At 40.5% G+C, this 922,746-nt stretch carries 924 protein-coding genes, 1 tRNA gene, 1 other RNA gene, 6 pseudogenes, 11 riboswitches and 1 other annotated feature (2 of these 944 only partly in view); of the genes and pseudogenes, 672 read left to right on the plus strand and 260 right to left on the minus strand.

What is annotated here, in order from left to right; genetic code table 11:
* Positions 1–51, minus strand: the start of a protein-coding gene (locus ACYX4O_RS04970) for a DUF6944 family repetitive protein (protein ID WP_476355109.1). Its footprint begins 480 nt before the window's first position; 51 of the gene's 531 nt are visible here — the first part of the coding sequence; its start codon is at positions 49–51; its stop codon lies off the left edge, out of view.
* A gap of 205 nt (positions 52–256) precedes the next feature.
* On the opposite strand from ACYX4O_RS04970, the gene ACYX4O_RS04975 reads away from it, so the two are divergent.
* From ACYX4O_RS04975 to ACYX4O_RS05010, 8 genes are all read left to right on the plus strand, one after another.
* Positions 257–329: transfer RNA gene (locus ACYX4O_RS04975), tRNA-Val, on the plus strand.
* A gap of 464 nt (positions 330–793) precedes the next feature.
* Entirely contained in the window at positions 794–1,606 is an 813-nt protein-coding gene (locus ACYX4O_RS04980; protein WP_476355111.1) for an Ltp family lipoprotein, read from the plus strand.
* A 71-nt stretch (positions 1,607–1,677) separates the two neighbouring features.
* Positions 1,678–2,124 carry a hypothetical protein gene (locus tag ACYX4O_RS04985; protein ID WP_476355113.1) on the plus strand — a complete coding sequence of 149 codons (447 nt, stop codon included), beginning with the start codon at positions 1,678–1,680 and terminating at the stop codon, positions 2,122–2,124.
* 289 nt (positions 2,125–2,413) lie between these two features.
* Entirely contained in the window at positions 2,414–2,596 is a 183-nt protein-coding gene (locus ACYX4O_RS04990) for a hypothetical protein (RefSeq protein WP_476355115.1), read from the plus strand.
* Between the two features lie 957 nt (positions 2,597–3,553).
* Positions 3,554–4,936, plus strand: coding sequence for an ABC-three component system protein (locus ACYX4O_RS04995; protein ID WP_476355117.1), 1,383 nt, complete (start codon positions 3,554–3,556; stop codon positions 4,934–4,936).
* Positions 4,929–5,669 carry an ABC-three component system middle component 1 gene (locus ACYX4O_RS05000; RefSeq protein ID WP_476355119.1) on the plus strand — a complete coding sequence of 247 codons (741 nt, stop codon included), beginning with the start codon at positions 4,929–4,931 and terminating at the stop codon, positions 5,667–5,669. Before ACYX4O_RS04995 ends, ACYX4O_RS05000 begins: the two co-directional genes overlap by 8 nt.
* Positions 5,659–8,010, plus strand: a complete 2,352-nt coding sequence (locus ACYX4O_RS05005) for an AAA family ATPase (RefSeq protein ID WP_476355121.1) — start codon at positions 5,659–5,661, stop codon at positions 8,008–8,010. Before ACYX4O_RS05000 ends, ACYX4O_RS05005 begins: the two co-directional genes overlap by 11 nt.
* Positions 8,011–8,103: 93 nt before the next feature.
* Positions 8,104–8,376: a hypothetical protein gene (locus ACYX4O_RS05010; RefSeq protein ID WP_476355123.1), complete on the plus strand. Its 273-nt coding sequence runs from the start codon at positions 8,104–8,106 to the stop codon at positions 8,374–8,376.
* Positions 8,377–8,778: 402 nt separating this feature from the next.
* Here the strand turns inward: ACYX4O_RS05010 and ACYX4O_RS05015 are convergent.
* A pseudogene (locus tag ACYX4O_RS05015) lies at positions 8,779–9,234 on the minus strand (ATP-binding protein); the annotation flags it as partial.
* 620 nt (positions 9,235–9,854) lie between these two features.
* Between ACYX4O_RS05015 and ACYX4O_RS05020 the strand changes: the two are divergent.
* From ACYX4O_RS05020 to dgoD, 7 genes are all read left to right on the plus strand, one after another.
* Positions 9,855–11,519: a PDDEXK family nuclease gene (locus ACYX4O_RS05020; protein ID WP_476355125.1), complete on the plus strand. Its 1,665-nt coding sequence runs from the start codon at positions 9,855–9,857 to the stop codon at positions 11,517–11,519.
* 348 nt (positions 11,520–11,867) lie between these two features.
* Positions 11,868–12,170, plus strand: coding sequence for a hypothetical protein (locus tag ACYX4O_RS05025; protein WP_476355127.1), 303 nt, complete (start codon positions 11,868–11,870; stop codon positions 12,168–12,170).
* A gap of 766 nt (positions 12,171–12,936) precedes the next feature.
* Positions 12,937–14,085, plus strand: a complete 1,149-nt coding sequence (locus ACYX4O_RS05030; protein ID WP_476355129.1) for an AI-2E family transporter — start codon at positions 12,937–12,939, stop codon at positions 14,083–14,085.
* Positions 14,086–14,201: 116 nt separating this feature from the next.
* A complete protein-coding gene (locus tag ACYX4O_RS05035; RefSeq protein WP_476355131.1) occupies positions 14,202–14,981 on the plus strand; it encodes an IclR family transcriptional regulator in 780 nt (259 codons plus the stop codon).
* A 100-nt stretch (positions 14,982–15,081) separates the two neighbouring features.
* Positions 15,082–15,708 carry a bifunctional 4-hydroxy-2-oxoglutarate aldolase/2-dehydro-3-deoxy-phosphogluconate aldolase gene (locus tag ACYX4O_RS05040; RefSeq protein ID WP_476355133.1) on the plus strand — a complete coding sequence of 209 codons (627 nt, stop codon included), beginning with the start codon at positions 15,082–15,084 and terminating at the stop codon, positions 15,706–15,708.
* Positions 15,709–15,722: 14 nt separating this feature from the next.
* Complete coding sequence (locus tag ACYX4O_RS05045) at positions 15,723–16,697, plus strand: 2-dehydro-3-deoxygalactonokinase (RefSeq protein WP_476355135.1); 975 nt, start codon at positions 15,723–15,725, stop codon at positions 16,695–16,697.
* Positions 16,694–17,842 carry a galactonate dehydratase gene (dgoD, locus tag ACYX4O_RS05050; RefSeq protein WP_476355137.1) on the plus strand — a complete coding sequence of 383 codons (1,149 nt, stop codon included), beginning with the start codon at positions 16,694–16,696 and terminating at the stop codon, positions 17,840–17,842. Before ACYX4O_RS05045 ends, dgoD begins: the two co-directional genes overlap by 4 nt.
* Positions 17,843–17,911: 69 nt before the next feature.
* Here the strand turns inward: dgoD and ACYX4O_RS05055 are convergent, their stop codons facing one another.
* The gene (locus ACYX4O_RS05055; RefSeq protein ID WP_476355139.1) at positions 17,912–18,766 is read right to left on the minus strand and encodes a MurR/RpiR family transcriptional regulator; all 855 of its coding nucleotides are present in this window, start codon (positions 18,764–18,766) and stop codon (positions 17,912–17,914) included.
* Between the two features lie 227 nt (positions 18,767–18,993).
* Here ACYX4O_RS05055 and gntK point away from each other — a divergent pair, with 227 nt between their 5' ends.
* The 3 genes from gntK to gnd are packed head-to-tail and all read left to right on the plus strand — an operon-like array spanning position 18,994 to position 22,864.
* Entirely contained in the window at positions 18,994–20,532 is a 1,539-nt protein-coding gene (gene gntK / locus ACYX4O_RS05060; protein WP_476355141.1) for a gluconokinase, read from the plus strand.
* A 45-nt stretch (positions 20,533–20,577) separates the two neighbouring features.
* On the plus strand, positions 20,578–21,930 hold the full coding sequence (locus ACYX4O_RS05065; protein ID WP_476357014.1) for a GntP family permease: 1,353 nt from the start codon (positions 20,578–20,580) through the stop codon (positions 21,928–21,930).
* A 31-nt stretch (positions 21,931–21,961) separates the two neighbouring features.
* Positions 21,962–22,864, plus strand: a complete 903-nt coding sequence (gnd, locus tag ACYX4O_RS05070) for a phosphogluconate dehydrogenase (NAD(+)-dependent, decarboxylating) (RefSeq protein WP_476355143.1) — start codon at positions 21,962–21,964, stop codon at positions 22,862–22,864.
* A 353-nt stretch (positions 22,865–23,217) separates the two neighbouring features.
* Here the strand turns inward: gnd and ACYX4O_RS05075 are convergent, their stop codons facing one another.
* The gene (locus ACYX4O_RS05075; protein WP_476355145.1) at positions 23,218–23,601 is read right to left on the minus strand and encodes a DUF4181 domain-containing protein; all 384 of its coding nucleotides are present in this window, start codon (positions 23,599–23,601) and stop codon (positions 23,218–23,220) included.
* 170 nt (positions 23,602–23,771) lie between these two features.
* Between ACYX4O_RS05075 and ACYX4O_RS05080 the strand changes: the two genes are divergently transcribed.
* A complete protein-coding gene (locus tag ACYX4O_RS05080; RefSeq protein ID WP_476355147.1) occupies positions 23,772–24,161 on the plus strand; it encodes a thiol-disulfide oxidoreductase DCC family protein in 390 nt (129 codons plus the stop codon).
* Between the two features lie 150 nt (positions 24,162–24,311).
* Here the strand turns inward: ACYX4O_RS05080 and ACYX4O_RS05085 are convergent, their stop codons facing one another.
* From ACYX4O_RS05085 to ACYX4O_RS05095, 3 genes are all read right to left on the minus strand, one after another.
* Complete coding sequence (locus ACYX4O_RS05085) at positions 24,312–25,076, minus strand: SDR family NAD(P)-dependent oxidoreductase (protein WP_476355149.1); 765 nt, start codon at positions 25,074–25,076, stop codon at positions 24,312–24,314.
* A gap of 319 nt (positions 25,077–25,395) precedes the next feature.
* Complete coding sequence (locus ACYX4O_RS05090; RefSeq protein ID WP_476355151.1) at positions 25,396–25,623, minus strand: hypothetical protein; 228 nt, start codon at positions 25,621–25,623, stop codon at positions 25,396–25,398.
* Positions 25,624–25,870: 247 nt separating this feature from the next.
* Positions 25,871–26,164: a hypothetical protein gene (locus ACYX4O_RS05095; RefSeq protein WP_476355153.1), complete on the minus strand. Its 294-nt coding sequence runs from the start codon at positions 26,162–26,164 to the stop codon at positions 25,871–25,873.
* Positions 26,165–26,551: 387 nt separating this feature from the next.
* On the opposite strand from ACYX4O_RS05095, the gene ACYX4O_RS05100 reads away from it, so the two are divergent.
* Positions 26,552–27,526, plus strand: a complete 975-nt coding sequence (locus tag ACYX4O_RS05100; RefSeq protein WP_476355155.1) for a ring-cleaving dioxygenase — start codon at positions 26,552–26,554, stop codon at positions 27,524–27,526.
* A 106-nt stretch (positions 27,527–27,632) separates the two neighbouring features.
* A complete protein-coding gene (locus ACYX4O_RS05105) occupies positions 27,633–29,129 on the plus strand; it encodes a xylulokinase (RefSeq protein ID WP_476355157.1) in 1,497 nt (498 codons plus the stop codon).
* 93 nt (positions 29,130–29,222) lie between these two features.
* On the opposite strand, the gene ACYX4O_RS05110 is transcribed toward ACYX4O_RS05105, so the two are convergent.
* Positions 29,223–30,356, minus strand: coding sequence for a CAP domain-containing protein (locus ACYX4O_RS05110; RefSeq protein WP_476355159.1), 1,134 nt, complete (start codon positions 30,354–30,356; stop codon positions 29,223–29,225).
* Between the two features lie 261 nt (positions 30,357–30,617).
* On the opposite strand from ACYX4O_RS05110, the gene ACYX4O_RS05115 reads away from it, so the two are divergent.
* The gene (locus tag ACYX4O_RS05115; RefSeq protein ID WP_476355161.1) at positions 30,618–30,845 is read left to right on the plus strand and encodes a YdbC family protein; all 228 of its coding nucleotides are present in this window, start codon (positions 30,618–30,620) and stop codon (positions 30,843–30,845) included.
* A gap of 43 nt (positions 30,846–30,888) precedes the next feature.
* Here the strand turns inward: ACYX4O_RS05115 and ACYX4O_RS05120 are convergent, their stop codons facing one another.
* The gene (locus ACYX4O_RS05120; RefSeq protein ID WP_476355163.1) at positions 30,889–32,427 is read right to left on the minus strand and encodes a sigma-54-dependent Fis family transcriptional regulator; all 1,539 of its coding nucleotides are present in this window, start codon (positions 32,425–32,427) and stop codon (positions 30,889–30,891) included.
* A gap of 231 nt (positions 32,428–32,658) precedes the next feature.
* On the opposite strand from ACYX4O_RS05120, the gene ACYX4O_RS05125 reads away from it, so the two are divergent.
* The 5 genes from ACYX4O_RS05125 to ACYX4O_RS05145 all read left to right on the plus strand — a co-directional run bounded on the left by ACYX4O_RS05125 (position 32,659) and on the right by ACYX4O_RS05145 (position 38,212).
* A complete protein-coding gene (locus ACYX4O_RS05125; RefSeq protein WP_476355165.1) occupies positions 32,659–33,834 on the plus strand; it encodes an iron-containing alcohol dehydrogenase in 1,176 nt (391 codons plus the stop codon).
* Complete coding sequence (locus ACYX4O_RS05130) at positions 33,824–35,296, plus strand: aldehyde dehydrogenase family protein (protein WP_476355167.1); 1,473 nt, start codon at positions 33,824–33,826, stop codon at positions 35,294–35,296. The genes ACYX4O_RS05125 and ACYX4O_RS05130 overlap by 11 nt, the downstream gene beginning before the upstream one ends.
* A 206-nt stretch (positions 35,297–35,502) precedes the next feature.
* Complete coding sequence (locus ACYX4O_RS05135; RefSeq protein ID WP_476355169.1) at positions 35,503–36,273, plus strand: SDR family NAD(P)-dependent oxidoreductase; 771 nt, start codon at positions 35,503–35,505, stop codon at positions 36,271–36,273.
* Positions 36,274–36,549: 276 nt separating this feature from the next.
* Positions 36,550–37,440, plus strand: coding sequence for a YitT family protein (locus ACYX4O_RS05140; RefSeq protein WP_476355171.1), 891 nt, complete (start codon positions 36,550–36,552; stop codon positions 37,438–37,440).
* Positions 37,441–37,609: 169 nt separating this feature from the next.
* A complete protein-coding gene (locus tag ACYX4O_RS05145) occupies positions 37,610–38,212 on the plus strand; it encodes a hypothetical protein (RefSeq protein ID WP_476355173.1) in 603 nt (200 codons plus the stop codon).
* Between the two features lie 92 nt (positions 38,213–38,304).
* Here ACYX4O_RS05145 and ACYX4O_RS05150 read toward each other — a convergent pair whose 3' ends face one another.
* The 5 genes from ACYX4O_RS05150 to ACYX4O_RS05170 form a co-directional block, all read right to left on the minus strand.
* The gene (locus ACYX4O_RS05150; RefSeq protein WP_476355175.1) at positions 38,305–39,051 is read right to left on the minus strand and encodes an STAS domain-containing protein; all 747 of its coding nucleotides are present in this window, start codon (positions 39,049–39,051) and stop codon (positions 38,305–38,307) included.
* A gap of 212 nt (positions 39,052–39,263) precedes the next feature.
* Positions 39,264–39,440 (minus strand): hypothetical protein, encoded by a 177-nt coding sequence (locus ACYX4O_RS05155; RefSeq protein WP_476355177.1) that lies wholly within the window; start codon positions 39,438–39,440, stop codon positions 39,264–39,266.
* A gap of 105 nt (positions 39,441–39,545) precedes the next feature.
* The gene (locus ACYX4O_RS05160; RefSeq protein WP_476355179.1) at positions 39,546–40,637 is read right to left on the minus strand and encodes a LolA family protein; all 1,092 of its coding nucleotides are present in this window, start codon (positions 40,635–40,637) and stop codon (positions 39,546–39,548) included.
* The gene (locus ACYX4O_RS05165) at positions 40,630–42,117 is read right to left on the minus strand and encodes a HAMP domain-containing sensor histidine kinase (protein ID WP_476355181.1); all 1,488 of its coding nucleotides are present in this window, start codon (positions 42,115–42,117) and stop codon (positions 40,630–40,632) included. The genes ACYX4O_RS05160 and ACYX4O_RS05165 overlap by 8 nt, the downstream gene beginning before the upstream one ends.
* Positions 42,114–42,818, minus strand: a complete 705-nt coding sequence (locus ACYX4O_RS05170; RefSeq protein WP_476355183.1) for a response regulator transcription factor — start codon at positions 42,816–42,818, stop codon at positions 42,114–42,116. The genes ACYX4O_RS05165 and ACYX4O_RS05170 overlap by 4 nt, the downstream gene beginning before the upstream one ends.
* Positions 42,819–43,094: 276 nt before the next feature.
* On the opposite strand from ACYX4O_RS05170, the gene ACYX4O_RS05175 reads away from it, so the two are divergent.
* From ACYX4O_RS05175 to ACYX4O_RS05245, 15 genes are all read left to right on the plus strand, one after another.
* Positions 43,095–43,328, plus strand: coding sequence for a hypothetical protein (locus ACYX4O_RS05175; RefSeq protein WP_476355185.1), 234 nt, complete (start codon positions 43,095–43,097; stop codon positions 43,326–43,328).
* A 381-nt stretch (positions 43,329–43,709) separates the two neighbouring features.
* A complete protein-coding gene (locus ACYX4O_RS05180; RefSeq protein ID WP_476355187.1) occupies positions 43,710–44,675 on the plus strand; it encodes an ABC transporter permease in 966 nt (321 codons plus the stop codon).
* A gap of 12 nt (positions 44,676–44,687) precedes the next feature.
* Positions 44,688–45,605: a carbohydrate ABC transporter permease gene (locus tag ACYX4O_RS05185; protein WP_476355189.1), complete on the plus strand. Its 918-nt coding sequence runs from the start codon at positions 44,688–44,690 to the stop codon at positions 45,603–45,605.
* Between the two features lie 96 nt (positions 45,606–45,701).
* Positions 45,702–47,300 carry an ABC transporter substrate-binding protein gene (locus ACYX4O_RS05190; RefSeq protein WP_476355191.1) on the plus strand — a complete coding sequence of 533 codons (1,599 nt, stop codon included), beginning with the start codon at positions 45,702–45,704 and terminating at the stop codon, positions 47,298–47,300.
* Between the two features lie 80 nt (positions 47,301–47,380).
* Positions 47,381–49,570, plus strand: coding sequence for a LamG-like jellyroll fold domain-containing protein (locus ACYX4O_RS05195; RefSeq protein ID WP_476355193.1), 2,190 nt, complete (start codon positions 47,381–47,383; stop codon positions 49,568–49,570).
* Positions 49,571–49,608: 38 nt separating this feature from the next.
* The gene (locus ACYX4O_RS05200) at positions 49,609–53,649 is read left to right on the plus strand and encodes a GH32 C-terminal domain-containing protein (RefSeq protein WP_476355195.1); all 4,041 of its coding nucleotides are present in this window, start codon (positions 49,609–49,611) and stop codon (positions 53,647–53,649) included.
* A 250-nt stretch (positions 53,650–53,899) separates the two neighbouring features.
* Positions 53,900–54,928 carry a LacI family DNA-binding transcriptional regulator gene (locus tag ACYX4O_RS05205; protein WP_476355197.1) on the plus strand — a complete coding sequence of 343 codons (1,029 nt, stop codon included), beginning with the start codon at positions 53,900–53,902 and terminating at the stop codon, positions 54,926–54,928.
* A gap of 35 nt (positions 54,929–54,963) precedes the next feature.
* Complete coding sequence (locus ACYX4O_RS05210; protein WP_476355199.1) at positions 54,964–55,566, plus strand: YesL family protein; 603 nt, start codon at positions 54,964–54,966, stop codon at positions 55,564–55,566.
* Positions 55,556–57,097, plus strand: a complete 1,542-nt coding sequence (locus tag ACYX4O_RS05215) for a glycoside hydrolase family 32 protein (protein ID WP_476355201.1) — start codon at positions 55,556–55,558, stop codon at positions 57,095–57,097. The genes ACYX4O_RS05210 and ACYX4O_RS05215 overlap by 11 nt, the downstream gene beginning before the upstream one ends.
* A gap of 442 nt (positions 57,098–57,539) precedes the next feature.
* The gene (locus ACYX4O_RS05220; RefSeq protein ID WP_476355203.1) at positions 57,540–57,884 is read left to right on the plus strand and encodes an ArsR/SmtB family transcription factor; all 345 of its coding nucleotides are present in this window, start codon (positions 57,540–57,542) and stop codon (positions 57,882–57,884) included.
* Between the two features lie 14 nt (positions 57,885–57,898).
* A complete protein-coding gene (locus tag ACYX4O_RS05225; protein ID WP_476355205.1) occupies positions 57,899–59,191 on the plus strand; it encodes an arsenic transporter in 1,293 nt (430 codons plus the stop codon).
* A gap of 28 nt (positions 59,192–59,219) precedes the next feature.
* A complete protein-coding gene (locus ACYX4O_RS05230; protein WP_476355207.1) occupies positions 59,220–59,369 on the plus strand; it encodes a hypothetical protein in 150 nt (49 codons plus the stop codon).
* Positions 59,370–59,383: 14 nt separating this feature from the next.
* Positions 59,384–59,809 (plus strand): arsenate reductase (thioredoxin), encoded by a 426-nt coding sequence (gene arsC / locus ACYX4O_RS05235; protein WP_476355209.1) that lies wholly within the window; start codon positions 59,384–59,386, stop codon positions 59,807–59,809.
* Between the two features lie 536 nt (positions 59,810–60,345).
* Positions 60,346–60,477 (plus strand): hypothetical protein, encoded by a 132-nt coding sequence (locus ACYX4O_RS05240; RefSeq protein WP_476355211.1) that lies wholly within the window; start codon positions 60,346–60,348, stop codon positions 60,475–60,477.
* Positions 60,478–60,619: 142 nt separating this feature from the next.
* A complete protein-coding gene (locus ACYX4O_RS05245; RefSeq protein ID WP_476355213.1) occupies positions 60,620–60,760 on the plus strand; it encodes a DUF3953 domain-containing protein in 141 nt (46 codons plus the stop codon).
* 147 nt (positions 60,761–60,907) lie between these two features.
* On the opposite strand, the gene ACYX4O_RS05250 is transcribed toward ACYX4O_RS05245, so the two are convergent.
* The 4 genes from ACYX4O_RS05250 to ACYX4O_RS05265 form a co-directional block, all read right to left on the minus strand.
* Positions 60,908–61,069 carry a DUF6366 family protein gene (locus tag ACYX4O_RS05250; protein ID WP_394595004.1) on the minus strand — a complete coding sequence of 54 codons (162 nt, stop codon included), beginning with the start codon at positions 61,067–61,069 and terminating at the stop codon, positions 60,908–60,910.
* A gap of 199 nt (positions 61,070–61,268) precedes the next feature.
* Positions 61,269–61,709 carry a FixH family protein gene (locus ACYX4O_RS05255; protein ID WP_476355215.1) on the minus strand — a complete coding sequence of 147 codons (441 nt, stop codon included), beginning with the start codon at positions 61,707–61,709 and terminating at the stop codon, positions 61,269–61,271.
* A gap of 52 nt (positions 61,710–61,761) precedes the next feature.
* On the minus strand, positions 61,762–63,132 hold the full coding sequence (locus ACYX4O_RS05260; RefSeq protein ID WP_476355217.1) for a PepSY-associated TM helix domain-containing protein: 1,371 nt from the start codon (positions 63,130–63,132) through the stop codon (positions 61,762–61,764).
* A 265-nt stretch (positions 63,133–63,397) separates the two neighbouring features.
* Complete coding sequence (locus tag ACYX4O_RS05265; protein WP_476355219.1) at positions 63,398–63,583, minus strand: hypothetical protein; 186 nt, start codon at positions 63,581–63,583, stop codon at positions 63,398–63,400.
* 194 nt (positions 63,584–63,777) lie between these two features.
* On the opposite strand from ACYX4O_RS05265, the gene ACYX4O_RS05270 reads away from it, so the two are divergent.
* The 6 genes from ACYX4O_RS05270 to rbsB are packed head-to-tail and all read left to right on the plus strand — an operon-like array spanning position 63,778 to position 69,433.
* Positions 63,778–64,755 carry a LacI family DNA-binding transcriptional regulator gene (locus tag ACYX4O_RS05270; RefSeq protein ID WP_476355221.1) on the plus strand — a complete coding sequence of 326 codons (978 nt, stop codon included), beginning with the start codon at positions 63,778–63,780 and terminating at the stop codon, positions 64,753–64,755.
* Positions 64,756–64,760: 5 nt separating this feature from the next.
* Complete coding sequence (gene rbsK, locus ACYX4O_RS05275; RefSeq protein WP_476355223.1) at positions 64,761–65,651, plus strand: ribokinase; 891 nt, start codon at positions 64,761–64,763, stop codon at positions 65,649–65,651.
* Entirely contained in the window at positions 65,648–66,034 is a 387-nt protein-coding gene (gene rbsD / locus ACYX4O_RS05280) for a D-ribose pyranase (protein WP_476355225.1), read from the plus strand. Before rbsK ends, rbsD begins: the two co-directional genes overlap by 4 nt.
* 16 nt (positions 66,035–66,050) lie before the next feature.
* On the plus strand, positions 66,051–67,541 hold the full coding sequence (locus tag ACYX4O_RS05285; protein ID WP_476355227.1) for a sugar ABC transporter ATP-binding protein: 1,491 nt from the start codon (positions 66,051–66,053) through the stop codon (positions 67,539–67,541).
* Entirely contained in the window at positions 67,534–68,490 is a 957-nt protein-coding gene (gene rbsC, locus ACYX4O_RS05290; protein WP_052115123.1) for a ribose ABC transporter permease RbsC, read from the plus strand. The genes ACYX4O_RS05285 and rbsC overlap by 8 nt, the downstream gene beginning before the upstream one ends.
* 10 nt (positions 68,491–68,500) lie before the next feature.
* Positions 68,501–69,433 carry a ribose ABC transporter substrate-binding protein RbsB gene (gene rbsB, locus ACYX4O_RS05295; protein ID WP_476355229.1) on the plus strand — a complete coding sequence of 311 codons (933 nt, stop codon included), beginning with the start codon at positions 68,501–68,503 and terminating at the stop codon, positions 69,431–69,433.
* 40 nt (positions 69,434–69,473) lie between these two features.
* Here rbsB and ACYX4O_RS05300 read toward each other — a convergent pair whose 3' ends face one another.
* Entirely contained in the window at positions 69,474–70,040 is a 567-nt protein-coding gene (locus ACYX4O_RS05300; protein WP_476355231.1) for a DJ-1/PfpI family protein, read from the minus strand.
* Positions 70,041–70,678: 638 nt separating this feature from the next.
* Here ACYX4O_RS05300 and ACYX4O_RS05305 point away from each other — a divergent pair.
* The 6 genes from ACYX4O_RS05305 to ACYX4O_RS05330 all read left to right on the plus strand — a co-directional run bounded on the left by ACYX4O_RS05305 (position 70,679) and on the right by ACYX4O_RS05330 (position 76,281).
* The gene (locus ACYX4O_RS05305) at positions 70,679–71,632 is read left to right on the plus strand and encodes a DUF2268 domain-containing putative Zn-dependent protease (protein WP_476355233.1); all 954 of its coding nucleotides are present in this window, start codon (positions 70,679–70,681) and stop codon (positions 71,630–71,632) included.
* A 376-nt stretch (positions 71,633–72,008) separates the two neighbouring features.
* Positions 72,009–73,010: a DUF2268 domain-containing putative Zn-dependent protease gene (locus tag ACYX4O_RS05310; RefSeq protein ID WP_476355235.1), complete on the plus strand. Its 1,002-nt coding sequence runs from the start codon at positions 72,009–72,011 to the stop codon at positions 73,008–73,010.
* Between the two features lie 16 nt (positions 73,011–73,026).
* Entirely contained in the window at positions 73,027–73,182 is a 156-nt protein-coding gene (locus tag ACYX4O_RS05315; protein WP_476355237.1) for a hypothetical protein, read from the plus strand.
* Positions 73,183–73,566: 384 nt separating this feature from the next.
* The gene (locus ACYX4O_RS05320) at positions 73,567–74,016 is read left to right on the plus strand and encodes a YkvA family protein (RefSeq protein ID WP_476355238.1); all 450 of its coding nucleotides are present in this window, start codon (positions 73,567–73,569) and stop codon (positions 74,014–74,016) included.
* 268 nt (positions 74,017–74,284) lie between these two features.
* Positions 74,285–74,460, plus strand: a riboswitch (Lysine riboswitch).
* 99 nt (positions 74,461–74,559) lie between these two features.
* Positions 74,560–75,846, plus strand: a complete 1,287-nt coding sequence (gene lysA, locus ACYX4O_RS05325) for a diaminopimelate decarboxylase (RefSeq protein ID WP_476355240.1) — start codon at positions 74,560–74,562, stop codon at positions 75,844–75,846.
* Between the two features lie 201 nt (positions 75,847–76,047).
* Positions 76,048–76,281: a hypothetical protein gene (locus ACYX4O_RS05330; RefSeq protein ID WP_476355242.1), complete on the plus strand. Its 234-nt coding sequence runs from the start codon at positions 76,048–76,050 to the stop codon at positions 76,279–76,281.
* A 186-nt stretch (positions 76,282–76,467) separates the two neighbouring features.
* Here ACYX4O_RS05330 and ACYX4O_RS05335 read toward each other — a convergent pair whose 3' ends face one another.
* Positions 76,468–77,709, minus strand: a complete 1,242-nt coding sequence (locus tag ACYX4O_RS05335; RefSeq protein WP_476355244.1) for a dicarboxylate/amino acid:cation symporter — start codon at positions 77,707–77,709, stop codon at positions 76,468–76,470.
* Positions 77,710–78,021: 312 nt separating this feature from the next.
* Positions 78,022–78,759: a potassium channel family protein gene (locus ACYX4O_RS05340; protein WP_476355246.1), complete on the minus strand. Its 738-nt coding sequence runs from the start codon at positions 78,757–78,759 to the stop codon at positions 78,022–78,024.
* Positions 78,760–78,957: 198 nt separating this feature from the next.
* Here ACYX4O_RS05340 and ACYX4O_RS05345 point away from each other — a divergent pair, with 198 nt between their 5' ends.
* The 3 genes from ACYX4O_RS05345 to ACYX4O_RS05355 are packed head-to-tail and all read left to right on the plus strand — an operon-like array spanning position 78,958 to position 80,823.
* Positions 78,958–79,812, plus strand: coding sequence for an ABC transporter ATP-binding protein (locus tag ACYX4O_RS05345; protein WP_476355248.1), 855 nt, complete (start codon positions 78,958–78,960; stop codon positions 79,810–79,812).
* Positions 79,805–80,458, plus strand: coding sequence for an ABC-2 transporter permease (locus ACYX4O_RS05350; RefSeq protein ID WP_476355250.1), 654 nt, complete (start codon positions 79,805–79,807; stop codon positions 80,456–80,458). Before ACYX4O_RS05345 ends, ACYX4O_RS05350 begins: the two co-directional genes overlap by 8 nt.
* On the plus strand, positions 80,458–80,823 hold the full coding sequence (locus ACYX4O_RS05355) for a GntR family transcriptional regulator (protein ID WP_476355252.1): 366 nt from the start codon (positions 80,458–80,460) through the stop codon (positions 80,821–80,823). Before ACYX4O_RS05350 ends, ACYX4O_RS05355 begins: the two co-directional genes overlap by 1 nt.
* Before the next feature lie 654 nt (positions 80,824–81,477).
* On the opposite strand, the gene ACYX4O_RS05360 is transcribed toward ACYX4O_RS05355, so the two are convergent.
* Genes ACYX4O_RS05360 through ACYX4O_RS05375 form a run of 4 tightly spaced genes read right to left on the minus strand, consistent with a single transcriptional unit; the run spans position 81,478 to position 84,260 of the window.
* On the minus strand, positions 81,478–82,212 hold the full coding sequence (locus ACYX4O_RS05360; protein WP_476355254.1) for an ABC transporter ATP-binding protein: 735 nt from the start codon (positions 82,210–82,212) through the stop codon (positions 81,478–81,480).
* Positions 82,205–82,975 carry an ABC transporter permease gene (locus ACYX4O_RS05365; protein ID WP_476355256.1) on the minus strand — a complete coding sequence of 257 codons (771 nt, stop codon included), beginning with the start codon at positions 82,973–82,975 and terminating at the stop codon, positions 82,205–82,207. The genes ACYX4O_RS05360 and ACYX4O_RS05365 overlap by 8 nt, the downstream gene beginning before the upstream one ends.
* On the minus strand, positions 82,972–83,265 hold the full coding sequence (locus ACYX4O_RS05370; RefSeq protein WP_476355258.1) for a thiamine-binding protein: 294 nt from the start codon (positions 83,263–83,265) through the stop codon (positions 82,972–82,974). The genes ACYX4O_RS05365 and ACYX4O_RS05370 overlap by 4 nt, the downstream gene beginning before the upstream one ends.
* Before the next feature lie 5 nt (positions 83,266–83,270).
* A complete protein-coding gene (locus ACYX4O_RS05375) occupies positions 83,271–84,260 on the minus strand; it encodes an ABC transporter substrate-binding protein (protein ID WP_476355260.1) in 990 nt (329 codons plus the stop codon).
* A gap of 119 nt (positions 84,261–84,379) precedes the next feature.
* A riboswitch (TPP riboswitch) is annotated at positions 84,380–84,488 on the minus strand.
* Between the two features lie 292 nt (positions 84,489–84,780).
* Between ACYX4O_RS05375 and ACYX4O_RS05380 the strand changes: the two genes are divergently transcribed.
* The 12 genes from ACYX4O_RS05380 to ACYX4O_RS05435 all read left to right on the plus strand — a co-directional run bounded on the left by ACYX4O_RS05380 (position 84,781) and on the right by ACYX4O_RS05435 (position 95,687).
* On the plus strand, positions 84,781–85,761 hold the full coding sequence (locus tag ACYX4O_RS05380; RefSeq protein WP_476355262.1) for a Gfo/Idh/MocA family protein: 981 nt from the start codon (positions 84,781–84,783) through the stop codon (positions 85,759–85,761).
* Positions 85,762–85,774: 13 nt separating this feature from the next.
* Positions 85,775–86,818, plus strand: coding sequence for a Gfo/Idh/MocA family protein (locus ACYX4O_RS05385; RefSeq protein WP_476355264.1), 1,044 nt, complete (start codon positions 85,775–85,777; stop codon positions 86,816–86,818).
* Positions 86,819–87,085: 267 nt separating this feature from the next.
* On the plus strand, positions 87,086–87,664 hold the full coding sequence (locus ACYX4O_RS05390; RefSeq protein ID WP_476355266.1) for a DUF5412 family protein: 579 nt from the start codon (positions 87,086–87,088) through the stop codon (positions 87,662–87,664).
* A 100-nt stretch (positions 87,665–87,764) separates the two neighbouring features.
* Complete coding sequence (locus tag ACYX4O_RS05395; protein ID WP_476355268.1) at positions 87,765–88,142, plus strand: hypothetical protein; 378 nt, start codon at positions 87,765–87,767, stop codon at positions 88,140–88,142.
* A 137-nt stretch (positions 88,143–88,279) separates the two neighbouring features.
* Positions 88,280–88,822, plus strand: a complete 543-nt coding sequence (locus ACYX4O_RS05400; RefSeq protein WP_476355270.1) for an N-acetyltransferase family protein — start codon at positions 88,280–88,282, stop codon at positions 88,820–88,822.
* Positions 88,823–89,302: 480 nt separating this feature from the next.
* On the plus strand, positions 89,303–89,548 hold the full coding sequence (locus ACYX4O_RS05405; RefSeq protein WP_476355272.1) for a hypothetical protein: 246 nt from the start codon (positions 89,303–89,305) through the stop codon (positions 89,546–89,548).
* Positions 89,549–89,591: 43 nt separating this feature from the next.
* Positions 89,592–90,293 (plus strand): hypothetical protein, encoded by a 702-nt coding sequence (locus tag ACYX4O_RS05410; protein WP_476355274.1) that lies wholly within the window; start codon positions 89,592–89,594, stop codon positions 90,291–90,293.
* Between the two features lie 60 nt (positions 90,294–90,353).
* Entirely contained in the window at positions 90,354–90,662 is a 309-nt protein-coding gene (locus tag ACYX4O_RS05415) for a hypothetical protein (protein ID WP_476355276.1), read from the plus strand.
* 138 nt (positions 90,663–90,800) lie between these two features.
* A complete protein-coding gene (locus tag ACYX4O_RS05420; RefSeq protein ID WP_476355278.1) occupies positions 90,801–91,556 on the plus strand; it encodes a PAS domain S-box protein in 756 nt (251 codons plus the stop codon).
* Positions 91,557–91,762: 206 nt separating this feature from the next.
* Positions 91,763–92,089, plus strand: a complete 327-nt coding sequence (locus tag ACYX4O_RS05425) for a hypothetical protein (protein WP_476355280.1) — start codon at positions 91,763–91,765, stop codon at positions 92,087–92,089.
* A gap of 765 nt (positions 92,090–92,854) precedes the next feature.
* Positions 92,855–93,364, plus strand: a complete 510-nt coding sequence (locus ACYX4O_RS05430; protein ID WP_476355282.1) for a hypothetical protein — start codon at positions 92,855–92,857, stop codon at positions 93,362–93,364.
* A gap of 178 nt (positions 93,365–93,542) precedes the next feature.
* The gene (locus ACYX4O_RS05435) at positions 93,543–95,687 is read left to right on the plus strand and encodes a zinc-ribbon domain-containing protein (protein WP_476355284.1); all 2,145 of its coding nucleotides are present in this window, start codon (positions 93,543–93,545) and stop codon (positions 95,685–95,687) included.
* 156 nt (positions 95,688–95,843) lie between these two features.
* On the opposite strand, the gene ACYX4O_RS05440 is transcribed toward ACYX4O_RS05435, so the two are convergent.
* From ACYX4O_RS05440 to ACYX4O_RS05450, 3 genes and pseudogenes are all read right to left on the minus strand, one after another.
* On the minus strand, positions 95,844–96,821 hold the full coding sequence (locus ACYX4O_RS05440) for a bacteriophage abortive infection AbiH family protein (protein WP_476355286.1): 978 nt from the start codon (positions 96,819–96,821) through the stop codon (positions 95,844–95,846).
* Between the two features lie 87 nt (positions 96,822–96,908).
* Positions 96,909–97,112 (minus strand): annotated as a pseudogene (locus ACYX4O_RS05445) (CDP-diacylglycerol--glycerol-3-phosphate 3-phosphatidyltransferase); the annotation flags it as partial.
* 184 nt (positions 97,113–97,296) lie between these two features.
* Positions 97,297–97,857: a CGNR zinc finger domain-containing protein gene (locus ACYX4O_RS05450; protein ID WP_476355288.1), complete on the minus strand. Its 561-nt coding sequence runs from the start codon at positions 97,855–97,857 to the stop codon at positions 97,297–97,299.
* A 114-nt stretch (positions 97,858–97,971) separates the two neighbouring features.
* Between ACYX4O_RS05450 and trxA the strand changes: the two genes are divergently transcribed.
* From trxA to pelG, 22 genes are all read left to right on the plus strand, one after another.
* Positions 97,972–98,286: a thioredoxin gene (gene trxA, locus ACYX4O_RS05455; RefSeq protein ID WP_476355290.1), complete on the plus strand. Its 315-nt coding sequence runs from the start codon at positions 97,972–97,974 to the stop codon at positions 98,284–98,286.
* Between the two features lie 283 nt (positions 98,287–98,569).
* Positions 98,570–99,442, plus strand: coding sequence for a DMT family transporter (locus ACYX4O_RS05460; protein WP_476355292.1), 873 nt, complete (start codon positions 98,570–98,572; stop codon positions 99,440–99,442).
* A 139-nt stretch (positions 99,443–99,581) separates the two neighbouring features.
* On the plus strand, positions 99,582–100,022 hold the full coding sequence (gene hutP, locus ACYX4O_RS05465; protein ID WP_476355294.1) for a hut operon transcriptional regulator HutP: 441 nt from the start codon (positions 99,582–99,584) through the stop codon (positions 100,020–100,022).
* 244 nt (positions 100,023–100,266) lie between these two features.
* On the plus strand, positions 100,267–101,796 hold the full coding sequence (hutH, locus tag ACYX4O_RS05470; RefSeq protein ID WP_476355296.1) for a histidine ammonia-lyase: 1,530 nt from the start codon (positions 100,267–100,269) through the stop codon (positions 101,794–101,796).
* Between the two features lie 84 nt (positions 101,797–101,880).
* A complete protein-coding gene (locus ACYX4O_RS05475) occupies positions 101,881–102,339 on the plus strand; it encodes a nucleoside deaminase (protein WP_476355297.1) in 459 nt (152 codons plus the stop codon).
* A gap of 528 nt (positions 102,340–102,867) precedes the next feature.
* Positions 102,868–103,827, plus strand: a complete 960-nt coding sequence (locus ACYX4O_RS05480) for a sensor domain-containing diguanylate cyclase (RefSeq protein ID WP_476355299.1) — start codon at positions 102,868–102,870, stop codon at positions 103,825–103,827.
* Positions 103,828–103,844: 17 nt separating this feature from the next.
* Positions 103,845–104,030 (plus strand): hypothetical protein, encoded by a 186-nt coding sequence (locus ACYX4O_RS05485; RefSeq protein WP_476355301.1) that lies wholly within the window; start codon positions 103,845–103,847, stop codon positions 104,028–104,030.
* 138 nt (positions 104,031–104,168) lie between these two features.
* Complete coding sequence (locus ACYX4O_RS05490) at positions 104,169–104,552, plus strand: hypothetical protein (protein ID WP_476355303.1); 384 nt, start codon at positions 104,169–104,171, stop codon at positions 104,550–104,552.
* 216 nt (positions 104,553–104,768) lie between these two features.
* Positions 104,769–104,918 carry a hypothetical protein gene (locus ACYX4O_RS05495; RefSeq protein ID WP_476355305.1) on the plus strand — a complete coding sequence of 50 codons (150 nt, stop codon included), beginning with the start codon at positions 104,769–104,771 and terminating at the stop codon, positions 104,916–104,918.
* A 116-nt stretch (positions 104,919–105,034) separates the two neighbouring features.
* Positions 105,035–106,399 carry a sigma-54 interaction domain-containing protein gene (locus tag ACYX4O_RS05500; RefSeq protein WP_476355306.1) on the plus strand — a complete coding sequence of 455 codons (1,365 nt, stop codon included), beginning with the start codon at positions 105,035–105,037 and terminating at the stop codon, positions 106,397–106,399.
* 217 nt (positions 106,400–106,616) lie between these two features.
* Positions 106,617–107,312 carry a CoA transferase subunit A gene (locus ACYX4O_RS05505; protein ID WP_476357016.1) on the plus strand — a complete coding sequence of 232 codons (696 nt, stop codon included), beginning with the start codon at positions 106,617–106,619 and terminating at the stop codon, positions 107,310–107,312.
* A gap of 15 nt (positions 107,313–107,327) precedes the next feature.
* The gene (locus ACYX4O_RS05510; protein WP_476355308.1) at positions 107,328–108,002 is read left to right on the plus strand and encodes a 3-oxoacid CoA-transferase subunit B; all 675 of its coding nucleotides are present in this window, start codon (positions 107,328–107,330) and stop codon (positions 108,000–108,002) included.
* A gap of 18 nt (positions 108,003–108,020) precedes the next feature.
* Positions 108,021–108,797, plus strand: a complete 777-nt coding sequence (locus ACYX4O_RS05515) for a 3-hydroxybutyrate dehydrogenase (protein ID WP_476355310.1) — start codon at positions 108,021–108,023, stop codon at positions 108,795–108,797.
* A gap of 18 nt (positions 108,798–108,815) precedes the next feature.
* Positions 108,816–109,991, plus strand: a complete 1,176-nt coding sequence (locus ACYX4O_RS05520; protein WP_476355312.1) for a thiolase family protein — start codon at positions 108,816–108,818, stop codon at positions 109,989–109,991.
* Between the two features lie 36 nt (positions 109,992–110,027).
* Complete coding sequence (locus ACYX4O_RS05525; protein ID WP_476355314.1) at positions 110,028–111,308, plus strand: GntP family permease; 1,281 nt, start codon at positions 110,028–110,030, stop codon at positions 111,306–111,308.
* 402 nt (positions 111,309–111,710) lie between these two features.
* Entirely contained in the window at positions 111,711–112,541 is an 831-nt protein-coding gene (locus ACYX4O_RS05530; RefSeq protein ID WP_476355316.1) for a glycoside hydrolase family 191 protein, read from the plus strand.
* A 196-nt stretch (positions 112,542–112,737) separates the two neighbouring features.
* Entirely contained in the window at positions 112,738–113,760 is a 1,023-nt protein-coding gene (galE, locus tag ACYX4O_RS05535; protein WP_476357018.1) for a UDP-glucose 4-epimerase GalE, read from the plus strand.
* Positions 113,761–113,781: 21 nt separating this feature from the next.
* Positions 113,782–115,017 (plus strand): hypothetical protein, encoded by a 1,236-nt coding sequence (locus ACYX4O_RS05540; protein WP_476355318.1) that lies wholly within the window; start codon positions 113,782–113,784, stop codon positions 115,015–115,017.
* On the plus strand, positions 115,010–115,933 hold the full coding sequence (locus tag ACYX4O_RS05545) for a tetratricopeptide repeat protein (RefSeq protein ID WP_476355319.1): 924 nt from the start codon (positions 115,010–115,012) through the stop codon (positions 115,931–115,933). The genes ACYX4O_RS05540 and ACYX4O_RS05545 overlap by 8 nt, the downstream gene beginning before the upstream one ends.
* A gap of 1 nt (position 115,934) precedes the next feature.
* A complete protein-coding gene (locus ACYX4O_RS05550; protein WP_476355321.1) occupies positions 115,935–117,770 on the plus strand; it encodes a DUF2194 domain-containing protein in 1,836 nt (611 codons plus the stop codon).
* A complete protein-coding gene (gene pelF / locus ACYX4O_RS05555; RefSeq protein ID WP_476355322.1) occupies positions 117,767–119,188 on the plus strand; it encodes a GT4 family glycosyltransferase PelF in 1,422 nt (473 codons plus the stop codon). Before ACYX4O_RS05550 ends, pelF begins: the two co-directional genes overlap by 4 nt.
* Positions 119,169–120,623: an exopolysaccharide Pel transporter PelG gene (pelG, locus tag ACYX4O_RS05560; protein ID WP_476355324.1), complete on the plus strand. Its 1,455-nt coding sequence runs from the start codon at positions 119,169–119,171 to the stop codon at positions 120,621–120,623. Before pelF ends, pelG begins: the two co-directional genes overlap by 20 nt.
* A gap of 431 nt (positions 120,624–121,054) precedes the next feature.
* Here pelG and ACYX4O_RS05565 read toward each other — a convergent pair whose 3' ends face one another.
* The 3 genes from ACYX4O_RS05565 to ACYX4O_RS05575 all read right to left on the minus strand — a co-directional run bounded on the left by ACYX4O_RS05565 (position 121,055) and on the right by ACYX4O_RS05575 (position 124,374).
* Complete coding sequence (locus ACYX4O_RS05565; protein ID WP_476355326.1) at positions 121,055–122,065, minus strand: class F sortase; 1,011 nt, start codon at positions 122,063–122,065, stop codon at positions 121,055–121,057.
* A 102-nt stretch (positions 122,066–122,167) separates the two neighbouring features.
* On the minus strand, positions 122,168–123,493 hold the full coding sequence (locus tag ACYX4O_RS05570) for a copper amine oxidase (protein WP_476355328.1): 1,326 nt from the start codon (positions 123,491–123,493) through the stop codon (positions 122,168–122,170).
* Positions 123,494–123,666: 173 nt separating this feature from the next.
* The gene (locus ACYX4O_RS05575; RefSeq protein WP_476355329.1) at positions 123,667–124,374 is read right to left on the minus strand and encodes a winged helix-turn-helix domain-containing protein; all 708 of its coding nucleotides are present in this window, start codon (positions 124,372–124,374) and stop codon (positions 123,667–123,669) included.
* 194 nt (positions 124,375–124,568) lie between these two features.
* On the opposite strand from ACYX4O_RS05575, the gene ACYX4O_RS05580 reads away from it, so the two are divergent.
* Together ACYX4O_RS05580 and dacB are read left to right on the plus strand one after the other, a co-directional pair.
* Positions 124,569–125,237 (plus strand): type 1 glutamine amidotransferase domain-containing protein, encoded by a 669-nt coding sequence (locus ACYX4O_RS05580; protein ID WP_476355331.1) that lies wholly within the window; start codon positions 124,569–124,571, stop codon positions 125,235–125,237.
* 436 nt (positions 125,238–125,673) lie between these two features.
* On the plus strand, positions 125,674–127,176 hold the full coding sequence (gene dacB / locus ACYX4O_RS05585; protein WP_476355332.1) for a D-alanyl-D-alanine carboxypeptidase/D-alanyl-D-alanine endopeptidase: 1,503 nt from the start codon (positions 125,674–125,676) through the stop codon (positions 127,174–127,176).
* A gap of 43 nt (positions 127,177–127,219) precedes the next feature.
* Here dacB and ACYX4O_RS05590 read toward each other — a convergent pair whose 3' ends face one another.
* On the minus strand, positions 127,220–128,125 hold the full coding sequence (locus ACYX4O_RS05590; RefSeq protein WP_476355334.1) for an oxidoreductase: 906 nt from the start codon (positions 128,123–128,125) through the stop codon (positions 127,220–127,222).
* A 608-nt stretch (positions 128,126–128,733) separates the two neighbouring features.
* Between ACYX4O_RS05590 and ACYX4O_RS05595 the strand changes: the two genes are divergently transcribed.
* Positions 128,734–129,048: a hypothetical protein gene (locus tag ACYX4O_RS05595; protein ID WP_476355335.1), complete on the plus strand. Its 315-nt coding sequence runs from the start codon at positions 128,734–128,736 to the stop codon at positions 129,046–129,048.
* A 46-nt stretch (positions 129,049–129,094) separates the two neighbouring features.
* On the opposite strand, the gene ACYX4O_RS05600 is transcribed toward ACYX4O_RS05595, so the two are convergent.
* The gene (locus ACYX4O_RS05600) at positions 129,095–130,006 is read right to left on the minus strand and encodes a methyl-accepting chemotaxis protein (RefSeq protein WP_476355336.1); all 912 of its coding nucleotides are present in this window, start codon (positions 130,004–130,006) and stop codon (positions 129,095–129,097) included.
* Positions 130,007–130,235: 229 nt separating this feature from the next.
* Between ACYX4O_RS05600 and ACYX4O_RS05605 the strand changes: the two genes are divergently transcribed.
* Complete coding sequence (locus tag ACYX4O_RS05605; protein ID WP_476355337.1) at positions 130,236–130,415, plus strand: hypothetical protein; 180 nt, start codon at positions 130,236–130,238, stop codon at positions 130,413–130,415.
* A 154-nt stretch (positions 130,416–130,569) separates the two neighbouring features.
* Here the strand turns inward: ACYX4O_RS05605 and ACYX4O_RS05610 are convergent, their stop codons facing one another.
* Complete coding sequence (locus ACYX4O_RS05610; protein WP_476355339.1) at positions 130,570–132,123, minus strand: BCCT family transporter; 1,554 nt, start codon at positions 132,121–132,123, stop codon at positions 130,570–130,572.
* Positions 132,124–132,633: 510 nt separating this feature from the next.
* On the opposite strand from ACYX4O_RS05610, the gene ACYX4O_RS05615 reads away from it, so the two are divergent.
* Positions 132,634–132,876 carry a hypothetical protein gene (locus ACYX4O_RS05615; protein ID WP_476355340.1) on the plus strand — a complete coding sequence of 81 codons (243 nt, stop codon included), beginning with the start codon at positions 132,634–132,636 and terminating at the stop codon, positions 132,874–132,876.
* Positions 132,866–133,219: a hypothetical protein gene (locus ACYX4O_RS05620; protein WP_476355342.1), complete on the plus strand. Its 354-nt coding sequence runs from the start codon at positions 132,866–132,868 to the stop codon at positions 133,217–133,219. The genes ACYX4O_RS05615 and ACYX4O_RS05620 overlap by 11 nt, the downstream gene beginning before the upstream one ends.
* Before the next feature lie 82 nt (positions 133,220–133,301).
* On the opposite strand, the gene ACYX4O_RS05625 is transcribed toward ACYX4O_RS05620, so the two are convergent.
* From ACYX4O_RS05625 to ACYX4O_RS05635, 3 genes are read right to left on the minus strand one after another with little or no spacing between them, the layout of a single operon-like run.
* Positions 133,302–135,146 (minus strand): hypothetical protein, encoded by a 1,845-nt coding sequence (locus tag ACYX4O_RS05625; protein WP_476355343.1) that lies wholly within the window; start codon positions 135,144–135,146, stop codon positions 133,302–133,304.
* On the minus strand, positions 135,130–137,106 hold the full coding sequence (locus ACYX4O_RS05630) for an McrB family protein (RefSeq protein WP_476355345.1): 1,977 nt from the start codon (positions 137,104–137,106) through the stop codon (positions 135,130–135,132). The genes ACYX4O_RS05625 and ACYX4O_RS05630 overlap by 17 nt, the downstream gene beginning before the upstream one ends.
* A complete protein-coding gene (locus ACYX4O_RS05635) occupies positions 137,090–138,388 on the minus strand; it encodes a hypothetical protein (RefSeq protein WP_476355346.1) in 1,299 nt (432 codons plus the stop codon). The genes ACYX4O_RS05630 and ACYX4O_RS05635 overlap by 17 nt, the downstream gene beginning before the upstream one ends.
* A 185-nt stretch (positions 138,389–138,573) precedes the next feature.
* Here ACYX4O_RS05635 and ACYX4O_RS05640 point away from each other — a divergent pair, with 185 nt between their 5' ends.
* Positions 138,574–138,888 carry a hypothetical protein gene (locus tag ACYX4O_RS05640; RefSeq protein ID WP_476355348.1) on the plus strand — a complete coding sequence of 105 codons (315 nt, stop codon included), beginning with the start codon at positions 138,574–138,576 and terminating at the stop codon, positions 138,886–138,888.
* Between the two features lie 42 nt (positions 138,889–138,930).
* On the opposite strand, the gene ACYX4O_RS05645 is transcribed toward ACYX4O_RS05640, so the two are convergent.
* Positions 138,931–139,569, minus strand: coding sequence for a hypothetical protein (locus ACYX4O_RS05645; protein WP_476355349.1), 639 nt, complete (start codon positions 139,567–139,569; stop codon positions 138,931–138,933).
* 236 nt (positions 139,570–139,805) lie between these two features.
* The gene (locus ACYX4O_RS05650; RefSeq protein WP_476355351.1) at positions 139,806–140,315 is read right to left on the minus strand and encodes a hypothetical protein; all 510 of its coding nucleotides are present in this window, start codon (positions 140,313–140,315) and stop codon (positions 139,806–139,808) included.
* A gap of 264 nt (positions 140,316–140,579) precedes the next feature.
* Here ACYX4O_RS05650 and ACYX4O_RS05655 point away from each other — a divergent pair, with 264 nt between their 5' ends.
* From ACYX4O_RS05655 to ACYX4O_RS05665, 3 genes are read left to right on the plus strand one after another with little or no spacing between them, the layout of a single operon-like run.
* On the plus strand, positions 140,580–141,029 hold the full coding sequence (locus ACYX4O_RS05655; protein ID WP_476355352.1) for a MarR family winged helix-turn-helix transcriptional regulator: 450 nt from the start codon (positions 140,580–140,582) through the stop codon (positions 141,027–141,029).
* Between the two features lie 13 nt (positions 141,030–141,042).
* Positions 141,043–141,678: a nitroreductase family protein gene (locus ACYX4O_RS05660; RefSeq protein WP_476355354.1), complete on the plus strand. Its 636-nt coding sequence runs from the start codon at positions 141,043–141,045 to the stop codon at positions 141,676–141,678.
* Between the two features lie 28 nt (positions 141,679–141,706).
* Entirely contained in the window at positions 141,707–142,003 is a 297-nt protein-coding gene (locus ACYX4O_RS05665) for a putative quinol monooxygenase (protein WP_476355355.1), read from the plus strand.
* A gap of 71 nt (positions 142,004–142,074) precedes the next feature.
* Here the strand turns inward: ACYX4O_RS05665 and ACYX4O_RS05670 are convergent, their stop codons facing one another.
* Positions 142,075–142,572 carry a hypothetical protein gene (locus ACYX4O_RS05670; RefSeq protein ID WP_476355357.1) on the minus strand — a complete coding sequence of 166 codons (498 nt, stop codon included), beginning with the start codon at positions 142,570–142,572 and terminating at the stop codon, positions 142,075–142,077.
* 269 nt (positions 142,573–142,841) lie between these two features.
* Here ACYX4O_RS05670 and ACYX4O_RS05675 point away from each other — a divergent pair, with 269 nt between their 5' ends.
* On the plus strand, positions 142,842–143,012 hold the full coding sequence (locus ACYX4O_RS05675; protein WP_476355358.1) for a hypothetical protein: 171 nt from the start codon (positions 142,842–142,844) through the stop codon (positions 143,010–143,012).
* A 343-nt stretch (positions 143,013–143,355) separates the two neighbouring features.
* The gene (nadD, locus tag ACYX4O_RS05680) at positions 143,356–143,967 is read left to right on the plus strand and encodes a nicotinate-nucleotide adenylyltransferase (protein WP_476355360.1); all 612 of its coding nucleotides are present in this window, start codon (positions 143,356–143,358) and stop codon (positions 143,965–143,967) included.
* A gap of 97 nt (positions 143,968–144,064) precedes the next feature.
* On the opposite strand, the gene ACYX4O_RS05685 is transcribed toward nadD, so the two are convergent.
* From ACYX4O_RS05685 to ACYX4O_RS05695, 3 genes are all read right to left on the minus strand, one after another.
* Complete coding sequence (locus tag ACYX4O_RS05685; protein ID WP_476355361.1) at positions 144,065–144,373, minus strand: hypothetical protein; 309 nt, start codon at positions 144,371–144,373, stop codon at positions 144,065–144,067.
* Between the two features lie 65 nt (positions 144,374–144,438).
* Positions 144,439–144,933, minus strand: a complete 495-nt coding sequence (locus ACYX4O_RS05690) for a hypothetical protein (RefSeq protein WP_476355363.1) — start codon at positions 144,931–144,933, stop codon at positions 144,439–144,441.
* A 248-nt stretch (positions 144,934–145,181) separates the two neighbouring features.
* On the minus strand, positions 145,182–146,213 hold the full coding sequence (locus tag ACYX4O_RS05695; RefSeq protein ID WP_476355365.1) for a DMT family transporter: 1,032 nt from the start codon (positions 146,211–146,213) through the stop codon (positions 145,182–145,184).
* Positions 146,214–146,229: 16 nt separating this feature from the next.
* Between ACYX4O_RS05695 and ACYX4O_RS05700 the strand changes: the two genes are divergently transcribed.
* Both ACYX4O_RS05700 and ACYX4O_RS05705 read left to right on the plus strand, forming a co-directional pair.
* Positions 146,230–146,529, plus strand: coding sequence for a hypothetical protein (locus ACYX4O_RS05700; RefSeq protein ID WP_476355366.1), 300 nt, complete (start codon positions 146,230–146,232; stop codon positions 146,527–146,529).
* Positions 146,526–147,140: a DUF3267 domain-containing protein gene (locus ACYX4O_RS05705; protein ID WP_476355368.1), complete on the plus strand. Its 615-nt coding sequence runs from the start codon at positions 146,526–146,528 to the stop codon at positions 147,138–147,140. The genes ACYX4O_RS05700 and ACYX4O_RS05705 overlap by 4 nt, the downstream gene beginning before the upstream one ends.
* Before the next feature lie 59 nt (positions 147,141–147,199).
* Here the strand turns inward: ACYX4O_RS05705 and ACYX4O_RS05710 are convergent, their stop codons facing one another.
* Positions 147,200–147,640, minus strand: coding sequence for a hypothetical protein (locus ACYX4O_RS05710; RefSeq protein WP_476355370.1), 441 nt, complete (start codon positions 147,638–147,640; stop codon positions 147,200–147,202).
* 284 nt (positions 147,641–147,924) lie between these two features.
* Here ACYX4O_RS05710 and ACYX4O_RS05715 point away from each other — a divergent pair, with 284 nt between their 5' ends.
* Entirely contained in the window at positions 147,925–148,374 is a 450-nt protein-coding gene (locus ACYX4O_RS05715) for an OsmC family protein (protein WP_476355372.1), read from the plus strand.
* A 164-nt stretch (positions 148,375–148,538) separates the two neighbouring features.
* Complete coding sequence (locus ACYX4O_RS05720) at positions 148,539–148,736, plus strand: hypothetical protein (protein WP_476355373.1); 198 nt, start codon at positions 148,539–148,541, stop codon at positions 148,734–148,736.
* 90 nt (positions 148,737–148,826) lie between these two features.
* On the opposite strand, the gene ACYX4O_RS05725 is transcribed toward ACYX4O_RS05720, so the two are convergent.
* Positions 148,827–149,018 (minus strand): hypothetical protein, encoded by a 192-nt coding sequence (locus ACYX4O_RS05725; protein WP_476355375.1) that lies wholly within the window; start codon positions 149,016–149,018, stop codon positions 148,827–148,829.
* A gap of 205 nt (positions 149,019–149,223) precedes the next feature.
* Between ACYX4O_RS05725 and ACYX4O_RS05730 the strand changes: the two genes are divergently transcribed.
* The 6 genes from ACYX4O_RS05730 (at position 149,224) to ACYX4O_RS05755 (ending at position 153,883) form a co-directional block, all read left to right on the plus strand.
* Positions 149,224–149,409 carry a hypothetical protein gene (locus tag ACYX4O_RS05730; RefSeq protein WP_476355376.1) on the plus strand — a complete coding sequence of 62 codons (186 nt, stop codon included), beginning with the start codon at positions 149,224–149,226 and terminating at the stop codon, positions 149,407–149,409.
* Between the two features lie 90 nt (positions 149,410–149,499).
* Positions 149,500–150,009, plus strand: coding sequence for a hypothetical protein (locus tag ACYX4O_RS05735; RefSeq protein ID WP_476355378.1), 510 nt, complete (start codon positions 149,500–149,502; stop codon positions 150,007–150,009).
* Positions 150,010–150,464: 455 nt separating this feature from the next.
* Complete coding sequence (locus tag ACYX4O_RS05740) at positions 150,465–151,718, plus strand: aminopeptidase (protein WP_476355380.1); 1,254 nt, start codon at positions 150,465–150,467, stop codon at positions 151,716–151,718.
* A 513-nt stretch (positions 151,719–152,231) separates the two neighbouring features.
* Positions 152,232–152,549, plus strand: coding sequence for a PadR family transcriptional regulator (locus ACYX4O_RS05745; protein ID WP_476355381.1), 318 nt, complete (start codon positions 152,232–152,234; stop codon positions 152,547–152,549).
* Positions 152,536–153,102: a DUF2812 domain-containing protein gene (locus ACYX4O_RS05750; protein ID WP_476355383.1), complete on the plus strand. Its 567-nt coding sequence runs from the start codon at positions 152,536–152,538 to the stop codon at positions 153,100–153,102. The genes ACYX4O_RS05745 and ACYX4O_RS05750 overlap by 14 nt, the downstream gene beginning before the upstream one ends.
* A 265-nt stretch (positions 153,103–153,367) precedes the next feature.
* Complete coding sequence (locus ACYX4O_RS05755) at positions 153,368–153,883, plus strand: YobA family protein (RefSeq protein ID WP_476355385.1); 516 nt, start codon at positions 153,368–153,370, stop codon at positions 153,881–153,883.
* A gap of 404 nt (positions 153,884–154,287) precedes the next feature.
* On the opposite strand, the gene ACYX4O_RS05760 is transcribed toward ACYX4O_RS05755, so the two are convergent.
* The 3 genes from ACYX4O_RS05760 to ACYX4O_RS05770 form a co-directional block, all read right to left on the minus strand.
* The gene (locus ACYX4O_RS05760) at positions 154,288–154,989 is read right to left on the minus strand and encodes a permease prefix domain 1-containing protein (RefSeq protein WP_476355386.1); all 702 of its coding nucleotides are present in this window, start codon (positions 154,987–154,989) and stop codon (positions 154,288–154,290) included.
* Positions 154,986–155,324 (minus strand): PadR family transcriptional regulator, encoded by a 339-nt coding sequence (locus ACYX4O_RS05765; RefSeq protein ID WP_476355387.1) that lies wholly within the window; start codon positions 155,322–155,324, stop codon positions 154,986–154,988. Before ACYX4O_RS05765 ends, ACYX4O_RS05760 begins: the two co-directional genes overlap by 4 nt.
* 364 nt (positions 155,325–155,688) lie before the next feature.
* On the minus strand, positions 155,689–156,312 hold the full coding sequence (locus tag ACYX4O_RS05770) for a lysozyme inhibitor LprI family protein (protein WP_476355389.1): 624 nt from the start codon (positions 156,310–156,312) through the stop codon (positions 155,689–155,691).
* Between the two features lie 179 nt (positions 156,313–156,491).
* Between ACYX4O_RS05770 and ACYX4O_RS05775 the strand changes: the two genes are divergently transcribed.
* Positions 156,492–157,325: a hypothetical protein gene (locus ACYX4O_RS05775; protein ID WP_476355391.1), complete on the plus strand. Its 834-nt coding sequence runs from the start codon at positions 156,492–156,494 to the stop codon at positions 157,323–157,325.
* Between the two features lie 57 nt (positions 157,326–157,382).
* The gene (locus tag ACYX4O_RS05780) at positions 157,383–157,817 is read left to right on the plus strand and encodes a hypothetical protein (protein WP_476355393.1); all 435 of its coding nucleotides are present in this window, start codon (positions 157,383–157,385) and stop codon (positions 157,815–157,817) included.
* A gap of 51 nt (positions 157,818–157,868) precedes the next feature.
* Here the strand turns inward: ACYX4O_RS05780 and ACYX4O_RS05785 are convergent, their stop codons facing one another.
* Positions 157,869–158,375, minus strand: coding sequence for a YcxB family protein (locus ACYX4O_RS05785; protein ID WP_476355394.1), 507 nt, complete (start codon positions 158,373–158,375; stop codon positions 157,869–157,871).
* 272 nt (positions 158,376–158,647) lie between these two features.
* On the opposite strand from ACYX4O_RS05785, the gene ACYX4O_RS05790 reads away from it, so the two are divergent.
* From ACYX4O_RS05790 to ACYX4O_RS05800, 3 genes are all read left to right on the plus strand, one after another.
* Complete coding sequence (locus tag ACYX4O_RS05790) at positions 158,648–158,869, plus strand: hypothetical protein (RefSeq protein WP_476355396.1); 222 nt, start codon at positions 158,648–158,650, stop codon at positions 158,867–158,869.
* A gap of 54 nt (positions 158,870–158,923) precedes the next feature.
* Positions 158,924–159,454, plus strand: coding sequence for a GNAT family N-acetyltransferase (locus tag ACYX4O_RS05795; protein WP_476355398.1), 531 nt, complete (start codon positions 158,924–158,926; stop codon positions 159,452–159,454).
* Positions 159,455–159,569: 115 nt separating this feature from the next.
* The gene (locus ACYX4O_RS05800; RefSeq protein WP_476355400.1) at positions 159,570–160,151 is read left to right on the plus strand and encodes a DUF4352 domain-containing protein; all 582 of its coding nucleotides are present in this window, start codon (positions 159,570–159,572) and stop codon (positions 160,149–160,151) included.
* Positions 160,152–160,208: 57 nt separating this feature from the next.
* On the opposite strand, the gene ACYX4O_RS05805 is transcribed toward ACYX4O_RS05800, so the two are convergent.
* Positions 160,209–160,493, minus strand: coding sequence for a hypothetical protein (locus ACYX4O_RS05805; protein WP_476355402.1), 285 nt, complete (start codon positions 160,491–160,493; stop codon positions 160,209–160,211).
* Between the two features lie 299 nt (positions 160,494–160,792).
* On the opposite strand from ACYX4O_RS05805, the gene ACYX4O_RS05810 reads away from it, so the two are divergent.
* On the plus strand, positions 160,793–161,782 hold the full coding sequence (locus tag ACYX4O_RS05810; RefSeq protein ID WP_476355403.1) for a helix-turn-helix transcriptional regulator: 990 nt from the start codon (positions 160,793–160,795) through the stop codon (positions 161,780–161,782).
* A 91-nt stretch (positions 161,783–161,873) separates the two neighbouring features.
* Entirely contained in the window at positions 161,874–162,197 is a 324-nt protein-coding gene (locus ACYX4O_RS05815; RefSeq protein WP_476355405.1) for a pyrophosphohydrolase domain-containing protein, read from the plus strand.
* Between the two features lie 182 nt (positions 162,198–162,379).
* On the opposite strand, the gene ACYX4O_RS05820 is transcribed toward ACYX4O_RS05815, so the two are convergent.
* The 3 genes from ACYX4O_RS05820 to ACYX4O_RS05830 are packed head-to-tail and all read right to left on the minus strand — an operon-like array spanning position 162,380 to position 164,939.
* Positions 162,380–162,742: a hypothetical protein gene (locus ACYX4O_RS05820; RefSeq protein ID WP_476355407.1), complete on the minus strand. Its 363-nt coding sequence runs from the start codon at positions 162,740–162,742 to the stop codon at positions 162,380–162,382.
* On the minus strand, positions 162,742–164,748 hold the full coding sequence (gene dndD, locus ACYX4O_RS05825; protein WP_476355409.1) for a DNA sulfur modification protein DndD: 2,007 nt from the start codon (positions 164,746–164,748) through the stop codon (positions 162,742–162,744). Before dndD (ACYX4O_RS05825) ends, ACYX4O_RS05820 begins: the two co-directional genes overlap by 1 nt.
* Positions 164,745–164,939, minus strand: coding sequence for a hypothetical protein (locus tag ACYX4O_RS05830; protein ID WP_476355411.1), 195 nt, complete (start codon positions 164,937–164,939; stop codon positions 164,745–164,747). Before ACYX4O_RS05830 ends, dndD (ACYX4O_RS05825) begins: the two co-directional genes overlap by 4 nt.
* 139 nt (positions 164,940–165,078) lie before the next feature.
* On the opposite strand from ACYX4O_RS05830, the gene ACYX4O_RS05835 reads away from it, so the two are divergent.
* Genes ACYX4O_RS05835 through ACYX4O_RS05850 form a run of 4 tightly spaced genes read left to right on the plus strand, consistent with a single transcriptional unit; the run spans position 165,079 to position 169,069 of the window.
* Positions 165,079–166,440, plus strand: coding sequence for a DEAD/DEAH box helicase family protein (locus ACYX4O_RS05835; protein WP_476355412.1), 1,362 nt, complete (start codon positions 165,079–165,081; stop codon positions 166,438–166,440).
* Positions 166,441–166,455: 15 nt separating this feature from the next.
* The gene (locus tag ACYX4O_RS05840) at positions 166,456–166,623 is read left to right on the plus strand and encodes a hypothetical protein (RefSeq protein WP_188652370.1); all 168 of its coding nucleotides are present in this window, start codon (positions 166,456–166,458) and stop codon (positions 166,621–166,623) included.
* Positions 166,623–168,602, plus strand: a complete 1,980-nt coding sequence (locus ACYX4O_RS05845) for an AAA family ATPase (protein ID WP_476355414.1) — start codon at positions 166,623–166,625, stop codon at positions 168,600–168,602. Before ACYX4O_RS05840 ends, ACYX4O_RS05845 begins: the two co-directional genes overlap by 1 nt.
* A 5-nt stretch (positions 168,603–168,607) precedes the next feature.
* Positions 168,608–169,069 carry a DNA phosphorothioation-associated protein 4 gene (locus ACYX4O_RS05850; protein ID WP_476355416.1) on the plus strand — a complete coding sequence of 154 codons (462 nt, stop codon included), beginning with the start codon at positions 168,608–168,610 and terminating at the stop codon, positions 169,067–169,069.
* A 40-nt stretch (positions 169,070–169,109) separates the two neighbouring features.
* On the opposite strand, the gene ACYX4O_RS05855 is transcribed toward ACYX4O_RS05850, so the two are convergent.
* From ACYX4O_RS05855 to dndB, 5 genes are read right to left on the minus strand one after another with little or no spacing between them, the layout of a single operon-like run.
* Positions 169,110–170,228: a cysteine desulfurase family protein gene (locus ACYX4O_RS05855; protein WP_476355417.1), complete on the minus strand. Its 1,119-nt coding sequence runs from the start codon at positions 170,226–170,228 to the stop codon at positions 169,110–169,112.
* Between the two features lie 4 nt (positions 170,229–170,232).
* Positions 170,233–170,625: a DNA sulfur modification protein DndE gene (dndE, locus tag ACYX4O_RS05860; protein WP_476355419.1), complete on the minus strand. Its 393-nt coding sequence runs from the start codon at positions 170,623–170,625 to the stop codon at positions 170,233–170,235.
* A 1-nt stretch (position 170,626) separates the two neighbouring features.
* Positions 170,627–172,633, minus strand: coding sequence for a DNA sulfur modification protein DndD (gene dndD, locus ACYX4O_RS05865; protein WP_476355420.1), 2,007 nt, complete (start codon positions 172,631–172,633; stop codon positions 170,627–170,629).
* Between the two features lie 26 nt (positions 172,634–172,659).
* On the minus strand, positions 172,660–174,225 hold the full coding sequence (gene dndC, locus ACYX4O_RS05870) for a DNA phosphorothioation system sulfurtransferase DndC (RefSeq protein ID WP_476355422.1): 1,566 nt from the start codon (positions 174,223–174,225) through the stop codon (positions 172,660–172,662).
* Complete coding sequence (gene dndB / locus ACYX4O_RS05875) at positions 174,222–175,319, minus strand: DNA sulfur modification protein DndB (RefSeq protein ID WP_476355423.1); 1,098 nt, start codon at positions 175,317–175,319, stop codon at positions 174,222–174,224. Before dndB ends, dndC begins: the two co-directional genes overlap by 4 nt.
* A 168-nt stretch (positions 175,320–175,487) precedes the next feature.
* On the opposite strand from dndB, the gene dptF reads away from it, so the two are divergent.
* The 6 genes from dptF to trhO (ACYX4O_RS05905) all read left to right on the plus strand — a co-directional run bounded on the left by dptF (position 175,488) and on the right by trhO (ACYX4O_RS05905) (position 188,536).
* Positions 175,488–177,767, plus strand: coding sequence for a DNA phosphorothioation-dependent restriction protein DptF (dptF, locus tag ACYX4O_RS05880; protein WP_476355425.1), 2,280 nt, complete (start codon positions 175,488–175,490; stop codon positions 177,765–177,767).
* 1 nt (position 177,768) lies between these two features.
* Positions 177,769–179,190, plus strand: coding sequence for a DNA phosphorothioation-dependent restriction protein DptG (dptG, locus tag ACYX4O_RS05885; RefSeq protein ID WP_476355427.1), 1,422 nt, complete (start codon positions 177,769–177,771; stop codon positions 179,188–179,190).
* Positions 179,171–183,130: a DNA phosphorothioation-dependent restriction protein DptH gene (dptH, locus tag ACYX4O_RS05890; protein WP_476355428.1), complete on the plus strand. Its 3,960-nt coding sequence runs from the start codon at positions 179,171–179,173 to the stop codon at positions 183,128–183,130. The genes dptG and dptH overlap by 20 nt, the downstream gene beginning before the upstream one ends.
* Positions 183,131–183,242: 112 nt before the next feature.
* Complete coding sequence (locus ACYX4O_RS05895) at positions 183,243–184,976, plus strand: McrB family protein (protein ID WP_476355430.1); 1,734 nt, start codon at positions 183,243–183,245, stop codon at positions 184,974–184,976.
* Positions 184,948–187,410 (plus strand): DUF2357 domain-containing protein, encoded by a 2,463-nt coding sequence (locus tag ACYX4O_RS05900; protein WP_476355431.1) that lies wholly within the window; start codon positions 184,948–184,950, stop codon positions 187,408–187,410. The genes ACYX4O_RS05895 and ACYX4O_RS05900 overlap by 29 nt, the downstream gene beginning before the upstream one ends.
* 157 nt (positions 187,411–187,567) lie before the next feature.
* Positions 187,568–188,536 (plus strand): oxygen-dependent tRNA uridine(34) hydroxylase TrhO, encoded by a 969-nt coding sequence (trhO, locus tag ACYX4O_RS05905; RefSeq protein WP_476355433.1) that lies wholly within the window; start codon positions 187,568–187,570, stop codon positions 188,534–188,536.
* 117 nt (positions 188,537–188,653) lie between these two features.
* Here the strand turns inward: trhO (ACYX4O_RS05905) and ACYX4O_RS05910 are convergent, their stop codons facing one another.
* From ACYX4O_RS05910 to ACYX4O_RS05920, 3 genes are all read right to left on the minus strand, one after another.
* Positions 188,654–188,989: a hypothetical protein gene (locus ACYX4O_RS05910; RefSeq protein ID WP_476355434.1), complete on the minus strand. Its 336-nt coding sequence runs from the start codon at positions 188,987–188,989 to the stop codon at positions 188,654–188,656.
* Between the two features lie 92 nt (positions 188,990–189,081).
* Positions 189,082–189,498 (minus strand): hypothetical protein, encoded by a 417-nt coding sequence (locus ACYX4O_RS05915; RefSeq protein ID WP_476355436.1) that lies wholly within the window; start codon positions 189,496–189,498, stop codon positions 189,082–189,084.
* Between the two features lie 62 nt (positions 189,499–189,560).
* Positions 189,561–190,325, minus strand: coding sequence for a uracil-DNA glycosylase family protein (locus ACYX4O_RS05920; RefSeq protein WP_476355437.1), 765 nt, complete (start codon positions 190,323–190,325; stop codon positions 189,561–189,563).
* 195 nt (positions 190,326–190,520) lie between these two features.
* On the opposite strand from ACYX4O_RS05920, the gene ACYX4O_RS05925 reads away from it, so the two are divergent.
* The 3 genes from ACYX4O_RS05925 (at position 190,521) to ACYX4O_RS05935 (ending at position 192,767) form a co-directional block, all read left to right on the plus strand.
* The gene (locus ACYX4O_RS05925) at positions 190,521–191,744 is read left to right on the plus strand and encodes an MFS transporter (protein ID WP_476355439.1); all 1,224 of its coding nucleotides are present in this window, start codon (positions 190,521–190,523) and stop codon (positions 191,742–191,744) included.
* Between the two features lie 120 nt (positions 191,745–191,864).
* Complete coding sequence (locus ACYX4O_RS05930) at positions 191,865–192,551, plus strand: DNA alkylation repair protein (RefSeq protein WP_476355441.1); 687 nt, start codon at positions 191,865–191,867, stop codon at positions 192,549–192,551.
* 63 nt (positions 192,552–192,614) lie between these two features.
* The gene (locus ACYX4O_RS05935; RefSeq protein WP_476357020.1) at positions 192,615–192,767 is read left to right on the plus strand and encodes a hypothetical protein; all 153 of its coding nucleotides are present in this window, start codon (positions 192,615–192,617) and stop codon (positions 192,765–192,767) included.
* A 118-nt stretch (positions 192,768–192,885) separates the two neighbouring features.
* Here the strand turns inward: ACYX4O_RS05935 and ACYX4O_RS05940 are convergent, their stop codons facing one another.
* Together ACYX4O_RS05940 and ACYX4O_RS05945 are read right to left on the minus strand one after the other, a co-directional pair.
* Positions 192,886–193,413, minus strand: a complete 528-nt coding sequence (locus ACYX4O_RS05940; RefSeq protein ID WP_476355442.1) for a hypothetical protein — start codon at positions 193,411–193,413, stop codon at positions 192,886–192,888.
* A complete protein-coding gene (locus ACYX4O_RS05945; RefSeq protein ID WP_476355444.1) occupies positions 193,410–193,757 on the minus strand; it encodes a PadR family transcriptional regulator in 348 nt (115 codons plus the stop codon). Before ACYX4O_RS05945 ends, ACYX4O_RS05940 begins: the two co-directional genes overlap by 4 nt.
* A gap of 125 nt (positions 193,758–193,882) precedes the next feature.
* Here ACYX4O_RS05945 and ACYX4O_RS05950 point away from each other — a divergent pair, with 125 nt between their 5' ends.
* The 4 genes from ACYX4O_RS05950 to ACYX4O_RS05965 all read left to right on the plus strand — a co-directional run bounded on the left by ACYX4O_RS05950 (position 193,883) and on the right by ACYX4O_RS05965 (position 198,852).
* Positions 193,883–196,909: an efflux RND transporter permease subunit gene (locus ACYX4O_RS05950; protein WP_476355446.1), complete on the plus strand. Its 3,027-nt coding sequence runs from the start codon at positions 193,883–193,885 to the stop codon at positions 196,907–196,909.
* A 470-nt stretch (positions 196,910–197,379) separates the two neighbouring features.
* Complete coding sequence (locus ACYX4O_RS05955) at positions 197,380–197,679, plus strand: hypothetical protein (RefSeq protein ID WP_476355447.1); 300 nt, start codon at positions 197,380–197,382, stop codon at positions 197,677–197,679.
* A gap of 163 nt (positions 197,680–197,842) precedes the next feature.
* Positions 197,843–197,995, plus strand: a complete 153-nt coding sequence (locus ACYX4O_RS05960; protein ID WP_476357022.1) for a hypothetical protein — start codon at positions 197,843–197,845, stop codon at positions 197,993–197,995.
* A gap of 554 nt (positions 197,996–198,549) precedes the next feature.
* A complete protein-coding gene (locus ACYX4O_RS05965; protein WP_476355449.1) occupies positions 198,550–198,852 on the plus strand; it encodes a hypothetical protein in 303 nt (100 codons plus the stop codon).
* Positions 198,853–198,929: 77 nt separating this feature from the next.
* Here the strand turns inward: ACYX4O_RS05965 and ACYX4O_RS05970 are convergent, their stop codons facing one another.
* Positions 198,930–199,439, minus strand: a complete 510-nt coding sequence (locus tag ACYX4O_RS05970; RefSeq protein ID WP_476355450.1) for a hypothetical protein — start codon at positions 199,437–199,439, stop codon at positions 198,930–198,932.
* 21 nt (positions 199,440–199,460) lie between these two features.
* Entirely contained in the window at positions 199,461–199,775 is a 315-nt protein-coding gene (locus tag ACYX4O_RS05975) for a hypothetical protein (RefSeq protein WP_476355452.1), read from the minus strand.
* Positions 199,776–199,912: 137 nt separating this feature from the next.
* Here ACYX4O_RS05975 and ACYX4O_RS05980 point away from each other — a divergent pair, with 137 nt between their 5' ends.
* From ACYX4O_RS05980 to ACYX4O_RS05995, 4 genes are all read left to right on the plus strand, one after another.
* Positions 199,913–200,317 (plus strand): hypothetical protein, encoded by a 405-nt coding sequence (locus tag ACYX4O_RS05980; protein ID WP_476355453.1) that lies wholly within the window; start codon positions 199,913–199,915, stop codon positions 200,315–200,317.
* Between the two features lie 17 nt (positions 200,318–200,334).
* Positions 200,335–200,778 carry a GNAT family N-acetyltransferase gene (locus ACYX4O_RS05985; protein WP_476355455.1) on the plus strand — a complete coding sequence of 148 codons (444 nt, stop codon included), beginning with the start codon at positions 200,335–200,337 and terminating at the stop codon, positions 200,776–200,778.
* A 496-nt stretch (positions 200,779–201,274) separates the two neighbouring features.
* Positions 201,275–202,213 carry an ABC transporter ATP-binding protein gene (locus ACYX4O_RS05990; RefSeq protein WP_476355457.1) on the plus strand — a complete coding sequence of 313 codons (939 nt, stop codon included), beginning with the start codon at positions 201,275–201,277 and terminating at the stop codon, positions 202,211–202,213.
* Positions 202,206–203,450, plus strand: coding sequence for an ABC transporter permease (locus ACYX4O_RS05995; RefSeq protein ID WP_476355459.1), 1,245 nt, complete (start codon positions 202,206–202,208; stop codon positions 203,448–203,450). Before ACYX4O_RS05990 ends, ACYX4O_RS05995 begins: the two co-directional genes overlap by 8 nt.
* A gap of 800 nt (positions 203,451–204,250) precedes the next feature.
* On the opposite strand, the gene ACYX4O_RS06000 is transcribed toward ACYX4O_RS05995, so the two are convergent.
* The 5 genes from ACYX4O_RS06000 to ACYX4O_RS06020 form a co-directional block, all read right to left on the minus strand.
* On the minus strand, positions 204,251–204,988 hold the full coding sequence (locus ACYX4O_RS06000) for a hypothetical protein (protein WP_476355461.1): 738 nt from the start codon (positions 204,986–204,988) through the stop codon (positions 204,251–204,253).
* 1,037 nt (positions 204,989–206,025) lie between these two features.
* A complete protein-coding gene (locus ACYX4O_RS06005) occupies positions 206,026–206,217 on the minus strand; it encodes a hypothetical protein (protein ID WP_476355462.1) in 192 nt (63 codons plus the stop codon).
* Between the two features lie 586 nt (positions 206,218–206,803).
* Positions 206,804–207,025 (minus strand): hypothetical protein, encoded by a 222-nt coding sequence (locus ACYX4O_RS06010; protein ID WP_476355464.1) that lies wholly within the window; start codon positions 207,023–207,025, stop codon positions 206,804–206,806.
* A 245-nt stretch (positions 207,026–207,270) separates the two neighbouring features.
* Positions 207,271–208,596 (minus strand): sensor histidine kinase, encoded by a 1,326-nt coding sequence (locus ACYX4O_RS06015; protein ID WP_476355466.1) that lies wholly within the window; start codon positions 208,594–208,596, stop codon positions 207,271–207,273.
* On the minus strand, positions 208,593–209,273 hold the full coding sequence (locus tag ACYX4O_RS06020) for a response regulator transcription factor (protein WP_476355468.1): 681 nt from the start codon (positions 209,271–209,273) through the stop codon (positions 208,593–208,595). The genes ACYX4O_RS06015 and ACYX4O_RS06020 overlap by 4 nt, the downstream gene beginning before the upstream one ends.
* A 449-nt stretch (positions 209,274–209,722) precedes the next feature.
* Here ACYX4O_RS06020 and ACYX4O_RS06025 point away from each other — a divergent pair, with 449 nt between their 5' ends.
* Both ACYX4O_RS06025 and ACYX4O_RS06030 read left to right on the plus strand, forming a co-directional pair.
* Entirely contained in the window at positions 209,723–210,229 is a 507-nt protein-coding gene (locus ACYX4O_RS06025; RefSeq protein WP_476355469.1) for a hypothetical protein, read from the plus strand.
* 18 nt (positions 210,230–210,247) lie between these two features.
* Positions 210,248–210,571, plus strand: a complete 324-nt coding sequence (locus ACYX4O_RS06030) for a helix-turn-helix transcriptional regulator (RefSeq protein WP_476355471.1) — start codon at positions 210,248–210,250, stop codon at positions 210,569–210,571.
* A 434-nt stretch (positions 210,572–211,005) separates the two neighbouring features.
* Here the strand turns inward: ACYX4O_RS06030 and ACYX4O_RS06035 are convergent, their stop codons facing one another.
* The 4 genes from ACYX4O_RS06035 to ACYX4O_RS06050 form a co-directional block, all read right to left on the minus strand.
* A complete protein-coding gene (locus tag ACYX4O_RS06035; RefSeq protein ID WP_476355473.1) occupies positions 211,006–211,875 on the minus strand; it encodes a permease in 870 nt (289 codons plus the stop codon).
* A 141-nt stretch (positions 211,876–212,016) separates the two neighbouring features.
* Positions 212,017–212,337 carry an ArsR/SmtB family transcription factor gene (locus ACYX4O_RS06040; protein WP_476355475.1) on the minus strand — a complete coding sequence of 107 codons (321 nt, stop codon included), beginning with the start codon at positions 212,335–212,337 and terminating at the stop codon, positions 212,017–212,019.
* Positions 212,338–213,091: 754 nt separating this feature from the next.
* On the minus strand, positions 213,092–213,517 hold the full coding sequence (locus ACYX4O_RS06045; protein ID WP_476355477.1) for a hypothetical protein: 426 nt from the start codon (positions 213,515–213,517) through the stop codon (positions 213,092–213,094).
* Positions 213,518–213,617: 100 nt separating this feature from the next.
* Positions 213,618–214,883, minus strand: a complete 1,266-nt coding sequence (locus tag ACYX4O_RS06050) for a hypothetical protein (RefSeq protein ID WP_476355479.1) — start codon at positions 214,881–214,883, stop codon at positions 213,618–213,620.
* A gap of 219 nt (positions 214,884–215,102) precedes the next feature.
* Between ACYX4O_RS06050 and ACYX4O_RS06055 the strand changes: the two genes are divergently transcribed.
* Both ACYX4O_RS06055 and ACYX4O_RS06060 read left to right on the plus strand, forming a co-directional pair.
* Positions 215,103–215,750: a hypothetical protein gene (locus ACYX4O_RS06055; protein ID WP_476355481.1), complete on the plus strand. Its 648-nt coding sequence runs from the start codon at positions 215,103–215,105 to the stop codon at positions 215,748–215,750.
* A gap of 17 nt (positions 215,751–215,767) precedes the next feature.
* Complete coding sequence (locus ACYX4O_RS06060; protein ID WP_476355483.1) at positions 215,768–216,628, plus strand: phosphotransferase family protein; 861 nt, start codon at positions 215,768–215,770, stop codon at positions 216,626–216,628.
* Between the two features lie 437 nt (positions 216,629–217,065).
* On the opposite strand, the gene ACYX4O_RS06065 is transcribed toward ACYX4O_RS06060, so the two are convergent.
* The 3 genes from ACYX4O_RS06065 to ACYX4O_RS06075 form a co-directional block, all read right to left on the minus strand.
* Positions 217,066–217,356 carry a hypothetical protein gene (locus ACYX4O_RS06065; RefSeq protein ID WP_476355485.1) on the minus strand — a complete coding sequence of 97 codons (291 nt, stop codon included), beginning with the start codon at positions 217,354–217,356 and terminating at the stop codon, positions 217,066–217,068.
* 60 nt (positions 217,357–217,416) lie between these two features.
* Positions 217,417–217,809: a DUF2500 domain-containing protein gene (locus tag ACYX4O_RS06070; protein ID WP_476355486.1), complete on the minus strand. Its 393-nt coding sequence runs from the start codon at positions 217,807–217,809 to the stop codon at positions 217,417–217,419.
* A 391-nt stretch (positions 217,810–218,200) separates the two neighbouring features.
* Positions 218,201–218,524, minus strand: a complete 324-nt coding sequence (locus tag ACYX4O_RS06075) for a hypothetical protein (protein WP_476355488.1) — start codon at positions 218,522–218,524, stop codon at positions 218,201–218,203.
* A 418-nt stretch (positions 218,525–218,942) separates the two neighbouring features.
* On the opposite strand from ACYX4O_RS06075, the gene ACYX4O_RS06080 reads away from it, so the two are divergent.
* From ACYX4O_RS06080 to ACYX4O_RS06135, 12 genes are all read left to right on the plus strand, one after another.
* Positions 218,943–219,746, plus strand: coding sequence for an arylamine N-acetyltransferase family protein (locus ACYX4O_RS06080; protein WP_476357024.1), 804 nt, complete (start codon positions 218,943–218,945; stop codon positions 219,744–219,746).
* Positions 219,747–220,155: 409 nt separating this feature from the next.
* The gene (locus ACYX4O_RS06085; RefSeq protein WP_476355490.1) at positions 220,156–221,139 is read left to right on the plus strand and encodes an ABC transporter substrate-binding protein; all 984 of its coding nucleotides are present in this window, start codon (positions 220,156–220,158) and stop codon (positions 221,137–221,139) included.
* Between the two features lie 52 nt (positions 221,140–221,191).
* On the plus strand, positions 221,192–222,208 hold the full coding sequence (locus ACYX4O_RS06090; RefSeq protein WP_476355492.1) for a FecCD family ABC transporter permease: 1,017 nt from the start codon (positions 221,192–221,194) through the stop codon (positions 222,206–222,208).
* Positions 222,201–223,244: a FecCD family ABC transporter permease gene (locus ACYX4O_RS06095; protein ID WP_476355494.1), complete on the plus strand. Its 1,044-nt coding sequence runs from the start codon at positions 222,201–222,203 to the stop codon at positions 223,242–223,244. Before ACYX4O_RS06090 ends, ACYX4O_RS06095 begins: the two co-directional genes overlap by 8 nt.
* The gene (locus tag ACYX4O_RS06100; RefSeq protein ID WP_476355496.1) at positions 223,241–223,861 is read left to right on the plus strand and encodes an IucA/IucC family C-terminal-domain containing protein; all 621 of its coding nucleotides are present in this window, start codon (positions 223,241–223,243) and stop codon (positions 223,859–223,861) included. Before ACYX4O_RS06095 ends, ACYX4O_RS06100 begins: the two co-directional genes overlap by 4 nt.
* Before the next feature lie 145 nt (positions 223,862–224,006).
* Positions 224,007–224,228: a DUF1659 domain-containing protein gene (locus ACYX4O_RS06105; RefSeq protein ID WP_345240715.1), complete on the plus strand. Its 222-nt coding sequence runs from the start codon at positions 224,007–224,009 to the stop codon at positions 224,226–224,228.
* A 31-nt stretch (positions 224,229–224,259) separates the two neighbouring features.
* Positions 224,260–224,475, plus strand: a complete 216-nt coding sequence (locus ACYX4O_RS06110; protein WP_476355498.1) for a DUF2922 domain-containing protein — start codon at positions 224,260–224,262, stop codon at positions 224,473–224,475.
* Between the two features lie 58 nt (positions 224,476–224,533).
* On the plus strand, positions 224,534–224,674 hold the full coding sequence (locus tag ACYX4O_RS06115) for a YvrJ family protein (protein WP_084599526.1): 141 nt from the start codon (positions 224,534–224,536) through the stop codon (positions 224,672–224,674).
* A gap of 344 nt (positions 224,675–225,018) precedes the next feature.
* Complete coding sequence (locus ACYX4O_RS06120) at positions 225,019–225,396, plus strand: GntR family transcriptional regulator (protein WP_476355500.1); 378 nt, start codon at positions 225,019–225,021, stop codon at positions 225,394–225,396.
* A complete protein-coding gene (locus ACYX4O_RS06125) occupies positions 225,396–226,277 on the plus strand; it encodes an ABC transporter ATP-binding protein (protein WP_476355501.1) in 882 nt (293 codons plus the stop codon). Before ACYX4O_RS06120 ends, ACYX4O_RS06125 begins: the two co-directional genes overlap by 1 nt.
* Complete coding sequence (locus tag ACYX4O_RS06130) at positions 226,258–226,866, plus strand: ABC-2 transporter permease (RefSeq protein WP_476355503.1); 609 nt, start codon at positions 226,258–226,260, stop codon at positions 226,864–226,866. The genes ACYX4O_RS06125 and ACYX4O_RS06130 overlap by 20 nt, the downstream gene beginning before the upstream one ends.
* Before the next feature lie 247 nt (positions 226,867–227,113).
* Positions 227,114–227,881, plus strand: coding sequence for an SDR family NAD(P)-dependent oxidoreductase (locus tag ACYX4O_RS06135; protein ID WP_476355505.1), 768 nt, complete (start codon positions 227,114–227,116; stop codon positions 227,879–227,881).
* A gap of 67 nt (positions 227,882–227,948) precedes the next feature.
* Here ACYX4O_RS06135 and ACYX4O_RS06140 read toward each other — a convergent pair whose 3' ends face one another.
* Together ACYX4O_RS06140 and ACYX4O_RS06145 are read right to left on the minus strand one after the other, a co-directional pair.
* The gene (locus ACYX4O_RS06140; protein ID WP_476355507.1) at positions 227,949–228,095 is read right to left on the minus strand and encodes a hypothetical protein; all 147 of its coding nucleotides are present in this window, start codon (positions 228,093–228,095) and stop codon (positions 227,949–227,951) included.
* A gap of 57 nt (positions 228,096–228,152) precedes the next feature.
* Positions 228,153–228,395, minus strand: a complete 243-nt coding sequence (locus ACYX4O_RS06145) for a hypothetical protein (RefSeq protein WP_476355508.1) — start codon at positions 228,393–228,395, stop codon at positions 228,153–228,155.
* A 312-nt stretch (positions 228,396–228,707) separates the two neighbouring features.
* On the opposite strand from ACYX4O_RS06145, the gene ACYX4O_RS06150 reads away from it, so the two are divergent.
* From ACYX4O_RS06150 to ACYX4O_RS06165, 4 genes are all read left to right on the plus strand, one after another.
* Entirely contained in the window at positions 228,708–230,189 is a 1,482-nt protein-coding gene (locus ACYX4O_RS06150) for a PTS mannitol transporter subunit IIBC (RefSeq protein WP_476355510.1), read from the plus strand.
* Between the two features lie 187 nt (positions 230,190–230,376).
* Positions 230,377–232,491 (plus strand): BglG family transcription antiterminator, encoded by a 2,115-nt coding sequence (locus ACYX4O_RS06155; RefSeq protein WP_476355511.1) that lies wholly within the window; start codon positions 230,377–230,379, stop codon positions 232,489–232,491.
* 2 nt (positions 232,492–232,493) lie between these two features.
* On the plus strand, positions 232,494–232,931 hold the full coding sequence (locus ACYX4O_RS06160) for a PTS mannitol transporter subunit IIA (protein WP_476355513.1): 438 nt from the start codon (positions 232,494–232,496) through the stop codon (positions 232,929–232,931).
* Entirely contained in the window at positions 232,932–234,077 is a 1,146-nt protein-coding gene (locus ACYX4O_RS06165) for a mannitol-1-phosphate 5-dehydrogenase (RefSeq protein ID WP_476355515.1), read from the plus strand. It begins immediately after the preceding gene.
* Between the two features lie 595 nt (positions 234,078–234,672).
* Here the strand turns inward: ACYX4O_RS06165 and ACYX4O_RS06170 are convergent.
* From ACYX4O_RS06170 to ACYX4O_RS06180, 3 genes are all read right to left on the minus strand, one after another.
* Entirely contained in the window at positions 234,673–234,945 is a 273-nt protein-coding gene (locus tag ACYX4O_RS06170; RefSeq protein ID WP_476355517.1) for a hypothetical protein, read from the minus strand.
* Between the two features lie 155 nt (positions 234,946–235,100).
* A complete protein-coding gene (locus ACYX4O_RS06175) occupies positions 235,101–236,321 on the minus strand; it encodes a hemolysin family protein (RefSeq protein ID WP_476355519.1) in 1,221 nt (406 codons plus the stop codon).
* Positions 236,322–236,459: 138 nt separating this feature from the next.
* Complete coding sequence (locus tag ACYX4O_RS06180) at positions 236,460–236,768, minus strand: hypothetical protein (protein ID WP_476355520.1); 309 nt, start codon at positions 236,766–236,768, stop codon at positions 236,460–236,462.
* 436 nt (positions 236,769–237,204) lie between these two features.
* Between ACYX4O_RS06180 and ACYX4O_RS06185 the strand changes: the two genes are divergently transcribed.
* The 19 genes from ACYX4O_RS06185 (at position 237,205) to ACYX4O_RS06275 (ending at position 252,699) form a co-directional block, all read left to right on the plus strand.
* Positions 237,205–237,327, plus strand: coding sequence for a hypothetical protein (locus ACYX4O_RS06185; RefSeq protein ID WP_476355522.1), 123 nt, complete (start codon positions 237,205–237,207; stop codon positions 237,325–237,327).
* Positions 237,328–237,610: 283 nt separating this feature from the next.
* The gene (locus ACYX4O_RS06190) at positions 237,611–238,174 is read left to right on the plus strand and encodes a lysostaphin resistance A-like protein (RefSeq protein ID WP_476355524.1); all 564 of its coding nucleotides are present in this window, start codon (positions 237,611–237,613) and stop codon (positions 238,172–238,174) included.
* A 330-nt stretch (positions 238,175–238,504) separates the two neighbouring features.
* Positions 238,505–239,146, plus strand: coding sequence for a DUF3885 domain-containing protein (locus tag ACYX4O_RS06195; protein WP_476355525.1), 642 nt, complete (start codon positions 238,505–238,507; stop codon positions 239,144–239,146).
* A 446-nt stretch (positions 239,147–239,592) separates the two neighbouring features.
* Complete coding sequence (locus ACYX4O_RS06200) at positions 239,593–239,970, plus strand: DUF3992 domain-containing protein (RefSeq protein WP_476355527.1); 378 nt, start codon at positions 239,593–239,595, stop codon at positions 239,968–239,970.
* 108 nt (positions 239,971–240,078) lie between these two features.
* Positions 240,079–241,155: a choice-of-anchor L domain-containing protein gene (locus tag ACYX4O_RS06205; protein ID WP_476355529.1), complete on the plus strand. Its 1,077-nt coding sequence runs from the start codon at positions 240,079–240,081 to the stop codon at positions 241,153–241,155.
* 35 nt (positions 241,156–241,190) lie between these two features.
* Positions 241,191–242,081, plus strand: coding sequence for a BMQ_0737 family morphogenetic spore coat protein (locus ACYX4O_RS06210; protein ID WP_476355530.1), 891 nt, complete (start codon positions 241,191–241,193; stop codon positions 242,079–242,081).
* Positions 242,082–242,425: 344 nt separating this feature from the next.
* A complete protein-coding gene (locus ACYX4O_RS06215; protein WP_476355532.1) occupies positions 242,426–242,623 on the plus strand; it encodes a helix-turn-helix transcriptional regulator in 198 nt (65 codons plus the stop codon).
* Positions 242,623–243,078 carry a hypothetical protein gene (locus ACYX4O_RS06220; protein ID WP_476355534.1) on the plus strand — a complete coding sequence of 152 codons (456 nt, stop codon included), beginning with the start codon at positions 242,623–242,625 and terminating at the stop codon, positions 243,076–243,078. Before ACYX4O_RS06215 ends, ACYX4O_RS06220 begins: the two co-directional genes overlap by 1 nt.
* Positions 243,079–243,192: 114 nt before the next feature.
* Entirely contained in the window at positions 243,193–243,948 is a 756-nt protein-coding gene (locus ACYX4O_RS06225) for a hypothetical protein (protein WP_476355536.1), read from the plus strand.
* A 121-nt stretch (positions 243,949–244,069) separates the two neighbouring features.
* On the plus strand, positions 244,070–244,759 hold the full coding sequence (locus ACYX4O_RS06230) for a response regulator transcription factor (RefSeq protein ID WP_476355538.1): 690 nt from the start codon (positions 244,070–244,072) through the stop codon (positions 244,757–244,759).
* A gap of 43 nt (positions 244,760–244,802) precedes the next feature.
* Positions 244,803–246,179: a HAMP domain-containing sensor histidine kinase gene (locus ACYX4O_RS06235; RefSeq protein WP_476355540.1), complete on the plus strand. Its 1,377-nt coding sequence runs from the start codon at positions 244,803–244,805 to the stop codon at positions 246,177–246,179.
* 42 nt (positions 246,180–246,221) lie between these two features.
* Positions 246,222–246,455: a hypothetical protein gene (locus tag ACYX4O_RS06240; protein WP_476355542.1), complete on the plus strand. Its 234-nt coding sequence runs from the start codon at positions 246,222–246,224 to the stop codon at positions 246,453–246,455.
* A complete protein-coding gene (locus tag ACYX4O_RS06245) occupies positions 246,437–246,952 on the plus strand; it encodes a hypothetical protein (protein ID WP_476355544.1) in 516 nt (171 codons plus the stop codon). Before ACYX4O_RS06240 ends, ACYX4O_RS06245 begins: the two co-directional genes overlap by 19 nt.
* Before the next feature lie 458 nt (positions 246,953–247,410).
* Positions 247,411–247,605, plus strand: coding sequence for a hypothetical protein (locus tag ACYX4O_RS06250; RefSeq protein ID WP_476355546.1), 195 nt, complete (start codon positions 247,411–247,413; stop codon positions 247,603–247,605).
* 86 nt (positions 247,606–247,691) lie between these two features.
* Positions 247,692–248,171 carry a hypothetical protein gene (locus tag ACYX4O_RS06255; RefSeq protein ID WP_476355547.1) on the plus strand — a complete coding sequence of 160 codons (480 nt, stop codon included), beginning with the start codon at positions 247,692–247,694 and terminating at the stop codon, positions 248,169–248,171.
* Between the two features lie 11 nt (positions 248,172–248,182).
* Positions 248,183–248,719, plus strand: coding sequence for a hypothetical protein (locus tag ACYX4O_RS06260; RefSeq protein ID WP_476355549.1), 537 nt, complete (start codon positions 248,183–248,185; stop codon positions 248,717–248,719).
* A 127-nt stretch (positions 248,720–248,846) separates the two neighbouring features.
* Positions 248,847–249,905 carry a phosphotransferase enzyme family protein gene (locus ACYX4O_RS06265; protein WP_476355551.1) on the plus strand — a complete coding sequence of 353 codons (1,059 nt, stop codon included), beginning with the start codon at positions 248,847–248,849 and terminating at the stop codon, positions 249,903–249,905.
* Positions 249,906–250,233: 328 nt separating this feature from the next.
* Entirely contained in the window at positions 250,234–251,430 is a 1,197-nt protein-coding gene (locus tag ACYX4O_RS06270; RefSeq protein WP_476355553.1) for a hypothetical protein, read from the plus strand.
* A 15-nt stretch (positions 251,431–251,445) separates the two neighbouring features.
* Positions 251,446–252,699 carry a metal-dependent hydrolase family protein gene (locus ACYX4O_RS06275; protein ID WP_476355555.1) on the plus strand — a complete coding sequence of 418 codons (1,254 nt, stop codon included), beginning with the start codon at positions 251,446–251,448 and terminating at the stop codon, positions 252,697–252,699.
* Between the two features lie 118 nt (positions 252,700–252,817).
* On the opposite strand, the gene ACYX4O_RS06280 is transcribed toward ACYX4O_RS06275, so the two are convergent.
* Together ACYX4O_RS06280 and ACYX4O_RS06285 are read right to left on the minus strand one after the other, a co-directional pair.
* Positions 252,818–254,245, minus strand: coding sequence for a hypothetical protein (locus ACYX4O_RS06280; protein WP_476355556.1), 1,428 nt, complete (start codon positions 254,243–254,245; stop codon positions 252,818–252,820).
* 48 nt (positions 254,246–254,293) lie between these two features.
* The gene (locus ACYX4O_RS06285) at positions 254,294–254,533 is read right to left on the minus strand and encodes a hypothetical protein (RefSeq protein WP_476355557.1); all 240 of its coding nucleotides are present in this window, start codon (positions 254,531–254,533) and stop codon (positions 254,294–254,296) included.
* Between the two features lie 369 nt (positions 254,534–254,902).
* On the opposite strand from ACYX4O_RS06285, the gene ACYX4O_RS06290 reads away from it, so the two are divergent.
* The 3 genes from ACYX4O_RS06290 (at position 254,903) to ACYX4O_RS06300 (ending at position 258,847) form a co-directional block, all read left to right on the plus strand.
* A complete protein-coding gene (locus ACYX4O_RS06290) occupies positions 254,903–255,439 on the plus strand; it encodes a hypothetical protein (RefSeq protein WP_476355559.1) in 537 nt (178 codons plus the stop codon).
* Positions 255,440–255,629: 190 nt separating this feature from the next.
* Entirely contained in the window at positions 255,630–256,691 is a 1,062-nt protein-coding gene (locus ACYX4O_RS06295; protein ID WP_476355560.1) for a M42 family metallopeptidase, read from the plus strand.
* A gap of 179 nt (positions 256,692–256,870) precedes the next feature.
* The gene (locus ACYX4O_RS06300) at positions 256,871–258,847 is read left to right on the plus strand and encodes an ATP-dependent helicase (RefSeq protein ID WP_476355562.1); all 1,977 of its coding nucleotides are present in this window, start codon (positions 256,871–256,873) and stop codon (positions 258,845–258,847) included.
* 89 nt (positions 258,848–258,936) lie between these two features.
* On the opposite strand, the gene ACYX4O_RS06305 is transcribed toward ACYX4O_RS06300, so the two are convergent.
* Positions 258,937–259,065: a hypothetical protein gene (locus tag ACYX4O_RS06305; RefSeq protein ID WP_476355563.1), complete on the minus strand. Its 129-nt coding sequence runs from the start codon at positions 259,063–259,065 to the stop codon at positions 258,937–258,939.
* A 341-nt stretch (positions 259,066–259,406) separates the two neighbouring features.
* Here ACYX4O_RS06305 and ACYX4O_RS06310 point away from each other — a divergent pair, with 341 nt between their 5' ends.
* The 3 genes from ACYX4O_RS06310 to ACYX4O_RS06320 all read left to right on the plus strand — a co-directional run bounded on the left by ACYX4O_RS06310 (position 259,407) and on the right by ACYX4O_RS06320 (position 264,510).
* Complete coding sequence (locus ACYX4O_RS06310; RefSeq protein WP_476355565.1) at positions 259,407–261,542, plus strand: 5'-nucleotidase C-terminal domain-containing protein; 2,136 nt, start codon at positions 259,407–259,409, stop codon at positions 261,540–261,542.
* 228 nt (positions 261,543–261,770) lie between these two features.
* Positions 261,771–262,772, plus strand: coding sequence for a LacI family DNA-binding transcriptional regulator (locus tag ACYX4O_RS06315; protein WP_476355567.1), 1,002 nt, complete (start codon positions 261,771–261,773; stop codon positions 262,770–262,772).
* Between the two features lie 52 nt (positions 262,773–262,824).
* A complete protein-coding gene (locus ACYX4O_RS06320) occupies positions 262,825–264,510 on the plus strand; it encodes a glycoside hydrolase family 13 protein (protein WP_476355569.1) in 1,686 nt (561 codons plus the stop codon).
* 65 nt (positions 264,511–264,575) lie between these two features.
* On the opposite strand, the gene ACYX4O_RS06325 is transcribed toward ACYX4O_RS06320, so the two are convergent.
* Both ACYX4O_RS06325 and ACYX4O_RS06330 read right to left on the minus strand, forming a co-directional pair.
* The gene (locus ACYX4O_RS06325) at positions 264,576–265,001 is read right to left on the minus strand and encodes a hypothetical protein (RefSeq protein WP_476355571.1); all 426 of its coding nucleotides are present in this window, start codon (positions 264,999–265,001) and stop codon (positions 264,576–264,578) included.
* A 6-nt stretch (positions 265,002–265,007) separates the two neighbouring features.
* Positions 265,008–265,208 (minus strand): helix-turn-helix transcriptional regulator, encoded by a 201-nt coding sequence (locus ACYX4O_RS06330; RefSeq protein ID WP_476355573.1) that lies wholly within the window; start codon positions 265,206–265,208, stop codon positions 265,008–265,010.
* 627 nt (positions 265,209–265,835) lie between these two features.
* On the opposite strand from ACYX4O_RS06330, the gene ACYX4O_RS06335 reads away from it, so the two are divergent.
* The 4 genes from ACYX4O_RS06335 to ACYX4O_RS06350 all read left to right on the plus strand — a co-directional run bounded on the left by ACYX4O_RS06335 (position 265,836) and on the right by ACYX4O_RS06350 (position 270,960).
* Complete coding sequence (locus ACYX4O_RS06335) at positions 265,836–267,368, plus strand: flotillin family protein (RefSeq protein WP_476355575.1); 1,533 nt, start codon at positions 265,836–265,838, stop codon at positions 267,366–267,368.
* Between the two features lie 195 nt (positions 267,369–267,563).
* Positions 267,564–267,932, plus strand: coding sequence for an ArsR/SmtB family transcription factor (locus ACYX4O_RS06340; RefSeq protein ID WP_476355577.1), 369 nt, complete (start codon positions 267,564–267,566; stop codon positions 267,930–267,932).
* Positions 267,933–267,970: 38 nt separating this feature from the next.
* Positions 267,971–270,493, plus strand: a complete 2,523-nt coding sequence (locus ACYX4O_RS06345; protein ID WP_476355579.1) for a heavy metal translocating P-type ATPase — start codon at positions 267,971–267,973, stop codon at positions 270,491–270,493.
* Between the two features lie 227 nt (positions 270,494–270,720).
* Positions 270,721–270,960 carry a hypothetical protein gene (locus tag ACYX4O_RS06350; RefSeq protein ID WP_476355581.1) on the plus strand — a complete coding sequence of 80 codons (240 nt, stop codon included), beginning with the start codon at positions 270,721–270,723 and terminating at the stop codon, positions 270,958–270,960.
* Between the two features lie 495 nt (positions 270,961–271,455).
* Here the strand turns inward: ACYX4O_RS06350 and ACYX4O_RS06355 are convergent, their stop codons facing one another.
* From ACYX4O_RS06355 to ACYX4O_RS06365, 3 genes are all read right to left on the minus strand, one after another.
* On the minus strand, positions 271,456–272,466 hold the full coding sequence (locus ACYX4O_RS06355; RefSeq protein WP_476355583.1) for a toxic anion resistance protein: 1,011 nt from the start codon (positions 272,464–272,466) through the stop codon (positions 271,456–271,458).
* Positions 272,459–273,109 carry a 5-bromo-4-chloroindolyl phosphate hydrolysis family protein gene (locus ACYX4O_RS06360; protein WP_476355585.1) on the minus strand — a complete coding sequence of 217 codons (651 nt, stop codon included), beginning with the start codon at positions 273,107–273,109 and terminating at the stop codon, positions 272,459–272,461. The genes ACYX4O_RS06355 and ACYX4O_RS06360 overlap by 8 nt, the downstream gene beginning before the upstream one ends.
* 665 nt (positions 273,110–273,774) lie before the next feature.
* A complete protein-coding gene (locus ACYX4O_RS06365) occupies positions 273,775–275,295 on the minus strand; it encodes a glycine betaine uptake BCCT transporter (protein WP_476355587.1) in 1,521 nt (506 codons plus the stop codon).
* Positions 275,296–275,478: 183 nt separating this feature from the next.
* Between ACYX4O_RS06365 and ACYX4O_RS06370 the strand changes: the two genes are divergently transcribed.
* Together ACYX4O_RS06370 and ACYX4O_RS06375 are read left to right on the plus strand one after the other, a co-directional pair.
* Entirely contained in the window at positions 275,479–276,459 is a 981-nt protein-coding gene (locus ACYX4O_RS06370) for a 3'-5' exoribonuclease YhaM family protein (protein ID WP_476355589.1), read from the plus strand.
* A 68-nt stretch (positions 276,460–276,527) separates the two neighbouring features.
* A complete protein-coding gene (locus tag ACYX4O_RS06375) occupies positions 276,528–277,436 on the plus strand; it encodes an RluA family pseudouridine synthase (RefSeq protein WP_476355591.1) in 909 nt (302 codons plus the stop codon).
* Positions 277,437–277,497: 61 nt separating this feature from the next.
* Here ACYX4O_RS06375 and ACYX4O_RS06380 read toward each other — a convergent pair whose 3' ends face one another.
* Entirely contained in the window at positions 277,498–277,641 is a 144-nt protein-coding gene (locus tag ACYX4O_RS06380; RefSeq protein WP_476355593.1) for a hypothetical protein, read from the minus strand.
* Positions 277,642–277,945: 304 nt separating this feature from the next.
* Here ACYX4O_RS06380 and trhO (ACYX4O_RS06385) point away from each other — a divergent pair, with 304 nt between their 5' ends.
* Positions 277,946–278,923: an oxygen-dependent tRNA uridine(34) hydroxylase TrhO gene (gene trhO, locus ACYX4O_RS06385; RefSeq protein ID WP_476355595.1), complete on the plus strand. Its 978-nt coding sequence runs from the start codon at positions 277,946–277,948 to the stop codon at positions 278,921–278,923.
* 353 nt (positions 278,924–279,276) lie between these two features.
* Here the strand turns inward: trhO (ACYX4O_RS06385) and ssrS are convergent.
* Positions 279,277–279,454: non-coding RNA, 6S RNA (ssrS, locus tag ACYX4O_RS06390), on the minus strand.
* A 160-nt stretch (positions 279,455–279,614) separates the two neighbouring features.
* On the opposite strand from ssrS, the gene ACYX4O_RS06395 reads away from it, so the two are divergent.
* The 6 genes from ACYX4O_RS06395 to ACYX4O_RS06420 all read left to right on the plus strand — a co-directional run bounded on the left by ACYX4O_RS06395 (position 279,615) and on the right by ACYX4O_RS06420 (position 288,483).
* Entirely contained in the window at positions 279,615–281,318 is a 1,704-nt protein-coding gene (locus ACYX4O_RS06395; protein WP_476355597.1) for a catalase, read from the plus strand.
* Between the two features lie 191 nt (positions 281,319–281,509).
* Positions 281,510–283,048, plus strand: coding sequence for a BCCT family transporter (locus ACYX4O_RS06400; protein WP_476355599.1), 1,539 nt, complete (start codon positions 281,510–281,512; stop codon positions 283,046–283,048).
* Between the two features lie 603 nt (positions 283,049–283,651).
* The gene (locus ACYX4O_RS06405; RefSeq protein ID WP_476355601.1) at positions 283,652–284,569 is read left to right on the plus strand and encodes a polyprenyl synthetase family protein; all 918 of its coding nucleotides are present in this window, start codon (positions 283,652–283,654) and stop codon (positions 284,567–284,569) included.
* 67 nt (positions 284,570–284,636) lie between these two features.
* Positions 284,637–284,807: a competence pheromone ComX gene (gene comX / locus ACYX4O_RS06410; protein WP_476355603.1), complete on the plus strand. Its 171-nt coding sequence runs from the start codon at positions 284,637–284,639 to the stop codon at positions 284,805–284,807.
* Between the two features lie 74 nt (positions 284,808–284,881).
* Positions 284,882–287,197, plus strand: a complete 2,316-nt coding sequence (locus ACYX4O_RS06415; protein ID WP_476355605.1) for a sensor histidine kinase — start codon at positions 284,882–284,884, stop codon at positions 287,195–287,197.
* A gap of 596 nt (positions 287,198–287,793) precedes the next feature.
* Complete coding sequence (locus ACYX4O_RS06420; protein ID WP_476355607.1) at positions 287,794–288,483, plus strand: response regulator; 690 nt, start codon at positions 287,794–287,796, stop codon at positions 288,481–288,483.
* Between the two features lie 159 nt (positions 288,484–288,642).
* Here ACYX4O_RS06420 and ACYX4O_RS06425 read toward each other — a convergent pair whose 3' ends face one another.
* A complete protein-coding gene (locus ACYX4O_RS06425; RefSeq protein WP_476355609.1) occupies positions 288,643–290,349 on the minus strand; it encodes a hypothetical protein in 1,707 nt (568 codons plus the stop codon).
* Positions 290,350–290,874: 525 nt separating this feature from the next.
* On the opposite strand from ACYX4O_RS06425, the gene ACYX4O_RS06430 reads away from it, so the two are divergent.
* From ACYX4O_RS06430 to ACYX4O_RS06470, 9 genes are all read left to right on the plus strand, one after another.
* On the plus strand, positions 290,875–292,854 hold the full coding sequence (locus tag ACYX4O_RS06430; protein ID WP_476355611.1) for a hypothetical protein: 1,980 nt from the start codon (positions 290,875–290,877) through the stop codon (positions 292,852–292,854).
* Positions 292,855–292,867: 13 nt separating this feature from the next.
* A complete protein-coding gene (locus tag ACYX4O_RS06435) occupies positions 292,868–294,028 on the plus strand; it encodes a HEAT repeat domain-containing protein (RefSeq protein WP_476355613.1) in 1,161 nt (386 codons plus the stop codon).
* 20 nt (positions 294,029–294,048) lie between these two features.
* Positions 294,049–295,467 (plus strand): glycosyltransferase family 2 protein, encoded by a 1,419-nt coding sequence (locus ACYX4O_RS06440; protein WP_476355615.1) that lies wholly within the window; start codon positions 294,049–294,051, stop codon positions 295,465–295,467.
* Between the two features lie 22 nt (positions 295,468–295,489).
* Positions 295,490–296,296, plus strand: coding sequence for a response regulator transcription factor (locus ACYX4O_RS06445; RefSeq protein WP_476355617.1), 807 nt, complete (start codon positions 295,490–295,492; stop codon positions 296,294–296,296).
* Between the two features lie 21 nt (positions 296,297–296,317).
* Positions 296,318–297,673, plus strand: a complete 1,356-nt coding sequence (locus ACYX4O_RS06450) for a nucleotide sugar dehydrogenase (RefSeq protein ID WP_476355619.1) — start codon at positions 296,318–296,320, stop codon at positions 297,671–297,673.
* 52 nt (positions 297,674–297,725) lie between these two features.
* Entirely contained in the window at positions 297,726–299,561 is a 1,836-nt protein-coding gene (glmS, locus tag ACYX4O_RS06455) for a glutamine--fructose-6-phosphate transaminase (isomerizing) (RefSeq protein WP_476355621.1), read from the plus strand.
* Positions 299,562–299,581: 20 nt separating this feature from the next.
* Positions 299,582–299,749, plus strand: coding sequence for a hypothetical protein (locus tag ACYX4O_RS06460; protein WP_476355623.1), 168 nt, complete (start codon positions 299,582–299,584; stop codon positions 299,747–299,749).
* A 128-nt stretch (positions 299,750–299,877) separates the two neighbouring features.
* The gene (glmU, locus tag ACYX4O_RS06465; RefSeq protein WP_476355625.1) at positions 299,878–300,858 is read left to right on the plus strand and encodes a bifunctional UDP-N-acetylglucosamine diphosphorylase/glucosamine-1-phosphate N-acetyltransferase GlmU; all 981 of its coding nucleotides are present in this window, start codon (positions 299,878–299,880) and stop codon (positions 300,856–300,858) included.
* A 102-nt stretch (positions 300,859–300,960) separates the two neighbouring features.
* Entirely contained in the window at positions 300,961–301,785 is an 825-nt protein-coding gene (locus ACYX4O_RS06470; RefSeq protein WP_476355627.1) for a hypothetical protein, read from the plus strand.
* A 602-nt stretch (positions 301,786–302,387) separates the two neighbouring features.
* Here the strand turns inward: ACYX4O_RS06470 and ACYX4O_RS06475 are convergent.
* Complete coding sequence (locus tag ACYX4O_RS06475; protein ID WP_476355628.1) at positions 302,388–302,714, minus strand: hypothetical protein; 327 nt, start codon at positions 302,712–302,714, stop codon at positions 302,388–302,390.
* Between the two features lie 97 nt (positions 302,715–302,811).
* On the opposite strand from ACYX4O_RS06475, the gene ACYX4O_RS06480 reads away from it, so the two are divergent.
* Positions 302,812–302,991 carry an antitoxin VbhA family protein gene (locus tag ACYX4O_RS06480; protein WP_476355630.1) on the plus strand — a complete coding sequence of 60 codons (180 nt, stop codon included), beginning with the start codon at positions 302,812–302,814 and terminating at the stop codon, positions 302,989–302,991.
* Between the two features lie 48 nt (positions 302,992–303,039).
* Here the strand turns inward: ACYX4O_RS06480 and ACYX4O_RS06485 are convergent, their stop codons facing one another.
* Together ACYX4O_RS06485 and ACYX4O_RS06490 are read right to left on the minus strand one after the other, a co-directional pair.
* Positions 303,040–303,891 (minus strand): dimethylarginine dimethylaminohydrolase family protein, encoded by an 852-nt coding sequence (locus ACYX4O_RS06485; RefSeq protein ID WP_476355632.1) that lies wholly within the window; start codon positions 303,889–303,891, stop codon positions 303,040–303,042.
* Positions 303,892–304,187: 296 nt separating this feature from the next.
* On the minus strand, positions 304,188–306,098 hold the full coding sequence (locus ACYX4O_RS06490) for an LTA synthase family protein (protein ID WP_476355634.1): 1,911 nt from the start codon (positions 306,096–306,098) through the stop codon (positions 304,188–304,190).
* 532 nt (positions 306,099–306,630) lie between these two features.
* Between ACYX4O_RS06490 and ACYX4O_RS06495 the strand changes: the two genes are divergently transcribed.
* The 8 genes and pseudogenes from ACYX4O_RS06495 (at position 306,631) to ACYX4O_RS06530 (ending at position 312,789) form a co-directional block, all read left to right on the plus strand.
* Positions 306,631–306,813 (plus strand): hypothetical protein, encoded by a 183-nt coding sequence (locus tag ACYX4O_RS06495; protein WP_476355636.1) that lies wholly within the window; start codon positions 306,631–306,633, stop codon positions 306,811–306,813.
* Positions 306,814–306,826: 13 nt separating this feature from the next.
* Positions 306,827–307,805: pseudogene (locus ACYX4O_RS06500) on the plus strand (HD domain-containing protein).
* 184 nt (positions 307,806–307,989) lie between these two features.
* Positions 307,990–308,265, plus strand: a complete 276-nt coding sequence (locus ACYX4O_RS06505; RefSeq protein WP_476355638.1) for a hypothetical protein — start codon at positions 307,990–307,992, stop codon at positions 308,263–308,265.
* A 120-nt stretch (positions 308,266–308,385) separates the two neighbouring features.
* Positions 308,386–308,494, plus strand: a riboswitch (SAM riboswitch).
* 150 nt (positions 308,495–308,644) lie between these two features.
* Positions 308,645–309,664, plus strand: coding sequence for a methionine ABC transporter ATP-binding protein (locus ACYX4O_RS06510; protein ID WP_476355640.1), 1,020 nt, complete (start codon positions 308,645–308,647; stop codon positions 309,662–309,664).
* Positions 309,654–310,316, plus strand: a complete 663-nt coding sequence (locus ACYX4O_RS06515) for a methionine ABC transporter permease (protein ID WP_476355642.1) — start codon at positions 309,654–309,656, stop codon at positions 310,314–310,316. Before ACYX4O_RS06510 ends, ACYX4O_RS06515 begins: the two co-directional genes overlap by 11 nt.
* Before the next feature lie 15 nt (positions 310,317–310,331).
* Complete coding sequence (locus tag ACYX4O_RS06520) at positions 310,332–311,171, plus strand: MetQ/NlpA family ABC transporter substrate-binding protein (RefSeq protein WP_476355644.1); 840 nt, start codon at positions 310,332–310,334, stop codon at positions 311,169–311,171.
* 23 nt (positions 311,172–311,194) lie between these two features.
* Complete coding sequence (locus tag ACYX4O_RS06525) at positions 311,195–312,388, plus strand: M20 family metallopeptidase (RefSeq protein WP_476355646.1); 1,194 nt, start codon at positions 311,195–311,197, stop codon at positions 312,386–312,388.
* Positions 312,389–312,663: 275 nt separating this feature from the next.
* Positions 312,664–312,789, plus strand: a complete 126-nt coding sequence (locus tag ACYX4O_RS06530; RefSeq protein ID WP_476355647.1) for a hypothetical protein — start codon at positions 312,664–312,666, stop codon at positions 312,787–312,789.
* A gap of 62 nt (positions 312,790–312,851) precedes the next feature.
* Here ACYX4O_RS06530 and ACYX4O_RS06535 read toward each other — a convergent pair whose 3' ends face one another.
* The 4 genes from ACYX4O_RS06535 to ACYX4O_RS06550 all read right to left on the minus strand — a co-directional run bounded on the left by ACYX4O_RS06535 (position 312,852) and on the right by ACYX4O_RS06550 (position 318,127).
* On the minus strand, positions 312,852–313,958 hold the full coding sequence (locus ACYX4O_RS06535) for a GerAB/ArcD/ProY family transporter (RefSeq protein ID WP_476355649.1): 1,107 nt from the start codon (positions 313,956–313,958) through the stop codon (positions 312,852–312,854).
* A gap of 13 nt (positions 313,959–313,971) precedes the next feature.
* Entirely contained in the window at positions 313,972–315,072 is a 1,101-nt protein-coding gene (locus ACYX4O_RS06540; RefSeq protein WP_476355651.1) for a GerAB/ArcD/ProY family transporter, read from the minus strand.
* 263 nt (positions 315,073–315,335) lie between these two features.
* Positions 315,336–316,538 (minus strand): Ger(x)C family spore germination protein, encoded by a 1,203-nt coding sequence (locus tag ACYX4O_RS06545; protein ID WP_476355653.1) that lies wholly within the window; start codon positions 316,536–316,538, stop codon positions 315,336–315,338.
* A complete protein-coding gene (locus tag ACYX4O_RS06550) occupies positions 316,535–318,127 on the minus strand; it encodes a spore germination protein (protein WP_476355655.1) in 1,593 nt (530 codons plus the stop codon). The genes ACYX4O_RS06545 and ACYX4O_RS06550 overlap by 4 nt, the downstream gene beginning before the upstream one ends.
* A 474-nt stretch (positions 318,128–318,601) precedes the next feature.
* Here ACYX4O_RS06550 and ACYX4O_RS06555 point away from each other — a divergent pair, with 474 nt between their 5' ends.
* The 3 genes from ACYX4O_RS06555 to ACYX4O_RS06565 all read left to right on the plus strand — a co-directional run bounded on the left by ACYX4O_RS06555 (position 318,602) and on the right by ACYX4O_RS06565 (position 323,117).
* Positions 318,602–319,087, plus strand: coding sequence for a DinB family protein (locus ACYX4O_RS06555; RefSeq protein WP_476355657.1), 486 nt, complete (start codon positions 318,602–318,604; stop codon positions 319,085–319,087).
* A 172-nt stretch (positions 319,088–319,259) separates the two neighbouring features.
* Positions 319,260–319,835, plus strand: a complete 576-nt coding sequence (locus tag ACYX4O_RS06560) for a TetR/AcrR family transcriptional regulator (protein WP_476355659.1) — start codon at positions 319,260–319,262, stop codon at positions 319,833–319,835.
* Between the two features lie 111 nt (positions 319,836–319,946).
* Positions 319,947–323,117, plus strand: a complete 3,171-nt coding sequence (locus ACYX4O_RS06565) for a bifunctional cytochrome P450/NADPH--P450 reductase (RefSeq protein ID WP_476355660.1) — start codon at positions 319,947–319,949, stop codon at positions 323,115–323,117.
* A 342-nt stretch (positions 323,118–323,459) separates the two neighbouring features.
* Here the strand turns inward: ACYX4O_RS06565 and guaC are convergent, their stop codons facing one another.
* Both guaC and ACYX4O_RS06575 read right to left on the minus strand, forming a co-directional pair.
* On the minus strand, positions 323,460–324,443 hold the full coding sequence (gene guaC / locus ACYX4O_RS06570) for a GMP reductase (protein WP_476355662.1): 984 nt from the start codon (positions 324,441–324,443) through the stop codon (positions 323,460–323,462).
* A gap of 170 nt (positions 324,444–324,613) precedes the next feature.
* A complete protein-coding gene (locus ACYX4O_RS06575) occupies positions 324,614–324,877 on the minus strand; it encodes a DNA alkylation repair protein (protein ID WP_188652604.1) in 264 nt (87 codons plus the stop codon).
* A gap of 476 nt (positions 324,878–325,353) precedes the next feature.
* Here ACYX4O_RS06575 and ACYX4O_RS06580 point away from each other — a divergent pair, with 476 nt between their 5' ends.
* A complete protein-coding gene (locus tag ACYX4O_RS06580) occupies positions 325,354–327,915 on the plus strand; it encodes a glycoside hydrolase family 68 protein (protein WP_476355664.1) in 2,562 nt (853 codons plus the stop codon).
* Between the two features lie 92 nt (positions 327,916–328,007).
* Positions 328,008–329,579, plus strand: a complete 1,572-nt coding sequence (locus ACYX4O_RS06585) for a glycoside hydrolase family 32 protein (RefSeq protein ID WP_476355666.1) — start codon at positions 328,008–328,010, stop codon at positions 329,577–329,579.
* A 286-nt stretch (positions 329,580–329,865) separates the two neighbouring features.
* Here ACYX4O_RS06585 and ACYX4O_RS06590 read toward each other — a convergent pair whose 3' ends face one another.
* On the minus strand, positions 329,866–330,654 hold the full coding sequence (locus tag ACYX4O_RS06590) for a serine hydrolase (RefSeq protein ID WP_476355668.1): 789 nt from the start codon (positions 330,652–330,654) through the stop codon (positions 329,866–329,868).
* A 371-nt stretch (positions 330,655–331,025) separates the two neighbouring features.
* On the opposite strand from ACYX4O_RS06590, the gene ACYX4O_RS06595 reads away from it, so the two are divergent.
* Positions 331,026–332,729, plus strand: coding sequence for a glycoside hydrolase family 13 protein (locus ACYX4O_RS06595; RefSeq protein ID WP_476355669.1), 1,704 nt, complete (start codon positions 331,026–331,028; stop codon positions 332,727–332,729).
* Positions 332,730–332,905: 176 nt separating this feature from the next.
* Here the strand turns inward: ACYX4O_RS06595 and ACYX4O_RS06600 are convergent, their stop codons facing one another.
* The 4 genes from ACYX4O_RS06600 to ACYX4O_RS06615 are packed head-to-tail and all read right to left on the minus strand — an operon-like array spanning position 332,906 to position 336,897.
* Complete coding sequence (locus tag ACYX4O_RS06600; RefSeq protein ID WP_476355671.1) at positions 332,906–333,988, minus strand: GerAB/ArcD/ProY family transporter; 1,083 nt, start codon at positions 333,986–333,988, stop codon at positions 332,906–332,908.
* Entirely contained in the window at positions 333,985–334,158 is a 174-nt protein-coding gene (locus tag ACYX4O_RS06605; RefSeq protein ID WP_476355673.1) for a hypothetical protein, read from the minus strand. Before ACYX4O_RS06605 ends, ACYX4O_RS06600 begins: the two co-directional genes overlap by 4 nt.
* Positions 334,139–335,365 (minus strand): Ger(x)C family spore germination protein, encoded by a 1,227-nt coding sequence (locus ACYX4O_RS06610; protein WP_476355675.1) that lies wholly within the window; start codon positions 335,363–335,365, stop codon positions 334,139–334,141. The genes ACYX4O_RS06605 and ACYX4O_RS06610 overlap by 20 nt, the downstream gene beginning before the upstream one ends.
* Positions 335,362–336,897 (minus strand): spore germination protein, encoded by a 1,536-nt coding sequence (locus ACYX4O_RS06615; RefSeq protein WP_476355677.1) that lies wholly within the window; start codon positions 336,895–336,897, stop codon positions 335,362–335,364. Before ACYX4O_RS06615 ends, ACYX4O_RS06610 begins: the two co-directional genes overlap by 4 nt.
* A 175-nt stretch (positions 336,898–337,072) precedes the next feature.
* Positions 337,073–337,151: riboswitch (glycine riboswitch) on the plus strand.
* A 95-nt stretch (positions 337,152–337,246) separates the two neighbouring features.
* On the opposite strand from ACYX4O_RS06615, the gene ACYX4O_RS06620 reads away from it, so the two are divergent.
* Positions 337,247–337,522: an ACT domain-containing protein gene (locus ACYX4O_RS06620; RefSeq protein WP_476355679.1), complete on the plus strand. Its 276-nt coding sequence runs from the start codon at positions 337,247–337,249 to the stop codon at positions 337,520–337,522.
* Positions 337,523–337,534: 12 nt separating this feature from the next.
* A complete protein-coding gene (locus ACYX4O_RS06625) occupies positions 337,535–338,896 on the plus strand; it encodes a DUF711 family protein (protein ID WP_476355681.1) in 1,362 nt (453 codons plus the stop codon).
* 330 nt (positions 338,897–339,226) lie between these two features.
* Here the strand turns inward: ACYX4O_RS06625 and ACYX4O_RS06630 are convergent, their stop codons facing one another.
* From ACYX4O_RS06630 to ACYX4O_RS06645, 4 genes are all read right to left on the minus strand, one after another.
* The gene (locus ACYX4O_RS06630) at positions 339,227–339,604 is read right to left on the minus strand and encodes a 5-carboxymethyl-2-hydroxymuconate Delta-isomerase (RefSeq protein WP_476355683.1); all 378 of its coding nucleotides are present in this window, start codon (positions 339,602–339,604) and stop codon (positions 339,227–339,229) included.
* Between the two features lie 15 nt (positions 339,605–339,619).
* Positions 339,620–340,378: a fumarylacetoacetate hydrolase family protein gene (locus ACYX4O_RS06635; RefSeq protein WP_476355685.1), complete on the minus strand. Its 759-nt coding sequence runs from the start codon at positions 340,376–340,378 to the stop codon at positions 339,620–339,622.
* Positions 340,375–341,151 (minus strand): fumarylacetoacetate hydrolase family protein, encoded by a 777-nt coding sequence (locus ACYX4O_RS06640; protein WP_476355687.1) that lies wholly within the window; start codon positions 341,149–341,151, stop codon positions 340,375–340,377. The genes ACYX4O_RS06635 and ACYX4O_RS06640 overlap by 4 nt, the downstream gene beginning before the upstream one ends.
* A gap of 75 nt (positions 341,152–341,226) precedes the next feature.
* Complete coding sequence (locus ACYX4O_RS06645) at positions 341,227–342,123, minus strand: LysR family transcriptional regulator (RefSeq protein WP_476355689.1); 897 nt, start codon at positions 342,121–342,123, stop codon at positions 341,227–341,229.
* Between the two features lie 148 nt (positions 342,124–342,271).
* On the opposite strand from ACYX4O_RS06645, the gene hpaI reads away from it, so the two are divergent.
* The 7 genes from hpaI to ACYX4O_RS06680 all read left to right on the plus strand — a co-directional run bounded on the left by hpaI (position 342,272) and on the right by ACYX4O_RS06680 (position 350,066).
* Positions 342,272–343,195: a 2,4-dihydroxyhept-2-ene-1,7-dioic acid aldolase gene (hpaI, locus tag ACYX4O_RS06650; RefSeq protein ID WP_476355691.1), complete on the plus strand. Its 924-nt coding sequence runs from the start codon at positions 342,272–342,274 to the stop codon at positions 343,193–343,195.
* Between the two features lie 78 nt (positions 343,196–343,273).
* Positions 343,274–344,767 carry a 5-carboxymethyl-2-hydroxymuconate semialdehyde dehydrogenase gene (gene hpaE, locus ACYX4O_RS06655; RefSeq protein WP_476357026.1) on the plus strand — a complete coding sequence of 498 codons (1,494 nt, stop codon included), beginning with the start codon at positions 343,274–343,276 and terminating at the stop codon, positions 344,765–344,767.
* 12 nt (positions 344,768–344,779) lie between these two features.
* Positions 344,780–346,255, plus strand: a complete 1,476-nt coding sequence (gene hpaB, locus ACYX4O_RS06660; RefSeq protein WP_476355693.1) for a 4-hydroxyphenylacetate 3-monooxygenase, oxygenase component — start codon at positions 344,780–344,782, stop codon at positions 346,253–346,255.
* A gap of 12 nt (positions 346,256–346,267) precedes the next feature.
* The gene (gene hpaD / locus ACYX4O_RS06665) at positions 346,268–347,248 is read left to right on the plus strand and encodes a 3,4-dihydroxyphenylacetate 2,3-dioxygenase (protein ID WP_476355695.1); all 981 of its coding nucleotides are present in this window, start codon (positions 346,268–346,270) and stop codon (positions 347,246–347,248) included.
* A 536-nt stretch (positions 347,249–347,784) separates the two neighbouring features.
* On the plus strand, positions 347,785–349,221 hold the full coding sequence (locus ACYX4O_RS06670) for an aldehyde dehydrogenase family protein (RefSeq protein ID WP_476357028.1): 1,437 nt from the start codon (positions 347,785–347,787) through the stop codon (positions 349,219–349,221).
* Between the two features lie 9 nt (positions 349,222–349,230).
* Positions 349,231–349,692, plus strand: a complete 462-nt coding sequence (locus tag ACYX4O_RS06675; RefSeq protein WP_345240886.1) for a flavin reductase family protein — start codon at positions 349,231–349,233, stop codon at positions 349,690–349,692.
* A gap of 59 nt (positions 349,693–349,751) precedes the next feature.
* A complete protein-coding gene (locus tag ACYX4O_RS06680) occupies positions 349,752–350,066 on the plus strand; it encodes a hypothetical protein (protein ID WP_476355697.1) in 315 nt (104 codons plus the stop codon).
* Between the two features lie 80 nt (positions 350,067–350,146).
* Here ACYX4O_RS06680 and ACYX4O_RS06685 read toward each other — a convergent pair whose 3' ends face one another.
* Positions 350,147–350,653, minus strand: coding sequence for a hypothetical protein (locus ACYX4O_RS06685; RefSeq protein ID WP_476355698.1), 507 nt, complete (start codon positions 350,651–350,653; stop codon positions 350,147–350,149).
* Between the two features lie 286 nt (positions 350,654–350,939).
* On the opposite strand from ACYX4O_RS06685, the gene ACYX4O_RS06690 reads away from it, so the two are divergent.
* The 3 genes from ACYX4O_RS06690 (at position 350,940) to murB (ending at position 355,462) form a co-directional block, all read left to right on the plus strand.
* Positions 350,940–352,457: a class I adenylate-forming enzyme family protein gene (locus ACYX4O_RS06690; protein ID WP_476355700.1), complete on the plus strand. Its 1,518-nt coding sequence runs from the start codon at positions 350,940–350,942 to the stop codon at positions 352,455–352,457.
* 1 nt (position 352,458) lies between these two features.
* On the plus strand, positions 352,459–354,135 hold the full coding sequence (locus tag ACYX4O_RS06695) for an acyl-CoA dehydrogenase family protein (protein WP_476355702.1): 1,677 nt from the start codon (positions 352,459–352,461) through the stop codon (positions 354,133–354,135).
* Positions 354,136–354,550: 415 nt separating this feature from the next.
* Positions 354,551–355,462 (plus strand): UDP-N-acetylmuramate dehydrogenase, encoded by a 912-nt coding sequence (murB, locus tag ACYX4O_RS06700; RefSeq protein WP_476355704.1) that lies wholly within the window; start codon positions 354,551–354,553, stop codon positions 355,460–355,462.
* Positions 355,463–355,503: 41 nt separating this feature from the next.
* On the opposite strand, the gene ACYX4O_RS06705 is transcribed toward murB, so the two are convergent.
* The 3 genes from ACYX4O_RS06705 to ACYX4O_RS06715 form a co-directional block, all read right to left on the minus strand.
* Complete coding sequence (locus ACYX4O_RS06705) at positions 355,504–355,662, minus strand: hypothetical protein (RefSeq protein WP_476355706.1); 159 nt, start codon at positions 355,660–355,662, stop codon at positions 355,504–355,506.
* Between the two features lie 81 nt (positions 355,663–355,743).
* Positions 355,744–356,982: an MFS transporter gene (locus ACYX4O_RS06710; protein ID WP_476355708.1), complete on the minus strand. Its 1,239-nt coding sequence runs from the start codon at positions 356,980–356,982 to the stop codon at positions 355,744–355,746.
* A gap of 22 nt (positions 356,983–357,004) precedes the next feature.
* Positions 357,005–357,592 carry an ArsR/SmtB family transcription factor gene (locus tag ACYX4O_RS06715; protein ID WP_476355710.1) on the minus strand — a complete coding sequence of 196 codons (588 nt, stop codon included), beginning with the start codon at positions 357,590–357,592 and terminating at the stop codon, positions 357,005–357,007.
* 237 nt (positions 357,593–357,829) lie between these two features.
* On the opposite strand from ACYX4O_RS06715, the gene ACYX4O_RS06720 reads away from it, so the two are divergent.
* The 3 genes from ACYX4O_RS06720 to ACYX4O_RS06730 are packed head-to-tail and all read left to right on the plus strand — an operon-like array spanning position 357,830 to position 359,080.
* Positions 357,830–358,354: a GNAT family N-acetyltransferase gene (locus ACYX4O_RS06720; protein WP_476355712.1), complete on the plus strand. Its 525-nt coding sequence runs from the start codon at positions 357,830–357,832 to the stop codon at positions 358,352–358,354.
* Positions 358,355–358,379: 25 nt separating this feature from the next.
* On the plus strand, positions 358,380–358,763 hold the full coding sequence (locus ACYX4O_RS06725) for a VOC family protein (protein WP_476355714.1): 384 nt from the start codon (positions 358,380–358,382) through the stop codon (positions 358,761–358,763).
* A gap of 26 nt (positions 358,764–358,789) precedes the next feature.
* Complete coding sequence (locus ACYX4O_RS06730) at positions 358,790–359,080, plus strand: SunI/YnzG family protein (RefSeq protein WP_476355716.1); 291 nt, start codon at positions 358,790–358,792, stop codon at positions 359,078–359,080.
* 123 nt (positions 359,081–359,203) lie between these two features.
* On the opposite strand, the gene ACYX4O_RS06735 is transcribed toward ACYX4O_RS06730, so the two are convergent.
* Both ACYX4O_RS06735 and ACYX4O_RS06740 read right to left on the minus strand, forming a co-directional pair.
* Positions 359,204–359,380: a YjcZ family sporulation protein gene (locus tag ACYX4O_RS06735; RefSeq protein ID WP_305849403.1), complete on the minus strand. Its 177-nt coding sequence runs from the start codon at positions 359,378–359,380 to the stop codon at positions 359,204–359,206.
* 104 nt (positions 359,381–359,484) lie between these two features.
* Complete coding sequence (locus ACYX4O_RS06740; protein WP_476357030.1) at positions 359,485–360,330, minus strand: protein-glutamine gamma-glutamyltransferase; 846 nt, start codon at positions 360,328–360,330, stop codon at positions 359,485–359,487.
* Between the two features lie 196 nt (positions 360,331–360,526).
* On the opposite strand from ACYX4O_RS06740, the gene ACYX4O_RS06745 reads away from it, so the two are divergent.
* The 3 genes from ACYX4O_RS06745 to ACYX4O_RS06755 are packed head-to-tail and all read left to right on the plus strand — an operon-like array spanning position 360,527 to position 362,037.
* Positions 360,527–361,030 (plus strand): hypothetical protein, encoded by a 504-nt coding sequence (locus tag ACYX4O_RS06745; protein ID WP_476355719.1) that lies wholly within the window; start codon positions 360,527–360,529, stop codon positions 361,028–361,030.
* A gap of 51 nt (positions 361,031–361,081) precedes the next feature.
* Positions 361,082–361,546 carry a hypothetical protein gene (locus ACYX4O_RS06750; RefSeq protein ID WP_476355721.1) on the plus strand — a complete coding sequence of 155 codons (465 nt, stop codon included), beginning with the start codon at positions 361,082–361,084 and terminating at the stop codon, positions 361,544–361,546.
* 23 nt (positions 361,547–361,569) lie between these two features.
* Complete coding sequence (locus ACYX4O_RS06755; RefSeq protein WP_476355723.1) at positions 361,570–362,037, plus strand: hypothetical protein; 468 nt, start codon at positions 361,570–361,572, stop codon at positions 362,035–362,037.
* Between the two features lie 117 nt (positions 362,038–362,154).
* Here the strand turns inward: ACYX4O_RS06755 and ACYX4O_RS06760 are convergent, their stop codons facing one another.
* The gene (locus ACYX4O_RS06760) at positions 362,155–362,316 is read right to left on the minus strand and encodes a YfhE family protein (protein ID WP_188652667.1); all 162 of its coding nucleotides are present in this window, start codon (positions 362,314–362,316) and stop codon (positions 362,155–362,157) included.
* A 110-nt stretch (positions 362,317–362,426) separates the two neighbouring features.
* Positions 362,427–362,594: a hypothetical protein gene (locus ACYX4O_RS06765; RefSeq protein ID WP_476355725.1), complete on the minus strand. Its 168-nt coding sequence runs from the start codon at positions 362,592–362,594 to the stop codon at positions 362,427–362,429.
* A 111-nt stretch (positions 362,595–362,705) separates the two neighbouring features.
* On the opposite strand from ACYX4O_RS06765, the gene ACYX4O_RS06770 reads away from it, so the two are divergent.
* Positions 362,706–362,882 carry a hypothetical protein gene (locus ACYX4O_RS06770; RefSeq protein WP_476355727.1) on the plus strand — a complete coding sequence of 59 codons (177 nt, stop codon included), beginning with the start codon at positions 362,706–362,708 and terminating at the stop codon, positions 362,880–362,882.
* A 46-nt stretch (positions 362,883–362,928) separates the two neighbouring features.
* On the opposite strand, the gene ACYX4O_RS06775 is transcribed toward ACYX4O_RS06770, so the two are convergent.
* Positions 362,929–363,336, minus strand: a complete 408-nt coding sequence (locus tag ACYX4O_RS06775; protein WP_476355729.1) for a hypothetical protein — start codon at positions 363,334–363,336, stop codon at positions 362,929–362,931.
* On the minus strand, positions 363,329–363,538 hold the full coding sequence (locus tag ACYX4O_RS06780; protein WP_476355731.1) for a helix-turn-helix transcriptional regulator: 210 nt from the start codon (positions 363,536–363,538) through the stop codon (positions 363,329–363,331). The genes ACYX4O_RS06775 and ACYX4O_RS06780 overlap by 8 nt, the downstream gene beginning before the upstream one ends.
* 397 nt (positions 363,539–363,935) lie before the next feature.
* Between ACYX4O_RS06780 and ACYX4O_RS06785 the strand changes: the two genes are divergently transcribed.
* Positions 363,936–364,286 carry a DUF2200 domain-containing protein gene (locus ACYX4O_RS06785; RefSeq protein ID WP_476357031.1) on the plus strand — a complete coding sequence of 117 codons (351 nt, stop codon included), beginning with the start codon at positions 363,936–363,938 and terminating at the stop codon, positions 364,284–364,286.
* Between the two features lie 163 nt (positions 364,287–364,449).
* On the opposite strand, the gene ACYX4O_RS06790 is transcribed toward ACYX4O_RS06785, so the two are convergent.
* The gene (locus ACYX4O_RS06790; protein WP_476355733.1) at positions 364,450–364,596 is read right to left on the minus strand and encodes a hypothetical protein; all 147 of its coding nucleotides are present in this window, start codon (positions 364,594–364,596) and stop codon (positions 364,450–364,452) included.
* 785 nt (positions 364,597–365,381) lie between these two features.
* Here ACYX4O_RS06790 and ACYX4O_RS06795 point away from each other — a divergent pair.
* The 3 genes from ACYX4O_RS06795 to ACYX4O_RS06805 all read left to right on the plus strand — a co-directional run bounded on the left by ACYX4O_RS06795 (position 365,382) and on the right by ACYX4O_RS06805 (position 367,094).
* Positions 365,382–365,939 carry a hypothetical protein gene (locus ACYX4O_RS06795; protein WP_476355735.1) on the plus strand — a complete coding sequence of 186 codons (558 nt, stop codon included), beginning with the start codon at positions 365,382–365,384 and terminating at the stop codon, positions 365,937–365,939.
* 210 nt (positions 365,940–366,149) lie between these two features.
* Positions 366,150–366,602, plus strand: a complete 453-nt coding sequence (locus tag ACYX4O_RS06800) for a hypothetical protein (RefSeq protein WP_476355737.1) — start codon at positions 366,150–366,152, stop codon at positions 366,600–366,602.
* A 129-nt stretch (positions 366,603–366,731) separates the two neighbouring features.
* Positions 366,732–367,094 (plus strand): DUF948 domain-containing protein, encoded by a 363-nt coding sequence (locus ACYX4O_RS06805; protein ID WP_476355739.1) that lies wholly within the window; start codon positions 366,732–366,734, stop codon positions 367,092–367,094.
* Between the two features lie 185 nt (positions 367,095–367,279).
* Here the strand turns inward: ACYX4O_RS06805 and ACYX4O_RS06810 are convergent, their stop codons facing one another.
* The 3 genes from ACYX4O_RS06810 to ACYX4O_RS06820 all read right to left on the minus strand — a co-directional run bounded on the left by ACYX4O_RS06810 (position 367,280) and on the right by ACYX4O_RS06820 (position 368,285).
* The gene (locus ACYX4O_RS06810) at positions 367,280–367,567 is read right to left on the minus strand and encodes a hypothetical protein (protein ID WP_476355741.1); all 288 of its coding nucleotides are present in this window, start codon (positions 367,565–367,567) and stop codon (positions 367,280–367,282) included.
* 1 nt (position 367,568) lies between these two features.
* A complete protein-coding gene (locus ACYX4O_RS06815) occupies positions 367,569–367,784 on the minus strand; it encodes a helix-turn-helix transcriptional regulator (protein WP_476355742.1) in 216 nt (71 codons plus the stop codon).
* Positions 367,785–368,084: 300 nt separating this feature from the next.
* Positions 368,085–368,285 carry a hypothetical protein gene (locus ACYX4O_RS06820; protein ID WP_476355744.1) on the minus strand — a complete coding sequence of 67 codons (201 nt, stop codon included), beginning with the start codon at positions 368,283–368,285 and terminating at the stop codon, positions 368,085–368,087.
* A 242-nt stretch (positions 368,286–368,527) separates the two neighbouring features.
* Here ACYX4O_RS06820 and ACYX4O_RS06825 point away from each other — a divergent pair, with 242 nt between their 5' ends.
* A complete protein-coding gene (locus tag ACYX4O_RS06825) occupies positions 368,528–369,067 on the plus strand; it encodes a TetR/AcrR family transcriptional regulator (RefSeq protein ID WP_476355746.1) in 540 nt (179 codons plus the stop codon).
* A 351-nt stretch (positions 369,068–369,418) separates the two neighbouring features.
* Here the strand turns inward: ACYX4O_RS06825 and ACYX4O_RS06830 are convergent, their stop codons facing one another.
* The gene (locus ACYX4O_RS06830; RefSeq protein ID WP_476355748.1) at positions 369,419–369,823 is read right to left on the minus strand and encodes a carboxymuconolactone decarboxylase family protein; all 405 of its coding nucleotides are present in this window, start codon (positions 369,821–369,823) and stop codon (positions 369,419–369,421) included.
* Between the two features lie 15 nt (positions 369,824–369,838).
* On the minus strand, positions 369,839–371,386 hold the full coding sequence (locus tag ACYX4O_RS06835; RefSeq protein WP_476355750.1) for a BCCT family transporter: 1,548 nt from the start codon (positions 371,384–371,386) through the stop codon (positions 369,839–369,841).
* Positions 371,387–371,767: 381 nt separating this feature from the next.
* Here ACYX4O_RS06835 and ACYX4O_RS06840 point away from each other — a divergent pair, with 381 nt between their 5' ends.
* From ACYX4O_RS06840 to ACYX4O_RS06855, 4 genes are all read left to right on the plus strand, one after another.
* A complete protein-coding gene (locus ACYX4O_RS06840) occupies positions 371,768–372,658 on the plus strand; it encodes a beta-keto acid cleavage family enzyme (RefSeq protein WP_476355751.1) in 891 nt (296 codons plus the stop codon).
* 2 nt (positions 372,659–372,660) lie between these two features.
* Positions 372,661–373,608 (plus strand): 3-hydroxyacyl-CoA dehydrogenase NAD-binding domain-containing protein, encoded by a 948-nt coding sequence (locus ACYX4O_RS06845; RefSeq protein WP_476355753.1) that lies wholly within the window; start codon positions 372,661–372,663, stop codon positions 373,606–373,608.
* 13 nt (positions 373,609–373,621) lie between these two features.
* Entirely contained in the window at positions 373,622–374,092 is a 471-nt protein-coding gene (locus ACYX4O_RS06850) for a thioesterase family protein (RefSeq protein WP_476355755.1), read from the plus strand.
* Positions 374,093–374,376: 284 nt separating this feature from the next.
* Positions 374,377–374,565 carry a hypothetical protein gene (locus ACYX4O_RS06855; protein WP_476355757.1) on the plus strand — a complete coding sequence of 63 codons (189 nt, stop codon included), beginning with the start codon at positions 374,377–374,379 and terminating at the stop codon, positions 374,563–374,565.
* Between the two features lie 138 nt (positions 374,566–374,703).
* Here ACYX4O_RS06855 and ACYX4O_RS06860 read toward each other — a convergent pair whose 3' ends face one another.
* Positions 374,704–375,447 carry an SDR family NAD(P)-dependent oxidoreductase gene (locus ACYX4O_RS06860; RefSeq protein ID WP_476355759.1) on the minus strand — a complete coding sequence of 248 codons (744 nt, stop codon included), beginning with the start codon at positions 375,445–375,447 and terminating at the stop codon, positions 374,704–374,706.
* A 234-nt stretch (positions 375,448–375,681) separates the two neighbouring features.
* On the opposite strand from ACYX4O_RS06860, the gene ACYX4O_RS06865 reads away from it, so the two are divergent.
* The 3 genes from ACYX4O_RS06865 (at position 375,682) to ACYX4O_RS06875 (ending at position 378,046) form a co-directional block, all read left to right on the plus strand.
* A complete protein-coding gene (locus tag ACYX4O_RS06865) occupies positions 375,682–376,287 on the plus strand; it encodes a GNAT family N-acetyltransferase (RefSeq protein WP_476355761.1) in 606 nt (201 codons plus the stop codon).
* 144 nt (positions 376,288–376,431) lie between these two features.
* Positions 376,432–377,232 carry a nucleotidyltransferase domain-containing protein gene (locus tag ACYX4O_RS06870; protein ID WP_476355763.1) on the plus strand — a complete coding sequence of 267 codons (801 nt, stop codon included), beginning with the start codon at positions 376,432–376,434 and terminating at the stop codon, positions 377,230–377,232.
* A 295-nt stretch (positions 377,233–377,527) separates the two neighbouring features.
* Positions 377,528–378,046 (plus strand): tubby C-terminal domain-like protein, encoded by a 519-nt coding sequence (locus ACYX4O_RS06875; RefSeq protein ID WP_476355765.1) that lies wholly within the window; start codon positions 377,528–377,530, stop codon positions 378,044–378,046.
* Positions 378,047–378,399: 353 nt separating this feature from the next.
* Here ACYX4O_RS06875 and ACYX4O_RS06880 read toward each other — a convergent pair whose 3' ends face one another.
* Together ACYX4O_RS06880 and ACYX4O_RS06885 are read right to left on the minus strand one after the other, a co-directional pair.
* The gene (locus ACYX4O_RS06880; RefSeq protein ID WP_476355767.1) at positions 378,400–379,032 is read right to left on the minus strand and encodes a 2OG-Fe(II) oxygenase; all 633 of its coding nucleotides are present in this window, start codon (positions 379,030–379,032) and stop codon (positions 378,400–378,402) included.
* A 203-nt stretch (positions 379,033–379,235) separates the two neighbouring features.
* Positions 379,236–380,138 carry a M23 family metallopeptidase gene (locus ACYX4O_RS06885; protein ID WP_476355769.1) on the minus strand — a complete coding sequence of 301 codons (903 nt, stop codon included), beginning with the start codon at positions 380,136–380,138 and terminating at the stop codon, positions 379,236–379,238.
* Positions 380,139–380,335: 197 nt separating this feature from the next.
* Between ACYX4O_RS06885 and ACYX4O_RS06890 the strand changes: the two genes are divergently transcribed.
* Positions 380,336–381,871, plus strand: a complete 1,536-nt coding sequence (locus tag ACYX4O_RS06890) for a glycine betaine uptake BCCT transporter (RefSeq protein ID WP_476355770.1) — start codon at positions 380,336–380,338, stop codon at positions 381,869–381,871.
* Between the two features lie 35 nt (positions 381,872–381,906).
* Here the strand turns inward: ACYX4O_RS06890 and ACYX4O_RS06895 are convergent, their stop codons facing one another.
* Entirely contained in the window at positions 381,907–382,215 is a 309-nt protein-coding gene (locus ACYX4O_RS06895; RefSeq protein WP_476355772.1) for a hypothetical protein, read from the minus strand.
* A 168-nt stretch (positions 382,216–382,383) separates the two neighbouring features.
* Here ACYX4O_RS06895 and ACYX4O_RS06900 point away from each other — a divergent pair, with 168 nt between their 5' ends.
* The 4 genes from ACYX4O_RS06900 to ACYX4O_RS06915 all read left to right on the plus strand — a co-directional run bounded on the left by ACYX4O_RS06900 (position 382,384) and on the right by ACYX4O_RS06915 (position 386,822).
* Positions 382,384–382,839 carry an SRPBCC family protein gene (locus ACYX4O_RS06900; RefSeq protein WP_476355773.1) on the plus strand — a complete coding sequence of 152 codons (456 nt, stop codon included), beginning with the start codon at positions 382,384–382,386 and terminating at the stop codon, positions 382,837–382,839.
* Positions 382,840–382,951: 112 nt separating this feature from the next.
* The gene (locus tag ACYX4O_RS06905; protein ID WP_476355775.1) at positions 382,952–384,487 is read left to right on the plus strand and encodes an RQC-minor-2 family DNA-binding protein; all 1,536 of its coding nucleotides are present in this window, start codon (positions 382,952–382,954) and stop codon (positions 384,485–384,487) included.
* Positions 384,488–384,631: 144 nt separating this feature from the next.
* A complete protein-coding gene (gene lspA, locus ACYX4O_RS06910) occupies positions 384,632–385,087 on the plus strand; it encodes a signal peptidase II (RefSeq protein ID WP_476355777.1) in 456 nt (151 codons plus the stop codon).
* 232 nt (positions 385,088–385,319) lie between these two features.
* Entirely contained in the window at positions 385,320–386,822 is a 1,503-nt protein-coding gene (locus tag ACYX4O_RS06915; RefSeq protein ID WP_476355779.1) for a UDP-N-acetylmuramoyl-L-alanyl-D-glutamate--2,6-diaminopimelate ligase, read from the plus strand.
* An 83-nt stretch (positions 386,823–386,905) separates the two neighbouring features.
* Here the strand turns inward: ACYX4O_RS06915 and ACYX4O_RS06920 are convergent, their stop codons facing one another.
* Entirely contained in the window at positions 386,906–387,055 is a 150-nt protein-coding gene (locus tag ACYX4O_RS06920; RefSeq protein WP_476355781.1) for a glycine zipper domain-containing protein, read from the minus strand.
* Between the two features lie 245 nt (positions 387,056–387,300).
* Between ACYX4O_RS06920 and ACYX4O_RS06925 the strand changes: the two genes are divergently transcribed.
* The 6 genes from ACYX4O_RS06925 (at position 387,301) to ACYX4O_RS06950 (ending at position 393,736) form a co-directional block, all read left to right on the plus strand.
* Positions 387,301–388,518, plus strand: a complete 1,218-nt coding sequence (locus ACYX4O_RS06925) for a NupC/NupG family nucleoside CNT transporter (RefSeq protein ID WP_476355783.1) — start codon at positions 387,301–387,303, stop codon at positions 388,516–388,518.
* 187 nt (positions 388,519–388,705) lie between these two features.
* A complete protein-coding gene (locus ACYX4O_RS06930; protein WP_476355785.1) occupies positions 388,706–389,380 on the plus strand; it encodes a response regulator transcription factor in 675 nt (224 codons plus the stop codon).
* Entirely contained in the window at positions 389,377–390,387 is a 1,011-nt protein-coding gene (locus tag ACYX4O_RS06935) for an ATP-binding protein (RefSeq protein ID WP_476355787.1), read from the plus strand. Before ACYX4O_RS06930 ends, ACYX4O_RS06935 begins: the two co-directional genes overlap by 4 nt.
* 122 nt (positions 390,388–390,509) lie before the next feature.
* On the plus strand, positions 390,510–391,277 hold the full coding sequence (locus tag ACYX4O_RS06940; protein WP_476355789.1) for an ABC transporter ATP-binding protein: 768 nt from the start codon (positions 390,510–390,512) through the stop codon (positions 391,275–391,277).
* Positions 391,267–393,258 (plus strand): FtsX-like permease family protein, encoded by a 1,992-nt coding sequence (locus tag ACYX4O_RS06945; RefSeq protein WP_476355791.1) that lies wholly within the window; start codon positions 391,267–391,269, stop codon positions 393,256–393,258. The genes ACYX4O_RS06940 and ACYX4O_RS06945 overlap by 11 nt, the downstream gene beginning before the upstream one ends.
* A 238-nt stretch (positions 393,259–393,496) precedes the next feature.
* Positions 393,497–393,736, plus strand: a complete 240-nt coding sequence (locus tag ACYX4O_RS06950; protein ID WP_476355793.1) for a hypothetical protein — start codon at positions 393,497–393,499, stop codon at positions 393,734–393,736.
* 730 nt (positions 393,737–394,466) lie between these two features.
* Here ACYX4O_RS06950 and ACYX4O_RS06955 read toward each other — a convergent pair.
* From ACYX4O_RS06955 to rlmN, 3 genes are all read right to left on the minus strand, one after another.
* Positions 394,467–395,879, minus strand: a complete 1,413-nt coding sequence (locus tag ACYX4O_RS06955; protein ID WP_476355795.1) for an MDR family MFS transporter — start codon at positions 395,877–395,879, stop codon at positions 394,467–394,469.
* A 41-nt stretch (positions 395,880–395,920) separates the two neighbouring features.
* The gene (locus tag ACYX4O_RS06960; RefSeq protein WP_476355797.1) at positions 395,921–396,529 is read right to left on the minus strand and encodes a TetR/AcrR family transcriptional regulator; all 609 of its coding nucleotides are present in this window, start codon (positions 396,527–396,529) and stop codon (positions 395,921–395,923) included.
* 125 nt (positions 396,530–396,654) lie between these two features.
* The gene (rlmN, locus tag ACYX4O_RS06965) at positions 396,655–397,740 is read right to left on the minus strand and encodes a dual-specificity RNA methyltransferase RlmN (protein ID WP_476355798.1); all 1,086 of its coding nucleotides are present in this window, start codon (positions 397,738–397,740) and stop codon (positions 396,655–396,657) included.
* A gap of 330 nt (positions 397,741–398,070) precedes the next feature.
* Here rlmN and ACYX4O_RS06970 point away from each other — a divergent pair, with 330 nt between their 5' ends.
* Positions 398,071–398,487 (plus strand): universal stress protein, encoded by a 417-nt coding sequence (locus ACYX4O_RS06970; protein WP_476355800.1) that lies wholly within the window; start codon positions 398,071–398,073, stop codon positions 398,485–398,487.
* A 103-nt stretch (positions 398,488–398,590) separates the two neighbouring features.
* On the opposite strand, the gene ACYX4O_RS06975 is transcribed toward ACYX4O_RS06970, so the two are convergent.
* Positions 398,591–398,899 (minus strand): hypothetical protein, encoded by a 309-nt coding sequence (locus ACYX4O_RS06975; RefSeq protein WP_476355802.1) that lies wholly within the window; start codon positions 398,897–398,899, stop codon positions 398,591–398,593.
* Between the two features lie 327 nt (positions 398,900–399,226).
* On the opposite strand from ACYX4O_RS06975, the gene ACYX4O_RS06980 reads away from it, so the two are divergent.
* The 3 genes from ACYX4O_RS06980 to ACYX4O_RS06990 all read left to right on the plus strand — a co-directional run bounded on the left by ACYX4O_RS06980 (position 399,227) and on the right by ACYX4O_RS06990 (position 401,988).
* Positions 399,227–400,447, plus strand: coding sequence for a hypothetical protein (locus ACYX4O_RS06980; RefSeq protein WP_476355804.1), 1,221 nt, complete (start codon positions 399,227–399,229; stop codon positions 400,445–400,447).
* 214 nt (positions 400,448–400,661) lie between these two features.
* Positions 400,662–401,135, plus strand: coding sequence for an S-Ena type endospore appendage (locus ACYX4O_RS06985; protein WP_476355806.1), 474 nt, complete (start codon positions 400,662–400,664; stop codon positions 401,133–401,135).
* 346 nt (positions 401,136–401,481) lie between these two features.
* Entirely contained in the window at positions 401,482–401,988 is a 507-nt protein-coding gene (locus ACYX4O_RS06990) for an S-Ena type endospore appendage (protein ID WP_476357033.1), read from the plus strand.
* Between the two features lie 78 nt (positions 401,989–402,066).
* Here ACYX4O_RS06990 and ACYX4O_RS06995 read toward each other — a convergent pair whose 3' ends face one another.
* Positions 402,067–402,759, minus strand: coding sequence for a hypothetical protein (locus ACYX4O_RS06995; protein ID WP_476355808.1), 693 nt, complete (start codon positions 402,757–402,759; stop codon positions 402,067–402,069).
* A gap of 145 nt (positions 402,760–402,904) precedes the next feature.
* Between ACYX4O_RS06995 and ACYX4O_RS07000 the strand changes: the two genes are divergently transcribed.
* From ACYX4O_RS07000 to ACYX4O_RS07065, 14 genes are all read left to right on the plus strand, one after another.
* Entirely contained in the window at positions 402,905–403,498 is a 594-nt protein-coding gene (locus ACYX4O_RS07000) for a TetR/AcrR family transcriptional regulator (RefSeq protein ID WP_476355810.1), read from the plus strand.
* A gap of 2 nt (positions 403,499–403,500) precedes the next feature.
* On the plus strand, positions 403,501–403,848 hold the full coding sequence (locus ACYX4O_RS07005; protein WP_476355812.1) for a DMT family transporter: 348 nt from the start codon (positions 403,501–403,503) through the stop codon (positions 403,846–403,848).
* Positions 403,848–404,165 (plus strand): DMT family transporter, encoded by a 318-nt coding sequence (locus ACYX4O_RS07010; RefSeq protein ID WP_476355814.1) that lies wholly within the window; start codon positions 403,848–403,850, stop codon positions 404,163–404,165. The genes ACYX4O_RS07005 and ACYX4O_RS07010 overlap by 1 nt, the downstream gene beginning before the upstream one ends.
* Positions 404,166–404,271: 106 nt before the next feature.
* Positions 404,272–405,762: an MDR family MFS transporter gene (locus tag ACYX4O_RS07015; protein ID WP_476355816.1), complete on the plus strand. Its 1,491-nt coding sequence runs from the start codon at positions 404,272–404,274 to the stop codon at positions 405,760–405,762.
* A gap of 78 nt (positions 405,763–405,840) precedes the next feature.
* Positions 405,841–405,990, plus strand: a complete 150-nt coding sequence (locus ACYX4O_RS07020) for a hypothetical protein (protein WP_476355818.1) — start codon at positions 405,841–405,843, stop codon at positions 405,988–405,990.
* Between the two features lie 321 nt (positions 405,991–406,311).
* Positions 406,312–407,322, plus strand: coding sequence for a LacI family DNA-binding transcriptional regulator (locus ACYX4O_RS07025; RefSeq protein ID WP_476355820.1), 1,011 nt, complete (start codon positions 406,312–406,314; stop codon positions 407,320–407,322).
* 214 nt (positions 407,323–407,536) lie between these two features.
* On the plus strand, positions 407,537–408,874 hold the full coding sequence (locus tag ACYX4O_RS07030) for an ABC transporter substrate-binding protein (protein WP_476355822.1): 1,338 nt from the start codon (positions 407,537–407,539) through the stop codon (positions 408,872–408,874).
* 104 nt (positions 408,875–408,978) lie between these two features.
* Positions 408,979–409,872, plus strand: a complete 894-nt coding sequence (locus tag ACYX4O_RS07035; protein ID WP_476355824.1) for a carbohydrate ABC transporter permease — start codon at positions 408,979–408,981, stop codon at positions 409,870–409,872.
* Between the two features lie 4 nt (positions 409,873–409,876).
* Positions 409,877–410,755 (plus strand): carbohydrate ABC transporter permease, encoded by an 879-nt coding sequence (locus ACYX4O_RS07040; protein WP_476355826.1) that lies wholly within the window; start codon positions 409,877–409,879, stop codon positions 410,753–410,755.
* Positions 410,756–410,772: 17 nt separating this feature from the next.
* Positions 410,773–412,107 (plus strand): GH1 family beta-glucosidase, encoded by a 1,335-nt coding sequence (locus ACYX4O_RS07045; protein WP_476355828.1) that lies wholly within the window; start codon positions 410,773–410,775, stop codon positions 412,105–412,107.
* Between the two features lie 12 nt (positions 412,108–412,119).
* A complete protein-coding gene (locus ACYX4O_RS07050; protein WP_476355830.1) occupies positions 412,120–413,463 on the plus strand; it encodes a glycoside hydrolase family 30 protein in 1,344 nt (447 codons plus the stop codon).
* Positions 413,464–413,476: 13 nt separating this feature from the next.
* Positions 413,477–416,677 carry a cellobiose phosphorylase gene (locus ACYX4O_RS07055; RefSeq protein WP_476355832.1) on the plus strand — a complete coding sequence of 1,067 codons (3,201 nt, stop codon included), beginning with the start codon at positions 413,477–413,479 and terminating at the stop codon, positions 416,675–416,677.
* A gap of 263 nt (positions 416,678–416,940) precedes the next feature.
* Complete coding sequence (locus ACYX4O_RS07060; protein ID WP_476355833.1) at positions 416,941–417,471, plus strand: sporulation initiation factor Spo0A C-terminal domain-containing protein; 531 nt, start codon at positions 416,941–416,943, stop codon at positions 417,469–417,471.
* Between the two features lie 135 nt (positions 417,472–417,606).
* Positions 417,607–418,350, plus strand: coding sequence for a divergent polysaccharide deacetylase family protein (locus ACYX4O_RS07065; protein WP_476355835.1), 744 nt, complete (start codon positions 417,607–417,609; stop codon positions 418,348–418,350).
* 295 nt (positions 418,351–418,645) lie between these two features.
* On the opposite strand, the gene ACYX4O_RS07070 is transcribed toward ACYX4O_RS07065, so the two are convergent.
* On the minus strand, positions 418,646–420,091 hold the full coding sequence (locus tag ACYX4O_RS07070) for a carbon starvation CstA family protein (RefSeq protein WP_476355837.1): 1,446 nt from the start codon (positions 420,089–420,091) through the stop codon (positions 418,646–418,648).
* Positions 420,092–420,376: 285 nt separating this feature from the next.
* On the opposite strand from ACYX4O_RS07070, the gene nhaC reads away from it, so the two are divergent.
* Entirely contained in the window at positions 420,377–421,777 is a 1,401-nt protein-coding gene (gene nhaC, locus ACYX4O_RS07075) for a Na+/H+ antiporter NhaC (protein WP_476355839.1), read from the plus strand.
* 222 nt (positions 421,778–421,999) lie between these two features.
* Here nhaC and ACYX4O_RS07080 read toward each other — a convergent pair whose 3' ends face one another.
* Positions 422,000–422,554, minus strand: coding sequence for a CotY/CotZ family spore coat protein (locus tag ACYX4O_RS07080; RefSeq protein ID WP_476355841.1), 555 nt, complete (start codon positions 422,552–422,554; stop codon positions 422,000–422,002).
* A gap of 202 nt (positions 422,555–422,756) precedes the next feature.
* On the opposite strand from ACYX4O_RS07080, the gene ACYX4O_RS07085 reads away from it, so the two are divergent.
* Positions 422,757–423,167 (plus strand): hypothetical protein, encoded by a 411-nt coding sequence (locus ACYX4O_RS07085; protein ID WP_476355843.1) that lies wholly within the window; start codon positions 422,757–422,759, stop codon positions 423,165–423,167.
* Positions 423,168–423,220: 53 nt separating this feature from the next.
* Here the strand turns inward: ACYX4O_RS07085 and ACYX4O_RS07090 are convergent, their stop codons facing one another.
* The gene (locus ACYX4O_RS07090; protein WP_476355845.1) at positions 423,221–425,056 is read right to left on the minus strand and encodes a solute:sodium symporter family transporter; all 1,836 of its coding nucleotides are present in this window, start codon (positions 425,054–425,056) and stop codon (positions 423,221–423,223) included.
* Between the two features lie 210 nt (positions 425,057–425,266).
* Between ACYX4O_RS07090 and ACYX4O_RS07095 the strand changes: the two genes are divergently transcribed.
* Positions 425,267–426,214, plus strand: coding sequence for a nucleoside hydrolase (locus tag ACYX4O_RS07095; protein WP_476355847.1), 948 nt, complete (start codon positions 425,267–425,269; stop codon positions 426,212–426,214).
* 126 nt (positions 426,215–426,340) lie between these two features.
* Here ACYX4O_RS07095 and ACYX4O_RS07100 read toward each other — a convergent pair whose 3' ends face one another.
* Both ACYX4O_RS07100 and ACYX4O_RS07105 read right to left on the minus strand, forming a co-directional pair.
* A complete protein-coding gene (locus tag ACYX4O_RS07100; RefSeq protein WP_476355849.1) occupies positions 426,341–427,465 on the minus strand; it encodes a methionine biosynthesis PLP-dependent protein in 1,125 nt (374 codons plus the stop codon).
* Positions 427,466–427,632: 167 nt separating this feature from the next.
* Positions 427,633–427,740: riboswitch (SAM riboswitch) on the minus strand.
* Positions 427,741–427,807: 67 nt separating this feature from the next.
* The gene (locus tag ACYX4O_RS07105) at positions 427,808–428,545 is read right to left on the minus strand and encodes a gamma-glutamyl-gamma-aminobutyrate hydrolase family protein (RefSeq protein WP_476355851.1); all 738 of its coding nucleotides are present in this window, start codon (positions 428,543–428,545) and stop codon (positions 427,808–427,810) included.
* A 162-nt stretch (positions 428,546–428,707) separates the two neighbouring features.
* Between ACYX4O_RS07105 and ACYX4O_RS07110 the strand changes: the two genes are divergently transcribed.
* From ACYX4O_RS07110 to ACYX4O_RS07140, 7 genes are all read left to right on the plus strand, one after another.
* Positions 428,708–430,309: a glutathione ABC transporter substrate-binding protein gene (locus tag ACYX4O_RS07110; protein ID WP_476355853.1), complete on the plus strand. Its 1,602-nt coding sequence runs from the start codon at positions 428,708–428,710 to the stop codon at positions 430,307–430,309.
* A 69-nt stretch (positions 430,310–430,378) separates the two neighbouring features.
* Positions 430,379–431,308 carry a nickel ABC transporter permease gene (gene nikB, locus ACYX4O_RS07115; protein WP_476355855.1) on the plus strand — a complete coding sequence of 310 codons (930 nt, stop codon included), beginning with the start codon at positions 430,379–430,381 and terminating at the stop codon, positions 431,306–431,308.
* The gene (locus tag ACYX4O_RS07120) at positions 431,308–432,192 is read left to right on the plus strand and encodes an ABC transporter permease subunit (RefSeq protein WP_476355857.1); all 885 of its coding nucleotides are present in this window, start codon (positions 431,308–431,310) and stop codon (positions 432,190–432,192) included. Before nikB ends, ACYX4O_RS07120 begins: the two co-directional genes overlap by 1 nt.
* 24 nt (positions 432,193–432,216) lie before the next feature.
* Positions 432,217–433,191: an ABC transporter ATP-binding protein gene (locus ACYX4O_RS07125; RefSeq protein ID WP_476355859.1), complete on the plus strand. Its 975-nt coding sequence runs from the start codon at positions 432,217–432,219 to the stop codon at positions 433,189–433,191.
* A complete protein-coding gene (locus tag ACYX4O_RS07130) occupies positions 433,188–434,165 on the plus strand; it encodes an ABC transporter ATP-binding protein (protein ID WP_476355861.1) in 978 nt (325 codons plus the stop codon). The genes ACYX4O_RS07125 and ACYX4O_RS07130 overlap by 4 nt, the downstream gene beginning before the upstream one ends.
* A 223-nt stretch (positions 434,166–434,388) precedes the next feature.
* On the plus strand, positions 434,389–434,910 hold the full coding sequence (locus tag ACYX4O_RS07135) for an STM3941 family protein (RefSeq protein WP_476355863.1): 522 nt from the start codon (positions 434,389–434,391) through the stop codon (positions 434,908–434,910).
* Between the two features lie 331 nt (positions 434,911–435,241).
* Positions 435,242–436,450, plus strand: coding sequence for a DUF819 family protein (locus ACYX4O_RS07140; RefSeq protein WP_476355865.1), 1,209 nt, complete (start codon positions 435,242–435,244; stop codon positions 436,448–436,450).
* Between the two features lie 57 nt (positions 436,451–436,507).
* On the opposite strand, the gene ACYX4O_RS07145 is transcribed toward ACYX4O_RS07140, so the two are convergent.
* Positions 436,508–437,053 (minus strand): flavodoxin family protein, encoded by a 546-nt coding sequence (locus ACYX4O_RS07145; protein WP_476355867.1) that lies wholly within the window; start codon positions 437,051–437,053, stop codon positions 436,508–436,510.
* 99 nt (positions 437,054–437,152) lie between these two features.
* Here ACYX4O_RS07145 and ACYX4O_RS07150 point away from each other — a divergent pair, with 99 nt between their 5' ends.
* Together ACYX4O_RS07150 and ACYX4O_RS07155 are read left to right on the plus strand one after the other, a co-directional pair.
* Positions 437,153–438,037 (plus strand): LysR family transcriptional regulator, encoded by an 885-nt coding sequence (locus ACYX4O_RS07150; protein WP_476355869.1) that lies wholly within the window; start codon positions 437,153–437,155, stop codon positions 438,035–438,037.
* Positions 438,038–438,123: 86 nt separating this feature from the next.
* Positions 438,124–439,287, plus strand: coding sequence for an iron-containing alcohol dehydrogenase (locus ACYX4O_RS07155; protein WP_476355871.1), 1,164 nt, complete (start codon positions 438,124–438,126; stop codon positions 439,285–439,287).
* Between the two features lie 132 nt (positions 439,288–439,419).
* Positions 439,420–439,505: riboswitch (cyclic di-GMP riboswitch) on the plus strand.
* Positions 439,506–439,879: 374 nt separating this feature from the next.
* Here the strand turns inward: ACYX4O_RS07155 and ACYX4O_RS07160 are convergent.
* The 5 genes from ACYX4O_RS07160 to tenA form a co-directional block, all read right to left on the minus strand.
* Positions 439,880–441,571, minus strand: a complete 1,692-nt coding sequence (locus ACYX4O_RS07160) for a methyl-accepting chemotaxis protein (protein ID WP_476355873.1) — start codon at positions 441,569–441,571, stop codon at positions 439,880–439,882.
* A 198-nt stretch (positions 441,572–441,769) separates the two neighbouring features.
* On the minus strand, positions 441,770–442,408 hold the full coding sequence (thiE, locus tag ACYX4O_RS07165; protein ID WP_476355875.1) for a thiamine phosphate synthase: 639 nt from the start codon (positions 442,406–442,408) through the stop codon (positions 441,770–441,772).
* Positions 442,405–443,193 (minus strand): hydroxyethylthiazole kinase, encoded by a 789-nt coding sequence (gene thiM, locus ACYX4O_RS07170; RefSeq protein ID WP_476355877.1) that lies wholly within the window; start codon positions 443,191–443,193, stop codon positions 442,405–442,407. The genes thiE and thiM overlap by 4 nt, the downstream gene beginning before the upstream one ends.
* Positions 443,193–444,008 carry a bifunctional hydroxymethylpyrimidine kinase/phosphomethylpyrimidine kinase gene (gene thiD, locus ACYX4O_RS07175; RefSeq protein ID WP_476355879.1) on the minus strand — a complete coding sequence of 272 codons (816 nt, stop codon included), beginning with the start codon at positions 444,006–444,008 and terminating at the stop codon, positions 443,193–443,195. Before thiD ends, thiM begins: the two co-directional genes overlap by 1 nt.
* Entirely contained in the window at positions 444,001–444,699 is a 699-nt protein-coding gene (tenA, locus tag ACYX4O_RS07180; RefSeq protein WP_476355881.1) for a thiaminase II, read from the minus strand. The genes thiD and tenA overlap by 8 nt, the downstream gene beginning before the upstream one ends.
* A 173-nt stretch (positions 444,700–444,872) precedes the next feature.
* Positions 444,873–444,979, minus strand: a riboswitch (TPP riboswitch).
* Positions 444,980–445,374: 395 nt separating this feature from the next.
* Positions 445,375–445,484, plus strand: a riboswitch (TPP riboswitch).
* A gap of 85 nt (positions 445,485–445,569) precedes the next feature.
* Between tenA and thiW the strand changes: the two genes are divergently transcribed.
* The gene (gene thiW, locus ACYX4O_RS07185; RefSeq protein ID WP_476355883.1) at positions 445,570–446,058 is read left to right on the plus strand and encodes an energy coupling factor transporter S component ThiW; all 489 of its coding nucleotides are present in this window, start codon (positions 445,570–445,572) and stop codon (positions 446,056–446,058) included.
* Between the two features lie 513 nt (positions 446,059–446,571).
* Here thiW and ilvA read toward each other — a convergent pair.
* The 10 genes and pseudogenes from ilvA to ilvE form a co-directional block, all read right to left on the minus strand.
* A complete protein-coding gene (gene ilvA, locus ACYX4O_RS07190) occupies positions 446,572–447,558 on the minus strand; it encodes a threonine ammonia-lyase (protein WP_476355885.1) in 987 nt (328 codons plus the stop codon).
* 43 nt (positions 447,559–447,601) lie between these two features.
* The gene (gene leuD, locus ACYX4O_RS07195; RefSeq protein WP_476355887.1) at positions 447,602–448,192 is read right to left on the minus strand and encodes a 3-isopropylmalate dehydratase small subunit; all 591 of its coding nucleotides are present in this window, start codon (positions 448,190–448,192) and stop codon (positions 447,602–447,604) included.
* A 147-nt stretch (positions 448,193–448,339) separates the two neighbouring features.
* Positions 448,340–449,758, minus strand: a complete 1,419-nt coding sequence (gene leuC, locus ACYX4O_RS07200; RefSeq protein ID WP_476355889.1) for a 3-isopropylmalate dehydratase large subunit — start codon at positions 449,756–449,758, stop codon at positions 448,340–448,342.
* Between the two features lie 68 nt (positions 449,759–449,826).
* Complete coding sequence (gene leuB / locus ACYX4O_RS07205; RefSeq protein WP_476355891.1) at positions 449,827–450,933, minus strand: 3-isopropylmalate dehydrogenase; 1,107 nt, start codon at positions 450,931–450,933, stop codon at positions 449,827–449,829.
* 13 nt (positions 450,934–450,946) lie between these two features.
* On the minus strand, positions 450,947–452,491 hold the full coding sequence (locus ACYX4O_RS07210) for a 2-isopropylmalate synthase (RefSeq protein WP_476355893.1): 1,545 nt from the start codon (positions 452,489–452,491) through the stop codon (positions 450,947–450,949).
* On the minus strand, positions 452,478–453,515 hold the full coding sequence (gene ilvC, locus ACYX4O_RS07215; protein WP_476355895.1) for a ketol-acid reductoisomerase: 1,038 nt from the start codon (positions 453,513–453,515) through the stop codon (positions 452,478–452,480). The genes ACYX4O_RS07210 and ilvC overlap by 14 nt, the downstream gene beginning before the upstream one ends.
* 78 nt (positions 453,516–453,593) lie before the next feature.
* Positions 453,594–454,115, minus strand: a complete 522-nt coding sequence (gene ilvN, locus ACYX4O_RS07220) for an acetolactate synthase small subunit (protein ID WP_476355897.1) — start codon at positions 454,113–454,115, stop codon at positions 453,594–453,596.
* Complete coding sequence (gene ilvB, locus ACYX4O_RS07225; protein WP_476355899.1) at positions 454,112–455,863, minus strand: biosynthetic-type acetolactate synthase large subunit; 1,752 nt, start codon at positions 455,861–455,863, stop codon at positions 454,112–454,114. The genes ilvN and ilvB overlap by 4 nt, the downstream gene beginning before the upstream one ends.
* 389 nt (positions 455,864–456,252) lie before the next feature.
* Positions 456,253–456,342: pseudogene (locus ACYX4O_RS07230) on the minus strand (dihydroxy-acid dehydratase); the annotation flags it as partial.
* A gap of 21 nt (positions 456,343–456,363) precedes the next feature.
* Positions 456,364–457,272 (minus strand): branched-chain-amino-acid transaminase, encoded by a 909-nt coding sequence (ilvE, locus tag ACYX4O_RS07235; protein ID WP_476355903.1) that lies wholly within the window; start codon positions 457,270–457,272, stop codon positions 456,364–456,366.
* Positions 457,273–457,787: 515 nt separating this feature from the next.
* Here ilvE and ACYX4O_RS07240 point away from each other — a divergent pair.
* Positions 457,788–457,934 carry a hypothetical protein gene (locus tag ACYX4O_RS07240; RefSeq protein WP_476355905.1) on the plus strand — a complete coding sequence of 49 codons (147 nt, stop codon included), beginning with the start codon at positions 457,788–457,790 and terminating at the stop codon, positions 457,932–457,934.
* Between the two features lie 188 nt (positions 457,935–458,122).
* A complete protein-coding gene (locus ACYX4O_RS07245) occupies positions 458,123–459,250 on the plus strand; it encodes a DEAD/DEAH box helicase (protein WP_476355906.1) in 1,128 nt (375 codons plus the stop codon).
* A gap of 121 nt (positions 459,251–459,371) precedes the next feature.
* On the opposite strand, the gene ACYX4O_RS07250 is transcribed toward ACYX4O_RS07245, so the two are convergent.
* On the minus strand, positions 459,372–459,665 hold the full coding sequence (locus tag ACYX4O_RS07250) for a 4a-hydroxytetrahydrobiopterin dehydratase (RefSeq protein ID WP_476355908.1): 294 nt from the start codon (positions 459,663–459,665) through the stop codon (positions 459,372–459,374).
* Between the two features lie 240 nt (positions 459,666–459,905).
* On the opposite strand from ACYX4O_RS07250, the gene ACYX4O_RS07255 reads away from it, so the two are divergent.
* Positions 459,906–460,157 (plus strand): hypothetical protein, encoded by a 252-nt coding sequence (locus tag ACYX4O_RS07255; RefSeq protein ID WP_476355910.1) that lies wholly within the window; start codon positions 459,906–459,908, stop codon positions 460,155–460,157.
* A gap of 37 nt (positions 460,158–460,194) precedes the next feature.
* Here the strand turns inward: ACYX4O_RS07255 and ACYX4O_RS07260 are convergent, their stop codons facing one another.
* From ACYX4O_RS07260 to ACYX4O_RS07280, 5 genes are all read right to left on the minus strand, one after another.
* On the minus strand, positions 460,195–460,845 hold the full coding sequence (locus ACYX4O_RS07260; protein WP_476355912.1) for a LysE family translocator: 651 nt from the start codon (positions 460,843–460,845) through the stop codon (positions 460,195–460,197).
* 67 nt (positions 460,846–460,912) lie between these two features.
* Complete coding sequence (locus tag ACYX4O_RS07265; protein WP_476355914.1) at positions 460,913–461,611, minus strand: YqjF family protein; 699 nt, start codon at positions 461,609–461,611, stop codon at positions 460,913–460,915.
* Between the two features lie 128 nt (positions 461,612–461,739).
* Positions 461,740–462,543 carry an alpha/beta fold hydrolase gene (locus ACYX4O_RS07270; protein WP_476355916.1) on the minus strand — a complete coding sequence of 268 codons (804 nt, stop codon included), beginning with the start codon at positions 462,541–462,543 and terminating at the stop codon, positions 461,740–461,742.
* A 518-nt stretch (positions 462,544–463,061) separates the two neighbouring features.
* A complete protein-coding gene (locus ACYX4O_RS07275) occupies positions 463,062–463,439 on the minus strand; it encodes an SET domain-containing protein (protein ID WP_188653224.1) in 378 nt (125 codons plus the stop codon).
* Between the two features lie 199 nt (positions 463,440–463,638).
* A complete protein-coding gene (locus ACYX4O_RS07280) occupies positions 463,639–464,259 on the minus strand; it encodes an acetate uptake transporter (protein WP_476355918.1) in 621 nt (206 codons plus the stop codon).
* 502 nt (positions 464,260–464,761) lie between these two features.
* Here ACYX4O_RS07280 and ACYX4O_RS07285 point away from each other — a divergent pair.
* The 4 genes from ACYX4O_RS07285 (at position 464,762) to ACYX4O_RS07300 (ending at position 469,741) form a co-directional block, all read left to right on the plus strand.
* The gene (locus ACYX4O_RS07285) at positions 464,762–465,880 is read left to right on the plus strand and encodes an endonuclease (protein WP_476355920.1); all 1,119 of its coding nucleotides are present in this window, start codon (positions 464,762–464,764) and stop codon (positions 465,878–465,880) included.
* Positions 465,881–466,019: 139 nt separating this feature from the next.
* A riboswitch (purine riboswitch) is annotated at positions 466,020–466,123 on the plus strand.
* Positions 466,124–466,338: 215 nt separating this feature from the next.
* On the plus strand, positions 466,339–467,214 hold the full coding sequence (locus tag ACYX4O_RS07290) for a 5'-methylthioadenosine/S-adenosylhomocysteine nucleosidase (protein WP_476357035.1): 876 nt from the start codon (positions 466,339–466,341) through the stop codon (positions 467,212–467,214).
* A gap of 698 nt (positions 467,215–467,912) precedes the next feature.
* Positions 467,913–468,458 carry a TetR/AcrR family transcriptional regulator gene (locus ACYX4O_RS07295; protein WP_476355922.1) on the plus strand — a complete coding sequence of 182 codons (546 nt, stop codon included), beginning with the start codon at positions 467,913–467,915 and terminating at the stop codon, positions 468,456–468,458.
* 164 nt (positions 468,459–468,622) lie between these two features.
* Complete coding sequence (locus ACYX4O_RS07300) at positions 468,623–469,741, plus strand: MFS transporter (protein ID WP_476355924.1); 1,119 nt, start codon at positions 468,623–468,625, stop codon at positions 469,739–469,741.
* A 540-nt stretch (positions 469,742–470,281) separates the two neighbouring features.
* On the opposite strand, the gene ACYX4O_RS07305 is transcribed toward ACYX4O_RS07300, so the two are convergent.
* Positions 470,282–470,524 carry a YuzF family protein gene (locus tag ACYX4O_RS07305; RefSeq protein ID WP_476355926.1) on the minus strand — a complete coding sequence of 81 codons (243 nt, stop codon included), beginning with the start codon at positions 470,522–470,524 and terminating at the stop codon, positions 470,282–470,284.
* A gap of 175 nt (positions 470,525–470,699) precedes the next feature.
* On the opposite strand from ACYX4O_RS07305, the gene ACYX4O_RS07310 reads away from it, so the two are divergent.
* Positions 470,700–471,281, plus strand: a complete 582-nt coding sequence (locus ACYX4O_RS07310; RefSeq protein ID WP_476355928.1) for a cell wall hydrolase — start codon at positions 470,700–470,702, stop codon at positions 471,279–471,281.
* A 125-nt stretch (positions 471,282–471,406) separates the two neighbouring features.
* Here ACYX4O_RS07310 and ACYX4O_RS07315 read toward each other — a convergent pair whose 3' ends face one another.
* From ACYX4O_RS07315 to ACYX4O_RS07325, 3 genes are all read right to left on the minus strand, one after another.
* The gene (locus ACYX4O_RS07315; protein ID WP_476355930.1) at positions 471,407–472,459 is read right to left on the minus strand and encodes a M14 family metallopeptidase; all 1,053 of its coding nucleotides are present in this window, start codon (positions 472,457–472,459) and stop codon (positions 471,407–471,409) included.
* 351 nt (positions 472,460–472,810) lie between these two features.
* Complete coding sequence (locus ACYX4O_RS07320; protein ID WP_188653205.1) at positions 472,811–473,026, minus strand: helix-turn-helix domain-containing protein; 216 nt, start codon at positions 473,024–473,026, stop codon at positions 472,811–472,813.
* 11 nt (positions 473,027–473,037) lie between these two features.
* Entirely contained in the window at positions 473,038–473,514 is a 477-nt protein-coding gene (locus tag ACYX4O_RS07325) for a DUF2975 domain-containing protein (RefSeq protein ID WP_476355931.1), read from the minus strand.
* Positions 473,515–473,646: 132 nt separating this feature from the next.
* Here ACYX4O_RS07325 and ACYX4O_RS07330 point away from each other — a divergent pair, with 132 nt between their 5' ends.
* The 4 genes from ACYX4O_RS07330 (at position 473,647) to ACYX4O_RS07345 (ending at position 475,398) form a co-directional block, all read left to right on the plus strand.
* Positions 473,647–473,901, plus strand: a complete 255-nt coding sequence (locus tag ACYX4O_RS07330; protein ID WP_476355932.1) for a hypothetical protein — start codon at positions 473,647–473,649, stop codon at positions 473,899–473,901.
* A 36-nt stretch (positions 473,902–473,937) separates the two neighbouring features.
* On the plus strand, positions 473,938–474,297 hold the full coding sequence (locus tag ACYX4O_RS07335) for a hypothetical protein (protein WP_476355933.1): 360 nt from the start codon (positions 473,938–473,940) through the stop codon (positions 474,295–474,297).
* 132 nt (positions 474,298–474,429) lie between these two features.
* Positions 474,430–474,678, plus strand: a complete 249-nt coding sequence (locus ACYX4O_RS07340; protein ID WP_476355934.1) for a hypothetical protein — start codon at positions 474,430–474,432, stop codon at positions 474,676–474,678.
* A 102-nt stretch (positions 474,679–474,780) separates the two neighbouring features.
* Complete coding sequence (locus ACYX4O_RS07345) at positions 474,781–475,398, plus strand: NUDIX hydrolase (RefSeq protein ID WP_476355935.1); 618 nt, start codon at positions 474,781–474,783, stop codon at positions 475,396–475,398.
* A gap of 173 nt (positions 475,399–475,571) precedes the next feature.
* Here the strand turns inward: ACYX4O_RS07345 and ACYX4O_RS07350 are convergent, their stop codons facing one another.
* Positions 475,572–476,618, minus strand: a complete 1,047-nt coding sequence (locus ACYX4O_RS07350; protein ID WP_476355936.1) for an NAD(P)/FAD-dependent oxidoreductase — start codon at positions 476,616–476,618, stop codon at positions 475,572–475,574.
* 134 nt (positions 476,619–476,752) lie between these two features.
* On the opposite strand from ACYX4O_RS07350, the gene ACYX4O_RS07355 reads away from it, so the two are divergent.
* From ACYX4O_RS07355 to ACYX4O_RS07370, 4 genes are all read left to right on the plus strand, one after another.
* Positions 476,753–477,598, plus strand: coding sequence for an ABC transporter ATP-binding protein (locus ACYX4O_RS07355; protein WP_476355937.1), 846 nt, complete (start codon positions 476,753–476,755; stop codon positions 477,596–477,598).
* Positions 477,549–478,478 carry an iron-hydroxamate ABC transporter substrate-binding protein gene (locus tag ACYX4O_RS07360; protein ID WP_476355939.1) on the plus strand — a complete coding sequence of 310 codons (930 nt, stop codon included), beginning with the start codon at positions 477,549–477,551 and terminating at the stop codon, positions 478,476–478,478. Before ACYX4O_RS07355 ends, ACYX4O_RS07360 begins: the two co-directional genes overlap by 50 nt.
* 62 nt (positions 478,479–478,540) lie before the next feature.
* Positions 478,541–479,545 carry a FecCD family ABC transporter permease gene (locus ACYX4O_RS07365; RefSeq protein ID WP_476355941.1) on the plus strand — a complete coding sequence of 335 codons (1,005 nt, stop codon included), beginning with the start codon at positions 478,541–478,543 and terminating at the stop codon, positions 479,543–479,545.
* Positions 479,542–480,552 (plus strand): FecCD family ABC transporter permease, encoded by a 1,011-nt coding sequence (locus ACYX4O_RS07370; RefSeq protein ID WP_476355943.1) that lies wholly within the window; start codon positions 479,542–479,544, stop codon positions 480,550–480,552. The genes ACYX4O_RS07365 and ACYX4O_RS07370 overlap by 4 nt, the downstream gene beginning before the upstream one ends.
* 138 nt (positions 480,553–480,690) lie before the next feature.
* Here the strand turns inward: ACYX4O_RS07370 and ACYX4O_RS07375 are convergent, their stop codons facing one another.
* Together ACYX4O_RS07375 and ACYX4O_RS07380 are read right to left on the minus strand one after the other, a co-directional pair.
* On the minus strand, positions 480,691–481,914 hold the full coding sequence (locus tag ACYX4O_RS07375; RefSeq protein WP_476355945.1) for an MFS transporter: 1,224 nt from the start codon (positions 481,912–481,914) through the stop codon (positions 480,691–480,693).
* Positions 481,915–481,943: 29 nt separating this feature from the next.
* Positions 481,944–482,429 (minus strand): ArsR/SmtB family transcription factor, encoded by a 486-nt coding sequence (locus ACYX4O_RS07380; RefSeq protein WP_476355947.1) that lies wholly within the window; start codon positions 482,427–482,429, stop codon positions 481,944–481,946.
* A gap of 210 nt (positions 482,430–482,639) precedes the next feature.
* Here ACYX4O_RS07380 and ACYX4O_RS07385 point away from each other — a divergent pair, with 210 nt between their 5' ends.
* From ACYX4O_RS07385 to ACYX4O_RS07395, 3 genes are read left to right on the plus strand one after another with little or no spacing between them, the layout of a single operon-like run.
* Positions 482,640–483,668 (plus strand): serine hydrolase domain-containing protein, encoded by a 1,029-nt coding sequence (locus ACYX4O_RS07385; protein WP_476355949.1) that lies wholly within the window; start codon positions 482,640–482,642, stop codon positions 483,666–483,668.
* A 12-nt stretch (positions 483,669–483,680) separates the two neighbouring features.
* Positions 483,681–484,031 carry a cupin domain-containing protein gene (locus ACYX4O_RS07390; protein ID WP_476355951.1) on the plus strand — a complete coding sequence of 117 codons (351 nt, stop codon included), beginning with the start codon at positions 483,681–483,683 and terminating at the stop codon, positions 484,029–484,031.
* A gap of 18 nt (positions 484,032–484,049) precedes the next feature.
* Positions 484,050–484,853 (plus strand): helix-turn-helix domain-containing protein, encoded by an 804-nt coding sequence (locus ACYX4O_RS07395; RefSeq protein WP_476355953.1) that lies wholly within the window; start codon positions 484,050–484,052, stop codon positions 484,851–484,853.
* Here the strand turns inward: ACYX4O_RS07395 and ACYX4O_RS07400 are convergent.
* The gene (locus ACYX4O_RS07400) at positions 484,788–486,026 is read right to left on the minus strand and encodes an MFS transporter (RefSeq protein WP_476355955.1); all 1,239 of its coding nucleotides are present in this window, start codon (positions 486,024–486,026) and stop codon (positions 484,788–484,790) included. The genes ACYX4O_RS07395 and ACYX4O_RS07400 overlap by 66 nt on opposite strands.
* Before the next feature lie 129 nt (positions 486,027–486,155).
* Here ACYX4O_RS07400 and ACYX4O_RS07405 point away from each other — a divergent pair, with 129 nt between their 5' ends.
* Positions 486,156–486,515, plus strand: coding sequence for a hypothetical protein (locus ACYX4O_RS07405; protein ID WP_476355957.1), 360 nt, complete (start codon positions 486,156–486,158; stop codon positions 486,513–486,515).
* A gap of 162 nt (positions 486,516–486,677) precedes the next feature.
* Here ACYX4O_RS07405 and ACYX4O_RS07410 read toward each other — a convergent pair whose 3' ends face one another.
* Positions 486,678–487,598 (minus strand): DUF1002 domain-containing protein, encoded by a 921-nt coding sequence (locus ACYX4O_RS07410; RefSeq protein WP_476355959.1) that lies wholly within the window; start codon positions 487,596–487,598, stop codon positions 486,678–486,680.
* 362 nt (positions 487,599–487,960) lie between these two features.
* Between ACYX4O_RS07410 and ACYX4O_RS07415 the strand changes: the two genes are divergently transcribed.
* A complete protein-coding gene (locus tag ACYX4O_RS07415) occupies positions 487,961–488,854 on the plus strand; it encodes a vanadium-dependent haloperoxidase (protein ID WP_476355961.1) in 894 nt (297 codons plus the stop codon).
* Between the two features lie 113 nt (positions 488,855–488,967).
* Here ACYX4O_RS07415 and ACYX4O_RS07420 read toward each other — a convergent pair whose 3' ends face one another.
* Both ACYX4O_RS07420 and ACYX4O_RS07425 read right to left on the minus strand, forming a co-directional pair.
* Positions 488,968–489,471: a hypothetical protein gene (locus ACYX4O_RS07420; RefSeq protein WP_476355962.1), complete on the minus strand. Its 504-nt coding sequence runs from the start codon at positions 489,469–489,471 to the stop codon at positions 488,968–488,970.
* Positions 489,472–489,500: 29 nt separating this feature from the next.
* Positions 489,501–490,016, minus strand: coding sequence for a ribonuclease H-like YkuK family protein (locus ACYX4O_RS07425; protein ID WP_476355964.1), 516 nt, complete (start codon positions 490,014–490,016; stop codon positions 489,501–489,503).
* Positions 490,017–490,230: 214 nt separating this feature from the next.
* On the opposite strand from ACYX4O_RS07425, the gene ggt reads away from it, so the two are divergent.
* The 5 genes from ggt (at position 490,231) to ACYX4O_RS07450 (ending at position 494,900) form a co-directional block, all read left to right on the plus strand.
* A complete protein-coding gene (ggt, locus tag ACYX4O_RS07430; RefSeq protein ID WP_476355966.1) occupies positions 490,231–491,841 on the plus strand; it encodes a gamma-glutamyltransferase in 1,611 nt (536 codons plus the stop codon).
* A 589-nt stretch (positions 491,842–492,430) separates the two neighbouring features.
* The gene (locus ACYX4O_RS07435) at positions 492,431–492,982 is read left to right on the plus strand and encodes a chromate transporter (protein ID WP_476355968.1); all 552 of its coding nucleotides are present in this window, start codon (positions 492,431–492,433) and stop codon (positions 492,980–492,982) included.
* On the plus strand, positions 492,979–493,509 hold the full coding sequence (locus tag ACYX4O_RS07440) for a chromate transporter (protein ID WP_476355970.1): 531 nt from the start codon (positions 492,979–492,981) through the stop codon (positions 493,507–493,509). The genes ACYX4O_RS07435 and ACYX4O_RS07440 overlap by 4 nt, the downstream gene beginning before the upstream one ends.
* Positions 493,510–493,686: 177 nt before the next feature.
* Complete coding sequence (locus ACYX4O_RS07445; protein ID WP_476355972.1) at positions 493,687–494,349, plus strand: DsbA family protein; 663 nt, start codon at positions 493,687–493,689, stop codon at positions 494,347–494,349.
* Between the two features lie 128 nt (positions 494,350–494,477).
* Positions 494,478–494,900: an Hsp20/alpha crystallin family protein gene (locus ACYX4O_RS07450; RefSeq protein WP_476355974.1), complete on the plus strand. Its 423-nt coding sequence runs from the start codon at positions 494,478–494,480 to the stop codon at positions 494,898–494,900.
* 36 nt (positions 494,901–494,936) lie between these two features.
* On the opposite strand, the gene rpiA is transcribed toward ACYX4O_RS07450, so the two are convergent.
* Together rpiA and ytzI are read right to left on the minus strand one after the other, a co-directional pair.
* Positions 494,937–495,632 (minus strand): ribose 5-phosphate isomerase A, encoded by a 696-nt coding sequence (rpiA, locus tag ACYX4O_RS07455; protein WP_476355976.1) that lies wholly within the window; start codon positions 495,630–495,632, stop codon positions 494,937–494,939.
* A 78-nt stretch (positions 495,633–495,710) separates the two neighbouring features.
* Positions 495,711–495,878 (minus strand): YtzI protein, encoded by a 168-nt coding sequence (gene ytzI / locus ACYX4O_RS07460; protein WP_476355978.1) that lies wholly within the window; start codon positions 495,876–495,878, stop codon positions 495,711–495,713.
* A gap of 269 nt (positions 495,879–496,147) precedes the next feature.
* Between ytzI and dapF the strand changes: the two genes are divergently transcribed.
* From dapF to ACYX4O_RS07490, 6 genes are all read left to right on the plus strand, one after another.
* Entirely contained in the window at positions 496,148–497,119 is a 972-nt protein-coding gene (gene dapF, locus ACYX4O_RS07465; RefSeq protein WP_476355980.1) for a diaminopimelate epimerase, read from the plus strand.
* 78 nt (positions 497,120–497,197) lie between these two features.
* Positions 497,198–497,479 (plus strand): hypothetical protein, encoded by a 282-nt coding sequence (locus ACYX4O_RS07470; protein ID WP_476355982.1) that lies wholly within the window; start codon positions 497,198–497,200, stop codon positions 497,477–497,479.
* 43 nt (positions 497,480–497,522) lie between these two features.
* Positions 497,523–497,747: a DUF3892 domain-containing protein gene (locus tag ACYX4O_RS07475; protein ID WP_476355984.1), complete on the plus strand. Its 225-nt coding sequence runs from the start codon at positions 497,523–497,525 to the stop codon at positions 497,745–497,747.
* A 285-nt stretch (positions 497,748–498,032) separates the two neighbouring features.
* Positions 498,033–498,401, plus strand: a complete 369-nt coding sequence (locus ACYX4O_RS07480; RefSeq protein ID WP_036781306.1) for a hypothetical protein — start codon at positions 498,033–498,035, stop codon at positions 498,399–498,401.
* Between the two features lie 94 nt (positions 498,402–498,495).
* The gene (locus ACYX4O_RS07485; protein WP_476355986.1) at positions 498,496–498,918 is read left to right on the plus strand and encodes a hypothetical protein; all 423 of its coding nucleotides are present in this window, start codon (positions 498,496–498,498) and stop codon (positions 498,916–498,918) included.
* A 178-nt stretch (positions 498,919–499,096) separates the two neighbouring features.
* On the plus strand, positions 499,097–501,037 hold the full coding sequence (locus ACYX4O_RS07490) for an aconitate hydratase (RefSeq protein WP_476355988.1): 1,941 nt from the start codon (positions 499,097–499,099) through the stop codon (positions 501,035–501,037).
* 216 nt (positions 501,038–501,253) lie between these two features.
* On the opposite strand, the gene ACYX4O_RS07495 is transcribed toward ACYX4O_RS07490, so the two are convergent.
* On the minus strand, positions 501,254–502,168 hold the full coding sequence (locus ACYX4O_RS07495) for a S8 family peptidase (protein WP_476355990.1): 915 nt from the start codon (positions 502,166–502,168) through the stop codon (positions 501,254–501,256).
* A gap of 139 nt (positions 502,169–502,307) precedes the next feature.
* Between ACYX4O_RS07495 and ACYX4O_RS07500 the strand changes: the two genes are divergently transcribed.
* Positions 502,308–502,568, plus strand: a complete 261-nt coding sequence (locus ACYX4O_RS07500) for a small, acid-soluble spore protein, alpha/beta type (protein ID WP_476355992.1) — start codon at positions 502,308–502,310, stop codon at positions 502,566–502,568.
* Positions 502,569–502,654: 86 nt separating this feature from the next.
* Here ACYX4O_RS07500 and ACYX4O_RS07505 read toward each other — a convergent pair whose 3' ends face one another.
* Positions 502,655–504,178 carry an HD domain-containing phosphohydrolase gene (locus tag ACYX4O_RS07505; RefSeq protein WP_476355994.1) on the minus strand — a complete coding sequence of 508 codons (1,524 nt, stop codon included), beginning with the start codon at positions 504,176–504,178 and terminating at the stop codon, positions 502,655–502,657.
* Positions 504,179–504,347: 169 nt separating this feature from the next.
* Here ACYX4O_RS07505 and ACYX4O_RS07510 point away from each other — a divergent pair, with 169 nt between their 5' ends.
* Entirely contained in the window at positions 504,348–505,169 is an 822-nt protein-coding gene (locus ACYX4O_RS07510) for an SDR family oxidoreductase (protein WP_476355996.1), read from the plus strand.
* Between the two features lie 69 nt (positions 505,170–505,238).
* Here ACYX4O_RS07510 and ACYX4O_RS07515 read toward each other — a convergent pair whose 3' ends face one another.
* A complete protein-coding gene (locus ACYX4O_RS07515) occupies positions 505,239–505,964 on the minus strand; it encodes a lysostaphin resistance A-like protein (RefSeq protein ID WP_476355998.1) in 726 nt (241 codons plus the stop codon).
* Between the two features lie 290 nt (positions 505,965–506,254).
* Between ACYX4O_RS07515 and ACYX4O_RS07520 the strand changes: the two genes are divergently transcribed.
* Positions 506,255–506,569 carry an MGMT family protein gene (locus ACYX4O_RS07520; RefSeq protein ID WP_476356000.1) on the plus strand — a complete coding sequence of 105 codons (315 nt, stop codon included), beginning with the start codon at positions 506,255–506,257 and terminating at the stop codon, positions 506,567–506,569.
* Positions 506,570–506,660: 91 nt separating this feature from the next.
* Positions 506,661–507,347 (plus strand): TVP38/TMEM64 family protein, encoded by a 687-nt coding sequence (locus tag ACYX4O_RS07525; RefSeq protein ID WP_476356002.1) that lies wholly within the window; start codon positions 506,661–506,663, stop codon positions 507,345–507,347.
* A 36-nt stretch (positions 507,348–507,383) separates the two neighbouring features.
* Here the strand turns inward: ACYX4O_RS07525 and ACYX4O_RS07530 are convergent, their stop codons facing one another.
* On the minus strand, positions 507,384–508,079 hold the full coding sequence (locus ACYX4O_RS07530; RefSeq protein ID WP_476356003.1) for a phosphatase PAP2 family protein: 696 nt from the start codon (positions 508,077–508,079) through the stop codon (positions 507,384–507,386).
* Between the two features lie 186 nt (positions 508,080–508,265).
* Between ACYX4O_RS07530 and ACYX4O_RS07535 the strand changes: the two genes are divergently transcribed.
* The 8 genes from ACYX4O_RS07535 (at position 508,266) to ACYX4O_RS07570 (ending at position 516,583) form a co-directional block, all read left to right on the plus strand.
* Complete coding sequence (locus tag ACYX4O_RS07535) at positions 508,266–509,087, plus strand: AAC(3) family N-acetyltransferase (protein WP_476356005.1); 822 nt, start codon at positions 508,266–508,268, stop codon at positions 509,085–509,087.
* 8 nt (positions 509,088–509,095) lie between these two features.
* Positions 509,096–509,917, plus strand: coding sequence for an alpha/beta fold hydrolase (locus tag ACYX4O_RS07540; protein WP_476356007.1), 822 nt, complete (start codon positions 509,096–509,098; stop codon positions 509,915–509,917).
* Positions 509,918–509,945: 28 nt separating this feature from the next.
* A complete protein-coding gene (locus ACYX4O_RS07545) occupies positions 509,946–510,371 on the plus strand; it encodes a hypothetical protein (RefSeq protein WP_476356009.1) in 426 nt (141 codons plus the stop codon).
* A 95-nt stretch (positions 510,372–510,466) separates the two neighbouring features.
* Complete coding sequence (locus tag ACYX4O_RS07550; protein ID WP_476356011.1) at positions 510,467–510,991, plus strand: hypothetical protein; 525 nt, start codon at positions 510,467–510,469, stop codon at positions 510,989–510,991.
* 15 nt (positions 510,992–511,006) lie between these two features.
* Positions 511,007–512,491 carry a helix-turn-helix domain-containing protein gene (locus ACYX4O_RS07555; protein ID WP_476356013.1) on the plus strand — a complete coding sequence of 495 codons (1,485 nt, stop codon included), beginning with the start codon at positions 511,007–511,009 and terminating at the stop codon, positions 512,489–512,491.
* 155 nt (positions 512,492–512,646) lie between these two features.
* Positions 512,647–514,314: a urocanate hydratase gene (gene hutU, locus ACYX4O_RS07560; RefSeq protein WP_476356015.1), complete on the plus strand. Its 1,668-nt coding sequence runs from the start codon at positions 512,647–512,649 to the stop codon at positions 514,312–514,314.
* A gap of 14 nt (positions 514,315–514,328) precedes the next feature.
* On the plus strand, positions 514,329–515,600 hold the full coding sequence (gene hutI, locus ACYX4O_RS07565) for an imidazolonepropionase (protein WP_476356017.1): 1,272 nt from the start codon (positions 514,329–514,331) through the stop codon (positions 515,598–515,600).
* The gene (locus ACYX4O_RS07570) at positions 515,600–516,583 is read left to right on the plus strand and encodes an agmatinase family protein (protein ID WP_476357037.1); all 984 of its coding nucleotides are present in this window, start codon (positions 515,600–515,602) and stop codon (positions 516,581–516,583) included. Before hutI ends, ACYX4O_RS07570 begins: the two co-directional genes overlap by 1 nt.
* Positions 516,584–516,625: 42 nt before the next feature.
* Here ACYX4O_RS07570 and ACYX4O_RS07575 read toward each other — a convergent pair whose 3' ends face one another.
* Positions 516,626–516,919 (minus strand): hypothetical protein, encoded by a 294-nt coding sequence (locus ACYX4O_RS07575; protein ID WP_476356019.1) that lies wholly within the window; start codon positions 516,917–516,919, stop codon positions 516,626–516,628.
* A gap of 149 nt (positions 516,920–517,068) precedes the next feature.
* Here ACYX4O_RS07575 and ACYX4O_RS07580 point away from each other — a divergent pair, with 149 nt between their 5' ends.
* A complete protein-coding gene (locus tag ACYX4O_RS07580; protein WP_476356021.1) occupies positions 517,069–517,938 on the plus strand; it encodes a 5'-3' exonuclease in 870 nt (289 codons plus the stop codon).
* 324 nt (positions 517,939–518,262) lie between these two features.
* Here the strand turns inward: ACYX4O_RS07580 and ACYX4O_RS07585 are convergent, their stop codons facing one another.
* Positions 518,263–518,478 (minus strand): hypothetical protein, encoded by a 216-nt coding sequence (locus ACYX4O_RS07585; RefSeq protein ID WP_476356023.1) that lies wholly within the window; start codon positions 518,476–518,478, stop codon positions 518,263–518,265.
* A 138-nt stretch (positions 518,479–518,616) separates the two neighbouring features.
* Between ACYX4O_RS07585 and ACYX4O_RS07590 the strand changes: the two genes are divergently transcribed.
* Complete coding sequence (locus ACYX4O_RS07590) at positions 518,617–519,273, plus strand: peroxiredoxin (RefSeq protein WP_476356025.1); 657 nt, start codon at positions 518,617–518,619, stop codon at positions 519,271–519,273.
* Between the two features lie 135 nt (positions 519,274–519,408).
* Here ACYX4O_RS07590 and ACYX4O_RS07595 read toward each other — a convergent pair whose 3' ends face one another.
* Complete coding sequence (locus tag ACYX4O_RS07595; protein ID WP_476356027.1) at positions 519,409–519,909, minus strand: LysR family transcriptional regulator; 501 nt, start codon at positions 519,907–519,909, stop codon at positions 519,409–519,411.
* A 205-nt stretch (positions 519,910–520,114) separates the two neighbouring features.
* Here ACYX4O_RS07595 and ACYX4O_RS07600 point away from each other — a divergent pair, with 205 nt between their 5' ends.
* From ACYX4O_RS07600 to ACYX4O_RS07620, 5 genes are all read left to right on the plus strand, one after another.
* Entirely contained in the window at positions 520,115–520,726 is a 612-nt protein-coding gene (locus ACYX4O_RS07600; protein WP_476356029.1) for a trimeric intracellular cation channel family protein, read from the plus strand.
* Between the two features lie 81 nt (positions 520,727–520,807).
* Entirely contained in the window at positions 520,808–521,908 is a 1,101-nt protein-coding gene (ddlA, locus tag ACYX4O_RS07605) for a D-alanine--D-alanine ligase (RefSeq protein ID WP_476356031.1), read from the plus strand.
* Positions 521,909–522,032: 124 nt separating this feature from the next.
* A complete protein-coding gene (locus ACYX4O_RS07610; protein WP_036781246.1) occupies positions 522,033–522,236 on the plus strand; it encodes a zinc ribbon domain-containing protein in 204 nt (67 codons plus the stop codon).
* 64 nt (positions 522,237–522,300) lie between these two features.
* A complete protein-coding gene (locus tag ACYX4O_RS07615) occupies positions 522,301–523,302 on the plus strand; it encodes a hypothetical protein (protein WP_476356033.1) in 1,002 nt (333 codons plus the stop codon).
* Positions 523,303–523,479: 177 nt separating this feature from the next.
* Positions 523,480–524,328 carry an SDR family oxidoreductase gene (locus ACYX4O_RS07620; RefSeq protein WP_476356035.1) on the plus strand — a complete coding sequence of 283 codons (849 nt, stop codon included), beginning with the start codon at positions 523,480–523,482 and terminating at the stop codon, positions 524,326–524,328.
* Between the two features lie 40 nt (positions 524,329–524,368).
* Here the strand turns inward: ACYX4O_RS07620 and ACYX4O_RS07625 are convergent, their stop codons facing one another.
* Both ACYX4O_RS07625 and ACYX4O_RS07630 read right to left on the minus strand, forming a co-directional pair.
* Positions 524,369–525,346, minus strand: a complete 978-nt coding sequence (locus tag ACYX4O_RS07625) for a zinc-binding dehydrogenase (RefSeq protein WP_476356037.1) — start codon at positions 525,344–525,346, stop codon at positions 524,369–524,371.
* Positions 525,347–526,046: 700 nt separating this feature from the next.
* The gene (locus tag ACYX4O_RS07630) at positions 526,047–527,288 is read right to left on the minus strand and encodes a YeeE/YedE family protein (protein WP_476356039.1); all 1,242 of its coding nucleotides are present in this window, start codon (positions 527,286–527,288) and stop codon (positions 526,047–526,049) included.
* 211 nt (positions 527,289–527,499) lie between these two features.
* Here ACYX4O_RS07630 and ACYX4O_RS07635 point away from each other — a divergent pair, with 211 nt between their 5' ends.
* From ACYX4O_RS07635 to pgmB, 3 genes are all read left to right on the plus strand, one after another.
* A complete protein-coding gene (locus tag ACYX4O_RS07635) occupies positions 527,500–527,892 on the plus strand; it encodes a secondary thiamine-phosphate synthase enzyme YjbQ (RefSeq protein ID WP_476356041.1) in 393 nt (130 codons plus the stop codon).
* Positions 527,893–527,998: 106 nt separating this feature from the next.
* Entirely contained in the window at positions 527,999–528,175 is a 177-nt protein-coding gene (locus ACYX4O_RS07640; RefSeq protein WP_476356043.1) for a hypothetical protein, read from the plus strand.
* Positions 528,176–528,310: 135 nt separating this feature from the next.
* Complete coding sequence (gene pgmB, locus ACYX4O_RS07645) at positions 528,311–528,979, plus strand: beta-phosphoglucomutase (RefSeq protein ID WP_476356045.1); 669 nt, start codon at positions 528,311–528,313, stop codon at positions 528,977–528,979.
* Between the two features lie 147 nt (positions 528,980–529,126).
* On the opposite strand, the gene ACYX4O_RS07650 is transcribed toward pgmB, so the two are convergent.
* Entirely contained in the window at positions 529,127–529,660 is a 534-nt protein-coding gene (locus ACYX4O_RS07650) for a ferritin-like domain-containing protein (protein WP_476356047.1), read from the minus strand.
* A gap of 142 nt (positions 529,661–529,802) precedes the next feature.
* On the opposite strand from ACYX4O_RS07650, the gene ACYX4O_RS07655 reads away from it, so the two are divergent.
* Positions 529,803–530,225, plus strand: coding sequence for a pyridoxamine 5'-phosphate oxidase family protein (locus ACYX4O_RS07655; protein ID WP_476356049.1), 423 nt, complete (start codon positions 529,803–529,805; stop codon positions 530,223–530,225).
* 381 nt (positions 530,226–530,606) lie between these two features.
* A complete protein-coding gene (locus ACYX4O_RS07660) occupies positions 530,607–530,759 on the plus strand; it encodes a hypothetical protein (RefSeq protein ID WP_231416004.1) in 153 nt (50 codons plus the stop codon).
* A gap of 273 nt (positions 530,760–531,032) precedes the next feature.
* Here ACYX4O_RS07660 and ACYX4O_RS07665 read toward each other — a convergent pair whose 3' ends face one another.
* The gene (locus ACYX4O_RS07665; protein WP_476356051.1) at positions 531,033–531,587 is read right to left on the minus strand and encodes a 3D domain-containing protein; all 555 of its coding nucleotides are present in this window, start codon (positions 531,585–531,587) and stop codon (positions 531,033–531,035) included.
* 696 nt (positions 531,588–532,283) lie between these two features.
* On the opposite strand from ACYX4O_RS07665, the gene ACYX4O_RS07670 reads away from it, so the two are divergent.
* Both ACYX4O_RS07670 and ACYX4O_RS07675 read left to right on the plus strand, forming a co-directional pair.
* Complete coding sequence (locus ACYX4O_RS07670) at positions 532,284–533,690, plus strand: sodium:solute symporter family protein (RefSeq protein WP_476356053.1); 1,407 nt, start codon at positions 532,284–532,286, stop codon at positions 533,688–533,690.
* A 13-nt stretch (positions 533,691–533,703) separates the two neighbouring features.
* Complete coding sequence (locus ACYX4O_RS07675) at positions 533,704–534,804, plus strand: M24 family metallopeptidase (RefSeq protein WP_476356055.1); 1,101 nt, start codon at positions 533,704–533,706, stop codon at positions 534,802–534,804.
* 93 nt (positions 534,805–534,897) lie between these two features.
* Here the strand turns inward: ACYX4O_RS07675 and ACYX4O_RS07680 are convergent, their stop codons facing one another.
* Complete coding sequence (locus tag ACYX4O_RS07680; protein ID WP_476356057.1) at positions 534,898–535,101, minus strand: hypothetical protein; 204 nt, start codon at positions 535,099–535,101, stop codon at positions 534,898–534,900.
* An 83-nt stretch (positions 535,102–535,184) separates the two neighbouring features.
* A complete protein-coding gene (locus tag ACYX4O_RS07685; protein ID WP_476356059.1) occupies positions 535,185–535,721 on the minus strand; it encodes a 3D domain-containing protein in 537 nt (178 codons plus the stop codon).
* Positions 535,722–536,024: 303 nt separating this feature from the next.
* On the opposite strand from ACYX4O_RS07685, the gene ACYX4O_RS07690 reads away from it, so the two are divergent.
* From ACYX4O_RS07690 to ACYX4O_RS07715, 6 genes are all read left to right on the plus strand, one after another.
* Positions 536,025–537,701: a BCCT family transporter gene (locus ACYX4O_RS07690; RefSeq protein ID WP_476356061.1), complete on the plus strand. Its 1,677-nt coding sequence runs from the start codon at positions 536,025–536,027 to the stop codon at positions 537,699–537,701.
* Between the two features lie 194 nt (positions 537,702–537,895).
* Positions 537,896–538,771, plus strand: a complete 876-nt coding sequence (locus ACYX4O_RS07695; protein WP_476356063.1) for a DUF1028 domain-containing protein — start codon at positions 537,896–537,898, stop codon at positions 538,769–538,771.
* Positions 538,772–539,036: 265 nt separating this feature from the next.
* On the plus strand, positions 539,037–539,597 hold the full coding sequence (locus ACYX4O_RS07700; RefSeq protein WP_476357039.1) for an RNA polymerase sigma factor SigX: 561 nt from the start codon (positions 539,037–539,039) through the stop codon (positions 539,595–539,597).
* Between the two features lie 7 nt (positions 539,598–539,604).
* A complete protein-coding gene (locus ACYX4O_RS07705) occupies positions 539,605–540,780 on the plus strand; it encodes a zf-HC2 domain-containing protein (RefSeq protein ID WP_476356065.1) in 1,176 nt (391 codons plus the stop codon).
* Between the two features lie 61 nt (positions 540,781–540,841).
* On the plus strand, positions 540,842–541,783 hold the full coding sequence (locus ACYX4O_RS07710; protein WP_476356067.1) for an ABC transporter ATP-binding protein: 942 nt from the start codon (positions 540,842–540,844) through the stop codon (positions 541,781–541,783).
* Positions 541,767–542,630, plus strand: coding sequence for an ABC transporter permease (locus ACYX4O_RS07715; RefSeq protein ID WP_476356069.1), 864 nt, complete (start codon positions 541,767–541,769; stop codon positions 542,628–542,630). Before ACYX4O_RS07710 ends, ACYX4O_RS07715 begins: the two co-directional genes overlap by 17 nt.
* 182 nt (positions 542,631–542,812) lie before the next feature.
* Here ACYX4O_RS07715 and ACYX4O_RS07720 read toward each other — a convergent pair whose 3' ends face one another.
* Entirely contained in the window at positions 542,813–544,153 is a 1,341-nt protein-coding gene (locus ACYX4O_RS07720; protein WP_476356071.1) for a Na+/H+ antiporter NhaC family protein, read from the minus strand.
* A 60-nt stretch (positions 544,154–544,213) separates the two neighbouring features.
* Positions 544,214–544,321, minus strand: a riboswitch (SAM riboswitch).
* 405 nt (positions 544,322–544,726) lie between these two features.
* Here ACYX4O_RS07720 and ACYX4O_RS07725 point away from each other — a divergent pair.
* The 4 genes and pseudogenes from ACYX4O_RS07725 to ACYX4O_RS07740 all read left to right on the plus strand — a co-directional run bounded on the left by ACYX4O_RS07725 (position 544,727) and on the right by ACYX4O_RS07740 (position 548,009).
* Positions 544,727–545,623 (plus strand): C40 family peptidase, encoded by an 897-nt coding sequence (locus ACYX4O_RS07725; protein WP_476356073.1) that lies wholly within the window; start codon positions 544,727–544,729, stop codon positions 545,621–545,623.
* A 984-nt stretch (positions 545,624–546,607) separates the two neighbouring features.
* Positions 546,608–546,754, plus strand: a pseudogene (locus ACYX4O_RS07730) (helix-turn-helix domain-containing protein); the annotation flags it as partial.
* Positions 546,755–546,763: 9 nt separating this feature from the next.
* Entirely contained in the window at positions 546,764–547,861 is a 1,098-nt protein-coding gene (locus ACYX4O_RS07735; RefSeq protein WP_476356075.1) for a tetratricopeptide repeat protein, read from the plus strand.
* A 16-nt stretch (positions 547,862–547,877) separates the two neighbouring features.
* Positions 547,878–548,009, plus strand: coding sequence for a hypothetical protein (locus tag ACYX4O_RS07740; protein ID WP_476356077.1), 132 nt, complete (start codon positions 547,878–547,880; stop codon positions 548,007–548,009).
* A gap of 79 nt (positions 548,010–548,088) precedes the next feature.
* On the opposite strand, the gene ACYX4O_RS07745 is transcribed toward ACYX4O_RS07740, so the two are convergent.
* Together ACYX4O_RS07745 and ACYX4O_RS07750 are read right to left on the minus strand one after the other, a co-directional pair.
* Positions 548,089–549,285 carry an MFS transporter gene (locus ACYX4O_RS07745; protein WP_476356079.1) on the minus strand — a complete coding sequence of 399 codons (1,197 nt, stop codon included), beginning with the start codon at positions 549,283–549,285 and terminating at the stop codon, positions 548,089–548,091.
* 667 nt (positions 549,286–549,952) lie between these two features.
* Positions 549,953–550,138, minus strand: a complete 186-nt coding sequence (locus tag ACYX4O_RS07750; protein ID WP_476356081.1) for a hypothetical protein — start codon at positions 550,136–550,138, stop codon at positions 549,953–549,955.
* A gap of 340 nt (positions 550,139–550,478) precedes the next feature.
* Positions 550,479–550,579: riboswitch (TPP riboswitch) on the plus strand.
* An 88-nt stretch (positions 550,580–550,667) separates the two neighbouring features.
* Between ACYX4O_RS07750 and thiT the strand changes: the two genes are divergently transcribed.
* Positions 550,668–551,258, plus strand: coding sequence for an energy-coupled thiamine transporter ThiT (gene thiT, locus ACYX4O_RS07755; protein WP_476356083.1), 591 nt, complete (start codon positions 550,668–550,670; stop codon positions 551,256–551,258).
* Positions 551,259–551,543: 285 nt separating this feature from the next.
* Positions 551,544–552,200, plus strand: coding sequence for a methanogen output domain 1-containing protein (locus ACYX4O_RS07760; RefSeq protein WP_476356085.1), 657 nt, complete (start codon positions 551,544–551,546; stop codon positions 552,198–552,200).
* Between the two features lie 16 nt (positions 552,201–552,216).
* On the opposite strand, the gene ACYX4O_RS07765 is transcribed toward ACYX4O_RS07760, so the two are convergent.
* Positions 552,217–552,804, minus strand: coding sequence for a TetR/AcrR family transcriptional regulator (locus ACYX4O_RS07765; RefSeq protein ID WP_476356087.1), 588 nt, complete (start codon positions 552,802–552,804; stop codon positions 552,217–552,219).
* A 141-nt stretch (positions 552,805–552,945) separates the two neighbouring features.
* Here ACYX4O_RS07765 and ACYX4O_RS07770 point away from each other — a divergent pair, with 141 nt between their 5' ends.
* From ACYX4O_RS07770 to ACYX4O_RS07805, 8 genes are all read left to right on the plus strand, one after another.
* Positions 552,946–553,932, plus strand: coding sequence for an NADPH:quinone oxidoreductase family protein (locus ACYX4O_RS07770; RefSeq protein WP_476357041.1), 987 nt, complete (start codon positions 552,946–552,948; stop codon positions 553,930–553,932).
* A gap of 238 nt (positions 553,933–554,170) precedes the next feature.
* The gene (locus ACYX4O_RS07775) at positions 554,171–557,122 is read left to right on the plus strand and encodes an ATP-binding protein (protein ID WP_476356089.1); all 2,952 of its coding nucleotides are present in this window, start codon (positions 554,171–554,173) and stop codon (positions 557,120–557,122) included.
* A 159-nt stretch (positions 557,123–557,281) separates the two neighbouring features.
* A complete protein-coding gene (locus ACYX4O_RS07780; RefSeq protein WP_476356091.1) occupies positions 557,282–558,022 on the plus strand; it encodes a LytR/AlgR family response regulator transcription factor in 741 nt (246 codons plus the stop codon).
* 678 nt (positions 558,023–558,700) lie between these two features.
* Positions 558,701–560,134, plus strand: a complete 1,434-nt coding sequence (locus tag ACYX4O_RS07785; RefSeq protein WP_476357042.1) for a hypothetical protein — start codon at positions 558,701–558,703, stop codon at positions 560,132–560,134.
* Positions 560,135–560,296: 162 nt separating this feature from the next.
* Positions 560,297–561,058: a sporulation protein gene (locus ACYX4O_RS07790; protein WP_476356093.1), complete on the plus strand. Its 762-nt coding sequence runs from the start codon at positions 560,297–560,299 to the stop codon at positions 561,056–561,058.
* 155 nt (positions 561,059–561,213) lie between these two features.
* Entirely contained in the window at positions 561,214–561,795 is a 582-nt protein-coding gene (locus ACYX4O_RS07795; protein WP_476356095.1) for a DUF2087 domain-containing protein, read from the plus strand.
* Between the two features lie 385 nt (positions 561,796–562,180).
* The gene (locus tag ACYX4O_RS07800) at positions 562,181–562,417 is read left to right on the plus strand and encodes a hypothetical protein (protein WP_476356097.1); all 237 of its coding nucleotides are present in this window, start codon (positions 562,181–562,183) and stop codon (positions 562,415–562,417) included.
* 124 nt (positions 562,418–562,541) lie between these two features.
* A complete protein-coding gene (locus tag ACYX4O_RS07805) occupies positions 562,542–563,342 on the plus strand; it encodes an SDR family NAD(P)-dependent oxidoreductase (protein WP_476356099.1) in 801 nt (266 codons plus the stop codon).
* A gap of 34 nt (positions 563,343–563,376) precedes the next feature.
* Here the strand turns inward: ACYX4O_RS07805 and ACYX4O_RS07810 are convergent, their stop codons facing one another.
* On the minus strand, positions 563,377–564,285 hold the full coding sequence (locus ACYX4O_RS07810) for a TIGR03943 family putative permease subunit (RefSeq protein WP_476356101.1): 909 nt from the start codon (positions 564,283–564,285) through the stop codon (positions 563,377–563,379).
* 14 nt (positions 564,286–564,299) lie between these two features.
* Positions 564,300–565,283 carry a permease gene (locus ACYX4O_RS07815; RefSeq protein ID WP_476356103.1) on the minus strand — a complete coding sequence of 328 codons (984 nt, stop codon included), beginning with the start codon at positions 565,281–565,283 and terminating at the stop codon, positions 564,300–564,302.
* 242 nt (positions 565,284–565,525) lie between these two features.
* Between ACYX4O_RS07815 and ACYX4O_RS07820 the strand changes: the two genes are divergently transcribed.
* The 5 genes from ACYX4O_RS07820 (at position 565,526) to ACYX4O_RS07840 (ending at position 570,318) form a co-directional block, all read left to right on the plus strand.
* Complete coding sequence (locus tag ACYX4O_RS07820; protein ID WP_188655686.1) at positions 565,526–565,939, plus strand: Fur family transcriptional regulator; 414 nt, start codon at positions 565,526–565,528, stop codon at positions 565,937–565,939.
* 130 nt (positions 565,940–566,069) lie between these two features.
* Complete coding sequence (locus ACYX4O_RS07825) at positions 566,070–567,188, plus strand: metal ABC transporter solute-binding protein, Zn/Mn family (RefSeq protein ID WP_476356105.1); 1,119 nt, start codon at positions 566,070–566,072, stop codon at positions 567,186–567,188.
* A 178-nt stretch (positions 567,189–567,366) separates the two neighbouring features.
* On the plus strand, positions 567,367–567,936 hold the full coding sequence (locus ACYX4O_RS07830) for an RNA polymerase sigma factor (protein WP_476356107.1): 570 nt from the start codon (positions 567,367–567,369) through the stop codon (positions 567,934–567,936).
* Positions 567,929–568,693, plus strand: a complete 765-nt coding sequence (locus ACYX4O_RS07835; RefSeq protein ID WP_476356109.1) for an anti-sigma factor — start codon at positions 567,929–567,931, stop codon at positions 568,691–568,693. Before ACYX4O_RS07830 ends, ACYX4O_RS07835 begins: the two co-directional genes overlap by 8 nt.
* Positions 568,694–568,974: 281 nt before the next feature.
* The gene (locus tag ACYX4O_RS07840) at positions 568,975–570,318 is read left to right on the plus strand and encodes a copper amine oxidase (RefSeq protein ID WP_476357044.1); all 1,344 of its coding nucleotides are present in this window, start codon (positions 568,975–568,977) and stop codon (positions 570,316–570,318) included.
* Positions 570,319–570,415: 97 nt separating this feature from the next.
* On the opposite strand, the gene ACYX4O_RS07845 is transcribed toward ACYX4O_RS07840, so the two are convergent.
* Positions 570,416–570,751: a winged helix-turn-helix transcriptional regulator gene (locus ACYX4O_RS07845; protein WP_476356111.1), complete on the minus strand. Its 336-nt coding sequence runs from the start codon at positions 570,749–570,751 to the stop codon at positions 570,416–570,418.
* A gap of 164 nt (positions 570,752–570,915) precedes the next feature.
* Here ACYX4O_RS07845 and ACYX4O_RS07850 point away from each other — a divergent pair, with 164 nt between their 5' ends.
* Entirely contained in the window at positions 570,916–571,344 is a 429-nt protein-coding gene (locus ACYX4O_RS07850) for a DoxX family protein (RefSeq protein WP_476356113.1), read from the plus strand.
* Positions 571,345–571,424: 80 nt separating this feature from the next.
* On the opposite strand, the gene ACYX4O_RS07855 is transcribed toward ACYX4O_RS07850, so the two are convergent.
* Positions 571,425–572,270 (minus strand): YihY/virulence factor BrkB family protein, encoded by an 846-nt coding sequence (locus ACYX4O_RS07855; protein ID WP_476356115.1) that lies wholly within the window; start codon positions 572,268–572,270, stop codon positions 571,425–571,427.
* A gap of 132 nt (positions 572,271–572,402) precedes the next feature.
* On the opposite strand from ACYX4O_RS07855, the gene ACYX4O_RS07860 reads away from it, so the two are divergent.
* The 3 genes from ACYX4O_RS07860 to ACYX4O_RS07870 are packed head-to-tail and all read left to right on the plus strand — an operon-like array spanning position 572,403 to position 573,807.
* Positions 572,403–572,822 carry a DUF948 domain-containing protein gene (locus ACYX4O_RS07860; protein ID WP_476356117.1) on the plus strand — a complete coding sequence of 140 codons (420 nt, stop codon included), beginning with the start codon at positions 572,403–572,405 and terminating at the stop codon, positions 572,820–572,822.
* A 23-nt stretch (positions 572,823–572,845) separates the two neighbouring features.
* Complete coding sequence (locus ACYX4O_RS07865; protein ID WP_476356119.1) at positions 572,846–573,295, plus strand: DUF948 domain-containing protein; 450 nt, start codon at positions 572,846–572,848, stop codon at positions 573,293–573,295.
* A 23-nt stretch (positions 573,296–573,318) separates the two neighbouring features.
* On the plus strand, positions 573,319–573,807 hold the full coding sequence (locus ACYX4O_RS07870) for a hypothetical protein (protein WP_476356121.1): 489 nt from the start codon (positions 573,319–573,321) through the stop codon (positions 573,805–573,807).
* Between the two features lie 26 nt (positions 573,808–573,833).
* Here the strand turns inward: ACYX4O_RS07870 and ACYX4O_RS07875 are convergent, their stop codons facing one another.
* Positions 573,834–574,076, minus strand: a complete 243-nt coding sequence (locus ACYX4O_RS07875; RefSeq protein WP_476357046.1) for a hypothetical protein — start codon at positions 574,074–574,076, stop codon at positions 573,834–573,836.
* A 282-nt stretch (positions 574,077–574,358) separates the two neighbouring features.
* Between ACYX4O_RS07875 and ACYX4O_RS07880 the strand changes: the two genes are divergently transcribed.
* The gene (locus tag ACYX4O_RS07880) at positions 574,359–575,846 is read left to right on the plus strand and encodes a BCCT family transporter (protein ID WP_476356123.1); all 1,488 of its coding nucleotides are present in this window, start codon (positions 574,359–574,361) and stop codon (positions 575,844–575,846) included.
* 49 nt (positions 575,847–575,895) lie between these two features.
* On the opposite strand, the gene ACYX4O_RS07885 is transcribed toward ACYX4O_RS07880, so the two are convergent.
* From ACYX4O_RS07885 to ACYX4O_RS07895, 3 genes are read right to left on the minus strand one after another with little or no spacing between them, the layout of a single operon-like run.
* Positions 575,896–576,579 (minus strand): LrgB family protein, encoded by a 684-nt coding sequence (locus ACYX4O_RS07885; RefSeq protein WP_476356125.1) that lies wholly within the window; start codon positions 576,577–576,579, stop codon positions 575,896–575,898.
* Complete coding sequence (locus ACYX4O_RS07890) at positions 576,576–577,145, minus strand: CidA/LrgA family protein (RefSeq protein WP_476356127.1); 570 nt, start codon at positions 577,143–577,145, stop codon at positions 576,576–576,578. Before ACYX4O_RS07890 ends, ACYX4O_RS07885 begins: the two co-directional genes overlap by 4 nt.
* A gap of 27 nt (positions 577,146–577,172) precedes the next feature.
* Positions 577,173–578,054 (minus strand): LysR family transcriptional regulator, encoded by an 882-nt coding sequence (locus tag ACYX4O_RS07895; RefSeq protein WP_476356129.1) that lies wholly within the window; start codon positions 578,052–578,054, stop codon positions 577,173–577,175.
* 185 nt (positions 578,055–578,239) lie between these two features.
* On the opposite strand from ACYX4O_RS07895, the gene ACYX4O_RS07900 reads away from it, so the two are divergent.
* From ACYX4O_RS07900 to ACYX4O_RS07915, 4 genes are all read left to right on the plus strand, one after another.
* Positions 578,240–578,416, plus strand: a complete 177-nt coding sequence (locus ACYX4O_RS07900) for a hypothetical protein (protein ID WP_476356131.1) — start codon at positions 578,240–578,242, stop codon at positions 578,414–578,416.
* A gap of 9 nt (positions 578,417–578,425) precedes the next feature.
* Positions 578,426–578,770, plus strand: a complete 345-nt coding sequence (locus ACYX4O_RS07905) for a P-loop NTPase family protein (RefSeq protein WP_476356133.1) — start codon at positions 578,426–578,428, stop codon at positions 578,768–578,770.
* A gap of 238 nt (positions 578,771–579,008) precedes the next feature.
* Positions 579,009–580,028, plus strand: a complete 1,020-nt coding sequence (locus ACYX4O_RS07910; RefSeq protein ID WP_476356134.1) for an NADP-dependent oxidoreductase — start codon at positions 579,009–579,011, stop codon at positions 580,026–580,028.
* 177 nt (positions 580,029–580,205) lie between these two features.
* Positions 580,206–581,540, plus strand: a complete 1,335-nt coding sequence (locus ACYX4O_RS07915) for an FAD-dependent oxidoreductase (RefSeq protein WP_476357048.1) — start codon at positions 580,206–580,208, stop codon at positions 581,538–581,540.
* 266 nt (positions 581,541–581,806) lie between these two features.
* Here ACYX4O_RS07915 and ACYX4O_RS07920 read toward each other — a convergent pair whose 3' ends face one another.
* The 3 genes from ACYX4O_RS07920 to ACYX4O_RS07930 all read right to left on the minus strand — a co-directional run bounded on the left by ACYX4O_RS07920 (position 581,807) and on the right by ACYX4O_RS07930 (position 583,975).
* Positions 581,807–582,805, minus strand: coding sequence for an aldo/keto reductase (locus tag ACYX4O_RS07920; RefSeq protein WP_476356136.1), 999 nt, complete (start codon positions 582,803–582,805; stop codon positions 581,807–581,809).
* A 146-nt stretch (positions 582,806–582,951) separates the two neighbouring features.
* Positions 582,952–583,389 (minus strand): OsmC family protein, encoded by a 438-nt coding sequence (locus ACYX4O_RS07925; protein WP_476356138.1) that lies wholly within the window; start codon positions 583,387–583,389, stop codon positions 582,952–582,954.
* Positions 583,382–583,975: a TetR/AcrR family transcriptional regulator gene (locus tag ACYX4O_RS07930; RefSeq protein WP_476356140.1), complete on the minus strand. Its 594-nt coding sequence runs from the start codon at positions 583,973–583,975 to the stop codon at positions 583,382–583,384. The genes ACYX4O_RS07925 and ACYX4O_RS07930 overlap by 8 nt, the downstream gene beginning before the upstream one ends.
* Positions 583,976–584,129: 154 nt before the next feature.
* On the opposite strand from ACYX4O_RS07930, the gene ACYX4O_RS07935 reads away from it, so the two are divergent.
* From ACYX4O_RS07935 to ACYX4O_RS07945, 3 genes are all read left to right on the plus strand, one after another.
* On the plus strand, positions 584,130–584,666 hold the full coding sequence (locus tag ACYX4O_RS07935; protein ID WP_476356142.1) for a hypothetical protein: 537 nt from the start codon (positions 584,130–584,132) through the stop codon (positions 584,664–584,666).
* A 100-nt stretch (positions 584,667–584,766) separates the two neighbouring features.
* A complete protein-coding gene (locus tag ACYX4O_RS07940) occupies positions 584,767–587,142 on the plus strand; it encodes a penicillin acylase family protein (protein WP_476356144.1) in 2,376 nt (791 codons plus the stop codon).
* A gap of 208 nt (positions 587,143–587,350) precedes the next feature.
* Complete coding sequence (locus ACYX4O_RS07945; protein ID WP_476356146.1) at positions 587,351–588,574, plus strand: cation:proton antiporter; 1,224 nt, start codon at positions 587,351–587,353, stop codon at positions 588,572–588,574.
* 70 nt (positions 588,575–588,644) lie between these two features.
* Here the strand turns inward: ACYX4O_RS07945 and ACYX4O_RS07950 are convergent, their stop codons facing one another.
* Positions 588,645–589,376, minus strand: a complete 732-nt coding sequence (locus ACYX4O_RS07950) for an NAD-dependent protein deacylase (protein WP_476356148.1) — start codon at positions 589,374–589,376, stop codon at positions 588,645–588,647.
* A 66-nt stretch (positions 589,377–589,442) separates the two neighbouring features.
* Complete coding sequence (nfsA, locus tag ACYX4O_RS07955; RefSeq protein ID WP_476356150.1) at positions 589,443–590,183, minus strand: oxygen-insensitive NADPH nitroreductase; 741 nt, start codon at positions 590,181–590,183, stop codon at positions 589,443–589,445.
* Positions 590,184–590,687: 504 nt separating this feature from the next.
* Here nfsA and ACYX4O_RS07960 point away from each other — a divergent pair.
* Positions 590,688–591,044, plus strand: coding sequence for a hypothetical protein (locus ACYX4O_RS07960; RefSeq protein WP_476356152.1), 357 nt, complete (start codon positions 590,688–590,690; stop codon positions 591,042–591,044).
* Between the two features lie 35 nt (positions 591,045–591,079).
* On the opposite strand, the gene ACYX4O_RS07965 is transcribed toward ACYX4O_RS07960, so the two are convergent.
* Positions 591,080–591,310, minus strand: coding sequence for a hypothetical protein (locus ACYX4O_RS07965; RefSeq protein WP_476356153.1), 231 nt, complete (start codon positions 591,308–591,310; stop codon positions 591,080–591,082).
* A gap of 264 nt (positions 591,311–591,574) precedes the next feature.
* On the opposite strand from ACYX4O_RS07965, the gene ACYX4O_RS07970 reads away from it, so the two are divergent.
* From ACYX4O_RS07970 to ACYX4O_RS07990, 5 genes are all read left to right on the plus strand, one after another.
* Positions 591,575–591,757: a hypothetical protein gene (locus ACYX4O_RS07970; RefSeq protein WP_476356155.1), complete on the plus strand. Its 183-nt coding sequence runs from the start codon at positions 591,575–591,577 to the stop codon at positions 591,755–591,757.
* A gap of 193 nt (positions 591,758–591,950) precedes the next feature.
* Positions 591,951–592,517 carry a class I SAM-dependent methyltransferase gene (locus tag ACYX4O_RS07975; protein ID WP_476356157.1) on the plus strand — a complete coding sequence of 189 codons (567 nt, stop codon included), beginning with the start codon at positions 591,951–591,953 and terminating at the stop codon, positions 592,515–592,517.
* Positions 592,518–592,594: 77 nt separating this feature from the next.
* Complete coding sequence (locus ACYX4O_RS07980) at positions 592,595–592,963, plus strand: rhodanese-like domain-containing protein (protein ID WP_476356159.1); 369 nt, start codon at positions 592,595–592,597, stop codon at positions 592,961–592,963.
* Between the two features lie 19 nt (positions 592,964–592,982).
* On the plus strand, positions 592,983–593,282 hold the full coding sequence (locus ACYX4O_RS07985) for a rhodanese-like domain-containing protein (protein ID WP_036781081.1): 300 nt from the start codon (positions 592,983–592,985) through the stop codon (positions 593,280–593,282).
* Between the two features lie 238 nt (positions 593,283–593,520).
* A complete protein-coding gene (locus ACYX4O_RS07990) occupies positions 593,521–594,438 on the plus strand; it encodes a hypothetical protein (RefSeq protein ID WP_476356161.1) in 918 nt (305 codons plus the stop codon).
* 36 nt (positions 594,439–594,474) lie between these two features.
* Here the strand turns inward: ACYX4O_RS07990 and ACYX4O_RS07995 are convergent, their stop codons facing one another.
* Positions 594,475–594,969, minus strand: coding sequence for a DUF2512 family protein (locus ACYX4O_RS07995; RefSeq protein ID WP_476356163.1), 495 nt, complete (start codon positions 594,967–594,969; stop codon positions 594,475–594,477).
* Between the two features lie 173 nt (positions 594,970–595,142).
* Here ACYX4O_RS07995 and ACYX4O_RS08000 point away from each other — a divergent pair, with 173 nt between their 5' ends.
* The 4 genes from ACYX4O_RS08000 (at position 595,143) to ACYX4O_RS08015 (ending at position 598,720) form a co-directional block, all read left to right on the plus strand.
* On the plus strand, positions 595,143–595,856 hold the full coding sequence (locus ACYX4O_RS08000) for a VOC family protein (protein WP_476356165.1): 714 nt from the start codon (positions 595,143–595,145) through the stop codon (positions 595,854–595,856).
* 269 nt (positions 595,857–596,125) lie between these two features.
* Positions 596,126–596,617: an N-acetyltransferase family protein gene (locus ACYX4O_RS08005; RefSeq protein ID WP_476356167.1), complete on the plus strand. Its 492-nt coding sequence runs from the start codon at positions 596,126–596,128 to the stop codon at positions 596,615–596,617.
* A 16-nt stretch (positions 596,618–596,633) separates the two neighbouring features.
* Positions 596,634–597,584, plus strand: a complete 951-nt coding sequence (corA, locus tag ACYX4O_RS08010; protein WP_476356169.1) for a magnesium/cobalt transporter CorA — start codon at positions 596,634–596,636, stop codon at positions 597,582–597,584.
* Positions 597,585–598,195: 611 nt separating this feature from the next.
* On the plus strand, positions 598,196–598,720 hold the full coding sequence (locus tag ACYX4O_RS08015; RefSeq protein WP_476356171.1) for a hypothetical protein: 525 nt from the start codon (positions 598,196–598,198) through the stop codon (positions 598,718–598,720).
* Positions 598,721–598,848: 128 nt separating this feature from the next.
* On the opposite strand, the gene ACYX4O_RS08020 is transcribed toward ACYX4O_RS08015, so the two are convergent.
* Entirely contained in the window at positions 598,849–599,181 is a 333-nt protein-coding gene (locus ACYX4O_RS08020) for a hypothetical protein (RefSeq protein ID WP_476356172.1), read from the minus strand.
* 134 nt (positions 599,182–599,315) lie between these two features.
* Positions 599,316–600,041: an SDR family NAD(P)-dependent oxidoreductase gene (locus ACYX4O_RS08025; protein WP_476357050.1), complete on the minus strand. Its 726-nt coding sequence runs from the start codon at positions 600,039–600,041 to the stop codon at positions 599,316–599,318.
* A 201-nt stretch (positions 600,042–600,242) separates the two neighbouring features.
* On the opposite strand from ACYX4O_RS08025, the gene ACYX4O_RS08030 reads away from it, so the two are divergent.
* The 4 genes from ACYX4O_RS08030 to ACYX4O_RS08045 all read left to right on the plus strand — a co-directional run bounded on the left by ACYX4O_RS08030 (position 600,243) and on the right by ACYX4O_RS08045 (position 605,315).
* The gene (locus ACYX4O_RS08030) at positions 600,243–600,791 is read left to right on the plus strand and encodes an HD domain-containing protein (RefSeq protein ID WP_188655731.1); all 549 of its coding nucleotides are present in this window, start codon (positions 600,243–600,245) and stop codon (positions 600,789–600,791) included.
* Positions 600,792–601,076: 285 nt separating this feature from the next.
* Positions 601,077–601,514, plus strand: a complete 438-nt coding sequence (locus ACYX4O_RS08035; protein ID WP_476356175.1) for a YwpF-like family protein — start codon at positions 601,077–601,079, stop codon at positions 601,512–601,514.
* Positions 601,515–601,924: 410 nt separating this feature from the next.
* Complete coding sequence (locus tag ACYX4O_RS08040) at positions 601,925–603,289, plus strand: TrkH family potassium uptake protein (RefSeq protein WP_476356177.1); 1,365 nt, start codon at positions 601,925–601,927, stop codon at positions 603,287–603,289.
* A gap of 49 nt (positions 603,290–603,338) precedes the next feature.
* Positions 603,339–605,315 (plus strand): EAL domain-containing protein, encoded by a 1,977-nt coding sequence (locus ACYX4O_RS08045; protein ID WP_476356179.1) that lies wholly within the window; start codon positions 603,339–603,341, stop codon positions 605,313–605,315.
* Between the two features lie 55 nt (positions 605,316–605,370).
* Here ACYX4O_RS08045 and ACYX4O_RS08050 read toward each other — a convergent pair whose 3' ends face one another.
* Positions 605,371–605,481, minus strand: a complete 111-nt coding sequence (locus ACYX4O_RS08050) for a YjcZ family sporulation protein (protein ID WP_476356181.1) — start codon at positions 605,479–605,481, stop codon at positions 605,371–605,373.
* 220 nt (positions 605,482–605,701) lie between these two features.
* On the opposite strand from ACYX4O_RS08050, the gene ACYX4O_RS08055 reads away from it, so the two are divergent.
* Genes ACYX4O_RS08055 through ACYX4O_RS08065 form a run of 3 tightly spaced genes read left to right on the plus strand, consistent with a single transcriptional unit; the run spans position 605,702 to position 609,518 of the window.
* On the plus strand, positions 605,702–607,189 hold the full coding sequence (locus ACYX4O_RS08055) for a phytoene desaturase family protein (protein WP_476356183.1): 1,488 nt from the start codon (positions 605,702–605,704) through the stop codon (positions 607,187–607,189).
* Positions 607,186–608,673, plus strand: coding sequence for a phytoene desaturase family protein (locus ACYX4O_RS08060; RefSeq protein ID WP_476356185.1), 1,488 nt, complete (start codon positions 607,186–607,188; stop codon positions 608,671–608,673). The genes ACYX4O_RS08055 and ACYX4O_RS08060 overlap by 4 nt, the downstream gene beginning before the upstream one ends.
* Complete coding sequence (locus ACYX4O_RS08065; RefSeq protein WP_476356187.1) at positions 608,670–609,518, plus strand: phytoene/squalene synthase family protein; 849 nt, start codon at positions 608,670–608,672, stop codon at positions 609,516–609,518. The genes ACYX4O_RS08060 and ACYX4O_RS08065 overlap by 4 nt, the downstream gene beginning before the upstream one ends.
* 37 nt (positions 609,519–609,555) lie before the next feature.
* Here ACYX4O_RS08065 and ACYX4O_RS08070 read toward each other — a convergent pair whose 3' ends face one another.
* From ACYX4O_RS08070 to ACYX4O_RS08085, 4 genes are read right to left on the minus strand one after another with little or no spacing between them, the layout of a single operon-like run.
* Positions 609,556–611,022: a phytoene desaturase family protein gene (locus ACYX4O_RS08070; RefSeq protein ID WP_476356189.1), complete on the minus strand. Its 1,467-nt coding sequence runs from the start codon at positions 611,020–611,022 to the stop codon at positions 609,556–609,558.
* Entirely contained in the window at positions 611,019–612,131 is a 1,113-nt protein-coding gene (locus ACYX4O_RS08075) for a glycosyltransferase family 2 protein (protein ID WP_476356191.1), read from the minus strand. The genes ACYX4O_RS08070 and ACYX4O_RS08075 overlap by 4 nt, the downstream gene beginning before the upstream one ends.
* Before the next feature lie 14 nt (positions 612,132–612,145).
* Complete coding sequence (locus ACYX4O_RS08080) at positions 612,146–612,742, minus strand: lysophospholipid acyltransferase family protein (protein ID WP_476356193.1); 597 nt, start codon at positions 612,740–612,742, stop codon at positions 612,146–612,148.
* A gap of 56 nt (positions 612,743–612,798) precedes the next feature.
* The gene (locus tag ACYX4O_RS08085; protein ID WP_476356195.1) at positions 612,799–613,545 is read right to left on the minus strand and encodes a carotenoid biosynthesis protein; all 747 of its coding nucleotides are present in this window, start codon (positions 613,543–613,545) and stop codon (positions 612,799–612,801) included.
* 230 nt (positions 613,546–613,775) lie between these two features.
* On the opposite strand from ACYX4O_RS08085, the gene ACYX4O_RS08090 reads away from it, so the two are divergent.
* Positions 613,776–615,467 carry a sensor domain-containing protein gene (locus ACYX4O_RS08090; protein WP_476356197.1) on the plus strand — a complete coding sequence of 564 codons (1,692 nt, stop codon included), beginning with the start codon at positions 613,776–613,778 and terminating at the stop codon, positions 615,465–615,467.
* A gap of 25 nt (positions 615,468–615,492) precedes the next feature.
* On the plus strand, positions 615,493–616,032 hold the full coding sequence (locus tag ACYX4O_RS08095) for a hypothetical protein (RefSeq protein WP_476356199.1): 540 nt from the start codon (positions 615,493–615,495) through the stop codon (positions 616,030–616,032).
* A 17-nt stretch (positions 616,033–616,049) separates the two neighbouring features.
* Here ACYX4O_RS08095 and ACYX4O_RS08100 read toward each other — a convergent pair whose 3' ends face one another.
* The 5 genes from ACYX4O_RS08100 to ACYX4O_RS08120 all read right to left on the minus strand — a co-directional run bounded on the left by ACYX4O_RS08100 (position 616,050) and on the right by ACYX4O_RS08120 (position 621,279).
* On the minus strand, positions 616,050–616,562 hold the full coding sequence (locus ACYX4O_RS08100) for a DoxX family protein (protein ID WP_476356201.1): 513 nt from the start codon (positions 616,560–616,562) through the stop codon (positions 616,050–616,052).
* A 296-nt stretch (positions 616,563–616,858) separates the two neighbouring features.
* Positions 616,859–618,037, minus strand: coding sequence for a S1C family serine protease (locus tag ACYX4O_RS08105; protein WP_476356202.1), 1,179 nt, complete (start codon positions 618,035–618,037; stop codon positions 616,859–616,861).
* 23 nt (positions 618,038–618,060) lie between these two features.
* Positions 618,061–619,074 carry a zinc ribbon domain-containing protein gene (locus ACYX4O_RS08110; protein ID WP_476356204.1) on the minus strand — a complete coding sequence of 338 codons (1,014 nt, stop codon included), beginning with the start codon at positions 619,072–619,074 and terminating at the stop codon, positions 618,061–618,063.
* 1,271 nt (positions 619,075–620,345) lie between these two features.
* Entirely contained in the window at positions 620,346–620,870 is a 525-nt protein-coding gene (gene lepB / locus ACYX4O_RS08115; protein ID WP_476356206.1) for a signal peptidase I, read from the minus strand.
* A gap of 67 nt (positions 620,871–620,937) precedes the next feature.
* Entirely contained in the window at positions 620,938–621,279 is a 342-nt protein-coding gene (locus tag ACYX4O_RS08120; RefSeq protein WP_476356208.1) for a PilZ domain-containing protein, read from the minus strand.
* 509 nt (positions 621,280–621,788) lie between these two features.
* On the opposite strand from ACYX4O_RS08120, the gene ACYX4O_RS08125 reads away from it, so the two are divergent.
* Complete coding sequence (locus tag ACYX4O_RS08125) at positions 621,789–622,004, plus strand: aspartyl-phosphate phosphatase Spo0E family protein (RefSeq protein ID WP_476356210.1); 216 nt, start codon at positions 621,789–621,791, stop codon at positions 622,002–622,004.
* An 18-nt stretch (positions 622,005–622,022) separates the two neighbouring features.
* Here the strand turns inward: ACYX4O_RS08125 and ACYX4O_RS08130 are convergent, their stop codons facing one another.
* Together ACYX4O_RS08130 and ACYX4O_RS08135 are read right to left on the minus strand one after the other, a co-directional pair.
* Complete coding sequence (locus ACYX4O_RS08130; protein ID WP_476356212.1) at positions 622,023–622,145, minus strand: DUF6254 family protein; 123 nt, start codon at positions 622,143–622,145, stop codon at positions 622,023–622,025.
* Positions 622,146–622,185: 40 nt separating this feature from the next.
* Positions 622,186–623,349 carry an aminotransferase A gene (locus ACYX4O_RS08135; protein ID WP_476356214.1) on the minus strand — a complete coding sequence of 388 codons (1,164 nt, stop codon included), beginning with the start codon at positions 623,347–623,349 and terminating at the stop codon, positions 622,186–622,188.
* A gap of 287 nt (positions 623,350–623,636) precedes the next feature.
* Here ACYX4O_RS08135 and ACYX4O_RS08140 point away from each other — a divergent pair, with 287 nt between their 5' ends.
* The 4 genes from ACYX4O_RS08140 to ACYX4O_RS08155 all read left to right on the plus strand — a co-directional run bounded on the left by ACYX4O_RS08140 (position 623,637) and on the right by ACYX4O_RS08155 (position 626,486).
* Positions 623,637–624,515 carry a patatin-like phospholipase family protein gene (locus ACYX4O_RS08140; protein WP_476356216.1) on the plus strand — a complete coding sequence of 293 codons (879 nt, stop codon included), beginning with the start codon at positions 623,637–623,639 and terminating at the stop codon, positions 624,513–624,515.
* 129 nt (positions 624,516–624,644) lie between these two features.
* Positions 624,645–625,034: a hypothetical protein gene (locus tag ACYX4O_RS08145; RefSeq protein WP_476356218.1), complete on the plus strand. Its 390-nt coding sequence runs from the start codon at positions 624,645–624,647 to the stop codon at positions 625,032–625,034.
* Positions 625,035–625,200: 166 nt separating this feature from the next.
* Complete coding sequence (locus ACYX4O_RS08150) at positions 625,201–625,374, plus strand: PLDc N-terminal domain-containing protein (RefSeq protein ID WP_188656255.1); 174 nt, start codon at positions 625,201–625,203, stop codon at positions 625,372–625,374.
* Between the two features lie 203 nt (positions 625,375–625,577).
* Positions 625,578–626,486, plus strand: coding sequence for a chemotaxis protein (locus ACYX4O_RS08155; protein WP_476356219.1), 909 nt, complete (start codon positions 625,578–625,580; stop codon positions 626,484–626,486).
* Positions 626,487–626,531: 45 nt separating this feature from the next.
* Here the strand turns inward: ACYX4O_RS08155 and ACYX4O_RS08160 are convergent, their stop codons facing one another.
* The 5 genes from ACYX4O_RS08160 to ACYX4O_RS08180 form a co-directional block, all read right to left on the minus strand.
* Positions 626,532–626,732 carry a hypothetical protein gene (locus ACYX4O_RS08160; protein ID WP_188656221.1) on the minus strand — a complete coding sequence of 67 codons (201 nt, stop codon included), beginning with the start codon at positions 626,730–626,732 and terminating at the stop codon, positions 626,532–626,534.
* Positions 626,733–626,798: 66 nt separating this feature from the next.
* The gene (locus ACYX4O_RS08165; RefSeq protein WP_476356222.1) at positions 626,799–627,293 is read right to left on the minus strand and encodes a YkyB family protein; all 495 of its coding nucleotides are present in this window, start codon (positions 627,291–627,293) and stop codon (positions 626,799–626,801) included.
* 109 nt (positions 627,294–627,402) lie between these two features.
* Positions 627,403–628,014 carry an SCO family protein gene (locus ACYX4O_RS08170; RefSeq protein WP_476356224.1) on the minus strand — a complete coding sequence of 204 codons (612 nt, stop codon included), beginning with the start codon at positions 628,012–628,014 and terminating at the stop codon, positions 627,403–627,405.
* 99 nt (positions 628,015–628,113) lie between these two features.
* Complete coding sequence (locus tag ACYX4O_RS08175; protein WP_476356226.1) at positions 628,114–628,344, minus strand: hypothetical protein; 231 nt, start codon at positions 628,342–628,344, stop codon at positions 628,114–628,116.
* 341 nt (positions 628,345–628,685) lie between these two features.
* On the minus strand, positions 628,686–629,555 hold the full coding sequence (locus tag ACYX4O_RS08180; RefSeq protein WP_476356228.1) for a metallophosphoesterase: 870 nt from the start codon (positions 629,553–629,555) through the stop codon (positions 628,686–628,688).
* Between the two features lie 180 nt (positions 629,556–629,735).
* Between ACYX4O_RS08180 and fadH the strand changes: the two genes are divergently transcribed.
* Positions 629,736–630,503: a 2,4-dienoyl-CoA reductase gene (gene fadH, locus ACYX4O_RS08185; RefSeq protein ID WP_476356230.1), complete on the plus strand. Its 768-nt coding sequence runs from the start codon at positions 629,736–629,738 to the stop codon at positions 630,501–630,503.
* Between the two features lie 63 nt (positions 630,504–630,566).
* Here the strand turns inward: fadH and trhA are convergent, their stop codons facing one another.
* Positions 630,567–631,202: a PAQR family membrane homeostasis protein TrhA gene (gene trhA, locus ACYX4O_RS08190; protein ID WP_188656216.1), complete on the minus strand. Its 636-nt coding sequence runs from the start codon at positions 631,200–631,202 to the stop codon at positions 630,567–630,569.
* Positions 631,203–631,561: 359 nt separating this feature from the next.
* Here trhA and ACYX4O_RS08195 point away from each other — a divergent pair, with 359 nt between their 5' ends.
* Complete coding sequence (locus ACYX4O_RS08195; protein WP_476356233.1) at positions 631,562–632,776, plus strand: EAL domain-containing protein; 1,215 nt, start codon at positions 631,562–631,564, stop codon at positions 632,774–632,776.
* A gap of 86 nt (positions 632,777–632,862) precedes the next feature.
* Here ACYX4O_RS08195 and ACYX4O_RS08200 read toward each other — a convergent pair whose 3' ends face one another.
* Together ACYX4O_RS08200 and ACYX4O_RS08205 are read right to left on the minus strand one after the other, a co-directional pair.
* Entirely contained in the window at positions 632,863–633,771 is a 909-nt protein-coding gene (locus tag ACYX4O_RS08200) for a cation diffusion facilitator family transporter (RefSeq protein WP_476356235.1), read from the minus strand.
* Positions 633,772–633,786: 15 nt separating this feature from the next.
* Positions 633,787–634,098 carry an ArsR/SmtB family transcription factor gene (locus ACYX4O_RS08205; RefSeq protein ID WP_476356237.1) on the minus strand — a complete coding sequence of 104 codons (312 nt, stop codon included), beginning with the start codon at positions 634,096–634,098 and terminating at the stop codon, positions 633,787–633,789.
* 289 nt (positions 634,099–634,387) lie between these two features.
* On the opposite strand from ACYX4O_RS08205, the gene ACYX4O_RS08210 reads away from it, so the two are divergent.
* The 8 genes from ACYX4O_RS08210 (at position 634,388) to ACYX4O_RS08245 (ending at position 640,891) form a co-directional block, all read left to right on the plus strand.
* Positions 634,388–634,513, plus strand: coding sequence for a hypothetical protein (locus ACYX4O_RS08210; protein ID WP_476356239.1), 126 nt, complete (start codon positions 634,388–634,390; stop codon positions 634,511–634,513).
* A gap of 77 nt (positions 634,514–634,590) precedes the next feature.
* Positions 634,591–635,061, plus strand: a complete 471-nt coding sequence (locus tag ACYX4O_RS08215; protein ID WP_476356241.1) for a DUF3993 domain-containing protein — start codon at positions 634,591–634,593, stop codon at positions 635,059–635,061.
* A 110-nt stretch (positions 635,062–635,171) separates the two neighbouring features.
* Entirely contained in the window at positions 635,172–635,621 is a 450-nt protein-coding gene (cbpB, locus tag ACYX4O_RS08220; RefSeq protein ID WP_476356243.1) for a cyclic-di-AMP-binding protein CbpB, read from the plus strand.
* A gap of 128 nt (positions 635,622–635,749) precedes the next feature.
* Positions 635,750–637,180, plus strand: coding sequence for an MDR family MFS transporter (locus ACYX4O_RS08225; RefSeq protein WP_476357052.1), 1,431 nt, complete (start codon positions 635,750–635,752; stop codon positions 637,178–637,180).
* Between the two features lie 71 nt (positions 637,181–637,251).
* Complete coding sequence (dapD, locus tag ACYX4O_RS08230; protein ID WP_476356245.1) at positions 637,252–637,971, plus strand: 2,3,4,5-tetrahydropyridine-2,6-dicarboxylate N-acetyltransferase; 720 nt, start codon at positions 637,252–637,254, stop codon at positions 637,969–637,971.
* A 57-nt stretch (positions 637,972–638,028) separates the two neighbouring features.
* A complete protein-coding gene (locus ACYX4O_RS08235) occupies positions 638,029–639,144 on the plus strand; it encodes an N-acetyldiaminopimelate deacetylase (protein WP_476356247.1) in 1,116 nt (371 codons plus the stop codon).
* A gap of 83 nt (positions 639,145–639,227) precedes the next feature.
* A complete protein-coding gene (locus ACYX4O_RS08240; protein WP_188656206.1) occupies positions 639,228–639,476 on the plus strand; it encodes a YkuS family protein in 249 nt (82 codons plus the stop codon).
* 125 nt (positions 639,477–639,601) lie between these two features.
* Positions 639,602–640,891 (plus strand): hemolysin family protein, encoded by a 1,290-nt coding sequence (locus ACYX4O_RS08245; RefSeq protein WP_476356249.1) that lies wholly within the window; start codon positions 639,602–639,604, stop codon positions 640,889–640,891.
* A 25-nt stretch (positions 640,892–640,916) separates the two neighbouring features.
* Here ACYX4O_RS08245 and ACYX4O_RS08250 read toward each other — a convergent pair whose 3' ends face one another.
* A complete protein-coding gene (locus ACYX4O_RS08250) occupies positions 640,917–641,744 on the minus strand; it encodes a mechanosensitive ion channel family protein (protein ID WP_476356251.1) in 828 nt (275 codons plus the stop codon).
* Positions 641,745–642,618: 874 nt separating this feature from the next.
* Here ACYX4O_RS08250 and ACYX4O_RS08255 point away from each other — a divergent pair.
* The 6 genes from ACYX4O_RS08255 to ACYX4O_RS08280 all read left to right on the plus strand — a co-directional run bounded on the left by ACYX4O_RS08255 (position 642,619) and on the right by ACYX4O_RS08280 (position 651,569).
* Positions 642,619–644,376, plus strand: coding sequence for an ABC transporter ATP-binding protein (locus tag ACYX4O_RS08255; RefSeq protein WP_476356253.1), 1,758 nt, complete (start codon positions 642,619–642,621; stop codon positions 644,374–644,376).
* An 11-nt stretch (positions 644,377–644,387) separates the two neighbouring features.
* A complete protein-coding gene (locus ACYX4O_RS08260) occupies positions 644,388–646,217 on the plus strand; it encodes an ABC transporter ATP-binding protein (RefSeq protein WP_476356255.1) in 1,830 nt (609 codons plus the stop codon).
* A gap of 313 nt (positions 646,218–646,530) precedes the next feature.
* Positions 646,531–647,883, plus strand: coding sequence for a cytochrome ubiquinol oxidase subunit I (locus ACYX4O_RS08265; protein WP_476356257.1), 1,353 nt, complete (start codon positions 646,531–646,533; stop codon positions 647,881–647,883).
* Entirely contained in the window at positions 647,880–648,893 is a 1,014-nt protein-coding gene (locus tag ACYX4O_RS08270; protein WP_476356259.1) for a cytochrome d ubiquinol oxidase subunit II, read from the plus strand. Before ACYX4O_RS08265 ends, ACYX4O_RS08270 begins: the two co-directional genes overlap by 4 nt.
* Positions 648,894–649,048: 155 nt before the next feature.
* Positions 649,049–649,720 carry a potassium channel family protein gene (locus ACYX4O_RS08275; protein ID WP_476356261.1) on the plus strand — a complete coding sequence of 224 codons (672 nt, stop codon included), beginning with the start codon at positions 649,049–649,051 and terminating at the stop codon, positions 649,718–649,720.
* Between the two features lie 121 nt (positions 649,721–649,841).
* Positions 649,842–651,569, plus strand: a complete 1,728-nt coding sequence (locus ACYX4O_RS08280; RefSeq protein ID WP_476356263.1) for a pyruvate oxidase — start codon at positions 649,842–649,844, stop codon at positions 651,567–651,569.
* Between the two features lie 670 nt (positions 651,570–652,239).
* Here ACYX4O_RS08280 and rnjA read toward each other — a convergent pair.
* Genes rnjA through ACYX4O_RS08295 form a run of 3 tightly spaced genes read right to left on the minus strand, consistent with a single transcriptional unit; the run spans position 652,240 to position 654,269 of the window.
* Positions 652,240–653,907, minus strand: coding sequence for a ribonuclease J1 (rnjA, locus tag ACYX4O_RS08285; RefSeq protein ID WP_476356265.1), 1,668 nt, complete (start codon positions 653,905–653,907; stop codon positions 652,240–652,242).
* 3 nt (positions 653,908–653,910) lie between these two features.
* On the minus strand, positions 653,911–654,120 hold the full coding sequence (locus ACYX4O_RS08290) for a DNA-dependent RNA polymerase subunit epsilon (RefSeq protein WP_207529954.1): 210 nt from the start codon (positions 654,118–654,120) through the stop codon (positions 653,911–653,913).
* Positions 654,121–654,143: 23 nt separating this feature from the next.
* A complete protein-coding gene (locus ACYX4O_RS08295) occupies positions 654,144–654,269 on the minus strand; it encodes a hypothetical protein (RefSeq protein ID WP_476356267.1) in 126 nt (41 codons plus the stop codon).
* A 328-nt stretch (positions 654,270–654,597) separates the two neighbouring features.
* Between ACYX4O_RS08295 and ACYX4O_RS08300 the strand changes: the two genes are divergently transcribed.
* Positions 654,598–655,506: a DMT family transporter gene (locus tag ACYX4O_RS08300; RefSeq protein ID WP_476356269.1), complete on the plus strand. Its 909-nt coding sequence runs from the start codon at positions 654,598–654,600 to the stop codon at positions 655,504–655,506.
* On the plus strand, positions 655,481–656,260 hold the full coding sequence (locus ACYX4O_RS08305) for a Cof-type HAD-IIB family hydrolase (RefSeq protein WP_476356271.1): 780 nt from the start codon (positions 655,481–655,483) through the stop codon (positions 656,258–656,260). Before ACYX4O_RS08300 ends, ACYX4O_RS08305 begins: the two co-directional genes overlap by 26 nt.
* A gap of 261 nt (positions 656,261–656,521) precedes the next feature.
* Here ACYX4O_RS08305 and def read toward each other — a convergent pair whose 3' ends face one another.
* Complete coding sequence (def, locus tag ACYX4O_RS08310; protein ID WP_476356273.1) at positions 656,522–657,076, minus strand: peptide deformylase; 555 nt, start codon at positions 657,074–657,076, stop codon at positions 656,522–656,524.
* A 246-nt stretch (positions 657,077–657,322) separates the two neighbouring features.
* Between def and ACYX4O_RS08315 the strand changes: the two genes are divergently transcribed.
* The 5 genes from ACYX4O_RS08315 to lpdA all read left to right on the plus strand — a co-directional run bounded on the left by ACYX4O_RS08315 (position 657,323) and on the right by lpdA (position 663,320).
* Entirely contained in the window at positions 657,323–658,093 is a 771-nt protein-coding gene (locus ACYX4O_RS08315) for a YkyA family protein (protein WP_476356275.1), read from the plus strand.
* Positions 658,094–658,525: 432 nt separating this feature from the next.
* A complete protein-coding gene (pdhA, locus tag ACYX4O_RS08320) occupies positions 658,526–659,605 on the plus strand; it encodes a pyruvate dehydrogenase (acetyl-transferring) E1 component subunit alpha (RefSeq protein ID WP_036780944.1) in 1,080 nt (359 codons plus the stop codon).
* A gap of 3 nt (positions 659,606–659,608) precedes the next feature.
* Positions 659,609–660,586: an alpha-ketoacid dehydrogenase subunit beta gene (locus tag ACYX4O_RS08325; RefSeq protein ID WP_476356277.1), complete on the plus strand. Its 978-nt coding sequence runs from the start codon at positions 659,609–659,611 to the stop codon at positions 660,584–660,586.
* A 27-nt stretch (positions 660,587–660,613) separates the two neighbouring features.
* Positions 660,614–661,909: a dihydrolipoamide acetyltransferase family protein gene (locus ACYX4O_RS08330; protein ID WP_476356279.1), complete on the plus strand. Its 1,296-nt coding sequence runs from the start codon at positions 660,614–660,616 to the stop codon at positions 661,907–661,909.
* Positions 661,910–661,913: 4 nt separating this feature from the next.
* Entirely contained in the window at positions 661,914–663,320 is a 1,407-nt protein-coding gene (gene lpdA, locus ACYX4O_RS08335; protein ID WP_476356281.1) for a dihydrolipoyl dehydrogenase, read from the plus strand.
* 620 nt (positions 663,321–663,940) lie between these two features.
* Here the strand turns inward: lpdA and ACYX4O_RS08340 are convergent.
* Positions 663,941–664,336, minus strand: coding sequence for a hypothetical protein (locus tag ACYX4O_RS08340; RefSeq protein WP_476356283.1), 396 nt, complete (start codon positions 664,334–664,336; stop codon positions 663,941–663,943).
* Between the two features lie 163 nt (positions 664,337–664,499).
* Here ACYX4O_RS08340 and ACYX4O_RS08345 point away from each other — a divergent pair, with 163 nt between their 5' ends.
* Positions 664,500–664,751, plus strand: a complete 252-nt coding sequence (locus ACYX4O_RS08345) for a hypothetical protein (protein WP_476356285.1) — start codon at positions 664,500–664,502, stop codon at positions 664,749–664,751.
* 60 nt (positions 664,752–664,811) lie between these two features.
* Here ACYX4O_RS08345 and ACYX4O_RS08350 read toward each other — a convergent pair whose 3' ends face one another.
* Both ACYX4O_RS08350 and ACYX4O_RS08355 read right to left on the minus strand, forming a co-directional pair.
* Positions 664,812–666,356 carry a glycine betaine uptake BCCT transporter gene (locus ACYX4O_RS08350; RefSeq protein ID WP_476356287.1) on the minus strand — a complete coding sequence of 515 codons (1,545 nt, stop codon included), beginning with the start codon at positions 666,354–666,356 and terminating at the stop codon, positions 664,812–664,814.
* A gap of 68 nt (positions 666,357–666,424) precedes the next feature.
* A complete protein-coding gene (locus ACYX4O_RS08355; RefSeq protein ID WP_476356289.1) occupies positions 666,425–667,486 on the minus strand; it encodes an FUSC family protein in 1,062 nt (353 codons plus the stop codon).
* Positions 667,487–667,635: 149 nt separating this feature from the next.
* On the opposite strand from ACYX4O_RS08355, the gene ACYX4O_RS08360 reads away from it, so the two are divergent.
* Positions 667,636–668,535 carry a polysaccharide deacetylase family protein gene (locus ACYX4O_RS08360; protein ID WP_476356291.1) on the plus strand — a complete coding sequence of 300 codons (900 nt, stop codon included), beginning with the start codon at positions 667,636–667,638 and terminating at the stop codon, positions 668,533–668,535.
* A 324-nt stretch (positions 668,536–668,859) separates the two neighbouring features.
* The gene (locus tag ACYX4O_RS08365; protein ID WP_188654949.1) at positions 668,860–668,967 is read left to right on the plus strand and encodes a GapA-binding peptide SR1P; all 108 of its coding nucleotides are present in this window, start codon (positions 668,860–668,862) and stop codon (positions 668,965–668,967) included.
* Between the two features lie 105 nt (positions 668,968–669,072).
* Here ACYX4O_RS08365 and ACYX4O_RS08370 read toward each other — a convergent pair whose 3' ends face one another.
* Positions 669,073–670,545, minus strand: a complete 1,473-nt coding sequence (locus ACYX4O_RS08370; RefSeq protein WP_476356293.1) for an aminotransferase class I/II-fold pyridoxal phosphate-dependent enzyme — start codon at positions 670,543–670,545, stop codon at positions 669,073–669,075.
* A 138-nt stretch (positions 670,546–670,683) separates the two neighbouring features.
* Here ACYX4O_RS08370 and ACYX4O_RS08375 point away from each other — a divergent pair, with 138 nt between their 5' ends.
* Both ACYX4O_RS08375 and ACYX4O_RS08380 read left to right on the plus strand, forming a co-directional pair.
* Positions 670,684–671,640, plus strand: coding sequence for an NAD(P)H-dependent flavin oxidoreductase (locus tag ACYX4O_RS08375; RefSeq protein WP_476356295.1), 957 nt, complete (start codon positions 670,684–670,686; stop codon positions 671,638–671,640).
* Positions 671,641–671,651: 11 nt separating this feature from the next.
* Positions 671,652–671,930, plus strand: coding sequence for a UPF0223 family protein (locus ACYX4O_RS08380; RefSeq protein ID WP_476356297.1), 279 nt, complete (start codon positions 671,652–671,654; stop codon positions 671,928–671,930).
* A gap of 139 nt (positions 671,931–672,069) precedes the next feature.
* Here ACYX4O_RS08380 and typA read toward each other — a convergent pair whose 3' ends face one another.
* Together typA and ACYX4O_RS08390 are read right to left on the minus strand one after the other, a co-directional pair.
* A complete protein-coding gene (typA, locus tag ACYX4O_RS08385; protein WP_476356299.1) occupies positions 672,070–673,896 on the minus strand; it encodes a translational GTPase TypA in 1,827 nt (608 codons plus the stop codon).
* A gap of 197 nt (positions 673,897–674,093) precedes the next feature.
* Positions 674,094–674,729 carry a YktB family protein gene (locus ACYX4O_RS08390; RefSeq protein ID WP_476356301.1) on the minus strand — a complete coding sequence of 212 codons (636 nt, stop codon included), beginning with the start codon at positions 674,727–674,729 and terminating at the stop codon, positions 674,094–674,096.
* A 190-nt stretch (positions 674,730–674,919) separates the two neighbouring features.
* Here ACYX4O_RS08390 and ACYX4O_RS08395 point away from each other — a divergent pair, with 190 nt between their 5' ends.
* The 3 genes from ACYX4O_RS08395 to ACYX4O_RS08405 all read left to right on the plus strand — a co-directional run bounded on the left by ACYX4O_RS08395 (position 674,920) and on the right by ACYX4O_RS08405 (position 676,802).
* On the plus strand, positions 674,920–675,108 hold the full coding sequence (locus tag ACYX4O_RS08395) for a hypothetical protein (protein ID WP_476356303.1): 189 nt from the start codon (positions 674,920–674,922) through the stop codon (positions 675,106–675,108).
* A 253-nt stretch (positions 675,109–675,361) separates the two neighbouring features.
* Entirely contained in the window at positions 675,362–676,168 is an 807-nt protein-coding gene (locus ACYX4O_RS08400; protein ID WP_476356305.1) for an inositol monophosphatase family protein, read from the plus strand.
* 70 nt (positions 676,169–676,238) lie between these two features.
* Positions 676,239–676,802, plus strand: a complete 564-nt coding sequence (locus tag ACYX4O_RS08405; protein ID WP_476356307.1) for a YczE/YyaS/YitT family protein — start codon at positions 676,239–676,241, stop codon at positions 676,800–676,802.
* A gap of 48 nt (positions 676,803–676,850) precedes the next feature.
* On the opposite strand, the gene ACYX4O_RS08410 is transcribed toward ACYX4O_RS08405, so the two are convergent.
* Positions 676,851–677,033, minus strand: a complete 183-nt coding sequence (locus ACYX4O_RS08410; protein ID WP_476356308.1) for a DUF5325 family protein — start codon at positions 677,031–677,033, stop codon at positions 676,851–676,853.
* A 148-nt stretch (positions 677,034–677,181) separates the two neighbouring features.
* Between ACYX4O_RS08410 and ACYX4O_RS08415 the strand changes: the two genes are divergently transcribed.
* Positions 677,182–677,562 (plus strand): YlaH-like family protein, encoded by a 381-nt coding sequence (locus tag ACYX4O_RS08415; RefSeq protein ID WP_476356310.1) that lies wholly within the window; start codon positions 677,182–677,184, stop codon positions 677,560–677,562.
* A gap of 34 nt (positions 677,563–677,596) precedes the next feature.
* Here ACYX4O_RS08415 and ACYX4O_RS08420 read toward each other — a convergent pair whose 3' ends face one another.
* A complete protein-coding gene (locus ACYX4O_RS08420; RefSeq protein WP_476356312.1) occupies positions 677,597–677,800 on the minus strand; it encodes a YlaI family protein in 204 nt (67 codons plus the stop codon).
* Positions 677,801–678,087: 287 nt separating this feature from the next.
* On the opposite strand from ACYX4O_RS08420, the gene ACYX4O_RS08425 reads away from it, so the two are divergent.
* On the plus strand, positions 678,088–678,387 hold the full coding sequence (locus tag ACYX4O_RS08425; RefSeq protein ID WP_476356314.1) for a hypothetical protein: 300 nt from the start codon (positions 678,088–678,090) through the stop codon (positions 678,385–678,387).
* 3 nt (positions 678,388–678,390) lie between these two features.
* Here ACYX4O_RS08425 and ACYX4O_RS08430 read toward each other — a convergent pair whose 3' ends face one another.
* On the minus strand, positions 678,391–678,996 hold the full coding sequence (locus tag ACYX4O_RS08430) for a YhcN/YlaJ family sporulation lipoprotein (RefSeq protein ID WP_476356316.1): 606 nt from the start codon (positions 678,994–678,996) through the stop codon (positions 678,391–678,393).
* Positions 678,997–679,117: 121 nt separating this feature from the next.
* Here ACYX4O_RS08430 and ACYX4O_RS08435 point away from each other — a divergent pair, with 121 nt between their 5' ends.
* Positions 679,118–680,446: a PhoH family protein gene (locus ACYX4O_RS08435; RefSeq protein WP_476356318.1), complete on the plus strand. Its 1,329-nt coding sequence runs from the start codon at positions 679,118–679,120 to the stop codon at positions 680,444–680,446.
* Between the two features lie 46 nt (positions 680,447–680,492).
* Here the strand turns inward: ACYX4O_RS08435 and ACYX4O_RS08440 are convergent, their stop codons facing one another.
* Complete coding sequence (locus ACYX4O_RS08440) at positions 680,493–680,984, minus strand: hypothetical protein (RefSeq protein WP_476356320.1); 492 nt, start codon at positions 680,982–680,984, stop codon at positions 680,493–680,495.
* A gap of 83 nt (positions 680,985–681,067) precedes the next feature.
* On the opposite strand from ACYX4O_RS08440, the gene glsA reads away from it, so the two are divergent.
* From glsA to ACYX4O_RS08465, 5 genes are all read left to right on the plus strand, one after another.
* Positions 681,068–682,000: a glutaminase A gene (glsA, locus tag ACYX4O_RS08445; RefSeq protein WP_476356322.1), complete on the plus strand. Its 933-nt coding sequence runs from the start codon at positions 681,068–681,070 to the stop codon at positions 681,998–682,000.
* Between the two features lie 168 nt (positions 682,001–682,168).
* Positions 682,169–682,450, plus strand: a complete 282-nt coding sequence (locus ACYX4O_RS08450; RefSeq protein WP_036780890.1) for an Fpa/YlaN family protein — start codon at positions 682,169–682,171, stop codon at positions 682,448–682,450.
* Between the two features lie 212 nt (positions 682,451–682,662).
* Entirely contained in the window at positions 682,663–683,910 is a 1,248-nt protein-coding gene (gene ftsW, locus ACYX4O_RS08455) for a putative lipid II flippase FtsW (RefSeq protein WP_476356324.1), read from the plus strand.
* Entirely contained in the window at positions 683,877–687,320 is a 3,444-nt protein-coding gene (gene pyc / locus ACYX4O_RS08460) for a pyruvate carboxylase (RefSeq protein ID WP_476356326.1), read from the plus strand. Before ftsW ends, pyc begins: the two co-directional genes overlap by 34 nt.
* A 100-nt stretch (positions 687,321–687,420) precedes the next feature.
* Complete coding sequence (locus ACYX4O_RS08465) at positions 687,421–687,816, plus strand: VOC family protein (RefSeq protein WP_476356328.1); 396 nt, start codon at positions 687,421–687,423, stop codon at positions 687,814–687,816.
* Between the two features lie 44 nt (positions 687,817–687,860).
* On the opposite strand, the gene ACYX4O_RS08470 is transcribed toward ACYX4O_RS08465, so the two are convergent.
* Positions 687,861–688,787, minus strand: coding sequence for a COX15/CtaA family protein (locus ACYX4O_RS08470; protein WP_476356330.1), 927 nt, complete (start codon positions 688,785–688,787; stop codon positions 687,861–687,863).
* A gap of 666 nt (positions 688,788–689,453) precedes the next feature.
* Between ACYX4O_RS08470 and cyoE the strand changes: the two genes are divergently transcribed.
* The 8 genes from cyoE (at position 689,454) to ACYX4O_RS08510 (ending at position 697,295) form a co-directional block, all read left to right on the plus strand.
* The gene (gene cyoE, locus ACYX4O_RS08475) at positions 689,454–690,395 is read left to right on the plus strand and encodes a heme o synthase (RefSeq protein WP_476356332.1); all 942 of its coding nucleotides are present in this window, start codon (positions 689,454–689,456) and stop codon (positions 690,393–690,395) included.
* 86 nt (positions 690,396–690,481) lie between these two features.
* Positions 690,482–691,573: a cytochrome c oxidase subunit II gene (gene coxB / locus ACYX4O_RS08480; protein WP_476356334.1), complete on the plus strand. Its 1,092-nt coding sequence runs from the start codon at positions 690,482–690,484 to the stop codon at positions 691,571–691,573.
* A 24-nt stretch (positions 691,574–691,597) separates the two neighbouring features.
* The gene (gene ctaD, locus ACYX4O_RS08485) at positions 691,598–693,457 is read left to right on the plus strand and encodes a cytochrome c oxidase subunit I (RefSeq protein ID WP_476356336.1); all 1,860 of its coding nucleotides are present in this window, start codon (positions 691,598–691,600) and stop codon (positions 693,455–693,457) included.
* Entirely contained in the window at positions 693,454–694,092 is a 639-nt protein-coding gene (locus tag ACYX4O_RS08490) for a cytochrome (ubi)quinol oxidase subunit III (protein ID WP_188654905.1), read from the plus strand. The genes ctaD and ACYX4O_RS08490 overlap by 4 nt, the downstream gene beginning before the upstream one ends.
* A 3-nt stretch (positions 694,093–694,095) precedes the next feature.
* The gene (gene ctaF / locus ACYX4O_RS08495) at positions 694,096–694,413 is read left to right on the plus strand and encodes a cytochrome c oxidase subunit IVB (RefSeq protein WP_188654903.1); all 318 of its coding nucleotides are present in this window, start codon (positions 694,096–694,098) and stop codon (positions 694,411–694,413) included.
* A gap of 169 nt (positions 694,414–694,582) precedes the next feature.
* Positions 694,583–695,473: a cytochrome c oxidase assembly factor CtaG gene (gene ctaG, locus ACYX4O_RS08500; RefSeq protein ID WP_476356339.1), complete on the plus strand. Its 891-nt coding sequence runs from the start codon at positions 694,583–694,585 to the stop codon at positions 695,471–695,473.
* Between the two features lie 83 nt (positions 695,474–695,556).
* Positions 695,557–696,015: a DUF420 domain-containing protein gene (locus ACYX4O_RS08505; RefSeq protein WP_476356341.1), complete on the plus strand. Its 459-nt coding sequence runs from the start codon at positions 695,557–695,559 to the stop codon at positions 696,013–696,015.
* 764 nt (positions 696,016–696,779) lie between these two features.
* Positions 696,780–697,295, plus strand: a complete 516-nt coding sequence (locus ACYX4O_RS08510; RefSeq protein WP_476356343.1) for a GNAT family N-acetyltransferase — start codon at positions 696,780–696,782, stop codon at positions 697,293–697,295.
* 42 nt (positions 697,296–697,337) lie between these two features.
* Here the strand turns inward: ACYX4O_RS08510 and ytvI are convergent, their stop codons facing one another.
* Entirely contained in the window at positions 697,338–698,384 is a 1,047-nt protein-coding gene (ytvI, locus tag ACYX4O_RS08515) for a sporulation integral membrane protein YtvI (protein WP_476356345.1), read from the minus strand.
* 156 nt (positions 698,385–698,540) lie between these two features.
* Here ytvI and mscL point away from each other — a divergent pair.
* Positions 698,541–698,918: pseudogene (gene mscL, locus ACYX4O_RS08520) on the plus strand (large conductance mechanosensitive channel protein MscL); the annotation flags it as partial.
* Positions 698,919–699,017: 99 nt separating this feature from the next.
* On the opposite strand, the gene ACYX4O_RS08525 reads toward mscL, so the two are convergent.
* Positions 699,018–699,473 (minus strand): YugN family protein, encoded by a 456-nt coding sequence (locus ACYX4O_RS08525; protein ID WP_476356347.1) that lies wholly within the window; start codon positions 699,471–699,473, stop codon positions 699,018–699,020.
* Positions 699,474–699,782: 309 nt separating this feature from the next.
* On the opposite strand from ACYX4O_RS08525, the gene ACYX4O_RS08530 reads away from it, so the two are divergent.
* The 5 genes from ACYX4O_RS08530 to ACYX4O_RS08550 all read left to right on the plus strand — a co-directional run bounded on the left by ACYX4O_RS08530 (position 699,783) and on the right by ACYX4O_RS08550 (position 702,659).
* Positions 699,783–700,211, plus strand: a complete 429-nt coding sequence (locus ACYX4O_RS08530) for a CBS domain-containing protein (RefSeq protein WP_476356348.1) — start codon at positions 699,783–699,785, stop codon at positions 700,209–700,211.
* Between the two features lie 64 nt (positions 700,212–700,275).
* Positions 700,276–701,406: a CAP domain-containing protein gene (locus ACYX4O_RS08535; RefSeq protein WP_476356350.1), complete on the plus strand. Its 1,131-nt coding sequence runs from the start codon at positions 700,276–700,278 to the stop codon at positions 701,404–701,406.
* A 72-nt stretch (positions 701,407–701,478) separates the two neighbouring features.
* A complete protein-coding gene (gene ylbD, locus ACYX4O_RS08540) occupies positions 701,479–701,907 on the plus strand; it encodes a spore coat protein YlbD (RefSeq protein WP_476356352.1) in 429 nt (142 codons plus the stop codon).
* An 11-nt stretch (positions 701,908–701,918) separates the two neighbouring features.
* Positions 701,919–702,152, plus strand: coding sequence for a YlbE-like family protein (locus ACYX4O_RS08545; RefSeq protein WP_476356354.1), 234 nt, complete (start codon positions 701,919–701,921; stop codon positions 702,150–702,152).
* Between the two features lie 66 nt (positions 702,153–702,218).
* On the plus strand, positions 702,219–702,659 hold the full coding sequence (locus ACYX4O_RS08550) for a YlbF/YmcA family competence regulator (RefSeq protein WP_036780851.1): 441 nt from the start codon (positions 702,219–702,221) through the stop codon (positions 702,657–702,659).
* A gap of 6 nt (positions 702,660–702,665) precedes the next feature.
* Here ACYX4O_RS08550 and ACYX4O_RS08555 read toward each other — a convergent pair whose 3' ends face one another.
* On the minus strand, positions 702,666–702,986 hold the full coding sequence (locus ACYX4O_RS08555) for a hypothetical protein (RefSeq protein WP_476356356.1): 321 nt from the start codon (positions 702,984–702,986) through the stop codon (positions 702,666–702,668).
* Between the two features lie 100 nt (positions 702,987–703,086).
* Between ACYX4O_RS08555 and ACYX4O_RS08560 the strand changes: the two genes are divergently transcribed.
* Positions 703,087–703,365, plus strand: a complete 279-nt coding sequence (locus ACYX4O_RS08560) for a YlbG family protein (RefSeq protein ID WP_036780847.1) — start codon at positions 703,087–703,089, stop codon at positions 703,363–703,365.
* Between the two features lie 39 nt (positions 703,366–703,404).
* On the opposite strand, the gene ACYX4O_RS08565 is transcribed toward ACYX4O_RS08560, so the two are convergent.
* Positions 703,405–703,794, minus strand: coding sequence for a DUF7147 family protein (locus tag ACYX4O_RS08565; protein ID WP_476356359.1), 390 nt, complete (start codon positions 703,792–703,794; stop codon positions 703,405–703,407).
* A 106-nt stretch (positions 703,795–703,900) separates the two neighbouring features.
* Between ACYX4O_RS08565 and ACYX4O_RS08570 the strand changes: the two genes are divergently transcribed.
* The 3 genes from ACYX4O_RS08570 (at position 703,901) to coaD (ending at position 706,794) form a co-directional block, all read left to right on the plus strand.
* Positions 703,901–705,328 (plus strand): stalk domain-containing protein, encoded by a 1,428-nt coding sequence (locus ACYX4O_RS08570; RefSeq protein WP_476356361.1) that lies wholly within the window; start codon positions 703,901–703,903, stop codon positions 705,326–705,328.
* 371 nt (positions 705,329–705,699) lie between these two features.
* A complete protein-coding gene (gene rsmD / locus ACYX4O_RS08575) occupies positions 705,700–706,299 on the plus strand; it encodes a 16S rRNA (guanine(966)-N(2))-methyltransferase RsmD (RefSeq protein WP_476356363.1) in 600 nt (199 codons plus the stop codon).
* A 12-nt stretch (positions 706,300–706,311) separates the two neighbouring features.
* Complete coding sequence (gene coaD, locus ACYX4O_RS08580) at positions 706,312–706,794, plus strand: pantetheine-phosphate adenylyltransferase (RefSeq protein WP_476356365.1); 483 nt, start codon at positions 706,312–706,314, stop codon at positions 706,792–706,794.
* A gap of 24 nt (positions 706,795–706,818) precedes the next feature.
* Here coaD and ylbJ read toward each other — a convergent pair whose 3' ends face one another.
* Positions 706,819–708,030: a sporulation integral membrane protein YlbJ gene (gene ylbJ / locus ACYX4O_RS08585; RefSeq protein ID WP_476356367.1), complete on the minus strand. Its 1,212-nt coding sequence runs from the start codon at positions 708,028–708,030 to the stop codon at positions 706,819–706,821.
* A gap of 167 nt (positions 708,031–708,197) precedes the next feature.
* Between ylbJ and ACYX4O_RS08590 the strand changes: the two genes are divergently transcribed.
* Both ACYX4O_RS08590 and ACYX4O_RS08595 read left to right on the plus strand, forming a co-directional pair.
* Positions 708,198–708,995, plus strand: coding sequence for a patatin-like phospholipase family protein (locus tag ACYX4O_RS08590; protein ID WP_476356369.1), 798 nt, complete (start codon positions 708,198–708,200; stop codon positions 708,993–708,995).
* Positions 708,982–710,010: a SepM family pheromone-processing serine protease gene (locus ACYX4O_RS08595; protein ID WP_476356371.1), complete on the plus strand. Its 1,029-nt coding sequence runs from the start codon at positions 708,982–708,984 to the stop codon at positions 710,008–710,010. Before ACYX4O_RS08590 ends, ACYX4O_RS08595 begins: the two co-directional genes overlap by 14 nt.
* A gap of 105 nt (positions 710,011–710,115) precedes the next feature.
* On the opposite strand, the gene ACYX4O_RS08600 is transcribed toward ACYX4O_RS08595, so the two are convergent.
* Together ACYX4O_RS08600 and ACYX4O_RS08605 are read right to left on the minus strand one after the other, a co-directional pair.
* On the minus strand, positions 710,116–710,490 hold the full coding sequence (locus tag ACYX4O_RS08600; RefSeq protein WP_476356373.1) for a hypothetical protein: 375 nt from the start codon (positions 710,488–710,490) through the stop codon (positions 710,116–710,118).
* 46 nt (positions 710,491–710,536) lie between these two features.
* Positions 710,537–711,754: a nucleotidyltransferase gene (locus ACYX4O_RS08605; protein WP_476356375.1), complete on the minus strand. Its 1,218-nt coding sequence runs from the start codon at positions 711,752–711,754 to the stop codon at positions 710,537–710,539.
* A 256-nt stretch (positions 711,755–712,010) separates the two neighbouring features.
* On the opposite strand from ACYX4O_RS08605, the gene ACYX4O_RS08610 reads away from it, so the two are divergent.
* The 4 genes from ACYX4O_RS08610 to ACYX4O_RS08625 all read left to right on the plus strand — a co-directional run bounded on the left by ACYX4O_RS08610 (position 712,011) and on the right by ACYX4O_RS08625 (position 714,808).
* The gene (locus tag ACYX4O_RS08610) at positions 712,011–712,523 is read left to right on the plus strand and encodes a YceD family protein (RefSeq protein ID WP_036780823.1); all 513 of its coding nucleotides are present in this window, start codon (positions 712,011–712,013) and stop codon (positions 712,521–712,523) included.
* A gap of 48 nt (positions 712,524–712,571) precedes the next feature.
* On the plus strand, positions 712,572–712,745 hold the full coding sequence (gene rpmF / locus ACYX4O_RS08615; protein ID WP_188654864.1) for a 50S ribosomal protein L32: 174 nt from the start codon (positions 712,572–712,574) through the stop codon (positions 712,743–712,745).
* 176 nt (positions 712,746–712,921) lie between these two features.
* Positions 712,922–713,683, plus strand: coding sequence for an enoyl-CoA hydratase/isomerase family protein (locus tag ACYX4O_RS08620; protein WP_476356378.1), 762 nt, complete (start codon positions 712,922–712,924; stop codon positions 713,681–713,683).
* 645 nt (positions 713,684–714,328) lie between these two features.
* Complete coding sequence (locus ACYX4O_RS08625; RefSeq protein ID WP_476356380.1) at positions 714,329–714,808, plus strand: RsfA family transcriptional regulator; 480 nt, start codon at positions 714,329–714,331, stop codon at positions 714,806–714,808.
* A gap of 33 nt (positions 714,809–714,841) precedes the next feature.
* On the opposite strand, the gene ACYX4O_RS08630 is transcribed toward ACYX4O_RS08625, so the two are convergent.
* The gene (locus tag ACYX4O_RS08630) at positions 714,842–715,324 is read right to left on the minus strand and encodes an N-acetyltransferase (RefSeq protein ID WP_476357054.1); all 483 of its coding nucleotides are present in this window, start codon (positions 715,322–715,324) and stop codon (positions 714,842–714,844) included.
* 310 nt (positions 715,325–715,634) lie between these two features.
* Between ACYX4O_RS08630 and ACYX4O_RS08635 the strand changes: the two genes are divergently transcribed.
* The 45 genes from ACYX4O_RS08635 (at position 715,635) to ACYX4O_RS08855 (ending at position 762,416) form a co-directional block, all read left to right on the plus strand.
* Positions 715,635–716,525, plus strand: a complete 891-nt coding sequence (locus ACYX4O_RS08635; RefSeq protein WP_476356382.1) for a ketopantoate reductase family protein — start codon at positions 715,635–715,637, stop codon at positions 716,523–716,525.
* A 5-nt stretch (positions 716,526–716,530) separates the two neighbouring features.
* Positions 716,531–716,905 carry a DUF3397 domain-containing protein gene (locus ACYX4O_RS08640; RefSeq protein WP_476357056.1) on the plus strand — a complete coding sequence of 125 codons (375 nt, stop codon included), beginning with the start codon at positions 716,531–716,533 and terminating at the stop codon, positions 716,903–716,905.
* Between the two features lie 84 nt (positions 716,906–716,989).
* Complete coding sequence (gene bshC, locus ACYX4O_RS08645) at positions 716,990–718,615, plus strand: bacillithiol biosynthesis cysteine-adding enzyme BshC (protein ID WP_476356384.1); 1,626 nt, start codon at positions 716,990–716,992, stop codon at positions 718,613–718,615.
* 161 nt (positions 718,616–718,776) lie between these two features.
* The gene (mraZ, locus tag ACYX4O_RS08650) at positions 718,777–719,208 is read left to right on the plus strand and encodes a division/cell wall cluster transcriptional repressor MraZ (protein ID WP_476356386.1); all 432 of its coding nucleotides are present in this window, start codon (positions 718,777–718,779) and stop codon (positions 719,206–719,208) included.
* Between the two features lie 46 nt (positions 719,209–719,254).
* Positions 719,255–720,214, plus strand: coding sequence for a 16S rRNA (cytosine(1402)-N(4))-methyltransferase RsmH (gene rsmH / locus ACYX4O_RS08655; protein WP_476356388.1), 960 nt, complete (start codon positions 719,255–719,257; stop codon positions 720,212–720,214).
* Positions 720,211–720,591: a cell division protein FtsL gene (gene ftsL / locus ACYX4O_RS08660; protein WP_476356389.1), complete on the plus strand. Its 381-nt coding sequence runs from the start codon at positions 720,211–720,213 to the stop codon at positions 720,589–720,591. Before rsmH ends, ftsL begins: the two co-directional genes overlap by 4 nt.
* 15 nt (positions 720,592–720,606) lie before the next feature.
* The gene (locus tag ACYX4O_RS08665) at positions 720,607–722,886 is read left to right on the plus strand and encodes a penicillin-binding protein (protein ID WP_476356391.1); all 2,280 of its coding nucleotides are present in this window, start codon (positions 720,607–720,609) and stop codon (positions 722,884–722,886) included.
* An 84-nt stretch (positions 722,887–722,970) separates the two neighbouring features.
* Entirely contained in the window at positions 722,971–724,929 is a 1,959-nt protein-coding gene (locus ACYX4O_RS08670) for a stage V sporulation protein D (protein ID WP_476356393.1), read from the plus strand.
* Positions 724,930–724,999: 70 nt separating this feature from the next.
* Positions 725,000–726,466, plus strand: a complete 1,467-nt coding sequence (locus ACYX4O_RS08675; protein WP_476356395.1) for a UDP-N-acetylmuramoyl-L-alanyl-D-glutamate--2,6-diaminopimelate ligase — start codon at positions 725,000–725,002, stop codon at positions 726,464–726,466.
* Between the two features lie 17 nt (positions 726,467–726,483).
* Positions 726,484–727,845 (plus strand): UDP-N-acetylmuramoyl-tripeptide--D-alanyl-D-alanine ligase, encoded by a 1,362-nt coding sequence (locus tag ACYX4O_RS08680; protein WP_476356397.1) that lies wholly within the window; start codon positions 726,484–726,486, stop codon positions 727,843–727,845.
* A 42-nt stretch (positions 727,846–727,887) separates the two neighbouring features.
* Positions 727,888–728,874, plus strand: a complete 987-nt coding sequence (mraY, locus tag ACYX4O_RS08685) for a phospho-N-acetylmuramoyl-pentapeptide-transferase (RefSeq protein WP_476356399.1) — start codon at positions 727,888–727,890, stop codon at positions 728,872–728,874.
* Positions 728,862–730,220, plus strand: coding sequence for a UDP-N-acetylmuramoyl-L-alanine--D-glutamate ligase (gene murD / locus ACYX4O_RS08690; protein WP_476356401.1), 1,359 nt, complete (start codon positions 728,862–728,864; stop codon positions 730,218–730,220). The genes mraY and murD overlap by 13 nt, the downstream gene beginning before the upstream one ends.
* Before the next feature lie 65 nt (positions 730,221–730,285).
* Complete coding sequence (gene spoVE, locus ACYX4O_RS08695) at positions 730,286–731,401, plus strand: stage V sporulation protein E (protein WP_476356403.1); 1,116 nt, start codon at positions 730,286–730,288, stop codon at positions 731,399–731,401.
* A 227-nt stretch (positions 731,402–731,628) separates the two neighbouring features.
* On the plus strand, positions 731,629–731,874 hold the full coding sequence (locus tag ACYX4O_RS08700) for a hypothetical protein (protein ID WP_476356405.1): 246 nt from the start codon (positions 731,629–731,631) through the stop codon (positions 731,872–731,874).
* 31 nt (positions 731,875–731,905) lie between these two features.
* The gene (locus ACYX4O_RS08705) at positions 731,906–732,040 is read left to right on the plus strand and encodes a hypothetical protein (protein ID WP_476357058.1); all 135 of its coding nucleotides are present in this window, start codon (positions 731,906–731,908) and stop codon (positions 732,038–732,040) included.
* 200 nt (positions 732,041–732,240) lie between these two features.
* The gene (locus tag ACYX4O_RS08710) at positions 732,241–733,032 is read left to right on the plus strand and encodes a cell division protein FtsQ/DivIB (protein WP_476356407.1); all 792 of its coding nucleotides are present in this window, start codon (positions 732,241–732,243) and stop codon (positions 733,030–733,032) included.
* Entirely contained in the window at positions 733,016–733,717 is a 702-nt protein-coding gene (locus ACYX4O_RS08715; RefSeq protein ID WP_476356409.1) for a DUF881 domain-containing protein, read from the plus strand. The genes ACYX4O_RS08710 and ACYX4O_RS08715 overlap by 17 nt, the downstream gene beginning before the upstream one ends.
* Positions 733,718–733,722: 5 nt before the next feature.
* Complete coding sequence (locus ACYX4O_RS08720) at positions 733,723–734,442, plus strand: DUF881 domain-containing protein (RefSeq protein WP_476356411.1); 720 nt, start codon at positions 733,723–733,725, stop codon at positions 734,440–734,442.
* Entirely contained in the window at positions 734,442–734,810 is a 369-nt protein-coding gene (locus tag ACYX4O_RS08725; RefSeq protein ID WP_476356413.1) for a small basic family protein, read from the plus strand. The genes ACYX4O_RS08720 and ACYX4O_RS08725 overlap by 1 nt, the downstream gene beginning before the upstream one ends.
* Positions 734,811–735,010: 200 nt before the next feature.
* Positions 735,011–736,300 (plus strand): cell division protein FtsA, encoded by a 1,290-nt coding sequence (gene ftsA, locus ACYX4O_RS08730; RefSeq protein WP_476356415.1) that lies wholly within the window; start codon positions 735,011–735,013, stop codon positions 736,298–736,300.
* Positions 736,301–736,374: 74 nt separating this feature from the next.
* The gene (ftsZ, locus tag ACYX4O_RS08735; RefSeq protein WP_345238791.1) at positions 736,375–737,544 is read left to right on the plus strand and encodes a cell division protein FtsZ; all 1,170 of its coding nucleotides are present in this window, start codon (positions 736,375–736,377) and stop codon (positions 737,542–737,544) included.
* Between the two features lie 778 nt (positions 737,545–738,322).
* Complete coding sequence (gene spoIIGA / locus ACYX4O_RS08740; protein WP_476356417.1) at positions 738,323–739,231, plus strand: sigma-E processing peptidase SpoIIGA; 909 nt, start codon at positions 738,323–738,325, stop codon at positions 739,229–739,231.
* Positions 739,232–739,257: 26 nt separating this feature from the next.
* Positions 739,258–739,977: an RNA polymerase sporulation sigma factor SigE gene (gene sigE / locus ACYX4O_RS08745; RefSeq protein ID WP_476356419.1), complete on the plus strand. Its 720-nt coding sequence runs from the start codon at positions 739,258–739,260 to the stop codon at positions 739,975–739,977.
* Between the two features lie 258 nt (positions 739,978–740,235).
* A complete protein-coding gene (gene sigG, locus ACYX4O_RS08750; RefSeq protein ID WP_229721249.1) occupies positions 740,236–741,057 on the plus strand; it encodes an RNA polymerase sporulation sigma factor SigG in 822 nt (273 codons plus the stop codon).
* Between the two features lie 251 nt (positions 741,058–741,308).
* Positions 741,309–741,578: a YlmC/YmxH family sporulation protein gene (locus tag ACYX4O_RS08755; protein ID WP_476356421.1), complete on the plus strand. Its 270-nt coding sequence runs from the start codon at positions 741,309–741,311 to the stop codon at positions 741,576–741,578.
* Positions 741,579–741,651: 73 nt separating this feature from the next.
* On the plus strand, positions 741,652–742,461 hold the full coding sequence (pgeF, locus tag ACYX4O_RS08760; RefSeq protein WP_476356423.1) for a peptidoglycan editing factor PgeF: 810 nt from the start codon (positions 741,652–741,654) through the stop codon (positions 742,459–742,461).
* 19 nt (positions 742,462–742,480) lie between these two features.
* Positions 742,481–743,161, plus strand: coding sequence for a YggS family pyridoxal phosphate-dependent enzyme (locus ACYX4O_RS08765; RefSeq protein ID WP_476356425.1), 681 nt, complete (start codon positions 742,481–742,483; stop codon positions 743,159–743,161).
* Positions 743,162–743,176: 15 nt separating this feature from the next.
* Positions 743,177–743,638, plus strand: a complete 462-nt coding sequence (locus ACYX4O_RS08770) for a cell division protein SepF (protein WP_476356427.1) — start codon at positions 743,177–743,179, stop codon at positions 743,636–743,638.
* Between the two features lie 8 nt (positions 743,639–743,646).
* The gene (locus tag ACYX4O_RS08775) at positions 743,647–743,913 is read left to right on the plus strand and encodes a YggT family protein (RefSeq protein ID WP_188654988.1); all 267 of its coding nucleotides are present in this window, start codon (positions 743,647–743,649) and stop codon (positions 743,911–743,913) included.
* 112 nt (positions 743,914–744,025) lie between these two features.
* Positions 744,026–744,799, plus strand: coding sequence for a YlmH family RNA-binding protein (locus ACYX4O_RS08780; RefSeq protein ID WP_476356429.1), 774 nt, complete (start codon positions 744,026–744,028; stop codon positions 744,797–744,799).
* A gap of 150 nt (positions 744,800–744,949) precedes the next feature.
* The gene (locus tag ACYX4O_RS08785; RefSeq protein WP_476356431.1) at positions 744,950–745,465 is read left to right on the plus strand and encodes a DivIVA domain-containing protein; all 516 of its coding nucleotides are present in this window, start codon (positions 744,950–744,952) and stop codon (positions 745,463–745,465) included.
* Positions 745,466–745,514: 49 nt separating this feature from the next.
* Positions 745,515–745,747 (plus strand) — a binding site (T-box leader).
* Between the two features lie 86 nt (positions 745,748–745,833).
* Complete coding sequence (gene ileS / locus ACYX4O_RS08790) at positions 745,834–748,587, plus strand: isoleucine--tRNA ligase (RefSeq protein WP_476356433.1); 2,754 nt, start codon at positions 745,834–745,836, stop codon at positions 748,585–748,587.
* 208 nt (positions 748,588–748,795) lie between these two features.
* On the plus strand, positions 748,796–749,260 hold the full coding sequence (lspA, locus tag ACYX4O_RS08795) for a signal peptidase II (protein ID WP_476356435.1): 465 nt from the start codon (positions 748,796–748,798) through the stop codon (positions 749,258–749,260).
* Positions 749,257–750,168 (plus strand): RluA family pseudouridine synthase, encoded by a 912-nt coding sequence (locus ACYX4O_RS08800; protein ID WP_476356437.1) that lies wholly within the window; start codon positions 749,257–749,259, stop codon positions 750,166–750,168. The genes lspA (ACYX4O_RS08795) and ACYX4O_RS08800 overlap by 4 nt, the downstream gene beginning before the upstream one ends.
* A 191-nt stretch (positions 750,169–750,359) precedes the next feature.
* Entirely contained in the window at positions 750,360–750,902 is a 543-nt protein-coding gene (pyrR, locus tag ACYX4O_RS08805; RefSeq protein WP_476356439.1) for a bifunctional pyr operon transcriptional regulator/uracil phosphoribosyltransferase PyrR, read from the plus strand.
* 158 nt (positions 750,903–751,060) lie between these two features.
* Positions 751,061–752,437: a solute carrier family 23 protein gene (locus ACYX4O_RS08810; protein WP_476356441.1), complete on the plus strand. Its 1,377-nt coding sequence runs from the start codon at positions 751,061–751,063 to the stop codon at positions 752,435–752,437.
* A gap of 172 nt (positions 752,438–752,609) precedes the next feature.
* The gene (locus ACYX4O_RS08815; protein ID WP_476356443.1) at positions 752,610–753,536 is read left to right on the plus strand and encodes an aspartate carbamoyltransferase catalytic subunit; all 927 of its coding nucleotides are present in this window, start codon (positions 752,610–752,612) and stop codon (positions 753,534–753,536) included.
* On the plus strand, positions 753,496–754,785 hold the full coding sequence (locus ACYX4O_RS08820) for a dihydroorotase (protein ID WP_476356445.1): 1,290 nt from the start codon (positions 753,496–753,498) through the stop codon (positions 754,783–754,785). Before ACYX4O_RS08815 ends, ACYX4O_RS08820 begins: the two co-directional genes overlap by 41 nt.
* The gene (locus tag ACYX4O_RS08825; protein ID WP_476356447.1) at positions 754,763–755,869 is read left to right on the plus strand and encodes a carbamoyl phosphate synthase small subunit; all 1,107 of its coding nucleotides are present in this window, start codon (positions 754,763–754,765) and stop codon (positions 755,867–755,869) included. The genes ACYX4O_RS08820 and ACYX4O_RS08825 overlap by 23 nt, the downstream gene beginning before the upstream one ends.
* Positions 755,848–759,060, plus strand: coding sequence for a carbamoyl-phosphate synthase large subunit (gene carB, locus ACYX4O_RS08830; RefSeq protein ID WP_476356449.1), 3,213 nt, complete (start codon positions 755,848–755,850; stop codon positions 759,058–759,060). The genes ACYX4O_RS08825 and carB overlap by 22 nt, the downstream gene beginning before the upstream one ends.
* Positions 759,054–759,821 (plus strand): dihydroorotate dehydrogenase electron transfer subunit, encoded by a 768-nt coding sequence (locus ACYX4O_RS08835; protein WP_476356451.1) that lies wholly within the window; start codon positions 759,054–759,056, stop codon positions 759,819–759,821. The genes carB and ACYX4O_RS08835 overlap by 7 nt, the downstream gene beginning before the upstream one ends.
* Positions 759,821–760,756: a dihydroorotate dehydrogenase gene (locus tag ACYX4O_RS08840; protein WP_476356453.1), complete on the plus strand. Its 936-nt coding sequence runs from the start codon at positions 759,821–759,823 to the stop codon at positions 760,754–760,756. Before ACYX4O_RS08835 ends, ACYX4O_RS08840 begins: the two co-directional genes overlap by 1 nt.
* A complete protein-coding gene (pyrF, locus tag ACYX4O_RS08845) occupies positions 760,728–761,444 on the plus strand; it encodes an orotidine-5'-phosphate decarboxylase (RefSeq protein ID WP_476356455.1) in 717 nt (238 codons plus the stop codon). The genes ACYX4O_RS08840 and pyrF overlap by 29 nt, the downstream gene beginning before the upstream one ends.
* Positions 761,431–762,072 carry an orotate phosphoribosyltransferase gene (gene pyrE / locus ACYX4O_RS08850; protein WP_476356457.1) on the plus strand — a complete coding sequence of 214 codons (642 nt, stop codon included), beginning with the start codon at positions 761,431–761,433 and terminating at the stop codon, positions 762,070–762,072. Before pyrF ends, pyrE begins: the two co-directional genes overlap by 14 nt.
* 35 nt (positions 762,073–762,107) lie before the next feature.
* Positions 762,108–762,416, plus strand: coding sequence for a hypothetical protein (locus ACYX4O_RS08855; protein WP_476356459.1), 309 nt, complete (start codon positions 762,108–762,110; stop codon positions 762,414–762,416).
* Between the two features lie 597 nt (positions 762,417–763,013).
* On the opposite strand, the gene ACYX4O_RS08860 is transcribed toward ACYX4O_RS08855, so the two are convergent.
* Complete coding sequence (locus ACYX4O_RS08860; protein ID WP_476356461.1) at positions 763,014–764,732, minus strand: Rqc2 family fibronectin-binding protein; 1,719 nt, start codon at positions 764,730–764,732, stop codon at positions 763,014–763,016.
* Positions 764,733–764,824: 92 nt separating this feature from the next.
* Between ACYX4O_RS08860 and ACYX4O_RS08865 the strand changes: the two genes are divergently transcribed.
* The 16 genes from ACYX4O_RS08865 to spoVM all read left to right on the plus strand — a co-directional run bounded on the left by ACYX4O_RS08865 (position 764,825) and on the right by spoVM (position 782,708).
* Positions 764,825–767,485: a calcium-translocating P-type ATPase, SERCA-type gene (locus ACYX4O_RS08865; protein WP_476356463.1), complete on the plus strand. Its 2,661-nt coding sequence runs from the start codon at positions 764,825–764,827 to the stop codon at positions 767,483–767,485.
* Between the two features lie 251 nt (positions 767,486–767,736).
* A complete protein-coding gene (locus ACYX4O_RS08870; RefSeq protein ID WP_476356465.1) occupies positions 767,737–769,029 on the plus strand; it encodes an NCS2 family permease in 1,293 nt (430 codons plus the stop codon).
* 121 nt (positions 769,030–769,150) lie between these two features.
* Entirely contained in the window at positions 769,151–770,038 is an 888-nt protein-coding gene (locus ACYX4O_RS08875; RefSeq protein WP_476357061.1) for a YicC/YloC family endoribonuclease, read from the plus strand.
* A gap of 87 nt (positions 770,039–770,125) precedes the next feature.
* Positions 770,126–770,389 carry an extracellular matrix/biofilm regulator RemA gene (gene remA / locus ACYX4O_RS08880; RefSeq protein WP_036778562.1) on the plus strand — a complete coding sequence of 88 codons (264 nt, stop codon included), beginning with the start codon at positions 770,126–770,128 and terminating at the stop codon, positions 770,387–770,389.
* Positions 770,390–770,399: 10 nt separating this feature from the next.
* Positions 770,400–771,020, plus strand: a complete 621-nt coding sequence (gene gmk / locus ACYX4O_RS08885) for a guanylate kinase (RefSeq protein ID WP_036778564.1) — start codon at positions 770,400–770,402, stop codon at positions 771,018–771,020.
* A complete protein-coding gene (gene rpoZ / locus ACYX4O_RS08890) occupies positions 771,017–771,217 on the plus strand; it encodes a DNA-directed RNA polymerase subunit omega (protein WP_084599247.1) in 201 nt (66 codons plus the stop codon). The genes gmk and rpoZ overlap by 4 nt, the downstream gene beginning before the upstream one ends.
* A 51-nt stretch (positions 771,218–771,268) precedes the next feature.
* The gene (gene coaBC / locus ACYX4O_RS08895) at positions 771,269–772,474 is read left to right on the plus strand and encodes a bifunctional phosphopantothenoylcysteine decarboxylase/phosphopantothenate--cysteine ligase CoaBC (RefSeq protein ID WP_476356468.1); all 1,206 of its coding nucleotides are present in this window, start codon (positions 771,269–771,271) and stop codon (positions 772,472–772,474) included.
* Positions 772,471–774,882 (plus strand): primosomal protein N', encoded by a 2,412-nt coding sequence (gene priA / locus ACYX4O_RS08900; RefSeq protein ID WP_476356470.1) that lies wholly within the window; start codon positions 772,471–772,473, stop codon positions 774,880–774,882. Before coaBC ends, priA begins: the two co-directional genes overlap by 4 nt.
* Before the next feature lie 18 nt (positions 774,883–774,900).
* Entirely contained in the window at positions 774,901–775,848 is a 948-nt protein-coding gene (gene fmt, locus ACYX4O_RS08905) for a methionyl-tRNA formyltransferase (RefSeq protein ID WP_476356472.1), read from the plus strand.
* A complete protein-coding gene (gene rsmB, locus ACYX4O_RS08910; protein ID WP_476356474.1) occupies positions 775,841–777,190 on the plus strand; it encodes a 16S rRNA (cytosine(967)-C(5))-methyltransferase RsmB in 1,350 nt (449 codons plus the stop codon). The genes fmt and rsmB overlap by 8 nt, the downstream gene beginning before the upstream one ends.
* 226 nt (positions 777,191–777,416) lie before the next feature.
* Positions 777,417–778,172, plus strand: a complete 756-nt coding sequence (locus ACYX4O_RS08915) for a Stp1/IreP family PP2C-type Ser/Thr phosphatase (RefSeq protein WP_476356476.1) — start codon at positions 777,417–777,419, stop codon at positions 778,170–778,172.
* The gene (gene pknB, locus ACYX4O_RS08920; protein WP_476356477.1) at positions 778,172–780,205 is read left to right on the plus strand and encodes a Stk1 family PASTA domain-containing Ser/Thr kinase; all 2,034 of its coding nucleotides are present in this window, start codon (positions 778,172–778,174) and stop codon (positions 780,203–780,205) included. Before ACYX4O_RS08915 ends, pknB begins: the two co-directional genes overlap by 1 nt.
* The gene (rsgA, locus tag ACYX4O_RS08925; RefSeq protein ID WP_188656034.1) at positions 780,206–781,087 is read left to right on the plus strand and encodes a ribosome small subunit-dependent GTPase A; all 882 of its coding nucleotides are present in this window, start codon (positions 780,206–780,208) and stop codon (positions 781,085–781,087) included. It begins immediately after the preceding gene.
* A gap of 3 nt (positions 781,088–781,090) precedes the next feature.
* Positions 781,091–781,744 (plus strand): ribulose-phosphate 3-epimerase, encoded by a 654-nt coding sequence (rpe, locus tag ACYX4O_RS08930; protein WP_476356480.1) that lies wholly within the window; start codon positions 781,091–781,093, stop codon positions 781,742–781,744.
* Positions 781,745–781,915: 171 nt separating this feature from the next.
* Positions 781,916–782,587 carry a thiamine diphosphokinase gene (locus ACYX4O_RS08935; RefSeq protein ID WP_476356482.1) on the plus strand — a complete coding sequence of 224 codons (672 nt, stop codon included), beginning with the start codon at positions 781,916–781,918 and terminating at the stop codon, positions 782,585–782,587.
* Between the two features lie 40 nt (positions 782,588–782,627).
* Positions 782,628–782,708: a stage V sporulation protein SpoVM gene (spoVM, locus tag ACYX4O_RS08940; RefSeq protein ID WP_019376515.1), complete on the plus strand. Its 81-nt coding sequence runs from the start codon at positions 782,628–782,630 to the stop codon at positions 782,706–782,708.
* Positions 782,709–782,817: 109 nt separating this feature from the next.
* Here the strand turns inward: spoVM and rpmB are convergent, their stop codons facing one another.
* Positions 782,818–783,006 carry a 50S ribosomal protein L28 gene (rpmB, locus tag ACYX4O_RS08945; RefSeq protein WP_036778593.1) on the minus strand — a complete coding sequence of 63 codons (189 nt, stop codon included), beginning with the start codon at positions 783,004–783,006 and terminating at the stop codon, positions 782,818–782,820.
* Positions 783,007–783,307: 301 nt separating this feature from the next.
* Between rpmB and ACYX4O_RS08950 the strand changes: the two genes are divergently transcribed.
* Together ACYX4O_RS08950 and ACYX4O_RS08955 are read left to right on the plus strand one after the other, a co-directional pair.
* Positions 783,308–783,670, plus strand: coding sequence for an Asp23/Gls24 family envelope stress response protein (locus ACYX4O_RS08950; protein WP_036778594.1), 363 nt, complete (start codon positions 783,308–783,310; stop codon positions 783,668–783,670).
* Positions 783,671–783,707: 37 nt separating this feature from the next.
* On the plus strand, positions 783,708–785,378 hold the full coding sequence (locus ACYX4O_RS08955; protein WP_476356484.1) for a DAK2 domain-containing protein: 1,671 nt from the start codon (positions 783,708–783,710) through the stop codon (positions 785,376–785,378).
* Positions 785,379–785,723: 345 nt separating this feature from the next.
* Here the strand turns inward: ACYX4O_RS08955 and ACYX4O_RS08960 are convergent, their stop codons facing one another.
* Positions 785,724–787,001 carry an NCS2 family permease gene (locus tag ACYX4O_RS08960; RefSeq protein WP_476356486.1) on the minus strand — a complete coding sequence of 426 codons (1,278 nt, stop codon included), beginning with the start codon at positions 786,999–787,001 and terminating at the stop codon, positions 785,724–785,726.
* Positions 787,002–787,236: 235 nt separating this feature from the next.
* Between ACYX4O_RS08960 and sdaAB the strand changes: the two genes are divergently transcribed.
* The 9 genes from sdaAB (at position 787,237) to rnc (ending at position 795,295) form a co-directional block, all read left to right on the plus strand.
* Complete coding sequence (gene sdaAB / locus ACYX4O_RS08965; RefSeq protein WP_207530055.1) at positions 787,237–787,899, plus strand: L-serine ammonia-lyase, iron-sulfur-dependent subunit beta; 663 nt, start codon at positions 787,237–787,239, stop codon at positions 787,897–787,899.
* A 22-nt stretch (positions 787,900–787,921) separates the two neighbouring features.
* Positions 787,922–788,815 carry an L-serine ammonia-lyase, iron-sulfur-dependent, subunit alpha gene (gene sdaAA, locus ACYX4O_RS08970; protein WP_188656029.1) on the plus strand — a complete coding sequence of 298 codons (894 nt, stop codon included), beginning with the start codon at positions 787,922–787,924 and terminating at the stop codon, positions 788,813–788,815.
* A gap of 5 nt (positions 788,816–788,820) precedes the next feature.
* The gene (recG, locus tag ACYX4O_RS08975) at positions 788,821–790,857 is read left to right on the plus strand and encodes an ATP-dependent DNA helicase RecG (RefSeq protein ID WP_476357063.1); all 2,037 of its coding nucleotides are present in this window, start codon (positions 788,821–788,823) and stop codon (positions 790,855–790,857) included.
* Positions 790,858–790,935: 78 nt separating this feature from the next.
* Positions 790,936–791,511 (plus strand): transcription factor FapR, encoded by a 576-nt coding sequence (gene fapR / locus ACYX4O_RS08980; protein WP_476356489.1) that lies wholly within the window; start codon positions 790,936–790,938, stop codon positions 791,509–791,511.
* Positions 791,512–791,513: 2 nt separating this feature from the next.
* The gene (gene plsX, locus ACYX4O_RS08985) at positions 791,514–792,524 is read left to right on the plus strand and encodes a phosphate acyltransferase PlsX (protein WP_476356491.1); all 1,011 of its coding nucleotides are present in this window, start codon (positions 791,514–791,516) and stop codon (positions 792,522–792,524) included.
* Positions 792,521–793,462, plus strand: a complete 942-nt coding sequence (gene fabD / locus ACYX4O_RS08990) for an ACP S-malonyltransferase (protein WP_476356493.1) — start codon at positions 792,521–792,523, stop codon at positions 793,460–793,462. Before plsX ends, fabD begins: the two co-directional genes overlap by 4 nt.
* 3 nt (positions 793,463–793,465) lie before the next feature.
* On the plus strand, positions 793,466–794,206 hold the full coding sequence (fabG, locus tag ACYX4O_RS08995; RefSeq protein ID WP_476356495.1) for a 3-oxoacyl-[acyl-carrier-protein] reductase: 741 nt from the start codon (positions 793,466–793,468) through the stop codon (positions 794,204–794,206).
* A gap of 88 nt (positions 794,207–794,294) precedes the next feature.
* Positions 794,295–794,525 (plus strand): acyl carrier protein, encoded by a 231-nt coding sequence (acpP, locus tag ACYX4O_RS09000; protein WP_036778618.1) that lies wholly within the window; start codon positions 794,295–794,297, stop codon positions 794,523–794,525.
* 80 nt (positions 794,526–794,605) lie between these two features.
* A complete protein-coding gene (rnc, locus tag ACYX4O_RS09005) occupies positions 794,606–795,295 on the plus strand; it encodes a ribonuclease III (protein ID WP_345238824.1) in 690 nt (229 codons plus the stop codon).
* A gap of 226 nt (positions 795,296–795,521) precedes the next feature.
* Here rnc and ACYX4O_RS09010 read toward each other — a convergent pair whose 3' ends face one another.
* Entirely contained in the window at positions 795,522–795,752 is a 231-nt protein-coding gene (locus ACYX4O_RS09010) for a DUF1128 domain-containing protein (protein ID WP_476356498.1), read from the minus strand.
* A gap of 136 nt (positions 795,753–795,888) precedes the next feature.
* Between ACYX4O_RS09010 and smc the strand changes: the two genes are divergently transcribed.
* The 17 genes from smc (at position 795,889) to sucD (ending at position 812,749) form a co-directional block, all read left to right on the plus strand.
* Positions 795,889–799,458 (plus strand): chromosome segregation protein SMC, encoded by a 3,570-nt coding sequence (gene smc / locus ACYX4O_RS09015; RefSeq protein ID WP_476356500.1) that lies wholly within the window; start codon positions 795,889–795,891, stop codon positions 799,456–799,458.
* A gap of 16 nt (positions 799,459–799,474) precedes the next feature.
* Positions 799,475–800,731 (plus strand): signal recognition particle-docking protein FtsY, encoded by a 1,257-nt coding sequence (gene ftsY / locus ACYX4O_RS09020; protein WP_476356502.1) that lies wholly within the window; start codon positions 799,475–799,477, stop codon positions 800,729–800,731.
* Between the two features lie 87 nt (positions 800,732–800,818).
* Positions 800,819–801,142 carry a putative DNA-binding protein gene (locus ACYX4O_RS09025; protein ID WP_207530065.1) on the plus strand — a complete coding sequence of 108 codons (324 nt, stop codon included), beginning with the start codon at positions 800,819–800,821 and terminating at the stop codon, positions 801,140–801,142.
* Positions 801,143–801,155: 13 nt separating this feature from the next.
* The gene (ffh, locus tag ACYX4O_RS09030; protein WP_036778632.1) at positions 801,156–802,502 is read left to right on the plus strand and encodes a signal recognition particle protein; all 1,347 of its coding nucleotides are present in this window, start codon (positions 801,156–801,158) and stop codon (positions 802,500–802,502) included.
* Between the two features lie 470 nt (positions 802,503–802,972).
* Positions 802,973–803,245, plus strand: coding sequence for a 30S ribosomal protein S16 (gene rpsP / locus ACYX4O_RS09035; RefSeq protein ID WP_036778634.1), 273 nt, complete (start codon positions 802,973–802,975; stop codon positions 803,243–803,245).
* 14 nt (positions 803,246–803,259) lie between these two features.
* Positions 803,260–803,487 carry a KH domain-containing protein gene (locus ACYX4O_RS09040; protein WP_188656018.1) on the plus strand — a complete coding sequence of 76 codons (228 nt, stop codon included), beginning with the start codon at positions 803,260–803,262 and terminating at the stop codon, positions 803,485–803,487.
* Between the two features lie 123 nt (positions 803,488–803,610).
* Positions 803,611–804,000, plus strand: a complete 390-nt coding sequence (locus tag ACYX4O_RS09045; RefSeq protein ID WP_476356505.1) for a YlqD family protein — start codon at positions 803,611–803,613, stop codon at positions 803,998–804,000.
* Positions 804,001–804,009: 9 nt separating this feature from the next.
* On the plus strand, positions 804,010–804,531 hold the full coding sequence (rimM, locus tag ACYX4O_RS09050) for a ribosome maturation factor RimM (RefSeq protein ID WP_476356507.1): 522 nt from the start codon (positions 804,010–804,012) through the stop codon (positions 804,529–804,531).
* Positions 804,531–805,262 carry a tRNA (guanosine(37)-N1)-methyltransferase TrmD gene (gene trmD / locus ACYX4O_RS09055; protein ID WP_476356509.1) on the plus strand — a complete coding sequence of 244 codons (732 nt, stop codon included), beginning with the start codon at positions 804,531–804,533 and terminating at the stop codon, positions 805,260–805,262. The genes rimM and trmD overlap by 1 nt, the downstream gene beginning before the upstream one ends.
* 133 nt (positions 805,263–805,395) lie before the next feature.
* Entirely contained in the window at positions 805,396–805,740 is a 345-nt protein-coding gene (gene rplS / locus ACYX4O_RS09060) for a 50S ribosomal protein L19 (protein WP_036778645.1), read from the plus strand.
* Between the two features lie 95 nt (positions 805,741–805,835).
* On the plus strand, positions 805,836–806,393 hold the full coding sequence (gene lepB / locus ACYX4O_RS09065; protein WP_476356512.1) for a signal peptidase I: 558 nt from the start codon (positions 805,836–805,838) through the stop codon (positions 806,391–806,393).
* Positions 806,394–806,408: 15 nt separating this feature from the next.
* Positions 806,409–807,263 (plus strand): ribosome biogenesis GTPase YlqF, encoded by an 855-nt coding sequence (ylqF, locus tag ACYX4O_RS09070; RefSeq protein ID WP_476356514.1) that lies wholly within the window; start codon positions 806,409–806,411, stop codon positions 807,261–807,263.
* A gap of 113 nt (positions 807,264–807,376) precedes the next feature.
* Complete coding sequence (locus tag ACYX4O_RS09075) at positions 807,377–808,156, plus strand: ribonuclease HII (RefSeq protein WP_476356516.1); 780 nt, start codon at positions 807,377–807,379, stop codon at positions 808,154–808,156.
* Positions 808,157–808,172: 16 nt separating this feature from the next.
* The gene (locus ACYX4O_RS09080) at positions 808,173–810,074 is read left to right on the plus strand and encodes a hypothetical protein (RefSeq protein WP_476356518.1); all 1,902 of its coding nucleotides are present in this window, start codon (positions 808,173–808,175) and stop codon (positions 810,072–810,074) included.
* Positions 810,071–810,346: an EscU/YscU/HrcU family type III secretion system export apparatus switch protein gene (locus ACYX4O_RS09085; RefSeq protein ID WP_476356520.1), complete on the plus strand. Its 276-nt coding sequence runs from the start codon at positions 810,071–810,073 to the stop codon at positions 810,344–810,346. The genes ACYX4O_RS09080 and ACYX4O_RS09085 overlap by 4 nt, the downstream gene beginning before the upstream one ends.
* A 323-nt stretch (positions 810,347–810,669) precedes the next feature.
* On the plus strand, positions 810,670–811,830 hold the full coding sequence (gene sucC, locus ACYX4O_RS09090) for an ADP-forming succinate--CoA ligase subunit beta (RefSeq protein ID WP_476356522.1): 1,161 nt from the start codon (positions 810,670–810,672) through the stop codon (positions 811,828–811,830).
* 16 nt (positions 811,831–811,846) lie between these two features.
* Complete coding sequence (sucD, locus tag ACYX4O_RS09095; RefSeq protein WP_188656008.1) at positions 811,847–812,749, plus strand: succinate--CoA ligase subunit alpha; 903 nt, start codon at positions 811,847–811,849, stop codon at positions 812,747–812,749.
* A gap of 50 nt (positions 812,750–812,799) precedes the next feature.
* Here the strand turns inward: sucD and ACYX4O_RS09100 are convergent, their stop codons facing one another.
* Entirely contained in the window at positions 812,800–812,937 is a 138-nt protein-coding gene (locus tag ACYX4O_RS09100) for a hypothetical protein (protein WP_476357224.1), read from the minus strand.
* Between ACYX4O_RS09100 and dprA the strand changes: the two genes are divergently transcribed.
* The 105 genes from dprA to ACYX4O_RS09625 form a co-directional block, all read left to right on the plus strand.
* Complete coding sequence (gene dprA, locus ACYX4O_RS09105; RefSeq protein ID WP_476357065.1) at positions 812,886–813,698, plus strand: DNA-processing protein DprA; 813 nt, start codon at positions 812,886–812,888, stop codon at positions 813,696–813,698. The two genes, ACYX4O_RS09100 and dprA, sit on opposite strands and share 52 nt — an antisense overlap.
* A 188-nt stretch (positions 813,699–813,886) precedes the next feature.
* A complete protein-coding gene (topA, locus tag ACYX4O_RS09110; protein WP_476356524.1) occupies positions 813,887–815,968 on the plus strand; it encodes a type I DNA topoisomerase in 2,082 nt (693 codons plus the stop codon).
* Positions 815,969–816,807: 839 nt separating this feature from the next.
* Positions 816,808–817,722, plus strand: coding sequence for a tyrosine recombinase XerC (gene xerC, locus ACYX4O_RS09115; RefSeq protein ID WP_476356525.1), 915 nt, complete (start codon positions 816,808–816,810; stop codon positions 817,720–817,722).
* Positions 817,715–818,290 carry an ATP-dependent protease subunit HslV gene (gene hslV / locus ACYX4O_RS09120; protein WP_476356526.1) on the plus strand — a complete coding sequence of 192 codons (576 nt, stop codon included), beginning with the start codon at positions 817,715–817,717 and terminating at the stop codon, positions 818,288–818,290. The genes xerC and hslV overlap by 8 nt, the downstream gene beginning before the upstream one ends.
* A 15-nt stretch (positions 818,291–818,305) precedes the next feature.
* Positions 818,306–819,700, plus strand: coding sequence for an HslU--HslV peptidase ATPase subunit (hslU, locus tag ACYX4O_RS09125; RefSeq protein WP_476356528.1), 1,395 nt, complete (start codon positions 818,306–818,308; stop codon positions 819,698–819,700).
* A 23-nt stretch (positions 819,701–819,723) separates the two neighbouring features.
* Complete coding sequence (gene codY / locus ACYX4O_RS09130) at positions 819,724–820,503, plus strand: GTP-sensing pleiotropic transcriptional regulator CodY (protein ID WP_476356530.1); 780 nt, start codon at positions 819,724–819,726, stop codon at positions 820,501–820,503.
* 362 nt (positions 820,504–820,865) lie between these two features.
* A complete protein-coding gene (gene flgB, locus ACYX4O_RS09135; RefSeq protein ID WP_476356532.1) occupies positions 820,866–821,258 on the plus strand; it encodes a flagellar basal body rod protein FlgB in 393 nt (130 codons plus the stop codon).
* A 2-nt stretch (positions 821,259–821,260) separates the two neighbouring features.
* Positions 821,261–821,716 (plus strand): flagellar basal body rod protein FlgC, encoded by a 456-nt coding sequence (gene flgC, locus ACYX4O_RS09140; RefSeq protein ID WP_476356534.1) that lies wholly within the window; start codon positions 821,261–821,263, stop codon positions 821,714–821,716.
* A gap of 23 nt (positions 821,717–821,739) precedes the next feature.
* Positions 821,740–822,042: a flagellar hook-basal body complex protein FliE gene (gene fliE, locus ACYX4O_RS09145; RefSeq protein ID WP_476356536.1), complete on the plus strand. Its 303-nt coding sequence runs from the start codon at positions 821,740–821,742 to the stop codon at positions 822,040–822,042.
* A 70-nt stretch (positions 822,043–822,112) separates the two neighbouring features.
* Positions 822,113–823,717: a flagellar basal-body MS-ring/collar protein FliF gene (gene fliF, locus ACYX4O_RS09150; protein WP_476356538.1), complete on the plus strand. Its 1,605-nt coding sequence runs from the start codon at positions 822,113–822,115 to the stop codon at positions 823,715–823,717.
* A 12-nt stretch (positions 823,718–823,729) separates the two neighbouring features.
* Entirely contained in the window at positions 823,730–824,743 is a 1,014-nt protein-coding gene (gene fliG, locus ACYX4O_RS09155) for a flagellar motor switch protein FliG (RefSeq protein ID WP_476356540.1), read from the plus strand.
* Entirely contained in the window at positions 824,736–825,497 is a 762-nt protein-coding gene (fliH, locus tag ACYX4O_RS09160; RefSeq protein WP_476356542.1) for a flagellar assembly protein FliH, read from the plus strand. Before fliG ends, fliH begins: the two co-directional genes overlap by 8 nt.
* Positions 825,498–826,820: a flagellar protein export ATPase FliI gene (fliI, locus tag ACYX4O_RS09165; RefSeq protein ID WP_476356543.1), complete on the plus strand. Its 1,323-nt coding sequence runs from the start codon at positions 825,498–825,500 to the stop codon at positions 826,818–826,820.
* Entirely contained in the window at positions 826,817–827,260 is a 444-nt protein-coding gene (gene fliJ / locus ACYX4O_RS09170) for a flagellar export protein FliJ (protein ID WP_476356544.1), read from the plus strand. Before fliI ends, fliJ begins: the two co-directional genes overlap by 4 nt.
* Before the next feature lie 10 nt (positions 827,261–827,270).
* Positions 827,271–827,843 (plus strand): MotE family protein, encoded by a 573-nt coding sequence (locus ACYX4O_RS09175; RefSeq protein ID WP_476356545.1) that lies wholly within the window; start codon positions 827,271–827,273, stop codon positions 827,841–827,843.
* Between the two features lie 34 nt (positions 827,844–827,877).
* Positions 827,878–829,368, plus strand: coding sequence for a flagellar hook-length control protein FliK (locus ACYX4O_RS09180; RefSeq protein WP_476356546.1), 1,491 nt, complete (start codon positions 827,878–827,880; stop codon positions 829,366–829,368).
* Positions 829,369–829,377: 9 nt separating this feature from the next.
* On the plus strand, positions 829,378–829,827 hold the full coding sequence (gene flgD, locus ACYX4O_RS09185) for a flagellar hook assembly protein FlgD (RefSeq protein ID WP_476356547.1): 450 nt from the start codon (positions 829,378–829,380) through the stop codon (positions 829,825–829,827).
* Positions 829,828–829,866: 39 nt separating this feature from the next.
* Complete coding sequence (locus tag ACYX4O_RS09190) at positions 829,867–830,244, plus strand: TIGR02530 family flagellar biosynthesis protein (RefSeq protein ID WP_476356549.1); 378 nt, start codon at positions 829,867–829,869, stop codon at positions 830,242–830,244.
* An 89-nt stretch (positions 830,245–830,333) separates the two neighbouring features.
* Positions 830,334–831,131, plus strand: coding sequence for a flagellar basal body rod protein FlgG (gene flgG / locus ACYX4O_RS09195; protein ID WP_476356551.1), 798 nt, complete (start codon positions 830,334–830,336; stop codon positions 831,129–831,131).
* A gap of 63 nt (positions 831,132–831,194) precedes the next feature.
* On the plus strand, positions 831,195–831,410 hold the full coding sequence (locus ACYX4O_RS09200; RefSeq protein ID WP_476356553.1) for a flagellar FlbD family protein: 216 nt from the start codon (positions 831,195–831,197) through the stop codon (positions 831,408–831,410).
* Position 831,411: 1 nt separating this feature from the next.
* Entirely contained in the window at positions 831,412–831,828 is a 417-nt protein-coding gene (gene fliL, locus ACYX4O_RS09205) for a flagellar basal body-associated protein FliL (RefSeq protein WP_476356555.1), read from the plus strand.
* Positions 831,829–831,862: 34 nt separating this feature from the next.
* Positions 831,863–832,864, plus strand: a complete 1,002-nt coding sequence (gene fliM, locus ACYX4O_RS09210) for a flagellar motor switch protein FliM (protein ID WP_476356557.1) — start codon at positions 831,863–831,865, stop codon at positions 832,862–832,864.
* Entirely contained in the window at positions 832,854–834,074 is a 1,221-nt protein-coding gene (gene fliY, locus ACYX4O_RS09215; protein WP_476356559.1) for a flagellar motor switch phosphatase FliY, read from the plus strand. The genes fliM and fliY overlap by 11 nt, the downstream gene beginning before the upstream one ends.
* 21 nt (positions 834,075–834,095) lie before the next feature.
* Positions 834,096–834,458, plus strand: coding sequence for a response regulator (locus tag ACYX4O_RS09220; protein ID WP_036778714.1), 363 nt, complete (start codon positions 834,096–834,098; stop codon positions 834,456–834,458).
* A gap of 12 nt (positions 834,459–834,470) precedes the next feature.
* Positions 834,471–835,148 carry a flagellar biosynthetic protein FliO gene (locus tag ACYX4O_RS09225; RefSeq protein ID WP_476356562.1) on the plus strand — a complete coding sequence of 226 codons (678 nt, stop codon included), beginning with the start codon at positions 834,471–834,473 and terminating at the stop codon, positions 835,146–835,148.
* Positions 835,141–835,806: a flagellar type III secretion system pore protein FliP gene (gene fliP / locus ACYX4O_RS09230; protein ID WP_188649759.1), complete on the plus strand. Its 666-nt coding sequence runs from the start codon at positions 835,141–835,143 to the stop codon at positions 835,804–835,806. The genes ACYX4O_RS09225 and fliP overlap by 8 nt, the downstream gene beginning before the upstream one ends.
* Before the next feature lie 21 nt (positions 835,807–835,827).
* On the plus strand, positions 835,828–836,097 hold the full coding sequence (gene fliQ, locus ACYX4O_RS09235) for a flagellar biosynthesis protein FliQ (protein WP_036778720.1): 270 nt from the start codon (positions 835,828–835,830) through the stop codon (positions 836,095–836,097).
* A gap of 2 nt (positions 836,098–836,099) precedes the next feature.
* Positions 836,100–836,882, plus strand: a complete 783-nt coding sequence (gene fliR, locus ACYX4O_RS09240; protein ID WP_476356565.1) for a flagellar biosynthetic protein FliR — start codon at positions 836,100–836,102, stop codon at positions 836,880–836,882.
* Positions 836,883–837,965 (plus strand): flagellar biosynthesis protein FlhB, encoded by a 1,083-nt coding sequence (gene flhB / locus ACYX4O_RS09245; protein ID WP_476356566.1) that lies wholly within the window; start codon positions 836,883–836,885, stop codon positions 837,963–837,965. It abuts the gene before it with no gap.
* Positions 837,966–837,983: 18 nt separating this feature from the next.
* Complete coding sequence (gene flhA, locus ACYX4O_RS09250; protein ID WP_476356568.1) at positions 837,984–840,017, plus strand: flagellar biosynthesis protein FlhA; 2,034 nt, start codon at positions 837,984–837,986, stop codon at positions 840,015–840,017.
* Positions 840,014–841,144, plus strand: coding sequence for a flagellar biosynthesis protein FlhF (gene flhF, locus ACYX4O_RS09255; RefSeq protein ID WP_476356570.1), 1,131 nt, complete (start codon positions 840,014–840,016; stop codon positions 841,142–841,144). Before flhA ends, flhF begins: the two co-directional genes overlap by 4 nt.
* Positions 841,137–841,994, plus strand: a complete 858-nt coding sequence (locus ACYX4O_RS09260) for a MinD/ParA family protein (RefSeq protein WP_476356572.1) — start codon at positions 841,137–841,139, stop codon at positions 841,992–841,994. The genes flhF and ACYX4O_RS09260 overlap by 8 nt, the downstream gene beginning before the upstream one ends.
* Positions 841,995–842,001: 7 nt before the next feature.
* Positions 842,002–843,075, plus strand: coding sequence for a protein-glutamate methylesterase/protein-glutamine glutaminase (locus ACYX4O_RS09265; protein WP_476356574.1), 1,074 nt, complete (start codon positions 842,002–842,004; stop codon positions 843,073–843,075).
* Positions 843,076–843,082: 7 nt separating this feature from the next.
* The gene (locus ACYX4O_RS09270; protein ID WP_476356576.1) at positions 843,083–845,170 is read left to right on the plus strand and encodes a chemotaxis protein CheW; all 2,088 of its coding nucleotides are present in this window, start codon (positions 843,083–843,085) and stop codon (positions 845,168–845,170) included.
* 16 nt (positions 845,171–845,186) lie between these two features.
* The gene (locus ACYX4O_RS09275) at positions 845,187–845,654 is read left to right on the plus strand and encodes a chemotaxis protein CheW (RefSeq protein ID WP_476356578.1); all 468 of its coding nucleotides are present in this window, start codon (positions 845,187–845,189) and stop codon (positions 845,652–845,654) included.
* Positions 845,655–845,660: 6 nt separating this feature from the next.
* Complete coding sequence (locus ACYX4O_RS09280; protein WP_476356580.1) at positions 845,661–846,302, plus strand: chemotaxis protein CheC; 642 nt, start codon at positions 845,661–845,663, stop codon at positions 846,300–846,302.
* Complete coding sequence (locus ACYX4O_RS09285; protein ID WP_476356582.1) at positions 846,292–846,777, plus strand: chemotaxis protein CheD; 486 nt, start codon at positions 846,292–846,294, stop codon at positions 846,775–846,777. Before ACYX4O_RS09280 ends, ACYX4O_RS09285 begins: the two co-directional genes overlap by 11 nt.
* Entirely contained in the window at positions 846,777–847,112 is a 336-nt protein-coding gene (locus ACYX4O_RS09290; RefSeq protein WP_476356584.1) for a hypothetical protein, read from the plus strand. Before ACYX4O_RS09285 ends, ACYX4O_RS09290 begins: the two co-directional genes overlap by 1 nt.
* A 21-nt stretch (positions 847,113–847,133) precedes the next feature.
* Positions 847,134–847,910 carry a FliA/WhiG family RNA polymerase sigma factor gene (locus ACYX4O_RS09295; protein WP_476356586.1) on the plus strand — a complete coding sequence of 259 codons (777 nt, stop codon included), beginning with the start codon at positions 847,134–847,136 and terminating at the stop codon, positions 847,908–847,910.
* A gap of 15 nt (positions 847,911–847,925) precedes the next feature.
* Positions 847,926–849,335 carry a DUF342 domain-containing protein gene (locus ACYX4O_RS09300; protein WP_476356588.1) on the plus strand — a complete coding sequence of 470 codons (1,410 nt, stop codon included), beginning with the start codon at positions 847,926–847,928 and terminating at the stop codon, positions 849,333–849,335.
* A gap of 17 nt (positions 849,336–849,352) precedes the next feature.
* Positions 849,353–849,883 (plus strand): hypothetical protein, encoded by a 531-nt coding sequence (locus tag ACYX4O_RS09305; RefSeq protein WP_476356590.1) that lies wholly within the window; start codon positions 849,353–849,355, stop codon positions 849,881–849,883.
* Between the two features lie 151 nt (positions 849,884–850,034).
* Positions 850,035–850,766, plus strand: a complete 732-nt coding sequence (gene rpsB / locus ACYX4O_RS09310) for a 30S ribosomal protein S2 (protein ID WP_476356592.1) — start codon at positions 850,035–850,037, stop codon at positions 850,764–850,766.
* 154 nt (positions 850,767–850,920) lie between these two features.
* Positions 850,921–851,805 carry a translation elongation factor Ts gene (tsf, locus tag ACYX4O_RS09315; RefSeq protein WP_476356594.1) on the plus strand — a complete coding sequence of 295 codons (885 nt, stop codon included), beginning with the start codon at positions 850,921–850,923 and terminating at the stop codon, positions 851,803–851,805.
* Between the two features lie 82 nt (positions 851,806–851,887).
* Positions 851,888–852,610: a UMP kinase gene (gene pyrH / locus ACYX4O_RS09320; protein WP_036778758.1), complete on the plus strand. Its 723-nt coding sequence runs from the start codon at positions 851,888–851,890 to the stop codon at positions 852,608–852,610.
* Positions 852,611–852,612: 2 nt separating this feature from the next.
* Positions 852,613–853,170 carry a ribosome recycling factor gene (gene frr, locus ACYX4O_RS09325; RefSeq protein WP_476356596.1) on the plus strand — a complete coding sequence of 186 codons (558 nt, stop codon included), beginning with the start codon at positions 852,613–852,615 and terminating at the stop codon, positions 853,168–853,170.
* Between the two features lie 158 nt (positions 853,171–853,328).
* The gene (locus tag ACYX4O_RS09330) at positions 853,329–854,093 is read left to right on the plus strand and encodes an isoprenyl transferase (protein WP_476356598.1); all 765 of its coding nucleotides are present in this window, start codon (positions 853,329–853,331) and stop codon (positions 854,091–854,093) included.
* A 15-nt stretch (positions 854,094–854,108) separates the two neighbouring features.
* A complete protein-coding gene (locus tag ACYX4O_RS09335; RefSeq protein WP_476356600.1) occupies positions 854,109–854,903 on the plus strand; it encodes a phosphatidate cytidylyltransferase in 795 nt (264 codons plus the stop codon).
* 27 nt (positions 854,904–854,930) lie between these two features.
* A complete protein-coding gene (dxr, locus tag ACYX4O_RS09340) occupies positions 854,931–856,076 on the plus strand; it encodes a 1-deoxy-D-xylulose-5-phosphate reductoisomerase (RefSeq protein ID WP_476356602.1) in 1,146 nt (381 codons plus the stop codon).
* A gap of 16 nt (positions 856,077–856,092) precedes the next feature.
* On the plus strand, positions 856,093–857,349 hold the full coding sequence (gene rseP / locus ACYX4O_RS09345; protein WP_476356604.1) for an RIP metalloprotease RseP: 1,257 nt from the start codon (positions 856,093–856,095) through the stop codon (positions 857,347–857,349).
* Between the two features lie 27 nt (positions 857,350–857,376).
* Positions 857,377–859,086 carry a proline--tRNA ligase gene (locus tag ACYX4O_RS09350; RefSeq protein WP_476356606.1) on the plus strand — a complete coding sequence of 570 codons (1,710 nt, stop codon included), beginning with the start codon at positions 857,377–857,379 and terminating at the stop codon, positions 859,084–859,086.
* Positions 859,087–859,153: 67 nt separating this feature from the next.
* Positions 859,154–863,452 (plus strand): PolC-type DNA polymerase III, encoded by a 4,299-nt coding sequence (locus tag ACYX4O_RS09355; RefSeq protein ID WP_476356608.1) that lies wholly within the window; start codon positions 859,154–859,156, stop codon positions 863,450–863,452.
* A gap of 213 nt (positions 863,453–863,665) precedes the next feature.
* Positions 863,666–864,142 carry a ribosome maturation factor RimP gene (gene rimP / locus ACYX4O_RS09360; RefSeq protein WP_476356609.1) on the plus strand — a complete coding sequence of 159 codons (477 nt, stop codon included), beginning with the start codon at positions 863,666–863,668 and terminating at the stop codon, positions 864,140–864,142.
* Positions 864,143–864,156: 14 nt separating this feature from the next.
* On the plus strand, positions 864,157–865,263 hold the full coding sequence (nusA, locus tag ACYX4O_RS09365; RefSeq protein ID WP_476356611.1) for a transcription termination factor NusA: 1,107 nt from the start codon (positions 864,157–864,159) through the stop codon (positions 865,261–865,263).
* Positions 865,264–865,275: 12 nt separating this feature from the next.
* Positions 865,276–865,545 carry an RNase P modulator RnpM gene (gene rnpM, locus ACYX4O_RS09370; protein WP_476356613.1) on the plus strand — a complete coding sequence of 90 codons (270 nt, stop codon included), beginning with the start codon at positions 865,276–865,278 and terminating at the stop codon, positions 865,543–865,545.
* 1 nt (position 865,546) lies between these two features.
* Positions 865,547–865,861 (plus strand): L7Ae/L30e/S12e/Gadd45 family ribosomal protein, encoded by a 315-nt coding sequence (locus ACYX4O_RS09375; protein ID WP_476356615.1) that lies wholly within the window; start codon positions 865,547–865,549, stop codon positions 865,859–865,861.
* Between the two features lie 4 nt (positions 865,862–865,865).
* Positions 865,866–868,025 carry a translation initiation factor IF-2 gene (gene infB / locus ACYX4O_RS09380; RefSeq protein ID WP_476356617.1) on the plus strand — a complete coding sequence of 720 codons (2,160 nt, stop codon included), beginning with the start codon at positions 865,866–865,868 and terminating at the stop codon, positions 868,023–868,025.
* A complete protein-coding gene (locus ACYX4O_RS09385; RefSeq protein WP_188649814.1) occupies positions 868,022–868,300 on the plus strand; it encodes a DUF503 domain-containing protein in 279 nt (92 codons plus the stop codon). The genes infB and ACYX4O_RS09385 overlap by 4 nt, the downstream gene beginning before the upstream one ends.
* A 30-nt stretch (positions 868,301–868,330) precedes the next feature.
* Positions 868,331–868,681, plus strand: coding sequence for a 30S ribosome-binding factor RbfA (gene rbfA / locus ACYX4O_RS09390; RefSeq protein WP_188649816.1), 351 nt, complete (start codon positions 868,331–868,333; stop codon positions 868,679–868,681).
* Between the two features lie 156 nt (positions 868,682–868,837).
* Complete coding sequence (truB, locus tag ACYX4O_RS09395; RefSeq protein ID WP_476356620.1) at positions 868,838–869,746, plus strand: tRNA pseudouridine(55) synthase TruB; 909 nt, start codon at positions 868,838–868,840, stop codon at positions 869,744–869,746.
* A 29-nt stretch (positions 869,747–869,775) separates the two neighbouring features.
* On the plus strand, positions 869,776–870,708 hold the full coding sequence (ribF, locus tag ACYX4O_RS09400) for a bifunctional riboflavin kinase/FAD synthetase (protein WP_476356622.1): 933 nt from the start codon (positions 869,776–869,778) through the stop codon (positions 870,706–870,708).
* A gap of 145 nt (positions 870,709–870,853) precedes the next feature.
* A complete protein-coding gene (gene rpsO / locus ACYX4O_RS09405; RefSeq protein WP_036778804.1) occupies positions 870,854–871,123 on the plus strand; it encodes a 30S ribosomal protein S15 in 270 nt (89 codons plus the stop codon).
* A 119-nt stretch (positions 871,124–871,242) separates the two neighbouring features.
* Positions 871,243–873,360 carry a polyribonucleotide nucleotidyltransferase gene (gene pnp / locus ACYX4O_RS09410; protein ID WP_476357067.1) on the plus strand — a complete coding sequence of 706 codons (2,118 nt, stop codon included), beginning with the start codon at positions 871,243–871,245 and terminating at the stop codon, positions 873,358–873,360.
* A gap of 444 nt (positions 873,361–873,804) precedes the next feature.
* Positions 873,805–874,761, plus strand: coding sequence for a polysaccharide deacetylase family protein (locus ACYX4O_RS09415; RefSeq protein WP_476356625.1), 957 nt, complete (start codon positions 873,805–873,807; stop codon positions 874,759–874,761).
* A 39-nt stretch (positions 874,762–874,800) separates the two neighbouring features.
* A complete protein-coding gene (locus tag ACYX4O_RS09420) occupies positions 874,801–876,021 on the plus strand; it encodes a M16 family metallopeptidase (RefSeq protein WP_476356627.1) in 1,221 nt (406 codons plus the stop codon).
* Positions 876,022–876,077: 56 nt separating this feature from the next.
* Entirely contained in the window at positions 876,078–876,314 is a 237-nt protein-coding gene (locus tag ACYX4O_RS09425; RefSeq protein ID WP_476356629.1) for a YlmC/YmxH family sporulation protein, read from the plus strand.
* Positions 876,315–877,039: 725 nt separating this feature from the next.
* A complete protein-coding gene (gene dpaA / locus ACYX4O_RS09430) occupies positions 877,040–877,933 on the plus strand; it encodes a dipicolinic acid synthetase subunit A (RefSeq protein WP_476357069.1) in 894 nt (297 codons plus the stop codon).
* Between the two features lie 2 nt (positions 877,934–877,935).
* Complete coding sequence (dpaB, locus tag ACYX4O_RS09435) at positions 877,936–878,520, plus strand: dipicolinate synthase subunit B (protein WP_036778812.1); 585 nt, start codon at positions 877,936–877,938, stop codon at positions 878,518–878,520.
* Positions 878,521–878,624: 104 nt separating this feature from the next.
* Positions 878,625–879,677 (plus strand): aspartate-semialdehyde dehydrogenase, encoded by a 1,053-nt coding sequence (asd, locus tag ACYX4O_RS09440; RefSeq protein WP_476356631.1) that lies wholly within the window; start codon positions 878,625–878,627, stop codon positions 879,675–879,677.
* Between the two features lie 164 nt (positions 879,678–879,841).
* Complete coding sequence (gene dapG, locus ACYX4O_RS09445) at positions 879,842–881,062, plus strand: aspartate kinase (protein WP_476356633.1); 1,221 nt, start codon at positions 879,842–879,844, stop codon at positions 881,060–881,062.
* 22 nt (positions 881,063–881,084) lie between these two features.
* Positions 881,085–881,957 (plus strand): 4-hydroxy-tetrahydrodipicolinate synthase, encoded by an 873-nt coding sequence (gene dapA, locus ACYX4O_RS09450; RefSeq protein ID WP_476356635.1) that lies wholly within the window; start codon positions 881,085–881,087, stop codon positions 881,955–881,957.
* Positions 881,958–882,706: 749 nt separating this feature from the next.
* Complete coding sequence (locus ACYX4O_RS09455) at positions 882,707–883,450, plus strand: ClpP family protease (protein WP_476356637.1); 744 nt, start codon at positions 882,707–882,709, stop codon at positions 883,448–883,450.
* The gene (locus ACYX4O_RS09460) at positions 883,447–883,668 is read left to right on the plus strand and encodes a YlzJ-like family protein (protein ID WP_476356639.1); all 222 of its coding nucleotides are present in this window, start codon (positions 883,447–883,449) and stop codon (positions 883,666–883,668) included. The genes ACYX4O_RS09455 and ACYX4O_RS09460 overlap by 4 nt, the downstream gene beginning before the upstream one ends.
* A gap of 212 nt (positions 883,669–883,880) precedes the next feature.
* Complete coding sequence (locus ACYX4O_RS09465) at positions 883,881–886,214, plus strand: DNA translocase FtsK (protein WP_476356641.1); 2,334 nt, start codon at positions 883,881–883,883, stop codon at positions 886,212–886,214.
* 250 nt (positions 886,215–886,464) lie between these two features.
* Positions 886,465–887,190 carry a GntR family transcriptional regulator gene (locus ACYX4O_RS09470; RefSeq protein WP_476356643.1) on the plus strand — a complete coding sequence of 242 codons (726 nt, stop codon included), beginning with the start codon at positions 886,465–886,467 and terminating at the stop codon, positions 887,188–887,190.
* A 104-nt stretch (positions 887,191–887,294) separates the two neighbouring features.
* On the plus strand, positions 887,295–888,452 hold the full coding sequence (locus ACYX4O_RS09475) for a BMP family lipoprotein (protein ID WP_476356645.1): 1,158 nt from the start codon (positions 887,295–887,297) through the stop codon (positions 888,450–888,452).
* Positions 888,453–888,675: 223 nt separating this feature from the next.
* Entirely contained in the window at positions 888,676–890,205 is a 1,530-nt protein-coding gene (locus tag ACYX4O_RS09480; protein ID WP_476357071.1) for an ABC transporter ATP-binding protein, read from the plus strand.
* Entirely contained in the window at positions 890,205–891,251 is a 1,047-nt protein-coding gene (locus ACYX4O_RS09485) for an ABC transporter permease (RefSeq protein WP_476356647.1), read from the plus strand. The genes ACYX4O_RS09480 and ACYX4O_RS09485 overlap by 1 nt, the downstream gene beginning before the upstream one ends.
* Complete coding sequence (locus ACYX4O_RS09490) at positions 891,252–892,208, plus strand: ABC transporter permease (RefSeq protein ID WP_476356649.1); 957 nt, start codon at positions 891,252–891,254, stop codon at positions 892,206–892,208.
* Positions 892,209–892,525: 317 nt separating this feature from the next.
* Positions 892,526–892,630, plus strand: coding sequence for a symporter small accessory protein (locus tag ACYX4O_RS09495; protein ID WP_476356651.1), 105 nt, complete (start codon positions 892,526–892,528; stop codon positions 892,628–892,630).
* Positions 892,630–894,213 (plus strand): sodium:solute symporter family protein, encoded by a 1,584-nt coding sequence (locus tag ACYX4O_RS09500; protein ID WP_476356652.1) that lies wholly within the window; start codon positions 892,630–892,632, stop codon positions 894,211–894,213. The genes ACYX4O_RS09495 and ACYX4O_RS09500 overlap by 1 nt, the downstream gene beginning before the upstream one ends.
* 184 nt (positions 894,214–894,397) lie before the next feature.
* Entirely contained in the window at positions 894,398–895,684 is a 1,287-nt protein-coding gene (gene yfmF / locus ACYX4O_RS09505; protein WP_476356654.1) for an EF-P 5-aminopentanol modification-associated protein YfmF, read from the plus strand.
* Positions 895,684–896,973, plus strand: a complete 1,290-nt coding sequence (gene yfmH / locus ACYX4O_RS09510; protein WP_476356656.1) for an EF-P 5-aminopentanol modification-associated protein YfmH — start codon at positions 895,684–895,686, stop codon at positions 896,971–896,973. The genes yfmF and yfmH overlap by 1 nt, the downstream gene beginning before the upstream one ends.
* Before the next feature lie 11 nt (positions 896,974–896,984).
* Positions 896,985–897,704 (plus strand): elongation factor P 5-aminopentanone reductase, encoded by a 720-nt coding sequence (gene ymfI / locus ACYX4O_RS09515; RefSeq protein ID WP_476356658.1) that lies wholly within the window; start codon positions 896,985–896,987, stop codon positions 897,702–897,704.
* 84 nt (positions 897,705–897,788) lie between these two features.
* A complete protein-coding gene (locus ACYX4O_RS09520) occupies positions 897,789–898,046 on the plus strand; it encodes a DUF3243 domain-containing protein (protein ID WP_188649856.1) in 258 nt (85 codons plus the stop codon).
* A gap of 377 nt (positions 898,047–898,423) precedes the next feature.
* Positions 898,424–899,215, plus strand: a complete 792-nt coding sequence (locus ACYX4O_RS09525; RefSeq protein WP_036778849.1) for a DUF3388 domain-containing protein — start codon at positions 898,424–898,426, stop codon at positions 899,213–899,215.
* Positions 899,216–899,233: 18 nt separating this feature from the next.
* Positions 899,234–900,226, plus strand: coding sequence for a RodZ domain-containing protein (locus ACYX4O_RS09530; RefSeq protein ID WP_476356661.1), 993 nt, complete (start codon positions 899,234–899,236; stop codon positions 900,224–900,226).
* 85 nt (positions 900,227–900,311) lie between these two features.
* Positions 900,312–900,890, plus strand: coding sequence for a CDP-diacylglycerol--glycerol-3-phosphate 3-phosphatidyltransferase (pgsA, locus tag ACYX4O_RS09535; protein WP_476356663.1), 579 nt, complete (start codon positions 900,312–900,314; stop codon positions 900,888–900,890).
* Between the two features lies 1 nt (position 900,891).
* Complete coding sequence (locus ACYX4O_RS09540) at positions 900,892–902,142, plus strand: competence/damage-inducible protein A (protein ID WP_476356665.1); 1,251 nt, start codon at positions 900,892–900,894, stop codon at positions 902,140–902,142.
* Positions 902,143–902,307: 165 nt separating this feature from the next.
* Positions 902,308–903,345, plus strand: a complete 1,038-nt coding sequence (gene recA / locus ACYX4O_RS09545) for a recombinase RecA (protein WP_476356666.1) — start codon at positions 902,308–902,310, stop codon at positions 903,343–903,345.
* 324 nt (positions 903,346–903,669) lie between these two features.
* The gene (gene rny / locus ACYX4O_RS09550; RefSeq protein WP_188649865.1) at positions 903,670–905,232 is read left to right on the plus strand and encodes a ribonuclease Y; all 1,563 of its coding nucleotides are present in this window, start codon (positions 903,670–903,672) and stop codon (positions 905,230–905,232) included.
* Between the two features lie 132 nt (positions 905,233–905,364).
* Positions 905,365–906,162: a TIGR00282 family metallophosphoesterase gene (locus ACYX4O_RS09555; protein WP_476356669.1), complete on the plus strand. Its 798-nt coding sequence runs from the start codon at positions 905,365–905,367 to the stop codon at positions 906,160–906,162.
* A gap of 108 nt (positions 906,163–906,270) precedes the next feature.
* Positions 906,271–906,531 carry a stage V sporulation protein SpoVS gene (spoVS, locus tag ACYX4O_RS09560; protein WP_036778868.1) on the plus strand — a complete coding sequence of 87 codons (261 nt, stop codon included), beginning with the start codon at positions 906,271–906,273 and terminating at the stop codon, positions 906,529–906,531.
* A gap of 223 nt (positions 906,532–906,754) precedes the next feature.
* A complete protein-coding gene (locus ACYX4O_RS09565; RefSeq protein ID WP_476356671.1) occupies positions 906,755–907,681 on the plus strand; it encodes a dipeptidase in 927 nt (308 codons plus the stop codon).
* A 154-nt stretch (positions 907,682–907,835) separates the two neighbouring features.
* On the plus strand, positions 907,836–908,876 hold the full coding sequence (gene tdh / locus ACYX4O_RS09570; RefSeq protein ID WP_476356673.1) for an L-threonine 3-dehydrogenase: 1,041 nt from the start codon (positions 907,836–907,838) through the stop codon (positions 908,874–908,876).
* 21 nt (positions 908,877–908,897) lie between these two features.
* The gene (locus tag ACYX4O_RS09575) at positions 908,898–910,073 is read left to right on the plus strand and encodes a glycine C-acetyltransferase (protein WP_476356675.1); all 1,176 of its coding nucleotides are present in this window, start codon (positions 908,898–908,900) and stop codon (positions 910,071–910,073) included.
* Between the two features lie 155 nt (positions 910,074–910,228).
* Positions 910,229–911,788: a tRNA (N6-isopentenyl adenosine(37)-C2)-methylthiotransferase MiaB gene (miaB, locus tag ACYX4O_RS09580; protein WP_476356677.1), complete on the plus strand. Its 1,560-nt coding sequence runs from the start codon at positions 910,229–910,231 to the stop codon at positions 911,786–911,788.
* Positions 911,789–912,217 (plus strand): YlbF/YmcA family competence regulator, encoded by a 429-nt coding sequence (locus tag ACYX4O_RS09585; protein WP_188649877.1) that lies wholly within the window; start codon positions 911,789–911,791, stop codon positions 912,215–912,217.
* A 215-nt stretch (positions 912,218–912,432) separates the two neighbouring features.
* Complete coding sequence (gene cotE / locus ACYX4O_RS09590) at positions 912,433–912,993, plus strand: outer spore coat protein CotE (protein ID WP_036778884.1); 561 nt, start codon at positions 912,433–912,435, stop codon at positions 912,991–912,993.
* Between the two features lie 181 nt (positions 912,994–913,174).
* Complete coding sequence (gene mutS / locus ACYX4O_RS09595; protein WP_476356680.1) at positions 913,175–915,775, plus strand: DNA mismatch repair protein MutS; 2,601 nt, start codon at positions 913,175–913,177, stop codon at positions 915,773–915,775.
* A gap of 34 nt (positions 915,776–915,809) precedes the next feature.
* A complete protein-coding gene (gene mutL, locus ACYX4O_RS09600; protein ID WP_476357073.1) occupies positions 915,810–917,660 on the plus strand; it encodes a DNA mismatch repair endonuclease MutL in 1,851 nt (616 codons plus the stop codon).
* Positions 917,661–917,840: 180 nt separating this feature from the next.
* Positions 917,841–918,776, plus strand: a complete 936-nt coding sequence (gene miaA, locus ACYX4O_RS09605; protein ID WP_476356682.1) for a tRNA (adenosine(37)-N6)-dimethylallyltransferase MiaA — start codon at positions 917,841–917,843, stop codon at positions 918,774–918,776.
* 39 nt (positions 918,777–918,815) lie between these two features.
* Complete coding sequence (gene hfq, locus ACYX4O_RS09610) at positions 918,816–919,040, plus strand: RNA chaperone Hfq (protein WP_476356684.1); 225 nt, start codon at positions 918,816–918,818, stop codon at positions 919,038–919,040.
* Positions 919,041–919,211: 171 nt separating this feature from the next.
* Complete coding sequence (spoVK, locus tag ACYX4O_RS09615; RefSeq protein ID WP_476356686.1) at positions 919,212–920,141, plus strand: stage V sporulation protein K; 930 nt, start codon at positions 919,212–919,214, stop codon at positions 920,139–920,141.
* 118 nt (positions 920,142–920,259) lie between these two features.
* Positions 920,260–921,510, plus strand: a complete 1,251-nt coding sequence (hflX, locus tag ACYX4O_RS09620; protein ID WP_476356688.1) for a GTPase HflX — start codon at positions 920,260–920,262, stop codon at positions 921,508–921,510.
* 3 nt (positions 921,511–921,513) lie between these two features.
* Positions 921,514–922,746 carry the 5' portion of a methionine gamma-lyase family protein gene (locus tag ACYX4O_RS09625; RefSeq protein ID WP_476356690.1) on the plus strand. The gene runs 12 nt beyond the window's last position, so 1,233 of the gene's 1,245 nt are visible here — the first part of the coding sequence; the start codon lies at positions 921,514–921,516; the stop codon falls past the right edge of the window.

Here is a 922,746-nt window from a genome sequence, read left to right on the forward strand (position 1 = left end):
CAAGGTTGTTCCAATTGCCTCAACCCACGCTCCAAGCACTTCTCGCTCCATGACCACCCCTCCCTTTTGTAGTAGTGTAAACAAATGGGATATCTGGTGTGACAAAAATGTGCTTGTATTCTATGGAACTCAAAATCAAGGATGCGTCCTCAAACCTGTAATTGGATAAATGAAGAAAAAAAGAAGTTGACTTTCTTTACTAGATTTCGTATTATAATAATTGTCTGAAACAATTGTAAAATTACATATTTCCCAGGATTCCGTAGCTCAGCTGGGAGAGCGCCACCTTGACAGGGTGGAGGTCGCTGGTTCGAGCCCAGTCGGAATCATACTAGTGAAAAGCTTGAAGTCCTTGATACATAAGGGTTTCAAGCTTTTTTGTATTTTATTTTCAGTATGAATAACTTTGCTTAGGCGAGGGTGGTGCCATTGGTGGAAGCACAGGGACGGTTCCTGTGCTTCTTTATCGTAACTTAATTAAGATGTTCTTACTAAAATCGACATAGAAACAGTGGTTCATTGTCGCTTCTTTTAATATAAGAAGGCTACTAGAAAAATAACTTAAGAAATTGAAATTGGTAAGCGCTAGAACCGTCCCCGTGCGTCCGCAAAAAACTCAAAGGTCTATAACTATATATTGCAGAGTATACATAATGATTATAATAATTCAGTTCTTCAACTAGCGAAGCTAAAAAAGGGGGAAGTTGATAATGCTGAAGTTCGTAAAGTAAATCGCATATAGAAGTGCAAACTTAAATTCATAAACACAGACTAAAATCCTGGGGGTAAATACATGGTTAAGTTGAAAAGTCGCTTAAACAGTTGGGCTTTTTGGGGTAAGGTGGTTGGAGTGGTGGTTGCGCTATCTGTATTTTATGCTTTTGGTAACTTTAGAGCAGCTATTGAACTGGAAAATCAGAAAGTTAATTTTGACAAGATTCAATCAAAGATAGATGAAAAGCAAGTAGAGCTAGACAAGATCCGAGACAATATTCAAAAAGAGCAGGAAGCATATGATGGTCTTCAAGACGATATAAGTGATTTAGAAAAAGAGTACAATAACAAAAAACAAGATTTTGATCGGGCTAAGGAAGTTTTGAAAAATAAAAAGGCACTTGAAGATGATGTTTCATCAATCGAAGAAGATGTTAAGGAAAAAGAAGCAATCGTAAATGATTTGCAAAAACAAATTGATGAGAAGAAAAGTGAATTAGAAGCTGTTAAAGGTGATATAGTTAAAGCTACAGGCAATAAAGAAGAAGTAACTGAGGAAGGATCTGCTGAAGAAGAAAAGGAAGAACCTGCTGGACCTGAAATGACTATGGGACAGATAAACGCTGTTGGAAAAGCTGAAACATATTTAAACACTATGGCATTTTCTAAGAATGGACTTATTGAACAACTTGAATTTGAAGGTTACTCCACTGAGGACGCAACCTTTGCTGTTGAAAACATTGAGGTCGACTGGAATGAACAAGCTGGACTGAAAGCACAGACTTATATTGACACTATGGAGTTCTCAAGAAGTGGTCTTATCGAACAGCTTAAATTTGAAGGATTTACTGACGAACAAGCTAATTACGGTGCTGATAAAGTCGGGTATTAATAAATATACTTAAGTAACTAAGACTGGCTGAAATGGTCAGTCTTTTTTATACCAATAAGGGGGCTAATGATATGATAAAAATGCTTAGTACTGTTCTTATTGTAATTTTACTGGTTGCTTGTTCTGAAGGTGAAGCTAATGATTCTGCGACTGATAAACTTGAGGAAACTGTGACTGAATCTGATACTAGTACCGATAATTACACTGAGGTTGTAGAAGAAGAAGAACCTGAGGAAGTTGAGGAAGTGGTTGAGGAAGAAGAACCTGAGGAAGAATTAGAGGCACAGGAAATATTAGATTTAACTGCTGACGAGTGGTTAGCTTTTCCTGAGGACGAGAGACAGGTACTTATGTCTAATTTAATCTTTGAGTTAAAACAAATAAAAGGCTGGTCATTCAAATACACAGATAAAGAGTACAAGGCTATTGTTGATGGTTTATTAAGTGATGAAAAAGGTACAGGTAAAACGGTGTCTGAGACTATGGGATTGCTAATGCTAATGGAAGGTAACAAGTAACGTCCTCAGGGGCGTTATTTTTTGTTTAAGCGATACCTAAAGTTAATTAAATTTAAATAGCTTAAGACTATCAGCTAACCATTTCTATTTAAGTGTACTTTTATAAACGTTAAGGAAGCAGCATGAACCTGACCCCTAAAAGACTTCTACAGATGAAACAGACAGATCTGCAATGCACTAGTTCCAAGCAGCCCGGCCGCCATGTTATTGGAACCTTCCTTGGAGGAAGTATTCTTAGAAAAGGAAGTCGCTATATAAAATGGTTAACGTAATAAAAAAGGGGGAGTGCATGAAAGTACTTATCGTACTTCTAGAAGTAGTATTTGTAAGTATAGCTATAGCACTAATTGCATCGAGGTTTGTCTTTGAATCCTTAGCTGATTGGAGATTCCCACTCACTTTAGTAGGTGTCGCTGCATTCGTGCTTTCTTGGTTATTAAAGAAGAGTGGTCAGGTAAGAGAGGGAGCCTAGGTTCTTCGGCAGTGAAGAAGAGGCACAGGTTCGGTACTTGTGCTTCTTTTTTCTTATAATTGATCCAAGTTAGACTTTCAAAGAGTAGTACAAAATATAACTCATCTTCTAGCTTGCTGATCTAAGAAGGTTTACTACAGTTAGTGTATTTATTTAAATGCTTTAGAAACGAAATTCAGGAAGCGCTAGAACCGTTCCCATACCTCCCGAAGGATTAATGGGAGGAATATACAACTTATTAATTGAACTCTTTAAAGAGAACCTCATAAAATTAATTTACAAACTTTTAAGAAAGAGAAGGGGGACTTATGTTACCAGAAACAACTAGAGGAAGGATCTGTGGTATATTGGTTACCGCTAATATCTCCGTTCTTGCTATCGTTATTATATTTGTTAATAACGGGGGAAGTATGTATGGAAGCACAGGGACGGTTCCTGTGCTTCTTTGTCTTATAATTTTTCAAAGCAGACTTTCTAAGAGTAGTACAACATATAACTCATCTTCTATCTTGCTGTTTGAAGAAGGTTCACTACTCTGGGAGGCTTAAAATACTATATTTAGGAAGCGCTAGAACCGTCCCCGTGCTTCTCAGTTATGCCTGAGTATTTGGCATTTATGTCAAGATGACTTAGCTCCTTCTCCTAAATAAGTGGTGTGTGATGCGCTGGACCTTAGGAGACGCACCTGATCGCACCATATGCCCTCCTTGGTCAGTTTGCATGAGGAGATATAATAGTAAAAGGCTTACCCAATAAGGATAAGCCATAGTAAGGTAGGTGATAAAAAAAGTAACCTACCTCTGCCGCCCAAAAGCAGTTTAATTTTACAACATAATCCAAAATAACACAACTAAAGAAGGGTTAGTTGTGTTACTATTTGTTTATAAATGGTGAATTGAAAATTTTTGTAGTTATGAGGATTAAGATTAAATTTAACAGAGGGTTAGGAGGTAAAAAATGCCTGAAGATGAAAAAGATTGGTTTGAAGTGGCTTGTGGAAGTGCTGCCTCTTCTTGGGATGGATATACATATCAAGGAAAAATAGCTATCTACACAGCTCTTTGCTATATAAATAATATCAATGATGATCAAATACATCATTATTCTCTCGAAATTGAAAAATATGAGGATTTTTGCATTAAATATGATGAAAACTATATTTCAATTCATCAAGTTAAATCTTATATAGATAAAGATACACTGAGTTCCTATAAGGCAGCTATCCTTGAATTGTTGGGGAAAATGTTAATCAAGGATGTAAAGGAAGCACTTTTACATACTGCTGTTGAGATAAGAGACTTTGAAATAAAAAAACTAAAAACCGACCTAAAAGGATACAACTTCAGTAAGAAAGTAGATTTATTTACCCATTTTAAAAAACAATTATTTGATGAAGATAAATTTGATGAAGTAGTCAAAAAGTTAAGAGTTAATAGTGAGAAAGGAACAATTCCAATTAATAAAGTAATAGATATACATGATACGGAAATTAAAATAAAAGAAGAGCTAAAAACATTTTATGAAAACCATGGTGGAACATGTTTTCAATCTAAGTGTATTGAAAACATTGATTATGTTTATTCTAATTTACTTCATAAAGTTAATAAACTTATTTCCGAAATCCATGGAAGGAAAGTTGACGAGCCAATTTTATCTCTTAGTGAAATAGTCAATATACTAACTGATACTACTGTCTATGATTTGAGTTTAGAAACGGTATCTAGTTTTTTATATGATGACTTAGCCAATTATTTTGAGCAATTCTGTCAAAATGAGGGGCTAGATCTAACTGAGGATGAAGAGAAACTCCATATTTGGAATCATCATATTAACTCTTTTAAAACATTATCAGATGAAGACTTTATCTTATTATGTAGAAAAATAGCACCGAATGTAATGCTTAAAAAATCACAAGACATCAATGTTCAAGAATACAAGCTTCTCATGGATCAACATGGCGTGAAAAGGATTCTAATAAGTAGTTTGTTTACTTTTCACCATTTACTCAAAGACGCGGAATCAAAACAGGATATGTTAGTTATAAAAAATAAATTTGTAAACCATTTAATTACAACAATAACAGATGAGGGAAGAAATGCAGTTTCAGCTGTAGGTAGAAGAATTTTTGAAAACTTAAAGAATGATAAAGATTTATTGGAAATACTTTATGAAGTTAGTACCTATGTTAATGCTAATATCGCGGGGGATTACCCTGGAACTATTACAGATGTTCAAATGGATGCAGGAGGACATCAATCAAAAGAAAGATTTACATTACCGAAAAATATTAAATTTATGAATTTATTAACAGCTGAAAAGGAGTTTAGTCTTAATGAATAATCTTATTAGAAAAATATTTCTAGAATTAGAATTCAAACTAGATGAGAGATTATTTGCAAATGAAAAAAGGAAACTCGATGCTGATATATTTTTTGCAGAAAGAACCTATGAAAGTAAATTTGATTATTTCTTAGTAGTACTTGTTAAGGAAAATGTTATATATGATGACTTACTTCGATTAACTTTTGACGAATGTTTAGAAATAATATTAAAGGAATATCAAGTTAATGGGATTGATAAGAATCTATCACTATTACTTCTATTAGAAACTAAAGACTTGAACTTTTCTAAGGAACTCAACTCCGTTATTTACGACTTAGAAGAAGATCCGTATGATTTTAAAAAGTACGTATTAACATACTCATCTAGTCAGGTTGGATTATTGATAGATGAGCTTTGTTCATTAAACATTAATGTAATACACTCTTTGAAGTCTATTTTACAAAATAAAGAATATTTTAGTTCCTTTAAACAACAAGAAAACATTACTGAGGAAAGTGAAAAAAGAGATTCATTAATATATGATGTAGTATCTAAATTTTTTATAAAATTACCTTTCCTTACTGTTGAGATAAATCAACAAACACTCACTAACTTAAATAATGAAATAAAATCCTCTATATCAGATGACGATTTACCTTTGGTGGATTCTGTAATAGATTTATATACTCAAAATCCAGATCCTGATATTGATGAAATATTGAGTTTAGTGGGGGTTGAAAATGATGAATAGGTATAGAATTACTAGAATATACGTTGAGAATTTTAAATCCATAGAAAAAACGTTTATCGATTTTAATAATGAGGCAGTTACTGTATTGGATGGACCAAATGGTTTTGGTAAAACCACCGTCTTTGACATAATTGAATTAGCACTAACAGGTAGTATAAGAAGAATAAAGGACAACAGAATAAATGCTAATCATAGAGGTTATGATGATTATTTATTTGCAAAAGACCAAACCAAACAAGTCATCATAAAAGTAGAACTTACCCATTCTTCAAATGAGGATGATACCATAGTTATAGGGAGGAAAATAGAACCTTATAACCTTAGAAGAACAGAAAAGAGACCTTATGATTTTAATTATTCTCTTCACATTTTAGATGATATTGATGAAGTAATTACAGAAAAAAATAAAAAACCCGAAAAACTTATTGAACAGTTATTAGGTATACCAGACTTTCAAACAAAATTCGGATTATACCATTACGTTGAACAAGAAGAATCAAGCCATCTCTTTAAGAAAAATGAAAAAGATAGAATGGATTCAATAAGTAAACTTTTTAATATAGAAGTTGAAACAAAAGAGAAAAGATTTCTTGATAGTGCCAAAAATAAGTTAACAAATTTTAGACAAACTATAATATCGAAATATGAAAACATTAAAGTAGAAGAACAGATATTACAAAAAGATCCACAAAAAGTGGAATATAGAAAGTTAATTAATACTCCTGCAAATAATATTATATGGGATCAACAAAATATTTATCCTTTAGATGATAATTTAAAACAACAATATATCAATAAATTGGAAAATGTAGAAGAGTTAATTAATAACTTTAACGATTTTAAGATTGAGCATAATAATGAAGAAATAATAAGAGTTTCTGAAAATAAAAGTAAATTGTCATCCTTAATAATTTTAGGTCATCATAATAGCTTTTTTGATGAATTAAAACAAAGATACATTCTAAAAAAATCATTACAAAAAATATTAGACATCTTAGATAATAGGGAAATACATAAAAAAGAGATTAATTGGGATTTGATTTATAGCCACTTTCAAATATCAATTAGTAAAGAGTTATTAACTCAAAAAATACAGTTAATAAAAAGCATGGGAGATAATTCAAATAATATTTCAAATATTATTAATGAATTATTATTAACTAGAGAGAAGTTAGGGAACCATTATAAAGATTATTTAAATGAGAAAAATGAGAATAGTAGTCTATGTCCATATTGTGGAAAAGAATGGGAAGGTCATAATGAATTACTGATGCGGTTAAAGGTTAGAACTCGGATGTTTGAAGAAGAACTTGATGTTTCTTCAAAGAAAATTGTAGGGGGAATTGACAAATTATATGAAGAGCATATTAATGAATTAATTGGAGAAATGAAGAATAAAGTAAATAATTTAATTGATGACAGCTTCTTCCATCAAATTGAAGAGCATAAAAAATCAAATGTTAATATAGAAGCAGCAAGCGAATATTTTAAGAAACATAATATTGATATTAGTGAATACTTTAATAAACAAGAAGTGGTTGTAATTAATTTAGACGAGAGTGTTGAAATGATAAAAAGTCAACTTTTATCTAAAATTACTAATACACCTTTATCAAATGATGAGAAGCTAAATGAGTATAAAAATATTTATACTAATATTTTTAATAAAGATGATGGTTTGATTAAGTCTTTAGAGCTGGAGGAAATTAATAAGAAAAAGCAATATATTGAATATCTTTATTATTTGCAAGCTAGTGATAACTTTAAAACGCATTTAAAGTTGAAAAAACAATTAGAAAAATTAGATGCTACTATAGATAAGCTTAAAGAAGCATCTAAAGTTTATAAAGAAAAAATAAATAGTCATAGAGCAAAAATGATCGCTGATATTGAAATTCCGTTTTATATTTATAGTGGAAAGATAATTCAAAATCACCAAAGAGGAATTGGTATTTTTATTAAAGAAGAACAAAACGATACCCCCCCTGATGAGGCTCAATTAAAAGCTATAAATTTTGTACCCCCTGAAAAAACCGATCATGACATTGTGCATTCTTTTAGTTCGGGACAGTTAGCAGCAACAGTAATATCCTTCTCTTTAGCTTTAAACAAAGCATACAATAATAGTGGATTAGGAACTCTGCTTATAGACGATCCTATTCAAACTATGGATGAAATAAATATGGCTTCATTTGTAGAACTTCTAAGAAATGATTTTTCAAATACACAAATTATAATTTCAACTCATGACGATAAAATCTCATTATATATTCGGTATAAGTTTTCTAAATATGGTTATAATACAGGCAATATAAATGTGAAAGAAAAATTATATGTATAAAATTATGAAAACTACTAATACTAAATTAGTAGTTTTCATATTGTATATAACTAAATTGTATTCTCCAATAATTACAAGGGGGGTTAGCGTAAATTGGATGAACATTATATAAGTGAAACGATTGGTGCAATTAATACCTATATATATATGATAAATGATTCAAGTAAGTGGGAACTAGAAGGAAAACAAATAATAAATTTGAAATGGCACTATAAATTAACAGAAAGGAATTCAATGTTTATTGCAAGATTAAAAGTTAATGGAATAGATGAGTTTTTATATTTTTCACCCGAAGAATGGAAGTGTTCAACGGCCAATGTGCTTGGTAATAAAAAACTTAAAAATTTATATTATCGGTTAACATAAGCTACTTAATATTGAAGACTTATTTTTTCTTAATTTTTATGTTTTTATATCGTTTTATTTTCTTTTAAGAACAAATGAGGTGTGATACTCAGATACCCAATTTAAAAGTTGTTGACTCTTTAATACAGAGAGAGGAAAACCAGGACAGATCTCTTTTACAAATGTTTTGTTAATACCCCAATAAAATCCATTGTTAAGGAATTTAATGCAACTATCTATATTGGTTAATCCACAATATAATCTAACCTCACCATCTTTCCAAAATAAACATCACCTTCAATCCCCCCTCTCATTGTTATATCATAACTTTTATTATAAAACTCAGAAGCATAGGGTGTATTTGGCAAGCGAAAAATGTATGAAATGGCATTTAAAAATGCATGCCACTTGCCACCCCTATATTTACTTATGAATTAACGACTCTTTATACCTAAAGCTGTCTCCGGTTAACACCAATAAATGAGAGTGATGTATCAGACGATCGATGACAGCTTCAGTTAAAATTGGATCACCAAATACGTGGTTCCATTGGCAAAACTGTAAGTTTGTCGTAATTACAATGCTTTTCTCCTCATAACACATAGATATAACTTGGAAAAGAAGTTCTGCCCCCTCTTTATGAAGAGGGATATAACCTAACTCGTCCAGCACTAAAAGGTCTAACTTTTTTAGCTGCTTCATCATCTTCTGTAAGTTTCCGTTACGGTTGGCCTCTATCAATTGATTCACCAAAGATGCCACTGTGAAGTATTTCACCTTGCTGCCAAACCTATGTATGGCATTCAAGCTAAGTAAAGTTGCCAGATAGGTTTTCCTTGTTCCCACACCGTCATATAAAATGAGATTCTCTTTCTCCTGAGGAAGCATAGGGGCGGTTCCTGTGCTTCTTTGTCTTATAATTTTTCAAAGCAGACTCTCTAAGAGTAGTACAACATATAACTCATCTTCTATCTTGCTGTTTGAAGAAGGTTCACTACACTGGGAGGCTTAAAATACTATATTTAGGAAGCGCTAGAACCGTCCCCATGCTTCCCGAAAGTTAAAAAGGGGTTATGTAAGGGTTATATATAGGTTATATATAACCTATATATGTGTGTTATAAATTTTAGGTGAAGTTTATTTATAGTAAGAGAAACTGGGCCTATGATGCACAAGATCGAAAGTGAAAAAAATAATCTCCTTATTATTTGTAGTTTTCTAAAAATATGAAATAGTTAAGGGGGTCCTTGTAAACACTGTTTATACAGCCTTTTTTAACGTGGGGTAGGTGAATTTTTTAAATGTTATTAAATGCATCATACAAATATGGATGGAAGTAATGAAGTTTTTATCATACCTTAAGTATAAAATAAAATTTTTAGGTCATCTTTAGATAAAAAAGCTTATCCAACTAATTATGACTAGGGTGAATTGTACCCTTAGTAAAAAAGTTTAAATGTTAACACGTAATACTATGATTGGGATTGGAAGGAAAAAAGATGAAAAAAAAGATGTATAATCTTCAAGACCTAAAAAGAATCGCAGCTGATAGAGGGGGACGATGTCTCTCGAATTTATACACTAGGAAAAAAGATAAATACAAATGGGAGTGTAAATGCGGATACACTTGGGAAGCAACATTTGACAATATTAGCAATGGCACTTGGTGTCCAAAATGTGGAGGTACTTTGAAAAGCTCGATTAGTGAAATGAAAAAGCTTGCAAAGTTAAAAGGAGGCGTCTGCTTATCTGAGACATATAAAAATAAGAATACGCCACTTTTGTGGAGATGTGAAAAAGGGCATGAGTTTAGATTAACACCGGATAGTATTAAGAATAGTAATACGTGGTGCAATCATCATGAGTGTACTTCCTCCCCTCGATATAATATAGAAATTATAAATAAAATTGCTAAAGAGAAGGGTGGTAAATGTCTAACTAAAAACTATGTAAACTGTATTGAGAAAATGAAGTGGCAGTGTGAAAAGGGACATGTATGGGAGACTTCTGCAAAATATGTGCTTAGAGGTCATTGGTGTCATACATGTAATATACGTCCTGTAAGAGATTTAGAGTATTTAAAAGAAGCAGCTAAAAAGAAGAATGGGGTGTTGATCTCTAATAAATATAAAGGAATGAATGAGAAATATGAGTGGGAATGTGAAAAGAATCATCGTTGGTATGCTCCTGCAGGTGCTGTGGTGAACGGGAGATGGTGTCACGAATGTCGAAAAGGAACTATAGAGGCATTTCAGGAAATCGCTGCCCAAAAAGGTGGTAAATGTCTTTCCAAAGTGTATGTAGATAGTGTGTCCCCATTGAAATTTAAATGTAAAGAAGGGCATCAATTCTATTCTGTCCCCAGCAAAGTAAAAAACAACGATACTTGGTGTCCTTATTGCTTATCTTCTAAGTGGGAAGAAATCTCTAGATTAATTATTGAAAAATTATTGGGAGTTATTTTCGTTAAAACAAGAAGAGTATTGGGGGATAATTTAGAGCTGGATGGTTACAATTCAGAAAAAAATATTGCTTTTGAATTTAACGGAGCTCAACATTATTCATTTAATAAACACTTCCACCATAATCATGAAGGGTTTCTATATCAAATACTTACAGACTTGGAAAAAAAGAATCGTTGTTCAAAGTTTGGCATTAAACTAATAGTAATACCTCATTATGTAGTTGGGGGAGACTTAATGGAATTTATTAAGACAGAAATGCGAAAGTTAAATATCGACTTTGATGAAAATATTCAAACAATAAACTATAACGACATTTATTTTAAAAAGAGCAAATTCGGTGAATTTGAACACATAGCCAAACTCCGTAACGGAAAGTTGTTATCAACTAAATTTATTGATTCATATACTAAACTTCATTTCGAATGTGAAATGGGGCACAAATTCTCTCTTTTGCCATATAAGGTGAAGAACCTTAATAAATGGTGCAGTGAATGTAATAAAGAAAAGTTTCGTACATTGAAATTCAAAGAACTAATAGATTTGGTGAAGAAAAGAAACGGTAAAGTGATTTCAAGGAGTTATTTTAACAGTACAACTAAAATGATATTTGAGTGCAAAATGGGTCACAATTGGAATACATCACCTGCGGTTGTATTTAAGGGCCACTGGTGCCCTGTGTGTTCTAGAATAAAAGTCTAAATTCCTGAAGGGGTGAGAGTAATACAGAGTTTTTCAAGTACTAACTACACTAATTGAAGAGGCACAGGTACGGTACCTGTGCTTCTTTTTTCTTATAATTAATCCAAGTTAGACTTTCAAAGAGTAGTACAAAATATAACTCATCTTCTAGCTTGCTGATCTAAGAAGGTTTACTACAGTTAGTGTATTTATTTAAATGCTTTAGGAACGAAATTCAGGAAGCGCTAGAACCGTTCCCATACCTCCCAAAGGATTAATGGGAGGAATATACAACTTATTAATTGAACTCTTTAAAGAGAACCTCATAAAATTAATTTACAAACTTTTAAGAAAGAGAAGGGGGGACTTATGTTACCAGAAACAACTAGAGGAAGGATCTGTGGTATATTGGTTGCCGCTAATATCTCCGTTCTTGCTATCGTTATTGTATTTGTTAATAACGGGGGAAGTATGTATAGCCTTATATTTGTATGCGCAATAGGTTTACCTGGCATAGCTTTGAGTGGGAAACCTATTAGGGAAGAACAGGGTTATAGAAAATCAATGCCTATTTTGTGTGCCTTTTTAAGTATAATGTCTGTTGGTTGTACGGGATTGTTACCTTATGCTTTAGTGAGCACAGGAACGGCGCCGGTGCTACTTTTCTTATAATTGGTCAAAGACAGACTTTCTAAGAGCAGTACAACATACAACTTATGTTTAATCTTGCAGTGAGTTAATGTAGCTATCTCCATTTACAAACTATCAGAGTAAAAGCCATTAAAACGTATCTGCAAAATGACATAGAAAATACAAAATTGGCACTCGAAAAATCTGAGAAATCTTTAAATGGATTGAAAGCTTTAAGTATATATAGAGTAGAAAAGAAATTGACCCATTTACTAAGAGATGAGATGAAACTATCGTAGCTAAGAGAATGAGAAGCACAAGGGCGGTTCCCGGGGGCTTCCCTCTCATCACCTTCATAGGAATATGAATGATTTTTTTATCTATTACTAGAAAGGTGGGAAGTTATGAAGTCACTCAAAAAAATAAGTCTAATTTATATGGTGAGTTTAGTTTCTTGTTTTTTCCTACTAGTTCTGTTTGATTATTTTCAGACTAGAGAAGTTTTACTAATAAGTAACTTGCTATCTAGTTTAGTTATGATAACTGTTATTATGGTATTGTCTATTGTCTTTCGAAAAAGGAGATAGGTCTTTAATATGATGAGAAGCACAGGGGAGGTTTCTGTGCTTCTTTGTCTTATAATTGATCAACAACAGACTGTCTAAGAGTAGGGCAAATATAAGTTATTTTCTTCCCTGTTAATCGAAGAAGGTTTACTATAATGATAGTATTGATTTAAATACTTTACGAACGAAATTAGGAAGCACCAGAACCGTCCCCGCGCTTCCAAAAGGAGCTGTATTCAAGTATGGAGGAAAATAGATTTTTAAAATTAATTGGTGGAAAAACCTTTTTTTACATAGTAGCTTTCTTTCTTCTTGTTGGCATAACCATTTATATATACACGAAAATCTCATTTATCTTTTATCCACTAGTGGTCATTTTATCTACGATAATACCTCCAGTAATCCTGGCATTCATAGCCTACTATTTATTTAATCCGATTGTAGATTTGCTTGAGAGATTACGGATTAAAAGAATTTGGGGAGTCATCATTCTTATTCTAGGCTTTAGTGGTGCTTTAACTGGGATGATCTTGTTAACTGCTCCATCTATCGAAGCGCAGATTAAAGATTTAGTCCAAACCTTCCCTGAGTATCTAAAACAGCTAGGGGATACGATGACTCAATGGGTACAACGTTCATTCTTAGGTCCATATTATGATGATGGGTATAACTGGGTAATGGAAAGGTTAAGTGAATTGCCGCAATTAATTGGAACGTATATTTCTGATGGTTTTCAAGGGGTACAGAATGTCGCTAGTACGATTACAAGTACGATTGTGTCCATTGTAACCTTTCCGTTTATCTTATTTTTCTTATTAAAAGATGGTAAAAGGTTTCGACGTTTTATCATTAAATTATTTCCACCGAAATTTAGAGATGATACGAAACAGATCTTAACGAATATTGATATTCAAGTTGGGTCCTATATCCAAGGGCAGATTATTGTCGCTACTGTTATTGGAATCCTATTATTCATTGGTTACCTGATCATTGGTCTTGATTATGCATTCACATTAGCCATTATCGCTGCAGTAACAAGTGTTGTCCCTTATTTAGGGCCAACCATTGCGATTATACCAGCTGCTATCATTGCCATTGTTAGCTCGCCATTTATGTTTATAAAGCTAGTCATTGTATGGATCGCAGTCCAATTCTTAGAAGGGAATTTCGTTTCTCCGAATATCATGGGTAGAACTATGAAAATTCATCCATTAACGATCATCCTTGTTTTAATGGTTGCGGGTAATTTATTTGGTGTGGTCGGTGTGATTCTTGGTATTCCGGGCTATGCAATCGTAAAGGTAATTGGTTCTTATCTTTTCTATAAGTTTAAGCAGCGATATAACGAGTATTACGGGGAAGACCGTGGGTATTATGAAATGGAAGAGTAATAAGGAAGCACCAGAACCGTCCCCGTGCTTCTCCCCCGTGCTTCTCCCTTCGCCAATTTCATGATACATTTAAACGTGAAACCATAATGGATGAGCTTCAAGGAAGGAGAGTGGATATGCAACAAGAGGGCAAGACTATTCAGTCCGTTAACCGGGCATTACAGATATTATCCATACTGCAGCAAGAATCAGCGGGGCTTGGGGTGACAGAGATCTCACACCGCCTTGATGTGTCAAAGAGCACGGCTCATCGTTTGCTGTCTTCTTTAAAGATGCAAGGGTTTGTCCAACAGGATGAGGCTTCTGAGTATTATCGTTTAGGTTTGAAGCTCCTTGAGCTTGGAGAAAGCGTGGCTGAGGATCTGGATATTAGGCAGGTGGCTTCCTCTCCTATTCATGCTCTTGCGGAACAGACAGGAGAAACGGTACATATCGGCGTTCAGGACCATGAGGAAGTGGTTTATATTGATAAGGTGGAGAAATACGCTACTATTCGCATGTATTCAGCAATCGGGAAGCGTGCGCCTTTGTATTGTACAGGAATTGGGAAGTTGCTTCTGGCCTACGAAACAGAAGAAAAAATCAGAGAAATGTACGCGAAAACCGATCTAAAAGCCTATACATCTCATACAATTACAGATATGGATGAGCTTGTTGACCATGTGAAAACGATTCGTGAACAGAAATTTTCCGTCGACTGGGAAGAGCATGAGGAAGGGGTTCGCTGCGTTGCTGCACCGATCTATAACCATAAAGGGGAAGTGGTGGCGGCTGTCAGCGTTGCAGGAGCAAGTAATCGGATGACAGAAGAGAAATTGGGTCAATGTAAGCAGGAAGTTTGTCATTCAGCCCTTGAAATTTCCCGAATGTTAGGATATACCGGTCAGGATTTATAGTTGACAATTTCCAATCAGATAAGCTAGGCTCTTTTTGTAAGGGCTTTTTTTTATAAACAATAATGGAACAGTGTTCCTTAATACGGAACGGAGGGGTTCAATGTCGACATTACAACAAATTGCGAAAGAAAAAGTCGTTGCGATTCTACGGTTAGAAAATCCAGAATCGATTCTTGATGTGGCGACGTCTTTATATAACGGCGGGGTACGGATCATTGAAGTAACACTTAATACCCCTGGGGCGCTTAAACATATTCAGTCCATTAAACAGAGCCACCCAGAGATGGTTGTGGGGGCAGGGACGGTGCTTGATGAAAACCAGGCAAGCCAGTCCATTATGGCGGGTGCGGATTTTTTGTTAGCGCCTACTTATAGACAAGAAACCATAGAAGTAGGCAATCGGAACGGGATTCCTGTCATACCAGGTGTCTTCACGCCAACAGAGGCGTTAGAGGCGTATGAAGCTGGGGCTGAGATGGTGAAAGTATTTCCGGTACGACATGTTGGAACGAACTATATGAAAGATATCCAAGGGCCGTTGCCATTTATACAAGGGATGGCTGTTGGTGGTGTGTCTGAAGAGAATATACAGGACTATTTATTAAACGGATGGAGTTCTGTAGGTTTAGGAAGTTCACTCGTTCATCCAAATTGGATCGAACAGAAAGATTTCGACAGAATTGAAGAACAGGCTAGGAAGATCACCACGAAAGTCAAAGAAATGTAAGGGGGGTGGGAGAAGTGTATTTGGTTCTTGATGGGGGGACGACCCATACACGAATGCGACTAATCCATAGAAACCGGGAGTTGATCGGGGAGAAGAAGCTCTCCCTTGGGATACGCGATGTAGCTATAGAGGGAACAAAGAAGCGTTTCATTAACGAGCTAGAGAAAGAGATGAAGATGTTTCTTGAGAAGAACGATTTATCTGCATCCGATGTAAGCGCTGTAGTTTCCTCCGGCATGTTAACGTCGAATCTCGGAATCTATGAAGTTCCTCATCTAATCGCTCCTGTTACGAAAGAAGCATTGGTTAAAGGAGCGGTTATCACAAAGTGGGAAGAATTCGGGGATGTGCCGTTTATGTGGATCCCTGGTGTCCGAACAGAAGGGGAAGCGTTAGACGAGAAGGATGTTATGCGGGGCGAGGAAGTAGAGACGCTCGGGTTGACTGAGCAGAGACGGTTAGACGGGATAGGTCTTATGATTCTTCCAGGTTCACATACGAAATATGTAGGTGTAAAAGAGGGGACGATTAACTATAGCTACACAACTCTTGGCGGAGAGATGATGAGAGCTGTACAGCAAGAAACGATTCTTGCTAATTCAATCCAAGAAACGTTGATCGAAGAGGTGGATCAGTTTTATCTGGAAGCTGGTTTCCGTGCGGCTCGAGATGTGGGCTTACTTCGATCTCTCTTTCACATTCGTCTTCTTCACTTAGAGGGACAGGCCACAGCCAATCAGCGTGCGAATTATTTAGCCGGGGCGGTTGTGTCTGAGGATGTAAGAGTCATCGAAGGAATGAAAGAAGTGGATTGGATTATGGTAGGAGGATCCAATCCACTTCGAAGCGCGTTTACGTATCTTCTGCATCAAGTGGTACCTGGAGGGATTGAAATTCTTGAAGCGGATGAATCAGAAAGTGAACGGGCCACGCTAGAAGGAGCTTTAACGATTATAGAAGAATGGAATAAACAGGAGGCATCACAATGAAAATTACAAACTACGAACTATATCAAGTACCCCCAAGATGGCTATTCCTAAAGATCGAAACCGATGAAGGAATTAAAGGCTGGGGAGAACCGGTTATTGAAGGTAGAGCTCATACGGTAAAAGCAGCTGTAGAAGAGCTAATGGAGTACATGATGGGGAAAGATCCTCTTCGTATTGAAGATCACTGGAACATGCTGTATCGTTCTGGTTTCTACCGAGGAGGTCCGATTCTGATGAGCGCCCTTGCTGGTATTGATCAGGCATTATGGGATATTAAAGGGAAGTACTACAATGCGCCTGTCTATCAACTACTAGGCGGAGCGTGCCGTGATTCCATTAAAGTGTATTCATGGATTGGCGGAGATCGTCCCTCTGATGTTGGCGAAGCGGCGAAGGAAGCAGTTAGTACTGGTTTCCACGCTATTAAAATGAATGGAACAGAAGAAATGCACTATATCGATACCTACGACAAAGTTGATGAAGCCGTTGAGCGTGTTCAAGCGGTACGTGAAGCAGTCGGAAATGGAGTTGGCATAGGCATTGACTTTCATGGCCGTGTGCATAAACCAATGGCGAAGGTGCTCGCTAAAGAGCTTGAACCATTCCGTCCGATGTTTTTAGAAGAACCTGTGTTAGCTGAGAACAATGAGGCGTTAAGAGAAATTACTCGTCATACTCACATCCCGATTGCAACGGGTGAGCGTATGTATTCCCGTTGGGATTTTAAGCCGTTACTAGAATCAGGGTATGCAGATATTATCCAACCGGACCTTTCTCACGCAGGGGGAATCACAGAAGTGAAGAAGATAGCCTCAATGGCTGAAGCATACGATGTAGCCATGGCCCCGCACTGTCCACTAGGTCCAATTGCACTTGCCTCTTGTCTTCAGGTAGATGCCACAGCGCACAATGCCTTTATTCAGGAGCAAAGTCTTGGTATTCATTACAACAAAGAGAACGATTTACTAGATTATATTAAAGACCGCAGTGTATTTGATTATAAAGATGGCTTCGTACAGATCCCACAAGGACCAGGTCTTGGGATTGAAATTGACGAAGAGTATGTTAAAGAACGGGCCCAAGAAGGACACAACTGGCGCAATCCGGTATGGCGTCATCAAGACAATAGTATTGCAGAGTGGTAAAGGACAGTAAAAAAGAGGCTCAAATTTTATTTGAGCCTCTACTTACCATGAAGAACTTTTTGCTACATTTTATAATCTTCTTCTTGCTATCGCATCGCGCATTTTCGTTTGAGCGTGTTGTGCTTGTTCCTGATACTTCAGGCTGTAATTGACGTATAAGGCATCGATAATCGATAGCTCGGCGATTCTTGAAGCTAGAGCTTCGGATCGATAATCGGTTTCTTGGGAAGTAGTAAACAAACAAGCGTCCACTAGTTTGCTAAACGGCGATTTGGCAAAGTTGGTAATACCGATTGTAGGAACGTTGTTTTCTTTAGCTACTTCAATGACTTCGAGAATATCCTTATTGGAACCGGTATGAGAAATAAATAACGCGACATCCTGAGAGGTTAGCTGAGAAGCTGCCATTAATTGCATATGTGTATCTGTATGCGCGTGGCTCGAAAGGCCGCTTCGCATAAATTTGTGCTGTGCATCAAGGGCTGTAATTCCTGAACCTCCGTTACCATAGAAGTGAATTTCACGGGAATTCATAATATACTCAAGCGCTTTAGTAAACGTTGCCTCTTGTTGAATGTCTTTCGTGTATTGGATGGCATTAACATTTGCTTGGAATACCTTCTGTAAGATATCCATTTCGCTATCTTCTTCTGTGATCTTCTCGTGAATATCCTGGATCGGACTCACAATCTCAGAAGCCAGTGCGATCTTTAATGCTTGATAACCTTTATATCCTAATGTCTTACAAAACCGAAAGACCGTCGCATCAGCAACCCCAAGGTCCTCTGAAACCTGGTTAATGGTCGTGTGAATGATCTTATTCGGATCTTTTAAAATGTAGTCAGCGATCCGTTTCTCTTTATCACTCATGTTGCGATAGTACGATTTTATTCGGTTGATGACTTGTGTAGAAGCTTCAGCCATGTCATTCCCCTCCGTTTCTTTCTACTCTCTAGTGTAAACAAAATTTTTTTCATGTAAAAGGAATTTAGTGAAAATAAATTTCATGAAAGCGGTTGATATGAAGAAATTTTCATGTATAATCATAGTTGTAAGAAAAAATATTCCGCTCATTACGTTTGGCACTATATTTTTTTGATAGATTTGAAAGCGGTTACTACTGTTAGCACGATCTTTGGAGGGAAAAAGCGATGACAGACATCATAATAGGAATTGATATCGGAACAACAAGTACGAAAACATTGGCTTATGATCGTGATGGGCAAATCTGGTCCGAGGTGGAGAAGGAATATCCACTACATTCACCGGATCCGGTGAGGAAGGAACAAGACCCACAAGAGATTAACGAATCCGTTATGCACACATTGGCTTCTGTGGCGAAAGAAGTTCAGCAAAAAGGCGGAATCATTTCTGGAATCGGTTTCAGTGCAGCTATGCATAGCTTACTTGCCGTCGACCGAGACGGAAACCCTTTAACCAAAGCCTTAACATGGGCGGACCAACGCTGTGTTGAGGAAGTAGAGGAATTAAAAGCGGGAATTGGACATGACATTTACTTACGAACCGGAACACCGCTTCACCCAATGTCTCCGCTTCCTAAATTAATGTGGATGAAAAAGCATGATCCTGAAACATTTGAACGAGCCCATAAGTGGATTTCATTAAAAGACTACGTTTTCTATACATTATTTAATCGCTATATCGTCGATTATTCTATGGCATCAGCAACAGGGTTATTTAATCTAGAAAACCTTGCATGGGACCAAGAAGCCCTGGAAGTCGCGGGCATTACAGAAGACAAGCTTCCAGAGCCTGTGCCAACGACGCACGTTATAAGGGGATTACCGAAAGAAAAGGCTGCTGCTTTACACCTTGATCCGGATACACCGTTTGTACTCGGTGCAAGTGATGGGGTGCTTGCGAACATTGGAGTTGGCGCGCTGAAGCCAGGTTCTATTGCATGTACGATCGGAACAAGTGGGGCTATCCGAACCGTTGTCGACAAGCCAACCATCGATCCGAAGGGACGCATTTTCTGTTATGCGTTAACAGAAGACAAATGGGTCATTGGAGGACCGATTAATAATGGCGGCATATCATTCCGCTGGGTTCGGGATAATCTTTTCCCAGATCTTAACGAAAAAGCAAGGGAAAAAGGCATCAGTGCTTATGAAGAACTAACAGCCAGAGCATCTAATGTAAAACCAGGCTCAAACGGCTTGTTATTCTTACCTTATTTAACAGGAGAGAGAGCTCCATTTTGGGATGCGGATACAAAAGGGGTGTTCTTTGGTTTAACGTTAGACCATAACCGCGATCATATGATCAGAAGCGCACTAGAAGGCGTGATGTATCAAATGTATTCCGTTGCGATTGCTTTAATTGAAGCAGGGGTTGAGCCTACTGAGTACCGGGCAGGCGGTGGCTTCGCCAAATCTAGTTTATGGCGTCAGATTATGGCGGACATCTTCGAAACAGAAATCAAGATTCCAGAGAGTCATCAAGGCTCTTGTCTAGGGGCAGCTTGGTTAACAATGAAAGCGCTTGATATGATTGATGATTTGGACAGTGTTCAAGATGTGATTAGCACAAGGGTCAAACACGTTCCTAATCCAGAGAACGTCACCATTTACCGAAAGTTGAAACCAGTTTATTTGCGATTAGCAAGAACACTTCCGAGTGAATTTAAAGCAATATCAAAAGTGCAGCGAGACCTAGAACATCTATAGAAACTAAAAAATGGGACTGAAAGACAAAGGGGAGCATAACGTATGATGGAATCAACAGCCGGACTGATAATTATTGCAATCTTAGCGGTACTTGCCTTACTATTTTTAGTAATGAAAACAAAGCTTCAGGCATTTATAGCGCTACTAACTGTCAGTATTCTAGTTGGACTAGCCGTCCAGATGCCGCTAGCTGATATACTGAAGACTATTGAAGAAGGAATGGGAGGCACCTTAGGCTATGTAGCTGTTATTATCGGTCTTGGTGCCATGTTTGGGGAAATGCTCCGGGTATCAGGCGGGGCCGAACGACTAGCTTTAACACTTATGAACAAATTCGGAGAGAAAAACGTAGGCTGGGCACTAGGTTTGACTGGGTTTATCGTATCCATCCCAGTATTCCTTGATGTAGCACTTGTTATTTTGATTCCGATTATTTATAGCTTATCTCAGAGAACGAAGAAATCCTTATTATACTTTGGTATTCCGCTTCTTGCTGGTTTAGCTGTTACACACAGCTTCATCCCACCGACGCCAGGACCAATTTCCGTGGCATCGATCCTTGATGCAGACTTAGGTTGGGTTATTCTGTTTGGTGTGCTAGCGGGAATTCCGTCTATGATTCTCGCAGGACCGGTATTTGCGAAATACATCTCTAAGAAGATTGACGTCGGTGTACCCGATTACATGCTAGAACAAATGAAAGATAAAGAATTCGACGAAGAAAATCTACCAAGCTTCTTTAGTGTTGTAGCCATTATTACGTTGCCACTTGTACTCATCCTTGTGAATACCCTGGCTGGCCTTATTTTAGATGAAGGGAATGGATTGAGAGCTGTATTAACTTTCGTCGGACACCCGTTCGTAGCGTTAACAATTGCGGCTTTACTGACATTTTATATCTTCGGAATTAAGAAAGGGTATACGAAAGAACAAGTACAAGAGATCACAACGAAAGCTCTTGAACCAGCTGGTATTATTATTCTAGTAACTGGTGCTGGTGGTGTGTTTGGTGAGATGCTGATTCAATCTGGAATTGGTGATATCCTGGCAGAGGCGATGCAAACGATGCAAATGCCAATCATTGTCTTTGCCTTTGTAACGGCTACAGTTGTCCGTGTCGCCCAAGGTTCTGCAACCGTATCTATGATTACAGCAGCTGGCCTTGTTTCACCGCTACTTGAAACGTTTGATGTAAGCGAACCAATGCTAGGTTTACTTGTAATCGCCATTGCATCCGGTGCAACAGTCGTGTCTCACGTAAACGACTCTGGATTTTGGCTTGTAAACCGTTACTTCGGTTTAACAGAGAAGCAAACGCTACAATCCTGGACCGTCATGGAAACAATTATCGGCCTTACCGGATTTGCTGTAGCGCTGATCCTAAGCTTATTCGTATAAAGAAAACTATTAACAGAAAAGAGGATGCATTATGAATATAGGTTTAATTGGACTAGGGAAAATGGGGTACAATATCGGTGCTCATATGCTAGATAAAGACTATAAGGTTCACGCATACGATGTAAACGAGGAAGCTGTTGAGAAGTTCCGCGGTGAAGGCGGGGAAGGCTTCTCTTCCATTAAAGACATGGTTAACAGCCTGAATGAAGGACCACGTGTCATCTGGATGATGGTTCCGGCTGGTGAAATCACAGATCAGGTAATTGAGGAAGTAACACCTCTTCTAAATAAAGGCGATATTTTAATTGATGCCGGAAACTCAAACTACAAGAAGACGCTTCATCACTTCGAAACGTTACAAGAAAAAGGAATCGAGTTCTTTGACGTAGGAACAAGCGGTGGCGTATCAGGAGCTCGTAACGGAGCATGCTTCATGATCGGCGGAAACAGCGATGTATTCCCTATTATTCAGCCTCTATTTGATGACCTGGCTGTTACAGATGGCTATCATTTCGCTGGTAAAGGAGGAGCAGGTCACTTCCTTAAAATGATTCACAACGGAATCGAATACGGGATGATGGCCGCAATCGGAGAAGGCTTTGACTTACTAGAGAAGAGTCCATTTGACTATGACTATGAAGGAGTGGCCAAAGTATTTAACAACGGCTCTGTAATCCGCGGTTGGTTAATGGAACTTATGGAAAATGCATTTAGCAAAGATGCCAAGCTTGACGACATTCGCGGTGTCATGAACTCTTCTGGAGAAGGAAAATGGACGGTCGAATCAGCCCTGGACTTCGAAACAGCAGCGCCCGTCATCGCTCTATCCCTAATGATGCGTTACCGTTCTCAAGAAACGGACACCTTCACAGGAAAAGTCGTCGCAGCCCTGCGCCACGAATTCGGCGGCCACGCTGTAGAGAAAAGCGAATAACTACGCTCCATGAAGCACAGGGACGGTTCCTGTGCTTCTTTTTATTATCTTCTGAAGAGAAGGAGTGATTTGTTAACTCTTTTTCTAAAATTGTGGGAAGTCATGAAGTTACCTCTGAAAATAAGTTTAATCTGTATGGTGAGTTTAGTTATCTATTTTTCCCTTCTGGTTCTGTTTGATTGTTTTCAGACTAAAGAAGTTTTGCTAATAAATAACTTGCTAACTAGTGTGGTTATGGTAACTGTTATTACCGTATTGGCTGCTGTATATCGAAAAAGGTAATAGATCGTTACCATAATAAGAAGAGCCACTTGTCCTTCTTTTCAACCAGAGTGTAACGTAAAGCTTGTTCTTTAGCCCGATAACCCACTATCTATCCAAAAGAAGATTTCAGTTAAGTTATACATAATAATGAGGGTGGTGACTAGCAACACTACTGTACTGATATATTGCTTTGACCCCTTAATAAAGATAAATTCCATAATTGCCTGGAATCCAAATAAGAAAGTTATGTAGGTCATAAAGTAAAGTTTTGTAACCATGGTTGAATCTTTCTTAATTACAAACCACAGAGTAGTTACAAAAATTAAAAGAATTACACCTCGACCAAAGCGATCAATGTTCTTGCCAGATGTCTCTGACAGTTTAACCTTTTCAACTCCAAGAATCTTATTTGTTATTTTCTCCACCATGAAAACTAAGATGAATAACACAAGTAAGAGCGCTATAAAATTCATTGAATCTCTCCTTAGTAAGTGTAAACCCTTCTATTAACTATGCGAGGTATTAAATGCTTCCAAATTATCTCATTACTTCTGGTGAAAGTGAACCCTCTAATTAAAAAACGGCCCATTCCGAATCATTTCCTATATATGTTATCATGTAGAAAACAGCCGGAGGTGATCCGATGGATGGTATTGTATTATTTGACGGAGAGTGCAACTTCTGTGACCAGAGCGTTCAATTTATCATTAAGCGAGATCCACAAGGGTATTTCTCTTTTGCCTCGTTGCAGAGTGAGGTAGGGCAGGATCTTTTGGAGAAATACGAGATCCCGGCTGATACGGATAGTTTCGTTCTAATTGAAGACGGTCGTGCTTACACGAAATCTTCAGCGGCTTTACGTGTATGCAAGCATTTAAAAGGGGCGTGGAAAGCATTTCGCTTGTTGGTGATCGTTCCTAAATCTATCCGGGATGCCGCTTATGAATTATTCGCTAAGAACCGGTATAAGTGGTTTGGCAAGAAAGACAGCTGTATGCTGCCATCAAAGGATATACGGAAGCGGTTTTTATAAAGAAAGAGGGAGAGCCTCTTTCTTTTTTGTATCGAGAACGCCGATTAATTCAGGCGCTACGTGTAGCATCTTAATTTGGGTTGTTTATTATTCGTATAAGAAAGAGAGCATGAAGTTTGGTGGGACAATGAACCTGTCCCCCTGGCCCAATTAACTCCCAAATGTATTCCCGCCATTCACATTCATATTCTGTCCAGTGACAAATGAAGCATCGTCACTACATAAGAAATTGACCATTCCGGCGATATCCTCTGGTTTACCTAACCGTTTCAAGGGTACTTGGTTAATATAACCATTTGCACTTTCTTCGGTAACGTCACCGTGGCGTTCAACTGGGGTGAATCCAGGGTGTACTGCATTTACTGTAATCCCGTATTCACCAAGTTCATTGGCCCATGAGCGTGTCATGCCGATGACAGATGATTTGGCAGTAACATAGTTCGAGAAGTGACTATTGCCTAAACCAACAACTTCACTACCAATGTTAATAATGCGTCCCCATTGGTTCTCTTTCATTCCGTTCATCACTTGCTTCGTCAATAGTAGGGGTGATTTAACAGAGAAATGGAGCTGATCGAGATAGTCTTCCCAGGTTACATCTTCTAACGATTTTTCAGGTTGAGGTCCTGTTGCATTATTGACTAGAATATCGACTGGTTGTCCATATTCTTTCTCTACATTTTGAATAAGCTCCTCAACCTCTTGCTCATCTGTTATATCTGCCTGCAGCATAATAGCTTCTCCGCCGTTTGTCTTTATATCGTGTACGACACGCTCTGCATTAGTAGCATTACTATTGTAGTTAATCACAACTTTTGCACCATTTGTAGCAAGCTTCCAAGCAATGGATTTTCCTAATCCTTTTGAACTTCCTGTTACTAATGCAACTTTACCGTTAAGATTCACTATGATCATCGTCCTTTCTGCTCTGACTATATCGGTTTGATTTTAGCCAATGCGTTAATAGAAACCTAACTGAACTAAAAGAACCGTACTTACATTCTCCACACACAGCATACCCTTAGTGGCTTGTTTAAAAACGGATGCTTACGTGATCGATTCTTCTAATCGTGAGCGATTTAAAGAGAAAGTTTTTACCTTGTGATGGATAGATCGGATTTGAGGAGGATGGATATTGAAATCTCGACGCGGTTAGGGAGAACAGGGACTCTAAAGTATATTAGTAACTAAAGAGTCCCGATAGATAAATAAGTTAGCTCTATGTTTCGAGTAGCTAACGGAAAAGAAAGAACTTCTTAGAACGTAATCCATCGTAACAAATAATATGTGGCTTGATCTCAAAAGGATAATATTCCAATCTTACAGGAGTGATTTCCATGAATGATATAAGCTCTTCATTAGAAGTTAACTCTAGTAGGTTAGAGAACTGCACGACATTATATTCGTCATGAAAACTTATTCTAGTAAAGTTTTCTTCTTTTAAACGGTTTAGAAGTTCCATTAAATTCCCCCTGAAGGTAGGGTACCCTAAAAATGCACTATAAAACAAATGATGATGTTGTCGGTATGGTCGAAGGGGGAGGAAGTGAGCATGATATAGGGATAAAGACAACTATAGAAGTTATATTTTTATAGAGTTTCTTTAGCGTTAAGTATTGTTGTATTCGCTAGGCTGGTACATACTCTAACTTCATGTGAGGATATAGAAGGTCACAAAAAAACCCCTGGTACCAGGGGTTTTTTGTGTGTTAACTCTTCTCTACATTTAAGTACTTTCTTCTAGTATTATACATCACAACAGCCGCTCCTATATAAAGAGCAATGAATATCAACCCAAGTGTGATCGAAAGTTTAAATGAACTTATAGTCGAACTGATCGAGAAGTATAGAAAAATAGCCACCATTACGCTTAAGAGCCCTTTACTCTTTAAAGCGTACGTCTTAAATAAGACGAGAAATAACGCAACGGCAATCACATTTATTAGAAACACTCCGATGCCAATCAAGAACATATTATCAAAACCAGCGCTTACCGGATACATCCCATCCCCCCCCTAATATATCAATATTTTACCAGATGATAGAAGTGATTTAAAACAAGATCCTTAAGCGGTAAGGTCACATTCAATTAATCTTAAACTTCCCTATTAACGGACTTGAAGGTTTCAATATTTACTTAAATGGAAAAAGTCTTACAAACAGACGTAATGGAGGTGCAAGGAGGGGAGGGGCGAGCCTACTTTGACTGATGGACTGGTCATACTTGTGAGCTTTTTGGTTGTATTGCATTTGGCCTTTGTTTGACGGTTGTTCGTGCATTCTTTAGAGAGAAGTAGTTAGGCGTTGCTTGTTAGTTGACCTCTTCCTGATTCTGTTATATAATTATCTTGAATTCGAGATAAATAATGATGCAAAAAGGTGGTTAGAATATGAATTTATTAGGTATTCATCACGTTTCAATATTGACGGGTAAAGCTGAGAAGAACTTTGAATTTTATACAAAAGTGTTAGGGATGCGACTTGTGAAGAAAAGTGTAAATCAGGATGATACAAGTTCGTATCATTTATTCTACGGGGATGCGAAGGGGAATCCGGGTACGGAGCTTACTTTCTTCGATATCCCGATGCTCGCCCCTACGCATCCTGGGGTATCTAGTATATCGAGCACATCTTTACGAGTAAGGGATGAAGAGTCTCTCGAATATTGGAAGACACGTTTTGAAGAGTTCGGCGTGACTCATGAGGATATTCAGAAACGCGCTAACCGAAATACGTTAGCTTTTGAAGATTTTGAAGGAACGAAGCTTATTCTAGTAGCGGATGACGGGGAAGATGGTGTCGCTGCTGGTGAAGCTTGGAGTGAATCCGACGTGCCAGCCGAACATGGCATTGTAGGACTTGGAGCTGTTCTCCTTCGTGTCCGTAATCAGAAACCAACCGCTCGTGTCTTAACGGATGTATTAGGTTTCGAACATGTGGGCACGTATCCATCTGTTGATGGAGATGGGTTACCAGATGTTCATGTTTACTCAACAGGTGAAGGTGGTGTTGGGGCTGAAGTACACATTCAAGAACGCCCTGATCTCCCGAAAGAACGGATCGGTCGAGGCGGCGTGCACCACGTAGCCTTCCGTATTCCAAATGAAGAAGAGTATGAGAAGTGGGCGGATAAGATTCAAGAAGCCGGGCTTATGAACTCAGGCAAAGTCGACCGATTTTACTTTCAGGCCCTTTACTTTAGAGAACCAAACGGAATTCTATTTGAACTATCAACAGACACCCCTGGTTTTGACGTTGATGAATCAGTAGATTCCCTAGGCCAAAACTTATCCCTGCCTCCATTTTTAGAAGATCAGCGTGACCATATTGAGCAGAAATTACGTCCGTTAACGTTAAAGGGATAAAAGGTTTCTTAAGGATCAGGGACATACCCTGGTCCTTTTTTTGTGAATGATCCTCCTAATCTGTGCTACACTTTGATAAAGATTTTGAAGAGAAGGTGGGAGCGGAATGGAGTATGTGGCTTCTTTTGACATAGGAACGACAGGAATAAAAGGATGCCTTGTGAGTAGAGACGGCGAGATGTCTCATATGGCCTATGAGCCTATTCCTACATATGAAGGGGAAAATGGAGAAGTTGAACAAAGTCCGGATGACTGGTGGGAGGGTGTGAAAGGGATCTTTCAACAGTGGAAGGACAAAGAAGGTAGTTTGACTAAAGGAATACGGGCGATCACGTTTAGTGGGCAGATGGAAGATGTTATACCGATTACAGCGGAAGGTTCACCTGTTCGAAGAGCGATTTTGTATTCGGATGGGAGGGCTGTGAAACAAGCTGAAATTATACGAGAACAATGGGAGACTTGGGGCGATCGTATAGTTAATTCCGTAACAGGTACGACGCCTGTGGCTAAAATCGCTTGGATGAAGGAAAAAGAGGAGGATCTTTATAACCTGACTTCAACCTTCCTTTTCAGTTCTAAAGACTACATTATCTACAAATTAACAAGTGAGTCCGTAGCCGATCCAACCACTTCTGCGACTACGGGTATGATGAACATCCACACACGAGACTGGGAAGAAGAATGGGTGCGGTTCAATGGCATCGACCTATCCAAGATGCCTTCACTAGTGGCGTCAAAAGAGCGAGCGGGATTTGTCCTAGGTGAATTAGCAGCTTCCCTCGGACTTGAGGGAGATGTAGCTGTTTTCTGTGGGGTTGGAGATGCAGGCGCGACCACAATTGGTGCAGGGAATGTAAGAGAAGGAAGCATGTACGCTTACCTTGGTACGACCGGTTGGGTAGCTACAACAAGTACTGAATTGGCTTTAGAAGCTCCGTTTACATTGGCCCACTTACCTGAAGATCATCTAATCAATATCGCTCCGGTACTTAATGCAGGCAATGTACATCGGTGGGCGGTAGATACGTATGTGGGTGATAGTTCAGACGAGGGATATAAGGCTTTTGATGAAATGGTCAATGGAGCAGAAGCAGGAAGCAAAGGCGTATTGTTCTTACCCTACTTAAACGGGGAGAGGTCTCCTGTTCAAGATCCTGACGCAAAAGGAGCCTACATTGGCATAACAGGTGGCGTGGAGAAGCAGGATATGGGTCGTGCTGTAATAGAAGGAATCTCGTTTTCTATTAGACAACTGTTTGAAGATGTCAGCCGAGCGCTATCTTCGAAAGTGGACTGGATTACATTAATAGGCGGAGGAAGTAAAAGTAGAGCCTGGTGCCAGGTAATTGCCGACGTTCTCCAGATTCAGGTCCATGTTCCAAAGTTAGGTGAATACTTACCCTCGTTCGGAGCAGCTTCAACAGCATTTGTCGGCCTAGGATGGTGTGAGGATTATGAAGCGTTTGTTGATGATTACTTGGATCATTATGTTGAAATCTTTTACCCTAACAAGAATGTTCAAGGAGTATATGATAAACAATATGGACGGTTCAAGAAGATTTATGAGCAGAGTGGACCATGGGGACAGGTACCTTGTCCCTAAAGAAGTTTTGAATACATTTGATTGAAAGGGACAAGGTACCTGTCCCTCTATCCCCAAAAAAGAGGGCTGCCGATGATCGGCAGCCCTTGTTCATTATTTAGTTAGGAAATTCTCCGTATAATAAGGCTGAGACTCTTCATTGAAGGCGACACCTACAGCAAGGCGCTCAAAGTCCTTGTGTAAAATATTTTCCCTATGCCCAATAGAGTTCATCAACCCTTCATGGGCAAAGATACTGCTAGATTGCCCTGCTGCTAAGTTCTCACCAGCCGTACGATACGCAATCCCGTCTTCTGTCATTCGGTCAAACGGAGACTGACCTTCTGGGTTGGTATGACTGAAGTAGTTGTTGACCGCCATATCTTTACTGTGATCACGAGCAGTCGTTTTAACGGCTTCGTCCCAAGTAAGGACGTTTAGGCCATGTTCGACGCGGGCAGCGTTTGTTAAGTCAAATAGCTGGTATTCGAATCCTTCTTTCAGTGCAGTACTTGGTTCGCCGAAGAATCCTTCTTTTTGCTGTTCAAGCTCTTCGCTAATAATCTGCACAGCGGTGACCGTATTCTGTTCGTGCTTATCATAGAAGACAGTCACATAACTCTGGTCGATGTTGTATAGATCGTACTCGTCTTTATTCTGCACCTGATAGCGAGTCAATCCTTTACGAATGCTCGATTGAGACTCTGGCATAGCAGATTGGACAGATTGTTTGGAACTTCCAATTTGAACCGATTCCTTAGATGAGACAAGATCCTGGTTCGTATATAAGCCCGCAACTTGATTCTCGTCGTTATAAGCCACCTTAAAGAAATTTTGGTAGTTTTCGTGATAGGCTACCCAGTTTACACCATATTCATTTAATGAAGCGCGCTTTGGAGCTCCGGCTTGTTCCTCAACTGTTTCTCTCGTGTCCCCAAGTTCAATATTGTGAACAGAGAAGGACTGTTCAGATGGGACATCTAGTGTTGGTTTCTCTACATCTTGAGTTTCTGGATTTGAACTTGGGTCCGGTTCATCTCCAGTTAACCGATCAAATAGAGACTGTACTTCTAAGGAGATGGCATTTACAGTCCGGCGAACCTCAGGGTCTTGACTAATTTCGACCACATCCGTTCTCATCTCTTCATACACACCATCTACACCAGACTCGTTAAATGTATCTCCGTATATATACCATACCCCTCCTATAATAAGGAGTAGTAAAATCACTCTTCTTAATTTTGGCATTGTCTCACTCCTGCCTGAATCTTGAGTTGTTAATCTCATTGTAGCACTGTCTCTATCCAATATGCATCAAAGAAGCCCTTCCTAAACCCTCTCCAAATAATGGGGCAGAGGGACAGGTTCCTTGTCCCTTCGTGTTTCGAACTAATTTTAAAAGAAAGGTTAGAGATTACTGAACATTCGTAGACTTGAAGGGAAGATGTACCTGTAAGCCCTGGACCTGCTATACTTTTAGTAGAATACATAAGAGAAAGGAGTTTCATAATGGCAACTATTAAATACGAAATCATCTCTGAAATTGGAGCGATTTCTGAAAATCAAAAAGGATGGAAGAAAGAGCTAAATGAAGTTAGCTGGAACGGGCGAGAGCCAAAGTATGATCTAAGGGATTGGGCTCCGGACCATGAAAAGATGGGGAAAGGATTGACGCTTACTAAAGAAGAACTTGTGCAGTTAAAGCATATGCTAAATGCAATGGATTTGGAAGATTAGTATATGTGTGGTTGGGGGACAGTGTACCTGTCCCCCTGGTCCATTATTTCAGGCCGTGTGTATGCATTTTGCGATAGAGGGTGTTTCTGGTAATGCCGAGTTGTTTTGCAGTAGCGCTAATATTATGTTGGTGGAATTGCAATGCTTCTTCAATAGCTTCTTGCTCTGTCATCATTAATGTTTTGCTAGTATGGGGTTGTTGTGTTTGGAGGGGCGCGAAACGAATATGGTGTGCTTCAATTACAGAACCTTCAGCGTGAAAGCTTGCTTGTAGTACAACGTTTTTTAATTCACGTATATTTCCTGGCCATTTGTGTGTTGTTAACTTTTCTAAAGCTTCTTTTGAGAAATGCAGATTACCCACAGAGAATTGAGATAAGAAATAACGAGCAATCTCCTCGATGTCTGTCCTTTCTCGAAGTGGGGTTAAAGGTAGAGTGAGTTCTGAGATGCGATAGTACAGATCAGCTCGGAAAGTCCCTTTTTCAACCTCTTCTATAAGGTTCCGATGGGTGGCTGTGATAATTCTTACATCCACAGGGTAACTCTTGTAATCTCCAATCGGCGTAATTTCCTTCTCTTCAAGTGCTCGGAGCAAAGTACTTTGCGCTTCTATGGGCATGTCCCCAATTTCATCCAAAAAAAGAGTCCCCTTGTGAGCCGCGCGAAATTTCCCTTTATTCCCTTCAGGATTGGCGCCCGTGAATGCGCCTTTTGCATAACCGAATAGTTCGCTCTCCATTAGATCGTGTGATAATGCACTACAATTTACAGCAATAAATGGCCCGTTAGAGCGATTGCTGTGTTCATGGATAGCTTTAGCAAACAGTTCTTTCCCTGTGCCTGTTTCGCCGTGGATATGAATAGCGAAATTCAATGGTGCAGATTTCTTGGCTACATGTATAGCATGATACAAAGACGGACAACTTCCTGCTAATTTGTGGAATGAGTTTTTGTTGGTGGTTGTTTTTCTTTTAGCGTCAGAAAGGATTCTTACATCTCCACCTTGGAGTTGCTCTAGAGCTAATTTGTTTTGAAAAGAATCAGCTGCTACAGAGGAGAGGAACAATCCCTCACCCTCTTCATCTCTTACATTACAACTAAAATTTATGATTGCAATAACATTTCCTCTCGTATCAAGAACCGGGCACGCGAAGCATGTTAAAAAATGATTAACTGTATAAAAGTGTTCCTGGCCGTGGACTGAAAATGGGAGATGGTGCTGCATACTCAAGCTTACTGCATTTGTACCTCCGGCGTGTTCACTCCAACATGAACCAATAGAGAAACGTTTTTCTCGATGAGCATGAGGAGAAGGCTTCATAGAAAAGAGAAGGTATCCTTCTTGGTCTAATAAGTCTGCTTGAATATTATGGCGAGTGAGGTAATGTTCATATTGTTGAAAAATCATACGAGCAAAGTGGATCAACTTTTTATTACGATGAAGTCTTTGATCTAAAGAGGGGCCTGTTAAGTATGTAGTAATAGGGGTGTCCTGTTGTTGAAAACCTTTCTTGTGACAGCGCTTCCAAGATTGTTCAAGTAGTTTCTTCTTATAAGTATCTGAAACAGGTTGAAGCATTGGAGTACACCTCATTTTAATTTCGTTTTCGTGTACTCATCGTAACACAATTTTGGTTTTGTGGGAATTTTAACCACCCGTCAAAGTGCTTCAAAAAAGAGCATGGGACTGTCTTATTTTGAGACACCTTTCTATTTTTAAAGAGTGCTTGGGCCGATGAAATCACCATCCTCTCACTTGGCATGCTTTTTGCATATATGAGAGTGAAACGATAAAAGGAGGAGTGTCAAAATGGAATTTCAATTTAGTATACCGAGTCATGTGACATTTGGAAATGGAGCTTCGGACCAACTAGGGGAAAGATTGCAGGAGTTACAAGTAAAAAAGGTACTATGTGTCTTTGATCAAGGAGTGAAAGATGTTGGTCTTGTGGATCGTGTGTTACAGAGTGTGCTTGATTTAGGAATTGAAGTAGTAGCATTTGACCAAGTGTCCCCTAACCCTCCTGATTTGATTGTGGATGAAGGGGCAACTCTTGCTCGTAATGAGAAGGTTGAAGCTATTGTTGCCATTGGTGGAGGAAGCGCAATGGACTGCGCTAAAGCCATTAACATTTTGCTTACCAACCCAGGTTCGATTCACCAATACAGTGGATTAAATCTTGTGAAGAACCCTACTAAACCGCTAATTGCTATTCCAACTACGGCTGGCACTGGTAGTGAAGTGACTTCGTTTACCGTCATTACTGATACAACCGCATTGAAGAAAATGGTGATAGGCGGTCCTCATTGCGGGGCTTCTATTGCTCTTGTCGACCCAATACTTACGGAAGGGCTTCCTGCACCTGTTACTGCTGCAACAGGCATGGATGCACTAACACATGCGATAGAAGCTTATGTATCGAAGGCTGCTTCACCTGCTAGTGATGTGAATGCATTAAAAGCAATAGAGTTAATATCAGATAACCTTGTTAAGGCTTTCAAAGACGGAGGAGACCGTGAAGCTCGTGAGAATATGTTGCTTGGAAGTATGTTAGCTGCTTTTGCATTTAACTCGGCTGTGTTGGGCCTCGTTCATGCCATTGCTCATCCTCTCAGTGCACATTGCGGACTCGCTCACGGTGTTGCGAATGCGATTGAACTTCCATACGTGATGGAATTTAACGCCAAAGATCAAGGGGTTCAAAAGAAACACAAAGATATTGCTAGAGCGATGGGGCTCGATATTGATGGTGTGAGTTATAAAGATGCTTCAAACCTTGCGATTAAAAAGGTAGCCACCCTTTGCCGTACTCTTCAAATTCCTTCTCTTGTTGAAGAAGGGGTAGAGAAAGAACAATTTGATCAAATAGCAGAAGATGCTTTACAAGAAATCAGTATTCAATTTAACCCAGTCGATGTGACCAAGGAAGATGTGCTAAACCTTTTAGAACAGACGTATACGAAGGAGGGACATCATGCAAAGTGAGTATAAGCATTTCATAAACGGACAAATGCGAGATTCTCGATCTGGTAAGACGTTTCACTCTTATAACCCAGCAACAGGTGAAGTGAACGGAGTGGTGGCAGAAGGAGATGCAGGTGACATTGATGCGGCTGTTAGTGCAGCAAGGAATGCATTTGAGAATGGTCCCTGGGCCAATATGGCTCCAAGTGACAGAATGCGTCTTTTAAATCGAGCTGCGCTAAAACTCTGGGAGAATGCAGATTACCTAGCTGAGGTTGAATCACAGGATAACGGCTTACCTATTAATGAAACGAAAATGATTGCAATCCCAGCGGCCATAGATGTACTTGAATTTTACGCAGGACTAGCCAATAAGATTCAAGGGGAAACGTTAAGTTCTCCTGGCAATCGCTTCAATTACACACTTCGTGAACCAGTAGGGGTTGTTGGAGCTATTGTACCGTGGAATTTCCCTATTATGCTAACCATGTGGAAGCTGGCCCCCGCACTTGCTGCAGGAAACACGGTGGTCATTAAACCTGCTGAACAAACCCCGATCAGTGTGTTAGAACTCGTTCGCCTATTACACGAAGCAGGGTTACCTGATGGAGTTGTGAATGTGGTAAATGGATACGGTGAAACCGCTGGTGCTGCTTTATCTTCGCATGAAGGAGTAGACAAAGTGGCGTTTACAGGCTCTACGAATACAGGGCGTTTAGTCATGCAAGCTGCAAGTCAGAATCTGCGTCCAGTTTCATTAGAGCTCGGCGGGAAATCACCAAACATTGTCTTTGATGATGCGACTATTGAGGATGCGGTAAATGGTTCGTTGTTTGGTATTTATTTCGCTCAAGGGCAAGTATGTGCGGCTGGTTCAAGGCTCTTTGTCCAAGAGAGTATATATGACCAGTTTATGGACTCCTTTATTTCTAAAGCTCAACAAATTCAAATAGGAGACCCACTAAAGCCGACTACTCAAATGGGTCCCCAAGTTTCATTGGAGCAATTGAATACTATTGAAAATTATGTAGCAGCTGGTTTAGAGGAAGGTGCGACACTTGCTACAGGTGGGACAAGGACTCATACCGAAAGTGGAGGGTATTACTACTCACCTACCGTTTTCGAGGACGTGACTAATGAAATGACCATTGCAAAGGAAGAAATCTTTGGTCCAGTGTTGTCTGTAATTCGTTTTAAGGATGAGGAAGATGCTTTAAAGAAAGCCAATGACTCTATTTATGGTCTTGCATCTGGTGTATGGACAAATGATATTAAAAGAGGGCATAGAATGGCTAGAGGTATAAAGGCAGGGACGCTCTATATTAATACGTTTAATATGCTCGATGCATCAGCGCCCTTTGGAGGAACAAAGCAAAGTGGGTTTGGCCGAGAATTAGGCATGCAAGCGATGGATATGTACACAGAAACGAAAAATGTATGGGTGGATTTAAATTCAGAGCATATGAACTGGTATGGAAGATAAGGAAAAAGCCTGCTGCGAAGTCCCGCTGCAGGCTTTTCTGCGTGAGGAGGGCCAGGGGGACAGGTACATTGTCCCTTCGTTCATCGAAGTAAAGGTAAAATGCTTAAGAGGGACTATGTACCTGTCCCCTCGGCCCAAAGAAGTTTAATTAATTACAGAAAAAGGAACATAATGGATGAGAATGATCTAAAGGGAGTGTATCGAGTATGGGAAGATTAGATGGGAAAATAGCTGTGATTACAGGTGGTAGTGGTGAAATTGGGAAGGCTACAGCGCAATTATTCTTGCAAGAGGGAGCAAATGTAGCATTAGTAGACGTGAATGAAGATACATTAAAAAGTGCGAAGGAAGAACTAAACGCAGGAGATTCCGTGATGACACTTGTGGCTGACGTGACAGACGAACAAGACGTCAGTCAATATGTTGAAAGGATCGTTGATCAATATGGTCGAATTGATGTCTTTTTCAACAATGCTGGAATTGAAGGGAAAGTAGCTCCCATTGTGGAACAGTCCCTCGAGAATTTCCAAAATATATGGAATGTTAATGTGGGTGGTGTTTTTCTTGGCTTGAAATATGTAATGAAAGAAATGATGAATCAGGGAAGTGGGAGCATCATCAATGCCTCTTCCGTTGCAGGGTTAATGGGAAGCCCAGGTGTAGCGCCTTACGTAACATCTAAACATGGGGTAGTAGGACTGACGAAAACTGCTGCTCTTGAAGGAGCTTCAAGTAACGTAAGGGTAAATTCGATCCACCCTTCTCCTGTTGAAGGGCGCATGATGCGTTCGCTTGAAGAAGGGATGAACCCTGGCGGCGGTGAAGAAGTTAAGCAAAAGCAAATGAGTGCGATCCCGCTGCAACGTTATGCAGAAAGTGAAGACATCGCTAAACTCGTTCTGTTTCTTGCATCAGAAGACAGTAAGTTTATCACCGGTGCTCAATATCGAGTTGATGGCGGTATGGGAGCAACATAATACTTACTCTAAGCGCTTCTGCCTATTTAGGCAGAAGCGCTTTAGTGTGTTGTTTGGGACAAAGGGACAGGTTCATTGTCCCGGTCTCATTTACTTTTAACATTTCGAGCTTCGAAGGGACGATGTACCTGTCCCCTCATCCCATGCAAACTTCATTCTCTTCTGATAAAATTGTTAAAGACGGTTTATCTTTGCTTGTGTTCAAAAGTGAGCAAAGGGTAAAACGTAATTTCGAAAGAAAGAGGGGAGTGAGGACTCATTCCTCCTGTTGACCGAATGAGTGAAGAAGAATTATTAAAGGCAGCATCACCTCGTCGAGGGCTTTCAAAATTAGAAATCCTTAGAAGAGTAGTGATCATTGCAATCGGTATTGGGTTAGAAGCAGTGGCATTAGAAATGTTTCTCGTACCGAATGGCATTATTGACGGGGGCATTGTGGGTGTTTCCATTATGCTTCATCATATTACGGAATACCCGCTCGGGGCATTTCTTTTCTTCCTGAATATCCCTTTTTGTTATTTGGGGTATAAGCAAATAGGAAAAACGTTTGCGATTACATCGATATTCGCCATTATAGGTTTAGCTGTTCTGACAACTGTGCTAATACCGGTGCCTAAATTTACAGACGATTTACTGTTAGCCAGTGTATTTGGTGGCGTTTTACTAGGTCTTGGTGTTGGGTTAGTCGTCCGTAATGGCGGCTCTTCTGACGGAACTGAAATTTTGGCTATCTTTCTTAACAAGTTATCCCCATTTTCTGTTGGAGAAACGGTCATGTTTATCAATCTCTTTATACTAGGGAGTGCAGGTTTTGTATTTGGGTGGAACAATGCGATGTATTCACTCATTGCTTACTTTATTGCCTTCAAGATGATTGACGTTACAGCCGAAGGACTTGAATCTTCACGCTTTGCCTGGGTTATAAGCGACGAGTACCGAGAGATTGGTGAGGCTTTAACAGATCGTCTGGGGCGAGGTGTTACGTATCTGAACGGGGAAGGGGCTTTTACGGGTGATGATAAAAAAGTTATCCTCATTATTATTACACGATTAGAGGAAGCGAAAGTAAAGAACATTATTAACGACATAGATCCGAAAGCTTTCCTGGCCCTTGGAGATATTCATGATGTCAAAGGCGGCGGCTTTAAGAAGAAGAATATTCATTAAAAGAAAGTCTGACGTAGCTAAGTGCTGTGTCAGACTTTTTGTTTTGAGAAGGAGGAAGGGATAGATGAAAGGAACCATATACTTGTCCCTTATGAATTACAATTTATGGAACATTCGCTCGAGTGTTTTTGGTATAATTTAGTAGTGTGAATTTGAAAGGGGGCTTATGATGAAAAAAACGAGTGATCTTGATCCAACCATTGTGAAAGTGGCCATTATTGTGGTGGGCGTTATATGTGCGGGGCTTCTGCCGCTTATCCTTGTAACAATTCTGCAAGATGTTTTCTATTTTTCTCGCGATCATATTTATTTCGAAGCACCGTTATCGGCATACATTTGGGGTGGTGTTGCGATTCTTTCAATCCCGATCTTTCTTGTGGTCGATCTTATTGTAGGGAAGTGGAAGGACAATTGGGGGAAGAAGGCGTTAGGAATTCTGATGACGGCAGGTGTAGTGGTATTTAGCTTATCTATGGTGTTTTCAGTAAGGTCTTATTTTTACTTCGATCCTGATGGCTTACATGTGAATGGGACGTGGACATTGGATGAGCACAATATTGATTGGAGCCATGTAGAGAAAGTGGTGAAGAAGAACGAGAAGGAAAATGGCACACTTTCCTTAAAAGAAGTTGATTTTATAACCAAAAATGGTCAAACCTTCACCATAACGAATAACAAGAATTGGAGAGATTATCAGTATACCGTTTATGATTATCTTGAAGAAGCAGGTGTAACGATCACAGTGAAGAGAATAGAAAGCGCGGACTCGTAACTCTGTGTTCTGACTGATGACTAACATACATGAATATACATAATATGAAGAAGTAAAGCCTGTTCGAGCACCTAGCTAGAACAGGCTTTTTGTCATTCATTATGATTGGAAGTTGTATAAATCGCTTCTACTGCATTTTGTAGCGTTTGGTAAATGGCTACGTCGCTTAATTTATCGTATCTGGTACTCCATTCCTTTGCCACACCAGGTTGGATGCCGGTGAGCGTCACATGAATTCCAATCAGCTTAACGGTTTCAATTAGTTTCTCAATCTTACTTAAGAATTCTAAATCAACCGAGCGTATGGACGAGAAGTCCAGGATAAGATCATGCACATTCATGTTAGAAATATTCTCTACACCTTTGTCTAGTATGTAGTGAAACTCCAAATTGTTAATGACTGGTTGAAGAGGAAAGAGGGCAATTTGATTCGTAACAGGAATAATAGTAACCGACATATTTTCCATGTTTTTAACCAAATCTTCTTGTTTCTCATGGTAAGCGGTGATGTCTTTAAACTCTGCTAGTGCACCGATTTGTTCATTTCCTTCTTGTAAAACTTTTGTTCTGATAGAAAGATAGAGGCGGTACTTTCCCCATTGATAAGGCATGGCCTCGAGTTCAATTTCTTCACCTGTTTTGACTGTTCGTTCTACATGTCGAATATCTTCAGGTGCGTCTGGGAAAAGTTCATACACATTCTGTCCAATCGCTTCTTCCTGATTTACTTCAAGCAAACGAGCGCCAACTTCGTTCATAGCTGTAATGCGATAATCCATGTCGAGTGCAAGTATTCCGAACGAGAGGTGGTTCATCATTTGATTCGACATTTGGTTCATAAGAAACTCCCCTTAAAAGTAGATTGCGATTCTGGTGAATGATTTTTTTAGCCGTAGGAATTAATATACGAAAATAAAAATCGATCTACCCTTATCCTACCTTTAATCCACGTTTAATGAAAATCAGAATGTCTATTGTTTAGAAAAAATTCATATTCTAGTAAATTTTTGATGCTAATTATTTAAGATGGAAGGAAAGTGATCCAAATTGCTCATTCGTGACGAGGGGTTCTTAGGAAACCTATAGCTAACACAGCTAAGATGCCAATTAAGAGCATACCTATGATGAGGGCGTCTACCAATTTATTCTGATAGATTGAGAAAGCTATAGGGGGGAGTGAAAATAGGAAAAAGACGATAAAGGCTCTTATAAAAAGGGTTTTACTCATGGAATCCCTTCTCCTCTCTAGTGTTTACGAAATACGATAATTTCGTTAAATAAAGGGGCCTGTCACTGTTAGATACGAGCTCGTTTGTAGTGACAGGCGATTGTGTTACTCTTTCGGAGCTTGAAGCTCTAACTTCTCGGCTATTCCGAGTAAGTCTTCTTTTGTTAAGTCAGGGTTATGACTAAGAAGAGAATAACGGAGACCGTCTTCATCCCATGCTAAGTTCTCGATGACGTCTGATGTATATTCCCCTTCAACTCCACGAACGTTAACGGTATTTGCATTCTCAGAATTGATACTTAAGCTTTCGTCTGGTGTGGGGAAAACACTTAAAGTAAATTGAACAACATCATCTTGTTTATATTGAAGGCTCACTTCTGTGCGGTTTAAGCTTTCCGCATCGAACTTCTCGACTCGGTCAATCTCGTATTCTCCTTCAGGCAAGTATAAGAAAGGCTGCCCTAGCCCAGCTTGAGCATCTTCGAGTGTAACGTCTTCAGTTGGGTCTAATGTGTCAAAAGGCATGACTTCTACACCTTCAGGTAAATCTAACGTAAACGTATCTTCTTTAAATGAAGGGTCGACCTCAAGTTCTGTTACCGTATATTCGACTTTCATATTGTCGCTTTTGGAGGTAGTTTTGACAATGATCCAACTTTCCTTCTCAATCCAGTATTCCTCTTCACCTCGAATGGTTCCTTTTTCTTTTGGAGTCGCTTTAATGTGATACGTATTGATCCCATTTACTTCTTCCTCGCCAATCAATTCAATCGTGTGTGTTTTCCTTGTTTCGTTCAATGTATTCTGAATTTGCTCACGCTGATTAGAACCCATTAGGTTTGGGTTAGAAAGGTCAGGGGCCTCCATTTCATAGGCTTCTTTGTCACCCTCGGTATAAAGGGTAATGGTCTTCCCATCATTTAAAGATTTAGACTGTTTCCCGCTTTGATCCACGGCAATGACTTTTGTTTTCATGGTTTCATAGTCCATCCATTGTTCCATGGAGGAATCGTCGATTTGCTCTTCTCCTTGATAAACGTCAAACTGAGCTTTCATGTGAAACCCTTTCAAATCTTTCCCTTCTTCCACGGCATTCGCCACAATCGCTTCTGGTGATAATCCGTTTGCATCTTCCACTGAACATGCCCCCAATACGAGTAGTAGTAATAATCCAATTGAGTTTATCCATTTATTCATGGTTTCCATCTCTCCTTGTTAGTTCGGATAGTGTCATGGCAAACACTGTTCCTTTTCCATTTGCGGACCAAGCGCTCATACGCCCTTCGTGTCGCTCAATAATCATTTTGGCTATGCTTAATCCAAGTCCTGAATTCATGTCGTCTTGCTTTGATCTAGCTGGGTCTCCTTGATAAAAAGGAGTGAATATCTTATCAAGCTGGTCTTCCTGAATAGTAGCGCCTTCGTTTTGAACGAGTAAAATCGATTTCTCTTCACGCCATGAGCGGAGTTCATCTTGCACCTCATCGAAAATCCAATCTGGAAGAGGAGTGAATGTATCATAGGCTCCGATCCATATGTTTCCTTCTAAAGGCGTGTAGCGGACGGCGTTATGAATAAGATTATCCATCACTCGAATCATTTGTCTGTCATTCATGCAATAAGTTCCGCTGAATTGATTCTCCTTGTGTAACTGAATCGATTGTTGATCTAATTGTTCTTCATACCCTTCAAACAACATCTCGATAAATTCCATGCCATCAACAGGGTTTCTTTCAAAGTGATAAGCAGCTGATTGAAGTTGAGCGAATGTAGTTAAGTCTTCAATCATGTCTTGTAAGTAATGGGTTTTGGCTATAAGGGTGCGCCCATAGTTTTGGCGCTCTTCTTGATTTAAAGACGTTTCATCGGTCAGTGCCTCCGCGTAGGCACGAACAGACGTTAGTGGTGTCTTTATGTCGTGTGAGAGAGAAGCAATCATCGTTTGCTTTTCTAGCTGAGCTTTCTTTGTTTTCTCTTGTGCATCTTCGATATCGATCTGCATTCTCTCAAAGTGTTTCATAAGGTCGCCGATTTCATCTTGCTTTTTCTGAGGGAAGAAGGTAGTCTGATGCGTTGATGCAAACTCCTCCATTCCTGTCATTAATTGTTTTAAAGGGCGATTGAATCGTTTTTGCAAAAGCCAAATCACGAAACTATAAAGGGTGAGGAAGAAGATTCCTAGAGTAATAAGCACCCACAATCGCCGTTCTTCAACACCTTCGATCCATTCTGTTCGTTCTAATTGAATTTCGTAGATCCCCCTCATCGTCTCGTTTTGAAAGACAGGCTTTTTCACGGAAACGGTTTGATAGCTAAAGTCGTATTGGTAAAGGTTCTTCAATAGTTGTGATTTGTCTTGGAGCAACAGCATGTGGTCAGGGTCATCTGATCGATAGACATACAACCCATCGCTTCGGTAAAGGTTGATCTTCAAATCCTCTCTATTGCTGAGAGAGCCTAACTGATCTTCAATATCTTCTCTAGGCTGTACGTTATAAAGTGAGGGATCATCGAGCTGTTCTTCAATCGTTTGAATTTCAGACGTTAATTCAAAAGAATCCAGCAAACTTTGTTGACCGTCCCATTGTGTGAGCAATAGATAGAACCCGTATGCAGCAGCTAGCGGGAGAATCATGACGGCTAAATAGGTAGCCATCAGCCAAGTTCTAATCCTCATGTTTGCTCTCCAATAAACCGATATCCTGTACCCCAAACCGTTTCAATCCATTTCGGTTGCTTCACCTTTTCCCCAAGCTTCGTTCTAAGACTCTTCACGTGCACATTAATGGTATTGTTTCTTTCCGTGTCGGCTTGTTCCCAGATGTGTTCATATAATTCAGCTTTAGAGAATGTTCGGTGTGGGTGGGTGGCCATTAACACAAGAAGCTCGTATTCTTTTGCTGTAAGAGGGATGAGAGTTCCTTCTACTGTAACCAAACGCTTTGTTACATCTATTTGAAGATCACCTGTATAAAGATATCCTGAGGAGAGGGGGCTTCCCCCTTGGAACCGCTGATATCTTCTTAAATGGGATTCAATTCGAGCTGTTAGTTCACTAAGACTAAACGGCTTCGTCACGTAATCATCCGCCCCAAGGGATAATCCTTTTACTTTCTTGTCATCCTCTTGTCTTGCGCTAACGATTAAGAGTGGAACATCACTCTTCAATCGAATGTTCTTGCATAACGTCAACCCATCCATCTCAGGGAGCATGAGGTCAACTAATACCAATTGGTAGCTCTCCTCTTTAAAATCCTCCCAGCCTTCTTGCCCAGTTGATGCCCATGTCACCTCGTATCCTGTTCTTCTTAAGTGGTCCCCGATAATCTTTGCGATCTCTGAGTCATCTTCAACCAGCAGAATCCGTTCTTCTGTCATGTGTGGTGCCTCCTCTTACAACCTCTATTGTAGGTGCTGTAGTCTCTGTAATTTGAAATTTAATAAACTCTTTATAATTTGTTTGAACATGGGTATTATACTAGATTTTGGAGGATGGGGGAGGGGATATCTAACTTATTTTAGCCAAAATAGAATAGCCATTGCATTTAAGAGGACCTATATTTGTAGCAATAGTACATTTGTCTCCCTTATTTGTTTTTCTAATATAATAATGTTATAGTGGGAACACGTCACATAAAAGAGGAGTTTTCATCCATGGAACTACTTCAGTTCTTGAAAGATGAAGGGTACTCCGAGACGATCGTACACGATCAACAGAGTAGACCGATTTATTACAATTTGAATGATATAAGTGACGATATGCAGCTATTTTCTAAATTAAACATTCAGCCTGTTCGAATTGAATATTTCCCCTTCGACGCTAGACCGAATTTTGTCAGTGTAGAAGAGAGTCGTAAACAGATTATTTATGTTCAAAAAGGCAAATAAAATATAAAAGAAAAGTAAGAAGGGCCCCCTTCTGCTTCATTAAAACCATCAGCAATCTAAAAGTAGAGTCTGACAAACAATTCCCCAAAACATGGCTTTTGCAGGTTGTTGATGCTCATTTGTTTTTCTAATCAAATTCCCTCCTATATGCAATCTTTCATTCTCGTATTCTAAAAAAGAAAAAGTTTTTTATTTCCAAGATTCAATTGACACCCTTTTTGAAACCGTTTACAATTAAGTTATCAAAAGTTGGATACGTAAACGATTAAATACCCCAAAATCACAACTTGTACTCTTTTCATGAACGAAGGTCGTTCATCTTTTTTTACTCTTTAGGTAATCGATTACGTAAACGATTTTATAAAAGGTGAGGTGAGATCTATGGAGACGAAAGTAAAGACATTGCCCTGGCGAAAGGCCAAGCCAAAGTCAGAGCTGAAAGTTAAAAGCTCTTCAAAGAAAAAGATCTGGCAAAACTATGAATTGTATCTATTCCTGCTTCCTACCATTATCTACTTTATTATCTTTCACTACATCCCAATGTATGGCATCCTCATAGCCTTCCAAGATTATATGCCGACACAAGGTGTCTGGGGGAGTCCCTGGGTGGGCTTCGAACATTTCATTCGTTTCTTTAATTCGTATCAATTCTGGAATCTATTAGAAAACACGCTCGAACTTAGCTTCTTCCAGCTATTGTTTGGTTTCCCGTTGCCGATTATTGTCGCGCTTCTGTTAAACCAGCTTAGAAATCAGAAGTATAAGAAGTTCGTGCAAACCGTTATTTATGCACCACACTTCATCTCAGTTGTGGTACTGGTTGGTATGGTATACGTGTTCTTCTCTCCAAACGGACTTATAAATAACTTCATCATGATCTTTGGAGGAGATCCGGTTTACTTTATGTCGGAAGCTTCTTGGTTTAAGCCGCTCTACATTTCCTCAGGCCTATGGCAAGAGACGGGGTGGGCAGCGATTATCTACTTAGCGGCACTTGCTGGCGTGAGTCCTGAAGTTCATGAAGCAGCTATTATGGACGGTGCAAGTAAATTGCAGCGTATCAGACACGTGGATATTCCGGCTATTATGCCAACGGCTATGATTCTACTCGTATTATCAGTAGGAAACTTAATGAATATCGGCTTTGAGAAGGCTTACCTCATGCAAACCCCTTTAAATGTCTCAGCAGGAGAAATTATTCCTACATATGTGTATAAGGTCGGTTTGCAGTCTGCTCAATATAGCTTTGCTGCTGCTGTTGGGCTCTTTAATGCCGTCATTAACTTCATCTTATTATGGGCTGTGAACCGTGCGGCCAAAAAACTTTCAGGCTCTGGCCTGTGGTAAGGAGGGGAGAAGATGAGTAATTTTGTTATGAATCGTACGAAGTTTTGGGCTCGGAAATCACGAGAAGATAAGATCTTCGATGTATTGAATCTCTTCCTGTTATCGGGGCTCATGTTAGTTGTTCTCTATCCACTTTACTTTGTCGTCATCGCTTCAATCAGTAATCCTGACTATGTGTATAACGGGGAAGTTTGGCTTTGGCCTAAAGATATTACCTTTGAGGGGTATCAACGAATTTTCCAGGATGGACGGATTTGGACAGGATACAAGAATACAGTCATTTATACCCTTGTCGGCACATTTGTAAACGTAGCGCTTACGTTAATGGCAGCTTATGCGCTGTCTCGTAAAGATTTAGCCGGTCGGAACTTCTTCATGTTCATGTTCCTGTTTACGATGTTCTTCTCAGGTGGTCTGATTCCAACGTATCTGGTTGTAAAGAACCTTGGACTTGTAAACACAATGTGGGCGCTCATTTTACCTAAAGCTGTTGCTGTTTGGAACTTAATCGTAGCGAAGACATTCTTCCAATCTACCATTCCAGACGAATTGCTAGAATCAGCTCAAATGGATGGGTGCTCGAATACGAAATTCTTCTGGAAGATCGTGTTGCCTCTCTCAAAACCGATTGTCGCTGTCATGGTGTTGTTCTACGCGGTTACGCATTGGAACTCATTCTTTGACGCTCTAATTTACTTGAATGACGAAGAGTTATACCCGCTACAACTTGTGCTGCGCTCAATCTTAATTCAGAACGAAGCATCAGCTAGTATGCTTGGCGATGTAGAATCGTTTGCTGCTCAGCAGCGTATTGCTGACTTGATTAAATATGGTGTCATTATTGTTGCAGCTGTACCACTTCTCATTTTATATCCTTTCATTCAGAAGTACTTTGTTAAGGGTGCGATGATTGGAAGTATTAAAGGTTAATAGATCAAGCAAATAAGGCTTTATGGAGGTGAGGCTTGGGGGATTCAAACGTGTTTGATAGCTTACTTACCACAATAAGACTGAGGGGGAAATGGTATGATCGCGAAACGGAAAAGCTGGTCGCTGGTATTATTTAGTGTCTTAATTGGTTCGCTTCTATTGTTGAGTGCGTGTCAGTCAGAAGCCGGTTCTGAGGAGAAGAAAGATGCGGCTGAGTTTAACGAGGAAGGACTTCCGATTGTGGAAGATCAAGTAACGCTTGAATTTGTTTCACCTAAAGCACCGCTTGCACCAAATTATAATGAGATGGAAATTATTCAAACGTTAGAAGATATGACAAATGTTCATATTGAATGGAACAACATCCCTGAAGATGGATACGAAGAGAAGAAAAATCTGATGCTTGCAAGTGGGGACCTCCCTGATGCGTTTTACGGAGCAAACTTAACAGATCTTGATATTGTGAAGTACGGGAAGAATGGAACATTAATACCACTTGAGGACCTGATTGAAGAGCATGCTCCAAACATTCAGAAGTTGTTCGAACGTCGTCCTGAAATAAAGAGTATGGTAACGGCTCCAGATGGTCATATTTACACCCTTCCAAGAGCTGAAGAAGCTGGCCTTGGGGCTGTACCAAACTTTACATCGATTAATAAAGCTTGGCTAGATCAGCTTGGTTTAGACATGCCAACAACGCTTGAAGAGTACAAAGAGGTATTGGTTGCATTTAAAGAACAAGATCCTAACGGAAACGGAGAACAAGATGAACTTCCGGTAAGCTTTATGTATAACTTCTGGACTGGAAACTTTGGTGATATGTTTGCGGCATTTGGTATTCCAGATAACACAGAACACCGTATTGTTCGTGATGGAGAAGTTATCTTCACTGCGGTTCAACCTGAGTTTAAAGAAGCTGTTGACTACTATCATGGATGGGTCGAAGAAGGGCTAATTGATAAAGAGTCCTTCACACAAGATGTATCTCAATACTTTGCTAAAGGGAAAGGCGAACGCTACGGCTCTTACATCTGGTGGGAGACGGCTGAAGTTGTAGGACCAGAATTACGTGATGATTACGTGTTACTTCCACCGCTAGAAGGGCCGAACGGTGATGTGCTTGTTGGCCGTGCCAATAACTCCGATTACGCTCGTGGAGCTTTCGCGATTACATCTGAGAACAAGAATCCTGAGATTACAATGCGCTGGGTCGATCAGCTGTACGATACGAAGATGTCCGCTCAGGTGAACTGGGGTCCAATTGGCACAATCTTTGAAGAAGAAGGCGACAAACTTGTTCTAAAAGAGCAGCCAGACGACGTCATCATGGGTGAACTTCGTCAAAAGGTAGCACCAAACGGACCAATCGCCATTTTAAAAGAAGATTTCGAGAACACGGTTGAAATGGAACCACGTGCCAAGCAACGTCTTGAAGACTTAAATGAGATCTATGCTCCCCATTTAGCTGAAGAGAATTATCCAATGATCTTCTTCACACCTGAAGAGCTTGATGAGTTAAACCGCCTGGAAGTTGATATTAAAGAATTCGTGAACCAGAAGAAAGCAACTTGGTTAATGAAAGGTGGCGTCAATGAAGAGTGGGATCAATACGTTGATCAGCTAAAAGCAATGGGTCTTGATCGTATGATGGAAATTTATCAAGATGGATTAGATCGTTTCAACGAGAACCAGTAATGGACAGATAAGGCAGAATGAGAAAGCTGGAACAGACTTATATGTGTTCTGGCTTTCTCTATAATAGAGGAGGTGGAGAAGTGATTACTAATGAAACAAAGCATGCTGTTGCTCATTGGGCATTTAATGAAGGAAGAGGAAACAAAGTAAATGATGCGATCAATCAAAAGCAGGATTCCATTCATTATGTCTTTTCCAATCATGCCATTGAGGGGTTGAAGGAACCTCAGTGGCGAAAAGGGGTAACAGATAGAGCCTTGCTGTTTGATGGGTATTCGACCTGGGTGGAGCGAGAAGCAAACATGAGCGATGCTATGACAGATGCTTTCACGATTGAAGCGTGGATTGCGCCTCGTTCGTTTGGTGGGAATGAAGATGAACGTCTGACGGGAATCGTAAGCCAACATAATCGCAAGAAGAAGCAAGGGTTTATTTTAGGTCTGCACCAGCACGGGAAATGGGGTCTCCAACTTGGTACAGGTGATGATTGGATAGAAGTATGGTCTTCTAAGCCTCTACCGATTCGTGAGTGGTCGCATGTGGTGGCGACTTTTAGCGGAAAAGCCATTGCCCTTTATTTAAGTGGAGAACGTGTTGCCTATGAATCGTTCTCACAGTCTATTAAGATGCAGCCTTTTGATGGCCCTTTCTATATAGGAAGGAATAATGATCCGATCTCTATTGGCGATGTTTTCTATCTCAATACATTTGCTGGATTAGTAGATGAGGTTTTGTTACAAGATCAGGCTCTGTCTGATAGGTATATTAAAGAAAAGTTTAACAAGAAGGTACACAATACGGCTGGAGCGATTCCTGCTATTTCGTATGAGGACATCGCGATCAGGCGTGAGATTTATAATCAGGACCCTCATAAACCAAAGTATCACATAACAGCACCAGGTCACTGGATGAATGAGCCCCATGCGCCGCTCTATTTCAATGGTTATTATCACTTATTCTATCAGCATAACCCTCAAGGTCCATACTGGGGCAACATACAGTGGGGGCACTGGGTGAGTAAGGATCTTGTTCATTGGCGTGATCTTCCTGTAGCGATTGAGACAGAAGATGACGGTCTCGCTCCTGATGGGATCTGGTCTGGGAATGCTTCTTACGAAGAAGATGGTACGCCTGTCCTATTCTTCACAGCAGGTAACAAGGCAAAAGCCCCTAATCAAATGACAGGTCTCGCTCGGAGTACATACACCAAAGACAAAGACCTCATGTTAACAAGATGGGAGAAACACCCTGAACCTGTAACCTTACAACCACAAGGGGAAGGGCTTCATCATGACGGGTTCCGAGATCCATTCGTATGGAAAGAAGGCGACACGTGGTATCAAATTGTGGCATCAGGCCTTGAAGGCGTATCGGGTGCTGTCCTTCTCTTTACGTCAACGAATCTAGTGGACTGGGAGTATAAAGGAATCTTAAGAGCAGACCGGGAGCAGAAATACCCTTATTTAGGTGAAGTGTGGGAACTGCCGATCTTACTTCCGATCAGTGAAGAGAAGCACATCTTCATTATTAGCCCTGTTGGGAATGGTGCGGATGTGGAAGTTTTCTATTGGATTGGAATATGGGATGCGACTACGTTTACATTTGCTGCTGACTTCGATGAGCCTAAGCTTATGGATTTGGGTGCTTTCCATTTTACAGGTCCAAGTGCAATGAAAGACCCGAAGACGGGGAGGGTCATTTTGTTCACAATTGCTCAGGGTCGGAGAAGTTTGCAAGAGGAATTTGACGCCGGTTGGGCGCATAATGGCGGACTTCCTGTGGAACTGTGGCTCAGGGAAGATGGTCAGTTAGGAATGAAGCCGATTGAAGAACTTCAAGGGTTACGTGGAGAGAAGCTACTCTCGTTTGAAAATGGTTCTTTGGATGAGGCGAATGAGCAGGTAGCTCATGTAAAAGGAGATCAGCTTGAGATTCGCTTAAAGGTAAGAGGAGACATAGCTGGAGTGAAAGTACGGAAGTCTAACGACGGATCAGAGGAGACGCTTGTGTATTACAACCGGGAGAATGAGACGTTGAATGTACGAAAGGCAAATGGTGAAGAACAATGCGGAACGCTCTCAATTCGGGAGGATGTCATTGACCTTCACATTTACGTGGATTGTTCGATGGTAGAGTGTTACGCCAATGGTTTGAAAAGCATTACCACAAGGACATATCCGGATATAGTGGCAGAAGGACTGGAGTTGTGGGGGGAAGAGGAAATGAATATTGTTTCTTTAGACGTTTGGGAGATGCATTCGATTCACTAGCCTTAAAGATCAAGGAATCTTTTGAAGGGAGCTAGGAGATGAAACGTGTTGGGGGAAAGAAGACGAGGAAGCGGTTGGGGACACTTGCACTTTCTTGCTTGATCGTAATGGGTAGCGTGCCGATAAGCGGAGGTGCTCCGGTATCGAGTGCCCAAACGACGCTTAGTAATCCAGATTTTGAAACAGGTGACTTAAGTGGATGGACCGTTGTGAATGGAGGGGCTTTTGGCAATGGTGATGTAACCACTACAAGTAGCTACTGGGACAAACGAACATTTAATCAGCACAATTTCTGGCATATATGGGGAGGGCGTGGAGATAACAGTAAAGTAGGGGTTATGAGGTCAGAGCCCTTCACTCTTGGTGGAGATGGCAGAATTGATTTCCTAACCGGCGGCCAGGATGACCTTAATCAATTATACGTTGCTCTTGTTCGTGAATCGGACGGTGCTGAAGTAATGAAAGCAACAGGCAATGGGACGGACACGTACGAGAAAGTAAATTGGGATGCCTCGGAGTTTGTAGGGGAAACGGTGCGGATCAAAATTGTTGATCAGTCCACAACAGGCCATATTAACTTAGATGATGTCAATGTACCCCCTACGCCGTCATTAAATGAACATGTGGAGCCTGCTATTTATAATCATGATTTCGAATACACAGTGCTGCAACCGTATCAGGTACGAGGTTGGGAAGTCGTAAGCGGTGATGCGTTTGGTCCAAATAGCCTTGTCCATGAAATAGAATGGAGCAAAGGCGGCAACTTTCAGCATAATGGGTCTTATCATTTGTGGAACTTTAATGAAGGTGGCGATGGTGAAGTTGGAGAGCTTCACTCCGAGACCTTTAAGTTAGATCGAAACGGCATAGACTTCTTAATTAGTGGTGGTGAGAACTTAGATCATTTATATGTTGCGCTTGTCAGAGCATCAGACGGAGCTGAATTAATGAAAGCTACCGGACGAGATACAGAAACTTATCAGCGTGTGTATTGGGATACATCATCATATGTAGGAGAAGACGTTTATATAAAAATCGTTGATAACGCAACAGGCGGATGGGGTCACATAAATGTAGATGACTTCCGCGTGAGTGATTCCGATTTTACGGATGGATTATTAGGACACTGGTCATTTGATGAAGGATCGGGGACCGAAACGAACGAGCAGGTGACAAACACCTCTGATCCAATTGCTTATCACCTGAATGAAGGCGTGTATCAATCTGCTCAAGATCCTTTATGGAAGTCGGATGGAGTATCAGGTGGAGCCTTATTGTTCGATGGCTATTCAAGCTTTGTAACGAAGGAGTCAAATGAAATTGCAGCACCAAGTGACGCTATTACAGTAGAAGCCTGGGTCGCTCCTCGCAACTTTGAACATGGGGATGAAGGTCGATTGTCTGCTATTATAAACCAACATGATCGTGAGGAGAAAGAGGGCTTCTTATTTGGCCATGGTCGCCACGGGACGTGGGGGCTGCAGTTTGGAACAGGTAGCGAGTGGCGTGAGGTGATGTCTGATTCTTTACTTCCATTAAATGAATGGACGCACGTAACCGCTACGTATGAGAGCGCGACAGGGGAAGCGGTATTGTACCAAAACGGTGAAAAGGTTGCTTCAAGGAACTTTACACCCGGGGAAGAAATCGCTCCTAGCGTGAAGGATTTGTTAATTGGGAAAAACAATGACGGCATGTGGTTGTATGGCTTCCATTTAAATATGTACAGCGGTTTACTAGATGAGGTGAAACTGTATCACGAGGTGCTTAGTTCAGCAGAAGTCGCTCAATCTTATGACAGTTATATGAGTACCTTAAATGGAAATGTGCCAACGGCTGATACGGTAATCGATCGGAGCGTGCTAGCAGACGACAAGCATCGTCCGCAATTCCATATGTCACCTCCGAACCATTGGGGGAACGAACCAGGTGGACCGATTTACTTTAACGGTCAGTACCATGTGTTTTACCAAAGCAATCCAAGAGGGCCTTACTGGAACCACATTCGGTGGGGGCATCTTGTGAGTGATGATATGGTGCATTGGCGAGATGTAGATGATGCTATTGTGCCTGGTCGACATGACGTTGACCCAGACGGTGCCTGGGCAGGCGGGGCCGTTGTCGATGATAGCGGAGTGCCAGTCCTGTTCTACACAGCTGGTGATGATAGGGCTACACCGAATCAACGTATTAACATCGCCAGAAGCACGTACCCTGAAGACGGAGATCCTGATCTAAACAGGTGGGAGAAGAACGATGAAGTCGTATTAGATCAAGGAGAAGGGGAAGGGATTCTAGGAGAATTCCGTGATCCATTCGTCTTTAAAGACGGTGACACGTGGTATATGCTTGTCACTTCTGGGAAAGAGGATGAGAATGGTGAGCCGCTTGGTGGAACAGCACTTGTCTATTCCACGAAAGATACTCGTTTTGAAAACTGGACCTTCGAAGGGGATTTGATGGTAGGAGATTACGATGCGTTCCCGGAAACAGGTCGCATCTGGGAGCTTCCGATCTTGCTCCCACTTGGGGATAGCGGCAAGCATATCCTCTTAATTAATCCAGCTAAGATGGAGCGTGAGGAGTATCAGTCACGCTACACGTACTATTGGATTGGAGAATGGGATCGAGATACAGCTTCCTTTATCCCTGACCAGGAAGCGCCAACGTTGCTTGATGTTGGCGATCATTTCACAGGACCTGCAGGAATGGTGACGCCTGATGGTCGAACAGTGATTCATAGCATTACCCAAGGTAGACGCACGGCAACACAGGACTACGATGCAGGATACGCGCACAATTACGGTCTTCCTCTTGAAGTATTTTATAGGAGTGATGGGCGACTTGGAATGCAGCCGATAAGTGAGCTTCAAAGCTTACGAGGCAATCAGCTTGTGAATGTAACCTCTGATCTGACATTTAACCAGGCGAATGAAGCATTAGCATCCGTTCAAGGAGATATGCTTGAAATTGAGCTCGAGCTCGATCAGGGTGCTGCAAATGAAGCGGGAATCAGCTTACGACGCACTCCTGATGGGGAAGAAGAAACGATTGTATATTATAAAGAAAGTAACGATGAGTTGTGGGTCGACCGGACTGCTTCCACGTTAGACTCTGACCTTGAGAAATGGTACCAGGGTGGGATAGTTGATATTGGAGAAGAGAATACGAAGCTTCATATCTATGTCGATCGATCTGAGATTAATGCGTATTTAAATAAACTTAAAGGATTAACAACACGAGCCTATCCAACAAGAGAGGATGCTCTTGGAGTTAAGCTTTGGGCGAATGAAAACAGTGAAACAATTGTGGTGAAGTCATTAAAAGTGTGGGAAATGAACTCTGCGTATACACCAGTTGCAGCTGAAGGCGTTTCCTTAAGCCCTGCATCTCTAGAATTGATAGATGGGGATACTGAGCGGTTAACGCCAAATGTGAGTCCGCTACAAGCTACCAATAAAGAAGTCGTATGGTCTTCGGATAATACGAGTGTAGCGAGTGTTGTTAATGGGAAGGTAACCGCCCGCTCTCCTGGAACAGCAACGATCACAGCCCAAACAAGAGATGGAGGACATACTGCTCCAAGTACAATAACCGTGTCACCAGAACCAGCCCACGGAGAGCTTACTAATCATGACTTTGAAACTGGCGATCTATCAGGATGGACCGTTACGGGGGATGCTTTTACCACAGGAGACGTTACGAATCGTGACGACTGGGGTTGGGGTGGACCTTTTAATCAAAGCGGAAGCTATCATGTATTTGGAGCTCAAAGTGGTGGAGATGGGGAAACAGGAACGATCCGATCAGACATTTTCACACTAGGTGGTAACGGACAGATTGACTTCCTCGTGTCTGGTGGAAATGATCGTTATAACCTTTATGTAAGCCTGGTGCGTGCCTCGGACGATGAGATCGTCAGGAGGGTAAGTGGAGGCAACCAAGAAGGGTATACGCGCATTCACTGGGATGCTTCGGAGTATATTGGTGAAGCGATGTATATGAAGATTGTTGATCAGTCTACTGGTAGTTGGGGGCATTTGAATGTGGATGATGTCAATGTACCTGTAAGGCCTTAAGTTTTACATGTGAGGAGGAGTGAGCACCTTTCATGCTTACTCCTCCACTAATGAACCACGATAGATAATAAGACTATGAAACCCGTATCATTACTGGTATAATAATCATGTAAACGTTTTCTTTAAAACTACCAAAATTTTTTGTTTGAAACGTAATCGATTACGTTAGACCGCTAGATGATGTGCTAGATTTTTTAGATGTAGGTCTAATAAGATGATAGAAGAGTCTTTATGTAGAGGAGAATACGCTATGAGCACCATAAGAGATGATGGGAACGGAATGAGATCGAGAATGAAGGACGTGGCAAAGCAAGCGGGCGTTTCTACAGCAACCGTATCTCATGTCATTAATGGAACCAGATATGTAGCTGAAAATACGAAGAAAAAAGTATACACCGCAATGAAAGAACTGAATTATAGCCCGAACTTTATTGCCAGAAGTCTTAGGAGCAATGCTTCTAAAACGATCGGTTTGATTATTCCTGCGAAAGAAATGGATACATCTGGATTTTTCTTTATGGCTGTGGCTCATAGCATTGAGAAGAAGTTGAAGGAAGTTGGGTATCAGCTTATCTTAAGCAATTCTAATGAAGATATAGAGAGTGAAATGCAGCAAATTAATATGTTCAAGAATCAAATGATCGATGGTCTGATTATGGCACCGACATATGGAGACCATAGTTATTTGAAAGAATTTGAGCAGCAAATGCCAATCGTGTTTATCGACAGGGAGCCAATGGGCATCGACTGTGACTGTGTTCTCGTAGATAACTATAAAGGCACATACGACGCCATTCATTTGTTAATTGAAAAAGGGCATAAAGACATTGGTTATATTTCCGGGCCACTGGGGTTAACAACAAGTAATGAGAGAATGGCTGGATATAAAGAGGCTTTGCTAGAACATGATCTTCCCTTTAAAGAAGAGCACGTTGTGATTGAAGAGCCTTCCTTAGAAGCGGGTAAGATGGCGATGGCGCAATTGTTAGAGGAAACTAACTGTACAGCGGTGATGGTAGCGAACAATATCTTAACTTTAGGATCTGTCGTTACATTAAACGAAAGAAAGATCAAGGTACCAGACGACCTTGCGATGATTGGATACGACAATTACGAGTGGACAGAAGCTACGAATCCACCATTGACTGTCATTAAGCAGCCAATTAATGAGATCGGGGAACAAGCAGCTGAATTATTAATTGCCAGATTGGAAGATCCTGAGGCGGAGACAAAGCATATTAGTCTCCCTTCACGCCTTGAAGAAAGACAATCGTGCTAGACAATGGAAGCTATAAGTAGAAGGAGGAAAGAATGGTGGGGATTTATAAAAGTAAGCTATTTGTGTATATAGAGAAGCTCGTAGACTTTTTACTATTAAGCGTCATATGGGCAATTGCTTGTATACCGGTCATAACCATCTTCCCTTCTACTGCGGCCATGTTCGGGGTCGTGAGAGGATGGCAGCTAGAGAATAAGGAAGACGGCGTTTTCCGTCCTTTCTTTAAACTCTTTAAGGAAAACTTCCGGCAAGGGATCGGGCTTTCGATCGTCTGGACGATCATTGGGATTTCTCTTTACGGAAACCTTCAGCTGATCGAACCTTCAGCGTCCATCGTTCAAACGATCCTATTTTGGTTAACGGTCTTCGTTGCCTTCTTGTATGGTCTTCTGACGATGTATTTGTTTCCAATGATGGCTCATGTTCAAACGACCTGGTATTTCTTAATACGCAATGCGCTTCTCTTACTTATTGCGAACCCGCTTCATACCATCCTTTTAAGCATCGTAACACTTGGAACGGGATACTTCTTACTTATGAATCCCGCAGGCTTATTCTTTATAACGAGTTTCTTTGCCTATTTTGTTTGTTTCATCTTTTTAAAAGCGTTTAACACGCTAAACGTATATGAATCATAACGATGGAGTAGAAAGGATGTTTGCCATGACAGTCGAGCATAAAGCGTCAACAAACTATTACCGTGAGCAATACCGGCCGCAGTTTCATTTCACCCCAGAAGAGAATTGGATGAATGACCCAAATGGGATGGTGTATTACAACGGCGAGTATCACTTATTCTATCAGTATCATCCGAATAGTAACGTATGGGGACCCATGCACTGGGGCCACGCTGTCAGTGAAGACCTTGTCCACTGGGAGCACTTGCCAATTGCGCTTAAACCAGATGAAAACGGGATGATCTTCTCAGGAAGTGCAGTGGTTGATTGGCATGATACATCAGGATTCTTTGAGGGTGGAAGTGGGCTTGTAGCCATTTTCACTCATGCAGATGAATACCCTGGAACAGATAAACCGCGTCAACGTCAAAGTCTTGCCTATAGTAAAGACAATGGGCGAACGTGGACGCCTTATGAAGGGAACCCCGTTCTCTCTGAGCCGCGTATTATAGATTTCCGCGATCCGAAAGTTTTCTGGCACGAAGACACAGGGCGCTGGGTAATGGTGATCGCATCTGGTCAAACGGTTAGTATCTACACCTCTCTTAATTTAAAAGATTGGGAGTTTGCGAGTGAGTTTGGCGAAGGGGAAGGGTCGCATCAAGGGGTGTGGGAATGTCCGGATCTGTTTCAGCTTCCTGTTGACCACTCGATGGATATGAAGAAATGGGTTATGCTTGTAAGCCTTGGGGATGAACCGGAGTTGGAAGAAGGATCGAAAACCCAGTACTTTGTTGGGGAGTTTGACGGGAAAACATTTGTGAATGACAATGCTCCTGATAAGGTGTTGTGGTTAGACCGAGGCTATGATAACTATGCTGGGGTGACATGGTCTGACCTTCCGATGGCCTCTGGAAGACGTGTATTTATGGGATGGATGAGCAACTGGCGCTATGCGATCGACACACCGACTGCGGTTTGGCGAAGTGCGATGACACTACCTAGAGAACTCGCTTTGCAAACGACGGAAGAGGGCATTCGTTTAATTCAGACGCCGGTGCCTGATATTACATCCATCCAAGAAGACGGACAGCTGTTTGAAGAGATGGAGGTAAAGTCAGGTGGGAATTTGTTCAAAGGGCTTAAAGGGAATACGCTTGATATCGAGCTTGATCTTGACATATCGCGGGCTGGCAACGTTCGCTTGGGGCTTTTGAAATCGGAGCAAGAAGAGACTGTGTTAGAGTATGATGCTAAAAATAGCACGCTTTTATTTGATCGACGTCGCTCAGGCGATGCTTCTTTCCACGAATCTTTTGCTATGACGCAATCGATTACGTTAGAAGCCCCAAAAGGACGCTTGAAGCTCCGTATTTTTGTGGATTGGTCTTCCGTTGAGGTGTTTGGCGGGGACGGAGAGGTTGTGCTAACGAACCTTGTTTTCCCAAGTGAAGAGAGTCAGGGGCTTGAGCTGTCAACAGATGGAACGGTTTATGTGCATAAAGCGAAGGTTTCACCGCTGAGATCGGTGTGGAGCCGGTCAGCTGAATAAGAAGAAGCACCCTGGTCATTTAGTGGCCAGGGTGTTTTTTTATGAGTGGATAGCTTTTAGTAGGTCGGGCGATCTGTGACTTTTTCGACTGATGATATGGTCAAGAGGTAAGAGAGAGGCTTGATCAGTGACGTTTTCACAGGTTGAGAGGAGTGAAAGGTCAGAGAAGCGCTTTATCTGTGACCTTTTGAATGATAAGTGCTCGTAAAAGGGAAGAGAGCCCTTTGATCTGTAACCTTTTGCATAAGAGAACCTTCCAAAAGGTCACAGATCATTCTTTACTTTTATGCTTAAAAGGGTCGGCAAGGTTAAATAGGGATGATTAACCTAGAATAAAAAGATTTTACATTCATATATAAGCATTGACTTATATAAATGTATGCTTATATAATGGTTTTGGCTAAATGAATTACATATCAAACGGTGTCAGGAGGTGAGGTACATGAATCAAACGCTTTTGTCAGTAGAGGAAACGTCTAAAGTATTGAAATTGTTAGGAGACCAGACTCGTCTAACGATTGTTGGGCTCATTAAGGATACAGAGTGCTGTGTGTGTGAGCTTGTCGAGATCTTAGACATGTCTCAGCCTTCCATTAGCCAGCATTTGAGAAAACTGCGCGATGCTGGGATTGTGAGGGAGAAGCGGAAGGGGCACTGGATGTTTTATGCCTTGAATGAGGATCATGCTGCTTTTGATTTAATCTCACGTATTCTAGAACACATGCCGGATCAGAAGGAGAAGATCGTCGCTCTTGAGCAATCTGGTAAACGTATTGTGTGTGAATAGGGGGAGTGAATAGAATGGAAGTAGGAATTGCTGTCGCCATATTCCTCGTTACGCTGGTCTTTGTCATCTGGCAGCCGAAGAACCTTGGTATCGGCTGGACCGCATGTGCGGGCGCGATTCTGGCATTAGTAGCAGGCGTTGTGGATTTCGGTGACGTTGCGACCGTAACGGGCATTGTATGGAATGCGACCTTAGCGTTTATCGCCATTATTATCATTTCATTAATTTTAGATGAAATTGGATTTTTCGAATGGGCCGCTCTTCATATGGCTCGCCTGTCGAACGGGAATGGATTGAAAATGTTTGTTTTAATATCGGTGCTTGGAGCAGGAGTAGCCGCGCTTTTCGCCAATGATGGCGCTGCGCTGATCTTAACACCGATTGTGCTTGCGATGGTGCGGGCACTGAACTTTGAGGAAAGAAAGATCTTTCCTTTCATTATGGCAAGTGGATTTATCGCCGATACGACTTCACTTCCGCTTGTTGTAAGTAACCTTGTAAATATTGTGTCAGCGGACTTTTTTGATATCGGATTTATTGAATATGCCACGCGCATGATTATTCCGAATATCTTCTCGCTTGTCGCTAGTATTATTGTGCTGTTCTTGTATTTCAGAAAAGATATTCCGCGTAAATACGACGTCACTCAGTTGCGTGAACCAAAAGAGGCGATTCAAGACCACACCATGTTCCGCTTGTCCTGGTGGGTGCTCGGTATCTTACTCGTCGGCTACTTCGCCAGTGAGTTCTTGAGCGTTCCGGTATCGATCATTGCTGGAATTGTTGCGATCTTCTTCTTACTCATGGCACGTAGAAGTTCGGTTGTTGAGACAGCTACAGTTGTAAAAGGAGCACCGTGGGCGATTGTGTTCTTCTCAATCGGAATGTACGTGGTGGTATACGGTCTTCGTAACGTTGGATTGACTGATGTGTTGGCAAGTGTCATTGAAGCGGCTGCTGATCAAGGGCTATTCTTCGGGACAGTAGCGATGGGCTTCATTGCAGCCATATTGTCTTCTGTTATGAATAACATGCCAACTGTCATGATTGATGCGATTGCCATCGCTGATTCGAGCGCGACGGGGATTATGAAAGAAGGACTTATTTACGCGAACGTCATCGGAAGCGACCTAGGTCCGAAGATTACACCAATCGGATCCCTTGCGACATTGTTATGGTTACACGTTCTGTCGCAAAAAGGGGTGAAGATCTCGTGGGGATACTACTTCAAGATTGGAATTATCCTTACGGTGCCGACACTATTTATTACGCTAGTGGGTCTTTATCTTACACTGTTATTGATGTAAGACCATTAGCCTTATATAGGAGAAAAGAATGCCATTTTTCACACTTGTATTACTTGCATTGTTCCTCTATCTAACTTTTAAAGTACACCATATTGGGACGATGCTGAAAGAGCAACAAAAAGAACAAGAGGAGATCAAGTCTCTTCTTAAAATAATCATTAAAAACAATGAGAAATAAAAGGAGCAATCAACATGACGAACCAAAAACCCGTTTTATACTTCTTATGCACAGGAAACTCTTGCCGTAGCCAAATGGCTGAAGCTTGGGGGAAACACTACCTTGGCGACAAATGGGACGTAAAGAGTGCCGGTATTGAAGCACATGGCCTAAACCCGAATGCAGTAAAAGCAATGAAAGAAGTCGAGATCGATATTACAGATCAAACATCAGACATCATTGATCCTGAAATCCTAAATAATGCTGACTTTGTTGTAACCCTTTGTGGAGACGCAAAAGACAAATGCCCAATGACACCACCACACGTTCGTCGTGAACACTGGGGCTTTGACGACCCAGCTAAAGCTGAAGGAACAGAAGAAGAGAAATGGGCGGTCTTCCAGCGCGTTCGTGATGAAATTGGCGAGCGTATTAAGCGTTTTGCTGAGACAGGTGAATAAGAATGAAGGGCAATGCTCTTCCATTTAATAGAAAGTAGTTCAGTTAGGGTGAAGAAACATATAGAATAGCATGCCAGGAAATAGGCCAAATCTTAAAGGATTTGGTCTTTTTTTATAGGTTAAAGCTTGTTAGATAGTTGTTAACACTAGATGTATCTTACACGTTGAACGTTGGAGAGAAATATCAATTGCTGAAGTGAAAGTGTTAACAGGGAAAGTTATGGATTGTTATATTATGTTAAAATAGAAGTGGTTTTTGATGGGTTTACTTAAATTAACGGGGCAGTAATTTCAAGAAGGAAATTAATTTCTCACTGGAATTTATATTAAAATTATGACAATAAGGAACTATTATCATAGATAATTACCAATTTAGGCGTACAATAGTTGTTAATGCGTTAGCTCTTGTTGTGTTAAAGAGGCAGATTTGTGAAACGAAAAATATAACTACAAAGGAGTAAAAGGTAGAAAATATGATTATTACTTTTTGGTATGTGGGTTGGTTTTTAATGCCCATTTTGTGCATTGTTTTTTGTGTGAATTTAGTAGCTGTATTAAAAAAGATCAAGAACCAAGAAGAAACTAAGATAAACACGATCTGGCTTACTATTTCATTTACATTTATTATGTGGAGCATAGCAATATTAGCTTCATCTAGTATGTATTAAGCTAACGAGTGAATAAGCAGTCGCGTTTTTATTAAAGGAGGGCGTTAAATTGTTAAAGTTTTTGCAAATAATTTTTTCAATAATAGGTGGTTCACTTGCGGTCTATGGATTGGTTACTGAGGATTTTAGGTTTCAGCCATATATGCTGTTGTTTTTAGGTTTAATGATGTTCGTGATGGGATTAAGAGAACTACAAAATGGAAAAAAAGGTATCGGATGGTTTAGTATAGTAGTCTGTGCATTTATTTTATCTGTAACAATTGAAAGTTTCTTCTTTAACTAATGTGCAAGATAGCTGCATTTTGGTTATCACTCCTTGAGTACTAGTACATATCGAGTATTGGTATAAGGGACTGAAAGCGTAAGGAGTCAATATTCCTATTGAAAAACCCCCCAGTATTTCTGGGGGGTTCACATACTAAGTATGTTCCTAACGGAAGAACAACGTATATACTACGAAAGCTATTATTAGTAGTAGAAACAGAACTCCAACACTCTTCCAACCAAGATTAGTCAATATATTATAATGATTTTCTTTCTCTCTTGCTTTTCTCTTCATATATTCTTTCTCTGTATCATGACCACTACTCATATTTATCCTCCTCAAAACAAAGAAGTTAGTTTTACTTCTAACATGTGATTCCCGTTCAGGTCAGATTATAAAACTAAATAAACATAAGAAATGGGTTATGGGTCTGCTTGGGCATTTATATTTAACGGGTGCTCTCTTGTTTAAATAAAAAACATATTTCAATCCCCTAAGGGACAACGTACCTGTCCCCATGGACCTCCTAATGGTGACCTCCTGAGGGATTGGTTTTATTTGGTGTATTTTCTTGTAGAGATTGCACATCTTCTTTAGTAAGTTCACCAACGACAAATTGTTTTTGAGGAATGATCGTTGAACTGGCGCTCTTGGCGTGGAGCTTAATATAGAAGAGTCCTTCTGTTTCAAGTTCTAGATCAATTGAATAAACACCAGTTTCGATTCGTTTTGCTTCTGTCATAGGATAAGAAACCGAGCCGTCAGCTTTCCAAATTTTATAATGGACGAAGTCTGGATACGCTGCGGGCTCTTTGTTTTGCTTTAGGTAGATGGTTACGGTTTCCTTATTGTTTGCCTGAATGGATTCAGGCATATCTATATCGGCTTTCAATGGAGATTCTGTTTTATAGAGCGAAGCTGCATTTTCTTTAAGAGAACACCCTGAAAGGACCGATAGGATAATCATTAGTAGAATTATCATCCTTGTCTTCAACATGATCGCCACCTTTGCTTTGTTATTAGGCATTCAAGAATCCTTTCAAGCGCGGGACTCTTTGAATGAGCAGCCAATCGACCAGCCAGACAATTAAGAGCGTTAAACCGACGAGAGGGAAAAGAATTCCTAGTGCGATAAGTAAAATAACAAATCGTTTCATCGTCTTCGTTGGGGGTGCTTTGGGTGCACCGAGTCCTTCTTTGGGCTTGCGTTTCCACCATAAGTAAAAACCTGTGACGGCAACGAAAATGATACCAAGACAAATAATGAAGCTGATCAGCTGGTTGAGGATACCGAACTGAGTACCTTTATGCAATGTAATCCCCCAGGCGACAACTTTTCCAATGATGCCGTAATCTTCATATTGATAATTCGCGAGAATAGCGCCGGAATATTGGTCAATGTGAACAGTCGCTTCATCCTGCGCTTTCGGTGGGAAAGCCGAGAGGGTGAATACGCCCGATTGGTCATTAGGGATATAAACCGTATAACTTGGGTGGATATTCAATTCTTCTGCTTTGGAAATCGTGTGATCAATGGAAATTGGTGTGAGACCGTTCACTTTCGATTCTGGGACAGCCAGAGTTTCTGCCGCCCAAGGTACATCAGCGATATCCTTTGTTTGCACATCGGATGTCGGTGCGCTTCCTGTCCAGATCGAAGGTGGATACCCTTCTCCTGTGTTCGTTGCAGCATTCTGGAAGTTCGTTCCCCAGAAACCGGACCAGGGCAGGCCTGTCATGATCAAAAAGAACATACCGGCTGCCACCCAAAAAGCAGGTATCGCATGCAGGTCTCTGCGAACAATTTTTCTCTTATTCGTAAATCTGGGTATCAATGTCCCACGCAGACGACCTTTTTTCTTTGGAAACCATAAATAGAGGCCTGTCACGATTAGGACGATCGCCCAGCATGCCGCTAACTCAACAATGCGATCGCCCGTTGTACCAGCCATCAACTCTCCGTGGATTTCTTCGATCTTATTCATAATTCGTTCCTCGCTTTCAAGTGTCCCTAGTGATTCTCCTGTATAGGGATCAAGGAAAACCGTTGCCGCGCTGTCTTCTGTTGATATATTCACTTCGCTTGAACGGCTAGCATCTTCTCCGGGCCTGTAGGCGGTTACGGTTGCTTCCGGATGTCTTTCCTTTACCAACTCAATCTGCTCAGATGCAGCCATTCTTTCTCCTTGTGGTGTTACATCATAATAGTCTTGATACATCACACCTTCAATCTGTGGTTTAAATAAATAGATGGCCCCAGTGAAGGCCAGGATGATTAAAAATGGAGCAAAAACGAGGCCAGCATAGAAATGCCAGCGCCAAACAGTTTTGTATAATTGATTGGTTTTCTTATTTGATGATGCCATGTCTTCTTTATGTGAAGCTGTCATAGTCGTTCCCTCACTTACTTTTGTCGGAGCACCATTCGCCCCTTTATTTATGACTGGTTATCCCATTACATGATAGCCTTCTGTGAGAAAGAGAACAATAGAATAGGAGTTATAAAATGTGAGGAAAAGTTACTTTGTAACAAATATGTCACAAACAATGGATATTAATTCCTTATTATGGATGAACAAGGAAAAGAAGGAAGGTAAGAGCTAGTGTTATGTTCCTTTTCCAATAAAAAAAGCTTGGGTATTATTAACCCAAGCATCAGACATTCCTGCTTTTGAAATTCTTGTACATCCCCATCGCAGATATAGGGGCACCGATTACACAAAACCACAGAAACCATTCAGAGTAGCTACCCTCAGAAACAAATACAAGTTGAGTAAGTCCAAGGGCAAATAACAAGGTACATCCAATCATTCCAATAATATGACGTATGCCTTTTCTCATAGAGCACCTCCTGTACAACGACCTATCTAAATCCATGTTAACACAAATAATGAAAAAATTACCATTAATGGTATAGCGTTTGTATATTAAACTCTATCAAAGCGTCATAAAGAAATAGTAATTAGTTATTGAAAACGATTACAAGTATGTGTTAAGTTATGTGTAACCGGTTACACATAACAGGGAGTGAAAACATGATTACGATAAAAGACGTTGCCCGTGAAGCGGGTGTATCAGTCGCCACCGTTTCGCGAGTCTTAAACGAAAATGGCTATGTAGGGGAAGAAACGAAAAAGAAAGTCCTAAAGGCCATGAATACATTAAACTATAGTCCAAACGAAGTTGCTCGCTCCCTGTATAAACGGGAATCGAAACTGATTGGACTATTGCTACCAGACATAACAAACCCATTCTTTCCTCAACTGGCCAGAGGAATTGAAGATACTGTAAATGAATCAGGGTATCGGCTGTTACTTGGCAACAGTGATGAGGAGCTAGAGAAAGAACTTGATTATATTCAGACGTTCGTTCAAAATAACGTCGTTGGCATGATTTCAGCGACAAACCATGTCGATCAAACGATATATGACGCCTTACAGATTCCACTTGTCCTACTAGACCGTACGACCGAACAGTATCCTTCTGTATACAGCGACGGACGGGAAGGTGGTAGACTTGCGGCGCACACGTTGATTGAAAAGGGAGCCAAAAGAATTACGTTAATGAAAGGGCCAGCCCACGTGAAACCAGCACAGGATCGCTTTAAAGGAGCAGTTGAGGTGCTAAGTGAAGCCGACATCGACTTTTCGGTGCTTGCGACAACCTCTTACTCTTTCGAAGATGCTAAAGGGTGGGCTGAGGAACTGTTTCAGAAATACCCGAACACAGACGGGGTCATCGCAAGTAACGATATTGTAGGAATCGCCATTATTCATGAAGCGTTAAGGCTTGGTAAGCGAATCCCTGAAGACCTGCAAATTATCGGGTACGATGATATCCCGCAAAGCAGCCTATCCTATCCTCCCCTTTCAACGATCCGTCAGCCAGCATATGAAATGGGCAAGGCGGCAGCGGAGCTACTATTACAAACGATTAAGAAAGAACCAGGCGTAGAAATGACAATCGAGATGCCTGTAGAATTTATAGAACGAGATACGACTAGGAAGGAATGAAGGTCATGAATAAACCAAAGATTGCCGTTATAGGCAGTTCGTCGATGGATTTAGTCGTGACGTCGAACAGACGTCCATTAGCAGGGGAGACGGTTTTAGGAGAGTCTTTTGAAACCGTTCCTGGAGGAAAAGGAGCCAATCAGGCTGTTGCGGCAGCTAGACTTGGAGCTGACGTCTACATGATTGGACGTGTAGGAGATGATCCATATGGGACGGAAATTTTGGAGAACCTGAAACGCGAAGGGGTTCATACCGACCATGTGGAACCGGTTACACATACAAAGAGCGGAACAGCTCACATTATACTAGCAGAAGGAGATAACAGCATTGTCGTTGTAAAAGGGGCTAATGATCACGTCACGCCAGACTATGTGAATAAAGCTCGCGCTCGACTGGCTGAGTGTGAGCTGGTTCTTATCCAACAAGAGATCCCGGAAGAAACAGTGATCGAGACAGCGCGGTTGTGCAAGGAGTTAGGTGTTCCGCTTTTATTAAATCCAGCACCTGCTAGAGAGATCCCTGAGGAGGTCATTGAACAAGTAAGTTATCTTACACCAAATGAGCATGAAGCTGCGCAATTATTTGAAGGAGAAACGCTTTCGGCTATTCTGAAGCGATTCCCAAATAAGCTATTTATTACAGAAGGAAAAGCGGGCGTTCGATTCTTTAATAACCAGGAAGAAGTGCTTGTCCCGTCCTTCCCTGTAGAAGCTGTTGATACAACCGGAGCTGGAGATACCTTTAACGCAGCATTTGCCACAGCGATCGCCGAAGGAAAATTACTATTTGAATCCTTACGTTTCGCAAACCAAGCAGCCGCCTTATCTGTCACGGGATTTGGAGCTCAGGGCGGAATGCCAACACGAGCTGAGGTAGAAGGGGAGTTAAACAAATGAAGCGTCACGGCATAGTAAACAGTCATATCGCAAAAATATTCGCCGATCTTGGACACACCGACACCATTGTCGTAGCCGATGCCGGTCTCCCGATACCAGACGGGATCACGAAGATCGATCTATCCTTACAGCAAGGGGTTCCGCGTTTTCTCGATGTGGTCAGACTGTTGAGTGATGAGATGGTTGTTGAGAAAACGACGGTCGCGAACGAAATGGAACAGAACGAAGCAGTACATGATGGGTTTAAGGCAACATTCGATGATGTGGAGTACATCTCACACGAATCGTTGAAACAACAAGTGAAGAACGCAAAAGCTGTCATCCGAACAGGTGAAGTTACACCTTTCGCAAACTGTATCCTACACGCTGGCGTCACGTTCTAACAAAGGGGGATGGAACATGAAGATCTCTATGGAGAACATCCACAAAGCCTTCGGGACCAATCAGGTGCTCGAAGGTGTGGATATGGAAATTAAGTCAGGCGAGGTTCACGCTCTAATGGGAGAGAACGGAGCGGGAAAATCGACGTTAATGAAGATCCTAACAGGCCTTCATCAGAAAGACGAAGGGACCGTTACGATTGACGGGGAAGAAAAGATATTTGCCAATCCAAAAGAAGCCGAGCAATTTGGAATCGCGTTTATCCACCAGGAGCTCAATGTGTGGCCGGACTTAACGGTGTTAGAGAACTTATTTATCAACAAAGAGCCTGTAACGAAGTTCGGTCTTATTCAAACGAAAAAAATGAAAGCGATTGCGAACGAGCAATTTGAGAAACTAGCCGTTTCGATTCCTCTTCATAAAGAAGCCGGAGAGTGTTCTGTCGGGGAACAGCAGATGATCGAAATTGCCAAGGCACTCATGACCGATGCGAAAGTGATCATTATGGACGAGCCTTCAGCTGCTCTTACAGACCGGGAGATCGAGAAGCTGTTTGATGTGATTCGCTCGTTGAAAGCTTCAGGCGTATCGATTGTATACATTTCGCACCGTATGGAAGAGATCTTTACGATTTGCGATCGGATTACTGTGATGCGCGATGGTCAGACGGTTGATACAACACCGATTCCGGAGACAAGTTTTGACGATGTCGTCAGGAAGATGGTGGGTCGAGAGCTGACAGACCGGTTCCCGGAAAGAACGCCAGACCCTGGTGAAGCGGTGCTTGAAGTGAAAGGGCTTGGCCGAAAAGGGGTCTTTCAAGATGTGAATTTCAACGCTCGCGCTGGTGAAATCGTTGGGGTAGCCGGATTGATGGGGGCGGGACGCACAGAAATTATGCGAACCCTATTCGGCTTAGACGGAAAGTATGAAGGAGAGATCCTCGTAAACGGTCAGAAAGTAGACGTGAAGAATCCAAGTCAGGCGGTAAAGCTTGGACTAGGGTTTATAACAGAAGACCGTAAAGGAGAGGGCCTTGTCTTAGACTTTCCGATTAAAGACAACATTGCCTTACCAAGCTTACGAAGCTTTACAAAGAATAGTCTGATCCAGGAAAAAGAAGAACAAGAATTCGTTGATCTGCTTATTAAACGCTTAACGGTTAAAACGGAGTCTTCTAAAACAGAAGCGAAGAATCTATCAGGCGGAAATCAGCAAAAGGTCGTCATCGCCAAATGGATTGGGATTGGCCCGAAAGTGTTAATTCTAGATGAACCAACGCGCGGTGTAGACGTTGGGGCGAAAAGAGAGATTTATCAGTTAATGAATGAACTAACAGACCGCGGGGTCGCGATTATTATGGTGTCTTCTGAACTACCAGAAGTGCTAGGCATGAGCGACCGTGTTCTCGTTGTACATGAGGGGACGATTGCTGGAGAGCTTAACCGAGAGGAAGCTGACCAGGAGAAAATTATGACATTAGCAACAGGGGGTCAAGTGAATGGATAGTGCAATCAAAGGGGCAAAACAAGTAGGGAATATCACACAAAAATTAGGTCCGTTTGTCGGGCTACTCGCTCTTATTGTAGTTGTATCGATTTTTAATTCTAGTTTCTTAGAACCGTTGAACTTATTAAATCTATTAAGACAAGTCGCGATTAATGCGTTGATTGCTTATGGTATGACGTTCGTTATTTTAACAGGTGGAATTGATTTATCGGTCGGTTCTGTACTCGCCTTATCGAGTGCTTTAATGGCAGGCATGATGGTGTCTGGTCTTGATCCGATTCTAGCGATTATTATTGGTTGTTTACTAGGTGCAGTCATGGGAGCCGTGAACGGACTTCTTATTACAAAAGGGAAAATGGCACCGTTTATCGCAACACTTGCAACGATGACGATGTTCCGAGGATTGACGCTCGTGTATACAGACGGAAATCCGATAACAGGGCTTGGCGATAGTTACGCATTTCAACTATTTGGACGTGGGTACTTCTTAGGCATTCCGGTACCAGCGATTACGATGTTCCTTGCATTCGCGGTTCTTTGGGTGATTTTACACAAAACGCCATTTGGTCGTAAGACATATGCGATTGGTGGCAATGAGAAAGCAGCTCTTATTTCAGGTATTAATGTATCTCGCGTTAAGGTTATGGTTTATTCGCTTGCAGGCTTACTCTCTGCCCTTGCCGGTGCGATTCTTGTATCTCGTCTTGATTCAGCACAGCCAACAGCCGGTGAAGCGTACGAATTAGACGCCATTGCCGCTGTTGTACTAGGTGGAACGAGTCTATCAGGTGGTCGTGGGTTAATTATCGGAACACTGATTGGTGCACTTATTATCGGTACACTGAATAATGGCTTGAACCTACTTGGTGTATCTTCCTTCTTCCAGATGGTTGTGAAGGGTGTCGTTATTATCATCGCTGTATTAATTGACCGAAAGAAAGCAGCATAGGGGGATAAACATGAGAAAATTACGTCTTATAACTATGATGAGCCTCGTCCTTATTTTCCTAAGTGCCTGTTCCCTGCAACCTCCAGAGTGGGCGAAGCCAAACTCAGGCAGCGGAGAAGGGGACGTGAAGGTTGGGCTATCCGTTTCTACTTTAAATAATCCTTTCTTCGTATCAATGAAAGAAGGAGTCGAGCAAGAAGCTGAAGCACAAGGAATGGAAGTCGTTGTTGTAGATGCGCAGAATGACGCAGCCAAACAAGTGAATGACGTTGAGGATTTAATTCAGCAGGGTGTTGATATTCTTTTAATCAACCCAACAGACTCAGCAGCGATCTCAACAGCGGTTCAATCTGCTAACAGTCTTGGCATTCCAGTCATCACGCTAGACCGCTCCGCTGAAAAAGGAGAAGTGGCGACCTTAGTCAGTTCTGATAATGAAAAAGGTGGCGAAATCGCTGGAAAGTACATCGTGGAACAAGTTGGTGAAGGGGCAAAAGTCGCTGAACTAGAAGGCGTACCAGGCGCATCCGCCACCCGCGAACGCGGAGCAGGCTTCCACAACATCGCTGATGAACAGCTAGACGTCGTGGCCAAACAAACAGCAAACTTTGACCGTACAGAAGGATTAACGACGATGGAGAATATGCTTCAGGGAAACCCTGACATTGAAGCCGTGTTTGCCCACAATGACGAAATGGCCCTCGGCGCGTATCAAGCGATACAGAGCTCAGGCCGCGACATTCTCGTTGTAGGATTTGACGGCAACGACGACGCCATGAGCAGTATCAAAAGCGGAAACCTCTCCGCAACCGTTGCCCAGCAGCCGATTGAGATTGGGAAACTAGCTGTACAAGCGGGGGATGATGTTCTTCAAGGGAACGACGTAGAAGACACAATTCCAGTACCGCTTAAGCTTGTGACTGAGGAGAATGTAGAAGAATAAGGTTTTGAAGAACCCGGGTGTCAGCCACCCGGGTTTATTGTTAGCTTCTCAACTGATTTTTAAAGAACAAGACGGTTTCTAGTTCATCCTCACTATCTTCAAACAGGTCAAGCTCCTTACCAACCCCAACTGCAAATTCTATATACGCATTTCCTTCTGATGTAATCAGATTCTCACACACCGTCACATCAGCCTTACTTTTATAAGCTGGGTTAAAGCACGAAGGGAACTCTTCTATTTCAATCGAAGTAGAATATTCCCGCTCTCGTAATACAGAGCTTGCCCCTAAGAGTGTAGACGCCCCGCAAATCGCGGCGATCCACTTATTCTTTTCATCAAAGTCCCGAATAAGGGTAGTGATTTTAGATTCTTCTAAGAGTGGCTCAGGATCTCCCCCTGGAAGGATTAATAGATCGTACCCCTCGGCCGCGCATTCGTCGATCGTTTTCGTGGCCTTCACTGTAAATTGACCGCTGTGCGTCACTTCTGTCTGAAGAGCCGTCGTCTCAATCTCACAACCTGTCACGCTTAAGATGTAGGATAAGGGACCAACCTCCCAATCCACATAGCCTTCATATAATAAGAATAATGCTTTCAATGAATCCACCCTTTCTCCTGGATCGTTTGTGCAATATATTGAAAATTCTAACACAAATATTTGGTGGTTGTTGAAACTTTTAGAAATATAAGGAAAAGGGGATCTCTTCTGCTGGAAACGAAAGCGGAGATAAGGTTTCACAATAAATGCAGAAATTCTAAAACAATCATGACTACACTGAGCAAAAATCATCAAAGTAAAAAAGAAAAGGCACGCTCAGCAATCGATAGCTTCCTCGAAACATAAGTAATGGATGTCTAGCCCTTATCCTCTTTGCTTCCTCTATCACAGGAGTCGTATTATGGATTGATTGACAAGCGCATCTTAATTTAACAGGTTCGGTTTTGGAGTACAAAAAGCGAAGCCGCAGTCGTTTTCACACCTAAACTAACAGGACAATCACAACCAAATTCACACCCGAAAACACACAGATATTTGATATCTGTGTGTTTTTATTTAGGGGTGCATTATAATGATTTCAATAGAGGGAACTGGAATTTTATGTTAAAATGAATGTAGGCTTTGTGAAGAAGTGTACTTAAACTAACAGGGCAGTTTAGTGAAAGAAGAACTGTACTTTTAATTAAAGTGCATTATGATAATAGAATTTTTAAAACGAAGGGATTTAAATAAGGGAGGTTTTTTTAATGAATAAGAGAATTATGGGATTAGCTACTGCACTAACGCTACTATTTTTATGTGCTTGTTCACAAACGAATGAGGGAGAAGCAGTAGCGGGTGGAAAAGAAGAGGGGAAAGATAGTCTTGTTTTATCATTTGAAAACCCTCAAACAAATCAAGAGTTTAAAATTGTGAGAGCCGATAAGCTTTTTGAAGGTTTAAGAGAAAAAATAGAAAAGAACACCGAACGTTCAGAGTTGGATGTGTACAAAGAAGTGGTCATTGATCCCGTATACCAAGATTGTTTTGCGAACGCAGAATATCCGTATATGGCGGATTCTATCCTTCATTCGACACCAAGTGTTTACACGCCTCTGCCTACACTAAGTGAAGAAATTGAGGAAAAACAAGTTGAGGAAACCATAAAGCAAGCGTTAATCAAATCATCTAATCTTCTTCCATCTGATAAGGAAACAACAGTGTGTGTATTTCCGACTACCAAACCTGTACCTATGTTTACAGTTGGAGCTGGGAAAATCATTGTTTTATATAACAAGTATTATGATGATAGTTCTATTAAAGCGGGAATAGCTCATGAGTATCATCATAGTGTTTGGACTGAAAAATACCTAACCGACAATGCGAGTACCACAGTTTTAGATAATTTAATTTTTGAAGGGAAAGCTGTTATGTTCGAGAAAATAGCTTATCCTGATATCACATTTACACCAATTGATGAGAGATATCATCAAGAACATTGGGAGAGTATTGAAAATGATTTTCACAAAGCAGATTTCAATAGATCGATGGAAATAATTTCTGGAGGGAAAGGATTACCTGACCTTTACGGATATAGCGAAGGGTATAAGATGGTCCAATCATACCTCAAATTACACCCAGAGCTTACACCAGAAGAGTGGACACCTATTAAAGCCCTAGAGATTTTCAATGATGGCAACTATATAGATAATTACCAATAACAAGCTGAGAGTTACTTAAGTAATACGGAATAGGAGTCCAAAACATTATGTTGTGCTACAAAATGAACTACTTTTTGATGTGAATTTAGCTGGAAAAGGCGTAGTCATTTAAAGGTTTGGAAATTTAGTGGGGCAATACCGATGAAAGTAATTCCTTATTCAACAAACGGGTGCGATTGTTGAATAAGCGCAGTCGCTTCTTTCATTAACGCGGCAGGATTGCTGAATATGGATTTAGGGGGGATAAAGAAAAGTATTACTCCTCGTTACACTTTTCTTTTGTTGCTTACTATTTCTTTAATAGGATGCTTAAATAGGGACACAGTGACAGGTACCTTGTTACTGTGTTTGCATGTTGACAATGGAGGGAGATAGAATGATGCGTTTTGTTTTTATCCTGTTGTTCGTGATCGCTATTATAACAGGATGTAAGGATCAGGAAGAACGAGAAGTTCGTTCACCCACCACACCAAAACCCCAGGAAGAAATAGACCAATTGGAAAACTCAGAACATTATACTCTCCAACACGCTAAGCCCACCGAGATAATCGTTAAAGGTCAAGAGTTTCAGATCATTCCATTTTTTGACCCTATTCTTAACTATATTCAGTTCATTGAAGAGAATCCTTTAGAGAGTAAAACAGAAGCCTACGCATCAACGGTTGTCGAGCCATTCCGTAAAGAGGCATTCGGTGAAAGTGGCGGAGATGTTATGAAACCGCCCAAGAATATAGATAAACTTAAGGAATCTGTTCAAATGTTAGATTCTAAATATGAAGATCTAGTAGGTTTAATTGAAGAATCATTAGAGAAGTCTGTTGACCTCCTCGAGGTGGACAGCTCTACGAAGGTCTATTTGTTTCCATTCAATCCAGATCAACTTAGTTTAATCAAAGATGTGAACGGGGTAACAGGGAGTGCGATTAAGGAGTTAATCGTCCTTGAAATAGCTCCTGAACAATACACCCATGAGGCACTTACATACACCATGGCTCATGAATATCATCATGTTGGCTATTTTCATTTGAATAAAGATGAACAAAAGGATTTGATTAATGAAGCGCTGATTGAGGGTAAAGCAGATTCCTTTGCGAGCATGATCTATCCTGATTATGAAAATCCATGGACTGGAGAGATATCGGAGAATGAAGAGAAGAACATAATGAAGTGGATAAATGAGAAACGATACACCTATGAAAGAGAGGATGTATTACAATTTTCCAGCGGTAACGATGTTATTCCGAGGTGGTCTGATTACAAAATTGGCTTCGTAATTATGCAGGAATTCATACAAAAACATCCTGTCGTTTCTGTTGAAGAATGGACCAAAATGGCACCTGATGAAATATTAGAGAGAAGCGGTTATGGTTGGCGTTAGTAGTCTCTTATTATTAATGGGTTATGTGTTAAAAATCAAGCCCCTCATGCTTTACTACTATGAAGAAACATCAGCAAGTTTGACAGCAGGTGGCTCCATTCTGCCCATAGTGATTGGCGCGATTTGTTGCTATTTATTGGATCGAATCTATTATCGACAGAAAGTCATGTGAAGATCGAAAATACATATAATATCTGTGGACTCTACCATAGCGTATTCACTTAGATAGTGGATACGCTTTTTAATATGGCATGCTTCCGTTCCCTCTACATATGGCAAAGGTGGTTCGGGAAATTGCGATACTCCTGCGGCAGGAGGAGACTTGTAATAGAAAGCGGAAGTTCGACTAAGATCGTCACATCGTGTGACAACGTCGAACGACCCCACGTCGTGTGGGGTCGCGGAAAGCGAGTGATTTCCCCAACCACCTTCCTCTCATTCTAAGCTAACGGAAGCATATTACCGTTTTTGCCTCATCTTACTGATTGATCAGGAATAAATCCACCCTATTCAGGGAAAACAGAAACCAAGATCATTCGATTAAAGGAGAGGGACCATGGAGGAAAAGAAGACCTATCAACAACGCTTAAAAAACTTAAATCCAGCCCGTGCCATAGAACGAGGACGAGATTATTTCTCTGAAAAAGAATTCGGTGAAAAAGTACGCGCCTATAGCGGCCGTCTAGGAAAGAAAGGCGTATACTATAGCTTGCTCCTTTTCTACGCATTCAAAAATCCTGATACACCAAAGAAAGCAAAGCTAACGATTGCCGGTGCGCTTGGATACCTAATCCTGCCAGTAGATGCCATCCCCGATATGATCCCGGCCGTTGGGTTTGCTGATGACAGTGCCGTGATTATTTACGCCGTCTACCAGGTGTTGTCTCATATCAATGACGACGTGCGAAGTCAGGCAAAGGAGCGCGTGAAGAAGTTGTTCGGGGATTCGATTGATGTGGATGAGCTCGAGGATCCTAAGGATTCAGACCGCACGGCTGAAGGGTAATCAACAAGACTTTTCTGAGTACGGTTACTTAGGAAAGTCTTTTTCTGTATGATGGAAGTAGATTGAAATTCGGGAAGGGCGTGGGAATGATGTTTGAATGGGTATACGTTCCGGACTGGTATGTGTGGATGACGGCGGTTGTGGTTATTTTGTTTATAGCTGCGACCGAGTATTTCTTAAGGTAGGGGATCTTTTTTAAGTGGCGCGTTATTGACATTTGTTAAAACATAATGGTATAGTTTCTAACCATAATATAATAATAACTCTCTCTGACAATAGAGGCGCGAGTATGATGAGTAGCTTTCCGGAGGACAATGGGTCCAGAGAAGGGGAGGGAAAGGCAGATCGCCGAGATAAAGAGTAGCCATTCTATTCTTTGTTGGGTTGGTATTGAATAAATGCCAGACTGTCGCAATGCTAAGATTGTGGAGCACTATTGAAGAGATGTTGTACATATCTTCAAGGTCTATTTCTAGAAGAACCGTATGAACATCGCTTCATACGGTTTTTTGTGTTGCAGAGGAGACAAAAGGAGATTTATAGATGCAAACAGTAGAAGCAAACGTACAAACAGATTTGGAAATCGGCGGGGTAAGTACGGAGAAGCTTGTTGAAGAATATGGAACGCCGCTTATGGTGTATGACGAAGGGATGATCCGTCGGCATGCCCGCGCATTTCGCGGCGCGTTCAAGTCGAGTGGTCTTGATTTCCAAGTCGCTTATGCGAGTAAAGCATTCTTGTGTAAAGAGATGGCGCGCTTGGCTAAACAGGAGAAGTTATCCCTTGATGTCGTCTCAGGTGGAGAATTATACACAGCACTCCAAGCAGGATTCCCGGCAGATCGTATTCATTTCCATGGCAATAATAAATCAGAAGAGGAATTAGCGATGGCCCTTGATGCACAGATTGGCTGTTTTGTCGTTGATAATTTCCTTGAGATTGAAATGCTACATGACTTAGCCAATCAGCGTAATCAAGAAGTGAACATTTTGCTACGAGTGACACCAGGGGTGGAAGCTCATACACATGAATACATTATGACCGGCCAGGAAGATTCAAAGTTTGGATTTGGATTATCAAACGGGCAAGCGGAAACAGCGGTCCAAATTGCGACTCGTAAACCACAATATAAACTGTTAGGCATCCATTCTCATATCGGTTCGCAAATGTTTGAAACAGATGGATTTGACCAGGCTATTCAGATCTTAACTGGATTTGTGTATCAGATGAATAAGAAATACAGTCTTGAGTTACCGGTTCTGAACGTCGGTGGTGGATTTGGCGTTCGATACACAGAAGACGATCAGCCACTGGCTATCTCTGAATACGTTCAAGCCATTTCAGAAAGTGTAAAGAAGCACTATACCGATCATGAGCTGCCCTTCCCGGAAGTGTGGATCGAACCAGGTAGAAGCATGGTAGCAGAAGCGGGAACGACCTTATATAAAGTCGGCTCTAAAAAGATCATTCCAGATCTCCGTACGTATATCACGGTCGATGGAGGAATGACGGACAATATCCGTCCGGCCCTTTATCAGGCGAGGTACCAGGCGATGCTAGCCAACCGTCCGGATGAAGACGCAACGGAACTTGTGAGTGTAGCCGGGAAGTGCTGTGAATCAGGTGATATGCTGATCTGGGATCTGATGTTACCCCCTACGAATTACGGAGATATCTTGGCTGTCTTTAGTACAGGTGCTTATGGGTATTCGATGGCAAGTAACTATAACCGCATTCCACGTCCGGCTGTCGTGTTTGCGCAAGACGGGGAATCGCGTGTTGTGATTGAACGAGAGACGTATGAGGATTTGGTGAGGAAGGATCAGTAGATGTAAGGCCCTATGTATTCTCAAGTAAAGTTCGTTATGGTACGCTGTGTTTACCAACTTTTGGATGTTTTGTGATCCAAGCTGGGTATTGAATTAAACAGAGAATACATAACAGTTTACGAAAGAGCGCTCCTTTAAGGTTTCTTCATTGTTAAAGAATTCGGCTGTTGAAGAATCTAAGGAGAGTAGGGGGGACAACATATGTTACGAAAAGTGAATATCGTTTTGCCAGCTTTGGTGCTTGGTCTATGCTTGTATGATCTTTTTATTAATTCTGTAGAATGGCCGATTGAAATTATGTTTTTCTTAATCGCAATGATGAATCTATTTCTTGGTCTTGAAGAAGTAAAGGACAAGAAGAAACTACGCGGAAGTGTATATTTATTTACCTCCTTTGTTCTTGTTACGGGGATGATGATCGGATTAGTGGGATAAGGGGACAGGTTCCTTGTCCCACCCTCTATGACGTTTTTACATGATAATATTTGAAAAGGTCATAGATCCTCCGCATATCAATCTTGGGAAGCACCAGAACCGCCCCAGCGCTTGCTAATCTTTTCGATTAATACGATAAAAAAACGGACTTCCTATGTAATAAGGAGTCCGTTTTTTATTTAAGAATCAAGCTGTTTTCTTAGTAGGATCTTGTTTATCCTCCGACTTATCCACAACCGCAGCTCCAACGATATCGCCAAATACGTTCGAAGCTGTACCGGCCATACCAATCAGAACGTCAACACCTGCAATCAGTGCAACAATCTCAAGAGGTAAGTTGAACATCGTTAAGACAGCAGAGAGTGTCACAAGTCCGGCTGCTGGAACACCAGCTGTCCCGACAGATAGAAGCGTACCGATTACAACGATTGTAAAGAAGTCACCAACAGACAAGGATAAGTTTGTAATGTTCGCTGCGAACACGATCGATACACCCATGCGCAGAGCGCCACCATCAGAGTTAAAAACCGCACCGAGCGGAAGTGTAAAGTGAGCGACGCGCTCTGATATACCAGCTTTCTTCGCCGTATCAATCGCAACTGGTAAAGTAGCGACACTGCTTGAAGTGAAGAAGGCTGTCGTATAAGCGTCTTTCGTAGCTGAGAAGAACGGCTTTAACGGATGACCTGATAGCTTCAGGAATGTTGTGTAAACAAGCGCCCAAAGAACAGCAACTCCCGCATAAAAGACAGCCGTAAAGCTAAGTAAGGATTGAAGTGTTTCCCAACCTTGGCCACCAAACGAAGAAGCACTAATTCCGAAAATTCCAATTGGAGCGTATAAGAGAACGCCGTTTAATAGTTTATAGAACAGTTCATTGAGCGCCTGGAAGAACCGGTCTAACAGCTCACCGTAGCCTTTCATCTTCTCTTCACTAGAGAATTTCATCGTCGAGATCGCGATACCGATAATGACAGATAAGAAAAGAATCGACATGAGATCCCCATTCACAAACGGTGCGACGATATTATCAGGAATAATGTTCATCAACACATCACCAAATGAAGGCGTATCTGGTTTCTCAACCTCTGCGTTTGGAAGCTCAAGATTCTTACCAGGATCGACCAAGAAAGCAAGCCCAAGTCCAATAAACACAGCAGCTGCTGTTGTCGCGATGTAGTAAAGAATGAGTTTCCCACCCATGCGACCGAGTGTAGGTAAGTTCATCTGATCCACCGCCAAGACAACGGTTAAGAAGATGACCGGTATGGCAATGAGTTTTAATAGATTGATTAATAGATCTCCCAGGGGCTTAACAACCGTTGCCTGTTCCCCGATGGCTAAGGCGAGCAGTGTACCTGCAAGAAATCCGATAAACATCTTAAGTACGAAAGATGTTTCTATGTATTTGTTGAAGAGTGTTTTCAACCGATTCCCTCCTTTTTCTTTATAGTAATTAAAGAGTAAGATGTCCTTACGAATTTTATCATGGATCGCTTAGATGAGATAGTTATAAGGGATAAGGGGACAGGTACCTTGTCCCTCTTTGTCTTTTCCCTTTCCCTTTTTAGGAAAACGGAATAGAGGCGCTCAGTCTATGACACTTTCATTAGTATATAGATGTATAACGTAAGAGATCGCACACATCTCGTCCCTTTTAATAAAAAAACGTCAGAGAATGGCATGATCTCTGACGTTTTTGCGTGAAACAGCATTGTAAAGGTAAAAGATCCCTCAACCTCATGAAGCACCAGAACCGTCCCCGCGCTTCTCCTTGTATTGTTCGAGTTGCTGTATCATCTCGTTGAGGCTTTCATCACTAGGGTTCTTGTTCAGTCTAGATCTAACAAACTCCAGTTCTTTTGGTAGTTCTTCATGCTCGTCTGATTTTGAATGATCCGATGAGAACAGTGAAGCGATTGTTCCTGTAACGACACCTATAACTCCTATTCCAATAAACATTAGAACACTTGCGATCACCTTTCCTGCTGGTGTCTGAGGATAGATGTCTCCATACCCAACTGTCGTAGTTGTAACCACTGCCCACCATAAAGAATCTCCATAAGATTCAAATTCAGGCTCGATCCAGGTCATAGAAAGGGAGCTGAGAAATAAAAAGACAATGACAAATACGAATACCTTATCGATGTTATATTTCTCAAAAACGATATCCAAGAAAGAACGCCCTCGTTTTAATAAAGAAATGAGGCGGATAACTTTCAAAAGTCTAATCAGGCGAACGGCTCGAAAGATCTGATCTAATGGAATGATTGCAATAATGTCGAGGGGATTCCTTTTTATAAATTCCCATTTCTTCTCACTAGCCACGAGTCGTACGGTGTAATCTAGTAAAAATACAATCCAGATGAATAGATCCAGCGCAAATCCTTGCTCCTCTGGAAGTTCAGCAACCAAAGAAATAATGACAAGACTTGCTAGAAAAATTTCATATATAAAACTCTTTCTTAGTACATGCAAAGAATCACCACACAGTTATAGTCCTCCAAAGACATGAAAAAGGAAGGTACTATACAAATACCCGTATAGTGACCTGATGAAGCACCAGAACCGTCCCCGTGCTTCCACCCGTGCTTCCAAAATTTAATTGACATTCATCTTGTTTTGAGGGTATAGTGTGTATATACAATATACACGGTTTAGGAGAGGAGCTTACCTATGATGGCTTTGGATGTCAAAAATCTGAATAAGAAATATGAGCAATTCCAGTTAAAAGATGTTTCTTTTCAACTAAAGAAAGGATACATTATGGGGTTTATCGGCGCGAATGGAGCTGGGAAGACAACCACTATAAAATCAATTTTGAACCTGACTCATTTTGATAGTGGGGAAATAAGTACGTTGGGTAAGAATTTCATTGAGCACGAACTCGAAATGAAGCAAGTGATTGGGTATGCTTTCGGTGGGGTTAATTATTATACAAGAAGCAAGGTCAAAAACGTAACGAATGTGGTTAAGAAGTTTTATAAGCATTGGGATGAAGAAACCTACAACCATTATCTTAAGAGATTTGATTTAGATGAGAATAAAAAAATCGCTCAATTGTCAGAAGGGATGAAAGTGAAATATAATTTAGCCCTTGCCTTATCACATGGTTCAAAGCTACTGATCCTTGATGAACCAACCAGTGGACTTGACCCTGTAGCTAGAGACAATTTGTTAGATCTATTTCAAGAGTTGGTAGAAGAAGGTGAAGTCAGTATTCTTTTCTCAACTCACATTACTTCTGATTTAGAAAAATGTGCAGATTATATCACCTACATCCATAACGGAGAAATCATTAATAGTGGCGAGAAAGAAGAATTTATTAACACATATCGATTGTTGAACGGAGATGAAAGTCAACTTGAAAAGGTGAAAGATGATTTAATTTCTTATAAAGAAAATTCATTTGGCTTTACAGGATTGATCCATGAGGAAGATTTTGACCCGTCATTAGAAATTAAATCAACGCGCCCAAATCTTGAAGAGATCATGATCTATTTTTCAAAAAGGGAGGGTCTTTATGTATAACTTACTTTTGAAGGAATTAAAGCTAGGTGTAAGCCCTTTCTTTTATGTATTACCTTTTCTAACAGGAGCGCTAATGTTAATTCCAGGGTGGCTATACTTCATTGTACTCCTCTATTTCTGCTGGATAACGGTACCGAATATGTGTGGGGCTTATAAATCTCAGAATGATTTACAGTTCTCTTTGATGATGCCTGTCACTAAAAAGGATATTGTAAAAGCGAAAGTTGCTGTCATTGTAATACTAGAGTTGTTGCATATTGTAACTGCCGTGATTTTTGGCTTCATTAATACTCAATTATATCCCGATTTCACAAACTTCTTCTTTGGGCCGACTGTAGGGTTTTGGGGACTTGGCTTTATCATGCTAGCGATCTTTAACTTCATCTTTATCTCTATGTATTTCAAAACAGCCTACAAATTTGGCGCACCAACCATAGTGGCCATTACAGCTGCTATGTTATTTGCAGGAGGTGCTGAATGGTTAGGGATCAAAAATTCTACGATTTTTGACCTTTTTAAAGGTAGTGGTGCGGACAATTTAGCCATTCACATACCGATCCTGCTCGGAGGGATTGTTATATTTGCAGTATTTACGATTATTGCTTATCATATAGCCATTAAACGATTTATGAAAGTGGATATCTAATGAATGTTGCCGTATCACATACCTCTGAAAAACCGATCTACCAACAGCTTTTTGACCAAATCAGTGCTCAAATCCTTAAAGGTGAGATTGAAAAAGGCTATAGCTTACCATCAATCCGACAAGCCGCTAAGGAACTGCGTGTCAGCATTATAACGATAAAGAAAGCTTGGGAAGAGCTTGAACGATGCGGGTTGATCTACACTGTAACCGGTAAGGGTTGCTTCGTAGCCGAACTCTCATCTGAAGAGATCCTTCAAAAGCGCAACGAAATGATTGAAAAGCAAATGGCTGTTGATATTTCGTATTACAAGTCTTTTGGTCTGACTTTAGAAGAGGTTATCGAACTTTTGAAGAAGATTTATTAAAGAGGGATAGGGGGACAAGGGATAGGGGGACAGGTCCCTTGTCCCTTATCTTTTATAGAAAAACACAAAGAAACGTCAGAGATCACATGATCTCTGACGTTTTTGTATGACAAATTAATGAAAAGGTAACAGATCCCTCAAATATTAACCTCATGAAGCGCTAGACCCGTCCCCACGCTTCCAAGGATTTCACTAACCAGTATGATCTAGTAAAATAGAGCAAGAAAAATTTATGATAGAACTAACGATGGTTTAAGCGAGGTATAGGAGGTTTATTGTTGAAGCTACTAAAAAGATTTATTATAGGTGTTCTGGTGTTATTTGTGATATTTTCCATAATAGGAGTAGTTGCATTTAATTCTTTTTAAAAGGGGATAAGGGGACAGGGATAAGGGGACAGGGATAAGGGGACAGGTCCCTCGTCCCTCTGTGACGCTTTCATTGAATTACAGGAGCAAAAGGTAAGAGATCGCGCGCATCTCTTACATTATTAAAGAAAGAACACAAAGAAACGTCAGAGAATCACATGATCTCTGACGTTTTTGCATGAAACAGCATTGAAAAGGTAACAGTTCCTCCAGAAATTAACTTTAGGAAGCACCAGAACCGTCCCCGCGCTTCCCCGCGCTTCATTCGAAAACAACGCTCCGCCCTTCATTCGCCCTTCAAGACTTGATAAATCTCCCGCTTCCACCTAAGCATCCCCTCAGATAAAAGCAGCGACTCTTCGCGAGGCCGATCAAACGGTACCTCAAACTCTTTCTCAACAGTAGCCGGGCGTTCTGATAACACAATGACCCGATCAGACAGGAATAGCGCTTCTTCAATATTATGTGTAACGAATAAAACAGACCGCTTATGCTCCGTCCATAAATCCAGAAGCCACTTCTGCATCTCAAGTCGCGTGAACTCATCAAGTGCCGAGAAGGGTTCATCTAAGCAGATCAGCGGTTGTGGACTAAGTAAGCTCCTTACGAAAGCAGCCCGCTGCTTCATCCCGCCAGATAGTTGATGAGGATAGGCTTCTTCGTACCCTGATAAGCCAGCTTTAGTAAGCATAGTCAAAGCGGCTTCACGATCAGCCTTACCCACGATTTCACTCCCAAGCATCACGTTGTCGACAATCGTCCTCCACGGAAAAAGGGAGGGGCTTTGTGGCATGTAGCTAATCGATCCTCTTGTGCCTATAATGGTATCCCCGTCTAAAGTGATCTCCCCTTGATCGGGTTGATACAGGCCTCCGATTAAGTTAAAAAGCGTACTTTTCCCACTGCCGGAAGGACCGAGGACGGAGACGAACTCCTCGTTTCCGACGTTTAGGTGAATATCATTTAAGATGAGCTGATTGTCGAAAGACTTTGATACATGTTGTAACGTGAGTTCAGCCATCGGTCTCGACTCCTTTCGTTTTCCAGGCAACAACCCGTTTCTCAATGAGTGTAATAAGAGCAAAGAACAGTAAGCTCAATAGCATAATTAAGAAGATGGCCACGAAAACCCGATCTGTTCGGAAGGAAGAAGAAGCGAGCGTCATGTACACGCCAATTCCTTCCTTTGCACCTAACCACTCAGAAATAACAGCTCCCATCACACTGTATGTAGCGGAAATTTTTAACCCAGAGAATAAAGAAGGAAGCGCGTGCGGCCATTCTAGCTTCCAGAACGTCTGTTTCTTCGAAGCGCCTGCCATTTTCATATAGTGAAGCAATTCGGTACTTGTTTGCCTTAAACCATCCATCGTTGAAACAGCGATTGGGAAGAAGCAGACGAGAGTAATGATGATTAGCTTTGGCAACATTCCGAACCCGAACCAAATCACGAGTAATGGGGCAAGCACGATAATCGGGATATTTTGCGAGAAAATAATAAGCGGGTAGAACATGTTGCGAAAGATGGGAATGACGTGAAGCAAGATCGCAACAATAATTCCGACCGAGGACCCGATGAGGAATCCGGTAACAGTTAAGAGAATGGTAGAGTATAAATGGTGGTTATACACCGACCATCCCGCTATTCCTTCTTCCCACACTTGAGAAGGGGAGGGAATGAGCCACTCAGGGATTTCGAACAATCGACTAGCACTTTCCCATAAAATAAAGAGAAGGATGATGACCAACGTGGGCCGCCATCCTCTTAAGACTACTTGTTTCATTGTGAATACTTCTCCGTTAGAGACTCCATTGAAGCGCCGCTAGGTTGATAGAGCACTTTCACTTGGGAAATCACATTTAGACATCCCAGTTCCACCATGCGCTTATTCATCTTTTCAATCACATGAAAAAGCTCAGATAGTTCTCCTTCCATCGTCGTTTCAAGGGGATGGACCTCGTATTTCACTCCTGACTCTTCAATAATCGAAATCGCTTCGTCCACCATCGGAATCGTTGGTTCTCCGTTTGGGGTCTTCGGGATAATTTGAATACTGACTAATGAATTGGCCATTCTGATCACTCCTCTGGTAAGAATTCGTTTGTAAATGCTTCACTTGCTTTAAGCTCTTGATCGAGCAAACCGTTCTCATACATCCAATCGGCATAGTTTTGCCAAGTGGCTTTTTCCTGAATGCCCCACTGCTCCGCGTCGTCCTGGTATTTCGGGGACAGCCACTCCTGACTGGCTTTGACGAGTTTAGGGTCAAGGTCTGGTACGGCGTCTATTAAAATATCAGCTGATTTCTTTGGTTCATCGATCGCATATTGGTAGCCTTGTGACACAGCTTTCGTGAAATCTTTAACGAGCTCAGGGTCTTCATCAATATGCTTCTGGTTCGTTGTGAGAACAGGCGTATAGTAATCTAGTTTCTCCGAGTAGTCAGTTAAGTAGATCATATTTAAGTCTTTGCCACGAAGTTCAGCTTCAACGCCTGTCCAACCGTAGTAGATCCAAGCGAAATCAACGTCTCGCTCAACGGCTGTGAAGAAGTCGGTGTTACCCATATTCACAATCTCAACCTTCTCCGCATCAGCGTTTTCTTGTTTCATAAGAGACGAGATGACTTCTTTCTCAACAGGCGCCCCCCAGCCGCCGTATGTTTTTCCTTCGAAATCTTTTGGTGAGTCTATGTTTTTGTCTTGAGGGGATGCAAACCCTGATGTATTGTGCTGGATAATTGCTGCGATCGACACGACAGGGATTTCCTGCACGCGCGCCTTCGTAAGTGCTTCCTGAGCACTAATGCCAAAGTCAGCTTTTTCTGAGGCGACGAGTTGATCAGCCCCGGCTTCACCTGGCATAATGATTTCCACGTTTAGCCCTTGCTCTTTGAAATAGCCTTTTTCTTTCGCTACGTATAGCCCGGTGTGGTTCGTGTTTGGTGTCCAATCAAGGACAAGCGTCACGTCTTTTAGGGACTCGCCGTCATCGCCATTTTCCCCGCTCGTGCTCGAGCAAGCAGTTAAGAGAACGATAAGGCAAGTCCAAATCATAAGCTTCTTCAAGATGATTCCTCCCTTTTGTAAGTAGAGCGTTAAGAAACGGTAAGGGATTTTTTGAGAATCGTAGAAAATTTTTCAATAAAAAAAGCACCAGGTGCCATACCTAGGGTGCATATCATTAAAAAACGTTTAGATATGTTTCCTACGCTGGTCTCAACCAGATCAGGTTCTAAGGGTCCGTCTGTCTACAAGACGTCTCAACCAGTCGCACTGGTTCCCCTACATGTTACGTGTTTCTATTAAATTATGATTAACGCTCTTCCTAATTATGACTTTGCCACAGTTGTTTCAGAATTGCAAGTGGGACAAGGGGACAGGTACATTGTCCCGCTTATCCCTCCTGTAATCTTTTCACTTCATATAACAGTAAAAAGGTAAGAGAGATAATCGATCTAGATAGCTATCCTTATCCTAAAGTCGGTATGTTAAAATAACACTGTATTAAAGAAGCAGCAAACTAATAAGGGCTGCTTCTTTTTTGTATAAACGACATAACAAGAAACGTGATCGGAGGAGTATACATATGAAAATCATTCGCTGGGGCATTATTGGCTGCGGGGATGTCACTGAGGTAAAGAGTGGGCCGGGATTTCAATTAGCTGCCAATAGTTCACTCGTGGCTGTAATGAGACGAAATGGAGAGCTGGCGAAAGATTACGCGGAGCGTCACAATGTGCCAAAGTGGTATGACAAAGCGGAGGACCTTGTCAATGATTCAGAGGTAGATGCAGTGTACATCGCGACACCACCAGGCTCTCATAAGGAGTATACAGAAATGGTAGCGAAAGCGGGGAAACCTGTATACGTTGAGAAGCCAATGGCCCTAAATACGGAAGAGTGCCAGGCCATGATTGACGTTTGTGAGGAGCACGGTGTGCCTTTATATGTTGCGTATTACCGCCGTCGATTGCCTCGTTTTCTCAAAGTAAAAGAGCTGCTCGATGAGGGCGCGATTGGCGATGTTCGTTTTGTAACGATGGAGCAGACGCAAAGGCTTTTAGAAAAAGACGAAAACGGAGAATGGCCTTGGAGAGTGCGCCCTGAAGTGAGTGGTGGAGGTTTATTTTATGATGTGGCCTCTCATACGCTCGACCTCTTTGATTATTTGCTAGGACCCATTGAAGACGTGAAGGGGTATGCAGCCAATCAGTCAGACACCTATCCTGCTGAAGACAGTGTAAGTGGTAGCTTCCAATTTGAAAGTGGGGTTATGGGGACAGGCGTTTGGAATTTTGCCTCCTATAAGAACGAGGATCAGAACCGAATCGTTGGGACAAAAGGGGAAATCGTATTCTCAACATTTGATGAAGCACCTGTGAAATTGATGAACCAATTTGGTACAGAGGAATTCCATATCGATCGCCCAAGTCCGATTCAGCAGCAGCTGATTCAAACGATTGTAGATGAACTCATAGGAAAAGGACAGTCGCCTAGCACGGGGCGTTCGGCACTGCGCACGAACCGAGTGATGGATAAAATGGTTCAAGGTTACTACAAGAGATAAGGGGCGGATTCACATGAACGGGAAACTTAAAGTTGGGATTATTGGCGCAGGTGGCATTGCCAGAAGTGCCCATATCCCAAATTACCTAAACTACGGCGATGGGGTAGAAGTCGTAGCGGTGGCGAACCATAATAAAGATAAGGCTCTAGACTGCGCGCAAGAATTCTCGATTCCCCATGCATACGAAGACTACCGTGATATGCTTCGTGAAATGGAGCTAGACGCCGTTAGTATCTGCACACCGAATGCGTTCCATGCCGAGCAAGCAATCGACTCGATGCAATCGGGGTGCCACGTTTTATGTGAAAAGCCACCTGCCATTTCAGTGCATGATGCAGAACGAATGGAAAAAGTGGCGAATCAAACAGGCAAGCATCTTATGTACGGGTTCCACTTTCGTTTTCGTCCTGAAGTAGAGACGGTGAAGCGATTCATAGATGAAGGCGAAATGGGAGAGATTTACGCAGCTGAAGCCAAATGGAACAGAAGGCGTGGCATTCCAGGTTGGGGTGTTTTCACGAATAAAGAGCTTCAAGGAGGCGGCACTTTAATCGACAATGGCATCCATATGCTTGATGCGGCCCTTTATTTAATGGGCTACCCTGAGCCGAAGACGGTCCTAGGCGTTACATACGATAAAATTGGGAAGCGGCCAGGGGTTGGGCTCCTGGGCGAGTGGGATCACGAGAATTTTTCAGTTGAAGACATGGCTCGTGGCATGATCACGTTCCAAAACGGCGCCTCTCTTTTATTCGAATCCTCGTTTGCTGCAAACATTGCCGAGAAGGATGACAGAGTCCTTAAAGTAATGGGAGACCACGGGGGAGCTGATGTGTTTCCGCTGAATATGTATCAGGAGAAGCACGGAACGCTTCTTGATTTTACTGCTCCCTATGTGGATAAAGGCAATGCGCATAAAGAAATGGTGCATCACTTTGTGGAATCCATTCTCACTGGTAAAAAAATGAACCTACACGCCAATCAAGGAACCCTTGTTCAAAGAATTATTGAGGCTTTATACAAATCAGCTTCAACTGGACAAGCGGTGGAGATGTAAAAGGCCATATGGCTTTTTACATGGAATAGAGTAACCTACGAAAAAGACCAAATCGGTTAGATTTGGTCTTTTTCTTTAATAGAAATGAATGGGGCTTCAACAATCCTACACAATCACTATACCCGGAATAGCATAAGGAATTAACAGAGCTTGGGCCTTAAATTTCTTTAAGAAAATGTGATTTAGGAAGCAAATTGCCTAATTAGATCGTTGTTATTTTATGTTAAAATGATTGGAGTTTGTGAACTATGTTCGAGATAACTGTCATTGGCTGAGAACGGAGGAATGAAGATTTTGATTTTATTTGGTTTCTTAACATTTTTTGTTACCGCTATATTATTGTTAATTTTATGTATAAGGATCATAATTTCTTTCGTAAAAAAGACATCTTTTCCTAAAAAATTATTGATCACAACATTGTGTGGGGTTATTTTGGTTTCTTCAATTTATGTGTCTGAAACATACTTTTTTACCTTTAGTGAAATTGATAGAGAAAACTCCCAAAAGGGACCTGGACCTGTAACATCACCCACAGATGAATATACTGCTAATGCTTATTATGAACCATATGGCGGTGCAGCAGGTGGCGTTAACGTTTGGGTTGAGATCACAAACAATAAGGAAAATAACAAAGTTCATACTGTTTATTATAGCGACGCTAAAAGTAATTTTTCTATGAAATGGGTAGATAAGGATACATTGTTCATTTTAAATAATGAGCCTGAATATCCAAATTCAAATAGAAGTATGGAATTAGAAATTGGGAAAGAGATATATGATGAAACTGGTTTGGTTTGCAGAAGTTTGATAATGAAAGATGAATATGAGACTTGCTACCAAAACTAATGGCTATCGCACTATCGGGGGCGGTAGTTGGACAAGAACAGTCGCTTCTTTTTAGTAACAGAGCAGTAAAATTCAAATAAGAGTAAAGGAGGGGTTATGTTTGAAACGAAAGAAAAAATTTTTATTGTTGTTCTTGGCGATTATAGGTATTTTCTTACTTATTTCTAAATGGGATTCAATATATTTAAGAACCCAAACACCCATCCTTAATGATGCTGGTATTTATATAAATGATATCAATGAAGACAGGGAAGAAAGTGAACAAAGCACTGTCGGCAAAGAGGATGTTGAGGTTTTAGTTAGTTATACAGGGAATCATATGTTTTTAACTAAGACTTATGTAAATAATGAATTTGAAAAAGCCTTTCTGACTCAAGCAAGCAAAACTGGATTTTTAGATTGGTCGTATCACACTATTCCTTTTATGCCTGATGCTGAAATAATAGAAGAAGCATTTGAAAAGTGGAATTTTCAATAACAAAAATGCAAGGTTTTTAACTAATATGAGCTAAGCTCTTCTTGAAGTAGCGGGTGCGATTCTTTAACAAAAATAGTTGTCTTTTATAATCTAGAAAGTTACGAGGGGCGATGTGATGACTTAAGAGGGGGGATAATATGATAGTAAACTCAAAAGAATATGAAGTTCGTAATCTCCATTACATAGTGAGATCTGCACAATCCGAAGACGCGCAAGCTTTATCTGAATTAAGGTTACAGATAGATGGTGAAACGGAAAATTTGGATAGAGTTAAAGGGGAAGCGTACATAACCGGAGATGGGTTCAAGGATATTATTAAAACTGACTCAGAAAGTTTAAACAATCTTTTCTTGGTAGCTGAAGTAAATGGAACCCTTGTTGGTTTTTCTAGGTGCGAAGGAAATACATTAAAGAGAAGTTCTCATAAGGTAGAGTTTGGTGTAGGTGTACTCATGGCTTATTGGGGATATGGGATAGGAACGAACTTCTTAAAAGAATGTATTAGTTGGGCAGATGCAAATAACATAAAGAAAATTACTTTGAATGTCTTGGAAACAAACGATAAGGCAATAAATCTTTATAAAAATTATGGATTTAAGGTTGAAGGTTTGTTACAAAAAGATAAGTTATTATCCGATGGTAATTACTACAATACGTTATTGATGGGGAGATTAAATTAATTATAAGCATGATAAGGTCTAGCCTTATAGAAACGGGGGCTTTAGTTGAAGATCATACACACGATGCGAAATAAAAAGAGTAAGCAACAGTCGGTTGCATACTCTTATGGAGTAACTAATCATGAAGCCCTTATAATGTCGGTCATTATTTCTCAAGCATTAGTGTATTGTCATTTGTGCCGCATTTAGTGCATTGCACCCATAGTCTGGTGGCTGTTTTATCACTAAATTCATTCGGATCTACTTTTAGAACGGTTTGCTTATCATGCAGGCAATTTGAACATCTCTTAATGATGGTATCACCTATGGAGAACTTTGAAATCAAGTACTCACCTCATTAACTTATTTTATAAAGGTTTACTATACAGCAATATTAAAACTCATTCAATGGTGTTTTTTGGTAGGAAATATGAAGGTATTGGGTTCTTTTAAATATTAAAGAAGCATCGATTTAATGAAAGGTTTCCAGGAGGATTAAATTTGAACAAAAGTAAGATAAAAGTAATTATTAAAGTGATATCAAGTTTAGGCTTCCTAATGTCGGTCTTTTATAGCTTTATGACAATAATTTTATTAGATAGTGTGACACCTGAAAATGGAGGTATGACTACTGCGGAAAGGGTTCAAGCTTTGTTTCAAGGTTACTTTTCCCCATACGTTGCATTACTATTTTTATTCGTTTTTGTTAGCGTAACAGTTAATAAGGGTTCTCTTCTTAGGAAGTAAGTAGTTCAATTCAGAGAAAAAAGAAAATAGCTAGGAGGAACACATGAGTGCTTTAATACATACCGTCCTTCACTTTTTAGTGGGTGTAAGTCTTTCCTATATTTTGTTTAATGAGGATTTCGTATCGAAGAGAAAGCGTAGTATAGTATTTTTATTTGGAGGTGGATGTGCTGTATCACCAGATGTAACAAAGTTCTTTGGTGATTTATATGGGCATTCAGTTTTTCTCGTACCACTATTTGGATTGTTATTCACAATAGTTTTTCGTGTAATTATGAAAGATTTTCCATTTGCGAAGACGTGGGTTATTTTTTCAATAACTGTATTGTTCGGTCACATTTTCATCGATTTTCTTGGCAATGGCGTTGCTTTCCTTTTTCCTTTTATTGAAAGTGAATTTGATTTTCATATAATTGCGAGTGTTGATTTAGTAATAACAATCATCCTGTTTACTAGTGTTACGATGGGACTTCTTTATAAAAAGGGTAAATCTATTATTCTTGTTGGTGCTCTAGTTATCCTTTTATATTGTGGGTTTTTATCGATATCTAAACTTCAATTGGAACGTACATTAGAGGACAGATATAATGCTAATAACATAGAGTTCTTACTCACTTATCCCGAATTTAATGAATTTGGTTCTTGGGGGTTTCAGGTTAAAACGAACGAGGTGTGGGTGGAAGGCTTTTCTTCTATCTATAAGCCCCAGGTCCATATTAAACGTGAAAGAGAAGTAAGTTTATAGTTACACTTTCCGACAATCGGGCATTTTTTAACAAGGGGGGATACTTTGAAGGCCTTTAAAATGTATATCGGAGTGTTTCTATCTTCGATCATTTTCGTGCTCATCTCAAGTGTGGTGGTTGGGATCAGGGTTGAAGATCGGATTGAATTACAATCTACTTTTCCTTATGAAGTTGGCTTTCCGATCCCGTTTGTAACATTAAACCATCCAACAATAGACCCGCCTCTACCTTATACATATAGTGGGAATTGTTGTTTTAGAGATTATTCTTGGGATAAATATTGGTATTCAGTAATACTAACATTTATTTCTCTGATCATAGTAATCAAAATAATTAAAAAGATTTATATGAAATTCTTCTTAAAGTAACGAGTACAATTGTTCAATGAGGAACGATTGTTTTTTTACTACGGGATAGAAACCATAGAAAGCAATGCTTTGACAAGCTGTTTGTTTCTTGTCCAAAGGATAAATGAAGTGTATCTTATAAGTAGAGGGGGGAAGAAAATGAATGATAGCATTTCGAAAGTAGATTATCGTCAGGTAATTGAATACTCTCTTGACCCATTGATTATTCATACAGATCATAAAATTCGTTATATAAACAAAGCTGCTGAAGACTTCTTTAGAACCAATAAAGAAGAAGCCATTGGATTAAGCCCATTAGACATTTTCCAAGAGTCCTCAAAAGATGCCATTCAACGGAGGATTCAATCTGCTTACCACGCTCCGGCTGAGGTAATCGAAGAAACCGTTTATAGAATGGACGGAACGACAGTTATGGTTGAGTTGTATTGTCATCCCGTTATGCTCGGTGACAAACAAGCTGTCCAATCCTATCTTAAGGATATCACGAGCCGTAAAGAAAACGAAAAAAAGCAAAAAGAAATGAGTAATGAAATAAATGAACTGTCTGCGACTATTGTGCCAATTATGAACGAGATCGCTGTTCTCCCGCTAGTAGGTAATATTGATCAAGAGAAAGCACGAATTATTTTGGATCATGTACCAGAGAAAGTACAGGCTCAAAGCCTTACTCACTTAATTATTGATTTCTCGGGCGTATATGCTATCGATGATATGGTCATTGATTATCTATTTAAAATAAATAGTGTCTTATCCTTGCTTGGTGTGCAGTCGATTCTTACAGGCTTAAGACCAGAGTTAGCGATCGAAGCAACGAGGTTAAATGTTAATTTAGTTGAGATTCCTACCATGGCTACAGTAAAAGATGCAATATCTTACCTCGGAATCTATGGATAAATGGAGCTGAGAAAGCCCGGTGGGGGTTCTTTGTTTCAAATGTGGCCATTTTAATCATGGTTCATTAAAACGTCAGAGATCGTGTGCATCTCTGACGTTTTATTTTTTGCGGCAGAGTAAAGTCTTGATGCGCTAGCGGTTTTTTAAAAATCTTAAAACTAAGGAAAGAGGAGAAGGCGATGGTAAAAAGAAAACTATTAACAGCTTTGATTACCTTAGGTCTCTCAGTTCCCATATACAGTTTTATTTCTAACGGGGCCACACTTGACTATGTTAGTACGTATTTCGTGATTTTAACGACCGCTATTACATGCGGTACACTATTATCGCTTGCTATTGGTTATCTTGAAAACAAGGTAAATCTCAATAGCCTTTCTTTGCGACTAATTCTACATATAGGTATAGCTATCCTTTTACCTGCTATTTTTGTTAAAAATGGTTACTTTCAAATCACCCTTTATTTAGCTATACCAGTGGCTGTTGGATATTTCGTAATAGATGAAGTGCTAAGAACGATGTTTAATAAAGCCTGAATCCAGATAACAAAAAGGAGAACTGCCGATCATATAGAAGATCATACCTCAAGGGATGCACAACAGTACCTATAACCCCTTATTTTCCTGTAAGGGAAGATGATGGGCATTATCTTCACTACATGAGAGAAGGGTGATTTTAAACCATGGGTGTCATTCAACAAGAAACCTCACAACTTTTTTATGTGACGGTTGTGTTCTTGTCATTCATTACTAGGAGAAAAGTAAGAAGTATAGAAGTGAAGAAGAGCGTCTTAAAAGAAGAAATCAAGCTTTTGAAGAATAGGCATAAACTGTAGTGTGCCTACTGATCTAACCTTGATTGTGATTGCATCTATATAATTTAAATAGTGGTTAAGAGGACACCTTTAGCCTTCATGAAATGGGGCTTATTTTGGGAGTAGTGCGAAACTAAAATAAGGGAGCTGATTTCCTTGGTAGTAGTTGCTGAAGCATTACGTGCAATTTCTTATACCATACTCATTATTAGTCCATTTATTTATTATTCATATTTGGCAAAAACTAAAAAACAAAGGAAACTTTCAACTTTTGAATTTCTCATATACATAGTCATTGGAATTGGAATGGTTTTATCTGCAGTCAGTATGTTGCTTATTACATTTGCTCATTAAATTATCTGGTCTTTCTGGTATTGAAGAAACTAAATAAGTTATATGGTGCTAATGGGTAAAAAGATATTCAATCATAAACGATTAGTAAAAGGGAAATTCCATTTTCACTTTGAAGTGAAAGGAGTGTATGTGTTTGCGGAAACCTCTTTATTTTAACATTAGTATTTGTTTAATGTTGTTGATTGTCGGATGTAACCAACCATTAGTAAAAGAGTGGCACCCTTCTAAAGAAGTAGCCATTGAATCAGGGCTAGAAAAAGAAGGAGCAGAAAAAGAATCTATATTAACAATCGAAGAAGTTGGAAGCGAGACATTTGTGTTTTACGAATATATGGGTGGTTTAGGAGTAGCGAACGTAGTTAAAAGTGGTAAAGGATTTGGTTGGAAGAGAAGTAAACCGTATACTGATTTTGAGGCTGGAGGAGAGTTAGCTTATTCTACATCTGGTTTTGATATTGAAACGGAAAACGGATTAACGGTCTCAGTTATAATGGGGAGAACTTTTGATTCTTCTATAAAGGAAATGAAACTACTAGGAGATGGAACTAAAAGAAAACTAAAGGTATTCGATGATAGTGGATTTTTTTATGCTATTCATAGATCCCCCTTTGATTCAGTCGATGTTTCTCCTGTAGTAAATTAGAAAAATATATAGGATAGCTAACTAGCAAGTTAATATAGTGAAATTAAACACGAAAAGCCTATTGAATTCTATTTCGATACGGCTTTTTTCATATTTAAACATCATTAATGGAACCACCTTATATTCTGGTTTATAATGAAACTTGTTATTCAAAACTCTTCGAAAGGTGGAATGTTATATGAGCGAAAACAGTGAAAAGAACAACCTATCAATCTCCCACCCCTCTGTCGCCGCAGAATGGAATTATGAAAAAAACGGAGACTTGAAACCAGAAGACGTCACGCACGCTGTGAGACGGAAAGTTTGGTGGATTTGTAGCATCGGACACGAGTGGCAAGCTTATGTCTACTCTAGAACCGGCTCCTCCAAAGCAGGTTGTCCAACCTGTGCTATTGCAAGAAGGACAGGGAGGAGACCACCTTATGAGAAATCATTGGCTCATTTAAACCCAGAACTAGCAAAAGAGTGGAACTATGAACGTAATGACTCTGATAGAGGACCAGACGGTTACAGTCCTGGTTCCAATGCAAAAGTTTGGTGGAAATGCTCCAAGAACCCCGAACATGAATGGGAAACAGGCATTGCTCACAGAAAGAAAAGTGGCTGCCCTTATTGTGCAGGTCAAAAAGTCAGCAAGGAAAAATCATTTGGAGCCGTTAACCCTCATTTGGTCAAGCAGTGGCATCCTACTAAGAATGACAAATCGCCATTTGAAGTCGCGCCACATACACATAAAAAAGCATGGTTTATTTGTGAGGAGGGGCATGAGTGGGAAGCCCTAATACAAAATCGTACAAAAGGGAAAGGTTGTCCTTTTTGTTCCGGTCACAAAGCAACGGACGAAACCTCCTTACTAGGTACATATCCTGACGTCTGCAAAGAGTGGGATTATAAGAAGAATAAAAAGAAAGACCCCAACAAGCTCAAACCGCAGTCTAATGATAAAGTATGGTGGAAGTGTTCGAGAGGTCACGAGTATAAAATGCGCGTTTACAGCAGAACAAGCGGACGTGGCTGCCCTACATGCTCAGGAAGGTCGAAAACTTCTTTCCCAGAGCAAGCCATTCTCTATTATGTAAGTCAGGCATACCCGGAAGTTGAAAACCGAAAGAAACTCTCCTTCCTTGAGAACAATGCTGAAGCGGATATCTACATCCAATCCTTAAATCTTGCAATTGAATATGATGGCTACCATCACAGAAGCTCAAAAGAAAGAGATGAGCGGAAGAACAAGGCGATGAATGACAATGGCGTTAAACTCCTTAGAGTTCGAGAGTACGTTGATAGAGAATACTTGCCACACATTGAGGCTTACGGTGCTTCCTTCATTACTCACAGGTACGACGAGAAAAACGGCCTCGACCAAAGCATAAAAGAGGTATTGTCATTCTTACTAGCGCTAAGTCCCGAACCGCTAGCCGAAATAGATGTGGACACTCATAGAGATAGGGGCGATATTCTCAAGCAAATTGAGGATAGTGAGACGAATTTAGCCAACTTCTTTCCGCACTTAGCTGAAGAGTGGCACCCTACCAAGAACGGTTCATTACAACCTAACCAGGTTTCGCCATTCACCCACGCCAAAGTATGGTGGAGATGCTCTAAAAATCACGAACACGAATGGGAGTCGAAAATATCCAATCGTTCAAACGGAAGGAGTTGCCCTTACTGCCTTAACAGGAAGATTAATCACACAAACTCCTTAGCAGCATTAGCTCCTGAAACAGCATCACAGTGGCATCCAACTAAAAACGGAGACTTAACTCCCCACGATGTTGCCTTAAATTATGGGAAGCGGGTTTGGTGGCAATGCACCGAAAATCCAAGTCATGAGTGGAGGTCTAACCCCAATAGTCGCGTTAAGCAAAAAAGAGCCACATGCCCTTATTGCACCGGTCGCTATGTAACTCGTGAAACCTCTTTGGGCGCATTGAACGAAGAGGTCAGCAAAGAGTGGGATTATGCTAAGAATGGCGACTTAACCCCATTCGATGTTAGACCTAACAGCAATAAGAAGGTCTGGTGGAAGTGTAAGAAGGGACATGAGTGGAAAACAGGGATAACTAACAGAACTAGAGGGAGCGGTTGTCCTACTTGTGCAGGAAACATAGTGAAGTCAGAATCTAGTCTTGCAGCTCTAAATCCGAAGCTTGTCAAAGAAGAGTGGGATTACAAGAAGAACGAAGGTCTCGTACACCCCATTGATGTATCCCCAAACTCTAAGAGGAAGGCTTGGTGGATTTGCCCCAACTGCAAAGGGAGCTATCAACGAATGGTTCGAAGCCAAGTAAATAGAAGGAGAGAGAAGTGTAACGACTGTTAATTCCCCACCAAAATAAATCAGTACACAAAAAAGGAACGCTTAATGCGTTCCTTTTTTCTTGTATTTTCGCTATTATTCTAATTCACTTGCATCGGCTAACGAATGACGTCAGAACTGAACAAGCTTGCATTATCAAATTTAACTTCGCAACCATCATTAACCCTCTATAGAGAAAGTATCAAACTCCCCTTTAAATCCAATCTCTCGAAGGGTGTTTTTTATTCCCTCTCTTTTCTCTTCGCCATCAAAATCATTTAGAAACCAAGTGATTTCTTTTGTATCCAAATGTTCCATCATTTCTTTTATATAAGGCAAATCTACCGGAGAGAAAGAAAAACCAATGGAATAAATGCTATCAATGGAGCTCAGTCCTTCGAAAAAGCCTGTTTCAGAAATAATTTGCTGGGTATCTTTTCTTAAATCCTCATGTACCTTATACAAGCTCATCTCTGAACCGACAAAACTATTCTCATATTCTCTGGAGTCTTCTCCGTGACCTACTATGATGTCATCTGTATATTGTGAGCCATGAATGTGGCACACTTCATGAGCATCATAGATTTCTTCCAAGACATATGTGTAATTAAAACTCAAAAACACATCAAAATCTTCGTCTATAATTCTCTGAAACCCTTCTTTCGGAACTGTGTCACTAACATCAATCGATACAACCCATTCCTCGAACAATTCTTTGAACATCATCGCTACTTTGTAGAAATGTGCGGAGGCATCTTCATTTCTGTATGCCCTCTTCCACATATCATCATCGTCTTCGTCATCATCTAATAATAGGGCCATGTCATCCAAGTATCTTTCGAAGTCTAATTCACCCAGACTCTTTTCGAAATCTCTCCATAGAAATTCAACACCTTCCCGCATTGCACGTATTTCTTCAGCTTCTGATATCACGTCTAACAGAACGGAAGCTACATCCTCCTTGTTGTACATTTCACCACCATTTGGCAAAGGTGTACTTTCTACAGTGAATGATGGAGATGGCTTATCCGCCCCTGGATATGCCTCTTTCAAGAACTCGCGAAAGTGTTCATAACTCGTTGGTAACTCGTGAGCCCTGTCAAAACCATTTCCGATGATAAATAAATTTCTACCAGGTTGACTGTTCTTTGACTGCATTTGCTTAACCCCTTTTCTTTTTTCACATTGTAACTTTTATAATGGTTTTTCAGCGTAAAAAAGCGACCTTATATTAGGTCGCTTAAACTACTTATTATTTTCGAACACATGGATGTTTTTTGCAAAGTATTCATACCCAGAGTAGACCGTAACTGCAGTCAGAAGGCCTGCAAGTGACGTCATAACAATTCCATCAATATGTAATAGGCCAATCATAATAACAACCATTTGAAGAACTGTCTTTAGCTTACCTGAGTTAGCTGCAGCAATCACTTTTCCTTCTGAAGCGGCTACTAACCTAAATGTTCATTAAATTAACGAAACCGTTCGTTGAAAAAGACAATAATAAAAAAGGACGCTGGTGTGTTTAGTACTCTAGCGTCCTTTTTTATTATTTGTACTATAAAGGACGGTGCTAGACAATTAGGGGAATAAGAATATTCCTTTTCTCCTGCCTAAGCACTTTAGTCGTCCTTTATTGCTTCCTCTTCTCATAATGCTTCTGCGCTTTGGCGCGGTTTCCGCATACTTTCATAGAGCACCATTTCCGCTTGCCTTTAGGGTCCACAAATAAGGCGAGGCATGTCTCATTGCTGCAGCCTTTTACTTTCTCAAAAATCCCATCTTGATACGCGTTCAGCATTGTGAAAGCAAGTATTGATTGAAGGCCTGCTGTGCCGCCTTTATCTGGAATCGGCATGAGGGTGTCTGTATTCATTTCAAAGGAAAGGGGCGTTTTTTTAGTTAGGTCAATGAGTGATTGTAGTCGATCTTCATCATGATCGAATGTCGTGAAATAAGACCTCCAGGAATCACGGAACTGCTTCATTTCTGTACGATCTATAGGTTTTTCTTTTATCTTGTTCACTTGTTGTTCTGTGAGTAATCCCTTTTCCTTCATCAGGGAGAGCCACTCGTTCATTATTCCTTCTTCATCTAACAAGTCATCTTTTGTCTTATTCTTTGAGTTCACTGTATTTAAAAGGTTAATAAATAGGTAATCAGAAAAATGAGAGAACCTCGTTTCTAATGTCATGCTAACCCACCTTGTAGCTAATTGATTGACACCTAGTATAACATAATGTAATATTCTAACCACTAAATTAATTATTTAGTGGTTAGAAAAATCTTTTTGTAGAGGAGAGATAGAATGGCTATAAAAGACGTAACAGATCAAACATTCAAAAGTGAAACTTCACAAGGGCTTGTCATTGCAGACCTAGGCGCACCATGGTGTGGCCCGTGTAAAATGATCGCTCCTGTTTTAGAAGAAATCGATGCTGAAAAAGGTGACCAGATGAGCATCGTTAAATTAGATGTAGATAACAACCCTGAAACAGCGCAACAATATGGTGTAATGAGTGTACCGACGCTTCTTTATTTCAAAGACGGTGAACTTGTTGACCAGTCTGTTGGTTTCAAACCGAAAGAAGAAATCGTGTCGATTGCCGAGAAGCACGTTTAATCTTTCAGAGTAATCCAGGTACTGAATAAAACCGTTCTATTTGAAGAGCTGCCCTTGTATAGGTAGCTCTTTTTTTATAGGACTTTATATGGAAAAATGATGTATTAACATAACAAATTTCCCTTTTTTCTCAATGTTAACAAGAAAAAGGTTTTACTATCTTTTATACATGGAATTAGTAGGTGAGACCTCGAAATAAGCGTTCCGATAGTAGAAGTATAAAATTCTCTAGGTACGAACTATTGAAAAAGTTGTTAAAAGAAAGAGTAAAAGGAGGGAGCTCATGAATTATACTGGAATACTATTCATTCTGACTTCAGCAGTGTTGTGGGGGATTACAGGTGGACTTGGAGAAATATTAATGAATAAGGGTTGGAGCCCATCGATTATTGCCTTCTATCGAGGGTTTATAGGGTTTATTTTCTTTACATTTTGGTACTTATTCAGGCGAAGAGCCATTAAGATCAGAAACAAAAACCCATATTTTTACGCATGGGCGGCCCTTGCTGGGATCAGTGTAGCGGGGAACTTCACGTTCTATTTCTTAGCCATTGAATCAACTGGGATTGCGATTGCAGCAACGCTGATGTATACAGCGCCTATATTTGTGTTACTTGTTTCATTTTTACTTGGCATTGAGCGTTCTACACTATTTAAGTGGGCAAGTATCGCTTTCGTTCTCGTCGGGGTTGTTTTACTAACAGGTGCTTATAGCTCGGGAACATCAGTCTCGTTCAACGGAGTAATCGCCGGCCTTGGTTCTGGGATATCGTATGCACTATTTATATTTGGGTTTAAGAAATCCGCTAAATTAGGAAGCTCTCAAGCAACATTAACAGTCGCTTTCTTCTTCTTTATTTTAATACTTACGTTACGGATAAACTTTGGAGAAGCCATGTCAGTCGTTGGCTCGAGTGATATAGGGTTATTTATACTATTAGGTATTATTGGCGCTGGCCTTTCGTTTATCCTTTATGTACGCGGAGTTAAACGAACAGCTCCCTCCACAGCTTCCATTATAGCCATGGTGGAACCGGTAACGGCATCCTTATTCGGGATTATACTGCTTGGAAACGAATTAACGCTTATGCAGTATGCCGGGATGGGACTAATCTTAGCGACCATTACCATTTTAAGTGTGAAGCAATCGGATTAAAGGGTGCAGCAGGAATGTTCTAGTTGGGTAGAAAGGATCATAGACTGTAAGGATATTGACAGAATATTGATGAAACGCTTACAATTTAAGTTAGCTAGTAGTCAAACGTTATAGTTTATAGGGAATTTAGGTGAAGCAAATGAGTCCAAAGATTCCGATTGGAAAGTTAGCTTTATTGGTATCCTCCATGACCGTAGACGAACTCGAGCCATTTTCTGATCAGTTAAAAGATGTCGATTACTGTACAGGGAAAGCAGGCTCCATGAATATGCAAAAAATTATCGCCGCTGTGGAAACAGCGGCGAAGCGAAATCATATTATAGTAGAGGACGTTTACCGCGAAACACATGCTCTTTATCATGCCATCCTAGAAGCTCTAAATGGAGTCATGCGCGGACAAATTGGAGCAGGAGATATGATGCGAACGGTCGGATTAAAGTTCGCGATCGTAAGAGGCTCCCCTTATGAAGACTTAGAAGAAGGCGAATGGATTGCCGTGGCCTTTTACGGTACAATCGGCGCGCCGGTAAAAGGACTAGAGCACGAGGCATTTGGCCTTGGTATTAATCATATTGGATAAACGCGTTGCCTATAGTCATTAGTTATGAGGAGGCGACAATGGTATTTCTATGCCATTGTCGCCTCTTTTTGTTTGGAAATGGGTTAGTATGGAGAGGTTTTGCTGGGAGTAGAGCCAGCCGGTTTCCGTCCCGGCCAGAACCGCTCGCTCCTGCTTGAGCCAGTATTCGAAAAACCATCCTCACCTCGATACAACTTCCAATAGAAATTAGACATAACCAATCAAAAGAAAGGAGTCGATCAGCATGATTGAATTAACAGGATCAACGTTAACTTTAAAAGATATGCGAGAGATATGCTTCCGCGGAGAGCAGATTCAAATTGCTTCTGAAAGCTTAGGAAGCGTAAAAAAGAGTCGTGCGGTGGTGGAGAAGATTGTGGCGGATGGGAAGACGGTTTATGGGATCAATACTGGGTTTGGGAAGTTTAGTGATGTGCGTATTCATGAGAAAGATGTGAACTCATTGCAGCTTCATTTAATACGGTCGCATGCGTGCGGAGTGGGGGAGGCGTTTCCGAAGCTTGTTTGCAAAGCGATGGTCGTCTTGCGGTTAAATGCTTTGTTAAAAGGTGTATCAGGGGTTCGTCCTTGTCTGGTTGAACGGTTAAGGGACTTAGTTAATAGAGACATGATTCCCGTTATTCCGTCCCAAGGTTCACTAGGTGCTTCTGGAGACCTTGCCCCCTTATCTCATCTTGCCCTTGTGCTCGTGGGAGAGGGAGAAGTCTATGACGGGGACCATAGAAAACCGACGGCTGAAGTTTACAACGAAAAAGGAATGGAACCTCTTCAGTTGAAAGCGAAGGAGGGATTGGCGCTTATTAACGGAACCCAAGCCATGACGGCGATGGGAGTGTTGAATTATTTAAAAACCGAGCGGCTCATTGAACAGTGCGATTGGATTGCATCGATGACGTTAGAAGCACTTGAAGGCATTATCGACGCTTTTCATCCTGCGATTCATGAAGCTCGTGGATACCCTGAACAAATTGAGGTTGCTAAGCGGATTCGCACCATTACAAAAGGAAGTACACTTATTACAAGGCAAGGGGAGAAGCGTGTTCAGGATGCGTACTCTCTCCGCTGCATCCCCCAAGTTCATGGAGCATCACGGCAAAGTTTGTCTTATGTGAAAGAAAAGCTCGAGATTGAAATGAATGCAGCCACTGATAACCCGCTTATACTAGAAGGCGGAGCAACCGTTGTATCAGGTGGGAACTTTCACGGTCAGCCTATTGCCTTGGCGATGGACTTTATGAAGATAGCGGTAGCGGAACTTGCGAACATTTCAGAGCGCAGAATCGAGCGCCTCGTCAATCCGCAGCTTAATGATCTCCCTGGATTTTTAAGTCCTGACCCAGGTCTACAGTCTGGAGCTATGATTTTACAATATACTGCGGCATCACTCGTATCAGAAAACAAAACGCTCGCTCATCCGGCGAGTGTCGATTCCATCCCTTCATCTGCAAATCAAGAGGACCACGTCAGTATGGGCACAATTGGAGCGCGGCACGCGTATCAAATGATCCTTAATGCAGAAAAGGTGCTTGCAATTGAGCTCATATGCGCTCTCCAGGCTTTGGAGTACAGAGGGGTTAACAAAGCATCGAAAGCGATACAAGAAATATATCGAGAATCAAGGAAAGTGGTTGCTTCGATTAAAGAAGACCGGGTATTTGCCCGTGATATTGAGACGCTAACTGACTGGCTTGAGCGCACTTCCTTTGAGGAGGGTATGGTAAAAGCGAACAGATTACCACATTATAACGAATAATGAGTAAATGAGTCTTAACTGTATGATTCTGGTTCGTGAATCTCATCCTAATGTTGTATAGTAGCATTGATGGAGGGATTATGAATGAAACAAACAGATGAACAGTTTATGAAAAAAGCAATCGAAATGGCGAAGCAAGCACGTGAGGAAGGGAATGAACCATTCGGAGCGATTCTTGTGAAGGATGACGAGATTGCGATGATTGGAGAAAATCAGATCAATTCTCTTTGTGACCCAACCCATCACGCAGAGATCGGCCTAATCCGAAAATTTTGCTCAGAACAGAATATATTCGACTTAAGCGAATACACGCTTTACACAAGCTGTGAACCTTGCGTAATGTGCTCAGGTGGCATGGTCTGGGCGAATCTCGGTAAAGTCGTCTATAGCGTAAGCCATGACCAATTAGCCGAGATTGCAGGAGATAATATTATGATTGCCTGTGAAGAAGTCTTCTCAAAAAGCCCGAACAAACCTGACGTTGTTGGGAAAGTGTTAAATGAAGAAGGGCTAAAAGTATTTGAAGGATATTCTTTCTCGTAACACACAACTTAAATAATGATTTGAGCAGTTCCATGCTGAACTGCTCTTTTTTTACTTGCTCTGTTCACGTTTAGAGTTATTTACATAGGTGTTTTCAATAAATGGCGGTAGTAAGAATGGCTTAAAGCGCGTTTTTTAAGCCTTTCCTCCAATTTTTTCGCGTTTCCGTCTCTCTCAATTGGGCAAAGGTGGGTCTGGAAATTGCGAGACTCCTGCGGGAGAAAGAGGTAGACGAGACCCCGCAGGGTGCATTTCCCGAGGAGGCTGTTAAAGATAGAGGAAGTTCGACTAAGACCGTCACCTCCTGTGACAACGTCGAACGATCCCACGTCGTGTGGGGCCGCGGAAAGCGAGTGATTTCCAGGCCCGCCTTCCGCTTCACCATAGATGACGGAACCTCTCTTTATAAAATCAATGATGCATGTGGGAGCATAGTTAAAAATATAATGGAATTTTCTGTCGAATGAGCCAAAAGTCTCTATCTTTATAGTAAAATAAGAGGATATTCAAAATGCTAGGGGTTATACGATGGAAGAATTATATTTTGTAGCAGGTCTTGCCGTCGGACTTTTCTTATTTAGTGTATATACCTCTTATGTCAAACATCGTTGGAAAGAAAAGAATGAAAAGGAAAAGCAAATTTATCAGCTTGTTGAAAATTCACGAGACATTATTTATATTGTTCAACTTCAACCAGAACAAAAGCACATATACATCAGCCCGGCGCTTGATTCTTATTTAGGGAAAGGGATCGTAGAAGCGTCTTTAGAGGACCCTTATCTCCCATTACAACTCATTCACCCTGATGACTTAGGCACGTTAGAAAAGAAGATTACAAATCAGCTTGATTATTCAAAGCCGTTTGTTCAACGCTGGCGCAACCAGTTAGGGGAATACCGGTGGTTTGAGGAGTATGCTTCGCCTTTTTATGATGATGACGGAGATTTGATAGAGCTACATGGCATCTTGCGTAATATCGATGAAAAAGTCCAACTACAGCAAAATTTAGAATATCGAAGTACACATGATGCTTTGACTGACCTCTACAATCGCGATTATTTTGACGGATTGATGGAGAAATATGATCAAGAAGTCAATTGTGCCGTTGGGATGATTGTATGTGACCTGGATAAATTGAAGGATATGAATGACCAGTATGGCCATAAGCATGGGGATTTCTACATTCAGAAGGCTGCTGAAGTATTCCTTGAATCTAGCCCTCTTAATGCTGCTGTATCACGGATTGGTGGAGATGAATTTACCATTTTGCTTACTGACACCACACCAGAAGAGGTCGAGTCCGTTTTTGATGAGATAGAAAGGCACATTTATGATCACAATGAATGTCATCTGAACTCGCGCCTTTCCTTATCTATGGGGCATGCGTTTAAAGCCCGTTCCTTAGGCACAATGGAGAGTCTCTTTATCGAAGCTGATCAAAAAATGTACCAACATAAGCGTTCTAAAAAGGATGTTTATACGTATTAACGGAAGGAGGATTATTTTTGGTTAAAAACGTACCTTTACTCCTATCGATGCTTTTGATTGGCCTTGGGGCATTACTGGTCAGTCAAAATACACCGTTGCCAGAAGCGCTGGATTGGGTATTAATCATTATCGCTCTGATACTCAATATGACAAGTGTAATAGGTTTGATTCTTCATCTTGGAACTCAAAAACCTAATAATTGAAGTTACATAATATCTAAACAGATTCTAGATCGCTCCTCCGGCTCAGTCCAGTCTATACGTTGCTAAACGAGCTCTTACGGTTTTATAATTAAACATGATAAGATAAGTGTGGAAGTAAGCTGTAGGAGGAGTAGAGCTTTGAAGAAATATATAACGATTCTTGTACTAATCCCTTTACTACTACTTGGGCTCTATACATTTGCTGTCATGTTCCGTGGACCGTTCGGATTTGATGATATGCCGATTGATCATTTGGAGAAAGTGGCTGAGTACCAAGCAGATGAAGGGGACTTAACCATAAGAATGTTAGAGAAAGATGGGGCGCCAACGAGTGAGAAGTTGACCTATATTGGAGCTTTGTATGAAGGGGATACATTCGTTCGGAATGTGATGTGGATGAAAGAAGATCTTCCTATTGAGTGGACAGGTGAAGAAACGATCACCTTCACAAATGCTGAAGAGGAAGAAGTTGATTTGAATGTATTCGAGGATACTTATGACTTCAGAGGATTTCCATTCTAATAGAACACTACGAATCTAAGAAGTAGTTCAACTGTTGAGGTACAAAGCACAACAAGTACCCAATGGATTGAGCTACTTTTTTTGTTATGGTCGATGTTGGTGCTTCTAGTAATCTTTTGCATTTTTATGATAAAATATGGAAATATAATTAGGGTAATCTTGCTGTTTATTTAGGTATAGTGACTTCTGCTAGTAAGAAAAAGAGGAGGTGTGCCGGTGGATGATAACCGTTCTAATAAAGAAAACCCCTTCGCTTCCTGTTTAACTTCCATTGCCGATGGTTGTGCTGTTATTGGGTGTTTGAGTGGGGTTGTTTTATTCGTAGGCATTCCAGCAACAGTTTTTCTTGTGAGGACATTTGTATAAAAAACGTAGTCTTACTTCTTTTTCTTTATAGACTATACCACTTTTCGCACATCATGATAGACTAATAGAAAGGCATGAAATCGTTATCATAGTGTGGTGACAAGGAGTGGGGTCTAGTGGAATCGATTAGAGATAGTCACAAGCAGGATGTGTTCGACACATTCTTTGAGAATGGGAACTTCTGCATCGTTGTTGTTGATCATGAAGGGATTTTATCTTATATAAATGAAAGCTATTGCCAGTTTTTGAACGTCGATAAGAACGAAGCGATTGGAAAGCATGTGACGGAGGTCATCGAGAATACGCGCATGCATCTCGTTGTGGAGACAGGGAAGGAAGAGATGGCTGATCTTCAATACATAAGAGGAAATTATATGATTGCCAACCGCATTCCTTTGCGCTCAGATGGAAAAGTGGTTGGGGCCTTTGGAATGGTGTTGTTTCGTGATACAGAAGAGTGGCTGAAGATGAACAGTCACATACGTGATTTGCTTCTTGAGTTGAAAGCATACCGCTCGCAGCGCAGGGAACAAACAGGAGCGACTTATGCTCTGCACCACATCATTAGCCAATCGAAGGAAGTAGAAGTGTTAAAAGATAAGATCAAACAAGTCGCACCAAGTGATGTATCAGTATTACTAAGGGGCGAAAGTGGAACCGGGAAAGAGCTTTTCGCTCATAGCATTCATCATCTAAGCGAACGAAGCAATAAACCTTTTGTCAAAGTAAACTGTGCTGCGATTCCTGAAGACCTTCTCGAGTCAGAGTTGTTTGGCTATCAGGAAGGAGCCTTTACCGGAGCGAAAAAAGGCGGCAAGCCTGGCAAGTTTCAGCTTGCGGATGGGGGCACGCTTTTCTTAGATGAAATTGGTGATATGCCCCTTCATGCTCAGGTAAAAATCCTAAGGGTGTTGCAGGAAGGGGAGGTGGAAGCGATTGGAGCAACGCATCCTCAGAAAGTCAATGTCCGTATCATTGCTTCCACCCATCAGCCATTAGAACAATTGATTCAGGACCAGCGCTTTCGTGAAGATTTATTTTACCGCATTAATGTCGTTCAGTTTTATGTGCCAGCGCTAAGGGAGCGGAAAGAGGATATTGGGGTGCTAGCAAGGTCTCTCCTTCATAAGGTGACGGATAAGATCGGGAAACGGGTGAAGGATTTTGACCCGGCTGTGCATGAAGCCTTCAGGCGGTATGCCTGGCCAGGGAACGTTCGGGAATTAGAGAATGCCATTGAATCTGCAGTGCATTTAACACACTCTGAATCGATTGGTCTAGAGGATCTCCCCTCCTCGATTCGTTCAACATCTAGTGGTTCTACTGCAGGGCGTACGTTAAAGGAAAGTCTTGAAGAAGCAGAGAAGCAGGCGATTCAAGAAGCCATGGGTCATGCTGAGGGAGATAAAGTGAAAGCTGCAGAATTGCTAGGGATCGGAAAATCCTCTCTCTATGAAAAAGTGAAGAAATACGGCCTTTGAGTCATTCCGTCATTGTGGAAAGTCATTCCGATAATCTGGAATGGCTTTTTTGTTCGTTAATTGTAAGGGCTTACACGTTATTTTGAGTTGTTTTGTCTAAGTATTCTGAAATTCTGGAATCGCTTAAACAAGAAGTGCGCCTTAATTAGCATTGTAGCAGCATTTAGAAAGTTGGCATGTTTTTTGCATATAAATAGGGTGAAGGGAGTGGGAAATGATGAAAGAAATGTATACATCGTTCCAAGAAGCAGTAAAAGACATTAAAGATCATGACACGATTATGGTAGGTGGATTTGGTCTTGTTGGTATTCCGGAGAATTTAATATTGGCATTAGTCGAGTCGAATGTAAAACACTTAACGGTTATCTCAAATAACTGTGGTGTGGACGATTGGGGACTAGGCTTGTTGCTTCAGAATAAGCAGATTGATAAAATGATCGGCTCTTATGTTGGGGAGAACAAAGAATTTGAGCGTCAGGTGATTGAAGGCGAATTAGAGGTGGAGCTTGTGCCTCAAGGGACACTTGCTGAGCGAATTCGTGCAGGAGGCGCTGGAATCCCTGCGTTCTACACACCAGCAGGAGTAGGAACACCGATTGCAGAGGGCCAAGAAGTGCGTACATTTGATGGCAAAGAATACTTACTTCAGCATGCATTAAAAGCTGATTTCAGTTTAGTTCGTGCCGCAAAAGGTGACCGACTTGGCAACCTTGTGTATAACAAAACGGCGCGTAACTTTAACCCAATGATGGCAGCCGCGGGGAAAGTGACGATTGCTGAGGTGGAGAAGCTTGTTGAACCAGGTGCCATCGATCCAGATCACGTACATACGGCTGGCGTGTATGTTCAAGGGCTGATTGAAGGGCAGCAAGAGAAGCGCATTGAACGATTAACGACGAACAGTAATGCATAAAAAGGAGGAATTATCGTGGCTAAACAATTAGATAAAGCAGCGCAACGTGAGAAGATCGCGAGAAGAGCTGAGAAGGAAATTGAGAGCGGTTTCTATGTCAATTTGGGGATTGGCATGCCGACAATGGTGGCCAACTATATTTCAGAGAATAAAGAGATGGTGCTTCAATCGGAGAACGGTCTTCTTGGTATTGGGCGTTACCCATATGAAGATGAAGTGGATCCAGATTTAATTAATGCTGGAAAAGAAACGGTTACCGCTTCGGTTGGGAGCGCGTATTGCGATAGTGCAGAATCGTTCGGCATGATCCGAGGAGAGCATCTCGATCTTGCTATTCTAGGCGGGATGGAAGTTTCTGAATCTGGAGATCTCGCCAACTGGATGATTCCAGGCAAGATGATTAAAGGGATGGGTGGTGCGATGGATATCGTCCACGGTGCGAAGAAAATCGTCATCATAATGGACCATGTGAACAAGCACGGAGAGCCTAAAATTTTAAAACAGTGTAGCCTTCCTTTAACAGGTAAAGGAGTGGTTGACCGTATTATTACAGAGCGCGCGGTTATTGATGTGACAGATAAAGGGTTAGAGCTTGTGGAGCTTGCTGATGGCTGGACAGTCGAAGAGATTAAAGAATCTACAGAAGCTGAACTAAGTGTAAGCCCAAATCTATTAGAAACGGCGTACTAGGCTAGGAGGCACACAAGAATGGTAGAAAATAAAGTCGTACTCATCACAGGATCAGCAAGCGGCATTGGATATGAAATCGGTGTTGATTTTGCTGAAAAAGGGGCAAAGGTCGTCTTCAGCGATATAAATGAAGAGAAAGTTCAGAACGTTACACGGGATCTATCATCTAAAGGTTTTGAATGCATAGGCGTAAAATGTGACGTAACGAATGAGGATGAGGTAAAAGGGGCAATCGACAAGGCCGTAGAGCAATACGGCCGACTCGATGTATTAATTAATAACGCTGGTCTCCAACACGTGTCACCGATTGAAGAGTTCCCGACGGAGAAGTTTGAGTTTATGGTCAAAGTCATGCTCACTGCCCCATTCATGGCAACGAAGCATGCCTTTCCGATTATGAAAAAACAAGGCTTCGGTCGCATCATCAATATGGCGTCCATTAATGGTCTTATTGGTTTTGCAGGAAAAGCAGCTTATAACAGCTCAAAACACGGTGTGATTGGGCTGACGAAAGTGTCTGCTCTTGAAGGGGCAGAGCATGGCGTAACAGTCAATGCGATTTGTCCTGGGTATGTGGACACGCCGCTAGTTCGGGGACAGTTACAAGATTTAGCGAAAACCAGGGACGTTTCTCTTGAGAAGGTATTAGAAGAAGTCATTTATCCGCTTGTGCCACAGAAGCGTCTGCTTTCTGTAAAAGAAATTGCGGATTATACAGCCTTTCTGGCTAGTGATGCGGCAAAAGGAGTAACCGGCCAGGCCGTCGTCATGGATGGCGGATACACAGCACAATAATGGATAGGAGTGAAAAGAATGGAGAATGTATATATTTTAGAAGGAGCTCGTACGCCTTTTGGTAGTTTTGGCGGGGTGTTGAAAGATGTAGACCCAACCCAGCTCGGTGTTACAGCGAGTAAGGGTGCGATTGAGCGAAGTGGGATTCGAGCAGAAGATCTTGATTTTTCCGTTATGGGGAATGTTATCCATTCTGCGAAAAATGCACCTTACTTAGCCCGCCATATCGCTCTTCAAGCAGGGCTTCCTTATGAGAGTCCAGCCCTTGCGGTGAACCGTTTATGCGGTTCTGGCTTACAGTCTGTCGTTTCAGCTGCTCAGTCGATTAAACTAGGAGAAGGACAAGCGGCTTTAGCAGGTGGGGTAGACAGTATGAGTCTTGCGCCTTATGCTTTACATGGGAGTCGGTTCGGAACGAAGTTAGGCGCACCGAAGCTAGATGACATGCTTTGGGCTGCTTTGACTGACGAATATATTGGTGCAGGTATGGGCGTGACGGGTGAGAATCTAGCAGACAAGTATGAAGTTTCTCGAGAAGAACAAGATGCTTATGCGGCAAGGAGTCACCAAAGTGCAGCTGCCGCACGTGAATCTGGTAAATTTGCAGAAGAAATCGTACCTGTTGAGGTGAAAGCGAGAAAAGGGACTCAAGTTGTTGATACGGATGAGCATATTCGTGAAGATACAACGGCTGAGAAGCTATCTGGTTTGAAGCCAGCTTTCAAAAAAGATGGATCGGTAACAGGTGGAAACGCAAGTGGCATTAACGACGGAGCGGGTGCTGTTGTCCTCGCGGGTGAATCGTTTGTCGAGTCAAGAGGCCTGAAGCCACTCGGTCGCATTGTGTCATGGTCTGTAGCTGGCGTTGATCCTTCTATTATGGGAATCGGTCCTGCACCAGCCATCCGCAAGGCGCTTGAGAAAGCATCCTTAAGCTTAGGAGATATGAGTCTAATTGAAGTGAATGAGGCGTTTGCTTCTCAGTATATTGCGGTAGAAAAAGAACTAGGGCTAAATCGGGATAAGGTGAACGTAAATGGTGGCGCCATTGCACTTGGTCACCCGGTTGGCGCAAGTGGGACGCGTGTTTTATATACATTAATGAAAGAACTGAAACGACGAAATGAGCGGTACGGAGTCGCATCACTATGCATTGGTGGGGGCCAGGGCATTGCGATGGTCGTGGAAGTCTAAATAGAGAGATCTTTGAACGATATTGGAGGATGAAGTATGCTTGGGATTTTCTTAGGACTTGTCGTTTTAATGGTGCTTGCCTACATAGGGTGGTCCATCCTATGGGTAGCACCTATTGCGGCAGGTGTTGTTGCTATAACAGGAGGCCTTGATGTATTAGAAGCCTACAAAGATACATATATGGGTGGGTTCGTTAACTTCGCCAAGAGCTGGTTCCCAGTCTTTATGTTAGGTGCCATTTTTGGAAAGTTGATGGAAGAGACAGGAATGGCGCGATCCGTAGCCGTTGCCATGACAAAAGTCATCGGATCGCAGCGCGCGATCCTTGGTGTGTTAGCGTCTGCGGCTGTATTAACCTACGGTGGTGTGAGTTTGTTCGTTGTGGTGTTTGCGGTTTATCCGTTAGCTTTATCTTTATTCCGCGAAGCGAACATTAGCCGGAAGTTAATTCCCGCAACTGTCGCCTTAGGTGCGTTCACGTTTACGATGACGGCGTTACCAGGTTCACCTCAGATTCAAAACCTGATTCCGATGGATTATTATAAGACAGATGCCATGGCTGCGCCCGTGATGGGGATCATTGCAGCGATCATTATGGCAGGCGGAGGCTACTTCTACCTGCGTAGACAAGAGAAGAAGCTGACGGAAAAAGGAGAAACCTTTACAGAACCGAAAGAACAAAAGGAAGAGGATGACGTGGTGATTCCTCACTGGACTCTATCGTTTCTTCCTTTATTAACCGTATTGATAACACTAAATCTATTTGAGTTAGATGTTATTGTGGCATTAATTATTGGTATTTTACTTATTATGATTTTAAATGTATCGAAAGTTAAACGTTTCGTTGGTGCGATTAACGCAGGAGCGAGCGGATCGGTCCTTGCAATCATTAACACAAGTGCGGCAGTAGGTTTTGGGACGGTGGTAAAAGCTGTGCCAGGATTTGACCGTTTAACAGAATTGCTAATGGGCGTAAAAGGACACCCTCTGATTTCTGAAGCAATTTCGGTGAACATTCTAGCTGGTGCAACCGGTTCTGCCTCAGGTGGTATGGGAATCGCCTTAGAAGCTCTCGGAGATAAGTATTACGAGATTGCGATGAACACAGGCGTAAGTCCAGAAGCCTTCCACAGAATCGCCTCCCTCTCATCCGGAGGACTCGACGCCCTTCCGCACAACGGAGCGGTGCTGACACTATTCGCCATTACAGGCATGACGCACAAGGATAGTTATAAAGATATCTTTGTAGTTGCGATCGTCATTCCAATTCTATCCGTCGCAGCCGTTATCGCCCTTGCAGCAATAGGGATACTATAAAAGAAATAACAAAGACAGGCCACCAACTCTCACAAGTGGTGGCCTGTCTTTTTTTGTGTTTTATGTTTTGTGCTGTAAAGGGCTAAAGGGTGTCTGGCACCCTTTAGTGCTGTGCTGTGTGAGAGTGGCTCAAGTCGACGCGGCACGGCGCAAGTTCGTGGTAAAGCGGCTCAAGTTGGCGGAGAACGGCTCGAGAAGAATGGAAACTGGCTCAAGTCAGCCAAAAACCGGCTCAAACCCCCAAAAGAATGTTTACTGAAACTTGGAATTTTTGTAAATAGTTTGTATGATTAAAGAAATGAACGAAAACGGGGCGTCCAGGCATGGGCCGACGAGAGGGTGGGTCAATAATACTTGCTGGTCGGAGCTAATTCCTCGTTTCCTAATTGGAGGGGGACGCATGTGAGAAAGGTGTTTTTGTCCTTAATAGGTGTGGTATTTTCACTTCTTGTTCCGAGTTCTGTCCCTGCTTCTTCTCGTGCGTTTGATGGGGTAAGCACTTATCAAATCTACTATGATACGGTCTCTAAGAAGATGGAAGAAGATATGAAGAATTATGATCTTGTCATTTTAGAACCTCGTGAAGTGACGAAAGATCAAGTAACCCGCATTCGAGATAATGGGACGATGGTTTTGGGGTATGTCAATGTTATGGAAGCTGATGAATGGAATCGAGAAGTGATGGATCAGCTAGAGGCAGAAGACTTCTTTTATCGAGAGGGTGAAAAAGTCTTCTTTCCTGAATGGAATTCGTACTTAATGGATCTGACCTCGACCCACTATCAATCGATCTTAAAGCAGGATATGGAGGTGCAGGTCATTGATAAAGGGTTTGATGGGATCTTTTTAGATACGGTAGGGGATATTGATGACCAGCATGCTGGCAACGAAGATGTGTTAACAGCTCAGCGACAAGCTTATGTTAAATTTCTGCAGGCCATTAGGGGTGAGCATGGTTCCGTTCCCATCGTTCAGAATTGGGGATTCGGAACGTTAGCTGACGTTTCTGCTCCCTATGTGGACGGGATTATGTGGGAGAGATTCCAATACGATGTGATCCAGGACGAGTGGAGTCAGGATCGTATCGAGGAATTAATAGCGATCCGTCAACAGTACGGCGTGGATGTTTTTACAGTATCCTACCAGCAGGGAAAGAAGAGTACCGCCTACGCAAGGGAGCGCGACTTTATCCACACCCATGAGCCAAACTATTATAATCAATGGACCTACTAGCTTTCCTAATCATATAGGGAAGCTTGTTTTAATAGATATAAATAAACAGAGATATGCTGGATAAACTACCTATTCTTGTAAGATTGTAATACAATAGTCTTATATAAATAAAATTGAGGATTATGGACTAGTTGAACCTATGAAAACATACGCTTATGTATTGGACGAGCAAGCAATGAATGAGGGGAGAGAGAGAATGGAGACGATACTGGTCACAGGTGGTGCAGGCTTTATTGGTTCGCATGTATATGTGGAATTGGTAGAATCGGGTTTTGAAGTAGTTGTAATTGATAACTTCATCAATAGTACGCCAGAAGTACTGGAGAGGATCGAATCTATCACGGGGGAACGAGTTCATTTTATGGAAGTCGATATGACGGACCCCGATTCACTTGAAGAAGTCTTTCTGACCTATTCTATTGATGCGGTTATCCATCTCGCAGGATTAAAAGCAGTAGGCGACTCGGTAACGGACCCACTTCGATATTACTTTTCAAATCTAACCCCGCTTCTTCATTTGTGTGAATGCATGCAGAGACATCATATTCACCAACTTGTATTTAGTTCTTCTGCAACGGTATATGGTCCGCCAAAGACCGTTCCCATCCCAGAAACTCACCCAGTCCAAACTGAGAACCCATACGGCAGAACCAAGCATATGTCTGAACAAATTTTAAAAGATTTTCAACGTTCTTATTTTCCAATGAAAATTGTAATCTTACGTTATTTTAATCCAATTGGTGCTCATCCTAGTGGCTTAATTGGCGAGAATCCAAATGGCATACCGACTAACATTATGCCGTACATGACGGAGGTGGCGGTTGGGAAGATGCCTCTACTTCCTATCTTTGGTGATGATTATCCGACTAGAGACGGGACATGTATACGAGACTTTGTTCATATTACGGATCTCGCCAAAGGTCATGTGAAAGGGATTGAAGCGACAAAAAATATGGATCCGGGTGTCTCGATTTATAACCTCGGTACGGGAAAAGGCACAACGGTTAAGGAACTTCTTCATACGTTTGAGCACGTCACTCAAGTGAAAATCCCTTTTACCATGACCGACCGACGTCCGGGTGATGTGGCGATTTCTTACGCAGATGTAAAAGAAGCAGAGAAAGAGTTAGGATGGAAGGCGACTAAAAAAATAGAAGATATGTGCCAAGATGCGTGGAGATGGCAGCATCTTAATCCGACTGGTTACGTGAAGAATTGATCACGAAAATGGGGTGAGGGGATGTTCTACAGACAAGATCGGTTATGGTTGAAAATCGTGGAAGTCGTAGGTGTTTGGTTATTGATTGTGTTGATAGACGTATTCACAGGGGGAACTATCATTTCCTCTGTTCCTGGCATTTTGCTTCTTTTTGTCCTTTTGGCAGCTTTACGTTACGGCTTAAATACGGGGTTATTAGCCCTTTTATTACTTGGGGTGTATCGACTGTTATATAGTTGGCTCTCAGGTGAAGACGTTCTTCTTCTCTTTTATGAGACCGAATCTCTTATAGCCTTTATGTGGCTCCTCTACGTTGCCTTGATTGCAGGGTTATTCAGCACATCCTACCGCGAGAAGTACGAAAGCCTTCAATTTCATAGAGAAGAAATAGAAGATGAGAATGAATACTTAAAAGAGACGGTAGATTTGCTTGGGGAAACGCAGCGTATGTTGCAAACGAAAGTGTTGGAATCTGACCATTCCCTCTCAAGAATATACCAAGTGGGAGTGGCTCTTGACCAGGATCATCCTGAGTTGATTCGTAGTGAGGCCTTAAATGTTTTCCGTGAAGTCTTTAAAGCGAATCAAATGGCCATCTATCATGTGGACCAATCAAAGCGGGCGCTTCGCCTTTTGATAGGACACGATGAGGCGAATCAGCTCAGGCAAACCATTTTAATCGAGGACAACTCCTTCATGTACAAGCGTATGTTTGAAGGGAAAACAATCACGATCCGAAATGTAGACGACCCTGAAGATTCTCCTGTACTCCTTGCGCCGTTAACATTCGAGGGGGAAATTAGAGAGGTTGTCTTATTAGAAGACATTGAATTTCGTTCTATTACGGCTCATCAAATGCAAGTTCTTTCCCTTGTTTTGGATTGGATGTCGAGTCGCTTACAAAAAGCTTATAATCTTCAGAAGGAGAAAGAGAAACCCAAGATGTTCTCCGGTACGGGCGTCTATAAAAAGCAGTTCTTTAATGAGCTAATCGAGATGGAAGAAAAGAAAGCCAAAGAGTTTGGGCTTCCTTATTTAATCGGTAAAATCCGTCTAAAGTCGACGATTGATGTTCCGATTATTGAAGCGGAAATGGTGATTCGTTCTCATATTCGTGAAATAGACCGACTAGGATACGATGCAGGTAAGAATGAATTGTGGTTTTTGTTCCCGGGCACCGAACCATCGGCGCGTGAAGTCGTCTTCCCGCGAATAGAAACGGTGCTAAGGCAGAAAGGGGTCGTGTACGATGCTTGACCTCTTATTGTCTCCTGCGGTATGGGTGCTCTTTTTTATCCTTCATGCGATAGTCGTTCTAGTCCTAATCGTTCTTTTAAGAGATCGTTTTGATCAAGACAAACAGGCTGTGGTCGTTTGGATTGGATTGGTTAGCTGCTTCATACCCTTACTAGGGGAGCTGTTAGGCTTTCTTACTTGGCGCTTAGCTAAGCGGTTTACAAGTGGTGAGATTTTCGAGGATTACGATGAATACGTTTCCTATGACGTTTTAAACCTTGAGCCCATTCGACATGAAGCCAAGAGAAGTGTCGATCTCCTGCCTCTGTCAGAATCATTAACGCTTGGAACGTTTGCCAATCGGAAGAACTCGATTCTTCAGTATATATCAGAAGGAATTAGTCACCAGGGGAAATACTTATGGATGGGATTAGTGAATGAGGATCATGAAACGGTTCATTACTCGGCAACGCTTATGAATACACTTGTAGACCAGCATGAACGGGAGCTAACGTTAGCTAAAGAGCAAGCCCGGTCCAACGATCTTGAATCTTTAAAGCGTCTTAATCATGCTTATGCGAGTTTAATTGACAGTGAGGTGCTTACCCCTGCTGTACGAAAGCAAAAAGAAGAAATGTGGCTGAGCTTTTTACTTTCTATCATCTTTTTGTATCCGGATGAACCTTGGATTTATGAAGGACTCGGAGACTGTAGCAATCGCCTTTTGGAGCATGAGGATGCTGTCATGTACTACCGGCAGTTAATCGAAAGGTTTCCGGCGTATTCAAAAGGTTATACGAAGCTTCTAAAGGCATATTATCACAATAATAATTGGGCTGGAATGAAGCAGGTCATCCAGTTGAGTGAGGATTACCTTGACGTAGAGAACTTATCAGAAGATGAGCGCTACGTTCTTCATGTACTAGGGGGGAAATGATGTGAAGAATATTCACGCTACGTTTGCTGTCATTATTTTCGCTATACTTCTATGCGTTGCGCTATTGCAGTGGGGGAGAGTATCGGCTGTTTATACATGGTTCCCACTGGCAGATCAAGAAGAGAAGCGATTCCAGACGATGAGCTCGGATGTAAGGGAGCAAGATGGGACACCTATTCAGATTAGTCTGCTAGAGAACGACAGCACAGACTCGAAGGAAGCTATAGACAACGTTCGGTACGCCCTTCAATATGCCAAAATTCCGTTTCAAACCGTAACAGAAGAAGCTCTTTCATCCCTTGAGCCAAGTCCTAATCATATTGTAGTCGTTGCCGGAGAACATGCGAAAGAATGGCCTTTTAAGGAGATTGAATCGTTCGTAAACCGTGGGGGACGGCTGATGGTGGCGTTACGATATGGAGGAGTGAGGGGAGAATGGAACGACCTAGTAGGAATCGAAAGCTCCAATGGTTTCCTCAAAACCCCCCAAACAGGACTCACGTTTGAAAAGCCACTGTTCCCAGGCTATCCTAACCTTTCATCGGACCAAACGCTCTTCTCTCATAGTCAATTAGATATTACATTAAAAGAAGAAGCAGAGCTCTACCTATCAGTGAATGATTACCCTGTCATGTGGACATACGACTACGGGGAAGGGAAGGTGGGGTATTGGAACACGACCATCACAAAAGATAAAGGGACTAGAGGGCTCCTCTTGCAGTCGCTATCCCTATTACCTCCTGCCTTAGTCATGAATCAGGTGGGCATCAAGATTAGTTATTTAGATGATTTTCCTTCACCTATTAAAGATGGAACGGTAGAGACAATCGAGTACGGTGATTTTGTAAAAGACGTTTGGTGGGAGAGTATGCAGGAGTTGCAGGAGGCTTATGATCTCGTTTATACAGGAGCCGTCATTGGTACGTATGAAAAACGTCAGCGTTTAGGGGCGGATGAGTTAATCGAATTAAGAGAGTATCCGATGGTGTACTACGGTCGTCAAATAATAAAGGGAGGCGGGGAAATAGCCCTTCATGGTTACAATCATCAGCCGCTCGTGGTCACGGAAGATGAGATTCCTGTGGATGAAGACCATGGATACGTTCCATGGAAGCGGAAATCGATCATGAAGAAGAAGCTGAAGGAAGCCGAAGAGCTTTTCCATCATTATTTCCCTGAACAACAGTTCCAATCTTACGTTCCTCCTTCAAACATATTAGGCCCGACAGGATTAGAGGCGCTTATGGAGTCGATCCCCTCTTTAAACGTAGTGGCTTCCCTTTATTACGGAGAGGAAGGCGGGGAGTCGTTTATCCAGGAATTCGAGTTCGACAAAACGTATGCTGATCTTTACCACTTTCCACGGACGGCAAGTGGTCACGGGGATACAGAGGAAGATTTCTTCTTAATGACTGATGCGTTGGCGAACCTTGGAATTTTCTCACACTTTATTCATCCTGATGACCGGACAGACCCTGACCGTGCCAAGGAAAGGGATTGGGAAGAAATGCAGGCGGATTTGGATAAGATGTATTCTTTCTTGACCACTCATTTTCCTTATTTAGAAGGCATGACCCAACAAAAAGCTAGGGAGAAGCTAGTAACCTATCAGCAATCCACCATCGATGTTCACTACGGGGATCATACCATCACGCTATCTGGTGAACACTTGCTAGATCCTTCTGTGGCTCTCGTTCGACTGCAAGCAGGGAAGCGTCTCGAGGCAGGTGAGTTCTCATTTGGGACAATAACTTCTATGGGAGATTCATCAAACTTGTACATCGTCACGCTACGTCAACCATCTGTCACACTTGAAATAAAGGAGGATGAGGCATGAGAATTGGCTTAATTGTAGAGGGCAGTTACCCCTATGTAAGCGGCGGGGTGTCGAGTTGGATTCACACCATTATTCGGCAAATGCCTCATCATGAGTTTGAGATTATCTCGATTAACCCAACTCGCTACACCGAAGAAGACATGCAGTATCGATTACCTTCAAATGTCACAGGTCTTCATAACCTTGTTCTGAATCAAGATGAGGAGAAACGCTCCAAGGGGCGATTTAATTTAGAGGAGGACGATATTCAATCTTTAGAGAGATGGTTGATGTTTGAAGAAGTTGATACGAACGCCTTATTCGTAATGGGTGATGCAATCCCTTCAAGTGAACAGTTTTTTACCAGTCGCGTGTTTTATGAAACGGTGAAAAAGAGCTATCACCTTGAACCGCATCATGGGTCGTTTATTGATTTTTTGTGGATGTGGCGGGGGATGTTTGAGCCGGTAATTAGACTTCTGCACCAACAAGTCCCGAAGGTGGATTTAGTCCATAGCGCTTCAACCGGCTATGCAGGGCTACTTGGAGCTTATATGGCCAAAGGTCAACAGATCCCCTATTACGTAACAGAACATGGCATTTACTCCAGAGAGCGTGAGGAAGAAATCTTGCAGGCTACCTGGATTCCCTCTTTTTACAAAAAGCATTGGATTAATTTCTTCCATCACCTATCAAGACAAGCATACATTGAGGCCGATCAAATTCTCACGTTGTTTAAGAATAATCAGGATCATCAGCTTGGTATTGGAGCTGATTCAAAGAAGACAGCTATTATTCCGAATGGAGTGGATTATGAGCGGCTATCGCAACTTCCTAGTGACGAAACAAAGCGCCCGTTTCGGATTGGTGCAATAATACGGATCGTTCCGATTAAAGATGTGAAAACCATGATTACGGCTGCCAAAATTTTAGAGCAAAGAGGTCGAGCGTTTGAGTGGATCATAATGGGACCTCTCGATGAAGACGAAGAATATACAACGAAATGCCAGATCCTCATTAAGCAAAATGGACTTCAGAACATGGTGAAACTTGTGGGGAAGGTTGATATTGTTGACTACTTGCCAACGTTTGATGTTGGGGTGTTAACAAGTATCTCAGAAGGGCAGCCATTAGCTGTTCTAGAAGGGATGTCATCAGGGTTGCCGTTCGTTGTAACCGATGTGGGTGGATGTGCTGAGCTCATCTATGGGAGGGACGATGATCCCTTTGGTCCAGCTGGGTTCGTTGTGCCCCCAGTACATCCGGACCTTGTCGCAGACAAGATCGAATGGTTCATGGATTATCCGAATGAACGGAAGCATTTCGGAGAAAATGGACGAAAACGCGTGGCAGCTTTTTATCAATACCATCATATGATTGATCAATACCGCGAACTTTACAGGATAGGGGGGACTGTTTATGGCGGGCATCGGATTTAAACTACAAAAGCTCTTTCAAGAAGATTACTATTCCTCTAGATTTAAAGCCTATGCCTTTGCGGGCCTTGTTACCTCCGGCCCCTGGCTCATTGTCCTTCTAACCATTACAATCATTCAATGGCTTTCGTATTTTATGTCTGGTGTAGAGCTTGCTGAACGAGAAATCTTTACTCTATCTGTCGCGTATTGTTTCATCTTTTCTCAAGTCATTTTAGGCATTCAACACTTAATCGTAACCCGTTATGTTGCGGACTTATTCTATGAAAAATTGTATGATCGGTTATTCCCAACTTTCCTAGGGGTTAGCAAAGTAACGATTCTGATCTCACTGACGGTTTGGGTACTATTTGCGTTTTACTCGCCCCTTCACTTAGGATACAAGATTGTTCTGTTAACGTTGTTTATGACTATTAATCTCATTTGGGTCATGTTTATTTTCTTAAGTGCAGCTAAGTATTACCAAGCTGTTGCCTACAGCTTTTTAGTAGGAGGGGGTATTGGGATCTTATCTGTTCTTCTCATTCCGCTTGTGCCCAGCTCATTCCCCATTTCGATGTCCCTTCTCATGCTTCTCGGGTTTACGTTAGGGATGGTGGTGACTCTTTTTGGATTGATGTTTGCCATGCTCATGACATTTCCAAACTGTAATCGAGAGGGTCAGTTCTCTTACTTGGCCTACTATGACCGTTACCCTGCTCTATTTGGTGCAGGTTTTTTATACAACGCAGGGATTTGGGTGTGTAATTGGATTATATGGTTCGGAGAGGGCGGGACGGTTGTTGCTGGTACGTTCTTGACCAATCGTCTTTATGACACAGCTATATTCTGGTCGTATCTAACGATTATACCAACGCTTGTTATATTTGTCGTAGCGGTGGAAACCCGCTTCTATGAACGATACCGCACCTTTTACGGGTTTATTAACCAAGGTGGAACCTATGACCAAATAGAGCGGGCTAAAGATAAAATGAATCACGTATTGCGTCAAGAAATGGCCCGGCTTCTGCGCAGTCAAGGCGTTGTCTCCTTCTTAGCCATACTCTTCTCTGCCTGGTTCGTTGCCTGGGTAGGGATGGACCGTGAAATCGGAGAAATCTTCCGAGTGACAACAGTAGGCGCCTTTTCCAATGCTATGGTCCTTGTCATCACGCTGCTACTGTTGTATTTCGATGATCAAAAAGGAGCGGTATGGACAAGCGGCCTATTCTTCACTCTGAATGGCGCAATCACATGGATGCTTCTCTTTAAAGGAATTGACTGGTACGGGGTCGGCTTTGCCATAGGCTCCACCAGCGCTTTTTTGTTTGCAGGCGCACGTCTAATCTACTTCCTTCGTGAAGTCGATTATTACACTTTTTGCAGACCGGTCGAACGAGAAAGGGGAGATGGGTTTCAGCGGTTAGGAGAGAGGTTGAACCGGATTCGGGTTTTTTGAGGGAGAGAGTAGGAGGAGGTTCGGGATTGGGAGGGCAAGCCCCCGCTGGTGATCTGGCGGGGGTTTGGTGTGTGGTTTAAGGGGGGATAGTGGCTCAAGTTCGGGTGTGGCGGCTCAAGTGGGGAGATAGTGGCTCAAGTCCGGGCGTAACGGCTCAAGTTGGTAGTGAACTGGCTTAAGTTTGAAAGAGAACGGCTCAAGCGCTCAAAATAACGGCTCAAGTCATGCCCTGGGCGGCTCAAGCTAGCGGGAAACGGCTCAAGAAGAAGTGGAATGGCTCAAGTTAGCGAGAAAACGGCTCAAGCGTCGCCTCACTCTGCCCGGATCCGCTCTGCTCACCACGATTCGATGGCGAGTCCGGCTAAGACGTCGATAAACGAACAAAAAAACTCTCCACAAGGGGAGAGTTTAAAAAGAGATGGGCTTTCAGGTTATTCGGCTGTTGCTTTTTTCGATGGCTTCGACTCATTTCCGTTCTCATCGACAGCGGTGACGTAATACGTATACTCTGACGCATCAGGGTCGGTATAATTTTTTCGTTCAAAAGAAGATACGCTGGCTACTTTCTCAAATGTTTCTCCGTCAGCGCTACGGTAGACGCGGTAGCCAATGACATCTTCATCACGTACGGCATGCCACGTTACGAACGTGCCGCTTACTTCAACTTTCTCAGGAGATTTCAGTTCTTTCTCCACTTCTTTTTCCTTCGTTTGCTGCTCATCTTCTTTCAGTTCTGTATAGACGACTAAGCGTTCTAGATGGTTGTTGGTTTCATGATCGAATGTTCCGGTACAGGTAATCAAGTTCAAGCGCTTCTTATCGGTTGTACCGAAAATCTTTTCGATTGGGGAATTGTCATAAGGATAACTCTCCAAAGCTTTAACGACATACGTTAGCTTTTTGCCGTTTTTGTCTGTAACCGTCACCTCATCGCCTTTTTGAAGATCTTTTAAATAGAAGAAAACAGCTGGGCCTTTGTAACTGTCGACGTGCCCTGCGATGACGGAATTACCAGTGTTACCAGGCTTCGTACCAGGTTCAAACCAGCCAACGGTCTCTGTGCTGTCTGGTACTCCCATCTGGCCGTTGTCGAGAATGCCAACTTTCTCAATTTCTGTGTCCACGTCAATAGCTGGGATCGACAGGTGGGTTGGAACAATTCCTTGGTCTTCCTGTTCCATGGGATCATCGGTGTTAACATTTGAAGAATTCAGATTTTCAGCTTTATTTAGAACCGTAAACTCCTGCTGTAGGGGGTCTTTCTGTTTATCATCTCCCTGGTTTAAATACGATGATTCTTCCACATTTGTTACTTGTTCAACTTCCTCTCCTTGCTCCATCTGCTTCTCTTGATTAAGAAGGTTGGCGAAAACATTATTTTCATAGCCGAGAAGGAGAAGAAAAGCCATGCCTACAATTCCAAAGTAAACCTTCCATTTCATACCCATCACCTTTCTTTTTGATACCTATTTAGTAAAAGGATAGCATAACGGAAAAAAAGAGGGGCGAATGGCCCCTCAAAGAAATCCGATTGTGTGCAGGGACTATGCACGCTTTCTAGTCGCTAGCACGCCGCCTGATAAGAGAACAAGGATTCCAAATGCGGCCCACATCCAAGTTGAGCCAGTTTGCTCGCTTGTGCCAAGTCCTGTATCTGGCATTTCAGATGGCATCATTTTGTACGTATCTGGCATTTGCTTCACAATGGCTTCACTTAGCGTTTCGCCAACGTTGTACATGTACGAGAATCCTTTATCAAATGATTCGTAAGTGGACGTATAATCGCCATTTACATAGTGGTCAAATGTCATAAGAACATCTTCTTCATGCATCCAAACCGTTTCTTTCGCGCTGTCTTCTGGAAGTTTTCCGTCCGTTGCTTGAGATAAAAACATTCCGAATTCTTCAGAGAAATCTTTCAAACGGTCTTCAGCTTGTTTTCTTTCATCTCCATTGTCCTGAAGGGTAGCTGCTACCACTTGTGATTGAGCTGCAATATGGTCTTTCTGCCACACTTTCTCAAACTGATCCGCAGCTTCTGCTCCATAAATGGACTTAATAGCTGCTTTGAAATCGGCTGTTTGCTGATCCTCAGCCCATGTCACGAAGTCATAATCTTCCGCCTGGTCGTACCCTTTTTGCATTTCTAAAGTCGCCAATGCAAAGTGTTCAGAAGCAAGCTGGTTTAGAGTAGAGCGAAGGTCCGCCGCTTTTGTATCGACCATGGTGTGGTTAAATTGGTCTTTATTCTGGGTTACGATTGCACCAGATAGTGCTTTACTAATATCAAACATGCGGTCAAAGCCGGTGCGGAATGATTGATAGGCCTTTTTATAGTCCCCTTCAACATAAGCGTTGAAAACATCTTGTACATCTTGTTCGTGGGCACGTAATACTTTCACTGCCGTGTCTGCAGGCAGGTTACCCCCAGTTGCTTCGCTTAAGAAGTTCCCTAATTCTTTCGGGAATTCCTGATTGAGCTGTTGCCTTGCTTGCTCCGCAGCTTCCTTATTTCCATTCTTTACAGCTTCAGCAAACCCTGGTGTATTCTCGTACTGAGAGTCAAAGATTTTCTCGAATTGCTGAGCGCCTTCTTTTCCATAAATCGATTCAATGGCTTTCGTTAAATCATTCGCATTTCGTTCAAGCGCCTCATTAACTGCTTCAACATCTTCAGCGCCATCGTACGTTTTCGTCATAGAAATTGTTTGATAGACAAAGTGATTGGATAGAAGTTGGCTTAACGTTGCTCGTAAATCAGCAGCTGGTGTCTTAGCCGTTGGTCCTGAGTCCGTTTGGGCCATGGATACCGATGGCACAAGTAGTAGTAAGGTCATCGTTAGTGCAAATACTTTTTTCAATAGTTTCATAAATCGATTCTCTCCTTTAATAAAGTTTTGTATATGAGGTTTTGTTTTTTTCTTTCACATAGCTATCGGGAGAGAAATCGATTTGGATCACCCTTTTTTGAAAAAAATCTAGAAAAATAAAAAAGACTTCCTGATCAGGTAGGGCGATCGCCTGATGGGGAAGTCTGGATGCGTTATTTACGGAACAAGTTAAGCAATCGCTCTAAAGGACTCTTAGAGTTCTTTACCGTTACTTCAAGCTGCTGGTTAAAGGCGTTCTGCGCTTCCCATTCTTTCTGCTGGTCTTCACGGATTTGACGCAGCTCTTGTTGTAACGCTTCGCTTTTTTCCCGCTCTTGTTCGAGTAATGTTTCATATTGAGTTTTTTGTTCTTCAATCATTTTATCCATCTTGGTATGAGTCTTTTGAGAGAAGTTACCGACTCCAGAGCTAATGACGTGGTGGTCTTGCTGGAGGCGTGAGACAGTCGTCTTCAAATCATCCATATCTTGCTTAAGCTGCACATTCATTTCACGTGATGCTGCTAGTTCAGTAGCAAGGAGTTGCAGCAATTCATGAGTTTGTTTTGGATCCGATAAATTTTGGTTATATGTACCTGCCGTCGCGATCGCTCGTTCATTATAACCGCTTAACATTTCCTTTTGTTTCGCTACAACCTCCTGGGCTGCTTCATCTTGGGTGAGGGACGTTTCTTTAATCGCTCGAATCGATTCCACATCTGATTTAACGAAAATTCGCCGGTCGCCATCTTTAAAAAATTCATAACCGTTCCGTTCCAGGATTTGGCCATATCGACGTACGGTCGTGGTAGCGATTCCTACTTCTTCGGCCACTTCTTTCGTGGAAAACGCTCGTTCATTTTGTTGTATGTCGTGTCGCATTTTCGGCCTCCTTTTCCTCAAATATGAAGGTTTTCTGGGAATTTTGCAAGCGACAATAGATGGGTTTTAAGCGCTTGTCGTAAATCGAGTAGAAAATTTTTTTGATGAAAGATGAGTATCATTGAGGAGAAGAGGGTATAGAGGAGGATGTGAGACGATATAACAGTATTAAGATTTTTAGAGGAGGAACAATCATGTCTAAAGATATACTAATGGTCGTGACCAATCACACTAAATTAACAGATCAACATAAAACAGGCCTATGGCTTGAAGAATTCGCAGCCCCTTACAATATGTTTAGAGAACAGGGCTACAATGTACGCGTTACTTCTATTTCAGGAGGTAAAGTCGAGCTAGATCCAAACAGTGTACCTGATGAGGAGACACCGAAATGGACAGAAGCACGTTTACAACTTGAAGATACAGAAGAACTAACAAAAGACATTGTCGACGAAGGTTATGACGCCATCTTCTTACCAGGTGGCCACGGCGCGATGTTCGACTTCCCAGATAGTGACTCGTTGCAATATGCCCTTCAACAAATGGCTGAAAATGACAAAGTAATTGGCTCCGTATGCCACGGACCAGCCGGCCTTGTCAACGCTACCTACGAAGACGGCACTCCAATCGTGAAAGGCAAGAAAGTCAACGCCTTCACAGATTCAGAAGAACGTGGCATGGAATTAGAAGACCATATGCCATTCTTACTTGAAAGCAAACTACGCGAACAAGGCGCAGAATTCGAAAGTGGCGAAGACTGGACTGACTACTCCGTCCGCGACGGAAAACTCGTAACCGGTCAAAACCCAATGTCATCTGAAAGCACGGCTCAGAAAGTCATTGAGGTGCTAGTCGAATTCTAAAATAGATATAATGATTGAAGCTGCAAAGGTCTAGAGACCTTTGCAGCTTTTTTTGGTGTATTGTGGTGGGGCGGGGGGGAGCGACGGCTCAAGAAGAGGGTGTAACGGCTCAAAAATTTCGAAAAACGGCTCAAGAGAAGAAAATAACAGCTCAAGAGCAGGGTGCGACGGCTCGAGTTGGGAGAGGACGGCTTAAGTTCCGTCATACTGGCTCAAGATGAGAAGAAACCGGCTCAAGTCATCCCCCCGCTCCCCCTCCCAGCTCCCATCTACATCTTTCTAACTGAATGAACTCAAAGCCTAGGGGCATCATGTATAAGGCTAAAGTCATAAAGAATGTCATACAATGGTTCTGTTTTCCATCTATCCCCTTATAAAAAATTGAATTTTCTGTATTCTTTGGTAGTGTTAGGAATACTACATGATTCAAGGAGGAATGAAATTACATATGTTTTCAAAGAAAGGTAAACAAATCATTGTCCTGTTTCTAGCTTCGTTTTTGTTAATGGCTCCTTATCAGTCCGCTCCCGTTACTGAGATTAACGCGACGGATGAAGAGGAGTCGTTGTCCTCTAAGCTGACTGGTATTTTAAGTGATGAGAAATTGGACGGGGCACTTGCTGGGGTGAGTGTTCGTTCGGCTGGGACGGGTAAGGTGATGTATGAATACAATGAAGATCTTCGCTTGAAGCCGGCTTCGAATATGAAGCTGTTGACGGCTGCGGCCGCGCTTGACACGTTAGGGGCTGAGTATCGTTTTCCGACAGAGGTTTTGGCTGATGGGGATATGAAAGGGGGCAAGTTGCACGGTAACTTGTATCTGAAGGGTAAGGGTGATCCTACTTTAATGAAGGAAGACTTCGAGGAGATGGCAGAGGCTTTACATGAGGCGGGCGTTCGTGAAGTTAAAGGGGACGTAATTGCCGATGATACATGGTACGATGATGTACGATTGTCAGAGGATATTTCTTGGAATGATGAAACGAACTACTATGCAGCTCAAGTATCTGCGCTAACAGCAGCGCCGAATGAAGATTATGACGCCGGTACGGCGATTGTTGCTGCGTATCCGGGTGATGAAGAAGGTGAGCAAGCTGACGTTCAAGTAACACCAAAGACGGATTACGTTGAAATTGTGAATCGAACAGAAACAGTAGGGGCTGATGAGGAAAAAGACATTTCGATCGTACGCGAGCATGGGACGAATCAAATTGTTGTCGAAGGCACGATTCCGGTTGACGGAAGTCGTTCTCGTTCGTGGGTGGCTGTGTCTGAACCATCAGGTTTGGCATTAGACTTATTCCACCAGGCTCTAGAGGATCAAGGAATTAAAGTGAAAGGCGAGAAGCAGCTGAATGGAGAGACTCCGGATCAGGCAAAACAGCTCGTTTCTAAAGAATCCATGCCCCTTGAAGAGCTGCTAATCCCGTTTATGAAGCTGAGTAACAATGGACATGCTGAAGTGTTAGTGAAAGAGATGGGGAAAGTCACCCATGGTGAAGGCAGCTGGGAAAAAGGGTTGAATGTGGTAGAAGACTACTTATCAGGTATTGGCGTCGATGCAGATACGATGCGTCTACGCGATGGATCTGGCATGTCGCACGTCAACATGGTGCCGGCTAATGAAATTTCGGACCTCCTTTACAAAGTGAGAAAAGAGGAGTGGTTTGATCATTATTTGGAGTCTTTACCTGTAGCGGGTGACAGCGGCCGCTTTGAAGGAGGGACACTCCGTTACCGGATGGGCGATACGCTGGCAGAAGGGAATGTCCAGGCTAAAACAGGTTCCTTAACCGGTGTGACGTCCTTGTCTGGATATGTAACTGCCAAGAACGGGGAAGAGCTGATTTTCTCTATTATTCTTAATAACTATTTAGATTCTGCGCAAGAGATTGAAGATGAGATTGCGATTACGCTGGCCAATTATGAGGAGGAATAGAAAACGGGACTTGTTCTACATGAACAAGTCCCGTTTTATTTACCTATACAGTAAACGGAACACCCGTCAATCGTTCTGATTCTTTCCATAAAAGATCAGCATCGTTCACATCAAGAGCCCGCGTTTTCGGTTCTACAAGGACAGGGTCGCCTTTTACTTCCCATTTGCCAGATGGGCCGTAGTACTGGCCACCCTTCGCATCCTTGTCCGTTGCGGCGCGAATGCCTGGGAGGGCTCCGTCGTAAGCACTTTGAGTAACCCGTTCAAGCACGCCTCGTAGCATCTTGAATAAGAACTTATTTTCAATGTGTCTTGCTAAATTCGTATTTGCACCGCCTGGGTGGGCAGCGAGAACTTTAATATCTAAGTCCGCACGCTCAACGCGGCGCTGTAGTTCATAGGTGAACAGGAGGTTCGCTAACTTGGAGCGAGAGTAGGCCTTCATAGGAGAATAGCCTTTGCCGCCTTCATACATTAAGTTATCGAAATCAAGGTCGCCTTGTTTGTGAGCATTGCTGCTGATGTTCACAATTCGAGCGTGATCTCCCTTTTTCAAGTGATCGAATAGAAGGGAGGTGAGGGCGAAATGGCCGAGGTGGTTAGTGCCTAGCTGTTGCTCGAACCCGTCTTCTGTTGTTCCGTAAGGGGTGGTCATGACACCTGCGTTGTTCATCAAAATGTCTAGCTTGTTGTATTTGGTTTTAAATTGATCGGCGAATGTATGAATCGATTGAAGGCTAGCTAAATCAAGCTCCATCACATCAATGTTGGCTTGAGGGAACATGGAAAGAATGCGGTGGGCAGCTTGCTGACCTTTCTCGAGAGAGCGACAAGCTAGAATAACTGTGGCTCCTTTTGTAGCATAGACGCGGACAGCTTCTTGCCCCAATCCGCTATTGCCGCCTGTTACGATAATGGTTTGTCCCTGCATCGAAGGAATCTTGTCCACTGACCAGTGGTGTGGAAACATATTGAACACGACCTTTCTTGTTGGTGATGTAGCTATTCTCATGGTAAACGTTTGTGCTTCGTATGAAAATGATTAGGCATTGAGACATGAAAAAAACTCTAAGTGCGATCACTTAGAGCTTTCTTCTAATCAACCTTCTGACTTTTAGACTGGGCGGAAAATTCCTTTTCAGTAGGGACCATCGAAGTAAATAAAAAGGAAGAGCTGAGCACAACGGCGATCACGAAAAGAAGCATGTTGACCCCCTCGTTCTCAAAATCACCAAAAATACGCAAAAGTATAAGAATGAGAGAGATTGGGCCGAGTATGAAAGGTGCGAGAAAGCGCGAAACGCCGACGTGGCGGATGCCATTCGCGATATAATAGATTCCTAAGATTATAGGAATCAAATAAAGGATATAGATCATCTTTCCACCCCATTTTGTTCCAATTCATCTTGTTCCATTATAACACCTAAAGTGGTAAAATCATACAAAAATGGGCATAAAGGATGAGAATGTAGATTTCTCTCTCTTCTTGAGGTGCTCAAAAAAGAAGAAATATGGTAGAGTTTGGGTGAGATGAATTTGGTAAAGGAGGGTGTGAATGTGGAAATTCTTGAGTGGATTCTAGTAGGGGTCTTGGTAGTAGCTGTGTTTTACGCGGTGAATAAATGGGCTTTCTCCTATGCAGGTAGCGATTTTAAAAAGCGGCTTTGGGCGGGAATGTTGTTCATCTTCTCCACCCCGCTATTGATGTTTGCTATTAGTATGGGGATTACGTTAATAGGAAAAGGGGAAGGGCTGGCTGGAACGATCGGAGTGCTAGCTTCTGTTCCGTATTTCATAAATGGCCTTGTCGTGTTTTTGAGTGCTTTTCGCTTAGTGAAGCCTTCTGAAATTATAGGTAGTGAAGAAAGTTAGCCATACGTAAAAAAAAGCTACCGTCCGTATGCGGTAGCTTTGTCATCTATAGAATAGTAGAGAAATCCTTGGCCTGATTTTCTAGCGTATGTGCAGCTTTAAGGATGTTAGCGAAGTCCTCGAGGGCATCTTGTACTTGCTGTTGGCTATGTTGGATGTTTGATTGAGCCTGTTCGGTGCCGCTTGTAATGGTATTGATCTCATTTGAGATAGACTCAATGCTCGTCTTAACCTCTTTAATGGAACCGTCTACTTTCTCTGATAGTTTTTTTACTTCTTTTGCCACCACGTCAAACCCTCGTCCATGTTCACCAGCTCTTGCGGCCTCAATCCCTGCGTTTAAGGCAAGTAAATTAGTTTGAGCGGCAATATCTTTAATCGTCTTCACAATTCCTTGTATGCTTTTTGCATCTTGTTGAAGATTGTTTAGCGTCTGAATATTTGAATTCGAGACTTCTGATATGCTTTCAATCGTCTTCAAAAAGTTCTGGCTCCGTTCAATACCAAACTGCGATTTTTGAGTGAGATCTTCTGACATCGCTTCTAATTTACTCGATACCGAATGAATCGTATTCTGACGGGATGTGATATTTGTGGCCACCTTAAACACGCCTACGACTCGTCTTGAATCATCTTTCACGGGCATATACGTAGCTTCGAGCCAAATGGCATTGCCCTTCGCATCTTTCCGCTTAATCTTATCTTGAAAAGACTTTCCTCTCTCTAGGTCCCGCCAAAATGTTTCATAGGTTCGATCTTGTGTAAGCTCAGGAAAACAAAGCTCCCTATGTAACATTCCGTACATCTCGTCTCTTGTGTATCCAAGAGCTTTAGCGAAGTTCTCATTCACAAACTGTACTCGGCGGTTTAAATCAAACCGGATTGTGGCAAGGTTATCTTCAATCGCCTGCACCACATGGTAATCATGAATGTTTGTTTGTATATTGGTTGTCGTCATGGTCTTTCCCCCTTACTTTTTATGATAGATTTCCTTATGGGAACAATCAACTAAAAACCATCCTAGTAATGGAATTCGATTATTATTTTAGTGGGCAAGAAGGATGTGTGCTCTCTTCTTGAGGGTGTTCATATGCCTTTAGGAGAGGCCTCTATTTTTTAGTCGATAGTTGAGCAGGGATAGATGTGTTACCATAGTTGGAGGAATTCATAGGAGGAGTCCTACACTTATGAAAACATTTTTATTCTACCTGATGATCGTCTTAGCTCCGATTTTTGCAATCTCTTTTTTCTATTCGATTTTTACAGCAGGCACTATTCCTGTCATAGATGGGGCGGCAGCTGTTGTTTGTGCATGGAATGCCCGCTCGTTGCAAAAGAGTAGAAGAGCTCAAAAAACTTCATCCTAAAAAGGAGAAGCGTTTCTGTATACGAACAGAGGCGCTTTTTTAGTTTGATAGAGTTAAAAGGAGTGAAGCAATTTGATGAGAAAAAATGATGAGTCCTATAAAAAAACGAGTTAAAAGCTTGGACTTTTAACTCGTTTCATTTCGAGAAAACTGACTATGATTCAGTTGAATAGGTGGTTTGATAGGTTTCATCTTGAGATATGTTATCTCGTTTTGCTGTGTTCTCTGAAGTAGATGGACTAAATTCTGTTCTTAAAGACTTAAGCAAGCTAAAGATCATTAATAATAGAATGATCGTAAGCGGGAATCCGCTTATAATGGCAGCGGCTTGCAGACCATCGAGTCCTCCGGCTCCCATCAGAATAACCGCAATCGCAGTTAGGATCACACCCCAGCTGAACTTAACAAAGAACGGTGGGTTCAGGCTTCCGTTCGACGTTTGCATAGCAAGGACGAACGTGGCTGAGTCACCAGATGTGATAAAGAACGTCATCACAAGAATGATGGCTATGAAGGAAAGCAGTCCACTTAATGGCAATTGGTCAAACACATAGAATAAAGATGATTCTAAGCTCTGTCCAGCAACATCGAGTCCTTGTACGAAGTCAAAGTAAATGCCAGCTCCTCCAAACACTCCAAACCAAAGCGTACAAACAAGAGCAGGTGCAATGACGACAGCAACTAAGAATTCACGAATCGATCTTCCTTTAGAAACACGGGCGATAAACGTACTTACAAACGGTGTCCAAGAGATCCACCATGCCCAGTAGAAGATCGTCCAGTCTTTTACCCACTGGTTGTCCTCTGCGTTAAAGGGTGCAAAGCGCATTCCCATACGCGTGAAATCTTGCATATAAGATCCTAGTGTTGTCGTGAACGTTTCTAATACAAATTTAGTAGGTCCTAAGAATAAGAATGTGACAAATAAGACAACTGTAAGGATTAAATTGGTGTTACTTAAATATTTAATTCCTTTTGATAACCCTGTTGCAGCTGAGTAAATGAACAAGACAGCCGTAACTCCCATTATGATAAGTTGCACGCTAAAGTTAGTCGGCACTCCCCATAAATAATTCAGACCGCTGTTGATTTGCTTAGCTCCAACACCTAAAGAGATGGCAACTCCGAAAATCGTTGCAAAGACGGCGATAATATCGACGACATATCCCCATTTACCTTTCATGCGGTTTCCGAATAAAGGAATGAGTGTGGCGCTCATTAAGCCAGGCAACCCTTTTCTGAAGTTAAAGTAGGCGAGAACAAGGGCGACAATCGCGTATATAACCCAAGCGTGTAATCCGTAATGAAGATAACTAATCTTTAACCCTTGTTTGGCAGATTCAATCGTTTCTCCTTGTCCGACGGGCGGGTTGGCATAGTGGGTAACAGGTTCACTTAATCCGTAGAATAATAGAGTAATTCCCATACCAGCACTAAATAACATCGCAAACCATGTTAACGTACCATATTCAGGTTGTTCATTGTCCTTTCCAAGCTTGATCTTTCCAAATTTACTAAAGGCAATAATAAATGAAATAATCAACATAAACGTAACAGCAATTTGATAGAACCAGCCAAATTGGTCTAAGATGCCATTGCGTACCGTCATCATTGTGTTCAGAAGATGATCAGGGAAAATCGCTCCCCAACTAACAAATGCAACTCCTATTGTTAAGGCTATCCAGTACATCGGTGTAAAATTCTTCAACTTATTCCTCCTAGATTGTTCGAGCAGATCATATTATTCATGTAGTTTGTTCAGTTATTACTTTACGAACTTTTCATAAAAAATATTATATCTTACAACCGCAGCAAAATCTATAAACAAACGAGTAGAGCTAATATTTTTAATATTGCGTCTACTGGTGCGCGCGAATTCTTTAAGACAATAAAGAGGTGAAGGGTGCCAGACACCCTTTACTGCGGTGCTTTGTAAAAGGGTGAGTGAGTGTGTGGAATTCATTTACATTTTTTATGGTTTGAGTGAAACTTATTCTAGGTGAGAACGTACTAAGATGGCATAAGGGAATTATTGTTATAAACAAAAGGAAGAGGCGACATCTACATAGTCTTAAGACGGTTCTGAACGAGGTTAAATCAAGAGGGGATTGCTACATGCTTCAAGAACGGTTGGATTGTACAAGTTGTATATTCGATCTGTGTTTTTAGCGGATCCCTTGTGTGGATTAGCCAAACATATAAATGGTGAGGTGGTCTATTGTTTCGTAGAATTTTATTAACATGTGTATTGATGTTTGTTGGTGCCTTTCTCGTCACGCTCATTTCCGACTTCTTATGGTCGAATGATATTACATGGGTAGAGAACACTGTGTATGCGCTCTTCATGATGGTGTTCACGTGGATTAGCTTCGGGGTAGGGGCCCTTATTAAGAAGATGGATAAGAAGTATGAGAATCGTTACGAAGAAAGGAAGAGAAAGAGGGATAGTCATGGTTCTTAGGAAAATTTATGCCGCACTGAGTACAACCATTATTACTTCAGCTTTCTATGCGTATCAGTTTCAGTTATTTGAGAGTGATGGGTTTCTATCAAACGCCGTCCTCTATATGATCTATATTGGCTGTGGGACGCTTCTTGGAGGCGTGGCCTCTATGGGAATTGAGAGGATGACCAGAAACTTCGGTGACGCACGCGTGATGTTCTCCTTTATCTTTCACATGGGTCTTACCATTCCGGTCATTGTGTATCCTTTCTTATTTGTCTATTCTGTGCCAGTAGCAGCTCTTTTCTTTGTGATTGATGAAGTCTTAAGAAGACGTAGTTCTGAATCGGTTTTGGCATAAAGGAGAAGTAAAAGTAACAAAACGGCTCAGAGTTCTATTCGAAACCCTGAGCCGTTTTTTCATGAGATAGTGATCCAATCCATTACCACACCTCTGGATCCAACCATCCATCAAGCACCTCACCTAACGTCTCCATCCCAACAGCCCCATCTTCAGTAGGATAAAGCTGAACAAACTTTCCGGCTTCCGTATCAAGGAGGACAGGTTCTGCGCGACTTCCGGGGTAGACGCAGAGTACTTCGCGGATTCGGTTATAGAACGACTTACGAATAGGGCAGTAATATTTAATGCCGACATATTCGTTCATCTGCTCCGCGGCTTTTGTGTTGCCATCTGGCGAGTAAATATTTCGAAGGGGACTATACTTCACTTCCACGGCAATCGACGAATGATAAAGGGAGACGTCTTCTTGCTTCTTGTAATAATCGATTCGGATATCTGGCTTTTTCCTTCTGAACTTCGAGAAGAAGTACGTCCCGTTAACAATCGCATCCCTTGAGCGATGTTCAAGTTCTTGTTCGTACACAACATGGAGTTCCCCGTTCTCATTTTCAAGAACGATTGTTGTTCCTCCTTGGAGCTCTGAGTGCAGGTATCCTTTTTGCAACTGCCCCAAGAGTGTATCCTTCTTAAAGGAAAAGCCGCGCTCGGATATAAGTTGGACGATCGTTAAAAGCGTATAATACTCATACATTTTCCCGGTAGAGTGGAACAAGGGAGACCCTTTGGAAGGTGTCGTCGGTGACGGTTTTTGTCCTTCGGATTCATCTAGTTCATGCCATAGCTTATGGAACGAAATATACCCACGGCTTTGGACAGATCGAGGGAGCTTTGGATGTACATCATCCACATCATTCCAAAAGCCTTGGCGTATGACGTAGCGAAGCTGTTGCCTGTAGGACTTTGCCTTCTGAAGCATCTGATCCATACTTGAAACCTTGAATCCATGGGCTTCTTGTGTCTTTTCTTTACTGATCTGTTTGTTCTTTAATAGCGTCTGATCACGTGAAGTGACATTATGAAGCGGCGTTTTCCGGTCGGATTGAATTTGTCTAATTTCATTTTTAAGTTTCTCTTGTTCCTCTATGAAAACGAGTCGTTCTTGTTCGAGTGTCTGGATTAGGGTGTCCATTCGTTTTAGAACCGCTTTCGTGCGAAATTTAACGAGTTGATTCTCAGGCAGATTCGCATCATGTCGATGCTTGCGGTTGTAGAATTTCGTCCCACTCATAACGGCTCCTTTAAAGGAGTGCTCCCATTTCACACTCTGCCGATCCATCCTTCCAGGGTGCGATTCCACCTGGTAGTGGCGCCTCACGTTCATTTGGTTTTCCTTCTCAATCCAATCCAGTGCGACCGTGAGCTTGCGAAAGGAGCGATCGAGCCAACGAAGAAAACGTAGATCGCTTTCTCCCATTAACTGTTCAGGACTAAGGGACAGACTGACCTCCTGGTAGTAGTTTGTAGTCAGCCCATCTAATGCTTCTTCTAAATATGCTGCAATTCTATTGAACTGTTTCTTTGAGAAGTGGTGCGGTATGATGCGGACAGCGCCGTAATACGTCTGACCTCCAATCTCAACTTCGTACAGAAACGTTCCACATGGCCAGGGGAAGGTCATTTCTTTCGACGGATCAAATAACGGCTGCACTTGCTGGTGTTTCCCCAATGAAATCTCGTGTGAATGTCCTTCTCCGTCCTGTGAGGCGAGTCGGATCGTAACGGAACGACTGGCCTTCCAATCAATCAATAGGGCACTCCACTTCTGATATTCATACACCTCTACAATCGTTTCTATTAGGTTATGTCGCTTCTGATTCAGGCTCAACCGATCAATCTGCACTTCGTTTCGCCCAGTTTGAAAATAAAGCCCGATTCCTTGCGCCTTCAGTTCAATCGTCTCTTGCTCATTAATTGGTAAAGCCATACATCATCAACTCTTTTGCTTTGTTCTGAAGGGTCTTCAGAGACAAGGTGAAATCAGAAGACATCTGAGCACGGTCGGATTTAAAGAGTTGGGCAAGAGAACCATCGACATAATCAGTAGGCGTACTCATTTCACCAACCATAGGCCCGGCAAACGTATCCATTCCCTTAATCTTCGTTAAGATTCTCTGATTGATCTGGAAATCAAACAGCTCCCGTCTAGAAAGTAAAGGCTCTCCATGCTCGTCATGGGGGACGTTGCACAAGTAATCAGCAATCGCAAGTGCCACGCGGAATGAGACTCCTTTTTGGGGATCGTTCTCATTCATCAGTGTGTGAATCGCATCAAGTGTATGGACCTCGTACTCGTTTAAGAGGTGAAGTCCGACCTCTTCTTTAGCAAAGCGCCATTCCCCGCGCAAATGAGAAGCGCTCACCTTTCTTGGCTCAGGTGAAACAGGGACAGAACGGTGAACCTTTTCATAGAAGGCGATGGTATCTTTGAAAGGTGGCTTCTTCGGAGTAATGATATTAGTCCGGTCAAGAAGACGATCGGAGAATGATTTCGTCGTCTCGTCGAAGTTCACGGTTCCAACAAAAATCAAATTGTCCCCCAGTTTAATGCGAGACTGGTAGCGCCCGCTTTGTTCTGTCACGTGATCGTTAAAGATCTGTAAGTGCTTATCTCCCTTAATCTCAAGGAGGGAAAGAAACGGACTGAACCAGTGCTCTACTTGCGATAAATTCATCTCATCAAAGATAACCATATGGAGCTGATCCGGATAATCAGCTGCATGCTGAAGCAGACTCACAAGCCCTGTATCGCTCTCGTGGAACAGCTCTGTTGTCGGATTTAAGTACCCAAGGATATCATTTGGGTCCTGGTAAGAAGGGGAGATCGGTAAGAAAAGCATCGTCTCACCTTCTACGAGTCCTAGCGTTTCTCCGTATATACGAGCAAGCTGTGATTTTCCCGTACCAGACATGCCACCGAGAATGGTGAGTGGATTTGTCTTCACACTCATATGAAAGGCATACAGATCCTCTTCACGGTAAAACATTTTGTGCTCATACCCTGCTTTATGAAGCAAGCGGTGAAGAAACTCCATCTCAGAAATAGCTCGAGAGTGGGTCGGCGTGTCCCTCTCTACTAGAACCGCAGGCTGTTCTTCCGTTGGCTGTTGCTCTGTAGTGAGCTTTCTTTTCCTTGTTTCAAAAAGCTCACACAAACTAGCGAACTTTTGTTTAGATAAGAAATACAAGTGATGCTCGTAAACCGCATCAACATGTTCAATCAGTTCATCTGGATCAAGTGTAGCGTATTGAACAGATGCGTCATCCTTCTGGAAGTACGTTGTAGAGTTACTCTTAGACTCTAGATCAACTTTATAAAGGGTGTTCTCAAACAGAACCATGGATGGAGACGGGAAAAGGTTCGGGTATTTCTTTAATGTGATGGGCCGTTTCTCGTTCGTTAACTTGGACTCAAGATCCTGGTTCGTTTCCCCGATCCGTAAGTCAGGAGCAGGAATCACCACATACCCCTCTTCAGGTGGGATGGACTCAAGCTTAATCAACTCAACGTAAATATTGTCATTCGCATGGGTCAGCTTGAAGAGAACGAGCTTGTCCTGAAAGAGGGCCTCGACACGTGGCTTCATTTCTGGATAGGGAAGACGATCGTAGTTGATCCATTCATTGAACAAGCGCACGTTGTTCATGGAGTTAGTATTCCCTGTTAACAGGTCGCTCATCTTACCAAAATAGCGGGTAAGTCCGTTCGGGATAGGGGATAACGGCTTAATATAAAAGGTTAACCGGTCCGAATGTTCGCTTAACACGATCGGTGAATCCTGAAACGTTTGAGTATGAATTTCAGACGATGTCGCTAACCGGCCAACGAAGATGCTGTCATTCAGTTGCCTTCTTACGATATGCGGGAGTTTAGTTGATAGCTTCATAGGTTGCATCTCCTTCTAGGTAGAAAATAATTTTGCGGAACACGCTCTGAGGAGAACCGCTGACGAACTTATAACTGTACTGTTTCTGTTGCAAATACTTCCTGACTTCAAGCTGTGCCTTAGATGAAAGGGCGTTGGTGTCGATAAAGATCAGCTTGTTCTCGGGTATAAACTTAAACTGCTCAGAAAACGAACGATCTGTATTGTATGTAAGCAGCTTCTTCTCAGGGATGAAAGAATCGTAGCGCTCGGTTCGTTCGCTTGTAATAAACAAAAAGTCATCAAGCTCAGAGAACACATCTATCTCGGCATCCTCTTGCTTCTTCATCGCATCTTTATACTCCTGACGCACCTTCTCAAGTTCCTGTTCAAGCGTTTCATACTGTCTCTGAAGCTCTAGTCGTTCTTCTCTTTCGTCTTTCTCTCGATCTTGTCGATCTTGTTCTTTTTCTTTCAACTGACGTAGGAGGTCATCGCGTCGCTTATAATACCGACTTGCTTTTCGTTCAGCAGAAGCCTTCTCGTGGAGCGCTTCCTCTCGCTCTTCGTCCGCTTTCGTAATGGTTCTCTCGGTAAATGCAATAAGCTCATGGAGTGCAAGTTTGTATAAAGGTAGTAATTCTTCAGAAGAATAGTCATCATCGTTCAAGTCGTATTCGCTTACAATTTGCAAGGATTGCGTCCCATGTTCCTCTTCGTACTCTTTTTCGAAAAACGATACAAGATCTAGCTCCTCAGGTAGGTCCTCTATGACGGTATGTTTCTTAAGGAATGAATCGATCAGAGAGGAGAGAGTTGTTTCGTGCTTTTGCGCATGGCCTTTTAAGATTTCCTCTAATGAAAATTCTTGAAGACCAGTGAATACATCTTCTCCGTTCTCCAAATTCTCGATCATCGTCTTTCGATTACCTTCATAACGCTCTGGGAAAAGAACAGCCACAATCATCATTTTCTGCGTATCAGTCATTGCTTCTTCTAAAGAAGCCTGTAAGATCAGTTCAGAAAACTCGTAGTCTTCCATATCCTCGATAAAGGGTCCTGTGAATCCTCGGAAGAAGATTCTTAAATCGGCTAGTGTGTCCATAAATTTTGTGATCACTTGTTTGAGCATAGGAGGCGGGGCAGAAACCAACCGTTTCTTTGAAAATCCTTGTACTTTCAAGTCAAAGACCTGGGCAATTTTAGCCATTTCCTTCCTAGAAACATAATTCAAAAAGTCTTGTTTTACCGTCTTTTGTATCTCAAGCCACTCCTGGCTTATTTCCTTCGTATCCGCTGTCATCAAAGCCACTCCTTAAGATGTAGGTATATGTAAAATAATAGATAAAAAGTCTTGTTATTACTAGTCTTGACATGTATTGGATGATGAGGGATGTACGTGAATTTATGATAGGGATGATGGTAAGCGGAGGGCATATATATAAGTTTGTGGTAAAATATGGTCATATTTAGATCTAGGGGGATATTATGAAGAAGGTTGCGATTGTTATACTGATTACGCTTGTGATTGAAACAGCACTAACGTTTGCGTTAGCCACACAAATCGATATGAGTTTCATGGAAATTATGGTCTTTACGGGGATGGGATTTAGCGTATTAACGTTCATCTTCTCTTCAAGTGGGGGCGTCGTTTCTGAATTTCATTCTTCGCAATTAAGCGGACAAACAGGCTTAATCCAAAAACGAGAGCCCTTTGTATTCCGAAAAGGCGGCGCTTTTTTTGCTTCGCTTCTTTTCTTTTTAGTAGGATTGGTGATTGCGATCTTGATAGAGACGATGTAACACAAATAAGGACGGTCTCGACCGTCCTCTTATCTCATTCCTCTAGAGAAAAATCCCCAATATCCATGGCGTAACAAGGACTAGTCCTGCCCACACATAATCGGATAATGGCTTTTTTGCGTCAGTAAGAGGGTTAACTCGATCTATACTGTTCCCAGGCTCTTCCTGAGTAGGGGTTACATGACCTAACTCAATTTTTAATTCTTCCTTGTATTGTTTCTTCAACCTCTGTTTCTTATCGTTTGATATCTCTTCTACTCGTAAAATTTGCCTACTTTTTTTCATATTTGTATAAAGAGTATATCGCTCCACGTTCATATCTCGCAGATCAGTAGCAATACGCTTCTGTAAATTCAGTAGTTCATTGTACGATCGATCGACCTTTACCACTTCAATTACGTTTACCTCTGAATACTTCTTCTTAATTTGTTCAAGTGTCTCCTGATACCCTTTCTCCGATTGGTTCTTAATATATATGGTGATCGTTCCCTCACGAGAAATTTGAAGGTGTCCATTATCATGGATAGGAGTTCCGGTTTGTGAAAACATGCGCTCTATTTCTTCATACTTGTTACTACGAACCATATCCTTATCCGTAAAATTTGTTTCAACCGCAAGTAATCTACCGCTTTCGCAAAAGAGTAGAAGTACGAGCAGGGTGAAGGTCATCACTTTTTTCATATCTTAACCTCCTGTCACTTCCTGTATTTGAATAGTATGTTCGTTCATCTATTTGTCGTTTAGGATTCTTTTTCGTTACAATATTTCCTTGATATACCACGCTCAGTAGTTTAGGAGAAGTGAGTCAAATATAGGGGGCTCAAACTTGTAGGAAGGTGTTTTATCTTTAAAGAAGATATAAAATTACGAAATTAATCCATCAAAAAAAGGACGGTTCAGGCCGTCCTCTAGCTTTTCTATTCTACTTTATCAGCCTCGGCCATTCTGTGAGGGTGGTTGGGGCCGATGGTTTTACACGGCAAGCATTCGACTTTGCCTTTTTCTAAATAAAGGGCGCGGCAGCTTGGACAATGTTCAGCGTTTTGGCGTTTCAATGCTTCTCCGACCCATGGAATCATTTCGGTGTCGTTCATATTGTATTTATCTAAGCCTTGAACTGGCTCAATCCGATCCATGTGATAATTGAACTCGAACCACTTTCCTTCACGGTTCATAAAGTAGTAGACCAAATCCGCATTTTTTCCTCTATAGCGAGGCAAGGCTTTCGCAACCTCTTTTGGTACAAAAGACATAAGTGTATCAATAAATTCCCGGCTCATTGTTGGATATAAAGGAGCAACATCCAAAAACCCGAAGTCAATCATATGAATGATCCCTTCTTGGATTTTCGCTACAACACTGAATCCGGCTTTGTTGATTTCGAATCCCTCATGGTAATAAGTGAAATCCTCATCATACCACATCAAAAAATCCTTTCTATTACCTATCTAATAAACCATTGTAGCATACATTTGAATAAAGCGTGAACGTTGAGGTAGCAGAGAGGGAATAAAGAAGAGTGTACTTTCGTTGACTTATGTACCTCTTGTGTTTTATAGTAATTGATGCCTCAATGATTGATGGGTCAATGAATGGATTCGTCCTAGTTGACAAAACATAGGGATCTATATTAAATTAGTTGACGGGTCAATAATTGATGCATCAATTAATTAGGTGAGGAGGGGGATTTGTTGACGAATTCATATCAAGAACAAGAGAAACTCATTCTTCAATTGAATGAGATCTATAGACAGATGAGCCCGAAATTTGAACGCTGTACAGGGATAAGCCAGTCACGACTAGAGTTACTTCATAAATTAATGGAAGTTGATGAGATTAATCAAACTGAGCTCCGCCACCAGGTCAACATTGATGGTGCGGCCGTGACGAGACACCTGAAGCAGCTGGATGAAAAAGGGATCGTCACTCGTCGCAAAAACCCTGAAGATAACCGGGTCACATTCGTCAAGCTAACAGAAGCTGGTCGAACAAAGATCGAGCGTTATTGTAAAGAGAAAGAAACGTTTATTACACAAGTCTTCAAAGGAATCTCAGATCAAGAGCGTGCTGTCTTATCTGATTTATTAAAGAGAGTAGAGAGCAACGTGAGGGATATTGAAGACGAACAATCAATAGAGTAGAGGAGAATTCAACATGACGAAAGCAACCATCAACGATTTCAACCAAATTATTTCAGGTCGTCGTTCCATTCGTAACTACGATCCATCTGTAAAAATTAGCCAAGAAGAGATGGCTGAAATTCTAAGAGAAGCGACAATGGCTCCTTCTTCTGTTAACTTACAACCTTGGCGCTTTGTTGTCATAGACAGTGAAGAAGGGAAAGAAACCCTTAAGCCACTTGCGAAGTTCAACCAAACGCAAGTAGAAACATCTGCAGCTGTCGTAGCTGTATTTGTAGATATGAACAGTACTGAATACCTTGAGACCATTTTCGATAGTGCCGTTGAACAGGGCAAAATGCCACAAGATGTTCGCGATCGCCAAGTTCCTGCTATTCAAGGTCTTATTAGTCAGATTTCGGAAGAAGCTTACCGTGAGATGAACCTGATCGATGGTGGCCTTGTTTCTATGCAGTTCATGCTAGCAGCTCGTGCTCATGGATATGATACAAACCCAATTGGCGGATATGAAAAGGACCAGATTGCTGAAGCTTATGGTCTAGATAAAGACCGTTACTATCCAGTTATGCTGATTTCAATCGGTAAAGCAGCAGAAGATGGGTACGAATCTGTACGCCTTCCGATCGATACAATCGCAGACTGGAAATAAACGAATAAACGAGAAAGAGGGAATAATCATGATTATCACTCACGCACATTTTCAAGTAAACCCTGAGAAAGAACAAGCTTTCTTAGAAGAGATCCGTTCACTTATCGCTGACTCAAGAAAAGAAGACGGAAACATTTCGTATGATCTAATGAAAAGCACAGAGCAAGAGAACACGTATACAATGGTAGAAGTATGGCAGGATCAGGCTTCAGTTGAAGCGCATGGCAAAAGCAGCCACTTCACAGCTTTTGTTGAGAAAGCACCACAGTTCTTAACTGCTCCACTTGCGATTGAGTCGTACGTAGGAGAAAAAATCGACCGTTAATATAGATTGAAGGAAGCATCTGGTCTTGGGCCAGGTGCTTTTTTTTGTGGGGTAGTAGGAAAGGGTCTTCTTTATTCATCAAGTCGTTTAGACAGGTTATTCAACTTTACATCATGCACACCTGTCTTTTCACTTAAATAATCAATATCGACCCGGGTGCGACTTACTTTTTGATCAATGATATCCAACATGGCTTTAATATCATGCTGTTGAGCATATTCGATACGGTCAAATCGCCTGTCCATATAAGAGATTAGGTTATCAAAGCGAGTGTCCATTTCGTCAAATCGCTGATCCATGCGTTGTAAACGAGTGTCTATACTCACAAACTGCTCATCATTATTTTCAAAGCGTTTATCAATATTCTCAAATTGTCTATCTATACTTTCAAAGCGTTTATCAATATTCTCAAATTGTCTATCTATACTTTCAAAGCGTTTATCAATATTTTCAAATCGTCTATTCATACTTTTAAACCGCTCATCTACACCTTTAAAGCCACTATCCATTCGGTCTGAAAGGGAGTCGATTTGTTCGGATAATTTCAGAAGCAATTTTTCTTGATCCATTCTTTCACCTCCTCTTTTTATTGATAATATACCTTTTCTTATGAGTGTTCAACCTTCCTGAAGAGGGTTAAAATTTGGTTTTGAAGGGGTAAATAGACATTAAAACAAATGTTTTCTACGTCCTTCTTCAAAACATAAAGTCCGGGGACAAACGAACTTTTGAAAAGTAGGTGTTGCATTAGTGAAAAAGTAAAGAAGAGTCTCAGCATGGGCTCGTACATAATCAATTGCCTTACTACATAGGTTCCAATAAAGGAGTGGAATCTAAGATGACGACGTATGCAAAGATCTTCTTAACAAACAGTAAGGCGTATGTAATCGAATGCCAAGATCGAGATGAGTTTCTGGATTTGTTAGAGGATAGCGGTCTTGTTGAAATTGAGGATGATATTATCATTAATCCGCAGCAAGTGTGTGCGGTGGAGTTTGAGGAGAAATAATTGGCGAGCGAGGAATATGTATGCAGAAAATCATAGCAATGAATGGATAAGGGAAACCGATCGTATGATTTCGGTTTCCCTTGATTATTGATAAAATAAGACTGATTCCAATCGTCTCTATTGATGATAAACGTTAAGGTAAAAGCAGTGTGATGCAATGTTAGCTATAATCAAATCCAAGAATTTAAAGGGTAAGAGACGAGGAGGAGTTCGTATAAAAAAGTTCACCGTATTGTAAACATGATGCTTACTTGCTCTAAACTTGATTACATAAGTATAGAAGGAAAAGAACCTCAGGAAAGTGGAAAGGTTGATATCTTTTAAACAAGAGAGGAAGATAAACATGGAAAGAAAACGGTACGGAGTATTTGGTTCAGCATTTGATCCCATTACAATCGGTCATCTTGTCACAATGGAAATGGTAAGAGACAGGAGAGGATTAGATGGAATTATTCTGATCCCGTCTTCAGATATAAGGGCTGATAAGGTTCAGGACTTGTCGCCGAATGAGGATCGATTGAACATGATCCAATTAGCGATTGAAGACAATCCCCATTTTCATGTGAATGACATTGAACTTAGGGCTCATGCTTGGGAGACATATACGTATAACACGATGGAAAAGTTAAAAAGAGAATACCCGAATGACGAATTATTCTTTGTAATGGGCGCTGATAATTTAGCCAACATCGCCACATGGCACAAGGGGCAGGAACTCATCGAAAATAATAAATTTATTGTCATGGGTCGAGAAGGATATGATATGCCTGAAATGATCGCTAGAAATTCTTTTCTGACAAAGCATGAACACCGATTCGATTGTTTGAGTAAGGGTGTGAATGTGGAAACAAGTTCTACATTAATTCGTTCACGCATTGAAAACGGAATGAGTGTGAAATACTTAGTCCCTGAACTGGCATTAAATTATGCGTTAGAGAAAGGGTTGTATAAATAACGCTTATTAGAGCGGTTTATGACGGAGTCGTCCTTATGGTTGAGTTATGAAATTTCGTTACCATTCTAGTAGATGAAATGCCGTATAGTTTAACCAGTTATGGAGACATTTCACCCTTTTTTATAACAAATTTCGAATGATCATATGTAGTGCCACCGTTTTGACCAGGGTGCATATATACAGTAATTTCTACAATGTCTCCGATTTCATATTTTTCAATATCATCAACAGGAATTTTGTGTTGGATATGAGAATGCTCCTCTACGACTATCATATTGTGCTGTGGATATTTGTCTTCAATTGTACCTTTAATTTCACCCTTAACTGTATCTTCTTTAAAGAATCCTATTAAAGAAATTGTAAGGAATAAAAGCGGAACGAGGAGTAATGCTTTTTTCTTGATCATAAAATGTCCTCCTAAATCCATATTCAACAATCGCACAGTATACTTATAGACTTGAATTTATTATATTACGCATTATGTAACTGCTCACTAATAACTATTGTCATCACAATGATAATGAATTGCTGCATCTCTGTTATCTGTTTAGTACTGTTAATAGAATATTGCTCACCAGAGACTAAAGTTTCTTTTAAAGTTGGAGTGGGAACTGAGCGTTTCTTAATGCTTGAAAGCACTAATTCACTTGCTTCCTTCTCTTTTACAAAAAAGTCTAATGAACCATTTCTCCCTCTTGCAATCAGACATTCGTCTCCATTAGGGGAGACAGCAAGTATTTTTTGAGACCTCATTTTTAATTCTTGTTGTAATATAGAGACTTGGTTCCATTCTGAATCAAAAACCTCTATATTCTGATTGAAACCTCTCTTTTTGCTTATATAGGCCATAACCTTTGCTTTCTTGTTTGTTATGCATAGTAGCTTACTCCCTACGGAATGTAAACCAATTAAATTCAGCAATTGATTTTTCCAATCTCTTGACGTATCTATAGTTTCCTCAATCATCCCTATTAATTTTCCACTTGAACGTATGGAGTACTGACGACTCTGATTTTTAAGTATAGATTCTTGTTTTATTTCCAGATTCGAATATGTTGAGAACAATGGTAGATCACTTCCTTCATTTTTTTACGGTCAGTTATCTAAAACCGTTTCATTTCATTACTAGTACCAACTAAAAAGGAGCGATTGCTTATATCGTACAATCGCTTCATTTGGTGAAGAACGTAGATGAGGCTATGCCATAATTTCAATCATCCTTGAACATTCACTTCTTCTGAGGTTTGAAGGCCTTTTCCTTTTCTCGTTTCCTGAACCATAATAACTGAACCGATAACAAACGCGATGCCAATATACTGCCACAGCGTTAACGTCTCGTTAAAGAGAAGGAACCCGGTCAGAGAAGCTACTACAGGCTCGACTGTTGCAATAATGGAAGCGCGGCTTGATTCGACGTGTTCAAGACCTTTCGTGTACAAAATAAACGGAAGCATTGTACTTAGGAAGCCTAGGCCCGCTATGAACCCCCATACTCTCCAATCAGATAATACCGGTAACATGTTCCCTAAACCGCTAAAGGGGACAACAGCAAGTGTCGCGGAGATAAACGTATACACCGTAACGGTTAGGGAGTCATGTTTTTGAAGGGCGTATTTGCCGAAAATGCTATAAAGGGCGTAGAAAAATCCAGAGCCAAGACCGAGTAAAAGGCCGTATAAAGAAATGGAGCCACTCATGTTAGGTAATAAACCAATCACAAGTGTACAGCCAATAAACGTTGTGAGTAAGGCGCTGATCTTACGAGTTGTCAAATGTTCTTGGAATAAGAACTTCGACAAGATCGTGACGAAAGCGGGAGCCGTATATAATAAGACAAAAGCGATCGAAATAGACGTTTCTTCCATCGCACTAAAGAGGCACCAGTTGAAGAGAACGATGCTGATAATGCCCGTACCAATAAAATAACGGCTATCAGATAGCTTGATTCGGAACAAACGTTTATCTTTTAAAGCAACATAGACACTCATGAACACCGCTGCCATGCTTACACGTAAAGCCACAACCTGAACAGGACTAAAGCCCAAATCGTATAAGTAGGTTACAAAAATTCCGATGATTCCCCATAAAGAAGCCCCTACCCCAATCGAGAGCAGAGCTGATCGTTGTTTCATCCTAATCCCGCCAATCGATTCATTTGGTACAAGACTACCATATTCAACTAGAGAACCAAATTGATTTCTTACTAGAATGATGGAAAAAATATGATAAAATGTGTGATGGTTCAAAAAGGAGAGAGTATATATGCACGAACGTCACAAAAAACACAAAGAAAAGTGGAGCAAAATTCGTGAGAAAGGGCGTACGCATTACATCCTATATTACGGTTTGCTCGGCTGGGGATTATCGACGGGGATACTATTTTTTCTGTTTGGTGAAGGAATAGAGCACAAGCTAACGTTCGGTGACTACTTCACTGAAAGCTGGGGTCTTGAGCTCGTGATTGCAATTGGGTCCTTCATGTTAGCTGGTCTGTTATTCGGTTATCTCATGTGGGGATTAAATGAAGGGGTCTACAGAAGTGATGAGGAGGTGACGAAATGAAAATGTCTACCAAACTTCCTGTTTCAGAGCAGTTCCGTCCAGAAGAGGAAGGGTGGACGATGCTCAAGGAACCAAACGCGGCTCTTGCTCAATGGATTGCCTTACCGATTGGGCTATTTGCGATTCTTTTGGTTTATCTGCTGGCAGTTGTTTTAGGGATTGAAGAAGTTTATCAATTCCGATTTGGTTGGAATCTTCTCTTGGCTTATGCCGTCATGCTTCCCATTCATGAAGGGTTACATGCGGTAGTGTTTCCGGCTAAGCTGAGGTCTGATGATATTTATGCTGGGGTGCTGGTGAAGTACCTCGTGTTTTTTGCTTTTTATACGAAGAGGATGAGTCGGAACCGGGCTCTGGCTGTCTACCTGACGCCTTTCCTTGTGCTATCGATTCTGCCAATTGTGTTTATGGCGGTGACAGGGGTTTATTCTTTATTCCTGTTTGATATTGCTTTTCTAAATGCCATAAGTGCCTGTGTCGACCTTCTGGCGATCTGGATGATTTCCAATCAAGTTCCGAAAGAAGCGGTCGTACGAAACAAGGGGTATAAGACATACTGGAAACACCGAGAGGAAGCCGAAATAGGAACGTCAGCCCAAACTTATACATAAATCAGGGGAGAAGAAACGCAGGTTGGCGGTTCTTCTCTTTTTTTAAACGCATGGACTAGTTATCGATCTAGAATAAGGTAATCGTTTGTCTTGTAGACGGAAAGATTATGTTCAGCTGCAAAGTTCGTTAAATCTGTATATACGTCTTCAGGTGTAAAATGGGTGATTCTGATAGGAAGGCCTTTTTTAGTTTTTATAATAGCCCCCTTGGTATTCCAACCAACACGTTTGAACTTGATTTGGTTCATTTCATCTGGAGAGACGACTCTTTTATATAGTGGCCAGGAGAAGAATAAGACTTTATACGATACATGATTAGAATCGACTTTACATTCGTAGTGGATAAAGAGAGTGAAGAAGGTAAAGGTGCAAAATAGAATGGCGAACACTAGAAATTCAATAGAAAGGCTATTCCGAAATGATGAACTTAGTACGGAACTTACCATTAAAAATAAGAGTAAAAGTAAAGGAAACCTTTGCGTCTTAGCTCGATAAGGCATGAATTCTGCTCCTTTCATAATACAAGAATCCAAGAAGTCAAACGCTTATGCCATTATTTCCATGGTAATATGTATTCTACGTGCCAGCTTGATCCTCCTTCTTACCAAGGGAAAACCCAAACCATTGACAGCGCTAAATATACCTAGTATAGTATTCTTTGTACCCGCTGGGGTATATGAACCTGGTTAGAAACGCAATGAAAAATGAATTGTAATAAAGGAAAAGAAACGTGAAGTTTTCACTTACAACTAAAATCAATGCACACTATAGAGGAGAGATTACAATGGCGAATAAAATGACAATGAACGTAACAGCACAAACAGAAGGTATTACTGTAAAAGCAAATGCAGGAAAGCACGAATTTATGATTGATGAAGGCAAGCACATGGGCGGTCAAGATTCTGGACCAAACCCACTTCAAAGTGTACTCGGCTCCCTTGCCGCTTGTGAAAACGTGACAGCGCGCATGGTCGCTAGAGAGATTGGGTTTGATCTACAGGACATTTCCTTCCATATCTCAGGTGAGTTCGACCCTAGCGGTTTCATGGGCAAAACAGATGTTCAGCCATACTTCGAAACGGTAACAATCGAGGCTGACATTACAACAGGCGAATCAGTTGAGCGTTTGAAAGAACTACAGGAAAAAGTAGAAGCACGCTGCCCGGTTTATACAATGATGAAAGCAGCGGGCGTGAACATGGTTGATACGTGGAAAGTAGCACAGCAAGCATAATAGAAGGTGGATGAAGAAGCCAGGAAACGTGATTCCTGGCTTCTTTTTTATGGTTTCCAGAAACGAGAGGGTTTGGTATGCTTTATGTGGTTTCCTATTTTTGTTAAAAGAAGAAGGGTGACAAGTAAGATATACATAACAAAACTGTGAGGAGGTTGATATAGATGTTAGGAAGAGGGAAGACCACTACAGGAAAAGTGCTCGCTTATGTGGGATTATGGATTTTTGTCGCTGGCTTTGTATTTAGTGATTTAGTGGGGCTCGATGGTACGCCAAATTTGTTAGAAACCTTATCGATCCCGATATTGATTATAGGAATGGTGATGGTGGTATCCTCTAATTTCTTTAGGTTAAGAAAATGAATGGGATAGAGGGACAGGTCCCTTGTCCCATCTCCTCCAACTGTGACGGTTTTATTAGGCTGAAGAACCGCCCCCGCGCTTCTTATTGAACTATAACCTTAGGAGTAATTGACTAAGTATAAACAGGGAGAGCAAAATACCAATGCCTAATGCTCCGTATCCATATCGTTTACGTTCCGACAAAGGTTCCCCTTTCATTTCTTTAAGAGCAGGGTAGAAAAAGCCGATCACCGGTACAGCTATGATGCCAATCGTTATTAAAATAACAGCGAGTACGTCCATTAGAAGAACTCCTTTTTACAATATTTAGTAACCTTTATCTCCTTGAGTAAAACAAAATAAGGGGGCTTTTTTGTTTTAGGGAGTAGGATGATGAAACACGCCATTTTATAAATCATGACAATGGTGAAACGCAAAGTAATGTGAATCGTAAATATGATTAGGATTTTCAATATGCATCTACAATAACGGAGGTGCTACATCGTTTATGAACAATGAAGGCCAAAACAAGCCGTTCAATGATGCCATCGCCCATAAGCAAGATATTGAAGGATTTCCTAAAACGAGGGGAGGCAAATTGCCTTTGCCTATTAAGCTTATTGGGTATTTTCTAGTTGGGGGTATTATGATCATGTTTCTATTTGGATTCATTGGAAACTTTCTTATCAACTAGAGGGCAGGTCGGGAGTTGTCGAAATGGCAGCTCCTTTGTTTTTGTATGAAAATGGAAAATGGGAGTTTGGAAGTGTGAAGGAGTGTAATTTTGCGTAAAGGCACTGTTGTTGAGTTTTTATTTAATGAGAAAAAGCGTGGATTTGAGAAATTTCTTCTCTTTTTACTCCTTTGGTTTTTAATTACATATGTAGGGCTCCTCTTTCAAGTTTCTCTGAGTCTTCTATATGTCCCTGTATTAACGCTTGTGCTGATCATAGGTCTAATCAAAATCATGTGGTACAACAAGAAATATGAAAAGAATACCAAAGTGAGTGACTGGTTTGCGATGGGAATATTTTTTATTGTATTGTGCGTATCTGTATTTCAATACTGGGAAGAAACCAATGTAGAGGACGCGGTGTATGATGTCATTGAAGAAGAGGTAGGGAGTGAGGATTTCACCATAGATTATCTTGAAGAAATCAAGAGGAAAGAAAACACCTACCTTGTTCATTATATCGATCATGGAGAAAACACGGAGTATTTGGGATGGTATGAGTGGCGTGATGGAGAGCTAATTCATAACTATACAAAGACTCTTGGAGATACAAAAGAATAAATGGGATAGAGGGACAGGTCCCTTGTCCCATTATCACCACCTGTGACTTACCGACCAAATAATAACAAAGAGGTAAGATAGACCGTTGATCCGTGGAGGTTTCATTAGGCGGATTGGACATCAAGTGAAAGATAGTAGTATTTAAAGAAAAAACGCGAGACATCCCGGTATGCTAGCATGATGAAGCATCAGAACCGTCCCCGCGCTTCGGGCAAGGATATTGAATTGCTATCATACTCTGGGGTATTTTTAGGTTTAGTTGCTGTGGGATTGGTGTTTGGTGGATCATTTAATTATATTAAATTCAAAAGAAGAAAATCCTAATTAGTGCGATAACGGGTGCGCTCCTTAACAAGGAGAACGTACCTTTTTTATTGAAGTAAAAGAAAAGGGTAGTATACGCATAAAAGGATTTAAAGTGGAATGATATAGCAACTTCACGGGGGAGATCGTAAATGAGTAAAGGAATATATGAACATATAAGTGAATCACAGTTAAAAAAGTATGCAGAACTAGCTGTCGGAGCTGGTGTGAATCTGCAGGAAGATCAAATGTTGATTATCCATAGTGATCTGCAAAATGCTCCATTTGCACGTTTAATTGAGAAGGTAGCTTATGAGGCAGGAGCTTCAAGTGTTTTTATAGATTGGACAGATGAACAGTCTACTAGAGCATTTTACATACATGCAGCTGATCGTGTCATCGACCACTACCCTGATTGGCAGGCTGCACGTTTTGAGGAGTGGGAAAATGAAGGTGCTGCTTACATCCATATTATCTCAGAGAACCTAGATGTTTTTAAGGACGTTTCTGTAGACCGGATAAATCGGTTCCAAAAAGCTTCTCGAACCAAATTAAAGGATTATCATGCAAAAATTAGATCCCATGAGATCCGTTGGTGTCTTTTGGCTGTCCCAAACGTGGTATGGGCAAGGAACGTCTTCCCGAACAAAAGCAGGGAAGAAGCTTTACAATCATTATGGAACTTGATTTTAAAAGGTTCTCGGGCAGATGGGGAAGATCCTATAGAAGATTGGGAGCGTCACCATAGAGCCTTTGAAGCTCGAAAAGAAATCTTAAACGAGAGCCAATACGAAGCTTTGCATTTTACAAATAGCCTGGGAACAGATTTATTAGTGGGCCTACCTAACAATCACCTCTATATCGGCGGGGGTGTCAAAGATAAAAATGGGCTCCCTTTCTTTCCGAACATTCCTACGGAAGAAATATTTACGGCTCCTCATAAAAATAAGGTGAATGGCAAATTGGTAGGGACTAAACCCCTTATCTATGAAGGAAGTTTCATCGATGAATTTTATCTAATTTTTAAAGATGGACTAATTACCGACTATTATGCCGAAAAGGGCCAGGAAGTGTTACAGAATCTGATTGAAACAGACGAAGGTTCACATTATCTAGGAGAAATCGCTTTGGTCTCTAATCAAACTCCGCTTGCTCAGACAGATACTCTCTTCTTCAATACCTTGTTTGATGAAAATACATCCTGTCATATTGGAATCGGAAATGCATCCCCTTCCAATCTTCAAAATAGTATAGACCAATCAGAGGAGAAGTTGAAGGAAGCGGGTCTGAATACATCGCTTTTGGCAGTCAATGTGACCTTTGGTAGCAACGATATGAAAGTAGTAGGTATTCAAGAAGATGGGACGGAAGATGTGATCATGAGGGATGGGGGATTCTTGGGATAGGGGGACAGGTACGTTGTCCCGCCGCCTCTATCTGTGACGTTTACTCATCACTTAATGACTAAGAGGTAACAGAGGCGACCGATCTGTGACACTTTCACTGGGCCACATGGGCAAAATGTAAGAGATAGACCTTATCTGTGCCCTTTTATAGAGAACAAAACACAAAAAACGTCAGAGAAGCGCAAGATCACTGACGTTTTTGTGTGGAATAATAGTGAAAGGTGCTATCCCTGTATATCAATATGAGGAAGCACCAGAACCGTCCCCGCGCTTCTATGTTTTATAGGAATTAAGCGTAATCGTGTTCGAAGTGTAAGTGGGCAATTTATAAAGTAGTTTGTGCGTTAAAGGATTCCCATATAGCAAAATAAAAGCCGATTTCCGACATACAGGAGATCGGCTTTTTCTATTCTTTTTGGGAATTTTTATAAACTTCTGTTGATTATTCAGTTGAACTGTATTATAGTCTTATTAAGTTATACTGTATAGTTGAACTGAATAGAAGGTGAGAAAATGAAACACAAGTTACTGCCATTGTCTGAAACGATGCACTACATTTTATTAGCTCTACGAGAACCACTGCACGGCTATGCCGTCATGCAGAAGATTGAAAGCATGAGTGAAGGCTCCGTTAGCTTAGCCGCTGGTACATTATACGGAGCGATTGAGAACTTGAGTAAACACGGTTGGATTGAACCTGTTGGCCATTCAGGTCGGAGAAAGATTTATAGGATCACGGAAGAAGGAAGCAGCATTTTGAAGATGGAACAAGACAGGCTGTCGCATATTTTATCCTTATATGAAGAAGGTGATGTGAATGAAGAAATTTAAGATCTTTATGAATATCGAGAAAGAAGAGGAATGGCTGAACGAACAGTTACAAAAAGGGTACCGCTGCACACATATTAACGGCTTGGGAGTGTACACATTCGAAAAAACGGACCAGAACTATGTGATGCGACTGGATTATCAAGATTATTTACCTAAGGAAAAGCTAGAAGAATACATTGGAATCTATGAGGATTTCGGCTGGAGCTATATAAAGGGGAGCGGGCTTGGAATCCGATATTGGCAAAAAGAAGATGATGGACAAAATGAAATCTTCTCTGACCGCCAATCGCAAGGGAATTATTATAAACGAATAATGAATTATTCTCTGTGGTTCGGGGTGCTCTGTTTGGTGTTTTCTTTTATGATCTACCAGGACTCGAAATTATACCACGCAGGCCTTTGGGATATGAGCGGTGCATTATTTTGGAAAGCCCTACTATTTGAAACCCCATTTGTTCTAGTGAAGTTGCTCCCTATCCTTATGGTTGGCATCTTTGGTATGAGTTATTATAAAGCTTATGTGAAGTATTCCATGTTGAAAGAAGTGGGATAGGGGGACAGGTCCCTTGTCCCGCAGCAAGAACGTTTTGTAAGAGATAGCAGATTAATAGAGGAATACCTAAAAAACGTCAGAGAAACGCATGATCTCTGACGTTTTGCATGAAACGGTATGGAAAAGGTAACAGATCCTCTGTATGTTAACAGGAAGAAGCATTAGAAACGTTTCTACGCTCCACGAAGTAGGATTTTTCCAGAACAAAGATAATTGAAACCATAAACAACTTTTTACGTCAATTATAGTAAAGAGGGGGGCTATAATGCGTAATCTAATGGTTTATTTAGTAGTATTTATGTTTTTTATATTAGTTGGATGTAGTAATGAGAGTGGCAACCATTATGTCGGAGAGCCGGGGATCAGTGGATATGTAATGGATAAGAAAGGAAAAGAGGTTTTAGTTGTTAGTACAAAAGCAAAGGATTACAGCAAAAATGGTGGAAATGAAGAATTTTATGATGCTGTTTGGGCAAGTAAATTACCTAACGATGTTAAGGTAGGAAAGCAAGTTAAGATATGGTTTGATAATGGAGTTGCAGAATCATACCCAGGTCAAGCTTCTATTGGGAAATTAGAAGTTATGCCAAGTTCTACTCCTGAAGGGGCAACACTTTCTGATACTGAAGCCTTAAATAAAGTATTATCTAAGAACAAGTTTGCACGTGCAATTTTAACTGTACAATCTATTTTATATGATTCCGACAAAGATGAATGGTCAGTTGTATTGAAAAACACCGACAGTCATGAGGAACAAACAATAAAAGTTGAAGACAAGTGAAGGTAATACTTATTCAACGATCGGAAGCGACCGTTGAGCAAGAGCAATCGCTTCTATCAGTAACAAGCAAGATATATGAACAAGGGAGAAAATGTTTACTTATGGCATAGAGTTTGTAATTTAGGGGGGAGTTTCAGTGGAGAAAGATTCTAACAACTTCTTTAAGATGGTCTTTGGGGTTATTGTTGGTATAGCAATTTACGAAGGAATAAAGGAACTAATTCAATATTTAACTTGATTTTTATTATTGGGATAGGGGGGACAGGTCCCATGTCCCGCAGCATGAACATTATGTAAGAGATAGCAGATTAATAGACGAATACATAAAAAAACGTCAGAGAAACGCATGATCTCTGACGTTTTTGCATGAAGCAGGATGGAAAAGGTAACAGATCCTCCATATGTTAACGGCTTGGCTTTGCTCTTAATATTAATGCGAATAGACTAAGTACGACAAACACTATAAATGATCCAATTGAAATAGAATAAAACCCTGTCTTATCACCGTTTTCATAGACGGCAACCGTACGGTAGTTATCTTGGTCATTTCCTTTGACCACAGCACCGTAGCCTTCGGCGTGTTTAACAGAGGTGTCTCCATATTCTATAGCAATCTCCCGGCCATCCTCTTTGGTTTGCAATGGAGAATCGTTGGGGGTTTGGTAGACTACAAAATACTCAATGGCACCTGTTTCTTCAACCAGGGATGCAATCTCTTTAGTCTTCTGCTCAGACAAGGTACTGTCTTCAAGTGTCATCGCTACATTACTTGCAGTTTGGTTAACGGCCTTCACTTCATATTCCCTCCAAAGTATACTTACTAAAACCAATAAACCTAAGGCGAGCGCAATGCTAGACGTACGGAATAGGTTTTTGATCACTTTGCTTTGACTCTTGAACAATTGAAATAATCCTCTTTTGATTTGATTTTGATCACCGAAACGGCTAATCGCAATATTGATTGCCTCTTGTTCTGTCTTTCCGTTTGCTTTTAGCTCTGTAACGGTCTCGACTAAATGACCGCGCATCTCCTCTTTTAATTCTTTCGCTTCATCCCCATCGACATTGGCGTATATGGAATCGACAAACTCATCAATTTGTTTCATAATTCTCCTCCTTCAATGAATGAATCCATTATTTTCTTCACGTAGTTCCATTCTGCTCGTTTTTCTTTGAAGCCTTCTTTACCTAATTCCGTGAGTTTGTAGTATTTTCTTCTTCCGCCTGGTCCTTGATCTTCCCCCCAGTAAGGGGAAATCCATTTGTTTTTTTCTAATCGTTTTAACGATAAATAGAGTGTGCCTTCCTTCAATTCAAATTGCTCTTCACTTTTTTCACGAACAATCTTCGCTAACTCGTATCCATACATGTCTTTTCTATGTAAAAGAGATAGTATAAGCGTATCAATATGACCTTTTAATACTTCCTTACTAATTTCCAATTTTTTCACCTCTGGTAACAACTATAAAAAAGAGTACTTAATAATGCAAGGTATTCTTGTGAAAAAATATGGGATAGGGGGACAGGTCCCTTGTCCCGCTCCAACCATCTGTGACCTTTACCCATTACCTAACAGCGAAAAAGGTAAGAGAGAGGAGCGATCTCTGACGATTCCATTGGACTGCATGAACATTATGTAAGAGATAGAGAAAATCTACGACCCTTAATAGAGTAAACACGAAAAAACGTCAGAGAAATGCATGATCTCTGACGTTTTTGCATGAACCAGTATGGAAAAGGTGACAGATCCTCTAGATGCTTATAGGAGGAGGCATCAAAACCGTCTCCACCGCGTTTCCCTAAACTCAACTCATATACCCTTCCACAAGTTCAATGCACCGTTCCTCAGTCAAGTTAGCCAACACACTCACATATTCCAAGTGCTCCTGTGTGCCGCCTTTATACTTTTCCGATGCCTCAAGAGCACTATTGTCCCTGTACGTGATCCACTCACGCTGTTTGTCTCGCAAACGATCCATTTCTTCAGATGGCAATTGTTCCTCAAGAGCCTTGTAGGTCTCATTTAATAAATCATCCCAAATGTTCCATCGATCGTTTTCCACTTTTTTCAGAGCATAGGTCGAGGAATCTGTTGGTTCTAAATCAGCCGCTTCTGCTCTGGCTTGTTTAATCTTTTCTAAATATCGATCTTTTAGCATCGACTGTTGTTCCGATGTTTCAGAGGTGTTCTCCTCGACCGGGGTTTCCTGGTCCGACTCTTCTGCCCCCATTTCATCCTTGGCCGATGATTCTGTCTTCTCGCTGCTCACTTGTGTTTCCTGTTCTGTTTCTTCTAAGGTTTGGTTCTCTTCTTGATCAGCGGAAGTATCGTCTGTATTCTTTGTTCCATCGTCACAAGATGTAAGTAAAAGGACGAATGCGAAAAGAAGTACCTTAGAAAAAAGCCCACCTTTGCGGATCTTTCTCATATTCCTGCCTCCTTCAAATGATTCATATGTGTGCCGGTACCGAGATATAGTTTACCATAGTTTTCCACCAGGTTCTTCCTAGATCTATACAAAACTCAATAAAAAAGTTTCAAAGAATAGGCACCGAACTGAACCCTGAAGATGATTATAGATGTAAAAGGAAAAAGTAGGTGGAGTCTATGAATATCAATCATCTTAAAAGCTATCAAACGTTCTCATCTGTTCACGAATTAGACCAGCACGTAAGAGGGTTTCTTCGTCGGTATAAATGGGAGCTGTCTGAAGGGAATCTCGAAATCCTAACATACATATGGCGTCATTCTGTCAAATACCCTGGTGTCTCGTTCGCGAAAGTAAACACGATTGTCTCAACGACAGGACGAAGCCGCAGCACGGTCATCCGGACAATCAATCGTTTTGAGAACATGAATCTGATTAAGAGGGTCGCCACCATCCGCCCAAACGGTAAGCGCGGCGTGAATCTATTACTCTTCCAACCTCAAAAAGCATTTCTTACACCGCATGATGACACCCTACCTGACACGTCAGTTGATACTGTATCGATTGAAGCAGAAACCACGTCTCCCAACGGATCTACGCCCGAATCTCAGGAGGAAGCAGAGAATAAGCAGGGAGAGAAACACCTTTTAAAGAGTAAGAAGGTCGAAGGAGCGCGATTCGATATGGATTACACTTTTTTACCTTCCTACATTCCTCCATCCTTTGTTGAAGTCGCAAAGCCATTCTTCACACCAGTAGAAGTGGACCGGGTGTGGGAATGCATCCATAGAGCTTACAAAAGAGAACAAATGCACCACAGCATAGAGGCGTATATGGAAGCCATTACGCGTACATTCAAGCAAGCGATCTTTCTTTACAAACAGGGCAAGATTAAGAAGGAATTTCGTGGCTATTTGTATAGCTGTGTTCTTGAAGCGTTGCGTCAAGAGAAGCGGAAGGAAACGATTCAATGCAGTGATTCTGTGTACTATGATTGGTTAAATGAAGTTTAATTCGGGTGAAACGTGAAACGGGAGACTATCGTAGAGGAAGGGGAAAGGGGAGAGTTTATGTTTTTTATCATCGGTTCCTTCATAGCTTGGGTAGCGCTGCTGTTATACGGGATGTATGTATTCATCGATTATAAGAGCAGTACGAAGGAAGAAAAGGAAACGAAGCACAGACATATGATCCGAGTCGTTCTAATGGTGCCAATCGCCGCGATTCTTTTAATCGGAGAGAACTTGAGACGGTATGAATTTACACTTGAGGAAATAAGACCTTACCTCTTCGTGGCCGTACTCATCTCGTTTATTATTCCAGGGTTCGTATACATGATCCGCACAGCCTTTTATAAGGAATCAAGGGAGAAGTTTAATGACCCGAGTCACTACAAATTCTCCTTTATGTACAAGTATCGAAAGGTAATCTTTCCCCTTGCCGTCCTTGTACCTGTCGGGTTTATACTCATGATGCTTTATCAGATTTGGGAGGTGAGCTTTTAAAGGGAAAAGAAGCGGCATTAGTCTGTGCTCATGCCGCTGTTAGAAAAACTGTTAGCGGGGCCTATGTTCGCCCACCATGCTCCTAAATCGCTCCTGTTGCTCATTACTTCTAAAAAATCGCTTTGGCAACAGAATCGCTTTACGCTTCGATACATACAAGAGGAACAACTCAGGGGTCTCCTGAAAGGAAGAAAAGTCACTCCATTCATAATAATTGTCAGAGCGCCTTACTTTCTGATGGACACCCTCCTCACTGAACGTGTAGGTCATTTCATTTAGCGCAATAGGATCACTTTCAAATTCCTTCTTCGCGCGGTACCGGTTTAACGTCTTCACGAAAAGAAGAAAGAGACCAGAGGGCACAAGCGCGAATAAAGCTGCAAACCAAATACTTATGAACCAAATCGCATCAATGACACTGACGAACATAAGTGTAAATACAACCAGCACCACGAAGAAAAAAGACAAGTTGATCCTCCGTACATGATAGGCCTGGTACTTCTTAAATTCATCCACTGTAATGCTTCCACTCACGGTAAAGGGTTCAGGATTCTCCAAACAACCACTCCTTTAGCTAGTAATCTATACCCGGTCTATTCACCGGTTATACATCCTTCTAGGTAATAGGTCATGAAAAGGGGGCAGGTAAGGGACGAATGAAGGTTTTTACAAAAATGAGCTATAACCTTCTCCCTTAGTCTTATTTTACATATTATGGTTGTTTTTCGTGTGGGATTGCCGTAACGTATTGTGTAATAATCATCAGCGTTTCTTCTCAGAATTGTTCCACCTTACCCTATTCTATCCACATAAGAAAGGAGTATGGACAAATGAAAGACCATTCAACCTCACACAGGAAGGTCAGTCAGATTGCTTTGTATTCATGCTTTGGAACTGTGGTTAGTACGTCAATCATGATGGGCCCTCACGTATCCTTTATAATAGGAGCCATAGTTGTTACATTGTTGGTCATTTTAGTGAATGCAATCATTGTCTTTGAAATGAAAGAAAGGGACAAAGGGGCAGATAAGGATGGGAGTCAGGACGTATAGGTGTCTATACAAAGAAGCGAACGAAACGAGTCAGATTAGGTAGGTGCAGAGTAGATGAAGATCATCGTAAGAGAAGAACAACCAAACGATTACAAAAAGACAGAACAAGTAGTGGAAAACGCGTTTATAGGCGCAGAACACAGTGAGGGAACGGAACACAAATTAGTAGAACGGCTTCGGAAGGCATATGGCTACATTCCTGAACTGTCCCTTGTGGCGGTTCGGGATGAAGAGATCATCGGCCACGTTCTGTTAACGCCCATTACGGTAAAAAAGGAAGAGCACACATCACAATCGCTAGCCTTGGCCCCGGTAGCCGTTGTGCCAAAAGCGCAGAAACAAGGCGTCGGAAAACAGCTGATTCACCAATCCCTGCAAGCAGCAAAAGAAAAAGGCTTCACATCCGTCATCGTCCTCGGTGACCCTCTGTATTATGGGAAATTCGGATTTCTGAAAGCTTCTACATGGGGCATTAACGCTCCGTTTGAAGTGCCAGAGGATGCGTTTATGGCTTTAGAACTGGAGGAAGGTGCTCTTCAAAACGTGAAGGGAACGGTCGAGTATCCTCAAGCTTTTATGGAGTAATGAACTGGATAAGAACGTCTAAATTTGAAATAAAGAGAACACGTGTTGGGTGAGCATATTTTTGCTCACCCTTTTTTATATGATGAGGGTAACAAAGAAACAGGAGGAATGAATGATGAAGAAACTATTTTCAGGATGCTTAACGATTATTGGGGCGATTGTGGTGATTGGAATTATTATCGCGGTCGCAACAGGTGGGGATGACTCCGCAACCACGTCAACAGAAAGTACATCGAGTGACGAGCCGAAAGAAGAGACGAAAGAAGAACAAACAGAAACGATCGGGATTGGAGAAACGGCTACGATTGATAAGATTGGATTCACGGTAACGAACGCACAATCGAAAACAACAATTGAAGGTAGCGACGAATACACAGAACCTGTTACGACAGACAATCAGTTTATCGTATTAGACGTAACGATTAATAACGGCCAGAGCGAAGCCGTTACGACAAGCTCTGAATTTTTTACACTTGTGAGTAAAGATGGAACAGAGTATAGCCCGAAGAACGACGGAGACCTCATGATGGTCATTCCAACAGATAAGATGTTGTTCTTTGAAGAGATCAACCCAGGGCTTAAGAAAGAAGGAATCATCGTATTTGAAGTAGGCTCTGACGTGCAAATGAGTGACCTGACGTTGAAAGCTGATGCCGGTTTCTGGGGAACGAAGAGTGTGAACATTAACTTGAACTAACCATAAGCCCGCTCCTTCGTAATAGCGGGAGCGGGTCTATTCAATCAAAAGAGCTATTTACGTTTTATTGATTCTGGTCATGTAAAGCCAGCGAACATATAGAACAACACCGATCAAAGCGGCAGCGACCGCTAACCCACCACTCCAATTCGCAGGAGAACCTGTTAGGCGCCAGAAGCTGTAAGGGACCAGATAAAGAAAGACGAGGGTTAAGATTCCTAAGCTGATCATCATAAACGTCTTCACCGGACTCTTCTTCACCTCAGTCTTGACCATCGCCATTCCATTCAGAACAATGGAAAGTCCGATTAGTGACAAGACCAGCATCAAACCATTTACCATTATACCCCTCCCTGAATCGTTCAAGAGCTAAATGAAAGGTCGACATGTATGTACGTAGTGCTCTAAGGTGAAAAAGCTATGAAAAGGAAGTGGTCCTTCCGAGTGTTTTCGTGCAGTTGTTATAGAATAGTACCCTTGCATGGATAATTTAAACAATTTCATAGAAGCATCTATTATCCTAAATGTTAAGAAAAAGTACTGATATAAATTCCAAAACAAGGAGTATTTATAAAAAGGTAGCACTGGAAAAAATGGAGCATTACAATAGAAATTGGAAAAGGAAAGAGGAGGTCTCACATTTGGAACTAAACAACAATACGAGGTTATTGCAGCTGCAAGAGATCCTATCCCAAGAAACCGATGAATATCACGAATTAAGCATAAAAGAGATTAAGGAAAAATTGAAGTTCGTATTTGGCTCAGAGGCTCAGTTTGATAACCGAACGCTAAAGCGGGACATGGAAGTCCTTGCAGAAGCGGGGGTTGAAGTCATTCAGAACCAGGGGGAATTCGGTCGGATGATGTACAGCTATCAGGACCGTGTATTTGAAACGTATCACTTGCGCTTACTGATCGATGCAGTCCTATCAGCCAAGTTCATTACAGAGAAAGAAAAGAAAGACTTAATCCCGCGTATTAAGCAGCTAACAAGTAAACATATTGCCAAGCAATTACCCGATCCGGTGTTGTTCAACCAATCAGCAGATGATGGCTATCAGCTTGTGAAGCTAAACATCGATCATGTACATAGAGCCATCGCTGAACAAACGGTCCTTCACTACCAGTACGGAAAATACAATATGAAGAAAGAGTTCGAATACAACCGAGAAGGCAGCACGTATGAAGTCGAGCCTTATGCTCTTATCTGGCAAAACGATTTCTACTATTTAATAGGCCGTTTCCGCGGCACCGGAGAAATGCGTCACTACCGCCTCGACCGCATACGCAACATTCGCCTTTCAGAAGAACGCTTCAGAAAAGAAGACTTCAACGTCCAGGACTACGTCGACCAAAGCTTCCACATGTTCGCAGGCGAGGACACCTGGATCAAGGTCCAGTTCCACGCCTCCCTTCTAAACGTCGTCCTCGACCGATTCGGCCTAGAAGCCTCCATCCAGCAAGTCGATGAGGAGCACTTTATCCTTTCAACGAAGGCGAAGATGAGTGCGGGGCTTGTAGCTTGGATTATGCAGTGGGGGCAGAAGGCGAAGGTCGTTTCGCCTGAGGAGTTGAAGGAAGAGGTTCGGGAGGAAGTTCGGGCTATGGTTGAGGGGTATGGTTTGAAATAAGAATTTAATGGTAAGGCGTGGATTAAAGGAGAAAGTGTTTCGTGCTTACAACGAAGGATGGATATTTTGCCAAAGTTAAAGAGGTGATTGGATGCCAACATATAACAAACTAGTAAGGGCTCTAATCCCCCAGGTGCTAGAGGAAACGGGTAAATCATTTGAGATTGATACTCTATCAGACGAACAGTATCAATCTGAACTTAGAAAGAAATTACAAGAAGAATCAGAAGAATACTTAAATGCGGAAGATGAAGAAAGTGCTGTTGAAGAGCTTGCTGATCTATTGGAATTAGTGAATGTGTTAGCTGAACAACATGGTTATTCAATAGAGGAAGTGGAGAAGGCGCGTAAAGAAAAGTCTGATAAGCGGTGCTCATTTTACGATAAGCTGTATTTATTTAATGTAGAAGATTAAAATTCAAAAGTACTATTATTTTGATTCTTGATTTCTTTATTTTCAAACAACAATGTTTTAGGTGGAAAATTGATAGGGGTCGCGATACTTTTAGAGGAATGCTGAGGAGGTGTATGTGTCGAATTAATGAAATAAGGCTATTTAAAATGTCCAATGAGACATTTTAAATAGCCTTTCCTGTTTTATATAATAACGAATCTACTATCCTCTAAGCTATTCTTTTCCTGTATAGCCTTAGATAACACACGTATTCCTAACTCAATATAATGTAGCATATCATTATGGATTGTCTCTTCTGTAATCTCGGTACTTCTTTTGCTAATAATTAAATGTTTAAATAGCAAAAATTCCTTGTCCCTAATAATATTCTCTGGAATCGTCCATTTAGGCTTAGAAGAAGCGTCAAATGATAGTTCCTTTTCATAAGTTAGGCCTTTAGCTAAGGCAATATTAATAACCAAAGGTCGATCTAAATCTAGTGAATAAACTAATTCATCTAATAATTCTTTACCGTCTTTTGATAAACTTAATTTTTTATTGGACATTAGTTAACCTCCACGATATCAAAGTAGCCATCACGGATTAACGTGTACTTATGTTCTTCATAGTAGTCTAGCAAATACTGTTTCGAGCTATGATCTTTCATCATTTGAACATATTCTTGGGTGATTTCAGTATCCGTGGAAAGGATAATAACCTGATCAGATAATTCTTTATAGTAATTTTCTATTAAGCGATTTCTGTGAATACTGTCTAACCTTCCGAGAGGTGTATCAATCACCATTGGTAAATCTAAATCTGAAGACTTTATTAAAGCCCAAATTAAAGCAGAAGAAATCATTTGCATCTCACCAGCAGAGCGATCTAAAATACTAATCTCTTGACCACGTTCATTATAAAGTCTGATAGAATAATTGTTAATATCGAAGACAACTTCTCCAAACTCATCTGTTTTTCGGAATAACTTCTTAAGCATCTTTTCAAACTCATCTCGTATGAGTTCTGCTTTTAATTCTGTCGCTCTTGTTAGGAATTCCTCAGAAAATGCTTTAGTACGGCTAACATAGTCTACTTTTTGATTCAATTCATCAGCAGAAACATCAGTAGATGAAAGTCTAGTTAACTTATTACGTGAATTTGTTTTCTTATCTTTAAGAGGAGTTAGTTTCCTAAATGCTGCTCTTATTCTTGAGTTTAAGACACCTTTCTTTTCTTGGAGCTGCGCGATTTTTTGTGTTTCTTCTTCAATATCAACTGACTCAGGAGCAGCTTGGATTTCTACCTCTAATTCTTCGTATTGACTTCTCAATTCAGAAAGTTCTTTCTGAATTTGATGTAGGTAGGTAACATCTTTTTGGGGAAGAGTATGAATGATATTCTCTTCTCTAGAGGATAAGTCATGAATAGCTTCTATATCAGAGGAAGAGTCCTCTTCTTCATTAAGCCAAACCTTCTCTCCAATTTCTTTGATCTGATCAAGTTGTTGCTCCGTAAGAGGAGGATCAATGTCCTTTCCGAGCAAGGTGTTAATAAAACGATTATAGGGTTCCAGTGAATTTTCCCTCATAATCTTTTTGTTCTTAACTTCTTTTTCTGATTTAATTTCTTTTCTTAAAGCTTTGATATCGTCGCTAAGAATAATATAAAGAATATTTTCTTTATATTGTCTATCTAATTCCTCTTTCTTTAAATCAAGTTTTGTACTAATTTGTGACTGCTTTTTCACCAATGTTTCTCTAGATTTGGAATTATTAGCTATTTTCTCATTACGTTGCGTAGTATATGTGGCTATTTCTTCATCTACAGAATGAACCTCTTTCTTGGTTTTGTTGATGTATTTATCATACTTCTCTATCTCGGCTTCAGTCTCTTCTAGTTCTTTCTGGTGTTTATTCACAGTATCTTGGTTTGTTGCACTCGAAAGCTTTTTATAAAGATCTGATTCAAGTGTTTCAAGATTCTTAACAAGTAGTTTATAACTATCTAAGCCAGTAATTTTATGAATAGCTTGTTTCATATCCGAGCTATTTTGTTTCGTGATGAGATCTTTTATTTCTTCTCCATCAAAAATGAAGAAGGGAGCTGCTTTATACGGAATAATCCGGTCAATAAAACGGTTAAAAGATTCAATATCTGTAATGTTAAGCTCTTTTTCTTTTCGGATTCCTGGCTTCTTAATAAAGATATCCCGGTTTTCGCTCATATTGGTCTTGAACTTATCAAAGGTCCAGCGAACTTTTAAACGCCATTCCTCTCCTGAGTCCATTTGAAGGGTTAGGGAAACAGCGCAATCTCGTCCGCCTTCTTCAAAGTATGTATTATTAATCATGTTAGCTAACAATCTTTCATACTCAGTTTTGGTAATACCTCGGTGTCCAAAGAGTACATAGCGAATAGCTTTTAAAATCGTCGTCTTACCAGCGCCGTTTAGTCCTCCTAGTAAAATGATGTTGCGGTTTTCTTCTTTATCTTTTTCAGTAATGGATAAATCAATTTCTTGATGCCCGTAGTATGTTTTATAGTTTTCAAATACAATTTTTTTAAATCTCAATCTGACTCATCCTTCTGATCTTTTTTTACATAAAAAGAAATCAAATTTTCGATCTCTGCCACTTTTTTGGAATCTTTTTGATTCTCATAAGAACTTCTCTTAGATTCTTGAAGTAATTTATAAACCATTTCAGAGCTAATTTCATATTTTTTAACTAACTCATGTATCAAAATCTTCTCGGAATAGTGCATAATTGGTCTCCTTTACAACTCTTTCCTAAATCCATTTTACTAATTTTGCAAAGGATAAAACAAGGTTTAATAGTAAGAAGTATTTTACAATTGTTACTTTTGGTTTGATAAAATAGTAGTAGAAATAAGAGGTGATCACATGAACTTTAGAATCCCAGACTTTATAGAATTAAGAGACTATCAGCATCAAGCTATAAGTAATTGGCTAAAGAATGAAAAACAAGGGCTATTAGAAATGGCCACTGGTACTGGAAAAACAATTACAGCTTTGGCTCTTGCACAGGAGCTATTTAAAAAGAAGAATAGATTAAATATAGTAATAGTCACTCCTTTTAATCAGCTTTCTTCCCAATGGATGAAAGAATGCAGAAACTTTGGCTTAAAGCCTATTAAGGCCTATGAGCAATCGAAGGTATGGTCACCTCAATTGGATGAATCAATTCGTGCCTTTAAAAAGGGCTATACCGATTTAGTTGTTACAGTTACTACTAATGCAACCTTCTCAATGGATACTTTTCAAAGTAAAGTGAATAAAATGGGGGAAGATACTCTAATCATTGTTGATGAGGCTCACTATTTTGGGGCTGAGAATTTAAATAAAAGCTTACCAGGAATCTTTCGGTATCGATTAGGCTTAACAGCCACTCCAACTCGCTGGATGGATGAGGGTGGCACAAACCAACTGATTAAGTATTTTGGGAATAAAGTTGTTTATTCTTTCTCATTAAAGGAAGCCATTGATCGTGGATTCTTAACCAGGTATTACTACTATCCGCACTTAGTTCATCTTAACGAAGAAGAAAGCGAACAATATATCGAGTTGACGAATAAAATCAAGAAACTCTATTATAGGTCAAAGGAAGATTCTGAAGCTAAAGAGTCGATGGAGAAATTAGCTTTAAAGAGAGCTAGAATTATTTATTCTGCTGAAAATAAAATTTCAGTTTTAATAAATCTACTCAAAGAGTCAGGAGTTAACAAGCACTCACTGTTTTATTGTGGTGATGGATATTACAAAAAGGAAAGACAAGTGGATGCTGTTAGAGAATTATTAAGCAATAAGTTCAATGTAATTGCTAATAGATTCACCTCAAGGGAATCTAATCAGGAACGAAATGAATTACTGAACTCCTTTGAAAGTGGAGAAACGGAGGCTCTTGTTGCTATTAAATGTTTAGATGAAGGAATTGATGTGCCTGCTACAAAGTATGCATATTTAATAGCGAGCTCTGGTAATCCTAAGGAATTCGTGCAAAGAAGGGGTAGGGTATTACGGAAACATCCTGATAAAAAGTTTGCTACAATCCATGACTTTATTGTGATCCCTCCAGACATCCAAGATGTAACTTCTGGTGAAGATGATTACTATAATATGGTGAGATCCCAGTTGAAAAAAGAGTTTTTACGTTTTAAAGAATTTTCAGGGCTAGCTATAAATGGACCAGAAGCTGAAAATGTTGTTTGGGAGTTGAAAAGAGAATTTAATTTAATGGATATATAATAAAGGGGAATAAATATGAATGAAAATGACTTATACCGTATATTAGATGAACTGGATGAACATGAACAACAAATATTTATGAAGATTGTTAAGGCTGAAAAGGAATTATTACATCGTAAATCGCTTCAAGGAACTTCTATTAAAAAGGATATTTACAACTTTATTAAAGAGGGGGTGAAGTAATGCTGGTCCGTAAACTAACACTGAATAACTTCAGGCAGTATTTTGGAAAGCAAGAAATGGAGTTCTCTGTTAACGAAGATAATAATATAACGGTGATTCATGGAGAAAATGGAGCGGGTAAGACAGCTTTGTTAAATGCATTTAACTGGAGTTTATATGGAATAACAGACTTGCCAGACCCGGATAAATTAGTGAACAGCTATGCTGTGGAATCAGCCCCTGATGCTAGAAAAGTTGAAATGTATGTAGAGTTAGAATTTGAATCACGTGAAGTAGAATACATATTAAAGAGGAGTATAGTTGGAACTAAATATGGTTCTGATTTAAGAAACCCTGAAGAACAAATCTTACTTCAGTACTTTAGCGAAGGACAATGGAGAAAGCTAAGTAATCCCACCAATGAAATAAACCGAATATTACCCCAGAATCTCAGAAACTATTTCTTATTTGATGGGGAAAGAATTGATCATTTATCACGTCATGATGATAATGATGAAATTAGGGAAGCCGTAAAGGTAGTCATGGATCTTGAGATTATTGATCGAGGTATTAAGCACACTGAAGATGCAAAAAAAGATTTCCATAAAGAGTGGGCTAATTTTGCAGATGAAGAAACAAAACAACTGTTAGAACAAGAAGGAAGATACAAAGAGGAAAGAGAAGAGTTAATCTTAGAAGAGAGTCAGTTAAAGCAAAATATAGAACATCGCAATAAGCAAATAAAGGATATAGATGATCAACTTGTACTTGTAAAGGGGATAAGTGAAAAACAGCAAGAACGAAAGCAGTTAGAAGAATCATTGAAATCGTCAAAAGCTGAATTAGAAACTGTTCAGACGTCTTTACGAAAAGTAGTAAGTAAGAAAGGTTATTTAGCATCTACCCATATACTTGCTGAAAAGATTAAATCTAAATTCGCTTCTGAGGCAAGTCCTCAACAGGAAACCTTTCCTGGCCTTACATCTGATCTAGTGCAATCCGTACTAGAGAGAGGGACTTGTATTTGTGGGGAAGAAGTTTGTGAGCATCACAAAGAAAATCTTCACAAGTTATTAGATACAGTATCAAGATATAGTCAAGAAGCTACGAGGAGCAATTTAAACACTCAAATGGAAATGGTTTTAGATAATCGAGATCGTTTTATAAACGAAGTGGAAGATAAGCAAAAGTCAGAATACCGGTTAAAAGAGCATATAATTGACCTCCAAAACAAACTTGAGGAAATCAGCTCTGAATTAAGTAACCGTGAATATGAGAATGTTCCTGATTTAGAAAGTAATAGAAGAAAGTTCTTAGAAGATATCACAAATTACCAAAAGAGTATAGGGGTTATTGAACACAGAACAAATGAGTTGGATTTAAAGATCAAGGAAATCTCGGGGCAAATTAGTAAGCAACAGCAAAAACAAGATAAAGCTAATCTGGCCAAGCGACGATTAGATACTTGTGAAAAGCTTACTTCAGTTATGCAAAAAATATATAACCTAAAAGAAGAAGAAGTTAAAACAGACTTACAAGAAAAAATTCAAGAAGTATACGGTAACTTCTTACGTAAAGGATTTAAAATATCACTCACAGATGACTTCAAGTTAGTGGTACAAAATCACTATGGTGAAAAGGTTGCCCTTTCTCAAGGGGAAAGGCAAATAACAAGTTTATCGTTTATAGGCGCTATTGTAGATATAGCAAGAAAGCACTATCAGAAAAAGTCTTCAAATTTAATAAATGAAGGTGGGATCTATCCACTTGTAATGGATTCACCTTTTGGAGCTTTGGATTCTGATCATAGGCATAGGGTCGCCCAAGGAATTCACAAATTATCTGAGCAAATCATAGTAATTGTATCTACCTCCCAGTGGAAAGGCGAAGTAGAAGAGTCTCTAAAGAACCATGTTGGTCATCAATATATCCTGAATTATCATGACCCAAGACAGGATGTTGAAGAGACACATGAATATACGGAAATAAAAAGGTTGTGAGTTAAATGTATAATAGAAGGGTTAGACGTCCAAAGCAACAAGAACATATTTATACAGAATTAACAGATAAAAATGAGTTTGGAATATTTGAAACATATAAAGACTTGTTTATGCTTTCTCTTACAGTAGGGTATTTGGAGGGAGAGCGAATCCCTTTCAAGGAATCCTTGGAGTTAATTAATTGGCAAGTGTTTAGTGAACGAACAGATGAACCCGTGATCAACATGATTGCGTATTTGGAAACAGAAAACCTATCTTTATTATATGATTATACTGAAGAAAAATTTGAAGAAAAGATAACGATTGCTGAAGAATATGCGGCAAGTGGGGCAGAGAAAGTTTATAATATCATCATGGAAGACGAGAAAAATGGTTTAAGAAATGTTATTGATTATATAGAAGAATTTCAGGAGATAACAGATCATTCTGAGTTGGAGAGACGTCGTTTGACACAAGATTTAATTTAATAATTATTCAAAGAGCAAGGTGATCACACCTTGCTCTCTTTTATAATTCATTAAAGATTTCTACTTCACTTAATTCTGTGTAAGGAGAAAAAGAGAAGCGGATCGATTCTCTAACAGCTTTAAGATCTAAACCAGCAGCTTGGAGTACATGTGATGGTTTGGCACTACTACAAGCAGAGCCAGTAGAAGCTGCAATGATGGGAGCCAGCTTTTTTAGCAATACTTCATTGTTAAGTCCAATAAATTGAACATTCACCACACCAGGTAGCTTGTCTTTGGTGTCGGAATTGTAAGCAATATTATCGTGGAATTTGTCATTTAATATTTCTCTTAAGCGAAGTTCTAACTTGTTTAAATGTTTTCTGTTCGTATCTAAATTCTTTTTAGCGATTCGTGCAGCCTCTCCGAAGCCGACAATATTATGGACCGAATAGGTTCCACTTCGTATGCCGTCCTCTTGTCCGCCGCCGTGAAAAAGAGGAGTAAAAGGAATAAGTTTCCCATATTGATCGCTCCTGATTGCTAGAGCTCCGACGCCTTTAGGTCCGTGCATTTTGTGTGCAGAACAAGAAAGGAAGCTAATCCCTTCAAGTTCATCCCAATTAATTTCTACTTTCCCTAAAGCTTGGGTAGCATCTGTATGGAAAAAGACATTATGCTCTTTGCAAATTGATGAGATTGTCTCAATATCATTTAAAGACCCGAGTTCATTATTACCCCACATGATTGAAACCAGAATTGTATCTTCTCTTATTACTTCTTTAAGTTCTTCAGGGTTAACTCTCCCGTATTGGTCTACATCTAAATAAGTTATTTCTAACCCTATTGTTTCTAAATGCTCACATACATCCACAATCGCGCTGTGTTCTGCTTTAGAAGTAATAATGTGCTTACCTTTATGAATGTAATAATCAGCAACGCCTTTGAGAACCATATTGTTGCTCTCGGTTGCACCACTGGTGAAAATGATCTCTTGCTCTTTCGAATTCAATAATTTAGATAAGTGAGTTCTAGATTCTCTTATAGCCTGATCAGCATTTACGGCTAATTGATAATATTTCCCTGAAGGGTTTCCATACTCATTAGAAAGGTAAGTAAGCATTTTATCTTTTACCTCAGGTAGAATAGGGGTAGTTGCACTGTTATCTAAATACAGCATTCTCTTAAGCCTCCTTGAGGTTTTCTTCCGACATCTTAAGAAGATTTCTTAATAATTTATCATAATTCCCTGAGTGCTTATATTCTTCATTTAATAATTTTACACCTCTAGTTAGGTGAGCATTAAATAAATTAGGGAAGTATTCTTCTTCTGTCACCTCGCGATTAGCATGTTGTCGGATAATAGCCTTATAGAAATAATCATTGTCGCCAGTGAGTGTATTTCGATTAAATTCTAATCCATTGCGATCAGACACAACATCTTCCGGATCATCACTATTTAATACAGATAGTGATATTGCGATTCGAGAAAGTAAATTGGGAGTTAGACCGGTGGAATTATGAAGGTTTTTTAAGATTTCTGCTGTTTCGGCAGTTGTTTTTAAACGGAAATTCATATTACTGTTCCACCTTTTCTGTTCGCAAATTGAAGAAATGTTTTTCGATATTTGTTTTACGATTCATGGCATCATAATTTAAAGTATACTCGTTTGCAGTAGTTTCCTGTAAAGAGGTATACAGTTTAGGATCAATCTCTGAATCGGTGGATAAAACAATATTCTGTACACCGAATTTCGGAAGTAACTTAGTGACGATTGAGTGCTTGTGCTCATTATCGAGTCTTCCTAGTAAAGTATCAAGAATTAACGGCAGTTCTTTTTTGGAAGACATAATGGTTCCCCAAATAATAGATAAAGCTAATAATTCTTTTTCACCTGCAGAAAGTATATCTTTATTAATAAACTCATTGTTGTGGTCAAGAATACTTAAACTAAAGTTCTTAGGATCAATAGTAATATGGTTAATAAATTCTTCTTTACGAATTAGATCTTTGAACATCTTAGAAGAGAAATATTCTATATCTTTAATTTTATTTCTAAGTTGTTGTTGTTGAAATTTTTGACTGATTTGAATAATCTTTTGAGATTCTTCAAAAGAGGACTTAGTCTTATGAATTTTGTGAAGTTGTTGCTTCACTTTCTCGTATTTATTGTTTAAATCTTCTACCTCATCACTAACACTTTGGCTTTGATCTTTATAATTTTCTAGCTTGTCTTCCAAGTCGGTAATCATTCGGTTATATTCTTCCATACTTTGAATCATGTCTGAAAATTCAGGTGATTCTTCATTGTCTTTCAGTTTCTTTTTAAGGTCTTGAGTTTTCAGTAATAAGTTTTTATTTTCTTCAATAAGATTAAATATTTCTTGAAGGTTATTCAAACTTGTTTTGGACTTTAGGCCATAAACTTGTTGAGCTTCTGTTTTTGAAGCATTATGAATGATTTTCACATCATTTGTCTTGGCTAAATGTGTAACAAGAGAGTCTTTTAATTGTTCTTCTTGTTTTTGATTTCCAGGTAAACCAAGCTGTTCAATGATTTGGTTCACTGGAAGGTTTTCTATTTTATCTTTCAAGATATTAGAAACATGAAAATCTTCTTCGTTTTTTAACTGTTCTACCAGCTCATATAAACGAGGAAATGCAATGAAAAATGGTAATTCTAAAGCAATAAATTCTTTTAACTTTTCATTAAGGTGTTTCCTTTGACCTTCAATATCATTAATTTCATTCTGTATTCTCGTTCTCTCTTCGTAAGCAATTCCACCATGTAGAGAGAAGTCTTTTTTTACATCTTGGTAGCGTTGCTTATTAGCTTCTAAATCAGCTTCTGTATCTTCTACTAATTTTGATAGCTGCTGAAGCTGTTGAATTTTTTCGTTAAGCTTAGACTCATGTTCTTCCTTCTCATCTTCTAATTCTGTTTGCTCTTTTGATTTAGAACTCTGATTTAAATAGTTTCCTAAATCTTGTTCTAAGTTCTGGAATAGATCCAAGTTAAAGATTTTGGATGACAAGACTTCAAGGTAATGGGAGAGATTATCTTCATCAGTTAAATGAGATATTTCTTCACCATCAAAGAAACATAGTTCAAGTAGGGAAGGGGGAAAGCTAGTTCTTAAGTGCGTAAAGAACTGGTCTTTCTCCACTTCGCTTACTTCAACCCCGTCTTTAATGACAGAAACTTTTTCTTTAATTGAAGATTCTTCAACAATCCACTTACGGATAATTGATGCATGAATTCGAGTAAAGTTTTCAATCATAGAGAAATCGATTCTAATATTAAATTCGTCTTCAAACTCTTTAATTTCACTCCGTTGCCGTTTTAAAGCATTGGAGTTGAGTAAGGAGCTTATTTTTTTTAGATATTCGTTGGACGTGGTCTTAAACCCATAGGCTAATGGGCCATACAATGCTAATCGAACACTATTTAAGAAGGTGGTTTTACCAGACCCGTTTTTACCACCTATAAGAATTGTATTGTTTTCTTTATCTGTGTTGAAGTTGAAAATATTGATTCCTTCATAGGGACCTACGTTATTAAGAGAGATCTTCTTTAAAATCATAAACTACGTTTCCTTTCAATCAACCATTATAGGTGTAAATAGTCTTGTTGTAATGCTGATGATATTTGATCCATTAATCCTCGACGAACTTTAAAGCCTGTATAATCTTTTTCAATTAAAAGAAGCTTCTTAACAAGTTTAAAATCAATTCCCTCTTCCTGGCACATCATTTCTAATTGGTGTAGTTCATCTTGGTCAAAGATTAACCGTTCGTCTTTTTCCCAATTAAGATCTTGTCCAAAAATGTTGTTATATAGAGAAGGAAGGCTGTCTTCAAAGTCGCCATGGTTAAACCAAATCTTTCGAATCTCTTTTAATTCTTCATCTTTTATAAGATCATATTCTTCGTCGAATGGGTGGGTTAAATCCCGTTGAACCTGTAGGAGATACTCCAGTATTTCTTTACGTGCTTCCAGAGTAAACGGTCCTAAACCAAGTCTGCATAAATTGCCTTTTTCATCTCTAATTAAAACCATTGGATCATCAGAAGAAGAAAGGTCAATGTTGTGTTTGTCGAGGTAACCTTTTAGTTCATGCTTTTCTATTTGATCAAATTTATCTAATGGAATTAAGTCTTTCTTTCGACTTCCCTTTTTAGGGATAATGACATATTCTGTTCCATCAATTTCTTTAATTTGCATTGGTCTAAAGTATACCTGACCATCCATGCGATACTTCATTCTTCTTGTACGATCATCTCTTATAGAAGCTAACCAGTTTCTGAAGTCGAGAAGGGGTTTCATCCAGTCATGTCCGCTGTTAATAAATCCGCTTAAAGCTTTATCTTCATTAACTACTGTGCATACCCAACAACCAAACCTGGAGTTACCACAGGAACCTGCAGACTCTTTTACAGTCTTATCTACAACTAATGGGCACTCACCACTACCTGACTCTTTATATAAGCGGTGTAGTTCGTAGTTATCGTCTCCCCATGGAGATTCGAAGTTTAGAAGATAGTTCCATACTTCATCTAAGTCAAATTTGCGAATAGGAGCATAGACATAAGCATTAGATAGAGTGGAGTGTCTCATCAGTACTTTACCCTCAACAGAGTGCGATTTAATAACATTAGCTCGAGTTGCGCTTTCCGTTTCGCGAACACCTAATACCATTATGACCTCGCCGAAAGAATCAACTTTATCTTTAATAAATTGGTTTGCTGGATCGATTTTGAGACGATCCGTACACCATCTGAATTGCTGGTTTGGAGAAGGATAACCTTTCCCAATAATATTCACCCAGAAAGATTGTTCTACCATAGGCTTTACCTTGTGCGTTTCAATTGGTAAATTAAGTTCTACGGCCTTTTCTTCAATTCGGCGTAGTGTTGTATTAATCGATTGTATAATCAGCGGTGTTTCGACTAGAGTGTCAGACGATATTACATAGATTTTTTTAGTTAATTGGTCGGCTGGCATTTCGCTCAACGCTTCAAATACTAATTGCACAACTACAGTGGAATCTTTACCTCCACTATATCCGATAACCCAAGGTCGGTCGTCGGCTAAATAAGTTTTTTTCACTTCTTCTTTAGCTTGGTCAATAAGAGTTGTTTTTTCATTAAATGCTTGTGAAATAATCCCGGTCATTTTGATGTTCCTTTCTTAAACTGCTCTTCTATAACTCTTTCATTTTCTGAAAGTGGAAGATCTAATAAATTCTTAATTTGTATTGCTGTTAGTTTAATGGTGTGGCCCGTTTTTTGTACGCGACCATTGTTTATGGCTCTGCCTCCCCAATAATCAGAGTTAGTCCTAGACCAGTCAATTGTTTTCAATGCAGAGATATAATCCTTCCACTTATTATGATAATTAGCTCTGAGTTCTTTACCAACAAGGCCAATCGCTTCAAGAAAAACGCCATGACCTACGACATAATTAATTCGCAACTCCTTTGGGGTAAGGTGTCGTTCCATAACTTGTTCCCATTCTAAAATAGAAGAAGTAAGGGTTTCCCAAAATTCAATAAGGAAGCGCTCATCTTCATCGGAAATAGGGTCACCTTTTGAGATTCCTAGCAATTTTAGGTTAGTATTGAACACATGGTTGAGCGAAAGGATTTTGGGAGAATTCTTTGAAAGAGACACCTTTTCTCGATCTGTATATCTTTTTAAGAAAGGGTTCGTTTCAATAATCGTTCTCGTAGCAATTGCCAACTTATCGCGATGGTCATACAATATACCTATAGAAGAGGTAGTATTTACAGCATGCCTGTTAAGATCAGAGAAAATTTGTTGAGATCGTTTTAAACCTGAATCCACAAAAAATACGACGGAAATCGTTTCGCTACCCAATTCGGGGTTGAGCTTTAAGGCTTCTTCAATAGCAGCTCTTCGATGTTGTCCGTCGTTAATCAAAAACCTGGCATCTAACGAAATCGTTAGCATTCCCATATCGCTAAAAGCGGGTTGTTCTGAGACTGAGTTGAACTCTACGTCTCCATCAATTGATGCAGTTAGGGACGAGAAAACATAGTCTTCTTTATTATCAACTATGTAGTTTGTCATTTCAGGAATTCTATTTTTATTTATAATTCTTTGAGCTCTGTAGTCTGGCGGAACTTCTTCTTCATCAAACAAGAAGATTTTAGGGATTACACGCAATGGACACATTGCAATGTAATATTCCTGTCCTGCTTGGACACCTTTAATGGCAGGGAAATTATAACTGAAACCAAAGTCCATGTAAATCCTCCTGATTACGTACGTAATATTATAGTTTTATTATAAACCTAAACTATTAAACTCTCAATGATTAAAACTGGAATTTAGCAGAAATTGTCGGTAATTGTATTTGTTATTTTATGTTAAAATTGTATTAAATTTAAATGAAGTGTTCGGAGGTAGAAAGTAATGTCGGAGAAACATTTTTGTTCTTTCCTAGAAGAATATAGTGAATCACTTTACAATCTCGCTCAAAAAGTAGATGAGCTTGTTTATGTAGATGCTACATCTTCTATTATTCAAGGAAGAAAATTTGCAGAGAATCTTCTAAAAGAAATATATCGAGAAGAGAAAGATGTGAAGGATGAACGTTTCTTCCCAAAACTATATGATATGTTACATGAATTATATAGGGAAGGTATATTCGATAAGAAGCTACAAGAGGAAATTGATTTTCTGCGTCTTAATGGAAATAAAGCAGTACACGATGAGAAAGAGCACTCACAAATCGTTGCATTAAAAGTTCACAAGAAGGTGTTCAAGCTTGCAGGCTGGTATACAGAAGTATACGGTTCTCCTAATTTTGAAACACCGAATTATGTGGAACCCAAAGCTACTCCAAATGTAAATGAAGACTACATCCAAGAGCTTATTCGCCAACATATTAGCCAATACACAGCTCCAAGTGTCGATCAAGGGACTGAGGTAGAGGAGAAGAACGATGGATATCAAATAGCCGAAGATTTAGGCGAAGATCAAAGCTATTTGGTTCGAGAACTAAATAGATTAAAAGCTTCATCTCAAGAAGCTCTAGAAAATGTGGGGAACTTTTCTGAGTTTAAGAATTACCTTCACGTAGAACGTAAAATACAAAAGAACTTAGAAGCTGAGTTAGAAAAGGCTTTAGAACAAGACAAAAAATTAATCCTCCTATCAGGTAGTGTGGGAGACGGGAAATCGCATTTATTATCTTATATCTCAGAAAATATACCGGAGAAAATCCGCGACTTTACTATAATTAATGATGCTACTGAGAGTAATTCTCCAGATAAGAATAGTATGGATACATTACGTGAAAAGTTGGAGGGATTTAGTGACCAGCGTTTAACAGATGGAAAAGAGAAAGTCATTCTTGCTATTAATTTAGGTGTATTGAATAATTTTGTTTCTTATGATCACACGAACTTGACCTTTAACAAGTTAGAAAAATTCGTGGAAAATAGTGGTCTATTTAGCGAAGAAATTACAGAAGTGTTTGACCGAGATGAGTTTTCAATCATTAATTTCTCTGATTATCAGCCATTCCAGCTAAAGGCTAATAGGGTGTTCTCTAAATATTTCGACGATATCTTTCATAAAGTAACCGAAAGTAATTCTAATAATCCTTTTTACCAAGCTTATCAGAAGGATTTACAACGAAATTTTTATACGGCTGTTCATTTAAATTACGAACTGCTATCAGATGGTAATACTAAAAATATATTAAATAGAATAATATGTCATTTAATTCTAGAAGATAAAATCGTAATCTCAACCCGTACGTTCTTAAACTTTTTAGCCGACTTACTAATTCCATCTGAGGTTAATTTGAGTGATCTACGCATCGAAAACATGACAGAGTTTGAAAGAATTGAACACTCTTTGCCAGCGCTATTGTTTGACCGACAGGGTAGAAGTGACTTAATAGATAGTATCCAAAAATATGATCCTATTCATAATAGATCAAAAACATTAGATGAGATTATTAATAGTCTATATAGTACACAAGATTTTAACAAGGTAATGGGCGATTACATTAAAGATGACGCCTACAAAAAAATATTCGAGCCTTTTATTAGTCTCTTGCAGAGTAAGGAGAATAATTTAGAGGATGAATCATTCCAATCCCTTACTAAGATCTTTATACGTGCTGCTTACTTTACAGATAGTCACCTTCAAGAGGAACTAGAAGAGAACTCTATGAAACAATACATACGTTTCTTGTATGGATATAACAGAGGTGAAGAGAATACGATTATAGACATTTATGAGAGTGTCAGAAAAGCGATTTTCGCTTGGAAAGGTTCACCCAAGAAAGGGTACGTTTATATTAATAATATGGCGGAATCTTATCGAGTTGCTCAGAAAGTGGATTTCAATCCTTTCCCTAATCCGAAAGTTAATTTGAAAGAGGTTTTTGAGTCATTTACCACAACAATGGAGCTAACTTTCGTAGACCAATCTAATACAAAAAGGATTAGTTTAGAGATTGACTATCCTTTATATGAATTGCTTTATAAAGTGTCTAGTGGTTATAGGCCTAATAAAAAAGATTATGAAGATGGATTAGCCTTTACAACATTTATGGATCAGCTAATATCGATGTCTAATAACTCTGATCTTCTCATTCATTTTCATGAAGATGAAGAGTTATTTAGTCTAGAAAAAAATTTCATGAGAGCATTTGCGTTTGAGAAGGTGGAAAATTAAAATGAGCGGATATTTTAACTTCGAAGCTATAGATAATAGCCTAAGCAAAAAGAAAACTGAAAAGGGGATCAGTTCACACGATATAGGAGAGGTGAAATTCTCATTTCCGTTTACTTCACACACGACTAAGGTATTTAGCGAGGGGATCAATGAAGTTATTGGTGAATTAGTAAGATTGACGAACAATTTAGATGATCCAGAAATCACCTATGATGGGGACTATACTTATTCTGATTATCCATTAATCAATAATGTCATTGAAAATGTTAAATTTCCAGGTGATCAGCATCAAGAAAAACTTTCTAAATTTCTTGAGGAGTATCTATTTAAAGGAAGTCAAGAATTAAAGCCTCTTCACCTTTATTTATTTAACTATATAGAAGTAAATAAGGACAAGAATGAAAAGATGAAATATGCAAGGTTTATCTATGATTTTTTATTCTATCCTAATCCTGAAATTTCCTCCATCTTTTCGTCGAAAGATACTGATAATTTATTGACTGAACTAATTATTTCATCCTTAAAAGATTTAGAGACCAGAAAGAAAAGTAAGCAGACAGACGGAACAAAATACTCCAATACATTACCGTTATTATCTGAACTATTTGTAGAGGATTTTATGTATTTGAGTAAGCATAAGGATTACTTTATTAATCATTTCTTTAACATGATCCACTTTTATATTTTCCAATATTTATTACAGTTTCTTAAAAAGGCACAAAAATTTGGAGAAGAGCAAGATCTAAATTATATGGAGCCTTTCCACTTTACTTTCGATTGGGAGACCGGAGTAGGTGGTTATAGAGATGCCGTAGAAGATTATAAGTTTATTAAAAATAATGCTAATAATTTATTTGTGCACGTACATTGCATGTCTCATATTAGTCATAATGAGGCTTTCTATAACGCAGGTCATGAACTTAAAAATTATACTAGAGTCATAAATGAACTGTCGCACTTATCTACTGAAGAGCGGCTAATCGAAAAAGAAAAATTTTATAATTGGGTTAAAAAGTACTCTGAATTAATTCAAGAAGACTTACCTGAAAGCTTTAATGAAAACATGGAATTCACAGAGATGTTCAAAGTTTTATTCAATCAGCTTCAAAAAGGTATGAGTATGGGAGTGCGAAAAAAATACGGAAGCAATATTGATAGCATTGGAAAGGAACGTTTCCTCAAAGCTAGAGGTAAACATGGTTTTATATTGTCGTTAAGACAGGAAGACTTCTTAATGCTTAGTGCTGTTGCTGTTAAAGATAAGAAAATACCTCTAAAAGAATTTTTCAATCAACTTGAAGTTAGAGGCGTTGTCTTTGACCAATATTCAAAAAAAGAAGCAGTTAAACTGCTAGACCAACAGAATTATATAGAAAAGAAGAGTGATAGTGGTGATGCCCAATATGTCAAACCAATTCTTTAATTTTGTAACTACAATCATATATGAGTATTTCTCTAAAAATTTACCTACATCTGGCGACCGTTACTATTTAATACTCAATAACTATGAAGATGTTAAAGCATTTAAAGATGCTTTAGAGCAATCTATTGCAACTGAGGCCTTTCACTACCCCTTAGAAAATAGAGAGGTCTATACAACAAAGCAAATTGAGTATTCTGAAGGAGCCGACCTAGTAATTGCAAATACTAGCTCACAGATAACGAATGATTTCCTCGTTACTCTAAGAAATAGGGTAGGGGACCAGGTTAATGAATGGAAAGGAAAAGCTCTATTAAGCGTAATAACTGATGATTTAGATTCAATCAGCGGAGGGAGTATTTCTCTTCAAAGTGAAGGTATGCCTCTTCATCCGAAAGAGTTGTCTCAAAATATTAAGCATAAAATTCAGGAAGAGGTTCCAGACTCAACTGATCGTATTGTTTTGAATAACTACTTAAATCAGATTGATGAAGATCGAATGTTACAGTTCACTACTTTTTATGATTATAAAGAAGTTATTGAAATTGTGAACGCTGGGCGCCTTTCTACAACCGATTACAAGAACCTTGGTATGTTTAAGGATGAAGAACTAGGTAACTCCAAAGGGTCTAATCTAGAAGATCGCTTAAAGAAAAACAAAGAGCTTTATTCTAAGTTAGAGAAATTAAATGAATTAAATCAAGATGATGTAGAATATGAACGACTATTTATCGAGAAAGATATCCCTAAATTCAAGAAGGATGACTGGAGAGAACTAGACTTCTCCACAGTTTATCATTCAAATAAGAAGCGTATGGAAACGACTAAGGGAACCAAGGTGACTTTTGATAAAGTAAAAGTACCAACAAATGTGCGCTGTAATTATATTGTTCGGCCGCTATCTGAAAAAGGTGCCGGTAAACGTAAATTTCAGCTATTAATCTATACAGATGAACCTCAAGAAGTGAATTTCTCATTAAACATAGACGTTAAAAATAGTGAAAAAGAGGGTCTGCAACAGGAATTTCTAAAGCAGCATAGTAAAGAATCAACTGTTAAAGTGAGAAAACGTGCCCTAGACGTCACAATTCCTACTAATGAGAATCAACCTGTATTTGAAAGGTTAGTTTATAAGCATGAAGGAAAGGCATCATTAGGGGCGGAGTTTATGATTTGTGTTCTACCTTTTAATGAACAAATCTTTCAAGACTACCATTCTTCATTTGAGGTGAATTTTAAAGAGAAATTATTAAAAGTTCCTTTTGATAGCAATGAGGTGAAAATTGGTTATAATCCTGTGCAAGTTCACTCACTATCAGACAACCAGTCCACAATAGAATTGGTCGATCATGAAGGTGCTGTTTTTGAAGTACCCGACGACATGTTAGATCGAGAAGAACGGTTAACCTTTAATGTGAAATATCAGAGTTGGAATATGGAAATAGAACTGGCTGGCGAAAAGCCAGAAACACTGCCGATTAGTGCTGATAAATTAGCTAAGTTAAAAAGGGAAACTCAAGCTACGTTTGCACTAAAAGGAAATAAAGTCAGCAGCAATCAAACACCAGACTATTATGTCTACAATGAATACAAGGACTACCTTAACGTTGAAGAAGAATGGCTAGAAGACATAGCCTACGCGGGGACAGAAAGCGGAGGGCAGTTTATTCCAAATGATGAAATAAAGTTATCTCCGGAATTAAAAAATGCCTATAATCGCTTTGTTAACAGCTTTACAAAGCAGCCCCCTTCCCTTGTTTATTGGACTGATACGATTAAAGAGCGAGCTCAAGAGTATGTAACAGAATTTATTGAAGCAATTAAAGGGTTTGATCAAGAATCAATCGAAGGCAATAAACGTAAAAGCTTATTTAAATTGGGTACGATTTTTAATGAGAATGGCAACCAGATTAAGCTAACCCCTTTTCACCCTTTAAATGTGGCATTTGAATTAAGGCGACTTCAAGAATTGAGTACCGAAGAAATTGATATAGGAATTCTTGACCGATTAAAGCCAGATGGTTTGTTGCCTTATATATATGGGGATCATGACTCGGCAGTGTTTAATCCTTCATCTCAACAGAATATACCTGGATGGATTGTTTATGAGAAAGTAAATTCAGCAAACGTAATTGACGCTGACTTATATTTAGACAAAGTAGTAAAAGATAAGCTTCAACAATTTGAAGACCACTTTTCTTACTTGTTCTTAAATCAATCTGTCGCACCGATTAAAGTGAATTTAATTAATATATTAAATGACTATCAAGCAATTAGAGGTTTAGTTAAATGGTATCTTGATAAGAAAAATAAACAAAAAATAAGAAAGATGCCTCCAATTATTGTAAACGTATACCGTGAAGAAAGCGGAAAAAGCTTTTGTGAAACCTTTACGGAAGTGAGTAAAGTAGAGGAATTTGAGCGTGTTTTTGACGTTAAATTGAAAACTCAGGATCAGTCGTCTGAAGATCTTTTAGAAGAACTACACAATAATATGCGATTTTATGTTGTCAATGGTTCTAGTAAAACGTTTGAGTATGCCCATATTTCTTTCTATAAGATGGAAGCTCAGAAGCAGTTTGCGTCTCAGCCTATGGAACAGTTAGAGTCTGGTGTATCGATGAATGGGCTTTACACGACAGTACCTTCCAAAAAGTTTGAAGAAGACTATAGAAGTGGCTTTGGCGTGAAAGATTACAGCATTGAAGACAACGACTTATTGTTGAATTGTGCTTACTACACTAATGAACTAGCTGCTAATATGGTCAACCAGGCAAGTGATACGTATAACAAGGGCAGGGGGCTTGTTGCCCGTACTACTTTAGATGACTTAAATGTGATCTATAGCATACTACAATCCTCCAATTGGGTTACATTCGTAGATCCTGGTGTAGAACTAGATTTCTTTGAACGAACGATAGAAGGGTTATTAGTTATTCATTATAATGATCAATATTCTTCATCTAGCAGATATGATGCGATTACAGTTACGAGCAGTTCTAATCAGTATTTTGATGTAATCAAGGAATTCTTTGAGTCTCTTCACATCCCAACAGATGATAAGCCTGAAGCAGTTGAGAGAACAATCTCAGCGTTTAATACGATTAATGGAGAATGGCTACTCAAGATCATAGGAAATAGAGGGTATTACACCGAAGAAAAGTTAAGTATTATAGCGGCAATTAAAACAGCCCTAGCTTACTTTGACCATAAGAATATACTTTGGGTTCCAATATCTCTTGAAGAAGTCCTTCGAGTGGCTGGGGCAGTGAGCTTAAATAAAACCGGTGGGATCTTCACGGCTAAGAACCTCGGGGCTTCGGGAAAACACAGTGACGATGTTCTCTTAATTGGAATTGAGGAGCTAGATGGTGACTTGAAAGTGCACCTTTATCCTATAGAAGTGAAAATCGGTCATAATAATGAAAGTGTTATTAATAAAGCTAGAGAACAAATTACGAAAACAAGTCATCTATTAGAAGAAAAAACTGTAAGTAACGAAGGTTCATTTATGAAATCCTTTTACCAGAATTTCTTCATACAGTTATTTACTTCTAATGCCAAACGTATGACTCAAACCCAATTCTTCTCCAGTAAAGACTATCAACTATCTAATAATTTGAATGAGAAGCTTAAAAAGGGAGAATATGAGTTTGTTAGTAACTTAAGACCCTATGCTGGTAAGGGAGCGATTGTCTCCTATAAGAGGGGAATTTACGTTCGCACAAATGAGATTGGAGAAGAAACTCTCCTCATTGAATTGTCTAAAGAAGACGATTTAATGCGCTGTTTGACAGATGAAGTTGAAGAACTACAAAACTGGTTAACCAGTGAATCGGCTGACTTTATTAAAGAGAACATCTTTAAGTATGCTTATTCCCACAACAAAGAGTTGGAGAAACCAGATGTTAAAGGGCAGATTTATAAGATATTGAATGATTGATTTTTAAGCCACTAGTCTAGCTAGTGGCTTAAATTTTTTGGGGAAATACATTTATGGTATTCTGGCAATATATACAAGTGACTATAATAGTAGTTTAAAAGGAGTGGATCTGATGGACGTTAACATAAACGATATAAACGAGGGTCATATCGGAGCCTTGCTTGCTAAGATTACAAATGAGTATTTATTAGAAAAACAGTCTCCTTTTAAAGAAAATCAATTAGGTCAATTTGTAAGAGCTCAAGCCCCAAGAATTCTTAAATCTCTACACTTCATAGATGAATCATTCATAGTAAAAGGGTCAGTAGGCCAAGGAAACTGGGCTCAAGTCCCGTGGATCGCAATTCTACATACTCAAGTAACTACAAGCACACAGAGAGGCTATTACTTGGGATACTTGTTTAGTGAAGATATGAAAAGGGTATACCTTACGTTTGCTCAAGGTATTACAGAAACGTCGAAAGAAGAAATGGAAAGAATTAAGCACGGGATCCGAGATATTACTGTCGTGGAGGACTATAATACATCTTCACCTATTCAAAAGGCTAGCGATATTGATTTGGGACAAAGTTCTAAAGGAAAAGGATACCAGGAATCCACAGCCCTTTATATTAAATACGATCGTGATCATCTTCCAGATGAAGAGGCATTAGAGGAAGATCTCCGTGCGATGGTTGAGATTTACAAACGTTTCATATCTATAAATCAACTAGGTGTTCAAGAAGACCCATCAGAAGAATTGGATGAGTGGTCAAATGAGAAAATCGTAGAGCATATTCATTCTTATATTCAGGGGAAGGGCTTCTTTTACAAATTAGATGATATCAAGAACTTATTTCTTTCACTCAGAACAAAGCCGTTTGTAATCTTATCCGGAATTTCAGGTACCGGAAAGACCAAAATTATGGAGTTGTTTGCAGAGAGTGTGGAGGCAACAGATGAAAACGGTCGATTTCGATTAGTACCCGTTCGTCCTGATTGGAGTGATGGATCTGATTTACTTGGCTACACAGATATTAAGGGGGAATTTCAAAAAGGCCCACTATTAAACGTAATAGAAGAGGCAAGTCAAGATCCAAGCCAACCATATTTTGTCGTATTAGATGAAATGAACTTAGCCAGAGTGGAGTATTACTTTAGTGATTTCCTAAGTGTCATTGAAAGTCGCAAATGGCATGACAGGGAGGTGGTGTCTGCTTCCATTATGGATGAAACCCAAATTGGCAGAAAGGTGACAATTCCTTCAAACTTGTACATCGTAGGTACGGTCAATATGGATGAAACGACCCATCCATTTAGTAAGAAGGTTTTAGATCGAGCTAATACAATTGAGTGCAATGATGTTCATCTTGATTGGTTCTCCTTTTTAGAAGAAGAGGTAAGCCACCAACCTCTCGCGTTACCGAATCATCGACTTACTTCAAAGTATTTGCGACTAAAAGACGCTTATTCTACGCATAAAGACCTCATCCAAAACGTTACAACTGAACTAGTTAAACTAAACCAATTTCTTGAGCCGATTCAAGCACACGTGGGGTACCGTGTAAGGGATGAGATTTGCTTTTATGTCATTTATAGTCGTTCGCTGTTTTCGCTTGAGGAAGCGTTAGATTATCAATTCTATCAAAAAATCTTGCCAAGACTTACAGCAAGTCATGGACAATCGTTTCAAGTATTGAAGAATCTGTTTACTTACTTTACGAATCAGCAATATAATGAGGACCTTACAACTGAACGAGTTCATGAAATGATCAAAACAGCACGTTTTCCTCGTAGTGCGGAAAAAGTTCATGACATGCTTGTAAGAGGTGATCTAGATGGATTCACATCTTTCTGGAGCAGTTAATGAGGAAGTAGAGCTAGTTGAAATGGAGACGGAAGCATTTTCCCTCTATATTAAAGGGAAGCCGTATCATCACCGTTATGAAAGTTTAAAGCATTATCAAAAGGTACAATCCGGTGAGAATATGCATTTTTCTTATGAGGGAGAAGCTATAGATTCTGTCCGATTGTTTGATGTCCAAACTGAAGAATTGATTGATTCTACAAATGTTTCGCCTCTGTTTTTCGAAAATGGGACCTATCAGATCGTAGTTACTCCGAAGAACGGAAATGAACTCCAATTCCATCATGAGCACCCATCTTTAAGGAAAGCTATAAGTCGTGTAGGGAAGCCACCTTTTGAATTGTTAATGGGCAATTTAACGTTCACTAATGAAGTTGGATATACAACCTTTACTATTGGAACGAAAGAAAAGAAGTTATTAGAGGTAACCCTTGAAATCTTTCCTTCGAAATTATCCTATAAAGAAGACTATCAGAAATTACTCGAAGAAGTGAACGAGGAAGTTTACAATCTGGCGTATCATTTTGTGAAGAAAACGTATCTAGGTGCTACAACGTCCTTAACTGTAGAGTCATCTTGGAGTGAGTTTTATCGGCTGCTAATGCAGTATTATAAGCAGTTTACGAAAGCAATTGCTCAAATAGAAAAACAGCCTCATCATCAATTGGTAAAGGAACATGCCTTAGTTAGAGGAGACCAATTAAAGAAACAAGATTCTAAAGGTCGTAAATTTCTTCGTAAACGCCCAGAGCTTTTTGTTGAGACTCAAAATGGTATACCTTTTAGTGAGAAGAAGGTCATGCCAGCAAAGGGTCTAAACGTCCAGAAGCGACTATCCTTTGATACACTTGAGAATCAATTTGTGAAATGGATGATGACTCGCATCATTCATAAGGTTGAATCATTAAATGAGACGCTAAGGAAACAGGCATCGATCTACCAGACATCAGATCATGAAGATAAATTGGATGAAATAGAAGCGATGGAAGCCTATCTAAAGAAGAAAATCCGGTCCTCTTTTTGGAGGGAAATTAGTTCACTAGATCGTTCCGTTATGAGTCTAGTGCTTCAAATGGCTCCTGGGTATCGAGAAGCTTATCAAACCTACCTCATATTATCTCGTGGACTTATTTTACATGGTGAGTTAGCAAGAATGTCTGTTAAAGATGTGGCTACGTTGTATGAATACTGGACATTCCTCAAATTAGGGCAGATTCTCGGTTCTAAATATGAAATGATTAGCCAGGATATTATTAAAGTAAATCGCGAAGGTCTTTTTGTCACGTTAAATCAGTCAGCTTCAGCAAAGCGAGTCTTCCGTCATCCTCATACTAATGAGAGGATTACCCTCTATTTCCAGAAGCACTCAGGGAGAGTGCCAACAGTAAAGCAAAAGCCAGATTGCATGTTGAGCATTGAAAAGTCGGGTAAAGATCGAACGTATGAATATGTGTTTGATGCTAAATATCGGGTCGACTTTGCGGTAGAAGGAAGTTATTATCAACGTGCTTATCATACTCCTGGTCCTTTAGAAGAGGATATCAATACCATGCACCGTTACCGTGATTCTCTAGTGGAAGGAAAAGAGGGGATGTATGAGAGATATACGTTTGGGGCCTATGTTTTATTTCCTTGGGACGAAGAACATGAATATGAGAAGCACCAGTTTTATAAGAGTATCCAGAAGGTTAATATCGGTGGATTTCCTTTCTTGCCCAATTCGATTCTCCTGGTCGAGCGTTTCCTTGCTCGGTTGATAGAAGCTTCCCCGCAACAAATCCAGCAAGAAGGAATCTTACCTAAAGGTACACTAGAAGAGTGGGAATCTGACCTGGTAGAACGGGTGTGTATCATTAAAGTTGCTTCTCAGGAAGAGTTTGTCCGAGTGATACAGCAGGGAAGGTTGAAGGTTGCTGCGGATTGGTTAAATCAAGATTGGCATAAATCTAGTTATGTAGGTCTGTATAAGCCCCGTAATGTGTTTGGCGATCAAGGCGGAGTAAGTCACTACGCTAAAGTTGGAAGTGTTGATGTGGAGGGCTCGTATATTACGTTCACCCTACAAACGTGGCAGTCCACAAGGCAACTCATTAAGCCTGTTGGTTACGGCATTCGTACGTCTGCTATGACAGACCTTGAGAGCCTGAAGCAGGCTGACGAGTTGCCCCAACTCTTTATGAAATCAAATGATGAAAGACATTTATGGAACTTGATGCGACGATTTACAAAGCAAATCAGAGTATCGTTAGACCAAGAGGATGTTGGAGAGGCCGAGCGCATATCAACATTTCAGAGTCAAGATGGAAAGTTAACCTTTGAGATTGATGAGGACTCTGTCTATATCCGTTCAGCCTCTAACCAAGTAAATATTTCTAAAACAGATTGCGTCTACTATCCAAATAAGGTGTTCCGACAAATTGTAAATATTTTATAGAAGTTATTGGTCATATTCGAAATAAACTTGATTTCCTCCCCTAACCCCCATTACAATATTATGTTGTAATAAATGTGTTAGATGACGCAGGTACAGTCTGCATCACAGGCGCCTTATTACTATATCTGGGAAATATAGCGAAAAGGTGGAATTAAGAATGGAAAACCAAGATTACCGTGTACTACTGTATTACCAGTACGTCACAATCGAAGATCCAGAGCAGTTTGCAAAGGATCACTTAAAGTTCTGTAACGAGCTAGGATTAAAAGGTCGTATTCTCGTAGCAGAAGAAGGGATTAATGGTACCGTTTCTGGAACGGTTGAGGCGACTCAAGCGTATATGGATGCGATGCATGCGGATGAGCGTTTTGCGGAGATGCCATTTAAGGTAGACGCAGCAGACGATCATGCATTTCAGAAGATGCATGTGCGCCATCGTCCGGAGCTTGTGACGCTTCGTTTAGAAGATAACCATAACCCAAATGACATTACAGGCGAGCACTTAGAGCCGAAAGACTGGATGGAACAAATGCAGCGTGAGGACACAATCGTTCTTGACGCGCGCAATGATTATGAATATGACCTCGGACACTTCCGCGGAGCGGTTCGTCCAGATGTTGAGACGTTCAAGGACCTGCCGGATTGGGTTCGAGATAACCAAGAAATGTTTGAAGGCAAGAAAGTCATGATGTACTGCACAGGCGGAATCCGCTGTGAGAAGTTCTCTGGCTGGATGATGAAAGAAGGATTTGAAGTAGCACAGCTGAAAGGCGGTATTGCTACCTACGGAAAAGATCCTGAAGTAAAAGGTCAGCTATGGGATGGTCAAATGTTTGTCTTTGACGATCGTCTGACGGTACCGGTTAACCAGGTCGAGCATACCATCGTCGGTGAGGATTACTTCACAGGCGAACCAGCTGAACACTTTGCGAACTGTGGCAACCCTGATTGTGACCGTCGTATGATTATGACGGAAGAGAATGAGCACAAGTATATGCGCAGCTGTAGTCATGAGTGTCGTACTCATCCGCGTAACCGTTATGTGGAAGAGCATGGGCTTAGTGAGGAAGATGTGAAAGCTCGCTTAAAGCAAATAGAAGAAGAGGCTAGTGCCGAAAAGGCCTAAACGAATAAACCCTAGAGAAAGATTTCTCTAGGGTTTATTTATATAGTAGGCGAGTAACTTCTATATGTTCAATATAATAGTAGTGTAATATTCAATTATATTGCCTTTTTACAAGAATCATCCGTTCCATGTAACTTCGTCTGTTTCAGGTTGCTCCAAATAATAACCGACCGTATCATGCTCTTCGTTACCTTCAATATAAGAAGGGCAAGAAAACCAAACGAGCTTTTCATCGATTATGTCATCGAAATGTTTCAGTACAGGTTGGAGTGTCTGATTGCATTCTCCACATTGACCTGGGTCGAAGCCGTTCGGTAGCTCATTAATGGCTTGCTTTAAACAATCCTTACAAATTTCTTTTGCTTCGGATAGCACACCAAATTCATCGAATAAGATCAAGTCTTGTTCACTTATTTCTTTTTTACAATCTTGGCAATAGGATAGATTTTTCATCATGATGTCTCCTTTATGTATGGGGAATGAAATATTTAATATAGAGTACTTTTATATTTACACATCCAATTGATTACATCAACAGTTGAAGTCTATTTTAATTGTCCACGATAAATCAACTGCTCTAAAACCGAATAGACTAAACCACACAAAAAGAAAATAATATAAAACGTCCCAATATTAAGGTCATATTCATCTATAAAATCCCTATAACCATACAAATGGTTAAAAAACCAATGAGCCATACCCAAGGACAATACCAGAAACAACACTATCTTCATAACAAACAATTCCAAGTATCGATTAACCAAGAACCCAACTAAGCAGAATACAAAATATGCAATGAACCAATAGAGAGCAAAGAAAAGAATCAACCCAAAGTCGTCCGTTAATCCAACGTACTCTGACGTCGTAATTTTTGTCCCTTCTACTATTTCTACCACCATTGTGCCTAGTGAAAAGATGACTATAAAAGAAAGAAGCGTCAAACCAAGATATTTTTCGTTCAATTACAATCCACCTTTCTAAGAGGGGGAGGGGGATACGTGTGTCACCCGCCCCTTGGTATTGTCTATTTAGAACTAAAATGCTTCTCAATCGTCTTTCTCATATCCTCGTAGTTTTCTTCGAATGTTGGCATCATGAATTTTTGGTTCGCTCCTGATGTGTGCGGGAAGTGCCTTAGAATCGATTGGTTCTTGATGTATCCGTTATCGGCGAGGTATGTTACGGCTTTATTGGCTGGCTTTCCTAACGGGATGATTAAAGGATTGTCCATTTCATTAATTTCCTTTGGCAGATGGTTGATTACCTCTTCATAAAGAAACGGATTCTTGATCACGTCTGATTGACTGCTGAAGTTAGTCCAGTCTCCCTTGCGCCAATAGAAAACGGGATAAGGTAGGGCGGAGGTGGTGTGAACCAGGTCACTGTGTTCATCGAACAACTGATTGGTCGTGTCTAACCCTAGTTTAGTATGTAGGTGAAGTTGATCCAGAAGTCGTACTAGGTTTTTCCTCATCGGACCTTGGAAACTGGATTGGTTTTTGACTTCTTGTAGAATTTCTTCATCCGTGGCTTCTTTACCTTTAAAGCATTGAACGGTTTCAAATGTTTTTTGCATTTGGGAGAAACCAGGGGTTATGCCAACAATCACAACTTTAGCGTTCTTGTTGAGGTGTTCAAACGGAGCGTAATAGACTCTAATCTTTTGGTTCTCACTTTCTTTAAGGAAGAATGGATCAGAATGCAAGAGTTGTTCCTTTGTTAATGGCGTAGACTGTGATTGTAGGATGTCTTTATATAGGTTGAATTTTGAATACGAGACGATCGACATAGTTGTAGGCTCCAATCTTTTCTAAATATTAGTTCATTTTACCTTATTTCTATAAAACTTCAACAGTGGTCTTCTCGTGATTCTGAGGAACCTGTCCTTTACTTCCGAGACTTGACCCATTCGGGTTATAGCCCACTTTGATTGGGGAATCTTTACTCCAACGGGTTTAACACTTCCAAGGAGAGGAGGGATTGGATGATTGAAGCGAGTACGAAGGAATTCTGGCGTAATACACTTGCGTTAAGTATCGGCTCTTTGTTCGTTTTTGCGAATGTTTATTTCACACAGCCGATCTTACCCGTTCTGTCAGACGAGTTTGGCGTATCTCCTCTGACTGCGAGTATGTCTTTATCACTTGTCATTCTGGCCATCGGGGTGTCCCTGATTTTCTACGGGCCAGCTTCTGATAGCCTTGGGCGAAGGGGGGTTATGATTGTGGCAATGGGGCTTGGTACGGTTGCGACGATCCTTGCTTCGTTCTCAACTACGTTCAGCTTCTTCCTAACTATGCGTATTCTGCAGGGTGTGTTTCTGGCTGGTTTGCCTTCTTTGGCTCTTGCGTACATAGGTGAAGAATATACGCAGCACGCTCTTCCGCTCGCAGTTGGTGTGTTCATTGGCGGCAATACCATTGGAGGAATGTTTGGGCGCGTATTGAGTGGTGTTCTGACGGACTTTCACGGATGGCACTTCGCTTTTATGACGATGAGTGCTATTAGTGTTGTATGCTTTGTTCTCTTTATCTTGTTATTACGTCCGTCTCAGAACTTTGAGCCAAAGCCGTTCAGGTGGAAACAGGCAATGGAGGATTACAAGGGACACTTACACAATAAAGAATTGCGCTATGCATATATCATCGGTGGCTTACACTTTCTCGTATTCGTGGGACACTTTAATTACATGACGTATAGGCTGACGGATGCCCCGTTTTCTTTGCCGTCGAGTCTTGTCGGGGTTTTATTTTTAACGTATATTGCGGGCACGATTAGCTCCCAGATGTCAGGGCACGCGTCGAAAAAATATTCCCAGTCCGGCTGCATAAAGATCGGGATTGGCATTATGATGACGGGTTTCCTGATCACTCTCATTCCCTCAGTTTGGGCGATTATGATTGGGCTGTTGTGTAATTGCTTCGGATTCTTCTTCGTCCATTCCACGGCTAGTGCTTGGGTGAGTGGACGAGCGAGGTATAGTAAGGCTAGTGCTTCAGGACTTTATTTGATTTCTTATTATATTGGTGGTGGGATTGGGCCGGTGTATTTGGATCCGTTTTGGAATTGGATGAATTGGAGTGGGATTGTGCTTGGTGTGTTTGTTATTTTCCTCATTACAGGTTATGTCGTGATGAAGATGGGGCGGTTAGAAAAGGGAGCGTACGTGGGAAGTTCTCGTGTAGTCCACAATGATGGAGGGCTGTGATTTTTTAAATTCTTCTTCATACACGGGGCTCCCGCCTTTAGGAACGCAGGAACCGTCGGCGTAAGTCTAGAATACATAAGTAGGAGGCGATAGAGCCAATACATAAAAGGAGTGAATTAAATGTATTCGATCGACCCATTACAAGTAAGCATGGAAGATAATCAAAACGTAGAGAAAGCTCAGAAGATGGCCCAATACATGCGTAACCAATTTTCATTCTACGGAATTCAGGCTGAGCCATTGAAAAGGATTGTGAAGGAGCACATCAAACAAGAAGGAATCCCTTCACCAGATGAGATCCATGCTGTGGTGCATACACTATGGTCAAAAGAAGAACGGGAATACCAGATGGTAGCCTTGAGACTAGTGGATGAATACATAAAGAAATACGGCATCAGAGAACAGGACGCGGCGCTCATTGAGTACATGACTGTCCATAAATCCTGGTGGGACACGGTGGATCACATCGCCGGCAAGCATGCGTCTCGATTGTTTGCGGAATATCCTCACCTTTTGCAAACCGTTGGGAAAGAGTGGAGAGAGTCGACTGATATATGGTTGCGCCGGGTGATGATCTTATTTCAGCTGAAATATAAAGACAAGACGGATCTCCCATTACTTGAGGCTATTATTAGAGAAAATACAGGTTCTGATGAGTTTTTTATCAATAAGGCGATTGGATGGATATTGAGAGAGTATTCGAAGACAGATGCTGAATGGGTGCAGGATTTTATTGATAACAATGATGGGTTATCGAAATTAAGTAAGCGTGAAGGGTTGAAGCATATTAAGAAGCACGTTCATTGAGTGTTGTTTTAATCTGTAAGAGTTGTTGAGGCGATACGTGTGTCTACTTTATATAATAAGACGATGATATTCGCATTACTTGTGATTTTTACTTTGTGGGTGTTATTGCAAATCTCACTTAATATGAGTATTGTGAAGAATCCGCTAAACTATTTTGTTGGGTTTACGATTTTCTTTTTTATAATAAAATATGCAGTGAATAGAAGAAGGGAATAAACGCAGCTCAAAACTTGAGGGTTTCGCGTTTATGGACAAGGAACCTGTCCCCTTGTCCATAAGTAAAAGTATTAATGAATGGTTAGGGTTACTTTTATCACCCTAACCATTCATTATCCTAATTTATTTTGTAATACTTATTTAAAAAGAAGAGTGTAATGCCCGCTAATACTAATGAGCTGGCTATATTTATAACAATCAACAGTATATTCCACCATAAATAGTCTGAAATCCTAAAAAAGCTAAATTCATATCCGTGATTCATAGGGGAAAGAGCGGGAGTAAAAATTAAATAGAAAAGAAGTTGCATTCCTAAAAAGTATATACCACTAAAAAAAATAAACAAAAAGGATCCTTTTATTGGTAGTTTTCTTTTATTATATGAAAGTGCTTTTCCAGTATTGTTGGTTTGAGTCACAAGATTTTCTTCTCTTACTTGGTCAGAATCCATAAAATGAAGTGCAAAATCTTCTGGGGATCCAAGTTCTTCTTGAAAATTATGACCTTGAAAACGCGCTTCATAGATATGCTCTATAAGTTGTGTTTTGGCATCTTCTCGATAATTTGGTTTTACACGGCTCGATCTTAAGATGTCCATGATTCGGTTTACATATCCTTGCTCTTGAGGGGTTAAGTTCGAATTCATTCTTTTTCCTCCTTAAGATTATTACTATTCTGTTCGATAAGAGAGTGAATATCTTGCTGAATTAAGTACCATTCTTTTATTTCGTTTTTTAAATAAGCTACTCCTTTTTCATTTAACTCATAATAAACACGGGGTCTTTGATCATTAGCAAACTCTTTCTTTAGATTAACTAAGTTTTTTTCTTTAATCCTTGTGAGAATAGGGTAAATGCTTCCTACTCCTTTCAAGTTGATATTGAACTTTTCTAGTTCTTTCATTATTTCGTATCCATAACTTCTTCTCTTATTCAAAATACACAATACACATAGCTCTAGGCTTCCTTTAATTACAGTCATTCTATCCATAACCAAACTATACCAACTATATATATCTCAGTCAAATATATACTTCGTTGAAATATATAAAAATTTCCAATATAATTATAATGTGAAAAATTTACATTTAAAACTATTGAGAAGGTAGGTAGAAAATGACTTGGATTAAACTTTTATTAGAAAGAAAATTAATTGTTGGATTCGCGGTTTTGCTTCTAATTATTATGGGGTTTGTATTTATTGATAAGCTAGAAAATCAATTTTATCCCGAAGTTAACTATGATACTGTTACAATCTCTGCAGAATCAGAAAATATGCCTGCAATTGAAATGGAGAAGCAGATCACTACGCCAATAGAACAGGAGATATCTGATTTAGAAGGAATAAAATCCTTTCAATCTTCTTCCACAGATGGGTTAAGTTCAATAGAGGTCATTCTTCAAGAAAACGGTGGTACCGAGACATTTGAACAATTGAAGGATTCTATTAATATCGTTCAACAAAATATACCTAACGAAGAAATTAGTATATCTCGCAGTACTACCTCTCAGACTTACGAAATGTTTTTGGATATATATGGAGGAGACCTTAATGAAATGACCTTGTTCTCCGAAAATATATTAAAGCCAAGGCTAGAGTCTTTACAAGAGGTACGAAAAGTAAGACTCGTAGGACAAAATGAAAAGAAAATAAATGTTGAATTAAACCCCCGACTCATGAATAGTTACGATCTGACTTATGAAGAGGTTAGATCGGTTTTAAAACAACAAAACGTTCACTTATCTATAGGTGATACAAATAGTGATCAACCTCCTCTTAATTGGGAGACATCCATAGAAAATCTTAATGATATATCCTTTACCATGTTTTCAACTGAGAGCGGAAGTGTTTTCTTATCCGATATAGCTTCCATTTCTGTGAAGGAGACTAGGACTAATGAAGAATTATGGAGAAATGGTGATAGTAGGTATGTATGGGTTTCAATAGCTCGACCAAATGATGTAACTCAATCCCAAATGACAAATGCAGTTAGAAGTGAATTAAATAATATTAGGGATGAGGGGCATGTTAATGGTTTTAATATGGACCAAACTATCGTTCAATCTGATTTTGTTAAGGACTCCATTGGAAACCTACAAACCAATGTATTGATTGGAGGAATCCTTGTAATTATTGTTTTATTCATGATGTTTAGGAACATAACAAGTACAGCTATTATAGGGATATCGATACCAATAACAGTACTTATGACATTTATCTTAATGGCCCTCTTTGACCTTAGTATTAACTTGATTAGTATTCTTGGATTAGGTATAGGGCTTGGAATGGTCGTTGACTCCTCTATTGTTATATTGGAATCAATATATAAGAAGAAAGAGGAAGGTTATAATGATAGAGAAGCAACTATTCTAGGGACCAAAGAGGTATTTACACCGGTTTTATCATCCACTTTGACCACAATGGTTGTATTCCTTCCTATTGGATTAATTAGTGGACAGATAGGTGATTTTGCCAAAGTACTTTCAATAGTAATTATCTTTAGCCAAATTTCTTCACTCATTATTTCTTTCACCTTAATCCCAGTCCTCTCAGAAAAGCTACTTAAAGTAAGAAGTAATAAAAGGAACAAGAGACAACCTAAATATTTCAAAAAATATAATGAGTATATAGATTGGGTGTCTAAAAATACAAAAAGAAGAATGGGAGTCTTAGTAATATTCATCGTCATTTCATGTAGTTCATGGGTCTTGGCGCTATTTATACCGGTTTCTATGATTCCAGACTTTTATAACAGACAGGCGGAATTCTATGTAGCTCTAGAACCTAATACTAACTTTCAAGAGCGGGAAAGGGTTGCAGATGGGGTTTCGGAATTCCTTTCTTCCACGAAAGATGTAGTAGGGTATAACGTCAGGAAGCTTGATCAAAGCCGGATGTATGTATATGTGAAAATGACACCTGAGAATGAAGCTACTGTTCAACAAAATGAAATTAATGAATCAATACATGAGAATCTTAGAGAGATGTCCAGCAATTATCCAGTGACGACATCTGGTTCAGTGACTTATCCAATTGAAGTATTTGTTAAGGGAAGCGACTTAGATCAGCTTGAAAAAATCACTCAAGATTTAAGCAACAAGTTTGCAAATGTTGAAGGGGTTCAAGGAATAACAAGTTCCCTTGATAATAGCAAGCCTTCCAAAGATATAGAATTAAATATGAAGAACGTTATAGAAGATGGAGTATCTCCAACTTTAATACAAAATACATTACAACTGTATTCTAAGTCTGAAGAGATAACCAGCTACCAGGAAAATGGTTTAGAGATCCCTGTTATGTTGAAATTTGGGGTTGATTTACAAAATTCCACTTCATTTAACAATTTGAATATTAATACGCCATCGGGCGACAAGGCATTGGGTCAGTATATTTCATTAAATGATAGCAACACTCTTTCTAAAATTTCGCATAAAAATGGTGAGCGTACAATTAGTATCCTTGGTGATATTAAAGGGAATGATCTAGGTTCTGTGAGTAATAAAATAAAAGAGGTTGTTAATAATTATAACCTTGAACAAGGATACACAATCGAACTAGGGGGAGAGATAGAGCAGCAACAAAATACATCTAACGAAATGTATTTAGTTCTATCTATGGCATTACTTCTTGTTTTTGCAATAATGTCTGTACAGTTTAATAACCTTGTTCACCCTTTAGTAGTTATGTTTATCATTCCATTAACTTTGACAGGAGTATTAATTGGTCTATTTGTTACGCAAACTGTGTTAAACTTACTTTCCGCAATGGGTATGCTAATCTTAATAGGTATTGTAGTGAACAATGGTATCTTATTAATTGATAGAATTAAGCAATTAAGACTTGCTCAAGAACCTAGATTTGAAGCTATCAAAACGGCATGTAAAGAAAGAAGTCGACCTATTTTTATCACTTTTATTACAACAGTAAGTGCAGCCTTACCGTTGGCTTTAACAACTGGACATTCGGGGCAATATCAAAAGCCAATGGCGATAGCTTTAATATTTGGCTTATCCTTCGCTGTTTTTATTACATTGTTATTTGTTCCTGTAGTTTATATTTTGTTTGAGGACGCAGTGGATAAAGTTAAAAATGTCTTTAAAAGAGATAATAAACTAAATAAAAACACTAACTTGAACAACTAACTCTATTTAAATTAATTTAAGTTGATTTACATTCTGAATTAGTTACAAGAAATTATACATCAATGCTCTTATAACAAAAATGGAGTACCAGCGAGTAGTGGGGAGGGAGTAGCGCTGATCTTTCGATGGGTCTGTGCCCTTTTGTACCTACAATCTATTGAAAAGGTCATTGAAGGTGCGCCTCAGTGCCTCTTTTACCCCTTTTTCGCCTAAAAAGGGAGTAGATTCAACCTCCAGCACAAATCCCAAGAAGCACGAGAACCGTCCCCGTGCTTCATGGCGAGGGAGGACCGCTCATTTTATACTGGTGAGGTAGTGGGACCAGGGACTTGTTAAGGAACGAACTTCCATATTAAGTGGAGTTTCGTTTTTTATAAAAATCATTTTAACTCTATCCAATTCGGGTGTGTTAAAATAATGGTAAATTATACTATTTGAATTTTGAATTGTTGAAAGGGGGTGGATGAAAGATGTCGACATCTACTACATCTAAATTGAACAAGTCTAGGGATGGGGTCTTAGGGCCGAGGAGCAATGGGTTTAACATGGCGATTATTTATGGGCTTCTTTTTGTACCTTTAATGGTAGTTATGGATAAAGATATAACAGTTGATTCATTAGGGATCCCAGCGTTACTATTATTTTTACTTGTTAATGGGAGTGAATTTATAGCGAAATCGAGAAACAAAGCCGTACCGCAATGGATGATCGTCGGGTCTTTTGTTGTTACTGTTTTGACCGCTGTCGTTATGGCAATGGTTTTGCAGTAACTGGTTTGTAGTCATATCGGTGGGGTGGCTTGTGAGTCCTCTCTTAATGCAATTGTGCGGATCTTTTTAGGGATGAAGCTCGCACCCTCTTGAACGAATGCTTTTGTTTTAATCTGTAAGAATTGTTGAGGCGATACGTGTGTCTACTTTATATAATAAGTCGATGATTTTCGCATTACTTGTGATTTTTACTTTGTGGGTGTTATTGCAAATCTCACTTAATATGAGTATTGTGAAGAATCCGCTAAACTATTTTGTTGGGTTTACGATTTTCTTTTTTATAATAAAATATGCAGTGAATAGAAGAAGGAAATAAACGCGCCTCAAAACTTGAGGGTTTCGCTTTTTTTAGGGACAAGGAACCTGTCCCCCTGTCCATAAGGAGGGATCGTATGGTTTTTGACACATTAACAGGGCAACTTTCCGTTGTGATCACTCTTGCTTTTGGGTCATTGCTAATTGTCCTATACCCTTTAATAAATAAGGAAAATAGATACTTTGCTTGGTTTAGTTTGGTGATGGGCATTATAGTTCTGTTGCTTTTATTATGGTTCACATTTGGTAACGAGGTAATTAGACATCAACTATTAAAATATGGGCTACATTAAAAACTTGTGAAAGTATGATGGAATGGGCCTACAAAAGATTTCGTTATTACATAACAAAAAGAAGGGGCATGGGTACTAGGGCTTTCATTTATGTGTCAAAGTGACTTTGCCTATAATATTTCATTGGGTTACATAAGCGCAAGACCCCACTCGTGCTTCCCGTAGCGTTATTATTATGGGACAAGGAACCTGTCCCCCTGTCCAATACAATGTGCTAAACTAATAATCGGGTTATTATAAAGAAGAAAAGGAGGGGGATGGAATGGGAGTCGGTGTTTTCACTCTTGTGTATTTACTCTTACCTCACGTTATTGTCTTTTCATTGAGCATCATCCTAAGACTTTACTTTAAACGATTAAAAGTCTTACACATTTTAATCATATCCATCGTGGTGACAATCATAAGCCTTCTGTTAATGGAAATGGAAGGATTGTGGTCTGCAATGGGCTTTTACATAGGTAGCAATGTGTTAGTATCCATCTTTGGAATCCTTTTTGCTGAATTTTTCATTTACATTGTACATAAAGCAGAAAGGAAAGTTGAGGGAAACAATAACCATACATAACGGTAAATAAGAGCTATAAAAAATGAACTTCTATTGAGTTAGAAGTTCATTTTTTTTATAAGAATAGAAGTTTGAACTTAAAATAAGAAATCCGTACTATCCGACATAATGTCATTAAACGTTTCTATAGTAACCGTTTTATTGTCACGAGAAGGGTCATCCGAACGTAATTCATCGGCTATGTACTCCATGGACTTCTTCAAATTCTCTATGTTTTCTAATTGAGCATCGGTTGGGTTGTTGTCCTCGATTTTTTGTAACTCTGTTAATCTAGCGAAGTCTTTTGGCGTAATGTTGGAATTAACGTATTGATTACCTGTGTACAGCAAGGAATCCAACTTATTGATCCTCTTGGTTAATTCGTCCAGGCCCTTCTTGAGCTGCTCAGGGTTATCGGTATTTGATAATACATAAGAGGCAGAGCTAGAGGTAAGGACGGCCTGATTATAATACTCATTAATAAACGTTTCCACTTCTTCTTTGTCTTCATAATAGGAGTCCATATAGTTCCCTCCCAATACTGCGATCCCAATGACTAGAATAACGATTAATTCATACTTGAGCCACGTTTTCGTAAAAAACTTCATTTCCTTTCCTCCAACCTAATACTAGAATGTTCTCGCTTTACGATACACGATCATCGTAATGGCATTTAATAGAATCGTAACGATGAGAAGCAGAGATGAGACAATGGCTACGGCGTACATGGTGTCCATGAGAGCCGCCAAATCTCCAATCGATACCTTATGATAGGTGTAAAGAATTTGACAGACGAGTGAAATCCCGCAAGCACTAAGGCTCATAATGGATAACGCCATCCACTTGTTCGTCGCTTTTGACTGGTCCCGCATCAGGTTGATGACAGGAAGACTCCAAGCAAGGATTCCTAAGAAGAGGCTTGCGAGGTTAAGGTAACCGTACATAATGAGAATTCTCCTTTATATTTTTTCCTATTTTATTCCACGTATTTATGTATGTTCGTGAATAATCTATGTTATATTTTAACACAAATATCCAGTTAATGACTTACAAAAAAAGGCGGAGGGGAGTTGTATAGAATATGAATAAGCGGATTCTGCTTGTTCTTTTTGTCTTGCTCGTGACAACAGCTTGTTCGGAGGACTTCGGCGAGCTTACGAGAGTAGATTTTCAAATAGTAACTCCGGGCGAGGACCACACAGGTGAAGAGACGATTACAGATGACGACTCGATCCAAACCATTCATGACGTTATGAAAGAGGTTCAATGGGAGGATAAAAATGCTAGTATGGTGAGAAAGAAAGATGTGAGGGCGGTGTTTTACTATCAACAAGAAGAGGGGATGCCAGAGCGATTAGTGGAATATGACATCTGGTTTACCGAGGAAGCGGTGTTCGCTGTGATCATGAGTGAGGAGGAAGGACGACGATACGGGGTGTTGCGTCCGGAACATGGGGGCATTTTAAGAGATGTGTTTGTGAAATGATGGGGGAGGTGAGGGAAATGAATCAGGTCTGTTTTCGGGATATTGATGAAACGAATGAAAGGGATGTTCGAAGCGTAAGGGTGAAGCGGGGGCAGGAACCTTTTATCGAAACGGTCGATGAATGCCTAGAGGAAGCGGCTACTTACCCTGAGTGGCATCCGGTTGCTATTTATTCTGATGATAGGGTAGTCGGATTTGCGATGTATGGGTGTGTGGGTCGAAATGGTGAAACGTGGATTGATCGGGTGATCATTGACAAAAACGAGCAGGGAAAAGGATTAGGGAGAGTTGTGATGAGGAAGCTGATCGATGTTGCCTCGAAGGAATACGGGGTAAACGTGCTTTACTTAAGTATTATAGAGGAGAATAGAAGGGCGCGGTATTTGTATGAAAGCTTGGGGTTTGAATACATGCATGAGCGCGATCCGAATGGGGAGCTGATCTTTAGATATTGCGTGTGAGAAACAAAGATCTGGGTAATCGCTCTCCTTTATTGGTTAAGTGATCGAAAAAATACTGGAATAAAACCCTTCTCATGAATTTACTTCTATTGCGCTCACATGGTGGGACGAGGTACCTGTCCCCTTATCCCTGGGAAACCAATGGTCTTGAGGGATTGTGTAAAAAAGCTTTTAGGTTCCGTAGTGCAATTAAAGGTAGGTATTGTCGGGAAGTACACTATCAAACTTAAGCGAGTATGAGAAAGGCATCCCTTTATGGAATGATGCCCTTAATACTAGTACCTTTAGTCCTATCATTTGATATGTCGATTATAGTGTTATTTGCTATTTTCCTTTAAGCTGAACTTATCTATTTAGCTCTATTACCCTGTTCTTTTGAGTTGACTATTGAACAAGAACCGCTTTGGTAGCTGAGTATGGTTATGGATTAGAATAAAAAGTTTTAACACACATTTTACGTGCTAAGAGTTCGTGACAAAAAGAAAGGGAGAGCAAAATGAACCAGACATTACTTACCGTCGACAAACTCGGCAAGTCTTATAAAGATAAACAGATTGTGAAAGACATCTCTTTCCGTGTGAAGAAAGGGATGATCACGGCGATTCTCGGTCCGAACGGTGCGGGTAAATCGACGACGATCCGAAGTATGATGGGGATCATGCAGCCGGATGAAGGGAGCGTCCAGTATCAGGATCATAAGGAACAGGGGGTGCCGCATCAGAAGGTTGGCTATCTTCCAGAAGAGCGCGGCTTGTACAAGAACGTGAAGATCATGGACATCATTCTATACTTTGCGGATTTGAAAGATTACCCGAAGAAGAAGGCGAAAGCGCGTGCGCTGGAGTACTTGAAGAAGTTTGGCTTAGAAGGGAAAGACAAAGTGTCGGTTGAAGAGTTATCCAAAGGGATGGCGCAGAAGGCTCAGTTCATTGCGTCCATCATCCATGAACCGGAGCTCTTGATATTGGATGAACCATTCTCTGGGCTCGACCCAGTAAGTCAAGACGTGTTTAAACGGGAGATCAGGGAGCTTGCTGATAATGGAACAGCGATCTTGCTTTCCTCTCACCAGATGAATCTTATCGAGGAGATTGCAGATGACTTGCTACTCATACATAAGGGGCAAACCGTTATTCAAGGCAGTATGGAGGAGGTCAAGGGACAGTATTCGAATTACAAATGCACGCTCATCGGTGAAAATGAGGCCTCCCTTTTCGCAAATCTTCCATCGGTCCAAAACGTGGAACAGGACGGCAGTAAAACGGTACTTTATTTGGAAAAGAATGTCCACATTCCGACATGGGTCACATATATGCCCGAGGATTGTATCATTCAAGAGATGACGATCGACCGTATTTCATTGCATGAGATATTCGTAGGTATTGCTACAGATAAGGATTTGATGAAGGTCGGAGGGGGAGAGGATTATGCGTAATACGTGGAAAGTTGCTAAGTGGGAGTTTAAGCGGAATGCGACGAACAAGTCGTTCATCATCTCCACTTTGCTGACTCCTGTCATTTTTCTTTTGTTTGCGTTTCTGCCATCTCTGCTTTCAGGATCTGATAGTACGAATGATTCAGAAATGATGAATGTGTATGTGGAAGACGAAGTTGGCGTTGCGCCGCGGATTGAAGAATTTGTGGAGAATCAGGAGTCCCTCAACTGGGAGATCGAAGTTGTACAGGAGGGTGATGAGACTGTAGCGAATGCCATCAATGATAGGGAAAATCAAGCGCTCCTGTCATTAACGGAGGATGCGATCGATCGTGGGGTGATCGAAGTGACAACGAGTGAAGAAGTAACTGAGTCATTCTTTGATCAGTTACAGCTTCTGAGTCAACCGATTCAAGCCTATCAATTCGAACAGTTGGGGCTTACAGAGGCTGAGCTACAGCAAATCACCTCGGGTATTGCTTTTAAAGAATCGGAAACAGCAGCTCCTTCATCAGAAGGGGGAACAGGCAATCAATCAAGTATGACAGAAGGAGAACTGATTGTCCCGGGAATCTTTTCCTTGATTGTACTGTTTGCAATTGTCTTAACGGGGATGATGATTTTCCAAAGTGCTTCAAAGGAAAAGAAAGAGAAGGTGTCTGAGATCATCTTATCTTCAATGACACCAGGAGAATTGATGCAAGGGAAGATCATAGGTTACTTCGGGCTAGGATTGAGTCAGGTTGTCGTCTGGTTAGGATTTGGAGTGCCAATCGCAGCATGGCGACTAGATGATGTCCCTGTTCTTGATTCCTTGTTGGTGCCTGAACTGCTGATTATGGTGTTCATCGCCATTCTTGGATACCTACTGTTCGCTGCCTTGTTCGTAGGGTTCGGAGCTACGGTCGAGGACATCAGTTCCTCAAGCAACTTCCAAGGGTTCATTATGATGCTGCCGTTTCTTCCGTTCGTCTTCATCGGACCGATATTGAATGACCCGAGCGGTGTCGTTGCGACTGTCGGCTCGTTCATTCCTTTCACATCACCAGCCGTGTTGATCATGAGGATGACTATGCTTGGAGAACTGCCATGGGTGGAAATTGTCATTGCGATTGTTGTGCTTATGGTCAGTGTTTGGTTGATGATCAAATTGGCTGGGAAGATCTTCGAGGTCGGCATTCTGATGTACGGAAAGAATGCGACGCCTAAGGAAATTTGGAAGTGGATTCGGGCGTAAGGTACAGTGGCTCGCTCGTTAGGGTATTGTAGTGCGACTTGACTGTTCGCGGTTCCTTACATCTGAAGCAGAGGGACGGTTCTCGTGCTTTCTGTGGTAGAGGACTTTTTCACAGCCAGAAGGCATCAAAAGGTCACTGATCAGCGCTCTCTCTTACCTTTCAATCTATAAATCTAGCCAAAAGGGCAGAGATGCGCCTCATCTCTGCCCTTTTTCTCGATTTTTAATAGGAAAACGTCACTAATCGGCACTCTCTCTTACATTTTTAGCATTAGATGGTCTGAAAAGGTTACTAATCCAGGCTATCTCTGACCTTTTGCGCCTGCAAACTCTTTGAAAAGGTTACAGAGCAGCCCTGGAGCGGGGCGCTCAGTGTCTTTTCTCTCCTAAAAGGACGCCAACCGTCACCGATCACTCGCTTCGGTGACGATTTTGATTTCTTTTTATAAAAAAAGGGCACTGATCCGCGTGATCAGTGCCCTATTGTACCTACAATCTATTGAAAAGGTCATTGAAGGAGCGCCTCAGTGCCCCTTTTACCCCATTATCGACTAAAAAGGGAGCAGATCCAACCTCCAACACACATCCCGGGAAGCACGAGAACCGTCCCTGCGCTTCCCTCACAGCGTCTCTGCGTTTTCAAACTTCTTTTATAAATTAATATTAAAACTTATAATACCTATTAGAGCAAAAATCGCAAAAGCTACTAGTAAAATAACTAGAGCTTTTATGAACATTTTTTTCAAGAGTGTATCCTCCTTACATTCCCTAAATATTAACAATCATTGACTGTTATACTATTAATCTTTATAAGCACTTCCTGAAGTTTTGCCGTATTGATTACCTTCTACTTTAATATGCACAGTTCCGATTTGGCCCCCCCAACCAGTTCCGATTACACCAATTTTGTATGAAAAGACTGCGTGTCCGTAATAGATGCCACCACTGATATAGCTATCATCAGTAATTTTGCTATTCGTTACTGTAGGGTTTATATTATGGCTAACATAGCCAGTACCAGAAAGAACTTCTGTTGCGCCACTAGAATTATATTCATATGAACCTATTATTTTATACTTTGTCCAACTAATCCCCATGACTTTCAATGTATGTGTATGTTCTATATCCCTTTTGGTACTCCTGGAAGTCATTAATGAAAAGGAATTGTTTTTTATTACGTCTTTTTGGGTATTAATTTCTAGATTCTTGTCCGTACCTTTCATGGACAGCTCAATCGTTTCATTAGGGTTTCTTAGATAATTAAGAAACTGCTCTTGTTTTACATTACTTAAAGATTTAAACTCTTCTAGATTTTTCTCGGCTTGTTCTACTGCTTTTTGTGCATTATTTTTAGTTACTCCTAAGTTAAGGGCATCTTCTTCGTTATAATTTTCTAGATAATTTATGTAGTTTTCAACAGATTTTAGAGGGAAGTCTGATGCCTTAACTTCCTTAGCATTTACAAGTGTCGATCCAAAAAATAAAGAAACTGCTAGGATCGATAGAATGTTTAACGTTAAAAATTTAAGTTTACTCAATGATATTCCACCTTTTTAATATAATACCATTATATTGAAACACAATGGATTAATATTTTAAACATTCGTTTCTTAAAAATTAAAATATGAACCTTTTTGCTTAATGGTTTATTAGAATTTAATTATTCTGTTGCTGAGGGGGACTTTTCTACCTAGGTAATTTCCTGGTATCTCTTCTGAGAGTTGCCTATATTTTAAGGGAGCGGAGGGCGCTTCTCGCGCTCATTTGGAAAGAAAGAGCGCTCGACCTCTTTCCTTTTCACAGTTGTTAGGCATCCAAAGGTAACTGATCTGCTCTCTCTGACCTTTTGCGTTTATAATTACTTCAAAAGGTCACAGATCCGCCCTGGCCCTGGCGCTGGGCGCTCGGTGCCTTTTCTTTTGTACCTACAATCTATTGAAAAGGTCATTGAAGGAGCGCCTCAGTGCCCCTTTTACCCCTTTATCACCTAAAAAGGGAATAGATCTAACCTCCAGCACACATCTTAGGAAGCACGAGAACCGTCCCTGTGCTTTTTTGCTATTGAGCTCACATGGTGGGACGAGGTACCTGTCCACTTATCCCAGAAGAAAAACAAGTTTGAGGAAATTAACTTATGGAAATATGTACCATAATTGTTTGTGATGGGGAGGGCTAAACTTGGGTTTTAAGGTCGGACATATCCTGAATATTTTACTTTTAATCATACTAACCATTTTTAATCTTTTGGTGCTATTTGGGTTTGGGATGAGTGAGACTGGAGTTACTGCGGATGTATGGTTTGGAGTGTTAACCTCTTACTTCATTTGGGGGATATTCTATTTCATACAAATCAAAATGCAATCACGGATTTGGAGACTTTCAGGACTATTGTTAAGTGTAATTTTCCTTATAATTTGGTCTTCAGGTTTAGGAGATTTTATAGGAGAAACTATATTTATGTAAAAGAGAATCCATACGATACCATGGGCGATGATTCTTTTCTATACAATCCACTCATTGTTCATAATGGGAAGGCCAGGCAGCGCGGGGGGAGAGCCCCCGTGCTTTTTTTAACTTAATTTGCCATCACTAGATAAATAGAAAACGTAACCACATAGGTCAAAAAGGAAACGGCCATCACGTTGTATGCCTTGCGGTTGTTCTTGAACCGGATTCCTTTTAGCCCGGAGCGGAGGAGCTGTCCTCCGAATACCACAAAGCTAATGAATAAGGCGATCATTGAAGCTATTAACAAAATTATCTCCATATGTCATGTCATCCTTTCTTTACATTTTTGTTTGTAAACTGAGCTTATACAAGCTTCCAAGAGCAAGCATGGTATACAAGATAATGAAATTATACCCCTGCCTTTCTGTAAGTCTTACGTCAGATTATATAGACAGGAGGTTAAAAAGGGGGGAGCGTGAAGGTTAAATTCTGTTTAAAAAAGAAAGATCGCTCTAACGGGTTCGATTTTGGAGTACAAACAATCGAATAACACCTTAAATAGGGGTCCAATTCGCATGAGTCTGCATCCGAGAACGAAAAATAGGACCGATTACTGAATCGATCCTACTGATCTAGGTGTTTCCTCATTCAACAAAAGCCCTTATTAACGGAATGTGATACCTTCACCTAGTTCTATTCTTTTTTGGTTTTATAAAGAGTAGTACCACGAAAGCACTTACAAATGTTTGAATACCTATTTTTATGTAATCTATTGCGGAGGTAGGGTCATTTAAGTTACCAAATTTGTTTACTATCATTTCGAAAGTAAAATTCAATATAATAACAGACATAGCTATAACAAAACTGTATAATACTTTTTCTAAAACACTCAAATTATAGAACTCCTATTCTTTAAATTTATTTAAATCAATTATTGAGCCTATTACTATTCTAATAAGCATTCCTAATCCAGGTCCAAAAGCCCAAATGAGTGGAAAATCAAAAAACATTCCAACAATAGATGAAAATACAGCCCCTCCAAGCAATCCGAAGGCAACTCCAAAACCTACAAATGAGTTCCTATCATTATGATCTTGTTCTTTATTAGTATTATTTTTGTTAGTCATATTTGCCTCCCCTCGCCCCTTTTACTGCACCCTTTTCTACAACTGCGAAAAAGATTTGTTCAACCATTCTCTTCAATTAACCTGTCGCGTTCGTTTACGTACATCATTTTCATAATCTACAATTATTTTACCGTAAAATTCCAACATTCTCTATTAAGATCTTTCTAATAAACTCTTAAATTAAGAAACGTACAGGTCACTATACCTGTGCGTTTCTACTCGAAAACCGAACCTGTTATGATCGCTCAGTCTTTTTTCGGATAAAGGAGGATAACGGTTCCAGGTGAGAGGTCGTGTACCTCTTTTGCTAGATTCATTTGGTCGAGCATCATATCCACAATTGATAGGCCAATGCCTGTTCCTTTGTGACTCGACGTGCTGTTCATACCGGGTCCGTGATCTTCAACACGGATGGCGGGTTGACCCTCATTCGTTGTTGTTTGGACACCTATATATTTCCCTTCAGAGGCATGGCGAAGGACGTTTTGAAACAGGTTATCGAGTATGCGTTTGACCCAGGTCGCATCCGCTTGCCAATAGAGTGGTTCCACAAGGTGGGCGTCAACCTCAAAATCTTCTTGCTCAAATAGAGGGTAGTACTCAATCAAGGTGGATTGAACGAGTTGTGTCACGTTTATTCTTTCCATACGTTGCGGTAGCTTGCCTTCTGAGAGAACGGTGTAGGAGGTGAGGTTTTCAATTAGTTCTGACACAAAGTCTATTTTCTGTTGAATGACGGTGACGGCTTGTTGGCTTTCTGTCGTAAGGGGTTGTTGTTTCAAATTATAAGCGTGTCCGTTCATAACAGCGAGTGGTGTTCGTAAGTCATGAGAGAGGCTTGCGATTAACTTCTTCCGGATCCCTTCTTCGTTTTTCTCTTTCTGCCTGCTTTCAAGTAGTTGTTCGACCATATGGTTAAAGGATTGTCCCAATTCACCGATTTCATCGTGCTTCTCAATGGTTAGTTTTGTCGGGATGACCCTGTTTTGATTGGACTCCATGTTCTGTTGCATGTGTCTGAGCCGTGTGCTGATCTTCTTAAAGAACAACCAGGAAATGAACACGAAAACGAACCAAATGAGCCCAAGTGTGGCAAACCAGAAAACCGCGTACCGGTCGCGTAATACGGTCCAGCTGCTCCCAAGCTTAGAATGGGGCACCATAAACAAAACATATCCTTGATCTTCACTACCTTCTATGTAGGAGGACGTAACGAAATACCCTTCATTCTTCTTCTCTTCCATGAGGGCAAGCGTTGATGTGGTATCAGTGGGGGTGGCACTCTCAGAGTAAAGAGCCTGGCCTTGGTCGTTCACCCATAATAAGCGAGTATCCTGGGTCTCTTCTTGCTGAAGGGAAGAGAGGATGGACTCTGTTGACTGGTTTTGGAGCGATTCTGTAAAGGTGTTTGCACGATGGGTTAGTCCCTCTTCTGTTTGAAAGTTCTCAGATGACTGGTCTGCGACGTTGGTTAATATGGTGTAATAGGCAAAATTGACTCCAAAGTATGAAAGGGGAGCAAGTAAAATGGAAGCTACAATAATGAGCGTATATTTTTTGGATAATTTCATGATTTCACTCGATATCCGAGACCTCGAATTGTTTCAATAATTTGAGGATGCTGCGGATCTTTCTCTACCTTTTGACGTAAGTAGCGGATGTGAACGTTTAGCGTTTTGTCGCCTTCTATGTAATCTTGCTTCCAGATCTTTGTGTAGATTTGTTCTTTTGTCAGAATTTGATTTAAGTTTTGTAAGAAGTATTGAAAGATGTGGTACTGCTTTCCGGTTAGTTGAATCTCTTCATTCGTGTCGGTATCAACAATCGTGTGAGCGGCCTGGTTAATATGTAAGTGCTTGATTGTAAGCGCGTTGTCGTCTGTCTTTCTTGTGCGCCGTAGTAAAATGTCAATGCGCAATAGAAGTTCTTCCGGATGGAACGGCTTTGTCATGTAGTCATCGGCAAACTGAAGTCCTTTTAGTTTGTCTTCAATCGAAGTCCTTGCTGTTAAAAATAAGATGGGGAGTTCTTTGTACTGTGACTTTATGCGCTGACCGATCGTGAAACCATCCAGCCCAGGTAGCATAATATCTAGAATCGCAAGGTCCATCGTCTCTAAAGAATGTCGCTCGATTTCTCCGGTACAGATCCACGTAACGTGATACCCTTTCTCTACTAATTGATGCTGCACGAGCTGTCCTATTTCCTGGTCATCCTCTACATATAATAGATGTGCTCCTTGTGCCATGCTATTCCCCCTTCGAACTTTTCTATTTATTTCAAATTATAGGTAAAATATGTAGGCGGGACAAGGGGGGTGCTTCCTTTATGTCATAGCGTGTTGATCTAGGACATTTTCAAAAGTTTATCGAAGCAGAACGTCAAAGAGTATGTGGATCTCTGACGTTTCACAGAGTTATAGATCAAGCGCTTCATTTCCTTTATTCTTTTTGCCTGTAAGATGTAAGAGAAAAAAGTTCCGTTATGCAAAAACATGCAGGAAATGAGGGGATGGGGTAGGTCAACTCATGAGAGCGGGACGAGGTACCTGTCCCCTTGCCCCAGTGTAGTAAATAAAGGTGTAATTATCCATATTTTGTTATAATCTAGGTGTTAGTTGTTTACATATAATAAAGGGGGGAACTGTCATATATGACATTAATTTTTTCACGATTTATTGCATATATGATATTATAAATGGAAATAAATGAATTTAAATCAGAAGCCATTATTGTTACAGTTCCAGGGATGGATGGGGTCGATCGTATGTTGGGTTACCTCGAGCGATTAATTCAACAAAATAGCCATTTTTCTAGAGTGAAGTATAAATTTATCGATGCAGCTATGGATTTAATGGAGGGCCTTGCATTCGAGGATTTACCACAGACGCCTAATCATAGGGATACGAAATATGCTAATTTTATGATTGAGGTTGATGAACATGAGTACAATGTTAGGCTTGGGTTTGTTAAGGCGCTTAGGATGCCGAACATCTATGAAATGAGAATCAATCTAAGGCAATTTAATTGGCGGTTTAGGGCAACTTTTTTTTCAAAAATATATGATGGAACAGTCTACTATTGCATTGTTGATCCATTTGAGAAAATGATTGGTCAAAAAGACCCTACAGATAATTGTAGAGACCATACGTATGATGTGAGCCAAACGTTAACCGATGAGGAGTTTAACAAACATATCACCTAAGTCTATGGAGGGATATAGATGGCTAATTTAAGGAGAGTAAGAAAAGAACTGTCTGATGAGCTTCCTGAATTTCAGCGCGGGAATGTAATGTCTAGAAACTACAGCAAAATTGTGTTTTCAATTCGAATAAAGAAAGGACTGACGCAAAAGCAATTAGCTTCATTGGCTAACGTGTCAGTAAAGACCATACATCGTTTGGAAAGTGGTTCAGGGGGGATTACGGATGATACCTACTCAAAGGTATTTGAAGCTCTTGACCTTACTTTAAAGGATGTTGCTGATTTTTTTAGAGAGGGAGAAACTGAAGGACATACAAAGACAAGAGGTTTGATTAAATCATAGGAAACAAAAGAAGTCTTCATTCTAAATATTCAGAGTGAAGATTTCTTTTGTTTGAGGAATGATTCTTGGGTTTCTCTGGGACAAGGTACCTGTCCCCTCATCCCTGTGAGCGTGTCCGCGGAAGCACGGGGACGGTTCTGGCGCTTCTTCAAGTTAGGTGGTGAGAATCTGTTACCTTGTGCATAATTTTTAGTGTGAAACAGGTAAAAAGGTGAGCGATTTTAATTAGTACTAGACTTATGTAAATATTATATATCGAGTGGGAGGGCAAGGGGCTGACGCTTGCCCCCCATCCTTTACTTTTTCACTTCTTTAATTTCTACTTTGCAACAATCTGCTTTCTTTTCGTTGTTTTTTCCTATTAATGAAAGAAGCCACTTTTTCATACTTTCACCTCCTTTTGTTAATCAACTTTTTTTGATTTATGGCGCGTACTAGACGAGATAAAATATAAATCCTGACACGGTGGACATGATGATGACGGAGGCGATGAACGTAATCACTAATGGTTTCTTAAAGATTGATTTCAACAATATAATCTCTGGCAGGCTGGCTCCAGCGGAACTGATTAACATTGCCATAACAGGGCCGAGCGCCATGCCTTTCATGACCAAGACTTGTGAAATAGGGATCATGCTAGAGAGTCTTATATATAATGGGATTCCAACGACTGCAGCAATTGGGATCAGCCACCATGCATCACTGCTTAAGTATGTGGATATCACTTCTGTTGGTACGACGCCGTGAATCAACGAACCAATTAAGGCTCCAAGCAGAAGGTAAGGGAGAACGGTTTTCATTAACCCTACAGTTTCACTCCAGGCAGATTTAAGAGTGGTAGCTTCATGGGTTTCCATCGAAAACCCATTCATTACGACATCTTTAACGTGTTTATCAAACCCTATTCTTTCGATGACCAATCCAATAATGATTGAAAAAACGGTGGTGATGAGGGTATAAATCAAGGTGACCTTCCAACCAAGGATAACGCCCATTACGGTAAGGATCGTTGGATCTAGTAAAGGAGAAGCAAAGAGAAAGATCATCACAAGACCGAAGTTGAGCTTTTTCTGAAGCATATTCACAACGATTGGTATTGTCGAACAGGAACAAAAAGGGGTAATAAAAGCAAAGATTACCGCAAATAGGGAGCCGAACCCTTTATTTTTACCAGAGAAATAGGTGTCAATCTTCTCGTAAGGGATATACTTTTGGAGGTAATTCATTAAGAATGAAACGCTGATAAATAAAACCAATAATTCAAGTCCGATCATCATAAAACTTTTAACTGTATCGAGTAGCATATGTAATTCCTCCTCAATCATTTTTTGGTGTACGTAATGAAGCGAAACTAGAAGTTTCTGGCAATTTTTTCCTAACGCATTTCTTTATTAATCAAAAATTTTTGATTAATAGTTGAAAATAAAAACCTAGTGATAAGTGTCTTATTTACTAGGTTTGAATAAACAGCACAATTGTTCTGATAGTAACCCGTCGATTTCACTTTCGTTAATTGCATAATAACTCCAGGTTCCTTCGGTGTCTTTTGTTATTAAATTAGCTTTCCACAAAATCTTTAAGTGGTAAGAAAGCTTTGATTGAGATAACTGCATTTGGTCGACTAAATCGCATACACAAGATCTTCCGTTAATCGTTAACAGGTTCATAATCATCAAGCGCTGCTCATCTGCTAAAGCTTTGAACTTTTGGACGTAAGTAGAGTAGTCGATATGCTCCTGAGTATTCATGATGGGAAGTTCCTTCATCCTTTTCACCTCATTCATCAATTTTTTTTGATTAATGGTATTATTTCAGGAATCTGGATAGAAGTCAATCGTTTTAATCAAAAAAAGTTGATGAATTAAAGAGGAGGTTTTGACTGAGCATTGGGACTTTTTTATAAATGAGAGCGGGGGCTGTGTAGCGTTCGGGTGCTTCACAATCATTGATCGGTTGTGTATCATGGGAGTGCCATGGGGATGTCTTGGCACACGGTTGCTAGTGCCAGTGCCCCCTTCCTCGTGGTAGAAGAAGGGAGTGGGTAACAGTAGTATGAAACGGAGTGATATTTCTTTTAAGGACATGTTATTAGTGGTGGTGGCCATCGTGGTCCTATACTTTACGGCACCCTATTTAGGGGTGAACCCTCACGCTATCATTTTTTTTGTGTTAGGTATGGCGGAGTGGGTGACGAAATATATTCTTCCTTGGATTGTTTTATACTGGGCGATCCGACTCATTAAAAGCCTGGAGTCAAAGTAAGGGATGGCCGTTACATCGTTTGATTAGTACATAACGATGTATGAGCATGGAGAGGGTTCTTGTGATTCTTTCGGTCATAATGAGTGCTCGATCATTTGATTTTTTAGATTTAAAATTATTGAAACGTCACTGATAAGCGATTTTTAACACATCCATTTATTCCTATAGCAAAACGTCAGATAAAGCTAAGTTCGGTATCCTTGCCTAAAGTGGGACGAGGTACCTGTCCCCTTATCCCGTTCGTGTCCCCTTAACCCGCTACATCTCCTCATCAAACGCTTTCCACTGACCGTTCTTGTAGACTTCAAGAATCTCGCCTTCTCCGGATATGAACGTAATCGTTTTGTTGTCGTCTTTGTAAGTGGTAATCGGAATTTGAATTTTAACTTTCAAATCTTGATGTTCATGTAAATACTGGCTGATCGTTGAGGCTTCATCATTGCCATCTCGTACTTTTTCGGCTATAAGTGAATATTTGGTGGTCGCTTCTAGTTCCTGGGCTAATTCTGTTTGTGTGTAGTATAGATCCCAATATTCATCAAACGTAACGACTTTTGTTTCGTTTGAGACTTGCTTCTCATCTTCAAAAGCATTTAGTTTCATTTGAGCCCTCAATGTAGGGATACTGACAACTGTAACAATCAAAATGATCGCGCCTATAAGGATGACACCAACCTTTTTCACTTGAGCTCACCTTCCTAGTTTAATAGATTTTGTCTAACACTTAAGGGTGGAGCTGCTCTTTCTTTAGGAGGGAGAGGAGTGGGACAAGGGACCTGTCCCCTTATCCCGCGCCAACTTCAGATAACGGTTTTACTTCTCCGCTATGTGCGTCTACTCCATAGGTACAGTCGAGCTTCCCGTATAACGAATATTGTTTTTTCGTGTGGTCTAATACGTATACAGGGGTGAGCGTGATTTTATCGTTTAGGAGATTCAAGGCTTCTTGTTTTGTTAGAGTTGCTGGTTCTGCTCCTTCGAAATCAGAGGTCATTTCTTTGAAGAAATCATTCTCGATGTAGGTAAGGGCTCTAGTGCCGTTCTCGTTTAGGAATACGTTCAACTTTCTCTTATAAAAATCATTCGTTTTCTTCGCGAATTCAAGTCGTGCTAGTAGATAGCCATTCTCGCGTTCTACAGACTGTAAGATCCATTTATCAGAATCACCTGGATACACCACTTGTAAGAATCCGTGTACTGAATCCCGCGTGTTTTCAACCATTTCTTCTGATATAGGAATCAGATCAGGGTGGGGTTCACGCTTTTCTGCCTGTTCAACGGTCACCTCATCAGATAAGTCGATCTTTTCTTCTTGAAAATGCTCATCTACACGTGGTTCGTAGGTCATCCTTTCGCCAACAGGAACAAGATGAACCGAATCTCTAAGTAGAAAAGGGCGAGTCTTTTTGCCATCGTTCGTGATGTAGATCTCTTCTAATGCATAGACCGATTCAAAACGTTTGGCTTCCATGATTGGAAAGTTTACAAGCATCAATTGGTCCGTGATTCGATCAGGAATGTCTTCTAGAGATAAAGAAAAAGACTCATTCTGTACGTCATGCCCTTCTGGAAAATAGCCGTGAATGGTGAAGAACACGAGCTTGTCTTTGTCATTTAATTCAACCGAAATGATGCCGGATGGGCTGGTTGGAATTCCGTTTACTGCTGAAGAGAACATGTATGTTCGATCCTGTTTACTTTTTAAAAAGAAATGCTCTCCGTGTGAGAGTCCTGTCTCCTTTTCCACCCAATGGATGACGTTTTGTTCACTAGGCAATGTTGGGGTCTTTGCCTCACTTACACCACCTACAAAAATCAGACTTCTTACTTCTCCAGTATGTAAGTCCACATCGATGGATGCCGTTCCTTCTGGGTTCAAGTCGTCTTCAACGGGTCCTGAGCCTTCCGGGAACCATTCCATGTTATATACATATTGCGTTTGTTCAAACGGTTCGACTTCTCTATGGAGATGGGTGCGCTCAAGGGTGTAATCCTCAAGTCCGAACTTCCTTTTCAACCGTTCTGTAATCGCTTCTAGTTTTTGTTTCATTCAAGTTCCCTCCTACTTATTCTTCTAATGTACGTATTATTTTGGGGGAAGGTTTCAATTTAGTGAGCGTGGAAGCGAGTAGTAGGACTCGTACTTTCTTAGTTTCATAGAGCGGGACAAGGAACCTGTCCCCTTGTACCGTTGAAGGGATTTTGGTCAGGGATATGGAAGATAAACAGTAGGCAAATATGGACAGTTTGGAATAGGAGGTTTCACATCATGGAAGCATTAATCGACACTCTTGAAATTACGCTTGAACTTCCGGCAGAAGAAGAGAAGCATAGGGAATGGTATGAGGACGCGGTCCGTGACGCGCATAAGAGGATATCAGGATTCGCCAATTACTATCAATGGCAGGAGTGTGTATCGACGCCTTTAATTCAAAAGGTTCACGTATGCGGAACGAAGGAAGACTTTAATCGTGAGGTCATACGCACGTTTGATCTTGCAAGCGGATCGACTATTCCTAGCACTTACTCCGCTTTTGTCTCGGATGAGTTACTCGTTGCGGTTAGGCCTGAAGAGTATAGGGAGAATGTTCCGTATGGTCGTGAAAATGATGCGTATGAGAAGTTACTTACACATGAACTGGCTCACGCTCTTCATATTCGAATATTAGATGGGAAGGAAGAACAAATGGGGCCGCGGTGGTTTTATGAAGGGTTTGCTATTTTAGCCGCTGATCAGTTTAAACAAATGGATAAAGACATCGAGAAACAAGATATGCAAAACATCGTTGATACGGATCAGTCTGTACCTTATGTGTACTACCGATTCATTATGAACGAGTTGCTTGCTCAGATGGACCTAAGAGAAGCTGTAGACAGTGCTAAACAACCAGGGTTCAGGTTTTCTGTAAGTGTGTGAAAGAGGGGGATAGGGTCATGCTGAACCGAGTTATCCAACAGCTAGGGTTACAAGTGGAATCGGCGAATGAGGTAGAAGATTCTTTTAGCTCAACCGTTTATCAATGTGTGTTGTCGACGGGGGAACGTGTCTATCTGAAAATCCCTTTTTCTAAATTGAAGTTTCAGAGAGAGTTGGAAGCATATGAGATCTTAAAAGGAAAAGTTGCTATACCTGCACTATTGGATCATTGGGAGGGGGATGAGGAGTGTCCTGGAGCATTCGTTTTGTCTGAATTAAATGGGAAACCGCTCACAACGGCAGCTACACCAAACATCGCTTACCAGGTCGGAGTTCTTCAAGCAGAGATGCATTCTATTCGTCCGCCTGAAAAGTCATTGAAGGGAATTAAAAATGAATTTCCGAACTGGTCCACTTTTCTCGAAAAGCAGTTTTATAGTTTTGCAGAGGATGTTCATGACGTTCTTGATGAATCTTTATATAGGAAAGCGTTGAAGAAATTCGAACAGATGAAGCACGAGCTCCCAGCGCCAGATGGCCCAAGCTTTGTACATATGGATTTTCGGCCAGGCAATATTATAGTCGATGACGAAACGGTTTGTGGAGTTATCGGTTTTGAAAGCGTGAGATTTGGTTCCACCGAGATCGACTTCACGAAGCTTCATCGAGATTTTTTGGCTTATGATGATCGATTTTTCCAAGCTTATCAAGAAGGTTATAAGTCCGTGAGACCGCTGATTGATTTAGAAATGGTGTTGCCTTTTTATCAATTTACGGACGCTTTTAATAGTATTGGGTGGTGTAAGCGTAGAGGGGTGGAAGCCAATGCTTCGTTTTTGGAATTGAATGTAGGGATTTTAAAAGAGTGGTTGGTGTAACACGGGATTTAGTATGATGGACCTTTTTATAATATCTAAAGGCGCTCAGTGACCTTTTAGAATACTCAGCGTTTGAAAAGGTCAGAGATCCTCTTGATCTCTGACCTTTTAGTGATCCCTGTTATAAGAACGTCACATAGCAGATGTTTCTCTTACCTTTTAATTATTTCTCGCGTGGGAAACGTCATAGAGAAGCGCGAGGGGGAAGGGAGTTGTCCTCCTCATTTCATTAGCCATCATTATCAATTCAAGTTTAGAAAAGAAGGCTCAGTGTTTTCTGCGCTCCTATCATAGAAGGTATACCAAGCTTTTACATTCTTATAGGTGACTGATGTAATTTGCTGCCCTTCTACCTCCACAGTTAAATTTGCCTGGGTAAACCCAAATAATAGATGCTTATCCCCAAAGCTTTTGGCTCCGTAACTCCCATCGTTATTTTAGTGGTTTGATAAAGGTACGCAATTTATGGCAGAAACATTAGCATCAATAACGTTCCTATGTATATGCCCTTTACAGACCTTTTTCTCATTGTCTTCTCCTTTTACAGCAACAAATGCGATGCCTTCCTTCCCATGCCAATCTGTTTGTAGGACTCTTATCACGTTTTCAGTTATGTAATTCTTTTCGAATGCTTTTTGGACATTCGGATTTATGTAGTTGCTTATGGCGAAGCCAAGTAAACATACTATACTGATTCCTAATAATAGAATAGGTTTGTGTAACTTCATAACGTCCCCCAGGTGGCTATTGATTACGAACTTACCAAGAGAGAGGTGCTCGTTTTCACCTTAGCCCGCCATGCGTTCAAATCCTTTGTATCGTGTCCCCTGAAAGGTAAGGGTCCCCACATCGCCTTCTGCTAATAAGCCTTGGTCGCGACCGTTCATCGGTAACTCCATCCGGTCGCCGCTTTCAACTTCGAATGTTGTGTAATAGTATGTACGAGTGCTAGATCCGTGATCATCACCAGCGCCGCCACGTTTCTTAACCTCAGTCCTCTTGCTAATCACTTTTGCATTCACAGATAAAACCGGTTGCTTATTGTTGTCACTCCACTGCTTAATGGAAGTGAAAAGGGAAAAGAGAATACCACCGATGACGATGATAAATACAATGGCGATAAAATAAGGTCCGATCGAAAATATTAGATCTGAAGGTCCTTGATTTATACCTGATCCCATCCGACTCACCTCCTTTCTTTATCAAGTACGATTTTACATGATGGAAGTTTCAGGATAAATGAAAACATTTAAACGCAGGGGGGGATGTTTTACGCTTTTTTTAGGAAATAGAATGGAACTCTATGTCCTGTATCGCTAAAATTTTTTACGAAAGCACGGGGACGGTTCTCGTGCTTCTTCCGATTAATAGATGGGATAACTGTTACCTTTTCAATACTCTTTTTAAAAACGTGAGAGATACGTATCTCTCACGTTTTCGTGTGTCTTGATTAAGCTGTTAGGCCTTCTGGTGAATTAAAAGGTAAGAGGAGACATTTCTGTAGAAAGAACATTCAGAGGGGGATGGTTGGGACAAGGTACCTGTCCCCTTATCCCGCATCGTTACCGCTCATTAGTAGTTGTTGTGATAGGTTTGTATCCACTTTTTTCGCTTCAGCCATAAGGTTGTCACCAAAATAGCCTCGCCTGCTACTAATAAACCGATACCTAAAACCAAGCCACCAAATAATAAGAATTCATTTATAGGGCCAGCAAAGAAGAACCATCCTATGATGGCAACTAAACCTAACAAAAAGTTAACCGTTCCAGCAATGACGACTACTTGTAGAAACTGTCCTGTTTTTCGAATCATAATTGAACCATATTTAAAGCTTACAAAAGTCGCTACAATTATAAATAGAATATACAGGGTCATCGTAATATCAATATGGGTCATATGATTTGCTCCTTTTTTATAAATGAATACCTATTATTAAAGAAATTAAGTACAGATTTTCATAAATTCATAAGGACTTTTTATTTTACCACAAATAACCAGGTTACATAGGTTATACACCGCTATTCACAGAGTGAAGCACGGGGACGATTCTAGTGCTTCCAACGGTTAATAGAGGGAATATCTGTTATCTTTTCAATACTCTTTAAAAACGTGGGAGATCATACGTATCTCTCACGTTTTCGTGTGTCTTGATTAAGCTGATAGGCCTTCTGTTGACTTAAAAGGTAAGAGGAGACATCTCTGTAGAGAGAACATTCAGAGGCGGATGGTTGGGACAAGGTACCTGTCCCTCTGGCCCGTGTCTGTGCCATAATGAATAGTACGATATGAAATAAAAAGGGTGTGTAGCAGATTGATGTCCTACAACGAGACTTATAGAAAACGTATTGGATTGCCAGTCGGAACAGAACTAACCATTACAAACCTTCCTGAAGTGCTTGAGAAAACAGCTTGGGCCATTCCGTTTGAGAATTTCCGGATTTTGAACAATAACAGTCTGGAGATCTCTAAGGAGAATCTTCGTCACAAGATTCTTGAAGAAGAGGAGGGAGGGCTTTGCTATGAACTGAATCCTCTCCTATATTACTTTCTCAAAGACAATGGATTTCACGTTTCTCTTGTGCGCGGGGAGGTGTATAACGCGGCAGAGGATCAGTGGTCGGATACTGGCAGAACACATGCCGCGGTTATTATCCATGACGAGTCAGGCGATTACTTGATGGATGTTGGGTTTGGGGGCAATCTTCCTTTAACACTTGTTCCTATGTCAGGTGAGCTTGTTACATCGAGGAACGGGGAGTTTAAAGTAAGCCAGATCGATACGGATTATGGAGACCATGTTCTTGAAGTGAAGGTAAAGGATAAAGATGAGGAGAGGAGAATTGGCTACGCATTCAGTGCCACGCCTCTTATGCAGGTTGAAGATGAAATGATTGAGATTCAGCACTTGATTGAGACGCATGAGAAATCTAAGTTTAATAAAAGCCCTCTCGCTGTCCAGCTTTTTGAAAGCGGAAACCAGACGTTAACCTCTTCATCTATGACGACTTGGGAAGATGGGGAGAAGGTGAAGGAAGAGTTGGAATATGAGGATTTTGTGAGGCTGGCTAGGGAACGATTTAACCTTCAACATGTGCTTGAAGACAGAGGAGAGGGGTAAGAAACAAGTGGGCTACCTGCCTTTTAGAAAGAAGATCAGTTATCAGTGACCTTTCAAAGAGTATTTGCGATGAAAAAGTCACTGATCGTTCGTCTCTCTTACCTTTTGAAGTCTTAACTTTATAAAAAAGTCACAGATACTGGTTATCTGTGACTTTTTTGCATTTTAAGAGGTGAAAAGGTCACAGATCAAGCTGATCTCTGACGTTTTAGGCGTCATTATCTTATAAAAGGTCACAGATCAAACGGCAGAGGCTTGCTAGCGGTGGGACAAGGTACCTGTCCCCCTGTCCCGAAAGAAATGTTTTTTCAATAAACGAAATTCACAAAATGTATTGACATAAGACCGCAACTCCAATAGCCTTAGTTAGTGATAATGATTATCAGTATCGTTGGAGGAGGAAATACATATGAAAAACATATCCTATAAGTGGGGAGTCATAGCTATTGTACTCATGATGGCAACGTTCCTTGCTGCATGTGGAAGTAGTGAAGGCGATTCTGGAGAAGCGTCTGAATCGGAAGGAACGTCAAAAGAGGATGTGGAAGAGCGAGAAATTGAGCACGCAATGGGGACCTCAACCATTGAAGGAACACCGGAGAAGGTCGTTACGCTTTATCAGGGAGCTAATGACGCAGCAACGGCTCTTGGTTTTCAGCCTGATGGAATTGTGGAGTCGTGGGTGCAACAGCCGATCTATGATTACTTAAGTGAGGATTTAGAAGGGGCGACTATTGTTGGGCAAGAAACACAGCCCAACTTAGAAGAAATTTCTGCACTAAATCCGGACGTAATATTTGCTTCGAAGACACGTCATGAAGAAATTTATGAGAAATTGAAACAAATCGCACCTACCATTGCCATTGAGGAGCTTTATGACTTTAAAGGAACCGTATCGGTTATGGGAGAAGCTCTGAATAAACAAGATAAAGCGGATGAACTTCTTGCAGATTGGGACAATCGTATTAAGGACTTCCAAACGAAAGTTGAAGACAAGTTGGGTGACAAATGGCCTCAAAATGTATCAGTACTTAACTTCCGCAGTGACCATGCACGTATTTATTTCGATAGCTTCGCAGGTCAAATCTTAAAAGAGGCTGGTTTTACCAGACCTGAGAATCAGCAACAAGATGTATGGGGAGTTAAGTTAACCGATAAAGAGAGTATTACTGAAATGAACGCTGACGTATTCTATATCTTTATGAGTGATGACAAAGCGATCGAAGAGAACTATAAAGAGTGGACAAGTCACCCTCTATGGGAAAACTTAGATGCTGTTCAGAAGGACCAAGTTTATATGGTTGATGAAGTAACATGGAATATGGGCGGAGGAATTCGCGCTGCCAACCTTATGCTTGATGATTTATATGAGAGATTTGATTTAGAGAAATAACAGGCGAAGATAGGGGGCTTTCTCCTATCTTTGTTTATTTGGAGAGACGTGTATGATGACTTTTACTACAAAACCTTCTATAAAATGGGCTGTGCTTGTTCTATCATTCTTGATGCTTGTAGGAGCTTCCATTGCTAGCCTTGCATTCGGGAAAACGTCGATCCCGTTCTCCTCGATTGTGGAAGCATTTACTCAGTATGACCCTCAGAACACCGAGCATATTATTGTAAGAAGCTCAAGGATGACACGAACGTTAATTGCGATTACGATTGGTGCAAGTTTATCCATTGCGGGGACGCTGATGCAGGCTCTGACCCGAAATCCAATGGCCGCGCCAGACTTGTTTGGAGTGAACGCTGGCGCTTTATTCTTTATTGTATTTTCGGCAACGTTTCTTTCTGTAAATTCGTTGTCTCATTATATGTGGATTGGTTTTTTGGGGGCTTTTGTAGCGGCGGGCTTTGTGTATCTGTTAGGGGCACTGGGAGGAGATGGATTATCCCCAGTTCGCTTGGTGCTGGCTGGAGCTGCGATTAGCGCGCTATTTGTCTCTTTTACACAAGGCATGCTTGTATTGGATGAACAACGGATGCAAAGTGTCCTCTTTTGGCTGGCTGGTTCTGTTGCTGGTCGGGAGTTATCCGTTCTGTTGCCTGTTCTCCCATTCATAATCATTAGTACAATTGTAGCATTGTGCATGGGCAAGCCCTTAAATGTCTTTATGTCTGGAGAAGAAGTGGCTAAGAACTTAGGGCAGAACACGATGCTTGTGAAAGCGGTAGCAGGTGTGATCATTGTTCTGTTGGCCGGTGGATCTGTCGCTGTAGCTGGCTCTGTTGGTTTTATCGGTCTAGTTGTACCTCACTTAGCTAAAGGAGTAGCTGGGCCGAATTATAAATGGGTCTTGCCCTTAAGTGGGATATTTGGTGCTACTTTACTTCTCATCTCTGATGTAGCAGCGAGATTGATCATTTCCCCTCAAGAGATGCCAATAGGTGTAATGACTGCCTTGTTTGGAGTGCCTTTCTTCATATATATTGCAAGGAAAGGAGTGAAGCGCAGTGAGTAAACATATTACGCTACGAAATCGGTCCAATTCCTATTCTGTCCAAGTACATAAGCAATCGGCAATCAAACTCATTCTGCTCGCTATCGCAGTGTCGATCGTTTTCGTTGTCAGTTTATCGTCTGGTAGTAGCTATATCCCAATCACCTCTGTTCTTCAAGAGCTTTTCGCCACTAGTGATTATGCATTTGTGTTAAACGAGTTGCGTCTTCCTCGCGTCCTGCTAGCCGTTTTAGTTGGTGCGGGATTAGCAGTTTCAGGATTGATCCTTCAAGGTATTGTTCGGAACCCATTAGGTGCTCCGGATATTATCGGAGTGACAGGAGGGGCGTCGGTGGGAACCGCTTTGTTCATCGTTTTCCTGTTAGGAGAGGTGGGTATTAAGTGGTTGCCTTTATCTTCTATTTCAGGGGCTTTCGTTGTGTCTATACTCATTTACCTTCTATCCTGGAAGAAAGGGGTTACACCTATACGGTTAATCCTCGTTGGGATTGGCCTGTCGGCTCTGGCAAATTCTGTTGTAACGATGGTAATGGTATCAAGCAATACCACAATTGCCTCTAAAGTCTATCTATGGATGACTGGAAGCTTGTACGGAGCGAATTGGCAAGAAGTGACCCTAATCACTCCGATTATCCTAATTCTAATTATGTTATCCCTTTTCTTCACGAGTACAATGAATGCAAAGCAGTTAGGGGATGACATCGCTTATGGTGTTGGTGTACGGGTGCAGTATAATCGCGTTTTGCTCTTGCTTATCAGTGTGGGTTTAGCCGGTGCGGCTGTAGCGTTTGCTGGTGGCATAGCTTTTGTAGGGTTAATTGCTCCACATATTGCCCGGCGTCTCCTGCATCAATCATTTGGTACTTTGGTGATGGGGTCGGGTCTAATCGGGGCATTTATCGTTATGGTAGCAGATATCATTGCCCGGACAGCGTTCTTGCCATCAGATATTCCAGCAGGAGTATTTACAGCCGGAATTGGTGCACCGTTCTTTATTTATTTACTTTACCGTAACCGGGGAGGTATGAGTTCATGACGACAATTAACAAGATGTTAGACCCTGTTTCCTGTGAAGTTTTCTTAAAGCGTCAGCAGGAGAGAATTCAGGCACCAAACAAGAGAGTGGCCGCTTCAATGGTCTTAAAGCGTTATGCTCAGCAATATCCAAAGCAAGTGTTAGATGCCATGTTGGAAGGTAATGTGATCCCAATCATTTCTATGGAGGCTTGCTCATTATCTGATGAATTGAAACTTATGGTGGATGCTTCTCAAGTTCAGTACACTTCTTCAAGAGCGGATGGGTTTGCGCACTTATTTAGCCAGCATCTGCGGCCTTTGGTTTTAGCTTTACATCAGAACACTCGGTTACCACTGCCTATTTTATGGGAAAATGTTGCTGTTCGGTTCAATTCCTACTTCCGGAAAGCGGTGGAGAATGATCCTGAATCCTTACATTCAATTACCCGTTTAGCAGCCTGTTTGCATGAACTAGATGGAAGTTACTTTGATGAGCAGGAAAATCCGTTGGTTCATTACCTCGTTCCTGTGTCCGATTTAACACAGTCCATGACGAGGAGGACTTGCTGCTTCTATTATCAGCTAGAAAAAGAGAAAGAAATGTCCCATTGTTTAGTCTGCCCCTTGCGCAAGTAAGAACACGACAGCCGAACCTCTACATTAGGTTCGGCTTTTCTTGTTTAGGGAGCGAGGTAAACATGTTCAGCCTGAATTTCTTTAAAAAGTTAGACACCTCCCGCTCGCTTCTGAACGATTATAGAAGTGAAAGGAGGTGATCGACTTGGCAATCACAAACACATTCCGATCTCAGCTGCAGATTGTGTTAGAAGATGGTCTTGATGAAAAAGGCAACATGACATTCAAGAACAAGAACTTCAACAACGTGAAGACTGAAGCAACGGCTGACCAGCTATTCGCCGTAGCGAATGTTCTTCATCCGCTTCAGCAGCGTAAGTTATCTGGCATTGAACGAAATGACTCAAGTCTAATTCTTGGTGCTTAATCATTAAACAGGATGGAAAGGGGAAGTGAAAATGGCGAAGAAACTTGAAATGAAATTTGAAAACCAGGATGGACGTACCGTAACGTTGTCTCTTGATGATCCGATTGAACCGGTTGATGTGGTGGCGTTAAACGCAGCCATGGATGAGATTGTGACGCAGAACTGCTTCACATCAAGCGGCGGAGATCTAGTCAGTAAGAAAGAGGCTAGAATCGTCGAGCGAAACGTAGCGGATATCGAATTATAATCTAAAAAAGGGAGAGGGCGATCCTCTCCCTTTTGGGTAACTCAAGGGGTGAGGAGAGATGGAGGAATGGATGACGTGGGTACCTGAGGTTGGCTTTCCGGTTCTTGTGACATTTTATCTGTTGCATCGAATGGAAGGGAAACTCGACATGCTTGTGGCGAGCATCCATCATTTAGCTGAACAAATGAAGGTTGGATAAGAAGAAGGACTTAAAGGGAGTGCTCCCCTTAAGTCCTTTTTTCTTGATGAGAGGTTTATTTATTTTCACATTTGAAATGTCACCTCTCTTTCCTTTTGGGGCAATGAGACGTTAAGAAGTAAGAGATCAGCTTCACGAGTGGGACAAGGTACCTGTCCCCCTGACCCCTCGTTTAAACAAACCATCTTTATATAAAGGTGGTTTGTTTTTTTTTTGAGCCTGTAACGAGCTAGTTAAGCAGGTGATGGGGCTGTCATTTAGTGAAATGTTTTTTTATGGAAGCATTGTATATATTGTGTATATTGTATATAATACAGTATATATAATTAGAGGAAGGTTTTGGAATGAAAATTATACTTGCGAATCGGGGCAAACAACCCATTTATGAACAAATCTACACGCAATTGAGGGATCAGATTCTTTCTGGTTCGTTAAAGGCAGGGGAGGCCCTTCCGTCTATGCGCCTACTGGCGAAAGAATTAAACGTGAGTCTTATTACATCGAAACGCGCTTATGAGGAACTTGAGAAAGATGGCTATATCTATTCAGTGGTTGGAAGAGGATCCTTTGTATCGGATCAAAATGACGAGATCATAAAGGAAAGCAAGATGAAAGGCGTAGAAGAGCAGCTGTCACTAGCGATTCAAAATAGTAAAGAGCTAGGCATCACCCTTGCTGAATTACAAGACATACTTACCATTTTATACAGGGAGGAAGAATGATGGAGCATGTTGTAGAACTGAACCATGTTACGAAGTCATTTGAGGGGTTTCGGTTGAAAGATTTTTCTATGGGTGTGAAGAAAGGCTATGTACATGGATTCATTGGTGGGAACGGAGTGGGAAAGTCAACGACGATTAAGTTAATGATGAATTTACTACAGCCTGATACCGGAACCATATCGGTGTTTGGCATGTCTTACGATAACAATGAGAAAGAGATTAAGCAGCGCGTAGGATTCGTGTATGATGAGAATATTTTCTATGATCATCTCACTCTAGCTGAGATGAAAGATATTGTGAAAAGAGCCTATACGAAGTGGGATAATGAGGTGTTTCACGCGTATGTGGAGAGCTTTCAATTGCCTTTAAAGAAGCCAATGAAGACATTCTCAAAAGGCATGAAGATGAAAGCGTCTTTAACAATGGCTTTATCTCATCATGCAGAGCTTATTATTATGGATGAACCAACGTCTGGTTTGGACCCCATTTTCCGAAGAGAATTGCTTGAGGTTCTTCGGGGGCTGATGGAGGAAGGGGAGAAAACGATTTTCTTCTCGACACACATTACAACCGATCTTGATACGATCGCAGACTATATTACGTTTATTCATGCTGGAGAGAAGATCTTTACGAAGGACCTTTATCAAATTGAAGAAGAATATGCCATTGTGAAGGGTGGGCTTGATTTACTGGATCGGGACACTGAGCAAGAGTTTATAGGGATAAAGAAGTCTTCTTTAGGGTTCGAGGCTTTGACTGGGGATAAAAAGAGGGTGCAAGCTATCTTTGGGGAGATGGTTCTGTTGGAAGAGGCGACTCTGGAAGATATTATGTTCTTCACAAAGAAGGGGGTAAGTGGGGATGTTCAACTTAATTCGTAAAGACATTGTGATGCAGAAGAAAACATTGGCCCTGTTGATGCTTGGGTTATGTGCGTATGTACTAGTGGGGATTTCTTCAATTTGGATTGGTTTTGTTTTTAGTGTAGTCATCGTTGTAAATGCATTTTCTTTGGATGAGAAGTCGAACATCCATATGTTCCTGAACTCTTTGCCCTATACGAGAAAGGAGATCGTAAGTGCCAAATATGTGGTCGCTGTACTCATCACCATTATGGTGGCTCTGGCTTTATTTGTCGGAAATCTGATCTTCCACGGCGAAGTTACTGGGTGGAAGAGTCAATTGATCATGATATCTATGACACTTGCAGCTGCATCCTTTATCCTTCCTTTCAGTTATAAATTCAAGAGCCAGTATTTATTTATAGCCTCTGTTGTGGCAATGGGTGTGTACTTTCTTGTTATTTCTTTTTTCATCCCTAATTTAAATGATCAAATTCGAGGGGTGGTAAACACGATCCTATCGACACAACAGGCAGTTTTCTATGGGGGGATCACCTTGTCGGTTCTGGTGATCTATGCATTATCGTGGCTGTTGTCGATTCGAATTTATGAGAAGAAAGTGTTGTAAGGAAAGTCTGGGAACCATTTGTTCCTGGGCTTTTTTTCTAGGTTATCAGGTAAAAGCTTTATCTCTTTTTTTATCGTGTTGCCTTTCCTCTAAGTTTGCGATTGAGGTCCTATAGCGTATTTATGAGGACAGCAAGCAAATATATTGATAAAAGGAAACGTGGTTATGTACCCTTGCAACTGTTCAATGATATTGAATCAAAAGAGATATAAATCTAAGAATTTTAATAAAGAAGGAGTGAGGAATAATGGAACTATTCAACAACTCAGGTAAAGTAGCAATTGTAACAGGTGGCGGTAGCGGAATCGGAAAGACAGCTGCTGAAGCTCTATCTGAAAGCGGTGCGACGGTTGCTGTTATTGGTCGTACGTTAGAGAAGATCGAAGCGGCTGCAACTGAGATTCAGAACAAGACCGGCAATAAGGTCAAGGGTTATCAAGGGGATGTGACGAAGAAAGCTGATATTGAGCGCTTCGTAGCAACTGTTCACGAAGACCTTGGTCAAATAGATATTCTAGTTAACAATGCGGGCACATTGGCTCCAGGTACCATTGAAAGTCTTGATGAAGAAGGTTGGGACCATGTGATGAGTACAAATGCGAAATCCATTTTCTTCACGACTCAAGCAGTCGTTCCTTATATGAAAGAACAGAATTATGGACGTATTATTAATACAGCTTCTGTAGCGGGGGAAGTGAGCTTGTCCTTTAGTTCCGTTTACGGTACTAGTAAAGCTGCAGCGATTCACCAAACGAAGCAACTCTCTCTAGAGCTTGCTCCCTATAACATTACAGTAAACGCGATTAGCCCTTGGTTCTTCAAGACTGAAATGAACGAAAGTGACCTTGCGAATGAGGACTTCCGTACAGCGGTTGAGAACCGCTCGCCTATGAAGCGTTTAGGCCAACTAGAAGAATTGAAATCATCCTACCTCTTCTTTGCGTCTCCTGCCTCTAGCTATGTAAGTGGTCAGAACGTATTTGTTGACGGTGGCATGACTGTCTACGGACTATAAATCAAAATGAACCGCTCCTCTACCTTGAGGGGCGGTTTTTTTATGGGTGGAGAAAAAGCTTTTAACGCTACTGAAATAAACCAAGGATCCAAACAACTACATAAATCGGTACAGCCACAATAGCCATTCCGGCAAACAAATAACAAAGTGACCTAATTATAAATTTAACTAGATCATATATAGCCCCTGCTAAATCATCGACAAACCTTAACACTGTAGTTCCCTCCTTATTTTAGAAAGCCTTGTTCCGGGCTCGGCGCCAATGGATATGTTAGTTCTTTCTCAGTTTACTGACTATTTCTTTATCCCACGATAACACAGACCATGTGCGTCTGCAGAAACCTCCCTCTCCATTATCCTTATACGTCACGTGTCCCCCGACTTTTTTACCTAGATCCGTTAAGGACCAATTGCCTTGTTCGCCATCAAGGAAGCCTTTTTCTTTTAAAAGCACATATACGTCTTTAACTGGCATTCCTAATTCTTTTCCGATCATTCTTGCAGACATCCTCATAACAGACTAGCCTCCTTACTGTTTCTATGTATGCATACGTTTTTGTTCAAGAAAAAGTTTCCTTCTTTTTGGGAAATGACGATCTGAAAGAGTCTCGCCTCATGTGTTTCTGTTCTCTAATACAGAATCAAGACGGGGGAAAGGTGAGTTGGTGGAGTGGGACGAGGTACCTGTCCCCCTGGTCCAGACTTTTTTAATGGTGTCACTCTTGTTGTGACAAAGCTGTGTTTAGATTGTCTTGAGAATGGCTTGTAACCGCTTTACGATAGAGTTACAGATAACAAAGGGAAAGATAAAGAGGAGGATGACGATATGAGTGAACAACAAAGTGCGGGTGTGAGAGCTCGGGTTCAGAAGTTTGGTAGTTTCTTAAGTAGCATGATTATGCCAAATATCGGGGCTTTCATTGCTTGGGGTTTGATTACGGCATTTGTTATAGAAGATGGGTATACACCAAATGAAGATTTGGCAGAATTAGTTGGACCGATGATTAACTACTTGCTGCCATTGTTAATTGGTTTTACAGGGGCTCGTTTAGTCCATGGATTACGTGGGGGAGTTGTTGGTGCGACGGCTACAATGGGGGTAATCGTCGGAGCAGATATTCCGATGTTCCTTGGAGCAATGTTAATTGGTCCTTTAGCAGGTCTTGTGATTAAACAGATTGATAAATTAATTGAAGGTAAAATTAAATCTGGTTTTGAGATGCTTGTTAACAACTTTACAGCTGGTATTTTAGGTGCAATTTTAGCAATTATTGGGTATTACATTATTGGACCGCTAATGGCTGGTCTGACAAGTATTCTAGGTGGAGGCGTTGAGTTCTTAATTAATGCGGGTCTCTTGCCGCTTGTGAACCTATTTATTGAACCGGCGAAAATTCTGTTCCTAAATAATGCGATTAACCACGGAATTTTAAGTCCGATTGCGGTGGATCAATCACAAGAAGTAGGAAAGTCGATTCTGTTCTTGCTTGAATCAAACCCAGGACCAGGTCTTGGCGTATTACTAGCCTTCATGGTCTTTGGAAAAGGAATTTCAAGGCAGACTGCACCTGGTGCAGCGTTCATTCACTTCTTTGGTGGAATTCATGAGATTTACTTCCCATACATTCTATCAAAACCAATCCTTATCCTAGCCGCTATGGCTGGTGGTGTAACAGGTACAGCTACATTTGTGGCATTTGATGTTGGGTTGTCAGCTACTGCTTCACCGGGAAGTATTTTTGCACTTCTTCCTCTAGCAGCAAAAGGGGATGCTTTAGGTGTATTGATTGGTGTGGTCTTAGCGACAGTTGCATCGTTTGTTGTAGCATCTCTTCTATTAAAAGTATCTAAGCAAGAAGATGAAGATAACTTAGAACAAGCTACAGCGCAAATGGAAGAAATGAAAGGGAAGAAGAGCAGCGTATCTGGTCAGTTAGCAAATTCTTCTGAGGAAGCAACAGAAGAGCAAGCTGAACAAGAAGAAGCTCCGGCTCAACAAAATACGAATGAGGTTCCAACGATTAATCGTGATGAGATCGACCGAATCATCTTCGCTTGTGACGCTGGTATGGGCTCTAGTGCAATGGGAGCTTCCTTATTGAAGAATAAGTTCAAGAAAGCTGATATTCAAATTGACGTAACCAATATGGCGATTAATGACCTACCGTCTGATGTAGACATTGTCATTACGCATAAAGATTTAACAGAACGTGCGAAGAACAGAGTTCCAAACGCGTATCATATTTCTGTTGAGAACTTCTTAAACAGCCCTAAATATGATGAACTGATCAACGAATTAAAAGAGTAGATTTAAACAAGACCTGGTTTCCTGTAGACCAGGTCTTTTTTTAGAATTTTTTGTTCGCTTATTAAATTTTGTCACAAGTCAGATGACGAACATGCAATTAGTTTATATTGAAACCCTTACATTTACACACTATCATTAGGAGTGAGAAATGGTTTTCATTTAAAAAGTGTCACAAGGAGGTGGTGGGATGGAGATCTTTGTAACCGGCCGTGAGAGAAAGATGTTGGACCTGTTGTTCTCAAATCGAGATGATTTAACGATTAAAGAAATAGCGCAAGAATTAGATGTCAGCACCAGGACCGTTCATCGGGATTTAAAAGGGCTTGAAGATGTTCTATGTGATTTTCAATTACAATTGAGGAAAGGCACTCAAGGGGGATTGTCCATTGATGGGGCCCCTGAGGATCAGAAGCAGCTTCGGTTTAAGCTCAACCAGCAGAAGACGTTTGATTATACACCGGAGGAAAGACAGGTCATCATTTTATCGAGGCTACTAGAAGCAAGATCGCCTATAAAACTCATTGCCTTAGGAAGTGAACTAGGCGTAACGGTCGCTACCATTAGTCATGATCTAGATAAGATAGAAGATAATTTATCAGAACATGACATCTCCCTTGTTAGAAGATGGGGGTACGGGGTAGAGATTGAAGGGACAGAATCTAGCATTCGCCAAGCGATCAGCTTTTTAATCTTAAGGAATATGGATGAACAGCACTTCTTTTCCTTACTTCGTCAGAATATTCAGGACCGACCGCAAAACGCAGGGAATTCCATTTCAGAACAATTACTAGAACTTGTGAATAAAGAGAAGCTGACTCTAATTGAACAACAAGTAAATGAAACGATTCAGGCGCTTCCTTATCAACTGGCTGACAGCGCCTACATTGGACTCGTCGTCCATTTAGCACTAGCCATTGAACGCATCCAAAAAGATGAAACCATCTATATGGAAGAAGATCAATTAGCTCGGTTGAAAAAGACCAAAGAATATACCATCGCAGAACAATTAATCGGTGATTTATCCGACGCCTTTCACATTGAGATTCCAGAAGCAGAAATCGGGTATACATCGATGCATCTTATGGGGTCAAAAGCGCGCTATAGTCACGATACAATGCTAGAAGATTCAAGTATGAGCATTGCGTTTAAAACGAAGCAGCTCATATCAAGCGTTTCAAAACGACTTGAAACCAACTTGAACCGATCAGAGCGACTCTTAAATGACCTTGTGATTCATTTGAAACCAAGCATTTACAGGCTCCAACATGGGATGGTGATTGAGAATTCTCTTACCGATCAAATGGAAGAGGATTTCCCGGAACTGTTTCGTATAGTAGAACAAGCGCTTGTGGAAGTATTCCCTGACTATGACTTTCCAAGAGAAGAAACCGCATTTGTTGTGATGCATTTTGCCTCGAGCTTATTAAACATGGAAGATGTAAAAGGCTTGCGCGTTCTTGTTGTTTGTTCAAGCGGAGTAGGCACTGCTAAGATTTTAGCTGCTAAATTAACGAAACAATTTAATGAAATAGAACAAGTCGATCATCGCTCGCTTTTCGACTTGCCACATCTGAACCTGGACCATTACGACTTGATCATATCTACTTTGGCATTAGAGGGGTATAAGGATTATGTCCAAGTGAGTCCCGTTCTTCCGAAGAAGGATATTTACAAACTTCAGCACGCAATTAGACGCATTCGTGTGACAAGTATTGTTCGCCAGTCTCCTCATAAAGAAGAGAAAAAGGAGAGGGTGCCGGAAGATCTCGAAACGCTGCAACAGTCGATCCTTTCCAATCAACGGTACGGAGAAGCTGCCGGGCAGTTGTTAGATAATCTGTTCGTGAAAAGAATTGGTGCTGCAACTATTGAAGAAGCCCTTCGTCAGTCTACAGTAACGTTAGTAGAAAATGGGGTGTTAACCGATCCCGATACAGTATGTCATGCACTCTTAGAACGGGAGAAGTTAGGGGGCGTTGGTGTTCCGGATACGTCATTAGCCTTGTACCATACGAGGAATGAAACGGTCACAAGCCCAGTCTTCACTATGTTTATTCTAGAGTTTCCTATTTACGTTCAAGATATGGCCGGGGAAACCATGGAATTGCACACGCTTCTTCTCATGCTGGCTCCGCAATCGATGCACAAAGAAGGATTTGAGATTCTAAGTTTTATTAGCTCAAGCATCGTGGAGGAAGAGGATTTTACAGAAGCGATCGAGTCAAAGAATGAGCACCAGATGATTCAAACGGTATCTAACCGTATTTATCAGTACTATAAATTAAAAACTAAAGGAGAATAATTATGTCTAATACTATTTTAAAGCCAGAGAATATCGAGCTAAACCAAACCCTTTCTGAGAAAGAAGAAGCGATTCGTTACGTAGGTGGCATTTTGAAGGACCAAGGATATGTAGATGCAAATTACGTAGAGGAAATGCTGAAGCGTGAAGAGCTTACATCCACATTTATGGGTAACTTCGTTGCCATCCCTCACGGCACTGAAGATGCGAAGAAATCTGTTCATGAAACAGGGATCTCAGTTGTGACCGTGCCAGAAGGCGTAGACTTTGGTGGCGGAAACATCGTTAAGTTGCTAATTGGAATTGCAGGTAAAGGCGATGAGCATTTAGAAATTCTATCTCAAATTGCAATTGTTTGTTCAGAAGAAGAAAACATTGACAAAATTATTGGAGCGAGTACGAAACAAGAAGTAATCGACATGTTCAGTGAGGTGAACTAAATGATAGCCGTCCATTTTGGAGCAGGAAATATTGGCCGAGGTTTTATCGGATCTCTCTTGCATGATGCAGGGTATGAAACGATTTTCGTTGATGTGAATGATGAAATGATTCAAGAAATCAATGAAAAAGGTCGTTACACGATTGAACTTGCAGGTCAAGAAGATACGTTAGAGGTCACAAACATTAGTGGTTTAAACAGTATGTCTCAATCAGAGGCCGTAATAGATGCCATTGCAAAAGCTGAAGTCATCACAACAGCGGTTGGCCCGCATATTTTACCTGTTATTGCGCCCCTTCTGGCTCAAGGACTTGAGCGTCGTTTACAGACGAACCAACAACCTGTTAACGTTATTGCGTGTGAGAACATGATCGGTGGAAGTCAGTCCCTTCGCGAAGAAGTTGTGAAGCAGCTAACATCGATTTCTGAAGGAACATTAGAGGAGCTGGTTGGCTTTCCAAATGCAGCTGTTGATCGCATCGTTCCTGAACAGCACAATGAAGAGCTGTTAACTGTCAAAGTGGAACCTTATTATGAATGGGTAGTAGAGACGACAGCGATTAAAGGAGAGCGCCCTGACATTGATGGCGTTACGTATGTAGAAGACTTAACGCCTTATATTGAGCGCAAGCTATTTACCGTGAACACAGGCCATGCCACAGCGGCTTATCTTGGGCATTTGTATCAGCATGAAACGATCAAGCAGGCAATGGATGACCCGGGTATTCGTGAGAAAGTCTTCAAGACCCTTGAAGAAACGGGTGATGTGTTAATTAAGAAGTATAACTTTGATCAACAGACACACCGGGAATATATTAAGAAAATTATTGAACGCTTCTTGAATCCAGATCTATCGGATGATGTTCGCCGTGTTGCCCGTGCTCCAAAACGCAAGCTCGGAGGGCAAGATCGTCTCGTACGTCCGGCCCTTGAGTATTTCAAAGAACTCGGCACAAAGCCGAAGCACTTAGCCGAAGTGATTGCCTCCGCCTTACTTTATCAAAATGAAAACGACCCAGAAGCGGTTGCTCTTCAGAATCTAATTCAAGAAAAGGGCGTGCTGCCGGCCTTTCAAGAAGTTTCTGGTGTAGAGGAACAAGAACTTCTCCAGCTCGTTGAAACGTATTATCATGAGTTGAAAGCGTAATAAACTAGTCTCGTGGGAATAGCTAGAAAAGGTTTTTACTTTAATAGTGTGAAATCCCTCGTTATCTTTTATAGGAAAAGCGACTCTCCACGGAGTCGCTTTTTTATGTCGGTGTATTTTAACTAAAGTACGAAAGGATCCCAATCATAAAGTCGGAGACGAAAGCCTTGTAAAGAGGGAGAGGTTCCGTTGATGCTGGAATCAAGTTCTGTTTTGCTTCGCGGGGAATCAATGGTATTTTAGGTAAGCAAGGAAACGTTTGATTGAACTGAGGTGATTGTTTTGAATATGGAGCTTTTTTTGCCCAACACAACGTCCGGTGCACTCATAATAGGGGTTGTTCTTTCTCTTATTTATAGCTTATATCTTAAGAAGACCGAGTCAAAAGGGTGGCGATTCGCATTAGTAACCTTTTTGGTTGGAGTGTTCTCTTGTATATGTGGCGTCATGATCTTAAGAGCGGTAGGTACAATTGGGTAGTAAAGCTGCTGAAGGGAGTTCTCTTGCTTCGGCTAGGAGTGAACAGAAGGATCACTACGTGTAGCGAACCTCTATATAAGAAAGCGACTCTCTGGAGAGTCGCTTTCATCTTTTTCTACTGCAATTCATGTCCTACATATTGAACGTTTTTGTAATAACGACCTAGAGAGTTCGTCAGGCGTTGCGCAATGCTTTCTGCTTCTTCTGGAGAAGCTTCTTCTTTAACGATAATGGATTCAAAATCGTTTTTAGCGTTTGTGTTGTGTTTGACGTTTACATAAACATCAAATGCGGAGTCATCGTCTTCTCTTGTTTCTAAATAAGAAATCGTAATGGAATGGATCGCACCTAAGTTATCGAGTTTGCTTTTTATATGGTTAAAGTTCATAGTTATACACCTCTAATTTAAGAATTTCATGAATGCTCATAAGTCTGCTTGTTCAGCAGTTCCTTTAACTACTATACAGTAATTCATGCTATAGGCAACCTCTTGTTTTAAATTTTTCTTTTTTTTAGTGCTTAAATGGAAGTTAAAGATCTGTTTTATTTAATAATCTGAACTCGTGAGATCGAGCGGCCGTCCATTTCAAGAATCTTAAATGTTAAGTTATTCCGCTCAAGAACGGTTCCTTCTTCAGGGTGATCATCTAACTCATTTAAAATGTATGCAGCAAGTACGTCCTCATCTTCAGGAATATTAGTGTCAAAGATGGAGTTCACTTTATATAATGTAGCTTTCCCGTCGCAAATGAGTTCTGTATCAGATAGTTTCTCCACGATCGCGTCATCATCCGGATCTAATTCATCCTCGATTTCAAGTCCAATCATTGCTTCGATAATATCCTCGTGCGTAATGATTCCTTCTGTGCCGCCATATTCATCAAGGACAATCCCCATGTGCTGCTTCTCGAGGCTCATTTTCCTCAATACCCACTCAACTTTTTGGAACTCATACACAATTAAAGGATCATTGGAACAAAAGGACTTCAGCGACTGTTGGCGATCTGCATCCCAGTTCAAGAGATACTTTGAATGGAAGACAGCAATGATGTCGTCCATGTCATCCCGGTAAACAGGGTAACGCGTATAAGGATGCTGCATCACAATTTCTCGTACTTCTTCAAAGGTAGCAGTGTGAGGGATGGCTTCTACATCCACACGAGGGGTTTGAAGCACGTCTTTCACATTTAAGTTCTGAAAGTCGAACACGCCTTTAATCCGGTTGGATTCCTCTTCATTAAAGGTTCCCTCATTACCAGCAATGTCAATCATCGTTCGTAGTTCTTCTTTAGATATAGACGCTTCTTCTTGTTGCCCATTTGAGAGCACGTTGTTTAAGTAATCGGTCAGTTTATTCAATAAGATGGTAACCGGTTTGAATACAATGATGAAAAAGCGAATGATCGGAGCGACCGTTGTGGCAATACGATCAGGATAAGTAGCTGCGACAGACTTCGGGATCACTTCAGCGAAGATAATAATCGTGATCGTTAACACAGCTGAAGCAATTCCGACATTAATGCCGTATTCAACAGCCAATATGGTTACAAGAGTCGGCAATAGAATATTCGCTATGTTATTCCCGATTAGGATGGTGGTGATAAATTCACTAGGCCTTGAGACTAAGTACAACAATTTCTCAGCCTTTTTATCGTGGTTATTCGCCCGAGTCTGCAACTTCATTCGATTCGTTGCAGTTAAAGCAGTCTCACTCCCTGAGAAGAAAGCGGAGACAAAGATCAGTATAATAATCGCTATGAGCACGATTTCGTTCCTCCTTATGATGTCCGTTCAAATTCATACTTCTACAACTATATCAAAATTGGTTGTGAAAAGAAATGAAGACGAGTTATGCGAATGCTCTTCTGGATAAGAAAGGTAGGAGAGGTGGTTCTTGTTTGGCTAGAATAGGAGGAAGCTAAACACAAATAACGAAACGGAACCAAGTGTAATCGGATGTTTCATAAATGAAAGAAAGTAAGCAGGTAGGCTCTGTACTTCGCCTGTTTCCCTTTCTCTTAAGGTGCCTAAGGAAAAGGCCGAACATAGAAGGGAGATAAATAGCAAGATAATAGGAAATGGAATGTTGTCTGTTTTGACTACTGTACGGACTGCGTACATCAAACCTCGATCTACTATGGCTTGGTGGAGCACATAGGCTACGCTTATTTCGATTGCGATGGTTAGGAAAACATACACCCAGAATTTCAACTTCTTTGTACCTCCTTCTATTTCGCGGTGGGGGAAGCTTGTCTTGTTCTGTATACGAAGTAAGCTAGACAAAAGTTTCAATGGTTTAATGTCATTTGATGGACTGCAACTTAGAGTAAAGCCTTTGCAAGTGATGGGACGAGGTACCTGTCCCGGTGGCTCTCTCGGTGAGACGCTCAGTGACCTTTTGTAGCTTGATTGCTCGAGGATGTCACACACAAGTGCTTCTCTATGACATTTTAAACAGTTTTATAAGGGGAAAAGGGCACAGATTCTCGGGATCTGTGCCCTTTTTCTTATGTAGTGGAGCGCGAAAGACACAGAGGAAGCGGATCTGTTCCCTTTTCCCCTCTCTGCCTTGTGAAAGGTCAGAGAGCAACGAGGAGTGCAACCAGCGCCCTGATGTTCGTCTTGGGGGGCAAGGAACCTGTCCCCAATGAAACCAATTGAAATGTATATCGTACAGATAGTATCAGGTTATACGTTTAAAGAATGGGATGCGGATGAGCCAGGTCAATTGAAGTCATTACATAGAGGTGGATGGTGTAGGGATGTCTGAGGGGAACGAATCGAATCATAACAGGGTCTTCGAAGTAGCGAAAACGCGGCGGATTTTTATGTATGTACTCTTTTTATTATTGTTTTCATTAATCTTGGTAGGGGTACTCCAGGTCAATGAGACATACAGCGGATTTGTATTTACAGTAACGCTAGTGTTGTGTATCTATGTAATGCCTGTCTTATGGTTTTCTAGATGGTTACAAAAGACGGGATTATCCCTGGGGAATTTGTTCAGAGGGCGTGTTCATCTAAAGGGGACGGAAATTGTATTCTCGACGTTTATGCCGATGATTTTTCAACTAGGTGTGTTGCTTTTGTGCTTTAGTGTATTTTATTCCTTCATTCCTGAATCCTCAACTAGTGAGGGGGCAGGCAGTCCTGCTCCTCTTTGGATCTTTATAGTTGAAATTTTCGTGCTGGTTATGGTGGGGCCTATTTTTGAAGAGATCGTGTTCAGGGGCTATCTATTAGGGCGGTTAAGCTACAAATTTGGTATGAAGTACGGCATAATCCTTTCCTCTTTCCTGTTTGGGGTATTGCACGTACAGAATGTGTTTGGGGCTACGATGGCTGGTGTGATCCTGAGTATCTTTTATATTAGAAGTGGTAGTTTAATCTCGCCTATAATAATCCATATCTGCTTTAACTTAATGGTAGGGATAAGAGATGTTTATTACAGATATTCTCCAGCGGGTGAGGCGTCTGCTTCTCTTCCTTCGGTTTCCTTTCTTCTAATAGGAGGGGCAGTTTTAACAGCTTTGTCCTTGTGCTGGATTATCCCGTTCTTGAAGAAACATTGGGGGGGGGTCGTTGAACAAGGGTATCCTGATTTGCGTGGAAAGTAAGTCTGGTCGTGAGGGTGCATTTATAATAAAGCTAAACTCAAGACAGTATTTTTGAATTAACAAAGCATGAATAATTCATTTGTAAACACTTTGATTGCGAATGAATTAGAAAAGGACAAAGCGAATAGGGGTTATGGGAGGCGGCGGTATCTATTATCTTTGAAGCAGATAACCTTGCAGGTCAGTATAGTGTCAAGCATGTAGGATTTCTAAGGCTCTATTATTAATTTCGAAAAGCGAAGGGACGAGGGACCTGTCCCGGTGGCTCTCGCGGTGAGAGTTGGTGTTAATGGTAAAATGAGAGGGAGGTATGATTTTGGAGGTGTGGCAATGCTAGTAAGTGATTTTATACATAAGGACTTTCCTAGCTTGATCCTTAGACCACCCTTGTTTTATAACTGGGAAATAGGGATCCGATTCGAATTAGGGGTAGGGTGGAGCGCGGGTTCTGATGATAAAAACAGTTCTTATATACAAGGGGTTTATCAAAGGGCTATTACGTTATTTGAATCTATACATTCACAAGAAGACGAAATTTTCGTGGTAGTTGATGTGAATGATGTTGGGGGGAGGAGTAGCTATAAGCATAAAGCGAGGATTATTTCGCCCTATATCTATGAGAAATCAATCTTATACAGATTAAAGCATGTAGAAATGCCATGTATTTTCCCAGAAGATGATGAAGGGAGAAACGATACAACTCATAGGTTTACTCTTCAATGCAAGGCATCTGATATTAAATATAGTTCAATGTTAAAGGCGGTATGTAATCATGATTTAGGGATCCAACCAAGTTTTTTTCATAGAGTATACTTTTTAAATATCAAAAGGAAAACCATTTTTCATGTTTACGATGATAGAGGTTGTGATTTGCTTGCTACCTCAGCTGAATCAATACAGAACATTTATAACACATATGAAGATTGGATATTAGATTACGACAAGGATGAAATAGATCAAGTGTTTAAATGAAGAATATAAAGAGATGCATTCCCTAAAAAAGTCCGATCACAAGGAAGCGCGGGGACGGTTCGTGCGCTTCCGTGAGTAAGGGAGAAGGTTGATCTAGGACGTTTTTGTAGATAAGTAGCTTAAAAACGTCACATGTGCTGGCCTTCTGTTACTTTTTTTAGCTGTTTTAACAAGAGAAAGGTCGCAGATTAAGCTAATCTTTTCCCGTTCAGAGCTTTACAATAATAAAAAGTAAGAGATCAACATAAAAATGAGCCACAGCCTGCTCCCGTGGCTCATTTTTTCTTTCTATCCAAGAGAATAATATTTCGAAAAGCGAAGGGACGATGAACCTGTCCCCAAGTCCCGGGGAATGCCTATTTTCATAGAATATGTACTTGTACCTATACCAAAATTTATGTCGAACATACGATGTATTGTTAAATATTTTTTAGGGAGGAAATGATATGGCGAATTGCTGTTGTCCTGATTCATCCGCTAGTTTTGTAAGTGATGAGTTCTGTGGTAATTTTACGATTGATTGTGCTGCGGACCCTGGCACAAATGCTGTGGTTTGGGATTCTACGTTCACAATCGATGCGGGAACAATTAGTGTATTCTATGACAATGGGTGCGACGAGACGTTGAGCGTTACGGTTTATAGAGGTGGAGATGGAGGTACAATTGTCGACACATTAGAAATTCCACTGGCAACTAGTGGCCCTAATGGAAATACACGTTCCGTGACGGTGCAAAACTTTGATACTGTTGTTGTCAACTGTACTGGTGATGCAACAGGAACATGTAGAGGGAAGTATTGTATCTCAGCGAATTACTTCTTGTAAGGAATTAATAAAGGATGGGGTCTTGGATCCTGTTCTTTATTACATATGACAGAATCACTGTCATTTGGAGAAAGATTGTAAAAATTATCAAAAGAAAGGAAAGAGATCATGGCTACAATAGATGAAGTGGTAGATGCATTGGTAACCCCATTAACCAGGATGTGTTTAGTTGACGCTGAGATGACTGGCCCTTCCGTTCAAAGCGCTGTATTTTCTACACCGTTGCAAGATTTCCCTACAGCTGGAACGGAATATGTTGTATTAAGCAGTGGAGATGCATCTCTCACTCCAGGAGTAGCGCCTACGTTTGTATCTAATAATACAAGCGGCCCAGTCCTACCTGGTACAGATCCTCTAGCCTCTCCTGATGGAGTAACCTCATTTGATGTGGTTACAGTTCGTTTGGAATTTCTCCTCCCCAAAAATCCGGGGAAATTAACGTTTGACTGGAAGTTCGGCACAGAAGAAAATCCACAATTCGTAGGTCAGGTAGCCGATTACTTTCGCGCAGATATTATTACGTCGCAAACAACAGAAAACATAGCCTTATTACCTGATGGATCCCCAGTTACCGTGGACAATGCTGCACCTTTTTCAAATGCGCCTGGGGGAAACTCTATGGCGCCCTTACCTCCTTATCCTACTCCAAATGACGTGACGTATAACGCTATGACGACAGAAGTTTATACTTCAGAGTATGATTTGTCTTGCTTAGGGTGTGAGATCATTACGCTGCAAATTAGAGTGGCAGATGTGTTTGATCGTTTCTATAATAGTGCCGCTTTCATTGATAACCTCCGAATAACCGGATGTGAGGAGACGAATCAAGCAAGTTCGAATTTAACAAAACCGAAAAATTTTTGCTGCGGGAAAGATGAGACGATACTCGCAAATGATGACGCTTTAGAAAGCTTTACGTTAGAGTGCGGAAGTACGGTATCCCTTTATGAATCTTCTACCAGTGTGGATGGAACATTTGGGATCTACTATGAGAGTGGCTGTTCTGACTTTCTGACCATTCGATTAGAAGATGAAGATGGTAATGTGGAGACCATGAACATCAACCCGGGAAATACGTATAACGTAACGATTAAAGGCATTATAAATTTGTCTGTCGAATGTCCAGGTCCGGGCGCGGATGTTTGTTACGGAGTCTACTCTCTAGTTTTTCACTATGATGCATAAAGGCTAAATATAAAAGAAAGGAGTTGCCCCTGTCTATGTCTCAATTTACTTCCCATTGTGTACGTGCCAATAAGGTTTACGACTGGATAACTGTCCCTCAGAAGATTACCACAGCTGTTTCTGTCCCGTTTTGCCAACCTTCAGTTACAGATGAAGTATGCGGTTGTTTTTCAAATCCGCCTTTGGATTTTGAAGAGCTTTGGAAATCTAACTTTTCGGGGAATGTTAAAGGAACGGTTACCATCTGTCTGACGGAAGGGACATTAGATGAACTAGACATTGCAGTAAATGGTGTATTGGTTGAAACGGACGAAGATTTAGTACAGTGGAGCATGACTTTTACTAGCCTTATGTCCGTAGCGATAAAGAGAAAATCATCAATCTCTAGGGTGAGGGGGAAGTATTGTTTGAATTTGAGCTATAAGTCCCAGGCTGAAATCGTAGAACCCATTGTGGAAAGATGCTTCTTATCTGATTGTGAAGGAAATGAAGTTGGCCATGAGGCGCTATCATGTGAAGAGATTGGGGAACGCCAGGAAGTAATCGTACCTTTGCCATCCGGTGGAGAAGCAGTGTTCTATGAAATTACTCTTTATAAGAAAGGATATTTAGGTATCCAATTCAGAGATTCCGATTGTATATGTGTAATTTGTTTTAGCGATGTCGAAAAAATTCTCTTATGCGCTCCTCCGGGTACATTTATTCAATGCTCCGTTATAACGTTTTCCTGTAGACTCTACAAAAAACAAAGGCTAGATCAATGTTGGTGTTTGGAATTTGAATTAACGATCTGCCAAGAAATACTCTCCTTATATGAAACGGTCATTTCTATTCAAGCAAAAGATTGTTTGCCAAGAAAAGAAATTACAATACCAGAATGTCCTGTTGTACCTTCAAAAAATTTTAATGACCTCAAATACAAATAGTGTTGAGGTTTTTTCTTTGCATCTAGTGAGAGGTGAACTTTTTGAACCATACTTGTGAAAGCCTTTATCTAGCACCACATAATTGAAAGGAATAAAAAAGTTTGTCCTCTGACATATTTGATTTGAGGCCGGTTGATTCTCAGGACGACACAACCGTATCGATATAAGATGCGTAGAATGCCGTTGACTGGCAAATGGTCTTTAATACAAATTCCAAATGTAAGAGCTTCATGATTTCAAAGATTCCAAACCATAGTTTTGACAAAACATTGACTGCCTGATGTCTGTTGTGTAATATATAAATTACATATGGAATATATATGTAACATGAAGTGGGTGACCGAATGAACAATAATGTTAAGATCTCGAGAATGAAATTATCAATTACACAGCAGCAGCTCGCGAAGAGAGTAGGTGTTACCCGGCAAACGATCGGCCTGATTGAGAAAGGTGAATATAACCCTTCGTTAAAGCTTTGTATCGCCATTGCCATCGAGCTTCATAAGACGCTCGATGAATTATTTTGGGAGGTAGATTTGTAATGAAGACGTGGTTATCTTTTTTATTACCAGATGATGAATACAAAGAGCAGAGGATTCTTCAATTCCTGGGGGAAGCGGCGGTCATTCAGTGTGTTTATACATTCCTGATGATCTTTATTACAGTTTATGCTGCTTTACCAGCTGATATTGTATTACTGGGTGGCATTGCTCTGTTTATCCTGTATGTGTACGGGAGATATATCTTATCGGGCATTGAATATACGGAAGTCTCGAGCGAATCGGCGTATAAGAAAGGGTTGAAGACAATATTAGTCAGGACCGCTACATTTGTTACTTTGTACACGGTGGTTGGATTCGTCATGATCGGCGTGCCAGAAAGTCGGATGGCATGGATCGATGCAATCGGTTTAGGGGTGACGCTGAGTATCTGCATGATTGGCTTTAACTTTATTTCGCTGAAGCGTTCTTATAAGAAGAACAAGGAATTGTTATAAGAACGCCTTACGAAAAAGTTTGTCCTCTGACATCTTCCTGACACATTACCCGATTACAATCTAAAGTGTAAGGTAATCAAACCGTACAAAAAACGAGTCAGGAAGGTGAATGACATGTTAAAAAAAGCATCTGGAAAAGTTTTAGCTGGTGGCGTTGCGGCGGCGTTAATGGTGCCGACAATGGCTTTCGCATCAACGGGAGAGGCTGGGGTCCCATCGACAAATGAAGACTCAAGCGTACAAGAGAATGTTGACACAAAGCTTGGTAATTTGTTTGATAAGATTCAATCGGGAGAGCTTACAAAAGAAGAGGCTCAGGAACAGTTGAAAGAATTAGGTAAAGGAAAGATAAAAAGGGGCGGCCATCCTCATAAAGGCATGCACTTAGAAGGATTAGATGAAGAAACAAAAGAGCAATTAAAAGACATTCGTGAACAGGTGGAAGCAGGCGACCTGACGAAAGAAGAAGCGCAAGAACAAATCGAAGCACTTGGAATTGAGCTTCCAGAGAAGCCTTTTGCTAATTTAGACGAAGAGACGAAAGAAAAGCTTGAGAGCATTAAAGAACAAGTAGAATCAGGAGAATTAACGAGGGAAGAAGCCGAGGCTCAAATGGGAGAACTGGGAATTGATTTTCCAAAGCACAAGCCCTTCCCTGAATTGGATGAAGAAACAAAACAAAAGCTAGAAGACATTAAAAGCCAAGTAAAAGCTGGCGAGATGACAAAGGAAGAAGCGAAAGCTCAGATGGACGAGCTTGGACTTGATCGTAAGCCTCACCGTGGTGGACATGGTAAGGATGGATTCGGTCATCCTGGCTTTGAAGCTCCAGAAGACAGTGAAGAGAACGAAGGCTCTTCTGATTTATAAGGAAATGTGAGGAGAGCAAGGGTCAACGGATCCTTGCTCTTTTTCTATGAGGGGGCAGGATTTATTCTGTCATTTCTAGTAAAATAAAAAGCAGTTACATCACGCTTTGGAGGTGTGAAACGTGAAGGAGAAGATCCTGGTTGTAGAAGACGAGATACCGATTTCTCGTGTGTTACAGGCCTATTTAAAGAAAGAGAATTATGACACAATGGTGGCTTTTACAGGGGAAGAAGCGTTGAAGCGATTTCGTCAGGATCAGCCTCATGTGGTGATATTAGATGTGAAGCTGCCGGATCGAGATGGGTGGTCGGTGTTAGGAGAGGTTCGGGCAGAAAGTTCTTGCCCAGTTATTATGCTGACAGCTCTTGGAGATGTGGAGTATAGGCTTAAAGGGTTAAACGAGGGAGCGGATGATTATATCCCGAAGCCTTTTGATGCGAATGAAGTCGTCGCTAGAGTCCGGTCTATTTTAAGACGAAGCCCTAACCTCTGGACTGAAGAAGATGTGAGGCGATACGGCCATCTTTCGTTCCATTTTAAATCACATCGTATCGTGCTACACGGTGCCCCGTTAACGTTGACCCCACGTGATATGTCGGTGCTTTTCTTCTTAGCTCAACATCCGAATCAGACGTTTACCAGGGAGCAACTTCTTGATCAGGTGTGGGGGCTTGATTTTGATGGGAGCGATCGAGCGGTTGATCTATCGATTAAACGAATACGGCAGGCCTTAAAGAATTGGCCGGAAGAAGAAGGTTCAATTCAAACGATCCGCGGAATGGGGTATCAGTTCAGTGTTCAAGCGAAATAAGGAAAAGAAGCGGTCTCTCCTTTATACGTGGACACTCCGCTATGTGATTATCTTAGTGATCGGCCTGATCTTAGTCGGGGTCATCTCGACGATCTGGATTAGACAGTCCACATTGGATAAACGGCTCGATTTTATGAAAGCGATCGGGGATGAAGTGGCTGAACGTGTGGTGTCACAGGAAGGTGATCGCATTCATGTAGCACCTGCAATTAGACAATCTATTGAAAATCGGCAAAAGGTGTTTGAGTTTACCACACCATTACGTGTCATGGTTGTGGATACGAAGGGAGATGTCTTGTTTTTCGCTGATCCAAAACCCAACCGGGGGCGAGGGTATGTTCCGGAGGCACTACTTGAAAGTAATGAACGGTATGAACAAGTCTCGATGAATGGTGAGAACTTGTACCTGGTGAAGTCCGATATTACGATAAATGATCAGACGGCTGGGTATGTGTTTGTGGGCCAGGATAAGGACGACCTTGTTACCGTACAGCGTGAATATGGTCTTCTGATTGTGCTATTACTGAGCATAGGTGTGCTTGGATGGGGTGTCATCTATATGTTAACGAAGCAACTTTCTCGTCCTGTGCAACAGGTGGCTGAAGCAGCGCGCTCGATAGAAGCAGGTGTGTATACAGTTGATTTACCGAAGGATCAGAGGGAAAAGGAGTTAAGTGAACTCGTCTCTTCATTTAAGGAAATGACCTCAAGGCTTGAACAACTGGAGAATTTGAGAACGGAACTGCTCGCGAGTGTGACTCATGAGTTTAAGACGCCAGTGACGTCGATCAGCGGGTTGTTGCAGGCGGTTAAAGAAGACGTGGTTGAAGGCGACGATGCGAAAGAATTTGTGGATATCTCCTACCAGGAAGCGCAGCGGCTTAAAGGGATGGTGGAGGACTTACTCGATTTCAATGCCTTCGTGACAGGAGCCATGAATGTTACGTGTGAAGCACACAACCTCCCCCGTCTTGTCGGTGAGATTGTCCATCAGTGGGAAATGACTCATAAAGAAGATAAGACGAAGCTGGCTATGAACGTTCCTGAAGAAAACTTATTGGTTCTTGTGGATTCGCATCGACTGTACCAGATGATGACCAATCTTTTAAATAACGCCCAGCAAGCGATTGAAGGGGACGGGGTTATAACGGTTGAAGTGCGAGAAGATAAAGAGCTTGTGGCTGTGAGGATTCGGGATACCGGAAGCGGAATATCGTACGAAGAGCAAGCCTTTATTTTTGAACGGTTTTATAGAGGGGAGAAGAAGAAAAATCGTCATCGTGGTCTAGGAATTGGACTTTCGTTTAGTAAGATGCTCGCCCAGTCTCAAGGAGGGGATCTTGATCTTTTAGAAAGTTCCTCTGAAGGTACTACGTTTGAGATTACGTTAGAGAAGAGTGAAAAGGGCGGTAGAGGATGACAGAAGCTGTCCTTTTCTACTGATGAAAGAGGAGGCTGTCGTATGACCAATATAGCACTAGTAACGGTAACCCATGATCCAAGTGGAGACCATCATCAGCTATGGAAGAAGTGGAAATCAAGATTAGAGGCTCTATACTCAGAGTTGTTTATAACCGTCAGTGAGGAAACAGAGCCTGCATTCATTGAAGATCTAAAGGCTAGTACATTCCGGGTAAACGTGATTCCTAAAAAGGGGCAGCTCATGCGCGGCGAGAGGTGGTTCGTTTTGGATTAACAGGAGATAGTGAACTGTTTCATTATTGTGATCTCGACCGTTTGTTAACGTGGCTTGAGCATCACCCATACGAGCTTGCTTCTTTGTTAGAGGGAACGTATCAGACGGATTATCTCATTTTAGGAAGAACAGAACGAGCATTTGAGACCCATCCAGAAGAGTGGAAGGCAACAGAACGAATTGCGAACAAAATCTTTTCCCTAGAAATAGGAGAAGAAATCGATGTCACAGCAGGTTCATGTATGTTTTCTAAAAAAAGTGCTCTCTACATAAATGAACACTCCCGTGCTGACATGACCGATGGGGAGTGGCCTATGATTGTTCACCGATTTGCACATTTTCCTATCGAGCATCGCCTCGTAGAAGGACTTGAATACCATGAAGATACGAATGGGGTTCTTGGGGGTATGACGGAAAGTGAGAAGTGGTTAAGTCGGATGAGGATGACGCTTGAGGTTAGTGAAGCGGCTGTAAGGACGGGGAAAGAAAAGGATTAAGGGATTGGGTGATGAGAGGTGGTTGGTTACTGTTTGTCTTCTCATCACCCCAAGTTGTTTCAAGAGTGTAAAATGTGTCAACACTTACTGCTTGAAGATCGATGGGTTCTCAATACGTATGGACTCAACTTCTCCGCATTTCATACAAAATGTATATATTTTATTCGAGCTTTTGAACGACGATTTGCTCTTTCTGATGGGCATATAATCAGTCCCCTCTGAAAAATCAGTCCCCCCACATTTCATGCATTGTTTATCTTCCATACATGTCATCCCCCTTTTGTAATTTTTTAGTTTATCCTTTATGGGTTACGTTCTTACTTTCTTTTAGTTTCAATAATAGAGACTTTTCTCTGATATTTAACCTGGATGTTGCGTCTTCTACTTTGGATCGGTTGGAATAGGGATGGAACGTACACAACTGTTCGAACGTACTAATAGTGAAAGGAGGTGAGGGGTTGGAGCGTGTGTCTAAAACTACTATTTATGTTGGGCTTTTCATGACGATTCTTTCTTTTCTGAACGCGTATCGGTACTGGGGAGAAGAAAAGGCGTTATTTTATTTTTTCCTTACAGGGGGCATCGTCTTAGGTGGGCTTAATGTTGTGGTAGTTGTAAAAAGGAAGATGGTGTCTGATAGGAAAAATACATAAAGGTTTATATGAGGGATACTGACCTTTTGAAAAGCGTTTTGCTTTTTTATGAGGTGAAAGTATAGAAGTATAAAGGATTGATGAATATGACTAAAAAGAAAATCGTCATCTTGGCAACGATGTTAAGTGTCATTGTAGCATTTGCTGTCGGCTGGTTTGTGTTCAGGGGGAAGGTGTATGACGTACACATAGATTTGAACGCTGAACAGATGGACAAGTTCTCATTTGGGGTGAAGACTCCAACGAAGGTGCCTTTTAAAGAAATGAAGGTCATGGCTGTTGAAGCTAACGAGAAACAACAAGTTGTCATTTCGTTAATAAACGTTGATAAAGAGAGGTTGGACATCGAAATAAGTGAAATAAGACCTGATTCTTTAGAGGGAAAAGGAGAACGTATTGTTATAGGAGATGAGTTACAAGGAAAGTTTATTCCGAATCTTTCCGGGAGAAGAATGATAATGTGGCAGGATGGTGAGGTATTCTATAAGATCACTTTTTATCCTAAGTTGACGCCAAGAGAAGTTAGCAAAAGGCAGTTAGTGAAGATGGCAGAGTCTTTTAAGTGAGGAGGGATCGAGTGAAAATCTATCAGGTTCTTATAGTAGTTACGCTGTTGTTTCTAGTAGCTTGCCAAAGTAATGAGGTCTATGTGAAACCGTATGAGGGCGAGTCGTTACGCCTGGCTGTTGTGGGTGAGGTGCCAGAGGTAAGAGAAGAGCAGGTTACCTTTGCCACCTTATCATTAGATAAGATCGCTGAGCTCCATCCTAATGAATACAATGCGGTTTTAATAACAGAGGGTTATTTGGCAAAAGCTGCGGAACAGAAGTATGTCGACATGTATAAGGAGAAGGATGTACCTTTCTTTTTTGTAAAGTCAAAGGCGCGAGCAATTCCGTTTCAGGATATGGAAAATTCGGTTTCCTATGAAGAACAGGCAGCGAGAGTAGATGATACGGGACAATATATTTCTGGACTCTACTATGTTGGGAAAGAACAGGGTTATAAAAGTTGGGAGTTCTCTTACACGATAGCGGATGATGAGTATAAGCGAGACGATGTGGAAGGGGTTTATTCTCAGCTGTTTCATGTAATTGAGGAGCAGTCGGGTTAAGATCTATTTAAGAATGTTAAAGAAGATGTAAACAAAAAATCCTATGTGGCTAGTTTGCTTTCTTATGAAACCAGTCATTTATTAAACATTGAATAAAAGGAATCGAATTGTAAGAGTTAAGAAACTTGTGGAAAAGGTGATCGTATTGGAACAATGGATTGACGCATTATTTAGTGACTCTCTGTTAGAAGAGGCTGCGAATCGTTTTAAGACGTCGAGTGCTAAAGCCGAGAAGCGGGGAGATTTCGAGAATTATGTCTATGAGGTACATAAAGAGGGACAGCCTTATATCTTACGCTTAACGCACAGCTCTCATCGTAAATGGGGGGACATTCAGGCAGAGTTGGAGTGGGTGAACTTTTTACATAGTAACGAAGCTAATGTTTCAATAGCTCATAGATCAGTTAATGGAGACCTTGTGGAGGAGATTCCGGTGGAAGGTTCTTCTTTCTATGTCTGTCTCTTCGATAAGGCCCCGGGTTCATTAGTAAAAATGGACGATGAGCGATTTGGACCTGAATTGTTTGAGAGTTGGGGGAAAGCCGTGGGGCATATGCACCAGGTGACGAGGGGCTATCAAGCTGGAGAACATAAGCGAGACAGATGGGAAGAGGAAGACCTTCTGAACTTCTCGAAGTATTTAGATGAAGAAAAAGATGAGGCGATTATCCTTGAAGGAGAGAAAGTTGTCCGCGAACTAAAACGCCTGCCCGAAACGGAAGAGAGCTTCGGCCTGATTCATTCTGATATTCATCCAGGCAACTTCTTTTATGATGAAGATGATATCCATATCTTTGATTTTGATGATAGTACGTATCACTTTTATGTGAGTGATGTAGCTATTCCTGTTTACTATCCAGTGTGGTGGAAACATCGCGACGATTCTCTTTCGGTGCGCTCAGCATACGGGGAAAAGGTGCTGTATCATTTCTTAGTAGGATACCTTCAGGAAAACCATCTGGATCTGGAGTGGATCAAGAGAATTCCGTATTTCCTGAAGCTTCGTGATGTTGAACTTTATACCGTTTTTCAAAAGAAATGGGAACCTGAGAATAGAAGTGAGAAAGAGCAAGAACTAGTGAACGGTATTCGTAAGCGAATCGTTCACGATGAGCCGATTGTGGACTTGGATTATAAGACTATTTATAAGCGAGCAGAACAAGCGGTTGCTAAATTGAATAGATAAGAGCTTTAGAGGTGATGCCGTAGTGGGGTCATCTCTTTTTTAGGTGGTGAGGCGTGTGGGTCGGTGGGGCTGGTTTAGAGTTGGGTAGTAATTGAGCTATATTAAGTCGTGCGCCGGAGGAATCCGGCCGTGCTCGCGCGTAATCCAGCCATCCCCCAACCCTGCCGATCCCTACAAATCTATTTTTTCTCTTTCTTTTCTGAAAATTATGTATTGTCACAAAACTGTGAAGCCCTTATACTCATCATCATATTCATTTAACGGAACCCTGAGTGGGAAGGATTCCGAATACGTTGTTATACATACAAATTGAAAGTAGGTGGAACAAATGAACGCAGTAGTAGCAAGTTTAATCATGGTTGGCGTTTTAGCCGTTGGGGAGATGGTGTCGTTCAAGACTCGAGCGAAGCTTCCGAGTTTGTTGGTGGCATCGGTTCTCTTCTATATATTAGTTCAATCCGGAGTAGTTCCATCGAATATTATTGAGTCCTCAACATTAACCGCAATCGGTACGGTGATGATCCCGATCTTGCTTGTGCACCTTGGGACGACAGTGCCGCTTGAAGGGTTAAAGCAACAATATAAAGCGGTCATCATTTCGTTGACAGGCCTTGTATTCTCAGTTCTATTAATCTTGTTTGTGATCCCGATCTTCTTTGATTTTGAATCAGCCGTAGCAGGTGCAGGGCCTCTGACTGGTGGCTTAATTGCTTATCTTGTAACCTCAGATGCGCTTAAGGAGATGGGCTTTGAGAATCTAGTGACGATCGCGATCTGTGTGTATATTTTACAAAAGATTATGGGGATGCCTGTGACGTCTTACTTACTCAGAAAATACGCGTATTACTTTAAAGAGTCAGGCGCAGCGGAGCGTCATATGGCGGCATCTGTCGTAGTGGATGCGAGCTATGAAGATGAGGAAGCGGAAGCAACGGATCAGGAATCTTCTAAACGTTATTTGTTCCCGCAGCACTATTTAGACAGTCCGTTTATCTTGTTATTTATGATCTTAATCGCTGGTACGATCGCTTATGGACTTGGAGAAGTAACTGGGATTCACCAAAGTATTTATGGCTTAATCATTGGTATTGCCGGTTCATACTTTGGCATTTTCCCTCCTAAAGCGCTTGAGCGCGCGAACGCATTTGGCCTTGCGATGGTCAGTTTACTCTTGATTGTTCTTGCTTCACTGGCTGATGTGACGCCAGCTCAAATTTGGGAAGTGCTACCGGTGATTTTCTCTGTTATTGCAATCGGTACGGCGGGGCTTGTTGTTGGTGGCTTTATTGCATCGAAATTTTTAAAATGGCATCCGTATAAAGGGATTTCTGTTGCGCTGACTGCCCTTTACGGATTTCCGGCGGATTACCTTTTAGCTCAAGAGGTTAGCCGTAGTGTTGGTGAAACAAAAGAAGAACAAGATGCAATTTTTGATGATATCTTATCTCCGATGTTGATTGGCGGTTTCGTATCCGTATCATCTGCTTCGATCATCATCGCGAGTGTGTTAGTGAAATTATTATAAGAGGAGTGGCTAGAAATGAAATTAACACTAATCAAAAATGGAACAGTCATAGATGGAACAGGCGGAGAACCTGTGAAGAAAGACATTCTCATCCGTGATAATCGCATTGAAGCGCTAGGTCAGCCTAGTGAACTACCAGAACCAAGTGATGGTAATGTCGTGGATGCGGAGGGTGGTTATGTTCTTCCGGGACTCATTGATACCCACGTACATTTAATGTTCGAGCTAGAGGACGGTAATGATACGGTCGAGGAACCGTTTTCGCTTAAATTTTATAAAACGGTTCACAATATGAAGAAAACGCTCGATGCTGGTATTACAACCGTACGGGACTGCGGCTTCACAGATGCAGGTGTGAAAGATGCCGTGCAAAAAGGTCTCGCGCAGGGTCCTCGCATGCAGCTAAGCATTGTGCCGATGACGATTACTGGAGGTCACGGGGACAAATGGATGCTGTCAGGAATTGATAATTCACAGCGCAGCTATCCAGGTATGCCAGATGGTCGCTGTGATGGGGTAGAAGAAGTCCGGAAGAAATCTCGTGAGATCTTGCGTGCTGGGGCAGATGTGCTAAAAGTACACGCGACAGGCGGCGTCTTCAGCCCAACGGACCATCCTGAATTCACCCAGTACACGGAAGAAGAGCTCCGCGTTATGGTACAAGAAGGTGAATACCGCCGGGGTACAAAAGTGATGGCCCACGCTCAAGGGGCAGAAGGAATTAAGAACGCTGTTCGGGCAGGGATCCACTCGATTGAGCACGGGATCTTTTTAGATGATGAAGCGATTCATCTGATGCTAGAGAACGGAACGTATCTTGTGCCAACATTACTTGCTCCGTTATCTGTCATTGAAGCGAGTGAGCGCTCTGACAAGATTCCAGAATATGCAGCACAAAAGGCTAAAGATGTGTACGAGCAGCATAAAGAAAGTATCGCAAAAGCGTATCAGGCCGGCGTGAAGATCGCAATGGGGACGGACGCTGGCGTGATGCGTCACGGAACGAACCTTCGCGAACTTGGGCTCATGGTCGATGCAGGCATGTCCCCTGAAGACACAATTAAAGCAACAACGAAAGTCGCAGCTGAGTGCATGGGCTGGGGCGATGAGCTTGGTACATTAGAAGAAGGCAAGCTAGCTGATTTAATCGTGACAAAGACAAATCCTTTGAAGAATGTTCGAACCCTTGAGAACCAAGAGAACATTCGGTTTGTGATGAAAGACGGGAAAGTGGAGAAGGATCGATTGAAGGAGCCTGTGAGCGTGTAAAATGGAAAGTTGACCCCCAGATGAGGCTGATCCCCTTATCTGGGGTTTTTATGATGTTAGGCAACTCATTCTCGATCATATCCATTTAGGGTGTGATCTTTTTTGGTGAAGTGAAGGGTTAGTTCGTTGGGCGTCTAGACGCTCTGGGGCGGAGTCCGGCCACATTAGCGCAGTGTCTCGACACTCTAGTCAGTGGTCCAGCCGCATTAGCGCGGTGTCCCGACACTCTAGCCAGTGTTCCAGCCGCATTAGCGCGGTGTCCCGACACTTTAGCCAGTGGTCCAGCCGCATTAGTGTGGTGTCTCGACACTCTAGTCAGTGGTCCAGCCGCATTAGCGCGGTGTCCCGTCACTCTAGCCAGTGTTCCGGCCGCATTAGCGCGGTGTCTCGACACTCTAGCCAGTGTTCCGGCCGCATTAGCGCGGTGTCCCGTCACTTTAGCCAGTGTTCCAGCCGCATTAGCGCGGTGTCCCGTCACTTTAGCCAGTGTTCCAGCCGCATTAGCGCGGTGTCTCGTCACTCTGGGAAGTGGTCCGGCCGCATTAGCGCGGTGTCCCGACACTCTAGCCAGTGTTCCAGCCGCATTAGCGCGGTGTCCCGACACTCTAGCCAGTGTTCCAGCCGCATTAGCGTGGTGTCTCGACACTTTAGCCAGTGGTCCAGCCGCATTAGCGCGATGTCCCGACACTCTAGCCAGTGTTCCAGCCGCATTAGTGTGGTGTCTCGACACTCTAGCCAGTGTTCCAGCCGCATTAGCGCGGTGTCCCGACACTTTAGCCAGTGTTCCAGCCGCATTAGCGCGGTGTCCCGACACCCTAGCCAGTGTTCCGGCCGCATTAGCGTGGTGTCTCGACACTTTAGCCAGTGGTCCAGCCGCATTAGTGCGGTGTCCCGACACTTTAGCCAGTGGTCCAGCCGCATTAGTGTGGTGTCTCGACACTCTAGCCAGTGTTCCGGCCGCATTAGCGCGGTGTCCCGTCACTCTAGCCAGTGTTCCGGCCGCATTAGCGCGGTGTCTCGACACTCTAGCCAGTGTTCCGGCCGCATTAGCGCGGTGTCTCGTCACTTTAGCCAGTGGTCCAGCCGCATTAGTACGGTGTCTCGACACTCTAGTCAGTGTTCCGGCAGCATTAGCGCGGTGTCCCGACACTTTAGCCAGTGGTCCAGCCGCATTAGTGTGGTGTCTCGACACTCTAGTCAGTGGTCCAGCCGCATTAGTGTGGTGTCTCGACACTCTAGCCAGTGTTCCGGCCGCATTAGCGCGGTGTCCCGTCACTTTAGCCAGTGTTCCAGCCGCATTAGCGCGGTGTCTCGTCACTTTAGCCAGTGTTCCAGCCGCATTAGCGCGGTGTCCCGACACTCTAGCCAGTGTTCCAGCCGCATTAGCGCGGTGTCTCGACACTTTAGCCAGTGGTCTAGCCGCATTAGCGCGTTGTCTCGACACTCTAGCCAGTGGTCCAGTCACTTTCCCCAGGTTTCCAGCCACTATGGTTTTAAAGTTTAAGACAGTAATCGGCGTTCTGACACTAGATCCTAAATCTATCATTCATACAAGAACGCTTCGATCCAATCAAAGGGATCGAAGCGTTTTAGTTTAGTAGAATAAAACTACAAATAGAGCGGTGACAATAGGTAGAGGCAACCATCCGTAATCAAGCATCTTATTGTTGGTGTGACAATCCATGTTATGTTTTTGTGTCAGGTGTTGAATGAGGCTGTATGTTGCAGAGATGAAGAAAAAGTTAAGATAATCTAATGTATTAGTCATTAATAGAGATAAAATAACGATACAATAGACGATTGCGCGAAACATCGGTAGTTTAATAAGAGACATGGACTCACTCCTGGTCGTATTAGTGAAGCGTGGTTCATTAATTGCGGAAAATTATTTTATTATATCTAAAATATGGAATAACATAAGCCCAATGTTCTCAAATTATGAAGTAGATTTCAATGTTCTATTGTCTGACTATTTACCGGTGGAAAATGGATCTTGTCATACAAGATCTTCCTCTTTATAATTTGTATGTACCTTGTTTAAAAGAAACGTTCTGTTGAGATGGTTATACATATTTCAATCAGACAATAAAAGATAAGGTTGTATCGGTTGGCCAGCTCTCTAATGAAAGGATGAGACCCTCATACATGGGAGTCTGATGGATTTCAAAGGAAGGCTGGTTCTATATTGAGGAGGAACATGCTTATGGCATTACCAATTGAGGGAAATTGGTTCACCAAATTTGTAAACGTATTTATGGGCGTGATCGGAATATTGTTTGTGTCCGCAGCGCTTGACGGGACGATTAAACTTTCTATCTATGAATGTATTGGATATCCGCTTGCCGCCATCCTTTTTGCATGGGCAGGACGAAAAGGATCAGAAAGTGATGCTGGTAAATCTGTGGGTTACTATGGGATGAGATTGTTACCGATTGTGCTCATTATTGTTACTTATTATACAGATCAGGCACTTGGTGGAACGCTTATAAAGATTGAAGAACCTTGGAGTGCCTTTACGGCTCTCATCATCGGTGTACTGTTAGTTTTATATTTTGCAAGATGGATTGGTTTAGCATACAGTATAATCATCTTAGCTCTAGCATTTGCGTTTGAATTGTTTGTAGATGCATTTGAATTCGCGGATGACGACTGGAATGTATATATGTACGTCTTCGCACTCGTGCTCATCTTCTTCCTGTTTGGGAAGACAGATGATCATAACAATCGTGCTAATATGTAAAAAAACCCCCGTTATGACACTCGTCATAACGGGGGTTTTTACTTTGGAGCCAAATCTGCTTTAGTGCTGTGCAGAGAATCAGGGTGCCAGGCACCCTTTAGTACTGTGCAGGGAAATAGGGCGTTTGTGTTGCGGTGAGTAGTCAGAAAGTTTATACTTTTTTCGAATTCATTTGTGAAGGGGTGAGAGTATGGAGAAGTTGTTGAAGACGTTAACGGAACTGCATGGGCCTAGTGGTTATGAGCAGGAGGTTTCGTATTACATACAGGAGAAGATGAGGTCTGTGCTTGATGAGGTGACGGTGGACGGCATTGGCAATGTGACGGCTCGTATGAAAGGCAGGAAGCCAGGGCCTACTGTTTTAGTGACGGCTCATATGGACGAGGTAGGGTTTATTGTGAAGAAAGTAGAGCCGAATGGCCTTCTTAGGTTCGAGAAGCTTGGAGGGCATGATGACAGGATTTTACTGGCGCAGAAGGTACGGGTTAAAGGTCGTTATGGGTTAAAGCGGGGAGTTATTGGGACCATCCCTGCGCACTATCAAAAGTTTGATGATGCAGGACGCGTACGGAAGCATCATGAGCTGTATATTGACGTTGGTGCTCGCTCGAAAGAGGAAGTTGCAAAGCTTGGAATTGATGTGGGCAGCACGGTGACTTGGGCGTCTGAGCTTGAGTATTTAGGGGACGAAGAGACAGGTCGGTTTGTTGGGAAGTCGCTTGATGACCGCGCTGGCTGTGCTGTCTTAATGAAACTAGTTGAGGAGCTTGAGGATCGTGATTTTGCTGGGGAAGTTGTGGCTCTTTTCACTGTTCAGGAAGAGGTTGGACTTCGGGGAGCTCAAGTTGGTCTAGCGCCGATTGATTGTGATGTTGCGATTGCCCTTGATGCCACAGTAACGAGTGATACTCCAGAGGCTTTGCTTGATGACACTTTGCAACTGGGCAGTGGAGCAGGCGTTAAAATTCTCGACATGAGCTTAATCGCTCACCCAACTGTAAAAGATCATTTTATACAGCTTGCTGAGAAAGAGAGCATTCCTTATCAGCCTGAGCTGTTCACAGGTATTGGAACAGATGGAGGGGCAGTTGCGCTAGCCAATAAAGGTGTTCCGACTGGCGTTCTTTCTATCCCTTCTCGCTACTCTCATGCGCCGATAGAAGTAATAGACATGGAAGATATACAGGCTGTGCAGAAGCTGTTAGTGGCTTTTGTAAAAGGGAATGCTGAAGAGTCTGCCTTTACGTTTTAATGAAGAGCTCAGTTAAAGCTGGCGGGAACGTCACTAACGATCGTTTAGAATACGCAACTATTGCCCTAGAATTTTGGAGAAAATAAAAGATAAAAGGTCCATCGTGCCTCGGGCAAGTAGACACCTTCTCTTCCTACCTTTACAATAGAAGCAATACCCTACGTAAAAGGAGAACGGATATGAGATTAAACGACAAACAGGAAGAAGCAGCGGGGCATTTACAAGGACCAATGCTCATTATTGCAGGAGCAGGTAGTGGAAAGACGACCGTTTTATCTCATCGAACGAAGCGTCTGATCGACACAGGAGTAGATCCTTCTTCGATTATGATGTTAACGTTTACGAATAAAGCTGTGCGCGGACTGCAGCAACAAGTGGCAAAGCGTGTAGGAGAAGAAGCGGCTGGTGAGGCGTGGATATCCACATTCCACCGTCTTGGTCTCCATATTACAGGAGAAGCTGATCCAACGCTTGTGACCCTTCACCCTGCTGGATCACGACAAGTTTTAAAGAAGATCGTCGAAGGGATGCACGTTGATGAAGAGGATGAAGACTTTGCGCGTCCAGCTAAGCTCCTCTCTCTTATTTCGTTGTTTAAAAGCGAGCTTGTATTACCTTCTTATTTATATGATGGCGAAACGCTTGATGAGTATATTGATAGCAGTCGTGTGAAGCGTATGATACGGGACCAGATTGGTACTAGAGGACGCTTTGACTTGTTCCGGAAAGTGTATCATACGTATCAGTACATTTTAGATGAATACGGGCAGATGGATCTTGATGATATTTTGCTAAAAAGCGTTTTATTCCTTTCTGAAAGTAGAGACTTATTAAGTGATCTACAAGGGCGTTTTCAGTACTTTATGATCGATGAGTTTCAGGATACGAACAGGGCGCAGTATGTGTTGGCTCAATTGCTTTCTGACCACACGCGCAATTTAGCGATTGTTGGGGACGATTTTCAGTCGATCTATGCGTTCCGCGGAAGCGACATGCGGAACATTTTAGACTTTGACAAGCACTACCCGGACGCGTTTATGGTAAGGCTTGAAGAGAATTATCGCTCGACGCCTGTCATTTTAGAAGCGGCCAATCAGCTGATTGCCCATAATCAGGACCAAAAGGAAAAGACCCTGTTTACTGGCCAGGAAGAAGGAGAGCGGCTCACGGGGTACCGTGGTGAAACCGTGCAAGATGAAGCGAAATGGGTCTCAGGGGAGATTAAGCGTCTTGTAACTGAAGAAGGATACAGCTATCAGGACATTGCGATCTTCTATCGCAGCCATTCTGATGGTAGCCTATTTGAAGTAGTTCTGCCAGAAGAGGAAATTCCATTTACCGTTGTGAAAGAAGGGAGCTTCTTCGAGCGGGAAGAGGTAAAAGATCTTCTAGCATACGCCTCGTTTGTCACCGATCCTCACGATACGTATTCGCTAAGAAGGATTATCAATACTCCAAAACGTGGAATTGGAAAGGCGTCTGTTGACCGAATCGTTGAGGCAAAGACAGATGATGTTGATTTTATTTCGCTCCTAGTAGATGGCGATTTACCTGGTGTGAAAGGAAAGTCTTTAGAGCGGGCTCGTGATTTCGGTAAGCTCGCTACGAGACTTCAAGACGGGGTCTCTAAAGTGGGCGTTGCCAAGTGGCTCAAAGCTTGTCTTCAACTGAGTGGGTATGATGAGATGCTTGAAGGGCTTGAAGAAGGGCAACGCAGAGAGAAGCGCATTCATCTTGATAAGTTAGTTGAACTGGCTGGAGAGTTTGAAGCGAGCGAAGAGGCGCTTACATTAGATGACTTTATTGAGCGGGTGAAACGTACTGATGTTGATGCGACGTTAACAGAAGATGAGGACTTTGACCGCGTACAGCTATTAACGGTTCACGCATCAAAAGGACTTGAATTTCCGGTTGTCTTCGTTGTTGGCATGAAAGAAGAAGGATTTCCTTCCCCGTATGCAGCGAGTCCGTTCGCAATCGAGGAAGAGCGCCGCATTTGTTACGTGGCCTTTACCCGTGCGAAAGACCGTTTATACCTCAGTTATCCTCTTAAAAAGCAAGAAAAGAACGATGAGGGTGAGAAGGTGGAAGTCGAAACAACCCCATCTCGTTTCCTATCCGAATTCGACCCAAGCCTCATTAACTGGTTGGAATAAGGGCAACTTTATTACGGTAAAGAACAGAAGCGTGCCAGACACCCTTTGCTGCGTTAAAGCAAAGATGGATGTCTGGCACGCTTTGTTTGTTACCCGTTTGTTTCAGGCTGGTTTAAGTATTTGGAATCAAAAGCGATGAGGACGACGTCTAGCTCGTCTTCAAGTTTCTTTAGTTCCTGTAGCTTTTCCTTTGGCAAATCATCATAATCAAAATCCATTAGGATCAACTCCTTTACGAGTAGTATGAGTTGATCTAACCTACCTATACTTAAAGAATAAAGCAATCTGAAGTACTTCATTACACTAAAGCGTGCCAGACACCATTCAATGCTGTAAAGAGCTGCAGGGTGCCTGACACGCGTCAGTGCTGTAGAGAAATAAAGCGTGCTAGGTGCTTCTGCTAAAAAAATGTCTTGATTTCTAGAAACTTGTTAAAATTCTGTAAATTTCATAGATTCTAGTGAAAGCGATTTGATATACTAGTTTTGGATGGTCTTTTCAATTTAAGGAAATGATGATTTGAAAGGCCAAATACATAACATGAGAGAGGTAGAGTTACATGGGGAAAACTCACAAGACAATGGTCGCTTCTTTAGCTGCGACTACGGCTGTAGCAGCAGCGATGGCTGCTCCAGCTTCTGCGGATGCTAAAGATTTCAGTGATGTGTCGGATCGTTATACGGAAGCGGTGAACTTCTTGCTCGAGATGGAAGCAACGAACGGATATTCTGAGGATAAGTTCGGGACGCATATGGCTATCAAACGTGTCGATGCAGCGGTTTTACTGGCGAATGTTTTAAACCTTGACACTGAAGACGTTGAGCCATCCGGTTTTACAGATGTACCAGATCGTGCTAAGGATGCCGTTAGCGCATTAAAGGCAGCAGGCATCACAAGCGGTAAGTCTGAAACAATGTTCGGTTCTCATGACGAAATCACCCGTGGTGAACTTGCCATTTGGATTGAAGAAGGGTTTGGCTTAAAAGGGGTACACCAACTTCCTTTTAACGATGTAAATGATCGTTATAAAGATGCAGTTGAAGCTCTTTTGGCAAACGGCGTGACAGAGGGGGTTTCAGAAGTTGCTTTTGGTACGGACCAAATGGCTAAGCGCGGAGACTACGCTATTTTCCTAAAAAGAGCATTTGACGTGATGGGCGAGCAGGACGGCAAGTTTGAACTGCCTCTTATGCACACGAACGATACTCACGGTCACATCGAGAACATCGCTAAGAAGAAAACGGCTATTGATATGTACCGTGAAGACAACCCAGAAGCTCTACTTCTTGATGCAGGGGACGTATTCTCAGGAACGCTTTACTTCCAAGAGTTCCTTGGACAGGCTGACCTTGAATTCATGAACTTGCTCGACTATGATGCGATGACATTTGGTAACCACGAATTCGACCTCGGTAAGAGCGAGAACGGTCACAAGGCTCTTGCTGATTTTGTGAAAAATGCAGAATTCCCATTTGTGGCAGCTAACGTAGATTTCTCGAAAGATCCATTGTTTGACGACATGAATAATGGCGACGAAGTTTCGTCTACACCTGAAGATGGTGAAATCTACGGCGGGATCATAACTGAAGTTGAAGGAGAAAAGGTTGGGCTCTTCGGTTTAACAACAGTAGAGACGCCAGATATCTCTAGCCCAGTTGACGTAGCGTTCGAAGATTACATTGCTGAAGCTGAGAAAATGGTGCAATCCTTTGAAGAACAAGGCGTCAATAAAGTTGTAGCTCTTACTCACCTTGGCTATAACGATAACATCGATTACGACAACGATGTAGCTCTGGCTGAAGCGGTTGAGGGCATCGACATCATCGTGGGCGGTCACTCTCATACAGAGCTTGAGCCTATGATGCTTGACGGTGAGGAGCCGACTGTTCTTGTTCAAACAGGTGAATACAGCGACAACCTTGGAACGCTTGAAGTTGAATTTGACGAAAACGGCGTTGTAAAGAATTTTGCTGGTGAACTAATTGAGCTTGAAGGCTTAAAAGAAAATGCATGGTTTGCAAACAAACTAAAGCCTTATACTAAGAAAGTAAATGAAATTAAGACTGAAGAGATCGGCGTATCTACAGACGTTGTCTTAAACGGTGAGCGCGCGAGTGTTCGTACGGGAGAAACGAACCTAGGTAACTTAATCGCAGACGGTATGCTTGCAAAAGCACAAAGCGTGAATCCAGATACACAAATTGCTGTAACAAACGGCGGAGGTATTCGTGCTTCAATTGATGAAGGTCCCATTACCCTTGGTGAAGTGCTGACGGTTATGCCGTTCGGTAACGCACTTGGTATCATGACTCTTACAGGTGCTGAAGTAGAAGAAGCTCTTGAGCATAGTGTCTCTATGGCTCCTCAGAAATCAGGTGCGTTCCTTTCTGTCGCCGGCATGAAGTTTGAATACGACAGCAGCAAGCCCGCTGGTGAGCGTATTGTAGACGTTCAAGTTAAAACAGAAGACGGTTTCACTCCACTTGAAGGCGACACAGCGTATAAAGTAGCAAGTAACTTATTCACCATCCAAGGTGGAGATGGCTACACAACATTTGAAAAAGCATATGAAGAAAATCGCGTAAGTGAACCAGGATTCATGGACTACGAAATCTTCGTAGACTACCTGCAGTCCCTAGGCGACACCATTTCACCAGAAAAAGAAGGCCGTATTACAGACAAAGCTGGCCAGTAAAACAAAGCCTAATTATACCCAAAGGTCTCTCCATAAAGGAGAGGCCTTTTTTATGCGCTAAAGAAGTAAAGAGTGCCAGGCACCCTTTGATGCTGTGAAGAGCTGCAGGGTGCCAGGCACCCTTTAGTACTGTAGTGCTGCAAAGGGCGTGGTGGTTGACGGTGATTGGAGGTGAGGGTATAGTAGAGATAGATTGACGAAAACGCTTACGTAAAAGTGGGTGATGAAATGAATCCAACGATTCAAGATGTGGCGAGGTTGGCCAATGTATCGATTGCGACCGTCTCAAGAGTGCTCAATAATCAGCCTGGATACTCAGAGAAAACGAAGCAAAAGGTGCTCAAGACTATTGAAGAGCTCGGATATCAGCCGAATGCGATTGCACGAGGTCTTGTGAACCGGAAGACGAGTACAATCGGTGTTTTATTCCCTAGTGTATCCGGCTTGTTATCAGCTGATATATTGCATGGTATTGAAGCAAAAGCGCATCAACATGGGAAAAGTGTGATTGTGTGTAACACAGCTGAAAACCGGGAAAAGACGATCAAGTACTTGCAAGTTTTGCGTGAAAAGCGAGTGGATGGGCTCATCTTTGTTAGTGAGGAAGTGACGGAAGAATACTACGAGCTATTCCGTCGTATGGAGATCCCTGTCGTGCTTGTATCGACCGAGTCTTATCAATATCCGCTTCCCTATGTGAAGGTGGATGATCGTCATGCAGCTTATGCTGCTACGAAGTATTTGATTGAAGAGGGTCACACAACGATCGGTATGATTGCAGGAAGTCCGGATGATCCGATTGCCGGATTGCCTCGTATTGAAGGGTACCGGTTAGCCATGCGAGAAGCAGGACGACCTCTTGAGGATAGTCTTGTTGAGACGTGTCCAAGCTTTCAATATAACGACGGAAAAAATGGCTTCTCTTCATTAATGAACCGTCATCCTGAACTGACTGCTATCTTCGCAGCTAGTGATGAACTCGCACTTGGGGCCATATCGGCAGCTTACAAGGAATCGATCCGGATTCCGGGCGATGTATCGCTCGTTGGTTACGATAATTTACTTCTGGCCGAAATGTCCGTGCCGCCACTTACGACGATTGCGCAGCCTTTCCAGCGTATGGGAGAGCGGGCTGTTCAGATGATCATCGATTTAATGAATGGTGAGGAAGCGGAATCGACGATATTGCCTCATGAGCTTGTAATTCGTGATTCGGTAAAACGCAGGTAAAAAAATTTGCAGATCAACGTAAACGCTTACGTTAAAGGGGAGGAAAAAAAGTATGGCTAAACAATGGTGGAAAGAAAGTGTCGTCTATCAAATCTATCCGAGAAGTTTCAATGACAGTAACGGAGACGGAATTGGGGACATCCCAGGTATTATTGAAAAGCTTGATTACTTAAAAGAACTAGGGATTGATGTCATTTGGTTATCCCCTGTATATGATTCTCCGAATGATGATAATGGCTATGACATTCGTGATTATAAGGCGATTATGGACGAGTTCGGTACGATGGCCGATTTCGACACATTACTCCATGAAGCACATAACCGTGGCATCAAAATTGTGATGGACCTTGTTGTCAATCATACATCAGATGAACATGCTTGGTTTGTCGAATCAAAGTCTTCAAAAGACAACCCAAAGCGCGATTATTATATTTGGAAAGAAGGAAAAGGGGATCAGCCTCCAACGAACTGGGAATCCGCGTTTAGTGGTTCTGCTTGGAAGTATGACGAAACAACAGGCGAGTACTTCTTACACATTTTCTCTAAAAAACAGCCAGACTTAAACTGGGAGAACGAAGACGTTCGTAAAGACGTGTACGACATGATGAAGTGGTGGCTTGATAAGGGAATTGATGGTTTCCGAATGGACGTGATTAACTTTATCTCGAAAGATCCGCGTTTCCCAGACGGTGAAATTCATCCTGGTAAGCAGTACGGTGATGGTGGAAAGTACTTCATGAATGGTCCGCGTATTCATGAATATCTTCACGAAATGAACCAGGAAGTACTATCAAACTATGACGTGATGACGGTTGGTGAGATGCCAGGGGCGACTCCTGATGAGGGGAAACTGTACACAGCGGACGACCGCGAAGAATTGAACATGGTCTTTCATTTTGAGCATATGGATATTGGCGGTGGTGAGCTTGGGAAGTGGACCCTTAATCCTTGGAAACTAACAGAATTGAAATCGATTCTTTCAAAATGGCAATATGCCCTTGAGGAAGAAGGGTGGAACAGTCTGTACTGGAACAATCACGACCAGCCACGTGTTGTTTCTCGTTTCGGGAATGACGGCAAGTACCGCAAAAAATCTGCGAAAATGCTTGCAACGTGTCTTCATATGATGAAAGGAACGCCTTACATTTATCAAGGTGAAGAAATCGGCATGACCAACGTAGCCTTTGATCGTATTGAAGACTACGAGGATCTAGAGTCCTTAAACATGTACGAAGAGCGAGTGAACGATTTCGGTGAAGACCCAGGTTCAGTCCTTGAACGCATTCACCACAGAGGGCGAGATAACGCGCGTACACCGTTCCAGTGGAATTCTGATAAGAACGGTGGATTTACAGACGGAACTCCTTGGCTTGCTGTGAACCCGAACTATACGGAGATTAACGCAGAAGAAGCCGTGAACGATCCGGATTCTGTCTTCCATTTTTATAAAAAACTGATCGAATTACGCAAATCGAACGAAGTTATGGTATATGGACGTTACGATCTTCTTCTAGAAGAGAGCGAAGACATCTATGCCTTTACGCGTACGCTTGAATCTGATCAGCTGTTGGTATTGTGTAACTTCACGGGTCAAAAGCAAACCGCCCAGCTTGATGACTTTTCTGGTAAAAAAGGTTCTGTGTTCTTAACGAACCGTGAAGGGGAAGTTGTTGACGCTTGGGACCTTAAGGAAGTTGAACTTGAGCCGTATGAAGCGATTGTGTTTACAGTAAAATAAAGAGTAAAAGCGTCGGAAGTTGGTTTGAGCTTCCGACGCTTTTTTATAGACGGAACTTTGAGTGCTCACCCATTAAGCTCCTCATCTTGACGCTGTTTTCGTAAGTAAAATATATAAGCGCAAGGGGGAACGCTACACACGAATATGACGCCACCTATCAAAATTCCTGTTCCTATCCCTGTGCTTAGTGAGATGGCGATCCCTGCTGCTACTGATATCAAGGTGACGACAATTAAGGAAATTAGAAATCCTTTTTTGGGCGATTTTTGGCTTGGGTATTCGTCGACGCTAATGCTCATGGACAAATACGCTGAAATAACAGTAGTGATCATGAAAACACTCCACAATGGATTTGATCTCATTTGATCTAATCCACCCTGAATAACGTCATACCCCAATATTCCTATAATACCAAGCGTTTGGATCACGTAAGCCGTTCGGATATTCTTCAAATTCTTCAACACTAACCGTTCATCTTTAATCTTTTTCATGACCAATCACTCCTCCCTTTCAATCCAAAATAATTCATCCAATGTCTTATGAACCGCATAGCAAATCTCAAGGCACAACTTTAACGAAGGATTGTACTTTCCCTTTTCAATCAAACTAATCGTCTGCCGCGTCACCCCCACTTGCTCAGCTAACTGCGCTTGCGTCATATCAACCTGTACACGAGCGACCTTTACATGGTTTTTCAACTTAACATCTCACTCCTTGTGAATAATGTAATGTATATCTTACATTATTCAATTTATATATTACATTAATGTTCCGTAAATTTCCAGTGTATTACATAAAATTGACTTATTTTTTGAATAGATTCGTTCAAGATGGTACTGCATAGCGTTAGATAGAAGGACGTTTCCGTGAGCGAGCGCATTTTTCGGGTTCATCTTTTCCATATGGGAAAGCGACGGAACCGCCCATGTGAAATTGAGCACTTAAAACCACATTTAATGTTATAGGGCCCGTTAACAATTATAACGCCGGGGTTGCTGGGGGACTACGAGACTCCCGCGGGATAAGGAGCCTAGGGGAGACCCCGGAAAGCGCATAGCGATTGAGGAGGCTCCCCAGCTCCCCGCAGGAAAGCGAGTTGTCCCCCAGCAACCCCTAGCACTCTCATGGCAACGGGCCTATTCTAATAATGTGTATCAGCTTGCCAAAGCAAAATTTTAATAAATTTGAAAAAACCTGAAACCAAACCCCATCCCATTTCGGTAAATACTACTAAGAAACATACAATTTTTCCAAACGACCGGTCGACTGACTTGGAAAGGATTGCTACACTAATGTAGGGAAAGTAAAAAATAGGGAGGACTTTGATGTTACAAGGAGCAGTAATTTTTATTATTCTAGGTATTTTAGGAGCGCTGTTGTTAATCGGCGGAATTGTTACGTTTATTATTTTCCGCGTTCGTTACAAGACAGCTAGTTCCAATGAAGCACTTATTGTTACCGGCCCGAAGCTTGGAGATCCGGAGCAAGAGAAGAACGTGTTTGAGGATGACAATGGGCGTTCTGTTAAGATCATTCGCGGTGGCGGGTACCGTCTTCGTATGTTCCAAACAGCGACGCCGATTGACTTGACTTCATTCCAACTACAGGTTAATTCGGATAAAGCCTATACGAAGGAAGGTATTCCAGTTCGCGTGCAAAGTACAGCCGTGATCAGTATCGGAAGTGAGCTTGAGATTATGGCGAACTTTGCGGAGAAATTCCTTGGTAAGAAGCAAAATGAGCGTGAATCGGAATTAAAGGATGTCCTAAATGGTCACCTTCGCTCCATCATTGCGTCGCTCCCAATTGAAAAGATCTATAATGACTTTAAAGAAGTGAATACACAGGTGAAAAACATAGCAGAAGCCGACCTTAAGGGCATGGGTTTTGAAATCACTTCTTTTGCATTAAATGATGTAGAGGACGTGGATGAAGAGAATGGATATATTGATGCCCTAGGTCGACCACATATTGCAGAAGTTCAGAAGAATGCAGATATGGCAGAGTCAGATGCTCGTAAGGAAACGCGCATCTACCAGGCGAAGAACGACCAGGAAGCACAAGACGAAGAAAACCGTCGCCTAACGGCCGTTGCGGAGTCAACGAAAGAGAAAGATATTCGCGAGGCTGAGTTCCAGAAAGATACGAACCGTGCTCGTGCGAATGCGGACCAAGCAGGAGAGCTTGAGAAGCAAAAGCTTGCTCAACAGGTGAAGGAAGAAGAGCTGAAAGTACAGTATATCGAGAAACAGCGTGCCGTTGAACTCGAAGAAGAAGAGAACAAACGCCGTCGCTCGATTGCGGATGCTGAGGCCTATGAGTTAACAAAACGCGCCCAAGCAGAGGCGGACCAAGAGCGCATTAAAGGTGAATCGGAAGCAGAAGTTATTCGCCAGCGCGGTATTGCAGAAGCCGAGTCCAAAGAACGCATGGCAAAAGCAATGGAATACTACGGCGAAGCAGCGATTATGGAAATGCTTATCTCTGTTCTGCCTGAATACGCTGAGAAAGTGTCAGCCCCTCTATCTCAAATTAAAGACATGAAAGTGATCGACATGGGAGGATCGAACTCCCAAGGCGGATCTTCACGAGTCGCAAACAGCGTAACGTCCACGATGCTAGGAATTCAGGAATCTTTGAAAGAAACAACAGGAATGGATTTAAAAGCGATGCTTGAAAGCTATGTATCTCGCGGGAATGTGAATAACTTTGATCTAAACCCAGATCAGCATAAGCAAGAAGCATCTGCTACGAAGGAATCAGAAGAAGCACCTCAGTTTGATGAAAACCAACCTTCCGTAAGCGCGCAAGCAGAACCAGATTTAACAAGTGAAGAGGAAGATGAGGAAGTGAAATAATAAGAGTAAATGCCTTGCATCCGTGCAAGGCATTTTTTTATGGAGCAAAAGCTAGCGATTTCGAGACCTCTAGTAACCTTAATGAAACTTCAATCATTCAAACGCCCATTTGAGTGAAATGTGTTGACGTTTTCATATATGTTGCATAGACTGTAAGTATATATTCAAACGATCATTAGAATGAGGTGTCTTACATTGAGTGAAAAAGTAGCGAAACCAAGTAAAACCCATACATGTGACACATTTTGTTACGATGAGGAACTGGTGCAGCGTGTCCAGCCTCAGATCGAGAAAGCCTCTGGTGTTGAACAGCTCTTTAAAGCTTTATCTGACAAAACACGTATGAAAATAGCTTATGCATTAACGCTTGAGAAGGAACTTTGCGTGTGTGATGTGGCCAATATTATCGGTTCCACAACCGCAACCGCCTCTCATCATTTACGCCTGCTTCGCGATATGAACCTGGCTAAATCTCGTAAAGAAGGAAAACTAGTTTTTTACTCTTTAGCTGATGATCATGTACACCAGCTTGTATCGATTGCTTTAATCCACGCAAACGAATAATAAATAGATTTCCTTTTAAGAGAGGAGGACTTTCAAAAATGGAGGAAAAGAAAAAGAAACAAACAGACATATGCTGTTCAAGTCAAACAGAAGTAGACGAGGGGACTTCTTGTTGTTCAACGAATGGAGTAGAACCTGAACTAGAAGCTTCTTGCTGTTCTAGTGAGGAGAAGAAGGAACCTGTATCCACATGTTGTTCATCAGAACAGGCAGCTACTGTTGAAGTAGCGTCTTCAAATCCTCTTTCAACGACAAATGAACATATAGAAGAGTACAACATTAAAGGGATGGATTGCCCATCTTGTGCAGCTACAATTGAAAAAAGCTTGCAGAAAACAGAAGGCATCCATTTCGCGAAAGTTAGCTATAGTACAGGGAAGCTTGCGGTTGGCGCTGAGCGTAATGAAATATATGATCACATTCCAAAGAAAGTTCGAAAGCTTGGTTTTGAAGCTGAACCTGTAAGCCAACCTACAAATCTGGAAACCTATAAAATAGAAGGAATGGATTGCAGTTCTTGTGCCAAAACAATAGAAAAACATCTTAGTAAGAATATGAATGTGACAGAGGTTCACGTGAACTTCTCGACAGGCAAAATGAACGTCGGTCATTCTACAACGTCAAAAGAAATTGTGAAAGAAGTCCAGCGTGCAGGGTTTGATGCAGCGCTACAAACGAAAGACTCATCTGAACGAAAGGAGAAACCTTCATTCTCCTTCTCAGCTACCGCAATGTCAGGTACTCTTTTAGCCTTTGGGTTTGTTGGCTCCTTTATAGCCCTACCTTCTTTTTGGGTAACGGCCTTTTACGCTTTGGCTATTCTCATTGGTGGGTGGAAGCCAGCCAGAAGTGCTTTTTATGCCATTAAGAGCGGTTCTCTTGATATGAACGTTCTCATGGCGTCTGCGGCAATAGGGGCAGCCATTATTGGAGAGTGGTTTGAAGGAGCCATGGTTGTGTGGTTATTCGCTCTTGGAAATACCCTTCAAAATCGATCGATCGAACGGACCCGCGAATCAATTCGGAGTTTAATGAACCTCGCGCCGTCTGAAGCAACTGTTAAAGAGGGAGGTCAGCTCGTTCAAAAAGCGGTCGAAGATGTCCAAATAGGCGATGTGATTGTGGTGAAACCAGGTGAGAAGGTACCTCTTGATGGTGATATAGAAGTAGGGGAATCTAGTCTCAATCAAGCTCCGATTACAGGAGAATCACTGCCCGTTGATAAAGCAGTAGGAGATCCGGTTTTTGCTGGGACTGTTAATGAAAGCGGGTCACTTGAAGTGAAAGTGACGAAGTTAGTCAAAGATACAGCGATTGCGAGGATCATTCACCTTGTGGAAGAAGCTCAAGAAAAGAGAGCTCCAACGCAAGCCTTTTTCGATAAGTTTGCTAGTATTTATACACCGATTGTATTTGGTTTAGCGATCGCGGTTATGATTCTGCCTCCACTTGTCGGTTTTGGATCTTGGGGCGAATGGCTTTATAAAGGCCTTGCCCTCTTAGTGGTAGCTTGTCCTTGTGCGCTGGTGATTTCAACTCCTGTTGCGATTGTTTCGGCAATAGGGAATGCCGCGAAGAACGGGGTCCTTATTAAAGGAGGAACCTTCTTAGAGAAAGCTGGCGCCATTAAGGCGATGGCTTTTGATAAAACAGGCACCCTAACAGAAGGGAAGCCGAAAGTAGCCGAAGTAAAAGTGGCAAAGGGGAGTAGGGAAGATCTTGTTGCGATTGCAACGACGATTGAAGAATACTCCACACATCCAATTGCTCAAGCAATTACGTCATATGCAGAAGAACGTCAAATTGTTGCGAAAAAAGGGAAAGCCTTTAAATCCATTGCTGGAAAAGGGGCTCAAGCTACCATTGATGGTGTCGAATATTTTGCTGGAAAACCGAAATTATTCCAAGAATGGAGCGTTCCATTCGGTGACATGGAAGGTGAACTCGACGTCCTGCAGCAAGAAGGTAATACGCTTGTTGTAGTAGGGACGCGAAATGAAATTCTAGGCATCATAGCCGTGGCTGATACGATTCGAGACATTACCGTTCAGTCGATTCAATCGCTTAAGAGAGTTGGCATTCATGAAGTTGTGATGCTGACTGGGGATAACGAAGGGACAGCAAAGCGAATTGCTGGTGAGACAGGGATTGACCGCTATTTCGCTGAGTTATTACCAGAGGATAAAGTAACAGCGATTCAGAAGTTACAAGCAGAAGGAAAACAAGTAGCTATGATCGGAGACGGAATCAACGATGCTCCAGCCCTTGCAACGTCTGATCTTGGAATAGCCATGGGAGGTGCAGGTACAGATTCTGCTATGGAAACGGCAGACATTGTGCTGATGGCAGACAATCTTGAGAAATTGCCCCACACCATTCGTCTCAGCCGAAAAGCTTTATCCATTATTAAGCAGAACGTATGGTTCTCACTTATCACGAAGTTTGCAGCCCTTCTGTTGATCTTCCCAGGCTTCCTCACATTATGGATGGCTGTCCTTAGTGACACCGGAGCGGCGCTGATTGTTATTTTGAACAGTATGAGGTTAATGAGACAAAAATAATAGAATGAAAAAAATCCTGATCCGATTGTGGCTTTGATTTTGGAGTACAAAACAAAGCCACAATCGGATTCACCCCCCGAAACACACAAATAGTTACTATTTGTGTGTTTTTATATGGGAGTTCATTGGTAGGATGGGATCTAATAAAGTGGGGTCTGGGATATTATGTTAGTATGGATGTAGGATTTGTGAAAATAGGTAAAAGGAAATGAACAGGGGGCGTAGGAATGTTTTGGTGGATAATAGCTTTGTTAAACATCGTATTAGCGGTTGTTGAACTAACAGTAGCTTTTAAAAGTAAAGATAACTATTTATCCTGGATTCATGTTTTGTATAGTTTGATGTTCATTTCATATGGCGCTTCTGCAATTAATGGTAATCTTTTATTTGGAATTCCTGGTTTAGTTATAGGTTTGTTTGCAGTTTTTCTTAATTTCAGATATAGAAATCGGCTATTATCCCAATAACAAACGCGCCTATTTGAATAGGCGCGTTTGTTATTTTTACTGGGTGCGATCGTTGCATAAGGAGGGCCTGGTATTTCGTTAACGAGGGAGTACTATATGTAGAAGGTGGTAATAAATGAGTGACAATAATCTTATCGGCCCTTATGGTTTTCAGTATTGCATTCACGGCAGATGGAGGAAGAAATTTTCTCAAAAAAAAGACGTCCTATTAAGGACGTCTTTGCGTATTGCGGCGAGAGACAGCACTCCACATTAGTGCCTTGCCATAAAGGCGCGTCAATCTCGTCTTATGCAATTCAGCTCATCGCTAGATAAGTATAGCATAGTTTACCTATTATATCTAATAGAAAATACTTGAATTAATAGAACCGATTACTATCATACAGAATAAACATCCAATTTCATATGTGAATTGGATCTCTATTTTGGACGTTATTTTATACTTTATTTCTCCAAAAACTGAGCCAGTTAGTCCCATCGAGAAATCAGTTTTTTCTATTCAGACAATGAAGAAAGTGTCTGCTCAGCTACGTGACGTTGTTCGGTTTCTGTAAGCTGAAGCTGGATGGTTTTTCGGATTTGACGAACGAAGTCATGCTGTGTTTCGTGTAAGGTTTGGTTTAACACAGGGTTTGAATGTGTTCCGGATTGATACAAATGAGCAGTTCGTTTAAACAATTCGTCCGTTCTCCTATTTAACTTGTGCTGCGATTGACCGGCCTTTTTTTGTTTATATTGAGAGAGGGCAATGGCAATTTGGTGTTTCCAAATCGGCAGCGTTGTGAATATGGAGGATTCGATGCTCTCAGCTAGTGTATGATTCGCTTTTTGAATCATACGAATCTGTGGTGCTGTTTGCATAGCGATCTGCTGACTTATTTGCAAATCATATAAGCGCTGGTCCAGTTGTTCTGTGACGTCCTCAAGATCTTGGATTTTTTGAGGTGTGAGGTCATTTTCGGTCTGTTCAAGTTCGGCTTTCAGGCGAGGAAGGGTGTCCTCGATCCATTCTGTTTTCTTTATTTCGCCTGCAGCAATAAGGGTGCATAAATCCTCATAGTACGATTCGTTTTGTTGGTAAAGTTGTTCAAGAACCTCATTATCTTGGAGTAATCTTTCCCTGGAACGTCGCAAACGGACCGTTGTTTTTTCCATTTGTGCACCGATCTTTTGATACTTGGATAGAGTGGCATGGACAGAATCGTTTTTACGAAACCATTTGGCGAAAAAGCCTTTCCTCTCATGCGAGAGCTCGTTCGGGTCAATGTGTTCAAGATTGTGGAGCAGTTCATTCATGATCGTTCCAGCTGAGGACATATTGCTGTCTTTTACTTGCCCTAGGATGGTATTAGAAAATGTCCGAATTTGTTCTTGTACGTCTTGTCCAAATTCAACCATTCCCTTGTCCACCTTCATTTCTGCTGCTAGCTCATGGGCTTTCTGTTGCTGGTGTTCTGTTAAGCTTTTGAACGTTTCACTTACGTGTTGAAGTGAATGGTTAGTCATGTTGCTTAACCTTCTCCGGTGAACCAGATCCCTGCAAATGAATCGAGTGTTCGGCGATTTCTCGTTCAGCGCTTAAGTCTTCGAAGTCATTAGAAAGAATAGAGGCAAGTTCTTTCTCAACTGCAAATGTTAACTTTCGAATCAGGTCTTCTGTTTCATGCAAGGCTTTCTTCGATTCTTCATCCTTTAGCGAATGTGAAGCAAGAAAGGTGTACTTTTCTGTTAGTTGCACGACCGAATCGAGCTGGTAGAAGAAGAAGTGATCTGCTTCATAAAATCGAGCGGGTTCTTTCTTTACAACTTTAAGGACACGTGAGACAGAGCGGTTCAATTGTCCGATCTCTTTAAGCGCATGAACAGAACGTACGCTAAATAATGCTTTGTTTAGTCGTTTTTTCTTTTCGGTTGCTTCTTTGATATTCTTCATAATGTATTGGTAATCTTTCCGCGTCAATTGGTTGGTTGCTAACTTTCTGCGATTGCCCAAATGCTTGAGGGATAAGTATGTTCCTACTGCGACAAGGGTAGCCCAAAAGCTTGATGCAATGAATCCTTGGTCTCCTAGGAAAAAGATGAACCAGGAGATGACCATCACGTGGAAGGCTAAAACGCCATACAGGAATTTCATTAATACAGACTTCATGTTATCGACTCCTTCAAGAAGTTCGTTGTATCTTCTATTATATGACATCTTTACGTATTTTCAGAGGGGTAGGTTTCAAAAGTTGATGAATTTTCTCGATTTGATTGCTGTGGAACCAGGCCGTTACCTTGGAAGGTGCTAGGGGTGGCTGGGGAACGACTCGCTTTCCGTGGGCGAGCTGTCGAGCCTCCTCGGGCAAAAGGCATGCCCTGCGGGGTCTCGTCGACCTCTTTCTCCCACAGGAGTCTCCCCGTTCCCCAGCCACCCCCGGCGTTATATTGGTTAACGGCTTTGCTTGGACAATGTTTCGAGCATACACATTTTTAATGAAGTGGTGTGAAACCTGAGTGGGTTCTAAAAATATAATAAAAGATGAACTTTCCTTCTCTATTAATTAGAATCATCCTATCTTAGCTTTTTATCTCAACTATGACGCGTTTCCGCTTCTCTCAATATGGTCAAGATGGTCCGAGAAATTGCGAGACTCCTGTGGCAGTGTGAGCCTAGGGAAGACCCCGGAGGGAGCGAAGTGACTGAGGAGGCTTCCCAGCTCGCCGCGGAAAGCGAGTGATTTCTCGGACCACCTTCCTCTAGCCTATCGCTAAGGAAACAATTACCTTCTCATGGCAAAACTAAGGGCACCTCAATTAGGTGCCCTTAGTTTGTTAAGCCGAGTAAGTGCTCGATGTTGTTTTGTTTTTTTGTTGGTCGAGTTCTTTTTTGTCTTGTTGTAAGGCCTTGTAGAGAGAGAAGACCATTAGGATCATGATGAAGGAGAAGGGTAAGGCTGCTGTGATGAGGGCGTTTTGTAAGGCGGTTAGTCCTCCGGTGTATAAGAGGACAGCTGCGATGGTGGATTGGGATACGCCCCATGCGAATTTTACGGTTTTGGGTGGGTTTAGGGACCCGTTTGTTGTTTGCATGCCGAGTACGAATGTGGCTGAGTCGGCTGATGTGATAAAGAATGTTGCGATTAGCATCATGGCGAGTACTGAGAGCACGACGGCGAACGGGAATTGATCAAATACACCGAAAAGCGCTTGTTCGTCTGGTAGCTTGGCGATATCGGCGCCGTCTTTTTGTGCTTGAATGCCTGAGATTCCAAACGTTGTCATCCATAGAAAGCTGACTAGGGATGGAACGAGAAGAACGCCAGATAGGAATTCTCGAATGGTTCGTCCTTTTGACACGCGAGCGATGAAGATTCCGACAAATGGCGCCCAGGCGATCCACCATGCCCAGAAGAAGACGGTCCAGTCCATAATCCATTGTCGTTCTTCTTCGTTGTTTGGGGAGATCCGTAAGCTTTCATCAGGGAGTTTTTGAACATAGTTCCCGAGTGTATCTACAAACGAATTTAAGATATACATAGTAGGACCGATAATGAGCATGGCTACAAATAATACGCCAGCGATTCCCATGTTGGCGTTACTTAAATATTTAATTCCTTTGCTCAAGCCGGTATAGGCCGACAACATAAATAGGACAGTGACGACAGCAATGATGACAAGTTGAACCCAATATTGTTTTTCAATTCCGAGAAGGTATGTAAACCCTCCATTAATTTGCGCTGCTCCAAACCCAAGCGTTGTTGCGACTCCGACGATAGTCGCGAAAACAGCGATTACATCGATCGCTTTGCCAAGTGGCCCTTTCATTTTTTTCCCGAAAAGAGGCTCAAGTGTTGCACTAATGAGACCTGGCTTCCCGTGTCTGAATTTAAAATAGGCGAGAACGAGCGCGACGACAGCATAAATGGCCCATGCATGAACACCGTAATGGAAAAAGGTTGTCCTCATCGAATCGCGAATCGCTTCTGGTGTTCCTGCTTCAGCGGTTGGTGGTGTTGAGATATAGTGAGAAACGGGAGAAGCAGCCCCGTAGAAAACAAGTCCGATTCCCATACCTGCACTAAATAACATCGCAAACCATGTGGAATAGCTATAATCAGGTTTGTCTCCTGGTTTTCCAAGCTTTATTTTGCCGAATGGACTAATGATCATATATAGGCAAAAAAGGACGAAGATCGATACAAGTAATAAATAATACCAACCGAAGTGAATCGAAATATACGTTTTGATGTTTCCTGAGATGGTTTCAAAATTTTTAGGTGCTAACACACCCCATAGGGACGCTGCGAGTGTTATGGCTAATGTAATCCAAAAAACTGATGTGACTTTCTTCATGTGTTTCTCCTTTCGTATTTTACGTATTTTGAAAGGCCGGCCTGTGCCTAATACACTTATACCCATAACATTCCAGTCTAAACAAAAGTTGGTTGAGGAGAGATCGGTTCTATCCGTTCAGGGTGTATCCTGATATAATGGGTTCACATAACTTCCTGATAGGGATTAGAGGAGGAGAACGACATGACGATTACAGATTTTAAAGAATTAAATGAATCAGGACTCTATTTTGATGGCTATGCCCTTGTGAAATCAGCGCAAGAAGCTACGACAAAAGGTGGCGTACCTTTTTTTAATATTACATTAGGCAAGCAGGAGAAAAGTATTTCAACAAAGCTTTGGGAAAATAAATTTAATAACCATGACTTGGCTCAGCTTAAGAGAGTTTTTGAAAATGGGAATGTGCTTCACATTAAAGGGAAATTGAGTGAATATCGAGACCAACTTCAACTGACCATCGATGAGTTTGCTTTCCCTGAAGAAGGAACCGTTCAGGTTGAAGATTATTTAGAATCAGCTCCAGAACCAATTGAAAGCTTAAGAGAAGAGTATGAAAATTATATTGCGAACATGGACAGCCCGGTACTAAAGGAAATTTGTCAGCGTCTGTATGATGAGCATAAATACAAGTTCATTACCTATCCTGCCGCAAAGTCGAATCACCACTGCTTCACAGGCGGTTTGCTGTACCATACGGTATCTATGCTTCGCCTCGGTGATCATATTTCTGGTCAGTATAAAGAGGTGAAAAAGGACCTCGTTATGGCTGGTATTGCGCTACACGATATGGGGAAAGTGGTTGAGTATACAAATTACTTCGCGCCTGACTACTCAAAGGTCGGTAATTTCCTGGGACATATTACGATTATTAACATGTTCATCGATCGTAAAGTCCAGGTACTAAAAGAAGAGATGCCGTGGACGCGTAAGGAAGCGGATGAGGTGTACGAACTGATGCACGTCATTAATGCTCACCACGGGAAGCTTGAGTATGGAAGTCCTGTAGAGAGTAAGATTTTAGAAGCGGAAGTTGTGCATCAGATCGATATGATGGACAGCCGCATTAATATGATTACGTACGGTCTTCAGGATGAGAATTTGCAAGAAAATGAAGCGAAACGAATTTTCCCAATGGGGCTCTATTACCGTACGTCTCAGGATTAATATAGATTGGTGTAGCACCTCCTCTTTGGACGTGGTACGCTTACAAGGATACATTGAGGAGGAATACTGTGGCTAAAAAAGGACCAACACCAAGAAAGAAAAAGGGACCTCTCTATACATTTGACGTTCATGAGACAACTGAATTACTGCCGTTTTTAATGGATTCTATAAAAAGCAAGAGTCGAAATTCGATCAAATCATTCCTTACTAGAGGCCAAGTGGTCGTAAACGATGAACCTGTGACAAAGCATAGTACCGTGATTAAAAAAGGACAAACGGTTAAAGTATTAAAGACACCAGCCCCGTCAAAGGTTACCTTTAATGGATTAAAGATTCTCCATGAAGATGATGACATCATCGTTGTTGAGAAAGATTCTGGTTTGTTATCGATGGCTTCAGATAAGGAAAAGGAACAAACGGCTTATAAACAATTAACTGAACACGTGAAACGAGAGCAGCTGAAGAGCCGTGTGTTTATCGTTCATCGCTTAGACCGTGACACTTCAGGAATTATGGTGTATGCAAAAAACGAAGAAGCGAAATTGAAGCTTCAGGATAACTGGAAAGAGATGGTTAAAGAGCGTACGTACGTTGCATTAGTGGAAGGGTATGTAAAGAAACCCGAAGGTAAAATCGAGTCCTGGTTAAAGGAAACGAAAACATTCTTAATGTATTCAAGTCAACGTAAGAATGACGGGAAACATGCGGTGACTCACTATAAGAAGTTAAAGGGAAACAAGTACTTTTCATTAATGGAACTTGAGCTTGAAACAGGTCGTAAAAATCAGATTCGTGTTCATATGAAAGACCTTGGTCATCCGATCGTGGGGGATAAGAAGTACGGAGCGACTTCTAATGAAATAGGACGTCTAGGATTGCATGCGAAAGCTCTAGTGTTCGAGCATCCGACTTCAGGGAAAGTGTTGAAGTTTGAAACGAAAATTCCGCAAGCTTTTCAAAAGGCGTTGCAGAAATAGAAAGAGTAAAAAAGGAGGAAGGTCGTTCAACATTGAACGAGCTTCCTCCTTTTGTGTATGTTTACTTAAAGACGCGCTTTACGACTTTGCGAATCCCTTTCTCAGCTGCACGATGCTTCATCCGTTGACCGCCTCGTCCTTCTTTAACAGCACCCGCATCATTCTTTAAACGCGCAACCTTATATGCCTTAGATAATAGTCCCATTCGATCAACTCCTTTACATGATTAAGCTATTTATTACTAAACACTTCCCGCTCTATAGCCCCAATTAAACATAACGCTATAAAGGCGCTTTATCACAATAAAGTAAGAACGCGTGCCAGACACCCTTTAGGTCACTAAAGGGTGTCTGGCACGCTTCAGTTGACTAAAGGAAATTCCAAGGAAATGGAGATTGACTTTTAGGGGGGAGGGTGTATAAAATATAGTGTTGTAGTAGTGATTATATGATTGGTTTCATTGTAGCCTAATTTTATATCCTGCAAATATAAATAGAGGTGGAATTAAGATGGAAAAACAACAAAATTATCAAGTGTTATTGTATTATAAATATGTTCAGATTGATGATCCGGAACAAGTAGCAAGCGAACACTTAGAGTATTGTAAAGAGCTTGGCTTGAAAGGTCGTATCCTGATTGCTGGTGAAGGAATCAACGGTACGGTTTCTGGTACGATCGAACAAACAGAAAAGTATATGGAAGATATGAAAAATCATCCATTATTCGAAGGCACTACGTTCAAAGTGGATGCAGCAGATGGTCATGCATTCAAGAAAATGCACTGCCGCGCGCGTCCTGAGCTTGTAACGCTTCGTTTAGAAGATGATATTAATCCACATGATTTAACCGGTGAGTATTTGGAGCCGAAAGAATTCTATAAACGTATGCAAGAAGAAAATACAATCGTGATCGACGCACGTAACGATTATGAATATGACTTAGGGCACTTCCGCGGTGCAGTTCGTCCTGATATTGAGACGTTCCGTGAACTTCCGGACTGGGTACGCGAGAATAAAGAGATGCTTGAAGGCAAGCAAATCTTAACGTATTGCACAGGTGGTATTCGCTGTGAGAAATTCTCTGGTTGGTTAAAGCGCGAAGGCTTTGACAATGTAGGACAGCTCCACGGCGGAATTGCCACTTACGGGAAAGACCCAGAAGTGCAAGGTCAGCTATGGGACGGTCAAATGTATGTCTTTGACGAGCGTATTAGTGTTCCGATTAACCAGGTTGAACACAATATTGTAGGGGAAGACTACTTCGACGGGGAACCTTGTGAACGCTATGTTAATTGTGCGAACCCTGAATGTAATAAGCAAATTATTACTTCAGAAGAGAATGAGCACAAGTATGTGCGTGGCTGCACGCCAGAGTGCCGTTCTCATCACCGTAACCGTTATGTAGTTGAGCAAGGCTTAACGGAAGAACAGTGGGACGAACGTCTGCGTGCTTTAGGTGAAGAAAGAGCACAAGAGCAAACGAATTAATAGTTGGTATATAAAACCGCTTGGATCTATAAAGGTCCAAGCGGTTTTTTTTGCTTTATGGATCTTCTGGGCGGGATGGAATACATACCCCGAATTAGTACGTGTATATTGTGGGATATACATGGTTTAATCTAAATGGTCTTACTGCATTGGAAAAAATATAAAAAGTTATGTAGAAATACCTATTACGTTTTATTAAAAAGTCGCCGTTCACGGAGTATAGGCACGGCGACTTTTTTCAGTTTGTGTAAAGAGGAACAAAAGCCGCTGGAAAGCGACTGCTTATGTGGTATTTCCTTCATACAAAAAACCTCTCCACAAAAGTGAAGAGGTTGTAAAAGTCAACGTTATGTAGCCGTCCCGCTCTGCCGTCTTTCTGTTGCCTCAAAACCCGCGTAGGCAGGTGGGTTCTCGCATCATACCATTCAACTTCCCAAATCATTGGGCATGTTGGCAAGTATGAAATGTAGAGATCCCTGTGTTCAAGCATCGGTTTGAGACATACTGAAATGACGTACATGGCAGGGCTCGGCTCCCTCATTGAGCGAGGGGATCAATTTGTATTTTCTATATTACAAGGTAAGGGAGAAGATTTCAAGGGGGATGCTTTATTTATTTTTTCTAAGCTACCCAAATTACGTATAAGCGCCCAACATTTGGAGAAAGTACACTTGTAAACAACAAGGAGGCGATGCACGTGGATCAAGATCGAAATAAACAACCGGAAGAAAACGGCCCAGGTGGCGCAAATGACAAGCGCTTCTCTGAAGGAGAGAGCGATAAGACCTTAACGACAAGGCAAGGCCATTCCATACGAAACAATCAAAATTTGCGAACGGTAGGAAAGCGTGGTCCTTCAACGCTTGAGAACTATGAGTTCATTGAAAAGATTTCACACTTTGACCGAGAACGCGTACCTGAGCGAGTCGTTCATGCGCGTGGAACAGGAGCACATGGATATTTCGAAACGTATGGCAAGGTAGGAGATGAGCCTGTTGAGAAATATACACGAGCAAAAGTATTCTCAGGTAAAGGGAAGAAGACGCCTGTACTTGTGCGCTTTTCTACCGTAACGCATTCAGCAGGATCTCCTGAAACGCTGAGAGACCCGCGAGGCTTTGCGGTTAAATTTTATACAGAAGATGGGAACTGGGATTTAGTAGGAAACAATCTCAAAGTATTCTTCATCCGTGATGCGATGAAGTTTCCTGACTTAATTCACTCCTTTAAACCAGATCCTGTAACAAATGTGCAAGACAGCGAACGAATTTTTGACTTTTTAAGTAATACACCTGAATCCATGCACATGGCTACGTTCTTATTTTCTCCGTGGGGAATCCCTGCAAACTACCGTCAAATGCAAGGTTCTGGGGTGAACACGTATCGCTGGGTGAATGATCAAGATGAAGCGGTACTTGTGAAGTATCACTGGGAGCCTCTAAAGCAGGGCATTAAAAACTTAACCCAGGAAGAAGCGATGAAGATTCAAGGGGAGAACTTTAATCATGCCACGCAAGATTTATACGAAGCGATTGAGCGTGGAGACTATCCTGAGTGGGAATTGTGCGTGCAGATTATGGAGGATCACGAACATCCTGAGCTTGATTTCGATCCACTGGATGATACGAAGATCTGGCCTGAGGATCAGTTCCCATTTTTGAAAGTAGGGAAAATGGTGCTGGATCGTAATCCTGAGAACTATTTTGTTGAAATTGAGCAGGCTGCTTTTGGGACTGGTGTTCTTGTAGATGGGCTTGATTTCTCAGACGATAAGATGCTTCAAGGTCGCACATTCTCTTATTCGGATACGCAACGTTACCGTGTAGGGGCGAACTATTTGCAGTTACCTGTAAATGCTCCAAAGAAACATTTGGCGACTAATATGGAAGGCGGGCAGATGGCATATTATGTAGACCGTCCGGAAGGGTCCAATCCTCATGTGAACTACGAGCCATCTTCTCTTAATGGGTTAGAGGAGTCCAAGCGAAAGAAATCCTATTATGAGCCCTACGCAGAAGGGAAATTAACAAAGGAGTCGATTGATCGCAAAAATGATTTCAAGCAAGCTGGTGAGCGTTATCGTTTGTTTGAAGACTGGGAACGGGAAGATTTAATCACAAACCTTGTCAATTCATTGAAGCCCTGTGCCTCCCATATCCAGAATAAAATGATCCATCTGTTCTCAAAGTGTGATGAAGATTATGGGAAGCAGGTAGCCGAAGGATTAGGACTTGATCCAAACAACCTTGGATCGATGGAAGCGGAATTCAGTCGAGACATTGCGCCGACAAAAGGGAAATTACCAGATGAAGTAGGATCTCCATTAGGAAACAAAGACGCCGCTGACGCCGTAGAAGAAGCCGAACAACAAGGCCACGACGCAGAACCGTATTGATTACTTTAACACTATAAAGAACCACAGCGTGCCAGACACCCTTTAGTGCTTTACTGAAGTACAGAGGGGGGCTGGGGCGCTTTTTTATGTTGAAAAAAGGGAGGAGTTATTTAAAAATAGTAATTTTTCCTTTTAAATGGAATGGGTTTGGGGTAGAAGGGTTAGGAATACGTTTACATAGGAGGGTTCATATGAATCGAAGAAAGTTGATTGATTACAGCATTTTTATTCCTTCATTACTTATTATCGTAGCTATTAGTATCCCGTTTGCTCTTTATGAGAAGGAATCACTAAGTATACTAAATTCGATCTTCTCATTTATAGTAGATATGTTTAGCTGGGGGTATCTTTGGTATGGCATTCTTTTAGTTGGGGCAGGGTTGTATTTCTCGTTTTCGAAATACGGGCAAGTAGTCTTGGGGGATCCAAAAGAAAAGCCAAGATTCACATTGTTTGAGTATGCATCGATCTTGATCGCCATGGGAGTGGGGTCAACGATTATGCGGACAGGCATGTTGCAGTGGACCTCTGTTGCGAATGACCCACCAGCAGGCGTTGAGCCTGGCTCGGCTCAGGCAATCCTTTGGGGGAATGCATATAGCATGTTTTTATGGGGGTTTCAAGTCTTTGCCATTTTCGTTATGATTGCACCGGCAATGGGGTATATCTTGCATGTGAAAAAGCGTCCGCTTATGCGTATTTCTGAAGCATGTCGTGTATTATTTGGCGACCGATTTACGGATGGTTTGGGCGGGAAAATGCTGGACGCCCTTTTCCTCATTAGTATTCTAGCAGGTGCTTCTGTTACATTAGGGCTTGGTGCACCAATCATCACGCATAATTTATCTGCCTTGTTTGGTATGGATGTTACCTTTGGTTTAACAATTGTCGTGACAATTGTATGGGTGTTCCTATTCTCGCTCAGTGCTTATTTAGGAATTGAAAAAGGAATCAAGCGTCTAAGTACCTTTAATATGTACCTAGCAGGCCTTTTTGCTGTATTTATTATTGTGGCGGGGCCTGGCGTCTTTATACTTAACTATTTCTCAGATAGCGTCTCATTCTTACTGTCCCATTATCTTAATATATCATTGAACACAGATTCTGTTCACCAGGGAGAGGCTTCCCATATCCAGAGTAATACGGTATTTTGGTTTGCCTATAGCGCCACTTGGGCAATGCTTCATAGTGTTTTTGCCGCTAAGATCTCTAAAGGGCGTACGATAAAAGAAATGATTTTAACCTATTTATTAGCTCCCACACTCATATCCTGGGTGGCTACTGGAGTATTAGGAGGACTTGGCGTTCATCGCTACTTGAAAGAAAACATGGAAGTGCTGAATCTTGTAAAAGAAGAAGAACGAATGGCTGCCATACCAGAAATTCTATCAACCCTTCCATTTGGGGAAGTGGCGATTGCTATTTTTATGATAGTAGCACTTATCTTCTTAACAACAACGCTCGACTCGACGACGTATACAGTGGCAGCCTATACAAGTACAAGAGATATGAGTAAATACGAGCCTCCGAAGAACCTTCGTATTATCATCGCAGCTGTTATTACAACATTAGCGCTCGTTCTGATGAGGGTTGGTGGATTAGCACCTCTTGAAGTGGTATCAGGTCTAATGGGATTACCGGTCATCATCATACAGTTTGTCTTAATTTATGCAGCTAAGAAAATGATTGATGAGGATCAAGCGTATTCGTATAATGTGCGGTCTTCATAGGAAAAGCCCAGGCCATTTTAGTCTGGGCTTTTAGTTTATTAATAGAGATTGATTGATTAAGAAGGGTCTACCATTACTTTTCGGATACAAACTTTGATGATATCTTTTTCTGATACTTTCCATGCTACGTCAACATCTATTTCTCGTTGTTGTTCTCCTATTTCTACAGTAACTGTTTTCGTACCAAAGTTTTGTAGAACAGGCTCTCCTTCACAAAGAACAGCAGCTCAATGTGACCCATATTCCCAATATAGAAAGTAGACCTTTATAAAAAAAGAGTCTGCTTTTTTATATATGAGAAAAAGAGAATCAACTGAAAAAGTTCGACAATCTAAATCGAATGAACCCGGAAAATAGTACTTTTTTTCGAAATACAATTGTAATGTAAGCGGTGCCTTTTTGAGGGGGGATTGTAGGTCAGGGTGCTTGAAATAGCGGAGTGAATGGTTTCTTTACAATTAACTAGGAATTTATTCCCTCATACTGACCTCTGTTACTTTAATACCTATTCAATGATTTGATAAGTGTGGTAACCTATTTTTGAATTTTAAGAATATGATACAGGGATGAACAAGCTCCTTTTTGAGGAGGATGAGATACCACATGAACGTATTTACAGATGATGAGATTGGGGAACATCTTCTGAACGTCATAAATGAAGAGTTTAAGGATGCTGATCTAGTTGAATTACTCGGGACATTTGTGAGGCATAAGCAAGAAGAAGGGTTTTCCTTTGGGCGCATGGTTCATCTTCATTATGCTCTGTTCGGCGGTCAAGACCGTTCAGTGGCTCTGCAATCGGTTGCTGCAGTTGAAACGTTTATATTGGCCCTGGATATACTAGATGATCTTGAGGACCAGGACGGATCGCAGAAACTTTGGATGGAAAAGCCTGTTTCCGTTTCAATGAATGGGTCCACGGGACTTATAATGCTTGCTACTTCCATGCTTCAAAGGGTGGATTCGTCAGGACAATCGGTTGCGTGTCTATCTCAATCAGGAATGAGAGCGGTAACAGGCCAGCATCATGACCTATTAGAGTCAATTAACTCTGAAGAATCGTATTTCCGAATGATCGAGCATAAGTCAGGTTCTCTTATGGCCCTAGCCTGTATGGTTGGTACGCTTCTGGCTAAAGGGGAGGACGATAAACTCGTTAAAGCCTATTCGATTGAGTTTGGCTGTGCGGCTCAGCTTGCTAATGATCTTGAAGATGCTCTAAGACTTGATTCTACAAATGATATCTTGCATAGAAAGCGAACACTCCCTACCCTTAAATTGTTGGAACAAGAGGGAGAGAATGCGGACTGGCTTCGGCACTATTACTGCGAGGGTATGACAGAAGATGATTTCTTAGAGAGAAAGAAGGAGATCTTTGAATGGGCGTCCACATCTTCCGCTATAACCTATTCAATGGTAAAGAAGCGGGTTTATCAGTTAAGGGCTATTGAAAAGGTTGAGGACGTGGATGGAGAAGAAGAAATTAAAAACCAACTGATTGAGTTTATGCAGTCTATTTAGGAATACCTCAGGAAGAATGCTTCTTGAGTTTAATAAACTATAGGGGAATGAATAGGAGGAATGTGTCATGTTACAAACAGTGGTGGAGAAATTAGTCGGAAATCCAGATCTTCTTAAGCAATGGAAAGAAGGAGCGGTTCGCTTTGAGGGTCTATCTCAGACAGAAGAACTTGCATTAATAGACGTGTTTGATTCAGAGAACACAGCCGAAATAATGAAAATGTCATTCTGGAAGTAAAGGAAACAATCGATTTTGTAGAAGGGATAGCCAGAGATGCTCTGGCTATTTTTTCTCTTTAAAAAGGTGGTTCTATGCAAAAACATCGTCAAAGTACCCGCACTATTCTATTAGTGGGGATGGCTATCGTTGCAGTAGCATTCTATCTCTCGTATGTAACGATAACAGAGCCTTATGTTGGTTTAAATGTAAAGAAAGACGAGCAAGGTGAATGGGTTGTAACAAATGTTGATCCGATTGGTTGGGCAAGTGAGGAGGGGATAGAAAAGGGGGATGAAATTGTTGACCTGAATGGAATTCCTCCTGGAGCCCATCGTTCAATTCGAAAATTCGGAGTAATTGATAACTTTTCAAAAATTACTGTGACACAAGATGAAGGTAAGGTGACGTATGAAGACGATGAACAAGAGCTTCTATTATCTAGTACTCTTCTTTACCATACAGTCATACCAGTTCTTGTGTTTGTTGTTCTCTTTACATTTAGCGGATTTATTTATATGAAAAAAAGGGACGACCGGGCAGCGTTGATGTTTTCGGCGTTTTTGCTTGTTGTGGGATATGGGTATATTAGTGCGGGAGCTTCGGCCAGGACGGATGATTTGGCTCGCTTTATTAATGGCCTGTCCTTATTAATGGTGCCGGCTTTATTCTTGCATTTTTTAAGTCATTATTTTAAACGGTACTCGATTAAGCTTGTGAGTCGAAGGATGTTAGTGTCTCTTTATACAATTAATTTACTCATTGTTTTGATGGATACTTACTCTATATTTATTCCAATGGGGGATCAGTACTCGGTGGTCAGACAGCTACAGCTATTTGGTTTTTCATTCGGGATCTTTTTGTGCTTATATATACTCATTACGCGCTATATTAATTATCGGAAGACGATTCATAAAGCTGTCTTTCAAAATATGATTTTTGGAATTGTCATTTCTTTTCTCCCATTTATTTTGTTAACAGCGATGCCAAGTGCGATTGTAGGTATTGACATTATACCTGCTTCGATTACATCGGTGTTCTTGTTATTTTTACCGTTGTTTTTCTTATATCTCATATTATCGAACCGGTTATTTGATATAGATTTTATCAATAGTAGAATTCGGTATTATTCTTTTTTATCCCTTGTATTTACTGTCCTTATTCTTGGTATACTCGTTGTCGCAACTTCGTTTACAGTTGTACAGTGGATTCGTATTGCGATCTTGCTCTATGTTTCCTTTGGGCTGTTATTTTACTTGGAGGATAAATTACATATTCGCCCTAAGCTATTTGGGGAGAAGTTCAATTATCAGGTTAGCCTAGATCGATTTTCGAAAGATTTGCCGAAGTTGTTAAATCGGGCTGAGCTTGATGATCGGTTAATCGAGGAAGTAAAATCGGTGCTACCGGTCAACCGGGTGGCGCTTGTGAAATATGGGAAAGACACGTGGGATGTGAAGGAGATCAAAGGGGATGAGACGATCTCTGTTATTGCTTTACGTGAAAATGTAGATAAGCGGATCCGAATGAAAGCACCTGGTGACTACGTAAAGATTCATCAGGGGATGTGTTTCCTTGTAAGTGAGAGTAACGATGCCCTCTATTTATTGTGGGTAGATCAGAAAGTAAACCATACGCCATTTAACGAGGATGAACGGTACTGGCTTCAAATGCTTGCTCATTATACAAGTATTGTATATGAGAACTTCCAGCTCATTGAAGGGGTGACGGAGGAATTAAAGCGTTCTATGTACCAAAATACCGATGCCCCCCTTTGGCTATCACGTTTGTTATTCAATTTATCTGAGAAAGAACGAGCCCGTCTTGCCTCTGATCTACACGATGAAGCGCTCCAAGAACAGCTCGTTTGGTACCGAAAAATGGAAGCCATGATGGAGGACAAAGACATGCCCGACCAGTTTGAGGAAGAATTATCAGAAGTGAAAGAAGGATTGCTAGGGGTCGTTCAACAAATCCGCGAAACGTGTACCTTCTTAAGACCTCCGTTTTTACGAGAAACAGGAATAGTAGAGGCATTAAATCAACTGATGGACTACTATCGAATGAGGTCGGATTACCAAGTTGACTTCCATTCAGAAGGATTCGGAGCATCCCCGGACCATGAACACTCCCTTGCGATCTACCGCGTCGTTCAGGAACTACTGAATAACGCATCCAAACACTCTGGTGCTAGTTTTGTAGAATTTGAGTTGAAGAGTGATCGAGGTATGATTGTGTTGAATTATAAAGATAACGGTGTTGGTTTACCTGAGAAAAATAAACAAGATTTATCAAAAGGCATGGGACTCACCGGAATCCGCCAGCGTGTCCGGAGTTTAGAAGGACACGTCGAGTTCCTCTCATCCGATGAAGGTGGGTTAGAACTTTCCATGGCTTTATTTATGGAATAGATAGGTCCGTTTCCAAGTGGAGAGCTTGGACTTGCTGGGGGACAACTCGCTTTCCTGCGGGGAGCTGGGGAGCCTCCTCGTTCGCTATCGCTCTCTGTGGGGTCTCCCCTAGATTAAAAGTGTAGGAGTGGTGCCTAGGACCGTACGGATAAGTCAGCTTTTTGGAAAAGGCGTTAAGCCTTTGGAAAAAAGGTGACTTATCACGCTAGGTCCTCCACTCCAAAACTAGATAGGCTCCTTACCCCGCGGGAGTCTCGCAGTCCCCCAGCAAGTCCTGGCAATAGTGAGGGAAACGGACCCTCTAATTGTAGTGGAGGTGGGGAGCTCAGTTCTCCGAAATCGCATGTTTCCGTTCCCTCTAATATGGAAAAGGTGGGCCTGGAAACTGCGAGACTCCCGTGGGTAGAAGAGCCTAGGTGAGACCCCGGAAAGCGCGTAGCGCTTGAGGAGGCTCACCAGCTCCCCACAGGAAAGCGAGTGGTTTCCAGGCCCTCCTTACTCTAAATAAAAGCTAACGGAAACATCCTCTCAATTCCATTGACAGAGTCATATAAAAAAACAGACAATTTAAGCTTAACTTGTGGGGAGAGACGTACATGATTCGTATATTACTAGTAGACGACCATCCTTCTGTTGGGGAAGGTACAAAAGTCATGATCGAAAAAGAAGAAGATATGCAAGTGACAATCGTGGATGCTGCTGGGAAGGCATTACCACTTGTACAAGAGCAAGATTATGATGTGATGCTATTTGACCTTCGCATGCGGGGGATGAATGGGATCGAATTGGTGAAAGAAGTTCGCGCTCTTGGGAAAGACGCGCCTATATTAATCTATACTGGGTACGATATTGGCCCCTACTTTAACACCCTAATCGAAGCAGGGGCTTCTGGGTTCATTAATAAGACAGAACCAAGGGATCAGTTAATTCTTTCTATTCGATCCGTTTTAAAAGGAAAAGTTATATTGCCTGTCCAATTGTTCAAGCAGTTACGTCGTATGGAAGTTCAAGTGGACCATGGGAGTAAGGAAGAGCAAGTGGAAGAGGTACAGCAGGAAGAGATTCAGGAAGAGGTATCTATTAATTCGAAGGAACAGAAAATCTTAATGGAAGTGGCTAAAGGGAAAAGCAACCGAGAAATTGCGAGTGATCACTTTAAGAGTCAGCGCACTATTGAATATAATCTTACTGAAATCTTTAAGAAATTACAGGTGAAATCAAGAGCTGAAGCCGTATTAAAGTCTAAACAACTTGGCATTATTTCAGATGAAGACCTAGCGGATTAAAGAAGCTCATAACATAAGAGGGACAAGCACCCATTCGCACAGCAGAAGCCGTGCAGGTGCTTGTCCCTCTTTCTTACACTAAAGCAAAACAGCGTGCCAGACACCCATCAGTGCGTTAAAGCAGCGCAGGGTGTCTGGCACGCTTTAGTTTGGTAAAGTTTATGGTTTGGCATTGGTCCAGTATTTGTAGGAGTGGACGAGTGTGCCGTTGTAGGTTGGATGGTCTTTTAGCTTTGAGTTTAGTTGATCGATTTCTTGTTCCATATAGGCTGCGCCTTCTTCGTAAAATGATATATGGTCCACGTATGGGTTTTCTTTCATTTCGACTGAGAGTAGGATTTCTTTGTTCAATTCAGCGGCATGCTGAAGTTCTTCTTCTGCCATATACATAATTCCCCCGCTACCTTCGGTGAAATCTCGAAATGCCATGACAGACGTGTGATCCATTGTTTTAATGACCCACCTATTAAAAGGCATCCCTTTACCAGGAGCGGGGTCTTCGTCAAACCACATGGCTAGGTCCATGCTTGCTTCAAGGTTGGAGTTACGTTTCGTTTCCTCCACATAGAACTCTAAGTTACGGATCCATTGGGATAAGAGGTTTTCCTTATCCTCGTCCCATTCGTTTAAGACGTATGGCTCAATATCTAAATGGATGCCTTGGAATGTAGAGGATGCTGATACATGTTGATTGTAGTCTTTTACGTAGTCAATTAATTTCTTTATTCGAAAGCGTTCGCTCTCCTTGGCCCAGGTTGGGTGACCACCCATGGCGTGAACCTCAATACCTGCCTCATGAGCCTTCTGAACGAACTCGCTATAGGAAGAATAGGGTTCGCGTAAATCTAGACGCGCGTAGATGAAGTTAAGATCTTCTTCTTTCGCAAATGCTAAAATGTCGTCTCCTTCTTGAATCAAACGTTCTGCTTCCCATATATAAGTCCCTCGAACAGACTCCTGTGCTTCCTCAGATTCGCCTGGGTCTATTGGATCTGAAGGATCAAGATTTAATTGGTCTTTTACATACTGATAGCTTTGAAAAGCGGTACCACTGTAACTCGAATGTTCTCCTGCATGCTCTTCAAGGACCCCTAAATGCATGTTCATATCTGCAATTCCTTCTTCTGCAAACGATACATAATCAAGGTCGGTGTCTTCCATAGTAACCCCAATCATAAGAGGGCGCCCGAGTTCGTCCGCTGTTTCTAGTTCTGTTTCGATGAGCGACATAATGCCATTGTTACCTTCAAGCGTTTCCCTAAAAGCTAAGACCGTTGTTTGATCAAATTGTTCGATCATCCATTCGTGGAAAGGCTGCCCACCAGAGCCTGGTGCTTCAAGTGCATCAAGCCAGAAAGGAATCGTTCCTGTAACCTCTAACTCGGAATCTCTTACTTTCGTAGTGAAAGTCTTTATATTCTCTTTCCACTCTTTTAAAACGCGTTCTTGGTCCTCGTCCCATTCAGGTAAGTGATAGGCTTGAATATCAATGTTGACCCCTTTAAAACGAGAGGCTTGTTCTGATCGAGTGTTGTAGGACTTGATCCAATCTGCAAACTCGGTGACAACATCCTGATGAGTCGTAAGTCCCCAAGAAGGATTTCCGCCCCATGCGTATACATCTATTCCTTTATCACTAGCTTGTTTTATAAAGTTTTGATAGAAGGAATCTGACTCTGATTGATCAAGCTCTATGTAAAGAAGGGTGACTTGTTGATCCTTCGCTGCCTTAAGAACCTGATCACTTTCTGATGAGAGTTGCTCCTTATGAACATACATAGCGTGATCTGTGTCTGGTGAATGCTTAAACCCAAGTAATAGAAAGACGACCCCTGTGAACATAAACAAATAAAAAGACTTTCTCATTGTGTTCCTCCATCCAGTAAAATAATGTCGTAAAACGGTCGTTTTTGTTGAAAGCGCTTCAATTGTGGAATCGTTCTCTTCTATTCAAAACCCCGCATTTCGGAACCATAATTATCCCCCGCTTCATTTGACAAAAGTAGCAATGACAAGGGCTTAAGCGTTTTCGTCATCTTTTCATATTCGAGTTCCGAAACTAGAAATAGGGGGGCAACGCAATTGAAATTCGTGATTCCGAAATAGGGTTTTCGAAGATGAAGGTGTCGAACCGTGTTACGTTAATAACTGTGTTAAGGCAAGTAGCAATTTTAAGTTAAATGTTTGTCAGATAATTTTCAAGACCAAATCGGCAGTGAAAGAAAAACATGAAAATGTAACTACACTTCTTACACGGGAGGGGAAAGAGTTATCTCAGGCAAGAAGATCGGGGTAGGGGCTATTCTTTTTGCAGTTGTTTTAACGATCAGCTATACGTTGTTATCTACGGGTAAGCCAGTAGAGAGTAAAACGATGGAAGACGGCACTAAGATGAAATTTCGTACCCAACAACAAACCATTGAAATCTATCAAAACGAATCCTGGTCGCCTCTTTCTATTAAAGGGGTGAACCTGGGAGCAACTCAGCCGGGGTACTATCCCGGATCACTCCCTCTTGATCAAGAGACGTATAAACGTTGGTTTAGAAGTATGAAAGATATGGGAGTGAACACCGTTCGTATTTACACCATTCATGAGCCAGTGTTTTACGAAGCGCTAGTCGAGTTCAACCGGAACCATCCTGAAGATCCTCTTTATTTCATTCAAGGCATATGGTCACCGGTAGAACAACTACGTGAAACAGAAGATGCTTTAGCACCTGAAGTAACGTCCGCTTTTAAGAAAGAGATTGAAAGAGCGGTCGGTGCGGTTTATGGAGAAACGACGATTAAAGAAACTGCAGGGAAAGCAAGCGGAACATTCGACACAAATGCGGCACCGTATTTACTAGCCTGGCATTTAGGAACAGAGTGGGATCCAAAGATGGTTCAAAAAACAAACAACACACACGAAGGTGAGGTTGTATTTGAGGGGGAGTCCTTCAAAGCAACAGAAGAGGCGAACCCATTTGAGTCGTGGCTTTCTGAACTCTTAAATTACACAGCTCAACTTGAAAAAGAAAAAGGGTGGCAGCATCCAATGACCTTTACAAATTGGGTGACAACAGACCCGCTAGAACATCCTGAAGAACCACTCATTATGGAAGACAAAGTGAGTATTGATGCTACACATATTAAGGAGCAGGACTGGGACGGAGGCTATTTTGCTTCCTTCCATGCCTATCCTTACTACCCCGATTTTTTGAGGCTGGGAGAAGCTTATGAAGATGTGTTAAATGAAGAAGGCAATCCAGACGCTTACAAAGGCTATCTCAAAGAATTAAAAGAGTATCATGCCGAAATGCCGATCATGATTACCGAGTTCGGTTTACCATCTTCGCTCGGTGTTGCCCACTTAGGTCAGTTCAACCGGGACCAAGGAGGGCACACAGAAGAGGAGCAAGGGAAGATGAACGCTGAACTGTATGAGCTAATCAACGATGAAGGCTATGCAGGTGCTGTTCTTTTCACTTGGCAGGATGAATGGTTTAAGAAAACATGGAACACCATGCCATTTGTGGAAGAGGGGCGGCGAGCCTATTGGTTTAACTACCTATCTAGCGAAACGTCTTATGGACTCGTTGGCATGTACCCAGGCTTAGAAGATGACATCCGAATTGACGGCAGCAATGAGGAATGGGATGACCTTAAAGATGTACAAACACACAACGTAAAGGATGGTTCTCTCGAAACCATTTCCTTTACACATGATGAAGGGTATATCTATGTTAATGCTCGATTGTCGGAAAGTTACGAAATAGATCGTGAACCTTTTCGCTTAGGAGTAGATACACTGCCAGGTGGTTCGGAGGCCTCTTCTTCAAAAAGGGGAGTTGAGGCACTCATTACACTAAGTGGTAAAGAGGGTGAGGTTAAACTCTCATCAGATTATGACCCGCATCATCGATTGTATAAAGACGAGCTAGCGGCTCAGCCCTCACTAAATCAAGACTACGTTCCTTGGAAATTACCTGTAAGTCTTAAACTTGAACCACCAAACACAAGACATGCCCATCCGTTTGAAGATGTGGCTGTTGGAGGTTTAAAGAGAGGGGATGCAGGAGCATTCCAAAGTAAAGATTACGATCCGCAAGCCCTTTGGGAGATGAAAGGAAACGTAATCGAGATGAAGATTCCTTGGGTGTTACTCGGCTTTTCTGATCCTAGTCAGCGCAAGGTTGTGAGCTACCCGGATCAAAAGGAATCATTAAGTATGAAGACTGAATCAGTTGAATCGATCAACTTCCTCCCACTTATCGGAGAAGACGCCGAAACATCGTTCTCTTATACATGGGATAAATGGAACAAAGTAAAGTATTCAGAGCGAAAGAAAAAAAGTTTTTATTACATGAGAGAAGCTTATACAAACTAAAGGAGGACTGTGTATGTTTTTCAATTTAGAAGCGGCTATTTATGTCATTTATGTACTGGCAGGAATCATGACCATTATGTCATCCATTATTATCGGCATTAAAATTAAGAAAAAACGAACGCATAAGAAAACAGAAAAAGTCATGCATGAACATGAAAGTTACTTCAAATACGTAACGCAACAATTAGATTCAAAGGAATCGTTACATGCTCCAAAAGCTGAACTCACAACATTTGAGAAGAAAGTTTTCCAGCGTGAGTTAGTTGAACGTATCGAGCGTCTATCAGGAGCACAACGTGAAAAGCTCATCCAATTATGTAAAGATCTTGGCCTCATTGAATTCAACTTGAAACGATTGAAGAGTGGACGCCATTATGTCCGTCTTGAAGCCGCTTATAACTTAGGCGCTATGAGAAGCGCGGAAGCTGTTCCGAGTCTTTGTAAAATGCTTTATAAAAATAAGAAAGACTCAACACGCTTTATCATAGCAAGGTCCATTGCTCAAACCGCAACATCCACAGGGCAGATCAATGACATGATCCATTATCTAGCGAAGGATCAAGAGAATAACTATCAATTGATTGTAGATATTGCCAAAGAGTCTGACTTGGATTTACACGCACCATTCATTTCTTTATTAAAGGAACCAAATCCAGAACTGACCAAGGTAGGGCTGTTTGGGTTAAGAGACCAGCCTGATTCTGAAATGCATTCCATCCTTCGGCCTCACCTTCAATCAGACGACTACGATATTCGTATGAACGCAGCGAAGCTAATGGTTGCCTCTGGAGGTTCATCGTTACAAGAAATGGAACAGTTCATGAAGTTTAAAGATGAAGAAATTCGCTTGTTTGTAGCAGAATGGATTGGTGAGACAGGCGTGAAGAAGTATCTAGAAGTACTCGAACTAGGTGTCCAAGATGAGGATAAACAGGTTGCAAGAAAGAGTGCGAAGAGCCTTTCTTTATTAGGGGATTCTGGCTTCCGTATCCTATGTAAGCTTGCAGTAAGCGATTTACGAAACGGAACGATCGCTTTTGAAATAATCCATGAATACTTGAAAGAAAGCGCTGCTGGCTATTCTACGAATCGTAAAGTAGCTGATTATCATCGTAAACTATCGATTTATGAAACCTACTTCGGCAAGGACCAAGAGCTTATCGACGCCATGTAATTGGTAGAAAGGGGAGAGGCATGAGAGAAATATTATTCGGTTACGGCATATTCGCGATGTATTATGTCATAACCATCAACACGATCTACTTCGGGATTATCTTATTCTCATTTAAAGAAATCTCTAAAATTCTAAAAAGCACGACTTTCTCAAAATACAAATCATTATCAGGATCGAACAACGTACCTCCCATATCGATTCTTGTACCAGCCTTTAACGAGGAGTTAACGATTATAGAAAACGTTCGTTCCCTTCTCGCTCTACACTACCCGAAACACGAAGTGATTGTCGTGAATGACGGATCAAGTGACGACACGGTTGGTGTTCTAATTAAGGAATTTGAACTTCAATATTACAAACCAACATCAATCAAGGATGTCATTAAGACAGCGAAGGTGAGAGGGCTTTACTACAACCCTGATTATCCGAACCTTTACGTCGTGGATAAAGAGAATGGTGGTAAAGCAGACTCATTAAATGCAGGGATTAACTTATCCAGTTATCCACTCATATCTTCCATTGATGCGGACTCATTATTAGAAGAAGACGCACTTATTCGAATTGCGCGTATGTACATGGAAAAGCCTGAAGAATATGTTGCAATCGGCGGGAATGTTCGTATTGCTAACGGCTGTAAGATTGAAAATGGCGTTGTGAAAAATGTAAAACTACCAAAAAAGCTACTACCAATGTGGCAGCTAGTCGAATATATGAAAGCCTTCTTAGGTGGACGTATAGGCTGGAGTTCAGTGAATGGTTTAATTATCGTCTCTGGCGCGTTCGGTGTATTCCGTAAAGATTATGTAGTTGAAGTAGGGGGCTACCGAGGTGGTTACCCAGGTGAAGATATGAACATTATTATTAAACTTCACCGTCATATGCTTGAAAACAATTTACCGTATAAGGTTGCCTTTTGCCCTGACGCTGTTTGTTGGACGCAGGCACCTGATACATTCAAAATCCTTGGAAGCCAACGTAAACGCTGGGGTCGAGGAAACTTGAAGAACATGATCGAGGAAGGTCGTTTTATGTTTATGCGTCCGAAATACAAGATCATGGGTTGGATTACGATTCCCTATAACATCATTTTCGAAACGTTAAGTCCTTATTTCAGAATTACAGGATTACTTGCTCTAATTGGATATGCTCTTATGGATATGTCAGGTTGGAAGATTTTACTCGTCTTCAGCTTAATCAATATTCTTTATGGAACATTACTTGGAATAGGGTCCATGCTTCTTGAAGAGATTGCCTTCCAACGTTATCCGAGAATACGAGATTTCTTTAAAATGCTAATCTACACAATACTAATGTTCTTTGGTTATAGACAGCTTGGGATTCTGTGGAGATTCTTAGGTCACATCGACTTCTTCCGTAAGAAGACATCTTGGGGAACGATGGTGCGAACAAGCTTCAATGAAGATAACAAATCAGCTTAATACAAAAAGGGGGTAGAGAGCTGTGGAACAGCAAGTGGGATCACGGATTATTCAGACGTTTCATCATTTCCTGGAGTATTATCAGGAAAGCAACTTAGCTTGTGGAATGATTATCGCTCGCGCAGATCTTAATGCCAAAGAGCTTGAAAAGCTGAAAACACATATGGAACGCCTCGAGCCAGAGGTGGGTGTACAGTTTAGTCATGATCAGACAGAAGGGTTGATTGGTATATTACTAGACAACCGCACCATTGGGTATTCCCACTTTTATTCCTTATATGTGAAAGACTTCTTAGAGGAGAACGGCTTTCTTTCAGGTTCCATATTGGTTGGAAGCTTCCCTGAAAGCAGTCCATATGCAGAGCAGATGCTTTTTGATATGGTTTCTGAAATCATTTCAGAAAACGGGCCTCAAGGTGAGATCCGTGTATTTAAGAAGGAAAATAAGAAAAAGGAAGATACGATTTTACTCGTGGATAGCGACGAAAAAGTATTAGAACTAGTTACCTCGTATTTTAATCATAAAGGGTACACCGTTCATACCGCTACTGATGGTAAAGAAGGTGTAGCTCAATACGAGAAACACCATCCAAGTCTTGTTATTACAGAGATTAATTTATCAGCTCTTGGTGGTTATCAGTTCATTCATCATATTCAACATTTAGAAGATGTAAAGGCTGCGCCGATTATGGTGCTTACGAATAAGCAATTAGAAGAGGATGTAAAGCGAACATTTGAATACGGGGTATCCGACTATGTCACGAAGCCATTTTCGTTAATGGAACTCGAATCACGAATGGTTAAGTTATTACAAGCGGTTCATTCATAATTTATTTAGGGGGACTTATTCATGAAATATGCAAATCATTTAGCGCAGAAAATTGAAGCGAAAAAAGCAAATATTGGTGTAATCGGTATGGGTTATGTGGGACTTCCGCTAGCGGTTGAAATGGTGAAAGCCGGTTTTAATGTAACAGGAATTGACCTTGACCCGAAAAAAATTAACGCACTAAAAGCAGGAGATTCTTATATTCAGGACATTACAGATCAAGACCTTAACGAAGCACTTGAATCTGGGCGTTTCCGTCCTTCAACAGATTATGACCTTGTGAACGAATTAGACGCCATCAGCATCTGTGTTCCAACACCTTTAAGTGAGAACCAAGATCCTGACACGTCCTATATCACAAGTGTAATCGAGAAAGTGAAACCGAATATGAGAAAAGGAACATTGATCACGCTTGAGAGTACGACGTACCCAGGGACTACAGAAGAGCTTATTCTGAGCGAATTCAATAAGTTAGGCTATCAAGCTGGTGAGGACTTCTTCTTATGCTACTCGCCTGAGCGTGTAGACCCAGGTAACGACACGTTTAACACGAAGAACATGCCAAAAGTAATTGGCGGAGTAACGCCGCAATGTAGCGAGCTTGGTGCAAGCTTGTACCAAAACTACGTAGGCAATGTTGTTCCTGTTTCATCTCCACGAGTTGCTGAGATGTCTAAGCTTCTTGAGAACACGTTCCGTAGTGTGAATATTGCTTTCGTTAACGAAATTGCGATGATGTGTGAACGAATGGACATCGATGTGTGGGAAGTAATCGACGCAGCAGCGACGAAACCATTCGGATTCATGAAATTCCAACCAGGACCTGGTATTGGCGGTCACTGCATTCCGCTTGATCCAATGTACCTTTCTTGGAAAGCAAAAGGATTTCGTTTCTACAGCAAGTTCATCGACCTAGCTCAATCCATTAACAGCAACATGCCTGATGTAGTTGTATCTAAAACATCACAAGTTCTTAACGTATACGGACGTTCTGTTAATAGCTCAAACATCTTAATCCTTGGCATGGCGTACAAGCCAAATATTAGTGACCTTCGTGAATCTCCAGGTCTTTATCTTTATGAGCTCTTTAAAGAGAGCGGGGCTAACATAGAGTATTGCGATCCACACGCTCATAGCTTCATTGATGATGACGGTGAGATTGTAAGATCGGTTCCTTACAACAAAGAGCAGTTGAAGAAATATGATTGCATGGTACTTGTAACAAATCACTCTGATTTTGATTATCAAGAATTAGTTGATCTTGGTGTACCAATTGTTGATACTCGTAACGCGTTTGAAGAGTTTGATCGCGAGCATATCCACAAGCTTGGAACATCTTCTAAAGTTCACACAAAAGATCATTCTATTGCACTATAAGTAAATGTAATAACCATTCTACTATTAAACACAACAAAGGGAGATGAGATATATGTGCGGAATCATGGGGTATATCGGACAACAGCACACACAAGAAATTTTAACAAACGGACTAGAGAAGCTTGAGTATCGCGGCTATGACTCTGTTGGAGTGGCGATCCATGACGGAGAAGCGGTTCAAGTAACAAAAGCAGAAGGGCGCTTAGATAACCTGGCGTCCCGTCTACAAGACGCACCGCTTCAAGGTTCTATGGGGATTGGTCATACACGTTGGGCGACACATGGTCGTCCTTCTGATGAGAACTCTCACCCTCATACAGATAGTGAAGAAACAGATTTTGCTGTTGTTCACAACGGAATTATCGAGAACTATATCGAGCTAAAGCAAGAACTTGTTGCAGAGGGCGCAACATTCACTTCAGAAACAGACTCAGAAGTCATCGCGCATTTACTTACGAAGCTATATGATGGCGATGTTGCATCAACTATCCGACAAGTCGTTGCAAAGCTAGATGGTGCTTATGCGTTAGGTGTTGTATCTCGTCATACTCCAGGTAAACTATTCGCAGTTCGACAAGCAAGCCCGCTTATTATTGGCTCAGGAAACGGGGAGAACTTCATAAGTTCAGATATCCCAGCTATCTTAGAGCATACACGTGATGTGTATATCCTAGAAGATGGAGAAATGGCTGTACTAACAGAAGAAAGCATTTCTTTAATGGATGTTACAACAGGGAGCGCTATCTCTCGTGACTTATTCCGAGTTGATTGGGACATGGAACAAGCGGAGAAGAACGGCTTCGACCACTTTATGTTAAAAGAAATTTTCGAACAGCCGAAAGCTCTTGAGAAGACAATGGCGGGTCGAGTAGACAAAGAGACAAATGAAGTTGATTTCCCTGAGCTTGCTTGGACAGAAGAACAAGTAGCGAAGTGGGATAAAGTTCACATTGTAGCCTGTGGAACAGCTTACCACGCTGGACTATTAGGGAAAGCAGCGATCGAAGAGTTAACGCGTACACCAGTTGATGTAGAAGTTGCATCAGAATTCCGTTACCGCAACCCAATTGTAAATGAAAATACGCTTGTCATCGCGGTAAGTCAATCAGGTGAAACAGCCGACACCTTGGCCGCGCTTCGTCAAAGTAAGGAACTGGGCGCAAAAACGTTATCCATTACGAATGTTGTAGGGAGCTCGATCTCTCGTGAAGCCGATAACGTTATTTTAACCCTAGCAGGACCGGAGATTGCCGTGGCTTCAACGAAAGCATATACGACTCAAGTATTATCGTTCTATCTACTAGGCATTTACTTAGCTCAGAAGAAGAAGCAAATCACACCAGAACAAAATGCTCAATACATGACTGCTCTTCAGCAAGTACCGGAGCAAATGGAAGAGATCTTGTTCCATAACGATGAAATTAAAGAGTACGGTGAATCCATTAAAGACGCGAAGAGTGTGTTCTTCTTGGGACGTGGAATCGATACCGCAGTGGCACTTGAAGGGTCATTGAAATTAAAAGAAATTTCATATATCCATTCTGAAGCTTATGCTGCTGGAGAATTAAAGCATGGTACGCTTGCCTTGATCGAAGAAGGGACACCAATCATCTCCCTACTTACTCAAGAGAAGCTGTACGATAAGATGCTTGGAAACATTAAAGAAGTGAGCGCACGAGGAGCAAATGTTTTAGGTGTAACGATGAGAGGGAATGTGAAAGTAACACAATACGTCGATGAGACTTGTTTCATACCAGAAACATATTCTCTATTCACGCCATTACTATCCGTTCTTCCTCTACAGTTGATTTCCTATTACACATCTCTAGCGCTTGGAAACGATGTGGACAAGCCGCGTAACCTGGCTAAGAGTGTAACGGTAGAATAAATATAAAAGGAGGTTCCCTCTTGCAAAAGGAACGTCACGAAACAACGCTCGATGAATCAAACTTGAAAACGATCATGCTAGGCATCCAAGAGAAAATTAACGACCAAACCATCTCAGAAGATGGCCAAATCTTAACCAAACTAATTAACGACCTGCGCCCCCATTTCCAACAAGCAGGCAAAGAATAACATACACCAAAAGACACGCTTTATCCATGTAGCAAGCTAAAGCGTGTCTGACACCCTTTAGTGAAGTGAAGCGTGCCAGACACCCTTCACCTCACTAAAGTACATATGAGAGTGAGGGAGTGAAGGATATGGAACGTACATATGCTGTTGTGTTAGCGGCTGGTAAGGGAACGAGGATGAAATCGGATCTTCCGAAGGTGCTTCATCCTGTTTGTGGAAAGCCGATGGTTGAACATATTATAGATTTACTAAGAGACTTACAAATGAACGAAATTGTAACGGTTGTGGGTCATAAGAGTGAGATGGTACAGGAACAGTTGGGAGAGTCTGTTACGTATGCTCATCAGTCTGAACAATTAGGGACGGCGCATGCTGTTCAAATGAGCGCAGACCAGTTGGCTCATCAAGAAGGGACGACTGTCATCATCACAGGAGATACCCCTCTTATCACGAGCAACACCGTTCAGAACTTGATCGATCATCACCGTGAAACAAATGCCGCAGCGACGATTTTAACAATGCTTCCTGAGGATCCAACAGGGTACGGACGAATCGTAAGAAACAAAGACGGAAACGTTGAGCGTATTGTGGAACAAAAAGATGCTACCCCTGAAGAGCAATCCATCGGGGAAGTGAACACAGGGATCTTCTGCTTTGATAATAAGTTATTATTCCAATCTCTAAATCAAGTTGGAACGAACAACAATCAAAGCGAATACTACCTGCCTGATGTAATTGAAATCCTAAAAGAGCAAGGATATACAATCTCAGCTACCTCAACAGAGGATGTAGCTGAAGGACTTGGAGTAAACGACCGGGTTCAACTTGCTAAAGCAGAAGAAATCATGCAACAACGAATTATTGAGCGTCATATGAAGAATGGTGTTTCTTTCATAGATTCTTCTTCTAGCTACGTTGAGGCCGATGTAAAGATTGGCCAAGACACACTGATTGAGCCCCGCGCTCATATCAGAGGAAAGTCGGTTATCGGTTCTTACTGTGTAATTGGACCTGATGTTGACTTAAAAGACCTTGAAGTTCGGGACAAAACTAGAGTTCAGAACTTCTCAATGACGAATGATATTTGTAAAATCCCTATTCATTCATAAAGGGTGTGAAGATTTTTTGTGAACAAACTTAATAGGGTCCTCAAAACGTACAAGATTCCCGCTATAATCTTGAGTGTGTTCATTATTTTAGGAGTGGGTTACATGATCTTAAGTGAAGATCAAAATCAATCGAAAAAAGCAACTTGGATTTGGGACGTCTCTAAAATAGAGGAAGACCCTGAACAGGCGGTTTCCTTTTTAGAAGAAGAAAAGGTGAACCTGGTTTATCTTCATATTGATTTTGAAACCTTTAAACCAGGCCCGTTTCGTTCCTTTATTCAGCACGCCAGTAAAGCGGATATCGATGTTTATGCGCTAGGTGGAGACCCAAACTGGGCGCTTATTAAGAATAGGGATAGTCTCGATCGGTTTGTGTCGATTGTTCATGATTACAACAACATGGTCGATGAGGATCAGAAATTCGCTGGCGTTCATGTTGATATTGAACCATACCTCTTATCTCAATGGAAAGAGGATGCTGACAATGTAATCAATCAGTGGATGATGAATACCGTTCATTTAATTCGAGAAGCGAAAGAACAGGATCATCTGCAAGTCAGTGGGGATTTTCCTTTCTGGATTCATGAGAAAAAAGTTCCTTATAAGGACCAGACGTTAAGTGAGTGGATGATTGAGCACTATGATTCCATGACGTTAATGGCCTATCGAAACAAGGCAGAAGGACCAAACAGCATTCAATCTATTTCAAAGCCGATTGTCAATGAAGCTAGCAAAGAAGGGAAATCCATTATAGTCGGGGTCAATGTCATAGATAGTTCAGAAGGAGCTCACACCACATTCCACGGTGATAAACCAGGAACAATGAACCAGGAATTAAAGGTTTTAGAAGACGCCTACAAAGGGAATAAAGGCTTTGGAGGCACAGCGATACATGATTATTCGCATTGGATTGACCATGCGGATTAATTATAAATAGATAGACTTTGGAAAAAATGCATCTCCCCCTTATTATAGATGCAAAAAAAACGCAATCCACCATGAGTGTGGATTGCGTTTTTTATTTGGTCTCAGCTTGAAGACTTCAAGCTAAGAGGACATTTTAGTATGGAGAGGGCCGTTACGTTTATGAGGGTTAGGGCTGGATGGGGGACAACTCGCTTTCCTGCGGGGAGCTGGGAAGCCTCCTCGTTCGCTGTCGCTCTCTGTGGGGTCTTCCCTAGGCACCTTATCCCGCGGGAGTCTCGCAGTCCCCCATCCAGCCCTGACGATAATGTGGTGAACGGACCTACACTCAAGTGCCTACCTGACTTTACTAATCCATTTTTGGCGTGTTTCCGTTGCTCACAATTTGGCAAAGATGGGCCGGGAAACTGCGAGACTCCTGCGGGAAAAAGAGGTCGGCGAGACCCCGCAGGGCATGATTTTTGCCCGAGGAGGCTCGACATCTCGCCCGCGGAAAGCGAGTGGTTTCCCGGACCATCTTACTCTACATCAAAGTCACGGAAACATTCTCTTAGCTTCAAACTTCACATGACATGACTCTAGTGAAATATAAATTATATAAAGCCCTACACATCAGCGTTAATTTGGATGGGCGGTACTGGTGGGATGGGGGCGATTTGTTGGCCGAGGGGTGGGCCGCCTATGACGAAGGCCGGTCCTTTTCCTTCGTTTGGAGGATATCCATATGGATAGGGACCTGGGCATTTTGGGGAATAGGGAAATGTAGTAGAGTAGAAGGGTGGGTAGAAAAATAAGGCATCGTATACACCCCAGAAGATATCCCCTGTTGCGCCGAAGGGGAACCCTCGGAATGGGTAGCCGTTCCAAAATGCGTCACGCTCGAATGTTTTCTCTTTGTTTAGGGGGATCAGGGGGCGATTTGGTTGTTTCATAGATGATTACCTCCTACATAAATAGGGATCCTGCGTTAGTCTATGCAGCAAAAAGGAAGAAGGGAATGGGACTTAAATAATAAAAGCAGGTGATGAGATGAATGACAAATCCTCTATAGAGAAAGCAATGAAGAATGCGAAGGCGTCTGTTGAGTTAGAAGGATTCAATCTAACAGAAGAGCATGAACAACTTGTTAGAAAGAGTTTGTCAGGAGAAATAACGCACGAACAATTTGTAGAGATGACTTTGGAACTTGTGCAGCAACGGTGTAAATAATCTAACTATAAAACACCTCCCCCTTATTTTATTTGAGGGGGAGGTGTTTTATTTCCTGCTGAGCGGGAGTGTACAGCACCTGAAGGATCCGCCCGATTTAATAATCTCAGAGAATTCTACGGGAATCACGTTAAAACCTTTAGATTCTAATGCTTGATTGATTCGTTTATTTTGCGGAAGGCTGATAATGGTTTTGTTACCTAATGATAATACATTTGGCCCCATTTGAAATTGTTCTTCACGTGTCACTCTAATGAGATTAAACGTCGAAGCGATTCTGCCTAGCCCTTCTGGTGTAAAGGCGGAAGGGTAAACGATGGCTGTATTCTCATCTACTATATTAAACACACAGTCCAGATGAAGAATGGACTCATGCAGTGACAATGGAACGACGTTATAGGACGGGAGGTTCTCTTGTAATGCATGTATAGCTTTACGTGAGGTGCGACCGCTCTCTCCTACATAAATCGTAGAACCGTTCACAATTACATCGCCACCCTCGATTGACGATGGAAGTCCATCTTCATAAGGAATGTGATGATCTAAGAGCCATTTCTTTAAAGATTCAGTTTCTTGATTTCGTACATCTTCGCTCATCGAAGCGATATACAATCTTTCATCTAAGGTAAATGCAATATCTCTTGTGAAGACTTGTTCAGGTAAGGCAGGATCAGCTGGCAACTCTTCTACCTCTACATTTTGCTGTCTTAACACATCAACGAAGTTTTCATGTTGCTTTAAAGCAAGAGGAACGTTAATATTTTGATCTTTATAATATTCCTGAGTTTCGTTAATTACTTCAGTAATCTCCATAAAGGAAGGCTTCACGACAAGGACTTTGTGTAGCGATGTATATTCTGACTTGCAATGGATGTGGTTGTCTGTTTCTATTCCTTTCATGCTTGTAACCTCTTTCTTGTAAATTTAACGTTGGTTATGGTGAGAAGGGCACTTTCTTTAAACCCATCCGGATACTAGTCACTTAGGAGATTCGACACACAATGAATGAAAAAAGAATATTCTCCTTTATATGTAATAATTCATGATCGACATTCTAGGGATGTGGGCTATCTGTTTTCTATAACCTAATTTAAGAGGAGTGAAACATTCTATTGTGATATAGTTTTTTAAGGGAGGATGAGGAAATGGGACATATAGAAAAAGCCGCATAAACTTTTGTTTATGCGGCTTCCTGCTTATTTCTCTTTATTTGGTGAATTTGTAAGTGGTTCTTCTTCTTCGTCTTCTAAGAAACGAAGTAAATCTCCGTATACAAGTTTATCAGATAGGTTCAACTCGGTTTGTCCTTTTTGAGCAATAGATTCACATTCTGAACCTTCTACTTCTTGACCTGTCGCTTTGTCATAGCATTTTTCTGATTCGCCATCATAGACATATTTGTCTGTAATAACAGAACCATCACGTAAAATAGCTAAATCTTCACGATCTTTAGCAAGTAGATCGGTACCAAATTGAATGTCGTTTTCATTCTTAACTCCTAAAAGGTTTAGGATAGTTGGCTTTAAGTCAATTTGGCTTCCGACTGTATCCACTGTTTTACCCTCTAAACCAGGAGAGTGGATAATAAGAGGTACACGTTGCAACTGAGTATGCTCAAAGGGACGGATTTCAGTGCCCATAATTTCAGACATTGCTCGGTTATGGTTTTCAGAGATTCCATAGTGGTCTCCATACATAATGAATACCGTATCTTCATACTCACCGTTTGCTTTCATATCTTCAAAGAATTTCTTGAAAGATTCATCCATATAACGTGCTGTTTGGAAATAACGGTCTACTGTGCCGTCACCTGTTTGTGTCTTGTCAATCATTACATCTTCCTCATCGTTTAGTACGAATGGGTAGTGGTGCGTTAGTGTAATGAATTTCGTGTAATAAGGTTTCTCTAAGCTCTTAATCATTGGCATGGATTGTTCAAAGAACTCAATGTCTTTTAATCCATAGTTTACTGAGTTTTCAGGAGTCACTTTATAATCTTTTTTAGAGAAGAAGCGATCGTACCCTAGAGCTGGATACATGACATCACGGTTCCAGAAGCTATCGTTATTGCCGTGGAACACAGCGGATGTATATCCTTTTTCTTTTAGTATTTCTGGTGTTGCATTAAATTCGTTACCAGCATTGGTTGTGAAGACAGCGCCACGTGGTAGTGGATATAAGGAGTTCGCAAGTAGGAACTCAGAGTCTGATGTCTTCCCTTGACCAGTGTTGTGATAGAAATTATTAAAGTAAACAGAGTTTTTGTCGTCAATTAAGTCGTTTAAGAATGGCGTAACTTCCTTACCATTTACTTTGTAATCAATCGCAAAGTTCTGTAAGGATTCCATTGATATAAGCACGACGTTCTTACCTTCTAATGCCCCAAAGTTCTCGCTTTTAGGATCTTTTTGACTAGAAAGGTAGTTTCGTACTTCTGTTAGCTCATCGCTCTCTGCGAATACACGGTGTGATTGTGTATTTGCCGTCATAACCGTGTCGTATAGGTGGAAATTGTACACACCCATAAGTTTAACGAACATGGCACGGTCAAATGTACGAGTTAATAGTTCAGAGCGCTCTTCGTTGGCTAAGTTCAGGTTCAACGAGATCGCTAAAAGAGATGTAGCAACAATTGCGCCCATTGTGCGTTTTTTCACGCTAAGTGAAAGGTGGCCTTTTTTCATTCGGGCCCAAACGAATAGAGCAACAACATCAATCCAGAACAAGAGGTCTGTGAAACTCATAAGAGACTTTGCACTTCCGCCAAGCTGAGCGAAGTTCTTATACTGCATTAATACCGGAATCGTAATAAAGTCATTAAAGAAACGGTAATACACAACGTTTGCGAATAGAACAAATGACATGATGAAATATAGGGTAAGAAATGCTTTAATGCGCTTTGCCTTTGGAAAAATGAAGCTTAGTGATAAGAAGAACAAAATGGACCCTAATGGTGTAAGAGCCAGGATATATTCTTGAATTGTATTTTCTAAGTCTAAGGAAAACGAAAATCTAAATGCTAAATAAGATTTGGTCCATAGCAGTACGGTAGCTATGAGAAAGAAGAATAGTCCATTTTGTAGCAACCGGTCTACTCTTTTATTCATGTGTGATCCTCCTTTGATCGCCTAGTTCCATGATAGATTGTGAGTGAGGATATCGTGCTTTTATCTGTATAGTCAATGTGCTTGAGATCCTACATTTACAAATTCTTTAGAATTTAATTATAGATTTATTTTGGAAAAGGTCAATGGGAACAGTCCATAAATTAGCCAAAATGCCTATGAAATGTACCCTTTATTCATAGAATTGTCACGATTTTAAATCTATGACCTTACAAAAACTTAACATGTTTTTTACGTAATATCAAAGGTTATGTTTACATATTTAGTAAAAAACAAAATCCGCACCGACAATATCCCCCTTTATATTCACCAATATCCTCACATTTAAACTACAAATTCACTTCATCATACTAAAGCGTGCCAGACACGCGTTGACTCTCTGCAGAACTAAAGGGTGCCAGACACCCGTCAGTTCTTTGCAGCGCTAAAGGGTGTCTGGCACGCGGTGGGGTTTTACAGTGATAAAGTGGGATGGGGTTATGGTATTATATAATAAGGAAAGGGGAGGGATAGGGTGATATCTAATGTGGGATTACCTGGGCTTATGATGTTGGTTGTTGTCGTGTTGTTGATGGTTATGTTTGTGGTGTCTTTGATTCTGTTTATAAAAGGCATCATAAAGAGAAATTTTGGAGCGCGCTTAGATCGTTTGGAGAAGAAAGTAGATCAATTATTAGAAGAGTCTAATCGGGAATAAAGCGAGGGGTAGAATGCGTGTTACAGATCAGCTTTATGGGACAGTTGTGGTTGAAGATGTACTTGAAGAGTTAATCAATAGTTCTCTTGTCCAACGTTTAAAGGGAATTTATCAAGGAGGGGCAAGCGTTCTCGTCAATGATACTTGGAACGTGACAAGGTACGACCACTCCATTGGTGTCATGCTTCTGATCAGGCGCTTAGGTGGGAGCCTTGAAGAGCAGATTGCTGCGCTGCTTCATGACGTGTCTCATACCGCTTTTTCACACGTCATTGACTTTGTTATCGACAATAAAGATGAGGACTATCATGAGAAAATATATGAACGCATTATTCAACAATCAGAAGTTCCTGAGATAGTAGAGAAGTATGGTTTTAAGGTATCCGATCTTCTTGGGAATGACGAGCAGTGGACGTTACTAGAACAACCTGCTCCTGAACTTTGTGCAGATCGAGTGGACTATACATTAAGAGATATGTATCAGTATGGGCATATTGACAAGGAAGAAATCCATACTTTTTTGTCCAGCTTAAAGTGTTTTAACGGGAAAATGTATGTAGCAAATGCCGAAAGTGCGGAATGGTTTGTAGAGGTGTACTATAAGGAGGTCATTGATTTCTTTATGCATCCTTTGAACATTTTTGGCTACGATCGCCTTGCGCGTGCAGTACGTGCAGCTTTAGACGAAGGTGTCATTACATTCTATGATTTACAAAAGACAGATCGCGCGGTATTGGATCTACTACAATCTTGTAATAAAGAAAGTGTGCATAAATGGTTAGATCAACTCCATCAAACTGTTTCCGTGATCGAAAATCCTCAAGACTACGATCTACATAGAAAAGGCAAAGTCAGGCTTATTGATCCTTGCTTCATGAGCCGGGGGTAGTCTTATAAGGATTTCTGAACAATCTGAGAACGTGAAGCGGATGGGTCAAGAGGCATATGAAAAAGCCAAGAAAGGCGCTTATGTAAAAATAGTAAATGTGTAGGAGAGAGGTTACGCGCCTCTCTCTTTTATATCGATTAAGGTGTTAACGAACTAAAGTCATACACTAAAGAGTGCAAATTGTCAGAAATCATCTCGATTTTTATTTGTCCTTTCATTTTTTTAAGGAATAGATCCCAAAAGATAAGGGTATTTACCTACATAACCAATAGTAGGAGGGAACACCGGTGCCAAAAGCAGTATCAGGAAAGATCTCATTATGTATGTTAGCCATATTTGTAGGACAGTTACTTGCTCTCGCTATAGTAGCTTCTATGGAGGGACTGTTAACGATTGTAACGTTCTCTCATTTAACACGATATACAGCCATTATAGGACTGATTGCAGGGATCGTGGGAGTCATCCAAGAGAAAGGGAAGGGCAAAATTATTCCCATTTTGACGCTTCTACTAAGTGTAATCTTAGCTGCCTTTAATGGTTATCTGATGTTTATTTGGGGATAGTGAGGTATGCTACTAAAATAATAATAAAATTTTTAACTATTAAATTGTTAAAAATCCTTTGACAATTCTAATCGCCCCGTGTAATATATGGATTAACGAAAAACACATTTGAAAACAATCTTCTTATCCAGAGAGGTGGAGGGACTGGCCCTTTGAAACCTCGGCAACGGATTCTATTTAATTGGAACACCGTGCCAATTCCTTTAAGCTTAAGCTTAAAAGATGAGAAGAGACGGATCTACATATACGTAAATCCCCTCTTCTTATTATTTTAAGAAGAGGGGATTTTTTGTTTGCCAGAAAAGAAGAAAATAGGATACTTATAGCTTGTAAACCAAGTATTCCGATCTGTTTTTGAATATCAAAGGAGGCAGACAGCATGATTGAGTTACATAATATTGAGAAAGTGTACCAGAAGAACGATCAAACGATTCGAGCCGTTGACGGAGTCAATGTGTCTATTGATAAAGGAGCCATCTACGGTGTCATTGGCTTTAGTGGGGCAGGGAAAAGTACACTTCTCCGATGCGTCAATCTAATTGAACGCCCAACATCAGGAGAAGTGAGGCTAGACGGAGAGGACCTGACTCAGTTGCCAAAATCCAAGCTAAGAAAAGAAAGACGTCGTATCGGGATGATCTTTCAACATTTTAACTTACTAGAATCAAAGACGGTCTATCAAAACGTAGCTTTCCCCCTATTACTAGACGGACAAAAAGGCAAGAAAGTGGAAGGAAAAGTAAAAGAGCTCCTCGAGTTTGTCGGGTTAGCAGATCAGGCAGGAAAATACCCAGAAGAACTTTCAGGAGGACAGAAGCAGCGGGTGGGTATTGCAAGAGCACTCGTTCGATCTCCTGAAGTACTCCTTTGCGATGAGGCTACATCAGCTCTTGACCCTCAGACAACCGATTCGATTTTGGACCTTTTGAGACAAATTCGTGAAGAGTACCACATTACAATCCTAATGATCACACATGAGATGCAAGTTATTCGAGAGATTTGCGACAGGGTAGCTGTTATGGAAGATGGAAAAGTGATTGAGGAAGGAACAGTTTTTGATATCTTCTCTAGCCCTACGCATCAGACAACGAAGAACTTTGTAAGCTCGGTTATGAACGATAAGATTCCTGAATCGATTCTACAAGCCTTAGACAGTACGCGCCACGTTTACAGGGTGACGTTCCTAAGAGAACAAGCTTCAGAGCCTATTCTTTACCGGGCTGCCACTCAGCATCATGTTGAAGTGAACGTGTTATATGGGCAAATTACTGAACTACAGGGTGAACCATTTGGAAGCTTAATTGTCGAATTTATTGGTGGAGAAAAAGAGATCTTTAAAGCTCTTCACTCTATCCAGCAGTCTGTAACAGTGAAAGAGGTGACGCGAGATGCAAGTTGATTTAGCCACATTTTGGCCTAAGATTTTAGAAGCGACACAAGAGACGATTGTTATGGTAGCTATCGCTTTACTGTTTGCAATTGTGATTGGCTTACCCCTTGGGATATCTCTTGTTGTAACAAGAAAGAATGGACTACTTGAGAACGGTCCTTTATTTAAAGTGTTAAACGGTATTGTGAACTTCTTTCGATCAATTCCGTTCATTATCTTATTAGTAGCGATCTTACCGGTTACACGGTTTATCGTTGGTACCTCAATCGGAACTGCAGCAGCCGTTGTTCCTCTTGTGTTCTTTTCGGCGCCTTATATTGCTCGGTTAGTTGAAAGTAGCTTGCTAGAGGTTAACCCAGGTGTTGTGGAAGCGGCAGAATCGATGGGGGCAACGCCTTGGCAAATCATTTACCGTGTCTTTTTACCAGAGGCATTAAGTTCTCTTGTCTTAAACATTACGATTGCAACCATTGGCTTAGTCGGTGCATCAGCAATGGCTGGCTTTGTTGGAGGCGGTGGTCTTGGTGACTTAGCTATTTCTTATGGATACCAACGATTTGAAACGAATGTGATGATCGTAACTGTCATTTTGCTCGTCGTCATTGTACAGACGGTGCAAACGTTAGGAAATTACATTTCAAAAGCTGTACGCAGACGATAAAGGAGGAAATTACATATGAAGAAAAAAATGATTCTATTCATAGCACTATTAGTAACAGTAGGAGCCGCCCTAGCAGGGTGTGGTAGCACAGAGGCTCAAGGAGATGAGGAGACGACGACCGTTAAGATCGGTTTAAATGGCTCTGGCGTTCCGTTATGGGAGCCGATTCAAGAAAAAGCATCAGAAGAAGGAATCAATATAGAACTTGTTGAGTTCTCAGACTACGTTCGACCTAACTTAGCTCTAGCAGATGGTGACATTGATCTAAATGCTTTCCAGACGGTGTCTTATTTCGATTCATTTATTGAAGAACATGACCTTGACCTTGAACCAATTGGGACAACCATTATTGCACCAATGGGTGTTTATTCAGAGGAATACGATAATCTTGAGAACATTCCAGAAGGTAGTACCATCGCCATCCCGAAAGAGGCAACCAACATGGGAAGAGCGCTTCTATTACTTGAGAAATCAGGCATCATCACACTTCCTGATGACTTCGACGGAAACGGTTCTTTAGATAAAATTAAAGAAAATCCAAAAAATATAGAATTCACACCAGTTGTAGCGGCTCAAACACCTCGCGTATTACCGGATGTGGCTGCTAGTGTAATTAATAACGGAGTAGCAGTAGAAGCAGGGTTTGTCCCTGTAGACGATGCGGTTTTCATCGAAGGAGATACCGCAACACCTTATATCAATATTATTGCAGCAAGAGCAGATGAAACGGATAAGGAAGCGTACCAAAAGATTGTAGAGATCTACCAAACAGAGGAAATTGCAGAGCATATCCGTGAAACTTATAACGATTCTCTAATCCCGACGTTCGTATCTTTAGACAAAATCGGTTGGTAATGTAAAGAAAAGGAGTGAGTGGCATGAGCACAGTTGAAATGACGTTAGAACAAGAAGTTACGCAGTATGTGGATGACCAAAAGGCGGTATACCTGGACGCGAGTCACCGGATCCATGAGAATCCGGAGATTGGTAACGAGGAATATTACGCAAGTGTTACGTTGTGCGAACTGTTAGAGCGTGAAGGATTTGAAGTTACGAAGGGCATTCCGGAGCACGAGACAGCTTTTATTGCCCGTAAAAAAGGACTTGGAAATGGCCCGAAAATAGGATTCCTTGCTGAGTATGATGCTTTACCTGGACTCGGTCATGCGTGCGGTCATAACATAATCGGCACAACTAGTGTTGCGGCTGCCATATCCCTTAGCCGAGTTCTTGAAGAAACTGGTGGGGAAGTCGTTGTTCTTGGAACCCCTGCTGAAGAAGGGGGACCAAACGGAAGCGCTAAAGGGACGTTTGTCAAACATGGCCTTGTTCAGGACCTTGATGCTTGTATGATGGTTCACCCATCCAATCAAACAAACGGCACATCAGAATCTTTGGCTGTTGATCCACTAGACTTCGAGTTCTACGGCCAATCAGCTCATGCTGCTGCTAAACCAGAATACGGAGTGAATGCTTTAGACGGTGTCATCCAACTCTTTAATGGTGTGAATGCCATCCGTCAGCACGTAACAGACGATGTTCGTCTTCACGGGGTGATCTTAGACGGTGGCGTCGCCCCGAACATCGTCCCAGATTACGCAAGAGCTCGATTCTTCGTCCGAGCAGCTACCCGTGAAGCATGTAATGACGTAACAGCGAAAGTGAAGCGGATCGCAGATGGAGCAGCCCTCACAACCGGAGCGAGCGTTAAAGTCACACCTATTCAAAACGGAGTCGATAACCTTGTTTTAAATGAAACATTTGACGCCGTTTTCCGTAAGAGGATAAAAGACTTGGGAGAGGACTATATAGATGAGGGACGTGAAGGAATTGGCTCTACAGACGCGGGAAACATTAGTCAAGTCATTCCGACCATTCATCCTTATATAAAAATAGGATCCTCTGACCTCGTTCCGCACACTGATGCCTTTAGAGAAGCAGCAAAATCAGAACGAGGAGACCAAGCGCTCATTACTGGAGCGAAGGCACTAGCCTTAACGGGTTTGGATTTGTTAACAGACCATAAGTTGTTGCAGAAAGTTCAAGCAGATTTTCAATCTAAACAGGGTTAATCATCTTTAAAAACTTTAGTTGAAATTATGGTTTCGCTAGCGTTGTGGACGCGTGGCCGTTTATCTCAATTCAAAGCTTCCTCACATAAAGAACTTCCCTGTAAAAGGAGCCATTTGTATAGATAGGTGGCTCCTTTTTCGTCATAGTTTGGGCTTAAATAACGTTTAATAACACATATGGTGTCTAATGATGTAGAAATATTTCCGGGGCAATAGTCGAAACATGCAACCTATGTCTCATATTGGGCTAGAAGCGTTTAGGAAGGCCTATTAGGGTGAAAGGAATAACTAACAAACAAAAGGAGGGACTTCTCATGTTGCATAAACTAGTTGATAAGATTGTAGCAATTGTTACATTTATTCCAAGGATGCTTGGTCGCCTGATTAAGAAAATTGTCTAAGGACGTAGAATAGGGGGAAAGGAACGGTTTACTAGGTGAAAAAGTAAATCGTGCCTTTCCCCCTATTTTGATTGGCTGTTTCTCCTTTTTCTAATAAGGAGAAGGAGAAAGAGGGAGCCAGGTATAATCATTTGCATAGGAACGTGTACATAAAGAGGAACGATCTCCAATCCTTCTTGCATATGTTCAACGAAATTTGGGCTAATTAATATAGATAGGATAATGACAAGGATACCCATAAACCCAATTAATCCTTTACTATCCCTTCTCGGAAGTCTAAACAAGTATTGAAGTATAGCAACCGCCGCATAAAAGAAGATGGTAATCTTAAAAAAGCCCGTGATCACCATGATAATGATAACAATGGGGTCCAATCGCTGAATAATTCCTTGTAAGTTTACAAGTGAAATTGTATCTAGGAGCGGTACCGCGGAATTCATCGCAATGATGGGCCCTAATACCATCAAGATTGTCAGACTAACAATAAATAGTGAAGCCCCACTATAAAGGATTCCCATAACCCCGTATTGGAAGCTTTTCAACGGGTGTTCTAGGTGATGGAAGATCATTGCAAAAACGATTAGTTCTCCAAAAGGAAACGTTACCCCTTTTGGAAACACGAAAGAAACAATATTTCCTATATCTTGATGGAAGAACGGCTGAAGATGATGGATTTTAGGGAGGTCCATCATAAATACAAACATCAAGAACAATCCGCCCATAAGTAATGCGAATGGCAGAAATAATTCACTTGTTCTAGCAATAACTTCCACCCCCAGGTAGCAAGCAAAACAAACAACCACCATAAATAAAACAGAAACCGCTATTAATGGGGTTTCATGCAAGATCGTTTGAGCGGTTAACATAGTAAAATCTCGTAAAACCCGTGCTGCTAAATAGATGAAATAAGCAAAGTAACTCCATATCACAATAGATCCTAAGTAAGGGCCTGCGACAATTTGGAGAATTTGTGGAAAAGGTGTATCAGGGTAGGCGGTCACAAAACGAGTAAAAAGCCAATAAAGTACAATGCCCCCGAGCATACTCAATAAGATAACAAGCCAGGCATCTTGTTTCGCTTCAAAGCCAAGACCCACGATGATTGAGCTTCCAAATTCGAACAGAATAACGAGTGAAATAAATTGATAGCGTGTAACGGATTCTTTCATCATGAGACTCCTTTCAAGAACGTTTGAACAATTTTCTCATAAGCGTTGCGATAGCAATAAGGAAAGGATAAAGACAGCCAAATGTTGCTGAGTAATAGATCCAAGTCGTTTGGTTCCACTCAGACGCATAGATACTGCTAGGGTAAATAATAAGCGAAAGTGCAATGACGAAAATCCCTAGTGGGAAAGTAAGCGAACGGTAATTATTTACCTTAAGCACTTGGGATAGGGCGGTAACAGCTGCATAAAAGTATAAAGATAATTTGAAAAAGATGGTCAATATCCAGGAGACAGCGATGATTACTTCGACTCTTTGTAGTAATCCTTCTATGTTGAGTGTCTTTGCTAATACATAAGTTGGGTAGATATGATGGTGGGTGTACTCTACCCCCAAGACGGTTGTGGTGAGGAGGGTTGCTGCTAAAATGGTCAGCATAGCAAGAATATACGTGACCGTTACTTTCTTCCCAACACCTTTCTTTTCTTGCACGAGTTTCGGATAGACCATGAATAAAACCACCAGGGGAAATGTTGAGACACTCAGATCGAACCAAGCTCCTTTAATAATATCTCGTGTTCCTGTGTCGAAGAATGGCTCAATGTAATTAAGGTTTATACTCGGGATGCTGAATATAAACACAATGAGCAATAATAGGGCCACATATGGAAAGAGGAGTTCACCTGTTCTTCCGATTGTCTCAATCCCTAAATAAACTCCATAGATAACAACAAACATGAACAGCATATGAATAAAGGGCTGAGGCGTTTCGTGTAACATTTGAGTAACCATGAAGTGACCTATTGTCCACAATACTGTGGAAGCGCTCACGAGTGCGAAGATAATGAAGAATAGAGTGAAAATCGTTCCCAACCACTTGCCAAACAGGAGTCTGTTCAGATCTACAATGTTGTGATTCGGATACCATTTACTGATTAGCAGATAGAAAAGAATAATAGCTACACCGATCATCATTCCAACAACAATGCTTAACCAAGCGCTCTCTTTCGCTATCGTTGCCAAGGAAGAGGGAGAGAGTAAAATCGATGTGCCAATCACGAATAAAAATAGAAACAAAAGGAATTGTCTTAAGTTAATCTCTTCTTTACGATGCATTCATTCTCTCTCCTTTCCTTGGATGTTTTCTAAAACCTTTGGTTCTATCGAAAAAGACTGTGAACGGGATCATATACGATAGAAATGCCCTCGAGTGGATTTAGTATAGGAACCCCAAGTTGAGAAAGGATCAATATCATAAACGACACCCCCATCGTGAGGATATAAATAAAGGAGTCTCGTTTGCGGGATTGCGTCCATAATGCCCGGACCTGAATATAGCTAATAGATATAATAAACCCGTAAAGAATAACCCACATCATCTATTTCTCCTTTTCAAATTCATAAGGATTGGAAATGGTCCCTGTCCGGTTGATTTTTACAGTGGCTTCTACTGTTACTTCCACTTCAGGGAACTTGTTTTCCCAATCCCCTTTAACGGTTCTCCAGTACTTCGGTTTTGTCCGATGTAGAAGATCCCCAAAACCAAAGATATCGCTTTTAAATTCTTCCTGAACCTCTGCTATTGTGTCGTTTAAGAGGGTGGAAAGTTGTTCACTAAAGTGCTTTTCTAACTGTTTAATGGTTTCCACCTTCATCAAGTCTATTTGGCATTTTACATCAGCAATATTCCCTTCAACGGATACCTCCACATTAAACTGAGGTTCTTCGTCTTTAATCGTTACGGTTTTAGCACTAGCTGCTTCCATGACTTCAAGAGTGATCCCGCCTTCTTTATCTTTACAGGTAAAATACTCAGCGGTATTTTTTACATTTTCCATAATGTAGTTATAGCTCTTACTCTGCTTTTGATCCATCCAGCCAATTAACTGATCCCTCTTGAAAACTGCAAGAGAATCGACCCTGACATCGGTGGGGGCGCCAACATCTTCTACGTTACTGAGAGTACTCCCTTTTTTTATATCACCGACGTTGTACACCCCGCTTATGACAGGTTCTTTCCCTTCTTCTAGGATCGTGGAGATTAATTGTTGTATTTTCATGATAAGAGAGGGAGCCCAGTATTCGCTTGAGGTTTGCATAGAGAAATACATCTTGTTAGCAGGGATCTTCTCCATCGGTGTTAGGATATTTAATAAATCATGTGCTTCCATTCCTTTTGCAACAGCAATGTGAAAATCCGTCCTTAGTTCGTGATCCCTGGTTAGAAAATCAAGGGTTTCGCTAATCCCTGACCGGGCTAGTTCTTCTCCAAAAACAACTTTCCTGATGTGAGATAAATACACTTTCCTTGGCGCTTTGTCGGTCAGCCCTCTAAGTGCTTCAAACATAGAACGCCCTTCACTCGTATAAGTGGTTACCGCCGTACGTGTTGAGATCGTTTTAGCAGCTACTTCTGCTGGATTTATTATTTGCACGGTAAATTTAAAACCATTTTCCGTCTTATCAAGCCCAAGGCCTGTGGCGATAGCTATTTCGTCTAATTCTCGCTTGCTCCAGCAACCTGCCAAACTAGTCAGTAAGAGGAGGAGGGTAAAGCTTAAAAGAAGGAATCGTCTCTTCATGATGAATCACCCTTTTTCGGTGGTCGAGATGTAGGTTTAGGCTTGTGCATATTCTCTCGATTCATGTTTTTTTGGTTAATAAGTCTTTGGCGTGTAAAAAGTCCCCAACGCGGAAAACGAAGAATGGTATCTTTCTGATCGGTTGTATTATATGGAGCGAGAGGACTTAAGTATGGAACACCAAAAGAACGTAAACTCGCAAGGTGTAAAGCGAGTACAATTAAACCTAGTAAGATTCCAAATAAACCAAACGTCGCAGCCAGGATCATAAATAGGAAGCGGAGCATGCGAATCGAGATCGCGAAATTAAAGCTTGGTGATACAAAGCTTGAGATCGCGGTCAAACTCACGACTATAATCATGGCGCTTGATACGAGCCCTGCTTCTACTGCTGCTTGCCCTAAAACGAGTGCTCCCACAATGGAAATCGCCGATCCTACCGCTTTTGGAAGCCTTACACCTGCCTCTCGTAGAATTTCAAACGTGACTTCCATAATGAGCGCTTCAACTAGCGCTGGGAATGGAACGCCCTCTCGTTGTGAAGAAAGGTTAATAAGGAGGGACGTTGGAATCATTTCCTGATGATAGGTTGTAAGTGCGATATAAGCAGAAGGAGTTAGAAGAGCTAGAAAGAATGAGATAAAACGAATAATTCGTATAAGAGTTGCAAAGTCCGAGCGCTGATAGTAGTCTTCTGGTGATTGAAAGAATTGCATAAACAACGCAGGAACGAGCAACACAAAAGGTGAGCCGTCTACAATGATAGCGACACGTCCTTCTAAGAGCCCCGCTGCAATACTATCAGGCCGTTCAGAGTTATATACAGTGGGAAAGGGGGTATATGTCTCATCCTGAATTAGTTCTTCTACATACCCGCTGTCTAATAAGGAATCAATATTGATTTGGTTTAATCGTTTATGCACCTCTTTAACGATTTTTTCGTTGGCAATGCCATTCATGTAAACAACAGCAACATCGGTTTTTGTCTTGGTTCCGATGGCTTGAGTCGTAATCCATAGGTTCGGATCTTTAATTTTGCGACGCAGTAGAGCGGTATTTGTTCTTAGTGTTTCAGTGAACCCGTCTTTCGGCCCTCGAACCACGGCCTGGGTGCTTGGTTCTTCCACACCACGGTCCTGCCAGCCCCGCGTACTGACACACAGAGCTTTTGTTTCTCCTTCTAAAAATATAACTGTATCTCCAGATAGTACATGGAGGAGGACGTCATCTAAGGTTTCAAGTTCATCTAATTCTCCGGCAGTTAAAACATGATCTCGTACTGTATAGTACATGCCGTTGTTTAAAGCTTGTTTACTTAACTGCGTTTGACGAACGTCAGACATAAGTGTTTCTAGAAGAGATTCATGGACTGTACTTTCATTAACGAGGCCATCTGTATATACGACCGCCATTTTTACAGTTCGCTTTTCTCCGATTTTAAACTTTCGTATGACAAGGTCTGTACTCTCCCCTAAAGAATTCTTAATAAAGGTAAGGTTTAGAGGGAGATCCGTATCAATCGGTGTCGGTTGATCTTCTGCTTGTTCACTATTCTCTTTTTTCGTAAATAAACGAAATAACTTTTTCATAACCATCCCTCTTAAAAAGGCTGACTTAGTATAACTTTGCTGCTCTAAAGAGTGAAAGCGTGCCAGACACCCTTTAGTGGATTAATGAGACATAGGGTGCCAGACACTCTTTAGTGATGTAAAGTATAACAGGGTGTCTGGCACGCTTTAGTTGGCTGAAGCGCCACGACGTGTTCTGTCTTATGCGTGTCGAATCTACCTAGGGCGCTTGCGCTTTTCTTGATCTAGCTCCAGCGCCCATCCCCTTGAGCTTAAGTCAACCCTCTCTGTGGCAAATATCGCCACTCCGAGGTTTGTCTTAAGCTTGTCGGGGATAAACGGGCGCTTTCGCTTTTCTTGTTAGCTTCTACATTGTTTGGTAATTCATACATATTGTCCGGGATTATCTTTAAGTCGAGGTAGGGAGGGGTTTGGGCGTGATTGGGGGAGGGGAATGTGGTAAAGTGGGAGAGGAAAAGATGAAAGGATGATTCGATGTACGGTTTGGAAGAGAAACGTCAACAAGTGTTAGACTATTTAAATAGCCTTTCAAATGAACAAGCGTCACAAAAGCCAGATGAGAATACTTGGTCGGTGCTTGAGATAGCGGAACACCTTTACTTAATGGAAGGATTTATCATCCAGAAGATTGATAAAACGATTCGTGGTGGTGAGCGTGTTGAGACGACGAAGAAACCGATCCAGCATACACCTGATCGTTCCCACAAAGTAGATGCACCTGAAGGGCTGAAGCCAAAGGGTGATTTCAAAACCATTCAGGATGCCCTTGAAGGATTGAAGCGTTCTCGAGAGGCTACGTTATTCCTTCTTCATAATAAAGAAGAGGAAACCCTTCAAAGTTACTCCTTCCCTCATCCTGTATTTGGGGAGATGTCACTTGAGCAATGGGCCGAGTTTATTGGGTGGCATGAGCTACGTCACCTTGAACAAATGAAAGAATCAGTTGAGAAGAATAAATAGAATATTCGGGAGTGAAACCCGGGGCTATTAGTCCCGGGTTTCCTAGTGCTATTGATGGATTTTGACGAGTTCTTTTCACCATAAATTGACGAGGAAAGATGATCATTTTTATACTTAACATAGAGGGGAATGAATGTTCATTCCGCTCGGGATGTAATGGAGGGGTACCACCATGGAAACAGCGACTAACAAACGTGAGGATATTTTAGAAGCCGCTCTTGTGCTATTTGCGGAGAGAGGCTTTGATGCGACAACAATTCCGATGATCGCAACAAAAGCTAATGTCGGGGCGGGCACGATTTACCGCTATTTTGTAAACAAAGAAACACTAATGAACCAGCTTTTCAGAGAGTACGTGACACGATTCCTCGTAACCTTACGAACTGGTTATCCGGATAACGGAACATGTAGACAACAGTTCAGTCATATATTTAACAGTATGGTTAGGTTCACATTGGATAATGAACATGCTCTATATTTCATTAAAACGCATAATCGGCCACGTGTGCTCGATGAGGAAAGTCTTGCTTTATATCAAGAATTGTTAGACTTTACGCGTGATTTTTTTGAAGCAGGTATAGAGATGGGGAAGATTCGCAGGATGCCAGCGAATGCGCTTATTGCCATTGTATTTGGCGCATTTATCCAACTACACCAACTCGTTCGTGAAGGAGCGGTGGAGGAAACGATTGAATTGTTACGAGAATATGAAGAAAGTTGCTGGGATGCAGTTAGAGCTCATGAATAGCTCTAGTCTGCTTATAACGTTATCGGAATGAACGTTCATTCCGCGATGAACCCTCATTACATCTCTTCTATCGCGTTTCCTATTAATTTTTATAAGAAGGAATGATCGAGTATGACAAATGCTAGACAGATTCCATCCCCGAAGACGTATGGACCGCTCGGGAGTCTACCTCTAATTGATAAAGAAAAAATGATGCAATCTCTTATGAAACTTGCGGATGAATATGGGCCAATCTTTCAATTTCAATTCCCAGGACGAGTAAGTACAATCATTTCGAACCATGCTTTGGTTTCGGAAGTCAGTGATGAATCAAGATTTGATAAAACCGTTGGGCCTGCCTTGCAAAATGTAAAAGCTTTTGGCGGAGACGGATTATTCACAAGTGAAACGTCAGAGCCAAATTGGAAGAAAGCACACAACATTCTACTTCCAAGCTTCAGTCAGCAAGCCATGAAAGGCTATCACGATAAGATGGCAGACATAGCTGTGCAGCTCGTGCAAAAATGGTCACGCTTAAACGATCATGAGAGTATTCAAGTGACAGACGATATGACTCGTCTTACGCTTGATACAATCGGATTATGTGGCTTTAACTACAGGTTTAATAGTTTTTACAGAGAAGAACTACATCCTTTCGTTCAAAATATGGTTCGTGGTTTAGATGAGGCTATGAATCAACTCCAGCGTGTAGGATTGCAGGATAAATTGATGCTACGTAAAAAGCGTCAATTCCAGCAAGATATACAAGGGATGTTCTCACTTGTTGATCAGCTGATTCAAGATCGTAAAGAACAGGGTGACCAAGGGGAAGATGACCTGCTTTCTCATATGTTAAAAGGGCATGACCCTGAGACAGGTGAAAAGCTAAGTGATGAGAACATTCGATTTCAGATTATTACATTCTTGATCGCAGGACACGAAACGACAAGTGGTCTGTTATCGTTTGCCCTTCATTACTTAATGAAGAATCCGGAAGTACTAGAAAAAGCGTATGCTGAAGTGGACGAAGTACTAGGGGATAGTGGTGTTCCGTCCTATAAACAAACGAAGCAGCTTAAGTATGTCCGCATGATCTTAAATGAAGCGCTTCGCTTATGGCCGACAGCTCCCGCATTTGGCCTTCATGCAAAAGAAGACACCGTCATCGGAGGGGATATTCCGATTGAACAAGGTCAAACAGTTATGGTACTCCTCCCTCAGCTACACCGAGACCCTGCCGTTTGGGGGGGCGATGTGGAAGCCTTTAAGCCAGAGCGCTTCGAAGACATGAAATCCATTCCACAGCATGCGTTTAAACCATTTGGGAACGGTCAGCGAGCTTGTATCGGTCAGCAATTCGCGATGCACGAAGCGACGCTTGTGTTAGGGATGCTTTTACAAAACTTCAAGTTCATCGATCATGATAACTACCAGCTGGATGTAAAAGAAACCTTAACATTAAAACCTGAAGGATTAACTATGAGAGTGAAGCCACGTCGTTCTCAAATGGCCTTCCAAATGACAGCACCAAAGCAAGAAAGTGATCAAAAAGAAAGTAAGATAGAAGCGACTGTTCCAAAGCACGGGACTCCACTTCTTCTTTTATATGGTTCAAATTTAGGAACGGCAAAAGGTGTAGCCCGTGAATTAGCTGAGATTGGGGAAGCGAAAGGTTTCTCCTCTCATATCGCCTCCCTTGATGAATATGCGGGGCTGATGCCTCTAGAAGGAGCGGTGATCATTGTTTCAGCTTCTTATAACGGGAACCCGCCAGATAATGCGCACGAATTCGTTGCTTGGCTCGATGCAGCGGGTAATAATGAGCTTGATGGCGTTCATTATGCTGTGTTCGGCTGTGGCGATCGCAACTGGGCGAATACGTATCAAAGCGTTCCAAAGCTCATTGATGAACAAATGGCTGAAAAAGGAGCTACCTCCATTGCGTTACGTGGTGAAGGGGATGCGAGTGATGACTTCGAAGGCCAGTACGAAGCTTGGGAAGAAGAATTATGGAGCAAGCTTGCTGAAACATTCGATCTCGATCTTGAAGGGGATACAGGTCAAACGGCTAATGCCTTAACGGTTGAATTTGTGGATGGTGTTACGAGTACCCCCCTTGCGAAAGACCATAAGGCATTCACAGCACGTGTCTCTCAACATAAAGAGTTGCAAGGAGAAATAAGTGAACGAAGCACCCGTCACTTAGATATCCAGTTACCAGCGGGCGTTTCTTATAAAGAAGGAGATCATCTTGGTCTGATCCCGCAAAACAATCAAGAACTAGTTGACCGCGTACTTCGTCGTTTCTCTCTCGACGGGAAAACGTTTATGGTCCTAAGCGGAAGTAGTGGGAAGACAGCTCACCTTCCATTAGATCATCCCGTAAGCATCTCTGACTTAATGACGCACTACGTGGAATTACAAGAACCTGCTACCCGCGCTCAAATTCGTGAACTAGCAGCAAACACAACGTGCCCTCCTCACAAAGTGGAGCTTGAAGATCTCTTGCAGGATGAAGTGTATAAAACAGAAGTGCTTGGAAAACGCACAACCATGCTTCAATTATTAGAAAAATATATGGCATGTGAACTGCCGTTTGATCGCTTCGTTGCCTTGTTACCACCACTAAAAGCTCGCTATTATTCCATCTCGAGCTCACCTAGTGTGCAAGAGTCTACACCAAGCATTACAGTAAGTATTGTACGTGGACCTTCCTGGAGTGGCGGTGGGGAATACAAAGGTGTAGCAAGTAATTACCTTGCTTCCTTACAACCAGGTGATGAGGTAGCCTGCTTTATTAGCACGCCTCAGTCGAACTTCCAGCTTCCTGAATCGAGCGAAACACCAATGATCCTCATCGGACCAGGTACAGGGGTGGCGCCGTATCGTGGGTTCTTGCAAGCTCGTAAGGCACTCAAGGATTCAGGTCATAAGCTCGGTGATGCGCACCTTTACTTCGGTTGCCGTCATCCTGAACAAGATTATTTATATCAAAATGAACTAGAATCTTATCAAGAGCAAGGTCTCGTTCAACTTCACACTGCATTCTCTCGTCTAGACGGTGAAGAGAAAACGTATGTGCAGGACTTACTGCGTGAAGATCGTGAGCGCGTGATTGAACTCTTAGGTCGAGGCGCTCGTCTCTATGTGTGTGGTGACGGAAGCCAGATGGCACCAGCTGTTGAAGAAGAATTAATAGAAAGTTACCGAGAAATTCACAATGCCACTCGTGAAGAAGCGGCAGAGTGGTTAGATGGCTTACAGCAAAAAGGAATATATGCAAAAGACGTTTGGGCTGGGTAAGCAGAGAGAGCGGAACCGATTGAGGTTCCGCTTTTTTTGTGATGGAGAGGTTTTAGAAATGACAAAAGGTGAGGCGGAGTGGCGAAAGGTCGCGTAGGAATGACGAAAGAGGATTGCGAAATGTTCAAAGGGCATTCGGTATGCCGAAAGAACATCCCCAATGACGTAACAGCAACCTGAATGACCAAAGCCAGCACACCTTAACAAGTACATAAAAAAACGAGCCGCCCCGGCTCGTTTTTTATGTATTCAAGTCCAGTCTATTCGTAGCTAACCGGGCGCTTCCGCTTTTGCTTACATCCAGCTCCAGCGCCCAGCAACTAGTAGACTTCCTTTAGCAGTTTAATAGACTTTGTCTCCATTAAAGATCGAATTCTTTACAACTACGTAGTCTACATGTTTGATCGCATCAAGGTCTGTTCCACCAGCGTAAGAGATAGCAGACTGGAGGTCTTGTTGCATTTCTACTAGCGTGTCTTCAAGAGAGCCTTTGTGTTCGACGAACATTTTCTTGCCCTCTACGTTTTTCTTCTCACCCTTTTGGAACTCAGACGCAGAGCCGAAGTATTCTTTGTACAGTTTTCCGTCCTTCTCAACTGTTTCACCAGGAGATTCTTCGTGTCCAGCAAATAGGGAACCGATCATTACCATTGTTGCGCCGAAGCGTACGGATTTTGCAATATCGCCATGTGTGCGAATTCCGCCGTCTGCGATGATTGGTTTTGAAGCGGCTTTCGCGCACCAGCGAAGCGCAGCTAGTTGCCACCCCCCTGTACCGAAGCCTGTTTTAATCTTCGTAATACATACTTTTCCTGGGCCAATGCCGACTTTTGTAGCATCAGCGCCAGCATTTTCTAATTCCCGAACGGCTTCTGGTGTGCCGACGTTGCCTGCAATAACAAATGTAGCAGGTAGATGGTTCTTGATATGTTGAATCATTTGAATGACAGCATTGGAATGTCCGTGCGCAATATCGATTGTAATATAGTCTGGAACAAGCCCTTCTGCTGCAAGTTCTTCAATGAATCCGTACTCTTCTTCTTTTACACCGACACTAATAGAAGAAATAAGACCACGTGTTTTCATATCTTGGATGAAAGTGCGGCGAGTCTCAGGCTCGAAGCGGTGCATCACATAGAAGTACCCTTTTTCAGCTAAGAAGGTTGCGATCGTTTCATCTATAATCGTTTGCATATTAGCAGGTACGACAGGTAGTTGAAAGGTATGGTTGCCTAACGTCACTTTTGTATCACATTCTGAACGGCTATTAACGACACATTTTGCAGGAATTAATTGAACATCTTCGTAATCAAACACATTTTCCATTATATACACTCCTAAAGACGAATGTTTAAATTCGATTCAATCATTATTGTTCGTACAATATGTAATGTAACGTATTTCCTCATGAATGTCAAAGAAAACCAACAATAAAGTTCGGAAATGAAAAAATAAAGGAGGATCAAAATCTCTATTGAGACTTGATCCTCCTTTATTTACGAACTTTTATTGTATTCTGCCCGTTTAATAAACGATATTTCTTCTTCAATTACACCACATGCTGCGCACTGCACTCGAATGTCAGGTCCTCGATATTGCATATGCATAGGCTGAGAGGATAGATCCTCATATTCTTCAACAATTTCACCTGTTTGAGGGTTTTTCTTCACGGGTGTGACCACTTGTTCAATAAGGTTGAAGCGTGTTTTATTCGTTTTGCAGCTCGGACAAAGATAAGGAGAAGAGTGTTCAGTGTTCATGGATGAAAACCTCCTTTGTTAATTTTTTTTAGTATGTGCACATTTACATTCTTTACTCGGGGATTACTTGTTTAGGTATAAAGGTCAACAGTATGGGGCTTTTTTATAGGAAGATTGTATGATGGAATCATCTCCGTGCACTAATTTTTTCCGCTATAGTGTATTTATTTCCTTTTGAAAGCGCATAGAAAAATTTACAAGTGAAAACCTTCTTCTGAACCATTTTTAGGTGGGTAATTAAACTTAAGATAGGGGGTTATCTATCTAGTTCATTTGTATGTATTTTAGTCAAACAAGGCAATCGTTTGCGCTTATTTTTAGTACCGTTTACATTGTCGGTCTTATCAGTCGATTAAGTCATAAGAACCAAATCATGTAAGCCTTCCAGCTCTTACTAAAAAGCTTTGACGGGGAGGCTTTTTGTAGCATACCGTTAAGACGCACCACCAAAACAAACCCAAATGGAGGGATATCACTTGAGTAAAAAGAAATCGACTTTTACAAGACTGGCATTAACAACTGCACTTATTAGTACGTTATTTGCAACTTCACCGATGCAGTCTGTAAAAGCAGATACGACGGACACAAATTCAGTAACAACTGCAGAATGGACGCGCCAAATGGCGCAGAACTTTGAACGCACAAGTGAGAACACAGCACCAGAAATCAGCGCTGACTTTAAAGTGGTCGCACAAGATCTGTGGATCTGGGACACATGGCCGCTACGTAACCGCGATGGTTCTTTAGCTGAGATTAATGGTTATAAAGTTCAATTCGCATTAACAGCTTCTAAAGACTACACGTGGAGCGGACGTCACGACCACGCTGTTATCCGCTACTTCATCTCTGAAGACGGAGAAAACTGGGAAGTAGGCGGCGTAGCGTATGACCCTGAGAAAGCGTTGGGATCTCGTCAGTGGGCAGGTTCTGCCATGAAGGATGAATCCGGTAAAGTTACATTATTCTACACAGCTTCTGGTCGTAAGGAAAACGAAACAGCTGAGAACCACTTCGAACAACGCTTAGCTAAAACAGAGCTATACATGTTTGAAGAGGAGGGTGAGTTCACGGTTGAGAATACGGGTGACCACCAAATTCTAGCTGAGGCAGATGGTACATATTACGAAACGCAAGATCAGAAGACAGGAAGCATTATTTACTCCTTCCGTGACCCATGGTTCTTCCAGGACCCACAAACAGGCGAAGAGTACATCCTATTTGAAGGGAATACAGCAGGTTACGATAAGGAATTAGATCCAAGTAACATTGGGGATGAAGAATTCCGTGCAACACACGACGTTCCAGAAGGTTCTGAAGACTTCAACGGAAACATTGGTATTGCTAAAGCAACAGATAAGAGCTTGGATAACTTTGAGCTTCTTCCTCCGCTTCTTGAAGCAGACGGTGTAAACCAACAATTAGAGCGTCCGCATATCGTTGTGAAAGACGGGAACTATCATTTATTCACGATCAGTCACCAATTCACATTCGCTCCTGGCATTGATGATGGTATTGACGGTTTATATGGTTTCGTGAACGATTCTCTTCGCGGCGACTACAAGCCAATGAACGACAACGGTCTTGTTGTAGCAAACCCTGAGAGCGATCCATTCCAAGCGTATTCTTGGGCGGTTCTTCCGAATGAGAACGTGATCAGCTTCGTAAATGAATTTACGGACAATGGAGAAGATATTAAAGGCGGTCAATTCGCACCAACACTTGAAATCAACCTGGACGGAGAAAACTCCGAAATCACAGGCGTTTTAAATGAAGGTGAAATTGATTACCCAGAAACAGAAGAAGATACAACTCCAGCGTGGAGTGCTGAATCTCTTGAAGATTACCAGCTTACGGAAGAAACAACTGCACCAAACTTTGATGTAGAAGAATTAGATCAAATGACAGAAGATTATCATGTATGGGATACGTGGCCTTTACGCAACAAAGACGGCTCGATTGCAAAAGTGAAAGGTCAATACGTTCTATTCTCCCTAACGGCTCCATCAGACGTATTACCAGGTAAACGTCATGATATTGCAGAAATTCGTTATTTCACGTCTAAAGACGGTCAAAACTGGGAGCTTGCCGGAGAAGTATTTGAAGGTGACGACGCGCTAGGTTCTCGCCAGTGGGCAGGTTCTGCAATGGTTGAGAACAATGAGATCCATATGTTCTACACAGCTACAGGACGTAAAGGAGAAGAAAATCTTTCTTATGAGCAGCGTTTAGCAACAGCTTCTGCAAAGATGACAGGGCAAAACGGTGTTACGTTTAAAGATTGGTCTGAACATCAAGTTATTTTAGAGCCTGAAGGTGAACTATATCAGACACAAGAACAGTCTGAAGCAGGCGACATCGCGTATACGTTCCGTGACCCATGGTTCTTCCAAGATCCTCAAACAAACGAAGAGTACATCTTGTTTGAAGCGAACACACCAGGTACACCACTTGAGCGTGCTCGTGAGAACCATAAGCCAAATGAATTCGCAACGATCTTCAACGGTTCAATTGGTATTGCAAAAGCGACAAACGATGATTACACAGAGTTCAAAGCACAAGAGCCACTTCTTGAAGCGGAACGCGTGAACCAAGAGTTAGAGCGCCCGCACATTGTTGTAGAGGACGGGGAGTACTACCTGTTCACGAATACGCACAAGCACAAATTCGGTCCAGGACTTGCTGGTGAAGACGGACTTTACGGTTTCAACGCTGACTCTCTTAAAGGAGATTACCAGCCACTAAACGAAAGTGGTCTTGTCATTGCGAACCCTGAAGAAGACCCGTTCCAAGCTTATTCTTGGATGGTTATGCCGAACATGAACGTTTTAAGCTTTGCGAACTTCGATAATTTAGAAGGGCTTGAGATTGGTGACTTAGGCGCTCAATCTAAAGACTATCAGTTCAACCATTTCGGTGGGACTCTAGCACCAACGTTACAGCTTGATGTTGATGGAATGGAGACTTCTATCGAAGGAACTCTTGATCAAGGTCAGCTATTCGAAGGCAAAAATAATGGAAAAGCAAAAGGGAAAAAGTAATCTTTCACTGATCCATTAAATAGAGACGACGAACAAAGAGTAGCTAGTCTGATGGTGGACTAGCTTCCTTTGTTTTTTTAAGAGGTGAGGACATGACGAAGAAAAGACAACTGCTGATTAGTAGTTTGGTTATTGTAGTATTTATTGTAGTGGTTAGCATCTGGTATGTCCTGCAAAAAGAGGATCCTAAACAGATAGAGGAAACCACTGAAGCGAGCCAGGCTTCGTACGACGAGAAATGGCGACCGCAATTTCACTACACACCAGCTAAAAACTGGATGAACGACCCGAATGGGATGGTTTACTATAAGGGGAAGTACCATTTGTTCTATCAACATAACCCTAAAGGGGATCAGTTCGGTAATATGAGCTGGGGACATGCGGTGAGTGAGGATCTTGTCCATTGGAAAGAGCTCGACGTAGCGATGGAACCTGATGAGAACGGGATGATCTTCTCTGGGAGCGTCGTCGTAGATGAGGACAATACGAGCGGCCTTTTCCCAACGGATGAGGGCGGACTGATTGCCTATTATACAAACGCTGGTGAAGTACAGGACCAGCGCCTGGCTTACAGTACAGACGAAGGAAAGACGTGGACGAAGTATGAAGGCAACCCCATTGTACCAAACCCAGATATAAAAGATTTCCGTGACCCAGTTGTGATGTGGCATGAGGAATCAAAGAAGTGGATTATGCTTCTTGTGGCTGGAGATAAAGTGATGTTTTACGGTTCTGATAATATGGTAGATTGGTCATATCTTAGCGAATTCGGTGCCGATCACGGCGCTCACGGTGGCGTTTGGGAAACGCCTGAATTGTTCGAGCTTCCTGTAGATGGTGATCAAGATAATAAAAAATGGGTCCTTCAGGTTGATATGAACCCAGGAAGCATTGCCGGTGGATCTGGTGGTCAGTACTTCATTGGTGATTTTGACGGAGAAGAATTTAAACTGGATCCTGATCAAACCGAAACAAAATGGACCGATTACGGGAAAGACTTTTATGCCACACAAGCTTTTAATAACATGGATAAAGTCATTTGGGTTGCATGGATGAGTAATTGGCAATATGCTGCTGACATCCCGACTTCTCCGTGGCGAGGGGCGATGAGTACCCCGCGTGAGGTAAGTTTAACGACCAACGATCGCGGCGAGATCCTTCTTACACAACAACCAGTCGAAGAGTTGGATGATCTTCGCGGTGAAAAGTTGATTGAAATGGAGAACCGGACGCTCGACGGAAGCATGTCCCTTCCTGAATTTGATGAGCGCGCGTATGAAATCGAGGCGACCTTCCGAGTAGATGAAGCGAATGAGTTCGGCTTTAAAGTCGCTCAAGGTGAAGGGGAAGAAACGATTGTAGGCTATGATGATCGGAATAACTATCTCTTCACAGATCGCAACAACTCGGGCGTAACAGATTTCCATCCTGAATTTGCTGGCGTCTTCCGCGCACCGATGGAAGCGATGGATGGATACACGATTAAGCTTCACATATATGTAGATGAATCTTCTGTAGAAGTGTTCGGGAATAATGGACAGAAAGTGTTAACGAACCAAATCTTCCCGTCTGAAGGAAGTGATGATCTGTCGATTTATTCTTATGGAGGCAACGTTACGATTGAGTCGCTGGAGGTTTATGATTTAGAGTCTATGCATGAATAAGAGAGAGCCTGGCTGCTTGTAGTAGCCAGGCTTTTTAGTTTTAGGTGAGGCCGTTACCATATGCGGCTAGGGCAGGCTTTGGCAAGCCTCCTCGTTCGCTAAAGCTCTCTGTGGGGTCTAGGCTCCTTCTCCCGCGGGAGTCTCGCTGTCCCAAAGCATGCCCTAATTTTGTTTGGTTAACAGCCTCGCAACTAAAATAGAAAACCCAATACCCTTTATTATTGAGATGTGGAGGTAAGGAATTTTGTTCCCTAGCTCAACTTTTTTTAATAAGACCAAAAACATATTAATGATTTTTTACAATCTCCTCAACAATCAGTTGCCCTATGGAGGCAATCAGTTCACGACCTTCCTGGTTTCTAGCAAGATCATCAGTTAAAACAGCAGCGTAGACAGTTTCGCTTCTATATTCAAACACTCCCACGTCATGCTGAGCGCCTTCGAGTTCTCCTGTTTTGTGAAAGATCTCGATTTCCTTTGAGGATGTAAAAGAGCCGAGCATGTCTTTAAATTGTTGGCTATGTAAGATGTCTTTCATCGTGGTTTGGTCTTCTTTTGTAAAGAGTGGGTGAGGTTCATTGGTGGCTTGTAAACATGTAATCATATCTTGGGCTGTGGTGCGGTTTTCGAAACCTTTCTTGATGGAGGAATGATCCATAAAGAAGCGTTCTAGAGCTGAACCTTGGCAATCAAGCTGTTTAAAAAGCCTGTTCACACTTCCCATGCCGACGGATTTTAACACAAGGTTAGCGGCCGTGTTGTCTGATACGATGATCATCAGTTCGATTAGCTGGCGTAATGTGTAGGTTTGCTCACCGGTTAAATAATGAATCACCCCAGCGCCTCCGACGGTCTCTGGTGGGGGTATGGAGTGAGGATCATCAAGATTTAGTAATCCGTCTCGATGTTGGCGGAAGGCTTCCATCATGATGGGAACCTTGATGACGCTTGCCGCTCGAAGTGGATGGTTATGATTGATGGAAGCAATGGAACGATTGTTTAAGAGAATGGAAACGGATACTGAGGCAGTTGTTTTCGTAATAAGTTTATCTACTTTGTTATGTATACTGTTCAATAGATTTCACCTGCACTTTTTGGGAAATTTAATCAGAAGTCTGATTCTTTTACCATATCAGATGTTCCTTATATATAGCTAGGCAAAGATAGGATGGTGTCGCGTAACTCCTTGTTTAGTAATTTGTGATGATGCACCGATCTATATTTTATGGAGAAATTGGGTTTAACGTATAGGTACCGCGGGTTAATTATTTCATATAAGACAATTGCATTACGTTTTTCCATAAGGTACCGTATGATCGAACAATTGCTACAGAAAAAATTATAAAAGGGTAACGGTGGTATTGTTAGGGGACAATTTTTTCACCGTCGAATCGTATCAGGTCTGACATCAGGCCTTGTAAAAGAATAAAGAGGGGGATTTAGAAAATGGGACAATCAACACAATGGTGGAAAAACTCGGTCGTCTATCAAATTTACCCGAGAAGCTTTAACGACAGCAACGGAGATGGTATCGGAGACCTAGAAGGCATTATCGAAAAGCTCGATTACCTTGTCGAACTTGGGATAGATGTGATCTGGCTCTCGCCGATTTATAAGTCCCCGAATGATGATAACGGCTATGATATTAGTAATTATCAGGACATTATGGATGAATTCGGCGACCTTGAAACGTGGGATCGTTTAATTACAACGATGCATGAGAAAGGTCTAAAGCTTGTCATGGACCTTGTTGTCAATCATACGTCTGACGAACATCCTTGGTTTCAGGAAGCGAAGAAGTCAAAAGACAATCCGTACCGCGACTTTTACATTTGGCGTCCACCAAATGAAGAGGGGAAGGAGCCGAACAACTGGCTTTCCTTCTTCAGCGGTTCAGCATGGGAGTACCACGAGCCAACGGGAGAGTACTTTCTTCATTTATTTACGAAAAAGCAGCCTGACTTGAACTGGGAGAATCCAGAGGTGCGACAGAAAGTGTACGAAATGATGCGCTGGTGGTTAGATCGCGGTGTTGATGGTTTCCGTATGGATGTTATTAACTTAATTTCAAAAGTGGAAGGGCTACCGGATGCACCTGTGACAAAGCCTGATGATGAATTCCAGTGGGGAAGTGACTACTTTGCCAACGGACCTCGCTTTATGGAATATATGCAGGAAATGAAAGAGGAAGTGCTTGACCATTATGATATCTTGACCGTTGGAGAAACTGGATTTGTTACGCCTGAAGAAGGGAAGCAATTCACGAATGAAGATTCAGGTGTCCTGTCAATGTTATTCCAGTTCCAGCACATGGACGTTGATGCCCAACCAGGTGGGCAGATGGGCAAGTGGGAAGAGAAAGATTGGAAGCTTACCGAGTTAAAAGAGATAATGTCAAAATGGCAAGTGGAACTCTTTAATAAGGGTTGGAACTCTCTTTACCTTGAGAACCATGACCAGCCTCGCTCTGTTTCTCGTTTCGGTGATGATGAAGAGTATCACACTGAGAGTGCGAAGATGCTTGCAACATGGCTTCATATGATGCAAGGTACACCATATGTCTATCAAGGTCAGGAAATTGGAATGACAAATGTGCACTTCCCATCGATTGACGACTACGAAGACGTCGAGATCCGTAACCTATGGCAGGATATGGTTGTTGAGAAAGATCATGATTCTGACAAAATTCTTAAAGCAATTCATGAGAAAGGGCGCGACAATGCGCGTACACCAATGCAGTGGGATTCGTCTGAAAACGCAGGTTTCACATCTGGTACCCCTTGGCTGAAAGTGAATCCGAATTACGATGAGATTAATGTTGAGAAAGAGCGCGAGAATCCCGATTCGATCTTTCATTACTATAAGAAGCTGATTGCTCTTCGGAAAGAACATGAGGTCATCGTAAACGGCGATCACACGCTTATTTGGCCAGAAGATGAAGAAGTCTATGCCTATAAACGAGAACATGAAGGAGAAACGCTTGTCGTTGTAACAAACTGGACAGGTGAAACGATCGAACGCCCATGGCCAGAAGACGTGAACTTTGGTGAAGCTTCAATTATGATCCAAAACTACAGCGACTCCCCTCACGCATCTAAAGAAAGCCTCACCCTTCGCCCGTACGAAGCCGTAGTTTACCACGAAGAATAGAGGATAAAAGCAAGTACCTACGACTAGGTACTTGCTTTTTTGTGCTTTAGAGAAGTAAAGCGTGCCAGACACGTGGTAGTGCTGTAGAGTGTTGAAGGGTGCCAGACACCCTGCAACACTCTAAAGGATCAACGGGTGCCAGACACCCTTTACTACTCTAGAGCGGTATAGTGTTTTTAGTTGTTTGGTTTGTTGCGAAGTCCTGCTATGATGATGGAGAGGAGGATGAGTAGGTAAAGGGTAAATGAGTAAAGTGTCCAGTTTTTTGAGGTGAAGCTTGCGTTTTCGATCAAGTTTTCGTGTGACAAGTTCGTTAAACACCAAATAGCCAGAGAAAGGGGGAGGATAAATGCTTTGTAGTCGTCCGCCTTTGCGATGTGCTGTACTCCTAATAACAACAAGATAAACAGCGTAGTAATCTTGACGAATAATACGAAAATCCAAGCAATTCCTATAATAATCTCAATTCGCTCGAAAACCTTTGTTACGTGAATGTCCCTCATGAGAGAGTAGGTTGGATAAGATTCTCGCTGCGTTAGGTAAGCCCCTTCTACACCGATGGATGCAGCAACGAAGAAAAAGAGAACCCCGCCTCCAAATAATAAACCAAGCAAGTAATATCGCCTGATATGTTGCTTTTGATTAACGTACGTTAATAGTCCTGTTATAAGCGTAAGCTCTAAGAACGGAACTCCAAGCGAATTGTATCCTCCTTCAATGACAGGCTTCCATCCTTCGTAAAGAAAGGGTTTGAAGTTATCCACATCGATTTGAGGGATAAGCATAATAATCGAAAAGATAAAGATAAAGTAAAAGACTATACTAAGTGCCTGGTTGGTAGTATTTAAATTCCCCAAACCATGCAACGCGCAGTAAATCGCTAACCCTATCATCGTCACCTGATAGACAGTCGGACTGGTATCGGGCTTAATGACCACCATGAAATCATCCGTGTTTCCAACAACTAATGCACATAAGTGGAAGATGAAGATGAGAATAAGAACATTGATTACTGTGCCGATCCACCTCCCGTAAGCTTGGTCTACGATAGAGAAGATCGATTCATAATTCCGTTTCCTCATTACGACTAATAATAAGAGTTGTAAAAGGAAACCAACACCTATCGCCATGAGCATGGATAGCCATGCATTCTCCATAGACGTTGCCCCTGTAATAATAGGCGCAAGTAAAAGCGAGCTCCCAATAGTAAAGTTAGCTACTAGAAAAAAGAGTTGTCCTGGGCTTAGTGTATGCTTCATAAGACACAACCAAATAACATCATATAGATAGGTTCATAAATGGTTTCGATCCATTGTGTAATGGGGAATAGGTTTTTGCCCATTTCAAAGCCAATAAAGAGGCTGATAGCAAACACCCAAAGAACTCCCGTTACAATACGTATTCTCGTTTTATTTTGGATGATCTTCATACACACTTTTCCTCCTAGTTCCAACACCTGATACATCTATATCAAAATTGGATGTAAAAGTACTCGAAAGATAGATATCCATCCATTGGTTTTCTAGTCCCTTCCATTTATTGGGGTAGTTTTTATACAAGAACTGTCCGAAGCCAAAGGAATCTACTTCATTTTCTTTAGTTTTTTCAAAAGCTTCATTCATATACGAGCTAAGTTGAATAGAGAGTGAGTTTTTCAGCTTGGCCAAATAGTCAGGGTCTTCGATAGCTCCCTTACAAGTAACTTCCCTTACAATTCCTCGCCCTTTCACACTTACTTGAAACCCGATGTCTTCTCCGTTTATAGCTGCCTTTTTCTTAGTACGTAAATCTTTCAATAAGAAACCGACGTTGCCTGACTCTTCTTCTGGGCACGGGGCAGAAATAAAAAGGGTTTCCTTCGCTTCATCTTCTATTAAAGCCCATCCTTTTGACTGTTTTATGGTTAACCAGTCGACGAGTTTGTCATGCTTATAAAGCGGAATGCCGGTTAGGTCAAATGCATTTTGATTCGCATGGATGTTCTCTAAAGCTTTTTTTGATGAAGCATTAGCTTGAGGGGTTGCTTTTTGAATACCCATCGTTACCGGATCACGGTATTCCCCGTATGTCCATCGAATGACGTCTTCCATGAAAATTCCTTCTGTTAGGCCCATCGGACTGGCAGTTTTGTTTACACGGTCCACGATGCTTTGGCTTGGATTAGAGGTGAGAGATGTATAAACAGATAGAATTTCTCCTGCTGTCTCTTCTTTAGCGGTGAATACCATAAACTCATCGCGGATTTCGTTATCCCTCTCTAAATAATCCGTAATAAAGGAGAAACCGATTTCTTTTGCGAACTGTTCTCCTAACACAATAACTTGAATATGGGGAAAGAATAGCTTTCTTGGAATAAGGTTTCTTGCTTTATCTACCGTTTCCGTCATCGTGTCAGCCCTAATAGTATACGTATAGACGGGGCTACCGGAGCCGCCTTCTGGAGAACTTCCTTGTTTCATCGCAGCACCGCCTGGATACACGACTTGAAAATGGGTCTCCACTTCACCATCCTTACCAACGTCAAATCCAATAGCCGTCACAATGGCTTGGATGTTTAATTCCTCAGCACCTGTACAACTAGAGAGGAAGAACAATGAACAAAGCAATCCAAGCGTTTGAATCCATTTCCGAATCATCGGCTCATCCTCCTCTTTAATTTAACAAGCAGCTGGTACCATTGAGATTTGTCGTATCCAATAGGAAAGCGAAAGAAAGCGTCTTTCCACTTTTTCCATTCAAAAGGAGAAATGGGGGATAAGTAAGGCCTGCCTATACTAGTAACACTTGATAAATGAATAACAAGGGCAATTATTAAGACGACCATTCCGAAAAAACCTCCAGCTGCAGCAAATAAAATGAACAGAAAGCGGATTAAACGAGCAGCACCACTAAAGGCATAGTACGGTGAGATGAAGCTCGATATTGCTGTAAGTGAAACGATGATGACCATGGCAGCTGAAATAAATCCTGCTGCTACAGCTGCTTCTCCTATTACGAGTGCCCCAACAATAGAGATTGCCGACCCAATGGGCCGTGGCATTCGAATGCCAGCTTCTCTCAATAATTCAAAGATAATTTCCATAATAAAAACTTCCATAAAAGCAGGGAACGGGACTCCTTCTCGCTGAGCTGCTAAGTTGATTAGAATATTGGTTTCTAACAGTTCAGCATGAAACGTGGTGACAGCAATATAACCAGCTGGTAATGCCAGAGATATACAAAAAGCTAACAATCGAATACCTCTAATAAAGGTGGCGAGATCAAATTTTTCATAGTAATCTTCAGCAATTTGAAAGAATGATGTAAATGTAACAGGGGCGATTAAAACAAAAGGCGTGCCATCAACAACGATTGCAATCTTCCCATCCAGAATTTCTCCAGCTACAATGTCTGGTCGTTCCGTAGCTTTCATGGTGGGAAATGGAGTGTATTTTGGGTCAACAATTAGCTCTTCTAGCATACCGCTCTCTAGTATCTTATCGGTATCGACTTGTTCGATTCGTTTCGTTAATGTGTCCAACACTTGTTGATCAACCAGACCGCGAACATACGTCACGTACACCTTTGTCCGTGTATCCTTGCCAACACAGTGTTGTTGGAATGAGAGTTTAGGCGTGCGCGTTCTCCTTCGAATGAGAGCCATGTTGGTATCTATATCTTCCACAAACCCTTCTCGTGGCCCTCGAACAAGGGTCTGTACTTTTGATTCTTCTACTTTTCGAAAATAGTCAGTTTGTTCAACTGTAATGACAAGTGCCAGATCACAATCTTGAATAAAAAGAATGACATGCCCTGTCAACAATGCTTCTGTAACGCCTTTAAACGTCGTTTCTTCCTTGATTTCTGATGCGCTATTGAGGCCTTTCTTCATAGACTCCAGGTTTTTTTGAGTGTCAATGCCTTCTTTTTCCCATTCCAATAAAGGCTTTAAAATATTCTCTTCTACTTTACTCTCGTCAGCGAGCGTATGTAGGTAGAGCATAGCAAGCGGGACAGGCGACTGATCCAGTACTTTTGTACACAGTTCTGGACTATCATCAAAAATTGAAGTAATATGCTGGAGATTTTTCGTTACATCTTTAAAAAGAGAGCTAGCATTATAGGGTTCAGGCGCATGAACAGTTGAATCATTCGAACGAGATTTCGTTTTCCTTATACGTGGACTCATATAAATCACCTATCGTTAGTATGAATCGAATGTTTGGCTTTATGCGTTTAAAAAAAGAGGGGCGTCACTAACGGGATAAAGGAAACATCATCCTTGACCATTGATACGCATATTGATACCATTACATTTATTCAAAAGAATAGTGGCTGTGAAATTTATGGGTAACACTATAACTGGAGCCAATCCTGGAGAGATCGCTAGTAAAGCGACGCCGAAGGGTTCATGATCTCAGGCAACCGGACAGGAACGAACTTACATACAGAATACGTGTATGGGTACGTTTGTCTGAGGTCGGCGAGAGCTGATCTCTTTTTTTGTTCATAGAAAATATAGGCAGAGGTGGATCATCATGGAAAAACGTAAAGCAGTAGTAAGCGTCATCGGAAAAGACCAAGTTGGAATCATCGCGAACGTGACAAACGTACTCGCAGAATATAAATTGAACGTGCTCGATATCAGCCAAACGATTGTGGAAGAATACTTCACAATGATTATGATTATCGATGTGAAAGAAGCGCATGATCTAGATACAATCAGAAAAGTACTACAAGAAACTGGCGAGAACTTAAGCGTGCAAATTAGTCTGCAGCTAGAAGAAGTTTTCCAGTCTATGCACCGCATTTAAGGAGGGCTCCCCATGAATATTGCATTTAACGAAATAACAGAAACCATCCGCATGGTTCAAATGGAGAACCTCGATATCCGTACGGTTACCATCGGAATCAGCCTTCGTGACTGTGCCGATTCAGATATTGAGAAGTTAAAAGAAAATGTCTACAACAAAATTACGACATACGCAAAAGACTTAACAACTGTTGCTGAGCAAGTTGAAAAAGAGTACGGTGTACCAATCATCAATAAACGTATATCAATCACGCCTGTATCTGAAATTCTTGGCAATGCAACTGTGGCTGAAGCCGTTGAAGTTGCAAAAACGCTAGACCAAGCAGCGAAAGATCTTGGCGTTGATTTTATTGGCGGCTATTCCGCTCTTACTCATAAAGGGGTCACAAAAGGAGATCAAACTCTAATTGATTCTCTTCCTGAAGCCTTAAGTGTGACTGAACGTGTCTGTGGTTCTGTGTCTGTAGCGACTACTCGTACAGGTATCAACATGGATGTTGTGAAACAAATGGGTCACGTGATCAGTGATGCAGCAGAGCGCACAAAGGATCAAAACGGAATTGCCTGTGCGAAGCTTGTGGTGTTCAGTAACCCAGTAGAAGACAATCCGTTCATGGCCGGTGCTTTCCACGGAACAGGTGAGGGCGAAGCGGTCCTAAACGTCGGCGTTAGTGGTCCTGGTGTAGTATTGAGTGCGCTGAAGCGTTACCCAGAAGCGGATCTTGGTGAAGTATCTGAAGTTATTAAAAATACTGTCTTCAAAATTACTCGCGCTGGTGAACTTGTTGGACGCCAGGTAGCCGAACGAATCGGTGTTCCATTCGGCATTCTTGACCTTTCCCTTGCGCCAACGAACGCGCTAAACGACAGTGTCGCTCGCATATTAGAAGAGATCGGCCTTGAACGCGTTGGTACACACGGCACAATTGCGGCGCTTGCTCTTATGAATGACGCTGTGAAAAAAGGTGGCGCCATGGCAAGCTCCTATGTAGGCGGATTAAGCGGTGCATTTATTCCGGTTAGTGAAGATGAAGGTATGATCGAAGGGGTAACAGAAGGATCCCTTTCCCTATCAAAACTTGAAGCGATGACATGCGTCTGTTCCGTAGGTCTTGATATGATCGCCCTAACCGGTGACGCAAGTCCCGCAACCTTATCCGGCATTATCGCCGACGAAGCAGCTATCGGTATGATTAACAAGAAAACAACAGCCGTACGCGTCATTCCGGTTCCAGGAAAAGAAGAAGGCGAAATGATCGAATTCGGCGGACTCCTTGGCCGCGCTCCTGTTATGGGTGTGAATCCATACAGCAGCGAGGGCTTCGTGAACCGAGGCGGTCGCATTCCAGCTCCGTTGCAGGCTTTGATTAACTAAAAATATCGATATGTAGACTGCCCAAACTTGGTTTGGGCAGTTTTTTGTTTGGGGCGAGAGGGAGACGTGCGACGGCTTAAAAGAGAGGATCACGGCGTAAGAAGAGACACCGCGGCTTGAAAGCGAGCACCCACGGCCTAAGCTAGAACAAAGACGGCCCAAAAGATGAAAATGACAGCTCGAGAGGGGGAGCGACGGCGTAAGTAGAGTGCGAACGGCTTAAGTAAAGGCGCTACGACTCGAAAAGCATACCAACGGCTCAAGTACGAAATCATTTAACTAGCCTCAAAGCTCTCTCAACTAAAACCCACAAAAAAACAGGCTGAACGCTCAGCCTGTATACCGGTTATGAATATTATTTTTCTTTTGAGTAGGGAAGTTAAATTCCGTCACCTCAAGCGATAGAGCTAGATAGTGATCTTTAAAACAATCGCTAAAGAACGATTCGGCTACTGCAAATAAAGCTTCACTTGTCTCTTTCAAAATTTCCTCACTGCGACCTGCTCCCACTTTTAATTCAATATGAACGAAAGAATCGTCTTCCGTTCCGTCTGCGACTACGTAGTCTGTTAGCTTCACAGCTCGAGAGCGGATCCCCCCTGTTGGAAAGTGGGGAGATTCCACTAATACCAGGTTCAACTTCTTCAATAGGGAAGGGAAGTCAAAATCGACTAAATTATCGGTGTACTCCACAATGATATGAGGCAATGGGTCATTCCTCCTTTAGGATATTGGAGCGGGCTGTTCTTCAATAATCATATTCGCTAAACGGCCGATCCCCTCAATTTCTGTAACAACTTCATCACCGACGTTTACTTTAGTAGGACCCTTTGGTGTGCCGGTTAGAATCACATCGCCTTCGTTAAGTGTCATGAAGCTACTTAGATATTCAATAAGATACGGAACAGAGAAAATCATATCCTTTGTGCTTCCTTCTTGCTCAAGAGTGCCGTTTACATACGTTCGGAGAGCAAGGTTCATAGGGTCGCCCACATCATCTTTATCCATAATCCAAGGTCCGATTGGCGTACAGTTGTCCCGGTTTTTTACGCGGAAGTTCGGACGGTAGTAATTTTCTAGGTAATCTCGGAAAGCATAATCGTTTGCGATCGTGTAGCCGGCTACATAATCGTATGCCTCTTCTTTTGTGATGTTTTTTCCCTGACGTCCTATGACAACGGCCAGCTCACATTCATAGTGCATATGTGTCACACCAGTTGGGCGAGGCGTCTCACCATAATGGCCGATGAGGGTATTTGGTCCTTTTAAAAAGACCAGGGGTTCCTTGGGTGCGTTGAAAGCGAGTTCTGATGCGTGGTCAGCGAAGTTCAGGCCAAGGGCAAAAATGGTGCCGGCTTCAAGAGGTGGGAGCCAGGTGACTTCTGATTCGTGCACGGTTTGGCCAGACTCTAATAAGAGTTGATCACCCTCAACAATTGCCCCGTATATATTTCCTTTGTAACTTACACGTGCTCTCTTCATCGGTTGCCCTCCTTCACATAGGAACGTTCTGAAACAAAATGGTTGGTAAGTGCGCCGATCTCATCGATTTGGATGCGGACTTCATCACCTGACTGGACGCGTGGTGCGCCTGGTGGCAGGCCAACGAGTAGCGTATCGCCTTTATAGAACGTCATAAAGGAGCTCACGTCCGCTATAAGTTTTCTAATAGGTCGAACTAATTCGGACGTGGAGTGTTCCTGACGCAGGGCGCCGTTGATATAAATACGGATACCGAGTTCATCTGGATTCACCACTTCATCTGCATTTACAATCCAGGGACCTGCTGCGCAGAAACCGTCTTGAGTTTTCTCTTTAATGGCAGGCCTGTGGATGCTCTCGTGAGGAAGAGAAATGTCGTTTACAATTGTGTATCCGCTTACAAAATCAAGGGCGTTTTTTTCATGCACTTTACTAGCTGTGTGGCCAAATACGATCGCAAGGGCAGCTCCAATTTCCACTTCCGTTTCACCGTCTGGAATCGTAATCGCTGTTTCTGGGCCTGTAAATGTATTACGTGGTTTCATATATAAAACGGGTGCTTCTGGTGGCTTTTGGTACGGGGGTTCGTAGAGAGATTGACCAAATTGATCTAAATTCCCTTTGTAGTTCATAGCGGTTCCGTAGACGTTGCCGGATAAAGGGAAGTCTAGTCGCAGCGAACCGTCGCCATCAGAGAGTGTGCCTTTAGCTGGATCAATCTTCATTTCTTTTGCTTGTGGTACACCACTTAATTGGACTGTTGCTTTCTTCATCAGGATTTCCTCCTTCAAGCCGAATTCGAATCACGTCTATCATAAACATAAAGATTCTAAAAATTCAAATCTTTTCTACTGGAGACTTTCAATAGGTTCGAATTGGTCAATAAACTTTCGTGCGGCCACAGATAGGAAGCGTTCCTTCATCCATACAATGGCTGGCTCAGCCTGAATTCTCGCGTCCTGAATCGTGATGACGCGGAGGCCTGGGTCATGTCTGTCTTTTAACGATGCTTGCGGCACAATGGTCGCTCCGACTTGAGCCGAGACAAGGGAGAGGAGCATCGTTACGTCGGGGCATTCGCAAATAACAGTTGGTTCAAATCCGTGTTGGCGGCATTCTTCCAAAATCATTTCAAATTGCCCAACACCACTCAGCCTATGTAGCAATAAAAGAGGGATTTCTTCTAGTTCACGCATAGAGACGCTCGTCCGCCCCGCTGCAAATTCAGTCCAACCATCAGGCACGACAAGGACGTAGGGTTCGGTTGGCAAATGGATCATTGAGAAGTCCTCGCTGTCGACAGGGAGTCGAACGATCGCAAGCTCGATCTCTCTGTTCCGTATGCTTTCGGATAAAGAGGATGTATCACCTTCCTGGAGTTTATAACGAAGAAGGGGGTGCTCATCACGGAAGGATTTTAGTTTGGATGGGAGATAGGGAAAGCATGATTTCACAGATCCAAGTGAAAGTGTGCCACGAATGCCGACGCCCGTTTCCTTCACTTCAGTAACGAGGTCATCCATCTCGTGAAGAATCTTCTCAGCTCGTTGATAGAGCACCTTCCCGGCTTCTGTTAGCTCAAGGGTTCGCCCGTTTCGTTCGACGAGGCTTACTTCAAGTTCTGCTTCTAGTTGTTTGAGCTGCTGACTGAGAGGGGGCTGAGCGATATGAAGACGCTTGGCTGCACGAGTGATTTGACGTTCCTGGGCAATGACATAAAAGTAGCGTAGCTGACGAATATCCATCGGTTCAACTCCTATTCTATATATCTTATTAATATGAAAAGAAGACTTTTTAGATATTTTAAATCTATCGTAGCACATGCTATCGTTAAAATGACAAATATTTCAGAAAAATATAAAATCTTTTCGGGTAAGAAAGGAGTTTTTGTAAATGAATATTCAAGAAGCGAAACAAAGACTACGGGGGTCAATAGCACCGATTGTAACCCCTTTCCAAAAAGACTATTCTATTGATTTTGAAGCCTTCAGAAAGCTGATCCATTGGCATATTGCAAGTGGAACACACGCAATCTCTGTTACGGGAACGACGGGGGAGCCGAGTTCTTTAACCGTTGAAGAGCGGGTTGACGTCATGAAAGAGGCTCATAAAGCCATTAACGGGCGGGTTCCTTTTGTACCAGGGACAGGGTCCACAAATCACCAGGAAACCTTGTACCTGACAAAGAAAGCTGAGGAAATCGGAGCAGATGCGGCGCTCGTGATCGTCCCTTACTACAATAAGCCATCCCAACATGCGCTTTATAAGCACTTTAAAGCAGTGGCGGACTCTGTAGATCTTCCTATTATAATTTACAACATCCCTGGACGCACAGCAACGAACCTTGATGTCAGCACATTAGCAAAACTTAGTCAAGACTGTGAAAACATCATTGGAGTGAAAGAATCGAACAAAGATTTTGAGCACATTAACCGCGTGTTATTGAACTGTGGTCGTGATTTCCTACTTTATTCAGGAATTGAACTTCTTTGCTATCCGATGCTTGCCATTGGTGGGGCCGGTCACATTAGCGCAACCGCAAACGTCGTGCCTGATAAAGTAGCAGAAATTTATGATGCGTGGGTAGAAGGGGACGTGAAGCGAGCGCAGGATCTCCATTATGATCTCATGCCTCTTAATGACGTGCTCTTTAAAGATACGAACCCAGCTCCACTGAAAGCGGCGCTCGGTATGATGGGCAAGATCAATCCCGACCTTCGTCTGCCGATGGATTTACCAACAGGTACCTTGCAAGATGAGATCCGGTCAGTCCTTTCAAATTATGTAGAAATCGCTGATGGAATCGGTTTGAAGTAATTTTTTTTATCATTATAAGAAAGCGTTTACAAAAAGGAGGTCTAAACGTTGAGTAATCAGTTACAAGATAAAACGCAAATGGTGAAAGACATTTTAGAAAGTGTTCGTGATGTGAATTTATATATAAACGGCTCATTTGTTGCCGCATCAAGCGGGAAAAGCTTCGAGAATATCAATCCATTTACGAATGAGACCATTAATCATATTGCAGAAGGAGATAGCGCGGATATCGATGAGGCTGTGTTAGCTGCAAAGACAGCGTTCAAAGGTGAATGGGGTCAGATGAAAGTGAAGGAGCGTCTTGCCTACATTTACAAAATTGCTGACTTAATCGATGAGCATATCCATGAGATTGCCCCACTCGAATCATACGACACAGGCCTTCCCATTAGCCAGACGAAAAAAATGGTCGCGCGTGCGGCACAGAATTTCCGTTTCTACGCTGAAATGGTTTCGTCTCGCTTAGTTGGAGACACATATCCAGTTGATGACGAATTCTTAAACTATACCATTCATAAACCAGTCGGAGTCGCAGGGCTGATCACGCCGTGGAACGCACCATTTATGCTTGAGACTTGGAAGATTGCGCCGGCGCTTGCGACAGGGAATACGGTTATTTTAAAACCTGCTGAATGGTCACCGCTTACAGCGAACCGATTAGCGGAGATTATTGACCAGGCCGGTTTGCCAAAAGGTGTGTTCAATGTTGTGCATGGTTTCGGTGAGACGGCTGGAGCATCACTCGTTGCTCACCCTGATGTGCAGCTTATATCTTTTACAGGCGAAACGACAACGGGATCTGAAATTATGCGAAACGGAGCCGATACGCTGAAGCGCTTTTCGATGGAGCTTGGGGGCAAATCACCGATTATTGTGTTTGATGACGCTGATTTCGACCGAGCGCTCGATGCGTGTACGTGGGGAATTTTCTCCTTTAACGGTGAGCGTTGTACGGCGAACTCTCGTCTGTTCATTCACGAAGGGATTTATGATGCGTTCGTGGCTGCCCTGAAAGAGCGAGTCGACAACATCATTGTTGGCGATCCATTAGATGAAGGAACACAAGTCGGTCCTCTTGCTCACAAGACGCACTACAACAGAGTGAAGAGTTATCTCGATATTGCAAAAGAAGAAGGGTGCGAAGTTTACAGCGGCCAAGTTCCGGAGAGTTTCAGCACCGGTAACTATGTAGCACCGACCCTCCTTTTAGGAGCCGATAATAAAATGCGCATAGCTCAGGAAGAGATCTTTGGTCCTGTGATGACCGTCATTCCGTTTAAGGATGAAGAAGAAGTGGTTGAGAAAGCCAATGACATTCGGTACGGCTTAGCCGGTTATGTTTGGACAAAAGATATTCAACGAGGTCACCGCGTTGCCCAGGCAGTAGACGCCGGAATGCTTTGGGTGAATTCACAAAACGTTCGTGATCTGCGTACGCCATTTGGCGGTTCAAAACATAGCGGCATTGGTCGTGAAGGTGGCTATTATGCGTTTGAATTTTACACAGAACAGCAAGTCATTCACGTGGCGCTTGGGGAACACCACATTCCACAGTTCGGAAAAAAGAAATAAGGGGGAGACACGATGCCAGCTAAAACAGGGGATCAGTATATTGAGAGAATTCGGAAGGCGAAAAACAATGTCTACATCGGAGGGGAGCGGGTCGAGGATCCGACCACGCACCCTTCATTTAAAAACGTCGTCAAATCAATGGCGCACTTGTACGATCTTCAGTACGAAAACCCAGAAAAAATGCTGTACACATCTCCAACTTCAGGGGACAAAGTCGGTATGACGTTCATGCGTCCTGAATCGATTGAGGATCTCATTAAGCGCCGAGAAGCGATTACGGAATGGGCAAAAGCAACAGGGGGCATGATGGGACGCTCGCCTGACTATTTGAACGCTGAAGTCATGGCGATGGGAACCGCAACGGATTTGTTCGCTGAAGCCGATCCGATGTTTGCTGAGAATGCGCGTAACTACTATGAGTACTGCCGTGAGAATGATATTAGCCTGACCCACACGCTTATTCATCCACAGGTAAACAGAGCGAAAGCCCAGCACGAACAGAAGGATGCTAATAACGCTCTTCACCTTGTTGAGAAGAGAAAAGACGGTATTATCGTCGATGGCATTCGCCTCTTGGCAACTCAGGGCGGGATCACGGATGAAATTCTCGTTTTCCCTTCAACGGTGAAGAAGTCTGGTGAACTAGATGATCCGTATTCGTTAGCTTTCGCTGTACCAAATAACACAGAAGGCTTAAAGTTCCTAAGTCGTGAGTCGTTTGATTACGGCAAGAACGAGTGGGACCATCCATTATCCTCAAGGTTTGAAGAGGGAGACGCGATCGTTTCTTTTGAAAACGTTTTCGTTCCTTGGGAGCGTGTATTTGTTTGTGAGAACTCTTCGATCTGTAACCGTACGTTTGCTGAAACGGGTGCAGTGGTGCATATGTCTCATCAGGTCGTTTCGAAGAACGTCGTGAAAACGGAGTTCTTGCTTGGTATTATCCTGCAGGTAATGGACGCAATTGGCATCGATCAGTTCCAGCACGTGAAAGACAAGGGGACAGAAGTAATGCTGACTCTTGAAACGATGAAGTCGCATCTTTATAAAGCTGAACACAACGCCAAGTTAGACAAATGGGGCACGATGACGCCAGACTTTGAAGCGCTAAATGCAGCTCGTAACTGGTATCCGCGTATCTACCCGCGCATCACAGAGATCCTCCGCATTCTTGGGGCATCAGGACTTATGGGCATCCCGAGTGAAGCGGACTTCCAGCATGAGGAGATCGGTCCAATTATTAATCGCGCGATGCAAGGGAAGAACCTTGATGGTTTTGAACGTGTCCAGCTGTTCCGTTTAGCCTGGGATGCAACACTTAGTGCCTTCGGTTCGCGCCAGGCTCACTATGAGTATTACTTTTTTGGGGATCCGATTAAGATGGGCATGACGTACTTTGACCAGTATGACAAAGATCCGTACAAAGACTTTGTGCAGGATTTTCTTAATAAAAGCACTTCGAAAAAGCCAAACGTCACAGGCGTATAAGGAGGGTTCCAAATGACATTTGATATTATTCGTTCAGCTCGTGCTGTCTTACACGTAACTGATTTGGATGCGTCACGTACGTTTTATGAAGCACTCGGCTTTGTGGAGACAGAGTCCGATGATACGCATATTTACTACAGAGGTTTAGAAGAACACAATCATCACAGTCTTCTGTTGAAAAAAGGAGATGAGGCCTCCGTCGAAGCCATCAGCTACAAAATGATGCGTGAGGAAGATCTTGATACTCTTGCTAGTGTATTTGACGGCAAAGGCTACAAAGTAAAGTGGATGGAAGCAGGTTCACAAAAAGCGATTGGGCGTTCCTTCCGAGTTCAGGACGTCTCGGGTATACCCGTAGAGTTCTTCGCCAAAATGGATACGGTAGACCGGATGCTACAGCGCTATGATCAGTACCGCGGAGCTCGAGTACAGAGGATTGATCACTTTAACTGCATGGTGTCTGATGTGCAAAAAGCGTATGACTTTTACACAGAAGAGCTTGGCTTCCGTTGTTCGGAGTACACCTCCTCAGATGACGAAGCGATCTGGGCCGCCTGGCTCCATCGTAAGCCAAGTGTTCACGACGTGGCCTTTATGAACGGAGACGGACCGCGCCTTCACCATATCGGCTTCTGGCTCAGTGACCAGCTTAGTCTCATTCACGCCTGCGACGTCCTCGCCTCAATGGGCTATGTCGATAGCATCGAGCGAGGACCAGGACGACACGGATTGTCGAATGCGTTCTTCTTATACTTGAGAGATCCAGATGGGCACCGGATTGAGCTGTATAACGGTGATTATTTAACAAGTGATCCAGACTTTAAGCCAATCCGCTGGGATATTAATGACCCAATGCGCCAGACCTTCTGGGGACACGAAGCGCCTGATCGCTGGTTCAACGAGGCCTCGCTGGTGCAGAATGTGCACACAGGCAAGACCCTCCCACTCCAGGAGCCTACGCTCAAGAAAAAGAAACCAACCTTCATTATATAGGCGGCTGTGGGGGGAGGTCCGTTGCCACATGAGTGCTTGGGCAGGCTTGGGGACAACTCGCTTTCCTGCGGGGAGCTGGGAAGCCTCCTCGTTCGCTTGCGCTCTCTGTGGGGTCTCCCCTAGGCTCCTTTTCCCGCGGGAGTCTCGCAGTCCCCAAGCCTGCCCTGACGATAAGGTGATGAACGGACCTACGCTCAATGTTTTATAAGCTCCCTTGCTCCAAATTTAGTACGTTTCCGTTACTCCTAATATAGAAAAGATGGTCCGGGAAACTGCGAGACTCCTGCGGGAAGAAGAGGTAGACGAGACCCCGCAGGGCATGATTTTTGCCCGAGGAGGCTCGACATCTCGCCCGCGGAAAGCGAGTGGTTTCCCGGACCATCTTACTCTCCATACAAGTTAACGGAAACGTTTCTCTAACTATTGCAAAACATCCAACGTGATTCCAAGTCTACATTTAAAGGGACTTATATGAAAGACAAACATTAATTGAACAATTATGTGAAGAATTCAAGGGGGAATGGTTCGTGGGTACTTTGAATACGTATACTAAGAAACTTCTATATATAGGCGGTGAGTGGGTGGAGGGGGAGCGTTATGTTCCTCTTTTTTCTCCTTATAATGGAGAGAAATTAGCTGATATCCCACAAGGAACTGTAGAGGACGTGGATCGGGCGATTGGGGCGGCTGAGGAGGCGGCTTATTTGATGCGTGCTCTTTCTTCACATGAGAGAGCGGGGGTTCTTGATCGACTTGCTCGTTTATTTGAGGAACGACAAGATGAAGCGGCAGCGATTATTGCAAATGAAGCTGCGAAGCCGATTAAGGCGGCTCGGGTTGAGGTGAAGCGCACGATACAGACGTATAGGTTTGCGGCGATGGAAGCTCGTAACCGTTACGGAGAGACGTTGCCGATGGATGCGGCGCCTGGTGGTGAGAATCGTGTCGGGTACACAGTGCGGGAGCCTATTGGTGTCATTGGGGCCATTACGCCATTTAATTTCCCAATGAACTTGGTCGCTCATAAAGTAGCGCCTGCGATTGCAGCAGGAAATTCAGTGGTGCTGAAGCCGGCATCCGCCACGCCGCTCTCTGCCTTCTTTTTGGCTGAGCTTTTAGAACAAGCAGGCCTTCCGAAGGGTGCGTGTAACGTCGTAACAGGAAGTGGGCGTGTTGTAGGGGACCGACTTGTAAAGGATTCGAGAGTGAAGATGATTACGTTTACGGGTAGTGCTGAGACGGGAATTGGGATACGTAACCAAGCGGGACTAAAGAAAGTGACGCTTGAGCTTGGTTCAAATGCAGCGCTTATTGTTGATGAAGGGGTGGACCTAGTAGATGTAGCAAAGCGCGCCGTGATGGGGGCGTTTGCCTATCAGGGGCAAGTGTGTATATCGATTCAACGCATTTATGTGCATGATGCTGTCTATCAAGCGTTTTTGCGTGCCTTTGTTGCAGAAACGGAGAAGCTTAAAGGGGGTAACCCGCTCGATTCAGCTACGGACCTCTCCTCTTTAATAACTAAAGAGGATACAGAACGCGCGCTTTCTTGGGTGCAAGAAGCGGTAGACGGTGGGGCTGTGCTTGAAGCAGGTGGAACGGTTGAGGGGACAGTGATGCGCCCGACAGTGTTAACGAATGTGGACCGAGATATGAAGGTGTCTTGTAACGAAGTGTTTGCGCCAGTTGTGGTCATCAATCGCATTCAATCGATTGATGAAGGAATCAAGGCGGTGAATGACTCTCGCTATGGGCTTCAGGCAGGTATTTTTACACCGAATATCCACCACGCCTTCGAAGCAGCGGATCAACTTCATGTAGGTGGTGTACTAATCAATGACATTCCGACATACCGTGTTGACCACATGCCTTATGGGGGTGTGAAAGAAAGTGGTACGGGAAGGGAAGGAATTCGGTACTCCGTTGACGAAATGACAGAGATGAAGCTAATTATAGTTAATAAAAATAAATGAGGTGTTTTGATGGACGATCGCATGTTTAAGACCGCAATGAGTAAATTCGCAACAGGAGTCACTGTTGTCACAACAGAAACGGATGATGAAGTGCGCGGCATGACGGCCAATGCATTTATGTCTGTTTCAATGGATCCGAAACTAATCGCTGTATCTGTGGCGAAGAAAGCTAGAATGCATGAGTACATTAAAGAGTCAGGCCAATTTGTAGTGAATATCCTTTCTAATGAACAAGAAGATATGTCGAACTATTTTGCTGGAATGGTAAAAGAAAAGTGGGAGCTTACCTTTGACCGCTTTGAAGAACAGCCAGCAATCAAAGATTCGCTTGTGAACATCGCTTGTAGCCTTTACGATAGCCACGAAGCAGGAGACCACACCATCTATATCGGTGAAGTGAAGAACTTAAGTATTAAAGACGGGATTCCGCTTGGATATTATCAAGGAAAGTATTGCAAGATTACAGAATAATAATAAACAGACACGTCACTTTGAGTGGCGTGTTTTTTTGATACATAGGAGGGGTTATGGTGCGGCAGATGATTTTCGCTATGTTATGGGTTTTGTTGGTGGGGGGGACGATTTCTGTCGTAATGTCTACCGATGTAGAATGGACTCCTATTATTGTTATTGTAATGGCAGGGTTTGTGTTCGTAACTATTTTTGGGATTCTAATCTTAAATAAGACTACAAGAATTGCGATTATACCGCTATTGCTGGGAGGATTCTGTTTTTGTGTGTTATGTACATTACTCGAAGTGAGGAATTTGTTCCTTGTAAGTCTCGTTTATTATGTCGGGTTAATGATTTACTTTCTTGGTTATGAGGAGTTTCATAGCGAGTAAGGGGGGAGATAATTCATTCCTATGTCCGGTCTTTCTAAAGGATTAATCAGGAATGAGGTGTTTTCCCTTAAAATCTGGACTCAACTCACTATCATACCAACTTGAATGTCTTTTCTACTAAACTCTTTTGTATCTTTTTCAAAACCCTCATACCCTATTAAATCCTTTATGTACTGGACATCCCCCTCAGCAATTCTATAAAATTGTACCTCTTCCCAGTTTTCTCCTCGTCGTTCTCCAACAATCGCCCCGTCATTTGTAAACCAGATCCGAGCCATAATCAAAATAATAGAATGCTCTGGATTTGCTACACTCATATAAAGATCAGGGTGCTCTACATCCACGTCAGCGGTATTGATTTTTTCTTTATCTATGTACATCATCATTAAGTTATCTACGATTGTCTGGTTCTCTGCATTTGTAAACACATGAGGGTAGTCCACGCGGTTCTCTTGCGACTCGTGTTGATAGCCAAAGCGGATCTCCCTGGATACCTCCTTATGAGTAACTGTTCCAACGAAATAACCTCCTAGAAAAAGAACTAAACAAGCAGCTATCCCGCCGATGATTATAAATAATTTCTTCAAAGTACCCCACCTTCCGTTACTAAATCTCTTCCAACGCCCGCCCTTTAATTCCATAAATTACAAGTGGATGTCCTTATTATGAAACAAATCTGTCTATTATTCAAAATAAATCCCTCTAAAAAAAGGAAATGGAGGGGGCGGTAACGTAAATGGTAAACGATGAACATGAATGTGTCGGTAAGGGAGGGGGAGCGGCCAAATCAAGGAGTAAGATTTGATGCATAGTGAGATGATGAGTGTTAGGCGCGTTTCGCGTTAAGGTACACCATTAAAAGGAGGAAACGAAATGAATGGATCACAACTGTTAGCCATGCAAGCACGTAGAAGCCCTGATCAAGAAGCGATTGTGTCAAATGGAAACCGAGTGACATATGAAGAATGGGACGTGAAGGTAAACCTATTGGCGAATGGACTTGCTACCTTAGGCGTTGGCCCCGGGGATAAGGTTGTTCTTCATATGCCAAATACAGAAGAATTTTTGTATAGCTACTTCGCCGTACAGCGACTCGATGCAGTCATCGTCCCGATCAATGCCAAGCTCGCCTATGATGAAATCCTTTATATTGTCGAGCATAGTGATGCCAAAGCATTTCTCACACATGAACTACTTTTCCCTCAAGTTGCGCCGCTTGCTGACTCCAATCTTATTTGTGTCAAAACAGGAGGCGCCGATGACGGATGGCGTTCGATGGACTCACTTATGAAGGATTCTCCTGATACACCTCGAACCTCAACAACAACAGAAGACGATGAAGTCGCACTCCTCTATACATCTGGTACGACCGGTAAACCAAAAGGTGTTTTGTTCACAAACCGCAATATCCAAACCGTTGCTACTATGATGGCGATTGAAATGAAAATGGAGCCCGGTAGTCGCGTGCTGCACATGATGCCACTTAGCCACTCTGCCCCTCTCCACTTATTTATGATGTCAACGACTTACGTCGGAGCTACACACATCCTAGCACCAACCTTCACCCCAGATTTACTCCTTGATCTTGTTTCAAAGGAACACGTCACACACTTCTTCGGCGCACCAGTCGCTTATCTATTAACAGCCAAACATCCTAACGTAAAAGAATACGACTTAAGCTCCATGCAGTATTGGGTATACGGGGGAGCCCCGCTTGGTAGGGAGGAAGTAAAGTTTGTGAAAGAACAGTTTCAAACCGACCGGCTCATGTGCGTATACGGATTAACCGAAGCGGGTCCAAATGGAACGCTTTTATTACCGGAAGAGCATGACCTGAAGGCAGGTAGTATAGGAAATCGTCCAGCCTTAAATAGTGAAATCGATCTTGTGGATGAAAACGGACAGCCCGCCCCACCTGGTGAAGTCGGCGAGATTGTGCTGAGAGGCGAAGGGGTTATGAAAGGCTACTATAAAGATCCTGAGAAGACGCACGAAGTTCTTCGTAATGGTTGGCTCTATACAGGCGACATTGGGAAGCGTGATGAGGACGGGTTCTTCTGGGTCATCGATCGGAAGAAGGATATGATCATCTCCGGAGGGGTGAATATTTTTCCAAAAGAAGTTGAAGAAGTGCTTCAAACACATCCAGCTGTTGCAGAAGTTGCTGTCGTGGGAATGCCTCATCCGGACTGGGGCGAGACAGTGAAAGCTTTTGTGGTGTCACAAAAGGGTGAGACTTCTTCAGAAGAATTGTCTTCTTTTCTGAAAGGGAAGGTTGCAGATTATAAGGTCCCTCGAGTTTATGAATTTTTGGAAGCGCTACCTCGGAATGCGACGGGTAAGCTTTTGAAGCATCAGTTACGCCAATCCGAAGTCGTGAAGGAGGTTTAACATGAACTATTTTCGTGAAGATCCGAATCTATCGTTTATTCTTGATCAGTATTTAGATGATGACTTTGCTGAGTGGGCGAAGCGGGAGTTGGATGAATACGGGGAGCTTTGTGCGACCGAGATCGATGAGCGCGCAGCCCATACCGACCGGGAAGGCCAGCCAAAGTTAATCAAGTACGACAAAATGGGCAATGACATTTCTTGTGTGTGGGTAAACGACGGATATAAGAAGACCATTCAGCAAACGTATGACCGGGGGATCGTTGGATACGTCCATAAACCGATCCCAGAGCTTGGGCGAAAAGGGGATTACATTTATTCGTATGCGCAAGGGTATCTCCTCTCTCACACTGAGCCAGGATTCTACTGTCCGGTTACGTTAACAATGGCGACCGCCTACTTAATCGATCATTATGCCAGCGATGAATTGAAGAAGAAATACTTGCCTCATGTACTCTCGACAGGAGATGTGGAGTTGTATGAAGGGGCAACGTTTTTGACGGAGCGACAGGGTGGATCAGATGTTGGAGCGAATGAAACAACAGCGATTAAGGACGGAGAGGTGTACCGGCTTACTGGTGAGAAGTATTTTGCTAGTAATGCAGGAATGTGCGGTGTGGCTATGGTGCTGGCCAGAAGAGAAGGGGACGGGGATGGATCTAAGGGGCTTAGTTTGTTCCTCGTTCCTTGGAAAGACGGTGAGCAAACGGCTGAAGGGATATCCATTCGTCGTTTAAAAGACAAATTAGGTGTTAGAGCCGTCCCTTCAGCTGAGGTGGAGTTTAAAGGAGTCAAAGCCTATCTCGTCGGTGAAGCGGAGCGTGGCATCTATTACATGATGGAAGCTTTAAATTTATCACGTGTGTGTAACGCCGTTGCTTCAATCGGTATTATGCAAAGAGCTTATCTTGAGGCGAAGCAATATGCGTACGACAGGGTTACGTTTGGAAGTCCATTAAAAGACTTTCCGATGGTTCGGGATACACTTGTCTCATTGAAAGCGAAGCAAGAAGTCGAAATGAGCAGTGTGTTTAAGCTCATTTCTTTATTTGACAACATGGCTAATGAGCCAGAGAAAGCCTCAAAGCGCGGTATTGCTTTCGAGCGCCTGCTGATTGCCATCTTGAAAAAAGAAGCCGCCGAACAAGCTATTCACTTCTGTCACGAGAGCATCGAAATGCATGGGGGGAATGGTTATATCGAAGACTTCGTCATGCCTCGCCTTTTAAGGGATGCCCAAGTGCTCACCGTTTGGGAAGGAACAGCGAATATTCTAGGGCTTGAGGTACTGAAGCTAATGAATAAATTTCAAATTCACAACCTTTTCATAGAAGAGATGAAGACTTCCTTAGACGCCTTTCCTGCTACCCTTCAGGCTGAGAGATCACTTGTTTATGAGAAAGTGGAAGAGCTAGATCAAGAGATTAGCCAGCTCACTTCTTACAGTGAAGAGGAGCAAACGTTTTATGCAAAGCACCTGGCAGAGAAAATGGCTGCGATTTTCGAGAGTGTGGTAGCTCTTGAAGATGCGGTCAAAGGAGGAGCGCGTAAGACAGCCGTAGCTGAAGTCTTCTTACAGAAAACATGGAAAAAGAACGAGTTGGACGCAAATAGAAAGTCCTTAGTTTATTACGATTTGATTGTAGAAGGGAAGGAATCAAAGGTTGGGGTGAACTAGTGGGATGGAGGGACAGGTACCTTGTCCCGATTTTTGAAATCGGAAATGAGAGTACATTTATTCTTTTGGACAGGCAAGGAATAACAAAACGGACAAGATGCGTAAGCATGTTGTCCGTTTTTATATGGGGTGCATGACCTATACTAAAACTAACCCCCTTATTTCGAAACTCGAAGGGACGATGAACTTGTCCCTTTGTCCCGGAATTTAAAGAGGAATTTAGAGGTATGTGATTTATAGAGTGGTGAAGTATGATATTATTTTATATAGTGAAATAAAATGAGAGAATACGTATGCTTCTTGCAGAAGGTCTTCTGACTTATGAATGATGCTTAGAATTCAATATGATTGTGAACAAAGAAAAAGTATGTTCATAATATAAACTAGACGAATGAAACAAAAGGATTGAATAGATATGACAAAATTGAAATGGTACGATGAGCTTTCAAAATTAATTAATAAAGATCATGTGAAAAAAGATGAACCTTTAAAAACCTACACATTCACCAATACTGGTGGGGAAGCGGACATTTTGGTTTCACCGGAGAGCAACAACGAAGCAGGAGAAGTGCTCTCGTATTGCTATGAAAATGAAGTGCCTGTTACGTTCCTTGGGAATGGGTCTAATATGATTATTAAAGATGGTGGCATTAGAGGTGTCGTTCTTTTCTTAGGGAAGATGAAGGATATTAGTCATAATGGAAACAAAATAACAGCTCAAGCTGGTGCTAAAATTATTGATGTTTCTAGATATGCATTAGACCAAAAGCTTACTGGACTAGAATTTGCATGCGGAATCCCTGGTACAACGGGTGGAGCCCTATATATGAATGCAGGTGCATACGGTGGAGAGGTTTCAGATGTGCTTGAAAGCGCGGTCGTCGTGACCGACAAAGGAGAACTTCAAGCCGTAACAGCTGATGACCTTGGTTTGGGTTATCGAACAAGTAACATCCCTGATCGCAACTTACTTGTATTAGAAGCTACGTTCGCATTACAAGCAGGTGAGTATGACGTCATTAAGGAAAAGATGGATGATTTAACGTTTAAGCGTGAATCTAAACAACCTTTAGAATTCCCATCCTGCGGAAGCGTGTTCAAAAGACCTCCAGGCTATTTCGCTGGAAAATTAATTCAAGACAGCGATTTACAAGGCGTCCAAATCGGCGGCGTTATGGTCTCAACAAAGCACGCAGGATTTATGGTCAATGTGGGCGGAGGAACGGCAACCGATTACGTGAACTTAATTAGGCACGTGCAGGAAACCGTAAAAGAGAAGTTCGGTGTAGACCTTGAAACAGAAGTTAGAATTATTGGAGAAGACTAAAAGGTAAAGAGCCCTGTGCTCTTTACCTTTTTTAAGTTACCTCAATCTTTCATCGATCCAGCCTCCCGAGACGTCATATCCCCGATTCCAGCGTCTAAATCCTTTTGAATGTCTTGTTTTACTTTCTGAGGATCTGTACCGGCATAGCCTTTTTTCATTGGGGATCTTGAATTTTCTTTAGATGGTTTGTTTGGTTTCATACCATCCCTCCTTCTTACGTGCATCACCTTTATTGTTGGTTGAAAGCTGAATCCTATACTGTAAGGAATGCCTAAATCGGACTAGTCTATATTTCGCACTATCGTCGATCTAAAGGTATAACACACGGAAAGAGTCGTAATCACCAATCCACAAAGCCCCATAACTGTAGGGATGGAGAGATGTACAAGCAAAGAGAGAGAGACGAATCCGTATGATAACGGAACGAGTCCATTTGATGAGGCGTTCACGATACTCATGACACGACCAATCTTATCTGACCGACTTTGTTCTTGGATGATTGAGATAAGAGAGACATTAATAACGGATGATAATAAGCCCATCACCCCTAATAAGCCCATCCCTTGCCATAGGTGATGAATCATACCAAGTAGGGACAAACAAATGCCCAGGACGGTCATTAAGCATAAAATCATAATCCCTCTTTTTCGCCTCAGGTTCATTACCCCTATGAGAAGGGCTCCCGTTAGCATTCCCCCTTGATAAGCACTTTGCATGAAGCTTAATTGCAAAGGTTCTCCATCTAGGGCATGATCGACGATGAGGGGAATCCCTATAAGGAGAGGGCCAAAGAAGAAAAAATTAATAAAGATGATAATCATCAGCATGTTCTTTAAAAAGGGAAGATTCCATACGTAACGGAACCCATCTTTTAATTCTGTCTTGGTTGAGGGTGTTGATTTCTCGATTTGTGCCTCTTCTTTAATGAAGAAGGAGAAGAGGGAGGTGAGGAAAAGAAGAGCAGCGATTGTTGCAAATAATATAGAAAATGAGCTGATTGTTAACACAAAACCACCTAAGATTGGACCTGTGAACATGGCGAATTGATTGGAGCTTTGGATAAAAGAGTTCGCTTGCGTTAGCTTCTCCTTTGATATAAGTGTAGGTACAAGTGATGAGTTGGCAGGGGAGAAGAAGGCGTCGACAACTCCAAAGCATAATGCAAAAGCAATAAGAGGTGCAATTGCCAGCAGACTTAATTGAAAGAAGATCATCATGCCGATCATTAATACCCCTCTTACTAAACTAGATATCACCATGATGCGAGATCTTCTGAACCGGTCGGCAAGTACACCTCCAATCGTCATAAGGAAAATCCGGGGGATCATAGTGACCATTAAGACGACCCCTAGAAGAGCCTCTTGATCAAGGACACGAACGATATACCACTGTTCAGCAAATAGATAGGTAGATAAAGCAAGGAAAGATGTTGTACTTGAGAACCACAAATAGAGAAACTTTTGATTCTTCCATAAGCGTCCTGATATCGAACTGTTTGAGGTAGCTAAAGCGTCATTCATATTTCGCATCCTTTCCTTTCGTTTATTCCTTTTTGAACAGAGGCTCATCTATACGTAAAGCTGTGGTCATTATGTAGTAATCATGTTGATCTCCTTCTGAATTGTCCTCTTCTAACTCTTGTAGTAGGGAGCGGTATTTCTCGGTGAAGTTTAAGAAAGCTTGTTTACTAACGGATACTTCCTTCTGAAGTGAAAGGCGATCCCACTCTTCTACTTCTTTTGATTCAAGCCGAAAGGATTCTTCTGGAGCGGTTAGCACTCTTGTTTTGGCGCGGTCTAATACTTCTAAATACGATTGCCTTGTAGCTTCTTGAGATTCTGAATAAGTAAGCAAGTGATCAGCAGGAATAAACCCTTTCGCGATCGCTTGATAATACTTCAGGATATTTCCCCCGCGTTCTTCTTTCTTCACTAGCCGAATGATGTTGTGCTTCTCGAGTTCACGTAGGTGATAAAGGATTTTAGCTCTTGAGAGATTCAGTTCCTGTGACAACATGTGTCCTGTATGTGGCTGCTCGACTAAATACATCAGCATTTTCGTCCGCAATGGATCACTAATAGCCTTTAATTGTTCATACGTTTCGATGATTTCTATTGTCTTTTGGTACATGGGTAACCTCCTTTAACCGGTTAAGTTTTGTTAACTGGATTATAAAGGAACTTGTAAAAAAAGTAAAATGAAAATTTACGTAAAGACAGGAGGAACCGTTAAGAGATTAGGGAAGGATTTATATACTAATAGACCAATTCTAAAGAAACTCATGTATGAAATAATTTCCACTTTCAGTTTCATGCCCTCAACCTTTATGATAAACTAGTGAAAATTCACCAAAAGGGAGAGGGCCTAATGAAACCACATCTAAAACTAGTAGAACCATCAATCGAATTGCAATCAGCCTATCAATCTTACTACAACGAATGGGTAGAAAGCGGAGAGAACATGATCCCATTCGTTCTTCAAAAGGACCCAACAGACTTTGAAGCGATGCTTCTGTATTTACAAAATAACTCTAAAGGCATTGGGCAGCCTGAGGGATGGCTCCCTGACTCCACTTTTTGGCTGACGAATGAGGACGACCGAATACTAGGGATCGTAAATATTCGGCACGGGTTAACAGAATTTCTGAAAAAGAGCGGTGGTCACATAGGTTACGGAATTCGCCCATCTGAACGGCGTAAAGGATATGCGACAGCTATACTACAACTCGCGCTTGAGAAAGCGAAAGAGCTTGGTATACAAGAAGCATTGGTTGTATGTGATGCAGAAAACGAAGGATCGATGAAAACGATCTTGAATAATGGGGGCGTACAAGATGCGGATCATATTGAAGAGAATGGAAATGTTGTGAAGCGGTTTTGGATTGGGGTATAAAAGAATGTTATAAAGGAGCCTACATATGAACTTTCGAGAGTTTGGATTGATTCTGTTTACGGAGAGGTATGAAGATTGTATTTCCTTTTATAAAGACCTTCTTCGGTTACCTGTAAGGAATGTAAAAAGTACGCTTGTTTCTTTTAATCTCCCGCACGGCTATTTAATGGTCGAGCAAGGCGGGGTTGGTAGTGATGAAGAAAAGGTAAGGCATCAAAATCCAACCGTGATCCGATTTGATGTGCAAGACTTAGACGAGGAAGTTCATCAGCTAGAGAGTCGTGGAGCCATCTTTAAAGAGAAAAGGCTAGAATTTGAATGGGGAACGATTGCTGTTTTAACAGATCCTGATGGGAATCGGATCGAGCTTGGAGAGTTGAATGATTCTAGTGCTTCTATTCGACCATAGCCTTTATAGGGTAATAGAATAGGGATATGGTAGAAGTTCTCCCTTTCCCATGTAAATCGATTGAAACGATCGTTTACTTCTTTCAAGTGCGTTGGAAAGTAAAAGGTGATGTATTAGAAGTGAAACACCTTTTCTCACGAGTGACCATTCCTCTAAATGATATTATAAAGGTGGAAGAGTCGGAATACTTTGCCGGTCCAGGGGATACCACTGTAATTGGTATACCAGGTCGGATTAATGACCGGATCGTGCTCACCACCACATTGAAAAGTACCTGCTGGCTCTTAATGGGTATGGACAGTTTGTCAGAGATCTAGAGCAGGCGAGTTCTGATATACAATTTAATGTTTACTAAACAAAGGGACATGAGCAAACGAGGCTCATGTCCTTTTATATTAGGAATTAGGAAATTTCACTATTTTTTTGGCCTAGATCATTTATTAGCAGTTGTAATAACAGCAAGCGCCAACAATGATCAACAGGATGAACAACACAACAATTAATACAAACGTGTTGTCGTTACGGCAAGGCATCATGCCGTAAGAAGGTCCCATATAAGCAGGAGCCACATTTGAAGGAGCATTTACATTTGCAGGTGCGTTAACATTACCATACATATTCATTCTTCCTTTCAGACTAGTTATTTGTCACTACAGTATACGCACCTATTCCAATTTCGAGCCCGTCAACCCAAAAAATGGGTACCTGTCACGGTAGGGAGTTATGAGTTCCAGCTTTTTCTGGAGAGGTAGTATAGGTGTTGGATAAGCGAGATGGAGATTTTGTTATGGTGGATCGATAACAGTGGAGCAGTAGGTGATAGGGTTCTATACGTATTCGAATAAGGCATGAAACGATTGACAAGTAATCTGGTAACAGAGCTTGTTAGATAAGCAGATCGATTACTTCCTTCATATCTCTTACTATTTAGAAATTCAATCATCTCATCAGATGTTACGATGTTAATACCGTGTCCAAAAAATTTTCCGTCCCCCATAGCAACGGCATTTTCCCCTCTATAATTTGCGTTTCCACGGTCATAATCAGGATTATTAAAATAAACGACATCACCAGGTAAGAAATCATTCGCATAATACGTGTAAATTCCAAGATCCGGATCTGTATTCCAGCTGTATAGGTAAAGGTTAGGAAATAGGTCATTAAATAAAGATGGACCAATGCTTTTCAAAACAGCATGATAGAAAACGATGACACAAGCAGTTGCACATTCATAGGCATATAGAGAACTGTTGTTGAAAATATCTTGAATGCCTTCAGAAGGAAGGACAGTTGGCTTAATTAAGAAGCCGCCAGCTGGCGTCAAATACCAGTAATCAGGGTTACAAGTAGCCGAGCGAAACCCTCGAAATATCGCTTCTCCTTCACTCATTTCCGCTGCACTTTCTATCGTGTTTTTCCGAACCTTTAGATCAAATAACAATTCATTCATGGAAGAATAAGAGTATAACTCGCTCGAATTCTGCATTCCTTTTATAATTTCATCCTCCAAGGGACCTATGTTTACTAATAGGTTAGATGGATATGAACTTCCTGATACTTGTAGCAAGAAGATTCCCCATTTCGCGCATGTATTTTTATTAATACTATTCGTTAGGTGAGGGAAAGATGTTTTTTCCATGCATTTCAATAAAGACAGGAAAAGATCGTTTTAGTTCAAGATTAGCTGTGTGCAGGTTTACAAATCGATAAAGTTGTTTTATTTTACCTTTAAGTAGGAACTTTTTCCATTTGGATTCGTATATATGGTAAAGGAAATAGAACGAACTTATTATTGGAGTGTTTTTATAGTGATGGACATTGAGGGAGATTTTAAAAAGGTAAAACAATTACATAAGAAACTATTCATTCAAGTTAATCTTGTCTTTCTATTAGTTGCTGTTTTTTTCGTATCTTATATCGTGGGAAAAGATTATTCCTTTTATGTGCTTTTACTTCTATTCAGTGTAATGTTTTGGAGTATAGCAGCGAATTTGATGTACTCTTTAAAGACAGGAAAAACACTTGGACCTAAATTTTTGGTATACATACAAGCTTACGAGAAACAAAGAAAGGGTCTAGAGCAATGGAAGCAGGAGAAAATGACTGAATTTCTAGTTATAACATTCGTGAGTATTGTTTTTACTGTGGGTCTGTTTTTAGTAATGGGTAATGCTATGAGAATTGATTCTGCCACCGATTTGTTACCTTTTTTGGGTGGCTGGTTGGGTGCTAATATAGGTCAAATTATAAGAATATATCGATTATGACAAAGAGATTGCTCTGTAATTACTGGGATTTTTTCTAATAGGAGAAAGGATGTGATTGGGATCGAATGGGATCTAGATAAAGTGAAGCGAATGAAAAAGAAGCTATTACTTCAATCTAATTTAGTTATGTTTCTTGTCTTTCTGATGTTTGTCTTTTTGTTTCTTTATTCAAGTGAAGCAGGATCAGCTTTTGTTCTGTTGCTTTGTTTTTGTCTGCTTTTATGGGGGATCGCGGCCAATTCCCTTTATGCTTTTATGACAGGAAGGCCACTAGGAACAAAAACAGCTCGCTACGTCTTAGCTTTTGACAAAGATCAAAAAGGGGAAAGAAAGTGGATGCGCCAAAAGGGGATTGAAGCAATCGTCGTAACGATCATGAGTATAGGGGTTACGTTGTGTTTATTTCTGTTGGACTTCGACTCTTTAACAAACAACTCTCTCTTCTCACTTCTTCCTTTTTTAGGACCTTGGATTGGATTTAATATCGGCGAGATCTATAGGATTAAGAATTTATAGGGAGTTATGAAACGGGGGAGAAAATGGAGAAAACAGAATGGGATCTAGATAAAGTAAAGCGGTTAAAAGGGAGATTAAACATCCAGCTTAATCTTGTGTATTTGTCCGGGCTTCTTCTATTTATCTTGTATGCTTTGAATTATCCCAACGGTTCTTTCGTTCTTGCTATCGGCTTATGGCTGATGTTTTGTAGTGTTGCAGCCATTTCATGGTATAAACTAAAGACAGGGAAAGCTTTTGGAAATGAAACAGCAAGGTACCTTGACGCTTTTGAACAAGATCGTTTAGGTAAGCATAAGTGGAGGGAGAAGAGAAAATTAGAAGCCATCATATTCACTGTTATTAGCCTGATTTTTGTATTATGCTTGTTCATAATAAATTGGAGTGCATTCGAAATCAACTCATACCATGACATCTTTCCTTTAGCTGGAGCTTGGGTAGGGGTGACAATCGGTCAGTTCATTAATAGTAGATTTATAGAAGGTGACTAAGGGGCAGGTTCACTAAGGTGAAGGGAAATTCATATATAATGGTAACGTACCAAGAAAAAGTAGCGGAAAAAACCAAAAGCAGCCTATCTCTAGGCTGCTTTTTTACATGTAACCCCTTTACGGTAACTGAGGGTTACTATTTTTTGCTTCTTGTAATTTTGGTTTACGATATCCGCCAGCAATGTCGGCTTTCTTAAATTCTTTAGAATAGATGACTTCTTTTGCTGCTGATGTATCGTTTTCTCCTCCGACAGGCTGGTATTGTGATCTCTTATACATGGATCTCATCCTTTCTGTTGGAATTCGTTGTACAGTTATAGGTTTCCCAGTGTGAATGAGTGTAAAACATAAGATTTAATTTTTAGAATAGAGAGGGGAATATTTTCGTTTTACCATGGAAGAAGTAGCAACAGAACGATAAAAATAATAGGGAATACAATGTTTGAAATGATAAGGGTTTGTTTTGGTTTCTTATAAAGGTTCCGAATATATAACGGAATCCCAAATGTAAGCACATCAAATGTTGCCAGACCGAGGTTCTTTTTATTCTTGTGCATTCGATCCGCCCCCTTTATATCAACTTGCAAGACACATTCAATCTCTAGACATGAGTTTATGTACAATGCACCATATTATGTAAGATTAAAAATTCCATATGGAGGTTAGGTATGAAAGTTTCTCTAAGCGTAATAAGTCTATTTATTATTATGTTCATATCAGCGTACAATGTCTTTACAAGAAGTCTTCCTGGTACACAAGTATCAGCTTTCATGGTTATGATTTTTACTCTAACAGGGTTACTCTCTCTTTATATAGGCTATAAGAGGAAGAGGAAAGATCAATAACCTTCCCGAGTACGTCTTTATGCCTATTAATAGAAAAAGATAAGGCTTACATAGTTATCTCATAATAACGTTTAACAACAGGCCTAACCACAATCCTTATAATCAGTAAAGAAAAGATAAGCGTCTGAGCGGCTGTTGTTAATTGTAAGTAAACAGATAAGAGTGCAGCAATTACAATAAAAGCATCCATAATGAAGTTCACAGCCTCGCCTGACTTTGCATTGATGAGTACATTTCGTTCATCGTTTTTCTCAATTTCACTACGTTTCTCCCCACTCGCGGTCGTAGTGTCTCGTTTATTCCTCACGTATACTTCTATCGAAATTCCAGCTAAAGCAATTCCTAATCCTGCAACTCCAAAAGGCAGATCCTTAACTACGCCAAAAATAAATGTTGATAAACCAACTGTAGCTAACGCAATCATAATAATTACATTTCGTACATTACTATTCATTGTCATCATCCTCTTCAAAAGTAAATAAATCCTCAATGGATACATGAAAGATCTTCGCAATCTTATAAGCTAGGAGAACAGAAGGATTGTATCGCCCCTTTTCTAATGAAATGATTGTCCTTGAAGAAACAGAAACTAAATCAGCTAGTTCTTGTTGAGTTATGTTGGCTTCTTTCCTAAGGCTTCTAATATGGTTTTTCAAACAGTATCACCCTACACAATATGAAGTATATTTCGCATGAAGTTTGTTTCATGTGAAGTTAACTTCATAATATAGTAGTTGGTATTTTTAGTCAATCCTTAATTTTTAAAAGGGTCCACGGTGCTTTAATGTTGTTTAAGGAATTACCATTGACTTGAAACGGAACGGATGTCAAATCGTAAAGTGATAAGAAGAGAAGATAATGGCTTTTAGGAACAATCATTAGTTATATAGATAATCCAATTATCTCCCCATGTTATACTAGCAGTACGTAAGCAAATCAAAGCAACGGCGCTCGTGACCTTTAGGTAGATTCATCACCCCTCATAAAATTCTCCTTTTGCTTACAGGTTGTACGTTCTTTAAATCCAATTTAACCAGGAAGGAAAGATCGATGATGACGAAACATAAAATCTATACAATGAGCTTCGCAAGTGTTTATCCTCACTATGTTAAGAAAGCAGAGAAAAAGGGACGCACGAAATCAGAAGTCGATGAAATCATCCGTTGGCTAACTGGATACGATCAGGAAAAATTAGAAGCACAGCTGGAAAAACAAACAGATTTTGAAACGTTCTTTGAGGAAGCACCTGAGCTCAATCCTTCCCGCGCTATGATTAAAGGTGTAGTCTGTGGTGTGCGTGTGGAAGAGATTGAAGATCCAACGATGCAGGAAATTCGCTATTTGGATAAGCTGGTTGATGAGTTAGCGAAGGGGAAGGCGATGGAGAAGATTTTGCGTAATTAGAGTCCGAGTGGTTGGAACATTACCCTAAGAAGAATAGCTTGAGACAATAGTTTTCTTATCGCATTGCAAGATATAAGAAAACATCTCTTCAAGCTGCCAAAATATAAAGTTATAGATTAAATAAAAAGAAGCACAAGAGTAGTCTTGTGCTTCTTCATGCATCTTAATAGTTCCACGGATCATCTGGGCAATCAGTATGGTGCGGTTCACAAGCAGGATAGGCTTCTGCATTAGTTGGAATAGAGAACGACCCAGCTAATAAACCTAAAGCAAAAGCTGACACAATACCAATTTTCTTAGCTTTTTCCATTATGTATAACCTCCATTTCTTTTTTGACTTGTTCCTAGTGTAACTTGAATATTCAGGAAAATAAATTGTGAAAAAACGTTTTCTCCTATTGGTTTAACCGCCGATTTGTTAATTTGTTTTCTCAAGTTTTTAAATTGTTTACAATGGGGCGAAGAGATAAGGATGGGTGTTGGAGGTCTAAAGAGCTAGTGTTATGTAATTTGCGAAAATAAATTTTAGTAGAGTTAGTTAACTCTTATTTTTCGTTCTTGTTTTCGTAAAAATTCCTTTTAAATTATTATAGTAAAGGAACGATCTTGAGATATAGGAATTCGAACGCTTCTTTGTGATAATAGGTGTAGAAGGTGGATTGCATCAGATGAAGCATGGTAACGATAATGACGGTCCTATATAAAACAAAACGTGCATTCACATCGTTAAAGAGAGATCAAATCATAGCGATTTGATCTCTTTTTAGTCCTGAAGAAAATCTTTCTGGTGTACCTGTTCCCCTACTTAGATCACTACTCTATATGTGTAAACATAGCCGAAAGCAACCAAACTTCCCAAAGTGACAATCAACCACGCCGGTGATAAATACATCAACGTAAAACCTATCGTTATAAATATTGTGAAAGGCGCACATATGAAAAGGATACTTTTCTTTGAGGATAAAACCAGATCCTCCTCTAAAGAGTCTATTGCAGCTTTAATCTTGTTTTGAAATAATTGTTAGGAATCGTTGAAGATTTAGTTGGAAAAAACACGTGTATGATGATGAAGGGCGACGTCTATGGAGGGATTGTTTGAGTAAAAATAAGAAACCTATGGTGTATCTTGCTCTTGTAAGTTTTTTCATTATAGGTGTTGTGATGTTAGGTGATCGACTTTCTTCATATAATGAATTATTACATAGAAGCTATATGGATGAAGTAGAAAATACCTTTGAGTCTATTGAACGATATACGGAGCTTTTATCTGAAGCGGCAAAAGGAAGGAAGTCGAAAGAAGATTTAATCGTCGCAAGTTGGAGATTGCAAAGAGTTGAGAGTGATCTATTAGATCAGTACGATCATCTTTTGATGTCAGGGTTATATGAAGATAAATATAATCTTGGACTTGATCATGTATCTAATAAATTAGATGCCATCTCTAAATCGTTAAAAGATGCCTCATCCTATTCTCCGGATGATCTTCCATTTGACCTTAGCAAGGAATTAAAAAGTCAGAGTGCTTATCTGTCTACAATTATGTCAAAGCTCGACTACAAAGACTTGACCATTAATGAAATTAAGAAACTATTTCAAGAAGTTGAAAATGAAATGTCAGAGCCAGCGGATTGGCAATATAACGAAAATCGATAATGCGGGGCAAGGGTGCGGGGCAAGGGGACAGGTACCTTGTCCCCAGTGCGCTTAAATAGACGCTCCATAGACAAGTGTGACAACATGGATGGTCGAAGTCATGAACGGTACACTAAACAAAAAGGTGCTTCTCCTTATAGATGAAAGGAATAGCAACTTAAAGGACCGTGTTGATGGTGCTTGAAAGATATTAACAAAGGGGAGCCTATGTTGAAAAAATGGAAGATTGTATTATTAGGAGTGTTTTTAATCCTAATTACGCTATTAAGTTTATTGCTTTATATATATGAAATTTATTTTCCTCCTTATTCGTATACGTATTCTGAAACGACAGGGAGTTTGACTGTAGAGCATATTTTTAACGAAGAAGAAAAGTTTGTATTAAATAAGCAAGAGAACAGCACACTTAGTTCGAAAGTTATATTGGAGATGGTCATGGGGCGTAATTTTATGGGATTATTGTTTTTGATTAGCATTCTCTTACTTCAAACTCCCCTCCTTCTTTATTCAACCTTACGAAATAGTCGGTATTTCAAAACGGCTATGTATATTTATGGTGGAGTGTTCATAATATTTTTAGGCGCAATGACCATTGAATTTATTGAGAATTATCAGTCCTTTTCTCTTCTTCTCGAGGAGCTTCAAAACATGGAAGTGGATTAGGTGATATTCTAACGTTAGATCATAACCCTTCTGGTGTTTGTTGGATTGATAGAATCACCTGTGTGCTCTCATAGGAATGTCCGCCCCCTCACTTTCATAGACTTAGAGAAGAGGAGGGGGGTGGTCTGAATGCTTGAGTGGAGTGTGGCAATTGGAGCCATTGCGTTTGTTGTTCTCGTCGTTTATTTGGTTTTGACATTACGAAAGGTGATGGCAACACTGTCTGAAACAGAGGAGACGCTGTCTGACGTCCGTAAATCCGTAAACGGGATTACAGAGGAGGCAGAAGAACTGCTAAATGAAGCCAATCAAATCTCGGTGGATGTAAAAGGAAAAATGGAAGCCGTTGATCCTTTAATCGAATCCGCTCACGATGTGGGGGATATGATTCACGAGGTTACAAGCTCAATGAAAAGGACTGCTTTGGACAAGAACGATAGGAAAACCGTGCGGACACAGGAAAGTCAGCCGGTGCAGATTAAATTGAAGTGATGGGGAAGAGGCTGGGGAACCGGTCTCTTTTTTTATGGGCTAGTAATCCATTTCATAGTAGCTTTATTTAGATTGCCCTACACTGTTAGGAAGAGTGTAGGGCTTAATTTTGTTTAGTTCCAAAACGTAAAACTCCTTAGATTGCATGGGCATATTACTCTGTTCTTTTAGTTGCCAACACTATCCTACATTGCCTTCTTAAATCTAAAAATGAAAGTAGAATTTACTACCATAACGATAGAGAGGAGGATGAGTATGCCTTGCTGGAATGATGTTTTAGAAAGATTCAATAAAATATCAATCATTAGAAGAACTGCCCCTCCTAACAGAATAAGACCAAATGTAGATTGGCTAACCTTTCCTAAGATGATTTGACCTCTTTCATCTTTCCCTTCGGAGTTCATGAAAGTAGCCCAGTGCAAACAACTTAAAATCAATGGGATAAACAGAATGTAAGTAATAATGGTTAACATGTTATTCCTCCTCGTATGTAAATATATCTTCAATACTCTTGTTAAATGTACGAGCAATTTTATATGCGAGAATTAAAGAGGGATTGTATTTATTTGCTTCTAAGGATGCTATTGTCTGTCTGCTAACCCCAACTAATATTGCTAATTCACTTTGAGACCAACGTTTTTCTGCTCGTAACAAATATATAGAGTTTGATAAGTGGCCTGAATTTTTCATTTTTATCCTCCTCAACTATAATGTAACATATTTTTGACAAAGAACAACTAATTTTTAACAATTTGACAAAAATATATTACATGGAGAAGTTACAGGTACCTTATCCCTCTTTCTCTCCCTTAAAATGGGTAGGCTAAATTATTGCATTCAAGAAGGACGACTTGGAGTACGATTCTTGATTAAAGGAACAATCTTTCTGTTAGGGTAGGGGAACTGTAGTAGTTAAGAAATCACACAAATAAACGCAGAGTAGATTCCTCTGCGTTAACTAAATTTAGCGATTTGGTTATTGAACGGTAGCTACTGTGTGTTCGAATCTTTCTTTAACGCATTAACGATAAAACATGTACACACGGTTATGACGCTAGCAAGGTAAATAACAGAAAATGCAATAGCTGCATAGTAAGATAACTCTATTTTACCATCTTTGTAACTAGCGAAGGTCCCAAGTACTAGATAACCAATGACAAAAACTAAGGCACCCATCAAAATATTCTTCATAAAAAAACTCCTCATTACTAGTAAAAATCTATAATATCACTTTATAATAGTTAGTAACATATTCTTAGGAACTCCGAATATGTTGAACACTTCGAATTCTTTTCCGGAAAAGAAGTTGTTTCAAAAAAATTAAGTATAAGTTATGACGCATATATGAATGTTTACCAAAATTGAATCCCCCATAAAAGACTGATACTATAAAAGCAAACAAAACCAAGCACTAAAAAGAATGAGGGAAGAAAATGCCAAGAGAGTCAAAGCGGGATAAGATATTAGAAGCGGCTGCGCTGATTGTGAAGGAGCAGGGTAGTGATGCTTTGACGTTGGATGCCGCAGCGAAGAAAGCGGAAGTGAGTAAGGGCGGATTGCTTTATCACTTTTCGACGAAAGAGGCCCTTGTAAAGGGGCTTGTTCAACATATGAATGACCTTTATCGTGAGAACGTCGAGGGGCTTGTTGAGAATGATCCAGAAGAAGCGGGTAAATGGGCGCGTGCATTTATCGAGGTAATGCACGATAAGAGTGAAGAGAACCGTACCATTAGTGCTGGCATGCTAGCCGCACAGGGAATTAACCCTGAGCTCATGAAGCCACTTCAAGATACATACGAAAACTGGCAAGAGCACATGGAGCATGACGGATTGGATGAGGTTGATGCGACGATCACCCGACTTGCCATCGATGGCCTGTGGCTCTCTGAAATCTTTGGATTAGCCCCACTAGACCCTGAGCTTCGCGGAAGAGTCCTCGAGCGTCTGAAGAATCAAACGTATAAGAAATAAATCATAAAAAGTCACCAGCTCTTAAGTGGAGCTGGTGACTTTTTTGCTTATGTGAATATAAACTTTTTTGTTTTTTGTCTTCTCCCTCTAATTTATCTTAGGTTAAGCAAAAACATCATCATATATAGTAGATTGGAGGGGTTCTGCGTCATTTAAGCTGTGGTGCCGTTAATCTATCTAGGTAAGGGTAGGCTAGGGGACTGCGAGACTCCCGCGGGATAAAGAGCTTAGGGGAGACCCCGGAGAGCGCGAAGCGATTGAGGAGGCTCCCCAGCTCCCCGCAGGAAAGCGAGTGGTCCCCAAGCCTGCCAAAGCACTTCTAAACGTAACGGCACCTATCTGAAGCTTTCTCTAAGCATACACTTTCTCTTCCGAACGCTCAGCAAATACACGCTTCGCTTGTTTAACCGCATTAATAACAGAAGGAAAGCCGAGGTAAGGGATGAGCTGAATCATCGCTTCGACAATCTCTTCTTCTGATAATCCTGCATTTAACGCCGTGTTAATATGAAGTTCAAGCTGCGGCAGGCTTCCTTCACCTTGAGTAACGAGGCTTGAAAGTACCGTTAGCGCCCGTTGCTTCTGGTCCAGGTGCCCCCGGTTGTAAATGTCACCGTAGGCGAATTCTACAATATATTTACCGATATCAGGGGCAATGGAATCTAAGTCTTTCATCAAGTCAAAGTGGCTTGTCCCTTTTTCCTGATTTGTATATGAGTTTAGTGCTTCTAACCCTTTTTCATAGCGTGTTGTCATGGTGTAGTCTCCTTTTTATGCAGCTTCGTCTTTGTTCTTCTTGAGTCTCTTTTCTTTATCTTCATTTGCCATCTTAATAAACGACCATCCTAAGATCGGCAGGATGACAAGCAGTGGAAATCCGCCGATAATGCTAATTGTCTGAAGCGTCTTCAGGCCGCCTAAATACATGAAGATCATAGGCAGAACTGAAAGGGCAAGGGCCCAGAATAAACGGTTCCAGCGAAGTGGTTCGCCTTCGACGTGTTTCTGTACAACTGATGCGATCACATAAGAACCGGAGTCGTACGTCGTTGATAAGAAGATAATGGCAAGTACCACAAAGACAATGATCGCAAATGTAGATAACGGCAACTGTGTGAGCGTTCCGATGATCGCAGCTGGTGCTCCCTGGTTGTTTAACGTTTCAATAACCGGATATTGTCCGCTTAACTCAAGATACATGGAGTAGTTTCCTAGAATACCGAAGAACAGCACCGTTCCAAGGCTGCCGAATAGGACTGTTCCAAAGACAACCTGGCGAATGGTGCGTCCTTTTGAAATGCGGGCGATGAATAAGCCGACAAACGGTGCGTATACAATCCACCAAGCCCAGTAGAAGACCGTCCAGCCTTCAGGGAAACCTGTGCGTTCAAATAATCCTAAGTCATTAAATGGTTCCGCCCATGTACTCATGCTGAAGAAGTTGTCCATCATGCGTCCAAGGGATGTAACCGTCGTTTCTGTCATAAACGTTGTCGGTCCAACACTGAAGATAAAGATTAATAGAGCAAATGCTAACCATAAATTAATATCACTTAGTACGCGAATTCCTTTTTGGAGGCCGGAATAAGCGCTTAGTCCAAAGATCAAGGTACACCCGAACAAGATAATCGATTTCGTCATGATGTTGTTTGGAAGTCCAGCTAGGTGATTCAATCCTTCTGAAATAATCGGTGCAGAGAGCGCAAGACCTGTACCGCCGCCACCTAGTAGACCGAACATAAATAGGATGTCAACGAGTCTTCCAAGGAATCCGTCCGTGTGTTTCCCTAATACAGGGCGGCAAGCTTCACTGATTTTGAATACATTGGTTTTACGAACAAAGAACATATAGCCGATCGGCAGGGCAGGTATCGCGAACATCGCCCAGGCAATCGGTCCCCAGTGGAAGAATCCATACGTAGACGCCCACTGAATCGCTTCTTTTGATCCAGGCTCAATACCAAATGGAGGTCCCTGATAGTAATAGGCCCACTCAATTACGCCCCAGTACAGAATTCCTGTACCAATTCCACTTGTGAAGAGCATCGCTGCCCAGGAGCTTGTTTTAAACTCAGGCTTCGTATCCACATCTCCAAGTTTGATATCTCCATATCGACTCACCCCTACAAAGAGTAAGAACATAAGCATCAATAATCCTACCGTTAAGAATAGGAATCCTAAGTTTTGGGTTACAACATCATTAGCCGCTAACACAAGTTTCTTCCCTTGTTTAGGAAAGACCATTAGAGGTACCGATACAAAGATCAGTAAAGATAAGGCACCCCAGAAGGTTTTCCAATCCATTAATCTATTCGTCACAAAAATTCCTCCTCAAATGTCTTCTATTACGTATTCGTTTGTTTGCCACTAAAAACTGTACTATCCAGACGGTTTACCTTTCAAAAAGGAAATCGGATAGAAAATAAAAGTATTTAAGAGAATATACGAGGTGAAGGCATACTCAAGTGAAAATTCAACTGATTTTCGTAAAATTTATATGCACCAGACTGATTGTACAGTTTGTTTTGTATAAAATAAAAATTATAATCTCTCATTAAATGTTGAATTGACGACGTTTTTGGGATGTTTGAGTAGTGTTTTTATTAAAAAACGGTTTGAAACTAAACAGTCCAGATGGTATAGTTTTGACTAGTTGATTACAACAAAACAAAAAACGAATTCAAGAGGAGGAACTTTTGAATGAACAATAAAGTACTATTAACTTCCGCTGTAACAGGGGCGGGAGACACGATAAAGAAAAACCCTAACGTTCCTGTAACTCCAAAGGAAATCGCTGAGTCTGCGATTGAATCAGCAAAAGCCGGGGCGACGGTTGCCCACGTTCACGCTCGCGATCCGAAAACAGGAGGGATCAGCCACGATGTAGACCACTACCGTGAAATTGTTGACCGCATTCGTGAGTCTGAAACAGATGTCATCATTAATATTACGTCAGGTGGCGGGGGAGACTTCATCCCGAGCCTAAAAACGCCAGCTGCTGGTGGTGATGGTACGGATATTCAAACGCCAGCGGAGCGTCATGAACCAGTGGGAGAACTGCTTCCTGAAATGTGTACATTAGATTGTGGTAGCACGAACTTTGGCAACATGATCTACATGAGCCCGACCGATTGGCTACGCGATCAGGCGAAGATGATTCAAGAGAGCGGCGTGAAGCCAGAGCTTGAGTGCTTTGATACGGGCCATATCCGTTTTGCCAATCAGTTAGTGAAAGAAGGACTAATCGACGGCGATCCGATGTATCAATTCTGCTTAGGGATACCTTGGGGGGCTGCAGCGGATGCAGAGACAATGCTTTATATGAAAAATCGCATTCCAGATAACGCGCACTGGTCAGCCTTTGGCATTGGACGTATGCAAATGCCAATCGCTTCTCAAACAGCTCAGCTAGGTGGAAACATTCGCGTGGGATTAGAAGACAATATTTATCTATCAAAAGGTGTACCAGCAACGAACGAACAGCTTGTTGAGAAAGCTGTGAACATGCTTGGTGGACTAGATTTAGAGCCAATGACACCACAAGAAGCACGCCAATATCATAATCTACGAAATCCACATGGAGGGAAGTAATTATGACAAAAATTGCAGTAGTCGGCACAGGAGTTATCGGAAACGGGTGGATTGCACGCATGCTCGCTCAAGGGTATGACGTTGTCGCAACAGACCCAGCAGAAGGTGCAGAAGAGCGCATGCGTCGAGCGGTTGACCATGCCTGGCCTCACGTTAAAGCACTAGGCTTAGCCGAAGGAGCTTCGAAGGACCGCCTAACGTTTGAAGCAGATCTTGCTGAAGCGGTAAAAGATGCGGACTTCATTCAGGAAAACGTACCCGAAATTGAGGAATTGAAGCAAACGGTTCTACAAAATATCGATAAACATGCGAAATCTGATGCCTTAATCGGATCGAGTACCTCTGGGATTATGCCATCAGAATTACAGGCGAACTTAGTGCACCCGGAGCGTGTCGTTGTTGCTCACCCGTTCCATCCGGTTTATATCCTGCCACTTGTTGAAGTTGTGCCAGGGAAGAAGACAACGAATGAATTCGTTGCAAAAGCGAAAGCATTCTATGAAGGCATTAACATGAGCGTACTCATTGTTCGCCATGAAATTGAAGGCCACATTGCAGACCGTTTACTAGAAGCAATCTGGCGCGAGTCTCTTCATATTGTCAATGAAGGCATTGCCACGACAGAAGAAGTGGACAAAGCGTTCACACACGGAGCAGGTCTTCGATACGCGCAGTATGGTCCGTTCTTAACGTTCCACTTAGCAGGAGGCGAAGGCGGCATGCGTCACATGCTGAAGCAGTTCGGCCCAGCGCTTAAGAAACCATGGACGAAGCTTGAAGCACCAGAACTTACAGATGAACTTTATGAAAAAGTTGTCACTGGCTGTGAGGAACAATCAAGCGGCATGACGATGGCAGAGCTTGACCAGAACCGCAACGAATTCTTAATTAAGTTGTACGATCTTGTGCAGGAATACTGGCCACAAGAAACAACAAAAACGCACGTATAAAGGAGAGGTTAAAATGGAGCAATCCTTTTCTTATCAAGGAACCGTTCTCCATGAATGGGTCGACTATAACGGACATATGAATGATGCCGAGTACAATAAAGCGTTCAGTCAAGCGACAGACGCTTTTATTGACCACATCGGTCTTGATGAGCGTACCCGTGAAGTGTACGACTATACGGTCTTTACTCTTGAGACGCATATTTGCTATCTGCAAGAGATGCATGAAGGAGACGCCTTTACGATTAAAGGACAGATTCTTGATGTAGACGCGAAGCGCATTCATTTGTTCTTAACGATGTTTAATGAACAAGGTGAAACAGTTGCTACTTTAGAGGAAATGCTTATGGGCATTGATCGTAAAGAAGGACGAGGTGCAGCTTTCCCTGGTGAAGTAGCAGAAAAGTTAGCCGTCATGTTAGAAACAGATGAACAGCTTGAACGACCGAAGCAGGCTGGGAGAACGATTGGTATTCGAAGGAAATAATGGGATGAGGGGACAGGTACCTTGCCCCCTCATCCCTTCTATATAGATGCTTTTTCATTTATGCATGGAACAACGAAGCATTGATCCACCTCCATATTTTTGGGACAAGGAACCTGTCCCTATCTCTCACAGCAAGTCCTTATGGGGCTTGTCTTTTTTATATAAATAGATAGGCAACGAGGCCTGTTTCCGTAAAGAAAGAAATAGGAAATATGCTTGGTATGAGTTGGTTATAAATGGTAAAATGTTGTAAAGAAACTCTAGTCTATTTCTAGGAGGAAAATATGGTCTGGTTAATTGGGATCTTAAGTCTTCTCGCGTTTGGAGCGGTTATTGATTTCATCGCTAAAAAGAATAGTATCAATGGAGATGAAGAGGATGGAATTAAAAATGGGAGTTTTTCAGAAGATATCTATGCCCACAGTGCAATTCAGCATATGAACCATGGGAATGACTCGGACAGCTCAGTTTAATCATATATTCAAGGGAAGAAGGGACAGGTCCCTTGTCCCATGAAAAGCAAGTTTGGTTTCATTTACAGAAATACATAAAACGGCCATGAGGTCCACACCTCATGGCCGTTTCCTAATTATATTGGTCTATTTAGTATTTTAATGAGCTGTATAGCCACCATCGACTAAAATGCTTGAGCCCACAACAAAGGATGCGTCATCACTCGCCAGGAAGGATACCGTCTTAGCAATTTCAGATGGTTTACCAAGTCGTCCGATTGGATGGAGGCTTGTCAGACGTTCGCGTGCTGCATCATCTGCGTCCTTCATAATCGCTGTGTCAACATATCCAGGACAAACAGAATTAACGCGAATGTTTTTCTTAGCGTATGTAATGGCAAGCGTACGTGTCATGTTCACGACCCCGCCTTTTGCTGCTGGATAAGAAGTCATGTTGGGCTGACCTACATGTCCAAGGGCAGAGGCGTTGTTAATGATCGAACCACCTGATTCTTGAGTGAGCATTTGCTCGATTGCGTATTTGTTCGAAAGGAAAACGCCATTTAAATTCACGTCGATAAGCTTTTTCCATGCATCATATGTTAGCTCATGAGCTGGAGTCACATCACCAATTCCTGCGTTGGCAAAAAGCACATCAAGAGAACCGTATGTATGTACCGCCTGATTGACCACATTCTTAATGTCTTCTTCACTCGTAACATCTGTTTTAACAAAAAATGTCTCATATCCATGATCTCTTAACTCCTGTGCGAATGCTTCCCCGTTTTCATTCACATCAGCAATAACCACTTTCGCCCCTTGCTCGCAAAAGTCTCTAACCGTTGCTTCTCCGATCCCTGTTACCCCACCTGTGACAATAGCTACTTTGTTTTCTAGTTTCATAACTTCTCTCCTCTCTATCTTTCCTATTCCATTTTACGCTTCTTCTGTCGAAAAGTCTCATAATTTGTTTAAATTTGTAATAAAATTCGGGACTTAGGGACAGGTACGTTGTCCCGTTAAATGTGTAGGAGGTGTAATTATAGATTTTTTGGGACAAGGAACCTGTCCCTATGTTCCAAATATCCATTCCCTTTAAAAGGGTCGTATTTGTGTATTTCATGAAAAATTCATAGAATGCTGAATAAATTATGGGTAGGGGGTGGTTTTGTGGAGATTGAAGACATATACGGTAATTTACCGAAATTAGAAACGAAGCGTTTGATATTAAGAAAGATTACGTTAGAAGATGTAGTCGATATGTATCATTATGTTTCTAATGAAGAAGTAACGAAATATGTTACGTGGGAAGCGCATAAGTCCATATCTGATACGAAGGAATTTATTGAATATGCACTTACTCAATACGAGGATAAAGACCTTTCACCGTGGGGGATCGAATATAAAGAAAGCGGCAAATTTATTGGGACGATTGATTTTGTCTCTTGGGAAGTAAACCATAATGTAGCTGAGATCGGCTATGCCCTTTCTCAAGATTATTGGGGGAAAGGTATCACAACAGAAGCTGTAAAAGAAGTGATTACGTTTGGTTTTACCCGTATGGGTTTAGTTCGTATTCAAGCTAGATGCTTAAAAGAGAATAGAGGTTCCGAACGAGTTATGGAAAAAGCGGGGATGTCTTTTGAAGGAATCCTTCGAAAAAGTATGTTGGTAAAGGGAAAACATCAAGATTTGAAAATGTACTCCATATTAAAAGAAGAGTTCACCTCTAAAGAAAGCTAAGGTAGAAAATAAAACATCGTTTATGAGCAGTTTGAACGTTAGGGCTGCTTCTTTATTAGAATGAATTGTAAAACATTTGATTTTATTTCTATATTATAGTAATCTGACGTAATATTTATCTACTTAAGAATAGGGGGGGATAGAATGCGTCAGGAAGTAGCTGTAAAGAAGATTGTCGAGAGCCTTAGGGAAGAAACATGCGTACAGAGTGTGTTCTTAAAAGGATCTATGGGAAGAAATGAGCATGATGAGCATTCAGATATTGATTTATATACCATCGTTGATGAGGAAGAGGAGGCGTCTTTTTTAACGAGAAGAGTGGATCATTTACAGACTTATAAGAACCTATTATTCTATGAAGATATTTTTATCATTGCTCCTCAGATCCTCGGTGTCTATGAAGATGGTCTTCATATTGATTTGTTTACCGTAACGAACAAGACGATACAGGAAAAGGATTATTTCACAGTTCTTTATGATCGAGACGGAGTAATGGAGAAATATGTCCCTACTCAAAACTTAACGTTACCAATTGAAGAAGGTAGAGATAATGCCAATGATGTTATATGGTTTTTGTTTCAGTATGCGAAGGCGAAAGATCGAGGCAATGATATTTGGGCGACAGAGATGTTGCGTCATAGTATGAGATATTTGGGGAATCTGCTTCTTTATCGATATGCGAAGGAACGTTCGATGCTAGGCATAAAGGCGTTACATAATGATTTACCGCAGAAGCAAAAGGATGAAATGCTAGAGATTTACGAGCATATAACTCCATCTTGTCACCAAGTAGCTGGAAAGAAACTCGTACGGTTAATTGATGAAGAGTATGACTGGATCGCATCCCAATTTGAGGTGCTTCCTCAAACGAAGCGACTGTTGGAGTTAGTGAAGGATCGTGGGATAGGGGGACGGGTACCTTGTCCCGGTGTATCTTCAGAATAGTAGGTTGAGATCCTTTTGTTGACTATTATTTATGAATCAATCTGATCTGTTTCCGCACTTTAGGGACAAGGTACCTGTCCCTGTGGATCTGTGGATCTGTGTATAGGTCTGTTTATAAGAGAAGCGCGGATTTTGGGAGCTAGAATCAACAAAACTAGAAATTTTATCTATGTAAGAAGGAACCATTTTTGTAAGTGTTCGTAAATACTAGAAGGATTAATAGGTTTGCTGATCAAGATGCAAAACTTGAACAACAAGTAGCTGTGTCTGACCATTCAGCAATAGGAGGGGTAGGATGTATGAATATCGATTTTTGAACACCGTGTCTACAAGGGCAGCTAGTATTTGTGACGAGGAAGGTAATACATACGGAACAATCCAGAAGTATTATAACAACTTTTGGGAAAGAGCAGGGGACCTTTTATTAAAAGGACGATTTAGCGGGAATTATAAGATTTTTGATGATGAACAGAACGAACGGTTTCGAGCACAAAGGAGTTTGAACATCTTTAAGAGAAGGCAGTACGAAGCACGTTACATGAAAGATCAGAGTGAAGAAACTATCCGATTCGTAGATGAAAAAAACTTTGGGGCTGGAGAAACAACCTCATTTGTTTACAATGATAAGACATTTGAATTAACAAAGGGTGCTTTGGATAAAGCGAGGATTAGTAAAGACGGAGCTGTCATTGCAGAGTGGAATAGTTCATTGAAAGTACCGTTAAAAGCTTATTTCAATATTATAGATTCACAATACGAAGAAGATCGTCTATTATTTTTAGGGATATTTCATACGTATCTGCATGCTGGTTAAGAGAAGGAATAAGGAAAAATTTTAAATAGTTTGAAGTGATCTATGTCGCTTATAATGAAAATCATAAACCAAAAGCAGCCTGGGAACAGGCTGCTTTTCTCACACAGGACTTAGGGACAGGTACCTTGTCCCGCTGTATCTTCAGGATAGTGGGTTGAGATACTTTTATTGGCTATTATTTATGAAACAATCTGATCTGTTTCCGTACTTTTGGGACAAGGTACCTGTCCCTGTGGATCTGCACTAGTTGTAGACAAGATGAAGGAGATTCAAGCAAGTTTCCAATAATAAATAAGCGGCCATGAGACAGAGGTGTCTCATGGCCGCTTTATTTCGGTTTGGTAATACCTCTTTTAACGAATGGGCTTCCGCCTCATCCACTGCGTAGCAATCCATTTCTCGCCTTTCACAACCGGATTTCCGCTGTGAAGGGTCTTGTTGTTTAACTCGTCATCTTGATAAAAATACTCAAAATAAACTGCCATTCCTTTCTTAGGCGTAACCGATAAGCCAAGTTCAGGGAAGAAGGTTTCTCCGCCTTCTTCTACATCATTCAAATATAGGACTAGCGTTGAGATTCGATTGTTATCGGATTGTTTGAAGAAATCGTGATGCGCTTTATATTCTTGTCCAGGTTGGTAGTGTAAGATTTGAAGGCCTTCTGCGTGTTGGATAGGGATATTCATAATAGTAGAGAGTCGTTTTTCAATACGTTCGACGAGCGAATTCTCGTTTTCTTCAAAGAACATGCCACTGCTTGTTCTCATATCATTTGTATCTCTGGATTGTCCGATTTTGGAGCGATTCAAGCGATCATGGCTAAGAGCGATTAGCCCCTCACATTCTTCATCACTTGCCACGTTATCAAGTACAACAACAAGCGGTTCCTCATATCTCGAAAGAATAGGTATAACACGATCTTCAGTCACAATGCGGTTGCCTGTATGCGGGAACATCGTTTGTTCTTTTTCTGTACGAATCGTCATGTAGCATTCCCCTTTTATAAATAATTCTCTATATATGGACTATATCACACAAAAAGGAAAATAAATCATTTATTTTCCATATTAACTGAAATCGCATACATTTATATTGAAATTAAACCTCTTGTCTACAATAAAAAAGAATCCCTGCTCTTTGTTAAGCAGGGATTCTTTGATGTGAAGAATGTTTTATGTTCAGGTATCGATCATTGAAAAACTAAACTATTCCGCTTTAAGAAACGTCCATCGAATGTGATCGGTATCCCTACGCCATCTCGTTCTGCGTGAATGTGCAGGTGAGGTTCTGTCGTGTTTCCTGTATTGCCAACAAGGCCAAGCAGATCACCGGTTTTTACGGTCTGGCCTTCTGTAACTTGCACCGACCCTGGCTTCATATGTGCCAAGAGCACATCTGCATTCTGACAGCGTAGCGTAACGTGGTTTCCTTTTGGGTCTTCATTCTTGTCAGGGCTCTCAAGCGGAGGTATGTCTTCGTATTGATCGACGGCCCCGATGACATCGCCATTACAAGGACTGTAGAGGGAAGCGTTGTATATTTCATAAGCTTCTAATTCGGATGGGGTCAGTCCATTTGCTCGGAGCCCCGCGCCATTTAGTTCGAGAATATCAATCGCATACTGCTGGGGTTCGTGTTCATGATGGTAATTGATGATAGTAGTAGCACCACCTTGCCCTGTCGCATAAACACCATTCTTTAATGGGAAATCCAAATCAATACCCTCGTCAGTCGAAGGAGAGTAGCCCACAAGTCCGCTCACTGTCATAAAGGTGAAGAACGCCATCGCTAGGAAACTGACCAAGTTTGAAAACAGTCCACTTCGTTCTCCTTTTGGCATCTTAAAGGGAAGTGGTTGTAATCTCTTGACTGCTATAAATAAGGCAATTAAGAACAATAGCACCCAAAGGAACCGGATGTAATGTGAATACACGTGCCAGGGGATGACAACAAAGAGATATGCAAAAAAGCTTGTTGTAAGCCCGATTTCAAGCGCCCCGACTAAACGGCTCTTCAAATCTCCTTTCCATAACCTGATAAGTAAAGCAATCGGGAGTATGTAGTATATTGTTGCATATAACCAAATCGACATATAATCCTCCTCTTCATAATCTTTCCAAAATAATTTTTTCCTTTTACTCTACGCATGAGAAAGGCGAACGTTTCATCTTTTCCTTTCTCATTAATCCTTTTTAGTGATTAAGCTGAATAATACGGACTCTGATAGAGGAGAATAATCCGTATCTAAATAAAGGAATTTCTGTGCTTTTGAAAGGAGTCGTTCGCAAGATGCTTCAAAAATTAAATCCCGTATTTAAAATATCAGCTGCTGTTATGATTCTGTTATCCCTTATTGGAGTCTTGGCCCCTGATTGGTTAGAAATGGTTACATCAAATGTGAAATCGTTTATAGCCAATCGTTTAGGGTGGTATTATTTAATTGTCGTGACCTTATTCACAATCGTCGCTTTAGTGTTTTTAATTACACCACTAGGGAAAATCAGACTTGGAAAACAAGATGAGAAACCTGAATTCACAAGGCCTACCTGGGTTGCGATGCTCTTTAGTGCAGGTATGGGAATTGGGCTTGTCTTCTGGGGAACGGCTGAGCCGATCAGTCACTATGCAGTCAATTCACCAACCGGGGAAGTGGGTACAGATCAGGCCATTAAAGATGCCATGAGGTTTACATACTTCCACTGGGGCATTCATGCTTGGGCCATTTATGGAATCGTGGCATTAGTGTTGGCTTATTTTAGTTTTAGAAGGGGAACACCAGGCTTAATTAGCGCAACGTTACAACCGATTATTGGTGAAAAAGCAAATGGAAATACAGGGCGTTTGATCGACATCTTCTCTGTTATCGCGACAGTAATTGGTGTTGCCACTACGCTTGGATTCGGTGCTGTGCAAATTAATGGAGGGCTGTCTTACCTATTTGATATCCCGAGTAACTTCTGGGTGCAACTGATCATTATTGCAATTGTAACGGTATTGTTTATGATTTCAGCATGGTCGGGGCTTGGGAAGGGGATTAAATATTTAAGTAATGCCAACATGATTCTGGCATTTGTCTTGTTTTTGATGGTGTTTATACTCGGACCTACGCTGTTTCAATTAAATTTATTTACGAATTCATTAGGTGCTTATATTCAGAATTTACCCCAAATGAGCTTCCGGATTGCACCACTTGATGAAGAGATTAGAGGGTGGATCAATTCATGGACCATCTTCTACTGGGCGTGGTGGATTGCTTGGTCTCCATTTGTAGGAATCTTTATAGCTCGTGTGTCTAGAGGACGTAGTATTCGCGAATTTGTTTTCTTTGTACTCTTGCTACCTTCTTTAATCGGATTCTTGTGGTTTGCAACGTTCGGTGGGACGGCAATCTTCCTTGAACATAACGGGATTGCCACTATATCAGAGCTTGCAACAGAGAAGTCGTTGTTTGGAGTGTTCGAGAATTATCCGCTAAGTATGGTGGCCTCCATTGTGGCGATTCTGTTGATCAGCACATTCTTTATCACTTCAGCGGATTCTGGAACTTTTGTCTTAGGGCTCATGACAACAGGTGGGAAAGGGGACCCGAGTCAGTTCGTCAAATTAACTTGGGGTGTTCTGCTATCTGTGACGGCTCTTGCGCTTTTATACACAGGCGGACTTCAAGCTTTACAGAACACTATGATTATCGCGGCGTTACCTTTTTCGATTATTATGTTGTTAATGTCGTTTAGTTTTGTGAAGACGGTTTATCAAGAAGGAAAAGAGCTAGGGATTGGGAAAATTGATTCTTCAGCTAAACGGAAGAATGCGAAGCGAGAATAGTTTTATGAAGCTAATACAACAATGATTAGGTTGTATTAGCTTTTTTTGACTTCTTTTTCTTTCCACATAAAGAAGTTGTAAAGAAATTGAATGGTAGTCACGATTAAAATAAGCGTTCCAACAAGAATGCTCGATGAGGTACTGATATCTGAATAAACATAAATAAGAACCATAACAACGATAGCAAATGGAAGGGTCATAAGCGTTCTGATCATCTTTCTCCTATAAGATAGCTTAAAATAGATGACTTCAAAGCCTTTATCTGTTTTAGAGCTGTTTTTAAAAAATATAGATGAAATGGAGACCAATACAAGCACAAAGATCAGCGGAATAATAAGTTGCATCTCCTGTTCAACCCCCTTATATTTCCAAGTGTGCGTTATATCATAACATAATTACTCTGATAAAGGTGTTTTCACGGAGCAAAAGAGGAAAAAAGAACCCTTTTATTGAATTAAGATTTTAAGGTAGATGTGTACTTACATCAGCCAATACCCATAAGGAGGATTCCTATGAGAGACGATTCTTTTATCTACACTACATATATTTTAGCCACTAAGGAGAAAGTGTGGGAAGCGTTAACGAGAGCAGAACATACAAAGCACTATTTCTTTGGCTGCGAAGTACAGTCTGACTGGAGGGAAGGTTCTTCCATCCAGTATTTCAGAGGGAATGGTGAGCTTGATGTGGAGGGGGAGATCTTAACAGTTGTTCCTTATGAGAAGCTTACCTTTACATGGAAACATGTAGATGACCAAGAACGAGAGAAGCCGCTCGTTGTGACATTTAAAGTGAAAGAATTCGGTGAAGCGGTAAAACTAACGCTTCTTCATGAAAATCTGGTAAGCACAGATCTAAGCGATGAGGAAGACACATTTTATGGATTGAATAATGGATGGCCTGCGATTTTGAGTAATTTGAAGACGTATTTGGAGACAGGGAGAACGTTGTCTCCTATGGATCTATAATAGCGAATAGAGGGTTGAAACTTTTGTGGATCATTCGTTTATTGTAAAGTGTACTGTAATCATCGTTCTGTAAAAGGCGATAGACTAATCTGACGAGTTGGGTGATGACACGATGGCTCTACGAGACCTTGCTTACACACACAGCGATTTTCCTTATCTGGTGTTTTATCCAGGTGGAAAGAAGAATAAAGGAGTTCGATCGATTCCGAACAAAGTTCGAAAAGAATCCTTATCCCGTATACACACAATCATAGAAAGACTAGTAGGAAGGCTCTCCATTAAAGAGGTCGAGGCATTGCAGCGGTTTTTACAATTAGAGGGACCAAGTTTATTGCCTGTACTGCTAGACAAAGAAGGGGAACTCTATCATGGTGGTTTGGTGAAGCCGGAGCTGTTTCTATTTAGAACATTCAGCAGGGAACATGGCATTCCCATTTATAAAGAATACGTATTTGAGACCAAGATTTCGATGATGTCAAATGAACAGCTAGAGAAACTGGTGGAGTCCTTAATTCAACAATACACGTACTGTGCTTATATAGATGAGACATCCCTTGCTGAGTGGATTCGTGACCTAGAGAAGCGCTTTGAACATCATCCCCTTGTTCTATTTGCCCATTCTAAGAGAGAGGAGCTTCAGGCTGTGGAGAGGATGAACAGATCGAATTTATTATCTCAGCTGAAGTATCCTGAGGATATCTCCTATTGGCGTCACCGGGTCGATATTGTGATGAGGCCATTTCGGTCGATTCCCTCTGAATGGCTCTGGTCAAAAGGGTGTGCTTGTGAACACGATAAGGAAATGTTTGTCTATTCAAATGAAGAAGAGCTTGAGTTGCACTGCGAAATTTGTGATTACAGCGTCTTTTTAAGGGAAGACACATTGCATTTAGAAGAGGAATTTGACATTGAAAAAGCAAAAAAACGTATTCATACCATTGAGCGTCAGTTTAATGAGATCGCAGAGAAGAACAATGTCCTTCTAGATAAAATAAAACGCCTTAAAGGCATTCAACAAAAGTCCTCTCGGTATGAGATGGAATGGAACGAGATCCTAGATCTACTCGGAAAAATTCAAGCCTTACCTAAACATAAAGGGAATCAACCAACAAGTCCATGGATTGACCTGTTTCGAGATATGGAGGCAATGAAGCTGCCTGAAGTTAAGCACGCGTCACCACTTGTGTGGCTATCCTATGTTGAACTCCCTCATGTATCTATGCTGAAGCGTGTTGAAGAGTGGGAGGAGCTTCTCCAACAAGATGTATCAAGTGAACTCCATCACCTTAAAATGGAGTTACTATCCTACCTTGAGGAAAATGCAATCACGCAAGAAGAAGAATTCACCAAAGTGAACAAACAATCGTTCTACTGGGGTGAGGTAGAACAAGTGCTTCAATTCGTTCATGACACTAGTGGCGTCTATCCGGCCCACACCATCACTCAAGTCTTAATTGGGAAGGCAACCAATAAAATCCGTTCTGAGCAGTTGGACAAGGCCATCCAATTTGGTGCTATGGAGGATTGGCAGGAGAAGGATGCGATGAAGGCACTGAAATCATTGGAGAAAGAAGGCTTTCTAAGAAAGTTACAAAAAGGGTTCGCCCTCACCGATCAAGCCGTCTCCTTTATACAAGAAACAACCTGAACGGAAATGTTCCACCCTTGAATTCCACCGCTTTAATGATGTAAAGTATAGACGCGTGCCAGACACCCTTCACTCATGTGAAGCACTGACGCGTGTCTGGCACGCTTTCGTACGGTGAAGTGTAAGAGAGGGAGATTAGAAGTCGTGAAGCGATTGTTTGTTGTGGTTATTCTTGTCTTGGTTGATTTGGTGATCAAGCGGTGGATGGATGCCCAGATGGATTTGGATGAAGTGATTCAGGTGATTCCTGGGTGGTTAGAATGGAATCTGCTCTATAACGAAGGCATTACGGGAGGACGGCTCAGCTCTGTTTCTTGGGTCATCATTCCGCTCCAAACCGTCATCTTAAGTTGGATCTTCCTTTGGTGGAGTATTCCTCATGATTCAAAGAAAAAACTCCGTAACCTTGCCTTTATATTGGTGATAAGCGGTGGTCTTGGAAATTTTATAGACCGATTATTCCTTGGTCATGTCATTGACTTTATTCATATTGAGGGACGTTCAGGGATTTTTAATATAGCTGATCTCTATATTTTGCTTGGGTTTATTGCTCTTGCGATTTGGACTTTTACAGCCAGGGAAGAGCCTCAGTATTCTTAAAAAAACTGCATAGGTAAAGGGTTTTGTAAAAAAAGGTCCGTCTCCTGATTGGGAGGCGGACCTTTTTTATGACTTCACCACCAGCCTAGTAATTTCCACCCAATGCCGTGACGTAAACTCCTTTTACACATGAGTATGCTTAGAAATGTTTACCTCTAATTTTACGGGGGAATGGGAAAGAAGAATCAACACTTTAGCATGATAAAGTAAAAATTTGTAAAAGGATGATGATATGAACAGTAATGAATACCTGATGAAGGACCTAGTTAATGGAAGCGTTTGGGGCCCAGAATCCCAGGTTATTTCCTCTGTTACCTATGATTCGCGTGAAATTAGTGAAGATGATGCATTTGTGTGTATTTCCGGTGAACACCACAACGGTCACCTTTATATAGAACAAGCTATTAAGAACGGGGCTACCACGATTATTGGTACAGAATCCAAACCACTTCGTACATATTCAAAAGAGTATCCAGGTGTCAGCTTTATTCTTGTGGAGGATAGTCGACTAGCATTGGCTCACGTTTCCTCTCTCATATTTGGATCTCCATCAGAATCGTTGTATACAATAGGCGTCACTGGAACAAATGGGAAGACCACTGTGTCTACTTTTATTCATTCTCTCCTCAATGATTTATCCTGCCGCACAGGGTGTCTTGGGACTGCTGGAATTTGGGATGAAGAACGAAAGACTGATTTTAAACAAACGGTCCCTACCACACCTGAAGCCCCTGATATCCACCGTGTCTTAGATTATTTCAAACAACGAGATTTGAAAGCGGCTGTTATTGAATCGACCTCCATTGCCATTGAACAGAAGCGTTTAGCTGGAATTGATTTCAATGTTGCAGTTCATACGAATTTGACACCTGAACATTTAGAGTTTCATGGCACAATGGAAGCTTATAAAGAAGCTAAGTTAAAGTTATTTGATCAAGCTAAAAGGGCGGTTGTCAATCTTGATGACCCTATCATGTCGCCTGACATTATCAAACGGTTTGACGGTTCTCTAATGACCTATGGAACGCATGAATCAGCCGATTTCCGTGCTGAAAATATCCGAACGACTATAGAAGGGACATCCTTCACACTGATCTTTAATGATCTTCATTACCGTGTGGATGCACCAGTTTTTGGTGAATATAATATATCTAATTTGCTTGCTGCGATTGCAACTTGTTACCAGATGGGCCATTCGCTTCATGATATATTATCAGTTGTTTGGGGCATTACATGTCCTGAAGGTCGTTATCAGCTTGTTGATAATGAAGCACCGTTCCAAATTGTATTAGATTACGCCCACACTCCAGATGCGTTGGCGACTGTTCTAAATACGGTTAAGCAAGTGCCGCATCGCAGGTTGATTGTCATGATTACAGGGGTGGGCCTTAGAGATCCGAAGAAACGCCCATTGATGGCCGAAGTTGCTGAGGGCATTGGTGATGAGATTGTCGTAAGCGTGGACCAGCCAGGCCATGCCAATCGTCAAGAAGTCGTAAACGATGTATTAAAAGGGTTTAAGACCCCTAACTCACCACACATTCACTCCCAATTACATCGTGAAGATGCCATCCACTACGCATTTGATTTAGCTGAACCAGGCGACCTTGTACTGTTAACCGGGATCGGATTTGGAGGCTATCAAATTATAGGGGATGAGCGTGTTCCTTATTCTGAAATGGATGTTGTGAATGCGTATTTTGACCAAGGTTTTCGTTTTAGAAAGACGGTTTGAGGATAAGGGTCTATCTATATTATAAGTTTAAGAGACACTATGCCTATATTTGGCGTACTGTCTCTTTTTTTGATGATGTAAATTTATCTTTTCTTCTTTCTCGACCAATCAATACCCGCTCCAATAGAAACCCCTAAAGCAATCCCGAGGGCTACATTATCGAAGGCGACTCCAAGTGCAACACCTATTGCTGTACCTACACCTATAAAGGTATCTTTTCTTTTTCTAGCCATATACATTCACACCCTTTCACTTCCTGTAAGAATGAATGATGTTACTCATTTCATCGCTTCACCTATTTTAAAGTAGGACTCTATTAAAAAAATAATGCCTCCAAGTAAGCGCCTCGAGAGATTGTAAGCGGTTTCGTTTATCGAAAAGGGTTTGAAATCTATTTCGGATGGTGGTATTTTGTTTAAATGTGATTCAAAAATAGATTTCTAAAAGAACAGTAGATTTAGAGAGAGGGAAGAACATCATGAGCAACATACTTTGGGGATTAGGTGGTATGCTTACCATCTTCTTAATTGCAATTTTATTTTCAACAAACCGAAAGGCGATTAATTGGAGAACTGTAGCTGGCGGGCTAGCGATCCAAATTACATTCGCCTTTCTTGTATTTGTAACAACTTGGGGACAGAATATATTACAGTATATGTCCCAAAGTGTCAACAATTTAATTGGCTACACAACAGAGGGAATTGAATTTTTGTACGGACCGCTCATTAATCATGAAAATATGGGGATGATGTTTGCGTTTCAAGTACTACCGACGATTATCTTCTTCAGTTCACTCATTGCCGTATTGTATCATTTAGGCATTATGCAAAAGGTTATCATGTTAATTGGTGGTCTGTTATCGAAAGTGTTAGGTACGACAAAAGTCGAGAGCATCAACGCGGCGGGGAATATTTTCGTGGGGCAAACAGAGGCGCCGCTTCTCATTCGTCCATTTATCTCCCGTATTACAAAATCTGAACTTTTCGCTGTCATGACAGGAGGTTTCACCTCTATTGCTGGTTCAACACTAGTTGGGTATACGCTTCTAGGCATTGAAGTAGAGTATCTTCTAGCTGCATCCTTCATGGCTGCTCCGGCAGCGCTAGTACTAGCAAAGCTATTTGTGCCAGAAGTAGAGCCTCATCATGAATTGATTGAGGACGTGGCTCCTGAGGAAAGTGACACGACGAACGTCTTTGACGCGATTGCAGGTGGTGCTGTGACAGGACTTAAGTTAGCTGTGAACATTGGCGCGATCTTGCTATCTTTTATTGCTTTATTAGCTCTATTAAACGGCATGATTGGCTGGGTTGGAAACTTATTTGACGTAGCGATTACGCTTGAAAAGTTACTCGGCTACTTGCTTGCGCCGCTTGCCTTCGTCATCGGCGTTCCGTGGGACGAAGCCGTTCGTTCTGCTAGTTTCATTGGCCAAAAGATCGTAACAAACGAATTTGTTGCCTTCTCAAGCCTCGGAGAAGCGAAAGGGGAGCTGAGTGAAAAAGCCGAAATCGTCACCACTTTCGCACTCACCGGTTTCGGGAGTCTATCAGGTATTGGTGTACAAATCGGAGCCTTAGGCGGCATGGCCCCTGACCGTCGCAAAGACGTAGCGAACTTAGGCTTACGTGCGGTAATTGCCGCTACACTTGCAAACTTATTATCCGCTAGTATTGCTGGGATGTTTTTATTTTAGGGGTTACCATATAACTCTATAACGTGAAGGCAAGAAGCTGTTGGGGCGTAACCCAAACCATTTTAATAGATTTATTAAAAAGGCTTTCTTACTACAGGAAGCCTTTTTAAATTGAATTTGTGTAAATCCTTATTTTTCTAGTATATTTTACATAGAAGAAATTTTATGAATATGTGAGTGGTTGCTAATGAAACAACATGACATCTTAATTATTGAAGACGAAGTTCGAATTAGGGAAGAGTTGCAAGGGTATTTGCAAAGTTTAGGGTACATAGTCGACGCTGTTACGGAGTTCCAACAGGTGATTCCATACATACAACAATCGAAACCGGACCTGATTTTGCTGGATATTAATTTGCCTTATGTTGATGGTTATACCCTATGTAGGGAGATTCGGAAAGAGTCAAACGTACCGATCATAGTGGTGACAAGTCGTGATCATGAAATGGATGAGCTGATGAGTATGAACCTTGGGGCGGACGATTTCGTAACGAAGCCGTATAATCTGCAGATTCTCATGGCGCGTATTGAAGCTGTCCTAAAAAGAGCATATGTCCATCAGTCATTAAGTACCTTTGTATATGAAGGGATGGAACTTGATGTGGCCAAGGGGACAATTCGATATCAAGGCGATGAGCATATGTTGACGAAGAATGAGCTTAAAATTTTACACTATTTGATGGAGAATCAGGGTGTCATTGTTTCAAGAGAGCAGTTGATGGAGTACTTGTGGTCATCGGATCTCTTTGTAGACGATAATACGCTCTCTGTTAACATGACCCGTTTACGAAAGAAGATCGAAGAGATCGGGCTTGGCAAACCGATTGAAACAAGAAGAGGACTTGGGTACATTTTAATATGAGTATACATGCCTTCTTACGCGAAAAAGTTGTTTTTCTCTTAACAAATGTTCTATTATATACCCTTTTTATGATCTTCTTGGCGAAAGTTCACGTGAGTACCGGGATAATCTTGATTGTTGGCCTTGTCTGGTTCATTCCATTACTCCTTTCTTATTTACTAGAATTTCTAAAGAAAAAAAGTTATTACAGCGAGCTGGTGGAGGCACAAGCGGCTTTAGATAAGAAATATTTATTGCCAGAGTTAACAAATAGCCCAGGGTTCTTAGAAGGAAAAATTGTTCAAGATGTAATCGGAGATGCTTATAAGCAGATGCATGAACACGTGAACTTTTATAAGCGCGAGGAAGAAGAATACCAGGACTATATTGAAATGTGGGTGCATGAGATTAAGACTCCAATCGCATCAGCCAAGTTAATGATCCATAACGGGAAGTTTGATGAAGGAGTACTAGAAGAGTTGGATAAGACAGAGCGATTTGTGGAACAGGTTTTATACTTTGCCAGAAGTCGTTATGTGAGTGAAGATTATATGATTCGCGAGTTTCCAATTAAAGAAGCTGTCCATAAGGTAGCTAAGCGAAACGCTAAAGCTTTTATCTATAATCGGATTAAATTAGAAATCGGAGACATGGATGACGTTGTTTATAGTGATATGAAGTGGGTGGAGTTCATATTAAACCAAATAGTTATCAACGCTATTAAGTATTCTAAGGAAGACCAACCTTACCTGAAGGTATACACGACAATCCAAGAGAACAGTGTTGTCTTGAGTCTTGAGGATAATGGAATCGGAATTAGCGAGAAAGATGTGAGTCGTGTGTTCGATAAAGGATTTACTGGTGAGAACGGTCGTAACTACAGCAAATCTACTGGAATGGGACTCTATTTATGTAAGCGTCTTGCGGATAAATTGAATCTTGGAATCAAGCTCGAATCAAAGCAGAATCAAGGTACTACAGTTCATGTAATCTTCCCAAAAAGTAAAGTCTTCCTAATGGAATCGTAGTAGACGATTCCATTTTTTTATGAATCTTACAAAACTGTAAGCTTCATGTCACATAATGCGATAGGTGAAGATAGGGAAGAGAATGTAAGATTGAGATACAAATCAACAGAGGGAGAGATTCGATGCCATCAATTATGCAAGCTTCACATATAGAGAAGTACTTTGGAAATAAAGGGAATGTGACCAAGGCGCTTGATGATTTATCATTTGATGTGGAAAAAGGAGACTTTGTTGGGATTATGGGACCTTCAGGGAGTGGGAAAACAACGCTCTTAAACTGTATCTCAACAATTGATACGGTAACAACGGGCCATATCACCATTAACTCTCAGGATATTACGAAGTTAAAGAAGAAACACTTGGAGAAATTTCGTCGTGATGAACTAGGGTTTATCTTTCAGGATTTCAACTTACTTGATACGCTAACAGCTTTCGAGAACATTGCTCTAGCTCTTACCATTCAAGGGGAAAAACCTTCTGAGATTACCTCCAAAGTGCAAGCGACAGCCGAGAAATTAGAAATCTCTTCTGTGTTAAATAAGTTTCCATATGAAATGTCAGGAGGTCAACAGCAGCGTGTAGCTTCAGCCCGTGCCATTGTTACAAATCCATCGCTCGTCTTAGCTGATGAACCAACAGGAGCGCTTGATTCCAAGTCTTCACGACTCTTGCTCGAATCATTTGAGAAGCTTAATCAAGATTTAGATACCACGATTTTGATGGTCACGCATGATGCTTTCACAGCAAGCTATGCCAACCGAATTTTGTTTATTAAGGACGGCAAGATCTTTAATGAACTCGTTAAGGGTCAGGATACGAGAAAAACGTTCTTTAATCGAATTATGGAAGTCGTGACGTTACTCGGAGGTGACGCGGACGATGTATTTTAAACTATCCTTACGAAACGTAAAGCGGAGCTTCAAAGACTATGCGATCTATTTCTTAACGATTACGTTTGCCGTTTGTCTCTTTTATAGTTTCAATTCGATTTCTGCTCAAAAAGCAATGCTTGATTTGTCCTCTACTCAGTCGGATATGATAGATGAACTTATGCGCATAATGGGTGCTATCTCTGTATTTATCTCAGTGGTATTAGCGTTTTTAATCTTATTTGCGAATCGGTTCCTAATCAGGAGACGTCAGAAGGAATTAGGTATGTACATGACGCTTGGTATGAGTAAGTATAATATCTCTAGAATTCTGGTGGTAGAGACCTTTCTAATTGGATTATTGTCTCTTGCGATTGGCCTCGGGCTTGGGACGCTTCTATCTCAGGGATTATCTGTCCTCACAGCAGCTTTATTTAAGGTCGATTTGAAGGCGTACGAATTTGTTTTTTCACCCGAAGCCATGATTAAGACTATTATCTACTTTGGGATCATTTTTTTGGTTGTGATGTTCTTTAATATTTTTGTAATGAATCGATATAAACTAATTGATTTATTGACTGCTTCTAAAAGAAATCAAAAGTTAAAGCTCAGAAAGACATCGACTGCAATCATGTTTTTTGTGATCTCGCTTATTCTTCTCGGGGTTGCTTATGGAATGATGTTAAAGTATGGGTTGTTTTACGATAACACGCTTTTATGGGTAAGTATTGCCCTTGGTGCAGCCGGAACACTCCTTTTCTTCTTTTCTTTGTCAGGGTTCCTCTTAAATGTTCTAAAGAAGAATCAAAAGTTGTACTATCAACATATTAATATGTTCGTCTTACGCCAAATCAATAGTAAAGTAAACTCTACTTTTATTTCAATGACCATCATTTGCTTAATGCTCTTCTTTACAATTGGGGTTTTATCTACAGGCTTTAGTTTGAAAGAAAGTTTGGAGAAGGATTTAGATGAAACGACTCCATACGATGCTACGTTGTATGGTTTCATTGAGGATAACGAAGTAGACGGTCTGAAGCGAGTTTTAGCCGATCAAAATCTTCAACAATACGGGGAAACGATATTGTTCACTCGTCATCGAACAGATCAACCCATCAGAAGCTATTTGAAACCATACGCATCCCGTGAATCGAATGAATTTTTAGAGCAAGATCGTGGCGTGGACCTGGATGTTATTAAGCAATCTGATTATGAAGAGCTGGTTAAAATGCAAGGTGAAGCCCCGGTATCTCTTAGGGACGATGAAGTTCTAATCTTAACGAATCGTAAAGATTTGATAGACACTATTGAGCAATTCACAAATCAGAATGAACAAATTGACGTTGCGGGAGAGAGTTATCCAATTGCTACAGAAGGGGTGAGTTTTCTCTCTACAAAAACCGATGGCATTGCTACAGAATTCATGACGGTTGTATTACCAGATAAAAAGGCAGACCAATTGCCGGCATTCAAGGTGACCGTTAATGTCCAGTATGCAGAAGGGAAAGAAGAGACGGCAAATCAGAAGATTCCTGAGTTGAGAAGATCCTTAAATGAACGAGGGGACCTGCCTACTTATATGCTTGGTGCAACCAAGGCAGAAACATATGAACAGTCAAATGGAACATCGACTATGGTGGTTTATATTGGAGTTTATCTTGGCATCGTCTTCCTCATATCAAGCGCAGCCATACTCGCTCTTCAGCAACTATCAGAAGCAAGTGAGAATATGGAACGCTATTCTATGCTTAAGAAGATTGGGGTAACTCAAAGAGGTATTCATCAGTCCATATTTAAGCAAGTCTTTGTTTATTTCATGATGCCTTTAGGCCTAGCTATCATCCACTCTATTTTTGGCATAAAGGTAGTTAACGACGCACTCTTGACAGCTGGTCAATCAAGCGTCCTCCTGCCATCGTTTATTACAGCTGGTGTCATTGTAATCGTGTATGGTGGGTACTTTCTTGCAACCTATTCTGGATATAAATCGATTGTAAAGTAACGATAGTAGCCCTGGTGAGTTTAGATAAGCTTACCAGGGATTTTTTTGTTTGCTTCCTTTTTTAATAATCTGAAAGAGGTCGCGAAGGATGTTATACCCTAAATATGGAATTATATGTTACACTATCGTTATTTACGTTTGCGATCTAACGTTAATTGCCTTACAGGAATTCTATTGTTGAACTCACTTTAGCCAAGAAAAAACTTACAAAACTAGTGTGAAAAAGGAGATGATTTTTTTGGAATTCTTAAAGAAAATCAATATCATTTTAGCGATTATATCAGTTAGTGTCGCTATCTATCATTTTTTCATCGAGAATTTATCTTTACCCGACTATGCTTTGTTCCTCTATTTGTCGATCTTCTTGTTGCTAAATGGGATTCAAAATATAAAAGAAGGCAATTATGGTTATGGAGGATATCTACAAGTTGTTGCAGCTGCAATATGCTCTGCTGCGGCTCTAACGGACTTTCTTTAGTTTTAGATCGGTAAGTTTTTCCATACTCACGTAGCCAACCAAATCCCAGAGACGAAAAATCTGAACTTCTTAAGCAGGTAAGAGACATTGGGAGAGAGCGTGATGTTTTCCATATTTGCAATAATATGAATGACTGCCAACTTCATTTGTGTCGAGACGCCTGCACTAAGTGTCGGAAAGCGCGTACGCAGTGTCACGACGCGCTCCTAAAGCGTCAGGAAGTCCGCTCCAGGTGTCGGAACGCCCGCACAAAGCATCAGGAAGTCCGCTCCAGGTGTTGGGACGCCCGCCCCAAGTGTCAGGACATGTGCCTAAAGTGTCGGGACGCCCGCCCCAAGCGTCGGGACGTGCGTGCTAAGAGTCGAGACGCCCGCCCCAAGTGTCGGGAAGCGCACCTAAAGTGTCGAGACACCCGCACAAAGCGTCAGGAAGCCCGCCCCAAGCGTCGGGACGTGCGTGCTAAGAGTCGAGACGCCCGCCCCAAGCGTCGGGACGTGCGTGCTAAGTGTCGAGACACCCGCACAAAGCGTCAGGAAGCCCGCCCCAAGTGTCGAGACACCCGCACAAAGCGTCAGGAAGCCCGCCCCAAGCGTCACGAAGCCCTCCTCAAGTGTCGGAACACCTGCCCAAAATGCCGGAACACCCGCCACAAAAGCTCCACCACATCTACTCCAAATACAAAAAGCGCAAACTGCCCATAGGTAGACAGTTTGCGCTTTCTTACTAAATTTTATGAAGCTGCTAACACGCTCGGTCGCTTAATAAAGAACGACAACACTAAGCCAATAATAGCAGAGATCCCGGCAACGATGAAGGAGACGTTCACGCCGTGAACAAGACCTTCGATTCCGTTACTTGGTCGCGCTGCTGTACTCATTACGGTTACAAGTAGAGCCGTGCCGACAGCGCCTGATACTTGGCGCATGGTGTTATTCATGGCTGTTCCGTGTGAAATGAGGTGCTCTGGCAGTTGGTTAATACCGGCTGTTGTAACAGGCATCATAACCAAGGCCACACTAAGCATACGGAATGCATTGACGATCGTCAGGTACATAAATGATGTCTGAGCTGTTAAGTCCGTGAACATAAACGTTGTAACGACTAGGATGATTAATCCGGTGATGGCTAACCATTTAGCACCAAATTTATCAAATAAACGACCTGTAATTGGATTACTGAAGCCCATTATAAGAGCGCCAGGTAAGAGCATTAACCCAGATTCTAGTGCTGTAAATCCTAGCATTTGTTGCATATATAACGGTAGTACAGTAGAAGCACCGATCAAGGCAATAAATACGACCATACCAAGAACTGTTGTAAGTGTGAACGTTTTATACTGAAAGACTTTAAATTCAAGTATTGGTTCACGTAATCGTCTTTGGCGTAAGATGAACCAGGTTAAAGTAACGGCACCAATCAGCATGGATATAGGGACTTGAGGGTTACTCCACCCAGCTTCTCCCCCGGCAATGCTGAACCCGTAAAGAATTCCGCCAAAACCGAATGTAGATAAGATAATCGAAAGGATATCAAGTTTAGGAAATGTTTGTTTTGTTACGTTTTTAAGAATGAAATACGCAAGAATGAAATCTAAAATGACGATCGGTAAGATCACGTAAAATAAGCTTCTCCATGGGAATTGGTCGACTAGCCAACCTGACAATGTAGGCCCGATCGCAGGAGCGAATGAAATGACAAGACCAAACATTCCCATTGCCGCACCGCGCTTTTCAATTGGGAAAATCATAAATAGAATGGTTTGCATTAAAGGGATGATAATTCCTGCACCAGATGCTTGTAGGATCCGTCCTACCATTAAGAGCGGGAAGTTTGGCGCAATGGCGCAAATGAGCGTTCCGAATGCGAAGAGTCCCATAGCCGTTAGGAAGAGACCCCTTGTTGTGAATCGTCCAATTAAGAAGGCGGTGATCGGGATCATCACGCCGTTTACGAGCATAAAGATCGTTGTAAGCCACTGAGCTGTACTCGCTTCTAAATGAAGGTCTGCCATAATATTTGGCAGTGCAGTGGCGAGTAATGTTTGGTTTAAAATGGCCGCAAATGCGCCTGATAAAAGCACAATAATAAGGGGGACTTTATTAATTGGTTCTTCTTTTTGTGTTGTATCTTGTGTGTTAACCACAATGTTCCCTTCTTTCTTTTGTAGTGATTCGTTAGTGTCTTCTAATGAAGTCCTGCTTGAATAATGGTTATTTCTTTTTGGTACTTCGACATGGCTTCGTCAATTGTATAGTCATTTGAAAGACATTGCACAAGATTATGGAACGTAATGGCAATGGAAATTTCAAAGACGTGATAGAGCTGCTCGGTGTCCTTAATGTTCAAACGATCCATGTCTACGAGTTTACTCACTTGTGTAAATCTGGAGTCATCTGAGCCCTTACGAATATATCTGGTCACTTCTTTTTCAATCTTATAGTTTTTATTTAAAAGAACGTTTCGAAGGTAGTTATTCTGACCTTCTTTTTGCGAGTGATGAAGAGCTGATTGGAATAAATCCTCCATAGCTTTAAACATGTCGCCTTCGTGATCTTTCAAGCGTTGTAAGAAGTTCTCATGCTGATCCTTGGCGTGTTCATTCAATAAGTAAAAGAACGCATCTTCCTTATCTTCGAAATACTGATAGAAGCTTCCTCTTGGAATGCAAGCTTTCTTAAGAATATTAGATATAGATGCTTCATATAGAGAAACGCGAGAGAATTCCTCTTTAGCTGCTTCGATCAGCTTTTCCCTTTTCTCTTCATTCAAATTATAGAACGTTGGTTTCGGCATTCTTCTCCTCCTTGTGCATACATATGACACCGTGTCACATGACGACCTGATCTACTATATATGACGCGGTGTCATACGTCAACAAAAATGCAAATGAAAACACGAGGCACATGGCCTCGTGTTGGTTAGCTGTTTTGTAGCTTTTTCTTTTTGCGTGCTTTTTCTTTCTCGATTTGCTTACTGCGAAGTTGACCACAAGCTGCGTCAATGTCTGTTCCGTGTTCTGTACGGACACCACATTTTATTCCACGATCCATAAGCGTTTGATAGAACGTAAGAATGGCTTCCTTCTCACTTCGATCATATGGGTGGTCGGCTACTGGGTTGTAAGGAATTAAGTTCACGTAAGATAAGTGACGTTTATCCTTTAGTAAGTTAGCGAGCTGTTCAGCTTCTTCTTTATGGTCATTGACGTCTTTCAATAAGATATATTCAAACGTAATGCGTCGATTCGTTTTCTCTAGATAGTAATCAATAGCTGGCATTAGTTTTTCTAATGGGTACGCTTTGTTGATCTTCATAATCTTAGAGCGTAAATCGTTGTTTGGTGCGTGAATAGATAACGCCAGATTCACTTGAATGCCTTCGTCTGCGAAGTCGTACATCTTCGGTGCAATTCCACTTGTGGAGACGGTAATGTGACGAGCTCCGATGGAAAGACCTTTTTGATCATTTACGACTCTTAGGAAGTCCATTAAGTTATCGTAGTTATCAAATGGTTCACCAATACCCATAACAACAATGTGGCTCACGCGCTCATCTTTTCCTTTGGTATCAAGGTGGTGCTGAACCTGCATGATCTGCTCAACGATCTCACCGCTTGTAAGGTCACGGCTCTTACTTAAAATTCCGCTTGCGCAGAATGAGCAGCCGATATTACAACCAACCTGCGTTGTAACACAGACAGAAAGGCCGTAGTTAAAGCGCATAAGAACCGTTTCAATGACGTTTCCGTCGGCTAGTTTAAATAGAAATTTAATCGTGCCGTCTTGTGATTCCTGCTTAATCTCTTCTGTTAACGTTCCGAGAGTGAAATGAGATTCTAACAAATCAATCAAAGACTGGTTGACGTTTTTCATTTGAGAAAAATCTGTTACACGTTTCTGATAAAGCCAGTCCCATACTTGTTTCGTACGGAACTTCTTCTCACCATGTTCTTGAATCCAATCCGTCAGTTGTTCAAACGTTAATCCGTAAATGGATTGTTTCATATATAGTTAACTCCTTTTAAAAAAATCGCTATTCCTATAGTAGTCTATTTGCGGGTAGTAAACAACCAGCAAGTGAACTATCATAATTTTGAGTCAATTGTGTTCTTATTTATATTTTGCCTTACGTCTTAGGTTTCAAAACACTTTTATTTCACAGAATTTGAGAAACAGACACATTATACATGCTAATGGGGGAATTTGTCTAACCGCTAGAGATAGTAAACCATGCATATGTTTCACGCGTTTATCAAAGAGGTACCCTACGAATAGGATAGAAACGATGGCCTTACACATACCACACTAAACTTGATCGTAAAAAGGGTGACGACAATGTATAAAAGAATATTACTAGCAACGGATGGATCAGACCATTCTGTACGCTCAACAAAGCATGCAGCAGCCTTAGCCAAACAGTTCGATGGAACGGTTGAGATTGTCTATGTTGTAGACGGAAACAAGTCAAAACAAGATGTTCTTCATAATATGAGTGAATATGAAATTGAATTAAAGCGAAAAGAAAAGACAAGGTCGGTCCAAGAGGTTTTAGAACAAGAAGGCGTTTCCTTTAACACTTACATCTTGCACGGTGAACCGGGTCCTACCATTGTAGAGTTCGCAAACGAAAACGATTATGACTGTGTCGTAATTGGGAGCCGTGGTCACAATGCATTGCAGGAGATGATTCTAGGAAGCGTCAGCCATAAAGTCGTGAAGCGAGTGGACGCGCCTGTTATGGTAATAAAATAAAGAATGACCTCATGAATAACTTGATAACAAATCAGCAAAAAAACGCTCAAAGCCTGAGCGTTTTTTTTATATTCATTTTGTAGTGTCTTTAAAAGAGAGAAGATTAGTTGTCATCATCGTTGGTCTCTTTTATAGTTTCCTGCATTTTCTTTTTAGAATCTTCTATTGTAGCTTTAACGTTATTTGTCGTAGATTTAATGCTTTTTTTCTGGTTGATTAAATGTTGTTTCATTCTCTCTTTAAAATCTTCTTTTTGTGTTTTTAGGTTGGCCTTTATTTCATCCATTGATGCTTTAATTGATTCAACTTCTTCACTTTCTAGATCCTCGCTGTTAATAGAAATGTTTTCCTTCGTGTTATTTCTGATTACATTTCTGTTTAACGAAAACGAATAATTTTTTTGGTTCTTCATTTATTAACCCCCTTCTTCTTTCGGGCATTTCGTTAAAATCGTTTTGGATGGTGATACAGGAGTTTATTCCGTGTTTAGTCATATGAATATATATGTATTCTCCCTATAAAGATAAGGGTGTGCCCCTGCCTATAATAAGAAATTTTGTTTTTTTAAACATGGAACAAGTAGGGGAACATGCAACCATTCTAGTAATTAAGGCAAGTCTCAGAAATTTAATTGTATGAGTTCCATATTTATTAGTATTTCTTTTGGTAAAACTAATCAATTTGTCCATACGAGTAGACTCTTGCTTACATATGATGGGTTGAAAGGTGGTGACATGTTATGAGCTACTCCACTCACGACGGTTATGGAAAATGTAAGAATTGTTTCAACCAGAAACAATACTGTACATGTAATCAGACGATAGAAGAACATTCAAATAAGTCTATTAGTGATAAAAGCCCTCATTGCCAATCGGTTGGAGATCAGAAGCAAAAACAATTGCAGGAGGGACCTGAACAAGATCAAGGCCCTCAAATCCAAGACCAACTTCAGGGGCAAATTCAAGATCAAGACCAAGATCAAGAGCAAAAATTAGAAGGACAGACGCAAGGCGATCAACAGCAAGACCAGATGCAAGGCCCCCAAATCCAAGCACAAAACGAAATCCAAATCCAAGAACAAGACCAAGATCAAACGGAAGATCAAGATCAAGAACAAGGAGATCAATTACAAGCTCAACGCCATGGTGATCAATCCATGGAGAATAATCAATCGATCTCAACTCCTACCGACATTAATGTTGACGGAGTAAAGATGGACGTTAAATGCGGAGATTGTAAACCGACTATTGTTTTCACTGAGGAAGTATTTGATGGGCTTAAGAAAAAGAAACACCGTGATCGGGGGCGGGATAAAGTGGACGGAAGAGAAATGAATTGTGGTAAAGACTGTGATTGTTGTGTTCAAAACCTTGCTGATTTATTAAAAGATGTGCAGCAATTTCAATCCACTATAACAGTCCCAGCAGATAAAGCTATAGATATTTATTCTAGTACCACCATTGGTTTAAATAATCCAATAATAGAACAAGTGATCAACCAAGTAGTAGGTTGTTCTATATTAAGGTTCCGAGACTTTGACCAAATCCCGGTTGCTCCAAATACAACCGTGCAACTATGTGATGTTGCCGGTATTTCCGCAACAGATACCGATGGAACAGAACCCAACGTTTATGAATTTTTATTTGAGAAAGCAAACGAAATAGAAGAGCACGATGAGGATTGCTGTAAAAAGAAAAAGAAGAAGAAAGCATGTGACTGTCCTTGTTGTGCTTCAGAGATTGGGAAAGAGCTGGAGTGTACAGCAAACTATGGATTAGAGTTGAATGTGTTTGTAAAGGGACAATCGGCAGCGGTTTCTTCTATATACGTATTAAACGTCAAGGATTGCCTGGCTTATTTCTTAGACGATCTCAACGATCCAGGAAAGATCTATGTATTCTCCTTATGTGCAATAAGTGCCTTTACAGTAGTTCAGCAAAACATATCTCCGACAATATAGGGAGCAACGATCAACCATAGGTGAAAAAAGAAAATTTGGGTGTTGATGTTGGGGAGTTCGCCCTTACATCCTCATCTGTAAAAGCGTAGATTGATAATGAGAGAAAAACCTAATATTCAAGGAGGATAATGGGATGAATCATTATAGAGAAGAGAACCATTGCGGTTGCATGGAAGAATGCTCATGCACGAATATAAAGGAGGATCACTGCTACATGAAACACCATAAAAGGGATAAGTGTGAAATACCTAATCAACGTTTTTTTGATGAAAAGTGTCCAGATAGAGTAAAAGGATTTAATTTATGTAAGAAGAGAAATGAATTACGTTGTTTTAAACAGTGTCAGCCTATATCTCAGCCTTGCATTACTACTGAGCCTATTGCAACTGATTTTGTTAACTACTTTAAAAATAGAACGAACTTCGAATTCAGTGGTTTAGTGGTAGTAACAAACTCAGGAAACCCTACAAGTGGCTGCTCCATGAGAGTTCGAGTAACAGATAGAGCAGGGACGAACTCTGATGTTGCAACTGTATTTCCTGGAGCATCTATCCCGATTTTTGTTGAAGGATTGGTTTCAATAGATATTGTTTGTGTCTCAACTGAAACAGATCCTGTTGTACCAGCAACTTGTAGCGGAGAAGTCATCTTTGATCTAGAATACTGCGCTACAAAAGTTTGTCTATAAAAAAGAGCGAAAAGGAATCCTTGTCATTTGACAGGGGTTCTTTTACTTCTATTACCGGTACATACACCCAAAAATGGGCGGATGGCCTAAGCCATCCGCCCATACGCCCGCCCAATTTATACATATAGTGATAGAAGAGAACAGGAGTCAGCGGGTAGGAGGTTTTGATATGTCCTATAAAGGGTTCAAACATTGCGATCTATACAAGGAAATAAATGACCCCTCAAAAGTGCTCACGCATCGAGTGGAAGCACCCGGATTAACCCAACGTGTATTCAAGTATCATGACAAAGGCAAGTGTGATTCACACAACAATCACACATGTGATGAGGAGTGTGAAGATGATATGTGCGAACGATATAATTGTTGCGGATGCGAAGAGTGTAATGAATGTGAAAAGTGTTGTCGTGAAAGTTGTGAACCGCCTCATCATAAAGAGTGTCCGAAAAAGATAAAAGGCTTTGATTTCTGCAGAAAAAAAGAAGATATTAAGTGCTTTAAACATTGTGCGCCAATCTCACAGCCATGTGATTTTTGCAAATATAACTATTTCACCAGTAGGGCGAACCTTGATTTTAGTGGGTTGGTGGTCGTAAAGAATACATCGAATCTCACTACAGGATGCTCCATGAAAGTCTGTGTGACCGACAAGTGTGGAACAGATGGAGTGGCTACAGTTAATCCTGGGTCATCTGTTTCCATTTTTGTTGAAGAGTTAACTTCATTAGATATCATTTGTTTAAGTCATTGCCAAGAACAGGCTAGTACTGGTCCTTGTGTGGGTGAAGTCATCTTTGACCTTGAATATTGTACAATTAAGTACATGTCAAATCATGAATGCTACGATTACTAACGTTTTTCAAATTATCCCTTTAATCGTTCAAGATAATGGCGAGTATCCTCCCTAGATAATCGGGATGAATACTCGCTTTTATTCATGTAGTTCAGTAATTTTCCCACCAATGGCTTCTCCATAAGACACATCATTTAAGGTGTACACAGTGAAACGCCATTTGTAACCTACATAAGCAGCTGGTTGTGTCGTAATTCTAACAACCTCTTCACCTGAGTAACGCTGATCTAGAGTTTGTTGGAGCTGGTGCTTTGAGTAAGCTTTCCACCCTAGTAACAGGCAAAGAACCATAAGCCCGCTTAAAACCCATTTCCACCCGTAAAGCTTTTGGGAGAGTGAGAAAAGGGTGAGTAAGAGCAAGCCACCTAATAGCCAAAGGTCTCTTTTAATAAGAGAATACTCTAAATTATGTTCGTTTATAGGATAGAAAACGTGAGCCCCGTTTCCCAGATAATCAATCCCGATTCCTGCTATAAGTAATAGAAACCCAATCCCAAGCCACCTTCTAAAAAAGGTGAAAGGCAACAGTTTGTACGTTAATAAGGCTAAGGCAAGGCTTGTGAATGGGAGTAGAAATAGGGAATGAGTCGACACATTCCCTATTAATTTCGGCACATCTATAATCATCACTAGCGCACCACCAAGAAAAATGGTTCCGATCCGTCGGCCGTATGACATACTCACTCGGTAAAAGAATAAATGAGTCAGAATCATAGCTGTTAAGATATGTAGCAATGAAGAAGGAATATGGTTTAATAAGATCTCTGTCATAGTGTCACTCGCGTTCTATTTGGTATAGTGTATCTTTAGGTCTTTACCTTTTTTCTGGGAAACTAAACCATAATTGAATGTCTTGACCTAAAATAGGAGAGTGATATAGAATCTAACTACCGAACGTTAGGTAGGAGGGGTGTATGTGAGTAAGGACAAAATTCTATCAGAAGCGCTAAGCTTATTTGCTACTCGGGGATATGAAGGAACTGTTCTTTCTGAGTTGGCGGATCGAGTGGGGATGAAAAAGGCATCAATCTATTCCCATTTTAAAAATAAAGAAGAAATTTTTTGGGCGGTCATTGATCGTGCTTACCAATATGAAAGTGAGAAGTTCTCAAAAGGAATGGAAGAAGTGCAACAGCTTAGTTTTCGTGATCGGCTTCATTTTATGATAGATCAGCACGTGCAGTTTTATAAAGAGAATGATGTTAATGCTACGTTGTGGAGACGGATGACCTTGTTTCCACCTGAAGCATTTCAAGAAGGGTTAAAGGCCAAATTACTAGAGTATGAGCAACAATTTAACGGATTATTAGAGAGGGAACTACAAGTAGCCATTGAGGCGAAGGAAATCAGCGATATTGATCTGGATACCGGACTTGCAATGATTATATGTATCCTTGATGGGTTGTTTGTAGAGTACAGTTATTATGATGACAACGAATTTGATAAACGGGTCGAAGCGGTTAAGAAAATGACTTGGCGATCGTTCGCCCCTGAAGTAGAGGAGGACTAAAGATGGCTTGGACGTATATACTTATAGCCGGAATAATAGAAGTTGTCTGGGTTTTTACAATGAAACTTTCAGAGGGATTTACTCAAATGGTTCCGAGTCTAATTACAATAGTATTGATTGTGGTCAGTTTCTTCTTGATTTCTAAAGCTATGCAATCCATTTCAGTTGGGACAGCATATGCAGTGTTTACAGGAATCGGGACTGTTGGGGCTGTTGTGATTGAGTTTATTACAGAGCCACAGTTGATTAGTGTATTGAAAGTCTTTTTTGTTCTGTTCCTTATTACTGGGATTATAGGACTTAAAATGACAGAGAAAGAAGATACAGAAGCAAGTGAGGTGAGCCAATAATGGCATGGATTCAGTTAATCGTTGCAGGTTTAGCCGAAGTGTCTGGAGTTACATTTTTGAAACTTACGAACGGGTTTAAGAATAAGAGCTATGTGGTCCTGATGATCGTTGCTGGAGTCATTAACTTCTATTTATTATCAAAAGCGATTAAGACACTGCCAATTGGAACAGCATATGCGATTTGGACAGGAATAGGATCGGTAGGAACGGTACTTATCGGAATGATTTTCTTCCGTGAATCAAGAGAGTGGGTAAGACTTCTATTTATCACGATGATTGTGACGGGAATTGTTGGACTAAAGATGACAACAACGTAAAAAGGGTTAAGTTTCTTCAAATATAAATGCGTTAGGGAACACAAAAGCTCTTATTTGTAATAGAATAGTCACTTGGAATACAAAAGATAAAAGGAGACACCGCATCATGGATGAAACAAAACAAAACAAGCGCTATGAGTTTCTGGCTAATGACCCGAACTTTAAAGTTATGCCCGTGATGGTTACGCTAATCATCGGGGCGTTTTTTGCGATATTAAATGAAACGTTACTAAACATTGCCCTAACAACACTCATGGACCGCTTTTCCGTGAATGAACCGACCGTTCAATGGATGGCAACTGGTTTTATGCTTGTTATGGGAATTATGACGCCTATTTCGGCCTTATTGATTCAATCCTTCACAACAAGAAAAATGTTTATCGGAACCATGACCATTTTCACAATAGGTACAGCCATTTGTGCCGTAGCCCCAACGTTCCCGATTCTGCTTGGGGGACGCCTGCTACAAGCAGTCGGAACAGGTGTCCTGATCCCAATTATATTTAACACATTCCTGTTGATCTTCCCGCCGGAACGACGCGGTGCGGTTATGGGTACAGTCGGCCTTGTCATTATGTTCGCACCAGCAATTGGTCCGACACTATCAGGGATCATCGTTGAACATTTAGGATGGAGATACTTATTCATTTCTGTCATTCCATTCTCTCTGTTCTCAATCGCCTTTGCACTTAAATTCTTAAGAAATGTCGGCGAAGTGACGAAACCAAAACTTGATATCCTATCCATTGTCTTATCGACAGTCGGTTTTGGTGGCGTCGTGTTAGGCTTTAGCCTAGCAGGAGAAGGAGATGCAGGCTTCCTTGCTCCGAAGGTCTATCTTTCTATTATTATTGGTGTCATCTCATTAATCCTGTTCACCATTCGTCAATTAAAGTTAGAGGAACCCATATTAGATGTACGGGTTTTCCGTTATCCAATGTTCACGCTCGGCCTAACGATGTTTGTCATTATTATGGTATCTATGTTTTCTTCGGAAATTATATTGCCGATGTATATGCAAGGAGCACTTGGACTACAAGCAGCTACCGCCGGACTTATCTTACTACCAGGCGCTCTGTTAAATGGCTTAATGTCACCGATCATGGGTAAATTATTTGATAAATACGGTCCACGAAAACTCATGATCCCAGCGACAGTTGTATTAAGTGGTACGATGTTTGCCTACAGCCGCATCGGACTTGATACATCCATTCCTTACATTGTCGTGTGTTATTTACTATTGATGCTATCGGTATCGGCTATTATGATGCCAGCCCAAACAAACGGCCTAAACCAATTACCGAAGCACCTGTATCCACATGGAACAGCCATTATGAACACCCTTCAACCTGTATCAGGCGCAATCGGGATCTCGGTCTTCATCGGTATTATGACGTCACGTAAAAATGCCTACCTAGAAAATGCGGCCAATCCTTCTACAGCAAGTACCCAAGCAGAAGCTCTTGTATCAGGGGTTGAGTTGGTATACTGGGTTGTCTTCTTCTTTGCAATTGCAGCCTTTATCGTTACGCTATTTGTACAACGCGCTACGCCAGAGCAAGAAGTTGCCACTGATGTGCAGGCTGAAACGGAATAGATTTTTGAAGCAGTTCTTTTTAGGGTGTGTATGCTCTAGGGGGACTGCTTTTTTGTTGGGGTGTGAGGGTAGTGAAGTTTGGAGGCTGGCACGAGTGGGGGAGGTGGCTCAAGCTGGGCTGCCGCGGCTCAAGTCCCGCCGTCCACGGCTCAAGTAGTGGGTGAACCGGCTCAAGTAAAGAAAAATACGGCTCAAGAAGCGAAAATAACAGCTCAAGTAGGAGTGTAAAGGCTCAAGTGAAGCGAGACCGGCTCAAGACCTTGCGCAGACGGCTCAAGTTGGGCGAAAACCGGCTCGAGCTCTACGAACGAGTCCGGGAGGGATAACAGAAAAGCGAGAAGCCGGCTCGAGTTGGGAGTTCGTGGCTCAAGTCCCTCCGCCCACGGCTCAAGCTAGCGCGCTACGACTCAAAATTATGAACAAAAACGTCTAAATAGTGACAAATGGAGAAAAGCAAAAAAATTTTCAGAAAACAGGTTGCTTTTAAAAGCATCAAATGGTTATAATACAAGTAACGAAAGCGCTTTCGAAAAGTATGAGGTGGACCTAATGGTTACAATCTATGATATTGCGAAAAAGACAGGGTTCTCTGTCACAACTGTATCAAAAGTATTAAACAATTATTCAGATGTAAGCGAAAAGACGAAGAAAGCGATTAAAGCTGCAGTGGAGGAAATGGACTATTTACCAAACTCTCATGCGAGAACGTTAACAACTAAAAAATCTTGGACGATTGGAGTAGTGTTCATCGAATCGTTAGGGATCGGTGTAAAACATCCGTTCTTTAATGCAGTAATCGAAAGCTTTAGACAAGAGGTAGAGATAGATGGTTACGATCTCCTGTTTGTTTCAAGAAATATTAGTAATCAAAAGAAAAGTTACTTAGATCATTTCAGGTATCGTGGTGTAGATGGTGTAGTCATTGTTTGTTCAACATATGATGACGAGCAAGTAAAGGAATTGATTGAAGATCCGATTCCGACCGTTGTCATAGATATGAGTAGTGATCAATCGAGCGTGGTTTATTCTGATAACTATGAAGGAAGTCGTCTTGCGGTTGATCATCTATATTCTCTAGGACATACACAAATCGCCCACATAGCAGGGCATGAATCAACTTTTGCAGGGGAACAGCGTAAGAAAGGCTTCTATCAATCTATGAAAGCTTTAAATTTAGAAGTACCTGATGAGTACGTTGTCAACGGGGATTACTTTTCTATAGAAGGCGGCGCTAGAGCTATGAAGGCATTGCTTGAATTGAACGAGCGACCCACTGCTGTATATGCAGCAGGAGACAGCTTGGCCATGGGTGCCATAAACGCCATTCAAGAGCAAGGACTCCGGATTCCAGAAGATGTATCTGTAGTGGGTTATGATGATATCGAACTTGCTCAGTACATCCACCCTGCCTTAACGACGATTCGACAACAGACCGATTTAATAGGTCAAGAATCCGCGAAACTATTATTAAAACAAATTGATTGTAAAGAGAGTCATATAGCATGTACTAAGGTACCAGTCGAGTTAATCATTCGAAAGAGTACCGGTCCTGTTGCATAAGCAGGGGAGGCTTTTAATGGATTTCATTAAAAGCTTTTGTAAAATGAATCGAAAGCGGTTTCGTGTTAGAACTTATATTTTTTAGCTTTTTTCGAAAGCGGTTTCGCGTTCAATTGGATTTATATTTTTTTAAACATTTCGAAACCGGTTTCGATTACTTGTTAGGAGAAGGTCATTGTACCTTTTTAATAAAATCTCTGTAGGGGGTAGTAAGATGAAAAAGAGGTTAAGTTGGTCTTTGTTGTTGACGTTGACTTTAGGTATAGCACTACTTGCTGGGTGTTCTGATTCAGGTTCTGCATCGGGTGATGGAGAGAAGGATGATGACGTATTGAAAGTATGGTCGTTCACGGATGAATTGAAAGAGCCGATCAAGACGTTTGAAGAGAAAAATGGCGTAAAAGTTGAATTAACGATTGTTCCGATTGCGGACTATCCTACGAAGCTTAAGCCTGTTTTAGAAAGCGGAGTTGGAGCACCGGATGTGTTCACAGGTGAGGTTGCATTCTTAAAGCAATGGACAGATCGCGATTACTGGGAAAACTTATCTCAAGAGCCTTATAATGCGGATGAGTTAGAAGGCGACTACATTGACTATGTATACGACTTAGGAAAAGATTCTGAAGGAAATGTGAAAGCGTTATCATGGCAAACGACGCCAGGTGGTATTTTCTACAAACGTAGTATTGCTAAAGAAGTTCTAGGTACAGATGATCCAGGTCAGTTAGGTGAAATGATGTCTTCTTGGGACGGGCTTTTCGAAGTGGGCGAGCAGTTAAAAGCTGAAGGTTATCGCTTGTTCCCTGATGAAGGTGCGATTCGTTGGTTTGCAAAAGGTGAAGATCCACAGCCTTGGGTAAATGAAGATGATGAATTGGTCATGACAGATGCGAAACTGAACTATTTTGATCATGCTAAGAAATTAAGAGAGAAAGATTATACAGCATTTGCTCCAGAATGGTCTCCATCTTGGAACGCTTCTATGAGTGGCCCAATCGCGTATAACGGTGGATGGGAAGAAGTAGATGAGGATGCGGCAGCAAGTGACAAGACAGAAGTATTCTCTTATGCACTACCAACTTGGGGTCTTCACAGTGTGCTGAAGCCTAACGCTGAAGACACTTCAGGCGATTGGGGCGTAACAACTGGTCCGGTACCTTATTTCTGGGGTGGAACGTGGATTGGTATTTACAGCGGATCTGAGAAGAAAGACTTAGCTTGGGACTTTGTAAAAATGATGACCCATGATGAAGAATTCTTGACAGATTGGGCGAAAGAAACAGGTGACGTGCTATCTTACAAACCTGTGAATGACAAGATCAAAGACGAATTCAGCGAGCCATTCCTTAACGGACAAAACAACTACACGTTCTTCCTGGATCAAGCGAAAAAGATCGAGCCAGGCATCGTAACGAAGTATGATCAGCAAATTGATACACTTCTTGGGGCTCAGGTACTTGAGTATGTTGATGGTAAGAAGACGAAAGAAGAAGCAATTGAAGAGTTCTACAAGCAAGTGAAAAATGCTTATCCGGAAATTAAGACACCATAAAAAGCAAGGATAGAAGAGGTGGTCCGGTCTCCCGAGTGAACTGCGACTACCTCTAATCTACTTAAGGCACTTATGTAGATAGTCTGATAGAGAGAGGGATACCAATGAAGAAGTTAAACCACAAAGGGTATTATTTTATCGCACCATTTTTCGCGATCTTTCTCGTTTTTAATATCTATCCTGTTTTGCTGACCTTTTATTACACATTTACGAGGTATGAAGGGTATGGAAAACCGGAGTTCATTGGACTCGAGAACTATACACGAATATTAACCGATGGCTACTTCTTAGAAGCCTTCATTAATACATGGAAGATCTGGGGATTAAACTTTGCGCTGCAGCTTGGAATTGCGTTGTTCCTGGCAGCACTATTCTCAGATTTACGATACCGCATTAAAGGACTCGGGTTCTTCCGAGCCGTGTTTTATCTACCGAACTTGATTACGATTAGTTCAGTAGCGATTCTATTTAACATTATGCTTGATTGGCAGCATGGTTCGATCAATATGCTCTTAATGAAAATTGGCCTTATCTCTGATCCTATTAATTGGTTGAACGAACCGGCGACAGCTCAAATTTCTGTAGCGCTGATCTTAACGTGGATGTGGTTTGGTTACACCTTTATCGTTCTTATGGCCGGTGTATCAGGGATACCTGGTGAACTTTATGAAGCGGCTTTAATTGATGGAGCGAACAGATGGCAGACATTTATTCATATTACATTACCTTTACTTAAACCTATCATGCTTTATGTCATGATTACATCACTTATTGGTGGACTGCAATTGTTTGATTTACCGATGTTAATAACTGATGGTCTCGGGGCACCTGAAGGGTCCTTAAACACAATGGTTCTTTATCTGTATAACCAAGCATTCCGCTATAACAACTATGGATATGCAGCGACAATTGCTTATGCGCTATTCCTGATCACTGTCCTATTCTCTGTAGTTACATTCCGATCCATGTATCGAACTAACGCGAAGAAAGAGGGGTAACGAGATGAAAACTGAGAAAAAGTCATTAAACGTGCCCGTTAACAAACAAGGGTTGAAGAAGAAAAGAAGTTTCTCCAGAAAGGCGATTTACACACTGTTGATCTTGTTAACGATTATCAGCATTGTTCCTTTCTATATGATGATTATCAATGCAACACGTGAGAACCAGGCCATATTGGGTGGATTCTCCTTCCTTCCTGGAAGTGCTCTCATTGAGAACTACCGCACCATGATGGATTATGTGAACATTTGGAACGGATTTAAAAACAGTTTAATCGTTTCTGTATCCGTTACGGTTCTAAGCGGTTATTTCTCAGCCTTAACGGCATTTGGATTTGCAGTCTATGATTTTAAAGGAAAGAATCTACTATTTATTTTCATGCTTCTTATGATGATGGTACCTGGACAGCTAGGGTTAATCGGTTTCTATGAGCTAAACAATGCGATTGGCACACTTGATACGTACATCCCGTTAATTGTACCGGCTATTGCAAGTCCATTTGTGGTTTTCTTCCTTCGGCAGTACCTTTCTACGACGCTACATCCTTCTTTACTTGAAGCAGCTCGTATGGACGGGGCAGGAGAATTAAAAATCTTCCACACGGTAGCATTGCCAATTATGATGCCAGCGGTTGCGACGATGTCGATCTTCACATTTATTGGCTCTTGGAACAACTATATCGTTCCATTAGTAGTCTTATTCTCGCCTGAGAAGTATACGCTACCTGTACTAATGGGATTCTTAAAAGGTTCTCAAGTAGCTACAAACTTAGGGTCAATGTATTTAGGAATTGCGATTTCTGTTGTACCGATCATGATCGCGTTTCTATTCTTCTCTAAATATATCATTAGTAGTATTTCAGCAGGATCAATTAAAGGATAAAGAAGAGGGGTTACACTATGCAGCGTTTTAAAGAAGATTTCATTTTTGGAACAGCGACATCTTCCTACCAAATTGAAGGAGCCGCATCAGTTGGGGGCCGTACTCCTTCCATTTGGGATACATTCTCCATGACACCAGGTAAGGTTCACAACGGAGATACAGGAGAAGTTGCATGTGATCACTATCACCGTTTCGAAGAAGATATTGAAATTATTAAAAGTCTTGGAGTTGATTCCTATCGTTTCTCAATTGCCTGGCCTCGTATTTTCCCTTATGAAGGGCAGTACAATCCTGAGGGGATGGCGTTTTACAAACGGTTAGCTACCCGTTTAAAAGAAGAAGGCATTCGTCCTTTCGTCACGCTTTACCATTGGGACCTCCCTCAATGGGCGTATGAAAAAGGGGGCTGGACAAATCGTGAAAGTATCGATTGGTTCTTAGAATATGCGGAGAAATGTTTTGAAGAATTAGACGATGTAGTAGATATGTGGATTACTCATAATGAACCATGGTGTGTAGCGATGCTAGGTTACTACGAAGGCGTTCACGCACCAGGGCATCAGAATTTGCAAGAATCTATTCAAGTTGCGCATCACCTGCTTCTGTCTCACGGAAAAGCGGTTGAATTGTATAAAGAAACATTACAGAAAGAAAAACCAATTGGCATTACATTAAACATGTCGCCTGTTTACCCTGCGAGCATGGAGACTCATGATTACACAGCGGCTCAAGCCTTTGATGGCTACTTGAATCGATGGTTCATTGATCCTGTCTTTAAAGGAAACTATCCTGAAGACATGAAGACGTTATATGGCAACAACGGCTGTGAGTTTGATTTCATTAAAGAAGGAGATTTGAAATCGATTTCAATATCTTGTGACTTCTTTGGAATTAACTTCTACAACCGTGCTTTAATCGAAGCGTCCAGTGAAAATCCTTTAACGTTCCAGGCGGCTCCGTCTGATTATGAAAAAACGGGGATGGGGTGGGACATTTCGCCAAATGAATTTAAAGAGCTTATTTACCGCGTGCGTGAGGAGTATACTACGTTGCCGATTTTTATCACGGAAAATGGTGCAGCGTTTGATGATGTCCTTGAAGAAGATGGAAGCGTTCATGATGAAGGGCGAAAAGGATACGTCGAACAGCACCTGACAGCCGTTGCAGAACTGAATGAAGAAGGAATGAATATTAAAGGATATTACCTCTGGTCCCTTCTTGATAATTTTGAATGGGCCTTCGGATACGATAAGCGATTTGGGATCACATACGTAGATTTTGAAACACAAACCCGTTACGTCAAAGATAGTGCCAAGCGCTATACGGATATTGTGCGATCAAGAACCATATAAGGAGGAAAAAACATGTCAAAGGTTCGAACGATTTTAACCTCTAAAGATACTGGAGACAGATTAACTGAAAAAGAATTTCTCCCTCTCGTTGATTGTAACGGAGAGGGGGACTTTACTGTTCATACAAAAGAACAATATCAAACGATTCTTGGTTTCGGGGGAGCGTTCACAGAGGCAGCAGCCTATACATTAAGCCAAATCTCTCCTGAAAAACGGGATGAAGTTATCAAGAACTACTTCCATCCAGAAGAAGGACTAGGATATACAATCGGAAGAGTGGCGATCCATAGCTGTGATTTCGCTCTTGGAAACTATACCTATGTGGAAGAGGGAGACGAAAAACTTACTACCTTTTCAATCGAACGAGAACATAAATGGGTCCTTCCCCTTGTGAAAGATGCAATGAAGGAAAAAGGCGGGGAGATCGACCTGCTAGCTTCCCCGTGGAGCCCTCCTGCATGGATGAAAAGTAACGGAGAGATGAATAACGGCGGAAAGCTTTTGCCACAGTACAGAGATGCGTGGGCAAAGTATTATGCAAAGTTTGTTCATGCCTTCCGTGAAGCCGGTGTTGATATATGGGGCTTATCGGTTCAAAACGAACCAGCAGCTGTCCAAGTGTGGGACTCTTGTATTTATTCTGCAGAAGAAGAACGCGATTTCATTAAGGATCACCTCGGACCAACCCTTGTAAGTGAAGGGTTAGAAGATTTGAAACTTGTTATTTGGGATCATAATCGCGATATTATGGTCGAGAGATCTTCCACAATATTAGAAGATCCTGAAGCTGCTAAGTATGTATGGGGCACAGGATTTCATTGGTACGTGAGCGAAGCGTTTGAAAATGTGGGGGAAGTGCACAACCGATTCCCAGATAAACATTTACTGTTCACAGAAGGATGCCAGGAAGGTGGCGTGAAGCTTGGAGAATGGTTTACAGGTGAGCGTTACGGCCGCAATATGATTGGCGACCTTAACAATTGGACAGAAGGATATATTGATTGGAATATGGTCTTAAATGAAGAAGGTGGACCAAACCATGTAGGGAATCTGTGTGATGCTCCTGTTATCGCTGATACGAAAACAGGTGAGGTTCATTACAACAGTTCCTTCTATTATATTGGTCATTTTAGCAAGTACATACGTCCCGGATCTGTAAGAGTAGGGCTTGATATAAGCCATGAATCATTACAGTCTACAGCCTTCTTGAATGAGGATGGGTCACTCGTAATGGTTGTGATGAATGAATCCGATTATAAAGAGGAATTCACGGTTAGTCGGGATCAAAAAGCGTTCCACGGAGAACTCCCACCTCATTCCATAGCAACGTACATTCTGGAACAAGATGCACAGTAAAGGAGAGGGTTTCATGGAGAGGATCATGGAAGGTATAACGTATGGCTTTGATGAGAAGGATCGATTCGAAATTGGTCAATATGATAAAGCAAAGTCTTTTTCAAGCTTTTTACCTGGCATAGCAGGTTTGGATGGGATTCCAATGTGGGCTTTCTATGTAAACAGAGGGCAGGGGATTTGTAGCTTTGGTATACAGGATAAGGATACCCCGATTATGGAATTCTCACCAGCTTCTATTGCTTATAAAAATGTGACGAATACGGGTTTTCGTACGTTTATTAAATGTGACGGTAAGGTCTATGAGCCGTTCTCCCCTAGAGCAGGGATGGATACTGTCGAGCGAAAAATGACAGTAGAAGCGAATGAGCTTCGGATCCAGGAAGTTCATAACGGGTATGGAATCGAAGTGAACGTTGTGTACTTCACGATGCCTGGAGAGGACTTTGCCGCCCTAGTACGACGAGTGGAGATTGTGAATTTGCGATCTGAGAAGCGAGATATTGAAGTCATTGATGGCTTACCTGAAATCCTCCCATACGGAGTTACGAACGCTGCTTATAAAGAAGTAGGGAATCTAACACGTAGTTGGATGGAAGTGTTTAACCTGGAGAGTCGTATTCCTTACTATAAAGTGCGTGCGAGTATGGAAGACGTTGCCGAGGTACGGGAGGTACAGGGAGGCCACTTTTATCTCTCATTTTCAGATGAGGAGGTGGTGTTGCCTCCTATTATAGATGCGAATGTAATCTTCGGAAGCGAGCAATCCCTTCAGTCCCCTGAACGTTTCCTTACGCATTCTGTTGATGAACTTCTAAGTACTGTTCAGCGTGCGACCAATAAGGTTCCATGTGGTTTCTCGGCTGTGAAGAAAACGCTGAATCAGGGAGGAACATTACATCTTAACACATTAATTGGACACGTATCAGATGCTGAGAAGATTCATAGAAAACAAGATAAGCTAACACAAACACAATTTATCGATCAGAAGCAACAAGAAGCAAGACTACTTGCCGAAGATCTAACGAGTGCCATTCAAACGAAGACCTCATCCCCAATATTTGATCAGTATTGCCGTCAAAGTTACCTTGATAATGTCCTTCGGGGAGGGTTACCTCTTGTTTTAGATAATGGAGGGGAGGGCTTTATTTATCATGTGTATTCAAGAAAGCATGGAGACCTTGAAAGGGACTATAACTTCTTTAAGCTAGCTCCTGAATACTATTCACAAGGGAACGGAAACTTCAGGGATATGAATCAAAACCGTCGTAACGACCTTTACTTCAACCCGAAAGTCGGTTCGTTCAACGTGCGCATGTTTATGAACTTTATTCAAGCTGACGGATACAATCCTTTGTTAGTAGAAGGATGTCAATTTGAGGTTAAAGCTGAAGATAAAGTGAAGCTCGTACAAGAAAACGTTGTAAACAAGCAAGAAGAGTTTGATGCTCTACTAGATCAACCTTTTACCCCAGGGAAGTTAATGACCTTCCTAAAAGACGAAGAAGTCAAACTAAAAGGTGATGTAGAAGAGGTGTTTACCTCTGTTCTAAAGTATGCTGAACAAAGAATGGAAGCAAGCTTCGGTGAAGGATACTGGGTAGATCACTGGACGTATAACATGGACTTGATCGATAACTATTTATCAATTTATCCAGATCAAGCAGAAAGACTACTGTTTAAAGAAGATCGTTATCGTTTCTTTGATAGTCCGGTTCGTATTGCTCCAAGAAAAGAGAAGTATGTGTTAACCCCTAAGGGTGTAAGACAATACGAAGCTGTTCATGAAGATGAAGAGAAAGAAAATCAATTAGGCATTAGTCGTAATGACACGAACTGGTTGAGAACGAACAATGGCAAAGGCGAAATTTATGAAACAACGTTAATCGTGAAGCTCGCATCATTAGCGCTTAACAAATTCTCTTTATTAGATGCTGAGGGAATGGGCGTTGAGATGGAGGCGAACAAGCCAGGGTGGAATGACGCGCTTAATGGATTACCTGGATTGGTAGGTTCTGGCATGAGTGAAACATTTGAACTGAAAAGACTCCTAACATTCCTTATTTCTTCATTAAAACGAGTCGACCAAGGGATTCTGATTCCAGTAGAGATGCATACACTTCTGCATGGAGTATATGAGAATGTGCGCCTGTGGGAAGATGGAGAGATAACAAACATCCAATATTGGGATCGTGTTGCTTCCCTTCGTGAGGCATACAGAGAATCTATCCATTTCGGAATTGATGGACAAGAAAAATCTGTAGACCATGACAATATCCTTACAGCACTCATTCATTTCTTAAATAAAGTTGAAAAAGGGATTGAAAAGGCTAAGAAATTCGGAGAAGGTCTTTATCCCACTTACTTCTATTATGAAGCTTCAGATTATGAGATTATAGAAGGAGCAAAAGGTGAAGGCGGTTACGACCGGGTTGACGTGAAAAAATGGGACACACATGTATTGCCAGCTTTTCTTGAAGGACCTGCAAGGGCAATGAAAGTAATGAACGATGCAGAGGACATCCACGATCTCGTTCGTCAGAGTGACCTGTATGATCAAGACATTCATATGTTTAAGACTTCTGTGAGTCTAGAGGGGCAGTCGAATGAAATTGGTCGTATTAAAGCTTTCACACCAGGTTGGCTAGAGCGAGAATCTGTCTTCCTTCATATGTCGTATAAATATTTATTAGCTTTACTAAAGGCTGGATTATACGACAAGTTTTATGAAGAAATGCATGATAGCCTGGTGCCTTTCTTAGATCCAGCGGTTTATGGAAGAAGCACACTCGAGAATTCTTCTTTCATTGCAAGTTCTGTTAACCCTGATCCTACTTTGCATGGGCAAGGGTTTGTGGCCAGGTTAAGCGGATCGACGGCTGAATTCTTAAGTATGTGGAAATACATGATGATGGGGAGAGGTCCTTTCACTATGAGGGATGGTGAATTATGTTTAGTATTCTCTCCTATTCTTCAAGGTGATTTGTTTACAGATGAAGGAGAAGTATCCTTTACGTTCTTGGGTCAGACAAAAGTGACCTATATCAACCCAGAGCGGAAGAATACATTTGGTGATGACCGAGTAACCGTCAAACAAAGTGTGATTGTGTATGAAGATGGTGAACAAGTAACCCTTAAAGGACAAGAGATACAAGGATCTCATGCCAAAGCAATAAGAGAAGGTAAAGCGACTTCAATTACGGTGTATCTTGTATAATTTTTGAAAAGAGCTCTTTAGGAGCTCTTTTTTTGATTTATCTGAAACTTACTGGTTCTAATGTCGTATATATAGGTAGGAGGATAGAAGTAAAGATGCTTTATAGTGTAAATTTGCAATAATGATGGAAAAACAACACTCTACTTACATAAAATATGATAAAATAGTAACGGTTTTGCATAATGGAACATTGAGGAAATTCATCATACATAGTATCTAAAACATTTGAACTAGTGTACAAAGAGGGTAGAAAGGGTTAGATTATGACAGAACAACAAATTCGCACAGTTGTACAACAACTATTATACGATATGCAAGGGCTGAAAACGAAAGTTAGAGAACTAGAAGACGAAGTAGAAAGTCTTAAACATAATCAATCAAGAAAACGAGATTCTCAAGAGGACCTAGAAGGTGTTCCGGTTAGTGGGCTTATCATTCATTACTTACAACGAATAGGAGTTCCTTCACACATCAAAGGATACCAATATATCCAAAAAGCTGCTTCGCTTGTCTTCGAGGACCCCATTTACTTACAGAAGATGACAAAGGCTCTTTACCCTGAGATCGCCAACGCTTATGGAACGACATCGAGTAGGGTCGAACGCGCCATTCGTCATGCGATCGAACAAGCATGGAAACGAGGGAGCAGTAGTCTATTTTCCCAGTGGCTAGAATGCCCTGAACAGGTATTTGAACAAAAACCTTCTAACCGATTGCTCATTACACTTCTTGTGGACAAGATTCATAAAGACAGAACCGGTGAGCGTATCCTTTATCAGGAAGTAAATATGTAACATAAAAGGACCGCTCATGGAGGGTCCTTTTTTTGTGTTTCCATAAGTCGTAGAGCTATTGTTAAATTGGCAAGAATGTAACAGAACCTTCTCGTAAAAGATAAGGGAACTATACCCTGGAAAGGCGAGATGGTTATGAGAGTGATGGTATGTGTTTTAGCGTTACTGGTAAGTTGGAGTGAAATAACGGCTGTAAGGGCTGAGGGACCTAGGAAGGAACTTGCCATTGTAATTGACGACTTTGGGAATGATATGGGGGGCACGGACGCAATGCTAGAGCTTCCGGTGCCGTTGACTGTAGCCGTAATGCCTTTTATGCCGACAACTGCTGAGGATGCAGAGCGTGCTTATTACTTGGGTCATGAAGTCATCGTTCATATGCCGATGGAGCCTATGAAAGGGAAGAGAAGTTGGCTAGGTCCTGGTGCGATTACGACAGACCTTTCCGATGAAGAAATTAGAGAGCGTGTTCATGATGCGATTCATGCTGTCCCACATGCGGTAGGGATGAACCATCATATGGGTTCTAAAGCAACAGCAAGTGAACGGGTGATGCGGATTGTACTTGAAGAGTGTAAGAATCATGGACTTTACTATTTGGATAGTAAAACTACAGGAAGTAGTGTTATCCCTGAGTTGGCGACTGAATTAGGTGTGCCTTATTTAGAGAATGAAATCTTTTTAGATCATGTGTATTCGATTGAGCATATGAAAAAGCAGGCGAAGAGAGTGGAGGAAGGGTTAGTGGAGGGAAAGGAACTTATTGCTATTGGGCATGTTGGGATTGCGGGGGAGAAGATGGTTTCTGTTTTGAGCGAATTTATTCCGATTTTTAAAAGTAAGGCCGATATTGTTCCCTTGTCTGATCTATTGCCTTGATAGGAGGAATGGTTTCCGTTAACTTTGGGTGAGTATAAGGCGGACCTGGGGTCTCATCTAGGCTCTTCTGCCCACGGGAGTCTCGCAGTTTCCAGGCCCACCTTTTACATATTTGCAGTAACGAAAACAAACGAAATATCTGCATAATTCCTAACAAATTTAAGGAGCGGTGTTAAACTTGCCATAAAAAAGGTGCCAAATTCCTTAATTCAATAGGAAGTCTGACACCTTTTTTCTCTACTCTAGCTCAGTCTAGTCTATGCTTTGCTAATGGAGCGCTGTGTGCTTTTTTAGATTAACTTGCGTGCTGGTTTACGTCTACGGCAGGTTTGTGTATTTTCTGTTTCAAGACCTGGATGACGAACCATGCTACTACGGCTAGCCAGAAGAGGGAGCCGATGATCATGGAGGCGGTGTAAGATAGTCCGAAACCTTCTGGTGCGTAGAAGATGTAGGTACTTACTACAGCTGTCATGAATAGGGCTGGTATGGAGCAGATCCAGTGGAATTTTTGGTTTTGTAACAAATACATGGCCGCGGTCCATAGCATGACGGTTGCAACGACCTGGTTTGACCAGCCTACATAACGCCAAAGGAAGCTATAATCAATTTGTGTTAAGAAGAATGTAGGAAGAGCGACAGGAACGATTAAGAAGAGGGTGCTTAGTTTACCTGTTAACTCTTTCTTACGAATTCGTCCAATTAAATCTGCAAGCATCATCCGGGAAGAGCGAAGTGCTGTGTCTCCTGTTGTAACAGGAAGGATGATGACGCCAATTACAGCAAGTACCCCGCCAAATGCTCCAAGAGTTGACGTACTGATTTCGTTTACAACACCTGCTGGGCCACCGGCATCAAGAGCAGCTTGCAGCGAGCCTGTACTACCGAAGAATGTCATTCCAGCAGCTGCCCAGATTAAGGCGATTACGCCTTCTGCGATCATTGCGCCGAAGAATACCTTACGACCTTCGCTTTCTTTTTTCAGTGTGCGAGCTAAAATTGGACTTTGTGTACTATGAAACCCTGAGATTGCTCCGCAAGAAACAGTAACCATAAGAAGCGGCCACATCGGCAGTTCCTTTGGGTGTAAGTTTTGTACAGTTAGATTTGGAATTGGATTATCAAAGAAAAATAGCCCGATTCCGATCGATACAGCCATGAAGATTAAGATAGCCCCGAATATTGGATAAACTTTCCCGATAATTTTGTTCACCGGCAAAACGGCTGCGATTAAGAAGTAGGCAAAGATGACAAGTAGGGATGCCATAAACCCAAGAGGTGTCACTTCAGCCATAAGCTGGGCTGGTCCTGCTGTGAATGCCGCAGCCACTAAAATCATAAGCCCGATTGATAGAATATTGATGATGGAACTTGCGTATTCTCCTAAGTACTTTCTAACAATGGTAGGATACTGTGCTCCGTTATGTCGTATGGATAACATACCTGAGAAATAGTCGTGAACGGCTCCTGCAAAAATAGATCCCACTACAATCCAGATAAAAGCAACTGGCCCGTATAAAGCTCCCATTATTGCGCCGAAGATCGGTCCAAGGCCGGCGATGTTTAAGAGTTGAATTAAACTCGCTTTCCACCAGCTCATTGGCATATAGTCAAGGCCATCGTTGTGTGCGTAAGCGGGGGTTTGGGACTCATCGTTAATCCCGAAAATTCGTTCCACCACCTTTGCATAAACAAAATAACCTAATAGTAGTAACATGATGGATGCAAAAAATGTAACCATCGCCTAGCCTCCTCTCGAAAATTGAATGATAAGATGTATTCTATACGGATTGTTATACATAAACAACCCTTTTTCTGAAAATTTCATTTTTTATCTTATTTTTCTCACGAGTAAAGAAGGAAGGTTGATAATTGTAAATGCTTTCAATAATAAGAATCTATACTTTCTTCAAAAAATAGATTCTTGTCGCTCTATCTTATGGTATAATTCCTCGATATGAATGAATTTTTATACGAAACGGCCGTCCTTTGTTAACAAGGAAGGCTTTTTTAAAGGAGGATGAAAATGGGGCAAGCGAGATTACCCTCATTGCTTGAGGTTATTAGTGTATTAACGATCTTTCTAGCGATTGTATTTTCATTTACAATCTATGAATTGCCGATTCAGTTGGCCTTATTTATTTCATTATTTGTTGTCATTGGTCTAGGGTTGCTAGTTGGATACACGTATGATGATTTGCAAGCTGCGATGATTAAAGGAATTTCAAATGGCCTTGAAGCAGTGCTGATTCTGTTAGCTGTTGGGGCGTTAGTTGGAACGTGGATTGCAGGTGGTGTTGTTCCGACACTCATTTATTATGGTTTGGAATTTATTAATCCTGCTATCTTCTTACTAGCGACGCTTGTAATCTGTTCTGTTACGGCCCTTGCGACAGGAACTTCCTGGGGTACAGTGGGTACAGCTGGAATTGCCATGATGGGAATCGGTGAAGGTCTTGGAATGCCGCTCCCGATGGTTGCTGGTGCTATTCTCTCTGGTGCTTATTTCGGAGATAAACTATCTCCGTTATCAGATAGTACAGTTTTGACAGCTTCGATGTCGAAAGTAAACGTCATTCAACACGTGAAATCAATGCTTTATTTAGACGTTCCCGCCTTTGTTATTACAGGCATCCTGTTTACAATTGCAGGATTTATGTATGGAGGCGGTGACGCTGATCTTGATAAAGTGAATTCGATTATGGCTTCACTAAAAGACGTATTTAATATTAACGCCTTTATGTTACTGCCCGCTGTGATCGTTATTAGTTTATTGGTAATGAAGAAGCCTTCTATTCCTACCATTTCATTCGGTGCATTGCTAGGTATCATCTGGGCTCTTGGTTTTCAAGGGATGGGACTGGCTGATGCAATTAGCACAGCGTATAGTGGATTTACTATCACGTCAGATATTGACTTTATCAATGAGCTCTTAGCTGGCGGCGGTATTAGCGGTATGCTAGGCTCCATTGTCGTGATTATCTTTGGTTTAGGATTCGGCGGTTTGCTTGAGAAGATTGGAGTACTTCAGGTTATCATGGATGCGTTCATTAATAAGATCCAATCTGCTGGTAGTCTTACTTCTTCAACGCTACTGGTTGGATTTTTCTCGAACGTATTTGGCTGTGCTATGTATGTATCGCTGATTTTAACCCCTAAGATTATGGAAAGAAGTTATGATTCTTTAGGATATCGACGAGATACATTGAGCCGAAACACAGAAGTAGGCGGAACAATGACTTCAAGCATGGTGCCGTGGTCAGATAACGGTATTTACATGGCCGCAACATTAGGGATTTCAACATTTTCGTATCTTCCATTTATGTGGATGAGCTTTGTTTCGATCATTATTGCGCTTATTTATGGGTACACGGGCAAGTTTATGTGGAAGAAAGAAGATCCAAACGATACAGCACAAACGGTATAAATAAACAACCACTAAAAGCCTGTCCCAAAGGGGCGGGCTTTTAGTATGTGCAGCTTTAAAGCGGTGAAGGGTGCCAGGCACTATTTAATGTATTAACGCAAAGAAGGGTGTCTGGCACGCTTCTTTCCTTTAGTGAATAGAAGTACTCTATGAAAAAAGGGCAAACCAGGGAAGTGGTTTGCCCGTTCCGTATTTTAAAGAAAGGAGAACATGGGGATTAGATTAGTATTCAGAAGATAGTGAACCCATCATGGAAGGGTCAGCCTTTAATTGTTGAACCAACTCGGCGCCAGCATCCATGTCTGCTTCGCTAGCATTTAATGCAGCTACAGGGTGGAAGCAAGTGATGCCTGTGAACTTACTAAGGTCAACTTCTACACAGATACCGGTACGGTAAAAGTTGCTATACTTGAACAAATGACCGTCGCAACGTTCAGGGTATAGAAGTTCTAAAATCGCACAGCAACGTTTGCCTTCAACGAATCGTTTTACACGGAAGAATGGAGAAGGGTAAAGGGCAGAACAGCCGTTAAACTTTTTAACACCCCACGCAAAGTAAGGTAATAGACCTGCAAATGTGTTTTCGCAACCACATAGAAGTACGAACGGAATCGTGTCTCTGCCGTCCCCGCCTGTAGGAGAAACCAGATCTTCAATGGCACGGTGACATGAACCGCTCTCACAGCAGTTATTGTCTACAGCGTCTTGTACTCTTGCAATTTCTCTCACCTTATCGCAAACACAACGATTATTACCAGATTTACCACAACAACTCATAAACTCAGCTCCTTTTTTAGATTACCCGAAGGTACTAATAGAGTATGTTGGTCAATGCTTTTGGTATAGGGGTTTGTCTTTAGAACTATTAAAATGTACGGTTGTACCCTATTAATTAGTCTAGTTGTAAAGCGAGTTTTGTATTTTATGTAAACTTAGGTATAATGGGCAAAAGGAACTAATGGATAGGAGATGGGGGAAGATGCATATAAATACGATGAGTAGAGGGAGTAAGCTAATTCTACTTGCTTTAGCTATGGCGGTTCTATCATTTTTCTTTACATGGATCGACGCAGGAATCTTATCTGAAAATGGCTTTCAGCAGCAAGGGTATATATTTTTAGTTTTCTTTGTATATCCTGTTTTCCAAGTATTAAGAAGAAGGTCGATCCGTTTATTCTCAGGCTATGGGAGCGGTATAGGCGGTTCTGTATCTATCATAGCTTATATGGTCAGTAAGTCGGGGAATATCTTAGGGGAACGAGTAAATTTAGCTTCTACAGGGATGTACATCTTCCTCATCTCTACACTTTTATTAATTGCCGGTGTTTATGTAAGTCGGAAAGAGGACGCTACGTCTTCTGTTGTGGAAGCTTCACCTTTATCTAAGTAGAAAAAAGCGCTGATCCTTAGGGGATCAGCGCTTTTTTTTGGTTCAGTGAGTATTTACTGTTCCTGAGAAGAGGAATAGACTCCGTCATTTGAGGAGGAGTTTCCCCATTGTTCTTTAAGGTTTTTACCTTTTTGTTTTAGAGAGCTAGTAGAAGATGTAGATTTCATATATTTCTCATTCCAGCTTCTTAAGCTGAACAACATACATATAACGGTGAGCACTGCAAGCGCTCCGGTTGCTGGCCAGAAGTAAGAGGAAACAATGCCTTCAGTATAAGCTACTCCAATAGGGGAGAACACGATATAGGTTTGGCCGACACAAGCGAACAAGAAGATGGAAGTAGGCATGGCATATTTCCATGGTGTCATCTCTACGCTAGGGTTGTGTGGCATTTCGTAAGCTGTTTCCCTTGGTTTGACGAATCCTATGATCAGCATCATGGCTAGCTCAATAGCAAATAGAATACCGTAGATGTGAATGAAGTGAATGGATACCGTTAATCCGAATAACTGTTCGAATCCCCATACCATTAAATAATACGCAAATACGTGGAAGATCACCACGGATTTAGCTGCTAAAGCTGGAATCTTCTTCGTTAATACGCCCATTAATACAATCGTAATAATTGGAATGTTAAAGAACCCGGTAAATTTGCGAATAAGGTCCCATAACCCATTTGGAGCATTTAAAAGCATAGGTGATATAAAGAACGTTACTAGCGCGATAACGGTTCCAACCCATTTACTTATTCGAATCATTTGTTCATCTGTAGCATTTTTATTAATACTTGTTTTATAGATATCAAAAGCAAACATTGTAGATGCACTGTTTAACAGAGAGTTAAAGGAACTTAATACAGCTCCAAGTAATACAGCTAAGAAAAAGCCGTTCATATAAGAAGGAAGAACATTTGCTACAAGTGTTGGATAAGCTAAGTCGACTGACTGCAACTCACCTCCATATTGATGGAAGGCGATTACACCTGGAATCATCATAAAGAAAGGTACTAATAGTTTAAAGAAACCAGAGAAGATGACCCCTTTTTGTCCTTCTTTCAAACTTCCTGCACCTAGTGTGCGCTGAATTACGTATTGATTGGTTGCCCAGTAGAACATGTTCGCAAATAGTAGACCAGAGAAGATGGTGCCAAATGGTACAGAATCATTGGGTCCCCCGATTGCGTTTAATTTTTCGGGATTTTCTGTTGTTAGCGTCTGAACACCGCTAAAGAATTCACCATTCCCTAATGAGATAATTCCTAATATTGGGACAATTGCACCGACAATTAAGAGACCAATTCCATTAATCGTATCGGAGACTGCTACCGCTTTTAATCCACCAAAGATCGCATAAATAGCACCGATAATTCCGATCACCCAAATGATTAACCACACCGATTGAGTATAAGATAAGTTTAATAATGAAGGAATGTCAAAGAGTTTCAATACGGCTAGAGCACCAGAGTAAAGCATAGAAGGAATGGTGACGAACACATATCCTAACATAAAGAGAATAACGGTATAACGTCGTACCCCTTCATCAAAACGCTTACTTAAAAACTCAGGTAGTGTTGTGATATTTGCATTCATGTATTTAGGTAAAAGATAGAGAGCTAGAAGTACAATTGCAAAAGCGGCTGTAACTTCCCATGCCATGTTTGTTAAGTTTGTACGAAAGGCTTGTCCGTTAAGACCGACAAGCTGTTCTGCTGAAAGGTTTGTTAAGAGGAGGGAACCGGCTATAACGGTTCCGGTTAACCCACGTCCCGCTAAGAAATAACCAGCAGAATCTGAAGTGCTCCCTTTTGTCTTCCTGTAAGATATGTAAGCGACCATAGCCATGAATAAAATACAAGAAACAATTGTAAGCCAAAGTCCTGATTGTTGCATAACGCATCCATCCTTTTTAAATAATAACTTAATCCTCTCATTTCCTTAAAAGGTATATTAGAAACATATTGATGTAAGTTATCGTGAAAAATAGTTCTTTTTTACTACTTGAAATGATAGTAATTTTATGCTTGAAATTAGGTGATTATCACGATTTTTAAATAAAAACATAAAGTGAAAAAAGATGACAAGAAAAGAAGGGGGTCTGGTGTGAAAAATGTGCTGATCTTCACGGATATAGGAGTGGACGATACGTTTGCGCTCTTGTATGCATTTAATCATCCAGACATTCGTGTCGTTGGGGTTGTGGCTGGGTTTGGGAATGTTTCTAAAGAGAAGGTTACACGAAACGCTTATTATGTTCTAAAGCAGTTGAAGATGGAGGATATTCCTCTGATCAGTGGCGCTGCTAGATCATTTTCCGGGGATGAGCCTACGTATTATGAGGAGATTCATGGAATGAGCGGCTTGGGTAATATCCAAACGGAAATTGAGAAATTCACTTTATATAATTTTGACAAAGTATTTGAGATCATCGATGAAACAGAGGATCTGGTCATTGTGAATATGGGGCGCCTTACGTCTTTGGCGATGGCTTATATTATTTCTCCTGAGAGGATGAAGAACACGACTAGAGTGGTGATAATGGGAGGGGCTTTTTTAGTGCCAGGCAATGTGACTCCTTATGCGGAGGCAAATTTCTTTGGAGATCCTGTTGCAGCAAACGTTGTTTTAGATAATACAGGACCGAATAAAATTGTACTTATCTCCTTAAATGTTTCTAAGAAAGGAATTATAACGCCTAGTCTAGTAGAGAGTATTAAAACTGAATCTATAACAGAGATTGGCTCCTTAATTGGTCAATTATACGAGCCTTACTATGACTTTTATAAGAAACAAAAACCTTCTCTAAACGGAGCTCCTATGCATGATTTATTAACAATTGTTTACGTTACAAATCCTTCATTATTTAAAAGTGTAAAGCGTAACGTCACCGTTGAAGAGTCTTCCTACTTGACCACCGGGGTAAGTGTTGCAGATTTCAGAGATCAACCTCAAGTAAACGAAGACTATAATAACTATTGTGAAATATTACTAGACATCGATTACCCTGCATTTATAACAGAAGTAGCAACCACCATGATCGGGAAAGTCTAACATGTGGTTTTCGTGCATTAGAGCAATGAAGGGTGTCTGGCACCCTTCATTGCTTTAAAGACATAGAGGGTGCCAGACACGCGTCAGTCTTTTAAAGCGGTGACGCGTGTGTGGCACGTTTTTTGGTTAGTTTGTTGTGGTTAGGTGTTGGTTTGCATTTTCAAGAGCCTGTTGGAAGTCAGTTGTAAGGTCCTCAATCGCTTCAATTCCTACAGAGAGACGTAGCAGCCGATTGCAGACTCCGTAACTAGAACGAACTTCTTCTGGTATGTCTGCATGTGTTTGTGTAGCAGGATAGGTAATGAATGTCTCAACGCCGCCAAGACTCTCAGCAAATGTTACAAGCTCAAAATATTCTAGTAGTTTAGGTGCTAACGCTTCATCCTTAACGCGGAAGGAAATCATTCCACCTCGACCTGGGTAAAGTACATCTTGAATGAGCGGATGATCCGAGAGAAAAGAGGCTAAGTTTTTCGCGTTTTGTTCATGCTGTTTCATGCGAAGGGGAAGTGTTTTCAGACCGCGCATGAGAAGCCAGCTATCAAATGGAGATAAAACAGCTCCAGAACCATTTTGTTCAAGACGAAGAGAAGTGCAAATGTCTTCATCTTTAGCAACGACAAGCCCCGCCAAAACATCATTATGACCACCGATATATTTGGTGGCGCTATGAATGACTAGGTCAGCACCTAGTTCAATTGGCCGCTGGATATAGGGGGTGTAGAATGTGTTATCAACAATAAGGTGAAGCCCATGTTTCTGGGTTAAATCAGCCATTTCTTCTATATCTATTTGATGCATAAGTGGATTTGTAGGTGTCTCGATGAAGAAGCCTTTTGTATTGGACGTTATACAGGCTTCAAATTCTTCTTTGCTGCTCCCGCTCACATAAGAGAAAGAGAGTCCGAATTTCTTGAAATGTGTTTCAAATAAACGATAAGAACCACCATACACATCTTGAGTTACGATGAAATGATCACCTGGTTCATAGGTTGAAAAGACAGCTTGGATGGCAGCCATGCCTGAGCTGAATGCAAACCCTTCACGCCCAGTTTCAAGCTGAGCGATTTTATCCTCTAATAGATTACGAGTCGGGTTTCCGGTGCGAACATAATCATATCCAGTTGATTGCCCAACACCCGCATGACGATAAGCTGTTGATAAATATAATGGAGGATTAACCGTTCCTGTTGTACTCTCACTTCGGTTCCCTGTCTGTGCAAACTCTGTTTCTACCTGATAGCGTCTCATAGTATCTTTTCACTCCTTTAGTGTAATAAAGTGTGTCAGACACCCATCAATGCTTTAGTGGGTGAAAGGGTGCCAGACACCCATCAGTGCTTTAGTGCATAAACGTATTCATGGCATTAAAAAAAGGCTCTTCAGAAGAAGAGCCTTTTGTGGGTAAGGTGCACTTCTTCTTATCTTTCAAGTGACGCATCACTTGCTGGAAGGAGCACCACATCATTTAAGATAGGTTGCTGAAGCGTCAACGGACCAGATCCCTCGGCTTCTCTGAATAAGAAATAAGAAAGTGTTTGGTATAATTTTCTCTATACTATACATAAAATCTCGTTATCATGCAACAAGGTATCAGAATTTTTTAACTTGAATGACTTCCTGGACGAAACGGTTAAATAGGTTTTGCATTCGTTCATGCTTTCTAGTCATCATTTCCGCATGCCACTGAACGCCGATTACAAATCCTTCTTCATCCTCTTTTTCTATGGCCTCAATCACACCATCGGCTGCGAATGCGGTAGCTCTAAACCCTGGTGCGACCTCTTTAATAGACTGGTGATGAAAGGAGTTGGTAATGGTCTTCTCGCCAAATTGTTCTCGCATTACACTGTCTGGTTCTGTTGTAATTGTATGAGATTCTTGCCACGGTTTGTTGTACTGATCATGCTTTAAGGTTTCTTTATCCATATACGATACGTCTTGATACAACGAACCTCCATAAGTGACGTTTAAGATTTGAACGCCTCTGCATATAGCGAAAACTGGCTTTCCTTGACGAATCATTTCTTTTGCAAGGATCGCCTCAGAGTGATCGCGCTCCGGGAAAGGGGAGCCTTGCTTCTGAAGAGGCTCTTCATTGTAAAGGAGTGGATTTACATCTTGTCCACCTGAAAGAACAAGCCCATCCATGCCTGAAGCTTGTGCTCGAACAGTTTCATCATCTTCAAGAACAGGGAGAATAAACGGAACTCCCCCTGCTCGTAGGACGGATTGAACATAATCATTATTTACATAAGCGCGGTCGTAACCAGGGAATCGGCCACCCTGATCTATAATAATACTTCCTGATATACCAATAAGTGGTTTCATATGAAGTGGACTCCTTTTGTTAATTTTTTTAAAACTTTTATTTTGACAACTAGAAACTTCTATTATAAAATCCAAGTAATTTGATAAGAATTACATACTAATACAGTATAGCTAGTGTAATGGTTCATAATCAATTAAAAAAATTACAAAGGGGAGTTATTTTTGAAGTTTTCACGAATACTTACGGTTTTATCTCTTACTCTAGTACTCGTTGTAGCTGGTTGCAGCAACGGAGGAGACACAGAGGAAGACACATCATCATCAAAAAATAATGACAAAAAAACACCTCCTTCTAGTGAAGAAGGATTAACGATTGCGGTGGAGAGTAATTTTACTAGTTTAGACCCGCACGACACGAACGACAATCAGTCATACTCTGCACAGTCTGCTATATATGAAGGCTTGTTAGGGTTTGATAAGGATTTAAATATCGTTCCTGTACTAGCGAAAGAGTACAGCGCGAATGAAGACTCAACAGAATTTACATTCACATTAAAAGAAGGCATAACCTTCCATGATGGAGCGCCTTTCAATGCAGAAGCTGTAAAAGCAAACTTAGATCGTTTGTCAGACCCAGAGAGCCAGCTTCGCCGTGCGTCTTTATTTGAGCTCGTTGAGGAAACAGAGGTCCTTAGTGAATATGAAGTGAAAGTAACATTGAAAGAACCATTTGGCGCGATGCCGAATAACTTTGCACACCCAGCTGCCGGCATGATTAGTCCAAAAGCTTTAGAACAAAGCAATCAAGATCTTGCTCGTAACCCAGCAGGTACGGGACCATTCAAATTCGTAGAGTGGAAAAGTGGCGATCATCTAACGGTTGAGAAGAATGAAGAGTACCGCGAGGAAGGGCTACCTAAAGTAGACAAGATCGAATTTAAACCAGTACCTGAAAGTGGTTCTCGGGTAGCTATGCTTCAAACAGGAGAAGCAGACTTCGCATTCCCTGTAGCGCCAAACCAGGTAGAAACACTGAAAGAAGAAGAGGGCGTTTCCATTGAAACGAAACCATCTCTTGTTGTGAAGTATTTCTCTATGAATACAATGAAAGAACCATTTAAAGATCCGAAAGTTCGTAAGGCAATGAATTATGCAATCGATAAAGAAGCATACATTAAAGTGGTTTACGATGGCTATGCAACACAAACGAAATCCATCATCGCACCAAATACACAGCACTACGAAGAACAAGACGTTTACGAATATGACCCAGAAAAAGCGAAAGAATTATTAGCTGAAGCAGGTTATCCAGATGGTTTTGAAACAACGATCTGGGGCGGTACAAGCTCATTGAAACAAAAAATGATGTCCTTCTATAAACAGCAGCTTAGCCAAGTTGGTGTAACATTAAATGTTGTACCAATGGAAGGCGGAACATTAGGCGACAAAATTTGGGGAGTGGACAACCCTGAAGATGCTGAATTAGAACTTTATAACGGAGGCTGGTCTCCATCTACAGCAGATGCGGACTGGGGTATGCGCCCGCTATTTAGCAGCAATTCCTTCCCTCCTGACGCTTACAACACAGCTTACTATAACAATGAAGAGGTGGATGAATTGCTTCAAAAAGGATTATCCACTGCTGATGACAAAGAGCGTGGAGAATACTACGCTGAGGCGCAAAAAATTATTTGGGATGAGTCACCTTGGGTACCTCTTGCAGTACCAGACATCCTTTATGGAAAGCAAGATTATGTTGAAGGCTTAACGATGCTTTCTTCAGGTGTAATGGACCTTAAACAAGCAGAGATCGTATCAGAATAACCAAGAAGAGGTTGAGCGATTAGCTCAGCCTCTTTCATTGCTTATATGCGTAAAAAAAGGAGGGAGCTCATGCTGAAGTATAGTGTGAAACGGATATTGGGTATGATTCCGTTGTTGTTTGTTATATCTCTAATTGCATTTATGTTCGTTCACTTAATACCCGGTGACCCAGCGAGGCTGATTGCCGGAACGGACGCAACTATCGAAGAAATAGAAAATATCCGTGAAAAGTATGGATTAGACCAACCGCTGTATCAGCAGTATTTTGACTATATGGCCAATCTGTTTCAAGGAGATCTTGGCCAGTCTATTGTGACAGGACGCCCTGTTTTAGACATGTTAGTCGAACGCTTTGGTCCAACTCTTAGCCTTACCTTAGCGAGCATGGCCTGGGCGCTTATTTTTGGTCTTTTAATTGGTGTAATCTCTGCTGTTAAACGAAACAAATGGCCAGATCACTTGTCTATGTTTCTTGCCGTATCTGGTGTTTCTATACCGTCCTTTTGGCTTGGACTTATGATGATTCAACTCTTCTCTGTTCAACTAGGCTGGTTTCCGACAGGGGGAATTGGTGGTTTTGAAACGTATATTCTTCCGTCCTTTACGCTAGGTGCAGGAGTGGCGGCCATTATCGCTCGCTTCACGAGATCTTCTTTAATGGATGTGTTAAAAGAAGATTACATTCGTACTGGGCGCTCAAAAGGGCTGACCGAATTTAAAGTAATTAATCGGCATGCCGTTCGAAATGCACTTATTCCAGTCGTCACCATGTCTGGATTACAATTTGGCTTCTTATTAAGTGGATCGATTATCACGGAGACCATTTTTAGCTGGCCGGGACTTGGACGACTATTAATCAATTCGATTACAGCTCGAGATTATCCCGTAATCCAATCAGAAATCCTATTATTCTCACTGGAGTTCTTACTTATTAATCTATTAGTTGATTTGTTATATGGATTCTTAAATCCAAAAATACGTTACGAGGAGGGTTCATAATGGCGGAAGCAGCGACTCAAGAGCAAGGGCAGCAGGAGAAGAAAGTGACACCGGCCCAACAGTTTTGGAAATCATTTAAGAAACAAAAAGTCTCGTTTGCAGCAGGGATCTTTTTGCTTTTATTATTTGTCGTTGCCATTATTGGCCCATGGATCGCTCCTTATGGCCCCCAAGAATATGATTATGACAATCTTTTAACAGGGCCTTCGTGGCAACATCTCGCTGGTACGGATGACTTCGGCAGGGACATCTTCAGCCGCATTCTTCATGGGGCATGGATCTCTCTATCAGTTGGGTTATCGTCTGTATTTATAGGCGCTTTGTTAGGTACGATCTTAGGGATTATTAGTGGTTACTTTGGCAAGTGGGTGGATAGCGCCATTATGCGTGTAATGGACGTCTTGCTCGCATTTCCTGGTATGTTGCTTGCGATTGGAATCATAGCGATATTAGGGCCTGGGCTCTTTAATGTTGTGATGGCTGTAGCAATCTTCAGTGTGCCTGTCTTTGCCCGTATTATCAGAAGTAGCACACTAGCTATTAAATCAACTCTATATGTGGAAGCGACCCAATCCATCGGTTCTTCTCACTTTCGGGTAATTATGAAGCACATCTTCCCAGGTACCGTGTCGACACTCATTGTATATTTCACAATGCGTATTGGATCTGCAATCTTAATTGCAGCTGGACTTAGTTTCTTGGGACTAGGTGCTGATCCCTCAACACCAGAGTGGGGAGCGATGCTTAGTAATGGGCGTGATTACTTAAATAACGCACCTCACGTTACGTTCTTCCCGGGGCTTGCGATATTTTTAACAGTGCTTGCCTTTAATTTACTAGGGGACGGACTACGTGATGCGCTTGATCCAAAAATACGTGATTAGCCGTAACGAAGGGAGAGAAGTACGATGACAGAACCTATTTTATCCATTAATCAACTGTATACAAGCTTCCGCGTTGACGGCGAAACGATTCCGGCTGTGGAGGGGATTGATTTATCCTTATACCCTGGTGAAATCGTTGGTCTCGTTGGGGAATCCGGAAGCGGTAAAAGTGTAACCTCCCTATCTGTCATGCAACTGCTGGATGAAACACCAGGAGAAGTAACGGGTGGAGAGGTTCTATTCCAAGGAAAAGACCTATTGAAATTCACCGATCGTCAAAAGAGAAAAGTTCGTGGGAACGACATTTCGATGATCTTCCAGGAACCGATGACCTCTCTAAATCCGGTATTGAAAATAGGGAAACAACTGATCGAGGCTATCCGCGAGCATCAGCGTATTAGCCAAACGGAGGCGAGGAAGCATGCTGTTCACATGCTGAATCAGGTAGGCATTCCTCGTTCGGAAGAAATTATGAATGAATATCCTCACCAGCTTTCAGGAGGGATGCGTCAGCGTGTGATGATTGCCATGGCGATGTCGTGTGATCCGAAAGTGTTAATTGCCGACGAACCGACAACAGCCCTTGATGTAACGATTCAGGCTCAGATCTTAGACGTGATGCGCAACATGCGTGAGGAGCACAACACCTCAATTTTGTTTATCACACACGACTTAGGTGTTATTGCTGAGATGTGTGACCGAGTCGCAATTATGTATTCAGGCCGCATTGTGGAACAAGGGACCGTTTATGAAATCTTCGAGAACCCGAAGCATCCATATACGAAAGGGCTTCTTGGCTCAATTCCTAAGCTTGGAGCAAAAGAAGATCGTTTAGATTCCATTCAAGGCCAAGTGCCTACAGTGGAGGACCGCCCAAAAGGGTGTAAGTTTGCGAACCGTTGTCCATTTGTGATGGATCATTGCTGGGATGAGGAACCGCCATTATTTGATGGTGAGAATAGGTGCTGGTTGCATGAACGAGAGGAGGTTACAGAATGAAGGAACCGCTATTACAAGTTGATGGTTTGAAGAAGCATTTCGTTAGCCAAAAAGGATTTCGCAAAAGCTCAAAACAAGTTGTAAAAGCCGTAGACGGTGTAACTTTTGATATAAAGCCTGGTGAAACATTTGGGCTTGTTGGTGAATCGGGTTGCGGAAAATCGACAACCGGCCGAATGATTATGCAAATGCTTGAGGCGACAGAGGGGACGATCACCTTTAACGGCGAGCAATTGGATCAATTGTCAGGCAAGGACTTGAAGAAAGCAAGGAAAGATTTTCAAATGATATTTCAGGATCCATATGCTTCCTTGAATCCTCGCATGACGGTTAGAGACATTATTGCTGAACCGTTAATCGTCCATGAAATGGAAACAGCTGATGGAATTGATAGAAGAGTAAACGAGCTACTAGATACAGTTGGGTTGCCTCAAAAGGTTGCAGAACGCTATCCGCATGAATTTAGTGGGGGGCAACGACAGCGTATTGGTATTGCTCGCGCTTTAGCGGTACGACCTAAATTGATAATTGCTGATGAACCTGTATCTGCACTAGATGTGTCGATTCAATCACAAGTGTTAAATCTATTGAAAGATCTACAGGATGAATTCGACTTAACGTATTTGTTCATAGCTCATGATTTAAGCGTAGTCGATTTCATATCAGACCGGATTGGCGTCATGTATTTAGGTAAGTTAGTGGAGATTGGTGATCGTGAGTCGATTATTCAAAATCCTCAACACCCTTACACACGAGCACTCCTATCCGCTGTGCCAGTCCCAGATCCGAGAGCCAAGCGGGAGCGTATTGTCTTGGAGGGAGATCTTCCAAGCCCAGCTAACCCACCATCCGGGTGCCCATTCCACACACGGTGCCCGTTCGCCTGGGATCGTTGCAAGAACGAAACACCAGAGCTCCAAACAGCCGAAACAACAGGCCACACCGCAGCCTGCCACCTCCTCGATGAACTTTAGCAAAGTAAAGCGTGCCAGACACGCGTCAGTGCGGTGAAGAGATGAAGGGTGTCTGGCACGAAGTTGTACTTTACAGTGTGAAAGTGGGAAAAGCCCGGTAGAGAGAGTTGTCTCTGCTGGGCTTTTTGTTTTAAATTTTGAAAAAAATGGTTTTTAACTAAAGGATTAGGGTACTGATAAGTGATTCATAACCAAAACATTCCAAGAAAGGTTTGTGTTGAATATGGAAGAACTTTATTTTTACTATTCTAAGGGAAAACTTGTAGCTTTGACGTTCATTAGCTTTTTAATAGGAGCCATTTGTGCTGCGGTGTCATACATTGCCTTTTTAAATGGCGATTCCTTAATTGGCGCTATTGTTCTTCTTGGGGCTTTGCTTTTATTATTTGTTGGTGCGCTTTATATCAAGAAGGTAGTTAATCCGAACCCATATGTTATTATGACGGATCAAGATCTAACGTTATATGTAACGAATCATGAGCCAGTTCACATCTCTTTTGAGGATATTGTTGGAGTGCTTCCTTACGAAATTCATAGAAATAAATTCCTCGGTCTGGAGTTGGCGAATGAAGAGAAATATGAAGATCAAATGCCGGAAAAAGTAAAGCGTATGTCTAAGTTAAACACGAAAATGGGATATCCTATGTATAATATTATTTTGAATCAGTTAAAAGATCCAAATGGTCTTATAGAAGCTTTAGACAATAGAGTAGGGGTGAGAGATAGGTATGAAGAAGAAGGGTGAGCATCAAATCATCCTTAGTTTCCAACACATATCCCCTTCACTCGTACAGTAACTCAAAAAATCTATGGAAAGATAGGAGAAAAGATGCTAGGCATAAAGGTATAAATCGCAGGGGAAAAGTGAATAATGATAGATCGAGAGGGACAGGTCTTTTTACTACTAATGTGGTGAAAGCGGGCTTGTCCTTTTTTTTGTGATAAGATCGCACCCTCCCTATTCTGAATTGTCCTAATTATTTCAATGTTACGAACTACCCTTAATGTAACCGGATACACAAAATGATATGCTATAACAGGATTTCGACATAGTTCGACAGATTAGGAGGATCACAATGTACTTAACATTAAATGCAGCATTCATACAAGAACCTATGGCTTTATTAGCCTATCTATCTGCCCTTATCGGAGGGGTATACATGCTAGCTCAATGGAAGAATCCATTCATGCAGAAGTTCTTTCATTATGCTCCGCCTTTAATATGGGCTTATTTCTTGCCTATGCTCTCTACTACGTTTGGGATTACGCCTTCAAGTTCAGAACTTTATAGCTTTGTAAGTGCGTATATTCTACCATTCGGTCTCTTGTTACTATTACTTTCTACTGATGTGAAAGCAACATTACGCCTTGGACCTAAGGCAATCTTTTTATTCTTATCAGGTACAATTGGTGTCATTATTGGTGCGCCTATTGCCATGGCCATCTTCCAGCCATTTCTGCCAGAAGATGCTTGGAAAGGTGTAGCAGCACTTGCAGGAAGCTGGATTGGCGGTACTGCAAACATGGCAGCTTTAACAGAAGCAGTCGGTACCCCAAGCGATGTTCTATCACCTATCATTGTTGTCGACACCGTTGTCGGTTACACGTGGATGGGAATTATGATTGCTCTTGCTGGTTATCAAGATCAGTTTAATAGATGGAACAAAGCAGATAACTCTGTTGTAGAGAAAATCAATGCCCAAATTGGTGAAATTACCGCAAAACGTGCGCAACCTATTGCCGTTCCACAACTGTTAGGGATTTTGGGGCTCGGTTTTGGAGTTTCATACGTCGTTCGTAGATTTGCTGAAACCGATATTCTACCCACAAGTTCTGTTCTTTCAGCAGGAACATGGACGATCATGATTATTGCAGCAATAGGTGTAGCCTTATCATTCACGAAGGTACGTGAACTTGATGATTACGGGGCGAGTAATATTGGTTATGCCGGAATCTATCTCTTACTAACAACGATTGGTGCAAAAGCAGACCTGGCAGCGGTTGTAGAAGCCCCTGCTTATATTGGGCTTGGTATCGTTTGGCTAGCGATTCATATCTTAGTTATCTTTATGATGGCTCGACTTCTTCGCGCGCCATTATTCTTCGTAGCTGTTGGATCTCAAGGAAATATTGGAGGAACAAGCTCAGCACCGGTTGTCGCTTCTGTCTTCCAGCCTGCACTTGCTCCTGTGGGCTTACTTATGGGGATTTTAGGTAACGTCGTTGGTACGTATGCTGCTGTCCTAACAGCCTGGTTAGCAGAATTGGCTTCAAAACTGTTTTAATCAATTATAAGAATCTCATATATAAGAAGCCTTTCCCATTAAGTGGGAAAGGCTTCTTTACGCTAATCTCTTAAAATGCTCGTTCCATTGCTTCGCTTTTTCTAGTGCTAGAATGTCTGATTTACTTTCCCCTGGCTTTACGGCGTTGGCGATCATGTAGTCCGTATAAGTCATCCCGACAAAATCAAAGATATGTCCAAATTGCTGAATGAGAGGAAGGGCCGTGATATGCGGATTGCTTCCACCAGCCGTTACGACATACGCCTGCTTTTCCCTCAATGAAGCTTTCATGTTAAAGCGCTCATCTCTTAAATACTGACTCCAGCGATCGAAGAAAATCTTCATCTGTGCAGACATCCCGTACCAATAAACCGGCGTTGCAAACACGATGATGTCATGAGATAGCAGCTGTTCTAAAACCAATTCATAATCATCTGAAGATGGAGTAAATCCTACTTTGCTATGGCGCTCATCGATAATCGGATCGAGCTTATAATCACCTAAAAAAAGCTCAGTGTGTTGAACCCCCTCCATTATTTCCTTTACTAAATATTCCGTATTACCACCACGTCGTGAACTTCCTAGAATCGTTAAAATTTTCATCTTTTCACCCCTTTATACTAAAGTGTATCATTGTTTTAACTATCAAAGTTATCTATAATAATTGATACTATATATTATAAAAAATGATGGAGGATCAGCATGGATCTTAAGCTTTTTGAAACGTTTCACGAAGTAGTCAAAACTGGTAGTTATACGAAAACCGGTGAGACTTTAGGCTTTGCTCAATCAAGCGTAACGACACAAATAAAAAAGATAGAAGAGTATTATGGAGTGAAGTTGTTTGAACGAGTAGGCCAACGAATGCGCCTTACTTCTTCTGGTGAAGAACTCCTATATTACACAAGACAAGTTGTAGACCTGTTAGATGAAGCAGAAGTAAGCTTATCAGAGGCGAATTCTGTACGAGGCACCATTCGAATTGGGACGGTCGAATCTTTAGCTGCATACTTTATTACGCCTTACATTAAATTACTAAAGACACGCCACCCAGAACTTGTGATTCAACTTGAGGCAGGCCTTTGCCCGAATTTAAAACAAGGAACGGAAAATGCCGATTTCGATGTAGCCATCCTTTTAGATCGGTATGTGAATCACCCGAGCTTGACCACAATTCCTATCCGAGAAGAGGAACTCATGTTTATTGCCCCACCTGGTCATCTACTAACAAATGAAGATCACCTGGATCTACAAGCGTTGGCATCGGAAACGCTAATATTAACAGACCAAGGCTGTTCATACCGTAATTTGTTTGAAGACTTGCTTCGTGAAGAAGGGGTGGAAATTCGGTCTGTCATATCATTTACCAGCCTGGAAGCGATCAAGCAATGCGTAGCAGATGGTCTTGGGATTGCGCTATTACCTAAGATTACGGTAGAAGAAGAATTGAAGCGGAATAAGGTAGTTGAACTCCCCCTTCACCATCAGAAGTTAACATTATGGACCCAGCTTGTGTACCAAAAAAAGAAATGGATCACACCTCCTATTCAAGAGTTGTTGACCCTCATAACAGATCAGAAGGAATAGCCATCGCTTTTATTGATATCGATCATTAAAAACGTTGCATAACCATTCGTCCCCTATCATGGTATGATGGCCGGTGAGGTGATCATATGAATACTTTTTTGCAACACAATCCAACTAAACTTTATTTTGGCAAAGGCCAAGTGGAACATATTGAAACAGAAATTCCTAGAAACAGCAGGGTCCTTCTTGTATACGGAGGAGGGAGTATTAAAAAGAATGGTGTCTATGATGCTGTTGTGGGGCAGCTGAAAAGCATAAACGCGACTGTTTTTGAACTAACGGGCGTTGAGCCAAATCCCCGCTTAACAACGGTAGAGAAAGGCGTTTCGATTTGTAAAGAAGAGCAAATTGACTACCTATTAGCTGTCGGTGGCGGAAGTGTCATTGATTGTACAAAAGGAATTGCAGCTGCCGCTCAATATGACGGGGAGGCATGGGATTTGTTTACGCAAAAAGCTCCTATTGAGTCAGCGCTTCCGTTTGGCACCGTGCTTACATTAGCTGCCACAGGATCTGAAATGAATCCTGTATCCGTTATTACGAATTGGGATACGAAAGATAAAATCGGCTGGGGTTCACCACATGTGTTTCCAGCATTCTCTATCCTTGATCCGACCTATACATTTTCCGTACCTGAAGATCAAACGGTATATGGAATCGTTGACAGTATGTCCCATGCGTTAGAGCATTACTTTCACCGTACAGAGAATACGCCTATGATTGACGGGTTTATCGAGTCCTTATTAAGAACTGCCATTGAAACAGGACCAAAGCTTATCAAAGATCCACAATCCTTTGATCACCGAGAAACGATGATGTACCTAAGTACGACTGCTTTCAATGGAACGCTCTCTAACGGAACGGATGGCGGAGATTGGGCCACGCACCGCATTGAGCATGCAATAAGTGCAGTCTATGACATTCCTCATGGCGGCGGACTGGCTATCTTGTTCCCGAACTGGTTAGAGCACGTACTTGAAGAAGATCCGAGTCGTGTGAAGCAGTTAGCTGTGAGAGTCCTTGGATTCTCACCAGAAGGAAAAGGGGATAAAGAAGTCGCACGAGAAGGGGCAGAAGCCTTACGAAACTTCTGGAACTCTATCGGAGCTCCGAATCGATTAAGTGATTATGATATTGATGATCGTCACTTCGATGATATTGTGAAGAAGACATTTATCAAGCCGGGAGTCGGGACATACAAAGAGATGGACCACGCTAGTGTCCTTGATATTCTTCATCGTTCGTTATAAGACGGGTTATTTGAAAGGAGCGCATTCTACTAGATGCGCTCCTTTCGTTCATATTGGGAGTCATTCTTTGTTATCATGATATATATATATAGAAAAAAAGTCACATATATGGTACTTTTAATACTAGATTACAACGTAAATAGGCAAATATATCGAAAGGTATGGACGCAAAGCCACGAGCCTAAAGTCTTATGGAACACGGTCGTCGGGCTGCAACTTTCGAGAGGTCTTCTGTAGTAAGGCTTCTTTTTTAATCTATTCCTTTTCATTGTGTCTTTTTATGTTTAGTTGGAGGGGACCAAAACAAAGAACAGGTATTTTTTCGCTAAATGCTTAACATTCTAAGGATAGGGTATAGGAAAGAGGATTGTTCAAAAGCATAAAAAAGCTCTAGACAATTGCATACCAGAATAGAATACATTGAATATGAGGAATCAATCAACCATGGAGAAAAACACACAAAATCGAATTACTAAAGAAGATATTGATCTATTAATTCAGAAATTAGATGATTTAATTAATGAAGAAGAGGACAAGATTTCTTGTAAATAAGGAATAGGCGCCCTAGTTATTAGAAGCTAGGGCGCTATTTTTATAGGGTGAACCGTTTAACTTCATCGTCTAACCGACCGGAGAGTTCAGCTAACTCTCTAGAACGATTAGAGATTTCTTCCATTGAACTGCTCGACTGCTCTGCAGAAGCTGCGGCTTGTTCAACGCCTGCGGCAGCTTCTTCTGAAACAGAAGCAATCTCCTCTATAGAATAATTCATCTCTTGGCTGTTATCGACAATTCTAGTTAGAGTCGCCGTGACTTCTTGGATGTTTGAGGCCATATTTGTAACGGAGTGATAAATGTTTTCGAAAGTATCACCAGTCACTTTAATTTGTTTAGATCCCTTATCAACCTCACTATATCCTTCTTCAAGAGACTGCACAACAGTGGATGATTCCGACTGAATCGTTTCAACTATACCTGTAATTTCGACGACAGAACGGGAGACTTGTTCAGCTAACTTTCTTACTTCATCAGCTACTACTGCGAAGCCTTTGCCATGTTCTCCAGCACGTGCCGCTTCAATCGCTGCGTTTAATGACAAGAGGTTGGTTTGGTCTGCAATGTCTCGGATGACCTTGATTAGTTTTGATATTTCTTTCGACTGAGCGTCTAGTCCTTTTACGCTATCAACTGATGTTTTCACGATTCTATCAATTCGCTTCATTTGGTCAACAGATTGATTCATCAATTCAGTGCCTTCTTTCGTCATCGTTAATACTCCCTTTGATGTGGTAGAAATTGCTTCACCACTCTTATGTGCCTGTTGAATATCTTGGAGAAGGTCTTCCATCATGAGCGCGAGGCGAGAGGAGCTAGTGGCTTGTGTTTCAGCTCCAGATGATAATTCTTCCATAGTCACTGCGATTTGTTCACTACCTTCCTTTACTTCATAAGAGGATTGTGTGAATTCTTCACTTTGTTTCGTAACAGTAGAGGAGACACTTGCGATGTTTGAGATCATGTCCTTTAAGTCGTTTTTCATTCCATTAATTGCGGAGGTGAGCGAACCGATCTCGTCTTTTGATTGGTAATTGATGTCTTCAGAATTTAACCGACCTTCGGCTACTTCGTTGGCTAATCTAGTGACCTTTCCTAATGGCTTAATGCGACGATAGAGGGTCCAATATGTAGAAGCGCTTAAAAGAACCATTAAACCTACTGAGCCAATCGTTAAGTATAAAAAGATTTCCATTTGACGTTTCGCGCGTAAAGCTTTCCTTTCTCCAAGTGCTAAAAGCTCATTCTGAAACGTTGTTAAATTCTCATCAATACTAGCTTTCTTACTTTGATAATTCTGGTCAAATACTTTCATTTGAGCCATCTCCATATTATTCTTCTCAACGAACGTAATGGCTTTCTCTTCAACTTTAGCTAATTCGTTTGATTTTGTTACAGCCTCTTCTACATGGGCCATGATATCTTGAGGAACATTGTATGTAGCTAATTCGTTTAAGGCGCTTTCTCTCCGCTTTGTTTCCTGTAATTCAGTGTTATAATTTTCGAGATTTTCAGGCGCACCGTATTGGGAATAAATGCGTACCTGAGACGTTAAGTAATCTGATGCTTCTTGGACTTGGCGTCCGAGGTTTTGAAACTTCATTTGTTGTTCGACTGCTTCCGTTCGGTTGCTGTTACTTATGAAAAGCAATGATAGACTAATGAGGGCAACAGCGCCCAGCAACGTAACGGTCAGGCCGATAACTTTTACTAACTTAGATATTTTCAAGTGACCCATCCTTTCAACTGTTTTTACTACACACAACTTATAAGACACCTTATATTTCCTAATGTATAGGTAATAAATCCTACTCTCTTATTTATCGGTTATTATGTAATGAATTTAACTAAAATAGATGAAAAAGTTTGAAAATTAAATCAAATTTTAAACTAGATATAAAAGCCAGGGAAAATTCCCTGGCTTTTGCTACAATGATGCATGATACAGTTGTCTGGCTGCTTGTGTGCCATTTCGGTGACTGGTGATAGCGGATATGAAAGAGCCGCCGTCTGCTCCTGCTTGTAACACTTCTTTTAGATTGTGCGTGGTAATCCCTCCGATGGCGACGATCGGGAAGTTTGGGGCTGCTTCTCTAATCTTAGTTAAGCCCGCTAATCCTATAGGTGTTTTTGCGTCTCGTTTTGTTGAGGTTTGATAGATTGGACCCACTCCAATGTAATCGATAGAATCAAAGGGTGCGCGTCTGGCTTCTTTTACTGAAGTGGTAGAAAGGCCTATAATCATCCCCTTACATCGATACACAACTTCTTGAATATCTAAGTCATCTTGCCCAACATGAATTCCATCAGCATTTAATTTTAGGGCAAGGTTTACGTCATCGTTAACGATAAACGGGATCTGGTGCTCCTGGCAGATGTGTTGCAGATCTTTGGCCAATTGGATTTTCTGATTACCTTTAAGTGAATCAGCCCCTTTTTCCCGAAACTGAAAGCAAGTGATCCCACCATGAATGGCTTCACGTAAAATGTCTCTTGGGTCTCTTTGACAATCTTGACTTCCCATAATGAAGTAAAGTTTTAATAGAGATTTCATTTCACCTTTCATCTTGCTTCTACTTTCTGACGCTTCAAAACATCTTCAGGTCTGATGTTGTAAAGGGCATCGAGGAAGTGAGGGTGAAGAGTTCCTGGGCCCTGCACATGGGCATTTTCAGCGGCCATTTCACTTGCAATCGTATAGACAGATATTGCCTCTGTGGCTTTCTCAACATTTGATCCTTCAAGAGAAAGAAAAGCCGTAAGAATAGAACTAAATAAGCAGCCTGTCCCTGTAATACTCCCTAAAAGTGGGATACCATTTTGGCAAACTACGGTTTCTTTCTTAGTGGTGATCACATCTGTTTCCCCGGTAAGAACGATTAAGCAGCTGAGGGAGGCGGCTGCTTGTTGGGCAAGCTTCACAACGTTCCCATCTCCTGTTGAGTCTACACCTCTTGATTGCCACTGATCCTCACCAATTAAGGCTGCGATTTCACTAGCATTTCCCCGGATTGCAGTAATCTCTAGTTCATCTAGAAGTCTGTGACACGTTTCGAGACGAAACGAGGTAGCACCAGCTGCAACAGGGTCTAAGACAACAGGGATTCCTTTTTCGTTGGCAGCCTTTCCTGCCAGGAGCATGGCTTCTATATCAGTAGAGGAAAGGGTCCCGATATTTAACAGAACACCACTTGTCATACTGGCCATATCTGAAACTTCGTCTAGAGATTTAGACATGACAGGCGCTGCTCCAATAGCATATAATCCATTTGCGGTAAAATTCATCACAACCTCGTTTGTAAGGTTATGAATAAGTGGCGTCGTTTCTCTTAAGGTTCGTAAGTAAGACATTACACATATTCTCCTTCCTGTTGGTTCTTTTTATAAGCCCAGTGGTTCGTAGGGCCTTGTCCATGTCCGATCTCAAGTGTGTGTTCAATTGCAAGAGAGATGAACTTCTTAGCAACCTTCACGGCTTCTTTTACACTTTTTCCTTTTGCAAGTTCAGCTGTAATCGCAGCTGCATAGGTGCACCCTGTCCCGTGCGTGTGCAATGTATCAAAGCGAGGAGAGGAAAAAGTCTCAAACGTTTCTCCATCGTAAAAAAGGTCTGCCGCTTCTCCATCAAGATGGCCCCCTTTAATCACAACAAAAGAAGAACCAAATTCGTGTACGATGCTTCTAGCAGCTTTGTATCGATCTTCTTCTGACTCCAAACGTTTTCCCGTTAACGCCTCGGCTTCAGGGATATTGGGCGTGACAATCGTTGCAAGAGGGAGTAGCTCATCACGCATCGTTTGGAGTGCTTTTCGATCGACAAGGGCATCGCCGCTTTGGGCAATCATGACTGGATCTACACAAAGAGGCAAGCTAAGGGGGCGGAGGTGGTCCGCTATGGCCTTGATCATTTCCGCATTTGCGATCATACCCGTTTTGACAGCGTGAACGGGCATGTCGCTTGTAACGGATTCAAGCTGTTCTTTTATAAAACTAGCTTCTAGATGGCGAACTCCCGTGACGCCGAGCGTGTTTTGCGCGACAACAGAAGTGATGGCAGACATACCGTATACGTCTAATTCTTGAAAGGTTTTTAGGTCTGCCTGAATACCCGCGCCTCCACTTGGGTCCGTACCAGCAATAGTTAAAGCCCCTTTCACATTACGCATGACGGGTCACCTCCTTGATGGCTGATGTGGGCCATGTTTCTTGTCGGTACGCCATTTCCCAGAATGCCCACTCTAACTGACAGCTTTTTATAAAGGCGTCTTTCATGGCTTTCTTTTCCCGAGGAGAAGCGGTTTCTGCCCATGTGTCTAATTTTGCTCGTAGTTGGTTAGTAGTGGATCTGATTTCATCATTCACATAAAAGGTAATCCACTCATAGAAAGGGTGGTCAGGCGTTGGTTGCACGTGCTCCATTAAATACTCCCCAATTTCAAGATACGTCCATGGACATGGGAGGAGTACAGCCAATATTTGTCCTAGCGTTCCTTCGTGAGCATGGGTCTTCATATGTTTAATATAGTGATCAGCCGTAGGAGGAAGGGGGTATCCTTGCAAATCCTCATACGGAGTATTGATATACGTACATAGATTGTGGTGAGGGTGAATTTCGCTGTGTAGGACAAATTCGATGTTTTCTTTGAAAAAGGTGATATCATCCTTATCGCTGCATTTGGAAATCGCAATTCCATACACATTCATGAACGCATGAAGGTATTCGGCATCTGCTTTTACATAATGAGCTACAGCTTCTTTTGGAAGGTCACCTTCTCCAAGTCCTTTCACGAAAGGATGGTTGAAAATCGCTTGAAAAATTGGTTTTGCATCGTGACGAAGTTGTTCAGTAAATGACATAGTAGTTGCCTCCTGGTTTTGATTTATAGGAAGTGAACCAGGCAGTGAGGAGGGAGGGGGTTGGGGATGGATATAAAAAAACCGCTCCTAGAACTGGAGCGGTTTCGGGATTATAAAGTAATAGATTGAGAGGTCATATGAGAATATACGCCCTCTAATCATTGGTAAAATAAATCCAACCGACTCCACTTCCCTTCGCTGGTACTAACCAGATCAGGTTCAAAGGGACCAAGGATTTCTCCTTATCTCAGCCATCAAATGGGCGCCCCTAGTGGACTTCCTATATTGTACCGATACCTTAACATAGGTTTCCTGGATTTGTCTACGATTAAAAGTGCAGGCGTGGTGCCTAGGACCGTACGGATAAGTCAGCTTTTTGGAAAAGGCGATTAGCCTTTGGAAAAAAGATGACTTATCGCGCTAGGTCCTCCACGCCGGAACTGGATAGGCTCCTCTTGCTACAGGAGTCTCGCAGTTTCACGGACCACCTTTGCGGAAAGGGGGAGAACGGAAACTTGCGATAATGTGGGGGGAGAACCGTAGCAAAACATCGCATTAATCCTAATATTTAGATAGCTGGAATTAGTTGTTAACACTTAAATAAAATAAATTCATAAAAGATTTGCAAAGTTGGAAGGTTGTGTTAGTCTAATAAACAAAGTTTACAAGATTTAAGGATACTACTAGGGGAGCCTGAATGGGCTGAGAGGGGAGCAATGGAGCTTCCTGACTCTTACGAACCTGATCTGGGTCATACCAGCGGAGGGAAGTAGTCAGGCGATACGTCTGTATACTCTACCATTCGAAGTCAGGTCTATTATAGGACCTGGCTTTTTTGTTTCCCCTTATTTAGAAAGGGAGAGGAATGTAATGAACAAAACAAGAATGATCACGACAATGGCGATCTTTGTAGCGATTGGGACGTTAGGGGCGCAAGTGTTATGGTTTCCAGCTGGGATCGCTAAAGCCTATCCTGTACAGCATGTGGTCAATGTTATGGCAGCAGTGACTTTAGGACCGCTACCTGCTGTAGCCATTGCGTTTATGATTGGCATCTTACGTGTTCTTCTAGGGTTAGGGACGCTTTTAGCATTTCCAGGAGGGATGATCGGTGCTTTGTTGGCAGGGGTTCTTTATAAGTTTTCCAAGAGAAAAGGATTGGCTGTTGTGGGGGAAGTGTTGGGAACAGGTGTAATCGGTGCGTTGTTTGCAGTCCCTTATGCGCAATTATTTATGGGTACTTCCGTAGGGGCTCTGGCGTTTTTACCGCCTTTTTTCGTAAGTAGTGTGTCAGGAGCTTTTCTTGGGTGGTTTGTGCTGTCGAGAGTTGGGGAGAGGTTGAGTGTTCGTAGGGTTTGAGGTGTAATGTGTGATGTGAATCGGTTTTTAAGTAAAGCTATGTTGATCTATGACCTTTTATAGTCGATGAGGAGCCAAAAGGTAAGAGAAAGGCTTGGTCAGTGACGTTTTTATTGCCAAAAACCGTAAAAAGGTCATAAAACAACACTATCTACGACCTTTTGAAAGCTAGATACTTCAAAAAGGTGAGAGATAACCTGACTCAGTGACGTTTTATGGTGGGGAGTTTAAGAAAAGGGAAGAGATCAGTACGCGGTGCGCCTAAACCAAAAGAAAAAGCCCAGACCATATTGGACTGGGCTTCTCGTTCACTTGTTTGCATCTAGCTGTTAACCAGGCGCTTCCACTTTTGTTCATCTAGCTGCAGCGCCCAACAACTAGTAGACTTCCCTCACCTCCGGTCGATCAGTCAACATCGATTCGCTTGTCGCTCATCGTGTTTCCTTGATCTCGCAGTGGCTCAAGTCCAGTCTATACGTTGTTAACCGGGCGCTTCCACTTTTGTTATAGCTTTCAAGAAGCTACAAATGAAGGGCTTTTTTGAACGGCTGAGACAGAGGTAGGTTCTTCCTGCTGGCTCAAGTTTTGAATCATGGGTAATCGCGCAAGGTCCATGTTGCCTCCGCTTACGATGATTCCCGTATGATTCGATTGGATGTTGGAACCGTGTTCGAGAACAGCTGCAAGTGCTGAGGCTCCGGCTCCTTCGACAAGTGACTTGTTTCGCTCAAGCATCGTAACGATAGCTTTTGCGATGTGTGTTTCTGACACGGTTACGATCTCATCGACATACTGCTTGATGAGTGGGAACGTGTTTTGACCAGGTTTCTTCACGGCGATTCCATCTGCAATGGTGGAAACACTCTTTAAGGTGGAAGGTCCTTGTTTGTAATACTGATTGTACATGGCACTCGCTCCTGCAGACTGCACGCCGATAATTTTGATAGACGGCTTAACAGATTTTGCTGCAACGGCGACACCACTAATCAGTCCGCCTCCTCCGATTGGAACGACTAGCGTATCAAGGGATGGATTTTGTTCGAGCATTTCAAGAGCAATCGTACCTTGACCGGCCATCACGTCATAGTCATCGAATGGATGAATAAAAACGCTGCCATTTCGGCGCTGATCAGCACATGCTGCTTCAAATGATTCTTGGAAGGATTCGCCGGTCAGCACGATTTCAGCTCCGTAGCTCTCTGTTGCCTTGACTTTAGCCTCTGGCGTATGCTCAGGCATAAAGATTTTCGCCTTGAATCCTCTTTTGGAAGCGGCCAAGGCGACACCTTGTGCGTGATTTCCTGCAGATGCAGCGATGACTCCTCTTTTAGCTTCTTCTTTGGTAAGTTGAGAAACTTTAAAGCTGGCCCCCCGAACTTTAAACGCACCTGTTTTTTGCAAGTTTTCCATTTTGAAATAAACTTGTTTTCCTGTTAGTTCGTTGATTGATGTTGAAGTTGTTAGTGGGGTGCGGTGGACCACGTCTTTAAGATGCTCCATCGCCTCCGTGATTTTGGTTCCGGTTAAGCAATTCCCAATGTCTTCACACTCCTACTTTTTTAGATTCGTATTGCTTGATCTTATTTTCATGGGTGAGGGTGACGGATATGTCATCCCACCCATTGATCAACATTTCTTTTTGGTAATCATTGACTTCAAACGACGTCTTGAATCCTTCATTGTCGTATATAACCTGATTTTCAAGGTGAGCGGTCAAGTGATACGTTTCGTTTTCTGCTTTTTGAATGAGCTGGCTAATCTCTTCTTCTGGTAGCGTGACAGCAAGAATGCCGTTCTTTATGCAGTTATTAAAAAAGATATCAGCAAAACTTGGGGCGAGAATGACTTTGAAGCCATAATCTTCAAGCGCCCAAGGAGCATGCTCACGAGAAGAGCCGCAACCAAAGTTCTCGCCTGCAACAAGAATGGAAGTCCCGTCGTATTTCGGTTGATTTAATGAGAAACCTTCTTTCTGAGATCCATCATGGTGAAAGCGCCAGTTGTAGAAGAGAAACTGGCCGAACCCTTGGCGTTCAATGCGTTTTAAAAATTGCTTCGGTATAATCTGATCAGTATCTACATTGGAGCGGTTTAACGGATAAACCAAACCCTCATGCTTCCGAATCGGTTCCATTGTCTAATCCCTCCTAGTAAAAGGGGAGAGGGCGCTCTCCTACATTAGAGCAGGAAAGCGCGCCAGTCCCCCTTTATTGCTTTAGCGTGATGAATGGTGCCAGACACGCTGTGTTGCTTTAGTGCAGTAAATGGTGCCAGACACGCTTTAGTGTTGTAAAGCTTCAGTGAATTGGCGGACGTCTGTGAAGTGGCCTGTGATGGCTGCGGCTGCGGCCATTTCTGGGCTCACTAGGTGAGTCCGTGCGTCTGTTCCTTGTCGACCTTCGAAGTTACGGTTCGATGTGGAAGCACAGCGTTCACCTGGTGGGATGACGTCATCGTTCATAGCAAGACACATGCTACAGCCCGCATCCCGCCATTCGAAGCCCGCCTGTTTGAACACGACATCTAATCCTTCTGCTTCAGCTTGTTGTTTTACGGATTGAGAACCAGGAACGACAATAGCTGTTACAGAGGAGTGAACGGTTTTACCGCGAACAACTTCGGCAGCTTTTTGTAAGTCACTTATCCGTGAATTGGTACAAGAGCCAATGAAGACGTGCTCAATTGCAATGTCTGAAATGGGCTGATTAGGCTGTAGATCCATATAAGCCAACGCATGTTCAATCTCTGCTTGTTTATTGGCTGAAGTAGCTTCAGCAGGGTCTGGAACCGAGGCTGAGACAGGCAGGCACATGCCTGGGTTTGTTCCCCATGTAACTTGTGGTTCGATTTCAGAAGCATCGATCTCAAGTGTATGGTCATATACAGCACCTTCGTCAGAAGCTAGAGCCAGCCATTCGTCTCTAGCCTTGTCAAATGCTTGACCTTCTGGAACGTGGCGTTTACCGCGAAGGTACTCGACTGTTGTTTCATCAGGGCTAATTAAACCTGCACGAGCACCGGCTTCAATCGACATGTTGCATACTGTCATACGCTGTTCCATCGAAAGGGAGCGAACCGCATCGCCTGTATATTCAATTACATAACCTGTTCCGAAGCGGACGCCATATTTGCCGATAACAGCAAGGATTAAATCTTTCGCTGTAACACCTGTGCCAAGTTCTCCGTTTACTTTCACATTCAAAGTTTTAGGAGGGGCTTGCCACAAGGTTTGAGTCGCTAATACATGTTCAACTTCACTCGTTCCAATACCAAATGCTAAAGCGCCAAATGCACCATGAGTGGAAGTATGACTATCTCCACAAACGATTGTTTTGCCTGGCTGAGTAAGACCAAGCTCAGGACCGATGACGTGAACAATTCCCTGGTCAGGGTGATCAATATCAGCTAAAGGGATGCCGAATTCATCGCAATTTTGCTTTAACGTCTCCATTTGTTTCTTAGAGACGGGATCTTTAATGATATGACGTTCACGCGTCGGTACGTTGTGATCCATCGTGGCGTATGTGCGTTCTGGACGGCGAACGGAACGATCGTTCATCCGTAAGCCTTCAAACGCCTGTGGTGATGTGACTTCGTGTATTAAATGCAGATCGATATAAAGTAGGTCTGGCTTTCCTTTTTCTTGATGGACAACATGTTGATCCCAAATCTTTTCAACGATTGTTTTGGGCTGGGTCATGGTCTCACTCCTTTATGAAAAAATAGGGGAGGGGACGTAAGTTTTTCCTTTACCTTACGTCCATCTCACTAGACGTAACAAGTCATAATACTGTGAGTTGCATCTTGTGCAGTCACTCGCTCTAGGACGAGGCGAGTCATTTCTTTAGTACCGACTCTTTTGCCGCCTTTAATGTCTAAATCGCCTGTGCAGTAGCCATCCTCTAATACTTGTTGAACAGCTTCTTCAATCACGGCTGCTTCTTTTTCTAGTCCAAATGAGTGACGAAGCATAAGCGCGGTTGAGAGGATCGTCGCAAGTGGGTTTGCAACTCCTTGACCTGCGATGTCTGGTGCTGAACCGTGAACCGGTTCGTATAAGCCCATACCGTCTTCTCTTAGGCTAGCAGAAGGAAGCATACCTAGTGATCCCGTTAAGACAGAAGCCTCATCACTCAAAATATCGCCGAACATGTTCTCGGTCACGATGACATCGAACTGTTTCGGGTTCGTAATTAGCTTCATCGCAGCTGCATCGACTAGCAGGTGTTCCACTTCGACATCTGGATAATCTGCTTTCTTCTCTTCAACGACTTCGCGCCAGACTTTGCTAGATTCTAAGACGTTTGCTTTATCAACACTTGTTAGGTGTTTGCGTCTCAAACGAGCGCTTTGGAACGCATTGTCTACAATTCGCTCAATCTCGTCGCGCTGATAGGAAAGGGTATCGACAACTTCTTTGCCATTGTTACGTCGCTCACTCGGGGTGCCAAAGTAAAGGCCACCTGTTAGCTCACGAACGATGAGGAGGTCGCTACCAGCAACAACATCGTGCTTTAAAGGGGAAGCGTGAAGAAGTTGATCAAACCCTTTAATTGGACGAAGGTTCGCGAAAAGACCAAGCTGTTTTCGGATTCCAAGCAATCCCTTTTCCGGACGAAGGTGAGAAGGATTCTGATCCCATTTAGGTCCACCAACAGCTCCTAGCAGAACAGCATCGGATTGCTTACAAGCTCGGACTGTATCTTCTGGGAGGGGCGAGCCATGTTGATCAATGGCCACACCACCAATATCGTGTGTATGATACGTAAACGTGTGGTGGAACCGTTCAGTGACGGCTTCTAGAACCTGTTTAGCTGATTCAATGACTTCCTGACCAATGCCATCACCAGGTAACAAAACGATTTGCTTTTCCAATAGTAGAACCTCCTTATACAGGCGCAGATTGTTTATTTAGTAGTTGTTGATTTAAAATGACACGATTGACTGCGTTTAAAAAGGCATTAGCCGAAGCTTCAAGCACGTCTTGTGCAGCTCCGCGGCCACTTGCTGCCGTTCCATTAACGGTTAGCCTCACATGTACTTCTGCAAGGGCATCGCGTCCTTCACCAACTGAACTCAAGCGATAATCTTCTAAGTGAATATCTTCATGGATTAAAGCCTCAAGCGTGTTATAGATGGCTTCAACACTTCCCTGACCTGTGCCAGCTGTCTCAACGCGTGTATTCTCCGGCGTCGTCATAGCTACTGTGGCAGTAGGGATATTGGCTGAGCTATATTGAACTTGGAAAGCTTGTAATTTATATTTAGCCGCATCAGTTGAGTCGGTTTGAACATCTGTCAAAATTGTAAACAAGTCTTCGTCCGTTACGTCTTTCTTACGGTCTGTTAAACTCTTAAATGCTTTGAACGCTTCTTTAAGTTTCGCCTCAGTAAGATCATATCCTAGGGACTTCACTTTATCTTCGAAAGCGTGACGCCCGGAGTGTTTACCAAGCACCATATTACTAGCCCCGATCCCAACCATTTCTGGTGTGATAATCTCATAGGTGGAGGCGTTCTTCATCATGCCATCCTGGTGAATGCCAGATTCATGAGCGAAGGCATTCTTTCCTACAATGGCTTTGTTGCCAGGGACAACCATTCCAGTAAACTTACTGACTAGATCACTTGTGCGTTTGATTTCGTTTAATACGAGATTGGTAGAGTGCTCGTAGAAATTGTTGCGAATCTGTAGGGCTACAGCCACTTCTTCAATAGAAGCATTCCCAGCGCGTTCACCGATTCCGTTAATAGTTCCTTCAATCTGAGTAGCCCCGTTTTCAATAGCTGCTAACGAGTTGGCAACCGCCATACCAAGGTCATCGTGACAATGAGCAGAAAGGGAGACGCGGTCAATATTAGGAACGTTTTCTTTCACGTATCGGAAAAGTTCTCCGTATTCATATGGGGTTGTATATCCAACCGTATCTGGCAGGTTAACCACCGTTGCCCCAGCGTCAATGACTTTCTCGATGATTCGGACAAGAAACTCTTTATCAGATCGGCATGCATCCTCTGCTGACCATTCAACTTGTGGGAATCGTTCTCTTGCGTAACGCACCATTTCAACAGCTGTTTCAATGACTTCATCTGGAGTCTTCTTCAGCTTATGCGTCATGTGAATAGGGGAGGTAGCTAAGAATACATGAAGACGTGGTTCTGAAGCGTCTTTCAATGCCTCCCAAGCCCTATCAATATCCGATTTCTTCGCACGTGCAAGCCCTGTTACAGAACTATCTTTGACCGTTCTTGCAATTTCTTGAACGGATTCAAATTCGTTTTGGGAGGAAGCGGGGAATCCCGCTTCCATAATATCTACTCCAAGTTTCTCTAGTTGCTTCGCAATCTCTAGTTTCTCTAGTTTATTTAGGTTGACTCCAGGGGACTGTTCTCCGTCACGAAGGGTTGTGTCGAATACCTTAACGTGCGCCATTTGCGACCACTTCCTTTTCTTTTTTAGATTTGGCCTGCTCTTTCACGAAAGGCATTAATTCACGGAGCTCCCTTCCAACTTGTTCAATTTGGTGGCTGTTTTCTTTTGCATTAATGGCGTTAAATTGAGGGCGGTTTACCTGATTCTCAAGGATCCAGCCCTTAGCGAATGTCCCTGTTTGGATGTCAGTCAGAACGTCTTTCATGCGAGCTTTCGTATCTTCGTTTACAACGCGTGGGCCGGATACGAAGTCGCCCCACTGAGCTGTGTCAGAGATCGAGTGGCGCATACCTTCAAGACCGCCTTCGTACATAAGGTCAACGATTAGCTTCAGCTCGTGCATACATTCGAAGTAAGCAACTTCTGGCTGGTAACCGGCTTCAGTTAGCGTTTCGAAACCAGCTTTCACAAGGCTTGTAAGGCCACCGCAAAGAACAGCTTGCTCACCGAACAGATCTGTTTCTGTTTCTTCCTGGAAGCTTGTTTGCAGAACGCCTGCGCGACCGGCGCCGATTCCTTTTGCGTAAGCTTGAGCGAGCTTCTCAGCCTGCCCCGTGTAATCTTGATACACACCGTATAGTGCAGGAACCCCAGCGCCTTCTTCAAATGTGCGTCGTACAAGATGTCCTGGTCCTTTTGGTGCTACAAGGAATACATCCACATCTTCTGGAGGTACCACTTGATTGAAATGAACATTAAAACCATGTGCGAATACAAGAGCATTTCCTGCATCTAAGTTTGGTTTGATTTCTTCTTCGTAAACAGAAGGTTGATATTCGTCTGGAAGAAGAACCATGACAACATCTGATTCCTTAACAGCGTCAGCAACGCGTTTTACTTCAACACCGTCTTGTTCTGCTTTATCCCAAGATTTCCCAGGGCGAAGGCCAACGACTACGTCAAATCCGCTTTCTTTAAGGTTTTGTGCGTGTGCATGACCTTGAGAACCATAGCCTACGACTGCAACCTTTTTATTTTTTAAAACCTCTTCGTTAATGTTTTGATTGTAAAGTACTTCTGCCATTGTTAATCCATCCTTTCAGGTTTTGGTTTATTAATTGAATATTCAAACTACTAAAGGTGTAAAAGTTCCCGAGTCCCTTTACTGTAATAGGGATTGTGGGGTGAACTCAGTGACTTGTGGCTGTTGTCCTCGTAAGAAGGCAGTGAGCCCTGTTCGCGCTAACTCCTTAACACCATAAGGGCGGAGGAGATCAATTAGCGCTTCGACTTTCTCTGATTTTCCAGTGACCTGAACCGTCATACTCTCTTTACTGACATCAATGACGCTTGCGCGGAAAGGCTCAATAATCGTCTGAATTTCGTTGCGGTTTTGAATGTTGCTGCCTACTTTAATCAGGGCCAGTTCCCGCGCTACGATCGCTTTATCGGTAATGTCTGATACCTTTAAAACATCGACTTGTTTATTAAGCTGCTTAGTTAATTGTTCAAGCTTTTGGTTATCTTCAACCTCTACGACGAAGGTCATTTTGGAAATGCCTTCTGTTTCCGTTCTGCCAACAGAGATGCTTTCGATATTGAATTGGCGTTTGTGCAAGAGGCCGGTAACGCGGTTTAATACGCCGCTTCGGTTTTGCACGGTTGCCGTAATAATCCGTTTCATCGTTTCACCCCAATCATTTCGTGTAGCCCTTTGCCTGGGGCGATCATTGGATAGACATTCTCTTGTTGAAGGACGCGGCAGTCTAGAAGGACCGGTCCATCGTAGTCAAACACATCCGGCAAGATTTGAGAAAGTTCGTCTTGCGACTGAACGAGTTCGCCGCGGATACCATAACTCTCTGCAAGCTTTACAAAGTCTGGCTGTGTTTGAAGAAGGGATTCAGAGAAACGCTCGTCGTAAAATTTCTCCTGCCACTGGCGAACCATCCCAAGTGCGCCGTTGTTGACGATGACAATTTTGACAGGTAGTTTTTTCTCTTTTAAGACAGACAGTTCTTGCAGTGTCATTTGGAAACCACCGTCTCCAACGATTGCGACTACTGGCTCGTCAGGGGAGGCAATTTGTGCACCAATGGCAGCAGGGAAGCCAAAGCCCATCGTGCCAAGTCCGCCTGAAGTTACCCAGCGGTTCGGTTTAGTAAAGGAATAATACTGAGCCGCCCACATTTGGTGCTGGCCAACGTCTGTAGTCACAATCGCGTTTCCATCTGTAACCCTATGAAGGGCTGAGATGAGCCACTGTGGCACCATTTCTTGTTCAGGGTTATCGAACCAAAGAGGGAAGTTCGCTTTGTTTCCGGATACTTCTTTCAACCAGTCTCCATGGTTTTTCATATCAACATCCATATCCTCGATTTCTGTGAGCGCCTTCTTGGCGTCTGCAACAATAGGGATGTGCGTCTGTACATTTTTACCGATTTCAGCAGGATCGATATCAACATGAGCAACAGTTGCTTTAGGTGCAAAGTGCTTAAGGTTCCCAGTTAAACGATCATCGAAGCGAGCACCGATATTAATGAGCAGATCACAATCATAAAGGGCCATGTTAGCGGCATAAGTTCCGTGCATGCCGGCCATTCCAAGGCTTAATTCATTCTCGCCAGGGAAGCTGCCAAGCCCTAGTAGCGTTGTGGTTACAGGAAGTGCGTGCTTTTCAGCGAAGTTTTTCAACTCCTCTGATGCACCTGCATGAATAACGCCTGCACCTGCAAGAATGACAGGCTTTTTGGCTTGTGATAGAGCTTCTTTCAACTTCGTTAGCTGAAGTGGATTAGGCTTTACCGTCGGTTGATACCCTTGCAGGAAGAAGGTCGTATCATAGGATTCCTCTGCAATGCTTGATGAGATATCTTTTGGAATATCTACAACGACAGGACCAGGCCGACCAGTAGAAGCAATGTGGAACGCTTCTTTCACAATGCGAGGCAGGTCGCTTAAGGATTGAACTTGGTAATTGTGTTTCGTGATCGGTGTTGTGAGCCCCATTACGTCAGCTTCTTGGAAAGCATCTGTTCCAATGACATTGCTAGCTACCTGCCCTGTGAAAACGACGAGTGGGAGAGAATCCATCATCGCATCAGCGATTCCGGTAATTAAATTTGTAGCACCTGGTCCGGAGGTTGCAATCACAACGCCAGGTTTGCCTGAAACGCGAGCGTAGCCTTCCGCCGCATGAATCGAGCCTTGTTCATGGCGGGAGAGGATGTGATCAAATGCGTCTCCTGCACGATAAATGGCATCATAAATGGGTAAAACGGCTCCTCCTGGATACCCAAATAACGTATCAACACCAACTTGCTGAAGTGTGTCAACGAGAAGGTCTGCTCCTGTTTTAGGAGCTTTTGTGTGCGATGCACCGGGTTGCTGTGCTTGCTTTTTTGCTTCTACCTTCACCTGTAATCCCTCCATTTCATTTGAATTAGATAAATTAAATCTAGCTTAAAGCTAGGCATGCCTTTATTTTTTCCATAATAAAAACCATCCCACCCCATAGAAACTCCACGTCTTGTGAAGAGTTAGGGGCGAAATGGTTATTTTCGCGGTACCACCCTGATTTCGCAGTATGTTGCTCACTGCCTTACGAGACAAAGGCACGAGTTGTGCTTCGTCTCTTTCGATAACAGGTGCTCATTGTACACCTGACTTGAGCCTACTAAACAGAGTCGTTCAGCCAAGCACTCAGGGAGGATGTCAGAGTAAGGTGTATTTCCGGGCTTCCAGCAACCCCGGCTCTCTGTAAATACAGGTTCTTACTCCTTTATTCCCGTCGTAGATTTGTCGATATCCACTTTTTATACTTTCATGACTCCGCCTTTATTTGCGGATGTAAAGACGAAAGGGACGTTCGTTCGCATCGATGCCATCAGCATTCCCGGTGTGATCTTGTCACTTGTCAGGATGGGTTCTTCCTAACTAACAGCAACATCTTTTTGATTCTCTGGGTAACACTGAACACCGTCACGTACGACAAGTTCTCGGAATAACTGGAGTAATTCGTTTGTCATTTTACCTGGCTTGCCATCTCCAATTTGTCTCTTGTCGACGTCAACTACAGCGATTACTTCAGCAGCTGTTCCTGTTAAGAAGACCTCATCAGCCACATAAACATCGTGGCGTGTAAAAGGTTCTTGTTTTAATTCATATCCGTGTTCCTCAGCAAGGTCGATAATCGCATTACGCGTTACACCTTCTAATGCTCCGAGGTAAACAGGAGGGGTATAAATCGTGCCGTTTTTCACGATGAAGATGTTATCAGCAGATCCTTCTGTTACGTACCCTTGATCGTTTAGCATAAGAGCTTCGTCTACACCGGCTTGGTTCGCTTCTAATTTCACTAGGATATTATTTAAGTAATTCAATGATTTTACTTGTGGACTTAGTACGTCTGGTCGATTGCGTCTTGAAGCAACAGATCCAAGGCGTAAACCTCGTTCATATAATTCCTTAGGGAAAAGCGCGAGTGCTTCTGCGATGACAACAACGCGTGGTGTAGGGCAGCTTGCTGGATCTAAGCCAAGGTTGCCAGGTCCGCGTGATACAACTACTCTGATGTATGCATCCGACAATTCGTTTTGGCGGATGGTATCTACAATGACTTGCTTAAATTCCTCCTTTTCGTATGGTAATTCAAGCAAGATTGACTTGGCGGAGTCATAAAGGCGGTTGATGTGTTCGTCTAATTTGAAGATGTTGCCACTGTAAGCTCGTAGCCCTTCAAACACCCCGTCTCCATATAAAAATCCATGGTCGTAGACTGAAACAACCGCCTCTTCCTTTTTAACAAATTGGCCGTTTAGAAAAATCCATTGACTGCTCATACTTACACTCCTTCCCTTTAATGTATTAATGCTTAAACTCAGTAAAGTATGATTGGTAAAAATGTAGCCCGATTGCTTCATCTAAATTTTTAACTTGAAACAAGGGGCAACTAGTTCATGAATCATTTTGAAAAAGCTCATTTGCTTTTTTTGTGAATGATTTAAATTATGGATAATCATAAGCCGTATTGAAGGCAAGGTCAACAGCTATTTCTTAACTTTTCTGACAGTTGTGATAACTCTGTAAATTAGAAAACGCTTACACCCTTGAGAGCGTAGAGATTGGGAAAAACGAGAAGAAATGAAGAAAATAAAGAAAAAAAGTATGGTGGTTTGGAAGCTTTACACAGTCGGGTCTATACCTTTGTGAAAGGAGTAGAAACTAGTGTGAAAGTAAAGGTTTTATTCATTTTTTTCTAATTTTATTTGTGTAGCTGCGCGTGGTGATGTATGAGTTAGGGAAGAGGGGGAGGGATTGACGAAAGGAGAGCTGGAATGTCTAAAGAAGGATTCATGTGACGAAAGAAGAGCTGGAATGTCTAAAGAAGGATCTATGTGACGAAAGCGAGCGAAGGTATGGTGAAAAGGAAGACGGCAGTGACGAAAAGACAGGTGGGAGTGACAAAAGAGGAACTGAAATGTCTAAAGAAGGATTAGATTGACGAAAGCGGGCGGTGGTATGACGAAAACCAAGCTTCAAAAAGTGAATGTCTCCACTTTAAAACCATTTATATATCACAAAAAACCTTCTTTCCATCTCTTATTCATAAAAAATGTAGATAGCCCCACCTTGTAACGGCTATAATAGAACAAGTAATCGTATAGCGGTAGATTAGAAAGGATTTGTATAATGAAACAACAATCACCATTTTTTGAAAGCTTAAAACCTTTCATTCAGGAAGCATGGAATAAAGCAGGGTTTGACCAACCGACTGCAGTTCAGAACGAAACAGCTCCAATTATTGTGGAAGGTGGAGACGTTATTGCAGAAGCTCCAACAGGAAGTGGGAAGACACTAGCGTATCTCTTGCCTGTACTACAAAAAATTGACCCAGAAGCGAAGCAGGCGCAGGTGTTGATCTTAGCATCTTCTCATGAACTTGTGATGCAGATTTTCGACGAAGTCAGGAAGTGGACAGAAGGAAGCGGCATTAGAAGTGCGTCCTTAATCGGGGGAGCGAATGTGAAACGTCAGCTTGAGAAGTTGAAGAAGAAACCTCACGTGATAGTGGGAACACCAGGGCGTGTGAATGACTTAATCGAGAAGAAAAAGCTCAAAATGCATGAAGTGAAGACGATTGTTCTTGATGAGGGAGATCAGCTGCTTGTGCCAGAACATATGAAAACGGTCCAAAGCATCGTCAAAACTACACTCAAAGAACGTCAACTTCTAGTCTTCTCAGCTACACTTTCTGAAGCTGCGGTGGAAGATGCACAAAGCATGATGAAAGATCCGGAAGTGCTGAAAATAGAAGATAAGGAATCTGACCAGCCTGACGTAGATCACTACTATATTGTGAGCGAAGGGCGCAAGAAAGCCGATACGCTCCGTAAACTTGTGTATTTAAAAGAATTTAAAGGGCTTGCGTTTATGCGCGATATTGGCAATTTAACTGTATTTGCTGAAAAGCTCGACTACCGTGGCATTGATGTGGGTACACTTCACGGAGAGACGAAAAAGCAATATCGTGCGCAAGTATTAAAGAAATTTCAACGTAACGAGTTCAGGCTAGTGATGGCAACAGATGTCGCCGCACGTGGGATTGATATGCCTGATATTAATCATATTATTAACGTTGATCTTCCACGGGCAACGGAATACACTCACAGAGCAGGACGGACAGGGAGACTTGGTTCTTCATCTGGTACAGTTATTACAATTGTTACCCCTGAGGAAGAGAAACAAATGAAAAAGTTAGCCAAAGACCTCAACCTCACAATTAAGAAAACAGAAATCTACAAAGGTCAACTCAAATAAACAAAAACCGCATGCTCCGATGAGCATGCGGTTCTTTATTGTGTTAAAGCGTGCCAGACACCCGTTAGTGCTTTAATGCTATAAAGGGTGCCTGGCATCCTCTTTTGCTTTAATAGCATGTTTAGTCTTCTAGGTTTGTGTAGGCTTCGTCGTAGCGCTGAGCTAGATCGAAATCTCTTGCTGACAATCCTTTTACGTCGTGGGAAGTTAATGAGACGGTTACTTTGCCGTAGTCGACACCAATATATGGGTGGTGGTCTTTTTCTTCTGCAATTGCGCCTAATTTATTCACAAATTGGATGCCATCTAAGTATTCGTTAAATGTAAAAGTACGCTGAATTGAGCCGTCCTTACGATCCCACTCGGGTACATCTTGTAATGAGTGTTGAATTTCTTCTTCTGTATATGCTGCCATTATTTATCACCTGCTTTTGTATATTTATAAAATCAAGTATAGCTCCTACTCAGAGAGGAAGCTCTTTAGTTTTTTTACCTTTTTAGTCTTTCCTTTAAACATCTGTTCATGTTATCATCTCATCCTTTGGGAAATCTCTCACCCATTGCCCATTTATGCATATTATTAGGATTATCTTGGTGTGATATGGGTAACGATAAGAACAAGAGTTATTTTTTCAGGAGAGGTGAAACAGAAACAATGAGGCTTTTTATACAAGAAGACATTAAAGCCGACAACGGGCATTACGAAATTTATTTAACGATTAACAAGCAACAACTGCTTAAGCACATTGATGACGAAATGACAGCTTTTATAAAGAAACAAGCCATTGACCATATACAAGCCAAATATGACCACGTACCGATCCGCGTAGTTCGTATTATGATTGGATCGATGCTTTACTTTTCTTTTGCCGTAAATCAAAAGAAACAGTTAAGTCCACTCACGTAAAAGAGAGGCGTCTCTTTGCTATATAGGAGGCGCCTTTTTATAGGGCTTTTAGTACTAAACGAATACACTGATATCCGAAATATCCCCCAAAGCCGATCAGCACACAGCTTGCTAGGATGCAAATCATCTTCATAGCGACTGCGTTCAGTAAAGTGCGACTAAAATGAACGGTCAACGCAAGGTTCGCGTTCCAAAGACCAATTCCTACAAAAACCAAACTACTCGTAAAAAAGGCGTAAAGGTGATTTTCCTGCTGTAAACTGGAGCTTAAAACAGATCCATAAATGCTAATCCAAAATAATAAATTCATCGGGTTCGTTCCAGCGATCGTCATGCCTGTCGCATAAGATCTCCACCCTACGTTTGGGAGATTCCGTTGGTCGTTTTCATTATGTTCTTCAGGTTCAAAGCTTGTAAAAAAGTTAGCCCATCCGGAGTGAAGGAGAATGAAACAACCGAGTCCCATCAGGGCGATCTTCACCCATATAAATCCTAAGACTTGCGAGAGTCCAAAAAACATCGCCCCCATGAGTATCAGGTCTGAAGACATGCCTCCAAGCCCGACTAAAAAAGCAGGCCAGAATCCATAAAGTAATCCTCTTTTTACGATTTCGATGTTAATGGGCCCAACAGGTGCAGCGATCGATAAACCGAGTACGATAGAACTGATCATCATAGGAAACATCATCTAACCCTCTCCAAATAACTTGTCTATAACTAGTAAATGAAAGGAGAGGGGGATTTAGAACATCATTTTAATCATATCGTTCAAAAGGAAAGATGCTTGTATGAAGATTCTTCGAAAAATATACGAAAGGTTTCTGGTCAAATACATAAGAGGGGAGAAAGTCTGTTAGTCCGTTCACGGGTATCTCAACTTCCCCTTTTTGTAGCTGCCAGTTTTGATGAAAGATTGGGCCTTTGTATATGCGTTTTCCTCGTTTTACAAAGAGTCTATAACGTTCTGTAAGCCAGTACATCAAAGATCCTGGTTGAGCTCTAAGTACTGGTGACAGTGGGCGATACCTTGCGTGAAAATGGGCTTTCGTTAAACCAATATGCGTTCTGCGGCTTAAAAAGTGATAGGTATCATTTCGTTGATGTAAAGACATCCTGGCTGTGACGTAATTCAAACCAAAAAGATACCTGGCGATACTGACGCCTGTAATGTGATTCGCATCTAATGTATAAAAATAAACACCAGGTTCTCCTTTGTATTTAACGTATGTCCTGACGTTTAGTTCAAGTAACTGATTAAAGCCTGGAACGACAGGCAGCCCACGAAGTTGAATATTTGCCATTTGAAACGGTACGATTGCGATCCATGCCCATCCCTCGTATGTATCTATATCAAAGCAACTTGGAACATGAGGCCTTAGGTCACTCACCTTAACAGGCCAATGGATAAATACTAAGTCATTCCATTCTTGTTTCATAATCCACGGTTTTCTCATCTTAATTCACCTCCTCACTCTATTTTGTTTACCCCGAGGGACGTTCGGACATACATGACAAAGCGATCTGGGATAATATGAAAAAGGACTAATCACTGCGGGAGTGATTAGTCCTATAAGTACAACAACTATTTCAAAAGCTTCAACAATTCTTCATTACATTTCTCACGTTCATCATAAATTAGGCCGTGACCACTAATTTCAAAAGAAACGAATGTAGAGTCCTTAATTTCTTCGTGTAAAATTTTAGAGAAAGCATAATCACAAATGTTGTCATCTTCTCCGTGCATAATTAGTGTAGGCACATGAACGTACTCTAGAACGTGGCGTAAGTCTTCATCTCGTAGTGATTTTGCTGTCTCGATTGTCGCATGTCCGCTTGCCTCTAAACCTAAGTGGAAAAACCATTCATTGAACGGAGCTGACGTAGCTTTATGGAAGAAGTTCACGCCAAAGTCTTTCAGTGCATTTGGACGATCATTTTGGAAAGCGTTAATGAGTTCATCAACTTCTTCCTGAGCCATTCCGTGTTGAAAACCATCTCGGCTAGTGAAGCTCGGTGCCGCGGCTCCTATTAAAATTAGTTGGGCGAGTTGATCATTCGCATGCTTCGTGGCGTATTGAATACTAATCGGTCCACCCATTGAGAATCCTGCTAGGAAGAAATTCTTAAGATCTAATGATTCCACAACAACTTTAATATCGTGAGCGAGTGTATCATAATCATATCCAAATGCAGGCTTATCTGATTGCCCGAACCCTCTTAAATCAATGCCGATAAAACGGTATCCTTTTTGAGGAAGTTCATTCATTTGATACTCGAACATTTTATGATTTAAAGGCCAGCCATGAATAAAGACAATGGGCTGTCCTTTTCCTATATCTTCCACAAAAAGCTTAACCCCTGGTTCTACTTCAATAAAATGAGACATTCTAACACTCCTTATTAGTACATTGATAGTGCACGTATTCCCTCATAATGGAAGGATAAACCCGCGGAGAAGGAGCTTGTTCAGAGAATGTTTCCGTTTGCTTTATTAAGCGTAAGGTGGTTCGGGAAATCACTCGCTTTCCGCGGCGAGCTGGGAAGCCTCCTCAATCGCAACGCTCTTTCCGGGGTCTTCCTTAGGCTCTTTCTGCCGCAGGAGTCTCGCAATTTCCCGAACCACCTTTGCCAGGTGTAGAAGAAACGGAAGTATGCTACATATGGAATTAGGAGTGATGAAACAAGCCACGCTTGACCTGCGGGGCCGACCGCGGAAAGCGAGTCCTTCCCCAGTCACCCCAAGCTCTTAATAACATAAAGGCCCAATACGTTCTAACATGTCTTAGTTGAGAGTATTCAAAATTTTGCTCTGTTCTTTAGCTAGCATTTTAAATATGAAACCTGAAAATGGAGCAAAGTCTTAAACATAAAAAATACGCCCCATTAAGGGGCGTATTTTAAAGATTATTCTTTATCAAACCATAGAAGTTCTTGGTCATCAACGAAACCGTTATAGTTAATGAGGATCTCCTCACCAGCTTTAATATCCGTATATGCATAAAACTCGAACGTATCATTATCAAAGTTAATCACGTAATTTGAATTTGGTTGATACGAGTGGTTAAAGAGCATACCGTACCCTAGAAGAAGGGCTGTGTGATTCTCGCCATATTCAAAAGCATAATCAGCAAGTAGTGTTTTCTCAATATGCTCATGGTCCTCGTTTGGATAAGGAATGACTGGGGCTTCATGGATCAGCTCACGTTTTTGGATATCACGCGTAGCGAAAACTCCTCTGTTATACTCTCCGTCTGAGAGACTTGATGTTTTAATTTCTATCATGTGTATCACCACGCATTCTATAAACTATACCTAGTCTGACACGTCTCACCAAAAAAAACAACCCGTACTTTAGCGGAGTAAAAGAATGAAGCGTGCCAGACACCCTTTATTGCTGTAGTGCAATGCAGGGTGTCTGGCACGCTTCATTACGTTAAAGCCCTGAACGTTTACTGTTCAGGGCTTGTTGTGATTGTTAATTTTAGTCTTTGAAGATGCCAAATGGTTTTCCTACAGGTAGGGTTACGCGGTTAAAGTGGGTATTGAGCACACTTGCAGCGGAGCCGTAGAAGCTTAAGAGCGCGATGCAGAATTCTGCAATAGCGGCTACTAAGTGCATAGCGTGTGGCATAATTCCTAAAGTGGATAGTGATAATCCAATAAATAAGAAATCAATAAAGACAAAGATAGAGAATAATACTTTATGGGTTTCCATAGCGGCGACTGTCATGAATAGGCTAAAGATTAAGTACCCGATATAGGCAATACCTAGTTGATTAGGGTCTACAGCAGCTGCGGCTGCCTCACCGAATACGCCAAAGTCGATTAACCACGATGTTCCAACGCCGAGCCAGAACAACCCGAACGCACCAAAGGCTGTTGTACCAAATGTATTATTATGTTTTGAATCTAGCATACTCGCGATAAGCTGCGCGATTCCTCCTAAGAAAATGGCCCATGGCAATACAAAGGATACGCCGTCTGTCCATCCTAATTTAGCTGAGGACGCCACAAGCGTCACCATCGCAAGGCCAAATAGCCCAATAGCAGATGGATCTGCTGTTGCTATTTGAACACGCTGAGTCGATTGTTGTTCATTCATGATGATACCTCCTATTAAACATACTTAGCTAATTTACATAAAAATGAGCAAGCATGCAATAGGAATTGTAATGTAAGCGTGATTTTCATTAAAAAGTACGAAGAAAAATCCAATAGGGAAGAAATTGTTTGCTTCATGGTAGCCGTTTTATTTTAAAGAGTTTAAAATAAATGGAAGAAAGTAAAGTGATATGAATAGGAGGTATAGGGAAATGGATCAATCTGAAAGTTTAAAGGGCGTTTACTTTGGAGACATGTTTTTTCAGTTTGGTGTTTTTGTAATCGTCATAGCCATAGTAACTTATCTAATAATAAGAAAGTTAAAATCGTAATAAAGGATTACATTTAATACGTAAGTTCACTTCCATAAATACCGAAATTTTGTTTATCGGTTTGTTGAGCCTCAATTATAGAAGACTGTGTTTACTCAAAAGAGAAGGAAATCATGTGTGAAGCACGAAACTGTTCATAAAAAAGACTGTCCACCAAGGGAGTGTCAACGCATGAGAAAATCGATAATTTGCCTAATCAGCCTTTTGCTCTTGTTAGGTGGGTGTGATTCAGGAGTTGAGACCTTTCTTGAGGTAGGGGAGGGGATAGGGACTCCTAACGGAACAAAAGTTACGGTAGAAGGTTATATCGTCGGAGTACCAACAGCGGTTGATTACGTGGAGCAGAGTAACTTTTCAAGTGACTTCGCTTTAGCACTAGCTGATGACCCAAGTGAAGCCGATGTCTCGAACATGCTCTTCGTTAAACTTGATTCTGGCTACCGAAGTGAATTTGGTCTTCAAACCAATCCTGATAAGTTCGGAGAAATCATACGTGTAGAGGGTACGCGTGATGATTACTTTAATCATGAAGGTGTAGAATCCGTTACATCGATCACCTTAGAAACGGATTCAAGAGATGAAGGTGATTCGGGTGATGGCGGGGAAACGATCGGTGACTATTACCGATCGGCTGAAGGACTAACAGGAAGCAACCTGAAAGAAGAACTTCACACGATAATAGATGATCATGCGGAATTATCATATGATCAGGTATGGGATGCACTCCGTCACACAGATGAGGACCCAACGAACTCAAATCATGTACTGCTTTTATACACTGGGGATTCCATTTCAAAATATGAAAACGGTGGTCTTGTTGATGAGTGGAACCGTGAGCACGTTTGGGCTAAATCCCACGGTGACTTCGGTACTTCTATGGGAGCAGGGACGGACATTCATCACCTTAGACCAACTGATGTCTCTGTCAATTCAACAAGAGGAAATTTGGATTTTGACAACGGAGGAAATCTACATTCAGAAGCACCAGACACCTATTATGATTCAGACTCATGGGAACCACGAGACGAGGTGAAAGGTGACGTAGCGCGAATGATCTTTTATATGGCCGTACGCTATGAAGGAGACAGTGGTGAATTGGATTTAGAGATTGCAGATAGCGTAGGGACAAGTGGACCGTACTTAGGTAAGCTATCGACGTTAAAAGAATGGCATGAGAGTGACCCGGTTGATTCCTTTGAACGAAATAGAAATGAAATCATTTTTACAGATTATCAAGGAAATCGGAATCCATTTATTGATCACCCTGAATACGTAGATCAGATTTGGTAGATCACTTATGTAAAATCTCTTTCCCGTTTTGGGAGAGAGATTTTTTAGTGTTAAAAATACGAACGATAATTTATTGTAAATAAAAAACATTCGTTTTTTGTTGAAATGGTTGTATGCATCTGTTACAGTTGCCTTGTAACAACCTAAAAATTATATCACTCGTATATTCTCAGTAATAAGGTCTGAGCGTTTCTACCTGGTTCCCATTGAAAGAACTAGACTACGAGTTGAAGTATAGACATGTACGGCTTCTTCTTTTTTAGTTGCTGTTCAAAGGAAATGCTATACGTACGTCTGTATAGTTTTCTCATACTTTAACTTGCTGGTCTGGAAGGTAGAATGTTTCTACATATTCCAGGCCTTTTTTAATGGGGGTTTGTAAGTCTGTAGATCGAGTTACAGGAGGATCGGTGAATGATTTAAGGGACAACAAGAGAACTCAAAAGGAGCGATTACAGATGAAGCAAAATCTATTCACAAAGCAAGTAGCCATCATTGCAGCATTATTTCTTATTTTACTAGCAGGATGTAGTTCAAAAGCAGAGTCACAAACAACAGAGGAAGAAATGGCTCAACCGATCCTTGTTCAAGGACCAATGCCTATTGAAGCTGAAAAGTTCGCTGAGAAATTATCAGATGTGGAAGAAGAAACGTCAGGAACGTTTGTATTTTATAAAGGAACGCTCGATGGATATCCTGTCATCGTTGCCAAGACAGGTAAGGGAATGGAAAATACAGCAGCTGCAACAGCCGTTGCAATCGAACTCTTCAATCCAGCAGCAATCATCAATCAGGGTACTTCTGGAGGACATGATCCGAATTTAAATGTATTTGATATTGTATTAGGTGAGAAAACAACCAACATCGGATCTCTTAAAACGGGAGACCGCGCGGATGGTGAAGGGATTGAGCCAACGAACTGGATCCCGATGGACTTAATGGCCTCTGAAGGAAGTGCTGGTGAAGACCCGAATGCAGAGAAAGCGCGATTCTATGAAGGGGACGAAAAACTCCTTGCAGCAGCGAAAGCAGTTAAGGACGTGCATACAGAAGGAAAAGTTGTCGAAGGTACAATCGGATCAGCGGATGTATGGAATAACGAAGTCGACCGCATTCAATGGTTCCATGAAAACTACGGCACGTCTGTTGAAGAAATGGAAGGCGCAGCAGGAGCACAAATTGCAAAAGCCTACGATGTCCCATTCCTAGGCATTCGCATTCTTTCCAATAACAAGACAAATGGCGGTCAGTATAACCCTGATACAGCTAGCTCTAACCAGGAATATGTGTTTGAAGTTGTAAAAGAATATATCTCTTCTAACTTAGAGAAGTAACCTTGTTTACACATGCAGTCCCATGACTGCATGTGTATTTATTTATGTTTCTATTAATTTGTATAGTTAATTTTTATTTGTTCCACATAACCCCCCTTATATGGAACAAATCGAAGCTGAGACACTTTTGTGTAGATAGGGCCGTTACGTTTGCTGAGAGCTTGGGGTGTCTGGGGAACGACTCGCTTTCCGCGGGCGAGCTGTCGAGCCTCCTCCTTCACTTCGTTCAGTCCGGGGTCTCGTCGACCTCTTTCTCCCGCAGGAGTCTCCCCGTTCCCCAGACACCCATGCTGTAGTTTTCCGAATGGCCCCACAACTTAAAAGTGATGAAAGCTGAGATGTTTTCTCATATGGCATGTTTCCGTTACACCCTATATGGCAGAGGTGGTTGGGGGAATTGCGAGACTCCTGCGGCAGTAGGAGCCTAGGGGAGACCCCGGAGGGAGCGAATGCGACTGAGGAGGCTTCCCAGCTCGCCGCGGAAAGCGAGTGATTTCCCCAACCGCCTTAGTCTCAAATAACACAGACGGAAACATTCTCCCATTTTCAACAATCCTGCGCTAATTCTAAAACAGCTCTATTATAAAGATTGAACTGTAACAAAGTCTTATTTTTTTAAAATTTATCTTTGACTTAGCACACCTACCGTGCTAATTTTAAAGTAGAATGAACGTTCTATCTAAACTGGAGGTTTGCCATTGAGTAAGAAGAAGGAACAACTCTTAAACGTAGCTGAACAATTATTTTACGATTACGGATTTCACGGTGTTGGTCTGAAACAAATTATACAAGAGGCCAATGTCGCTACCATGACGCTTTATAATCACTTCTCATCAAAGGACAAGTTAGTCGAGGAGTCTATAAGACACCGCGAGGAGCGCTATTGGGCGTATATGGGTACGGTTGATCAATATACAGATATACCCTTTGTCACATTAGCTGAACAGCACGGGCGATTTTTGAGTGACGTATCTCCTCAAGGTTGTATGTTTCTAAGAGCAATTGAAGTATATGCAGAGACCAATCCAGACATCGCTCAAATTGCACGTGATCATAAAGCAAAGCTACTCCGATTTTTTGAAGAACTTGGGGAAAGCATAGGAATCAAGGAACATAAGGATTTCTCTTATCAATTCTTATTGATTTTAGAAGGTGCTACCTCGATGACACAGATAACAGATTCGGAGCAAGCAACCGCACACGCCATTACCATGACAAAACGATTACTAAAGACCTATCACTAAAAACGGCATCCGAACTTTGGGTACCGTTTTTCGTATAAGCTCATAAACTAATAGGAACAAATGCGTGACTGCGTCGATCTGCTTGCCCAACAGGTGAGCGTATCTTTTTTACACAAAGTAGAAAGAACGTTCTATCTAAATTTCATAAAAAGGTGGAATGAATAATGAAATTTACGAAACTCGTTTTTCCTGGCGTAACGATGATTGCGGTCACGTACGGATTAGCTCGCTATAGCTATGGCTTATTGCTACCAAATATTCATGCCTCCTTTGGCATGTCAGATCTAGTATCTGGTATTATCTCTTCTTTATTTTATCTTGCTTACTGTTTTACAATTCTCTATTCAACCGTTATGACCTCAAGGAAAGGTCCAAGACAAATGATCCTGCTCGCTGGTTCATTTGCTTTGTTTGGGCTACTGATTATAAGTGGGGCAAGATCAGAGTGGGTGCTTGCGCTTGGGGTGCTATTGGCAGGAGGCAGTACAGGGCTCGTGTCTCCGCCTTATGGGGCAGCCATTGCCTTATGGATTAAACAACCCTTGCAAGGTAAAGCCAACACATGGATTAACTCTGGTACGAGTATTGGAATTGTGGTAACCGGAATGGCCGCCATTTTGCTGACGCCCCATTGGCGTATGACTTATTTAATTTATGCAGCCATTGCACTAATCGTATTAATCTGGAACTACAAAATCATTCCAAAAGAAGAATCATCACTTCGATTTGAACAAGGACGCTTGTCGCTTAGCGCTTTAAAAGGAAGCCCTTCTATTGTAATTGGATCGATCTTAATGGGAGCTTCTAGCGCTTGCTTCTGGACATTCTCTCGTTCTTATATCGAGGTTTCAGGTGATTATACCAATCTAGAACTCTCTTTATTTTGGATCGTAATTGGTCTATTTGGCACGTTAAGTGGGCTTGGTGGTGCCGTTATTGAGAAGATTGGTTTGCAAGCGGCCTATACGATATTTGGTATCATGATGGGGATCGCTCCTATTTTGCTTGCCGTGGCACCCGGGGATCTATTCTTAGCCTATACAGCAGCGGCTTTATTCGGTATTGCAAACTTGTTTATGATGGGATTGCTTATTGTTTGGGGGATCCGTGTTTTCTCATCAAACGCTTCATTAGGCATCGGTGTTCCTTTCTTAATGCTATCCATTGGCCAAGTGATCGGTTCCATTCTTGCAGGTGGGTTAGTAGGCGGTATCGGATACGCATTAACGTTTGGTATATATGGCATCGTTTCAATTGTAGCTTCTTTCTTACGCACGGCATAACTCGGTGGGACGCTTCCTATTCATAGGGAGCGTCTTTAGTCATGTATTCTACGAAGTGGTTCTATAAAAGTTTTATTTTGATCTTTATTGAACTTGAGAAAAATAGGTACTGAATCGGTATAGTATAACGTTTTTGTTTGCCATAGTGAGGGATAGGTGGTCCTTGGAAAACGCTCGCTTTCCTGCGGACGAACTCCAGAGCTTCCTCAGTCGTTTCACTCCCTGCGGGATCTCTGAAGCCCGTCTTTCCGCGGGAGTCTCGCATTTTCCCAGGACCACCTCCGTTGTTATAGAGTAAACAAAAACGTCGCCATAGTGATAATGGATCGGTCTAACCGTAGAAAAGCGAGTTGTTGCCAAGCCTGTCTTAGTCTTCATACAGTAACGTTCACTTCCGCATTACAAGGTCTCAAATTCGAGTGATTAAGATTAGCGGGCTAAACTTGAACTGAACAGCGTACTCAAAAAAGCCTCAAACTCGTAGTTCTAGGCTGTCTATGGGGATTGCAATACGGTGATTTACTTCTATATACTCTGCAGTTATAAAGGCATAATCGAGACAATTTGTTGAATACGTATGAAAAATGTTGAATCTCCGATCTGAAGTACAATATGATCGGGCTGTACTTCTGTTAAGGTTCCTCTTGTCGTATCTTTTGTTGTTTCGATGATTAATTCATTCCCCACTATGGATTGAAGGCGCTGAATGACAAATGGGTCAACTAATGTCTGGTATTGTGGGTTCATCCAACCTTCGCGCCAGCCTGTGTGTTGATAATACATTCGATTTCCTCCTTAGGCCAATGTCCATATACACTATGCAACTTGTGGGCTAGGGGTTCCCATCCTTGCTACCTTCGGCTATCTCTTCCAGTAGTGGCAACAATTAATAGTGAAAACAGGTGAACTCTTGTGTTACCTTAATATCAGAAAACAGCAACTTGGAGGTCGATACAACGTGTTAAAGAAATTAGGAATTATTGCAACTATTACTTGTTCAATTTTCGCATTTTCATTCCCAGGCCAAAGTGAAGCTCATGCCAACACTCATACCGTCCAAAAAGGCGAATCTATATATACAATCGCAACGAAATATGGAGTATCTTACAAACAACTTCAGGAGATGAATGATAAAGGTGAGTCCACTATTCATGCTGGAGAGCAGTTGAAGCTTCCTGTTGTTCCTGATGACTATGAGAGGGATTTATTGAGTCGTCTTGTAGAAGCGGAGGCTAAGGGTGAGAGTTACGCAGGGAAAGTAGCCGTGGCTACGGTAGTCTTAAACCGTGTTGAAAGTAATCTTTTCCCTAATTCTATTCATGGTGTTATTCATGATGGGATCCAGTTTTCTCCTGTATTAAATGGAACGATTAAAGAGGCCGCTAGCCCTGAATCAAAGCGTGCTGTTGAAGAAGCTCTTGATTATCAAGGTTATGACAATGACTCTCTCTTTTTCTATAATCCTGGTAAAGCACAAAGTGACTATTTAAGCCAAAAAGAAGTGACAACGGTTATTGGTGATCACGTATTTATGAAGTAAAGGATAAGTAAAGCAAGTACTCCGCGATGAGTGCTTGCTTTTTTTTATTGAAGGTGGAAAAGATGACGAGTCGAGTGAGGGAAAGTAAAACGAGCCCTTATGATTAAGGGCTCGTTTTGATTAGTTTATTCGCCGGAATAGTTGCTTTCAGGTAGTGTGTCCCAGAAGGAGGCATCAGTGGATTCTAACGTATCATCAGCTAAAGCCTTCAAAGTAGATTTCATGGCTACAACAGCTTGTTTAATCAAGTATCCGTTACTCTTTTGACCTAACACGTAATCCTCACGGTAATGATCAGCCATGCCTCTCATCTCAAATAATAAAGTAGAAATTCCGTATTCAGCAGCAAGCCCATTTCGGCTAATCGTTTGGGCAGTTCCCCCAGGATATTTCGATAGTAATCCGTATCCTTTTGAGTCAACAGCGTTGTACACGACCGCACCTAATTTCTTTGATTGTTCTCTAACTTCTTCATCTACTTCAGAATTCGTTGGATAAAGGATCGAACCAGATACAAGCTCACCTGTGTCACCAAGAGTTGTTTGTGTGCCTTGATGGTGAAGGTCAATCATGTAGTCTGGGCTATATTTTTGCAAAACGTTCTCGTGTAAAGCTTTCGTTTCTGGTTGTTCTCGGTCAACGTGATCGCGGTTTAAATCTACCCCATTTGCATTGTACCTCGTATGCGTACCTGAAACATAATCATCTAATGAGAAGTTAACGTCCCCTTCAGCACCATCAACATTTAGCCGTGGAGCTACAAGAATATTCACATTTTCTATGATATGTTTCACTTCTTTACTGTTATTTGTTAAGTATTTGATCAGCTTAAGGGCTCCCTCAGTGGTTAAAGTTTCATTCCCATGTTGTTGTGTCAGGAAGAGGATCGTTGGGTTATCTTCATTCATACCAAACTTCGCAAGATACAAATCACGATCCTTTACAGATTGTCCAAATACCTCTAATTGTAGGGCTTTTGATTTTTGATCAAGCTTTTGAAGGAAATCAGACATTTCTTCATAGGAATGGAGGCGCTCATTCTTAATCGTTTCATTCCCGTTGTAATTCGGTCCATTTGGTCCGTTCTCACCGGCAATAATGGTACCGGTGTTGGCGAAAGCACCCGTTGAAGTAATTAGGGCTCCTGCTAAAGTAAGTGTTACAAGTTTACGTTTCATTTGTCATTCCTCCTTTAAGTCTGTACGCGTTCACTTCTTCTTGTTCTGGATAAATACCTTTCAGAAATTTGTGAATTCGTTCATATTCACTAGCAGAATGAATGAAAAGTCTTGGTTATTAATGGAACGATTAACGGAATATCCTTCTTTCGATTGGAGTAAAAGGAACTACATTTTTTGTCAAAAAAAGTATGTTCGTGAAGGTAATTGCATGAAAACTAAGAAGTATGTAGAAAAATATTTGTGGGTGTTTTGATGTGAATAAAGAGGTGAGGGGCGTCCCCTGGTAGTCCTTATAAACTAGCATCTATAAAGTAGAAAAAGCCACCCATATGGCGAGTGGCTCTTGTTTTATTCCGCTTCGTCTTCTTGGTACTCCAAAATGTCACCAGGCTGACAATCAAGTGCTTTACAAATCGCATCAAGAGTAGTCACACGGATGGCCTTAGCTTTACCGTTCTTTAATATGGACATATTAGCCATTGTGATTCCAACCCGTTCAGAGAGTTCCGTAACACTCATCTTTCGCTTCGCTAGCATCACATCGATGTTAATAATAATCGCCATGTCATTTCACCTCAAACTGTTAGGTCGTTTTCTGATTTTATATCTACAGCACTTTGTAGCAATTCTTGCAGGACGGTGGAGAAGACAGAAATAATGAGACAGGCAAAGATGATGGCAAGCCACATCAAAATAATTCCAGGTTGTAGAGCGCTTTGAGTGATGAGTATAACCATTCCTACAATGTACATTCCTAAAATAATAAGGGCATCGTATTTAATCTTCCGAAGTAATTCAACAGCTCGCTCAGAGAAGGCTGTTTTCTCTTCAATTAGTTGTAAAAGTTGATACGACTGATAAAGAGCCATTAAAAAGGGAACAACCGTTAAATTAATCCCGATTAATACAGGATACTGCAAATGGCTGAACTCCGGATAAGATTGTGCTGCTTCTGAAGCTAACCGGGGAAGAGCGAATAAACTTAAAGAAACTACAATGATTCCAAATAGGATAAGGGATACTTTTAAAAAGACCGTCGTTCCTCGTTTCATAATGCACCTCGTTTATATATGATATCCTCATTATACTATTCGATTTATTGTTTTACAATAAATAATTATCTGTTTATAATAAAGTCGTTCTCTTGATTCGAGCAACTGAACATGTAGAAAGGGGGAGGTATTATGATTGTTTTAGCTGTGTTGCTTATTTTGTTACATATTGCTTATTTTATTGCCTGGATGATGGATTCATTTATCTTTCACAGTTTGTGGGGGCTCGTAAGTTGGGTGCTTTCAATTGGAGCGGGCTTCATCGTTCTAAAAAGGCTTAGAAATGGTGGGAAAGTACGTTTAATTTTACGTGGAACAAGTCTTTTTATGGTTTTCTTAGTAGTGGCGACGATTTTAATTTATGGAGCTGTTACGTCGATGCCGTAGTTTGTGAAATCTAATAGAAGAAAGGATACTCCGTATATGAGTCTTTCAATTTTATTCCTCATGATCCTCAGTGTGACTGTTGTTTTTATCTTTTATATGCTTTTAGAGATCATTCAAGAAAGAGGCTTTGGACCTTTTCCGAAGAAGGTCACGTTTTTAGTCTGTTGCTTTTTAGTAGGGCATTGGTTCTTTTTCCTATTAAGTGGCTACACATACCTTCCGTCACAAGTGATTGAGCATATCTTTCTTCCTGTCAGTTTCTCTCTAGGTATATTGGGGAACTTGAGTGCTATTCGGGAAGTAAATTATAATCGGTTTGTATCCATTACGCTTGGCTGCTTTTCCACCCTTAGTATTTTGTTTACCTATTTTATTCAGGGCATTTCAAAGATGTAGTTTATAACACGAACCAAACATCTCGTTAAGAAAGCTAAGAAGGCATCCTTTTTGAAACAACGAGAATGGACATTCGTGATGAAAATGGGTAAAATAACGGAAGTAGCTTAGAGAAGAAATGAGGACATTTACATGAAGGATCGTAATTTTCTTTATATCATAGGTGGCGTGGCGATTGTATCCTGGTTGCTTTATTTTGCTGCGTATTTTAGCGAGTACAAAATGGATTATATCGTTGAAGGATTGATATTCATTGCTGCAGCAACTATTCTTTACTTTGTACTAGTGGCCAGCTTCTTTAAGGGAAGCGGTGGAAGGAAAGTAACTGGGACTATTCTTGGACTTGTAGCGGCAACATTTGTTGTCATAATCGCTTTATAAAAGGTGAAAGCCCCAATGGCTTTCACCTTTTATTTTAAGCGTAAAGAATGGAGAATGCATGGAAACCTGATATAGTAAAGGGTAGGGAAAGGGGGAGAATTCATGAACCTGAAAGCCATACAAGACAAATTAGAAAACCACACCCCAACTATTATCGGGGAAGAATCAATGAAAAAGTACTCATTGTTTTTACCGATTATAGAAAAAGAAAATGAACTCCACCTTATGTTTGAAGTTCGTTCTCATACGATGAGACGGCAGCCTGGTGAAGTTTGTTTCCCGGGCGGAAAAATGGATCGTGACGATCAAGGTCCTATGCATACAGCTGTAAGAGAGGCATCCGAGGAGCTTGGCGTTCGTCCTGGTGCGATGAGCGATGTCTATTCCTTTGGTCAAATGATTTCGCCATTTGGTATGAAAATTGAAGCGTATGTTGGCTTGCTTCACTGTGAAGAAAAAGAGCTAGCCCCAAATCCAGATGAAGTAGCGGAAGTGTTTACCGTTCCTCTTCAATACTTTGTAGAGCATGATCCAAGCGTGCATTATGTCCAAATGGAGATCAAACCGGATCCAGACTTCCCTTATCACTTAATTAGTAATGGGGAAGATTACGAATGGCAAGCCCGGAAGTATGAAGAATATTTCTATCAGTATAACGACCGCGTCATCTGGGGCTTAACAGCTCGTGTGCTCCGTTCGTTCATTCATATGATTCGATAAGACCTGGCTATTTGGCCGGGTCTTTTTTTTGCTTGTTGGATTGAGACGCTTGTTCGGGGCATGGAGGAGTACTTGAGTCAGAACCCCGTAACTTTAGCCGCTAGCTCGGCAGCGAAATAGGGCCAAGGCCACTCCCCCTAGTACGGACAGGTCTAATAAGAAGGTTCACAGAGCTACCTCACAAGACTCTCCACAATATCTTTGTTCTTTTCTTTAAAAATTGCATTATGAGAAGATACCATCGCCTTTGCCGTTGCATCGGGTTCAATGTATTGCTTTGCTTTATTGACAGCATTTGCAGCATCCTGGAAGGCACCGGCAATGAGATTTAATTTCCCTTCGTGAGCTAATATATCACCAGCAGCATACATCCCAGGTATTGAAGACTCACTGTTTTCATTTCCTGCAATAAAATAATGATCTTTCCGCTCAACTGGGAGAGGACTATGATCGAGAAGAGATGCATCTCGGTCGAAGCCATGATTGATCAGAACTTCATCTACATCAACAGAGAGCGACTCACCATTTTTATGGTCGTGGAGCTCTACGGTTTCAATGTGATGTCCATCATCGGTACATAGTTTTGTAATCTCTGTATGTAATAAACAAGTTGCTGAACTTTCAAGCAGTTGAGATACTTGGGCTTCGTGACCTTTTAGTTCTCCTTTGCGGTAAGATACGTACACCTTCTCAGCAATTGGAGTCAGTTCGTTCGCCCAATCGATGGCTGAATTACCTCCGCCTGAAATAAGAACGGTTTTATCTTTAAATTCTTTTAAAGATTGAATGGTGTAGTGGAGATTCGAAACCTCAAAGCGTTCCGCTCCATCAATCTGAAGCTTTTGTGGCTGTAAAATTCCGCTCCCTACAGCAACAATGACCGTCTTGGAATAATGAACAGTTCCTGAAGAAGCGGTTAGCTCAAATATCCCCTCCTCGTTTTTCTGTACGGATTCTACCTTTTCTCCTAAAACAACTTCAGGGTCAAAAGAGAGGCCTTGCTCTACCATATTCTCAATCAATTTCTCACCAGGAGTCGGCAGCAAGCCTCCTACGTCCCACACAATTTTCTCAGGGTAAACGTGAACTTTCCCGCCAAGCTGAGGTTGGAATTCTATAATTTTCGTTTTCAGTTCCCGCAACCCACTATAGAACGCGGAGTATAGGCCTGCAGGTCCGCCACCGATAATCGTTACGTCAAAACATTCTTCATTGTGCATTCGTTCCACTCCTTTATTCAATCAGCAAACTCGCAGTTGACATCGATTCTCATTCCCATTATAGTTACATTGTACTGCTAGTGATAATCATTATCAACATTAAATGTACACAATATCGAATTGGGAGGATCCATATGTCTCGCCTTTTTACTGAAAACGTAAATGTAGGATACGGGGATAAGACGATAGTGAAGGACTTACACGTTGAGATCCCTGATCAACAAATAACCACCATCATTGGTTCGAATGGCTGTGGGAAGTCTACGCTCTTAAAAGCGATGACTCGGATTCTTTCCCATCAATCCGGTTCGATTCTGTTGGATGGTGAATCCATTACGCGACAGAATACGAAAGAGCTCGCTCGAAAGCTAGCTATTTTGCCTCAGAATCCTGAAGGGGCTAGTGGGTTAACAGTTGGTGAACTTGTTTCCTATGGCCGATTTCCGTATCAGAAAGGATTCGGTCGTTTAACAAAGCGAGATATGGAAGTCATTGAGTGGGCGCTAGATGTAACAGGCACAGCGGAATTTAAATACCAGGCAGTTGATTCCTTATCAGGTGGGCAACGCCAGCGGGTTTGGATTGCGATGTCACTTGCTCAGGAAACGGATATGATTTTCCTCGATGAGCCAACAACGTACCTTGATATGGCTCACCAGCTAGAGGTGCTTGAACTGTTGCAAAAGCTGAATCAAGAGGAAGGACGGACAATCGTAATGGTCCTTCATGACTTGAATCAAGCCGCTCGTTTTGCTGATTATATAGTGGCTATGAAAGACGGAGAGATTGTGAAAGCTGGGAGCCCGGAAGATGTTATTCAGCGTGAGGTCCTAAGAGACGTGTTCAGTATAGATGCAGACATAGGGCGCGATCCGAGAACAAATAAACCAATGTGTATAACATACAACTTATGGAAGGGAGAACAACAAAATGAAGAAGGTTCAAATCACACTGCTTCTTATGCTAGCGCTTGTTCTTAGTGCTTGCTCCAGTAGTGCAGGAGGGAATACAGAAGAAGACACAACTAAGAAAGAAGAAACAGGTTCAGAAACCTTTACATACGAATCGGAAAATGGACCTGTAGAAGTCCCTGAAAATCCTGAACGTGTTGTCGTTTTATCCTCTTTTGCCGGGAACTTAATTAACCTTGATGTCAATATGGTGGGGGTTGATTCTTGGTCAAAGAACAACCCAAGATTCGAGGATAAGCTAGAAGGAGTAGAGGCTGTAACAGCTGATAACCTTGAAAAAATTATTGAAATGGATCCTGACCTTATTATTGGATTATCTACAACAAAGAATATTGATAAGTTAAAAGAAATCGCTCCGACGGTTACGTATACGTATGGGAAAGCTGATTATCTTGAGCAACATATTGAGATTGGTAAACTCGTAAATAAAGAAGAACAAGCTCGTGAATGGGTAGAAGATTTCGAGCAACGCGCCAAGGAAGCAGGAGAGAGAATTAAGGATAAGATTGGTGAAGACGCAACGGTTTCTGTTATCGAGAAGTTCGACAAGCAAATCTACGTATTCGGGGATAGCTGGGGACGCGGTACAGAAATACTTTATCAAGCAATGGATCTGAAAATGCCTGAGAAAGTTAAGGAAATGGCGCTTGAACCAGGCTACTACGCGATCTCACCTGAAGTACTTCCAGAGTACGCAGGAGATTACATGATCTTTAGTAAAAACAGTGAACAGGATAACTCATTCCAGGAAACGAAAACGTATCAGAACATTCCAGCTGTAAAGAACGATCAAGTATTTGAAGTAGATGCAAAATCCTTCTACTTTAATGATCCAAATACGCTAGATTACCAGCTTGATTACTTTAAAGAAGCCTTCCTAGGTAAATAATAAAAAAAGAGGATCACCCAGTGATCCTCTTTTTTACATAGCCAACAATTTATTGTAGAAAGATGATGAGAATGAAAAAACTATCCTTTCCTATTCAACTTACTATCGGAAGCGTCCTTTGTGTTCTCTCTTTCCTAATCGCTTTGCGCTTAGGAGCAGCGGATCTTTCCTTTAAAGACATATGGGTGACGTTTATGACAGATGCAGAAAATGAAGCAACCCTTCTTTTGTCGGAGATCCGTCTACCGCGTGAAGTGGGCGCAATCGTGGTCGGAGCAGCACTTGCTGTGTCCGGTGCGATTATGCAAGGACTTACCAAAAACCCTCTTGCCGATCCAGGTCTTCTTGGATTAACTTCAGGCGCAAACATGGCACTAGCGATTGCGCTTGCGTTACTACCTGGGGCCAATTACATTTGGATCACGGTTGCTTGCTTTATTGGGGCTGCGATTGGTGCAGGTCTTGTGATGGGGATTGGCTCTATGAAAAGAGGTGGCTTTTCTCCATTTCGAATTGTATTAGCAGGAGCAGCAGTTTCGGCTTTCCTTACAGCGATTGGAGAATTTATTGGCCTATATTTTCACGTTTCAAAAGATATTACGATGTGGACTGCAGGTGGTTTAATGGGAACCTCCTGGAATCAACTTCAGCTAATTACACCTATTATTGTTATAGGGATCTTAGTAGCTCTTATCTTATCGAAACAACTCACCATTTTAAGTCTAAACGAAGAACTAGCTGTCGGCTTAGGTCAGAAGGTAACCTTTATCAAATTAGCCTTATTTACCGTCGTAATCATACTAGCTGGGTCAGCCGTTGCGTTAGTTGGAAATATGGTATTTATCGGGCTTATGATCCCGCATATCGTCCGGGCGATGGTAGGAACAGATTATAGGTATATTATTCCATTATCAGTTCTTATTGGAGCGGCGTTTATGCTAGTAGCGGATACGGCAGGGAGAACAATTAACGCGCCTTACGAAACGCCCGTAGCAGCTATTATTGCGCTTCTTGGTCTGCCTTTCTTCTTATATATCGTGAAAAAGGGAGGGGGCGTGTTCTCATGATTCATCCGAAACTTGTACGAAAACAACGTCTACTAGTAGCTTTGCTTACGTTTTCTATGATCGCTACGGCATTTGTAGCAACAGGTCTTGGGTATTCTGCTGTATCATTTGACCGTATCATCCCGACACTTATGGGGGACGGGACATTTAAGGAATCGTTTGTGATATTCTCCGTTAGACTACCGAGGATTGTGATTACCGTGTTGGCAGGAATGGCTCTTGCGCTATCGGGTGCGATTCTGCAAAGTATTACGAGAAATGATCTCGCTGACCCTGGCATTATTGGGATTAATGCAGGTGCTGGAGTTGGAATCGCCGTATACTTTTTGTTCTTTCCTATACAAGTAGAGACATTTGTATACATGATTCCAGCTGTTGGATTCCTAGGGGCCATTGTTACAGCTGCTCTAATTTATTTCTTCTCGTATCAAAAGCACGTTGGTTTCCAACCTGTTCGATTAGTCCTTGTCGGAATTGGGTTTGCTATGGCTTTATCAGGGTCTATGATCATTCTTATTTCCTCTGCAGAACGTACGAAAGTCGATTTTATTGCTAACTGGTTAGCAGGAAACATATGGGGAACGGACTGGCCTTTTGTTCTGGCCTTACTTCCGTGGCTCATCCTCCTTATTCCTTATACACTTTACAAGGCAAATCGGATGAATTTGTTAAGTCTAAGTGAACCTGTTGCCATCGGAGCAGGCGTATCTATTGAAAGAGAACGTGTTACACTTCTCATCGCTGCCGTGGCTTTAGCTGCAGCATCAGTCTCCGTGACAGGTGGAATCGCCTTTATTGGTCTATTGGCTCCTCATTTGGCAAAAGCTCTAATCGGCCCAAGAGCTCAAAGTTTCATCCCTATATCAATTCTTTTAGGGGGTCTCCTATTATTAATTGCTGATACAGTAGGACGAAATGTGATGGACCCTGAAGGAATTCCTGCTGGTATTATGACTGCTCTGATTGGAGCACCTTACTTTATTTATCTTCTTATTCGGAAGACATGATTATTTATTACCTAACCCACCAGCTTTAATTTTTATCTAAAGTGGCTTCAAAATCTGTTAATAGATTTTGAAGCCACTTTTTTATGTTATCGGTTGTATAATGACACGTCTTATTAAATACGTTTTTAATGAAAGCACTTATGAACTAAACAAATGTACATGGTCGATCCTAGGAAGTTTACGTAATACAGAGCTGCTTAACCAGAATAGACTGAAGATAATCATTGAAATACCGCAGATCATAACGGGGATCTCTGGAGCAAAAGTTTCACCTAAAACTCCACCGATCAGAGAACCTATGGGCATTCCTAAAGCTGCTGAGCTAGTTAAGACAGTAATGACCCTTCCGATATAAGCTGTCTCTACTTGTTTCTGAATGGATGAAAAGACAAGGATGTTAAGGATCCCTATGGAAATGGCACCAGAAGAGAATAAAATCATAGACGGGATTAATGGTAAAAGGGAGGTCCCAATCCACATAAAACCTGTACCTGCAAATGTAGTGATGATTAACTTTCCGAAATTGATATATTTTAGTTTCGTAGAAAGAATTGAACCGATCAAAATTCCTAGTGACATAGAAGCTAAATAAAAGCCATACACCGCTTCAACACCATCCCCCTTTATAAGTGAAAAGGCAGGTAAGTTGGTTGTCATAATGGCCATGGAGAGATTGACAAAGACTAATGAAAATATCATATGTGTAACTAACGAATTACTTATATAGTTAAACCCAGCTTTTAGGTCTGTTAGATAAATCGTTATGGCAGATAAAAAAGACTTTGATTTTTCTCTTACCTGTTCTGGTTGTTGGAAGTTAAAAAATGCATATAGGGTGGATACGAGGATTAGGCATAGAGCGGTAATCGTGATAGATGGAATCGTACCTATAATGGAAATGAGTATACCTGCCCCTGCAATGAAAGCAATATCCATTGATTCGCGAATCGTTTGTAAATAGGAGTTTGCTTCAATAACATGGTCTTTTCCGACGATTATAGGCAAGATAGTAGATTCGATTGGATAAGTATATTGAGTGAAGAGAGCGGTGATAAATAGCAAGATAATCACATACCATACATGTAATCCAATAGTGTAGTTTACTAATGGTATGGTGAATAAAATGATCGCTTTAATAAGGTTGCTATAAACTAAACTATTCTTATATTTAGCGTAGTTAGCTAATGGGGCAATTAAGAAAGATAATGTACTTGCTAAGGTAATCGCAAAAAATGCAAATCCAGAATAAAGAACACTTCCGCTTACATTCAAAACGAGTAACATCCCTGCGACGGAGTAAATTCCGCTCCCTAATGCGTTAACAAAAACACCTAACATAAGTATCAAAAAATTTCTTTCCATTACAAATGGAGATATTTTTTTCATTTGTATTATTCCTCCTCACCTTTGTATTCTTTTATAAGAAATTCAATAGCATATGGTATCTGTTCCTCATGACCCTTTTCTTTATATGATAAGTGTCCATATTTAAAGAGAAGGTCCTCTACCTCTTCACTGAATTGATCTAAAAGTTTCTTGGATAAATAAATATTTGTAGTCTTACCATCAACCTGACCTGCTGGATAGCCTTCGTCGGGCTTTTTAAATACATTAGCTTTAGATTTATAATACTTTTCTACAATCCCTTTTTCGGTATTAATGCTCTCAATTTCTAAGATATCGTGCTTCACAAGCTGTTGAATATGATAGTAAACAGTTCCAGGGTTTTTTCCCACTAGATTGGCTACTTGTTTGGGTGTCATAGATTGTTCATACAGCAAAGCTACCAATCTTGATCTTAGCGGATTAGATAGTACTTTTTGTTGCTCCCAATTAACGTTCATGACTTCTTTGTTCATCTCATGTTTGTTGTTCATTATAATCACCTTTCCTATTTGTATTTACAAATCGATTTGCAAATACAAATTTAATTATTTATAAACATGGTACGATTTGTAAGTGCAAATGTCAACATTTAACTTTAAAAGGACCATTCTTCTAGAAAATAAAGGATATTCTCTGTTAAGCTTGAAATAGCATTAGAAGGAAATAGTGTAGATAAATGTAAAAAAGGAGTGCGGTTAAATATGAATCGATCAGCTATTGCGATTCGGCAGAAGCTTGAGGATCAGATGTTACGAACACATTTCTCTGGATCGATCTATATAGAGCAAAAGAACGAAGTCTTATTTGAAGCAGCAGGGGGAGATGCCGATCGTTCAGAAGGAAGAAAGAATACTATAGATACCCGTTTCGGAATTGCTTCTGGGTGCAAATTATTCACAGCTATTGCCATCTGTCAACTTGTTGATAAAGGGGCCATCTCGTTTTACTCAAAACTATCCCATTGTGTTGATCAAACTTTTCCTACCTTTGACGAAGGGATTACCATCCATCATTTACTCACCCATACATCGGGCATTCCTGATTATTTTGATGAAGAGGACATGGATGATTTTGAAGCACTATGGAAGACTGTTCCTATGTATACACTCAGGAATTGCAGCGATTTCTTACCAATGTTTGAAAAAAGGAGAATGAAATTTCAACCTGGTGACGATTTTCATTATAACAATGCGGGGTATATCTTACTCGGGCTTGTGATAGAAGCTCAGACGGGTATGAAGTTTCAGGAATACATAGAGGAGCACGTGTTGAAACCAGCTGGGATGATGAGTTCGGGATACTTTGCTCTTGATCAGCTACCAAGTAATGTGGCTTATGGGTATGTGGAGTTAGAGGATGGATCATGGAAAACCAACCAGTATTCTATCCCAGTAATTGGGGGAGCTGATGGTGGGGCATACGTAACCGCACCTGATATGGGGAGGCTATGGAAGGCACTTATAGAAGGGCGTCTTCTAGGAGAAGAAACACAGCACGAAATGTTTACTGCCCATGTTGATGTTAGGAAAGACGTTTACTATGGCTATGGGTTATGGATTCACAAAAAGGATGAACACATCTATAAATACCATGTCATGGGGTATGATCCTGGTGTAAGTTTTCACTCAGCTTATTATCCCAGTAATCATGTTATACTCGCTGTCCCTTCTAACCATAGTGATGACGCGTATGATGTGATGAAAGCAGTAGAAGACACACTAATTGACTAAGGTGGGATGGGTATGGAGTGGTTTCGTTTTGATGAAAGAGTAGGGAAGCCTATTACAGAATTCGGCTCGGATTTCATTATGTCTAAGGTAGTAGTGACAGAGGAAAAAGCATATGTTACGTGCATGCATTTACAAGAGGGCGGGAGAATTGGGTATCATCCGGCTGTTGTTAACCAGTTGCTTCTTGTTGTTAAAGGTGAAGGGACGGTGTGCGGTGAGGAGCAAGAGTATGTTTCGATCTCTGAAGGTGAAGCCGTTTTCTGGGAGAAAGGGGAGAAGCATGAGACCCGTACTGAAAAAGGGTTAATTGCTATTGTTATTGAAGGGGACGGAGTTACACCTTCTTTGATGGCGTCACAATGATATAAAGGGGAATAGAAGTTGCTGATAGAACATAAGAACGGAGCACTTTTAAAACGAAAGGAAAGATTGGATGAACGAGATTGGAGAACAGATCCATGTTATAAAGTTATCTTTTCTCCTCTAGGAAAAGGGAAGTATCAAACGCCTATAGGAGATCTATCCATACCAAAAGATAGTTTTATGGTGTTTAACCCGAACGATCCTCATAAACAACTTCAAGCAACAAAAGAGAAGTTTTTGATTGAGTTAAATACTGACACTATAAAAGAGTGTCAGTACGGAACAGGGATAAATACAGATATAGAATTTGCAAGGTTTTCCTATAAGCATCCCCGTCTCACCCAATGGAGTACATTTGTAAGAGATTATATAGAAGAAGCACATGATGAAAAGGGAATAGACTACTTTCTCGATCACAGTATTCCCCAACTCGCACTTTTGCTTGTGAAATACGGAAATGGCTCTCACCTGGGAGAGTTTCCGTCATTAAAGTCTGAGGAGAATTTACAAAGAGTGATGGATGCTTTAAGAGAAAGTTACACGTTTGATTGGACCTTAGAAGAAATGGCTACTGTTTACGGCGTAAATAAGTATCAGTTTGCTCATCAATTTAAGAGAAAAACGGGAATGTCCCCTTATTCATGGCTGCAAACTTATCGTCTCATACGTAGTCAAACAGACTTAGTGGTTACAAGTAAACCTGTCTTAGAGATAGCTCTTAGACATGGTTTTCATAGTGTTTCTTCGTACAATACTCTATTTAAAAAGGTTTACCATAAAACGCCGACTATGTTTCGAAGACAACACAGAAGAATGAAGTAAGCCTATAATCGAAACAGTTAGAATAAGCGCTCCATTTACAATCATAATGAGTTGCACAGAGAATAGGGTGGCCAGGAAGCCACAGATGAACAATGCCAAAGTGTTTGCTAAGTACAAAAGCACTGCATTAAAGCTAAACGCTCTTCCTAGCTTATCGTCGGGGACAATGGTTTGTAACAGATATACACGCGTTAATCCTGCTAGCGGTAAACCTATCCCAACAATGATTACACCAATAAAGAAATGGTGGATATCGTATAATAACGCGTAATAAGTAAGTCCGGTTCCCCAAATAATAGTTCCTGTGAAATATGTCTTCAAGCTCATTTTCTTGAAAAAGAAGGGGATTAAGATATTGGTGAGAATAACTGTAATTCCATAAACTCCTTGCAAAGTTGTATAAATTTTTTCAGGTTGTTGACTCATTTCATTTAAAGCGATTAGTAATCCAACGTCCCACACCCACGTATTCAACAATACAATAACAAATGTAGATAGAAATAAGCGCTTTAACACAGCATGTGATAGGCTCCAACAGGCAAATTCGCGAATGTGTGCATGGACTTTTTTTAAGGAAGTAAACCCTTTCTGAGTTTTTTTATGAATGGGGATCTTGTAAATGAGTACAGCGCTCACCAAATATGTAATTGCATCAACCGTAAAAAAATGGACAAACCCAAATGTATCAATAAGCCAAATGGACAAGATTGGACTTAAAACCGTGACTCCCCTCGTAAGTGTATCGTAAAGGCTATTTGCGGCTGTTCTTTCGGATAGATTCGTAATTTGAGGAAGTACTAAACGATGAGCCGGGTTAAAGAAGCAGCCTACACTTTGTATAAGAAAGCTAATTACGAGTAAAGAGGGATAATAGAGTAGGTCGGCTTCATATAGTAAGACAACAGCTAGGGCTAAAGGGATTCTGATCATATCGGAAAGGATTAATAATTTCTTTGTTGGCCAAACATCTGCAATCGCTCCCCCAACTAATCCAAACAGTAAATAAGGTACAGTTTCGGCCATAGCCATCACGGATGTCAGTAATGTTGATTCCGTAAGCTCATAAGCTAAGAATAAAAAAGCCATACCAGCAAGAGAATCCCCTAACCGGGAAATACCACCAGCTAACATATAATTTCGGATAGATTGTTTTTTTATAATGAGTTTATACATAGGATCACCTCTACCTATGAGTGTAAGGGCTTTTGAAGTAAGAATCTGCTCAAATATTGGTGATTTAATTAGCAATTTTTCGAGTGGAATCGTTTATGAAAATTTTAAGATGATCGTGGGAGGGGTAAGGTGAAAAAAGAGTATTCAATCATCATTATAGCTGCATCAATCGTTTTCAGTAGTTTGTGGATTGGGAAATCTATAGAGGGAAATGGGAGTAATGAGGCAATAGCTTACGAGAAGGAAGAAAAGCAAGAATTTGGTGAGGTCCTCTCACTTTCAGAAGCTGCCGATTATTTAAGAATTAGTACTGCCTCACTAGAGAAGGTTATAAGACTAGAAGAGAAATATCCTCACATGATCAGTGGGAAACGTTTTCCTTATACGAAGATAGAAGATGAACTTATTATTAAAAAGTCTCTGCTCAATGATTGGGTGAGTGAAGCAAATAACACAAGGAGACAATACATAGATGATTATATAAAATAAAAAGGACGCCTAAGCGTCCTTTTTATTTTGGCTTTGTTAAAGTTTGCTGTTGTTATGCTTTAAAACAAGATCATTCAAGGATAGATCAGGATTATTGAGATTTAAAACGGAGACACTTTAGTGTGAATGCTATCAATATGAATCATCGACAGATCCTTTATTTTAGGTAAAAATACTTCGAATGCCATTAATCAGCGAGCTAATCAGATCACTGATCGCATTTAAAATCTTCATGAAGAAATTCTGAACGCTGTTCCAAAATCCTTCGTCATTTAATAGTTCCTTTGCACTTGTTGTGATTTCTTCTAACTGCTCTTGAATTTCATCAAAGTTAATATTGAGTGAGCGTATTTGATCAAATAGATTGGTGAGCAGTTCGACATCTTCCGGGCTTAAGTTGATGTTTAATGAATCCAACTGGTTTTGAACGATTCTTTCAACTTCTTCTCTTGTTGCAGGGTTTTGCTCTGCGATTTCTTTCTTAATTTGAGAGATGAGCTGACTTACTTCTTCTTTACTAATACCAGACTGTTCTGCGAGTTTTGTAGCTACGTCAAGTTCCTCACTAGCCACTTTCATGCGATCTGAATCTAACGTAACTCCTTTTTCATCATATGCTTTATAGATTCCTGTTAAAGCAGAATGACCACTTACTTTTACTGGAGAAGCGACGTCAACTGTCGCATCTGATACACCTGCTGTTAAAAGGGCGTTTTTGTACATTTCTTTTGTAACTTGTGTAATGTTCTCAGGTGTTACTAGGTTTACAGTTAACCCTCTTCCTTCTTCTTCAGGCGTGATTTTTACAGAAGAATACATTCTTGAATTGGGATTACCTCCAATGTAATTGGCGATATCCTGACCGTTTACACTATATTCATCAACGGTATCCTGGTTGTCTACATTTAATTGGTTTCTCACTTCTTCTTCCTGCGCATCCGTTAATGTTTCACCGTACACCACAATGGACACGCCTAGTTTCTCATTAATTCCCTCGTTTCCTGACGTAGAAGCGGATACGGCTTGATTTAGACTTACACTTAATAGGAGCATTGCTGCAATGAATGATAACAATCGTTTCATATTCCACACACCTTTTCTTTTCTTTCCTCTTTAACTACTCTTTCCATGTACGTTTTGATCTTCGTGTTAGAATCAGAACATATATCCTCATTACGACAAAACTTGAGGAAATCCTTTATTTATACCTCTTTGTATAGAGTGTTCGGGAAATAATCTTAAAGAGGAGGGCAGTTTCAAAATTCATTCTAAAGAAGTATGTATCTAGGAGGCTGCATGCTTGTATATGCACTTTATCTCGAATTTCCATTTTATTCAATAGGCGGCGTTAATATTCCTGACAATTTTAAAGAAATGGGTTACTGAACTATACGCTTTTATCTCACATCCATATAAGAAAATCTATGGAAAAGGTGAGGATCATAATGAATAAATATGATTATAAACTATGGACGGATTTGCCTTATGCTGGAGAAGACCACCCACCCCTCAACCCCGAAACGCCTTACTCTGGGTCATGGAGCACCTATTACGTTAAGCATAATGACGAAGGTGGTTTTTCAACAAAGGATGGAAAACCTATAGATTTAGAAATTCGTCATCCAAACACGATTAATTGGAACGCTCAATTAAACCTGGTGAAACGAACATTGGCTGAACGAACCTTAAAAGAAGAGGGGATTGCTTCTTATTGGTCGAGAGGTCCTGCTACGAAACAATGGACTCCGATTGCGGATATTCTAATAGATACGTATGGAGTCGAAGCGCCTCGAGCTGGTAGAATTTTAGCAGCTCTTCAAGGAGGAATAAATGATGCTTTTGTGGTCGCTTGGAACTTAAAATACAAGTGGCTTGTGGCTCGACCAAATCAACTAGACGACGAACTTATTACAGTCATATGTACACCAAGACATCCATCTTATCCATCAGGCCATGCGGCTGTAGCAGGTGCGGCTGAAGCAATTCTTAGCTACTTCTTTCCTGGGGAAAAACGCCGCCTTCATAAGCTAGCAGAAGAATGTGCAATTTCTAGGTTATATGCAGGGGTTCACTTTCCGATTGATAATGATGAAGGTTTAAGGCTCGGGAGACAAATCGGTCAAATTGTAGTCAACGAGCTTCGCCAAGATTATAATTCAGAAGGGGTTCCTGTAGACATTCACTACAGAGAGAACCGAAATGCTAAACTACTTCCGCCTCCTTACAAACAAGCGATTCCATTTCATTTTGATACCACCTGTGATTCATTAGTAGAAACGACACGTGAATCTTATAAGAAACAGAGGGACGCTTCTTCTAAACCAAGATTATTCTTTTAACCAAGTTTAGATTAAATCGGTAAACCAACACGCATGTGATTTCCAATTGGAAATACCATGCGTGTTGGTTCATTTGTGTTCTCATTTGAAATGGTAGCTTTACTTCTTATTTCTTATTCAATGCTTTTCGCTTTTCTTCTTCCGAAAAGTAAGTAAACTCCTATTAAAATAAAGAAGACAGGCCATAATCGTCCAACTGCAGACATGAGCATCTCACCCCAAGAGAAAACTGCGATACCAGTAAGGATGCTAATGGGGATTAAGAGTTCTTTATCGCGTTTACCAAAGTACCAGAGTTCAAATAAACCAAAGGCAGGAGCAAGTAAATACACAGGCCATGTGTACGCTGAATAAGAAAAGCTAGTGGCTGTTTCAAAGAAGAATAATAGACTGATAACAAGGAGTATGCCACCTGGTACAAGAAGACCGGCTAATTCTCTTTTTCGTCCCGATAAGAAAAAGCCGGCGTGAAAACCGAGAGCAGGGAGTAGAATAAAAGCCGGCCAAGCAACAGAAGCCCGTGGCATTGGGATGATTTCTAAGTTCGCAAGGAGAATAAATATTCCGGTTATGACAAAGATTAAGCCTGTAATAGCGTTTGCGGGTTTGGTTTTCATTTAGTCACTCCTTTACTAGAAAGGTAGGGTTATTTTGTGTAACGATTCGCGTAACTAGAAGCAGCGTATGCCTCTGGTTTTATTTTAACATCAATCCCCATTGCGTCGATTCGTTCTGTCATGTCTTTAATTAGGTCTTTACTACGTCCTTTTGTGCCAATATCAAGATGGATTTCAAATTGAAGGGAAGCACCCTCTTTTTCGTAAGGGGCTAAGAGTTGTCCGAGACCTGCTAAATATTCAGGTGTAAAGTGAAACGCGATCTCTTGACTTAACCAGGTTTCGATGGAGATTTTTTCTTTTAAACTCATAACTTTTCTTGAGACAGTGTGGTTTCTCAAGGCTCCCCAGGCTCCTTTACCGATTCGGTGGATATGAATCGCTGTGATGAAGCGGGTGTGACTTTTGTGTACGTGGGAGTCTGTACCAATGGATAAACGATACTGATTGGCAGGGTCTTGGGCGATAAAGGATTCAATGGATTGCAATACGTCTTCTACAGTCATGTGTTGTTTGGACTGGTTGTAAAAGGTGGAGTATTCCATCAACAATTCACCTCAAATTTAGTTTTATCGGTGCTACTTATAGTATATTCGAATTTTGAAGGACATGTGCGCGAAAGTACATTCTTAACACAATTGTAGATATTCATTATTTCGTTAATCTAAATAATTTGTCCGAATATATAGAAAATTGTCGGGAGAGTCTTTATAATAAGAAGCAAGATGTTTACTAGAATGGGGATAGGTGGGGTATGCAATGAGTACAGATTATAATCATTATCCATATGAGTCACAGCGTATGACGACATTCGCTCAAAACGGTATGGTAGCCACGTCTCAGCCATTAGCGGCGCAGGCTGGATTAGATATAATGAAGCAGGGTGGAAACGCTATTGACGCAGCGATCGCAACAGCAGCGTGTTTAACGGTCGTTGAACCGACATCAAATGGAATTGGGGGAGATGCGTTTGCCCTTGTTTGGACAAAAGGTGAGCTGCATGGACTCAACGCTAGCGGGCCAGCACCACAGAATATATCTATTGATGCTGTTAAAGAGAAAGGACATACAGAAATCCCTGCTTTTGGTTTTATTCCTGTAACGGTTCCGGGAGTCCCTGCAGGTTGGGCGGAACTTTCAAAGCGTTTCGGGAAATTGCCTTTTAAAGAGGTGATTCAACCAGCAATTGAATATGCAGAGAATGGCTTTCCAATATCTCCGGTCCTCGGTAAGTTTTGGCAAGGCGCGTATAATAAATTTAAGGAAACGTTAACGGATGAAGAATTTACATACTGGTTTGATACATTCGCTCCAACAGGAAAAGCCCCTGAAATCGGTGAAGTGTGGAAGTCTAGAGGACACGCTGAAACGCTTCGATCAATCGCAGAGACCAAAGGAGAAAATTTTTATCACGGGGAAATAGCTGATAAAATTGATAAGTTTTCAAAGGACTATGACGGATTCTTAAGAAAAGAGGACTTAGAAGCATTTTCTCCGGAGTGGGTTAAGCCGATTAAAGTCCGTTACAAAGGATATGACGTCTGGGAGATCCCGCCGAATGGACAAGGCTTAGCTGCACTGATGGCGCTTCGTACCCTTGAGGATTATGATTTTAGAGAGAAAGAATCTCCTGAGACGTACCATAAAATGATAGAGGCCATGAAGCTTGCATTTGTAGACACACAGAAGTACGTCACAGAAGAGAAAGAAATGTCTGTATCTGTAGAAGAATTGTTATCGAAATCGTATGCGGATGAACGACGAAAGCTGATAGGAGAAGAAGCAATCACACCTGAAGCAGGAATCCCTCCTAAAGGAGGAACGGTATATTTAGCAACAGCGGACAACGAAGGCAATATGGTATCCTTTATTCAGAGTAATTACATGGGATTTGGTTCTGGTTTAGTTGTACCAGGTACAGGCATTGCGCTTCAAAACAGAGGCCACAATTTCTCCATGGACCCTGAACATGATAATGCCTTAAAAGGTGGAAAGCGGACGTATCACACGATTATCCCAGGTTTCCTTACAAAAGGAGATGAAGCGATTGGGCCATTTGGTGTAATGGGAGGCTTCATGCAGCCTCAAGGACATCTTCAAGTCGTTATGAATACAGTTGATTTTCATTTAAACCCACAAGCAGCTCTTGATGCTCCACGTTGGCAATGGATGGAAGGGAAGACGGTTATGGTAGAACCTCAATTTCCAAATTCAATTGCACAAATCTTAGCGCGTAAGGGACACCACATTAAAGTTGCACTAGATGGTGGAGGATTTGGACGTGGGCAGATTATATGGCGAAATCCTGAAACAGGTGTCTTACAAGGAGGCACAGAAGCAAGAACTGACGGAACCATCGCAGCCTGGTAAACGAATGAAGAGGCATCCTCGTGCCTCTTCTTTTGTTTTTTGGTCTTCCATATAAGGAGGTTATATGGAAGACTAGAAGCTAGAGGATATTAGTTTTAGGAGTATCAAGTATAATGCTTTTTGTTTGCTTTAATAAGGGGAAGGTGGTCCGGGGAAAACACTCGCTTTCCTGTGGACGAACTCCCGAGCTTCCTCGTTCGCTTCGCTCTCTGCGGGATCTCGGAAGCCCGTTTTTCCACGGGAGTCTCGCATTTTCCCCGGCCCACCTTTACTGGAGTTGGGCTAAACAAAAACATCGCCACATTGAGAGTATGGATTTGGTGAACTTATGTACAACGCTATGTGTATGCGATATTGCTATTCAAGCTCTGGGCCGTTAATCCAATTTTATCAGGGCTTACTGGGGGACTGCGAGACTCCCGCGGGAAGAGGAGCCTAGGGGAGACCCCGGAAGACGGCTTGCCGTCTGAGGAGGCTTCCCAGCTCCCCGCAGGAAAGCGAGTTGTCCCCCAGTAAGCCCTCGCTCTAGTATGGTAACGGACCAATACATATGAAATTATATATAATCAAGTAAAGAAAGGAACTAACTATGAAGGCAGTGCATCTATTTCTGGCATTTTTTCGGGTAGGTATATTAGGTTATGGCGGTGGACCGGCTTCGATTCCGCTTGTGCATAAAGAAGTGGTTGATAAATATAAGTGGATGAATGATGAGGAGTTCTCAGATGTTCTAGCGTTGGCTAATACGCTTCCGGGTCCGATTGCCACAAAGCTAGCGGGGTATATTGGTTACCGCGTACAAGGTTTCAAAGGGATGTTGAATGCAACTCTTGCAGTGATGGGGCCAACGATTGTTCTTATGATTGTTTTGTTAACGTCCATTTCTTCTATTAAGGATCAAGCATGGGTTCAGGGGATGACAGAAGCTGTTGTTCCAGTAGTTGGTGTGATGTTAGCCGTGTTAACGTGGCAGTTTTTGAAGAAGTCAAAGAGTGGTCTTGGTTGGACCGCGACGCTTGTGATGGCCGTTGTAACTGGGCTTCTAATGGAATTAGCAGGCATTCATCCCGGGATTATTATTGCAACACTTCTCATTGGAGCGATCTTTAAGAAAGATGAGAAGGAGGGGGATGCACAATGATCTACTGGGAAATCTTTTTGGCCTTCTTTATTCCTGGAATTCTCGGTTATGGGGGTGGACCGGCATCGATTCCTCTTGTCGAAAATGAAGTAGTTGGTCGCTATGGGTGGTTAACTGTCAATGAATTTAGTGAAGTCCTCGCCATGGGGAATGCGTTACCTGGTCCGATTGCGACAAAGATGGCAGGGTTCATTGGCTATGAGGTAGGTGGTGTTCTTGGTGCTGCTGTAGGAGTATTTGCAGCCGTGGCGCCGTCTCTTATCTTAATGATTGCGCTACTTGGGTTATTGTATAAATATAAAGATTCTCCAAAAGTGAAACGTATGACTCTATATGTGCGACCGACCATTGCTGTACTACTTGGAGTTATTGCTTTTCGTTTTTTCGTTACATCTTTTGAGGGAGGGGGAACTTTCCATACGATTCTTCTAATCGTTACAAGTTATGTGTTACTTGAGAGGGTTAAAGTTCATCCAGCTTTTGTGATTGCTGGGTCGCTTTTATATGGAGCTTTATTCATGGGATGAAGTGTCACAGAATTGTTGAAAACAAGAGCAGCCGTAACAAGACTGCCATAAAGTTAACATAGGTAGAAGTGTGATACCTTGACTCTTCGCTTAAAGTGTTCCTATAATAGCTTCGAGTGTAGAATGAAAATTATACATAAAGATCGATATAATCGTGAACCAAGAAGGGTGAGAAACATGGCGAAGACAAAACAAAAAAGTAGCAACGCTTGGATTTATTGGATGATCGGAATTGTTATAGCAGCGGTCGTTATTATTGTACTTATCGACCGACAAATGTCTGATAATAGCGGAGAGTCCGTTTCTTATGAAAACCAACCATACATTGGAGAAGATGATGCTCCTGTAACAATGGTTGAGTTTTATGACTATTTATGTCCCCACTGTCATGACTACCAGGAATTAGCTATTCCAGAAATTAAACAGAAGTTAGTGGACACCGGGAAGGCAAAACTTTATTTCGTTAACCACGCATTTATTGGTGACTCTGACAAAGCAGCAACATTTGCTGAGGTTGTCTATCAAGAGTTAGGAAACGACACATTTATCAAGTTCCATGAACACCTTATGAGTGAGAAAGTTCAAGAAGCGGGTATTTTCACTGATGAATACCTTAAAGGCGCTTTAAGTACAGTGGTGGAAGATAATTCAAAAATTGAAAAGGTCATGTCGGCCTATGAAGATGGAGCTGGTGAAGAACCTTTATCCACAGATAAAGAGATCGTATCTGATCTGGGTGTTACATCAACGCCAACACTTGTTGTGGACGGAGAAATCTTCGAAGGGGCTTCATTTGAAGATCTAGAAAAAGCTGTTGATGAAGCGGCAGAGAATCAATAAGTATATACGTTTAGGAGAGCACCTTGATAGGGTGCTCTTTTTTTATGCGATTATTGGGCAAGTGTCTAGTCACTTTTCTTTATTGTGCATAGGCTAAAGCATAGAGCGTTGCAGGGAGGAGTTTAGTTATGGGTCCATCGAAAAAAAGAGCTCATGGGAAGAGTATGTTCGATGAGTTGTTTCAGATTAACCCCAACCGGTCTTTTTTAGATGCGATTGATGATTTCTTTACAGAATCGTTTCAAGGAGGATCTGGGGTAAAGATTGAAGATACTAAATCAAAGTTTACGGTGTGGGTAGAGCTTCCTGGTGTGGCGAAGGAAAGTATTGATATTGAGCTGTATGACCAAAGTCTGCGTATTGCAGTTGAGCATGACGAAGCGGTCTCTGAATCAACAACCGGCTATTTCAGGCGTTCACAATCCCATTTTGAAAGGGAAATCTCTCTTCCTGATACTATCATTGTCCGCGATATGAAGGCTAAACATCAAGATGGTATTCTTGAGGTATCCTTTCCGAAAAGAAGAGGTAAAAAGATTGAGATTGAATAGAAAAAAGCGCTTTGCCTGTGCAAAGCGCTTTTTTGGTTAGGATAAAATGGTGACCTCGTAGTGCTGAAACAGTCCGGACTCAATTACACCCGGTAGCTTTGAGAGTGTGCCCTCTAAGTCGGGGGCGATGGTTGTAAAATGAACATCTAAGATCACGTTGCCAGCTTCTGTTAGAACAGGACCATCTTTTGATTTCGCAGTTCTAAGAGTCACGGATTTTACAGGTAGATGCTCTAGACGAGATTCAACTAAGTGAATGGCTCTTGGGTCCACTTCAAGAGGGACAGGGTGCTTTGAGCCTAGTACATCAACAAATTTAGATTCGTCAACAAGGATATAAGTTTCATCACTGCTCGCGATCACAAGCTTCTCATGGAACATCGCGCCACCGCGTCCTTTTATAAGGTGGTGATCAGGACCGACTTCATCTGCTCCATCAAAAGCCCAGTCAGGTTTAGCTGATGCAAGAGAGGTTGTAGGAATACCCAGGATACTGCACGTTAAGGCGACTTCATGGGAGGTAGGGATAGCTTGGACGGATAATTTTTGGTCTTTAATCTTCTGTGCAATGGATTGAATGGCTAAGAAAGCCGTTGATCCTGATCCTACTCCGATTACATCTCCATCTTTAACACGTTCAGCTATTTTATTGGCCACTTGTTGTTTTGCATCCATATTTAAAATCTCGCTTGACCAGTTAAGGTTGTTCGCGAGAGAGTTATTCCAGGTCATAGGGAACCCTCCTTTTTGGGTGGTTTTCCCTGTATGTAGGTGTTTCATTCCTCAATTGTATTCCTTAAAGGGAATTCGCTAATCTGCAGCCTTATGAGTTGTATCATTAGTTGTGTGGTCTTCATACGGATTATCTGGTAACGGATCAACGGTCTCTTTATGATTATAGCCTGCTGAGATGGTGGCCATTGTGAGTGCTAATACAGCGATCATGATGATAAGACAGATAACAATAACTCCTACCAACGACATGACCTCCTTATTCTTAATCTCGAACACTATGAAAACACTTCCATTGTATCACACCCTACCTTTGATTGAAATAACACCTACTTTAGCACTCTAAAGGAATGCCGCGTGCCAGACACCATTTAGCGCTTTACAGTATTGCTTAGTGTCTGGCACTCTTTAGTGCTGTAAAGTTTTGATGATGTTCAGGCGACTTCTCTTGAAAAATAGTTGAGAAAAGAGGAGAATGAGATGTAATGTAGTTAACTGTGAAGGAGTGTTTTGGATTGAATATTGAAATTTTAAAATGTCATGGGTCAAACAATGATTTTGTGTTAATAGATGAAATGACAGGAGCTTATTCCTTTAGTGAAGAAGATCGGGTTACGATCGCCAAGACGTTATGCGATCGAGAAGGGATCGTTGGCGCTGATGGAATCCTTTTTGTCTTAAATAGTGATGTGGCAGAAGCCCAAATGCGCATGTTTAACCCGGATGGCTCAGAAGCTGAAATGTGCGGGAATGGTCTGCGTTGTGTAGCTCGTTACGTAACAGAGAAATTAGGAAAAGATGAAGTCGTAATTGAAACTCCAGAAGCGAATTTACCTGTTGTAAAGCGAGAAGAAATGTATGAAGACATTCCTTCATTTGAAGTGAACATTGAACCGGTATCCTTTAATGCGGATTCATTGCCTCTACATTCTTCGCATCAAATCCATATTGAACAGCCAATCCCTGCTTTATCTAAAGACTTAACATTTACTGCTTTAAGTGTACCTAATCCACACATAATTACAGTAGTGCCTGAAGTGCATGATGAAAATCTTTCTTGGTTAGGGAAGGTAGCCAATCAGGATAAAGAACTTCTTCCAAATGGAGTCAATGTAAGTTATGTTCAACCACTTGGTGATCAAAAGATCTTTGTACGCACCTACGAGCGTGGTGTTGGGCTAACAAATGCATGTGGTACAGCGATGTCGGCTTCTGCACTTACCACGGTCATTGTTGAAATGAATCAATTGAACGAAGAAATCTTCGTGTTTAACCGTGGTGGTTTTGTTATTTGTACAGCTTTAAAAGATGGAGATGATTATATCATTAAGCTTCGTGGGAATGCTACGTATGTCTATACATCAACAGTCCAGCTTGATGTAACATCCGGTGAAATTAAAGAAGTAAAGGATCGTTCGTTGTTTGAAGCTGAGAACCAGGCATATGCTAAAATGCAGTCATACGCACAAGAGCAAATTACATTATAAATGAGAGGCTTTTTCTCACAAGATACTCAAATGCAATGATATAATGATTATGAAATTATTACTATATGGAGCGTTGTTATGATTACAACTTTATTATGGGTCGCACTTATCGTAAGCATTGTTATTACAATTTTTCGAGCAATTCGACGCAAAAGAAAATATGGGAAAGTTGGGGGATTTAAAAGTTACTTAACCTCAATCAGTTTATATGCGGTAGCTGTTGTAAATTTAATTGCTGCACATATGGAATCTCTCGGGATCGTGAGTTGGGTCCTAACACTTATTTTTATTCTATTAGGAGCGTACTTCACAAGGTTTATCCCGGTCGAAGAAAAGTCTCCTTTTGTAAAGGATTCATAAAGTCTGCTATATTGCCTCATACTAATTGAAGGAGGCGATGTAGATGGGTGAAAAAATCGTAGCAGTCCGAAAAAATAACCAAGGTTCAATCATTGAGATGAAATTATCATCAGGTCAGGTTGTTGGTTATAAAGAAGCCCAACAAATGGCTCGCGATGGCATGCTAGAGCATGTGAATTTAATCCGTGGCAAGGACAACGAAGAACATCTGCGAAGCGAACCAGACAGTGACCCTACGAACAATTTAGCAAATTTACCACTATTTTAATCAATAAAAAACCTCTGGCCTAAAAAGCCAGAGGTTTTTTATATAGTAAAGCACTAAAGCGTGCCAGACACCATAGAGTACTTTAACGTGTTGAAGGGTGTCTGGTACTGTTTAATGCGTTAATATGATAAACGTTTCAGTGTTGATGCATTGGGATTTTTTGAGGGGGGTTGCTTTTTTTGGTAATAGGTTTTATTATCAGTTAAAATAGGGATATTAATTGGGAGAACGTACTGTTGATGGAATAATTTCAAATAGCGGGGACATCGAAAGAGGGTGACATAGGTGGAGCGGATCTCTTTTATTCAAATGTTAAGTGCACGCTTTGATGAAGAGCTAGTTAATTATGCTGAAAAGCATGATGCATTAAAAGAGCCTAAAGTTAAGAACTGGGACCCAATGAAAGCGGAGGGCTTATATGAGTTAATGCGGTTTGACTGGAAACAAGACGAGGAAGAAGTGTGGTCTTGGATCCTGAAAGAATGGCAGTTTTGGAAAAAAGCAAAAGCTCATAATAATATTGTATTAATACGAGGTTCTAAGTACTTTCAAGCTCTCCATCCAGAGAGTAGTGGAATGCACGTTTGGTGGACATTATTCGATGAAATTGTACTTGAAGTATTGCGTCAAAAAGTAAAATGGTACAATAATTAAGAAGCTGCTTTCGGATGGAAGCAGTTTTTTGGTGCTTGTCTGAATATCCTAGCCTGGATCAGGGAGCGATTATATAGTATATCAAGAAAAAGAGGTGGGAAAGATGCAGCTAGAAGCATTTACTAGAGTGTTTGAAGATTACACGGATTCTATACATAACTCCTTACATATAACCTTTTCTTTTAACGGCGATTATCAGATCGCTATTGGGAAGGGTGAGAATCAGAAATTGACATCTCTAACGCTAGAGCACTTACAGCTCCTTTATCAATCTATAGGAGACCATCTGGAGCGTCATGCATTTCGAAGTCAGTTAATGGAGGATATCGTACAGTATGCTTTAAGTATTCCAACCATAGATGGACTGCGTAGCTTTCTGGAGGAAGTGGATCAAGTTGAAGGGGTTGAAGTGACTGAAATTGGAGAACGGATAAAGAATAAGTCTCCAGCCTTCATGTTTGATTTTTTAGATTCATTAATCAGTGAGGTTGTAAAAGTGAGTCAGACAACAGAATAATAATTTTTAGAAGGCCCTCTAAAGGGTCTTTTTTTTTCTGCAACTAACAGAAAATATGTTTGGATAGTACAAATATTGTAATTTTACAGTAAAGAGAAGATTGATGGTATCGATTACAGGGTAAAGAATAAATAGAAAATTGAGAAGAATAGGAACAAGTACATGAAGGAGGCCAATAATGGGATACAATGTAACCCAAAAACTTATTCAGGATCATCTTGTAAAAGGAGAAATGAAGCCTGGTGAAGAGATCGGGCTAAAAATCGACCAAACGTTAACCCAGGATGCTACAGGGACGATGGTTATGCTTGAACTTGAGGCAATGGGTCTTGATTATCGTAAGACGGAAGCTTCCGCGCAATATGTGGACCATAACTTAATTCAAGAAGATAGTAAGAACCCCGATGACCACTTATTCTTAGAAAGTGCGGCTCAGCGATTTGGACTGCATTTCAGTCGTCCAGGAAATGGTGTCAGTCACCCGGTGCATATGCAGCGCTTGGCAAAACCAGGACAAACGTTACTTGGCTCAGATAGCCATACTTGTGCCAATGGGTGTATGGGAATGTTAGCGATGGGAGCTGGCGGAATTGATGTAGCCATGGCTATTGCAGGTGAACCATTTTACGTAAAAATGCCTGAAGTTTGGGGCGTGTATGTAAAAGGAGAACTTCCTGAATGGGTGGGTGCTAAGGACGTTATTCTTGAGATGCTTCGTCGCCATGATGTAAAAGGCGGTGTTGGTAAAGTAATTGAATATTATGGACCAGGATTAAAAGAACTATCCGCCATGGACCGCCATGTTATTGCTAATATGGGAGCAGAGCTAGGAGCGACAGGCACTGTATTCCCTTCAGATGAAGTTGTGAAAGATTACTTAAAACGACAAGAACGGGAAGAAGATTGGATTGAGCTAGTAGCTGATAAGGACGCTGACTATGACGTGCACGAAACCATCAACTTATCAGAGCTTGAACCATTAATCGCGAAGCCTTCAAGCCCTGGTAATGTTGTACCGGTCCGTGAAGTTGCAGGCGAGCCAATCTATCAATCTTATATAGGTTCCTCAGCTAATCCGGGGTACCGTGATTTTGCTATAGCGGCTGAGATTGTAAAAGGAAAATCCGTTGCGCAAGGCGTTTCGTTCGACCTTAATCCAACTTCTCGTCAAATGCTTCAAGACTTAGTAAAGGATAACCATATCGCAAGCCTTTTATCGAGCGGAGGCCGTTTACACCAAGCAGGTTGTAACGGATGTATTGGTATGGGACAAGCACCTGCAACGGGAAGAAACAGCCTTCGTACAACACCGCGTAACTTTCCTGGTCGTTCTGGTACGAAAGAAGACAGTGTATTCCTTTGTGGACCGGAAACAGCAGCTGCTTCTGCATTATATGGAAAGATCGTAGACCCAAGAGATCTTGGTGAATATCCAAAAGTAGAAGAGCCAGCGCATCCAACGGTGGATACAAGCTTGCTCGAGTATCCACTGCCAGAAGATGAGGCGAAGAACGTAGAACTTGTAAAAGGGCCAAACATTGCATCTATTCCTGAGATGGATGAGTTGCCAGACCAGCTTGAATTACCGATCTTACTAAAAATGGGTGATAATATCTCAACTGATGAGATTTTAGCAGGTGGAGCGCGTGTTCTTCCTTATCGTAGTAATCTCCCTGAAATTAGTAAATTTACGTTTGAAATTGTCGACGACACTTACTATGACAGAGCAATGGACACGAAGGAACAAGGTGGACATGCCATTGTTGGAGGATATAACTACGGTCAGGGCTCAAGTCGGGAGCACGCGGCTCTAGCTCCGCGTTATTTGGGGCTTCGAGTAGCCATAGTTCAAGATTATGCCCGTATTCATTGGCAAAATCTAGTTAACTTTGGCGTTCTTCCGCTCACATTCTCAGAAAGTTCAGAAGCAGAGAAGATTGAGCAAGGTGATGTGATTCAGTTTAATGGATTGCGTCAAGCAATGAAAAACGGAGAAACCATTACCGCGAAACTAAAAGATAAGAATCAAGAAGTATATTTACGTCACACATTATCAAGTCGTCAAGTTGATATGATGCTAAAAGGTGGACTTATTAACTGGACAAAAGAAAAAGCCTAAAGTTTGAGAAGAGACAGCTTGTGTTTTGAGCTGTCTCTTTTTGATGTTCTAAGATGGTCCAGTGTCTATATCAAGTTCCATATACGAAACAAGTGAATTTCTGGCCCCTTTTGTCATTTAAATATTGTCGAATCATTGCCTGGGAAATAGGATAACAAGTTTTTCAAAAAAAACTTGTCCCACTTCGAGTATAAGAGAGGAGGGACAATGCCTTCCTCACCTACGTAAATCGATTAACCCATTCCCTTCAATACGTTTAGAGAGGCCTAAGTCTCGTGTATGCTTCACTAATAAAGCATAGAGCTCTGGTTCTGTTAGTGTACGGCCAAATTCCTTATTCCCTTTTTCGAGTAAAAGTGCTGCAGCGCCCGCTACGTGAGGGGTGGCCATAGAAGTACCGGAGAGTTTGGCGTATTGATTACCAGGATAGGTGGAGATAATATCCACACCAGGTGCCACAAGATCAATCTCATCATTTGTGTTGGTGAAATTGGCCATCTCTCCCTCGTAATCCACTGCACCTACTTGAACGACTTCTTTATAAAAGCCTGGATACATCTGTTCTGGAGTTCTGGCATTGCCATCGCCTTGATTACCAGCAGCACATACAATTAAAATATCTTGGTCGACCGCACGTTTTATGGCTTTATGGAGTAAAGAGTAGTCCCTGCTTCCACCGAAAGACATGGAAATGATGCGCACCTTTTCACCTCTTGGCCCTCTCCACTTCGTTGCGTACTGAATGGCTTGAATGATGGTTTGATAAGAAGTTTCCCCGTTAGCATCAAATGCTTTCAAGATCAGCAACTTCGATTTTGGCGCTGCTCCGACAACTCCTTTTCGGTTCATCGAAGCTGCAATTGTTCCAGCTACATGTGTTCCATGTCCGTTCTCATCTGTGACATTTCTCCGGCTTCCGTTGGTGAAATTATGCCAATCGATAATGGAGTTCTCCAAATCAGGGTGGTCGATTTGGCAGCCAGAATCAATAACGGCCACTACAGAACCTTCACCTTTGAACCCCTCTTTCCATAACGTCTCAGCCCCGATCATCTCAATGCCTCTTGGAATTTCGTCTTGCAACCCTAGTAATTCTTGCAACTGAAACGGTATCATTTTCATTTTTGCCATATCTATTCCCCTTCATATCGTACTACTGTATTACATTCAAAAGAGGGAAATATGTGCTTTAAATTGGGATAAGTGGAAAGCATTCTTGAGGATAAGGGGGTCTAATAGAGGCATACCAAGAAAGAAGGGGGGCTAACAAATGGCTCGTCGTAATAAGTTATTGGTTCCTGAAGCAAGACAAGGATTAGATCAATTAAAAGCTCAGTTATCTAAATCAAATAATCCAAATGATGCTAAATTTGAAGTGGCTTGTGAACAAGGTATCTCATTAAATAAAGGGTATAACGGAGATTTACCTTCAAAAGAAGCTGGGAAAATTGGGGGAAATATGGGTGGCAAGATGGTACGAGAGTTGGTTAAAATGGCTCAGCAGCAAATGAATGCTCAACAAAAGAAATAGCTGGTCTATGCAAGTGGGTTAAGCTAAAAAAGCATGGAATCCTTTGAAGGACTCCATGCTTTTTAATCTTTATAGTTTCACTAAAATTAAGGTTTAAGAGGCTTTGATGCTGCTATCTCATTAACAGCCCAAGCAGAGTTCATCTCTTCTAAGAATAAGGAGGCAAAGTAAGGATCCCACTGAGTACCGCTTCCCTCTTGAATAATAAACATCGCTTTTTCGACCGGCATTCCTTTGCGGTAAGGGCGGTCTGAGGTCATGGCGTCAAAGGCATCGGCTACAGCCATTAACCGTCCAAATTCAGGAATGTCTTCCCCATTTAATTGGTCAGGATAACCTCTCCCGTCGAAACGTTCATGGTGCGACCTGACACCTGGCAAAACAGGGAGGAGGTCTTCTGGCAGGCCGACTTGTTTTAAGATGTTATAACCAATTACCGGATGTTGTTGGATTTTAGAGAATTCCTCGTCTGTTAACTTCCCTTCTTTTAGAAGAACAGAGTCACGAATGCCAATCTTTCCTATATCGTGCAGAAGAGCTGATTTTCTTAATAACTCTATTTTTTCAGAAGAGAAACCTGCCCGTGTTGCTATTCGTACGGAATAGTCGGCTACTCGTTCAGAGTGTCCCGCTGTATAAGGGTCTCTTGCATCTAAAGTAGCTGCAAATACCGTAAAGAAACTTTCGATTAGTTGTTCATTCTGCTGATCGCGTTCTTTTATCCCTTCCACCATATGATTAAATCCACTTACTAGATGAGAGAACTCATCATCATATAAGTTATCCATGGACTGGAAATCGCCTTCATAAACAGAGTCAAAGCGTTCTTCTAGTTCTTTAATAGGGTGTTGGATATTTTTAAATAACAAGATCGCACCAGCTAAAGAAACAATGAGAACAACCACAACAATAATGGAAGCCCAGCTCCAGTAGTTAGAAAGCATCTGACCTTCGTTCTCAATAAGGCGGACTTGAGAAGATAGTATAAATAACAGGACAGGAAATAGTGCAGTAAAAACAGCGCTAGCTAAGAGTTTGGCGCGTATACTAACTTGATTCCTCGGATCCATCTTTAAAGTCATACCATACTGCTCCATACTCATAGTCGTAATGTGTTGAATGATAGGACGTATAGAGCGATAAGTTAAAAAGAATTCAATCATGGCATGCATAAGCGCAATGAGAATAGCTCCGCACCACGCTAAAGCGATGTAATAGATTGGTATATTCAGCACTCCTAAGCTAATAAGAACAGAAGCGAGGAGAGAGACAGGAATTGAAAAACCGAGTAAATGCGGACCTAATATGCGCTGTACCGTTAGTAAAGGGAATCGGTGTGCCGTTCTGTAGGCAAGCTGCAAATCAGCTTGAGTTGGGTTGCGACGACTAGAGAAAACCTTACGGATGGGAGTGACGTGTTTATAATACAGTAAAAATTCACTGTAAAGCATGATGATGACAGACACACTCATAATGAATAGTAAGTAATTCATCTCTACTGCGGTGAGGTCTAATGTATGGAAAATGAACATACTCCCCACGCCAAAAACGGCTATGAAGGAGCCAATGATATAGTTTAGTAGCATTTTACGTTGAAACGTTTGGAACAAGGGGGGATAGCCTCCTCTAAATTATATATAGTCCTATTATACCAAATATGTCCTTTGTAGGAAGGTTTTTATGATATTGGTTATTAGGCGGGTTGTGTAGGTTATTGACATGTTTTAAAAATATTAATATCAGGTATAGAAGAGTAGATGATAAACAGGAGGTTTTATAGTGGCTAGATTACAAGACAAGATTGCTGTTATTACAGGTGCTGCAACAGGGATTGGCCAAGCTACAGCAGAACGTTTTTCAGAAGAAGGAGCAACAGTGATATGTGCTGATGTGGACCAGGAGAAGATGGATCACGCAGTATCACAAATTCGCGATAAAGGTGGAAACGCTGAGGCTTATTATTTAGATGTATCAAACATAGAAAGTGTCCAAGCGTTTGCGAATCAATTAGAAGAGAAATATAAAAAAATTGATATCCTTTTCAATAACGCAGGAGTGGATCAAGAAGGTGGAAAAGTACATGAATATCCGATCGAACTGTTTGACCGTATCATAAACGTTGACTTGCGTGGGACATTCTTGACTAGTAAGTTTCTTATTCCTCTTATGCTAGGAGAAGGAGGTTCAATTATTAACACTTCTTCCATGTCAGGACAAGCTGCTGATTTAGACCGTTCTGGCTATAATGCGGCTAAAGGTGGCATTACAAACTTTACAAGAGCGATGGCGATTGACTATGCGCGTGATGGAATTCGAGTGAACTCTATTTCACCAGGAACGATTGAAACACCTTTAATTGATAAATTAGCAGGTTCTAAAGACGATCAGGAAGGTCAAGACTTCCGTGAAGCTCAGAAATGGGTTACCCCAATGGGACGCTTAGGCGACCCAAGTGAAATGGCATCAGTAGCTCTATTCTTAGCTTCTGACGATGCTTCTTATGTAACAGGGGAGGATATTACAGCAGACGGTGGCATTCTAGCCTACACTTGGCCAGGGAAGATGCTAATCGATGAAAGTTGGAAAAAGGGAACAAAATAAAAGAAAAGGCAGTCCTTTAAAGGGCTGCTTTTTCATTTTAAATTCGCATTCAAACCATAATTTTCTTGATCATAATGCTGGTTCATGAATGGTGTCTATATACGGATGGTTTGTTTTAAGCGCTTTAGACCATAAAAATAGTGAATGTACAAAGAGTATGGAAATAAGCAAATAATTATAAAGAGAAGATCCGTTATTCTGCCCCATTATAATCAGAAAGTTGTTTAAACCATGGAAAGCTATAGGGATGATGATCGATTGATTGTTTATGACTAATAATGAGAGAACCGTTCCTATAAAGAACGCATATGTAATTTGCAATAATGTATCCTCAAGAGGTTGGCCACCAAGAAGTTGCAGGGAATGAGTTAAAGCAAAAAGCGTACTTGAAGTGAGTACTGCAATCTTGAATCCTTTAGCCATTAAAATTTTTATCATGAATCCTCGAAAGATCATTTCCTCAATGAATGCAACGAGAAGGAGTTGCGTTCCTAATACCATAAGTAAATCGGAGATGGATGTGAGCCTTATGCCCCCATTGCCAATACATAATAAAGCTAGAATCACCAATAAAGGAGAAGAAAGTATAAGACTCTTTTGGTCTAACTGAAGGAGATTGTAAGAAAAGAAATTCCGCCATTTTTTAGTTTTAAAAAGGTAAATGCCTATACCTAACGCTAAGGGCAGAAGGCCAACGTATTGCATAAATGCATTAGAAGGCTTTGAGAAGGTCACATAAGCTCCATTGATGGTGAAAAACAAAATAATCAATAACTCGAGTACTAAAACATTCATTAATAATTTCAAAGTATTCCTCACATTAAAACCCGCCTTTGTTTAATTATTCTATCTTTACATGTACGTTTACACCAAATAATAGTTCCGGATTTATCCAATTTAAATGGTTCCTACAAATACATTGCTGCACTACAGTGCTAAAGGGTGTCAGGCACCATTTAATTCTATGCAGTGATAAAGCGCCAGGGCGTTTGGGTTAGTGGGGTATGGTAGACTATGATTAAAACGGACTCAAAAATAAATTTCCCTAACGCTTTGATCCACTGAATTGTGAAAGGAAGGATATCGTGCAACCCTTTACAGAAAAAGTCATAAGAATAATAAAAGAGATACCAGCAGGGCATGTCATGACCTACGGGCAAATTGCCAAAGTAGCAGGAAACCCAAGGGCTGCTCGTCAGGTGGCCCGAATTCTCCACTCCATGAGTCGCAAGGAAAACTTACCCTGGCATAGAGTAGTGAACGCCAAAGGAGAGATTGTGGTCGGAGGGGAAGAAGCCATCTTTACGCAAAGAGATACATTAGAAGAGGAAGGCGTTCAGGTTCAAAATGGAAAAGTTCCCCTCTCGAGGTATCGGTATAACTTGGATGTGAGGGAGTAGGACGGTTTAATAATTATTTCGCTGGGGGATAAGAAGTATACGCCCTTATAAGTCGTATAATTAAGAAAGGTCGATACGTATGCATCCAAAAGTGAAAAGCGTTATAATTCAAATCAGCATTGTACTCATTGCGGCGGGTATAATAGTAGCTTTAAACCATTATGTGTTTCAAATAAAGCCGAGGCAAATTAAGGAGTGGGTTGATCAATTTGGCTTTTGGGCGCCATTTATCTTTCTGTTAATCTTTGCAGTGCGCCCATTTACTCTAGTACCACTTTCTATAATTGCGATCTCATGTGGGATTATGTTCGGTTCTATTAATGGCACGATCTACATTATTTTAGGCACCACCTTAGGAGCTTTCACTTCTTTCATAGCCATGAAATACTTCTTTAAAGAACTGCATATGAAAGAAGAAGGGCAAGAGAACCTGAAAGCATTAAAAAATGATCTGGAGGAACATGGTTTTAAGTCTGTATTATTCATTCGTTTAATACCAGGCTTAAATTTTGATTTTATCACCTACATTTGTGCGAAAACGAAAGTAAACTTACTGAAGTTCTTGCTTGCTACATTTGTCGGGACGATTCCAGGATCGATGATGTTTGGCTTCTTTGGTTCGAGTTTACTCTCACTGGAACTTGAGAATCTAATTGTTTTAGGTATTATTTTACTTGTTATGGTATCTTTAGGATTGTTTATTAAGAAATCAGTAGGGAAGAAGTATGATGTGGATCAACTGAAATCAGAGATTAAGGATTTAAAACAAAGCTCATAAAAAAGACGACACTCTAGGAATTAGAGTGTCGCTTTTTTATGCTTTCTTTTGTCGTCTTCTTTGACGCCAAAGGGTTAATTCTAAACCGTAGATACAAACAAAGAGCCAAGAAATCCCGAACGCGAATCCGGCTAGTATATCTGTTGGGAAATGGACTCCAAGATATACCCGGCTGAACCCGATTAGAAAGATTAATAGGCCTAAAATGGCATTCAATACATAACGAATAGACTTTTTCCAACGTGTGGTTGAAACCATATAGATCATAAATCCGTAGAATACCATTGACCCGGTAGAATGTCCGCTTGGGAAGCTGAACCCTGTACCGTCATATTGCTGCAATACTTCAGGTCTTTGTCTTTCAAATAGTAGCTTTAAGACTTTCGTAAGTAGACTTATACCAAGCATGTTGATGGCGAAATAGACAATAACCCATCGACTTTTTTTAGTGAAGAAGTAAATGAATAGTGCAAACAGTACAGATGCTACAGTAAGTAAAATGACGGAGCCGAGTTCCGTAATCCAGCCAAACATCGTGCCAAGCCAAGGAGCTTGAATGTCTCGTACCCACTCCGTAACCATTTGGTCGAAGGCAAACTTCTCTTCTTCAATTACTTGCTCTGCTAATTCAGCAAATAAATAAACGGCCAAGCCAATTGTGACAAATCCTATTAATAGAATAATAATGGACTTCTTTGAGAAATCTGATGGTTTTGTTCCTTGGAAAATCAAGTGGCTAACCTCCTATGATAAACGTGTTTACATTTGTCTTTTCTTAATGGTTTACCCTTTCACATAGCTTGTAAACAGCCTTATATTCTATGGAAGATTATAACGATTGAGTTTAGCATAGCTTCTTTTTTAAATGAGTGAATTGTGAGAAAATAATAGAGATTTCAATATAGAGGAGATCGTGGTATGTCTAAGGAACGAATCATTGTTGAACATACAAATGAACCAAGAACAAGGGAAACGATAAAGAAAGATTTGATTCATATGGGAGTTAAAGAAAGAATGACAATACTTGTGCATTCGTCTTTATCTGAAATCGGTTGGACTAATGGAGGAGCGGTAGCGGTCGTTCAAGCACTGATGGATGTTGTTACCGATCAAGGTACTATTGTTATGCCATCCCAGTCTCCTAATTTATCCGATCCATCTGAATGGGTGGACCCACCTGTACCTGAAGAATGGTGGCAAAAGATTAGAGATACGATGCCTGCTTATGATCCGGTCATCACTCCCTCTTCTGGAATGGGCAGTATAGTAGAAACCTTTCGCACGTTCCCTGGTGTAAAACGTAGTGATCATCCTGCTGTATCTTTTGTAGCTTGGGGAAATCAAGCAGATACTATTATTTCAGATCACTCTTTACATAATAGTTTGGGGGAACATTCCCCGCTTCGGAAGTTGTATGATGAGGTCGCTCATATCCTTTTTATCGGGACAGGGTATGATACAGCGACGGCCTTTCACTTGGCTGAGTATCGTATACCTAATCAGGCTAAAATACGTAAAGGTGCTCCGATAAAGGTTCAATGTGAGAGGATTTGGAAAGTCTATGAAGATATAGTCTTCCGTGAAGAGTTATTTGAAGGGATCGGTAACAACTTAGAAAATCATATTTCTGTTACAAAAGGTTGGATCGGTTCAGCGGAATCAAAGCTATTCCCCATGAAGCAAAGTGTAGATTTTGCAGTAGAATGGCTTGGTGCTTATGATCAGGAATATGAGGAGTGAATCACAAGATGTTAAAACAATATGAACACGTGCGAGGGTGTAATATTTATACGAAACAATTAGGTTCAGGAGAGCCGATCGTATTCCTGCATGGAGGCCCAGGGGCTAGCCATAGAATCTTTCTTCCCCATATTGAACCATTATCAGAAGACTATCACCTTCTTTTGTATGATCAAAAAGGGTGCGGGCGCTCAGATGCTCCTGCTGATGATAAATACAGCATATACGAAGAGGTGGAGACGCTTGAGGCACTTCGTAAGGTGTGGGGGTATGGCCAAGTCACACTTGTCGGTGAGTCTTGGGGGTCGATACTCGCACTCGAATACGCCAGCATGTACCCCGCGCGCGTTAAGAAGCTCTTTTTAACAGCGGCAATTGGTGTAGACGCCAGAGGATATAAGGAATTTCCTAAACAGTTACTAAGGCGTATGAATGTTCAGGATCGTTTAAAGTTTCTCTATCATGAGCGAAAAGGACATTCAGATCAAGTTATGGAATTAATTGAGCCTTATTACGTTTATGAGTCAGCTTCTTTAAAAAGAAAAAAACCGATGTCTTTTAATCAACAAGCGAATGAACAGATCGATAAAGAGATCGCAAAACATTTTAACCTTAGGCCGTTTGCTCATGAACTACAATCGATTCCTATTCGCATTGTCCAAGGAAGTCATGATCTTCTTTCACCTGAGAAAGTTTTGAAGACAATAAAACACGTTATTCCAAATGCCCAGGTTATCCAATTAGATGAATGCGGGCACTGGAGTTTTATTGAATGTCCTGAGATGATGAATCATTTATTAAAAGAATTTATGGAGATTAAATCATTGTAAAATGAATAGATGAAGGGAGAGGAGAACCATGTTGAAAAAGGTTTTCGTGATAGCATTAGGGATGATGCTTGGTATTCTGGTGGCCTGTTCAGATGAAGATAAACAAGAAGAGCCCTCAACTGAGGATCAAGAAGAGACCATAAAAGCAGAAGATATAGAAGGTACATGGAATGGAGAGATTGAAGTTCCTGATGGAGCACTTCAAATTATTGTCGAGTTTAAAAAGGATGAGGAACTAAAGGGAACAATAGATATCCCCAAGCAGCAAATTGAAGACTTTGATTTAGAGAATATCGTGTTGAATGGTAATGGGTTGAAATTTCAAATGCCATTGTCCGGTACGCCAATGACGTTTGACGGAACTGTTGAAGGGGATTCTATATCAGGTACATTCGTCCAATCGGGACAGAGTTTCCCTTTCACTCTTCAGAAAGGGAAAGTAACGAGTGATTAGGACAATGCTCAATATTTAAATAACTAAAATAAAAATAGGTGCTCTTATTCGTTCTGTTATGACACCATAAGGTCATTGAGGGGAGGAGGAAACTAGTGACGATACAAATAAATATATTTTTATTTCTCTTAGTAGTCTCGCTTATGATCTTCTTGTTTTGGTATCTTTACTATCGGGTGAAAATGGCGACAGTGAAAGCCGGAGTTCCGATTATCATCGTAGAAGATTACAAGGTTAAAGAAGAGAACCGCCATTTACATATAGAGGTGACCTGCCATGCTTATGGAGATTCTGTGGCGCCTGAAGTTTATCTATTGGGGAAATGGGAGGGCGGAGAACGTATAGAGAAATCAGCCCCGGTGCAATTTGTCACTTCTCTGAAGGGTGTCTTCACAATAGGCCTTGAGGTACCGTTAGAAGAAGATATGTCTGACTCTAGTGTCAATGAGCTCGAGCTTGTAATCTATTATAATGATCCGTTTGGTACTATTTATGAATCTCCTGTTGTTAAGCGCAAAGAGGGAAATGTGGACCAAGCTTTCTCAAGGTCTATTCGTACCTATCCCAAATGGTCGTTTCAATATAATGAAATGATGAAGTACATTCAAAAACAAAAATAAGAGGGAGGGAAGTCGATGAAACTGTTAATTGCAGATCGTGATGAAACCGAAAGGCTCGGAATACGGTGGCTTGTCACGTCGTCTTCTCTACCCTTTACTTCTGTGTTACTAGCAAGTACGTTTGAGGAAACCTTGAAGATTATTGAGTCTGAACGGCCTCACGTCGTTATACTCGAACTTGATATGATGAAAGAGGATTCGTTTAGTGAAATGAAATGGCGTCTTGCGGACTATGTTAAAAAGGTAATCGCTACTACGACAGAAGCCACTTTCGCTCGGGCGATGGAAGGGATTGATCTTCAGGTCGAGAATCTACTTATGAAACCTTTATCGCCCATGCAACTTCAGAGAACATTAAAGAAAAGTTTGTTGGATGCTGATTCTCAACGCTTGAAAGATTCCGGTGTTGAAAATCTTGAGGATCATCACTTTCTTTACCATTCTCTTTTTGTAAAAGATTCTCCTGATTTGAAGGAGAAGCGAACCCTTTTCTTAGTACAACCTGAGAATGCTAGTTGTCTTACATCTCTACACCACTCGATCCAATCCTACTCTTTTCGGCAACCGGTTACAGTATTGCCGTTAAGTGATCGAATCGTCTGTCTTTACCCTTCTTTGGACCGGAGACTTGTTATTGATGAAGCTCGGCGCTTTCTGAGGGATTGGCAAGATAGCTCGAAATGCTCCATCGGTATTTCCTTGCCGGCCCTCGCGCTAGAAGGGAATCGTATCTATCATCAGTACCAAGATGGTAAGAAAGGGATTGAACTCTTTTTTTATAAGGGTTTTCGACACGTAATGGCCCTTGAAGAACCAGTACAATGGCGTTATTTAGATCCGTTTCTTAGTCCAAATGATCAAGCTGAGTGGGAAGATATGCTTAAGAATAAGGATCAAAAGCGCATAAAAGAATGGATGTACGGGTCCTTTCTTCAAGTTACCCCTCCCTATCCTGAACCTGGATTGTTAAAAACTCGTCTTACTAGCATACTCGCCCAAGTGAGACGTTACATGAAAACTCATCATCTCGATGAGGACGAATTATTAGAAGAGAGATATCAAGGCGTGTTTGAATCCATTCTTCACCACCGCCTTCTATATAAGATTGTGCAAGATATGCTGTTGTTTATGAGTCTAGTAACACAGGCGGTAGAGGAAAAGGGAGTTCAATCTTACGGTGTGCTAGAGAGATGCCTGGATTATATGAATAAACATTTTAATAATCCTGGTTTGTCTTTAGAAGAAGTGGCTAGAGCCGTTAATCGAAATCCGTCTTATATTAGCACGCTAATTAAGGAACAGAAAGAGAGAACATACCGGGAGATCTTGCTACATATTCGTATAAGTGAAGCAAAAGTTTTATTAGAATCTTCTAAAGAACCCATTCAGCAAATTGCTGAACAAGTAGGTTTCTCGCAAGCCAATCACTTTAGCCGTAAGTTCAAGGAGGTAACTGGGATGAGTCCTAGTATATATCGAAACCGAAAGTATAGATCATAACCTAATGTATTGACTATTTTCAGATAAGATAGCCGAGTAAGATGCACATACCCCTAAAGTATGTGTATTTTTTTATGTATTCCTGACATTCTAACTGATCTTTTCTTTCGATATAGTGTAATTAGACAGAAAATTATGATAAAAGGGTGATCATTATGGAACAATTAAAAGGAAACCAACCTCTCAAAAGTCCAACAGGGGCAACACTCCATACAAAAGGGTGGATTCAAGAAGCGGCACTTAGAATGCTGTTGAACAATTTAGACCCAGATGTAGCAGAGAGACCTGAAGACCTTGTTGTTTATGGAGGGATTGGAAAAGCAGCCAGAAACCAAGAGTCGTTTAATGCCATCATAAAAACTCTTCAACAATTAGAGAACGATGAAACGTTGCTCATTCAATCAGGGAAACCTGTGGCAGTGTTTACGTCTCATAAAGACGCGCCTCGAGTTTTACTCGCGAATTCTAACCTCGTTCCAGCCTGGGCAAATTGGGACCATTTCCATGAGTTAGACCAAAAGGGACTCATGATGTACGGGCAAATGACAGCTGGCAGTTGGATCTATATTGGGAGTCAAGGGATTGTGCAGGGGACGTATGAAACATTTGCGGAAGCGGCTAAACAACATTTCGGTGGAACTTTAAAAGGAACCATCACTGTGACAGCTGGCCTTGGTGGAATGGGGGGCGCCCAACCTCTAGCTGTAACGTTGAACGGTGGCGTTTGTATTGCCATTGAAGTGGATCGCTCTAGGATTCAAAAACGCCTCGATACAGGTTATGTTGATACAATGGTTGAAACATTGGATGAAGCGGTTCAACTGGCACAGGAAGCAAAGAGAAAAGGGGAGGCTATGTCAATTGGGGTGCTTGGGAATGCGTGTGAACTCCTTCCTACTATGCTTAATCGTTCATTCATCCCAGATCTTCTGACTGATCAAACATCCGCTCATGATCCACTGAATGGATACGTCCCCGAATTTACTTCTCTTGAAAAGGCGACCTCATGGCGTAAAGATGATCCAAAGACATTCGTGGCGGCTTCTAAGAAATCAATGGCGAAGCATGTGGAAGCGATGCTTCAGATGCAGAACAAGGGAGCTATCACATTTGATTATGGAAACAACATCAGGCAAGTGGCCAAAGAGGAAGGTGTAGAGAATGCCTTTGACTTCCCTGGCTTTGTCCCTGCTTATATTCGTCCGCAATTTTGTGAAGGGAAAGGTCCATTCAGGTGGGTGGCGTTATCTGGAGACCCTGAAGATATCTATAAAACAGATGAAGTGATTTTACGAGAATTCAGCGATAACAAACATTTGTGTAATTGGATTAAAATGGCCCAGGATAAGATACAGTTTCAAGGTCTGCCATCAAGGATTTGTTGGCTTGGCTACGGCGAACGAGCACGCTTTGGCAAAATCATTAACGATATGGTTAGGAATGGAGAACTAAAAGCCCCGATTGTGATAGGTCGTGATCATTTAGATTCAGGGTCTGTAGCTTCTCCTAACAGGGAAACAGAGGGGATGAAAGATGGCAGTGATGCGGTAGCAGATTGGCCAATATTAAATGCGCTGATCAATAGCGTAGGGGGAGCTAGCTGGGTGTCCGTTCATCATGGTGGTGGCGTAGGAATGGGATATTCCATCCACGCTGGTATGGTCATTGTTGCTGATGGAACAAAAGACGCAGAAGCAAGATTAGAGCGCGTGTTAACAACAGACCCTGGTATGGGCATAGCAAGACACGCTGACGCAGGTTACGATCTGGCCATTCAGACGGCAAAAGACAAAGGTGTACACATCCCGATGCTAGATCAATAGAAGGAGGAACGGATATGAAACCGATTTTTATTCGACGTGCAAGCCAAGTAATTGCAGGTCAGAATGGTCAAGGAAACCCACTCACTCAAGAGGCGATGAATGTCTTGAATGTAATCGAGGATGGAAGTGTGTGGATCGAAGAAGGGGTTATTAAGCGTGTCGGTACTGATGCGCAATTGGAAGAGGAATTTGGTAGCCGTTTGGAAGAAGCGGACATAATCGATGCACGAGGCAAACTCGTTACACCGGGTTTTGTTGATCCTCATACGCATCTTGTTCACGCGGGGACAAGAGAGAATGAATTTGATATGCGCTTAAATGGAAAGACGTATATGGAAATTATGAACGCAGGTGGAGGCATCCACGCCACAACAAGAGCAACAAGGGAAGCCAGTGAAGAAGAACTATATAAAGAGAGTTATAAGCGATTAGATCAATTTCTGTTGCACGGAGTGACGACAGTGGAAGCTAAGAGTGGGTATGGGATGAACCTTGAGGTTGAAATGCGTCAGCTTAAAGTGGCTAGCGATCTAGACAATGATCATCCAATTGATATCGTTCGGACGTTTATGGGGGCTCATGTTGTACCACCTGAATACAAAGAGGATACGGACGCCTTTGTAGACCTCGTTATAAATCATATGATTCCGAAAGTTGCTGAATCAGGGTTAGCGGAATTTAACGACGTATTCTGTGAACGGGGAGTATTTACACCAGAACAATCGAAGCGCATATTAGAAGCCGGCAAGGCGTATGGTCTTCATCCTAAAATTCATGCAGATGAGATTGAACCTTACAAAGGGGCTGAGCTTGCTGCTGAAGTAGGTGCCGTTTCCGCTGACCATTTGCTTCGTGCTTCTGATGAAGGAATAAGTAGGATGGCTGAGCGTGGTGTAATTGGTGTGTTATTACCTGGTACAGCCTTTTTCTTAATGGCCGATAGCGCAAATGGGCGAGCCATGATTGACAAAGGGGTACCTGTAGCCCTATCAACCGATTGCAATCCAGGCTCCTCTCCAACGGTTTCTCTTCCTCTTATTATGAACCTTGGCTGCTTGAAGATGGGAATGACTCCTGCTGAAGTGTTAAATGCAGCTACTGTGAATGCCGCGCATGCGATTCGTCGAGGGGACCTAGCAGGGATCCTCTCAGAAGGTAGAAAAGCAGATGTAGTTCTTCATAACGTGCCTAACTTTATGCAATTACAGTATCGCTATGGGGTGAATCATACAGATATCGTCATTAAAGCTGGGAAGGTGGTTGTAAAAGGAGGGATACTCGTATGATGAACTACCCGTATCCTCAGTTAGAGCGGCCGTCTTTTAAGTGGAACAGATCTGGGAATACAGACCTTAAAGTTAATGAATGGATCGAAACAATTCCTGAGGAGGGGGATATGGACTGGTCTAATGTTGATGTGACGATTCTCGGGGTTCCCCTTAGCAGATCTTCGATTAGTGCTTCTGCCGCGAGCGAAAACCCTGATGCTATGCGAAGAGCCTGGAAGTCGTTTTCAACTTATAATATTGATTACGACACGGATCTATCTGAGTTAAGGGTTGTTGACATTGGTGATACACGTCAACATGTAACGGATATTGAAACGTGCCATAGGCACATTGTAGAAGCTATGGAATCAGGGCGAAAAATTCATCCTCATACGATCCCTCTGACCCTTGGGGGAGATCATTCCATTACAGCTATGCTTATTAAAGGAATGAAACGAGCTGAACCTCATAATCGAATTGGCCTCCTCCAATTTGATACTCATTTTGATTTGAGAGATCTTGAAACGTATGGACCAGCGAATGGCACTCCTGTAAGGAACTTAATCGAAAGTGGGACTATTAAAGGAGAAGATGTTTATAACATTGGTCTGCACGGTTTTTTTAATGCGAAGTCATTAAAAACCTATGCCGATGAAGTTGGTTTACAATATGTGACGATGAGAGAAGCGAGGAGAAAAGGAATAGAATCTGTAGTTAATGAGGGGATTAAGGAGCTTTCCAACCAAGTCGATACGATTTATATGACGGTCGATATGGATGTCCTAGACATGACACAAGGTCCTGCAGCACCAGCCTCTACACCAGGAGGTATGCGAACAGATGAACTGTTCGAAGCGGTTACACTAGCCGGAACGTCACCCTATGTTAAAGCCATGGATATTGTTTGTTTAGATCCTACAAAAGACGTTGGTGACTTCACCATAAAAGCCGCCGTCCACACCATGCTCTCCTTCCTAACAGGCCTAAGTATGAGAGAGTGAATACTTTAAACAACTAAAGCGTGCCAGACACCCGTCAATGCTTTAGAGCAAGAAAGGGTGTCTGGCACGCTTCATCACATTAGTGTGTAACATTGCTTTATTTGGATTTACTTTGTACTTCCAGTCTTCGTTCAGTTTCCTCTGGGAAGGCATAAAAAAAGAACCTTCTTCAGGTTCTTGATCTTGCATCGTCTTATCATCATCCCATAAATAAGGAAACAGTTGCTGTTCTTCTTGTGGGGCTACAGTTTGGTTAAGAAAACTTTGTACGATATGGTTTCCAAGCAGCGATACATAGATAGCAAATAGAAGGACTGGTATGACGGGAACTCTCAACAAACTCCCTCCTTCTTTCCTGATGTTACTGTAAAATATGATTATGAAGGGAGAATTATGCCAGCACCATTTCCACAACGTACGTGTTCGCACGAACTTATTTTTTGTTATACTAGTTAATTAGAAATGAGTAGAAGGAGTACGGTTACATGGAAAAGAATAAAGTAATGCTCGTAGATGGAATGGCGTTATTGTTTAGGGCCTTTTATGCAACTGCGATGAGTGGATATTACATGGTCAATAGTAAAGGAGTGCCGACTAATGCCGTGTATGGATTTGTGAAGCACTTATTTGCAGCGACGAACGAATATAAACCCAGTCACGTCATTTGTTGCTGGGATATGGGAAGTCATACGTTCCGTAATGATTTATATCCAGACTATAAAGCAAATCGGGGGGAAGCTCCTGTTGAATTGATTCCACAGTTTGAACTTGTTAAAGAAGTTACCGCTTCAATGGATATTCCTAATGTCGGTATTACAGGCTATGAGGCTGATGACTTAATGGGCACGCTCGCTAACGTATATAGTGAGGAGAATGAAGTGCTTATTCTAACTGGGGACCAGGACACGTTACAACTTCTAAAGGATAACGTAAAAGTCATCCTTATGAAGAAAGGCTACGGAAACTTTGCAGAATATGAACAGGGTACGTTTAGTGAAGAAAAAGGCATCTCCCCTCAGCAAATGATTGATTTAAAAGCACTTATGGGTGATAGTAGCGATAACTACCCTGGTGTTAAAGGAATTGGTGAGAAAACAGCTTTGAAGTTACTGCAAAAGCACGAGACCATTGAAGGACTGCTTGAAAATCTTCATACCTTAACGAAAGCACAGCGCACAAAGATCGAACAAGACCTAGACATGCTTCACTTATCAAGAAAACTAGCCCGTATCCACTGTGAAGTCGATGTTACATGCTCTCTTGAAGAAGCTGTACTTTCTATTAACGAAGACCTCATGCATCATAAATTTAATGAGCTTGAGTTTAAAAACATCAATCGATTAATCAATCCGTAAAAAAAACGAGTATGAAATCCTGGAGATTTCATACTCGTTTTTTTACAGATGTTTTATAAGTCGCTACTTTGAAGGCCTAAAGCTAAATAATGGAGTAAGGAGGGGCCGATACTTTAAGGAGTATTTGGGGTTACTGGGGAACGACTCGCTTTCCACGGGCGAGCTGTCGAGCCTCCTCGTTCGCTGGCGCTCTCTGCGGGGTCTCGTCGACCTCTTTCTCCCGTAGGAGTCTCCTCGTTCCCCAGTAACCCCTTGCTACAGGTTGTACGATCGGCCTGCAAAGCCTAGGCTTCATATAAGGGGCTTAGATGAAAGGTAATCAATCTATTGTTCTTTATGATTCATCCGATTTGAAACAAAAGACATCACCATAACGATGATAATCACCCCGATTACATTTACCCACCATGGAGATTCAAAAGCCGATGTGACAATCCCTAGTAAAAATGCTAAGGCGAGTGTCCAGAAAAAACGTGTAGTAGATTTCATATTGAAACGACCTTTCTCTTTGTTGTATAGGATTAGTGTAATAGAAATCATCCGTAAATGAAAGTTTATGACCAATCATACTTATAGGTGTATAGGTATAATTGTTTATTTTTGGTGGAATAGGTTTAAAGAATCCTTGATGAGGAATGAGTACAGTGGTTGTAATCATAGTAAAGGAGGTTTCGATGTATGGAACAAGAAAATCAAGAACAAACGTATACGATGCCAAGAATTGGTGACGAGGCGCCATCATTTCAGGCTGCTACGAGTCAGGGGAACCTGAGTCTTGAAGATTATAAAGGAAAATGGGTTGTTCTATTCTCTCATCCATCTGACTTTACTCCCGTATGTACAACAGAATTTGTAGCGTTCCAAGAAATCTATCCAGAATTAAAAGAAATGAACACAGAATTGCTTGGCTTAAGTGTCGATAGCGTTCCATCTCACATAGCTTGGATTAGAAGTATCGAAGAAAACTTCAATACGACAATCGAGTTCCCGGTTATAGCTGATTTGGATAAGCAAGTAGCTATGAAGTACGGTATGATTATGCCAGGTGAGAGCCAAGTGGAAACGAGTCGTGCTGTATTCGTCATTGATGATAAGCAGAAGATCCGATCTATTATTTATTATCCATTGACAACTGGGCGCAACATGCAAGAAATTCTTCGCCTTGTGAAAGCCCTGCAAACAACAGATGAGCATGGTGTTTCAACACCCGCTAACTGGACAGAAGGGGATAAAGCGGTTGTCTCACCACCGAAAACTCAAGAAGAAGCAGCCAAACGATCTCAAGAAGAAGGCATTGAATACATTGATTGGTATATTTCAAAGAAAGATCTGTAATGAATTGAATCAGAACTGTAATTTGTATAGATTCAAACTATAGACAGTCGCATATTTAATTAATAAAAGCAGCACCCTGATATCAGGGTGCTGCTTTTTGTCTAGTCATCATCCAACTCTAATCTCTAAGTTATGTTATAGGAGTTTTTTTAGAGGGGGGATGAGCTTATGTGAAATTGGAGTCTCTTTCATCTCTTTGCCACGAATGATGCGGACATGAAAGTTCTGGTTAGGGTTTCTAAGGTCTTCGCTTAATCCTGTAACTAAATCAATTGTTACATTAGGATAAAGAGAGGTATACGTTTCGAGTAAGCTCGGTAAAAATTGCTGACTCACAATCGATGAAGCTCCGATTGATAACGTCCCTGAAACCTGATCTCCATATAATTGAAGAAGGGTTTGAAGTTCAGTTTCTCTTTCTATTACTTTTTGCGCGTGTTTAACAACTTGCTCTCCAACGGGGGTTAACAATAGCTTCTTTGGTGTACGTACAAATAAAGGGTGCTGAAAATAAGATTCTATGTAGCGGAGGGGTTGGGTGATAGCTGGTTGAGACACATATAAGTGCTTGGCCGTGCCTCGGATCGTCCCGATTGTGGATAGGTGAATGATTAAGTCATAATCTTCTAGTTTCATAAGCTCACCTCCTAGGGTGATTTTAGGGGAGAATAGTAGTAGGGTTCGGTGCTCCCTTTGTGACTTGAGCCTTGCTTATCCCTATTACTCTTTAGTAAAGATTTTTCCACACTAAGTGTTAAGAGTCAGCATAAAAAATTTTTATTGAATTTTTATGCTGGTTTTTCTATGATTGAGGTACGTTTGTGGAAGGAGATTTAGGTGAATGGCTTGGGAGATTGTAAATGTAATCGCAGTTGCTGCGTTTGCCTTTAGTGGGGCGATTGTAGCGCTAAGTGAGCGATATGATATTTTTGGTGTTTTCATTTTGGGCCTTGCACCGCCGTTTGTTGGTGGGATTGCTCGAAATTTATTTTTACAAATTGATGTTGTACATGTGTGGGAACAGGGTATGTTTCTATATGTAGCTCTTGGAACCATTGCAATCGTCTATTTCTTTCCAAAAAGTTGGGTCATGTTTTGGGATAGATGGAACGTATACTTAGATGCTATTGGACTTTCTGCTTTCGCTGTACAAGGTGCGATGTTTGCACTTGAAGCGAATCTTCCATTTGGTGCTGTTGTATTTTCGGCGATTATTACAGGTGTTGGTGGTGGAGTAGCGCGTGATGTATTAGCTCAAAGAAGACCAATGGTATTACATAAAGAGATTTATGCGGTCTGGGCCATGATGGCTGGTGTGCTATTAGCAGTTGGAATTATTGACTATGAGAGTACGTTCCAATTGTATGTGCTCTTTGGAGCGACTGCTATGTTCCGTTTGCTTTCTTATCATTTGAACTGGCACCTCATGTTCAGGGATTTATATAGGCTATAATAGAAAAGCAGTGTTACATATCCGATGAATACAGGGAATAGAATAATAAACGTAAGAAATTCATAAAAGGGAGCGATTTTGATGAGTGACAAACTAAACGTTGGGGTAATCTTCGGAGGTAAATCCTCTGAACATGAAGTATCCTTACAATCTGCAAAAAATATCGTTGATGCAATCGACAAAGATAAATATAATGTAACGCTTATCGGAATCGATAAAACCGGCCAATGGCATCTGAGTGAGCCAAGCCACTATTTATTGAACGAAGAAGACCCGGCAAATATTGCTTTGAATAAAACAAATGAAGGCATTGCACTTGTACCAGGGCAAGATCATGATCAGCTAATCCGCACTTCAACGGCAGAGAGCCTTGGAGAACTAGACGTTGTGTTTCCGATTGTACATGGTACGCTCGGTGAAGATGGAAGTATGCAAGGGATGCTTCGCCTTGCAAATATTCCTTATGTGGGGCCTAATGTACTTAGTTCAGCGCTATGTATGGATAAGGATATAGCGAAGCGCCTGCTTCGAGATGCAGATATTAAAGTTGCAGACTGGGTTACGTTTAAACAACCCCAACAGCCAGATATCTCTTTTGAATCTGTAGAAGAGCGTTTAGGCTTACCGATGTTTGTAAAGCCTGCTAATCAAGGCTCTTCTGTTGGTGTAAGTAAGGTGCGTAATGAGAAAGAATTTTACGAAGCGATTGAAGAAGCATTTCAATATGACACGAAATTAATTATTGAAGAAGCAGTCAATGGTCGGGAGATCGAAGTAGCCGTGTTAGGGAATGACCATCCAAAAGCGTCTGTTCCGGGAGAAATCCTCCCACAAGGAGATGACTTCTACTCTTATGAGACGAAATACATTAGTGAGAGTGGGGCACTGTTAGAGTTACCTGCAAAACTTGATGACCATACAACGGGGAGAGTACGTGAAGCGGCTGTCGATGCGTTTCAGGCTCTCGAGTGTGAAGGGTTAGCACGTGTTGATTTCTTCTTGAAAGAAAATGGCTCGCTTGTCGTTAACGAAGTGAATACATTACCAGGTTTCACAAAGATCAGTATGTATCCTAAACTTTGGGACTTAAGCGGTGTTTCTTATCCTGAACTTATTAACCAACTGCTTCAGCTTGCAATGGATCGCCATCATCGCGATAGTAATTTAAAGAGTTCAATTTAATGAATTAGCCTTGAGGGGGTCCTTCCTTGAGGCTTTTTCTTTTAAAATATCTAAAAGATGAAACCAATGAAGGATTCATTCGTAAATACAAATAGATTAAACTAAAATGAAGGAGTGCAGCTATATGAGCGATAAAGGTTGTATTAAATGTGGTAGTACAGATGCAGGTAAGAAAGAAGTAGCCATGACAGGAGCTGGACTTGCGAAGATGTTTGATGTGCAAAATAATAAATTCTTAGTCGTTTACTGTAAGAACTGTGGTTACTCTGAATTCTATAATAAAGAAGCTTCAGCAGGTGGAAACATACTGGACTTCTTCTTCGGATAAAGAAACGAGGCGATGATCTCGCCTCGCTTTTTTTATTTTAAGACTAGTTAAAGGGAGAATGAAAATGAAATATATTTGGGCAACAAGTCTAGCCTTAATGATGATTTTAGCTGGGTGTACATCTGACGCTAACCAAGAAACAGAGACAAAAGATAGTGACTCAAAAGAAGTGGAGCAAGAAGAGACAGAAGAGGATAATAACAAGGATGCCGACAAAGATTCGGAAAAAGTCAAAGAAGAATCCAAAGAGAAAACAGATGATGATGCTTCAAAAGACAGTGAGCAAGCTGATGAAGATGCTTCAGAAGATAAAATAGATGAAGATAAAGAGGAGAAAAGCCAAGATAACAGGACGCCTGATACTGAGGAAGATAAACAGACAGATCAAGCTAAAGATGAGCCCGAGCAAAAACAAGTGCCTGCAGACTTAACTTCACAAGAAGCAAAAGCTGTTGTCAATGAATATAAAAAAGTATTCTTTGACGTCATTAAACATACAGACGATAACTTAATGATTAAAGATTATTCGTCTATTCGGGAAATAGAGAAAGAGTTTAAGACGGCGATGTCACAATCACTGACTGATGAATTCATCTCGTATTACATACGTCAAGAAAATGGGAAGCTTTATGTAGTGCCATCAAGCGCTCCAAGTTTCTTAAACCCAGATCAACCAGTATCGATTAAGCGTATGAATGATACTACCTCTCATGTAATCCAGAATCAATCCGATGAGATGGAAGGTAATAGCAAAGTGACCTATATTGTGGTTCACGACGGAACTCAATGGGTCGTGGATGATATTCAAACTGCTTATATTCAAGAAGACTCAACAGGGACAAAACAGGCTGCTGAGGAACAAGCTATTGAAGCAGTAAGAAACCATTTAGGTATTAAATCTAGTGATGAACGTGTTAAAGTGCAAGTAGACCATGAAGAAAGCGGTAAATACCTTGTTCACGTATACGAGCTCGTCAAACAAGACGGGGCCTCCCATACCGCAACTATGGGATGGTATTACGTAGATAAGAAGACTGCTAAAGTTACAGACATGATGAATCCATAAATGAGAGAAAAAGAGGTTGGTAGAACAACCTCTTTTTCTATACTTGTAGCTTTGGTTTGTGTGTCCGTTACTGTAAAGTGTGCTTGGAGGCAACTTGCTTTCCTGCGGGGAGCTGGGGAGCCTATACGGTCCTAGGCACCACGCCTGCACTTTAAATAGTAGAAAGGAATGATGATTATGGTTCAATCAAAGGTTGCTGTTGTAACTGGAGCTTCAGGTGGGTTTGGTTCTTTGACAGTTGTCAATTTAGCTAAGCAAGGTTATGTTGTGCTTGCTGCAATGAGGGATGTTAGCAAGATGTCAGTTTTTGAACCGTTTAAAGATGAAAAGTGGTATAAACAGATTATTCCCGTTCCTTTAGATGTAACGAAAAAAGAATCGATTCGAGACTTCCAGTATTACATAGAGAAAATAGGGCGCTGTGATGTTCTTGTTAACAATGCGGGATATGCTCTTGGTGGTTTTAGTGAAGAAATTCAAATGAACGAATACCGAGACCAGTTTGAGACGAATGTATTTGGTGTTATGGGAGTCACGCAAACGGTGTTGCCTCTTATGAGACAGCAAAGGTTTGGGAAAGTCATTAATGTAAGCAGCATTAGTGGACTGTTTGGTTTCCCTGGCTTGTCTCCCTATGTTTCATCTAAATACGCACTAGAAGGGTATAGTGAAAGTTTGCGTCTTGAAGTGAAGCCGTTTGGAATCGATGTGGCTTTGGTTGAGCCTGGGTCTTATCGGACGAACATTTGGTCTTCAGGTAGAGTGGTAACTGAACAGTCCCTTAAGAAAGATTCACCTTATTTTGATTACATGGAATGCATTGAGCAAGAATTAAAAAACGGGGAAGATTCACTTGGTGACCCTCAAGAGGTAGCTGATCTTATCTCACAGTTAGCCGATAGGAAGATGATTAAGAATTTACGTTATCCAGTTGGTAAAGGTGTTAAAGGAATGGTGAAGGCTAAAACTATTTTACCTTGGAGCGCATTAGAGAAAATGATCTTAACAAAATTAAAAAGAATATAAGAAAGGCCAGTCTCTTCTTTAAGAGACTGGCCTTTTATCATTAAATAGATGCGACAATTTTTCCTGTTACGTGACGCTTTGATAGGTCATTTAGTGCTTGTGGGACCTCTTCAAGCGGAACGACTTTCTCAAGCAATGTTGAAATCGATCCTTCTTCAATAAGTTGGAACATTTCTTGACCCATTAAGGCGAGGTCTTGTTGCTCTTCCAAGTTATCGACTAAGTGAGCTCCGCCAAGTGCAATTTGGTGGAAGGAGAATGATTTCGTGAAATCAAGTGCACTTGTAATGTCAGGAGGCCCTGCGATAAAGGCAATCTGACCGTTGAAACGAAGGGTATCAAGTGAACGGGTTGCGTTATCGCGACCTACGGTATCAAGAACAGCATGAACACCTTTCCCTTGAGTAAGTTCAAGTGTTTTCATTACAAAGTCTTCTTGCTTATAATCAATAGCATAATCTGCTCCGAGTGTTTGTACAAATTCGTGATTAGAGGCAGAAGCCGTTGTGATCACGGTTAATCCGGCTTGTTTAGCCAGTTGAATGGCAAAGCCACCAACACCACCAGCGCCAGCATGAATTAGAATGGTTTGTCCCGGTTGTACATGCATCTTACGCACAAGTGCCTGATAAGCTGTATAACCCGCACACGGTACAGCAGCTCCATCTTCAAACGAAATGGACTCAGGAAGATGACTGACTGTATGAGCTGGGGTAACGGTGTATTCTGCAAATGTACCTTTTTCAGACATATTGCCGTGATACACTACACGATCTCCCTTTTGAATCGTCGTCACACCTTCGCCGATTCCCTCTACGATTCCAGCCGCATCAACACCTAGAATGTGAGGGTATTCCCATGCTGAAAGTCCATTCGTTGCCGTTTTATAATCGACTGGATTTAAGCCAGCAGCTTTATTGCGAACAAGTATTTCTCCTTGTTGAGGAGTAGGGGTTTCTATATCTTCAACCTTCATGTTTTGCCACTGATTTTTTCCTTCTAACAAAAGAGCTTTCATGTACAGAACCTCCATTAATCATTTTGTCCTTTATTGTCTCATTATTCTAATGTTCGATACAGTACGCACTTTTAGGTGCCTAAGGTACTTGGAAGTATCCTACCCCTATTTATTAATCTCGAATCTTTAACAATGACACTCTAAGCTGAGGAGATGCTTCCGTTTGCTCAAATTGAGAGTAAGGTGGTGCGGGAAATCACTCGCTTTCCGCGGCGAGCTGGGAAGCCTCCTCGTTCGCTACGCTCTCTGTGGGGTCTCCCCTAGGCTCCCACTGCCGCAGGAGTCTCGCAATTTCCCGAACCACCTTTTCCATATATAGGGTAACGGAAGCATACTACATAAGGGGGCGGAGTGTTGAAGCACGCCTTACTCGAGCTAAGGGGACGTTATACAACTTACGATAAGGGGGGCTGGGGAACGGGGAGACTCCTGCGGGAGAAAGAGGTCGACGAGACCCCACAGAGAGCGCAAGCGAACGAGGAGGCTCGACAGCTCGCCCGCGGAAAGCGAGTCGTTCCCCAGCCCCCTAGCACTTATAAACGTAACGGCCCCACACACAATAGAGTGTCTCAACTTCGAGTCTTCAAAAATCCCACCCTTTTTTAACAAGCTTGTTATAAAGAATAACAACATTAAACGTTAACAGGGCCTAACAAGAAAGAGAGTGAGCTAAACCGCCAAGCGATTTAGCTCACTCTCATTAACACATTGAATCTTTAGGGTTTGGGTTCTTCAATCCAAATAACGGTCTAATAAACAATGCTAGGAAGGTTCCTGCTAGGGCCATGATCATCCATACCCAACCATGAAGGCTCATAGAAGCAATGCCTCCAAAGTAAGCACCGATATTACAGCCAAAAGCAAGTCGTGCACCATAGCCCATCATAACGCCACCTACTAAGGAAGCGAAGAATATACCGGGTTTGAAGCGTTGTGGTTTAAATGAACCTTGAGCAGCTGCTGCAATAAACGCTCCGAGAATTATACCAAAGTTCATAACGCTTGTAGAATCTAGAAAGACGCTATTAGTGAGTTGATCTGTCTTACCAGCCCAATAGCCCCAACTACTTACGTCTACTCCAATGGCCATAAGAGCTTTTGATCCCCAAAGGGCAAATGCAGATGTAATCCCCCAAGGGTTACCACGGACAGAAAGGGTAATGGCATTTAATATCGCTAACACGACGGCCGCTACAAGTAAAGGCCATGAACCTCGGACAAGTTTTTTCCATCCCTTTACGGTTGGGAGTGGTTTCATTTGCGGTGGGTTTTTCTTACGAGCATAGCGTACGGTTAATCCGTAAATTCCTGCAAATAGAACAATTTGGAACAACCAGCCTCCAAAATAGCCAAAACCGGTTGATTCAGCTAATGAGATAGCGGGGAGCTTCGGCATCGCTTCACTTGTCCACCAAGGAAGGTGATATGCGCCAAGTACTGAACCAGCAATAAATCCTATTAACGTAACAAATAAGGAAGCTTTTCCGCCTCCGACATTATAAAGCGTACCAGAAGCACAGCCATTTCCAAGCTGCATCCCGATACCAAATAGGAACGATCCGAAGATCACACTCATTCCAACAGGGAAGACATATCCTGAAGGTGTAACTCCCGTGAAACTAAATCCTGTAGCCAAGATAATGGCGAACAAGGTTGTGGCAACTGCAAGCATGACCATATGCGCTTGCAGTCCCTGGACATTCCCGACTGATGTTAATCGTCTAAAAGCTGACGTAAATCCAAATCGAGCATGTAATAACGTCAGTCCAAGGGCCATTCCAACAATGTAAAGAACACCCTGCGCCCATCCTCCGATTGATACAGAAGTTATGAATAGAATTATAGAAACAAGTAGTCCTAGCGTCACAAGTGGTTTTTGAACTGGGTTCAGTGTAGAAGTCACGGTTGTGAAAGAACGACTCTTGGCTGTCATTGTTTCCATATTAAAATACACCTCAATTCTTATCTATTTACTATGAATTAAATCCTTTCCGTATAATAATATGAATGAATGTATTTGTAAATCATAAAAACTTATAGGCCTTCTTCCATTTAAGGTCAAAAGGAACCATGACGAACTCTAGTAGACGCAAAAAACTTTGAGGTTTCTTTTTGGGTAGAACGGTTACATAAGGAATAAGGAGTGATAATAGATGAAGACATTTACAGTAAGAACGTCTGAACATGATCAAATGGTTGATATAACAAGGGAACTAAGCAATTATGTGAAAGCATCTGGGGTAAAAGAAGGAGTACTTGTCGTTTCTTCTCTACATACAACCGCAGGGATTACAGTGAACGAAAATGCAGATCCAGATGTGAAGACTGATTTTCTTAGAAGGTTAGATGAAGTGTACCCTTGGGAACATCCAGAAGATCTTCATGGGGAAGGAAATACAGCTTCGCATTTAAAAACAAGTACAGTAGGTTCTTCTGAAATGGTGATTATTTCAGATGGAGAGTTAGTCCTTGGTACATGGCAAGGTGTGTACTTTTGCGAGTTCGATGGACCAAGGCAGCGTAAGTATGTGGTAAAGCTTTTATGATACTTTAGTGGAGAAGTTAGCTGATAAGGTGGAAAGGCTAAAATAAAGGTTTTACCCTTTTATATAAGGGGCATTTACTATAAAAAGGATGTGGGGAGGGTTATATATGAAAGAAATGTTCAGAGTTGGATTATGTTTTATGTTCCTATCTGTAATGATTCTATTCCCCTTCAAAAAGACCGTCCTGAGCGCTGTAGATCTTATAGACCTTACAAAGGACACAGCTGTACATGATGAATCTACTACTATTGCAGTAGAAGATCTACTTAATTATTTACCCTAATTCAATACAATTTTGCTACATTTAATATAACTGACTACCTTTATTACAAGCATGGTTTATATTCTTCTTGCGTTTTTATCAAAGTTACTGTACGCTACTTCAAGATTAGTCATTGGCAGTAAAGGAGTTTCATATATGACATTTAAAGCAGTAATCTTTGATCTTGACGGTGTGATTGTTAACACGGTCCCCCTTTATTATAAGGCGACACTACCCATTGCTGATAAGCTCGACATTTCATTTACAGAAGAGGATAACCTTCTTTACCAAGGAAGACCTCGAATGGAGTTAATTCAAATGTTAGCAAAACGTTCTAATCAGTCTTTTACTCACGAAGAGATGGTTGAGCTAGGTGAATGGAGAAATAGAAATTATCAACAATTAATTGCTCAACTGACAGAAGATGATTTGATGCCTGGTATGAAAGCTTTCATTCAGGAATTAGCAAATGTGAAAACTCCCATGGCCTTAGCTTCAGCTAGTTCAAATGCAGAGTTTGTGCTTCATCAATTAGGTTTAACTTCATACTTTGATATAATTATGGATCCGAAGTCCTTAAGGAACGGAAAGCCAGACCCTGAGATATTTGTAACAGCAGCCGACCGTTTAGGGGTAGCCCATAAAGATTGCGTTGCTATAGAGGATGGAGAAGCCGGACTCAAGGCAATTCTTTCAACTCAAATGTTTTCTATTGGAGTAGGAACATCTTCTTACTTAAGCGCAGCCGACTGTACAATCAGCCACACCTCGTATCTAACGTTAGAGAGTGTCCAAGCTGAATTCACACAAAGACAAAACAATTAGTCCTTCTATACTCACCCAAAAGAGCTTGGAATTCCAAGCTCTTTTTATATAGAAAATAGAAGGTTTACATAAAACAACAGACTTCACAAAGCTTTGGGACAAAAGGAGGACAAACTTTATAACAAGAGTTTGTCTACTACGTTATTGTTATTGCTGCTGAGAGAGTCCAAAGTTAAAAGCTACGAGATGTTTCTTTGAAGCGTCTCTTAAATTAGTGAACATCTTCTTAGCATTTGGAGGTAAGTTCTTAATTTCTAAAAAACGGTTATACATAGCAATATTATCGATTTCAGCTTGTACGGCTTGTTGAAGAGCTACTTTAATAGAGGCTGGCATAACAGTATATTGTTTTGCTTGATTTTCTGGGATACTCAAGTTTGCTTTATTATAAAGACGCTTGAGTGCTTCGATGTGTTTCTTTTCTGCCTTTTGAATTTTTGGGAAGGGGAAGACTTGCCCATATTTCTGAATGGCTTTGGTGTATTTTTCTTGCGCTAGATATTCGTCTTCTATGGCATATTCTAGTGCTTTTTCGTAGGTTAAGCGAGGATCTTTTAATGCTCCTTTAGCTCCATAATCTAAAGGGACCGTTTGAGCATTTATCCAAGAACTGGTTAGGAATAGAATAAAGCTAAACACAATTAGGCCTATTCTAAACCGACGTGATAATAGAAATTTCATGTCTCCACTCCTTCGTTCGTCATTTGGTATTATGGTGTTCTAAAAGAATAAAAACATACTTAAATAGCCAACTAACTTGTTTAAATTAACTAAAAATCAGGTACACTACCTAAGAAGCAAATGATGAAGGGAGTCCTTGGAAATGAATGAAAAACAAGTAAAAGATAAAATTCTAGAGGTTCTAGAGCATCACAAAGTTGGTACACTTGCTACGGTCCAGCAAAATAAACCACATTCACGTTATATGACATTCCATAATGAAGACTTGCACCTTTATACAGCGACGGACAAGGATACACACAAAACAGAAGAGATTGAACAAAATCCTTATGTGCATATTCTGCTAGGTTATGATGGAAAAGGATTTGAAGACCCATACATTGAGGTAGAGGGTAAAGCAGTTATTAACGATTCAAAAGATTTAAAAGAAAAGTTATGGAACGAATACATGAAGCATTGGTTTAAAGGACCTGAGGATCCAAACTATATCGTTTTAGATATTCAACCAACACAAATTCGCTTAATGAATGTAGAAGGGGAAGACCCTCAAACGATTCAATTATAAAAATGGAAGAACCTGTCATAATTTGGATGTCAGGTTCTTTTAATTTTACGAAATATGAGTCCACTATTGCCTTGTTTTTTAATGCTTTAACGTGGAAATAGATTTTTCTAATTGAGAATAGCTTCATACATTTATGACAAAAATATTACGAATTGAGAAAGTACCTATAACCATTGTAATGACAGTGAATAAGAGGGTTAAAAAAATCAGGTTATACACGTCATTTAATCTGTACAGTTTAAAATGATTATTAATAAAAATGTAGTTTTATCATTTACAAACGTAGGTTTCAGGGAGTACAATAAAAATTGTAAACGGAAGTTTTGGCTCTGGAAATGCAGGGAAATGCTTTTGTAAGAAATTAAAAAGGAGGGTCACACAATGACCATCATGTTTTCAAAAGCTCGCGAGCTATTCGAGAAAGACTATCAAAACAGCCAAGAACTAACAGCAAGTAACACAACAACTCAGAACACAAACGCTGCTAAAAAAGGAAAGATGGGAGCCAGAGCAAAAAAGAAAAAGAGAAAATAAGTAACCAATAAGGAAGGATTCTACATTCATGCTTACGAAATTTAAAGAAGTGCCTGCGTAGCAATGAACTCGATTCATAGAAAGTTACATCTTGCTCGTTATACCAGTATAAGATCAAGCAGGCACTTTCTTTTACATAATTTGATTAAACTATACCACCGTTCAAGAGAAGGGTGTTTTTTTGTACGATTTTTTAATGAGGTTCTGTGCCTACGACGTTGAATTCCAAAACAGTATGAAAAGAGGAGAACAAATAGATGTCCTCCCCCTCCATTAAGATATGATTTTAATCTTTATTGTTCTTCTTCCATAGTCTAATGCGTCTTGTCTATCCTTCATATAGATATCTATTCGATTTCCTTTAATTGCACTTCCAATATCTCCTGCCACAGCTGTGCCGTAACCTTCTATATAAACTTTAGTACCTAATGGGATAACATTTGGGTCAACAGCAATGACTTTTAAATTTGGGTTCTCTAATAAGTTAATACCAGTTCTAGTTATGCCGGTGCAACCTTCGCAATGAGCTGTATAGGCTGTTGCTTCTACTGTAATTTCCTTTGTGTATGCCTTTTTTTGTTCGATGGCTATTCCCTTTTTCGAAGCGGTATGTGTCTCAGCCGAAGATTGTAGGAACCTAGGAACTCCATTTTTCTTTTGTAAGGTGATTTGCTTATTTATATCATGGTCTTGGTAAAGTAGATTGTTATTTTGTTCCTTATTCTCAGTTGACTCTGCTTGTACGACTTGAAAGTTTGGGATAAGAATACCGATAAATCCAAAGGCAATGAGGAACAGGACCGTTGTCGTCTTGATGTTTTTCATCATCAATCATCCTCCTTTAGTATCTGAGACGAGTATAGCAGGTCTAGTACTAAAACCCCATTAAAGAACGATGACATTTATAAGTCAAAGACATGTCAAACATGTCAGGTTTGTAACAAAAAATAACTGAAATAAAGGACGTTTATCGTTATGGAGAGAATGGGAGGATGCTGAACAACTGGTTTTCTGTAGCCGTTAAGGAGATTGTTGTTACATTAAGTTTCAGCTAATAGTAAATAAGGATTAAACAGGCTATTAATTTATAGGTAATTTGGATCATTTATATATTTTGCGATAGAGTATAATTCAGAATATTTTCATCAATAAAAAAACTTCTGAAGTATGCATAATGAATGAAATGAACGATTGTGTAAATAAATGGGAAGTCTTAAAAATTGGTCTAAAATCACAAAAAACGTTGATATAAAGGCATTTTTGCTTTTCGAAAAATTATGGTAGATTTATTAGCAATTGTTCTTATGTGAAGCGAAGACATAAGCAAGAGTACCACTTTAATCAGGGTAATTTAACCTGATTCCTCTAATTATTAATCTTCGTTTTGTTTTCTACAGATCCGGATCGGAAAACAGCAATTCTTAATTTCCACACAGTTCACATAAGTAGCGCGCGTAAGTATACGCTTAATGCTAACAGATTTAGTCAAATCAAAATGATCAAGCAGGAGAGGAAACTAAACTTATGGAACTACAACAAGATCCAACATTATTATGGTTTATTGGATTATATGCCCTTCTTATGATAGGAATTGGGGTATTTATGTCTAAGAAAGTCTCAGGAACAGAGGATTTTGTTCTTGCAGGTAAGAGTCTGGGACCTTTTGTACTAATGGGAACACTTCTGGCTACATGGACGGGAAGTGGAAGTATCTCAGGTGGAGAAACGTCCATGGCGTTCAGCTATGGCATTATTCCATCATTTATGCTAATGGTTCCGACACTATTTGGTATCATTATGCTATACATCGTAGCTCCAAAAATTCGAGCGTTCGGTAAATATACGGTTTCCGGGATTTTGGAAGCTAAATATGGAAAGTCAGCACGTAATATAGCGAGTGTTATTATTATTCTAGCTTATGTAGGAATCGTTTCTTATCAGATGAAGGGGTTCGGTTTCATTTTAAATCTGACAACAGGAATGACGGTTGAAACAGGGACCATGATTGGTGCTGCTTTGATCATCTTCTTAGCTATGATTGGTGGCTTGCGTTCTGTTTCACAAACGGATGCGTTAAGTGGGTTCCTTATGGTAGGAGGATTACTCATTACGGTCCCAACGATCTTTATCATTGCTGGGGGCTGGAGTGAAATTGTTCAAAATGTACCTGAATCACATATGAGCAATACAGGTGGATTATCTGCAATCCAATTACTTGGTTATTTACTTCCGTCTCTTTTCTTATTGTTAGGTGATCAGAATATGTACCAGCGATTGGCTTCATCTAAGAGCGACAAGTCTTCTAAAAAAGCTCAAATCGGTTGGCTTATAGCAATGATTGTCATTTCACCTGCCATTTCTCTTATTGCATTTGCTTCTAGGTCACTATTCCCTGGAATTGATCCAGGTATGGCATTGATGGCAACAACTACAGTTATGCCTATAGCAATCGGAGGAATTTTACTTGCAGCAGCAGCTTCTTTCATTATTACGACAGGGAACTCTTATTTACTTTCGGCTGCGACTAATCTAACGTATGATATATATAGAAACTATATAAATCCTAAAGCCTCTGATGAGAAGCAACTGCGTATGACGAAAGGATTTATTGTTCTATTAGGAGTTCTGGCATTTGTCATTATTACGTACTTCCCAAGTGTACTATCTGTTCAAATGTATGCTTATACCGTATATGGCGCAGGTATAACACCGGCAGTTCTTGCTGTATTCTTCTGGAAGCGTGTTACAGCAGCGGGCGGTATTTCATCCATGGTCGCAGGGGTAACATCGACGCTTGTTTGGGAAGTTGTCTTGCAAAAGCCTTTTGAGCTAAATAGTGTAGTTATTGCTGTACCTGTAGCGATTCTATTTCTAATTGTCGTTACTTTGAGTACACAGAAGCATTCATCTGACTTTGCAAAATCAGCTTAGGGAGAGTGAAAAAATGAAGCAACGCTTACAACAATTAACAGAGTGGATGGAAGCTGAGTCGGTAGATGTCGCTTTCTTCAACTCTACAGAAAATGTGTTTTATCTTACGGATTTCCATACAGACCCACATGAGAGATTAATGGGACTCTTTGTATTCCAGGAAGCTGAACCTCTCTTTATTGTTCCAGGAATGGAAGTTGGTCAAGTGAAAGATGCGGGATGGCCTTATGAAGTACTTGGCTATGCTGATCATGAAGACCCGTGGGAAATGGTTAAAACAGCCCTTCTAAAACGTTCACTAAAATCAGTTGAACGGATTGCTTTTGAGCAAGAAGTTTTAACGTTTAGTAGAAGCCAAGCTCTATTCAATCTGTTCCCAGATGCTACATCGCAATCTGTTGAAAAGGCGATTAACAACATGCGTGTTGTAAAAGATGAGAACGAAATAAACGTCATGCGTCGTGCAGCTGAAATGGCTGACTACGGCGTTAAAGTTGGCGTTGAAGCCTTACACGAAGGCATAACTGAGATGGAAGTTCTCGCTAAAATCGAGTATGAATTAAAGAAAAAAGGCATTCGTGAAATGTCTTTCTCCACGATGGTTCTTTTCGGAGAGAAATCCGGACAGCCACACGGAAATCCTGGAAATCGTGCCCTTAAAAAAGGTGACTTTGTTCTATTTGATTTAGGAGTAGTGTTAGAAGGATACACATCGGATATAACAAGAACAGTCGTGTATGGCTCCGTATCCGAACAACAGAGAACGATCTACGAAACGGTTCTAGAAGCTCAACTTGCCTCTCTTAACATTAGTAAAGCGGGCACTAGAATCGGAGACTTGGATCAAACTGCTCGTGATATCATTGAAAAAGCAGGATTCGGACAGCTTTTCCCTCACCGCATCGGACATGGACTCGGCATAAATGTGCACGAATTCCCTTCTATGAGTCATCTAAATGAAGGTGAACTGAAGATTGGAATGACTTACACCCTTGAACCAGGGATCTATGACCCTACAGTAGGTGGAGTTCGAATAGAAGATGATGTACTTGTTACTGAAAATGGTTTTGAAACGTTGACGAAGTATCCTAAAGACCTTCAAGTTATCGATTAATTTAAATCCCGTCCTTAGCGACGGGATTTTTTTGCTTGTAAGATGTGTAAGAAAAGAATTACTTATTTTCCATAGTGGGCATATTCTTAATTTTTACTGGAAGAATTTCTTGAATGATTCGATTTCTTCTGGTGTGTGCTTTTTCTTTTTATCGAAATAGGGGTTGTCTTTGGTGACATCTTTTGGGTCTAAGTTGGTCTTCATAGAAAGGGATGGTTGCTCATTTGCATCTCCGATGAAACGGTCACTCAAATTATCGAAAGTCGGTTGAGTTGCATCTTTCTTGTGATCATTCATAGTAGCACCTCCTAAATAATAGGATGGATCTCATAAAAAGAAATATGTATCATAAAAAAGCTCCCTTATTAGGGAGCTTTTTATTATGAGGATAGAATCTCTACTTTAATATCTTGACGACGTCCGTAGTCCATAGCATCATTGTGGTCTTTCATATACAAGTCAATACGGTTGCCTTGGATCGCACTGCCGATGTCACCTGCGATTGCCCGACCATAGCCTTCAACGTAAACTTCTGATCCCAATGGAATAACATCTGGGTCTACAGCGATCACTTTCTTATTAGGGTTTTCGAGTAAATTGATGCCTGTCTTTGTAATGCCGATGCAGCCATCACAGTGAGCGGTATAAGCTGTAGCCTCAACGTGAACAGTCCTTTCCACGTTTGAAGGAGATTTCTCTTGCTCTGTTTTATGATAACGAGCAAATTCGGTTTTCTTCTTGTCTACTTCTAATTTCTTTATAGGAAGAGAAGTGCCATTAACCGCACGTTCCTCTTGTGAGTTTGTTTGTTTCTCATCCCCATTTGCATTTTCATCAGCGTGTACAGAAGGTAAGCCGAATGCAAAGATTCCTAAAGCGATAAGGGGCGCTACCACTGACTTGATCATGGTATTCATATAAGTTCCTCCTTACATTTCATCGGAAGGCATGAAAAAAAGCCATGTTCACCTATGTGGGGTAAATGGCTTTTTGTACATGCAAATGCGTAAATCTATTCGTTTCACTTATTACTTCTAGATGTTGAATTTGGAAGGCGTTTTTCCTTCCACATGACAAGGTAACACGGTAGCAGGTATATGTAAACCAGTGGATGAAGCTCATGTGAAGCAGGACCGTGAAGAGTAGATGCCTCCACGCATGAAACTTTCATACCTAGAACATCCTAAGTGTGGAAGTCTAACATCAAAGGAGATGCGACCATGAAAAAAGGAATAATGGATTGGCCTACTTTTTTAGGGGCTTTTATACTACTGTTATTAGTTACGATTCCGCTAGTTCTATTTCCGGAAAAGGGAGCCGAATATGTTAATCAGGCGAATACATTTGTAACGACTAATTTTGGTGTATTGTATTTACTTGTCGGATTGGGTATTTTCTTCTTCCTTATCTATGTTGCTTTTAGTGACAATGGGCGTGTTAAGTTAGGAGATGCGGGGGAAAAGCCTGAATTTAATAATTTTTCTTGGGCGGGTATGTTGTTCTGCGCCGGGATTGGATCAAGTATTCTGTACTGGGGTACGATTGAATGGGCGTATTACTATCAAGGCCCTCCATTTGGTGTCGAACCAGGGACCCAAGAAGCAATTGCCTGGGCAAGTACGTATGGGATCTTTCATTGGGGGCCGATTGCTTGGGCTATTTATACACTTCCTGCATTACCAATGGCTTACTTTTACTATGTTCGAAAGAAACCTGTGCTAAAAGTTAGTGAAGCTACAAGACCACTTATAGGGAATCTTGCTAGCGGTCCTGTGGGCACAGCAATCGATATCTTATTTATGTTTGGATTATTAGGTGGAGCAGGAACTACGTTGGCATTAGGTACTCCAATGATAGCGGAAGGAATTAATGAATTAACAGGTATTCCTGTTAATATGGTTATGAAGACCGCTATCCTGGCGATTGTTACGCTTATTTTTGCGATTAGTGCCTATAGTGGCTTGAAAAAAGGGATTAAGGTTTTAAGTGATCTTAATTTATGGTTATCGATCTTTCTATTAGCATTTGTGTTTATGTTCGGTCCTACAAGGTTTATAGCAGAAACAACTACGAATAGCATTGGCTTATTGCTTGATAACTTCTTTCATATGAGTACTTGGACTGAGCCGTATAATGCGCTTGGGCCATATGAACAAACAAGCTTCCCTGAATCCTGGACTGTATTTTACTGGGCATGGTGGCTTGTGTATGCGCCTTTCGTTGGTCTATTTGTAGCTAAGATCTCAAGAGGTCGTTCTATACGGCAAATGATTCTTGGCACCATCATTTATGGAACGCTTGGGAGTATACTGTTCTTTGGAATTATAGGAAACTACGGCCTTCATATGCAACTTACAGGAGAGTTTGATGTTATTAATGTATTGAATGAAGAAGGTGCGCCAAAAGCGATTATTGAGATCATTGGTCAGCTTCCGATGGCATGGTTTATGATCTTTATCTTCACCATCTTGGCGATTATATTCTTAGCGACGACGTTTGATTCAAGTTCTTACATTTTAGCATCTGTTGTTCAAAAAGAAGTAGAAGATGAGCCTTTACGATGGAATCGTCTCTTCTGGGCATTTGCTCTATGTCTCATGCCACTTGTGTTAATGTTCCTTGGCGGACTAGGAACATTACAAACAGCTGCCATAGTTGGTGGGTTCCCGTTATTATTTATCATGATTATGCTAGCATGGTCCTTTATGCGAGCGTCATCTGAAGACATTCGAGCTTCTGAACATTATGAACCGAAGACCTTTACATTGAATTATAAGAAGATTGTGCAGCGCTTGAGGAGGAAGAAGAAAAAAGAGCAACAACAAAAAGGTCCAATCGATGCTCATTTTGAGGATGAGGAAAAGGATAAGGACCATACAGATGAGAAAAAGGATTAGTGTTAAAGTAAGCCTGAAGCACCTGGTGCTTCAGGCTTTTGTGATTTGAATTCCCCTTGGAAAGTAAACCAATGTTTAAAAAATAAGTCACAAGGTTACGAATTTACATAATACTTAAAAAATGTGCTTGCTAGAAGACTATTTTATTTATTATAGTTAGATTAATTTATGGTACGAGAAGGGGAGAAGTAATAATGAGCAGAGTTTCTAATCCTATTGTTGCCACGTTTTCGATTGTCGGGTACGATCCTGAAACAAATGAGCTAGGAGTCGCCGTTCAGTCTAAGTTCTTAGGTTCTGGCTCTGTCGTTCCCTGGGCGAAAGCTGGTGTTGGCGCTGTTGCTACTCAATCCTTGGCCAATCCTTCCTATGGACCTGATGGGCTTCGCTTGCTAGAAGAAGGTTACGCTCCAGATGAAGTAGTCAAAAAACTAACGGAAGCTGACCCTGAAAGAGGATTACGTCAGGTTGGGATTGTGAATGGAAAGGGAACGTCAGCTACCTATACAGGTGACGCCTGTTATGAATGGGCAGGGGGAGTATCAGGGCCTAATTTCGCTGCTCAAGGAAACATATTGGTCAATGAAGAAACCATAACGGAGATGGCTTCGATGTTTGAATCGAGTAAAGGATCTTTAGCTGATCGGTTGTTACAGGCTCTACAAGCTGGGCAGATGGCGGGTGGAGACAAACGAGGAAAACAATCTGCAGCTCTTCTTGTCGTCAAAGAGAATGGAGGCTATGGAGGGTTTAATGATCGTTTCATTGACCTGCGAGTAGATGAACATGACGAACCTATTCATGAGTTAGTAAGGATTTATCACCTTCAGCAACTTTACTTTGGGGCTACAAAAGAAGAAAATGTTGCCTCAATTCAGGGAGAAGTAAAGCAAGAACTTTTGCTTCAATTGAAAAGGCTTGGATACTTACCTACAGTGAATGTTGTAGAATCTATAATGTATAAAGCCTTCACTTCATTTCTTCACAGAGAGAATTTTGAGGAGCGTGCACTTGAACATGGTAAACTTGACTTAGAGGTTCTGGAGTTTATGAAACATAAGCAAGTCTAAAGTTATAAAAACTCTGCTCTTTCTGAAAAGGGAGCAGAGTTTTTTATGGAGTAAATCTCGATCGCGAGATATGCAAATTAACTAAAGTGAGTGATAGGGGATTTTGACAGGACGGCTCAACACCATTCCCCCTTAAGTGATAATAAATAAGTCATAGAAAGTGTACATAAAAATCTTTGAATTTTTTTCTATAGATCTGTCACAAAAATAGCAAATCTGGTGTCTCTATTATGAAAGCTGTTCGAAAGGAGGGACCGCTTTGGAGGTGAGAGCGAATTTGTTCGATTCGAATTACTCCAGTGAAACAGAGCCAACAAGAGCTCAGTTTCACCAAGTATTTAAACAATACTATCCAAATGTCGTACGAAAGATTATGAGCATCGTACATGATCAACAAACAGCAGAAGAAATTGCTCAAGAAGTATTACTGAAACTTTATCATTCTGACTGGCAAGACATGGAGTCTATTCCTGCTTGGCTTATGAAAGTTGCTGTTCGTTTATCTTACAACTACATACGAACCGAAAAACGACAGATGAAAAAAGCAGAGAAACAAGCCGAATATAGTAATGATTTAATGGCTTCAGTAGAAGAAACCTATATGAAAAAAGAAGGCCGTCAAGAAGTAAAAGATGCGTTAGCTCAATTAAATGAACGGGATCAACTGTTACTAATGATGAAATTCTCAGGCTTTAAGTACGAGGAGATTGCTCAAACAGCAAACGTTGAGCGTACCTCCGTTGGTACATTGATTGCCAGGGCTAAGAAGCGATTTAAACATGTGTATTCTCAAATGAAAGGGGATGACCGGGATGGCATGTATTGAGAACGGAATGTTACAAGCATATTTAGATGACGAATTAACCCGTGATGAGAAGAAGGTTGTCATGCAACATTTAGAAACCTGTGCTTCTTGTCGTGAAGAATTAGAAGAATTACAAGCGCTGGAGTCTGAAATTGAACTCTCGCTTCAAGAACAAGATCTCCACATCGATGTAGATGCTGCCTGGCGTTCATTTGAAAGCAAGGTGCAGAATAAGGAAATGAAGGATGACTCGATTGTAATCCACGGTAGTGAACAACCACAAAAACAAAAAGGAGTGTTTAAATTGACAACGAAAACCAAACGTTTTATTGCTTCTGGAGTAGCAGCGGCTACAATTTTTGGATCTCTCGCTTTCCCACAAGTTCAAGTTGCTGCCGATCAATTTCTTTCCATGTTCCGCGTCAATCAGGTTGAAATGGTTAAACTGACGCAAGAGGATATGAACGAAGTTGACCAATGGCTAAGCCGTGAAGAAGAAGGGACATTTGAATTGAAAGGGCTTGGTGAAATAGGAATTTCAGATAGAACAACTGAGTTTAACAGTTATAGTGAAGAATCTAGATTTAACCGAGTGCAAGAAGCGGAGGAAGTTGGATATGATGTTCCGGAAATCGATTCATTTACATTTGAAAGCCTAAACATTGATCCAGGGTATAAGATGAGCTTTAATCTAGATGTAAAAAAAGCCAATAATTTATTAACGCAGTTCGGTGTGAAACGACAATTTGATCAAGCATTAGATGGAAAAACGTTCTCATTACAAGTTGGAGAATCACGGAATTTCGATTTTAGAAGAGAAGAGGACCAGGTGAGTTATTCTAAGGTTGACGCTCCGACCTTTGCGGTTCCTAAAGGTACTTCAGTTGAAGAGCTCAAGGATACATTACTAGAACTTCCCTTTGTTCCTTATAATGTAAAACGTCAAATTCAGCAGATTCAAAGCATAGAAGAAACATTACCACTTCCTTATATTGAACATGAGGATGAAGAGTTAGAAGAGTTGAATATCGCAGGAAACAAAGGATATTTAATGAGTAGCGATAGCGGGGCTACAATTATGTGGCAAGAAGGGGAGTACATCCATATAGTAGATTCCTATACGGTTCATGGCCATAATGGGATTGAAAAATCTCGTCTAACGAACCAAGAACTAAAATCAATTGCCAACGATTTAGCACAATAATTATGAAGGGCTGCTTAAATGCAGCCCATTTTGTGCGTGTGTGTTGAAAGGAGATAGGGTTATGAATGTGATGGAAGCTAAAGGGTTAACGAAAACCTACAATGGCCAGGCTGGTATACGTAATGTGTCTTTGGAAATAGAAGAGGGCATGGTTTATGGATTTCTTGGTCCTAATGGTGCTGGGAAGAGTACGTTTGTGAGAACCATGTTAGGACTCTTAACCCCTACAAGCGGAGAAGGAAAGATTTTAGGGGAACCCATTGGTACGCCGGAATCAAGAGAAAAAGTAGGTTATTTGCCAGAACTATTTCGATACCCAGATTGGCTCACAGGTCGAAAATTACTTGAAAGTCATGCAGAATTGTGTAAAGTGCCAGTACGTGAAAGAAAGAAGCGGATCGAAGAAGTGGTTGACCTCGTTGGGATGAAAGGCCGCGATAAAGAAAAGATTAAAGGGTATTCAAAAGGGATGTCACAACGCATTGGACTTGCTTGTGCGCTAATTAATGATCCAAAATTGATCTTCTTAGACGAACCAACATCAGCTCTTGATCCAATAGGAAGGAAGGATGTCCGTGATTTAATGCTTCATTTAAGAGATCAAGGGAAAACCATTTTCTTGAATAGTCATTTACTCAATGAGGTAGAGTCAGTTTGTGATCATGTATCTATTGTACATAAGAGTGAACTAATCGTTCAGGGGAAATGGCGTGAACTCATGATGGTGGAAGCACAGGTTGAAATTATGTCATCGGTTGAAGCTGAGTCAAGAAATCTTGATTTTCCTGACTTTGTTCGTAATGTAGAAAGAAAGGAAGCTGTAAATGGCCGATCTAAAGCATTATATCAATTGAAGAGGGAAGAGGATATTCCGAAACTTGTCGATTTCTTGGCGAATCATAAGCTTCCAATCTATGAAGTAACACCCGTTATCCCTCATTTAGAAGATGTGTTTATGCATTGGGTGAATGAAAAGGAGCGTCGTTATGTGGACCATCGCTAAGTTAACGTTTAAAGAAATTGTATCCAAACGCATTTTCCTTATTACAATGATGATGACAGCCGTGTTTCTTATTTTATATGGAATAGCTATACATTTTGCAGTTAAGGATTGGAAAAGTTTTGGAGCCTCTACCGTAGACCAAATGATGCAGCAACAGCTATTTTCCTCTCAATTATTAAGCATAGGGCTTTATTTCTCATCGTTCATTGTTGCTTTGCTCTCCATTTTATCAAGTGTAAGTGCAATCGCTAGTGAAATAGATAGTCACCAAATCGATACGTGGCTAATGCGACCTATAACGCGTACACAGTTTTTGTTTGGTAAAGTAATTGGTCTTGGAGGGTTGTTAATTGCTTACGCGGTTTTTTTATTTGCGGGCATCATTATTCTGCATCAAGGCATAGGCGGCGAAGTTGTATCCCTGGATTTTACCATTAGCCAAATTGTAAGTGCTGTAGCAACGTATATGTTACAACCCCTTGTTTTAGTAACGTTAGGTGTCATGTTAAGTAGCCGAATGACAACGCTAAATGCGGGGATTGTGTTAATTATCCTGTACGGTTCTGCTTTTATAGGAGGGTTTGTAGAGCAAATTGGAACTATAATGGAGAAGGGAGCGCTTGTGAATATAGGCATTATTTCAAGCCTCATTTTTCCTGTAGACGCTATGTACCGTAAAATGACTGTATTCCTATTTGATACAGCGGACAACCCTGTCAGTCTTGCTCAGCAGGGGATGTTTGCAAGTGCATCTACTCCTAATAATGTGATGATTCTTTATACCATTATGTATGGATGTATTGCGCTCGCAGTAGCGATTATATTATTCCGAAAGCGTGATGTGTAGGAGGGAGTCACATGGGAAAGTGGATGTCTATTCCATTATTTACGATTTTCTTTTTATTTCTATTATTTGTCTTTACAAAAAAGGAGACAATGGCGGGACAATTGTACGTTTTTGATTCATTTTTATAGTTCACAAGTATTAAAAAATGACGGGATACATACATCCCGTCATTTTTAGTAATTTTATGCTGTTTTCTTAAAACGTGGAAATCCAATTGCAATTGCAATGATACCGGATATAGCTATTAATATAGGATAGAAAGAGTACGGCAGTAATTCTATTGGTGATAGGCTTCCAATTTGGGCTGCAGTTAATAACTGTGCTCCATATGGAATTAAACCTTGAACCGTACAAGAGAAGATATCGAGTAAACTTGCTGACTTTCTGGAATCAATCTCATATTCATCAGCAATGTTCTTTGCTAATTGTCCTGTCGTAATAATCGCAATTGTATTATTTGCTGTAGCTAGGTTTGTAGTTGCTACAAGGCCAGCGATACTGCCTTCAGCACCTTTTTTAGAACGAATTCCTTTTGTAAGTGTATAAAGAAGGAATTGAATCCCACCATTGTGTTGAATCATGGCTACAATCCCGCCAATAATAATAGTAAGGAAAATTAATTCCGACATCGAGTTAATCCCTGATGTAATGTTTGTCATAAAAGCATCAAGAGAGTATTCCCCACTGACTCCTCCAATGATTCCAGAGAGCAGAATTCCGCCAATGAGCACGGCCATAACATTCAAACCTGCTAACGCCCCCACTAAAACGCCAATATAAGGAATAACCTTTAACCAATTGAAACTGTCTGCCTCAACAGAAGAGGTTCCACCTGAAGTGATCACAATTAAGACTATAATAGTTGCAATGGCTGCAGGAAGAACGATAAAGAAGTTCGCTTTAAACTTGTCTTTCATTTCCGTTTTCTGTGTTCGAACCGCTGCAATTGTCGTATCAGAAATAATCGATAGGTTGTCGCCAAACATAGCGCCACCAACTACTGCTGCAAGTGATAATGCCGCAGTGAAATCCGTTTCAGCACTAATTCCGACAGCAATGGGTGCTAGAGCACTAATAGTACCAACTGATGTCCCCATAGAAAGTGATATAAAGCCAGCAATAATGAAAATTCCAACTATAATTAAGTTTTCAGGAAGATAGGTTAATGCCAAGTTTACTGTAGACTCTACTGCTCCAATACTGCTTGCCACCGATGAGAAAGCACCAGCCAATATGAAAATAAAAACCATAATCATAATGTCAGGGTGGCCTGCACCTTTTGCGAATTGCTCGACTTTCTCAAAGGTTGGCTTTGTTCGATTTTGCAGGATTGCTACAATGGCTGCAATTAGGGCTGGAATTAAGATTGAAATATAATAGAAATCACCTGTTACTATTCCGGATCCTACAAAGATAACTAAGAAAATGAATAAGGGTAACAGGGCAAGTGGATTCCCTTTGTTTATATTCATGTTGTTGCACCTCTTTCTTGCTTGTTTATAATATTGTGTGAAAAATGACATGTGATAATCAAAAAAAGCCCCCTTCTTGATCAGAAGAGGGCTTTTTATTTAGAGCTCCTCTTCTCATCTATCAAGTGTAACCTTGCTGGATTTGGCACAGCACTCATTAATAATGAGCCCGCTGCCGAGACATCGTAGGGCCAGTCCCTCCGCCTCTCGTGATAAGAAGGAGTATTCATTTTTGTTTTACATGCAATGTCTAAGTTTACTTATTACATGTTTTATTGTCAATGAAAGAAGAAGAAATGATGCATTAATAGAATTTACAAAAAAGTAAGATAAAAGGCATGCCTTTGTGGGTTGGAAGATCCTAGATTAAACTAATTGGGGACAACTCCCTAAATAATACTGCGCTTAGAACGTGTACTAAAGTTTCATTTTTCTTTATTACCTACATTTTCCTATTACAATGAAAATGGAGTTTTGAGTGGATTTTGTAGAATGTTTATAAAGAAATATGTCTTTTTTGAAAACAAATTGTAATATAAACGTAACTTTATGACAAAGAAACTTTTGGTAGAATAGTCGTAGAAGAAAAAACAGACGATACTAGAAGAAAATGGAGTGGGGAATATGTTGAAGAAAATTGTAGCATGCGGAATGGCGGTAATGTTTACGTTTAGTGGCGCATCTGTAGCTGGGGCGGCTAGTCAAGATGATTTATTAAATGTAGCTAAGAATCACATAGGTGTGCCTTATGTATTTGGTGGCCAGAGCCCTAGTGGATTCGATTGCTCAGGATATACACAATATGTTTTTAACAAAGTGGGTATTTCAATCCCTCGTACAACTGGAAGTCAAGCAACAGTAGGACAAGCAGTTAGTAAAAGCAATATGAAGCCAGGAGACCTAGTATTCTTTGAGAACACATATAAAGCAGGCATCTCGCATGTCGGGATTTATGTGGGTGGTAATAAGTTTATTAGTGCTACATCTAGCAGGGGAATTGACATTGTTTCACTTAGCAACCCATACTGGGGACCTAAGTTTGCTACAGCGCGCCGTGTAGCAGGGTTAAATGCAAACAGTTTGTTTGCTGATGTAAATGAAAACCATGTGGCTTATGAAGCAATTAAGGCTTTAGTGAGCAGTGAAATTATTAAAGGGTACCATGATGGTACATTCAAACCTAATAAGGATGTTACTAGAGGGCAAGCAGCTGCTTTGTTTAATAGAATCATTGATCATGAAGCATCTGATAATACGACATTCCCTGACGTAGACCCTAATCATCAATTTGCTAATGATATAGCAGCGATGGAAGAGCTAGACATCATTAACGGCTTCTTAAATGGAGAATTTAAACCAAACGAAACAATCACATTCAGTGAAATGACTACAATGGTACTGAACTCGTTTGAAGCATCAGGTATTGCTAAGGACCAAAGTATAAAGAGCTATTCCGCAGAAAATGTCTCCCGCGCCGATTTTTCTTCAACCTTATATGAGACGCTTTACCAACACCAATAGAAAGTCTATTTTACTGTACGGTTATAACTCCCCTTTGGTTTCAAAAACCAAAGGGGAGTTTTTATATTCTATTGTTCTTATACCCAGCTTGCTAGTTCTATAAACTAGTATAGATGAATCGATACGCAATTTAACTTTTGGCTTTGTTCATGTTTATTGTTGATTTTATACTCCTTCCACATAAGCCCCCTTATACGGAAGGATTGAAACTGAGACATTTTAGTATGGAAAGGGCCGTTACGATTATGAGTGCTTGGACTTGCTCGGGGACAACTCGTTTTCTGCGGGGAGCTGGGAAGCCTCCTCGTTCGCTGTCGCTCTCTGCGGGGTCTTCCCTAGGCTCCTTCCCCCGCGGGAGTCTCGCAGTCCCCGAGCAAGCCCCGACTTTTAAAGAGGTGAACGGCCCCCGTAGGTAGCATCAGGGGGGCTGAAGTCACCCCATATAGCATGTTTTGTTAACCCTTATATGGTAAAGGTGGGACTGGAAACTGCGAGACTCCCGTGGGCAGAAGAGCTTAGGTGAGCCACAGGAAAGCGATTGGTTTCCAGGCCCACCTTATGCACAATTGAAGTTAACGAAAACATTCTCTCAGCTTTGAGTGTTCATGATTACTGCTCTATTGTTAAACATACTTGTGATAAAAAGGTTACGATCAATTTATAGTTCGAATGAACCTAGCGGAGTAAGGTTTCGGGCCATAAGAACTAGTACTCTAGTACCTAAAATTATCAGAATATTGATATATTTCTAATTATTGATTATGATGAATATAACTTACATCCTATATTCGTAATATGTTTGGGAAAAATTGCAGATATAATCCAGTCTTTATGGCTATATTTATAGATTTGCTTTCCCAAATGAGTAAACGGTTGTGAGAGGGGTAGTTGGAACATTTGAAGCATATACTCTAGCAAAGGATGTTGCTTCACTAGAGAGTGAGTTGATATTAAATCTTAAAAGGGTCTGAAGTAGGAAAAACAATTAAATTACATCGGTTAAACCAAAATCGTACTCTTGAAGAAACGGCTCAGGGAATTTGTTCAATTTCTTATTTAAGTAAGATCGAAAATGGGCTTACTAAATCAAGTGAGGAAATTGTTCAGCTGCTCTTACATCGCCTGGATATTCCAGTTGAAGTGCTTGAAGAAGGTGTAGATGAAGAGTTACTCGAACAAGAACTACACGAGTGGTACACCGTAATTATGCATAGAGAAACGGACCAAGCAACAGAATTATATGTAAAGTTAAAGCAAAAAATGAGCACACTCTCAACTCCGAGTATACTAGCTTTGTTTAAGTTGTATGAGGTTCGCTATCATTTGTTGATGCGTCACTTTTCAGAAGTACCCGTTTTATTAGATAAGTTAGAAAGGATGCAGGACCTATTTGAAGAGAAGCATCAGTACTATTATATGAAATTCTCTGGACTGTATCATAATATGCAAGAAAGATTCAGAGAAGCTCAGCAGTATTATAAGAAATCATTAGCACTTGCTCATCAAATTACACTTAGTGATCATGAGCGGGCTGATTTGTATTTTATATCAGCTATTAATGAATCTTCCCTTCAAAATGTGACGTTATCGCTTCATTACGCTAGGTTAGCCTTAAACCTGTATACAGTCCAATTCGACTTTAAACGAAGTGGTGATTGCCAGGTTTTACTTGGAATATGCTATAAGCGAATTCACCAATTTGAACAAGCAGAACAGTGCTTTCAACTAGCTGTAAAGGCAGCAGGAAACTTGCAAAGCTCTTATTTAAAAGGGATTGCTTACCATAATTTAGGTTCGCTTCATGCAGCTCTCAACCATCATGAAAAAGCAATTGATTACTTTGAGAAAAGTCTAGTGTATAAAGATAACTATAATGTAAAAGGAAAGTTGACTAGTATTGCTTCCATTGTGGAGTCACTTTTTGAGCTAAGTGAACGGGGCAGGGCGTTGGAATGGATCGATCGAGGATTGATTATGATCGAACAACAAAACGACTTCAAAATCCTACGCTATTATTTTCAGGTATATAAATACCGGGTTCTTGAGGATCTCATTAGTCTAGAGCATTATTTAAAAGAGACAGTTATTCCTTATTTTATCGATAATGAAAACCAGTTTTATATCGGACTATACTGTGAACTGTTGGCTGAATGCTTACAAAAAAACAAAAGGTATAAGGATGCTTGTTACTATTTAACTCTAGCTAATGAATCATATAAAAAATTATCAATTACGTAGAGGGAGAGTGGGAAGTATGAAAAAATGGATGATTTCAGTTTTGGCAGTAGGGGCAATTGCATTCTCAGCACTAGGAGGGTTCTCGGCAACTCAATTAGCACTTGATGAAGAACCAGAACCGACAACAATTGAATTGACAGATATTTAATCTTAAAATCCCCTAGCTCTTAAGAGCTAGGGGATTTTAGTCTGTAATAGAGAAGGTGTTTAGGTCACTGCAATCCTTCTTAGGAAGAGTGAACGGGGGAACTTGATTTGATTGAATTCCTTCTTCTATTATTTATAACTTTGTAAAGATACATAACAATAAACACAAACAGACCCATTACAAAATATAAAGGTTTATATCCAAGTAGGGAGACTACGACACCTAAAACATAAGAGCCAGTTGCAATTCCTGTATCAAAGAGTGTAAAGAAAGTTGCTGTTGCGTGTCCGCTTCGATGGTGATCAGCAGACTGAATAGCTAGTGTTTGGAAACAAGGGACAAGGCTTCCGTAGCCTAGACCGATTAGTGTAGCTGACAGCAAGAGCATAAAGGAAGAAGTCGTCATACTTAGTGTAAATAAACCTAAAGCAAAGAGAATTAGGGATGGGTAAATAACAATGCTTGGGCCTCTAGAGTCAAAGATACGCCCAACGAACGGTCTCGAAATAAGCATTGCAACAGCAAATACAGCAAAGAAGAAACTTGCTGCTTCTAGTAATCCCAGAGATTTCGTATAAATAGAAATATAAGATATAACACTAGAGTAGGTGAAAGCTAGTAAACTTCCTACTAATGCGATGGGTAAAGCATTTATTTCAAATAAATCATGCAGCGTTACTTTTTTCTTCTTAGAAGGTTCATTCATAACAGGAGCAGCTACAAAGCTAGTGAAAAAGAGAGCTCCTGCTAAAAGGGATCCAAGTACAATAAAGAGTGTTGAGAAAGAGATCCAGTTTAAAAGCGATAAAGCCAAAAAAGGACCTGCGACAACAGCAAGATTCATTGACATAGCAAAATATCCAAGTCCTTCACCACGCCTGCTATCTGGTATAATGTCTGCAGCAATTGCACCAGCTGCTGTAGTGGCTATCGCGAACCAGATACCGTGGAAGAATCGTAAAGCTAATAATAAGTAAAAACTAGTTGCTGCTACATAAACGAAGGTAGTCAACATAAATAGTAAAAGACTTATGAGAAGCATTTTTTTCTTTCCGAAGTCTTCTAGTAGTTTTCCAGAAAAAGGCCTCACAAGTATCGCTGATAGTAAAAACAATGTAACAATTAAACCTGCTTGTGCTTCTGTTCCTTGTAAATCATCTGTTACAAAGATTGGTAATGTGGTTAACAAGGCATAAAAGGTTAGGAATAAGAAGAAATTGCTTAAGGAAATAAAAAGGAAGCTTTTCGTCCATATCGGTGATTTTGTTTGTGTCATAATAAGTCCTCCTGTGGTGTTTTGTTACATGATGGAATCTCGATTATAAACACCAAGGAACATCATAGGCTTATCAAGGATCTTTGTAAAGGCATATGCTTCCTAAAGAGTTCCGTATAAGAAAGACTCGAAATTGAGAGAATGCTTCCGTTTGCTCAGATTGCGGGTAAGGCGGTTCGGGAAATCGCTCGCTTTCCGCGGCGAGCTGGGAAGCCTCCTCGTTCGCTACGCTCTCTGTGGGGTCTCCCCAAGGCTCCTAGTGCCGCAGGAGTCTCGCAATTCCCCGAACCACCTTTGCCATATATAGTAGAACGGAAGCATGCTACATAAGAGGGGGATATTGGATCACCGCCATACTCGAGCTGAGGGGACGTTATACTTAATCTGGTAAGGGGTGTCTGGGGAACGAGGAGACTCCTGCGGGAGAAAGAGGTCGACGAGATCCCGCAGGGTGGTTTTCCCGAGGAAGCTCGACAGCTCGCCCGCGGAAAGCGAGTCGTTCCCCAGACACCCCAAGCTCTCAACAAAATAACGACCCTATTTACACTAACATGTCTATGCTTCATATCTTCAACAATCTGCCCTATACTTGAAAATATAACAATATTAAACCTTAAAGCCAAAAAAATTCCCCGGAAGGATCCGGGGAACGAAGGGGAAAGTTCATTTATTGTGCTACTGCAAAAGTAGTAGTAGCTGCGTTCATTGCTTCTTGTACGTTAATGAACCCATTACCGTAGTAGAAAGCATCGCCTAGAAGCGTTGTCGCGCTATTTAATAAGCTACGCACATCTTGAGACGAGACTAACCAGCTAAAATGAGTGCTGTAGTACTTAATTATATTGTAATACAAGGGTCTGTAAACTTCTTTGGGACATTGATGTGGGGTAGATGGAGCAAAAGGAAGGAAATAAAAGTGTATTCTCGAAAATTAGGTAAAAAGAAACAGCGATATGAGCTAATAAAGGAGATTTTTCGCAAGTAGAAGAGATAGAGAAGGATAGAATGGATGTTTGGATGAGGGTTTTGAGAAAACTTTATAAGTAAAGTATGAAACCCCACTTGTTAGTATACCACATAAATATGAAATAAATATGAAAATATTGGATGAAAATAGAAGAATCTTTATATTGATGACTTGAGTCCACTAATTTCTTCACCTATAATAGGAGTAACGAAAAAAGCATAAGAAAGAAGACCACAAGGGGAGCCTGAAGGCTGAGATTGAACGCTTTGTTCTGACCCTTTGAACCTGTTAGTTAGTACTAGCGTAGGGATGTGGCTTTAGTGATGGCGCAATGCAAATGGACTTTTATCTTAAAGCTCTCCCTTGCATTGCTTTTTTTGTATGTACATATTTATCTTTAAGGAGGAGAGTAAAGATGAAACGTAATTCAATCCTGTTTTTGGTGGAGATTGCCATGTTTGCTGCATTAGGTGCTGTTCTAAGTTTACCATTTTTAACGATTCCATTATGGGTGCAAGGTGGATCTATCGCTTTTGCTATGGTGCCGATTTTCTTTATGGCTTACCGTTGGGGGTTAAAAGGAGGTTTAACTACAGGTCTGTTAGTGGGTATATTTAACTCATTAATTAACCCGTTCATCGTTCATCCTGTGCAGTATGTAATGGACTATCCACTTGCATATACAGTGGTCGGAGTAGCCGGGATCTTCGCAAAACCAGCTCTAAAAGCTGTCCGTGAAGGGCATGCAAAATCATTTACGTTTTATATTATTTTAGGGACGCTAGTTGGTAGTAGCCTTCGGTTCATGAGTCACTTTATAGGCGGGATTGTATTTTTCTCTTCATTTGCACCTGAGGGCACACCTGTTTGGATATATTCGTTAACGTATAACATCGGGTATATGCTCCCATCTTTCATTATTAGCGCTGTAATATTGAATATTATCTTATACAAACAGCCAAAGTTACTCCATTTTGGAGGATCCGAATCTATTAAATCCGCCTAACTCTATAACAATATTTATTAGTTGCGTGTCGCAGGGAAATTTACTCTGCGGCACGTTTTTGTTTGAATATAGAGTTTGAGAGCAGCTTGATTGAGGAAGTACTAGCCTTAAAAGGCCTTTATTTACGAGTTAAATATATAGAAGGTCTAAGAGAGATTCATCCCTTTGGAAATAGGTGGAATTATATATAAAAAAGCTTTTTAAATAATTAATAGAATAAGGTTGATAATTCCATAAATAGGGTAAAGGTGTATGTGGAATATATCTTAAAGGGGGAAATAACAAATGAGTCAAAATCAAACATTAACGGCGCAAACATTTCTCTCTAAACTTCTTACTCAGTATGCAACACTACATGAAAAAGCAATAGGTGATCGTGCCGAAGAATATATTAAACAACTAGGGATTCGAGCAGGAGAATGGATGGAGGGACAATATGTAGATGCTAAATCTACACGGTCTGTTGATCAATATGTCAATGTAATCCTTGCCATTAAGAATGATATTGGAGGTCACTTTGAGATAGAAGAAGTGACACCTGAACGAATTGTTGTTAAAGGAAATCAATGTCCATTTGGAGATATGGTGAAAGATGCGCCTCATTTGTGTCAGATGACTTCTAGTGTAATAGGGGGGATTGCTTCTAGGCACTTTGGGTACTCAAAAGTCAAACTTGATAAACGAATTGCTGTTGGTGACGACCATTGTCGCGTTGTGGTTCATTTGAATGAGAACGAAGAGCAGGGTGGGGAAGAATACTCGAATTTGCCCGTCACTCCTGAGAATGGAGATCCGTTCCAGTGGGAAGAAGATACCATTAAGATGTTGGGTGAAGAGTTACGTAAGAGCGACGAGATGATCGCTAGCCTCGTTTCAGAAATAGAAGACCTTCGTTCCCAGATTCATATGCAAGATAATAAGAACAGAAGAGACTTCCGCTAAGGAAGTCTCTTTTTTTTTAATCTTTAAGCATATTTGTAATGGATTCGTAACATAAGTCTTTATACATCTTATGCAGACTATGGTCCCCGCTCATCACCCATTGAATAATGCAGCCATCAATTAGGCTTCGAATCGCTTTAGGTCCTTTTTCAGTGTCTACATTTAAAAACTTTCCTTCACTTTTCCCTTTAGAAATAATAGATTGTCCAATAGAAAAACAATTGTTGTAAAAACGTTGATTGATTTCTTGAAAACGGGGGATTTTAGGAACGTAAGAAAGGAAGTCCAGATATACTTTGTAAAATCGATCATTCTCCCTCGGCCCAACGAATACAGCGTTCACATAGGCGGCTAACATTTCATCTGCAGTATGAGCGTGTTGCACTGCATTTGCTTCTTTTTGATAAATCTTGTTGGTTAGCCATTCTAATAGATGAGCGAAGACATCTTCTTTATTTTTGAAGTAATAATTGGTCACGCCTTTACTGACGCTTGCATAATTCGAGATGTCTTGAAGTGTAACCGAGCTATACCCTTTATCTGCTATTGCTTCAAAAGTTGCCTGAAGCAGTTGTTCTTTTCGTTGTTGCTCTCTTTTTTTCATGTCAGCCTCCGAATTATCTATAGTACCATCATTGTATAAAAATTATACCGTTGGGACAAATTAATTGACATATTTATTTTGACCAGTCAGAATAAAAAGTGAATCGAAAATAAAGACTAACCTATAAAGAGGAGGAATTAGATTATGACATTCCGCGCTTTATTAGCTACAAAAGAACAAGATCAAGTTACAACGAACGTAGTAGAACGACAAGAATCAGAGCTTCCAGAAGGTGATGTGACCATACAGGTAGCCTATTCAAGTGTAAACTATAAAGATGGACTAGCAACAAATCCTAAAGCCAAAGTCGTGCAAGATTATCCAATCATTCCTGGAATTGACCTTGCTGGTACAGTTACATCCTCAAATGATGATCGTTATCAAGAAGGGGATGAGGTTATTGTAACAAGTTATGGACTTGGTGTTTCACATGATGGTGGGTTTAGTGAATACGCACGTGTTCCGGCTGAGTGGGTTGTTCCATTACCGGAGGGATTATCCCTTCGCGAAGCTATGACATTCGGTACAGCCGGTTTCACTGCAGCTTTATCTGTTCACCGTTTAGAACAGAATGGCTTAACACCGGAAGATGGACCTGTACTTGTTAGTGGAGCAACAGGTGGCGTAGGTAGTATGGCTGTTGCCATGCTTTCTAAGAAAGGGTATCACGTTGTTGCCTCTACAGGTAAAGAGTCTGAACATGACTATTTACGTTCAATCGGCGCTACAGAGATTATCTCCCGTGAAGAGGTAACACCTGAGAAAGTACGCCCTCTCCAATCACAAAAATGGGCAGCCGCTGTTGATCCTGTTGGAGGTAAACCATTAGCAAGTGTCTTAGCTTCTATTCAATATGGTGGTTCTGTTGCAGTAAGTGGATTAACCGCAGGTGTAGAGGTGCCGACAACGGTAATGCCATTCATACTTCGAGGTGTTGATCTATTAGGAATTGACTCTGTCTATTGCCCAATGGATATGCGTAAACAAGTATGGGATCGACTTGCTACTGACTTAAAGCCAGATCAGATGAACGAAATAGAGAATGAAATTACGTTAGACGAACTTCCACAAACGCTCACTGACATCTTACAAAGCAAAGTGAAAGGTCGCACAATTGTAAAAATGTAATAATTTTTGAGAAGCCCTTCTATAATGGAAGGGCTTTTTTTGTGACATTAAATAGTATAATGTAGTGGGAAGTACTGTTTTTTGCTTAAAAAGTCAACAATTGTCCCCGAAAATATAAAAAGTAAGGGTGAATGGTAGAAAGAAAGCTCGTCTGTTAGGGGAAAAGACCTTACAATAGGAAAAGACTGTATATTAGCATAGTCATAAATGACATAAAGGTAATAAGGAGTTTACGGTGATGAAGTTTAAGCAACACTCAACTTATCCTCTGACAAGATGGGTCTGGCAAAATTTTTTGAAAGTCGCTTTGATCCCTTTGCTAGTTGTAGAACTGGCGTTTGTCAGTATTTACTTTGTAGCAAGCGAATGGTCAAAGAATGAAATGATAGACCTAATAAAAAATGAAGCAGAAGAAGACATGAGAGAGTCTGCTTCAAGAGAGGCAGAAGTCATCTCAAATCAAGTTCGCTCCATTTCAAATGCAACGAAGTTATTTCAAGAAGAAATAAAAGAATCATTCCAACAACCCACTTCAATAGACGATTCGATTCAAAATGATATAAATAGACTCGAAGAAACAGAAGAAGGGGTACTATATACAGATGAAGATCGCCCTGATGGTGGTGCTGCGATTTTTTATAGTACCAGTGGGGGACAGGATCGTGAAAAGGTAGCTCAGTTACTGAAGAGCCAAGAGTTAATGGAGAATATTTATAACTCACAGCCATTAGCCTCCTCCATTTATTTTAATACCTCTGATTCACTTAATATCATTTATCCATTTGTAGATGGAATGGAACTTGAATTTGAGTCTGATCTGGATATTACAAAATTTAATTTTTATTATAGAGCTGACGCAGACCATAATCAGAATCGAGAACCATTGTGGACACCTGCTTATTGGGATCCTGCTGGGAATGGTTGGACCTTCTCTTCTATTGCACCTGTGTACAACGAGGACCAACTTGAGGGAGTAGTAGGGATGGATATAACAATCGGTACAATTGGAGATAAAATCGAGGACCTCGATCTTCCTTGGCAAGGGGTGGGCATGCTTGTACAAGATGATGCTGAGATCTTAGCCTTATCTGAGGATGCTGAAAGATTGTTAGGGGTAGAAGCGCTTGAAGATCAGGGACATGGTGATTCAAGTACTGGAGATATTTATAAGCCAAGTACATACAATATGTTAGTACATTCTCAAGCAAAGTCGCTTGCAAGAGTATTAGTCGGTCAGGAAAATGGATTGAAGACTTTAGAGTGGGAAGGTGAGAAGAAGTTTGCAGCTTGGTCGACCGTCGAAGGAACAGGTTGGCGCTTTTTAATTATTGTAGATGAGTCTGCTGTTTTTGAAGATGTTTACACAATGAATGGGAAGTTAGTGAAAATTGGTGCCCTTATGATTTTAGGCTTGATATTATTCTATATCTTTTTCTTCATCGTTTTATACCGGAACTCACGGAAGGTAAGTCAAACGATCTCTAAGCCGCTCGTAGAAATGAACCAAATGGTGAAGGAAATAGGAGAAGGGAACTATTTCCAAAGGAGACGAGCCTTTGATATTGACGAGTTAGATGAAACGTCTAAAAGTATAATTGAAATGGGCCAAAACCTAGGACTTTCTAATAAAGCACTGAAAGAAGCTCAAGAAGAGATTCGTTCTAAAGAAGGTGATCTTCGAGCACTTGTTATGTCTATTGATGATGTGATTATGCAGTTGGATCGACAAGGTACCTATCTCAATATATGGACGAATGACGAGGGAAAGCTTTCTAAGCCTAAAAGCGAACTTCTGCAAACTACAATCGATCAAGTTTTCTCTGAAGATGAGGCTGATCTGTTTATGGAAACAATCGACTACGTAAACAAAACGGGAAAAGCAGAGAATATTGAATATGTTATAAAGACGTTGACGGGAACAAGGTGGTTCCAAGGAAGGATTGCCCCGATAATTGAATCGTCTGGAGAATTTCAACATTTCGTTTTAACAGCTCGAGATATTACCCCATTAAAGGAAATGGAGAAATCTCTTCGGGATGCAAAAGAAGAGGCCGAGCGTGCAAGTCAAGCTAAATCGGATTTTCTCTCGAGTATGAGTCATGAATTGAGAACGCCGATGAATGCAATTTTAGGATTTGCTCAGCTTCTGCAGTATGACAGTGACCACAAGCTAAGCCCGACTCAAGACGAGAGTGTTGAGGAAATAATAAAAGCAGGCAACCACTTATTAACCATTATCAATGATATCTTAGATTTAGCTCGAGTGGAGTCAGGGAAGATGTCGATCTCCATTGAGCCTGTTGAGGTTTCTCCTGTAATTGATGAAGTTGTTAGTATTACACAACCACTTGCTAAAAAGCGAAATATTAAACTGATCGTTGATGAATGTGCTTGTCACAGTCAATTTGTGTTTGCAGATCGAACGAGGCTGAAACAAGTTCTTCTAAATTTAATGTCTAACGCTGTAAAGTATAATCGTGAAGGTGGAGAAATTTCGTTTATTTGCCATGTTCAAAATGATAAAGTTTCTTTCTCTGTTACAGATACAGGTATAGGAATTGTGGAAGAGGAAATGGACAGTATTTTTGAGCCATTCACCCGTGTTCCAAGTAATGATATTGTAGAAGGAACTGGAATCGGATTAACATTATCGAAGCAGCTAGTGTCCTTAATGGATGGTTCAATCTCTTTAACAAGTGAATCAGGTAAAGGGAGTACTTTCTGGATTGAACTTCCCCTTGTAGATCAACCGAATAGCTTATCAGCACAATGGTATGATCAACGGAATAGCGCTCCTATACAGTTTGCTGAAAAGAAAAAGGTCTTGTATATAGAAGACAATCCCGCCAACTTAAATCTAGTTAGGCGTATATTAGAGACATATGAGCAAATTGAGTTGATTTCATCGACCACAGGGGAGATGGGAATTGACCTTGCTCAAGCCCATGAGCCTAACCTTATTTTAATTGATCTTAACTTACCAGGTATAGATGGTTTTACGGTTCTCTCCCGTCTAAAGGACATGGATGAAACGCGTGATCTTCCTGTAATAGCCATTAGTGCAAATGCTATGCCTAGAGATATTGAGAAGGGTATAGCAGCTGGGTTTGACGATTATTTAACAAAACCAATTCAAGTAGGGAAATTTATGAAGATGGTTGAAGCTCACTTATTTAAACAATCTGATTAAAGGAAAAGCAGCGTGGGAGCCTTCCCTAGCTGCTTTTTTTCTTTGGATTTTATATTGTAATAGAATTCTCTTTTTAAATTTCGTATTTTCCTAAACAAATTGGTAGCTTTATCGTATACTAATTATTAGGAAACTAGTCTTATTAGGATGATGTAAATAATGAAGTATCGAGTATTAATAGCCGATGATCAAGATGCCTCGCGTAAGTTGCTAAGGCAAATGGTGGAAAAGGTTGCTGGTGATACATTTGAAATCATTGATGAAGCAACAGATGGGGAACAGCTTGTTGAAAAAGTGATTCTCTCTGAACCTGACCTTGTGCTTTGTGATATTGAAATGCCAAAACAAAAAGGTAATGAAGCAATCCGAGCCTGTAAAGAAATAAATGCAGATCTTCAGTTTATTTTTACTACAGCATATGACACATTTGCAGTGGAGGCTTTTAACTTAAATGCAGTTGATTATGTTATGAAGCCTATTCAAATTAATCGTTTGCTCTTATCTCTAGAAAGGGCCAAGAAAATACTGAACCAACTTAATACTGAAAACCAAGAAACGAAGTTAAAAGAATACCAACGAATTCCTGTCCGTTTTAATCGCTCACTTTACTATGTACAAGTAGATGACATACTATTTATAGAGAAAAGCGACCGAAAAGCAGTTATACATACGTCTTATGAACAATATTCCTCACCTGAAACATTAGAGTATTTTATGGAATATTTGGATGATAAATTCGTTCAGTCTCACCGGTCCTTCATCATTAATTTAGAACGGATCTCAAGGATTCAAACCTCTGGGAAAAGTTATTTAGTTTTCTTTCATGGATATGAAGAGCCTGCTCAAATATCGAAGCAGAACATACAACGCATTCAGCATATGATGAATGACTTCTTGTAATGGGGTATAAGCTCGTCTTAATCAGACGGGCTTTTTGGTTGTTCCATATAAGCCTCCTTAAATGTAAGGATCGAAGTTGGGAGAATGCAACGCTCTCTTTATACTGGAGTTTTTGAGGTGTATAGGACATATGTCGATTTTTTATCAAATATTGCTTTAAATGGTCTTTTTTTTTGTTTGAAATGCTCTTCCTTATGTCTTAAAGGGGGCAGTAATTGGTCTAAAGTACCATTTTTATTTTGAATTAAAAGGAATTAACTGTTACATTATATACAAGATCAATGAAGGGTAATTAGATAGTTACTTATTTAATGATTTTCATTACCTGATTTGATGTGAGTATAGGGTTCTTTTCGAAAACCACCATCAACGATTCGAAAGGACCGATCGGGGAAACATACTCCATTAAATAGTTGATCTTACCCACATAGGCCGTTTAGGTGGGCCCTCACTTTTGGTAAGTGAGCTCACCTTTCCAAGGAAAAAGAGATAACTAGAGAAAACACGTTTGGATTGGCTAAAAAGAGACGACGATATATAGAGATAAAGAGGGAAAAGGCTGTGCATATGCACAGCCTTTTTCTAATGCATATATAGGATTAAACACCACTCTGGGCATTCGTGCATAGTGTAATAGCACACACAGAATGTGTAGAAGAAAAGGGTGGTGATCCTAAAGTGGAATTAACCGTTACGCATTGGATGTACGGGATCATAACGATCGTTATTATTGCCACAATGATGTTTAGAAAAGGGGTTGTGTTACCAACATTACTAGGTACATTTTTAATTGCTTGGGTATACAAGGGAAGTGTAATAGGTGGATTTACTTCTGTCTTTAATGCAAACCTTGTAGCAGCTAAAGAGCTCTTTAATATCTTTTTAATTATTACGTTTATGGTTGCTTTACTCCAGGCTTTAAGTGATTTAGGGGCAGATCGAAGGATGATTATCCCCATTCAAAAAGTTATGACAAACGGGCATATCGCTTACTTTGTTTTAGCGGCCGTTACGTATGTTATATCTTTATTTTTCTGGCCAACACCAGCAGTTCCTTTAATTTGTGCTCTACTCGTACCAGCTGCCGTTTGGGCTGGATTACCTGCTATGTTGGCTGCGATGGCCGTTGCTCTTGCGGGTCAGGGGATGGCCTTGTCATCTGATTACATTATGCAAGTAGCGCCTGGGCTTTCCGCGGCATCTGCTGGAATAGAGACAAGTGAAGTGGTGGATAAGGCGTTTATTTTATCTATTATTACAGGGGTTATTGCGCTTTTGCTTGCTTATTTATTCTATCGTACTAGTATCAGGTCTTCTCAAGATGTGCAGAACGAAGTAGAACTTCGGTCGTTACAAGGGGTAGGTGCAGGGGATGAATCGACAAGGGTAGCAAAAAGTCAGGGAATAGGGATGTGGAGCAAACTATTTGCTGTGCTCGTTCCTCTATCCATGCTTGGTGTTATGGTCTTTATGATTACGACTAAATTGGGGTCAGGACGAATGGGGGGTCTAGAAGGAGGGGACGGAGCTGCCTTTATTGGAGGAGTAGCTGTTATTTTGCTGCTATTGGCAACGGTTGCCTTCGGTCGCCAGAATTCTCTAGATTATATTACAGAGCATATTACAGATGGATTTGTATTTGCTTTTAAAGCTATGGGACCCGTTATACCAATAGCTGGATTTTTCTTTTTAGGAAGTTCAGATTTTTCAGGGAGCATATTATCTTTAGGGGAGGCAACAGCACCCGCCTTTTTATTCGATCTTGTACAATCGAGTCAGGATCTCTTACCTCAAAGCTCGATCCTAGTAGCTTTCAGCATTCTATTAATTGGAATCATAACCGGTCTTGATGGATCTGGCTTCTCTGGATTACCTTTAACAGGAGCGCTTGCTGGTGCTATGGCATCTTCAGGATTAGATGCAGGTACACTCGCGGCGATAGGGCAAATGGGATCGATCTGGACAGGTGGAGGGACGATTATAGCCTGGTCGTCTGTCATTGCAATTGCTGGTTTTTGTGGAGTTTCTGTAATGGAGCTTGTAAGGCGAAACTTCCTGCCTGTAATGATTGGGTTAATAGCTGCAACGGTGTTTGGCATACTATTTTGGTAATTTGGTAATCTAACCTACAGGTGGACATAGGCTCACCTGTTTTTTTGTGCTCTACTATTCTAAGAATGTTAAAATAAAAATATCTTTGTAATGGATGAAACATATTAAATGATTGGAACGTATAAAAGGTATGTAGTAACACGAAGAAAGGAATGATTAACGATGTTTAAAAAGATTATGGCAAGTATTGGTGTAGGCGCTGCGAAAGTCGATACACAGTTAGAGAAAGAACGCTTTTCAGCAGGTGAAGAGGTACGAGGCAAGGTTGTGATGAAAGGCGGGAATGCAGAGCAGCAAATTGATCGCATCAACTTGTTTTTAATGACTGAAGTTGTAAAAGAAAAGGATGATCGAAAAGTACGTGAAGAAGAGATCATTCACAGCTTCAACATTACAGAATCCTTTACATTGAAGGAAGGGGAGGATAAAGAAATTGACTTCTCCTTTAAGCTTCCTTTAAATACTCCTGCAAGTTTTGGGCGTCTTCCGATTTGGTTCCAGACAGGACTTGATATCCCTATGGCAATAGATCCTCAAGACCGTGATTTTATTCATGTGGATCCAGCTGAACCTGTACAAACGATTCTTACCGCTCTTCAACATGAACTTGGTTTCTCGTTACGTAAAGTGGAAATGGAAGAAGCTCGTAACCGACAGATTGTTCAGGAATTTGAATTCTTACCTGGAGGACGTTTCCGCGGAGATCTTGATGAACTAGAAGTTGTCTTCTTCCCACAAGAAGATGGGGTAGAACTTGTGCTAGAGGTGGACCGTCGCGCGAAAGGTTTGGGAGGTTTATTAGCAGAAGCGTTTGACGCTGACGAGAGTCATGTTCGCACACGTCTCACAAATGCAGATATTGCAAATGGAGAACGATCTGTAGCAAATCAGCTAGAACAAGTAATTGCGAGATTTGCTAATTAAACAAATTACTTTAGGGAAGAGGAAAGCCTATGGCTTTCCTTTTTTATGTCATTTTATTCGGTGCTGGGTTTTCTAGATTTTTATTTTAATATTTACAAAACTTGGAGATTAGTTTACTATCTAATTAGATACTCATCGAATTTGGAGGTTTGTAAATGCAATTAGACAAAGTGGTCAATTTTCATAAGGTGGTGGGGGATCCAACGAGAATTCGAATTATTTCACTTCTTAAACATGGACCTCTCCACGGTCAGGCAATTGCCAACAAATTAGGATTAAAGCCGCCAACTATTACTCATCACGTAGCGAAATTGAAACAAATTGGGATTGTGTATCAAAGAAGAGATAAGAATACGATCTATTTTTACTTAGACCAAAAGAAATTAGAATATAGTGCTAACGCTATTTTACAAATTGGGGAGGTGACAAATGTGCGGCCTGAAATGAGTGTAGAAGATAAAGATAAGTTATCCATTGTGAAAAACTTCTTTGCGCTAGATGGTACGCTTAAGCAAATTCCAAGTCAAAGGAAGAAGAAGCTCGTCGTACTGGCTTATATGATTAGAGGTATAGAGACGGGGAAGTTATATGACGAAAAAGAAATCAATGAGTATATTAAGCAGTTTCATGAAGACTACGCAACCATTCGCCGTGAATGGGTGATGAATCATTTTATGTATCGAGAGAGCAACCAATATGAACTTAACCCTAAAGAAATGTGGCCGATCGAATTTTAAGAGTGTCAATTAGACACTCTTTCTTTTTAAAAATCTAGTTCGATGAGTATCTAATGAGGAGGGTTATGATGGCATCGAATTCCCATTTTCCCTATCAGAAATTATTTGTTGCTGATAGGATTGATGGAATGTGTGATCAATTTAATTAAAGGAAAGCTTACTTAATGAACAGGAAAGTGCTGTTCACCCTTTGTTTGACAAGATAAATAACAAAAAGAAAGTGTAAATGAATAACCTCAGGTGAAAGTTTGGAAAAGGGATTGTCGAAGTATGTCAGATTGTATTAAGTTTCTAAGAATAATGATCTTCGTATTGAATTTTCAGAAATTTTGGCGGATAATAGATGAAAAGGTAGAAACTTTCACCTTTGAGGAGGCGACTTCCCATGAGATTCAAAGTTATTGCTTATTATAACCAAATGACGAAGATTACTTTTCAGAGTACTGACAACCAGGATCTCGTTTTTAATGATTTTGGAGCCGCCAAATGCTTTGTGAATGCACTTAAAGAATTAGGAAGCTATGAACGTTATTCATTTCAAATTGTATCTATTGATCAAGAATTGATGCTCCCCCACACAACTTCCTCTCCGCATGAGAAGAAGTACCTTTATTCATATTAATTAATAAGAGCTGTCTCTAAAGTTGTGCCTACTTTAAAGACAGCTTTTTTTGTTTGGTTTAGCAAGCGTTTAATTATTCGATAAATAGGATAAATAGGTAGATAAATGAAAGAGGAGGAGAATTATGGCCATTTTCGCAGAAGACGCCTTACTAGGGAAGCATATTATGATTACAGGAGCTACAGGTGGCATCGGATATGAGGTAGCGAAAAAAGCGGTGCAAGCTGGTGCTGCAATTACAATTACGGGTCGGGATTCTGAAAAGCTTTATCAACTAAAAGATGAATGCATCGCACTTGATGGTCGTGCTCATGTGCAAAGTGTCCCTGCTGATTTAAATAAGGAAGGCGACAGAAAGTATGTCATTCAAGAAGCTACAAAAGAAATTGGGCCTGTATATGGACTTGTGAATTCAGCTGGAAAAACAGGTGGTGGAACGTTAGAAGACCTTTCAGAAGAGGAGCTTCGTTCAACAATGGAACTCAACTTTTTCTCAACTGTTTTATTTACACAAGAGGTTTATAGGGAAATGAAACAACATCAACATGGCGCCATTGTGAACCTTTCTTCTTTATCTGGATTGAGAGGTACATATGGAAATACAGCTTATAGCGGATCGAAATTTGCCATAACGGCTTTCACTCAATCTTTTGCTCATGAGGCGATTCAACAAAAAATACGAGTGAACGCGGTGTGTCCTGGGTTTGTTGATACAGAGATGGGGAGGAACTCAATTGCTTCTATTGGTGAACGAGAAGGAAGAAATTTTGAGGAACAGTTAGAGGTGGCAGAACAGGGGTTACCTTCAGGACGTATCACTCAGCCAGAGGAAGTAGCGAATTCGATTCTTTTTTTACTTACTGATGCGGCTGAGAATATTGTAGGGGAGTCATTAAAAGTATCAGGTGGAGGCGTGATGAGATAAAGAAAGCCTTGGAAGACTACTTCCAGGGCTTCTGTCATTTTTCTAAATTACTATAATCGATTTCTTCGTAAACATAGGTTTGCTTAGGCTTATTGATCTCGTGGATTGAGGAGAGTTCTATAATAGGCAAATGCCAGTCATTGAATATAGCCGTTTGAACGATTCCATGCACCTCAATCCATGTATCTTCATTGTAATTAAGGACTTGTTCTCCTTCTACCATAAGACCAAAGATCCCTGCATCGGCTACGCAACAACTTACTCCAAAACGACCCACCACGATTCTTGAAGCAGGAAAATTTGGTTCTCTATATACAAACCCTCGAATCACAATCGATTTACCTGCAAATGTTTCTGGTTCTTCCTCTAAAAGGTTAATCGTACTGATATAATTATCGTCATTTAACACGATTTTCTCTTTTGTACTCATTTCTGTGTATCGTTCTGGATACATGTCTTTAGGTGTAATCACACTATCTTCTAGAGATGTTTCACCTATGTCTTGATTAACTCCTGATTGTTTAACGCCTTCCTGATGATTACTTTCGTTTAGAATTCCATTCGTAGATTTTGTTGACTCGTCTATTTGAGCAAACTGATACCCTTTTTTCTTAGCGACTGAAGCCCCTAGGGTATGTTCTGAAAATAAAAACCCACTTATTACTGGTAAAATAAATAACAGGTAGATACTGAACGATTTAACTGTAGACGTTGAATAAGTATGTTCATGGTTGCATCCACATGCTTCTTCTTGTTCCCGGTCTCCCCTCAAAAATTGCCTACCACCCAGGATCATAAAAACGATTAATGCGAAATAAAAGTAAGGAAGCATTTTAGGAGCGATGTAATTATAAATATTGCCTGTAACCATTAATTTAAATAGTAGTAACGTAAAGCCTAGTAATATCACACTTCTAATAAAAATATGATGGTGACGTTTCATAAAGTTTAGCCTCCTTAAAAGAAGTTTTGGTAAATCATAATGATGCTAAAGGTCGTTAACGTAATAACGAATACGAGTGAAGCTACAAATCTCGCTCGGAAATAGGCAAAGAGAAGAATTGTATTTTTTAAGTCAATCATAGGACCGTATACCAGAAAGGCTAGCAAAGAGGCTGGTGTCGCAAATGACTGAAACGAAGAGGCTACAAATGCATCTGCTTCAGAACATAGGGATAAAATATACGCCATTCCCATCATAGCAGTTGGTCCTGAGTATACTCCGTTACCAATGGAAGCCAAAGTATCCCGGTCCATGAACGTTTGCACAAGGGCTGCTAAAAATGCCCCGATTATTAAAAACTTCCCCATATCAAAAAATTCATCACTAGCATGATCAACCATTTCTTTAAACCGGTTCCTTGAATGGTGGTGATGTCCAATTTTAATTTTGTTTTCTTTTAGAGGATTGGCACGCTCATACAAAAGGTACATCAACAAACCAACCAGGAGTGCGATTACAAAAGCTAGTCCCATCCTGGCATAAGCAATAGAAGGGGTGGATCGAAAAGCATGAAAGGTAGACAAGTACACAATTGGATTTAAGACTGGAGCAGAAACAAGAACGACCATTCCGACATGCATGGGCATCCCTTTAGCAATTAGTCTTCTGACAATAGGTACGATTGCACACTCGCAAACAGGGAAAATTGCCCCAATTGCGACAGCTGGTGCGAGAGCAAGTATTGGATTGCGAGGAATAAATCGGTTTAGATGCTCTTCTTTCACAAAGAGTTGAATCAGGGACGATACAAATACCCCTAATAAAATAAACGGTATAGCTTCTAATACAATACTCAAGAAAATGGTATTCACATTTAATATATTTTCTGAAGGTGTTAATATATCAGGAAGCGGAAACAAATCCCCGAACATAAAGAGAGCGAAAAATAAAAGTAACACTATGTATCCTACTAACGATAAGATTTTTTGAGTAAACATATAGATCAAGCCCCTCCTCTATATCGTAATCATTACCATTTAATACTATACTATTAAATCTAATGGATGAGTATACCTCTTTTTTTCAATTAGTTTTACCTGTAAACTGCTTAAGAGGACGTAACTCTAGTAGGTAAGTCTAGGAATGGTAGTCGCAATAAAGAAGAGTAAATACTGAAAAATGTACAGATAGCGTTAAATTTACTATAATGTAATAAGAAGACAGATAAAGGAATGATAGAATGAATTCCACTAGAGCATTAAAAGTTTTAAAAGAGCATGGTTACAAGCATACGAAACAGCGAGAGAAATTATTGAACTTACTAGACCAACACGATGATATTTATGTTTCTGTTAAGCAGTTATGGGAAGAATTTAGTGAGGATTTTCCTGGTGCGAGTTATGATACAGTATACCGAAATCTATATACACTAGCTGATATTGGTATTTTGGAAACGACGTCTTTTGATGGTGAAAAGCAATTTCGTTTTCATTGTGATACAAGTGATCATCACCACCATTTTATATGTACAATTTGTGGGAAAACTAGTGCTATTCATTTGTGCCCTGTAGAAGATGTTGCATTATCATTACCAGGTCACCAAATTGAAAATCATAAGTTTGAAGTGTATGGCAAGTGCCCAGCTTGTCAATAAGCAGGGTCTTTTGGATAAAGACCCTGTCTTTTTTTGGTGAATAAAACGTAACAGTTACTGTTTACAAAGCGTAATCATTACGATAAAATGTAAGTCGTACTTATACGTAAACCATATGGAGGGGACTACAATGAAGATACGAATTCTACTATTGAGTTCGATTTTACTTTTACTCGGGCTTGTAGCTTGTGGAAATACAGAAGATCAGAGTGCATCTACCCAAGCATCGGAAGAAACTAATAAACTAACAATCTATACCACGCTTTTTCCATTGCAAGATTTTGCTGAGCGAATTGGTGGAGAACACGTTGAAGTGGAATCTATTTTACCGGCAGGGGCTAATCCACATACATTTGAGCCTACTACCAAAATGATGGTCGAACTTGCTGAAGCCGACGCATTTATTTATAATGGGGCAAACTTAGAAGCTTATGCTACGAAAATTTCTGAAGCAATCGGAGGCGAAGGTGTTGAAATTCTGGAAGCTTCTGAAGGTGTTGAGCTATTAACTCATGTTCATGATCACTCGAGCGAGGAAGAAGGTCAAGAAGACCATGCTCATGAGGAAGGAGAAGAATCTCACGAAGACCATGCACATGAAGAAGGAGAAGAATCTCACGAAGACCATGCACATGAAGAAGGAGAAGAATCTCACGAAGACCATGCACATGAAGAAGGAGAAGAGTCTCAAGAGGACCATGCTCATGAAGGACATGACCATGGCGATCAGGATCCGCATGTTTGGCTAGATCCTGTTCGAGCTATTACGTTAGCAGAGAACATTAAAGACCAACTGGTAGAATTAAATCCAGAGGCTAAAGAAGATTTTGAAAAAAACTTTGATCAATTAGAGCAGGATTTAATGGAATTAGATCAAACATTCCATTCAAAACTGGAAGCAGCTGAATCAAACAAAATTCTCGTTTCACATGCAGCGTATGGCTATTGGGAAAAAGCATATGGGCTTGAGCAGATTGCCATATCAGGGTTGTCCGCAACAAATGAGCCATCTCAAAAGCAATTAGAAAGTATTATAGAAAAATCACAGAAAAATAACATTAGTACCATTCTTTTTGAACAGAATGTTACACCAAAAGTGGCGTCTGTTATTCAAAAAGAAATCGATGCTGACATGAAGCGAATCCACAATCTATCGGTTCTTACTGAAGATGAACTCAATGCAGGTGAGGATTACTTTAGCTTAATGAATCAGAATCTAGAAGTGTTATTAGAAGTATTAAATAAATAAAATATTTTAGTTTATTAATTTACATTAAAGTCACCATAGTGGTGGCTTTTTTTATATTAAAGGTGATCTAAAAAGGCACACAGAACGATTTCTTTATAACTCCCATCTTGTCGAGTTCTCATTGCCCCCCCTTAGTATGCTATGATATTGGTATTATTGATCGTAAAAGGAGAATGGTATGAAGGAGCGGGACTATGATCTTTATCAAAAGGTCTTAACAGGCGATAAACATGCGCTTGAAAAGATTTATGATAAATACGAGAAGTTGCTTTACTCCTTTGCTTATAAGACATGTGGGCAAAAGGAGATGTCAGAGGAAGTTATGCAAGAAGTGTTCATAAAAATATGGACTCAAAAGGCAACATACGATGAAACAAAAGGGAAATTTTCGTCATGGATTATTACAATTGCCAGGTATACAGCGATTGATGTATTACGTAAAAAAGAAAATCAAAACTATGCATTAGATGAAGAGTGGGATGCACCAAATGAGAAAGAACCTTCTGTTGAGGATCTCGTGGAATGGAAGGAAAGAGGGAGTATGATTAGGGAAGCTATGAACCATCTTCCCAAAGAACAAAAGAAAATTGTGATGTTATTTTATTTTAAAGGATTGACACAACAGCGGATCGCTGAACATTTAGATATATCTTTAGGGACGGTAAAGAGTCGAATTAGGTTAGCTTTAAAACGTCTGAAGAAAGAGCTGGCCATCATCGAAGAGAAAGGGGGTGTGAGTGATGCCTGAACAATGTGATCGTCTAATTGATTATATAAGCGGTGAGCTTAATGAAGAAGAAAAACGTGCATTTGAAGATCATTTAAAAGAGTGCTCCGAATGTCGTGAAGAAGTTGAAGAGATGAGCGGCATTATGGAAGACCTGCCATACGCTGCAGAGCCAGTAGAACCACCTGAGGGCATGAAGAACCGAGTGCTTGGGAGTGTGTTAGAGGAAGAACAAACAAAAGCGAATACTGTACGGGATGAATCGGAACAGTCTTCTAAAGAAGATAAAGTAGCATCGCTCACGACTCACAAGCAAGAGAAACGTGCTAGAAAACCTTGGACAGCGTTATTAGCAGCGGGGTTACTGTTATCCGTGTCAGGAAATGTTTATACTCTTTTCAATGAAGAAGATAAAGAGACCGGCACTGTGGTGGATAGCATAGACGAGGTAACGAATAAAGTCACGTTATCTGGGCAGCAAGAAGGATCAGGATCGGCATCTATTATTAAACAACAAGAAGCTATGACGCTTGTTGTAGAAGCAGAGCGACTAAGCCAATTACAAGGTGAAGAAGTTTATCAAGTATGGCTCATTAATGGAGAAACCCCTTATAGAGCAGGCAGCTTTGTGACCAACCAAAATGGTGAAGGGGCTGTAGCTTTTTCGCTAGAGAAGCTAAAAGACCAGGGTGATTTTGACACAATCGCCATAACGAAAGAGCCTGATGCCACAAGTGAAACCCCTCGAGGTGACATTGTATTGTCCTCGAAGCTTTAAAGAAAAGAAGACCTGGACCAATAATGGTTCAGGTCTTCTTTATCTTTATTTTGTCTCTATTCAATCATTACACATCGTAATAAAGGCAAGCGTGATGAACTTCTTAAGGGAAGGGTTGGCTCCAAAACGTTTTATATTGTGTTCGTGTTCTCCATCTATACAGCCCTGTCTCCACTTTTTCATGGGGAACTATAAAATTTTTTTAAGAAATGGTGATCCAAATAAAGATCCTCTCCGATAGCTTAGTGAATAAACAAAAACAAAGAGGAGTGGATCTATCCATGAATATGAAAAAAGCACTTGTAACTGTACCTTTAAGTTTCTCTTTATTACTTCCGACAACAGCAAGTATTGTGAGCGCGGATGATCACAGCCCGGCAAAACCAACTGTCACGACTGAAGCTGTTGAATTACGTGCTTCCTTGGATCGCCTTTTAAGTGAGCATGCTTACCTGGCTGTTGAAACGATGAGAAAAGGGGCTGAAGGAGCAGAGGACTTTGAAGCATCAGCAAATGCCCTCAGCAGTAATACAGAAGGATTATCAAAAGCGATTGCTTCTGTGTATGGTGAAGAAGCAGGTAAACAATTTAAACAGATTTGGTCAGATCATATTGGTTACTTCGTTGATTATGTAAAAGCCACAGGTAACGAAGACGCTGAAGCTAAAGAAGCAGCTCTTCAGGAATTAAATGAATATCGTCAAGATTTCTCGCAATTCTTAGAAAATGCTACAGATGAACGCTTAAAAGCTGGAAAACTTGCAGATGGACTACAGATGCATGTGAACCAACTTATCGGAGCTTTTGATAGCTACGTAGATGGCGATTATGAAAAAGCATATGAATACGAACGTAAAGCGATTGAACACATGTACGGAGTAAGTAAAGGACTAACGAGCGCAATTGTCGATCAGTTCCCGGACCAATTCAATGAGACGAAGGCCGTAACACCAGCAGCTGATTTGCGCTCAAACTTAAATCATTTAATGAGCGAACACGCTGGTCTCGCTATGATGGCTATGCAAAATGGTATTGATGGGTCTGAAGACTTCAAAGCATCTACACAAGCTCTAAGCAATAACACGGATGATCTGGCAGCAGCTATTAGCTCCATTTATGGTGAAGAAGCAGGTCAGGAGTTTAAGAAAATGTGGACGAACCATATCGGCCACTTTGTAGACTATGTCAAAGCTACCGGTGCTGATGACGAGGAAATGAAACAAAAAGCATTAGACGCTCTAGATCAGTATCGTCAAGATTTCTCCATGTTCTTAGAGAAAGCCACAGAAGGAGAGCTAAAATCTGAAACACTAGCGAAGAATCTGCAGAGTCACGTTGACTACTTGATTACTACGTTTGATCAGTATGCACAAGAAGATTATGACATGGCATATGAAACACTTCGTGAATCTTATGGACACATGTTCGGAGCAGCAAAAGCTCTATCATCAGGTTTCGTAAACCAGCATCCAGAGAAATTTAGTTCTGAAATGCCTTCAGAAATGCCGGATACGGGAATGGGTGGAGCAGAGCAGTCAAACAACTTCACTTGGATTATCTTATCCGTATTAGCAATGCTAGCTGGTACAGCAGTCTTTGCTCGTAAACAATCTCAGAACCAATAAGGTGAAGAGCTTCTAACTATAGTTTTGGTATTAAAAAAGAGAGTGAAATCTTAATCTAAGATTTCACTCTCTTTTTCTGTTGTTTTAATAGGCTTCATTAGGAGTTGCATTGTTTATGGGTGGGAATATCAATCCACTCATCCGCCCATGATTTGATATCTTTCATTAATGGTTTAAGAGAATGTCCTTTATCTGTTAGAGAATATTCAATTCTTACAGGCGTTTCAGCGTATACTTCTCTGTGAATAATGTCTTCTGCTTCCAAATCTTTCAGCCGTTCAGATAATAGACGGCCGCTGATCCCGATAGCGTCTTTAATCTCATGGTTTCTCTGAGGGCCAGATAATAATTGATATATAATAAGTGCATTCCAACGCTGACTAATAATCCCGACAGCTTTTTCAAATCTCGGACATAAACTAGAGTCTTCCACAGTCAATCTCTCCTTCGTTTATAGTGTAACATAACTTCTACCGTTCCGTAACCTAATTGCATACCATAAACAAATTACTTGTCGTATTGAGGTTACATGATTATAATTAGTTACATAAAGTAACTTGTTAAGTGAAAGATGTTCCTATAGAAAGGATGAGAAGAATGATTCATAAACGAAATCAAATTGGCGTTTTTTTATTACGCCTCTTTTTAGGGTTTACAGTCTTTATACATGGACTTACAAAATTTAAAATCGGCATGGGTAATACATCAATTAATCTAGAATCGATTACAATACCTATGTCCTTGTTATACTCAATAGGTTTTATTGAAGTAATCGGAGGGCTTTTATTGATGATTGGTTTTAAAGTTCAAATAACGTCATCGATCATTGCGGTGATTATGTTACTCTCTGTTACACAACTAAACCTACCGATAGGATTTTTAGGCACAAACTTAAGAGCGGGGTTTGAACTTGATTTGGCTCTATTATCTATTGCGGGATTCCTTGCACTAGATGGGAAAACACCCTTCGCTATTGAAAATATTACATTCCAGTCAGATGAGTGTTATAAATGTCCGGAAGTATAAGTGATTGTAGACCACAAAGAAAAATAATAAAAAGCTAGCCCGATCCTTACATGTGATTATGATTAAGGAACGGGCTATTTTTATGCTGAAAACGTAGAATCGGTGGAAGATTCTTTGTGTCTCTTATGGTAAAGAACATTAATTTCAGCGCCAATCATAAGGATAAGTCCTGTTAGGAAGAACCATAATAAGAGAACAATAATCCCGCCTAAACTACCGTACGTAGCTGAATAATTCCCAAAGTTACTTACATAGAAAGAGAAAGCAAGGGAAATGAGTTGCCATAAGATCGCAGTGATCATAGCTCCTGGGAGTATGTGTTTAAATGGATAATTTTTGTTTGGTGCAAAATGGTATAAAGCCATTAAGATTCCTGTCATTACAACAATACCAATCGCCCATCTTAAAAATTGGAAGATAATGACCGATTGCTCAGGGAGATTTAAAGCTTGGTTGACTCCTTGAATGATAAGATCACCAAACACAGGCAGTACTAGTGCTACAGCAATGGCTACAATCATGCCTAATGTAAGGACAATCGCCAATAAACGTACTTTAATGAAAGACCTTGTTTCTTCAACTTCATAGGCCAGATTTGCTGAATTAATGAATGCCATTACTCCTGAGGATGCGGACCAAAGCGTACCAATAATACCTACGGTCAATAACCCCCCTTTAGGGGAGTCGACTAAACTGATGATCTGCTCCCTAAATATACTCATCGTCTCATCTGGTATGATACTTCCCATAAAGTTAATAGCAAGTTGTGAGTCTATCTGTAAGTATGGAAGAATAGAGAGCATTAGTATTAATAGCGGAACGATTGCTAATAAATAGTAATAAGCTTGGGCTGCAGCAAGTATAGGGATATTATTTTTTTGAAACTTGCTTTTTAACTCTTTTACATAACTGATGATTGATTTCAACGAAAACCCTCCGTTTTAATGTTTATGTACATTCCTTCCCCTTTTGGAGAACTTTTTAATCGTCAAGATGTAAAGAATGTGTTTTGATTAGAGAGTGTTGTGGTAAAACGTAGAGAAGGGAGGATAGGGAAGATGATTTATCTTTATATTGGAATACTAATCGTTTCCATTTCATTTGCTTTGCTGTCGATCTACATTGCTAAATTATTATCGTCAGTTTCAAGATCAATGAATAATTTGGGGAACACATTATCTGAAGTAGAACAACAGCTTCACGGGATTACACAAGAAACAGAAGAGATGGTACAAGAAACTCATCTCATTGTTGACGATGTAAAGGAGAAAACAGATGCCCTTCAACCGATTGTTCACTCTTTACATGGTTTAGGTTCTTCCCTTATTCAATTGAATCGGTCTATTGATGGAGTTCCGAGTACGCTTAGAACCTACACAGCCGATCATTCCGTTAAGATGACGGAAGCCTATCATTGGGGGACGACAGCTTTGTCTCTCTATCAAAAGTGGAAGATGATTAAGCAAGAAACACATTAATAATAGGAAGAAGGTGAACAGGTTTGACGTTAGTAGGAATTGGAGTACTCATTATCGGAATCGCTTTTGCTATTATTTCGATCTTTGTAGCGCGTACACTGAATAACTTAGCTCATGTCCTAAATGGGGTAGACGAAACGGTAAAGAAATTACCTGATCAATTAGACGGAGTAATGAATCAAACAGCAGAAGTGTTAGGTCAAAGCAAAGATACGTTAGCAGATGTGAATGAGAAGATTCGCACCCTTAGTCCATTGTTTTACATAATCGGCGATGTTGGAGAGTCTTCTAGAAAGTTAACCTCCTCCTTAGTCGATATGACTTCTTCTTTAAAGAAGAATACTTATGACGGTAAAGCCGTCGTAAACGAAGAGAATCTACGCGGACTATATGGAGCGATAGCGTTTAGTTATTTCTTAACGAAGCGTAAAAAAGCAATGAAGGCCGCATTAGATCAAACAAACCAAAAATAAACAATTAACAAAGGAGAATGAATATGGCAAATCAAAAAAGTGGATTAGGAAAAGTTACATTCTATATGGCGATTGGAGCTCTAGTAGGGGGAGCGGTTACACTTATGAATCGTGACACGCGTAACTCTCTTAAAGAGAAGTCTTCTTCTACGAAAGATTCTGTAAGTAGCTATGTATCAACCGTAAAAGAAGACCCACAAGGAACGAAAGATGACCTTGTGGATCGCATTCAGCGTACTGCTACAGCTACAAAAGAAGCTGTCAATCAAATTCAGAGTATTATTAATGATCAAGGAAAAGATTTAGCGAAACAAATGCAAGATGTGAAGGAAGAGTCAGAAGAGATTGTCTCTACAGTAAAAGAGACAGGAGAAGAGTTAAAAGATGTAGGCGAAAAAGCTGCAGAAGCTAAGGAAGAATTAACAAATTCTTATGAAGAAGAGGAAGAGCAAACCGCTCCAACTACCTCCACTATTCAGACACCACAGTCTACAGATAACAGAGCTCTATAAGCACGCATAAAAAATCGCGAGAACATTTATAAATGTTCTCGCGATTTTCTATTTTCATAAGCGGTAAGTCTGCCAATCTCTTTATTTAAGAGTTGTTGCATTTCTTCACGGTCTTCCATTGTAACCATAGGATCTTCCTCATTCCAGTCTAAGGAGTATACACAATAATAACGTTTAATTCTTCTGAAATATATTGTAGAGTTTGGGAACTTATCGAAATATCCTCGAATCCTATTCTTACGATCGAAACTCCAACGTAATAATTTCATGATGCTCACCTATTCCATATCGTTATTTGAATTTTCTGGGGGACTATTGTAACATAAATAACTAGCGAAAGGGCGAAATGAGTCGAATAAAGGAACATCCTATCATTTTTCCCTGAATAGGGCGGTGGAAAGAGTTCTAGTAAGGTAAAGGTTTAAAAAGGTCAACAAAAGGGTTTAGTTAGTATAAAGCGACTATGGGAGAGAATAAGAGTTTCTGGGTTACATAAACTCTCCTGCGCCCGGAGAATAATGGGGCGTCTATTAAAAAGAGGAGGAAAATACGTGAAGAGTTTCACGAAGATGTTTTGGATTTCATTAACAATCGGGGTTGCATTTGTACTATGGGGAGCTTTATTACCTGATCAAATGTTTAATGTTATGAGTGCGGGTAAAAGTTTCGTTCTTGATCAGTTTGGGTGGTTCTACCAAATTGCTACTACATTCTTCTTTGTAATTGCGCTTGTGATTGCATTTAGTAAATACGGGAAGATTAAGTTGGGCAAAGAAGGAGAAGAACCAGAATACAGCACCTCAACGTGGTTTGCAATGTTGTTTAGTGCAGGTATGGGGATAGGACTATTATTTTACGGTGTTTCAGAGCCTGTATCTCACTATTCTACTCCTCCGTTTGGAGACGCGAATACCATTGAGTCAGCTAAGGTAGGTTTACGTTATACGTATCTTCATTGGGGTTTCCACGCATGGGCAATCTACGCTATTGTAGCACTTGCGCTTGCCTACTATAAATTTAAGAAGGATATGCCCGGATTAATGAGTGTGACACTAAGACCAGTAATCGGTGATCGTGCTAACGGACCGATTGGCATGGTTGTAGACATTATTGCTGTTTTCGCTACACTTTTTGGGGTCGCCATATCACTGGGTATCGGCGCAGCTCAGATTAACGGAGGTTTAAACTTCTTATTTGATATACCAAATACATTTAGTGTACAGCTTATCATAATGGCTATAACCACCGTGCTGTTTATTACTTCAGCAGCAAGTGGGTTATCCAAAGGAATTCGTTACCTAAGTAATGCGAACCTGATCTTAGCTGTTACATTATTCTTTGCATTCTTATTTCTAGGTCCAACGCAGTTTATGCTTGAGACATTTTCAGCTACATTCGGTTCCTATGTGCAGAAGCTCCCTAGCATGGGGCTTCGCTTCTCCCCATTTCAAGAAGAGAACAACCAGTGGGTGAAGGACTGGACCATTTTTTACTGGGCATGGTGGATTTCTTGGACACCGTTTGTAAGTACATTTATTGCCCGCGTTTCTAGAGGGCGCACGGTACGTGAATTCCTTGTAGCGGTTATTATCGCACCAACCATTGTTTGTTCTTTGTGGTTTGGTATTTTCGGAAGCGCAGGTATTTACTACGATCACATCATGGGTATTGATGTAGCAGGACAAAGCTTAGAAACGGCTCTATTCTACGTATTTGAACAAATGAACTTTAGCTTCATTCTGTCTGGAGTATCTGTTTTGCTGATTTTGACTTTCTTCGTTACTTCAGCAGACTCAGCTACGTTCGTGCTTGGAATGCAAACGCATAATGGTAGTTTAAATCCGCCATTCTTTGTGAAATTTGCATGGGGAGTTGTGATGGTAGCCATTGCAGCCATTCTGATGTGGTCAGGTGGAGTGGATGGACTTCAAGCGGCCACTATTATTACTGGCTTGCCATTAACCATCATATTACTCGTTATGACCTGGGGATTAGTTAAATCGTTCTCAGCCGAATTGAAGTCTGATAAAAATAGCTAATAAAAAGAAGGACCAGGTGCATATCATAGCGACCTGGTCCTTTTTCGTATTATTGAATGAATAAATGTTGGAAGTGGGGGATCCATGTGTTTCCCCACACTAGCGTTACGCCTGCTGCAATAATCATGGAAAGGCTTGAAAACGTTCCTTCTTGGTCTCCAAATTCGAATGCTTTAGAGGTGCCGGCCCCATGAGCAGCTACTCCGAAAGAAACACCACGGGCAACAGGTGATTTTAATGCGAACACTCTTATGACATGAGGGCCTACAATAGAACCAATAATACCGGTCGCCACCACAAAAGCGGCTGTTAAGGCTGGTACTCCTCCGATTGTCTTAGAAACTTCCATTGCAATAGGTGTCGTAATGGATCTAGGCATAATGCTCGTCATAAAGTTTCCGCTTAAATGGATGAGATATCCTAAGAAAAATGAAGACAACACAGCTACGACAGAGCCAGCTACAATGCTTGATAAGATCTCAACTATAAACTTCTTAATGAGCTCAAAGTGTTTATAAATCGGTATCGCAAACGCGACTGTTGCGGGCCCTAAGAAGTAACTGATCGCACTGGTGCCTTGTTCATAGTGTTGAAATGGAATATCGAGAACTACTAGGGCTGCCACCAACACAACTGGTACCACAAGTAGTGGTGTTAAATAGGCTTTTGGATAGCGCTTATATATACGTTTACTCACAATATAAATGAGTATCGTTGCAATTAGGTAAATCATTTTGAATCTTCCTTCCTTCGTTTAGAAAGAAAATCGGCAACCATGCCGGTGCTTCCCATCACTAAAATGGTACTGATCATGATGATAATGAGTATCTGGAATCCATTCCACCCAGCCATTTCAGGATATTGAACAATCCCGACTGCCGCAGGAATGAAGAATAAAAGAAGTTCCGCCAACAACCATTTACCAGCTTCTTCGACCCACTCTAATTTTATCCAGCCGAAATAAAGAGCTATAAACAGAAAGAGTAAACCAAAAATGCTTCCGGGTATCGGAAATTGTGTAAGCTGCTGGACGGCTATTCCTAAAAAGAAAAAGACATTAATGAGTAAAAATTGTAAAACAAGTTTTAGAAATGTTTTGTAAATGCTTACACCCCCTGAACATGCGAAAAGAGCCTTGGGAGGGGCTCTTTTCTTGAACGATCTTTTAATTTTGAAAGCTTTTTGGGAGTCAAAGGTTTGGGAGAACCTTTCATGAAAAAAAAACAGGTTGGGAGCTGTTCTTTCATGATGTTGACGTATACTTATTATATGATAGAGATGTTCATAATGAAAATACATATTTCTTATTTGAACTATAAATAAAAGTTATAGTTTTGATTCATGAATAAACTGTATAAACTCTCTTGCCGCATAAGGTAAGTAGCGATCTTGTTTGACGATTATGGATAATGTCCAAGGAACGCATGGATTCACAACAGGAATGTTCTTCACCTTTGTCGAATTGATCTTCTCACATATGGATTTCGGCATAATAGCAATTCCTATTTGAGCTTTCACCATTTCTACAATAAAGTCCCATTGAGAGCTCTCTAACTCAATGTCAGGTGTAAAACCTACAGACTGGCAGTAGGTTTGAATAATATCGTGCATGGCGAAATCTTCTTGAAATAGGATGAACTTTTCATGAGCCAATTCGGCTAGCTCAATTGAATGTTTCTGAGCTAACTTGTGGTCAGTTGGTAAGACGACGTCCATTGTTTCTTCGTTGAAGGGATGAGCTTGAAATACGGTTTCATCTATAGGTGCAACAGCAACAGCTACATCGACATGCCCTTCTTCCAACATTTTTTCAATTTTCTTGGCGCCATATTCAGTGATCTTTATAGAAATGCCAGGGAACTTCTGACGAAAACTGGCGATAAGTTCAGGGAAGAAAAGCGTGCCTACTAATGGAGGCAAGCCAAGTTGTATCGTACCTTTTTTTAAGTGCACCATATCATACAGGGAACTTGTTAAATCATCCATCATACCAAGTACACGCTGGGCTTGTGTATAAACGAGTTCTCCTGAATCAGTTAACGTAATTTGTTTTTTTGAACGATCAATTAGCGTAACGTCTAGTTCCTCTTCAAGATTTCGAATCATTTTACTCAGAGCAGGTTGTGAAAGCTTCAATGAATGAGAGGCTTTCGTGAAACTATTAACACGTGCCACTTCTACGAAATATCTTAAATGGCGACTATCCATACAATCCCCCCTAATCTAAACATGAACCCATTATAGTTATTCCATGCACCGAAGTAAAGCGACAAACCGTGCCAGACACCCTTTACTGCAGTAAAGGGTGTCTGGCACGCGTCCTCACTCTAAAGTGATGAAGGGTGTCTGGCACCCTTTAATATGGTAAACTATTACAACGGGGAGGGGATTATTTGAAGCGTGTGATGGTAGTGGGGTGCCCTGGGGCTGGGAAGTCTACGTTCTCAAGGCATCTAGGAAGAGTTTTAAATGAAGAGGTGTATCATTTAGATCAAATGTTTTGGTTGCCTGGTTGGGTTATGAGAGAGCGTGAAGAATTTATAGAGATGCAAAAAAGGGTTATGAATTAAGAATCATGGGTGATCGATGGCAACTTCGGGGCCACTCTTCCTGTTCGCTTAGAAAAAGCTGATACGGTCATTTGGCTAGACCCTCCTAGGGAAGTGTGTCTATATCGCATTTTGAAGCGATACGTCGAGAATCGCAACAAAACGAGGCCTGACATGGGGGAAGGCTGTGAAGAAAAGCTAGACTTTGAGTTTATTAAGTACGTTTGGAACTTTCATCATGACAAGCGCCCAAAGTTGAAAGAACGACTTCACAAAGCAGCCGCACATAAGCACATACATATAGTTAAATCTACTATAGAAGCAGAGCGTTTTTTAGAAAATATCAAAATTATCAAGGAAGGGTTAACACTGTAAAAGTGTTAACCCTTCTATATTAAGAGGAATAGATTTTCTCTAAAATGAAGGTTCAAGCAAGAGAGCTCAAACGTTTAAACATTCTCTTTCTGGTGAATGACATGATATGTAAAGGCGATCAGATGATAGGAAGCCTTTAATCATTAGAGAAATGGAAGAAGTCGTATAAGTTGATTTTTGATACAGTGATTTGCTATTTTGAATATTCAAGATGCTAAATGGAAGGAGCATTTTTACTATGACAAAAGAGAATCAACAAATTGTATTAGCAAAGCGTCCTGAAGGGATGCCCACACATGAAAATTTCACTTATGAAGATGTAGAAATTAAATCTCCGCAAAAAGGAGAAGTCGTTGTCAAAAGCTTATATATTTCTGTCGATCCTTATATGCGAGGACGTATGAGTGATCAAAAATCCTACACTCAACCATTCCCTTTAAACGAAACCATTAACGGTACGGTTGTTGGAGAAATCGTTGAATCTGAAGACGATCAGTTCTCAGTAGGCGATAAAGTAACAGGCTTTCTTGGTTGGCGCTATTATAATACCATTCCTTCTAGTCAAGTTCGAAAAATAGACGGTGAACAAGCCCCGTTATCCGCATACCTTGGCGTATTAGGGATGACTGGATTAACAGCTTATTTTGGTTTACTTGATATTGGCGAACCTAAAGAAGGAGAAACCGTTGTAGTCTCTGGTGCTGCAGGAGCGGTAGGTATGATCGTTGGTCAAATTGCAAAGCTAAAAGGAGCCCATGTAGTCGGTATTGCCGGTTCTGATGAGAAGGTAAACTATATCACAGAAGAACTTGGATTTGACGCCGGCATTAACTATAAGACAGTTAACGATATCCAAGAAGCACTCTCAGGATTGTGCCCAAATGGCGTAGACGTGTACTTCGATAACGTAGGTGGAGAGATTTCAGACGCTGTCTTCAATCTTCTGAACTCGTTCGCCCGTATCCCTCTTTGCGGAGCGATTTCATCGTATAATCGAACAGATGGTGACTTAGGCCCACGCGTTCAAACCAAACTACTCAAATCCCGCGCCAAACTACAAGCCTTTATCGTGGGAGATTATGCAGACCGCTTTGGTGAAGGTGTTCAAGACCTTGCCAAATGGCTATCTGAAGGCAAACTTAAATATGAAGAAACCATAACAGATGGCTTTGAAAACATTCCAGATGCATTCTTTGGACTATTCCAAGGGAAAAACTTAGGAAAACAACTAGTAAAAGTCGCTGACCCTAACTATTAAAATACTCAAAACCCTGCTCATTAAGAGCGGGGTTTTTTTGCCCTACGACAATATAGCCTCTTAAGATTACTGACCTTTAATAAAATATAAAATCATGCAAATAGCTATACCACATTGGGTTTATGGGAATGGTATTAGAGGAACATGGTAATATACATGATAAAGAGAGGTGTTATGATGAAATACATAATTATTGGGGGAGATGCGGCCGGGATGAGTGCCGCTATGCAAATTGTACGAAACAGTGATGGAAATGAAATCGTAACCTATGAGAAAGGTGAGACGTATTCTTATGGTCAATGTGGCCTGCCATATACCATTAATGGCATTGTTGATTCCACCGACGATCTTATTGCCAGAACACCAGAAACGTTTCAAGAAAAATATGGAATTAAGACCCATACTCTACATGAAGTAACAAAAGTTGATTGTGAGAAAAAAATGGTTTATGGGATCAATCATCACACAGGTGAAGGCTTTGAAGATCACTATGATCGACTTCTTGTAGCGACAGGGGCTCGTCCGAATTGTCCTCCGTGGGAGGGTATTGAGTCTGAGGGGATCTTCACCTTAAAAACAATCCCGGATGCAGAGGAAATAATGAATTACATAAATGAGGATGTGCAGAATGTAACCATTATTGGAGGTGGTTACATTGGCCTCGAGATGGCGGAAACACTCTGTGACATAGGGAAGAGTGTTCAAATCATCGAGCGTGGTGAACGCCTTGCTAAAATCTTCGATGAAGACATGAGTGAGCTCATTCATGAAAAAGCAGACGAACAAAATGTGAAGCTTACTTTCAAAGAATCGGTAGAAGGCTTTAAGACTAACGATAATGGTCGTGTAAGATGTGTTGTTACCGATCAGGGAGAGCACCCTTCAGATCTCGTTATAATAGCGGTTGGGGTTACTCCAAATACATCCTTTTTACAAGGAACAGGCATTTTCACAAGCGTTCATGGAGCAATTGAGGTTAATACTTACATGGAAAGTACGATTAAAGACATTTATGCAGCTGGTGATTGTGCAACACAGTATCATCGAGTGAAACAACGTCCCGATTATATCCCCCTTGGAACACATGCAAATAAGCAAGGGAGGGTGGCTGGATTGAATATGATTAATATTCCTACACCATTTAAAGGGATTGTTGGTTCCTCGATTATTAAATTCTTTGATGCTGCTCTTGGTAAAACTGGATTATCTGAACATGAGGCTGAGGCGATCCATTTCCCTTATACTTCAGTCACAATCGATTCTACTCATGCTGCAGGGTATTATTCAAAAGAGAATCCAATGAAAGTTAAGTTAGTATACAATCATCATACACGTGTTTTATTAGGCGCTCAGATTATTGGAGGAGAAGGGGTCGATAAACGGATTGATGTACTAGCAACTGCCTTATATCATTCCATGACGGTGGACGAACTCATCGATTTGGATTTGTCCTACGCCCCACCTTTTAATAGTGTATGGGATCCTATACAGCAAGCGGCTAGAAGAGCCTAATGAGAAAGGAGCGATCCATAATTAACTTGTGGATCGCTTTTTATTTAGTAAGCTTGTTAGTTCAGAGTGAAAGATGTTTGGATGACAATATATAAGCAAATGTTGTGCAATTTTCCTACTGAAAAAATATATCTTAATAAAAAAGGAATGAAACCGCATCCATACTTAAATGATTTTGAAGTTACATTTTGTATACTATGAAGAAAAACGTTCAGGAACTTAGTCCATATAAAAATACCCCCGTCTATTTAAAACGGGGGTTCTTATTATTCGATATCTCTTCTAGTTGGAGGAGCCATAAATTCAGGGCCCACAGGGTCTTTAATGTTCTTAACAAGAATTTCGTCGATGTCTTTTTGAGTATCTTCATCAATCTTAAAGTCCATCACTTCATCAATAGGATCCATTTGTTCTGGCTTACGTCCACCCCAAAGGGCTGTTCCTGTACCGGGTTGATCTAGAATAAATCGAAGAGCCAGGTGGATAATCCGTTTGTCGAAACGATTTTGGGCTAACTGATCAAGCTCGTTCACTGCATTTAGGTATTGTTCATAACGTGGCTGCTGGAATTTAGGATCATTATTTCGAAGGTCGTCTCCATTAAATTGTGTATCCTTGGTCATCTTTCCAGTTAATAACCCTCGGCACAAGCTTCCGTATAACAACGTATGAAGGCCATGCTCTTGAGCATACGGCAGTATATCCTCTTCAATTCCTCGCTCAAACATATTATACGGAGGTTGTACCGTATGAATAGGAGCAGCTTCACGGAATGTATCCATTTGTTCTGGAGAGAAGTTGCTTACCCCGATTGAACGAATTTTACCTTGCTTATATAAGTAGTAAAGAGCTTCAGCTGTTTCTTCAATTGGCACAGTAGGGTCCGGCCAATGAACTTGGTAAATGTCAATATAGTCAGTTTGAAGTCGACGAAGCGAATCGTCGATCTCTTTATGGATACGTTGTTTGGATGCATCTCGGAAAACTTGTTCGTCTTTCCAGTTCATAGCCACTTTCGTTGCTAGTGTGATTTGATCACGGGCACCATATTGTTGAATGGCTTTGCCGACAATTTCCTCAGAACGACCAAACCCATATACCGGTGCAGTGTCAATTAAGTTGACGCCTTTATCTAAAGCAGCATGGATTGTTTTAATGGACTGATTTTCGTCAGTTCCACCCCACATCCAGCCACCAATGGCCCATGTTCCTAGTCCGATGCGTGAAGTTTCGATTCCAGTATTACTGACTTGCATGTTTTCCATTGTTTCACCTCCAAAGGTTGGTAGCCTTAGCTACTCTCTAGCGAAGTTTACCCGCTTGCTATATAGACTAATCATTTAAATAGGTTTTTCAGATGCATGAAAAAAGAAGACCTCTCTTATGATAAAGAAAGGCCTTCTTGCTTGACTTAAGCTTTCGTCCAGTTTGTAACCATATCAACATCTGCGTTATATAGGGTTTGGAATACAGGACAACGATCATCTGTTTTAGCTTTTAATTCTTGGATACGTTCATCAGATTCACTTGTTTTAATTTGAGCGTTAACTGTTACAGTTTGGAAATGGCGACGCACGCCTTCAGTTCCCATCATGCCACGAGGGTCTAATTCTCCGCGAATTTCGAACTCAATGCCCTGCAAGTCAAAATCCATCTCACTTGCAACCATATTCGCAACAGCATTTTCACAACCTGCTAAAGCAGCTAATAGTGTTTCTAGTGGGTTAGCACCTTCGTCTGTGCCACCTTGCTGTTCGGGCTCATCGATAATAATTGTGTGTTTCTTAGCTTTTGCTTCTACCTTTGCACCTTCTGCAGTTGCTTTAACTCTCATTTGAACATTACTCATGTGAATGACTCCTTTGATGTAAAAGTGTATTTTTTATAATCTTAACAGTGTTTTCAATTGGTCTAGACGTTTGCTTGACCTTCGCCATTAATATCGCGCCCTCAATTGAGCTAATGATATACTCAGCATAATCATAGGCATGTTGCTCTGAGATGAGATTTGCATCTTTTAATGTGCCACTAAGCGCCAAAGCCCATTCATGGAAAAAGAAAGCGATACGCTCACGAAAAGAGGCGTCATGTTCACTCATTTCAATGGCTAAGTTTCCAAATGGACATCCTTTTTTTACATTAGAATCTTGGAATGATTCAAGGGTTTCCTCAAGCATATGATGAATTCTTGTCTCAGCAGGTAATTCTCCTTGAAGAATCTCTTCGATCATTCTCGTTTTCCAGGTCTCTATATAGCGATCGACAACGGCTATACCAAGATCATGTTTCGTTTTAAAATGATGAAAGAACTTTCCTTTACCGATACCTGAACTGACTAAAATATCATTAATGGAAGTGGATTGGTATCCTTTTGAACGAATTACATCAGCCGCTACCGATACAATCTCTTCTTTTGCCAAGGCACCTTTATTCATTAAGATCACTCTTCCTTTCAAAACCAACCGGTTGGTATGGTTATACTTTAAATGATTCTGTACGTGATGACAATAAATGTGCTTGAATAAACATTTTCATAAAATCAACGATTTCTGAATAAAGTAGTACTAGCTTTATGAGGAGGTTTCTACAATGATTAAAGTGTCTCAAGGGTCCGCTCTTATTTTGTGTTTGCTTTTTTTTATTATACTTAGTTGGGTTGGCCTGGTACGGGCGGAGGATATGATTGTTCCAGAAAGGTCTTTTTCTCAAGAGACTGTTGCGTTGCCTGAAGCCATCATCTACGTAGATACAGTTAAAGAACTTGAAAACACAGTTGGATCACCTGTTTCTACATTTAACGTACTACCAGACTCATTTGAACGGATCAGCATGGGTTACAAAAAGATAGATGAGAGTTCTTTTTTGACAAGACAAACATTTATCCGTTATCCCAATGGAAAAATGACCTTAGAACAAGGGCCGAGATTTGCAAAAAAAGAAGTTATCTCATCACTAACAACTGATATGACAGAACTCGTATTGAACGGACAAGTCTTTCATATGAATATGGAACAGGAGAAAGCAGACTATGTAGTATGGGAAAAGGGTGCTAACGTATATGCTGTATCAACGAACGAATCATTTTCTATAGATGAATGGAAGATACTGCTGAGTTCATTGCAATAAAAAGATAGATGCCTTAACGATACATTCGTTAAGGTTTTCTCTATGTAGTTGTACAATTATCTGAAAATTCATATTATAATAGGGTGAGGGAGGGGAAGGTATGGAAGTTAAAACAAAACCTATAGAAAGAAGGTACTTAAAAAGATGGCATAAAATAGGTTTATTTCTTATGGCACTTATCCTTACAGTAGGAGCAGGGTTACTCATTTTTGTAAACGGTTACATAAACCGTAGTCTGCCTCAGACGAATGGGAGTGTTCAAATTTCAGGGTTAAAAGAGCCTGTTAGTGTCACACGTGATCAAAACGGAGTCCCTCATATTGAGGCGAGTAACAGTAAGGACTTATTTATGGCACAGGGTTATATTCAAGCACAGGAACGCTTGTTTCAAATGGACATGGCTAGGAGACAAGCAGCAGGGACATTAAGTGAAGTGGCAGGCATAAAAGCATTAGATCAAGATAAGTATTTCCGTACGTTGGGACTAAGAAGGGCAGCTGAAATATCTTATAATGAGTATTCTAATGAAGCTAAACAAGTTATGGAATGGTACGCAGATGGTGTGAATGCTTATATTAACCAAGCGAAGAAGGATCAAGCACTTCCTATTGAGTTTACATTAATGGGAGCCGCACCTGATGTATGGACCCCTATAGATTCTTTAACGATTGGAAAATACATGGCTTTTGATCTTGGCGGGCATTGGGAAAGGCAAGCTTTTCATTACTATTTGCTTCAACAGTATCCAACACAAAAAGCATATGAATTGTTTTCTAGCTATCCAGAAGAAGCGCCAACGATCATTAAAAACGATGAAATAGATATCGAATCGAGTTTCGAAAGTGCCGTTATCCCCCATGCGTTCAATGGGAGTAACAATTGGGTGGTAAGCGGAACTAAAACTAAGTCGGGAAACCCTTTGCTAGCAGATGACCCACATCTAGGGTTAGCAACACCCTCAATCTGGTTGCAAATGAACTTAGATTCACCTGGTTACCAAGTGAGTGGAGTCATATTTGCGGGGATTCCAGGTATTATCTTAGGACATAACAAAGATATAGCATGGGGAGTAACGAATACAGGGCCAGATGTACAACAACTCTATCTGGAAAAGAGGAATCCAGATAATAAGTATGAATATCTTTATGAAGGTAGTTATGAAAAAGCAAGAGTGTTTAAAGAAACAATTAAAGTAAAAGACGAAGAATCTGTTGAATATGAGGTGGTGGAGACGAGGCATGGTCCAGTTCTATCAGAATTCGCAGAAGATAGTGGGAAGGGAACGGTTCTATCTTTAAGGTGGACAGCCCTTGATGCTTCGACTGAACTTGAGGCGATCCTTGAAATCAACAAAGCTTCAAATTGGACGGAATTCGAGAAAGGATTAGAGAAATTCCAGGTTCCAGCCCAAAACTTTGTGTTTGCGAGTAAAGATGGAACCATCGCTTATAAAGCAAATGGTAAAATCCCGATCTATGAAAACGGAGCAGATGCCCTTTTGCCGTTAGAAGGTTGGAAAGAAGAAAATGAATGGAGGGGGTTTATTCCTTTTAATGAATTACCGACTGTAATGAATCCTGATAAAGGGTTCATCGCGACTGCGAATAATAAAGTTGTTGGTGATCACTATCCCTACCACATTTCAAATAATTGGGCTCAACCTTATCGCTACATGCGCATTGATGAGGTACTTCAAACAAGAAATGATTTTACAAAAGAAGACATGAAAAACTTGCAAATGGATCAGGTAAATCTCCAAGCTCGTGAGTTTGTTCCGATGTTTCTAAACTATGTAGGGTCTGAAGGGTTGTCACAAAGGGAAAGTGAAGCGATTAATTTGTTAAAAGAATGGAATTATGTTGACGAAGTAACCGCCCCGCAGCCTCTTTTGTTTCATACTTGGATGAATACGATTATGGATGGTCTGTATCGTGATATTCCAAATTCAATGCATCGCTTATTTAAAGGAAAAGGTCAAACAACAGATGAACTGCTAAGAAAGGCAGATGCAGGTAAAGAAACAGTGTGGGTAAAAGAGCAAGGAGGGTTACAGCAATTAATAGAAGAATCGTTTACACAAACGATAACTTCTTTAACAAAGCAGCATGGAGAAGAGATAAAGAAGTGGGAGTGGGGCGACTACCACAGAGTAGCTTTTAAGCATCCCCTATCTTCTATTTCATTCTTAGACAGATTCTTTAATAGTGAAGATCCAATCCCTGTTGGTGGTAGTAAGGTTACTGTTATGGCAGCAAGTTATGAGGAAGAAAGTGGACTAGTAGACCATGGAGCATCTTGGAGGTTTGTTTTAGATGGAACTGACTTCACTACAGCTTCTCATATTGTAGGCCCAGGCCAATCCGGTCACTTTAGAAGTCCTTGGTATCATAATCAGCGTGAAGACTGGGTAAAGGGGGAGTATCATAAAACGAGTTTGAATAAGCCTGTGGGAGAAACCTTGACCCTTATTCCGTGAATATAACAAGCTGGCTCTAATGGAGTCAGCTTGTTTTTATGTTATAGGGATTAGTACATTTTACAAATGCATAGGTGCAAAATAAATAAGCATGGTTATGGATAAAATTCAAAAGTGCATTCTTCAATGAGTGTGCATTAGATCTTTTAGTAGGGTAAAGCTAAATACAACAAATACATGAATTTAGAAGTGGATGGAGGCTGGTTTAATGCACGGATTTCATGAAGTGTTTATGCAGATATTAGTGTTACTAGCTATCTCGATCACCGTGATTGGGGTTGCTAAGCTCATAAAAGAGCCTTATTCAATTGCGCTTGTACTCGTTGGTGTATTATTAGGGGTGACTGAGATTCCTTTCATCGAAGAAGCGGAATCCTACATAACTCAGTCTTCCGTATTTCAGGCGATTATTATTTCACTTTTTTTACCTATTTTATTAGGTGATGCCACACTCAAGATGCCATTTCACCATTTGTATGGATTGAAAAAGTTGGTTTTATCGCTTGCCTTTTTAGGAACCTTTATATCGTTTGTAGTGATTGGATTTAGCGTATATTTTCTGCTAGGTTTACCGATTGTAGTAGCCTTTACATTTGCAGCTCTTATGAGTGCGACTGATCCAATTAGTGTAATTTCCATATTTAAAGACCTCGGAGTTCCGGAGAAAATGTCTACTATTATGGAGGGGGAATCTTTATTCAATGACGGGATTGCCGTAGTGCTGTTTAAGATATCTTCTATCTATTTATTGACGTATATGGACATGGGGGCAGCTGGAGTTGGTAGTGGAGTTTTCTTATTCTTGAAATTTGCCATTGGTGGAGCTCTTGTAGGCTTAGTAATTGGATTTATCTTTTCCCAGGTTATTCGCATTTTTGATGACTATCCTCTTGAAATTGCTCTGTCTATGCTATTGTTCTTCGGAAGTTACTTTATTGCCGAACATTTTAAAGTATCAGGCGTTATTGCAGTAGTAATTGGAGGACTACTATTTGGTAGTTACGGAAAGAAAATAGGAATGTCAGAAGAGACTAAGGTTAATATAAACACATTTTGGGACACAATTACGTTGCTTGCTAATTCTATTATCTTCTTGATGGTTGGCATTGAAATTCGTGAGCTTGATTTTAGCGGAAAATGGGGAATCATTGCAATGGGAATCGCTATTGTTTTAGTTGGGCGAACGATTGCGATTTATACTGCAACTAGTTATATTTCCCACTTGAGTCAGAAAGAGCGATTCCTAGTGAACTGGGCTGGTCTTCGAGGGAGCTTATCCATAGCATTAGCTCTTAGTCTACCGGCTGATTTTTCTGGGCGCGAAGACATATTACTATTAACGTTTTCTGTCGTCCTTTTCTCTTTAGTAGTTCAGGGACTTACCATTAAACCACTTATTAAGAAATTTAAAATGGCTAAAGGTACATCTTAATAAATAAACCGCTTGCACAAAGCAAGCGGTTTATTTTCCTGCAGACTAATACTAAATCGTTAAGGAAGATTTATAAAGTTAATTGACTTTCAATCTGTTGTAAGGTGCTAATCAAATCATCATGGATGACATAGTGAAATAACCGGTCCTTAGGAGTTTCTTCTCGGTTAATAAGAGCCGTTGGGATCTTTCTCGAATATGCATACTCTGGTAAGAAGTTAAAAGGCATTACAAGGAGAGACGTCCCTAAAACTAGTACAAGATCAGTTTGATCAATAATTGCTTCAGCTCGATCGTGCTCTGTAATGGCGTCTCCGAATAGAACAATATCAGGTTTCAATATAGCTCCGCACGTCTCACGTTCACAACGGGGGACCACAGTGTTATTGACGTAATCCATATCATAAGAATCCCCACAGGCAGGACAAGTTGAAGTGGTTAAGGACCCATGATACTCAATGACGTTTGAAGAACCGGCTTTTTGATGTAATCCATCGACATTTTGCGTGATCACAGCAACTTTTTTCCCTTTTTCCTCGAGACTATGAATGAAACTGTGTACTTCATTTGGCTTATAGTTACGTAGAAGTTTAAGTTGAAAAATATCTTTATACTTCTTCCAAAAATCATTTGGGTCTAAGTGAAAATATTGATTAGACATAAAGTATTCCCGTGATTCGTCTTCTGTCCAAATACCATTTGAAGAGCGAAAATCGGGGATGCCGCTTGCTGTACTTACACCTGCACCCGTTAATACTGTAATATGATTGGCTTGGTTCAGTTCTTGTATAAGTTGATCCATTTTATCCTATCCTTTAAGGGTTTTACACTATTGTAGCAAACACATTAAGTCGGACTGAAGACCAAATTAGTGTTTGTTAAGTCCTTTAGATCGAACAAAATCACTAACATCCATTCTCATAGGATGACTGAAACGACGAATCATTTGATCTGTCCATGAATCCAATCGTGTATTTTGCTGACGATTCTTATAGTATTCTTGTATCGTTTGATCAAAAGCGTGTAGGTCATCAGATTGATCCTTGTTATACGTGTTCACATGATAAACAGACTCTTTTGGTAGGCGTGGTTTTTGTTCGGGTTGTTTATTTGGATAACCAACAACCATACCAAATAAGGGGATGACGTGTGGTGGTAATTGTAATAGTTGGTCTACACGCTCTATGTTATTTCTTATACTTCCAATGTAACACATTCCAAGCCCCATTGATTCAGCGGCAATGGCTCCATTTTGTGCAGCAAGTGAAGCATCGATAGAAGACACAAGGAAATGTTCTGTGTTTTCTATATTTTGAATCATGTCTTGTTTTTGTAAATCAGAGGCAAGAATTTGATGTCTGTATAAGTCAGCGCAAAATATGAAAAGGTGTCCGTTATCTTTAACGTAGGACTGTCCGGTTATATCTGCTAGTTCTTTCTTTTTATCTTGATCGGTGACTCCGATAATTGAGTAAGCTTGCATATAGCTAGAAGTTGAAGCCATTTGAGCTGCTTCCACAATGGTATTAATTTGCTCTTTTGATAACACCTTATCCGTAAATGATCGGATTGAGCGGTGTTGCAATAGAGTTTCTAGGGTTTGATTCATAGCATAGGTCTCCTTCACCATTCATTTATACTTATATGGTACCTCTTATGGAAGCAATTCTTCAAAAAATATGACTTTAATTTTCTCTAGTGAAGGACCAATAAGTGTAATATTATTATTTCAGGCGAATAGTAAAATCTTTATTAAAAAAACACAAATATTATTATAAGACGGGTTACATAATACAAGAAACAAATGGTATAGTAATTAAAAGTGTCCTACTTTGTTTTGGGATATAATGTAAACATCAATTACCTCCTTATAACACGCGTTTCCTCTTGACCTCTTGGAAACAAATCATTTGCAGTCTCTTCACTCAGTACCTCTTCTAAAATGATAAGTACCAGCACCATTATAGCTTTATTGAAATAACATTAGAAGTTGTATATTATTACAAGATTCGTAGAATAATTGTCCAATTAATGTATGGAGTTGTTATAGTTCTGACGCTAGTCACTAAACCTGTACACTTTGCTTAGTTCTTAAAAAAGGTGAGGATTACTCATGGGGGAATTGATCGATTTTCAAACGAGACGAGCGAGAAAAGATTTAAAGAAGTCTGCAGGAAATAGAGGAGTAATTTACGAGATCTACTTGACAGTAGTAAAGTACGTAAATGAAAACTTACAAAATGAGTTTGAGAAGCCGATTGAGAATATGAATACCAAAACGCCACTTTCTTACGTTTTCCAAGGGGAAAGTGCCCGTTTTCGTTCTTCGTTCGCAAAATTAATGAATTATTGGGATTTGCCAAACTGGGAACTGGATGAAGTTCCTTGTGGGGAAGAATTTCAATACTTTAAAACCGTAGAGGATTTATGCTGGTTTATCGAGAAGCGTGTAAGGAAGTCAAATAATTAAGGGGGTGGGTGTCCAAGGTGGAGGGCACCCTTTTTTTATTCTACTGCTTTTCGAGACTGTGTGTGAATAATACCGTAAAATACTTGAGTTGTTCCAATAGCAAAAACTAGCGGTCCAAACGTCCAAGATAAAGGTATGCTTAAAAGGATATGAGTAACACCAGTAGCTAGTACCCATTGGTGCTGGCCTTTTTTATAGCTAATGAATCCGAATAATACGTTTATTAGTATCGCTATGTATACAAAGATTTGTAATAAATTTTCCATGGGAGTGCAAGTCCTTTCTTTATCTTAACTATTTAATAGAATGTACCCTATATAAATCACGTTTAAACCCTATTGCACTAAAAAGCAAAAAGCATAATCAAGGGCAAACTATTCAGAAGCTGCTGACCGGAACTCAGGAGGAGAATGGATCTTGCTTTGACATCAGTTCTGCTGTGTCAGCAAAAAAAGCAGTGAGCAGAGGGTAGTAGGAGTACCATTTTCATTTAAACTAACATACCATAACTAAAAAATGGGTGAACAAAAATGAAGTGGTATGAGTGGGTCGACTTAGGGGCTTTAACCATTTTAGCAACCTTAATGCTATTGTATTCGCAGAACCTCATAACGGATCATGCTGTCACTTTAGTAGCTGCGCCAGTTATGTTCTATATTATGATGATTAGTAAATCTGTACGGAAACGATTAAGAAGGAAAAACAGGTTATAAGATAAATGAAGGGAAGCCGCTAAGGTTGTCCTTCATTTATTTATGCTTGATACCAATAGTTTTACATCTAGGATTTATAGAAGGCTCTTAACTCACATTACCATTATCTATGTTTAGCTTTTCTTCTAAATTGGTAAAACTACTGTAGTGAATAAGAACACAATTTAACTGAGATAAAAAGGAGTGCATCATTATGGCAGGAGAGGTATTTGATCCAAAAAAAGCTGAAAAGCTAGTAGAACCTAGTCGCCAAGAAACGGTACCAGTTGAAAAGGTCTTAGAACTACTTCAATTATCAGGTGAAGAGAAGGTTGCCGATTTAGGGGCGGGTAATGGGTATTTAACATTACCTATTGCTCAAGAAACGAAAGACCGCGTTACGGCAGTGGATTTGCAATTTGAAATGTTGGAACTGTTAGCTTCAAGGGCTGAAGGTGAAGGCATTACAAATATAGAGCGTATGAAAAGTAGCTTGGACTCTTTAAATCTCCCGGATGCATCGTTTAACAGAGCCTTAACGGCATTTGTATTACATGAAGTACCTGATCTTCATCAAACATTAAAGGAAGTTCATCGCATTCTAATGGAAAACAGTCGTCTCCTTATTTTGGAATGGGAAAAAGCTGACGGAGAGCAGGGTCCACCTAAGTCACATCGAATTGCCTCAAATGAGCTGGCTGAGAAAGTAGCAGAAGAAGGGTTTGACGTTGAAGTTGGCCATCTAAACAATGAAGTATACTATATTGTTGCACCAAAATAAGAAAGGGATTGACGTATACCTCCCCACCCATTAAAATATACCCGTAGGGGTTAAAGTAGAGTGAAGGGGAGGATTCTTTGGATACAACTATAACAGTATTGTTAGTTGGAATAGCCATCTATTTTATCGTTAAAACTATAATCCCACCAAAGGGTGTGGAACAGATTTCTCCAAAAGAAGCTAAAGAGAAATTGCGAAACAAAAAGAAGTCAGATCAATTCATTGATGTTCGTACCCCTGGGGAGTATAATAGAAACCAAATCAAGGGATTCAACAATATCCCGCTACAATCCTTGAAATTAGCCTCAAGTGAGTTGGATTCGTCTAGAGAAGTCGTGTTACTATGTCAAAGTGGGTCACGCAGTATGGCGGCCGCTCGTTTGTTAAAAAAACAAGGGTTTACACACATTACAAATATTCGTGGCGGTATAAACGCCTGGAACTAATATGAAGGAGGAATTACGAATGAAAAACATTACACCAGAAGAAGTTCGTAAAAAAGTAGAAGGTAACGAAACAATTAATATCGTTGACGTACGTGAACCTGAAGAGGTTGAAGAAGGGAAAATTCCAGGAGCAAAGCATATTCCTCTTGGTTCTCTTGATGAGCGTAAAGATGAGTTAGACAAAGATACAGAATACGTTATGGTTTGTCGCTCTGGAGGTCGTAGTGGTAAAGCTACAGCGTTCCTAGAAGAGAATGGCTACAATGTCATCAACATGGATGGCGGCATGCTAGCTTGGGAAGGCAGCGTTGATAAATAAGTAAGTCCCTTTTTTCATAAGGTGCCTCATAATTTAATGAAGAATTTCAAGCTAAAGCGGAACCCTATAGGGTTTCGCTTTTTTTAGTGTCTATATTAAACAAGTATCGGTAAATGGATAGATTCACACCCTCCTTATAAGTCCCCCTATATGGAAAGCTTTAAGTTGAGACATTTTAGTATAGAAATGATTACCACTGCCAAAATAAGAAGACCAAAAGTAAATAGGGAGGGGTACTATGGTTCAATCATTATCTCCGCGTCAATTGTTTAAGCGATGTCGGGAAGGGCGGCCATTTGTATTGATTGATGCTCGTAACAAAACATACTCAAAAGAGTTATCTTTTCCAGTAGAGATGCTTAGTATTGAAGAAGGTATCAACGATAAACGAATTGTGAATAAAGAACTCGGAGTCATTCTCCTAGGGGAAGATGAAGCGTCTTCACTTGACCAAGGTACTACACTGGAGCAACAACTAGACATTGAAATGTATTATGTTAAAGGCGGTATGAAGGATTGGGCAATGTATATTGAATCGGTGCAAGTAGGTGAGCTAACAGATGGAGGGGAAGTCTACCAGTTTATACGACCAAGTACAGGACATCTTTCTTATATGATTATAAGTGAAGCTGAAATTCTTCTCCTTAATCCAGACATGTGGATTCAGCCATACTTAGATTTTGTTGAAGACAAGGCCTTTACATTCAGACATATCGTGGACACATGTCTACATGATACACATATATCTGGTGGACCGACTTTAGCAGAAGAAGTAGAGGAAACGTATTGGTTACCTCCAACGAAGGAGGAAATTTCATTCTCTTATGAACCAATTAGTAACAACCATGTTCCGGAGGTTGGAAATACCAATATCCCCATAGAAATTTCACAAAGCGATCATTTTGTCACTTTTATTGTAGATCAGAAATATATTTTCACTTCAAATGAGGAAGCAACTTCTTATGAGGGTGAAGGAACCATACTTAGTGATCGAATGTTGTCTTATAAAGAGTTAAATAAAAAAGGGTGGGTATCAGCCACAAAGCAGGAAACAAAGGTAGACCACGTCGTTCACAGTGAAAGAATTCAAGAGGTGAATAAAGGACAAATAAAGGTGACGAATGAAGAGATTTTTATGCTGGAGTATGGAGGTTAAACCATAAGAAATAGCAGCCAGGTAAAGACTGGCTGCTTATTCTTCTGGCCGGTGAGTATCTTCTTCTTGCGCTTCTTTTCGCTGTGCTTCATATGGGAATAATTCTTTAGATGCTTCTACACGTAATTTTTTTGGAACCAATAGTTGGCGGCGTTTGTCATACACATGTGGTCCAAGTTGCAAAACGCGATTTTCCATATAAATGTGAAAGAACGTTTCAAAAGCAACAATGAATCCAGCTCCTGCAATAGCAGGAAGTATAGTTTGTGTAGTTATTCCGTTAATCACGTTTCCAAATAAATAGAGGATACTAAACGTTAAGGCAAGGTCTGCGATTGACGTTATTATAAGCCCAAATCGCTTTAATATAAATAAATCTCCGATTACATAAGTTACTCCAAGTAATACAAATGTGATAAGAAAAACATTTACTAAGGAAGCCCCGGCAATTACCCCATAGATTGGGAAGACAGCAGCAATTAAAATAACCCACTTGATCCCAAGTGCTTTAATATGTTCCAGTTTGAACACCTCCACCTATAGTTTTTTCGAAAGACATCCGTAATATACGATTCATTTCTGGAGTGGTTTTCTTTTATCTTAAGAGAGTGTATAATTGTTATAAAATTCAGTAAAATTGAATTCTTCATTTATACGGTTTATCAAGTGAAAATGTGGGTAAGAAAACTGGAGAGGTGAATAATATGGCAATAAAACAACTGAACTCAATACGGATTCCGTGTAAGAACCTACAAGAAACAAAGGAATGGTATAAAGATCATTTGCAGCTAGAGGCTAAAGGTAATCAAGAAGAAGTAACCATTTCATTTGCCGAAGGTGCAGATTTAGTTTTTTATAAAAGTAACGTGACACAAGAATATCCGTTTAGCCCTTTCAACATTAATGTGTACGAACCGCAATATTTACATAGAGATTTATTTTTGAAAGGGGCTAAATTAACAGACATTGATGATTTCTTTGACATGCTTTGTTACGAGGTGACTGATCCAAATAACATACAAATTGGCATTGTAGGATGGGAAGAAGAAGCAAAAGCAAAGAATTCTATCACAAAATTAGGAGGATATTTTCTTCCTGTAAAAAGCTTAGAGGATGCATCATTATGGTATAAGACTCATTTGAACGTGGATCAGTTATATGACTTTTCTTTCCATACGCCGATGTATGGAGAAATGCGAGCATTAACCCTTGATCATTTAGGGATTACCCTCGTTGAGATCCCAAGTGATCTTCATAACGTGATTGAGCATCCATTTACCTTAGGCTCCACAAACCTTGAAGAGGACTTTAAATCTCTTCAAGAGTCAGGCGTAGAAATTGAAGAAGGGACTCCTGGGGAAACGTTTTATTTTAAAGACCAAGAAGGACACAAAATTCAAGTGCAATTGATCTCATAATAAAAAGGGAGCTAATCAGATTAGCTCCTTTTTTTGTTTATGAAAAGATCAATAGTTAACTCGCATGTACAATGTCAGATTTCCCAGGGAATAAAACCCTATTAAAATTTGGTGTTCACGTAAGTAGAAACATTCATAGGAAGGGCTCTGTTAAAGTTTACTATTGTTCTAAACATTAACAGGGCCATAGGAATAGTAACCATATCGGATTTAGGGTCTTAATTTTTAACCTGCTGTGATAAGATGAACAAAAGGCAGGTGACCAATAGATGTGGATAAGAAACGCAGAAGCAAAGGATCTACCCTTTATTAAAGAAATTGAGAACGAGGCAATTATTCATACTACAGCCATTTTTGACCTAGAGGAGAAGTCTCTGGTTGATAAAGAAAAGTGGTTTGAGAACCTTCATGGAGTCTATCCTATTCTTGTTGCAGAATGGGAAGAGGAGGTAGCGGGATATGGTTATTTATCTCCTTACAATGACAAACTTGCCTATCAAACGACTGCAGAACTTTCTTTATATGTGAATCGGAAGTATAGAGGTTATGGAATTGGTCATGGTCTAATGAAGGCATTGTTGGAAAAAGCAAGGGATTATCAATTCCATTCTATTATTTCACTTATTACAGAAGGGAACGAGGCAAGTGAACGATTGCATGAAAAATATCAATTTTCTCATGTAGGTACATTAAAAGAAGTCGGAAATAAGTTTGATGAATGGCAAAATGTGAAATTATATCAGTGGATAGGAATCGATTAGGAGAGGAAAGGTCACTATGATCAGAACTATAGCGATCACAAAAGACCAGCAATTACATAAAGATTTGCCTTTAGAGAAGTTAGCTGAGGAAGGAATTATGTGGTACTGGGTGGATTTTTCAGAACCAACACCTAGTGAAACGCAAAAATTGGATACAGTCTTTCAATTTCACCCTTTGGCAATTGAAGATTGTATACATAATTTACAACGACCGAAGCTTGATTATTATGATGAACACACTTTTTTCGTCATGCATGCCCTTAATGCAAAAACCCTTGAAAAAGAAGAAGTGGATTTGTTTAATGGAGATGGGTACATTGTTACTTATCACAAGCAAGTTTGTCCTGAGCTTGAACAAGTTTGGAATAGACTTTTAAGAGAACGTTCATTTAACGTTTGGGATGAATTTCATGTGCTTCATCAGATATTTGATAAGGTAGTCGATAATTATTTCCCAATTGTCTATGCTATTGAGGATCATATCAATGATATAGAAGATAATACAAAAGAATTATCTATGGAAACCTTACTAGAGCAATTATTTGATACAAGGGCAGATTTATTAACAATGCGTCAAACAGTCCATCCTATGAGGGACTTAATGTATAGGATCTTGAGTTCTCATAGGCTTGATGGAGTGCGAGAAAGGAAAGAGTATTTTTCAGATATTTATGACCATCTTTTGAAAGTATCTGAGCTGATTGAATCAAATCGAGAAATGACTCAAGATATCAGGGACAGTTATATGTCTTTAAATTCACATGAAACGAATCGGACAATGCAAATCCTAACGGTAATATCAACGATTTTTATGCCTTTAACCTTCATTGTAGGTGTGTATGGAATGAACTTTTCCTATATGCCTGAATTAGATGAAAGGTACGCTTATTTCGTAGTTTTATTAATCATGTTTGTGATAGCGGTTATCATGTTTCTATGGTTTAAGCGGAAAGGTTGGTTTGATTAACAATAAAAAAGCATGTCCTCCCATCATGGAGGACATGCTTTTTTTCAGTAATCTTCATTATTAGAGTTGTGGCTTTCGTCTATGGGAGGAGAAACATTTCAGTCCGCCGTATGAGAATGATTCATGCCTTGTGCCGTTAAAAAGAATGTTTCACCTCCTTATAATTAGAATTACCATCGAAGCTAAAGATGGTAATTCTAATTAAGGAAGTGGTCTTTGTGATCTTGACAGAAATGGAAATCCGTCATCTTATAGACAAGAGGAAACCGGAGAAAGTAATGCTCCAACCTGATCCGATGAAGCATAAATTAAAATCGACGTGGATACAGCGATGTTTATCTAGTGCACTGCATGCTCTAAAAGGATAAGTAAGTTAGACGCTCTTGTTTTTCATGGAAAAATAATAGACTTTAGGGATTCTTGTGTAGTACCAATGTTCACTCACGGTGGTACCAAGTAAAAAAGCATATAATTTCCAATCCATAAGGATCCCTTCTTTCTGTCTTTCGTTAAAGTATTATACGCATACAGAAGTTCGTCCTATGATATAGATGGTCATGGACATGTTTCCTATTGTGCTCTCATATAATAATGAGGGGGGAGGGACAAGGATGAACGTGGCTTTGGGAATCGTTTGGATGATCATAATCCTTGGAGTTTGTGTTTTATCCGTTTTACATCGAAGAAGTAAGAAAGAAAATAAAGAGCGAATTGTTCATGCGGTTGTTATGTTTGCCAGTGTCTATTACGGCATGACGATATACTTTTTAACTCAAAATTTATTAATTTCTATGGGAATAGCATCGGGCATAGGGTTGCTTCTCCCGTTCCTTTTTCAGCATCCAAATTCTGAACGGTTTATACATACCAGTATGCATGCGGTTATGGGCGGGATGATGGGAGGGATGTTAAGTGGGATGCTTCCTGATTCAGAGTGGCATACGCTATTTAAAGTAATGACCTTGAGTACAATAGCGTTTGGCACGCTATTAATATATGACTTAGGAGTTTCGCATCCTCTAATTAGATGGTTGTACAAACCCATTGGAATTGCATTATTTATGCTTGCTGCAGCGGTATTCATTGAATTATTACCTATAACTTCTGCAGGGTTAGAACGTTCTCATAATCATTAGCGAAAAAAGGTACAGGATCTGCTCTATCTATGAAGATAAAGCAGATCCTGTACCTTTTAAGTTTTTATTGGTCTTTTTTTAAGAATAATGTAGTGTTTCATTAATTGAATGTTTGGAAGACTTTTTCGTTAGACCAAAATAGTCTGATCACGATTAGCCTCATGAAATCGACGTACAACACAATTCTCAATAGGTTCCTTGCAAATGTTCATGATTTGTTGGTAGGCATACTGTACGTCTTTCCCATCAATAATCATGACCAAAGGACGATCTGTATTATAATAAAAAAAGAAAGACAATAATTTAGGAAGATTGCGAACGTCTGCAATCAAATGGTCTTGGTATAAGTATAAATCATAAGAACTATCTACTATGAAATGATGAATGTTCATGACTTCTTCCATATCAATTTGTTTTTTGAATTGTACTTGGTACGATGTGAGCTGCTCCAAGGTTTTCACCTCTACTTGTTTTTTTCTTTTCTTACATATCAAATACCCTCCTTCTCATTAATGAAACGTAAAAAGCTTTGCGGGCCCCCCTTAACTTGTAATAGATCCAAACTAAAAACAGAACTCAAAATGTCCGAGTTCTGTTAGTGTTCATATATCATTTTTCTTGTCATTCCACCGTCAACAACAAGATTTTCTCCATTTACGAATGTATTATCTTTATCAGTTAGATAAAAACAAGCTTTCGAGATATCAGTTGGGTGACCAACTCGTTTAGATGGGTGTTGATTATGGTCAATATCCCGAAGTTCATCATAATGTGTTGTTTGGATCCATCCTGGACTAATCGCATTTACTCTAATTTGATAATCACTAAGAGACATCGCTAACGTATAGGTTAATGCTACTATACCTCCTTTTGATGCCCCGTATGCTTCAGAATGTGGCTCTGCCATCATTGCTCTTGTAGAAGCCATGTTTACAATTCTTCCATGAATCCCATTGTCTCTCCAATACGTTGCAGTAACCTGAGACAGTAAAAAGACGCTTCTTAAGTTCGTAGCTTGAACATCATCCCATTCAGATAAAGACATATCGAAGAAGTTCGTAAAACGACTCACCCCTGCATTATTAATTAATATAGTAGGAGAGTATCCATCTTCTAAAATCGAAGCAAAACAAGATCTCACAGAGGATTCATCCCGTACATCACAGAAATAAAAGGTAGCTGTTCCTTCTGTGTCACAAATTTCATTTACAAGCTTTTCTCCATTACCTGTATCATTATCAATCAAAATCACAGTCGCGTCCTCTTTCGCATATGCATGAGCTAAAGACTTTCCAATTCCATTACTAGCTCCTGTAATCATCACTGTATCTTTGTTAAAATAATACTCCACATTACTCAGCTCCTCGTCCTAACTACTACATTCCTATAATACCATCACTAAGGCTCTCTTAAACGAGGTATTTTGTTTATCCGTTGATCAATCAGGTAAAGAATAGTAAGAAGGATTGTATGTATAAAAAACGTGTGGTATATTATTCTGAAAACATACGGAGGGATTACGATGAGGAACGTAACATTAGTAGATTTATTTAAACACCATATTACTCGGAAGTACCTTCGTCGCTCGGGGGTCCATCATGCGGTAACAGCAGCAAACTATGCTTTTGAAATTGCGCTTGAACGAGGGGTGGATGTGGATCAGGCTTCTAAAGCAGCGCTTCTTCATGACATAGGACATTATGAATGGTACACAAATGATGGAGAATGGGATTATGATGACTACCGTCAAAATGATATTCACGCCATCAAGGGGGCAGAACGCGCCCATAAGTTATTAATAAGGTTAGGGGAAGACCGTGTGGCTGCTAAACAAATATCAGTAGCAATCCTTCTTCATACAGATTCTTACCTGCCGTTTCATTTAGATGGGAAACAAACCCCGCTACAAGAAGTAGTAACCCTGGCAGATAATAAAGATGAACAACCGAAAGGGATGCACCATTACAAACAAATGGAGATTAGCGAAGCAATTCGGGAGCTCCATCAATTGGATCAAAAAATAGATGTCGTTTATGCAAAAGAAAATATTCCTAATGAACAGTCAAGTTAAGACAACAAGAGATGCTCCTAAATTATGGGCATCTTTTTATTTATTTATTAATGATGATTACTAGATAGGAAGTCAAAGCAAAACTAATAAGCAGGCTGAGTAAAATGTTCTTGCTCGGTTACTATTATATATGAGGCGGACCTCTAGTTTTGACTTATGAAGGAACACACCTGTCTATGGAAATAATGCGGAATGTTTGATATGTTACATGTAAGAGAATATTGATTTGCATAGATTGTACGTTTTACATAGGGTTAAGTTTTAATAAGGAAGGGGGTTCTTTTATTGAAGACGTTTAAGTTAATAAAATTAAACATCCTTAAAGAAAGTGGCGAGGATTTTCAAAAAAGGTCTATACCACTTATTGATGGGCTGATCATAAATCGTGAAGACGATCAAAACCGTTGGATTATCGAAGCTTATTTGGACAAACAATATATTGAAGAATTCTTAAGGCTTCGACAGAATGAAGAGGAAATGGTGTTAGAAGCTAAAATTACCAAGAGTTCAAATCACCCTGCTGTGTTCTTAGTTAAAGTAATAGATGTAAATGAAATTGGCGAACATTTCAATGTACTTTTTATGGGGAATATTGTTGACCATAAAAAGGATCAAGTCGAACATATGCTTCGTCGTTTAATTGAAGAGGGATATCAAGGTGAGGAGCTTCTTGAAGAATTTAAAAGTAGAGTAGAGCAAGCTGAAGCGGAAAACTCTGTATAAATGAACTGGGATACCCACTAAAATCAGTGGGTATTTTTTGTCAGTGAGGAATTTAGTGAGTTAGCTCGGGTAGATTTGGTTTCTTTTATCTCCTTTTACTGATACACATCTCTAAGTGTTTCATCTAACCTATGTTCTGAAAATTAAAATTTACTCTTAGACACTTGATGTAGCACACAAAAACGCTAAAATAAGAATGGCTCTTTCCTTAGGGAGAAGGAAGTTTAATTCCTTTAGATTATAATAACTAGGAAAGTAGTAAAAACTAGAATATACTCTAAAAAGAAAAGGAATCCTTTATAAATCAACAAATGAACCGATATAAAGAAAGAATTCTCCTTTTCGTATTGGTATAATGGTATAAAAATGATGGTTTAGTAAGGATTCTTGTTAGAAAAGGAGAAATTTGAATGTGGATTAGGCATCATAGCTTACGCTGGCTTAACAATTTATCTCCCGTTCAAATCATTGTGCTGTTCTATGGATTTGCTGTCTTAACGGCTTGTATTTTGTTAGGGCTTCCAGTCGCTCATCAGGAGGGGGTTACGTTATCATTTATTGATCTCGTATTCACTGCTGTAAGTGCGGTGGCGGTTACGGGGCTCAGTGTTGTAAATATCTCTGAAACGTTTAGTGTAACAGGCGTGTTTTTACTCGCTTTTGTACTTCAATTTGGTGGTATTGGCATTATGACATTGGGTACTATGATTTGGATTTTGTTAGGGAAGAAAATTGGGCTTAAAGAGCGAAGGCTAATTATGACGGATCATAATCAAACTACTTTCCAAGGCATGGTTCGTTTAATTAAACAAATTTTATTCTTAATATTTGTCATAGAATTCTTAGGTTTTATTATCCTTGGAGTATACTTTATGCAGTATTTTCCCACTTGGTATGAAGCATTTTATCAAGGCTTCTTTGCCTCTATAAGTGCCACAACAAATGCAGGATTTGATATAACGGGGCAATCTCTTATTCCTTACAAGGATGATTATTTCGTCCAATTTATTCATATGGGATTAATTGTTCTAGGGGCAATTGGATTCCCTGTTCTCATTGAAGTGCGAGAGCATTTGTTTGCTTCTACCGAAGAACGAAAATTTATGCGATTTTCATTGTTTACAAAGTTAACAACCTTTACGTTTCTTGCTTTAATAATTGTAGGAACGTTAGTCATTATATTGCTTGAAACGAATTACTTCTTTGCAGGCAAACCATGGCATGAGGTTTTGTTCTATGCTCTGTTTCAGTCTGTTACGACACGTAGTGCTGGTCTTACTACTATGGATGTTAATATGTTCACAGAGCAAACGCATATTTTTATGTCTGTTTTAATGATTATAGGAGCATCACCGAGTAGTGTAGGCGGTGGAATACGAACAACTTCGTTTGCGTTAGTCATTATATTCTTGCTTACTTATGCCAGGGGACAACAGCGGATTCGTATTTTTAGAAGAGAAGTGCATAATGATGATCTCATCAAGGCTGTTGTCGTAACAATGTTTGCATCCATTTCGGTCTTTGTAGCTGTAGTCATATTAACAATAGCTGAAGATTTTAGTTTAACCCAAATTTTCTTTGAAGTGAGTTCGGCATTTGGAACTACTGGACTATCTTTAGGGATTACCCCATATTTAACGACTGTCAGCAAAGTTGTTTTAATGGCACTGATGTTTATAGGAAGAATTGGAATCTTGTCCTTCCTATTCACCTTTAAGAAAGAAGAGAAAAAAGGCAATTATCACTATCCAACAGAACGTATTATTATTGGATAGACAATAACCTATAGTTTGCAGCGAGGTTTAGTTTTGGGAGGAATAAGACATGTCGAACCCATGTGATCACTCATCTTTTCCTATCCATAAGAAGCTCCTGGATCACCTCCAGGATGCTCTTCTTTTTGTGGATGAAAATGGAGAGATAGTGGAGTGGAATCAACCAGCTAAGGAGCTCCTGGATACTTCTAACGTACAATCAACTTCTATCTATTCTTATTTAAAATTTAATCCATTGATAGTAGATGAAGATGAACCAAAGGTGATGAAAATTATTAACGGTTCAGAGCGCCAACTGTGTGTGAAAGTGATTGGGCTCTATTGTGAGGGTAGGAAGCTATATTGTTTAAGACTCCAAGGTTCATCCTTTTACGATCGTATTAAAGATTTGAGGGAACAGATCGGTCAGTTTATGGATTCAACTCTTGAAGGAATTGTTCTTCATGATGATGGAGTTATTGTAGAAAGTGATGATACGGTTGCTGAAATCCTAGGTTATGATAGAGAAGAGCTTATACATAAGAGTGTGTTTGACATTGTGGACCCTCAACATATGAGAGCCTTAAAGGAAAAAATAAACATAATTCCTAACGAACCATATGAAATCGCAGCTGTAACCAAAAGCGGTAAACGAATATATCTCGAAGTAATGGCTCATCCGTATCCATATGACAATAAGATTCTTCGAGGGGCTGTCATACGGGATATTACAGAACGCGTTGAAAACGAACAGCGAATCGAATTTATGGCTTACTTTGATGAGTTAACAAATTTACCAAATCGTACATATTTTCTTCAAGAACTCATGGAGGTTATTAATCAGGCTCAAACAAGTGGAGAAATGTTTGCGGTATACTTTATGGATATTGATTACTTTAAGCAAATTAATGACACGATGGGGTATGTATTTGGGGACAAATTACTTCAATCGTGTGCCAGCCGTTTAAAGTACTTGCAAAATGAACAAACATTTCTTGCACGAATGGGTGGAGATGAATTTCTTATTCTGCAACGTCATGTGAAAACGAAAGAAGAAGCAGAGGCATTAGCACAGAAGATCATTGATCAGTTCCAAGAACCTATTCACATTAATGATTTTGAATTATTCACCTCTGTTAGTATTGGGATTAGCTTGTATCCTACAGACGGTCAAGATGCAAATGAGTTAATCAAGCATGCTGACTCAGCTATGAACGTAATTAAAGAACACTATAGAAACGATTATAAAATGTTTGAAGCTTCTATATCAAAGGACTTTAAGACAATATTGACAATGGAGACAGAACTTCGTAAAGCTCTTAAGGAGGGGCAATTCGAACTCCATTATCAACCGCAGAAGAACATTGTAACAGGAAAAATTGTAGGGGTAGAGGCTTTACTACGTTGGAATCATCCAAAAGAAGGCTTTATATCTCCAGGAACCTTTATTCCTCTTGCTGAAAAGACAGGCCTTATATTAGAGATTGGCGATTGGGTTATGTATGAAGCATGTCGTCAAAATAAACAATGGCAAGTAGAGGGATATGATCCAATAGTTGTAGGGGTTAACTTGTCGGCGAAGCAATTCCATCAAAGGGATCTGGTTGAACGTGTGGCATCTATATTGAACAAAACGGGCCTTCACCCAACTCATCTAGAATTAGAAATAACAGAAAGCATGGCGATGAGTAATGAAGAAGATATTATTCAAACGCTAGAAGGTTTAAGGGATCTAGGTGTATACGTATCTATTGACGATTTCGGCACAGGATACTCTTCTTTAAAATATTTAAGCAGATTTCCGGTTAATAAATTGAAGATTGATAAAGTATTTATTCAAAATCGTAAACAAAACGAAGCCATTGTGAAGTCAATTATTCATATGTCCCATTCATTAAATATGAAAGTTATTGCAGAAGGGGTGGAGACAGAAGAACAACTTTCATTTCTTAGAAACGAACGGTGTGATGAGATGCAAGGTTTCTTCTATAGTAAGCCACTTCCACCGACTCATCTTAATGAAATATTTCAAAAGCAAACCGTCTAGCGTGAAAAAGGCAGTCCAGAAAGGACTGCCTTTTTCTTTATTTTCTTGTTAGAGGTTAGCAGTAAAACGCTGCACCAACGATGATTAAAAGGATGAATAGTACAACAATTAACGCAAAACTACCCCCGTAGCCATAGCCGCCGTGGCCATATCCGCAACAATACATCCAAATCACCTCCTATCTAGTTATATGTATATGTGATACGAGCTGATTTGGTATAGACGAGTGCCTAGTTTTAGCTGGGGAATATGAGAGATACCCTAATGGTTATTAAACTTTATGATATTAGAAGCCTAACTTTTAATGTAAGGCAGTTTAAAATTGCGGTCTGAGGGAATTGGTTGTATAATGAATGTACAATAAATGTATAACGGCGGGTGAGAATATGAAGAAAGTGGCCGTAATTGGTGCCGGACCAGGTGGATTAGCTTCAGCTATGTTGCTAGCAGCCAAAGGATATGATGTACAGGTGTTTGAAAAAAACAATGTCATCGGAGGAAGAAACGCGAAATTAACATTAGGAGAATATCAATTTGATGTAGGTCCTACGTTTTTCAGTATGCCACATATATTAGAAGAGTTATTCGAAGCAGCTGGTCGAGATCTTCATGATTATATGGATTTGGTAGAGCTTGATCCTATGTATGACCTTATATTTGAAGATCAGAAGGTTACCATGTACAGAGACCCTGAGCGAATGACTTCGGAATTAAGTGAGCAATTCCCTGGAAGTGAAGAAGGATACCACCGGTTTATGAATGAGACTAGAAAACGCATGAACGCTTTAATGCCCATGCTTCAAAACCGGCACCATCGACTCATAGATTACGTGCGACCTAGAACGTTAAAGGCACTTCCTCATTTAGCTTTAGGTAAGTCTCTTCATGGAGTGCTCTCTCAATATTTTAAAGATGAACGCTTAAAACTCGCTTTCACGTTTCAAGCCAAATATTTAGGGATGTCCCCATGGGAATGCCCGGGTGCATTTTCAATACTCTCTTATATGGAGCATGAGTATGGAGTGTTTCATCCTGTTGGAGGCGTGAATCAAATCTCCAATTCAATGGCCAGAGTCGTACAAGAATATGGCGGTCAAATTCATTTAAATAAAGGCGTATCAAAACTAATAACTAATGGAAAATCTGTAACGGGAATCCAACTTGAAGATGGGGAAGAAGTTCAAGCAGATGAGGTCATCGTAAATGCGGACTTTGCGCAAGCAATGGATCAACTGGTCGATCAATCCAACTTAAAGAAATATAAACGGGAGAAACTCGAAAAGAAAAAATACAGTTGCTCGACCTTTATGATGTACCTAGGAATTGATGGAGAGATCGATCTTCCACATCACAGTATTATCTTTTCTGATGATTACAGAAAGAACGTAGAAGAGGTTACCAAATCTCTTGATCTATCAGAAGACCCATCCATATACGTTCACAACGCCTCCATTACAGATCCAACATTAGCTCCAAAAGGCAAGACAGCCCTTTATGTTTTAGCACCCGTTCCTAATAATTTCTCAGAAATTGATTGGGAACAAGAAAAGGGCACATTCAGAAATCTTGTTTTGGATGTGTTAAAAGATAAAGGCGGTATTACCATTTCAGAAGACCAGATTGAAGAAGAGAAAATCTTAACACCAAAAGGGTGGGAACAAGATTACAACGTGTACCGCGGAGCAACGTTTAATTTAGGTCATCAGTTATCCCAGATGATGTATTTCAGACCGCACAATCGCTTTAATGAATTAGATCATTGCTGGATTGTTGGAGGAGGAACTCATCCTGGGAGCGGGTTGCCTACAATATTAGAATCAGCACGTATTACAGCGAATTGGTTATCAGAAACAGGGGAGGTGAAACAAGCATGAAGCGAAAGATAGGTATTGTAGGTGGAGGAGTAGGAGGTCTTGTTACAGCTCTATTACTTTCTAAAGACGAACGCTATGATATTACCCTATACGAACAAAAAGATCACTTCGGTGGACGTCTCCAATTTGTTGAGCATGAGGGATATAAAGTAGATGAAGGTCCTACGATTGTTCTCTTGCCAGAAATGCTTCTTTCAATTCTTGAAGAAGGTGGCTTAACTAGAGAAGAAATTCCTTTGGTTGCTTGTGAACCTTTGTATTCTGTTGATTATACAAATGGTGAACAAATGCTTAAATTTCGAGATATTCAAAAGCAAAAGGAAGAGATTGAACGACTTTTCCCTGGTGATGGAGAAGGCTTTGAGCGTTTTATCCAAGATATGAAGTGGAGATTCCACATGGGACAGCAACATTTTCTTGAACAACAATTTGTGAAGAAGCGTCAATTCTTCACCCCTAAAAACATTCAGATGCTCGTAAAACTTAGAGCGTATCAACATGTAAAGAAAATGATGAAAAGCTATTTTAAAAGTGAACAGCTTCAAAATACCTACGCTCTCCAGACCCTTTATATTGGAGGTCATCCTGGAGAATCTCCTGCATTGTACTCTCTTGTTTCGTACAGCGAACATGAACATGGAATTTGGTATTTAAAAGGTGGATATGCTAGTTTAGTAGACATCTTGCTTCAAAAATTGTCAGACCGAGGTGTTACATTACACGCAAATAGCTCAGTAGAACATATTGGAGTACAAAATAATCATTGTGACGGAATAGTTGTAAATGGAGAATGGGAATCGTTTGATGATGTTGTATTAAATGGTGACTTTCCAATTATGGATAACCTCTTGCCAAAAGAGAAAAAACTTAATCGTACCTACACACCGTCCTCTGGTTGTTTCTTGGTTTATATGGGATTAGATCGTAACTATGATCAACCATCCATTCACAAATTCATTATGAGCGATGATTTCGACCAGCACATGTCTGATGTTTTCCAACATAAGAAGCTGCCTGATGATCCGTCTATCTATACCTTTCACCCTTCCTTAGTAGATGATTCCCTCGCACCTGAGGGGAAAGGGGTGTTATATACACTTGTACCTGTTCCTTCTGGAGAAGAATTAGACTGGGAAAATAATAAAGAATCGTTTACTGAGAAGATATTAGATCTACTTGAAGCTAGAGGATATGAAGGATTGCGTGATCATATCGAATGGATTAAGGTAAAAACGCCTCAAGAGTCAATGAGGGAAGGATTATTCGGCGGAGGTAGCTTTGGAATTGCACCTACACTATTCCAATCAGGTGTTTTTCGCCCTCAGCTTAAACCTTATGAAGTGGACAATGTTTATGCAGTAGGCGCATCCATTCATCCAGGCGGTGGGGTACCAATTGTTATGCAAGGAGCGAAACTCCTATCTGATTACCTAAAGGACCATCATATGGTATACTACAACGTAAGTGAGGTGGTCGAGGGTTGAGACAAATAAATGAAGCATATTCCTATTGCAAGAAGATTATAGAAACTCATTCTAAAACGTTCTCAAAAGCCTTCTCTTTGTTGCCAAAAAAGCAAAAAAGAGCCGTATGGGCGATCTACGCTTTTTGTCGTAAAGTAGATGACATTGTAGATGAGGGAAGTGCACCTAAATCAGAACTAGATGAATTTGAAAGGAACTTTCACAGCTTTTTAGAAGGTGAAATACCAGAAAATGACCCGATGTGGATTGCGTTAGAGGATGTTTTTTCTACATTTTCTATGGACCCTGTCTACTTTCAAGAAATGATAGATGGACAGAGAAAGGACATTGAGTCTCACATCGTAGAAACAGAAGAGGAACTGCTTCTTTATTGTTATCAAGTAGCGAGTACAGTGGGGCTTATGTTGCTGCCTGTCTTAGCGCCAGGGAAAGAATCTGAACTAAGGCAAAGTGCAATTGACCTTGGTAAAGGGATGCAGTTAACTAACATTTTAAGAGATGTAGGAGAGGATATCGAAAGAGAGCGAATTTATATCCCTAAAACACTCTTAGATACTTATGGCTATTCTTATAAGGAATTACGTAATCATGAGCAAAACGAAGCCTTTATTCAATTATGGGAAGATTTAGCCGCTAAGGCTGAAATGTATTATGAGTCATCGCTGATGAGCATCCATGAATACCCAATGTATTCCAGGGCGCCGGTGAAAGGGGCTGCTTACCTTTACAGAGCAATCCTTCCTTCGATCAGAGATAATCAGTACCAAGTCTTTAATGAACGTAACTTTGTTAGTGATCAAATGAAAAAAAACATATTATCTGATATCCAATTAATGAAGGCGTAAACCACCATGTGGTTTACGCCTTCTGTTATTATTATCCTTAGCTTTTATTATGAATTTCTCTTGCTACATTACGGCCGCTTAGAATGACCATAGGACTTCCGCCCCCTGGATGAGTGCTCCCGCCTGCAAACCAAACGTTTTCAAGGTCCTGTGAACGATTGAAAGGTCGGAGGAAGGCGTCTAGTTTCTTATTAGCTGCAGGACCGTAAATAGACCCTCTAAAGGCTCCGAAATCGATACGTATATCTTCAGGTGTATATATTTGCTCAACCTTTACTTTGTCTTTTATTGAAATGCCAAAGCGCTCTAGTTTGTTATAAATAACCTGTTTGTACTCTTTTGGATCGATTGGCTCTCGGTCTTTACTAGTTGCTGGTGCATTAACTAAAATGAAACAATTATCTCCATCAGGAGAAACAGTTGAATCACTCTTTGAGGAGGTACAAATATAAATGGTTGGGTCATCCGCATACTCCCCGTTTTGGAGCTGTGTAAATTCTTTTTTATAATTAGTAGAGAAGAAGAGGTGATGATGGTGGAGTTGGTTTATTTCCCCTTCAAGACCTGCTAAAATAACGAATCCTGAAATGGAAGGTTCGTATCCTCTTACTTTCTTATTAGAAAAAGATGGACGATCCTGTTCGGCCACAAGGTCAGGATAAGCTTTTAATAGATCTCCATTTATCACAACCTCATCAGCTTCGACTTCCTCCCCAGAATCCAATTGGAGGCTATTTGCTCTTCCATTTGAAGTGATGATTTTCTTAACCTTTGAATGGTTATGTAACTCTACCCCTATATGTTTAGCTGCTTTGACCAGGACCTCTGCAATTTTTGAATTACCACCTGGTACATAATACACCCCATCCGTAAGCTCCAAGTGAGCAATCATTGCAAATGTTGCAGGTGCAACATATGGATTTGAACCAATATAAGTTGCATACCGATCGAGGGCTTGAATAGTTTTCGGATTTTCGAAGTATGTATGGAAGAAATCGTGCATCGTTTGATTTGGTCGCACTTGTAAAAAAGCTCTTCCTAACGACGGAGATAAGTAATCTCTCCAACTATTAAAGGTACGGTGTAAAAAATGCTTATGGGATAATTGATACAACGATTCAATCCTATTCAGGAACTCGTCATATCGCTTAGCTCCTTTAGGGTCTAAGCGTTTGAGTTGATTTTTCATAAAAGTAGCGGAGGAAGAAAAATCTAAAACGAAGCCATCAGGGAAAGCATTCCGTGTATGGTGTTCAATTTTTTCAAAAGTTATGTACTCTTCAGGATCTAGTCCGGCTTTACGAATTGTTTCTAAGAAGACCTGAGGCATAGTAATGGTATTAGGACCAAAATCAAAATGGTAACGATCGATCTCAATAGATTTCATCTTACCTCCGAAATGTTCGTTTTTCTCAAATACTTTTACGTGATGGCCATCGGCAGCCAGATGGATAGCAGCTGATAGGCCACCTAAGCCTCCACCTACGATCACGATATTTTTCATGAGTAAGACCTTCCTTTCCATGTGTAAGCTTTTCCTTTAATGGATGTGTACATAGAACGAGTTAAGACGAACACAAAGAGTAGTGCTGAGAAGGGCATAAATAGAGCATACATTAAAGAAGTCTTATTCTTATAATCTATGACCCCCTTCTGAAGAATACTAAGAATTAAAGGAACTGAATAGAGAAATTGACCACTTGTTATACTGACGATGAATAAGGCTAAAGGTACTATATACATCAAAATGTACCAGGTGATGAGGAATAGTGCTAGTCCGATTGATTTGTTAATCCCAATAAAAATATTTTTCGTAAACCCTTCGATTGCTTCTTTCAGAGATTCATACATATAACAATTGACAGATGATGAAATGTTCATAAGCTTCATTGTATGACCGCTCTTCTTGGTTTCGCGAGCTAAGTGAACATCTTCTAATAGGGAAGAAGAGACAGCTTCATGACCTCCGATTGCATCGTATGCTCTTCTAGTAAACCCTATAAAACCTCCACAAGCTGCAGTGAAGGAAGGGTTGTTGGTTGTGTTGGCTATGGAAATTGGAAGATGGGCGTACACAACAAAATGTTGCAGGGTTACAAGGAATTGAGAGAAATGGCTCCTATCCGCATAATGAGGGAAGCCACTTATCATACCGGCTTGTTCCTTATCAAATGTGGCGACGGCCCTTTCAAGCGTGTCAGGTGCTAAACGCACATCCGCGTCAATAAACAGGAGAAGATTGCCTTGTGCTTGTTGGCTGAGTTGGTGACAAGCGTGAACTTTCCCGTTCCATCCTTTTGGTAGCGGTTGCCCTGTGATAAGCGTAAAACGCTTATCATCTATGATTGCTTCATTTGTTAGCTTCTTCGTATCATCTGTTGATTGATCATCTAGCAAGATGCACTCAAATGATGGATAAGTTAATGATTGTAAGGACTGAATGAGTTCTTGAACATTTCGCTCTTCGTTCCTCATAGGAATCAATAAAGAAACAGATGGGTAGGAAGCATCAGGTGAAGGATTAGCTAATGGTTTTATAAATGTACTATTCAATAGAATCCACAGGAGGCAGAAGGCTTCTAGGCCGATAAGTCCCCATAAGTAAATTGACATATATATGGCCTCCTTTAGAAAAGTGTATGAAAAGAATTTTTCTCCATCACTTGTTTCTTTAAATGATCCAATTGGTCTGTGCATGCGTCCTCTAAAAATTGTGTATGGTGACGTCTATCATACTCTGGGTTGAGCGCTGGCGAAAGATCTTGGCCAATACTAACATAGATATTTGGCTTTCTCTTCTCTTCAAACGCATAATAAAGAGATATAGGGATAATATGAATCTGATCGCTCTTTTCGATGATAAAGGAAGCTCCCGTCTGGAATTCCAATGGTCTTTGTTCTAGTGGACGCTCATCTCCTTGGGGGAAAATCCAGACGGCTTTCCCCTCGTTAATACGATCCTTAGCGTAATTCAAAGAGGCAATAATATCCTTTGGATTTGATCGATTTATGGAAAATGTTCCAATCCTTCTGAATATCGGGAATGACTTTAATCCTTCTTCATGCATCATGCCATATCCATTCGCTTTGAATAGGTGTTTGTTTAAAAGAAAAATAATTAATGGATCCCACCATGTACTATGATTAACAAGAAATAGGGTATGTTTTGTTGAAGACGGAAGCGTCCCTCTATAAAATAGGTTATTAAATTGGGATTTGAACATCCGTTTCAATACAAGATGAAATCCCCATTCCCAAAAAGGACTTTTATTTGCTGGTATCATAGTAATCTCCTTTTTTGTATGTAAAGTTTGGTGGTAATAACCATAATAGTCCCTACTAAAATTGCTGCAAGCCATAGGTTTCCAATAATGGCAAGCCAGACAAACATCCCTTGTACGCCCTCAAATACAAGGAACATGCGTTGCCCCCATTGAGGATCTGATTGGCTTTTTCGGATCACTGAATATCCCACCAAATGGAAGAATAAGCTCAAGAAAAACCAGCCTGTAAAATTTGAAAAAGGGATGCTATAATACATGCCCGGTTCGTCCCAGATCCAATACTCTTTTACATGGTAAGCAACAGGATCTAAAATAAGGTCAATAGATACCGCAAGGACACTTCCGATTAATAAGAAAGAAATAAAAAAATAGTTCCCTTGTGGAGATAGAACTCTAGCAATTTCATGTGAACCAGCAATCACCATTAGCCATGCAAAGCCAATCGAGATAGGAACCCCACTAACCATAGGTCCAAAATCTTGTTCATAATGATAACTCCCAAACCACAAATTATACTGAACCCCGTAATGTTCAACTGCGATCGAAAAAATCACAATAAATAAGCTATATAAGGAGCCAATCGTGATACCTAAACGTTTGACAAAGTAAATCCCACCTATGGATCCTGCCACAATTAAGAAGACAGCATTAGCCCATTCGAGTGCTGGGGGGATTAAATCAAAGGTGAGTAGGACGAACCCACAAACATACCAAAATACAAAAAAACGAAATACCCAGACCAAATCTTTTCCTCCTTTTGAACCTAAACACTTCATGATCGTTTATTTATAACATATACATGATATAGGTATCTTTATTTGATTGTATTATAAAAGGCTAGTTCTGTAGAATAATTATGCTTTCTAATAATCTGAGAGGGATCAAGCTATTGTCTATCAGCCTTAAATAGAATTATGATACTATTAATGTGAGATTTTCAAAGAAAAAGGATTGAATAGAGCGAGGGATTTGCATGGAAAAATTCCTTCAAAACTTTCACACTGCTCATCTTGAGACACTGAGGCAACTTGCTGAAGCTCTAACAGACGGTGTATTTATCATGAAAGTAAAAAGGAAGGAAACACAACAACAGTACCTCTACGAATATATGAATGAAGCGGCTATGGAAATAGCCAGACTTTCTCCCTTTTACATAGGCTCTTCCATTCAAGATTGTATGAATGGAGAAGATGCGAAGTTTTTGCAAATGAAATACGATCAAGCCTTTACTAGCGATACATTTGTAACCTATTCAGATTATGTAATATTACCAAATGGACAATTCAAGGCGGAAACTTTTTTATATCCAGTCCATGATAATGAGAAGACGATTACCCATATCATTGGAATCACGAGGAATTTGAGTCATCTGTCAATCAAGACGAGTGAAGTTCGACATGTTGATCGTTTGTTTCGATCTTATATTGATAACACTGAGGAAGCACTAGTCATGTTTGATATGAACCAACATATTTTAAACGTAAACCATGCTTTTTACCAAATGTTTGGTTTCAGTAAAGAAGAATTATTAAACGTAAAGTTAGAAAATTTACAACCTCAGCTGACAAACTCAATTCGAACTCATTTTCATTTGTTAAATGAGGGGGAGAATATTTCTCGATTTTCTTCAGAATGGAAGAGAAAAGATGGGTCATCTGTGTGGATCTCTACAAACTTCACAACACTACCGAATGAGTCTGGTGATCAAGTAGCCGTGGTTGCATTCATCCAAGATATCACCAAGGAAAAGATGGCGAAGCAAGCGCTTGAAGAATCTCAGGAGCGTTACCGATTAATTGCAAATAATACCCAAGATCTGATTCAACTTTTAGATCGTGACGGTACGATTACTTATGCATCCCCCTCACATGAAATTGTACTTGGCATTGGGCCATTTCGTATGACCGGAGATAACATATATAATTATGTATTCTTAGAAGACCGAAAAGATGTTAAGTCAGCTGTCAATGACTCTATACAATCTAAAAAAGGGGAACGAATTGAATACCGAATGCCCCGATCGACTTCGAATGAATTAATCTGGATGGAGGCAAACGTCAAACCAGTTTCTGATGAAGAGGGGAATGTAGTAAAACTTATCTTTACAGCTAGAGATATTACGAAGAGAAAAGAAGCTGAACAATCATTAATGGAAATGGCTTATACTGATTACTTAACTGGATTAACGAACAGAAGGGTATTTGAAGAATTCCTTCACAAAGCAATGGCTCGTGTGAAACGCTCTGATGATTATCAATTTGGGCTTATGTATCTAGATGGAAATGGATTTAAGAAAGTAAATGATACGCTTGGTCATGATGTGGGAGACGGATTATTAGTTTCTTTATCTAATAGACTTCTATCAATAGTAAGAGAAGAAGATCTTGTGTCTCGAATCGGAGGAGATGAATTTGCTATCCTATTCCCTGATATTAAAAGTCAACAAGAGCTAGATAGAATTGCTGCTCGTGTGATGGATAAGATGAAAGAGCCTATTGCTATAGAAGGTCACTCCATTCATTTCAGTTTTAGTGTCGGCATTGCCATAGCCCCGCTTGATGCAACCAATGAAGCTGAACTTCTGAAGCGGGCAGATCAGGCTTTATATTGTGCTAAACAAAAGGGAGATGACGGGTATATGTTCTCCTCTTGGCTTAATAGTTAGTGAATATGAATGGGGGAGGGGGAGTATGGCTAGATATAAAGAAATAACAGTGGATCATGATTTCTCATCTTCATCTTCAGTTATTCTAAATGTCACCAATCAAGATGTAGATATCACACAAGACCTTGTCCTTAAAAGTGGAGAGTATCAAATCATTAGAGTTGAAGGAAAGAATGAAGAATATAAGCCAATATTTCACATTATCCATCCATTTAAGGGATTAAAAGCGGTAACGCTATTATCACTTCCCTTAAGGGAACCTCCTGCAGGGGAAACCTACTTTCAATTCCTTCATTTAAATCCTTCTACACAACAGGTCGTTGTGAAAGCTAGGTACGGGGACGTTTTACATAGAAACCTTCCATATAAAACGGCTATAGAACCTATTTTATTATATTCCCCTATGGATGTTCCTTTAGATATTACAAAAAGGGAGGAAGGGGAAACTATTTCTCTTGAAGGTTATGTAACGCGACCAGACGTTTACACAATAGGTATTTACGGTGGAGAAGAGGATTGTCCATACTGGATCGTGCATATAAAAGGCGCCAAGTCAGCAAATTGACCCGGCGCCTCTTTTTATTAACGATATGCTTCAGCAGTTTTGTGATGTATTTTTTTGTCTACATTCTTGCGAAGGAAAGGGATTACATATCGATCTAATCCATACTTTCCAGCGTTATATCCAGCAACAAGAATGAAGATGGTTAAGATAACCATTTGCGGGTTTGTGCTAGTTGTACCACTTAATAAGAAGGCGAAATTCATTGTGATTCCCATAAGTGCAGAGAATGTTGTAAAGATACCAAGGATAAGAGCTGCCCCGACAAGGATTTCTCCCCACATCACTAGGAAAGTAAACAATCCACTATTTGGAATTGCAATCGTATCTAGAAAAGCAGCCCACCAGCCTTGAACTGCAGGATGTTCCCCACTTGCTTTACCAACTGCTCCTTGCAAGAAACCGTTGGCGTCGAAACCAGGACCAGTTAATTTATGAATTCCTGCCATAAACCATGTGTAGCCTAAATATACTCGAATAATAGTTAATAGTGCAGCTGCAATGTTGTTCTCACGCAATACTTTGTTAAACATAAGAACCACTCCTTGGGTACAAGAAAAGTACCATTCATTTTTGGGTCACTCAGGATGGGCCGGCTAATTGTGAGTGATGTTTTTCTTACACTTATAATATATCACCTAAACAGCTTGAATGAATCTATTTGTGAATTGGTTCACAAACTGTTCAATGTTTTATGGCTAATGTGTGACAAGAAGATGAAGTGAGTAGCTACTTTCTTATTGAGGATAGAAGGTAGGGGTGGGAAGTGTAGCATAAAAAAAGTAGAAAAGGATTTGTCCTTTTCTACTGTGAGACTTGATTATTAAATTTATTTTGACGAGGTTTGTTCCTTGCTTCCTTCTAATAACTTTAGTTGGTCATTTTCGTAGCCAATTAGGAAGGTGACATTATAGGTTTTAGTTATGCGATCCTTGTTTTCATTATCTTGATTATTTTCTTGAATCTTTTGATGAATGGTTTCTTTAGCTTCAAGGGTTACTTTGACCTGGTTATTTGCATTTACGTTAAGAGATAGATCAGATAAATCAATATCTACGGTATGAATGTATTGATCTCGGAATTCTTGGTAAGATTGTTTAGATTGCCATGTGCTTCCTAGCATAGAGTAAGCACTAATGTAATCTCTCATGAGAAGACTCTCGTGGAAGTAATGAACGAGATACTTAGCATCTTCTTTTAATTGTGACTCGGTTAGGTTAGGGTTATCTGAAAAACTTTCATATGTCAGATCTTTAGAATCGGCATCCTCAGACCATTTATCTAACTGATCTTTAACGTTTTGCAACGGAAGGCTGAAACCAATCGATCCTTGTTCAGTTCCAGCTGAGTTGATTGCGATGACCTTCCCAGTTTCTTGATGTATGAGGGGACCGCCGCTATTTCCATGAGTTATGGGAGCAGAAATTTGGTAAGCATCATGATAGGTGAAATCGTTAATCGTGAATTCCCGATCTGTTCCAGAAATCGTACCCATTGTGACTGTATTCTGTAGCCCAAGTGGACTCCCTACTGCAATAATATCATCACCGATTTCACCAATTTCCTTTAGGTCCATATTCATAGGTGTGCGGTTAGATAGTTGAGGAACGCGCAAAAGGGCAATGTCTTCTTCTTTACCAACTCCAATCACAGCAGCAGGATGCATTCTGGCGTCTGTAGTTTTAATGAAAACAGAGTCATACCCTTTAACTACATGGGCATTCGTAACCACGTCTCCTTTATCGTTGAAGATAAACCCTGAACCGATGCTTGATTCTGTTTCATCTGAGGCTTCGATTTGGACGACATTTTTTTCAGCTTCGTGAATGAGTGTTTTTAAATCAATTTGCCTTGACTGTTCACTATCGGTCACTTCTTGTGCCAGTGTACTAGCTATTTTTATAGGATCTTTATATGTTGTTTTATAGATGGATATGATGGCTATAGCTGTAATGGCAATAATGAGAATGCTAAAGGTTATTGGAAGTCCTTTGTTGTTTTTTTTCATTATAGTATCATCCTTATTCTGAGTTAATTTAAAAACCACTTCACTTTATTAATTTTTACCTTTAATGCATTGTGTACATCGTAGTGAGTGAATTCAAACTGCCCCACTTCATCAGGATATAATGTATCTGGATAGATAAAGACTTCATTTGTTTGGATTACCTTTTCATTCTTATCTAATAAATTGTAAGAGAGGGAGACGGAAGTAATCGGAACAGTCGCTACACTTTTAATTTTCCCTCTTACAACCAGATTGTTTTGTTTATTGAGTGTATTTTCGATTTTAACAATTTCGACGGCGTCATTTTTATTTTTTCTATGTTCTTCTTCCGCTGCAGTCATAGCTTGTTCAATTCGATTTTGCTGAGCCGTTTCAAATGCTGCTTTCTCTTTCTCAATTGTTGTTTTTAAACTTTGAAGCTTTTGGCTTTCGGGTGCATATCGAAGCCCTTCGTCAACATAGCTTCGAGCTATAGAGAATTGATTTTGTTTTAAAGCTTCGTTCGCATTAGAGAAAGCGTGGGAGATAATTTGCTCTTGTACAGTTGTGGCCATGTCCTGAGCTTTCTCATTTTGAATAGATTCTATTTGCCACAAAACACTTTTCAAATTTGATATAGAGGAGTCCTGGTTAATGTTCGCTTTTATTTGAGCTACTTTCGCTTTATTACGAATGGTTACAATCTCATCAATAAGCTTCTGGATTAACTCACCGTCCATATTATTTAATTTGGCCTCAGCTTTTTCAACCTTGTTAAGAGCTTCTGGAAATTGCTCATTTCCTATGTAATACTTGGCATCTTGAAGGAGGGCATCTATTTGTATAGCTAGATCCATATACTGTTTATTCTGATGAGCTGCAGGGAATTTAAAAGTAAGGTCGACAGCTTCATTGAAATAATTTGCGGCAGATTCATATTCTCCCTTTAATGCCAATTTCTCCCCTTCGTCCAACTTTTCTTTAGCTTTAGTAGATTGATGATCAATGAACCAGTAAGAGCCGCCTGTAAAAGTAATGCAAAAGAGCAGTACAGACAAAGGGAGAATCCACCATGTGTTAAAGCTTTTCTTATATTCTTTAGTCCTTGTATGTATATCTCCAGGAACTGATTTTCCGCAAGAGACACAATAGATCTCATCGCTATTTATTCTTGTTCCGCAATAGGGACAATAAGCCATAGTTTCACCATCTTTCGAGCGTCTAATGTGGATACTAGTAGTTTATCATAATCCTTTTGGAAGAAGCACCCATATTTTTGGGGATTTATTATAGGAAGAAACAATGTCTGCTAACACACTTTGTTTTTAAAAAAGTAAATATTTCATGGCATTTTCTGATAAAATACAAATGAACATACATATTAGGGGGGTGGACTTAATGGGTGAAATGTTTCAAGTCGTGTTTGGGATTGTTTCCTTAGTGATCCTACTAGTAAATATTGGTTTTTGCATTTTTGATCACGGTTAAAATAAACAAAGGTCCCTTCATTACAGAAGGGGCTTTTTTAGTTAAAGTTGTAACAGTTTAATCATGTTTCCTTATAGGAAGGCTCTGTTAATGCTTAGTGTTGATGTTGTTCCATATAAGCCCCCTTATACGGAAGACTTGAAACTGAGGTAGAGAGGTCTTGCAATAGATGTAGGGAGGTTTCCGTCAGCTTTAATAGAGCGAAAGGTGGGCCTGGAAATCACTCGCTTTCCGCGGGCGAGCTGTCGAGCCTCCTCGGGAAAACCACCCTGCGGGGTCTCGTCAACCTCTTCCTCCCGCAGGAGTCTCGCAATTTCCAGACCCACCTTTGCCAAATGGGGAGAGACGGAAACGCGCCATATTTGTGAGGTAGAGGGCTTAAGATCAACTATAATAAGCGGGTCCGTTCACTAAATTAACGCCAGGGTAGGCTTGGGGACTGCGAGACTCCCGCGGGAAAAGGAGCCTATCCAGTTCTGGAGTGGAGGACCTAGCGAGATAAGCCATCTTTTTTACAAAGGCTGATCGCCTTTTCCAAAAAGCTGACTTATCCGTACGGTCCTAGGCACCACTCCTGCACTTTAAATCTAGGGGAGACCCCGGAAAGCGCGTAGCGATTGAGGAGGCTTCCCAGCTCCCCGCAGGAAAGCGAGTTGTCCCCAAGCCTGCCTAGCACTTATAAACGTAACGGACCCATACACCATAAAGTGTCTCAGTTTCGAGTCTTCAACCACCCTGCCCTATTCTTGAACAAGCTTGTTTTAAAGAATAACAACAGTAAACTTTAACAGAGATTATAGTAAAAAGGAGACCCGTGAAAACGGGTCTCCTTTTAAGAGTATTAACGGGTCCAGTGCAATTCATCGAATGGATAGATAACAAGTTCTGAGCGGCCGATGACTTCATCATGATTAACAAACCCGAGCCCATTACGACTGTCTTTAGAGACGATACGGTTATCTCCCATCACAAAGTATTCATCTTCTGGAACTTCCTTTTCGGAAAAAGGGAAAGTTCCTTGAATAGCCTGTTTGTTTAGGTAATCTTGTTCTACTTTTTTACCGTTCACATATAAAGAATGGTCCTCACTTACTTCAACTGTGTCACCAGGTAATCCGATGATGCGTTTTACATAATTTTTAGTTGGGCGTTGGATGATCACAATATCTCCGCGTTCTGGTTCTCCGACCAAGTAGACGAATTTATTATACATAACACGTTCTCCATCTTCTAACGTAGGGTCCATGCTTGTACCTTCTACAATAGAAGTGGCAAAAACAAAGTGTCGGATGGCAAACGCTAGTACAAGGGCAAAGCCTATAGCTTTTGTCCAATCTAATATTTCTTTTAGGATTTTATTCTTCAAGTGTAATCTTCCTTTCTTATCCAGCTCTAACTCTTCTTTGTCTATCGTATCATAGAAATAGGGAAGACTAGATATGTTTTTTTGCATATTGCTTTAATGTATGGACTAGGTTGTCACGCCATGCGCTGTCTGTATCTAAGTCGATACCTGCTTGTGGTATTCCGGCTATTGACTTGTTCCACCTAATAGTTCCGATTGTAGCGAATTCTTGATCAAGGAGGGTGAAGAAAATGTGGATCGTTTCTTCAGCTTTCAAGTCTAATGATTCTAATGGTTCAATCCGCATTCCGTGCTGACTGATATCCCAAATTTTCATTTCAACTTCCTCTTCGTTGCTAGGGTTTTTCAATTGGCCCACAACTGGAGTCCCAAATGTGTAGCGGAATGGTTCATTTCTTTTAAAATACATGGAATCTCTCCCTTAAGGAAAATGAAAAGCATTCTTAATTATTATAAGATTAGAAGAATACTTTTACGTTCAATTATATTATATAGTGAGCTAAGACTGGAGAAGAATTCAAAATGTGTCGAAATATCAATATTTACAAATATTATACTCTAATCCCAAAACTAAACAAATTATAAAAAGATTCTATTAAAATAGCAATAGGAATATTTGTCGATATTTGTAAAGGTTAAGAAATGAGAAGTATAGTTTGTGAGATAATTTGTCTTATTTTGCGATCTGCTTTACAGGGGATCATTTGTTTGGCATAATGAGCTTAAATACAATATATGGTGCTAGTTCGGTTGTTTAACACCAATATGTTACGTTTTGATTATTTTGGTTAGAATAAACAAATAACAAATATTGTTTTAAGATAGGTAAATTAGCGTTTCATAAGTTATGTGAAAATTGTTTCGCTTGTAGATAGAAGACGTTGACTTTACGTTTTATAAGTCCTGTGGAGGATATATATGCCGTTGGAGAGGGTGGGGAATGTGGTTGCTTGCGTATTAACAAACAGTCAATTACAGGAGCGTATTGAACGGTTGCGAAACAAGATGATCGTAGTAGCAGAGACAAAAGGCTTTACTTGTGAGGAATCGCTACGACTTAGCCAGCAATTGGACGAGTTATTAAACCAATATGATCTACAAAGTAAATGTCGAAGTCATATGAGAAACCAGTAGGCTTAGCCTACTGGTTTGTTATGTCTTTTTGTGATCATTTTCTTCACTTAATTCCTCAAAGCTTTTCACTTTACCATGAGGGTTTTGTTTTTCTTTCCGTTGACGTAAAGCACGCTCTTTTCGTCGTTTTTGATGACTCATCTTCTAATCACCTCATATATAGGATGCCTCAGTTTCACCGTTATATGAGGGTAGATTTATTCAAGTATGCCTCTAATCGATCTAATCCTTCTTTCAACGTATCAATATTGTAGGCGTAGGAGATACGCATATAGCCTTGCCCGTAAGAAGAAAAGGCGTCACCGGGAACAAGGGCTAATTTTGCTTCTTCAACTAGGTCTATACCGAAATCAAATGAACTTTTTTCAAGTCCAGGGAAATAAGGAAATACATAGAATGCTCCACCTGGCTTTGTGCAAGGTACACCCATGTCTGTGAGGCGTTGGTATACATAGTCTAAGCGTTCTTTATATTCAGCTCGCATTGCTTCTGTATCCGCTTTACCGCCTTTAATTGCAGCGAGTGCAGCGTGTTGGCTAATCGAAGTTGGGCAAGATACATTATACTGATGAACCTTTAGCATTTCTTTTGATAGCCACTCAGGAGCTAATGTATAACCGATACGCCAACCGGTCATAGAATGGGATTTAGATACGCCATTAATGACAATGGTTTTTTCCCTCATTCCTTCTTGCGTTGCAATGGAAGTGTGTGGCTCATCATATGTCAATTGGCTATATATTTCATCTGATAAGACGAATATTTCTTTTTCTTTAAGAAACTCAGCGAGGACTTCTACTTCCTCTTTTATAAGTGTTGCACCTGTTGGGTTAGAAGGGTAAGGTAACACAATGCATTTTGTTTGATTGGTAATATGTTTGGTTAACGTCTCAACTGTTAACTTAAAGTCCGTATGCGTTGTATCGACATGGACTGGTTTTCCACCAGCTAATCGAATACACGGTTCATATCCTGGATATACAGGGGCTGGAAGAATGACTTCATCTCCTGGAGTCAGAATCGTTCGAAACGTAAGGTCGATAGCTTGTGAAGCTCCTACCGTTGTAATAATTTCCGTATCAGGCTTATAAGAAAGACCATATTCTTGTTTAGCAAATTCAGATATAGCTTTTCTAAGTGGCAACATACCTGCATTATGGGTATAAGAGGTTTGGTTGTCATGAATGGCTTCAATTCCAGCTTGCTTAATATGCTGAGGTGTAGGGAAGTCAGGTTGCCCAATTGTTAACGAGACAACACCTTCTTTCCCGGAAACCATATTAAAAAATTTGCGAATTCCTGATATTTGTATGGATTGTAAGTGCGGATTTATTAAATGATGCACTGTTGTCACCTCCGGTTGTCATATATACGTCTCCCATAGTGGCTGACGTTTTAAATACCATCTTAACATGATTTTATAGTATGAAGGAAATTAGGTTGTATAAACCGTATGAAATTTGGTGGGTGACTCTTCACAGATCTTTGTTCCATATGCCTGTATGGAAAAACTGTACAAGATGTAGGTTCTTTAGGTAATCTCTATACATTTTGAGAACTGAATTTTTTATTATAGCAAGAGTTGTTGTTATACTGGTTACATCATGTGAATGAAGAAAGGGGAGGTCGTCAATGAATGAAACTGGACTCGTATTAGAAGGTGGGGGCATGAGAGGTGCTTACACAGCTGGTGTGTTGGATTTCTTTCTAGATGCTGACCTTCATTTCCCGTACGTAGTCGGTGCATCAGCAGGGGCTTGTAATGGTACTTCTTATGTGGCTAGACAAAAGGGGCGCAATTATAAAGTTTTGGTAGAGTATGGAGGGCACCCTGAGTACATATCTTATAAAAGGGCTATTACGAAGCGGGAATTGTTCGGGATGGATTTTATATTTAATAAGCTTCCAAATGAACTTGTCCCATTTGATTATGAAGGGTTCTTTCATTACTCTAAGCAGACAAAATTTGTCGTCGGAACGACCGATGTTCATACTGGCAAGCCTACCTACTATGATTTCTTTGAAGACGGACCGACTTTAATTTCTCTCATTCGAGCTTCAAGCTCCTTACCTTTTATCGCTCCCATGATTTCTCATGAGGGCAAGCAGCTACTAGATGGTGGTATTGCTGATCCTATTCCTATATCTGCTTCAATAAAAGATGGAAACACAAAGCATGTCGTGATATCGACACGAAATCCAGGCTACCGAAAAGAGAAAATGAAGTTTTCATGGTTAGTAAAACAGAAATTTAAAGGTTATCCTCACTTAACCCACGCTTTAGAGAGCAGACATTTACGTTATAATGACACCGTAGGTCAGGTGGATGAGTTAGTGAAACAGGGGAAAGCTTTTGTCATTCAGCCCAAAAAACCACTTGCAGTAAGCAGGATTGAACGAAATAGAAACAAACTTCATGCTCTATATGAGCAAGGCTACGAAGAGGCGAAAGAGCAATACGATGATTTAGTGAACTTTCTAGAACCGTCTATGAGTTCCGTACTTACTTAAGATTTACATTTGCAGTGGTTTAGTTTCCACTTTTAAAAAGATATCCATTTCTTGACCAGTGATAGAGAGAGGTATATCCCTTCTACCTGTTGACAATACTTGTACTAATAATGGGTAGGAGGGAAGGGAATGGAAGGGTTTTTAACGTTTAATTGGCTCATAAAAGAGGCTCAATTAGCTCCTCTTGGAATCACTGATCTACATTTGCACTTTATTTTTGGGATGGTTTTAATCATTTTATTTTACAATATAGTTCGTCCAATTATATATTGGATGGTTTTATTAAAATGGGATAGGCTGTTAAGCTATATCGTTGCGGGTCTGGTCGTAATGTTTATACTACCTTTTTACGAAGTGTATCAAGGAGCAAGTGGAACTGGAGATGTCGAGATAAGGGATGTAGCGAATGGGGCACTTGCTTTAATATGTTTTGGAGGATATATTATTTGTTCATATGCTATTGAGAGAGTCGTCAAATATATGAAGCAATCTAAAAAACAAAAGCCCAAAGGTGTATAAAGATTTTAGTTTTCCTCTTTTTGTTTGAATGATATGCTGTACGGGGTACAAAATAAGTGAAACTTAGTACTTAAATAATACGTACATATATAAGGAATCAAAAGGAGGGATTGACTTGCTAGGAGCTGCAACTGGGCTAGGTATTGCTGGATTATTTGTTGGTATCATGGCGTTTATTGCTATAGCTTTGTTTGTGATAAATATTGTTACAAGTATTTGGGCATATCGAGATGCCCAGCGTAAAGGGAAAAGTAAAGAGTATGCTATCATCGTATTAATTCTAACGATTATTTTCCCTTTTATCGGACTAATTGTTTATTTCTTTATCCGTAATGACTAAGATTTAATCGATATATTTCAAGACGAAACCCGTTAAGGTTTCGTCTTTTTGTTGTGCTAATTATGAAGCAATCTTTAAGGATTTTCCTGATTTTACAAGGGGATTCCTTCTAGGAGGGAATAAATTAGTTCTAAAAACCTATGAAAATATGGGGGTTCCTTCTATAATAGAGAAGTGTAAGCCATTTTTAGGGAGGTTTCAGCATGGGTTCATATGATAATGGTATTTTATTAGAGAGTGGAACAAATGAATTAGAGGTTGTTGAGTTCGGTATCGGGCAGAATAAGTTTGGTATTAACGTTATAAAGGTGAAAGAAATACTTAACCCTATTCAAGTAACGAAAATTCCTCATGCTCATCATTCAGTAGAAGGTATTATTGAGATAAGGGGAGAGGTTGTACCGGTAGTTGATGTAGCTCGTGCATTAGGCTTCCCGGCATCTGAAAAGCCAGAATTAGATAAGTTTATTTTAGCTGAGTTCAATAAAACGAAAATCGTCTTTCATGTACATACCGTTACGCAAATTCATCGCATTTCATGGGAGAATATAGAGAAGCCAGGCAAGATGTATCAAGGGTTAGAAACTCAAATTACTGGTGTTATTAAAAGAGAAAGTGAAATGCTCCTCATGTTGGATTTTGAGAAAATGGTGGCGGATATTAATCCGGAATCAAGCATAAACGTAGATCAAATGAAAACATTGGGGGTTCGCGAGCGCTCAAAAAAGCGGATATTAATAGCTGAAGATTCTGCGATGTTAAGGGCGATGTTAGAAGAAACATTGGGAGAAGCTGGATACGAAGATGTTCACTTATTTGAAGATGGTAAAGAAGCTGTAGATCATCTTTATAGTATTGTTGGTGAAGGGAAAGCTGTGGAAGAGGAGTACCAACTCATCATTACGGATATAGAAATGCCGCGTATGGACGGACACCATTTTACTAAGCAAGTTAAAGAAGATCCTTTATTGCAACATCTTCCTGTCATTATTTTCTCATCTCTTATTACGGATGACTTGAGACATAAAGGGGAAATGGTCGGAGCAAACGATCAAATTTCAAAACCTGAAATTGTTGAACTCGTTAAAAAGATCGATCAATTCATTCTATAAAAAAATCGGCTATTGTAGCCGATTTTTTTTGGTTGTTCTTACCTATTAATACGTTACTTTTTCGTGCATACTCTCGTACCACTTTGTAACTTCTTTATTTAACTGCCTTGGGGTTTCTGTGAAAGGGGTATGCTTATTGACAAGCAACTGTTCCTCTTCACTAAGACGTTCGTAAGCATCTTTCATTTCTTCAGACCATTTCATAAATTGATTGAGCTCATACATGAAATTTTTCATCTCGCTCACGTTCCATCCCTCCTTATGGAAGTACATTTCCTTCCAAGAGAAGAATTGAAACCTTTCAATAGGCTGTTATCTTCTTCTATCTTTTTGTTCCCAAGAAACAAGTTGACCCCAAGGTGCGTAATGAGGATTACTATATGGAGATTTTGTATATCTCTTGTTTCTTTGTTCTGGTTTTACTTTGCTGTCTTCCTCCCAATTTAGATAGCGATAGAGCACTTTTTTTGCTTTTGATAAAGAAAGACTTGGTTTTGGGTTTCGATAGGATTGATCGATGTTACCTAAGTGCTTGAGCGCTTGGAAGTCTTCTTTTCGAGGGGGAATATGGAAATAGTAATTAGCAACTTGTACCAAAAGAGTGGAGTGCTGATGGCTATATTTAGGGTGGTCGGAATAGTGGAGGCCGATCTTTTTTGCATGTTTTTGGGCGATTAGTTGTTGAATCGCTTTTTTCTTTAGTGTATACAAATGTCTGGGATCAGGCGCTGTTTTCGCATGTCGATTGACGACATATAAGGCTTCCGCAATCTCTTTAGTAGAAGAATGTTTTACATCATTTTTCAAAAAACTTCCTCCTTTATCTTAACTACTACCATCGTACAAAAGGTGGTCCGAAAAAGCAAATTTAAAAAATGATGAGAGCCCTCTGCGCAAAAGGAACTCTCACCTTGAATTAATTTATATACCCCTTTAAATCTTCAAATAAAGGTTCCATATTATTAATGTCTGTTCCAATATACCCTTTTATGGCCTTGCCCTCAGGAGTAATGATATACATACGTGACGAATGCATAAAGTCATAATCTGGTTGACCTTCGGGGGCGTCTTTTAAAGGTAACTTCTCAACTGGTGCTTTAAAGGATTTTAAGGCGAACTCTTTAATTGTTTGAGGTTCATACCCTGTTAGGAAGTCCCAATTTGTAAAGTCGGCCTGAAATTTATTAGCGAACTCTTTCAAGACTTCAGGTGAATCATGTTCTGGATCAATCGAAAAAGAGACAAAGCGAACCTGGTCCTCTAGTCCAGCTTCTTCCACCATCGTTTGTAATCGTGCCATATTATTTGTCATAGGCGGGCAGGCACTTGTGCAATTCGTGAAGATAAAGTCAGCTACCCAAAAATCTCCTTCTAAATCTTCCTTAGAAACGGTTTCCCCGTTCTGGTTCGTGAACTCAAATTCTTTGATATCATAGGAGAAATCTCCTTCATAGCCTTTTGAACTTGAACATGCCGTTAATAAAAGGATCATTAGCAGGAGCCCAACCCCTATAATGTGTCGTTTCATATCATATCCCCCAGTGTGCTTCAACTTTGTATCCAAAGTATAGTTTAACATGAAGCTTAGAATGGAAGCTATGAACATTTCGTGAAACGATGTTAAAGGTTAAAAGTAAGGTCTGTAATAGGGAGGGCAGCCATATGGACGACATCCGTATGGTGGATAATAAGGATACGGTGGATAAGGATAAGGTGGTCTGAATGCTCCGTAAAAGAGCGGAGCAACGGCTAAACCAGTTAAAAATGGTATAAAAGGACCGAAAAAGCGTTGATCCCCTTGATTTCCTTGAGGTGTAGTTCTGTACACTTGATGATGAATAGGTGAGTATTGATGCATAGGGTGACTCTCCTTTCGCTATAGACTCTTTAATCAGTCTATGTGAATGGGGGTAATGTTGAGTCTGTCCCTTTAAGTAACGGTTTTTAATAATGTGTATTGGATTTTCAATTTTTCCACATAAGTCTCCTTAAATGGAAGAATTGAAGGTGGGACAATTCATGGAACGGGAGCGAATGCGACTGAGGTGGCTCCCCAGCTCGCTGCGGAAAGCGAGTGATTTCCAGAACTTCCTTACGCTCTAATAACGCAGACGGAAACATTCTCTCAGGCTCACATCTTCAAGGACCACAAACTTTAATACAGCCTACAGAAAAAGACTACTTTCGTGTGAAAGTAGTCTAAGTTTGCTTAAGTGTATGGATGGTGTATTCAGGTCGGCACAGGAACCGGTAGGGCTCGCGGGTTGTACCAAGTCCTCGACTAACGTATATAGAAAGTGGGTAATTTCCTGTTTTGTACCAACCTTCCACATAGCGTTCAGCGAAAGGGGGGGTGATAAGGGGGCCGATGATTGGGATCTGTACTTGCCCCCCATGACTATGTCCTGAAAGCTGTATATCTACTTGATAGTGTTTAACTGATTCTGCGTAATCTGGTTCATGACAAAGAAGTACAGTGAAAAAGTCTTTTTCTTTGCCTTGGAGCGCGTTGACGATATTTGGTCTTCCAAGCATAACATCATCAAGGCCAGCTAATAAAATTTGATTACCTTGTTCTTCAATTAGAGTGTGACTATTTTGAAGAAGTTGAAAGCCAGCTTTTTTCATTGTTTCGGCTATAACTTCAGTACCGTAACCCCCGTGATCGTGATTACCATAGATCCAAAACTTTCCCATTGGAGCATCTAATTTACTTAATATAGTTGCTACTCTCTCAAATGTATGAGTTGGTACTTCGTCTGGAGCATCAATTAAATCCCCGGTAAATAATAGCATATCTGGCTGTTGGGTCTGAATGGAATTTACTAGTTTTTCAAACTGTTCAAGGTCGTAATGAAAACCAATATGTGTATCACTGAATTGTAATATCTTTTTGTTATGGAAGGTGGATGGAACACGAGCCGACTCAATAACCTCTTCTTGTATTGTAAGCATGGAAGGCTCGATGTATCTCGCATAATAGTAAGTACCCCCGCTGATTCCGAACAAGCTTAAAACGCTACCGAAAAGGCGCTTCATGAATGTTCGACGAGTAATAGGTTTTGACATAAGTTGTTCACGCCTTTTTTACAAATCTGTTAACCCTTGAGTAGGGATAGTAGCATTATAGCATGTATGTTTATTTAAATTGGAAGATTTCTTAAGTTGAAATGAAAATGAAAAATTAGATAACTTTGAAAGGGTTTTCAATATCTTCTAAAGAATTTATATGCAAAGGAGGAATAGCTCATGAGAGATGAAGTCGTTATTGTTACAGGTGGTTCAAGTGGGATGGGGAAATACATGGCTCAAAAATTTGCCAAAGAAGGAGCCAATGTAGTTATTACAGGACGTAACCAAGAAAGGTTAGACCAAGCTAAGAGTGAAATGGGGCAAGACGTAGAAGGTTCCATACATACGATTGTGATGGATGTAAGAAAACCTGAGGATGTAGAAAGGATGGTTGAAGAGACTGTTGATCAATTTGGTGGCCTTGATCATTTAGTAAATAATGCTGCAGGGAACTTTATATGTCCTGCTGATAAGTTGTCCATTAATGGATGGAATTCAGTTATTGATATCGTATTGAATGGGACGTTTTATTGCTGTCGTGCTGCAGGGGATTATTGGATGAAAGAAGGGAAAAAAGGAAACATTTTAAATATGGTTGCTACCTATGCTTGGGATGCTGGCGCTGGGGTTATACATTCTGCGGCAGCAAAATCGGGAGTTCTTTCCATCACACGTACGTTAGCAGTTGAGTGGGGATACAAATATGGTATTCGGACAAATGCTATTGCTCCTGGACCAATTGAGCGTACGGGTGGAGCTGATAAGTTATTTGAGTCAGAAGAAGCAGCTAAGAGAACGTTAGAGTCCGTTCCTTTAAAACGCCTAGGACAGCCTGAAGAAATAGCTGAATTAGCTCATTTCATTCTTTCAGATAAAGCTTCATATATGAATGGAGAAGTGGTTACATTAGATGGAGGACAGTGGTTAAATAAATTCCCGTTTTAATTCAATCGTTTCAAAAAAGTGAGGCTTACGTAAAAAGAGGCATCTCCTTGGAGATGCCTCTTTTTATATGACATAAAAGAAAATGGTGAAAAAATGCATAGCTGATCCAGCGAGTACGAACAAGTGCCATACAGCGTGGTGAAACGTAAAGCTTCGCCATACATAAAAGATCGTACCAACAGAATATAAAACGCCACCGACAACTAAAAGAACTAGTCCCCCAAAAGCAAGTTTGGTTACGAGTGGATTCCAAGCTAGAACAATAATCCAACCCATTAAGACGTAAAAGACAGTTGATAGTACAACAAATTTCTTAACAAAGAAAACTTTGAACACGACTCCGAAAATGGCTATTCCCCATACAATCCCGAATAACGTCCAGCCGAGTGTGCCTCTTAATACGACAAGCAATAGAGGAGTGTACGTGCCTGCAATAAACAAGTAGATCGCAGCATGGTCAAAGATCTCGAAAAGGTCTTTCCATTTTCCGTCTGGCATTCCATGTACCATAGTCGAAGATAGATACAAAAAGATCATTGTTGCTCCATAGATAGAAACAGATACAATGTGCCATGGATTCCCATTCATAGAGGCATTAACGACTAAAAGAACTAAAGCGGCAATACTTAGTAAAACCCCAACTCCGTGTGTGACGGCATTCACGATTTCTTCGCGTTTCGTATACGTATGTGTTTCCACATTCAGAACCTACCTCATAAATATAATTTCTTTAAGTATAACGCGTTTTAGCCTTTACTACCAAAAGTTTCTGTTTACTTTTTTAAATTTAGTTGGTGAAGGTTGGATGAAAGAGAGGAAGAAACAAGCGATTCTAGAGAAATTTGATGAACATTTCGAGAAACACCTTGATCATAAACATAAAGACAAATCTAGTACTAATAAGAAAGATTGATGAAGTAAAAAGGGACAGTTTCTGGTCTTTTTTTTAATGGAATCTTGTAAATGCACCTATCTCTTTTCACATAATTCGGATAAAATAGTACAATAAAGTAAGCGCTTATAGTGAAACTACTGAGATAACCAGGAGGGATGCGCGCATGGATCCATTAGATGTAGTCAGTCATTTAGAAAGAGTCAAACCTGTGTACCAGCCTGTATTCTCTGCCGTAAAACATGATATTATCGGATACGAAGTATTAGGGAGATATTGGCATGAGGGGGAATGGGTTAGTTTAGGTGAATTCTTTCATGATGCCCAAGTACCAGAAGATTTTAAATTAGAGGTAGACCAACATCTTCTTCAACTTGCTATAGAAGATATGGTAGAACATGATATGAAAGGCAATTTATTTATTAACCGCAACGCAAAGCAACTTATGCTTGAAAGCGGGGAACCATTACTTACAACTTTACACTACTATGAAGAAAAAGGTTTTGATATGAGTCGTATCGTTCTTGAGATTACAGAGCATGATTTCGACGAAGACTTTGAAATGTTGAATCATTTATTGCTTTATTACAAGACATACGGTATACAAATAGCTGTCGATCATGTAGGTGCTAAAAGCTCCAACTTAGACAGGCTGCGTCAATTGGAGCCTCATATACTCAAGGTCGACTCAAAGATTCTATCAGGTGTAGATTCAAGTGGTTATCAAGATATCCTATATTCTCTTTCTATGCTTGCTAGAAGAATTGGAGCGGCACTTATATTCGAGAATATCGAAGATGCTTACCAGTTGTATTATGCTTGGAAGCATGGTGGTCGTTACTATCAAGGGTTTTATTTAGCCAGACCGTCATTCTCATTTCTTGAACCATTTAGTCAACAACCCCTTATTAAAGAACACGTGGACGGTTTTATTAAACGGGAGAAGAGCTTGATAGAAGAAAGGCTTGCCCACGTATTAAAGTGGGACCAACGCATAAGAGGGCTGTTAGATCATTGGGACGGTCCTAAGAGGGTGGACTCTTTTCTTGAGAAGGTAACAGGATACTTCGATGAAGAAAGTTTCCGTATGTATGTTTGCGACAGTAATGGGCGTCAGATTTCTTCTAACTTTCGAAAGCGTGAAGAAACATGGAAAAAGGAAACTGATATATTAGGAACAAACTGGGCGTTTCGTCCTTACTTCCTTGAAAATATGGTCCAAATGAGGTTATGGAATAAAGGTAGGTTATCAGATTTATATTCTGATATCGAAACAAGAGAAATGATCCGCACCTTTAGCTTTCCACTATCCGACCATCATTACATATTTATTGATATCAAATATGCCTACATTTACGACCATGAATCGTTGCTAATTTAAATAACTAACGGCCCAATCCACACAAACATGTCTAAACATAGTATTGTATACAAAAAAGAGCTTGGTAATCCAAGCTCTTTTTTGTATTAATTACAACAGTCATCATCCCCATGAGGCAGAACAGATTGACCTTCTATTTGTATAGTGGAGTGTGTAATGTGATAGTCGGTTTTTAATATACCAACGGCTTTTTGTAATAAAAGATCCCGTTCACAATCGTGATCTACAACAATGTGGCAAGTTAGGGCTGGGAATTCGCTTGTGATGGACCATACGTGTAAATCGTGTACATCAACAACATGTGGAAGTTCTTTTAAAGAGGCATATAACTGCTCCACATCCATACCCTTTGGCTTTCCTTCCATCAAAACATGGAAAGAATCTTTTGCAACGCGGTAACCGCTCGTTATGATGAGTAAGGCTACTAGTACACTTGCAATGGGGTCAGCAATATTCCAGTTAAAGAAGTAGATTAGAACACCGGCGATAATAGCGCCAATAGAGCCAAGTAAATCTCCTAGAACGTGTAGAAAGGCACTACGAAGATTTAGATTTTCTTCAGTATCGCCTCTCATTAGGATCCAAGCCACAACTATATTCACTAGTAGACCTATAAAGGCAACGATCATCATCCCCATACTGACATTGGGGGGATCTAAGAAACGTTGATAAGCTTCCCAAAATATATAGAGGGAAATGACAATTAAGGTTACCCCGTTTAAAAAAGCGGCTAATATTTCAAACCGTTTATATCCATACGTTTTTGCCTTGCTGGCTGATCTTTCCCCAATTTTAAACGCCACTAAACTAAGTCCAAGTGCTGCTGCATCACTTAACATATGGCCAGCATCTGATAGTAGAGCAAGACTATTTGTTATAAGACCGCCTATTACTTCAACTATCATAAATCCAAATATAAGAATAAAGCTCCATAATAAAGCTGTTTTGTTAGCTCCGTGTGTATGATCATGTCCGTGATCGTGTGAGTGTCCCATCAGTGTACCTCCTGTTTAAATGTGTTTGGCGTGTTCGATCGCCTGGTTTAGTAAATGAAAGATATGATGATCTTCAGGCGAGTAATGGAGTGTTGTCTTTTGTCTTCTACACTTAATGAGTCGCAGTTGTTTTAAATAACGTAACTGATGAGAAACAGTAGATTGTTGAAGACCTAACGTTTTTGCAATCTCATTAACAGAACATTCCTTGTGAAATAATAAATGCAAAATCCGGACTCTTGTTGGATCGGAAAGCGCTTTGAAGGTTTGAGTTGTTTTATCGAGCGTTACCTTATGTAAATCGTAATTAGGATTATTCATGCCCATCCCCCCTGTGTATGAAAATATGATCATGCGTTCATATTAACACTTCAATTATTTAAGCTAAATTCATGAATCTATCGTATCGTTTCCCCAAAAACAAGCAAAATATGCTGAAAAATTTATTTCTTTCTTGGAATAAGCTTTTCTTCGCCAAGTATCTCCAATATGTGGATTTTTCCTTTACAAAGGTTAGGGAGGCTTGTCTACCAATAGGGGGATTTTACGAACGAAACTACCTTCCTTGCATACTGTATATTGATAGAATAAAGATAAAGAAAAGAGAGGGTTGTGTATGCATTATCATTGTGATCGGTGTTGCGTGTTGTCTACTGAGAATAAACAATGTCCCGCTTGTGGCCATGCTGATTTAAAGCCTATTAAGATTGAGGTTCATAGCAATTCTGAAGAGAAAAAGTAGGTCAATTGGGGCGTAGCTTGATAGGATAAACTTCTAAAGTCAGCTGCGTCTCTGTTTAAACTAAAGGGGGATGGGGTATGAGAAAGTCGTTATTGTTCGGAGTCGTTCTTATGCTTGCGATTGTATTTTTTTCTTTTAAAACAGTACAAGCAGGTCAAGACAGAAACATCGAATGGCAACAGATTCTCAAAGAAGCCCATCAAGTCCAGTCAGAATATGCTTCAAAGCAGTCAACTTATAGTGAGATTCGGAGTTCTTTTATCAAATTATTTACCAAAGAGAGCATGATGACGGTCTTTAGAGAGCATCTTATTATGGATGGGGAAATGTGTCAATTTGGTACGACTGACTTTTCACCATATGTCATTCCAAAGAATATAGAGAATTTCTCCGTTATAGAAAAGCAAAAACATCGAATTATTGTTAAGGAAGAAAAGACGGAAGTATCCGAGATCTTAGGTGAAAGTGAAATCAGAAGAATCATTACGATTTCCAAAACAAGTGAGGGATGGCGAATCTCAAAGCTTGAATGGGATCATGAGGTGTAAGTTATGTTATCGTTTTCTTATAAATTGTGTTATAATATTCTTCGGGATTTATAGAGCATATAACAATTGCTTACTCCTCCGTGTGTGAACAAGAAGGAGTGTACGAACGAATGATTAGTTTGCAAAGAGAAGAATTAGAGAAGTATTATGTGGGAGAATTAATGATTCCCTCAGAGATTGTAGCTCACGTTCAAGGAGGTAACCCTCTTGAACATGCGCTATTAGTGCTTGTGAAATCAGGGTATTCTGCTGTTCCAGTTTTAGATGCAAAATACAGATTACAAGGAACCATTAGTAAAACGATTATAATTGAAAATATGCTAGGAGTAGAGCAATTTGAGCTCGACAAACTATCTTCTGTGCGCGTAGAAGAGGTTATGAATACAGATATTCCATGTTTAAAGAAAGAGGATAGTTTTTCAAAAGCGTTAGGGGAAGTAGTCAACCATCCATTCGTATGTGTAGCTGATGAAGATGGATATTTCGACGGAATACTAACAAGGAGAGCCATCTTAAAACCATTAAACAAACACTTTCACACTTATAACAATAACATGTAGCATGTAAGAGGTGTTCTCTTTGAGGACACCTCTGTTTTTATAGATAGGAGATGGGTTATTTGGGAGCGCATACACCAATAACGACCAAAAAGAATACGTCTAAAAGGCCTCTCGTTCTTGCATCTATTATGCTTGCGATGTTTTTAGCAGCGATAGAAGCTACGATTGTCTCTACTGCAATGCCGAGTATTGTAGCAGCGCTTGGTGGTTTTTCTCTATATAGTTGGGTTTTTTCAGCCTATTTATTAACAAATGCTAGTACTGTTTTAATTTTTGGGAAACTATCTGATTTATTTGGGAGAAAGCCTATCTTTCTGATTGGCATCAGTTTATTTTTAACGGGTTCTCTGTTATGTGGTTTTGCTACTTCAATGACTACGCTTATCTTATTTCGGTTTTTACAAGGAATTGGTGCTGGGGCACTTATGCCCATCGCTTCTACCATTGTAGGGGATCTTTACACTAAAGAGGAACGAGCCCAAATACAGGGCTACCTTTCTAGCGTATGGGGAATATCAGCTGTAACAGGCCCTGCTCTGGGAGGTTTTTTTGTAGACTATTTAAATTGGCGATACGTGTTTTGGATGAACCTTCCTTTAGGGGTTTTGGCAATTATTGGATTAGTATGGTTCTTCCATGAGAACGTCGAGAAAAAGCGGCATTCCATTGATTTTGCAGGTTCAGCGATATTAATGGTCGGGATTTCATCTTTGATGGTCCTTCTAGTAGAAGGAGGAATAGGTATCCCTTGGCACTCTCCGTTAGCTGTAGGGTTATTACTGGTTTTTGGAGCATGTTTAATAGGTTTTTATTTTCAAGAAAAGCGTGCGCTTGATCCAATGATGCCATTCTCGATATGGGAATACCGTTCTATTACGATTGCAAATATAACCTCTCTTATTACTGGCATGATTTTAATAGGTGTATCAAGCTATCTTCCCGCTTTCGTGCAAGGAGTTATGGGAATGTCGGCAACTGTTGCTGGTTTTACACTGACCACAATGTCGATCGGTTGGCCTGTTTCCTCGATGATAGCAGGACGTTTACTCTTGAAAATCGGGTTCCGTGCAACCTCTCTAATTGGAGGAGTAGCATTAGTTGTGGGAGGAATCTTTTTCTTTTCCTTATCTCCAGATAAGGGCCCTATCTGGGCAGCATTAGGCTCTTTCTTTATTGGAATAGGAATGGGGATGTCGACCACTTCATTTATTGTTTCTATTCAAAGCACTGTTGATTGGAAAACTAGAGGGATTGCGACTGCCTCTAATATGTTTATGCGAAGTATTGGTAGTGCAATTGGAGCTGCAATCCTTGGAGGAGTATTAAATAGTGTTATACAGAAGACGATTCAAGAAAAACAGTTAGATGAATCAGTGACCATTGATACGGTTAATCAACTGCTAGATATAGAAGGGAGGGCTAGCTTGTCTATTCATATACAAGTGGCCCTAGAAGAGGCTCTAACTCTTGGATTACACCAAGTATACTTAGGTTTATTGATCTTGGCGGTGGTCTCCCTCATATTGATATTACTTTTACCAAAAGGTGAAAAAACCTAATGTCTTGTCACCCCCTCTTGAGTCTGATAAAGTAGTAAAATAACGTTGTAATACATAAAGGAGGAGCAGCCATGGAAATGATGGATGCAAACGAAATTATTTCGTTTATTTCAAATAGTAAGAAATCTACACCAGTGAAAGTATATGTTAAAGGGGATAACCTAAAGTCAATTGATTTTGGCGAAACGGTTAAAGCCTTTGTGGATAATGAAACGGGCGTTCTATTCGGTGAGTGGAAAGATGTTGAACCTGCACTTGAAAGTAACAAAGGTTCTATTGAAGATTACGTGATTGAAAATGATCGTCGTAACTCTGCTATTCCAACTCTTGATCTTAAAAACGTAAACGCTCGTATTGAGCCTGGTGCAATCATTCGTGATCAGGTTGAAATTGGTGATGGTGCCGTTATTATGCTTGGAGCTGCCATTAATATTGGTTCTGTAGTTGGCGAAGGTACAATGATTGATATGAACGTTGTGCTAGGTGGACGCGCTACAGTCGGTAAGAACTGCCACATCGGTGCAGGTGCTGTATTAGCGGGAGTTATTGAACCACCTTCTGCTAAACCAGTTGTAGTAGAAGATGAAGTAGTAGTTGGTGCTAATGCTGTCATTTTAGAGGGTGTAACAGTAGGTAAAGGATCTGTTGTAGCAGCAGGTTCAATCGTGACGCAAGATGTTCCTCCAAATACAGTTGTTGCAGGCACTCCTGCTAAAGTCATCAAAGAAATTGATGAGCAAACTAAAGGGAAAACAGAAATCAAACAAGAATTGCGCAAACTAGATAATTAATGAACTTTTATGAGGTTCTCCTTAGGGAGAGCCTCATTTTTAAAGAGGTGACAATAGATGAACAGTGAAGATTTACAAAAGGTTCGGAGAGATCTTCATAAGATCCCTGAACTAGGTTTTCAAGAGACGAAAACTCAAGCGTACCTCCTCCAATTTATTGAAGGCTTGCCGCAAGGTTATATTGAGGTTAAAAAGTGGAAGACAGGACTTTTAGTTAGAGTGCAAGGGACAAACCCTTCAAAGACGGTTGCGTACCGTGCTGACATAGATGGTCTTCCTATTACTGAAGAAACAGGGTATCCGTTTGCTTCGACTCATGAGGGTCAAATGCACGCATGTGGTCATGACTTTCATATGACGATTGCGTTAGGAGCACTTGAGCGGTTAGCCCAATCGCCAACCGTAGAGAATGTGTTATTCCTCTTTCAACCAGCTGAAGAAAATCCAGGGGGAGCATTACCAATGCTTCAAAGCGAAGAGATGAAAGTATGGTGGCCAGATGAAATCTTTGCTCTACATATTGCCCCGGAACAACCAGTTGGCACAATAGCAACTAAAGAAGGGTTACTATTTGCCAATACAAGCGAGTTGTACATTGATTTCAAAGGAAAAGGCGGGCACGCTGCCTATCCCCACCTAACAAAAGATATGGTTCTTGCTGCGAGTCAGTATACTGTACAAGCTCAATCCATTGTGTCACGTGCTGTTGATCCTCTTGATTCAGCTGTTGTGACGATTGGGAAAATCACAGGGGGAACTGTACAAAATGGTATTGCGGAAACAGCTCGTTTAGAAGGAACGATGAGATCATTTAAAGCAGATACTATGGACCTCTTGAAGAAGAAAATTGAAGGTTTAGCTAAAGGCATTGAATATAGTCATGAATGCGAAATTTCGATTGACTATGGATCTAATTATTATCAAGTTAAAAATGACGGAACCTTTATGGAACCATTCCAGAGAATTGTTGAGGATCTCGGTTATACTTTTTCGGAATCCAAGGCAGCGATGACGGGCGAAGACTTTGGCTACATGTTAAAAGAAATCCCTGGCTTTATGTTTTGGCTTGGAGTTGATTCTGATTATGGTCTTCATAATGGGAGCTTAAAGCCAAAGGAAGAAGCACTAGAAGTAGGGGTGGATGTTGTAGAACGTACGCTCAGATCTCTCTAAAAAGCAGGACGTATACACAACCTTAATGTGGATACACTACTCCTTGAAGGACTCGTTCCTAACTAAAAAGGAGGTGGGTTACTTTGGCACGAATAGGTGTAGAAGGTACCCTTTCTGACGTACGTGAAGCTTTACAATCAAAAGGTCACGATATTGTTGAATTAAAAAGTGAGCAGGATACACAAGGGTGCGACTGCTGTGTCATTTCTGGTCAAGATAAAAACGTGATGGGCATGGCTGATGCAGCTATGCAAGGTTCCGTTATTAATGCGAACGGGATGACAGCAGATGAAGTTTGCCAAGCTGTAGACTCTCGCGGCCAGCAACAATAAGGAATAGCTGAGCCACTAATGTGGTTCAGCTATTTTTTTATACCTTGCAGGACGTTGTATTATCCTCTTAAATTCTAAGGGTAGAGATTCGTGACTGAGATTGATGCTGTAAAGGGAGAGTTCTGATGATTACATTAAATCTATTTTTAGTAGCCCTACTTATTGTTTTAACAGCTTTTTTTGTTATTAGTGAGTTTGCCATTGTGAAAGTGCGTAGGTCTAAGGTTGAGTCGAGAGTTAAAGAAGGAGACAAAAAAGCAGAATCCGTTCTTCATTTATTAGACCGTCTAGATGATTACTTGTCTGCTTGTCAATTAGGTATTACGATTACTTCACTAGGCCTTGGTTGGTTAGGAGAGCCAACGGTTGATAAGCTATTGCATCCTTTAATTGAACAATCCCCTGTGCCTGAGGCGTTAAGCCACACAATCTCATTTGCCATTGCCTTTTTCATTATTACATTCTTGCATGTAGTTCTTGGGGAGCTTGCTCCTAAAACGATCGCCATTCAAAAAGCTGAAGCAGTAACTCTTATAATCGCTAAGCCGCTCATATGGTTTTATAAAATTATGTTTCCATTCATTTGGTTGTTAAATGGAAGTGCAAACGTGTTAACTAGGATGCTTGGATTTGCTTCAGCTAATGAATCAGATGAGGTGCATTCAGAAGATGAATTGCGACATATTTTATCTGAGAGTTATCAGCAAGGTGAAATTACCCAAACGGAATACAAATATGTAGACCGTATTTTTGAATTTGATAATAGGACAGCTAGGGAGATTATGGTGCCTCGAACAGAAGTAGTCGTTGTTGATCTAAATGATACGATGAAAGATAATATGGAAATTATGCGTGACGAGCGGTACACCAGATACCCCGTTATCAATGAAGATAAAGATGATATTGTCGGTGTGATCCATATGAAAGAACTATTCTATGATAACTGCGACGAATCAAGTGACATTTTATCTTATGTAAGGCCTGTACCGAAAATCTTCGAAAATGTCCCCCTTAGAGATTTGTTGCTGAAAATGCAAAAAGGTCATATTCACTTAGCTGTACTTGTTGATGAATATGGGGGTACATCTGGTATTGTGACGGTTGAAGATATTTTAGAAGAAATTGTTGGGGAGATTCGTGACGAATTTGATTATGAAGAAGAGTTGCCAATGGATACACTTGAAAATGGTCATAAATTGTTAGATGGGAAGATGGCCATTCAGGATGTAAATGATTATTTTAACCTTGACCTTGATCATGATGAAGTCGATACAATCTCTGGCTGGTTTTTAACTCAAAATATTAATGCTGAAGAAGGAATGGAGATAGATGTTAGTGGCTATCGTTTGAAAGTCAAAGAAATGGAAGATTCACATATACAAAAAATTGAGTTATGGAAAATAGAAAGGGAATGAGCTTTTTGCTCATTCCCTTTTTGGATTAGCTTTCTTTTTTCTCAATATAAACTTGGTGTGGAAATGGAATTTCAATTCCTGCTTCATCAAGTGCTTCTTTCATGCGTTTACGTAAATCACGCTCAACAGCCCATTGTTGCATGTTTTCCGTTTGGCCAAGTACGCGAAGGACGACATCTGAGGAACCAAGGCTTTGAACGCCTAGTACGTTAGGACCGTCTTTGAAACGCTCATCATTTTGAGCGAACTCATCACATACATTTTGAAGAACCTGCATAGCTTCATCTATATTCTCATCATACGCAATACCAATATCAACAAGCGCGCGCATATTTCCGCGAGAATGGTTACTTACTGTAGAGATGTGGCGGTTTGGGACAAAGTTTAATGTCCCATCAAAGCTTCTAATCTTCGTTGTTCGTAGACCAATTTCTTCAACAACACCATTCATTCCACCAGCTGTTACATACTCATCAACTTCAACTTGTTTCTCTAATAATAGGAAGAAACCAGTAACAACATCGCTTACGAGCCCTTGAGCACCAAAACCAATAGCCAGCCCAATAATACCAGCTCCGGCAATTAATGGAGCAAGGTTAATATCTAATAACCCAAAAATCGTAGCGATTAGGATGAAACCTAATACATACGAATAAATGCTAATCATGAGTTTCTCCAACGTCTTAGCCCTTGCTTCTGTAAGCTTTTGATTGTTACCAGCTTTATAAAGAGAGCGTTGGATTAGTTTCTTCCCAATAGGTGAGACAATTAAATAAACAAGTAAAACTAATACAATTTTTAATGCAATCGTTGAGATTTTGACAAAGTCAATATCATTTAAAAAATCAAACATCGTATACTCCTTTCCTTAACAACCTACAATTTTTAATACGTTTTCTATCATACCTCAATGTGATAGATTCCATCAAATAGAAAATTTATATAGAAGCGCATACAGTAAGGATGTTCCATATAAGCCCCCTTATATGGAACAATTGAAGTTGAGATATTTCAGCAGGAAGGGGCCTTTACGTTTAAGAGTGCTTGGGCTCGCTCGGGGACAACTCGCTTTCCTGCGGGGAGCTGGGAAGCCTCCTCATTCGCTTCGCTCTCTGCGGGGTCTTCCCTAGGCTCCTTTTCCCGCGGGAGTCTCGCAGTCCCCGAGCAAGCCCTGTCTTTAAGGTGGAGGAACGGCCCTGCAGTTCGTAACAGCAGATCTGTTGTTACCCTATATGGCATGCTTTCGTTCCTCCTTGTATGGTAAAGGTGGGCCTGGAAACTGCGAGACTCCCGTGGGCAGAAGAGCGAGTCTAGTTCCGGCGTGGAGGACCTATCGTGATAAGTCATCTTTTTTACAAAGGCTAATCGCCTTTTCCAAAAAGATGTCTTATCCGTACGGTCCTAGTCACCACGCCTGCGCTTTTCAATCTAGGTGTTGAAACCCCGGAGACCGGCTATGCCGGTTGAGGAGGCTCACCAGCTCCCCACAGGAAAGCGAGTGGTTCCCAGGCCCACCTTATGCTTAATTGAAGTTAACGAAAACATTCTCTCACCTTCGAGTCTTCAACAATCCTGCCCTTTAATGGAATATCAATGGGGGGATTGAGCTTAGAATATAGTCGAAATAAAAATTTTCAAAAAAATAAGTCAAATGGGTGGAAAATTATTTCGGAACTCGATATATTTATAGGTACGTGAAAAATTTTACATTAAAAGGAGGGGTCGTTTTGGATACGTTCAAAAAGTTGAAAATGTATTACTTACCATTCAAGCGTTATTTCTTTGTTTCCTTATTCTTTCTGCTTATTGTAACAGGGGTAACGGTGGTCTATCCCATTGTACTGAAGTATACCATTGATGATGTCGTAGATCCGGGGCGCTATAATCTTATACCATATTTAGCAGCTATATTCTTTGGACTTATGATCCTAAAAGGAGTAGCGACTTATATTCAGCAATACTTAGGGGATTTGTTTGGAATTAAATCTGTTTATACACTTCGGGATGGTCTTTATAAAAAGCTTCAACGTTTACCATTTCGTTATTATGATAATGCTCGTACAGGAGATTTGATGTCTCGTCTGACAGCTGATGTGGAAGCATTTCGTTTCTTTTTATCATTTGGATTTGCAGAATTTATTCGAATTGTATCCTTAATCCTTATTAGTTTGAGTGTGATGTTTTATTATTCTATACCTCTTGCATTAGTTACAATGGCTTCTATGCCGTTTTTGGCGGTAGTGGTTTACCGTTTTGATAAGAGGGTGCACCCAGCTTTTAGAGGAATTCGTAAAGCGTTTGGACGATTGAATACACGTGTTCAAGAGAATATTAGTGGTATGAATACGGTGAAATCGTTATCACGTGAAGACTTTGAAGTAGGGCGTTTCACGGATAAAAACGATGAATATCGTCAGAATTATCTTTCTACCTCAAATATTTGGGCTAAATATTTCCCGCTAATGGAGTTTATAGGGAACATTAGCGTTGTTGCTTTACTTGGTTTCGGTGGCTATTTATATATTCAGGGTGAAGTAACGGTTGGGGTATTGGTAGCTTTCTTTAACTTAATTTGGTACATTCTAGGACCGCTTATGAACTTTGGCTTCGTTATTAACTTGTTTTCCCAATCAAAAGCTTCAGGAGAACGATTATTAGAAATTCTTGAAGCAACGGAAGATATTAAAGAAATCCCAGAAGCAATTCGTCAAAAGCGTTTGAACGGCCATGTGACGTTTAAAGACGTGACACTCTCTTATGAAGAGGATGATGATTCTGCTTTGAAAGATATAAGTTTTGACGCGCCTCCTGGAAAAACCGTCGGCTTAATTGGTGCTACTGGTTCAGGCAAAACAAGTATTACTCAGCTAATCACTCGTTTTTATGAACCTGAACTTGGGCAGGTTTTAGTGGATGGAAAGCCAGTTCAAAATTATGGACTAAAAGAACTAAGAAGTAATATTGGATTTGTTTTACAAGAATCATTTTTATTCTCTACGACCATTAAAGAGAATATTGCATACGGAAACCCGGAAGCTTCAATGGAAGAAATCATTGATGCAGCTAAAAGGGCACAAGCACATGAATTTATTCTGGAAATGCCGAATGGATACGATACTTTGCTAGGTGAACGAGGTATGGGTTTATCTGGTGGTCAGAAGCAGCGTGTAGCTATTGCTCGCGCGATTTTAATTGATCCTAGTATTCTTGTGCTTGATGACGCAACATCGGCAGTTGATATGGAGACAGAATTACAAATTCAAAAAGCCTTAAAAGAAGTAATGGAAGGCCGTACAACATTTATCATTGCTCACCGTATATCATCTCTAAAACACGCGGACGAAATTTTAGTTCTAGAAAACGGAGAAATCGTTGAGCGTGGGATCCATGAAGAGTTGTTAGACAATGGAGGTCCGTACCAGCGTATCTACGATATACAATATCAGGATAAAGAAGCCATACTGCAGGCTTCAAGTCAAGGTTAGGGGGGAGAAAGATGGCGAAAGCACCAAAGCAAGAATACAAGAGTCCTCATTTACAGCGATTCAAATATACACAAGACCAGGCAATCGAGAAGCAATTTAACTGGAAGCAAATGGGTCGTATGCTTCATTATGTGAAGCCATACTCAAAAAGGCTGTTACCAGCTGCTATTATAGCTATGCTCGTGTCTACAATTGTAAGGCTGATCGTGCCAGTATTAATTGGTAAAGTGGCAATTGACCTGGCTATTAAGGGAGAAGATACTAATTTATTAATTCAACTTGTTGTTGGAATTTCCATTCTTTACGTACTGAGCTTTTTAGGGAACACATTTAGGATTAGGTGGGTGAATATCTTAGGGCAGAACGTTATATACGACTTGCGGAAGCATTTGTTTTCCCACGTACAACGCTTAAGTCATAAATTTTTTGATAACCGATCAGCGGGCTCAATTCTTGTTCGAATAATGAACGATATTAATTCATTACAAGAATTGTTCACCAACGGAATTATCAATTTGTTAATGGATGTCGTAACGTTAATTGGTATTATTGTTATCCTACTGGTATTAAGTCCTAAGCTTGCACTAGCCATTATGATCATCCTGCCAATTATGTTCTTTATTTCTACAAAACTCAGACGTAACATTCGCAGGTCATGGCAGGATGTCCGAATTCAACAGTCTCGTTTAAATTCCCATTTAAATGAAAGTATACAAGGGATTCGGATTACACAGTCATTCTCACAAGAAAATGAAAACACCGAGTATTTTGACGGGGTGAACAGCGACAACTTTGAATCATGGCGTAATGCTACTAAGAAAAGTGCGATGTTCCGTCCCTTTGTGGAAATGAGTAATGCTGTTGGAACAGTTATCCTTATTTCTTATGGTGCGTTCCTCATCATTAATGGTCAAATAACAGTGGGTACTTTTGTTACATTCTCGACTTTCTTAGGTATGTTTTGGGAACCAATCTCAAGACTTGGCCAAATGTATAACCAGCTTCTTATGGCGATGGCCGCTTCCGAGCGTATATTTGAGTTTTTAGATGAAGAGCCTAATGTTGAAGAGCGTAAAGACGCGATTGAGTTGAAAGATATGAAAGGCCAGATTGATTTTGACCATGTCCGTTTCTCTTATGACGAAGATCGCGTTGCTTTACATGATATCTCTTTAGAAATTAAGCAAGGTCAGACAGTAGCCCTTGTAGGTCATACTGGTAGTGGAAAATCTACAATAGCCAATCTGATTAGCCGTTTTTATGATCCAACGAGTGGGGCTGTGAAAATAGACGGACATGATTTGAAAGATGTCAAATTAAATAGCGTACGACAACAAATCAGTGTTGTACTGCAGGATACCTTCATTTTTTCAGGAACGATTATGGAGAATATTCGATTTGGTCGTCCTGACGCTACAGATGAAGAAGTAATCGAGTCTGCTAAAGTAGTTGGTGCTGATGACTTTATTCAACGTCTTGCAAACGGATATGAGACGGAAGTAGAGGAAAGGGGTAATATTCTATCAGCAGGGGAACGTCAATTATTATCCTTTGCTAGGGCATTACTAGCTGATCCTAAGATATTAATATTAGATGAAGCAACTTCATCAATAGATACAGAAACAGAAGTAAAGATTCAAGAAGCATTAAACCGATTATTAAAAGGTAGAACAGCCATCATTATCGCTCACCGCTTATCTACAATCCGTGACTCAGATAATATCATTGTGCTTGAACACGGCCGGATTTTAGAACAAGGAAATCATAGGGAGTTAATGGAACTTAAAGGGGAGTACTTCGATCTTGTAAAGACTCAATTCCAGATGCTTGACGCTATGTAAATAGAAACTCTAACCTTATGACAATAAGGTTAGAGTTTTTTGTGTTAAGTGCGGGCACATTTTTTGAAGAGGAAGATGGATTGTCGTTATACTATAAGTAATTGGAACAGTAGACGACCTTCGATATAAGATAGGGTCTTTGATAGAACTTTTTTATTTATATGACTTTGTGAAATGTGTCACAAAACTGTCATTGGTTCATTCCCAACGAGATTGTGAGAGGGTTTATACTGTTAGTACAATGGAAATAGAGTAATAAAACTATGAAGTGAATGACTAGGGAAATAGAGTTATATAGGGGAGGTCATGCTAAATGGAATTAGATAGTGCCATGATGAGCCGGATGTTAACGGGTTTAACGCTGGTTTTCCATATTATATTTGCAACAGTAGGCGTTGGGATCCCGGTTATGATCTCAATAGCAGAATTTATAGGAATTAAGAAGAAAGATGCCAACTACACATTGCTAGCTAGGAGATGGGCCCGCGGGTTTACCATTACTGTTGCAGTAGGTGTTGTAACAGGTACCGCTATCGGGCTTCAGCTATCTTTATTATGGCCTAAATTTATGCAGTTCGCTGGAAACGTTATAGCACTACCTTTATTTATGGAAACATTTGCTTTTTTCTTTGAAGCTATATTTCTAGGAATTTATCTGTACACATGGGATCGTTTTAAAAATCCGATTTACCACTGGTTGCTTTCCATACCTGTTGTAGCCGGTGCTACAATGTCCGCTTTCTTTATTACCACTGTGAATGCGTTTATGAATACACCTCAAGGATTTGATCTTGAAGGTCGAACTCTAACTAACGTTGATCCATTAGCAGCTATGTTCAATCCGGCTACACCCACGAAAGTATTTCACGTGGTGTCATCAAGCTACTTAACTTCTGCTGCGATTTTAGCAGCTATTGCAGCTTTTGCGATCTTGAAGAAGAATACTTCTGACTATCATAAGAAAGCGTTGAAACTTATGATGGTGGCTACGTTTATATTTGCTATTACAACGGCTATTGCCGGAGACCTTTCAGCTAAATTCCTGGCTAACGAACAGCCTGAAAAATTAGCTGCAGCAGAGTGGCACTTTGAGACAGAGGAGAATGCGGATTTAATTGTATTTGGTACGTTGAATGAGGATAATGAAGTAGAAAATGCACTTCGTCTACCTAATGCACTAAGCTTCCTTGCTCACGGTTCCTTTGATAGTGAAGTAACAGGTTTAAATGAATTTCCAGAAGATGAGACACCTCCACTTTGGATTCACTACATGTTTGACCTTATGGTTATGCTTGGAATGTACGCTTTAGGCGTTTCCTTCTTATACCTGTTGTTCTCAAAACTTAAGAAGTGGAATGAGAATAATAAATGGCTGCTATGGCTTATTGTGATCAATGGCCCTGGTGCGATGCTTGCTATTGAATTTGGTTGGATTTTCGCAGAAGTTGGTCGACAACCTTGGATTTTAAGAGGATTTATGAAAGTGGCCGAGGGAGCAACAACGTCTCCGCACGTAGGCTGGATGTTTTTATTATTCCTTGCTTTGTATGTTGTGCTCGGGGGAGGAGCTATCTCAGTCTTACGCAAAATGTTTAAAAACAATCCCGCAGAGCTAGAGTTAGAGAAAAGGTATCCAGATGTAGCGAAGCGAGGTGGGCATAAATGAGTTATGAAATGATAGGGATTACGGTCCTATGGATCTTTTTGTACGGCTACTTAATTGTAGCTTCTGTTGACTTTGGTGCAGGCTTTTTCGCTTACTACGCCAAGAGAACTAAACAAGACCATATCATTAACCAATTAATAAGTAGGTATCTGTCCCCGGTGTGGGAGGTAACGAACGTGTTTTTTGTCTTCTTTTTCGTTGGTCTTGTCGGATTCTTTCCGGATGCCGCTTATTACTTTGGGCAATCTTTACTTATACCAGGAAGTATTGCTATTGTGTTGATTGCTATCCGAGGTTCTTTTTATGCATTTGAAAACTACGGGTCCAAAAAAAGTGATTTCTTTATGTTTTTATATGGAGCAACGGGCTTGTTAATACCAGCGTCATTAAGCACAGCCATGACCATATCAGAAGGAGGCTTTATTGCAGAGACGGATAATGGGGTTCGTCTTTTAACAGGAGAGCTATTAACTAGTCCATATTCATGGAGCGTTGTATTCCTTGCTATTGTTTCGGTCTTATTTATTAGTGCAGCCTTCTTAACTTTTTATGCCTATAAAGCTAATGATCAACCTGCTCTTGAATTAATGAGAAAGTATACGCTTTTCTGGGGATCACCGACTATTATTGCTAGTTTGACTACATTTATTGCTATGAGTCAGCATAACGCTCGTCATTTTGAAAAGATGCTTGATTTGTGGTGGATGTTTGGTCTTAGTGTAGCTTTCTTTTTAGGTGCTTTATTGCTTGTTTATCAACAAAAACGTTATGGTCTAGCTTTTATCTTCGTTATGTTCCAGTTCTTCTTTGCTTTCTTTGGTTATGGAGCTGGACACTTGCCATATTTATTAGAACCATTTATTACGGTCGAAAGTTCTGTAACGAATGAAGCAATGGGGCTTGCACTTGTCATTGTGTTTATTGCTGGATTGCTCCTTCTTATTCCTTCTCTTATTCTTTTAATGCGCATGTTTCTATTTGATGCAGAGTATGTGAAAGGGAAAAAGTAATATATGCCGGGACGTTCTTGATAAGAGCGTCTCTTTTTTATGACTTGAGTTCACATTTGTAAAGGGGCTTGGTTTGGTATAAGATGAACTTCCCATAGTAAACAGATCTATGATAATATGATGTAAGGTAAATGTGAAGGAATGGGGGATCACGCATGAAGAAAGAATATGCAGTTATTGGTCTTGGCCGATTTGGCGGCAGTATTTGTAAAGAATTAAGCCGTGAAGGAATGGAAGTGTTGGCTATGGACCTTGATGAAGATAAGGTGAATGAATATAAAGATATTGCCTCCCATGCTGTCATTGCGGACTCTACAGATGAAAATGTTCTAAAAGAATTAGGTATTCGAAATATTGACCACGTCATCGTAGCCATTGGTGATAATCAACAAGCTAGTATTCTTACTACATTAATGTTAAAGGAATTAGGTATTAAGAAGATAACCGTAAAGGCACAAAATGATTATCATGAGAAAGTGTTAAATAAAATTGGTGCTGACCAAGTTGTTCATCCAGAACGGGACATGGGTAAGCGAATTGCACATAATATTATTTCAAACAACGTGCTAGACTACTTAGAATTATCAGATGATCATTCCGTTGTAGAAGTTAAAGCCGGAAAGAAAATGATTGGAAAAACCCTAGTAGACTTGGACATACGTGCTCGCTATGGTTGTAACGTAGTCGGTATTAAGAGAAATAAAGAAATCAACGTATCACCTCTAGCATCAGAAGTAATATTAGAAGAAGATGTACTAATTATTATTGGTGAAGATAAAGACATTTCTCGTTTTGAGAAAAACTTAGTAGTAGAAGATGATGAATAAAAAATGATAAGAAGACAGCGCTCTCATTTAGAGTGCTGTCTTTTTCTATCATAAAAAAGTTTTTTTCTGGCTCAGAACGGGCATAGCATTAAAGTATTGTACTTAGAAAGGATGAATCGCTATGTTCGAAAAAAGAACTGGAGAAATCGTAACGAACTTACTTATAGACGATTGGGGAATCGACCATATTTATGGGATGCCTGGAGATTCCATAAATGAACTTATGGATGATTTTCGTAGTCGTCAAGATGATCTACAATTTATTCAAGTTAGACACGAAGAAGTCGGTGCACTTGCGGCTTCATCCTATGCGAAGTTAACGGGCAAAGTTGGCGTTTGCTTATCAATTGGTGGACCAGGTGCTACTCACTTAGTTAATGGCCTTTATGATGCGAAAGCTGACAGTGCTCCAGTACTCGCTCTTGTTGGCCAGGTTCCAAGTGAAGAAGTAGGAACAGGGGCTTTCCAAGAAGAGAATTTAGAACGTATGTTTGATGGTGTTGCTGTTTTCAATAAACGTGTGCAAAGTGCACAACAGCTACCGGACTTAGTCAATCAAGCGTTAAGAGAAGCATATGTAAATAACGGTGTATCTGTCCTTATTATTCCGGATGACCTATCAGCTGTTAAGCAGAAATATGAAGAGAAATTAACGTCTTCTGTCTATGCGAAAACAGAAGTCTTTCCGTCTGAGAAATCACTTATTGAAGCTAAAGAAGCCATAGCGGAAGCAAAGAAACCTGTTATTTTAGCAGGTAAAGGGGCCGCTCATGCGCAGGAAGAATTAGTGGAATTTGCGGAGACTATACATTCACCCGTCATTTTATCATTATTAGCCAAAGGGATAATTCCAGATAATCATCCTCTTTGCATGGGGCAACATGGTCAAATTGGAACACAACCAGCCTATAATGCAATGAAAGACGCAGACTTGCTTCTAATGATCGGTACCTCGTTCCCTTACCGTGATTTTCTTCCTGAAGATACAAAGGCTATTCAGATTGATATTGACCCAAGTAAAATCGGCAAACACTATCCTGTCCAAATTGGTCTTGCAGGAAGCACAAAGGATACACTCCAATGGCTGAATGATCATATAGAAACGAAGGATAATCAAGAACATCTTGAAAAATATCAAAAACAGATGGATGAGTGGCGTGTAAGTATGCAAATGCAAAAGCGTGCGAACACAGATCCAATTAACGGCCCACAGGTTATGTATGAACTAGAGAAAGTCATGCCTGAAGATGCAATTATATCAAGTGATGTAGGAAACGTGACGGTATGGGTTGCAAGGTATCTATCTATGGTTCGCCAGAAGATGGTAATATCAGGCTGGTTAGCGACAATGGGATGTGGATTACCTGGTGCTATCGCAGGCCAACTAGCATACCCTAATAAACAGTCTATTGCAGTATGTGGCGATGGTGGATTTGCTATGAACATGCAGGACTTTATCACAGCTGTTAAATATAAGTTGCCACTTAAAGTAATTGTATTAAACAATAGTAAGATCGGTATGATCCAATACGAGCAGGAAGCTATGGGGCACCTTCATTATGCAACGGAGCTTGGAGATATGGACTTCGCCAAATTCGCAGAAAGCTGCGGTGGGGAAGGATATCGTGTTGAGAAAAGACAAGACCTAGAAGGCGCCATGCAAAAAGCCTTCCTCTCTGACAAACCAGCTATTATTGATGTAGCTATAGAGGACCAAGCACCACTTCCAGGTAATATTGGGTATGAGCAAGCGGTTCATTATACACAGTATTTAATTAAAGAGTTCTTTGAAAGTGGTAAAATTGAATTACCACCGTTGAAGACAGCGACGAAACGCTTGTTTAACTAAATCTTTTCGAGTGTGGAATATATAATTCCACACTCGTTTTTTGATTGGCTCTGTTCATATTTGCAGTTGGCTTCTTCTACCACATAAGCGCCTTTATATGAAGCTGGGATATCTTTATGTAGACGGGGCCGTTACGTTTTTCGAGTGCTTGGGTTGTCTGGGGAACGACTCGCTTTCCGCGGGCGAGCTGTCGAGCCTCCTCCCTCACTGCGTTCCCGTTCAGTCCGGGGTCTCGTCGACCTCTTTCTCCCACAGGAGTCTCCCCGTTCCCCAGACAACCCTGGCTATAATTTTACGAACGTCCCAACATCTTAAGGGTGGAGAGAGTTGCAAGATTTCCGCATACGATATGTTTCCGTTACATCATATATGGAAGAGGTGGTTCGGGAAATTGCGAGACTCCTGCGGCAGTAGGAGCCTAGGGGAGACCCCGGAGAGCGCGTAGCGATTGAGGAGGCTTCCCAGCTCGCCGCGGAAAGCGAGTGATTTCCCGAACCACCTCACGCTCTAACAACGCAAACGGAAACATTCTCTTAGTTTCGAGTCTTCAACAATCCTATTATAGAAAATAACTATAAGAAAAAAGGAAGCCCCCATCCTAATGGATGGGGGCTTGTTGTATGACATATTGTTTTACGAATTGTATAAGGTAAACCGATAAGAGGGTGTCTTACACTTCCATAATAATAGGTAAGACCATAGGTTTACGTTTTGTTTTCTCGTAAAGGAATGGAGCGATGGTGTCTGTGATTTCATTCTTAATTTCAGACCACTGAGTTGTGCGTCGTTCCATCACTTTATCAAGATGTTTAGAAACTATCTTTTGTGCTTCGTTAATAAGGTCTTCTGATTCTCTCATGTATACGAACCCACGGGATATGATGTCAGGTCCTGAAGCAATCTTGAATTCTTTCATATTGATGCTTACAACGACAATCACAAGCCCTTCTTCAGAAAGGATGCGGCGATCACGGAGAACAATGTTTCCAATGTCACCGATTCCGCTACCATCTACATAGATGGAACCAGATGGAATCTTACCAGCGATCATAGCATTATCTTTACCAAGGGCAAGAACATCACCGTTGTCTGCGATAAAGCAATCACTTGGGTCCATTCCGATTTCTTGAGCTAATTTAGCATGCTGTTTCTGCATACGGAATTCTCCGTGAATTGGCATGAAGAATTTCGGTTGAATTAAACGCAACATAAGCTTTTGCTCTTGCTGACCACCATGACCAGAGGTATGGATGTCATTTAATGAACCATGAATAACTTCTGCACCAGCACGATATAACATGTTAATAACGCGGCTTACACTTACGGTGTTCCCTGGAATAGGGGAAGAGGAGAATACTACAGTGTCTCCTGGCATAATTTGAATTTGGCGGTGTGTTCCATTAGCAATACGAGATAGGGCAGCCATTGGCTCTCCTTGAGAACCTGTACAAAGAATCGTTACTTCGTGTGCAGGAAGTCGATTGATTTGTGAATGTTCTACGAACGTATCTTTAGGAGCGTTGATATAGCCTAATTCAATTCCAATATTAATTGAGGCTTCCATACTACGTCCAAAAACAGCTACTTTACGATTATGTTGAACGGATGCTTCCACGACTTGTTGGAGTCTGTGGATGTTAGAAGCGAAGGTTGCAAAGATTACACGACCTTTTACTTTGGTAAAGATATCGTTAATACTTTCGCCTACGCGACTTTCAGAAAGTGTGAAATCTGGGATTTCACTGTTTGTACTGTCAGATAGAAGGCAAAGTACACCTTCTTTTCCGATCTCAGCCATCTTTTGCAAGTTTGCAGGTTCGCCCACCGGAGTGAAATCGAACTTGAAGTCTCCAGTGTGAACAACGTTCCCTGGAGGGGTTTTTACAACGATACCATAGGAGTCAGGAATACTGTGAGTTGTACGGAAGAATGTCACGGACGTTTTACGGAATTTAACGATTTCATCTTCTTGAATAGTATGAAGTTTCGCATTTCGTAAAAGCCCATGCTCTTCTAATTTGTTCTTAATTAATCCGATCGCTAATTTGCCACCGTAGATCGGGATGTTTAATTCGCGAAGCAAATAAGGAATCCCGCCAATGTGGTCTTCGTGGCCGTGGGTAATGAATAACCCTTTAATCTTATCTTGGTTTTGCACTAAGTAAGTGTAGTCTGGGATGACGTAATCAATTCCAAGTAGTTCATCTTCAGGAAACTTAATTCCTGCATCAATCAAGATGATCTCATCCTGGAACTGGACGCCGTACGTATTTTTACCGATCTCTCCTAGACCGCCTAGTGCAAATACTGCGGTTTGGTCGTTTTTTACAAACTTCATAGGTTATATGTTCTCCACTTCGAAATCTTCAGATTGTTTTTCATATGCTAAGTGGTCTTCATTTAACCCTTGTACATATTCGATGTTGATATTGCGATCGGCCAATTTTGTTCGTACTTCACGTTCTGTATTTGCTTCTACATAAAGACTCTTGGTTCGTTCTCGAACAGGAGCTTCTTCAGCCCTTTCTTGAAATAATACTTTAAAAATCATAATTATAATTCTCTCCTAACTTCCTAGTAATTTCCGTATTCTTGTCCTGTAAATATAATAGCACGTTTTGCACCTGTATGGTAACAATAGAATGTTATAGCTAAGAGATTGTAGTAATCCACCGCATCATAAAGTGAAAGCTTAAGCATACAATTTTCGACTCAAGATATCTTTCCAACGATTTTTAAGCTTTTTCTTCAAACGTTTTAACATTATGTCATACAACTCCTTTCCTTATACGAAGAAAAGCTGTAAAAAAAACGTATTGCCGACCATATCCCTCTTATCTCTAGTATAGTATCTTTTAAGCTAGAAATGAATAGATAGGTGAAAGAGAATTTTACTTTTTCTTATTCTTTCTTGTAGTATGCTCCACAAAATAGTTCTTTACGGGTGTTTTTTTCGAATTATTAGTCCTTATTGAATTTGGATGGAAATTCCTATACATTTAAAGGGTTTAGGAAAGAGGGGGGTTCTTTGAAGAAACTTTATATAGGATTAATAGCACTTTCTCTCATTTGGGGTACATCATTTTTATTTATTAAAATTTTGGTTTCTTCTATGATGATTTGGGAAGTGGTGTTTTGGCGCTGTACATTTGGGGCGGTTGTACTATGGGGTATTTATATGTTGAAGGGGAAACATCAGCTAACTAAACTTCCCTTTGGACACTTGCTATTAGTGGGTCTGACAAATAATGCTCTGCCTTGGGGGCTTATAGCGTTAAGTGAAACAAACATATCCTCTAGTTTAGCATCTGTTTTAAATGCTACGACGCCTATTTGGACGGGCTTAATTGGTTTGTTATGCTTCGGGATTAGAATTAGAGGTAAGCAATGGCTTGGAATTATGATTGGCTTTATAGGAATAATTATTCTTATAGACCTTGGGAGTTCGAAATTGTTCAATACCGGGTTGGCAGGGATAGCTACTATGATAGCTGCTGCTATTTGTTACGGCTTCTCCTCTCAATACATAAAAAGATACTTACATAACGTCTCTTCGATAATAGTTGCAGCGGTGACGTTAACAGTTGCAGCTCTTTATGCATTCATTTTTGCAGAAATGAGTGGTACGATTAATTGGACTTTAGTATCAGATCCTCCTATATTTGGCGCTTTAATCGGGCTGGGTGTATTTGGTTCTGGGGTAGGTATCTATATTTTTTATTATTTAATCCAAAAGGGTTCTGCAGAGTTTGCAACCATGGTAACTTATCTGGTACCAGTTTCTGCATTAGTGTGGGGGACTGTATTCCTAAGCGAATCGCTTTCGATTCGCATGGTGTTTGGGCTAGCTCTTATCCTGACAGGAGTATCCTTAGCTAAAGAAAGCAAGAAATTAAAAAGGGGGAAACAACATGAGCAACAAACTCGTGTTTCTTGATATTGATGGAACAATAGTGGATCACAATAAAGAAATCCCAGAGGAGACAAAGAAATCCATAGCTCGCCTCCAACATGAAGGAGTTGAAGTAGCAATCGCTACAGGTCGTGCTCCTTTTATGTTTGCTGATCTTAGAGATGAATTAGGTATCCATTCATATATAAGTTTTAACGGGCAGTATGTAGTGCATGATGGGAAAGTAATATACGAAAATCCATTGCTGGAAAAGGACTTAGGGGCTTTATATACTCAGGCCTATGAAACTGGACACCCAATGGTCTTTCTTAATGAAGAGGGAATGAGGGCATCTGTTGAGGAACATCATCATATTACACAGAGCATAGGAAGCTTGAAGTTACCTTATCCTGAAATCGATCCCGATTATTATAAAGGTAAATCCATTTACCAAGCTTTACTGTTTTGCCAACATGGTGAGGAGGGGCAATACGAAGAACAATCTCGTCAGTTAGACTTTATACGTTGGCATGAATACTCTATAGACGTAATTCCAAGAGGTGGCTCTAAAGCAGAAGGGATTAAACATTTCATGGAAGTTTTAGAGGTAGAACATCATAACACCTATGCTTTTGGAGATGGATTGAATGACCGTGAAATGCTTGGTTTCGTTGCAAATGGTATTGCAATGGGAAATGCTTCAGATGAGATTAAGGCCGTAGCGAACTATGTGACCAAAGATGTTTCTGATAACGGACTTTCACATGGTTTTCGATTAGTTGGACTATTAGATGAGTAACGCACAGAAGTTTATAGGGCACTGTTGCTATTCGCAGGCGAAATCAATTCGATTTCGCCTTCTATAGTATATAGACAATCATTTCTGTCTTCATTCTAATCGGCTTCAATGGGGGTTTAGTAGCTAGAGGAGTGGGGGATTACTATAAAAAGTGGTTATTAGAATAAAAAAACGTCCTGGGATACCCAGAACGTTTCTGTTACGTTTTAGAATGAACTTGTTTTATTGGATAATTAGTGAGTGTTGGAATTTAATCTTAACTTAAGAGTCGATAACGGAAGCGTTCTCTGGCTCTTGGAATGGGTTGTCATTATTAATATGGTCGTAGAACATAACGCCATTTAAGTGATCAATTTCATGTTGGAACACAATAGCTGCCATGCCTCGCAGGCGAAGCTTAACTTCATTACCTTCTAGGTCTGTGCCTTTTACAGTAATACGAGCATATCGAGGGACATACCCAGGTACATCACGATCCACTGATAAACAACCTTCTCCAGAGGATAAGTAAGCTTTTTCAACCGAGTGACTAACAATTCGAGGGTTAAATAAGCCATAGCTATACACTTTATCGTCAAAATCAGTAAAGTGAACAGCCAACATGCGTTTGCTAACATTAATTTGAGGTGCTGCAATACCGACGCCTGGGCGCAAATCATATTGAGCAGCAAGTTCATCATCTTGACTGTTTTTTATAAATTGAAGCATTTCTTCTAATGTTTGTTGCTCTTCTTCGGTAGGAGGCAAAGAAACCTCATCTGCTACTTCGCGTAAGACCGGGTGTCCTTCACGAACGATATCTTCCATAGTAATCATAAGATTTACACAATCCTTTCTAGCTTGTTCATAATGTATAGTGTACCACACAAAGAAGTAGGTATGGAATATTTGGCATCACTTGGGCATGGTTGCTTTTCAATTGCATAAAGTAAGAACGGAACATTCCGTTACAAGGTATGCATAGATGTAACAGTTTTGTAACTTTTTGTTGATTATATATGATATACTGGTGAAGATTCTTCCAATTTGGAAGAATGAAACGCCTTAAGGAGGAAATAGACATTGCGCTTAGGAAAATTAATCTCTGTATTGGTACTATCTGCTGTCCTTCTCACTGCGTGTAATAATGGTCCGTCTGCTGCTGAACAAATGTACGACCATCTAGAGCAAGCTGTGACATTAGAAGATACATTTAAGGATCAGCAAGACCCACTTGTTCAATTAGAACAACAAGAAACGGAACTTTATAACGAAATTATCAATCTTGGAATGAAAGAATTTGAGAAAATCGAAGAATTATCTCAAGAAGCATTAGAGGTTGTGAAGAAACGCCAGGAAAAGCTTGAAGTTGAGAAAGAAAGCATTGAGTCCGCTAAAGAGGAATTCGATAATGTAAAGCCTCTGATTGAGGATTTAGAGTCTGAGGAAGCAAAAGAAAAAGCAAATGAACTGGTTGAAGCATTTAATAAACGATATGACTCCTATCAGGAACTTTATAAAGCATATGAGGAATCTAATGAACTTGATAAAGAACTTTACAATATGTTCCAAGATAAAGAGTTGACACAAGAGAAGCTAGAAGAACAAGTTGATAAGATTAACAAGAGTTACGAGTCTGTCATCGAGAAGAATGAAGCCTTTAATAAGCTCACAAAAGAGTACAATGACCTTAAAAGAGAATTTTATAAAGCAGCAGAATTAAACATTGATTTTGAGGATACTTCAGAACAAGACCAAACTAACTCTTCAGATGATTCTTCTTCAGAGAACGATAAAAGTTCAGAAACGAATGAAGAAGAGTCAGAAGAAGACCAGAATAGTGATGAGAAATAAGCTGTCCTTATAGGACAGCTTATTTTATTTGATGCCCTACTCCGCGTTTGATTTAATACGTGTGAAAGAATATCTGTATCCATTTCGTAAACTGTTATTGATACAGAGTAGAAAATGAACTAATACAGATATGGGATCATTTGGGTGTTTTATGCCTCTTAGAAAAATGGGAACGAATTATTCGTTAGTGGGAACAAAGTGTTTGACGAAATAGTTCTTCATAAGCTAAACTACTAAGTGTTGAAAAAGTTGTACCATTACTTTTTGCCAGACGTATGAAACAGATACTTATTTAGGCTGCTATAAAACGATTATGTTCCTCACAGTGAGGGTAAACATTATAAGAGCAAATTCGGTACACATTTTTTTTGCTTTTGGGAAAGCTAATAAAAGTAAATTTAATATGGATAAGAAAGGAAGAGGTGAAGAACTTTGAAACGCACGATCGAAAATGTTGAAAACCAATTTGAAACGTTTCAAATCTTAAACGAAGACGGCGAAGTTGTGAACCAAGACGCTATGCCTGATCTTTCTGATGAAGACTTACAAGAGTTAATGCGCCGTATGGTGTATACTCGTATTCTTGACCAACGCTCAATTGCTTTAAACCGTCAAGGACGCTTAGGATTCTACGCTCCAACAGCAGGACAGGAGGCTTCTCAACTAGGAAGTCATTTTGCTATGGAGAAAGAGGACTTCCTATTACCAGGATATCGTGACGTGCCTCAGTTAATCTGGCATGGTCTTCCACTATACCAAGCATTCCTATTCTCTCGTGGTCACTTCCACGGTAACCAAATGGGCGAAGTAAACGCAGTAAGCCCACAAATCATTATCGGTGCTCAAATCACACAAACTGCTGGTGTTGCACTTGGTATGAAGAAACGCGGTAAGAAAAATGTTGCTGTAACGTACACTGGTGACGGTGGCGCTTCTCAAGGTGACTTCTATGAAGGTATGAACTTTGCTGGTGCATTTGGTGCTCCTGCGATCTTCATTGTTCAAAACAACCGCTACGCAATCTCTGTTCCAGTTGAAAAACAGTCTGCTGCGCAAACTATTGCTCAAAAAGCTGTTGCTGCTGGTATCGACGGTGTACAAGTAGACGGTATGGACGTTCTTGCTGTTTACAAAGCTACTCAAGATGCTCGTGAGCGCGCAATTAACGGTGAAGGCCCGACTCTAATTGAGACGTTAACTTACCGTTACGGTCCACACACGATGGCAGGGGACGACCCGACTCGCTACCGTGTTGAAGATGAAGAAAACGAATGGGAAAAGAAAGACCCACTAGTTCGTTTCCGTAAATTCTTAGAAGCTAAAGGCCTATGGTCTGAAGATAAAGAAAATGAAGTTATTGAAAATGCTAAAGAAGAAATTAAAGCTGCGATCAAGAAAGCAGATGAGCAACCTAAACAAAAGGTTACTGACCTAATTTCTCTTATGCACGAAGAACTTCCACAGAACCTACAAGATCAAATGGAAGAATATAAAGAAAAGGAGTCGAAGTAAGCCATGGCACAAATGACAATGATCCAAGCTATTACTGATGCAATGCGCACAGAGCTTAAAAATGATGAAAACGTGCTAATCTTCGGTGAAGACGTTGGCCAAAACGGCGGTGTATTCCGTGCGACTGAAGGTCTTCAAGCTGATTTTGGCGAAGATCGCGTATTTGACACACCATTAGCAGAGTCTGGTATTGGTGGTATGTCAATCGGTCTAGCACTTCAAGGTTTCCGTCCGGTACCTGAGATTCAGTTCTTTGGTTTCGTATTTGAAGTAATGGATGCTATCAGCGGCCAAATGGCACGTTATCGTTACCGTTCTGGTAATTCTTACAACATGCCTGTAACAGTACGTTCTCCTTTCGGTGGTGGTGTACACACACCTGAATTACACGCAGACTCTCTAGAAGGACTTATGGCACAACAGCCTGGACTTAAAGTTGTTATCCCATCTACTCCATATGATGCGAAAGGACTTCTTATCCAGTCTATTCGTGACAACGATCCGGTTATCTTCCTAGAGCACATGAAACTTTACCGTTCATTCCGTGGCGAGGTACCTGAAGAAGAGTACACAATTGAACTTGGAAAAGCTGACGTTAAGCGTGAAGGTAAAGATGTGACGTTAGTAGCGTATGGTGCTATGGTTCACTCTGCTCTTAAAGCTGCTGAACAGTTAGAAAAAGACGGTGTAGATGCTGAAGTAATCGACTTACGTACAGTAAGCCCAGTAGATTATGAAACAATCATCGAATCCGTAGAGAAAACAAACCGTGTCGTAGTTATTCAAGAAGCTCAAAAGCAAGCGGGTATCGTTGCACACGTAGCTTCTGAAATTCAAGAACGTGCAATCTTACACCTAGAAGCTCCAGTTCTACGTGTAGCAGCACCAGACACAGTTTATCCATTCTCTTCAGCTGAGGAAGTTTGGTTACCAAACCATAACGACATCCTTGAAAAAGTAAACACAGTAATGAACTTTTAATCCAACTTACGATAGGAGGGAATCATAGTGGCTTACGAATTTAAGCTACCGGATATCGGTGAAGGTATCCACGAAGGCGAAATTGCAAAATGGTTTGTAAAAAAAGGTGACGAAGTTAAAGAAGACGATGTTCTTTGCGAAGTCCAAAACGATAAAGCAGTTGTAGAAATCCCTTCTCCAGTTGATGGTACGGTTACAGACGTTCACGTTGACGAAGGTGAAGTAACAACTGTAGGTACAGTTATTATCACATTTGACGCACCTGGTTATGAGGATAACACTGGTGGTTCTGATGAAGGTTCTAAAGAAGAGGAGAAGCAAGAAGAAGCTCCTAAAGAAGAATCTACTCAAAATGACCAACAACAAGAACCAGCTGCACAAGATGACGAAGCAAGCGACAAGCGCGTTATTGCAATGCCATCTGTTCGTAAATATGCACGTGAAAACAACGTGAATATTGCGAAAGTATCTGGCTCTGGTAAGAACAGCCGTATTCTTAAAGAAGACATCGATGCTTACCTAAACGGCGGTCAAACTTCTGAAGCAGCTGAAGCAGAAGCTGATGAAGCTCCAGCTCAAGAAGAGGCGCAAACTCAAACGCAAGCTGCACCTCAAGGTGAGTACCCAGAGTCTCGTGAGAAGATGAGCGGTATGCGTAAAGCGATCTCTAAAGCAATGGTTAACTCTAAGCAAACAGCTCCACACGTTACACTTATGGACGAAGTTGACGTAACTGAGCTAGTTGCTCACCGTAAGAAGTTTAAACAAGTTGCTGCAGATCAAGATATCAAACTTACGTATCTTCCATACGTAGTACGTGCTCTAGTTTCTACACTTAAGAAGTACCCAATCTTGAATACTTCTCTTGATGATGAAACGCAAGAAATCGTACACAAGCACTACTACAACATTGGTATTGCTGCAGACACTGATAAAGGTCTTGTTGTACCAGTTGTTAAAGATGCTGATCGCAAGTCAATCTTTGGTATTTCTTCTGAAATCAATGAATTGGCAGGAAAAGCACGTGATGGTAAACTATCAGGTGAGGAGATGAAAGGCGCTTCTTGCACAATCACAAACATTGGTTCTGCTGGTGGTCAGTGGTTCACTCCAGTTATCAACCACCCAGAAGTTGCAATCCTAGGTATCGGCCGTATTGCAGAAAAACCAGTTGTTAAAGATGGCGAAGTAGTCGTAGCTCCGGTTCTTGCATTATCTCTAAGCTTCGACCACCGTCTAATCGATGGTGCGACTGCACAGAACGCAATGAACCAAATCAAACGTTTACTGAACGATCCACAACTAATCATGATGGAGGCGTAATCGTATGGTAGTAGGAGATTTTCCAATCGAACTTGACACGCTTGTTGTCGGCGCTGGACCTGGTGGCTATGTAGCTGCCATCCGTGCCGCTCAAGAAGGTCAAAACGTAACAATTGTAGACAAAGGTAATCTTGGTGGTGTTTGTTTAAACGTTGGGTGTATCCCATCTAAAGCACTAATCCAAGCTGGTCACCGCTACGAGCACGCTCAAGGTGCTGACGAAATGGGAATTAAAACAGAAAACGTTTCTGTGGACTTCTCTAAAGTTCAAGAGTGGAAAGGCCAAGTTGTAAACAAACTGACTAGCGGCGTTGAAAGCCTTCTTAAAGGCAACAAGGTAGACATCGTGAAAGGTGAAGTATTCTTCGTAGACAAAAACACTGTACGTGTTATGGACGAAAAGAATGCTCAAACCTATACGTTCAACAACTGTATTATTGCAACAGGTTCTCGTCCGATCGAGCTTCCTACGTTCAAATACAGCGAGCGTGTAATCCATTCAACAGGTGCTCTTAACCTAGATGAGATCCCTGAAAAAATGGTTGTTATCGGTGGTGGGTATATCGGTACTGAACTTGGTACTGCATATGCAAACTTCGGTACAGAAGTAACGATCCTTGAAGGTCAAGACGACATTCTTTTAGGTTTCGAAAAACAAATGCGTCAGCTTGTTAAGAAGAACCTTAAGAACAAAGGCGTTAACATCGTTACAAACGCTATGGCTCAAGGTGTTGAGGAAACAGATAGTGGCGTAACAGTAAGTTACGAAGCTAAAGGTGAAACTCATTCCGTAGACGCTGACTACGTTCTTGTAACAGTAGGCCGTAAGCCAAACACAGATGAGCTTGGTTTAGAACAAGCTGGTGTTGAAATGGATGATAAAGGTCTAATCAAGATCGACAAGCAGTGTCGTTCTAACGTAGACAACATTTACGCAATCGGCGATATCGTTGCTGGACCTCCACTTGCTCACAAAGCATCTTACGAAGGTAAGATTGCAGCTGAAGCAATTAGTGGCCTTGCTTCTGAAATTGATTACCACGGCATCCCAGCTGTTGTATTCTCTGAGCCAGAACTTGCAAGTGTTGGTTACACAGAGCAAGAAGCGAAAGATGCTGGTTATGAAGTTAAAGCATCTAAGTTCCCATTCGCAGCGAATGGCCGTGCGCTTTCTCTTAACAATACAGATGGCTTCTTGAAACTTGTAACACGTAAAGATGACGGTCTTGTTATTGGTGCTCAAATCGCTGGGGCAAACGCTAGTGACATGATCGCTGAGCTTGGTTTAGCGATTGAATCTGGCATGACTGCAGAAGACTTAGCTCTTACAATCCATGCTCACCCAACTCTAGGTGAGATCTCTATGGAAGCTGCAGAAGTAGCTCTAGGCAAACCAATTCACACTGTTTAATCTTTCCTATCAAAATCCCCTGATCGTAATGATCAGGGGATTTTTTATGTTCAATTTAATTATTTATATGATTATTCAAGAATAGGGCAGGATTATTGAGGACTCGAAACTGAGACATTTTAGTGTGTATGGGGCCGTTATTTTGTTGGGAGCTTGGGGTGTCTGGGGAACGACTCGCTTTCCGCGGGCGAGCTGTCGAGCTTCCTCGGGAAAACCACCCTGCGGGATCTCGTCGACCTCTTTCTCCCGCAGGAGTCTCCCCATTCCCCAGACACCCCTTATCAGAAGTTGTGGAACGGCCCCGCATCTCTAGTATAGCGGGGCTTCAACAACCCGGCCCCTTATGAAGCGTGCTTCCGTTCCCTCTATATATGGAAAAGGTGGTTCGGGGAATCGCGAGACTCCTGCGGCAGTAGGAGCCTCGGGGAGACCCCATAGAGAGCGTAGCGAACGAGGAGGCTTCCCAGCTCGCCGCGGAAAGCGAGTGATTTCTCGAACCACCTTACTCTCAATTTGACCAAACGGAAGCATCCTCTCAACTTCAAGTGTTCCATATAAGGGGGCTAATATATGAGAATAAATACCATCAGGCAAAAAAACGTTACCGATGTGGTAACGTTTTAGGAGGAGGGGAGCTTTTGTATGGAGTCGTTTATAACCTTAAGAATGTCATGCTTTGCTTTCTTGCCAGAAATGGTTGCCATTGTATTACCTTCTCTTTGAATGACTAATGCTGGATATTGATGAATCGTTTCTCTCTCTTTAGCTTCTGTTGTAGATCTGGTCTTTGTCAGAGTGAGAGGAGATGTATGATTATCATTGGATAATTTTAATTCTAAAAGTGCGTTAATATATTCTTCTTCTAGCTCAATTGTAGCTTTATTCGAGTAAAAGAAAACTTCATAGTCTTCTGTTGGATTCATTTTATATACATCCACGGAAGCATCTTTTTGGTCTGTACATGATCCGGTAAATAGGACTAATAAAAATGCTAATGGAAGCCACTTCATACTCAAAACATGCTTCACCTACCTACTTGCTATATTATTGTGTTCATTGTATCAGACATTTTTAATAATTCTCCTAATGTTATCTAAATGTTACATAAATGAAAAATACTCCTCATGTCTGAAACATATACTGTAATAAAGCATGTCCGAGTAGGGGAGGTGGTTAGGTTTGAGCAAGAAGTATTGGTTTTTATATAATGTGCTCTTTATATTTTGGAGTGGCTATTTGCTTGTGATCCATATATCTAGGAAAGACCACTGGATGTTTCAAGCTATATTGTTCGGTTTATTTCTAGTCGTTATCACACAGCTTTTAAAGAGGTATCATTTTTCTAAAAAAGAAAGCTTGCCACACGTAATAGCAAGCTTTGCGTTAATTACAGGGGGGCATATGTTATTTTCTTGGATTACAATTTTATGATATGGATTTACAAAATAAAAACGCTTAGAGTTCATTACTCTAAGCGTTATCTCATATTAGTTAATTCTCTTCCTTTGGCTTTCTCTTCTGTCTGGTTAACGGATATCGTTGAGCTTCTTCTTTAAATGATATTAGAAGGGAGAAAACCATTAAAATCATAATCATAGCAAAAGGAAAGGCAGCTATAATTGAAGCTGTTTGTAGCGCGCCTAAACCTCCTTGCCAAAGTAACACAGCTGCTGCAGTAGATTGGACAAGTCCCCAGATAAATTTCACTTTATTTGAGGGGTTAAGGTCACCATTAGTTGTTTGCATTCCTAACACAAAGGTTGCCGAATCGGCAGAAGTAATAAAAAATGTGCTGATGAGTAAAATGGCGATTACAGACATAACTCCACCAATTGGAACTTGGTCAAGTACGCTGAATAAAGCCACTTCTGACCCGTTTTCTGCAACTAGTTCTTGAATTTTAGCATCTTGGAAGAACTCTAAATTAATGGCCGTGCCTCCAAAAACAGAGAACCATAAAGCCCCGAATATAGTCGGTACTAATAATACTCCAAGAATAAATTCACGAACGGTGCGTCCCTTAGAAACTCGTGCAATGAATGTTCCTACAAATGGTGCCCATGCAATCCACCAAGCCCAGTAAAAGATCGTCCAGTCTTGAGTCCATGAGTTCTGTTCGAAAGGACTTAGCTTAAAGCTCATAGAGGGCAAGTTTTGTAAATAACTTCCGAATGTGGTGGTGAATAAATCCATGATAAAGTTTGTAGGCCCTGCAAATAGAAGGAAAAGCATTAAAGCAATAGCCAATACGATATTGGTGTTACTCAAATATTTAATTCCTTTATTTAGACCGGTTTGAGCTGAAATCATGTAAAGAAACGTCACAATCAAAATAATGATTAACTGAACCATAAACGTATCTTCTAAACCATCAATTAAAAACGTGACTCCTCCTGAAATTTGTTTGGCCCCAAAACCAAGAGAAGTAGCTACACCAAAAATTGTAGCAAACACTGCGATAAAATCGACTAATGTCCCTAAAGCTCCGCTAGTGCGCTTTTCACCTAATAGTGGTGTTAAAATAGAGCTAATCAGCCCCGGAGCTTCTTTCCTAAATTGGAAGTAAGCAAGGGCAAGTGCGATGACTGCGTATATTCCCCACGGATGTAGACCCCAATGGAAGAAGCTGTACCGAAGAGCTTCTCGTGCTGCTGCTGGAGTTTGCGAGTCAGCAAGGGGAGGGTTGTGAAAATGAGCTATAGGTTCAGCAGCTCCCCAAAATATGAGTCCAATACCCATCCCAGCGCTAAACAGCATAGCAAACCATGTGATATACGGGTATTCTGGTTCATCTGTGTCTTTTCCAAGCTTAATATTTCCATACTTAGAAAAGATAAGGAAAATAGCAAAGATCAAAAATCCAGTTGAAGACAACAAGTAAAACCAACCAAACTTCTCCACTAAAAACCCTTGGATGTTGCTTGTTACCGTATTTAAGTTGTAATTGGGTAGTGTTTCTTTCGGGATGACTCCCCAAATGATGAATAAAATGGCTACACCAATAGAAAGGAAAAATACCTTTGTTACGTTTTTCATTGAAGTTTCTCATTCCTTTCAGGATACCTTGCAAAAAGCAAGGAATGACCTGATGAGATCTTCAAACATTAATCTTGAAGCTGTATTAGACGATACTTATCACGTGAAATTTCTTCTAGTTCCTCTAATACATCATGCAGACAAAGTAACTCATATATGACAATTGTTTGAGGCGGGAAGTGGTGGCGATATTTTGAATTTTGCTCAATATGCTCCTCTTTCCAGTGCCAAAACTCTTTGTCTAAGGCTTCAATCTGTTTGAAGTGTTCATCTGTCATTTCATGTGATGGTGTTCTTAATATTTCCGCCATCGAAGAAATGATACTTAAGATTAAGGATTTTTCATCTTTACTAAAGGCATTTACATTTAAGTTAACGTACTGTAAGTTTCCTAGATGGTAAACAATTTGTTGTAACGTGTTTAATTTCTTTTGAGCATACTGAAAGGCCTGCATGTCCTGTTTAGAATGCTTATGGTATTTCCACTCTTCACGCTGGAATTGAGAAAGTTGATACGTCTTCTCGAGCTTAAAGGTTAATTGTCTGTAAGTCCTTTGCATTCTGCGACTTTCTTCAGATTGCTTGTCCATACAAGTTTGGAGTGTATGGTCTAAGATATCAGCTGCCTGACAAAACAATTCTTCTACATTCTTATAGATCATTTTAGAGTAGTCGGGTGGAAGTAAGAAGAAGTTCACAAGGCTTGAAACAACGATACCTATTGATGTGGTACCAAGTCTGCTGAAAAAAGATGCAATGTAATGGCTATCGAAATCAGGGATCATGGCAACGGCCGTTATTGTCGCAACTAATATTCCGTCATAGAGCTTAAGTCGATAACAAACAGCTATGGTAAGTGTTGCTGCCAGAGCAAACGTTAAGGCGTTTTGGCCAAGTATTCCAAAGGATAATGCAGCTAAAAGAGCTCCAATAGCAGAAGCAGGAAATCGAACAAGCGCTTTTTTTATGGAGTCTGCAGCTGTGTTCTCAATCGTTACAATAGCTGTGATGACAGCAAAGGTAACGGGTAAGTTAAATAATAAACAAATAAATGCTGTAACGAAGACGGAAATACCTGTCTTCAGTGTTCGGCTGCCTAGAATATTGAATTTTTTTAATAAAGAAACCATTGAACTCACCTTATTAAGTTTATTGAAGGAACAAAGTCCTATTCTTTATTTTATTAGATGTTTTTGTTAAAAAACAATAGGATATGGGTAAAGTCTTTATTATAATGGGAATGTGCACCATGTTATTACATATATAGGGGGAAACAAAATTGAAAAAATGGATGATGCTCGTATTACTTGTTTCCATCTTTAGTTTAGCCGCTTGTGCTCAAGATGAAACAACGGGAAAAACAGAAGATGAATCAAACGATCAAGAAACTCAAGAAGAAGATGAATCAATGGCCAGTGAAGATGAAAACCAAAATGAAGACAGCGAGAACAAAGAAGAAAGCGATCCTTCATCTGAAGAGGATAAAGATTCTGCAGGTGAGGAGGAAGAAGAAGTAGCAACGGAAGAGCCAGTGGAACCAAAGTATAAAATTAATGGGGTTTCATCAGTTGTTCCCTTAGATGGGAAAGAGGGGGTAAACGAACAAGTTGTTCTTCTTACAATTGATGACGCCCCTGATGAGTACGGTTTAGAAATGGCCAAAACTCTGAAAAAACTAAATGCTCCTGCGATTTTCTTTGTGAATGGTCATTTTATCGAATCAGAAGAAAAGCAAGAAATTCTTAAACAAATTCATGAAATGGGTTTTGAAATAGGGAATCACACTTACACTCACCAAAAGCTTGATGATGTTACTCAAGAAAAGCAACGTGAGGAAATCGTATCTCTTAGTAATAAAATTGAAGAGGTTATTGGTGAACGACCAAAGTTCTTCCGTGCTCCCCATGGAGTTAACACTGACTATGCCCTTCAAGTTGTAGAAGAAGAAGGAATGGTCCAAATGAACTGGAGCTACGGATATGATTTTAAGGCTGATTACATGACGAAAGAATCCATCACAGATATTATGGTGAATACCCCGCTACTTGGGAATGGATCCAACTTACTTATGCATGACCGTGAATGGACATCAGCAGGTCTTAAAGATATTATTGGAGGCCTAAGGGATAAAGGATATGGTATTGTAGACCCTGCGGAAATTCAGAAACCAGGTGAATAACAGTTCCTAAAGAAGTCTTCTCATGAAGGCTTCTTTTTTGTCTTTATGCATTTAAGCTTATTAGAGCAACGTACATATTTCCTTTTAATGAAGAACATTTTTCACAAGACAAGCTATATTTCGTGCGGAAACAGCGTATAGATTAGTAAGGAAGGCGTGGAAATTTAGCTTACTCACCATTTGAGGAGGAGGGAAATTTACTTAAATTAAAAGTATTGCCCATTTTGTATTATGACATACTAATTAAGGGTTGAAATCTTTTATATGTCATACTATAATGTAATTAAGTTAAATGAAAACGCTAACAAAGGAGTTGGATATTCAATGGGTACTATCGTTTGTCAGGATTGTCAGGGGATTATTGATCACTACGAGGATGAGAAGGTATCAACTCTTTACGGAACATGCACGACGTGTAATGAAGAAGAATAAGTAAGAGTTTTAGAAGATCACAAATAAAACACATAAAAATAGCAGAGGACGAAATCTACTTCAGATTTTGTCCTCTGCTCATTTTAATTACAAGTCTTTATTCACTTATCGAAATGCTTTATGTTCTTTAATTACACGAATGGATTTAAGCGTCTCATCCTCTGGGCCTTGAACAGGTAAGCCAGCATCCATATTGGAATGGATGTATTGAATGTTTTCTTTTGTAATGATTTCACCAGGAAGCCAAATTGGGATACCAGGAGGATAGACCATAACAAATTCGGCGCTAATCCTTCCAATTGAATGGTCTAAAGAAACAATTTCTGTGTCCGCATAAAAAGCATCCCTGGGTGATAGTGCTAGTACCGGGATATCTGGAACTTCTACTTGTAACGGTTCTTCATTTTTATTCTTTACTTCAAATTCTTCTGAAAGTATTTTTAATGCGTGCACTAAAATCCCTGTTTCTTCATCTGTATCACCTGGTGTGACAATGCAAAGAATGTTATATAAGTCAGAGAGTTCAACTTCAATATTAAATCGTTCTCTAAGCCAAACTTCTACATCGTATCCGGTAATCCCTAATTGCTTTACCGATATGATGAGTTTCGTCGGATCATAATCATACGTTGCGTTACTCCCGATTATTTCATCCCCAACGCATATAAGATGAGGCACACTGTTGATTTGTTTTCTAGTTTTTTCTGCAAGTTTGATGGTATCATCAATAAGTCTACGGCCATTAATAGCCAAATGCTTTCTTGCAGCATCTAAAGAAGCTAACAAAATATATGATGTAGATGTAGTCGTTAGCATCGAAAGGACAGACTGAACGCGCTCGGGTGTTACGTAGTGAGATTTTAAGTTTAAGACAGAGCTTTGCGTTAACGAACCACCTAATTTGTGTACGCTAGTGGCCGCCATATCTGCGCCGGCTTGCATGGCGGAAAGGGGTAATTCCTCATGAAAATGGATATGCACCCCATGTGCTTCGTCTACTAAAACAGGAACGTCATATGAATGAGCAATTTCAACGATTTTTTTTAAATCAGCTGAAATACCGAAGTAAGTAGGATTAATGACAAATACTCCCTTAGCATCGGGGTTAGCTGTGAGAGCTTTTTGGACGGCCTCTGGTGTGATCCCATGAGAAATACCTAAATTCTCATCTAATTCTGGATGGATAAAGACAGGGGTAGCACCTGAAAATATGATGGCTGATGTCACAGATTTATGAACGTTCCTTGGAACAACAATCTTATCACCAGGGTGGCAAACCGACATAATCATAGCCATAATCGCTCCACTTGTCCCTTGAACAGAGAAGAAAGTATGGTCGGCACCAAATGCTTCTGCGGCAAGATTTTGTGCTTCTTTAATCATACCATGTGGGTGATGGAGGTCATCCAGAGGACTTATGTTAATTAAATCAATCGATAGAGCCTGATCCCCTATGAATTTTCTGAAATCTTCGTCCATTCCTTTCCCTGTTTTATGACCAGGTATGTGGAATTGCACAGGGTTTTGTTTTGCGTGGTCTAATAGCCCTGTAAACAAGGGCGTGCGCTGTTGAGACAAATACAACACCTCTTAATCATTTAGTAAAGCAAAGAAAGTATAGCAAAAGAGGGGAAGAAAAGCTAGATACTCACACAAAAAAACGTTTTCTGATACGATATAAGAAGATTGAAAATTTTTAGTAAGGAGGGGCGCGCTATGTACGAGACTCGTGTAACACGTTTATTAAATATAAAGTATCCAATCATTCAAGGTGGTTTAGCTTATTTAGCTTATTCAGACCTTGCGTCAGCTGTATCAAATGCAGGCGGACTTGGACAAATTACAGCGATGAGTTTATCGTCACCGGAGGCATTAAAAGAAGAAATACATAAAGTAAAACAAAAAACAGACAAACCTTTCGGAGTAAATTTTGCCATAGGACAACACGGAAGGCCATTTGAACATATGGTCCAAGTAGCAATTGATGAACAGGTACCCGTCATATCTGTAACAGGTGGGAACCCTAAGCCTGTATTAGATATGGTGAAGCCTTATTCCATAAAGTCACTTGTTCTAGTTGCAGCAAAACGTCAAGCTGTTAAAGCGGAAGCGTTAGGTGCTGATGCAGTTATGGTGGTGGGGCAAGAAGGAGGAGGGCATCTTGGAAGAGCCGATGTAGGGACGATGGTTCTTACCCCTCAGGTTGTTGATGCCGTTTCTATACCAGTTATTGCTTCAGGTGGCATTGGAGACGGGAGAGGGTTTATGGCTGCGCTTGCTCTAGGAGCAGAAGGAATTGAGATGGGAACTCGTTTTATTGCAACGAAAGAGTGCCGACATGCTCACCCCTCTTATAAACGGGCCATCATTGAAGGGGATGAACAAGCAACGGTAGTGATTAAACGGTCTCTTGGAACCCCTGGAAGAGCTTTGCTAAATCCTTGGACAGAAGAAATTCTGAAATTAGAACAAGACGATCCCGGTATAAGCGTGTTAAAATCGTATATCGGCGGGGAAGCAAACAAACGATATATTTATGAAGGAGACCACTACAAAGGATTTGGCTGGGCTGGACAAGTAATAGGGAGAATTGACGATATACCTACTACAGAGATCTTGATGCAAAGAATAATTGCAGAAGCAGACCAAATTCGAACAAAGTGGAAAAGATAAGGAGAGAAACGATGAGCGCTGATTATAATTATCCGTTAGATACAGAACACTGGAGTACAGAAGAGATTATTGATGTGGTTAACCTTTATAACTTAGTAGAGAAAGCAAACGAGTCAGGAGTAAAGAAGGAAGAGTTGATGCTTGCTTATACTCGTTTTAAGCAGATCGTTCCTTCAAAGAGTGAAGAGAAGACTCTAGGAGCAGACTTTGAGCAACAATCAGGATATTCTCTATATAAAACGATAAAGGCCGCTCGTAATGCTTCAGATGGCGATATAGTAAAACTTTGATTATGAGTATAAGTTTTTAAACGAAAAATGACTGAATCCAGGGTTGGATTCAGTCACTTAAATTTTGCACGGTAATGCTAGATTATTCAACGAGAAAAAAGGCTGTTCCTTAATAGGAACAGCCTTTTTTTAAAAATCTTTATTGCTTGCCTTTTTTAGCGTCTTTTTCACGTTCGTTTTTGTTAAGGATCTTCTTACGGAGACGTACGTTTTCTGGTGTAACTTCACAGAACTCGTCATCGTCAAGGTATTGGATCGCTTCTTCAAGGGTCATTTTACGGACACCTTTGATTGTATTCGTTTGGTCTTTGTTAGCTGAACGGATGTTTGTAAGGTGTTTTTCCTTAGTGATGTTAACTGTTAAGTCGTTCTCACGGTTATGCTCACCAACAATCATACCTGCGTATACATCTGTTGTTGGTTCAACAAAGATTGTACCGCGGTCTTCAAGCTGCATGATTCCGTAAGTGGAGGCTTTACCGTTCTCAAGAGCAACAAGTACTCCGCGACGGCGTCCACCAACTGTACCCTCTACAACAGGCTCATAGCCATCAAATGTATGGTTAAGGATACCGTAACCACGCGTTTGAGACATGAATTCTGTTGCATAACCGATTAGGCCACGGGAAGGGACTTTAAACTCTAGGCGAACTTGGCCATTACCATCGTTCATCATATCTAACATTTCACCTTTACGGTAGCCTAGAGATTCCATAACAGTACCTTGGTAATCTTCTGGTACGTCCACTTGTACGCGTTCCATTGGTTCGCATTTTACCCCATCAACTTCTTTGATGATTACTTGTGGTTTTGAAATCTGTAGCTCGTAACCTTCACGGCGCATGTTCTCAATCAGAATAGATAAGTGAAGCTCACCACGACCACTTACGACCCATTTATCAGGAGATTCTGTTTCCTGAACACGTAAACTAACGTCTGTTTCTAACTGTGTTAGAAGGCGTTCTTCAATCTTACGTGCTGTGATGAATTTACCTTCTTTACCAGCAAATGGACTGTTGTTTACTAGGAACGTCATTTGAAGTGTAGGCTCATCAATACGTGGGATCGGTAACGCTTCTGGTGAATCTTGACTCGTTACTGTTTCACCAACGTTAATTCCTTCAAGACCAGCTACTGCAACAATGTCACCTGCTTTGGCTTCTTGAATTTCAACACGTTTTAGTCCAATAAAGCCATACAGCTTCGAAATACGGAAGTTTTGAACAGACCCGTCTTTCTTCATAAGTGATACCGGTTGTCCAACAGCAATACTTCCGCGGAAGACACGTCCAACACCGATACGTCCTACATATTCGTTATAGTCTAGCAACGTAATTTGGAACTGTAATCCTTCGTCAGAATTATCAACTGGAGCAGGGATGTTATCCATAATCGTTGTGAAGATTGGATCCATTGTCTCTTGTTGATCTTCTGGCTCAACCCCAGATGTTCCTTGAAGTGCAGAAGCATATACAACAGGGAATTCAAGCTGATCTTCGTCTGCGCCTAATTCGATAAATAGGTCTAATACTTCGTCAACTACTTCTTCTGGACGGGCATTTGGACGGTCGATTTTATTTAATACAACCACTGGAGTTAGTTTTTGCTCTAACGCTTTCTTTAAAACGAAGCGGGTTTGAGGCATACACCCTTCATAGGCATCAACAACAAGTAGTACACCGTCTACCATCTTCATAATCCGTTCCACTTCACCGCCGAAGTCGGCGTGGCCAGGTGTATCTAAAATGTTAATGTGCGTATCGTTATATGAAATGGCTGTGTTTTTCGCTAAAATTGTGATTCCTCGCTCTTTCTCAAGATCGTTGGAATCCATTGCACGATCGTCTACGTGTTCATTATCACGGAATGTACCAGAGTAGTGAAGCATTTGGTCAACTAAAGTAGTTTTACCGTGGTCAACGTGGGCGATAATTGCAATATTTCTTAGGTCTTGTCTTACGTTCATTCCTTAATACTCTCCTCTATAGTTCGAATGGCGTTCTCATTGAACTAAGTTATTATAACATATATCACGGTGTTAATTGTGTTTAGCGTGATAATTTACATAAGTTTAATCCATTACAAGCATGAAAAAACGCCTGTGGAAGGCGTTTTTTGAGAAACTAAGCTGTAGCTTTGACAACTTTTTACCCTTTTAAACCTTTATCCAACCTCTTTTGTTAGTTGGTACAAGTAAGAAAGGGTGTTGAATGTTTCTTCACATTTATTCAAAAACGCATCCCGATCTTTAAGGATAACATCATTTCGGTCGATGTGAATACCACAAAGAATTTCAGCTTTTTTTACAGATTGTAAACGATCCAATAGTTGAGTGAAATCATTTTCGTTTAAATCTTTATGAGGTGTTGCACCAGGTTTTGTATGATCCTTTGACCAAACGAAATCAGCAGGTATATGATCCCGAACTTCTTCTTGATGGTTTTTCAGTACCTGAGCGTAGTCTTCTTTTATTGGACTTTCATAAATCATAGCAAACCAAATGAACACGTGACTTTCCCACAAACCGATTTGAAAGTGAGGGAGCTTCTTGTAGCCTCTTTTGCTACCCGCAAGTGCAGCCCATGTGTCATTAGGTGGGTTGGTTGTTCTTCTGGCATGTTTAGCCACATGTACATGCATTTCATCTCCTGTTAGTGCTGTTAAAACAGGTGCGAGCTCTTCTGCAATTGATTCTAATTTTGGTGAAACCTCACTCTTTAATGCACTCATACGATCTTCAAGGCCATGAATAGTAAAAACGTCAAAATCTTTTTCTGTAAATCCATTAAATTGTGTCATATATGAACTCCTTTCTTTCATTACAAGGGTAATACTATAAAATTCTATCATAGATCTTATCAAGTCGCCTAACTGCACGGTTGAGGTTTAAATCGGGCGCTATTTGGATAAATAAAAGTAATAAAACATTTGTCAGATTTGAAGGTTTTCACATATATATACTAAAAGAGCTCTCTAGGAGGAGTCACAAATGAAACGAGTAATGGATAGCCTGCGTAAAAGGGAAGTGATGGAGAGGTTACCTGTTGTGAAAATGGAGATTGATTATGAATTAATGACACTTTTTGAAGCGATGGAAGATGAGGATACCCATCAAGTAAGCCAATCGAAAGAGCGTTTAGAGCAGTTAAGGAAGGAATGGGTTCACCTGACTTCATAGCTATACCAAGAACGAGTTCATAGCTCGTTCTTTTTTACGCCTGCGCATATATTCATGTGGTGAATTAAAAATGGAGAAGGGTACCTTAAAGTCAAAGGACAAAAGGAAGGGGTATTCTTGAACTCCCACAGTGATGGGCTATCTAAAGAACGATTTACTTGGACATGCCACATGAAGAGTGAAAAAGATGAAGGAATACCAAAATTTTGATACCATTGGAATTAATCTAATGAATAGAAGGAGTTCGACTCGCATGAATGATCAACAAAAGCAACTTATATTTGAACAAGCTAAAAAGTGGATTTTAGAAGCAGGAGAACGAATTCGAGCAAAAATGAATGAACCATTTGTAATAGAGACCAAATCTACTCCGGATGATCTTGTGACAGAGATTGATCAAAACACGGAGCAATTCTTTGCTAAAAAGATACGTGAAACATATCCTGATCATCGCTTGCTTGGGGAAGAAGGTTTCGGTGATGATTTGAAGGACTTGAATGGCACCGTTTGGATTGTGGATCCAATTGATGGAACCATGAATTTCGTTCATCAAAAACAAAACTTTGCTATTTCAGTTGGAATATATAGAGATGGTATAGGAGAAATTGGCTTTATTTATGATGTTATGGGAGACGTTTTATACCAGAGTAAGCGGGGTGAAGGGGCTTATAAAAATGATCGCAAGCTTTCGCCTTTGTCATCTGATGTTGTTTTAGAAAGATCGATTGTTGGTTTAAATGCCTTTTGGGCTACAGAAAACCCTCGTGTAGATAAAAAAGGAATGCAAGAGCTTATCAGAAAAGTAAGAGGAACCCGTTCGTACGGGTCAGCTGCATTAGAGTTTGCCTATGTCGTAGAAGGGAATATGGATGCTTACGTGACAATGCGTCTGGCTCCGTGGGATATAGCTGCTGGGATTGTGCTTTTAAATGAAGTAGGCGGCATTACTACAAAAGCAGATGGTACAGAAGTGAATATGTTAACGACTAACTCTATAATTGCTTCTAATCGTGCCATTCATAGCGAGATTATTGATAAACATATCGAGCTAAAGAAATAATGGGAGCGTTCCTTAAAAAGGAGGGGAGTGTGTGAATAGAGTACTCTATTACTTAATTGGATTATGAATCATGACTCTTGGAATCAGCCTTACAATTATAGCCAATTTAGGCACCATGCCTTTTGACTCTCTAAATGTAGGGCTATCAGATGCTGTAGGATTAACTACAGGGACTTGGGAGGTTATTAACGGGTTCTTGCTTGTTTGTATAAATGCCATTTTAATACGTAAGAAACCAGATCTATTAGCGCTTGGAACAGCGGTGGTAACCGGGATCGGGATAGATTTTTGGCTGCATGGCGTTTTTAGTTCGATGGAAGTTAATAGCAGTGGGCTCGCATATAGTTTACTTATTGTTGGTATTCTCTTATTAGGTCTTGGTGTGGCGATTTATGTACGAAGTAAATTTGCTTATAATCCCGTGGATGGATCGATGTTTGTGGTTAGTAAATTGACAGGCTTTAGTTTGGGAATGTCAAAAACCGTTGTAAGCCTCATACTCCTAGCTATATCCTTGTTAATAGGGGGAACTGTAGGTATAGGGACAGGGATTGCTATTCTTCTGATAGGACCTTTTGTTACTTTATTTGATAAAGGTTTAAATCGCATTACAAAAGCTCAAGTATACTCCTGACTTTAAGGGAGTTGCTTGAGCTTTTGCTGTAATGGAGTAAGTATGAATTTAAGCTTCTTGATTACGCTGCTTGCGCTTCACCACGAAGCCAAAGCCCATAACTGAAAATCCTAACAGTAGAAATAATAGAGAAAAAATGATTGAACGGTATCCTATAGCTACCCCTACTAACATAAAACAAAATACGGCTAAGAGTGCTAAGAGAAAAAGTGGGATGTTTACATTTTTCATTATTGTTCACCTCTTGTGTGCATGCTAGTAATAAGTTTATCGTATTTTACTACTTTTGAAAACGAATCCAATAAGAGGGTGGCGGGTAGTCAGAAGATTTAGTATGATAGAAAGAGATCTATGTAACGAGTAATAGGGGGAAACACAGATGAATGAAGCGGGTAATATTCTTCAAATTCCTAATGATCTGTCGCCTGTAGCCAGCTTTTTGTTTAGTAGGTTAGGTGGAGAAATCAATTTGAATAGTGATGATGAAGTAGCGCTTGCTATTCGAAGCGTTTTATTTTTATATTTAATTATTCTAGGCTTAGCGATTCTAACTTATAAATTAGGGTTTGCTAAAAAGTTACCAGTCCTTAAATCTGCAGTGATTTACGTTGTTTTAGCTGCAGGGTGCACCATTTTAACAGTGCCACTAGGGTTGTCCTTGCCAATTGCAGAAGGCCTTTTTGTTTCGTCGCTTGTATTAGGAATTTACAGAGTACGTTTACACAATGAACGAAAAGGAAGAAAAACAGAAGCCTCATAAATAGAAAAAGCCTGCACACTGTGCAGGCTTTTCTTTATATTAAACTTTCATCACTCTTTGGTTCTCTGTAAAGGTTAAAATTGCCTGTTGCTTTTCTTGCATTTGTCTTTTTTTCAATTCGATCGTTGCAGGGTGGGCACATATACGTATTGATTCTTTTGTTACGCATACGTTTCGCTTGCAAAGAGTTTCCGTCGATCGAATGAACATCATCGCATAATACACATTTTACACGCATCGGTTTCACCTCAATTATTTCTCTCTTTGCTTTTGTATTATAACATGTTCGTCTCTTATGTACTAATAGATGTTCGAAAATTTGTAAGAAGTGGGGATCCCTGACTTATATGTGACTAATAAGTGATCTACTTTATACTCTACTCTCTAACATATGAGTCCTTTTATGTGAGGACTGCTTTTGTTGTACTACAGAAGCAGATGATAACTATAAGTTTAAAAAAGGTTGTTTAGAGCTAACTTTTTATGGGAAATGGTTAAATAGAATACGTTGAAAGGGTGAAATGGATGAAAAAACGTTGGATTTATTCGGCAGTGGGAGCAGCTAGTGCAGGAGCCGCAATGTACGTACTTAAAGATGAAAAGAGAAGAAATGACTTGAAAGAGCGAGCTAAATCTCTATCAACAACTGTTCAAAACTCCATCCAAAAAGACAACCAAGATGACCTTCCTGTTGAGAAAGCAGGTGTACCTGAAGTCGATCATACTGAAAATACGAAGATGGTCGATGAAGGCTCTCAGTTTGGGGTTCAATATTATAATGAATTGCAAGAAGAAGAAAAAGAGCTAGAAAAGCAAAACACCTAAATCTTAATCAGATTTAGGTGTTTTTTTGTCTTTATAATCATTGGATTGTTCGTCTTGAATTTCTTCGAGCTCATTTTTTTGCTCAGTAGGCAGTTTACCTTTGTCTTGATCTGGTTCTGTTGGCTTATTTTCTGGTACTGGAACTTCTGGCATATACCTTCCTACAATAGCTGAAAGTTCATCCGTAATACCTTGAATAGGATGTCCTTGTCTTATTTTTTTGCCCATTTGTTTAACGCGCTCATAGCCATCAGCATCAGCTATAACAATTGCATCTTTGCCGTATGGATCTTTCTTTAAAGCTTCAGCTACAGAATACTTAATAGACCCTACGCGGGACCGATCAAGAGACTTATCTACGTCTATAGCGACGACTACATATGGACCTGCTACGACAGCGGTAGCTTTATGAACATCAGGCACTTCATTAGCGACTCTTGCTAAATGTTTAGAACGCTTTCGATTGCTCATTTTTTCTTTTGGAGCGGGGTCAGAATCTTGAACTTGGATAGTGGGGCTTTGATTCTCTTGTTGTGGCAGGCTTTCCTGTTCATTTGATTGACAGGCTGTTAAAGCAATAGCTAAACCAATGATGAAGATAAATTTCATAGTTCTCACTCCTTTATTTGATGTTATATTTTGAAGTTCGTCTAACTTTATACATACAAGCATATAGTGGAAATAGGAAGCCTTGCCAAACAATGTAGACCAATTCTCAGGAGGCGGCTGAATGGAAAAAATTTACGTATTAGATACAAACGTGTTGTTACAAGACCCGCGATCAATTTATACTTTTGGTCAAAATGAGGTCGTTATTCCAGCCATTGTACTGGAAGAAGTGGATTCAAAAAAAAGAAATATGGATGAAGTTGGACGGAATGCCAGAGAAGTGTCAAGAATTATGGATCGTTTGAGGGTAAATGGTAAGCTCCACGAGGGCGTTCAACTTGAAAGCGGAGGAACACTTAGAGTTGAATTAAATCATAGGTCATTTACAAAGTTGGAAGAAGTGTTTATGGAGCGTACAAATGATAATCGGATTTTAGCGGTCACGCTTAACTTGCATCTTGAGGAGAAGGATAAAAACGCAGGAAGACAAGTTGTTTTAGTTTCAAAAGACATGTTGATGCGAATTAAAGCAGACGCGATTGGACTTGTTGCTGAAGACTTTCTTAGTGAAAGAGCCGTCAATGAAGATACAATTCTAAATGGTTATAAGGAACTATACGTGAATGAAGATGAAATTAATCTATTTTTTCAAACGGGGGAATTAGCTCTTTCGAAAGAGTTGTTAGCCTCTCTCCATCCAAATGAATTTATGATTTTAAAAAACCGAGCTAATCCTTCCCACTCTGCTATAGGCATTGTAAAACATCTTGAGGGTCTACTGCAGAAATGCAGATTCCAAAATGAACAAGCATGGGGGATAAGGCCAAGGAACGCTCAGCAGGTTATGGCTTTGGAGTTATTGTTAAGGCGGGATATTCCTTTGGTTACGATGATCGGTAAAGCAGGAACAGGTAAGACTTTACTTGCTTTAGCAGCAGGACTTATGCAAATTGAAGACTATGGTTTCTATAAAAAGCTTCTTGTAGCCCGTCCTATTGTGCCTTTAGGGAAAGATTTAGGGTATCTGCCAGGTGAGAAAGAAGAGAAATTAAGACCATGGATGCAGCCGATTTATGATAACTTGGAATATTTGTTTGATGTAAAAAAACCGGGGGAACTTGATCAAATCTTATCCGGTATTGGTTCCATACAAGTTGAAGCACTCACTTATATAAGAGGAAGAAGTATTCCTGAGCAGCTGATCCTTATAGATGAGGCACAAAATCTTACCAAGCATGAAGTTAAAACCATACTTACTAGGATTGGTGAAGGAAGTAAAGTCGTCTTATTAGGAGACCCTCATCAAATAGACCATCCTTATTTAGATGAATTCAATAACGGTCTTATTCACGTAGTAGAGAAATTCAAAGATCAAAACTTAAGTGGGCACGTTAAGCTAGTTAAAGGTGAGCGTTCACCTTTAGCTCAACTATCAGCCGATTTTCTATAGTAATAAACCCCGTCCAAAAACATGGCCGGGGTTTATTTTTTACATATTAATCAATCACAATTTTTTTGACACCTTTTACAGGCTCGTCTTTATTAGAACCATCTTGGAAGAACACATGAACGGGACCTTCTTGGTTTAAAGGCTTGCCATCTTGTGAAAATAAAAAGAGAGACTGGTTTAATTGGTCTAGCGTAATTCTTGTATCACCTGATTCAGTTACAAGTAAAGCATGTTTTGCTTCATCTTTGATCTCAGCATTTTTTAAAAAGTGGTGAATGGGCATAACATAAGTACCTTGTAATATTTTTTTCTTGTCATATTTGGAGATGCTTTTATTTACAGGAGGATCAAGTTTTTGTTGATAAACCTCACGATCCCAGAACTCTGATGCTTTTTTGATTTCATCTTCTTCAGTTGCTTCTGGCGTCGTTTGAAATGTGAACGCTTCCTCAAAAGATACTTTGCGATCATCGAAGATCCAAACAGTAGGGTCTAATGTAATGCTATAGTTTACGTTTCCAGTTAATTGTATGATCAATGGTAGACCACCCTTCGTTGTAAAAAGATTCTGAACCTAGTATAACGAACTTAAACCAATCATGCACTAAGGAGGTACTCAGGATGCAGAAAAAAGTAAGTCAGGAAATGGTAGATGAATGGATTGAACATGTTCGTTCATTTACTCAATTAGGTAAAGTGGCTGACTACATTCCGGCACTAGAAAAGCAAGATCGCGAGAATATCGCAATAGGGGTTTATCATTTGGATGGTGAATGTGTGGGGGCAGGTAAAACAGAGAACACGTTTACGATACAAAGCATATCCAAAGTATTAGCATTAGCGTTAGCTTTGATGGATCAAGGTGAAGATTATGTATTTGCCAGAGTAGGAAAAGAACCAAGCGGTGATCCTTTCCATTCGATAGCTAAACTTGAAACAACGAATCCCTCTAAACCACTGAATCCAATGATAAATGCTGGTGCTTTAGCTGTTACAAATATGATTGAGGGGACTACACCTGATGAAAAAGTGGGCCGTTTGTTAGCATTCGTGCATGAATTGGCCAATGACCATAGCATTCAATATGACCAAGAAATTGCGAATTCAGAATACGAAACAGCTTATCTAAATAGATCACTTGCATTCTTTATGAAACAACATCACGTGATAGAGGGTTCAATTGAAGAGTTGTTAGATACCTATACAAAACAATGCGCTATTGAAGTGAATATTAAACAGTTAGCTCGTATTGGAGCGGTTTTTGCAAATGAAGGCAAAGACACTGAATCAGGTCGTCAAATCATCCCAAGACAGCTGGCGCGAATATGTAAAACATTCATGGTGACCTGTGGCATGTATGATGCTTCTGGTTCATTTGCTATACGCGTAGGGATACCAGCTAAAAGTGGAGTGTCTGGAGCTGTAATGGGTTCTGTGAAAGACTTTGGTGGCATTGCAGTCTTCGGTCCTGCTCTTGATGAGAAAGGCAATAGCGTCGTTGGGATGCAATTGTTAGAAATGCTCTCTAGTCGATTGGAGTTATCCATCTTTTAAGAAGTCTTTTTAAAAGGTTGCTGTTATTATTTTTGAAAAAATGGGCAGGATTTACAGATCCTTAAATAAAGTGAAAACGTAGTTATCTTTCTGAACTTTCCTTGCATTTTTGTCCCTTAACCTATAATATAAATAGAAGAAAGTCTGTTTTAATCGGAGGGGATTAACGTGTCATCAGAAGTCGCGATCGATCATCGCCAACAAGCCTACGCCCTTCTTAAGGCTGATGCGGATAAAATAGCTAAACTCATCAAAGTTCAGATGGATAACCTAACCATGCCGCAGTGTCCTCTATATGAAGAGGTTCTAGATACCCAAATGTTCGGACTATCACGAGAGATTGATTTCGCTGTCCGCTTGAATTTAATAAGGGAAGAGGATGGGAAGAAGCTTCTAGAAAACTTAGAGCAAGAAATGAATGCTCTACACGAAGCGTCTCAAAAGTCCTGACAGATAAACTCAAATTTCACCCCTCTGGTGAACATTTGAGTTTTTTTACTATCTAGGCATTGAGTAGCGGGAAAAAGGGGTGATATAAACCAGGCTTAAGGAAAAAGTATGATAGTGGGTAAGAATATTTTTCTTGCAAAGAAGGAATTTGATGCTTTAATCTAGTAAAAAAATATAAGGGATCGAAACCAATTACATAAGGATGGACAACAATGAAAAAATTATGGAAAAACTTTGATTTCACTTTAATCTTTACACCGTTGATCTTAACAGCTTTTGGAGTCGTTATGATTTATAGTGCATCAATGGTTTATGCCGTTGCAAAGTGGGGCTATTCTCCAGATCATTACTTGAACAAGCAATTAGTTTGGTGTGGCTTAGGGTTGATTGCATTTACAGCAACAATTAGTATACCCTATCAGAAGTATCAGAAATGGATGCCGTTAATCTTGGTCGGCGTTGCAATATTGCTTGCGTTAGTCTGGTCTCCACTTGGGGATTATGTAAATGGTGCTTATTCCTGGCTGGTATTAGGTCCTATTCGAGTTCAGCCGGCAGAGTTAGCAAAGGTAGGCTTAATCATGTACCTTGCCTCTGCACTCGCCAAAAAACAAGACCGTTTATCGAGCTTTAGAAGAGGAGTTATACCACCATTATTTATTACATTTCTTATTCTAGGATTAATAATATGGCAACCGGATGTGGGTACGGCCTCCATCATCGCGCTTATTGCAGCAACGATCTTTTTGAGTGCTGGTATTCACCCGAAAATAATAAGTATGTTAGCGGTTCTTGGTGGAGCTTTAATTACCATCTTTATCTTAACGTCCGTTGTGACTGATTCAGAACGTGTTGCTCGTTTTACAGGGGCTTATGAACCCTTCTCAGACCCGGCCGATGATGGCTATCATTTAATACAGTCGTATATTGCTATTGGGACAGGTGGTATAAGTGGTGATGGTCTTGGACAAGGAGTTCAAAAACTGGGCTATCTACTTGAACCGCACACAGATTTTATTATGGCTGTAATCGCTGAAGAGCTTGGTTTATTAGGGGTATTACTTGGGATCGGACTTCTGACAGTTATCGTACTTCGTGGTTTGTTTATCTCGAGACAGTGTAAGGATGCATTCGGAAGTCTTTTGGCAATTGGGATTTCATCAATGATTGGGATTCAGACCATTATTAACTTGGGTGCTGTAAGTGGATTGCTTCCAATTACAGGAGTACCCTTGCCATTTTTAAGTTATGGAGGTTCTTCTTTAGTGGTCTTATTGGCCTCTATGGGAATTTTAAATAATATAGCTAGACAGGTGCGTCTAGAAGACAAGCCAAAGGTTTACAACAAGACAGTACCAAATGAAGACAATTCGAGTACAGATGTATCTACGTTACAACAACAAAGAAAAGCTAGGGGAGGAAAACAATGGGTGAACGAAAGAAGATCAATAAGGTATTAGTTGCCAATCGAGGCGAAATTGCTATAAGAGTATTCCGTGCATGTACAGAACTTGATATAAGAACAGTAGCGGTTTACTCAAAGGAAGATAGTGGTTCGTACCACCGTTACAAAGCTGATGAGGCTTACATTGTCGGCGAAGGAAAAAAGCCGATTGACGCATATCTTGATATTGAAGGGATTATTGAAATAGCTAAGAGTGTAGGTGTTGATGCGATCCACCCTGGTTATGGATTCTTATCTGAGAACATACATTTTGCTAGAAGATGTGAAGAAGAGGGACTAACGTTTATAGGCCCAACAAGTGAACATTTAAATATGTTTGGCGATAAGGTGAAAGCGAGATATCAAGCTGTTCAAGCGGACATTCCAGTTATTCCGGGGACAGACGGACCTGTGGAGGACATTGAAGAAGTAAAAGCGTTTGGTCGTAAACACGGTTATCCAATCATGATTAAAGCTGCTCTTGGCGGTGGTGGACGTGGAATGCGTATCGTTCGAAGTGAGGCTGCTCTTCAGGATGGATATGACCGTGCCAAATCTGAAGCGAAAGCAGCCTTTGGTAATGACGATGTATACGTGGAGAAGTTAGTTGAAAATCCAAAACATATTGAAGTGCAGATCTTAGGAGACGCCGATGGTAATGTCGTGCATTTATATGAACGAGATTGTTCAGTTCAAAGACGTCACCAAAAGGTTGTGGAGGTCGCTCCAAGTGTTTCCTTACATAACGATATACGTGAGCGTATGTGTGAGGCTGCTGTTAAATTAATGAATAATGTCACATACTTGAATGCAGGAACAGTTGAGTTTCTTGTTTCTGGGGATGAATTCTATTTCATTGAGGTAAACCCACGTGTTCAGGTAGAGCACACGATTACGGAATTAATTACCGGTATTGATATCGTGCAAGCCCAAATTATGATTGCTGAAGGGTATAATTTGTTTGATAAGCCAATAAGTATTCCGAAGCAGGGAGACATTCGTACACATGGCTATGCCATACAATCTCGTGTAACAACAGAAGATCCACTTAATAACTTTATGCCTGACACAGGGAAAATCATGGCCTACCGCTCTGGAGGTGGATTCGGGGTCCGTTTAGATGCTGGTAATGGGTTCCAAGGTGCTGTCATATCACCTTATTACGATTCATTGCTAGTGAAAGTCTCTACATGGGCACTAAGTTTTGATCAGGCCGCACATAAAATGGTACGTAACTTACGAGAATTTAGGATAAGAGGAATTAAAACTAATATTCCTTTCCTAGAAAATGTTATTCTGCACAATAATTTCTTGTCAGGTGAATACAATACAACCTTTATTGACCAGTCACCAGAGTTATTCGTATTTCCGAAAAGAAAAGACAGAGGGACGAAAATGCTCTCTTATATCGGAGCTACAACGGTAAATGGGTTCGAAGGAACTTCTCATAGGAAGAAGCCAGCGTTGTCAAAACCTAGAGAACCAGAGGTGAAACATTCTGAACCGATTCCGAATGGAACGAAGCAGTTACTTGATGCACAAGGCCCTGAAGCAGTTGCTGAATGGTTAAAGAATAGAAAAGAAGTATTGTATACGGACACTACCTTCAGAGATGCTCATCAGTCTTTATTAGCCACTCGTGTTAGAGGTAAAGATTTAGAACATATTGCAGAACCAACAGCACGTTTACTCCCTAACCTATTTTCTGTAGAAATGTGGGGAGGAGCAACCTTTGATGTATCCTATCGATTCTTGAAGGAGGATCCTTGGAAGCGCTTGTTAAACATGCGTGAGAAAATGCCAAATATGTTATTCCAGATGCTACTTCGTGCTAGTAACGCAGTTGGGTATAAGAACTATCCTGATAATGTGATAAAGGAATTCGTTGAAAAGAGTGCTCAAGCAGGGATCGATGTCTTCCGAATCTTCGACAGCTTAAACTGGGTGGAAGGGATGAAATTAGCTATTGAAGCGGTAAGAGAAACGGGTAAAATTGCTGAAGCAGCTATGTGTTATACAGGAGACATTTTAGATCCAACACGCCCTAAGTATGACTTGACTTATTACACCGGCTTAGCTAAAGAATTAGAGGACGCAGGCGCTCATATCTTAGCAATTAAAGATATGGCAGGGGTTATGAAACCAGAAGCGGCGTATCAATTGGTTTCAGCATTAAAAGAAACTGTCAATATACCGATTCACCTTCATACTCATGATACAAGCGGAAATGGGATCTTCACCTATGCACGCGCTATCGAAGCCGGTGTAGATGTAGTTGATGTTGCAGCAAGTACGATGGCTGGCTTAACTTCACAACCAAGTGCAAGCAGTCTGTATTATGCTTTAGAGGGTAATGAACGTAAGCCAGATATTGATGTACAGGCATACGAAGAATTGGGGCACTACTGGCATGACATTCGAAAGTATTATCAAGATTTCGAGAGCGGCATGATGGCACCTCATTCTGAAGTTTATCAACATGAAATGCCAGGCGGGCAATACAGTAACCTTCAACAGCAAGCAAAGGCTGTAGGGCTTGAATCCCGTTGGGACGAAGTTAAACATATGTATCGAAGAGTAAATGATATGTTTGGTGACATTGTTAAAGTAACTCCTTCTTCCAAAGTGGTTGGAGATATGGCTCTCTTCATGGTACAAAATGATCTAACTGAAGATGATGTTTATGAAAAGGGTGAATCGATTGATTTCCCTGACTCTGTCCTTGAATTCTTCCAAGGATATTTAGGTCAACCTTATCAAGGATTCCCACAAGAGCTTCAGCGCATTATTTTAAAGGGGAGAGAACCTTTATCGGTACGCCCTGGAGAACTTCTGGAACCTGTTGATTTTAAAGATCTAAAGCAAAATCTTTTCCAAAAGTTAGATCGCCAGGTGACAAGTTTTGATATGATTAGCTATGCCCTTTATCCAAAAGTGTTCATGGACTATCACCAGTTCTATGAGCAATATGGGGATATGTCTGTTTTAGATACCTTAACGTTCTTTTACGGAATGCGTCTTGGCGAAGAAATTGAGGTAGAAATTGAGCAAGGGAAAACATTAATTGTCAAACTTGTTTCTATCGGTGAAGCACAGCCAGATGCGACAAGGGTGGTTTACTTTGAACTGAATGGACAGCCGCGTGAAGTTGTGATTAAAGACCAAAATATTAAAGCATCTGTAGAGGCTCGGCCTCAGGTGGACAAGCAAAATCCAAAACATATTGGTGCAACGATGCCTGGTACAGTTGTGAGTGTGATTTCTAATAAAGGGGAAACGGTTAATAAAGGAGATCACCTTATGATTACTGAAGCAATGAAGATGGAGACAACAGTGCAGGCTCCGTTTGACGGTAAGATCAAAGACATTTATGTAAAAAATGGTGAAGCCATTCATGTGGGTGATCTGTTAATCGAATTCGAATAATGAAATTCTTTTAAGGCTAACCATGTAAAGCACCTAGAGTAACAATCTCTAGGTGCTTTGGTTTATCGTGCAGACTTTCCGAATATTAAGGAGGAGTTAGATGGCTACGTTTTATCCATATTTTTTCTGTAACGACGCAAGGCATCAAGCAGATTTTTATGTACATGCATTAGGTGGGGAAATCGTAAGTATTCAGACGTTTGAAGAAGCTCCTGACATGCCAGATGAGATCAAGGATAAAGTCATGCATCTTGTTCTTAATGTGAAAGGGCAGCATGTCTTTATGGCAGATCGAATTGAAGGAGACACTAAGCCGGGTAATCAGCTGGATCTCACCCTTGAATTTAAAAATGAGCAAGAGGCAAGAGAAGTGTTTAACAAACTCTCTGAACAAGGGAGAGTGTATATGCCTTTTGAGAAAATGTTTTGGGGCGCTATGTTTGGAAGGCTTGAAGATCGCTTTGGCGTACGCTGGCAAATTGTCACAGAACATTAAAAAAAGACCGTAGAGAGAGCTCTCTACGGTCTTTTTTGTTCCAACTAATCTTTTTTAGTTTTATCGTATTTTGCACTTCTAGAAGACAATAAAATAAAGTAAGTTAACAAGCTGAAGAAGCAAGCAATAACAAGGGCGTGTAGAAGAGCAATAAATAGGTTTAGTTGTGTCACAATAATCATTGCGCCTAAGAACACTTGAATAATCATAAGAAGAAGTGCAATGTTCCACCCTGTTCTCATTACTCCATTGGATTTATATTGTTTTCTAATTCTAATAAATAGGTAAGCCACCCAAACTAGAATGAATCCAGCTGCTAAGCGGTGTCCCATTTGAACCCACTCATGCATATTAAAGGTTCCAAGTTGCAATGGATTGCTATTATCACAGAACGGCCATCCTGTACACACAACGCTTGCCCCTACGTGACGGACAAGTGCACCTGTATAAACCACAGCCAAAGTGTAAATAGCTAGACTATAAAATTGAATACGTAAGCTTCGATCAATATAGAGCGATTCAGCATCAAATTTCCTATCAATCTCAAAAATTAATAGGGTTAATAAGAATATAGATGCAAATGAAATCAATGAGATCCCAAAATGCATTGCTAAAACAAAATCAGATTGTCCGAATTTAACAGCAGCTGCTCCAATTAATCCTTGTAGAACCAAAAAGAAAATGGATAAAAATGCAAGGAACTTTGTTTCTCGGATATGTCCTATATATCTCCATGCTAGAATGGATAACACTAATACAAATAATCCAACGCCACCGGATACAAGACGGTGAGCCATTTCTATAATAAGTTCTGGTGTAATATTAGATGGGATAATTTGACCGTGACATAGTGGCCAACTTCTTCCACAACCCATACCTGACTCTGTTTTGGTTACTAGCGCACCGCCTATTAGGACAAATAGCATTCCAAGAGACGATAGAACGGAAAGCCATTTTAGTAATTTAATCATAACTCCACCTCTCTGTATATTTAGTGGAACATATCTATATTAATATAAATAAAAAAATAAGTGCAATTATCGAACGTATTGTTCACCAAATCGACACAAACTATATAATACCATGATTGATCATGTGTAGGAAATTATAAAAATATGACTTGAATAAAACACTTGGTTTGTAATGATCAAACCTCTGGTAAGTTTCTATAAGATAACAACGCAGCACTGGGATCTAAAAGTGGTACCTTTATCTCCATTCATTCTATTATTTAAGTTGCTTTCTTATTAATTTCTTACATGTCTTTTATTTATATTTTCACAACAAATGTCAAAAAAGTGCTTGCAATGTAAGCGGTTGTTTGCTAGAAATAAATAGGGGATTTGTTCCGATACTTACAATTCTTACCCAACCGATTATGCTCTCCAACACCTATTGAAACTAAAGTCTCCTAATTCTGATTATAGAGGTGTTCACAGATATTTCACAACTTAAAATATCACTGATTAAATAGATAGAAAATCTATTCCATGATACAATAGTGTGGAATGTTAAGAATCTGTACGTTCATAAAAGTTTTTACAACACGCCCTCCTTTAAAATGTTAGGAGTTTGTTTATACTAAGTAGAATATGAACGAATTGTGAGGGAAGGTTGAAGGAGGAATACGAAGAACGATGAACAATCCAAGGACTGTTGAGTCAACATCACAAGTGATGAATCATTCAGCCAGAGATGAAACCACTTCATCCTTATGGGCTGACATCCTTTCTTTGATTAAGATTGGGATTATAAATTCAAATTTAATGACCGCATTTGCTGGCTTTTGGCTAGCCGTACATTTCACAGAGGCATCTTTCTTTGATCATTGGCAAGCCTTCTTAATGTCTATGATTGGGATTACATTTGTCATCGCAGGTGGTTGCATTATTAACAACTATTACGACCGCGATATTGATAAAGTCATGTCTCGTACGCAAAGTCGTCCTACTGTAACAGGTACGATTTCTTTAAAGCATATCCTTATAATGGGTGTCAGTGTGACATCTCTAGGTCTACTCTTTTTACTATTTACCACTTGGGTAGCTGCTTTAATCGGAGCTTTTGGGTGGTTTACGTATGTGGTTCTTTACACAATGTGGTCAAAAAGAAGATATACGTTAAATACGGTGGTTGGTAGTTTTTCAGGAGCTGTTCCACCTTTAATTGGATGGGCAGCAATTGATCCGGGGTTACACCCTGTAGCATGGGGATTATTTTTCGTCATGTTCATATGGCAAACTCCTCACTTCTTGGCGCTTGCCATGAAGAAAACAGAAGAGTATCGCAAGGCAGGCATACCTATGTTACCTGTCGTTCATGGGTTCTCAATCACTAAACGTCAAATTGTAATATATACAGCATGTTTATTACCATTCCCGTTCTATCTTCATTCTTTAGGGACAGTCTTCGTGGTAATCGCCGCTTTACTTAGTATCGGTTGGTTTGCCATAGGGGTAGCAGGCTTCTTTATGAAGGATGATATGAAATGGGCAACATGGATGTTTGTTTACTCTTTAAATTATTTGACCATTCTATTTGTAGCGATGATTGTTGTTACATTGCCTAACCCTTTTTAAGTTGATCAGGAAAACTCTTAACGAGTTTTCCTGATTCTTAATAATAAAAATTTGCAATATTACAAAGAGAAAGAGAGGTATCTTTAATGAAAGGATGGATGGGAAAGTCTCGCGTTCTGTTCCTTTTTGGCATTATGTTGCTGACCTTGACAGGTTGTGGGCTGCCTAATTTAACAGCTCTAGAGCCTAAGGGGGAAGGCGCTGATGTCATTTATGATCTTATGATGTTAAGCGTTATCATAATGGTCGTAGTAGGGGTCATAGTAATGGCGCTTTATTTCTTCGTCTTGATTCGCTATCGTCAAAAAGAGGACAATCAAGACTACATTCCGAAGCAAACGGAAGGAAACAAATTTCTCGAATTGTTATGGACAGTGGTTCCGATATTATTACTAATTGTTTTGGCTGTACCAACTGTTCAAAAAACATTTATGCTGGCTGACACTACTCCAGCAGAAGAGGACAAAGAAGATGCTGTAACGATTGAAGTAACAGGAAAACAGTATTGGTGGCATTATAATTATAATGGTCTTGAGGTTCAAGCTAGTCAAGATCTCTATATCCCTACTGGGGAACGTGTATACTTAAAATTAGCAGCAAGTGACGTGATCCACTCGTTCTGGGTACCATCAATTGCAGGAAAGATGGATACAAACCCTGGTACTGGAAATGTGAATGAAATGTGGATTAATGCTTATGAAGAGGGCGTTTATTATGGTAAGTGTGCGGAGCTATGTGGTCCTTCACACTCTCTGATGAGCTTTAAAGTAGTTGCAGTAAGCCCGGAAGAATTTGACCAATGGGTAGAAGAGATGAAGAACGTAAACCCTGACGCTACGCCTGAATCTGAATCGGCTCAAGCCGGTAAAGAGCTATTCAATAGTAAAGGCTGTATCGCATGTCATGCGATTGGATCTTCTCCAGCTGCGGCAGGACCTAATCTAACTAACTTTGGTTCTCGTGTGAAAATTGCTGGTATTTTAGACAATAATAAGCAAAACCTTATTGATTGGCTACAACATCCAGAAGAGATTAAACCAGGTAATAAGATGACAGGTAAATACGGGAATACAGATGCCGAGAATCCGCTTACTTCAGAAGAGGCGGAACAACTATCTGACTACTTACTACAGCTTAATCCTACAGAAATTACACCTGAGGATGCTGAAGCACAATAATAGAGAGAAAAGGGAGGTCGTAGCGTGAGTACAGCTACTGCGCAAAAGAAAGGCTTTGGCGCTACCCTATGGGATTACTTGACCACAGTGGATCACAAGAAAATTGCGATTCTATACTTAGTTGCTGGTGGTATCTTCTTCCTTGCGGGTGGATTAGAAGCAATGCTGATTCGAATACAGCTTGCGGTGCCTGACAATGATTTTGTCTCTGCTGGTCTTTATAACCAGCTGATTACAATGCACGGAACTACAATGATCTTTTTAGCTGCAATGCCATTAATCTTTGCATTGATGAACATTGCTGTTCCATTACAGATCGGGGCACGTGACGTTGCATTTCCATTTTTAAACTCATTAGGTTTTTGGCTCTTTTTCTTTGGAGGCGTTTTACTTAATGTTTCTTGGTTTACAGGAGGTGCACCTGATGCTGGTTGGACAGCTTATGCACCGTTGTCCACTACATCACCAGGCCATGGTGTCGATTACTATGTAATGGGTCTTCAAATTTCTGGTGCAGGTACGCTTATAGGAGGAATTAACTTCCTTGTAACAATTGTAAATATGCGTGCACCAGGTATGACATATATGCGTATGCCGCTTTTCACGTGGACCGCATTTGTAACAAGTGTACTTATTCTTTTTGCATTCCCAGCTTTAACGGTTGGGCTGTTCCTTATGATGTTTGATCGTATGTTTGGGGCGAACTTCTTTGATCCTCAAATGGGAGGAAACCATGTCATTTGGGAACACCTATTCTGGATCTTCGGGCACCCAGAAGTATATATTTTGGTGTTACCGATTTTTGGATTGTTTAGTGATATAATATCAACGTTCTCTAAGAAACGTTTATTTGGTTACTCTGCCATGGTTTTTGCTGTAGTCTTAATTGGGTTTCTAGGGTTCATGGTTTGGGCACACCACATGTTCACAACTGGTTTAGGTCCTGTAGCTAACTCTATTTTTGCTATTGCTACAATGGCGATTGCGGTTCCTACTGGTATTAAGATCTTTAACTGGATATTTACCATGTGGGGCGGAAGCATACGAATGACAACACCAATGCTTTGGACTGTAGCCTTTATCCCATCCTTTACTCTTGGAGGATTTGGTGGGGTAATGCTTGCAGCAGCAGCTGCTGACTACCAGTACCATGACACGTACTTTGTTGTTGCACACTTCCACTATGTAATTGTAGGGGGAGTCGTATTTGGAGTTTTTGCGGGTCTGCATTATTGGTGGCCTAAATTCTTTGGTACGATGTTAAGTGAGAAGTTAGGAAAGCTTGCTTTCTGGCCGTTCTTTATTGGTTTCCATTTAACGTTCTTTATACAGCACTTCCTAGGTTTAATGGGAATGCCTCGTCGTTATTGGAAGTTCTTGCCGAACCAAGATCTTGATTTAGGGAACTTGGTGAGTACAATCGGAGCCTTCTTGATGGCCATTGGTGCTGTCATATTCCTGATCAACGTAATCGTGACGTCTATGAAAGGTGAGAAAGTTAGCGGAGACCCTTGGGATGGTCGTACGCTAGAATGGTCAATTCCATCACCACCACCTTTCTATAACTTTACGCAAACACCACTTGTACGTGGTCTTGATCCTTTATGGATTGAAAAGCGTCAAGGTAATGGAAAAATGACTCCAGCTGAGCCACTTGGAGATATACACATGCCGAATAATTCCTTTATTCCATTTGTAATGTCACTTGGTCTATTCATTGCTGGTTTTGGGTTCATTTATCAAGTTGACGACAAAAACTGGTTAATCGTAGGTATTGCCGGTATGCTCATTACACTTGGATCCATGTTTGTAAGATCGGTGAAAGATGACTTAGGCTATCACATTCATAAAGAAGACCTAGAAAAGGGGGCTGGTTCTGAATGAGTAGCGATCAACTACAAAGACTAAAGCCAGGGCAAAGCCCACACGAACCTGAAAAAGCCACCCTCGAAGGGAAAAATAAATTCCTAGGGTTCTGGTTTTTCCTAGGTGGAGAAACTGTATTATTTGCAAGTCTGTTTGGAACGTATTTAGCTTTAAACGGACCTGAGTCCAACACGAGTGGTCCAGGTCCAGCAGAATTATTTGGTCTTGAACTCGTCTTTATTATGACGGTTATTCTACTGACCAGCTCACTAACAAGTGTCTATGCGATATACCATATGAAGAACTTAGACTTTGGTAAGATGCAACTATGGTTAGGAATTACGGTAGCTCTTGGGTTAACGTTCCTTGGTTTAGAGATATATGAGTTTTATGAGTATGTGATGCACGAAGACCATACATTTACATCAGATGCCTTTGGCTCTGCATTCTATGCGCTTGTTGGTTTTCATGGGGGACACGTACTATTTGGACTCCTCTGGATCGTTACGCTAATGGTGCGTAACTCTAAACGAGGTCTTAACTTATACAATGCACCAAAATTTTATATTGCTAGTTTATACTGGCACTTTATCGACGTTGTTTGGGTATTTATCTTTACGGTAGTATACCTAATGGGAAAATTGGGGGGCTAATTTATGGCGAAAAACACCAATTCCACTAGTTATGAGTTTTACAAACAAAAGAACAAAGAAGAAATGAAGTATCAGCTTATTACATTTGCTTTAATGATCATCTTTACGCTCGTGTCGTTTGGGATGGTTATAGCGGAATATAACCCGATGTTTACAATACCGGTCATCATTCTGTTAGCTTGTGTACAAGTAGGATTTCAGCTTTATTACTTCATGCATATGAGCCACAAAGGACACGGATTACCTGCGCTATTTTTATACTCTGGAGTATTTGTAGCACTGCTAACGGTCCTAGCAATGGTTACAATTGTTTGGTGGTAAGAAAAGGAGGTTGGAGAGGGATTCCTCTCCAACTTTTTTTGTCTTTTAATAGTAGGAATTTGTCAAATACTTGTCACTCTTCTATAAAGAACGACGTGGGTTTTCTGAAAAAAATACGGTATAATTGTAATAGGTTATACACCTAAGACAGATACATGGAGTGAGATGAATGTGGTTAGAAATACAAATATTTGGGTTTAGAGCTCTGTGGAGTCCTTATTACTTCTTATTTGTCGTATGTTTGGGCGTGTTGTATTTCCTGATAACAGGTCCATTCAGGAAGCGTTTTGGACAATATGATAAGCCTTCTATCACGCAACAAGTTATGTTTTATACAGGTCTAGCACTCCTCTATGTTATTAAAGGCTCTCCTGTAGATTTATTGGGGCATATTTTATTTACAGCTCATATGTTGCAAATGGCTTTATATTACCTAGTGTTTCCGATCTTAATCATTAAAGGATTGCCATCATGGATGTGGGAGAAGGTATTTTCTGTTCCTATTTTGAAAAATGTTCTCAATCTATTAGCAAAGCCACTTATTGCTTTGCTTTTATTCAATGGACTCTTCTCTTTATATCACATCCCCGTTGTGTTTGATTTTACTAAAACGAATGCATCGGCACATGCAATTGTTACAACGGTTATACTTGTAACGGCATTTCTAGTTTGGTTGCCTATTTTTGCTCCGCTTAAGAAACTAGATACGTTGTCACCGTTACTTAAAATTGGTTTCATCTTTGCTAACGGTGTTTTAATAACACCTGCTTGTGGTCTTATTATTTTCGCTGAGACTCCTTTATATAGCACATACAGCGACGCATCTTCTTGGTCTGAAGCCATGAAACTTTGTGTTCCACCTGGTGTGTTAAATGGGTTATCCTTAGGCGGTCCTGAAATCTTTTCGCCTATGTCTGTTCGTGAAGACCAAGCAACAGGTGGTATTATTATGAAGATCACACAGGAAATTGTTTATGGAACGATTCTGGCTATCATCTTCTTCTCTTGGTTTAATAAAGAGAGTACTAACATTGATCCATTACCAAGTGAATCGAACTAATAGCAGCTCCTCTTTTTAGAGAGAGGAGTTTTTTCTTACATAAAAGAGAATTTGTTTATAAGAGGAGTATTGGGGGGACGGTTATGTTACCAATTTTACCTACGATTAGCACGGCCTTTATTGTAATTAGTGCGATTTTTATCGCAATTGGTTGGGTGCTTATTGCAAAGGGGAATATAGTAGCGCACAAACGTGTTATGATTGCAGGAGCTATAAGTGCGCTTACGTTTTTTATTATTTATCTTTCAAGGACCATTTTTGTGGGGAACACGAGTTTTGGAGGACCAGATGATATAAAAATCTATTACACGCTGTTTTTAATCTTCCATATTATATTGGCCACAACTGGTGGAGTATTCGGCATAGTTACACTCGTTTTAGCCTTTAAACGTAACATTACTAAACACCGTAAACTTGGTCCAATTACAAGTGTAATTTGGTTCTTTACAGCAATAACAGGAGTTGCCGTTTACTTACTGCTTTATGTATTTTATAGTGGTGGAGAAACAACAAGCATGTTAAAAGCAATTCTCGGTTTTTAGTGGGTACCTTCTATCTATTATGAAATAGGTAGAAGGTTTTTTATTTTACGAATCTGTTAACCTTTAGTCTTTTTAATGTTTATAACTGCTTAGTTCAAGAATAGGATAGGATTGTTGAACACTTTATTGTGTATGGTCCGTTACGCTTATTAGTGCTAGGGCAGGCTTGGGGACAACTCGCTTTCCTGCGGGGAGCTGGGAAGCCTCCTCAATCGCTACGCGCTTTCCGGGGTCTTCCCTAGGCTCCTAATCCCGCGGGAGTCTCGCAGTCCCCAAGCCTGCCCTGACGATAAATATGTGAACGAACCTGCTTATTGTTGTTGCTCTCTATCTCCATCTCCTATATGGCACGTTTCCGTATCTCCCCATTCGGCAAAGGTGGGCCTGGAAATTGCGAGACTCCTGCGGGAGAAAGAGGTTGACGAGACCCCGCAGGGTGGTTTTCCCGAGGAGACTAATAAAGAAAGACGAGGTTCGACTAAAACCGTCACGTCCTGTGACAACGTCGAACGACCCCACGTCGTTTGGGGCCGCGGAAAGCGAGTGATTTCCAGGCCCACCTTTCGTTCCATTAATGCTAACGGAAACGTCTTTCCATTTATCGCATAAAATAGGATTGCGTAAAAAATATTATGAGTAAAAGACGGTGATTTGGTTTAACTTATTGAGATAAAAGGTAAGAGTAGTAAAGGAAGAAGCAGTTACATACATAATGGACCTGAATGATTTCCGACTACTTTAAAATGAAAGGTGGCTACAACATTATGAATATAGAAAATCAGCGACTAATGATGACGCCTATAACTATATCTCAGGCTCAGCAGCTGATGGTTAGTCCAGAGAATTATCCAAACTGGCTAAATGTAAAATACGATTCTTTATGGCCCGATGATGGTCTAAAGGCGATGCTTCCAATATATGTTGAATCTTTAGAGAACGATCAGAATGAATATGGATTCGGTCCGTGGATCATTTTACATAAACATAAAGATATGGTCATAGGTGACATCGGCTTTAAAGGGAAGCCAGTTGATGGTGTGGTGGAAATTGGGTACTTCATCTCCAATATTCATCGCAATCAAGGATACGCTAAAGAAGCGATTGACTCAATGGTAAATTGGGCTTTTTCACAAGAAGGGGTAGAAACAATTGCTGCCACATGTACATCGCAAAACGTTCCTTCATGTAAGGTATTAGAAGCAAACGGATTTAAACGTACAGGTGAAGAAGATGGTTTAATCGTTTTTGAAACTCATAAGAAAACTTCTTGGCAAAAATAAAAAAGGTGTTATGGGGCTAATAAAGCCTCATAACACCTTTTTTTATATCTTGTAGTTAAACTTAATTATTCCAGCTTCTTTCGCTGAGTTAAAGGCTATTACAATGAATGGACCTATAAAGAATCCTAATACACCAATCAGTTTTAATCCAAGGTACATGGCGATTAGTGTAGCTAGTGGAGAGAGTCCGATGTGGCGTCCCATAACTTTTGGCTCTACAGTTCGTCGAATGGCTAAAAGGACGATGGCTAGTATAGAAAGTTGTGTTCCCATAGCGATATCGCCAACAATAAAGGCGTATAGAGCCCAAGGTCCAAGTACTGCAATTGAACCAATAATAGGGATGAAATCTATTGCCCAAATAATTAGAGACATCAGGATTGCAACTTTTGGAGAAATATATAGTAAGCCTATTAACGATACAACAAAGATAAGGATACTGACTAAAAACTGAGCTTTGAGAAATCCAAACACAACATAAGAAAGTCGGCTGTTCATAAACCTTACTTTTTCCGCGGTTTTAGATGTCATATGATCGTAAGCTTTTGCTTTCAGTTTTGGTATCTCTAACATAAACAAGAACAAAGCGATTAAGTATACTAGGAAACTAACTAAATAGTTTGGAATCTCAGCCAGGAAATTTCCTATTTTCTTTAACTGGTCATCTACTTTATATTCGCTTGTGTATGTATCAAACTTATCTTTTAGTGTGCCACTTACTTCTTCAACCACTGTAGTTGGGAAACGTTCAACAAATTGATTTGTGTCTTTTGCTCTCTCATCAAAGAAATCTTCCACTTGCTCAAAATAGATAGGAGCGTTGTTAGCAACGTTTATAACTTGTGTAACAGCTTTTGTTACCAACAGGGAGCCTACTAGCCCTACAATAATTAAAAATGTAATGTAGACAATAATCACGGATAGTTTCCGCTTAAAGCGAAATTTGTACTGCAACCATCGTACTAATGGATTTAAAAACAAAGCTGTAAAGAATGCCAGTAAGAGTGGCAAGGATACAGGCAATATAAAATAAGCTCCAATAATCAAGATGATGGTTAAGAAAATCAGAATCCAATGTTTTTTACTCATATAACGGAACAATTTACTTTCAGAAGCTCCTTTCAATCAACACTCTCATAATGAAAATATAGCATGAACATATTCTTTTGAACAGTTAAAAAACTCAAATAAAATACATGTCTTAATGTAATCATACATACCATGGAACGAGAGGGGGGACCGTCCATGTGGAAACAATTCAAAACCTTTGCTACAAAAGGAAATGTGCTTGACCTATCTATTGCAGTAGTTATTGGAGGAGCTTTTGGGAAAATAATTGAATCATTTGTAGACGATATTGTCATGCCTGTTGTTGGTTTATTAATGGGAGGCGTTAACCTCCAGGCGCTACATGTTCAGTTCGCCTTAGGGAAAGGGACTGTATACATTCAGTATGGCGCATTCTTACAGTCTGCAGTCGACTTTTTTATCATAACTTTTGCCATTTTTCTATTTCTTAAAGTCATTTTAAAACTTAAAGGGGAATCAAAAGGTCAAGTCCAGTTTCAGAAAGAAACGACTGATCAAATATTAGGAGATATAAGGGATATTATAAAAGAACAAGCAGAATATCAAGAGAGAGGACATAAATCACCTATTATTCATATACATGATCATAAGGAAAAGACTGCTAACGATTCGAAACGTTAACAGTCTGTGACCTTAATTATTCTTCTGGTATTTTTCAAGCATCTCTTTAGCGCCGTCAAATTGATATTGATCAATTAGCTTTTTAGCCCGGTCAAGCAAGTGTTCATTTTGAAATTCGTCGATCATGTCTTTGACACGATCTAGGACTTTGTTGCTCTTGTCTACAAGCGTATCCGGGAAATCTTCCCCGTCACCGTATTCTACGCCGTGAGGATAATAGTGTTTCCCTAAGAGTGGGGTTAACAGCTGCATTGTAGCGTCGTGCCTATCTACATCTCCTTCAAGAGCATACCCTTGAACGCGTAGATAATACGTTTGGCCTTTTGTTGCCGTATTAATTTTATAATCGTAAGTTACACGTTCGTAGTCCCATTGTCCGCCTCTGACAAAACCAGCTTTCTTCATCAAGTGGTCTAACTTCTTCAGTTCCACGATTGCGCCCTCAATACCTTTACCTTCAATTCTCATGTGTTCCACCTCGCATCATGTCTTTATGTAAACGTGTTCTTACTTAATCATATAAAAAAGTCGCCCAACTTGCAATTATTTACCTATAAAAAGTAAGTTGCCATTCATTTGTTTGGAATTCAACTAACGGCACCACGCACAATAAAGTGTTTCCGCTTCAGTCTTCAACAATTCTGCCCTTTTATTGAAAAAATTATGATAAAGATCAAATACTTCCATGTATTGTGTAAGAAAACATTTATTTAGGACACATTAAAGCGTGGGATGATTATTGAGGCATCCATGAATACTAGAATGGAGGAGATTTGGATGAAGTCAGTTCGAGATATTATGACAACAGATGTAGCTTGCTGCGCATCGGACGATACCCTTTATGAGGCTGCGGTTAAAATGAAAGAACGTAATGTAGGATCGATTCCTGTATGTGATCATCAAAAAAACCTTTTAGGAATGGTAACAGACCGTGACCTCGTCATAAGAGGGTATGCAGGGAAGCATGCAGGTTCAACCGCCATCAAAAAGGTTATGAGTGACCATATGGTTTCTGTGACGCCAGAAACTTCGGTTACAGAGGCTGGAGACTTAATGGCAGATAAACAAATTCGCCGTTTGCCTATAGTTGAAAGCGGAAAGCTAGTAGGCATAGTTTCTCTTGGAGACCTTTCTTTAGATCAAAAATCGAATGAAGCAGCTGGTCATGCATTAGAAGAAATTTCAGAACGTCCAGAACTTCATTAAACCTCCCTAAAGCCCCCTCTATTAGAGGGGGCTTTTTGTTTAGTGATTTATATCATAATTTAGTGTGTTTGCTATTATATTAGACTATCAAGCATGGAGGGAGCGTGAAAGCTTGAAGAGAACCTTTGTAATTAGTTTCTTTTTCTCACTTGTTATTGTTGTATATCTAATAGGGACAAACGTCATGACCGAAGAACCTAATAAATCCATAGCCCCAACTTTAGAAGTGACAGGAAAGAATGAGGAAGATAAAGCAAAAATCCTCGCAGTTCCAACTAACTCTTCTCTTAAAGTTAGGGAACACTTTTCTTCTATGCCTATAAATGAACTCATTGGTAAGACCGCTAGGGAAATAGAATCTTTAGTAGGGAAAGCTGATCGAAAAGATCCGACCCCTTATGGATATGAGTGGTGGATTTATGAGAACAGCCAAAATTATTACCAAGTTGGTATGAAGCAAAGCAAAGTAGTAGCTGTGTACGGGATCGGTCCCTCTATCGAACTTAAATCTATTAAGATTGGTCAACCAAGAGACGAGATTGAAGAAATTCTGTCTTTAAAAGAAGAGGTGGAAGTTGTTACAGGAGAGGGTTCTTTTCTTTTTACTTTAACAAATGAAGACTACATTCAGAGACCTCTTGCTAAATTGGATGACACTGTAGTTATGCAGTTGTACTTTGATTCCATTACGAATAGGTTGTCATCTGTTCGTTTGTTAACGAATGAGATTATACTATTACATCGTCCTTACAACGTTTCTTATTCAGGGCGACTGCCTGACCTACCATTTATAATGGATGAGGATTGGGCAGCAATCGAAAACGGAATGGAGAAACAGATTCATGCAATATCAAACCAAATTCGAAATCAGTTTGATAAAGAAAGGCTAGTTTGGGACGAGTTAACGGCAGGAGTTGCATTTAGACATAGTAAAGATATGGCTATCCATAATTATTTTTCCCATATCTCGCTTGATGGAGACGGTCTGGAAGAACGTTTAAGAGAGAGTAAGATACAATATGTATCAGCTGGAGAGAATATTGCTGCTCAGTACCCAGATGCCCCAGCAGTTGTAGAGGGGTGGTTAAATAGCGAAGGGCACAGGGAAGCTTTATTAAATGAAGACTACACACACCTTGGTGTAGGGGTTTATCGATATTATTATACCCAGAATTTTCTCGAACATCCCTACTAGGCATATGCACATGACTCTTCTGTCACTCATATACTACCTATAAAGAAAGATATAAATGTGAGGTGGTACAGAATGAGTTCAAACCTACATCCGTCTGTTGCGGAGTTTAAGGAATTTACTGGACGTTACCCTAAGTTAATTAAGCATGTGCGAGATCATCAGGAGAGTTGGCAACCATATTATGAAAAGTGGGTACTACTAGGGGAAGATGATCCTTATTGGAATCAGTTTACCGAGGAGGAAGAGCAAGGAAAAACGAATGAGGAACAAACCGAGGAGAAAGAAGATCAAGCTTCTACAAATAACAAAGAAATGATGGGGCAGTTTATGAATATGATTGAGAATGTAGATTTAAACAAAGTACAGGGTCATATTCAACAATTAAATGGAGCGATATCAAACATTCAAAATCTTGTAGGGCAATTCCAAGAGATGAAGAAGACCAATCCGACTAAAGGCAACGCACCTAAAAAATCGCCATTTGGTTTCGGGCGTGATTAAGGAGGAAGCTTGTGCAACCAGGTGTTTATCAATATTTAAATAATCGACCTGATTTAATAAATTTTATTCGTCAAAACCCTAAATGGTATCGTAAAATCACGCGTGACCCTGGGGTTTTGCCAACTATGGAAGAAGAAGCGAAATACTTCTTTGGAAAAACGGCTTCTCAAAAAATGGAGAGAATGACGAATCAATTACAAATGGTTCAAATGCTTATGCAAATGGCCCAGGCGATGAAAGAGTAAAAAATGTTCATAAATATTTCGTTTTTCTAAAAGGATTTGGTAAAATAGTAAGTGGAGGTGATTTACTTGCTAGCTACTTCAGAGACAGTTGAAATTCTGGATCAAAGTGAACAGTTAGGAAAGTTGGTATCAGGTTCAGATGTATATGAAAGATACCTCCAAGCCAAACAAGATATGGAGCGGGATCGAGAGGCTCAGCGCCTGATTCGTGCTTTTCAAGATAGTAAAACACAGTATGAAGAGGTTGAGAGATTCGGTCGATATCATCCTGATTATAACCAAATTATGAAGGCGGTTCGTCAGAAAAAGCGTGATATGGATATGAATGATTATGTAGCCGCTTATAAGGTAGCGGAACGTGAGCTACAGAAGTTGCTTGATGAACTTAGCCAAATCATTGCCGGAAGCATAAGTCCGCAAATTAAAGTTCCAAAAGACGGAGCGGTATTTCAAGATACAGGCGGCGGTTGTGGTTGCGGTAGTGGCGGCGGTTGTGGCTGTTCTTAACCCCTGTTACTGGAATCGAATACAGTCTGTGCACATGTTTCCGCAACAAAACATTTTTTGCTGAGGAACAAGGAAACGGACCCGATACACATATAGCGCCTCATGCTCTCTCACGAAGCTCATAGAGAGGGTGAGGCGTTTTCCTTTCATAGCAGAAGCTGCAGCTTTTTTAAGACTACCTTCAACCACCCTTCTTTCAGTTTGGGTAGAAGCAGTTACATATACAAAAGGTATTCCTGCAATTGTCTTTTTGTGACATGTAAGGATGCATGGGTCGTGATTTAATGTCAGCATGAATAGGTGCCAAGCTGTTTCTACATCTGTCATTACCATACCCCCTAGTTATAAAAGTTCGTTATTCTGTAATTGAACCTTTTCGCAATATTTGCTAAACTAATTTAAAACCATTTATGAAAGAGGATGCCCTATGTTTACAAAGAGACAAGGATTAGTCATATGGTTTCAACATATGAAAAATATCCGCCAAATTAAACGTTATGGTCATTTAGTACATGCATCAAAAAAACATAAGTATGCTCTTTTATACGTCAATCAAGACGAAATAGAAGACGTTATGACTAAACTTTCTAAACTTCATTATATCCAGAAGGTAGAGCCTTCTTACAAACCTTTTATTCGAACAGAGTATGAAAATTCAAAACCGGATAAAGCAAAAGAGTATGATTATAAATACGGTAGTATATAAAAAGAGCATGGGATGATGGTCCCGTGCTCTTTTTAATATTTAACTCATAGGAGCAATGTAGCGGTTCATTCGTAGTATACCGATTAAGTGCTGATAAAATAGTTCACGCTCACCAAATATTTGACTAGGTTGAACCGTGAGCTCAATTATATCCTTCTGAAGTTCATTAGCTAGACTTTCGAATAAGTCAAATCGTTTATTAGGAATATCATGTGGATATGGAATCCCTTCACGACAAATATAAAGTGGTTGAAAATCTCCTGGAGTTGTAGGTTTCATTACAACAACGAGGGAAGTGCGCTTCTCTTCACCTGTAGTTGTGTGAAATGCCATCAGATGTTGTATGCGCTCAGGCATACTTCTGCTTAATGTAAGTAGTTCGTATAAGTCGGAATATCCTTGACCTAATTCAATAAAACGTTGAATCATATAGCCACCTCTTTCATGATCATCTCTTATGATACAATAGCAAAAAATAAAGAGGATGGATAGATTTTATTGTAAACCGCTTGAAATATTGAGGAGTTACAAACTAATGATAAAGAAATCTTTACTTTACACAACCCCGCTAATATTTTTACTCACACTCCTTGTCTTATATCAGTGGAGTGTGTATACCTATGGTGATCAAGAGGCAGAAACACCTCTATCTTCTCATAAAGCAAATATACGAGTCCTTCACGATGGTGATCGTATTTATGTGGAGCAATCTATTGAAGCTATTAAGGAAGGAACTTATACAGTAAGGATTCCAGAAGGTATCGGCAGCTTGGAATGTTATTATGAAGAGGGTCAGAGTCAGACTTGTTTATTAGAAAGCTCTCCTGAGACAGTTACTGTTTCTTCTAATAAGGAGCTTCATTTCACGTATGAACTTCCTTTTCAAGAAGAGGGCTTTGCTTCTGGTGTTTGGTTCATTCAGTTAGCAAGGAATGATTCTACACTACCAATGGACATGAATGTATCAATTACAGAGAAACAGCCTGATAGTTGGATTTGGATAAGCTCTGCAGTAAAGGAGGCCAAAATAAAGAAAGACCATATTGATTTTTATCAGTGGGATGAAAAGAAAGCAACTCATTTTCCACTATACTCTCTAGAGGCAGAAGGTTATTCAGAATATCAAAAAGGTCCTATTACATTCTATTCTAAAAATAGTCTGCCTGAACATACTTTAAATAAAATACAAAATATATATGAACAATTATCTGAAGAGCCCTTGGTTGTAGCGGTCGGAGACAAGTCTAAAGCATCTGACCAAGGTGTATTGCATGTTTCATCACTAAACGAACATAGCTTTAAAGAAGCCTGGTATCATTGGATGTTTACTGCAGGGGCTAGTGTCCCTGATGAGATGAATTGGCTAATAGATTCATTAGTAGCTTATTCTGCTAATACAAGTTCGGATACGGAAAAAGGGAAGAAGATAAAGGCAGCATTAACAGGGCAGCTCACAGAAGTAGAAAAAAAGGAATTTTTAATGCTTCTCTCAAAAAAAGATAAAATTCAAACACCACTTTACTTCGATCAAACGCTTGGAAAAGTAAAGGGTCTCGAAACATCATTCTTTCAAGAAAATATTTCCTTCGGGAAGCCTTTTGTTCCTTTATACTTTTATGAAGCAAAAGAAATTCTCTTAAACAATGATCCTGTTAAAGTTAACTGGAGGCCGATAAAAATAAAGAGCGAACGTTTCTATCCTTTGGGTGGTTTAGCTACATTAACAAATATGGAAGTGACAGCCATTCCTAGTGAAAATGTATACATAGTAAGAAAAGAAGATAATACTTGGAGATTCTCTCTTAATCAACGAACCTTTATTGAAAACGAAGAATCTTTCGGTATAGCTAGTAAGGTGCTCATCGAAGTGAATAAGGATGTGTATATGAAAGAGCGGTATATAAAAGAAATATTAGGGATAAGTGTGCGAGAAGACGATCAAAGTCTTCATCTTATTGAATAAAAAAGCCTGCAGACATTTGTCTGCAGGCACCTTTTTTGATTTAATTCACATCAAACCAAAAAGGCAAAGGGAGAGGAGAAACCGGAGGAAGAACTTATGGGGAACGTAAGTCTTCTCCGTCTTCGGGAACGATTAGGAGGAACCCTAACCGTTCCTTAGACAGTATGAGCGGTTCTGGTTCGATTTATACACATATATTAAATTTAATTGTAGGGTTATTGGAAAATGTGAAACGCAAATCAATTATGCTTCTTATAAAGTGCTCGTAACGATCTTAAAAGCAAGTCTTTATTATTTGCGGCAAAAGCTTCGTAAAGAGAAAGATTCAAGGATAAAGTGTGAACCTGTGAGTTTCCTCTTTGTGAACGTTTATGATAGGATTATGTACGAAATGGTTAGAGAAAGGTGTTGACTCTATGCGCGTAATAGCAGGAGAACATAAAGGACGGCAGCTTCAACCAGTGCCTCATCGGTTGACGCGTCCAACGACAGACAAAGTGAAAGAAGCATTATTTCAAATGATTGGCCCTTACTTTGAAGGAGGCGTGTGCCTTGACTTATTTGCTGGGAGTGGAGGTCTTGGTATTGAGTCATTAAGTAGAGGTATGGATAAATCAATCTTTGTCGATAAGCATCCAAAAGCGATTGCTACGATTTATGATAATTTGAAGACTCTTAAGTTAGAAGAGCATGCAGAAGTCTATAAGAATGATGCTTACAGAGCGATAAAAGCAGCAGGGAAAAGAGGCTTGCAATTCGATCTTGTATTCCTAGACCCCCCATATGATAAATTCTCATATCAGGAGCTTATCGATTCCATGCTTGAGCATGACGTTGTTAGTGAGGGAACAACCATTGTTTGTGAACATTCCTCCGAACAATCTTTACCAGACTCATTTGGTCCTTTTAAACGTTTTCGTCATGAAACCTATTCAAGCATTATTTCAATCAGTCTTTATAAACAAGAATAGAGGAGGATATTGATGGCAACCTTAGCAATATGTCCAGGAAGTTTCGACCCAATTACATATGGTCATCTTGATATTATAGAGCGTGGAGCAAAGATTTTTGATCATGTAACGGTAGCGGTGTTTCATAATCGTTCAAAATCTCCCTTATTTTCTGTTGAAGAGCGTATAGAACTGATACAAGAAGTCACAAGTCACCTTGATAATGTGACTGTAGACTCTAGTAGTGGTTTACTTATTGATTATGCCGAAGAGAAAGGTGCAAATGTTGTACTAAGAGGGCTGCGAGCTGTGAGTGATTTTGAATATGAGATGCAAATTACAGCGATGAATCGAAAATTGAATGACTCTATTGAAACGTTCTTTGTCATGACCAACAATCAATACTCCTTCTTAAGTTCAAGCATTGTGAAAGAAGTGTCAAAATATCAAGGAGATGTCTCTGAACTAGTTCCTCCGCAAATTGAAGAAGCCTTGAAAGCAAAATATAAGAAATAGCCCCCTAACAATAAGTTAGTCGGGCTATTTTTTTATCATTCTTCGATACAAAATAAGGCTCGCAATAGCTAGAGAAGCGATCGTCATGAGTGGACCTATGTTGACAAGCTTCTCGAAAAGGTCTGACCAAAATGTTTCGTGTTTGCTTAACCTCATCCATACAGGTGATTCATCGGATTCGAATGCTTGCCGGTCCACGTAGAGAGGAACGAACAATAACACACTTAATCCAGCAGCGAAAAGACCATGAAGAATACGCGCGAAGAAATAAGGTCTGAAGCGTATATCAGTGTCTGCTAAAATACTAGCAACTTGTGCTTGTACAGAAAAACCATTAAAAGCTAATATAAAACTGACACAAATAACTTGTTGCAATAGAACTGAATTTTCAGCCTGAGCAGTCATCTGAGAGCCGAGTGTAATTTCGAATAGTCCTGAAATAAAGGGGAGGGTCAATTCTTGCGGCAATGTAATCATCTGAAATAGGATGCCTATTCCCCCGGCAATAATAGGAGTGATTCCTACTAAGAATAATAGTTTATTAAAGACAGAAAACATGATGATAAACCCACCAATCATCAGTAACGTTTGGATAGAAGATAAAACAGCATCTCCAAAGAACTTACCAAATGGGCGTGGTTCTTCTAATCGTGTTTGATGAAGAGCTAGGAAAGCTTTTTTTAAGGTGATCTTATCTCTAGAGCGGTCTCGTGTAGGTGTTTGTTCTCGTCCATAAAAACGCATACATATACCTACTAGTGTATTTCCTACGTAATGGCTTACTGCTAGTAATATACCTAAGGTGGGATCGTGAAAGAATCCTACAGATACTGCTCCAAATATAAAGAGTGGGTTAGAAGCGTTCGTGAAAGAAACGAGTCGTTCAGCTTCTATTCGTGTAAGCTGTTTCTCTTGTCTTAACCTCGCTGTTAGCTTGGCACCAGACGGATATCCGCTTGCCATGCCCATTGCCCACACGAAACTGCCTACTCCAGGAACTCTAAATATTGGTCTCATAATTGGCTCGAAAAGAATTCCTATGAAACGAACAACTCCGAAACCGATTAAAAGTTCAGCCGTGATGAAAAACGGGAGCAGGGAGGGGAACACAATTTCCCACCACATATTTAACCCTCGGATGGAAGCTTCTAGAGCTTGATCAGGGAAGCGAATTAGCGAGAAAGCAATAAATAATGCCATCAACGCGAGTATTAGTGATTTTACTTGTGATTTCATATATAGCCCCCTACAAATTGACCGACTGTACTTCTTTTTTGGGAAATAGTAAAATGTTCATAACATATACATACAGTACAAGCGTTTCTATACCACTATACGCTCATGAGAAAGAGATTTATGCCATAAAATAAGAAAAGCAAGGTAAGAAAAAGGGAGGTCTTAGGGTGAAGAGACCTGTTGTTGGATTGGCCTTAGGGTCTGGAGGTGCAAGAGGGTTTGCTCATCTAGGTGTGTTAAAGGCGCTAAAGGATTCCGGTATACCAGTGCACCTTATTGCGGGAAGCAGCATGGGAGCACTTGTGGGGTCTTTGTATTGTGCTGGGCAGGATATGGACCAATTATACAAATTAGCAAAAACGTTTAAGCGTAAGTATTATTTAGATTTCACTGTTCCTAAGATGGGGTTTATTCAAGGTAAGCGTATTAAAGAGTACATAAGTTTATTTACGTATAGAAAGGATATTCAGGAGTTAGATATCCCGTTCTCCGTCATTGCAACGGATCTACATACGGGAGAGAAAGTCATTTTTAAAGAAGGCAATACAGCAGATGCAGTTAGAGCTAGTATCTCTATCCCGGGCATTTTTGTACCTGTAAAGATCGGAGATCGTTTATTGATTGACGGAGGGGTTGTTGATCGGGTTCCCGTTTCTGTAGCAAGAGAGATGGGCGCTGATATTGTAATTGGGGTTGATTGTGCACACTTTGATGGCAGTAATGATGTCCAATCCATCTATGACGTAATTATTCAAAGTATAGAGATTATGCAAGATGAATTACTTAGCCAAATTGATATTGATGCCGATTTTATGTTGAAGCCGGATGTGAAGAAGTTTAGTTCGAGAGCCTTTACGGATACAGTCGAGATTGTAAATGAGGGAGAGAAAGAGGCGAATCGTCATATTGCAGCGATTCGAACGTATATAGAGAATTGGAAGGAGCCCGACGATGAAGCAGAATAAAAGATATATTATAGTATTTGCGGTAGTAGTGGTACTTGCCTTTTTCTTGGCTCAGTACCGTTTGCCGTATTATATTTATCAGCCTGGATCGGCTGATGACTTGAATCCAGTAGTACAAGTTCAAGATGGATTTAAAAGTGATGGAGAGATGCACTTGGTTACTGTTAGCGGTGGACCTGCAACGCCGATTCGGTATGTGATTGCTAAAATCCTTCCTTATCACGAAATTTATGATATTGAAGATATTTTACCTGAAGGGGTTAGTCAAAATGAGTATCATCACGCCCAACTTCAAGTAATGGAATCGTCTCAGGAAGCTGCTCAAGTAGTTGCTTACAAAGCGGCAGGGAAGGATATTACGATCAACTATGACGGGGTTTATGTTATGAGTGTAGGTCAAGATATGCCAGCAGAAGGCAAACTTGAAATTGGAGATCGTATTATTGAAGTAAATGGAAAAGAGATTAAAAAGTCAGAAGAACTTATAGACTTAATTGCACCACTTAATGTAGGGGATAGTGTAGAAGTTACGTTTGAAAGAAACGATAAGAAAATGACGAAAACGGTATCGTTACAAAAACATCCTGAAGAAGAGCGAGCTATTATGGGGATCGGGCTTGTCACTGATCGCAGTGTGAAAGTTGATCCTGCTGTAAACTTTAAGAGTGGAGAGATTGGAGGACCTAGTGCGGGCCTCATGTTTTCATTGGAAATTTATGATCAATTGACAGAGAGCGATATAACGAAAGGGTATCAAGTCGCTGGTACAGGTGAAATATCATATGAAGGAAAAGTTGGACGTATTGGTGGAATCGATAAAAAAGTCGTAGCATCTGATGAAGAAGGGATTGAAATCTTTTTCGCTCCTAATGAAGGTGGAAAAGAGGGGTCTAACTACGAGGTGGCTAAAAAGACAGCTGAAGATATCGGAACAGACATGAAGATAGTGCCTGTAGACACCTTTGATGAAGCGTTACAATACTTGAAGGACTTAGATCCTAAAACCTCAGATTAAAGACTAGAAAGGGCTCCAAGTTGTACAAAATACAACTTGGAGCCCTTTTCGACTTTGTTTACGGGCCAATATTTGAGGTCCAGCTTTCTTTGCTATGTTGTGGCGCTACTGACCGATTGAAAAAATATAGTAATCAGAAGTATACATCCGTGTTTCCACGGTTGTCTTGTCTTCTCCTTTAGAGAAAGTAAGATCTTTTCCTTTTTGCTCTAGGAAAGCAAATCCTCTCTCTCCCATAAAGGTTTTGACGATGTAATAATAATCGCCCTCCACAGGGGTGTGTGGTGTAATGTAGGTCTCTGATTCGGTATCAATCTGCACATAAGGTTTGTCGCCAAGTTTAAGCTGTACGATGCCGCTGATCACAGGAATTGGATTTCCTTCTTGAAATAAGGTGTCTTTAAATACAAATCCAATAGATCCTACTATAATGAACAGCGCAAGGAATGTAATGCTGAACCATCGTAACAGATTGCGCAACCTCATTCCCCCTTTAATATTTGGACGATGGGTCCATAAAAAAGTTTCACATGTGTGGCATTACAGGAGGTCCTATTTCTCTTTTTCGTAAGGCTTTTTTTCGCTCTACTGACAAACAAGATAAATAGGCGTCCACAGAACGCTCCTCTATTGTAACAAATTCATGATCTCCTGACTGCAAATTTGTAAGGATAGGGACGTTCATTTTTTTCTTTTGTTCTTTAATATACGTGCGACCGGTCTTTGACATTCCTAATAAACGTACGTAGGGCACTTGTTTAAGTTCATGTAGAGAGTGAAGTTCATCTTTCTTCGTGTTAGTTAAAATGTGAGTTATAGTACGCTGAAGCCGTGTCCATGTATAGCGTTTGGTTTTAAGTAAATTCATCCACTCTTCAAATGTAGTGGCTTTTTGTATTGTATGCTTTAATCGAAATTCAAGTCCTTCTTCAACACCATGAAAGGATCTGATCTCTTCTTTAGAAAGGGTAGTTAACTTATAGTGTAGCAATGGGAAATAACGCTCCCAGTAATGCCAGCCGTTTGCCTTATCTTCATATTCTTTTAATACATTTACTGAAGCAGGTGGCAAAGACCCTTCAGCTTCTGCAGTCATTTCTTGTTGCTTGAGAATAGATTTCCGTATACTCGTTGCACTTGCAATTTTATGAGAAATCGTTTCATCGTGATAACCGCTTTTAGTGCGTTTAATGGTCATCGGGGTGATTGGTAACTTGTGATCCAGAATGGTTTTTGTATAACTAAAGCCTAATATATTATTTGGCTGAGTTAAGTCAATGGAGTCCTCTGACAAGCCGATTGCCTTGTATGCAAGCCGGCTGGCTTCTGGAAAAGAGTACCCTTGATCTAAAAAATGGTGGAGTGAATCTTTATAATACTCCTGATGACCATTTAAGTAATCATATGCCTTTGTAAAAGGAGTAATATCCCCTTGTTCACTTCCGAAGCAGATGGTGTCAGTGCCAATTTCATGAAGAGTAAATACCGCACCTTTTGCAAATAAATCGCTATTTTGTACTGCAAAGGCGTAAGGGAGTTCTAAAACGATATCGACACCTTGAGACAATGCAATTTGAGCTCGGTGCCACTTATCTATGATAGCTGGCTCTCCTCTTTGAAGGAAATTTCCACTCATTACTGCAATCATGCAATCAGCTCCAGATGTTTCTTTGGATTGTTTGAGATGATATTGGTGACCGAAGTGAAAAGGGTTATACTCAACAATAAGTCCACACGATTTCATGACGTTAAACCTCTTTCCTATAGTATTTTCCGTTCAGTTAATTCGTTACCATGATTATAAACTAACGAAATAGGGAAGCGAAATCAATATAAAGGAAGCATTTTGTAAGGTCTTACTTGCGTCGCGGGTTAAGTTATGGCATAGTGAGAAGACTATAAAAGCGAAATGATAAAAGGCGATATTGCTGTAAAGAAAAAATGTTGACAAATTGTCTATTTCCTTTTAAAATAACTCTTGTTGCCTTGAGGTGATTAGAATGAAATTTGCTTTACAAAAATTAAAAGCAGCTGATCTAGAACCGGTAACGTTTGATGATCACGTTGACATTTCTGAACTAGAAGAAATGCCTAATGACATCCGATCGATACCTGATGTACATGTAAAGGGTGAAGCTACTCGTAATGGAGATACAGTGACTTTTCGTTTTTCTGTCTCTGGTACAATGACGCTCCCATGTGCTCGTACATTAGCGGATGTGAAGTATCCGTTTTCCTTTGATGCGGTAGAAGTCTTCTCGCTTTCTCCTTATCATCAAGAAGGTGAAGATGAGATCCATGAAATTGCTGGAGAAGTGCTTGACTTAACGCCTTATATCAAGGAAAATGTAATATTGGAAGTTCCTTTGCAAGTGTTCGCTGATGACGAAGTGTTAGAGGATGCTCTTTCTGAGGGGCATGGCTGGCAGTTGGTCACAGAGGAGAAGCAAGAAGAGAAGGTGGATCCTCGCCTTGCAAAGCTTCAACAATTTTTAGATGATAACAAAGAGTAAGAGATCCATCACATACAATCTGGATCGTGCATGAAGGAGGTGTAACACATGGCAGTACCAAAGCGTAGAACTTCAAAAAAGGTTAAAAACCAACGTCGTACTCACAAGAAACTTCACGTACCAGGAATGGTAGAATGCCAAAACTGCGGTGAATACACTAAACAACACCATGTTTGCAAATCTTGCGGACAGTACAATGGTAAACAAGTTGTTGAACAATAAACCGTTCAAAAAAAGGGGGTCTCATAGAGGCGCTCTTTTTTTGTGCTTTTCTAAGGGATTTTGAGAGTCAATTCGTGTAATTTAGCATTTTATATAAAATATGTGCTAGTAAAATGCACGTTTACTTAAATAGTTTGGTAAAATGAAAGTAGAAAGAATAGAAAAGAGGGAACAACATGAGTGAATATGTGAAGTGGGATTTATATGAGCAAGGTTATGGTATGATAACTCTTCACCGTCCTGAGCGACGTAATGCCCTTTCTTTAGATATGATTGAGGAACTCCAAACGCTTTTAAAGGATGCGAGAGACCTTGATATAAAAGCATTAGTCATTACTGGAGCAGGTGATCAAGCATTCTGCGCAGGAGGAGACCTTAATGACTTTCATGCAGGTTTGTCTTCTCAAGAAGCTTTTAGTGCCCTTTACCCTATGAAAGAAGTACTTTATGAACTATCTCGTTTTCCTGTACCTACTATAGCTTTATTAAATGGACATACACGAGGAGGAGGGTGTGAACTAGCGACTGCATGTGATTTCAGATATGCTGCTGAAGGTTCCACAATCGGGTTTGTACAAGGAGATTTAGGGATATCACCTGGCTTTGGTGGTGGCGCGTTACTTTACCATAGGATCCACCCTTTAAAGGCTTATGAAATGCTTGTACAGTCTCGTGTTTATGGTACAGAAGAGGCGATTCACACAGGATGGCTACAAGGTGTAATCCGTGAAGAGACAATAGCAGAAGACATTGACAATATTATGAAACCGTTCTTAAGCAAGACTATCGATCAAGCGAAACATTTCAAACAACAATATGTGAAGCAACAAATTCCTTTATCCCTATCAGCTGATATGGATGATGAAGTAAGACGTTGCTCAAATTTGTGGGGAAATGAACAGCATAAAGAAGCGGTTCAGGGTTATCAAAAGTCCTGATCTTTACTGGATTTACTATTGGCGTGTTTGTATAGTGGTTTATAAGAGGATTGAGAGGCTGTTACAAACTTGTGTTGTAGCAGCTTTTTTTGTTCACATGAATGTGGGATAGCCGAACCTCCTCTAATATTTCTTGATTAAGTCAGTGTTTTTCATTGATGTCTAGCTCCGGGGGCTAGAGGCTAGCGAAATAAGCCATCTTTTCTACAGAGGCTATCGCCTCTTCCGGAGAGATGGCTTATCCGGCCCCACACGAGGTGGGGGCGTTCGGTGTTGGCTATTGACGTGCCGTTTTTAACCGAACTTCCTTCAAGCATGGTCACCCCGCCTGTGCTTTTCTTGTGTCTAGCTCCGGGGGCTAGAGGCTAGCGAGATAAGCCATCTTTTCTGCAGAGGCTATCGCCTCTTCCGAAAAGATGGCTTATCCGTACGCCTCTGGGCAAGCCCCCTGCGCTTTTCTTAATGTCTAGCTCCGGCTCCTAGACCCTAGCGTCATAATCAAGCTGACTGCAGTCCGCTACGCGTACTTTCGTCATCTTGATTATGCGTACGGGTCTGAACAGTCGCCTGTGCTTTTCTTAATTCCCTAGTCTATCTCTCCTATTAGTTGCATACATTTTTAGTACACGTGATAGGAGGGATAGAATGAATGCTACGAGGCAGGATGCTTGGACACAGGATGAGGATGTTTTACTAGCTGAAACGGTTCTCCGTTATATACGGCTTGGGAAGACGCAGTTGGAGGCTTTTGAGGAGGTTGCAAAGAAGCTCTCTCGCACTTCGGCTGCTTGTGGGTTTCGTTGGAATGCTACCGTTCGTAAACGATATGCAAAGGGGATTCAGTTAGCGAAAGAAGAAAGAAAAAGAGGCGGGGCAGAAAGGGAAGAGGTAGCTTCTTCGGAAGATTCTATCACCTCCACTTTCTCCATAGATGATGCAATCTCTTTTTTAGAAACGATGAGAAAAAATGTTTCTGGAAATAAGCTTGAATCTTCACATCAAGATATCTCTACGCTCTATGAAGAAAATCAGAAACTAAAAGATCAAGTGAAAAGATATCATCAAGCGTGGGAAGAGATGGGGAAACTTTGGCAGTGGGTGCAAATACCGAAAGAAAAAGGCTGATCACCTTAGTGATCAGCCTTTTTTCTATAATTATTATGACGATGGAGTTTTTTCTGACACTCCTGTAGGCGTCCAAATTAGAGGGTTTTCTCCTAAATCTCGCTCCATATCGTATTTTGCTTTTTGAAATCCCATCTTCTCCCAAAAACCATGAGAGTTAATACGAGGGTTTGTTTTAATCGGTAATTTAAAACTTTTGGCGAAGTCTACAAGTTTCTTCCCATACCCTTTATTTCGATAATCAGGTAAGACTTCAAGCTTCCATAGTTCCAAGTAATCTTGAGGAGGCTCAAAGTAGTCATCATACCGAGATGAAACTTGATATAGACTCATCCGAGCTACTAAAGCGTTTCCATAATAAACGCCATAAAATGGTGAAACGCTATCATTTTCAATTATGTTACTTTGCAGGTCTTCTAACATGGAGAGTTCTTGATTTCCGTATTCTTTAAATCGTTTGAATTCTTCTAACGTTTTAAAATTAACCACTAGTTTCTGAACTTGTATGGTATCCATCATTTTAAAATCCCCCTTAAAACCTTAATTGCTCCTCTCCATTATAATATAAAAATTTTCTGAATAAAATGATTGTTGTTCTTTTAGAGGTAAATGTTTTGGGGATCGTGTGATTTAACACTAGTCTTCTAAATTACACCACTATGTTTTCGTAAACATAATAAACGCGTCCTCCTCTTAGGACTACACCATAAATAGGTTATTTTATAAGGGATACATAACATTTTTTTTGCTAAAATGGGCATATAGGAGGAATTTAACCTCTTATTGTATAAAGATTAAGAATAGATAAACGTGAGAAGGTGGAGAAATGAGAGTAGCAGTAGTTGGGGCTGGGGCAATTGGATTGCTGTATGCAATCAGGACACAAGAAGCAGGACATGAGGTGACCCTTTATGTGAAAAGGGAAGAACAAATGGATCTTATCCATAATAGAGGCATCCGTTTAGATGGTAGTCCAGGAGTATATGACATTCATGCCAAAAATGCTATGGATATAGATGATTCCTTCGATTTAATTATAGTTGCTACTAAACAAACTCATGTTAAAGAAGTTATAGAGATCGTAAAGAAAAATGAGATCTCCACCCCTCTTTTGTTCATGCAAAACGGAATGGGACATACAGAAGACCTAAAAGAAATGACTAACTCAACGGCGGTCGGAATTGTAGAACATGGAGCAAGGAAGTTGAGTGATCGAACTGTAGCTCATACGGGTGTAGGTGTTACACGAATAGCTGGTATAACGATGAAGCAAGAAGATCTAATGACTTATAAAGAAGAGTTTAACTCTAGTCACTTCCCTTATAAAATAGAGAATAGTTGGTTTGAAGTCATGTCAGATAAGTTAATTATTAATGCAGTTATCAATCCTTTAACATCCGTTTTTAAGGTTGCTAATGGGGAGATTGTGAACAATCCTCATCTATACCGTATTGCAACACGTTTATGTGAAGAGGCATGTGATGTTCTTGGTAAGATTGATGTTGAGTATCATTTAAGCAGGATAAAGAAAGTTGCGCTGCAAACAAAAGACAACCATTCTTCAATGCTTGAGGATATTAAGAATGGTAGAAACACGGAAGTTGAAGGAATTTCAGGTTATTTATTAAAAAAGGCAAGTAAAAAACTCCCATATACCACATTTGTTTATGAAGGGGTACTAGCCATGCAACACATGGACAGGAGGGGATGCGAGTGAATCAAATGTTCGCCTATTTAGTAGCTGTTTTGATTACACTACCAGTGCCGCTTACAATAATTGTTTATATGATTATGAGAAAAACGGTAAAGAATAAGAAGAAATCATTGCATTTAACGGTAAACAGTATGACGTTAATTTATGTTTTTGCTGTACCAGCGGCATTATTTGTTATTTTTGAGCGCTCTTATATTAGTTATGTTTTTATTCTACTTATACTATTACTGAGTCTTTTTGTTTTTCTCCAATGGAAAGTTAAAGAAGAGATTGTATTTAAGAAGGCTTTTAAAGGGTTTTGGCGCTTTAGCTTTTTGCTCTTTGTAAGTTTGCACGTAAGTCTTACGATATACGGACTAGCCTATCGACTTATGACTTTATGATGCCTTTTGAGTGAAATCCCTTCATCTTTTCGATACAATACGAGAGGAATACATAGATCATATTGAAAAAGGAGAAGGTTATCCATGCGGATCCAACCCATTGCATTACCATCACAGAATAAATTTATCCAACATTACCGTGCTCAGGAAGAGGAGCTATTAAATAAATTTCACTATAACCCATACAAGCAAGAAGAATATGAAAAACGTGCGCAAGAATTGGATAGTCGCTCATTTCAAAGAGAAGAGTTGGCTGATCATCTTCAAATTATGAATAAAAAATGGGGAGCGGGCGAAGCAACATTTTCAAACATTGAGCGCTTAAGAAACCCTGAAAGTGTCGTTGTAGTTGGTGGCCAACAAGCAGGTTTACTAACTGGGCCTATGTACACGATTCATAAGATGATTTCAATTATTATAATGGCTAAAGAACAAGAAGAGGCCCTTGGGCGTCCTGTACTTCCCGTCTTCTGGGTTGCGGGAGAGGACCATGACTTTGATGAGATTAATCATATTTATATGCCGCAATCTCCAAGAATGAAGAAACACAAAATACTTCAAAAGCAAATGAAAAAAGAAGCCATATCAGAAATGGAAATGGATAAAGAAGCTATACAATCTTGGCTTGATCGTTTATTTGCTGGTTTACATGAAAGTGAATATACAAATCGCCTCTATGATTTATTTAAAAGCGAACTGAAAAAGTCTACTACATTTGTTGATCTTTTTGCACGAATTACACATTCTTTCTTTAGCGAAGAAGGACTTGTTCTAATAGATGCACAAAATGATGATCTACGCCGTCTTGAAAGTAGCTATTTCCAAGAAATGATTAAGAAGCAACCTGAAATTAGTGAAGGTGTTGTACGATCTCTACATCACACGGCACAGCAAGGTTACGCCGTTAACCTTGAAGCGGAAGTGGATGATGGTCATCTATTTTATAAATGGAACGGGGAACGAACGTTATTAATGAAAGACGAAGAAGGATATTGGCGAGGTAAGAAAGATGAAGTTTGTTTGAGCGAAGAAGAACTAATGCATATTGCTGAAACTTCCCCCCACCTTCTTAGCAATAACGTAGTCACACGTCCTCTTATGCAAGACCTTGTACTTCCTTCTCTTTCCTTTATTGCAGGTCCTGGCGAAGTTGGATATTGGTCAGCGCTTAAGTCAGTATTTGAATCACTTGATATACAAATGCCTCCAGTGATGCCTCGTTTATCTTTGACACTGCTGGATCGTAAAAATGAAAAATGGCTTCGTCGTCACTTAATTAATGTAGAACAAGCTGTAAATGAAGGTGTTACGGAAGATAAAAGTAAATGGATTGCGATGCAGAGTTATCCTCCTATTGAAGAGTTGGCTGATGAAGTGAAACGTGCGATTGAGAGAGCACATCGTCCTTTAAAAGAAAAGGCTCATGAAATTCGAGATGATATTGGTCAATTAGCAGAGAAGAACTTATTCCATTTGTTTAGAGATGTTGAATTTCTTCAAGAACGAATGGCTCAAGGTCTAGAGGAAAAGCATAGTAGAGAGTTAGATGTATTTGATCAAATTGATTTACGTTTGCATCCAGAAGGTGGATTGCAAGAGAGAGTATGGAACATTCTACCCTTCGTAAATGAATATGGTCTTGATTTTCCAAAGCAATTATTAAGTGAACAATATGATTGGAAGAAAGCTCACCACGTAATCTTTATGTAGAACAATGAGATTCCTTAACCACTAAGACTTTAAAAAAATGATTAAAATAAAAAATCCTGCCAAAAAGGCAGGATTTTTTTTGTTCCCAAAGAATATTTAAGTTAAAGTGGAGGAAAGTGGTGGGATGTGGTACGCTTGTGTGAGAAAGTGGGGCTATCTATATGTTTATGGGAGAATATCAACACAATATAGATACAAAAGGCCGAATCATCGTGCCTTCTAAGTTTCGTGAAGACTTAGGAGAGAAGTTTGTCATTACACGTGGTCTTGATAAATGCGTATTCGCATACCCACTTTCTGAATGGACCGTCATCGAAGAGAAGTTGAAAAAGCTCCCACTAACAAAGAAAGATGCTAGAGCATTTACTCGCTTTTTCTTTTCAGGTGCAGTTGAGTGTGAAGTAGACAAGCAAGGAAGAATTAATATTCCTGCTCCATTGAGGACATATGCAGCACTAGAAAAAGAATGTATTGTCATTGGCGTTTCCAATCGCGTTGAATTTTGGGCTAAAGAAGATTGGGAGACGTATTTTGATGAATCTGAAGATTCTTTTGCAGAAATCGCTGAGAACATGATGGATTTTGATATTTAGCAAATAATATAACAACCAGAGAATCTAACTGAAAAGGAATGAAAGTATGTTTGACCATATTACAGTATTAAAGGAAGAAACCGTCACTGGATTAAACGTAGAACCGAATGGTATTTATGTCGACTGTACACTAGGTGGTGGGGGGCATAGTGAGCGTATAGCATCTCAGCTAAGTGAAGAAGGCCGACTTATTGCTTTTGATCAGGATGAGGTAGCCTTGAGTGCTGCTAAAGAACGTTTAGCTCCTTACGAAGACCGAATTACATTTGTACATGCAAATTTCAGGGAATTGAAACAATCTCTATTGGATCTTGGGATCGAAGAAGTAGATGGTATTGTTTTTGATTTAGGGGTATCTTCTCCACAGCTTGATGAAGATGAGAGAGGATTTAGTTATCATCAGGATGCACGTTTAGATATGCGTATGAACAGGGAACAGCCACTTAGCGCTTATGAAGTCATTAATGAATGGGATTACAATGACCTTGTCAGAATTTTCTTTAAGTACGGGGAAGAGAAATTCTCTAAACAGATTGCAAGAGGTATTGAGAAAAAACGTGAAGAAGCGCCAATTGAAACCACTACACAACTAGTGGACATTATTAAAGAGGCGATTCCAGCTCCTGCAAGAAGAAAAGGTGGCCATCCAGCTAAGCGTATTTTTCAGGCAGTGCGCATTGCTGTGAATGACGAATTAGGAGCTTTTGAAGACGCTTTAAAACAGGCGGCTGAAATGGTAGCAATGGAAGGCAGAATAGCTGTTATTACCTTCCATTCTTTAGAAGATCGTATCTGTAAGCAAACGTTTAAAGAGTGGAGTAGTAATCCTCCTTTACCTAAAAGTATTCCAATCATTCCTGAGGATCAATTGCCTCCTTTTGAATTAGTGAATCGAAAACCAATCATTCCAAGTGAAGAAGAATTAGAAGAAAATCGAAGAGCTCGATCTGCGAAGTTAAGAGTTGCTAAAAAAATACGTCCATGGGAAGGGTGGAATAATGAATGAGTGCAGAAAAAGCGAAACAATTGCACCAACATGAAACAACAGAGCAAAGCCAAAGTCAAAAGCAGGTTAAAGTCCAGGTACATAAAAAGAGATGGATTACACCTGGCGAGAAATTTTTATACACAGTTGTAAGTAGCCTAGCGATCCTTTTTAGTGTGGTCGTGGTTTCATATTCATCATCGATTGATCAGATCAATCGTGATGTGCAACATTTGGACACAAACATAAACAAGCAGCAGCTTGAGAATGAAAATCTTCAATATCAAATTAAAGAATTATCAAACCCCGAGCGTATCATGGAGATCGCGAAAGAAAACGGTCTTGAAATACGACAATCTAAAGTTAAACAAGCTAAATCCGTTTCCGGTAACGAATAAGGGGACATGAGATTTATGAAAAAAAACCGAACAACTCACCGAGTGGCAAAACTCTACATGCTTGGATTTATGTTGGTTTTCACAATCATATTCGGGCGTTTTGCTTATATTCAGGCAACAGGTGAAATTGAAGGGGTATCACTACAAGATTGGGCTGATCAAAAGCGAACGAGTTCCTATACGATTGAGGCCGATCGAGGCAAGATCCTTGATCGTAACGGAATGACGCTCGCCTATGACCGCCCGACTTATAGTGTTTATGCCATTATTGAAGAAGAATATTCAAAAGATTCAAAGGAGCCTTTGCATGTTGAGAACCCGGAAAAAACGGCAGAACAACTGGCTCCTATTTTAGGTTTAGAAGAATCTTATATTTATGATCGTTTATCGAAAGAAGGTCCTTTCCAAGTCGAATTTGGAGCAAACGGTCGTTATTTATCTCAAGAAACAAGAGAACAGATTGAGGATCTAGATCTCCCGGGTATTCGCTTTAAACAACAGGCGAAGCGGTACTATCCTAATGGCATGTTTGCATCCCACGTCCTAGGTTTCGCACAAAACCAAGGGGAAAGTGAAGAGATCAACGGCATGATGGGGATCGAGGAACAAATGGATGATTATCTGTCTGAGACGAACGGATCAATTTCCTACAAGCGAGATAAATATAATATGAAACTATTAAATCCAGAAGAAGTTTTTGAGAAACCAGAAGACGGGGCTAATGTCACGCTGACGATCGATCAAAAAATCCAGACATTCCTTGAAGATGCAATGAATCATGTTGTGAAGGAATATAGTCCTGAAAAAATAACTGCGATAGTTATGGATCCTAAGTCGGGAGAAGTATTGGCAATGGGGAATAGGCCGAGCTTTAACCCGAACGAAAGACAAGATATTGGCAATTGGTACAATGATGTCATTGCGTCTCCATATGAACCCGGTTCAACCATGAAGATCTTCACATATGCTGCTGCTATGGAAGAGGGTGTGTATAATGGTTCTGATACGTACATGTCCGGGGAGTACGTTTATAATGATCGTGGCGACAAAATCGGTGACCACAACGGTGGTAAGGGTTGGGATGTAATCGATTATGATGAAGGGTTCGAACGATCCTCAAACGTAGCAGCCGCCAAACTAGTCTGGGAACAATTAGGTCCTGAAACGTATATGGACTACTTACAAGCGTTTGGACTTGATCAAAAGACAGGCATTGACCTTCCTGGAGAACAAGCAGGAAAAATTGTGTACAAATGGGACAGTGAAGTCATTACGACTGCTTTTGGACAAGGTTCAACATTTACACCAATTCAACAAATGAAAGCTGCTACTTCTGTAGCGAATAATGGGAAAATGATGCAGCCTTACGTTATTTCGCAAGTAACAGATCCTTCTACCGGTGATGTTTTAGAGAAGAAAGAACCTAAAGTTGCTGGCGAGCCCATCAGCGAAGAGACTGCAAAAGAGATGCGAGAGTTGATGGGGAATGTTGTAACTGGAGAACATGGTACGGGTGTGAATTTCTATAACCTTGCTAACTATTCCGTTGCAGGCAAGACGGGTACAGCACAGATTCCAAATCCTAACGGAGGAGGATACTTAGGCGGTCACGGAAATTACTACCTATCTTTCCTTGGTATGGCACCTAAAGAAGATCCTGAGCTTATGATGTATGTCTCAGTGAAACAGCCAGACCTTGAACCAACTGAATATGAAGCTGAACCAAGCTCATATATTTTTAAAACAGTAATGGAGAATAGCCTCCACTATATGAACATCAAACCAACTGAAAACAAAGAAGAGCTTTCTGTAGAATCAAAAACCCTAAAGGATTACACAGGAGAGTCTGTTGATAAAGCGAAAAATTCCATTACTGAAAATGGGTTAACGCCTATTGTGCTAGGGGATGGAACTGAAGTGAAAGAGATGTTCCCGCATGGTGGAACGAAAGTCATATCTAATGAAAAGATTTTCTTAGTAACATCAGATTCAACGAAAATGCCTGATATGTCAGGTTGGGCCCTTCGCGATGTGCTCACATTTGGGGATGTCATGGATGTAAACGTTGATTCAATTGGGAGTGGTTTTGTCCGGAAACAAAGTGTTCCTGCGGGTGCTTCCTTACAAAAAGGAGGATACCTCGTTGTGGAGCTAACTGGTCCAAATGAAGAACCTTCAGACAAGTCACTCGAAGAACAAACAGAGCGATCTATGCAAGAAAAAGAAGGTCAAGGTTCTCAAGAAGTATCAGAAGAACCAGATGAACAAGAAGAAACTACGAATGAAGAACAATAGAGTGTAACAAAGACAGTGTTCTAATCGATTTTCTGAACTCATAAAATGGATACAAGCATACCATGGACGTAAAGGAGATGTACCATGAAACGAGTATCCAATGTGACGTTACGAAAACGATTGGTCACTGTCTTTCTTTTGGCAGGAGTAGTACTAGCTATCATAATAACCCGCTTAGGGTATGTGCAATTTGTTATGGGAGACCAATTAATGGACAAGGCAAAAAATTTATGGAGCCGGGATATCCCTTTTGAACCAGAGAGGGGAGATATTTTAGACCGGAACGGAGTTGTATTAGCAGAAAACGTTTCGGCTCCTTCTGTGATGGTAGTACCAAGACAAATTAAAGAACCTCAAAAGACAGCGGAAAAGCTAGCTAAAGTTCTAGATATGCCGATAGATAAGGCATACGAACATGTAACGAAGGTAAGTATGATCGAGCGATTACATCCAGAAGGTCGTAAAATCTCTGAAGAGCAAGCCGATGCTATACGTGCATTGAATTTGGATGGTGTTTATATAGCAGAAGATTTTAAGCGTCATTATCCTAAGGGCGAGTATCTTTCCCACGTATTAGGCTTTAGTGGTATTGATAACCAAGGGCTGATGGGGCTTGAATTGTATTACGACGAGCAGTTGAAAGGTGAAGAAGGACAGCTTTCTTTCTTCTCTGATGCCAAAGGTGGGCGTCTTCCAAATATAGCTGATGTTTACGAACCACCAAAAGACGGGTATAACTTAAAGCTTACCATCGATGATCGGGTACAAACAATCATTGAACGAGAGCTTGATAATGCAGAAGCGAAATATAATCCAGATGGTGCCATAGCGATTGCTATGGATCCGGATACTGGAGAGATACTGGCGATGTCGAGTCGACCTACATTTGACCCAGAAGACTACCAAAACGTCCCTCAGGAAGTGTACAACCGCAATCTCCCGATATGGAGTTCTTATGAACCGGGTTCTACCTTTAAAATCATCACACTTGCCTCCTCTCTAGAAGAGGGACTTGTTGATTTAGAAGAGGACCATTTTCATGACAGTGGCTCTATTGAAGTAGATGGAGCAAGGCTTCGTTGTTGGAAAAGGGGAGGGCACGGAAGTCAAACTTATTTAGAAGTTGTCCAGAATTCTTGTAACCCAGGGTTTGTAACCTTGGGTCAAGAACTAGGTAAAGAGCGTCTATTTAGCTATATTAAAGACTTCGGTTTTGGCACAAAGACAGGCATTGATCTTCAAGGTGAAGGGAATGGGATCTTGTTCAAAGAAGAACGAGTAGGACCCGTGGAGTTAGCAACAACTGCCTTTGGTCAAGGGGTTTCTGTAACGCCGATCCAGCAAGTAACGGCTGTAGCAGCAGCGGTAAATGGTGGGTATTTATATGAACCATACATTGCTAAAGAATGGATTAATCCGATTAGCAAAGAGGCAGTAGATCAAACAGAACCGACACTCAAAAAACGCGTAATATCTGAAGAAACATCTGCTAAAGTAAGAGAAGCTCTTGAGAGCGTTGTAGCACTTGGAACAGGTAAAGGGGCCTATGTAGAAGGGTATAGAGTCGGGGGGAAAACAGGAACAGCCCAAAAAGTAGGGCCAGATGGAAAATATATGACAGACAATCATATTGTTTCTTTTATAGGCTTTGCACCTGCTGATGACCCGGAACTTGTCGTTTACTTAGCTATTGATAACCCTAAAAATACGGTACAATTTGGTGGGGTAGTAGCTGCGCCTATAGTAGGAAACATCATGGGGGACAGTCTTCGTGCCATGGGGGTAGAACCGAGAACGGATGGGTTAGAGAAAGAAGTCCAATGGCCAGATCAACCTCTTGTTGAGATTCCAGATTTAATTGGGCTTGAAAAGAAGGAATTAACTCAATATATGGTGAACCTCTCTATTGAAACGAGCGGAACAGGGAATTATATCGTAGATCAAGCTCCAAAAGCAGGAACCAAGGTAGAAGAAGGGTCTAAAATTCGACTATTTTTAGCAGAGGAGGCTCCTCAAGAAGATCATTCTGATCATTCTCACTAAAGAACAATCGCGAACCAGGGTCTTGTCTGCTATAATATACGTTGAAAATCTAATAGTAAGGAGTCCTTACATGAAGTTAAGTCATTTATTAAAGACATTACACGTCTATCAAACTACAAAAGACATCAACAACATAACAATCAATGGAATAGAAATGGATTCAAGACTTGTTGACCCTGGTCATTTATTTATTTGTATAAATGGTTTTACAGTGGATGGGCATGAATTTGCCAAACAAGCCGAGGAGAAAGGTGCAGCTGCAATTGTAGCGGAACGCCCTTTAGACGTATCCATACCAGTTATACTGGTAAGTGATACATCCAAGGCAATGGCTAAGCTAGCTAACCTCTACTACCAAAATCCCACCCAACAATTCAGGTTAATTGGGATTACTGGCACGAACGGGAAGACTTCTACGTCTTATTTAGTAGAATCTATTTTCAAACATCAGAAACAAAAAACCGGCTTGATCGGTACAATCCAAATGAAAATTGGTGACAAGGAATACGAAGTGAAAAACACTACGCCTGATTCGCTGTTTTTACAGAAGCATTTTGCAGAAATGGCGAATGAAGGTGTAAATACTGCTGTTATGGAAGTATCTTCTCATGCTCTTGATTTAGGAAGAGTACATGGAGCGGATTTCGATATTGCTGTATTTACGAATTTAAGTCAGGATCATTTGGACTATCACAAAGATATGGATGATTACTTGCGTGCCAAGTCACTTCTTTTTGCTCAACTTGGAAATGGGTATCATTCCAATCAGCCAAAATTTGGAGTAGTGAATAAAGACGACCCCTATTATGAAGCATTTTGTAAAAGTACTTCTCAAGAAGTTCTTACATATAGCATTAACCAAGAAGCGGATGTAACAGCAAGAAACGTAAACCTAACTGCTAGTGGCACCACCTTTACCCTATGCACTCCAAGTGGAGAGAAAGAAATTCATAGTCCTTTAATTGGGAAGTTCAGCGTATATAATATGTTAGCGGCTGCAAGTGCGGCGTGGGTAGCTGGGGTAGAGTTGGATACGATTCAAGAAGCGTTATCAGAAACAAAAGGTGTGAGCGGTCGCTTTGAACCCGTGCTATCTGGTCAAGAGTTTGGGGTCATTGTAGATTACGCCCATACTCCTGATTCTTTAGAAAACGTTTTAGAAACCATTCAATCCTTCGCTAAGGAAAATATCTACGTCGTTGTAGGTTGTGGGGGAGACAGAGACAGGACTAAGAGACCACTTATGGCTCAAGTAGCTGTTAAGTATGCTACAGAAGCGATCTTTACTTCTGACAATCCTAGAAGTGAAGACCCAGTATCTATTATTCAGGATATGGAAAGTGGAGTGAAAGAAAACACGTATACCACGATTGTTAATCGAAAAGAAGCTATCCAATTTGCTGTTGATAAAGCTAATGCTGGAGATGTAATTTTAATAGCTGGTAAAGGTCACGAACCGTACCAGGAAGTGAATGGAGTTACACACCATTTTGATGACCGCGAAGTAGCGGCTGAGTGTATTAAGGCCAAACAATAAAGGAGTTATTATTACTAATGAACATGACAACAGAATGGATTCATGATCACTTCCCCTCTTCTAGAGGGGTGGCATCTGAATCAATTGAAATAAAAAATGTGTTTACCGATACACGTAAAAAAACGAATAAAGGTTTGTTTGTTCCAATACGAGGTGACCGCTTTGATGGCCATGAGTTTTTAAAAGATGCCATTGAAGGAGGAGCTGTTGCTGCATTGTGGGATGAAGAGGTAGATGTCCCATCTTATGTTCCTAACGATTTCCCCTTATTCTTTGTGGATGATACGATTATAGCCTTACAGCAATTAGCCCATCTATACAGAAAAGAGGTTAACCCTAAAGTCATTGGTGTAACGGGCTCAAATGGAAAGACGACGACGAAGGATTTTATTGATGCAGTTCTAGCTCCATCATTCAAAACACACAAGACTGATGGAAATTTCAACAATCATATAGGCCTGCCACTTACGATCCTTTCAATGCCAGCTTCAACAGAAGTGCTTGTATTAGAGATGGGCATGAATCATTTTGGAGAAATTGAGAACCTTTCCTTTATTGCCGAACCCGATTTTGCAGTGATCACTAATATTGGGGAATCACATATTGAATTTTTAGGATCAAGAGAGGGAATTGCTCAGGCGAAATCAGAAATACTTGCTGGACTTCAGGATGGGGGTACACTCTTGTTAGATGGAGATGAACCATTATTGGCTCCTCTTCACACAAGACAAGGAGTCGTTTCAAGTGGATTTGATCAGAAGAATGAGTGTGTCTTATCAAACATTCATATGAGTGGGTCTACTACATCGTTCACTCTAAATGATGAGGATACTTACTCAATCCATCTATTAGGGAAGCATAATGTTAAAAATGCCAGCTTTGCTATTCTAATTGGAAAAGCATTAGGAATGGATCCATCTAAAATCCAGCAGGGTTTAAACGAAATGACCTTAACAGGAATGCGTTTTGAGTTAATAGAAGGGAAGAACGGAGCACATATTGTTAATGACGCTTATAATGCTTCTCCGACTTCAATGCGTGCTTCTATCGAAGTTATCAAAGATTTAAATCAATATTCACGCAAGATTCTTATTTTAGGCGATATATTTGAATTAGGGGCTCAAAGCGAAGAAATGCATCGGTCTGTAGCCCCAGCAATCGATTCATCCATAGATGTTCTAATAACAGTAGGGGATGAATCAGTAGTCATTGCAGAGGAAGTAAAGAATCATCACCCAGATTTAGATGTCTATTCTTATTCTTCTAAAGAGGATGTTTCTAAAGTCGTTCTACCTATGTTACAGCAAGATACAATTGTATTATTAAAAGCTTCACGCTTAATGGCTTTTGAAAGTTTTGTAGAAGAATTTACAGATTAAAAGATTTAAGCGGACGGTTTACAGATCTAAAGGAGGAGCACAATGAACGAACAAGTACTATTAATCACTATGGCAATAGCCTTTTTAATTACCGTCCTCATCTCACCTATATTTATACCATTCTTACGTCGTTTGAAATTTGGTCAATCTATTCGAGATGAAGGTCCGAAATCTCACCAAAAGAAATCAGGAACACCTACTATGGGGGGATTAATGATCCTTGTTGCTGTTTCCATTACTACGTTGGTGATGACATCGAAGTTCAACCCAGATCCAATGAACTTTGAAGTGTTTTTATTATTATTTGTACTAATTGGATATGGTCTTCTAGGGTTTCTTGATGACTTTATTAAGGTAGCGATGAAACGCAACCTTGGATTAACTTCTAAACAAAAAATGGTCGGTCAACTATTCATTGCGGCTGTTTTTTATATTATTTTAAGACGTCACGATTTTCCTACTTATATCGGTCTTCCAGGTACTGACTTTCAAGTAGATCTTGGGTGGGGCTACGCTCTTCTCATCGTATTTATGCTTGTAGGCTCATCGAATGCTGTTAACTTAACAGATGGTCTTGATGGTTTGTTAGCTGGGACTGCTGCGATTGCATTTGGGGCATTTGGAATTTTAGCTTGGCACGGTGTTCCTCAATTTGAGATCGCTGTATTTACGCTTGCTATCGTCGGTTCTTTATTAGGGTTTCTTGTATTTAATGCCCATCCAGCGAAAGTCTTCATGGGTGATACCGGTTCTCTTGCTCTAGGTGGTGCTATTGGAGCCATTGCAATATTAACAAAGTTAGAGATTTTACTTGTCATCATTGGAGGCGTATTCGTTCTCGAAACATTATCCGTTATTATTCAAGTTATTTCTTTCAAAACAACTGGTAAACGTGTGTTCAAAATGAGTCCACTTCACCACCATTATGAACTTATGGGATGGTCAGAATGGCGAGTTGTAACAACGTTTTGGCTTGTGGGGTTATTATTTGCCGCTCTAGGCGTCTATATTGAGGTGTGGATCAATTGAATAAGTTAACATCATTTCCTTATAATCAAGTGCTCGTGCTAGGACTCGCTAAATCAGGAGAAGCAGCAGCTAAACTTCTTAATGATAGCGGTGTATCGGTTAGGGTGAATGACCAGAAACCTTTTTCTGAAAACCCTCAAGCTCAATCCCTTTATCAAGAAGGGATTGAGGTTGTTACAGGAGGACACCCGCTAAGTGTTTTAGATGGCGTAGATTATGTTGTAAAGAATCCAGGTATTCCTTATACCAATCCTATCGTTGAAGCTGCCGTCAAACGAGGTATTCCAGTCGTAACTGAGATTGAGTTGGCCTATATGCTTCATCAAGGTCCAGTTGTAGCTATTACAGGTTCTAATGGTAAGACTACTACTACTACACTAGTCTATGAAATGCTGAAACAAAGTAACAAACCTGTTGCTTTGGCAGGTAATATCGGGAAAGTATCTTGTGAAGTTGCTCAAAAGACAAGTCCAGAAGAAACCATGGTTATGGAACTATCTTCATTTCAATTACTTGGAACTGAAACATTCAAGCCCGATGTATCCGTCTTTTTAAATCTGTACGAAGCCCATATGGACTACCATAAAACGATGGAACATTACGGACAATCAAAAGCAAAGATCTTTGCTAATCAGACCTCTCAAGATTATGCCGTTTACAATGCAGATCACCAAGAAGTTCGGCAACTTGTTCAACAAACAAAAGCTCAAACCATCTCTTTCTCTCTAATTTCAAAGCAAACTGATGGGGTTTGGACAGATGGCACTTCTATCTACTACAAGGATACATTTGTTATAAAGCAAAATGAGATTCTTTTAGAAGGTGATCACAACCTTGAGAATACAATGGCAGCAATCGCTACTTCCCTTTTGGCAGATGCTACAATAGAAGGAATCCGTAAAGTGTTAACGTCGTTCACAGGAGTGGAGCATCGTCTTCAATACGTGAAAGATGTCAAAGGTCGTCGTTTTTTTAATGACTCAAAAGCAACGAACATATTAGCAGCTCAGAAAGCGCTCAATGCTTTTTCCGAGCCAACAATATGGCTTGCTGGCGGATTAGATCGAGGTCAATCTTTTGAAGAGCTAGCTCCTTCAATGGAGAACGTTAAAGCTATGGTTGTGTTCGGTGAAACGGGTGAAAAGCTTCGTGAATTTGGAACTAAAAATGGAATAGAGACTATACTTATGGTCGATAATGTTAAGCAAGCAGCTGAAGAAGCTTATCGTATCTCTGCTGAACAAGATGTTATCCTTCTTTCTCCAGCATGCGCAAGCTGGGATCAATATAAAACTTTTGAAGAAAGAGGAAACATGTTTGTAAGAGCCGTGCATACATTAGAGTAGGGGGCTTGTCTTACAATAATTTATAAGGCCCCCAACGTTCTGCTTGAACCAAGGGGGCCATTTTTATGTTGCAAAGTCGGACAAAGCAGTTGCATAAAGCACCAGACTTGTTGCTCATTATAGCGATTTTCTCATTACTATTAATAGGCGTTATCATGGTCTATAGTGCTTCCGCTATTTGGGCAACCTATAAATTTGATGATTCTTTTTTCTTTGCAAAGCGTCAATTATTATTTGCAGGTGCAGGGATTGTAGCAATGTTTGGATTTATGAATATTCCTTATCTCACATGGAGAAATAGTTCTAAAACACTTTTAATTGTTTGTTTTATACTACTTGTAGCTGTTTTAATACCTGGAATTGGAATGGTAAGGGGTGGAGCAAGAAGTTGGATTGGAGTAGGGGCATTCAGTATTCAGCCATCTGAATTTATGAAACTTGGTTTAATCATCTTCTTGGCTAGGTACCTGGCTGATCATCAAAAGAAAATTACTTCTTTCACTAAGGGATTTCTCCCGTCTTTATCTCTTGTTATGGTAGCCTTCGCTTTCATTATGCTCCAGCCAGACCTTGGAACTGGAGTAGTACTAGTTGGGACTTGTATGCTAATGATTTTTGTTTCTGGAGCTCGAATTGCTCATTTTGTGGGACTAGGTGTACTAGGTTTAGCAGGATTTGCAGGTCTTATTATTTCTGCACCATACCGCATGCAGCGAATAACTGCTTTCTTGAATCCTTGGGAAGACCCTCTGGGGGCTGGATTTCAAATTATACAATCTTTATATGCCATTGGTCCAGGTGGACTAATGGGACTTGGGCTCGGACAGAGTTTACAGAAATTCTATTACCTCCCTGAACCTCAAACCGATTTTATTTTTGCTATACTGGCCGAAGAACTTGGATTTATTGGAGGCACTCTAGTTTTGTTGTTGTTTTTCCTCCTTCTGTGGCGTGGCATAAGGGTAGCTTTAAGCGCACCGGACACTTTCGGTAGCTTACTGGCATTAGGAATTGTGGGGATGATAACAATTCAAGTTATGATTAATATTAGTGTTGTAACTGGGTTAATGCCAGTTACTGGTATCACTTTGCCATTCTTAAGCTATGGAGGTTCTTCATTAACCTTAACACTCTGTTCTGTTGGAATTTTACTGAATATTAGTCGTTACGCTAAACTATAGAATGAAAGCCATCCAAAAGGGATGGCTTTTTTTATAGTTGACTCTCATAAGAGCTATATTAGTAAAGTTAAATCATGAGAGGAGTTTTCTATGAATTTTAAAAATTTATTCGTACAACATGCGCTTAGTGCTCCTTTCGACCCCCAATTTATAGGGAGAGGAGCCGAAATGTGTATTGTTCATAATTTTTATCTAGAAGTGTTACATCTCTTGGATAATGATGTAGAATGGATAGTAACCTAACATTTATGAATAGCGAGTGTGAGAAGGCGGTTATGGAGTCAGTCGTTGCACGAGGAAAAGAATGGCTTATTAAAGAAGAATTGAAATTCTCTTATCGTACATCGGTTTTACCAACTAAGAATACGGGTATACGTGTAGAGGCTGAATTTCAATTAGAACCGGCAAACAAGGAAGTATCAATGCCTGAGATGAAGGATTGCAAAGGTTACCCCGGAGAAACTCAAACCTAGGAGTGACCTTTGTATAGGAAGTATATTAAGAATACTTCTTCCTAACTACGCAGAAAAACTTGTCGAAGAGGCTGGTGTAAAGGGTATTCAGAAAGGTAGAGCTAAAATTTCTGAGTTGCACGGAAATTTTATTGTCAATGATTTGCTTTATATGAGGACGTTCTAGCATTAATTTGTCACATTTAAGAAACAGTTGCTGATAAGGGTTATGTAGACCTGCATACAGAAGTAGAAATTGTTGGCACATAGATACAGAAAAATCACGAAAAATCAAGTGATTTGTGATATAATTTTCCTATGCATAATAGCGGCATCTAGTATGCCGTTTCCTTATGTAATTGAAAACACCGGGCAGGGGAATTTTCCATGGCTGAAAAGAAGATCGTTTCTATTGAAGATCGGATACCAAAACTAAAAGAATCTAGAAGAAAGAAGTCGAATCGACGCTTGATTATGTACTTGTCTTTTTTCTTTTTGCTGATTGCGATCATTATTTACTTACAATCTTCTTTGAGTGAAGTAAAGTCTGTTGAGGTTTCAGGGAACGATCATGTTGATCGTGAGACAATTCTCTCTTTAAGTGGATTAACTCCAGGAGAAGACAATTACTGGAAAGTAGATGGAAAAGCTTTAGCCAAAAAGATTGAACAACATGAAGAAATAAGTGCGGTTCAAGTTGACAAGCATTTCCCTTCCACTGTTGAAATGAAGATTGAGGAATACCAGAGAGTGGGGTATGTAGAAAGAGAAGGTTCCTATTACCCGATCCTAGAAACGGGTAAGGAATTGACGGATCAGAAATTGAAGAACCCTCATGGTGATGCTCCTTTATTACTTGGTTTCGCTCGTCAATCGTATTTAGAAGAAATGACAAGAGAACTACAACAGTTACCTTCTAGTGTTACCCAGTTAATTTCGGAGGTACAGTGGACACCAAGTGATAAAAATCCTTACAAGATTCATTTATACATGAACGATGGATTTGAAGTGGAGGCTTCGATTCGGAATTTTTCTCAAAACATGCGATCATATCCTTCTATTATCGCACAACTAGAACCAGGACAAAGAGGGATTATTCATATCGATGTTGGTGCTTATTTCGAAGAATATCCACAACAAGAGAAAGAAGGGGAAGAGAGCGATGAGGCTAACCGGTAGACACGTCATTTTCTCCCTTGTATTATTCGTTTCAGGATTCCTGGTTGCGTTTAGTTATCAACAAACCAATCAGGGTCCGCAAGTCTACCAGCTTACTGACAAACAACTTGAGAAAGATTATTATTACAGGCAACAATTGATTAACATTGAAAAAGAAAATCAATCTATTCGAGAAGATATCGAAAAGAAGAAGTCTGAGATTCAGAAGATGGAAGATCAGTTGGCCAATCAAGAACAAACAGTAAGTGACTATGTGCAAGACAAAAAAACACTTCAAAAATTAACAGGTGAACTTCCAGTAAAAGGTACAGGCGTTGAAATTCAGCTAAAAGATGCAGATTACATACCATCAGAAGAAAATGTCAATCAATATATTGTGCACGATAGTCACATTCATAAAGTGGTAAACGAAATGCTATCAGCAGGAGCAAATGCTATTGCTATTAATGGGCAGAGGCTTTATCGAGATTCATATATAGCTTGTGTAGGTCCAGTCGTTTCTGTTGACGGTGTTCAACATCCTGCGCCGTTTGTCATTACGGCAATCGGAAACCCTGATGTTCTCATGCCTAGTTTAACGTTAAAAGGTGGAGTAGTTGATCAATTACTAAGTGATAATGTAGAAGTTTCGACTCAGAAGAAAGATGTTATCAAAATGGACGCTCGCCTTACAGGAGAAAGGTAATTGAGATGAATATTCGTGGTAAAATCATTTTCTCCTTCGTATTTGGTTTAGTCGGTTTTATGATCGCCATACAGTTTCAGACAACCCAAGAGCCTAAACTTAGGGATACTCGAGATCTATGGGAAGTTAGAACCGAATTACAGAGTCAACAAAAGACACAGCAAGAATTGTTAGCTAAAGAGCGAGAGTTAAATAAGATGATTGCTCAATATGAAGGTCAGTCAAACTTTGAAAAGGTAGAAACGCTCAATGAATCTCTTAATAAATTAAAGTTAAAAGCTGGCCTCACAGAAGTAAAAGGGGCTGGATTAATGCTCACAGTAGAGCCAATATTTCAGGATTTGGAATATGCGGAAACCTATCCTACTGTATCTCCATCCCTGCTACACCAGCTTATTAATGAATTAAATACGTATGGTGCTAAAGATATTTCCATTGGGCAGGAAAGAATCACTAACCTTTCCCCCATTCGTGACGTTAATGGGACAACTTACGTGAATAACCATCCGGTTCCTACGCTTCCTATAAAAATCAAAGTTTTAGCTGAAGATCCAAAGAAACTGCTTAATTATATGGAAGTAAGTGATTCACTCGAAATGTTTGTAATAGAGAATTTATCTGTTTCTATGGAAATAAGGAAGAAATTAACCCTACCAGAGTATGAACAAACTCCTGACCTTCACTATCTTGAAACAGAAGATGCTACAGAAACAGGTGAAACATAATGTGGTTACCGATATTGTTTTTAATTGTAGGCATTAGTTTAGGTTTTATATCTGACATTAGAGTTCCTGAAGAGTATGCAAACTATCTGTCTATAGCCGTATTAGCAGCATTTGATACATTACTTGGAGGGATCAGAGCACATTTGGAAAAGAAGTTTGACCAAGCCGTTTTTGTATCTGGTTTCTTCTTTAACGTTATATTAGCAGCCTTCTTAGCTTTTCTAGGGGTCCAACTTGGTGTCGACTTATATTTAGCTGCTGTATTTGCATTTGGTGTGAGGTTATTTCAAAATATAGCTATTATCCGACGTTATATAGTAGACCGAAAGAGTAATAAGAAGGAAATTGAAAAAAACGAAAGAAAATAAAAGGAAAATATCTTATTTATGTTGAATAAGGTAAATAGTTTCTGATGGTCTATATTGAAACGGATGTTATGATTCATGTCGGACTTTCTTTTACAAAAAGATTAAATTAAAAGAAGTAGTGTGAAATGAATTGCGATTAAAGAGAACATTCGGTAATATGTGAACTAATCAGATGCCTTAGTTTAGGAGGTGCCTTGGATTTGAACAACAATGATATACTTGTCAGCCTTGATATAGGTACATCAAAAATCAAAGTAATCATAGGCGAAGTAATGAATGATTCGTTAAATATTATAGGTGTTGGCACAGCAGCCTCTAATGGGATGAAAAAAGGTGCCATTGTAGACATAGATCAAACGGTCCAATCCATACGAAATGCTGTAGAACAGGCAGAAAGAATGGTAGGGATGCAAATTAACCGGGTGGTTGTGGGTATTAATGGTAGCCACATACAACTTCAACCATGTCATGGTGTTGTAGCTGTACAAAGCGAAAACCGTGAAATAGGGAATGAAGATATTGCTCGTGTAATTGATGCAGCTCAAGTCATTTCCGTACCACCAGAACGTGAAATTGTCGACGTAATTCCTAAGCAATTTATTGTGGATGGATTAGATGAAATCACAGACCCGCGTGGTATGATTGGTGTTCGCCTTGAAATGGAAGGCACCATTATAACTTGTTCAAAAACGGTTCTACATAACATCTTGAAGTGCGTAGAACGCGCTAACTTAGAAGTTCTCGATATATGTTTACAACCGTTAGCTTCTGGAGCTGTTGCTTTATCGAAAGATGAGAAAAACTTAGGTGTTGCTCTTCTTGATATTGGTGGCGGTTGCACGACCATTTCTGTTTTTGAGCAAGGGTTCCTGCAAGATACAAGTGTTATATCATTAGGTGGCGATAACGTCACTAAAGACTTGTCAATCGGTATGAGAACGTCCACAGAGGAAGCTGAGAACATTAAACTAAATTACGGCCACGCCTTTTTTGATGATGCTCAAGAAGAGGAAACATTTGAGGTGTCGATCATAGGCAGTGACCGGAAACAATCATTTAATCAGTTACAGATATCTGATATGATTGAAGCACGATTAGAAGAGATTTATGCATACGCTGAGCGCGAACTAAGACGCATGGGTTATCGCGAATTGCCAGGTGGATATGTCTTAACTGGTGGTTTAGTAGGGATGCCAGGCTGTGCAGATTTAGCTCAGGATTGCTTCCAAACAAACGTTAGAATTGCAATACCTGATTATATTGGGGTACGAGAACCGCAATTTACTTCAGGTGTAGGTATATTGCAATTTGCCTATCATAATGCGAAAATACAAGGCAAAGAACTTTTCCCTTCGGTTACTGTGGAAGAAACAGAACAACCGAAAGTGAAGAAACAAAAAAAACAACCAAGTCAGTCTGATCATCAACCCGAACCAAAGAAACAAAAAGAATCTAAAGTTGCAAATTTGATAAAATATTTCTTCGATTAAACATCCATCCTATCGAAGTTTAAATCGTACTAGATACAGAATCTTGGAATCTTGCAAAGTGGGAGGAACGGAAAATGTTAGAGTTTGATACGAGCACGGACCAATTAGCCACCATAAAAGTTATTGGTGTAGGTGGAGGCGGTAGTAACGCTGTAAACCGAATGATTGAGCATGGTGTACAAGGTGTGGAGTTTATTGCGGTCAACACCGATGCACAAGCATTAAACTTATCTAAAGCAGAAGTGAAAATGCAAATTGGGAATAAATTAACACGAGGATTAGGAGCTGGAGCGAACCCTGAAGTTGGTCGCAAAGCAGCTGAAGAAAGTAAAGAACAGTTAGAGGAAGCCTTGCAAGGTGCTGACATGGTTTTCGTTACAGCGGGTATGGGTGGCGGTACTGGTACTGGTGCTGCTCCTGTCATTGCTCAGGTAGCAAAAGAATTGGGTGCGTTAACAGTTGGCGTCGTTACACGCCCGTTCACTTTCGAAGGTCGTAAACGTTCTACTCAAGCAACAGGAGGAATTGACTCCTTAAAGAGTAACGTAGATACCCTTATTGTTATTCCAAACGACCGCCTTCTAGAAATTGTAGACAAAAATACACCTATGTTAGAAGCGTTCCGTGAAGCGGATAACGTTCTACGTCAAGGTGTACAAGGTATCTCAGACTTAATTGCTGTACCTGGTCTCATAAACGTAGACTTTGCCGACGTAAAAACGATTATGGCTGATAAAGGGTCTGCCCTTATGGGAATTGGTATTGCTACAGGAGAAAGTCGAGCCGCAGAAGCTGCGAAGAAAGCTATTTCCTCACCATTACTTGAAACTTCAATTGATGGCGCTCATGGTGTTCTTATGAACATTACTGGTGGAGCTAACCTAAGTCTTTATGAAGTACAAGAAGCAGCCGACATTGTAACTTCTGCAGCAGATCAAGAAGTAAACGTAATCTTTGGTTCTGTAATCAATGAGAATCTAAAAGATGAAATTGTCGTAACCGTCATCGCAACAGGATTTGATGAAAGCCAATTGCAGGGAAATAAACCACAGGCACGCCCAGGTTTAAATAATCAGCAACCTCAACAAGAGAAGAAACGTCCTGAGCCACGTCGAGAAGCCCCTGCTTCAAGCCAACCTCAGCAACAACAATCTTCTCACGGGTATAATAAGCCTCAACAAGAAGAGGATACGCTTGATATCCCAACATTCTTAAGAAACCGTAACCGAAACAGAAGACAATAACGAAGAAAGCCTACAGCATTTAAGCTGTAGGCTTTTTATTTTTGATCAGGCTTTCTTATAGTATTTGATGTATATGGAAGACTCTAAGCTGAGACACTTTAGTGTCGAAAGGGCCGTTACGATTATGAGTGCTTGGGCTTGCTCGGGGACAACTCTCTTTCCTGCGGGGAGCTGGGAAGCCTCCTCGTTCGCTTTCGCTCTCTGTGGGGTCTTCCCTAGGCTCCTTCCCCCGCGGGAGTCTCGCAGTCACCGAGCAAGCCCCGGATTTAAAGAGATGAACCGCCCCGTAGGTCGCATCCGGGGGGATGAAATCACCCTATATAGCATGTTTTCGTTCACCCTTATATGGTAAAGGTGGGCCTGGAAACTGCGAGACTCCCGTGGGCAGAAGAGCATAGGTGAGACCCCCGAAGCCGGCGTGCCGGCTGAGGAGGCTCACCAGCTCCCCACAGGAAAGCGAGTGGTTTCCAGGCCCACCTTACGCTCAACTGAAGTTAACGAAAACATTCTCTCAGCTTCGAGTCTTCAACAATCCTGTCCTATTCTTAAATACACACATGATAATAGTTTAGTATTACTTTCTTCAAATAGTGTAAAAGGTATTAAATAGATGTATGTTTCTCATCCTCAGAAACCTTCCGACAAAACCTGCTTAAATCTATAAAAATAAGTTTCAACTTCCTCTCATAATGTGACAGACTTCTTTATCTATCTCTTCTATACTAAATTTCAACAGAAGAAATTCCTAAGAGAAAGGGATGAAATGTTGACCATTTATTTGGATGCTGTTTGGCTTCTGAACTTTTTCCTAGACTGGATGATTTTACTTCTTACACATAGTTTATCCAAGTCACGAAGTCCTAGGTATCGGTTAGCTATTGGGGCTGTTGTGGCTTCGTTGTTAGTTCCGCTGAACTTATTCTATCCATCTTCCTTATGGGCTACTCCAGCTGGGAAAGGCCTTTTCTCATTACTTATTATATTCACTGCTTTTGGTTACCGGAATATACGGTTATTTGCTAGAAGGCTCTTCTTATTCTATTTTGTGACGTTTTCGATTGGTGGGGGACTGTTTGGACTCTATTATTTTTTAAACGAGCAGATTTTTGTATCGAGTGGGGTCATTGTTACGTATCAAACAGGGTTTGGAGATGGGATTAGTTGGTTGTTTGTGCTGATTGGTTTTCCAATCGTCTGGATTTTCTCTAAGCGAAGGATGGACCAGCTTATTGTCCAAAAGATTAAGTATGATGAAATCCTTCCTGTTTCCATCTCAGTCAATAACCACGTCCAACACCTTATGTCCTTTGTAGATAGTGGGAATCAGCTTGTTGATCCAATCACGAAGCAACCTGTCATTATATGTGATGAGGCAGTTATGAAGGGGTGGTTTGAAGAGGAGGAATGGGAGAATATTCATCAAGTTCAACAAACCTTAAATTTTGAACTGATTCCTGAGGGATGGACGGATAAATTTCGAATTGTTCCTTACCAGGGGGTAGGTGGCGCGAGTCAGTTCATGCTTGTCTTAAAGCCAGACTGGATTCGCCTTACGATTAAAGATAATCCTATTACGGTAGATCGTGTTCTAATTGGGGTTCAATTTGGACAACTATCACCAGACGAAAGCTATCAATGTTTGTTACACCCTCATTTACTAAAGTCAATTGCTGTTGACTCTGCATAAAAGTTTTATAAAAGGGGAGGAGAATTATGAGGAAGTGGAAGCTTAAAGTTCAATTATGGTTGTATAAGCTGTTATACAAATTAGGATGGAAAACAGATGAAGTTTACTACATTGGCGGGAATGAGGCTCTACCGCCACCACTTAGTAAAGAGGAAGAAGCAGAACTTTTACAAAAACTCACAAAAGGAGATCAAGCTGCGAGAGCGATCTTAATTGAACGAAATTTAAGGTTAGTCGTTTATATAGCTCGCAAGTTCGAAAATACTGGCATTAACATTGAGGATTTAATTAGCATTGGTACCATAGGTCTTATTAAAGCAGTAAATACTTTTAATCCTGAAAAGAAAATTAAATTAGCTACGTATGCTTCTAGGTGTATAGAAAATGAAATTCTTATGTACTTAAGAAGAAATAATAAAATTCGAAGTGAAGTTTCTTTTGATGAGCCGCTAAACATCGATTGGGATGGGAACGAGTTGCTGTTATCAGATGTTTTAGGTACAGATGAGGATATTATTACGAAAGATTTAGAAGCAAGCGTTGACAAGAAATTGTTGCTAAAAGCTCTAGAGCAACTAAATGATCGAGAAAAGCAGATTATGGGATTACGATTTGGATTAGTTGGCGAAGAAGAACGTACACAAAAAGATGTTGCTGATATGTTGGGGATATCACAATCTTACATCTCAAGGTTAGAAAAGAAAATTATTCGCCGTTTGAAGAAAGAGTTTAATAAAATGGTGTAAAGTAAAGGGTAAGAGGCGGAAAGCATCCATTTCCGCCTTTTTTTTGATGTTGTTTATCGCCCAATGATTATATAAATATAAGTCTCCTTTTATTCCATCACATCCAAACATCAAAAGGCCAAAAGAGAAGACTCATTAAATTTGTTTTAGTATAAAATCATTGGATTTCACTCATTTTATCAGTGATTGAAGGCTAATTTCACTTTTAGGTTTCCTCACACGAAAAGACACTCATGCATAAATTTCCCTTCCCAGGAGATACTGTTTTTTGACAGCAGCTCCACTGAGGAGGGTATAGATTTGACACGACATAAAGTTGAAATTTGCGGAGTCGATACATCAAAATTACCGGTACTTAAAAATGATGAAATGCGTAAGTTATTTACGCAAATGCAGGCAGGAGACGAAAGTGCCAGAGAAGTGTTAGTGAATGGGAACTTACGTCTTGTGCTTAGTGTTATTCAACGCTTTAACAATCGAGGAGAATACGTGGATGACCTTTTCCAAGTTGGTTGTATTGGATTAATGAAATCCATTGATAATTTTGATTTGGGTCAAAATGTAAAATTCTCAACCTATGCTGTACCAATGATTATTGGAGAAATTAGACGTTATTTAAGAGACAATAACCCTATTCGCGTTTCTCGTTCACTGAGAGATATTGCTTATAAAGCTTTACAAGTACGAGAGAAACTAATGGGTAAGACGTCTAAAGAACCAACACCAATGGAGATTGCTGAAGAAATGGGGGTCCCCCATTCCGATGTTGTGTTCGCTCTTGATGCAATTCAAGATCCAGTTTCATTATTTGAACCCATTTATAATGATGGTGGGGATCCGATATTTGTTATGGATCAATTAAGTGACGAGAAAAACAAGGATTCAATTTGGATTGACGAGATTGCCTTACAAGAGGGTATGAGAAGGTTAAATGACAGAGAGAAAATGATTTTGAATAAGCGTTTTTTCCAAGGAAAAACGCAAATGGAAGTTGCCGATGAAATAGGGATCTCCCAGGCTCAAGTCTCTCGCTTAGAAAAAGCAGCAATAAAAGAAATGAACAAACAAATGTATGACTAATGGATTGGTCTAAGCATGTATGTAGCGTGCTTAGACCTTTTCTATTGTTTCTGTTATAGATAGTAGTACATTCAAATTAGAAAGGTGTCCCTACTTCCAATAGGGTAGCCGGCAATTTAAAGCTTGTCCTTTATAACGACCTACTAAAGCTTTAGTCCCTTATTAAATTGTTCTTCTTCAATAATGAATATATATTCTGGTGAAGATTAAACCTTCTTGAGCATAAAATAGCTATAAAGGTGGTGTCATTTATGGTTACGATTTCTGAGTTACAAGTAAAAGAAATTATTTCTGTTGAGAATGGTCAAAAAATTGGTCATATGACGGACCTAGAAATCGATGTAGACAAAGGGAAACTCCTTGCTATTGTAGTAGGGACAAAAGGAAAGATGATGGGGTTATTCGGTAAAGACGACGAACTGGTTATCCCTTGGTCTTCGATCCTAACTATAGGTGAAGATGTCATACTCGTAAAAAATGTGACACGTCCTGAATTATATCCTCCCGAAAAGCCAGAATAAGCGGATTCACTCAAGAATTTTCCTACAGAATGTGATAAAATATACGAAACCATTATTTTTGGAGGTAAGAAGCATGGAGAGCTTTCATCATACACATCCTTCTTATATGGAGTTAACGAAGTGGACGTATCCTCATCCTGAATTGACTGTAGGACTCACAACCCGTATAGGCGGGACTGGGGAGCCTCCGTTCGATTCGTTTAACCTTGCCTGGCACGTTCCTGATCAACAAGATACAATCAGGAAAAACAGAGAAACGCTAGCTCAATTGTTAGATTTTCCACTGGAATCTTGGGTGGGCGGGGAACAAGTCCATAAGACTGAAATTAAACGTGTTACAAAGAAAGATTTAGGGAAGGGTGCTACTTCAAGGGAAACAGCCATTCCTGATTGTGATGGCCTTATTACCAACGAGCCTAACCTTTTACTTACTGCCTTTTATGCGGATTGCGTGCCATTATTTTTCTTTGACCCAGTTAATAACTGGATTGGTATTGCTCATGCTGGTTGGCGAGGAACCGTCGCCAGTATGGGGCCTAAGATGATTGATACTTTAGAAAAGCATGGTGCGGATAAAAGGCATATTAGGGTTGCAATAGGCCCCTCTATAGGTGGGGATGCATACGAAGTAGACGATACTGTGGTAGATCAAATTCCTAAACAATTTCGCTCTGAACCGACAGTAATTGAGCAAGGAAGTGGAAAGTATTTATTATCGCTTCAGCAGATGCATAAGGAACTCATTATGCAGGCGGGTATTAAAGAAGAACACATTGAAGTATCAGAATATTGTACATATCAAAATAGCCATTTATTCTTTTCCCATAGAAGGGATGAGGGCAAGACCGGTAGAATGTTAGGATTTATCGGGTTTAAAAAGTAAGAAAGGAGACATTTTTTTCGTGAACATCAAGGAAAATGTCGAGACTGTGACTGATGAGATTCAAAAAGCCTGTGAAAGAAGCGGGAGAGAACTATCAGAGGTTACGGTTATTGGAGTAACCAAATACGTATCTATCGAACGAGCTCAAGAAGCAGTAAATGCTGGGATTATACATTTAGGTGAGAACCGATTAGAAGGGTTACAGGAAAAGTATAATTCTATCGGACCAAAAGCAAAATGGCACTTTATTGGATCTTTACAATCTAGGAAAGTTAAGAATGTAATCGACACTATAACGATGATTCATTCTTTAGACAGATTATCGTTAGCTAAAGAGATTCATAAGCGTGCTAAACAAAAAATTTCTTGTTTCGTGCAAGTTAATGTTAGTGGAGAAGAATCAAAGCATGGATTATCTCCTGATGAAGTTCTTTCATTTATTGAGCGTTTGTCAGACTATGACAATATTGTGGTAGAAGGACTTATGACAATGGCCCCTCATAGTAAAGATGAGGAGCGCTTAAGAGCTACGTTCCGAGAACTTCGTGAATTAAAAGAAGAAGTTGAACAGAAAAATTGGGCTCATGCTCCTTGTCATGGGTTATCAATGGGGATGAGTAATGATTTTCAGATTGCCATTGAAGAAGGCGCGACCCATGTACGCATTGGCTCGAAGTTAGTCGGTCGTGAGGATCAATAAAAGAGGTGAAGAATCATGGGATTCATGAAAAGTGTTAAGAAAATTTTCGCTTTAGAAGATGAATATGAATATGAATACGAATATGTGGATGATGAAGAGGAAGAAATGGACCAGAGAAGTCATCCTAAACAACGAGAAGCACAGACTAAAGAAGAGAAAAAGCAAAATGTAGTTAGTTTAAAAAGTGTACAACCTGCTTCTAAAGTTGTCCTACTAGAGCCAAGAACGTATAATGAAGCACAAGAGATTGCTGACAATATAGTCAATCGTAAAGCAGTTGTTATCAATTTGCAGCGAGTCGATCATCATCAGGCAAAACGCATTGTAGATTTTTTAAGTGGAACCGTTTATGCTATAGGTGGGGATATGCAAAAGCTGGGCTCACAAACCTTTTTGTGCACGCCCGATAATGTAGATGTTTCTGGAAATATTTCGGAAATGTTTGCTAGTGATGATGAATACGAGAAAAGGTGGTAGACAATTTGATAGGGATTATTTTTGAATTTTTAAGCTTTGCGCTTTCAGCATATTTTTATGCGCTTATCGGTTACATCTTAATGTCCTGGTTCCCTGGTGCACGAGATTCTTCTATCGGTCGATTTCTAAGTGCGATTTGCGAGCCGTATCTAGAGCCGTTCCGAAAGATTATTCCACCACTTGGAATGATTGATATTTCGCCTATAGTAGCGATTTTCGCTTTAAATATTGCTCAGTTATACGGATTACCAGTATTGTATAATATTTTAGTATAATCCATAAGAAATCAATCGATTATGGGATGTCTATAGGGAACTTTCCTCTTAATGATTAGGGAAGAAGTTCTTACTAGACATCCTTATTTTATAGATTAAGTAGGTGAATGTGATGGACATCTATCAGCATTTCCGTAAAGAGGAACAACCCTTTATCGATCAAGTGCTATCATGGCAGGACGAAGTGGCTTCACGCTATGAAAGGAAAGTAAGTGACTTTCTAGACCCAAGAGAGCAGTACATATTCCGTTCTATTATCGGTCACAATGAAGATTTTGTGTTAAGGGAATTTGGAGGATATGCATCAGCAGAACGTAAACGCCTTATATTAGCTCCCTTCTATGAAAATCCTGAGGAAGAAGCGTTTGGCGTAACTTTACTAGAAGCAAGTTATCCGAGTAAGTTCGTTACACTTGAGCATAGAGATGTCCTTGGGGCTTTTATGTCTTTAGGTATTAAACGCAATAAGTTAGGGGACTTAATCGTAACGGATACACAAATTCAAATTCTTTTAGCAAGTGAAATTGCTGATTACGTTAAGATGAATCTTACAGGTATTAAAAAAGCCGGGGTTTCGTTTGAAGAACGCCCCTTTGAAGAAGTTCTCGAAACACAAGAAACTTGGCAAGAGCAATCTGGAACTGTATCATCTCTGCGTTTAGATGTTATGGTGAAAGAGATCTACAACATTTCTAGACAAAAAGCAGCTTTATTTATTGATAAGGGAGCTGTTAAGGTGAATTTTCGTACAGTAGAAGACCCTTCTTTCTCTTTAGAAGCAGGAGACCTTATCTCCCTAAGAGGGAAAGGTCGTAGTGTTGTGAAAGAAATTGAAGGTAAAACTAAAAAAGATAAATGGCGAATTGTAACGGCTGTGTTAAAATAATAAAGTATAGAGGGCAAAAAGATCATTCTCTCTTTTTTCGATAAATTTACATGAATACTTGTAGAAATGAGAAGGATTTAGTGAGGTTTTGTCGAATTTATAGCTTACTGAAGAAATGTGTATATTTATTTATAAAAGGAGGTGGCCCTAGTGGCACTTACACCATTAGACATCCATAACAAAGAGTTTACGCGTGGGTTTAGAGGATATGATGAAGACGAGGTCAATGAATTTCTTGATCAGGTCATTAAAGACTATGAATCAGTTATTCGTGAGAAGAAGAACTTAGAGGAGAAAGCTAGCCAGCTTGAAGAAAAGCTTGGTCACTTTAGTAATATAGAAGAAACGTTGAATAAATCAATTCTTGTAGCTCAGGAAACAGCAGAAGAAGTGAAGGGACATGCTAACAAAGAGTCCAAGCTTATCTTAAAAGAAGCTGAGAAAAATGCTGATCGTATCATAAATGAAGCATTATCGAAATCTCGCCGAATCTCATTAGAAGTTGAAGAACTGAAAAAACAAGCTAAAGTGTTCCGAACACGTCTAAAGATGATGGTAGAAGCACAGCTTGACATGTTAGAAACGGATGACTGGGATGAACTGTTTAATGAGGAGATTGAAGAAGAAACAGAATATGAAAAAGAGCTAGCCGAAAATAACTCTTGACGCTTAAGCTATTTTTACATATAATTCATTAACAGAACTACATCAATATACACATATGATGACAGGGACAGTACGAAATAGATAATCTGAGAAAGCGAATCAGGGATGGTGGAAGCCTGAGTCAGATGTTATTTTGGAAGATCACCCTCGAGTACCTCTATTGATCTTATTTGTAAATAGAGGCGTTTCATTCACGTTACGAATGCTAGAGTGGATTATTTAAAGACGCCATATGTCTTTTAATCTATAAGGGTGGTACCGCGAGACCTTCTCGTCCCTTCTGGGATGAGAGGGTCTTTTTTGTTTTTTTTAAGGTATCAGTCCATAGCAAATTGACTATGCTGAACTTATGAAGGAGGAACGGTTTAATGAACTATAAAGACACCTTGCTCATGCCTAAGACGGAGTTTCCTATGCGAGGGAACCTTCCGAATCGTGAGCCTAAAATGCAACAACAATGGGAAGACATGAATATTTATGAAAAAGTACAAGAGCGTACAGAAGGACGCCCGCTATTCGTACTTCATGATGGCCCTCCATATGCCAATGGTGACCTTCACATGGGTCACGCGCTAAATAAAGTATTGAAAGACTTTATTGTTCGTTATAAATCTATGGCAGGGTTTCATGCGCCTTACGTTCCAGGCTGGGATACGCATGGCCTTCCGATTGAGCAAGCACTAGCGAAAAAGAAAGTTAACCGTAAGAAGATGACGGTCGCTGAATTTCGTGAAAAATGCGCTGAATATGCGTTAAAACAAGTCGATAACCAGCGTCATCAATTCAAGCAACTTGGTGTACGCGGTGACTGGGAAAACCCTTATATCACGTTAAACAAAGATTATGAAGCTGCCCAAATTGAAGTCTTTGGAACAATGGCAAACAAAGGGTACATTTATAAAGGTAAAAAACCAGTCTACTGGAGTCCTTCTTCTGAATCAGCATTAGCTGAAGCGGAAATTGAGTATCAAGATAAGCGATCTGCTTCTATTTACGTTGGTTTTGATGTTAAAGAAACAAACGGCGTTTTAGATGGAGATGAAACGTTTGTTATCTGGACGACTACACCTTGGACGATTCCGGCTAACCAAGGTATTGCCGTTCATCCTGAATTAAACTATGTAAAAGTGAAAGTAGATAGCGGTAACTATATCATTGCTGAGAAATTAATTGATGAAGTTGCAGAAGCTCTTGAGTGGTCAAATCCTGAAATTGTTAAGACATATAAGGGAAGCGAACTTGAGCGTGTAGAAGCACAGCATCCCCTTTATGAACGCACTTCTCTTGTCGTGCTTGGTGACCACGTTACGACAGACGCTGGTACTGGTTGTGTACACACAGCACCAGGACACGGGGAAGATGACTTCTGGGTAGGTAAACAATATGGACTTGAAGTTCTTTGTCCAGTTGACGAGAAAGGGTACTTCACAGATGAAGCACCAGGATATGAAGGTATGTTCTATGATGCAGCGAATAAAGACATCACAGAAAAGTTAAAAGAAGTAGGTGCTTTATTAGACCTAACGTTTATCACACACTCTTATCCACATGATTGGCGTACGAAGAAGCCAACAATCTTCCGTGCAACAAGTCAGTGGTTCGCTTCTATTAAAGATTTCCGTGAAGATATTCTAGAAGAAATCAAACAAACGAAGTGGACTCCTGCATGGGGCGAAACGCGCCTTTACAACATGGTTCGTGACCGTGAAGACTGGTGTATTTCCCGTCAACGTGCGTGGGGGGTTCCTATTCCTGTATTTTATGGTGAAGACAATACTCCAATTATTACAGAAGAAACCATCCAACACGTGTCAGACTTGTTCCGTGAACATGGATCAAACGTTTGGTTTGAGCGTGAAGCAAAAGACTTGCTTCCTGAAGGTTTCACATCAGAGCACAGTCCTAATGGAACGTTCACTAAAGAACAAGATATCATGGATGTTTGGTTCGACAGTGGCTCTTCTCATCAGGCCGTTCTTCATGAACGTGATGAACTTGCTCGTCCGGCAGACCTTTATTTAGAAGGTTCTGATCAGTACCGTGGTTGGTTCAATTCTTCTCTATCTACAGCTGTTGCTGTAACAGGGAAAGCACCATTTAAAGGTATTCTGAGTCATGGCTTCGCTCTTGATGGCCAAGGTCGTAAGATGAGTAAATCTGTAGGGAATGTAGTTGTTCCAGATAAAGTGATGAAGCAGCTTGGTGCAGATATCCTTCGTCTATGGGTTGCGAGCGCAGACTATCAATCAGACGTACGTATATCAGACGATATCTTGAAGCAAGTATCAGAAGTTTATCGTAAGATCCGTAATACATTCCGTTTCTTGCTAGGAAATTTACATGACTTTGATCCAAAGACAAATTACGTTGAGCAAGAGAATCTTCAAGAAGTAGATCGTTATATGTTCTTGCGCTTACAAGAGCTAACAAGCACAGTGCGTAAGGCTTACGATGAGTATGAGTTCTCTACGATCTATCATGCGGTTCATAACTTCTGTACGATTGATTTGAGCTCGTTCTACTTGGACTTTGCGAAAGATATTCTTTACATTGAAGCAAAAGATGATGCCCGTCGTCGTAGTATTCAAACGGTTTACTATGAAATGGTGACGTCTCTTACAAAACTTCTATCGCCAATCCTTTCTCACACAGCGGATGAGGTTTACCAACACATTCCTGGCGTACAAGAGGCGAGTGTTCAGCTAACAGATCTTCCGGAAGTTCAAGAAGTTAAAGATCATGAAGCTCTGAAAGCGAAATGGGATCACTTCATGGACGTTCGTGACGATGTCTTAAAAGCACTAGAAGAAGCACGTGCTGACAAAGTAATCGGTAAGTCATTAGAAGCTCACGTAACAATTGTTCCAAAAGATGAACAAACAAAACAGCTTCTAGAAAGTGTCGATCACTTAGAACAACTATTAATTGTATCAGGAGCTACAGTTGCTGAAACGGCATCAGAAGCCAAAGAATATGATCACGTATCTGTTCTTGTGCAAGCTCACCCAGGTGAGAAATGCCAACGTTGCTGGGTTGTTTCAGAAGAAATCGGCGCAAGCGAAGCTCATCCAGAACTTTGCCCACGCTGTGCTTCTGTTGTTGAAGAGAACTATAAAGCATAAGAGTTCGTTTACTGCCTGTCTTCGCCGTGTGGCGGAGGCAGGTTTTTCATTAGCCTTTAAATTTATCCGTTGGAAATGAATTTTTAATGGATCATATTATACTCAACATATGACCGCTACCATACTTGAATCATGATTTTCGCGCACGTTCCTTAGAAGTGTGGTAAAATGCTAAAGGAATAGTTTGTGTAGAACGGAGGAACATGTTTTGTGGTATTACGTTTTGGCGATTGTGATCATACTTATTGATCAGCTGACGAAATGGATTATTGATACACAAATGAAATTGCTAGAAAGTATCCCTGTAATTGAAGATGTTTTTTATATTACGTCTCACCGTAATAAAGGAGCAGCATGGGGGATGCTAGAAGGACAGTTTTGGTTTTTCTATATCATTACAGCATTCGTTATTGCTTTTGTAATTTATTACATACAAAAGTATACGAAAGATAACCCATTGCTTGGAATTTCTCTCGGGCTAATCTTAGGCGGTGCTGTTGGGAATTTTATCGACCGTGTCTTTAGAAAAGAAGTCGTAGATTTCCTCGATGTTTACATTGGCAGCTATGATTTTCCGATTTTCAACGTAGCTGATTCTGCGCTAGTTGTCGGAGTAGGACTTGTCTTTATAGCTACAATTATAGATGAACGGAAGAAAGGAAGCGCAAAATGAGTTTAAACACCCACCATGTAACACAAGAAGAACATAATGAGAGATTAGATAAAGTATTAACAGCTTTAAACGAAGATGCATCTCGTGCTCAAGTACAAGCATGGGTGAAGGATCAATTCGTAACGGTTAACGGTGCCCACCACAAGAGTAACTATAAATGTCAAGAAGGAGATGTCTTGTCCTGGGATATTCCAGAACCAGAACCAATGGAAGTATTACCAGAAGACATTCCTGTAAACGTCGTATATGAAGACGAAGATGTAATTGTAGTGAACAAGCCTAAAGGGATGGTCGTACATCCTTCTGCTGGTCATAGTAAGGGTACACTTGTAAATGCTCTGCTCCATCATTGTCAAGATTTATCAGGTATTAATGGAGTTATGAGACCAGGTATTGTTCATCGAATAGATAAAGATACAAGTGGTCTTTTAATGGTTGCGAAGAACGATAAAGCTCACACATCTTTAGCAGAACAGCTTTCGAACAAAACAGTGGAACGTAAGTATGTGGCTTTAGTTCAAGGTGTGATTCACCATGAATATGGAACCATTGATGCTCCAATCGGGCGTGACCCGAAAGATCGCCAGAAACAAGGTGTTGTGGAAGGTGGTAAAAATGCTGTCACACACTTTAAAGTGTTAGACCGTTTCGAGGAACATACACTTGTCGAATGCGTTCTAGAAACAGGGCGTACTCACCAGATTCGTGTACACATGAATTATATTGAGCATCCAATTATTGGGGATCCTAAGTATGGGCCGCGTCGAACGCTTGATTTAAATGGACAAGCTCTTCACGCGAAAGAGCTTGGATTTGAGCATCCTTCTACAGGAGAATGGCTTCACTTTGATTCCGAACTCCCAGAAGAGCTGAAACAAGTTTTAGAGCATTTATCTCTTAGAGGTTGACGGAATTAACATCCTATGGAATAATAGGGAACTAGAATAAAGACCTTTAAAACAGTCCCGTGAGGCTGAGAAGGGTACGGATGAACGAGACAGTTATGTCCTTAGTTGGATATACGTCTATCTAAAACCCCTTCTACCACGGTAGGAGGGGTTTTTTTCGTACCTCGCAAAAACAGGAGGGGATAAACAGCATGGAGAAGAAAGCACTCGTATTAGATGAATCTGCGATAAGACGTGGACTGACAAGAGTCGCCCACGAAATACTTGAGAAGAATAAAGGGGTAGATGGTCTTGTACTTGTTGGTATTAAAACAAGAGGCATCCCATTAGCAAAACGTTTAGCAGATAAAATCACGCAAATTGAAGGGGTCGAAGTTCCCATTGGGGAAGTAGACATCACCCTTTACAGAGATGATCTTACGAAACCCGAGGATAAAGAAGACCCTACAATTAAAGGATCTCACGTTGAAACAGACCTTACTGGTAAGAAAGTCATTCTAGTCGATGATGTTCTTTACACTGGAAGAACGGTTCGAGCAGCTATGGACGCAATCATGGACTATGGCCGACCAGCCCAAGTTCAACTCGCTGTTCTAGTGGATAGAGGGCACCGTGAATTACCAATACGAGCGGATTATGTAGGCAAAAATGTCCCAACATCCCAAGAAGAAGTTATCGGAGTTCAGTTGTTGGAATCAGATGAAGTAGATGAAGTAAGCATTTATATCAAGTAAAATAAAAGACCTTTAAATGAAGTCCTGTGAGGCTCGAAAGGTCGCAATGACTAGGCAACGTGTATCTATAGGACACGTCTACCTCTTTGCGAGCTTTCGCAAAGAGGTTTTTTTATGGAATGAAATCAAAGCATGTTCATATAAGAGGAGGATCATAAATGAAGAAGAACCAAGTGAATTTAGGCGTACGAGAAGTACCGAACTTACCCAAGTGGATTGCTTTAAGTTTACAACATTTGTTTGCCATGTTTGGGGCTACAATTTTAGTGCCATTTCTAACTGGATTATCTCCAGCCGTTGCCCTAGTATCGAGCGGGGTGGGGACGCTCGCTTACCTGGCAATTACAAAGGGGAGGATACCTGCTTATCTTGGTTCAAGTTTTGCCTTTATACCTCCTATCATAGCTGCTGATCAAGCAGCAGGGGTTCCAGGAATTATGCTTGGAAGCTTTATGGCTGGACTTGTATACGGTGGAGTTTCCATGCTTATTAAGCTGTTCGGAACGAAATGGATTATGAAAGTTCTGCCACCTGTTGTAGTAGGGCCTGTCATCATCGTAATCGGACTAGGATTAGCGTCTACTGCAGTTGATATGGCCATGAACGACGGTGACGGAAATTACTCACTAAGCTATATGTCAATCGCAGCGGTTACACTCGCTTTAACCATAATTGCCTCCTTATTCTTTAAAGGATTTATGAGTATCATTCCAGTTCTCTTTGGAATAACAGGCGGGTACTTGTTCGCACTAACGCAAGGTGTAGTTGACACTAGTGGAATACAAGCTGAATGGAATGAGATCACATCAGCAACAGGAGTTCTAAGCTTTTTAGGTAGCGTGTTTCAAATGCCAGACTTTACATTACCATTTAGGGACTTTATGCCTGGTTCAGTACCGATTGCAGAAATAGCATTAATTATGGTACCCATTGCATTTGTGACCATTGCTGAGCATATCGGAGATCAAATGGTTCTCTCAAAAGTCGTTGGTCAGAACTTCCTGGACAAACCAGGCCTTCATCGTTCAATCGCAGGTGACGGTTTAGCTACTATGATTGCATCTTTCTTAGGAGGACCACCTAATACAACATATGGAGAAAACATTGGAGTCTTAGCCATTACAAAAGTATTTAGCGTCTTTGTCATCGGTGGAGCTGCCGTAACCGCCATTTTCTTCGGGTTTATTGGCATCGTTACAGAAGTAATTGGTGCAGTCCCTTCAGCGGTTATGGGCGGGGTATCCATCCTTCTGTTTGGAATTATCGCTTCAAGTGGGCTGCGGATGCTGATTGATAATAACATTGATCTTGGAGATAAACGAAACTTAATCATTTCCTCAGTCATCCTAGTTATTGGAGTGGGGGGAGCGAAACTTCAATTTGATGGTTTTGCTGTATCTTCTATGGCATTAGCAACGCTAGTCGGGGTACTCTTAAACTTAGCACTGCCAGGCAAAGAATCCGCCTATGGAAATGGAAACATGTTCAAAACAGAAGAAGAACAAGCTGAAAAGTCAGATGAATCAGCTGCTTGAATCGACATCAACACTTTTTAAAGAAGTCCAGAGAGGTTTCAAAGGGTGAAAAGGTTCGATCTGTGTTTCGTGCGCTTTTTATGAAAATCACGGACCCAGTCTAACCAGCATCCTTAATACAGGATGCTGGTTTTTTTATACCTTTTCTAAAAATCAGAAAGGGGAGAGTAGCATGAAACACATTCTCACGATGAATGATCTCACGAACGAAGAGATTTATACCTTACTAAAACAAGCTAAAGGGATGAAAGATGGTAAAGTTCAAACTTTCCGAGCTAAACCAACCTTTGTAGCAAACCTGTTCTTTGAACCTAGCACAAGAACAAAGATGAGCTTTGAAGTAGCAGAGAAACGATTAGGTTTAAATGTTCTGGATTTTTCTTCAGAGAGTTCGAGTGTACAAAAAGGCGAATCCCTTTACGATACTGTTCGAACAGCTGAATCTCTAGGTGCTTCTGCGGTGGTTATCCGTCATCCGAAAGAAGGATATTATCGTGAGCTGATCAACGGGGTATCAATCCCGATCATAAACGGCGGTGATGGCAAAGGCGAACATCCTTCTCAGTGTTTGTTGGACCTCTACACAATCTATGAAGAGTTTGGAACCTTCATAGATGTGCATGTGGTCATAGCAGGAGATGTCAAACACAGTCGAGTAGCGCGTTCAAATGCATATGCACTGAGTCGTTTGGGTGCAAAGGTCAGCTTGTCAGGGCCCAAAGAGTGGAAAGACAATACACTTGATTTCCCTTATCTAGAAATAGATGAGGCAGTGCAACAAGCAGATGCTCTTATGCTCTTGCGTATACAAAATGAGCGACACCATCAAAAAGGGAGTCACTCTCAATACTTACAACAGTACGGTCTAACATCAGATCGGGAACAGAAAATGAAATCACACAGTATCATCTTGCATCCTGCACCAGTAAATAGAGGGGTAGAAATTGAGAGTGAACTAGTTGAAGGGGAGCGCTCACGCATTTTTACTCAAATGGAAAACGGGGTTTATGTACGGATGGCCATGCTGCGAGTGGCATTACAAGAAGGGGGTAAAACACATGCATACACTAATCAAAAATGTACACAACTTACACAATAATGAATTGACCAATCTAATCGTTGATGGAAAGACCATTAAAGGGTTTACTTCAGAAGAACCAGCTGTAGACAGAATCATTGATGGAAAAGGATGCGTAGTGGCTCCTGGGTTTGTGGACGTTCACATCCATCTGCGTGAACCTGGTGGAGAAGCGAAAGAAACGATCGAAACCGGTACAAACGCAGCTGCTCGTGGAGGATTCACGACAGTTTGTGCCATGCCAAATACCAGGCCTGTCCCTGATAATGAGGAACATATCAAAGAACTACAGGAAAAAATTAAAACAAAAGCAAGTGTTCGTGTCTTACCTTACGCATCGATTACAACAAGGCAGCTTGGACAAGAGTTAACTGACATGTTGGTTTTAAAGGAAAATGGAGCGTTTGCATTTACAGATGATGGAGTAGGTGTTCAGTCTGCTGGGATGATGCTTGAAGCAATGAAGAGAGCCGCTTCCCTGAACATGTCTGTAGTTGCTCATTGTGAAGACAATTCACTTATTCAGGGAGGGGTTATGCACCAAGGGGAGAGGAGCAGAGAGCTGGGGCTACCGGGTATCCCTTCAATCTGTGAATCTGTTCAAATTGCTCGTGATGTCTTACTCGCAGAAGCTACAGGGTGTCACTACCATGTTTGTCACGTAAGCACGAAAGAATCAGTACGAGTTATCCGAGACGCCAAACGGGCGGGGATCCACGTAACAGCAGAAGTTACCCCACACCACCTTTTGCTAACAGAAGAAGATATTCCTGGGGATGATGCCCTGTTTAAAATGAACCCTCCGCTTCGTGCCAAAGAAGATCAACTTGCGCTTATTGAAGGGTTAGAAGATGGCACAATTGACTTTATTGCAACGGATCACGCTCCTCATACCCACGAAGAGAAAGAAGGCGGATTCTTAAGTGCCCCTTTCGGTATCGTTGGGCTTGAAACGGCATTCTCCTTGTTATTTACCCATTTTGTGAAAACAGGGCGGTGGACATTGCAACAGTTGGTAAACTGGATCAGCCATAAGCCAGCTAGAGTGTTTGGGTTGCCGTACGGCACTCTTCTAGAAGGAGGACCTGCTGATTTGGTGCTTTTAGATCTTAAGGCAACGGCAGAGGTGAATACAGAAGATTTTGCATCAAAAGGGAAGAACACTCCCTTTGGTGGTTGGGAAGTGACTGGCATGCCTGTTCTAACAATGGTAGATGGAGAAGTGATTTGGAAAGGGGTAGAAGCACATGAAACGACAACTCATTCTTGAAGACGGAACAGTGTTTATTGGAGAAGCTCTTGGAAGTGATAACCTTACAAGCGGTGAGGTGGTGTTTAATACGGGGATGACAGGTTACCAGGAAATCCTTTCTGATCCATCTTATTGCGGGCAAATCGTCACATTAACGTATCCCTTAATAGGAAACTACGGAATTAATAGAGAAGATTTCGAAACCATCAACCCCTTCGTAAGTGGACTTGTTGTAAAAGAAGCATGCTCTCATCCGAGCAATTTTCGCTCTGAAGATACATTAGATGCTTACTTGAAAGCAAGGGACATTCCTGCGATCAGTGGTATTGACACTCGAATGTTAACGAAGAAGATTCGTCAGTTTGGGACAATGAAAGGGGCTTTTGCTTCGCTCGAACAATCCCCTGACGACGTATTAGCAAGACTGAGAAATGAGGATTTTCCTACAGATCAGGTGCAACGTGTTTCAACCATTAAGCCATATGTGGTGCCAGGTCGGGGAGAGCGTATAGTATTAGTTGACCTTGGTATGAAACATGGAATCTTAAGAGAATTTACAAAACGTAACTGTCATGTAACGGTTGTTCCATATAACACCACTGCAGAAGAGATTTTAAAACTAAAGCCAGACGGTGTCATGCTTTCAAACGGACCAGGAGACCCAAAAGATGTACCAGAAGCTGTAGAGATGATTCAGGGTTTGCTAGGGAAACTTCCCCTATTTGGCATATGCCTAGGACATCAACTCTTTGCTCTAGCATGCGGGGCAGATACGGTTAAGATGAAGTTTGGGCACAGAGGTTCGAACCATCCAGTAAAAGATATAGCAACAGGCCGAGTCTATATGACAAGTCAAAACCACGGATATGCTGTAGAAGAAGTTTCTGTTAAAGCTACAGATTTACAAATTAGTCAATACGCTTTAAACGATGGGAGTGTTGAAGGACTTTACCACTCTAAATATACAGCCTTTTCTGTACAATACCACCCTGAGAGTGCGCCGGGACCAGAAGATTCAAACGGATTATTTGATGAATTCCTAACTATTGTAAAACGTGAAAAGAGAAGGGAGCGAGTTGTATGCCAAAGCGTACAGATATAAACAAAATACTAGTGATTGGATCAGGTCCAATCATAATAGGTCAAGCAGCAGAGTTCGATTATTCAGGTACGCAGGCATGCCAATCGTTAAGAGAGGAAGGCTATGAAGTCATTCTTGCAAACTCAAACCCTGCTACCATTATGACAGATGAAACGATAGCGGATGAAGTATATATGGAGCCTTTGACCGTAGAATTCCTGGCGAAAATCATTCGTAAAGAAAAGCCAGACGCCCTTCTCCCAACACTAGGGGGCCAAACGGGCTTGAACATGGCGGTTCAGCTTGAAGAGGCTGGCATTCTAAGAGATTTTAATGTTGAGTTACTAGGAACATCGCTTGAAGCCATCCAGCAAGCCGAAGATCGTGAGAAATTCCGTTCCTTAATGTATGAGTTAAATGAGCCCGTACCAGAGAGCACCATTGTAAGTACAGTTGATGATGCACTCCTTTTTGCAGAAGAGATCGGTTATCCGGTTATTGTACGCCCAGCTTACACCATGGGAGGTGCAGGTGGAGGCATGTGTTACTCAAGGCAAGACCTTGAAACCATTGCTCACTCTGGCCTTCAACTATCACCCGTCAACCAGTGCCTGATCGAGAAAAATATAGCAGGCTTTAAAGAAATAGAATATGAAGTCATGCGTGACCATAACGACCACGCCATTGTGGTGTGTAACATGGAAAACGTTGACGCGGTCGGAATTCATACCGGTGATTCAATCGTTGTAGCTCCGAGTCAAACGCTCAGTGACCGGGAGTACCAAATGCTTCGGAATGTTTCGCTGAAAATTATCAGAGCTTTAGAGATTGAAGGGGGCTGTAACGTTCAGCTAGCGCTAGATCCAAACAGCTTTGACTATTACATCATAGAGGTCAACCCAAGGGTAAGTCGTTCATCAGCTCTTGCTTCAAAAGCGACAGGTTATCCAATCGCCAAAATTGCTGCTAAGATTGCCGTTGGACTTACTCTTGATGAAATTAAGAACCCCGTGACAGAAACGTCGTATGCCTTATTTGAACCAGCCTTAGACTATGTGGTCTCTAAAATCCCGCGATGGCCGTTTGATAAATTTATAAAAGGACACCGTATTCTCGGTACGCAAATGAAAGCAACAGGAGAAGTTATGGCTATTGGCCGTAACTTTGAAGAATCTCTTCTTAAAGCGGTGCGCTCGCTTGAAATTGGAACGGAAGAATTGTACTTAAAAGAGATTACAAATCTACCTCAAGAAGAAATGATAGAACGTCTTATAAAAGCGGATGATGAGCGGCTGTTTATCATCGGAGAAGCTTTACGCCGAGGGATGACCACGGAAGAGATCGTACACCACACCAAAATCGATCCGTTCTTTGTGGAGAAGTTCGAAGGGATTATTCAGCTAGAGAAGCAATTAGAAGACAGTCCATGGCACAAAGATCTTCTTAAAATTGCCAAAGAAAAAGGCTTTTCAGACACTGCGTTGGCCCGCTTATGGAATGTAAATGAAGATGAAGTATATATGTACCGCAAAAATGAAGATATTGTTCCAGTTTACAAGATGGTAGACACATGTGCAGCTGAATTTGAATCCACCACACCATATTTCTACAGCTCATATGAAACAGAAAATGAATCCGTTCGATCAGATCGAGAGAAGATCCTTGTCCTTGGATCTGGACCAATTCGGATTGGCCAGGGAGTTGAATTTGACTACGCAACGGTCCATTCCGTGCTGGCACTAAAAGAAGCGGGATATGAAGCCATCATCATGAATAACAATCCTGAGACCGTTTCGACAGATTTCAGTATCTCTGACAAGCTTTACTTCGAACCGCTAACATTAGAAGATGTCATGCATGTTGTCGAATTAGAAAAACCAATGGGTGTAATCGTTCAGTTTGGAGGGCAGACGGCTATTAATCTAGCAGACGGGTTAGCTAGAAGAGGTGTCAATATTCTTGGGACTTCCTTAGAAGCGATTGATCGCTCAGAGGATCGTGATAAATTTGAATATACCCTTTCTATACTTGGTATCCCTCAACCAAAGGGAATTTGTGCCACAACAGCTGAGGAAGCGATGCAGGCATCTGAAACGCTTGGATTCCCACTAGTTGTGCGCCCATCGTACGTCCTTGGGGGGCGTGCAATGGAAATCGTGTACGATCAGGCCGAATTAGAACGCTATATTGAAGAAGCTGTAAACGTACACAAAGATCACCCTGTTTTAATCGATACGTATATGACTGGGATTGAGATTGAAGTTGACGCCATCAGTGATGGAGAAACCGTCCTTATACCAGGCGTGATGGAACATATTGAGCGAGCAGGTGTTCACTCTGGCGACTCGATTGCAGTCTATCCAACACAACGGATAAGCGAAGAAATTAAACAAAAATGTGTAGAATATACCACAAGAATTGCACGAGAACTCGGTATTGTAGGCTTGATCAATATTCAGCTTGTACTTCATAACGACGAAGTATATGTACTTGAAGTAAACCCAAGAGCAAGTCGTACAGTACCTTTCTTAAGTAAAATTACCGGCTTAACAATGGCAAAGCTAGCCACAGAACTTATCGTAGGAGCATGTTTAAAAGATCTTGGCTATTCCGACGGGGTTTTACCTGAACCAAATGAAGTATATGTGAAAGTACCAGTCTTCTCGTTCGAGAAGCTTCGAAGTGTAGACACATACCTTGGACCTGAAATGAAATCAACCGGCGAAGTACTTGGTCGTGACGTAACCCTTGAGAAAGCACTTTATAAAGGGTTAACAGCCTCAGGAATTGAAGTTCCTCGTAATGGAGCTGTCTTATTGACAGTAGCAGACAAAGATAAAGAAGAACTCTTAGAACTTGCAACTCGTTTCCATCAGCTCGGGTTTGAACTATATGCTACTGAAGGTACTGGATCAAAGCTTGAGGGAGAAGGGCTTCCTGTGACAAAAGTCGCGAAAATTGGCTCAGAGGAACAAACGGTTCTGGATGTAGTCCAAAAAGGGCAGGTTCACATGGTTATAAACACGCTAACAACAGGCAAGCAACCGCGAAAAGATGGATTCCGTATTCGTCGTGAAGCGGTAGAGCATGGTATCCCTTGTATGACATCTCTCGATACTGCATCAGCAATATTAAGAGTGATTGAATCAATGACCTTTACAGCGCAGTCCATGCCAAAGACGTCGCAGCAAAAGGTGAATGTCCTATGCTAAAGAAAGATGATATGCACATACTCCAAAATAAAATGATTGCTGATAACACATTCGAAATGAAACTTACTGGTCGCTTCGTCAACTTGATGAAGCAACCAGGTCAGTTTCTTCATATTAAGATTGGAGATGGAACTTCTCATGTTTTAAGGAGGCCATTGTCTATTGCGAATGTGGATCATCACATCGTCACAGTTATTTATAAGATTGTTGGCAGAGGTACAAAATGGCTTTCAGAAAGGAAAGTAGGCGAAACGGTTGATGTTATTGGCCCTCGTGGAAAAGGTTTTCCAATAGAGGGAATTTGTAATGAGCATATTGTTCTGATCGGAGGCGGTGTAGGTGTACCTCCATTATACTATCTAGGCCGAAAGCTTGTTCAACAAGGGAACACCGTCACTTCTATCCTCGGTTTTCAAGAACTAGATGGAGTCTTTTATGAAGATGCATTTCGTCAGCTTGGTGAAACGATAATTACTACTGATGATGGGAGTCACGGCTATAAAGGACGCGTAACGGACATGATCGGTGAGCTTGATCAGGATGTAACACAGTACTTCTCTTGCGGGCCTAAGCCTATGCTCAAAGGGGTCTCTGAGACATTTGCGATTCCTGGTTTTATCTCGCTTGAAGAACGGATGGGGTGTGGAGTTGGCGCGTGTTTTGCTTGCGTGTGTGAAACAACTGACCCTGAAGATTCGAAAGGATATAGAAAAATTTGTCAAGATGGTCCTGTATTCCATTCTGGAGAGGTGGTGTTGTAATGGACTTACGTGTATCCTTGCCTGGCTTAGAGTTAAAAAACCCAATATTGCCCGCATCTGGCTGTTTTGGGTTTGGACGAGAATTTAGTGAATTTTATGATTTAAATGAGCTTGGTGCCATTACCATCAAAGCAGCAACTGGTGAGGGGAGGTATGGGAACCCAACACCTCGTGTTGCTGAAACATCAGGAGGGATGCTAAATGCAATTGGACTTCAAAACCCTGGTGTTAAACGCATTATAGAAGAGGAACTCAAGTTTCTCGAACAATATGACACTCCGGTACTTGCCAATGTAGCTGGTAGTACAGAAGAGGAATATGTGGAAGTTGCTAGAGCACTTGGTGCCCATCAAAGGGTAAATGCTCTTGAACTGAATATCTCTTGTCCAAATGTGAAAGAAGGCGGGATTCAATTTGGAACAGATCCTAAGCTAGCGGCTTCATTAACAAGAGCTGTGAAGAGCGCTAGTGAAGTTCCGGTTTACGTAAAACTGTCCCCGAATACAGGCGATATCGTAGAGATGGCAAAGGCAGTAGAAGAGGCTGGCGCAGATGGTTTATCTATGATTAACACCCTTATCGGGATGAAGTTAGATCTAGCGACAGGGCGCACTATACTTGCAAATGGGACAGGTGGTTTATCTGGTCCTTCTATTAAACCTGTAGCCATTCGCATGGTCTATCAAGTAAGTCAGGCGGTTTCCATTCCTGTTATCGGTATGGGCGGAGTTACGTGCGTAGAAGATGTACTGGAATTTTTGTTAGCAGGAGCAAGTGCAGTCGCAGTAGGGACGGCGAATTTCCAAAATCCTATGATTTGTCCTGAGTTAATCGAACAACTCCCTGATCTTCTTGAGAGCTACGGCTATGATTCTATTCATGCGTGCATTGGAAGGAGCTTTAAACATGAAGAAACCTCTTTATCTAGCACTTGATTTTCCATCTGGAAGTGATGCACTCCGTTTTATCCGTGAGCACGAACTTATAGGTGTACCGGTAAAGATAGGTATGGAGTTGTACTATAAAGAAGGTGCTGAAATCGTGAAGTTTTTGAAAGAACAAGGGCATCCGGTTTTCCTAGATTTAAAGCTTCATGATATACCGAACACGGTTAGATCGGCTATGAGAAACCTCGCTTCGTTGAACGTGGACGTTGTAAATGTCCATGCAGCAGGGGGGAGTGCAATGATCCGAGCAGCCAAAGATGGTCTACTAGAAGGAACGGGTGATGGAATAAGTCCCCCGTTGCTCTTAGCAGTCACTCAATTGACGTCTACAACAGAACAAATGGTACAAGAAGAGTTGGGGATCTCCATGAACTTGGAAGAGACTGTGGTCCGTTACGCTCAAATGTCTTATGATGCTGGAGCAGATGGTGTAGTCTGTTCTGCACATGAAGTGAGAGCAATACGCCAAGAACTTCCTGATTCTTTCCATCTTCTTTGTCCAGGCATTCGATTAGAAGATAATAGCTATCATGATCAAAAACGTGTGGTGACACCAAGTCGAGCGAGAGAACTTGGTGTGGATTCTATCGTTGTCGGTAGAGGAGTTACCAAAGCAGTCGAACCACAAGAGATGTATCAATTATTCGAAAAGGAGTGGTCGTATGTTAACCGATAAACAAATTGCCAAGCGACTATTTGAAATAGAGGCCCTACAATTTAGCGCGGATCAACCTTTTAAGTGGACATCTGGTATTTTATCTCCGGTCTATTGTGATAATAGGCTTGTAATGAGTGATGTCTCGTTAAGAAGAGAGGTTGCTCAATCTTTAGCTGAACGAATCCGAGTGAATTACCCCGAAGTTGAAGTCATAGCAGGTTGCGCTACAGCAGGTATACCTCACGCTGCATGGGTAGCAGAAATACTTGGACTCCCAATGGTCTATGTACGAGATAAAGCAAAAGGTCATGGGAAAGAGAATCAAATCGAAGGTAAAGTAAAGGCCGGACAAAAGTCTGTTGTGATAGAAGACCTTATATCTACTGGCAAAAGTTCAATCGCTTCTGCAAAAGCCTTACAAGAAGCGGGTGTTGAAGTCGAAGGAGTGCTGGCGCTATTTTCATATGAACTTAAAAAAGCAGAAAAAGCCTTTAAGGAAGCATCTTTACAGTTTCACTCACTCACAACGTTCCCTATACTGTTAGAGGTTATGAAAGAACAAAAGAAAGTCACAGCGGAGAGTTACGATCGCTTAAAAGAATGGAATCAAGATCCAGAAGCCTTTTCATATAATTACCAAGCCTAATAGCATTGCTAGTAAGAACCTTCCGTTGTACAATCATGGCAAATGTACAAACGTATGAAGGTCGTGAGTTCATGTCTTTTAAAAAACAAGCCACAGTAATGATAGGGAACGCAGTGCTTGGAGTATTCACATGCTATTTATATCTTTATTTTTGGATATTCGTATCAATGGCCGCTCCTATTATAAATTTAAAGGCTTTTCTTAGTCTTATTATATCTCTCACCTTATTTGGCGTGCTGAATGCCTCGTTAATTGGGAGAGAGCAAAAAATGGAGTGGCTCTATGCAAGTTTCACATACCTGGGTGCCATCGTACTATTTGTGGCGATTTTCTGGTTATTTTAATATATAGTAGCTAAGAGGGCTCTGGTAGGGCCACCTTATGTTGAACACTCGAAGCTGAGAGAAATGTTTCCGTTAGCCTTAATGGGAAGTAAGGTGGGCCTGGAAATCACTCGCTTTCCGCGGGCGAGCTGTCGAGCCTCCTCGGGAAAACCACCCTGCGGGGTCTCGTCTACCTCTTTCTCCCGCAGGAGTCTCGCAATTTCCAGGCCCACCTTTGCCAAATGGGGAGACACGGAAACGTTCGGTATAGGGTGATAGGGGCTTCAGAGCACCAATCATATCATATCGGTCCGTTCACCAAATTAACGTCAGGGATTGCTGTGGGACTGCGAGACTCCCGCGGGGTGAGGAGCCTAGGTAAGACCCCGGACAGAGCGTTAGCGAAGGAGGAGGCTTACCAGCTCCCCGCAGGAAAGCGAGTTGTCCCACAGCAAGCCCTAGTCCCTACGCGGTAACGGACCCACCCCCTTCCGTAAAGTCTCATGTTCTAGTTTTCAACTATTCTGCTCTAATCTTGAACAAACCCAAAAATAACAACATATACTTTAATAGATCCAAAACAAAACCTCGATCTTGCTAGGGCAAGATCGAGGTTTTTTAATCTTTTGGTACGTTGTTTTTAAGGTCGCGAATGGCAGCTTCTTCAGGGGTTACAAATAGCGTTTTCTGGTTGTCGTACGTTACAAACCCAGGTTTTGCGCCGTTTGGCTTTTTCACATGACGAATTAACGTGTAGTCGACTGGGACCGATGAAGATGCTTTTGATTTACTGAAATAAGCGGCAAGTAAAGCTGCTTCTTGCAAGGTATCTTCACTTGGGTCTTCACTTCGGATGACTACGTGTGAGCCTGGAATGTCTTTAGTGTGTAACCAATAATCATTTCGGTTAGCCATACGTGTTGTTACATATTCATTTTGCTTATTGTTTTTCCCGACTAGAATCGTCGTACCATCCGTTGAGAAATACGTTTCAGGCTTAGGTGCTTGAGGTTTCTTTTTCTTCTTTTGCTGTGGTTTTGCCTTCATATAGCCTTCTTCTCGTAATTCTTCTCGAATCTCTTCGACGTCTTCTTCGCGAGCTGATTCAATTTGTTGGATCAGTTGGTCGAAATAAGCGATCTCTTCTTCTGCTTTTTGAATCTCTTTCTGAACAATCTCTTTCGACTTTTTCATCTTAGAATACGTTGCGAAGTAGCTCTGTGCATTTTCGCTTGGTGTCTTATTAGGGTTTAATTCAATGGTACGTTCGCCCTGGTCCGGATCGTAATAATCGACAACCGTAACGGTTTTATCCCCTTGCTTAACAAGATGCATATGAGCAGTTAGTAATTCGCCTTGTCGCTGATATTCATCAGCTTGTTCAGCTTTTTGAAGGGTCTCTTCATGTTTCTTAATTTTACGGATGTTCTTATCTCGTTCGTTTTTCATGAAGCGAGCTAAATCACCCGCTTGCTGTTTAACGCGGTCTCGTTCTGCCTTACCACTATAGTAAGCATCAAGAAGTTCGCTTGTTGTGTTATACGTCTCTTTTTCAGCCTCCATTGATTCAAGTGGAAGAACATAGAAATGTTCTTTCTTTCCTCTTAGTAACTGAGGCGTGTAGTCATGATGAATGAGTTGAGACTGGACACGGCTGAACGTTTCTTGATAAGTAGTGGCAGAGCCTAAACGAGCACGATAGCTGATCTCTGTAGCAATCATAGGTGAAAAGCCCATGAGTATGCTCATGATTTGTTTGTCCATACGACCTGAATTAAAGTCTAGTTTCTTAACAAAATCTTCAGGATCTAATGTGATGGGATTCGTTTTTCCTTGATCAGGGGGCCTTCGGTATGAATGACCCGGCAGTACTGTTCGGTAACTGCTTTGAGAGGGAGACACGTGTTTTATACTATCTAAGATCATGTCTCGCTCCTCATCAACTAAAATAATATTACTATGCTTACCCATGATTTCCATCACTAGGGTTTTTGTTCTTTCATCACCAATTTCGTCTTTTCCACGGACTTTTATTTGGATAACGCGCTCCATTTCAAGCTGCTCGATGGATTCAATAAATCCACCGACTAAGTGCTTGCGGAGTAGCATACAAAACATTGGCGGTTCTTTTGGATTTTGATACGTATCTTTTGTCACGTGCATTCGAGCGTAGGAAGGGTGTGCTGAGAGCAAGACAAAGTGATTCTTCCCTTGGCTTCGAACAGTAACAATAAGTTCGGTTTGCGTTGGTTGATAGATCTTCATAATTCGTCCGGGAGTTAACGAATCCATTAATTCGTGTGTGACTGCCCGGGTGACAACGCCATCAAAAGACATGGTAATCACCTCACAATATACCGATTATAGCATTTTTTTGGACGAGTCTGAATAGATATACCATAGACTCTCAGGTTCAGGAGGAATGTTACGTGAATTGGTATCAATATAATATAGAGAATCTAGCACGAAAACTAGATGTAAATATGGATTTGGGCCTTTCTTCTAAGCAAGCAGAGGAGCGTCTAAAAAAACTAGGCTATAATGAGCTAGAAGAAGGAAAGTCGGTTAGCCTATTGTTATTATTCTTCCGCCAATTTCAAGATTTTATGGTTATTGTTCTTTTGGCTGCAACGCTTATTTCTGGTTTGCTTGGAGAGTACGTGGACGCAATTGCCATAATGGCAATTGTATTTGTGAATGCTGTTCTTGGTTTTTTCCAGGAGCAGAAGGCTGAGAAATCACTAGCAAAGCTTAAGGAGTTGTCAGCTCCTCAAGCAGAAGTTTTAAGGTCCGGGAACTGGGAAAAGGTGCATTCACGTGAACTCGTAGTAGGTGATATTGTTAAGGTTACAAGCGGGGATCGAGTTAGCGCTGACCTTCGCCTACTTACAGTATCAGGGCTTGAAGTAGAAGAATCTTCTTTAACAGGAGAATCACTCCCTGTATTAAAACAGACGAAAGAATTGAATAAAGTAGACGTTGAATTAGGGGATCAAGTTAACATGGTTTTCTCGGGTACTCTTGTGACAAGGGGGAGTGGGGTTGGAGTGGTTGTAGGAACTGGAATGAATACAGCCATGGGGCAAATCGCATCTTTACTTGTCCAAACAAGTCGTATGCCTACTCCTCTTGAAAGAAAACTAGCTGAATTAGGAAAGATTTTAATTGTGACTGCTCTTCTATTAACTGCATTTGTAGTCATTGCAGGTGTTTATCGTGGTCATCCTATGTATGAAATGTTTTTAGCTGGTGTATCTTTAGCAGTAGCGGCGATACCAGAAGGGTTACCTGCAATTGTAACAGTAGCTTTGTCGCTTGGTGTTCAGCGTATGATTAAGAAAAAGGCTATAGTAAGGAAACTATCCGCTGTTGAGACATTAGGCTGTGCTTCTGTAATCTGTTCTGATAAGACAGGAACCATGACAGAAAACCAAATGACCGTGAAGCAAATAAGTACAATAGATGAACAATACTACGTAACAGGAGAAGGTTATGACCCATATGGAGCCTTCTTTGATGGAAGGAATCAGGAAGTGAAACTAGGAGATAATCCTGCAATAAGTCGCATGCTTCTTTATGGTTCTTTATGTAATCATGCCCGAGTTGTGAAAAAGGACGACCGTTATGTTGTAGATGGGGATCCCACTGAGGGGGCTTTACGAGTTGCTGGGTGGAAAGCAGGGGTAACAGAAGGAAGCTTGGCTGATTGGGAAATCACGTACGAAATCCCTTTTGACTCAGATCGTAAGCGTATGTCTGTAGTAGTAGAACATAGAAGTGGGGAACGTTTGATTATTGTTAAAGGTGCACCAGACGTTTTATTACCAAGGAGTACATCGGTTTATTCATCTACTGGCCAGCGACCATTGATGCAAAAGGATACACAAGTAGTGGAATCAAAGATTGGGAATATGGCTGATCAAGCATTACGTACCATTGCAATTTGTTATAAGCCACTTAAGAAGGGGCAATCTTACAACGATTTCGAATTAGAAAAGGACTTAACTTTTATTGGTGTTACAGGTATGATGGATCCTCCGAGAAAAGAAGTGAAGCGAGCAATTGAAGAGTGTCATCAAGCGGGGATAAAGACTGTCATGATTACAGGTGATCACCAGAAGACTGCTAGAGCCATTGCAAGAGACTTAGAGTTAATGCCAGAAAATGGACAAGTTATAGAAGGGTCAAAACTTTCGGCAATGAATGACGATCAATTAGAGGCAATAATAGATGAAACGTACGTCTTTGCCCGTGTTACCCCACAGCATAAGTTGCGAATTGTACAGGCTTTTCAAAAGCAGGGGCACGTAGTAGCTATGACAGGGGATGGGGTGAATGATGCACCTGCCATTAAGGCAAGTGACATAGGGATTTCAATGGGGCAAAGTGGAACAGATGTCGCAAAAGAGGCGTCCTCCTTAATCCTTCTTGATGATAACTTTGCTACAATCCGCTCAGCTATACAAGAAGGACGTAATATCTACGAGAATATACGGAAATTTATTCGGTATTTATTAGCCTCCAATGTTGGTGAGATATTAGTCATGCTTTTTGCAATGCTACTTGCTTTACCCTTACCTTTAGTACCAGTGCAAATTCTGTGGGTGAACCTCGTAACGGACGGATTACCAGCCATGGCACTCGGGCTTGATCGTTCAGAGGGAGATGTAATGAAGCGATCCCCTAGAAGTCCAATAGAGGGGATATTCGCTAGAGGGTTAGGATTTAAAATTATCTCAAGAGGGTTTATGATTGGGATCGTTACTCTTATAGCTTTTATTATGGCATACCAAGGGGACCCTGAAAGATTGTTATATGCTCAGACCATTGCCTTTAGTACGTTGGTCGTTGCGCAGCTCATCCACGTATTTGATTGTCGGAGTGAAAGGTCCGTATTTGCCAGAAATCCTTTTTCGAATCTTTATTTAATTGGTGCTGTTTTATCTTCACTGCTATTAATGTTAGTGGTCATTTACTATGACCCTCTTCATCCAATATTTCATACCATGGACGTACCATTACGAGATTGGATTTTTATTACAGGTTTAGGTGCTGTCCCAACGGTTATGTGGGGATTTTCTAAGAAATAAATACTATATTTGTGAGCATTCTTCAAAATGAAGGGTGCTTTTTGTTTTATTTGCGGCAAGAATATGGTCAAACTGTCATATTGGTGAATTACGATACTAGAATAGCGGGTGGAACGTTGTTGAGTATAAATAATCTTCCTTTGCTAATAAATTTCTGAAACAAATTGTTATTTTGTATTGAAATATATCCTAAAAACGAATATTATTATCAATGTTTGTTATTATCATTCGTGAAAAGCAGGTGAAAGAAGTTGAATCGTTTTTTTAAATTACAAGAGAATCAGACGACAGTTAAAACAGAAATCAACGCAGGAATTACAACATTCCTAACAATGGTTTATATAATATTTGTCAACCCGGTTATACTCGGAAATGCCGGAGTACCTTCTGGACAAGTTTTTATGGCAACTATTATCTCAGCCCTTGTAGGTACTCTCCTTATGGCATTACTCGCTAACTATCCAATTGCTATTGCCCCTGGAATGGGACTGAATGCTTACTTTGTTACTGTAGTAACGAAATATGGTTTATCTTATAGCATTGTATTTGGAGCGGTTTTTATTGCTGGTGTGATCTTCCTCTTACTCAGTTTCACAAGTTTACGTGAGAAATTAATTGAGGCAATCCCCAACTCATTAAAGTTTGGTATTACATCAGGTATTGGCTTATTTATAGCCTTTTTAGGTTTGCAATTTAGTGGAATCATCGTAGACGGAGGAGAAGCGGGGCTTTTAACACTTGGTGATCTTCAGGCTCCTAATACGCTTTTATCAATAGCTGGATTGTTTATTACGCTGATATTAATGGCTCGTAATGTGAAGGGCGCTTTGTTCTATGGTATTGTCATAACAGCGATCATTGCTTTCTTCACAGGGCAGCTTACGTTTAATGGCATTGTTTCTATGCCTCCTGCTCCAGTATTCTTTGAAATGAATATAGCTGGAGTGTTTACAGAAGGGCTTTATGCTGTTGTATTTGCATTCTTATTGGTCACGATTTTTGATACTACAGGTACGCTTGTAGGAGTGGCTGAGCAAGCTGGCTTCATGAAGGACGGAAAGTTACCTAAGGCTAAATCAGCTTTAATGGCAGATGCAATTGCGACAACGGTAGGATCTACATTTGGATCAAGTCCATCTACTGCTTATGTAGAATCAACATCAGGCGTGGCAGCAGGCGGGCGTACAGGCCTAACTTCTCTCGTTATAGCAGGGTTGTTTTTCCTTTCAATGTTCTTCTCTCCATTTATTCAAGCGATTTCTGGAGTATCAGCTATTACAGCCCCAGTCCTGATTATTGTAGGGTGCTTTATGATGGAAGGATTGTCTCGTGTTGATTGGAAGAGTTTCGATGAAGCATTTCCTAGTTTTATTATTATTCTAACGATGCCCCTCACTTCTAGTATTGCAACAGGAATAGCGATGGGCTTTATCACATACCCATTACTAAAAGTAGTGAGTGGAAAAGGAAAAGAAGTTTCGTTGTTACTATACGTGTTCGGAATATTATTTGCTATTCAACTTGTGTTTTTCCCTGCTCACTAATAGTCAATTCTCATAAGAACTGCCCTTTAAAAAGGGGCAGTTTTTGTTTTGATGACGTACAAGTTCTTTTATCCTGATTGGGTTATGTTAAAATGGGTATAATCTTGTAATAATAGGTGTGATGGATATGGTTAGAAGCATGACTGGATATGGGAGAAGTAGTAAAACAGTAGAGGATACAACGGTAACGGTGGAACTTAAATCTGTGAATCACCGATTTTTAGACATTGCCCCTAAAATGCCAAGGTCGCTCCTTTACCTAGAAGAAAAAGTGAAAAAAAGGTTGCAGCCATCTTTCACAAGAGGACGTGTAGAAGCTTTTATCACAGTTGAAGGAAAAGCTTTAACAAAACGCACTGTGAAAACAGACTGGGACCTGCTAGATCAATACATAAATCAACTTCGTGAAGCTAGGGGTCGATATGGACTCGTAGAAGAAATTTCGGTAAATGTCTTGACGAACCTTGAAGATCTGTTTACTATTCAAGAGTTAGAGGAACACGAAGATCGTATGGAATCAATGATTCTTTCTTGTGTAGATGAAGCGTGTGAGCGCATCGTATCTATGCGAGTGCAAGAAGGGGATGCATTACGTCAAGATTTAAGAAACCGTGTAGAAACGGTTGTATCAATTGTGGATAATTTAAAAAGCCGAAGACCAATCGTTGTTGATGAAACAAGAGAACGTATTAAAACGAAAATTGAGGAATATGCTCAAGCCGCTCTCCCTAAAGAAGATTCACGACTCCTCCATGAGGTTGGTGTATTAGCTGAAAAAGGGGATATAGAAGAAGAAATTACTCGATTGTATAGCCACATAGATCAGTTTATAACTACCTTAGGGTTAAACGAATCCATTGGACGAAAGCTTGATTTTATTGTTCAAGAAATGAATAGGGAAACGAATACGGTTGGCTCTAAATCAACTGATTCAAAAATTAGTGAATGGGTAGTATTATTAAAGAGCGAAATAGAAAAAATAAAAGAACAAGTACAAAATGTTGAATAATGATTGAGTTTATCATAAAATTTTTCATATAATTATAGTATTCATATACAATTTTGAATGGTTTTAGATGATGAAGGAGGAGCCACATTGAGCTTACGACTAATCAATATCGGGTTTGGTAACGTAGTTTCCGCAAATCGTATCATTTCCATCGTGTCACCAGAATCAGCACCAATAAAAAGGATTATAACCGTTGCTCGGGATAATAATAAATTGGTAGATGCTACATACGGCCGCAGGACGCGTGCGGTAATTATAACTGACAGCGATCATGTCGTTTTATCGGCTGTTCAACCTGAAACTGTAGGTGGACGTGTCACAAGTCATGACGATATGTCAGAAGAAGGGTAGGAGCTTTATTGTGATAGATGAGAAAGGGATTTTATTTATTTTGTCCGGTCCTTCCGGAGTTGGAAAGGGGACAGTAAGGAAGTCTCTTTTTGAAAAAGATACAGATCTTAGATACTCGATCTCTATGACGACACGAGACCCTCGTGAAGGAGAAGTAGATGGAGTAGATTATTTCTTTAAAAGCAAAGAGGAATTTGAAACACTAATTGAGAATAAAAAATTGATTGAATATGCTCAATATGTGGGTAATTATTACGGAACACCTAAAGATTATGTTGAGCAACAATTAGAATCAGGGAATGATGTTTTTCTTGAAATTGAAGTCCAAGGGGCGTTGCAGGTGAAGGAAAACTTCCCTCAAGGTGTATTCGTCTTCTTGATCCCACCAAGTCTAGAAGAGCTTAAAGATCGCATCATTAGTCGTGGAACTGAAACAGAAGAATTAGTACGAAATCGTTTAGCAGCGGCCAAAGAGGAAATTGAAATGATGGATTATTACGACTATGTTGTTGTAAATGATCAAATTGACCGTGCAGTAGATACGGTTCAATCCATTGTTAGAAGCGAGCACTGTAAACGTGATCGTGTAGCAAAACAATATAAACAAGCATTGGAGCGTGATGAATCATGATGTTAGAGCCGTCCATTGATTCCTTAATGGAAACCATTAATTCTAAGTATACCCTAGTAACAATCTCTGCTCGCAGAGCTCGTCAAATGCAAGAAACGAACAAGTATTTAATTGATTCCTTTGACTCAAAAAAATACGTTGGTATTGCACTTGAAGAAATTAAAGAAGGCAAATTGCATTATAAACACGAAGAATAACAACCTTATCAAGGTTGTTATTTTTATGTAGATGGGAAGGATGAGTTAATCATGCTTAAAGGAAAGAAAGTTGTCCTGGGTGTTTCAGGTGGAATTGCTGCTTACAAAGCCTGTGCATTAACAAGTAAACTTGTTCAAGCTGGAGCTGATGTTACTGTTATTATGACAACTGGTGCTCAAGAGTTTGTAACCCCACTAACGTTTCAAGCTTTATCACGAAACCCGGTATATACAGATACTTTTGATGAAAAAATTCCCGAACAAATTTCACATATTGATGTAGCAGATTGGGCTGATTTGATCGTTCTTGCCCCGGCCACTGCAAACCTAATAGGTAAAGTGGCAAACGGAATTGCTGATGATATGCTTACAACGACACTATTAGCTAGTGAGGCTCCTGTTTATGTAGCGCCTGCTATGAATGTGCATATGTATGCCCACCCTGCTGTGCAGGAGAATTTAAAACGACTGGAAGTTTATGGATATCGGTTCATAGAGCCTGGTGAAGGCTATTTGGCTTGTGGGTATGTAGGGAAGGGGCGATTAGAAGAACCTGAAACAATTGTTTCGGTGTTAGAGGAACAAGAGAGCCCCTCCCTCCCTCTAAAAGGAAAGCGTGTGATGGTTACGGCTGGACCTACAAGAGAAAGGGTTGATCCAGTTCGTTTTTTCACGAACTTCTCAACGGGAAAAATGGGGTACGCTTTCGCACGGAAAGCGAAGGAGTTAGGGGCTGAAGTTACACTTATATCAGGTCCTGTTTCCATTAGTGAGCCTTTAGGAGTTCATGTTATCCAAACGGAGTCCGCTCATGATATGTATGAGGCGGTTATGGAAGAGCTTAAGCATGCAGATATTGTTATTAAAACAGCTGCTGTAGCAGACTACCGCCCTGCAACTCCTCTGGATCAAAAGATGAAGAAGAAAGAGGAAGCTTTATCCATCGAGATGGAGCGAACAATAGATATACTAGGTGAGATTGGCAAAGCTAAAACAAATCAGTTTGTTGTCGGGTTTGCGGCTGAAACGGCTGAACCGATTACGTATGCAAAGCAAAAACTTACAAAAAAGAATGCGAACGCAATCGTTGTGAATAATGTATCTGAAGCAGGTGCTGGTTTCGGTACGGATACAAATGTTGTCACTTATATTAATAAAAGTGGTCTAGAGTGGAATCTCCCACTTCAGTCTAAAGAAGATGTGGCTTATCAGATTCTTATTCAAGTGGCAAATGAGTTGAAGGATGGTAATACGTGAATATAGCACGAGTCATTGTGGACGTACCTACAAGCCAAACGAACAGACCATTTGATTATAAGATACCTGATTCATTAATAGGCGTTGTATCGCCTGGTATGAGAGTCATTATTCCATTTGGCCCTCGTAAAATCATGGGTTTTGTTTTAGAAGTGACAGATCAAACAAGTTTTACACGCTTAAAAAATATTCAAGACGTAATGGATTTGACTCCTGTCTTAACACATGAACTTATTCAACTAGGAAGGTGGATCTCAGAAACAACCCTTTGTTTTTACGTTTCTGCCTATCAGGCTATGTTACCTCAACTACTCAAAGCAAAGTATGAGAAAGAGCTGTGGTTACTTGCTGAACATGAAGAATTAACAGAAGACCTAGAGAGGTTGTTTGCTGGACGCGGTGTCATCCCTTATGAGGAAATTGAATCTTCCTCTATGTCCTACTCTCAGATTCAAAAACACATCCATGAAGGGCTAGTGGAGGTGCAGTATAAAGTGAAGGGGAAGGAAACGAAGAAAAAAGAGACCTATATCGTTCCAAATATACCTTCCCATCGCTTAGAAGAAATCTATCATGATACGCCCAAACAGGCTAAGAAACAACGTTTGATTCTTGCTTATTTTAATGAATATCCAGAAGAAATTTTACAGAAAAAATTATTAGAAGAATTAAAAACGACAAGAGCATCCTTGAAGCCATTACTTGACAAGGAAATTTTAAAAACGGTGTATAAAGAAGTATACCGGGACCCTTATCAACAACGAGAATATGAGCGTACCACACCATTTTTGTTAACAGAAGAACAGCAAGAGGCGATTGAACCTGTACTTGCTTCGATCGAAGAGAAGCGACATGTTCCTTTCCTTCTTCATGGTGTAACCGGAAGTGGTAAAACAGAAGTATACCTCCAGTCTATCCAACAAGTACTCGATGATGGACGGGAAGCTATTGTGCTTGTGCCTGAAATTGCGCTCACACCGCAAATGGTAGAGCGGTTTAAAGGACGGTTTGGTTCAAGGGTCGCTGTATTACATAGCGCTCTATCTGCAGGAGAAAAGTTCGATGAATGGAGAAAGATTCAGCGAAAGGAAGTACAGGTAGTAGTTGGTGCGCGTTCAGCTATCTTTGCTCCGTTTGAGAATATTGGTATTATCATCATTGATGAAGAACATGAATCAAGTTATAAACAAGAAGACTATCCGAGGTATCATGCAAGGGATGTTGCCATTAAACGTGGAGAATACCATCAATGTCCTGTTGTGCTTGGTAGTGCAACTCCTACACTCGAGTCTTTTGCAAGAGCGCAAAAGGATGTTTATAAGCTTCTTTCGTTAAAAAAACGAATGAACAATGCGAATATGCCAGAAGTTGAACTTGTTGATATGAGAAAGGAACTTCATGCTGGGAATAGATCTATGTTTTCTATACAACTTCGAGAGAAAATTGAAGATCGTATTCAAAAAGGTGAACAAGTTGTCTTGTTCCTAAATAGAAGAGGGTACTCAACGTTTGTTATGTGTCGTGATTGTGGTGAAGTGAAAGAATGCCCTCATTGTGATATTGCGTTGACCTATCATCGTAAAGCGGAACGATTAAAGTGTCACTATTGTTCTCATGAGGAACCAATGCCTACTACTTGTCCAAGCTGTGAGAGTGATACAATTCGTTACTTCGGTACTGGTACTCAGAAGGTGGAAGAGTCTTTGAATCAACTGATTCCAGAGGCAAGGATTATACGAATGGATGTGGATACCACCCGTCGAAAAGGGGCACACGAGAGATTATTAACGAAGTTTGCAGAGAAGGAAGCGGATATATTACTTGGGACACAAATGATTGCCAAAGGGCTTGATTTTGGGAATGTTACCCTTGTTGGTGTTTTAGCAGCAGATTCATTGTTGCATCTGCCTGATTTTCGGTCATCAGAGAAGACGTTTCAGTTATTAACTCAAGTTAGTGGACGTGCTGGTAGGCATACATTGCCTGGTGAAGTTATTGTACAAAGTTATACTCCTGAACATTACAGCATCGAGATGGCAAGTCAATACGATTTCGAATCGTTTTACAAGAAAGAGATGAAGATGCGAAAAACATTTCGATATCCTCCGTATTACTTTTTAACATTACTCACGGTTTCCCATCCAAATCATTTGTACACTATGGATGTTACGCAGAAAATAGTACAGTTTTTACGTGACCATCTTTCAGACCAAACAGTTATTCTAGGCCCTACACCATCCCCGCTAACCCGGATCAAAGATAGATATCGGTATCAATGCATGATAAAATACAGAAATGAACCCACATTACACAAGGTCATGAATCGACTATTTCAAATATATGAGGACGCTATTCAACAAAAGGATTTGCAGCTCACGATCGATTTTCAACCGTACCAGCTAATGTAAGAAAGGAGATATGTTGAAATGAAGCGTATCGTATTTATGGGGACGCCAGATTTTGCCGTTCCAGTTTTACAACAATTAATTGAAGACCAATACACTGTGGTGGCAGTTGTCACCCAACCGGATCGTCCCAAAGGGCGAAAGAGAGAAATGACGCCACCTCCAGTTAAAGTGGAGGCGAACCGTCACGACATTCCGGTTTTGCAACCAGAGAAGATTAAACACGAATATGAGGATGTACTAGAATACAATCCTGACTTAATTGTCACGGCTGCATTTGGTCAAATCCTACCGAAAGAATTATTAGAGGTTCCAGAATACGGGTGTATTAACGTCCATGCTTCCATTCTTCCAGAACTTAGAGGGGGAGCACCTATCCATTATTCAATTCTTGAAGGAAAGAAAGAGACCGGAATCACCATTATGTATATGGTAGAAGCACTAGACGCAGGGGATATTTTAAGCCAACGTCGTGTTTCAATTGAAGAAGAGGATCATGTGGGCACTCTACATGATAAACTTTCAGAAGTCGGTGCGGCTCTTCTTCATGACACACTACCAGATTTACTGAGCGGTGCTATTACTCCTATTAAGCAGGACGAAAGCCAAGTAACATTTGCATCTAACATTAAGCGAGAGCAAGAGCGGATTAACTGGAATAATGACATACAAACCGTTTATAACCACATTCGCGGATTACACCCTTGGCCGGTAGCTTTTACAACTTGGAACAATAAGCCATTAAAAGTATGGTGGGGAGTAAAAGTACAAGAATCCTTCAAAGGAAGCCCTGGAGAAGTTGTTCGTTTAGATGAAGATGGGTTTGTTGTTGCTTGCGGAGATGGGAAAGGTATTAAGTTAACAGATATTCAACCATCAGGGAAAAAGAGAATGGCTGCAGGGGATTTCTTGCGTGGAGCTGGCCAATCACTTGAAGTCGGCTATGTTTTAGGTGAAGAGAATGAGTGAGATGGCCTTAAGAAATGCTGCGTTAGATATTGTTACTCGAGTTGGTGAAAACGGAGGTTACAGCCACCTTTTAATTAATCAAACCATTGAAAAGAGAGGGTTGTCAGACCGTGATACCTCTTTATTAACAGAGATTGTTTATGGGACTGTACAGCGTAAAGATACTTTAGATTACTACATCACGCCCTTTGTAAAAAATAAGAAGAAGTTAAAGCCTTGGGTTCTTTGGTTACTTTATATGTCTTGTTACCAGATGGTCTACTTAGAGCGCGTGCCCGATCACGCTATTATTCATGAAGCAGTAGAAATTGCTAAAAAAAGAGGGCACAAAGGCATAGTATCCATGGTAAATGGTGTTCTTCGTAATCTCCAGCGTAAAGGAGTACCTTCACTTGATGAAATTGAGGACCCTATTGAGCGGATAGCAATCGAAACGAGTCATCCAAAGTGGATGGTAGAACGCTGGAGCAATATGTATGGACTTGAAGAAACAGCAAGAATGTGTCGTAAGAACTTGGAGAGACCAACCATGTCTGTTCGAGTGAATACGACTCGCTATACGCGAGCTCAGGTGATAGAAATATTACAAGAAGATGGTTTTGATGTGGAAGCATCTGTCTTGTCACCGCAAGGAATTATCATCTTTTCGGGTAATATACTTCGTCACAACATCTTTCGTGAAGGTGGGGTAACGGTTCAGGATGAAAGTTCAATGCTAGTAGCTGAAATGATGGATCTTCAGGAAGGGATGCATATTCTCGATTCTTGTAGTGCACCTGGTGGGAAATCAACCCACATTGCTGAGAAGATGAATAATACTGGGCAAGTTGCATCTTTCGATCTGCATAAAAAGAAAGTTAAGCTTGTGGCAGAAAAGGCGGATCAACTTGGTTTAACAAATATTTCAACAGCACAAGCTGATGCTAGGCACTTACCTGAGTTAATCGGTGCTGAAACGTTTGACCGTGTATTATTAGATGCTCCTTGTTCTGGGCTTGGTGTAGTGAGAGGAAAACCAGATATTAAGTATTCAAAAACTGAAGATGATATTGTTTCTCTTTCTACTATTCAAAAAGAGTTACTTGAATCAGTGAGTTCATTAATGAAAAAAAATGGTACACTAGTATATAGTACATGTACAGTAGACCGTCAAGAAAATGAGGAAGTTATACAAGATTTCTTGAATCACCACACAGAATTTGAAGTGGACAAGGACTTTTTTAATGACTTACCTGAAGATTGTAAAGGCCTACCTGGTCTAAGTGAGTGGGGTCTTCAACTATTTCCACAAGACTTTGATACAGATGGTTTCTTTTTAACAAGATTAAAGCGTAAAAGATAAATGGATTTAGGCGAAGTTTAGTCGTTTAGTTAATTCATTTTACGTGAATTTAGATTAAGAACAACACAACCCCATTGTGCAAAATAGAACATTGGGGTCTGTTCTTTATTTTAGGCACATGTTCTTGCGTAGCAATAAGAAGAGTGACGTGTCCAAAGAGAATGAGTACTTCATCAACTTATATTTAGCATCATATTTAGCTTAATTAAGAGACGAGGTGAAACCCTTGAATGGTTATTTTTTGACGGACAAAGGACAGGTTCGTAGCCATAATGAGGACGCTGGGGGAATTTTCTTTAATCAAAACAATCAAGTGTTGGCCGTTGTAGCGGATGGGATGGGTGGACATCGAGCAGGAGACGTTGCGAGTAATATAGCGACAACCTCTTTACATAATAAGTGGCTTGACGCTCAATCTATTCAAACGGCAGAAGAGGCAGAGGATTGGCTCCGACGTACAATTAAAAATGTTAATCAAGAATTATTTCAATATGCGTTGAACCATGAAGAATGCCAGGGGATGGGGACAACGGTTGTAGCGGCTATTTGTACAGAGGAATTTGTTTCTGTAGCTCACATAGGTGATAGTCGCTGTTATTTATCAAATGAATTCGGGTTTAAACAAGTAACCGAAGATCATTCGCTAGTGAATGAACTTGTAAGGGCTGGTCAAATTACCCGTGAAGATGCTGAGCATCACCCTAGGAAGAATGTGTTATTAAAGGCACTTGGAACAGAGTCTGAAACGAGTGTGGATATTAATACGGTGATCTGGGAAGAAGATGATAAGTTATTACTTTGTTCAGATGGTTTATCGAATAAAATGATAGATGATGAACTGGTTGAATTCGTTCAAGAGCCACTCCCTCTTGAGAAAGCTGCTGAAAAGCTTGTAACCATTGCGAATGAGCGTGGGGGAGAAGATAACATTTCGTTAGTGCTCGTTCATCATGATGCACCAACGGAAGAGGGTGTGTCCTAATGCTTAAAGGGCACCTTTTAAATGAACGCTATGAAATCCGGGAAACCATCGGTGGCGGAGGAATGGCCAATGTTTATCTGGGCCGTGATACGATTTTAAATCGAGATGTAGCCATTAAAGTACTTCGCTTGGAATACGCAAATGATGAAGAGTTCATTGCAAGGTTTCGAAGAGAAGCTCATTCGGCTACAAGCTTGTCTCACCCGAATATTGTAAACATATACGATGTTGGTGAAGAAGAACACATTTACTACATGGTTATGGAATATGTTGATGGGATGACCTTAAAACAATACATACAGTCATATGGACCACTAGATGTTCAAGAATCATTAGATATTACTAAGCAAATTACAGCAGCCATTACACATGCCCATGATAACCATATTGTGCATAGAGATATAAAACCTCAAAACATTTTGATTGATGAATACAAACAAGTAAAAGTAACTGATTTCGGGATTGCTATGGCTTTAAGTGCTACGTCCTTAACCCAAACCAATTCAGTATTAGGTTCTGTACACTATCTATCTCCTGAACAAGCTAGGGGAGGTATGGCAACTAAGAAATCAGACATTTACTCGATTGGTATTGTTTTATTTGAGATGTTGACAGGGCGACTTCCTTTTTCGGGTCAGTCACCTGTGTCTATTGCTTTGAAACATCTTCAAAGTGAGACTCCTTCTATGAAAAGATGGAATTCACAAGTGCCTCAAAGTGTAGAAAACATTGTATTAAAAGCAACCGCAAAAGATCCATTTCATCGCTATGATGATATATCTGAAATCGATGAAGACTTAGATACTGCCCTTTTGCCCGAAAGGCAAGATGAAGCGAAATTTACCGTTCCGTTGGATGATGATGAAGAAGTAACAAAAGCAATACCGATTATAACGAATGATGCTTATAACTCTGAGCGTTCAGATGATACGATTGTTCATCAGACAGATCATACAGAGGTTAATACGGGCTCTGAACATTCCCCCACTCCTAAGAAGAAGCGGAAGTGGAAAGGATGGGTCTTTGGAATTTTATTTACGTTAATTGGAGCAGGTGCTTTGGCGTTATTTCTTATCCCGCCTCTTATGATTCCTGATGACGTAGAAGTGATTGATGTAAGTGGATTAGAATATGAGGAAGCACTTAGTCAGTTGATGGAACTCAACTTAAAAGTAAATCGCGAGGCTATTAATTCCTCTGAAGTAGAAGAAGGGAAAGTCATTAGGACTAATCCTGAAGTAGGGTCTACTGTAAAAGAAGGCTCAGAAATTACCGTTTTCTCAAGCCTTGGTAAGGAAAAAGAAGAATTTCAAGACTACGCTGGGGCTTCATTCGAGAAAGTTAAGAAAGAATTGGAAGAAAAGGGATATAAGAATATTTACCCTAACCTAGAGAATTCTTCTGACGTTCAGGAGGGGATAATTATCTCAAACATTACTCCAGGTGCTGGGGATATGGTCCTTCCGGAAGAAACATCTGTTGTTTTGGTGGTTAGCAGTGGTCCTGAACAAATAGATGTACCAGATGTAACTGGGAGCACAATTCCAGAAGCAGAGTCAATTATAGGGGATAACTTTTCTCTCGAAGAAGCTGGGCAAGAGTTTAGTTCAGCCGTTCCAAAGGGTCAAATTATTCGTCAGCAGCCAACTGCCAATGAAGAGGTGGATGTAGGATCGACTGTGAAGGTATGGGTTTCTAAGGGTCAGGAACCTCCATCTTATACAACTATTAATAGGAAGTACACCGTTGAAGTCGAGCAAACTGAACCTCAAGAAGATGAGCAACCTCAAGATAACAATGGAGAAGAGAACACAAATCAACAAGAACCTATTGAAAAAACGGTTAAAATTTATATTGATGATGAAAATGAAGATGTGGATACGCCTTATATAGACGAAACCATAAATCAGACAAAAGAGTTCACCATACCCCTTCGAGTGAAACAAGGTTCAACTGCTTACTATAGGGTAGAGGTAGATGGTGAGACGGTGAAAGAAGAAGAGGTAAAATATGAAGAAGGTGAAGCTGAATAGATGTTAAAGGGTAAGATTGTAAAAGCGCTTAGTGGTTTTTATTACGTTCAGGATGGAAATTCTGTTTATCCGTGTAAGGGACGAGGGAATTTCCGCAAGAGGAAAATCACGCCGCTTGTGGGTGACAACGTATCATTTGAGATGGATGAGAATGAAGAAGGCTATATCCTTGATATTGATGAAAGACAAAATGAGTTAGTTCGACCACCTATAGCGAATATTGATCAAGCGATGATTGTAGCTTCAGTTGTAGAACCTGAGTTTCGTACAATTTTAATGGATCGATTTCTGGTCTTGATTGAATCGAAAAACATTACACCAATGATTGTATTAACGAAAACAGACCTTGTCGATGATGAGGAACTTGAGAAGTTAGAATCATACAAGGAAGACTATGAGAAATTGGGGTACACGGTAATTGTAGGCTCTTCAAAAGAAGAGGATGGTTTATTAGGAATTACTCCTTACCTTGAAGGGAAAACGACCGTTATTGCTGGACAATCTGGCGTAGGGAAGTCTTCAATGTTAAATGCCCTAAAGCCTCATTTAGACCTTGAAACGAATGACATTTCGAAAAGCCTTGGTCGAGGGAAACATACAACACGTCATGTTGAGCTTATTGAAATGTACGGGGGGCTTATTGCGGATACGCCTGGCTTTAGTTCTCTTGAATTTCAAGACCTAGAATATGATGAACTTCCGGATTGTTTTCCTGAAATGCGTGAGCACGGAGAATACTGTAAATTTAGAGGGTGCTTACACAATAAAGAGCCAAAGTGTGCGGTTAAAGCTGCGGTAGAAGAAGGAGAAATTCCGTCTTACAGATATGAACATTACTTGCAGTTCTTAGAAGAAATACAAAACAGAAAGCCGAGGTATTAAATTATGACAAAAATTGCTCCATCTATACTATCTGCTGACTTTGCCAAGTTAGGAGAAGAAATAAAGGATATTGAACAAGGCGGAGCTGAGTATGTGCATGTGGATGTGATGGATGGTCATTTTGTTCCGAACATTACGATTGGTCCGCTTATTGTAGAAGCAATTAAGCCACATACTAACTTGCCGCTTGATGTTCACTTAATGATTGAAAATCCGGATCAGTACATTCAACAGTTTGCTTCGGCAGGTGCAGATATTATCTCTGTACATCAAGAAGCGTGTCCTCATCTTCATAGAACAATTCAGTTGATTAAATCAACTGGTGTAAAAGCTGGTGTAGTCATAAACCCTGCTACGCCGGTTGAGATGATCAAGTCAGTTTTGCCTGATGTGGATTTGGTTCTTCTTATGACTGTTAACCCTGGGTTTGGAGGGCAGCAATTTATTGAAAATGTTGTCCCTAAAATCAAAGAGGTGGCAAACTTGAGAGAAGAGTTTGGGTATAACTTTGAGATCGAGGTTGACGGAGGAGTTAAAGAGGGTACAGCTCAAACATGTGTAGAAGCAGGAGCCGACGTTCTTGTTGCAGGAAGTGCTGTCTTTAATAAAGAAGACCGAGGAGAAGCTATTCAATCGTTATTAACTACTCACGTGTAGGTTTAAATAGCGCAGAGAATGTATACGGTGCATCGGATATCCAAAAGGAAATAGAATTATAACTCTCGGTGAGTTCGATCAACTAGCTGTTTTATAATTTCCTAGATAACAAAAAGGCTGACCCTTTAGGAATGGGATCAGCCTTTTTTCATAGAATGTAGAAAGGGTGAAATGATGAAAGGGATCGCAATAGTCGGGGGAGGCCCAAGTGAGCATATCCCCTCATTAACACAATATAAGGAAGAAGAAATTACATGGATTGGGGCTGACCATGGTGCTATCACCCTTGTAAATGATGGGATCTCCCCAGACTTCGCTGTAGGGGATTTTGATTCTGTAACTGAAGATGAATTAGAAAAGATTAAGCATTCTGCAAAGGAGTTTACAAAGCATCCAGCTGAAAAGGATGAGACCGATTTAGAAATTGCTGTACGGAAAGCTTTGACATTGGATCCAGAAGTTATTTACTTCTTTGGAGTCACAGGTGGTAGATTGGATCATGCTTTGACAAATTTGCAAATTCTAGCTCCCCTAGAAGCACAAGGGATTAAAGGGGTGATAGTTGATAAGGGGAATTGGGTTGAGTGTAAATCACCCGGGCACCACGAAGTCCAGTTTGACCCTGATTATCCGAACATTTCCTTCATTCCATTTACTCCTGAGGTTCGGGGACTGACGCTTGAAGGCTTTTATTATCCTTTAGAAAATGCCTTTGTTCCATGGGGGTCTACGTTGTGTGTGTCGAATAAGCTTATTTCAGAAAAAGGTACTTTTTCATTTGAGCATGGCATACTATTACTAATAAAGAGCCGAGATGTACTAAGTGAAACTAAGAAATCCTAAGCTTATTAAAGGTCATTGTATGTTAGAGGAGGGGGACCAGTTGAAATTTTATACCATTAAACTCCCACGCTTCATTGGTGGTTTCGTGCGCGTCATCATAGGTACCTTCAAAAAAGACTAAAGGCGTACGACGTCTAACACATGTTCTCATTTGTAGTAATTTCTTATCTTTGGAATACAAAAAAAGCACCCCAAAGGGTGCTTTTTTTGTATGGTAAAATGCTTAGCGATTAAACGCGTTGAATTTTACCGGATTTAAGAGCACGTGTTGAAACGTAAACTTTTTGAGGTTTACCGTCGATCATAACACGTACTTTTTGTACGTTAGATTTAAATTGACGTTTACTAGCGTTCATAGCGTGTGAACGGTTGTTTCCAGTAGTTGTTTTACGGCCTGTAACAGCACATTTACGACTCATAATTTTCCCTCCTACTTGCACTAAAGCTTTCATGTATATCATCAAATACTTATTTAATTTATCATACCGTCGTTAAGATTTCAACAAGTTTGGCGAAATATATCAAGAAAAGTCACTTGACAGATAAATTGTTTTCGTCCATTGTTAAATGGGGTTTTCACAAGCTTTTATGCAATTTAGTCAACGAAAGTGTCCGATTGTAGAGAATGTGTCGTGTTTCTTCCATCAACCACACTTTTAAATTCAAGCTCGTTATAGTAAAATGACGATAAGTATGGAAGAGAACGAAGGAGGATCCAATATGTCCATTGATTTAAATACGAACTTTGGTCACGTAACCATTACGAATGAAGTGATTGCAACTGTAGCTGGCGGTGCAGCTGTAGAATGCTACGGAATTGTAGGTATGGCCTCAAAAAATCAAATCAAAGACGGTCTTACGGAAATATTGCGTAAAGAGAATTTCGCACGCGGCGTCATTGTCCGTCAAGAAGAAGAAGAAACACATATTGATATGTATATTATCGTAAGCTATGGGACGAAGATCTCTGAGGTTGCCTCTAATGTACAATCACAAGTGAAGTATACATTAAATAAAACAGTTGGCTTGTCCGTAGACTCTGTGAATATTTATGTTCAGGGTGTACGTGTGGCAAATGATTAAACAGACAAGTTAGTGGATGACGAAGGAGGAAGTCGGAGTGACGATAAGGACGTTAGATGGAGCAACGTTTGCCCAAATGGTGCTCGCAGGAGCAACCCATTTAACAAACAATGCGAATATGATCGACGCTCTTAATGTATTCCCTGTTCCAGATGGTGATACAGGTACGAATATGAATTTATCAATGACATCAGGAGCGAATGAAGTAAGGAATGTACAAGCAGACCACGTAGGAGAAGTAGCGAAAAGCTTAGCTAAGGGGTTGTTGATGGGGGCGCGCGGTAATTCAGGTGTAATCCTATCACAACTCTTTAGAGGTTTCTCAAAGGCTATTGAGGATAAAGAAACGATTACAACAACTGATTTTGCTGAGGCCATGAATCAGGGAGTTAAAACTGCCTATAAAGCAGTAATGAAGCCTGTTGAAGGCACAATTCTTACTGTGGCTAAAGATTCCGCTGAAGCTGCTAACAAGATCGCTGATGAGGAAGAAGATATTGTTGTGTTCATGGAAGAAATGATAAAGAATGCAAAATCATCCCTGAAACGCACTCCAGAACTGCTTCCAGTTCTTAAAGAGGTAGGAGTAGTAGATAGTGGAGGTCAAGGTCTTGTAACAATTTATGAAGGGTTCTTGGCTAACTTAAAAGGTGAAGAGTTACCTGCTACGAATGAAGCCGGTCCGAGTATGGATGATATGGTTAATGCTGAACACCATAAACTCGCTCAGGATTTCATGAGCACCGATGAAATAGAGTTTGGATACTGTACAGAATTCATGGTGAAATTCGAAGAAGATAAACTAGCTCAAAACCCATATGATGAAGATGCTTTCAGAGAGGACCTTAGTGAACTTGGAGATTCTTTACTTGTCGTATCAGACGACGAGCTCATTAAAGTGCACGTACATGCTGAGACACCTGGTAAAGCGCTAACACTAGGTCAGCGCTATGGTAGCCTAGTGAATATGAAGATCGAAAATATGCGTGAACAACACACATCCATTGTAGGCGAACAGAAGAAAGAAAAGCCTGCAAAGAAAGAAAAAGCTGAATTTGCTATTGTAACTGTTGCGATGGGAAGTGGCATAAAAGAGATGTTTGAAAGCCTTGGAGCTACAGTCGTAATCGAAGGCGGGCAAACAATGAACCCAAGTACTCAGGACATTACTAATGCAATTCAGGAAGCGAATGCAAAGCAAATTATCATATTGCCAAACAATAAAAATATAGTCATGGCCGCTGAACAGGCAGCAGACTTAGCGGAGGATCACGTAGTAGTGGTTCCTACTAAGACAGTTCCTCAAGGCATGAGTGCATTACTTTCATTCCACCCTGAACAATCTGTTGGAGAGAACCAGGAAGGCATGAAAGAAGCTGCTGCAGCTGTAAAAACAGGTCAGCTAACCTATGCTGTGCGCGACACTCAAATTGATGGAATGACGATTGAAAAAGGGAACTTTATGGGAATATTAGAAAGTAGCATTTCTTCTACACATCAAGACAAACTTGAAGCAGCTAAGCAACTTCTTCAAGACATGATTGATGAAGAAGAAGATGAAATCTTAACTATTCTTCAAGGTGAAGACGCTACGACAGAAGAAGTTGAGGCTCTTGAAAGCTTCTTAGAAGAAAACTATGAAGACTTAGAAGTAGAAGTTCATAAAGGTAACCAGCCAATCTATTCCTTTATTTTCTCAGTGGAATAGTCCGGTGTATGTAACGAAAGCAGTTCAATTTTGGAGGACAAAGAAGCTTGTCCCCCTTGATTGAACTGCTTTTCTTATTCATTTGTTATAGGTTAATGTTGTTATTTCTTTATAGGTTGGTTAAAAATATGGCAAGAATACTGAAGACTAGAAATTGAGGAAGCTCGTCAGCTCGCCCGCGGAAAGCGAGTAATTTCCAGGTCCACCTTACGCTCCATTAAAATTGGCGGGAGCAATTCTCCATTCGTAGCAAATAGACATTGTCTTCAATTTATATCTACATACAAAAAGAGCATTGGACTGTATACCAGTCCAATGCTCTAATTTACATCTGAAAAGGATAAGTTACAACCCTAATGCTTTAATGATGAATTCAGTTAGAAACATACCCGCGATAACCACAACAGGAAGGGTTACTTTGTTTTTCTGACCGCTTGCCATTTTAACAATTGGGTAAGCGATGAAACCAAAGGCCATTCCGTCAGCAATGCTGTTTGTAAAAGGAATCATTACAATGATTAAGAAAGCAGGCATTGCTTCTGATAAATCATCAAAGGCAATATGGCGAACATTTTGTACCATAAGGGCCCCAACAATAATCAATATAGGGCTAATCGCCATGGAAGGAATCCATGATATAAACGGGATTAGTCCAAGGGTGAGCAAAAACAGTACGCCCGTCGTGATGGCTGCTTTACCGGATCGACCGTTTGAAGCAATTGTTGCTGCACTTTCTGCTGATGACACAGTTGGTGATGTGCCGAAAAAAGCGCAGGTTAGGCTAGAAAAAGCTGTGGATTGGAATGAGCGTTTAAATTTGCTAGTATCTCCCACCATTGATAGCTGTCCGTTTATGAGACCCATGTTCTCAAAGACGAGTACAATCGTTAACGGAAATACACCTAGCCAAAAGGCAAGTTCGTCTACGGCGCTGAAAGAAGGGATGAAAATCCATTGTGCATCTAGCGCTATAGTTGTTGTGCCTCCATCTAAAATCCCAAACAGATAGGCTAAGGCCGTCCCTGTCCCCATGGTTAAGAGGAAATGGCCAGGAACGTTTCTGATGAATAGGAATATACCTACCGCCAAAGTTAGTAAGCTAACGAGCACGGTTGGAGAAGAGAAATGTCCCAATTCAATCAATGAATGTTCACCCCGAGTAATCAAGCCGCCTTTTTCAAGTCCGATAAACGTAAGGAACAAACCCAATCCTACCGTGATAGCGTGCTTTAACGAATCAGGTATAGCTTCTTGGAGCCATGAACCTAGTTTAGTAAGGGCGATAATGATGAAAAGGATTGACGACACAAAAACAACGCCTAATCCTTCCTCGAAAGTGAGCCCGCCTCCTTGCACGATGGAATACGCGAACAAGGCGTTAACGCCCATTCCTGGTATTAATACCATAGGAGCGTTTGCCCAAAAACCTATCAATAAGCAACCCACAAAACTAGCTAATATGGTGGCGATCATACCAGCTTGATAGCTGATACCGGCTTCGCTTAGGATCGAGCCATTCACTGCTACAATGTAGACAGTCGTTAAATATCCGATTAAACCTGCCATCATCTCACTTTTCAGGGATGTATTTGCTCCTTGTGAATCAGGGTTATGGTGCTTCATATAAAACCCTCAATATAATGTTGCCCTCTCCCACCCGATTATGCCGAACATAATCCACAAAGTTTTATTATAGGGAAGTCTGTGAATTTTATCAACTACTCTTCTTACTCGTTTTTCTTTATTTTTGTTATAATAAAAGAGTTGATCTAAAACACTCTTACTTGTTGAATGCGCTTACAATTACGTGTATAAAGGAAATAGATGATCATTTTATATGAATAGGATGGTGGTAATAATGAAGTTTAAATCTGTTTTTGATATTATTGGTCCGGTCATGATTGGGCCGTCTAGTTCGCATACAGCAGGTGCTGCTCGTATAGGAAGAGTAGCTCGTACGTTATTTGGTCGTGAGCCTAAATGGGTAACCGTCCACTTATATGGGTCGTTTGCGAAGACGTATAAAGGTCATGGGACAGATGTTGCTATTGTAGGAGGGGTGCTTGACTTTGAAACGTGGGATACAAGAATCAGCACATCTCTGGATTTGGCAAAAGAAAAAGGAATTAAGGTTCAGTTTGAAGAGGAAGATGCCCACACAGACCATCCGAACACAGCTCGTGTAAGGATCGGAGATGATGATGGTGATCTAGAGTTAGTCGGTATATCAATTGGTGGAGGAAAAGCAGAAATTACTGAACTCAATGGATTTGAGTTACGTCTTTCCGGGAATCATCCCGCTATTTTGGTTATGCATAACGACCGATTTGGCTCTATTGCCTCTGTCACTCAAACGCTTGCGAAGCATGAGATAAATATTGGGCATATGGAAGTTTCAAGAAAAGAAATGGGCAAAGAAGCCCTTATGGTTATTGAAGTTGACCAAAATGTTAGTGATGATCTTTTAAGAGAACTTGAAAGTTGTGATCATATCTTGCAAGTAGCGAAAGTTGTAGATTAAAAGACTAGGGGAGGAATCATATATGAAAATCTTATTTCGAAACGTAGCGGAGTTAGTAGAACGATGTGAAAGTGAAGGAGTTTCTATTTCTGAGTTAATGATTCGTCAAGAGATGGCGGTTCGTGAACGATCTCGTGAAGAGGTTTTTGGACAAATGGAAGAAAACCTAAAGGTTATGGAAAACGCGGTTGAGGAAGGATTGCAAGGAGTTAAGTCTCACTCGGGTTTAACAGGAGGAGACGCTGTACTCATTCAAAATTATATGAAAAACCACACGCCACTTTCCGGGAACCTGTTAATGGATGCTGTAAGTAAAGCAGTGGCTACTAATGAAGTGAACGCGGCTATGGGGACGATTTGTGCTACACCAACAGCAGGGAGCGCTGGTTGTGTTCCTGGAACACTATTTGCTGTGAAGAACCAATTAAACCCTACACGCGAGCAAATGGTCAGGTATTTATTTACTTCAGGTGCGTTTGGGTTTGTCGTTGCGAATAATGCATCCATCTCAGGTGCTGCTGGAGGCTGTCAGGCAGAAGTAGGATCGGCTGCTGGTATGGCAGCTGCTGCGATTGTAGAAATGGCTGGTGGTACACCTGCTCAATCTGCTGAAGCAATGGCGATTACACTTAAAAATATGCTAGGGTTAGTATGTGATCCTGTAGCTGGCCTTGTGGAGGTTCCGTGCGTGAAGCGAAATGCGATGGGAGCTTCTAACGCAGTTGTTGCAGCGGATATGGCTCTTGCTGGTGTGACAAGTCGTATTCCTTGTGATGAAGTCATTGATGCTATGTACAAAATTGGTCAAACGATGCCAGTTGCTCTTAGAGAAACAGCCCAAGGTGGCTTAGCGGCTACACCAACAGGTCGGGAACTAGAAGCGAAAGTGTATGGAATAAATTTAAAAAGTGAGTGAGACAAGTGCTACAACAATCGGTTTTACAATTGTCAGGAGTTGGCGAGAAAACTGGAGAAACGCTAAATGAGATGGGAATATTTACGATTGAGGACTTCCTCTTTTATTTTCCCTTCCGTTATGATGTTCACGAGGTAAAGCCGTTGACCGAACTTGTACACGATGAAAAAGCTACTATTGAAGGGGAGGTCGTAGGGGAACCTTCCCTCACCTTTTTTGGAAAGAAGAAATCACGCTTAACCATTACGTTACAAGTGGAACAATTTGCGGTGAAAGCAGTTATGTTTAATCGTGCTTTTGCTAAGAAACAGCTTCAGCCAGGAGATACGGTAACTGTTACAGGGAAATGGGACCAGCATCGTTTGCAGATTACGGTGAGTCATTATTATAAAGGGAGAGCTAAATCGAACACCCCAATCCAACCTGTCTATTCGTTAAAAGGAAATATGAAAATGCCTTCGTTTAAAAAGTGGATGAGAACGGCCGTAGATCAATATGGTTCTTACATAGAAGAGGTCTTGCCTCCTTCCTTTTTGGAAGCTTATAAGTTACCCGAGCGATCCAAGGCATTATATGGGATGCATTTCCCGGAAAGCCGGGTCGTATTAAAACATGCTAAGCGTCGCTTTATATATGAAGAGTTCTTATTATTCCAATTAAAAATGCAGCTCCTACGAAAAATCAAACGAGAAGCGACAACGGGTAACGCTCAAAGCTTTGATAAAGAGTCGGTTGTTCAATTTACGAATGATTTACCTTTCCAGCTGACAGGAGCACAATCTAAAAGCCTAAAAGAAATCTTGAAAGATATGAGCTCTCCCTATCGAATGAATCGTTTGCTTCAAGGCGATGTGGGATCTGGAAAAACTGCGGTAGCAGCCATAGCATTATATGCAACCATTACCTCAGGGAAACAAGGTTCTCTAATGGTCCCTACAGAAATCCTTGCAGAACAACATCATGAATCGTTGCAAGACCTATTTGGAGATAAGGCTGAGGTTGTACTTCTGACAGGTAGTGTAAAAGGGAAGCGTCGTAAAGAAGTCGTAGAAAAAATTGCCAATCATGAGGCTGATATCATCATAGGAACACATGCGTTAATACAGGATGAAGTCATCTTTAGTGATCTCGGCTTAGCCATAATAGATGAACAGCACCGTTTTGGTGTAGAGCAACGCCGTACACTTCGTGATAAAGGCCTGATGCCTGATGTTCTCTTTATGACCGCTACACCCATCCCTAGAACTCTAGCTATTACAGCATTTGGAGACATGGATGTTTCTGTAATTGATGAAATGCCCGCCGGGCGTAAAGCTGTTGAAACTTATTGGGTGAAAGATCAGATGTTAGATCGTGTTTTAACATTTATCCAAAATGAAGTTGAAGAGGGGCGTCAGGCGTATGTAATTAGCCCGCTAATTGAAGAATCCGACAAGCTTGACATACAGAATGCAGTAGATACTTATCATCAGCTGACTGCTTATTTCCCTTCGTCTATAAAAGTGGGATTGATGCACGGTCGCTTAACATCTGAGGAAAAAGATGAAGTAATGAAGCAGTATGCCAATAACGAGGTGCAAGTACTGGTATCCACAACGGTTGTTGAGGTGGGTGTGAACGTTCCCAATGCAACGGTAATGCTTATTTATGATGCGGATCGTTTTGGTTTATCCCAGCTTCACCAGTTGAGAGGTCGTGTTGGAAGAGGGAGCCATCAAAGTTATTGTATTTTACTTGCTGATCCAAAAGGTGATGTAGGGAAAGAACGGATGAGGATTATGAGTGAAACCACTAATGGATTTGAATTGTCTGAACATGACCTGAAACTTCGAGGCCCTGGTGATTTCTTTGGAAGAAAGCAAAGTGGGGTGCCGGAGTTTAAGGTTGCAGATATGGTACACGATTATCGTGCTCTAGAAACGGCTCGTCAAGATGCTCAGAAAATGATTGAAGAAGATCATTTCAAGCAAGACCCATCCCTTCAACCCCTATTTAACCTCTTAATGAATGACCCTATTTTAAAAGGAGAAGTTTTGGATTAAAGAAACAATCCTTGCATAAGATAGGGAGGTATTATATATTACTATTAGTACCTAGTCATAATTGGACGGTGTGTAAAGATGAAGTTATCGAAGAAAGAGCGTCAGCAGCGTCTCAAAGATACAATTGAGCAGACTCCGTTCATTACAGATGAGGAATTAGCCAAGAAATATGGGGTTAGTATTCAAACGATACGTCTAGATCGGATGGAACTATCAATTCCTGAGCTTCGTGAACGAATTAAGTCGGTCGCTACGTACCAATGGAATGAAACCGTTAAAGCCCTGCCTCTAGAGGAGGTTATTGGGGAAGTTGTTGATTTGGAATTAGATCATAAAGCAATTTCGATATTAGATATAAAAGATGAACACGTATTCTCTCGTAATAGAATTGCCAGGGGTCATCACTTGTTTGCACAGGCGAACTCTTTGGCTGTTGCAGTTATTAACGATGAACTTGCTCTAACAGCAAAATCTAAGATCAGGTTTACTCGGCAAGTAAAAGAAGGGGAACGTGTTGTAGCAAAGGCACAAGTTAAAGGAAATGATGACAAAGGTCGAACCATCGTAGAAGTAGAAAGTGTGGTTGACCAAGAGACTGTATTTTCAGGAGTCTTTGTTATGTTTCGTTCAAATGATGAAAAAGGAGAGGCCTAACCATGAGATTAGCAGTCGATGCAATGGGAGGAGACCATGCTCCTAAAGAAATCGTATTAGGCGCAATAGAAGCAGTAAAACATATAGATAATCTAGAGGTTACCTTATTTGGCCACGAAGACCAGATTCGTTCACACATGAGCGAGGATTATTCAGCCATTAAGGTCGTACATACAGATGAGATAATCACTTCAGAAGACGAACCCGTTCGTGCGGTTCGGCGAAAGAAAAATGCTTCGATGGTTTTAATGGCAAAAGAAGTAAAAGAAGGACGAGCAGATGCTTGTGTCTCTGCAGGGAATACAGGGGCGCTTATGAGTGCAGGTTTGTTTGTTGTTGGACGAATTGAGGGGATTGAACGTCCTGCTCTAAGTCCAACGTTACCTACAGTAGATGGAAAAGGCTTTTTACTATTAGACGTTGGGGCTAATGTCGATGCAAAGCCAAACCACTTAGTACAATACGCGATAATGGGATCAGTTTATGCAGAGCAAGTGCGTGGCATACCTTCTCCTAGGGTTGGTCTTTTAAATGTTGGTACAGAAGATGGAAAAGGGAATGACCTAGTTAAAAAGACTTTTAAACAATTGCAAGGCGCTCCGATTCATTTTGTAGGAAATGTAGAAGCACGTGACTTACTGAATGGTGTGGCGGATGTTGTTGTAGCGGATGGTTTTACCGGTAATGTAACCCTTAAGACAATAGAAGGTACAGCGATGTCGATGTTTGCCATGATTAAAGATACATTTATGACAAATTGGAAGACGAAGTTGGCTGCTAGTATGGCTAAGGAAAATCTGCGTGGTTTGAAGAGTAAGTTAGATTATTCCGAATATGGAGGAGCTGGATTATTCGGTCTTGCCGCACCTGTTATTAAAGCTCATGGATCTTCTGATGCTCGTGCAGTATTTAATGCTATTAAACAAGCCTGTCACATGGTCGACCATGAGGTGAATCAAGCTATACAAGAAACGGTTCAAAATATGAACTGGGATAAGGATGATGATCAATGAAAAGAATAGCTTTTGTCTTTCCTGGACAAGGTTCTCAAGAAGTTGGTATGGGAAAGTCTTTCTATGATCAATATGAAAGTGTAAGAGAGCAGTTCGCTAGAGCTGACGATCGCTTAGGTGTTTCTATCAGTCAATATATGTTAGAAGGACCAGAGGAAACGTTAACGAAAACGGAGCATGCGCAACCAGCCCTTCTTTTACTAAGTACTTCGATTGTTCAATTACTTAAAGATGAAGGCATCAAACCTGAACTTGTAGCAGGTCACAGTTTAGGGGAGTATAGCGCTCATGTAGCGGCGGGAACAATGTCGCAAGAGGAAGCATTGTCTTTAGTGCAAAAGCGTGGACAGCTTATGGAAGAAGCTGTTCCAGCTGGTCAAGGTTCCATGGCTGCAGTACTTGGACTAGATGTTGAGACAATCGAACGTGTAACATCAGCAATTCGCGATCAGGGTGAAGTTGTAGAGGTTGCCAATTATAACTGCCCAGGGCAAATTGTTATATCAGGATCAAAAGAAGGCGTAGACCAAGCGTGTGAACGTTTGAAAGAAGAGGGAGCAAAGCGTGCACTACCTCTGAATGTGAGCGGTCCTTTCCACTCACGTTTAATGAAGCCTGCAAGTGAGCAATTTGAGTCAGAGCTAAATGGTGTTTCTTTAAAAGAGGCTGAAGTTCCGGTTGTAGCCAATGTAACCGCAAAGCCTATTCAAGATAAAGGTCAAATCTTTGATTCTTTAGTTGAGCAACTATATTCTCCGGTTCGTTTTGAAGAAACGATTCGCTATATGATGGATCAAGGTATTGACGCCTTTGTAGAGGTTGGGAACGGAAAGGTCTTAAGCGGCTTGATCCGTAAAGTTAATCGACGAATGAAAACATTTAATATACAAGACCCAGAGAGCCTAGAGGCATTTCTGGAATGGTATAAGGAGGACTAACAAATGCTTGAAGGTAAAGTTGCCCTTGTAACTGGCGCATCACGCGGTATCGGACGTGCTATCGCTTTAGAGCTAGCAAGACAAGGGGCCAAAGTAGCTGTTAACTATGCGGGTAGCGAACAAAAGGCTCAAGACGTCGTTGATGAAATCACTTCTTTAGGAGCTGAAGGTATTAAGATCCAAGCCAATGTATCATCTGAAGAAGAAGTAAAAGCAATGGTTAAACAAGTTACCGAAACATTTGGTCGAATTGATATATTAATCAATAACGCTGGTATTACACGCGACAATCTTCTTATGCGTATGAAAGAAGAAGAGTTTGATCAGGTTATAGATACGAACCTTAAAGGAGTATTCTTGACAACCAAAGCGGTAACGCGACCAATGATGAAGCAAAAAGGCGGCAAGATTATTAATATAGCTTCAGTTGTTGGAGTTAGTGGAAACCCAGGGCAAGCAAACTATGTAGCTGCTAAAGCGGGTGTTATCGGATTAACGAAGACCTCAGCTAAAGAATTAGCTGCTCGTAATATTCTTGTGAATGCCGTAGCACCAGGCTTTATTGAAACAGATATGACAGATGAACTGACAGATGAACAAGTTGAGAGCATGCAATCTATGATCCCATTGTCTCGGTTAGGACAAGGTGAGGATATTGCAAAGGTTGTTCGTTTCTTAGCTTCTGAGGATGCCAACTATATGACAGGTCAAACCCTTCATGTAGATGGCGGCATGGTCATGTAAATTTTATTAAGATCCAAGATAAAATCTTGTCATGACCTAGTATTTTAACGCAAAATCTTCTATAATTACTGAAGGGAGGTGAACAACGATGGCAGATGTATTTGAACGAGTAAAAGGCATAGTTGTTGAACGTCTAGATGTAGACGACTCAAAAGTAACCATGGAAGCTTCCTTTAAAGATGACCTAGAAGCAGACTCACTTGATGTGGTTGAGCTTGTTATGGAACTTGAAGATGAGTTCGACATGGAGATCTCTGATGAAGATGCAGAGAAAATTGAGACAGTTGGCGATGCTGTGAATTACATAAACAGCAAGTAACAATAAAGTAAGAAAGTCTCGCAAGATGCGAGACTTTCTCTGTATGTAATTCTAATAATAAGAATAGGTGGCATGAGACAGTGGATTTCACGAAATTTCAAAATAGGATTGGGATTACCTTTGAGAGTAAAAAGTTATTAGAACAAGCTTTCACCCATTCATCCTATGTGAATGAGCATCGCACCAGAGAATATGACGACAATGAACGATTAGAATTTTTAGGGGATGCCGTACTAGAATTAGCAATATCTCAATATCTATACCGTAAGCATCCAGAAATGACTGAAGGCGAATTAACGAAATATCGCGCTTCAATTGTTTGTGAAGCCTCACTCGTTCGTTTCGCAAATGATTTACATTTCAGTGACCTGATCTTCTTAGGCAAAGGAGAAGAAATGACAGGGGGGCGTGAGCGTCCTGCTCTGTTAGCAGACGTATTTGAAGCGTTTATCGGAGCTATTTATTTGGATCAAGGCTTCCAGACTGTTATTCGATTTCTTGAAGAGTTTGTCTACCCTAAAATTCATAAAGGTGCTTTTTCGCATGCGATGGATTATAAAAGTCAATTACAAGAAGTGGTTCAACGAGAGCGTAATGGCGTTATAGAATATGAGATTGTGGAAGAAAGAGGCCCAGCTCATAACCGTGAATTTATTGCTCACGTTTTCATACAAGGTGACCGTTCTGGTATTGGCATTGGTCGAACCAAGAAAGAAGCAGAACAGAATGCTGCAAAGGAAGCACTTGATGCTTTCGATATAGAGGTTTAAAAAAGCTGCTGGCTCCCGCTAGCAGCTTTTTGTATCTGTAATGGGCTAGGGTGTTCCATTGTTAAACCCTAAAGGAGAGTAAATTAAATGTGGTGGGGCCTTTACGATGGGGAGCGGTTTTTAAGGCATGCCTTAAACGAGAATGAAGTAAATGTAAACACTCTACTAGGGGCCCAAAGTTATTATTCACAAAAAAGACGAGCCTATATAGACTCGTCTTGAATGCTTATGCTTTAACGCGATATTTCCCTAGCTCACCCACAACAGCTTGGAGTTCTGACACGCTAAGTTGTCCTTTTTTCATTTGGACCATGTCGTACATGTCTTTAATATCTTCATAATGCTTGATGTCGTAGTCTTCAGGGTCCATCAAACCTCGGTTAACAACCTGAAGCTGCTCGGCTAGAGTGTTAATCATAAACACTAAATTATCATTTGTTGGGTTACTTAAATCCATAGAAATCTCTCCTCTTTCATCATTACTAGAATGCTTTCTTCTAACACCTTATAGTTTATGATAAAATAAATGAGTTGAAATTGAAATTATTCATCGCAGAAATACAAAAAATAGTTTTACATAGGAGGAAGTTAACATGTTCCTCAAACGTTTAGATACAGTAGGATTTAAATCGTTTGCCGAACGGATTACTGTAGATTTTGTGCCAGGCGTCACCTCAGTAGTAGGTCCGAACGGGAGCGGGAAAAGTAATATCACAGATGCCATAAGATGGGTGCTAGGTGAACAATCAGCTAGGTCTCTGCGTGGATCTAAAATGGAGGATATTATCTTTCAGGGGAGTGATTCCCGTAAACCGCTTAATTTTGCAGAAGTTACATTAACGCTAGATAATGAAGACAATACATTGCCTCTTGATTATCAGGAAGTTTCCGTCACACGAAGAGTGTATCGATCTGGAGAAAGTGAATTCCTTATTAACAAACAAGCATGTCGTTTAAAAGATATCATCGACTTGTTTATGGACTCCGGTCTTGGGAGGGAAGCCTTCTCTATTATCTCTCAAGGAAAGGTAGAAGAGATCTTAAGCTCAAAAGCTGAAGAGCGCCGCTCCATTTTCGAAGAGGCTGCTGGTGTTCTTAAATATAAGAAACGTAAACAAAAAGCAGAATACAAATTAGCGGAAACCCAAGAAAACTTGAACCGTGTAGAGGATATTATTTATGAAATTGAAGGTCAATTAGAACCATTAAAAGAGCAAGCTGCTATCGCAAAAGATTACCTTGAGAAGAAAGAAGAGCTTGAAAATTATGAAGTTTCTCTAATGGTAGCAGAAATAGAGGCCATACACGCTGATTGGGAAGCGTTGTTAAAAGATTTAGAAACACAAAAAGCTCGTGAACAAGAATTGCGTGCGCTTACTTCAAATCAAGAAGCAAATGTGGAAGAAGAACGAAGTGAAATGAAAGCGTTAGATGATTCTGTTGAAGGGTTGCAAGAATCTTTACTCGTTTTAACCCAGGAGCTTGAAAACTTAGAAGGAAAGAAAGAATTATTTAGTGAACGCCAGAAACATTACACCGAAAACCGTTCAAAATTAGAAGAGGAAGTTAATAAACTTCAGGGTCGTGAAGAAACGGTTCAAGGACAATATGACGAAGAACAGTCTAAGTTAGATCGAGTCACGTCGAAAGCAAATGCGACAAAAGAAAAGTTAAACAAAGTTCGGGAACAACTTAATCAATTGGATAGTAATCAAGAAGAAAAAATCGAAAGTTTAAAGAGTGATTATATCGAACAGCTTAACGAGCAGGCTGCCAAACGTAATGAACGTCAGTCTATAAGCCAACAACTAGAGCAGTTTGATGTAAGAACAACTCGTCTTGAAGGAAAATTTAAAGATCTCATTGATGACCGTGATGCAATCCAAAAACAAAAAGGGACTTTAGAACAAGAACTTGAAACAGTAACAGCTAAACGGATAGAACAAGAGCAAAGTTTGAATCGTGTTAAAACTGAGCTAGAACATGAAGAGAAAGAGTATCAGGAGAAGCAATCCAAACTCTATCAGGGCTATCAACATTTAGAGAAATTACGTTCTAAGAAAGAAATGCTTGAAGACTTAAAAGAAGATTTTGCAGGTTTTTTCCAAGGTGTCAAAGAAGTTTTAAAGGCACGAGAGTCTGGTGAACTAAAAGGTGTGAAAGGTGCCGTTGCTGAACTTATTGATATTCCCAAAAAATATGTAACAGCTATTGAAACAACGCTTGGGGGAGCAGCGCAGCACATTGTAATGGAAGATGAAGCCACCGCTCGTAAGACCATTAACTGGTTAAAGCAAACCAACAGAGGTAGGGCAACGTTCTTGCCACTTCCTACGATTCAATCAAAATATATTCCTTCAGATAAGTTAAATATAGCTAAAGAAGTAAGTGGTTTTGTTGGGGTGGCTTCTGAGCTGGTGCGTAATGATGAGCACTTCACTAAAGCTATTCAACACCTTATGGGGCATGTAATTATAGCTGAGACATTAAAGGACGCTAATGAGATCGCTAAAGCAACAGGTAGGCGTTTTCGTGTTGTAACATTGGAAGGGGATGTAGTAAATCCTGGTGGTTCCATGACAGGTGGCGCGCAGAAAAAGAGTAACCAGTCGCTGTTTACAAGAGATCAAGAACTCGAGGAGCTAAAAGAAAAGTTAACTCAATTTGAGCAAAGAAGCGCGCAATATGAGCAAACAGTTAAGGACTTAAAAGAGAAAATAAAAGAGAAGAAAGAAAACCGCTCGACTTTACAACAACAACTTGAATCATCAAAGCTTGAAGAACAAGCAAGCAGGGGCCGATTGAGAGAACTTGAGTTACAAGAACAAAATTTAAACGATCAGCTTTCCCTCTATGACCAGGACAAAGCTCAATTTGATGATGACCGATCTTCTCTACAAGAACGGAATAAGAAATTAACAGCTGAACTAGAAACAATTGAAGAGAATTTAATTCATATTCAAAAAGAAATTGATCAGCTAACAGAACAGCAAACAACTCAAAAAGCCAGTTATGATCAACTACAACAAGATCTAAACCAGTTACAAGTTGAGTATGCTGAGCAACAAACACAAGTGAAAAACCAGCAGGAAAAAACAGAAGCTCTCCTCGTTCAATTAGAAGAAGTGCAGTCTTCCAAACAAGAACAGCAATCTCAGCTTAATCAGTTAAAAGATATTGCTGAGTCTAAAGAAACGGAAGAAGAGATTGATGCTCAGATTGAATCAAAACGAAACCAAAAAGAAACGAAAAGTGAACTTATACGAAGTAAACGTGAAGATCGCACCAATCGTTCCGAAAGGGTTCAAAACATCGAGGTTGAGCTGAAAGAGAACAAAAGGATGCTCCAATCCTTGGTGCAAGATATCCAAGACAAAGAGGTCAAAACCAACCGTCTTGATGTAGAACTTGAAAATCGACTAGAACACCTCAGGACTGAATACATGCTTTCTTATGAGAAGGCAAAAGCGACTTATCCTGAAGTAGAAGACATTGATGCTACGAAGAGGCAAGTGAAGCTTATTCGTCTGGCTATTGATGAATTAGGAACCGTCAATATAGGTGCTATTGAAGAGTATGATCGCATTAAAGAACGTCACACATTCTTAACGGATCAGCAAACAGACTTGCTAGAGGCTAAAGATACGTTGTTCGGTGTGATTTCAGAGATGGATGGAGAGATGGAGCGTCGTTTCGAAAGTACGTTCGTTCAAATCCGTGAAGAGTTCACCCATGTCTTTAAAGACCTCTTTGGAGGTGGCAGGGCTGACCTTAGAATGACAGACCCTGAGAATATTTTAGAGACAGGAATTGAAATTGTAGCCCAACCACCAGGTAAGAAGTTGCAGCATTTAGGATTGTTATCGGGAGGGGAACGAGCACTGACAGCAATCGCTCTTCTGTTTGCAATACTTCACGTCAGGCCGGTTCCATTCTGTGTACTTGATGAAGTAGAAGCAGCACTTGATGAAGCAAATGTAACCCGATTTGCTCAGTATTTAAAACGATTTAGTGCTAAAACACAGTTTATTGTCATCACTCACAGGAAAGGGACGATGGAAGAATCGGATGTCTTGTATGGGGTAACGATGCAAGAGTCTGGTGTATCAAAACTTGTCTCTGTTCGTTTGGAAGAGACTAAGGAATTAATACAACGCTCGTAGAAAGGAAGTATGGAAGATGGGATTTTTTAAGAAGTTAAAAGAAAAATTCGTAAAAGAAGATGAGCATGTACAAGACGATTCTAGTAAAAAAGAAGACGTAGACAATCTTGAAGAGGACCAAACTGCAGAAGAGGATCAAGACCTTTCCACTTCGACCGAAGAAGAGGAAGTACAAGAAGATGTCAATGAGCCTGCTTCTGAAATGGTTGTTGAAGAACAATCTAAAGAGGAAGAGGTTGTTGAACCAGACACTACAGAACACGTACAAGATGAACCAGAAGAAGTAGAAGAAGTAGAAGAAATAGAAGATGTAGAAGAAAAAGAGAGCATATCCACAAAGTTTAAGAGGGGATTGGCGAAAACCCGTAACTCTTTTGCAACTAAAGTGAATGACCTTGTTGCCCGTTATCGTACAGTAGACGAAGATTTCTTCGAAGAACTAGAAGAGATCCTCATTTCTGCTGACGTGGGTGTTAATACTGTTATGCATTTAATTGATGAATTAAAGATGGAAGTGAAGCGTCGTAACATTAAAGACACTCGTGAGGTTCGCGAAGTCATTTCAGAAAAACTGGTCGACATCTACTACGGAGATGATGACGAAGAAATTGAAGAAATTACGTTTAATCAAGATGGACTTACTGTTCTTCTTTTTGTAGGAGTAAATGGTGTAGGGAAAACAACTACAATCGGTAAGATGGCTCACAGACTTAAACAACAAGGAAAAAATGTGGTTATGGCAGCTGGGGACACTTTCCGTGCCGGTGCGATAGAACAGCTTGAAGTATGGGGAGATCGAGTGGGTGTACCAGTAATTCGTCATAGTGAAGGAAGTGACCCTGCTGCAGTTATCTATGACGGTATACAGTCTGCAAAATCTAAGGGAGCAGATGTACTACTATGTGACACGGCTGGTCGTTTGCAAAACAAGGTTAACTTAATGAACGAGTTATCCAAAGTGAAGCGTGTCATTGAACGTGAAATACCAGGTGCACCTCATGAATCGTTATTAGTTCTTGATGCCACTACAGGTCAGAATGCCTTGAGTCAAGCAAAGACATTCTCAGAAGCGACGAATGTTTCTGGGATTGTGCTGACAAAACTTGATGGTACCGCTAAAGGTGGTATTGTTATGGCGATACGGAATGAATTAGATATACCAGTTAAGTTCGTAGGACTAGGGGAAAAGGTGACAGATCTTCAATCCTTTGATGCCCATGCTTTCGTTTATGGTCTATTTGCTGATATGCTTGAAGAGTCAGAACAAGAATAATTCACCGGGATGAACTTGACAGATCACACCTTTATTTTGTACTATTTGTATATGTAAAGGCATTTCACTTAACAAGGAGTGCTTACTTTGCTTGAGAAAACAACACGCATGAACTATTTGTTTGATTTTTACCAAGAATTACTGACAGATAAACAGCGAAGTTATATGGAGTACTATTACCTTGAAGATTATTCTTTAGGGGAGATCTCTGAAACATTCAATGTAAGTCGTCAGGCTGTATATGACAATATTAAACGAACAGAAACAATGCTTGAAGAATACGAACAGAAGTTAGATTTATACGATCGTTTTGAAAAGCGACAACGGTTGTTGAAGCAATTGAAAGATTCCGTTCAAAAAGGGTCTGATGATGCGTTAGAAATCATTGAGACCCTTGAGAACTTAGATTAGGAGGGCGGCTTATATGGCATTCGAAGGTTTAGCCGACCGACTGCAGAATTCGATCCAAAAGATCAAAGGCAAAGGTAAGGTAACCGAAGCAGATGTAAAAGAAATGACCCGTGAAGTCCGCCTTGCGCTTCTTGAAGCGGACGTTAACTTCAAAGTTGTAAAAGACTTTGTGAAACGTGTGAAAGAACGTGCGGTTGGACAAGAAGTTATGCAGAGTTTAACTCCAGGTCAACAAGTGATTAAAGTGGTGAAAGAAGAATTAACTGATCTTATGGGAGGAGACCAGAGCAAAATTGCTGTGGCTAATCGTCCACCAACAGTTATTATGATGGTAGGTCTCCAAGGTGCTGGTAAGACTACTACTACTGGTAAACTTGCTAATCATCTTCGTAAAAACCACAATAGGAACCCTTTACTAGTAGCAGCTGACGTTTACCGTCCTGCTGCAATTAACCAGTTAGAGACGCTTGGTACTCAGCTTAATATGCCTGTTTTCTCAAAAGGAACAGAGGCAAACCCAGTAGACATTGCGAATGAAGCAATTGCTCAAGCGAAAGAGAATCATAATGACTATGTCATTATTGATACAGCTGGTCGTCTTCATATCGATGAGAATCTTATGGGTGAGTTAAAAGAAATTCACTCAAACGTGAATCCCGATGAAGTCTTTCTGGTCGTTGATGCGATGACAGGTCAAGATGCCGTTAACGTAGCAGAATCGTTTAATGAGCAGCTAGACGTTAGCGGGGTAGTCCTAACTAAATTAGATGGTGACACCCGTGGTGGTGCTGCGCTATCCATCAAAGCTGTAACAGACAAACCAATTAAGTTTGCGGGTATGGGTGAGAAACTTGACCAGCTAGAAGCGTTCCACCCTGAGCGTATGGCTTCTCGTATCTTAGGTATGGGAGACGTCCTAACGCTAATTGAAAAAGCCCAATCTGAAGTAAACGAAGACCAGGCGAAGGAACTCGAGCAGAAAATGCGCGACGCGTCCTTCACATTGGACGATTTCTTAGAACAAATGGGCCAAGTTCGTAATATGGGACCACTCGATGAACTAATCGGCATGATCCCAGGCGCTGATAAAATGAAAGGTTTGAAGAATGCTAACATAGATGAGAAGCAATTAAATCACATCGAAGCAATCATTCAATCCATGACCAAAGCCGAACGAAATGACCCAAGTATCATGAACGCAAGTCGTAAAAAACGAATTGCCAAAGGCTCCGGCCGAAACGTATCCGAAGTGAACCGTTTATTAAAACAGTTCAACGACATGAAGAAAATGATGAAGCAGATGACGAATCAAAAAGGTAAAAAAGGTAAAGGCGGCGGATTTAAATTACCGTTTATGTAAAACGAAAAGTGCAGGCGACTGCTTAGCCCCGTACGGATAAGCAAAATGCCGGAAGTGGCGATTAGCCACTGCAGGTAGGTTGCTTATCGCGCTAGGCCCTCCCCGCCGGAGCTGGACAGTGGCGAAAAGTGCAAAGCTAACCTCAGCTATACTGAGGCATGTGAGCATGGTGGGAAGTTTAGAGTTATAACTCCCTTTAGTGCTTTTCTCTTTAGCCATGCTGAGAGCTTAAATCCAGCTCCAACAGTTAGAACCTAGCGAGATAAGGAATCCCACTACGGTGAGGAAACCTCACCTACGAGGTATTCCTTATCCGTACGGTTCTGACCAAACTGTTTCCGCTTTTTATCTCTCGCTTACACTTTTATTAATATGTAATGCAAAACCCCTTTACACACTCGCAGTTCTCTGCTAAAATCTAAAATTGTGTTAAGTAAAAATAAGCATTTGAAAATATGGAGGTATTTAATATGGCAGTAAAAATTCGCCTAAAGCGCATGGGTTCTAAGCGTAACCCATTCTATCGTATAGTAGTAGCAGATTCTCGTTCCCCACGTGATGGTCGTTTCATCGAAGAGATCGGAACGTACAACCCGACAGCTAACCCAACAGAGGTTACTGTAAATGAAGAAAAAGCTCTTAACTGGATGACAGAAGGTGCTAAGCCATCTGACACAGTTCGCAACTTGTTCTCAACGCAAGGTCTTATGGAAAAGTTTCACGCACAAAAAACTCAAAAGTAAAGTAGTGTGATAACGTGAAAGCCTTAATCGAAACCATTGTACGTCCACTAGTTGATTATCCAGATGATGTTGCCGTTACAGAGCAAGAAGAAGAGCGTAAGCTTACGTATCACTTATCTGTTCACAAAGATGACGTCGGCAAGGTGATTGGTAGACACGGACGAGTGGCTAAGGCCATCCGAACCGTTGTATATGCGGCAGGATCGAATTCCAAAAAGCGAATTTATTTAGATATTATGTAAAAAGGGAGAGGGGCCACCTTTCTCTTTTTTACTAGGTTAAACTTTTTCGTGTAAGTTGCTCTTCATAAAGCAAAACCCTTGGGAAGTAAAGAAGAGTCGTTTCCAGTTAAAGGAGCGAATGTGATGAACATCATCAAACGTGTATCCGTAAAACGTGTTCTTACAGAAACAAGTAAAGAAAAGTTGCGGCAGGAGTTTGAGACACGGAAAGCTAGACTTGATGAAGAGTGTCAGCAACTTTCCTTTGAGAAAAGAAAGATTGAAGTAAAACAAAATGTCTCTAGAGAAGAAGTAGCAAAGCGTTTTAATCGAGAAATCGATAAAAGAAAAGAAAAAATTCGGTGGCTTGAATATCAACTTGAACAACTAGAAATCCTACCATTAGGCAGTGAAATCGAAGATGGGGAAGTGGAATCCATAGTAGACCTAAATGTAGGAGATACCTGGGACGAACAAATGAACCATGGCGCGATTATTGTTCAAGATGGTAAAGTAATCCGAATTGATAAATAGGTGATGTGAATGGATAAAGAATTATATACAATAGGTAAGGTCGTAAACACTCACGGAGTACGCGGTGAAATTCGCGTAATTCAAGTTACAGATTTTGAAGAACGTTTTGAACCGGGAAATGAAGTATACTGGATTCCACAGTCAAAGCAAGAAGAACCCATCGCATTAACGATTAAAGGTCATCGTATGCATAAATCCTTTCACCTTCTTCATTTTGAGGAGTACAGCTCATTAAATGAGGTTGAATCGTTAAAAGGCGGCACATTAGCGATCACGAAAGAGCAACAAACTCCTCTGGATGAAGGAGAATTCTATTACCACGAGATTATCGGATGTTCCGTACAGACGATGGATGAGGAAGTTGTGGGAAGCGTGAAAGAAATTTTAAGCCCTGGTGGAAATGATGTTTGGGTCGTAAAGCGTCCTCAGAAAAAGGATGCCCTAATTCCTTATATCGAACAAGTTGTAAAAAATGTAGATATTCCTAACAAAACGATTACAATTGAACCAATGGAAGGGCTGCTAGACTAATGCATATTGATATTTTGACTTTGTTCCCAGAAATGTTTAGTGGAGTACTCAATACATCTATTATGAAAAAAGCTCAGGATTTAGATGCATTTTCATATGAGACTGTTAATTTTCGAGACTATACCGCAAGTAAACATTTAAAGGTGGATGACACCCCTTATGGAGGGGGAGCTGGTATGGTCTTATCCCCGCAGCCGATCTTTGACGCAGTAGATGCCATTAAAGATAAGCAAGGGAAGAAGCCAAGAGTCATTCTTATGTGCCCTCAAGGTGAACCCCATTCTCAGGCTAAGGCAGAAGAGTTAGCTCAGGAAGAGCATTTAATTTTCTTATGTGGTCATTATGAAGGTTATGATGAGCGAATTCGTGAACATCTTGTGACGGATGAGATCTCTATAGGGGATTACGTGTTAACAGGTGGAGAGCTTGGGGCTATGGTTGTGATGGACAGTGTTGTGCGTTTGTTACCTGGAGTGCTAGGGAACGCATCCTCTGCACCCGAAGATTCCTTCTCAAATGGTCTATTAGAACATCCTCACTACACAAGACCTCGTGATTTTCGAGGAATGCAAGTGCCTGAGGTGTTATTCTCTGGCAACCACGCAAGGATTGATGAATGGAGACATAAACAGTCTTTAAAACGAACTTATGAGAGGCGCAAAGATCTCATAGAACAACGCTCATTAAAGGAGCTAGAAAAACAATGGATAAATGAATGGCAGAATGATTAATAGCATATTGCATCATTATTGTAATTATGCTATATTAAAACTTGTGCTTAGGCGTTTAGCTTAAGTCTAATTACGATGTTCCGCTACCAGGTCAATCCAGGTAAGAGCATTGGTGAAGAAGGAGTGAAACAGGATGCAAAACTTAATCCAAGAAATTACTAAAGAACAGCTACGCGAAGATCTTCCACGTTTCAAAGCTGGTGACACTGTAAAGGTTCACGTTAAAGTTGTTGAGGGAAGCCGCGAACGTATTCAGGTGTTTGAAGGTGTTGTAATTAAGCGCCGTGGCGGAGGCATCTCCGAAACATTCACTGTACGTAAAATTTCTTCTGGCGTTGGTGTTGAGCGTACGTTCCCAGTACATTCTCCACGCGTTGATAAAATCGAAGTTGTTCGTCGTGGTAAAGTACGTCGTGCTAAACTTTACTACCTACGTAACCTACGTGGTAAAGCTGCGCGCATTAAAGAAATTCGCTAAGATGAACACTGAAGAAAGGAGCTTGTTTAGACAGGCTCCTTTTTGTTCTATAATGACTTATAATAGATGTTGTTTACATAGTGGAGGGAAGCTGGATGACGAAGAAAAGAAATGAATGGCTTGATTGGATAAAAGCGTTGATCGTTGCAGCCATTTTAGCAATTGTCATCCGCGTATTTTTATTTGCTCCAATCGTCGTGGACGGGCCATCTATGCTTCCGACGCTAGAAAATGGTGACCACATGATTGTGAATAAATTTAGTTACACTATTGGAAAACCAGAACGTTTTGATATCGTTGTGTTTCATGCAACAGAAACGAAAGATTATATTAAACGAGTAATTGGCCTCCCGGGCGATCACATTGAGTACCGGGATGATGCGTTATATGTGAACGGAGAACCTATAGAGGAAACGTTCTTAAACGAAAGATTAGACCGACTTTCAGAGAATCAATCTTATACGTTTGATTTTCGATTACAAGATATAAAAGGGAACTATGAAACCATTCCTGAAGGCCATGTTCTAGTACTTGGGGATAACCGAAATAACTCAACAGATAGCCGCATGCTTGGGCTGATTCCTTTAGAGAGGATAGTAGGGGAAACCAGGTTTATTTATTGGCCTATGGAACGGTTTGGTTTTGTAGATTGATAAAGGATGATGACTATGACGATTCAATGGTTTCCAGGCCATATGGCTAAAGCCAAACGACAAGTAGAAGAGAAATTAAAGCTTGTTGACTTTGTCATTGAATTAGTAGATGCACGTGCCCCATACTCTTCACAAAACCCAATGCTTCATCAAGTGCTTCAACAAAAACCTAAGATGGTTCTTCTTATGAAGAGAGACTTAGCTGATGACGGGGTTACAAATAAGTGGATTAGTTGGTATAAAGAGCAAGACATTGAGGCAATAGCGGTAAATGTGGATGATCCAAAAGACGTACAATATGTTATTCAAAAAGCTAAAGACATGGGCCAAGAAAAGTTAGAACGCTTAAGGAAAAAAGGTGTACGTCCGAGACCAGCAAGGGCTATGATTATTGGTATTCCGAATGTTGGGAAGTCTACACTTATTAATCGTCTCGCGAAGAAGAAAATTACCAAAACAGGTGATCGACCAGGCGTTACAACTGCCCAACAATGGATTAAAGTGAAAAAAGACTTCGAGCTCCTCGATACACCGGGTATTCTGTGGCCGAAATTTGAAGAGGAGATCGTAGGATATCGTCTAGCTACGATTGGTACAATTAAAGATAATATCTTACCTATTCCAGATGTGGCAGCTTTTTTCATTCGCTTTTTGCAAGAACATTATCCAAGCCTTTTGCAAGAACGTTACGGCGCGTCTACTGATGTGGATGATATGGGAGAAGTATTTGATCACATCGGAACGAAGAGAGGCTGCTTAGAGAGCGGCGGGAAGATTAATTATGACAAAGTGGCTGAGGTAATTATTCGCGATTTACGTTCAGCTAAGATTGGCAGAGTCACTTTGGAAACACCAGATATGATACAATAAAAGATAAGGCTGACTTTCTCACGTTGAGGGTCAGCTTTTTGTGTGAGAAAATATCAACTCCATCCTTAACAGATATGTAGAGAAAACCGATAAAAGAGGAAATGAGGACAATCATGAGTAAAGAAACTATTGCAGAAATAAAGGTAAAACTTTTTGACACAGGGTGTACACCAGCAGAATTAGAGGCTTTAGAATCTGATGAACGCAAAGGTGTACAAAAGTTGGTTGAACAATATCACAAGCAATTAGCAAGAAAACAAGCGCTCAAAGATCAATTTGAGGCTATGAAAACCTATGAATATGCATACAAGGAAAGAGGGAAAGAGCTAATCGCTGGAATCGATGAGGCGGGTCGAGGGCCTATAGCAGGTCCAGTTGTAGCAGCGGCAGTGATTTTACCTGATACATTTTATTTAGAAGGATTATATGATTCAAAAGCACTTTCAGAAAGCCAAAAGAATACGTTCTTTGACTATATAAAAGCCCATTCTATATCATATGGAATTGGTATTGTAACAAGTGAAACAATTGATGAAATTAACATCTATGAGGCTACTAAATTGGCCATGCATCGAGCAATTGGTCAGTTAAGCAAAGAGCCCGATCAGCTTTTGATAGATGCTCTACCTTTAACAAACACGCGTGCACCAGTAGATGCCTTTCCTAAAGGAGACCAGCGAAGCATCTCTATTGCATGTGCGAGTGTCCTTGCAAAAGTGACACGTGATCGTTATATGGATGACCTTCATCAATCTTATCCGGCATATGAATTTAATCAGAATGCTGGTTATGGTACAAAGAATCATCTTCAAGCTTTAAAGCAACATGGAATCACTCCGTGTCACAGGAGATCGTTTGCACCGGTAAAGGAAGCTTCGTTAACTTTTCAGTAAAGAGAGGGGATAGATCATGTCATCTTTAACGGCTCCTCAATTGCTTAACCAATTACGTTCATCAGCGGTTCAGAACCAACTGTCACAATCGCTACAACAAGGGAGTCTGGTCGGTGGAAAGGTATTAAAGCTATACCCTCAAGCAAAAGCGCTGGTTCAAATTGGTGGGGGACAAATGAACGCTCAGCTAGAAGCATCCCTCTCTGTAAATGAAAGGTATGTATTTCAAGTTCAACAAACAAAGCCTGTGCTTCGCCTAAAAGTGGTAGAAGGGGAGAAAGGGAAGACGCTTCAGTCTTCAACACAATTACTACAACAATTAGGGGTCTCTAATCCTTCTAAGGGACAAATGAGTTTCGTGAATGAACTCATTCAACGTGACATTCCCTTTACACAAAAAGATCTAAAAGAGGCGCTGAAAATAATGGAGCAGACGGGCGCTCATTCCAAAGCATCTCAAATTTTATTAGACATGTTTTCAAGGAATTTGCCGATTAAATCATCTGTATTTCAAGCTTTATACACTAAATACACAGATACATCTTCTTTAACTGCTTCTCTTCAATCTATATTTACAGATGTAGGAAGTTTTGAGGATCAAATTCAGGATTCGCTTCGCCATCAATTACAACAAGTTCTTGGAAGAAAAGGATCAGATTTGCCTCTAGAAAAAATGATCATGAAGACATTTATGAACGCTCCCATAGGAGAACAAACGGCTGCGTTACAGCTCTTACAGCGAAGCGGGCACGTCTCTAAAGAAACGTCACTGTCCCAAATTCACACTCAGTTAACTGTTAACCATACTCAAAGTGCTGCTAATAAAGAATCAGAAAGTTCATTTGTGTTCAAGAATTCAGGAGAGTTGAAGGGGCAGTTGGTTAGCTTGTTTCAGCAGCAATTACCTGTATCAAAAGATAAAAAGTCTTTACTTCATCAATTTTCATCGATTTTAAATAAAATGACAGAACCAAAAGGGAACATGTCGGTCTCAATGTCTCCAAAGCTTGGACAAGCTTTAAATCAACTTTCTGAAGCCCTTCAAGTAGCAGGCGTATGGTCATCTTTAAAAGGTGCTTTAACTAATCATGGAGCATCAATGCCTTCTGTAGAAGCTCTCGAACTCCTTTTAGGAAGTTCAAATTCAACTAAAGTGATGAACGAAAACCGTTCTTCTTTAAAAGGAGTAGCGAACACGTTAAGTCAAGTTATGAACAACCAATTGCCTAAAGGAGAAGCTGCTAAACTTATTGAATGGCTGAGGTATGGGTTACAAGAAACGAATGAAATAGCTATGTCTTCAAAAGATCAATTCTTAGTGAAGTTAAAAGCATATACTCAACTCAGCGGAATTAATTACGAGTATCAACTAGCGGAGAGAGGAGAAGCACACTCCTCATCTCTAAAAGGAAGCATACTACAAGCTATGCAAGACCCATTAGCCTCACCTGTAGCAGATCGGCTCCAAAGAGTGTTGAATCATCTTAATGCTGCTCCAATAGTGATGCAAGAATCCGAACAATCTATCCAATTTAATGTACAGATGCCAGGAGAGTGGTTTGGAATCGAGCAAGATGTGACAATGGATGTGGAAGGGAACAAGAAAGAAAATGGAGAAATCGATCCAGACTATTGTCACATTTTATTTTATCTTGAACTCCAATCTCTTAAAGAAACGGTTATTGATATGAGGATTCAACAACGAGTTGTCCAACTTACCTTATTTACTGATAATAACGGGGTAGAAGGCCTTATACATGTACTTAAGCCATCTTTAGAAAAAGGGCTAGAACAACTGAACTATAAGCTATCTACTGTTCGACATAAGGAAATTAACCTTAAAGATGCTTCAGAAACCGCTATAAATAAAGTAAATACCCCTACTCGAAAAACAGGAGGCTTTGATCTAAAAATATGAGCGAGTCTAACCAAAAAAAAGAAGCAGTTGCATTAAGTTATGATGGATACCAATTTAATGCTCCAAAAGTTGTTGCTAAAGGAAAAGGAGATATTGCTGCAAACATTATTAATAAAGCAAATGATCACAGAGTTCCTATACAAGAGGACCCAACACTTGTAAAACTATTAGGAGAACTTGATATTAATGAAAAGATCCCAGAAGAATTGTATCAAGCGGTTGCCGAAGTCTTTGCTTATGTTTATCAACTTGATAAACAAATGAAACCTTAAGGACATTTTGGTAACGTCCCTTACTGCATTTACATAGAAATCAATGACTTTTGAATAGAGGCACTCAAATCAAATAGAGATTTGAGTGCCTCTATTTTTAATTTTAGCATTCTGCGAAACGGGTCGGCTATTCCACTATTCTTTTCACGTACATCAAGTTTATTATTATAAATAATATTTTTTTAAGCTTATAAAGGGAGAAAATAGCGGATTTTGTCGGTATTTTCTTAATTTTTTTGGAGATACTAGATGAATTTGTAGACAATTCACACATATTTTTTATACAATGGTCATGCAGTGACAATTTGATGGGAGGATGGAAGATGAACATTCATGAGTATCAAGGGAAAGAAATTTTACGTAGCTACGGCGTTGCCGTTCCAAACGGAACCGTTGCATTTACTGCAGACGAAGCTGTTGAAGCCGCTAAAGGCTTAAGTACAGATGTATCTGTAGTCAAAGCACAAATCCATGCAGGGGGCCGAGGAAAAGCTGGTGGTGTTAAAGTAGCCAAAAATATAGATGAAGTCCGTACATATGCTGAAGAAATTTTAGGCAAACAACTTGTGACTCATCAAACGGGTCCTGAAGGTAAAGAAGTTAAGCGCTTACTCATTGAAGAAGGCTGTGATATTCAAAAAGAATATTACGTTGGTATTGTACTAGACCGCGTCACTTCACGTGTAACGATGATGGCTTCAGAAGAAGGCGGGACTGAAATTGAAGAAGTAGCAGCTGAAACACCAGAGAAAATTTTTAAAGAAGTAATTGATCCTGTAACTGGATTAATGCCTTATCAAGCTCGTCGCTTAGCATTTAACATTAATATTCCAGACGAATTGTTAGGGAAAGCGGTTAAATTTATGATGGGTCTTTATCAAGTATTTGTTGAAAAAGATTGTTCCATTGCTGAGATTAACCCGCTTGTAACGACAGGAGACGGTCAAGTAATGGCGCTTGATGCGAAGTTAAACTTTGATGATAACGCTTTATATCGCCAAAAAGATGTATTTGAACTTCGTGATTTAGATGAAGAAGATCCAAAAGAAATCGAAGCTTCAGAATATGACCTAAGCTATATTGCATTAGATGGTAATATTGGCTGTATGGTTAATGGTGCTGGTCTTGCAATGGCGACAATGGACACGATTAAGCACTATGGCGGAGATCCCGCTAACTTCCTTGACGTTGGGGGAGGCGCTACTACTGAAAAGGTAACAGAAGCTTTCAAAATCATTTTGTCCGACAACAGTGTTAAGGGAATTCTTGTTAATATATTCGGTGGAATTATGAAATGTGATGTCATTGCAGAAGGTGTCGTTGCGGCAACGAAAGAAGTTGGTCTTGAAATTCCACTTGTTGTTCGTCTAGAAGGAACAAACGTAGAACAAGGTAAGAAAATCCTTGATGAGTCAGGCCTAAACATTGTTGCATCTGAATCTATGGCCGAAGCAGCACAGAAAATCGTAGAATTAGTAAAATAAGAAAGGACGGACAAAAATGAGTGTATATATTAATAAAGATACAAAAGTCATTGTACAAGGTATTACAGGGTCTACTGCCCTATTCCATACGAAACAAATGCTTGAATACGGTACCCAGATCGTAGGCGGCGTAACGCCGAAAAAAGGTGGTACTGAAGTAGAGGGCGTTCCTGTGTTCAATACTGTTGAAGAAGCTGTTGAAGAAACAGGTGCGACGGCATCTGTTGTATACGTACCAGCCGCGTTTGCTGCTGATGCAATTATGGAAGCTGTTGATGCTGAGCTTGATCTTGTAATCTGTATTACAGAGCATATTCCTGTTATTGACATGGTAAAAGTGAAGCGTTATATGGAAGGGAAGAAAACACGTTTAGTAGGGCCGAACTGTCCTGGTGTTATTACTCCGGAAGAATGTAAGATTGGTATTATGCCAGGTTACATTCACAAAAAAGGACATATTGGTGTTGTTTCTAGAAGTGGAACATTAACATATGAAGCTGTACATCAACTTTCTGAAGCTGGAATTGGCCAATCTACAGCTGTAGGGATTGGTGGAGACCCAGTGAATGGCACTGATTTTATTGATGTCTTGCAAGCTTTCCAGGATGATCCTGACACCTATGGAGTTATTATGATTGGTGAAATAGGTGGAACAGCTGAAGAAGAAGCAGCCCAATTTGTTAAAGACAACATGGATAAACCTGTCGTTGGCTTTATTGGAGGTCGCACAGCCCCTCCTGGTAAACGCATGGGACACGCAGGTGCCATTATTTCAGGCGGTAAAGGAACAGCAGAGGAAAAGATTAAAGTAATGAATGAGTGTGGTATTCAAGTAGCTGAAACGCCTGCAGTTATGGGAGAAACGCTCATAAACGTGTTAAAAGAAAACAATATCTACGATAAATGTAAAACCCATTAAGATCGTTGAAAGGTGCTCCTGGTTGTAGGAGCACCTTTTTAAACGATATTCTATATAAATGAAGGGACGTGTACGTTTGGAAGCAAGAACATTAAGATTAGCTCTTTTACATCAAACAAAAGGAGCAAGTAGGGTTTTGTTAAGGCAATTTCTTCAGTTTGATCCTTCCCTTGAGTTTGTTTTTTCACTCTCCCTAAAAGAACTTACTTCAAATTTTAATCTTTCCTCAAAAAGAGCTTCCACATTTCTTACTCATCTCCATTCTGACTCTAATAGAAAACAGCTCCTCACAAATATATCAGAATGTACTTTACTTCCACATTGGCATCCTAGTTATCCTAAACTATTACGAAGTATTCCTGATGCTCCTTTACTTCTTTATGCAAAAGGAGATTTGAAACTTTTGCGTATGGAGTCGTACTTAAGTATAGTAGGAACGCGAAAGTGTTCAAATCTAGCGTTAGCTTCTGTGAAGAAGGTGCTTCCTCCATTATTAGATGAAGGATTTGTTATAGTAAGTGGGATGGCTGAAGGTGTTGATTCTATTGCCCATGATCTTACCGTAGAGTTAGGAGGAAAGACCATCGCTATTTTAGGTTTTGGTTTTCAATACTGTTATCCTAACGCAAACCAACCTCTAATGGAGACATTAGCTCAAAATCATCTTCTTTTATCTGAATATGCCCCTCATATCCCCCCAAGAAAATGGCATTTCCCTGAACGGAACAGAATTATAAGCGGGCTAAGTTTTGGAACATTGGTTGTTGAAGCAAAAGAAAGAAGCGGAACGTTAATAACCGTAGATCAAGCTTTGGAACAAGGAAGAGAGGTTTTTGCGATTCCTGGTTCGATAGTGAATGATGTTTCAAGTGGATGTAATAAGATGATTCAGGATGGAGCTAAATTAGTTCAAAATGCCCACGACATTTTAGAAGAATGGATGGAATAAAAAGGGGAAATGATGTCGAAATCTGTCACAAAATCAATATTTTTCCGTTTATCTATAAGTTTTGTTTCTATAATTTGTTTGACAAATGAATAAGAAGTATTTAATAATAGGGAAGATTTAATTTAAAACAACCGTTTACACATAAAAATAAATGAAATGAAGAATAACCTCATCTAGGAGGATACTATATGGCAGATTATCTTGTTATTGTAGAATCACCAGCAAAAGCTAAAACAATAGAGAAATATTTAGGAAAAAAGTATACTGTAAAAGCATCGATGGGACATGTCATCGATTTACCTAAAAGTCAAATGGGTGTGAATGTAGAAGAAGGATATACCCCAAAATACATTACTATTCGAGGCAAAGGGCCTGTGTTAAAAGAAATTAAAACAGCTGCTAAGAAAGCAAAGAAAGTCTATCTCGCAGCCGACCCCGATAGAGAAGGAGAAGCAATTGCCTGGCACTTGGCTCATAGCTTAAATATGGACGAGACATCTCAATGTCGTGTTGTATTCAATGAGATCACAAAAGATGCAATTAAGGAATCGTTTAAGCATCCTCGTACCATTGATATGGATCTTGTAAACGCGCAGCAAGCCAGAAGGGTTCTAGACCGATTAGTTGGTTACAACATTAGCCCTCTATTATGGAAAAAAGTAAAGAAGGGCCTTAGTGCAGGACGTGTACAATCAGTAGCTGTAAAAATGATCATGGACCGGGAAAATGAAATAAAAAAATTCGAACCTGAAGAGTATTGGTCCATTGATGGGAACTTTATGAAAGATAATGAACAGTTTGAAGGTTCTTTTTATGGCATTGATGGTAAAAAACAAAAACTAGGATCTAAAGAAGATGTTGATCAAATTCTTTCTAAGATGAACGAGGAAGACTTCAACGTTGATAAAGTTAACAAAAGAGAACGTCGACGTAATCCTGCTTCTCCATTCACGACATCCTCTTTACAACAAGAAGCAGCGCGAAAATTAAATTTCCGTGCTAAGAAAACAATGATGATGGCTCAACAATTATATGAAGGAATTCAGCTTAGTAAAAAAGAGGGCACAGTTGGTTTGATTACCTATATGCGTACAGATTCAACTCGTATCTCCCAAACAGCTAAGGATGAAGCTGCTGGATATATTGAAGAGCAGTATGGAAAGGATTATCTTGGATCAGGTAGTCAAAAGAAATCACAGAAATCGCAAAATGCTCAAGATGCACACGAAGCGATTCGTCCAACCTCTTCGTTGCGTACCCCAAAGGCAATGAAAGAATATTTGTCTAGAGATCAGTATCGATTGTATAAATTAATCTGGGAACGTTTTGTTGCTAGCCAAATGGCTCCAGCTGTTCTAGATACCATGACCGTCCACTTATTAAATCAAGGCGTAGAGTTTAGAGCTACCGGTTCTAAAGTTAAGTTTAAAGGGTTTATGAAAGTATATGTTGAAGGCAACGACGATAATAAGAAAGAAGAAGATAAGATGTTGCCAGATCTAGAAGAGGGTACTACAGTTAAAGCAGAGGCCATTCAACCGAATCAACACTTCACTCAGCCTCCACCGCGATACACAGAAGCTCGTCTTGTCCGTACATTAGAAGAGATGGGGATCGGACGTCCATCCACATACGCTCCTACCCTTGATACAATCCAAAGAAGAGGGTATGTGAGTCTAGATAATAAGCGATTCGTACCTACTGAATTAGGGGAAATCGTGATTGAATTATTGAAAGAGTACTTCCCTGAAATCATTAACGTCGATTTCACTGTACAAATGGAAGGAAATCTTGATGCCGTTGAAGAGGGTAACAAGGAATGGGTCCAAATCATCGATGATTTTTATCAAGACTTTGAAAAGCGTTTAACCACTGCTGAGAAAGAAATGGAAGAAATCGAGATTAAAGACGAACCCGCAGGAATTGACTGCGAAGAATGTGGTCATGAAATGGTTTACAAAATGGGCCGCTATGGTAAATTCCTTGCTTGTTCCAATTTCCCAGATTGCCGTAATACGAAGCCAATATTAAAAGAAATTGGTGTTAAGTGCCCTCGATGTAAAGAAGGGAACGTTGTTGAACGTAAAAGTAAAAAGAAACGCACGTTCTATGGCTGTGATCGTTACCCAGAATGTGAGTTTATCTCATGGGATAAACCAATCAGTCGTCCATGTCCGAAATGCGAGTCTATGTTAGTTGAGAAAAAAGCTAAAAAAGGAACACAAGTGCAGTGTTCTGAATGTGACTATAAAGAAGAACTCCAGCAATAAGCATAAGGGGCTATCCCCCTTATGCTTTTTTTATGCGCAATACTCGAAGCGGAGATACTTGGTCAGGGTGAGTCCGTTGCTAGAAAAGTGGTTGGGCAGGCTTGGGGACAACTCGCTTTCCTGCGGGGAGCTGGGAAGCCTCCTCAATCGCTACGCGCTTTCCGGGGTCTCCCCTAGGCTCCTTTTCCCGCGGGAGTCTCGCAGTCCCCAAGCCAACCCTGACATTGACTAGGTGAACGGACCCGCTTAATCGACCCTATCACACAAATATGGCGCGTTTCCGTTTCTCCCTATTTGGCAAAGGTGGTCCTGGAAATTGTGAGACTCCTGCGGGAGAAAGAGGTCGACGAGACCCCGCAGGGTGGTTTCCCCGAGGAGGCTCGACAGCTCGCCCGCGGAAAGCGAGTGATTTTCAGGACCACCTTACTCCCGTTTAAGGCTGACGGAAACGAAATTCCATCTATCGCACAACAAAACCATCTCAACTTCCAGTCTTCCACATAAGGGTGGATGATGTCGGAAGATGGATATGTTGTCTAATGAGTGTAATGGCTCTTTTGATGGGAGATATAGAGGAACCACCCCTCCCTTACAAACTGTTAAAAAATACTTAAAATAATTTTAATTGACACTAGTAGGTCATCAAGCTATAATCGTTGAGTGGTAAGGGAATATACTTGACAGAAATTAGTATATTTGCTCTTGGTCATGGATATGCTAGCTATGATAATTTACAAAGGTTTAAGAACAATTCAGAATTTTGTTACAATTAAGTAAAATTCATTGCATAAGTTATATTATCTGTGTTAATATTTAAGCGCCTTATGTGAGGTGAGCTGATGGATGATAATCAACGTCAAATAAACTTATTCACGGAGTACTTACAAATTGAAAAGAACGCTTCATCATATACGATCCACTTTTACCAAAGTGATCTCCATTCCTTTAAAGCATTTCTAAAAAGGGAAGGGGATATGAGTTGGAAGGAAGTGGATTATCCCATTATTAGAGTCTTTTTAACAGAACTCTATGACCAGCAACTTTCTCGGAGATCCGTTTCGAGAAAGCTTTCAAGCTTACGATCGTTTTATCGCTTCTTAGAAAGGGAAGGGCATGTAGAGTCTAATCCTTTCTTACATGTTTCTTTGCCAAAGCAGGAAAATCCGATTCCTTCATTTTTATATGAAGAAGAATTGGATAAGTTGTTTCATGTGAGTAATATTGATGAACCTTTAGGCCAAAGAAACCAGGCTATTTTAGAGCTTCTTTATGCGACAGGCATGCGTATAAGTGAATGTGTATCGTGTGAGTTATCTGATATAGACCTAGAACTTGGTACGGTTCTGGTTCGGGGTAAAGGAAGGAAGGAACGTTACATTCCTTTCGGGAGCTTTGCAAGAGAGGCTTTAAAACACTACATTTATAATGGAAGAAACTCGTTATTACAGAAGTCCGGAATGGACACTGGATCAATCTGGCTTAACGCAAAAGGTTCTCCATTAACAGACCGCGGAGTCCGGTTAATCCTGAACAAAATGGTAGAAAAGGCAGCTATGACCATTCACGTCCACCCTCATATGCTTAGGCATACGTTTGCTACGCATATGTTAAATGAAGGGGCAGATTTACGTTCCGTACAGGAATTGTTAGGGCATGAGCACCTAACCTCTACTCAAATATATACACACGTAACGAAAGATCATTTAAAAAACGTATACATGAATAGCCATCCAAGAGCAGGCAAGGATGAATAAATGGAATGAGGTGGAGTTTTTGGAACAACAATTTCATGCAACAACAATTTTTGCCGTTCAACATAATGGACAATGTGCAATGAGCGGAGATGGGCAAGTTACATTTGGGAACGCAGTTGTAATGAAACATAAAGCAAAAAAAGTACGTAGATTATACAAAGGGCAAGTTCTAGCGGGATTTGCTGGCTCTGTAGCTGATGCTTTTACGTTGTTTGAGAAATTCGAAGCAAAGCTTGAAACCTATAATGGAAACTTAGCTCGTGCAGCTGTAGAGCTTGCTAAAGAGTGGCGAAGTGACAAAGTCCTTCGGAAGCTTGAGGCGATGTTAATTGTAATGAACAAAGACGACTTATTCCTTGTTTCGGGTACAGGTGAGGTTATTGAACCTGATGATGGTGTCATTGCAATTGGATCTGGAGGGCACTATGCATTAAGTGCGGGACGTGCTTTAAAACGTTATTCTCCTGAGAAAAACGCAACAGAAATTGCCCAAGCAGCTTTAGAGATTGCCGGAGAAATATGTGTGTATACAAATAATGAAATCGTATTAGAATCGCTGGAGGACTAAGGGAGGTCTTTATCGATGAGTGAAAACTTAACGCCTAGACAAATAGTTGAACGCTTAGATCAATATATTATTGGTCAGAACAACGCCAAAAAAGCTGTAGCGATCGCTTTACGTAATCGCTATCGACGCATGCAATTGGATGATAAGTTAAAAGACGAAATTGTTCCTAAAAATATATTAATGATGGGGCCAACAGGAGTAGGTAAAACAGAGATTGCTCGTAGATTAGCTAAGCTTGTAGGTGCTCCTTTTGTGAAGGTTGAAGCTACTAAATTTACAGAAGTAGGTTATGTGGGACGAGACGTTGAGTCCATGGTAAGAGACCTTATGGAGACAGCTGTCCGTATGGTGAAAGAAGAAAAAATGGAGCAAGTGAAAGGGAAAGCTGAAGAGCGTGCCAACCAGCGTCTTGTAGAATATTTAGTTCCTAAAAAGAAAAAGCAAAATAATTTTAAAAACCCATTAGAAATGTTTTTCTCTGGTCAAGAAGACACGCAGCAAAGTGAAGATCGTTCTGAGGAACAAAATGTAGAGCAAAAACGTAAGCAAGCTTCTCACAAGCTTGCAATGGGCGAACTAGAAGATACAATGATTACAATCGAAGTGGAAGAGCAACAATCTTCCATGTTTGATATGTTGCAAGGCTCGGGTATGGAACAAATGGGGATGAATATGCAAGATGCTTTCAGTCAATTCATGCCGAAAAAGTCTAAAAAACGCAGGCTTTCTGTAAAGGACGCTCGTAAGGTTCTTACCCAAGACGAAGCTCAAAAACTCATAGATATGGACGAAGTATCTCAAGATGCAGTAGAACGCGTAGAGCAAAATGGAATGATCTTCGTAGATGAGATTGATAAGGTAGCGGGTGGAAATGAACAATCATCAGGGAATGTCTCAAGAGAGGGCGTCCAGCGAGATATCCTACCTATCGTAGAAGGATCTACAGTTGTTACAAAGCATGGTCCTGTAAAAACAGACCATATTCTATTTGTTGCAGCAGGGGCATTCCATATGTCTAAGCCTTCAGATTTAATCCCTGAACTACAAGGACGTTTCCCAATTCGCGTAGAACTTGAGAAACTAACTGTGGAAGATTTTGTGAACATTCTCACTGAACCATCAAATGCATTATTAAAGCAATATAAAGCTTTACTGGAAACAGAAGGTATAAATGTGGAATTTTCTGACGAAGCTGTTACCAGATTAGCAGAGGTAGCTTTCGATGTGAATCAGGAAACAGATAATATTGGTGCACGAAGACTGCACACAATTTTAGAGAAACTACTAGAGGATCTTTCCTTTGAAGCTCCTGATGTCCATATGGAAACCATTGAAATCACTAAAGCTTATGTAGATGATAAATTAGCATCGATTGCCAAGAATAAAGACTTAAGCCAATTTATTTTATAGACACACTGAACAGGAGGATCAATATGAAATTATTAGATCGAGCACGCAATATTAATTCAATGCTGCAAAAAACTACAGGTAAATCTGTCAACTTTAACGATATGTCTGAGACGCTTCGTGATGCTATCGGGGCAAATACGTATATCGTAAGTCGAAGAGGTAAACTGTTAGGTTTCGCTATTAAGCAGGAAATTGAGAACGACCGCATGAAAAGCATGTTAGCTGAGCGTCAATTCCCAGAAGAGTATACACAAAACTTATTCTCTATTAATGAAACAACTCCAAACTTGGAAATTGATCATCCACTTACGGCATTCCCTGTAGAGAACCGTGAATTGTTCCAACAAGGATTAACGACTGTTGTACCTATTATCGGTGGCGGTGAGCGAATTGGTACTCTTATTCTTAGTCGTTTAACTGAAAGCTTTAACGATGATGATCTTTTACTAGGTGAGTATGGTGCTACTGTTGTAGGTATGGAAATCCTTCATGAGAAAACGGAAGAGATTGAAATGGAAGCTAGAAGCAAAGCTGTCGTCCAAATGGCTATTAGCTCCTTATCTTATAGTGAGCTAGAAGCAATTGAACACATTTTTGAAGAGTTAGAAGGGAATGAAGGATTGCTTGTGGCTAGTAAAATCGCTGATCGTGTTGGAATCACGCGCTCAGTGATTGTAAATGCTCTTCGTAAATTAGAAAGTGCGGGCGTTATTGAGTCACGCTCTCTAGGTATGAAAGGAACATATATCAAAGTACTGAATGATAAGTTTCTTGTCGAATTACAAAATATGCGTTTGAACTAAACAACTTTAGTCCAAAAAACCCAGCCTCTCTAAGGGGCTGGGTTTTTTTGTATTATACAACATAAATTGTTTAGAAATAGTTAAATTACCTTTTTCGACATTTTCTTTCATCCGGAGCTGTGGCATAATGATACATAGATGTGACGAAATAAGGTTGAAAAATAGTAAAAAACTCATAAATAAGCCTATCTTAGGTCTTTTTGGCCACATACAAGGACTAAATTCCTAACATTATTCCAATTTCCATGACAAATCATGTATAAATAGGGAATCCATCTCATGGACAAAAATTCGACGTTTTCTTACAATTAGCATTATGTAGGTCTGGATACTTATTTTTCTACAAAAAAGGAGGGATTTAGATGGCGATGTTCGGTGGTACAATCCAAACCCTCGAGAAATCAATGGACTATGCTTCACTGAAGAATAAAACAATAGGTAATAATATTGCTAATGTAGACACACCAAATTACAAAGCTACAAATGTACAGTTTAAAGATGTCTTCAGTAAACAATTGAGCTCGATTGATGCTAAACGAACGAATAGCAAACATATCTCATTCTCTTCTTATGATACTTCCCGATATTCTGTTACTTCAAACGGAAGTACGCAATATAACCACAATGGGAATAATGTGGATATTGATCAAGAGATGGCTGACCTTGCTAAGAACCAAATTTATTACCAGGCATTGGTTGATCGATTGAACGGTAAGTTCAGAAGTTTAGAATCTGTTATTAAAGGAGGAAGATAACGTTGGGAATTTTTAATTCGTTTAATGCAAGTGCTAGTGCGTTAACAGCTCAGCGCCTTAGAATGGATGTCATTTCCTCAAACCTTTCAAATGCAGAGACAACTAGGGCAACCCAAACTGAAGATGGTCAATGGGAACCCTATAGAAGAAAGATGGTGGAATTTCAACCTAAAGGAGAAACATTTCAATCCCATTTACAAAAGGCTATGGGCTCTAGTAATACTCCTGCCGAGGGTGTTGAAGTTTCTGAAATCCAAGAGGATGAATCTCCTTTTAAAATGGTGTATAACCCAAATCATCCAGATGCTGATGATAATGGATATGTAGCTAAGCCAAATGTAGACCCGTTAAAGGAAATGGTTGATCTTATGAGTGCTACTAGATCGTACGAAGCGAATGTTACAGCTGTTAATGCTAGTAAAAGTATGTTAATGAAAGCGTTAGAGATCGGTCGATAAGAAATGACAAGGAGGGAGCAAGTATGGAACCCGTAGTATTACAAGCTAGTCAGGCGCCCTTACAAACTACTCAAAATACGAAGAAGATATCACCACAAGATGCTCAGTCCGCATTTGCGACAAGCTTAAAGAATGCAATCAAAAATGTGAACAACGCGCAAGTCGAATCCAATATAAAAACAGAAAAACTTGCTAAAGGTGAGATTGATAATCTACATGATGTAATGATCGCTTCTAAAAAAGCGAGTATCACCTTACAGACTGCTGTTGAAGTGCAAGGGAAAGTAGTTGATGCTTACAAGGAAATAATGAGGATGCAAGTATAACTTAATAAACATCATTACATAACACACAAGGTACTATATGGTTTAGATGATGTTCAGCACGGGGGCTATTATGAGAGAAAAGCTACAAGATTATAAATATAAGACTAGCGAATTTTGGAAGGGGCGTAGCTTGCCTCAGAAAAGTATTATGATTGGTGCTGTAATTGGTTTAATAGCGCTAATCGTTGGAGCTAGCCTTTTTGCCTCGAATCCAAAATTGGTTCCTTTATATAATGACTTATCAGTACAGGAAGTAGGTCAAATAAAAGAGGAACTTGATGCTAGAGGCGTAAAATATGAACTGGGAAATCAAGGTGCAACAGTAATGGTGCCAGAAGCAACTGTTGATGGTTTACTCGTTGACTTGGCTGCTCAAGGTATTCCTGATAGTGGAAGCATCGATTACGGTTTTTTCAGCGATAATACTTCTTGGGGAATGACAGATAATGAGTTTGATGTCATGAAACTTGATGCTATGCAAACAGAATTATCAACTTTAATGAAGCAAATTGAGGGGATAGAGAACGCTAAAGTTATGATAAACATGCCTAAGGAAAAGATCTTTGTTGGAGAGCAGGAGCAAACTGCATCAGCCTCGATCGTCGTCAACGTAAATCAGGGCTATCAACTAAAAGAAGATCAAATCCAATCGTTATATCATCTTGTTTCCAAAGCGATCCCAAATCTCCCTACCGATAATATCGCCATTATGGATCAAAACTTTAAGTATTTTGACCCGAAAAAAACGGGTTCAGTGGCCTCGGGGCAGTCTTATGAATACCAACAAACGGTTAAAGATGATATACAAAATGACATACAAAGACGCGTTCAACAAATGCTAGGCATGATGATGGGGCGAGATAAAGTAATGGTTTCTGTCACAGCGGATGTAGATTTCACACAAGAGAAACGGACTGAAAATCTTGTGCAGCCTGCTGAAGAAGGTGAAGAAGGTCTTCCGGTTAGCGTGGAACGTATTACAGAAACCTATACAGGTGACCCTGGTGATGTAAACGCTGGTGGAACGGTTAATCCTGATGGAGATGTACCTGGTTATCAAGGTGAAGACGTTGAAGCTGGTAACGGTGATTATGAAATGATGAAAGAAACGATTAATAATGAGTTTAATCGAATTCAACGTAACATCGTCGAATCCCCTTACAAAATTAGAGACCTCGGCATTCAAGTAGCAGTCGATCAGAATAAAGAAGCTAACCAAGATGGGGCGATAGAGCAGCTATCTACAGCAGAGCAGGCAACATTATCCGAGAGTATCACGTCCATTTTAAGTTCAATCGTGTCAACAAGTATTGATGAGGAATATGGACCTGTTGAGCCAGATAATAAAGTTTCGATCGTTTTCCAAGAGTTTAACGGAAAACCACAATTTAATCCTGAAACATCTCCTGTTATACCAGTATGGGCTTACGTTGCGGGAGGAATTTTACTTGTTGTTATTGCAAGCTTAATTTGGACGTTAGTAAGAAAAGGTCGTAAAAAGGAAGACCTAAGAGAAGGGTACGTGGAGCAAGAGCGAGCACCGGTTGAGGTTCCAGCTATGGAAGAACCAGAAGAAACGGAAAGCTCTGTGCGACGCAAACAGTTAGAGCGTATGGCGAAAGAGAAACCAGAGGATTTCGCTAAGTTATTACGTTCATGGATCGCTGAAGATTAGGAGTGAGTATATATGGCGAAGCATAAAACAGGACTATCAGGCAGACAAAAAGCAGCCGTTCTCCTCATATCATTAGGCCCGGATGTTTCAGCGCAAGTTTATAAACATTTGACGGAAGAAGAGATAGAGAAGTTGACACTAGAAATTTCGTCTGTCAAAAAAGTAGAACCAGATCAAAAAGAAAAGATACTTGATCAATTCCACCAAATTGCCATCGCGCAAGATTACATTTCCCAAGGTGGAATTGGATATGCCAAAACGGTCTTGGAAAAAGCACTTGGGGATAAAGAAGCTTCTGATATTATTAATCGGTTAACCTCATCACTGCAGGTGAAACCGTTTGATTTTGCGAGAAAGGCAGATCCTTCTCAAATCTTGAATTTTATACAAAATGAGCATCCTCAAACGATTGCGCTGATTTTGTCATATTTAGACTCAGAGCAATCAGCTCAAATTCTTTCAGAACTTCCACAAGAAATGCAGGCAGACATTGCAAGAAGAATTGCCGTTATGGATTCTACTTCTCCTGAAGTAATCAATGAAGTCGAACAAATCCTAGAAAGAAAACTTTCAGCAACTGTTACACAAGATTATACACAAACGGGTGGGATCGAAGCCGTTGTCAATGTTTTAAATGGTGTAGACCGAAGTACTGAGCGAACCATTTTAGATTCACTAGAAATTCAAGATCCTGAACTAGCTGAAGAAATCAAAAAGCGTATGTTTGTCTTTGAAGATATCGTTACACTTGATAATCGGGCTATTCAGCGAGTCATACGTGATGCAGATAATGAAGACTTGATGCTTTCATTGAAAGTTGCGAGCGAAGAAGTAAAAGAAGTTGTCTTTAAAAACATGTCTTCTCGCATGAGCGAAACCTTCCAAGAAGAAATGGAATATATGGGACCAGTACGGTTGCGCGACGTTGAAGAATCTCAAACTCGCATCGTTTCTATTATTAGAAGGTTAGAAGAGGTTGGAGAGATTGTCATCGCACGTGGCGGAGGTGACGATATCATTGTCTAACCATAATAAGGCTGGTCGAGTAATTGGTATTAAACCGATACGTTCTGAAAGTTATGTATCCCATGGGGGGCCTTCTTCTGAACAATCTTCAAATCTAGCATCTTCACTTATCCAAGACGCTAATGAGCAAAAAGAGTATGCTAATCAAATACTTCGGGAAGCTGAGGAGAAATCTGACCGTCTTTTAAAAGAAACAGAAGAAAAAGTTAAATCTCTCCGACAGAATTGGGAAACAGAAAAAGATGAGTTAATAGAATCAACAAAGACGTTGGCTTATAAGGAAGGGTTTCAATCCGGAGAACAAGAGGCATTCCGACAGTACGAGGAGCTTATTCAAAAAGCTCAAGAAACAGTAAACCAAGCTAATTTGGATTATCGCTCCAAAATAGATGAGAGTGAAGATGCTATTCTTCATTTAAGTATGAAAGCCGCCTCTAAGATTATGAACCAAACGCTTGAAGACAACCCTGAACGTTATTTGCCTATTGTGAAAGCTGTAATTGAAGAAGGGAATAATGGTGACCAGCTTCAAGTTTATGTACACCCTGATCAATATGAACTGGTGTTAGAACAAAAATCTGAATTACAACTTATATTGGATCACCAGGCTGAACTTTCCATTTATCCTAAAACAAACTTAAAGCCGTTCCAATGTTATCTAGAATCATCCTATGGAAGAGTAGATGTGAGCATCGATAGTCAATTAGAAGAGCTGCGTTCAAAGTTGTTTCGTTTACTTGAGGAGGGCAAATAGGTGAATGTAAGTCATTTAATGGATGCAATCGAGGAAATTGATACATATAAGCGATATGGAAAGATAGTAAGGGTCGTAGGGTTAATGATTGAATCAAAAGGACCTGAAGCAAGTGTTGGAGAAGTTTGTGTCATTCATTCTAGTCCTAAAAAAGGTGAGACGATACTTGCTGAGGTTGTAGGTTTTTCCGAAGAGAAAGTTCTTCTTATGCCCTACTCTGAAATTACCGATATTGCTCCTGGTTGTTTAGTAGAAGCAACAGGCGACCCTCTTCAAGTAAAAGTAGGTAGAGGAATGGTAGGCCAAGTCCTCGATTCTTTAGGTAGATCAATGTATGAGACGGCTTCTTTAAAGGGGTTAAAACCTTACCCAACTGATCAATCACCTCCAAACCCTTTATCTCGCCCTCCAATAGAAGAGCCTATACAAGTTGGAGTTCGTTCTATTGATACTTTACTTACCGTGGGGAAAGGACAGAGAGTGGGGATATTCGCTGGTAGCGGCGTAGGAAAAAGTACGCTGATGGGCATGATTGCCAGAAACAGTGGGGCTGACATTAATGTGATTGCTTTAATAGGTGAACGGGGTCGAGAGGTAAGGGAATTTATCGAAAGGGACCTCGGGGAAGAAGGATTAAAGAAATCTATTGTAGTAGTTGCTACATCAGATCAGCCTGCTCTGATGAGGATCAAAGGAGCCTACACGGCTACTGCAATAAGCGAATATTTCCGTGATTTAGGATACGATGTGAACCTTATGATGGATTCTGTTACGAGAGTAGCCATGGCACAGAGGGAAGTGGGGCTTGCTACAGGTGAACCTCCCACAACTAAGGGATACACACCTTCAGTATTTGCAATTTTACCCAAACTCCTTGAGCGGACAGGGACGAATGCCAATGGCTCTATTACAGCCTTTTATACAGTTTTAGTAGATGGTGATGATATGAATGAGCCAATAGCTGATACCGTAAGAGGAATACTAGACGGCCACTTTGTATTAGATCGGAAGTTAGCTGAACTAGGTCAGTTCCCTGCTATTAATGTATTAAAATCAATTAGTCGTGTTATGAATCATGTGGCAGACAAGGAGCATCTAGAAGCAGCTGATAGAATGAGGAATCTACTAGCAACCTATGAGGAGAACCAAGAGCTTATTCAAATTGGTGCTTACCGAAAAGGGAGCTCAAAAGAAGTAGATGAAGCTATTCAATATCATCCCAAACTTATTTCCTTCTTAAAACAAGGAACACATGAGCCAGTACGAAATGTTGAGGCCGTTGAACAACTTATTCAATTAATAGGTCGAGGTGGTCAAGGATGACAAGCTTACGTACATTCCATAAGCTATTAGATTTAAAAGAGAAAGATAAACACGTCGCTCAAAAAAACTATCAAGATTCCATGGATCAATTTGAGAGCGTGGCAACCCGCCTTTATGAGTTATTGAAGAAAAAAGAAGATAAGGAAACCGCTTATCTATCATCAGTAAAAAAAGGATTAAGCATTATAGATTTAAATAACTATCACACCTATGTAGAACAACTATCTAAACAGATCGAACAACTTCAACACCAAGTTCAGTCTGCAAGGAGTGAAATGGAACAGAAGCAAGTAGAGCTCTCAGAATCCCACATCGAATATAAAAAGTATGAAATGCTAATCGATCATAAGGTTGAACAAAGAGAGTTAGAGCGAGTAGCAATTGATAAAAAAATGATGGATGAGATATCAGTCCAACAATATATTAATCAAGGAAATTAGGTGTTAGGTCGTGGCTATATCTGAAAAGCCAAAACAAAAATCAAGTAAAGTTCAATGGTTTGTGTTTGTAATCCTAATTCCACTAATACTAGCTGTTACTGTAGCGCTTATTATTATGACTGTAGCAGGTGTAAATGTGTTTGAAAAAACGAAGCAGTTTGCTGAAGATGTACCAAAAGTATCCGCACTACTAAATACGGAAACTACAAAAAAGTCAGAAGGTCAAGCTGTGGAATTAAAGGCAACAATTGAAGACCAAAATGCTCAACTTGATGAATTAAAATCTCAACTCACTGTTAAAGATCAAAAAATTGAAGAATTAAACAATGAAATGAAACAGTTAACTAAAGAGTTAGAGGATAAAAAAATATCTGATAAGGATAAGGAAGATATAATGACAGATCTGTCTTCTTCTTTTAAAAACATGGACCCAGAACAAGCGGCAGCTATTGTGTCACAGCTAGATCAAGCATCATCTGTTGATCTGTTAGAAAAGCTACCAAGCGATGAGCGGGGCAAAGTTCTAGCAGCGCTAAATCCAGAACAGGCAGCTAATTTAACAAGCGCGCTTATGAATAGGTAGATAATTCTATGAATCTTTGAAAGGAGGTGAAGTCATGAATGGAAGCGTTACTCTACTTAAGCAAATAGGGGTCAACCTTAATGGGATCAATAAATCCCTAACATCTAATGCTAATACAGAACAAGGGTTTTCAAACAAGTTGCACTCTCTACTTGGAGAGGTGTCTTCAAACAATCAAGGACAATCTTTAACCAAGCAACGTAAACTTCTTTTGAACAAAGATATGAACTCTTCTCAAATGGAAAAAGAATTGAAAACATTCATCGACCAGCTCAAAGCATTTGTTCAATCTCTTCCTGAAGGAGACATGGCGCTTAACCAAGGCAGTGTTCTTCCGAATAGGAGCACGCTCTCTGAGGAAACAGGTATAGCGAGTCTCGTCCAATCCCTTGAAAAAGCTTTAGAAGCTTTGAAGGATCGTGATCTATCTTTAGACAACAACTTGATTGAAAAATTAGAAGCGCTTGATGGACGGCTTTCAGATTTAGAAACTAATCTAGAATTAAATACGAAGAAAGATGTTTCAAAGCTATCAGCCATGTCGTTAAGTATGCCACATTTCATAACCCATTCATTCAACGTGTCAGAAACTGTAGAATCAAAATCTCTCATAAGTGAAAACGTTGAAAAGTTAGCCACTGACCTTAAGGGATTGCTACAAGGTTTATCAGCTACTTTAACAGGTAACAAAGAGCAAACGTCGCTTCAAATGTCCAAACAAATGAAAGAATTATACTCTATAGCCGAACAACTAATAAAAATTGAGAAAAATCATCCAGCTTCAACAGAAGTAAAACAACTATTGCAACAAGTAAAGCAAGATACAACGTCACCAAAGGCTTTCGCAAGCTTCGAACAAGCATTTATGAATTTAAAGAGACGCTCAAACCTCTCCATAACTAACAAATACAGTCACAATGCCAAAGTAACATCGGCAGAGTTTGGTAAGTGGGTGGAGAACTCATGGGCAAGGCTTGGGGACTTTTCTGAATCGAAGAAAGAATCTTCCTTAAAAACGATTTCATTTTCTCCAACTGCTGATGGAATGATGACAAAGCAAGAACAAATGGTTATAAAGTTGAATTCGACTAACCAAAGCGATCAAAGTATGCCTAAACAATTAATAGAAGAGTTCCAAAAGGTGATGAATCGAAGCCGTTTCAATATGAACAAAGCAGGGTCGCAACTGTCTATTAAATTGAACCCAGGATCTCTAGGCGACATGATGGTCAAGATGACGCAACAAAATGGTGAGATGATGGTGAAAATCATGGTTAGCACCCAAGCTGCAAAAGAAATGTTAGAAGGAAATCTAAATCAGCTTCGTCATATGTTCACACCAAGTCAGGTTCAAATAGAGAAGCAAGATCTCTCTGCACAACTAGACCAGTCGTTTACCTTTGAGAAAGAAGGAGAACAACAGCAGGATAAGGATAGACAACAAGAGCAGTCTTCTAATACTGCGAGTGAAGAAGATGATGAATCGCTAAGTTTTCATGATGTATTAATGAACGAAAAGGTGTAGGTGATAACGATGACAACTATTGATCCTTCTCTTTATTTGAAGTCACAGCAGCAAACGAGATCAGTCGATGCTGGTAGTAATAGCGTGTTAGGAAAAGATGATTTTTTAAAGATATTGATGACACAGCTTCAAAACCAAGACCCAACTAGTCCTATGAAAGACAAAGAGTTTATCTCTCAAATGACTAGCTTCTCAACTCTTGAACAAATGACAAATATGTCTACAGCCATTGAAAAGTTAACACAAGCACAAAATTTTGCACCAGTTGTGAAGTATAGTTCAATGATCGGAAATCAAGTTTCCTATGAAGTTATCAATGAAAACGGTACGGTAACGGGCGCTGAGACGAGTGAGGTTTTAGCAGTTACGAAAAAACAGAATTCAGTAGAGCTAGAACTAAAAAATGGTGAAAAGGTATCTCCTGAACAGATTATGAGAGTTTCTGACCAAACAGATTAAATGGAGACATTTTACATTAATAGGAAAGAAGGAGGTAACATGGATCCAAGAATCCACTCCATACAATCTCATCCTCCGCTACCCATTTCAAGCACGAAGAGAACACCTGCTATAAATGGGACTGCTTCTTTTAATAGTGTGTTACAACAAGAATTATCCGAAATTAAGATAAGTAAACACGCACAACTACGAATGAAAGAAAGAAATCTTTACATATCTGAAACAGAATGGGTGAAGATGGAGGAACGTATGCGGGAAGCGAAGCAAAAAGGGGTAACTGATTCACTTGTTCTTATGAAAGATAAGGCGCTTGTTGTGAGTACAAAAAACAATACTGTAATTACAGCAATGAATAAACAAGAAGCCGAGTCACAAATATTCACAAATATAAATGGAACAATCGTTATGGAAGACTAAGGCTGGACCTGCGGGAGGCCTATCGCTGCGGACTGAATGATGCAGTGAGTTGAATGGTTCTACTAAAAACCGAAAGGGATGAATGTTACATGTTACGTTCAATGTACGCTGGTATTTCAGGTATGAAAGGTATGCAAACGAAGTTAGATACGATTGGGAATAATATCGCAAATGTGAACACGTCGGGTTATAAAAAGGGAAGAGTGACGTTTCAAGATATGATGAGTCAAAGTGTTTCTCCTGCAGAAGCACCAGCAGGCGGATTGGGTGGTAAAAACCCATCTCAAGTTGGGCTCGGATCGCAACTAGGTTCAATCGATAATATTTACACCCAAGGGAATCGACAAACTACGAATCGACCTCTTGATCTTTCGATAGAAGGGGATGGGATGTTTGAAGTTAGAGATGGGGATGAAAGCTATTATACGAGGGCTGGTAACTTTTACTTAGATAATAACGGGGATATTGTCAACAATGAAGGAATGTATTTATCTGATGATCAAGGTGCAACGATCAATATCCCTCCAAATGCTGAGAGTTTCAGTATACAGTCAAATGGAACGGTAAGTTATATCATTCCTGGCAATGCTACTCCCCAAACAGCTGGGCCTGTTGGATTAATGAAGTTTTCAAACCCAGGTGGACTTGAAAAAGTTGGGAGCAACACCTACAGGGACACTACAAACTCTGGAGCTGCAGCAAATCTCTCTCAACCTGGGGCAAATGGTACGGGTTCATTAGTATCTGGCTCTCTTGAGATGTCCAATGTTGACTTGGCAGAGGAGTTTACAGAAATGATTACAGCTCAGCGTGGCTTTCAGGCAAACACACGTATCATCACAACGTCTGATGAGATTCTGCAAGAACTAGTGAATCTGAAACGATAAATAGATTTGATCCTGACTAAAAAGGGAGGTAGAGGGGCGTTATATACGTCTCTCTCATACATAATGATTTCATTAACCAGGTTAAATGGTGATTCATTTACGTTGAATGCCATTTATATAGAACAAATCCAAGCTCATCCAGATACAACAATTACGTTAACAAATGGTCGGAAGCTTCTTGTTCGTGAGGAAGAAGACGAAGTCATTGCGTTAACCAAACAATTCTACAGACATGTTGGGCTAGCTACGATTACTGCAAATCAAAAGGAGGGATCATAACTTGAACCCGAAAATTCTAAAAGCAATGGTAATCAGTCTTGTGGTAATCACTGTAGGAGGAGTCGTTGCACTTATTTTAGTCTTGAACTCAAGTACTCAAGCAACTGACGAACCAACAATTGATGAGTTAAGAGAATATTCGATTGAAACAGAAGAACTTACGACTGATTTACAAAACGATCGATTCGTTCGCATTCAATTTAGAATCGTAACAGATAGTAAAGACGCTAAAGAAGAGTTAGAAAAACGGGACTTCCAATTAAAAAATATCTTAATTAAGCAATTATCTCCTATGAATGAAGAAGAATTTAAAACAGGGGTCGATAATTTAGAAGGAACACTTAAAACCCGCTTAAATGAACTTATGACAGAGGGTGTTGTGACGGAAGTCTACACCACTAAGAAAGTATTGCAATAATAAAAATGAAGAGCACCTGATTGGAGGTGACGTTTTGGCAGAAGAAGTTCTCTCTCAAAATGAGATTGATGCATTGCTATCCGCGATTTCAACTGGAGAAATGGATGCAGATGATTTAAAAAAGGAAGAAAAAGAAAGAAAAGTCCGCGTGTATGATTTTAAAAGAGCACTAAGATTCTCTAAAGACCAAATCAGAAGCTTAGGTAGAATTCATGAGAATTTCGCGAGACTATTAACGACCTACTTTTCAGCTCAGTTAAGAACCTATATTCATATATCTGTTGCTTCGGTTGATCAAATCCCTTATGAGGAATTTATTAGATCTATCCCCAAAATGACGATATTGAATGTATTTTCCGTAGAACCATTGGATGGAAGGATCTTACTTGAGGCGAATCCGAATATTGCATACGCCATGCTTGACCGTGTTTTAGGGGGAAAAGGTGTCAGCGTAAACAAGGTTGAGAGTTTAACGGAAATAGAAACCAATATAATGTCCCAACTTTTTGAGAAAGCAATTGATAATCTTCAAGAGGCTTGGAGCTCTGTAGTAGATATTAACCCTGAACTAGAGGAATTTGAGGTTAATCCTCAATTCCTTCAAATGGTTTCACCAAATGAAACAGTAGTCGTAATATCCTTGAACACAGAAATTGGTGAATCCTCTGGAATGATAAATATTTGTATTCCGCATGTAGTATTAGAGCCCATCATACCGAAATTATCTGTTCACTACTGGATGCAAACACAGACACCTCAAGAGACAAGTCCTGAAGAGTATCACTCACTTTCTAAAACGATCGAGAAGGCTGAGGTAGATGTCAAAGCTCTACTAGGTGAGTCTGAAATTACAGTAGACGAACTTTATCATCTAGCAAAAGACGATGTGATTCAATTGGATCAACTAATTGATGATCCATTAAGAGTACAAGTAGATGAAGAAACAAAATTCTTAGCACAGCCTGGACAAATTAAAAAGAAAGTAGCTGTGCAAATATTAGAAGAATACCAAGGGGGGGACGATGATGATGAGTGATGATATGCTGTCCCAAGATGAAATAGATGCTTTATTAAATGGGACTGCTGATACAAGTGATATGAATAACACGCAACCCTCGACCGAGGATTATTTAAGTACATTAGAGCAAGATGCATTGGGTGAGATCGGTAATATTTCATTTGGTAGCTCAGCTACTGCTTTATCAAGTCTTCTAATGCAAAAGGTGGACATAACGACACCGACAATCTCCATCATTAAACGATCGAATTTGGCTGATGAATTTCCTGAACCGAATGTCGCGATTCAGGTCGAATATACAGAAGGGTTTTCAGGCATGAACTTACTGGTTATTCAGCAAAGTGATGCAGCGATTATCGCAGACTTAATGCTTGGCGGGGATGGAACATCACCAACTGATGAAATGAATGAGATTCATCTTAGTGCCGTACAAGAAGCAATGAATCAAATGATGGGATCAGCTGCAACGAGCATGTCTACGGTATTTAATAAACGAGTAGATATTTCTCCTCCAAGTATTGACCTCCTTCATGTAAAAGAAGGAGAAGGGACAGAGCAAATACCAGATGAAGATTTAGTTAATGTAAGTTTTCAGCTTAAAGTTGGGAACTTAATAGATTCTAGAATTATGCAAGTGTTGCCGGTTGACTTTGCTAGGGAATTGGTAGATCAATTGTTAAATCCCCCTTCCGAAGAGGGAGACATCTTGCAGCAGGTTGACGCACATCAGGAACAAAAACCTGCAGGTGAGGTAGAACAAGGGAATACTTCTCCACCGCCTGCCTATCAGCAGACTCAACAAGATGCGACACACCGTGAATCTTCTGAACCATCCACCACTCAGTCGCAAGAAGCCCCTGCCCCAAGAGAAACGCAATATATGGGCGGGATGAGCCAAGAAGATTCAAGCCAAGTTCAGCAAGCCGTCTTTAGTCAGTTTGAACCAACCACTCTTCACCAACAAGAAAAGCGAAATCTCGATATGCTTATGGATATACCGCTAAAAGTCACGGTTGAACTAGGACGAACCAAGCGGACTATTAAAGACATTCTTGAACTATCATCGGGTTCCATATTAGAGCTTGATAAATTAGCAGGCGAACCAGTAGATATTCTTGTTAACGATAAGCCAATTGCACAAGGAGAAGTGGTCGTTATTGATGAAAACTTTGGTGTTCGGGTGACTGAAATATTAAGTCAACAAGAGCGATTAAAAAAATTACAGTAAGTAATTATTAGGAGGATCTTTATGGCCAGTAAAATTTTAATAGTAGACGATGCAGCATTTATGAGAATGATGATTAAAGATATTTTGACGAAAAATGGATTTGAGGTAGTAGGAGAAGCCCAAGACGGAAGTGAAGCGGTCGACAAATATAAAGAACTGCAACCAGATCTCATCACGATGGACATCACAATGCCTGAAATGGATGGGATCTCTGCTCTTAAAGAGATTAAAGGGATGAATGCTGATGCTAAGATCATTATGTGTTCTGCAATGGGACAGCAGGCAATGGTTATCGATGCAATTCAAGCCGGGGCGAAAGACTTCATTGTAAAACCATTCCAAGCAGACCGAGTACTTGAAGCAATTAATAAAGCATTAGCATAACAAGGAGGAAGTATGACTAAGCAGTTATTTATTTGGGTGAGTACCCTCGTCATCATTACGGCATTGTGGCCAGCATCAATGACTTTATCTGCACAACCAAGTGTAGAAACATGCATAGAAAATCCAGCCCTTGAAGGATGTGGGGATTACGATTCATCTAAAGAAAAGGAAGAAGAGGAACAACAAAACACCTCTTCTTCGCCTGCTTCCTCTGAGAGTTCGATTTTTTTAGATTTAATTAAAATCATTCTTGCTCTTGCCTTTATTATCTTTTTAATCTATGTGTTATTAAAGTTTATGAACAAACGAAATAAAAGCATTCACACTTCGAAAGCGATGGAAAATATGGGAGGAGTGCCTTTAGGTCAACAAAAATCCTTGCAAATTGTTCGTATTGGGCAACAATTCTATGCAATCGGTGTAGGAGAGAATGTGGATCTTGTAACGGAGATTACGGATGAGCGCACGATAGAAGAATTAACGAAAAAGAATGAAGCTGCATCTGAAAGTTTCTCACCTTCAATGGTAAAGCAATTGTTATCACAAAAGAAAAAACAGACAAATCATAATGAAAGCTTTCAAAATCAATCGTTTCAGAAACTATTTCAATCTGAACTTTCATCTTTAAAGGAACGGAGACAACAACTTATAGAAGCGGAAAAGAAAAAGAAAGAGGATTCAAATGAATGAATTTATAAATCTATTTGCAGACTCAGATCCCACAAACGTAGCCACATCTGTGAAGCTTCTATTGGTGCTTACGGTTCTCTCTATAGCTCCTGGAATTTTAGTTCTTATGACTAGTTTTACTAGAATTATTATTGTTCTATCATTTGTTCGCACATCGCTGGCAACACAACAAATGCCACCAAACCAAGTATTAGTAGGGTTAGCTTTGTTTTTATCATTCTTTGTGATGGCGCCTACATTACAAGAAGTGAATGAAGAAGCGCTCACTCCTTTGTTTAATGAAGATATTTCTTTAGAAGAAGCTTATCAGAATGCTAGTGATCCCATGAAAGAGTTTATGGCAAAACATACGAGGGAGAAAGACCTTGCTTTATTTATGAACTATGCTCAAATGGAAAAGCCAGAAAGCGTTCAGGATATCCCTTTAACGACTATGGTCCCAGCCTTTGCAATTAGTGAGTTGAAAACAGCTTTTCAGATGGGGTTTATGATTTTTGTTCCCTTCCTAGTGATTGATATGGCTGTTGCAAGTATCCTGATGTCAATGGGAATGATGATGTTACCTCCTGTAATGATTTCGCTTCCATTTAAAATCTTGCTTTTTGTTCTTGTGGATGGTTGGTATCTCATTATGCAGTCACTTTTAGAAGGGTTTTAATATAGGGAGGGAGATCAATAGATGAACAGTCAGTTTGTTATTTCACTTGCTGAAAAAGGTGTAGTAACCGTGCTTACCATTACAGGGCCATTGCTCATATTGGCGTTATCAGTGGGCTTACTTGTTTCTATATTCCAAGCCACAACACAAATTCAAGAACAGACACTTGCCTTTATTCCGAAGATTGTAGCTGTTATGGGTGGACTAGTCTTTTTTGGTCCATGGATGTTAACAAGAATGGTAGAATTTACAGCTACTATTTTTGAGAACTTGAATCAGTTTGTAGGATAGGAATGGTTAATTTAATTGACCTAGCAAAAGTGCCTGGACTTTTATTAATTTTCATGCGAGTCACAGCATTTTTTGTTACCCTTCCTCTGTTTTCGTATCGGAATATGCCCACTCAGCATAAAATAGGATTTAGTGTGTTTTTGGCTTTATTAATGTATTTCACAATTGATGTACCAATTATTTTATTAGATGAAACGTTTATTCTCCTAATCTTAAAAGAGGCAATGGTTGGATTATTAGTAGGTTTCATGGCTTACGTGATCTTATCAGCTATCCAAATAGCGGGAGGATTCATTGACTTTCAAATGGGGTTTGCAATCGCAAATGTAATCGACCCTCAAACCGGGGTTCAAAGTCCTTTGATTGGACAGTACCTTTATACGTTTACACTGTTGTTTTTGTTAGCTGTAAATGGTCATCACTTATTAATTGATGGCGTTTTTTACAGCTATGAGGTGATTCCTATGGAACAGTTATCGATACCTTTTGGTGAAGGTTCTATTGCTGAGTTTGTTCTACTCACTTTTAATAAAATGTTCATAGTAGCTTTTCAAATGGCGATGCCTGTTGTTGGCTGTCTATTTCTGGTTGACGTAGCTTTAGGGATTATTGCTCGTACAGTTCCGCAATTGAACGTTTTCGTAGTCGGGTTACCTTTAAAAATATTTGTAAGTTTTGTAGTTATTATTATTTCATTTGGTATGTTTTCAATCTTAGTACAGAATTTATTTGATTTAATGCTTGTCTCAATGAGGGATTTAATGGCACTGATGGGAGGGTCTTAAATGCAGAAGTTACAATTAGATCTGCAGTATTTTTCGGGTGAGAAAACAGAGAAAGCAACACCGAAAAAACGTGAAGACTCTCGTAAAAAAGGCCAAGTAGCCAAAAGTCAAGATGTGAATACGGCTCTACTTCTTTTTTCTGTTTTTTTAATGATGTTTGTGATAGGTGGTTTTTTAAGAGATAGGTTCACTAGCCTTTACAGACATACCTTCCAAGAGTACATCACTTGGGAAGTAACAGAGCAAACGGTTCACCAAATGTTACTTCAGGTTACGATGGAGATGGCTTTTACAGTAGCGCCTTTAATGGGGGCAGCTATTGTGGCGGGGCTAGCTGCAAACTTCTTGCAAATTGGTTTTCTGTTTACGGGAGAACCATTAAAAATGGATTTGAAAAAGTTAAACCCTATTCAAGGAGCTAAAAAGATCTTTGCAGCTCGTGCCTTAGTAGAACTGCTTAAGTCTTTACTTAAAATTGGTTTTATCGGAACTATCACGTTCACCGTTTTATGGATAAGACGGGGCGATCTTTTAGAAATGTCGCAGAAAAGTGTGGAAAGCGCCGTCAGCTTCTTTGGTCAAACTACCGTCATTATGGGACTTGCTGCTTCCCTTCTGCTTTTACTGTTATCTAGTATTGATTATATTTACCAGCGCTATGACTATGAAAAGAATATCCGTATGTCAAAGCAAGACTTGAAAGATGAGCATAAAAACATTGAAGGGGATCCTCAAATTAAGTCAAAGATAAAAGAACGTCAGCGTCAGATGTCACAGCAACGAATGATGAGTGAAGTGCCAGAGGCGGATGTAGTCATTACAAACCCAACTCACTTTGCCATTGCGATTAAATATGATGAGGAGAAAGCTCAAGCCCCTTATGTTGTTGCTAAGGGTGTCGATTATGTCGCTTTAAAGATAAAAGAGATTGCGCATGCAAATGACGTTACTACTGTTGAAAATCGACCGTTAGCAAGAGCATTGTATGATCAGTCAGAAATTGACCAACCCATAGGTGAAGAATTTTACCAAGCGGTTGCAGAAATATTAGCTTACGTATATAAACTTCAGAAGAAAGCGTAATCGTAGGGAGAGAAATGCATGGCCATTAGAGATTTATCAGTATTGGTTGGCGTTATACTTATCATCGTCATGTTAGTTATTCCAATGCCGCCTGTACTCTTAAGTATTTTTATACTTATAAATATTACATTAGCTCTTATTGTCATTTTAGTGGCAATGAATACGACTGAAGCATTACAGTTTTCCATTTTTCCATCTCTCTTATTATTGCTCACTTTGTTTAGGTTGGGGTTGAACGTATCTACTACACGTTCGATCTTAGCGAATGCAGAGGCTGGAGGGGTTGTTGCAACATTTGGTACTTTTGTAACAGGGAACAGCGCACTAGTTGGTTTTGTAATCTTTTCCATCCTTGTAATCATTCAATTCTTAGTCATAACTAAAGGAGCTGAACGTGTGTCAGAAGTTGCCGCACGATTCACATTAGATGCGATGCCTGGTAAGCAGATGAGCATTGATGCTGACTTGAATGCGGGGTTAATTTCCGAGCAACAAGCTAAAATGCGTCGTGAAAAGATTGAAAACGAAGCTGACTTTTATGGAGCAATGGATGGTGCGAGTAAGTTTGTGAAGGGTGATGCCATTGCTGGTATCATCATTGTATTAATTAATATCATCTTCGGACTTATTATTGGTATGACTCAAAAAGGGTATGGTTTCTCTGAAGCTATTGATACATATATGAGATTGACTGTGGGAGATGGACTTGTAAGTCAAATTCCCGCTTTGCTTATTTCAACTGCAACAGGAATTGTCGTTACACGTGTGGCTTCAGAAGGAAATCTTGGAACAGACGTTTCTACGCAGCTGTTACGATACCCAAAACTCTTATACATTGCGGCGGTTACAATCTTTATGCTCGGGCTTACACCGATACCGATATTCATTACAACCTTTATATCAGGCATATTAGCCTTTGGAGGCTGGTGGCTGTCAAGAGAGGCAGCCCAAGACCAAGAGCCTGATATAGAAGAGGAGACTGAACAAGAAAGCTCAGATATGAAGTCACCTGAGAATGTCGTGAGCTTGATTTCAACTGATCCTATTGAATTTGAATTTGGTTATGCTCTGATTCCACTGGCAGATACAAACCAGGGAGGAGATTTACTCGATAGAATTGTAATGATTAGGCGACAGTTAGCCATTGAACTCGGTTTAGTTATCCCTGTTGTTAGAATTAGGGACAACATTCAGCTAAACCCTAATGAATATCGTTTAAAAATTAAAGGGAATGAAGTGGCTAAAGGAGAGCTTCTTCTGGATCATTATTTAGCCATGAGTCCAGGAGTAGAGGACGAAAGTGTAGAGGGAATTGATACGCAAGAACCAGCTTTCGGTTTGCCAGCTAAATGGATCGCAGAGGAAACGAAAGAAGATGCTGAAATGTTTGGGTACACAGTGGTAGACCCACCCTCTGTAGTTTCTACACATATAACAGAAGTCATTAAGCAATATGCTCATCAGTTATTAGGAAGACAAGAGACGAAACAGCTTATTGATCATTTGAAAGATTCTTATCCTATTCTGGTTGACGAAGTAACACCAGAGCCATTGTCTGTAGGAGAAGTGCAAAAAGTATTAGGGAAGTTATTAAGAGAGAATGTATCGATTAAAAATCTGCCTGTTATTTTCGAAACGTTGGCAGACTTTGGAAAGATGACAAATGATACTGAACTCCTTGCTGAGTATGCCAGACAATCGTTATCAACTCAAATCACACAACAATATTCTACCGGCCCGAATGGACTAAAAGTTATTACAGTGTCAGGAAAAGTGGAAAAAACTATAGCTGAACATGTTCAACAAACAGAGCATGGGAGTTACTTGGCGTTAGATCCTGAGACGCAACAGCAAATCGTTCAATCTGTTGCAAGTCAAGTCGAGCAGCTTTCCTTACAAGAAGAGACTCCGATTGTATTATGTTCTCCTGCTACTAGGATGTATGTAAAACAATTATTAGAAAGGTTTCTTCCTCAGGTCGCTGTCCTTTCTTACAACGAATTAGAGCCTAGTGTCGAAGTGCAAAGCGTAGGGGAGGTGAATGTAGCATGAAGGTAAAAAAATATCGGGCACCAACGATGCCAGAAGTAATGAAACAGGTTCGGAATGAATTAGGTGCAGAGGCTGTCATTTTAAATTCCAAAGAAATCAATAAGGGAGGATTTCTTGGAATGTTTAAGAAAAAGTCCATTGAGGTTGTAGCTGCTATAGACCCAGAACCTACCCGTGATGTAGAGCAAACCTATAAAGCCCAAACGATGCAACGTACACCAGATCATTCATCAGAAGAGAAACAAAATGATAAAAGTCAAAATGTGTACGAAGAGTTACAAGAGCTTAAGAAATTAATGAAAACTCAGTCCACAAGCAGTCCTCTGGTGTATCCAGGCGTGTTACAAAAATTGTATAACCATCTTATTCATCAAGAAGTATCTGAAACGCTTGCCACACGTCTTATAGATCCATTGGTCGAACATTATTACATTGCAAAGGGGAACATTGATATTGCAACAGCTAAAGAGTGGGTGAAAGAGCGTCTTTCCTCTGAATTAGAAGACATACCATTTGGTGGTGTTGACTTTACTAAGAAGTACATCCATCTCGTAGGACCTACAGGTGTAGGCAAGACAACTTCCCTTGCTAAGATCGCTGCTGAAGGGGTGTTAAGTCATCATAAACGAGTGGCTTTCATTACGACGGATACGTTTCGTATAGCGGCGATAGACCAGTTAAAAACATATGCAAAAATATTAGATGTTCCAATAGAAGTTGCTTATAACCTTGATGATTACAAGAAAGCAAAAGAAAGATTTTCAGACTACGATATTGTCTTAGTTGACACAGCAGGGCGGAATTTTAAAGATGAGAAATATGTTCAAGAATTAAAGGAAACGGTTGACTTTGAGGAAGAGCTTGAAACTTATTTAGTTTTATCCATTACAAGTAAAGCTAAAGACATAGAAGAGATTTATAAACAGTTTAAGAGCGTTCCTATTAAACGATTAATCTTTACTAAAGTCGATGAAACGTCTCATTATGGCGCAATGATTAATATAATGATGAAATATAATATTGGTGTTGCTTATCTGACAGATGGACAAAACGTTCCAGATGACATAAGGGAAGCTTCCCCTCAGACGATTGTTAGAAAAGTAGTGGGAGGACTGTCCTATGAATGACCAAGCCTCTAACTTGCGTGAGAGATTGGAATCTATTAAATCTTCTAAGGAAGCTAAAACCATTGCTGTTACAAGTGGGAAAGGGGGAGTGGGTAAATCAAATTTTGCTCTTAACTTTGGTCTGACACTAGCCGGTAAGGGAAAACGAGTCCTCCTGTTTGATCTTGATATTGGTATGGGAAATATAGATATTCTGTTAGGACTTTCTCCAAAAAGATCAATTGTAGATATGTTTGAACACCATTTATCCGTTTACGACATCATTGAAAAAGGACCCAAATCTCTTTCCTATATTGCAGGTGGATCAGGGCTTTCTACGATATTTGCCTTTCATGACGGGCGTATGGATTACTTTTTCGATCAATTAGAGAAACTTATGCAAAGTTTTGATTATATTCTTTTTGACATGGGAGCAGGTATTACAAATGAAGGGGTGCATTTTATTCTTGCGAGCAACGAATGTATCGTTGTAACAACACCTGAACCGACATCATTAACAGATGCTTACGCCATGATGAAGCATATCCACCAAAGAACGAGTGAACTACCCATTCGAGTAATTGTAAATCGTTCGTATTCGAATAAATCCGGTGAAGATACACTCAAACGTTTACAAACAGTTTCAGAGAAGTTCTTAAATCGAACTGTTTATCCACTTGGCATTCTTCCGGATGATCGAACAGTCGTAAAAGCTGTGACAGCACAAGTCCCTTATACGATATACAACAATAAAGTTCAAGTTAGTAAAGCGATCAATGAAATCACCCAGAAGTATTTAGGGGATGGAGGATTAGTAATTCCCAAGCGGTCGTTTTTGTCCCGCCTAAAGCACTCTTTATTAGAAAGGTAGATCTTATATGGACACCATTCGAGTTTTGGTCGTTGATGACTCTGCCTTCATGAGAAAAATGATACGGGATATTTTAGAAGCAGATCATCGAATAACTGTAGTTGGAACAGCAAGAAATGGAGAAGAAGGTCTGAAAAAGGTCAAAGAATTATCTCCTGACATCCTAACGCTCGATGTAGAAATGCCTAAAATGGATGGACTGACCTGTTTAAAAGAAGTAATGAAGACACACCCATTACCCGTTGTGATGTTATCAAGCATGACGACGCTTGGTGGGGAAAATACACTAAAAGCCATGGAATATGGAGCAGTCGACTTTATAGAGAAGCCTTCTGGAGCGATTTCTTTAAACATTGATTCAATAGGAGAGCAAATTGTAGCGAAAGTGATTGCTGCATCAAAGGCCAATCTGAATGAAGTAAGTAAACCACAGCTTTCCCAAAGAGTTACTTCTTCTAAGCTTATAAATAGAAATCGGTTTGATTATTCAAAAGGGGAACAGGATTTGATTGCTATTGGTACTTCAACTGGCGGTCCAAGAGCTCTTCAACAAGTGTTAACCGCCTTACCAAAAGACTATCCAGCTCCAATAGTTATCGTACAACATATGCCTCCGGGCTTTACGAAGTCTCTTGCTCAAAGACTTGACAGATTATGTAATATTTCCGTTAAAGAAGCGGAACATCATGAGATTTTACAACAAGGTGTAGCATACATAGCACCAGGTGATTACCATATGAAAATTCAGTATCAAACTAATTTAATCATTCACCTAGATCAGACAGATGCAACAAAAGGACATAGACCATCAGTAGATGTATTGTTCGGTTCAATTGCGCGTATAAACTCAATTAGCATGACCGCCGTAATAATGACTGGTATGGGATCAGATGGAGTAGTAGGGTTGGAGCAATTGAAGCAATCAAACAATTCTGTAGCCGTTATTGCAGAATCAGAAGAATCATCCATCGTATTTGGAATGCCTAAAGCAGCCATTCTAACCCGTTTAGTGGATGAAGTGGTACATGTAAATGAGATCAGTCTAGCTCTTATGAAAAGGGTAGGCGTAAACAAGAGGTGAAGATTTAATGGAAATGAGTCAATATTTAGAAGTATTTATTGAAGAGAGTAAAGAACATTTACAAACAGTAAATGATTCACTACTAAAGTTAGAAAAAAAACCTGAAGACCTAACCATCGTTAGTGAGATTTTTAGGGCTGCCCATACATTAAAAGGGATGTCAGCTACGATGAATTATCAAGATTTGGCTAATTTAACGCATAAGATGGAAAATGTTCTTGATCTCATCAGAAATAACAAAATTCAAGTAGACAGCGACTTATTAGATATTATTTTTGATGCTGTAGACGATCTTGAAGCAATGATTGGTGATATTGCAGCTGGAGGTCAAGGGGTAAGGGATGTTCAACAAGTTGTACAAAAGCTTGATCGAATAGAAAAAGGTGAATTTCCTGCCGATGTACAAGGTCAACAACCTGACAGTGAGTCTAAGGCTGAAGAGGCTAATGAGATTTCATATGAACTTATGATAGATGAATTCCAGCGTACCGTTTTGATGGAATCTGCCGAACAAGGGTTTATTAATTACGAAATCACCGTTTCGCTTACCAAAGATTGCATGTTAAAGGGTGCGCGTGTCTACATGGTGTTTGAAGTATTAGAACAAATAGGCGAAGTAGCACAATCAGCACCGACAGTTGATCAATTGGAAGAAGAAAATTTCGATCTTCAATTTAAAGTGTTACTCCTTTCAACACATGAAGAAGAAGACATTCAAGCCCGCATCCTAAAAGTTTCTGAAATTGATTCGGTAGATATAAAGAAAGTAACAGCTGAAGACTATGTATCTCATCAGGATGGTACCCAGTCCACATCCCATAACCATGTTATGGATGACACCAATCATCAATCTAGTAAGAAAGAACAAGCGACCGTAGCTGTGAAAGAGAAGGAGGGGGACTCTATAGAGCCAAAAGATCAAGAAGCTTCTCCTCAAAAGGTAGCACAGAGTAAAACTATTCGCGTTAATATAGATCGATTAGATGTTTTAATGAACCTGTTTGAAGAACTAGTTATTGACAGGGGGCGCTTGGAGCAAATTTCAACAGAACTAAACCATTCAGAACTACAAGAAACAGTAGAACGAATGTCTCGTATATCGGGTGATTTGCAAAGCATTATTTTAAATATGCGTATGGTACCGGTTGAACAAGTATTTAACCGTTTTCCTAGAATGGTTCGTCAATTGGCGAGAGATTTGAATAAGAAGGTAAATTTAGTTGTTGAAGGGGCTGAGACTGAACTTGATCGGACGGTAATTGATGAAATTGGGGACCCGCTAGTCCACCTAATCAGAAATTCATTAGATCATGGAATAGAAACACCTGAGAATCGTCTGGCAAAGGGGAAATCAGAAGAAGGAAACTTAAAACTCCAAGCGTATCATAGTGGCAATCATGTTTTTATTGAAATCTCAGATGATGGTGGAGGTATAAACCGAGATAAGGTGCTACATAAAGCTATAAATAATGGACTTGTTACAAATGAGCAAGCTTCTGGTTTATCTGACCAACAGGTATTTGATTATATTATGTCAAGTGGTTTTTCTACTGCGGATCAAATCTCTGATGTGTCTGGCCGTGGAGTCGGATTAGATGTAGTTAAGAATACAATTGAATCACTTGGTGGTTCAATCACAATAGATTCTGTTCCAGATAAGGGATCAACCTTCTCCATTCAATTGCCACTTACGTTGTCTATCATTTCAGTCATGCTTGTTGAGGTACAACAAGAGAAGTATGCTGTACCGCTTTCTTCTATTATTGAAACGGCTATTGTTAAGAAAGAAGACATCATGCATGCTCACAATAAACAAGTTATCGATTTTAGAGGTAGCGTGGTGCCGCTTGTTTCTCTTCAAGATGTTTTTGAGGTGCCACAGGAAGTGGAGAAAGGGGACTATTACTCTATTGTAATCATACGTAAAGGAGATAAAATGGCTGGTCTTATTGTAGATTCATTCATTGGTCAACAAGAAGTTGTACTTAAATCTCTTGGCAACTATCTTCAAAACGTATTCGCTATTTCAGGAGCTACGATATTAGGTGACGGACAAGTGGCTCTTATCATAGACAGTAATGCACTAATTAAATAGAAGGGGAAGTGAAGGTATGGAGGATCATACTCAGGATTTAAAAGTTATTGTATTTCAATTGAACAATGAAGAATATGGAGTTCCTGTGAGTCGAGTAGGCTCTATAGAGAGGATGCAACCGATAACTCGAGTCCCTCGTACTGCTCCTTTTGTTAAAGGAGTGATGAATTTAAGAGGAGTTGTCACACCCATAATTGACCTGAGGGAGCGTTTTGATATTGGGGAGGCAACCTATAATGATCGTACACGTATCATCATTGTTCGTCTTGAGGACATGGAAGTAGGCCTTGTAGTTGATGCTGCTAATGATGTCATAGACATTCCTGGTGGTACTATCGAGCCCCCTCCAGAGGTAGTAGGGACACTAGATGCAGATTACATAAGTGGAGTGGCGAAATTGGAGCGTCGATTACTCATCCTACTTGATTTAGAGGAAGTATTGTCAGATCAAGAAATGAAGCAATTGCAATCTATAGAAGGGTAAATCTGAATGGGTCTTGATAATCGTTTTAATTCATATCATTTGGATATTTTAAAAGAGATTGGAAACATTGGCGCAGGAAATGCTGCTACAGCATTATCGAAACTCTTACAACGTAAAATTGACATGAAAGTACCTTCTGTCCGTGTCGTGGATTTTGATGAAGTAATGAATATTGTTGGAGGAGCAGAACGGATGATTGTTTCTGTATTCCTTCGTGTTGAAGGTGATGCCCCAGGAAACATGTTCTTTATTATGTCTCCAACGCAAGCTAGTCGTTTTGTAAGGTACATGACAGGGGATGAATCCTTTGATTTCAATACACCACCTTATTCAGAGCTAGCTATATCTTCTGTACAAGAATTAGGGAATATTTTAGTAGGGTCATATTTATCGTCTATGTCGGATTTTACAAGCTTAGACCTTTATCCATCCGTACCTTCTATTGCAGTCGATATGGTCGGGGCCATTCTTAGTTATGGACTTTTAGAGTTTTCGAAAGTCAATGATTATGCCATTGTTGTGGATACGACGTTTGCAGATGAAGTTGCCGAAGGGGAACAAATGAAAGGTCACTTCTTTCTTCTTCCAGATCCCCCTTCATTTGAAACGATTTTCACTTCTCTAGGAGTTCCTACAGATGAAACATAATCATGTTGTGAAAGTGGGAATAGCTGATTTAAATATTGTTTACTCTCCGGGTGTAATCCGGACATCTGGACTGGGTTCATGCATAGGGGTTGTTATTTATGACTTGCGAGCAAAATTAGGAGGGATGGCGCACGTAATGCTCCCTGATTCTTCCTTGGCGAAAGGAGAGCACATAAAGCTAGCTAAGTATGCAGATACTGCTATCCCGATGTTAATAGATCTGTTAAAGAAAGAAGGCGGCAAAAGCTTTAAAGCAAAACTTGCAGGAGGTGCTCAAATGTTCCAATTCCAAAGCAATGACATGATGCGAATTGGACCTAGGAACTTGGAAGCTGTAAAGAAACAGTTAAAGGATTATGGCATTCCCATTGAAGCAGAAGATTGCGGGGGTGGCAGTGGACGTACTATTGAATTTAATCCTTCTAATGGTACCTTACAAATAAGAACAGTAAATAAAGGTGTGACAGAGATTTAATGGTGGGTTCAATCATATGGAATGTACTTTTTGCAAGTGTAGGTGCTTTACTGACCTTGTTTTTTTCTTCACCTCAAAATACAACCCCTACTACTTCAATTAAAGTGGGAATTGTATTTACTATCTTCTATCTATTTATGTATCTCTTTCGAAAGGCAATAGGAGTTTCTATTGTTTCTGTAGAGAAACAAAATGGAGGAGTTGCCGAAGGACAAAATTCAGGTTTGGAATTCCAGGAAACAAGTGAACAAGAAACAAAGGAAAGTCGATTATCAGATGAAGAAGCCAAGCAAACCTCAGACATGGTTAGGGCTTTATTGAATGAAGATCAATAGGTAATAGCGAGGAGGGTATCTATGAACAACAATTCGGCTCCTCATGAAGAACAATTATGGGAGAGATGGCACAAGGAACGAGATTTAGAATCTGGAGATGAGCTTGTGAAGCGATATATGCACCTTGTCATGTACCATGTGCAACGAATTGCTGCTCATCTGCCTCAAAGTGTTCATAAAGAAGATATTCGGAGTCTGGGATTAATCGGACTGTATGACGCTCTTGAAAAATTTGATGTGACACGTGACTTAAAATTTGACACGTATGCCTCATTTCGTATAAGAGGAGCCATTATGGATGGCCTTCGAAAAGAGGATTGGTTGCCTCGTTCCATTCGTGATAAATCAAAACGTATAGAGCAAACGGCAGAATATTTGGAACAGTCCTTGCAAAGAGAAGTAACTTCAAGGGAAGTTGCAAATTATTTGGGCATACATGAACAAGAGGTGGATTCTATTGTTAAAGACACTGTCTTTGCCAACCTTTTGTCTATTGAAGAAAAGCCAAAGGATACAAAAGATGAGCATAAAGAGGGGATTGGTTATTCGTTGCCAGACCAGAACACCATTACCCCACACGACCAAGTTATTAAAGAAGAGAATTATCGTGACTTAGCACACGGAATAAAGAAGTTAAATGAGAAAGAGCAATTAGTTGTTAGTTTGTTCTATCAAGAAGAGCTAACCTTAACGGAGATTGGGCAAGTAATGAGTTTAACAACTTCTCGTATTTCTCAAATTCACGCACGCGCTTTATTTAAATTGCGTAAGGTTCTTAAAGATACGATAAGTATGTAACGGGGGAGGGTTTTAATGGGGGTAATTGAGGATTTTTCAGATTATTTCACTGTTCAAGTTGCTTCAGATAAAATGGTAGCAACCCTTCTGTTAAAGAAAGAATATCATTTAGAGCTCTCTTGTTCTAAAGCTGACCTAATCGAAACATTAAACGCTTACCATATTACATGGGGGTTTAAAGAAGACAGCCTTGAAATTATTGTTTCTGGAGCGCAGGAGGATCAATTCCCTATTGTGGTTGCTGAAGGAATGCCTCCGCAGCATGGTACGGACGGTGAAATACAATATGAGAAAGAGCTAGATCGGACATTCACTTATGATGAAAAAGTTAACTTTCGCGATGTTATTAAAATTCCTTCTGTGCACGCTGGAGATTCTTTGCTTACGGTTCTTAACCCTACAAATGGAATATCTGGAAGGAACGTGTCTGGGGAAGAAATCCCTCCTAAACCAGGGCGTTCTGTACTATTACGACCAGGTCAGAATGTAGAATGGAAAAAGAGTGAATCAAGAATGTACTCAACTTCAGATGGCCAACTATCAGTGGATGACAGAAGTATTCATGTATACCCATTATATGAAATTCATGGTGATGTATCTATGAGAACAGGGAACATAGAATTTGTAGGGAGCGTTGTCATTCGAGGGAATGTACCTACCGGTTATACCATTAAGGCTACTGGAGACGTTACGATTTATGGACTCCTTGAAGGTTCAACAGTTGAGGCAGGGGGGTCAGTTTACATATCAGAGGGAATTGCAGGGCACGGAAAAGGGAGTGTAAGAGCTGGAGTAGACATTAAGTGCGGCTATATAAATCAAGGGAAGATAGAAGCAGGGCGAGATCTATTCGTTGAAAACTCTATATTACATAGTGATGTAATAGCGAGAAAACATATCTATTGTCAAAAAGGAAACATCATTGGTGGGTCCCTTTCTGCTGGTTCTTCGATTGAAGCGAAAGACATCGGTAACAAAATGAATACACCTACTCAAATCTATGTAGGTTCTAATAAGAAGCTATTAGAAACTCAACAGGAACTTGAATTTGAGAAGGATCAATTAATGGATACTTTACATAAGCTCTCGATTATCGGAGATAAATTGCTTTTAAAAAAAGAAAATTCTGGACTAAGCAGTAAGGAACGCATAACTTTATTGCGACAGCGCAATTCATACGAACAAACATATTCGAGACTCCAAGTCGTGCAAAAGGAGTTAGAAGCTTTGGTTCCTAATTACGAAGATGGAGATCAAGCTTATTTATTGACTCACGGTACATTATTTGCGTATGTGACGATTGCATTTGGAAAATACCAGCGTAGAGAAAGTAGGAATTATACGAAAGCAAAAGCTACATTCAAAGACGGTGAAGTACTCATACAATCTATGGAGGATCACCCTCAATCTTCAGCTTCTGTGTAGGTAAAGAAAGGAATTTTATGATACCATTTTTAATCGCCATTAGCTTTTTGTTACATGGAATTCTTCTAGTAGCCGTTGTGATTTTATCTCTAAGAGTATCGAAAGCGAAGGAGCTAGAGAAACGTCAAGAACAGATAGCTAAAGAAATAGAAGATACATTTACTGCTTATTTAATAGAAATTAAAGAAGAAAACGCCAATCTTTTGAATAAACTTGAAGAAAATGGTGACAATGGTGGAAAGGTGAAGCAGGACGAGGAAACGCTAGAGGATGCTCCTTATATTGCAAATAGAAAAAATAATATAAATCATGTTCCTGATCAAGTAGTAAAGAAAGAGGAAACAGAAAGCAAAAGGGGCAACGAAAACGACACTCCTTCCTATCAGCCTCCAGTTCCGGGTGAACAAGATCACTATCAGCCATCAATGGAATCCACCGTTTTTCAAATGTATGATGAAGGTGCAACGATCGAGGAAATTGCCAAACGGTTAGATCGTGGAACAACAGAAATTGAACTTACATTGAAATTCCACTCAAGAATGTCATAATTATTCTTGCTTGGAATGATGTCGTATGATATATTTATTTTTGGTGTTAGTACACACGCTTGTCGATTCATGCGGGTGGTGCTCTACTCAGAGTTCCGTAATGAAGATGATACAGGCGGAGGATAACAAATAACCATTAGGAGGAAACATCATGTCAGTAATTTCTATGAAACAGCTTTTAGAAGCTGGTGTTCATTTCGGACACCAAACTCGTCGTTGGAATCCAAAGATGAAGAAATATATCTTCACGGAGCGTAACGGCATCTACATCATCGACCTTCAGAAAACAGTTAAGAAGGTTGACGAAGCGTTTAACTACGTTAAGGAAGTAGCAGCGAACGGCGGTAACGTCCTTTTCGTTGGTACGAAGAAGCAAGCACAAGAATCTGTTAAGGAAGAAGCAACTCGTGCTGGTCAGTACTACATCAACCAGCGTTGGTTAGGTGGAACACTTACAAACTTCCAAACAATCCGTAAGCGTATTGCTCGTCTTAAAGATATCGAGCGTATGGAAGAAGACGGTACATTCGAAGTACTTCCTAAGAAAGAAGTCGTAGAACTTCTTAAAGAAAAAGAACGTCTTGTTAAATTCCTTGGCGGTATTAAAAATATGGAAAGTCTTCCGGACGTAATGTTCATTATCGACCCCCGTAAAGAGCGTATCGCTGTAGCGGAAGCTCATAAATTAAACATTCCGATTGTTGGTATCGTTGACACAAACTGTGATCCAGACGAAATCGACTACGTTATCCCTGCGAACGATGACGCGATTCGCGCTGTAAAACTTCTTACTTCTAAGATGGCAGACGCTGTTCTTGAAGCTAAACAAGGCGAAGAAACTGAAGAAGTTCAAGCTGAAGAAGCAGAAACAGCTGCTGAATAAAGAAGGTTTGAAAGGTGATAAGAGGGATTAACCTTTTATCACCTTTTTTAAAGAAAAGATAGCATAATGTTTACGTTTTACAACAAGCAAAACGGCACAAATTGTCATTGCTTTTCTTTGAACATAATATTGAACATTTAAGGAGGATTTTATAATGGCTGTAACAGCAAAACAAGTTAAAGAACTACGCGAACAAACAGGCGCGGGTATGATGGATTGTAAAAAAGCCCTTACTGAAACTGATGGTGATATGGAAAAAGCGGTTGAATGGTTACGTGAAAAAGGTATGTCTAAGGCTGCCAAAAAAGCGGACCGTATCGCTGCGGAAGGTTCTGCTTCTATTGAAGTAGACGGCAACACTGCTGTTATCTTCGAATTGAATGCAGAAACAGATTTCGTTACAAAGAATGATCAGTTTAAAGCAATGCTTTCTGAGATTGGTAAGCATCTTGTAAAACAACAACCAGCAACTGTAGAAGCGGCACTTGAACAACCACTTCATGGTGAAGGGGATACTCTTCAAGATTACATCACTTCTCAAGTAGCTAAAATCGGAGAGAAAATTTCTCTTCGTCGTTTCGAAATTATCACAAAAGGTGATAACGATGCATTTGGCGCTTACACTCACATGGGAGGTCGCATTGGCGTACTTTCTGTTCTTGAAGGAACAACGGATGAGGCTGTTGCAAAAGACGTTGCGATGCACGCTGCAGCAGTTAACCCTCGTTACGTGACACGTGATGAAGTACCTGAAGAAGAAGTTAACGGTGAGCGCGAAGTTCTTAAGAAAGAAGCGCTAAACGAAGGTAAGCCTGAGCATATCGTTGAAAAAATGGTAGAAGGCCGTCTTAACAAATTCTACGAAGGTATTGTTCTTACTGAGCAAGCATTCGTTAAAGACCCAGACCAAAAAGTTAAACAATATGTATCTGAAAAAGGTGCTTCCATTAAAGGCTTTGTACGTTACGAAGTTGGCGAAGGCATGGAGAAGAAAGAAGAAAACTTCGCTGAAGAAGTAATGAACCAAGTAAATAAATAAAACATGATAGCTTTAGTGGAATAGGGGACACGTGGTGTTCCCTATTTTCAAAAGCTTACATAAATGTGATATGGAGGTTATTATGACAACAGCTCACTATCGTCGTGTTGTATTAAAGTTGAGTGGGGAAGCGTTAAGTGGTGCAGAAGGATATGGGTTAGACCCAGCTGTCATTCAATCCGTGGCACGCCAAGTTAAAGAGATTTCAGAATTAGGTGTTGAAGTTGCGGTCGTTGTTGGCGGTGGAAACATCTGGCGTGGAAAAGTAGGAAGCGAAGTTGGCATGGATCGCGCAACTGCTGACTATATGGGGATGCTTGCAACTGTAATGAATTCGTTAGCGATGCAAGACAGCCTTGAGAATATTGGGATTCCTACACGCGTTCAAACGTCCATTGAAATGCGTCAAGTAGCAGAACCATATATTCGTCGTAAGGCAATTCGTCATCTTGAAAAGAAACGAGTAGTGATTTTTGCTGCGGGTACAGGTAACCCTTACTTTTCAACGGATACTACTGCTGCATTACGTGCTGCTGAAATTGAAGCAGATGTCATTTTAATGGCTAAGAACAATGTAGATGGCGTCTATAATGATGATCCTAAACAAAATAAAGATGCAAAAAAATATGACGAATTATCCTATCTCGATGTTCTTAACGAAGGGTTAGGCGTAATGGATTCAACTGCCTCTTCGTTATGTATGGACAACGACATCCCGCTTCTTGTATTCTCAATTACAGAAGAGGGTAATATTAAAAAAGCCGTTCTAGGCGACCAAATAGGAACTATTGTGAGGGGGAAATAAATATGCCTAAAACAGTATTACAACAAACAAAAGAACAAATGGAAGAAGCGGTTCGCGCGTTTACACGTCAATTAGCTACGGTACGAGCAGGACGTGCTAATCCATCCATCCTTGATGGTGTGAAAGTAGACTACTATGGTGCTGTAGTACCACTAAATCAATTAGCAACGATTTCTGCTCCTGAAGCACGTATGCTAGTAATTACACCATTTGACAAGTCCTCAATTAATGAAATTGAAAAAGCTATTCAAAAAGCTGACCTTGGTCTTTCTCCATCTAGTGATGGTAATATTGTACGTATTAATATTCCAGCTTTAAATGAACAGCGTCGTAAGGACCTTGTTAAAGTAGTTAAGAAATATACAGAAGAAGCAAAAGTACAGGTCCGTAATGTTCGTCGTGATTCTAACGATCAACTTAAGAAGCTTGAGAAAGATGGAGACATCACGGAAGATGAACTGCGCAGCTATCAAGATGATGTGCAAAAAGAAACAGATAAGAACATTGCTGAGATCGACAAAGTTGCTAAGACTAAAGAAGAAGAAATCATGGAAGTTTGATGTATTTCCTTGTACAATGAATGATGAACCCTCTTGCTAGAAGGGGGTTTTTCATTTTTGGGCTAATCAAGGTGTGCAGATGATTGGCTTTCGCTAATAGGCGAAAGCCTCATTTTTCTATACATATACAATTAACGCCCCCCAATGGAGGATCTCTAATGGTACTAAAACTTCCTTTTTTTAAAAAGAAGATGACACCGACAGAATCAATACCACTTGATCGTACTAATATTCCTAGGCATGTTGCTATAATTATGGACGGGAATGGAAGATGGGCAAAAAAACGTGGGTTACCTCGCGTGGCTGGTCATAAAGAAGGAATGGATGTTGTCAAAAAAATCGTTCGTCGTGCAACAGACTTGAACGTTGGCGTTCTAACATTGTATGCATTTTCTACAGAGAATTGGAAACGTCCTAAAAACGAAGTAGAATTTATTATGAAATTACCTGATGAGTTTCTTAACACATACTTACCAGAATTAATAGAGAATAATGTGAAAGTAGAGACCATCGGTCATATTGAAAAACTACCTCCTCATACAAAGAAGGCTGTAGAAAACGCTAAGAAACAAACTGAAGGCAATACAGGACTTATTTTAAATTTTGCTCTCAATTATGGCGGGCGTGATGAAATTGTTCAAGCCGTTCGTCAGGTAACCCAGCAAGTTATAGATGAAAAAGAAAATCCTTCTACTATTTCAGAAGAGATGATCTCCTCTCATCTATACACACACCAGTTGCCAGATCCTGATTTGTTAATTCGAACGAGTGGAGAACAGCGGCTGAGCAACTATCTGCTATGGCAACTTGCCTATGCTGAATTTTGGTTTACAGAAGTATTATGGCCTGATTTTGATGAAGGTCAATTCGAAAAAGCTCTCCATGATTATCAACAACGTAAGCGACGTTATGGAGGGGTATAAGGTGTTGAAAATGTTATGAAACAACGAATCGTTACGGCGATTATATTTGGTTTGTTAATCATTCCTATATTCTTCTTTGGACAACTTCCGTTTGTCATTCTAATATATGGTTTTGCTACAATTGGTCTTGCTGAACTTATGAGAATGCGACGGATATCCCCTGTATCGTTTCCTGGGGTGGTATCTTTTGTTCATTTATGGGTGCTGTTAGCTCCTGAAGAAACTTTTTCAGGGATCATCGACATGACCAAAGCAGAATTCACATTGTTAGCTGTGTTTATACTTCTAGGTTACACAGTTCTTGTTAAAAACAAGTTTACCTTTGATGAAGCAGGTTTCTTACTGCTTTCTGCTGTATATGTAGGTATGGGATTTTACTATCTAATTATGACTAGAAATGTGGAAGAGTTCGGTGTTCATTATGTATTTTTCACGTTATTGTTAATATGGGCGACCGATACAGGAGCTTTCTTCTTTGGCAAAGCAATGGGGAAACGAAAGTTGTGGCCACAAATTAGTCCTAAGAAAACAATAGAAGGCTCTCTTGGAGGGATCTTGTTAGCTTGTGTGGTAGCGGTTATTTTTCACTTGTTAGCACCACTTGATAAATCGATGTTTGTCATAATCGCTGGGGCTGTTCTTATTGCTATATTTGGTCAAATTGGAGACCTAGTGGAGTCTGCCTACAAACGACACTATTCAGTTAAGGACTCAGGGAAGTTGTTGCCAGGTCATGGAGGAGTACTAGACCGCTTCGATAGCTTAATTTTTGTGCTCCCCATTCTGCATTTTATCCAATTTATATCATAGGATTAAATTAGCATAGGAGCGTGAGGAATGAAACATATAGCTTTGTTAGGGTCTACTGGATCAATTGGGGTCCAAACCACAGACGTTATACGCAATCACCCGGAAGAATTTAAATTGTTTGCGATGGCATTTGGACGAAATGTAGAGAAAGCTTTGCCTCTAATTAGAGAGTTTAATCCGTCCATCATCGTCGTTCAAGATGAAGAAGCCAAAACGAAACTAATCGAAGAAAATGTACAAGCAGAAATATTAGTTGGATCTAAAGGCATGAAGGAGATCGCAACACATGATCGTGTTGATGTATTGGTAAACGCGATTATGGGAAGTGTGGGTCTTGAAGCCACACTCGGGGCGATTGAATCACATAAACAAGTTGCTCTTGCTAATAAAGAAACGCTTGTTACAGCTGGGCATTTAGTTATGGAGGCAGCTAAAAGGAATCAAGTTGATATCCTACCTGTAGATAGCGAACATTCTGCTATTTACCAATGTTTAAATGGAGAGAATCATAAGGATGTTAACAAAATCACTCTAACAGCATCTGGTGGGAGCTTTCGTGACAAATCCCGTGCTGACCTTGAAGGTGTAACCGTAGAAGATGCTTTAAATCACCCCAATTGGAGCATGGGTGCTAAGATTACCATTGATTCAGCCACTATGATGAACAAAGGATTAGAAGTGATAGAAGCTCATTGGCTTTTCGATATTCCTTATGACAATATTGATGTGATTCAACATCGGGAAAGTGTCATTCATTCCATGGTTGAATTCAAAGATAAAAGTGTGATTGCTCAATTAGGCACACCTGATATGCGTGTTCCGATTCAATATGCGTTAACTTTTCCTAATCGACTTGAAATGCAAGAAACGAAAACGTTAAACTTAGTAGAAATAGGAAAACTTCACTTTGAAGAAATGGATTTCGATCGCTTTCCTTGCTTACGAATGGCTTATGAAGCTGGAAGAGCGGGCGGTACGATGCCTACTGTATTAAACGCTGCAAATGAACAAGCTGTAGCACTTTTCTTAGAAGGCAAGATTTCTTTCCTGACGATTGAAGCGTTAATTGAACGTGCATTAGAAGAGCATGAGGTAATCCCTAAGCCCTCTCTTGACACGATCGTAGCGGTTGATCAAGAAATACGAACAAGAATCAAATCATACGTAAAGTAAAAGGTAGGTGCTATTTTTGCCAACTGTATTAGCATTTATATTCATGTTTGGATTGCTTGTATTTGTTCATGAACTGGGTCACTTAATATTCGCTAAGCGTGCAGGCATGTTGGCTCGTGAATTTGCAATTGGATTTGGTCCAAAAATCTTCTCGTTTATGAAAAATGAAACGCTATACACCATTCGCTTATTGCCAATTGGCGGGTATGTACGTGTAGCAGGAGAAGATCCTGAAATCGTAGACTTAAAGCCAGGTCACCATATTGGACTTGAATTTGGTCAATCTGGAAAAGTTAATCGTATTATCGTGAACAATAAGTCTAAATATCCAAATGCAAGAGTCATTGAAGTTGAACATGCTGATTTAGATCATAAGTTGATGATCCAAGGGTATGAGCTTGATGAAGATGAAAAGCTTCTATTTGAAGTTGAACCAGATGCTATGTTTGTGATGGATGAGAAAGAAACGCAAATTGCGCCATATGATCGTCAATTTGCATCAAAGACAGTATCTCAACGAGCCATGCAATTATTTGCTGGCCCAATGATGAACTTTCTTCTCGCCATAATCATCTTTTATCTCCTTGCTATGATACAAGGGGTTCCTTCAAACGATGCAACCTTAGGAAAGTTAACAGACGATGGTCCAGCTCAAGAAGCAGGGTTACAACAAGGAGATAAAGTAACTTCTGTTGATGGGGAAAATGTAGGAACTTGGGTTGAGCTTGTGGAATCCTTACAAGAAAAACCTAATGAAACCGTAGAACTTTCTATTGTTCGAGATGGAGATAGTTTAACCATCCCAGTAAAAACAGGAGTTATGGAGCGGGATGGTGAAGAAGTTGGGAAGATAGGGGTTTTCCAACCTAAAGAAAAATCTTTCACTACATTAGCCACGTATGGGTTTACTAAAACGTATGAAATCACTACAATGATTTTGACGAACCTCGGGAAGTTGGTTACAGGTCAATTATCAATTGATCAGCTATCAGGTCCTGTAGGTATTTACAATGCAACTGATGAAGTTGTTAGTATGAGTTGGGCGAATTATTTGCCATGGATTGCGATGTTAAGTATTAATCTTGGGATTATTAACCTTGTACCACTTCCTGCTCTAGACGGAGGACGTTTACTATTTGTAGGCGTTGAAGCGGTGAGAGGGAAACCAATTGAACCTCAAAAAGAGGCTATTGTACATTTCATCGGTTTTGCTCTTCTCATGTTACTCATGATTGTAGTAACGTGGAATGATATTCAAAGGTTATTTTTATAAGTAAATAGAGAGACGAGGTGAATAAGGATGAAACAGAGTGAAATGCTCTTACCTACACTACGTGAAAATCCTGCAGATGCAGAGATTAAAAGTCATCAACTACTAGTTCGTGCTGGTTTCATCCGAAAAGTAGCTTCTGGTATATATTCCTTTTTACCAGCAGGTACGAAAGTATTACGAAAAGTAGAAGCAATTGTTCGAGAAGAAATGGAAAATGCGGGCGCTCTTGAAATGAATATGACGGCACTACAGCCATCTGAACACTGGAAAGAAACAGGGCGCTGGAATACATTTGGTCCAGAGTTAATGCGGTTGAACGACCGTCACAATCGTGAATTTGCTCTAGGTGCTACTCATGAAGAAGAAGTAACAGCTATTATTCGTGATGAAGTGAAGAGTTATAAACAATTGCCATTAACGGTTTATCAAATTCAATCCAAGTTTCGAGATGAAAAACGCCCTCGTTTTGGGTTGCTTCGCGGCAGAGAATTCTTAATGAAGGATGCTTACTCCTTCCATAGTTCTTATGAAAGCCTTGATCAAGCTTATGAACGTATATTTCAGGCTTACACGAATATCTTTACCCGTCTTGGTTTAAACTTCCGTGCTGTTATTGCCGATTCAGGTGCTATGGGTGGTAAGGATACTCATGAATTTATGGTATTATCTGAAGTTGGCGAAGACACGATTGCATACTCAGATAAAAGTAGTTATGCAGCCAATATCGAAATGGCTCCAGTTGTAGATACGTACGAAGCTTCAGCAGAGCAACCTAAGGAACGTGAAAAGGTTGCTACACCGAATTGTAAGACGATGGCAGAAGCTGCTAATGCACTTGGGCATTCTATCTCAGAAGGTATGAAAGCCATTATGTTTAAGATCGATGATGAAAAATTAGTCATGGTTCTTACACGTGGAGATCATGAGGTAAACGACGTTAAGTTAAAGAATCTCTATGATGCTAGCTTAATCGACCTAGCCTCAGAAGAGGAAGTTAAAGCTGCGATTGGTGCGGGTTTCGGCTCACTAGGCCCTGTTGGGGTTTCTGAGACTATCGAAATTGTAGCAGATAATGCCGTTAAAGGTCTTGCTAATGCGACGTGTGGAGCAAACGAAGATGGATTCCACTTTACAAATGTTACCCCTGGGAATGATTTTGAGGTTACACACTACGCGGACCTTCGTTTCATCCAAGAAGGAGACCCATCTCCAGATGGGGAAGGCACGATTCAATTTGCTAAAGGAATTGAAGTTGGGCATGTATTTAAGCTCGGTCAATTTTATGCAGACAAAATGGGAGCTAATTTCCTTGATGAAAACGGAAAGAATCAAACACTCATTATGGGTTGTTATGGAATTGGGGTATCGCGTACGTTAGCTTCAATTGTAGAACAGTATCATGATGATTCAGGCATAACTTGGCCGAAACAAGTTGCTCCATATCAAGTTCACCTTTTAGCATTAAATGTGAAAAAAGAGGAACAAAAAGAATTAGCTGAACGTTTATATACAACTCTAAAAGATGAGGGTATTGAAGTATTATATGATGATCGTAAAGAACGTGCAGGTGTGAAGTTTGCGGATAGCGATTTGATAGGAATTCCACTTCGTCTTACAGTAGGTAAGCGAGCGGATGAAGGAATCGTTGAAAGTAAGGTTCGCTCAACAGGTGAACAATCTGAAGTGCATGAAAATGAGCTAGTTGACCATATTAAAGAATTACTAAAAGAATTGTAAGTGGAAAATAGGTACCTTCGTCAACCGAAGGTACCTCTCTTTGCTTATGAAGGGGAGGATTTATAGCATGGACCTTTCACAGATAGAAAAAATGCAGTTGCTCCTAAAGCAAATCGAAATGCCAGAGGATCTTGTAAATGAACATTTTCAAGATAGCAAGTTAACGAAGTTATCGGTGCATAAGCCGACAAAAGAATGGCACTTTTACTTTTATATCCCTAAAGTGTTACCCGCTGATGTTTATGCTGTATTTACAACCAAGCTCTATGAAGCTTTCCATCACATTGCAACGATTACATGGTCCATTGATACAGATGAGAAAAAGTTAGATGAAGATGGTATTTGTGATTACTGGTTACACTTTGTCAAATCAATACCAGATCTATCACCTGCTTATAAAGATTTATTACATGAGCAGCGTCCTCAGATTGATGGAAATAAGCTTATTTTGCATGCGCGTAATGATGCAGAAGCCCATGCTTTAAAACGTAGATTAAGCGAGCCATTTCAAGCTTTCTGTAATCGAGTGGGGGCTTCTCTATATGTTCTAACGGTTGAAGTGAGTTCTTCAGAGGAAGCTCTAGAACAGTTTAAGGAACAAAAGAAGCAAGAGGATAAAGACATTGTTCAAAAGGCAATCCAGGAAAAAGAACAGCGTGCTAAGGAGAAAGATGATGATGAAGTGCTTCATGAAGGACCACTTCTCATTGGTTATAACATTAAAGATGTTCCTGAAAAAATCGAATCCATTCAAGAAGAAGAAAACACGATGGTGATCCAAGGTTATGTCTTTGATGTTGAAATAAGAGAACTTCGTTCAGGTCGTCACCTTCTTATGGCTAAAATGACCGACTATACTGATTCAATCCAAGTGAAGATGTTCTCAAGAAGAGATGATGATGAAGAGAAGTTCCAAAGATTGAAAAAAGGCATGTGGATTAAGGCGAAAGGTCGTGTTCAGACCGATAACTATACGAATGAATTAACCATGATGGGTTCAGATATTAATGAAGTTAAGCCTGTAGTGCGTAAAGATGATGCACCAGAAGGTGAAAAGAGAGTCGAACTTCATGCGCACACCACCATGAGTCAAATGGATTCTACGGTATCAGCTTCTCGTTTGGTTGAACAAGCAGCTAAATGGGGACACAAAGCTGTTGCCATTACGGACCACGCTGTTGTACAAGCATATCCAGAAGCCTACGCAGCAGGGAGTAAGAATGGTGTTAAAGTTCTGTATGGTTTGGAAGCCAATATTGTAGATGACGGTGTTCCTATTGCCTATGAAGAACAAGACCGTGACTTAGCAACAGATGAATATGTTGTCTTTGACGTGGAGACGACAGGTTTATCAGCTATTTATGATACAGTTATTGAATTAGCGGCTGTAAAGATCAAAGAAGGGGAGATTATTGACCGTTTTGAGTCATTCGCTAACCCTCATGAACCTTTAAGCCAAACAACAACTGACCTCACGGGAATTACGGACGACATGGTTAAAGACGCTCCTGATCCTGATGATGTCATTAAAGATTTCCATGCATGGATGGGGGATTCTATATTAGTAGCTCATAACGCAAGCTTTGATATGGGCTTCTTAAATGCAGGGCTCAAAAAGATTGGATATGAGAAAGCATCAAACCCTGTTATTGATACGCTAGAACTCGCAAGACTCGTTGTCCCGCAACTTAAGAACCACCGTCTTAATACACTTTGTAAGCAATTTGATATTGAACTCACTCAGCACCATAGGGCGATTTATGACGCTGAAGCGACTGGATACTTGCTTTGGAAATTATTAAAGGAAGCTCGTAAGAAAGACATTAACAATCATATGGATTTAAATAAATACATGGGAGAAGGGAACGCGTATCAACGTTCTCGCCCTTCACATGCCATTTTATTAGCTCAAAATCCAACAGGTCTCAAAAACATTTACAAGCTTGTTTCCATGTCTCTTGTGAATTATTTCTACCGTGTCCCTCGTATTCCAAGGTCTGTCCTTAAGAAGTATAGGGAAGGGATCCTGATTGGTAGCGGTTGTGATAAAGGTGAAGTATTTGAAGCAATGATGCAGAAGTCACAAGATGAAGCTGAGAAAGTGGCTGAGTTTTATGACTATATTGAGGTACAACCCCCTTCAAATTATTACCATCTAATCGAAAAAGACCTTATAAGAAATGAAGCTCATTTATACGATATCTTAAAAAACTTAATTAATATGGCGGATCGATTAGAAAAACCAGTTGTCGCTACAGGAAACACACACTATGTAGATGAGCATGAGAAGATTTACCGAAAAATCCTAATTGCTTCTCAAAGTGGTAACCCCCTTAACCGACAAACGCAACCTGATGTACATTTTAAAACCACCAACGAAATGCTAGATGACTTTTCTTTCTTAGATGAAGAAACTGCAAAACGAGTAGTTGTAACGAATTCGCAGCAGATAGCAGATTCAATTGAGGAAATCAAACCGGTTAAAGATGATCTGTACACGCCAAATATTGATGGGGCTAATGATGAGATGCGGGAAATGACCTACAATAAGGCAAGAAGTATTTATGGTGATCCGATTCCTGAGCTTGTAGAAAAGCGAATCGAAAAAGAACTCGATAGCATTATTGGAAACGGCTTTGCTGTTATCTATTTAATCTCACAGAAACTTGTAACGAAATCTCTAGACGATGGCTATCTTGTTGGTTCGCGTGGCTCAGTTGGTTCGTCTTTCGTAGCTACTATGACCGATATTACTGAGGTAAACCCTTTACCCCCTCACTATGTTTGTAATGAATGTCAGAAATCTGAATTCTTTACAGATGGATCAGTAGGTTCTGGTTTTGATTTACCCGAGAAAGACTGTCCTGACTGTGGTATAGCGTATAAGAAAGATGGTCAAGATATTCCGTTTGAAACGTTCCTAGGATTCAAAGGGGATAAGGTTCCTGATATTGACTTAAACTTCTCAGGAGAATACCAGCCAAGAGCACACAACTATACTAAGGTATTATTTGGTGAAGATAAGGTTTTCCGTGCGGGTACTATAGGTACAGTTGCTGAGAAAACAGCATACGGATTTGTTAAAGGCTACGCAGGTGACCATGAAATTCAATATAAAGGTGCTGAAGTAGACCGATTGGTACAAGGATGTACTGGGGTGAAGCGTACAACCGGACAACACCCTGGGGGAATTATTGTTGTTCCTGATGATCAGGATATCTATGATTTTACACCTATTCAGTATCCAGCAGACGACCAATCATCTGAGTGGATGACGACACATTTTGACTTCCACTCCATCCATGATAATCTCTTGAAACTAGATATTCTTGGTCACGATGATCCAACCGTTATCAGGATGCTCCAAGACTTAAGTGGTATTGATCCTAAAACAATTCCGACAGATGATGAAGAAGTGATGAAGATCTTTAGCGGCCCACAAGTATTAGGAGTAGAACCAGATCAAATTATGTGTAAAACAGGAACACTTGGTGTACCTGAGTTTGGTACTCGATTTGTACGTCAAATGCTTGAAGATACAAAACCATCTACTTTCGCAGAGCTAGTTATCATTTCAGGCTTGTCGCACGGAACGGACGTTTGGCTAAATAATGCCGATCAGCTCATTAGCGATGGTATATGTACACTTTCTGAAGTAATCGGTTGCCGTGATGACATTATGGTCTATCTAATGCATAAAGGACTAGAAGCTCCTACAGCCTTTACTATAATGGAATTTGTTCGTAAAGGACGTGGCTTAAAACCTGAATGGATCGACGAAATGAAAAAACACGGTGTTCCAGATTGGTATATTGAATCTTGTAAGAAGATTAAATATATGTTCCCGAAAGCACACGCAGCTGCTTATGTTCTTATGGCTGTCCGTATTGCTTACTTTAAGGTCCATCACCCGATCTATTTTTATGCTGCTTATAACACGGTACGTGCTAGTGACTTTGACATCAACACAATGGTGAAAGGATCAGAGGCTGTCCGATCACGTATTAAAGAGATTAATGGAAAAGGGTTAGATGCCACTCCTAAAGAAAAGAGTTTGTTAACGGTCTTAGAACTGTCTCTAGAAATGCAAGAACGTGGATTCTCCTTCCAAAAAGTGGACTTGTATCGCTCTGCTGCAAGCGAATTTATTGTAGACGGAGATACATTGATCCCGCCATTTAACTCTATTGATGGATTAGGAACAAACGCGGCCATTAATATTGTAAAAGCACGAGAAGACGGAGAGTTTTTATCAAAAGAAGATCTCCGAGAACGAAGTCGCATTTCTAAAACTGTTTTAGAATATTTAGATGAGCATGGATGCTTAGAAGGATTACCTGATAAAAACCAGTTATCCTTGTTCTAACTGTTTAGAAACCATGGCTTGCTAAAATTTCGTGTGTGTGGTATATTTTTGATGGAATGACAGAAGATACGTATGAGAGTAAAAGAGTGGGGCAACCCACTCTTTCGTATTACTTCCGAATTTGATCGCCGAACGAATTCCCTGCTGTCTCAGCAGGGAATTTTAGCGTATTGGCTTATCCAGCTAGTAATAATAAAAAAGGAGGGAATTCCATTGGGAAGCCAGAATGTTACGGAAATAACTGAAGAACTCATTCAACCAATCCTTGAAGACATGAACCTTGAACTTGTAGACATTGAGTTTCAACAGGAAGGGAAAAACTATTTTCTACGAGTTTATGTTGATAAAGAGGGTGGGGTTGATATCGAAGAATGCGGCCAGGTTAGCGAGCAATTAAGCGAGAAACTTGATGCTCAAGATCCCATTACCTTCCCTTACTTTTTAGAAGTATCATCACCTGGTGCTGAACGCCCATTAAAGAAGAGAAAAGACTTTGAAAAATACGTAGACCATAATGTGAATATAAAAGTATACGAACATATTGATGGTGAACAAGAATTCGAGGGACGCTTACTATCCTTTGAAAATGATATAGCTTCTATAGAAGTAACTATCAAAACACGTAAGAAGACATATGAAATACCGTTTGACAACATTGCAAAAGCAAGGTTAGCTGTCAGTTTTAATTAAAGGGGGAAGAAACGGTGAGTAGTGAGCTTTTTGATGCCATTCATTACTTAGAGAAAGAAAAAGGAATAGACAAAGACCTTCTGATGGAAGCATTAGAAGCGGCACTTATTTCTGCTTATAAAAAGAATTTCAAATCAGCCACAAATGTTCGGGTTGATCTTGATGAAGTGAGTGGAGGCATGCATGTTTATGCCAGAAAACTTGTTGTTGAAGAGTCTATGGACCCCCAACAAGAAATTTCTCTAGATGAAGCTAAGAAAATCGATCCAAACTATGATGTCGATGATGTAATCGAAATTGAAGTAACACCGAAGGACTTTGGTCGTATTGCAGCACAAGCTGCTAAGCAGGTTGTCACTCAACGTGTACGCGAAGCTGAGCGCGGTGTAATCTTTAATGAATATATTGATCGTGAAGAAGATGTGATGACAGGGATTATTCAACGTAAAGATGCAAGATTTACTTACATTAATCTTGGCAAAGTTGAAGCTCGTCTTCCTGTTGGAGAACAAATGCCGACAGAAGAATATCATGTTCATGATCGTATAAAAGTATTTGTAACAAAAGTTGAAAACACAAATAAAGGGCCTCATATTTATGTGTCTCGTTCGCATCCGGGTCTTCTTAAGCGTTTGTTTGAGATGGAAGTACCTGAGATTTATGATGGAACAGTTGAGATTAAATCTGTTTCTCGTGAAGCAGGGGATCGCTCTAAGATTTCTGTTCATGCTCCAGACCCAGAAATTGATCCAGTTGGTTCTTGTGTAGGACAACGCGGTCAAAGAGTACAAGCTATTGTGAACGAGTTAAAAGGTGAGAAAATTGATATCGTGCAGTGGTCAGAAGATCCTGTCGTATTCGTATCAAATGCCTTAAGCCCTGCCAAAGTGGTAGAGGTATTAGTGGATGAAGAAGAAAAAGCAACAACAGTCGTTGTACCGGATCATCAACTTTCACTAGCAATCGGTAAGCGTGGACAAAATGCACGACTTGCTGCTAAATTGACTGGATGGAAAATTGACATCAAGAGTGAATCAGATGCTTTAGAAGACGGCACGATTACTCCTGGTGAACATCAAGAGGACGCTTATTCTGAAGTAGACGACGATCTATTTGAATAAGGGGGACTCGAAATGGCTAAGAACAAAAAAACACCATTAAGAAAATGCGTAGTTACCAAAGAAATGCTACCTAAACAACAGCTAATTCGTGTCGTAAGAAATAAAGACGGGGAAGTTTTTATTGATGAAACCGGAAAGAAGAACGGCCGAGGTGCTTATTTAACTAAGGATGCAGAAGTCATTAAAACCGCTCAAGAAAAAAGTGTTTTATCCCATCATTTAAAGGCCAAAGTGGATAAGGAGCTATATGATCAGCTTCTAGACATGGTGCAAGGGGATTAATATGAATCAGAAGTTCCTCAATATGATTGGACTTGCATTTCGAGCGGGAAAATGTACTTTAGGTGAAGAAGCCATCGTTCGTGATATACAACGAAAACGAGCCTGCCTGGTTTTAATAGCGAATGATACGGGGATGAATACCAAGAAGAAGCTTGTTGATAAATGTAGCTTCTATAAGGTCCCTTATCGGGAAGTGGTTGATAGGGACACATTATCCGGTGCGATAGGGAAATCAGGCAGAGTAGCTTTGGCTATAAACGATCGTGGTTTCGCAACGAAAATCACATCGATGCTCGATGAATCTATTCGGGGGTGAACGTATGACGAAAATGCGTGTTTATGAATATGCCAAAGAGAAAAATGTAACCAGTAAAGATGTATTAACGAAATTACAGAATATGAATATAGAGGTCTCAAACCATATGTCCACGATTTCAGACGATACCAAAACTCGTCTTGATGGTGTGTACAATAAAGGAAAAAGTGACCAGAACCCTCAAGCAAAGGGAGCAGAAAAGAAACAAAATAACTCACAAGGTTCTGCGAAACCATCTAGTAACCAAAAGGATGGCGGTCAGAAAAAACGTGAGAAAGATCAGGATAATCGTATGAATAAAAACACTAAAAATAACAACAAAAAGCAAAACCAAAATAACAAACGAAATAACCGTGGCGGCCAAAACCGTAACAATCAACAACAGCGTCCGCAGGCTAAGAAACCTCAACTGCCGGAGAAAATCACGTACACAGGTAGTTTGCAGGTATCAGAGCTAGCTGAAAAACTTTCCAGAGAGTCTTCTGAAATTATTAAGAAGTTAATGTTCTCTGGCGTAATGGCTACAAAAAACCAGGATCTAGATCCTGACACCATTGAACTAATCTGTGATGAATACGGTGTGAAAGCTGAAGAAGAGATCGTAGTAGACGAAACAGACTTCGAAAACTACATTGCTGATGACGAGCCTGCTGATCTAGTAGAACGTCCGTCAGTCGTAACAATCATGGGACACGTTGACCATGGTAAAACAACTCTTCTTGATTCCATTCGTAAAACGAAAGTAACAGCAGGGGAAGCTGGAGGAATCACACAGCACATTGGAGCGTATCAAGTAGAGGAAAACGATAAAAAGATCACATTCCTTGATACACCAGGTCACGCAGCATTTACTAGTATGCGATCTCGTGGAGCTCAGGTAACAGATATTGCGATCTTAGTTGTAGCAGCAGACGATGGGGTTATGCCTCAGACTAAAGAAGCAATTAACCACGCTCAAGCTGCTGAAGTTCCTATTATTGTAGCTGTTAATAAAATGGATAAAGAGGGTGCAAACCCAGATCGTGTGAAACAGGAGCTTATGGAATACAACTTAGTTCCTGAAGAGTACGGAGGAGAGACGATCTTCGTTGAACTTTCAGCTGTTAAAGGGGAAGGAATCGATGATCTTCTAGAAATGATCGTACTTGTTTCAGAAGTAGAAGAGTTAAAAGCAAATCCAGATCGCCTAGCTATGGGTACTGTTATTGAAGCAGAATTAGATAAAGGTCGCGGTTCTGTCGCAACATTACTTGTACAAAATGGTACATTAAACGTAGGAGATCCAATTGTCGTTGGAAATACGTTTGGACGTGTCCGTGCGATGGTAAATGACTTAGGACGTCGTGTGAAAGTGGCTCCACCTTCTACACCAGTTGAAATCACTGGACTAAACGGTGTGCCTCAAGCAGGAGATCGCTTCGTAGCGTTTGATGATGAGAAGAAAGCCCGCCAGGTTGGGGAAGCTCGTCAACAGCGTATGATTGAGGAAAATCGTGGAGAAAAAGCAAAAGTTAGCCTTGATGATTTATTCGAACAAATTAAACAAGGCGATATGAAAGAAATTAATATTATTATTAAAGCGGATGTACAAGGTTCTGCAGAAGCCCTTGCTTCTTCCTTACAACAAATTGATGTAGAGGGTGTGAAGGTTAAGATCATTCACACAGGTGTTGGTGCAATTACAGAGTCTGATATTATCTTAGCTTCAGCATCTAACGCGATTGTGATAGGCTTTAATGTTCGTCCGGATGTAAATGCTAAGCGTACAGCAGAATCTGAAGACGTAGACATTCGACTTCACCGTATTATCTATAAGGTAATGGAAGAAATCGAAAGTGCTATGACAGGTCTTCTAGACCCAGAATTTGAAGAGAAAATCGTAGGTCAAGCAGAAGTTCGTGAAATCTTCAAAGTTTCTAAAGTTGGAACAATTGCCGGAAGCTATGTAACAGAAGGTGTTATCAAGCGTGAAGGTGGCGTCCGTCTTATTCGTGATGGTATTGTCCAATATGAAGGCGAGATTGATGCATTAAAGCGTTATAAAGATGATGCCAAGACCGTACAAAAAGGGTATGAATGTGGTATAACAATCAAAAACTACAATGATATCCGTGAAGGTGACATTATCGAAGCTTTCGAAATGCAGGAGATCGAACGTAAGTGATTGTCTCAGTAGAAATAGAATGCCTCATTTATGATGCTCATTCCTTAAAAGAAAAGCGTTCGGTTTTGCGCCGAATCTTAACTAGAGCTCATAATGAGTATAATGTTGCTGTTGCAGAATTGGATCACCAAGATGTTTGGCAACGAACGGGTCTTGGCTTTGTCACGATCTCTAGTGACAAAGTTCAGGCTGAAAAAGAGATCAATCGAGTGTTAGCGATGATCGACTCTTTTCCAGAAATTGAACGCACGACAACAAATTTGGAATGGTTGTAGCCCTCCCTCAGAACAAAGAGGTGAAAAATAATGAGTGATTTAAGAGCAAACCGTGTCGGTGAACAAATGAAAAAAGAAATGGGAGATATTATTAGTCGAAAGATTAAAGATCCTCGCATTGGATTTGTCACAGTCACAGAAGTAAAAGTAACTGGTGACTTGCAGCAAGCTAAAGTGTATATCTCAGTTTTAGGTGATGAAAAACAAAAACAAGATACACTAATCGGCTTGGCTAAAGCGAAAGGATTTATTCGCTCCGAAATTGGAAGAAGAATTCGCCTTCGCAAAACACCAGAAATTACGTTTGAATTTGATGAAGCTGTTGAATACGGAAATCGTATCGAAACAATTCTACAAGATTTAAATGATACAAACGAATAAAATTCTGGTAAGAGGGTGTCCCACAAGGGGGCTGCTCCCCAAAATGTGGCGTACAAGTATGTACACATCAGGGGGACTGTCCCTTAAAGGGGCACTCTTTTTGTTTGTAATAAAATCTATACATATTTACGTGAATAAGGTGAGGGGGCTTTTATGATGAACGGGATCATCCCTTTATGGAAACCAAAAGGCATGACATCACACGATTGTGTAATGAAGATGAGAGGTATATTAAGAACAAAAAAAGTGGGCCACACTGGCACTCTTGACCCGGATGTGGAAGGGGTTCTCCCAATGTGTGTTGGGATGGCAACCAAAATCTCTTCTTATGTAACGGAGTCTGAAAAAGTATATAAAGCAGAAGTAACTCTGGGAACAGCTACCGAAACAGAGGATCAAACTGGTTCTATCATCTCTGAAAAGATAGTAGAAGAAATAAACATGAGTGATATAACAAGTGTGTTAAAATCATTTACGGGTACAATCACTCAGATCCCCCCTATGTATTCTGCTGTGCGTGTAGATGGTAAACGTTTGTATGAATATGCTAGAGAAGGATTGGAAGTAGAAAGACCTAAAAGAACAGTTCAGATCTATGATATAAATCTAACATCTGAAGAAGTATCTTATCATGACGGAAAAGCTTCCTTTACCATCGATATTACATGCTCAAAAGGTACTTATATCCGTACGCTCTGTGTGGATATAGGTAAAAAGCTCGGATACCCTTCTCATATGTCTTCATTGGTCCGTACTGCTTCTGGTTCGTTTACAGAAAGTGAGTCATTCACGTTTGAACAGATAGAAGAGGCAAGAGATGAGCAAAACATCCATCAGCTCCTGCAGCCTTTAGAGAGAGGTGTGCGCCATCTTGATAACCTGTTTGTAGAAGAGGGAAAAGAAGATCAAGTATATCATGGCACCGTTTTCCCTAAGCCGTCTAAATTGCCAGATACCAATCCATTCGGTATGGTTAGTCAAGAAGGCAAACTACTTGCGATTTATCAAGTACACCCAAACAAACCACATTTAATCAAGCCAGTCCGTGTCTTTCAATACGAATGAAACGTATAAGGAAAAGAGGGTGAGAGGAAATGGAAATTTATGAACTAAAACATCCCCATAAACTTAATAAACAAGACCTGCCTGAAACCGTATTAGCTGTAGGTTATTTTGATGGGGTTCATCGCGGACATCAGGAGGTCATTCGAACAGCTAAACAAATAGCTGATGAAACAGGTCGAACTAGTGCTGTTATGACCTTTCATCCTCATCCGTCTGTTGTCTTGAAGAAAGAAACCCAGCATGTGAAATACATTACTCCTCTAGAGGATAAAATAAAGGTCTTTGAAGATTTAGGGATTGATCGTGTATATCTTGTTGAGTTTAACAAAAATTTAGCAAGTTTATCCCCTCAAGATTTTGTGAATCACTATTTTATAGGTTTACATGTGTCTCACGTTGTGGCAGGTTTTGATTTCACATATGGACGAATGGGGAAAGGAACTATGGATACCCTCCCTACACACGGAGGAGAAAAGTTATCTCAAACGGTCGTATCTAAAGTGACAGAGCATGAGGAAAAAATAAGTTCTACATTAATCAGAGAATCAATTAAGGAAGGAAACATCTCTTTAGCGAATGATCTGCTTGGACGCCCCTATCAAATTCGTGGCACTGTGATTACAGGGGATCAAAGGGGACGTACGATTGGTTTTCCTACTGCTAACCTTTCTGTATCAGAAGACTACCTGCTTCCTAAAGTAGGAGTATATGCAGTAAGAGTTGTCCACAATAATTCTTCACATTATGGAATGGCGAATATAGGGTATAAACCAACCTTCCAAGACATAAAAGTACTCTCTGTTGAAATTAACTTATTTGATTTTGAGGCGGACTTATATGGTCAAGAGTTAACAGTAGAATGGCATGAATTCATAAGGAATGAAGTGAAATTTAACGGAGTGGATCATCTAATCAATCAACTTCAGAAAGACGAAGCCGAAATTCGTAACTTTTTTGCTTAGAATTCCCGCTTCCCCTTGCATTTTTCCTTAAAAACATGTACATTAATAGTTGTGCTGCATGCACAGGAACCATCGCTTGGCAAGTCGAAATCACCGACGCTTGCTAGGGGATAGGGGTTCGATAAAATTTTAGGAGGTGAATAGGATGGCTATCACACAAGAACGTAAGAATGAAATCATTAGTAAGTTCAAGACACATGAAAACGATACTGGATCCGCTGAGGTTCAAATCGCTGTCCTTACTGAAAAGATTACAAAATTAAACGAGCATTTACGTACTCATAAGCAAGATCACCACTCTCGTCGTGGTCTTCTAAAAATGGTAGGTAAACGTCGTAACCTTTTAAACTATTTACGTAACAAAGATGTAACTCGTTACCGTGAATTAATTAAAGAACTAGGCCTACGTCGTTAAGTAGTAAAAAGCGGGATGATTTCCCGCTTTTTCTATAGCTAAAATTAATACATAAGAGGAATCTTATGCACAATAAGAATGAGAATAAAAGATCGAGTATGAGAGGTGTTAACATACAAATGGCAGAAGAAAAACAAATTTTCTCCACTGAAATTGCTGGCCGCCCTTTACGTATTGATATTGGAGAGTTAGCTAAACAAGCAAGTGGAGCATGTATGGTGCAATACGGAGACACATCTGTTCTAGCAACCGCAACAGGATCTAAAGAGCCAAAAGATTTGCCGTTTTTCCCTCTTACTGTAAATTACGAAGAGCGATTATATGCTGTAGGTAAAATCCCTGGTGGATTTATTAAGCGTGAAGGACGTCCAAGTGAGAAAGCAGTTCTTGCTTCACGTCTTATTGACCGCCCAATCCGCCCGCTTTTCCCTGACGGCTTTCGTAATGAAGTACAAGTAATTAGTACAGTGATGAGTGTGGATCAGGATTGTTCTTCAGAAATGGCTGCAATGTTAGGGTCATCCCTTGCATTATCTATTTCAGACCTTCCATTTAGCGGTCCAATTGCAGGTGTAATTGTAGGTCGTGTTGATGGAGAGTTTATCATCAACCCTACGATTGAACAACAAGAAAACAGCGACATTCAACTAACAGTAGCTGGTACAAAAGATGCTGTTAACATGGTAGAAGCAGGAGCGGATGAAGTACCTGAGGAAGTCATGTTAGAAGCAATTATGTTTGGTCATGAAGAAATCAAGCGCCTTGTTGCTTTCCAAGAAGAAGTAGTAGAAGCAGTTGGTAAAGCTAAACGTGAGGTAACGCTGTTTGAGCTTGATGCAGATATCGTTGAAGAAGTTGAAGGTAAAGCTAAAGACGCACTAATTAAAGCTATTCAGACAGAAGAAAAGCATGCGCGTGACGAAGCCATCACAGAAGTAAAGAACAACGTGGTTGCTGAGTACGAAGAAGCTGAGGCTGAAAGCGAAAAGATTAGTCAAGTCAAATCTGTGCTTGATAAGATCGTTAAAGAAGAAGTACGTCGCTTAATTACGAAAGAAAAGGTTCGTCCAGACGGGCGTAAACCAGAAGAAATCCGTTCATTGTCTTCTCGTGTAGGCGTCTTACCACGCACACACGGTTCTGGACTGTTTACTCGTGGACAAACCCAAGCGTTAAGCATTTGTACACTTGGTGCTCTAGGTGATGTTCAGATCCTTGATGGCCTTGACCTAGAAGAATCAAAACGCTTCATGCACCACTACAACTTCCCACACTTTAGTGTAGGTGAAACAGGCCCGATGCGTGGACCAGGTCGTCGTGAAATTGGTCACGGTGCATTAGGTGAGCGTGCTCTTGAGAAAGTTGTACCATCAGAAGAAGACTTCCCTTATACGGTACGTCTTGTGTCAGAAGTGTTAGAATCTAATGGTTCAACGTCACAAGCAAGTATTTGTGCAAGTACACTTGCAATGATGGATGCTGGTGTTCCGATTAAAGCACCTGTAGCTGGTATTGCGATGGGTCTTGTGAAATCAGGCGAAGATTATACAGTTCTTACTGATATTCAAGGTATGGAAGACTTCCTTGGAGACATGGACTTTAAAGTGGCAGGTACAGAAAAAGGTGTTACGGCTCTACAAATGGATATTAAGATTGAAGGTCTATCTCGCTCAATTCTAGAGGATGCACTTACACAGGCGAAAGCTGGACGTAAAGAAATCCTAGATAGTATGATGGCTACAATTGAACAACCACGTGAAGAGCTTTCTGCATACGCTCCGAAAATTCTTACCATGGCAATCAAACCTGATAAGATTCGTGACGTTATCGGACCAAGTGGTAAACAAATCAACAAGATTATCGAAGAAACAGGTGTTAAAATCGATATCGAGCAAGACGGTAAAATCTTCATCTCATCTACAGATGCAGCAGCGAACCGTAATGCAAAACAGATCATTGAAGACCTGGTTAAAGAGGTTGAGGTTGGAGAAATTTACCTTGGTACTGTTAAACGTATCGAAAAGTTCGGTGCTTTCGTTGAGCTATTTAAAGGGAAAGATGGGTTAGTGCACATTTCTCAATTAGCTGAAGAACGAGTTGGTAAAGTAGAAGACGTGGTAGCAATTGGTGATCAATTGAAGGTTAAAGTTAAAGAGATCGACAACCAAGGTCGCGTCAACCTATCTCACAAAGACGTTATCATTGAAGAGAAGAAACAACAAGAAACTACAGAGTAGTTTAGCAAAAAGGAGCTGGCGAGCCAGTTTCTTTTTTTATACATAATTAATTGATGCATTTTAGATGTTGGTTTTTGTGGCTGCGCTTTTCAAGTGTCCAGCTCCGGCTCCTAGCCCCTAGCGTCATAAGCAATCTGTCTGCAGGACGCTTGCGCGAACTTCTGTCAGCTTGCTTATGCGGGCCTGCAGGACGCCGGTCAGTTCGGCGTTGTCACAGGAGGTGACGTTTTTAGTCGAACCTCCTCTTAAGCTGACCAGTCGCCTGCGCTTTTCTGTGATGTCTAGCTCCGGCGGGGAGGGCCTAGCGAGATAAGCAATCTACCTCCAGTCTGCTATGCAGACTTACAGTAGCTTGCTTATCCGTACGGCCCTGGGCACCCCGCCTGCGCTTTTCGGTTCTACCTTGTCCTTTCTTCACATAGGTTGTGTTAGAGGGGAGTGGTGGTGATGAGGCGGTTTGTGCCGATTGTGGTGTTTGTTTGTATGGTGCTGGTTTCTTATAAGGCGTTTGAGAATCCTTATTCCTCTTCTTATTTGACGAGTATGAAGGAGCAAGTGACACCTGTTGCGAATACGGAGGATGCGCTTTATAAAGAGATTGAAGAGAAGGCTCAAGAATTTGAGAAACCTGCTGAGGATGCAGTCATTCATGATGTGTGGAAGAAGATGCCTGGGTTAAATGGTCTCGAGGTAAACATTGACCAATCTTATAAAAAAATGAAAAAGAAAGGTACGTTTGATGAATCTTTACTGGTATATAAACAAACTAAACCAGAAGTTTCTCTAAACGATTTACCTGCAGCTCCTATATTTAGAGGTCATCCCGACAAACAAATGGTCTCTTTAAATATTAACGTTTCATGGGGAGAGGAATATATTCCCGATATCTTAAACATACTTAAAAAGAATAAAGTGAAAGCTACGTTTTTCATTGAAGGAAAATGGGCCAATAAGAATGTAGAACTAGTTGAGATGATTCAAGATGAGGGCCATGAAATTGGAAACCACGCATATAACCATCCTGATATGGCGAAAATATCTAGAGATGAAATACAAAAACAAATAAAACAGACGAACGATATCCTTCAAGCTATTACGGGGGAAAAGCCAAAATGGTTTGCTCCTCCAAGTGGTAGTTGGACAGATGAGGTTGTCGAACAGGCGGACCTTTTAGGGATGGAGACAATTTTGTGGACAGTTGACACAGTAGATTGGAAAAAGCCTGCACCAGACGTTATGGTCGGAAGGGTTATGAGCAAGTTAGAAGGTGGATCTTTTGTACTTATGCATCCAACAACATCTGTGCAAAATGGATTAAACGACCTTATTTTGAAAATTAAACAAAAAGGCTATACAATAGATACAGTCACCAAAATGTTAAATGAGAAACGCTTAAAGTAATTTACTCATCGATTAAGCACTATTTTAGGAGGATGACCTTTGGTTAAAAAATATACCTGCTCCAACGGGCTTAGAATCGTATTGGAGGAAATCTCGAACGTCCGCTCTGTTACCATTGGAGTATGGGTGAAAACGGGATCAAGAAATGAACAAGAACAAAATAATGGAATCTCTCATTTTATTGAGCATATGTTTTTTAAAGGAACTAAGACACGTTCCGCTCGTGAAATAGCTGAGAGTTTTGATTCAATTGGCGGACAAGTTAACGCCTTTACTTCAAAAGAATATACGTGCTACTACGCAAAAGTGTTAGATACACATGCGAAAAAAGCTCTCGACATATTATCAGACATGTTCTTTAACTCGACGTTTGATAAAACAGAAATGGACCGTGAGAAGAAAGTAGTTCTTGAAGAAATCAAAATGTATGAGGATACACCTGATGATATCGTACACGATTTGTTGGCCCAGGCCACATATGGCAACCATCCATTAGGTTATCCGATATTAGGAACAGAAGAAACGCTAAAATCATTCACACCAGAATCTATTAGGTCTTATATGGATCAACAATATGTTCCTGAGAATGTAGTGGTTTCGGTAGCGGGAAATGTTGACGAATCATTCTTTAAAGACGTGGAAGATCGCTTTGGAGACTATACGAGTCAACACAGTCCAGATCCATTTACTAAACCTGCTTTCAAAACAGGCGCTATTCGTCGCAAAAAGGATACAGAACAAGCCCATCTTTGCTTAGGGTATGATGGTCTTCCAATTGGGGATGACCGCGTATTCAGCTTAGTCGTTTTGAATAATGTGTTAGGTGGCAGTATGAGCTCTAGATTGTTTCAGGAAGTTCGTGAACAACGAGGGTTAGCTTATTCGATTTTCTCTTATCACAGTTCTCACGCAGACAGCGGGCTCTTAACGATTTATGGTGGTACAGGGAAAGATCAATTAGGTGTGCTTCAAGAAACAATCGATACCACGGTTAATGAATTTATTCGTGATGGCTTAACTAATAAAGAGCTTGAAAACAGTAAAGAGCAACTAAAAGGAAGTATTATGCTAGGACTTGAGAGTACCAATAGCCGGATGAGTCGAAATGGTAAAAATGAACTCATGCTAGGTCGTCATCGTACGCTCGATGAAATGGTTGCTCAAATTGATAGCGTAACCCATGATTCTGTAGACCATGTCTTAAAAGCTGTGTTTACTGGCAATCAATCTTCTTCTATTATTTCACCGATTGAAGAGTAGTTGGCGTTCATACGACGTTCCTTTACTTCATACAGTTTTATAAAGGAGCGATGACTATGAGATATCGTGAGCTTAGTGGGAAAGAAATTGTAGATGTAAGACATGGCTCTAGACTCGGTGTGTTGGGGCAAACGGACTTAGAAATTGACCCGAACACAGGAAACATCCATTCTTTCATTATTCCTAACTACAAATGGTTTGGAATGAAAAAAGAAGGTGCTGAGATAAAACTTCATTGGGCCGATATTCAAAAAATCGGGGATGACATGATTATCATTGATCCAAAAGATTAAAATGCTGTTCTCCTCCCATATGAATAGCCCATAAACCGCTCTGAGTTATATAACTCAGAGCGGTTTTTTTATTTCTTCTATTCTAACTCCTACTCTTTTCTATAACACGATTGATTATTGTACTATTCAACAATAGGGCAGAATTGTTGAAGACTCGAAGCTGAGAGAATGATCCCGTTAGCTTTAATTGAGTGTAAGGCGGGCCTGGAAACCACTCGCTTTCCTGTGGGGGAGCTGGTGAGCCTCCTCATCCGGCAGGGCAGGGATTCCGGGGTTACACCTAGGCTCTCCTGCCCACGAGAGTCTCGCAGTTTCCAGGCCCACCTTTGCTATATATGGTGTAACGGAAACTGTCATATGTGGAAAACCTGCCACTTTCACCATCCTTAAGATGCGAGGCCGTTCGTAAAACTAGAGCCAGGAGTGTCTGGGGAACGGGGAGACTCCTGCGGGAGAAAGAGGTCGACGAGACCCCGGACTGAACGTAGTGAAGGAGGAGGCTCGACAGCTCGCCCGCGGAAAGCGAGTCGTTCCCCAGACACTCCAAGCACTCAACAAACGTAACGGCCCTATCTACACATATAAGAGGGCTTATGCGGAATACCATTCCTTTTAGGAAAGGGAAGAAAAGATGATTTACATAAGACATTCACCATTCGATTTCACCCCTCATAGGATAGGAGAGAATCACGAGATATTATTCCATGCAAGGCGAGGTGAATGGAATGCTAACTGGATATACAATTGGAATTCTAGGTGGAGATGCGAGGCAATTGGAGGTTATTCGCAGATTAAGTGAATGGGATGCGACCTTAATTCTTACAGGTTTCGATCAACTGGATCACGGTTTTACAGGGGCGAAGCAAGTCGATTTCGATGAAGTGGATCCTGGTAGGCTTGATGCAGTCATTCTACCTGTGCCAGGAACAAACCAAGATGGGAAGATCGATACAATCTTTTCGAATCAATCTCTTTCCTTAACGAAGGAGTGGATAGAGAAGACACCAAAGCACTGTCTGTTCTTTACCGGGATTACAAATAAATATTTAACAGGCATTACAGATGAAACAAAGCGAACGCTGATTCCTTTATTCGATCGAAATGACGTGGCTATTTATAATTCTATTCCAACCGTAGAAGGAACCATTATGATGGCGATCCAACACACAGATTTTACAATCCACTCTTCGAAAGTAACGATATTGGGGCTTGGGCGTGTTGGAATGAGTGTAGCCCGTGTGTTTGCATCTCTTGGAGCAAAAGTTAAAGTCGGAGCAAGAAAGTCAGAGGATCTTGCACGTATATCAGAAATGGGGCTCACACCGTTTCCTATAAAAGATATAAAAGATCATACACAAGACAGTGATATTGTCATTAATACTATACCTGCTCATGTAGTAACGGCAAGTGTCATCCAAACGATGCCAACGCATACTTTAATTATTGATTTGGCATCTAAACCTGGTGGAACTGATTTTCGTTATGCAGAAAAGCGAGGTGTGAAGGCACTTCTAGCTCCAGGATTGCCTGGTATCGTTGCGCCAAAGACAGCGGGTAATATTTTGGCGAATGTAGTTACTCAAATTATTATAGAAAAACTAGGTGAAGGGAGTTCATAAGTATGTCACTTAAGGGGAAAACAATTGGTTTTGGTTTAACAGGTTCGCATTGCACGTATTCAGAGGTCTTTCCGCAAATGCAGAAACTTATGGATTTAGGTGCTACTGTGGTACCTGTAGTGTCATATACAGTTCAGAAGACAGATACGTATTTTGGGGAAGCAGCAGAACATTTAAAGAAGATAGAAGAGATCACAGGAGAAAAGTTAATCTCGACTATACCTGAAGCGGAGCCCCTTGGACCAAAACGCCCACTAGATTGTATGGTAATCGCTCCGTTAACTGGAAACTCAATGAGCAAAATGGCAAATGCATTAACAGACAGTCCTGTTTTGATGGCGGCCAAAGCGACTCTTCGAAATCAAAGTCCAGTCGTATTAGCCATTTCCACAAACGACGCTCTAGGACTAAATGGGGTTAATTTAATGAGACTAATGGCAACTAAGAATATATTCTTTGTACCTTATGGTCAAGATGATCCCGTTAAAAAACCAAATTCTATGGTTGCGCGTATGGACTCACTTGTAGAGACCATAGAAGCCGCTCTTGAATTTAAGCAAGTTCAGCCTGTAATTATTGAGAGATGATGATAGAAATAGGTATCTTGAAGATTTGGGGTTGTGGTAGAATATAAAGTAATCTTTTTATATAGATGTAGGAAGAAAACGTAAGGACGAAGGGAGAACATACTATGGTCGAAAATAAAAAATATCATGTAGCAGTTGTCGGAGCAACAGGGGCAGTAGGAGAAAAGATGATCGAAACATTAGCCGATCGTAATTTCCCAATTGAAACCTTAACGTTGTTATCATCCAAGCGCTCTGCTGGTAAACGCGTGCGCTTTCAAGATAAAGAAATTATTGTGCAAGAAGCAACACCTGAAAGCTTTGAAGGAGTAGATATTGCTCTATTCTCTGCAGGGGGTTCAATTTCTAAATCTTTAGCACCTGAAGCCGTTAAACGAGGGGCTGTCGTTGTCGACAACACGAGTGCATACCGAATGGATCCTGATGTACCTCTTGTCGTGCCTGAAGTGAATGAAGGGGACCTTGCTAACCATAATGGTATTATCGCAAACCCGAACTGTTCAACCATCCAAATGGTGGCAGCACTTGAACCAATTCGAAATTCATACGGGTTAAACCGCGTTATTGTATCAACTTACCAAGCTGTTTCTGGTGCAGGGAATCCAGCGAATGACGAATTGAGAGCTCAATCAGAAGCATATTTGAAAGGTGAAGAAATGCAAGCTGAAGTCCTTCCAGTTGGTGGGGATGAGCACCATTATCCAATCGCTTTCAATGCACTTCCTCAAATTGATAAATTCCAAGAGAATGGATATACATTTGAAGAAATGAAAATGATTAATGAAACGAAAAAAATAATGCATATGAATGAATTACCTGTAGCGGCAACTTGCGTTAGACTACCGTTCTTTACTTCACATGCTGAAAGTGTTTATATTGAAGTAGAAACGGATAATGTAACAGTTGAAGCTTTAAAAGAAGCGATTGCCAATGCTCCAGGATTAGTTTTAGAAGATGATCCTAGTAATCAAGTTTACCCTACTCCTTTAAATGCGACAGGTAAACGTGATGTATTCGTAGGTCGTATTCGTAAAGACTTAGATCAGTCTCGTGGCTTCCATATGTGGGTTGTTTCTGATAACCTACTTAAAGGTGCTGCATGGAACTCTGTACAGATTGCAGAGAGTCTAGTTCAAAACGAGTGGCTTTCAAAGTAAGAATTTAGTAGATTCATTGTGAAGACGGCAGGCAGCGTAGCGAACATCCGTTGACTGCCGTCTGATTCTTTATGAGCAATAATCATTTCCATGTAGCAGCTTTTATTACCTGTTAGGGTAATAGGGAGATTAAACAACAAGAAAAGATAATTAGAGGTGTCCTTATGAAGATTTTAGTTCAAAAGTTTGGAGGCACTTCGGTAAAAGACGAAGAGAGTCGAGAGAAGGCTATTGCCCACGTTCAGAAGGCGCGTGCTGAGGGTTATAAAGTCGTCGTTGTCGTATCGGCAATGGGACGCAAAGGAGATCCTTATGCAACAGATAGCCTTTTAGGTCTTATCGATTTCCCAAACACAAACTCATCGAAAAGAGAACAAGATTTATTAACTTCTTGTGGCGAAATCATTTCTTCAGTCGTTTTCTCTAATGAGTTGCAAAACGTTGGCGTAAGCTCTGTTGCTTTAACAGGTGCTCAGGCTGGTTTTGTGACGAGTAATGATTTTACCGAAGCAAAGATTCGAGCAATGAATCCAGAACGCATTATGCAGGAACTCCAGTATTCAGATGTTGCCGTTGTAGCTGGTTTCCAGGGCCAAACTGAATCTGGTGATGTTACTACAATTGGCCGTGGAGGAAGCGACACTTCTGCAGCAGCACTAGGGGCTGCATTAGATGCAGAGTATATTGATATTTTTACAGATGTAGAAGGTATTATGACAGCTGATCCAAGGATCGTTGAGACGGCAAGACCTCTCAAGGTTATGACTTATAATGAAATTGTTAACTTAGCTTATCAAGGAGCAAAAGTCATACATCCAAGAGCAGTTGAAATAGCTATGCAAGCAAAGGTGCCAATTCGAGTGCGCTCGACTTATTCAGATGATTTCGGTACACTTGTGACGCAATCTAGACATGATGGGAGAGGGAAAGATATTCCAGATCGCCCGGTAACAGGAATTGCTCATTTGTCTGGGATTGCGCAGATTAAAGTATTTGCTAAAGATGAGCCTTATCAACTCCAGTCTGAGGTATTTAAATCAATGGCTGAAGCAGGAATCTCTGTGGACTTTATTAATATCTCCCCTAAGGGCGTTGTATACACGATCCCGGATATGTACACCTCTAAAGCGCGTGAGATCTTAGAAGCACTAGGTTATGAACCGGAAATTACTCATAATTGTGCGAAAGTCTCTACCGTTGGAGCTGGAATAACAGGGGTGCCTGGTATTGCAGCTAAAATTGTGCATACTCTAACATCTGCAGGAGTGCAAATCTTGCAATCTGCAGATAGCCATACGACCATTTGGGTACTTGTAAAAGATGAAGATCTTAAACAAGCTGTGAATGCCCTTCATAAAACATTTGAACTACAATTAGACGAATAATGAAAGAAAGGAGCATTTATTTATGAATTTTGGGAATGTATTGACAGCTATGGTGACTCCGTTTGACAATCGTGGGAATCTAGATTTAGATAAGACCACACAACTCGTCAACTACTTAATTGAGAATGGATCTGATGGTCTTGTTATTGCAGGGACTACAGGCGAATCACCTACGTTAACTTCAGAAGAAAAGATTGCTTTATGTAAACACGTTGTTAGCATCGTTGATAAACGAGTGCCTGTTATTGCAGGAACCGGAAGTAACAACACACATGCTACAATTGAATTAACGAAAAAAGCAGAACAAACTGGTGTAGATGGTATTATGCTAGTGACTCCTTATTACAACAAACCGAGCCAAGAAGGGCTTTATCAGCACTTCAGTACTATTGCTAAAGAAACATCTTTACCAATTATGCTCTATAACATCCCTGGACGTTCTGTTGTTAATATAGATGTAGATACAATCACCCGCTTGTCAAAAATTGAAAACATTGTTTCTGTTAAAGATGCTAGTGGTGACTTGGACACTATGACAGAATTGATTTCCAATACAGACGAAGGTTTTAGCGTTTATAGTGGTGAGGATAGCCTTACACTTCCTTCTGTAGCTATTGGCGCAAATGGCATTGTGTCGGTATCTGCTCATGTAATCGGTAATGAAATGCAAGAGATGATCCGCGAATTACGAGAAGGAGATTCCCGTAAAGCAGCGAAACTTCATCAAAAGATCCTTCCCGTGATGAATGCTTGCTTCATGGCTCCATCTCCAACACCTGTTAAAACAGCTCTTCAAATGAAAGGATTAGATGTAGGCGGAGTGCGCCTTCCACTTATTCCTTTATCAGCAGAAGAGAGAAACACACTATCTAATGCTCTAGCTCCATTTAAATAATTGTAAGCTCCCTGATCTACTTTTCAGGGAGCTTTTATTATGTATTATATAATTTACATATCATTAGTCACTTTTAAAGTGTAAGCGTTGTTATTTATGACTAAGAGCTTTCTTCAAGAATAGGTCAGGATTGTAGGAGACTAGAAACTGAGACAATGTTTCCGGTTGAATTGTTAGAGCGTTAGGGGGGAATAACTCGCTTTCGGCTGCCCCACACGACGTGACGGTCTTAGTCGAACTTCCTCCTTCACTAATGAGGCTCCCACTGTCGCAGGACTCTCACAATTTCTCGACCACTTCTCCTTATTAGACTTAACGGAAACATACCGTATGCGATACAAGTTCGCACTTAAGCGTCTGGGCCGTTTGTGCAAAATGTAGCCAGGGGTGTCTGGGGAACGGGGAGACTCCTGCGGGAGAAAGAGGTCGACGAGACCCCGCAAGGTGGTCTTCCCGAGGAGGCTCGACAGCTCGCCCGCGGAAAGCGAGCCGTTCCCCAGACACCCCAAGCACTATTCAAATGTAACGGCCCTATCTATACAAAATTGTCTCAACTTCGAGTATTCCATATAAGAGGGCTTATATGGAACAAAACCTTAAAAACAAAAACAGCCTACTACTAAAAATTGCAACCAAATTAGAGAACTAAATATAAATTAGCCTGGTTTAATAAGTGTATTTTGTAAACGGTGCATGCTTCTTTTTCAGTTCGCTCATACTAGGGATAATGATGAAAGGAGCGAGTTATTATGGGAAAAGAAGAAACGCCAAAAAAGGGCCAAGACCAGGAGCAAGAACAGGATCAAAATTCTCAATCTTCGTTAATGCAAAAAATTCAACAGCTAGGTCAATCCAATGTACCGCAAGCACCAGACTCAAACATTCACATTTTACCTATTATTGGGCAAGTAGAGGGACATGTACAACTTCCTCCTAAAAATAAAACTACAAAATATGAGCATTTAATACCTCAAATTATTGCTATCGAACAAAACCCTAAAATTGAAGGGGTCATTGTCTTGTTAAATACCGTCGGAGGAGACGTGGAAGCGGGTCTTGCTATATCTGAGATGATTGCTTCCTTATCAAAGCCTTCTGTTTCTATAGTACTAGGAGGAGGACACTCTATTGGAGTACCGATTGCTGTAGCTACAAATTATTCTTTTATAGCAGAGACGGCTACTATGACCATTCACCCTATTCGATTAACAGGCCTTGTAATTGGTGTACCTCAGACATTTGAGTACTTAGATAAGATGCAGGAGCGTGTTATTAATTTTGTGACACATCACTCAAACGTATCAGAAGAGAAATTTAAAGATTTAATGTTTGCAAAGGGAAATTTAACTCGTGATATAGGGACGAACGTTATCGGAGATGATGCAGTTGAGTGTGGTTTGATTGATGCAGTTGGTGGAGTGAGTCAAGCAATGAAGAAACTAAATGAGTTAATTGATGAAAATAAACAAAAAGAACAGCAGGTGATCCAATGATCCATTACACTCCTTTGAGTGACTATGACATTATTGAAGATGACTTATCAAGCTATGAGAAGCACCAAACGATGTCGATAAATGGTAAGATGTGTAGGGTTGAACAACTTGATGATGGATCTTATCAACTCGTTCAATTGCTATCTACAGATCCTCAGGATTATTTAAATCAACAGTATTTACCAGGTACAATTCTAACAAACGGCCTAAGTACCTAAGGAACGGGTATATTTGTTCGCTTCTTTTTATGCTATAATAGGGTCTGAAGGATTGCCTATCCAAACGAGGCATACTTTGGAATGAAAGTCCTGTAACAGCTTATGTTGCAGGATTTCTTGTTCTTTTTTCAGAAATATTATAGTAGCTAAGAGATGGAAGTTGCTTATTTGGTTGAGCAATTTACTATACTTGCTTGAAAGATGGTGAGCGAATGGCGAAAAAACGTCAAAAAAAGAAACAAAAGAAAACACAAGTAAAAGATCAGGTTAAGTTTGAACTTATAGGTCTGTTATTTATATTTTTATCCGTCTTCGGTAGTGGTGCCAGTGCAATTTCCGGTGGAGCAATTCCGAATAGTTTAGAACATTTATTCCAATTCTTTTTTGGAGTATGGTACTTTTTTGTCTCTATTTTTCTATTTGTAGTAGGGATTTACTTAATGGTGCAGCGAAAATGGCCTATGTTCTTACATAAACGATTTGTAGGCTTTTATATTTTATTTGCAGCCATACTCCTCTTAACTCATGTTCAAACATTTGAAGCGGTGATGAAAGATAATGTCGAGCCCTCCATATTAAAGGTTACCTGGAACCATTTCCAAGCCTACAATCAAGGAGCCTTAGCATCCTCTCAATTAGGGGGAGGTTTAATCGGGGGAAGCTTGTTTGCATTTACCTATTATTTATTCGCACCAACAGGGGCGAAGATTGTTTCAGTCTTTGCGATGATTGTAGGCGTATTATTCTTAACAGAGATTTCTCTAGGAGACCTGTTAAGGAGTGTGCTAGGTAAAGGAAAAGAGTTTATGGGGCATCAGTGGTCTTCTGTAAAAGAACAACGAGAGCAATATAAAGAAAAACGTCAAAGAGATAGAGATGAACAGAAAGACGAGGAAGAAGCTCCGATTGAGTATGGGAATGGAAGTAAGAAAGACAAACAAAAAGAGCCTGAGTCAGAATCAGAGGAAGCACTTTCGTCCCCTATTATTCAAGACTTTACGGACAATGCATATAAACAAGAGAAAACTTCTGAACAGCAACCCACTGCTCAGAGCTCTCAAGAAGCTCCAACAGACGAGGAAGGTTTAGCTGAAACGTTACCTCTTACAGAAATGGAAAACGTGGACTATCAGTTACCTTCCTTGGACTTATTAGCAGAACCGACTCAAAACACCCAGCAACAAGAACGTTCTAAGATACAAGCTACCGTTAAAAAACTTGAACAAACATTCCATAGTTTTGGTGTGAAAGCAAAAGTGACGAAGGTCCATGTGGGACCATCGGTAACGAAATATGAGGTCTATCCTGATGTTGGTGTGAAGGTAAGTAAGATTGTAAACTTACATGATGATCTTGCTCTTGCATTAGCAGCTAAAGATATTCGTATAGAAGCCCCTATACCAGGGAAGTCAGCTGTAGGGATCGAAGTTCCAAATCAAGAAGTCGCAATGGTTAGCTTAAGAGAAGTGATAGAGCCTCATCAGATTCAATCGGATTCTAAACTATTATTTGGACTCGGAAGGGATATCTCAGGTGATGCCATTGTTTCTGAGTTAAATAAGATGCCTCACTTATTAGTGGCAGGTGCTACAGGTAGCGGTAAGAGTGTGTGTATTAATGGAATTATTACAAGCATTTTAATGAGAGCCAAACCTCATGAAGTAAAAATGATGATGATTGACCCTAAGAAAGTAGAACTTAATGTTTATAACGGTATACCCCATCTTTTAGCTCCTGTTGTTACAGATCCTAAGAAAGCGTCCCGTGCTTTGAAGAAAGTAGTTTCTGAGATGGAAAGAAGATATGAACTGTTTTCAGATACGGCTACGAGGAATATTGAAGGTTACAATGAACATATAAGGAAACACAATGCTGAGAGTGAGGACTCTCAGCCTCAACTTCCTTACATTGTAGTTTTAGTTGATGAACTTGCAGACTTAATGATGGTTGCATCAAATGAGGTAGAAGATGCTATTACCCGTCTCGCTCAAATGGCGCGTGCTGCAGGTATTCATCTTATTATTGCTACGCAGCGCCCATCTGTTGATGTTATTACAGGGGTTATTAAAGCTAATATCCCTTCTAGAATTGCCTTTAGCGTATCTTCACAAACGGATTCCAGGACGATCTTAGATTCCGGTGGAGCTGAGAAACTACTTGGGCGAGGAGATATGTTATTCATCCCTGTAGGTTCTTCAAAACCAACTCGTGTTCAAGGAGCGTTCTTATCTGATGAAGAAGTAGAACGTATTGTTGATCATTGTGTAGAACAACAAAAAGCTCAATATGAGGAAGAAATGATACCTGAAGAAGAAAGTGAAGTAAAACAAGAAGTGGACGACGATTTATATGATGATGCTGTGTCCTTAGTATTAGAAATGCAAAGCGCTAGCGTATCAATGTTACAACGAAGATTCCGAATAGGTTATACTCGTGCTGCAAGATTAATTGATGCTATGGAAGATCGTAAAGTTGTAGGACCATATGAGGGCAGTAAGCCAAGAGAGGTTCTTGTTTCACAATCATCAGAAGAAATATCATCCTAAAGAAAGACACTATTGTGTCTTTCTTTTTTTTATGTCATACAGAATAAAGGAAGCGCTTACGTTCTTTTGTGCCGGTGAAAAAGGCATGTGAACGGAAATGGAATGATGTCAGAAAAGAGGATATTTTGATAAAAATAGTAGAATTCTATTTATTTATGCTCATAAAAGTGTTATATTAATCTCGAATATGATGAGTCGAACGTCAGATGTCAGATCTCTTATAAGAGAAAACGCTTGGAGTGAACTACACATGAGTATAAGAACAGATACACGCCATTTATATTTACAAGTCATTGATCAAATTAAGAAAGATATCGATAACGGAACCTATAAAGAGAGGGAGAAGCTTCCTTCTGAGTTTCAGTTATCGAAGTTACTAGGTGTTTCAAGAGCTACATTGCGTGAGGCTTTGAGAATATTAGAAGAAGAGAATATAGTAACTAGACGTCACGGTGTAGGGACTTTTGTGAACGCTAAGCCAATCTTCTCATCAGGTATTGAAGAATTGTTTAGTGTTACTGAGATGATCGAAAGAGGCGGCATGAAACCTGGTAGTCAATATTTGTCTACTGAGATTTTGGAAGCTACTGAAGAGGACGCTAAAAAATTTTATCCATTTCATGTCGAAAAATTAGCAAAAGTCGAAAGAGTCAGAACAGCGGACGGTGAACCCGTTGTTTATTGTGTGGATAAAATTCCAAAAGGATTAATTCCGTTAGAGCACGTACACAAAGAAGATTCAATGTTTCAGTTGTTAGAGGAATATAGTGAGAAAGTTGTAGGGTATGCCGTCACGTTTATTGAACCAGTAGGATATCAGGAGCGTATCTCTACAATATTAAATTGTGATCCAGACCAACCCCTTCTTTTATTAAAACAAATGCATTATACAACAGATGACGAGCCGGTTCTGTATTCTAGTAACTTCTTCAGGGCAGATACGTTTGGATTCCATGTGTTGCGAAAAAGAGTGTAAGGGTTTACATATTTGTCTTGATCTTAAGGAGGTGGTGGGCCTAAGCGGAAGCAGGTCGTATGAATAGTCTTTAATCTATTAATCTTTTAAATTCGTAGGGGGTAATGAATTTGAAACAAAGCCGTATTTTATTATTTGCGTTACTATTAGCGCTTGGCATGATTCTAGCTGCATGTGGTTCTTCGGATGATGCTTCTACAGATTCTGATAGTGGTTCTGACAATGAAGAGACTGAAGAAACAGATACAAATTCAGATGATGGTTCATCAGAAGGTACATCAAGTGATAACAGTGACTTCTCTGTAGCAATGGTTACGGATGTTGGTGGTGTAGACGATAAATCGTTTAACCAATCAGCATGGGAAGGCCTTAAGCAGTTTGGTAATGATAATGGATATGAAGAAGGAAAAGGATACACATACTTACAGTCAAATGAAGCAACAGACTATGCTCCAAACTTAAATCGCCTTGTCCAACAAGGATATAACTTAATTTATGGTATTGGTTACAAACTACATGATGACATTGAGAATGTTGCAAAGCAAAATCCAGACACTCATTTCTCCATTGTAGATGACGTTGTTGAACAACCTAACGTTGCTAGTATCACGTTCAAAGAACATCAAGGTTCTTTCCTAGTAGGTGTTGCAGCAGCTAAGAAGACTCAAACAGACAAGATTGGCTTTGTCGGCGGTGTAGATGGTTTCCTTATTAACAAATTCGAAGCAGGATTCGTTGCAGGAGCTAAATCTGTAAACCCTGACATCGAAGTTGAGGTACAGTATGCAGGTGGATTCGATCAACCAGCAAAAGGAAAATCAATCGCTAGTAACATGTATAATAGCGGAATCGATATTATCTATCATGCATCAGGTGGTACGGGTGTTGGAGTCTTCAACCAAGCAAAAAATATTAAGCAAAACGACCCTTCAGAAGAAGTATGGGTAATCGGTGTTGACCGTGACCAGTATGAAGAAGGTCAGGTTGGTGACAACAATGTAACGTTTACTTCTATGATTAAACGCGTTGATATTGCTGTAGCGGACGTTGCTGAACAAGCAATGAACGGTGAATTCCCAGGCGGAGAGCAAATTGCTTACGGTCTTAGTGATGACGCGGTAAGTGTAGCTGAAACAAACGAAGAAGCATATACAGATGAAATTAAAGAAGCTGTGAAAGAATGGAAAGACAAAATTACTAGTGGTGAGGTAGAAGTTCCTCAAGATCGTGACGAACTTGAGACTTATGTAAACAACTTGTAAAAATGGAAATAGGGAAGAAGAGGCTGGTCTTTTCTTGTGAGTCAGCCTCTTTAGTACCGTTTTATAGTAAGAAAAGTCATCAAATGAAAAGGATATCCGACAACCGGCCTTTTTCATTTGCTGATTTTAACCTTTTGTTTGGATTTTTCAGACAGGTGGAAAGGAGAACTCGATATTCTGTTAGGATATCGTGTTTTCTAATGGAAGTGGGGGAGTGAACAAAGTGGACTATGTTATTGAAATGTTAAATATCCGTAAAGAATTTCCTGGAATAGTAGCCAACGATAACATTAACTTACAAGTGGAAAAAGGCGAAATCCACGCTTTATTGGGGGAAAATGGAGCTGGGAAATCAACATTAATGAACGTGTTATTTGGATTATATCAACCAGAGAAAGGCGAAATTCGTGTCAATGGAAAGCCGGTTAAGATTACTAATCCTAATATTGCAAATGAAATGGGTATCGGGATGGTGCACCAACACTTTATGCTTGTTGATACGTTTAGTGTAACTGAAAATATTATTTTAGGATCAGAACCCAAGAAATCAGGAACAGTCGACATAAGAAAGGCTGAAGCTGAAGTGCAAGAGATTTCTGAGCGTTACGGGCTTAAAGTGGATCCAACAGCAAAGATTAAAGATATATCTGTAGGGATGCAACAAAGGGTAGAAATCTTAAAGACGCTTTATCGAGGTGCTGATATCCTTATCCTTGACGAACCTACAGCCGTTCTTACACCGCAGGAAATTCATGAATTAATTGAGATTATGAGAACCCTTATTAAAGAAGGAAAATCCATTATTTTAATTACACATAAGCTAAAAGAGATTATGGAAGTGTGTGATCGTTGTACTGTTATACGAAAGGGACAAGGCATTGGTACAGTAGACGTTAAAGAAACTTCTACAACGGAACTCGCATCATTAATGGTAGGGCGAGAAGTTAGCTTCCGTACAGAGAAGACCCCTGCACACCCTAAAGAAGAAATTCTTAAAATTTCTGATCTTCGTGTCAAAGATGCAAGGGGAGCGGAAATGGTCAAAGGGTTACACCTTGAAGTTAAAGCGGGTGAAATAGTTGGGATAGCTGGAGTAGATGGAAATGGTCAGAGTGAACTTATTGAAGCAGTAGCGGGACTAAGAAAGGTCGAATCTGGGTCAATACTACTAAATAATGAATCTATCACTCATTTTACTCCACGAAAAGTAACAGAATCAGGTGTGGCGCATATACCTCAAGATAGGCATAAATTTGGGCTTGTCCTTGATTTTCCGATTGGGGAAAATATGGTTTTACAAAACTACTATCAAAAGCCTTATTCTTCTATGGGAGTTTTAAATTATAAAGAAATTTATAAGCAAGCCAATAAACTGATTAAAGAATATGATGTTCGTACTCCAAATGAACATACCCCAGCTCGTGCTTTATCAGGAGGGAATCAGCAGAAAGCCATTATAGGTCGAGAGGTAGATCGGTCTCCTGATCTTTTAATTGCAGCTCAGCCAACTCGTGGATTGGACGTTGGGGCTATTGAATTCATTCATAGGAAATTAATCGAAGAACGAGATAAAGGAAAAGCAGTATTACTTTTATCATTTGAACTTGAAGAAATTATGAATGTAAGTGACCGTATTGCTATTATGTTTGACGGTCAAATCGTAGCTAATGTAAAACCAGAGGATACGACTGAACAAGAATTAGGGTTGTTAATGGCCGGAAGCCAAGTGGAAAAGAAAGCAGGTGAAAGCTGATGCTCAGAGATCAACGGTTTATCAATGTTTTAATCCCCATCATTTCGGTCATTCTGGGGTTATTGGCTGGTGCCATTATTATGCTTAGCTTTGGCTATAATCCTGTTGAAGGATACAGTGCATTATATGAAGGTGCATTTGGAAATTCCTACTTTATAGGTGAAACGTTTGTTAAAGTAACGCCTCTTATTTTATCGGGAATTGCTGTTGCTTTCGCATTTAGAACTGGTTTATTCAATATCGGAGTAGAAGGGCAAGTGTTTGTAGGGTGGTTAGCATCTGTATGGGTAGGTATTTCTTTTGAAGCACCTATGATTATTCACCTTCCACTTGCTATTTTATCTGCAGGTGTAGCGGGTGCACTCTGGGGATTCGTTCCAGGTTTTCTAAAAGCCAAGTTTGGGGTTCATGAAGTAATTGTCTCCATTATGATGAATTATATCGCGCTTTACACATGTAATGCTTTAATTCGGAATGTTTTAACAGATCGATTAGACAGTACAGATCGTGTCGCTGATTCAGCTTCGTTATCTTCACAGATGTTTTATAACTGGACAGGCTCTCGTCTTCACTGGGGAGCAATCATTGCTCTTGCTCTTGCATTTGTGATGTGGTTTATTTTAGAAAAAACGACAAAAGGATATGAACTTAGGTCTGTTGGATTCAATCAAAATGCTTCCAATTATGCTGGGATGAACGTTAACCGTAATATTGTTTACTCATTTTTGATTTCTGGTTCATTCGCAGGTGTTGCAGGTGCAATGCAGGGTCTCGGTACATATGGGAACATGTTTGTTCAATCTAGTTTCACAAATATTGGTTTTGACGGGATCGCCGTAGCATTACTTGGTGGTAATACTGCTCTTGGTTCTGTCTTTGGAGCTTTCCTATTTGGAACGCTTAAGAATGGAGCGGGAAGCATGCCGCTTGTGGCAAACATCCCTAAAGAGTTAGTCGATATCATTGTCGCTTTAATTATTTTCTTTGTTGCATCAGGCTATATCATTCGTTGGGCTTTAACGCGCTTTAAAAGGGAGGGGAAATAAATGAATATCATTGATATTTTACTAGCGATTATTCCGGTAACGATTTTCTATGCTGCCCCTCTCATTTTAACGGCGCTTGGTGGGGTCTTTAGTGAACGTGCTGGTGTTGTAAATATTGGACTTGAAGGACTAATGGTTATGGGAGCCTTTACAGCTATCGTAACTAATTTAATGATGGCTGATACACTCGGGAGTTTTACACCTTACGCTTCACTTTTGCTAGCGGCTATTATCTCTGGACTTTTTGCAATAATCCATGCTGTAGCATCGGTATCTTTTCGTGCAGATCAGGTAGTAAGTGGGGTCGCTATAAACTTCCTTGCTCTCGGCGTTTCCTTATTTTTAGTTCAAGAACTATACGGTGCGGGTCAAACCGGTCAAGTCTCAAGGCCAATTTACTCAAATGATATACCTATCTTAAGTGATATTCCGATTATTGGAGAGATGTTCTTTACTCACCATGTTACATCTTATGTCGCTGTACTATTAGCATTTATTGTATGGTTTATTATTTTCAAAACTCCATTTGGTTTACGTTTACGCTCTGTAGGGGAACATCCAATGGCAGCTGATACCAATGGTATTAATGTGTATCGCACGCGTTATATTGGCGTAATCTTATCAGGGGTATTCGCAGGTCTTGGTGGAGGCGTATTTGCTTTAACCATTACAGGAAACTTCTCTGGTGCTACCATAAGTGGTCAAGGATTTATGGCTCTTGCAGCTATGATCTTTGGTAAATGGCACCCATTAGGAGCGATGGGGGCAGCATTTTTCTTTGGTTTCGCACAAAGTTTGAGTGATGTAGCAGCTGGAATACCTTTACTAGAGAGCATTCCATCTGTGTTCTTGTTAATTGCTCCTTATGTACTCACGATACTTGCCTTAGCTGGTTTTATAGGACGAGCTGAAGCTCCTAAAGCAATTGGAACACCTTATATAAAAGGCAGTCGATAATCCCAAATAATTAGAGCAACAGATAGATGCTCAAGCCCCCAATGATTCATTTCGTTGGGGGCTTTATTATTCCTCTCCACTTCCCCTTGAATCCTCTTACCAGTTCCTTCTATGGTTACAGAGGTTGCAGGTCAATATTTTCTTCTATACATATTTCATATAGTTAAGCCATCTTAAAAGTATTTTTAAAGAATGGTCGGTCATGATACATTAATATGTGAAAATTCAGACAAATAAAGAGGTAAGTTTCGGTTTTTTTTACTCTGTTTTTGTAAGCGTTTTCTTCAAGAGGGGAGGATGAGCTAATTATGCTTGGTATGGAGAGTGTATCTATTGCAGTAATCTGGATCTTAACTGTAGTTTCTACAATTGGGTGTGTGGTTTACGGAGCCGTAATGTGGAATAAAGGAGGGGACAATTAATGAATATGTCGATTTTAATCCCACTATGTATCGTCTATATTGGGGTTATGTCAGGTTTAGCTTATTATGGATATAAAAAGACAGTAACGGAGTCTGATTACTTGCTTGGTGGGAGGAATATTAACCCGGTTGTTATGGCACTATCATATGGTGCGACTTTTATTAGTACATCAGCTCTAGTTGGTTTTGGTGGAGTTGGATCCATTTTCGGTATGGGGCTTCTCTGGTTAGCGTTTTTAAACATTGTACTAGGCATTTTCGTAGCATTTGCAGTTTTTGGCACTCGGATTAGGAGGTTATCTATTGAGCTAGATGCATCCACATTCCCTTCGTTATTAGGAAAGCGTTATGGGTCTAAATTTATTACAGTCTTTGCGGGTGCTATGATTTTTATATTTATGCCGGCTTACACAAGCATCGTATTAATTGGCGGGGGACGCTTTCTGCAAGAATCATTGTCCCTAAACTTTAATCTTTCTCTTTTCATCTTGGCTGCAATTATAGCTTTATACGTAATTAGTGGGGGAATTAAGGCTGTTATGTATACGGATGCCTTTGGTGCAGTGATTATGCTTATAGGTATGGTTGTGTTTCTGGTTGTTACCTACCAAGCTGTGGGTGGTGTAGTTGATGGGCATAAAGCGTTAAGTGCATTAAAAGATATGGTTCCTGAATCCCTCGCCTCAGATGGGCACCAAGGATGGACGAGTATGCCTGTATTTGGAAGTCCATTATGGTGGACGCTTGTAAGTACAATTATCATGGGTGTTGGAATTGGCGTTTTAGCGCAACCGCAGCTTATGATGCGTTGTATGACAGTTAAAGATGACAAAGCCTTATACCGGTCAGTCTTAATCGGTGGAATATTTATATTCTTTATGACTGGTGCAGCTTTTATAGTTGGACCGCTAAGCAATGTGTATTTCATGGAAACGGCAGGTCAGTTATCAATTTCTCAAGCGGAAGGAAATTCTGATTTAGTCATCCCTAAATTTATCAATAGCTTAATGCCGGAATGGTTCATTTACTTGTTTACGCTTACTTTGCTATCTGCAACCATTTCAACAATTAGTTCTCTTGTGCATTTACAAGCTTCAGCATTCGGGGAGGATATTATGAAGTCTGTTGGTGTGAAGTGGGGAAGAAATGGGCAAGGAATGACCCGGTTGGGGGTAATCGTGGGGATGTTAGCTGCAATTGCTTTGGCATATGTATTACCTGGAGGGGTTATTGCAAGAGCGACCGCATTTTGGTTTGGTATATGTGCAGCGGGGTTTTTACCTACATTAATGGGAGCACTATTTTGGAAAAGAGCTTCAAAAAATGGAGCGATTTTCAGCATAATTACAGGTTTCACTATTAGTATACTGGGATTTTTGTTTCTTCATATAAAAGAATCCGGTGTCCTTGGTTTATCACAAGCGTTGTTTGGCAAGGATGCTCTGCTTGCATTTCCATGGACCCATATTGATCCTTTATTATACGCGTTACCATTATCCGCTCTCGTATTTGTGACTGTCAGCTTGATGGATCGGCAGAAGGATGTAAGTGTACAGTCTCAATCTAAATCCATTGTAAAGTAATAGGGCGCTACTTTCTCCTTTAGTTTATTTGGGAGGGGGTAGTGTCTTTTGTGTAATGCTTCTCTTTATTCGCATTCTTAAAGAAAACACGTTACAATCAAAGAATACTTAAACTATTGGATAGTTTTTCATACAATAAGATAAGCTAATCATAAATAGTGTGACTCACGAAGGAGGAAGTATGATGTCAACCATTGAAGAACATGTCTTTGAACAAGAGGGATATCATTTACATATGATCCCAACGAAAAAATATAAAACAAATACCATTGCTGTTAAATTAAAGTCACCTCTTAAGCGAGAGGTCATCACTAAAAGGGCTTTGTTACCTTATGTATTGCAACAAGCTACTAGCAATTATCCTTCTGCTCGTGCTTTCCGAACAGCTTTAGATAGCCTGTATGGTGCTGTTCTAAGCGTGGATTCCTCCAAAAAAGGGGAAGATCACGTAATGACTTTTAGAATGGAGCTTCCAAATGATGAAATGCTCTCTGGAGATGAATCCTTACTAAAGGAAGGGTTATCTCTTATAAATGAAATTATCTTTCATCCTAAGGTAGAAGGTGAAGCACTAGATAAAACAATCATTAATCGTGAGAAGCAAACTCTAACACAAAAGATTAAGTCATTGAAAGATGATAAAATGAGTTATGCGAACACGCGACTCATTGATGAAATGTGTAAAGAAGAGTCTTACCGTTTCCATGTTCATGGTTATGAAGAAGACCTTGATGATATTACCGCAGAGAATTTATATGAATATTACAAAGATCTGTTATCAAACGATGATATGGATGTGTACGTACAAGGGAACTTAGACCCTAATGAGGTTCAGCAAATTGTTCAAGGAACCATTAAGAGACATTCTGCACCGAAACGGACAGAAAATAAAACGACCCAGCAAGACGCACCTTCTGAGGTTAAGGAGATCGTTGAACGTCAAAACATTCAACAAGGGAAGCTTCATCTAGGCTACCGAACATCCATTCGTTATGGCGATAAAGATTATTATGCTTTACAAGTCTTTAATGGTATTTTTGGTGGTTTTCCGTCTTCGAAATTATTTATGAATGTGCGCGAGAAGCATAGTCTAGCTTACTATGCCGCTTCTAGATTTGAGAGCCATAAAGGTCTGTTGCTAGTCTTTTCAGGTATTGATCCTAACGATTATGAACAAGCCAAAGATATTATTGAAAAGCAAATGGATGCTATGAAAGCAGGAGAATTTTCTGAAGAAGATGTTCAAGAAACGAAGCAACTTGTAGTTAATCAGCTAAGAGAGACGATGGATAACCAACATGGCTTAATTGAATTAATGTACCACCAGGTGTTGTCAGGTTCTGAAGTGACGCCTAATGAGATCATTGAAAACGTTGAGCGTGTTACTCACGAAGATGTTTTACAAGTAGCAAAGAAAGTAGCACTAGACACCGTCTACTTCTTAACGAAAGAAGAAGGGGGAAATGAATAATGAAGACAACTAACTATGAACAAATACAAGAAACATTGTATTCTAAAAAGCTTGAGAACGGATTAGAGGTCTACTTACTACCAAAACGAGAAATGGCTAAGACATTTGCTGTTTTTACAACGGAGTATGGTTCTATAGATCAAACTTTTACACCACTTGGTAAGGATGAACAAGTAACAGTCCCAGAAGGTATTGCTCACTTTTTGGAGCACAAACTTTTTGAAAAAGAAGACCGTGATGTATTTCAAGACTTTTCGAAGCAAGGAGCTTCACCGAACGCGTTTACATCCTTTACGAGTACAGCTTACTTATTCTCAGCAACAAGTGAGATTTCAGAAAATGTTCAGACTCTTTTAGATTTTGTGCAGAACCCGTATTTCTCAGATGAGTCTGTTGAAAAAGAGAAAGGTATTATTGCCCAAGAAATCCGGATGTATGATGATCAGCCAGATTGGAGATCTTTCTTTGGTACCATACAGAGCCTGTTTGAAGAGCACCCGGTCAAAATTGATATTGCAGGTACTGTTGATTCAATTCAGGATATTACAAAAGAAGATCTGTATACTTGTTATGAAACGTTCTACCATCCATCAAATATGACATTTTTCTTAGCAGGGAACTTTGATCCTGAAACAATGATGAAACAGATAGAAGACAATCAGAATTCGAAATCCTTCGCTCCTCCAGAAGATATTAAGCGCTCTTATCCTAGTGAGCCAACAGGAGTTGCCAATAAGCATAAAGTAATTGAGATGCCTGTTTCTGTATCAAAATGTTTAGTGGGTGTAAAAGAGGACACTTCAAGCTTAACGAAAGATACATTTTTGCAAACGGATATGATTAAGAGTATGGTTTTAGACCATTTCTTCTCTAAGAGTGGAGAATATTTCGAAAAGCTATATAAAGAAGATCTTGTTGATGATAGTTTCTCTTTTGAAACCCACCTTCATAAGACTTTTGGTTTCACCATTTTAGGTGGGAACACACGAGAACCAGAACAGTTTCAAAAGAGAGTTAAAGAAATGCTTCATGAATTGAAAGAGCGCGATATTACGGACGAAGAGTTTGAACGTATGAAGAAGAAACGTATTGGACAGTTTTTACGTTCAATGAACTCTCTTGAGTTTATTGCTACTACTTTCGTTCAGTACCGTCATTTAGGGATTGATTTGTTCCAAGTTCTCCCTGAAATTGAGAAATTAACGAAACAAGATGTAATGAATCACATTCAGAATTGGATCTCAGAAGACCGCATTGCTGTTTGTGAAGTTCGTCCTTCTGAAGCGTAAGGGGATGAAGTATGAAAACATGTTTCTTATTAGGGGCTAGTGGAGGGATTGGGCAAGCTGTTGCTAAAAAGCTTGCCCAATCTGGCTACAGTCTTATTTTACATTATCAAACAAATCAATATGCAATTGACCAATTGTGTAATTCACTTCCGGAAGGGACTGTGCTACAAACCGTACAATGTGATCTTCGGAGTGAACCAAGTATGAATGAAATGATCGAGAGTATCGAGTTCCCTGTGGACACATTGGTATTTGCTAGTGGGACGAGCTTGGTCAAACTTTTCCAGGATGTAACATCTGAAGAAATGGACGATTTGTTATCGATTCATATAAAATCCCCATGGCGCATTTCTCAACTTCTTCTTCCACATATGATTAAGCAAAAACAAGGTCACATTGTTATGATATCCTCTATTTGGGGTGAAGTGGGTGCGAGCTGTGAGGTTGTGTATTCTTCTGTTAAGGGTGCTCAGGATAGTTTTGTGAAAGCTCTGGCAAAAGAAGTTGGACCCTCAGGTGTACATGTTAATGGAATACGTCCAGGCTTTATACAAACGGATATGAATGCACAATTTTCAAGTGAAGATTTAGCTGAAATTAAAGAAGAAATACCAGTGGGCAGGCTAGGAAAACCTCAAGATGTTGCTGATGTTGTAGAGTTCTTAGTTGGACCTGGCTCATCTTACATACAAGGACAAATGTTAAATGTAAATGGTGCTTGGGGTGGTTGATTTTCATCAAGCTTGATGAATAATTCTCTCCTTCTACACAAATGATAATAGTGTAAGTTCGAGTCATATGAAGGAGGAATAACCATGTCTGTATTAGATAACTGGGGTTCTTGGAAAGACTTTTTAGGCGATCGTCTTCATCAAGCTGAAGGCGATGGTTTAGATGACCGTGCCGTATCAGAACTGGCTTATGAGGTAGGCGATTACTTAGCGAACCAAGTGGATGCAAAAAATGATCAAGAAGCGGTTCTTCGTGATCTATGGAGTGTTGCTTCTAAAGAGGAACAACATGCAATTGCAAACATGATGGTTAAGTTAGTCCACAATAACGGTACGAAGTAACAAGAGGGGGAGAGCCCCCTCTTGTTTTTTTGTCTTGTAGTACCTAAATTTTAATTAGCTTTTTTAGGGAAGTCTTTAGCTCTAGAAGTCATTAGTAATGATCGTTTAGCGATATTTCTGTGATCTATAATAGGGCCTTTTTGGAAAAAAGGGTGTTAGAAGGATTCGTGAGCGGAGTGTTTGGGTACGTATAAAAGTAGGTGAGTATAATAAAACGTTTCCGAAATCAAGACATTATATCCTTTTCTAATATTTGAAAATCATTTATGATAGTAATAGTATTCAAAAAACTTCAATTGAGAAAAGTTAATGGATCTATCGGGTAACTGTGCCTGATCATTATAGAAGAGGGATAAAAGATAGAAAGGAGTAGTGATATGGAAAAGAAGGAATGGTACTTGGAATATGAAATCCAAGTAAATAGACCAGGTTTACTAGGAGATATCTCCTCTTTATTGGGGATGCTTTCTATTAACATTATTACCATTAACGGGGTTGAGGATTCTAGGCGTGGTATGCTCCTCCTTTGCAAAAATGATGAGCAGATTAATCGTTTAAGATCAATACTTGAAACAATGGACACGATCAGCATAACAAAGTTTCGTCGTCCTAAATTGCGTGACCGATTAGCGGTGAGACATGGAAGGTATATACATAGTGATATCGATGATAAGAAGACGTTTCGTTTTGTCAGAGAAGATCTGGGACTGTTAGTAGACTTTATGGCAGAGCTTTTTAAGAAAGATGAACATAAGCTTATTGGAATAAGAGGTATGCCAAGGGTTGGGAAGACAGAGTCGATTGTAGCAGCTAGCGTTTCTGCCAATAAGAAATGGTTATTTGTTTCAAGTACTTTATTAAAGCAAACGATTCGAAGCCAATTAATTGAAGATGAATACTCCTCTGATAACGTTTATATCCTTGACGGGATTGTTTCTACTCGTCGTGCTAATGAAAGGCACTGGCAATTAGTTCGCGAAATCATGCGCTTACCTGCTACAAAAGTAGTAGAACATCCTGATATGCTAGTGCGAGAAACCGAATACAAACTGGACGATTTTGATTATATTCTTGAGCTTAGGAATGACGAGAACGAAGAAATTACATATGAAACAGTCGACAAGCCAGACTTAGATCAAAAAGACGGCTTTTCCATGTTTGATTTTTAAGATGGAAGGTGTTATGCAATGGAAATAGGTGCTAGATTAAAGGAAGCAAGAGAGTCTCAAAACATGACTCTTGATGATGTGCAGCAAGAAACAAAAATCCAAACTCGTTATTTACAAGCTATTGAAAAAGGGAATTTCAGCATTATGCCAGGTAAATTCTACACAAGAGCGTTTATTAGGCAATATGCAGAAGCGGTTGGCTTAGATGCTGAAGCCTTGATGGAAGAACACAAGAGTGAACTTCCTTCTTCTAGTGAAGAAGAATATATACAGTATACTAGACTGCAGCGACAAAAGGATGAATCTCCATCTGGTAGGAATTCTGCATTTATGTCATTCTTGCCAAAGCTAACCATCATTTTATTGATTGTTGGTATACTTGCTGTTGCTTTAGTGTTCTACCAAAAAACAATGGGGTCAGGTAATGATCATGACAGCCCCACACAGGAAACGGATGAACCCGTAGATACTTATGAACGTTCTGGAAGTAATGAGGGTTCACCGGAAGAAGATAGTAGTAAGGCGAGCACTGATGAATCTGAATCAAATCAGGAAGAAGAAAGTGACTCATCCGATGGTCAACCAGAAGATAATGACTCTAATAATAATGAGTCTAATAAATCTACTGAAGAAGACAAAGAAGATGAAACGAAAGAGGAACCAAAGAATCAACTTGTTCTAAAAGAAAAAGGGCAAACACAAAATGGTGTAACCCCTATTTCCGTATATGAACTTCAAAATTCTGAGGAGCTAAAAGTAACGTTCTCTACTGTTAATGGCTCAACAAGTTACGTAGATATCAAAGGTGCTTCTGGAAACCTTATTTTCATGGAGAACGCTATTAAAGATGGTCAGGAAGTTGATCTAAATAGTCAAAAAGAAGTGACTATTAACATTGGTAGAACGCCTGGGGTTACCCTTAAAATAAACGGAGAGCCTCTTGAATATCCAATTTCACCTGAAAAGCAAGATGTTCAAAAAATCCGTATCATAAAAGCTTCGGCAGAATAACACCAGAAGGGAGTCATCTTGACGATGGGGCTCCCTTCTTGTATTTTATATTTGATTAAGAGAGACTATTGGAGGTCAAGTGAACATGAACATCCCAAATAAAATTACCATTTCAAGAATTTTAATGATTCCTATTTTCATGATCCTATTATCTGTTCCTTTTAACTGGGGGACGCTGAATATAGGGGAAAGTGAGCTGCCTGTTTCTCATTTAATAGCGGCCATATTGTTTATCGTAGCTTCTGTTACGGATTGGGTGGATGGCTACTATGCTCGAAAATTTAACCTAGTAACAAATTTAGGGAAATTTCTCGATCCATTAGCAGATAAATTACTTGTTTCGGCTGCTCTTATTTCTTTAGTTGAATTAGACTTAGCTGCAGCGTGGGTTGTAATTTTAATTATAAGTCGTGAATTTGCAGTTACGGGTTTACGTTTAGTTGCAGCAGGAGAAGGTATTGTACTTGCAGCAGGCCAAATGGGAAAGTTAAAAACGTGGATTCAAATTATTGCAGCTTCAGCTTTACTCCTTCATAATTTCCCGTTTTCTTATATTGGCTTTCCATTTGGAACCATAGCATTATATTTAGCTATGATTATTACAGTGGTGTCAGGTGTTGAGTACTTTATGAAGAACTGGCATGTAATGAAAGGATCTAAATAAAATGACACAATTAGTTAAAGGTGAAATTGTCGCAGTTGGAACAGAATTGCTTTTAGGTCAAATTGTGAATTCTAATGCACAATGGATATCACAAGAATTAGCAAATAGAGGCGTAGGAGTCTTTTATCATACGGTTGTAGGGGATAATTTAAGCAGGCTCGAGGCACAGTTTAAAGAGTCAGCACAACGCTCTGACCTTATTATCATTACTGGAGGATTAGGACCTACTGACGATGATCTGACTCGTGAGGCAGCGGCCAACGTAATGGGAAAAGAGATTATACAAGATGATGAAGCATTAGCTTCTATTGAAGCCTACTACGCTAGAAACAACCAACAAATGACACCAAATAATAAGCGTCAAGCACGAATTATTGAAGGAGGTACTCTGCTTCATAATCGTGTAGGTATGGCGCCAGGGTTTGTTGTACAACAAGACGAGAAGTTATGGGTGTTCCTTCCTGGTGTACCTAGAGAAATGAAAGCCATTTTACAAGATGACGGTTTTAAGTATATAGAAAAGTATTTTAAAATTAATCAAACCATCCAATCTCGCATGTTGCGCTTTATTGGGATTGGGGAATCTCAACTAGAGCATGACCTGAAAGATTTAATCGAGGGACAATCTAATCCTACAATAGCCCCTTTAGCTAGTGAAGGAGAAGTGGGTCTGCGTCTTACGGCAAGAGCTGATTCTGAGAAAGAAGCAGCAGCTCTTATTGAAGGTGCCGAACAAGAAATTAAGAATCGTATCGGAAAGTACTGTTATGGATCTGATCAAGACACTATTCAGAGTAAGGTGATGCAGTTACTTCAGGAACAGGAGCTTACTGTAAGTGCTGCTGAGAGCTTAACAGGTGGTCGATTTACGGACAGCCTGATTTCCATTGAAGGAGCTTCCTCAGTGTGTAAAGGCGGAATCGTGTCTTATTCTAATGAGTCTAAGAAAAGCCTCTTAGATATACCGGCACTTATTCTAGGTGAATACGGTGCGGTCTCGGAAGCTTGCGCTTTATCAATGGCTGTAAATGTAACGGGGAAGCTTGATAGTGATATCGGTATTAGTTTTACAGGTGTAGCAGGCCCCGATCCTTCAGAAGGTCAAGAGGTCGGGACGGTTTATATTGGAATTTATGTAGATGGTAACCAACCGATCGTTAAATGTTTTCACTTTAATGGTGATCGTGATATGATTAGACATCGAAGTGTTAAAAAAGCTTATGAACTTTTGTATCATTTATTAAAATCGTAAAATCAACCACATACTCTCCCTTAAAATTGTGTTTCCGTAATCGTATCTTTCAATTTTAAGGGAGAACACCTTTTTAAAAATAGGGAACATTTATTCGCATTTTTGTTGGCAAATGATTAAAAACACGTTATGATAGGTATAGTTAATTCGTAAGGGGGAAACAAAGTGAGCGATCGTAAACAAGCGTTAGATATGGCTCTACGTCAAATAGAAAAGCAATTCGGTAAAGGTTCAATTATGAAAATGGGCGAGCAAGCCGAAATGAAGATAAATACAGTACCAAGTGGTTCATTAGCTCTTGATGTGGCTTTAGGTGTAGGTGGCTATCCTAGAGGTCGTATTGTGGAAGTATATGGGCCAGAGTCTTCAGGTAAAACAACAGTTGCGCTTCACGCTATTGCAGAAGCCCAACGTCAAGGTGGACAAGCGGCATTTATTGACGCTGAGCACGCTCTAGATCCCGTTTATGCACGAGCATTAGGTGTAGATATTGAGAATCTGTTACTCTCTCAACCTGATACAGGGGAGCAAGCACTTGAAATCGCCGAAGCTCTTGTTCGAAGTGGTGCAATTGATATTATTGTCATTGACTCTGTAGCAGCTTTAGTGCCAAAAGCAGAGATTGAAGGGGAAATGGGAGACTCGCACGTAGGTCTGCAAGCTCGACTCATGTCCCAAGCACTTCGTAAACTTGGCGGTGCTATAAATAAATCGAAAACAACAGCTATGTTTATCAACCAAATACGTGAAAAAGTTGGGGTTATGTTTGGTAACCCTGAAACAACTCCAGGTGGACGCGCGTTAAAATTCTACTCTTCTGTACGTTTAGAAGTGCGTCGTGCCGAAACGCTTAAGCAAGGAAACGAGATGGTTGGTAATAAAACTAAAATTAAAGTCGTTAAGAATAAAGTAGCCCCTCCATTCAGGCAAGCTGAAGTTGATATTATGTACGGTGAAGGGATCTCTAAAGAAGGTGAGCTGATCGACATCGGTACTGACCTTGATATTATAACGAAGAGTGGCTCTTGGTATTCTTACAACGATGAACGTATGGGGCAAGGTCGCGAAAATGCAAAAAGTTATCTTAAAGAAAATGCGGATCGATACGATGAAATTAATACGAAGATCCGTCAACATTATGACATGTATGATGATCCCGAAGGTTCCAAAGAGAATGAGAATCAAGATACTCTAGATGTTTAAAAGATATTCGTTTACCTAAAAATCCTGCAAATGTTGCAGGATTTTTTCCTACATATTGATATGCAGTTTTATACGTTTATGAAGTGATAGGGTTTGACTAGTTTATTGAATATGAAAGAGAATGTATGAAATAGAGGGAGAAATTGGACGCTTCCTTGACAATAACACTCGTCAAGCTTAGAATTAATATGTATAATTTTCATTTTTCTTAACTTTATACGAAATGTTTTGAATCTTTAAAAACGAAAATGAAAATGAAACAAACATGTACATGCCGACAAACATGTATGGTAAAAAGTGAAAAAGCAAGAGGAGGTGAATGGTATGGATAACTTAATCACAATCATCCTCATTTTGCTTTTCGTCATCATCGCTTATGTTGTTGGTTATTGGGTTCGGAAGTCCATTGCTGAAGCGAAAATTTCTAGTGCCGAAGATTTGGCGAAACAAATTGTTGAAGAAGGTCATCGAAATGCAGATGCAGCGAAGAAGGAAGCGCTGCTTGAGGCAAAAGAAGAGAATCATCAACTTCGTCAAGAAGCTGAACAAGAAATTCGCGAGCGACGCACAGAGCTTCAAAAGCAAGAAAGCCGTTTGATGCAAAAGGAAGAGAATCTGGATCGAAAAAGTGAAACGCTTGATAAGCGCGAACTGACGTTAGAAAAGAAAGAAGAGTCATTAACTGAAAAACAACAACAAATTGAAGAAACGGAAAGCAAAGTGGATGAGATGAGAAAGCAGCAACAAACTGAGCTTGAGCGTATTTCAGGATACACTACAGATCAAGCGAAGCAGGTTATTTTAGAGCGTGTTGAACAAGAAGTGGCTCATGAATCAGCACTTATGATTAAAGAGGCAGAAAACCGTGCTAAAGAAGAAGCGGACAAGAAAGCGAAGAACATTCTTTCTCTTGCCCTTCAACGTTGTGCTGCTGACCACGTTGCTGAAACAACGGTTTCCGTTGTAAACTTACCGAACGATGAGATGAAAGGTCGTATCATTGGTCGTGAAGGGCGTAATATCCGTACTCTTGAAACACTTACTGGAATTGATCTTATAATTGATGATACCCCAGAAGCTGTAATTCTTTCTGGATTTGATCCAGTCAGAAGAGAAATCGCGCGTAACGCGCTAGAAAAACTTGTTCAAGATGGACGAATTCACCCAGCGCGAATTGAAGAAATGGTCGAAAAATCACGTCGTGAAGTAGATGAGTTTATAAGGGAAGTTGGGGAACAAACCACGTTTGAAGTGGGTGTTCACGGATTACACCCAGACCTTGTTAAGATATTAGGTCGTTTGAAGTATCGTACAAGTTACGGTCAAAATGTATTGAAGCACTCTACAGAAGTCGCATACTTATCCGGACTTTTAGCTGCTGAGCTAGGTGAAGACGAAACGTTAGCTCGACGTGCTGGTCTGTTACATGATATTGGTAAAGCGATTGACCATGAAGTAGAGGGAAGTCACGTTGAAATAGGTGTAGAATTAGCGAAGAAATATAAAGAAAATGATACCGTTATTAATGCGATTGCTTCACACCATGGAGACGAAGAGCCTACTTCTGTCATTTCTGTTCTTGTAGCAGCAGCAGACGCCTTGTCTGCAGCTAGACCAGGAGCGCGAAGTGAAACGTTAGAGAACTATATTAAGCGTTTAGAGAAGCTTGAAGAAATTTCTGAGTCCTATGATGGCGTTGAGAAATCCTTTGCCATTCAAGCAGGACGAGAGGTACGCATTATGGTGAAACCAGAAGAAATCGATGACTTGAAGTCCGTTCAACTTGCTAGAGATATAAGAAATCGTATTGAAGGTGAGTTAGACTATCCGGGTCATATAAAAGTAACCGTAGTTCGAGAAACTAGAGCTGTAGAATATGCCAAATAATAAAGCGACCCTTTGGGTCGCTTTATTTTATGTCTAAACCTATGTATAATACTAAAAACAGCCACAAAGTCATTGTAACTTGTAATTTGACTGTGTATCACTGAATGAAATGAGATAAGAGAGGGACTAAACATGAAAATATTATTCGTTGGAGATGTAGTAGGCTCGCCGGGGCGCCAAATGGTGGAAGATTACTTACCTAAATTGAAAAACTCTTACCAACCACACTTCACTATTATTAATGGGGAAAATGCAGCTTCTGGTAAGGGGATTAATCACAAGATCTATCAAAAGTTTCTAGAACTTGGCGCTCAAGCTGTAACATTAGGGAATCACGCTTGGGACAAAAAAGAGATTTTTGATTTTATAGATGATGCCGACAAAATGATCCGCCCAGCCAATTTCCCTGAAGGGACCCCTGGAGATGGGATTATGTACGTGAAAGATAATGGCGTAGAGTTAGCTATTATTAATTTACAAGGTAGGACTTTTATGCCTCCGTTAGATGATCCGTTTAAAAAAGCGGATGAATTAGTTAAACAGGCAAAGAAACGCACAAATCTTATATTTGTAGATTTTCATGCTGAAGCTACTTCTGAAAAGCAAGCCTTAGCTTGGTATTTAGACGGTCGTGTAAGTGCGGTAGTAGGAACACATACTCACGTTCAGACTGCAGATGACCGTATTCTATCTGATGGAACTGCTTATATAACGGACGTAGGAATGACCGGTCCATATGATGAAATTTTGGGGACAGACAAAGAGGCGGTTATCAAGAAATTTCTTACAAATTTACCAGTACGTTTTGAAGTTCCAAAAACGGGAAGAACACAACTAAGTGCATTCCTAGTTGATGTGGATGCCTCCTCCGGCAAAGCACGTAAGGTTGAACGAATTCTAATTAACGATGATCATCCATTTTTTAGTTGATTATTTGAATTTTTAGAAAAATTCGTTCATAATAGGGGGGAATAACTTTTCAACTCCATGAATATAGTAGAAATGGAAGAATCTTAGGTTACGAAGGAGGAACTAGTAGTGGAAATATTAAAAGTTTCAGCAAAATCTAACCCTAATTCTGTAGCAGGTGCACTTGCGAACGTGCTAAGAGAACGCGGCTCAGCAGAAATTCAGGCTATCGGTGCTGGTGCGCTTAACCAGGCCGTGAAAGCGGTAGCAATCGCTCGAGGATTCGTGGCTCCGAGTGGTGTTGATTTGATTTGTATCCCTGCCTTTACGGATATTATGATTGACGAGGAAGAACGTACGGCTATTAAACTCATTGTTGAGCCAAGGTAACTGAATAAACAGGGTGTCCCCTACTCTTTTTTGGGACACCCCTTTTATATGCTTGAAACCATTTTCCTACTAGTTATATAAGGCTCACTTAAGGATGGACCTAGATCAATCTAGTGATTGAATTAGAATCCTCTTAAGGGAGCCTTTTTTTATACTTTACTTTTGGTAGATACTAGATTTTTTATTTAGTTTGATTGATAGTAGAACAACGAGGAGGTACATCATGATAATTGACGCTCACTGTGATGTATTATGGAAGTTATGGGAAAGACCTGACCGTTCTTTTTTTAATAGCTCTGATTTACAAGTGAATTATGAGAAATGGATGAATTCTCCTGTTAAAGTGCAATGCTTTGCTATATTTGTGCCAGAAACAGTCCCGAGTGCTAGCCAATTTGATGTAGCGTTAGAAATGGTTCAATTGTTTAAAGAGCGTATAGTAGATCCTTATGAAAGAGTGGTATGGATAAAAGATCAAAACCAGCTTCTATCATTAGGTCCTGATGAGAAAGGGGCTGTCTTAACGCTCGAGGGCTGTCATCCGATAGGAGATCGATTGAGTCGTCTTAAAACACTTGTTCAGTTAGGAGTGAGAGCAGTCGGCTTAACGTGGAATCAAGGAAATGCGGTTGCAGATGGAATTGGTGAGACACGAGGGGCTGGATTGACAGATTTCGGTAGAGATGTTGTTCGGTATTTAAATAAACAACAGATATGGACAGATGTATCTCATATTTCATACAGAGGTTTTTGGGACACCTTACAAATTGCAGATTTCCCAATGGCAAGTCATTCAAATGCCTATGCAGTTGCTTCACATCCTAGGAATTTAGACGATGCCCAATTAAAAGCTTTAATAGAGAGGGGGGCCTTTATTGGTGTTACATATGTAACGGAGTTTCTAAACTTAACGCTAGAGGCTTATAGAAAGGATGTAATCCGTCATATGAAACATATAATCAATCTTGGTGGGGAGTGCTCACTTGGCTTTGGATCTGACTTTGATGGGACGGATAAAGTAGTTACAGGTCTTGAAGATTATACAGAATATGAATCTTTTTTATCGCAAATTGTAGTTAATCACTTTTCGCAAGATATCGTCAGAAAGGTGTGTTATGAGAATTTCATACGAACGTTTCCGAAGAAGTAAAGGGGGCGTTTTGAAACAAATTTTGAAAACGTTTTCTGTTGGTGATCATTTGTTCATTTCAGGAGGACAGCAATAAAAAATATACTAGATTCATATTGATTTTTATGATATTAATAGTATTAAAGGGAGTTTTAATAAGGAGTTGTTGTTCGTCATGAATGGAAAAATGAAAGCAATAATGAAGAGTGAGAGTGGTCCGGGTGCTGAATTAGCTGAAGTAGAGATTCCGGCAGTTGGAGATTTGGATGTTTTAATAAAAGTGAAAGCTACGTCTATTTGTGGGACAGATGTCCATATTTATAATTGGGATGAATGGTCAAAGAGTCGGGTTCATCCTCCGTATGTATTTGGTCATGAATTTGCAGGAGAAGTTGTAGAAATAGGGGAAAAAGTAACGAAGGTAAAAGTTGGAGACTACGTTAGTGCAGAAACGCATATCGTATGTCACCAGTGTCCACAATGTTTAACAGGCCAATTCCATATTTGTGAGAACACAAAAATTATTGGTGTAGATACTCAAGGATGTTTTGCAGAATATGTTGCCTTACCAGAAGAGAATATGTGGAAAAACCCTTCAGATATGCCAATAGAGATCGCTTCTATTCAAGAGCCCATGGGGAACGCAGTACATACTGTTTTAAATGGAGATGTTGCTGGTAAAACCGTAGCCATTATTGGTTGTGGACCGATTGGTCTTATGGCGGTTGGTGTAGCTAAAGCTGCAGGTGCTTCACTTGTATTAGCTTTTGATGTAAATCCTTATCGCTTAGAGCTAGCAAAAAATATGGGAGCAAACATAACCATTCATTCGATAAATGAGGACCCTATTAAACGTGCAAAAGATTTAACTGATGGACATGGTGTGGATGTTGTTTGTGAAATGAGTGGTCATCCAGTTGCTATGGATCAAGGATTTAAAATGGTAACAAACGGTGGCCGGGTCTCAATTTTAAGCTTGCCAGTGCAACCCGTTCACATTGATATTACAAATGATGTTGTATTTAAAGGCATAGAAGTGCAAGGTATTACAGGGAGGAAGATGTTTGAAACGTGGCAGCAGGTTTCAAGGCTCTTGCAATCTAAGCAAGTTGATGTAACGCCTATTCTTACTCACCACTTACCTCTAGAAGATTTCCATAGAGGTTTTGAGTTAATGAATAATGGTCAATGCGGAAAAGTTGTATTACACCCATAATAATTCAGGAGGTTTTAAGGTATGAAAGGTTTTGAACATTTACAAACAGAGCTAGAGGAAATGAAAGACCAAGGGACTTATAGAGAGCTAATACCCCTAGAATCTGCACAAGGGTCTCGTGTAACCATTAAAGGGAAAGATGTTATCCAACTGTCTTCTAACAACTACCTTGGTTTAACTTCTCACCCTAGGCTTAAAAAAGCTGCAGAAGATGCGGTTAAAGAATATGGTGTTGGAACCGGGTCAGTTCGTACTATTGCAGGAACACTTTCTATGCATGAAAATTACGAACGGAAATTAGCCAAGTTTAAACATACAGAGGCAGCTCTTGTATTTCAGTCTGGCTTTACAACAAACCAAGGTGTTTTGTCTTCTATGTTAAGTGACCAGGATGTTGTTATTTCAGATGAACTGAACCATGCTTCTATTATTGATGGGATCCGTTTAACAAAAGCTGCAAGAAAAATCTACAAGCATGTAGATATGGAGTCACTCGAGGAAAAATTAAAAGAGTCAACTGAATATCGAACTAGGCTTGTTGTAACAGATGGAGTATTCTCCATGGATGGAAACATTGCTCCTTTAACAGAAATAGTAGAGCTTGCTGAGAAGTATGATGCACTTATTATGGTGGATGATGCGCACGCTAGTGGTGTGCTTGGAGAGAATGGAAGAGGTACTGTGAATCACTTTGGATTGGATGGTAGAGTACATATCCAAGTAGGAACTTTAAGTAAGGCTATTGGTGTACTTGGGGGTTATGTGGCAACCTCACAAACCTTAAAAGAATACTTAATTCATAAAGGCCGACCATTTTTATTCAGTACATCTCATCCTCCTGCTGTAACAGCAGCATGCGATGCAGCGATTGATGTTTTACTTGAGGAACCTGAGTTAATTCAGAAGCTATGGGATAATACGAAATTCTTTAAAGATGGTTTGAAAGAACTTGGGTTTAATACAGGCATTAGTGAAACGCCTGTCACTCCCGTTATGATAGGTGATGACGCGCTAACGCATAAATTTTCCGATGAACTGTTTAATGAAGGCGTTTTTGCTCAAGGAATTGTCTTTCCGACGGTACCTAAAGGAAAAGGGCGTATTCGTACAATTGTAACAGCAGAACATTCCAAAGAGGAATTGCAAGAAGCGCTCAAAGCATTCGAACGTGCTGGAAAGACACTTGGGCTTTTGTAAATTAAAACCACTCTTTTTTTAGGAAAGGTCATTCCTTTTGAGGAATAGGCCTTTTCCTATTCTTTTCTACATATGTTCACGAAATTTTCTTTTATTTTAAGGTCGGAGACTGATATAATATTACAATTAGAGACAGTGTGAAAGGAGTTCTCTGAATGAATGAACAACAACGAAAAGAAATGAGTTCCATTCAACAACCTGAACAAGACAAGCCGGATCAGGATAAACCTTTAAAAGAAAAGACAACTGAAGACTTTGCTAAATATTTTGAAACGACTTACCAACCCCCTTCTTTAAAAAGTGCAAAGAAACGCGGAAAAGAAGATGTGAGTGTTCATTATGATTTTGATATTCCTGAAGATCTCAAAGGATTAGGTAACGGTAAGAAATTTCTTATTCGAACATACGGATGTCAAATGAATGAACATGATACAGAAGTAATGGCTGGTATATTAACAGACATGGGCTATGAATCTACAAGTGATCAAAAAGAAGCAGATATCATTTTACTTAATACGTGTGCGATTCGAGAAAACGCTGAAAATAAAGTTTTTGGTGAGATAGGCCACTTAAAATCCTTAAAGCGCGAGAAACCAGATCTGCTATTGGGTGTATGTGGGTGCATGTCTCAGGAAGAATCCGTCGTAAATCGTATTCTACAAAAGCACCAATTCATAGACTTAATATTTGGTACACATAACATTCACCGCCTTCCATACTTAGTAAAAGAAGCGCTATTTGGGAAAGAAATGGTGGTTGAGGTATGGTCTAAAGAAGGTGACATTGTAGAGAACCTTCCAAGAGAACGCAAAGGAAATATAAAAGCGTGGGTAAACATTATGTATGGTTGTGATAAGTTCTGCACATATTGTATTGTTCCATACACACGAGGCAAGGAACGGAGTCGTCGTCCGGAGGATATTATTCAGGAAGTGCGTCAATTGGCAGCTCAAGGATATAAAGAAGTCACTTTACTTGGTCAAAATGTAAATGCATACGGGAAAGATTTCGATGATATGACATATGGCCTTGGTGACTTAATGAACGAGATTCATAAAATTGATATTCCGAGAGTGCGCTTCACGACTTCACATCCTCGAGATTTCGACGACCGTTTAATAGAAGTATTAGCTCAAGGTGGAAACTTACTCGATCATATTCATTTACCTGTACAATCTGGGAGTTCAGAAGTTCTTAAAATCATGGCGCGTAAATATACGCGCGAACGCTATCTTGAGCTCGTTGATAAGATTCGATCAGCAATGCCAAATGCAACAATGACGACTGATATAATAGTTGGATTCCCTAACGAAACTGAAGAACAGTTTCAGGATACGTTAAGCCTTGTTGAAGAAGTAGGTTTTGAAGGTGCTTATACATTTATTTACTCTCCAAGAGAAGGAACTCCAGCAGCGAAGATGCAGGATAACGTTCCAATGGAAGTGAAAAAAGAGCGCTTACAACGATTGAATGCTGTTATTAATCATCAATCCGCTCAAGCAATGAAGAAGTATGAAAATGAAATAGTCCATGTGTTAGTAGAAGGGGAAAGTAAGAATAACCCTGATGTACTTGCTGGACATACAGATAAAAATAAGCTCGTGAATTTCCGAGGTCCAAAATCCATTATTGGTCAAATTGTCCCTGTTCGGGTGACAAAAGCCAAAACGTGGTCACTGGACGGAGAAATGGTCGAAGCAGTAGAGGTGAAATAAATGTCAACATATACACGTAGTGAAGTCATTCAACAAGCTCAAAGCCTAGCGCACAAAATCGTAGAGACGCCAGAAATTGAGCGTTTTAAACAAGTAGAAGCAAAGTTAAATGAAAATAAAAAGGTTCAGGAATATATTAGTCGTATTAAATCTCTTCAAAAGCAAGCTGTGAACTTTCAATATTATGAAAAAACAGAAGCTCAGAAGAAAGTAGAGAAAGAAATTGATCGTCTTCAAGCCGAATTAGACGCAATTCCGGTTGTGGAAGAATTCAAACAAACGCAATCGTCCGTTAATGACTTCTTGCAAAGTGTGACGAACACAATTGCTAATGAAGTAACGAATCAAATTATACGCGACACAGGTGGCGATCTTTTAGAAGGAACAACAGGGTCTGCGGTCCAATCAGGAGGATCTTGTGATCATTAAAGAATGAGGTGAAAGAGTGCTCTCGAAAAAAGAGAGCGCTCTTTTTTATTGCTTATAAAACTTTTCGTACATTTTTCTAGGCTCTTGCATAGAATGAAGTAGGAACTAAAGTTTCAACCTGCCATGATTATCGATTTATCTTTATGATCTGTGCACTTAGGGCGAATGTCTCGCATAGTATGTGAGTGAACAAAGAAGGAGGAGGTTGGGCTCTCATGTCGTTATTTGATCAGGAGTATCGTGAGATTATTACAAAAGCGGTATGTGGAAAGGGTAGGAAGTTTATCCAGGACACAAATACTGTAACACCATCTCATCGCCCAACAAGCATTCTAGGATGCTGGGTAATCAACCACATTTATAATGCAAAGAAAAAGGGCGATTACGTTGAGGTTTCTGGTAGTTACGAAATCAATGTATGGTATTCGTACAGCGATAATACAAAGACAGAAGTCGTTACAGAGAAAGTACATTACTGTGATAAGGTGCCTTTATCCATTAAGGATGAAAACTGTCTGGACTGTGACTTTGAAGTCATAGCTCGTGTCGTGCAACAACCAAACTGTTTAGAAGCACGCATTGCGCACCAAGGACATAAAATTATCGTTGATGTTGAGCGGGAATTCATTGTCGAAGTTATAGGAGAGACAAAGATCTGTGTTAAAGTCGACCCAGATGGCTGTGTATGTGATGAAGATGACTGGGGATATGATGTCTCAAGTGATGATTTTTCACACGTTAATCCAGACTTCCTCGCACAAGACGAAGAAGAATAACGCTCAGAGAAGACCTGACACTTGTCAGGTCTTTTTTGCTGTAAAGGACAGAAGGGTGCCAGGCACCCTTCTGTCCTTTACAGTGGAATAGTATTCGGTTTCCAGAATGATTCGGTCGTTAGAATGGTTCTTGATATGCTATAATGTGTTGTAATTGAAATTCGTTCGTGGAGGATTCTTTATGGCAAAGCAAACACCAATGATGCAGCAATATATGCAAATTAAGGCGCAATATCAAGATGCCTTTTTATTTTTCCGTTTAGGCGATTTTTATGAGTTGTTTAATGAAGATGCAACGAAAGCCGCTCAGGAATTAGAAATTACATTAACAAGTCGTGATGGTGGAAACATCCCAATGTGCGGGGTTCCTTACCACTCATCAGCAAATTATATAAAAACATTAATTGAAAAAGGATATAAAGTAGCCATCTGTGAGCAAGTGGAAGACCCCAAAACAGCAAAAGGTGTTGTGAAAAGAGAGGTTGTTCAACTTGTAACTCCAGGGACCGTCATGGAAGGGGCGATGCTTTCTGAAGATGAGAATAACTACTTGGCTTCTATTACGCCTTTTCATGAGCAAACGTATGTAGTTGCTTATAACGACTTAACCACAGGAGAAAACAGCATTGCTTTATTAGAAGATGGTTTTGACGGTGTGCTAAGTGAATTATTTAATCGCCCTGTAAAAGAAATTATTGTCCCGCCAACATTTGATGAAGCCCATCAAAAAGCCTTGCAAGACCGACTTGGTGTAACTATATCCAAGCAAGAAGAGAATACCATCCCTGAAAGTTTTCAATCTCTTGTAGAAAATTTGCAGGATAATCGTCTTATTACTGGATTCGGACAATTATTTAACTATATCCAAGACACTCAGAAGCGATCGCTCGATCATTTAAAACCTGTATATCAAATTCAGCTTAAAGAATATATGACGCTTGACATGTATTCCAAACGTAACCTTGAACTTATGGAAACAATCCGCAAGCAAGGAAAGAAGGGGAGTCTTCTTTGGGTGCTTGATAAAACGGTCACATCCATGGGAGCTCGTACATTAAAGAAATGGGTGGAGCGCCCGTTACTTCGTAAAGAAAGCATTGAAGAACGCTATAACCAGGTAGAGGGTTTTATGGATCAATTCTTTGAAAGAGAAACGCTCAGAGAATCATTGAAGTCTGTTTACGATCTGGAGCGTCTAGCTGGCAGAGTGGCATATGGCAATGTTAATGCCCGTGACCTTGTACAGTTAAAGCAATCAATTGGACGTATCCCTGAAATCAAGTCGCTTCTTGCTACTTTTGATAAACCTGAATTAAAAGCTTTATCTGCCCAACTTCAACCCTTAGATGAGGTTCATGATCTGTTAGAGAAAGCAATCATGGATGCACCACCTATTACAGTGAAAGAAGGTGGCCTAATAAAAGATGGGTATAATAGTCAGTTAGATGATTACCGGGATGCGGCTAGGAACGGAAAGCAATGGATCGCACAACTTGAACAGAAGGAAAGACAAGAAACTGGTATTAGCAAGCTGAAAATTGGATACAATCGTGTATTTGGTTATTATCTTGAAGTGACTAAAGCGAATATACACCTCCTTCCTGAAGGGCGATATGAGCGTAAACAAACACTCGCCAATGCTGAGAGGTATATTACACCTGAATTAAAGGAAAAAGAAACACTCATTCTTGAAGCTCAAGAGAAAAGTGTTGAACTTGAATATGATTTATTTATAGAAGTTCGGGATCAGGTGAAAAACTTTATTCGTCCATTACAAATTCTTGCGGAGCAAATTAGCGCAATAGACGTGTTGCAAGGGTTTGCGACAGTAAGTGAAGAGTACCAGTATACAAGACCTTCTATTGTTGAAGAACGTGAAGTTTCCATTGAAAAAGGTCGCCATCCGGTCGTTGAAAAAGTTATGCAAAATGATACGTTTGTTCCAAATGATGTAGATATGCCTGAACAAACAGATATTCTACTCATAACAGGTCCAAATATGAGTGGTAAGAGTACGTATATGCGACAATTGGCGTTAACTGCAATTATGGCGCAAATTGGTTGCTTTGTTCCTTGCGAAGCTGCTAGACTTCCAATCTTCGATCAGATCTTTACAAGAATCGGAGCAGCAGACGATCTTGTTTCTGGTCAGAGTACTTTCATGGTCGAAATGCTAGAAGCTAAACATGCTTTAACCCGTGCCACAGATAAAAGCTTAATTTTGCTTGATGAAATAGGCAGAGGGACAAGTACCTATGATGGAATGGCTCTAGCTCAAGCAATTGTTGAACATATTCACAATCATATTCATGCAAAAACCATGTTTTCAACGCACTACCATGAACTGACAGCGCTAGACGAACAGCTGAACCATCTTAAAAATGTTCATGTACGAGCTGAAGAATACGAAGGGCGGGTTGTGTTTCTTCATCAAATACAAGACGGAGCGGCTGATCAGAGTTACGGCATTCATGTAGCACAACTTGCTGAGTTGCCAGAAGGGCTGATCAATCGTGCTAATGAAATTCTTGCTCAATTAGAAGGATCATCTAGTGAAGAGGATACTGCCGTACAAACTCAGGATTCACCTGTCGAACCAGACGAGCAATTATCCTTATTTAAAGAAGAGACAATCCCGTTTAAAGAAACAAAACAGCAGCCTGAGAGGAGTTCTAATCAAGATCAGGTGATAAAGCAATTGTCAGAGCTTGATCTTTTAGAACTAAATCCTATTGAAGCGATGAATCATTTATACACATTACAAAAGCAATTGAAGAAATAAAAAAGGGGGAGGTCAAGTGGCAACTATTCATCAAATGCCTGACGCTTTAGCGAATAAAATTGCAGCAGGTGAAGTAGTAGAACGTCCCTCATCAGTTGTTAAAGAACTGGTTGAGAATAGTATTGACGCAGGAAGTACTTGGGTCAAAGTTGAACTAGAAGAAGCGGGTCTCTCCAAAATCAAAATTATGGATAATGGAAAAGGCATGAGCGAAGAGGATAGTGAACGAGCTTTCTTACGTCATGCTACTAGTAAAATAACGCATGAGAATGAGCTATTCCGAGTGAAAACACTTGGATTCCGAGGGGAAGCTTTAGCAAGTATTGCAGCCGTCAGTCGTTTAACTGTTAAATCATCAACAGGTAAAGAAGCTGGAACGAAACTTTATTTAGAAGGTGGAGCTTTAAAAGAAAAAGATAAAAGCGATGCGAGACAAGGAACTGAAATTACGGTTGATGAGCTCTTCTTTAATACACCAGCAAGGTTAAAGTATATGAAAACTATTCACACGGAACTTGGACACATTACAGATGTAATGAATCGTATGGCTTTGTCTCATCCTGAAGTCCGTTTTGAATGCTATCATAACGGGAAGCGCTTGTTCCAAACGACTGGTAGAGGGGATATTCTTCAAGTGATCTCTCAAATTTATGGGATGTCTACAGCCAAAAAAATGATCCCTATCGAAGCGAAGACACTTGATTTCACCATTACTGGTTATATAGCTAAACCTGAGATTACTAGAGCCTCAAGGAACTATATGTCTACAATCGTTAATGGTCGGTATATTCGAAACCCGGCAGTCAATAAAGCCGTTTTGCAAGGGTATCACACACTACTCCCAATAGGCAGGTACCCACTTGTGGTGCTGCAAATTGAAATGGATCCTTATTTGGTAGATGTAAACGTTCATCCAGCTAAATTAGAAGTTCGTTTCAGTAAAGAAAAGGAGCTCTTTGACGCAGTACAAGAAGCTGTTACAAGTGTTTTTCGGAAAGAAACTCTTATACCGGAAGTTGAACAGAAGCCAAAACGTGCAAAAGAGAAAGATTCGTCTGTTCAGGGGAGCTTTTCATTTGAAGAAAGACCAAAACCTACTTCCTTTATGTCAGAACCTCATGCAGCACAGTGGAATTCTAATACTCGAAGAGAAGAACCAGAGTGGATGAAAGAAAGTGAAGCTCCTGATTATGCAGAAATAGTTAAAAAGGCAACTGCACCAGACTTTGAAACAGATGCTAAAGATCATGAACCAATTGTCTCCGAACAGGAACAAGAAGAAGTGGTAGTAGAGACAACGTATCGCGTGCCTATTCTTTATCCAATTGGTCAGTTACACGGAACTTATATTCTTGCGCAAAATGAGAATGGTCTTTATATTATTGACCAGCACGCTGCACAAGAGCGAATTAAATATGAGTTTTTCCGTGATAAATTAGGTCAGACGACTAATGAAGTTCAGGAATTACTAATGCCAATGACTTTTGACTTCACAAAGCCAGAAGCCATTTTGATTCAAGAGCACATGGAAAAGTTGCAACATGTAGGTTTGTTCCTTGAACCATTTGGAGAGCAAACCTTTATTGTTCGATCGCACCCACAATGGTTTCCTAAAGGTCATGAACAAGAAGTTATCGAAGAAATGGTAGACCAAGTATTAAATGAAAATAACATTAATATTACTTCTTTGCGTGAAGAAGCGGCCATTTTAATGAGCTGTAAACGATCCATTAAAGCAAACCATTATTTAAATCATGAAGATATGAAGCGTCTCCTTGATGACTTACGGGAGTCTACGGATCCATTTACATGCCCTCACGGTCGCCCGATTATTGTTCATTTCTCTGAGTATGAAATGGAAAAGATGTTTAAACGTGTAATGTAATGACAAGAATTAAGCGGACTAGATCCTTTTTGAAGGATCGTTCGCTTTTTTATGAGGTGAGGTAAGGTGATATGAATGTAGATTAATACGTGGCTTTCTTTTCTTTAGAGGAACATGTATAATAACGATAGCAAAAACCTTTAAAGAACAATTGTTCGTTTAACAAAGTGAGGCATCAAAATGAAGCAACCAGTTGTAGCGATTGTCGGGCCAACAGCAGTAGGGAAGACGTCTCTAAGTATTCAGGTCGCTAAGCGCTTTAATGGGGAAATCATTAGCGGAGATTCTATGCAAATCTATAAGGGGATGGATATCGGAACTGCGAAAGTGACCCAAGAAGAAATGGGCGGCGTTCCTCATTATATGATTGATATTAAAGATCCTGGTGATGAATTCTCTGTGGCAGAATTCCAAGACAGAGTTTCCAAGTACATAGAGGAAATTTCGGATAGAGGGAAGCTACCCATTATCGTTGGTGGGACAGGACTTTACATTCAATCGGTCTTGTACAATTTCCAATTTTCCAAAACAGCACGTGATGATCAGTTCAGACAAAATCTTGAGAACAAGATAAAAGAAGAAGGAGTCATGCCCTACTTTAATCGTTTGAAGCAAATTGATCCAGAACAGGCCTCTAAAGTTCATCCAAATAATATAAGAAGAGTGATTCGAGCGCTTGAAGTTTATGAATTAACAGGAATGACTATGAGTGAATACCAAGAAACTCAGCAACCTACTTCTCCGTATAATCCTATATTAATTGGTTTGAATATGGACAGAGAAGCACTTTACGAACGAATAAATAAGCGTGTAGATGATATGATTGAAGATGGTTTGCTGTCTGAGGTAAACCGACTGATCGATCAAGGATATGAAGATGCTCAAAGTATGCAAGCCATTGGCTATAAGGAGTTTCTTCCTTATTTACACAACCAACAACCTCTTTACGATGCAATAGAAGAGCTGAAGCAAAATTCACGGCGTTATGCAAAACGTCAACTTACATATTTTCGAAATAAAATGGACGTGGATTGGTATGAAATTTCAATAGAAACAGCTCCAGAAAAGTTTGAAGAAATTTTAACTGATTTAGCAGGAAAGCTGAATCAAATATAGAAATATAGTAAGCACAGATAGAAAAGAGGAGGAAGATTCATGGCTCAAACAGTGAATATCCAAGATCAATTTTTAAATACTCTTCGTAAGGAACATGTTCAAGTAACAGTATTTTTGCTTAACGGTTTCCAACTTCGCGGAGTCGTTAAAGCTTTCGATAATTTCACCGTTATGTTAGAAACCGACGGAAAGCAACAATTAATATTTAAACATGCGATTTCTACATTTGCTCCATCTAAGACCATTACGTTTGATAAAGAATAAGCTGAAAGCGGACTCTGTTTAGGGGTCCGCTTTTTCTTGTAAATAGGCTATTTGTAATACTAAAGCAGTAGAAACAGTTCACATACTAATATTCATTGGTTAAATATATAGGCATTTGTCACACCCCTCCTTATGATTGCGTATACTGTCAGTGAATAAGGGGTGATCCTATTGGATACGCAAGTGACCTATAAAAAGAATGGTCAGATCAATATTATGTTTCATGATAGGGAACATCAAGCAATCGAACATAGAGAAATTGCGGCAACTTCTTATGCAACGAATCCATTTCAACGTATCGATACACAATTCGAAGAATTCATAGGACTCGACCATTTAAAATCTACAGTTAAAGAAATTTATGCTAGTATTTATGTGAATCAAAAGCGGGAGGAAGCAGGCCTTAAGCCTTCAAAGCAAGTGCTTCATATGTTATTTAAAGGGAATCCAGGTACAGGTAAAACAACAGTGGCCCGAAAAATATCCGAACTATTTCATGAGATGAATGTTCTCTCAAAAGGTCATTTTATTGAAGCTGAACGTGCGGATCTTGTCGGAGAATACATTGGACATACAGCTCAGAAAACAAGGGATCTTGTAAAAAAGGCGATGGGTGGAGTTTTATTTATAGATGAAGCTTATTCATTAGCTCGTGGCGGGGAGAAAGATTTTGGAAAAGAAGCCATTGACACTTTAGTGAAACATATGGAAGACAATCATAATGATTTTATTTTGATTCTGGCGGGTTACCCTGATGAAATGGACCGGTTTTTACGCTTAAATCCTGGATTGAAGTCAAGGTTTCCAATTATATTAGATTTTAAAGATTATTCGATTGATGAACTCATGACGATTGCGAAGCAAATGGCGGCTGAACGAGAATATGAATTTTCAAAAGACGCAGAATGGAAGCTTAAAGATCACTTAATCCGAATGCAACAACATCGGGGGGGCGGTTTTTCAAATGGACGTTATATTCGAAACGTTATTGAACAGTCTATGCGCAAACAAGCGATGCGCATCATGAAGCAAAATCGTTATTCCGCACCAGAACTTATGCAAATAACAGGTCAGGATTTAATTTTTCAAACGAAGACTTAATGGTGCTCCTCGATAGAGAGGGGCTCCTTTTTGTGTATTAGAATAATGTTCTCATTTCGCTTTAAAAAAGGGTCTGTGTTATGATAAGGGCACAATTAGAAAGTTGAGGGATGTTGTTATGGAACAAGCAGTCATAGTAGCTTGCCAATTACCAAATACAGATGAAGAGCGCTTCCACTCTTCTATTGAAGAATTACAATCTTTAACAGAAACGGCTCATGGTCAAGTACATAAAATTTTTGTTCAAAAACGAAACAAAATACACCCTGCCCTATATATAGGGGAAGGAAAATTACAAGAAATTAAAGAGTATTTAGAGATGAATGACATTGGACTTGTCATTTTCAATGATGAGTTATCACCAGGTCAAATGAGTAAGCTGGCAGACTATTTGGATGTAGGTATCATTGATCGAACCCAGCTTATCCTTGATATATTTGCAAGAAGAGCGAATACAAAGGAAGGTAAGTTACAAGTGGAGCTTGCCCAACTTCAGTACATGCTACCCCGTATTTATGGACAAGGGAAGAATATGTCGAGGCTCGGTGGGGGTATTGGAACACGCGGCCCTGGTGAGACAAAGCTTGAAACAGATCGCCGACATATTAGGCGTCGTATAGACGATATTAAAATGCGCTTATCACAAGTAGTAAGCCAACGTAATCAGTATAGAAAGCGTCGTAAAGAAAATCGCGCTTTTCAGATAGCGGTTGTCGGCTACACGAACGCTGGTAAGTCTACTCTTTTCAATCGTCTGACTGACAGTGAATCGTTTGAAGAGAATCAGTTATTCGCAACTCTCGATCCACTTACACGTCAAATCCAATTGCCTTCAGGCTTTAGAGCCCTCTTATCTGATACGGTAGGGTTTATTCAAGACTTGCCTACAACTTTAATTGCAGCGTTCCGATCAACGTTAGAAGAAGTAACAGAAGCAGATTTCATATTGCATATGGTCGATGCTTCTCACAAAGATCACATTCAACATGAAAAAACCGTTCAACAGCTTTTAAATGACTTAGGAGCGGATCATTTACCGATGTTAACGGTTTATAATAAACGAGATCTTTTAGATGCGAATTTCTTTCCGGCAACATTGCCTGCAGTTACGATTAGCGCACATGATCCAATTGACTTAAAGCGCCTTTTAGATAAGATCGAAGAGGTAATGGTAGAAGATTGGGAACCTTTCCAAGTTTATATTCAAGCTTCGGAGAGTAACTTTCTTCATCGCATTGAGTCAAATTCAATCGTTAAAGAACGCGATTTCATTGAAGAGGATGAAAAGTACCTTGTGAAGGGTTGGATAGATAAAGAACATCCGCTTTACCGTCAACTAAAGAACAACCATAGAGGAGAAAAAGAATAAACAATGGAAAAAAATGAATTAGATCAATTAGCATTAGAAGCAGAACTTGATAGTAAGTCTATCCACGATTCGATCAATAAACTTGTCGAGCACAATCAAGAACGAGTTTTATCAGCGTTTAGAGACCAACAAGTAAGTGATTCCCATTTCAACCCTACTACTGGGTATGGTTACGATGATATGGGACGAGATAAATTAGAACAGGTTTACGCAGACGTTTTTGGGGGAGAAGATGCTCTTGTACGCCCTCAAATTGTTTCAGGTACACATGCCATTACCGTTTCGTTCTTTGGGTTGTTAAGACCCAATGATGAGCTACTCTATATAACCGGAGCCCCATATGACACATTAGAAGAAATCGTAGGCGTAAGAGGTTCAGGGAATGGCTCACTGAAGGACTTCCATATTGGCTACCATCATGTCGACCTTTTAGAGAATGGAGCAGTTGACTTTCAAGGAGTCCAAAAGTCAATAACTCCTCAAACAAAAGTAGTTGGAATACAGCGTTCAAAAGGATATGCAGATCGCCCTTCCTTCACGATTGCTGAAATAAAAGAAATGATTGAGTTTGTAAAAGAGATCAATCCTGAAATTATTGTTTTTGTCGACAACTGTTACGGAGAATTCGCAGAAGAGCAAGAACCGATTCACGTTGGGGCAGACCTTATAGCAGGGTCTTTAATAAAAAATCCTGGCGGTGGCTTAGCGCGAACAGGCGGTTATATTGCAGGTAAGGCAAGTCTGGTCGAACAATGTGCCAACCGTTTAACTGCACCTGGTTTAGGTAAAGAAACGGGGGCTACTCTTCACAGCTTGCAGGAAATGTATCAAGGGCTTTTCTTAGCACCTCACGTCGTAGGTGAAGCAATGAAGGGGGCTGTTTTTACATCCCGATTTTTAGAGAAGCTCGGGTTTATTACAACACCCCATTATAAGGCTAAGCGCACTGATTTAATACAATCCGTCACTTTTAATACAGCTGAACAAATGGTTTCATTCTGTCAAGAGATACAAAAAGCTTCACCTATTAACTCTCACGTGACACCATATCCAAGCTACATGCCTGGATATGAACATGATGTCATTATGGCAGCTGGGACGTTTGTACAAGGAGCCAGTCTTGAATTGACTGCAGATGGTCCTATACGTCCGCCATATACAGCTTTTGTGCAGGGTGGCTTAACTTATGCGCACGTGAAGATTGCAATTAAGATGGCAGTAATACGCTTATTAAAA

The organism is Pontibacillus sp. ABV4_188 (genome assembly GCF_056311905.1).

Excerpts from the sequence above, each read along its gene's own strand:
- ACYX4O_RS06355 (WP_476355583.1), bottom strand. The coding sequence starts at position 272,466 with ATGACTAACCATTCACTTCAACACGTAAGTGAAACGTTCAAAAGCTTA.
- ACYX4O_RS06860 (WP_476355759.1), bottom strand. The coding sequence starts at position 375,447 with ATGAAACTAGAAAACAAAGTAGCTATTGTCACAGGTGGGGTAACAGGG.
- ACYX4O_RS06365 (WP_476355587.1), bottom strand. The coding sequence starts at position 275,295 with ATGAAGAAAGTCACATCAGTTTTTTGGATTACATTAGCCATAACACTC.
- ACYX4O_RS07640 (WP_476356043.1), top strand. The coding sequence starts at position 527,999 with ATGAAAGAAATGTTCAGAGTTGGATTATGTTTTATGTTCCTATCTGTA.
- rny (WP_188649865.1), top strand. The coding sequence starts at position 903,670 with ATGGATAACTTAATCACAATCATCCTCATTTTGCTTTTCGTCATCATC.
- ACYX4O_RS07265 (WP_476355914.1), bottom strand. The coding sequence starts at position 461,611 with ATGAGAAAACCGTGGATTATGAAACAAGAATGGAATGACTTAGTATTT.
- ACYX4O_RS06435 (WP_476355613.1), top strand. The coding sequence starts at position 292,868 with ATGTTTTTCAATTTAGAAGCGGCTATTTATGTCATTTATGTACTGGCA.
- ACYX4O_RS06060 (WP_476355483.1), top strand. The coding sequence starts at position 215,768 with ATGCTGAACCGAGTTATCCAACAGCTAGGGTTACAAGTGGAATCGGCG.
- ACYX4O_RS06745 (WP_476355719.1), top strand. The coding sequence starts at position 360,527 with ATGGTAAAGGAAATAGAACGAACTTATTATTGGAGTGTTTTTATAGTG.
- ACYX4O_RS06395 (WP_476355597.1), top strand. The coding sequence starts at position 279,615 with ATGCACGTGGATCAAGATCGAAATAAACAACCGGAAGAAAACGGCCCA.
- ACYX4O_RS08840 (WP_476356453.1), top strand. The coding sequence starts at position 759,821 with ATGGACTTACGTGTATCCTTGCCTGGCTTAGAGTTAAAAAACCCAATA.
- ACYX4O_RS06285 (WP_476355557.1), bottom strand. The coding sequence starts at position 254,533 with ATGTCTCTTATTAAACTACCGATGTTTCGCGCAATCGTCTATTGTATC.
- ACYX4O_RS05125 (WP_476355165.1), top strand. The coding sequence starts at position 32,659 with ATGGAATTTCAATTTAGTATACCGAGTCATGTGACATTTGGAAATGGA.
- rpmB (WP_036778593.1), bottom strand. The coding sequence starts at position 783,006 with ATGAGTCGTAAATGTGCTGTTACAGGCCGTAAAACAACTACTGGAAAC.
- ACYX4O_RS05315 (WP_476355237.1), top strand. The coding sequence starts at position 73,027 with ATGGGTTATGTGTTAAAAATCAAGCCCCTCATGCTTTACTACTATGAA.
- rpsP (WP_036778634.1), top strand. The coding sequence starts at position 802,973 with ATGGCAGTAAAAATTCGCCTAAAGCGCATGGGTTCTAAGCGTAACCCA.
- ACYX4O_RS07960 (WP_476356152.1), top strand. The coding sequence starts at position 590,688 with ATGGGGGAATTGATCGATTTTCAAACGAGACGAGCGAGAAAAGATTTA.
- ACYX4O_RS06880 (WP_476355767.1), bottom strand. The coding sequence starts at position 379,032 with ATGACGATTCGTACAGAAAAAGAACAAACGATGTTCCCGCATACAGGC.
- ACYX4O_RS08465 (WP_476356328.1), top strand. The coding sequence starts at position 687,421 with ATGGCTACGTTTTATCCATATTTTTTCTGTAACGACGCAAGGCATCAA.
- ACYX4O_RS06775 (WP_476355729.1), bottom strand. The coding sequence starts at position 363,336 with ATGAATAGTAATGTACGAAATGTAATTATTATGATTGCGTTAGCTACA.
- ilvB (WP_476355899.1), bottom strand. The coding sequence starts at position 455,863 with ATGGAGGGATTACAGGTGAAGGTAGAAGCAAAAAAGCAAGCACAGCAA.
- ACYX4O_RS06280 (WP_476355556.1), bottom strand. The coding sequence starts at position 254,245 with ATGATAGATTTAGGATCTAGTGTCAGAACGCCGATTACTGTCTTAAAC.
- ACYX4O_RS07585 (WP_476356023.1), bottom strand. The coding sequence starts at position 518,478 with ATGATTTCTATTACACTAATCCTATACAACAAAGAGAAAGGTCGTTTC.
- ACYX4O_RS05515 (WP_476355310.1), top strand. The coding sequence starts at position 108,021 with ATGGTAGAAAATAAAGTCGTACTCATCACAGGATCAGCAAGCGGCATT.
- ACYX4O_RS06635 (WP_476355685.1), bottom strand. The coding sequence starts at position 340,378 with ATGAAGAGAGCACGTGTAAGTTACAAAGGAAATATATACGGGGCAATT.
- hflX (WP_476356688.1), top strand. The coding sequence starts at position 920,260 with ATGGAACAAGCAGTCATAGTAGCTTGCCAATTACCAAATACAGATGAA.
- ACYX4O_RS07840 (WP_476357044.1), top strand. The coding sequence starts at position 568,975 with ATGAATATGAAAAAAGCACTTGTAACTGTACCTTTAAGTTTCTCTTTA.
- ACYX4O_RS07390 (WP_476355951.1), top strand. The coding sequence starts at position 483,681 with ATGGAGTGGTTTCGTTTTGATGAAAGAGTAGGGAAGCCTATTACAGAA.
- fapR (WP_476356489.1), top strand. The coding sequence starts at position 790,936 with ATGAAGTTATCGAAGAAAGAGCGTCAGCAGCGTCTCAAAGATACAATT.
- ACYX4O_RS06510 (WP_476355640.1), top strand. The coding sequence starts at position 308,645 with ATGATTGAGTTACATAATATTGAGAAAGTGTACCAGAAGAACGATCAA.
- guaC (WP_476355662.1), bottom strand. The coding sequence starts at position 324,443 with ATGGAAAATGTGTTTGATTACGAAGATGTTCAATTAATTCCTGCAAAA.
- fliG (WP_476356540.1), top strand. The coding sequence starts at position 823,730 with ATGGCGAAGCATAAAACAGGACTATCAGGCAGACAAAAAGCAGCCGTT.
- ACYX4O_RS08005 (WP_476356167.1), top strand. The coding sequence starts at position 596,126 with ATGTGGATAAGAAACGCAGAAGCAAAGGATCTACCCTTTATTAAAGAA.
- ACYX4O_RS05190 (WP_476355191.1), top strand. The coding sequence starts at position 45,702 with ATGATCGCGAAACGGAAAAGCTGGTCGCTGGTATTATTTAGTGTCTTA.
- ACYX4O_RS08045 (WP_476356179.1), top strand. The coding sequence starts at position 603,339 with ATGTCGAACCCATGTGATCACTCATCTTTTCCTATCCATAAGAAGCTC.
- ACYX4O_RS08080 (WP_476356193.1), bottom strand. The coding sequence starts at position 612,742 with ATGTTCAAATCCCAATTTAATAACCTATTTTATAGAGGGACGCTTCCG.
- carB (WP_476356449.1), top strand. The coding sequence starts at position 755,848 with ATGCCAAAGCGTACAGATATAAACAAAATACTAGTGATTGGATCAGGT.
- ACYX4O_RS05440 (WP_476355286.1), bottom strand. The coding sequence starts at position 96,821 with ATGCAGTCAAAGAACAGTCAACCTGGTAGAAATTTATTTATCATCGGA.
- ACYX4O_RS05460 (WP_476355292.1), top strand. The coding sequence starts at position 98,570 with ATGAATTATACTGGAATACTATTCATTCTGACTTCAGCAGTGTTGTGG.
- hutP (WP_476355294.1), top strand. The coding sequence starts at position 99,582 with ATGAGTCCAAAGATTCCGATTGGAAAGTTAGCTTTATTGGTATCCTCC.
- ACYX4O_RS08280 (WP_476356263.1), top strand. The coding sequence starts at position 649,842 with ATGTTCGAAAAAAGAACTGGAGAAATCGTAACGAACTTACTTATAGAC.
- ACYX4O_RS05165 (WP_476355181.1), bottom strand. The coding sequence starts at position 42,117 with ATGAGGATTAGAACTTGGCTGATGGCTACCTATTTAGCCGTCATGATT.
- ACYX4O_RS06470 (WP_476355627.1), top strand. The coding sequence starts at position 300,961 with ATGATCTTAAGTGAAGATCAAAATCAATCGAAAAAAGCAACTTGGATT.
- ACYX4O_RS07040 (WP_476355826.1), top strand. The coding sequence starts at position 409,877 with ATGAAAACTGAGAAAAAGTCATTAAACGTGCCCGTTAACAAACAAGGG.
- ACYX4O_RS05150 (WP_476355175.1), bottom strand. The coding sequence starts at position 39,051 with ATGAACCAAATGTCGAATCAAATGATGAACCACCTCTCGTTCGGAATA.
- ACYX4O_RS06120 (WP_476355500.1), top strand. The coding sequence starts at position 225,019 with ATGAAAATTATACTTGCGAATCGGGGCAAACAACCCATTTATGAACAA.
- ACYX4O_RS05800 (WP_476355400.1), top strand. The coding sequence starts at position 159,570 with ATGAAGAAACTATTTTCAGGATGCTTAACGATTATTGGGGCGATTGTG.
- fliQ (WP_036778720.1), top strand. The coding sequence starts at position 835,828 with ATGAACAGTCAGTTTGTTATTTCACTTGCTGAAAAAGGTGTAGTAACC.
- ACYX4O_RS05365 (WP_476355256.1), bottom strand. The coding sequence starts at position 82,975 with ATGAAACAAGTAGTCTTAAGAGGATGGCGGCCCACGTTGGTCATCATC.
- ACYX4O_RS08855 (WP_476356459.1), top strand. The coding sequence starts at position 762,108 with ATGGCAAATGTACAAACGTATGAAGGTCGTGAGTTCATGTCTTTTAAA.
- ACYX4O_RS06190 (WP_476355524.1), top strand. The coding sequence starts at position 237,611 with ATGCCGATGATTTTTCAACTAGGTGTGTTGCTTTTGTGCTTTAGTGTA.
- ACYX4O_RS07050 (WP_476355830.1), top strand. The coding sequence starts at position 412,120 with ATGTCAAAGGTTCGAACGATTTTAACCTCTAAAGATACTGGAGACAGA.
- ACYX4O_RS08365 (WP_188654949.1), top strand. The coding sequence starts at position 668,860 with ATGGGTACTATCGTTTGTCAGGATTGTCAGGGGATTATTGATCACTAC.
- rbfA (WP_188649816.1), top strand. The coding sequence starts at position 868,331 with ATGAGTGATTTAAGAGCAAACCGTGTCGGTGAACAAATGAAAAAAGAA.
- dndB (WP_476355423.1), bottom strand. The coding sequence starts at position 175,319 with ATGGACTTTGGTTTCAGTTATAATTTCCCTGCCATTAAAGGTGTCCAA.
- ACYX4O_RS08490 (WP_188654905.1), top strand. The coding sequence starts at position 693,454 with ATGAGTAGCGATCAACTACAAAGACTAAAGCCAGGGCAAAGCCCACAC.
- hpaI (WP_476355691.1), top strand. The coding sequence starts at position 342,272 with ATGAATATTCAAGAAGCGAAACAAAGACTACGGGGGTCAATAGCACCG.
- dptH (WP_476355428.1), top strand. The coding sequence starts at position 179,171 with ATGTCAAACCAATTCTTTAATTTTGTAACTACAATCATATATGAGTAT.
- ACYX4O_RS06565 (WP_476355660.1), top strand. The coding sequence starts at position 319,947 with ATGACAAATGCTAGACAGATTCCATCCCCGAAGACGTATGGACCGCTC.
- ACYX4O_RS06225 (WP_476355536.1), top strand. The coding sequence starts at position 243,193 with ATGTTAAAAAAAGCATCTGGAAAAGTTTTAGCTGGTGGCGTTGCGGCG.
- ACYX4O_RS05815 (WP_476355405.1), top strand. The coding sequence starts at position 161,874 with ATGCCAACATATAACAAACTAGTAAGGGCTCTAATCCCCCAGGTGCTA.
- ACYX4O_RS07285 (WP_476355920.1), top strand. The coding sequence starts at position 464,762 with ATGAGAAAATCGATAATTTGCCTAATCAGCCTTTTGCTCTTGTTAGGT.
- ACYX4O_RS08030 (WP_188655731.1), top strand. The coding sequence starts at position 600,243 with ATGAGGAACGTAACATTAGTAGATTTATTTAAACACCATATTACTCGG.
- ACYX4O_RS06295 (WP_476355560.1), top strand. The coding sequence starts at position 255,630 with ATGGAGAAGTTGTTGAAGACGTTAACGGAACTGCATGGGCCTAGTGGT.
- ACYX4O_RS07490 (WP_476355988.1), top strand. The coding sequence starts at position 499,097 with ATGGGATACAATGTAACCCAAAAACTTATTCAGGATCATCTTGTAAAA.
- ACYX4O_RS06980 (WP_476355804.1), top strand. The coding sequence starts at position 399,227 with ATGAGCTACTCCACTCACGACGGTTATGGAAAATGTAAGAATTGTTTC.
- dgoD (WP_476355137.1), top strand. The coding sequence starts at position 16,694 with ATGAAAATTACAAACTACGAACTATATCAAGTACCCCCAAGATGGCTA.
- ACYX4O_RS08180 (WP_476356228.1), bottom strand. The coding sequence starts at position 629,555 with ATGTCAAAACCTATTACTCGTCGAACATTCATGAAGCGCCTTTTCGGT.
- ACYX4O_RS07250 (WP_476355908.1), bottom strand. The coding sequence starts at position 459,665 with ATGGCAGCATATACAGAAGAAGAAATTCAACACTCATTACAAGATGTA.
- hpaD (WP_476355695.1), top strand. The coding sequence starts at position 346,268 with ATGACATTTGATATTATTCGTTCAGCTCGTGCTGTCTTACACGTAACT.
- ACYX4O_RS08235 (WP_476356247.1), top strand. The coding sequence starts at position 638,029 with ATGAACAGTGAAGATTTACAAAAGGTTCGGAGAGATCTTCATAAGATC.
- ACYX4O_RS07335 (WP_476355933.1), top strand. The coding sequence starts at position 473,938 with ATGAGTCTTTCAATTTTATTCCTCATGATCCTCAGTGTGACTGTTGTT.
- pgeF (WP_476356423.1), top strand. The coding sequence starts at position 741,652 with ATGGAGAGCTTTCATCATACACATCCTTCTTATATGGAGTTAACGAAG.
- ACYX4O_RS05110 (WP_476355159.1), bottom strand. The coding sequence starts at position 30,356 with ATGCCAAAATTAAGAAGAGTGATTTTACTACTCCTTATTATAGGAGGG.
- ACYX4O_RS06840 (WP_476355751.1), top strand. The coding sequence starts at position 371,768 with ATGAACAATAAAGTACTATTAACTTCCGCTGTAACAGGGGCGGGAGAC.
- ACYX4O_RS05330 (WP_476355242.1), top strand. The coding sequence starts at position 76,048 with ATGTTACGAAAAGTGAATATCGTTTTGCCAGCTTTGGTGCTTGGTCTA.
- ACYX4O_RS06145 (WP_476355508.1), bottom strand. The coding sequence starts at position 228,395 with ATGAGGATGTCTGCAAGAATGATCGGAAAAGAATTAGGAATGCCAGTT.
- ACYX4O_RS07875 (WP_476357046.1), bottom strand. The coding sequence starts at position 574,076 with ATGAAATTATTACGTTGGAGTTTCGATCGTAAGAATAGGATTCGAGGA.
- ACYX4O_RS08350 (WP_476356287.1), bottom strand. The coding sequence starts at position 666,356 with ATGAAAAACGTAACAAAGGTATTTTTCCTTTCTATTGGTGTAGCCATT.
- lysA (WP_476355240.1), top strand. The coding sequence starts at position 74,560 with ATGCAAACAGTAGAAGCAAACGTACAAACAGATTTGGAAATCGGCGGG.
- ACYX4O_RS06855 (WP_476355757.1), top strand. The coding sequence starts at position 374,377 with ATGGTCTGGTTAATTGGGATCTTAAGTCTTCTCGCGTTTGGAGCGGTT.
- ylqF (WP_476356514.1), top strand. The coding sequence starts at position 806,409 with ATGACGATTCAATGGTTTCCAGGCCATATGGCTAAAGCCAAACGACAA.
- ACYX4O_RS05030 (WP_476355129.1), top strand. The coding sequence starts at position 12,937 with ATGGAGGAAAATAGATTTTTAAAATTAATTGGTGGAAAAACCTTTTTT.
- ACYX4O_RS06425 (WP_476355609.1), bottom strand. The coding sequence starts at position 290,349 with ATGAGAAAGTCTTTTTATTTGTTTATGTTCACAGGGGTCGTCTTTCTA.
- ACYX4O_RS09470 (WP_476356643.1), top strand. The coding sequence starts at position 886,465 with ATGAGTATAAGAACAGATACACGCCATTTATATTTACAAGTCATTGAT.
- ACYX4O_RS07365 (WP_476355941.1), top strand. The coding sequence starts at position 478,541 with ATGATGAGAATGAAAAAACTATCCTTTCCTATTCAACTTACTATCGGA.
- fabD (WP_476356493.1), top strand. The coding sequence starts at position 792,521 with ATGAAAAGAATAGCTTTTGTCTTTCCTGGACAAGGTTCTCAAGAAGTT.
- ACYX4O_RS06790 (WP_476355733.1), bottom strand. The coding sequence starts at position 364,596 with ATGGAAAAAGCTAAGAAAATTGGTATTGTGTCAGCTTTTGCTTTAGGT.
- ACYX4O_RS06080 (WP_476357024.1), top strand. The coding sequence starts at position 218,943 with ATGTCCTACAACGAGACTTATAGAAAACGTATTGGATTGCCAGTCGGA.
- ACYX4O_RS05805 (WP_476355402.1), bottom strand. The coding sequence starts at position 160,493 with ATGGTAAATGGTTTGATGCTGGTCTTGTCACTAATCGGACTTTCCATT.
- ACYX4O_RS08800 (WP_476356437.1), top strand. The coding sequence starts at position 749,257 with ATGAGTTTAAACACCCACCATGTAACACAAGAAGAACATAATGAGAGA.
- nikB (WP_476355855.1), top strand. The coding sequence starts at position 430,379 with ATGCTGAAGTATAGTGTGAAACGGATATTGGGTATGATTCCGTTGTTG.
- ACYX4O_RS08435 (WP_476356318.1), top strand. The coding sequence starts at position 679,118 with ATGGAAAAAATTTACGTATTAGATACAAACGTGTTGTTACAAGACCCG.
- ACYX4O_RS05220 (WP_476355203.1), top strand. The coding sequence starts at position 57,540 with ATGAATCAAACGCTTTTGTCAGTAGAGGAAACGTCTAAAGTATTGAAA.
- ACYX4O_RS05625 (WP_476355343.1), bottom strand. The coding sequence starts at position 135,146 with ATGGCTTTACCAATTAATGAGCAAGAGACGATTGAACTGAAGGCGCAA.
- ACYX4O_RS08610 (WP_036780823.1), top strand. The coding sequence starts at position 712,011 with ATGAAATTTGCTTTACAAAAATTAAAAGCAGCTGATCTAGAACCGGTA.
- ACYX4O_RS05985 (WP_476355455.1), top strand. The coding sequence starts at position 200,335 with ATGAATCAGGTCTGTTTTCGGGATATTGATGAAACGAATGAAAGGGAT.
- ACYX4O_RS05955 (WP_476355447.1), top strand. The coding sequence starts at position 197,380 with ATGTCGACATCTACTACATCTAAATTGAACAAGTCTAGGGATGGGGTC.
- rnjA (WP_476356265.1), bottom strand. The coding sequence starts at position 653,907 with ATGAAGTTTGTAAAAAACGACCAAACCGCAGTATTTGCACTAGGCGGT.
- rplS (WP_036778645.1), top strand. The coding sequence starts at position 805,396 with ATGCAAAACTTAATCCAAGAAATTACTAAAGAACAGCTACGCGAAGAT.
- ACYX4O_RS06210 (WP_476355530.1), top strand. The coding sequence starts at position 241,191 with ATGTCTCAATTTACTTCCCATTGTGTACGTGCCAATAAGGTTTACGAC.
- ACYX4O_RS08090 (WP_476356197.1), top strand. The coding sequence starts at position 613,776 with ATGGAAAAATTCCTTCAAAACTTTCACACTGCTCATCTTGAGACACTG.
- ACYX4O_RS05255 (WP_476355215.1), bottom strand. The coding sequence starts at position 61,709 with ATGATTATCCTATCGGTCCTTTCAGGGTGTTCTCTTAAAGAAAATGCA.
- ACYX4O_RS07105 (WP_476355851.1), bottom strand. The coding sequence starts at position 428,545 with ATGAAACCACTTATTGGTATATCAGGAAGTATTATTATAGATCAGGGT.
- ACYX4O_RS05035 (WP_476355131.1), top strand. The coding sequence starts at position 14,202 with ATGCAACAAGAGGGCAAGACTATTCAGTCCGTTAACCGGGCATTACAG.
- ACYX4O_RS06970 (WP_476355800.1), top strand. The coding sequence starts at position 398,071 with ATGTATAAAAGAATATTACTAGCAACGGATGGATCAGACCATTCTGTA.
- ACYX4O_RS06705 (WP_476355706.1), bottom strand. The coding sequence starts at position 355,662 with ATGAAACCAAACAAACCATCTAAAGAAAATTCAAGATCCCCAATGAAA.
- ACYX4O_RS05480 (WP_476355299.1), top strand. The coding sequence starts at position 102,868 with ATGGAAGAATTATATTTTGTAGCAGGTCTTGCCGTCGGACTTTTCTTA.
- ACYX4O_RS05370 (WP_476355258.1), bottom strand. The coding sequence starts at position 83,265 with ATGGCCAATTCATTAGTCAGTATTCAAATTATCCCGAAGACCCCAAAC.
- ACYX4O_RS06915 (WP_476355779.1), top strand. The coding sequence starts at position 385,320 with ATGAACAGTAATGAATACCTGATGAAGGACCTAGTTAATGGAAGCGTT.
- mraY (WP_476356399.1), top strand. The coding sequence starts at position 727,888 with ATGAACGAACAAGTACTATTAATCACTATGGCAATAGCCTTTTTAATT.
- ACYX4O_RS05145 (WP_476355173.1), top strand. The coding sequence starts at position 37,610 with ATGAAAAAAACGAGTGATCTTGATCCAACCATTGTGAAAGTGGCCATT.
- arsC (WP_476355209.1), top strand. The coding sequence starts at position 59,384 with ATGACGAACCAAAAACCCGTTTTATACTTCTTATGCACAGGAAACTCT.
- ACYX4O_RS05080 (WP_476355147.1), top strand. The coding sequence starts at position 23,772 with ATGGATGGTATTGTATTATTTGACGGAGAGTGCAACTTCTGTGACCAG.
- ACYX4O_RS09265 (WP_476356574.1), top strand. The coding sequence starts at position 842,002 with ATGGACACCATTCGAGTTTTGGTCGTTGATGACTCTGCCTTCATGAGA.
- ACYX4O_RS06100 (WP_476355496.1), top strand. The coding sequence starts at position 223,241 with ATGACGACAATTAACAAGATGTTAGACCCTGTTTCCTGTGAAGTTTTC.
- flhF (WP_476356570.1), top strand. The coding sequence starts at position 840,014 with ATGAAGGTAAAAAAATATCGGGCACCAACGATGCCAGAAGTAATGAAA.
- ACYX4O_RS08155 (WP_476356219.1), top strand. The coding sequence starts at position 625,578 with ATGGGTTCATATGATAATGGTATTTTATTAGAGAGTGGAACAAATGAA.
- rbsB (WP_476355229.1), top strand. The coding sequence starts at position 68,501 with ATGAGAAAATTACGTCTTATAACTATGATGAGCCTCGTCCTTATTTTC.
- ACYX4O_RS08810 (WP_476356441.1), top strand. The coding sequence starts at position 751,061 with ATGAAGAAGAACCAAGTGAATTTAGGCGTACGAGAAGTACCGAACTTA.
- ACYX4O_RS06155 (WP_476355511.1), top strand. The coding sequence starts at position 230,377 with ATGGAGATCTTTGTAACCGGCCGTGAGAGAAAGATGTTGGACCTGTTG.
- ACYX4O_RS05705 (WP_476355368.1), top strand. The coding sequence starts at position 146,526 with ATGAAAATGTCTACCAAACTTCCTGTTTCAGAGCAGTTCCGTCCAGAA.
- ACYX4O_RS07375 (WP_476355945.1), bottom strand. The coding sequence starts at position 481,914 with ATGGAAAGAAATTTTTTGATACTTATGTTAGGTGTTTTTGTTAACGCA.
- pyc (WP_476356326.1), top strand. The coding sequence starts at position 683,877 with ATGGGTGAACGAAAGAAGATCAATAAGGTATTAGTTGCCAATCGAGGC.
- ACYX4O_RS08050 (WP_476356181.1), bottom strand. The coding sequence starts at position 605,481 with ATGTATTGTTGCGGATATGGCCACGGCGGCTATGGCTACGGGGGTAGT.
- ACYX4O_RS05940 (WP_476355442.1), bottom strand. The coding sequence starts at position 193,413 with ATGAATTCGAACTTAACCCCTCAAGAGCAAGGATATGTAAACCGAATC.
- ACYX4O_RS06150 (WP_476355510.1), top strand. The coding sequence starts at position 228,708 with ATGAGTGAACAACAAAGTGCGGGTGTGAGAGCTCGGGTTCAGAAGTTT.
- ftsZ (WP_345238791.1), top strand. The coding sequence starts at position 736,375 with ATGTTAGAGTTTGATACGAGCACGGACCAATTAGCCACCATAAAAGTT.
- trhO (WP_476355595.1), top strand. The coding sequence starts at position 277,946 with ATGGAAAAACAACAAAATTATCAAGTGTTATTGTATTATAAATATGTT.
- ACYX4O_RS06195 (WP_476355525.1), top strand. The coding sequence starts at position 238,505 with ATGCTAGTAAGTGATTTTATACATAAGGACTTTCCTAGCTTGATCCTT.
- ACYX4O_RS08425 (WP_476356314.1), top strand. The coding sequence starts at position 678,088 with ATGAAAAAACGTTGGATTTATTCGGCAGTGGGAGCAGCTAGTGCAGGA.
- lepB (WP_476356512.1), top strand. The coding sequence starts at position 805,836 with ATGACGAAGAAAAGAAATGAATGGCTTGATTGGATAAAAGCGTTGATC.
- ACYX4O_RS09275 (WP_476356578.1), top strand. The coding sequence starts at position 845,187 with ATGGAGGATCATACTCAGGATTTAAAAGTTATTGTATTTCAATTGAAC.
- ilvA (WP_476355885.1), bottom strand. The coding sequence starts at position 447,558 with ATGGAGCATCTTAAAGACGTGGTCCACCGCACCCCACTAACAACTTCA.
- galE (WP_476357018.1), top strand. The coding sequence starts at position 112,738 with ATGGAGACGATACTGGTCACAGGTGGTGCAGGCTTTATTGGTTCGCAT.
- ACYX4O_RS05920 (WP_476355437.1), bottom strand. The coding sequence starts at position 190,325 with ATGTCGATCGTCTCGTATTCAAAATTCAACCTATATAAAGACATCCTA.
- mraZ (WP_476356386.1), top strand. The coding sequence starts at position 718,777 with ATGTTTATGGGAGAATATCAACACAATATAGATACAAAAGGCCGAATC.
- ACYX4O_RS08245 (WP_476356249.1), top strand. The coding sequence starts at position 639,602 with ATGATTACATTAAATCTATTTTTAGTAGCCCTACTTATTGTTTTAACA.
- ACYX4O_RS06305 (WP_476355563.1), bottom strand. The coding sequence starts at position 259,065 with ATGGATTTTGATTATGATGATTTGCCAAAGGAAAAGCTACAGGAACTA.
- ACYX4O_RS08175 (WP_476356226.1), bottom strand. The coding sequence starts at position 628,344 with ATGCATCAATACTCACCTATTCATCATCAAGTGTACAGAACTACACCT.
- ACYX4O_RS07425 (WP_476355964.1), bottom strand. The coding sequence starts at position 490,016 with ATGGAATACTCCACCTTTTACAACCAGTCCAAACAACACATGACTGTA.
- ACYX4O_RS07055 (WP_476355832.1), top strand. The coding sequence starts at position 413,477 with ATGGAGAGGATCATGGAAGGTATAACGTATGGCTTTGATGAGAAGGAT.
- ACYX4O_RS07435 (WP_476355968.1), top strand. The coding sequence starts at position 492,431 with ATGAAGGCAGTGCATCTATTTCTGGCATTTTTTCGGGTAGGTATATTA.
- ACYX4O_RS07370 (WP_476355943.1), top strand. The coding sequence starts at position 479,542 with ATGATTCATCCGAAACTTGTACGAAAACAACGTCTACTAGTAGCTTTG.
- ACYX4O_RS08195 (WP_476356233.1), top strand. The coding sequence starts at position 631,562 with ATGGATCCATTAGATGTAGTCAGTCATTTAGAAAGAGTCAAACCTGTG.
- acpP (WP_036778618.1), top strand. The coding sequence starts at position 794,295 with ATGGCAGATGTATTTGAACGAGTAAAAGGCATAGTTGTTGAACGTCTA.
- ACYX4O_RS07895 (WP_476356129.1), bottom strand. The coding sequence starts at position 578,054 with ATGGATAGTCGCCATTTAAGATATTTCGTAGAAGTGGCACGTGTTAAT.
- ACYX4O_RS06110 (WP_476355498.1), top strand. The coding sequence starts at position 224,260 with ATGGCGAAGAAACTTGAAATGAAATTTGAAAACCAGGATGGACGTACC.
- ACYX4O_RS05960 (WP_476357022.1), top strand. The coding sequence starts at position 197,843 with ATGATTTTCGCATTACTTGTGATTTTTACTTTGTGGGTGTTATTGCAA.
- ACYX4O_RS06480 (WP_476355630.1), top strand. The coding sequence starts at position 302,812 with ATGAATGACAAATCCTCTATAGAGAAAGCAATGAAGAATGCGAAGGCG.
- sigE (WP_476356419.1), top strand. The coding sequence starts at position 739,258 with ATGAGGAAGTGGAAGCTTAAAGTTCAATTATGGTTGTATAAGCTGTTA.
- ACYX4O_RS05020 (WP_476355125.1), top strand. The coding sequence starts at position 9,855 with ATGAAAAAAAAGATGTATAATCTTCAAGACCTAAAAAGAATCGCAGCT.
- ACYX4O_RS07765 (WP_476356087.1), bottom strand. The coding sequence starts at position 552,804 with ATGAAAAAAAGAGAGCAACAACGAAAAGAACAACTGCTTCAGGCAACT.
- ACYX4O_RS07355 (WP_476355937.1), top strand. The coding sequence starts at position 476,753 with ATGTCTCGCCTTTTTACTGAAAACGTAAATGTAGGATACGGGGATAAG.
- tdh (WP_476356673.1), top strand. The coding sequence starts at position 907,836 with ATGAATGGAAAAATGAAAGCAATAATGAAGAGTGAGAGTGGTCCGGGT.
- flgG (WP_476356551.1), top strand. The coding sequence starts at position 830,334 with ATGTTACGTTCAATGTACGCTGGTATTTCAGGTATGAAAGGTATGCAA.
- ACYX4O_RS05265 (WP_476355219.1), bottom strand. The coding sequence starts at position 63,583 with ATGAGAAAAGGCATACGTCATATTATTGGAATGATTGGATGTACCTTG.
- ACYX4O_RS05090 (WP_476355151.1), bottom strand. The coding sequence starts at position 25,623 with ATGGAACTTCTAAACCGTTTAAAAGAAGAAAACTTTACTAGAATAAGT.
- ACYX4O_RS06215 (WP_476355532.1), top strand. The coding sequence starts at position 242,426 with ATGAACAATAATGTTAAGATCTCGAGAATGAAATTATCAATTACACAG.
- ACYX4O_RS08570 (WP_476356361.1), top strand. The coding sequence starts at position 703,901 with ATGATAAAGAAATCTTTACTTTACACAACCCCGCTAATATTTTTACTC.
- ACYX4O_RS06850 (WP_476355755.1), top strand. The coding sequence starts at position 373,622 with ATGGAGCAATCCTTTTCTTATCAAGGAACCGTTCTCCATGAATGGGTC.
- coxB (WP_476356334.1), top strand. The coding sequence starts at position 690,482 with ATGAAAGGATGGATGGGAAAGTCTCGCGTTCTGTTCCTTTTTGGCATT.
- ACYX4O_RS05400 (WP_476355270.1), top strand. The coding sequence starts at position 88,280 with ATGATAGTAAACTCAAAAGAATATGAAGTTCGTAATCTCCATTACATA.
- ACYX4O_RS06160 (WP_476355513.1), top strand. The coding sequence starts at position 232,494 with ATGTCTAATACTATTTTAAAGCCAGAGAATATCGAGCTAAACCAAACC.
- ACYX4O_RS05730 (WP_476355376.1), top strand. The coding sequence starts at position 149,224 with ATGAACAATGAAGGCCAAAACAAGCCGTTCAATGATGCCATCGCCCAT.
- ACYX4O_RS08275 (WP_476356261.1), top strand. The coding sequence starts at position 649,049 with ATGAAGAAAGAATATGCAGTTATTGGTCTTGGCCGATTTGGCGGCAGT.
- ACYX4O_RS07925 (WP_476356138.1), bottom strand. The coding sequence starts at position 583,389 with ATGAGTAATGTTCAAATGAGAGTTAAAGCAACTGCAGAAGGTGCAAAG.
- cotE (WP_036778884.1), top strand. The coding sequence starts at position 912,433 with ATGTCGTTATTTGATCAGGAGTATCGTGAGATTATTACAAAAGCGGTA.
- truB (WP_476356620.1), top strand. The coding sequence starts at position 868,838 with ATGAACGGGATCATCCCTTTATGGAAACCAAAAGGCATGACATCACAC.
- ACYX4O_RS08835 (WP_476356451.1), top strand. The coding sequence starts at position 759,054 with ATGCTAAAGAAAGATGATATGCACATACTCCAAAATAAAATGATTGCT.
- ctaG (WP_476356339.1), top strand. The coding sequence starts at position 694,583 with ATGTGGTTAGAAATACAAATATTTGGGTTTAGAGCTCTGTGGAGTCCT.
- corA (WP_476356169.1), top strand. The coding sequence starts at position 596,634 with ATGATCAGAACTATAGCGATCACAAAAGACCAGCAATTACATAAAGAT.
- ACYX4O_RS08755 (WP_476356421.1), top strand. The coding sequence starts at position 741,309 with ATGGTTACGATTTCTGAGTTACAAGTAAAAGAAATTATTTCTGTTGAG.
- ACYX4O_RS06430 (WP_476355611.1), top strand. The coding sequence starts at position 290,875 with ATGAAATTTCGTACCCAACAACAAACCATTGAAATCTATCAAAACGAA.
- ACYX4O_RS07615 (WP_476356033.1), top strand. The coding sequence starts at position 522,301 with ATGAAATATATTTGGGCAACAAGTCTAGCCTTAATGATGATTTTAGCT.
- ACYX4O_RS08105 (WP_476356202.1), bottom strand. The coding sequence starts at position 618,037 with ATGAAAAAAAACAACAAAGGACTTCCAATAACCTTTAGCATTCTCATT.
- ACYX4O_RS08720 (WP_476356411.1), top strand. The coding sequence starts at position 733,723 with ATGAATATTCGTGGTAAAATCATTTTCTCCTTCGTATTTGGTTTAGTC.
- ACYX4O_RS06810 (WP_476355741.1), bottom strand. The coding sequence starts at position 367,567 with ATGTTAACCATTATTACTTACATTCTGTTTATCCCATTGATTTTAAGT.
- hpaB (WP_476355693.1), top strand. The coding sequence starts at position 344,780 with ATGCCAGCTAAAACAGGGGATCAGTATATTGAGAGAATTCGGAAGGCG.
- ACYX4O_RS05420 (WP_476355278.1), top strand. The coding sequence starts at position 90,801 with ATGAATGATAGCATTTCGAAAGTAGATTATCGTCAGGTAATTGAATAC.
- dapA (WP_476356635.1), top strand. The coding sequence starts at position 881,085 with ATGAATTTTGGGAATGTATTGACAGCTATGGTGACTCCGTTTGACAAT.
- ACYX4O_RS08170 (WP_476356224.1), bottom strand. The coding sequence starts at position 628,014 with ATGAAACGACACATTATAGGGGTTGGGCTCCTGCTAATGATCCTTTTA.
- ACYX4O_RS06200 (WP_476355527.1), top strand. The coding sequence starts at position 239,593 with ATGGCGAATTGCTGTTGTCCTGATTCATCCGCTAGTTTTGTAAGTGAT.
- ACYX4O_RS07775 (WP_476356089.1), top strand. The coding sequence starts at position 554,171 with ATGAAGTTTAAGCAACACTCAACTTATCCTCTGACAAGATGGGTCTGG.
- ACYX4O_RS05215 (WP_476355201.1), top strand. The coding sequence starts at position 55,556 with ATGAATCATAACGATGGAGTAGAAAGGATGTTTGCCATGACAGTCGAG.
- ACYX4O_RS06905 (WP_476355775.1), top strand. The coding sequence starts at position 382,952 with ATGGCTCTACGAGACCTTGCTTACACACACAGCGATTTTCCTTATCTG.
- codY (WP_476356530.1), top strand. The coding sequence starts at position 819,724 with ATGAAATTATTAGATCGAGCACGCAATATTAATTCAATGCTGCAAAAA.
- ACYX4O_RS07275 (WP_188653224.1), bottom strand. The coding sequence starts at position 463,439 with ATGATAGAAATTAAAACATCAAGTCTCTCAGACGGAGAGTATAACAGA.
- ACYX4O_RS08215 (WP_476356241.1), top strand. The coding sequence starts at position 634,591 with ATGAGAAAGTCGTTATTGTTCGGAGTCGTTCTTATGCTTGCGATTGTA.
- plsX (WP_476356491.1), top strand. The coding sequence starts at position 791,514 with ATGAGATTAGCAGTCGATGCAATGGGAGGAGACCATGCTCCTAAAGAA.
- ACYX4O_RS06885 (WP_476355769.1), bottom strand. The coding sequence starts at position 380,138 with ATGTCGATTTGGTTATATGCAACAATATACTACATACTCCCGATTGCT.
- ACYX4O_RS07445 (WP_476355972.1), top strand. The coding sequence starts at position 493,687 with ATGGCGAAGACAAAACAAAAAAGTAGCAACGCTTGGATTTATTGGATG.
- ACYX4O_RS05170 (WP_476355183.1), bottom strand. The coding sequence starts at position 42,818 with ATGACAGAAGAACGGATTCTGCTGGTTGAAGATGACTCAGAGATCGCA.
- ACYX4O_RS08715 (WP_476356409.1), top strand. The coding sequence starts at position 733,016 with ATGAGGCTAACCGGTAGACACGTCATTTTCTCCCTTGTATTATTCGTT.
- ACYX4O_RS07400 (WP_476355955.1), bottom strand. The coding sequence starts at position 486,026 with ATGTATAAACTCATTATAAAAAAACAATCTATCCGAAATTATATGTTA.
- ACYX4O_RS07495 (WP_476355990.1), bottom strand. The coding sequence starts at position 502,168 with ATGGCAAAAATGAAAATGATACCGTTTCAGTTGCAAGAATTACTAGGG.
- ACYX4O_RS09280 (WP_476356580.1), top strand. The coding sequence starts at position 845,661 with ATGGGTCTTGATAATCGTTTTAATTCATATCATTTGGATATTTTAAAA.
- rsgA (WP_188656034.1), top strand. The coding sequence starts at position 780,206 with ATGTTAAAGGGTAAGATTGTAAAAGCGCTTAGTGGTTTTTATTACGTT.
- ACYX4O_RS06605 (WP_476355673.1), bottom strand. The coding sequence starts at position 334,158 with ATGAAGATCATCCAAAATAAAACGAGAATACGTATTGTAACGGGAGTT.
- ACYX4O_RS07540 (WP_476356007.1), top strand. The coding sequence starts at position 509,096 with ATGTTAAAACAATATGAACACGTGCGAGGGTGTAATATTTATACGAAA.
- ACYX4O_RS08530 (WP_476356348.1), top strand. The coding sequence starts at position 699,783 with ATGAAGTCAGTTCGAGATATTATGACAACAGATGTAGCTTGCTGCGCA.
- ACYX4O_RS05270 (WP_476355221.1), top strand. The coding sequence starts at position 63,778 with ATGATTACGATAAAAGACGTTGCCCGTGAAGCGGGTGTATCAGTCGCC.
- pyrF (WP_476356455.1), top strand. The coding sequence starts at position 760,728 with ATGAAGAAACCTCTTTATCTAGCACTTGATTTTCCATCTGGAAGTGAT.
- frr (WP_476356596.1), top strand. The coding sequence starts at position 852,613 with ATGCCTAAAACAGTATTACAACAAACAAAAGAACAAATGGAAGAAGCG.
- ACYX4O_RS05230 (WP_476355207.1), top strand. The coding sequence starts at position 59,220 with ATGCCATTTTTCACACTTGTATTACTTGCATTGTTCCTCTATCTAACT.
- ACYX4O_RS08505 (WP_476356341.1), top strand. The coding sequence starts at position 695,557 with ATGTTACCAATTTTACCTACGATTAGCACGGCCTTTATTGTAATTAGT.
- ACYX4O_RS05155 (WP_476355177.1), bottom strand. The coding sequence starts at position 39,440 with ATGAGTAAAACCCTTTTTATAAGAGCCTTTATCGTCTTTTTCCTATTT.
- ACYX4O_RS08605 (WP_476356375.1), bottom strand. The coding sequence starts at position 711,754 with ATGAAATCGTGTGGACTTATTGTTGAGTATAACCCTTTTCACTTCGGT.
- ACYX4O_RS08565 (WP_476356359.1), bottom strand. The coding sequence starts at position 703,794 with ATGATTCAACGTTTTATTGAATTAGGTCAAGGATATTCCGACTTATAC.
- ACYX4O_RS05710 (WP_476355370.1), bottom strand. The coding sequence starts at position 147,640 with ATGCCTTATCGAGCTAAGACGCAAAGGTTTCCTTTACTTTTACTCTTA.
- ACYX4O_RS08470 (WP_476356330.1), bottom strand. The coding sequence starts at position 688,787 with ATGATTAAATTACTAAAATGGCTTTCCGTTCTATCGTCTCTTGGAATG.
- rsmD (WP_476356363.1), top strand. The coding sequence starts at position 705,700 with ATGATAGGATTATGTACGAAATGGTTAGAGAAAGGTGTTGACTCTATG.
- ACYX4O_RS06040 (WP_476355475.1), bottom strand. The coding sequence starts at position 212,337 with ATGAAGGAACTTCCCATCATGAATACTCAGGAGCATATCGACTACTCT.
- ACYX4O_RS08780 (WP_476356429.1), top strand. The coding sequence starts at position 744,026 with ATGGACATCTATCAGCATTTCCGTAAAGAGGAACAACCCTTTATCGAT.
- ACYX4O_RS09565 (WP_476356671.1), top strand. The coding sequence starts at position 906,755 with ATGATAATTGACGCTCACTGTGATGTATTATGGAAGTTATGGGAAAGA.
- ACYX4O_RS08770 (WP_476356427.1), top strand. The coding sequence starts at position 743,177 with ATGGGATTCATGAAAAGTGTTAAGAAAATTTTCGCTTTAGAAGATGAA.
- ACYX4O_RS07100 (WP_476355849.1), bottom strand. The coding sequence starts at position 427,465 with ATGAGACGCTATCAGGTAGAAACAGAGTTTGCACAGACAGGGAACCGA.
- ACYX4O_RS05780 (WP_476355393.1), top strand. The coding sequence starts at position 157,383 with ATGTTTTTTATCATCGGTTCCTTCATAGCTTGGGTAGCGCTGCTGTTA.
- ACYX4O_RS05105 (WP_476355157.1), top strand. The coding sequence starts at position 27,633 with ATGGAGTATGTGGCTTCTTTTGACATAGGAACGACAGGAATAAAAGGA.
- ACYX4O_RS07675 (WP_476356055.1), top strand. The coding sequence starts at position 533,704 with ATGAAGCAACGCTTACAACAATTAACAGAGTGGATGGAAGCTGAGTCG.
- hutH (WP_476355296.1), top strand. The coding sequence starts at position 100,267 with ATGATTGAATTAACAGGATCAACGTTAACTTTAAAAGATATGCGAGAG.
- ACYX4O_RS06520 (WP_476355644.1), top strand. The coding sequence starts at position 310,332 with ATGAAGAAAAAAATGATTCTATTCATAGCACTATTAGTAACAGTAGGA.
- mutL (WP_476357073.1), top strand. The coding sequence starts at position 915,810 with ATGCCTGACGCTTTAGCGAATAAAATTGCAGCAGGTGAAGTAGTAGAA.
- ACYX4O_RS06540 (WP_476355651.1), bottom strand. The coding sequence starts at position 315,072 with ATGCATCGTAAAGAAGAGATTAACTTAAGACAATTCCTTTTGTTTCTA.
- ACYX4O_RS07870 (WP_476356121.1), top strand. The coding sequence starts at position 573,319 with ATGGCAAATCAAAAAAGTGGATTAGGAAAAGTTACATTCTATATGGCG.
- ACYX4O_RS06515 (WP_476355642.1), top strand. The coding sequence starts at position 309,654 with ATGCAAGTTGATTTAGCCACATTTTGGCCTAAGATTTTAGAAGCGACA.
- fadH (WP_476356230.1), top strand. The coding sequence starts at position 629,736 with ATGAGAGATGAAGTCGTTATTGTTACAGGTGGTTCAAGTGGGATGGGG.
- ACYX4O_RS07660 (WP_231416004.1), top strand. The coding sequence starts at position 530,607 with ATGACCATCATGTTTTCAAAAGCTCGCGAGCTATTCGAGAAAGACTAT.
- ACYX4O_RS07350 (WP_476355936.1), bottom strand. The coding sequence starts at position 476,618 with ATGCACAATGAAGAATGTTTTGACGTAACGATTATCGGTGGCGGACCT.
- smc (WP_476356500.1), top strand. The coding sequence starts at position 795,889 with ATGTTCCTCAAACGTTTAGATACAGTAGGATTTAAATCGTTTGCCGAA.
- ACYX4O_RS06050 (WP_476355479.1), bottom strand. The coding sequence starts at position 214,883 with ATGAAACAAAAACTAGAAGCGATTACAGAACGGTTGAAAAGGAAGTTC.
- ACYX4O_RS06170 (WP_476355517.1), bottom strand. The coding sequence starts at position 234,945 with ATGAACTTTAACCATATAAAAAGCAAACTCGATAACTTAGGTGCGATC.
- ACYX4O_RS07255 (WP_476355910.1), top strand. The coding sequence starts at position 459,906 with ATGAGGCTTTTTATACAAGAAGACATTAAAGCCGACAACGGGCATTAC.
- ACYX4O_RS05450 (WP_476355288.1), bottom strand. The coding sequence starts at position 97,857 with ATGACATTAGAAACGAGGTTCTCTCATTTTTCTGATTACCTATTTATT.
- thiW (WP_476355883.1), top strand. The coding sequence starts at position 445,570 with ATGAACAAAACAAGAATGATCACGACAATGGCGATCTTTGTAGCGATT.
- ggt (WP_476355966.1), top strand. The coding sequence starts at position 490,231 with ATGAGTACAGATTATAATCATTATCCATATGAGTCACAGCGTATGACG.
- spoVE (WP_476356403.1), top strand. The coding sequence starts at position 730,286 with ATGTTGCAAAGTCGGACAAAGCAGTTGCATAAAGCACCAGACTTGTTG.
- ACYX4O_RS05040 (WP_476355133.1), top strand. The coding sequence starts at position 15,082 with ATGTCGACATTACAACAAATTGCGAAAGAAAAAGTCGTTGCGATTCTA.
- ACYX4O_RS05565 (WP_476355326.1), bottom strand. The coding sequence starts at position 122,065 with ATGAAATGGAAGGTTTACTTTGGAATTGTAGGCATGGCTTTTCTTCTC.
- fliR (WP_476356565.1), top strand. The coding sequence starts at position 836,100 with ATGGTTAATTTAATTGACCTAGCAAAAGTGCCTGGACTTTTATTAATT.
- ACYX4O_RS05055 (WP_476355139.1), bottom strand. The coding sequence starts at position 18,766 with ATGGCTGAAGCTTCTACACAAGTCATCAACCGAATAAAATCGTACTAT.
- ACYX4O_RS08120 (WP_476356208.1), bottom strand. The coding sequence starts at position 621,279 with ATGTATTTTAAAAGAAATGAACCATTCCGCTACACATTTGGGACTCCA.
- ACYX4O_RS08100 (WP_476356201.1), bottom strand. The coding sequence starts at position 616,562 with ATGTTTAACAAAGTATTGCGTGAGAACAACATTGCAGCTGCACTATTA.
- ACYX4O_RS06535 (WP_476355649.1), bottom strand. The coding sequence starts at position 313,958 with ATGAAAGAATCCGTTACACGCTATCAATTTATTTCACTCGTTATTCTG.
- ACYX4O_RS07060 (WP_476355833.1), top strand. The coding sequence starts at position 416,941 with ATGACAGAACAACAAATTCGCACAGTTGTACAACAACTATTATACGAT.
- ACYX4O_RS09300 (WP_476356588.1), top strand. The coding sequence starts at position 847,926 with ATGGGGGTAATTGAGGATTTTTCAGATTATTTCACTGTTCAAGTTGCT.
- rsmH (WP_476356388.1), top strand. The coding sequence starts at position 719,255 with ATGTTTGACCATATTACAGTATTAAAGGAAGAAACCGTCACTGGATTA.
- ACYX4O_RS06300 (WP_476355562.1), top strand. The coding sequence starts at position 256,871 with ATGAGATTAAACGACAAACAGGAAGAAGCAGCGGGGCATTTACAAGGA.
- ACYX4O_RS09335 (WP_476356600.1), top strand. The coding sequence starts at position 854,109 with ATGAAACAACGAATCGTTACGGCGATTATATTTGGTTTGTTAATCATT.
- ACYX4O_RS05085 (WP_476355149.1), bottom strand. The coding sequence starts at position 25,076 with ATGATCATAGTGAATCTTAACGGTAAAGTTGCATTAGTAACAGGAAGT.
- xerC (WP_476356525.1), top strand. The coding sequence starts at position 816,808 with ATGGATGATAATCAACGTCAAATAAACTTATTCACGGAGTACTTACAA.
- dpaB (WP_036778812.1), top strand. The coding sequence starts at position 877,936 with ATGTCACTTAAGGGGAAAACAATTGGTTTTGGTTTAACAGGTTCGCAT.
- ACYX4O_RS08260 (WP_476356255.1), top strand. The coding sequence starts at position 644,388 with ATGGCGAAAGCACCAAAGCAAGAATACAAGAGTCCTCATTTACAGCGA.
- ACYX4O_RS07475 (WP_476355984.1), top strand. The coding sequence starts at position 497,523 with ATGGGTGAAAAAATCGTAGCAGTCCGAAAAAATAACCAAGGTTCAATC.
- ACYX4O_RS08625 (WP_476356380.1), top strand. The coding sequence starts at position 714,329 with ATGAATGCTACGAGGCAGGATGCTTGGACACAGGATGAGGATGTTTTA.
- ACYX4O_RS05970 (WP_476355450.1), bottom strand. The coding sequence starts at position 199,439 with ATGAAGTTTTTTACGAAAACGTGGCTCAAGTATGAATTAATCGTTATT.
- ACYX4O_RS07990 (WP_476356161.1), top strand. The coding sequence starts at position 593,521 with ATGGTTCAATCATTATCTCCGCGTCAATTGTTTAAGCGATGTCGGGAA.
- ymfI (WP_476356658.1), top strand. The coding sequence starts at position 896,985 with ATGAAAACATGTTTCTTATTAGGGGCTAGTGGAGGGATTGGGCAAGCT.
- ACYX4O_RS05700 (WP_476355366.1), top strand. The coding sequence starts at position 146,230 with ATGCACGAACGTCACAAAAAACACAAAGAAAAGTGGAGCAAAATTCGT.
- ACYX4O_RS05835 (WP_476355412.1), top strand. The coding sequence starts at position 165,079 with ATGAACTTTAGAATCCCAGACTTTATAGAATTAAGAGACTATCAGCAT.
- ACYX4O_RS05855 (WP_476355417.1), bottom strand. The coding sequence starts at position 170,228 with ATGCTGTATTTAGATAACAGTGCAACTACCCCTATTCTACCTGAGGTA.
- ACYX4O_RS08525 (WP_476356347.1), bottom strand. The coding sequence starts at position 699,473 with ATGAGAATTGAAGGTAAAGGTATTGAGGGCGCAATCGTGGAACTGAAG.
- ACYX4O_RS07415 (WP_476355961.1), top strand. The coding sequence starts at position 487,961 with ATGAATAAATATGATTATAAACTATGGACGGATTTGCCTTATGCTGGA.
- ACYX4O_RS07270 (WP_476355916.1), bottom strand. The coding sequence starts at position 462,543 with ATGTCTCATTTTATTGAAGTAGAACCAGGGGTTAAGCTTTTTGTGGAA.
- ACYX4O_RS05305 (WP_476355233.1), top strand. The coding sequence starts at position 70,679 with ATGAATAAGAGAATTATGGGATTAGCTACTGCACTAACGCTACTATTT.
- ACYX4O_RS09350 (WP_476356606.1), top strand. The coding sequence starts at position 857,377 with ATGAAACAGAGTGAAATGCTCTTACCTACACTACGTGAAAATCCTGCA.
- ACYX4O_RS06730 (WP_476355716.1), top strand. The coding sequence starts at position 358,790 with ATGGTAGAAGTTCTCCCTTTCCCATGTAAATCGATTGAAACGATCGTT.
- dxr (WP_476356602.1), top strand. The coding sequence starts at position 854,931 with ATGAAACATATAGCTTTGTTAGGGTCTACTGGATCAATTGGGGTCCAA.
- ACYX4O_RS08200 (WP_476356235.1), bottom strand. The coding sequence starts at position 633,771 with ATGGGACACTCACACGATCACGGACATGATCATACACACGGAGCTAAC.
- ACYX4O_RS05065 (WP_476357014.1), top strand. The coding sequence starts at position 20,578 with ATGGAATCAACAGCCGGACTGATAATTATTGCAATCTTAGCGGTACTT.
- ACYX4O_RS07045 (WP_476355828.1), top strand. The coding sequence starts at position 410,773 with ATGCAGCGTTTTAAAGAAGATTTCATTTTTGGAACAGCGACATCTTCC.
- ACYX4O_RS08325 (WP_476356277.1), top strand. The coding sequence starts at position 659,609 with ATGGCACAAATGACAATGATCCAAGCTATTACTGATGCAATGCGCACA.
- bshC (WP_476356384.1), top strand. The coding sequence starts at position 716,990 with ATGCGGATCCAACCCATTGCATTACCATCACAGAATAAATTTATCCAA.
- ACYX4O_RS05260 (WP_476355217.1), bottom strand. The coding sequence starts at position 63,132 with ATGACAGCTTCACATAAAGAAGACATGGCATCATCAAATAAGAAAACC.
- ACYX4O_RS07780 (WP_476356091.1), top strand. The coding sequence starts at position 557,282 with ATGAAGTATCGAGTATTAATAGCCGATGATCAAGATGCCTCGCGTAAG.
- ACYX4O_RS08950 (WP_036778594.1), top strand. The coding sequence starts at position 783,308 with ATGTCCATTGATTTAAATACGAACTTTGGTCACGTAACCATTACGAAT.
- ACYX4O_RS05640 (WP_476355348.1), top strand. The coding sequence starts at position 138,574 with ATGAAGAAGGTTGCGATTGTTATACTGATTACGCTTGTGATTGAAACA.
- ACYX4O_RS05360 (WP_476355254.1), bottom strand. The coding sequence starts at position 82,212 with ATGGCTGAACTCACGTTACAACATGTATCAAAGTCTTTCGACAATCAG.
- ACYX4O_RS06335 (WP_476355575.1), top strand. The coding sequence starts at position 265,836 with ATGTTACAAGGAGCAGTAATTTTTATTATTCTAGGTATTTTAGGAGCG.
- ilvE (WP_476355903.1), bottom strand. The coding sequence starts at position 457,272 with ATGAGCAGTCAATGGATTTTTCTAAACGGCCAATTTGTTAAAAAGGAA.
- ACYX4O_RS06770 (WP_476355727.1), top strand. The coding sequence starts at position 362,706 with ATGAAAGTTTCTCTAAGCGTAATAAGTCTATTTATTATTATGTTCATA.
- ACYX4O_RS07090 (WP_476355845.1), bottom strand. The coding sequence starts at position 425,056 with ATGCAACAATCAGGACTTTGGCTTACAATTGTTTCTTGTATTTTATTC.
- ACYX4O_RS05285 (WP_476355227.1), top strand. The coding sequence starts at position 66,051 with ATGAAGATCTCTATGGAGAACATCCACAAAGCCTTCGGGACCAATCAG.
- ACYX4O_RS09455 (WP_476356637.1), top strand. The coding sequence starts at position 882,707 with ATGGGAAAAGAAGAAACGCCAAAAAAGGGCCAAGACCAGGAGCAAGAA.
- ACYX4O_RS07380 (WP_476355947.1), bottom strand. The coding sequence starts at position 482,429 with ATGAACAACAAACATGAGATGAACAAAGAAGTCATGAACGTTAATTGG.
- ACYX4O_RS06075 (WP_476355488.1), bottom strand. The coding sequence starts at position 218,524 with ATGACCCATATTGATATTACGATGACCCTGTATATTCTATTTATAATT.
- ACYX4O_RS06360 (WP_476355585.1), bottom strand. The coding sequence starts at position 273,109 with ATGAAGTCTGTATTAATGAAATTCCTGTATGGCGTTTTAGCCTTCCAC.
- ACYX4O_RS07670 (WP_476356053.1), top strand. The coding sequence starts at position 532,284 with ATGGAACTACAACAAGATCCAACATTATTATGGTTTATTGGATTATAT.
- ACYX4O_RS07120 (WP_476355857.1), top strand. The coding sequence starts at position 431,308 with ATGGCGGAAGCAGCGACTCAAGAGCAAGGGCAGCAGGAGAAGAAAGTG.
- ACYX4O_RS09285 (WP_476356582.1), top strand. The coding sequence starts at position 846,292 with ATGAAACATAATCATGTTGTGAAAGTGGGAATAGCTGATTTAAATATT.
- ACYX4O_RS08295 (WP_476356267.1), bottom strand. The coding sequence starts at position 654,269 with ATGCTTAAGCTTTCACTTTATGATGCGGTGGATTACTACAATCTCTTA.
- ACYX4O_RS05570 (WP_476355328.1), bottom strand. The coding sequence starts at position 123,493 with ATGAAACTATTGAAAAAAGTATTTGCACTAACGATGACCTTACTACTA.
- ACYX4O_RS09330 (WP_476356598.1), top strand. The coding sequence starts at position 853,329 with ATGGTACTAAAACTTCCTTTTTTTAAAAAGAAGATGACACCGACAGAA.
- ACYX4O_RS08225 (WP_476357052.1), top strand. The coding sequence starts at position 635,750 with ATGCTTGCGATGTTTTTAGCAGCGATAGAAGCTACGATTGTCTCTACT.
- ACYX4O_RS07125 (WP_476355859.1), top strand. The coding sequence starts at position 432,217 with ATGACAGAACCTATTTTATCCATTAATCAACTGTATACAAGCTTCCGC.
- ACYX4O_RS07015 (WP_476355816.1), top strand. The coding sequence starts at position 404,272 with ATGGATGAAACAAAACAAAACAAGCGCTATGAGTTTCTGGCTAATGAC.
- ACYX4O_RS07825 (WP_476356105.1), top strand. The coding sequence starts at position 566,070 with ATGAAGATACGAATTCTACTATTGAGTTCGATTTTACTTTTACTCGGG.
- ACYX4O_RS06135 (WP_476355505.1), top strand. The coding sequence starts at position 227,114 with ATGGAACTATTCAACAACTCAGGTAAAGTAGCAATTGTAACAGGTGGC.
- ACYX4O_RS08060 (WP_476356185.1), top strand. The coding sequence starts at position 607,186 with ATGAAGCGAAAGATAGGTATTGTAGGTGGAGGAGTAGGAGGTCTTGTT.
- ACYX4O_RS07620 (WP_476356035.1), top strand. The coding sequence starts at position 523,480 with ATGGTTCAATCAAAGGTTGCTGTTGTAACTGGAGCTTCAGGTGGGTTT.
- cbpB (WP_476356243.1), top strand. The coding sequence starts at position 635,172 with ATGATTAGTTTGCAAAGAGAAGAATTAGAGAAGTATTATGTGGGAGAA.
- ACYX4O_RS08150 (WP_188656255.1), top strand. The coding sequence starts at position 625,201 with ATGGCGTTTATTGCTATAGCTTTGTTTGTGATAAATATTGTTACAAGT.
- glsA (WP_476356322.1), top strand. The coding sequence starts at position 681,068 with ATGCAGAAAAAAGTAAGTCAGGAAATGGTAGATGAATGGATTGAACAT.
- infB (WP_476356617.1), top strand. The coding sequence starts at position 865,866 with ATGACGAAAATGCGTGTTTATGAATATGCCAAAGAGAAAAATGTAACC.
- ACYX4O_RS08825 (WP_476356447.1), top strand. The coding sequence starts at position 754,763 with ATGAAACGACAACTCATTCTTGAAGACGGAACAGTGTTTATTGGAGAA.
- gnd (WP_476355143.1), top strand. The coding sequence starts at position 21,962 with ATGAATATAGGTTTAATTGGACTAGGGAAAATGGGGTACAATATCGGT.
- ACYX4O_RS07535 (WP_476356005.1), top strand. The coding sequence starts at position 508,266 with ATGTCTAAGGAACGAATCATTGTTGAACATACAAATGAACCAAGAACA.
- dndC (WP_476355422.1), bottom strand. The coding sequence starts at position 174,225 with ATGACCGGGATTATTTCACAAGCATTTAATGAAAAAACAACTCTTATT.
- ACYX4O_RS08620 (WP_476356378.1), top strand. The coding sequence starts at position 712,922 with ATGAGTGAATATGTGAAGTGGGATTTATATGAGCAAGGTTATGGTATG.
- ACYX4O_RS07985 (WP_036781081.1), top strand. The coding sequence starts at position 592,983 with ATGAAAAACATTACACCAGAAGAAGTTCGTAAAAAAGTAGAAGGTAAC.
- cyoE (WP_476356332.1), top strand. The coding sequence starts at position 689,454 with ATGAACAATCCAAGGACTGTTGAGTCAACATCACAAGTGATGAATCAT.
- pyrH (WP_036778758.1), top strand. The coding sequence starts at position 851,888 with ATGACAACAGCTCACTATCGTCGTGTTGTATTAAAGTTGAGTGGGGAA.
- ACYX4O_RS05715 (WP_476355372.1), top strand. The coding sequence starts at position 147,925 with ATGGCGAATAAAATGACAATGAACGTAACAGCACAAACAGAAGGTATT.
- ACYX4O_RS09495 (WP_476356651.1), top strand. The coding sequence starts at position 892,526 with ATGGAGAGTGTATCTATTGCAGTAATCTGGATCTTAACTGTAGTTTCT.
- ACYX4O_RS05895 (WP_476355430.1), top strand. The coding sequence starts at position 183,243 with ATGGACGTTAACATAAACGATATAAACGAGGGTCATATCGGAGCCTTG.
- ACYX4O_RS07280 (WP_476355918.1), bottom strand. The coding sequence starts at position 464,259 with ATGAATGAACAACAATCGACTCAGCGTGTTCAAATAGCAACAGCAGAT.
- ACYX4O_RS08390 (WP_476356301.1), bottom strand. The coding sequence starts at position 674,729 with ATGACACAATTTAATGGATTTACAGAAAAAGATTTTGACGTTTTTACT.
- hslU (WP_476356528.1), top strand. The coding sequence starts at position 818,306 with ATGAGTGAAAACTTAACGCCTAGACAAATAGTTGAACGCTTAGATCAA.
- ACYX4O_RS06755 (WP_476355723.1), top strand. The coding sequence starts at position 361,570 with ATGGAGAAAACAGAATGGGATCTAGATAAAGTAAAGCGGTTAAAAGGG.
- ACYX4O_RS07085 (WP_476355843.1), top strand. The coding sequence starts at position 422,757 with ATGCATATAAATACGATGAGTAGAGGGAGTAAGCTAATTCTACTTGCT.
- lpdA (WP_476356281.1), top strand. The coding sequence starts at position 661,914 with ATGGTAGTAGGAGATTTTCCAATCGAACTTGACACGCTTGTTGTCGGC.
- ACYX4O_RS07705 (WP_476356065.1), top strand. The coding sequence starts at position 539,605 with ATGTTACAAGCATATTTAGATGACGAATTAACCCGTGATGAGAAGAAG.
- ACYX4O_RS06005 (WP_476355462.1), bottom strand. The coding sequence starts at position 206,217 with ATGGAGATAATTTTGTTAATAGCTTCAATGATCGCCTTATTCATTAGC.
- sdaAB (WP_207530055.1), top strand. The coding sequence starts at position 787,237 with ATGAAGTTTAAATCTGTTTTTGATATTATTGGTCCGGTCATGATTGGG.
- ACYX4O_RS05725 (WP_476355375.1), bottom strand. The coding sequence starts at position 149,018 with ATGGACGTACTCGCTGTTATTTTAATAACGATTGGCATCATAGCTGTA.
- ACYX4O_RS08355 (WP_476356289.1), bottom strand. The coding sequence starts at position 667,486 with ATGGTTTCTTTATTAAAAAAATTCAATATTCTAGGCAGCCGAACACTG.
- dndD (WP_476355420.1), bottom strand. The coding sequence starts at position 172,633 with ATGATTTTAAAGAAGATCTCTCTTAATAACGTAGGTCCCTATGAAGGA.
- ACYX4O_RS08055 (WP_476356183.1), top strand. The coding sequence starts at position 605,702 with ATGAAGAAAGTGGCCGTAATTGGTGCCGGACCAGGTGGATTAGCTTCA.
- hpaE (WP_476357026.1), top strand. The coding sequence starts at position 343,274 with ATGGTGAAAGACATTTTAGAAAGTGTTCGTGATGTGAATTTATATATA.
- ACYX4O_RS06900 (WP_476355773.1), top strand. The coding sequence starts at position 382,384 with ATGAGAGACGATTCTTTTATCTACACTACATATATTTTAGCCACTAAG.
- ACYX4O_RS07725 (WP_476356073.1), top strand. The coding sequence starts at position 544,727 with ATGTTGAAGAAAATTGTAGCATGCGGAATGGCGGTAATGTTTACGTTT.
- ACYX4O_RS05385 (WP_476355264.1), top strand. The coding sequence starts at position 85,775 with ATGAACGGGAAACTTAAAGTTGGGATTATTGGCGCAGGTGGCATTGCC.
- ACYX4O_RS06270 (WP_476355553.1), top strand. The coding sequence starts at position 250,234 with ATGAACGCAGTAGTAGCAAGTTTAATCATGGTTGGCGTTTTAGCCGTT.
- ACYX4O_RS08270 (WP_476356259.1), top strand. The coding sequence starts at position 647,880 with ATGAGTTATGAAATGATAGGGATTACGGTCCTATGGATCTTTTTGTAC.
- ACYX4O_RS07680 (WP_476356057.1), bottom strand. The coding sequence starts at position 535,101 with ATGAATGATCACAAGAAAGATGCAACTCAACCGACTTTCGATAATTTG.
- ACYX4O_RS07410 (WP_476355959.1), bottom strand. The coding sequence starts at position 487,598 with ATGAAACGATTGTTATCATTCATTGCAGCAATGCTCCTATTAAGTGTA.
- ACYX4O_RS05760 (WP_476355386.1), bottom strand. The coding sequence starts at position 154,989 with ATGAAACAAATTGATGAGTTTGTCGATTCCATATACGCCAATGTCGAT.
- ACYX4O_RS05900 (WP_476355431.1), top strand. The coding sequence starts at position 184,948 with ATGGATTCACATCTTTCTGGAGCAGTTAATGAGGAAGTAGAGCTAGTT.
- ACYX4O_RS06715 (WP_476355710.1), bottom strand. The coding sequence starts at position 357,592 with ATGTACCAAAAGACAATAGAAATCATCGAAACGTATGAACAATTAAAG.
- ACYX4O_RS08415 (WP_476356310.1), top strand. The coding sequence starts at position 677,182 with ATGAATGAAGCGGGTAATATTCTTCAAATTCCTAATGATCTGTCGCCT.
- ACYX4O_RS05850 (WP_476355416.1), top strand. The coding sequence starts at position 168,608 with ATGTATAATAGAAGGGTTAGACGTCCAAAGCAACAAGAACATATTTAT.
- ACYX4O_RS08205 (WP_476356237.1), bottom strand. The coding sequence starts at position 634,098 with ATGGGCATGAATAATCCTAATTACGATTTACATAAGGTAACGCTCGAT.
- fliP (WP_188649759.1), top strand. The coding sequence starts at position 835,141 with ATGAATGAATTTATAAATCTATTTGCAGACTCAGATCCCACAAACGTA.
- ilvC (WP_476355895.1), bottom strand. The coding sequence starts at position 453,515 with ATGGCAGAAGTACTTTACAATCAAAACATTAACGAAGAGGTTTTAAAA.
- ACYX4O_RS06890 (WP_476355770.1), top strand. The coding sequence starts at position 380,336 with ATGCTTCAAAAATTAAATCCCGTATTTAAAATATCAGCTGCTGTTATG.
- ACYX4O_RS06845 (WP_476355753.1), top strand. The coding sequence starts at position 372,661 with ATGACAAAAATTGCAGTAGTCGGCACAGGAGTTATCGGAAACGGGTGG.
- ileS (WP_476356433.1), top strand. The coding sequence starts at position 745,834 with ATGAACTATAAAGACACCTTGCTCATGCCTAAGACGGAGTTTCCTATG.
- rimM (WP_476356507.1), top strand. The coding sequence starts at position 804,010 with ATGGATAAAGAATTATATACAATAGGTAAGGTCGTAAACACTCACGGA.
- ACYX4O_RS05775 (WP_476355391.1), top strand. The coding sequence starts at position 156,492 with ATGAATATCAATCATCTTAAAAGCTATCAAACGTTCTCATCTGTTCAC.
- ACYX4O_RS07315 (WP_476355930.1), bottom strand. The coding sequence starts at position 472,459 with ATGAAACGTAAACTTGTAACACTTACTTTAGCAGGAGCCCTAATTACT.
- ACYX4O_RS09425 (WP_476356629.1), top strand. The coding sequence starts at position 876,078 with ATGAGATATCGTGAGCTTAGTGGGAAAGAAATTGTAGATGTAAGACAT.
- rpe (WP_476356480.1), top strand. The coding sequence starts at position 781,091 with ATGACAAAAATTGCTCCATCTATACTATCTGCTGACTTTGCCAAGTTA.
- ACYX4O_RS06595 (WP_476355669.1), top strand. The coding sequence starts at position 331,026 with ATGGGACAATCAACACAATGGTGGAAAAACTCGGTCGTCTATCAAATT.
- ACYX4O_RS05740 (WP_476355380.1), top strand. The coding sequence starts at position 150,465 with ATGAGTAAAGGAATATATGAACATATAAGTGAATCACAGTTAAAAAAG.
- ACYX4O_RS08040 (WP_476356177.1), top strand. The coding sequence starts at position 601,925 with ATGTGGATTAGGCATCATAGCTTACGCTGGCTTAACAATTTATCTCCC.
- pnp (WP_476357067.1), top strand. The coding sequence starts at position 871,243 with ATGGCAGAAGAAAAACAAATTTTCTCCACTGAAATTGCTGGCCGCCCT.
- ACYX4O_RS07340 (WP_476355934.1), top strand. The coding sequence starts at position 474,430 with ATGAAGGATCGTAATTTTCTTTATATCATAGGTGGCGTGGCGATTGTA.
- rlmN (WP_476355798.1), bottom strand. The coding sequence starts at position 397,740 with ATGAAACAATCCATTTACGGATTAACGTTTGAACAACTGACGGATTGG.
- ACYX4O_RS08710 (WP_476356407.1), top strand. The coding sequence starts at position 732,241 with ATGGCTGAAAAGAAGATCGTTTCTATTGAAGATCGGATACCAAAACTA.
- ACYX4O_RS06815 (WP_476355742.1), bottom strand. The coding sequence starts at position 367,784 with ATGAAAAATTCAGGCCACTTATCAAACTCTATATATTTGTTACGAGCA.
- ACYX4O_RS07830 (WP_476356107.1), top strand. The coding sequence starts at position 567,367 with ATGAAGGAGCGGGACTATGATCTTTATCAAAAGGTCTTAACAGGCGAT.
- ACYX4O_RS09080 (WP_476356518.1), top strand. The coding sequence starts at position 808,173 with ATGTCATCTTTAACGGCTCCTCAATTGCTTAACCAATTACGTTCATCA.
- ACYX4O_RS08555 (WP_476356356.1), bottom strand. The coding sequence starts at position 702,986 with ATGACAGATGTAGAAACAGCTTGGCACCTATTCATGCTGACATTAAAT.
- ACYX4O_RS06620 (WP_476355679.1), top strand. The coding sequence starts at position 337,247 with ATGGAAAAACGTAAAGCAGTAGTAAGCGTCATCGGAAAAGACCAAGTT.
- ACYX4O_RS07155 (WP_476355871.1), top strand. The coding sequence starts at position 438,124 with ATGAATACTTTTTTGCAACACAATCCAACTAAACTTTATTTTGGCAAA.
- ACYX4O_RS06070 (WP_476355486.1), bottom strand. The coding sequence starts at position 217,809 with ATGGGATCAGGTATAAATCAAGGACCTTCAGATCTAATATTTTCGATC.
- ACYX4O_RS08860 (WP_476356461.1), bottom strand. The coding sequence starts at position 764,732 with ATGTCTTTTGATGGCGTTGTCACCCGGGCAGTCACACACGAATTAATG.
- ACYX4O_RS07650 (WP_476356047.1), bottom strand. The coding sequence starts at position 529,660 with ATGAAATTTCTATTATCACGTCGGTTTAGAATAGGCCTAATTGTGTTT.
- ACYX4O_RS07420 (WP_476355962.1), bottom strand. The coding sequence starts at position 489,471 with ATGAAAACCAAACCCGCAAACGCTATTACAGGCTTAATCTTTGTCATA.
- ACYX4O_RS06585 (WP_476355666.1), top strand. The coding sequence starts at position 328,008 with ATGACGAAGAAAAGACAACTGCTGATTAGTAGTTTGGTTATTGTAGTA.
- ACYX4O_RS07935 (WP_476356142.1), top strand. The coding sequence starts at position 584,130 with ATGATTAAAGTGTCTCAAGGGTCCGCTCTTATTTTGTGTTTGCTTTTT.
- ACYX4O_RS06325 (WP_476355571.1), bottom strand. The coding sequence starts at position 265,001 with ATGAAAAAGATTAAAGATGAACGGTTAGTGTTGAAGAATTTGAAGAAT.
- ACYX4O_RS07710 (WP_476356067.1), top strand. The coding sequence starts at position 540,842 with ATGAATGTGATGGAAGCTAAAGGGTTAACGAAAACCTACAATGGCCAG.
- ACYX4O_RS06765 (WP_476355725.1), bottom strand. The coding sequence starts at position 362,594 with ATGCACAAGAATAAAAAGAACCTCGGTCTGGCAACATTTGATGTGCTT.
- ACYX4O_RS05980 (WP_476355453.1), top strand. The coding sequence starts at position 199,913 with ATGAATAAGCGGATTCTGCTTGTTCTTTTTGTCTTGCTCGTGACAACA.
- ACYX4O_RS07625 (WP_476356037.1), bottom strand. The coding sequence starts at position 525,346 with ATGAAAGCTCTTTTGTTAGAAGGAAAAAATCAGTGGCAAAACATGAAG.
- ACYX4O_RS06065 (WP_476355485.1), bottom strand. The coding sequence starts at position 217,356 with ATGAAGTTACACAAACCTATTCTATTATTAGGAATCAGTATAGTATGT.
- ylbD (WP_476356352.1), top strand. The coding sequence starts at position 701,479 with ATGAGTTCAAACCTACATCCGTCTGTTGCGGAGTTTAAGGAATTTACT.
- ACYX4O_RS05720 (WP_476355373.1), top strand. The coding sequence starts at position 148,539 with ATGTTAGGAAGAGGGAAGACCACTACAGGAAAAGTGCTCGCTTATGTG.
- ACYX4O_RS06450 (WP_476355619.1), top strand. The coding sequence starts at position 296,318 with ATGAAATATGCAAATCATTTAGCGCAGAAAATTGAAGCGAAAAAAGCA.
- ACYX4O_RS09525 (WP_036778849.1), top strand. The coding sequence starts at position 898,424 with ATGGAAAAGAAGGAATGGTACTTGGAATATGAAATCCAAGTAAATAGA.
- coaD (WP_476356365.1), top strand. The coding sequence starts at position 706,312 with ATGGCAACCTTAGCAATATGTCCAGGAAGTTTCGACCCAATTACATAT.
- ACYX4O_RS06275 (WP_476355555.1), top strand. The coding sequence starts at position 251,446 with ATGAAATTAACACTAATCAAAAATGGAACAGTCATAGATGGAACAGGC.
- ACYX4O_RS05415 (WP_476355276.1), top strand. The coding sequence starts at position 90,354 with ATGTATATCGGAGTGTTTCTATCTTCGATCATTTTCGTGCTCATCTCA.
- ACYX4O_RS07590 (WP_476356025.1), top strand. The coding sequence starts at position 518,617 with ATGGAACAAGAAAATCAAGAACAAACGTATACGATGCCAAGAATTGGT.
- ACYX4O_RS05130 (WP_476355167.1), top strand. The coding sequence starts at position 33,824 with ATGCAAAGTGAGTATAAGCATTTCATAAACGGACAAATGCGAGATTCT.
- ACYX4O_RS05745 (WP_476355381.1), top strand. The coding sequence starts at position 152,232 with ATGAAACACAAGTTACTGCCATTGTCTGAAACGATGCACTACATTTTA.
- ACYX4O_RS07080 (WP_476355841.1), bottom strand. The coding sequence starts at position 422,554 with ATGAGTTGTTGTGGTAAATCTGGTAATAATCGTTGTGTTTGCGATAAG.
- thiM (WP_476355877.1), bottom strand. The coding sequence starts at position 443,193 with ATGTCTTACTTACGAACCTTAAGAGAAACGACGCCACTTATTCATAAC.
- ACYX4O_RS09485 (WP_476356647.1), top strand. The coding sequence starts at position 890,205 with ATGCTCAGAGATCAACGGTTTATCAATGTTTTAATCCCCATCATTTCG.
- dacB (WP_476355332.1), top strand. The coding sequence starts at position 125,674 with ATGAAATTACATATGTTTTCAAAGAAAGGTAAACAAATCATTGTCCTG.
- thiT (WP_476356083.1), top strand. The coding sequence starts at position 550,668 with ATGAAACGTAATTCAATCCTGTTTTTGGTGGAGATTGCCATGTTTGCT.
- ACYX4O_RS05005 (WP_476355121.1), top strand. The coding sequence starts at position 5,659 with ATGATGAATAGGTATAGAATTACTAGAATATACGTTGAGAATTTTAAA.
- rpsO (WP_036778804.1), top strand. The coding sequence starts at position 870,854 with ATGGCTATCACACAAGAACGTAAGAATGAAATCATTAGTAAGTTCAAG.
- ACYX4O_RS05665 (WP_476355355.1), top strand. The coding sequence starts at position 141,707 with ATGATTATCACTCACGCACATTTTCAAGTAAACCCTGAGAAAGAACAA.
- ACYX4O_RS09575 (WP_476356675.1), top strand. The coding sequence starts at position 908,898 with ATGAAAGGTTTTGAACATTTACAAACAGAGCTAGAGGAAATGAAAGAC.
- ACYX4O_RS07035 (WP_476355824.1), top strand. The coding sequence starts at position 408,979 with ATGAAGAAGTTAAACCACAAAGGGTATTATTTTATCGCACCATTTTTC.
- ACYX4O_RS08420 (WP_476356312.1), bottom strand. The coding sequence starts at position 677,800 with ATGCGTGTAAAATGTGTATTATGCGATGATGTTCATTCGATCGACGGA.
- ACYX4O_RS06370 (WP_476355589.1), top strand. The coding sequence starts at position 275,479 with ATGACGATTACAGATTTTAAAGAATTAAATGAATCAGGACTCTATTTT.
- ACYX4O_RS06710 (WP_476355708.1), bottom strand. The coding sequence starts at position 356,982 with ATGAATGACGCTTTAGCTACCTCAAACAGTTCGATATCAGGACGCTTA.
- ACYX4O_RS05225 (WP_476355205.1), top strand. The coding sequence starts at position 57,899 with ATGGAAGTAGGAATTGCTGTCGCCATATTCCTCGTTACGCTGGTCTTT.
- ACYX4O_RS07600 (WP_476356029.1), top strand. The coding sequence starts at position 520,115 with ATGGCTTGGGAGATTGTAAATGTAATCGCAGTTGCTGCGTTTGCCTTT.
- ACYX4O_RS08075 (WP_476356191.1), bottom strand. The coding sequence starts at position 612,131 with ATGTCAATTTACTTATGGGGACTTATCGGCCTAGAAGCCTTCTGCCTC.
- ACYX4O_RS07130 (WP_476355861.1), top strand. The coding sequence starts at position 433,188 with ATGAAGGAACCGCTATTACAAGTTGATGGTTTGAAGAAGCATTTCGTT.
- ACYX4O_RS05790 (WP_476355396.1), top strand. The coding sequence starts at position 158,648 with ATGAAAGACCATTCAACCTCACACAGGAAGGTCAGTCAGATTGCTTTG.
- ACYX4O_RS07850 (WP_476356113.1), top strand. The coding sequence starts at position 570,916 with ATGATTCATAAACGAAATCAAATTGGCGTTTTTTTATTACGCCTCTTT.
- rpsB (WP_476356592.1), top strand. The coding sequence starts at position 850,035 with ATGTCAGTAATTTCTATGAAACAGCTTTTAGAAGCTGGTGTTCATTTC.
- ACYX4O_RS06610 (WP_476355675.1), bottom strand. The coding sequence starts at position 335,365 with ATGATTCGGAAATGGATTCAAACGCTTGGATTGCTTTGTTCATTGTTC.
- fmt (WP_476356472.1), top strand. The coding sequence starts at position 774,901 with ATGAAGCGTATCGTATTTATGGGGACGCCAGATTTTGCCGTTCCAGTT.
- ACYX4O_RS07655 (WP_476356049.1), top strand. The coding sequence starts at position 529,803 with ATGAATGAAAAACAAGTAAAAGATAAAATTCTAGAGGTTCTAGAGCAT.
- ACYX4O_RS07070 (WP_476355837.1), bottom strand. The coding sequence starts at position 420,091 with ATGGTTACATTTTTTGCATCCATCATGTTACTACTATTAGGTTATTTT.
- flgD (WP_476356547.1), top strand. The coding sequence starts at position 829,378 with ATGACAACTATTGATCCTTCTCTTTATTTGAAGTCACAGCAGCAAACG.
- ACYX4O_RS07720 (WP_476356071.1), bottom strand. The coding sequence starts at position 544,153 with ATGTCATTTTTCACACAATATTATAAACAAGCAAGAAAGAGGTGCAAC.
- rpoZ (WP_084599247.1), top strand. The coding sequence starts at position 771,017 with ATGATGTTAGAGCCGTCCATTGATTCCTTAATGGAAACCATTAATTCT.
- ACYX4O_RS05645 (WP_476355349.1), bottom strand. The coding sequence starts at position 139,569 with ATGAAAAAAGTGATGACCTTCACCCTGCTCGTACTTCTACTCTTTTGC.
- ACYX4O_RS09180 (WP_476356546.1), top strand. The coding sequence starts at position 827,878 with ATGAATGGAAGCGTTACTCTACTTAAGCAAATAGGGGTCAACCTTAAT.
- ACYX4O_RS06315 (WP_476355567.1), top strand. The coding sequence starts at position 261,771 with ATGAATCCAACGATTCAAGATGTGGCGAGGTTGGCCAATGTATCGATT.
- ACYX4O_RS07320 (WP_188653205.1), bottom strand. The coding sequence starts at position 473,026 with ATGGCGATTATTATTAACATCGATGTGATGCTAGCGAAGCGAAAGATG.
- ACYX4O_RS08430 (WP_476356316.1), bottom strand. The coding sequence starts at position 678,996 with ATGAAATTTATCTTCATCATTGGTTTAGCTATTGCTTTAACAGCCTGT.
- ACYX4O_RS07820 (WP_188655686.1), top strand. The coding sequence starts at position 565,526 with ATGAATTCCACTAGAGCATTAAAAGTTTTAAAAGAGCATGGTTACAAG.
- ACYX4O_RS04995 (WP_476355117.1), top strand. The coding sequence starts at position 3,554 with ATGCCTGAAGATGAAAAAGATTGGTTTGAAGTGGCTTGTGGAAGTGCT.
- ACYX4O_RS07260 (WP_476355912.1), bottom strand. The coding sequence starts at position 460,845 with ATGATGTTTCCTATGATGATCAGTTCTATCGTACTCGGTTTATCGATC.
- ACYX4O_RS07740 (WP_476356077.1), top strand. The coding sequence starts at position 547,878 with ATGAAAAAATGGATGATTTCAGTTTTGGCAGTAGGGGCAATTGCATTC.
- ACYX4O_RS06875 (WP_476355765.1), top strand. The coding sequence starts at position 377,528 with ATGTATGAATATCGATTTTTGAACACCGTGTCTACAAGGGCAGCTAGT.
- ACYX4O_RS05380 (WP_476355262.1), top strand. The coding sequence starts at position 84,781 with ATGAAAATCATTCGCTGGGGCATTATTGGCTGCGGGGATGTCACTGAG.
- ACYX4O_RS08145 (WP_476356218.1), top strand. The coding sequence starts at position 624,645 with ATGGAAGGGTTTTTAACGTTTAATTGGCTCATAAAAGAGGCTCAATTA.
- dapD (WP_476356245.1), top strand. The coding sequence starts at position 637,252 with ATGGAAATGATGGATGCAAACGAAATTATTTCGTTTATTTCAAATAGT.
- ACYX4O_RS06085 (WP_476355490.1), top strand. The coding sequence starts at position 220,156 with ATGAAAAACATATCCTATAAGTGGGGAGTCATAGCTATTGTACTCATG.
- ACYX4O_RS05990 (WP_476355457.1), top strand. The coding sequence starts at position 201,275 with ATGAACCAGACATTACTTACCGTCGACAAACTCGGCAAGTCTTATAAA.
- ACYX4O_RS07065 (WP_476355835.1), top strand. The coding sequence starts at position 417,607 with ATGAGAGTGATGGTATGTGTTTTAGCGTTACTGGTAAGTTGGAGTGAA.
- ACYX4O_RS07210 (WP_476355893.1), bottom strand. The coding sequence starts at position 452,491 with ATGGCGCACGTTAAGGTATTCGACACAACCCTTCGTGACGGAGAACAG.
- coaBC (WP_476356468.1), top strand. The coding sequence starts at position 771,269 with ATGCTTAAAGGAAAGAAAGTTGTCCTGGGTGTTTCAGGTGGAATTGCT.
- rbsD (WP_476355225.1), top strand. The coding sequence starts at position 65,648 with ATGAAGCGTCACGGCATAGTAAACAGTCATATCGCAAAAATATTCGCC.
- ACYX4O_RS07630 (WP_476356039.1), bottom strand. The coding sequence starts at position 527,288 with ATGGAAACAATGACAGCCAAGAGTCGTTCTTTCACAACCGTGACTTCT.
- ACYX4O_RS08140 (WP_476356216.1), top strand. The coding sequence starts at position 623,637 with ATGAATGAAACTGGACTCGTATTAGAAGGTGGGGGCATGAGAGGTGCT.
- ACYX4O_RS06675 (WP_345240886.1), top strand. The coding sequence starts at position 349,231 with ATGGACGATCGCATGTTTAAGACCGCAATGAGTAAATTCGCAACAGGA.
- ACYX4O_RS05685 (WP_476355361.1), bottom strand. The coding sequence starts at position 144,373 with ATGATCAAGAAAAAAGCATTACTCCTCGTTCCGCTTTTATTCCTTACA.
- ACYX4O_RS08670 (WP_476356393.1), top strand. The coding sequence starts at position 722,971 with ATGAAACGAGTATCCAATGTGACGTTACGAAAACGATTGGTCACTGTC.
- ACYX4O_RS07300 (WP_476355924.1), top strand. The coding sequence starts at position 468,623 with ATGAAATTTACGAAACTCGTTTTTCCTGGCGTAACGATGATTGCGGTC.
- ACYX4O_RS05635 (WP_476355346.1), bottom strand. The coding sequence starts at position 138,388 with ATGACAGCGGATACGAAGGAAATAAGCCAGGAGTGGCTTGAGATACAA.
- ACYX4O_RS06545 (WP_476355653.1), bottom strand. The coding sequence starts at position 316,538 with ATGAAGAGACGATTCCTTCTTTTAAGCTTTACCCTCCTCCTCTTACTG.
- ACYX4O_RS06805 (WP_476355739.1), top strand. The coding sequence starts at position 366,732 with ATGCTTGAGTGGAGTGTGGCAATTGGAGCCATTGCGTTTGTTGTTCTC.
- ACYX4O_RS09555 (WP_476356669.1), top strand. The coding sequence starts at position 905,365 with ATGAAAATATTATTCGTTGGAGATGTAGTAGGCTCGCCGGGGCGCCAA.
- ACYX4O_RS05995 (WP_476355459.1), top strand. The coding sequence starts at position 202,206 with ATGCGTAATACGTGGAAAGTTGCTAAGTGGGAGTTTAAGCGGAATGCG.
- ACYX4O_RS05930 (WP_476355441.1), top strand. The coding sequence starts at position 191,865 with ATGTATTCGATCGACCCATTACAAGTAAGCATGGAAGATAATCAAAAC.
- ACYX4O_RS07885 (WP_476356125.1), bottom strand. The coding sequence starts at position 576,579 with ATGATTTACCTAATTGCAACGATACTCATTTATATTGTGAGTAAACGT.
- ACYX4O_RS04985 (WP_476355113.1), top strand. The coding sequence starts at position 1,678 with ATGATAAAAATGCTTAGTACTGTTCTTATTGTAATTTTACTGGTTGCT.
- thiE (WP_476355875.1), bottom strand. The coding sequence starts at position 442,408 with ATGAAAGGTGAAATGAAATCTCTATTAAAACTTTACTTCATTATGGGA.
- miaA (WP_476356682.1), top strand. The coding sequence starts at position 917,841 with ATGAAGCAACCAGTTGTAGCGATTGTCGGGCCAACAGCAGTAGGGAAG.
- ACYX4O_RS07975 (WP_476356157.1), top strand. The coding sequence starts at position 591,951 with ATGGCAGGAGAGGTATTTGATCCAAAAAAAGCTGAAAAGCTAGTAGAA.
- ACYX4O_RS07835 (WP_476356109.1), top strand. The coding sequence starts at position 567,929 with ATGCCTGAACAATGTGATCGTCTAATTGATTATATAAGCGGTGAGCTT.
- ACYX4O_RS07470 (WP_476355982.1), top strand. The coding sequence starts at position 497,198 with ATGATTACAACTTTATTATGGGTCGCACTTATCGTAAGCATTGTTATT.
- ACYX4O_RS09295 (WP_476356586.1), top strand. The coding sequence starts at position 847,134 with ATGAACAACAATTCGGCTCCTCATGAAGAACAATTATGGGAGAGATGG.
- ACYX4O_RS08665 (WP_476356391.1), top strand. The coding sequence starts at position 720,607 with ATGAAAAAAAACCGAACAACTCACCGAGTGGCAAAACTCTACATGCTT.
- ACYX4O_RS08395 (WP_476356303.1), top strand. The coding sequence starts at position 674,920 with ATGAAACGAGTAATGGATAGCCTGCGTAAAAGGGAAGTGATGGAGAGG.
- mutS (WP_476356680.1), top strand. The coding sequence starts at position 913,175 with ATGGCAAAGCAAACACCAATGATGCAGCAATATATGCAAATTAAGGCG.
- flhB (WP_476356566.1), top strand. The coding sequence starts at position 836,883 with ATGCAGAAGTTACAATTAGATCTGCAGTATTTTTCGGGTGAGAAAACA.
- ACYX4O_RS05540 (WP_476355318.1), top strand. The coding sequence starts at position 113,782 with ATGTTCTACAGACAAGATCGGTTATGGTTGAAAATCGTGGAAGTCGTA.
- ytvI (WP_476356345.1), bottom strand. The coding sequence starts at position 698,384 with ATGAGTAAAAAACATTGGATTCTGATTTTCTTAACCATCATCTTGATT.
- ACYX4O_RS07030 (WP_476355822.1), top strand. The coding sequence starts at position 407,537 with ATGAAAAAGAGGTTAAGTTGGTCTTTGTTGTTGACGTTGACTTTAGGT.
- ACYX4O_RS08290 (WP_207529954.1), bottom strand. The coding sequence starts at position 654,120 with ATGATTTTTAAAGTATTATTTCAAGAAAGGGCTGAAGAAGCTCCTGTT.
- ACYX4O_RS09585 (WP_188649877.1), top strand. The coding sequence starts at position 911,789 with ATGTCAACATATACACGTAGTGAAGTCATTCAACAAGCTCAAAGCCTA.
- ACYX4O_RS05250 (WP_394595004.1), bottom strand. The coding sequence starts at position 61,069 with ATGAGTAGTGGTCATGATACAGAGAAAGAATATATGAAGAGAAAAGCA.
- ACYX4O_RS08640 (WP_476357056.1), top strand. The coding sequence starts at position 716,531 with ATGTTCGCCTATTTAGTAGCTGTTTTGATTACACTACCAGTGCCGCTT.
- ACYX4O_RS06205 (WP_476355529.1), top strand. The coding sequence starts at position 240,079 with ATGGCTACAATAGATGAAGTGGTAGATGCATTGGTAACCCCATTAACC.
- ACYX4O_RS07950 (WP_476356148.1), bottom strand. The coding sequence starts at position 589,376 with ATGGATCAACTTATACAAGAACTGAACCAAGCCAATCATATTACAGTA.
- fliF (WP_476356538.1), top strand. The coding sequence starts at position 822,113 with ATGAGAGAAAAGCTACAAGATTATAAATATAAGACTAGCGAATTTTGG.
- rnpM (WP_476356613.1), top strand. The coding sequence starts at position 865,276 with ATGGCTAAGAACAAAAAAACACCATTAAGAAAATGCGTAGTTACCAAA.
- flgB (WP_476356532.1), top strand. The coding sequence starts at position 820,866 with ATGGCGATGTTCGGTGGTACAATCCAAACCCTCGAGAAATCAATGGAC.
- leuC (WP_476355889.1), bottom strand. The coding sequence starts at position 449,758 with ATGACCCAGCCCAAAACAATCGTTGAAAAGATTTGGGATCAACATGTT.
- ACYX4O_RS05910 (WP_476355434.1), bottom strand. The coding sequence starts at position 188,989 with ATGAAAAATCTATCCTATTGCCAAGATTGTAAAAAAGAAATAAGTGAA.
- ACYX4O_RS07790 (WP_476356093.1), top strand. The coding sequence starts at position 560,297 with ATGTTTAAAAAGATTATGGCAAGTATTGGTGTAGGCGCTGCGAAAGTC.
- ACYX4O_RS06320 (WP_476355569.1), top strand. The coding sequence starts at position 262,825 with ATGGCTAAACAATGGTGGAAAGAAAGTGTCGTCTATCAAATCTATCCG.
- ACYX4O_RS06735 (WP_305849403.1), bottom strand. The coding sequence starts at position 359,380 with ATGTATGGTAATGTTAACGCACCTGCAAATGTAAATGCTCCTTCAAAT.
- ACYX4O_RS08125 (WP_476356210.1), top strand. The coding sequence starts at position 621,789 with ATGCCGTTGGAGAGGGTGGGGAATGTGGTTGCTTGCGTATTAACAAAC.
- ACYX4O_RS05100 (WP_476355155.1), top strand. The coding sequence starts at position 26,552 with ATGAATTTATTAGGTATTCATCACGTTTCAATATTGACGGGTAAAGCT.
- ACYX4O_RS06575 (WP_188652604.1), bottom strand. The coding sequence starts at position 324,877 with ATGAACACTGAACACTCTTCTCCTTATCTTTGTCCGAGCTGCAAAACG.
- pgsA (WP_476356663.1), top strand. The coding sequence starts at position 900,312 with ATGAACATCCCAAATAAAATTACCATTTCAAGAATTTTAATGATTCCT.
- ACYX4O_RS05545 (WP_476355319.1), top strand. The coding sequence starts at position 115,010 with ATGCTTGACCTCTTATTGTCTCCTGCGGTATGGGTGCTCTTTTTTATC.
- ACYX4O_RS07570 (WP_476357037.1), top strand. The coding sequence starts at position 515,600 with ATGAACTACCCGTATCCTCAGTTAGAGCGGCCGTCTTTTAAGTGGAAC.
- ACYX4O_RS06985 (WP_476355806.1), top strand. The coding sequence starts at position 400,662 with ATGAAACACCATAAAAGGGATAAGTGTGAAATACCTAATCAACGTTTT.
- ACYX4O_RS07245 (WP_476355906.1), top strand. The coding sequence starts at position 458,123 with ATGAAACAACAATCACCATTTTTTGAAAGCTTAAAACCTTTCATTCAG.
- ACYX4O_RS07140 (WP_476355865.1), top strand. The coding sequence starts at position 435,242 with ATGTACTTAACATTAAATGCAGCATTCATACAAGAACCTATGGCTTTA.
- ACYX4O_RS07715 (WP_476356069.1), top strand. The coding sequence starts at position 541,767 with ATGTGGACCATCGCTAAGTTAACGTTTAAAGAAATTGTATCCAAACGC.
- ACYX4O_RS06220 (WP_476355534.1), top strand. The coding sequence starts at position 242,623 with ATGAAGACGTGGTTATCTTTTTTATTACCAGATGATGAATACAAAGAG.
- ACYX4O_RS06825 (WP_476355746.1), top strand. The coding sequence starts at position 368,528 with ATGCCAAGAGAGTCAAAGCGGGATAAGATATTAGAAGCGGCTGCGCTG.
- ACYX4O_RS07325 (WP_476355931.1), bottom strand. The coding sequence starts at position 473,514 with ATGAAACGAGGAACGACGGTCTTTTTAAAAGTATCCCTTATCCTATTT.
- trmD (WP_476356509.1), top strand. The coding sequence starts at position 804,531 with ATGCATATTGATATTTTGACTTTGTTCCCAGAAATGTTTAGTGGAGTA.
- ACYX4O_RS07805 (WP_476356099.1), top strand. The coding sequence starts at position 562,542 with ATGGCCATTTTCGCAGAAGACGCCTTACTAGGGAAGCATATTATGATT.
- ACYX4O_RS05600 (WP_476355336.1), bottom strand. The coding sequence starts at position 130,006 with ATGACGACAACCAATATACAAACAAACATTCATGATTACCATGTGGTG.
- ACYX4O_RS08815 (WP_476356443.1), top strand. The coding sequence starts at position 752,610 with ATGAAACACATTCTCACGATGAATGATCTCACGAACGAAGAGATTTAT.
- ACYX4O_RS08095 (WP_476356199.1), top strand. The coding sequence starts at position 615,493 with ATGGCTAGATATAAAGAAATAACAGTGGATCATGATTTCTCATCTTCA.
- yfmF (WP_476356654.1), top strand. The coding sequence starts at position 894,398 with ATGTCAACCATTGAAGAACATGTCTTTGAACAAGAGGGATATCATTTA.
- ffh (WP_036778632.1), top strand. The coding sequence starts at position 801,156 with ATGGCATTCGAAGGTTTAGCCGACCGACTGCAGAATTCGATCCAAAAG.
- miaB (WP_476356677.1), top strand. The coding sequence starts at position 910,229 with ATGAATGAACAACAACGAAAAGAAATGAGTTCCATTCAACAACCTGAA.
- ACYX4O_RS09190 (WP_476356549.1), top strand. The coding sequence starts at position 829,867 with ATGGATCCAAGAATCCACTCCATACAATCTCATCCTCCGCTACCCATT.
- ACYX4O_RS07910 (WP_476356134.1), top strand. The coding sequence starts at position 579,009 with ATGACAAAAGAGAATCAACAAATTGTATTAGCAAAGCGTCCTGAAGGG.
- ACYX4O_RS08210 (WP_476356239.1), top strand. The coding sequence starts at position 634,388 with ATGCATTATCATTGTGATCGGTGTTGCGTGTTGTCTACTGAGAATAAA.
- ACYX4O_RS06920 (WP_476355781.1), bottom strand. The coding sequence starts at position 387,055 with ATGGCTAGAAAAAGAAAAGATACCTTTATAGGTGTAGGTACAGCAATA.
- ACYX4O_RS05620 (WP_476355342.1), top strand. The coding sequence starts at position 132,866 with ATGGTTCTTAGGAAAATTTATGCCGCACTGAGTACAACCATTATTACT.
- ftsY (WP_476356502.1), top strand. The coding sequence starts at position 799,475 with ATGGGATTTTTTAAGAAGTTAAAAGAAAAATTCGTAAAAGAAGATGAG.
- pgmB (WP_476356045.1), top strand. The coding sequence starts at position 528,311 with ATGACATTTAAAGCAGTAATCTTTGATCTTGACGGTGTGATTGTTAAC.
- ACYX4O_RS06600 (WP_476355671.1), bottom strand. The coding sequence starts at position 333,988 with ATGAAGCATACACTAAGCCCAGGACAACTCTTTTTTCTAGTAGCTAAC.
- ACYX4O_RS07290 (WP_476357035.1), top strand. The coding sequence starts at position 466,339 with ATGAAGCAAAATCTATTCACAAAGCAAGTAGCCATCATTGCAGCATTA.
- def (WP_476356273.1), bottom strand. The coding sequence starts at position 657,076 with ATGATTACTATGGAAGATATCGTTCGTGAAGGACACCCGGTCTTACGC.
- ACYX4O_RS06240 (WP_476355542.1), top strand. The coding sequence starts at position 246,222 with ATGACCAATATAGCACTAGTAACGGTAACCCATGATCCAAGTGGAGAC.
- pyrE (WP_476356457.1), top strand. The coding sequence starts at position 761,431 with ATGTTAACCGATAAACAAATTGCCAAGCGACTATTTGAAATAGAGGCC.
- murB (WP_476355704.1), top strand. The coding sequence starts at position 354,551 with ATGACAAAATTGAAATGGTACGATGAGCTTTCAAAATTAATTAATAAA.
- ACYX4O_RS05200 (WP_476355195.1), top strand. The coding sequence starts at position 49,609 with ATGAAACGTGTTGGGGGAAAGAAGACGAGGAAGCGGTTGGGGACACTT.
- ACYX4O_RS07810 (WP_476356101.1), bottom strand. The coding sequence starts at position 564,285 with ATGAAACGTCACCATCATATTTTTATTAGAAGTGTGATATTACTAGGC.
- nhaC (WP_476355839.1), top strand. The coding sequence starts at position 420,377 with ATGGGGCAAGCGAGATTACCCTCATTGCTTGAGGTTATTAGTGTATTA.
- ACYX4O_RS07580 (WP_476356021.1), top strand. The coding sequence starts at position 517,069 with ATGGAAAAGAATAAAGTAATGCTCGTAGATGGAATGGCGTTATTGTTT.
- ACYX4O_RS09270 (WP_476356576.1), top strand. The coding sequence starts at position 843,083 with ATGGAAATGAGTCAATATTTAGAAGTATTTATTGAAGAGAGTAAAGAA.
- ACYX4O_RS08130 (WP_476356212.1), bottom strand. The coding sequence starts at position 622,145 with ATGAGTCATCAAAAACGACGAAAAGAGCGTGCTTTACGTCAACGGAAA.
- ACYX4O_RS08875 (WP_476357061.1), top strand. The coding sequence starts at position 769,151 with ATGGATATGGTTAGAAGCATGACTGGATATGGGAGAAGTAGTAAAACA.
- ACYX4O_RS06490 (WP_476355634.1), bottom strand. The coding sequence starts at position 306,098 with ATGAATAAAAGAGTAGACCGGTTGCTACAAAATGGACTATTCTTCTTT.
- fliJ (WP_476356544.1), top strand. The coding sequence starts at position 826,817 with ATGACAAGCTTACGTACATTCCATAAGCTATTAGATTTAAAAGAGAAA.
- topA (WP_476356524.1), top strand. The coding sequence starts at position 813,887 with ATGGCAGATTATCTTGTTATTGTAGAATCACCAGCAAAAGCTAAAACA.
- ACYX4O_RS05115 (WP_476355161.1), top strand. The coding sequence starts at position 30,618 with ATGGCAACTATTAAATACGAAATCATCTCTGAAATTGGAGCGATTTCT.
- ACYX4O_RS05580 (WP_476355331.1), top strand. The coding sequence starts at position 124,569 with ATGTCTAAAGATATACTAATGGTCGTGACCAATCACACTAAATTAACA.
- ilvN (WP_476355897.1), bottom strand. The coding sequence starts at position 454,115 with ATGAAACGGATTATTACGGCAACCGTGCAAAACCGAAGCGGCGTATTA.
- ACYX4O_RS06025 (WP_476355469.1), top strand. The coding sequence starts at position 209,723 with ATGGAAATAAATGAATTTAAATCAGAAGCCATTATTGTTACAGTTCCA.
- ACYX4O_RS05975 (WP_476355452.1), bottom strand. The coding sequence starts at position 199,775 with ATGTACGGTTACCTTAACCTCGCAAGCCTCTTCTTAGGAATCCTTGCT.
- ACYX4O_RS07695 (WP_476356063.1), top strand. The coding sequence starts at position 537,896 with ATGAGCAGAGTTTCTAATCCTATTGTTGCCACGTTTTCGATTGTCGGG.
- ACYX4O_RS07145 (WP_476355867.1), bottom strand. The coding sequence starts at position 437,053 with ATGAAAATTTTAACGATTCTAGGAAGTTCACGACGTGGTGGTAATACG.
- ACYX4O_RS07815 (WP_476356103.1), bottom strand. The coding sequence starts at position 565,283 with ATGTTTACTCAAAAAATCTTATCGTTAGTAGGATACATAGTGTTACTT.
- ACYX4O_RS05095 (WP_476355153.1), bottom strand. The coding sequence starts at position 26,164 with ATGTATCCGGTAAGCGCTGGTTTTGATAATATGTTCTTGATTGGCATC.
- ACYX4O_RS05750 (WP_476355383.1), top strand. The coding sequence starts at position 152,536 with ATGAAGAAATTTAAGATCTTTATGAATATCGAGAAAGAAGAGGAATGG.
- ACYX4O_RS05140 (WP_476355171.1), top strand. The coding sequence starts at position 36,550 with ATGAGTGAAGAAGAATTATTAAAGGCAGCATCACCTCGTCGAGGGCTT.
- ACYX4O_RS06870 (WP_476355763.1), top strand. The coding sequence starts at position 376,432 with ATGCGTCAGGAAGTAGCTGTAAAGAAGATTGTCGAGAGCCTTAGGGAA.
- ACYX4O_RS06820 (WP_476355744.1), bottom strand. The coding sequence starts at position 368,285 with ATGAAGAATATTTTGATGGGTGCCTTAGTTTTTGTCATTGGTTATCTA.
- hslV (WP_476356526.1), top strand. The coding sequence starts at position 817,715 with ATGAATAAATGGAATGAGGTGGAGTTTTTGGAACAACAATTTCATGCA.
- ACYX4O_RS09290 (WP_476356584.1), top strand. The coding sequence starts at position 846,777 with ATGGTGGGTTCAATCATATGGAATGTACTTTTTGCAAGTGTAGGTGCT.
- ACYX4O_RS06485 (WP_476355632.1), bottom strand. The coding sequence starts at position 303,891 with ATGAAAGGAATAGAAACAGACAACCACATCCATTGCAAGTCAGAATAT.
- dapG (WP_476356633.1), top strand. The coding sequence starts at position 879,842 with ATGAAGATTTTAGTTCAAAAGTTTGGAGGCACTTCGGTAAAAGACGAA.
- ACYX4O_RS05310 (WP_476355235.1), top strand. The coding sequence starts at position 72,009 with ATGATGCGTTTTGTTTTTATCCTGTTGTTCGTGATCGCTATTATAACA.
- ribF (WP_476356622.1), top strand. The coding sequence starts at position 869,776 with ATGGAAATTTATGAACTAAAACATCCCCATAAACTTAATAAACAAGAC.
- ACYX4O_RS09540 (WP_476356665.1), top strand. The coding sequence starts at position 900,892 with ATGACACAATTAGTTAAAGGTGAAATTGTCGCAGTTGGAACAGAATTG.
- ACYX4O_RS06405 (WP_476355601.1), top strand. The coding sequence starts at position 283,652 with ATGAACGTATTTACAGATGATGAGATTGGGGAACATCTTCTGAACGTC.
- ACYX4O_RS06030 (WP_476355471.1), top strand. The coding sequence starts at position 210,248 with ATGGCTAATTTAAGGAGAGTAAGAAAAGAACTGTCTGATGAGCTTCCT.
- ACYX4O_RS06475 (WP_476355628.1), bottom strand. The coding sequence starts at position 302,714 with ATGAAACAACCAAATCGCCCCCTGATCCCCCTAAACAAAGAGAAAACA.
- ACYX4O_RS07555 (WP_476356013.1), top strand. The coding sequence starts at position 511,007 with ATGAAACTGTTAATTGCAGATCGTGATGAAACCGAAAGGCTCGGAATA.
- ACYX4O_RS07635 (WP_476356041.1), top strand. The coding sequence starts at position 527,500 with ATGAAGACATTTACAGTAAGAACGTCTGAACATGATCAAATGGTTGAT.
- ACYX4O_RS08400 (WP_476356305.1), top strand. The coding sequence starts at position 675,362 with ATGAATGATCAACAAAAGCAACTTATATTTGAACAAGCTAAAAAGTGG.
- ACYX4O_RS08560 (WP_036780847.1), top strand. The coding sequence starts at position 703,087 with ATGTTTACAAAGAGACAAGGATTAGTCATATGGTTTCAACATATGAAA.
- ACYX4O_RS06400 (WP_476355599.1), top strand. The coding sequence starts at position 281,510 with ATGAATCGAAGAAAGTTGATTGATTACAGCATTTTTATTCCTTCATTA.
- ACYX4O_RS06830 (WP_476355748.1), bottom strand. The coding sequence starts at position 369,823 with ATGACAACACGCTATGAAAAAGGGTTAGAAGCACTAAACTCATATACA.
- asd (WP_476356631.1), top strand. The coding sequence starts at position 878,625 with ATGGTCGAAAATAAAAAATATCATGTAGCAGTTGTCGGAGCAACAGGG.
- ACYX4O_RS08960 (WP_476356486.1), bottom strand. The coding sequence starts at position 787,001 with ATGAAGCACCATAACCCTGATTCACAAGGAGCAAATACATCCCTGAAA.
- ACYX4O_RS05670 (WP_476355357.1), bottom strand. The coding sequence starts at position 142,572 with ATGGATCAAGAAAAATTGCTTCTGAAATTATCCGAACAAATCGACTCC.
- ACYX4O_RS06960 (WP_476355797.1), bottom strand. The coding sequence starts at position 396,529 with ATGCCGAAACCAACGTTCTATAATTTGAATGAAGAGAAAAGGGAAAAG.
- ACYX4O_RS07760 (WP_476356085.1), top strand. The coding sequence starts at position 551,544 with ATGAGTCAAAATCAAACATTAACGGCGCAAACATTTCTCTCTAAACTT.
- ACYX4O_RS06935 (WP_476355787.1), top strand. The coding sequence starts at position 389,377 with ATGAGTATACATGCCTTCTTACGCGAAAAAGTTGTTTTTCTCTTAACA.
- ACYX4O_RS07890 (WP_476356127.1), bottom strand. The coding sequence starts at position 577,145 with ATGTATTTTCATTATGAACATCTCTATCATATAATAAGTATACGTCAA.
- ACYX4O_RS07025 (WP_476355820.1), top strand. The coding sequence starts at position 406,312 with ATGGTTACAATCTATGATATTGCGAAAAAGACAGGGTTCTCTGTCACA.
- ACYX4O_RS07010 (WP_476355814.1), top strand. The coding sequence starts at position 403,848 with ATGGCATGGATTCAGTTAATCGTTGCAGGTTTAGCCGAAGTGTCTGGA.
- ACYX4O_RS05160 (WP_476355179.1), bottom strand. The coding sequence starts at position 40,637 with ATGAATAAATGGATAAACTCAATTGGATTATTACTACTACTCGTATTG.
- ACYX4O_RS06290 (WP_476355559.1), top strand. The coding sequence starts at position 254,903 with ATGGCATTACCAATTGAGGGAAATTGGTTCACCAAATTTGTAAACGTA.
- thiD (WP_476355879.1), bottom strand. The coding sequence starts at position 444,008 with ATGCGTAATGTGAAAGGGGCTTTAACTATTGCTGGTACGGACCCAAGT.
- ACYX4O_RS05795 (WP_476355398.1), top strand. The coding sequence starts at position 158,924 with ATGAAGATCATCGTAAGAGAAGAACAACCAAACGATTACAAAAAGACA.
- ACYX4O_RS06550 (WP_476355655.1), bottom strand. The coding sequence starts at position 318,127 with ATGAAAAAGTTATTTCGTTTATTTACGAAAAAAGAGAATAGTGAACAA.
- ACYX4O_RS06865 (WP_476355761.1), top strand. The coding sequence starts at position 375,682 with ATGCTGAATAAATTATGGGTAGGGGGTGGTTTTGTGGAGATTGAAGAC.
- ACYX4O_RS07450 (WP_476355974.1), top strand. The coding sequence starts at position 494,478 with ATGGGTCCATCGAAAAAAAGAGCTCATGGGAAGAGTATGTTCGATGAG.
- ACYX4O_RS05505 (WP_476357016.1), top strand. The coding sequence starts at position 106,617 with ATGAAAGAAATGTATACATCGTTCCAAGAAGCAGTAAAAGACATTAAA.
- ACYX4O_RS06010 (WP_476355464.1), bottom strand. The coding sequence starts at position 207,025 with ATGACTAACAAAAATAATACTAATAAAGAACAAGATCATAATGATAGG.
- ACYX4O_RS07685 (WP_476356059.1), bottom strand. The coding sequence starts at position 535,721 with ATGAATACCATGATCAAGTCAGTGGTAGCGCCCCTTATCGCTTTAGGA.
- ACYX4O_RS08630 (WP_476357054.1), bottom strand. The coding sequence starts at position 715,324 with ATGGATACCATACAAGTTCAGAAACTAGTGGTTAATTTTAAAACGTTA.
- ACYX4O_RS07930 (WP_476356140.1), bottom strand. The coding sequence starts at position 583,975 with ATGAATAAAGGTGCCTTGGCAAAAGAAGAGATTGTATCGGTAGCGGCT.
- sucD (WP_188656008.1), top strand. The coding sequence starts at position 811,847 with ATGAGTGTATATATTAATAAAGATACAAAAGTCATTGTACAAGGTATT.
- ACYX4O_RS06525 (WP_476355646.1), top strand. The coding sequence starts at position 311,195 with ATGAGCACAGTTGAAATGACGTTAGAACAAGAAGTTACGCAGTATGTG.
- ACYX4O_RS05605 (WP_476355337.1), top strand. The coding sequence starts at position 130,236 with ATGAAAACATTTTTATTCTACCTGATGATCGTCTTAGCTCCGATTTTT.
- ACYX4O_RS07150 (WP_476355869.1), top strand. The coding sequence starts at position 437,153 with ATGGATCTTAAGCTTTTTGAAACGTTTCACGAAGTAGTCAAAACTGGT.
- ACYX4O_RS05520 (WP_476355312.1), top strand. The coding sequence starts at position 108,816 with ATGGAGAATGTATATATTTTAGAAGGAGCTCGTACGCCTTTTGGTAGT.
- ACYX4O_RS06695 (WP_476355702.1), top strand. The coding sequence starts at position 352,459 with ATGAACTATTTTCGTGAAGATCCGAATCTATCGTTTATTCTTGATCAG.
- ACYX4O_RS05820 (WP_476355407.1), bottom strand. The coding sequence starts at position 162,742 with ATGTCCAATAAAAAATTAAGTTTATCAAAAGACGGTAAAGAATTATTA.
- nadD (WP_476355360.1), top strand. The coding sequence starts at position 143,356 with ATGGAAAGAAAACGGTACGGAGTATTTGGTTCAGCATTTGATCCCATT.
- ACYX4O_RS05410 (WP_476355274.1), top strand. The coding sequence starts at position 89,592 with ATGAGTGCTTTAATACATACCGTCCTTCACTTTTTAGTGGGTGTAAGT.
- trxA (WP_476355290.1), top strand. The coding sequence starts at position 97,972 with ATGGCTATAAAAGACGTAACAGATCAAACATTCAAAAGTGAAACTTCA.
- ACYX4O_RS07665 (WP_476356051.1), bottom strand. The coding sequence starts at position 531,587 with ATGATGAAAAACATCAAGACGACAACGGTCCTGTTCCTCATTGCCTTT.
- ACYX4O_RS04990 (WP_476355115.1), top strand. The coding sequence starts at position 2,414 with ATGAAAGTACTTATCGTACTTCTAGAAGTAGTATTTGTAAGTATAGCT.
- pknB (WP_476356477.1), top strand. The coding sequence starts at position 778,172 with ATGCTTAAAGGGCACCTTTTAAATGAACGCTATGAAATCCGGGAAACC.
- dndE (WP_476355419.1), bottom strand. The coding sequence starts at position 170,625 with ATGAATTTCCGTTTAAAAACAACTGCCGAAACAGCAGAAATCTTAAAA.
- ACYX4O_RS06015 (WP_476355466.1), bottom strand. The coding sequence starts at position 208,596 with ATGAAATTATCCAAAAAATATACGCTCATTATTGTAGCTTCCATTTTA.
- ACYX4O_RS05525 (WP_476355314.1), top strand. The coding sequence starts at position 110,028 with ATGCTTGGGATTTTCTTAGGACTTGTCGTTTTAATGGTGCTTGCCTAC.
- ACYX4O_RS05935 (WP_476357020.1), top strand. The coding sequence starts at position 192,615 with ATGATATTCGCATTACTTGTGATTTTTACTTTGTGGGTGTTATTGCAA.
- ctaF (WP_188654903.1), top strand. The coding sequence starts at position 694,096 with ATGGCGAAAAACACCAATTCCACTAGTTATGAGTTTTACAAACAAAAG.
- ACYX4O_RS06350 (WP_476355581.1), top strand. The coding sequence starts at position 270,721 with ATGTTTTGGTGGATAATAGCTTTGTTAAACATCGTATTAGCGGTTGTT.
- ACYX4O_RS09260 (WP_476356572.1), top strand. The coding sequence starts at position 841,137 with ATGAATGACCAAGCCTCTAACTTGCGTGAGAGATTGGAATCTATTAAA.
- fliE (WP_476356536.1), top strand. The coding sequence starts at position 821,740 with ATGGAACCCGTAGTATTACAAGCTAGTCAGGCGCCCTTACAAACTACT.
- ACYX4O_RS09355 (WP_476356608.1), top strand. The coding sequence starts at position 859,154 with ATGGACCTTTCACAGATAGAAAAAATGCAGTTGCTCCTAAAGCAAATC.
- ACYX4O_RS05830 (WP_476355411.1), bottom strand. The coding sequence starts at position 164,939 with ATGCACTATTCCGAGAAGATTTTGATACATGAGTTAGTTAAAAAATAT.
- ACYX4O_RS07515 (WP_476355998.1), bottom strand. The coding sequence starts at position 505,964 with ATGAATGTTTTAGTACTCGAGTTATTGATTATTTTGTTTTTCACCATC.
- ACYX4O_RS07360 (WP_476355939.1), top strand. The coding sequence starts at position 477,549 with ATGAAGAAGGTTCAAATCACACTGCTTCTTATGCTAGCGCTTGTTCTT.
- ACYX4O_RS09220 (WP_036778714.1), top strand. The coding sequence starts at position 834,096 with ATGGCCAGTAAAATTTTAATAGTAGACGATGCAGCATTTATGAGAATG.
- ACYX4O_RS05630 (WP_476355345.1), bottom strand. The coding sequence starts at position 137,106 with ATGAAGCTATCAACTAAACTCCCGCATATCGTAAGAAGGCAACTGAAT.
- pelF (WP_476355322.1), top strand. The coding sequence starts at position 117,767 with ATGAGAATTGGCTTAATTGTAGAGGGCAGTTACCCCTATGTAAGCGGC.
- ACYX4O_RS06625 (WP_476355681.1), top strand. The coding sequence starts at position 337,535 with ATGAATATTGCATTTAACGAAATAACAGAAACCATCCGCATGGTTCAA.
- ACYX4O_RS08820 (WP_476356445.1), top strand. The coding sequence starts at position 753,496 with ATGCATACACTAATCAAAAATGTACACAACTTACACAATAATGAATTG.
- ACYX4O_RS06895 (WP_476355772.1), bottom strand. The coding sequence starts at position 382,215 with ATGCAACTTATTATTCCGCTGATCTTTGTGCTTGTATTGGTCTCCATT.
- ACYX4O_RS08635 (WP_476356382.1), top strand. The coding sequence starts at position 715,635 with ATGAGAGTAGCAGTAGTTGGGGCTGGGGCAATTGGATTGCTGTATGCA.
- ACYX4O_RS05000 (WP_476355119.1), top strand. The coding sequence starts at position 4,929 with ATGAATAATCTTATTAGAAAAATATTTCTAGAATTAGAATTCAAACTA.
- ACYX4O_RS08000 (WP_476356165.1), top strand. The coding sequence starts at position 595,143 with ATGGCAATAAAACAACTGAACTCAATACGGATTCCGTGTAAGAACCTA.
- ACYX4O_RS06125 (WP_476355501.1), top strand. The coding sequence starts at position 225,396 with ATGGAGCATGTTGTAGAACTGAACCATGTTACGAAGTCATTTGAGGGG.
- ACYX4O_RS07545 (WP_476356009.1), top strand. The coding sequence starts at position 509,946 with ATGTTGAAAAAGGTTTTCGTGATAGCATTAGGGATGATGCTTGGTATT.
- ACYX4O_RS06925 (WP_476355783.1), top strand. The coding sequence starts at position 387,301 with ATGAGCAACATACTTTGGGGATTAGGTGGTATGCTTACCATCTTCTTA.
- hfq (WP_476356684.1), top strand. The coding sequence starts at position 918,816 with ATGGCTCAAACAGTGAATATCCAAGATCAATTTTTAAATACTCTTCGT.
- ACYX4O_RS06185 (WP_476355522.1), top strand. The coding sequence starts at position 237,205 with ATGAAACCAATTGAAATGTATATCGTACAGATAGTATCAGGTTATACG.
- gntK (WP_476355141.1), top strand. The coding sequence starts at position 18,994 with ATGACAGACATCATAATAGGAATTGATATCGGAACAACAAGTACGAAA.
- rbsK (WP_476355223.1), top strand. The coding sequence starts at position 64,761 with ATGAATAAACCAAAGATTGCCGTTATAGGCAGTTCGTCGATGGATTTA.
- ftsW (WP_476356324.1), top strand. The coding sequence starts at position 682,663 with ATGAAAAAATTATGGAAAAACTTTGATTTCACTTTAATCTTTACACCG.
- ACYX4O_RS08250 (WP_476356251.1), bottom strand. The coding sequence starts at position 641,744 with ATGTTTGATTTTTTAAATGATATTGACTTTGTCAAAATCTCAACGATT.
- ACYX4O_RS05965 (WP_476355449.1), top strand. The coding sequence starts at position 198,550 with ATGGGAGTCGGTGTTTTCACTCTTGTGTATTTACTCTTACCTCACGTT.
- fliY (WP_476356559.1), top strand. The coding sequence starts at position 832,854 with ATGATGAGTGATGATATGCTGTCCCAAGATGAAATAGATGCTTTATTA.
- ACYX4O_RS07800 (WP_476356097.1), top strand. The coding sequence starts at position 562,181 with ATGAGATTCAAAGTTATTGCTTATTATAACCAAATGACGAAGATTACT.
- ACYX4O_RS05845 (WP_476355414.1), top strand. The coding sequence starts at position 166,623 with ATGCTGGTCCGTAAACTAACACTGAATAACTTCAGGCAGTATTTTGGA.
- ACYX4O_RS09475 (WP_476356645.1), top strand. The coding sequence starts at position 887,295 with ATGAATTTGAAACAAAGCCGTATTTTATTATTTGCGTTACTATTAGCG.
- ACYX4O_RS08405 (WP_476356307.1), top strand. The coding sequence starts at position 676,239 with ATGACTCTTGGAATCAGCCTTACAATTATAGCCAATTTAGGCACCATG.
- ACYX4O_RS06090 (WP_476355492.1), top strand. The coding sequence starts at position 221,192 with ATGATGACTTTTACTACAAAACCTTCTATAAAATGGGCTGTGCTTGTT.
- ACYX4O_RS09200 (WP_476356553.1), top strand. The coding sequence starts at position 831,195 with ATGATTTCATTAACCAGGTTAAATGGTGATTCATTTACGTTGAATGCC.
- tenA (WP_476355881.1), bottom strand. The coding sequence starts at position 444,699 with ATGTCATTTACTGAACAACTTCGTCACGATGCAAAACCAATTTTTCAA.
- rsmB (WP_476356474.1), top strand. The coding sequence starts at position 775,841 with ATGAGTGAGATGGCCTTAAGAAATGCTGCGTTAGATATTGTTACTCGA.
- ACYX4O_RS05245 (WP_476355213.1), top strand. The coding sequence starts at position 60,620 with ATGCTGTTGTTTTTAGGTTTAATGATGTTCGTGATGGGATTAAGAGAA.
- ACYX4O_RS08380 (WP_476356297.1), top strand. The coding sequence starts at position 671,652 with ATGAGCGCTGATTATAATTATCCGTTAGATACAGAACACTGGAGTACA.
- rpiA (WP_476355976.1), bottom strand. The coding sequence starts at position 495,632 with ATGACCTGGAATAACTCTCTCGCGAACAACCTTAACTGGTCAAGCGAG.
- ACYX4O_RS07135 (WP_476355863.1), top strand. The coding sequence starts at position 434,389 with ATGGAAGAACTTTATTTTTACTATTCTAAGGGAAAACTTGTAGCTTTG.
- ACYX4O_RS09500 (WP_476356652.1), top strand. The coding sequence starts at position 892,630 with ATGAATATGTCGATTTTAATCCCACTATGTATCGTCTATATTGGGGTT.
- ACYX4O_RS04980 (WP_476355111.1), top strand. The coding sequence starts at position 794 with ATGGTTAAGTTGAAAAGTCGCTTAAACAGTTGGGCTTTTTGGGGTAAG.
- ACYX4O_RS06930 (WP_476355785.1), top strand. The coding sequence starts at position 388,706 with ATGAAACAACATGACATCTTAATTATTGAAGACGAAGTTCGAATTAGG.
- ACYX4O_RS05475 (WP_476355297.1), top strand. The coding sequence starts at position 101,881 with ATGAAACAAACAGATGAACAGTTTATGAAAAAAGCAATCGAAATGGCG.
- ACYX4O_RS07745 (WP_476356079.1), bottom strand. The coding sequence starts at position 549,285 with ATGACACAAACAAAATCACCGATATGGACGAAAAGCTTCCTTTTTATT.
- ACYX4O_RS09375 (WP_476356615.1), top strand. The coding sequence starts at position 865,547 with ATGAATCAGAAGTTCCTCAATATGATTGGACTTGCATTTCGAGCGGGA.
- ACYX4O_RS06945 (WP_476355791.1), top strand. The coding sequence starts at position 391,267 with ATGTATTTTAAACTATCCTTACGAAACGTAAAGCGGAGCTTCAAAGAC.
- ACYX4O_RS07330 (WP_476355932.1), top strand. The coding sequence starts at position 473,647 with ATGATTGTTTTAGCTGTGTTGCTTATTTTGTTACATATTGCTTATTTT.
- ACYX4O_RS05205 (WP_476355197.1), top strand. The coding sequence starts at position 53,900 with ATGAGCACCATAAGAGATGATGGGAACGGAATGAGATCGAGAATGAAG.
- rpmF (WP_188654864.1), top strand. The coding sequence starts at position 712,572 with ATGGCAGTACCAAAGCGTAGAACTTCAAAAAAGGTTAAAAACCAACGT.
- ACYX4O_RS05675 (WP_476355358.1), top strand. The coding sequence starts at position 142,842 with ATGACGACGTATGCAAAGATCTTCTTAACAAACAGTAAGGCGTATGTA.
- dptG (WP_476355427.1), top strand. The coding sequence starts at position 177,769 with ATGAGCGGATATTTTAACTTCGAAGCTATAGATAATAGCCTAAGCAAA.
- ACYX4O_RS06415 (WP_476355605.1), top strand. The coding sequence starts at position 284,882 with ATGCAAAAACATCGTCAAAGTACCCGCACTATTCTATTAGTGGGGATG.
- ACYX4O_RS08025 (WP_476357050.1), bottom strand. The coding sequence starts at position 600,041 with ATGATTACAGGAGCTAGTAATGGAATTGGAAAGTCTTTAGCTCATGCA.
- ACYX4O_RS07305 (WP_476355926.1), bottom strand. The coding sequence starts at position 470,524 with ATGTATTATCAACACACAGGCTGGCGCGAAGGTTGGATGAACCCACAA.
- ACYX4O_RS07860 (WP_476356117.1), top strand. The coding sequence starts at position 572,403 with ATGATTTATCTTTATATTGGAATACTAATCGTTTCCATTTCATTTGCT.
- yfmH (WP_476356656.1), top strand. The coding sequence starts at position 895,684 with ATGAAGACAACTAACTATGAACAAATACAAGAAACATTGTATTCTAAA.
- ACYX4O_RS07005 (WP_476355812.1), top strand. The coding sequence starts at position 403,501 with ATGGCTTGGACGTATATACTTATAGCCGGAATAATAGAAGTTGTCTGG.
- ACYX4O_RS07440 (WP_476355970.1), top strand. The coding sequence starts at position 492,979 with ATGATCTACTGGGAAATCTTTTTGGCCTTCTTTATTCCTGGAATTCTC.
- ACYX4O_RS07610 (WP_036781246.1), top strand. The coding sequence starts at position 522,033 with ATGAGCGATAAAGGTTGTATTAAATGTGGTAGTACAGATGCAGGTAAG.
- ACYX4O_RS05320 (WP_476355238.1), top strand. The coding sequence starts at position 73,567 with ATGGAGGAAAAGAAGACCTATCAACAACGCTTAAAAAACTTAAATCCA.
- glmU (WP_476355625.1), top strand. The coding sequence starts at position 299,878 with ATGGAACGTACATATGCTGTTGTGTTAGCGGCTGGTAAGGGAACGAGG.
- ACYX4O_RS08265 (WP_476356257.1), top strand. The coding sequence starts at position 646,531 with ATGGAATTAGATAGTGCCATGATGAGCCGGATGTTAACGGGTTTAACG.
- ACYX4O_RS06990 (WP_476357033.1), top strand. The coding sequence starts at position 401,482 with ATGTGCGAACGATATAATTGTTGCGGATGCGAAGAGTGTAATGAATGT.
- ACYX4O_RS09530 (WP_476356661.1), top strand. The coding sequence starts at position 899,234 with ATGGAAATAGGTGCTAGATTAAAGGAAGCAAGAGAGTCTCAAAACATG.
- ACYX4O_RS06115 (WP_084599526.1), top strand. The coding sequence starts at position 224,534 with ATGGAGGAATGGATGACGTGGGTACCTGAGGTTGGCTTTCCGGTTCTT.
- ACYX4O_RS09460 (WP_476356639.1), top strand. The coding sequence starts at position 883,447 with ATGATCCATTACACTCCTTTGAGTGACTATGACATTATTGAAGATGAC.
- pelG (WP_476355324.1), top strand. The coding sequence starts at position 119,169 with ATGGCGGGCATCGGATTTAAACTACAAAAGCTCTTTCAAGAAGATTAC.
- ACYX4O_RS06720 (WP_476355712.1), top strand. The coding sequence starts at position 357,830 with ATGAAACCACATCTAAAACTAGTAGAACCATCAATCGAATTGCAATCA.
- ACYX4O_RS09490 (WP_476356649.1), top strand. The coding sequence starts at position 891,252 with ATGAATATCATTGATATTTTACTAGCGATTATTCCGGTAACGATTTTC.
- ACYX4O_RS06310 (WP_476355565.1), top strand. The coding sequence starts at position 259,407 with ATGGGGAAAACTCACAAGACAATGGTCGCTTCTTTAGCTGCGACTACG.
- ACYX4O_RS07945 (WP_476356146.1), top strand. The coding sequence starts at position 587,351 with ATGCACGGATTTCATGAAGTGTTTATGCAGATATTAGTGTTACTAGCT.
- ACYX4O_RS06035 (WP_476355473.1), bottom strand. The coding sequence starts at position 211,875 with ATGCTACTCGATACAGTTAAAAGTTTTATGATGATCGGACTTGAATTA.
- ACYX4O_RS05185 (WP_476355189.1), top strand. The coding sequence starts at position 44,688 with ATGAGTAATTTTGTTATGAATCGTACGAAGTTTTGGGCTCGGAAATCA.
- ACYX4O_RS08680 (WP_476356397.1), top strand. The coding sequence starts at position 726,484 with ATGAACATGACAACAGAATGGATTCATGATCACTTCCCCTCTTCTAGA.
- ACYX4O_RS08015 (WP_476356171.1), top strand. The coding sequence starts at position 598,196 with ATGAACGTGGCTTTGGGAATCGTTTGGATGATCATAATCCTTGGAGTT.
- ACYX4O_RS07915 (WP_476357048.1), top strand. The coding sequence starts at position 580,206 with ATGAAATACATAATTATTGGGGGAGATGCGGCCGGGATGAGTGCCGCT.
- ACYX4O_RS08510 (WP_476356343.1), top strand. The coding sequence starts at position 696,780 with ATGAATATAGAAAATCAGCGACTAATGATGACGCCTATAACTATATCT.
- ACYX4O_RS06560 (WP_476355659.1), top strand. The coding sequence starts at position 319,260 with ATGGAAACAGCGACTAACAAACGTGAGGATATTTTAGAAGCCGCTCTT.
- ACYX4O_RS06380 (WP_476355593.1), bottom strand. The coding sequence starts at position 277,641 with ATGGGACTATTATCTAAGGCATATAAGGTTGCGCGTTTAAAGAATGAT.
- ACYX4O_RS07595 (WP_476356027.1), bottom strand. The coding sequence starts at position 519,909 with ATGAAACTAGAAGATTATGACTTAATCATTCACCTATCCACAATCGGG.
- ACYX4O_RS08305 (WP_476356271.1), top strand. The coding sequence starts at position 655,481 with ATGAGCAACAAACTCGTGTTTCTTGATATTGATGGAACAATAGTGGAT.
- ACYX4O_RS08935 (WP_476356482.1), top strand. The coding sequence starts at position 781,916 with ATGATGAAAGGGATCGCAATAGTCGGGGGAGGCCCAAGTGAGCATATC.
- ACYX4O_RS07970 (WP_476356155.1), top strand. The coding sequence starts at position 591,575 with ATGAAGTGGTATGAGTGGGTCGACTTAGGGGCTTTAACCATTTTAGCA.
- ACYX4O_RS05755 (WP_476355385.1), top strand. The coding sequence starts at position 153,368 with ATGCGTAATCTAATGGTTTATTTAGTAGTATTTATGTTTTTTATATTA.
- ACYX4O_RS05350 (WP_476355250.1), top strand. The coding sequence starts at position 79,805 with ATGTATAACTTACTTTTGAAGGAATTAAAGCTAGGTGTAAGCCCTTTC.
- ACYX4O_RS05435 (WP_476355284.1), top strand. The coding sequence starts at position 93,543 with ATGAGCGAAAACAGTGAAAAGAACAACCTATCAATCTCCCACCCCTCT.
- ACYX4O_RS06020 (WP_476355468.1), bottom strand. The coding sequence starts at position 209,273 with ATGGCACAAGGAGCACATCTATTATATGTAGAGGATGACCAGGAAATA.
- comX (WP_476355603.1), top strand. The coding sequence starts at position 284,637 with ATGTTACAAACAGTGGTGGAGAAATTAGTCGGAAATCCAGATCTTCTT.
- tsf (WP_476356594.1), top strand. The coding sequence starts at position 850,921 with ATGGCTGTAACAGCAAAACAAGTTAAAGAACTACGCGAACAAACAGGC.
- ACYX4O_RS05840 (WP_188652370.1), top strand. The coding sequence starts at position 166,456 with ATGAATGAAAATGACTTATACCGTATATTAGATGAACTGGATGAACAT.
- fabG (WP_476356495.1), top strand. The coding sequence starts at position 793,466 with ATGCTTGAAGGTAAAGTTGCCCTTGTAACTGGCGCATCACGCGGTATC.
- ACYX4O_RS06555 (WP_476355657.1), top strand. The coding sequence starts at position 318,602 with ATGTACGGTTTGGAAGAGAAACGTCAACAAGTGTTAGACTATTTAAAT.
- ACYX4O_RS06645 (WP_476355689.1), bottom strand. The coding sequence starts at position 342,123 with ATGGATATTCGTCAGCTACGCTACTTTTATGTCATTGCCCAGGAACGT.
- ACYX4O_RS09085 (WP_476356520.1), top strand. The coding sequence starts at position 810,071 with ATGAGCGAGTCTAACCAAAAAAAAGAAGCAGTTGCATTAAGTTATGAT.
- ACYX4O_RS05135 (WP_476355169.1), top strand. The coding sequence starts at position 35,503 with ATGGGAAGATTAGATGGGAAAATAGCTGTGATTACAGGTGGTAGTGGT.
- ACYX4O_RS05075 (WP_476355145.1), bottom strand. The coding sequence starts at position 23,601 with ATGAATTTTATAGCGCTCTTACTTGTGTTATTCATCTTAGTTTTCATG.
- ACYX4O_RS07795 (WP_476356095.1), top strand. The coding sequence starts at position 561,214 with ATGCAATTAGACAAAGTGGTCAATTTTCATAAGGTGGTGGGGGATCCA.
- ACYX4O_RS08725 (WP_476356413.1), top strand. The coding sequence starts at position 734,442 with ATGTGGTTACCGATATTGTTTTTAATTGTAGGCATTAGTTTAGGTTTT.
- ACYX4O_RS08410 (WP_476356308.1), bottom strand. The coding sequence starts at position 677,033 with ATGAAAAATGTAAACATCCCACTTTTTCTCTTAGCACTCTTAGCCGTA.
- ACYX4O_RS07345 (WP_476355935.1), top strand. The coding sequence starts at position 474,781 with ATGAACCTGAAAGCCATACAAGACAAATTAGAAAACCACACCCCAACT.
- ACYX4O_RS05120 (WP_476355163.1), bottom strand. The coding sequence starts at position 32,427 with ATGCTTCAACCTGTTTCAGATACTTATAAGAAGAAACTACTTGAACAA.
- ACYX4O_RS05175 (WP_476355185.1), top strand. The coding sequence starts at position 43,095 with ATGGAACTACTTCAGTTCTTGAAAGATGAAGGGTACTCCGAGACGATC.
- ACYX4O_RS06615 (WP_476355677.1), bottom strand. The coding sequence starts at position 336,897 with ATGAGTCCACGTATAAGGAAAACGAAATCTCGTTCGAATGATTCAACT.
- ACYX4O_RS08595 (WP_476356371.1), top strand. The coding sequence starts at position 708,982 with ATGAAGCAGAATAAAAGATATATTATAGTATTTGCGGTAGTAGTGGTA.
- pyrR (WP_476356439.1), top strand. The coding sequence starts at position 750,360 with ATGGAGAAGAAAGCACTCGTATTAGATGAATCTGCGATAAGACGTGGA.
- ftsL (WP_476356389.1), top strand. The coding sequence starts at position 720,211 with ATGAGTGCAGAAAAAGCGAAACAATTGCACCAACATGAAACAACAGAG.
- ddlA (WP_476356031.1), top strand. The coding sequence starts at position 520,808 with ATGAGTGACAAACTAAACGTTGGGGTAATCTTCGGAGGTAAATCCTCT.
- sucC (WP_476356522.1), top strand. The coding sequence starts at position 810,670 with ATGAACATTCATGAGTATCAAGGGAAAGAAATTTTACGTAGCTACGGC.
- hutI (WP_476356017.1), top strand. The coding sequence starts at position 514,329 with ATGAAACCGATTTTTATTCGACGTGCAAGCCAAGTAATTGCAGGTCAG.
- ACYX4O_RS05950 (WP_476355446.1), top strand. The coding sequence starts at position 193,883 with ATGACTTGGATTAAACTTTTATTAGAAAGAAAATTAATTGTTGGATTC.
- ACYX4O_RS07690 (WP_476356061.1), top strand. The coding sequence starts at position 536,025 with ATGAAAAAAGGAATAATGGATTGGCCTACTTTTTTAGGGGCTTTTATA.
- hutU (WP_476356015.1), top strand. The coding sequence starts at position 512,647 with ATGGAACAATTAAAAGGAAACCAACCTCTCAAAAGTCCAACAGGGGCA.
- ACYX4O_RS06440 (WP_476355615.1), top strand. The coding sequence starts at position 294,049 with ATGAGAGAAATATTATTCGGTTACGGCATATTCGCGATGTATTATGTC.
- ACYX4O_RS07385 (WP_476355949.1), top strand. The coding sequence starts at position 482,640 with ATGAATCGATCAGCTATTGCGATTCGGCAGAAGCTTGAGGATCAGATG.
- ACYX4O_RS09225 (WP_476356562.1), top strand. The coding sequence starts at position 834,471 with ATGACTAAGCAGTTATTTATTTGGGTGAGTACCCTCGTCATCATTACG.
- ACYX4O_RS06130 (WP_476355503.1), top strand. The coding sequence starts at position 226,258 with ATGTTCAACTTAATTCGTAAAGACATTGTGATGCAGAAGAAAACATTG.
- ACYX4O_RS09465 (WP_476356641.1), top strand. The coding sequence starts at position 883,881 with ATGGCGAAAAAACGTCAAAAAAAGAAACAAAAGAAAACACAAGTAAAA.
- ACYX4O_RS07920 (WP_476356136.1), bottom strand. The coding sequence starts at position 582,805 with ATGGAAAACATGCAAGTCAGTAATACTGGAATCGAAACTTCACGCATC.
- ACYX4O_RS09010 (WP_476356498.1), bottom strand. The coding sequence starts at position 795,752 with ATGGATTTAAGTAACCCAACAAATGATAATTTAGTGTTTATGATTAAC.
- dpaA (WP_476357069.1), top strand. The coding sequence starts at position 877,040 with ATGCTAACTGGATATACAATTGGAATTCTAGGTGGAGATGCGAGGCAA.
- ACYX4O_RS05355 (WP_476355252.1), top strand. The coding sequence starts at position 80,458 with ATGAATGTTGCCGTATCACATACCTCTGAAAAACCGATCTACCAACAG.
- ACYX4O_RS05575 (WP_476355329.1), bottom strand. The coding sequence starts at position 124,374 with ATGCGACACGACATACAACAAAATGAACGAGCGTTTTCCACGAAAGAA.
- ACYX4O_RS09045 (WP_476356505.1), top strand. The coding sequence starts at position 803,611 with ATGAACATCATCAAACGTGTATCCGTAAAACGTGTTCTTACAGAAACA.
- ACYX4O_RS09075 (WP_476356516.1), top strand. The coding sequence starts at position 807,377 with ATGAGTAAAGAAACTATTGCAGAAATAAAGGTAAAACTTTTTGACACA.
- ylbJ (WP_476356367.1), bottom strand. The coding sequence starts at position 708,030 with ATGAAATCACAAGTAAAATCACTAATACTCGCGTTGATGGCATTATTT.
- trhO (WP_476355433.1), top strand. The coding sequence starts at position 187,568 with ATGGAAAACCAAGATTACCGTGTACTACTGTATTACCAGTACGTCACA.
- ACYX4O_RS06255 (WP_476355547.1), top strand. The coding sequence starts at position 247,692 with ATGACTAAAAAGAAAATCGTCATCTTGGCAACGATGTTAAGTGTCATT.
- ACYX4O_RS07965 (WP_476356153.1), bottom strand. The coding sequence starts at position 591,310 with ATGGAAAATTTATTACAAATCTTTGTATACATAGCGATACTAATAAAC.
- ACYX4O_RS06995 (WP_476355808.1), bottom strand. The coding sequence starts at position 402,759 with ATGACAGAGATCTTATTAAACCATATTCCTTCTTCATTGCTACATATC.
- ACYX4O_RS05025 (WP_476355127.1), top strand. The coding sequence starts at position 11,868 with ATGTTACCAGAAACAACTAGAGGAAGGATCTGTGGTATATTGGTTGCC.
- ACYX4O_RS05690 (WP_476355363.1), bottom strand. The coding sequence starts at position 144,933 with ATGATTGAGGAAACTATAGATACGTCAAGAGATTGGAAAAATCAATTG.
- ACYX4O_RS05925 (WP_476355439.1), top strand. The coding sequence starts at position 190,521 with ATGATTGAAGCGAGTACGAAGGAATTCTGGCGTAATACACTTGCGTTA.
- ACYX4O_RS05770 (WP_476355389.1), bottom strand. The coding sequence starts at position 156,312 with ATGAGAAAGATCCGCAAAGGTGGGCTTTTTTCTAAGGTACTTCTTTTC.
- ACYX4O_RS06725 (WP_476355714.1), top strand. The coding sequence starts at position 358,380 with ATGAACTTTCGAGAGTTTGGATTGATTCTGTTTACGGAGAGGTATGAA.
- dptF (WP_476355425.1), top strand. The coding sequence starts at position 175,488 with ATGTCGGAGAAACATTTTTGTTCTTTCCTAGAAGAATATAGTGAATCA.
- ACYX4O_RS05180 (WP_476355187.1), top strand. The coding sequence starts at position 43,710 with ATGGAGACGAAAGTAAAGACATTGCCCTGGCGAAAGGCCAAGCCAAAG.
- nfsA (WP_476356150.1), bottom strand. The coding sequence starts at position 590,183 with ATGAATCAAACCCTAGAAACTCTATTGCAACACCGCTCAATCCGATCA.
- leuD (WP_476355887.1), bottom strand. The coding sequence starts at position 448,192 with ATGGAACCGATTCGGAAGCATGAGGGTTTGGTTTATCCGTTAAACCGC.
- rbsC (WP_052115123.1), top strand. The coding sequence starts at position 67,534 with ATGGATAGTGCAATCAAAGGGGCAAAACAAGTAGGGAATATCACACAA.
- ACYX4O_RS06345 (WP_476355579.1), top strand. The coding sequence starts at position 267,971 with ATGGAGGAAAAGAAAAAGAAACAAACAGACATATGCTGTTCAAGTCAA.
- ACYX4O_RS06420 (WP_476355607.1), top strand. The coding sequence starts at position 287,794 with ATGATTCGTATATTACTAGTAGACGACCATCCTTCTGTTGGGGAAGGT.
- ACYX4O_RS06975 (WP_476355802.1), bottom strand. The coding sequence starts at position 398,899 with ATGAAGAACCAAAAAAATTATTCGTTTTCGTTAAACAGAAATGTAATC.
- ACYX4O_RS06785 (WP_476357031.1), top strand. The coding sequence starts at position 363,936 with ATGACGAAACATAAAATCTATACAATGAGCTTCGCAAGTGTTTATCCT.
- ACYX4O_RS09520 (WP_188649856.1), top strand. The coding sequence starts at position 897,789 with ATGTCTGTATTAGATAACTGGGGTTCTTGGAAAGACTTTTTAGGCGAT.
- glmS (WP_476355621.1), top strand. The coding sequence starts at position 297,726 with ATGTGCGGAATCATGGGGTATATCGGACAACAGCACACACAAGAAATT.
- sdaAA (WP_188656029.1), top strand. The coding sequence starts at position 787,922 with ATGAAAATCTTATTTCGAAACGTAGCGGAGTTAGTAGAACGATGTGAA.
- ACYX4O_RS08375 (WP_476356295.1), top strand. The coding sequence starts at position 670,684 with ATGTACGAGACTCGTGTAACACGTTTATTAAATATAAAGTATCCAATC.
- ACYX4O_RS08700 (WP_476356405.1), top strand. The coding sequence starts at position 731,629 with ATGGATAGTAACCTAACATTTATGAATAGCGAGTGTGAGAAGGCGGTT.
- ACYX4O_RS05345 (WP_476355248.1), top strand. The coding sequence starts at position 78,958 with ATGATGGCTTTGGATGTCAAAAATCTGAATAAGAAATATGAGCAATTC.
- ACYX4O_RS08675 (WP_476356395.1), top strand. The coding sequence starts at position 725,000 with ATGAAGTTAAGTCATTTATTAAAGACATTACACGTCTATCAAACTACA.
- ACYX4O_RS09305 (WP_476356590.1), top strand. The coding sequence starts at position 849,353 with ATGATACCATTTTTAATCGCCATTAGCTTTTTGTTACATGGAATTCTT.
- ACYX4O_RS06640 (WP_476355687.1), bottom strand. The coding sequence starts at position 341,151 with ATGAAGAAAGCAACAGTCCAATTAAGTGGTGTACCACAAGCAAAAGAA.
- ACYX4O_RS05945 (WP_476355444.1), bottom strand. The coding sequence starts at position 193,757 with ATGGATAGAATGACTGTAATTAAAGGAAGCCTAGAGCTATGTGTATTG.
- ACYX4O_RS07500 (WP_476355992.1), top strand. The coding sequence starts at position 502,308 with ATGGCTCGTCGTAATAAGTTATTGGTTCCTGAAGCAAGACAAGGATTA.
- flhA (WP_476356568.1), top strand. The coding sequence starts at position 837,984 with ATGGCCATTAGAGATTTATCAGTATTGGTTGGCGTTATACTTATCATC.
- ACYX4O_RS05660 (WP_476355354.1), top strand. The coding sequence starts at position 141,043 with ATGACGAAAGCAACCATCAACGATTTCAACCAAATTATTTCAGGTCGT.
- ACYX4O_RS06165 (WP_476355515.1), top strand. The coding sequence starts at position 232,932 with ATGATAGCCGTCCATTTTGGAGCAGGAAATATTGGCCGAGGTTTTATC.
- ACYX4O_RS06940 (WP_476355789.1), top strand. The coding sequence starts at position 390,510 with ATGCCATCAATTATGCAAGCTTCACATATAGAGAAGTACTTTGGAAAT.
- ACYX4O_RS06690 (WP_476355700.1), top strand. The coding sequence starts at position 350,940 with ATGAATGGATCACAACTGTTAGCCATGCAAGCACGTAGAAGCCCTGAT.
- typA (WP_476356299.1), bottom strand. The coding sequence starts at position 673,896 with ATGAACGTAAGACAAGACCTAAGAAATATTGCAATTATCGCCCACGTT.
- ACYX4O_RS08070 (WP_476356189.1), bottom strand. The coding sequence starts at position 611,022 with ATGAAAAATATCGTGATCGTAGGTGGAGGCTTAGGTGGCCTATCAGCT.
- ACYX4O_RS07940 (WP_476356144.1), top strand. The coding sequence starts at position 584,767 with ATGGAAGTTAAAACAAAACCTATAGAAAGAAGGTACTTAAAAAGATGG.
- ACYX4O_RS06055 (WP_476355481.1), top strand. The coding sequence starts at position 215,103 with ATGGAAGCATTAATCGACACTCTTGAAATTACGCTTGAACTTCCGGCA.
- ACYX4O_RS06760 (WP_188652667.1), bottom strand. The coding sequence starts at position 362,316 with ATGTATAAGAGATCACAATACCAGCCTGTCGGAGGAGAAAACGATACA.